Source organism: Pseudomonas sp. NPDC096925 (assembly GCF_044762545.1).
Classification (GTDB): domain Bacteria; phylum Pseudomonadota; class Gammaproteobacteria; order Pseudomonadales; family Pseudomonadaceae; genus Aquipseudomonas.
This window is the reverse complement of sequence record NZ_JBIWEM010000002.1, coordinates 69,465-942,751: the sequence shown is the minus strand read 5'-3', so window position 1 is coordinate 942,751 and position 873,287 is coordinate 69,465. Positions and strand designations below refer to the sequence as shown.

The following is an 873,287-nucleotide window of genomic DNA, read 5'->3' as shown; positions in this document are numbered from 1 at the left end:
GCAGCCGGTGCCAGGCTCCGCGTTGGATTCTTCGCGGCTAAAGCCGCTCCCACAGACCGCTTGCGAATTCAGTTCTCTACGTGACAGCACAGCCCAAAAGACTGGGCCATGTCCCACAGAACGGCACACGACTCATTGAATTAGCAGGGACCCTGTGAGAGCAGATTTAGCCGCGAACACCGGCGCAGCCGGTGCCAGGCTCCGCGTTGGATTCTTCGCGGCTAAAGCCGCTCCCACAGACCGCTTGCGAATTCAGTTCTCTACGTGACAGCACAGCCCAGATGCATGCCCGCATGATGCCTGCATGCCTTAGCCTCGTAGGGCCAATTCGGCGAGCACCTCGGCCGAGGTGGTGACCTGGCGGAAGTGATGCTGCCAAAGCTCGATCCCCAGCTTGCCCGACCTGTCCAGCGAAGACCCTACCGTCATGTCGGTGACCAAGGTGGGCATCAGCCCCGCATCGAACAGGGCAAAACCGGCGGCCAGCACGCAAGTTTCGGTCTGCAGCCCACATACCAGCACCCGCTCCACACCCAGTTGCCGGATGTACTCGATGGCCTCTGCGCTCTGCCCGTAGCCATGCTTGACGAACACCTGATCGGCTTCGACCAGGCTCTCGTCCTCCGCCGCCGGGTGCCAGCCGAGCTGGCGCTCGAACGGCGTGACCTGTTCATCGTGCAACTCGACCGAGGCAATGGTGGGGATGTTGGCCGACAACCGGCGCAGGCCATCGACCAACCACTCGGGCGGGCTGAAGGTGGACTGGACATCGACGATGAGCAAAACCTGGCGCATGGGCGGATTCCGGTGCTGGCAAAAGGCGCGGAGTATAGCGTGATGCAAGTGCCGTGGTCGCCCAGCGAGCCAGGACACGATACGCCAGGCCAGCCCCGCGCCTCACGCAGCAGCCATCTTCGCACCCACCTCCGTGCACGCCGGATGACCGGCAGTCACCAGGCTGACACGACTATTTTCATTGATATTGATTTGTGAAATTAAACATGTCATTTTTCTTCATGCCGAACCGAGCCCCACAACGGGCTCAGGCCGGTACTGCCCTATCCACCGGAGTCAATAATATGAACAAGACCGGACTTCTAGGCGCATTGGCACTCTGTGCCTGCAGCGCACTGGCCCAGGCTGACGAAGGCAGCCTGCGCATCGGGATCGAAGTGGCATATCCGCCCTTCTCCTACCGCACCCCCGCAGGCGAACTCGCCGGCTTTGACTACGACATCGGCAACGCCCTGTGCGCGCAGATGCAAGTCAAATGTCAGTGGGTGATCCAGGAGTTCGACGGGATGATCCCGTCGTTGAAGGTGCGCAAGATTGACGCCGTGCTGTCGTCAATGTCGATTACTGAAGATCGGCTCAAGTCCGTCGACTTCACCGACAAGTACTATCACACCCCGGGCAAGTTCGCGATGAAGTCCGGCAGCCAGATCAGCGACCCGATGCAGGACCTCAAAGGCAAGAAGCTCGGCGTGCAGCGTGCCTCCACCTATGACCGCTTCGCTACCGAGCAGCTGGAAAGTGCAGGTGTCGAGGTCGTGCGCTACGCCTCGCAGAACGAAGCTTTCCTCGACCTGGCCGCGGGGCGGCTGGATGCCACCCTCGCCGACATCGTCAATACCGAAGAGAGCTTCATCAAGACGCCCGCCGGCCAAGGTTTTGCGCTTGTCGGTCCGGATGTCAACGACCCCCGCTACTTCGGTCGGGGTGCGGGCATTGCCGTGCGCAAGGGGGACAGCGCCAACCTGGCGCGCCTGAACGCCGCCATTGCCGCCATTCGCGCCAACGGCACCTACCAGCAAGTGCAGAGCAAGTACTTCCCGTTCGATATCTACGGCCAATGACCCCGGCTGACGAGGACTTTCATCATGCTTCACGGCTACGGTTCGAGCATTCTCGATGGCGCGTGGTTAAGCATCAGCCTGGCCCTGATGGCGATGGCCCTGGCCATCAGCCTCGGCCTGGTCGGCGCCGCCTGCCGGCTGTCACCACTGCGCTGGTTGGCAGCCCTGGGCGAGATCTACACCACGGCAGTGCGCGGCATTCCTGACCTGGTCCTGATTCTGCTGGTGTTCTATGGCGGACAGGACCTGATCAACCGTCTTGCGCTGGCGCTGGGCTACGAGCAGTACATCGACATCAACCCGTTCATCGCCGGGGTCTGCACCATGGGTTTCATTTTCGGTGCCTATCTTTCGGAAACCTTTCGCGGGGCCTTTCTCGCCATTCCCGAGGGTCAGGCCGAAGCAGGGGCCGCTTATGGCATGGGCAGCCTGCAGGTGTTCTGGCGGATCAGCGTGCCGCAGCTGGTGCGCCTGGCGCTGCCGGGTTTCACCAACAACTGGCTGGTCTTGATCAAGTCGACCGCGCTGATTTCCGTGATCGGCCTGCAGGACATGATGTTCAAGGCCAAGAACGCAGCCGATGCCACCCATGAACCGTTCACGTTCTTCCTCACCGTGGCAGGGCTCTACCTGCTGCTGACCAGCCTGTCGCTGGTGCTGCTGCGCAGCGTGGAAAAGCGTTATTCGTTCGGTTTCAAAGCCGCCGAACTATGAAGGGAAGGTTTGCATGATGCTTGACTACCCACTTATCTGGCAGAACCTGCCGCTGTACCTGAACGGCATTGCGCTGACCCTGAAGGTGCTGCTGATTTCCCTGGCCTGCGGCCTGGCACTGGCTATCCCACTGGCACTGATGCGCGTTTCGCATTCCTGCCTGCTGCGCTACCCGGCCTGGCTCTACACCTATGTCATTCGTGGCACACCGATGCTGGTGCAGTTGTTTCTGGTGTACTACGGCCTGGCACAGTTCGAACTTGTGCGTCAGAGCCCGCTCTGGCCGTACCTGTCCAGCGCAACCTTCTGCACCTGCCTGGCGTTCGCCCTCAACACCAGCGCCTACAGCGCCGAGTTGCTGGCCGGCAGCCTGCGGGCCACGCCGCGCGGCGAAGTTGAAGCCGCACGTGCCATGGGCATGTCGCGCCTGGCCTTGTACCGGCGCATCCTGCTGCCGTCGGCCCTGCGTCGATCGCTGCCGCAGTACAGCAACGAAGTGCTGATGATGCTACAGACCACCAGCCTGGCTTCGATCGTCACCCTGGTCGATATCACAGGCGCGGCAAAAACCTTCAACGCTCGTTACTACCTTCCGTTCGAGGCATTCATTACTGCGGGGCTGATCTACCTGGCCCTGACGTTCCTGCTGGTTCGCCTCTTCAAGCTGGCCGAGTGCCGCTGGCTGAAGTACCTGGCCCCACGCAAGCACTGAGGAGCACCCATGCAGCAAATCGACCATATCCTGCCCTGGAGTGCCTGCGGTACCCAGCGCACTCTGCGCCTCTTCCGCTTCGGCAACGGCCCGCGCAAAGCTTATATCCAGGCCTCTCTGCACGCTGACGAACTGCCCGGCATGCGCGTGGCGGTGGCATTGAAGGCCCGTCTGGCCGAGCTGGAAGCCCAAGGCCGACTCACGGGCGTGATAGAACTGGTGCCACTGGCCAACCCGATCGGTATCGGCCAGATGTTCCAGGCCACCCATCAAGGCCGTTTCGAGTTCAGCAGCGGCAAGAACTTCAACCGCGATTTTCCGGCACTGACCGAAGCGCTCATCAGGCGCCTGGAGGGCCATCTAGACGAGGATGGCGAGGCCAACGTGGCCATCATTCGCCGCACCATGCTCGACATCCTCGACGACTTGCCTGCTGCGCCATCGGAGCTCGAAGGCCTTCGTCGCCTGCTTCTGCAGCATGCGTGCGACGCCGATGTGGTGCTGGACCTGCACTGTGATTTCGAATCGGTGATGCTGCTGTATGCACTGCCGCAAAACTGGCCCCGCTTGCGCTCGCTGGCGGCACGCCTGGGTGCTGAAGCTGCATTGCTGGCCGAGGATGCTGGCGGCAATGCGTTCGACGAAGCCTGTGCGCTGCCATGGGTGAAGCTGGCCGAGCATTTTACGCAGGCAAACATCCCGTTGGCCTGTATCGCCACCACCATCGAGCTGCGCGGCATGGCCGATACCGAGCGAGAACGTTGCCAAGCCGACGCAGAGCACATTCTTGCCTACCTGGCCGACCAGGGCTTGGTCAGCGGCCCATGGCCCGAGGCACCGACCCATTGCTGCCAGGCCACACCGTTTGCCGGCGCCCAGTACGCCTATGCCGAACACCCAGGCGTAGTCAGCTATCTGCAACCTCTGGGTGCGCAGGTTCGAACCGGCGACCCACTGTTCGAAGTCATCGACCCGCTCAGTGACAGCCACAGCGTAGTCAGGGCCACAACCGACGGCATTCTCTATGCCCGCGAACGCCTTCGCTTCGCCCAACCGGGCCTCTGGCTGGCGAAAGTCGCTGGCAGCCTGCCCATTCGCCACGGTCGCTTGCTCAGCGACTGATACCAACGAGTACCCATCGATGAACAAACTGGAAATTCAGGACCTGCACAAAAGCTACGGCAACCACCAGGTACTCAAGGGCGTTTCGCTGCAGGCCAAGGCAGGCGACGTGATCAGCATCATCGGCTCCAGCGGCTCGGGCAAAAGCACCTTCCTGCGCTGTATCAACCTGCTCGAGCAACCCAATGCCGGGCAGATCATGGTCAATGGCGAACGCCTGAAGTTGCGTACCTGCCCACGCGCCGGGCTGCGGGCCGCTGACCCGAAACAACTGCAGCGCCTGCGCTCACGGCTGAGCATGGTCTTTCAGCATTTCAATCTCTGGTCACACATGAGCGCCCTGGACAACGTCATGGAAGCCCCGGTGCATGTACTGGGCATGAGCCGCAAGGATGCCCGTGAGAAAGCCGAGTACTACCTGCACAAGGTCGGCGTCAGCCATCGCCGAAACGCCTACCCGGCACACATGTCCGGTGGCGAACAGCAACGCGTGGCGATCGCCCGGGCCCTGGCCATGGAGCCGGAGGTGATGCTGTTCGATGAACCGACCTCGGCGCTCGACCCGGAACTGGTCGGCGAGGTGCTGAAGGTGATGCAGGAGCTGGCCCAGGAGGGCCGGACCATGGTGGTGGTCACCCATGAAATGGGCTTCGCTCGCGAAGTCTCCAACCAGGTCATGTTCCTGCATCAGGGGCTGGCCCTGGAGCGTGGCGATCCGCGCGAGGTACTCGCTCGTCCGCAGTCCGAACGCTTGCAGCAATTCCTTGCCGGCAGCCTCAAGTAAGCCTCCACCGGCGCCCCCGGCTGCTGCCGGGGAAGCCTTGGGATACACTACGGCACTCATTCAGGGAGTGTTGAGCCGCATGCCGAGCAATTCGAAAAACACCACCGTGTACGCCTCGCCAGTCATGCGCAAGTTGTCGGAGAGCCTGACCGACCTGCCGCCTTCGCTGCGCAAGGTCGCCGATTACATCCTGCGTCACCCGCTGAAGGCAGCGACCCTGACCATCGAAGACATGGCCCAAGCCACCGGCACTTCGCCAGCGGCCGTCAATCGCCTGGCCAAGGCCCTGCAACTGGGCGGCTACAGCGGCATGAAAGCCGAGCTGGTGACGACCTTGCAGCAAATGGTCTCGCCCGTGGACAAACTGCGCAATGAGTTGGCCCAGCGGCCCGGTGGCGATTTTGGGCTGCATGAGCAGATCCAGAGCGCCAGCAGCAACCTGGCCACTGCCGCCAGCAACAACCAGGCCGATGCGTTCGAAGCCTTCGTCAGCAACCTGATTGCGGCACGCAAAGTCTACGTGCTGGGTTTCGGCAACAGTGTCTACATGGCCGGCCTCGCGGCCTCGACGCTGGTACCGTTCTGTAAGGACACCTGTGCCATCAGCATGGAGGGTGGCAACGAGAATGCCGCCTACCGTCTGGCTGCCATCACCGAGCAGGATGTGCTGCTGGCGATTACCCTGCCCCGCTACTCCCAGGACACCCTTCAGCTGTCGCGCTTTGCCCGCGAACGCAATGCCACGGTGCTGGCGATTACCGATTCGCCCGCTTCCCCCCTGACAGCCATCGCTCACCACGTGTTGTTCGCGCCCGCCGATCATCCGGTGCTTACCAGCTCCAACATTGCCGTGCTGGCACTTATAGAAGGGCTGGTAGCCGGCGCCATGGCGCGCAACAAGGAAGCGGTGAAGCTGGCGACAGAGTTGACAGAAAGCGTGATGTCCTACCTGCATGTGCCCAGCGGCAAGGCTTCAAGAAAGTAGCCACTGCCTGATTGGGGCCGGATCGTTCCTGAGCGGCCTTACTGCCACACCGCCAGGCGCCGCCACGCAGGTCGACCGGCAGTTCGCGGCCCAGTTCGATGATAGCCTTGAGAACAAGGCAGTGCATGCAGTGTTTCCAGGCGGTTGCGCGGTGCTGGCGGCGACCCAGGTGGAAGAGATCGAGCACGCGGAATGGCAGGACCTGGGCATGCCGGAGACGCTGTGGGTGAACCGCGTGCGCGAGTTCGGCCCGTTGATCATCTCCATCGACACCAAGGGCAACAACCTGTTCGAGCAGAACAGGGCCCGCTTCAACGAGCGCAAGGGGGCGGTGATCGAGAAGATCGACAGCCAGGTCCGGTTCATCCAATGACCGCGTGCGACAGGGGCCACTTTGTGGCCCATTCGCGGGCAAGCCCGCTCCCACAGGGATATCACCAAGCCTGAGGGCAGTGATATCCCTGTGGGAGCGGGCTTGCCCGCGAATGGGCCGCAAAGCGGCCCTTGGCGCGTACCCCTCAGGCCCTCAACCTACCAGGTTGAAGTCCGCTGCAGTCACAGTGGTTGCATCCGCCACCCCCACAAGGCGGATGGAGTCGGTAGCACCGATGCTGACCAGCGTATCCGCGCCGTCATCGGCGATGGTAACGTTGGCGGCAAAGGTGGCCGCGGTGATGTTGAAGGCAGTGATATCCAGCAGGTCCTGCCCACCCGTCGCATCGCTATCGAAGTTGATGATCAGGTCATTGCCGAAGCCGGCGGCGAACTGGAAGACATCATTGCCATCAGTAGCCATCATGGTGTCATCACCCGCGCCGCCGTTTACCGTGTCGTTGCCAGCCGCACCGTTGATGAAGTCATTGCCACTGCCGCCCGACAGGATGTCGTTGCCATCATCGCCGAACAGCGTGTCGCTACCCGCCCCACCGTTCAGGATATCGTCGCCGAGACCACCGTCGAGACTGTCGTTGTCGTCACCTGCGTCCAGGGTATCGTTGCCAATGCCACCCAGTAGTTGGTCGTTACCCGCACCACCGGTTAGGGTGTCATTACCTGAGCCACCGGTGATGACGTTGTTCAGGGCATTACCGGTACCGGTGAAGTTGGCGGCACCGAAGTACCTCAAGTTCTCCAGGTTGTTGCCCAGCGTCCAACTGGTCAGCGTGGTGCGCACCAGGTCAGTACCACCACCGGCCTGTTCCACAAGCACGTCCCCGGCATTGTCTACTACATAGCTGTCGTTGCCGGCGCCGCCCACCATCTGGTCGATACCCGAACCACCATTGAGGAAGTCGCTTCCGGCGCCGCCGACGATGGTGTTGGCCAAGCCATTACCTACACCTGAGAAGTTGCCAGTGCCGGTAAAGCTCAAGTTCTCCACGTTGGCGCCTAGGGTGTAGCTGGCCAGGCTGGTCTGCACCTGGTCCGTACCGCCGCCAGCCGCCTCGGTGACGGTGTCACCCACGTTGTCGACGACATAGGTGTCGTTCCCGGCACCACCTGCCATGGCATCTGAGCCTGCCCCACCGTTCAGGACATCATTGCCCGAGCCGCCGATAATGACGTTGTTCAGGCCGTTACCGGTACCGACGAAGTTGGCGGCACCAAAGTAGGCCAGATTCTCCAGGTTATTGCCCAGCGTCCAGCTGGTCAGCGTCGTACGCACCAGATCGGTACCAGCCCCTGCCTGTTCCACGAGCACGTCCCCGGCATTATCGACCACATAGCTGTCGTTCCCGGCACCGCCCACCAACAGGTCGATACCCGCGCCGCCGTTGAGGAAGTCGTTTCCGGCCGCGCCGACGATGGTATTGGCCAGGCCATTACCTACGCCTGTGAAGTTGCCAGTACCGGTAAAGCTCAGGCTCTCCAGATTAGCCGCGAGGGTGTAGCTCGTCAGGCTGGTGCGCACCAGATCGGAACCTCCGCCCAACACCTCGACGACGACGTCTGCGGCGTTGTCGACGACAAAGGTGTCATCACCAGCTCCGCCGATCATGGTGTCCGTGCCGAGCCCACCGTCGAGTGTGTCGTTACCGGCGTTGCCGGTTAGGATGTCATTACCTGAACCGCCGGTGATGACGTTGTCCAGGGCATTACCGGTACCGGTGAAGTTGGCGACGCCAAAGTACCTCAGGTTCTCCAGGTTGTTACCCAGCGTCCAGTTGGCCAGCGTCGTCCGCACCAGGTCAGTACCACCGCCTGCCTGTTCCACGGGCACATCAGCGGCATTGTCGACTACATAACTGTCGTTACCGGCACCACCCACCAGCTGGTCGATACCTGCACCACCGTTGAGGAAGTCGTTTCCGGCACCACCGACGATGGTATTGGCCAGAGGATTACCCACTCCGATGAAGTTGCCGGTGCCAGTAAAGCTCAGGTTCTCCAGGTTAGCGCCCAGGGTGTAGCTTGCCAGGTTGGTCTGCACCTGGTCCGAGCCCCCGCCAGCCGCCTCGCTGATTGTGTCACCCGCGTTGTCGATGACAAAAGTGTCGTTGCCGGTACCGCCCGTCATCGCATCTGCACCCAGCCCACCATTGAGCACGTCGTTGCCTGCACCGCCGTCGAGGGTATCGTTACCCTCTCCGCCATCGAGCGTGTCGTCGCCATCGCCACCGAATAACTGATCGAACCCGGTCAAGCCAATGAGCGTGTCGTTACCAGCCAGACCAAGCAGAACGTCGTCACCCACTGTGCCGGTCAGAGTATCTGCTGCGGTTGTACCCACCAGCGTCACGCCTGGCACCGCAGGCACCTCCGCCGTCGGTGCAGAGGTCACCGTTTCCAGGGCGCCGAAGCCATCGGTGTAACGCACCAGCACGCGCAGTTGGAAGTGCCCCTGCGACGGACCTGGGGTGAAGGTAGCCGTAGTTGCACCGGCAATGTCAGTAAACGTCGTACCGCTACCTTGCTGCCACTGGAAGCTGAACGCACCCAGCCCGTCCAGATCGGCAATACCGCCAGTGAGTGCCGTCAGTGTCTGCCCCTGATCTGGCGTGGTGTCGCTGATCAGCACGGCACCGGTGGGCGCATCGTTGACGTTGGCCACCGGATCGAGGATGTCGGAGGCGATGCTTTCATGTACGCCGACGTCATCCACGTAGCTCACCAACACCCGCATGTTCTGCCCCACCTGCTCCTGGGTGAGGACAAAGGTGCTGCTGATGGCACCGGCAATATTGACCCAGCCCAGGCCCCGGTTGGACTGCCACTGGAAGGTGAACTGCGGGTTGCTCAGCCCGTCGGCATCGACGATGGTTGCCGTGTTGGCGGTGAGGGTTTGGTTCTGCACCAGCAACCCGGTCACGGTCGGCCCGGCGGTCGGTGCGCTGTTCGGCGACGAATCGACGATTTCCAGCGTGCCCTTGGTGTCCTGGTACACCCCGCGTACGCGGATGTTCAGGCCCGCTACATCATCGGTCACCCGGTAGGTGCTGCCGATCGCCCGCGAGACCTCGCCGGCGGCGACGAAGGTGATGTCTTCGTACACCCCCGAGCCCGGCAGGCGCTCGACCTGCCAGTAGTAGGCAATCGGGCCGTTGACGGCACCGCTGGCATTGCCTGCGCCGACGTTGTCGGCATCGTGCACCGCCACGTTGCTCACCCGCAGCAGCTGGCCGCTGACCGATGTGTCGTTACGCAGACCAGTGGCAGCGTCGAGGATCGCCAGGTGGCCCGTTGGGCCGGCGTTGACGGCAGTGCCCACGCCGGAAGCCTGCGAGCTGTCGGAGAACTGCAGGCGCTCGATACCGGTCAGGTGGTCGACACCATCACGCCCGGCCACCAGGTCGGTGACGATCACCGAGTTGCCATCGACCACCACGCTGTAGTCGGTGGACACCCCCGAGAACACCGCCGTGTCGTAGCTGTCGGTGCCGTTGAGGATTTCGCGGATGATCACCAGCTGGCCCGGGTTGTAGGTGCCATTGAGCATCAGCGGCACCATCGGCTCCATGCTGTCGTAGCTGGCGATTTCCGGGCCGGTGCCGTCGCTGTTGGCGCGCACGCTGATGCGCACGTTCAGCCACTTGTCACCGTCGAGGATATCGTCACCGCCACGGCCTTCGATCAGGTCGCTGCCACTGCCGCCGAGGATGATGTTGCCACCATCGTAGAACGTCGCCCCGGCAGCCAGCAGGCCGGCCAGGCCGTCGATCAGGCTGATGTTGGTCAACACGCTGCCCGTGGCGCCATTGGTCGGCAGGCTGGCGGCGTTTTCGTTGTCACCGCGCAGGAAGTCGCCATGGGCCGAGCCCGACAGGCCTTCCATGATGTCGAAGCGCACCAGCGCAGACGCACCCGAGCCAGGTACCGGCGGCACATCGAAGAAGCGGTCACTGTAGTCGATGGTCACGCCCTGGGCCAGGTCCTTGAAGGTTGCCCAGTCGTAACCGGAGCCACCGATGTAGCGGTCACCGAAGCCCAGGCTGCCGACCATGATGTCGTCGCCGCCTTCACCGTTGAACTTGTCGTTCTCGTTGCCACCGATGAACACGTCGTGACCAATGACCGGGTCGTTGCCGAGCGGGTCGAAGTTGTCGCCAGGCGCACCGTCCGAGGTGCCCTTCTCGATCCAGTCGTCGCCTTCGTTACCCATGTCCTGCTCGTTGGCCTTGCTGCCCAGGATAAAGTCATTGCCCTGGCCGCCAATGGCCTCGGAAGCGTCCTCACCGGTGACGATGAAGTCGTTGCCGAAACCACCGATAATCAGGTTGATGCCATTACCGCCGTGCAGCACATCGTTGCCGTCGCCGCCCTGGATATTGTCGTCACCACCCATGTCGCTGATGATGTCGTCGCCGGTACCACCACGCAGTTGGTCGTTGCCGTCGCCACCCTCGATGCGGTCGTTGCCACCATCGCCCCAGACCGTGTCGTCACCCTCGCTGGACACCAGGATGTCATCACCATCAGTGCCGCCCAGCACGATGTGCTCGGCACCGGCATAGCGGATGTAGTTGGTGTCCGGGCCTGCCGTCAGCGGGCTGTCGCGGAACACCACCTGCTCGCCATTTTCGCCCAGTGGGTCGGCGCTGCCCAGGCCTTCGTTGAACTGCTTGCTCTGGTCTACTTCCAGGTAGAAGCCCGGGTCGGAGAACACCAGGCCCGGCAGGTGGGTGGCCGAGGTGTTGGCCATGATCAGCTTGGCGAACGAGTTGCTTTCCAGCTCGGCGTTCATCGACAGGCCAGCGGTGCGCTCCAGGTAGTAGAAGCGGTCGCCATCCTGCAGTTTCTCCATCTGGTTCTCGAACACGAAGTTGAAGGTAGTGCCAAGCATGCCACCGAACGGGGTTTTCGCTTCAGCCAGGCCGCCGATCCACAGGTCGATGGCATCGACCCCGGTCACGGTAACCGCCCTCAGGTCATCGGCGGTGCCGAGCACGCCATCCTTGCCAGGCAGGGTGACGTTGGCGTAGGCGCCGGTGCTGTTGAGGAAGTCCAGGCGATCGGCTGGCGCACCGTCACCGCCGAACACCAAGGCCATGGCCGCCGCGCGTTTTTCCAGCAACGTGGTGGCGCCGGTGATGGTGCTGTGAGTGCCGTAGGCGGCGATGAAGTTGATCAGCGACTCCGGATGCTTCAGGTGCTGCACCAGGTCGACCCAGCTGGTGTACGGCTTGAGCTGGGTATCGCCGGTTTGCGCGTAGATGTCGCGGCGCACAGCGTTCAGCGAAGGGATGCCGACGTCGCGGCCACGGGCGATGTTGATCGCCGGCAGGTCCAGCGGCAGGCCGAGCAGGTTGTTGCGCAGCGCCTCGGTGACGAACTCGTCGATTTCGTTACCGGCCTGGCGGGTGACCCCGCGCACGATAGCGCTGGTGGCATCCTCGGGGGTAACGCCACTGGCGGCATACGCCAGCGGGTTGAGGAACGCCGCGATCAGGCCCAGTTGCTGGTCGGGGTTGGCACTGTTCGGGTCGCCGATGACAGTGAAGTCGACGTTGAAGCGGTCGACAGTCTCGGTCAGCATCGAGTGGCCGAAGCGGTACACGGTGTGGGCGAACTCGGCCACGATCGACGCATCGAGGTCGACGTCATACACCTGGGTCGGAGCGAAGAACAGGTCGACCCGCGGTTGCACGGTGCGGGCGAACTCCTCGAACACCAAATGCTGGTACTGCATCTCGGTACCGAACTTGGCCGCCTGGAACAAACGCTCGCCATTCCACACCAGCGCGTCGATCTCGGCCTGATTGGCCGGCAGCGCGGTCAGCGGGTTGAGCAGCCACTCGTTGATGAAGGCCAGATCACCCGAGTCGAGCACGGTGTCCTTGGTCTGTGCCACCAGCCGGTTGTGCTCGGAGTGGAATATCGCATGCACGGCGGTCAGGCCGATGTTCTCGTTGACCCGGCCGTCGCCGGCGATGTAGTGAGCATCGAGCAGCTCGTTGTCGTAGGCCAGGTTGGCACCGGTCTGCGGGTTCACCGGCACGGCATTGCCCGCAACGCTATCGGCATCCGGCGCCAGTACCCCAGCGCTGAATACCGGCACGGCATTGTGGGCGATGTCGGCAAGGAACTGATGACCGGTGCGCACCGCGTTGGTCAGGTCCAGTGGCGCGGCCGGGTTGCCTTCGACCTGCTGGTCGTCGGCCGTGCCGGCAATGCCGTCGAGGCCTTTCATGATCACCATCGGATAGCCATTGGGCCCCTTGATGAAGTTGCCATAGGCGTCAGTGGCCAGCAGCGGCACGTTGTCGACGTCGGCATCGGTGAGGTTGATGCCGAGCACATCGCGGGCCTGGGCCTTGACCACCTTCCAGGTCGCCATGCCACCGATTTCAGTGTCGTCAGCGGTACCGTACTTGCCGTCGGCACCCAGGTCCCGATTGGTGATCAATCGGCCGGTGGCGACCGGCCCGTCGTCGGTCAGCACGTAGGCGCGCAGGAACACCTGATGCGAAGGATGCGAGCTGTAGGTCTGGTTCTGGTCCACGAACGGGGTGGTGGTGTTGGTATGCTCGTGAATATCGTCGGCCGTGCCAAGCACGCCGTCCGCGCCAGGCAGATTGGTGGCCCGGGTCACCACCATGAAGTTGGTGAAACCACCCTCCACGTACAGCGGGTCATCCGGCTGCAGCGGGATGTAGATGGTACCCGAACCGCCCTTGGTCACCAGGTCCAGGCCGTGGTCGAAGAACTGCCCGAAGAAGGTCATCCAGGCGTTGAACGGCGCGGACAGACCAGCATCGGCAGCGGTGTTCTCGAACAGGTAGACGTCGTGGTCGTCAGCGGTACCGAACTGGCCGTCCAGGCCCGGGCTGGCGACGATGCGCACACCGTCCTTGAGCACGTCGTCGTTGCCAACGGCGCCGAAGTTGAGCACGCCGTCGGCACCCGGATCATACGCGGTGGCATAGGCCGCCGGGTTGTTGGAGGTCTGGTCGACGACCAGGTTGCTGATGGTGCGCGGCTGCGAGTCGAACACCGGGCCGCTGGTCTGCTGGTACGACGAGCCCGGAATGGCCGGCGAGCCAGGGCCGAAGAAGCCCGCAGGCGCACCTTCGGCCGGGTTGAACACCGGATCGGTCAAGCGCGGGAAGACATTGTCGCTGGCACCGAACTCGGTGTTGTTGATGCCATTGAGGTTCATCAGGTTGTTGTTCGAGCCATCCACCGCCCGCAGGCCCAGCGGCGCACGGATGTTCGGCAGCAACGAAAGGATGTCTGCCCCGTTGGCGTCAGCCTCGGCGATCTTGATCTGGTCGAGGATGAAGTTGAGGTCGGAGCGCACCATGTGCAGACCGGCACCGCCTGCAGTGGCATCCACCACCGGCGTGGCCGGTGTCACTACCACAGGCGCGCCCGGCTGCACCACGGCGGTGGGCTGGGAGAACAGCACTTCGGTAGTGCCGTGGGCGTCCTGGTAGATCGCCTTGACCCGCAGGGCTAGCCCGGCCAGGTCTGGCGACACCTTGAATGTGGTGCCGTCGGCGCTCTGGAACGCCAGGTCGCCGGCTGGCAGCAGGATGATGTCCTCGAACACACCACTGCCCGGGGTGGCCTCGAACTGCCAGTAGTACGACACCGAACGGTCGGCGAGCGTACCCTGCGGGTTACCGGCGCTGATGTTGTCGGCATCCAACACACCGGCGACGTTTACCGTAAGGACATCGCCCACGGTAATCGCACCGCCGTTGCCGTCAGTAATGGCCGGGCTGCCGGTAGGCTGCGCATTCAGCCCCTCAACCAGCACCCGCTGGCTGTCGGCGAACTGCAAGCGCTCGATATGCAGCAGGGTATCGACGCCGTCGCGGCCAGCCACGTTGTCGGTCACCGTCCAGACATCATCGGAAGTGTCGAGCGTACCTTTGGTGTTCTGCGTCACCGTGTATTCGCTCTGAATCCCCGAGAACACAGCCGTGTCGAACGCCGCGCCCCCCGTCGAGGTGCCGGGCAGGATTTCCCGCACGGCCTTGAGCTGGCCAGGGTTGTAGGTACGGTCGAGCATGAACGGAATCATGTCGACCATGCTGTCGAAGCTGGCGATTTCAGGGCCGGTATGATTGACGTCATCGGCGGCATACACCGCGATGCGCACGTTGAGCCATTTGTCGCCGTCGATCAGGTCATCGCCGCCGCGACCTTCGATCAGGTCGCTGCCATTGCCGCCGAGCATGATGTTGCCGGTGGCAAAGCCAGTGGTCGGCAACCCGGCATCGGCCAGGAACTGTTGCAAGCCGCGGATCAACGCGACGTTGGTCAAGGCGCTGCCGGTGGCACCGCCATGGTTGACAATGGTCACGGCATCGACGTTGTCGCCCTTGAGCACGTCGGCGAAGTTCGAACCGGACACGCCCTCGACCTCGGCAAAGCGGTCGAGGATGGAAGCCGGCGAGGCGCCGACCGGGTTGAACACGCCAGCGTTCTGGTTCGGTGCGTTGCCATGGGGCTGAGCCAGCGCGGCCAGGGTCAGGTCGACGGTGACGCCAACCTGGTCATTCTTGTTGGTAACCCAGTCGAAACCGGACATGCCGTCCATCTTGTCCTGGGCGTCACTTCCGACGAAGATGTCGTCGCCGCCCTCCCCGATCATTTCGTCGAAGCCACCGCCACCGACGAAGATGTCGTTGCCGACCACTTCATCACCCAGCAGCGGCGCAAAGTTGTCGCCGGGCGCACCGTCCTGGGTGCCCTTCTCGATCCAGTCGTCACCCTCGTTGCCGGTAGGTGGCAGGTTGGTCTTGGCGCCGAGGATGAAGTCATCACCCTGGCCGCCAAAGGTGGTGGTGATGTCTTCGGTGGTGACGATGAAGTCCTGGCCGTTGCCACCCAGGATCAGGTTGCCGGCCGCCAGCATGCTGCCGGCGACGATCACGTCGTTGCCGTCGTTGCCTTCCAGACGGTTGTCACCGAACGAGTCGGTGATGATGTCGTCACCTGCGCCACCCAGTACCGCATCGTTACCGGCGCCACCTTCAAGCGTGTCGTTACCGGCGTCGCCGTAGACAGTATCGTCGCCTTCGCCGGAGATGATGATGTCGTTGCCGGAGGTGCCGCCCAGTACCACATGGTCTTCACCGGTGTAGTGCAGGTAGTTGGTGTCGCTGCCCACGGTATCGGGATTGTCGCGGATCACCAGCGGTACGATCTCCACGCCGTTGATCATGATCCCGCCGGTCGGGTCGGCCCGGCCATCGGCGCCCAGCCCGGTGAACTGGTTGGCCTGGTTCACCTCGAGCGTGAAGGTTGGGGTGAGGAACACAGTGTTGGACAGGTGAGTCACATCCGAGTTGGCCATGATCAGCTTGGCGAAGGAGTTGTTCTCCAGTTCGGTGCCGAAGTTCATGCCCGCGGTACGCGACAGGTAGTAGAACCGGTCGCCGTTCTGCAGGGCTTCCAGCTGGGTTTCGAAGACGAAGTTGAAGCTGGAACCGAGCATGCCGCCGAATGGCATTTTCTTCTCGGCCAGGCCACCGACCCAGAAGTCGATGTCATCGACGCCGGTAACGGTCACCCCACTGATATCGTCGGCGGTGCCGGCGATACCGTCCGCGCCGGCCAATGTCACGTTGGCATAGGCACCGGTACCGTTGAGGAAGTCCAGGCGGTCCGCTGGCGCGCCGGCACCGCCAAGCACCAGCGCCACGGCCGCGGCGCGTTTATCGGCCAGGGTGGTTGCCCCGGTGATGCTGGCGTGGGTGCCGTAGGCGGCGATGAAGTTGATCAGAGACGCCGGGTGCTTGAGGTGGTCGCCGAAATCGACCCAGCTGATGTACGGCTTGAGCTGGCTGTCGCCGGTTGCAGCATAGAACTCGCGGCGTGCCTCATTCAGGGTGGGGATGCCGGTGTCGCGGCCACGGGCGATGTTCAGCGCCGGCAGGTCGAGCGGCAGGCCAAGCAGGTTGTTGCGCAGGGCTTCGGTGACGAACTCGTCGATTTCGTTGCCCAGCTGGCGGGTGACGCCGCGGATGATCGCGCCGGCCGCTTCATCAGCGGTTGCGCCACTGCCGGCGAATGCCAGCGGGTTGAGGAAGGCGGCGATCAGGCCAAGCTGCTGATCGGGGTTGTTCGGGTCGGCTGACACCGGGTTGAACGCCGGGTCGAAGCGGTCGACGGTTTCGGTCAGCATCGAGTGGCCGAACCGATACACCACGTGGGCGAACTCGGCGAGGATGGCCGGGTTGATCGAGGTGTCGTAGCCATTGGGGGCCAGGAACTCGTCGATCTGCGGCTGGATGGTGCGGGCGAACTCTTCGAACACCAGGTGCTGATACTGCATTTCGGTGCCGAACTTGGCGGCCTGGAACAGCCGCTCGCCGTCCCATACCAGCGCGGCGATTTCAGCGGGCGTGGTGGGGATGGCAGCGACATCATCGATCAGCCACTGGTTGAGGAACGCCAGGTCACCGGAGGCCAGCAGGGTGTCCTTGGTCTGCTGCACCAGGCGGTTGTGCTCGGAATGGAAAACGTGGTGCACGGCGGTCAGGCCGATGTTCTCGTTGACCCGGCCGTCGCCTGCAATGTAGTGGGCGTCGAGCAGTTCGTTGTCGTAGGTAAGGTTGTTGCCACCTGGCCCCACCGGCTGCGCGTTACCGACGGCAGTATCGGCGTCGGCCTGCAGCACACCATTCACGATCACCGGCGCGGCGTTGTGGGCGATGTCGTCAAGGAAGCCATGCCCGCTGCTCACGGCATTGGCCAGGCTGATGGGCGCGTCGCGGTTGCCTTCGACCAGCGTGGTGACGTCGTCGGCGGTACCGGCGATGCCGTCGGCACCATTGCTCACGCGCATCACCACCTGCGGCATGCCGTTGGGCCCGCGCACGAAGTTGCCGTAGGGGTCGGTGGCCAGCAGTGGCACGCTGTGCACGTCGGCGTCGGTCAGGTTGATGCCGAGCAGGTCGCGGGCCTGGGCCTTGACCACTGCCCAGGTGGCCATGCCACCGCTTTCGCCACTGCCATCGTCAGCGGTGCCAAAGCGGCCATCGGGGCCCAGGTCACGGTTGGTGATCAGCCGTCCGGTGGCTACCGGGTCGCCTGCGGCGTTGAGCGTGTATTCACGCAGGAACACCTGGTGCGAGGGGTGCGAGCTGTAGGTCTGGCTCTGGTCGACGAACGGCGAAGTGGTGTTGGTCTGACCATCGTCGGCGGTGCCCACCACGCCATCGGCGCCAGCGGTACGCACGGCGCGCGGCAGCACCATGAAGTTGGTCGGGCTGTTGGGGTCGAACAGCGGGTCGTCCGGCTGCAGCGGAATGAACACAAAGTCGGTGCTGCTCTTGGTGACCAGATCCAGACCGTGGTCGAAGAACTGGCCGAAGAAGGTCATCCAGGCGTTGAAGCCGGCGGTCAGGCCGACGTCGGGCGAAACGTTGGGGATGAAGAACACTTGCGTGTCGTCAGCGGTTCCGAACACCCCATCGATGCCGGGGCTGATCACCGGAGCAGCACCGCCATTGGCCTCCACCGCAGCCGGGTTGTTCGCCGTCTGATCGACTATCAGGTTGCTGATGGTGCGTGGTTGCGAATCGGTGACCGTGCCGGTGCCCGCATAATCGCCGCTGAAGGAGGGGCTGAGCAGGCGCAGGAACGAGTTGTCGGAGGCACCGAATTCACTCTGCCCGGTCACCAGGTTGTTGTAGCTGCCGTCCACGGTGCGCAAACCGAACGGTACCTGGCTGTTGGGCAGCAGGTCGATCAGGTTCGCGCCATCGGCGTGGGCTTCGGCGATGAAAATCTGTTGCAGGATGAATTCAAGGTCCGACTTGCTGAAATTGGCCATTTCAAATTGCCCTCGATCTGTCGGGAGATGACACAGGGCAACAGGGTCCTTCCCGCGCCCAGTCAGTATTGACGTGCGCAGATACTGGTTCTGTGTTCCAGGCGCAGGGCGCACAACACGCTTGTGCCGGCCCCACTGGCCTTCTCATTCGCAAGCCGGCACCCACTGTCCGGGGGCGTTGTTAAGCATGCGATACAGCTGTAACGCACATGCATCGACCCCAGCTCGCACAGGGTCCGAATACATCAGACTAAAGTCGCAGGCGAAAAGCTTGTCAATATTTCGTCGAAAAAAACACCACGCGATGATAATGCGTTGCAAATAGCTGTTTTATTGGCACTTATGAAAACTTCAAAGACCCGATAGAGCGAAACGATATTACCGTCCATGTCGCTGCAACCTACGCTCCAGCATGTGGGAGCTACGCAGCGTTTTGGACCATTCGCCATAAGAGCGATCCGCCTGCGAGCCAGCCAGAAGCCACGACTACCGCTGTACGGGGCGCCGCAAGGGCTTCCCGATTTGCGATAAAAGGGAGGCCCCGATGCACAAGCCACCACGCACTCGTTCCGAGCTGGCCGACGTGCTGTTCCGCCTGCGCCGTAGCTTTTTTGCCTTGGCCGCCTTCAGCGGTGTCATAAACGTCATGATGTTGACGCCAGCAATTTATATGTTGCAGGTGTACGACCGCGCTCTTGTCAGCCGCAACGTCACCACCCTGAGCATGCTCACCCTGCTGGTGATCGGTTTGTTCATGCTGATGTCAGCCCTGGAGATGGTCCGCACCCGCGTGCTGATCCGGGTAGGCAACTTCCTCGACATGGACCTCAACCGACGCATCTTCAGCGCCGCCTTCGAGCGCAACCTGAGCCGCGCCGGCGGCAACCCGGCCCAGGCCCTGCAGGACCTCGCGCAGGTGCGGCAGTTTCTGACCGGCAACGGCCTGTTCGCCTTCTTCGATGCCCCCTGGACGCCGATCTACCTGCTGGTCAGCTACCTGATCCACCCACTGCTGGGGCTGGTCACGCTGATCGGCTCGCTGATTCTGGTGGGCCTGGCCTACCTCACCGAAAAGGCCACGCAAAAACCCTTGGCCGAAGCCAACCAGGCGGCCATGTCGTCGGCCAGCTACGCCAACAACAACCTGCGCAACGCCGAAGTGATCGAAGCCATGGGCATGCTGCCGGCGATCGGCAAGCGCTGGTACCAGGGCCACTTGCGCATCCTGCAGATGCAGACCCTGGCCTCCGACCGCGCCGCGCTGATCAGCAGCACCGGGCGCTTCGTGCGCATTACCTTGCAGTCGGTAATCCTTGGCGCCGGCGCACTGTTGGCAATCGAAGGCAAGATCACCCCCGGCATGATGATCGCCTGCTCGATCCTCACCGGCCGCGCCCTGGCCCCGGTAGAGCAGGTGATCGCCGCGTGGAAGCAACTGCTGGGCTGCCGTTCCGCCTGGGGCCGGCTCAACGACCTGCTGCACGACTACCCGCAGCGGCCACCGAGCATGTCGCTACAGCGGCCACTGGGCATGCTGGCCGTGGAAAACGTGATCGCCGGCGCCCCCGGCACCAGCAACAACATCGTGCGCGGCGTCAGCTTCAGCCTGGTCCCGGGTGAAAGCCTGGGCATCATCGGCCCTTCGGCCTCCGGCAAGTCCACCCTCGCCCGCCTGCTGGTAGGCGTGTGGCCGACCCAGGCCGGCAAGGTGCGCCTGGACGGTGCCGATATCTTCACCTGGAACAAAGCCGAACTGGGGCCGTGGATCGGCTACCTGCCGCAGGACGTGGAGTTGTTCGAGGGCACCATCGCCGAGAACATCGCACGCTTCGCAGAAGTGGACAGCGAGGCGGTGATCCGCGCTGCCCGCAGCAGCGGCGTGCACGACATGATCCTGCGCTTCCCGCAGGGCTACGACACTCGTCTGGCCGCCGACGGCAGCCCGCTGTCCGGTGGCCAGAAGCAACGCATTGCCCTGGCCCGTGCGCTGTATGGCGAGCCGAACCTGGTAGTGCTGGACGAGCCCAACGCCAACCTCGATGACGTTGGCGAAAAGGCCCTGGTCGATGCGCTGGCCGAACTCAAGGCACGCGGTGCCACGGTAATCCTGATTTCCCACCGGCCCAATGTGCTGTGTGCGGTCGACAAGGTGCTGATGCTGCGTGACGGCGCTGTACACATGCTCGGCAGCCGCGACGAAGTGTTCGCGGCGCTGCGCAAGGCCAGCGTGATCCCGGCGGCAACCGCTGCGCCGCTGGCTTCGGTAAAAGCACGGGAGTGATCGATCATGCAGATGACCCAACACACCGAATTGATTCCCGCCGAGGCCCGCAACGGGATCGACCTGGACATGGGCCGGCCGGCACGCTGGGGCGTATGGATGGTCATCGCCGGCTTTGGCGGCTTCCTGCTGTGGTCGTGCCTGGCGCCACTGGATGCCGGGGTGGTCGCTACCGGCACGGTCAAGGTCACCAGCAACCGCAAGGCCGTACAGCACCTGACCGGCGGCACGGTCGAGGCAATCCTGGTGCGCGAAGGCGATATGGTGAAGCAAGGCCAGGAGGTGGTACGCCTCGACGCCCTGCGCGCAGTGGCCGAACAGGGCGCAGTCAGTGCCCAGTACATCGTCAGCAAGACCGTGGAAAACCGCCTGGAAGCCGAGCGCGATGGCCGCGACACGGTCACCTTCGACCCAGCCCTGCTCAAGCACTACGGCAACGACCCGCGCCTGCTGGCAGCCATGGACCTGCAACAACGCCTGCTGGACACCCGCCGCGCGGGCCTTGCCGGTGAACTGAGCATCCTCGAGGAAAACCTCGCCGCCACTGCGGTACAGCTCAAGGGCCTGCAGCAGGTGTACGGCGCCCGTGCCTCGCAGATTGGCTTCCTCAACCAGGAACTGCAAGGCACCCGCGTGCTGGCCGCCGAAGGCTACGTGCCGCGCAACCGCCTGCTGGAGCTGGAGCGCAACAATGCCGACCTGTCCGCCGGCCAGGCGGAAAACCTCAACAACATTGCCCGCACGCGCAGCCAGGCCACCGAGATCAAGCTGCGCATGCTGCAACGCCAGCACGACTACCTCAAGGAAGTGGAGTCGCAACTGACCGATACCGCCAAGGAGAACACCACCCTGGCCGACCGCCTGCGCGCGCTGGACTACGAAGTGACCCACACGGTGATCCGCTCGCCGATCGACGGCATGGTCCAGGCCCTGAGCATTGCCACGGTCGGCGGCATCATCCAGCCTGGGGTCAAGATCATGGAGGTGGTTCCGCTCGACCAGCCGCTGCAGGTCGACGCGATGATCCCGGTACAGGCCATCGACAAGATGGTCCCGGGCCTGGACGTGGACCTCGCCTTCCCGGCCTTCAACCATGCGAAGACGCCGAACATCCCAGGGCGGGTCAAGACCATCTCCGCCGACCGCCTGATGGACGAAGAAAGCAAACAGCCGTACTACCTGGCCCAGGTTGAGGTGACGCAGGACGGCATGGGCCTGCTGGGCAGCAATCACATCCGCCCCGGCATGCCGGCCACCGTCACCATCAAGACCGGCGAGCGCAACCTGCTAAGCTACCTGCTAAAACCGATGCTCGAACGCGTGGACGCCTCGTTCAAGGAGCAGTGAATGAATCACCGGTGCCTGATGCTTTGCCTGTTGGGGTTGTCCGCACAGACCAGTGCCATGGACCTGAAACAAGCCTGGGACCTGCTGCAGTACCAGGGCCCGATCTACCGCGCCGCGGTGCACGAGAAAGAAGCCGGCAGCGAGAACCGCGCCATCGGCCAGGCCGGCCTGCTACCGCAGATCAACGCGGCTGGCTACTTCAACAAGGTCAATGGCAGCCAGCGGCAGAGTGGCCGGGACAGCGACCTGGACTATGACTCCAAGGGCGCCAACGTGCGTTTGCGCCAACCGCTGTTCAACAAGCAGAAGATGGCCGAATACCGTCAGGGCCAGCAACGTGCCGACTACAGCGTGGCAGTGTTCGACGCCAAGAGCCAGGACGCTGCGGTGCGCCTGGCCGACGCTTACTTCGACGTGCTGCTGGCCAGCGAAACCATCACCCTGGCCAAGGCCAAGCTGAATGCCTTCGAAGAGCAGCTGGCGTCGGCGAAGCGGCGCATGGAGCTGGGTGCCGGCACCATCACCGACATCGACGAGTCGGTGGCCCGCCGCGACCTGGCCGAGGCTGACCTGATCGAGGCCCAGGACAACCTGGTCAACGCCCGCCGCAAGCTGGAGGAATACATCGGTGAAACCCCGCAGTCGCTGACCACCTTGCAGCCAGGCTTCAACACACCGCCCCTGATACCGGGCAACCTGCAGGACTGGCTGGTCAAGGCCCAGGCCGACAGCCCGTTGATTCATGCGCGCCGGCACAGCTACGAGCTGGCCGAAGAAGAAGTGAAGCGCGCCCGCGCCGGGCACTGGCCGACCCTGGATTTCGTGGCGGGCTATACCGCTGGCAGCAGCCAGTCGATTTCCGAACTGAACCAGCGCAACCACTACAGCTCGATCGGGCTGGAGCTGAACATTCCGCTGTACAGCGGTGGCGGTACCAGTGCCCTCACCCGCCAGGCCAGTGCCAACAGTTCCAAGGCCCTGGATGAACTGGACGCCACGCGCCAGGAAGTGATTTCCGGCACCACTCGCGAGTACCGCGGCGTGCAGAGTGGCGCCTTGCGCATTCAGGCGCTGGAAAAGGCTGTGGCGTCCAACGAACGCTCGCTGCTTTCGGCCCGCAAGGGCTTCAAGGAAGGCGGCACCAGCACCAACTCCGATGTGCTCAATGCCGAAGAGTTGCTGTATGACGCCCGTCACGACCTGTTCGAGGCGAAGCTGAACTACCTGATGTCGCGGCTGCGCCTGGCGTCGTCGGTGGGTAGCCTGGGGGATGACGATATCCAGCAGATCAACGATTACCTTGGACCGGAACTGGTGGTGAGCAACTGACTATCGGCCCGCTCCCACAGCGGCGCCTACCGCATTTTGTTCCATTTCAGGCTATGATCGGTGACCCCGCCGCGGACGCCCTGACCTATGCCCGTCGACCTGCAAGCGTTATACCCCAGGCTGATCCACCTGATGCTGGACACGGTGTTCGTGGTCGACAGGGACAACCAGATCGTTTTCGTCAGCGATGCCTGCGAGGCGCTGCTGGGCTACCAGGCCTGCGAACTGATCGGCACCCCGATCACCGACTATATGCACCCTGACGACCTGGCGATCACGCGTGCATCGATCGTCCGGGTGATGAGCGGCCATCCCCATTACGACTTCCGCAACCGCTACATCCGCAAGGATGGCGGTATCGTGCATATCCTGTGGGCGGCCTGCTGGTCCGACGAGGCCGATGCCCGCATCGGTGTGGCGCGGGATATCACCGCCCAACGCCAGGCCGAGGACGAACTGCGCTTCCTGGCCCACCATGACCCCCTCACCCGCCTGGCCAACCGGGCCATGTTCAACGAGCGGCTTGACACCGCCCTTGCCGCGGCCCGGCGCCACAACCACCCGCTGGCGTTGCTGTTCATCGATATCAATGACTTCAAGGACATCAACGATAACCATGGGCACAGCGTGGGTGACCGGGTGCTGTGCACCTTGGCACGGCGCCTGGAAGGCTGTGTGAGTGCGACCGATACAGTAGCCCGAATGGGCGGTGACGAGTTCACCGTGCTACTGACCGACTACGCATCGCCAGAGACCATTGCCGAGCAGGTGGCACGTATCCTGGCAGCCATGGCCGAGCCACTCGGCGCCGAGTTTGCGGGCATCGACGCGCCTTCCTGCAGCATTGGCGTGGCCTGTTTCCCCGAGGACGGCAGCGACGCCGACATGCTGCTGCGCCATGCTGATGGCGATATGTACCGGGTCAAGCGACAGCGCGCTGCGGCCAGCTGATCGCTCTGGCGGCCGCTGGTGGAATCGACCACAACGGAGATGACCATGCGCAACCCTGAAGATACCTTGCTCGATAGCTGGCAGCACAACGCCCAGGCCTGGATCGATGCGGTGCGCAGTGGCGCCATCGAGAGCCGCCGCCAGGTCACCGATCAGGCCATCCTGCTGGCCATTCTTGGTCGCCAACCCGAACGCGTGCTCGACCTGGGCTGTGGTGAAGGCTGGCTGTTGCGGGCGCTGGGCGACCGTGGTGTCGAAGCAGTAGGTGTGGATGGTGACCGGGCGCTGGTGGATGCCGCGCGCGCTGCGGGTTCCGCCGAGGTGCACCTGGCCAGCTATGCACAGCTGGTCGATGCGCAGGCCTATGTTGGCCAGGACTATGACCTGGTCTGTGCCAACTTCGCCCTGTTGCAGCAGGACATCATCCCGCTGCTGGCGGCGATGAATGCGTTGCTGGTGCCAGGCGGTGCGCTGGTGATCCAGACCCTGCACCCATGGAGTGTGGCGGATGGGAATTACCAGGATGGCTGGCGGGAGGAGTCGTTTGCCGGGCTCGCCGGGGATTGGCACGTGATGCCTTGGTACTTCCGCACCCTGGCCAGCTGGCTGAACGCGCTGGACATGGCGGGGTTGCGGCTGGTCGGTTTGCAGGAGCCACAGCACCCACAGAGTGCGCTGCCGCAGTCGCTGCTGTTGGTGGCCGAGCGCCCTTGAAGCATACACGGTCGGTGTAGGAACGGCCCATCACGACACAAGGCCGCTCCTACAGGGACCGCGCCAGGGTCAGAGGACCGGCTTGCGCACCGCCCCGCTGCGGGCCTTGGCCATGGCCGCCAGGCGCACCGCGACGTTGGCCGCACCGTAACCGGCATACCCCCCCTTGCGCTGGATGATCTCGAAGAAGAAACGCTCTTCGAACGGCTCGGTGTACACGTGGAACAGCTCGCCACCCTGGGCATCGCGGTCGTACAGCACGTTGTAGTAGGCCAGTTCGCTGAGGAATTCGTCGTCGAAATCGAAACGCGCCGCCAGGTCGTCGTAGTAGTTCAGCGGGATCTCCAGCAGCGGTACGCCAGCCAGTTTGGCCCGCGCCACTTCGCGGAAGATGTCGTCGCAATCGAAGGCAATGTGGTGCACCCCCGAACCTCGGTAGCTGGACAGCGCATGGGCGATGGCGGTATTGCGGTTTTCCGAAATGTTCAACGGCAGGCGCAAGGTGCCGCACTGGCTGCGCAGGGCGCGGCTCTTGACCAACCCGTAAGGGTCCGGCAGCACCACTTCGTCATCGGCAGCGAAATCGAACAGGCTCTTGTAGAACAGCACCCAGCTGTCCAGCGACTCGGCTGGCAGGGCCAGGGCCATGTGGTCGATGCGGCGCAGGCCGCCGGTGGCCGTGGCGCTCTTGTCCAGGCTGAAGTCGGTGTCGTACAGGGTCTGGCCAGCGGTGCCCTGCTCCACCAGGTACAGCAGGCTGCCATCCGGCGCTCGTACCGCCGGCACTTCACACTCGTTAGGCCCGACCAGGCCACGGAACGGCTGGCCACGGTAGGCGGTGGCACGCTTCAGGGCAGCTTGCTGGTCCTTGACCCGCAGCGCGGTGGCGCACAGCGACGGCCCGTGGGCCTCGAAGAAGTTGTGGCCGAAGGAATAGGGTTCGGCGTTCAGCACAATGTTGATATCGCCCTGGCGCAGCAGTTGCACCGCTTTGCTGCGGTGCTTGCCGGCTTCGGCAAAGCCCAGGCGCTTCAGCCAGCTACCCAGGCGCGCGCCAACGGCCTCGTCGACCGCGAATTCGAGGAACTCCACACCGTCATAGGCACTGGCCGCCGGTGGGGTGAACAGCACACCGGGTTCGATCGGCGTGCCTTCCTGCTCCAGGCGCAGGCGAGTCTGCTCCTCGAGGTACAGCAGCGAACGCAGGCCGTCGGCGGCATTCTGCCGGGGCGGTGCAGCGCGGAAGCCGTCGTTGAATATTTCCAGCGACAGCGGCCCGCTGTAGCCGGTGGCGAGGATTGGCGCCAGGAAACCGGCCATGTCCATCTCGCCCTGCCCCGGGAAGCAACGGAAGTGACGGCTCCACTCCAGCACATCCATGGCCAGGATCGGCGCATCGGCCATTTGCACGAAGAAGATCTTGTCGCCGGGGATATCGCGGATCGCGCTCGGGTCGCCCTTGAGCGACAAGGTGTGGAAGCTGTCGAGGATCACCCCGAGGGCCGGGTGGTCAGCCTGGCGCACCAGGCTCCAGACTTGCTGGTAGGTATTGACATGGCGGCCCCAGGCCAGGGCTTCGTAGCCAATGCGCAGGCCGCGTTTGCCGGCGTGCTCGGCCAGCAGGCGCAAGTCGTCGACCAACAACTGTTCTTCGCTCAGGGCATCGGCCTGGACGTTGCTGCACACCAGCACCAGGTCGGTACCCAGTTCCTGCATCAGGTCGAATTTGCGCTCGGCGCGGTCGAGGTTTTTCTGCAGGCGGTCGCGGCGGCAGCCTTCAAAGTCGCGGAACGGCTGGAACAGGGTGATGGCAATACCCAGGTCGGCGCACATCTGCCGCACCTGGCGCGGGCTGCCAGCGTAATAGAGCAGGTCGTTTTCGAAGATCTCGACGCCGTCAAAACCGGCGGCGGCGATGGCTTCGAGCTTTTCCGGCAGGGTGCCGCTCAAGGACACGGTAGCGATCGAACGCTGCATGGCGGGAGTTCCTTGTTGTTAGAGGGAGACGGTGCCAGACAGGTAAAAAAACACTGTCACAGTTTATGGCACGATCGATTATTCGCAGGTAGAGTCGTCGCTTCAATCTCTTTGTACGGAATGGTTAGTTTTGCGTTCGATTATCGCACAATACCCGTTTTAGCGAATTGCCAGTCCGCTGGCCCGTGGTCAACATGAACCACAGACGCAGGCACACCGACCACTGCCTCCTGCCTTGGCTAACCTCCGGCGGAACCTGCGCTAACAACAATAACAACGGAGACAACGATGGCTCACTCCAGCTCTCAAGCCAAGAAAGCGACCGCCAGTGGATGGATAGGCTCGGCACTCGAGTACTACGACTTCTTCATCTACGCCCAGGCCGCTGCGCTGATTTTCCCGCAGATCTTCTTCCCTAACACCGACCCGAAAATGGCCATCATTGCCTCGCTGGCCACCTACGGCGTGGGTTACCTGGCGCGCCCGTTCGGCGCCTTCGTGCTGGGCCACTGGGGTGACACCCGCGGCCGCAAGAACGTACTGTTGCTGTGCATGTTCCTGATGGGCCTGTCGACCATGGCCGTGGGCCTGCTGCCCACCTACCACGACATCGGCCTGCTCGCCCCGGCCCTGCTGGTGGTGCTGCGCCTGATCCAGGGCTTTGCCGTGGCCGGTGAAATTTCCGGTGCCAGTTCGATGATCATGGAACATGCGCCATTCGGTCGACGGGGCTACTACGCCAGCTTCACCCTGCAAGGCGTACAGGCTGGCCAGGTGCTGGCGGCGGCCGTGTTCCTGCCACTGGCCTACTTCATGCCCAGCGAAGCCTTCAACGACTGGGGCTGGCGCATTCCATTCCTGATGAGCGCCATCGTGCTGATTGCCGGCTTCATCATCCGTAAGGAAGTGCACGAAACCCCGGCGTTCGTGAAGGAAGAGAAGCAGGACAAAGTCGCCAAGTCGCCGATCAGCGAGGCCTTCCGCCACAGCTGGAAGCACATGGTGCTGGTGATGTTCATGGCGCTGATGAACGTGATCCCGGTGGTGGCCACCATCTTCGGTGCGGCCTACGCGGTACAGCCGGCCTATGGCATCGGCTTCGACAAGAGCGTGTACCTGTGGATTCCGGTAGTCGGCAACATCGTTGCGGTGCTGGTGATTCCGTTTGTCGGCAACCTGTCCGACAAGATCGGCCGTCGCCCGACCATGATCGCCGGTTGCCTGGGCTCGGGCCTGCTGGCCTTCCTCTACCTGTATGCGATCAGCATCCAGAACGTACCGCTGGCGTTCGCCTCGTCGATCGTCATGTGGGGGATGGTGTACCAGGGCTACAACGCGGTGTTCCCCAGCTTCTACCCAGAGCTGTTCCACACCCGCTACCGCGTTTCGGCCATGGCCATCGCGCAGAACATCGGCACCATGCTGACCGCCATGCTGCCGGCGCTGTTCGCCCTGGTTGCTCCGCCCGGCTCGGACAACATCCCGCTGGTGGTTGGTGGGCTGGCGTTCTTCATCACCTGCGTGTGCGCCCTGGCAGCGTACATTGCCCCGGAAACCCATCGCCTGGCGATGGAAGACCTGGGTAACCCCGATGCCAAGCCGATGGACAAGACCACCTATGAAGCTAGCCGTAAAGGTAGCTTTCAGGCAGTGAGCCACTGATCGATTGCAGGGGGCTGCTCTGCAGCCCATTCGCGGGCAAGCCCGCTCCCACAGGGTCGCATCAAGCCTGAGGCCGATGCAGTCCCTGTAGGAGCGGGCTTGCCCGCGAATGGGCCGCAACGCGGCCCCGGCAATTTCAGCCCTTGACCACTTCCTGCAGGCGCGCCCAGAGCTGTTCGACATCCCCCCGCTCGGTCGGCAGCGCGCCAATCGACACCCGCACCATCCACCGCCCATCCAGCGTCGCCGGCGTCACATAGGCATCCCCGGACGCATTCAGCCGCTCGGCCCACCCCTTGGTATGCGCATCCAGCGCCTCCCCCTCCAGCCCCGCAGGCCGATGGCGAATGCACAACGTCTGCAACTGCACCGGCGCCAGTACCTCCCACTCCCCAGCCGCCGCAACCTGCCCGGCCAGCCATTGGGCATTGTCCAGGTCACGCCGCAGCCGTGCCTGCAACGCCTCAACGCCCTCGCTGCGCAGCATGAACCACAGCTTCAACGCCCGGAACCGGCGGCCCAGCGGGATACCCCAGTCACGCAGGTTCTTCACCTCGCCATCCACCGCCGACTGCAGGTAGCTGGGGTTGGTGCTCATGACCCGGATCAGGTGCTGCGGGTCGCGCACGTAGTAGATCGAGCAATCGAAGGCTACGCCCAGCCACTTGTGCGCGTTGACCACCAGCGAATCGGCCAGCTCGATGCCGTCCCACATCCAGCGGCATTCCGGCAGGATCATCGCCGAGCCGGCCATGGCCGAGTCCACGTGCAGCCACAGGCCATGGGCCTGGGCGATCTCGCCGATCGGGCGCAGCGGGTCGAGCGCCGTGGTGGCGGTGGTACCGGTGGTCGCGACCACGGCGCAGGGCTGGTTGCCGGCGGCCAGGTCCTGCTCGATCGCCGCCTGCAGTGCTTGCGGGCGCATGGCGTAGCGTTCGTCGGTCGGGATCAGGCGGATGTTGTCGCGGCCAAAACCGGCCAGCAGTGCTGCCTTGTCCACCGAGCTGTGGGCGTGGGCACTGACATAGACGATCAGCGGCCTGGCCTGGGCTTGCAGGCCGCCGCGCACCAGTGCGTAGTCGCTGGCGCGTTCGCGCGCACAGATCAGCGCCACCAGGGTGCTGGTGGATGCGGTGTCCTGGATCACCCCGCTCCATTGGCCAGACAGGCCGAGCAACTGACGCAGCCAGTCGAGGGTGGTTTCCTCCAGCTCGCTCAGGGCCGGGCTGGACTGCCACGACAGGCCCAATACGCCAAGGCCGGTGCTGAGGAAGTCACCGAGGACCGACGACAGGGTGCCGTTGGAGGGGAAGTAGCCGTAGAAGTCCGGGTGCTGCCAATGGGACAGGCCGGGCATGACCAACTGGTTGACGTCGTCGAGGATCGCTGCGAAAGGTTCGCCTTGCTGAGGGGCCTGTGCGGGCAAGGCAGCCTTGAGGTAGCCGGGCTCGACCTGGGCCATGACCGGGCGCTCGCCAACGGTTTGGCGGTAATCGGCGATAAGGTCGATCAGTTGGTGGCCGTACTGGCGGAATTGTTCGGGGGTCACCTGGGGTCTCCTGTGGGTTGTTCGCTGCCTGTACTGGCCTCTTCGCGGGTAAACCCGCTCCCACAGGCATGGCATCGCTTGTGGGAGCGGGTTTACCCGCGAAGAGGCCGGTACAGACAACACATTGCACCCAGTCTAGGCACCTATCCCGAAGTGAATAACCCCGCTTCGCGCATACCTGTTATGGCAAACCCGCATGCCCGCCCTGCACACCAAACTGCGACTGGCGCCACAACTCGAACACCCGGTTGCGCAACCAGCGGTGCTCGGCCGAGGCCTGCAGGCGCTGGTGCCATACCACCCAGTAGCGCTGGCTGTGGTCGATGAAACCCAGCGGCCGCCAGGCCAGGTCATGCAGGCGACACAGCTGCCGGGCGATATGCTCGGGGACGGTGGCCAGCGCCTGGCTGTTGGCGATCACCTGCACGGTGGCTGAGAAGAACGGCACTTCCAGGCTGACCCGCCGTTGCAGGCCCTGGACGCGCAGATGGCGGTCAATGAAGCTGTCCTTGTCACCACCGCCGGAAATACGCACATGCTTGTGCGCCAGATAGTCGGCCTGGCTGAGCGCACCGTGGGCGACCAGCGGATGGTCGTGGCGCATCAGGCACACCGCGCGGTCTTCGCCCAACAGACGCCCGTGCAGGTTGGGTGGCGACTCGTCGAACAAGGTGGTGGCCAGGTCGATCTCACCGCTGGCCAGCAAGGCGTACTGGCCGGCCTGCCAGGTGCGGTACTCCAGCGATACGCCCGGCGCTTCGCGCTCCAGCGCCGCCACCAGCAGCGGCAGCATGTGCTCGGCCACATAGTCGGACGCTGCCAGGCAGAAGCGCCGCTCGCAACGCGCCGGGTCGAATACTGCGGGCTGGCGCAGGGCGTGCAGTTCTTCGAGAACCTGGCGCAGGGGTTCGACCAGGGCTTCGGCGTGTTCGCTTAGCACGTAACCGCGGCCCTGGCGAACCAGCAACGGGTCGTCAAAGGCTTCGCGCAGGTGGGCCAGCTGGCGGCTAAGGGCGGACTGGCTGACGCCCAGACGCTCGGCGGCGTGGCTGAGGTTCTTCAGCTGCAGCAGGTGGTCGAGGGTGCGCAGGTGGGCGAGGCTGAGGGAGGCGAAGGTGGGGTTCATCGGGGTTCGGCTCCAGACCGCTGGCGAGGGCTTTGCCCTCGTTTCGCGACACAATGCCGCTCCCACATGGAGTATGCGTTCCACTGTGGGAGCGGCCTTGCGTCGCGAAAGGGCCGCAAAGCGGCCCCGGATACGCAGATCAGTCAGTCAGGCCGACATACACGTTCTGCACATCATCGTTCTCGTCGATCGCCTCGAGGAACGCTTCCACCTCGGCCAATGCTTCAGCACTCAGGCTGGCCGCGCTCACCGGGTTTTTCGGGGTGTAGCCGATCTTCGCCGAAGTCACGGTAAAGCCATGCTCCGGCAGGGCTTTCTGCACCGCGTCCAGGTCGGTGGTGTCGGTGATGAACAGGGTCGAACCCTCTTCGTCGCCTTCCTCGAAGTCCTGGGCACCGGCTTCGATGGCCGCCATTTCCGGGTCGGCATCGCCATTCGGGGTGGCTTCGATCAGGCCGACGTGGTTGAAGTCCCAGGCCACCGAACCGCTGGCACCCAGCTGGCCCTTGCGGAACAGCACGCGGATTTGCGCGACGGTACGGTTGACGTTGTCGGTCAGGCACTCGACGATCAGCGGTACCTGGTGCGGGGCGAAGCCTTCGTAGCTAACCGCCGAGTACTGCACGGCATCGCCGTCCAGGCCCGCGCCCTTGCGGATTGCGCGCTCCAGGGTCTCGCGGGTCATCGAGGCCTTCTTGGCCTGCTCGATGGCCAGGCGCAGGCGCGGGTTCATGTCCGGGTCGGCACCGGACTTGGCAGCGATCTGGATCTCTTTGGACAGCTTGCCCATGATCTTGCCTTTGGCGTTGGCCGCGGCTTCTTTATGTTTGGCTTTCCACTGTGCGCCCATGTCGACTCTCTTGTTTCAGCGGCCGGTTCAGGAAGCGACCGGCCAAAAGTGGGTGCAGTTTATACGCCCTCTGGCCTGTGTTCGACAAGAAATCTCATCAGCCTTTGTCCGCCTTGCCTGCCGCCGCGGCAAACCGCGCCAACCGCACATCCAGCCGGCGCGGACGCAAACCATGGTCCTCGGCCCGCTCCTTGCGGCGGATGGCATTGCGCACCATCAGCGAGCCCAGGTAGCGGATCGGCTCGGGGGGGAACAGCCCCAGCGGCCCTTTCACCAACGGCGAACGGGTCCACGGGTTGTCCAGCCCCAGCGCCAGCGACGAGAGAATCTGCCCACCCATGTGGCACGGCCCGACGCCACTGCCGGAGTAACCAAAGCCGTAGAATACGTTGCCCTGCCCGTCCAGCCGGCCAAAGAACGGCAAACCGGTCACCGAGCGATCGGACGGCCCGTTCCAGCTGGCCGCCAGCGGCACCTCGGCCAGCGCCGGGAAAAACCCGCCCAGGCTTTCGCGCAGCAGCGGCCGGTACGGCGACGGCTGGTCGAACACCGGCAGCATGCGCCCGCCATAGGCGAAGGTATTGCCGCCCTTGCCGAGCATCAGCCGACCATCGGAGGTGTTGTGGTAGTAGTGCACGAAAATCCGCGAATCGAGCACGCTGATGCCGCTGTCCAGGCCAATCTGGTGCAGCAGCTCGGGACACGGCTCGGTGATCACCATGTCGCTGGAAACGATCGCCACGCTGCGCTCGAACTGCGGGAAAGCCCGCGCCATCCAGGCATTCAGGCCCAGGACCACGCGGTCGGCGCGCACCGTGCCATGGGCCGTGCGCACCTGCACCGGGGTGCCGTGCTCCAGGCCAGTCATGGCGCTGCCCTCATGGATACGCACGCCGCGCTGCAAGGCCACCCGGCGCAAGCCGCGCACCAGCTTGCCCGGCTGCACCGTGGCCGCGGCCGGCGAAAACCAGCCTTCCAGGTGCCGCGCCGAACCCGCCAGGCGCTGCACCTGCTGCAGCGGCAGGCGGCGAAACGAATTGATCCCCCTGTGCTCCAGCGCAGCAATTACCGCGTCGGTGGCGCCGACCTGGGCGGCATTGGTGGCGGTGTACAGCGTGCCGTCAAGGCGGTAATCGCAATCGATGCCATTGGCCGCGCAGAACGCGCCGATTTCACCGATGCTGCGCTCCGACTCGCGCACCAGGCGCACCGCCTCGGTCACCCCGAACAGGCGCTCGAGGGTGAAGTACTTGGCCGACCAGGACAACGCGCAGCCACCATTGCGGCCACTGGCACCGGCGCCGCAGATATCGGCCTCGATCAGCACGATATCCAGGGCCGGCACCGCCTCCTTGAGCATCAGTGCGGTCCACAGGCCGGTGTAGCCGCCACCGACGATGCATACATCGCAACGGGCATCGCCTTGCAGCGGAGGGCACACCGCCTCCTGCGCCGAATCCAGGGCCTGTTGCAGCCAGAAGGGTCTCATTCGCTCGCTTTCCTTTCAGGTACGCAGTGGCTTGATTGCCATGCTGGTATTCGGTGCCACATCGGTGCTTTGCACAGCGCTGGCCGGTCGGCTGTTCCAGTGCGGCAGCAGCACCAGCGCCGAGAACAGGGCACAGCCGGCAAACACGATGAACACCGTGACACCATCGAAGTAACCCGGTAGCAGCCCGCCCAGTACCGCCCCCACCGAGCCGCAGCCATTGACGAAGCCCGCTGCGGTGGCACCGGCCTTGGCGGTGCCGAAGTCGATGGCCGCAGCGCCGCTGATCATCGAGTCCGGCCCGTACAGGGTCAGGCCCATGACGAACAGCAGGGCCACCACCAGGATCACGCTGCCGGTGTGCATGGCCGCCATGAATGCCGCCAGGGCCACGGTCAGCAGCAGCAGGCTGATGACACAGGCCGGCATGCGCCGGGCGCCGAACAGCTTGTCGGAGGCCAGGCCAATGATGATAGGGCCGAGCAGCCCGGCCAGTTCGAAGGCTGTCGGGATGATCGCTGCACCTACCTTGCCCACCGAAGGCATCTGCTCGAAGACGATCACCGGCCCCCACAGCAGGATGGCGTAGCGCGCCGGCTTCAACAGGAAGTACGCCAGCCCCAGGGTCAGCACCGTGCGGTTGCGCAGGATCTCCTTCAGCGGCGCCCACACGCTGCACAGGTTGCCGGCCGGGGCCATGCTCTGCGGCTCGGGCTCCACCGCCGGCAGGCCAACGTCTTCAGGTTTGTTGCGCTGCAGGAAGAAGAACAGCACGGCCACCAGCGCCACCACCGCGGCACTGGAGAAGAACGCCGCGTGCCAGGTACCGACCAGGGTATAGGCCCACCAGCCGGCGAACGGCGAGGCCACCAGGCCGCCAAAGGCATAGCAGGAACTCCACAGGCCCAGCACCCGCCCACGCTGCGACGCGGGGAAGAAGCTGCCGATGTTCTTGCACAACCCGGCCCAGCCGGTGGATTGCGCCAGGCCCTGTACCAGCATGCAGGTGGCGAAGATCGGGAAGGTCGCGTAACTGCCCATCACCACCGCCGCGGCAGCAGAAATCACCAGGCCGCCGAGCACCACCACGCGCGGGCCAAAGCGGTCGGCAAGCATGCCCCAGGTGAACTGGCCCACGGCGTAGGCGGCCAGGTAGATGGCGTCGAGGTTGGCCATGGCGGCCTTGTCGAGCATGAAGCCGGGGTCTTCAGCGATGCCCAGCTTGGCCACCGAGAAGGCCTTGCGGGTGAAGTAGAAGGCGGCGTAGGCCAGCCAGGTAATGGCGAAAATCTGGAGGCGCCAGCGTTTGAACGCGGCTAGGGATTGGTTCATGTAAGTCTGACCTCTTGCTCAAGTGTGCCGGCAGAATGTGAAGAAACGCCTGTCTTGTTCTTGTGTTACGCACAGCGATGACGAGGCTGTCATCGGGTCAGATGGCACCGTGTGGGCGCCATGGCCCTGGCGGCGCTTGTGGTGCCTGCGTCGGGCTGACATGCATGGAAACAGTTGCAGTAAGATAAATAAAATCGATTTATCGTATTTCACACATAAGCCCAGCTTGTTACTGAGGTCGTCATGTCGGTTTCCCACGCACAACTCAAGGCCTTCCATGCCGTGGCAGTTCACGGCAGCTTTACCCGCGCCGCCGAGAAGCTGTTTCTTACCCAGCCCGCGGTGTCGGACCAGGTGCGCAAACTGGAGGAGCGCTTCGGCGTGTTGCTGTTCCACCGCAACAAGCGCTCGGTGCAGCTCACCGACCTCGGCGAGCGCCTGCTGGGTATCAGCCAGCGCCTGTTCGCCTGCGAGGCCGAAGCCCATGAACTGCTGCAGGATTCGCGTGCGCTGCACACCGGCAGCCTGGTACTGGCAGTGGATGCGCCAGTGCACGTGCTGCCGCAGATCGCCCGCTTCTGCCAGCGCTACCCGGGCATCCAGGTGAAGATCGAGACCGGCAACACCGACGAGTCGCTGGCCCGGCTGTTCAGCTACCAGGCCGACCTGGCCCTGCTGGGGCGGGACGTCGACGATGAGCGGCTGCACTGCCTGCCGCTGCGTCGCGACCCGATGGTGGCGTTCGTCTCCCACCAGCACCCATGGGCCAGCCGTGGCGCGATCAGCCTGGCGGATCTGGACGATATGCCGCTGGTGCTGCGCGAGCCCGGGTCGGTGACGCGGCAGACGCTGGAAGAAGAGATGCAACGGGCCGGGCTGCGGATTCGCCCGGCGATCCAGGTGGAAGGCCGGGAAGCGGCGCGGGAAGCGGTGGTGGTGGGGATTGGTGTGGGGGTGGTGTCGGCGGCGGAGTTTGGTGCGGATGCGCGGGTGTGTGCGTTGCCGATCGTCGATTGCCAGCGGCACCTGACCGAGACATTGGTGTGCCTGAGTGAACAGCGCACGCGGCGGGTGGTGGCGACCTTCCTGCAGATGGTGGAGGAAGGGTTGTAAGCCTGTGCCGGCCTCTTCGCGGGTAAACCCGCTCCCACAGATCCCCCACAGTTCTCAGGTTCCGTGGAGTACCTGTGGGAGCGGGTTTACCCGCGAAGAGGCCAGTACAGGCAACCCATCTATGCTGGGAAGAACTCAATTCACAAAACAACTCCTCATGCTCTACCGCCTTGCCGCCGACACCCTGGTCCTGCTGCACCTGGCCTTCATCCTGCTGGTGCTGTTCGGCGGCCTGCTGGTGCTGCGCTGGCGCCCTGCCCTGCTGCTGCACCTGCCGGCCCTGACCTGGGGCCTGGCGGTAGAATGCCTGCACCTGGGCTGCCCGCTGACCACCTGGGAAAACCGCATGCGCAGCGCTGCCGGTGACGCGGGCTATCAGGGCGGCTTCGTCGAGCACTACATCTGGCCATTGATCTACCCCGCCGGGCTGACCCCGCACATCCAGCTGCTGCTGGGCACTTTCGTACTGCTGCTCAACCTCGGCATCTACAGCTACGTGGCCTGGCGCTGGCGCCGCCCTAGCGGGTAGCGATCACGAACAGCCGCGGGAACGGCAACAGCACCTTGCCATCGGTGGCCGGCGGGTAGTCGCGCTGCATCGCCTGCAGGTACATCTGCAGGAAATCCACCTGCTCCTGCGCCTCCAACCGCCCCAGATACGGACGCAAGGCAGAACCCTTGAACCATTCCACCACGGCTTCGGCGCCGCCGGCCAACGGGTGATGGTAGGTGGTACGCCACACATCCACCCGCGCACACAGCGGGCTGAGCAGGTCGTAGTAGAACGCCGCGTTGTGCCGTGGCGGCAGCTGGAAATCGGCGAACTTCGCCGCCCAGGGCCCCTGGCTGGCGATTTCGCGCAGTTGCCGATGGGCCGGCTCGTCGAGGTTGTCCGGGGTCTGCACGGCCAGGCTGGCACCTTCGCTCAGCTGGCGCACCAGGTGCGGATACAGCGAGGCATGGTCAGGTACCCATTGCAGCGAGGCATTGGCCAGGATCAGGTCCTGCGGCTCGGGGGCGGACCAGCCTGCAATGTCACCAATGACCGTGCGCACGCGGGGGATGCACAGCCGTTTGCGCTCGCGGGCCTTGTCGATCATGTCCGGGTCGCTGTCCAGGGCCGTCACCTGGGCATCCGGGTAACGTTGCAGCAGCACCTCGGTGGAATTGCCGGGGCCACAGCCCAGATCGGTGGCGTGGCGGACCGGGCGTGGCGGCACGGCGGCGAGCAGGTCGCGCACGGCGCGCGTGCGTTCGTCTTCGAACTGGGAATACTGGGTGGCGGACCAGGCCATGTGAAGCTCCTTTGGGCGGGCAATGTGTTCAGCATATGCCATCTGCCCTGTTCTGATAGGTCTGACGCGGCCCCACAAGCAAAACGCCAGAAGTCCGAAGGAAAACCCTGGCCCAACAACACAAAACGGCCGGGTCCCCCCAGGGAGCCGGCCGTTTTGAGAAGCGCGTGACGTTTAGTGCTGCTTGCCAGTGCGGATCTGGTGCACCACACCCATCGCCACCACGACTGCTGCGGCGATACCGGTGGAGATCACCAGGATCTGGTAGTCAGGCATGAAGGCCATGGTCACCAGGGCGGCCACGATGAACGCGATCACCAGGTAGGTGAGCCACGGGAACAGCCACATCTTCAGACGCACTTCCTTGCCTTCGGCGATCAGCTTGCGGCGCATGCGCAGCTGCGAGAAGGCGATCACCAGGTACACCAGCAGGGCGATCATGCCGGTGGTGTTCATCAGGGTTTCCAGCACGTCTTTCGGGCGCAGGGTCTCGCTGAAGTTGATCAGTGCACACACCACGGCCACGGCGCACGACCCCATGATCGCGTACACCGGTACACCGGTGCCGGCGCGGGTGATCTTGAAGAACGACGGCGCGTCGCCACGCTGGGCCAGGGAGAACAGCATGCGCGAAGCGGTGTAGTGGCCCGAGATCAGGCAGCTGCTCACCGAGGTCAGCACCACAAAGTTCATCAGCAGCTCGGCATAGGGCACGCCCAGCAGTTCCAGGGTGCGGCGGTAGGCGCCATAGCCGGAAACGCCCAGGTACGGGTCGTTCCACGGTACCAGGCAGACGATCAGGAAGATCGAACCCACGTAGAACAGGCACACACGCCAGACCACCGAGTTGGTCGCCTTGACGATCTGCGCGGCCGGGTCCTTGGCTTCGGAAGCGGCGATGGTGACGATTTCCGCGCCGAGGAAGGCGAACATCACCCCGAGCAAGGCACCGATCACGGTGGTGATGCCGTTGGGCATGAAGCCTTCGGCGGTGAGGTGGCTGATGCCACGCACTTCACCGAACTGCCAGATGTTCAGCACGGCAGCGGTACACACGATCAGGAAGCAGACGATCGCGATCACCTTGATCAAGGCGAACCAGAACTCGAACTCACCGTAGTGCTTGACGTTGAAGAAGTTGACGGTGATCAGCAACAGGGTCGTGGCCAGCACGAACACGTTGACGCTGACGTCGGGGAAGAAACCATGCAGGATCTTGCCCGCCACATAAGCTTCCCAGGCCATGAGGATGACCCAGTACCACCAGTACAGCCAGCCGATGGTGAAACCGGCCCAACGGCCGATGGCGCGATCGGCGTAGGTGGAGAACGAACCGGTGTCTGGCGAGGAAGTCGCCATTTCACCCAGCATGCGCATGATCAGTACCACCAGGATGCCACCTGCCAGGTAGGCCAGGACAGCGGCTGGGCCGGCGCTGTGAATCACGCTGCCGGAACCGACGAACAAGGCGCCGCCGATAACCCCGGCGATCGACATCATCGTCAGGTGGCGCGACTTCAGCGAGGCACTGAGCTTGCTCTCGTGCCCGCTTTTCGCGGTGGTGGTTGTGGATGTTGCGTCCATCAGTTGTGTACCCCGTGCTTCTTTTTATCCAAGGAAAACTGTGAAACCCCGATGGCTGGCGGTTTCACGTACATCAGTGCTAATGCGCGCAGGATGGTGTGAGCGAACACACGCAGGCCTTCCATGGCGGCCTGCTGACGCGCCCCAGGGCAGGCGCCTGGGGCGAACTGAACATGCTTTAGGTGGCGATATCTGACACCTAATGTAAAAATGTCCGACGCAGAGAGCCATGCACAGTGGCATGAAACTCGCACTGCACTGTACAGGTCGCCCATGCAATACACCTTGCAAACGCCGGGCGATACGCACCCTGAAGGCCCCGAATGTTCGAATTACATCCAGACTCCTCGACCCCGCTGGTGAACCAGATCATCGACGGGCTGCGCGAGCTGATCGACAACCAGACCCTCAAGCCAGGCGCCAAGGTCCCCTCGATCCGCGCCTTTGCCGCGAGCTATTCGGTGAGCACCTTCACCGTGGTCGAGGCCTACGACCGCCTGGTCGCCCAGGGCCTGCTGGTGAGCCGGGGAAATGCGGGGTTCTTCGTCAACCGCGCGGCGGGCGAATTGCTGGACCAGCACAATGCCGAGGCCGACACCAGTCGACCAACGTTCAACTCCGAGTGGTACCTGCAGCAGATCTTCGAAATCCGCCAGTTGCCGTTCAAGCCGGGGTGCGGCTGGCTGCCCAACGACTGGATGTACGAAGACGGACTGCGCCGCGGCCTGCGCCAGGTGGCCGGCAGCCCGCTGGAGCTGTCGGGCTACGGCGACCCCATGGGCCTGCCGGAGCTGCGCGCGCTGACCGCGCAGAACCTGCAGCAGGAACTGTCGATCGTCGCCAACCCGGCGCAACTGATGCTCACCCACGGCGCCAGCCAGGCCCTGGACCTGGCCGCGCGTACGCTGGTGCGCCCGGGCGATGTGGTGCTGGTGGACGACCCCGGCTACCCCAACCTGATGAGCATCCTGCGCACCCAGGGTGCGACCCTGGTCGGCGTGCCGCGCACACCGGCCGGCTACGACCTGAACCAGCTGGAACAGTTGCTCAGCCATCACCGCCCCACTGCGTTCTTCACCCAGCCGCACCTGCACAGCCCGACCTGCTCGCGCACGCCGCTGCCGCAGCTGCACCGCCTGCTGCAACTGGCCAGCCAGCACGGTTTCCGCCTGGTGGAGAACAACCTGTACGCCGACATGGTCGCCGAGCCGCAGCCGTGCCTGGCCAGCCTCGACCACCTGCAGCAGGTGGTGTACGTGGGCAGCTACTCCAAGAGCATTTCGCCCAATGTGCGCGTTGGCTACATGCTGGCCAACCCCGAACTGATGCAGAAGCTGCTGCACCTGAAGATGCGCTCGGGCCTGACCACCTCGCAGGTGATGGAGCGTGTGGTGTATGCCGCGATCATCGACGGGCGCTGGCGCAAGCACCTCAAGCGCCTGCGCCAGCGCTTGGCCGAAGCGCACCAGGAAGTTGGCCGGCATCTGCATCGCTTGGGCTTCGAGTTGTTCATCGAGTCGGATGAAGGGATGTATATCTGGACCCGCCACCCGGCGATTCCGGACAGCGCGGCGTTGCTGGATGATGCGCTGGAGAAAGGCATCATGCTCGGGCCCGGGCAGTTGTTCATGGTCGATGCCAAGGCGACCGGGTGGATGCGGTTCAACGTGGCGTTCAGCACCGAGCCGGCGATGTGGGAGTTGCTGGAGAAGGTATTGGTGAAGCATGTGCGGCGGGGTGGGGTGTAACGGTTTGCGGGGTGTTCGCCACAACACTTTCAGCGCCTGAGAGATCGAGCGCCGCCCGCGCGGCGCTCGATCTCTCAGGCGCTGAAACTGTCATGGCAAGCACCTGTCAGCCCCGCCCCTCCTTATCGCCAGTCCGCCTTGTCAGCAAAAAACGCCTGCGCATTCGCCTCCAGGCTCTCCAGGTGATACCCCCCTTCCTGCACGATCAGGCACGGCAAGCGCATCGCCCGAATCCGCTCGCCCAATACCGCAAACCCTTCCGTCGTCACCGCCACCTTGCTCTGCGGATCCAGCTCGTAGATATCGAACCCCAGTGACAACACCAGCACCTCGGCGCCAAAGTCCTTCACCGCAGCGAGTGCAACCTCCAACTGGCCCATGAAGTCCGCTTCGCTAGCCCCATGCGCCATCGGCAAGTTCAGGTTGTACCCCTCCCCCGCACCACTGCCACGCTCATCCTCGAACCCGGCCACACCCGGGTAGAAGTTGGTCGGGTCACCATGCACCGACACATACAGCACATCACTGCGATCGTAGAAGATCTCCTGAATCCCCTGCCCGTGGTGCATGTCGGTATCGAGAATGGCCACGCGGCTGTAGCGGCTGCGCAAGGCCTGGGCAGCAACGGCAGCGTTGTTGATGTAGCAGAAACCACCCGCAGCATCGAACCGCGCATGGTGCCCAGGAGGTCGGCACAGCGCATAGGCCGCCGGTTCCCCATCGAGAATGGCCTTTGCCCCGGCCACCGCGCTTTGCGCAGACCAATAGGCCGAGCGCCAGGTGTTTTCACCTACAGGGCAGCTACCATCCGCAAGGTAGCGCCCTGCCTGGGCGAGGATGCCGCGCAGGGCGTTGGGCTCACGCACGAAGATGTTGGACATGACCTCGTCGCCCCAGTCCTCAGGCACTTCCTTCCAGCGCGCATGGGCCTCTTCGAGGAAGGCCAGGTAGGCCTCGCCATGCACAGCCTTGAGCGACTCGAGGCCGGCATCCTCAGGCTGACGGATGTCGAAGCCTAGGTCCCTGGCCGCCTGCAGCAGACGCCGGGCGCGCTCGGGGACTTCCTGCGGGGTACGCATGGCGCCGCGCGAGTAATAGCTACGGGGGTGGTGCAGCAGTTGTTCGGGATGGAAGTAGCAACGCATCAGGCTTCTCCTTGTTCGATACGGCCCGCGCGGGCCAGCACGGCGTTGAGCAGTACATCGGCACCCTGGCGGGCATCGTCGGGCAGTACGTCTTCGGCTTCGTTGTGGCTCAGGCCGCCGACACAGGGGATGAACACCATGGCGGTCGGGCAGTAGCGGGCCAGCAGGATGGCGTCGTGGCCGGCGCCGCTGACGATCGACTGCTGGGCATAACCGAGGCCGTCCACCGCCTGCTGCACGGCGGCTACGCAGTCAGCGTCGAACGGCGTGGCCGGGCTGACCCAGTGGCGCTCGATACGCACCTGCAGGCCGCGCTGGTTGGCGATGGCTTGCAGCTTCAGGGTCAGGTCACGCTCCATGGCCTCGATGGCTTCATCGCGGTGGTGACGCAGGTCCACCGTGAAGCGCAGCACGCCGGGGATGGTGTTGCGCGAGGATTTGGCGATAGAGAGTTCGCCCACGGTGGTCAGGCCTTGCGGCGCGAAATCGGCGGCCAGTTGCTCGACGGCCTGGATCATCTGTGCAGCGCCGTACAGGGCATCCTTGCGCAATGACATCGGCGTGGTACCGGCATGCGCCGCCTGGCCCTCGACGGTAACGTCCAGCCAGCGGATGGCCTGCCCGCCGCTGACCACACCGATGGCCTTGGCGTTGTCTTCAAGGATCGGGCCTTGCTCGATATGCGCCTCGAAATAGGCAGCGACCTGACCGCCCAGCGGGCGCTGGCCGGCGTAACCGGTGCGTTGCAGTTCGTCGGCGACGCTGATGCCATCGGCGTCGCGAATGGCCAGCGCTTCGTCCAGCGCGAGGGCGCCGGTGAACACCGCCGAACCGAACATGGCCGGGGTGAAGCGGGCCCCCTCCTCGTTGGTCCATACGGCGATTTCCAGCGGTTTGCGCGTCTGGATGTTCAAGTCATTGAGCCGGCGTACCACTTCGAGCCCCGCCAACACACCGTAGACGCCATCGAAACGACCGCCCTCTGGTTGGGTGTCGAGATGGCTGCCCATCATCACCGGCGCTGCAGCCGGGTCGCTGCCAGCGCGGCGGGCGAACAGGTTGCCAATGGCATCCACAGTCAGCGTCAGGCCGGCTTCGCGGCACCAGTGGCTGAACAGTTCACGGCCAGCCTTGTCGTCGTCGCTCAGAGCCAGGCGACAGCTGCCGCCACGGGCGGTGGCGCCAATTTCGGCCATGGCCATCAGGCTCGCCCACAGGCGTTCGCCATTGCTTTTCAACATGTGCGGGTACTCCAGAATAAACGGTTCGATCAAGCCAGCTCCAGGCGCTGGCTACGGGCATACTGGCGCGCAAGGGCGAGCACGCAAACCAACGAGATAGTGGCGATCAGGGTGTAGAACAGCGCCATCGGCCACCACTGACCGCTGAAGGTGTGGGCCAACCAGGTGCCGATCAGCGGGGTCAGGCCGCCAGCGATGGCGCCGCAGATCTGGTAGGCCAGGGAAATGGCGGTGTAGCGCACGCGGGTGTCGAACATGCCGCTGACGTAGCCGGCGATTACCGCGTAGAACGACGCCATGCACGCGGCTGCCAGGGCGATGCCGAGCACGATCAGCGGGCCTTCGCCAGAGCTGACCAGCACGAACATCGGGTATGGCGAGGCCATGGCCAGCAACGCAACCAGGGCCAGGAAGCGGGTAGCGCCGATCTTTTCCGACAACCACGCGGCCAGCGGCTGCACGCAGAACTGGATGATCGCCACGAAGAACAGGCACTCCAGGATCAACGAACGCTCCAGGTGCAATTGCTGGGTGGTGTAACTGATCATGAAGGTGTTGGTGAAGTAGACCCCGGCAATGCCCAGGGTATTGGCGCCGATGCACAGCAACAGCGGGCGCCAGGCCGTGCGCAGCACTTCGAATGCCGGAGCCTGCTCCTTGCGCCGGGCCTTTTCCGCCTGCTCGCGACTGGCGATGAACTCGGGCGATTCATTCACCCCAAGGCGGATTGCCAGGCCCACCAGCAGCAACAGCGCGCTGGCCAGGAACGGCACACGCCAGCCCCAGCTCATCAGGTCTGCTTCCGGCAGGCGGGTGACCGCGCCGAAGGCCAGCAGCGACAGGATCAGGCCCGCCGGGCTGCCCAACTGGGCGAACGAAGCAAAGAAGTTGCGCCGGCCCTTGGGCGCATGCTCGCCGGCCATCAGCACCGCCCCGCCCCATTCGCCGCCCACGGCAATGCCCTGGACGATGCGCAGCAGGATCAGCAGTACCGGCGCGATGGCGCCGATTTGCGCGTAGGTCGGCAGCAGGCCGATGCCCACGGTGACGATGCCCATCATCAGCAAGGTGATGACCAGCGACTTCTTGCGGCCGATACGGTCGCCCACATGGCCAAAGACGATGCCACCCAGCGGCCGGGCGAAGAAGCCGACGGCGAAGGTGCCGAACGCGGCCATGGTGCTGAACAGGCTGTTGTCGGAGGGGAAGAACAGCGCGCCGAACACCAGGGCGGCGGCGGTGGCATAGATGTAGAAGTCGTACCACTCGATCATGGTGCCGATGAATGCGGCGGCGGCGGCACGGCGTGGTTGGGGGGAAGCGGTGGGCTTCATGGGGGCTCCTTTGCTTGTTGTTCTGGCAGGAGTTGTCGGGGGCACGGTGGCGCTCTTGTGGCGCTTGGCCTGCTGGTCTGGTGTTGGCTTCTTCGCGGGTAAACCCGCTCCCACAGGGATTGCACAAGGTCTGCAAGCGCTGCAGTACCTGTGGGAGCGGGTTTACCCGCGAAGAGGCCAGCACCGATGCAACAGGCCTCAATACCTGCGATTTATCGGCCCAGGGCTATGATTAGTCAATTTTCTATTTATTATTCGCACTATTAGCCTTGCTTATTATCGAGCCCCGCCATGCCCGACCGCCTGCTCAACGACCGCCTCGACTGGAACCTGCTGCGCACCTTCCGGGTCATCGGCCAGGAGCTGTCCATCAGCCGCGCCGCCGCCCGCCTGCACCTCACCCAGCCGGCAGTGAGCCAGGCACTCAAGCGCCTGGAAGAGCAGCTCGGCCGCCAACTCATCGCCCGTCGCGGGCCGCGCTTCGTGCTGACGGAAATGGGCGAGCAGCTGTTCCAGCTTGCCGGCGAGGTCTATGGGCAGATGTCGCAGATCGGCGGCTTGCTGGAGCAGCCGGCGGACGAACTGGTGGGCAAGGTACGCCTGTTGATGATCAGCCGTATCGTCAACGAACGCTTCGACGACTTCCTCGCCGATTTCCACCGCCAGCACCCGCGGGTGGAGCTGGAGATCGACGTGATGCGCAGCTCCGACATCGTCGCCGCCTTGCAGGAAAAAACCGCCACAGCGGGCCTCAGCCTGAACCGGCGTGCGCAGCCACGGCTGGAGCAACGGTTGTTCCTGCGCCAGCGCTATGCGTTCTTCTGTGGCAAGCACCATGCCCTGTTCGGCCAGGACGAAGGCGACCTGCAGCGGGAGAACTTCGTCAGTTTCACCAGTGACCAGATTGGCGGCATGCTGTCGCCACTGACCATTTTCCGCGACCAGCAAGGGTTTGCCGGGCGGATCGTGGCGTCGTCACCGAGCCTTGAAGAAGTGCGCCGGCTGGTGATTGCCGGGTTTGGCATAGGTTGCCTGCCCGAGCATGTGGTGGCACCGGATGTAGACGCCGGGTTGCTGTGGAAGCTGCCGCCGCAGGAAGGGATTGCCGATGTGGATATCCACCTGTTGTGGAACAGGGAGCAGCGCTTCAGCCGCGCGGAAGAGGTGTTTATCGAGGCGTTGCAGCAAAGCCTTGACTGAACACAGAGGTGAGGCGGGCCAGCACTGGACACAATGATGGCCAATTAGTAGCATCCAGGCCAACTGAACATTACGGACAATCTCAGTCATGGATCGAACTACCGGGATCATCAAGCGCCCTATTCATTACCCCATCCGCCCCTTGATCACCTGGGAAGAAGCATGGAAAGGACCCGACGAGGGCTTGATCCGCTGCTGGGAGATTGGCCGTGAGCGGGCTTTGGCCCAACCAGAACTTGCCCGGCACTGCGCCGATGGCGCACTCCCGGTGCTAGGTTGGAAAGGTGGCCATGATCGCGCATTGAAGAAACCGATGAAGTACGGTTCGTTCAAGTACCTGGCGCAATGGCAGGGCCTTCGCGGCGAGGATCTGTTCATCGATACGCGAACAGAGCTCACCCTGACCTGTAATCACACCGGCATGCTGACAACGTTCACACCGGACCAGGAAAAATACGCCAACGCTGTGATGCTGATGGAATAGCAACGAGGAACGGTAAGCGAAGCGCATTCGTAGCGCGCGGCGTTTGCAGGATGGCTACACCACTGATGATGTTTACCGCTTCTGAGCGGATCGATACACCTCGCTACGCTCGCGCTTGCCAACCGATACCACCACTACAACGATACGCTCGTCCTCGACTCGATAGACGAGGCGATATCCAGAGGCCTTGAGCTTGATTTTGTAGTGGTTCGGCAGGTCACGCAGCGCGTCGGCCTGTACCTTGGGTGACTGCAGGCGCTCGGCGAGTTTTTTCTTGATCTGTTCGCGCACGGTGTGGCCTAGCTTGCCCCACTCTTTCATTGCCGAAGGCAGGAATTCGAGTTTATAGGTCATCCAGGGAAACCGGTACGCCTTGTTCACCCAGCCTCGACTTTGCCAGTTCGCTCAATTCGAGATCTTCCAAGCGTTCCATCATGGCCTCGTACAGTTCGGCCGGCACCATGTAACCCATCACGCGGTTGTGATTGAGCACGGCGACGGGCATACCCGCAGCGCCGGTCATCACCGCGGATGGGTTCTTTTTCAGTTCCGACACGCTTACAGCCACGTCAGCGAATATGTTTTGCATGTTTGCACCCTCAATAGAGAGCCATATTTTGGTTCATATATAGGACACAAACAAGCACCTCGATTGCAGCTTCGCACTGACATCGCCGGGGCCGCGTTGCGGGCCTATCGCGGCACAAGGCCGCCCCTGCAAAAGTCCGCGCGAAGGCTTGTATCAGGCTGTTGCCAGTGCCGGGTAGTCGGTCAGGCCATGGGCATCACCGCCAAACAACGTAGCCCGTTCGTGTTCCGCCAAGGGCGCATTCAGCTTCAGCCGTGCCGGCAGATCCGGGTTGGCCACGAATGGCCGGCCAAAACCGATCAGGTCAGCCCAGCCCTCCTCCAGCGCACGCCGTGCACGTTCGCCGGTGTACTTGCCGGCATACACCATCACCCCCGGGAACACCGTCCGCAGTTGTTGCTTGAAGTCCACCGGCATGTCCGGCGCGTCATCCCAGTCGGCTTCGGCAATGTGCAGGTAGCCGATGCCGATTTCGCCCAGGCGCTGGGCCGCTGCGGTATAGGTGGTGACCGGGTCGTCATCGACACAGCCATTGAGCGTGGTCAGTGGGGCCAGGCGTACGCCTACACGCTGAGCGTTGCCCGTGCCTTCGACCAGCGCGCGGGTGACCTGGTCGAGGAAACGCAGGCGGTTTTCCAGCGAGCCGCCGTAGCGGTCGGTGCGGTCGTTGGCACCAGAATCGAGGAACTGGTTGACCAGGTAACCGTTGGCCGCGTGCAACTCGACACCGTCAAAACCGGCCGCCATGGCATTGCGCGCGGCCTGGCGGTACTGCTCGATGATCTCGGCAATTTCCGCTTCGCTCAACGCGCGCGGTTTGGAGGCCTGGACAAAGCCTGGGGTGCCGTCGGCATTGTCGATGAACACATTCACGCCGTCGGCCTGCATCTCCGAGGACGACACCGGTGCCTGGCCGCCGAGCAGGCTGCTGTGGCTGAGGCGGCCGACGTGCCATAGCTGGGCGAAGATACGCCCGCCCGCGGCATGCACCGCTTCGGTGACCAGGCGCCAGCCGTCAATTTGCGCCTGGGTGTGGATACCCGGGGTACGGGCGTAACCCTTGCCCAGCGGCGAGATCCAGGTGCCTTCACTGACGATCAGCCCGGCACTGGCGCGTTGTGCGTAGTACTCGGCCATCAGCGCGGTCGGTACATCGCCAGGCTGGGCGGCGCGGGAGCGGGTCATCGGCGGCATCAGTACGCGGTTGGGCAGGTTCAGGGCGCCGAGTTGCAGGGGTTGGAACAGCGGATCTTGAGTCATGGCGAGCATCTCCGTAAATCGAATCAGGGGTCAGGCGCGGCTGACGACAGGTTGTGGCTGGGCAGGCACGCGGCGGTCGAGACGGCCGCTGTACAGGGTCAGGGCCAGGGCACCGAGGGTGACCAGTGCGGCGATCCAGGGGGTGTGGCCGAGGCCGAGTTGCTGCACCACCTGGGCACCGCCCCAGGAACCACCGGCCACACCCAGGTTGAAGGCGGCGATGTTGAAACCGGCGGCCACGTCGACGGCATCGGGGGCGACCTTTTCCGCCTGCTGCACTACGTACACCTGCAGGCCCGGCACATTGCCGAAGGCCACTGCGCCCCAGGCCAGCACGGTCACTACCACCAGCACCGGATGCGGCGCGGTGAAGGTCAGCGCCAGCAGCACCATGGCCAGCAGCAGGAAGATGATCGACAGTGCCTTGACCGGGCCTTTGCGGTCGGCCAGGCGGCCGCCCCAGATGTTGCCCAGGGCAACCGATACGCCGTAGGCGAGCAGCACCAGGGCAACGCTGTTGGCGCCGAAGCCGGCGATGTCCTGCAGGATCGGGGCAAGGAAGGTGAAGGCGACCAGCGAGCCGCCGTAACCCACGGCGGTCATGGCATACACCAGCAGCAGGCGCGGTTGCAGCATCACCCGCAATTGGCGCAGCAGCGGTGCCGGCTGGCTGTGCTGGATGCGCTTGGGCACGAACAGCAGCGCGCCGAGCAGCGCCACCAGGCCGAACGCGGCCACCACCAGGAAGGTCACGCGCCAGCCGAAGTGCTGGCCGATGAAGGTACCCAGCGGAATGCCGGTGACGAAGGCCACGGTCATGCCACTGAACATGGTGGCGATGGCGCTGGCGGCTTTTTCTTTCGGCACCAGGCTGGTGGCGATGATCGAGCCGACCGAGAAGAACACCCCGTGGGCCAGGCCGGTGAGGATGCGCGCCATGATCAGCGATTCGTAGCTGGGCGCCTGCCAGGCCACCAGGTTACCGGCGGTGAACAGCGCCATCAGGCCGACCAACAACAGCTTGCGCGGTACGCGGCCGGTCATGGCGGTGAGCAGGGGTGCGCCGATGGCGACGCTGAGGGCGTAAAGGCTGACCAGCAGGCCGGCCGAAGGCAGGGTGACCGCCAGGTCATTGGCGATGGTCGGGATGAGGCCGACGATCACGAACTCCGTGGTGCCGATGGCGAAGGCCGCCAAGGTCAGGGCTAACAAGGCGAGAGGCATTTGAGAATCACCTGTGGAAGGTTGGGATGGGTGAATTCTCGGGGGGCGCGGGGATGGGAAAAAGACGGGGGCGGGACAATGAGTTTTGCCTCTGAAGCAAAGGTGGTGGTCGGGCTGTTGCGAAAGGATCAAGCTTTTGTGGGGCCTGGACAGATGCATTCGCGGGCACGCCCGCTCCCACAGGTACTGCGCTGCATTTGAAACAGCGCGGTACCTGTGGGAGCGGGCGTGCCCGCGAATGGAGGGCAAAGCCCTCCCCTTGCGTTGAACACCGCCAAGTCCTGGTCGGCATGCTCAACCGACGAAGCGAGCGCATCCATGGCTGGCCAGATCGAGACCGCCAAAGTCATAATCATCAACAGTTAAGTCCCCGGAGGTCTCATGCAAGATCTACGTCAGTTGCGCTACTTCGTAGCCGTCGCCGAATGCGAGAACGTCGGCCGGGCCGCCGAGCAGCTGCATATTTCCCAATCTCCCCTCAGCCGGCAGATCGCCCAGCTGGAGGACAACCTGGGCCTGGCCCTGTTCGAACGGCGCAACCAGCGCCTGTACCTGACCAGGGACGGGCGCACCTTCCTGGCCGAGGCACGTGGCCTGCTCAAGCATGCCGAGCGCCTGGAATCGCTGGGCAAGCGCCTGGGCCGCGGCGAGGAAGGCGGGCTGTGCATCGGTTACATCAACCACGCCATCCATGCCGGCGTGCTGCCTGGCGCGGTGCGGGCCATTCGTGGCGAGCGCCCGAACATTCACATTGCGCTGTACAACATGACCCCCAACGAGCAGTTCGAAGGCCTGCGTCAGCGCAGCCTGGACATTGCCCTGGTCTGCGAGCCGCCGCCAAAGAACGACCCCGACCTGCGCGGCCAGCCGGTACTGGACGACCCGTTGTTGCTGGCCATCCCGGCCGCGCACCCGCTGGCCAGCAAGGCTCGGCTGACCCCCGCCGACCTGCATGAGCAGGAATGGATCATCACCGGTGGCCAGCCCGACCAGGTCAACAAGCGCGACGATTTCATTGCCCGTTGTGGTGATGCCGGTTTCACCCCGCGCCTGTCGCTGGAGGCTACCGACCCGCTGAGCGTACTCGGCCTGGTGTCCGCCGGCCTGGGCCTGGCCATGGTGCAAAGCAGCCTGTCGGCCAGCGCCGGGCCAACCGTGGTGCTGCGCAAGCTGGACTGGTTCCAGCCCAGCGAGCAGTTGTGGGCGGTCTGGCACCAGGTCGACTTGCGGCCAATCGTGGGCATTTTCCGTGAGCAGGTGCTGGCATTGGCCGAGGAAGGGCTTGATAAGTCCATGTAGGTCTTAACTAAGTCGAATTACGTCTTTTACAGTCTGACTGCGCTTCACTAGGATGGCTCCTATCGATGCAACCCAACCACAGGAGCCATTCCATGAACATCGACCTCGGCGGACGCACCGCCATCATCAGCGGCTCGACCGGCGGTATTGGCCTGGCTATCGCCCGCGGCCTGGCCCGCGCAAACGCCGACGTAGTCATTGCCGGCCGCAGCCAGAAGTCGCTGGATGCCGCCCTGGCCGAACTGCGCGAGCAAGGTGGGAGTGGGCAGATCCACGGCGTGGTCGCCGACCTGGGCACCGCCGCCGGTGCCGACACCCTGTTCGCCGCCCACCCACGGGCCGACATTCTGGTCAACAACCTGGGCATCTACGACGACGTCGACTTCTTCGACGTGGCCGACAGCGAGTGGACGCGCTTCTACGACACCAACGTGCTGAGCGGCGTGCGTCTGGCCCGTCACTATGCCCCGGGCATGGTCGAGAAAGGTTGGGGGCGGATCCTGTTCATCTCCTCGGAATCGGGCATCGCCATCCCTGCCGACATGATCAACTACGGCGTCACCAAGGCTGCCAACCTGGCGGTATCGCATGGCCTGGCCAAGCGCCTGGCCGGCACCGGGGTAACCGTGAACGCAGTACTGCCCGGCCCAACCCTGACCGACGGCGTGGCTGCGCTGGTAGCCGATGCAGCCCAGGCGTCCGGGCGCAGCATTCGTGAAGAAGCCGACAACTTCGTGCGTACCGCACGGCCGAGCTCGATCATCCAGCGCGCCGCCGATGTCGACGAAGTCGCCCACCTGGCGGTGTACCTCGCCTCCCCTTACTCCTCCGCCACCACCGGCGCAGCGCTGCGGGTCGACGGCGGCGTGGTCGACAGCCTGGCTATCTGAATTCAACCCCGGCTACCCATCCACCGAAGCGCTGTTCAAGGCCCTCGGCGTAAGCGGCGTGTTCGACTACCACGACGCCGACTGGCAGAACCAACTGCAGGCCGCCCTGGGCGAGCGCCCGCTGCATGCCCTGTTCGACACCGTCAGCGGCGCCTATGCCGGCAGCCTTGCCTACCTGCTCGGCTACAACGGCCACCTCGTGTGCATCCAGGACCGCCAGGAAACCGCACCAACGCCCGCCTTCAGCACGGCAATCTCGCTGCATGAAGTGGCGCTCAACAGCATTCATGCCCACGGCCGGCTGGCGGATCGCCAGGCCCTGCGCGTGGCCGGTGAACGACTGCTGCAGGCCGTCGCCGATGGCCGCCTGATCGCGCCACAGCGCCGAGAGTTCGCCTTCTCGGCATTGCCACAGGCTCTGCAGCAGCTGAAAGAAGGCCAAGGCGCAGGCAAATGGGTGACACGCCTCGACTAACAGCCGTCTGCGAGAACTTGGATCCCATTCCGTGACAAGGTATGCTGACCGATAGCTAAACGCCACCACTCAGGCAGGCTTCGTGCCTGCCTTCAAGGACGAGCCCTTTGCCCAGCCACCCTACCCGTCACACCGTCGCCCGCCAGTGGCAGTTGCTCAAGTTGCTGCCTGGCCGTCACCCAGGGATGAGTTCCACCCAGTTGCAGGCGGCCCTGACAACCGTTGGCCATATCACCAGCAAACGCACCGTCGAACGCGACCTGGTCGAACTCGCGGCGCTGTTCCCGCTGCAGTGCAACAGCAAAGGCATGCCCTACGGCTGGTACTGGCAACCGGGCCTGAGCCTGGGTGAAGCGCAGCAGCTGCAGCCCGATGCGCTCACACCCCCGGAACAGGTTGAGTTGCACGCCTGGGTCGATGCTGCGCTGGCCAGGCGCCTGGAAGCGTTGCCACTGTCGGCAGATATGCAACTGACGCCGCAAGCGGACGGCGGCGCCACGCTGGTCGCCACCGTCGACGACAACCGCGCGCTGATGGGCTGGCTGCTGTCCCAGGCCGGCTCGATCCGCGTGCAGGCGCCGCAGGCACTGCGCCAGGCCATGCTCGAACAGTTGCGCCAGAGCCTGGCGCTGCACGAGAGTGGTTGTTGATCGGCAAGCAAAAGTCATTGTCCCCCGGGCCGCTTTTTCCCATAGCGGGCCCTGCGCAGAATCTGCTCCTGACAACGCCTCACCATCAGGAGTACCCGATGAAACGCTTCAAGCCCCTGCTGCTCGCCGTCGCCCTGGCGACCACTGCCCAGGCCACCCTGGCCGCCGACTGGCAGACCTCGCCCTACGGCAAACAGGATGAAGTCGGCGCTGCCAACCTGCTCACCCCCGAAGTGGTCAGGCAGGCGGTCGGCCTGGTCAAGACCGGCAAGACCTACCCGCTGGCCGTGCCGGTGAGCAAGGACCTGCCAGCCTTTCGCCACCGCAGCTTCCACCTGTACAACATCCAGCCCGGCGAGCAGGCTGGCCAGACCCTGGGCCGCAACAAGTTCACGTTCAACGATGAACTGGTCAACGGTTGGACCGGCGTCGGCACCCAGCTCAACGGCATCGGCCACATCGGTATCGACAACGTCTACTACAACGGCAACAAGGCTGCCGACTTCGTCACCGTCGAAGGCGTGACCAAGCTGGGTGTGGAGAAAGTACCGCCCATGGTCACCCGCGGCGTGGTGCTGGACATGACCGCTCACTACGGCAAAGCCATCGTGCCGGGCGGCACCTCGATCACCGTCGATGACATCAAGGCCGTGCTGAAGAAAGAAGGCATTACCCTGCGCAAGGGTGACGTGGTGCTGTTCAACACCGGTTGGCTGGAACTGATCGGCAAGGACAACCAGCAGTTCCTCGCCACCGAACCGGGCATCGACCTGCCGGCGGCCGAGTGGCTGGCGGACCAGGGCATCGTTGCCTTTGGTGGCGACACCTGGGCGTCGGAGGTGTACCCCAACCCGACCGGTGAAGAATTCCCGGTCAACCAGTTCATGCTGGCCAAGCGTGGCATCTACAACCTCGAGCTGATCGACACCCGCGCGCTGGTGAAGGACAAGGCGTTCGAGTTCCTGTTCGTGCTTGGGCAGCCGCTGTACAAGGGCTCGACCCAGGTGAACATCAACCCCGTAGCGATTCACTGATCGCCGCACCTCAATGCTGACGCGGTACCCGTGGGAGCGGGTTTACCCGCGAACACCGGCGAAGCCGGTGCCATACACCGTGTCGCCTCCTTCGCGGGTAAACCCGCTCCCACAAGGGCCTGCATTTTGTTTCGAATGACAGTTCAGTCAGGCGATTCAGAAGGTACCGGGATACGCCCCGCCATCGATCAGCAGGTTCTGCCCGGTGATGTACCCGGCATGCGCACTGCACAGGAACGCGCAGTAGGCGCCGAACTCATCGGCACTACCAAAGCGCGCCGCCGGGATAGCCTTGCGCCGGGACTGTGCGGTGGCTTCTACATCGCCACCTGCCGCCTTCAAGGTCTTCTGCAGGCGCGCTGTGTCGAACGCCCCCGGCAGCAGATTATTCAGCGTCACGTTACTGCCCGCCAGGCGCTGCTGACGGGCCAGGCCGGCGATGAAGCCGGTCAGGCCACTGCGTGCGCCATTGGACAAGCCAAGAATATCGATCGGCGCCTTCACCGCACCGGAGGTGATGTTCACCACCCGGCCGAACCCGCGCTCGGCCATGCCATCGACCACCGCCTTGATCAGCTCGATGGGGGTAAGCATGTTGGCGTCCAGTGCCTTCAGCCAGTCCTCACGCCCCCAGTCACGGAAGTCACCCGGTGGCGGGCCTCCGGCGTTGTTGACCAGGATATCCACCTGCGGGCAGGCTGCCAGCAGCGCCTGGCGCACCTCGGCGTCGGCGACATCCCCGGCCACGGTGCGCACCTCGATGCCCGGGCAGGCCGCGCGCAACTCGGCAGCGGTCTGCTCCAGGGTGGCCTGGGTGCGGGCATTGATGACCAGGTTGACGCCTTCTTTGCCCAGCGCTTCGGCGCAGCCTTTGCCCAGGCCCTGGCTGGCCGCGCAGACGATGGCCCAGCGGCCGGTAATGCCTAGATCCATTGGGTTGCTCCTTGATGCAATGCAGTTACAGGGTCACTGGATCGGCGAAAACGCGGCAGGCATCAACAACTTCGATTCCATCCGCACCAGCATCGGGAAGGCCACGGGGATGAAGCGCTCCAGCCAGTCCGCATCGCGGTACAGGGCGGCGCGGCGCTCGATGCGCTCGTCAAGGCTCTCGTAGGCCCAGATGTGCACCACCTGGTTCAGTTCGCCAATCTCGGTGTACCACCAGCCCACCAGCTTGGCGTAGCGCGAGATCACCGGCAAGCCTTCCTTTTCGAAGTGCTCCAGGTATTGCTTCATCTTGCCGATGTGCAGGGTGTAGGTACGCATTTCATAGAACATGGTCGTGGTTCCGCTAAAGGTTCAGAGGTTGCCGTGGTAGGCGTCGGTGATCAGGCGCTCGACATCGCGCGCCGTGGTCAGGCGTGGGTTGACCAGCACGTTGCCGCTGCGCATCGAGTCGCTGACCATCTGCGGCAGGAACTCCAGGTCCACGCCCAGTTCGCGGATGGTCGCCGGGATGCCGATGGCCTGGTTCAGGGCCACCACCGCCTCTACCGCGCGCGCCGCGGCCTGCTCCACGCTGAGCCCGGTCACATCGGCGCCCAGGGCAATGGCGATGTCGCGGAAGCGCTCCGGGCAGGCCGGCAGGTTGAACTTGATCACGTAAGGCAGCAGGGCGGCGTTGGCGATGCCATGGGGAATGTTGAACACCCCACCGAAGGTATGGGAAATGGCATGCACGTTGCCCAGCCTGGATTGCGAGAACGCCACCCCGGCCAGGAACGAGCCGAGCAGCATCTGCTCGCGGGCGTCCATGTCGGTGCCGACGAAGTAGGTTTTTTCCAGGCTGCCGGCAATCATGCGAATGGCTTGCAGGGCCATGGCCTGGCTGATCGGGTTGGCCTGGCGCGACACATACGACTCGATGGCGTGGGTCAGCGCATCCATGCCGGTGGCCGCGGTGATGGCCGCGGGCAGTTTCAGGGTTAGTGCCGGGTCGAGAATGGCCAGGCGCGGGAACAGCCGCGGGCTGACGATCACCGTCTTGAACAGCGTGCGCTTGTTGGTGAACACGGTCGACGCCGTGCATTCGCTGCCGGTACCGGAGGTGGTCGGGATGGCGAAGATCGGCAGCGGTGGCTGGGTCAGTTTGTCGTAACCCTCGTAGTCGAGGATGTTGCCAGGGTTGGTGGCCATCGCCGCCACGCCCTTGGCGGTGTCGATGCTGCTGCCACCGCCCACGCCGATCACGGCGGTGCAGTTGCGTGTTTTCAGCAGCGCCACGGCAGCGTCCAGCACGTCGGTGCTGGGGTTGGCTTCAACGTCTGAGAACAGCTGGTAGTCGATACCCGCCTGCTCCAGCGAGGCGAAGAAACCGGCCAGGATGCCAGCGTCGATCAGGCCCTGGTCGGTGACCACCAGCAGGGGGCCGTCCAGGTACGGTTTGAGCAGCGCACCGGCCTGGTCGGCCAGGCCCGCGCCACATTTGGCAAGGGTGGGGAAATGGAACTGGAATGGGCTCATGAGGTGTCCTCAGGCAACTGCGTTGTTCTTGTTGTGCCCGCCGTGACGCTGGCGGGCCGTGCCGGGGCAATCTAGAGCGCGGGCCAGGGCCGCCGATAATGAAAAGAGCTGATCCGCCAATAACCGCTGCTTATCCCCTGCCCGGGTAATAAGCAGGCGTTATTGGCGGATCAGCTCTTTTCATTACCCGCCCCGCCGGCAGCGCTCCAACAATCGGCCTGCGTAGCTGCTACGCCTCCCGATAATCACAACAACGAGCTCCCGCGATGAAGACCATCCCCTCCCCGGCCGACCTGGCGCTGCCTGCTGCGGCCCCGATGACCACGGTGCGCTGGCGCATCTTCCTGATCCTGTTGCTGCTGACCGCAATCAACTACATCGACCGCGCCTCGCTGTCGGTGGCGCTGCCGCTGATCGCCCCCGAATTCAACCTGACACCGGCCATGGAAGGGCTGATGCTAAGTGCGTTCTTCTGGTCGTATGCCTTGATGCAGATCCCTGGCGGCCTGCTGCTGGACCGCTTCCACACCCGCGGCATCATTGGCGCGGCAACCGTGGCCTGGGGCCTGTTCCAGGCGCTGGGCGCGGCCTCGCACAACTGGCTGGTACTGCTACTGACGCGCATCGGCCTGGGCGTGGCCGAGTCGCCGATCATGCCCGCCGGGGCCAAGCTCAATGGTGCCTGGCTGACGCCCAACGAACGTGGCCGTGGCGCAGTGCTGGTGGACGGCGGCGCGCCGCTGGGCAGTGCCCTGGGGGCGATCCTGATTTCCGGGTTGATTGCCTGGCTGGGCTCTTGGCGATTGGCCTTCGTGGTGGCGGGGGTCGGTACCGTACTGGCCGGCATCCTGGCGTGGAAGTACATCCGCAACCACCCCAGCGAGCACCCAGGGGTGAACGAGGCCGAGCTGCGCCACATCACCGAAGGCAACGCCAGCGCCCATGCCGCGGCAGCCAAGGCCAGCCTGCCGCTGCGCGAGCTGCTCAAGGACCGTTCGATCTTTGCCATGTTCGCCGGCTACAGCTGCATCCTGGCGGTGTTCTACGGGCTGCTGACCTGGATGCCAAGCTACCTGCACAAGGCCCACGGCCTGAACATCTCGGCCATGGGTGGGGCGACCTTCCTGATCTTCATGTGCGGGTTTGTCGGCGAGCTGATCGGCGGCTGGATCGGTGACCGCTGGCGGGCCAGCGGTGCCTCGCCGAACCTGGTGATGCGCACCCTGTTCAGCGGTTCGGCGCTGGTGGCGGCGGTGTGCATCCTGGCAGCAGCCTATGTGGGCGAAACCGTCGCGGTGATCAGCCTGCTGTGCGTGGCGATGTTCTTCATCCGTTGGTGCGGGATGTACTGGTGCCTGCCGGCGATCATCGGCGGGCCGTCGCGCACCGGCGTGCTGGGTGGCACCATGAACTTCTGCGGCAACATGGCCGGGGTGCTGGTACCGATCGTGATCGGGCTGATCGTGCAGTTCACCGGGGATTACTTCTTTGCGCTGATCTTCTTCGTGGTGGCGGCGGTGTTGATTGCGGTGTTTTCCAGCTTGATCGATTACCGCGAGCGGCAGTTCTGAGGTTTGGGATTGCAAGCCCCTGTAGGAGCGGGCGTGCCCGCGAAGCAGGCAACGCGGTGGATGGCACCGGCTGCGCCGGTGTTCGCGGGCTCGCCCGCTCCCACAGGGGCCGCTACTGGTTTCAACCGGCAGTCAACTCCTCTACCAGCAAGCGCGCCGCCGGTGACAGCGGCGCTGCCACCCGGTGCACGATGCCGAACGGCTCGCTCAGTGCCCGCAGCTGCACTGCCAGCGACACCAGCAAGCCGCGCTGCTCGGCAAAGGCCGCCACCGCGCTGGGGATCACCGCCACCAGCATCGGGTCATCCTCCAGCAGCATGAAGGTGGCGAAGGTGGAGAAGGTTTCCAGCGGGTAGCGTGGCACCTCCACCCCCGCTTCGCTCAACTCACGCTCCAGCGCCTGGCGCATGGGCATGTTGGCCGGGTAGACAATCCAGCGGTACTGGCTCAGGTCGCCGACTTCCAGCGCCGCCACCCCGGCCAGCGGGTGCCGTGGGTGCGCGACCACCGCCAGCGGCTCCTGGGCCAGTTCGACAAAGGCATAGTCTGCCGCGTTGCGGCCCAGCCCTGGCCGGCAGATGGCCAGGTCCAGGCGCCCTTCATCGAGCTGGGCCAGCAGGTTGGCACTGGTGTTTTCGGCGATCTCCACCGCCAGCTGCGGCTGCCTGCTGCGCAGCCGCCCGAGGGCGCCGACCAGGGTCGGCATGGCACCCATGATGCTGCCCACCGCCAGCCGCCCGCCCTGGCCCTGGACAATGCCCAGCACCTCTTCGCGCAAGTGCCCCAGGTCGCTGTGGATCAACCGCGCATAACGCACCACGCAACGACCTACGTCATTGGCCACCAGCCCGCTGGGCAGGCGCTGGAACAACGGCACACCCAGCACCTCCTCTACCTCGCGCAAGGCCTTGGTGGCCCCGGGCTGGGAAATCGCCATGGCCTCGGCCGCCTTGTGCAGGGAGCCGCAGCGGTCCAGTTCGATGAGCAGGCGTAACTGACGCAGGCGCAGGCGGGAGAAAATGGAGTCCAGGGAAGGGATCATCGGGCAGGCTCGGCATAGGTCTTGTAATGCCGAGCACTATAGAGGGTTGTCAACGGGCGATTGTTGAGTTTGCGGCAAATGACCCTTGACCTGAAGGCACGCCCGCCGGGGCTATACCACGCGGCGCCGCGACAGGCAGGCATACCCCAGGCCCAGCACGCTGACCGCCAATACGCCCAGCAGTACCATCAGCTCACGGCTGTAGCGGGCCACCCAGGCCGGGAAGCCGATGACCTCGCGGTACACCTGCACATCGGCCTTACCATTGGCGTGACTGATGCTGACCCCGCTCTGGCGGATCTGCGAGTAGTCCGCATCGAAGTACACCCATACCTTGCACGCGCCACCCGGCTCGATGGCGGGGATATCCACTTGCATGGTGGCGGTTTCCAGGATGGTGTCGTTGCCCGCAGCGTCGCGCACCTGCACCAGGCCCTTGGCTGGCAGGCGGATTTTCACCTGACGCACCTGTGCATCACCACTGTTGCGCAATTCGATGAGCAAACCGGTGCGGTGGTCGACCAGCCCGGCCTCGAAGGGCTTGGCGAACAGTTGGGCATAGGGTGCCTGGGCCATTTCGATCAGGCGCTCGACCTGATCGTGGCTCAGCCCGCCCTCGCTGATGGTGTTGATACGCCCCTGCAACTGCTCGTACTTGAGCTGCTCGCTGGCCTTGCTGATGCGTTCGCTGAACTGGCTGGGATAGGTGAGGTAGGCATAGGTCAGCGATGCCTCCAGGCGCGGGTTGCCTCTGAGCAGCCCATAGACGGCCAGCAGAACCATCAGGCCAAGCAGCACGGCTACCAGAAGTTTCCCCACCTTGTCCCAGCTCAATGCGAACTTCCTTCTGTCGTGATTCAGACGATTCAAACTGACCAAGGGTGCCAAGTTCACGGCCCCCAGGCAAGCCTGACTAAGGCTGCTCCTCACCTGCCCGTGCCTGGCGCAACTGATGCAACTGGCCGTCGATCAACGCCTTGGCCATACCTGCCAGATAGTACGTGGCCTGCATCATCACCTTGCGGTCGCCAGGCCGGTCGATGGCCTTGCGGGTGAGTTCGGTAATGCAGCCCATGATGCTTGAGGCTTCCATCAGCGCCGTCCGCATTGGCAGCTGCGGTTTCATCTGCACCAGTTCGGCACCGCCGTTGCCAAAACGGCCCGCTGCGCGCACGACATTAAGGTTGCTGCCTTCTTTCGGAGTGTCTTTGTCCATGTCCATTCCTCGGGGTTACGAGCGTGCCGAGACTAGGGCGCTACCTGCCACGCCACAATCACCTTGGGGGTGGAAAGGCTTACTTTCGGAAATGGACTACAAGAATCCTACAAAGGGGACGCTCTGCCACCGGCCAGGCTCTTGACCGGCACCCGGCAGTGACGGACGATCAAGTTCCCCCACACAAGGACGAACACCATGCTGCGGATACTGGGCAGAGCCTCTTCCATCAATGTACGAAAAGTCCTGTGGGCGTGCGCCGAGTTCGAGGTTCCGTTCGAGCGCGAAGACTGGGGGGCGGGCTTCAAGCCCACGGACAGCGCCGAGTTCCTTGCGTTGAACCCCAACGCCATGATCCCGGTGATCCAGGATGGCGACTTCACCCTGTGGGAATCCAACAGCATCATCCGCTACCTGGCCACGCGCTACGGCGCCACCGCGTTCTACCCGGGCGAAGCGCAGGCGCGGGCCAGGATCGACCAGTGGATCGACTGGCAGGCCTCGGACCTCAACCGCTCCTGGAGCTACGCGTTCATGTCACTGGTCAGGCACTCGCCCGCCCACCAGGACCCTCAGGCCCTCGCCGCCGGCTGTGCGGACTGGGCGCGCTACATGCACATTCTCGACCGCCAGCTGGCGGCCACCGGTGCCTATGTGGCCGGCAGCCAGTTCACCCTGGCCGACATTCCCATCGGCCTGTCGGTCAACCGCTGGTTCGAAACACCGTTCGAGCACCCGCACCTGCCGGCCGTGCGCGACTATTACGAGCGGTTGAGCGAGCGCCCGGCCTATCACCTGCACGGCCGCAACGGTACGCCGTGATGGCAACATTGTGGGAGCGGCCTTGCGTCGCGAAAGGGGCGCAAAGCGCCCCCAGGATCTCAGCCCCTTAAACTGCTACCCGATCCCTCAACGCCACCGCCCGCCCACGCCAGGCAAACATCAAGACCATTACCAATCCAACCGCCGCCATCGCCGCCCCCGCCAGGGAAACCGCCGAATACCCCAGCCCGGCATTGATCACCGCCCCACCCAGCGCCGCACCAATCGCGTTACCCAGGTTGAACGCCCCAATGTTCACCGCCGACGCCAGGTTGGGCGCATCCTTGGCCGCCTCCATCACCCGCATCTGCAGCGGCGGCACCAGGGCAAAGCTGGCCGCACCCCACACCAGGATCGCCAGCGCAGTCGGCAGCGGCCAGCCCATCACCAGCGGGAACATCAGCAACACCGCAATCAGCACGGCCAGTGACAGCATCAGGGTGCGGTCGATCGAGCGGTCCGCGGCCTTGCCACCCCACACGTTGCCCAAGGTCAGGCCGACACCGAACAACACCAGCATGGCCGTGACGAAGGTGGTGGACGCGGCCGCCTCGCTCTGCAAGATCGGCGCGATATAGGTGAATACCGTGAACATCGCGCTGGAGCCCACCACGGTCAGCAGCAATGCCGCCAGCACCGGCCCGCGGCCCAGCACGCGGATTTCGGCCATGGCCCCGTCACCCTTGGGCGACGGCACATGGGGCAGTGCATACCAGAGGCTTGTCATTGCCACCAGGCCGAGCCCGGCGATGCCCCAGAATGCCGTGCGCCAGCCCAGCATTTCACCGAACCAGGTCGCCAGCGGCACACCGCCGATGGTGGCCAGGGTCAACCCCATGAACATGGCGGCCACGGCCCCGGCGCGCTTCTCGGGCGGCACCACGCTGGCCGCGACGATCGAGCCGATGCCAAAGAACGCACCGTGGTTGAGCGAGGTGACCACGCGGGCGACCAGCAGGCTGGCGTAGTCGCTGGCCAGGGCCGACATCAGGTTGCCCAGGGTGAAGATGGCCATCAGGCCGATCAACAGGTAACGCCGCGGGACCTTCACCGTGGCCAGGGTCATCAGCGGTGCCCCGATCAGCACACCGATCGCATAGGCACTGACCAACAGCCCGGCAGCCGGGATTGAGACGCCAAGGTCGGTGGCGATGCTGGGCAACATGCCCATGGGGGCGAACTCGGTGACACCGATGCCAAAGGCACCGATGGCGAGTGCGACAAGCGGTGGATTGATACGCATGGCAAACTCCTTATCTGTGCTGCAAATGCTACGATCCGAAGCTGAGCCGCACTAGACTGCGTTTTTGCGAACCACCTTTGCTCAAGAGGCACAAATGGACTTCAGTGGAAGATCCGGAGAGATGGAAATATTTGCCAAGGTGGCACAAGAGGGCAGCCTGTCTGCCGCCGCCCGGGCGCTGGGGCTGACGCCTTCGGCGGTCAGCCGCATCCTCGCGCGCACCGAACAGCGGCTGGGCACCCGCCTGCTGCTACGCACCACCCGGGCGATCACTCTCACGCCCGAGGGCGAAGCGTACCTGCGCGGTGCGCGGCGAGTGCTGGCCGACATGCTCGAAGTGGAAGAGGCCATCACCGACCAGGGCGTGCCACGCGGGCGCTTGCGCGTCAGCGCAGCGCTGGGCCATGGCCGGCTGACCGTGGTGCCGTTGCTGGCAGCGTTCAGCGCGCGCTACCCGCAGGTGCTGGTCGACCTTACCCTCAGTGACGAAGTGGCCGACATTCTCGGCGGCCAGGCCGACGTGGCGCTGCGCTTCGGCCACCTGCCGGACAGCTCGTTGAGCGCCCGCGCCATTGGCGAAACCGGCCAGGTGATCGTCGCCTCGCCCGCATACCTGGCGCGCTGTGGGACGCCGCTTGTGCCGGAGGACCTGGCCCGGCACAACTGCCTGCGCTTCAACTTCCGCCGCGCCGCCCCCGACTGGCCATTCCGCCGCGACGGGCAGGCGTTCTCATTGAAGGTGACGGGCAATATCGAATGCAGCAGTGGCGAAGCCCTGGCGCAGCTGGCCAGGCTCGGCGCCGGCGTAGCGCGCATCGGTACCTTTACCGTGGCCGATGACCTGGCCAGCGGTCAGCTGGTGCCGTTGCTGGAGGCGTACAACCCCGGTGATCGGGAGCCGATTCATGCAGTGTTCGTCGGCGGCCCGGCAATGCCGGCGCGGGTGCGGGTGTTCGTGGATTTTCTGGTGGAGCAACTGTCAGGCCGGAGCTGTCGCGAAGAGAACTGAATTCGCAAGCGGTGCGCGTAACCTGTGGGAGAACCGTCTTGCCCAAAATTTAAAAACATATGCAGTCACTGTGGGAGCGGGCTTGCCCGCGAACACGGGCGAAGCCCGTGCCATCCACTGCGTCGCTTGCTTCGCGGGCAAGCCCGCTCCCACAGGGTCCCTGCCAATTCAATGAATCATGTGCAGTTCCATGAAAGCGGCATCCGCGAATCAGGCAGTACAATGACGCACTTTTACATCAGCCATGCAAAGGACCGCCCATGCTTTACGTCGTCATGCTCGGAGGCCGTCACCCCGGCGCCAAGATCGAAGTCCACGATGTGGTGTTCGCCCAGGCCGACACCTTCGAACAGGCCTACCCGCAATTGCGCCAGGCCTGGTTCGGCAGCCCGCGAGGTTTGCATGTCGATTCGTGGCTGGAAGTGCACGGTATCGACGGCCAACGCATCGAACTGCGCCAGCAGCCCCCTGCCCCTGGTGCGCTGCGCCTGTACTTCATCAACCTCGGTGGCTACGAACGCGAGGTATTCGGCGAGGCCCACCGCTACCTGCTGGTCACCGCCCACAACAAGGCCGAGGCCAAGGCCCTGGGCAAACAACGCATGCAGGCGGACTGGCTGAAGCCGCATACCGATGCCTTGCTGGATGTCGACGATTGCCTGGCGATCGACCAGGTGGCAGGCCAGTTCGTGCACCTGGTCGAAGGTGCACACGAGCCGGTGGTGGTGCGTAACGACTACATCCTGATCTGACGCCGACAGCGCCGCGAAGCGCGCGGTACACTTGCCTTCAGCTCACGCTCAGGAGTTGTTTCATGCCCTACCCCATCGAACAGAAACTGGTCATTGGCGTTGCTTCGAGTGCGCTGTTCGACCTCACCGTCTCGGACGACATCTACCAGACCCAGGGCGTTGAGGCTTACCGCCAGCATCAGCAGCAGAACCTGGACGAACCGTTCCCAAAGGGCGTGGCGTTCCCGTTCATTCGCCGCTTCCTGAGCATCAACCAGGCCTTCCCCGAGCAGTTGCCGGTGGAGGTGGTGCTGCTGTCGCGCAATTCGCCGGAAACCGGCCTGCGAGTGTTTCGCTCGATCAGCCACTACCAGCTGGACATCACCCGCGCGGCGTTCATGTCGGGCCGCTCGCCCTACGAGTACATCCCGGCGTTCAATGCCTCGCTGTTCCTCAGCGCCAACGAGGAGGATGTGCAGAAAGCCATCGACGCCGACTACCCGGCCGGGCGGGTGCTGCCGACACGCATCTACGATGACGAGATCGACACCGAACTGCGGGTGGCCTTCGACTTTGACGGGGTGATTGCCGATGACGAGGCCGAGCGCGTGTACAAGCGCGACGACAACCTGGACGAGTTTCAGGAGCACGAGCGGGCGCGCAAGGGCATCCCGCATTCGCCGGGGCCGTTGGCGGACCTGTACCGCAAGCTTTCGCTGATTCGCATGCTCGAGGACCGCAAGTTGGCCGAGGACCCGGCGTACAAACGGATTCTGCGGATTGCGATCGTGACAGCGCGCAATGCGCCTTCGCATGAGCGGGTGGTGACGACGTTGAAGGACTGGGGCGTATCGCCGGACGAGTGCTTCTTTTTGGGCGGGATGGAAAAGCCCAGGGTGTTGTCGATCCTGAAACCGCATGTGTTCTTTGATGACCAGCGCAGCCATTTGCAGTCGCCGGCGGGGGATTTGCCGATGGTGCACGTGCCGTTTGGGGTGGCGAATCGCGAGCGCTCGGCAGCGGACTCTGCGCTCGATGTGCCTGCTCCCACTTCGATCGCACCGATTTGATGTGATGTGCAGTACCTGTGGGAGCGGGCAAGTCGGGGCACCGAACCGCCGCGAAGGGTCGCAAAGCGGCCCAAATCTGTTCAGCTGGCTGGCATTAGGGCTCTGGGCTGGCGATTCGCATCGCCACCCCGGCTTTCTTCATTTCGCCAGATTGGGCCCGGGCTTTGGCTCTTCCGGGGTAATCCAGCGGACTTCGATACGGCGCTGCTGTGCATCCTCCGGCGCTATGCCCGGGATGGGCTGTGAGTCGCCATAACCTGCCACTACCACACGTCTTGCAGTAACAGGATCAAGATTACCGACGATTAGTTTGCGCGCTTCACGAGCACGGGCAGCAGAAAGCGTGAAATTGTCGTCGTAGACCGTGCAATTGGCTTCGAAGTTTGTCACCGGTCGCAGCACTGGCAAGTTGTCGGTGTGGCCTTCAATGTACACCTGCGCACCCCGAAACTGTGCCAGAAACTGCGTTACCGCCGCCTCGATGCTCTGGAAGGCTTCGCGGGACTGCTCGGTGATGCATGCACTGCCGCGACCGAACACCCCGTCACGCAGTGTCAGTTTCTGTGCGCCCAGGTCAAGGGCCACCAGGCTGGCACCGGCAGTACTATTGAGCGAGTCCTGCAGCGCGCCGAGCAACTGCTCGACTTTCTGCCGCTGGCTGGCACTGCTCTGAGCCTGTTCCTGTTGATACTTGAGGTCCGAATAGCTCTTCTGCAACACCGCCATCACCAGCAACAACATGACCACGGCCATGACCCCAGCCATCAGGTCGGCAATGGAAACCCATTCATTCGGTTTATCTTTCATCGCCGGTTACCTTCACTCGACCACCTCGTTCAGTGCCGCAACGGGTTGCGGGCGGTCGAGGGCATGAAGCTGGTCAATGATCTTCCTGAGCGACTGGGTAATTTCACTGCCGGTGCTGCGCTGCTGACTGTGTTGGGCCAGACTGCTCAGCTCATCCAGACGCTGATCGATCGCTTGCAGATTGCGGCCGATCATGTCGACACGCGCAGTCAATGCATCCATGGCCGGTTGCAACGGACTGCTGTGCTGCATCGTCATGAGCTGCGCGACCAACTCCTTGATTTCGCTGGCGGCGAATTCGGCCTGCTGCGTGATCGATTCGTAACGACTGTCAAGGGCCACCATTCGTCGGCCGCTATCGGAAACAGCCTTGAGGCCAGAGAGGATTTTCTCACGCAGGTCGCCCACCAGGTGAGTCATGCCCTCCACATTGACTTGCAAGGTTTCACTGGAGCCCTGGAAGCTGGCATGAGCATTACGCTGCAGGTTCAGCGACTCCTCGTTAGACTTCTTCATGCCCTCCATGGTCTGGCCTACGTTGTTCGACAGGCTGTTGACCGCGGCGGAGATTCCCAGTGTGGCTTCGGACAGGCTGGCAGACATCTGTGTCATGTTGTTGGTGAAGCTGCTACCCATCAGGCCAATGGTCTCGCCGAGGTCTTGCTTGAGGTGACCAAGCACGCCAGCCACACCCTCCTTGAAATCACCAATGGCTTGCTGCAGGTCACCTGCCGAAGCACCGATGATGCTGGCGGCACTGGCCATCTGTTCAGCTGCACCAGAAATCGCAGCGAGGTTGCGGCTGTTGCTGTCAATCAAGTGTTCCATCGCCTGGCGGGTGGCCCGACCGTCTTCAAGCTGCTGCTGATTCTGCTCACCATGCTGTTGCAATCGGGTATCGATGCCGCTCAACGTAGTCAGCGCCAGTTCGCTGGTGCTGTTCAAGGTACTCAACACAGGGAGGGCAGTTTTCAGCAAGTCGCTGTTTACTTGCTGTACCTGCACGGTGTTTTGCAGAACCTCGTTGCCTGCCAACTGGTCCTTTTGCAGCTTCTGCAGATTGTGGTTGGCTGCCTGTTGCTCCTGGAGTAGCCCCTGCAGTGTTTGATTGCCAGCTTGCTGCGCCTGCAGGACATCATCCCGGATCTGGTTACCTGCCTGGGTTTCCTGTACCAGGGTCTGCAGAACCTGGTGTCCAGACAACTGATCCTCTTGCAGTTTCAGCACGTTGTGGTTGGCTGCCTGCTGCTCTTGTAACAGCCCTTGCAGGGTCTTGTTACCGGTTTGCTGTTCGTGCAGCGACGCTTGCAGTGGCACAAGCAAGGCATCGATGCTGGCACGATTGTCCGTAAGCGCCTGCTGGGTCGTTGCGGCATGCAGTTTGAGCAGACGTACCTGCAACTCCAGCAACTGCCGCTGGCTCTCGTTCTGGCTGGCAAGATTGACATCAAAACGAGTCAATGTCTCAAACAGCCTCGTCTGTACATGTTGGCGCTCTTCCTGACGTTGCAGACGGCTGCTGTCGAAGGCACGCTTCATCTGCCCGACACACCAGCGAAGACGCCGCTCTTCATAGCCGTTGCTGGCCGCATAGGCTTTGAGTAGCAAGAAGGCGAGAATGCCCCAGGTGGACGTTTTGAATTTGGTGCCAAGGCCCTCCATCATGCCCATGAGGTTGGCCATGGCGTTATCCATGCCACCCCCGGCGTTGGCTTCGACCAGAATCGTCGACGCCTTGTTCAAAGCGATACCCAGGCCCAGGAAGGTACCCAGCAACCCCAGGATCAACAAGATCCCGGGCATGAACTCGGCCATTTTTTCACCAGGGCTGGCCACAGCAGCACTGATTTCATTCAGCGAGCCGTGCTCGACGTCCAGGTCATTCTGGCCGCCGCCATTCCACTTGCGCTCCCAGGTCCGCTCCCGTGCGCCAAGCTGCAAGGCGACCACTGTCACCAGCGAAAGTACGCCGATCAGCCCGGCGAACAACAGCTGTAGCGGGTCCGTCGAAGGCAGCAGGAAAGTAAGGATCTCCTGAAAACTCACGCTGCCACCTCGACCAGGCGGCCAGCACGCTCACGGCTGGCTTCTTCGAAGATGTTGGCGAAGTCGATGATCAGGCTCTGCTCATCTTCGGTCAGTTCTTCCCAGCGTTTGCCATGTTGAGCGCAGTCGATGATGATCATGCCGACCTCCTGGCTGTCACTGAGCAGGTAAGCGTCATCGGCAAAGTCTTCAGGCTGCTTTTCCAGCACCTGCAGGAAGCCCTCGGCGGCATAGACGTAGTTGCGCATTTCCTGGTTGCGCTTGCGCAGCTGATCCATCTGTGCCTTGAGGGCAGGCAGGCGAGCTTGAATTTCTGCCAAGGTCGCCTTGTCTTCGGCAGAGGGTTCACCGAGGTTCTGGCTGATCTTCAACTGGCGCTCTTGAACCTGGAGCCTGGCCACCGACTCACTGAGCGTTTTCCAGTCCTTCTCCTGCTGTTCGAGGTTGCAACCCCAAGCCATGATCAGCTCTTCGAAGACGAACGGAATCAGCTTTTTGCCGAAACGTGCATGGATCACTTCATCAAGGCGCACCGCCTGGTCATCGCTGACCAGGGGGTTGGCCTTGAGCAACTCTGCGCCAATCTCTACCAGGAACAGATCGTCACGGTTGATCGCCTCCAGGTCCTGCGCATGAATCAGGCGCTGCTCGGTATCCTTGAGCAACTTTTGCGAAGCGCGCAGGCGCAGGTAATGGTCGAAATCGCTGATGTTGTTGTTTTCCAGCACTTGCTGGATACGCGTGCTCAACTGGGCATACTGGGTAATCAGGGTTGCCAGGTCGAGGGCACGGCCAGCTTCGCCGCGCACGTCCTCACGGGCTTCGCGCAACACTTCCTCGTGAGCCGCAGCCTGCTCCATTTCCTTGTCGTTCAAGAAGATATCGCGCAGCATTTTCGCTTTGGCAATGGCCCACTCGACAGCAGCTTTTACCTGCTTGGCCAGCGCGCTCTTTTCCCAGTTCAGCAACGCTTCAAGGGCCTTGTCGAAGGCCCGTATGGCAGTCGCCACCCAAGGGAAGGTCGGCAGTGCAACGGTCGCCCATTCGGCAGCAATTTTCAGCGCTGGCCTGACCACATTAGCGATGAAGGGCTTGACCTTGCTCCATACCTCCTTGACCTTGCCAACAAAGGACTCTGCCTTGGTTGCCATCCAGTCCAGGGCGTCCCTGGCCTTTTCACGAACGTTGTCGAACGTTGTGCGCACCACCTCTACCGCCGCTGAACCAACGCTCTTGATGGCGCTCCAGCAATCCGAAAAAAAGCCCATTGTTCAATCCTCGTGATGTCGTCAGTCGATACCCAGCAGGGCCTTGGCCCGCTTGGCATCCTTGGTAGCGTGGGTATTCGGGATGGCGACCTGCCGTTGGGCGGTCTGCACTTCGTCGATGGCCTGCTGAATATGGGCCATCTGCAATTGCGCCGGACCGCCTTCCTGCTCAGCAGCCAGCAGGACCTTGGGTAACGCCAGGCGCATGCAGGTGCGGATCTCTCGTCCGGACAGCCCCTCGGATTGCATGGCCGCTTCGCTCAACAGCAAATCGCGGGGTGAACCCAAGGGGATCTGCTCGACCAGAAAGCGCGACCACAACTGCTCGCGGGCGGCCAGGTCTGGAAGGTTGAATTCGATGTGATAGCCGATTCGGCTGCGAAATGCCTCATCGTAATTGCCAGCAAAGTTGGTGGCGAAAACAACAATCCCTTCATAGCGCTCAAGCTCGATCAACAGCGTCGAGCGCATCGCATTGACCTCGTTATCGACACCCTGGGTAACCGAAGACAAACGCTTGCCGAGCAAGGTATCGGCCTCATCGAAAAACAACAGGGCGCCGGTCTCGGTCGCCTGGGCGAACGCAGCCTGGATATTGCGTGCGGTATCGCCCATGAACTTGCTTTCCAGTTCGGCAATGCCCAGCGCCATGAACGGTAACCCAAGCTGACCCGCCAACGCTTCAGCGCACAGGGTTTTTCCTGTACCCGGTGGGCCATAGAAGTTGAGGATGGCAGTCATGCCCATCGGGTCGACTGCGGCGAAGCCCCAATCCTGGTAGATGGTGCGATGAAAGCGCAGGCGCGCCAGACATTCGTCCAGCTGTAGCCGTGTCTTGGCCGACAGCACCAGGTCATCTTTCAAGCTGAAACGTGTGGGCCTCAGGGTGAAAGCAGGGGCGTTGCAAGATGGATCGGCCGCGCGTGGTGGCACCGGAATCTGGCCGGGGGCGTTATCGTGCATGGATTTAGCCTGAGAGACATGGAGCGCGGGGGAAGACCGTTTTACCGACTGGAGCCGTGCTCAGATGAAAATGCGATGGGGAACGAAACGTGAAAGGTGCCCGAGAGCAAACTGCGGGCGACGTCGCAGGCACGCATGGCTGAGGTGGCGTGCTTGAAGCTGGACCTTGCGGTGTTCGCAGCCACGCTTACCAAAGTGCCTCGCTGGCGCATCCAATGCTTGATCATCCTTGAAACCCATGGCGTTTTGACGTCAAAGTGATGGCGAGATTACTATGATAAATAGCCATTTGCCACCACCCTTTTCAATCTTCAGCAAGGCTTTCGTTCGATAACTTCGAACGCACTGTTGTGGCTTATGCGGCCGGGGACTGATAGGCCCCAACCACGTCATTACCCCGCATCTCGATCGTCAATACGACGGGCGACTGCTGCTCAACCAGCAATTGCTGCATCTGCCCGATATCGCTTTTCGTACTTGCCATGAACAATGGCAGCGCATCCTCCTCCCACTCTCTCAACGACAAGCGGTTTGCCTGGATTGTGGATTGGGAGTCCAGGTAGGAGGTAAGGCCTTTGACCCGAGCCTGGACAGCACGCTTGAAATTGGACAATTGCCCACGCTCCCCCAGGAAGTCAGCCGCAACCTTTTCCAGCGTCGCCTGACGGTGCTTGACCACAGCAGCTTCGCCAGGGAATGAACTCAACAGCCGGCAGGCAACGAGACGAGTTCCCATACACAGCTTCCATTCCTCTGCTCGCGCATCGGATTCGCTCTGCATCTTTTTCAAGGCAGCCGTCAATCCAGCCGTCGTCTCGAACAGGCCTGGTGCCTTATGTTCCACGGCCTTCTGGGCCAACTTGGTCAGCTCATCCTCCACGTGGTCATTAATCACCTCCAAATCCAGTTCGATGTCCTCCAGCTTCTGCCTGATTGCAGGGTTCAATTCACCTGCCAGGACCAGAGGGGTGACTTGTCGAAGGTACTTTAGGGCCCCTTTAACCTTGGATTTGCGCTCCTCGACCAGGAACGTGGCAATGCCTTCCACCCCTGCCTGTATCTCGCTGAGCTTGGCACTGATATCTGCCAGATGCTTTTGTGCAACGACTGCAGAGGCGATCTGGAACATCGCAGCAGAGCTGACCAATTGCTGGAGCCGTTCAGGCTCGAACAAAGTCGCATGCTCACGAATCCTTCCACCCTGAATCGAGAAGGCCCGGAAGCCCTCCCCATTCGCTGCGGCGGCGAGCGGGCCATCGATGACCACTTGCATGTAACGAGACTGGGCAACGTCCTGAGCGACGACCAGATTGGGCAGTGTTTGCAGCAATGGAGCCAATCGGTCGATGCCCAACTTGCTGGCATCCACCTTTTCGGCGCCGGCGGGAACAAGTTGTTCCGTGACAAGATTGACACTCATCAGGGGCTGCTCGGCAGATCGCCCTATCAACCAGGTCGCTGGCTCGCTAGTGGGAGCGCTTTGCATTGGGAGGTTGTTTTCCATCACGGGCTCCAGTTCAGTTTGGATCGGTCATTGCACCAAGGCTGTGCCGCATTCGCTGCAGAATTTAGTGCCCCGGACACTACCCGCATGGCAAGCGGGGCAAGTGACCTGTGCATTCTTCTGCCGAATGTAGGCAATCTGCACCACGCACGGCACCGTTACCCGGTAGGCCTGGCTCGCCAGTGTGTGAGCCCCTGCAATACCCGTCAGCGCCACCCCCACAGGGCCAAATGCCAACCCGGCTGCACGCCCCGCGATGATGTTGGCACCAGCGGCCAAAGCCCCGCCCATTGCCAACCGGGCGAATGCATTGTTTGCCAGAAGCGCGGCCTGTACGGCGGCAGGCCCGCCGCGCCGTATGGCTGCCTGAATCGCGGCGTACGATATGCCCAGCACACCTGTGTCGTTCTGGAAGCCCTTGGAGAAATCGGCCTGTTCTTGCGGCGACATCTTCTCCCAGGCCTGAGAGAGCAATTTCTCCAGCACCTTGAGTTCCAGGCTCGCCGCCGGCTCGTCCTTGCTGCTCGTTCCGCCCACATGGCTAAGCACATCGGCAACGATCTCGGCATAAGGAACCCCATTGCGGCGAAACAGGTTGACGATGCTGTTCCCGCCATAGTGCTGAAGCTCACGAATCAGTAGCAACAGCACGCCTCGGGAAAACTTGCTCTTTCTTTTCGCCGACTCAAGTGCTGCTCGGACTTCACTTGCCATCGACAACCGCCCCTTGCCGGAGTCGGTCAAGAAGTCGACCAGAACGGACACATCGGCGGGATCGGCGTCACTGAGCAACTGCAAAAGCTCGGTGTCCCCGTTGATGTCAATCTCGCTTTCCATCAAACATTCCTCTAAATCTGTTCAACCAAGCTGTCGGTATCACTGTGCAAACATTTAACGGTTTGCCGGGCTCACCGTTACGACATTCCACGACGATGAGCTATCACCCTGCGGCTGTGCCGCGCTCCTGCAAAAGCCTGCGGGCTTCGCGTGCCAGCCTGTCGAGGCGGTCGACCAACTCGACCATCACCTCCAGCGTGTCGGCCTCATCATCCCGCTCGTGATCCCTCCTGACTGCAGCAATGCATTCACGCATGGCGGGCGACCAGCGTTCCTCGGCTTCCTCAGCCAAAGCAATAAGGGTGTTGATGCCACGCCGCGCACCCGATGTAATGTCCTGTGCCTCGGCGGCGAAATCCGAAGGTGTTGCCGTTCGCACTTCCGGCTCATAGGCACTGTCTTCGACAACGGCTTCCACCTCTGCCTCATCAGCCGGGCAGGCGGCTTTGACCAACGCATCGGTCAGCTCGCGAATGTCATCACTGAGGAACTGCACGGTAGCCAGGTGCGTATTGCGCCGCGGAGCCTGCGGCAGGAAGAACTGCACCTGCTCGCCCTCTCCCAGCACCGCGTCGCTCCATTCACGCAAGGTCTGCCCGTAGCTGAAGCGCGGGTAGTTGACCCGCGGATAGAGGCGCTCGATGACTTCATCGCTGAGCGAGCTTGGGTCAACCATCACCCCGTATTTGTGCAGCAGGTCGAAAGCGACTTTGTAGCGCGGGGCCAGAAGCTTGCGGTTGATGCCCTGGTGGAACGGCGCGGACAGCGTGCGCATTGCATTGTTCAGGGTACGGTTATCCAGCACCCCGACGAGCTCACCCAATGTATCAGCGTCACTGGCCCCTTCTGGTACGACCCAATCGGCCATCAAGGCGCGTGCTTCGTCCAGCGCCTGGGTGATCGTTTTTACAGCGTGCGGCATGGGAAATCCCTTTTATCGAAGCGTCCATGCACAGGGCTTGGAGCACTGCGTGATGTCTTTTTGATATTGCGGCGCAGATTGCCAATTTATGCCAGCCTCGGCAAGCGTACGTAAGGGCTGCGATAGCAGCATTGCCAATGCTGAAGGGCTATCCTGCCGCGGTCGGCTCGGTGATAGTATTTTGCCGCACGACCAATTCTGGCCCCTTCGACAACCGAGGCAATGGAATGAAATATGGCGCCGATCATGGCCTGGACGAGTATCAGATCGCCGAACGCGACCAACTGATCGAGAGCATCAAACAAGGGCTGCGCAATTTCGAGGACGCCTACGGCCTTGACTTGCCGCTGGTTCGCTTCGAGCGGTTGCTTGAGCCTGGCATTCCAGGCAACGTGGTGTATGACGGTCGCCAGCCTGTTTACGATGAGGCCTGGGCCAGGAAAAAGCGGGACTATGTCTTCAAGGAACTGCTCGACTACCTCGCCAAGCTCATCGTGCGAAACGTTGCCGCCATGGGGCGAAATGATGATCGCCTGATCGGTAGTTCGTATGCAGTGGCGCTGAAGCTGTGCACCTCTTACCCCGTGAAGAACGAAGTCGGGTTTGCGCAAGAAGAGGATAGCTTCCGCCTGCGATGCGACACCGGCAAGCTGGGGCTGACATTCCAGGACATCGTCGGTCGTGTGTGTGATGAGTATGAGGAAAACTACAAAACCTACCGCCTATGGAATGACCACGCACTACAACTGCTGGCCCAGTACCTGTTCAGGGGCGCGTGGGATAGCACCGTCTTTGAAGAGGGCGCCTTGTGGGTAGAACTGAGCAGTGAAGGCGAGCCTGTCAGCCTTGAGACGTTTATCGAGGCCGTAGACGAGTCCCTGCTCAATTTGCCGCTGGAGCGCCTGACAGAGGCCAGCTTCCCGGACTATACCGGGGTCATATTCAGCGAGTACGTACCAGCGGAAAACCTTTCGCCGGCGCAGAAAGAAGCGCTTTACCGTCAGTATGTCGAAATACTGACTCAGTGAGCAGGAGTTGCACCGGTAAGATCATCTAGTCTGCCCAGTGGGACAAGTTCATTTAGAGTCGGGTTGGTCCGCCCCATTGGCGAAGTGTTTCGCGACCACGTTATCGACACGGCAGCGAAGCAGTCCACCTGAAACGTACGCCGCAACCAAGAGCAAGGTTCCAAACTCATGAGCAATCTATTCAAAGGCCCGTTCTTCGACTACGTTCTGGCCAATGATCCGTTGAAGTCAGCCAGCTACTTCAAGCACGGATCCAACACTATGCTTTATCAAGTTAAGAACAAACTGTATCGTTTGACCCGAGAGGGATGCGGGCATAACTTCATAGCAGAGCAATCAGCAAGACTTAGTCCACACGTTACGAACATTCTGCATGACTACGGCCCAGTCGCACCATCGGACGAGGACGACGACAGCTTCTACTGGCTGGCTGAGGTTGAGGTCCTGCAACCTATCCCTTTTGGCAGCAAACTCGCAGAAGACATCAGCTTGATTCTGGCACAACTGGTTGAAGACGAAGAGAGCCAACTGTATGGAGAGGCTTTGGTTGAGTTTGGAGAGCGCTGTTTACAGCTTGCCGATCACCATGATGATTACTCAGGCGTGTTAGAGGCCTGGGAAACGGCGGCGCGTTTTGCTGCTCAACACGAAGCAGCTATTGACGTAAGACTCGACAACATGATGGTCAGGCCATCAACGGGAGAATTGGTCTTGACTGATCCAATTTGCGATACCTATTTCCCAATCACGGAAGTCCAAAAACAGAAAATGGCCCATATTTACAGCGCGATTCCCTAGCCATTGCGAGCCAGAAGCGAGGCACGCGCAATTCAAAGCTGTTTCTGCGCTAGTCGGAGCTTTTCGGTAATATCAATCGCCTGCGGATGAGCCAGCCCAGTCGAAAATGGAATGCGTTTGAATTGCTGCAGCCGAGAGAGACTGAAGGCGGCATGGTGAGGAAGCAAAAAGCCGCCAACAACCTCAATATCCGGGTCAAATAGAATACCCAGCAGGTAGTCGAAACAACCCTCCTTCTTGTCAGAGAGCTCAATGCGAGTCTCATGCCTACCGCTCCGCGGCAAGCATCTGGATCTCACTTCAATTCTACCCAATTGCGGACACAGGATGTCAAAACCCTTCTCAACACCACTTTTGTTGCGGTGTGCACAAAGCGCCTTTGCCGCTAGTAATTCAGCGTAACCGCCAGTATCTCGGATGCCATGGGCCTCGAGGGCTTCCCTGTAGTGCAGCATAGTCTTGAGTAGCTGAGTGATTTCCATGAACTGCAGTACCCGTCCCGTCTTCTCGAATGGCATTCAAAGGTGATGCCGATGGGGTTGCCTGATTTGGGTCTTTTTACCCTTTCATCTCCTGATTGTGCCAGTGATTTCGAATGTCCAATCGGTTTCAACCAGCCGATCACATATCAGGCCAAAAGCTGCCCTTCGCCCTCCTTCCAATCGTCACTTTCTTTTCTGCAACGCCGCTCAACGGCACATCACCACGACCTCCTTGACCCACGCCCTCCCACCGCCGCATGCTCGAACGCTTCCACCCCACGCTCAAGGAACGATTGCATGAAGCTGGAAACTCTCGCCATCCACGCAGGCTTCAGCCCCGACCCGACCACCCGCGCGGTGGCCGTACCGATCTACCAGACCACCTCCTTCGCCTTCGACGACACCCAGCACGGCGCCGACCTGTTCGACCTGAAGGTGGCCGGCAACATCTACTCGCGCATCATGAACCCCACCAACGATGTGCTCGAACAGCGCATGGCCGCCCTGGAGGGCGGGGTTGGTGCGCTGGCGGTGGCTTCGGGCATGGCGGCCATCACCTACGCCATCCAGACCGTCGCCGAGGCCGGCGACAACATTGTCTCGGTGGCCAAGCTGTACGGCGGCACCTACAACCTGCTGGCCCACACCCTGCCGCGCATGGGCATCCACACCCGCTTCGCCGCCCATGACGACATCGCCGCCCTCGAAGCACTGATCGATTCGCGCACCAAGGCGGTGTTCTGCGAGTCCATTGGCAACCCTGCCGGCAATATCGTCGATATCGCCGCGCTGGCCGAGGCCGCCCACCGCCACGGCGTGCCGCTGATCGTCGACAACACCGTGGCCACCCCGGTGCTGTGCCGGCCGTTCGAGCATGGCGCCGATATCGTCGTGCACTCGCTGACCAAGTACATCGGCGGCCACGGGACCAGCATCGGCGGCATCGTCATCGACTCCGGCAAGTTCCCCTGGGCCGACAACAAGGAACGCTTCGCCCTGCTCAACACCCCCGACCCGTCCTACCACGGCGTCACCTACACCGAAGCCTTCGGCCCCGCCGCCTTCATCGGCCGCTGCCGCGTGGTGCCGTTGCGCAACACCGGCGCCGCACTGTCGCCGTTCAACGCCTTCCTGATCCTGCAAGGCCTGGAAACCTTGGCCTTGCGCATGGAGCGCCACACCGAGAACGCGCTGAAGGTTGCCCGCTACCTGCAAGCCCACGAGCAGGTGGCCTGGGTGAAGTACGCAGGGCTGCCCGACCACCCCGAGCATGAACTGGCCCGGCGCTACACCGGTGGCAAGCCGGCGTCGATCCTGTCGTTCGGCATCAAGGGCGGCCAGGCGGCCGGTGCGCGCTTCATCGATGCGCTGCAGCTGGTGGTGCGCCTGGTGAACATCGGCGACGCCAAGTCGCTGGCCTGCCACCCCGCCTCCACCACCCACCGCCAGCTCAACGACGAGGAACTGGAAAAGGCCGGCGTGCCACGGGACATGGTGCGTTTGTCGATCGGCATCGAGCACAGCGACGACATCATCGCCGACCTGGCCCAGGCACTGGAGGCCAGCCGCGGCTGATTCACCTGCGCCCTACCCAGTGCCGACGGCGGGCGCACCTGCTGATTGCAGGCAAGCCAGTTGTCATGGCGCTGCACATGACTCATTGGATTGGCAGGGACACTGTGGGAGATTGCCCAGCCCTTGGGGCTGCGCTGTCGCACAGGGAACAATGTTCGAGAGCGTGTCACTTTCCCTTGTGGGAGCGGGCGTGCCCGCGAAACAGCCAACGCGGTGTATGGCACCGGCTCCGCCGGTGTTCGCGGGCTCGCCCGCTCCCACAAAAACTGCGCAAGCCTTTAAAGCTTGCACAAGACAGTTGGTCCCACAGGTACGCGGACCGCTTGCGAATTCAGTTCTCCAGGCGACAGCGCAGTCCAAAGGGCAGTGAACGCTCGACACCAACGAATCCATCACAGACCATTAAAAGCCAAACGGATGCCCAGGAACGAATGCCATGGATCGCCTTCCGACGCTGTTCACCGATCGTCTTGTTCTCACGCCACTCCAGTTGCAGGATGCCCCCGTCATCCAGGAGTTGTTCCCCCAATGGGAGGTAGTGCGCTATCTGGATCGTCGTGTCCCATGGCCGTATCCAGAGGATGGCGCGCTGGTCTATGTGCGCGATGTCGCCCTGCCGGCCATGGCAGCGTGTCGTGAATGGCACTGGATGATCCGCCTGCGCAACGACGCCGAGTGCACCATTGGCAGCATCAGTTTGTTTAAACAGCCTGGAAACAACAGAGGCTTCTGGCTTGCGCCCCAGTGGTGGGGAAAAGGCTATATGCGTGAAGCATGTCGGGTCATCAACGCGTATTGGTTCGAGACATTGTCGCGTCCGCTCATGCAGGTCCCCAAAGCGGTTGCCAACCACGCGTCCCGCAGGGTCTCAGAGAATGAAGGCATGCGCATGGTGGGCGTGCGGGACGGTGATTTTGTCTGCGGGCAGATGCGCGTCGAAATATGGGAGATGACACGGGCTGAGTGGCTTGCAGGCATTTTTTCGACATCTGCTACAAGACCAGGCGCAACCCGATGACCACCTGGGCAAAGCCAAAGGTGCCGATAGCGACTGCAGACATTGCAGAGATGATCCGCATGAACGAGACGGACATCTTCTTGCGTAAAGCCGCCGTCAGCCCACTCAGGCACAGCCACCACGCAGCAGATCCCAAGAAGACTCCAGCCAGCATTGAGCAGGTGCCAAACCACATTGCTTCACCCGCCTGCGGCTCGCCGGACAGCGGGTCGAGTGCCGCAAAAATGGCAATGAAGGCCAATATTGTCATGGGGTTGGACAGGGTTAACCCGAACGCTGTCAGGAAGTCGCGAGTGACTGCCGTAGAGGCTGCCACCACTGCTGCATGCTTGGGTTTCAGCGCGTCGCGGGCAATACCCCAGGCCAGCCACATCAGGAACGCACCACCAACCACCTTCAGAAGCATTGCCAGCGACGGAGCAGACAGGGCCACCCCGGTAATGCCGACTGCCCCGAGCACCCCATAGAGAGCGTCGGCGGTTGCAGCCCCCAACCCTGTCGCAAGTCCTGAACGAAAGCCACGCTTCAGGCTCCGCTGGACGCAGAGCAGGCCAATCGGGCCGACGGGTGCAGCGATTGAAAAGCCAATGACAAGCGCCTTGATGAACAACATGAGCCCCTCCATACGGTACGCGTCGATCATGGAGGCATGGTAGGCATGGCTTGGGTAGGGCAGAATGGGTTTTCTAAGGAAGATTCGTCTTTTACCTAAGGAATTAAGCCACATGGATGACATTGACTGGAAAATCCTTGATCGCCTTCAGGGCAACGGTCGCATGACCTATACAGAGCTTGCACGGCACGTCCACCTCTCGGTGCCAGCCGTCACCGAGCGAGTCAAGCGCCTTGAGGAAGAGGGAGTGATCGAGGGCTATGCGGCGCGGGTCAACCCGATAAAAGCGGGCTATCTGGTCGGGGCCATATTGGCCATGACAGTACCCCAACCGGCCAAGGCAAAATTCCTCAAGCTGCTAGGGTCGATACCGGAAGTGCTGGAGTGCCATCACATAACAGGGGCAGACTCCTACATCTTCCGTGTGGTCGCCGCCAGCATGAGCGATTTGGAGCGGCTGATCGAAAAGATCAACATCTATGGAGAGACGCGAACGTCCATCGTGATGTCTACCCCGATCCCCGCACGGGCAATTGAACGCCCCACTCGATCGTGACCCGAAGTGGTTTGAAGGTATACGCCTGGCCATGCATCGGAGACGCGTCGCGGCAGTCCCTTGCCGGACGCTGACGGTTCAATGCCTCAAGCGTTGGCCGACACTTGTCGTGGCGCACGCACACCCCACAACCAGTAACCCAGGGATAGCAGCACCAACCAGCCAACCCCGACATACATGGCTGTGCGGCTGGCCGGGAACCAACCGAGCACGCCAAAAATGAATACCATGAAAGCAATCGCGCAAGCCGGCCCTACCGGCCACAGTGGCACACGATAATCCAGTGCAGCCGCCTCCTCCTTGCTCATGCCGCGCCGCATGGCCACCTGAGAAAGCAGGATCATCAACCAGACCCAGACAATGGAGAACGTGACCACCGCAGCGAGCACCAGGAACAAGTCTTCTGGCACCAGGTAGTTCAATACCACGCCCAGAAGCAGCGCAACGCCCATCACTGCAACCGTCATCCACGGCACACCGAAACGCGACAACGATGCGAAGCCGGCAGGTGCCTGGCCGTCCTGAGCCATGCCGTACATCATGCGCCCAGCGCTGAAGATATCGCTATTGATTGCCGAAACAGCCGCTGAAATGACCACGATGTTCAACACGGTTGCCGCTGAACTGATGCCAAGACCACTGAAGATCTGCACGAACGGGCTACCGTGGCTGCCAATGCTGGTCCAAGGGTAAATGGCCATGAGTACGAACAGGGTAAGAATGTAGAACAGCAGGATACGCAGAGGCACCGAGTTGATAGCCTTGGGCAGCACGCGCTTCGGGTCCCTTGCCTCGCCTGCGGTGATGCCGATCATTTCGACCCCGCCAAAGGCGAACATCACGACAGTGAAGGAAGCGATCATTCCACTGACGCCATTAGGGAAGAACCCGCCGTGGCTCCACAGGTTCGAGATTCCGGCAACCGTGCCTGCCTCGTCATTCAACTGGATACCCAGTAGCAGCACTGCCGCGCCTGCCACAATCATGGCAACGATCGCGGTCACCTTCAGCAACGACAGCCAGAACTCCATCTCCCCGAACACTTTCACGCTGCACAGGTTCAGCGCCCCGATAAAGAACACTATCCCCAGCACCCAGATCCACGCGGGCGTTTCAGGGAACCACAGCCCCATGTAAACGCCAAAGGCCGTCACGTCTGCCAGGCACACCACCAACATCGAGAACGCGTAGCTCCAACCGGTCAGAAAGCCAAAGTAGCGCCCCAGGTATTGGCTGGCATAGTGGCCGAACGAGCCTGACACCGGGTTATGAACCGCCATTTCGCCAAGGGCGCGCATCATCATGTAAATGGCTGCGCCACCGATCAGATAGGCCAGCAGAACTGAAGGCCCTGCCAATTTGATTGCCGATGCCGAGCCATAAAACAGTCCGGTACCGATAGCAGAACCTAACGCCATGAAACGAATATGCCGGGTAGAGAGACCCCGCTTCAACTGATGTGAAGATTGAGCGCTCATAGATACCTTCTTGGTTTTATTATCAGGTCCGCACAACGCTAATGCCGTGCGGTTTTATCAGGCACGCATTATTCCAATCATCAAGCCCTTGGCCACAGCACCGGAAACAGTTCGTGGTTCATTTCGGCACCGCTGGCCAGTTGCGTTTCCAGGCCAGGAAACGGTGGCGAGGTTTTCCACTGGCGCGGTGCGTGAGTGATGTCATCGCCCAGGAAGCGCACCGAGAAGGCTCGACGCCGGCGATTGCCCCCGACACCGCCAGAGGCGTGCAAGGTGAGCATGTGGAAGAACACCGCGTCGCCTGGGGAGAGCGCCCAGCCGAGGATGTTCCAGGCGCTGCGATCGGCCTCGATATCCGGCAAGTCCGCAAGGCTGCCTTCCGGGAACCATTGCGCCTGGCTGTCGAGGAAGCTGCGTGGCATCAGCCACGGCCCAAGGTGCGAGCCCCCCACGAATTCAAGGGTGGACGCTCTGGAGACCGGGTCGACGGGCATCCACATGCTGCAGTTCTGGCGCCCGTCGATGTTGTAATAGGGCTGGTCCTGATGCCAGGGCGTTCGCTGGCGCGTGTTGGGTTCCTTGACCAGCAGGTGATCGTGATAAAGCCGGGCTGTCTCGCTGTTCATGAGTTGCGCTGCAACGCTACCCACCCGGCTTTCAAAGATGAACTGGCGATAGGCCGGAATATCACTCCAATTACAGAAGTCTTCAAAGAACCAACCCGGGTCATCAGGGCGGCTCGCCACTTTAGCGCGCTCGCTTGGGGCTTTCAGGTTCTGTTCGATGCCGGTTTCGAGCAGTGCAACTTCTTCCGGCGTGAACAAATTACGTACGCAGACGGCACCATCGCGCTGGAAAGCCTCGATGGTTTCTTCACTTAATTGAAATTCGGCGGTCTGTTTCATAAGCACCCTTTGGTCTTTTTATTGGGCAACAGCACCACTGCCAAGTATCAAGCGGAACAAGCAAGGTGCACCGCGAGTATTGCTTTTCAGCTACGATAGGAAAAGAATATATTTCCTAATCCCGAGTATAGGAAAAGATGATAGGGTTCTCGTTCAGGCAGCTCGAATACTTCGTCGCCGTGGCCGAACACGGCAGCATCAGCGCTGCGGCGCGAGCCCGGCACGTTTCGCAGCCATCGGTTTCGGTTGCGATTGCCCAGCTTGAAGAGGCGCTGAACGAGCGGCTGTTCCGGCGCCAGGTCAGCCGCGGGCTGGAGCTGACGTCAGCAGGTACGCGTTTACTGGCCCAGGCACGCGATATCATCGGCATGGCCATTGCCATGAATCAAAACGCGGATGCCACGCGAGGCTCGCTGCGCGGCAACCTGTCGCTTATCTGCTTTCAGGACTTGGGCCCCTATTACGCGCCGCGGCTGCTATCGAGTTTTCGCAAGCAGTATCCCGATGTGGAGGTCACGCTGTTCGAGACTGACCTGGCAGACGTACACCGCCACCTGAGCGCCGGCAAGGCCGAGCTCGCGCTGACGTATGACATAGGCCTCGATCCCTCGCTGCCGCGCCAGGTACTGGCTGAGCTGAAACCCTACGCACTCATCGCCACTGACCACCGCCTGGCCCAGCTGGCAGCGATACCGCTGCATGAGCTGGCGCAGGAGTGTTTGATTCTTGAGGACATCGCACAAACGCGTGAGTATTTTCTTTCGCTGTTTTGGGCGCATAACCTGCAACCGCGCACTCAGCAATTTACCCAGACCTTCGAGATGCAACGGGGCCTGGTCGCGCATGGCTACGGGGTTGCCCTGTCATGCACCCGGCCCGCCGGGGACCACTGCTATGACGGTACACCGCTGTTGTGCCGGCCATTACTGGAAGAGGTATCACCGCAAAAAGTGGTGCTGGCCCAATCAGGTGCGATGCACCCATCGCCGGTGGCGGAGGCGTTCAAGGGTTGGGTTGCTCGGGAGATAGCTGGTGGGGGGCCTGAGTTCGATTGAGGTAGCCATAGGTATTCAGCAGGGTTGCTGCGAGACGGGCCAAGTACCTCGTTGCAGTTTGCAAGTTTTCTCGAGGGACAATGACGGATCAGTTCGAGTAGCCCCCCTGTGAAAGCGTGCCGCGTGGAGTGCTACCCGTTGAGATCTCTACTCGATAGAGGAGCCCCAAGAGCCCGCGATAACAATCTGCTCTGACCCTGCGACTCTTCAGGCGTGGAGACCGCCAATAGGCACAGTGCGCTAAAAGTCGCACTACTGTGCCTCGTAAGCTGACGTTACCCTCGCGCAAAAGCTAACAAAGTTATCAGTTTAGCTGGGCAATATTTAACCTATGGCTCGTAAAACAAGGCATCCAGCATAGCGGCCCTGGCATTCCAAGCCTTTAAAGCTTGACCTGAAGGTGGCGGTGCGGACCTCCACCACGGCGCATCCAGGATGCGCTCTACAACCTCATCCCAGTATCGCATGTAGTCCAGTTGGTCAGGCCGCACCAACCCGACATCTTTGGCCAGTCGTTTTCGGTTGGCACTGTCGACGCACAGAAACTGATCAGGTCGTTTCATGCACAGTAGACGTGTAGCCGTTGCTATACCATCCCGGCCGTCAGGGAAAGCGCTGCAATATTCTTCGATGAATCTGCTGTATTGCGACTTTGTGACTGTCCCTTGCACAGGGATGTGCTCCAACGCTCTTGAAAATGGCTCAGGCCTTTCAATCACCACGTTCTTGTAGACGCCTGCGCCCTGCATCGAACCAAACCAACCGGCAGAAGCGATGACTTGATTTGGCAGGCCCGCGATTGCTCTTCGCGTCTGCCCATCAAGATCTTGAAAGGTTGGAGCGCGGGCGAAAGCCGCCTGTATCTCGTCTAGAAACGCCAAGCGCTCCTTGAGGCCTTGCTTGTCCGTCCTGAGCAGCATCAAATAGCTGGCCCAGTCCAACGTCATGACGCTGGAGTCGACTGCTGCTTTGCCAGAGGGCCGCTCCCCATAAAGGTCCATCAGCTTGTCAAGCTGGGGCTTCCTCGCTTCTCGAATGGCTTGATATCGTTTTGCATCGTCTTTTGAAACAACACGTGCGTATTGGCCATATCCATTGACCAGTTTCTGAATTTCCTCGACAGCCAAGCCATCCCGATGGGTTATGAGTGTGCAGAGTTCGGTGTTTTTGCCCAGTGCGCCTGCAGTCAGGTTCGCACTGCCAATAATGGCTTCCCAGCTGCCATCGCTCTGGAAGAGAAAGACCTTAGGGTGGAAAACGCCATTTGGCTGCATGACGAACTTGACCTGTTCGGAGCCGGCAAAATCCATCAGTACTTTGGCGTCTGTCTGATAGAAATGTATACCGATGACTGCGCTGCTAATTTTCACCTTGTTTCGGAACAAGGCTTCATAGACGGCGGTGTTCGCTGATGCCCAGGCGACGCCGAAAGAAATAGTGCTGTGGGTTTCGATGAGCCGTTTGAGATGCGCTTCCAGCGCTTTTGCGGTACTGATGAGTTCCATGGCTTCCAAGGGGGGTGGGGGTTGTCGATGGGTCTATAAGACTTTGAAAACGAGCTTACCCTTACTGAATGGCATATGGCCACTACTGATAGTTTAAATCAAACGCCGCGACCGCAAGGACGTAGGGACGTAGGGACGTAGGGACGTAGGGACGTAGGGAGCAGGCGACTGGCTCCCTCGACAAAGCAACAAGAAACTTCACGTCAACAGCCAAGTCAGCACTTCATGCATGTCAAATGTGAGAAAATGTAAAAAATCATGATGGCACAATGCCTCAATAACAGGCAAAATCCATACGTTTCCAATGGGTATGAAGGACCGGTTTCGATGACATGGCCAGTCACGCTGACACTCGACAGCGCAGCCTATCCCCTCTGCGTGGTACAGCGAGCCGCTTACGCGCTGGCCGACACCGTCGCGATCCAGATTAGGATCGACGCCGACCAAATTAGCCTCATAGCCCTGCCCGCTGAAGCGAAACTGACGCTATCCCTGGAGCAAGCCCATTCGCTGATCCTCCAGCATCTGAACGACTTTGCCCTGCGCGACCACATCAACCGCGAAACCGCAGGGTTGCGCGAAATGCTGGCCCGAGCTGCGCTCGCTGGATGTGGGATTTCGCAGTGACACTGATTGCAACCGATGCCAACAGCTACCGCCTGCTGCCCTTTCGCTTCATGCGCATGAACACGGGGCATGACCGTGACATTCTGCTCACCTCTGATACAGGCGAGTACCTGCACGTGAACGACGCGCAGTTGCGGGCCCTCAGTTACTTCAGCGTTGAGCCAGGCACACCGTTCTACAAAGACTTGCTGGCTCGGCACTTCATCTACGAGCCAGGCCGTCACGATCCGTTCCCGGAAATGGCTGCGCAGTATCGCAGCCGCAAAGACTTCTTGTTCCAGGGCCCTGCGCTGCACTTGTTTGTTGTAACACTGCGCTGCAATCACACCTGCCAGTACTGCCAGGTGTCGCGCGCCCCGCTGGGCGGCTCCGGCCACGACCTGTCGGAAACGGACGCATTAGCCGCAGTTGATCGCTTGTTCGAATCGAACGCTCCCGCCCTGACGGTGGAGTTTCAGGGCGGCGAGCCGCTTCTGGCCTTCGAGCGTGTGCGCCAGATTGTCGAGTGGGTGACTGAACGAAACGTGGTCGAACAGCGGGATATCCAATTCGTCATTACCACTACCCTGCACCATCTGACGGACGAAATACTCGACTTCGCAAACCAGCATCGAATCCAGTTCTCGACATCGCTCGATGGGCCCGCCCCCTTGCACAATGCCAACCGCCCAACACCGTCACGAGACTCGTACGAGCGTACCGTGAAAGGCATACAGCGGGTGCGTGAACGCCTTGGGCACGACGCGGTCTCCGCCCTGACCACGCTGACCTCAAGAAGCCTTGAACAGCCTGAAGCGATCATCGACGAGTATGTAAACCAGGGCTTCTCCAGCATTTCTCTTCGGCCGCTGAGCCCTTACGGGTTTGCCACCAAGAGTGCGCATCGCCTTGATTACCCGATTGAGCGATACCTGGAGTTCTACAAGAAGGCACTGGCCTATCTGTTAGATATCAACCAGCAAGGCGTGTTCTTGTCGGAAAGCTATACGAGCCTGCTGTTGAAGAACATCTTGACGCCCTTCTCTTCCGGCTATGTAGACCTGCGCTCCCCCGCCGGCGCCGGCTCTGCGGCGCTGGTTTACAACTATGACGGTTATGTCTACCCGTCGGACGAAGCCCGGATGTTACTGGAGATGGGCGAAGACGGTTTGAGGCTAGGCACAGTCCATCAACCCCTGCCAGAACTCCTGGCTTCGCCCGTCATGGAAGCGTTGCTTGCCAGCGGAGTTGCCGAAGCACTGCCCGGCTGCTCGGACTGCGCGCTGGTCCCTTACTGTGGTGCAGACCCGATCGAACACTATGCCCGCCAAGGCGACCCGATCGGGCATAGGGTATTCAGCAGCTTCTGCAAGAAGAACATGGGTCTGCTGAAGCACTTGTTTGGCTTGCTTCGCGACGGTGACGACAACTTACAACGGGTACTGCTGTCCTGGTTGAACAGGCGCTCCTACAGCGATGTTCGCTTCCCGGGCTACAGGGGCTGAAGACGATGCTGCGCAAAGATACCCATTTCGAAATTCATCACTTGAATGAGCCAAAGCTGCTCAAGGTCATCACACTGGATGAGTTCATCGAGCAGGGCCTGGCTGTGTGTGCCGGAAGCGCTGTATTCAGTGATCTGCTGCTTTGGCTGCCAAACAACGAACTGCAACGAAGCCCGCACCTGCGTTCATTGCCGGTAGGCGGCATCCTGACCCCGGAACCACTGACTGAGCACATCGAGAACGAGAGACTGCACCTGCATTCTCCAAAAGATGCGGATGTCGTGCAGCCGGGTGATGTCATTGCCATCACGCCAGGCAACACCTTGGTAAGAGTGCTTTACCGTCGCGGTTCAGACAGCAACCTGCTGTTCATGACGGACCGTTGCAACAGCCTATGCCTTATGTGCTCACAGCCGCCAAAAGATATTGATGACCGCTGGCACATCGAGGAAAACCTTCGGCTCATAGATTTGATGGACGCGGGCGAGGAAAATCTTGGCATCAGCGGCGGAGAACCAACGCTCTATCGCGATGGTCTGCTGGAGATTCTGGCCAAGTGCAAAGCCGTTTTGCCGCAAAAGTCCGTACACGTGCTTAGCAATGGGCGCCTGTTCAAAGACCCAAGCTGGATCGCAGCATTGAATGCCCTTGGCCACCCTCAGCTGAGCTGGGGTATTCCACTGTATGCCGACAATGCTGAAGACCATGACCATGTGGTGCAGGCCCCTGGCGCCTTCAGCGAAACCCTGCATGGCCTTTATAACCTCGCCCGCGCCGACCAGATCATCGAGATTCGCGTCGTGCTCAATCGCCTGACCACACCGCGCCTGCCCGAGCTAGCCCACTACGTATTCAGGAACCTGCCGTTCGTACGGCATGTTGCGCTGATGGGTATCGAAAGTACGGGCCTCGCCAGGAAGCACTACGAAGAACTGTGGGTTGACCCGCTGGACTATCAGGAATCATTGAGCCAAGCCGTGTACTTCCTGTTCAACCGCGGGATGCCGGTTTCGATCTATAACCTGCCCCTGTGCTTGATCCCGGCTCATCTCTCGCGCTTCGCCCGCCAGAGCATTTCGGACTGGAAGAACCTGTTCATCGATGCCTGCCAGCAATGCGCTGCGGTTCAGCATTGCTCAGGCTTCTTCAAATCCCACACCGACCGCTGGCAGAGCCGCGGCGTACAACCACTATCGACCGAGGCCTTTAGCGCCTTTGCAAGGAGTGCGCAGTGAAATTGCTTGACCGCTGGAAAGTCCTGATCAGTGGGATCACCCTGCTGCCGATGGCAGGTACCACCTTGGCACAGGCGGTCCATATGCCGCTTGCTGATGCCAGCTGGCAGCCGAACGACAAACTACAGCCCCCAGTCTTTGCCGATACGCTCAACGCGCCAGACGCAGTGAACATCTATGCGGCACATCGCTCGCATAGTTCACATCGGTCCCACAGCTCGCATAGTTCCCACTACAGCGGCTCGGGCGGCTATAGCGCACCACGCTACTACAGCCCGCCCACAACCAGCACGCGGAACTACAGCGCGCCAAGTACATCGAGCAGTACCTCGAGTAGCAATAGCCTTTATCAGTCGTCTGGTACATCGACCGGGACGAGTTCGACGACTTCAAAAGCACGAGCAACCAACGAGCAGAAGAGCAACCTGGTCGCTCGCGTGCAGACCGCCCTGACGGTACGCCAGTATTACCAAGGCCCCATTGATGGGGTGTTGGGCAAGGCGACACGTGGTGCGTTGATGGCCTTCCAGATGGACAGTGCGCTGACCGTGAATGGCAGGATGGATACGCCAACGTTGAATGCGCTGGGGATCAAGATTCCATAAGTCGCCCCCGGCTAGAACAGAGATGACAGTTCCTCAACATCCCGTTCGATTCGCACCTTGGGTGGGCGCCCGATATACAGAGGGCGTCCACGGCTTGCGCATGCTTTTGGTGTGCGAATCGCACTATGGGCAAAAGGAACATGAGCGGCCAACCGTTACACCGGAAATCATAAAAGCTCTCGCTCTGGGGCAAGCTCATCCCTTGGCCACTGCCAAACCAGGTAAACACGCGCATTTTACCAAGATCAGGACTGCGGTCACGAAGGCCAGGCCCGATGGCGCCAGTTTGGATACGCAAGGGTTTTGGCAGTGCATCGCTTACTACAATTACCTGCAGGAGTTCGTAAGTGCCTGTCGCAAAGCCCCACCCAAAAGCGCCTGGGGGCGGAGCGAATCTGCCTTTTCTGAAGTGGTGAGCGTGCTGGCGCCGGATTTGATTGTCTGTTTCAGCAAACGCAACGGAAAAAAAGTCCGTTCGCTATCGAAGGGCACACCGGTGGCGGTGGTTAACCATCCCTCATCACGGTTTGCCTATCACAGAGCAAAGCCAGCCATCGCCAAAGGGATCGAGGAAGCTCTTGCACGAGGCTTGCACGTCTCTGAGTTTTCAAGTAGCCCCACCTATGACATCTGGTGCCGTGCCACGGCTTCTGCATTACCAACACCGCTAGCCAATCTTTCCCCGCCCCATATCGATGAGCTTCGACAGGCACGTATGAAGGCAATGAAAGCTCTCGATAACTATCATCGGCTTGTCCCTCCAAGCGGGATTGAGTAAGTAATTGAGCTGCAGCACTTGGCTGCGTGTAAAGCTGGCCCTTCCGTTGGATTGAACCTGGACGGATACAACGCCTAGGGCCAGTAAATGTCGAACCTAGCGGGAGGTTTTGTGACGAACGTACAGCGCAGCCGCTCCCCCGGAAAACTGCCGAAGAGTTCGGAGTCCACTCGTTTCACTCCGCACCGCTGGCTGCAACTTCACCCAGGAAGGCAGTTTGGTATGGGAGTTCTCGCCCGCCGATCAGAACACCGACCACCCAATCCGTGAACTGAGCAACTCAAGCGCCGCCATCCCAGCCAGGGAGTTACCCGCAGCATTCAACTCCGGCGACCACACGCACACCGTGAACTGCCCCGGCACGATCGCCACAATCCCGCCCCCCACGCCACTCTTGCCAGGCAACCCCACCCGATAGGCGAAATTCCCTGCTTCGTCATACAACCCGCTGGTGGCCATGATCGAGTTCACCTGCTGGGTCTGGCGCCGGGTCAGAATCTGCTCACCGCTGTGCTTGCAGAACCCATCGTTAGCCAGGAAGCAGAATGCCCTAGCCAGATCAAGGCAGTTCATCTGCAGCGCGCAGTAACTGAAATAGCTACGCAGCACCGTCTCCACCTCGTTATGGAAGTTACCGAACGACTGCATCAGGTAAGCCATGGCCGCGTTGCGCGCGCGGAATTGATACTCCGAATCGGCAACGCGGGCATCAATGGAAATGTGCGGATTGCCCGATAGCCGCCGAACGAAATCGCGCATCGACAACGTGGGTGCCGCAAAGCGCGACTGGTTGATATCGCAGATCACCAACGCACCCGCATTGATAAACGGGTTGCGCGGCCGACCACGCTCGAACTCCAGCTGCACCAGCGAGTTGAACGGCTGGCCAGAGGGTTCATGACCAAGCCGTTGCCAAATGGCTTCACCCGAGTGCCCAATCGCCTGTACCAGGCTGAACACCTTGGAAATACTCTGCACCGAGAACGGCACCAGCGCGTCGCCTGCGCAGTAATAACTGCCATCGTTGCCATAGACTGCGATACCCAGCTGGTTCGCAGGCACATCGGCCAACGCAGGAATGTAGTCAGCCACTTTGCCCTTGCCGATCAAGGGACGTACTTCTTCGAGAATCTCGTTCAACAGCGTTTGCATGGAAGGCCCTGTATCAGTCCCCAAGACGACGGCTAAGGGGTAGCATTCTTGACGAAGCTTGAGCGGAAGAAATCACACACTCGGCAAGAAATGCCCGGCCAATCCTGTAACCCGTGGCTTCTCGCCATCACCTATGCTGTGCTTGCTTTGACAGATAGAGTACATGCACCCGTCAGGTGCAAAAGCAACTAACCAAGGACTGGAGAACCAAGGATGCCCGCTTGCCCTTTTCCCGCTGACGAAGCGCTTCGCCAGCGCACGCTCGATGACATGAACCTGGTCGATACGCCAGCCGAGCTTTACCTCGATACCCTGGTGCGGCTCACCCAGGACCTGGCTCATGTGGACACTGTGCTTATCAGCCTCATCGACCAGGACCGACAGTGGTTCAAGGCCCGCATAGGGCTTGAGGCAAGCGAGACGACGCGCAGTATTTCCTTCTGCGGCTACGCCATTCTCGGCGAGGATACCCTGATGGTGCCCGACGCCACGTGCGACGGGCGATTCGTCGATAACCCGCTCGTGCTGAACGCGCCCTATATCCGCTTCTACGCCGGCCACCCCCTGCGCGCCGGGAACGGTAAAGCCATCGGTACGCTGTGCATGTTCGACCCGCGCCCCCGCGTGCTCAGCGAGGCTCAGCAAGCGAACTTCAGGGACCTGGCCACACTCGCCGAGGGGTATCTGCAGCTGCGCACCTTGGCACAGGTGAACCGCGATCTGCGGCTTGAAATGGATCGCGAGCAGCGCAAGGCCCTGCTCGACCCTTTGACGCAACTGTGGAACCGCGGCGCGCTGACGGCGTTTGAAGACCATGAACGGCGATTGGCAGAGGTGAACGGCTTACAACTGGGTGCGGTTTATGCCGACCTGGATCACTTCAAGGCCATCAATGACAAGTACGGCCATGGCGGCGGCGACAAGGTGCTCTGCGAGTCTGCCCGGCGCCTGCGTGCAGCACTTCGCCCTGATGACCTGCTGGTGCGCCATGGGGGTGAGGAGTTCGTCGCTATTTTGCAGGTTAAGGACAGCGAAGAGCTGACGCGGATTGCTGAGCGGATTCGCGAACAGGTGGGTGCCGGACCGATGCAATTGCCCGGTGGTCAACTGAAGGTGAGCGTGAGCGTAGGGTGCACCCTGTTTGCCAAGGGTGAAACGCTGGATGACGCACTGGAGCGCGCTGACAAGGGGCTTTATGACGCCAAGCAGAATGGACGAAACCGGGTTGTGTATGTAGCGCCGTCACTCTGAGCCGAGCACGATCAGGGCTGTACGGCATTTCTTCTTGCACATCAGCCCGAACCTAACGGGAGATTTTGTGGCGAACGTAAAGCGCAGCCGTGCCCCCGGAAACCGGCCGTGCCTGCAACTCGAATACATGTGGATGGCCCTTGATCAAATCGCTCAGCTTCTTGAAACCATGCGTGCGCGAATCGAACTCAGGTCGAAGCTTGGTCATGTTGGCGCCCAACGCCCCCAGGTTCGCCCAGCCCTCCTCGTCAGCGAGATCGTCCAGAATCTTGCTGATAAAGCTAACTGGAGCTTTGGGCTTTTTACGAGCGACTACTTCTGTGTTCGGCTTACCGGTCCCTGCAGTAGCATCAACCTCCCCTGCCACTTCCTCGCTGGCAGAAGGCAAAACCTCCTCCCGCAAAAGCTCGGTGTAGATAAACTTGTCGCAGGCAGCCACGAATGGTTTCGGTGTTTTTTCCTCCCCAAACCCATAAACAGTCAGACCTTCCTCACGCATGCGCGAAGCTAGCCGAGTGAAGTCGCTGTCGCTCGAAACCAGGCAAAAACCATCAAAGCGCCGGGTGTAGAGCAGGTCCATCGCATCGATGATCAACGAGCTGTCGGTTGCGTTCTTCCCTTTTGTGTAGGCGAATTGCTGTATGGGTTGAATGGAGTAATCGAGAAGAACCTTTTTCCAGCCACCCAGTTGGGGGCCGGTCCAGTCGCCATAGATACGTTTCACGCTCGCCACACCGTACTTGGCAATTTCCTCGAACAGCCCCTCAACGATGGCGGCCGGGGCATTGTCGGCATCAATCAGTACAGCGAGGTGCTTCTGTGAGTGGTTCACGCTGTAAGTGGCCATGATCCGTCCTTGAAAAGAATCAACCATATCGTCAACGGTTCCAGAAATCTCCCCCTTTTCAATATCCAATCGGATCGGCTTGCGGGGGCTTCTGAGCCTGTATTCCCTGGCACGGTCACCGGTAATCCATCCGGCAGCTGCACAGTGAAGAAAAATCGGCGGAAAAACAGCCACAGACCAATCGCGTTCTTGACTGTTAAAGGGTTTGGGGTTCACGCGCTTCAGCCTGCACCGCTGGCCCCGATCTCATCCATGAAATCCGCAAGAAACACTTCAAGCCGAGCATGGCGCTCAGCAGCCAGCCGAGCCCCTTCAGCAGTTTTAAAGCCTGACGCAAGCTTGAGCAGCTTGGTATGAAAGTGCTCGACCGTATACGCCTTGTCCTGATACTCCCTCCCCCATGCAGTGGGGTTCTCGAAATCGTACAGCGCCGACCCCATTCGCCCGGAAACGTAAAAACACCGGGCGATACCCACTGCACCTATGGCGTCCAGGCGATCACTGTCCTGAAGAATCCTGGCCTCAAGGGTGAGTGGTTCGAAGCCAGCCGAGTAGCTGTGGGTTTTGACTGCATGCGCCACCTGTTCGATGCGCTGCAATGGCCAGCCCATATCAGCCAGGATCGACGCCGCCCTTTGTGCGGATAGCGTTGACGCCTGCCCACGCAAGGGCGAGTTCTTTTCTACTGCGACACAGTCATGCAGCACCGTCGCTGCAAGCAGCACTTCCAGGTCGCCGCCTTCTACGCGCTGTATCCGTTGCGCGTTGACCCATACGCGATGGATGTGGGACAGGTCGTGGGAGCCATCTGGCTGGTCGGCCGGTAGGTACTTCAGCAGGTCAGCGGCAAAGCGCTGGAAAGGGGCAAAAGCTTCGATAGTCATCTTGGGTACGTTCCATTTTCATCGCGCGACATCAAATTGACACTACCCCACCAATTTGCAAACCTTCCCCACCGACAACATTCGGCCGAAAGATGCAGCCCCGGAAAAACAAGCGATGGAAAGCAAGCAGCAACAATTGATGAGCGCGTACCGCCAAGCGTTATCAGGCCTACCGCTGCATTGGCTGGACCGCAGCCGCGAGCACGAAGCGGATTTCAAGCACCTTTCAGGCTTGTTTCTGCCTGGTACGTCGCCGGAGTTTGAGCAGGCGGCAAAACGTATCATGGTTGTGGGCCGAGAAACGCGTCGTTGGGATGTTTTGACCGCCGATAAACCCTTCATTGATCTGGACGAGTACATCCAACGCGCCATGGCAATCCAGCAACGCCACTTGGCAAAGTACATCCAAGACAAAGCCGACCGAGGGGCCAGCTTCTTCAATTTTCTCCGCAAACTCCACCAGCCCGATCAATCCGTAGGTATCGCTTGGGCCAACCTCTTCAGCTTCGCATGGCAGAAAGGGTCACCCATGCGCTGGCGACATTTCGAAGACCTCGCGAAGGTATCCAAGCGCCTGCTCGAGGCGCAAATCGACGTACTTCGTCCTGACATAATCGTGTTTGCCAACGGCGCGAGCAGTGCCCACATCAGGCAACAATTCTTCCCGCACAAAGGCGAACTTAGTGTTTGCAGCGACCTCGGTGATTACCGTACGCAAGGCATTCCGGTTAAACAGCTGTGGCGCTTCCGCCTGCATGACTCAATACAGTGCTATCGCATTCAGCACCCGAGCAGCGTCAGTGCCGGCTCACGCGCAGCACGGCGCTTTCTTCTGGACCAGTTACTCCTTGGCAATCTGCCGAATGATCCAACCGTCGCGGCCTCGGCACGGTTGATGACGGAGCCACAGTAACGCTGCGCCGAGAGGCGCTCCAACAGACGATCGACTAACCCCAGGCTACCCATGGTCAACTCAGTAGTATCGATATCCGAACAAGCATTCTTCAGCATCGTCACCTCTGCGCTGGAGGCATACAAAGTCGAGCATCTGCTCGAAAACGGCGACTTCGCAGCGCGGGTTGAAACCTACGGACACCTATGGGGTTACGCTCAGAAATCCATAGGCGCGCAAACCATGTATCGCGTGGTTTGGGCAGACACTTGCACCTCTGTCACCCGAGACCAAGGGTCGATTTCCTACGGCGATGCGCCGCAGGAAATCAAACAAAGCTTCATCGATACGTTCTTCCCGGAGGTCACGTTCCTCGGCGATTATCATAGCCACCCGTACAGCTACCAGGATGATGAGATAAAGACGGAGCTGGAGCTGGAGCGAGGGGGCTACTATCGCTTCTCGGATGCCGACTTCCGCTCGGTGAAACAGCAGCAGGATGACGGGCTGGATTATCGGGTCGGGCTGGTAGCGACCGTTTTTGAACGGGACGAAAAGGTCAAGCGGGCGCTGAAGATTCTGGATGGCGAGAGTGCCCTGAGGTTTCAGGTCGGGTCCATGACGATCTGGCTCAAAGCCTACGTGTGGACAGAGGACGAAAACCTCAAATTCAGGCGCAAGGCGGATCGCATGGTGCGCCTTGTATGCCCAAGTTTGAACGTGTTCGCCGGGATGCGGGATGGCTGGGCTGGGCTTCCACCACAAAACTAGAAAGGCGCTTGGTACCTCTTCGTGTTTGGAATAACGTACTTACCTGGTGTCCCACTTGGGCTGGATGGCGGTGCAGCAGCTGATCAGCTGTTTGGGCAGGTCCCCCCGGCGAGCTGATCGACACCGCTGTATAGCCAAGCACCTGAGTACAGCTTAGAAGCGGAGTCGTCGATGACCATAGCGGGATTCAGGGATAAATGGGTGACGAGTTTTTTGAGAGCCTTGATCCATTAACCGAGCAGCTAGCGTTGCATGCTGTCATGGGTGGACGTGCAAAAAATCAGAATTAAGCCCTTCCTTGTAGGCCATTTCCCAAAGATACTCCCTGCGCCTGTTTTTCGTTGCACATGCAAATCGTGAGTCCTAGTCTCGACCCGTCGCTGCCAATTCAGCGACCGGTTTTGACAGGCCGTCGATTGTTGTCCGTGTGCATACGCTTATGGCGGCTGTACGTGCGGGCACCCTCGTGTGCGCCGAGTGCCAACAATCTCGGTCTGTCAACCCGCGTACAGCTGCCACCCTCCCGTTTGACAGCGAGGTGGATAGCAGCTCAACCATTGTTGGAGCGTAAGCATGCTGAAGATAATCCCAGATCCACCCCAAAATACTCTTTGCCTTGAAGATACCCTGATCCAAGCTACGGATTACGCGCTATGCGCGGCGACCGTTGTGCATCAGGCAATGCTGCTGCAGCCCAAGTCACCAGCGTCGATTTTGATGATGACCTCAATGCATGAACTGGAGACTCTGCGAGCTTTGCTTGAGTCCGCGCTTGTCCAGGTGCAGATGCCCACTGAGCCTAGGACTTTGCACTAAGGCTTCATTGATGTGTCGCCTTGGCTACCCCTATCGCCGGCACGGCGGGCTCCCACAAAGGTCTGAGCTGCGCCACAGATCTCGAGGCCTGTGCAGTACCTGTGGGAGCTGGCTTACCGGCGATGAGGCCAGACTAGGCACTAGATATTTCGGGGAGAATGAACAATGACCACAGAAGAAACCAAATTCACCGTCGGCAAAACCACCTTCTACCAAGGGGCAAACCAGACCCATCCTCTGTTTCGTATTGAAGCCGGCATCCCTTGCCAGAGCGCCCGCGAACAGGCCTCGGAACTGATGGGCTACGCACGGGATATGACCCTGGATGGCTTGATGGAAGACAAACCCCAACTGATCTGGGCCTCGCACTACCTCTGCGCTTTGGCCAAGGCGCTGATGGATGATGCCGAGTTGGGAATGATGAAAAACCCTTGAAAACTCCCGTCCCCACAGGAGCAGAACAAGCCGCCCCTGCACTATCGCACCTGCCATGACTTACGCAGTCTCTGCAGGAGCCCCTAGGTCGCGAAAGGGCCGCAAAGCGGCCCCAGCAATCCAAGCCCCCAGCGCAACTTGTACCGCCCTTAATAGACCAGCTAAGTATGCGCATGACCGTTACCGGCCATGTGGTGACCTACGGCCGCCACCTGCCTTATGCCAGCGCAAACCTTTCATGGGGCAGATTCAATGGACATCGCATCTTCGAAAACCGCCGCCACAGTTTCCTCAAGCTGCTCTGCATCCAGATAAGCCAGATCGATCACCTCGTTACGAATACGAAGAATCTTTATAGCTCTGCGCATGATGTCCTCCATTGTGCCTTTTTCTATTTCGATTGCCGCCCTCATCCAGCCCTCCGCCACAGCTGTCGCAAGTCGCTGGGAGCTGGCAATGGAGGGCCTTTCAAATATCTGTACCATCGCATCCTCGGGTAGTGCTTTAACCAGACCCCAGCGGTCAGGATGGTCCTCTCCACGATCAAGCCCCTTACCGCGCATCCAGAGCCGCTGAAACGTATTTCGGTTCCCACCGGCAAACCGGCTACGACTTTCACCCGGGAAGCGCCATACCACCAGATCAGGCACAATGACAGTCGCAAGAAATGCCCAAACATCATTCCTTAGCGCTTCGCCACTGGACAGTGCTGACGCCTGCGCAAGGTAGATCGTCGCCTCCTGATCGAACTCCGCCTTGGCGCTTTGGCTCACTACGCGAGGAAATCCTGCGCTTTGTGCGATCTCTTTGAGGCCTTGCCCGAGATCCAAAGCGGCCTTGCCCGATTTGTAACCACCGCTGGGAGCAAACGACAATACGTCCGAATAATCCGACAGGATATTCAGAGTAGATCGAGTATTTACGCCTGTCTCATGAAATCGTCCGAGGGCGGTATCCACACCTATTGGCTTCAGGCGAGGTAATAGTGCGACAGTCATTATTCTTCGCCCCCTAACTCGGCAGCTGCCAAAATCGATGCATGAAAACGGCCGGGAAAGCTTCGACGCAAGACGCTGATACTTTGGCGGTTCTGCCCACTAAAAGCGGTTTCGATCCAGATACGGGTCTGTTGTCCGATGGATCCCTCTTCAAAACTTACCAAAAAATCATCCTCACTCTCTTGATCAAGCGCGGTAGTAATCATTTGTGTCATGACATCAGCTACGATCGCTTGAAGCAAAAGCCGGTCTCCGTCCACAAAGCGCTGCGCGACCTCCTCTATGTCAGCGTTCACGTAGAGCCGCACATTGCCCCCGAAGTCGGCATGAAAGTTTGACGGGTCCCACTGTACATACCAAGGAGCGTTCTGCTCAGGCATACCCTGAAAGCTGTCAGTGAAACTCGTGAGCTCGATCGGAAAGCGCGATCCGCCACCATCCTCGATGAGGACGCGCAGATCCGTATGCCAAAGCTTCGCCCCTTTGAACCGGGGTGATAACTGATTCCCTGATGCAGTGGGCCCATCGAGGAGAATTCTGACTTCAAGATAAAGCTGGGATGAGAGCGTATGCCCTGCAAGTGTCGCTTCGAGACGTACACAGGTTTCGTCACTATCAAGAATTTTTATGCACGCATTGTGGGTTACGCGAGGAAGCGACCCTGCGCCGGTCCCAACCACGAGCACTGCGGCAAGCTTGAGTGAAGCAGGGTCGAGAGCCAGATCCAAAGCAGCCTGATCAATGTCAACAGTGACATCCACTCCGACCTCCAGATCTTTCTCGTAGTCCCAGTCCTCCAGGATTTCGCCAAGAGGAAACCGCGGCTGACCTGGTTCACCGATCGTCCAACCATTTAGCACAACAGAGTCATCGGAAAGTGTGAGAAATGGCAGAGCAATTCTTCTCATTGATCACCCTCCTTTACAAAAGCCAAGCGTACTCCGACGGCGGCATGAACTGTACTTAACACCCGAATAGTCACAATACCACTCTGCTTGCCCACTTCCAGAGTATCGCCACAGGCTACTTTCTGCGAACCGTCCAGATCCATCTTCAATACCCTGGATCCAAATCCAGGTGGAAGGTCCTTGCTGTCCGTCATCCCACCATCTGCGATGAGTCTTGCTTCAGCAAGCAATTTAAGATGCTCATCTCTCTCGTCGTTACGCAGTTCGGCTTCAAAAACCGCACATGGCTGATCATTTTCGTCAATTTCAAGTCGCAAAAACCTGGGCACAGACACGGATAGGTCATCACACTTGCGGGGTGTACGAGAATTAGCTGTGGTTGGTTTGCCTGGTCCTTTACCCGAAACAGCATCCAGAAAATTTCCCAGTCTGGCTGCAGTCTTCGCTAGCGAGGGACCTTTGGTTCTTTCGCTCGCAACAATCGTCGAGGTCGGGGAAGCGTAGGTTTGGGCATGATGGTCAAGACGTTTCAGTGCAATCCTGACCATTGACTTCGCGTCTGAGCCAGGGAGCATGTCAGGCACCCAATCATCATGCGCAGGGGGCTCCGCCTTTGCGAAGGCTTCTTCTACTGATTTCTCATCCGAACAGATGAAAACGCCCGCCCATTCGTAGCGCGTATCCGGGAACGGTGCACCGCTTATATATTTGACGACGAGTTCCACAGGCCGCATCACCGCGATGTGGCTCGCCTGATGGGGCACCTTGGAATCGTCATGAAGGGCTACTGCAGAGCGGGTAGCACGCATCCCCCTCTTGAGCGCGAGAGCCCCTAGGGGTTTGTACGGCTTGTCCCGTTGTATCCGAATGATATCGCCGTCAACATTGCGATGCTCGGCAATGGCAGCAGAAAATAAATCTAGCGGTGGAAACTGCTCGGGTCGAGGAATGGGGACTTCGGTTTGCTCTATGAATAACCGAATATCCAGTTTCCTCTCCACTGGAGTCGTCTGCGTGAGTCGAGGCCAGAAGTTCCAGAGTATCGTCTCGATAATCTCATCCGCGACTGTGCGTGCCCCCTCGGCCACGTAGGGGTCAAGGATCATGACTGTCGTACCAGTCAGGAGGTGCGCACGTGCCGGCATGCCCAAGCATGCTGCAAGCTCTTCAGCTATTCCGCCTGTGGCCGGGTCGATACCGCCTTCGTTATCTTTGATACCCCACCAGTGGCGCCCGGTGAAACGTTTTCTCCTGCCGTCCGATGCAATGGCGTCAAAAGCACTGCCGAGGTGACAACCCATGAACCTTCTCGTCTGGGTGCCGCTCGCGGTGGTTTGTGTATCGACAAGAATAGTGGAGCAGGCGCTCATCGCGTAAAGGGAGCTTTTGCCATACCCGTATGTACCTCCCCCATTATGGGTATCCCGCGCAACACCGACATTTCGCAGGAAATTCACGAAATCTAGCGCTTCGTCACCTTCTGCAACGGCATCACCTGACGTCGGACCGCCTAATCCAGTGGTATTGAAGTCGCAGATCTCCAAAACCTTCAGATCGGACTTCCCTAGGGTCTCCTGGATGGCCCCTGCAGTTTCGTCGCAAGCGATTTGATCGGATAGCACTTGGTTTAGGAGAAACCTCAACTGCTCCGATGTCAGCGTGCGATAGCGGACATGGATGGTGGGGCCTTTTCCCAGACGCCCCGCATCGATGCTGTTCTGAATGGATTCCCGCAGCACTGTCTGCAAAAGATCCTGTGCAGGGCAGCCAAGCAATTTTTTGAAGCCGTCGGCGGCGATATTACCGGTGCGCGCGAATGGTTCGCTGAAGAGTTCCAACAGGCTCATTTCGAGATTCTCTCGAAGGCGCACATCTGCTCACTTTCAGAGAGCTCGTATGCGGTGGCATGGGTCAGGTCTACGGTATACGTCAGATTGCTCACGCCGGCCGGGAGTGATTTTGACTCGAATGCCGAACGGGTGACTCTGGGGAAACCAGGCCCAACCTGATAGGTCTTGATCGACCAGTCGGAGTAAGCAATGCGATTCCATTCCGGAGCGTCGGGGCTTTGACAACCGATTGCAGCCAAGCGCTCATTGAGCGTTGAAGTATTCACTCCGCTGGCTTGCAACTGTTTTACCAATTCCGCGACGGACAACTCGCCGCCCCTTGCCTTCTCAATGTTGACATGCGCCAGTACAAGCGAGCCCTCGTCAGGCAGCTCCAGTTGGTCTATGCCGTTGATACCTATCTGCATCGTATCCAGGCGACCGGAAGTCTTCACTTCCAGAGCGTGAACACCCCTGCGGAAGTCGTGGCGCTGCCCCAGCGGCCCCGACCACGCATCGACAGCGCCAGGGTCTATCTTCACCAGTTCACGAAGTACCAGCAGTTCGCCAACAAGCCCCAGTATTGCACTTTCAGGAGTTTGCGGAGTCGATGTTTCCCCCAGCAATACGCGGAAATCATGAATCGCGCTTGCAACTGCCGTGTGAGGCGAATCTCCGTTTTGCAGGCGCCTGAGAATTGCCTCCGCCAGCTCCGCAAACACTGCATTCAGCGTTTTTTCAAGGCACATGACGTCAATGAACCGGACACTCTTACCCGCGACTGCAAGACTGACGATGGATATCGAGAGCTTGCTGGTAGAGGTGAGCCCTACTGGATGATACCCACTGGTTGGGACCAACAGACGGGGTTCGCCATGCAGGCCGATTGCGTAACGTACGACACCGAAGCCAGTGTCGATGCCGGAGTCCAAAGTCGGAATCTCGACGACGCCATCGCCCCTCTCACTGGAGCGAAGTTGCGACCACCGATGAAGAGGATTATGCATCGGCAGTCTGCGCCTCTTCATCTGCAACGAGCTCTTCCAATGCTTCGTCGATTTTTTCTTCCGATGGAACATCCAGCTCCACCGCGTAGTACGCACCAGCGTGATCCTTGACGCCTGGAAACACGATACCGATTCCAATGAGGTCATCGGCGGCATCTAGCATGACACGATTTTTCGTGCTCGCCATTGGCGGAGACTCTTGGTCAATCGCATACAGCAGTAACAACGGCTTAGCGGGTCTTCGGCTTTTGAAAGATGCCCACGAGTCATCATCTTCGTCGCTGGAGGGACTTAACGCGTCGATGAGAATATCGTTCTTCGACATCAAGGCCTTGATGTCGGCATAGCTTCGCTCCGAAGCGCTCAACTGCGCGCGGCGGTTGGTAGGAATTGGACCTAACTGCCCCAGCGGCTTGCGAGAGAGACTGGATCCAGGTGTGATGAACCCCACGTTCCAGGTTTGCAGTTGTTGTCCTGCCTTATCGATGTAAGCCAGCAGCATTTCTCTTTTCAGATCCATATGCTGGTCGCAGATCTCGTAGGTCTTCAAAAACTTTCTGATCAATGCCAGCGGTATGTCCTGGGCGAGTTTTCGATTTCCCAAGTCCTTGATATTGTCAGCGCCAATGTCATCCACGAGGCAGCTAGCAGCAGACCAGTTGGCGCTGACCACTCGTTCACTTTGATGGTCAAAGCGAATGGTCTGTACATGACGCCCTTCAAAGCTGATGCTGGTACGAAACGCGTGGCGCATTTTCGCCGCCGAAGTAATTGCCATCCCAGGAATGGCGCGCACCTTCACTGCGAACTCCGCAGGAGTGGTCTTGTATTCGCTGTACCGCGCGATGTCGTCGCGAATTTCCTCCTCGATGCGCGCAAGCGCCCTGAAGCTTGAAATCAGCTCAGCCGTAGTCCAGAGACGGGGAAGATCCTCGTAACCATTTCGATACCCGAACCAGCGGCCCATCTGAAGAAGGGTGTCGTATTGCATCGAAGTGCGAAGGAAAAAGGATACGCAGAGCCCTTCGATCGTCAGTCCCCGAGCTAGCACTGCTCCACCGATCACTACATAGGTTTTTGGGCCCTTCGTGTAGTCCAGCCGTTTCTCGCTGACCCCGTTTTCGATGGCAACCTCCAGGGCTGCAAGCGTCTGCTGGAGATGTGGCAAAAGCTGTTGCAATGTCGGAGGGCTTACGTCGTGCTCGAGTGGAACCGCAGAAATTTCACGGTTGAAGATCGTGCTCAATCTCGCAGAAATATCTCCGTTACCTGTAGCCAGATCAGTACCGTGCGTCTTCAGCCATCCACAAATGACCGCGTCCATACCTTCGTGCTGAGAAATAAGCGGTGATGTGTGGATGAGCATCGACATATGCTCGTGTCCTTGGCCTCGCGCTCGACGTATGGAACACGAGATGAGGAACCAGAGGAGCGCTTCCTCCAGCTCCTCTGTCATCTGCGGCTTGAAGTTTTTATCGCTTGCGCGAGCGGGACGCAAAGTATTCAGTTTCTCCACCGGTATGGTCCGTATCATGTCCCGGCCGGCTTCTTCTGTACTTTCGTTGTCGGCGTCCTTCGGATCGAAACCGAACACCTCCCTCGCCCCAAAATAATTGTCGGACCGAGGTAGCGCTGTAATGAAATCTTCAGGGTAAAGATCGTCCAGTTCGTCCTTGTTGCGCGGATACGGATCGATAAAGACGTTGGCAAACGGCGTGGCGGTGTAGCCCACGTAAGAGACCGCAGGAAGAGCCCGGATGATTTTCCGAATCTCTTCGTTGATTCGAGTCATGTCCTCGTCATTGTTCGAAGCATTTACTGATGCCTGATCGCACTCATCATCGATGATGAGTACCTTGAGTTGCGCCTGGACATTCGTCGAGGTGCTACGCCCCTTGTCGTCGACGATCGTTCGGCGGAACGCTTGCAGACGTGAAGCAACTTTTTTCATTACTACCAACTGAGCGCGACCTGGCACGGGAAGCGCGAAGTGCCGACTGGCCGGGATCTCAAAGTCACCGTCGTCTTTGCTCTCCGTCCACAGCTGCCATAGGTGACTGTGGCGCATTACGACGTCATTTTCGATTCGGCTCTGTGTCTGTGCCCTGAGCTTATTGGTGACACCTGCGAGAAGAACAATGAGGTTGTAGCCTGCATCTACTGCCTTGGCGATGACGGCAGTCATGTTGGCCGTTTTGCCTGACTGAACGTAACCCACGACAAGCCCGCGGTGACGAAATTTGGCCGCAGAGGGGTTTGCCAACAGCGAGACCACCTCCGACGAGCTTTTGTTTATCGATTTAACAGCGTCCTTGTCCCAGCCCTTGACGTTGGTCAAGTAGCCTTCGAGCGCTGGCCAGTGAACGTCGCTTGCACTCGGCCCGGTGTACCACTCCTCCCTCGACTTGATGAGCGAAGAATGACGCAGGACCTCCACACTCCCCAACGACGCGACGACACGTGCGAGGGCGATCGCAAGGTTCTTATCCATGTCGGCGGAAAACGTAATGCCAAAAACTGAAGCCTCTCGTTTGATGGCTTCTGCAGCCGTGGCGGGGCTTTCATGTGTCGGAAGCTTTTCGCGGATCTGCTTCTCGAAGATATCAATCTGTGAGGTCATCATAAGCTTCCTGCAATTCCTCAGGCCAATTCGGCAAGGTTGAGCTCCTGACATCCTTGGCGAATGGTCGGCCCATTATCGTAATTCGGTTCACCGTCAAGGACGGGGTCTGCATGCCAACTGGACAGGGCTTGTCGCGAGTCCTCAGCGCAGCTGCAAGCATCGACTGGTAGCACAGTAATATCAATACCCTTATACCATTCGCTGATACATCTCTGCCGGTGCCCCAATCTCAAGCGCCCGGCCAACCCGGCCTGTGTCTCGGCAGGGCATCACCTGCGCTGCAGCAGGTCTGAGGCAATTCTAAGCACAAAGGCTCTGTGCCGCGTCACGGCAACCAGAGTGCCATTACGAATGACTGTAATCATCCGGAGACACAAAAGAAGCTGCTCACTATACTGTCTGCATATACAGTACACATAGCCCGTGCAATGCGCGCAACCATGGCAAATGGGCGGTTTACAAAATCCTGATAAGGAATAAAATGGTGACAGCACATCACACGTTTGACCCAGAGGAATACGGACTCATGAACCTTTTCGAACCTCACGCTCTCGAGTCCGCAGAGACCGAATCGCAAAGCTCTCAGGAGCTACAGCCGCAGCAAGACCTGGCGCTGCTTCGCCAATTGCTGGAGATTTACGACCAAGGACAAATTGCTTCAAAGCTGAATGAGATTGGCTCTACACATTGTCGAGAAACCGTGAACCGGTGGATGAAGGGCAAAGCTGTCCCGAGGCTTACCCACCGGGAGTTCGTACACCTGCAATCTTTTCTGCCCAAGCGCCCTGAAGGTAAGACCTCCTTTCGTTTTATCGATCTTTTTGCGGGGATTGGTGGAATCCGAAAGGGTTTTGAGGCGATCGGCGGTGAATGTGTGTTCACATCTGAATGGAACGAGCATGCTGTCCGCACCTACAAAGCCAATCACTACTGTGATCCCGCCCGGCACCGCTTCAATCAGGACATCCGCACCGTTACCCTTTCTGATCAGGCAGAAATAAGTGAAGAAGAGGCATATCGCCACATCGATCAAGAAATCCCTGATCACGATGTACTCCTCGCAGGTTTTCCCTGCCAGCCTTTTTCGCTAGCAGGTGTATCCAAGAAGAATTCCCTGGGGCGCAAGCATGGTTTTGAGTGCGAGACCCAAGGCACACTTTTCTTTGATGTCGCTCGGATTCTAGCGGCAAAAAAGCCCGCAGCATTTCTTCTTGAGAATGTGAAGAACCTCAAGAGTCATGACAAAGGTAAGACTTTCCGCATTATTTGCGAGACATTGAATGAGCTAGGCTATGAGGTGGCAGATGTCGAAGCCCCTAAAGGCCAAGACCCTAAAGTAATTGATGCCCGGCACTTTGTCCCCCAACACCGAGAGCGAATTGTGCTCGTAGGATTCCGACGGGATCTTAACGTTCACGGCGGGTTCACCCTTAAAGAAATCGAAAAGCTATATCCATCAGCTCGACCAACTTTCGGCGACCTTCTTGACGAAAAGGTTGACGCCAAATATATCTTGACACCAAAGCTATGGGAGTATCTTTATAAGTACGCTGAAAAACATCGCCAGAAAGGTAATGGGTTCGGGTTTGGCCTGACTCGACCAAACGATGTAGCCCGTACATTGTCTGCTCGATATCACAAAGATGGCTCTGAAATTCTCGTTGATCGTGGCTTCAATGAAAAGCTGGATTTCTACGGAGAATTGAATCAAATCAATCGCCCTCGCCGACTCACGCCTCACGAATGCGCCAGATTGATGGGATTCGATAAGCCCGGCGAAAGCAAATTCGTTATCCCGGTATCTGATACTCAGGCTTATCGACAGTTTGGCAACTCGGTCGCCGTACCTGTTTTTGAAGCAGTTGCCCGACTAATGAAAGATCGAATCCTTGCAGCCAAGGCCAAAACGGATCAGAATCAAACGCAGCTGGAGTTCAGCTTGCCTGCGTAACCTCTGACCACTCAGGGTGCGCCGCACCTTGAGTGGGGTTCATTTTGGTTGATATTGTTGATCCTGTGACGCGATCTCGCATGATGTCAGGGATAAAGGGGAAAAACACCTCTCCCGAGCTCGTCATTCGCAAGGCCCTCCATGCCCGAGGCTTTCGCTTTCGCATACACACAACTCACCTGCCGGGCAAACCCGACCTAATTCTCCCCAAGTTCAGAGCAGCAATTTTTGTTCATGGTTGCTTCTGGCACGGCCATAATTGCCGATACTTCAAGACCCCCAAAACTCGTACAGAGTTCTGGATGGACAAAATAGAGAAAAACAAAGTACGAGACGCAATTCAAATAGCCAAACTTAATGAGGCTGGCTGGCGAACTCTAATCATATGGGAGTGCGCAATTCGGAAAATGAAGAGTGAAAACTCCATTACCCTGATCGACACTGTGGCAGCATGGCTATCTCAAAACTCAACCTTTCACGAGCTTGACGAACAGAACACATAGACTATCAACTTTCAAATCAGAAAAGCTCTTCAGCAAAATCAACCAGCCAACACGCAGTAGCCGGCACCCTCAGATGCGTTTAAATCAACAACACTGCCAGGCCACACCATAGAGCTCAAGAAATCATATATCTCACACGCTCCAGATACGCAGCCAAATTTAGCAGCCATTCTTTCTGCTCGCTGCCATAAGTTCCAAATAGTGCCGACGGGACGACCAATCGCAAATTATGGGCTTTCATTTCATTAGTCTGATTCAAACTTATAGCCGGTTCCAAGGTAAAGAGATGCTTTTCCTTTATTCGACATGCCTCTGCCAACACCTGCCGCCAACGATCTTTGCATGTAGACTTCGAAGCAAGCATCACTAGCCGCTCGTCTGGGTAATTTAAATCACTATATTGCTTCTGCCCCGGAAATAAAAAGTCTGCAGTTGCTCGGTTCTCGGTAATCACTTGCCGACCAAAGGGCAAGCCATGAGCTTCAAAAACGGCAGCCAAATGATGTTCCAATGCGTGCCCAACGCGTGATTTACGCCTATTCTGTACACTCAGCGAGAACCGGATAAAGTGCTCAACATCAGAAAACCCTTTATCCAACTGAGCCTGAACAATTTTCCGCTCAAGCGTTCTAAAGAGCATCTCCTCATGCTCCATCCAAGCTAGCAGTGCGGAATCAGGATCCGTTTGGACCGGTTCCGCCATCCTGCAGGTCTCACGGACGAAAGAGCTGAACTCAGCCGTTACCGGAAAACGCTCCCCAAATCGATCGACAATCTTACCAAGCCAGTCATCATTATAACTGCGAACCTCAATACCCAGTTCTTCAAGTATCATCACCTCAATAATGCTTACTTGCCTTCTATCTTCGACTTCGTGGACCTCAAACCCCTTCATAGGCAAGTGATCAATATCAAAAAGCCAGCGAATCTGTTGTTCACTGGTGGAGCCACGCGGACTAACCACTAACATTAGAGTGTTGTCTGGACGAACAGCGAGAACACAAAAGTCTCCTTCTGACATCCGATTCGTAACCGCATTTTCTCGATAGTACAAACGGTACTCCGGCCTCCGGTGAGCCTGACGTAGCCGGGTATCGTACCAGGTAAGTCCACCGGTAGCTTTTAGCGGGGTATCACTTTCATCGTCGAAGTATAGAAAAGTACCTTCGAAAGAAACCTTATGCTCTCCCGGGTTACCCAAAATCTGTACGAAGGCATTAGAGCCGATCTCATGCTGATGAGATCGAGGGGTGGCGTCAACAGCAGACAAATGCTTGGCAGCCACTCCCGTAAAGTGCTGTCGGAGGCTTCCCATCCTTTTTAAATTCCTGTGCGACCCCAAAGACAGACAGGATAGCTAGAACACGCCCCGTAGACAACTGGCACTACGCCACCTAATCTACACTACCACATGTAGCCTCAGAGGGACCTCAAATGGCAATTGTTGACTGGAGCCTGATTTTTGACAATTGGGGCATCAAGCGCGTAACCCCCACTGACAAAAGCAAAAGCGCCTACGTCGTTACAACTGAACAAGAGATAGCTATCCAAAATGCTGGAATCCTCCCTTCCGAGAAGCGCCCAGGCATCCCGTTTGAAATTAAAATACCCCTAAATACTGCCTTCACTAGCATCCAAGCATCTTTCTATCACTCAAATCGATCGCTTGAAGCGGATAGAGGGCCGGAGCCGCGGATCGGCCGAAAATTCATTAGCCAGTGGCTAACAGTAGGCGATGATGTCCTGCTTGGTAACATCGGGCAGACGCTCTGCGCCATCAAGCTCGAGTCCGTGAAAGATCTTACCACTGAAGAGGTGATAGAAGAGCTTGCCCTAAGATCTCCACCCCCAATTATCTTTGCTCTAGCAAAGAGAGCCCCCACAAAACCTAAGAAAAAGGAAATCATCAAAAACGATTTCATTCGCAACCGATTCGTGGTGATGGCAGCAATACTCAGAGCGAAAAATTCCTGTGAGATGCCAGGCTGCACTGCAAAATTATTCAAACGAAGCGATGGCAGTAACTATTTGGAAGTTCACCACATCACCCCACTCAGCGAAAATGGCGCTGACAATCTTGACAATGTAGCCGCCTTATGCCCGCACTGCCATCGCGAACAGCATCACAGTGGAGATCGCAGCAAACTGCGCAAGGTTCTGAAAAAACACATCAAGTCAATTTCACAATATTAAATCCCAATTAGCCTGGCTCAGCGCTTCTAGAGATGGTTTGAAATTGTCACGTGCCTCTGAGCGGCACCGGATCATCTGCACAAGTTGGTCTTGTTCAGGTGAGCATTGACCCCCAAGAGCTGGAGGCCTGCAAGCCGAGGCGGAATTGAGAGCTCTTTATGTCAGCGCTGGGCACCAGCGCCTTCCTGTACCAGCCGAGGCTACCGGCTTGAGACTCAGGCAAAAAAGCCGGGACGAGCGACTAGTGGTATTAAGCAACCAAACAATGTCGATCATCGATTGGCAGCGATGCATCAGCCGTGAGCGTTTTCCCCATGCAGCAGCACAAGCTATACACCAAATGAATCACTCGGCTTAGAATAATGCGAAAGGGCGAAAGAAAGGTCTAGCAGTAGCAAAGTCTACGACCGCCACTCCTGGTTTCGCCTCCATACGGATTCACGACCTTAAGATTACTTTCACCAGGAAGCTGAAAGCGACAGCCCTCAACAAAGAGGAGCGCAAGCCTTATTGAGCCGCAAGAACAGCAACGCGACCAGCCACCACTCTGATGCAGAGCTTGATCAACTGATTGAGGCGGCAAACAAAGTATCGGCCACCGATTCGCGCGGACCGTTCCTGGCTATTTTGAAGAAGAGGATTGGATGATGGAAAGGCAAAGTCACTCGAAAAGTCGCCAGCACCAGAAACAACAAAGCCACCCGAAGGTGGCTTAGTCGTTTAAATAATGGTCGGGACGGAGTGATTCGAACACTCGACCCCTTGCACCCCATGCAAGTGCGCTACCGGGCTGCGCTACGCCCCGACTGGGCTTTGAAGCATGTTCTCAATGCTACCGAGAACGTTGAAGAATGTACCCTAACCTCCTGATAAATGAAAGCTTTTTCTCAAAAAAATTCACTCATCAAAAACCCAGGTCACTTCTTCAACACCACCAACACATCCTCCAACTCGACAATCATCTGCCGAATCAGCTGCTTGTACTGGCTCGACTCATCCTTGGCCTCATCACTGGAGAGCCTCAACCGAGCCCCACCAATGGTGAACCCCTGGTCATAAAGCAGCGCACGAATCTGGCGAATCATCAGCACATCCTGCCGCTGATAATACCGCCGGTTCCCCCGCCGCTTCACGGGATTGAGCTGATCGAACTCCTGCTCCCAATACCGCAGCACGTGCGGTTTTACCGCACAAAGCTCACTCACCTCACCAATGGTGAAGTACCGTTTGCCCGGTATGGGGGGCAGTTCGTCGTTATGGCTTGGTTCCAGCATAGGCCTCAACCCGGGCCTTCAACTTCTGCCCTGGACGAAAGGTGACGACGCGCCGTGCAGTGATCGGGATTTCTTCCCCTGTCTTGGGGTTGCGGCCCGGCCGCTGGCGTTTGTCGCGAAGGTCGAAGTTGCCGAAACCGGACAGCTTGACCTGCTCGTTCTCTTCAAGTGCGTGCCGAATTTCTTCGAAAAACAGCTCGACCAGCTCCTTGGCCTCACGCTTGTTAAGCCCCAGCTCCTCGTACAGCCTTTCGGCCATCTCAGCTTTCGTCAGAGCACCCATGCCGTTATTTCCTTAACGTGGTGTTCAACCTTTGTTCGAGCGAGGTGAGGATGTTTTGCAGTGCGGCGTTCACCTCATCGTCGTTAAGAGTGCGCGATGGATGCTGCCAGGTCAAGCCGACGGCAAGGCTTTTTCTATCAGGATCAATACCTTTACCTTGGTAGACGTCAAACAGCCTGAGGTCTGTGAGCCATTCGCCTGCATTGTCACGAATTACTTCAAGTACCGCGCTAGAAGCTACATCACGTCCTGCGATCAAAGCCAGGTCGCGGCGGGTTTCCGGGAACTTGGACAGCTCGCTGAATTTCGGCAGGCGGCCTTCGACCACGTCGCCCAGCACCAGCTCGAACAGGAACACCGGGCGGTCCAGGTCCAGGGCTTTTGCCAGCTCTGGGTGGATGGCGCCGAGGTAGCCGACCAGCTTGCCGTCACGCTCGATGGCGGCGGTCTGGCCTGGGTGCAGGGCTGGGTGCTTGCCGGCGCTGAAGGTGAAGTCGCTCAGGGCGCCGGAGTAGCCCAGCAGGGCTTCCACGTCGGCCTTCACGTCGAAGAAGTCGACGCCGTCGCGGCCGTTGGCCCAGCCTTCTGGCAGGCGGCTGCCGGTGACAACGCCGGCGATCATCGGCTGCTGCTTCAGGTCGCCGAGCTGGCCGACGAAGCGCAGGCCGCTTTCGAACAGGCGCACGCGGTCTTGCTGGCGGTTCAGGTTGTGCTGCAGTGCCTTGACCAGGCCCGGCCACAGGGACGCGCGCATGGCGGCCATGTCGCTGGAGATGGGGTTGGCCAGCAGCAGCGGCTCTACGCCCGGGCTGAACAGTTCGAACAGTTTCGGGTCGATGAAGCTGTAGGTGATGGCTTCCTGGTAGCCGCGGGCAACCAGCAGGCGGCGCAGGGTCGGCAGGTCACCGCGGGTTTCCGGCTTACCCTGTGGGGCCAGGCGGGCTTGCGGGTAGCGAACCGGCAGGTTGTTGTAGCCGTACAGGCGGGCCAGCTCTTCGATCAGGTCCACTTCCAGGCTGATGTCGAAGCGGTGGCTTGGGACGTTGACGGTCCACTGCGCTACACCTTCGGAGCCGCCATCGCGAGTCGTGGTCAGCTCCAGGGCGTTGAGCAGTTGCTCGACCTGGGCTGGGTCCATTTCCATGCCGAGCATCTGGGTGATGCGTTCGGCGCGCAGGGTGACCGGGGCCACTTGCGGCAGGTGCTGTTCGCTGACGGCTTCGACGACCGGGCCGGCTTCGCCGCCGACGATGTCCAGCAGCAGCTGGGTGGCGCGCTCCATGGCTTCGCGGGCCAGCTGCGAGTCCACGCCGCGCTCGTAGCGGTGCGAGGCGTCGGTGTGCAGGCCGTAGGAACGGGCTTTACCGGCGACGGAGATCGGCTCGAAGAAGGCGCTTTCGAGGAACAGGTCGCGGGTTTTTTCGGTGTTCACACCGCTGTGCTCGCCACCCATGACGCCGGCGATGGCCAGGGCGCGGGTGTGGTCGGCGATCACCAGGGTGTCGGCGCGCAGGGCAACTTCCTGGCCGTCGAGCAGGACGAGCTTCTCGCCCTCTTCAGCCATGCGTACGCGGATGCCGCCGTTGATTTCTGCCAGGTCGAAGGCGTGCATCGGCTGGCCGAGTTCGAGCATCACGTAGTTGGTGATGTCGACGGCGGCGTCGATGCTGCGCACGTCGCTGCGGCGCAGGCGTTCGACCATCCACAGTGGGGTCGGCTTGCTCAGGTCGACGTTGCGGATGACGCGGCCCAGGTAACGTGGGCAGGCAGCCGGGGCGCTGACTTCGACCGGGCGCACTTCGTCGTGGGCAGCCGGTACGGCTGGCACTACCGGGCGGGTGACCGGGGTGTCGTACAGGGCGCTGACGTCGCGGGCCAGGCCGGCGATGGACAGGCAGTCACCGCGGTTGGGAGTGAGGCCGATTTCGATGCTGGCGTCGTCCAGGCTCAGGTACTGGCGAATGTCTTCGCCAACCGGGGCGTCGGCAGCCAGCTCGAGCAGGCCGTCGTTCTCTTCGCTGATCTGCAGCTCGGCAGCCGAGCACAGCATGCCGAAGGACTCGACGCCGCGCAGCTTGGCCTTCTTGATCTTGAAGTCGCCCGGCAGTTCGGCGCCGATCATGGCGAACGGGATCTTGATGCCTGGGCGGGCGTTAGGGGCGCCGCACACGACCTGGAAGGTTTCCTGGCCGTTGCTTACCTGGCACACGCGCAGCTTGTCGGCGTCCGGGTGTTGTTCGGTGGCGAGGATTTCGCCCACGACGATGCCGCTGAACTGGCCGGCAGCGGGGGTAACGCTGTCGACTTCGAGGCCGGCCATGGACAGGCGGGCGACCAGTTCGTCACGGGAGACTTGCGGGTTTACCCAACCGCGCAGCCACTGTTCACTGAATTTCATGCTGTTCTCCTAGAATGTGCGTCGATTGGGCCTAGCGGAATTGGGCAAGGAACCGCAGGTCGTTATCGAAGAACAGACGCAAATCGTTGACGCCGTAGCGCAGCATGGCCAGGCGCTCGGCGCCCATGCCGAAGGCGAAGCCCTGGAACTCTTCAGGGTCGATGCCGGACATGCGCAGCACGTTCGGGTGCACCATGCCGCAGCCCATCACTTCCAGCCAGCCGGTCTGCTTGCACACGCGGCAGCCTTTGCCGGAACACATCACGCACTGGATGTCGACTTCGGCGGACGGCTCGGTGAAGGGGAAGAACGATGGGCGGAAACGTACCGCCAGTTCTTTTTCGAAGAACACGCGCAGGAACTCTTCGATGGTGCCCTTGAGGTCGGCGAAGTTGATATCGCGATCGATCAGCAGGCCTTCGACCTGGTGGAACATCGGCGAGTGGGTGATATCCGAGTCGCAGCGGTATACGCGGCCCGGGCAGACAATGCGGATGGGCGGCTGGGTGGACTCCATGGTCCGCACCTGCACCGGCGAGGTGTGGGTGCGCAGCAGCATGTTGGCATTGAAGTAGAAGGTGTCGTGCATCGCCCGGGCCGGGTGGTGGCCGGGGATGTTGAGCGCTTCGAAGTTGTGGTAGTCGTCTTCCACCTCTGGGCCTTCGGCGATGCCGTAGCCGATGTGGGTGAAGAACTGCTCGATGCGCTCGAGTGTACGGGTGATCGGGTGCAGGCCACCGGTGGCCTGGCCGCGGCCTGGCAGGGTGACGTCAATGCATTCAGCAGCCAGGCGAGCGCTGAGCTCGGCTTCTTCGAAGGCGGCCTTGCGGGCATTGAGCACAACGGTGACGCGCTCTTTGGCGTCGTTGATCAGCGCGCCGACTTTCGGCCGCTCTTCGGCTGGCAGGTTGCCCAGGGTCTTCATCACCTGGGTCAGCTCGCCTTTCTTGCCGAGATAATTCACCCGGATCTGTTCCAGGGTATTGATGTCTTCAGCGCGCTCCACGGCCTCTAGGGCTTGGGAGACCAACGCATCCAGGTTTTCCATGTACAGACTCCAGATACGAAAATAGGGGAAGAGCTTTGAAGGCTCTTCCCCTATCGATGACGTTCAATGCCCGACGGCGCTAGCGCCGCCGGGTGATTGTCGCGGGTACTTAAGCCAGAACGGCTTTAGCTTTCTCGACAATCGCAGCAAACGCCGCTTTTTCGTTCACTGCCAGATCGGCCAGAACCTTACGGTCGATTTCGATCGAAGCCTTTTTCAGGCCAGCAATCAGACGGCTGTAGGACAGACCGTTGGTGCGGGCACCGGCGTTGATACGAGCGATCCACAGTGCGCGGAACTGACGCTTCTTCTGACGACGGTCACGGTAGGCATATTGACCTGCCTTGATGACAGCCTGCTTGGCAACGCGGAATACGCGCGAGCGTGCACCGTAGTAGCCTTTAGCCAGTTTCAGAATTTTCTTGTGACGCTTACGAGCGATGACGCCACGCTTAACACGAGCCATGAGTAACTTCCTCTATCTAAACCAGAATTAACGTACGCGCAGCATGCGCTCGACTTTTGCCACGTCAGACGGGTGCAGCAGGCTGGCACCGCGCAGTTGACGCTTACGCTTGGTCGACATTTTGGTCAGGATGTGGCTCTTGAAAGCGTGCTTGTGCTTGAAGCCGGAAGCGGTCTTCAGGAAGCGCTTCGCAGCACCGCTCTTGGTTTTCATTTTTGGCATGTTGGAACTCCGCATTCGATAAAATTACACAATAATCATCAGGCCTGCCGTGCCCGGGAGATTACTTCTTCTTTTTGGGGGCGATGACCATCATAAGCTGGCGTCCTTCCATCTTCGGATGCTGCTCAACGGAGCCGTATTCGGCGAGGTCGGCTTCGACCCGCTTCAACAGTTCCATGCCCAGCTCCTGGTGGGCCATCTCACGGCCGCGGAATCTCAGAGAGATCTTGGCCTTGTCCCCATCGGTAAGGAAACGTACCAGGTTGCGTAGTTTTACCTGGTAATCCCCTTCTTCCGTCCCTGGACGAAACTTGATTTCTTTGATCTGGATCTGCTTCTGGTTTTTCTTGGCTTCGTTGGCCTGCTTCTTCTTCTCGAAGAGGTGCTTGCCGTAGTCCATCACCTTGCAGACGGGCGGTTGCGCGTCGGCGGAGATCTCCACCAGATCCAGCTTCGCTTCATCAGCGATACGAAGCGCTTCATCAATCGAGACGATGCCAATCTGCTCGCCGTCAGCGCCAATTAACCGAACCTCGCGTGCCGAGATATTCTCGTTGATCGGGGCTTTCGGTGCAGTTCGTTTATCGTTTCTCATTTCACGCTTAATAGTCATTACTCCGATTCTAGGCGACCGCGCTGGGCGACAGCGCTGTTGAGCAGCTGCGTGAATTCAGCCACCGGCATGGAGCCGAGGTCTTTGCCTTCACGGGTGCGTACTGCGACGGTCTGCGTTTCGACTTCGCGATCCCCTATAACCAAAAGGTACGGGACCTTGAGCAAAGTATGCTCGCGGATTTTAAAGCCGATCTTCTCATTTCTCAAGTCCGACTTGGCACGGAAACCGCTACCGTTCAGGGTATTTTCCACCTCGAGGGCGAAATCGGCCTGCTTGTCGGTGATGTTCATGATCACGGCCTGGGTAGGTGCCAGCCAGGCCGGGAACACGCCAGCGTAATGCTCGATCAGCATGCCGATGAAGCGTTCGAACGAACCGAGGATGGCGCGGTGCAGCATGACCGGGCGAACACGGCTGTTATCTTCGGCGATATAGCTGGCATCCAGGCGCTCTGGCAGGTTCGGGTCGTACTGCAGGGTACCGCATTGCCAGTTACGGCCGAGGCAGTCGCGCAGGGTGAACTCGATCTTCGGGCCGTAGAAGGCGCCCTCGCCCGGCTGGTATTCCCACTCCAGGCCCGATTCGTTCAAGGCGTCGGCCAGTGCACCTTCGGCCCGGTCCCACAGCTCTTCGGAGCCCACGCGCTTGGCCGGGCGGGTCGACAGCTTCATGGCGATGTCGGTGAAGCCGAAGTCCTTGTACACGTCCAGGGTCAGCTTGATGAAGTCGGCGGCTTCTTTCTTCACCTGTTCTTCGGTGCAGAAGATGTGCGCGTCGTCCTGCACGAAGCCACGCACGCGCATGATGCCGTGCAGGGCGCCGGACGGCTCGTTACGGTGGCAGGCACCGAACTCGGCCAGGCGCAGCGGCAGGTCGCGGTAGCTCTTCAGGCCCTGGTTGAACACCTGCACGTGGCACGGGCAGTTCATCGGTTTTACCGCGTAGTCACGGCTTTCCGACGAAGTGGTGAACATGTTCTCGGCGTAGTTGGACCAGTGGCCGGAGCGCTCCCAGAGGATACGGTCGACAACCTGCGGGGTCTTGATTTCCTGGTAGCCGTTGACGCGCTGGACCTGGCGCATGTACTGCTCGAGTACCTGGTACACGGTCCAGCCGTTGGCGTGCCAGAACACCATGCCCGGGGCTTCTTCCTGCAGGTGGAACAGGTCGAGCTGCTTGCCGATCTTGCGGTGGTCGCGTTTTTCGGCTTCTTCGATGCGCTGGATGTACGCCGCCAGCTGCTTCTTGTCGGCCCAGGCGGTGCCGTACACGCGTTGCAGCTGCTCGTTCTTGGCATCACCGCGCCAGTAGGCGCCGGACAGCTTGGTCAGCTTGAACGCCTTGAGGAAGCGGGTGTTCGGCACGTGCGGGCCACGGCACATGTCGACGTATTCTTCGTGGTAGTACAGGCCCATGGCCTGCTCGTCCGGCATGTCTTCGACCAGGCGCAGCTTGTAGTCTTCGCCACGGGCCTTGAACACGTCGATGACTTCGGCACGCGGGGTCATCTTCTTGATGACGTCGTAGTCCTTGTCGATCAGCTCCATCATGCGCTTTTCGATGGCGGCCATGTCTTCAGGGGTGAAGGGGCGCTCGTAGGCGATGTCGTAGTAGAAGCCTTCGTCGATGACCGGGCCGATCACCATCTTGGCGGTCGGGTACAGCTGCTTCACCGCGTGGCCGACCAGGTGGGCGCACGAGTGACGGATGATCTCCAGTCCCTCTTCATCTTTAGGGGTGATGATCTGCAGGGTGGCGTCGTTGCTGATCAGGTCGCAGGCATCGACCAGTTTGCCGTCGACCTTGCCGGCCACGGTGGCCTTGGCCAGGCCGGCGCCGATGGAAGCGGCGACTTCGGCTACGGATACGGCGTGATCGAACGAACGTTGACTGCCATCGGGAAGAGTAATAACGGGCATGGCGCCTCCTCTCCTAGTGGTGACCCCTACCAAAGGTCACGTGGGTTGGGATGAGCCAGTACAAGATCCGACCTGCCTTCCTCGGTGGGAAGCCTGCCTCACAGCGGCAGAAGCCTTTCGGCTTGTCAGGGACGAACCAGAGTGACTGGAAAGAAAAAAGATTGCTGCAAGCTGCACGTTGTCAGCTGCAAGCCGGGCATGCTAGCACGCAGGTTGCGTGGCAGGCAGAAATATTTGGAAATTACAGACTTCGGCTGAACTTACACGGAAAAATTCCTATCAGACCTTGGGAAGCAACCTACTCTTGATGTGACCTTAACCCAAGGAGTAACTGGTTATGCGAGTTCCATCTCTTCTGACCCTGGCAGCCGCTGCGGCCCTGCTGCTGCCCATGGCTGCGAACGCCGGCAACTTCCCGGCCGGGAAGGAAGCCGCCTACATGACCCAGTGCACGCAAGTGGCTCAAGGCCAAGGCGTTGATGCTGCGGCCGCGAAAAAACACTGCGACTGTGGTGCGCAAACCATCAAAAAGAATTTCACCGACGCGGAGATTGCCGACCTCGACAGCAACGATGGCGTGGACGCCAAGCTGATGCAGAAGGCCCAGACGGTCGTGAAACAGGCCTGCGCACCGAAGAGCTGAAACCTTAAAGCCAGAGCAGGCCAGCCATTCTTTGCGCTGGATCAATATCCTGCGAAGGTAAAAGGCGCTAGATGCGCAGAATTAGACTATGATGTGTCCCGTGCTCCGTAGCCTCGGCCGCATTGCACCACTGAAAAAACTAAATGTTCTGGAGATTCACCCATGTCCAATCGCCAACAAGGCACCGTCAAATGGTTCAATGATGAGAAAGGCTACGGCTTCATCACCCCAGCAGGCGGCGGCGACGACCTGTTCGTTCACTTCAAGGCCATCGAATCTGACGGCTTCAAGAGCCTGAAAGAAGGCCAGACTGTTTCCTTCGTCGCCGAGCGCGGCCAGAAGGGCATGCAGGCTGCACAGGTTCGTCCGGAGTAATTCGGATAGCTGTAAAAAAACCCGCCCTTGTGGCGGGTTTTTTTATGGGTGCTGCATGGGCTGACGGGGTTGGCCATGCGGGCGCGGCTTTTTTTGTGGGAGCGGCCTTGTGTCGCGAAAGGGGCGCGTAGCGGCCCCAAGGTTTTCAGCTTCGCAGCATCAATGGCCGGGGCCGCTTTGCGGCCCTATCGCGACACAAGGCCACTCCCACAAGGACCGCGTATCAACCGCAGTTGACGCGAATCACCTTGCCCTGCTCGTCCACATTCAGGTTCAGGCGCTCGGAGCGGTACTCCAGGGTGACCACGTCGTGCGGCTTGAGAATGCGTGCCATCTGCGAGCCACTGGCCTTGCGCGCCTGCTCCAGCAGCTCGGCGCTGGCTGGCTTGCCAATGGCAAAATCGGCGCCACTGGCTTCGCAGCGGCCGTCGTTGCCTGCCGGCGCAGCGCCACCAGCAGAATTGCCACCAGTGCTGCAACCAGCCAGGACAGCAGCCACCGCCAGGGTTGCCAGGTAAGCACGGGTACGGAACATGAAGCCTCCTAAATCGGTCCGGGAACTGTCTGATCCGACAGTTCCACTCATCATTTGTTGCAAAACCGGTCAAGTCTGCCTGAACTCGCCGACAGAGGCGAAAACGCAATCGTGACCGGATTTTGCACAACCCGCTGCGTTTGCCATATGCTTAAGCCGCAACGTCACTGACGCAAAGTCATGATTTAGTGCCAGAAGTGGAGCGCACCCCGCCTCCATCGAACACCAGGGTCAGGTGTTCGCCCCTTCGTCCTGGGCCCCAAGCGAGAGCCTTTCATGAGCAGCCACAGCATCGATGCCGATATCAAGGTCAAATGGGCCGAGGGCCAGAGCGCGTACAGCCCTGGCACACCGGAAGAATTGCTGTTGATTGCCATCGACCTGCTGGTGCGCGATCGCGGCGCCGAGGCGGCACGCAGCTTCATCGACCAGGTGTTCGAGCGCTTCGCGCCGCACACGGCTATTCCAATCGCGCCAAACGGGCGCTGAGCAGGTCGAACAGGCCCTGGGCATCGCCCTGCTCCACCCACATCACGTTGGCCGGCTGCTTTAGCACGCCATACCAGTCGGCAAGGGTCTGGCCGAAGCTGGGGCCTTCGCGGCTGTCGATGCTCATATGGATGCGCCGGCCGCTGAAAAGCTCGGGCTTGAGCAGGTAGGCGATCACGCTGGCGTCGTGCACCGGGCCACCGGGCATGCCGTACAGGTCCATGTCGTGGGTGATATAGGCGTTGAGGATATCCACTACCCGTTTGCTGGCCTGGTTGTTCACCGCTGCCAGTTGCTTGAGGCGGGCGTCGCTGGTCAGCAGCTTGTGGGTGACGTCCAGCGGCAGGTAGGTCAGCTGCACGCCGCTGGCCAGCACCACTTCAGCGGCATGCGGGTCGGCATAGAGGTTGAATTCCGCCGCCGGGGTGATGTTGCCGCCGTTGAAATGGGCGCCGCCCATGACCACCACTTGCTTGATGCCTTTGGCGATGTCCGGGCGCTGGATCAGCGCCAGGGCCAGATTGGTCTGCGGGCCGAGCATGGCGATGGTGATGCTGTGGGGTTTGGCGGCGCCCAGGGTGTCGACAAGGTATTGCACTGCGTTGCCCTGGGCTAGCGGCGCTTTCGGTTCGTGGACCTGGATGCCGGTGAGGCCTTCTTCGCCGTGGACGTCGGCGGCGTAGATCGGCTTGCGCACCAGCGGGCGTGCGGCGCCGGCGTACACGGGGATGTCTTCGCGGCCGGCCCATTCGCGAGCCAGGCGGGCGTTGCGCGAGGTTTTGTCCAGGCGCACATTGCCGGCCACGGTGGTGATGGCGCGGATCTTGAGCTCGTCGGGCGAGGCCATGGCCAGGAACAGCGCGACCACGTCGTCGGCGCCGGGGTCGGTGTCGATGATCAGGTCGATGGGGGCGGCCTGGAGGGTGGTGGCTGCGGCCATGAGGGCGATTCCTTGTAGCAGGGGTTTGAGCATGGGTGGCACTCCTGTTGCCTGGATTGGTATTCCTGGTACACCGCAAATCCCTGTGGGAGCGGGTTTACCCGCGAAGGAGGCAGCGCGGTGGATGGCACCGGTTTCGCCGGTGTTCGCGGGTGAACCCGCTCCCACAGGGGGCGACGGGCTAGAAAGTCACGCCGGAAATCAGCGCGATGTTGCTGTAGGGCTGGCATTCGCCAGTGCGCACGACCGCACGGGCACTGCGCGACAGTACTTTGAAATCTTCATGGCTCAGCCATTCACGCTTGCCCAGCTTGCCCTTCAGCCGCTCGATCTCGACCAGCGCCGGCGGCACCACCTTCTGCATCTCTTCGGCCAGCACATGCCGCTCCACCTGCAACTCGCTCAGCACGGCCCGCAACACGCTGGCGAAATCCGGCAACCCAGGCGTAACGGCCAGGTCGATCAGTTCGACCCCCGGCGGCACCGGCAGCCCGGCATCGCCGATCACCAGGATGTCACCATGTCCCATGCCGGCGATGGTCCGCGACAGGGCGACGTTCAGCAGTGGGGTTTTCTTCATGGCGCAAGCTCCGCCAGGTAGGGAATGGACGGCTGGGCACCAGCGCGGGTGACCGACAGGGCTGCGGCGCGCTGGCCGAAGGTGATGGCTTCGCCCTCCCCCAGGCCGCGTACCAGGCCAGCGGCAAAGCCACCGATGAAGGTGTCGCCGGCTGCAGTGGTGTCCAGCGGCTGCACCACCGGTGCAGGGAAATGCTGGTGGCCCTTGGCCGTGACCTGCAAGGCCCCTTGCGCGCCCAGGGTAATGATCACTTTGCCCGCGCCCAGCTGCAGCAAGCGCTCGCCGGCGCGCCGGGCACTGTCCAGGTCGGTCACTGCCACGCCGGTCAGGGCCTCGGCCTCGCTTTCGTTGGGTGTCAGGTAGTCGATGTGGGCGAACCAGTCCGCTGGCAAGGTGCCGGTCGCCGGCGCCGGGTTGAGGATCACCCGCTTGCCCAGTTCATGCCCCCTGGCCAGGGTCCAGGCCACGGTGTCGGCCGGCACTTCCAGCTGGCAGATGATCACCTCGGCCGCCTGCAGCAGTGCATCGAAACGCTGCACCGACTGCGGCGTCAGCAGGCCGTTGCCACCGGGGATGATGACGATGCAGTTCTGGCTGGCGGCATCGACGGTAATCAGCGCCACACCGCTGGACACGCCCGAGCAGGTGGTAACGCCCTGGCAGTCGATGCCTTCCACATACAAGGCCCGGTGCAGTTGCCGGCCATAATCATCGTCGCCGACGTTGCCGATCATCGCCACGCTGCCACCCAGGCGCGCCACGGCCACCGCCTGGTTGGCCCCCTTGCCGCCCGGCACGGTGAAAAAGCTTTCGCCGGGGAGTGTTTCGCCGGCCCGGGGCAGGCGCTGGGCGCGGGCCACCAGGTCCATGTTGAGGCTACCGACTACCACGACCTTGGCATTCATGACATTTCCTTAGCATTAGCGGTAATCGTTGAACAGGTCCGGGCGCGGCCCGGTGGACTCGCGCAGCACGATGCGCGGGGCGACGATACGTTGCTCTGCCGCGCCCTGCCGAGGCGTGCCGATACGCGCCAGCAACAGCGACGCGGCGCTCTCGCCCAACGCGCGGATCGACTGGCCCACCGTGGTCAACGGCGGGTACACATAACGGCTGAGTTCGATGTCGTCGAAGCCGATCACCGACAGCTCGGCGGGTACGTTGATGTTGCGTTCGGCCGCGGCGCGCAGCACGCCGAAACCGATCATGTCGTTGCCGGCGAAAATCGCCGTGGGCCGCTTGCCCTCCAGCAACCGGGTTGCCGCTGCATGGCCGCCCGGGCTGGTGAAGTCGCAGTGCAGCACGCGGTTGCCCAGCACCGCTGCGCCGGCCTCGGCCATGGCGCGGCGGAAGCCGCTCAGGCGCAGCTGGGTAACCCCGGTCTCGGCGGGGCCGCCGATGTAGGCGATGTCGCGGTGGCCAAGCTCCAGCAGGTGCTGGGTGGCCAGGTAGGCGCCCTGCTCGTGGTCGATGCGCACCAGGTCGGCATCGACGCCGTCCAGTTCGCGGTCGACGATCACCATTGGCGTGCGCACGCCAGCCAGGCTTTGCAGCAGGTCGCTGTCCTGGCCCACCGAGGCCACCACCAGGCCGTCGATGCGTTTTTCCAGCAGCACGCGCAGGTAGCTGCGCTGCTTCTGCGGGTTGTCGTCGGAGTTGCACAGGATCACGCAGTAGCCGTTGCGTTCGCAGGCGTCTTCGATGCCCCGCGCCAGTTCGGCGAAGTACGGGTTGACGCTGTTGGGTACCAGCAAGCCGATGGTGGCCGTGCTGCGCGCCTTCAACGAACGGGCCACGGCGCTGGGCACATAATCGAGTTCGGCGATGGCGGCTTCGACTTTCAGCCGCACCTGCTCGCTCACCGGCCGGGTCTTGTTCAGCACATGGGACACGGTGGTGTATGAAATACCCGCCAGTGCCGCGACGTCTTTGATGGTTGCCATGTTCTCAGTTCCGCCGGCCTGCACGCCGGCTACGGTAAGTGTCGAGCACCACGGCGATGACGATCACCGCCCCGGTGATGATGCGTTTGGTCGGTTCGCTGGCACCGATCTGGGCCAGCCCGGCGGCCAGCACCGAAATGATCAGCACGCCAAAGAAGGTGCTGATGACCGAGCCACGCCCGCCCATCAGGCTGGTGCCGCCAATTACCACGGCGGCGATCACCTGCAGCTCCAGGCCGGAGCCGGCATTCGGGTCGGCCGCTTCCAGCCGCGAGATCTGGAACAGCGCGGCCAGGCCGGCGAGCAGGCCCATCAGGGCGAATACCAGCACCTTGTACGGGCGCGGGTCGATACCGGCCAGGCGCACGGCTTCTTCGTTGGTGCCGATGCCGATCAGGTAGCGGCCGAATACCGTGCGGGTCAGCACCAACTGGGCCAGCACGATCACCAGCAAGGCGATGATGAACGCCGGCGAGATGCCGAATGCGATGGGGTTGGAGAACCAGGCATAGGCATCGCCGATATAGGCGGTGCGCGAGTCGGTGAACTGGTAGGCCAGGCCGCGGGCCATTTCCAGCACGCCGAGCGAGACGATGAACGACGGAATGCGCCAGGCCACGGTGACGCCGCCGGTAATGCTGCCGGCCAGCGCGGCCACGGCCATGCCCAGCAGGGCCGAAGGCAGCACGCCCCAGCCCCAGCCGAGGATCGCCACGCTGACCGTGGAGGCTGCCAGCGCCAGCACCGAGCCCACCGACAGGTCGATGCCGCCGATGATCAGCACGAAAGTCATGCCCACCGCCAGCACCATCAGGTCGGGGATCTGGTTGGCCAGGGTACTGAAGGTGTTGTACGACCAGAAGTGGCTGCTGAGGAACGAGAACAGCACGATCATCGCCAGCAAGGCGCCGGCCAGGCCCAGGTAGGTACCCAGGCCAAAATAGGTACCACTGCGGCGCACCGGTGCGGCGCCTTGGCTGTCGAGTGGGGTGGTTTTCATGCATCCATCCTGGGAGCTGCGTCATGCAGCAGTGCGTCACGTTTCTGATAACCGGCAAAGGCCGCGGCCAGCAGCTGGTCCTGGCTCCAATGGTCACGCTCGAAGGTGTCGATCAGGCGGCCGGCCGACAGCACGGCGATGCGGTCGCAGATCAGCATCAGCTCGCGCAGGTCGCTGGACACCACCACCAGGGCCTTGCCCTGGCGCGCCAGTTCGGCCAGCAGGCCATAGATGTCGAACTTGGCGCCAACGTCGATGCCACGGGTGGGCTCGTCGAACAGCAGCACCTGGCAGTCGCGCTCCAGCCAGCGGCCGATCACTACCTTCTGCTGGTTGCCGCCAGACAGCTCGCCCACCACTTGCTGCGGGCCTGCACTGCGAATGCGCATGGCCTGGATCTGGCGCTCGGCCAAGGCCCTTTCGGCCTCGCCATCGAGCACACCGGCCCGCGATACCGCGCCGAGGTTGCCCAGGGCGATGTTGGCGCTGATCGACTGCGTCAGCAGCAGGCCTTCGCCTTTGCGGTCTTCGGTGATCAGGGCGATACCGGCCTGTACGGCAGCCCTGGGCGAATCGATGGTGACCGCCTGCGGTGGCTGGCCAAGGGCGATGCTGCCGCTGTCGGCGCGGTCGGCACCGTAGATCAGGCGCAACAGTTCGGTACGGCCGGCACCGATCAGGCCGGAGATGCCGAAGATCTCCCCTGCCCTGACCTCGAACGACACTTCACGCACCTTGTCGGCTCGGCTGAGCTTGTCGACCTTGAGCAGCGGCGCGCCGATCTGCCGGCGGCCCAGGTCGATATGCTCGCCCAGCTCGCGGCCGACCATCAGATTGACCAGTTCGGCGCTGCTGTAACGCTGGATCGGCTCGTCGCACACCAGCTTGCCGTCGCGCAGCACGACGATGCGCTGGGCCACGCGCTGCAGTTCTTCCAGGCGGTGCGAGATGTAGACAATGGCCACGCCACGTTGGCGCAGGCGTTCGATCTGGGTAAACAGCAGCTCCACCTCGCGCGCGGTGAGCATGGCGGTGGGCTCGTCGAAGATCAGCACATGGCAGTCGCCGATCAGGTTGCGGGCGATCTCGACCATCTGCTGGTGGCCGATGCCCAGCTCGCCGACCGGGGTATCCGGGTCGATGGCGTCGAGGCCGACCTGGGCCATGGCGGCCGTGGCCAGTTGGCGCAGGCGCTTCTGGCTGATCCAGCCGAAACGGCCGGGCAGGTTGTCGAGGAACAGGTTTTCCGCCACGGTCAGCGTGGGCAGCAGGTTCAGCTCCTGCATGACCATGCGCACGCCGAGGCGCTCGGCCTCGCTGCGGCTGCCGGGTGCGTAGGCCTGGCCGCGGTAGCGCATGTGCCCGGTTGTTGGGGTTTCCAGGCCACTGATGAGCTTGGACAGGGTGCTCTTGCCCGCGCCGTTCTCGCCGGTCAGGGCCAGCACTTCACCCGCCCGCAGGTTCAGGCTGACCTCGCCGAGCACGGGCTGGGCGTAGGTCTTGCCCAGCCCGCTGGCGGTGAGCACCACTTCATTGGCCGATGCAGGCATGGCCGTTTCTCCTGCCAGCGATCAGGGTTTGGTGATGAGTTGGACCGGGGTCTGGATGACGTTGTCGGCATCCACGTCGGGCTTCTCGCCCTTGACCATTTTCAGCGCCGCCTGGATGCCGTACACCGCCTGCTGGCTGGCCGCCTGGTCGAGGGTGGCGAGCACGCGGCCATCGGCGAGCATCGGCTTGATGGCGTTGATGTTGTCGTAGCCCACCACTTGCACCTGGCCGGTCTTGCCGGCGGCACGCACGGCCGACACGGCGCCCAGGGCCATGCTGTCGTTGCCGGCCAGCAGGGCTTTCAGGTCGGGGTATTCGTTGAGCATGGAGGCCGCGACGGCGTTGCCTTTGTCGATTTCCCAGTTGCCGCTCTGCACCGAGACGATCTTGATCTGCGCAGCGTCCATGGCGTCCTTGAAGCCAGCGGTACGCTGCTGGGCGTTGGTGGTGGTCGGCACGCCTTCGATGATGCCGACCTGGTCGCCGGCCTTGAGCTTCTGGTTGGCCAGGAAGTCGCCGACCAGGCGCGCGCCCTTGCGGTTGTCGGGGCCGACGAAGGGTACGCTGATGCCTTTGCTCTTGAGCAATTCAGGGTCCAGGCGGTTGTCGATGTTGATCACCACCACGCCCTGGTCCATGGCCTTCTTCACCGCCGACACCAGCGCCTTGGAGTCGGCCGGGGCAATGACCAGAGCCTTGGCGCCAGCGTTGACCATCTGCTCGACGATGCGGATCTGCTCGCCGGTGTCGGTCTCGTTCTTGATGCCGTTGGCGATCAGCTCGAATTCATCGGCGTGGGCTTTCTGGTAGTCCTTGGCGCCGTCTTCCATGGTGCGGAAGAACTCGTTGGCCAATGACTTCATGACCAGGGCGACCTTGGGCTTGTCTTCGGCGTGGGCGGCGGAAAACGGCAGGGCAAAGGACAGCGAGGAAATGACCGCGAGGGCCAGCAGACGACCGGGGAACGGCAGTTTCATGGACGATGACTCCGGATCTTGTGTTTTTTGTCGGATCGCAAACGTTTGCGTTGACTCACTATGGAAACAGGACCGGGGTTTGTCAAATCCGTTTGGCTGGCGGAGGTCAAGTCGAGCCAGGGGCAGTTTATCTGGAATTTGTCCGAAAAGCCGAACGCCTTTTCCTGTGCTTGTTCGGGATTCCGAATGAAATGCGCCCTTTTGCGCTTGAGCACAGTTTTCGCCTGACAAGATGTTGCGAAATTACTTACGGTAAAATACTGTATGCGCATACAGCAAAACAAGGAAACACTTGTGTCCAGCACCGCCTCCGCCACCCCGAGCAGCTATGAACAACTGGGTATGCGCATCCAGAAGATCATCAACAGTCCCACCGCCCAGCGCAGCCGCGCGGCGCTGATCTTCCGCCTGGAACACGAGACGCCGGAAGACTGGGAAACCCTGCTCGAGGAAATCGCCGAAAACGACAACGTCACCCTCGCCCACCGCGACGATGGTGGCGTGCAGATTTTCTGGACCGTACCGAAGGAAGACTGACCGCGGCCAGCATGGCAGTTGCCTGACCCGGGTCGCCTGCAAGGCCTGCGGCTTGACCTCAGGCCAAGGCCTGCAGGTAGGCGCTGGCTTCACGGTAACGCGCCAGCCGCGCCAGGTCGGCGGGGCCCGGGCATGGGATGCGCGAAAGGTCGCTGTTGTCGGCCAGGTCGGCCAGCTTGACTGTGCGCGCCAGCGGGTCACTGCCCAGGCGCACCACGAAGTCCTGGTAGGCCTCGCCCTCACGGCGGCTGAGCGCCAGCAAGGCGGCAAGGATTTTCAGCGCAAAGCCCTCGCGCGCCAGGTCGGACAGGGTCAGCGAAGTGTCTTCGATCACATCGTGAAGCACCGCGACAATCCGTTGTTCAGGCGTGGAAACCCGCATCATCACGCGTAACGGGTGGAGGATATAAGCAGCCCCACCCTTGTCGTACTGCCCTTCATGCGCCCTGGCGGCCACGGCAATGGCCCGCTCCAGTGTAGACATGAGGCCCTCCCCGTTCGGCTTCTTCCTGCCAAGCATAGCCAAAACTGTGCGGACAATGTCTAGCGCAGGCGTGGCTGTGCCGCGCCGACCTTGCAGAAGCGGACTTGTGGAAGCCGCTCCCACAAAAGGCCGCTCGTACAGGAACCGGGTTCAGCGTGCTGCGCCGTGCTGGATGACCACCGAATCGGTACCCAGTTTGGCCATCACCTCGGCCTTGCGTGCTTCGGCTTCCTCACGGCTCGGGAACGGCCCCATCAGCACCACCGGCTTGCCGTCGCGGTACTCCACCGAGGAGGGAATGCCCTTTTCGATCAGGCGTGCGGTCATGTCGCTGAGCGCACCCATGTTGGCGCCCTGGATCACTTCCACGTCCCAGCCTTGCGGGGCCGGCTGGCCAGCCAGGGCTTCGGCGCGGCGCTGCAGCTCGGCGCCGCCGCACATCTCACGGATGCGCAGATTGTTGCCACTGTCGTCGACGATGATTTCGTACTGGCCATCGCGCTTGATCGCCACGTAGCTGCGGTAGGCTTCGTACTGCCCGGCATCATCCTTGCCGCGGACCTGGCCGCAGATGGTGCCCTGGGTGTCGATCCGCACGTTGCCGAACTTGGCGGTCTTGGGGTTGTGCAGGTGTTCAGCCACCTGCTTGTGCACGCCTTCGACCTCGTTCTCACAGCCCGCCAGGGCGAGCACCGCCATTACCACAGCCAGTTTGCGCACGTGTGTACCTCCAGATTCGAAGGGGCGGATTCTAGCACGCCAGGCAATGCCCCGAACCGCGACCAAACGTTACACGCTGCTTCGTGCGCACAGCAAAAAGGGCGATCATTGCTGATCGCCCTTTTTCGATTTGGTAGGCACAATTGGACTCGAACCAACGACCCCCACCATGTCAAGGTGGTGCTCTAACCAACTGAGCTATGTGCCTGTCGTGTGGTGCGCATATTAGTGATCGAATGCGTACCTGTAAAGCGTTTTTTTGAGAAAAATCAAAAACTTTCGAGATTCATGCATAGAGAGGGCGCTTGGCGCATCAGGCCGCATGAAACCCCAATGAAAAAAGGGGTGACCCTTGCGGATCACCCCTTCTTCGATTTGGTAGGCACAATTGGACTCGAACCAACGACCCCCACCATGTCAAGGTGGTGCTCTAACCAACTGAGCTATGTGCCTGTCGTGTGGTGCGCATTCTACTCATTCCAAAAACCCTGTCAACACTTTTTTTCGCGCTAACCTACTGAATCTTAAACTCTTTATAGAAAGGCGCGCTGGCGGGGACCGAGTAAAGGATTTTCAACGGACGACTAGCGGGTGTTTATTATTATTGATAGCATCGGTACATTCGTTAAAAATATAAAACACGAGGTTCCTGCAGCATGGCTAACACCCCCTACCCCCAGTCCTACTACGCCGCCTCGGCCAACCCGGTGCCGCCACGTCCGGCGCTGCAGGGTGAGGTGGAAACTGATGTGTGCATCATCGGTGCCGGCTACACCGGCCTGTCCAGCGCCCTGTTCCTGCTGGAGAACGGCTTCAAGGTGAGCATCGTCGAAGCAGCCAAGGTCGGCTTCGGCGCGTCGGGCCGCAACGGCGGCCAGATCGTCAACAGCTACAGCCGCGACATCGACGTAATCGAACGCACCGTCGGCCCCAGGGAGGCCCAACTGCTGGGCCAGATGGCCTTTGAAGGCGGGCGTATCATTCGTGAGCGCGTGGCCAAGTACAACATCCAGTGCGACCTGAAGGACGGTGGCGTGTTCGCTGCCCTCACCAGCAAGCAGATGGGCCACCTGGAGTCGCAAAAGCGCCTGTGGGAACGTTTCGGTCACAACCAGCTGGAGCTGATGGACCAGAAGCGCATCCGCGAAGTGGTCGCCTGCGACAACTATGTGGGCGGCATGCTGGACATGAGCGGCGGCCACATCCACCCACTGAACCTGGCCCTGGGCGAAGCCGCCGCGGTCGAGTCGCTGGGCGGCATCATCTATGAGCAAACCCCGGCCGTACGCATCGAGCGTGGCGCCAACCCGGTGGTGCACACCCCGCAGGGCAAGGTCCGCGCCAAGTTCATCATCGTCGCCGGCAACGCCTACCTGGGCAACCTGGTGCCAGAGCTGGCCAGCAAGTCCATGCCATGCGGCACCCAGGTGATCACCACCGAGCCACTGGGCGACGAACTGGCGCGCACCCTGCTGCCGCAGGACTACTGCGTAGAGGACTGCAACTACCTGCTCGACTACTACCGCCTGACCAGCGACAAGCGCCTGATCTTCGGTGGTGGCGTGGTTTACGGCGCGCGTGACCCGGCCAACATCGAGGCGATCATCCGTCCGAAGATGCTCAAGGCCTTCCCGCAGCTGAAGAACGTGAAGATCGACTACGCCTGGACCGGCAACTTCCTGCTGACCCTGTCGCGCCTGCCGCAGGTTGGACGTATCGGTGACAACATCTACTACTCGCAGGGCTGCTCGGGTCACGGCGTGACCTACACCCACCTGGCGGGCAAGGTGCTGGCCGAGGCCATGCGTGGCCAGGCCGAGCGTTTCGACGCCTTCGCCGGCCTGCCGCACTACCCGTTCCCGGGTGGCCAGATGCTGCGCGTGCCGTTCAGCGCCATTGGGGCCTGGTACTACAGCCTGCGCGATCGCCTGGGCTTCTGATGTAGGCAGGCCTGGCCTCTTCGCGGGTAAACCCGCTCCCACAGGGATATCACTGCACCTGAGGGCAGCAGGTTTCCTGTGGGAGCGGGTTCACCCGCGAAAGGGCCGGCAGAGATAAAGCTATTTGTTCAGGCTACTCACAGCCTGCTTCGCCGCAATCTCCTGCCCCGCCCGGGCCAGTTCATCCGCAGCCTGCAGCCAGCGCTGGCGGTCCACCTGGGCCGGCAGTTGCCGTGGTGGCTGCACCAGCACCGCCCAACTCCCCAGCTTCGCCCATGCCGATGCAAAGGCATCGAAGCCCATCACCTGCCGCCGATGCATGCCAGAGCGCAACAGCACCCGCTGCTTGTAGCGGTCGTAGCCGATCAACACGGCGTAGCGTGGCTCGCTCCACCAGGCCGAACCGTCCTCGTAACGCAGCAGCACCGGGTTGCCCGCCGCCACCTGGGTCAACAGCGCGTCCAGCTGCTTGTCCAGCGGATACACCACCATGCCGTAGTCGCGCGCCACGCGGGGAATGCCGGTGTCCAGCGCCTCGGCGCCCTGGGGCAGGTTCAGCGGTTTGTCCAGCAGCCCCGGCGTGATCGGTGCCCCCTGTTGCGACAGCACCGCCGCCAATGCCATGGCCCCGCTGTGGTTGGCGTTGCCACGGTAGAACGGCACGCTGCTGATCTCGACCCGCTGCGGCAGGCCCTTGAGGTTGGCGGAAGGTGCGCTGGCACAGCCGGCCAGGCTAGCCGCTACCAGGCAGGCAGCCAGCAGCCGACGGGGGGTGGTCTTGAAGGAATGTTGCTGCATGGACACTCGCTTGCTCCAACGCCAGGCAGGCAGCGCCCGGCTCTGGCCACCGATCATAGGTCGGACAGCGGCGCGGGTATAGTCCGACACCGGTTAGGAGCAAATCGGACCAAGCAATAGACCTTTGGTCAATGGAACGTCACAGGCGAAGGGCTAGACTAAAGCAGTGTCTGGACGGCCAGCGCCGGTTGACCGAGCGCGGCCTGTAGAGATGGAGGCACAGATGAGCCTGACCATGGCAATCCTCATGCTGGTGGGCATGTGGCTGAGCGTCGCAGCCGCCATGCTGTGGGGGGTACTGCGTATCGTGCGGCGTCATTCCCACCACCACCTGCCACCGCAGGTCCCTGCCAAGCCACAGCCTGTGCGCCGGGCACGGCGGCATGCCGGGGTGCACTGATTTCAAAAATTCCTGAGCCCATTCGCGGGTGAACCCGCTCCCACAAGGTCCTCCACTGCCTTCAAAAGCGGCGGGGTACTTGTGGGAGCGGGTTCACCCGCGAACGGGGCGCAAGCGCCCCGCCCTTTCACATCAACCTTCAGCCGCCTCACGCTTCAACCGCGCCCGACGGGCCAGGATGTTGAGGACCTCGATCGCCGTCGAGAAGGCCATGGCCGCGTACACATAACCCTTCGGTACATGAGCGCCAAAACCTTCGGCGATCAGCGTCATGCCGATCATGATCAGGAAGCCCAGGGCCAGCATTACCACGGTCGGGTTGTCGTTGATGAAGTTGGCCAACGGGTCGGCGGCCACCATCATGACGATCACGGCAGTGATAACGGCAATGATCATGATCGGCAGGTGCTCGGTCATGCCTACGGCGGTGATGATGCTGTCGACCGAGAAGACGATGTCCAGCAACAGGATCTGGAAGATCGCCGCGGCAAAGCCCAGGGTAACCGTCGACGACACCTTGGCTTCTTCCTTGGCCCCGTGCGGGTCGACGTTCTCGTGGATCTCCTTGGTCGCCTTCCACAGCAGGAACAGGCCGCCGGCAATCAGGATCACGTCCTTCCAGGAGAAGGCATTACCGAACACTTCGAACACCGGGTCGGTCAACTGGACGATCCAGGCCACCGTGCTGAGCAAGGCCAGGCGCATGACCAGGGCCATGCTGATACCGATACGGCGCGCCTTGGAGCGGTACTCCACCGGCAGTTTGTTGGTCAGGATGGAGATGAAGATCAGGTTGTCGATACCCAGTACAACTTCCATGGCCACCAGCGTGGCCAGGGCAACCCAGGCGGTAGGGCTAGCGACGAGTTCCAGCAAGTATTCCATTGTTCAAATCCTGCAGCAGCGGTTGGGGTCAGATTTCCTGGGTGTCTTCTTTCTTTTCGGCGTCCTTGGGCTTGTGCCCTTCGCTGCCGATGGCCTCGCTCAACGCCTGCTGCGCGGCCTTGTTGGTGTCGTCGATGGCTTGCTTGGCCGACTGTGCGGCCTGGTCGAGCATCTGTTGGGCGGATTTCTCGGCCTGCTCGCAACCGGCCAGGGTGAACAGGGCCAAGGCCAGCACCAGCGGCGTGCCGATGGATTTGAGTTGCAGCATGGGTTCCTCGCTTGTCGATATTGCGGCGGCGCACAGGGCGCCTGATGGGGTCGCATTCTAAAGAGCGTAATACATCAGGAAAATTCGTATTTTCAGCGGTTATACTTCGGTTTTTACGAATCCGGAAAGCACCGATGCTCAACTATCGGCAGTTGCACTACTTCTGGGCCGTGGCCAAGACCGGCAGCATCGCCCGCGCCAGCGAACAGTTGAACCTGACCCCGCAAACCATCAGCGGGCAGATCAGCCTGTTCGAACAGACCTACGGCCTGGAGTTGTTCCAGCGCGTGGGGCGGCAGCTGGAGCTGACCGAAACAGGGCGCCAGACGCTGATCTATGCCGAGCAGATGTTCCAGCTGGGCGGCGAACTGGAAGCCATGCTGCGGGCCGGCCCGCAAGAGCAGATCCTGTTCCGCGTGGGCGTGGCTGACGTGGTGCCCAAGTCCATCGTCTACCGCCTGCTGGCGCCGACCATGGAGCTGGACGACGTGCTGCGCATCAACTGCCGTGAAGACAAGCTCGAACGGCTGCTGGCCGACCTGGCGATCCAGCGCCTGGACCTGGTGATTTCCGACAGCCCCATGCCCAGCCACCTGGACATCAAGGGCTATAGCCAGAAGCTGGGCGAATGCGGGTTGAGCTTCTTCGCCACCCCGGCGCTGGCACAACGCCTTGAAGGCCCCTTCCCCGCCTGCCTGCAGGATGCGCCATTGCTTATTCCCGGGCAGGAAACCGTGGTCCGCAGCCGCCTGCTGCGCTGGCTGGCTGAGCAGCAGGTGCAGCCGCGGATCGTGGGTGAGTTCGATGACAGTGCCTTGATGCAGGCATTCGGGCAGTCGGGCAGCGGCATCTTCGTCGCGCCCAGCGTGATCGCCGAGGAAGTGTGCCGCCAGTATGGCGTGGTGCTGATCGGGCAGACCGAGGCCGTGCACGAGTCGTTCTATGCCATTTCGGTGGAGCGCAAGGTCAAGCACCCGGGGATCGTGGCGATTACCGAGGGGGCGCGGCGGGAGTTGTTTCACTGGTGACCGTGGTGGCTTCTTCGCGGGCACGCCCGCTCCCACAGGGGCCGCACAGCATTTGAGGCCGGTGCAGTACCTGTGGGAGCGGGCATGCCCGCGAAGAGGCCGCCCCTGCTAGACAAAGGTCTATGGTAAAGTCGCGCCCTTTTTGAACATGCTGGGATATCGCTGCACATGACCCCTGTCCTCCGCTTCCTCAACCGCACCAGCCTGGTGACGCAGATCGTCATCGGCCTGATCGCCGGCATCGCCCTGGCCCTGCTTGCGCCCGCCATCGCCCGCGACATGGCCTTCCTCGGGAAAGTGTTCGTCAGCGCCCTCAAGGCGGTGGCCCCCGTGCTGGTGTTCATCCTGGTGATGGCCTCGATCGCCAACCACCGCCACGGCCAGGAAACCCATATTCGCCCGATCCTCTGGCTGTACCTGCTGGGCACCTTCGGCGCCGCAGTAGTCGCGGTGGTCGCCAGCATGCTGTTCCCGTCCAACCTGGTGCTGAGCACCGGCGAGGCTACGCTGAGCGCGCCGGGCGGCATTACCGAGGTGCTGCAGAACCTGCTGCTGAGTGCGGTCGACAACCCGATCAACGCCCTGCTCAACGCCAACTTCATCGGCATACTGACCTGGGCCATCGGCCTGGGCGTGGCCCTGCGCCATGCCGGCGAAACCACCCGCACCGTGGTCGAGGACCTGTCCAATGGCGTGACCCTGATCGTGCGCGTAGTCATCCGCTTCGCCCCGCTGGGCATCTTTGGCCTGGTCAGCGCCACCCTGGCCCAGTCGGGCCTGGACGCCCTGCTCGGTTACCTGCACCTGCTGGCGGTGCTGATCGGCTGCATGCTGTTCGTGGCCCTGGTGATGAACCCGCTGATCGTGTTCTGGAAAATTCGCCGCAACCCGTACCCGCTGACCCTGCTGTGCCTGCGCGAAAGCGGTATCACCGCGTTCTTCACCCGCAGCTCGGCGGCCAACATTCCGGTGAACCTGGCCTTGTCGGAGCGCCTTGGCCTGCATGAGGACACCTACTCGGTGTCGATCCCGCTGGGTGCGACCATCAACATGGCCGGTGCCGCCATCACCATCACCGTGCTGACCCTGGCGGCGGTGCATACCCTGGGTATTCCGGTGGACCTGCCGACCGCTGTGCTGCTCAGCGTGGTGGCGGCGGTGTGTGCCTGCGGCGCCTCGGGTGTGGCCGGTGGTTCGCTGCTGCTGATTCCGCTGGCATGCAGCCTGTTTGGCATCCCTAGCGAAATTGCCATGCAGGTGGTGGCAGTGGGCTTCATCATCGGCGTGCTGCAGGACTCGGCCGAGACGGCGCTGAATTCGTCGACCGATGTGCTGTTTACCGCAGCGGCGTGCCAGGCCGAAGAGCAGCGCACCGCTTGAGATTGCCGGGGCCCTGTGGGAGCGGGTTCACCCGCTCCCACAGGTGCCAATTGCCTAACACGATGGCATTACCTACCCTAGTGGCCTTTCCCCAGCAATGAGACAGGGCCATGTCAGAACACGAAACCGCCGGCGAAGGCCGCTTCAACAGCATCGAGATCCGTATTCTCGGCTCGCTGATCGAGAAGCAGGCCACCAGCCCGGAAAGCTACCCGCTGACCCTCAATGCCCTGGTTCTGGCCTGCAACCAGAAGACCAGCCGCGAGCCGGTGATGAACCTCACCCAAGGCCAGGTCGGCCAGGCCCTGCGCGCCCTCGAAGGGCAAGGCATGACCCGCCTGCAGATGGGCAGCCGCGCCGACCGCTGGGAACACCGGGTGGACAAGGCGCTGGAGCTGGTGCCGGCGCAACTGGTACTGATGGGCCTGATGTTCCTGCGCGGCCCGCAAACCCTCAACGAACTGCTGACCCGCAGCAACCGCCTGCACGACTTCGACGACACCGAGCAGATCCAGCACCAGCTGGAGCGCCTGATCTCGCGCGGCCTGGCCTTGCACCTGCCACGCCAGGCCAGCCAGCGGGAAGACCGTTACACCCATGCCTTGGGCGATCCGGCGGAAATCGAGGCGATCCTGGCTGCACGGCAGCAGGAAGGTGGCGCACGCAGCGGCGGCAATGTGTCGGAAGACCGTATCGAAGCCCTGGAAGCCCGCATCGCGGCGCTGGAGGCACGCCTGGCCGAGCTGGAAGGCTGAGCCGTCACGGCTCGGGGTCGGGGAAGTTGCGGCAGCTCTTGCGCTCGGCCAGCTCCCGGTCACTGGGGCGCTGGTCGACGAACACGGTGCGGCCGTCGGCGTAGATTTCCAGGTAACCCCAGTGCAGGTCCTGCTCTTGCTGCCCGGGCTTTGGCGGGACTAGCCACCAGGGTTCGCGGCTGATCAGGGTCATGGGTGTGATTCCTGAAGGGTCTGCAGTAATCATAGACACCTTCAGGTTCCTGCTTTGCCTGCACCGGCCCTTTCGCGGCTAAAGCCGCTCCCACAGGGACCTCCACAGCTTTCAAAAGCTGCGCAGTACCTGTGGGAGCGGCTTTGGCCGCGAAGAGGCCGGTACAGGCTCATGCCGGTGCCGACGTGCGAATCAGGTGGTCAAAGGCCGCCAGCGATGCCTTGGCCCCCTCACCCACCGCGATCACGATCTGCTTGTACGGCACGGTCGTCACGTCACCCGCCGCAAACACACCCGGGATGCTGGTCTGGCCCTTGGCGTCGACGATGATCTCGCCACGCGGCGACAGCTCGACGGTACCTTTCAGCCAGTCGGTGTTCGGCAGCAGGCCGATCTGCACGAAGATGCCTTCCAACGCCACTTCATGCTGCTGGTCGGTGGTGCGGTCCTTGTAGCGCAGGCCGGTCACTTTTTCGCCATTCCCCAGCACTTCGGTGGTCAGCGCACTGGTGATCACCTTCACGTTCGGCAAGCTGTGCAACTTGCGCTGCAGCACCGCATCGGCACGCAGTTGGCTGTCGAACTCGATCAGCGTCACCTGGGCGACGATACCGGCCAGGTCGATGGCCGCCTCCACACCCGAGTTGCCACCACCGATCACCGCCACGCGCTTGCCCTTGAACAGCGGGCCGTCACAGTGCGGGCAGTAGGCCACGCCACGGGCGCGGTATTCCTGCTCGCCCGGCACGTTCATTTCGCGCCAGCGGGCACCGGTGGCCAGGATCACGGTCTTGGCCTTGAGCGAGGCGCCACCGGCCAGGCGTACTTCGTGCAGGCCGCCAGCGGTAGCCGGGATCAGCGCTTCGCCACGCTGCAGGTTCATGATGTCCACGTCGTACTGCTTGACGTGTTCTTCCAGCGCCGTGGCCAGCTTCGGCCCTTCGGTTTCCTGTACCGAGATGAAGTTCTCGATGGCCAGGGTATCGAGCACCTGGCCGCCGAAACGCTCGGCCGCAATACCGGTGCGGATGCCTTTACGCGCGGCATAGATGGCTGCCGAGGCGCCGGCTGGGCCACCACCGACCACCAGCACATCGAAGGCATCCTTGGCATTGATCTTCTCGGCCTGGCGGCTACCTGCGTTGGTGTCGATCTTGCCAAGGATTTCTTCCAGGCCCATGCGGCCCTGGCCGAACACTTCGCCGTTCAGGTAAATGCTCGGCACCGCCATGATCTTGCGCGATTCCACTTCTGCCTGGAACAGCGCGCCGTCGATGGCCACGTGGCGCACATTGGGGTTGAGCACCGCCATCAGGTTCAGCGCCTGGACCACGTCCGGGCAGTTCTGGCACGACAGCGAGAAATAGGTTTCGAAGGTGAATTCGCCTTCCAGCGCCTGGATCTGCTCGATCACTTCGGCACTGGCCTTGGACGGGTGGCCGCCGACTTGCAGCAGTGCCAGCACCAGCGAGGTGAATTCGTGGCCCATGGGGATGCCGGCGAAGCGCAGGTTTATGTCGGCTCCCGGGCGATTCAGCGAGAACGAAGGACGACGGGCGTCGGTACCGTCCGCGCTAAAGGTAATGAGGTTCGACAGGCTGGCAATTTCCAGCAGCAGGTCGTGCAATTCGCGGGACTTCGCACCGTCGTCGAGGGAAGCAACGATCTCGATCGGCTGGGTGACCCGCTCCAGGTAGGTTTTCAGTTGCGATTTAAGCGTGGCGTCCAACATACGGGCGATTCCTTTTTCAAAACTCGGATACAAAAACGCCCAGGCGAGGTCGCCCGGGCGTTTGACGGGGCGGTAAGTACTTCAGCTTTGGCGGCTGCTCACCGCCCGCGACTGGCACATGGACTTAGATCTTGCCGACCAGGTCCAGCGATGGCGCCAGGGTGGCTTCGCCTTCTTTCCACTTGGCCGGGCAGACTTCGCCCGGGTGAGCGGCAACGTACTGGGCAGCTTTCACTTTACGCAGCAGTTCGGCAGCATCGCGGCCTACCCCACCGTCGTTCAGTTCGACGATCTTGATCTGGCCTTCCGGGTTGATCACGAAGGTACCGCGATCGGCCAGGCCGGCTTCTTCGATCAGCACGTCGAAGTTGCGCGAAATAACGTGGGTCGGGTCACCGATCAGTGGGTACTGGATCTTGCCGATGGTGTCCGAAGTGTCGTGCCAGGCTTTGTGGGTGAAGTGGGTGTCGGTGGACACGCCGTAGATTTCCACGCCCAGCTTCTGGAACTCGGCGTAGTTGTCGGCGAGGTCACCCAGCTCGGTCGGGCAGACGAAGGTGAAGTCGGCCGGGTAGAAGAACACGACAGACCACTTGCCTTTCAGGTCGGCTTCGCTGACCTGGACGAATTCGCCCTTGTGGTAGGCGGTGGCGTTGAACGGTTTGACCTGGCTGTTGATGATTGGCATGAGAGACGCTCCTTCATGGGGTTGGAATCAGTTGATGGAGAGAATCCTAACCGCTGGTCCCGATAAAGGCTCATTGGCAAAGCTCATGCTTTTGATTGGTTTTGGCTATAACCGAGGTTTATTAATAGAAGGGAATGGGCTGAGCAAAGGATTGCGGGGAGGTTTGTTGTAGAAGCAGCTTTTGTGGGAGCGGCCTTTCGCGACACAAGGCCGCTCCCACAGGATGGAACGCGCTCAGCGCGTCGCTGTGCGCATGGTCACGAACTCTTCGGCCGCGGTCGGGTGCACGCCAATGGTTTCGTCGAATTGCTGCTTCGTCGCACCGGCCTTCAGGGCAACGCCCAGGCCCTGGATGATCTCGCCCGCGTCGGGGCCGACCATGTGGCAGCCCAGCACCTTGTCGGTCTCGGCATCGACCACCAGCTTCATCAGGGTCTTTTCCTGGATGTCGGTCAGGGTCAGTTTCATCGCGCGGAAGCGGCTTTCGAACACCTGCACCTTGTGCCCGGCCTCCAGCGCCTGCTCTTCGGTCAGGCCCACGGTGCCGATGGGCGGCTGGCTGAACACTGCGGTGGGAATGTTCTGGTAGTCCACCGGGCGGTATTGCTCGGGCTTGAACAGGCGCCGGGCCACGGCCATGCCTTCGGCCAGAGCCACCGGGGTAAGCTGCACACGGCCGATCACGTCACCGATGGCCAGGATGGACGGTGCGGTGGTCTGGTACTGGTCGTCGACGCGGATGAAGCCGCGCGCGTCCAGTTCCACGCCGGTGTTTTCCAGGCCCAGGTTGTCGAGCATCGGGCGGCGGCCGGTGGCGTAAAACACACAATCGGTGACCAACTCGCGACCATCCTTGAGGGTAGCCTTGAGGCTACCGTCCTCGAGCTTGTCGATGCGCTGGATGTCGGCGTTGAACTGCAGGTCGAGCCCGCGCTTTTCCAGTTCTTCCTTCAGGTGCGTACGCACCGAACCATCGAAGCCACGCAGGAACAGGTCGCCACGGTACAGCAAGGTGGTGTCGGCCCCCAGGCCCTGGAAGATGCCGGCGAACTCGACGGCGATGTAGCCACCACCGACCACCAGCACCCGGCGTGGCAGGTCCTTGAGGTAGAAGGCTTCGTTGGAGGTAATGGCCAGTTCCTTGCCCGGGATGTCCGGCACCTGCGGCCAGCCACCGGTGGCGATGAGGATGTGCTCGGCGGTGTAGCGCTGGCCTTCCACTTCCACTTCATTGGCACCGGTCAGGCGCGCGTGGCCCTGCAACAGGGTGACCCCGCTGTTGACCAGCAGGTTGCGGTAGATGCCGTTGAGGCGTTCGATTTCCCGGTTCTTGTTGGCGATCAGGGTGCCCCAGTCGAAATGCCCTTCTTCCAGGGTCCAGCCGAAACCAGCAGCCTGCTCCAGCTCGTCGGCAACGTGCGCGCCGTACACCAGCAGTTTTTTCGGCACGCAGCCCACGTTGACGCAGGTACCGCCCAGGTAGCGGCTCTCGGCCACTGCCACCTTTGCGCCGAAGCCGGCGGCAAACCGCGCCGCGCGCACACCACCGGACCCGGCACCAATCACGAACAGATCAAAATCGTAGGCCATGTATTCACTCTCCTAGGCAGGCGCCCAGCATAACGCCGTTGGCCGCCGCAAACAAAAAAGCCACCCCGAAGGGTGGCTTTCAGGCCAGCAGGGCTTATCAGTAAGCCTTGCCAGTCTTGTAGTAGTTCTCGAAGCAGAAGTTGGTCGCGTCGATGTAGCCTTCGGCGCCACCGCAGTCGAAACGCTTGCCTTTGAACTTGTAGGCAATCACGCAGCCGTTCTGCGCCTGTTGCATCAGCGCGTCGGTGATCTGGATCTCGCCACCTTTGCCCGGCTCGGTGTTGGCGATGATGTCGAAGATGTCCGGGGTCAGGATGTAGCGACCGATGATCGCCAGGTTCGACGGGGCGTCTTCCGGCTTTGGCTTCTCGACCATGTTGGTGACGCGGAAAATATCGTCACGGATCATGTCGCCGGCGATCACACCGTACTTGTTGGTTTCCTGCGGGTCGACTTCCTGGATGGCGACGATCGAGCAACGGAACTGGTTGTACAGCTTGACCATCTGGGTCAGTACGCCGTCACCTTCCGGGTTCACGCACAGGTCGTCCGCCAGCACCACGGCGAACGGCTCGTCGCCAATCAGCGGGCGGCCAGTCAGGATGGCGTGGCCCAGGCCTTTCATTTCGGTCTGGCGGGTGTAGGAGAACGAGCACTCGTCGAGCAGGCGACGGATACCAACCAGGTATTTTTCCTTGTCGGTGCCCTTGATCTGGTTTTCCAGCTCGTAGCTGATGTCGAAGTGGTCTTCCAGCGCGCGCTTGCCGCGCCCGGTGACGATGGAAATCTCGTTCAGACCGGCATCCAGTGCCTCTTCAACGCCATACTGGATCAGTGGCTTGTTGACCACCGGCAGCATTTCCTTGGGCATGGCTTTGGTAGCAGGCAGGAAGCGAGTGCCGTAACCGGCTGCCGGGAACAAGCATTTTTTGATCATATACGTCCTTACAAAAGGCTAGGCCTGTGGAATTCGGCGCAGTCTAATCAGGCGGCAGTCACCTTACAATGCCCCCACCCGTGCCGACCGATGCCATGATAGAGATAACCCAGTGTAGATAGTTCCGGTGGATCGTAAATATTGCTGTCATCAATGACAGTCGGATGACAGGAAATGAGTTTACCTGTACTGCCTCTTCGCGGGTAAACCCGCTCCCACAAGGATCACCACAGGCTCTGAATGCTGTGCAGTACCTGTGGGAGCGGGTTTACCCGCGAAGAGGCCGGCACAGGCATTACCTCAGCTACCGGTCCCCTGCCCGATCAGCACCCCATCGACCTTCTGCCCATACAGGTTCACCCCGTCATTGGCATGGAACTTCACCCGCGTCTTCTCGATGGAGCCTTCCACCAACCGCGGATCCTGCGGCCGTTCATGGCGATTGATCCAGGCCGCCACATCCCAGGCCTGCTGGTCACTCAGGCTGCCCGGCTTGCCCAACGGCATGTTGTATTTGATGAACGACGCCGCGGTGTTGATGCGGTGCATGCCGGCGCCCCAGTTGTAGGAATCCTTGCCCCACAGCGGCGGCATCACATACTCGCCCGCCACCTTCTGCCCTTCACCGTTGTCGCCGTGGCAAATCGCACACTGCTCGCGATAAACCTGCTGGCCGCGCTTGAAGTCGTATCCGCCCTTGGGCTGCGGCACTTCCGGGTAACCACGCCCGGCAATCTCCACGCCGGTCGGCGCCTTGGTCGACAGCCAGTACGAATACACCGCCAGCGCCGTCATCTGCGGGCTATCGGCCGCAGGCGGCTTGCCGTTCATGCTGAACTGGAAGCAGCCCTGGATTCGCTCGGCGTAGGTGTTGACCTTGTCGTTTTTCTTGCGGTACGCAGGGTACATCGGGTACGCCCCCCACATCGGCGCGGAATGCGCCAGCCGCCCCTGGTCAAGATGGCAGTTGCTGCAGTTCATGCCGTTGCCCACGGCCTCGGGCATCAGCCTGCGGGTGTCGACGAACAGGGCGTGCCCTTCGCGCACCATCTTGCCAAAGGCATTGTCTGGCAACTCACTTTCCGCAGGCGGCACGAACTGCGGCGCGGCCTGCACGCCAGGCACTTTCAACTGCGACTGGTCTTCCATGGCAATCTGGGCGGCCTGGGCGCTGCCCGCGACCAACAACAACAGGGCTGGAATCATCGGTTTCATGGCTTGACCTCCTGGCTGGCGGGGCGGGCGAAGAACTCGGCAACGGCCTTGATCTCGTCATCGGTCATGGCCTTGGCCACGCCGACCATCAGCTGGTTGGGGTCATTGCTGCGGGTGCCGTCACGCCAGGCATTGAGCTGCGCCACCAGGTAACTGGCGGGCTGGCCGGCCAAAGGCGGGAAGTGTTCGCCAACCCCGCCGCCACCCGGGCCATGGCACTGCACGCAGCCAGGAATCTGCCGGCTCCAGTCGCCGTACAGGGCCATGCGGGTGGTGGGGTCATCGGCAATCTGCTGGCGACGCAGGTCGCCTGCGGGGTCTGCCGGCAGGCTGGCCAGGTAGGTGCTGACCGCCTTGATCTCATCCTCGCTCAGGGCCTTGGCAAGCGGCTCCATCACCGGCTGCTTGCGGCTACCGCTGCGCCAGTCATGCAATTGCTTGCTGAGGTAAGCCGCCGGTAGCCCGGCCAGGCGCGGGAAGCCGGCAGCGGCAATGCCCTTGCCGTCCGGGCCATGGCAACCCAGGCAAGCCATGGCAGCGGGGTTGGCCCCACCCTGGGTGAAGACTTTCTGGCCATCGGCGGCATGCGCCGTGGGCCAGGCCAGGATCAGCAGGCTGCCGATCACGGCGCGACTCAACGGTGTCATCACGAATCTCCTTTTCTATTGTTATAAGCTTAGGCTTAAAACATATAAGCAAAAGGAGCGTAATCACTTGCCCTGGATCAACTACCGGAGATGCATTTGGTGGCTGCGGTGCGCACATCGCCCAGGCGCAGCGGGAAATTGTTCAGCCGCTCGTGCAGCTTGATGCTGCTGCCGCTGCCACGCTTGTCGATGTCCACCAGCGCCGCCGGGCCCACGCCCGAGCTGATCTTTTGCGGCACGATCAGCCGCAGGCCATCGCCGCGCTGCTCTTCCACCAGCGGGTCGCGGGTATCGGCCAGATTCTGCTTGACGCAATCGGCATACGCGCGCGGAGACTTGCCAGAGATTACATCCAGCGTTTCACGCGATTGTTCCAGTTCCGAAACACTCACACAGCCACCCAGCGTCACTGCCAACGCCGCCACCATCCACTTCATTTGCAGCACCTCTGCCTTCAAGAATCCGATTCGACCACGGCCAGGCCGTTTTGCTCCCTGCTTTGGCAGATTTATCTGCGCCTGGCGCAACAGCGCGGCAGTGTAACCCGACATCGTGGTATCGTTTGGCTTTGCAGAACCAATCCTTGCGGAGCATCACATGAAATTCGTACACCAGCGCGAGCACCTGAACGAGGACGACATCGTCGTCATCGAGTGCTCCCAGCGCTGCAATATCCGCCTGATGAACGACGCCAACTTCCGCAGCTTCAAGAACGGCGGTCGTCACACCTACCACGGCGGCCATTTCGACAAGTTCCCGGCAAAGATCACCGTGCCCAGCACCGGGTTCTGGAACATCACCATCGATACCGTGACCACCCGCCCGATCTCGGTCACCCGCAAGCCAACCTTGACCCACAAGATCAAGATCGTCCGTCGTTCGTCGTCGAAACTCAGATAAGGCCACCATGACCCAGACCACCAAATACGTCATCAAGTACAAGCTCGACGGCCAGCGCCGCTGGGATTTTGCGCTGATGCCCGACGCCTCCCTCGAACAAGCCCTGGAAGCCCTGCGCAAGATCCACGGCGAAGATGCCGAGAAGATCAGCGATATCCAGGTCAGCAAAGCCTTGTAAACACCCGCCCCCGCCGCACCGCTCGCCCGCGCAAGGAGAACCGCATGAGCCACTGGCCCGACCGCCGCATCCTCGACCTGCTGGGCATCGAGCTGCCCATTCTGCAGGCCCCCATGGCCGGTGCGACGGGCTCGGGCATGGCCATCGCCGTGGGCCTGGCGGGCGGTTTGGGCGCCCTGCCCTGCGCCATGCTCACGGGCGACCAGGTGCGCGCCGAGATCGCCGCCTTCCGTACCGGCTGCCCGGGCCGCCCGTTGAACCTGAACTTCTTCTGCCACCAGCCGCCAGCGCCCGATGCCGAGCGCGATGCACGCTGGAAGCAGGCGCTCGAGCCCTATTACCGCGAAGTGGGTGCCGACTTCGCGGCCCCCACGCCGGTATCCAACCGCGCGCCTTTCGACGAGCAGAGCTGCCAGCTGGTCGAGCAACTGCGCCCGGAGGTGGTGAGCTTCCACTTCGGCCTGCCGCAGGCTGACCTGCTGCAGCGGGTAAAGGCCAGCGGCGCCAAGGTGCTGTCCAGCGCCACCACCGTCGAGGAAGCCGTGTGGCTGGAGCGCCACGGTTGTGATGCGATCATTGCCATGGGCTATGAAGCGGGTGGCCATCGCGGCATGTTCCTCAGCGACGACATCACCAGCCAGATCGGCACCTTCGCCCTGGTGCCGCAGGTGGCCGATGCGGTCAGCATCCCTGTGATTGCCGCTGGCGGCATTGCTGACCACCGCGGCCTGTTGGCGGCACTGGCCTTGGGGGCTTCGGCCGTGCAGATCGGCACGGCTTACCTGTTCTGCCCCGAGGCCAAGGTCTCGCCGGCGCATCGCCAGGCCCTGGACAGCGCGCCTGCCAGTGAAACGGCGCTGACCAACCTGTTCACCGGCCGACCGGCGCGTGGCATCAACAACCGCATCATGCGCGAGCTGGGGCCGATGAGCGACCTGGCGCCGCGCTTCCCGCTGGCCGGTGGGGCGTTGATGCCTTTACGGGCGATTACGGATCCGCAGGGCAATAGCGACTTCAGCAACCTGTGGTCGGGGCAGGCATTGCGGCTGGGCAAGCATATGCCGGCGGGTGCGTTGACCCGGGAGATTGCCGAAAAGGCGCTGGCCGTGCTCAGCCCCCAGCCGTCTGCGTAAGCAGGCCTGGCCTCTTCGCGGGTAAACCCGCTCCCACAGGTACTGCGCAACATTCACCTTTTGTGCCGACCCTGTGGGAGCGGGTTTACCCGCGAAAGGGCCCAGCCTGCTTAAGCATTACTGGGCCCCTTCACGGTCCATGGCCTATCGCTATATAGTTAAGGATATAACGATAACCCCAAGGAGCTGTATTCATGCGTATCCGCCCGCCCCACCTGGCTGCCACCGCCCTGGCCGGCCTGCTCGCCTTCAGCACTGCCTGGGCCGATGAGGTCCAGGTCGCGGTCGCAGCCAACTTCACAGCCCCCATCCAGGCCATTGCCAAGGACTTCGAAAAAGACACCGGCCACAAGCTGGTCGCCGCCTACGGCGCCACCGGCCAGTTCTACGCACAGATCAAGAACGGCGCGCCGTTCGAGGTATTCCTCGCTGCCGACGACAGCACCCCGGCCAGGCTCGAGCAGGAAAAGGCCATTGTCCCGGGCTCGCGCTTCACCTATGCCATCGGCACGCTGGCCCTGTGGTCGGCCAAGCCTGGCTATGTCGACGCCAACGGCGAAGTGCTGAAGAAGAACGCATTCAAGCACCTGTCCATCGCCAACCCGAAAACCGCACCTTACGGCCTGGCCGCCACCCAGGTGCTGGACAAGCTGAAGCTGACCGAAGCCACAAGGCCCAAGCTGGTCGAAGGGCAGAACATCAGCCAGGCATTCCAGTTCGTCTCCACCGGCAACGCCGAACTGGGCTTTGTCGCCCTGTCGCAAATCTACAAGGACGGCAAGGTCGAAAGCGGTTCGGCCTGGATCGTTCCCTCGTCCCTGCACGCGCCCATCCGCCAGGACGCGGTAGTCCTCGAAAAGGGCAAGGACAACCCTGCTGCCAAGGCCTTGGTCGACTACCTGAAAGGCCCGAAAGCCGCGGCAGTGATCAAATCCTACGGTTATGAAATCTGATGCCACTGGACGCGAGTGACCTGGGTGCCATCTGGCTGACCGTGAAACTGGCCAGCCTGACCACCCTGATCCTGCTGATCGTCGGCACGCCCATCGCCTGGTGGCTGGCGCGCACGCGCTCGTGGCTGCGCGGGCCGGTGGGCGCGGTGGTGGCGTTGCCGCTGGTGCTGCCACCCACGGTGATCGGTTTCTACCTGCTGATCGCCCTCGGCCCGCATGGCTGGCTGGGCCAGGCGACCCAGGCGCTGGGCCTGGGCAGCGCGGTGTTCAGCTTCACCGGCCTGGTGATCGGCTCGGTGATCTACTCCATGCCGTTCGTGGTCCAGCCGCTGCAGAATGCCTTCGGCGCCATTGGCCAGCGCCCGCTGGAAGTGGCCGCCACGCTGCGCGCCAGCCCCTGGGACACCTTCTTCCATGTAGTGCTGCCGCTGGCCCGCCCAGGCTTCATTACCGCCAGCATCCTCGGCTTCGCCCATACCGTGGGCGAGTTCGGCGTGGTGTTGATGATTGGCGGCAACATCCCCGACAAGACACGCGTGGTCTCGGTGCAGATCTTCGACCATGTCGAGGCCATGGCCTATTCGCAAGCACACTGGCTGGCCGGCGCCATGCTGCTGTTCTCGTTCCTGGTGCTGCTCCTGCTGTACGCTGGACGCCGCAGCAAAGCTGGCTGGAGCTGAAATGAGCGCATCGATTGTGGCGCGCCTGAAACTGGCGCGCGACGAATTCACCCTGGACGTCGACCTGCACCTGCCCGGGCGCGGCATCAGCGCGCTGTTCGGCCACTCGGGCTCTGGCAAGACCAGCTGCCTGCGGTGCCTGGCCGGGCTGGAACGGGCCACCAGCGCCTACATCGAAGTCAACGGCGAAGTCTGGGAGGACAGCGCCCGCGGCTACCTCCAGGCACCGCACCTGCGCCCGGTGGGCTACGTGTTCCAGGAGGCCAGCCTGTTCCCGCACCTGTCGGTACGTGGCAACCTGGAATTCGGCTGGCGCCGGGTGGCCGCTGCCGAGCGCAAGGTCAGCCTCGACCAGGCCTGCCAGCTGCTGGGTATCGGCCACTTGCTGGCACGCCGGCCGGCAACCTTGTCCGGTGGCGAGGCGCAGCGGGTAGGCATTGCCCGCGCCCTGCTCAGCAGCCCGCGCCTGTTGCTGATGGACGAGCCGCTGGCGGCCCTCGACGGGCCGCGCAAGCGCGAGATCCTGCCCTACCTGGAACGCCTGCACAACGAACTGGAAATCCCGCTGGTGTATGTCAGCCATGCCCAGGACGAAGTGGCGCGGCTGGCCGACCATCTGGTGTTGCTGGAACAGGGCCAGGCGGTGGCCAGCGGCCCGATCGGCGAAACCCTGGCCCGCCTCGACCTGCCACTGGCCCAAGGCGAGGATGCCGGTGTGGTGTTCGAGGGCCTGGTGGTGGGTCACGACCCGCACTACGACCTGCTCGACCTGCGCCTGCCGGGCAAGGATGGGCCGCTGCTGCGCATCGCTCACCCGGCCCAGGTGGTGGGCAGCTCCCTGCGGGTCAAGGTGCAGGCCCGCGACGTCAGCCTGGCCCTGGCAGCCGACAGCACTTCGAGCATCCTCAACCGTTTGCCGGTGCGCGTGCGCGAAAGCCGCCCGGCCGGCAACCCGGCCCATGTGCTGGTCAGCCTGGATGCCGGGGGCAATGCCTTGCTCGCGCGCATTACCCGCTTCTCGGCAGACCAGCTCGGCCTGCACCCGGGCCAGATACTGTTTGCCCAGATCAAGTCGGTGGCCTTGCTGGGCTGAGCATCGGCCGTGTGGCTGGTGTCCATTGATCAGTAACCTGATCGAGGTCTGCCAGCCATGCTCGACTGTCCCCTGCCGCGCACCCTGCACTACGTGGATGACAACCAGCCGGGCCTGACCCGGCGGCGCTGGCGTGGCCGTTTCATCTACCTGGATGCAAACGGCCAGCGGGTGCGCGACAGCGATACCCTCGCCCGGATCGCTGCACTGGTGATCCCCCCGGCCTATACCGATGTGTGGATCTGCGCTGACCCGCAGGGCCACCTGCAAGCGACGGGTCGCGATGCCCGTGGCCGCAAGCAATACCGTTACCATGCGCAGTGGCGCGAAGTCCGCGACCAGCACAAGTACGGGCGCATGCTGGCGTTTGCCCAAGCCCTGCCAAAGCTGCGCGCACAGTTGCAAGCGCACCTTGCCCGGCCAGGCCTGGACCGGGAAAAGGTGATGGCGCTGGTGGTCAGCCTGCTGGACCATACCTTGATCCGCATCGGCAACCAGCGCTATCTGCGTGACAACCAGTCCTATGGCCTGACCACCCTGCGCAACCGCCACGTCGAAGTGAAGGGAAGCAGCATCCACTTCCAGTTCCGCGGCAAGCGCGGCGTCGAGCACAACGTCAGCCTCAACGATCGGCGCCTGGCCAACCTGCTCAAGCGCTGCATGGAACTGCCCGGGCAGGCGCTGTTCCAGTACCTGGACGAAGACGGCCAGCGCCACAGCGTCGGCTCCAGCGAGGTCAACCAGTTTCTGCGGCAGCTGACCGGCGCCGACTTCACCGCCAAGGACTACCGCACCTGGGCCGGTAGCAGGCTGGCGCTGGAGCTGCTCAGGCCCTTGGCCTGGGAGCCGGAGAGCGAAGCCAAACGCCAGGTCACCGCCATCGTTCGCCAGGTGGCCACACGCCTGGGTAATACGCCAGCGGTGTGCAGGCGCTGCTACATCCACCCGGCTGTGCTTGAACACTTTGCCTTGGGGCGCCTGGCCAACTTGCCGAAAAGACGTGTACGCAAAGGCCTGGACCAAGAGGAAGTGGCCTTGCTGTTATTTCTTCAGGCACTTGAGGAACAGGATGACCATTAACTCGGTCTATTCAGCCGATGATGCGAAGAAATTTCCCATTGGGCGCCAAGCCCCCTATTCTTGCCATCGAGCACCTTGGCCGACAAACCGCTGGCGGTTTGCTTCGGCACCTGCAACTGAAGACACGCAACAGAATTTGTCTGTCGGGGAATTACTATCTGCCGAAAGCGTCTTTAATGAGAAGGAAGAGGGACAAGCTCCCGCCGCCGTGGCAACTAGCCCGACGGACTTTTACATCACCAAGGAGAAATACATGCTGATACTCACCCGCAAGGTTGGCGAAAGCATCGTCATCAACGATGACATCAAAGTCACCATTCTGGGCGTCAAAGGGATGCAAGTGAGGATCGGTATCGATGCACCGAAAGACGTCCAGGTCCATCGCGAAGAGATCTTCAAGCGTATCCAGGCCGGCAGCCCGGCACCGGAAAAGCAAGACGACTCGCACTGAGCGACCTGCCTCAAGCCGCACGGACGCGCTTGATCGCCCGCGCCTCAGGTGCCCAGCAGTTCGCGCACCTTGGCGATCATACAGTCCATGTCGAACGGTTTGTCGAACACCGCGGCGAACAGTTCCGGGCATCCCTGGTTGGCCTGCGCGCCGCTCATGAGGATGACCGGCAACTCGCTCAAGGCCGAGTCTTGACGCATCGAGCGCACCAGCTCCTCACCGTTGAGCAGCGGCATCATGTAGTCGGTGATGACCAGCTGAACGCGCTTTTCCTTCAACGCCTCCAGCGCCTTGAAGCCGTTACTCGCCTTTTCCACCAGGAAACCTTCGTCCTCCAGGGCAAAACCGAGGATGTCGGCAATCAGGTACTCGTCATCGACGATCAGGATGGTGTTCATCGGCCCGCCCCGTCACCCGCTCCCCTGCGGCACCGGCGTTCCCGAAAGCACACCGCAGGCGCCTTCGAACGCCTTGCGCAGGGTAATGCCCTGCGGCCCGATCAGCAGCTCGTGCAAGGCAGGATCATGGTGGCTGTCACGCACCTTGAGGATCGACAGCATGCGCCGTAGCTGCGAATCCAGTTCGACGAAGCGCATCAGCATCAGGTTGTCGACGATACTCGACAGGTCCGGGGCCGGGGCGCTGATTTCCGCACCGAAGATGTCGCGCATTTCCCAGGTGAGCATCACGCTGACATCACGCGCGCGCAGCTCGCCGACCAGCGCGCGGAAAAACGCATTGAGCCGCGCCGGGTCGGTGGCCAGGCGGCTGAACGCCCCCAGGCTGTCGATCAGTACGCGCTTGCTGCCTTGCGCCGCTACCCGTTCGAGCAGGCGCGCACCGACCTGGTCCAACAGGCCCTCGGTGGTCGGTTGCCAGCACAGCTGCAGGCTGCCGCCCTGCTCCATGGCGGCAAAGTCGTAACCCAGCGACACGGCCTTGATACGCAAGCGTTCCGGTGTTTCATAAAAGCCGAAATGCAGCCCCGGCGCCTGCGGGCTGCTGGCACCGAGAAAGGCCAGGCCCAAGGACGTCTTGCCAATACCCGAGGGCCCGATCAGCAAGCTGACCGAACCCGTAGCCAGGCCGCCACCGAGCATTTCATCCAGGCTTTCCACCCCGCTGCCGATACGCTCCAGGGTGGCACTGCCCGCCTGGCTGGGGTGGCTGAACAGCGACTCCAGGCGTGGGTAGACGTGCATGCCGGCTTCATCGATGAGGCACTCATGGCGCCCCGACAACGCCGCACTGCCCCGCGTCTTGCGCAGCTGGATATGGCGCACGGCGCGGCTGCCGAACAATTGCTCGCCCAGCTCGATCACGCCGTCGACCATGGTGTGCTCCGGGCTGCCCTCTTCCAGCCTGGCGCTGGTCAACAGCAGCACGGTGCAACCGGCAAAGGCCGCATGGCCCTGCAGTTCGGAGACGAATTTCTTGGTGTCCAGCGCGGTTTCCGCACGCACCCGGGCATTGAGCACGCCATCGACGATCAGCAGGCTGGCCTGCTGCCGGGCGATTTCCTGGCGCAGCAACCGTACCACCGCGTCCAGGCCTTCCTGCTCCAGGGTGTCAAAGGCACTGACGAACTGGATCGGGTCGCCGACCAGCGCCGGGTCGAAGAACTCCAAGGTCGCCAGGTACTGGAACAGCCGCTCGTGCGACTCGCTCAGCAAGGTAGCCACCAGCACCCGGCCACCGTTGCGCACATGCCCGCAGGCCAGCTGGTTGGCAAGTATGGTCTTGCCGGCCCCCGGCGGGCCCTGGATGATGTAGGACGCGCCAGCCACCAGGCCACCCTGGAGCAACGCATCGAGCCCTTCGATCCCCGTCACCAGCCGCCTGAGTGCCTGTGCCATGGTGTCTACCTGTCGAGTTGGCTGTCCGTCTGGTCCTGATAGATTGGCAAGTAAAGCTGCATGCAAGTTCCCCGGCCGGGCTCACTGTCGACGCAAATGGCGCCACCGCTCTGCCTGGCAAAACCATACACCTGGCTAAGGCCCAGGCCAGTCCCCTTGCCGAAGGGCTTGGTGGTGAAAAACGGCTCGAAGATCCGCGGCAGTACCGCTGGCGCGATACCTTCGCCGCTGTCTTCCACCTCGAAACGCACAAACCCGCCGTGCAGCCCTTCCACTTCGCCGGCCAGTTCGACCACGTCGACCGTCAGGACGATCCGGCCCTGCCCTGTGATGGCATCGCGGGCATTGAACAACAGATTGAGCAGCACCATCTGCAATTGCCCGGCATCCACCTGGATCAGGGGCAGGTCCGGTTGCAACAGTACCTTCAGGTCAATCGAACCAGGCAGCGCATGCTCCAGTAGACCACGGGTGGCGGCAACAAGGTTCGCCGGGGCGACGCAGGCCACATCAAGCTTGCGGTGGCGAGCAAAGCTGAGCAACTGCTTGGTCAGTTCGGTGCCCCGCTGCCCGGCATCGAGAATGTGCTGCAGCATGCGCTGGGCGCGTGCCGGGTCCTGGGTGGCCAGCGCCAGGCGCGCCGAACTGATGATGATGGTCAGCATGTTGTTGAAGTCATGCGCCAGGCCACCGGTCAACTGGCCGAGGGCCTCCAGCTTCTGTGCCTGGAACAGCTGGGCGCGCACCGCGTCCAGCTGCAGCGCCGATTCGCGACGGTCGGTGATGTCCCGGGTCACCTTGGCCAGGCCGACGACCTGGCCATGGTCATCGCGAATCACATCCAGCGCGGCCAAGGCCCAGAACTGCGTGCCATCCTTGCGAACGCGCCAGCCTTCGTCCTGCGCCACGCCCTGCTCCAGCGCCTGACGCAGCAAGCGCTCCGGGCGGCCCTCAGTGCAATCCTGCGGGGTGAAGAACAATGAGAAATGCTGGCCGATCACTTCATCGGCACGGTAACCCTTGATGCGTTGCGCGCCCGCATTCCACGACACCACATGGCCGGACGGGTCGAGCATGTAGATTGCGTAATCCACCACCGACTGCACCAACTGCTCATAGCGGTGGGCAGGCATGACGGGGTGGTCGAGGCAGTCAGCTGAAACCATGCGAGCTCCACCGGCACAACAGCAGGAGGGAAAATAGGCCTGGCCGAACGCGCTCGCCTGTGAGCGCTCGCGTGGTTAGCCCTGCGTGATGGACCCCGTGTGGCTGGCCAGGTTCAACGCTCAGTTTCAACCAGCACCGGGCTTATGTGTCGCGGCATCGCCACTTTCAGCAGCCACAAGCCGACCAGCAGGATAAGCCCGCCACCAGCCAGGGCCATCAACCGCTGCGGTTGAGGGTGTTCGGCATCGAACCCCAGCATCAGCAGGTAACCGCCCAGGCTGATCAGGCTGAGGTAGAGAAATGCCCCCAACACGACCACCTGCACGAACAGTAGTCGCCAGAACAGCCGTGGGCGCACGATACGCCCGGAAGTAGCGGATTGGGTCATTACCGCACACTCCTGGATCCAATAATGAGGGCAACAGTGGCGTAATGACAGCAAGGTGTCAATTGCCCATACGATCGACCCTTCACTCTGTTGATCATAGGTGCTGCGGTTGACTCAACTATAACAATGGGTTATAAAGCGCGCTTGATTGCAAAGCCCTTCTGCTTAGAAGCGAGCTGGTCGTTGCGACCCCTTCAAGCGTGCGAGTGTGGTGGAATTGGTATACACAGCAGACTTAAAATCTGTCGGCGTGAGCCTTGCGGGTTCGAGTCCCGCCACTCGCACCAAACTTCCTTGAAAAGGCGCCCTTGCGGCGCCTTTTTGCTGTCTGCCAGCAATCCTGGGCGCAGCTGCTAGAGTGGACCTTGTACCCGTCCACTGGAACGCCGCCATGCGCTACTCCCTGTTCGATGGTCAACGCGACATCATTATCCTGATTGCCCGCCTGCTGCTGATGATCCTGTTCGTCTTGTCTGGCTGGGGCAAGCTGACCGGGTTCGAAGGCACGGTCGGCTACATGACCTCACTGGGCGCCCCTGCCCCGATGCTGGCAGCGGCAGTTGCCGTGCTCATGGAGTTCGTCGTCGGCATCCTGCTGATCCTCGGTTTCTACACCCGGCCGCTGGCCTTCCTGTTTGCGCTGTTCGTGCTGGGCACGGCGCTGCTGGGCCACCCGTTCTGGAGCATGGTCGACCCTGAGCGCAGCGCCAACATGACCCAGTTCCTGAAAAACCTCAGCATCATGGGTGGCCTGCTGTTGCTGGCAGTGAGCGGCCCTGGGCGTTTTTCGGTAGACGGGCGCTGAGTCAGTCGTCTTCGCAATCGTCGAACCAGGCTGGGTGATCGCGTTCCTCGTCATCGAGGTCATCCAGCGTTTCCTCGTCTTCCTCCACCTCGTCCTCGGCGCCTTGGGCATCCGCTTCCGGCTCCACATCGTCGTAGAGGAATTCGTGGTCAAGCAGGTGATCGTGCTCGGGTTCGTGCAGGTCGTCTTCGTCGTGCATGTTGGCTCCTGGGCTAAAGGCAGGCCTGTATAGGCCGATCGGCCGTGCAGGTCAATGCGCTACCGCTTAATGCTCGGTTAACCGGCCGGGTCCAGCATGCAGGCTCTCCCTTCAAACGTTGCTTGCCCGCCTTCCATGGCGGGCTTTTTTTGTCCCTTGGTATTTCCTTTGTCCAGCCTTGGCAAATCATATTGAACTGCGTGCATATTGCCCGCTGCGAGTGGAAGAAGCCCCTGTACCAGGCCCTGAACAGCAGCGCCCGGCACCGCAATTACCGGACCATGACACGCTCATGACCTGACCTTCACGAAACACTGACATCCGTGTGGGCACACTGACCCTGCTCCGTATGTTCTTGCAGCCCGCCGCATTATTGCCGCGGGCTTTTCTTTTTGTGCCTAGTCTCTGGCAGCCGTCATACGCAGGGCACTTGTGGGAGCGCAAGGCCGGTAAATGAGTACAAGGCGGTTACCCCCCCAGAGCATGACCTGAAGCAGTTTTGCCCCTCCAGGCAAGGGCTATGCTAACCCGGCGATAACCCAAGCTCACTCGGATAGACACGGAGGCTCCTATGAAAGCTGCTGTTGTTGCACCAGGCCGTCGCGTGGCTGTGGTGGAGAAAACCCTGCGCCCCCTCGAGCACGGTGAAGCGCTGCTGAAGATGCAGTGCTGCGGTGTGTGCCACACCGACCTGCATGTGAAAAATGGCGACTTCGGTGACAAGACCGGCGTAGTGCTAGGCCACGAAGGCATCGGCGTGGTCCAGGAAGTAGGGCCAGGCGTCACCTCGCTCAAGCCGGGTGATCGCGCCAGCGTGGCCTGGTTCTACCAGGGCTGCGGGCATTGCGAGTATTGCACCAGCGGCAACGAAACCCTGTGCCGCGAAGTGAAGAACTCCGGCTACACCGTGGACGGCGGCATGGCCGAAGCCTGCATCGTCAAGGCCGACTACTCGGTCAAAGTGCCCGACGGGCTCGACTCCGCTGCTGCCAGCAGCATTACCTGCGCCGGCGTGACCACCTACAAGGCGGTGAAGATCTCCAACATCCGCCCCGGCCAGTGGATCGCCATCTACGGCCTTGGCGGCCTGGGCAACCTGGCTCTGCAATATGCCAGGAACGTCTTCAACGCCAAAGTGATCGCCATCGATGTCAACGAAGAGCAACTGCGCTTCGCCAGCGAGATGGGCGCCGACCTTGTCATCAATTCACGCACCGAGGATGCCGCCAAGGTTATCCAGGCCAAGACTGGTGGCGCCCATGCCGCCGTGGTTACCGCCGTTGCCAAGGCTGCGTTCAACTCGGCGGTCGACGCCCTGCGCGCCGGGGGGCGGCTGGTTGCTGTCGGGCTACCATCGGAAGCCATGAACCTGAATATCCCTCGCCTGGTACTGGACGGTATCGAAGTGATCGGCTCGCTGGTCGGCACCCGCCAGGATCTGCAGGAAGCTTTCCAGTTTGCGGCAGAAGGGAAAGTGGTGCCGAAGGTGGCCCTGCGGCCGATCGAGGATATCAACCAGATCTTCGAGGAGATGCTGGAGGGCAAGATCAAAGGGCGGATGGTGATTCAGTTCGCTTCAGAGTAGAAGGCTGGCTAGCACATCGAGGTGAATGTATGAGCATCCGCAGCTTGGCGAAAAACCTGCCACCCGACCCGGCCAGGGACGGCTGGGTGCTCGGATGGGGCGTGCTGAGAGACCGGCATCCCTGGCATTTCGTCGATGTCTATGCCGACCAGAAGACTGCCAGGGCCGAGGCGCAGCGCCGCGGTGCTGGCTACGTTGTGGAGTTCGGCTCGCATCGCCTGGGATCGGATGAATTCGTTTGCGGGATATGCCCGCCGGAAGGCTAGCGCTTGAATGGGCGGAGCGACGGGGACGCCTGGGCGCCCCCGCCTTCGATCATGCCGACATCCGTCGCATGATCAGCTCGCCATCGATGACTTCGCCGGTCTCGACAAAGCCTTCGGAGGCATAGAGATGTTTTGCCCCGATGTTCTCCGGGGCGACGCCAAGGGCAACACCGGGACCACCTGGCAACGGTTGCAGGTATGCCAGCAGCGCGCGCAGGGCGGCGCGCCCATAACCGCGGCCCTGGTGGCGGTAGTCGATCATCAGGCGATAGATCCAGCGGCTGTTCTCATCCGGATCGAGGGCATGCATCAGGAAACCGACCATTTCACCGGTCTGCATGGCACGCACGGCCAAGGGTTCACACCAGGGGCTATCGGCAGCCTGTTCCAGTGATTCGGCGTTACTGGCGATAAAGTCAGATTGGTCGTCGCGTACACGCAGAGTGCGGCAGTGGGCTTCCTCCTCAGGCGAGCTGAGGGCAACAAGAAGCACCGGTGGGCAAAGAGTGGACATGTTGGATTCTCCGCGGGGCAGCAAGGGCCCCTCCAGAATTTCGTTGACGGTTCATTGACGGACACATCATTGGAAACTGGGTCATGGGGCACCTCCTTGTTCGCGGATGAAGAGACAGTCGGCTGATCCGGCCGACCGGGGCAACATTCCAGGGGCTGCCTGGGAATTGCCTGGGAATTGCACAAGCGATCCTGGATCGCAGTGGAAGCTCGCAATGCGTCGATGTTGCTGGGGTATAATGTACTTAACTTTTCGCTCTTTGGACACGCATTCATCCGGCTCATCATGGTGAGAAACTCACAGCGCCGTCACGGCGTCGGCTCCGCGATCCTCCGTACACTGGAATCTCAGTGCGGAGCCGTATAGTTATTCACATAGACAAATGCCTTAAATGATCCGTTGCAAAAACCACTCGGAAAGTTCGGTTTCATTGAGAGCAGTTATGTCGAGAATCTGGATGAGGCAATCCCGGGATTATTTTTGTGAAGCTCTACTCCTGAAGTCGTTGAGAGATCTTAGCGGAGCCTCTTAATTGACCCCGATCCTTCATTAACACTTGCTCACTGAGCTTTTGAAATCAAGCTGCTCATGTATTGGTTAACATCTCGCAGATCCTGAACACTCCAAGAGTGAGGCGGAATCTTGACGTTGTTTTCTTTTAATGTATCTGGAATCAAACTTCCATTTGGGCGAAGCACTATCGAAGATACAATTACTCCGGGATAATCGGCTAATCGCTTCTTGAAACTCAACGTCGTAAGGTCTGGCGTCGGAGGATTGCTTTTCCTTGCCAGCGGCCCTGTTCCTTTGATATCCGCGCCATGACAAACCGAGCATCTCTGCATGTAGAGTTTCTTTCCATTGATATTTTCCGCCAATGAATGCTGCGCTTGGGTTGCTGCGCAGAATCCAAGCAAGGCGATGAACAATTTTCTGTTTTTCATTTTTTCTTGCGCCAATCAATTTTAACGAAACGAACCGTACGCGATCACAACCTCTCCAATCAGGCAGCTCGGCTGCCGACAGGAATACGCCTCTTTCCGAGGACGGACAGCTTAGATGCGGTTCGGTCGTCTGTCGAACGGTAAGACGCCCCTAAGAAGGCAACGGCCAGAAGCCAGCAACTTGATAAACCTTGAATAAGTCGACGGGATCACACGTGAACATCTGGCCGATGCTTTGCAACATCGGCCGACATGCTCTGGCCAGCACTACCCTTTGGTCAGATCAACCAATGGCATCTGCCGCACTTCGGTTTCGCGCCCACCCTGAATCTCGCTCACCTGCTTCAGGGCCTTGTCCACCGCCACCTTGTCCGGCAAGAAGCTGTAGCTGATGTGGAACTGCCTGCGCTCCTTCGGTCCGATTGTCGGCACCAGGTTCAGTGGCCGCTGGTAACGGCGGTTGTAGGAAAAACTCGTCCCTGGCTCCAGCCCCGTGACATAGCCCTGGCCTTGGGTATCGGTATTTTTCCACAGGGAGAATACAGGCAGCGTCCGAATATTGAAGCCGACCGAAACGCCCAGACTGCCAGCCTTGTTGTGCAACACAGCCAACGTATTGCCTTGGCCATCAGCATACGGCACCACGTTGTAAACCGTTTCATCATAGTCCTTGGTGGGCGCACGGTAGGTTTGCCAATCGGGCAGATCGCCCCTGGCCTTGTCGTTGAACGGCGAGACCTGTTTCACCGGTGCGGCGAAACGAGCGCCCTGCTCCAGGAACGGGGTGCTGAAGTTACTGTGATACAGCGCCTGGTATTCCTTCGGATAGTCGCCGTTGTTGGTCAAGGTGTCATTGAGGATGAACACCGCGCTGCCGGGTTCGGTGACCACTTCGGTCATAACGGAGAAGTCGACTTTCTTGAACGCCTGCTCTTTCAGTTCGCCGCGCAAGGTGATGGCGTACGGTGGTTTCTCATCAATGTGCAGGGTGACTTTGTTCGCAGGAATATTGGCGGCCCGACCGTGCAAGGTCAGCAGTTCGCCGTTGTCGACGCCGGGGTGCCCGACCCATTCGTAACCGCAGCGGGTGACCAGTTCGTTGAAACCCTCCAGCCAGCCCAGACCATTACGCCCATTGAGTTCGATGAAGGACGGGTTGACCACTTCCTTGACTGGCGAATCCCAGCCCATGCGCACATTACCGACCGACGCCTGCAAGATGTTCATACCGCGGGTCGGCACTACGGAGAGTTTCATCGTTCCGTTATCGATGTCGACAATGCTGACCCCCTCCTGCCGACCTCCGTGCAAGGTGCGCAGGGTAACGCTGAAGGGCTTGTCGGTTTTTACGCCAAGTTGCTGGCTGGTGATCTGCCAGTTCTGGGCGGCTTTGTCGGTATCGAGTAGAACGTAATCCCAGGCCAGGGCATGAGAGGTTGCGGACAGGGCGCCGAGAGCAATGAACAGCTTGAGGAGGGACATGGCAGTAGCCTTTCTTGGAGTTGTGCCTTTTTATAAACGCGAAGAAACGTTTCAGCAAGCCAGGAAGCCAGACATCTCGGCGCATTCGATGCCCAGCGCAGCCTCCGGCAGTGGTTACGGCAGGCAGAACACAAGTGCGCGTCACCACGACGAGGCAGCGGCTATCCTTCAGGTTGGAGGGCGTATGTGTGGAAGGTTGAGCCAATACCGTGGCATACATGACTTCGTTGAAACCCTGAGCCTGCCAGAGGCCTGGAGGAACAACGTCGGTGACCAGCCGCTTGGCCGGTACAATGTCGCGCCGACCACGCCGGTAGCAGTGCTGCGTGTGGATGATGCAGGCCCGAGGGCGGACCTGGTGCGGTGGGGCTGGCGGCCGCATTGGGCAACCGATCGTGCTGCGCCGATCAATGCCCGAGTCGAAAAAGTTGCGCACGGCCCGTTCTTCCGGGCGATCTGGCCGCACCGGGCCATCACGCCCATCGACGGCTGGTACGAATGGGTTGATGAAGGCAGGCCGAAGAAGCAGCCGTACTACATCCGCCGCCGGGATGGGCGCCCTGCCCTGTGCGCCTCGATCGGCCAGTTCACTGGAAGCGAGCACGACGGGTTCGTCATCATTACCGCCGATGCTCAAGGCGGGATGGTCGATGTTCACGACCGCCGGCCTGTGGTGCTGTCACCTGAGCTGGCATATGAATGGATCGCGGCGGAAATGCCGAGCGAGCACGCGGAGCAACTGGTGCTCAACCTGGGAGAGCCGGTCGAAGCCTTCGAGTGGTATCGGGTGAGCACAGCCGTGGGGAATGTGCGCAACCAGGGCGCCGAGCTGATAAACCCGCTTCAGTGAAGAGGTGGCACATTCTTTCCGCCCTTTTTCCGGAAGCGCAAGTGATCGAGACGCTGCGCTCAGGGTTCAACGCCACCTTTTGCCCTTATCGATGTAGCGGCGCGTAGCAAGGCGTTTCGCCATGGGCGCCGAAAGACAGTGGCGAAACTCTCTATCAACGCAACGTAATCTTGAGCCAGGACGTTGGACACTTGCTGACGAACCAACCCCCTGCCGGTTTCGCCGAGCTCGTGCGCGCTTGAGACAAGAATGAGCCTGCGGAGAATGGCAGCGTTCCGAGAAGCGAGGCGCAATACCAGGATGCCCCGAATGATATACCGACCAGGATAATCAGCCCAAATCGTCGAGCGACCAGCTTCGCCATACGTTCCGCAAGTATTCGGGCCCATGTAGTGTTGGTCGGGCCTGGACACTCTAGGAGGATGAGCTGATCGACAGGCGTGACAACCTGGAACCGTCCAAGAAAGGCGCCTGTGAGCGGAAGGGGCGCTTAGAGCGATCTGAAAGGAGGAGCCAGCAGGCTCCTCGTATTGCAACTGTCGAGATGAATCAGTACTTGTCTTCTGGGCTCTTCTCGAATTTCCACTTGGTCATTTTCTTCGCGGCAAGGAAGCTTTTGCAGTTCGCGATGAACTCATTCCTGTTCGACTCTTTCGACAAGCTGGCCAGATTTTTTTCATAAAGTTCAGGCGCACAGTTGGCTGCTGTAGGCTCGGGCACTTTTTCCTCAGAGCAACCTGCCAGAATCGCGACCAATCCCATGGCGGCACTTAGCCGGGCCAATTTGATATCCATATTTTGATCCTTCGGTCATTTCGTCAAACGTGAGAGCGGGCCCCATCGAACCCGACGGTAGCCTAATGCGTGAGCGCGTGAAATGCCATCCACCAAGACAGCCTTGGGTCGATAGCCGCCGGTCGTGGACGATTGGTACCGACCGAAAGAGGGGCCGTTTCGCGGCCCATCGCCGGCAAGCGCGACTCCCACACGTAGGGCGGGGGTCTGAAGGGGAAGGCAGCACCCAAGCCGACGCTGGCAGGTACACCGGCCACTGCGAGGACGCCGGAACCTCGCTCGGCCATAAGCACTGCTCCATAAAAAAGCCCCGGCATCTGCCAGGGCCCAGAGTGACAAGCCCGACTGCAAGCCGGGCTCGGAGAATCTAGTTGGACGGTTGCCTACTGTGATGCCAGTAGAGGTACAGCAATCCCAGTGGCGCGATGAAGATCGCCAGGAACCAGCATACGAACATCGTGAACACTTTGACAGCCAGCATCAACAACGCATTCAAGAAGAACACGTTTCGTCCCATTATGAAGCCCACCACACTCTCATACACGAATCGAGAATAGGGATAGAGGAAGGTGCTCACCACCGAGATGGCTACCGTTGCGAAATCAATCCCAAGCGGGGAGCGTGATTTCATGTAGATGAAAAATGCCGCAAAGAGCGCGCCGAAAAACAACTGCCGAGCGTAGTAGCTTGGGGTGAGCCCCCCAAACGTCATTGCCAGAAACTGCCGCATAAGATCCGTCTCAAGTTTCAAAAGGGAGCAAATTTTATCATTTATCCCTATTCGAGTTCCATCTTCAAAAGGCCTGTATCGCCCGGACGAATCATTCCTCCAGATCCGGTATAGGCCCGGCCATGATCGGTACTAACCAGATCTATATTGCCCACATCACCATGCAGTATTGGATGGGTGCCTGGCGGTGCTTATCGGTTGATTTTGCTGGGCCAAATACCCCTCCCGCCACCCACAAAGCCCAGTAATTGGTATCAAAACTGATATCACTCACCCTCCTCCGGCGTTCTGCCCATCTACTCCCCCTTCTCAGCCTCATCAAGCGCCCACAGCCTGGCCGACTCGACGATCTCCAGCATGTCGGCCAAGTCCTCATCATCAACCTCTCGACGCCGGCGCGCAGCGTGGGCCATTTCATCGAGCACTGCTGCGCGCCCATCAGGATCAGCCACCAGAGCAACCTGGTCGTTCAGCTCGGCCAGCCAGGCCTGTGGGAGCCCAGCCATCATTCCTTCCTGCACCACCACGACTGCGCATACAGCACACCGTCGATCTCTTCGATCCCGTTGATATTGATACCGAGCTGGGCCATGCCGTTGACCTTGGCATCGTGCAGTCGGGGGATGATGTCTGGCCCTGGTGACGGGTTGAATACCCAGGCCTGGGTCGACACCCGGCCCAGCGGCTCACTGTGGTGGTCACCGATGTGGATGTCAGCCCGAAGGGGCTGGATCTTCCTGAGCTGATCGGAATGGATGGCCACGCCATTTACGCGGCGGCGAACGAGGAGAAAGTACATGCTGCACCGAATACTGTGTATGCATACAGCATTTCAGCATCAGGCAAAGCTTCCGCGCCAGTACCGCTCGGCGGACTATGCTTGTTTGCTCAGGCAGGAGTGCGACGCATGTGTGGAAGGCGGAGCCAGTACCGAGGCATGCACGGGTTCGTCCCTCTAGGATCCTGTAGTAGTCACCGGGATGAAAACTCAATACTGCGTCGATAGCACCTGCCGTGCTGCTCGTGATCTTGGCTTCGATGCGGTACTCATCTCCGAAGGCCATACTTGTTCAGACACACCAGCGATGAAATCTAAGGACATCGTTGCTCACCACAATACAACTCTTGACGGGCCGTTCTGCCAGCTAGTGCGGGCTGAGGAAGGAGCTTCTAACAGAGCCAGAAAGTGCGGTAATGAAGCTCGAAGAGCATTGCCGCGAGCGCGAGTTCAATGAGGAGGCCTTCCGCGCCGCGCTGCTAACGGGCGTCTGCAGCCAGATCTGCGAAAGCACCCATGACGACGATGAACACGCAGCGCTACCCGAATGGATGAGTTATGACGGCGGTCTCGGTGCAAACGCGCATATAAAATACGCCGCCTATGTCGGCGGCGTTAGAGATTGCGATGCTTCAGGGTGTGTAGCCCTTGCTCTTGCTGCGATCAGTAGTGTAGTGGTCAACTAATCCCGGACACCGGATTAAGTTTTTCCTCGGCAATCGCCGGAGGTAACCCACCGTTGAACTGATGCGGTCACTCCCAGTTGTAGCGCTGCATCAGAAACCTGCCGATGTCTTGCTGTGCCTGCGCAGCACTCATGTAGCCCACACTTGGCACCCACTCCGTTTTCAGGCTGCGGAACAAACGCTCCATAGGCGCATTGTCCAGGCAATTACCTCTGCGGCTCATGCTCTGCCTGAAGCGGTAACGCCACAACCGCTGACGAAAAACTCGGCTGCCATACTGGCTGCCCTGGTCACTATGAAACAGCACATTCTGCGGCCGCCCACGGTGCTCGTACGCCATGTCCAGCGCTTTGATGACCAACTCACTGTCCGGTTTAGGTGAAAACGCCCATCCCACCATGCGCCGTGCAAACAGGTCGATAACTGCCGCCACATAGTGCCACTGACCTTGAGCCCACACGTACGTGATGTCGCCGCACCATACTTGATTCGGTGCCGTGACATCGAATGCGCGCTCCAGCACATTCGGGATGTCAGGGCGCTCCACTGTGGCCTTCTTGTAGGCATGTGAGCCCGGTTGCTTACTGATCAGCTTCATTTCGCGCATCAACTTGCGCACCTTGAAGCGGCCGATCTGAATGCCTTCTTCGCGCATCATGCACATGATGGTTCGACTACCTGCGGCACTACGGCTCTGTGTAAATAGCTCGTTAACCCGAACGTGCAGTGCCAGTCGCGCAACGTCCGGAGATCGCCGTTTATGGCAATGCGCGTAGTAACACGAGCGAGTGACTTCAAACACCGAGCAGAGTAATTCGACAGGCTCCTCGCGGCGGAGCTGATCAATCAACGCGAGCGCTCGTGTTCCTCGGCCATCAAGAGCGCGGTAGCCTTTTTTAAAATCGATTTCTCCCGTTCCAGCCGGTTGATCCGAGCTTCGAACTCTTGGATCTTCTGCTGCTCGGGGGGCAGCGCCTTGCTCGCTGGCGTAGCACCGCCACGTTCTGACTGGAGTTGATTCACCCAGCGGCGCAGCACCGATTCAACCAAGTCGAGCGACCGGGCGGCTTCAGTAAGGCTATAGCCCTGGTCGAGCACCAGGCCGGCTGCCTCGCGTTTGAATTCGGGGGTGAAAGTACGTCGTTGTCTGCTCATCGAACACCTCTGTGTGGCGACCATTTTCGCCTAAAAAGGTGTCCGGGGTTAGTAGACCACTACACACCAACCCGGAGCAATTAAATAGCGTCCGCTTAAAAACACCGACACCATTGCCATAATGCTGGAGCTCAGAAGGTGATTTCTCCGGACGCTTACCGCCCTCAGAACTACTGCTACATTTCTATGAACCGTACAGGGAAAGGAAACGAAGGGGAACGTGGCCACTCGATCTCCATACAGCAAATGCTTACGCACCTTCGCAATCCCACTACTGGCAGCCGCTGGTCTCATAGGCTGCGTAAGAGCGCCGTTACTTCCGTATGTCTCCAGTGAACCTCCCGTTGCCTCCCTTCCTCTGGCTGCAGCTGGAATAGCAGACGGCCGAAGCGTCTTCGCACGTAACTTCGCGGCGGAACTAGTCGCGTCGACACCATCTGATACGCCGGACGTTGCGAAGTGGACTCACTGGCCAACAACAACAACAACAACAACAACAACAACACCCTCCGCCCATTCGTCGCCATCACTAAGAGGCGTGTCGGTGCTGGTGGTCCCCGGTATCTTTGGCGACTGCGTGGGAGACCAATCACTTCCTTTTAGCGATGGAATAGCCAGGACTGCAGCTACAAATCTTAAGGAAGGTTACGCCTACTTAGCTAACTCGGGCCTCCAACGCGTCAGAGCAATTAATGTTCGAGGTCGAGTATCTTCGACGGCGAACGGCGCAGTCATTGCTGAAGCTATTCGCCAAGAGTCAAAAGTCCCCACCGTATCGCGCATCATCGTGGTTGGCTACTCAAAAGGAGTTCCAGACACCATGTACGCACTAGAGCAGCTAAAAACCAACGGACTACCCCAGCAACCCTTATCGTTCGTTTCTTTGTCCGGCGTGGTAATGGGCACTCCCGTTGCCGATACTAACGAAGAGCTCTATAAGCGGCTCGCGACTCGATTCGAAGCACTGCAATGCACACCTTCAGATGGCCATGAGGTAACAAGCCTCACAAGGCGTGAGCGTCGTCGCTGGCTGGCAAGCCACCCACAGTTTCCAGGCATAAGCCTGTACACGGTTGTGGCACACACAGATGCCAAATCCATCTCCCCAGGCCTCCGCCCTTTCTACCGAAGACTGGCAAATGCCGATCTACGCAACGATGGCCAAGTTCTCGCATCTGATGCGGTCCTCCCCAAATCTACTCTCCTGGCAGAAGTGGAGTCGGACCACTGGACCTACGTATTGCCCCTGCGAGATCACCCCAACTGGCTAGTGCGTACCGCGGCGGCCGACCGCCCATTCCCGCGCAAGGAGTTCTTCCGCGCATTGATACGCACAGTAGTTGAGCTGGATATAACGAGAGAGGGAGCAAAATGAACGCTAGGGCCTATGCATGGTTGTCCCCCGCTGTTTTTGCAGTGGGAGCAATGGTTGGCTGCGCCAGCAGTCCCGAGAACGTCGGGCCACATTCTGGTAGCGGCTGGACCTCTGAAGGAAAAACACCGCTGACTCAGCCAATTGCATTCATCGCAGACACACAAATACACGAGAGCCGAGGTGTGGCTAGCCGCTACTTTAATCGCTCTGGAGATGAGTTTGTCCCTGTGACGCTACGTACCGGCCAGCAAGTCATCGGCGAAGCGGACGTACTGCTCTATGCGATGGAGCGTGCCAAGTCGTATCCGCTGGTCATTCACGCAGGAGATGCTCTAGATGTGTCTTGCGCCACTGAATGGGATCTTTTCACAGCAACCATGGACGCCTCTGGGCACTCCGGCCCAGGACCGGAAAGCTGGCTGCTAGCACCAGGAAACCATGACGGGTTCCTGACTGGAAACATGTATCCAAAGGCCGATCGGTTCGGCCGGCTTTATGTGACGTCGTACTGGAGCAATCTCTGCAATGCTGGACGAGTTCAGGTAGATCAGAGAAACCGCTACAGCCACATGCCAAAGGAAAAAATTGTTGAGCGTTACGCGGCGATGCTTGCGAAGCATAAGCATCCGCCCATAGGCCAGCCTGATTGCAATGCCAATGGCTCGCTGTGCTGGGTTAGCCGAATTCGTAAAGACGATCTACAGTGGACCTCTTACATCGTGCAGCGTGTTCGTTTGCCCTCCGTTGAAGGCCAAGAAACACCAATTTATGCACTGCTGATAGACAGCTCAGATTTCGCTCGCAGGCCTTACCTGAACCCTTCCAGCGTCGCTGGGTTGCACGCAGGTGTATCCGCCGACCAGTTGCGCTCACTGAAAAGATTGGTTGCGGACCTGCCCTCTACAGCCCGTTATTTCTTCGTGGCTCACCACCCATTTGGTGTCTGGGGTGGCGACGAATGGGACGCGACCACTAGGGCTCTATGGGTAGAACTAAACAATGACTCACGCTCAATGAAGTTCTTGGTGAGCGCACACACGCATGAAGGGGCACTATTTCGCCACAGCGGAGATCTTGGTTCGCTAACGGAGTTGAATACCGGTAGCCTCAGTGATGCGCCCATTTATCTACGCAACTTGTGGTTCGAGGAGGACTCACAAGGCAGAATCGGCTTCCGTTCGCTTGCGTTCCCATTGCTTGCCAATCAAGCCTATCCAAACTGCCCCGGTGCCACACTTTCGTCGGCACAATCAAATCTAGACTACAGCGTTCGAGGGCAAGATACGGAGAGTGACCGTGCAAATGGATCGCCCATGCCAATCCGCTATACAAAAGCATTTCTAAGTGCGGTGGGGCACTTCTTCAGATTCTGGTCAGGCAAGCACGACGAACTACGTCCTCAATTGCTTGCTTACGCCGATGTTGCCGAACGCGCCATTCCTAATGGTCAACTGTTCACGTACTACCCGTTTGGGGAGCTTAATGGCAAGGGAGTCGCGGAAAAGCCAAGGCAATTGCAAGGTGGCACAGGTGTTGCTGAAGAGCTACGCATGAACGCCAACTGCAAAACGGGACAGGGGTATTGCTCTGTTCAAGCCAAAGGTAACCTCCTTTTAGCATTGGAAAGGTACTTCTGGTTCGATCCCTCTACCCCAAAGACCGTCAAAACTGAGGCTCATCAATTGAGACTCTGCCTAGCGCTCGCTGCCAGTGCGGAATCGCCTTATCCAGATAGTGCAGAGAAGCAAAGAGTCGACGAACTTACCCAAGCAATCAGCTCTGAATGGGCAAGCCAGCTATCTGCGCCCACGTCTCCCGTGGCCACCGTTGGAGGTAGGGATTAGTCATCATTACCCCAAAACGTCGAGTAAAGGCTGGAAAGTGCTACTCGGTGGAATGTTCCTTGCTGCGATCCTTCGAGGCGGCTCAAGCTGCCTCTTCATTCTCAATCAGCGCCCATAGCCTAGCCATGGCGGCGTCGTAGTCGATACCCAAGGCTTCAGCCCGGCGCCGTGCCTGGTTTCCGTTGCGCAGGGCGCCCTCGCAGAAGTCATACTCCGGGCGCTCTGGTGGATAAGCATCAGCCAACATCGCCTGATCGAGAGCAGCCCGCAGGTTCTCGTTGTAGTTCTCGCCGATCACGCGCTCATGCGGCTTGTCCATCCAGCGGCCAACGATTTCAATGGCGCTGGTGTAATCGCCAGTGTCCGCGAGAGCGCTGCTGGAGTTACGGATGTCCCAGCCATTGGCCTCAAGGGAATCGATGCGGTCTTTATCTTTTCGGAGCGCCGCGTTCTCAGCCTTGAGCTTGTCGATCTCCGCCTGAAGGCCCCAGACCTTCGCTTGAAGGTCACCACGGTGCGCGGTTTCGCTTACGAGACGCTCACTCGTGACGACAAGCGCTGCCGACGTTCGCCCGGCGCCGTTGCATACCGTGCAGTGGCCGAGACGCCCAAACGAATCAAGGCCGTGATAGGTGACGTGGATTTCCTATCCAGAACCGCTACATGCCGGGCAGTAATAGCCCAGAGCAGCCTTCGCGGCATCCCAGCCATTCCAGGCCGAACCGACGTCAAGGATCGCATCCCAAACGATGGCCTGCGTCGGATATGGCATCATCCAGCCACTTGTTGAATTCTGGGTCGTTCCACTGCTGGCGATCTTGCTCACGGCTTGGAGGCAGCGGACATCAAGGATCGCATCGCTTCTGTCGAAGAGGTGTTGATCGGGCCTGAGTGGGAAGAGTTTGAAGCTGAAGCCGCTCGCGAGAAGGATAAAGTCCTGATTGCCTTGCGTGCCGGCCTGGTCAAGCGCGAGAAGTACGACGCCGAGCAAGCCGAGTTAGCCAGGCTGCGCCGCGAAGCTGAAGAGCGCGCCGAGCAGGACCGGATTCGAGCGGCACAAGAGGCCGCTGTCGAGGCCGAGTGCCAGCGCATGGCCCAGCAGCAGCAAGCAGAACGCGAAGCGGCAGCCCGCCGTGAGCAGGAACTGCTTGACCACCCTGACAGACGAGCAACTGGCCGGCGCGCGCAAGTGCGCCGCGTTCATGCGCAAATATCTTCCACAGCACTTCACTGAGCACGCCGATGTGGTGATGGTCGGCGACTACGTGATGATCGAACATCACGCTTCGGATGCTCAAGCCCCACGAACTGAAGCGGGCTTAAGGCTTCCGGGCTGACTACATCATCGACCGCGGGCTCTTCCTCAATGAGGAAACAGGCTGTATTGGAAAGAAATTTCAGGCGCTAACCAGGTGAAGCTGCTAGGCAACAGCGTCTGCAAAGACGAAGCCCGAGCGCTAAAGGCCGAGGTTGAGAAGAAGCCGGACCTGGCCAATCGAATAGCCCAGTTCCAGTTCCGGGACATCCGGCCGAAGGCGGCGTCGGAGATCAACGACCTGAGCGAAGCCAGCGTCCTGTTGGGACACTGGAAAGAGGGGATCACCGAACGCGTTTACCGCCGCGTCGGCGCCATCGCCAAGCCCTCGAAAGGCTGAAGTTTCGGAACTCCATGCCTTTAGTTTCGGAACTCTTGGCTTTTTTGACCCGCAAAGAAAAACCCCGCAGACGTTAATCTGCGGGGCTTTCGAATGGTGGAGGCCGAGGTCGGAATCGAACCGGCGTAGACGGATTTGCAATCCGGAGCATAACCACTTTGCTACTCGGCCTCAAAGGTCGGATCTAGCAGCTTGCGCTTCGCTATCTCCTTGAAACGCTGAACCTTTTTCAAAGTTTGCTGCGTTTCGATGGGCGCCATTATGTCTTCATTCCTTTAACCTTGCAACCCCCTGAACGAAAAAAAATTTCAACGGGTTCAAGGTGTTAGCGCAGGCGGCCGAGTTTACTCCACAAGCCCACCACGGTGTTCTCCACCGTGCCACTGGCAGCCATGCCGATTCGCTCCTGCAGGCTCTTGCGTTCGGCGTAGTGCAGGTGGAACAGGTTGGCGTTGCGCGCGCGCTCGCTGAGGTACTCGTCACTGGTCTGCAGCTCGTCCACCAGCTTGCGGTTGAGTGCCGCGACGCCCAGCCAGACTTCGCCAGTGGCCACTTCGTCGATGTGCAGCTGTGGACGATAGCGGGCAACGAAGTCCTTGAACAGCTTGTGGGTGATGTCCAGGTCTTCCTGGAACTTCTCCCGGCCCTTCTCGGTGTTCTCGCCGAACACCGTCAGGGTGCGCTTGTATTCACCGGCGGTCAGCACTTCGAAATCGATGTCGTGCTTCTTCAACAGGCGGTTGACGTTGGGCAACTGCGCCACCACGCCGATGGAACCCAGCACGGCGAACGGCGCGCTGACGATCTTCTCGCCGATGCAGGCCATCATGTAACCGCCGCTGGCAGCCACCTTGTCGATACACACGGTCAACGGGATGCCGGCCTGGCGAATGCGCGCCAGTTGCGATGCGGCCAGGCCGTAGCTGTGCACCAGGCCGCCACCGCTTTCAAGGCGCAGCACCACTTCGTCACGCGGGGTGGCGAGGGTCAGCAGCGCGGTGATTTCGTTGCGCAGGCTTTCGGTGGCAGAGGCTTTGATGTCGCCATCGAAGTCCAGCACGAAGACCCGGTCCTTTTCCTCGGCCTTGCCCTTCTTCTGCTGTTTTTCCGCCTTGGCCTGCTGCTTGCGCAAGGCCTTGAGCTGGGCCTTGTCGAGCAGGCCGGACTCCAGGCGCTCGCGCAGGTCCTTGTAGAACTCGTTCAGGCGGGTGACCTGCAATTGCCCACCCGATTTGCGCCGCCCCTTGCCGCGCAGCCCGGCGATAGCCGACAGCACTATCAGGATGGCGATGACCAGGGTGGCGGTTTTGGCGAGAAAGCTTGCGTATTCGGCAAGAAACTCCACGTTGACTCCTTAAATACCTGCGCCACGACGGCGCGTAACTGTTGCAAGCATACCGTTGCGCCTGAGGTGCTGCCAGCCGCTGTAAACGCCGGCAACACCTTTCAAACAACCTTTTCAAACGCTTGTATGTTTTTTCGTTGACAGCCCGTGTGCCGCATCCTAACCTCGCAGCAACCTCCAACAGGCCGGAACCTTTCGTGGGCAACCTCTACCTGATCCGACATGGCCAAGCCTCCTTCGGCGCCGATGACTACGATGTCCTCTCGCCCGTGGGCGAGCGCCAGAGCCAGGCCCTGGGTGAGCACCTGGCCCAGCTCGGGGTACGGTTGGACCGCTGCGTGGCAGGCGACCTGCGCCGCCAGCAGGATACCGCGCGCCTGGCCCTGGCAGCACTGCATGCCAACGGCAGCCCGGTGCCGGCTGTCGAGACCGATGCTGCGTTCAATGAGTTCGATGCCGATGGCGTGATCCGCGCCCTGTTGCCCGGGCTGCTGCCGCAAGAGCCCGACGCCCTGCACATCCTGCGCAATGGCGCGCAGCACCGCAGCGAGTTCCAGCGCCTGTTCGCACTGATGGTGCAGCGCTGGCACGATGGCGAACATGCCGACGATGGCCTGGAGACCTGGCAGGCCTTCACCGCCCGCGTGCAAGGCGGCCTGCAACGCGTACTCGACGCCGCCGGTAGCGGTGACAATATTGCCATCTTCACCTCGGGCGGCACCATTGCCGCCCTGCTCCACCTGGTTACCCGTATTACCCCCAGCCAGGCGTTCGCGCTGAACTGGCAGATCATCAACACGTCGCTCAGCCAGCTGAAGTTCCGCGGCCGCGACGTGGCACTGGCTTCCTTCAACAGCCAGGCCCATGTGCAGCTGTTGAGGGCGCCGGAGCTTGTCACCTATCGATGAGCCCGGCTTGTTGTGTCCCTGCGGGGACGTGTAAATCACTCTATAAGGAATGCGCCATGACCTCCGTAGCTGATGCCGTTAAAAAGATGCAAGAGAAGTTCAACCCATCCGCTGCCGCCGGCCTGGACCTGGTGTTCGGCTTCAACATCACCGACGAAGGCAAGCACTACGCACTGATCGTCAAGGACGGCACCTGCGACCTGCAGGAAGGCGAAAACCCGGATGCCAACTGCACCCTGGTAATGGACAGCGAAACCCTGAAGGGTATCGTCAGCGGCGAAACCGACGGCATGCAGGCGTTCATGGGCGGCAAGCTGCGCGTTGAAGGCGACATGATGCTGTCGATGAAGCTCAGCGAGCTGTTCCCGTCCTGAGGGTCGGGGGTACCGGATGATCGAAAAACCGAAGCCTGACCGGCTTCGGTTTTTTTTTGCCCGCCTGTTCGGGCCCTATCGCCAGTCGCTTCATCAAGGCAGTTGATCGGGCAGCAACACCCTCGCCTATATGGCACCTGGCACGCTTGTCCCACACCCAGCTGACCATTAGATTAGCCAATAGTCCTTGCGATCGAGAATAAGGAAAACGCATGACGCTCACCGACCAGTCCACCCAGGTACGCCCCGGCGAAGAACTCGACGCGGCGGTCATCGACCCTTACCTCAAGGCCAACATCCCCGGCCTGGATGGCCTGCCGAGCATCAGCCAGTTCCCTGGCGGCGCCTCCAACCTTACCTACCTGGTCAGCTATCCGGGCCGCGACTTCGTACTACGCCGCCCACCGTTCGGGCAGAAGGCCAAATCGGCCCACGACATGGGCCGCGAGTTTCGCATCCTCAACCAGCTGAACAGCGGCTTCCCCTACTGCCCCAAGGCCTATGTGCACTGCACCGACACCAGCCTGATCGGCGGCGAGTTCTACGTGATGGAGCGGGTCAAGGGCATCATCCTGCGCTCGGACATCCCGGCCGAACTGGACCTCGACGCCAACCGCACCGAGGCCCTGTGCAAGAGCTTCATCGACCGCCTGGTGGAACTGCACCAGGTGGACTACAACGCCTGCGGCCTGGCCGACCTGGGCAAGCCGGAAGGCTATGTGCAGCGCCAGATCGAGGGCTGGACCAGTCGCTATGAAAAGGCCCTGACCCCGGACGCCCCGCGCTGGGAACAGGTAACCGCCTGGCTGCACGAGAAAATGCCCGCCGACCACACGCGGCCCGGCATCGTGCACAACGACTACCGTTTCGACAACGTGATCCTCGATGCCGACAACCCCATGCGCATCATCGGTGTGCTGGACTGGGAAATGGCCACCCTCGGCGACCCGCTGATGGACCTGGGCAACAGCCTGGCCTACTGGATCCAGGCCGACGACCCGGCGCCAGTGCAGTTGATGCGCCGCCAGCCGAGCAACGCCCCGGGCATGCTCAGCCGCCGCCAGTTCGTCGATTACTACGCCGAGCGCGCTGGCATCCGCCTGGACAACTTTGATTACTACTATTGTTATGGCCTGTTCCGCCTGGCCGGCATCGTCCAGCAGATCTACTACCGCTATTACCACGGCCAGACCCAGGACAAGCGCTTTGCCCAGTTCATCCACATGAACCGCCTGCTGGAGCAGATGACCTTGCAGGTCATCGCCAAGTCCAGCCTCTGAGCCCCGACTTCGACGACGGATAACAAGGAAAACAGCATGTCCAAGACCCACCTGTTCGACCTCGACGGCAAGATTGCCTTCGTTTCCGGCGCCAGCCGTGGCATCGGCGAGGCCATCGCCCACCTGTTGGCCCAGCAAGGTGCCCATGTGATCGTGTCCAGCCGCAAGCTCGACGGTTGCCAGCAGGTGGCCGACGCCATCATCGCCGCCGGCGGCAAGGCAACGGCGGTAGCCTGCCACATCGGTGAACTGGAGCAGATCCAGCAGGTGTTCGCCGGCATCCGCGAGCAATTCGGGCGGCTGGACATCCTGGTCAACAACGCCGCCACCAACCCGCAGTTCTGCAACGTGCTGGATACCGACCCGGGTGCTTTCCAGAAGACCGTGGACGTGAACATCCGTGGCTACTTCTTCATGTCGGTAGAGGCCGGCAAGCTGATGCGTGAGCAGGGTGGCGGCAGCATCATCAACGTGGCGTCGATCAACGGGGTGTCGCCGGGCCTGTTCCAGGGCATCTATTCGGTGACCAAGGCGGCGGTCATCAACATGACCAAGGTCTTCGCCAAGGAATGCGCGCCGTTCGGGATCCGCTGCAACGCCCTGCTGCCGGGCCTGACCGATACCAAGTTCGCCTCGGCACTGGTAAAGAACGACGCCATCCTCAACGCCGCGCTGCAGCATATCCCGCTCAAGCGCGTGGCCGACCCCAAGGAAATGGCCGGCGCCGTGTTGTACCTGGCCAGCGATGCCTCCAGCTACACCACCGGTACCACGCTCAATGTCGACGGCGGCTACCTGTCCTGATCAGGCTTTTACTGCCACCAGGGTGTAACTCAGGGGGAGGCGCGCGGGCTGCTCGCGCAGGCGATATTCACCGTCGTCGCCCTTGACCATCTGCCCCGGCAGCGCCTCCCAGGGGATGCTCTGGTGCTCGACCAGGGCGGTCAGCTGCAGGCCGTGGGCCAGCAAGGCACTGATCACCTCGCCCAGGCCGTGGTTCCACTCGTGGGTTTCGGTGTGAGACAGGCGCTGCTCGGTTTCGACGTAGGTTTGGTCGTTGTGCCACACCGTCGGCTCTTCGTGCTCGAAATACGGGTACTCGAGTTGCAGGCGGTCCTGGTGGTCTTCGTTGACCGCCATCAGCATCGGGTGCCCGTCGCGCAGAAACAGCCGCCCACCTGGTTTCAGCAGGGCCGCGACAGTACGCGCCCACGGCTCGATGCGGGGCAGCCAGCAGAGCGCGCCGATCCCGGTGTAGACCAGGTCGAACGTGCCAGCCGGCAGCACCTTGTCGGCGGCATAGACATCGGCCTCGACATACGCGATGGGTGCCGCACAGCGCTCGGCCAGCACCCGCGCCTCGGCCAGCGACGCCGTGGAATAGTCCAGGCCACAGACCTTGGCGCCAAGGCGCGCCAGCGAGAGGGTGTCGGTGCCGATGTGGCACTGCAGGTGAACGGCGTTGAGCCCGTCGATATTGCCAAGCAATGGCAGGTCGAAGCGTACGGTTTCGGAAAGGTGTTCGGGTTGCCGGATGAGCCGTTCGACTTCGTAGTCGTTGGAAGCAGCGTGCAGCGGAGCACGTTCATCCCAGCTGGCGCGGTTGAGTTGCAATGAGCGGTCCATGGTGTCTTCCTTGATTCGTGGGGGCTTATGCTAGCCCCCACCAATCTCCCTGCGACAGGACTGCATTGCTAAAAATTGTAAAGCTCGCGCCCCCCCTGTGGGAGCGGGTTTACCCGCGAATGCGGTGTTGAATGTACCGACGCATTCGCGGGTGAACCCGCTCCCACAGGGGAATGTGTTTTGACGTTACAGGCAGGTCGCCGCCGCCGCCCGGCGCTGCAGGGCCACGCCGTCGTTCTTCTGCGCGTAGTAATCCACCCGCGCCCCACCCGCCTGCGGGTACACATCCACGAACGCCTCGGCCTCACGGGTATACACCGTGAACCCACCCTGCTTGCGTGGTTCCAGGTAGCCACTGGCATCGTCGCCGAACACCTTCTCTTCCTGCCAGCTGAACTGGATGCACTGGGCCACCAGCGCCGGCGCCTTGTGCGAGTCGAGTTGCGCAGTCGGCTTGCCGCCGCGGGCCGTTTCCATGGTTGCAGAAGCACAACCGACCAGCATCAGCGCCGCGGCCATCGGCAGAATCGCACGCATGTTCCATCCTCAGGGTAAAAAAGAACGCGACTCTAGCACTGGCAAGCCACGCGAGTGAATTGCCGCGCACAGGGGGCAGTCGCAGACAAGGCATGCCGCTCATCGCTGGCCCGACAAATTTTTTGCCTGACAGCGAAACCAAATGGATCCTTCCCAGTCTCAGAAGGTGTGCCGTAAACCTTTGCGGATCAAGGACCTATATCGTGATGACCCGTCTTGCAAGCCTTTCGCTGATTGCCGTTGTCCTGCTGACCGCAGGGTGCCATAGCCATCGCTACCATGACGACGACGATGGCTGGCGTGACCGTGATCGTGACCATCGCCACCACCATCGGCATGACCGCGACGACGATGATGATGACTATCGTCGGTACCGTGGTGACCGCTACTACCGCTGAAGCGTCTTTTCAACCCTGAGCCGCCGCCCGTTGCGCGGCACCTTAACCTGATGATTCCTTTGAGGTTCGTATCATGCGTCTGACTCTGCCTTCCCTTGCCCTCGGCCTGCTGCTGTGCCAGGGCGCTTTCGCCGGTGACGGTACCGCCGCCATTGGCGGTGGCCTGGGTGGTGTTCTGGGTAACGTTGTCGGTCAACAGATCGGCGGCAAAACGGGGGCGGCCATCGGTGCCGGCCTCGGCGGCGCAGCCGGCAGTGCGGTAGGTGCACGCAAGGGCAACCGTACCGAAGCCGCCATCGGCGGTGGCCTGGGCTCGGCCGGCGGCTCGCTGCTGGGCGGTGCGGTGGGCGGCAAGACCGGCTCCACCGTAGGTGCCGGCCTGGGTGGCGCGGCTGGTGGTGCCATCGGCAACCACCTGGGCGACAACAACGGCAAGCACCGTCGTCACCGTCACTGATCCCGGTGACCAAGGGGCCGCAATGCGGCCCCTTTTGTTTTGCAAACCCTGCAGTACATCAACACCCCCTTCACCACGTTCCGGCACACTGGCTGCTACTGTCTATCCTGCCCCCGTGTGAAGGAACACCCCCTCCTCATGAACCAAGAGCTACTCTGGGTCCTCGGCCTGCTGGCCATCGTCATCGTCCTGTTCGTCATCAATCGCCCACGCATGGACGTGGTCGCGCTACTGGTGATCCTCGCCCTGCCGCTGTCGGGCATCCTCACCGTGGAACAGGCGCTGGCCGGCTTCAGTGACCCCAACGTGGTACTGATCGCCGCCCTGTTCGTGGTCGGTGAAGGCCTGGTGCGCACCGGCATTGCCTACCGCATCGGCGAGTGGATGAGCGAGCGGGCCGGCAACAGCGAGGCCCGCCTGCTGGTGTTGCTGATGGTGGCCGTGGCGGGGCTGGGTTCGATGATGAGCTCCACCGGTGTGGTGGCCATTTTCATTCCGGTGGTGCTGAGCATCGCCGCGCGCCTACAGATTTCGCCCAGCCGCCTGATGATGCCACTGGCTTTCGCCGGCCTGATCAGCGGCATGCTAAGCCTGGTGGCCACACCACCCAACGTGGTGGTGCACAGCGAACTGGTGCGCCATGGCGAAGCGGGCTTCAGCTTCTTCAGCTTCACCCCGTTTGGCCTGGTGGTGCTGGTGCTGGGCATCGGCTACATGCTGCTGACCCGGCACTGGTTGAACGGCGAAGTGCGCAAGGACGGCCGCGTGGAAAGCCGCCGCACCCTGCTGGACCTGGTGCTGGACTACAAGCTCAATGGCCGTGAGCGGCGCCTGCGCATCCGCCCCCACTCCCCGCTGATCGGCCACACCCTGGGCGAGCTGGAGCTACGCACCCGCCATGGCGCCAACGTGATCGGCATCGAACGCCAGCACAAGTTCACCACGCGGGTGATCGCCGCCGACTCCAGCACCGTGCTGCACCAGGGCGACGTGCTGCTGCTCGACCTGTTCGCCAACCACGACGACCTGCGCAGCCTGTGTCAAACCATGCAGCTGGAGCCTCTGCACTTCAAGGCCGCCTACTTCATCGACCAGTCCCAGGAGCTGGGCATGGCCGAGGTCTCGCTGCCACCTGGCTCGAAACTGATCGGCAAGAGCATCCTCGAACTGGCCTTCCGCACTCGCTTCGACCTCAACGTGGTCGGCTTGCGCCGCGAGCAGGCAGCGATCGAAGAACAACTGGTGGAAGAAAAGCTGCGCCTGGGCGACACCCTGCTGGTAGTCGGCCCATGGAAAGCCGTGCGCCAGTTGCAAAGCAAGCCCAAGGACTTCCTGGTTCTGAGCCTGCCCGCAGAAATCGACCTGGTCGCGCCCGCCCGCACCCGCGCACCACAGGCGTTGCTGAGCCTGGCGGTGATGGTCGGGCTGATGGTCAGCGGCGCGGTACCCAACGTCATTGCCGCACTGATCGGTTGCCTGCTGATGGGCGCCGGCCGCTGCATCGACATGAACAGCGCCTACCGGGCCATCCACTGGCAAAGCCTGGTGCTGATCGTCGGCATGCTGCCCTTTGCCCAGGCACTGCAGAAAACCGGCGGTATCGACCTGGCGGTGGGTGGCCTGGTCAGCGTGCTGGGCGGTGCCGGCCCAAGTGCCATTCTTGCCTGCCTGTTCGCGGTCACGGCAGTAATCGGCCTGTTCATCTCCAACACGGCCACCGCGGTACTGATGGCACCCGTGGCCGTCAGCACCGCCGCGCAGCTGGGCATGTCGCCCTACCCGTTCGCCATGACCGTGGCGCTGGCCGCCTCGGCGGCGTTCATGACGCCGGTGTCATCGCCGGTCAACACGCTGGTACTGGGCCCGGGGCAGTACCGCTTCGCCGACTTCGTCAAGGTCGGCGTGCCGTTTACCGTGCTGGTGATGCTGGTGACAGTGTTGATGGTGCCGTGGTTCTTCGGGCTGTGAGGTGATCGGCAGCGGATGGAGGCAATTTGGCATTATCTCGACCAATCGCGGCAGATTGACATCAAGTCCTCTGACGAAACAAACTTGTGCGCAATTGCCCCAGGTGCTTCAAGCCGTTGTCCTGGATTTCGTTTCCGCTTTGCCGGTCGAGCCCATGGTTTTTCCAGCCCAATCGCGCGTGCTGCACTACGTCGTTCTGCTCGGCCTGACCTTTGCCCTCACCCTGGGCGGCATCCTGGCCCGTCCGATCGAATCCCTGTCGCTATTCTGGCCGGTCAATGCGGTACTGGCCGGCGTGCTGCTGCGTTATCCCCGGCAGGCCACGCTGACGGGCTTTACCCTGGTCTGGCTGGCCATGGTCGGCGCCGACCTGCTGTGCGGCAGTTCCTGGGTACCCGCCCTGTGGTTCAACCTGTGCAACCTGGGCGTGGTGGCCACCCTCTGGCTGCTGCTCTCGCGCTTGCCGCGCCTGCACCGGCGCATGCGTACCCCCCACGGCGTGCTCAGCGTGTTTGGCGCCTCCGCCGCCGCGGCGATCGTGGCGGCCAGCATGGCGGCGGTAATGGCCGCGCCGTGGTTCGAACAGTCCTTGCGCGCCACCTGGCTGGCTTGGTTCAGCGAACAATTCTCCACCAGCGTGCTGGTGCTGCCAGTGCTGCTGACGGCGCCTTCGGCACGGGCGCTGGTGCGCGGTGGCGCCCAGGCCATCCGCCTGGCACCGTTGCTTGTGCTGCTGGCCTCGCTGGCGTTCAGCATTGCCTTCGGCGGCCCCGGGGCCATTGCCTTCCCGATTGCCGCACTGCTGTGGTGCGCCTGGACCTACTCCCCGTTTCTGGTCTCTCTGCTGACACTTACCGCTGGCAGCACGCTGATCGTGGCGGTGGCGCAAAACCTTATGCATTTCAGCGTGCCGCAAAGCGAGCCCGGGGTGACCACGCTGATGTCGGCGCGCCTTGGCATCGCCATGCTGGTGCTCGGGCCGCTGGTGGTAGCCTGCGTCAGCCAGGCCAACCGCAGCCTGATGGCCCGCCTGGCGCATCAGGCCACCATCGACCACCTCACCGGCGTGCTCACCCGCAGCGCCTTCACCCGCCGCGCCAACGCGCTGCTGGACAGCCGTGAGCAACACGCCCAGGCGCTGCCACTGACCCTGATGATGCTGGACATCGACCACTTCAAGTCGATCAATGATGCCCACGGCCATGCGGTTGGTGACCAGGTGCTGCGCCAGTTTGCCGGGACCCTGCAGGAGCAGCTGCATGATGGCGAACTGTTCGCCCGCCTGGGCGGCGAGGAGTTCGTCGTGGTCCTCCCGGGCCTGGCGCCAGATCGGGCCAAGTTCACGGCAGAACGCCTGCGCCGCGCCGTGCAGGACCTGCATGTGGTGCAGGCCGAGCAGCCCCTGCAGATTACCGTCAGTATCGGCCTGGCCGGTTGTGCCGCCGACATGCCGGCCCCCACCCTCGACGAACTGCTGGCGCGCGCCGACCAGGCGTTGTACCGGGCCAAGGCCCATGGGCGCAACCGCGTCGAGCAGGCCGAACCGCAACGCCAGGTGATGTGAACTAGCCGGCCAGCAAGTCCCACGTCAACTTGGCGATCAGCACGCACAGCAGCACCAGGAACAACCCGCGGACAAAGCCCGCGCCCTTGCGCACCGCCAGCCAGGCACCGGTCAGCGCGCCGAGGATGTTGCACACCGCCATGGGCAAGGCGATGGCGTACAGCACGTTGCCCGATGGCACGAAGAACACCAGCGCCGCCAGGTTGGTGGCGATGTTGACCACCTTGGCCGATGCCGAGGCGTGCAGGAAGTCCAGGGCAAAGAAGCGGATGAACAGGAAGATCAGGAAGCTGCCGGTGCCCGGACCGAACAGGCCATCGTAAAAGCCGATCGCACCACCGATCAGCACCGCCAGGCACTGCTCCTTGCGGCCGATCGTTGCGGGTTTGTGCAGCGTGCCAAAGTCCTTCTTGCAGAAGGTGTAGATGGCCATCAGCACGATCAGCACCAGCACCGCCGGGCGCATCACGCTGGGCGGCACCAGCGACACCGTGGCGGCACCGGCGAACGACATGACGAAGGCACTGAGCGCCGCCGGCACGATCAACCCCCAGTCCAGCGTCACCCTGCGAATGAACGAACGCGCCGCGAAGGCCGTGCCACACACCGACGCCAGTTTGTTGCTACCAAGCAATGCCGCCGGTTGCGCGGTGGGCAGCACGTTGAACAAGGCCGGGATCTGGATCAGCCCGCCGCCACCCACGGCAGCGTCGATCAGCCCAGCGGCGAAGGCGAACACGGAAAGCACAGCGATATCCATCATGACGCGGTTCCAGGCAGTGGAGACGCCTGCAAGGCTAATCAAAGTGCCGCGCTTGTGTTGAAATGCCACATTGCGAAAACTGCAACGAGGAGCAGGCAATGGCATTGGACATGCTGCGGGAAATCCAGGCGTTCGTCAGCGTGGCGCACAAGCGCAGCTTCGTTGCCGCCGCCCGCGCCCTGGGGCGCTCCCCCAGCGCAGTAACCCGCGCGGTACAAACCCTGGAAGACAACGCAGGGAGCAAACTGCTCAACCGCAACGCCAACGCTGTGACCCTGACCGAAGCCGGCGAGCGCCTGCTGCCCCATGCCGAACGCTTGCTGGATGTGCAACGTGATGCCGCCGACGAACTGGCCGCGCTCAGCGGCAGCGCACAAGGCTGGATCCGCTTCGCCGTACCGCAGGTGCTGGGTGAACATGTGCTGCCCCAGGTGCTTGCCGAGTTTTCCCGCTGCCACCCCCAGGTAACCCTGGACGTGCAGTACAGCGACGGGGCGTTGGACCCACTGCAAGGCAAGTTCGATTTCGTGGTGCGCGGCGCCTTCCCGCAGTCGAGCGAGCTGATCGGCTACCCGCTGTGGGATTACCGGCGCCACCTGTATGCGAGCCCTGAATACCTGGCCCTGGCCGGCACGCCACAACAACCCGAGGACCTCGAAGGCCACGCGCTGATCCTGCACACCGCCCCGCGCATCCTCAAGGCCTGGCACTTCTGCCGCGACGGCCAGATCACCAGCCTGCGCCCCAGGCCCAGGCTGCGGCTGGACTCAGGCGACGCGGTGTACCACAGCACACTGGCCGGTGCCGGCATCGCCCGCCTGGCCGCCTGGGTTGGCGAAGCGCAGGTCAAGGCCGGGCGGCTGGTGCGGGTATGCCCGCAATACCGCCTGACCTCCAGCAACGGCCAGGACCCGCAGATGCATGCCGTGTACCCCGCCGGCGAGCTGCCGGCGCGGGTGCGCGACCTGCTGGTGGCCCTACGCTGCGCCGGCCTGGCCTACTGAAACCCCCCCCTGAAACGGCTGTTCAAATTCTGCTCAATTTAACAGAGCCCGCCGTGGGCCTGGCTTGCAGCACTTTATCCACAGACCTACCCACGTTTTTTGTGGACAGATTTCCCAGTGCAAAGAATGACTTATCGTACAAATCGGTAGGGTGAATCGGCCAACAACGAAGAGCAACGGGCCCGCCCGGAGGACAGGCAGGCCGCGGGGAATTTGGATGATGAACGTCAGCTTGGCGGAATGGTGCCAAGAATACCAATCAGAATGGTCAGCAGCAGAAAACCACCCAGGAATAGCGCAAGCTTGCCCATTGGAACCTCTACAAGTGTGATGCGGGAATGGACATATTGTCGGGCGTGAGCTGATACGGTTACAGATTCAGGTTTGTGGAAAAAAAGCGGATCAGATGCAACGGCGCCGATTCTTTGTGGGAGCGGGCGTGTCGAGGCGTCGAACCGCCGCGAACACCGGCGAAGCCGGTGCCAGGCACCGCGTTGGATTCTTCGCGGGCACGCCCGCTCCCACACGGTACGCGGACCGCTTGCGCACTGAGTTCTCTGCGCGACAGCGCAGCCCAAAGGGCTGGGTAATCTCCCACAAGAGCAACGCACCAGCCCCTTACGCGTGACAGCAATTTTTGCAGTCATCCACGCTGTGCTAGGGTCAAGCGCCCGAACCTGCCAAGGAGTGCCATCCCGTCATGACCGCTTTCGCGACCAACGCTGCCCTGTTGTTGATTGACCTTCAGGTTGGCATCCACCACCCGCGCCTAGGCCGGCGTAACAACCCCGAGGCCGAACTGCGTATAGGCGAGCTGCTGGCTGCGTGGCGTCAGTCAGGGCGCCCGGTGATCCATGTGCGCCACCTGTCCCGCTCGGTGGACTCGGTGTTCTGGCCGGGCCAGTCCGGTTGCGAATTCCAGCCCGCATTCACCCCGCTGGCCAGCGAAACCGTGTTCGACAAACATGTGCCCGATGCCTTCGCCAACTCCGGCCTGGAGCGCTGGTTGCACGCGCGCAGCATCAACGAGCTGGTCATCACCGGGGTAATTACCAACAATTCCGTGGAATCCAGTGCACGCTCGGCGGGCAATCTCGGTTTCGATGTGGTGGTAGTAGAGGATGCCTGCTTCACCTTTGACCAGCACGACCTGCAAGGCCGGCTTTGGCCCGCGGAGGATGTGCATGCGCTGTCATTGAGCAACCTGGCTCTGGATTACGCGCGCATTCTGCGCACGGAGCAGGTACTGGCCGGAGGCGTGCTTCAGGACAGCCGCTGAAGCTTCTGCGCAGGCAACCAGCCAAACTCGTCATCGCCATGGCGCCGACACCAGACCCAGCCATTGAGCGGGCGCACCATCTGCACCAACTGCCCTGGGTCGGCATCCAGTTCATGCGCCGAATAGTGGTCCAGCGCCCTGCCCTTGCACACGCTGAGGCGCTCGATCAATTGGGCCGGCACCCAGCCCGGCTCCTGGCCGGCGCAGGTGCACAGGTACCAGTCCTGCCAGCCTGGCTCGCCCTCGTAGCGCGGGCCGATATCCAGCAGAGTGCCCTTGGCGAAGCGGATGGGCCGCGGGTACTCACTGCGATGAGGTGCTATCACGACGTAATGCATGGGCCTCTCCCTGCCCGGGAAACCTATCGATCGTAGCAGAAGCGGCAAAAACCGCTGCCACCCGGTATTTGTATCTTCATGTGTACAAATTGAGACCTGATACACAACAACGTTTCCTGCAGGCTGCGCGGACACATCCTCGATACAGCCGTCATCTTTACTGGCCCCCATCAACCCGCACCGATGGCCTCGCCAAGGAGATGCCCGATGTCTGCCCGCCACTCGACCACCACCCTGCCACACCGCTTCAGCCGTACACTGCTCGCCTGTGCCCTGCTGCCACTTGGCCTGCTGGCGGCGAACATCGCCACGGCTGCACCACAGCAGCCCCAGCCAGCCGCCACAGCGGCAGATGACTTCGGCCCGTTGAAACACGTCAACGCTGGCGTGCTCGATGTGGCCTACGTAGAGCAAGGCCCGGCCGACGGACCGGTGGTGATCCTGCTGCATGGCTGGCCGTATGACATTCACAGTTTTGAACAAGTTGCACCCGCCCTGGCAGCAAAAGGCTACCGGGTGCTAGTGCCCTACGTACGTGGTTACGGCCAAACCCGCTTCCTGTCTGCAGCAACCCCACGCAACGCCCAGCCCGCGGCGCTGGCCAGCGATGTGATCGCCTTCATGGACGCGCTGCATATCCAGCGTGCCGTGCTCGCCGGCTTCGACTGGGGCGCACGCACCGCCGACATCGTCTCGGCACTGTGGCCCGAGCGGGTGAAGGCACTGGTGTCGGTCAGCGGCTACCTGATCAGCAGCCAGGAAGCCGCCAAGGCCCCCCTGCCCCCCAGCGCCGAGTTGCAGTGGTGGTACCAGTACTACTTCGCCACCGCGCGCGGCCAGGCCGGCTATGACAAGAACCGCCATGCCTTCGCCAAGCTGATCTGGCAAACCGCCTCGCCCAAGTGGGCCTTCGACGACGCCACCTTCGAGCGTAGCGCCAAGGCCCTGGACAACCCCGACCAGGTGGCGATTACCGTGCACAACTACCGCTGGCGGCTGGGCCTGGCCCAGGGCGAAACACGCTACGACCCGCTCGAGGCCAAGCTGGCCAGTTTCCCCAGCATCGGTGTACCGACCATCACCCTGGAAGGCGACGCCAACGGCGCCCCGCACCCGCCGGCCGAAGCCTATGCGCAGCGCTTTACCGGCAAGTACGAGTACCGGCTGATCAGCGGCGGCGTCGGCCACAACCTGCCGCAGGAAGCGCCGCAAGCGTTCACCCAGGCAGTGGTGGATGCGGATCACCTTTAGTTTTCGGGGCAGCAATTGCTACATAAGATTTCGAAAAGCACGACACACCTTCGATTGAGCCGCGTTGAAGGCGGGCATTGCCGAAACTGCTTGTTCCCAGCTACTACGCGGTGTTGAGCCGGGTTTGAAAGACATGTCTTGAAACGGAGCTTGTAGGATCTTTTACCGCGCAATGTAGGAAGAATCGATGCAGTGGGCTTTGCCTGTATGAAACATCAGTTTCTCCAGCAAATTCCAGCTGCTACGGTCCAGTTTTCCTACAACGGCACGGAGGCCTACAGCATGAGAAAAGCATGGACCCGTTCAATGCCTCGGCCCTGAAACTGCAGAAAAATTTGCTTAACCTGCGCCTTGAGCGCGATCGCCTGAGAAGGGAGGGCAAGGACAAGGAAGCGGACGAACTCGCGGCACCGATCGAGCGGATAGAGGCGGCTATTCGGCAATTACCGGATGACATGAAGCCAGTGACCCTGCAATAGAACCTGTGGGAGCGGGCATGCCCGCGAAGAATGCAACACGGTGCATGACACCGGCTGCGCCGGTGTTCGCGGCTGAAGCCGCTCCCACAGGTACAGGGCAGACCTCAAGCTTTACGCAGCTCCTGCAGAACATTACCCACCTCCGCGCTGCGTCTATGATCGTGAACATCAACGGCCGCGGTTTTGTGGGTGACGGGATCTACCTCTTCTACTAGGATGCCCACGTCTGCATCATCCCGGAGAACACCAGGCACAAGGATCGGCTCATCCGCCTGGACGTAACCTGTATCCAGGCCCTGCAGCAGCATTCACCCATTACATCTATCGGGATCACCAGTGTCACGTATCAAAAAGCTTGGTGTTTTTATCATTCTGCTCGTTGGTTCCGGCTATGCAGCTGTCGAATGGAAGAGGCACGCAGACTTTGAAAAGACCGGGGAGGACCTGGTCCGCCAGCTGGGCTCACAAATCGTTACCAATCTTGGGCAGATGAACGCCACTTGCAGGTCCGTGGCCAGGATTGACTCGGTCGCCCTTGATACTGACGGGCTGCTTGGCATGAAGGGGTCGGCCGTTCTGTACATTACCGGGAAGAACGACAGCGCTATTTCCATCAACTACCGCATGGAAACGGTGGGAGACAAGGTTTGGGTCCGGCCTACGGATCAGATTTCCGCGCAGTTGTCAGTGATGCAATTTGGCTTGAGAGGCTGCGGCTAGCGCTCAGTAACCAGCGAGGAGCCCGCCTCGGCGGGCTTTTTCGTGCCTGTCAGAATGGGATAACGCCAAGGAGGAAGTTGGAGCCTTGGCGAAACCGACCAAGCAAGAAGTATCGGAAGCGCTTGCGAAACAATCCATTCCCACGGACGTTCCCAAGGATGGCTTTCTATGCCCCAAAAACGCAAAAAGCCCTGAATAATCAGGGCTTTGAATATGGCGGAAGCGTAGAGATTCGAACTCAAAAAAATGGCGAAAGCTGGGCTGAAGGCCTTGATTTCTGTGGGCTGGAGGGTGCGCTTGTGAGCGTTTTTGTTCCCAGAGTGTTCCCAAGGCGGGTGTGCACGTCACCCTGCCAGGTGCTTCCCCATAGGGAATCGCCGTTTAAGGTTGACCCATCAAAAAAAGGTAATTTTGGTAATTGATCCTTGGAAATGCTCTGTAGGCCACGTAAATCAAGGGTTGTAGGGATTTTGTAAAAGGTAATTTTTTGGTAATTGAAAGGTAATCGGATTACCTCCGTGACCGGTTGTGTAAGGGAGAAATCATACCCTTTCAAATCAAGTACTTACGGAAAAATTACCTTTCTCCTTACCTTTAATTACCTTTTTTGGTAATCGCTAAAACCCTTGCCCCATAAGGCTTTCAGGGGTGTTACATCCCCCTCCTAACCGAAATTACCTTTTTTTGATGGGTCCTCCTAAAAATGGAAGGATGCGAGCCCTATGCCCGCGAAAATGGGCCTTGCTGCAGGGATCCGCAGAAGCGCGCCCTCCCCTATACTTACCCGGCCGCCTAGTAAATGCGTTGAGCTGGCGGTTGCGCAGGTGCGCAGAAATTCCGACACGTTTAGCCCGCAGGCGTGGCGGGGGGACGAGGGCGCGCGCCAGGTGCAGATCGGGTTGCCGACTGTAGCTAGGCTGCGCAAACTGCTCAACGCAGAGCCCCCTGGACAAGACTTCGCAAGGAACGCGTCGATGACCATACCCGTACTGTTTGAGTTTGAAGCGCTGCCGATACGAGTGATGACCGGAGAAGGTGGGGAACATTGGTTCTGTGCCAAGGACGTCTGTGCGATCCTTGGCTACTCCAACTCAAGACAGTCAATTGCTGACCACTGCCGCGAGAAAGGTGTATCTAAACGATACACCCTCACGGAACAGGGTAAGCAGGAGCTGCAGTTCATAGATGAGGGAAATCTCTACCGCCTGATCATCAGGAGTCGGAAGGAAGAGGCCAAGCGTTTCGAATCGTGGGTCTGCGACGAAGTATTGCCAGCTTTGCGCAAGACCGGCGGTTATCAGTTGGAAAACCGCTCGACGACAGCCGCCCGTATTGCTAACCACCGACTTCGCCTAGCTTTAGGCAAAGAGCTCTATCGCACCCGAGCCCCAGCGCTACGCACGCTCATCCACCAGCAGCTAGCGGATGTGTCCAATGCATTGGGTCTACCTACCCCAGAGATCGATAGTTTAGGTCACACCGCGCCCGTGGCGCCGGACGTCCTTAAGCCTTTTTGGGACGCTTTGACTTATCTTGACGGCAAAGGGGTGGACTACAACCACACCAGCCGCTCAAACGTCCTGGCCGTCAATTTGCGAGAGCTGGCCAGCCTGCTCAAAGAGAATGGCCAATCGCTTCGATTCAACACTGCCCTACGCCAGGCCATGTGGCAAAGCCACATGCCTCGCTGTCTGCACAAAAACCATGCAGTTCACAGCAGGCTAACCGGAAAGACCATCAGGTGCTGGGTGTTTGAGCGACTGCCGGAATGAAGATGGATGCAGAAAACTCGACATTTTTCCCGCTGGCGTGGCGTGGATGAATGCATGCGCCAGGTACTTACTGGTTGCCTGTTCACTGCTAGATTGGGCAAGCTGCTCAATGCAGGAATCCGAGCATCTGCCTTCGCAGATAACTGAGGAAAACATATGACAGGCCAAGATAAGACAACAAACTATTTTATAGACACAGAGGACGATAGCAAAATCCAAAAATCTCTAAGTGAGTTATTGTCCACCCTGCAAAAACGCACTATGGCCATGTACATACCATTAGAAAATGCTCAGCGCTTAAAGCATGGCGGCGCATTCCAAAACCCTGCAGCACCACAAGTTCTTAACGGAGGGCTTGAAGCTCACTCAAGTCAAATTAACTTACCATATGAAAGCGTTGCTCAACATGATATTTCGGCGATGGAGCGATGCTTCAAAGATTTTCAAGATCAAATGGGCACTCAGTTTGCGCAGATGTTTTACAGATCCATTTCTAATGCGTGCGATCATAGCGGGAATGTTGTCGACGCTAGTAAATCAGGCTCACTCCAACAGGCATTCATCGAAATGCTCGAGACAGTGGAGTTCGGAGTTGACAAATCCGGGAACGTAGCACTTCCTGAAATCCATGTCGGCAAAGAAGGGTTTGATAAGCTAAACAAAATGATGATTGAAGCAACTCCAGAAGACAGGAAAATAATTGAAGAAATCAAGGAAAGGAAGTCTAAAGAAGCTCTCGAAAGAGAGCTCCAAAGGAAGGCAAAATTTGTACACTACGGGGAAGAAGAGTAATGCGCATACTATTGTCAATTGGCTGCAACATATATGAACACGCTCAAACCCTTAACGGTGCAGAGCGAGATGCACAGCGGATTTTCGACGCCCTTACAAAACCTGAAGTTGGTCAGTTTGACACTGAAAAATCTGCACTCCTGCTTTCCCCAACAATTGATGAAGTACGACAAGCGCTTCGAAACACTCTATTTGGTGACACACCGTTAGAAAACTTCACACTTTTCTTTGCTGGCCATGGAGGAGTAAGCTCGGGAAGCTTCCATATGTGGCTCCGCGACACCAATCCTAGAACGCAGTCGATGTCATCCTTGGCTCTAGGCGATCTATTTAGATTTCTAAACGAGACATCGCCCAAACAAAGCAATATCATTATTGACGCATGCCAAAGTGGCGGGCTCATAACGGACCTGGGCGTATTACTTAAACCCGACCTAATGGGTGACGCAGGTACCCCTGCTTTGACCTTGGTCGCGACATCGGCTCAAGATCAGACCTCAGGTGAAACTCCAGCAGGCGGGTTAGGCACAAACGCTATTCTCGACTGCATAGAAGGTCGAGAATTTGTTCAAGACCATACGAGCGTCCTCGACCTAGTTGAAATAGGTAGACACATCTCAAGAAACTTAGAGAGTTATGGACAAAATGCTGTGGTTTGGGGGTTAAACCTTTATGGCTCGCCGAGTTTTTGCCGAAACCCTAAATTCAAAATGGATCCCAGCACGCCTTTACGTAATCTCATCCATAATTGGCCGGCTGCCACCGACACTGCAATAAGGAGCAATTATAATGAAATATGGAGCATATACGGGACGCTTGAAAAAAGCCTGAAGCCCGACAGGTTCATCTCCGTAGTAACAGACATACTCTCCCCTTGCCGAGCTGACTTGAATTCATTAGTCCGCTGCGCAGAGCGCTTAGCAATTACCTTTTCCACTAAAGCAGCTGACTCTAACGATCTTTATCGCCCGCTGCTCGCTATTGCTGGAGTTGCTGTTTGTCTGCTGCCTAGTACTGGGTCACCGGTAACTGACCATGGAGCCCTTTATCTGACAACAAAACTCACAAACGAACTAATTGCCGCGAACGAAACCCTTCTGAAATCACTACAAAACAACAAATTCGACCTTATATCCAAAAACAGCAGCGGCTTCGCAGAGTTCTATCAACTACCAATTCGAATTTCCAGAATCCTTGGATGGGCCGCTTATAGCTACTTGTTTGCAAAAAGCAACTCTCAAAAAGAAGAAGCAAAGTTACAATTCACCGAACTTTTACGCTTCACATTAGACAATTACACAGGCTCAATTATCGCACTTAGTGACTCGCAGGCGCCCCACTGGGAAGTAACATTCGCAGCGGCAAAGCAACTCGGCTTGACCGAGGAATCTGAAGCACTCATAGGACTTCTATTCTACTCAATAACAGAATGCAAAGGAAAACTATCTAGGTGTGACCTGTCAGCTGAGCATTTCCTAACCTATTTAATGGCTCGAAAAAACCAAAAACTCACAGAAGTTTACGAGCTTATCGAGCGACCGATAGAAACCTTATCAGTCCTACTGCGCGCTTCGAAAATATTCGAAATCGACAACATTATCGACACTGACCTATGGCGAATAGATGGCCTAAGCTTCTCTAGCTACCACCCACCAAGCTATAAACATTACTCCTCATTAAAAATGGATGGCGGTGAAAATAAATTCTGGCAAATTGGCTTCGATGTTTTCCGGACAAACGACTTCGTACAAACATGGAATGCCAATCTAGAAATATACTCGACCGGCGATCTAGAACTCGCAACTATTTCCGCGCTATTACTAGAGGACCGAGTACCATGGTTCTGCTTAGATCCATTCCTAGCAAATAAAAACCATGATCACCCTGGGCCCAATGAAATCACAGACAAGTGAACATCTCGCAATTTTATCTTATATAGATGGGCGTGGCGTGGGGACGAGGGCGCGCGCCAGGTGCTGAAGCATTGCGGTCAGCAACCAGTATGAGCAAACTGTCGATTCGTGATCATCCAAAAACAAAGGAGACCCCTACCCTTTGGGGATAGGCGTTGTTGCCCCAAGTGAATCATTTTCAACTGAAAGATGGCAGGTTTATCCTGCCACAGGAATATCATACGGTCCGAACCGCACGACCTCTTCTCCTAACCACTCATTGATCTGCAGCAGCCTGGCCTGCTCGGGCTCCAGCTCGTTGATAGCCCAGACCTCAGTTGCATCGCGAACTGAACCAAACCCGCCTGCGTTCTGCGGTACCACCCCCATCAGTTGCGGCGGTATCCGCAGCATAGCCAGCTGGTCGTCGCGGCTGATGTTCTTGATCGCGCCGAAGTCATCCTTGGCAGCCACCTCACTAATCGGGATCAACTGAATGCCGTCCTTCTTGCCGTTCGGCGCATACATGAAGAGGTTGCGGAAGTTGCCCGGCCCCTTGCTGCTCTTCATCGCCTTTCGCAGGTCGTCGACAAAGTCTTCGTTTTGGGCGGCATCGGTCATGTATAGGATGAACCCCGCATGGCTGCCGTTCTGGTAGTACTTGCGCCGGAACAATGTGGCCGACTCGTTGAGCAATGCAGCCTGGAGCGCCGGCAGCCACTCCGGAAGGCCATAGACCTCCTGGTTGATGTCGGCCACGCGCAGGTGGCAGATGCTGCCCGGCCGAAATTCGTGCTCATCCCGCCAACCGCGCACCTGATAGTAGGTCTGCAGGTCAGCCCCGCGGCGCATGTACTTGGCCAAGCAAGGCCGAAGGCCGAAGGTATCGCGCAGCATGTTGTCACGCTTCTCCAGGTACAGGTTGCCCGACCAGCCAAGGTCCATGACGATCTGCTCGAAGGCCTGCCGGTTCAGCAGCTTGTGGGGCTTGAAGGTCCTGGCCAAGGCATTGCGCTTGAAAATCAGACCCGACTGCAAGTAGACGCTTGCCTTCGATGACCTGGCCAAACCGTCCAAGGAGACCGGCGGCTCATACCAGCGGCCGTTGTCGTAGCACTCCAGGTAATCCAGGATTTCTCGCCCGTCCAGGACTGGTACCGGGTCGCCGAAAGTGAACGCCTCGGAACGGGTGCTGGGGTTGGCGAGCAGCTCACCCGCGGACGCCGGCAAGGCGCCGGCCTGATCGATGTTGCCCATCAGAAGATCTCCATGATGCGTGTATTGGTTGCGGTCTGTCCTTCGAGCGGCTCGTTATGCAGCGCGTGGAAGAGCGCCCAGGCCAGGTCGGCGTGGCCGGTGGCCTCGTTCCGGCCTGCGGTATAGGTGAATTGGCGACCACCAGGGGTGATGGTCTTGCGAATGGCCATCAGCGACTGGGCGATGTCAGTTGCGCCGGCATCGAATTGCAGGCGGCCCTTGCTGATTACGTCCCAGGCCTTCATGACCAGGCGTGTTTTGACCTCGGGGTTGTAGCTGAAGGTGCGCAACGCTGGGAAGAACTGGCGCACCAGCTGGGCCACGGCGCTGCCCATTCCGGTGGTGTCGATCCCGATATAAGCCACGTTGTACCGCTTGGTGATCTGGCGGATAGTCTCGGCCTGAGAGTTGAAGTCCATCCCGCGGAACTGATGTTTCTCCAGAACGAAGAACTTCCCGCCCGGTACCAGTGGTGGCGCCACCACCACCAGGCCGGCCGAGTCTCCGGTTTCCGCCGGATCGTAGCCCACCCACACCGGGCGTTCGCCGTAGGGCCTGGCAGCAAACGGGCTGTAGCCCGGCCAGTCCCAGCTTTCCACCATGCAGGGTTGCAGCATGCTCAGCGGGAAAATGCTCTGCCCATCGTCCACGAACTGGCACATAAGCAGGTTCTGGAAGGCTGCAGCATCGTACTCAAGCCGCAGTTCATCCAGGTCGAATAGGTCGCAGCCCCTAGCTTCGGCGTCCATGATGGTGACGATCTGCCGCCAGATCTTGTCCTCGCACAGCCGGCCCTGCTGCAAAGCCTCATGGGTCACATCCAGCTGGATGTGCTGGGCGGTAGGCTTGCCCTTGTTGACCCGCTCGCCAGTCCACCAGGTGTAGGCCGGGTGCGCCATGCTGCTCGGGGTCGAGAAGTAGGTCTTGCGCCACTTTTTATGCAGCGCCATGCCCGAGGCCACCTTGTTGATCTCGGCGAAGCCGTGCACCCAGAAGAATTCGTCAAAGTAGAAATTGCCGGACCGGCCCTGGGCGGTGCGGAAGTTGGTACCCAGAAAGTGCAGCTCGGCGTTGTTCCAGAGCACGATGGGGTCACCGGTCAGCTTTATACCCAGCACCTCATTGAGGAACGCCTGCATGTAGGTCTTGAACTGGTGGGCCTGGGCCTTGCTGGCCGACAGGAAGATCTGATTTCGGCCGGTCGTGATGGCGTCGATCAGCGCTTCCCGTGCAAAGTAGAACGTGGCTCCAATCTGCCGGCTCTTGAGGATCATCCGGGTGCGTTGGTTACCCGCCCGGTACCAGTCGAGCTGGTAGTCGAAGCAACTGTCGCGGAAAGCATCGACCAGTTGCTCGATTTGTTCCTCGTCCAGCTCGTTGCGCTTGGGTTGCTTTTTCGGCCCTTCGTTGCGCTTGGCAATGTTCGGGTTGAGGTCGGTTTCGGTTCCGCCGCCTTGGTACCGCTGAATGCGCGACTGCCGCTCCAGCTGGCGATGGAGCAGGTCGATTTCCTTGAAGTCGCCGCTGGTCTTGCCGTCCTTGAGGATCAGCTGCACCAGTCGCGCCTCCAAGGCGCCGCCGATGCGCTCGACGTTGTCGGCCCGATCCCATTCGTCTCGAGCCTTCCAGCTGTGGACGGTCTTCTCTTTTTCGTCGAGATAATCGGCAATATCGGTGATGCGCCAACCGGTCCAATACATGAACTTGGCTTGGCGGCGTGGATCCATTGTGGGTTGGGCGGTAGTGTTCATGGCGCCGATGCTGCCGCTCGCGCGCGCGTTCACCCACTGGCACCCACTGTAGCCTCCAGGCCTACAAGTCCAGCGCGTTGCCGTGACTCCGCTGGCTGCGGACCATGCCCCTCATCGCAAGGCACAACGCCACCGCCATGAGGATTCCCTGCATGTCCGACAGCACCAAAGCCCCAGCCAAGAAGTTCCGCTCCAAATGGACCCGCATCGCCGTCGAAGGCGCGACCACCGATGGCCGCAACATTGAGCGCAGCTGGATCGAGGACATGGCCAGCACCTACAGCCCCAACACCTACGGTGCCCGCATCAACTGCGAGCACATCAAGTGGGCCTGGCCGGGTGGTGAGTTCGGCGCGTATGGCGACGTCGTAGCGCTGAAAGCAGAAGAAGTCGAAGTCGCTGGAGTGAAGAAGCTTGGCCTCTTTGCCCAGTTGGAACCGAACGAAGCGCTGCTGGCCCTCAACAAGGCGGGCCAGAAGGTTTACACCTCGATCGAGGTACAGCCGAAGTTTGCCGACAGTGGCAAAGCCTACCTGGTTGGCCTCGCTGTAACCGACACCCCTGCCAGCCTGGGCACCGAGGCGCTGTCGTTCAGTGCCCAGCACGGTTCGCTGACCAGCCGAAAAAAGGACAAGGACAACCTGTTCTCCGCGGCGGAAGAGACCTCCCTCGAATTCGAAGAGATCACCGACACCCCCGGCGTGTTCGCCTCGCTGGGCAAGAGGGTCAGTGAGCTCCTCAGCAAGAGCAAGGATAAGGAAGGCAAGGACGCCGCCAGCTTTGCCGCCCTGGGCGAGATGATCGAACAGATCGCCACCCATGGCGCCGAGCAGGCCGAAGCCTTCAGCGCGGAAAAAGCCGCGCGCGAAAAGCTCCAGGCCAATCACGACAAGCTTTCCAAGGACTTCAACGAGCTGGTCAAGCGCCTGGGCGAAACCGAAGACCACTCCCAGACGCAACGCCCACCAGTGACCGGTGGGGACGGGCAGATCCTCGCCGAGTACTGATCCCCGCAGCCCCACAGACCACCAGTTCGGAGAATCACCATGCAGAAAGCAACCCGGATCGCCTTCAACGGCTACCTGGCCAACCAGGCCAAAATCAACGATGTCGGCTCGGTTACCGAGACTTACACCGTGGCGCCCAAACCAGCACAGAAGCTGGAAACCGCAATCCAGGAATCCAGTGCGTTCCTGAAAAAGATCAACATCATCGGCGTTGACGAAGCAGAAGGCGAAGCCATCCTGCTGGGCGTCAATGGCCCAACTGCCAGCCGCACCGCCACCGGCCCGGGCAAACGTCGTGAGCCTCGTGACGTTGCCGCGCTGACGGCTGATACCTACGCCTGCAAGAAGACCAACTTCGACACCGCGACCCCTTACGCACGGCTCGACGCCTGGGCAAAGTTCCCGGACTTCCAGACCCGCTTGTCTGGCTCGATCGCTGAGCGACAAGGCCTGGACCGCATCATGATCGGTTTCAACGGTACCAGTGCTGCCGCTGACACCGATCTGACCGCCAATCCGATGCTGCAGGACGTCAACATCGGCTGGTTGCAGAAAATGCGCGAGCGTGCTCCAGAGCGCGTCATCGATGAAGGCACCAAAGTTGCCGGAAAGGTGACCATAGGCGCCACCGGTGACTACAAGACTCTCGATTCCCTGGTGTTCGACGCCATCCAGCTGCTCGACCCATGGCACCGCAAGCGCTCCGACCTGGTCGTGATCGTTGACCCCGCTCTGCTGCACGAGAAGCAGCTCAAGGCGCTGGAAAATGGTGCGAGCTCCAACCAGGAAGCCAACGCGGCGGACGAGATCCTCACCAAGACCCGCCTCGGTGGTTTGCCGATCGAGTACGACGCGCCGTACTTCATCGAAGGTGGTGTGTGGGTCGGCCCACTTTCCAACCTGTCGATCTACTACCAGAACGAAAAGCGCCGTCGCCATGTGCGTGATGAACCGGACGCCGACCGGGTCGCCGACTACCAGTCGTCGAACGAGGCCTATGTCGTGGAAGACTTCGGCGCCTGCGCCTTGGTCGAGAATATCGAGAAGGTCTAACCATGACTCTGACCCTCGCCCAACGTACCCGACTGCGCAAGCTGGCCGCCAAGGACGCAGCCATCACGACTCCAGCGGCCATGATGGAAGGCCTGACCAGCTATGAGCTGATGCTCGCCAAGCTGCAGCAGGACCAGTTGCGCCTCAAGCAGGTGCAGTCGAAGCAGGCCAAGGCCAGGCTGAAAAGCATTCTGTTGCCAGAGTACGTCCCGTATGTCGACGGCATTCTTGAAGCTGGCAATGGCGCATATGACGACGTGCTGACCACCGTGATGATCTGGCGCTTCGATGCCGGTGATTTTGCCGGCGGCCTGGACATTGCCGAGTATGCCCTGAAGCACAATCTGCCAACCCCGAACCGATTCTCTCGTACCACTGGCTGCCTGATCGCCGAAGAAGTTGCTACTGCGGCGCTCAACGCTCAGAAGGCCGGCGGCACTTTCCCGGTAGACGATCTGCTCCGCACAGCGTTGCTCACGGAAGAGCAGGACATGCCTGACGAAGCCCGAGCCAAGCTCAAACTTGCTCTGGCACGCGCAACGCTGCAAGGCCTCGACGAGACCAATCCGGGCTCGCCTGGCCAAGTGGAAGCGGGCGTCGAGCTCCTGCAACACGCCATCAAGCTCGACAACAACTGCGGCGGAAAGAAAGACCTGGAGCGCGCCGAGCGCCTCCTCAAGAAACTCGCTGGCCCTGCCAGCTAACCGAGCGTCCCACGCAACCCGGCGGCTCGGGGCGGATCAGCGGCTTTCTCCTTGGCCCAGCTGTGAAGCCCCGACCACCGCCGACCTATTCAGAGCACCGCGATCATGAGTGGATTCATTCCTGGCGGCCTTGCGACCAGTACCCCCGTACCCGGCGCGCACATCAACAGCGAGGCCTTCTGGCCCTCGATCGACCTGGACAAGCTGCGCGAGACCCTGCGCATCGACTCCAGCGTCACCCCCGCCCGGCTCGAAACTGCCGTCATTGCAGCTGTCATCAGCGTCAATCGCGACTTGGCCGTATGGCGTGAAGCCCAACAGGCAGCGGGCCACACCTCCCTTGAGGCTGTCCCAAGCGAGAAGATCCAAGACCAGTCCCAGCTGGTTTACCTCTACAAGCGTGCCGTCGAGTGCGCAGCCGGCGCCGAGGTCTGCGAGCGGTATCGCAGCTACGACACCACTTCCAGCGGCGCCAAGAAGGCCGACCAGACAGAGCCCACGATCGACGACTACCGGCGTGACCAGCGCTGGGCCGTCCGGGACATTCTGGGTACCTCCCGCGCCACCGTGGAGCTGCTGTGATGGCCGCCCAGCTCCGGACCCAGCAAAACGATACCGTCGACGCCCTGTGCTGGCGGCACTACGGCCGCACCGCGGGGGTCGTTGAGGCCGTCCTTGATGCCAACCCTGGCCTGGCCGCCCTCGGCCCGGTGCTCAAGGCCGGCGTGCTGGTCGACCTACCCGAAATCCAAACCTCTGCGCCTGAGCGTCAGATGGTGAACCTGTGGGAGTGACTGCCCATGACCAAACCAACCCGAAACCATGGAAGGACTCCCATGCCTGACCGTCCTGAAACCTGGGCCTTCCTGGCCACCTGGCTCGAAAACAACTGGCCCGGGCTGTACGCCGGCCTACTGGCGGCCCTCATTGCCGCGCTGCGGGTTGTCTATGGCGGCGGGAAGCTCCGCCAACTGGTCATCGAGGCACCGCTGTGCGGATTCGTTGCCCTATCGGCCAGCCATGGGCTGTCGTTGATCGGCATCCCGCTCACCACCGCGCCCTTCTTCGGCGGCTTGATCGGCCTGCTAGGCATTGAGTTTGTCCGGGCGGCAGCGAAGAAAACCTTCACTCGTAAGGAGGGAACCCTATGACCCTTCGCCACGGCGACCGCTCCCAGGCGGTGCGCGACCTGCAGCGCAAACTCATTGACCGCGGCGCCAAGATCGGCGCCGACGGCGTGTACGGTGACGCCACCGAGGCCGCTGTCCGCACCTACCAGCATCGGGCAGGCCTGGTCGCGGACGGTATCGCAGGCCCAAAAACCTTGGCCAGCCTGCAGGGCGCTGATTGCGCCCATCTGCTGAAAAATGTCGACATGGTCCGGGCCGCCGACCGCCTGGGCGTACCCCTGGCGGCCGTGTATGCGCTCAACGAGGTCGAGTCCAAAGGGCGTGGCTTCCTGGATAACGGCAAGCCGGTGATCCTGTACGAGCGACACATCATGTACGCCCGCCTGCAGAAGATCCGCCGGCCCGGTGACGACCAGGACGAGCTGGAGCAGCTGACCGATCAACTTCGCCAGCGTTCCGACGAGCTGGCCAAGCAGTTCCCGGCCCTGGTCAATCCGAAGTTCGGCGGCTATGTCGGCGGTACCGCAGAACACCAGCGCCTGGCCCAGGCCCGGATGATCGACGAGCAGGCCGCCCTGGAATCCTGCAGCTGGGGCGCCTTCCAGGTGATGGGCTTCCACTGGGAGCGACTGGGTTATCCCAGCGTCCAGGCCTTCGTCGATGCTATGAGCCGCAGCGAGTCGGACCAGCTGGAGGCCTTCGTCCGCTACATCGAGGCCGACCCTACCCTGCTCAAGGCCCTCAAGTCGCTTAAATGGGCCAAGGTGGCCGAGCTGTACAACGGCCCAGACTACAAGCGGAACCTGTACGACGTGAAGCTGCAACGCGCCTTTGAGCGGCACCAGGACTGCGGCTGCGGACAGGAGGCAGCCTGATGGACCTGCGCGACGGGGTGCTGGCCGGTGCTCTGTTCGCCGCGGTGTCGGCCGGGCTATGGGGTTGGGGTCAACAGTTCCTGCTCGGGACTGAGAAGGCCAAGACCAAGGGGCTGGAAGGCCAGCTCACAACCGCCCAGGCCGATGCCCGCCGCAACCTGGCCACCGCCACCGAGCTGAAATCCACCCTGGAGCGCGAGCGCGACGGCCAGGCCCGACTCCTGAAGATCCAGGGCGAACTGCGCCAGGGCTTGGCCACCCGCCAACGCACAATCGAGGCACTCAAGCATGAAAATGACCAACTCCGGGACTGGGCTCGCCAGCTTCTGCCTGATGCTGCTCGCCGGCTGCGGGAGCGTCCCGCCCTCACCGGCGCCGACGCTTACCGTCAATGGCTGTCCGGTGGTGGTCCCGTGCGTGCTGCCGGCGACAGCGCCGACGGCCAACGGGGGCCTTCTCAATGACCAGGACATTGTTGAACAGGCCTGGGCCGAATGTGCCGCCCAAGTCGACCGTGTCTATCAGCACCAGGTGAACCCATGAACAAGCCCAATAGCCTCCGCGACCATCTGCTCGCGGCCGTCCCAGGCCTCAAGCCAAACCCCGATGCGCTGCTGATGTTCATCGACGCCGGTAAGGTCCGTTGCACTGCGGCCCCAACCCTGTCGTTCGAATACAGCTACACGCTGCAAATCATCCTGACTGACTTCGCGGGTCACCCCGACAGCGTGATGCTGCCGATTCTGGGCTGGCTCCGTGTCAACCAGTCGGAACTGTTGGTCAACCTCGAAAAGGCCGCCAACAGCGTCAAGTTCGAGGTCGACCTTATCGACCGGAGCAAGGTGGACATGAGCATTACCCTGCCGCTGACCGAACGTGTCGTGGTGAAGCGCCAGGCGGACGGGACCTATGACGTCACCCACCCCGGCGAACCGCAGTACGAGCCATACCAGGACTATGGCGAGGTGACCATCTTCGCGGATGGCCAGCCGCTGGCCTCTTGGCTGCCGCCGTCGGCGCCGGAAGGCATGGCGTTGTCGGTACCGCATCCAAGGCGACCAGACCATGGCTGATCTTGAAGCCCTGGAGGACTGGGTAAGTCCGCTCCTACAGCGCATCGAGCCGGCGGAGCGCTCCAAGCTGGCCCGCTCGATAGCCCAACAACTCAGGCGCAGCCAGCAGCGGCGCATCACAGCGCAACAGAATCCGGACGGCTCGGCGTATGTGCCTCGCAAACCACGACAACTGCGCGGCAAAAAAGGGCGAATCCGCGCCAAAGTGAAGATGTTCCAGAAGCTGCGCACCGCGACCTTCATGAAAGCCCGTGGTGACGGCAACGCGGCCACCGTGGGTTTCACCGGGCGGATCGCCAGGATTGCGCGGGTGCACCAGGAAGGCCTACGCGATCGTGCCGCCCGCAATGCGCCCGCTGTCCAATACGATCAGCGGGAACTCCTCGGCCTCACGGACACCGAACTCGACCAGGTACGCGACACCTTGCTCGCTCACCTGACCCTGTAACAGCTCTCCCTACAAGGCCCTGGTGATGCGCGCACGCGTAGGCGGCGCGACCATCACCAGCATGAACAGCCTCGCCGAACTTGCCCGCCTCATAGAAAACCTTGTCCGCTTTGGCACCATTGCCGAGGTGCAGCACAAGCCGCCTCGCGTGCGGGTGCGAACTGGCGAGTTGCTGACCACCTGGTTACCGTGGCTCGCCCTCCGCACCGGCGCCGACCGAGAGTGGGACCCACCCACCGTCAACGAGCAGGTCATCCTTCTTTCACCGAGCGGCCAACTCGCCAACGGCGTGGCAATCACCGGGCTCTTCAGCGATCTCATTCCAGCGAATGGTGACCGCCCAGGCCTGCACCGCCGCACCTATGCAGACGGCGCCGTCATCGAATACGACAGCGAAGCTCACCACCTGAGCGCTGCACTTCCGTCGGGTGGAACTACCGAGCTCATAAGTGACGGCGGAATTCGCATCATCGGCGACATAGTCCATCAAGGGGACTACACCCAAAAAGGCAACCAGAACGTCACCGGTACGGTGATCGTCTCGGAAGACGTCGTGGCCCAGGAAATCAGCCTGGTCAACCACCTGCACGGCGGCGTCATGAGCGGCCCAGGCAAAACAGGGTTCCCCGTGAAATGAACCGACACACCGGAGAAGCCATCGGGGAAGAAGACCACATCATTCAATCGATTGTGGACATCCTCACCACCCGCATCGGGACCAGAGTGATGCGCCGCGACTATGGCAGCCTGATCCCCGAACTGATCGACCAACCCCAGAATTCAGCAACTCGGCTGCGCCTTTACGCCGCCTCGGCCATGGCCATAATGCAGTGGGAGCCCCGGATCACTCTCAGTAAGGTTCGCCTCGATGTCGATTCCATGACGGGCGCTGCCACCCTTGAAATCGAAGCCAGGCAGACCGACACCAATGCACCGCTGAGCATCCGCACGCCACTACAGCTGGGGGCCGCCCGATGAGCGCAACCCGCATGATCGATCTGAGCTTGCTGCCGGCGCCAGACATCATCGAGATGCTCGATTTTGAGACCATTCTCGACGCACGCAAGGCGCGTTTTGTCAGCCTTTATCCGATCGAGGAGCAGCCAGCAGTCGCGGCGCGGCTGGCGCTCGAGTCGGACCCCGTTGTCAAGATGCTGGAGGAGAACGCCTATCGTGAGCTCATCCTCCGCCAACGGGTCAACGACGCGGCCAAGGCAAGCTTGCTGGCCTATGCCAAGGGCGCCGACCTGGACAATCGTGCGGCCGATTACGGTGTGCAGCGGCTGACCATTCGGTCGGCTGATCCAGACGCGGTGCCGCCTGTGGCAGCAGTGATGGAAAGCGACGAGGCGCTGCGCTACCGCACGCGGCTATCGCTGGAAGCGCTGTCCGTCGCAGGCAGTAGCGGCGCATATGAATATCACGCGATGAGTTCGTCGGCCGAGCTGGTGCACGTCTCGGTCGATTCGCCCCGGTTTTCCGGGGTGGCGGTGCCAGCTGCGGTGAAAGCGCAGCTACCCGCCGGGGCCATTGTTGTGGTCTGCGACTACGACGCAGGCTTGACCAATCCGCTACCTGGCGACGTATCGCTAGCTGTCCTGCCTAGGCCAAACAGCACCGTGCCAGAGGTGCAACTGGTGTCGACTGTCCTAAAGGCGCTGTCGGCAGAGGATGTGCGCCCGGTAACGGACCGGCCACGCGCGCAGGTTGGTATCCCGACCGACTTCAAGGTCGAGGCAGTGCTCTGGGTGGAGGACGGGCCAGATCCTGATGTTGTCATCGCCACCGCCAGGGCCAGCTTGGATGCCGCCATTGCCGCCGCGCGCCGGCTGGAGGGGAAGTTGCCCGTATCGGCAATCTACGCAGCATTGCACGTAACAGGGATCAGCCGGGTTGACCTGGTCAAGCCGGTCGAAGGGGTGGTGTGTGACAAGCGGCATTACCCGCGCGCCACCTCCATTGACCTGACCAGCAGGGTGGTCCCATGAGCCTGCTACCCCGCAACGCCACGCTGCTGGAGCGCTCGCTGGAGCGCGTCGGCGAGTTGGGTGTGGACCCAGAAATCATTCGCGGCGTGGCCGATTCGGCGCGCTGCCCGCCTAATTTCCTGCCCTGGTTGGGCTGGGCGCTCAAGGTGGAAGGCTGGGAAGCGGCCTACACCGACGAGCAGCGCCGTGCACTGATCCGCGAGGCGATTCCGGTTCACAAGACCAAGGGCACAGTCGGAGCAGTCCGGCGAGTACTCAAGGCAGTGCGGGTCAACGCGGAGTTCAAGGAGTGGCACCAGATACCGAACGCCGCGCCGTACACGTTCCAGGTCACGGCCTGGGCCAACGAAAACCGGGCGGGTGAGGGTTCGATTATCTCCCCCGAGCTGGGCGCGCGTTTGCGTGCCCTGGTCGATGCGGCGAAGAACGAGCGCAGCCATTACGAGTTTCGGCTGGGTGCCCGCTTCGACGGCGGTCTGGTGCTCGGTAACGCCTTCCAGGCGCGGGCCGTACAGCATCGATCCATGGATGCCCAAGCGGTGCCGTTCGATCCCATGGCGCAGATGGTGCTGTTTGCCAATGCCCTCAACGCGTCCAGCGTATCCCGGCGATTTGCCGAGGCGCAGGGCGTACCCATTCAAGCAGAAGGTACCCCGCTGGTGGCCAACGCGGCGCAGGTGCGCACGGTCGTGCGGGGCTACATGGAGGCTGTTCTATGAGTACAGGCTTGCAACCTGTCATCACCAAGGCCGGCCTGGCGGCGATCCTGACGGCGACGAAAACCGGCCTCTCGGCCGAGATTAGCCATATCGCCCTGGGCAGCCAGGCCTACACCCCGAGCGCCGAGCAGAAGACCCTGCGCAACGAGGTGGCGCGCTTCCCAATCTCCAGCGGCGAGAAGCTGAGCAGCACGCTGTTGCACCTGACCGCTGTCGCCGATGGTGCGACAGCGTACTGGGTGCGTGAGGTCGGGATTTTCCTCAAGGACGGCACCCTGTTGGCGGTCTGGTCGCACCTGACCGAGGCGTTGGCCTACAAGGCCGCCAACATCGACCTGCTGCTGGCCTATGACCTGTCACTGGCAGCGCTGCCGGCGGACAGCGTGACCATCACCAGTACGGCCGCCGGCCTCAACCTGACGCTGGCCGAACCCCTGGCCGTGCAGGCCACGGCGCTCATCGCCGAGCAGCTGCGCACCCTGCAGCAGCAAGATCGCCTGGTTAGCCAGGAACGCCTGCAGCGCATTGCAGAAGAGCAAATCAGCGGTCTGCTGGAACGCATGGCTGCCGCCGAGAAAAGCGCCACCGAAACGCGCGACAGCCTGTTGAGCGCGACAGTTGCCAATGCCACCGGCCTGATGGCCCTTCAATACACCGTTGTCCAACACTTGTACGGATCATAACCATGAGCCTTGAAACTGAAATCGCTGCGCTGGTCGCGGCAAACAACAAACTGGTGGACTACTTCAACGGCAAAAAAGCCGCGATTGACGCTGCCGTGTCGGCAGCAGTCGCGGCAGCGCCGTCGATTGTTCGCGCCTACTGGGTGGACCCGCTGTTGGGCGACGACGCCAACGGCCTGGGGACCGAGGTCAACCCGTTCAAGACCCTGCAGAAGGCTGTCGATGCAACGCCGGACGGCGGGCGGGTTACAGCGTGGCTGGCCAAGGACTATGTGCTCGATAAGAGCATCACTACATCAGGTCGTCAGCTGGTCATTGCAGCTGTGGCTGGGTCGGGGCGAAAGCTGATTTGCAATGAGTTTCTGCCGGAGGGCAGTGACCAGCTGACTCGCATGGGGTCGTTCTGGTTGTCGAATGGCTCGACTCTCCAGCTGCTTAACGTGACGGTCAGTCTCCCGGCCTCGAGCGCCGGTGATCTGAGTGCCTACTATGCGCTCGCTTTTGCCAGCGGATCGTCGGCCCCGATCCTTATGCAGGTGCGCATGTACAACTGCACACTCGAGCTGCGCGGCACCTTCCGGGGCAAGCTGATCGGGCCAGGCTCAGCGCTTATTGCGCTGTCAATGACCGGTACGGCGGTGCCTTCGGCACTCAATGGCTCGCTGGTTGTGGGCGTTGCTGCTGGCAGCCTGTCCAAAGACTTGGGTCACATCATCACCAACCTGTCGAGCCTGTGAGGCGATCATGCAAAAAACCTTTCTGAACGTCGTCTACGGCGAGACCAACTACAACGGCTTCGACTTCGAGGCGCTGCCCATTGGTGCTGCGCTGCTGGTGGCCCAGCAGCAAATCGAACAGGCGGCCGATCAGGCGCTGGCGGCGGTACTGGGCGATCCGCTGCGTGCTATCGAGAATCAGCTGGCCGAGAGCGAGGCAAAGGCCTTCAAGCAGGCGGGTTACGGCGGCGAGGTGCCGCTGACTGTACAAGCCGTGGTCGATGCCCAAGGCCTCGAGCCAATGGAGGCGACCGAGTCGATCCTGCAGGAGGCGCATGCGTGGCACGCGGCCGTCTGCTCAATCCGTGCGGCCCGCCTCAAAGGTAAGGTCGATGTGCTCAAGGCAACCACGCATGGGCAGGCCGAGGACTATGCAGATACGGCAATCAATGCCATTCGCGCAGCAGTCGGTGGCGCTTAAACACCTTGTAGCTATCTGGACTACAAGCCCTCTCAATCGCATCTCATCGTCGCGCGCGTCAGCCTGTGCAGTGTCTTCCAACCACTGCACAGGCACTCAACCATGGCCGACGAATACCATCACGGCGTCCGGGTCCTCGAAATCAGCGAGGGCACCCGCCCAATCCGAACCGTTTCTACCGCCGTCGTCGGCTTAGTCTGCACTGCAGACGACGCCGACGCCTCGGTTTTCCCGCTCAATACTCCCGTCCTGCTGACCAACGTACAGGCCGCCATCGGCAAAGCCGGCACCAAGGGTACTCTGGCCGCCAGCCTGCAGGCGATCGCAGACCAAACCAAGCCTGCGACCGTCGTCGTGCGGGTGGCAACCGGTGCGACCCCTGCAGAAACCACCAGCAACCTGATCGGCACCACCACCGCCACCGGCAAGTACACCGGCATGAAGGCGCTGCTGGCCGCCAAGACCCGCCTCAAGGTCACCCCACGCATCCTGGGGGTGCCAGGCCTCGACTCTTTGCCAGTGGCCACCGCCTTGGTATCGATCGCCCAGCAGCTACGCGCGTTCGCGTACGTCGCCGCCTCGGGCTGCAAGACCAAGGAAGAGGCCGTCGCGTACCGCGAGAATTTCGGCGCCCGTGAAGTCATGGTCATCTGGCCGGACTTCGAACAGTGGAGCACGGCCAGCAATGGCACCATCCCTGCACCGGCAGTAGCCCGAGCCTTGGGCCTGCGCGCTAAGATCGACCAGGAGATTGGCTGGCACAAGACCCTCTCCAACGTTCCGGTCAATGGCGTAACCGGCATCACCGCCGATGTGTTCTGGGACCTGCAGAACCCGGCAACCGATGCGAATTACCTCAACAGCAACGAGGTGACCACCCTTATCAACGAGGACGGCTTCCGTTTCTGGGGCTCGCGCACCTGCACCGAAGACCCGCTGTTCGCGTTCGAGAACTACACCCGCACCGCGCAAGTCCTGGCCGACACCATGGCCGAGGCGCACCTGTGGGCAGTCGATAAGCCAATGCACCCATCCCTGGTCCGGGACATGCTGGAAGGCATCAACGCCAAGTTCCGCGAGCTGATCGCCGGCGGCTACCTGATCGGCGGCAGTGCCTGGTACGACGAGCAGGTCAACACCGAGGCAACCCTCAAGGCCGGCAAGCTCGCCATCGACTACGACTACACGCCTGTGCCGCCGCTTGAGGACCTCTCGCTGCGCCAGCGCATTACCGACCGCTACCTGGCTGACTTCGCCAGCCGCGTCAACAGCTGACGGAGACCATACCCATGGCCATGCCACGCAAGCTCAAGAACCTCAACCTGTTCAACGATGGCGGCAGCTATCTCGGCGTTTGTAAGACCGTCACCCTGCCCCCGCTCAGCCGCAAGATGGAGGGCTACCGCGGCGGCGGTATGAATGGCCCGGTCAAGGCTGACCTCGGCTGGAGCGATGACGGCATCCAGCTGGAGTGGAAGCTTGGCGGTTTCGATGACCAGGTCATTCGCCAGTTCGGGGCCATCAAGGCTGATGCCGTGCTGCTGCGTTACACCGGCGCCTATCAGCAAGACGATACCGGCGTGCACACCGCCGTCGAGATTGTTGTCCGCGGTCGTCACGAAACCATCGAGGCAGGCGAAGCCCAGGCCGGTGAGGACACCGAGAAGAGCATCACCACCACCTGCAGCTACTACAAGCTGACCATCGACGGCGAAGTCCTGGTCGAGGTCGACCTCCTCAACTTCATCGAGATCATCGACGGCGTCGACATGCTCGCTGAACAACGCAAAAACCTGGGCATTTGATCCCGCCCCCTGACAGAACACCGGAGCCACCATGGACACTATCGAAGCCACCACCGCCGCAGCCACTGCCGAAGCCAAACAACTGAACGACAACCAGGTCGAGCTGGACACCCCGATCCAGCGTGGCAAAACCGTAATTGCCGTCATCACGCTGCGCAAGCCCACCGCAGGCGAGCTGCGCGGTATCCACCTGTCCGAGTTGCTGCAGATGGATGTGGCGAGCCTGATCAAGCTGATCCCGCGCATCAGCGAGCTCAATGAGTACGAAGCCGGCCGCCTGGACCCTGCCGACCTGGTCGCTGTGGGCGTGAAAGTGTCCGGTTTTTTGCTGCAGAAGCGGATGAAGACGGACGCGTCCCTCGTTGCGTAGAAGATGCCATGGCCGATGTGGCCGTGGTTTTCCACTGGACGCCGAGCGACATGGACGGGCTCGGCGTGAAGGACCTGATGGACTGGCGCGAGCGGGCGCGGTTGAGGAGTAGCAACAATGGCCAATGACCTGCGCCTAGAAGTGGTGCTGAGCGCAATCAACAAAGCCACCGCACCGCTGCGCCAGATCAGCCAGGGCAGCCAAGAGACCGCGAAAGCACTCAAGGCTGCCCGCGACAGCCTCAAGGAACTGAACGCCCAGCAGAAGGATGTGAGTGCTTGGCGTTCCCAGCTCGCCGAAGCCCGCAAGACCGCCGATGCCCTGAACGCGACCAAGAGCCGCGTCCAGGAGCTGGCCGGCGCGCTGCGTGACCAGGAGCGTGCAGTCCAGCCGCTCCAGGCCAGCTATGACAAGCTCCAGGGCGAAACCTCTGCCCTGAACGATCAGCACAAATCCCTCACCGCGCAGCTGAAGCAAACCCGCGAGCAGGCACGAGCGGCCAACCAGGTATGGCAAGAAAACCGCAAGCGCATAAGGGACCTGGGCGAGCAGATCGGCAGGACCAACCAGCCCACAGAGCAACTGCGCAACGAATATGCGGCCCTTGTTACCCAGCAGCAGGCTCAATTGACGCTGGTGCGTCAGCTCAGTGGTAGCCAGAAGGAACTACAGCAGCAACATCGTGCCAGCGCGACCGAGGCCCGTGAGCATCGGGAGCGCCTGTCGGCGCTTGGCAACCAACTGCAGGAAGCCCGTGCACCGATGCAGGGGCTCAACCAGGAGTTCCGCACCGCCCTGCGCGAGGCGCGGGCCCTGAAGTCCCAGCATGCCTCACAAGAGCAGGGCCTCCAGGCTCTGCGCGCCAAGCTATCGGCCGCGGGGATCAGTACCCGCGACCTGGCAAGCCATGAGCGCAAGCTGCGCGACCAGATCAGCGCCACCAACGAAGCCATCAGCGCCCAGGCCAAGCGCATGGACCAGCTGGCGGCCAAGCAGGCGAAGTTGGCCAAGGCCCGCAGCGATCTGGAAAAAGCACAGCGCTTGGGGGCGAGTATGGCCGGTACCGGCGCGGCCGGCCTGGCCACCGGTTATGCCGCAGCACAGCCGGTGAAAGCCGCGATTCAAGCCTTTGCACCCAACGAGGATTCGGCCACACAGCTGAAGGTCTCGATGATGGGCAACAATGGCCAGGTCGCCGAAGACTTCCAGAAGATCACCGACCTGGCGACGCGTCTGGGCGATCGTCTGCCTGGCACCACTGCCGACTTCCAGAACATGATGACCATGTTGCGCCGGCAAGGCCTGAGCGCGCAGAGCATCCTGGGCGGCACCGGCGAAGCTGCCGCCTACCTGGGCGTGCAGTTGAAGATGCCAGTGGAAGAATCGGCGGAGTTCGCGGCGAAGATGCAGGACGCTACACGCACATCTGAAAAAGACATGATGGCGTTGATGGACACCATTCAACGCGGCTTCTATGCCGGCGTTGACCCAGGCAACATGCTGCAGGGCTTCAGCAAAATCGCGCCGGTGATGGACGTCATCAAGAAAACCGGCATCGAAGCGGCCAAAGAGCTTGGGCCATTGCTGATCATGATGGACCAGGCCGGCATGGAGGGCGGCGCTGCCGGTAACGCCTACCGCAAGATCTTCCAGGCAGGCCTGGACAAAGGCGGGGTCGAGGATGTCAACGACTCCACAGCGTTGAAAAGCCGAGGAATCAAGCTCAACTTTACCAACGACGATGGTAATTTCGCGGGTCTGGAGAACCTCTACAAACAGATCGAGAAGCTCAAGGTACTCAACGACGAAGATCGTACTGCAACGATCAAGTCGCTGTTCGGCGACGACGCCGAGACCATGGCCGTCCTCAACACCATGATGAACAAGGGCCTGGCCGGGTATCAGGAGGTGCAGCAAAAGCTCCAGGACCAGGCCGACTTGCGTACTCGCGTCAACGAGCAACTGGGAACGCTGAGCAACGTCATGGAAGCGGCCGAGGGCAGCTTCACCAACGCCATGGCCGACTTTGGCGCGGCAGTTGCCCCCGAACTCAAGGGGTTGATCTCTACCCTGGGTGAAATGGCAGCCAGCGTCGGCGCCTGGGCCCGGGAGAACCCTGGGCTGGCGGGCGGCTTGGTAAAGGTTGTTGCGGCCGTCGCGGTGCTCGCCGCTGGCTTCGGGGCCCTGGCAATCACCATGGCCAGTCTGCTCGGCCCCTTCGCCATGGTGCGCTATGGGATGACGCTGTTCAGCGTGAAGGGCGCCAGCGTGTTGCCGATGGTCGGGAAGCTGGCCAGTGTGCTCAGCGGTGGACTGTTGACGGCAATTCGGGCTGTCAGCATCGCCTTGTGGGGCTTGGCCATGAACCCTGTAGCGCTGGCCATTGCGGCTGTCGTCGCGGTGCTGGCCGGCGGTGCGTACCTGCTCTATCAAAATTGGGACCAGGTCAAAGCGTATTTCGCCAACTCCTGGACCGAAATTCGCGCGGGCTTCAGTGCGGGCATCGGCGGCATTCTCACCGTTCTGGCCAACTTCAGCCCCATCGGCCTGATCTATCAGGCCTTCGCGGGAGTGTTGAACTACCTGGGTATCGAACTGCCGACCCGTTTCACCGAGTTCGGCAGCATGATCGTCAACGGCCTGGTTAATGGCCTGCTGGCAGGCCTGGGACAGATCAAGAGCGCCATTGGCAATCTCGGCGATTCTGCAATTGGCTGGTTCAAGGAGAAGCTCGGCATCCACAGCCCGTCACGGGTATTTGCCGAGCTGGGTGGCTTCACCACGGAGGGGCTGGCCGTCGGCGTCAATGCCGGCGCGAAAGCTCCGCTCGATGCCGTCGCTCGCATGGGGCAAGACCTGACTAAAGCCGGTCAGTTCGACCTGCAGGCCAATGCGCCAGAAGTGGTGGCCAGTAAGGGCCTGGTTACAAACGCAAGCAGCTTAGGAGCGCAGCTGGCCCAGGCCGGGTCGCTGGACAAAAACTTTGCGACACCAGGCGTTGATCAGGCGATTCCCGCGAATATTGCCGAGCTGAACAACCAGTTGGCAAAGGTCGGCCGCCTGGACATAAAGGGTACAGTGCCACCGACCGAGCCAGGCGAACAGCGCCCTACCGAAGTGCTCAGCCTGAGCAAACAGCTAGCCAACATCGCATCACCTGACGTCCAAGCATTGGTGCCCAAGGTCGATGCCAGCCGACCAGCGGCCGAGGTCGTCAGCCTGAGCAAGCAGCTGGCCAACGTCGCATCGCCTGACGCCCAGGCATTGGTGCCAAAGGTCGACGCCAGCCGACCAGCGGCCGAGGTCGTCAGCCTGAGCAAGCAGCTAGCCAACGTCGCCTCGCCTGACGCCCAAGCATTGGTGCCAAAGGTCGATGCCAGCCGACCAGCGGCCGAGGTCGTCAGCCTGAGCAAGCAGTTGGCCAACATCGCATCGCCTGACGTCCAGGCATTGGTGCCAAAGGTCGATGCCAGCCGACCAGCGGCCGAGGTCGTCAGCCTGAGCAAGCAGCTGGCCAACGTCGCATCGCCTGACGTCCAGGCATTGGTGCCAAAGGCCGACGCCAGCCGACCAGCTGCCGAGGTCGTCAGCCTGAGCAAGCAGCTAGCCAACGTCGCCTCGCCTGACGCCCAGGCATTGGTGCCAAAGGTCGACACCAGCCGACCAGCTGCCGAGGTCGTCAGCCTGAGCAAGCAGTTGGCCAACATCGCATCGCCTGACGTCCGGGCATTGGTGCCACAGGTCGACGCCAACCGACCAACTGCCGAGGTCATTAGCCTGGGCAAGCAGTTGGCTAACTTGGGCCAACGGGATCTGCAGGCAGTTGCTCCCCAGCTTGGCACCGGCCAGTCCCTAGCGGCGAACGCAGCCCCAGGTATCACCCTGGACAGCCGGCCTCCTATTGCAGGCGCTGCGCCCAGCATCAGCGACAGCCACGACGTCATCACTATCAACATTCACCCGACACCGGGTATGGACCCACAAGCCATTGCCCGGGCTGTCAGCGCTGAACTGGACCGCCGTAACCGCGAGAAATCCGCCCGTCAGCGCAGCCGCCTCTCTGACCAGGAGTAACCCGTCATGATGCTCGCCCTGGGCATGTTCGTTTTCGGCCTGCACACCTTGGCCTATCAGGAAATGCAGCGACAAACCGATTGGCGTCACGCCGCGAACAACCGTGTCGGAGCGCAGCCAGCACTGCAGTTCCTCGGCCGTGGCGAAGACGCCATTACGCTTCCAGGACTGCTGCTGCCCGAACTGGCGGGTACAACCGTCAGCCTTGATGCCCTGCGCCAGATGGCCGATACGGGCAAGGCCTGGCCGCTGGTTGAAGGTACGGGCCGATTGCTCGGGCTGTGGGTGATCGAAAGCCTGAGCGATAACAGAACCGTTTTCTTCCAGGATGGCGCTGCCCGGCGCATCGATTTCACTATCAAGCTCAAGCGCATTGATGACGGCCGCAGCGACTTGCTCGGATCCGGAGTGAGCAGCGGCCTGAACATCCTGCGGGGGTTGCTGTGATCGATGCGGCCATCTCGAAGGTTACCGGCTACCTACGCGATGCTATCGATGGCTTGCAACGCGACGCTGCCTATCCGGTACCGGCATTTCGCATCACCGTGGACGGCAACGATATCGCCATGCGGATCGCCCCCCGTCTCATGAGCCTGCAACTGACCGACAACCGGGGGCTTGAAGCGGATCAGCTGAGCATCACGCTTAGCGATCACGACGGGCTGCTGACGATCCCGCCCCGGGGCGCCGTGGTACGGCTGTGGCTCGGCTGGAGCGACACCGGCCTTGTCGACAAGGGAAGCTACGTTGTCGATGAAACCGAGCACAGCGGCGCACCCGATATCCTGAGCATTCGCGCCCGATCGGCGGATCTACGCAAGGGGCTCAAGACCAAGCGCGAGCGAAGCTGGAGCACCACGACACTTGGGAAGGTCCTCCGCGACGTTGCCCAAGGCAACGGACTTACCGCGAAGATAGCCGGCACGTTGGACAGCCAAGCGATCCACCAGTTGGACCAGGCCAACGAGTCCGACGCCAACCTGCTAACCCGCCTTGGCGAGGACTTCGATGCCGTAGCCACTGTGAAAGCTGGTTGCCTGGTGTGCATGCCGGCGGGCGGTGGCAAGACAGTCAATGGCCTGGGCCTGCCTCACATCACCCTCACCCGCCGTGACGGTGATCAACACCGCTTCCTCCAGGCCGATCGCAACAGCTACGACGGTGTTCGCGCCTACTTCTACGACGTCAACAGCACGAAAAAGCAGGAAGCCATTGCCGGGGGCGGCGAAAACCTCAAGGACCTTCGACACACCTACAGTGACCGTCAGTCCGCGTTGCGGGCTGCCCGGGCCGAGCTGAACCGCCTGCAGCGGGGTAGCGCAACGCTCAGCTATACACTGGCCAAAGGCCGGCCAGACCTGATTCCCGAACTGACCTATACGCTGCAGGGGGTTAAGGCAGAAATCGACGAGATCATCTGGTACGGCGGCAACGTGCAACACAGCCTGACGGACAGTTCCGGTTACACAGTCAGCCTGGAGCTGGAAAGCAAGTTGCCGGAGGACAGCGTTGATGGCCTTCTCGAGGACGGGGTGAAAGGCAAAATCGAATACACCGGCATCATCGCGTTCTACCGAGACACGGCCACCGGGCAAGAGAAGTCAGTCACGGCCGGCGACCAGACCAGACCGAGACGACTGCGGCATGTGTACGTGAGCGAGAAGAATGCTCGCCGAGCCGTTGATCGTGAATGGAAGCGCCTACAGGCCGAAAAATCTTGATCAGAACACAAAAAACCCGGCGCTAAGCCGGGTTCTTTTCGCTGCCTTACTCTGCAGACTGCTGAAGCGCCTCCATAATCCTCAAGACATCGGCCCGTTGCTGGTCATTCAGCCCGCGCATCAACTCAAGGAAGATACGTTCCAACTGGGTAAGGTTTTCCATCGTAAGGTACTCCGTGTACATGTGACTGGCGCCAAGCCATCGGCACAGCGCAATGCACCCAGGAGCTGCTTTGGGGGCAGCCGCCAGGCGGCCACTCCCAAAGCTACGCATATTCTGGAAAGTGCAACCCCCACAAAAAGCCGCCTTATTGAGGCAACTGCTCTGCCTTGACCCCATCTCCTCACTGCACTTTTGCGCTTCGTTTCTGATGGCTATTCGCCACTTTAAGGCTACCGTTATTCAGTGGCTGTGAAGCTACTTCACGCTGCAACGAAGTGTTCAACCGCAGAAAACACGCCGGCTTGTGCGTGGTGATGGTCCGCAATGGATCGTGCCGGCAATGGACCGCGAGAGGAAAGGTGAACCATATGCGTAAAGAACGGATGTTTGCGGCCCTAGTCGCCGCTCTTGTGTGCTCAGGTGCCGTGCAGGCTCAGAACCAAGCAATGGAACCAGCTACATGCCAAGCGGCCTCGGAGGCGGCTGTCAATGTACAGAAAATAGCCGATTCATTTAAGGACCGAATCGAGTCTAATGCCAAGCAGTATGAGTACCGAGCAAAGCAGATCGAAAAGGATGCACCCAATCCAGATAACGCGGCTGAGGCAGCGGCAAAGATCGACTTTGACGTGACCATGAAGCGGCAAGATTTCGCGCTGGACATTCCTCAGGTCACGATGAAATCCAAGGCAATGGCAATGGACTTGCCAACCCTGGAGATGCGCCGGCAGAACTACTCGTGGGACAACCCAACATTAGTAATGCGCATGCAATGCGTGGATGGTCCGCCCGAAGTCGTTTGCGACTGGAAAATGAAGCAAATCGGATTCATCAAAACCAAGGTTTGGGAGTGCAGCACTCGGAAGGGTAATCAGATGTGCACTGAAATACCTGAGTTCGAGATGCGCAAGCAGGAGGCTTCGTGGGATGTTCCCACTGTCGTCGTGAAACGGGTTGATTGGTCAATGGCAGTGCCTGAAATCGCCATGAAGAGGCAAGACCTTGGGATTGATCTGCCAAGCATCACGGTGAAGAACATCGAGGTCCAGATGCAGGAGACCAAAGATGCGGCCAACGAGCTTGCCGAGAAGGCTAGTGCCGAATCGCAAGCCTTAGAGGCCAGCATGAAGTCTGAAATTACTGCAGCCTCATCGAATAGCCTGCTGCTGTCCTTCGAGTGTGAAGATGCCCGAATGCTGACAATACGCGACGACGCCTTGCGCGACATTGACGCCCAGATTGCTACCCTCCAAACGTCGCGCGATGCCGCTATGAAGAACAACGCGAACCAACTGGCTGGTGCGTTCGATCAAGGCCTTGAACAGCTCATCACGGCCCGTGCAAAAGTTGTCGATGAGATGGAAAAGGCTAGGCAGGAACTGTTCAACACCCGCGACCAAGCACTGAATAGGGTCAATGGTGGTGCGCTGATGACCAGCGCGATAAGCGCTCCATAAGCGAGCGGCCCCTGGCTGGCGCCTTTGCTCGGAGCGCCAGCCGGGAGTCGTATTAAACACCGACCCACCATGGGCCCGCTGACTTCTCCTTTCAGCTGATTGCCGGAGAACCTCTCCGATAACTACTTATGCTGCGGCTTAGCGAATGCCTGGGCCGTCCTGCTCAGGATCGCTCGATCGCTTTCGTCCATGGTACGCAGCAGTCGCACAAAGCCCGCCTCCTCCGCGGTGATGCTGTCTGTCGATTGAGGTGATCGAGCACCTGTGACGACATACAGCACATCAACTCCCTTCTCCGCAACTGCCGCGAGGTAGGCCGCGTCTGGGCTTCTCTCGCCCTTTTCGTAATTGAACTGTGAGGTTTTCGCCACGCCAGCAATGGCGGCGAAGTCAGCCTGGTTGTAGCCAAGGCGGACACGCTCCTCTCTCAGCCTTTCGCCGATATTCAACAAAACGGAACTCCAATCCTTGACCATTCAACGAATGTTGAATAATCTGACCTTGCAATCACACGAAATCACACGAAACGAGACTATGCCGAACACCTACCCCACCGAGCAAGCACGCCGGGAAGCGCGCGCTCGCCTCGCGCAACAAGGAATTTCAGCGAAAGAGTGGGCTGAGAAGCATGACCTCAACCCCTCCACCGTGTACGCGGTCCTGAACGGCCAGAAAAAATGCCTCCGGGGTGAAGCGCACCGTGCAGCAGTACTGCTCGGCATCAAACCCGGACCTGAAAATTAAGCCCCCTGGCTCAAGGAGGAAACCAGAACATGAAGCGCCCAGTTCTAGAAACCCTTCGCCAGGTAGTGAGCGCAGTTGTATGCGCCTACCCCGGCGGTCGCGAATGCGCTGCAGCCCGCATTGGCTACGAGTTGAAGCAATTCGACAACCGCGTCTACGAGAACGCCGGTAGCCGCCCACTGACTTACGAGCAGATCCACCTGCTGGAAACCGACGCCGGTACCACGCACCTGCCCGAGTTCATCGCCAAGATGTACGGGGGCATGTTCGTGCCGCTTATCCAGCCCGAAGACCTGGACAACGTCGAGCTCTACCAGCGCTCAGTGCGGGCTGCTGCCAAGCGTGGGGTAGTCGACCAGATCATCGCCAAGTCCCTGGAAGACGGCGTCATCGAGGAAGACGAAGCCAAATTCATCATGGATGCACACCACCAGTACCTCTCCGCACGCACGGCCGAGGTCACAGCGACCATCCAGTTGCACACGAAAGGGGATCCGAATTGAGCACCTACAAGCAGCAGGCCAATCAATCCTTACCCAAACGTGACTTGATCTCCTTCAAGGCTGTTGCGACGTCATCCACCGCGAAGCGGATGTCTTCGCCTCTTATCCATACGCCCTCGATGTTGCCGCCGCCCGTTTGTGGCCGTGTGGTTTCTCGTCCCTGCATTACAGCGATCAGCGCCTCATATCGCTCGGTCAATCGCTTTGCCAACCGCTCAACTTCTGAATTTTTCTGGTGAAACCCCATGAATCTTCTCCTTGAAAAAAACCGTGGAAAACTCACTGAGCTGCTGGCCAGCGCACAGCAGCGGCTGGATACCCTAAAGGAAACCGTTCAGGGGGCCAATGGTGATTCTGCGGGCTCGGATATCCGTATCGCGATCGACGACGCCATTACGCCGCTGAGAATCGCCTTCGAAGAAGCCGAGCAAATCTGACCATGAGCACCTACAAGCTCGTTTGCCCCCACTGCTCCAGCCGCATGCGCATCCGCACCAGCGAAGGCAAACACATCTTCCTGCGGATCGCTTACCTGCAATGCGCAAACGAGGGTTGCGGCTGGTCCGTACGGGCGCAGTTCGAAATGACCCACGAAATGAGCCCGAGCGGCATGCCAAACCCCACGGTTCGCCTGCCTGTCGCCCCGGTGGCCATGCGCCGCCAAGCAATGCAAACCGCTGCTGCTGACGATCAACCCGACCTGCTGGACCAGTTGGACATGGAGGAAGCCACCGCATGAACGCCATCGCCCTGACCACCAACCCCGAAACCGACTATCGCGCTGCCATGCAGCAGGCCGCCGTGGCCTTCCTATTCCGCCGGGAGGGCCTTCACCTTGCCGGCGACCACCAGGTGCTGGAGAACTGCAGCCGCTTCCTGGCGCAGTCGCTGGAAGTGCCTGCACACCTGGTACAGCGTATCGCTGAGCTGGCCGTCGCTGAATTCGAGAGCAAGACCACTGGGCGCTTGAAGCTCCTGGGCGTATGCCCCACCAGCGGTATTTTCAGGGCACAGCTGATCCTGCTGGATACAACGACCCAGCAGCGGCACCTGGTGCCGGCGCGCTACCTGCCCAGACGTATGCAGCAGACCTGCAACACCTCGAAGTAACCCGAACACCCCCCTTCCCGATGCCCCGTTCTGCGTGGGTAAGGGGAAACTGCATTCAACTGGTGGCCGACATGAGCAAAATCACCATCCAACTGGAGCTAGATGAGCAGCAGGCGCAACGCTACCTGCAATGGCTCAACTCTCAGTTTGACACCACCATGGCCGAAGTCTGGCACTCGGACCGCTACCGCAACGTTCCGGCCGGTAAGCGCGGCTCCAAGGTGCTGAGCGACATCCCTTACCTGGTCGGCATTGGCCGGACCTGCCGTGAGCTTCGCAAGCAGCTGGCCGGCAAAGGGGAGCGCGCGTAGTGAACCGCAAGCCCATGGAACACAGCCTGCGCGCCGAAGTACTTCGGCGCCTGCAGGATCAGTACGGCCTCAAGCCTATGGCCGGTACTCAGTACCTGCGCAAGGGGACCTGCCCCAACTGCGGCAAAAAAGAGCTGTACTCGCGCCAGGACGAGCCCTGGTTCATCAAGTGCGGTCGAGAGAGCAAATGTGGTGAGCAATGGCACATCAAAGAGTTGTTCGACGACCTGTTCGATGATTACAGCAAGCGCTACCCGGTCACCCAGGAATCTCCTCGAGCATCGGCAAACGCCTATTTGCAGAACGCCCGCGGCTTTGACCTGGACCTCGTCAAAGGCTGGTACACCCAGGACAACTACTGGGATCGCAATCTCGGGATTGGTAGCGCCACAGTTCGTTTTAGCCTGGAGCACGGCGGCTATTGGGAGCGCCTGATCGACCAACCGCACCGGTTTGGCAAGAAAAAAGCCCGTTTTGCTCCCGGCCAATCACCCAAAGGCTACTGGTGGTGCCCGCCAACGGTTGACCTGCTGGAAGTGGACGAGTTGTGGATCGTCGAGGGTATTTTCGACGCCATCGGCCTGCTGCATCACGACATGGACGCCGTATCGGCCATGAGTTCGGGCGCATTCCCATTCGAGTCGCTCAAGGCGTTGGCCGAGCTGCGGCGCGGGCATGGCAAGAAGCTACCGCGCCTGGTATGGGCCTTGGACAACGAACCAGGAGCCCATCGCTTCACACGCAAGCATGCAGCACTGGCCCGCGAGCTGGGATTCACCTGCGAGGCAGCCCAGATTCCACAGAATGGCCGCAAGGTGGATTGGAACGACCTGCACCAGCGCTGGAACTTCATCGACGCTGACAAGCGCCAGGAGCGGATTGATCGAGACCTGCGCGAGGCGCGTTATCACGGCAGCTTGCTGCTGGCCGACAGCGCAGCCGAGAAAGGCGTCCTGATGTACGACTGGCGCGAGCGCCAGGAATTTCACTTCTCCTACGAGAACCGCCTCTACTGGTTCAAGATGGATGTGGAGAAGTTCAACAAGGCGCTCCAGCAGCTGGACGAGTCTGAGCGGCAGGAAGACCTGGTCCTGACTGATCGCCAGCGCCGCGACAAGGCGTTGCGCCAGTGCGGCGCGGTGATCGAGATCGCCAACTGCTACCCGCAAGCGTTGTATTTCCAGCGCAATGAGGTGACGGACGAGTCCTGGTACTACTTCCGCGTCGATTTCCCGCACGACGAGCCGAGCGTGCTGAACACCTTCACTGGTGGGCAGGTCACCACTCCCAGCGAATTCAAGAAGCGTCTGGTGGGCATGGCAGCCGGCGCTTACTTCACCGGTAGCGCATCCCAGCTCGATCGGATCATGCAGCAGCAGCTGTTCGCCCTGAAGACCGTCAAGACCATCGACTACGTCGGCTACAGCAAAGAATACGGCTGCTATGTGTTCGGCGACCTGGCTGTGCGCGGTGGTGTGCTCGAGCAGGCCAATGCCGAGGACTACTTCGAATTCAAAGGCCTGCGCCTCAAGTCGCTGCAGAAGTCGATCAAGCTCGAAATCAATCGGGACGTCTCGGCCTACCGCCCCGAGTGGTTCAAGTGGCTGTGGACCTGTTTCAACACCCAGGGCGTGATCGCCCTCGCCTTCTGGTTCGGCTCGTTGTTCGCCGAGCAGATCCGCGCCGAGTTCCAGTCGTTCCCGTTTCTGGAGGTGACCGGCGAGGCCGGCGCCGGTAAGTCCACTCTGCTGATGTTCCTGTGGAAGCTCATGGGACGCCAAGATGAGGAAGGCGACGACCCTATCAAGATGACCAAGGCTGGCCTGCGTCGCTGGCTGAGCCAAACCTCGGGCATGCCCGTGGTAATGCTGGAGGCCGACCGTAGTGACGCCGAGACAGGCGCGGCCAAGTCCTTCGACTTTGACCAGTTCAAGCCATTGTTCAACGGTCGCGGCCTGGGCCTGACCGGGGTGAAGAACGGCGGAAACGACACCAACGCTCCGCCCTTCCGCGCAACGCTGGTATTCAGCCAGAACGCCTCAGTCGTGGCGTCTGAGGCCATCCTTACTCGTATCGTCAAGCTGCACTTCGTGCGCCCGGAGGTCACCAGCGACAGCCGTGCGGCCGCTGACAACCTGAACCACCTGCAGGCCAGCGAAGTGAGCCACTTCCTGCTGATGGCAGCCAAGGCTGAGCAGAAGGTGATGGAAATCTTCCGTACTCAGGTAAAGGTGCATGAGCAGGCACTGCGCGAAATGCGCGAGATCCGCATCGAGCGGATCATCAAGAACCACGCCCAGATGATGGCCTTGGTAGACGCGCTGCGAATGGTCGTGCCGATGACTGACAGCCAGCACGAAGGCACCCTTCGCGAACTGCGCGCCATGGCTGTTGGTCGCCAGCTGGCAGTCAACTCTGACCCGAAGGAAGTGGCCGAATTCTGGGAAGTGTTCGACTACTTGGAGTCGCTCAGCGACGAGCCAGTGGTCGACCACAGCAAGAACGCGGAACTGATCGCAGTTCACCTCAACGAGTTCTGCGAACGAGCCGCCGAGCACAAACAGAAGCTCGCGGACGCAACCACCCTGCGCAATCTACTGCGCAACAGCAAATCGCGCCCCTTTATCGACGCCAACCGAGCAGTCGATAGCGCCGTGCGTGCCGCGTTCAACAGCCGCACCACCAGCGCGAACACACGACCAACCACAGTCAAGTGCTGGACCTTCAAGGCCGGCTGAACGGCTCTGGCGCTGCAACGCCAGGCACACCCCAAGGAGAAACGATATGCAAAAAGCCCAAACCATCGACCGCAATGTCCTTTTCGATGCCCTGGTGCAGTACCAGGAAGAGCGTCCAGCCATCCGCGAGGCTGGTACCCATGCACTCGCCCGCTTGGTTCCAGTAGCTGTGCGGGATACAGGCCAAAGCCGGGTGATCGGCCGTTTCCTGCTCGGCCTGTACGACGCCACGACCTACCCCTTCATCCTCACCGACCTACGCAGCCTCGATGTCGGCTTGTTCGAAGATTGCCTCGCCGTCCTCCGACTGGACAACACCCCCGAGAAAGAGATCCACGAATACCTGCCGAAGGGCCAAATGATCTTCAACCAATTGCGCGAGTACTGGGGATGAAGTGGCAGGCGAAGCGCAACCAGGACGGCCAGGTCATCCCGCGTTGCTGGGTAAGCGACAGCGGGTACACCGTGGCCGAATGCCGGCTGCCGCACTCGCGGTACCCGGTGACCCGTCCTGGAGCCTCACTGCCATTCGCCTACGCCGATGGCCGTGAAGAGGTTACCCAGATAATCACGACAGACATGCAGGACAGCTGCAACTGGTCGGCAGACCTCAAGTAATCAGGAGGCGCCGAGGAGCTGCAACTCCCCGGCGCCGACCAACCCCAAGGAGAAACGACATGCAAGTAGAAACCCCCGAAGTCGGCGCGCAAAAGCCTAACACAGTACGTTACGACACCCTTGTAATCCGTGGAGCCTCTGGCCAGACAGTCCCGCGCGAAGTAGACGGCGGCGAGGTAGTTGCCTGGAGCTTGGGCCACGGCCTAGCGGCCATGGATGCATTGGAAGAGTTCGTGGATGATCTGGCAGACGGCAGCTATCACGGTCTGGCACAGGGAGCCGCCAATGCGCTCAATCTCATGCGCCGACGCCGGGCGACCGGCTGGGATGCCGACGTAATTGCAGAGGAACCGCCCGAGGACTGGAAAAAGGCCGTTTCCCGCGCCGAGGCTACAGCTCGGGAGGTGTTCGGCGAGAACGACGATAACGCCATGCAAGCCATCGATTACATGACTGGTTTGCTGCTGGCTTTCGAACCGCGTTGCAACTCTGGGCAAGGAGACGCTGAATGACCCTCTCTCGCCCACGCTTGGCCAGTCACTCTCTGGACCTTCCTAACCATTGTGACATCTGCAACAAAGCACGCTCGACCAGGACGCATCAGCGCTGCAGCAAGCTCCGCCAAGAGCGCAAGTCGGTGGAGTGGGAAACCTACATGGCCAACGTTGAAGCCAAGCGCACCCAGAAGGCACGCCGGCATTGTTAGCAGTTTCGTGTCCAGATAACCGATCTGATGGATAGCTGGCCCAGAAACTACTGAACAATCTTCTAGGTCCAGAAGCGGGCCATCCCTGAAGGCGGCCCATAAACTGGGCCGTCTCTTCGTTTTCGAGTAATAAAATGGCAGCTGGAGTCGAAGTTCGCGGCAACCATGTCCGCGTGTATTTCCGTTACCAGGGCGAGCTGTGCCGGGAAACAATCCCCGGCGACGCCTCACCCGCAAACCTTGCCAACGCCGAGCGTCTTGTAGGAATAATCAATTATGAAATTGAGGCCGGCACGTTCAACTATGCCCGACACTTCCCCGACTCGCCTCGAGTCAAGACCAACACCCTCGGCCATTACATCGACCTGTGGCTAGAGATAAAGGGCAACCAGATGGCAGCGAGCGGCTTCGCCATGTACCGCAGCCGCACCGAGAAGCACATTCGCCCACGCTGGGGCGACCAGCAGGCAGATCGCATCGATCACCTGGACATTCAACACTGGGTGCAAAGCGTGCTGATGCCCAAGCTGCACAACAAGACCGTACGCGAGATCGTCAGCCACCTGCGGCAGATCTTCCAGCTGTACCGCACTCGGAACCGCTTCGCGTTCGACCCGACCGATGGGATCACTATCTCTCTGCCAGACGCAGACGACCCAGACCCGTTCACCCGGGAAGAAATCACCGCGATCCTTGAGCAGCAGACTGAACGGTATCAGGAAATCAATCTAACGGAGTTCATGATCTGGAGTGGACCGCGCGTCAGCGAAGCGATTGCCCTAGCCTGGGAAGACGTCGACCTAGTGGCGGGTACCGTGGAGATTCGCCGCGCGCGGGTGGCTGGTCAGTACAAGGTGACTAAGACCAGACGATCTACCCGCAAGGTCAAACTGCTCGCACCAGCCCTGCGCGCCCTCAAGGCGCAAGCCAAGTTCACTCAGAACCTGCCAGCGGAACTGATCGAGGTTATCGATCGAGACAACCGAACTATGCGGGAGCAGCGTGTGCGGTTCGTCTTCCACAACACTGCCACGGGTGAGCCGTACCGCTCCTCTGATGTACTGCGGCATGGCTGGTGGATCTTGCACCTAGAGAAGGCTGGCGTCCGTCAACGTGGGCCGAACACCTGCAGACACACGTTCGCCAGCCAGCTGCTGAGCAGCGGCATCGCCACGCCAGAGTGGATTGCAGACCAGATGGGGCACACATCGACGGCGATGATCTTCAAGCACTACGCAAAGTGGATCAGCGAGGATGGGCCGGATGTGGTGGGGTTGTTAAACCAGGCGCTCAGGTTGACCTGAACGCACAAAAAAAGGGGCCGCAAGGGCCCCTTTCTTTTGCCTGTCATTCCCAAAGTGTTCCCAAAACGCTCCCATTTGAGGGTCTAGCGGCGGCGAACATCAATGAAATCAAGCACTTGTATGGCGGAAGCGTAGAGATTCGAACTCTAGGATAGTTGCCCATCGACGGTTTTCAAGACCGTTGCCTTAAACCACTCGGCCACGCTTCCAGCTCGTTTTGCGGCCGCCATCATACCGTAATGAAACAAGCTGTCAAACTCTCTGTGTCGCGGGTTGTGGGAGCTCTGATAGACTCCTAGCATCTGAACGTTTGAAAACCACAGGTTTACCAAGGAGTGTCGCCATGCGCGAACAGGATTACGCCGTACACCACGGCCAGCAGGTCGAGCAGCAGGAGATCAGCAAGGTCCTGCGCAACACGTACAGCCTGCTGGCACTTACCCTCGCCTTCAGCGGTGTCATGGCCTTCGTGGCCCAGCAGATGCGCGTCGGCTACCCGAACGTGTTCGTGGTGCTGATCGGCTTCTACGGGCTGTTCTTCCTTACCAACAAACTGCGTGACTCGGCCTGGGGCCTGGTCTCTACCTTCGCCCTCACCGGCTTCATGGGCTTCATCCTCGGCCCTATCCTCAACCGTTACCTGGGCATGGCCGGTGGCGCCGAGGTGGTCAGCTCGGCGTTTGCCATGACTGCACTGGTGTTCGGTGGCCTGTCGGCCTATGTGCTGATCACCCGCAAGGACATGAGCTTCCTCAGCGGCTTCATCACTGCGGGCTTCTTTGTCCTGCTGGGTGCTGTCGTGGCCAGCTTCTTCTTCCAGATCAGCGGCCTGCAACTGGCGATCAGCGCTGGCTTCGTGCTGTTCTCGTCGGTCTGCATCCTGTTCCAGACCAGCGCGATCATTCATGGTGGCGAGCGTAACTACATCATGGCGACCATCAGCCTGTATGTGTCGATCTACAACCTGTTTGTCAGCCTGCTGCAGCTGTTTGGCATCATGGGTCGTGATGACTGATTGATTGCTGCGTGAGAAAGCCCGCTTCGGCGGGCTTTTTTGTGGGAGCGGGTTCACCCGCGAACACCGGCGCAGCCGGTGCCAGGCACCGCGTTGGTTTCTTCGCGGGTGAACCCGCTCCCACCGGGTCCGCGCAGGTTTCAGGCTTATGCTCTACCTGCTGAAGCATATAGCGCTCAATAACTGACCATAAAGTCAGATAATAAGGCGCATGGTCGTCGATCATGCCGCCATCGTGCTTTGCTCTACCCCAATCCGCCATCACCCCGTAGAATGCGCTCCTTTTTTCTTTCGGGGCAGCTTTCTGCAATGAGCTCACACGAACACAGCCCAGGCGCGGCGGCGCCTGCCAATGAACTGGTGCTGGGTCTGGAGGACAAGCCAAGGCTGTTGATCGGCCTGCTGGCTGCCCTGCAGCACCTGCTGGCGATCATCGTGCCGATCGTCACCCCTGGCCTGCTGATTTGCCAGGCGCTAGGTGTTTCCGCACGGGATACCAACCTGATCGTTTCCATGTCGCTGGTCATCTCGGGGATCGCCACCTTCGTCCAGTGCAAACGCTTCGGGCCGTTCGGCGCCGGGCTGCTGATCGTCCAGGGCACCAGCTTCAACTTCGTCGGCCCGCTGATTGCCGGCGGGGCGCTGATGGTCAAGCAAGGTACGCCCGTAGAGGGCGTGATGGCGGCCATCTTTGGTGTGGTAATCGCCGGCTCGTTCGTCGAAATGGGCGTGTCGCGCATCCTGCCCTTCGTCAAACGCCTGATTACCCCGCTGGTAACCGGCATCGTGGTGCTGATGATCGGCCTGACCCTGATCAAGGTCGGCCTGATCAGCATGGGCGGTGGCTTCGGCGCCATGGCCAATGGCACCTTCGCCAATGGCGAGAACCTGCTGCTGTCGGGCGTGGTGCTGGCGATCATCGTCATCCTCAACCGCATCCCGGTGGTGTGGATGCGCAGCTGTGCCATCGTTATCGCCCTGGCAGTCGGCTATGCGCTGGCCGGCTACCTGGGCCGCCTGGACTTCACCGGCATGCACGAAGCCGCGCTGTTCCAGGTGCCGACGCCGCTGCACTTCGGCCTGGGCTTCTCCTGGGCGCTGTTCATTCCGATGCTGGTGATCTACCTGGTGACTTCGCTGGAAGCCATTGGTGACGTTACCGCCACCAGCAAGGTGTCGCGCCAGCCGGTCGAAGGGCCGGTGTGGATGCAGCGGATCAAGGGCGGTGTGCTGGTCAACGGGGCCAACTCGCTGCTGGCTGGCTTGTTCAACACCTTCCCGAGCTCGATCTTTGCCCAGAACAACGGGGTGATTCAGTTGACCGGGATCGCCAGCCGCCATATCGGCCTGTGGATAGCCGTGATGTTGGTGCTGCTGGGCCTGTTCCCGAGCGTTGCCGGGGTGATCCAGGCAGTGCCGGAGCCGGTGCTGGGTGGTGCGGCCATGGTCATGTTCGGGGCGGTTGCGGCGTCAGGGATCAATATCCTGGCCAGCACGCGGCTGGACCGTCGCGCCCTGCTGATTATCGCTGTGTCCCTGGCCTTGGGCCTGGGTGTGGCGCAGGTGCCGGAGTTCCTGGCGCACATGCCGGCGGCGATTCGCAATGTGCTGGAGTCGGGCGTGGCTACCGGGGGTATCTGTGCCCTGGTGTTGAACTGGTTCTTGCCGGAGAGCAAGGAACAGGCTTGAGCCTGGAGTCCTTCTGTCAGGGCCATGGGGCTGCTTTGCAGCCCGTCGCGACACAAGGCCGCTCCTATGAGGCCGCGTAGACCTGAAGATTGGTGCAAGACAGAAAGCCCGCCCCGCCATGCACAAGCGGGCGCGGGCTTTTTTGCTTTATCATGGCACCATTCCTTTTGCATGAGTTATCCATGAAATTCGCTATCGCGGTGTTCTCCCCGGCCCATGCGCCCTCCTCGCGGCGCGCCTTGCGCTACGCCGAGGCGGTGCTGGCTGGCGGGCATGAGATTGCCCGGCTGTTCTTCTACCAGGACGGGGTACACAGTGCCTCGGCCAACGTGGTCGCCCCCCAGGATGAGCTGGATGTGGCCGGCCAATGGCGCGCCTTCATCGAAGCCAACCAGCTGGACGCAGTGGTGTGCATCGCCGCCGCCCTGCGCCGTGGCGTGCTCGATGAGGCCGAGGCCAACCGCTACCAGCGCCCGGCCGTGAACCTGCCCAAACCCTGGGAATTGTCGGGGCTTGGCCAGTTGCATGAGGCGGCGCAGGTTGCCGATCGCCTTGTCTGCTTCGGAGGCGACTGAAATGGCCAAATCCTTGTTGATCATCAGCCGCCAGGCACCCTGGAACGGCCCATCGGCCCGCGAGGCACTGGACATCGCCCTGGCTGGCGGCGCGTTCGATTTGCCGCTGGGCATGCTGTTCCTCGATGACGGCGTATTCCAGCTCGCTGCGGACCAGCAGCCCACCGCCGTGCAACAGAAGAACCTGGCCGCCAACCTGCAAGCGCTGCCAATGTTCGGCGTCGAAGACCTGTTCGCTTGCAGCCACAGCCTCGCACGTCGCGGCCTGGCAGCCGACACCCTGGCGCTGCCGGTGCAAGTGCTGGACGACGCGGCCCTGGCCGCACTGATCGCCCGTTTCGACCAGGTGGTAACACTCTGATGACGACCCTGCATGTAATTGCCCACTCCCCGTTCGGCGACGAGCGCCTGGCCAGCTGCCTGCGCCTGCTCGGTACCGACGACGCCCTGCTGCTGTGCGGCGATGCGGTGTATGCCCTGCGCAGCGGCAGCGAGCCGCACCGCCAGTTGCAAGCCGCCGGCCTGGCCCAGCGCCTGTTCGCCCTGGAAGAAGACGTGCAGGCCCGCGCGGTCGGCAACGAACTGGCCAAGGCCGTGGACTACGGCGGGTTCGTCGAACTGTCGCTGCATTACGACAAGGTCAACAGCTGGCTATGAATACCCTCAACGTTGGCGATCAGGCGATCGCCCTGGACAAGGACGGCTTCCTGGTCGACCTGCAAGACTGGTCGCATGCCGCCGCCGAGGCCTTGGCCGCACGCGAGGGCATCCCGCTGACGGCGGACCACTGGGAAATCCTCGAGCTGCTGCGCCAGTTCTACCAGGAATACCAGCTGTCCCCGGCCACGCGCCCGCTGATCAAGTACACGGCCCTCAAACTGGGCCCGGACAAGGGCAACAGCCCGCACCTGAACCGCCTGTTCAACGGCACTCCCGCCAAACTGGCCGCCAAGCTGGCGGGCCTGCCCAAGCCGACCAACTGCATATGACAGCACCTCGCCCGCTTACCCTGGAAACCCCCGCCGAACATCCGTTCGCCGAATTCGTGCGCATTCTTGGCAAAGGCAAGCGCGGCGCGCGCGGCCTGACCCGTGACGAAGCCCGCGTGGCCATGACCCTGCTGCTGGAAGACAAGGTCGAGGACACCCAGCTCGGTGCCTTCCTCATGCTGCTGCGGCACAAGGAAGAAAGCGCCGAAGAACTGGCCGGCTTCACCGAGGCTCTGCGCGCGCACTTGCAGGCGCCGAGCATCGCGGTGGACCTGGACTGGCCCACTTACGCCGGCAAGAAGCGCCACCTGCCCTGGTACCTGCTGGCCGCCAAGTGCCTGGCCAACAATGGCGTGCGCATCCTGATGCACGGTGGCGGTGCGCACACCGCCGGGCGCCTGTACACAGAGCAGTTGCTGTCCTTGCTGGGCATCCCGCTATGCCGTGACTGGGCCGCCGTCAGCCAGGCCCTGAACCAGCAGCACCTGGCCTTCTTCCCGCTGCAGGACTGGGCGCCGCAGTTGCAGCGCATGATCGACCTGCGCAACACCCTGGGCCTGCGGTCGCCCATCCATTCGCTGGCCCGGGTGCTCAACCCACTGGCTGCGCGCTGTGGCCTGCAGAGCATCTTCCACCCCGGTTATCAGGCGGTGCACCGCGAGGCCAGCCGCCTGCTGGGCGACCATGCCGTGGTGATCAAGGGTGATGGCGGCGAGATCGAGGTCAACCCCGATGTCATCAGCCACCTGTACGGCACCACTGCCGGCGAAGCCTGGGACGAGGAATGGCTAGCACTAAGCGAGCGCCGCCACGTGAAGCCGCCCAGCCTGCAGCCCGAGCAATTGCTGGCGGTCTGGCGCGGCGAGGCCGAGGACAGCTACGGTGAAATGGCCGTGGTCGCGACCATGGCGTTGGCCCTGCGCGGCCTGGGCCAGCACCGTGAGCAGGCTTTCGCAACCGCACGTGGTTACTGGAGCGCACGGAACCAATCGAATAACTAGATACTAAGGGGGCATTCTTTGCGCTAGTTATTCGAACGATTTCCCCTAGACTGGGCTCCAACGACAAACAACTTTGTTCCGAGGAGCTCACCATGGGCCTTTTGATCGACGGCCGCTGGCATGACCAGTGGTATGAAAACGGCAAGGACGGCACGTTCAAGCGCGAAAATGCCCAACGCCGCAATCAGCTGCCCGCTCCCGAAGCCGGCCGTTACCATCTGTACGTCTCGCTGGCTTGCCCATGGGCGCACCGCACCCTGATCTTCCGTGCCCTCAAGGGCCTGGAACCCCTGATCGACGTATCTGTGGTCAGCTGGCTGATGCAGGACCATGGCTGGACTTTCGACCAGCAGCAAGGCTCCAGCGGCGACCACCTCGATGCGCTGCAGTACCTGCACCAGCGCTATACCCAGGATGACCCGCACTACACCGGCCGCGTGACTGTACCCGTGCTGTGGGACAAGAAAGAGAAACGCATCGTCAACAACGAGTCGTCGGAGATCATCCGCATCTTCAACAGCGCGTTCAATGAACTGACCGAGAATACACTGGACCTGTACCCAGAGCCGCTGCGCCCGACCATCGATGCGCTGAACGAGCGCATCTACCCGGCGGTGAACAACGGTGTGTATCGCGCAGGCTTTGCCACTACGCAGGAAGCCTACGAGGCTGCCTTTGATGAAGTGTTCAACGAACTGGACTACCTGGAAGACTTGCTCGGCCGCAATCGCTACCTGGCCGGGGAATACCTGACCGAGGCCGATGTGCGCCTGTTCACTACCTTGGTGCGCTTCGATGCGGTTTACCACGGGCACTTCAAGTGCAACCTGCGCCGCCTGAGCGATTATCACAACCTGTCGAACTGGCTGCGCGAGCTGTACCAGTGGCCGGGGGTGGCGGGTACGGTGGACATGGAGCATATCCAGAAGCACTACTACATGAGCCACAAGACCATCAACCCGAACGGGATCGTGCCCAAGGGGCCGCTGCAGGACTTCAACCTGGCGCATGATCGGGAGCGGTTGGCAGGCAAGGGAATCTGGCAGGCTTGAGATTGTCGGGGCCGCAAAGCGGCCCCAACGATTTCAGCTGTTCTGCGAGCCTTCGAACCACGCCAGCTTGTCACGCAACTGCACCACTTCCCCGACAATCACCAGGGTCGGCGCATGCACTTCATGCTGGGCCACCAGCTCCGGCAGATCCGCCAGGGTGCCGGTGAACACCCGCTGATTTCGCGTAGTGCCCTGCTGCACCAGCGCCGCCGGGGTACTGGCCGCACGGCCATGGCGAATCAGCTCGGCACAGATGGTCGGCAAACCCACCAGGCCCATGTAGAACACCAGGGTCTGCGCCGGCGCCACCAGGTCATGCCAAGGCAGGTTGCTGGTGCCATCCTTCAGGTGCCCGGTCACGAAACGCACCGACTGGGCATAGTCGCGGTGAGTCAACGGAATGCCCGCATAGGCGGAGCACCCACTGGCCGCGGTAATGCCCGGCACCACCTGGAACGGGATGCCATGCTCGGCCAGCTCTTCGATCTCTTCGCCACCCCGGCCGAAGATGAACGGGTCGCCGCCCTTCAGGCGCAGCACACGCTTGCCCTGCCGGGCCAGATCGACCAGCAGGCGGTTGATCTGGTCCTGCGGCACGGCATGGTCGGCACGGCGCTTGCCCACATAGATACGCTCGGCATCGCGCCGGCACATCTCGATGATCGCCGGTGCCACCAGACGGTCGTACAACACCACGTCGGCTTGCTGCATCAGGCGCAAGGCGCGGAAGGTCAGCAAGTCCGGATCGCCCGGGCCCGCACCCACCAGGTACACCTCACCACCCTGCTGCACCGGTGCACCGTCGACCATCGCCTGCAACAGGCGCTCGGCCTCGGCGCCCTGCCCGGCCAGCTGGCGCTCGGCAATCGGCCCCTGGAATACGGTTTCCCAGAAGCCGCGGCGCTGGTTGACGTCCGGGTACAAGGCCTTGACCTTGTCGCGGAAGCGCGCGGCCAGGCCAGCCAGTTCGCCGTAGGCGGACGGGATCCAGGCCTCCAGCTTGGCGCGAATCAAGCGCGCCAGCACCGGAGCATCGCCGCCACTGGACACCGCCACCACCAACGGCGAACGGTCGACGATCGCCGGGAAGATCACCGTGCACAGGGCCGGCGCATCCACCACATTGACCGGCAGGCTCAGCGCCTGCGCATCCGCCGACACCTGGGCATTGAGCCCAGGGTCGTCGGTGGCCGCGATCACCAGCCGGCAACCGACCAGGTCGGCCGCCTGATAGCCACGCACCAGCACCTCGCCGCCACCTTCCCGGGCAAGCGCTGCCAACTGGCCGTCGACATCCGGTGCCACCACCCGCAGCGCGGCGCCGGCATCGGCCAGCAGGCGCGCCTTGCGCAAGGCGATCTCACCACCGCCAACGACCAGCACGCGGCCACCCTGCAGCTTGTGGAACAGCGGCAGGTAATCCATTTAGCGGATGACCTCGACGCCGCCCATGTATGGCTTGAGCACTTCCGGCACACGGATCGAACCGTCGGCCTGCTGGTAGTTTTCCAGCACGGCAACCAAGGTACGGCCTACGGCCAGGCCGGAGCCGTTGAGGGTGTGCACCAGCTCTGGCTTGCCGGTTTCCGGGTTGCGCCAGCGGGCCTGCATGCGGCGCGCCTGGAAGTCGCCGCAGTTGGAGCACGAGCTGATTTCGCGGTACTTGTCCTGGCTGGGCACCCACACTTCCAGGTCGTAGGTCTTCACCGCGCCAAAGCCCATGTCGCCGGTGCACAGGGCCAGCACGCGGTACGGCAGCTCCAGCAGCTGCAGCACACGCTCGGCGTTGGCGGTCAGGCCTTCCAGGGCTTCCATCGACTTGGACGGCTCGACGACCTGCACCATCTCGACCTTGTCGAACTGGTGCTGGCGGATCATGCCGCGGGTGTCACGGCCCGAAGCACCGGCTTCACTGCGGAAGCACGGGGTGTGGGCAACCAGCTTCAGCGGCAGCTGTTTGGCGTCGAGGATTTCACCGGCCACCAGGTTGGTCAGCGACACTTCGGCAGTCGGGATCAGGTAGAAGTCGGCCTCGCCTTCGCGGCTGATCTTGAACAGGTCTTCCTCGAACTTCGGCAACTGGCCGGTACCCTGCAGGGCCGGAGCCTGCACCAGGTACGGGGTGTAGTGTTCCTCGTAGCCGTGCTCACCGGTGTGCAGGTTGATCATGAACTGCGCCAGGGCGCGGTGCAGGCGGGCGATCGGGCCACGCAGCACGGCAAAGCGCGCACCAGACAGCTTGGCGGCGGCTTCGAAGTCCAGGCCACCGCTGACTTCGCCGAGGGCGACGTGGTCCTTGATTTCGAAGTCGAAGGCCTTCGGTGTGCCCCAACGGCGCACTTCGACGTTGTCGTCTTCACTGGCACCGACCGGTACGCTGGCGTCCGGCAGGTTGGGGATGGTCAGCAGGATGCCGTCCAGTTCGGCCTGGATGCCGTCCAGTTCGGTCTTGCCGGCAGCCAGTTCATTGGCCATGCGCTCGACGTCGGCCATCAGCGGCGCAATGTCTTCGCCCTTGGCCTTGGCCTGGCCGATCGACTTGGAACGGGCGTTACGCTCGGCCTGCAGCTGCTCGGTGCGGGTCTGCACCGCCTTGCGGCGCTCTTCCAGTGATTCGATGCGCGCGACATCCAGGCTGAAGCCACGGGAGGCCAGGCGATCCGCCACTTCCTGAAGTTGGCCGCGTAACAGTTTGGAATCGAGCATATCGTTCTCTCGTTATGTGTAGGTGTTGGTTCAGAATCGGGTCAAGGACAGGCCGGCCCAGGTCGCGAGCAGCCCGCCCACCACGCTGATACCGGTATAACCCAAAGCCAGGGGCACTTGCCCGCTTTCCAGCAGGCGTACGGTATCCAGCGAAAAGGAGGAAAAAGTCGTCAGGCCGCCGAGGAAGCCGACGATCAGCCCGGCGCGCAGCTCGACCGGCACGATCGGCTTGTGCAGGAACAGGCCATAGAGCAGGCCGATCAGCAGGCAGCCAATCAGGTTGACCGCCAGCGTACCGAGATAGAAGTGCCGTGGCCAGTGGGCAGCCACCCAGTTGGTGGTAGCAAAGCGCAACAAAGTGCCGGCAATACCGCCCGCGCTGACGGCGGCAATCAGTGCAATCACGGTTTTCTCCGCTGGCGGGGGCTGTTGCGGTCAAGGTCGGCCAGGTGGCGCAGCTTCTCGCCAATCTTCAGTTCCAGGCCACGGGGCACCGGCTGGTAGTACTGGCGCGGCTCGAGTTCCTCGGGGAAGTAATCTTCGCCGGCGGCATAGGCGTCGGGCTCGTCGTGGGCATAGCGGTACTCGTCGCCATAGCCCAGTTGCTTCATCAGCTTGGTCGGGGCGTTGCGCAGGTGCAGCGGCACTTCCAGCGAGCCATGCTCGGCGGCTTCGCGCAGGGCGGTCTTGAAGCCCATATACACTGCGTTGCTCTTCGGTGCACAGGCCAGGTAGGTGATGGCCTGGGCCACCGCCAGCTCACCCTCGGGGCTGCCCAGGCGCTCTTGCACATCCCAGGCCGCCAGGCACAGGCTGAGCGCGCGCGGGTCGGCGTTGCCGATGTCTTCGCTGGCCATGCGCACCACGCGGCGGGCGATGTACAGCGGGTCGCAGCCGCCGTCGAGCATGCGCGCGAACCAGTACAGGGCGCCATCGGGGTTGGAGCCGCGCACCGACTTGTGCAGCGCGGAAATCTGGTCGTAGAACGCCTCGCCGCCCTTGTCGAAGCGGCGGCGGCTGTCACCGAGCAGGCTCTGCAGCATCTCGACGTCGATCTCGCTGCCGTCTTCAGCCAGGTCCGAGGCGTTCTCGAGGAAGTTGAGCATGCGCCGGCCATCGCCATCGGCGGCAGCCATCAGCATCTTGAAAGCGTCATCGCCAACCCGCAGGTTGCGCTTGCCCAGGCCGCGCTCTTCAGTCAGCGCGCGGTTGACCAGCTTGCGCAGCGCCGCCTCGTCCAGGCTCTTGAGCACATATACCCGCGCCCGCGACAGCAGTGCGTTGTTCAACTCGAACGACGGGTTTTCGGTGGTGGCGCCAATGAACAGCAGGGTGCCGTCTTCCACATAGGGCAGGAAGGCATCCTGCTGCGACTTGTTGAAGCGGTGCACTTCGTCGACGAACAGGATGGTACGGCGGCCGTACTGGCCAGCCTGCTGCTTGGCCACCTCGACCGCCTGGCGAATTTCCTTCACCCCGGCCAGCACCGCCGACACCGTTTCGAAGTGCGCATCGCAGAACTGCGCCAGCAACCGCGCAAGAGTGGTCTTGCCCACCCCCGGCGGCCCCCAGAAGATCATCGAGTGCAGCGCACCCTGCTCCAGCGCCTCGCGCAGCGGTTTGCCGCGCGCCAGCAGATGCTCCTGGCCAACGTACTCGTCCAGGTTGGACGGGCGCAGGCGAGCGGCCAGGGGCTGGGCGACGGGTTCGCTTCGAAACAGGTCCATGGCGAGTTCTGGTTACTCCTTGATGACGTCCGCGCCTTTGGGGATGTCGAACTTGAACTTGCTGTCCGGCACCGCCTGGTTGGCCTTCACGCCATTGAACAGGATGTTGGTGCGCTGGCCGACGCTGTCGATCAGTTGCATGTCATTGATCAGGCCTTTGCGGAACGACACGCGCAGCGAGTCGAACAGGGTGTCCTTGGTTTTCGGCTTGAGGGTGAAGTCCATCACTTCGCCCTGCTCCTTCGAGCTGATGTCGAAGCTCTGGCTGATCTTCGACACGTCACCGGACAGCAGCAGCGCCGGGGTCTGGTTCAGGCGCACATCAAGCTTCTTGATGGTGGCCTGCTCCAGGTCCGGGTCCCACAGGGTGACGTTCTTGCCATCGGAGACCACCACCTGCTCCTGCGGCGCATCGGTGTGCCAGTAGAACAGGCCCGGGCGCTTGACGGTCATCTTGCCGGAGGTTTCCTGCAGGCTGGTGCCGCCAGCGTCCAGGGTCAGCTGGGAGAAGTTCGACTCGATGGTCTGCGACTTTTCCAACAATTGGGTCAGGCGTTGTACATCTTGCTCACCGGCATAAGCCGAAACGGTGGCCGACACAGAAGCCGCGGCCAGGGCAGAAACCAACAGCATGCGAATCGCGCGCATGGGAATCCTCATCGAGCATTGAAAAGGCCGGACGCCACCGTTGGCGCCCGGCAAGGTGTTCATCAGTCGCGCGGGCCACCCGGGGCAATCACTTCCCGCGAGCCGTTGCTGTTCATGGGGGTAACCACGCCGGCCATTTCCATGGCTTCGATCATGCGGGCGGCGCGGTTGTAGCCGATCTTCAGTTTGCGCTGCACGGCCGAAATGGATGCGCGGCGGCTTTCCAGCACGAACTGCACGGCCTCATCATACAGGGCGTCGCTTTCCGAATCTTCGCCATCGCCACCGCCGCCGCCGCCGCCTTCGAAGCCGCTGCCGGCCTCTTCGACACCATTGAGGATGTCGTCGTTGTAGTCCGGGGCGCCCCGCAGCTTCCACGCTTCCACCACGCGGTGCACCTCGTCGTCGGAGACGAACGCGCCGTGCACGCGAATCGGCAGGCTGGTGCCCGGCGGCATGTACAGCATGTCACCGTGGCCCAGCAGCTGTTCGGCACCACCCTGGTCGATGATGGTCCGCGAGTCGATCTTGCTCGACACCTGGAACGCCATGCGGGTCGGGATGTTGGCCTTGATCAGGCCGGTAATCACGTCCACCGACGGGCGCTGGGTGGCGAGGATCAGGTGAATACCGGCCGCACGTGCCTTCTGGGCGATACGGGCGATCAGCTCTTCGACCTTCTTGCCGACGATCATCATCATGTCGGCGAATTCATCGACCACCACCACGATGGTCGGCAGGGTTTTCAGCGCAGGCGGCTCGTCGTCCATGCTCTCGCGGCGGTACAGCGGGTCATGGATGATTTCGCCGGCTTCCTGGGCGTCCTTGATCTTGCGGTTGAAGCCGGCCAGGTTACGCACGCCCATGGCCGCCATCAGCTTGTAGCGCCGCTCCATTTCGGCCACGCTCCAGCGCAGGGCGTTGGCGGCGTCCTTCATGTCGGTGACCACCGGGCACAGCAAGTGCGGGATGCCTTCGTAGATCGACAATTCGAGCATTTTCGGGTCGATCATGATCAAGCGCGCGTCTTCCGGGCTGGACTTGAACAGGATCGACAGGATCATCGCGTTCACACCCACCGACTTACCGGAACCGGTGGTACCGGCCACCAGCAGGTGCGGCATCTTGGCCAGGTCGGTGATTACCGGCTTGCCGCCGATGTCGTGGCCCAGGGCCAGGGTGACCGGCGATTTCTGCTCGTCGTACTGCGGCGTGGCCAGCACTTCCGAGAAGCGCACCATCTGCCGGTTTTCGTTGGGGATCTCGATACCCACGGTGGTCTTGCCAGGAATGACCTCGACCACACGCACACTGGTCACTGCCAGCGAACGCGCCAGGTCCTTGGCCAGGTTGGCGATGCGGCTGACCTTCACGCCGGCGGCCGGCTGGATTTCGTAACGGGTAATCACCGGGCCCGGGTGGATCGAGTCCACCGTCACTTCCACGCCGAATTCCTTGAGCTTGATTTCCAGCAGCTGGCCGACACCGGCCAGGGATTCCGGCGAGTACTCGATCTTCTTCTGTTCGGCCGGGTCGAGGATGGAGATCGACGGCAAGGTGCCCTCCACCGCGCTGTCAACGAACAGCGGCGCCTGCTTCTCCTTCATCACCCGCTTGCTCGGCTCCGGCGCCCTGGCGGGTGTCGGCGGCACGATCATCGGAGCCGCGGCAGGTTGTTCGCGGGAGATTATCGGCTCACGTGGTGCCAGCGACTCGCGCGGTACCACAGGCTCGCGTGACAGGGTGGGCTCACGCGGCTCGACCGGCCGGGCAGGTGCCTCCTCACGTTTGAAAATGCGCTCGCGCAGCGCCGGTTTGGCCGGCTCACGCTTGTCGGCAGCCATTGGCGCGGCCTGGACCACCACCGGTTCATCCTCGCGCAGCTGCGCCTCCAGGCGCTTGCGCTCGTTGCGTGCTTCCCACCAACGGTTGGCGGCGCCCTGTACCAGCTCGAACAGGTCGAGGGTGATCTTGCCGGTCAGGTCCATCACCTTGAACCACGACAGGTCGGTGAACACGGTCAGGCCGAACAGGAACAGGGCAATGAACATCAGCGTGCTGCCCTGCACGTTCAGCAGGTTGCGCGCCAGGTCGCCCAGGCTCTCGCCGAGTGCGCCACCGGCCGAGAACGGCATGCTCGCTGGCGGGTGGAAATGGATATGCGCCAGCGCCGCACCAGACAGCACCAGGAACACCAGGCCGATCAACCGCCAGGAGAACAGCCAGCCGCTCCAGTCCCAGGGCTGGTGGCGTTCGCGGAAGATCTGCCAGGTCTTTATCGCCAGCAGCAGCGGGAAGATGTAGGCGAAGTAACCCAGCACCATGAACAGAATGTCGGCGAAGTAGGCACCGGCACGCCCGGCGGCGTTCTGCACCTGGTCGACGTTGCTGGTGTGGCTGAAGCCCGGGTCCGACGTGTCGTAGGTCAGCAGCGCCATCCACAGGTACAGGCACAGGGCGCCGACTGCGATCAACGCACCTTCCTTGAGGCGATAATGCAGCTGCTGCCGCCACAGGGGGACGGGCAAGGGAGCTGGAGTTGCGGTGGATTTCTTCAAAACGCGTCTATTCCTGCGCGTGCTGCGCGTCCAATAGTGATCGGCCGACGGTGCGGCCAATGAACCACTACTTTTAACATTACTGCCCGCCCACTGCCATGACGGCACGCCGTAAGGAGCTTGAGTGGGGGCGACTTTCGTATACCTGCAATTTGAGCACGCATTGTCTTCTGTGACAAAGGCTTATGCTGTGTTTTTGCACAGGTGTGACAGCAAATGTAGCGGATGGTGCCTGCGGTTTCATGAATGTGTAGGAAATTGCCTATTTTCATCGCCTGTGCCGGCCTCTTCGCGGGCTTGCCCGCTCCCACAGGTATTGCAACACCCCTGAAGGCAGCAGGGCCCCTGTGGGAGCGGGTTTACCCGCGAAGAGGCCACAACCATTGACCCTGCCATGCGCGCAAGCCATGCTGAGCCCTCCCCTCCCCCACCGCACGATAGACCATGCTCACCTGGCTGACCCGCGACTCGCTTGCCTTCCCTCCTCTGGAAAAGGCCCTGCACGACCCCAACGGCCTGCTCGCCGCCGGCGGCGACCTGAGCCCCGAGCGCCTGGTGCAGGCCTATCGCCATGGCTGTTTCCCGTGGTACCAGGACGGCCAGCCGATCCTCTGGTGGTCACCCGACCCGCGCACGGTGCTGTTCCCTGACCAGCTGCACGTGTCGCGCTCGCTGGCCAAGCTGATGCGCCAGGGCCGTTACCAGGTCAGCTTCGACACTGACTTCGCCGCCGTCATCGCCGCCTGCGCCGCGCCGCGTGACTACGCCGACGGCACCTGGATCACCGACACCATGCGCGCCGCCTATTGCGAGCTGCACCGGCGCGGCATCGCCCATTCGGTAGAGGTGCGCCAGGACGGCGAGCTGGTCGGCGGCCTGTACGGCCTGGCCATGGGCCAGCTGTTCTTCGGCGAATCGATGTTCAGCCGCGCCGACAACGCTTCCAAGGTCGGCTTCGTGACCCTGGTCAACCACCTGCGCCAGGCCGGTTTCGTCCTCATCGACTGCCAGATGCCGACCCACCACCTGCACAGCCTGGGCGCCCGCGCCATCAGCCGCGCCGAGTTCGCCGGTTACCTGGCACGCCACCTCGACCAGCCCAACAGCGCCACATGGGTTCCCTAGGCGAGTTCCCATAGCTGGCTTACACTTAAAGCAAAGTCTCACCGAGGGGGTTGATCATGACAGAGTTGGCGCGGTTGAAGTTCTATGCCACTCAGCCCCACTCCTGCAGCTACCTGCCCGACGAACAGGCAACCACGCTGTTCCTCGACCCCAGCCAGCCAATGGACGTGCATGTGTACGCCGACTTGTCGGAAATGGGCTTTCGCCGCAGTGGCGACCACCTGTACCGCCCGCACTGCCAGAACTGCAATGCCTGCGTGCCGGCACGCATCCCGGCGGCGCGCTTCATCCCCAACCGCCAGCAACGGCGCATCCTCAAGCGCAACGCCGACCTGACCGTGACTGCGGCACGCCCGGTGTTCAAGGAAGAATACTTCGATCTGTACCGGCGCTATATCGAAACGCGCCACGCCGACGGTGACATGTACCCGCCCAGCCGTGACCAGTTTTCCACCTTCCTGGTGCGCGACCTGCCGTTCTGCTGGTTTTACGAGTTCCGCCTGGAAGGCCGCTTGATGGCGGTAGCGGTGTGCGACCTGCTGCCCAACGGCCTGTCGGCGGTATACACCTTCTACGAGCCGGACGAAGAACGCCGCAGCCTGGGCCGCTTCGCCATCCTCTGGCAGATCACCGAAGCCCTGCGCCAGAACCTGGAGGCGGTTTACCTGGGTTACTGGATCAAGAACTGCAAGAAAATGAACTACAAGACGCAGTATCGGCCCATCGAACTGTTGATAAATCAGCGCTGGGTCACCCTCAACTGAAAGGCATTGGCTTGACACACAGTTTTCGGGCATAATCCACGCCACTTTTTTGCCCGGTGCGGTTATGCGTCGGGCCAACACTGGATCCGAGGGCTCTACTGCATGTCGAAAGAAGACAGCTTCGAAATGGAAGGTACTGTCGTCGACACCCTGCCCAACACCATGTTCCGCGTGGAGTTGGAAAACGGGCACGTCGTAACCGCGCACATCTCCGGAAAGATGCGCAAAAACTACATCCGTATTCTCACTGGCGACAAGGTCCGCGTCGAACTGACGCCCTACGACCTGAGCAAGGGCCGCATCACCTACCGTGCGCGCTAAGCTCAAGCCATGAAAAAGCCCGGCCATGTGCCGGGCTTTTTTGTGCCTGCCAGATGCAGGGGGCTGCATTGCAGCCCCCGCTGTCACGCAACCTCAGCCGTCGTCTCGAAGTCGAACACCAGTTCGCCATCGCGCAGGTCGACGTGCACCACGCCACCATGCTCGGCCAGTTCGCCAAACAGGATCTCCTCGGCCAACGGCCGCTTGATCTTGTCCTGGATCAGCCGCGCCATCGGCCGCGCACCCATCTGCACGTCGTAGCCCGAGGCCGCCAACCAGCCGCGTGCATCCTCACTGACCTCAAGCAGTACCCGCTTGTCTTCCAGCTGTGCCTGCAGTTCGATAAGGAACTTGTCGACGATGCTCTTGATCGTCTCGTGGCTCAGGCGGCCGAACTGGATGATGGTATCCAGGCGGTTGCGGAATTCCGGCGTGAAGCTCTTGCGGATGACTTCCATGGCATCGGACGCATGGTCCTGATGGGTGAAGCCGATCGAGGCCCGCGCAGCGGTTTCTGCACCGGCGTTGGTGGTCATGATCAGGATCACGTTACGGAAGTCGGCCTTGCGCCCGTTGTTATCGGTCAGGGTGCCGTGGTCCATCACCTGCAGCAGCAGGTTGAAGACTTCCGGGTGGGCCTTCTCGATTTCATCGAGCAGCAACACGCAGTGCGGTTGCTTGGTAATCGCCTCGGTCAGCAAACCACCCTGGTCGAAGCCAACATAACCAGGAGGCGCACCGATCAGGCGCGACACGGTGTGGCGCTCCATGTACTCGGACATGTCGAAGCGCACCAGCTCTACACCCAGCGCCTTGGCCAGCTGCCGCGCCGCTTCGGTCTTGCCGACGCCGGTCGGGCCGGCGAACAGGAACGAACCAACCGGCTTGTCTGGCGACTTGAGGCCGGCACGGGACAGCTTGATCGCGGTAGCCAGCGAATCGATCGCCTGGTCCTGACCAAATACGGTCAGCTTCAGGTCACGCTCGAGGTTACGCAGCAGTTCCTTGTCGGAGCTGGTGACGTGCTTTGGCGGAATCCGCGCGATCTTGGCGACGATGTCTTCGACCTGTGGCACGTCGATGCGCTTGACGCGGCTGGCCTCCGGCTGCAGGCGCTGGTAGGCACCGGCTTCGTCGATCACGTCAATGGCCTTGTCCGGCATGTGCCGGTCGTTGATGTAGCGCGAGGCCAGCTCGGCAGCGGCGCGCAAGGCTTCGTCGCTGTACTCGATGTTGTGGTGGCTTTCGAAGCGCCCTTTCAGGCCACGCAGGATGCCCACGGTGTCTTCGACCGAGGGCTCGCTGACATCGACCTTCTGGAAGCGCCGTGCCAGGGCACGGTCCTTCTCGAAGATGCCGCGGAACTCCTGGAACGTGGTCGAGCCGATGCAGCGGATTTCACCGGACGACAGCAGTGGCTTGAGCAGGTTGGACGCATCCATTACCCCGCCCGACGCTGCACCGGCACCGATGATGGTGTGGATTTCGTCGATGAACAGGATTGCCTGCGGGCGCTTGCGCAGCTCGCCCAGCAGCGCCTTGAAGCGCTTCTCGAAGTCGCCACGGTACTTGGTACCGGCCAGCAGTGCGCCAAGGTCGAGGGAATACACCACGCTCTGCGCCAGCAGGTCGGGCACCTGGCCATCGACGATGCGCTTGGCCAGGCCTTCGGCGATGGCGGTCTTGCCAACGCCAGCCTCACCCACCAGCAGCGGGTTGTTCTTGCGCCGACGGGCAAGAATCTGCGCCACGCGCTCCACTTCCTGCTCGCGGCCTACCAGCGGGTCGATACGGCCGGCACGGGCCAGCTCGTTCAGGTTGCTGGCATAGGCATCCAGCGGGTTGCTCGAAGAAGCGGTATCGCCGCCCTCTTCGTCCTGCATTTCCTGGTCGGTTTCGGAATGCGAACCATGGCCCGGCACCTTGGAGATGCCATGGGCGATGTAGTTGACCACGTCGATGCGGGCCACGCTCTGCTGCTTGAGCAGGAACACGGCCTGGCTTTCCTGTTCGCTGAAGATCGCCACCAGCACGTTGGCGCCGGTGACTTCACGCTTGCCGGAGCTTTGCACGTGGAACACGGCACGTTGCAGTACACGCTGGAAGCCCAGGGTCGGCTGGGTTTCGCGGTCTTCGTCGTTGACCGGGATCAGGGGCGTGGTGGAATCGATGAACTCTTGCAGGTCGTGCTTGAGTTTGTCGAGATTGGCGCCACAGGCGCGCAGAACGGTCGCGGCAGCCTCATTGTCAAGGAGTGCCAGCAGCAGATGTTCGACGGTCATGAACTCATGACGCTTCGAACGGGCCTCCTTGAAGGCAAGATTGAGGGTGACTTCGAGCTCGCGGTTTAACATAGCTTCACCTCATACCCAAGTGGTCGGCGATTAACCGTCCTTCTCGATTTCACAGAGTAGCGGATGCTGGCTTTCCCTGGCGTATTGGTTGACCTGCATAGCCTTTGTTTCGGCGATGTCACGGGTAAACAATCCGCACACTGCCCGCCCTTCGGTATGGACGGTCAGCATGATCTTGGTCGCCAGCTCGCGGTTCAGATTGAAGAACGTCTCGAGCACTTCGACGACGAAATCCATCGGCGTGTAGTCATCGTTGAACAAAACCACCTTGTACATCGGTGGTGCCTGCAGGATCGGCTTGGCTTCCTGTACTGCAAGACCTGAGCCGTCGTCCTCATTCGATTGCGGGCGATCCTGATTGAATGTTAGTCGAATCTCACTAGGTGCATGCATGGAAAGAATTTCATCATGAGCGACAGGTTAAGGTTATGGGTTGACTGCGAAAGGCACGGCCAGCGCAGGCGCCGGGCGACCTTGACTATCGGCAAAACGGTGTTACAAACAATAAGAACCCACCGTGGTCGATAAAGATCCGCGCAGTCAACCAGATTTTTCGCATGGTTCGTATGCGGATGAAGTGGATGATACTCCAGTGATGGAGTCCTTTGCAGAGGGACATAGGGATGGCAAGCGGTAAAGTCAAGTGGTTCAACAATGCCAAGGGCTATGGATTCATCAATGAAGAGGGCAAGGACGAAGACTTGTTCGCTCATTACTCAGCCATCCAGATGGACGGGTACAAGACGCTCAAGGCCGGCCAGGCCGTGAGCTTCGACATCGTCCAGGGCCCCAAAGGCCTGCACGCGGTGAATATCAGCAGCGCCACTGCCGCCACTGCCACCAGCGCACAGCAAACCGGCAGCACTGCCGACGCCTGACTTGCCGCGCGGCCTGCCGGCATACGAAAAACCGGCCGCCTCCTTACTGGAAGCGGCCGGTTTTGCATTGCTTTACATATGCTTGATCATTTCATCGCCAAAGCCTGAGCTGCTCACCAGCCTGGCGCCGTCCATCAGCCGTTCGAAGTCATAGGTCACGGTCTTGGCGGCAATCGCGCCGTTGGTGCCCTTGATGATCAGGTCGGCCGCCTCGGTCCAGCCCATGTGCCGCAGCATCATCTCCGCCGACAGGATCACCGAGCCTGGGTTGACCTTGTCCTGCCCCGCATATTTGGGTGCGGTGCCGTGGGTGGCCTCGAACATGGCCACGGTGTCCGACAGGTTGGCACCCGGCGCAATGCCGATACCGCCCACTTCCGCCGCCAGGGCATCGGACAGGTAGTCACCGTTCAGGTTAAGGGTGGCGATCACGTCGTACTCGGCCGGGCGCAGCAGGATCTGCTGCAGCATGGCGTCGGCAATGGCGTCCTTGACGATGACCTCGCGGCCGCTCTTGGGGTTCTTGAACTTCATCCACGGGCCACCATCGAGCAGCTCGGCGCCGAACTCGTCGCGCGCCACTTCATAGCCCCAGTCCTTGAAGGCACCCTCGGTGAATTTCATGATGTTGCCCTTGTGCACCAGGGTCAGCGACTCGCGGTCGTTGTCCACCACATACTGCAGGGCCTTGCGCACCAGGCGCTTGGTGCCCTCGCGGGACACCGGCTTGACGCCAATGCCACAGTCCTGGTCGAAGCGGATCTTGGTAACGCCCATTTCCTCCTTGAGGAACTTGATCACCTTGTTCGCCTCGGGCGAACCGGCCTTCCACTCGATACCGGCATAGATGTCCTCGGAGTTCTCGCGGAAGATCACCATGTCCACATCGCCAGGCTTTTTCACCGGGCTCGGCACGCCCTGGAACCACAGCACCGGGCGCAGGCACACGTAAAGGTCGAGCTGCTGGCGCAAGGCCACGTTGAGCGAACGGATGCCACCACCCACCGGGGTGGTCAGCGGCCCCTTGATCGACACCACGTAATCACGCACGGCATCGAGGGTTTCCTGGGGTAGCCAGGTGTCCTGGTCGTACACCTGGGTGGCTTTTTCGCCGGCGTACACCTCCATCCAGGCGATCTTGCGCTTGCCGCCGTAGGCCTTCTGCACGGCGGCGTCGACCACCTTGATCATGACCGGCGAGACATCGACGCCAATCCCGTCGCCCTCAATATAAGGAATGATCGGGTTGTCAGGCACGTTGAGCGAATGGTCGGCATTGACGGTGATCCTGGCGCCGTCGGTCGGAACCTTGATTTTCTGGTATCCCATGCTTGCACTACTCCGCTGTCGGGTGTGGTTTGGACATCAAGTGATGCAATGAGCCTAAACCACATCTGCGGACCTGCAAGGCATGCGACAACCCGCCACATTGCCGCTTAGTCTTTGGTCTTATAAATGGGCCGATATCACTTGGCCTTGCTGATTAGCCCGAATGGTTTGGTATACTGCGCCGCGACCGAAGGGTCATCGGGGCGATCCCTAGGAAAAATGCGGACCGCCCTCGGCCATGAATGGACACAAAGCCTGGCCACGAAGCCTGGGTTGTTACCGCAGCTCAGCACTTGACGCTCGACTGATGCATCCACCATCACCGCTCGCAGCCTCTCGACTTTCCGCTCATGGCGCTGCCAGGGCGATGCGCCTACCCTGCGCAGCACGAGACTCGAGCACGCTCAGCACACAGAGAGTTAACCCGCATGCCCACCCGTTCCAAGATCATCTATACCTTCACCGACGAAGCCCCCGCCCTCGCCACTTACTCGCTGCTGCCGATCATCGAAGCCTTCACCGCTTCGGCTGACATCGCCGTCGAAACCCGCGACATCTCCCTGGCTGGCCGCATCCTCGCCGCCTTCCCGGAGCAACTGGGCGCAGAGAAGCAAGTAGGCGATCACCTGTCGGAACTGGGCCAGCTGGCTACCACCCCTGAAGCCAACATCATCAAGCTGCCGAACATCAGCGCCTCGGTACCGCAGCTGAAAGCCGCGATCAAGGAACTGCAAGGCAAGGGCTTCAACATCCCTGACTACGCCGACGAGCCGGCCACCGCGCAAGAGAAAGAATCCCGCGCCCGCTACGACCGCATCAAGGGTTCCGCCGTGAACCCGGTACTGCGCGAAGGCAACTCCGACCGCCGCGCGCCGCTGTCGGTCAAGAACTACGCCCGCAAGCACCCGCACAAGATGGGCGCCTGGGCTGCCGACTCCAAGTCGCACGTTGCCCACATGACCCAGGGCGACTTCTACGGCAGCGAAAAAGCCGCACTGATCGAAGCTGACGACAGCCTGCGCATCGAGCTGGTCGGCAAAGACGGCAGCACCACCGTGCTGAAAGAAAAGACCGCGGTAAAAGCCGCCGAAGTCATCGACTGCGCCACCATGAGCCGCAAGGCCCTGAAAGCCTTCATCGCCGAGCAGATCGCCGATGCCAAGGCCTCCGGCGTGCTGCTGTCGGTGCACCTGAAAGCCACCATGATGAAGGTCTCCGACCCGATCATGTTCGGCGTCATCGTCGAAGAGTTCTACAACGACGTGCTGGCCAAGCACGCCGCCGCCCTGGCTGAAGTAGGCTTCAACGCCAACAACGGCATCGGCGACCTGTACGCCCGCATCAAGGACCTGCCAGCCGAGAAGCAGGCCGAGATCGAAGCCGACATCCAGGCCCTGTACGCCCAGCGCCCGGCCCTGGCCATGGTCAACTCCGACAAAGGCATCACCAACCTGCACGTGCCGAGCGACGTCATCGTCGACGCCTCGATGCCGGCCATGATCCGTGACTCGGGCAAGATGTGGAACGCCGCCGGCGAACTGCAGGATGCCAAGGCGATCATCCCGGACCGCTGCTACGCCGGCATCTACCAGGCCACCATCGAAGACTGCAAGGCCAACGGCGCCTTCGACCCGACCACCATGGGCAGCGTGCCGAACGTCGGCCTGATGGCACAGAAGGCCGAAGAATACGGTTCCCACGACAAGACCTTCCAGATCAAGGCCGACGGCGTGGTGCGCGTGGTCGACAGCAAAGGCAAGGTCGTTCTCGAGCAGAACGTCGAAGCCGGTGACATCTTCCGCATGTGCCAGGTCAAGGACGCGCCGATCCAGGACTGGGTCAAGCTGGCCGTCAACCGTGCCCGCCTGAGCAACACGCCGGCAGTGTTCTGGCTGGACCCGGCCCGCGCCCACGACGGCGTGATGATCGAGAAGGTGCAGAAGTACCTGAAGGATCACGACACCAGTGGCCTGGACATCCGCATCCTGGCACCGGTCGACGCCATCAAGTTCTCCCTGGCCCGCATCCGCGAAGGCAAGGACACCATCTCGGTGACCGGCAACGTGCTGCGTGACTACCTGACCGACCTGTTCCCGATCATGGAGCTGGGCACCAGCGCCAAGATGCTGTCGATCGTACCGCTGATGAACGGCGGCGGCCTGTTCGAAACCGGCGCTGGCGGTTCGGCACCGAAGCACGTGCAGCAGCTGGTGGAAGAGAACTTCCTGCGTTGGGACTCGCTGGGTGAATTCCTGGCCCTGGCCGCTTCCCTGGAGCACCTGGGCAACACCTACGACAACCCGCGCGCCAAAGTGCTGGCCAACACCCTGGACCAGGCCACTGGCAAGTTCCTCGACACCAACAAGTCGCCGTCGCGCAAAGTCGGTGGTATCGACAACCGCGGCAGCCACTTCTACCTGACCCTGTACTGGGCCCAGGCCCTGGCTGCGCAGAACGACGACGCTGCCCTGCAGGCACGCTTCGCGCCACTGGCCAAGACCCTGACCGAGAACGAGGAGACCATCGTCGCCGAGCTCAACGCCGTCCAGGGCAAGCCGGCCGACATCGGTGGCTACTACGCCCCGGATGCCGAGCTGACCGCCAAGGTGATGCGCCCAAGCCAGACCCTCAACAGCGCCATTGCCGCCCTGTAAGGCTCGCTTGAAGTAACAGCACAAACCCCGGCCACGCACCGGGGTTTGTGCTTTCTGGATAAACGATTTCTGGCCGCCAGCGCGGACCCTGTGGGAGCGGGTTTACCCGCGAATGCGATGGCGAATCCACTGACGCATTCGCGGGCAAACCCGCTCCCACAAGGGCTGTGCAGGCCTCTAAGGAGCTGTTCATGACCTGGCAACCCCACATCACCGTCGCCACCATCGTCGAACACGAAGGCAAGTTCCTCTTCGTCGAAGAATTCAAGGCAGGCCAACACGTCTTCAACCAACCCGCCGGCCACCTCGAACCCAACGAGACCCTGCCCCAGGCCGCCCTGCGCGAAACCCTCGAAGAAACCGCCTGGGAAGTCGAGCTCACCGGCGTGGTCGGCATCTACCTGTACACCGCACCAAGCAACGGCGTGACCTACCAGCGCATCTGCTTCGCCGCCCGCCCCGTGCGCCATCACGCCGACCTGGCACTGGACCGCGACATTGTCCGCGCCGTGTGGCTGACCCGCGACGAACTGCTGGCCGACCCCGCCCGCTGGCGCAGCGAACTGGTGCCACGCTGCCTCGACGACTACCTCAAAGGCCCCTTGCACAGCCTCGACCTGCTGCGCGACTGACGCGCCGCCGCAGGTTTGATAGAATCGACGTTTTTCCCCCCCTTGATACACACCGGTAACCATGACCAGCCCAGCACTCAAAGACCCCGCCAAGACCCGCGTCATCGTCGGCATGTCCGGCGGCGTGGACTCTTCTGTCTCCGCCCTTCTGCTCATGGAGCAGGGCTACCAGGTGGAAGGGCTGTTCATGAAGAACTGGGAAGAAGACGACGGCACCGAATACTGCACCGCCCGTGAAGACCTGGCCGACGCCCAGGCCGTGTGCGACCGCATCGGCATCAAGCTGCACACCGCCAACTTCGCCGCCGAATACTGGGACAACGTGTTCGAGCACTTCCTCGAGGAGTACAAGGCCGGCCGCACGCCCAACCCGGACATCCTCTGCAACCGCGAAATCAAGTTCAAGGCGTTCCTCGACTACGCCCTGTCGCTGGGTGCCGACCTGATCGCCACCGGCCATTACGTGCGCCGCCGCGACACCGGTGAACTCACCGAACTGCTCAAGGGCCTGGATCCGAACAAGGATCAGAGCTACTTCCTGCACGCCGTCGGCGGCAAGGAAATTGCCCGCACCCTGTTCCCGGTCGGCGAGCTGGAAAAGCCCGAAGTCCGCGCCATTGCCGAAAAACACGGCCTGGCCACCGCCAAGAAGAAGGACTCCACCGGCATCTGCTTCATCGGCGAGCGCCGCTTCAGCGACTTCCTCAAGCAGTACCTGCCGGCACAGCCAGGCGACATCGAAACCACCGACGGTGAAGTGATCGGCCGCCACCACGGCCTGATGTACCACACCATCGGCCAGCGCCAGGGCCTGGGCATTGGCGGCCTGAAGGACGCCGGCGACGAGCCGTGGTACGTGCTGCACAAGGACCTGACCCGCAACGTGCTGGTGGTCGGCCAGGGTAACGAACACCCATGGTTGTTCTCCCGCGCCCTGCTGGCTTCGGAAATTTTCTGGGTCAACCCGGTCGACCTCAGCAGCCCGCGCCAGCTGACCGCCAAGGTACGCTACCGCCAGAGCGACCAACAGTGCACCCTGGCGCTGACCGAAAGCGGTTACCGCGCGGTGTTCGACGAGCCGCAGCGCGCCGTTACCCCGGGCCAGTCGGTGGTGTTCTACGACGGCGAAGTGTGCCTGGGTGGCGGCGTGATCGAAGCCGCCGAGCCCTGGAGCCCGCGCACATGAGCAACCTGCAGGAGCAGCTGATTGCATTGGGCGGTGTGTTCCAGGCCGCTGTATTGGTCGATCGCATCGCCCGCACCGGCCAGGCCAGCGAGGCCAACATCGGCTGCATGCTGGGCAGCCTGCTGGTGCGTGACCCCAAGGACACCCTGGAGGTATTCGGTGGTGACGACCTGAACCTGCGCGACGGCTACCGCGCGCTGGTCGGCGCGCTGGAGCGCGACCCCAGCAGCCTGCAGCGCGAGCCGCTGCGCTACGCCCTGTCGATGCTGGGCCTGGAGCGCCAGCTGAACAAGCGCGGCGACCTGCTCGACACCATCGGCAACCGCCTGCCGCAAATCCAGTCCCAGGCCGAGCATTTCGGCCTGGTTCATGAAAACGTCATTGCATCCAGTGGAGCCTTGTACCAGGACACCCTGAGCACCTTGCGCCAGCGCATCCAGGTACATGGCGACATGCGCTTCCTGCAGCAGGCCAGCAACGCCTCGAAGATCCGCGCCCTGCTGCTGGCCGGCATCCGCGCCGCGCGCCTGTGGCGCCAGCTGGGCGGGCACCGCTGGCAGCTGGTGTTCAGCCGGCGCAAGTTGCTCAACGAACTGTACGACATGATGCGTTCGCCTTCCTGACAGGCGACCCCCACCCCTGTGGGAGCGGGTTCACCCGCGAATGCGATGCTGGATCAGCCGACGTATTCGCGGGTAAACCCGCCCCACAAGGGCCGCGACATGCTTTTAATGGCCCGACCTTTGGTCAGCCACCCGACTCGGGCGCAAAATTCATGTATGATATGCGCCCTTCCAAAAGCCTGACTGTCCGAGAACACCCCATGCAGCTCTCTTCGCTCACTGCGGTTTCCCCTGTAGACGGCCGTTATGCCGGCAAAACCCAGGCCTTGCGCCCTATTTTCAGCGAATTCGGCCTGATCCGTTTCCGCGCCCTGGTCGAAGTGCGCTGGCTGCAGCGCCTGGCCGCCCACCCGCAGATCGGCGAAGTGCCGGCATTCTCCGCCGAAGCCAACGCCCTGCTGGACAGCCTGGCCACCGACTTCAAGCTCGAGCACGCCGAACGCGTCAAGGAAATCGAGCGCACCACCAACCACGACGTCAAGGCGATCGAATACCTCCTCAAGGAGCAGGCTGCCAAGCTGCCTGAGCTGGCCAAGGTCAGCGAGTTCATCCACTTCGCCTGCACCAGCGAGGACATCAACAACCTGTCCCACGCCCTGATGCTGCGCGCCGGCCGTGACGAAGTGCTGCTGCCGCTGATGCGCCAGATCGCCGATGCCATCCGCGCCCTGGCCCACGCCCATGCCGACGTGCCGATGCTGTCGCGCACCCACGGCCAGCCGGCTTCGCCGACCACCCTGGGTAAAGAGCTGGCCAACGTCGTGTACCGCCTGGAGCGCCAGATCGCCCAGGTTGCCGCCGTGCCACTGCTGGGCAAGATCAACGGCGCCGTGGGCAACTACAACGCCCACCTGTCGGCCTACTCGCAGATCGACTGGGAGCAGAACGCCCGCGCCTTCATCGAAGACGAGCTGGGCCTGCAGTTCAACCCGTACACCACCCAGATCGAGCCGCACGACTATATCGCCGAGCTGTTCGACGCCATCGCCCGCTTCAACACCATCCTGATCGACTTCGACCGCGATGTGTGGGGCTACATCTCGCTGGGCTACTTCAAGCAGAAGACCGTTGCCGGCGAAATCGGCTCGTCGACCATGCCGCACAAGGTCAACCCGATCGACTTCGAAAACTCCGAAGGCAACCTGGGTATCGCCAACGCGCTGTTCCAGCACCTGGCCAGCAAGCTGCCGATCTCGCGCTGGCAGCGTGACCTGACCGACTCCACCGTGCTGCGCAACCTGGGCGTAGGCTTTGCCCATAGCGTCATCGCCTACGAAGCCAGCCTGAAAGGCATCGGCAAGCTGGAAGTCAACGAAGCCCGCATCGCCGCCGACCTGGACGCCTGCTGGGAAGTGCTGGCCGAGCCGATCCAGACCGTGATGCGCCGCTTCAACATCGAAAACCCCTACGAGAAGCTCAAAGAGCTGACCCGTGGCAAGGGCATCACCCCGGAAGCGCTGCTGACCTTCATCGACGGCCTGGACATGCCAGCCGACGCCAAGGCCGAGCTCAAGCAGCTGACCCCTGCTACCTACATCGGCAACGCGGCAGCACAGGCCAAACGCATCTAAGCTGACCGTCGCGTTCAACGCCCGGCCTGCCCGGGCGTTTTTATTCCCGGACGAAAATTACATTTTTTCAATAGGTTGAACATGAATCCTGATACTCCACTGCAGCTGCTCGGCGGCATCTCGGCCCGCGAATTCATGCGCGACTACTGGCAGAAGAAGCCGCTGCTGGTGCGCCAGGCCTTCCCGGACTTCATCAGCCCGATCGACCCCGACGAGCTGGCCGGCCTGGCTCTGGAAGAGGAAGTAGAGTCGCGTATCGTGCTCGAGCACGGCGCGCACCCGTGGGAGCTGCGTCGCGGCCCGTTCACCGAAGAGACCTTCGCCGAGTTGCCGGAAAAGGACTGGACCCTGCTGGTGCAGGCCGTCGACCAGTTCGTCCCGGAAGTGGCCGAACTGCTGGAAAACTTCCGTTTCCTGCCCAGCTGGCGCATCGATGACGTGATGATCAGCTTCGCCGCCCCCGGTGGCAGCGTCGGCCCGCACTTCGACAACTACGACGTGTTCCTGCTGCAGGGCCACGGCCAGCGCAACTGGAAAATCGGCCAGATGTGCAGCAGCGACAGCTCGCTGCTGGAGCACGCCGACCTGCGCATCCTCGCCGAATTCGAGCAGAGCGATGAGTGGACCCTGGAGCCGGGCGACATGCTCTACCTGCCACCGCGCCTGGCCCACTACGGCGTGGCCGTGGACGACTGCCTGACCTACTCGGTCGGCTTCCGCGCCCCAAGCGCCGCCGAAGTGCTGACCCACTTCACCGATTTCCTCGGCCAGTTCCTGCCCGACGAAGAACGCTACAGCGACGCCGACGCCCAGCCGGTCAGCGACCCGCACCAGATCCAGCACGACGCCCTCGACCGCCTGAAGGCGCTGCTCGACAAGCACATGGGCGACAAGGACCTGCTGCTGACCTGGTTCGGCCAGTTCATGACCGAGCCGCGCTACCCCGAGCAGATCGTCGGTGAAGAGCTGTCCGAGGAAGAGCTGATCGACGCCCTGGAACAGGGCGCCATCCTGATCCGCAACCCGAGCGCACGCCTGGCCTGGTCGGAATTCGAAGAAGACCTGCTGCTGTTCGCCAGCGGCCGCAGCTGTCCGCTGCCGGGCAAACTGCGCGAGCTGCTGAAGCTGGTTTGCGCGGCCGACGCCCTGCACATCGATAACCTGGGCGAATGGCTGCAGGATGAAGATGGCCTTATGCTGGTACAGCAGCTGGTCAAACAAGGAAGCCTGGGATTCGCCAATGAATAAGATTCGTGTGCGCCTTGCCGACTGGCACAAGGACAACGCCGACATCCGCCGCATCCGCGAAGCGGTGTTCATTGCCGAACAGCACGTGCCGCCGGAGCTGGAGTGGGACTCGGACGACCCGACCGCCGCGCACTTCCTGGCCCTGGAAGGCGACTACCCGATCGGCACCGCCCGCCTGCTGCCTGACGGCACCATCGGCCGGGTCTCGGTGCTGAAGGACTGGCGCGGGCTTAAGGTGGGTGACGCGCTGATGAACGCGGTGATTGTCGAAGCCCAGAACCGCGACCTGAAGCAGCAGATGCTCAGCGCCCAGGTGCACGCCACGCCGTTCTACGAGCGGCTGGGTTTTCGCGTGGTCAGCGAGGAGTTCCTCGAAGCCGGCATCCCGCACGTGGACATGGTGCGCGACTCGCGCGCCTGATCCACGACCTTCCCACAGGCCCCCACAAATTCTGAAAATTGTGGGGCCCCTGTGGGAGCGGGTTCACCCGCGAAGAGGCCGGTACAGCCAAGACATCCCCTCTGACAAAAAACCTGTACATCCATCCAGATAAAACTTGCCTCCGCGCCCTCGCTTGCGCATCCTATCGCCCATCACCCCCGATGAAGCGTCCCCGGCCATGCGCCTGTTCCTCTGCGAAAAACCCTCCCAGGCAAAAGACATCGCCAAAGTGCTCGGCGCCAACCGCAAGGGCGATGGCTGCTGGCAAGGCACCGACGTCTGCGTGACCTGGTGCATCGGCCACCTGCTGGAAACCGCCCCGCCCGACAGCTACGACGAACGCTACAAGCGCTGGAACCTGGCCGACCTGCCGATCATCCCGGACAAGTGGAAGATGCTGGTCAAGCCCAAGACCGCCAGCCAGTTCAAGGCGGTCAAGCGCCTGCTCGGCGAAGCGCGCGAACTGGTGATCGCCACCGACGCCGACCGCGAAGGCGAAATGATCGCCCGCGAACTGGTCGAGCATTGTCGCTACCGCGGCCCGGTGCAGCGCCTGTGGCTGTCGGCACTGGACGACGCCTCCATCCGCAAGGCACTGGCACGCCTGCTGCCGGGCCACGAAACCTTCAACCTGTACCACTCGGCGCTGGGCCGCTCCCGCGCCGACTGGCTGATCGGCATGAACATGAGCCGGCTGTTCACCCTGCTGGGCCGGCAGTCCGGCTACCAGGGCGTGCTGCCGGTGGGCCGGGTGCAAACGCCCACCTTGCGCCTGGTGGTCGACCGCGACCGCAGCATCGCCGACTTCGTGCCGGTGCCGTTCTGGGCCATCGACGTGCAACTCGAACACGCAGGCTTTGGCTTCAACGCCCAGTGGCGCGCCCCCGAGGACGCCTGCGACGACCAGGGCCGCTGCCTGAACCAGGCCCTGGCGCAGCAGGCTGCCGCCGACATCGGCAAGGCGGGTATTGCCCGGGCCATCAAGGTGACCACCGAGCGCGTGCGTGAGGCGGCTCCCCTGCCCTTCGACCTGGGCACGCTGCAGGAACTGTGCTCGAAAAAATTCGGCCTCGGCGCCCAGGAAACCCTCGACATCGCCCAGGCGCTGTACGAAACCCACAAGCTGATCACCTACCCGCGCAGCGACTGCGGCTACCTGCCACAAAGCCAGCACGCCGAAGCGCCCGCCATCCTCGCCGCCCTGCAACGGGCCGATGCCAGCCTGGCGCCGCTGCAGCCCTACCTGGAGCCGCAGCGCCGTTCACGGGCGTGGAACGACGCCAAGGTCAGTGCCCACCACGGCATCATCCCCACTGCCGCCGCCAGCGACCCGTCGCGCCTGCCGGCCAAGCACAAGGCGGTGTACACCCTGATCCGCGCCCGCTACCTGGCGCAGTTCCTGCCCAACCACGAGTACGACCGCACCCAGGCCGACTTCGATTGCGCCGGCCATGCCCTGCGTGCAGTAGGCAAGCAGATCGTCGAACCCGGCTGGCGCCGTGCACTGCCCGAAGCGCTGACCCCGGCCAAGGGCCGCGAGACACCACCGGCCCAGGTGTTACCAGCGCTGCGCGAAGGCCAGGACTGCAGCGTGCAGGGCCTGCAACTGAAAGACCTGTGGACCCAGCCACCCAAGCCGTTTACCGAAGGCGACCTGATCAAGGCGATGAAGAACGTCGCCAAGCTGGTGGATGACCCTCGACTGAAGCAGAAGCTCAAGGAAACCACCGGCATCGGCACCGAAGCCACCCGCGCCAGCATCATCCAGGGCCTGCTTGACCGTGGTTACCTGGTCAAGAACGGCAAGGCCCTGTCCGCCACGCCTGCGGCGTTCAGCCTGATCGACGCCGTACCGCGCGCCATTGCCGACCCGGGTACCACGGCTATCTGGGAGCAGGCGCTGGACATGGTGCAGAGTGGCGAGATGACGCTGGAAGAGTTCGTCGCCCGGCAGTCGGCATGGATGGGCAAACTGGTGGAGCGGTGCAGCGGTATGCGCATGACCATCAGCGGGCCGGCGGCCGGGGCGGCGCCGCCGTGGAAGAAGAAGCGCAGGGGCGGCGGGAAAGGAAAAGCGGCCGCAGGCAAACCAAGGCAGCCTCGAAAAAAGGCGACAACCTGAAGATTTTGCCCTCCCAGGTCAGGCCCCTTCGCGGGTAAACCCGCTCCCACAGGAACAGCGCCGACCTCAAGACCTGTGATGACTCTGTGGGAGCGGGTTTACCCGCGAAAGGGCCAGGACAGGCAACACAACAACCCCAGGTAAACCACAAAGGCGGCCAATGCATTGGCGCCATGAAATTTACCTGCTAAATTTTCATGAAAATAATCAAAATAAATTTCATGAGACCCCTGCATGTTCAAACAATCCGCCCAGCACGTCGCCAGCTACTACGCCCAGACCTACCCCACCAGCATTCCCCTGCGCCCCACCCTGCAAGGCAACCACGACACCGATGTACTGATCATTGGCGCCGGCTTCAGCGGCCTGCACACCGCCCTGCGCCTGACCCAGGCCGGCAAACGCGTAACGCTGCTGGAAGCCAGCCGCGTGGCCTGGGCCGCGTCCGGCCGCAATGGTGGCCAGGCACTGCTCGGCTGGTCGTGCGACATGCCGCCGCTGGAAAAGGCCCTGGGTATCGAACGCACCCGACGCCTGTGGGCCAGCATGTGCTGGGCCGCCGACGAAATGCGCGAACTCCCCGTGCGCCATGGCTTCGACATTGACTACCGGCTGGGCAGCTTGTGGACTGCCGTGCTGCCGCGCCGGGTGAAACTGTTGGAAGAAGCCCTGCACGAGGCCGAACACAAATGGGGCTACGACGCCCTGCGCCTGATCGGCCGCGACGAGCTGCCCCAATGGATCGACAGCCCGCGCTACCAGGCTGCGCTCTATGACGCCAAAGGCGCCCACCTCAATCCGCTAAAGCTGGCCCAGGGCCTGGCCAGTACCATCGAAGCTAGCGGTGGGCGTATCTTCGAACAAAGCCAGGTGCTCGACTACCAACAGACCGGCAGCGGCTACATCGCCCGCACCGAGCGTGGCGAAGTGCGCAGCGACGTGCTGGTACTGGCCTGCAACGCCTACATCGACCGCCTCGACCGCAGCCTGTCACGCCGCCTGCTGCCCGTCGGGTCCTACCAAGTGGCCACCGCGCCGTTGGACGCCGACTTCGCCCAGTCGCTACTGCCCCGCAACAGCTGCGTAATCGACAACCAGTTCGTACCCGACTATTTCCGCCTTACCCCGGACCATCGTCTGCTATTTGGCGGCGGCTGCACCTACCTGGGCGGTATTCCCAGGGACGTCGCCAGCGCCACCCGCCCCTACCTGGAGCGGGTGTTTCCGCAGCTGGCCGGGGTAGCCATCGACTACGCCTGGGGCGGCCATATCGATTGCAGCATCCAGCGTACCCCGGACGTCGGCCGCGAGGGCCAGCGCTACTGGCTGCAGGGCTTCTCAGGCCATGGCGTGCTGCCGACCCTGGCCGCAGCCCGGGCCGTGAGCGATGCCATCCTCGGTGACGACGACCTGCTGGCGCTATATCAAGGCATCGACAACGGCCGCTTCCCCGGTGGCGACCTGCTGGCCGCACCGCTGGAAGCCGCCGCCAAGGCCTGGTACCGGATGCGCGACCGCGCCTGATCGCCTGGCACCGCTCCTACACGGCGCCGGGCAGGCCGGAAGCATGGTGCAAGCCCACTACAGTGCAGTCACCACAAATTCCGGCGCCAAGCAAAATTCCTCCTATTCTCAATAGCTCACTTCGCTTCCTGCACACAGGAGACCCGACCATGAGCTATGTAACCACGAAGGACGGCGTACAGATCTTCTACAAGGACTGGGGCCCGCGCGATGCGCCGGTCATCCACTTCCACCACGGCTGGCCGCTCAGTGCCGACGACTGGGACGCGCAGATGCTGTTCTTCCTCGCCCACGGTTACCGCGTGGTCGCCCACGACCGCCGCGGCCATGGCCGCTCCAGCCAGGTATGGGACGGCCACGACATGGACCACTACGCCGACGACGTAGCCGCAGTGGTGGCCCACCTGGGCATTCAGGGCGCCGTGCATGTCGGCCACTCGACCGGTGGCGGTGAGGTGGTGCGCTACATGGCCCGACACCCTGCAGACAAGGTGGCCAAGGCCGTGCTGATCGCCGCCGTACCGCCGTTGATGGTGCAGACTCCCGATAATCCCGGTGGCCTGCCCAAATCCGTTTTCGACGGCTTCCAGGCCCAGGTCGCCAGCAACCGCGCGCAGTTCTACCGGGATGTGCCGGCAGGGCCGTTCTACGGCTACAACCGCCCCGGTGTCGACGCCAGCGAAGGCATCATCGGCAACTGGTGGCGCCAGGGCATGATCGGCAGCGCCAAGGCCCATTACGATGGCATCGTGGCGTTTTCCCAGACCGACTTCACCGAAGACCTGAAGGGCATTACCCAGCCGGTGCTGGTGATGCATGGCGACGACGACCAGATCGTGCCGTATGAGAACTCCGGGCTGCTGTCGGCCAAGCTGCTGCCCAATGGCACACTGAAGACCTACCAGGGCTACCCGCATGGCATGCCGACCACCCATGCCGATGTGATCAATGCGGATTTGCTGGCGTTTATCCGTAGCTGATGTGATCGCCTGCACCGGCCTCTTCGCGGGTAACCCCGCTCCCACAGGTACTGCACAGGTCTTGAAATGTGTAGGTAACCTGTGGGAGCGGGCGTGCCCGCGAAGAGGCCGGCACTGGCAACACACCTCCCCCAGGATTACCATGTCACGCTTCTAGTGCGGCCCTTTGCCGCCCCTTGCCTCCCTGCCTGCCAAAACCCCATGCCCTTCGAACTCACCGTAGAACCCCTCACCCTGCTGATCCTGGCCCTGGTCGCCTTCGTCGCCGGTTTCATCGATGCCATCGCCGGCGGTGGCGGCCTGCTCACCACCCCGGCGCTACTCACCGCCGGCATGCCACCGCACCTGGTACTGGGTACCAACAAGCTCAGCTCCACCTTCGGCTCGGCCACCGCCGGCTTCACCTACTACAGGCGCAAGCTGTTCCACCCGGCACAATGGCGCCCCGCCTTGTTCGCCACCTTGACCGGGGCCTTGCTCGGCGCGGTCATCGCCCACTACATGCCGGCCGAATGGCTGAACAAGATGCTACCGGTGATCGTCTTCGCCTGTGGTGTCTACCTGCTGTTCGGCGGCACGCCCAAGGCACCGCTGGATGCCGATGCACCGATCAGGAAAAAGTGGCAAGTACCGCAAGGCTTCACCCTGGGCTTCTATGACGGCGTGGCCGGCCCGGGTACCGGGGCGTTCTGGACGGTCAGCACCTTGCTGCTGTACCCCATCGACCTGGTCCGTGCCAGCGGCGTGGCGCGCAGCATGAACTTCGTCAGCAACATCGCAGCGCTGACGGTGTTCATCATTTCCGGGCAGGTGGACTACATCGTCGGCCTGTGCATGGGCCTGTCGGTGATGGTCGGCGCCTTCTTCGGTGCACGCACGGCGATCAGTGGCGGCAGCAAGTTCATCCGCCCGGTGTTCATCACCGTGGTGCTGGCATTGACCGTGCGCCTAGCGTGGCAGCACTGGTTCGGGCAAGCCTGATGGGCTGTGATACCCCTGCTTACCCGCCCTATCTGCGCGAGAAATGTCCTCCGCCGTCGTTGCAGGACTTGGCAATGGAATGACCATTGCCTGCGCCCTGCGCCTAGTCGGAGAACATTTCTCACTGCAGCTAGGACGGGAAAGCAGGGATATCACAGCCCAGCCGCCGTGCAACATAAAGGTCGATCAGGTACCGGGCAATCGAACGCCCGGCCGGCAGCGGCGGCAGGTCGTGGACGCTGAACCACCTGGCGTCCTCGATCTCGTCCGGCTGCATGACGATATCGCCGCCGGCATACTCGGCATGGAAGCCCAGCATCATCGAATGCGGGAACGGCCAGCACTGGCTGCCGACGTACTGGATGTTCTGCACCTCCACCGCCACTTCTTCACGCACTTCGCGCACCAGGCAGTCCTCGGCCGACTCGCCCGGTTCGGCGAAGCCTGCCAACGTGCTGTATACCCCGGTGACGAAACGCGGCGAGCGCGCCAGCAGGATTTCGTCGCCACGGGTCACCAGCACGATCATGCTCGGTGAAATGCGCGGGTAGCTGCGCAGGTCGCAGGGCTGGCAGTACATTGCCCGCTCCCAGCGAATCTGCGTCATCGCCTGGCCGCAGCTGCCGCAGAAGCGGTGCTCACGGGCCCAGGTGCCGATCTGCGCGGCATAGCCCAGCACTGTGTAGGTATCGAAGTCACCTTCGAGCATGAACGCGCGCAATCCTCGCCAGGCGCAGCCGGGCACGTCGGTGGCGCTGCGCAGCTCCAGCAGGAACACCGGCTGGCCGTCGAAGTGGCCAATGCCGTGCTCGCACAACACATCGAGGTCCTGGCGCTTGAGCCAGTCGCGGGGGAACAGCGCGCCGTTGTCGTCCACCAGGAACCCTTCCGGGCTGCGGGCCACGGCCAGCCCCCCGATGATCTGCGGGTCGAGTACTGCGGTAGTCCAGCGTGCTGACATGTCGGGGGGTTCCTTTACTGCGCGTCCCCCGGCCTGATCAGTCGGCGAACGTCGGTTTCTGTTTGCTCATGTGCGCCGCCACTGCCACGCGCAGGTCTTCGGACTGCAGCATCGCGGCGTTCCAGGTGGCGATGTACTCCAGGCCATCGTCGATGCGATGGTCACGCATGTAGCTGAGCATTTCCTTGGTGCCGGCCACGGCGATCGGCGATTTTGCGGCAATCTCGCGGGCGATGGCAAAGACCCCGTCCATCAGCGCGGCCTGATCATCATAGACCCGGTTGACCAGGCCAATGCGCAGCGCCTCTTCGGCCTCGACATTGCGCCCGGTGAAGGCCAGCTCACGCATCATGCCGTCACCGATGATACGAGGCAAACGTTGCAGTGTGCCGACATCGGCGGCCATGCCCATGTCGATTTCCTTGATCGAGAACTGCGCGTCGCTGCTGCAGTAGCGCATGTCGCAGGCCGAGATGAGGTCGATGGCGCCGCCAATGCAGTAACCCTGCACCGCGGCCAGTACCGGCTTGCGGCATTTGTCCACGGCATTGAACGACGCCTGCAGGCGCAAGATGGTGCTGCGCAGGAAGCGCGCATTGCGGCCCACGTCCTTGCCCATCTGCCCGGCCAGCGAGGCCAGCATCATCAGGTCGATTCCGGCGGAAAAATGCTTGCCGGCACCGCTGATCACCACCACCCGCACCGCGTCGGTGTCATCGACCCACTGGAAGATGTCGGTGATCTCCTCCCAGAAGGCCGCATTCATCGCATTGACCTTTTCCGGGCGGTTGATCTGAACATGGGCAATGCTGTCGGTCAGTTCGACCTTGAATGCGCTGTACTCGGTCACGGGCGGCACTCCTGCGGGTGAAGGGTTCATGGCACGGATGGTAACCCAGCCCGATGACCGCACTTGTGCCAAAAACGGGACTTTACGCCTTGCCTAAGACGCGCTGATCCGGCACCGTGCGCCATCGCCGAATCATAAGGATACAAATTCATGTCGCGCTCCCTGACCGGCGCCCTCGCCCACAGCTTTCTGGGCCAGTCGCCGCTTTGGTACAAGGCAGTCATCTGCCTGTTCCTGGTGCTCAACCCGCTGCTGCTGACCGTCGGCCCGGTCGCGGCCGGCTGGGCACTGGTGCTCGAATTCATCTTCACCCTGGCCATGGCCCTGAAGTGCTACCCGCTGATGCCCGGCGGCCTGCTGCTGGTCGAAGCCCTGTTGTTGCAGATGACCACCCCGCAAACCCTGTACGAAGAGTTGCAGCACAACTTCCCGGTGATCCTGCTGCTGATGTTCATGGTTGCGGGCATCCACTTCATGAAGGAACTGCTGTTGTTCCTGTTCTCGCGCATTTTGCTGGGGGTGCGTTCGAAGGCGACCCTGGCGTTGCTGTTCTGCGTGCTGTCGGCATTCCTCTCAGCGTTTCTCGATGCGCTGACCGTGACCGCCGTGATCATCAGCGCCGCGGTCGGCTTCTATGCGGTCTACCACCGCGTCGCCTCCGGGGCCAACCCGCGCGAAGACGGTGCACTGGAGAGTGACCAGCAGATCGCACAGTTGCACCGTGAAGACCTCGACCAGTTCCGCGCCTTCCTGCGCAGCCTGCTGATGCATGGCGCGGTGGGTACCGCCCTGGGCGGCGTGTGTACGCTGGTGGGCGAGCCGCAGAACCTGCTGATTGGCCACGAAATGGGCTGGCACTTTGCCGATTTCTTCCTGAAGGTGGCACCGGTGTCGCTGCCGGTGCTGGGCGCCGGCCTGCTGACCTGCGTGCTGCTGGAGAAGCTGCGCCTGTTCGGCTATGGCACGCTGATGCCCGAACCGGTGCGCCAGGTGCTGGCCGCCTACGCCGCCGAGGACGATGCTGCGCGCACCACGGCCCAACGCATTGCGCTGTGGGTGCAAGGGTTCGCCGCACTGATCCTGATCGTCTGCCTGGGGCTGCACGTTGCCGAGGTCGGCCTGATCGGCCTGATGGTGATCGTGCTGATCACGGCCTTTACCGGCATCACTGACGAACACCGCCTGGGCCGTGCCTTCCAGGACGCCATGCCGTTCACCGCATTGCTGGTGGTGTTCTTTGCCGTGGTGGCGGTGATTCATCAACAGCAGCTGTTCAGCCCGTTGATTGCCTGGGTGCTGGCGCTGCCGGCCGAGCAGCAGCCGGGCATGCTGTACCTGGCCAACGGCCTGCTGTCGGCGATCAGCGACAACGTATTCGTCGCCACTATCTACATCACCGAGGTGAAGCAGGCGTTCCTCAATGGCGGCATGAGCCGTGAGCATTTCGAGACGCTGGCGGTGGCAATCAACACCGGTACCAACCTGCCCAGTGTGGCGACACCGAATGGGCAGGCGGCGTTCCTGTTCCTGCTGACGTCGGCGATTGCACCGCTGATCCGGCTGTCGTATGGGCGGATGGTGTGGATGGCCTTGCCCTATACCGTAGTGATGGGTGGCCTGGGGTGGTGGGCGGTGACCTACTGGCTGTGATGTAGCCTGTACCGGCCTCTTCGCGGGTGAACCCGCTCCCACAGGTACTGCACAGCCTGCGAAACTGTGGAGATCATGTGGGAGCGGGTTTACCCGCGAAAGGGCCAGTGCAGACCACTCAAACAGCCCTGTCGATTCTGCTGCCTGCCATTCGACTATCCCATGCCCACAGCCACCCCGGCTGCCAACAGGAGAGTCCCCATGCGCAAACTCATCGTAGCCGCCTTCATCAGCCTCGACGGTGTCATGCAGGCCCCCGGCGGCCCGCAGGAAGACACCAGCGGCGGCTTCACCTACGGCGGCTGGATCGTGCCGTATGCAGAGGAAGTCTTCGGCCAGGCCATGCAGGCCCTGTTCAGCGAGCCCTTCGAACTGCTACTGGGCCGGCGCACCTACGACATCTTCGCCGGCTACTGGCCTGACATCAAAGACAGCTCGGAAGACTTCTCCATCGCCAACCTGTTCAACAGCGTGCCCAAGCACGTGGCCACCCACAACCCCTCAACCCTCGACTGGCACAACAGCCATGCCCTGGGCGCGGACATCACCGCAGCGGTTCGCACGCTGAAACAGCAGGACGGCGCCAACCTGCTGACCCAGGGCAGCAGCGAACTGGTACAGCAACTGCTGGCGGCAGGCCTGGTCGATGAACTGCAACTGCTGATCCACCCGCTGCTGCTCGGCCACGGCAAACGCCTGTTCGGCGACGATGCGGCAGCGGCGGCCTTCACCCTGCAGCACTCGCAGGTTTCGCCCAAGGGCGTGGTCATCGCCCGCTACGTGCGCGCAGGCGAGGTGCAGACCGGTTCGTTCTGAAAGCTACAATCCCGTACAACTTTTGCCTCTCGCCCGCATCGAAACACAGGTAAGCCCCGTCCGTATCAAGGAGGTTCACCATGGCGCTACGCACCACGTTGCTGCTTTCCTGCATGACCCTGGCCCTGCTCGGCTGCGCCGGCAACGACCACCCGGCACCGCCGCGTACCCAGCAGGTAGACCTGCAACGTTACCAGGGCACCTGGTACGAACTCGCGCGGCTGCCGATGTTCTTCCAGCGCAACTGCGTGCAGTCCGAGGCGCACTATGGCCTGCGAGAGGACGGCCGCCTCGACGTGACCAACCGCTGCCAGGAAAAGGACGGCCAGTGGAACCAGGCCAAGGGCATCGCCGAAGCCCAGCAACCGGGTAGCACCGACAAGCTCTGGGTGCGCTTCGACAACTGGTTCAGCCGCCTTGCGCCCGGCCTGGCCAAGGGCGAGTACTGGGTGCTGTACCACGATCAGGACTACCGCGTGGCCTTGGTCGGCCACCCGAACCGCGAATACCTGTGGCTGCTTTCGCGCACGCCCGCGGTCACCGACCAACTGCGCGAGCAACTGCTGATGATCGCCCGTGAGCAAGGCTATGACACCAGCAAGCTCATCTGGCGACAGGCCGAGTAGGCAAACCTGGCGGGCCATCGACGACATGCGGCAATCCGGCTAAGGTGTGCGCCCCGTATCACCTCGAAGGAACGAGCCCGTTGAGTACCAAGCCGCCACCAGCACCTTGTATCCGCCTGATGCATATCGGCCCGCTGGTACAAGCGTCGCTGCCGGGCTGAAACAAGGAGCCAGACCATGGATTTGCTGTTCCTGGGCACCTCCGCCGGCGTGCCGACCAAGGCACGCAACGTCAGCGCCACCGCTGTGATCGAAGCCAGTGGCAGCCACTGGTACCTGGTCGACTGTGGCGAAGGCACCCAGCACCAACTGCTGCACACGCCGCTGTCGATCCGCGACCTGCGCGCCATCTTCATCACCCACGTGCACGGCGACCATTGCTTCGGCCTGCCGGGCCTGCTGGCTAGTGCCGGCATGAGCGGGCGCACCCAGCCGCTGGACCTTGTATTGCCCACCGCCCTGCACGACTGGGTGCGCCAGGGGCTGGTGGCCAGCGATACCTTCCTGCCGTTCGAACTGCGCCTGCTGGCCGTTGAAGACCTGGTGGAGTGGCGCAGTGAAGCCGTGCAGGTGACCAGCGTGCAGTTGTCGCACCGGGTGCCGAGCGTCGGCTTCGTGTTCACCGAACTCAACCCCGAACCGCGCCTGGACATCCCGCGCCTGGAAGCAAAAGGCATACCCCGTGGCCCGCTGTGGGGCGACCTGGCCAAAGGCCTGACGGTGCAGCATGGCGGGCAACTGCTGCACGGCAGTGATTACTTGCGCCCTTCGCGCCCGCCACGGCGGATGATCGTGTGCGGCGACAATGACAACCCCGCGCTATTGGCCGATACCGCCAGGGGGGCGGACGTGCTGGTACACGAAGCCACGTTCACCCAGGCGGTGGTCGAGCGCACGGGGGTCACCTTCGGCCATAGCACCGCGGCTGCGGTGGCACGCTTTGCCGAAGCTGCGGGCGTGCGCAACCTGGTACTGACGCACTTCAGCGCCCGCTACCAGCACGACTCACGGCGCAGCCCGAGCATCGACGATGTGCGTGCCGAGGCGTTGGCCCACTATAGCGGGCGGCTGGTTCTGGCGCAGGACCTGCAGCGTTATCACATTGGGCGCGATGGCCGTCTTGAGCCCGCGGGATGAATTGTGGAGCTCGCAGGTGCTCGCCAAAAGATCTTCATCGCCTGTGAAATCGAGCGCCGCCCGCGCGGCGCTTCGCGGCACAAGGCCGCTCCCACATTTGTTGCAACGTGGCCATGCCTGCAAGAGAGGCGTTGCGCGCCTTGGTGCATTGTTTGAGGCCGGTGAGGCGGCGGTAGCGCCAGCCGGAAAACCGCCTCAAGGCAACAAGGCTGACAACCACGGCCTGTCAGGTTCGGCACGTTGCAACAAATGTGGGAGCGGGCTTGTCCCGCGAAGCGCCGCGCGGGCGGCGCTCGATTTCACAGGCGATGAAGATGTTGTGGCGAATACATGCGAAGCCCTCCACAACCCGCCGCTCCACTATGCCGCCAACCGCCTGCTGGCAATCGCCTCCGACGCCGCCAGCATCGCGCGCAGCAACACCGCGCAGCCCGCCGCCAGGTCCTCGGGCGTGGCGTTCTCGATCTCGTTATGGCTGATACCGTTCTCGCACGGCACGAAAATCATCCCCGCCGGCCCCAGCTCGGCCAGGAAGATCGCGTCGTGCCCCGCCCCGCTGACGATGTCCATGTGCGGCAGGCCCAGCGCCTGCGCCGACTCGCGCACGGCATCGACACACCCTTGGTCGAAGTACAGCGCCGGGAAATCGGCCGTGGGTACCAGTTCGTAGCTCAGGCCATGCCTGGCACAGGTCGCCTCGATCACCGCGCGCACATCGGTAATCATCGCATCCAGTTGCTCACCCTCCAGATGACGGAAGTCCAGGGTCATGCGCACTTCGCCCGGGATCACGTTGCGCGAGCCCGGGTAGGCCTGCAGGCAACCCACCGTGCCACAGGCATGGGGCTGGTGACCGAGGGCAGTGTGGTTGACTGCCTCCACCACCGCCGCCGCACCGACCAAGGCGTCCTTGCGCAGGTGCATCGGCGTCGGGCCGGCATGGGCCTCGACACCGCGCAGGGTCAGGTCGAACCACTTCTGGCCCAATGCGCCCAGCACCACGCCGATGGTCCTGGCCTGGTCTTCGAGGATCGGACCCTGCTCGATGTGCGCTTCAAAATAGGCCCCCACCGGGTGGCCTGATACAGCGCGCGGGCCGGCGTAGCCGATGGCGTTCAACGCCTCGCCAACGCTGACACCCTGGGCGTCACGCTTGGCCAGGGTTTCCTCCAGGGTGAACTTGCCGGCGAACACCCCCGAACCCATCATGCACGGTGCAAAGCGCGAACCTTCCTCGTTGGTCCACACCACCACTTCCAGCGGCGCTTCGGTTTCCACGCCCAGGTCATTGAGGGTGCGGATCACCTCCAGCCCGGCCATCACCCCGAAGCAGCCGTCGAACTTGCCACCGGTGGGTTGGGTGTCGATATGGCTGCCGGTCATCACCGGGGGCAGCTTGGGGTTACGCCCCGGGCGACGGGCGAAGATGTTGCCGACGGCGTCGATGCTGACCGAGCAACCGGCGGCCTCGCACCATTGCACGAACAGGTCGCGGGCCTGGCGATCGAGGTCGGTCAGGGCCAGGCGGCACACGCCGCCCTTGGCCGTGGCACCGAGGCGGGCCAGGTCCATCAGGGATCGCCACAGGCGGGTGCTGTCGATGTGGTGCTGGCTGGATTGCAGTACTTGTTGAGCTGGGGTCATGGGGTTTTCCTCAGGCATTTTTGTTGTCTGTGCCGGCCTCTTCGCGGGTAAACCCGCTCCCACAGGTACAGCGCAGGTCCCGAGGTCAGCGCTTTACCTGTGGGAGCGGGTTTACCCGCGAAGGAGCCAGCGCGGTCTCACGGCAAAGGCTTGGCCACCCGCGCCGGGCTGCGCGCCAGCACGCCGGCGAAGAGGTAATACAGCGCCCCGCCCAGCAGCGAACCGGTGAACCAGCCATAGTCGTAGAACCAGCTGAAACTGCTGTTGCCAATGGCCATCACGGTCAGCGCCACCGGCAGCGCAAAGGCGGCAAACCCGGCCCGGTTCCATGCCGGGTACACGTCGTCGCGGTACAACCCGGCCAGGTCCAGCTTCTGCTGGCGGATCAGGAAGTAGTCCACCACCATGATCCCGGCGATCGGCCCCAGCAGGCTGGAATAGCCCAACAGCCAGTTGGAGTACACGCTCTCCAGGCTCAGGTCGGAGACGATCCAGCCCAGCTTCTTCAGCAACTCATGGCCCATCAGCGCCAGGCCGATGAAGCCGGTAAGCCACACCGCGCGGCTGCGCCCGATCAGGCGTGGGGCGATGTTCTGGAAGTCGTTGGTCGGCGACACGATGTTCGCCGCAGTGTTGGTCGACAGCGTGGCGATCACGATCAGCGCCATGGCCAGGGCCACCCAGAACGGGCTGTGGATCTTGCCGATCAGGCTGACCGGGTCGGACACGGTCTCGCCAACCAGCGACGCCGAGGCAGCGGTCAGCACCACGCCCAGCGCGGCGAACAGGAACATGGTCAGCGGCAAGCCGAAGATCTGCCCGAGAATCTGGTCCTTCTGGCTGCGGGCGTAGCGGCTGAAGTCGGGAATGTTCAGCGATAGCGTGGCCCAGAAACCGACCATGGCGGTAAGCCCGGCGCAGAAGTAGCCGAGCATGCTCGCCCCTTCCGGGCGCTTGGGCGGCTGGGCCAGCAGTTCGGTCATCGACATGTGCGGCAAGGCCCAGAACAGCAGGCCGACGCCCACTGCCACCAGCAGCGGCGCCGACAGCGTTTCGAGCCACTTGATCGACTCGGCGCCACGCAGCACCACCCACAGGTTCAGGCACCAGAAGATCATGAAGCCGATCACCTCGCCGGTGCCGCCCAGGGCCTTCCAGCCGTCGAACACCGAGCCGAGGAACAGGTGGATGGCCAGACCGCCGAACATGGTCTGGATGCCGAACCAGCCACAGGCGACCACCGCGCGGATCAGGCATGGCACGTTGGAGCCGATAATGCCGAACGACGATCGCAGCAGCACCGGGAACGGGATGCCGTACTTGGTACCGGGGAAGGCGTTGAGGGTGAGCGGGATCAGCACGATCAGGTTGGCCAGCAGAATCGCCAGCAAGGCCTCGCCCACGCTGAGGCCGAAGTAGGCGGTGAGCACGCCGCCGAGGGTGTAGGTGGGCACGCAGATGGACATGCCCACCCACAGGGCGGTGATGTGCCATTTGTTCCAGGTGCGCTGGTGCACCTTGGTCGGGGCGATGTCGTGATTGTAGCGCGGGCTGTCGAGGACATCGCTGCCCTCGGACAGCTCGAACAGGCCATCCTGCTCGACCACTTCCGATCTGCTCTGCTGCATGGGGCTTTCTCCAGATTTTCTTGTAGTTGTTTGCCCACCGGGCTATTGCGATGGCCGGAGTACACACGCTTTATGTGCTTGAAAATCTTGACCAGATTTTCATCTTGTCAAGTCAGTCAAAGTTTTCAAAAGCCCCATAGCCAGCACCATCAAACAATTTAACCCTTTAATTTCAATCACTTAAAAACCACAAAATTAATGGGAAAATTTTCTTGATGAATCGAGGATCAGCATCTAGCCTCCAATCTTGTCAGGCCTGACAGGATTAACCACCCTGCCCGCCCTGTACCAAGAAAATTCCAAGAACCGGCCCAGACCGGTCAGCCTGCGAGGAAAACGGCATGTCCCTGTTGATCCGTGGCGCCACCGTGGTCACCCACGAAGAGAGTTACCCCGCCGATGTCCTGTGTGCCGATGGCCTGATCCGCGCCATCGGGCAAAACCTCGAACCACCCACCGACTGCGAGATCCTCGACGGCAGCGGCCAGTACCTGATGCCCGGCGGCATCGACCCGCACACCCATATGCAACTGCCGTTCATGGGCACGGTGGCCAGCGAGGACTTCTTCAGCGGCACCGCTGCGGGCCTGGCCGGTGGCACCACCTCGATCATCGACTTCGTCATCCCCAACCCGCAGCAGTCGTTGCTGGAGGCGTTCCACACCTGGCGCGGCTGGGCGCAGAAAAGCGCCAGCGACTATGGCTTCCATGTCGCCATCACCTGGTGGAGCGAGCAGGTGGCCGAAGAGATGGGCGAACTGGTGGCCAAACACGGGGTGAACAGCTTCAAGCACTTCATGGCCTACAAGAATGCGATCATGGCCGCCGACGACACCCTGGTGGCCAGTTTCGAGCGCTGCCTGCAACTGGGTGCGGTGCCCACCGTGCATGCCGAGAACGGCGAACTGGTGTACCACCTGCAGAAAAAACTGCTGGCCCAGGGCCTGACCGGGCCGGAAGCCCACCCGCTGTCACGCCCCTCCCAGGTCGAGGGCGAGGCGGCCAGCCGCGCCATCCGCATTGCCGAAACGCTGGGTACGCCGCTGTACCTGGTGCATGTTTCCAGCCGCGAAGCGCTGGATGAAATCGCCTATGCCAGGGGCAAGGGTCAACCGGTGTACGGCGAGGTCCTGCCCGGCCATCTGCTGCTGGATGACAGCGTCTACCGTGACCCGGACTGGGCCACCGCCGCAGGCTACGTGATGAGCCCACCGTTCCGCCCGCGCGAACACCAGGAGGCGCTGTGGCGCGGGCTGCAGTCGGGCAACCTGCACACCACCGCCACCGACCATTGCTGCTTCTGCGCCGAACAGAAAGCCATGGGCCGTGACGACTTCAGCCGTATCCCCAACGGCACTGCCGGCATCGAGGACCGCATGGCGGTGCTGTGGGATGCCGGGGTGAACAGCGGGCGCCTGTCGGTGCATGAGTTCGTCGCGCTGACCTCCACCAACACCGCGAAAATCTTCAACCTGTTCCCGCGCAAGGGCGCCATTCGTGTTGGCGCCGACGCCGACCTGGTGCTGTGGGACCCGCAAGGCACCCGTACCATCTCGGCCAAGACCCACCATCAGCAGGTGGACTTCAACATCTTCGAAGGCCGTACCGTGCGCGGCATCCCCAGCCACACCATCAGCCAGGGCAAGGTGCTCTGGGCCGATGGCGACCTGCGCGCGGAAAAGGGCACGGGGCGGTATGTGGAGCGGCCGGCGTACCCGTCGGTGTATGAGGTGCTGGGGTGCAGGGCCGAAGTGCAGCGGCCGACGCCCGTGCAGCGCTGAAGCCATTGGGGCTGCTGCGCAGCCCATCGCGCAGCGGCCCCGGAAACCACCGCAATGCTTGTCGCCTGCATCCATAAAAAATAGAGAGGCTACAACCGTGATCGACGCCCTGAACCACTTGCCGCGCCCCCGGGCCGGCGCCGACCAGCTGGCCGAGCGCTTCAGCGACCTGGCCCCACCCCTCACCGCCCGCCAGGCCGCCGTCGAAAGCGCACGCTGCCTGTATTGCTACGACGCCCCCTGCGTCAACGCCTGCCCCAGCGACATCGACATCCCGTCGTTCATCCACCGCATCAGCGACGAAAACCTGCAAGGCGCCGCCGAACGCATCCTCTCGGCCAACATCCTCGGCGGCAGTTGCGCCCGCGTCTGCCCCACCGAAATCCTTTGCCAGCAAGCCTGCGTGCGCAACAACGCGCAGGAATGCGCACCGGTGCTGATCGGCCAGCTGCAGCGCTATGCCCTGGACAACGCCCATTTCACCGAGCACCCGTTCCAGCGCTCGCCGGCCACCGGCAAGCGCGTCGCCGTGGTCGGCGCCGGCCCTGCCGGGCTGTCCTGCGCCCATCGCCTGGCCATGCACGGGCATGATGTGGTGGTGTTCGAGGCCTGCGACAAGGCCGGTGGCCTCAACGAGTATGGTATCGCCCGCTACAAGCTGGTGGACGACTACGCCCAGCGTGAAGTGGAGTTCCTGCTCGGCATCGGTGGCATCGAGATCCGCCATGGCCAGCGCCTGGGCAGCAACCTCGGCCTGGGTGAGCTGCGCGACCAGTACGACGCAGTGTTCCTCGGCCTCGGCCTGAATGCCGTGCGCCAGCTGGGCCTGCCGGATGAAGAAGCCCCCGGCCTGCTCGCCGCCACCAAATACATCCGCGAGCTGCGTCAGGCCGATGACCTGACGCAGCTGCCCCTGGCCGACCGCTGCCTGGTAATCGGCGCCGGCAACACCGCCATCGACATGGCCGTGCAGATGAGCCGCCTGGGTGCCCGCGACGTCAACCTGGTGTACCGCCGTGGCCATGCCGACATGGGTGCCACCGGCCACGAGCAGGACATCGCCAAGGCCAACCAGGTGCGCCTGCACACCTGGGCCCGCCCCGATGCCGTGCTGCTGGACGACACCGGCAAGGTGCGCGGCATGCGCTTTGCCCGCACCGAGCTGGCAGGCGGCCACCTGCGCGACACCGGCGAAACCTTCGAGCTGGCCGCCGATGCCATCTTCAAGGCCATCGGCCAACGCTTCGACGACGCCAGCCTCGGCGACCCGGTGGCCGCACAACTGGCACGCGACGGCGAGCGCATCCGCGTCGACGAAACGATGCAGACCAGCCTGCCAGGCGTATATGCCGGCGGCGACTGCACCGCCCTGGGCCAGGACCTGACCGTCCAGGCCGTGCAACACGGCAAGCTGGCCGCCGAAGCCATCCATGCCCAACTCATGCTCAACGTGGAGGCTGCGTAAATGGCCGACCTGTCCATCGAATTTGCCGGCATCAAGGCACCCAACCCCTTCTGGCTGGCCTCCGCACCGCCAACCGACAAGGCCTATAACGTGGTCCGCGCCTTCGAGGCCGGCTGGGGCGGCGTGGTGTGGAAGACCCTGGGCGAAGACCCGGCGGCGGTCAACGTGTCGTCACGCTATTCGGCGCACTATGGCCCCAACCGCCAGGTGCAGGGCATCAACAACATCGAGCTCATCACCGACCGCTCCCTGGACATCAACCTGCGCGAAATCACCCAGGTGAAGAAGGACTGGCCCGACCGCGCGCTGATCGTGTCGCTGATGGTGCCGTGCGAGGAGCAGTCCTGGAAGTTCATCCTGCCGCTGGTGGAAGCCACCGGGGCCGATGGCATCGAACTGAACTTCGGCTGCCCGCACGGCATGCCGGAGCGCGGCATGGGTGCGGCAGTCGGCCAGGTGCCGGAGTACGTGGAAATGGTCACCCGCTGGTGCAAGACGTACTGCTCGCTGCCGGTGATCGTCAAGCTCACGCCGAACATCACCGACATCCGCCAGTCGGCCCGCGCCGCGCATCGTGGCGGGGCCGATGCGGTGTCGTTGATCAATACCATCAACTCGATCACCAGCGTCGACCTCGACCGCATGGTCGCCCACCCCATCGTCGGTGACCAGAGCACCCATGGCGGTTACTGCGGTTCGGCAGTAAAGCCGATTGCCCTGAACATGGTGGCGGAAATCGCCCGCGACCCACAAACGCACGGCTTGCCGATCTGCGGCATTGGCGGCATCGGCAGCTGGCGTGATGCCGCCGAGTTCATGGCCCTGGGCAGTGGTGCCGTACAGGTGTGCACGGCGGCCATGCTGCATGGCTTCCGCATTGTCGAGGACATGAAGGACGGCCTGGCGCGCTGGATGGACCAGCACGGGCACCGCAATATCGAGGCGTTCCGCGGCCAGGCGGTGGGGCATACCACCGACTGGAAGTACCTGGACATGAACTACAAGTCGGTGGCGCACATCGACCAGCAGGCATGCATTGGCTGCGGGCGCTGCCACATTGCCTGTGAGGATACCTCGCACCAGGCGATTGCCAGCACGCTGAAGGCGGATGGCACGCATGCCTACAACGTGATCGAGGAGGAATGCGTAGGCTGCAACCTGTGCCAGATCACCTGCCCGGTGGAGAGTTGCATCGAGATGGTGGCACAGGACACCGGCAAGCCGTACCTGAACTGGACGCAGGACCCGCGTAACCCCTACCGCGAGGCCAGCTGAAACCCATTGGGGCTGCTGCGCAGCCCTTCGCGGGTAAACCCGCTCCCACAGGGACCGCGCCGCTTGTGAGGGCAGCAAGACACCTGTGGGAGCGGGTTTACCCGCGAAGGGCCGCGCGGCGGCCCCGACCTCAAGGCTCCAGCCCGATCCCCCGCAAGATCACACTGGTCACCGTCTGCACGGCATTTTCAAAGGCCATGTCCGACAACGCCTCCCCGCCATTGAGCAATGCCACCTGGTAACCAAAGTCGGCATAGTGCTGGGTCGAAGCCCAGATCATGTACAACAGCGCCGACGGCTCCACCGGCAGGATGCGCCCCTCCTCCACCCAGCGGCGGATCTTGGCTTCCTTCAGCTTGGCCCAGGGCACCAGGCTTTCATCCAGGCTCACCCCCAGTACCGGCGCCCCGTGCAGCATCTCTTCGGCCCAAATCTTCGAACCCAGCGGCCGCGAGCGCGAATGGCCCATCTTCGCCCGGATGTAACTGGTCAGCACCACGCGCGGGTCGTCGAAGTTCTCGAAGCACAGCGCGTCCTGCTTCCACACATCCAGCAGATCCTGCAGCACCGCGCGGAACAGGTCGTCCTTGGTGCTGAAGTAGTAATGCAGGTTGGAACGCGGCAACTCGGCCTGCTCGGCGATATCCCCCATCGAGGTGGCGCCGTAGCCTTTCTCGGCAAACACCTTTTCCGCCGCCTGCAGGATCTTCTCGATATTGCGCCGGCGGATTTCGATCTTGTGATTGGCCATCAGGCTTGGGCCGTCCACACCGCCAGCTCATAACCATCCGGGTCGATGAAGTGGAAGCGCCGCCCGCCAGGGAAAGCAAAGGTGGCCCGGCTGATTTTCGCCCCGGCTGCTTCGATCCGCTGCTGCGTAGCCTCCAGATCGTCGGCGTACAAGATGACCAGCGGCCCGCCCGGGCGCACCGGCTCCCCCGTGGTGAAGCCACCGGTCAGCCGGCCATCACTGAACTCGGTGTAGGACGGCCCGTAGTCGGTGAACGCCCAGCCGAACACACTGCCGTAGAAGGCCTTGCTCCGTGCGATGTCGCTGACATTGAACTCGATGTTGTCGATCTGCCGGTCAGTACCGCGAATGCCCATGTGTGCTCCGTGCCGAAAGGGTTTGCCCTAGTCTACTCCGGTCGTTTCACACTTTTATATCAGGCAGCCTGAAACAACCGGGTAATCAGGGCATAGTCTTCGATGTGGGCGGACATTGAGACGTCTTTGTGTGGTTGCCTGTGCTGGCCTCTTCGCGGGTAAACCCGCTCCCACAGGTACATCACAGGCCTTGAAACCATCGATATCCCTGTGGGAGCGGGTTTACCCGCGAATAGGCCGGCACAGGCTTTACAAACAAACTCAGCCCAAGCTGTGCCACTCCCGCTTGTCCCGCGCCAGCAATTCATTGCCGGCCTCGGGCCCGTCTTCACCGGCCGGGTACTCATGCACCTCGCCGCCCTGGGCCCAGGCATCGAGGAACGGCTGCACCGCGCGCCAGCCGTTCTCGATGTTGTCAGCCCGCTGGAACAAGGTCTGGTCACCGGTCAGGCAGTCGTAGATCAGCGTCTCGTAGCCGGTCGCCGGGGTCATCTTGAAGAAGTCCTTGTAGGCAAAGCCCAGCTCGACATTCTCCATCACCAGCTCCGGCCCGGGGCGCTTGGCCTGCAGGTCGAACCACATGCCTTCGTTGGGCTGAATCTGGATTTTCAGGTAGTTGGGCTTGGGCCGTTCCAGCTCCGATTCACGGAACTGCGCATAAGGCGCAGGCTTGAAGCAAATGGCGATTTCGGTGTCACGCACGCTCATGCGCTTGCCGGTACGCAGGTAGAACGGCACCCCGGCCCAGCGCCAGTTGTCGATCATCACCTTCAGCGCCACATAGGTCTCGGTCTGGCTATCGGCCGCAACGTTGGCCTCCTGACGGTAGCCGGGCAACTGCTTGCGCCCCTGCTTGCCGGCGCTGTACTGGCCACGCACGGAGTTTTTCAGGGCCATCTTCGCCGACCATGGGCGGATGGCACCGATCACCTTGGCCTTTTCGCTGCGCACGGCATCAGCGGCGAACGCGGCCGGGGGCTCCATGGCCACCATCGCCAACAACTGGAACAAGTGGTTGGGCACCATGTCGCGCAGCGCCCCGGTGCTGTCATAGAACGCGCCTCGGGTCTCGACACCGACGGTTTCCGCAGCGGTGATCTGCACATGGTCGATGTAGTGGTTGTTCCAGAACGATTCGAACAAACCGTTGGAGAAGCGGCTGACCAGGATGTTCTGCACCGTCTCCTTGCCCAGGTAATGGTCGATGCGGTAGATCTGCCGCTCGCCCATCACCTTCAGCAGGCAGGCGTTGAGCGCTTCGGCGCTGGCCAGGTCGGTGCCGAAGGGCTTTTCGACCACGACGCGACGAAAGCCGCCGGCCGATTCGTCGAGCAGCCCGGCCTGCCCCAGGCGCTGCGCCACCTCGGGGAAGAAGCGCGGCGAGGTCGCCAGGTAGAAGATGGCGTTGCCATGGCGGGTTGTGTCGATGCGCCTGGCAAGGGCCTGGTAGGTGGCCGGGTCGAGGAAATCGCCGGTCTGGTAATCCAGGCGCTTGGCCAGGCGTGCCCAGCGCTTCTCGTCCAGGCACTTGGTCGTGTCCTCGCCACCTTTGTCACGCTCGACCATGAAGGCATGCAGGCGCCCGGCGAACTCCTCGGCAGTGGCCGGGTTGTGGTCGACCCCGACGATGCGCAGGTTGCGGTCCAGCAAGCCGTCACGGCTGAGGTTGTACAGCGCCGGCATCAGCAGGCGCTTGACCAGGTCGCCATTGGCGCCGAACAGGAACAGGGTGCAGGGTGGTGCGGCCGGAATACTCTGTTTGGTCATTCGCCTTTCTTCTCGACATGGCCACCAAAGCCCAGGCGCATGGCCGAGAGAATCTTGTCGCCATAGGTGCCCTGCTGCTGACGCGAACGGAAGCGGGCGAACAGTGCGCTGGACAGTACCGGCACCGGCACCGCCTGCTCGACGGCGGCGTCGATGGTCCAGCGGCCTTCGCCACTGTCAGACACCGAGCCACTGAACTGCGACAGCTGCGGGTCGGCCACCAGCGCATCGGCGGTGAGGTCGAGCAGCCACGAGGTGACCACGCTGCCACGCCGCCACACTTCGGCGATTTCGGCCACGTTCAGGTCGAAACGCTGGTCTTCCGGCAGTTCGTTGCCGCCCTTGCTGCGCAGCAGGTCGAAACCTTCGGCATAGGCCTGCATCAGGCCGTATTCGATGCCGTTGTGCACCATTTTCACGTAGTGCCCGGCACCGGGTGGGCCGGCGTGGATGTAGCCGTGTTCGGCACGCTGATGCTCGCCGCTGCGGCCATGGGTACGCGGGATGTCACCCACCCCCGGCGCGAGCGCCTTGAACAGCGGCTCCAGGCGCTCGAACACATCCTTTTCGCCACCGATCATCATGCAGTAGCCACGGTCCAGGCCCCACACGCCACCGGAGGTGCCGACGTCCAGGTAATGCAGCCCGCGCTTGGCCAGCTCGGCGGCGCGGCGCACGTCGTCCTTGTAAAAGGTGTTACCGCCGTCGATGATCGCATCGCCCGGTTCCAGCAGTTCGGCCAGTTGGGCGATGGTCTGCTCGGTGGGCTCGCCGGCCGGCAGCATTACCCACACCGCACGCGGTGCTTTCAGCTTCTGTACCAGCGCACCGAGGTCGTGCGCGCCCTGGGCGCCTTCGCTCTCCAGGCCGTCGATGGCCTCACGGTTGCGGTCATGCACCACAGTACGGTGGCCGGCGCGCATCAGGCGCCTTGCGATATTGCCGCCCATGCGGCCCAGCCCGATGATTCCCAGTTGCATGAGCCGATGCTCCCCTTTCGAAATAAATGACAACACAATCCAGCTTTTCAGATTAGTCCAGCGAACCGATCGAGGGTTCAGCGACGAACGGCGAGACCACGATAAACAAAAAAGTTCCCAAGGCCTGCGAAAGAATTCAGAATGCGCCCGCGTGAAGCGTCTACGCTTTGACTTGTCACTAGCCAAAACCGCGAGGTGTGCTCATGGGTACCTTGATGCCTGCAACCCCAACCCAGACCCTCTATGTCTCCGTGCGCCGTGATGAGCTGCGTAAACTGAAGGACGAACGTGACCAACTGCGCCAACAGGTCGCCCAACTGAACCTGCTGCTGGCGCAAGCGCGCACAGACGGCAAGGCCGTCAGCCTCTGAACCTGCCCCGTCCCTGTGGGAGCTGAACTGCTCCCGCATCGCTCAATCGAGCAGCCAGCTATTATCGCCATTTTCCAGGGTACCGCCATGACTGGTGGCATCGCCGATCCTGGCAAGCGGCTGCCCATCATCCATCATCAGTGCCGAGCCGCTGGTAATCACCGCCCCACACCCGAGCCTGTCGCCAACCCTGGCGGCTGCCCTGCCGTTGACGAAGAACAGGCTGGAGCCGCTGCTGATGCTGGTCGGTCCGCACGACGGGCAGTGATGAGGGTGACCCAGCAGAACGATGGCAGGCATTGTTGCCACTCCCGAATCATGTGAGGCGCCAGGCACGCATGCCGGCAGCGCCATCAGAACGTTTTCGACAGCCGCCAGTGCACGACCTGGCCATCGATCTCAGGGAAAGGTACCTGGTGCATGAACACCTGCTCACCTACCATGCGCTCGACGCAGACGTAGTAACCGGGCCATGGGCAAGGCGTGCCGGAAGGCCAGCCTGGGGCATCCTCGCGCCTGGCGGTTTCCGGATCGCGGAACTGCTTGCCCAGGCGTCGGTAATGCGCCCTTTCGACGAGCGCCTGCGGGTAAAAGTGGGGAGCGCTTTCCAGGCCATCACCCTGCACTGACCATAAAAACGCCACCAGTGCCGCCTCGAAGGCCCAATAACCCAAGTGGTCGCTCCGTGCCCAGGTGTGGCGCTCATACCAGTAGCAATCGTGCGCATTGGCGTACCACTGCCCGAGATAGTGCATGAGCGCGTCATGCTGCGCGGGCCCTTTCAGGTCGAGGCTCTCCAGCAAGGCGCCATAAGGTTCGGGGTGAAGCAATAAGGTGCCAGGGTAGGCCTTGCCCAGCCGCTGGAACAGGCGATGCAGCAGCAGGTCGGGGCTGCGCTCGTCGTTCTGGTTCAGCCAGCCCAGTATCTGGCCGACACGCTCGGGGTAACCGCACAGCACCGCCAGCGACAGCAGCCACAAGGCAAGCCGGTATTCATCCGACACCCAAGGGCGCAACTGCTCGCTGGATGCCGGGTACGCCGAAAAATGCCGGGCGAACTGGGCGAACGCATAGTCTGCATAGGCCTCCACCAGTTCCATTGGCTCGCCACCGGAATACCGCTGCACTGCCAGCTCCAGTGCCATGTGTGCCCAGTCGCGGCTAAGGCCACGGTAGTGATGCCTGTGCTCGGCTGGCCCGATCAGCAATGCCTGGGCGTCAAGGTCGGCGAATTCCTGCTCTTTTTCACGCGTCGAAGCCAGGTAATGCTGCTCGACCATCCACGGGTCGCGCTTGATGCTGTCGAACTGGCCCATTGGCCCTCCCGCACGCTATAAGCCTTTCACCAAGCGCCAAACCAGAGAGCGCCCATTTTCGCTCGGCATCTCTACGCCTTGCATGAATGTCTGGGGCCCCACCGCCCATTCATCACATACCCACACGCCGGTGCGCGGGCAAATTTCGCCCGACCTGGCAAGCGCATCCGAATACGGCGCGCTTTGCAGTTGTTCAGGGAAGCTTTTGATAACTTGACGCTTACGAGCATCGTCTACCAAATCCTTCGGGTAGAAAGGAAGATCTCTATAGGGCGTATCGTCGACGCCCCACAACACAGTGACCAATCCTGCCTCAAAGGCCCAATAGCCAAAGAAACCCGCATCGCTTCGTGCCTTGTGCCGGTCATGCCAATAACAGTTGCGCATGCCGCGATACCACTGCTTCAGGTAACTACGCACTGCCTGTTGCTGCTCATCCTTCTCAGTAGTTACGGCATTGAGCAATTCATGGTAGGGGCGCTCATGAATCAACGTACTCCCGGGGATCGTCACCCCCACACGGGAAAACAGTTGCCGCAACAGGATGTCCTCACCGTCATCTGGGGCTTCACTCAAAAAACCTGCGATTTGTCTGATGCGCCCGGGCTTGTTGAACAGCACTGCAAACGATAGAAGCCAGAGTGTGTACTGATAGGCATCCGGCTCCCACAGTTTCAAGCTGAAACTCGGATAAGCTTGCTTGTGACGTTGAAACTGGGAAAACATGTGATCCGCGTAAAATTCAAGCGCTTCAATGGGTTCCCCTCCCGAATATAGAGCAATGAGCAACTCCATAGACTGAAAGCACCACCTCCAGCTCAACATCTTGACATTTACATACTCGGGACGCTCAATTTCGAGAAAAGACTCAGCCTGGCGCTCTACATAATTCTCCTTCCAAAAAGAAACACTATCGAGATAGGCTGCCTCTTGCAAAAAAGGCTCACGCTTGACCCGATCAAATCCAGTCATTACACACCCCTATTGGATCACATCACCGATAAATTTAGCATTTTCGTCGAGCTTGACTATTTTCGTTACCACACCACCTTCATCTACGATCATTAACCAACGTTCATATCCGGCGAATGCAACTTCTTCCGCCTGTTTTTTCCCAAGCTCCAAGTCAAGTCTCGGCTCAATCCACGCATCACTCATCTGCCTGGCGCTCGGAAACCCCTTACTCCCCTTTGTAACCGGCAAACTACCCGGCGAAAACGCGCCCCCCGTTCGATACTTGGTCTCGGTAATGATGAACGGCGGCGGTGGATGGGCATTACGATAGACGCCATCCAGCCCGCGCCCGGTGGGTTTCATTTCCAGGCTGCGAGGCCCACGAGCGACCGACAGCAGGTTCTCATGGCCTTTGCCGAGCATGTACTGATCACTGACCACCTCCCCATAAATGCCCTTCTGCGCCCGGGTCGCCGTCGAATGATCGAAGACGTGCACATTGGCGCCATGCGTGGCGGCAGCCGCAGAGGTGGGTACTGGCGGGCCGAGCGCACCCTCGGGGCGCTCGAGGTAACGCGGACGCATGCCAATGCCAGAAGTCACCCGCCCACCACTCATCGCCATGGGCACCGGCTTAGGCGCATGCACCCCGGCCTGCGCAACCTGCGCGGGCAGATCGCTGGCCTGTTCCAGCACCTTGGCCAACCTGGCGTCGAGTTGCATCAGCGCCTGTGGGATTTCCCGCACTGCATGCACCTGCACCGCGTAGAACTGCGCTTCCATGGCCTGCAGCCGCACCAACAGGTGCGACGCCGCCTGGTTGAAGGGCCAGTTGCCCAGGTAGCTGCGAAGCTTTGCCGTTGCAGCGATGACCTTGGTCAAGAACTGGTTCAGATAGGCCAGCAAATCCTTTTCATAGCTCGTGAACCTGACCTGGCGCAGCCAGAACTCCACGCTGCCGCGGGTGAACTTGCCAAGAAACGCAACCACGGTCCGCAAGATGATCTGGCTTTCACGGATAAGTAGCAGGCACAAACCTCGCAGAAACGCTGCCGCTTCCTGGCCGACCAATGCACCTGCCACCGAGCCCACGGGCGTACCCACCGCCCCCACCGCGGCACCGATGATCGGCGCGATCAAAGTAAGCAGGCAGGCAACCAGCAGCACCCACTCCTGCCACTGTGGCGGCTGCGCCGTTGCCTGGCTGCCATCCGCCGTGTAGCGCTTGCCCAGGCGCAGGCACACTGCGGCCAGGTCACGGGCACTGAGCACAATCACTACCCCGGGCACCAACGACAGCAGCATGTCGGCGATGACCACGCTCAGTGGCCGTTCCTCGGCAAACTCGCCCAGCACCAGGTCACGCAGCCAGCCAAAGCCGCCTGCCACCTTTTCCACCGCTTCATCCAGCCAGTCAGCAGCGGAGTTCATGGCTGGCCACCTGCCGAGGTGCAGCCGGCAAGCAATGCCTGCAAGGCAGCATCCGGCTCGGTTGCGGTCGTCAGTTGCAGCGAGCCTTGGCCAACCTCGTAGCGCACCTGGGCGCTGCAACCGGGGGTAACGCCAGCCAGGCGGGCATAGCCGTTCTGATCGACCATACCCTGGCGCTGGGTGCCATCGGACAACGTCGCCACGTAGGCCGTGCCCGCAATCGGCGTACCGTCGGCATGCACCAGGCGAAACTCGATTTCATCCTGCAACGGTGCAGGCGGCTCACCGTAACGTGCAGGCGCCTTTACCTGGGCGATGGCATGCAACAGCAGTGGCTCGGGGCAACCGATTTCGATGCGGCCATCACCCAGCTTGATGAACGCCCCGCCGCAACTCAGGGTCAGCGACGTTCGGCTGTCGATGTGCACATGGCCGTGATGGCTGGTGATCGACACATCGTCATTGGCATCGACCCGCAGTTGCCCGCCGACCTGCACACGCTTGTCCTGCGCGACCTGCTCGCTGGCCTCGAGGCCAACCATCACGCTCAACGCCCCGCCAACGGCCAACGACTTGCCCAGGCCAATGCTTTCGACTTTGCCAAGGGCGACCGTTTCGCTCTTGCTGGCGCCGACCTTGACACTGCGGTCGCCACCTATGTGCACCACTTCGTCATGCTCGACGCGCTCGCTACGATCATTGCCGATGAACGTGGTTTCGTTGTGCTTCACGACGTTGTTCTGGTCGCGCTCGGCATGAATGAATACTTCCTGCCGCCCCAGTTCGTCCTCGAAGCGCAACTCGTTGAAGCCATCGCCTTTGTGGGTCTGGCTCTTGATGGTCATGCAGGTCTTGTGTTCGGGCAGGTCGTAAGGCGGCAGCTGGTCACCGCAGTAGGTGCGCCCGGTGATCATCGGCTGGTCAGGGTCGCCATTGACGTACTGGACAATCACATCCTGGCCAACACGCGGAATGGCCATCGCACCCCAACTGCCACCGGCCCAGCCTTGCGACACCCGCACCCAGCAGGAACTGAATTCGTTGTTGCTGCTTTCACGGTCCCAGGGGAAGCTGACCTTGACCCGCCCCCACTGGTCGCAAAATATCTCTTCGCCCGGCGGGCCGACCACGGTGGCCATGTGCGGGCCATCGATGCGCGGCTTGGCCAAGGGTGCCGGGCGCCATTCGGCCATGCCTTGCACCAGCAGCGCATCGTTCACATAGCGGGTACCTTGTTCGGCACCGGCGGCTTCTTCCTGCAGGCTGGTGAACTGCGTACCTTCGTGGCACAGGCTGATCACGCGCCAGTGCACATTGAGGTCTTCGCGCGGGTGGCCGACGAGGGTGAAGCTCAGGCCTGGCTGCAGGCGCACGTCATCGCCCTGCACTTCGGCCAGGCGGGCGTCATGGCGCAGGGCCGTCAGCCGCGTTTCAGTGAAGCGCTTGCCGACCGCATCGCGCTTGTAGCGGCCCGGGTAATCAAAAAACTCGTAGTCCAGCGACTGGTGCGTGATTCCGCTGGCCTGAGCCTTGTGCTCCTGGCGATAGGCCGGGTTGGTGAAGGTGTAGTCGCGCTGCACCTGCTGCGCGGTACGCACCTGCTCGCAGTAGCGCAAACGCCGCAGGCAGGCACGGGCTTGGTCGCCACCGCTACTGGCGTGGTACAGCACCTTGTCGGGGCCGAGATCATCTTCATCCAGCCAAAGCGCCTCATCATCTACGGGCTTTAGCGTGCCCCGGCTGAGCAACCCAAGCGATAGCAGGCGATCGGTAACGATCAGCGTGTGGTGCCTGGCGCAGTGCGCAAAGCGGTAGACGAAGCCCTCTTCAGCGGCAAGGCGATGGATGAAGTCGAGGTCGGTTTCCCCCGCCTGGACACAAAACTCACGCACCTGGTGCTCGGCGCTGCTATTGAACTCAAACCGGGCAATGCCCTGACGCTTGAACATCAGTTCAAGAATCTGCGGCACGGTTTTCTGCTGGAAGATGCGCCAGTTCGAACGCAAGCGGGCGCGGGCCAGTTGCGGCTCGACCAGGGCGTGGTAGCGCGTGCGAGAGAAGCCGGTTTCACCCTGGCTGAAGGCACTGACCAAGCCATGCACATGACGCAGTGGCCGGTCTGCGCAATAAAGGGTGAATAGCGCAGGCTTGTCGAGCACCTGGCCGAAGTCGACATCACTGTCGTAACTGACAAGTTCAAGGTTCAGTAAAAATGGCTGGCTGATGGTTTCTTCCAGCTTGAATGAAACCACTTCGAACTCCGTGCGCCCGGCGAGCGCCTGAAATCCGAAGCGAAAGTCCGACTGTTTCATGAGTTGCTCTACCCGCCTCATGTTTACCGGCGAAAAACAACCACATCCTGGCTTTCTTCAAGATGAGTACGTCGAATGAAAATTGCCCGTCGTCAACGCTCAAGCCGGCTAGATCCGTGGCATTGGCGGACTTGATCGATGACGACAGTGAGGATGAGGCAGTGACTGAAGAGCAACTTAAACCGTACCGCCCCGCCATGACAGGAACGATGGGTTTCATGCATTGACGATTTCGTAGGAAATTTCTTAACGCATCAACTTACAAAATTTTGCGCGCGCGAGGCCGATCACTGAATCACCAAAAATTCAAGCCAGGAAAATAATAAAAACAGTTACTAAAAAGTTCGCGAAACAGCCACTTTCATTTCTCCTGAAATCACTCGGATTCCGAAATGCACCATTCTCTTGGAAGGCAATGACTCTGACACCCCTCCAGCGCACCAAAAAGGTGCGCAGCTATCCGTAATGGGGCAGCCCGCCTGCCCCTTCATCAACCGCTCCATCCCCTGCATTCACATCCAGTCACAACCGCCAACGTTTGCGTCTACTCCGCGGCACGACAATGGTGACCAGCGGGTCACATTTTTATCTCTTTCTCTCCTACACTCGGGTTTCGGCCCGCCATTTGCTCAACGGAAGAGTGACGAAAAAAAGTCGAACTTTACGGAACGCGGGCAGGTCAGGAACTAAGTAGGCCAAACGCAAAGGGACTTCCCAGCCTCGGCCCACACACCCCACCAGCCCAATCGCCTTCGGCGGGAATGCCGATCGCGCTGTGCCTGCGCGCACGAACCTGGGGCATGGAACGCACTACGCAGAAACCAGAAACAGAGAGAACCAACACGAAACATCGCCACGGGTGCCAGCACCCGGCCAAGCATAGGGACGGAGAGAAGTATGATCAGTGCCGCTGTCGAGCCTCACGTAGATTCATTCAACCCGGACAACCGCGAACCGCTCACCCCGGACTTCGCCGCGACAGGCAAGGCACCCGGCGCCCAGCGCCAGCACAACCGCAACAAGCGCAAGATATTGTTCGTGACCTCGGAAATCGCCGACCTGGTGAAGACCGGCGGCCTGGGCGACGTGTCCGCCGCCCTGCCCCGCGCCCTGGCGCACCTGCACGATGTGCGGGTGCTGATCCCCGGCTACCGCCAGGTGATGGAAAGCGACAACCCCATCCATATCGTCGGTGAACTGGGCGGCCACGCCGCCCTGCCGCCGTGCAAGATCGGGCGCATGGACATGGCCGACGGCCTGGTCATCTATGTGCTGATCTGCCCCGAACTGTATCAGCGCGACGGCACCCCCTATGGCGCCAACAACGGCCGCGACTGGCCCGACAACCACATCCGCTTCGCCCGCCTGGGCCTGGCCGCCGCCGAAATCGCCGCCGGCGAAGGCAGGATCCACTGGAAGCCCGAAGTGGTGCACGCCCACGACTGGCCCGCCGGCCTGGCGCCGGCCTACATGCACTGGCGCGGGCTGAGCACGCCCACCCTGTTCACCATCCACAACCTGGCCTACCAGGGCGTGTACAGCCGCGGCTGCAGCCCGGAGCTGGCAATCCCCGAACATGCCATGCAGCAGGAAGGCATGGAGTTCTACGGCAAGCTGTCGTTCCTCAAGGCCGGCCTGGCCTATTCCAGCCACATCACCACGGTCAGCGCCACCTATGCCCGGGAAATCACCACCCCGGAATTCGGCTGCGGCCTGGACGGCTTCCTCGCCAGCAAGGCGCAGCAAGGCCTGCTCGGCGGCATTCCCAACGGCATCGACGAAAGCTGGGACTCGGCTACCGACAAGCACCTGCAGCACAACTTCAGCATCAATGACTGGGAAGGCAAGGCGCGCAATGCCCAGGCAGTGCGCGAGCTGTTCAAACTGCAGCCCTCCGAAGGCCCGCTGTTCGCCGTGGTTTCGCGCCTGGTCTACCAGAAAGGCCTGGACCTTACCCTCGGTGTCGCCGACTACATCGTCGAGCAAGGTGGGCAGATCGCGATCATCGGCCGTGGCGAGCCCGAAGAAGAACAGGCCATGCGCGAGCTGGCGCTACGCCACCCGGGCCGCATCGGCGTGCGCATCGGCTTCAACGAAACCGACGCCCGGCGCATGTTCGCCGGCAGCGACTTCCTGCTGATGCCGTCACGCTACGAGCCGTGCGGCCTCAGCCAGATGTACGCGCAGCGCTTCGGTTCGTTGCCGGTGGCGCGCAACACCGGCGGCCTGGCCGACACCATCGAGTCCGGTGTCACCGGTTTCCTGTTCAATGAGTCCACTGTCGAGAGCTATCGCCAGGCCCTCAGCCGGGCCTTCTATGTCTACGGCAAGAAGGACCTGCTGAATGCCATGCGCTGCCTGTCGATGACCCAACCGTTCAACTGGTGCCAGGCCGTGGAACCCTACGCACGCCTGTACGAAGACCTGGTCAAGCAGGCGCAGCACAGCCACTACTGAGCGGGGAGCAGAAGATGCACAGGCATGGCGCACACCTGCTGGACGCCACGTCGGCGCGCTTCGCCCTCTGGGCCCCGGATGCGCGCAGCGTGAGCGTGGAACTGGAGCAACAGCCGGCCATCGAGCTGTTGCCCGATGATGATGGCTGGTACACCGGCGTGGCCCCGTGCCGGGCCGGTGACCGATACCACTACCGTATCGACGGTGCACTGCAGGTGGCCGACCCGGCCTCGCGCTACCAGCCCGATGGCGTACAGGGGCCAAGCCAGGTGGTGGATGTGGCCGGCTATGCCTGGCAACACCCCTGGCAAGGCCGGCCCTGGCACGAGGCGGTCATCCAGGAGCTGCATGTCGGCTTGCTCGACGGCTACGCCGGGGTGGCCCGGCAACTGCCTCGCCTGGCCGAGCTGGGCATCAGCGCCATCGAACTGATGCCGCTGGGGCAGTTCCCCGGCGAGCGCAACTGGGGCTACGACGGCGTGCTGCCCTATGCGCCGCAAAACACCTATGGCAGCCCAGAGCAATTGTGTGAGCTGGTCGACCAGGCCCATGGCCTGGGGCTGATGATGCTGGTCGATGTGGTGTACAACCACTTCGGCCCCGACGGCAATTACCTGCACCGGTACGCCAGCCCGTTCTTCCGCGACGACCGGCAGACGCCTTGGGGCGCAGCCATCGACTTCCGTCGCCCGCAGGTGCGCGAGTACTTCATCCAGAATGCCCTGATGTGGCTGTGCGACTACCGCTTCGATGGCCTGCGCCTGGACGCCGTGCACGCCATCGACCAGCCCGACTTCCTGATCGAGCTGGCACAAAGGGTACGCGCGGCAGTGGAGCCGGGCCGCCAGGTGTGGCTGGTACTGGAGAACGAGCACAACCAGGCCTTCCTGCTGGAACAAGGCTTCGACGCCCAGTGGAACGACGACGGCCACAATGCCCTGCACGTGCTGCTGACCGGCGAAACCGAAGGCTACTACGCCGACTACCAGCAGCGCCCCATCGACCAGTTGGCCCGCTGCCTTGGCGAAGGCTTCGTGTTCCAGGGCCAGGCCAACCGCCATGGTACGCCCCGCGGCGAGCCCAGCGGGCACCTGCCGCCCAGCGCCTTCGTGCTATTCCTGCAGAACCACGACCAGGTCGGCAACCGCGCCCTCGGCGAGCGCCTGACCCGCCTGTGCCCGCCGCCGGCGCTGCGGGCGGCCACCGGCCTGTTGCTGCTGGCGCCGATGATCCCGCTGCTGTTCATGGGCGACGAAGACGGCAGCTGCCGGCCGTTCCTGTTCTTCACTGACTTCCATGACCAGCTGGCTGACGCCGTGCGTGAAGGCCGGCGCGGCGAGTTCGCCCATTTCGCCGCTTTCGCCGACCCCGAGCAGCGCCAACGCATCCCCGACCCCAACGCCGAACAGACCTTCGAGGCATCCCGCCCGCAGGCCTGGGAAGTGATCGCCGGCTGGCACGGCCTGTACCAGCAGTTGCTCGACTTGCGCCGCCGCCATGTGATCCCCCACCTGCCTGGCAGCCGCGCGCTAGGTGCCGAGGTGCTCGGCGACAAGGCACTGACCGCACGCTGGCGCCTGGGCGATGGCAACACCCTGCGCATTGACCTGAACCTGGACGCCAGCCCACAGGCGGTCGAGTTGCCCGCACCAGCCACCCGGCTGTTCGACAGCAGCGACGCCCGGCACCCCGATACTCATCTGGCCGCGTACAGCTGCGTGGTCAGCCTGCTTCCACCTGCCCAGGAGCGCCCATGAGCGAAACCGCCCTGCACCGTCTGGCGACCCGCGTCGGGCTGAGCCGCGACTGGATCGACGCCAACGCCCGGCCCCAGCGTGTCAGCGACGAGGTGCTGCGCAACATCCTTGCAGGCCTTGGCCACCCGGCCGCCGATGACGCCGCCATTGCCGCCAGCCTGCGCGCCGTCGACGCTGCCGAAGACAGTGAGCACCTGCCGCCGCTGCTGACCGCCGACCTCGGCCAGCCACTGCCACTGGCGCGCTACTTCAGCGCCGCCAGCGTCGCGCACTGCACCCTCGAAGACCACGCCTCACTCACCCTATGCCTCGACGACCAGGCTCGCCTGCCTGGTGAACTGCCCATCGGCTACCACCAGGTGGAAATCGACAGCCGCCGCTTCACCGTGGCCGTGGCCCCGCCACGCTGCCACAGCCTTGAAGACCGTGTGCCGCAGCCGCCACCGCGCTGCTGGGGCCTGGCGGTGCAGCTGTACAGCTTGCGCCGCCCCGGCGATGGCGGCTACGGCGACTGCCTGGCCCTGGAACAACTGGCCCGAGCGGCCGCCGAGCGCGGTGCCGATGCCCTGGCGATCAGCCCGATCCACGCCCTGTCGGCCATCGACCAGACGCACTACAGCCCCTACTCGCCCTCCAGCCGCCTGCTGCTCAATACCCTGTACGCCAGCCCGGCCGCGCTGCTGGGCGAGCGGGCTGTGCGCGTGGCCATCGAAGCTTGCGGCCTGGAGCAACAGCTGGAGGACCTGGAACAAGCCCCGCTGGTCGACTGGCCGCGTGCCGCCGGTGCCCGCCTGCGCCTGCTCGAAGCCCTGTACCTGGGCTTCAGCCAGGGCGAGCACCCGCTGCGCACGGACTTCGACAGCTTCCGCGAAGCCGGTGGCCAGGCCCTGGAGCACCACTGCCGCTTCGAGGTGCTGCAGGCGCAGGCCGTAGAGCATGGCCTGGGCGCCGACTGGCGCAACTGGCCCAAGGCCTGGCACGACCCTTACCACCCGGAAGTGGAGGCCTTCGCCAAAGCCTACCCGGCCAAGGTCGAGTTCCATGCCTTCTGCCAATGGCTGACCGAACGAGGCCTGCAACGCGCCCAGGAAGCGGCACGCGGCAACGGCATGGCGGTCGGCCTGATCGCTGACCTGGCGGTGGGCGCCGACGGTGCCGGCAGCCAGGCCTGGAGCCGCCAGGACGAGCTGCTGGCAGGCCTGAAAGTGGGCGCACCGCCTGACATCCTCAACCGTGCCGGCCAGGACTGGGGCATCTGCGCCTTCTCGCCCGAAGGCCTCAAACGTAACGGTTACCGCGCCTTCATCGAAATGCTGCGAGCCAATCTCGCCCACGCCGGCGGCCTGCGCATCGACCATGTCATGGGCCTGCGCCGGTTGTGGCTGATACCGCAGGGGAGCAAGCCCAGCGAAGGTGCCTACCTCAACTATCCGCTGGACGACCTGCTACGCCTGCTGGCGCTGGAGTCGGTGCGCCACCAGGCGATCATCCTCGGCGAAGACCTGGGCACCGTGCCTGACGGCCTGCGCGAGCAACTGGCGGCCAAGGCCGTACTGGGCATGCGCGTGCTGCCCTTCGAGCAGACCCAGCCCGGCCATTTCAAGCCGATTCTCGACTGGCCGGACAACGCCCTGGCCACCACCGGCACCCACGATCTTGCGCCGCTGGCCGGCTGGCTGGAAAACCGCGACATCGACTGGAACCACCGCCTGCAACTTATCGACGCCGCCACCGAACTGCACTGGCGCCACGAACGGCAGAAGGAGCACGACGGCCTGCGCCGTACCCTGGAGGCCAACTACGGCTCGCTGCCGGACAACGACGCGCTGATCGATGCGGCCATCCGCTACGTCGGCCACACCCGCGCACCGTTGGTACTGGTGCCGCTGGAAGACCTGCTAGGCTGCGACGAGCAACCCAACCTGCCGGGCACCACCGCCGGCCACCCCAACTGGCGCCGACGCTTTGCCCGGCCGGTACGTGAGCTGCTCGACGACGAAGACGCAGCAAGGCGCCTGGAACTGCTGGCCCAGGCCCGCGAACAGGCCTGGGAGCGTGACCGATGAAAGCGCTGACCGCGACCCTGCGCCTGCAATTTCACAGTGACTTCACCCTCGATCACGCGGTGCCGCTGGTGCCGTACTTCGCCCAGTTGGGCATCAGCCACCTGTATGCGTCGCCTATCCTCAAGGCCCGCGCCGGCTCACGCCACGGCTACGATGTGGTCGACCCGACCTGCGTCAACCCCGAACTGGGCGGCGAGGCGGCGCTGCAACGGCTGGTCGCGGCCCTGCGCCAGCACGGCATGGGGCTGATCCTCGATACGGTGTCCAACCACATGGCCGTGGGCGGTGCCGACAACCCCTGGTGGCAGAGCCTGCTGGCCTGGGGCCGACGCAGCCCGTATGCGGAATTCTTCGACATCCAGTGGCACTCCAGCGACCCGCTGCTGGCCGGCCAGCTGCTGCTGCCGTTCCTCGCCAGCGACTATGGCGTGGCGCTGAAAAATGGCGAGATACCGCTTGAGTTCGACAAGCACCATGGGCAGCTGCAAATCGCCCATTACCAACACCGCTTCCCGATCTGCCCGGTCGACTATGGCTGGATTCTCGCCCTCAGCCCGGAACCGGCGCTCAAGGCCCTGGCCGAACGCTTCACTGCGTTGAACGCATCGGCCACGCCGCTGGCCGACGCCCTGCCGCTGCAAGCCGAACTGGCGCGCCTGGCAGGCGCAGGCGTCGACCTTGCGTCGGCCCTGGTGGCGTTCGACAGCCGTAGCGAGAATGGCTTCAAGCGCCTGCACCTGCTGCTGGAACGCCAGACCTACCGTCTGGCCAGCTGGCGCACCGCCGCCGACGACATCAATTGGCGGCGCTTCTTCGACATCAACGAACTGGGCGGCCTGCGGGTTGAACGCGCGGTGGTGTTCGAAGCCACCCACGCCAAGCTGTTCGAGCTGATCGAACGTGGCCTTGTGGACGGCCTGCGCATCGACCATATCGACGGCCTGGCCGACCCGCGCGGTTACTGCCGCAAGCTGCGCCGGCGGGTCGATGGCCTGCTGGCGCGGCGGCCGTTGCATGCAGCCCTGGAGCATTTCCCCATTTACGTGGAGAAGATCCTCGGCGCCAACGAGCACCTGCACCGCGACTGGCTTACCGATGGCACTACCGGCTATGAGTTCATGAACCAGGTCTCGCTGTTGCAGCACGACCCGGCGGGTGAAGCAGCGCTGACCGAGCTGTGGGCCAATGCAAGCGAACGCCCGGACTTCCCCGAGGAGGTGCGCCAGGCTCGCCACCTGGTGCTCAATGCCAGCCTGGCCGGCGACTGCGAGTCGGTGGCCCAGGCGCTGTTGCAGGTAGCGCGCAACGACCTGATGACCCGCGACCTGACCCTGGGCGCTATCCGTCGCGCCTTGCAGGCGCTGGTGGCGCATTACCCGGTGTACCGCACCTACTTCAATGCCTGCGGGCGCCCGGCAGAAGACGAAGGGTTTTTCCAGCAGGCCCTGGCCAATGCCCGCCAGGACCTCGGCGAAGCCGACTGGCCGCTGCTTGAGCACCTTGAACAATGGCTGGGCGGGCAAGCCTGGCGCAACCTGCCAGCGGGCCGGGCCCGCAAGCAACTGCGCCACGCCTGCGTGCGCTTCCAGCAACTGACCGCGCCCAGCGCCGCCAAGGCCGTGGAAGACACCGCCTTCTACCGCAGCGCACGGCTGCTGTCGCGCAACGACGTGGGCTTCGACGCCGAGCGCTTCAGCGCCCCGCTCGAACACTTCCACAACGAGGCCCAGCGACGCCTGCGCGACTTCCCTGACAACCTGTTGGCCAGCGCCACCCATGACCACAAGCGCGGCGAAGACACCCGCGCGCGCCTGGCCGTGCTCAGTGAGCGCGGCCCGTGGCTGGCCAGCCGAATGGAACACTGGCGCGAACTGGCGACACCGTTGCGCACGCAACTGGACGACGGCCTGGCGCCCAGCCCCGGCGATGAGCTGATGCTGCTGCAGACCTTGCTGGGCAGCTGGCCACTGGACCTCGACCTGCACGACGACAACGCCCTGCGCCAGTACGCCGAACGCATTCGCCAGTGGCAGCAGAAGGCCCTGCGCGAGGCCAAGCTGCGCAGCAGCTGGAGCGCGCCGAACGAGGCCTACGAAGGCGCCTGCGCCCGCTACATCGACGGCCTGCTGCTGGACAGCGAGAACCAGCAGCTGCGCAAATCCCTGGCCGATGCCGCATACCTGCTGGCCTGCCCCGGTGCCCTCAACGGCCTGGTCCAGGCCCTGCTGCGCATGACCACGCCGGGCGTACCTGACCTGTACCAGGGCACCGAATACTGGGACTTCAGCCTGGTCGACCCGGACAACCGCCGCGCCGTGGACTACGCTTGCAGGCGTCGCACCCTGGACGATGCAACACCTGTAGCCGAACTGCTGGCGCACTGGCGCGACGGCCGCCTCAAACAGGCGCTGATCGCCCGGGTGCTGGACTGCCGCCAGGCCCACGCCGAGTTGTTCCGCCGGGGTGCCTACCTGCCGCTGAGCGTGCACGGCCGGCATGCCGACAAGGTGGTGGCCTTTGCCCGCCTGGGCGAAGGCGAGCGAGCCGTCATCATCGCGCCACGCCTGGCCAGTACCCTGCTGGCGGGTGCACCGATACCCCTGATCCCGGCACAGAACTGGGACGATACCCGAGTAAGCCTGCCGTTTGCCTTGTCGCCTGCCAACTCGACGGGACTTTTCCCCAGTGCTGCGGTCAGCTCTTCCAGGGAGCTGCTGTTGAGCGCCGTGCTGGCGGAGTTTCCGGTCAACCTGCTGATACAACAATCTTGAGCATCAGGAGCGTCATGATGAGTGTTGATGAAAAACGTATCCGCGAATTTGCCTACCAGATCTGGGAATCCGAGGGTAAGCCTGCCGGCCAGGAAGACCGCCATTGGGACATGGCCCGCAAGCTGGCCGAAGCCGAGGCACTGGCCCCCAAGGCGGCGCCGCGCAAGCGGGCGCCGGCCAAGCCCAAGGTAGCGGCTGAGCCGGTTGAGAAAGCCGTAGCGGTGAAGAAGCCCCGGGCGGTGAAAAAGCCGGCTGCCGGTTAAGCCTGTACCGGCCTCTTCGCGGGCTTGCCCGCTCCCACAGGTAGGCGCCAGGCCTGAGTGTGGCGCCGTACCTGTGGGAGCGGGCAAGCCCGCGAAGAGGCCGGTGCAGGACTGCACAGCTCCCCCTCCACCACGGCCATAGAGGACCGCCATGAGCCCCCGCACCCCGAAGAAAACCCGCTCGGTCGCCCCATCGCGCATCCGTGAAGGCCTGCCCTTCCCCCTCGGTGCCACCTGGGATGGCCTGGGGGTCAACTTTGCCCTGTTCTCGGCCAACGCCACCAAGGTCGAGCTGTGCCTGTTCGACTCCACTGGCGAACACGAAATCGAGCGCATCGAGCTGCCCGAATACACCGACGAGATCTACCACGGCTACCTGCCCGACGCGCACCCCGGGCTGATCTATGGCTACCGCGTGCACGGCCCCTACGAGCCAGAGAACGGCCACCGCTTCAACCCCAACAAACTGCTGATCGACCCGTATGCCAAGCAACTGGTCGGCAGCCTGCAATGGTCCGAAGCACTGTTCGGCTACACCATCGGCCACCCCGACGGCGACCTGTCGTTCGACGAACGCGACAGCGCGCCCTTCGTGCCTAAGTGCAAGGTGATCGACCCTGCCTTCACCTGGGGCCGCGACCAGCGCGTGCTGATCCCCTGGGAACGCACGATCATCTACGAGGCGCACACCCGTGGCATCAGCATGTGCCACCCGGCAGTACCGGAAAACCTGCGCGGCACCTTCGCCGGCCTGGCCAATGACGAGCTGCTCAGGCACATCAAGGAGCTGGGCGTTTCCAGCATCGAGCTGCTGCCGGTTCACGCCTTCGTCAACGACCAGCACTTGCTGGACAAGGGCCTGAACAACTACTGGGGCTACAACAGCATCGCCTTCTTCGCCCCCCACCCGCGCTACCTGGCCAGCGGCAAGATCGCCGAGTTCAAGGAAATGGTCGCGCACCTGCACGACGCCGGGCTGGAGGTAATCCTCGACGTGGTCTACAACCACACCGCCGAAGGCAACGAGCGCGGGCCAACGCTGTCGATGCGCGGCATCGACAACGCCTCGTACTACCGCCTGATGCCGGACGACAAGCGCTATTACATCAACGATTCCGGCACCGGCAACACCCTGGACCTGAGCCACCCCTGCGTGCTGCAGCTGGTCACCGACTCGCTGCGTTATTGGGCCGGCGAAATGCACGTGGACGGCTTCCGCTTCGACCTGGCGACCATTCTTGGCCGCTACCACGACGGCTACAGCGAACGCCACGGTTTCCTCGTCGCCTGCCGCCAGGACCCTATGCTGAGCCAGGTGAAACTGATCGCCGAGCCCTGGGACTGCGGCCCGGGCGGCTACCAGGTGGGCAACTTCGCCCCGGGCTGGGCAGAGTGGAACGACCGCTTCCGCGACACCGTGCGCGCCTTCTGGAAAGGTGACGAAGGCCAACTGGCCGACTTTGCCTCGCGCATGACCGCCTCGGGGGACATGTTCAACAACCGTGGCCGGCGCCCCTATGCCTCGGTCAATTTCGTCACCGCCCACGACGGTTTCACCTTGCGCGACCTGGTGTCCTACAACCACAAGCACAACGAAGACAACGACGAGAACAACCAGGACGGCACAGACAACAACCTGTCGTGGAACTGCGGTGTCGAGGGGCCAACCGACGACCCGGGCGTGAATGCCCTGCGCATGCGCCAGATGCGCAACTTCTTCGCTACCCTGCTGCTGGCCCAGGGCACGCCGATGATCGTCGCCGGTGACGAGTTCAGCCGCACCCAGCACGGCAACAACAATGCCTATTGCCAGGACAGCGAGATCGGCTGGGTGAACTGGGACCTGGACCAGGAGGGTGAAGAGCTGCTGGCCTTCGTCAAACGCCTGACCCGCCTGCGCCTGGCCTACCCGATACTGCGCCGCTCGCGCTTTCTGGTGGGCGACTACAATGAGGCAATCGGGGTCAAGGACGTGACCTGGCTGGCACCGGATGGCAACGAGATGAGCGTTGAGCAATGGGAAGACCCGCACGGGCGATGCCTGGGCATGTTGATCGATGGCCGCGCGCAGGTCAGTGGCATTGCCCGGCCAGGCGCCGAGGCCACCGTACTGCTGATCGTCAATGCCCACCATGACATCGTACCGTTCGAGTTGCCGACGGTACCCGATGGGGATTACTGGAGCTGCCTGGTCGACACCGACCGGCCGGAGCTGCGCAAGGGGCAGCATCTGCAGTTCGACAGCACCTTCGAGGTCAAGGGGCGGTCGTTGCTGCTGATGGTGTTGCAGCGTGATGAGGAGTGAACCTGAACCGCTGGTATGTGTCCCTTTTGCAGGAGCGGCGCAAACCCGTTGACCGAGGAGTAACCGTGAACCCCGAAGCCGGCAGTAAAGGTTTCGCCAGCGACAACCAGGCCCCGGCCGTGAAGCGGCTGCGGGTGCTGACGGTGAATACCCACAAGGGCTTCACCGCCTTCAACCGGCGCTTCATCCTGCCGGAACTGCGCGAGGCGGTGCGCAGTACCCAGGCCGACATCGTCTTCCTCCAGGAGGTGCTCGGCAGCCACGACCGCCACGCCGCGCGCTACCCCGGCTGGCCGCAGACCTCGCAGTACGAGTTCCTCGCCGACAGCATGTGGAGCGACTTCGCCTACGGCCGCAACGCGGTCTACCCCGACGGCCACCACGGCAACGCGCTGCTGTCCAGATACCCGATCATCGAACACCGCAACCTCGACGTGTCGATCACCGGCCCCGAACGTCGTGGCCTGCTGCACTGCATCCTCGACGTCCCCGGCCAGCGCCAGGTACATGCCATCTGCGTGCACCTGTCGTTACTGGAAAGCCACCGCCAGAAGCAGCTGCAACTGCTGCGCAAGCTGCTCGAGTCCTTGCCCGCCGATGCCCCGGTGATCATCGCCGGCGATTTCAACGACTGGAAATCCCACGGCAACCGCACCCTGGGCCTGCAGCATGACCTGCACGAGGCCTTCGAGCGCCACCATGGCCACCTGGCCCGCACCTACCCTGCGCGCCTGCCGCTGCTGCGCCTGGACCGCGTCTACCTGCGCAACGCCGAAAGCCATGGGCCGCGGATTCTGGGGCACAAACCTTGGTCGCACCTGTCGGACCACCTTCCGTTGGCGGTCGAGGTCAGGCTCTAGCAATCATTTTTCATAGTCACCACACGGCAAATAGCGAACCCCGCTATAGCCCTCTGTTTTACCCGGAAAATCAATTGGTTGAGCCACGCCACGGAACATGAACACTTCCTTCACGCTTTCTTGACGCAAGCGGCGCCCTCTCCTTAGCTGAACATATCAAGCAGTAATGATCTCGCGCCGGGCCTCTAGCTCGCGCCTTCGTGCGCGCTGGCGAAAGCCGGGCGTGCTGGTTTGGGTCGCCCACTGTTTTTGCCGTACAGCTCGTGACAACAGGCCAGGTCCTAGGGCTGTAACACAAAAACAAAGGAGATCCGCCATGAAAAGCACCTCGAATCCCTTGCGCTTCGACAGCATTTTCTACGCGGTTTCCACGTCGCTGCTTCTGGCAACCCCGGTGGAAACTATCGCGTATGAATTGCAGGACGACCCGGCCTCGCCCGGCTTCCTGCAACAACCGGCAGTACCACAGTTGTCGCTCGACCCGATCAGCGCCAGTGGCTTGAGTCTCGGTACCTTGACTGCGTTTTCGCAGAAGATGAGCGAGCGCCATGGGCAGGCTGCACCGGACCTTGTCGCCAGCCAGTGGGCGCAGTTCTTTCCGATCGCGCCAGGCAAGGGTGCGCAACCACCAGACCAGCTGGAGGCACCCAGCCAGCAACTGATGATCGGCCCGGACCTGTTTGTGCGTGAAACTGCAGCGGGCAATGTGCACCGCGCGGGGATTTTCGTCGGGCACAACAACCTGCAGACCAACTTCAACGGCACGCGCCGGCTGCTGGGCGACAAGCAGCGCAACGCGGTGAACCTGAGCGGGGAAAGCCTGGGGGTGTACTGGAGCATGACCCATGAGCAGGGCTGGCACCTGGATGCCGTGGCCATGGGCTCGCGCATCGACGTCAATGGCCGTGGCGAGAACGGCCAGCGGCTGGACGACAGCGGCCACGCGGTGTCCTTCTCGCTGGAGGGGGGCATCCCCATCGGCCTGGGGGGCGGCTGGGTGATCGAGCCGCAGGCGCAGTTGATCAACCAGCAGTTCTTCCCCGGCAGCCGGGCGCAGGAAGAGACCTTGCAGGCCTTCGACAGCCAGCCGAGCTGGAGCGGCCGGGTGGGTGCCAGGCTGTCCGGACGCTATGAGGTACGCGGCATGCCGATCGAGCCCTATGTGCGGACCAACGTGTGGTATGACTTCAGCAATGCCGAGGAGGTGAAGCTGGACCAGGTCGACAAGATCTCCAGCTCGCGCTACTCGACCACGGTGGAACTGGGGTTGGGGCTGGTGGCGCGGGTGACGCCCACGGTGGCGCTGTTTGTCAGTGCCGATTACAGCAGTGACGTGGACGACAATGACCTGAACGGGTTGATTGGCAGCCTTGGGGTGCGGATGCGGTGGTAGGCAGGTTCGGCCCTTTCGCGGGTGAACCCGCTCCCACAAGGACCGCACAGGGTCTGAAGCTTGTGCAATTCCTGTGGGAGCGGGTTTACCCGCGAAGAGGCCAGTACTGGCAACACATCAGGCTGGTTTCATTATCAGAACCCCAAGTGGCGGCAGGTTCAGGGCCAGCGACTGCGGCTGCCCATGGCTGGCTATCTCGTCACTCTCCACCACCCCCAGGTTGCCGACATTGGACCCGGCATACAGCTCTGCATCACTGTTCAACAGCTCCTGCCAGCGCTCGCCGAACGGCACGCCAATGCGATAGCCCTCGCGCGGCACCGGCGTAAAGTTGGCCACCACCAGCACCGGCTCGCCATTGCTGCTCCAGCGCAGCCAGGCATACACGCTGTTCTGCGCATCGTCACCAATCAACCACTGGAAACCCTGCGGCTGGCAATCCTGCTCGTGCAGCGCCGGCACTTCGCGGTACAGGCGGTTGAGGTCGCCCACCAGGCGCTGTACCCCCTGGTGCTCAGGGTACTGCAGCAGGTACCAGTCCAGCTCGCCATCGTGGTCCCACTCACGCCACTGGCCGAACTCGCAGCCCATGAACAGCAGCTTCTTGCCCGGATGCGCCCACATGAAGGTGAGGTAGGCACGCAGGTTGGCGAACTTCTGCCAGCGGTCGCCGGGCATCTTGTCGATCAGCGAGTGCTTGCCGTGCACCACTTCGTCGTGGGAGATGGGCAGGATGAAGTGCTCGGAATAGGCATAGATCAGCCCGAAGCTCATCTCGTTGTGGTGGTAGGTACGGTGCACCGGGTCGTTCTGGATGTAATGCAAGGTGTCATGCATCCAGCCCATGTTCCACTTGTAGGCAAAGCCCAGGCCGCCCTGCTGGGTCGGCTGGCTGACGCCGGGCCAGGCGGTGGACTCCTCGGCGATGATCAGCGCGCCCGGGGCCTCGTGGGCCGCCACGCCGTTGAGGTGGCGGATGAAGTCGATGGCCTCCAGGTTCTCGCGCCCGCCGTGGCGGTTGGGCACCCATTCGCCGGCTTTGCGTGAATAGTCGCGGTACAGCATCGAGGCCACCGCATCGACGCGCAGGCCGTCGATGTGGAAGTGCTTCAGCCAGTGCAGCGCCGAGGCCATCATGAAGCCGCGCACTTCGTTGCGGCCAAGGTTGTAGATCAGCGTGTTCCAGTCCTGGTGGTAGCCCTCCAGGGGGTTGTCGTATTCGTACAGGGCGGTGCCGTCGAAACGCGCCAGGCCGTGTTCGTCAGTGGGGAAATGCGCCGGCACCCAGTCGAGCAGCACGCCAATGCCGCCCTGGTGGCAGGCGTCGACGAAGGCGGCGAAGTCCTCGGCGCTGCCGTAGCGCGAGGTGGGCGCGAACAGCGACAGCGGCTGATAACCCCAGGAGCCGCCGAACGGGTGCTCCATGATCGGCAGCAGTTCGATGTGGGTGAAGCCCAGCTCCTGAACGTACGGCACCAGGCGCTCGGCCAGCTCGCGCCAGTTGTAATAGCGCCCGACTTCGCCCGCCTCATCCAGCTCGCAGCGCCAGGAACCGGGGTGCAGCTCGTAGATCGACAGCGGCGCGTTGTAGGCATGGCGCTGCGCGCGTTGCGCCATCCAGTCGTGGTCTTGCCAACCGTGGCTGAGCGCCCCGGCAACCTTGGAGGCGGTGCTCGGCGGCAGTTCGGTGGCGCGCGCCAGCGGGTCGGCTTTCAGGGGCAGTATGCCGTCCTTGCCCAGCACTTCGAACTTGTAGGTTTCGCCCACGCCCAGGCGCGGCACGAACAACTCCCACACCCCGGCGCTATGGCGAAGGCGCATGGGGTGGCGGCGGCCGTCCCAGTTGTTGAAATCGCCCACCACCGACACCCGACGCGCGTTCGGCGCCCACACCGAAAAGCACACGCCGTCGATACCATCGACCTGGATCGGCTGGGCACCAAAGCGCCCCGACAGGTCGCGGTGGTTGCCTTCGGCGAACAGGTACAGGTCCATGTCGCCCAGTTGCGGGCCGAAGCTGTAGGGGTCTTCGGTGACCTGCTCGCCGCCGGCCCAGCCGATCTGCAGCAGGTACGGGTGTGCTTCATCGAGGTGCGCGGTGAACAAACCGGGCAGGCTGCCCTGCTCCATTTCGGTGAGGATGCGCCCGTCATGCCGGGCCAGCATGCGCACATTCAGGGCATTGGGCAGGAAGACGCGGACCACCTGCCCGCCCGTACCGTCGCCGTGGGGGCCTAGTACCGCAAATGGATCGGCGTGCTCGGCGCGGGCCAGGGCGTCCAGGTCCCGTTGCCGAAGGCCGCCGTTTTCACGCGTGGTTGCATTCATCTATGACTCTCCCCAGGTACTGATCAGTCCATGCAGGCCATGCAAGGGCACGGCCAACCAACTCGGACGGTTCTCGGCTTCGTATGTGATTTCGTAGGCGGCTTTCTCCACGCAGAACAGCTCCAGTGCGGCACGCTCGCCCTCGGCCTGCTGCCAGGCGTGGGGCATGGCTGCAGTGGCCAGGCCATAGGCTTCGACAAAGGCATGCCGCGACTGGTGCAGGTACTGCCGGGCAACACGTTGCCGGGCCTGGCGGGCCGGACCGGAAAGGTCGACCGCAGACGCATTGCGCAAGATCATGGCAGCAGCATAGTCGAAGGATCGCAGCACGCCGCTGACATCCTTGTACGGGCTGTGTTTTGCCCGGCGCTCTTGCAGCGGCCGGGCCGGCTCACCTTCGAAATCGATGAGGTAGGCATCGCCCTGCACCACCAGCACCTGGCCCAGGTGCAGGTCGCCGTGCACGCGCATCAGCAGGCCGCCCTGGGCCTGGCGGGCCAGGTTGGCAATGTGCTGGGCCAGGCCGTCGCGCTGTTGCTGCAAATCGTCGACCAGCGCCTGGCTGTCGCTGTCGAGGCAGTCGCGGTGCTGCGCCAGCAGGTCGAGGGCATGGGCAAGTTCGGCACTGATCTGCGCACTCCAGCGTTCGCTGTCGTCGGCATCGCTTGGGCGCGGCTGGAAAGCCTCGTCATTGGTCGGTGCGGCCAGCAGCAGGTGCATCTCGCCCAGGCGCTGGCCGAGCAAGGCGGCAAAGCCGGTGAGTTCGGCCAGTGCGTCAGTGTGCGCCTCGGCGTCCAGGCTGGAAGGCTCCATCTGGTCGCGGATGGCCCGCTCCAGGGTGTTCTGGGTCCAGGCCCAGGCATCACCCTGGTTGCTCAGGTAGCCCTGGGCGATCATCAGCAAGTGTGGCACCCCCTGCTCGTCCAGCCGGCTGACCCAGCCCAGCAATGGCGAAATATTGGCAAAGCCTGCGGCGGTCAGATAGGCACTCATTTCCAGCTCCGGGTGCACACCCGGGTTGACCCGGCGGATCAGCTTGAGCACCACATGGTCGCCGATCACCACCGAGCTGTTGGACTGCTCGGCGCTGAGGTAGCGCACTGTGCTTTCGTCGTTCAACGCCAGGCTCGCCAACTGCTGCGTGCTTTCGAAGCGCAGCTCGCCCTCGCCGTTGCCACAAGGCAGTTGCATGCCCTCCTCACAGGCACGCAGCACTGCGCGGATGAACGGTTCGAGCACAAAGGCGTCTGTGATCAGGCCAACCTGATGGGCGCGGCGCACCCGCGACAGGGCGAGCTGCTGCGGCAGCGCGGTGTTGATCTGTTCTTCGGGCAGCAGGCCGAACGGCAGTTGGTAGCGGTTGGCCACGCCGTCGCTGAGCACTTCGATTTCACCGAGCAGTACTGGCGTGGTGGCCGTGCCGAAGCGCACGCCGTAGCACAGACGCACCGCGTCGATCGGCCCTTCCTTGCCGGCGAACCAGCGCCGCTTGGGCAGGTACTGCGGCAGGATGGCGTTTTGCAGGGTATCGCTGGCTGGGGCTTCCAGCAGTTCTTCCATGCGTTTGCGCAGCACCAGCGTGGTCAATTCGGGTAACCCCTCGGTGGCCTGGATGTGCCAGCTGGGCATGCGGTCGTGGGAGGCCAGCAGGAACCAGTAGAAGGCATAGGGTGGCAAGGTCAGCAGGAACGGCAGTTGGCCGATCGGCGGGAAGGCGCTGCCGCCGAGCATCTCCACCGGTACTTTGTCGGCGTATTGTGACAATTCCAGTTCAGCCGCCTGGGCGGCGCGGGAGACGTTGGCCACGCACAGGATGACCTCGGTGTTGCCCTCGGCGTCGGTGTACTCGCGCAGGTAGGCGAGGATGCGCCGGTTGTTCGGCGTGAGGGTGCGCAGGCTGCCGCGGCCGAAGGCCTTCTGCTGCTTGCGCACCGCCAGCATGCGCCGGGTCCAGTTGAGCAGCGAGTGCGGGTCGTTGGCCTGGGCCTCGACGTTGACGGTCTGGTAACCGTACAGCGGGTCCATGATCGGCGGCAGCACCAGCCGCTGCGGGTCGGCGCGGGAGAAACCGCCGTTGCGGTCCGGTGACCACTGCATGGGCGTGCGCACGCCGTCGCGGTCGCCCAGGTAGATGTTGTCGCCCATGCCCAGTTCGTCGCCGTAGTACAGCGTGGGGGTGCCGGGCATCGACAGCAGCAGGCTGGTGAGCAGTTCGATGCGCCGGCGGTCACGCTGCAGCAACGGCGCCAGGCGCCGACGGATGCCCAGGTTTATGCGCGCGCGGCGGTCTTCGGCGTAGTAGTTCCACAGGTAGTCGCGCTCGCGGTCGGTGACCATTTCCAGGGTCAGCTCATCGTGGTTGCGCAGGAAGATCGCCCATTGGCAGTTGGCGGGGATTTCCGGGGTCTGGCGCAGGATATCGGTGATCGGGAAGCGGTCCTCCATGGCCAGGGCCATGTACATGCGCGGCATCAACGGGAAGTGGAAAGCCATGTGGCATTCGTCACCCTCGCCTTCGCCGAAGTACGGGCGGGTGTCCTCGGGCCATTGGTTGGCCTCGGCCAGCAGCATGCGGTCGGGGTAATTGGCGTCGATTTCGGCGCGGATCGCCTTGAGCACGTCGTGGGTTTCGGCGAGGTTCTCGTTGTTGGTGCCATCGCGCTCGATCAGGTAGGGGATGGCGTCCAGGCGCAGGCCATCGACCCCCAGGTCGAGCCAGAAGCGCATCACCCCGATCACGGCCTTGAGCACTTGCGGGTTGTCGAAGTTGAGGTCGGGCTGGTGCGAGTAGAAGCGGTGCCAGAAGTACTGGCCGGCGACCGGGTCCCAGGTCCAGTTGGACTTCTCGGTGTCGAGGAAGATGATACGCGTGCCGTCGTACTTCTGGTCGTCATCCGACCACACGTAGAAGTCCCGCGCCTTGCTGCCGCGCTTGGCATGGCGGGCGCGCTGGAACCAGGGGTGCTGGTCGCTGGTGTGGTTGATGACCAGCTCGGTGATGACCCGCAGGCCGCGTTTGTGCGCCTCGGCGATGAAGCGGCGGGCATCGGCGAGGTTGCCGTAGTCGGGGTGCACGGCCTTGTATTCGGCGATGTCGTAGCCGTCGTCGCGACGTGGCGAGGGATAGAACGGCAGCAGCCACAGGGTGTTGACGCCCAGCTCGGCGATGTAGTCGAGCTTGCTGATCAGGCCGGCGAAATCGCCGATGCCATCGTTGTTCGAATCGAAGAACGACTTGATGTGCAGCTGGTAGATGACGGCGTCCTTGTACCACAGCGGGTCGTCGATGAAGGCTGCCGGGCGGGAACGCTTGGCCATATGCGACTCCTTTCAATTCCAGGTTGCTCTGGCCCCAATGCACAAGCAACTGACTTGACACGATCCCTGTGGGAGCGGGTTTACCCGCGAACACCGGCGAAGCCGGTGCCATGCTCCGCGGCGCCTGCTTCGCGGGTAAACCCGCTCCCACAGGGGATGGCGTGCACTTTGTTAACGGGCCTTTTCGATGCGCCAGATGCCGAACGGCAAATGCCAAGGCTCGATGCGCATCCATTGGGTCTTGCCGTACCACGACCAACGGTGGCCGTTCATCAGGTCTTCACCCTGGGTTTCGGCGTTGTCGTCCAGCCCCAGCTCCCAAAGCGGCAATTCGAAATGCGCCTCCTGGGCGTTGTGCGGATCGAGGCTCACCGCGATCAGGATGTAGTTGTCGCGCGCCGGCGTGCGCTTGGCGAAGTACAGGATGTTGTCGTTCCAGCAGTTGAAGAACGCCACGCCCAGGTGAGTCTGCAAGGCGCGGTTCTGTCGGCGGATGCGGTTGAGCTGGGCGATTTCGGCAATGATGTTGCCGGGCTGGCTGAAATCGCGCGGGCGAATTTCGTACTTCTCCGAATCCAGGTACTCCTCCTTGCCCGGCAGTGGCGTGCCTTCGCACAGCTCGAAGCCCGAGTACATGCCCCACAGCCCCGACCCCATGGTGGCCAGCGCCGCGCGGATGAGGAAGCCGGCACGGCCGGAGGTGTGCAGAAAGTACGGGTTTATATCCGGCGTATTGACGAAGAAGTTGGGCCGGTAGCACTGGCTCCACGGCGGCTGGTTAAGCTGCTCGAAGTACTCGCGCAGCTCCTGTTTGTGATTGCGCCAGGTGAAGTAGGTGTAGCTTTGCGCATAACCAACCTTGCCCAGGCGCGCCATCATAGCCGGCCGGGTAAACGCCTCGGCAAGGAAAATCACCTCGGGGTGCTGGCTGCGCACATTGGCGATCAGCCACTGCCAGAACGGCAGTGGCTTGGTGTGCGGGTTGTCGACGCGGAAGGTTTTCACCCCTTCCTCGACCCAGCCGACCACCACGTCACGCAGGGCCAGCCACAGCGAGGGCACGGCGTCGGGTGCGTAGAAATCGACGTTGACGATGTCCTGGTACTTCTTCGGCGGGTTCTCGGCATAGCGGATGGTGCCGTCCGGGCGCCAGCTGAACCAGCCAGGGTGCTCCTTCAGCCAGGGGTGATCCTGGGAGCACTGGATGGCGAAGTCGAGAGCGATTTCCAGGCCATGTTCGGCCGCCGCGGCCACCAGGCGACGGAAGTCGTCGCGGCTGCCCAGTTGCGGGTGGATTGCCTCGTGGCCGCCTTCCGGGCTGCCGATGGCATACGGGCTGCCCGGATCGCCGGGCTCGGCTTTCAGGGCATTGTTGCGGCCCTTGCGGTGCTGCATGCCGATGGGATGAATGGGCGGGAAGTACAGCACGTCGAAGCCCATGTCGCGGATCATCGGCAGGCGCTCGTGCACATCATTGAAGGTGCCGTGGCGCTCGGGGCTGTCGGTGATCGAGCGCGGGAACAGCTCGTACCAGCTGGCGAACTGCGCTGCCGGGCGGTCGACATCGACGGGGAATTCACGGCTGCGGGCCAGGTAGCTGCGGTGCTCGGCATCGCTCATCAGGCGCGCGGTGGCCGGGTCGAGAAACAGCGCCACCTGGTCGTCGGCATCCAGGGTGGAAAGGCGCTGCTGGATGGCCTGAAGTTCCTCGCGCAGGGCACCGTCGCACAACTCGATGCCCTTGCCCAGCATCAACCGGCCTTCCTCCAGCTCCAGCCTGACCTCGACACCGGCCTGGTACTTCTTCTCCAGGTCGTGACAATAGGTGGCGAACGGGTCGATCCAGGCCTCGATGCTGAACAGGTGCGGGCCCAGCTCGGTGGGGGTGAACTCGGCCAGCCACAGGTCGTTGCCCGGCGAATGCATGGGCACGCAATGCCAGCGCCGGCTGTGGGCCTGGCGCCAGTTGAGCATCACCGCCAGGCGGTCGTGGCCGTCGCTGTAGACCTTGCTGCTGACCGCCACTGGTTGGCCACTGATGGCCTTGGTGGCGAAGGTACCGGCTTCGAGCACGGGTTGGGTGTCTTCGATCACGATGCGTGGCGCCAGCAGCGCCTGGGACAGGCTGATGGCCTGGTCCGGGTGATCGTTGGCCATGGGCACGCTTTCGAAGGGCTCGTTTCGTGACATCGGACCTTGCTCCCTCAGGCTGGTAGCGGTAAGGGTTCAGAGCCGGGCACAGGCGTGGGGTTCAATAAAATTGAGCGAACGGCAGCTGCCAGGAGTCGAAGCCTGCAGCACCTCTTCAATTACCCATGCGAGGTCAGGCCATGAACATTCCCATTCCACCGGAGACACCCGACCCCAACATCGACGACCCCAGCCTGCCGCCGCCCGTGCCGGAAGAAGCCCCGGACGAGCTGCCGATCAAGCCGACCGTGCCGCCGACGGTGGGCGACCCGCCCAACCAGGAGCCACCGGTAGAGGCTTAAGGGTAGACCAGGATTCTGTGCTGGCAGGGCCGGCCTCTTCGCGGGTAAACCCGCTCCCACAGGTACAGCACCAACCTCGAAGGCTGTGCAATACCTGTGGGAGCGGGTTTACCCGCGAAAGGGCCGGCGGACCTGGCCGATCAACCGGCAGATACAGCCGAGATCTCCGCCACACTGATCTCCCGCATGCGGAACTTCTGCACCTTGCCAGTCACCGTCATCGGGTACTCGTCGACGAAGCGGATGTGCCGCGGCACCTTGAAATGCGCAATGCGCGCCTTGCACCAGCCCTGCAGTTCCTCGACCGTGGCACTGTGCCCCGGGTGCAGCTTGATCCAGGCGACGATCTCCTCGCCATAACGGCTGCACGGAATGCCGATCACCTGCGCATCGGCCACCGCCGGGTGGGTGTAGAAGAACTCTTCCAGCTCACGCGGGTAGATGTTCTCGCCGCCGCGAATGATCATGTCCTTGTTGCGCCCGACAATACGTACGTAGCCGTGCTCGTCCATCACCGCCAGGTCGCCCGAGTGCATCCAGCCGGCCGGGTCGATGGCATCCGCCGTGGCCTGGGGGTTGTCCCAGTAGCCGAGCATCACGCTGTAGCCGCGGGTGCACAGCTCGCCGATCTCGCCGCGCGGGACGATGCAGCCGTCGGCGTCCACCAGCTTGTTCTCCAGCTGCGGCTGGGTGCGACCCACGGTGGTCACGCGCAGTTCCAGGCCGTCGTCCGGGCCGGTCTGCAGCGACACCGGGCTGGTTTCGGTCATGCCGTAGGCGATCTGCACTTCGGCCATGTGCATCTGGTCGATGACCCGGCGCATCACCTCGATCGGGCAGGTGGCGCCGGCCATGATGCCGCTGCGCAGGGTCGACAGGTCCATTTGCGCACGCGCGGGGTGGTCGAGCATGGCGATGAACATGGTCGGCACACCATAAAGGATGCTGGCGCGCTCTTCGGCCACGGCGCGCAGGGTGAGCTCGGCGTCGAAGGCGTCGTTGGGGTAGATCATGGTGCTGCCATGGGTGATGCAGCCGAGGTTGGCCATGACCATGCCGAAGCAGTGGTACAGCGGCACCGGGATCACCATGCGGTCACGTGCGGTCAGGCCCAGGCTTTCGCCGACCATGAAGCCGTTGTTGAGGATGTTGTAGTGGCTGAGCGTGGCGCCCTTCGGCGCGCCAGTGGTGCCGGAGGTGTACTGGATGTTCACCGGCTGGTCGAACTGCAGGCTTTGCTGGCGCGCCGCGCAGGCCTCGACGGAGGTCTGCCCTGCCCGCTCGGCCAGCGCTTGCCAAGGCAGGAAGCCTGCCGGCGGGTTGGCGGCCAGGCTGACCACACCGCGCAGGTCGGGCAGGCGTTCACTGACCATTTCACCCGGGATGGCGCTGGCCAGTTCGGGTGCCAGTTCCTGGACCATGGCGTGGTAGTCGGACGTCTTGAAGGCATCGGCACACACCAGCCAGCGGCAGCCGGACTGGCGCAGCACGTATTCCAGCTCGCCCACGCGGTAGGCCGGGTTGATGTTGACCAGGATGGCACCGACCTTGGCGCTGGCCAGTTGCAGGATGCACCACTGGGCGCAGTTGGGCGACCAGATGCCGACCCGATCGCCGGTGTTCACGCCCAAGGCCATCAAGGCACGGGCATGTACCTCGACCTGCTCGGCCAGCTGCCGCCAGCTGTAGCGCAGGCCCTGGTGACGCGACACCAGTGCCTCGCCATCGGCAAAACGGGCCACGGTGGCATCGAAGGCCTGGCCGATGGTCTGGGTCAGCAAGGCTTGGTCCTGGCGACCGCGGGTATAGCTTGGTTGACTCATGGGTGTCCCTTCTTGTGGTTGTTCTGGGCACGACTGAAGCAAGCGGGAATACTCTGGCGCAGATTTACGTTTACGTAAAGGTGATGAGTCGATTGACAGTGACCGTCCACAGGTTTACGTTAACGTAAAGGTGAAAACGACATCGGGTTTGTCGGCGTATCACCGACCCTGTGGGAGCGGGTTTACCCGCGAATGCGATCATCCAGGCAATGACGGTGGCCCTGCTGACGCATTCGCGGGTAAACCCGCTCCCACAGGGCCGGTGGATAGCCCTTGAGCTACGGTGTTACCCAATTTCAAGAACAAGAAGGTGCCCCAGCATGCATTACCCCACCCTGAACTTCGCCCTGGGCGAAACCATCGACATGCTCCGCGACCAGGTGCGCACCTTCGTCGCCGCCGAACTGGCCCCGCGCGCCGCGCAAATCGACCACGACAACCTGTTCCCGGCCGACATGTGGCGCAAGTTCGGCGACATGGGCCTGCTGGGCATCACCGTGCCGGAAGAATATGGCGGTGCCGGCCTGGGCTACCTGGCCCACGTGGTGTCGATGGAAGAAATCAGCCGTGGCTCGGCCTCGGTGGCCCTGTCCTACGGCGCCCACTCCAACCTCTGCGTCAACCAGATCAACCGCAACGGCAGCCACGAGCAGAAGCTCAAGTACCTGCCCAAGCTGATCAGCGGCGAGCACATCGGCGCCTTGGCCATGAGCGAGCCCAACGCCGGCTCCGACGTGGTGTCGATGAAGCTGCGCGCGGAAAAGCGCGGCGACCACTACGTGCTCAACGGCAGCAAGACCTGGATCACCAACGGCCCCGACGCCAACACCTACGTGATCTACGCCAAGACCGACCTGGACAAGGGCGCGCATGGCATCACCGCGTTCATCGTCGAGCGTGACTGGAAAGGCTTCAGCCGCAGCAACAAGTTCGACAAGCTGGGCATGCGCGGCTCCAACACCTGCGAGCTGTTCTTCGACGGCGTCGAAGTGCCGGAAGAAAACATCCTCGGCCAGCTCAACGGCGGCGTGCGCGTGCTGATGAGCGGCCTGGACTACGAGCGCGTGGTGCTGTCCGGGGGCCCGACCGGCATCATGCAAAGCTGCATGGACCTGGTGGTGCCCTACATCCACGACCGCAAGCAGTTCGGCCAGAGCATCGGCGAGTTCCAGCTGATCCAGGGCAAGATCGCCGACATGTACACCCAGCTCAACGCCAGCCGCGCCTACCTGTATGCCGTGGCCCAGGCCTGCGACCGTGGCGAGACCACCCGCAAGGATGCCGCCGGGGTGATCCTGTACACCGCCGAACGCGCCACGCAAATGGCCCTGGAGGCGATCCAGATTCTGGGTGGCAACGGCTATATCAACGAATTCCCGGCAGGCCGCCTGCTGCGCGACGCCAAGCTGTACGAGATCGGTGCCGGCACCAGCGAAATCCGCCGGATGCTGATCGGCCGCGAACTGTTCAACGAAACCCGCTGAGCACAGGGGACGCGCGTACATGGCTACCTTGCACACCCAGATCAACCCGCGTTCGGCGGAGTTCGCCGGCAACAGCGCGGCCATGCTCGAACAGGTCCAGGCCCTGCGCGGCCTGCTCGCCCAGGTGGCCCAGGGCGGTGGGCCCAAGGCCCAGGAGCGGCACACTTCGCGCGGCAAGCTGCTGCCGCGCGAGCGCATCGACCGCCTGCTGGACCCGGGCTCGCCGTTCCTCGAAATCGGCCAACTGGCAGCCCATGAGGTATATGGCGAAGACGTGCCTGCTGCGGGCGTAATCGCCGGCATCGGCCGCGTCGAAGGCGTGGAATGCATGATCGTGGCCAACGACGCCACGGTCAAAGGCGGCTCCTACTACCCGCTGACGGTGAAGAAGCACCTGCGTGCGCAGACCATCGCCCTGCAGAACCGCCTGCCGTGCATCTACCTGGTGGACTCCGGCGGCGCCAACCTGCCACGCCAGGATGAAGTGTTCCCCGACCGCGAGCACTTCGGGCGGATCTTCTTCAACCAGGCCAACATGAGCGCATTGGGCATTCCGCAGATTGCCGTGGTGATGGGCTCGTGCACCGCCGGCGGTGCCTACGTGCCAGCGATGGCCGACGAAGCGATCATGGTGCGCCAGCAAGCGACCATCTTCCTCGCCGGCCCACCCTTGGTAAAGGCCGCCACCGGTGAAGTGGTGAGTGCCGAAGACCTTGGCGGCGCCGATGTGCACTGCCGCACCAGCGGCGTGGCCGACCACTACGCCGACAACGACGAACACGCCCTGGCACTGGCCCGACGCAGCGTGGCCAACCTCAACTGGCACAAGCTGGGCAAGCTGCAGCGCCAGGCCCCGGTGGCCCCCCTGTACGCCGCCGACGAGCTGTACGGCGTGGTGCCGGCCGATGCCAAGCAACCGTTCGACGTGCGCGAGGTGATCGCGCGCCTGGTCGACGGCTCGGTGTTCGATGAATTCAAGGCGCTGTTCGGTACCACCCTGGTGTGCGGCTTCGCCCACCTGCACGGCTACCCGGTGGCGATCCTGGCCAACAACGGCATCCTGTTCGCCGAGGCCGCGCAAAAAGGCGCGCACTTCATCGAGCTGGCCTGCCAACGCGGCATCCCGCTGCTGTTCCTGCAGAACATCACCGGTTTCATGGTCGGTAAAAAGTACGAGGAAGGCGGCATCGCCAAGCACGGCGCCAAGCTGGTCACCGCCGTGGCCTGCGCCCAGGTGCCGAAGTTCACGGTGATCATCGGTGGCAGCTTCGGTGCCGGCAACTACGGCATGTGCGGCCGGGCGTACGACCCGCGCTTCCTGTGGATGTGGCCCAACGCGCGGATTGGCGTGATGGGAGCCGAACAGGCCGCCGGCGTGCTGGCCCAGGTCAAGCGCGAACAGAGCGAGCGCAGTGGCCACCCGTTCAGCGCCGAGGACGAAGCCCGGCTCAAGCAGCCGATCCTTGACCAGTACGAGCATCAGGGCCACCCCTACTATTCCAGCGCCCGCCTGTGGGACGACGGTGTCATCGACCCGGCACAGACCCGCGACGTGCTCGGCCTGGCGTTGTCCGCCGCGCTGAACGCACCGATCGAACAGAGCCGCTTCGGCATTTTCCGGATGTGACCATGAGCGATTTCAGCACCCTCGAAGTGATCCGCGACCCGCGCGGCTTCGCCACCCTGTGGCTGAGCCGCGAGGACAAGAACAACGCCTTCAACGCGCAGATGATCCGCGAACTGATCGTCGCCCTCGACCAGCTGGCCGAGGACGCCAGCCTGCGCTTCGTGCTGTTGCGCGGCCGTGGCCGACACTTCAGCGCCGGCGCCGACCTGGCCTGGATGCAGCAGTCGGCGCAGCTGGACTTCAACACCAACCTGGATGATGCCCGCGAGCTGGGCGAACTGATGTATGCCCTGCACCGCCTCAAGGTGCCGACCCTGGCCGTGGTCCAAGGTGCCGCCTTTGGTGGCGCGCTGGGCCTGATCAGCTGCTGCGACATGGCCATCGGCGCCGAAGACGCCCAGCTGTGCCTGTCGGAAGTGCGCATCGGCCTGGCCCCGGCAGTGATCAGCCCGTTCGTGGTCAAGGCCATCGGCGAGCGCGCCGCACGCCGCTACGCCCTCACCGCCGAACGTTTCAGTGGCGTGCGGGCCCGCGAGCTGGGCCTGCTGGCCGAGGTGTACCCGGCCAGCGAACTGGACGCCCAGGTCGAAGCCTGGGTCGCCAACCTGCTGCAGAACAGCCCGCAAGCGCTGCGCGCCACCAAGGACCTGCTGCGCGAAGTGGACGCCGGCGAACTCAGCCCGGCGCTGCGCCGCTATTGCGAAAACACCATCGCCCGCATCCGCGTCAGCGCCGAAGGCCAGGAGGGCCTGCGCGCCTTCCTGGAAAAACGCCGCCCCGCCTGGCAAACCGATGACAAGAAGGAGCCGCGCCCATGAGCCGCCCCGCTTTGACCACCCTGCTGGTCGCCAACCGCGGCGAAATCGCCTGCCGGGTGATGCGCACCGCCAAGGCCATGGGCCTGACCACTGTCGCCGTGCACAGCGCCACCGACCGTGATGCCCGGCACAGCCGCGAAGCCGATATCCGCGTCGACCTCGGCGGCACCAAGGCTGCCGAAAGCTACCTGCTGGTCGACAAGCTGCTGGCCGCCGCCAAGGCCAGCGGCGCCCAGGCCATCCACCCGGGCTATGGCTTCCTGTCCGAGAACGCGGGCTTTGCCCGCGCCATCGAAGAGGCCGGGCTGATCTTCCTCGGCCCACCGGCCAGCGCCATCGACGCCATGGGCAGCAAGTCGGCGGCCAAGGCGCTGATGGAAGCCGCTGGCGTGCCGCTGGTGCCGGGCTACCACGGCGAAGCCCAGGACCTGGACACCTTCCGCGCCGCCGCCGAACGCATCGGCTACCCGGTGCTGCTCAAGGCCAGCGCCGGCGGCGGTGGCAAGGGCATGAAAGTGGTCGAGGAGGAAAGCCAGCTGGCCGACGCCCTGGCCTCGGCACAGCGTGAGGCGCAGTCATCGTTCGGCGATGCGCGCATGCTGGTGGAAAAATACGTGCTCAAGCCTCGTCACGTGGAAATCCAGGTATTCGCCGACCAGCACGGCAACTGCCTGTACCTCAACGAGCGTGATTGTTCGATCCAGCGTCGTCACCAGAAAGTGGTGGAAGAAGCCCCAGCACCAGGCCTGTCACCCGAATTGCGCCGGGCCATGGGTGAGGCGGCGGTACGCGCAGCCCAGGCCATCGGCTACGTGGGCGCCGGTACCGTGGAGTTTCTGCTCGATGCCCGCGGCGAGTTCTTCTTCATGGAGATGAACACCCGCCTGCAGGTGGAGCACCCGGTCACCGAAGCCATTACCGGCTTGGACCTGGTGGCCTGGCAGATTCGCGTGGCCTGCGGCGAGGCCCTGCCGATTACCCAGGACCAGGTGCCGCTGATCGGCCATGCCATCGAAGTGCGCCTGTACGCCGAAGACCCGGCCAACGAATTCCTGCCCGCCACCGGCAAGCTGGCGCTGTACCGCGAGTCGGCAGCCGGCGAAGGGCGACGGGTGGACAGCGGGGTCAGCGAAGGCGATGTGGTGTCGCCGTTCTACGACCCGATGCTGGGCAAGCTGATCGCCTGGGGCGAAGACCGCGAACAGGCACGCCTGCGCTTGCTGGCCATGCTCGACGAGTTTGCCATTGGCGGGTTGAAGACCAACATCGCCTTCCTGCGGCGCATTCTCGCCCACCCGGCGTTTGCGGCAGCGGAGCTGGATACCGGCTTCATTCCGCGTCATCAGGCGGTTTTGCTGCCCGCACCGCAAGCGCTGCCGGCAGGCTTCTGGGAAGCGGCGGCCGAGGCCTGGCTGCAGGGTCAGGCCGCACATCAGCGGGAGGACGACCGCAGTTCGCCATGGGCCGAGCGCAATGGCCTGCGCCTTGGCTTGCCGGCGCGCAGCAGCCTGCATCTGGTGAGTGGCGGGCAGGACCAGGCAGTAGCCCTGGAGCGCAGCGCTGCGTCTACCTGGCAGCTGGTGGGCGAGCAGTTGGTACATGACCAGGCGGGCGTGCGTCGCCAGCATCTGGCGATCCGCCGCGGTGGCACGCTGTACCTTCACTGGGAGGGTGAGATGCATGCCATCGAAGCCTTCGACCCGATTGCCGAGGCCGAGGCCAGCCATAGCCACCAGGGTGGCCTGGGTGCGCCCATGAACGGCAGCATCGTGCGGGTGCTGGTGGAGCCGGGGCAGGTGGTGGAAGCGGGTACGGCGCTGGTGGTGCTGGAAGCCATGAAGATGGAGCACAGCATTCGCGCGCCGCATGGCGGCACGGTGAAGGCGTTGTTCTGCCAGGAAGGGGATATGGTCAGCGAAGGGACGGTGCTGGTCGATTTGGCAGAGTAAGCGTCCTGGGGGCCGCTTTGCGGCCCTTTCGCGACACAAGGCCGCTCCCACAAGTACCGCGCCAACCTCAAGGCATGCACCGTACCTGTGGGAGCGGCCTTGTGTCGCGAAAGGGCTGCGCAGCAGCCCCGGCAATCTAGAAGGAGCCATGCACCCGCACGACCACGCCCAGAAACTCGCAGCCTTCTTCACACAGGACTGTCGGATAGCGCGTATTCAGCGGCTTGAGCATCTTGTCTCCGCCCTCCTCGACCAACTGCCGCAATACTGCCGGCCGCCCGGGCTGCCGCGCGATTACCAACCTCCCTGGTTCTGCCGGCAGGCCGGTATCCACCAGCACACGCATGCCCTCAGGCACGCTCTTGCCACTGGCGGCATTCATCGAGTCGTTTTCCACCACCAGCCAGAACGCATTGCCGGCGGGCATATAGTCCGTCTGTTCATGGGATTTGCTTGCGTCAGGCATAGGCCCCTGCAAATCAGCCCAGCTCAGCACGGGGAAGCGATAGCTTCTACAACCCCCTGAGGCTTCAGACGCTATGCCACGCTCAACCACCATGACTTGGGCCTCCAGAGACCCCAACCCAAGCTTCTCGAGCTTTTCGTTGATGGTCTCCAGTGTCGGCCGTCGTGTACCGCGCAACCAATGCCCTACGCCGCCCTGTGTCATCCCCAGGCGTTCGGCCAGCTTGAGCTGGCTGAGGTTGTGTTCACGCTTGTAGCGTTTGAGAAATGCGATCCAGTTTTCCATGAGCGGATACTGCAGCTCCAAGACTTGCGCCATCCCTGTAGGAGCGGCCTTGTGTCGCGAAAGGGCTGCGCAGCAGCCCCGGCAATCTAGAAGGAGCCATGCACCCGCACGACCACGCCCAGAAACTCGCAGCCATCCTCACACAGCAGCGCCGGGTAGTTGCTGTTAAGTGCCTTCAGGTACCGTTGCCCACCTTCCTCCGCCAACTCACGGAAGATCGCCGGTTTGCCCGGCTGACGAGCGATAACCAGACGCCCTGGCTCGGCATCTACCCCAGGGTCCACCAACATCCGCATACCCTGCGGCACACTGCGGCCACTGGCGGCACTCATCGCATCATTCTCGACGGTCAGCCAGAACGCCTTGCCTTGGGCCAGGTAGTCAGTCTGCTCGAACACACCTGGCTCCACCCCCTCTGCGATACCTAACTCTTCCCAACCCAGCACCGGGTAGCGGAAGCACACGATGTATTGCATGAGGTCCAGGTCGTCATCGGTGTCATCCACCTCGTAAATACCGCGTTCCTCGCCAACCTGACCAATAATGCGCAGCTGTAGGCTGACGTTGTAGTGGGGCATGCCAATCTCGACGAATGTGCGGTTCATCGACTCGATCTTCGGCTGCCGCCGCTTGTTCACCCAATGCCCGACGCTGCCCTGAGACACGCCAACGCGCTCGGCAAGCTGCTCTTGAGTGAGCCCTAGCTCCTCCATCCGGTCACGGACGAGGGCAATCCATTTATCCATATTCATCGCTGGCACGATACGGACTGCCTTCTGGCGCTCAATAAACATTCAGTATTATTTATCGGAAGGCATAAAAATACTTTAGGTATTAGTATCGACCTGGACCCTTTCCCTACTGGCTTTAGCAGGTATCAGGATGAAACCACCGAAAAACGACGAAACAGATCTCGACAGCGAAGCCGCCCGCCGCGCTCTCGACTACTACCTCAACCCCAACCCACCGCGTCCCACTCTGGACAACAAGATCTGGACCCTGCACCAGGGCGTAACCACCGACCAGGCGCAGGAGCACGCCATCGCCCTGCTGCGCTGCGCCGCCGCCACCGCACAGGAGACCGCAACCCACCAGCAGGGCAGCCAGCGCGAGCTGACCTTCGCCCTGATGCACATGATGGACATGGCCCGCGCACTGCTGGAGCACAAACGCACCGGGGAACCGGGTTTGTAGAGACGAAAAGAAGGGAGAGAACGTGATGGCCGGGTAACGGCAAAGCCCCGATTGCCGGGACAAGGAAGCGCACCGGTAAAACTTTTTTACCGGATTAGCGAAAATTCATTTGACTGGCAAATGATAACGATTATTATTGCACTCAGCTGATCGCAAGATCTGCTGGATAACCTGGAGCTTAGGTCGCTCTCAGATTATCTCCTCATCAGGCTAATCACGGTTTTTGACCCGGCTTTTTGCTGGGTCTTTTTTTTGGCTCTTCAGGCTAATGAAGATCGTGATGGCGCGCATGATAGCAAAGGTGTTTCAGGGCGTGAACGCTCATTACAAAACTTTGCGGAATCAGCACTTGAGAATCAATCTCGTTTCGCCTACGCTGATCATGCATCACGGAAGATGCCCCCACCCCTCTCCCCCTTACCAGAGCAAGGAGCTGTCCATGACCCGTCTGCTGCTGCCCCTTGAGCACCCAGGCCCTGCTGCCGAACATCATGTCGACGACGCCCTGCTGTACGCCCTGAAGCGCCTGCCACGGCGTGTGCAACAGGTGTTCCTGCTCAACCGACTCGACCAACTGGATTTCGCCAGCATCGCCGCCCGCCTCGACCTGCCATTGGCGAGCATCGAGCGGCACATGGACCAGGCACTGCAGGCCGGCCGCTCGCGCCGGGATGTGCTGGCGAGTGTTGCCGGGCAATGGTACGTGCGCTTGCAGAGCCCACAGGTGACGGCGTGCGAGCGGATTGATTTTCGCCGTTGGCTGGATGCGGACATGGCGAATCTGCAGGCGTTCCATGACACGGAACTGCACTGGCGCAGCCTGTTGGCACCGGCACGGCAACTGGGCCAGGACGGCTGGTACCGGCAAGGTCGGGCGGCACTGTCGTTGGGCGGCTGTTCGGTTGCGGTCGGACTTGGCGTGGCGGCGTTGGTGCTGTTTGGTATCTGGGCCTGATCAACACCTCAGCTACGCCGTAATCGCTTTCACCGAGGATGGCTCGCTTGCTATCAAGTTCGAGTGCTCGATAGCGTTTCCGTCAGGCATGCAAGCAGTAGCCATCCGCACAAACTGACACCCAGGAACAAAAGCCCCAGGCTCATCGGCAGTTCGCTTTCGACGCCAGCAACAAGACTGCCAGCCAGACCACCACCTACGAACAACAACGTCGTATTGAGCGACGCTGCCGCACCGGCCTGATGCGGGTAGCGCGCCAAGGCTTGGGTCGTTGCAGCAGGACGCACCAGCGTTGTCCCGGTCGTGCAGATGATCATCGACAGCAGCAGCCCCGCCACCGTCAATCCCGCTAGCTGCTCCCAGATCAACAGTGTGATGCCCCCGGCAGCTATAAGCAGGAATCCTGTCTTGATCTGAACCTGCGGGCTTACACGATTGTTCAAGTAGGTCGCAGCTGCTCCGCCAGCGATATACGCAAGCCCATAGGCGATAAATACCACCGAGAATTGATATGGCGTCAGCCCCAGGCGGTCCATCAACGCCAATGGCGCGACCACGATGAAGGAAAAATGGCAGGCAAACGCGAGGCTGGACAGCAGGGAGTGCGCAAGATAGGTCGTATCACGCAGCATGACCCAATAGCTGCGCATGCCCGAACTACGGCCTCGCGATGCAGGCGTGTCCTGCAGCAATGCATATGACAGGCATGAAACGATCACGGCTATGAAAGCAAATACCGTAAAGCTGCCTTTCCAGCCAAAGGATTGTTGGAGAAAAGCGCCTGCGACCGGTGACAACGAGATGAACAGCCCACTTGCGCTGGTCAGCAGGATACGCATGGCATTGCGCTGTCTACCACTGTACAGATCCTGCACGAGCGCCTGGCCCAGCACGAAACTCCCGCAACCCAGGGCCTGCAGCAAACGGAACGCCATGAACGTCTCATAGCGGGTTGAAAGTACACAACCCACTGCCCCTGCAATGGACACTCCCAACCCAGCGAGCAACAACCGCTTGCGCCCCATGCCATCCGACAATGGCCCGATCACGATTTGCGCCAAGGCGACACCAAACGCAAAGAAGCTCACCGAGTAGGCTATCTGCTGTGACTCGACGTGAAACTCGTCTGCGAGCGCAGGGAATGATGGCAGGATTACATCCAGCGGGAATACACCCAATAGACACAACAGAATCAACAAGGCTGAGCACAGATAGCTATTGAGTGACCCCAAGGGCCCGGAAATAGTCACTGGAATCTCCCTGGAAGCGCCGAGCCCTGATGGTAGCGATACCCTGAAGATGTACAACCCGGACCGGGCAGCGAAACCTCCGATGGAGTTGTAGGACCTTTCCCTATCACTTATTACCGATGAGGTCTGATGCCATATGGCTTTCTGTTGACTGGACAGCTAGCCCCCAGCGACGCCTCGGGATTCGGATCCTGACACTGTCGCCGGGCAAGCCCTTCCAGAAAACCGCTTAGCCTTCCAGCCCTTTCTTCAGCGCCGCCAGGCCGTCTTCATAGATGCCAGCGAACAACGCAGTTGCCTCAGCATCGCTGATACCCACCGGCACGAACGACCCGGACCATTCCACACGAGAGCCGCTACCTTCAACCACCACGCGCAGGGTCGACTGGTAGTCACGCACCGGCGCCGGGCCCGTGAGGATGGTGTAGCTGTAGCTGCGGCCGGCCTCGTTGAAGTCCAGCAGGCGCTCGATGATGGTGTCGCCAGCCACGCTCTTCAGGGTTCGAACGCGGCCGCCTTCGCTCAGGGTGCTTTCGGGGATGAACGGCAGCCAGTCGGGCAGCGCGTCGAAACCGCCAATCAGTTGCCAGACGCGGTTGGCATCGGTTGCCAGGGTGATGGAAGCTTGTGCAGTTGCCATGGTGATTCTCCTCGGGGCGTGGCCCCATTGATTCGGGGTAGACAGGGCCGCAATGCGGCCCTGCAAGATCGGTTCAAACAGCAGGTACCGGAGCCTGGGCGTTGATCAGCCCTTGCTGGCGCAGGTCGTTCCAGAAGGCCATCGGAATCACCTTGCTCAGGGCGGCGAGGTCTTCGTTGGCGTGCGCCGGGCGGGTGGAGCCCGGGATCACCGAGACCACGGCCGGGTGTGCCAGGGCGAACTGCAGGGCCGCCGCCTTCACATCCACGCCATGGGCACGGGCCACGGCACGGATGCGCTCGAGCCTGGCCAGCACCGGCTGGGTGGCTTTCTGGTACTCGAAGTGCTCGCCGCCGGCAGTAACACCCGAGCTGTACGGGCCACCCACGACAATGCCGACACCCTGCTCCACCGCTTGCGGCATGACGCGTTGCAGTGCGCGGTCGTGGTCCAGCAGCGAGTATCGGCCGGCCAGCAGGAAGCCGTCCGGACGGGCTTCTTCCAGGTCGAGGGTCAGCTCGATCGGCTCGACGCGGTTCACACCCAGGCCCCAGGCCTTGATCACACCTTCTTCACGCAGACGGGTCAGTACGCGGAAGGCACCAGTACGGGCGACTTCGAACTGGCTCAGCCATTCGTCACCGTAGAAGTCCTGGGCGATGTCGTGGATCCAGACGATGTCCAGGCGGTCGGTCTTCAGGCGGCGCAGGCTGTCTTCGATCGAGCGCAGGGTGGCGTCGGCGCTGTAGTCGTTGACGATGCGGTTGCGGTTGCCGTGCTCGAACAGGCCGCTTTTTTCGCCCAGTTCACGGGCAGCCGGGTCTTCCAGTTCATCGAGGATGATGCGGCCGACCTTGGTGCTGAGCACGTACTCGTCACGTGGGCGACCGGCCAGGGCATTGCCCAGGCGGCTTTCGGAGAGGCCGGCACCGTAAAACGGCGCGCTGTCGAAGTAGCGCACGCCGTTGTTCCAGGCGGCATCGACGGTAGCCTGTACTTCGTCTTCAGGTACGTTGCGGAACATGTTGCCCAGTGGGGCGGTACCGAAGCCCAGCGGGTTGGCGATAAGGGATTTGAGGTTCATGTGCATTTTCCTGATGAGGGAGTCGGTTGTGAACTCCAGTGGCTGCAATCCTATGCGCCACCCACCAAGACCGTCCAAGTCATATTTCGAACGACTTTAGACCTTTTATGCAACACCATTCAATCGTGCTTCACTATGCCTGTATCCCACCATGGCATCGATGCGATAGCGATCAGCCCCTTGTTGCACCCAACAGTCTGTCGTGCGGACTGCTCTCAGTAATTGAAATCATGACCGAGCTGGCCCTGCACCCATTCAAGGAATTGTCGAACCCTGCGGGTTTCAGCATGGCCTCGAGGAAAGACCAGGTGGTGGGCACTGACGGGCGTCGCCAGGTCTTCTGCAAATACCGGTACCAACTCGCCGCGGGCGATATAGTCCTGCGCCAGCAGGGAACTCTCCAAGGCCAGCCCATACCCATGGCTGGCGGCCTCCAGGCTCATGTAGGAGCGATCGAAGCTCAGTGCGTAGGGGGACTGAGGCAACGCCACACCTTGCTGGGCGAACCATTGGGGCCATTGCACCAACGCGGCTTCCGACAGGATCAGGTTCTGCCCCAGCAGATCGCTGGGCTGCTCGATAGACGTACGCTCGAGAAGCCGTGGCGAGGCCAGCACAGTTGCACGTTCATGTCGGATGGTGCGCACTTCCAGGCTGGGCCAGTTGGGGTAGCCATGACGAATATCCAGGTCGATCTGATGACGGCCGAAGTGCAGCGACTCGTAGGAGCACGACAGGTTGATCTGGATTTGCGGGTGACTGTTACGAAAATGGTCCAGGCGCGGTAGCAACCAGAGCAGGCCGAAGCTAGGTGCGGAATGAAGCCGCAGGCAATCGAAGCCCACCGAGTTGCCAGCGCGCTCGGTGGCAGTAGCCAGGCTCTGCAATATGCCTGACACCTCGCGCAGGTACTGCTCGCCTGCCGGGGTCAGCGCAACACCCCGTGCCTCGCGAATGAACAATGGGCGACCGATCAAGGCTTCCAGATTGGCAATCTGGTGGCTCACCGCAGAGGGCGTGAGGTTCAACTGCTCTGCGGCACGTGCGACGTTGGCGAAACGAGCAACTTGCTCGAAGGCCTGAATTGCTTTCAGGGAAGGGATCTGAGGAAGTTTTCGAAGGTTGTCCAGGCTCATGACCATTCCTGAAGGATTCACAGCGGTACCAAGGCTTTTACCTTCCTGTAAGCCCCAGGCACAAGTCGAGGGCTGAATTTTTTTCAGCACCGGGTGAAAGAGGCAGCGTTGCTCGGGGTGCTGTCCGGGACGAAGCTGTGCCTATCGGTTCTGCCGGAACCGTCGCTCACAACAATAATCATCTGGAGCAACCTCGATGCTGTTAACAGGAAAATTTGCCGTGATCACCGGCGCGGCCTCTGCCCGAGGTATCGGCCGGGCAACAGCCCAGGCGTTTGCCGACCAAGGCGCCAGAGTCGCCATCCTCGACCTGGACGCTACTGCCGCAGCCGAAGCTGCCGCTTCACTTGGCGAAGGCCACCTTGGCCTGGCTGCCAACGTTGCCGATGAAGCACAGGTACGTGATGCCATCGCCCAGGTACTCGCGCAATTCGGTCGGATCGACGTGCTGGTAAACAACGCCGGTATCACTCAACCGGTGAAAACCCTGGAAATCACCGGGGCTGACTATGACCGGATTCTCAACGTGAACCTGCGTGGCACATTGTTGATGTCCCAGGCGGTGATCCCAGCCATGCGTGCGCAACGCGCCGGCAGCATCATCTGCATGTCGTCGGTGTCTGCCCAACGTGGTGGCGGCATCTTCGGTGGCCCCCACTACAGCGCAGCGAAGGCTGGCGTGCTCGGTCTGGGCAAGGCGATGGCCCGTGAACTGGGACCGGACAATATTCGCGTCAACTCGATCACCCCAGGCCTGATTCACACTGACATCACCGGTGGCCTCATGCAGGATGAGCGCCGTCACGCCATCATCGAAGGCATCCCGCTGGGCCGCCTGGGTGAGGCGCGCGATGTCGCCAATGCGGCATTGTTCCTGGCCAGTGACCTGTCCAGCTACCTGACGGGCATTACCCTGGATGTCAACGGCGGGATGCTGATCCACTGAGCATCCGGTGCATCGTGACCTGCACCTGACCCGGCGCAGGTCACGCGTTCGATAACAACAAGAGATCAGAACGAATGACCACAATAGCGCTCGATGCGGCATCCGCCGCACGCAGCAGCGCCTACCGTAAAACGGCCTGGCGACTGATGCCTTTTCTCATGCTCTGCTACCTGTGCGCCTATCTGGACAGGGTCAATGTCGGCTTTGCGAAGCTGCAGATGATGGACGACCTTGCCCTTTCCGAAGCGGTCTACGGACTGGGCGCTGGCATGTTCTTCATTGGCTACTTTCTCTGCGAGGTGCCCAGCAACATCATTCTGCACAAAGTGGGCGCTCGACGCTGGATCGCTCGCATCATGATCACCTGGGGCATCATCTCGGCGATGTTCGCCCTGGTAGAGACAGCCTGGCAATTCTATACCCTGCGCTTTTTGCTGGGGATCGCCGAAGCAGGCCTGGCACCGGGGCTTCTGCTGTACCTGACCTATTGGTTCCCGTCTTACCGCCGGGCGAAGATGACCGCGCTGTGGTTCATCGCGATTCCGCTCTCGGGCATGATCGGTGGCCCCTTGTCGGGCTGGATCATGGAGCGCTTTGCCGGCGTGCACGGCTGGGCGGGCTGGCAGTGGATGTTCCTGCTCGAAGCCATCCCCACCGTGCTGGTGGGCATCCTGGTGCTGAGCTACCTGAAGGATGGCGTCGATCAGGCCCATTGGTTGAGCGACGAAGAAAAAGCCCTGGTGCGCAAGGAACTGGCTGAAGACGAGCAACACAAGGTGAACCACGGCTCGGTGGCCGAATTCATCCGCGACCGTCGGCTCTGGTTGCTGGCGGGTATCTACTTCTGCGTGGTGATGGGCCAGTACGCAATCACGTTCTGGCTACCTACGCTGGTACGCAATGCCGGCGTCAACGAACCTTTGCACATCGGCCTGCTGACCAGCCTGCCGTACCTGTGTGCCATTGTCGCGATGCTGTTGGCCGGGCGCAGTGGCGACCGTCACCGTGAACGCCGCTGGCACCTGGCGATCCCCATGCTGATCGGCGCACTTGGCCTGAGCCTCGCCGCAGCACTGGGCAGCAGCCTGACGCTGTCGATCCTCAGTCTGTGCCTGGCTGCGGCAGGGGTGCTGTCCGCCTCCTCGCTGTTCTGGATGCTGCCCACCACGTTGCTGGGAGGTGTCTCGGCGGCAGCAGGCATCGCGGCGGTGAACAGTTTTGCCAACCTCGCCGGTTTCTGCTCGCCGTACCTGATCGGCTGGGTCACTACCACCTTGGGCAGCAATGCCATCGGCATGTATCTCATCACGGCCGTACTCATGTTTGGCGCCTTCCTGGTGTCGCGAGTACCGGCCCATCTGGTCAATCGTTGATTCGATAAAGGAGTCACCTCAATGACTGCTGTGCCTACCTACACTGAGGCGCTGCCGCTGGCTGTGCGCGCCCGAAATATCCGCCACCACGCATTGCGCATGGGGCAAGTCCAGGGCCAGGGCTATGTCGGCCAGGCTCTGGGCGCCGCCGACTTGCTGGCAGTAGCGTATTTCCATGCGCTGCGCATCGACCCCGGCAACCCCGAATGGGAGCAACGCGACCGCTTCTACCTGTCCATCGGGCACTACGCGATCGCCCTCTATGCCGCACTGATCGAGGCCGGCGTAATCCCCGAGGAGGAGCTTGAAACCTACGGTAGCGACGACAGCCGCTTGCCCATGTCCGGTATGGCTGCCTACACCCCAGGCATGGAGATCACCGGTGGCTCGCTCGGCCACGGCTTGGGCATCGCCGTCGGCGCTTGTCTCGGGCTCAAACGCAAGGGGTCGGACAGCTGGGTGTACAACCTGCTGTCCGATGGCGAGCTCAACGAGGGCTCGACCTGGGAGGCTGCCATGTCGGCCAGCCATTGGCGGCTGGACAACCTGATCGCCATCATCGATGTGAACAACCAGCAGGCGGATGGTCATTCCAGTGAGGTACTGGCCTTCGAGCCAATCGTCGACCGCTGGCAAAGCTTTGGCTGGTTCGTCCAGCGAGTGGACGGCAATGACCTGGATGCGCTGGTCGGCGCCTTCGACCAGGCCCGCGCCCACACCGGGGCACAACCGCGCGTCATCATCTGCGATACCCGCATGGGCAAAGGCGTGCCTTTCCTGGAAAACCGCGACAAGACGCACTTCATTCGCGTCGATGAAAACGAATGGGACCTCGCCCTCAAAGCGCTGGACGCCGGGAGCCAAGCATGAGCACTGTGAACTCACCCAAGAAGCGCCTGACCACCTCGGCCATGATCGCCTCGATTGCCGCCGACGGTCAGCCGACCCGCCCTGCCCCGTTCGGCCATGCCTTGGCAAGCCTGGCCGAGCAACGTCAGGATATAGTTGGACTGAGTGCCGACCTGTCCAAGTACACCGACTTGCACATCTTCGCCAAAGCCCACCCCGAGCGCTTCTATCAAATGGGCATGGCCGAACAATTGCTGATGAGCGCCGCCGCCGGCATGGCACGGGAAGGCATGACCCCCTTTGCCACCACTTATGCGGTGTTCGCTTCCCGTCGGGCTTATGACTTCATCTGCATGGCAATCGCAGAAGAGAACCTCAACGTCAAGATCGTCTGTGGGCTGCCTGGCCTGACCACCGGTTATGGCCCTAGCCACCAGGCCACGGATGACCTGGCCATCTTCCGGGCGATGCCCAACCTGATGATCGTCGACCCCTGCGATGCGCTGGAGATCGAACAGGCTGTGCCAGCGATCGCTGCCCATCAGGGTCCGGTCTACATGCGGCTGCTGCGCGGCAACGTACCCTTGGTGCTCGATCGCTACGACTACCAGTTCCAGCTGGGCAAGGCACAGGTGCTGCGCGGTGGCCGAGACGTGCTGTTGATTGCCAGTGGCCTCATGACCATGCGCGCCCTGGAGGCTGCGGAGCAGTTGCAAAAGGACGGCGTGGATGTGTCGGTGCTGCACGTGCCTACCATCAAACCGCTCGATGAACAGACCATCCTCGCCGAGGCACGCAAGCCTGGCCGCCTGGTGGTCACGGCGGAAAACCATTCGATCATAGGGGGCCTGGGGGAAGCAGTGGCGGGCGTACTGCTGCGCAATGGGGTCACACCCACCTTCCGCCAGATCGCGCTACCGGATGCGTTTCTCGATGCGGGTGCACTGCCGACTTTGCATGACCGATACGGGATCTCCACTGACGCTGTGTCGAGGCAGATCAAGGCGTGGCTTTAACCGTAACGACGGATAGAACCTGAGGCGGCGGATGGCACCGGCTTTGCCGGTGTTCGCGGGTGAATCGGGCTCCCACAAGTTACGCGCAAGGTTCAAGGGCTGCGCAAATCCTGTGGGAGACTCCATGGAATCTTTAGCGCGCCAAATGCTGAGGCAACCCGCTGGCCCCGCGGGTTGCCGGCCAAGCACGCTGGCCGGCTTGCAGATACTCAGCGGTTCCAGGGTGCCTCGGCGTGTGCGTCGATGCCATAACGCAGCCGCGCTGCGGCGTGCTTGCCAGGATCGATGCCTGCCAATGCCGCCAGGGCAATGTGCTGACGATCAACCTCGAAGAAGCGACGCAGTGCCGAGCGCGTGTCACTCCGGCCAAAGCCATCGGTACCCAGGGCGGTGAACGGCGCGCTGACATGGGCAGCGATCAACTGGGCATAAGCACGCACGTAGTCGCTGGCCGCCACCACCGGCACAGGCCCGGGCAGGCAGCGCTGCAAGTGGCTCTGCCCTTCGCACTGGCTGCCGAAAAGGCGCTGGCGCTCTACCTCGCGAGCATCGCATGCCAGCTCCGAGAAACTGGTGACACTCCAGATCTGGCTACTGATACCCCAGTCCTGCAGCAACAAATCGGCGGCGGCGATCACCTCCCGCATGATGGCGCCGGAACCCAGCAGGCGTACCGCAGGCTCATCGGCTCCGCGCGTGCCGTACAGGCGCATGCCACGGATCACATCGTCGTGTTCGCTGTCCTGCAGCGGGGCCTGGGTGTAGTTCTCGTTGGTCACCGTCAGGTAGTAGAACTCATCGCATTGCTGCTCGAGCATGCGTCGGCTGCCATGGTCGATGATCACGGCCGCCTCGCTGGCGAACGCCGGGTCGTAGGCGCGGCAGTTCGGCACCGTGGAGGCGATGAGCTGGCTGGTACCGTCCTGGTGTTGCAGGCCCTCGCCTGCCAGGGTGGTGCGGCCAGCGGTGGCGCCAATCAGGAAGCCACGGGCGCGCTGGTCGGCAGCCGCCCAGATCAGGTCGCCGATGCGCTGGAAACCGAACATCGAATAGTAGATATAGAACGGCAGCATCGGCTCGCCGTTGACGCTGTAGGAGGTCGCTGCGGCGACCCACGAAGAGACAGCACCGGCTTCGGTAATGCCCTCCTCCAGCAACTGGCCGTCGGTGGACTCCTTGTAGTACAGCAATGCACCGGCGTCTTCCGGTTCGTAGAGCTGGCCAACCGGTGAATAGATGCCAACCTGGCGGAACAGATTGGCCATGCCAAAGGTACGCGCCTCGTCGGCCACGATGGGCACGATGCGTGGGCCGAGCTGCTTGTCCTTGAGCAGGTTGGTGAAGAGCCGGACCACAGCCATCGTGGTGGAAATCTCACGATCGTCAGGGGCCAGGGCGAACCGCGCATAGTCGGCAAGCGGCGGTACCGCGATGCTGGGGGCCAGGCTGGTGCGTCGAGGCAGGTAACCACCCAACGACTGCCGACGGGCATGCAAGTAGCGCAGTTCTGGGCTGTCATCGTGCGGTCGATAAAAGCGCATCTCCTCCACTGCCTGGTCATCCAGCGGCAACGCAAAACGGTCCCGAAACGCCTTGAGCGCCTCGACGTCCAGTTTCTTCTGTTGGTGCGCGGTGTTGCGCGATTCGCCGGCCTGGCCCATGCCAAAGCCCTTCTTGGTCTTCGCCAGGATGACCGTCGGGTGCCCCTTGTGGCGCTTCGCTGCGTCGAATGCAGCGTGCAACTTGCGAAAATCGTGGCCGCCGCGACGCAGGCCATCGATTTCGGCCGGGCTCATGTGAGCGACCAGCGCGTGCAGCTCCGGGTCGAGGTCGAAGAAATGCGCAAGGTTGTAGGCTGCATCGTTGGCACCCAGGGCCTGGTACTGGCCATCGACGGTGCTGGCCAGGCGGCGCAGCAGAACGTGGTGGTGATCCCGGGCGAACAGGGCATCCCAGCCCCAGCCCCAGACCACTTTGATAACGTTCCAGCCAGCACCCTTGAACAGCGATTCCAGCTCCTGGATGATTTGCCCGTTACCGCGCACAGGCCCGTCAAGCCGCTGCAGGTTGCAGTTGATCACGAAGGTGACATTGTCCAGCTTCTCCCGTGCGGCAAGCGACAGTGCTGCGACCGATTCCGGCTCGTCCATCTCGCCATCGCCGAATACCCCCCAGACATGACGCCCTTCGGTCGAGGCAATGCCACGGTGTTGCAGGTAGCGCAGGAAGCGGGCCTGATAGATTGCGCTGATCGGGCCGATGCCCATGGAGCCGGTCGGAAACTGCCAGAAGTCCGGCATGAGCCAAGGGTGGGGATAGGAGCACAGCCCGCCGCCATCCACCTCCTGCCGATAACGCTCGAGTTGCTGTTGCTCCAGCCGGCCCTCCAGGAAAGCGCGGGCATAGACACCTGGCGCGGAATGCGGCTGGAAATACACCAGGTCGCCTTTGCCTTGTGCAGTATCGGCACGGAAGAAATGGTTGAAGCCCACTTCGAAGATTTCCGCGGCAGAGGCGTAACTGGCGATATGGCCGCCCAGCTCGCCATAGGCCTTGTTCGCCTTGGCCACCATGGCCAGCGCGTTCCAGCGAATGATCGAGGTAATGCGCTCTTCCATCGCCAGATCACCGGGGTACTCCGGTTGCTGTTCCACGGCGATGGTGTTCTGGTAAAGCGAGTATGGGTTGGCAGCGATTCGAGCCCCCAGGTGGCCGGCATGCTCGGCCAGGCGTTGCAGCAGGAATTCCACCCTCCCACTGCCCTCGGTGCGTGCTACGCCCTCCAGGGCATCCAGCCACTCGTTCGTCTCGACGGTATCAACATCTTCAGTACCTTGATCGGCGATCCTGGGCACTTGAATCGGGTTACTCATTTCACACGACCTCAGGTAATTGAAACGACAGCCGCGGGTGCGCCTACTCAAGGTAGACCCCACATTCATCATGCGCAGGCATAAGCACCCGGCGCACTCGTACCTATGCGCCCTGCAGGGCCGACCGATAAGCGAAGATCCCCGGCGCCCCACCGGTCATCAGCAGCAAGATGTTGTCACCCTGTGCGTACAAGCCGCTTTCCAGGTCGGCGACCAGGCCGGCGAACGCTTTTCCGGAGTAGACCGGATCAAGCAACAGCCCCTCGGAACGGGCCATGAGTTGCAACGCCGACAACATGGCTTTCGTCGGAACACCATAGCCCGCGCCGCGATGTGCACCATCGACGGCAATCATTGGCGGCTCGATAACCTGCTCGCTGCCAAGCAGTTCCAAGGTCTGCCGGGTAAGTTCAAGCGTGCGACGGTGCGATTCAGGCGCCTCGGCAAGTACCGCAAAGGACTTGATGAAGCCCGGCGCCCGCCCCATCGCAGCAAACCCGGCGGCCATGCCCGCATGGGTGCCGGAACTGCCATTGGCCATGACCATGTGCGTGAACTTCAGGCCCATGCTGGCTTCCTGCCGGGCGATTTCCAGCGCGGCCTTGGCATAGCCCAGGCCCCCCACGGCTGTCGAGCCGCCGGTGGGAATAACCTTGACCTTGCAGCCCTGCATTTGCAGTTCCTGTGCACGGGTGTCGGCCCAACTCGCCGTGGTAAAACCTTCAGCCACGATATGCACGACGGCCCCGAACAGCTCATCCAGAAGCACATTGCCGTTGTGCTCGTACTCTTCATCGTCCCGGGGTACGGCACGGCCCAGCACAAGTTCGCAACGCATGCCCAGCTTCGCACAGGCTGCCGCAGTCAAACGTGCATGATTGGATTGCAGCCCACCCATTGTCACGACCACATCCACCTTGTCTCGAAGGGCCTCGCCAAGGTGAAACTCAAGCTTTCGCAGCTTGTTGCCACCGCCGCCCAGGGCCATGTAATCGTCACGCTTGGCGAACAGCTTGATGCCGCGCTTAAGCAGCCCGAGCGAATGCTCAAGGCCTTCAAGGCGCTGAATGGGTGTTGGCCGGTCGACGAGGCTGACTTGTGGAAAATGTTCGAGCAGCGAATGCAAGGGCGCCACGGGGCTTACCTCATTGATGACTTGACAGTCTTCACGGTAAGCAAAAACAATTTGTTAATAAATACAGGTATTGTTCAATCATATTTAACCAGGAGTTAAAATATGGACCGCCTGCGCGCCATGGAGGTATTTGTCAGCGTCGCCGAACAGGGCAGCTTCAGCCAGGCCGCCGAGCACCTGGACCTGTCAGTGGTAATGGTGAGCAGGTATATCCGCCAACTTGAAGATGCAATGCAGGTCGAACTGATCCAGCGCAGTACCCGGCGCATGCACGTCACCGAAGCAGGCCGCGTGTTCTACGAAGAGTCCAGGCAGGCACTGGACCAGGTTCGCAAGGCCTATGAGCGCGTTGAAAGCTTGCAACAGGCACCCAGCGGACTATTGCGTATCAGCGCCCCCATGACCCTGGGCTCGTCGCTGCTCGCGCCGCTGGTTGCCGGCTTTCTCACCGAACACCCGGACGTGCGCGTTGATCTGGTGCTCAGCAACAGTGTCGTCGACCTGATGGCCGAGGGGTTCGATGCTGCTTTGCGCATTGGCAACCTGGGTGATGCAGATCTGGTGGCCAAAGCACTGCGCCCCTATCGGATGGTGATCTGCGCCGCCCCCGGCTACCTGGACAGGCACGGGCGCCCAGCCGTTCCGGCAGACCTGGCCGGGCACAGGTTACTGGCGCACTCCACATGGACCAACCGTTTCACCTGGCCCTTGCTGGACGCTGGCAAGGAATACCCCTGGCCGGAACACTGGGTGCTGAAAAGCAACGATGGCCAGGCACTGCGGCTGGCCGCCCTGGCAGGCAACGGGATCCTGCTGCAACCCGAGTTCCTGGTGGCCGAGGACCTTCGCGCAGGGCGCCTGGTCACACTGCTTGACGACTTCCTGCCCGCTACCCGCCCGGTCAACCTGGTCTATCTGCGCCAGCGCAGCGCGCTACCCAAACTGGATGCCTTCATTCGCTACATCCTGAGGCATGCGGGGTAAGGGGCCGCGCCGAATCGGCACTGGCGCCTTCGCAGGGCAACACGATGGACCCTAACCCCCTGCCACGCTACCGATGAAGTTCGCCAGCTCTGCTGTCCGGGGGGCCGCGAAAACCTCGCGCGGATGGCCCGTCTCGTGGACCTTGCCCTGATGCATGAAGACCAGCTTGTCACCGACTTCCCGGGCAAAACGCATTTCGTGGGTGACCATGATCAGGGTCATGCCTTCACTGGCCAGCTGGCGCACCACACTGAGCACCTCATTGACCAGCTCGGGGTCGAGCGCCGAGGTGATCTCGTCGCACAGCAACACCTTGGGCGACATGGCAAGCGCCCGGGCAATCGCCACCCGCTGCTGCTGGCCGCCGGAAAGGCGGTCCGGGTAGGCGTCGAACTTGTCGCCCAGTCCAACCCTGGCGAGCATCTGTTCGGCCAACTGGCGGGCCTCGGCCTTGCCGGCCTTCTTCACCACCTGGGGCGCAAGCATGACGTTCTGGCCCACGGTCAGGTGAGGGAAGAGGTTGAACTGCTGGAACACCATGCCAACCTTCTGCCGCAGCGAGCGCAAGTCGGCGCGGCTGGCATCCAGGTATTCGCCATCCACCTCGATCACCCCGTCGCTGATCGACTCCAGGCCGTTGAGGGTTCGCAGGAAGGTACTCTTGCCGGAACCGCTACGGCCGATGATGGCGACCACCTCGCCCTCCTCGATCGCCAGGTCGACCCCCTTGAGCACATGGTTGTCGCCGTAGTACTTGTGCAATGCGGACACTCTAAGCAGGGGCATGCAGCTTCCTCTCCAGATAACGGGCGCTCAGCGAGAGCGGGTAGCAAAGGACGAAGTAACCCACGGCCACCAGACCGTAGATCAGGAACGGTTCAAAAGTGGCGTTGGCCAACATGCCGCCAGTCTTGGTCAGCTCGGTGAAACCGATGATCGAGGTCACCGCCGTGCCCTTGACCACCTGCACCGAGAACCCGACTGTCGGTGCGACGGCAATGCGCAGGGCCTGGGGCAGGATCACATGGCGCAACTGCTCCAGACGGCTCATGGCCAGGCTGCCGGAGGCCTCCCACTGGCCATGTGGTATGGACTCGACGCAGCCCCGCCAGATCTCGGCGAGAAAGGCACTGGTGAACAGCGTCAAGGCGATGGCCGCCGCCATCCAGGCCGACACATCGATGCCGAACAGGGCGATGCCGAAAAACACCATGAACAGCTGCATCAGCAGCGGCGTCCCCTGGAACAGCTCGATGTAGCTCCTCGCCGCGCCACGCAGCAACCGGCTATCGGAGATGCGCGCCAACAGCAGCAACAGCCCGGCAATACCACCACAGACGAATGCCACCAGCGACAGCAGCAAGGTCCATTGCAAGCCTGCGAGCAGGTTGCGCACGATGTCCCACAAGGTGAAATCCATTCAGCGTCTCCCCATCAACGCGCGTCGACCGAACCATGCCAGCAGTTGGCGCACCAGGATGGCCATGACCAGATACAAGGCCGTGGTCAGCAGGTATGTCTCGAAAGCCCGGAAGTTGCGCGACTGGATGAAGTTGGCAGCGAACGACAGTTCCTCTGTGGCGATCTGCGAGCATACCGCCGACCCGAGCATGACGATCACGATCTGGCTCGACAGGGCCGGCCAGACCTTGGCCAGTGCAGGTTGCAGCACCACATGGCGAAAAGCCTCGAAACGGCTCATGGCCAATGCCGCCGCAGCCTCCAGTTGCCCTCTGGGGATGGCCTGGATACCCGCCCGAATGATCTCGGTGGAATAGGCGCCAAGGTTGATCACCATGGCCAGTACCGCCGCCTGCCATTCCGTCAACCGAACGCCAAGCGCGGGCAGGCCGAAGAAGATGAAGAACAACTGGACGATGAAGGGCGTGTTGCGGATCAGCTCCACGTAAAGGCCGAACAGGGCATCGAACGGCCGTAGTCGCCAGGCGCGTACCAGCGCACCAAGCACACCGATGGCCACCCCGAACAGGGTGCCGATCAACGTCAGCTCAAGCGTGAACACAGCCCCTTCGAGCAGCAGGCCGCCCTGGGCCAGCACCGGGGAAAAATCAAATTGATAGGCCATGGGTCAGCGACTCCAGGGCCGTTCAAAGGTCGGCCGGCAATGGCTGCTTCAGCCATTTTTCGGCATTGCGGTTGAGGCTGCCGTCGGCCTTGGCCGCATCCAGGGTGGCGTTGACCTTCTCGAGCAAGGCCGGCTCCTGCTTGGCCAGGCCCACGTACACGGGCGAGTCCTTGAGCTTGACCTTCATCACCGGCACCTTGCCCGGGTTCTTCTCGGCAATGACAGCCATCACCACGCTGCCGCTGGCGATCAGCTCGACCTGGCCCGACAGGTAGGCGGCGATGGTCGAGTTGTTGTCCTCGAAGCGCTTGATGATCGTACCCTGTGGGGCGACCGCGGATAACGCCATGTCCTCGATCGAGCCACGCGTGACACTGATGGTCTTGCCGGCAACGGCACCGATATCGTCGACCGACGTCTCGGCCGGCCCGAACACTGCCAGGTAGAACGGTGCGTAGGGGCGGGAAAAATCGATCACCGCTTCTCGCTCGGCGTTCTTGCCAGGCTGGAAATCACCAGGTCGACCTTGCCGGTCGTGAGGAACGGAATGCGATTGGTGCTGTTGACCGGGGTCAGCACCAGCTTGACGCCGAGCCTGTCAGCCAGCAGTTGCGCGGTGTCGATGTCCAGCCCGCGGGGTTTGAGGTCCGGCCCTACCGAGCCGAAGGGAGGGAAGTCCTGGGGTACGGCGACCTTGAGCACGCCCCGGGCAGTGATGTCGGCCAGCGCATCGGCCTGGGCCTGGGAAACGCTCATGACGCCGCCGCAAAGCAGGGTGGCCAGAAACAGGGTACGGATGTTTTTCATGGAAAATGCCTCGGGTGCATGCGAAGAAGTTGCCTAGCCCGAAAAGCACAGGCCGTGCCAGTGTTGCCCGGCAGCCCCGGAATACGCTTTCGCCCCTTGGCATCACGCGGTCTTACTGGTCTGAACAGATAGCACCAATCGCTCTGCCATCGCCCCCCTTTCGTGCAGCCACCTGCCCCGTTGCGTCAGCGTGGGGCGAGACTTGCCAGACAACCGCTAAAGCCTTTAAAAAGCGCAGACCCCTTGCCAGCTGGTCTGAACAGATGCTCGACACACTCCCCCGTGCAGTTCCGGAAATCGCTTTGCAGGCTATCCGCAGGCTGATCCAGGACGGCGACTACCAGCCTGGTGATGCCCTGCCCTCCCAACGTGACCTGGCAGAGCAGTTGGGTGTAAGCCGCGCCTCCCTGCGCGAGGCGCTGTCCTCCTTGAGCGCCTTGGGGCTGGTGAGCGTACAGCCGGGCAAGGGGGTATTCGTCCAGGCGCCGCCACCCGCTACCGGTTTCTCCTGGCCCTATGCCGAACAGGTATCCGCCGTCGATACGTTCCAGTTGCGCTATGCACTCGAAGGGTTTGCCGCCGGCTTGGCGGCGCTGTACCTGACGGCAGCGGACATCGATGCGCTCGAAGCCAATGTCGAGTCGATGCGCCAGGAGCTGCGTGCTGGCCATTTCGAGGCCGCCGCGCGCCTGGACTTCGCCTTTCACCGTCGCCTGCTGGAAGCCAGTGGCAACCACGCCATGCTGCAGGTGATCACCACCAACCAGGACATTTTCCTGGAGAGCCAGAAGCTGCCGTTCATTCGCCCGGAACGCGCCATGGAGACCTGGCAGGAACACCGCAAGATCCTGCGCCAGCTTGCCCGTGGCAACCAGGCCGGGGCGCAGCGTGCGATGCAAGAGCATATCCGCAACGCGGCATCGCGCACGAACGTGGTGTTCGCGTGCTGACTAGTCCGACAAACGCCGGAACACCAGACCGGAAATTCCACACATGGCAGCGCACAGCACCATCACCGTAGCGATATCGGCCACCGAGGTTTCGCTGCGCCCGTCCAACCCGGCCAGCATCCCTAACAGCCCCCCTGCCAGGCTCACCGACATGGCCATGGTCAGCTGCACGGACATCGCCGACAACGAACTGGCCGCCGCCGATCGCTCACCGGGCACGTCCTGATAACTGGCAGCCCCCAACGTCGAGAACTGCAGTGAACGCACCAGGCCTGCGGCGAACAGCACCATAGCCATCAGCCACACAGCAGTATCACGATCGAAACTGGCGCACAGGGCAATCCCCACACCACTGAGCACGGCATTGCAACTGAGCACCCGTCGATAGCCGTAGCGCCGCACCAATGGCACTGCCAGTACCTTCATCAGCAGCGCGCCGACGCCGCCGCTGACCACCAGCCATCCCGCAGCCAACGGGCTCAAGCCCAGGCAGTTCTGCAGCAGTAGCACGATCAGGAACGGCTGGGCTGCCGAACCCAGGCGGAACAGCCCGCCACCCGCCTGGGCCACGCCAAAGCTGCGCAGGCGCAACAGCGACAGGTCCACCAATGGATTGGGATGTCGCCGCGCGTGCAGCAGATACCCCAACGCACAGGCTCCCCCACCGGCCACCAGCACCATCGCCCAGGCCTGCGGCAACTGCCCCAGCCCCAGCGATTCCAGGCCGAACACCAACATGGCCAAGGCACCGCCGCTGAGCAGCAAGCCACGCACGTCCAACGGTGGCACCGGCCGTGCCGGATAGTCCGGTACATGGCGCAGGATCAGCCAGCAACCGAGCAGGCAGATAGGCAGGTTGATCAGGAAGATCCAGTGCCAGGACAGCACCGTCACCAGCAAACCGCCGAGCAACGGACCGACCAGCGGCCCCACCAGTGCCGGCAGGGCCAACCACGACATGGCCTGCAGCAGCTGCTCACGGCTCGACCAGCGCAGGATGATCACCTGCCCCACCGGTGTCATCAGAGCCCCGGCTGCCCCCTGCAGCATGCGCCCCAGGCACAGCTGCCAGAGCGTATCGGCCAGGGCGCAGGCCAGCGAGGCGCAAGTGAACAAGCCCATCGCCGACAACATGACCTGGCGTGGGCGAAAGCGCTCGGCGGCCCAACCGCTGACCGGCACGCACAGGGCCAGGGCAAGCATGTACAGCGACACCACCAGATTCATGCGCAGCCCTGGCTCGCCGAAATCGGCGGCCATCCGCGGCAGGGCGGTCATCACCGCAGTGCTGTCGAGCAGCTCCATGAACAATGCGGCACCGATGATCACCGGCACCTTGGGGCTTTGCACATGGCCGGCCAGCAAGGCCGGCTGGGCAGTCAAAACAGCCCCGAGACAGGTGGGCGAGTGCCCTTGAGCTGCCAGGCACCGACCACCGCCGCCTTCCACTGGCGGGGGTTATGATTGGCCACGGTGCGGGCGTTGCGCCAGTGGCGGTCGAGGTTGTGCTGGCGGCCGGTGGTGGAGGCACCGCCAACGTCGAACAGCGTTTGCGCAGCCTTGAGCGCCAGCTCGGCGACCAGGTACTGGGTCTGCGCCACCTCGATCGCGGCCTGCTCCACGGCGGCTTCATCCAGTTGCGCGGCCCAGGCCTTGTCGATGGTTGCAGCGGCCTTGAGCACCATGGCCTCGGCGCCATAGGCACGGGCAGCGATATCGCCTACCGACAGCTCAACATAGGGGTCATCCACCGAGCGGCTGGCCGTGCTGTGCTTGATCGGGCGGGCATGCTCGCGGGTGAAGCGGGTGGCGTCGTCCAGCGCATTGCGGGCAATACCGCCCAGCACGGTGGCAAGGAACAGCTGCAGGAACGGCGTGACGATGGTGCGCTTGCCCTCCTCCACGGTGCGCGTGCGGATATCGCTGGCCTCGACGCGCACATTGCGCAAATGGGTGGTGCCGCTGGCGGTCAGGCGCTGGCCCATGGCATCAAAGTCGTCGACCAGCTCCAGGCCCTCGCGGTCGCGTGGCAGGATGAACGACACCGGCTGCTCGTCCTCGTCCAGGGCAACGGCGCTGACGTAATCGGCGAACAGCGCCCCCGTGCTGTAGAACTTGCTGCCATTGGCGCGAAAGTGCTCGCCCTCCCGCACCAGGCGCGCGGCGATGGCGCCGTTGGCACCGCCCAGTTCCCAGCCGGCATTGCCAATCACCGCCCCCTGGAGATAGCGTGCGAACCAGCGCTCGCGCTCCTGCTCGGCGCCTTCGGCCTGCGCGGCCAGCAGGCCTTCGACGAAGGCAAAACCTGGGCGCAGGGCCTGGGCCACGTTGGAATCGACCGAGGCGACTTGCAGCAGCAGTTCGATCACATCGCTGACAGTGCCGCCGGGGCCACCGTACTGCTCAGGGATACGCACGGTGTAAAGCCCGGCTGCCGCAAGCTGGGCAATGGCCGCATGGGGCAGCTGGCGTTCGCGCTCGCGCTGCGCGGCACCTTCGCCGATTGCGGGCAACAAGGCCACGATGCGGGCCTTCAGCTCCGCGACGCTGGTGGCCGGAGCCAGGGTTGGGAAACGTTGAAATGTGGTCATGGTTCAGTCCTTTAAGTGCATCTTTCGTTTAAGCGACCCGAGCCTGGTGGGAGCAGCTGTCTTGCCAATGTCTTGAGGCTGGCGCGATCCCTGGGGAGCCGCGCAGGGCTTGACGTCTCAGTTCAGCTTCAAATCGCGATCTTCCACAGGCGGGTTTCGTCGAACAGGTCGAACGCCTCGTGCACCAGGTCCAGCGGCGGCACCACCAGTTCGGCGCCGCTACCGGGCAGGCGCGGCACCGCGCCGAGCAATCGCCGGGTGTATGCGTGGGCCGGGTTATCGAACAACTGTTCGACCGGTGCCTGTTCCACCACCTGACCATGGCGCATCACCAGCACGTCGTCGCTGACATGGCGGATCACCCCCAGGTCATGGGAGATGAACAGGTAGGCCAGGCCCAGTTCGTCCTGCAGGTCGGTCAGCAGGTCGAGCACCTGGGCTTGCACCGACACGTCCAGGGCCGAGACCGGCTCGTCGCAGATGATCACCTTGGGCTCGCTGGCGATGGCCCGGGCGATTGCCACCCGCTGGCGCTGGCCACCCGACAGTTGCAACGGTCGGCGCTGGGCAAGCGCTGCCGGCAGGCGCACCTGGTCGAGCAGCACAGCGATGCGTGCGGGTCTGGCGGGTGCCTCGATACCGGCTACCTGCAACGCGTCATCAAGAATCTGCGCCACGCTCCAGCGCGGGTCGAACGAGCCCAGCGGGTCCTGGTAGATCACGCTGATCTCGCCACGCAACGGCCGGCGCACGGCCTCGCTCACAGCGTTGGCCGGGCGGTTCCAGGGTTGCCCGCGATAAAGCACCTCACCCTCGTCGGGCTGCAGCAGGCCGAGGGCGATGCGTGCCACGGTGGTCTTGCCCGAGCCGGACTCACCGACAATGCCCAGGGTGCGCCCGGCACGCAGGGTGAAATCGACACCCTGTACCACCTGCCGCACCAGCCCGTCGGGGCCGAGGTAGCGCTTGCCCAGACCACGGCCTTCGAACAGCACGTCACCGTGCGAGCGTGCCCGCGGTTCGATGCGCACGCCAACCCGCTCGGGTGACAGCCGGCTACCGCGCGGGTGCTCGGCCGGCACTGCCGCCAGCAAGGCCCGGGTGTAGGGGTGGCGCGGCTGGCGCAGCACCTGCTGCATCGGCCCCTGCTCCACCACTTCGCCATGGCGCAGCACCACCACCTCGTCGGCCAATTGCGCGACCACTGCCAGGTCGTGGCTGATGATCAGCAGCGAGGCACCACGGGCCTTGATCTGCTGGAACACTTCGAGAATCTGCGCCTGCACGGTGGCATCCAGTGCCGTGGTCGGCTCATCGGCGATCACCAGCGCGGGGTCCAGGGCCAGGGCACTGGCGATCAGTGCACGCTGGCGCAGGCCGCCAGACAACTGCCCCGGACGCTGGCGAGCACGCAGCTCGACATCCGGCACGCCTACTCGCCCGAGCAATTCATGCACACGTGCAGTACGGGTGTGGCGGTCACCGTATCCGTGGGTCTGCAGCACTTCGAGAATTTCCTTGCCCACAGGCCGCAACGGGTCCAGCGACACCAGCGCATCCTGCAGCACGAAGCCGATGTCCTTGCCACGCACCGCCCGCCACTGCCGCTCGCTGAGGTCGAGCAGGTCATGGCCGGCGAAACTCAGGCGACGGGCGCTCACTTTCGCTCGCGCGCCGGCCAGGCCGACCAGGCAGCGGGCACTGACGCTCTTGCCCGAGCCGGACTCACCAACCAAGGCCACGCATCGGCCCGGCGGCAAGGTGAAAGACAAATCACGGACCACGCTGCCGTAATCAAAGGCCACGTTCAGTCCTTCGACGGTCAAGGTCTTGTCGCTCATGGCAGGCGCCCCTCCAGACGTTGTTGGATGTAACGGCCGGTCACGGTGGTCGCCAGGGTGGTGAGGACGATGAACAGGCCAGGGAAGAAGGTGAGCCACCAGGCATTGGCGATGAAGTCACGCCCCATGGACAACATCGTCCCCCACTCCGGCGCCGGTGGCCGCGCGCCCAGGCCGAGGAAGCTCAGCGCCGAGGCCCAGACGATGGCCTGGCCAACGCCCATGGTCAGCGTCACCACCAATGGCCGCATGGCATTGGGCAACAATTGGCGCAGCACGATGCGCGCAGTCGGGTGCCCCAGCGCCCGCGCCGCTTCGATGTAGCCGGCGTTGCGTACCGCCAGCACCTGGCCACGGACCATGCGCGCGTACCCCGGCGCACCGCCCAGCCCGGTGGCGACTATCAGCGGGCCGACGCCGCTGCCGAACACCGCCACGAACAGCAGCGCCAGCACCAGGCTGGGGAAGGCGAACAGCACTTCCAGCAACCAGCCGACCGCACGGTCCACGCGTGCGCCGCCAAGGCCACCAAGCAGGCCGAGGGCGATGGCGATGACCATGGAAATGGCCGTCGCCGCGAGGCCGATCAGCAGGCTCTGCCGTGCGCCGTGGATGATCCGCGCAAAGATGTCGCGCCCTGACTGGTCGGTGCCCAGCCAGTGCGCCCAACCGGGCGGCTGAAACGCTTGCCGCGGTACGATGGCCAATGGGTCGATGCGAGTGAACAGCCCCGGCGCCAACGCGGCCAGAAGCAATGCGAACAGGAACAGGATCGCCAGGCTTGCGCCCAGCGGCGGCAGTTTCAGATGATGCTGCCGGCGCAACGGCGCAAGGGCTTGATCATGGGTCAGGTCTGTCATGCTGCAGCCTCCTGCTGCCGAGGGTCGATCCACTGGTACAGCAGGTCGACCAGAATGTTCGCCAGCACATAGCCAGCCGCAACGACCAGGCTTATACCGATCACCAAGGGCAGGTCCTGGGCCTGCACTGCCTGGTACAGCTGGCGCCCCACCCCCTTGCGGGAAAAGATCACCTCGCACACCACCGCACCACTGATCAGTGCGCCGATGGCCCAGCCCGACAGCGACACACCTGGCAGCAAGGCGTGGCGCAAGGCGTGCCGAAAGCGCACGGCCAGGTCACTGATGCCGCGTGTACGGGCGGTCAGGATGAAGGGTTGATCGAGGGTGAGTTCCAGCGACTCGCGGGTGACCTGGGCGATGAAGCCGGCCAGCGGAATCGCCAGGGATAACGCCGGGAGTATCAGGCTGGCGAAACTGTCACTACCGGCCGGCGGGAACCAGCGCAGGCCGAAGGCGAATACCGCCAGCAGCACCACGCCGAGCCAGAAGTGCGGCAGTGCCGCGCTGAGGGTTTCTGCCAGCGAGGCGATGCCGCCGACCAGCCTGCCGCGCCCGGCGGTGACCACTGTCAGCAGCAGCACCAGCACCCAGGCCAGCAGCAGGGCGGCGATGGTCAGTTCCAAGGTCGCCCCGCCCTGCTCGGCCAGCACCCGGGTAACCGGCAGGTGCTGCGAGTAGGACACCCCCAGATCACCTTGCAGCAGGCGCCCCAGGTAGAACACGTACTGCACGGCCAACGGCTTGTCGAGGCCATACTCCACGCGCGCGGCTTCAATCGCTTCGGGCGTGGGGTTGCCGCTGGGGCCACCGAGGATCGCCAGCACCGGGTCACCCGGCATCAGCCGGAGTGCGAAGAACGTCAGGGTCGCCACCGCCCACAGCACCAGCACGCCGCCGGCCAGGCGGAGGGTGGCGCGCCGGCCCAGGGCGGCCAGGCGTTCGCGGCGTGGGTCGATCACCGCGAGTGTCGTCGTAGTCATTTGTTCACCCAAGCGTCATAGAGGTAGGTCACCGCCAGCGAAGGCTCCAGGCGCACGCCATGGGCGGTCTTGTAGATGCCCAGGCGCGTGCTTTGCGGGTAGGTGGTGAGTTGCAGGTACTGCGCGGCAGCCTGTTGCTGCGCCTGGAAGTAGCGCTGGCGGCGCAGGTCCGCATCCTGGGTGGCCAGCGCACTGTCGAGCAGCGCGTCAAAACCGGGGTCGGCATAGCCGGAGGAGTTCTGGTGGTAACCGCCAACCCCGGCCGGCTGCACGAAGGCGGTGGTGAAGATGATGCGTAGCACATCGGGGGTGTTGGTGTTCCAGTAGCCGATGCGGATGTCATAGTCCCAGGCGGCCTGGCGCGCGGTGACCTGGGCATCGCTCATCTGGTCCAGCACCAGCTCAAGGCCTGCCTGGCGGGTAGTTGCCTGCACCTGTTCCCACAGGGTCAGCTCCGACGGCGGCGTGCGCGCACCGATCAGCACGATGGCGCGCAGCCGCTGGCCGTTCCTGGTGCGGTAGCCTTCGCTGTCGCGGCCGGTCCAGCCAGCCTCGTCGAGCAGCCTGGCAGCGCGGGCCGGGTCATAGTCCTGGCCGCGCTCGAAGTCACCGCTGTAGAACGGCGTGGCCAAGCTCAACGGGCCACCGGCGCGGGGGAACTCGCCGAAGTACACACTTTTCAGCGCCCCCTCAACATCGGCGCTGCGAACGAAGGCCTCGCGCACACGGATGTCGTCGAACGGTGCGCGGCGCAGGTTGAAGGTGCCGTTGGTGGGGTTCCCCGGGCGCTGGGCAATGATCAGTTCCACGTCCGGGTTGCGCCGTGCTGCTTCGTGCGATTCTGGTGGCAACGCTTCGATCACATCGACCTCACCGGCCTGCAGCGAGGCGAAGCGCACCGACGGCTCCTGGATGAACTTCCAGACGATGCGATCAAGGTACGCAGGGCCCTGGTGCCGAGCGGTCGGTGGCGCCCAGTTGTAGGCCGGGTTGCGCACCAGTTCCACCTGGTTCTGCCGGTCCCAGCGCACCACCTTGAACGGCCCGCTGCCGACCGGGCTTTCGCAGTTCTGGTCACGGCTGCGTTGCAGTGCGGTGGGCGACTGGATGCCGAGAAAGCCCTGGGCCAACACTTCGAGGAAGGCCGCATAGGGCGTCGCCAGGGTGACTTCGGCAGTGTAGGTGTCGAGCACCTTGGTGCCGCGGTATTGGCGGATATAGCCACCAGCGGTACTGGACTGGGTCTTGGGGTTGGCCATGTGGTCGAGGTTGGCCTTGACCGCTTCGGCATTGAACGGTGTGCCGTCGGTGAATTGCACGTCGCGGCGCAGGTGGAAGGTGTAGCGCAGGCCATCTGGCGAAACCTCCCAGCTTGTCGCCAGCCAGGGACCGATCTGGCCGTTGCTGTCCATCGACACCAGCGAATCGAGGTACTGCTGGGCAACGAACACCTGCGGCATGTCGCCAGCCACATGCGGGTCGAGGCAGGTGGGCTCGCGGTCGGTGGCGTAGACCAGGGTGCCGCCCTGCTGTGGCGTGGTGCTTTGCGCGGCGGCGTGCTGTTCGGTTTTTTCGCAGCCGAGCAAGGCCAGTGCGGTGCAGAGCGGGATCAGGGGGAGGATGGGTGTGTTCAAGGGCGCTCCTGCGGGGACTGGGCTTCGATAGGCCTGTTGCAGGAGTTGTGCCGGGTTCAAGGGATTGATTTTGCTGGGGTTTGCCGAGGGTGAGGTGCTGTTGCGGGGGCAAAGTGTCCGGGGGGTGTTGGTGGGGCGACAGTGAACTGTGTTTTGTTTGTGATCGTCGATGCCTCTCCTGAGATTTCCCGATTGGCTGTTCCTGCCACTTCGCGGGCAAGCCCGCTCCCACAGCCTTGAAGCCTGTAGTGATCCTGTGGGAGCGGCTTTAGCCGCGAAGAATCCAACACGGTGCATGGCACCGGCTGCGCCGGTGTTCGCGGCTAAAGCCGCTCCCACAGTGTCCCTGCACATTTAATGAGTCATGTGCAGTTCTACAAGAGCGGCCTTGCCCGCGTCAGGGCTGGCACGGGTTTACACCGCAATCCGCGTAAACCAGCTTGGCCGCGCCGCCGGAAGATGAGGTACGGCATCGAGCAAAGCGCGGGTATAGGCCTGACGCGGCTGGCCGAGCACCTGGGCTGCCGGGCCCTGCTCCACCACCCTTCCCCCTTGCATCACCAGCAGGTGGTCACTGACCTGCTCCACCACCCCAAGGTCGTGGGAGATGAACAGGCAAGCCAGGTTCAACTCCGCCTTGAGCTCGGCCAGCAATGCGAGGATGCGCGCCTGCACCGACACATCCAGCGCCGATACCGGTTCATCCAGCACCAGCACCCTGGGCTTCATGGCCAGCGCCCGGGCAATCGCGATACGCTGCCGCTGCCCGCCCGACAACTCCAGCGGGCGACGATCGAGCAACCCCACCGGCAACTGCACCCGCTCCAGCAACGCCGCCGCCTCGGTGCGCTGCAGCGCACGCGGTACACCTGCATGCGCCAGCGCCTCGGCCAATACCCGCAACACGGTGTAGCGTGGGTCGAACGAAGCCAGCGGGTCCTGAAACACCACCTGGATCCCCTGCCGTGCCTGGCGCCGCTGCGCGGCAGACAACGCAAGCCAGTCCTGCCCGGCCAGTTGCAGGCTGCCTTGCTCCGGCCGCTCCAGCCCCAGCAGGATGCGCCCCAGCGTGCTCTTGCCGGAGCCGGACTCGCCCACCACGCCCAGGGTTTGCCCGGCGCGCAACTGCAGGGACACGTCGTTCAGCACCTGGCGCATCCGCCCGTCCGGCCCGACAAAGGCCTTGCTCAGGCCGCGTGCCTCCAGCACCACGGGTTGTTCGTCCACGCCATCCTCCACCAGTGCCAGGGCCGGCGCCGCCGGACGTTTGAAATGCACCGCCCGAGCCGCGCTCAGCAGGCGCTGGGTGTAGGGGTCCTGCGGGTCCTGCAGGATCTGTTCGACACTGCCCTGCTCCACCACCACCCCATGGCGCATCACCGCCACCCGGTCGGCCAGGCGCGCGACCACGGCCAGGTCATGGCTGACCATCAACAGGCTGTTGTCGCGCTCGCGCAGTTGCTCCAGCAGGTCGAGAATCTGCGCCTGCACCGTGGCGTCCAGCGCCGTGGTGGGCTCGTCCGCGATCAACAGGCGCGGCTGGCAGGCGATGGCAGAGGCGATCAGGGCGCGCTGCCGCAGGCCGCCGGACAGTTGCCACGGGTATTGTCGGGCGCGGACTTCGGGTTCAGGTACGCCGACCTGGCGCAGCAGTTCGAGCACCCGCAAGCGCCGCGGTTCAGCAGACAGGTCAGTGTGCAACAGCAGCGGCTCTTCGATCTCGGCGCCGACGCGCCGCAGCGGATCGAGCGAACCCAGTGCATCCTGCATGACAAAGCCGATACGCCCACCGCGCAAGCGCTGCCAACCCGTTTCGTCGACCTGGCGCAAGTCCTGCCCGGCAAAGGCCAGGCGCTGGGCCTGCACGCGGGCACCCACCCCGGTGAGGCCAACCAGGGTACGCGCCGTCACGCTCTTGCCCGAGCCCGATTCGCCTACCAGCGCCAGGCACTGCCCGGCATGCAGTTGCAAGTCGACGCCGTGCACCACCGGCACACCGTTGAAGCTCACGCGCAAGTCGCGGATATCCACCAAGGGTGCCGGGTGCTTTTCGAAGATGCTCATGGGTTTCTGCCCTCGCTACGGCGCAGCCAGTCGCGGCCGATGACGGTGATGGAAATGACAGTCAGGGTGATCGCCAGCGCAGGCCAGGCCATCAGCCAGGGCGCGTTGGCCATGAAATTGCGCGCCACTGCCATCATCGCGCCCCACTCCGGCGCGGGAGGTGGTGCGCCGAAGCCGAGGAAGCTCAGTGCGGCGGCGGCGGTGATGGCGCCACCCAGGCCGATGCAGGCCAGGATCAGCACGGGTTGCACGGCGTTGGGCAGCACATGCCAGAACACCACTGCCAAAGGCCTGCGGCCCAGCGTGACGGCTGCCTCGACGAAGCTGGCACGCCGGATGGTCAGGGCCTGGGCACGCACCAGGCGGGCATAGCGCGGCACCGAGGCGATGCCGACGGCGAGGATCAGGTTGCTGGTGCCTTGGCCGAACAGGGTGATGATCACCAGCGCCAGTAACAGGTCCGGGAAGGCCAGCAGCACATCGACGGCGCGCATCAGCAGGTTGTCCAGCCAGGCCGGAGCGAGGCCGGCGAGCAAGCCGAGCAGCGTGCCCAGGCCGAGCCCGACCAGGGTGGCGGCCAGGCCGATGTAGAGCGATGGGCGGGCGCCATGGATCAGCCGGCTGAGGACGTCGCGGCCGTTCTCGTCGCTGCCCAGCCAGAAGGCGGGGCCTGGCGGGTGGTAAGCCAGGCGGGCGTCGGCGGCCAACGGGTCGGTTGGCGAGAGCCAGTCGGGGAAGGTTACTGCCAGCAGTATCAGGCCCAATATGATCCAGGCCAGCGCCAGGCCTGGGCGAATCTGCCACCTGCTGGTCACTGTGTCTGGTATGGATACGATTGCGTTCATGTCTGTCCTTCTTGTGTCGCCTGTACCGGCCCATTCGCGGCTGAAGCCGCTCCCACAGGATCACCGCAAAGGCTGAATCCGTGCGGTCCCTGTGGGAGCGGCTTCAGCCGCGAACAAGGGCGAAGCCCTTGCCATGTGGGCTACGGGGCCGGGTTGGGAATACGGCGGTGCACGGCCTGGATCTCGGCCAGCACTTCATCGCTCAATTGCACATCCAGTGCGCTCAGGTTCTCCTGCAACTGCAACAAGGTGGTCTGCCCGGTGATCGCACTGGCCACGAACGGCTGGCGTATGACGAACGCCAGAGCCAGTTGTGCCGGTGTCAGTCCATGCTCCCGTGCAATCTGCACATAACCGGCAATCGAGCTGTTGGCCTCTTCGCTGCCGTAGCGATTGAACGTGCGATACACCGACGACAATCGCGAACCTTCCGGCCGCGCCCCGTTCAGGTACTTGCCGGTCAACGCCCCGAACGCCAGCGGCGAATAGGCCAGCAGGCTGATCCCCTCACGATGGCTGAACTCCGACAGACCGTTCTCGTACAAGCGATTGAGCAGGCTGTACGGGTTCTGGATGCTGGCAATCCGCGCCAGGCCCTTGTCCTCGCTGTGCCGCAGGAATTGCGCCACACCCCACGGTGTTTCGTTGGACACACCGATATGGCGCACCTTGCCGGCCTTGACCTGTTCGTCCAGCACCGCAAGGGTTTCTTCGATGGCTGCCGTTTGCGGATGGTCGTCGACGTAGGGGTATTCACGGATGCCGAAGAAGTTGCTGGTGCGATCGGGCCAATGCAGTTGGTAGAGGTCCAGGTAGTCGGTCTGCAGGCGACGCAGGCTGCCCTCCAGGGCCGCGACGATGTTCTTGCGGTCGTGGTGCGACAGGCCATCGCGGATGTGCGCCTGGCCACCGGGGTCGCGGGCCGGGCCGGCGATCTTGCTGGCCAGCAGGACTTTGTCGCGGTTGCCGCGGGCGGCGAGCCAGGTGCCGATGTAGCGCTCGGTGGTGGTCCAGGTTTCAGCGCGGGTGGGCGTGGGGTACATCTCGGCGGTGTCGATGAAGTTGATGCCTGCAGCAAGGGCAGCGTCCAGTTGCTGGTGAGCATCCTGTTCGCTGTTCTGGTGCCCCCAGGTCATGGTGCCGAGGCTGAGCAGGCTGACTTGCAGGTTGGTGTGGCCGAGTGGGCGGTAGCGCATGGTATCGAGTCCTTGGATGATGCGTTGATGTCTGGGCGACAGCCCTCAGACAGCCCGTGCGGTCTCGCGCCGGGCTTGTGCAAACTGGTTCGCTGCTTTCGGCAATCCCAGGTGATCGCGCAAGGTGGTGCCGGTGTATTCGGTGCGGAACAACCCGCGTTTCTGCAGCAGCGGTACCACCTCTTCGACGAACACCCGAGCACCTGACGGGAACATGTCGGGCATGATGTTGAAACCATCCCCCGCCCCTGCCAGAAACCACTCGGCCAAGGTATCGGCAACCTGTTCCGGGGTACCGACGGCCAACCGGTGCCCGACCAGAATCCGCCGCGACAGCTGGCGAATGGTCAGGTTCTCACTGCGCGCCAGGTTCAACTGAGCCTCCAGAAAACCATGCGACCCGCGCTCGAAATCCGCCACCGCGCCAATCCGTTCCCATGGCAATGGCGCATCCGGGTCCAGCTCGCTGGCATCGATGCCGATACGCCCCGCCACCTGCTGCAACAGGCCGTGCTCGCCATGCCAGGCATTGAGTTCGTCGAAGCGTGCATGGGCCTCGGCCTCGGTGCTGCCGATCACGGTCGACAGGCCGGGCATGATCTTCAGGTGCTGCGGGTCACGGCCCCAGGCTTTGGCCCGCGCCTTCATTTCCCGATAGAACGCCTGCCCGTCGGCCAGGGTGGTCTGAGTGGTGAAGATCGCATCGGCATAGCGTGAACCGAGTGCCTTGCCACCTTCGGAAGAGCCGGCCTGCACCAGTACCGGCCTGCCCTGCGGCGAACGCGGCAGGTTCAGCGGCCCCTTGACCTGAAAGTGCTTGCCCTTGAAATCCAGGGTGTGGACCTTGGCCGGGTCGGCAAAACGGCCGGTGCTGCGGTCACCGACGATCGCGTCCTCCTCCCAGCTGTCCCAAAGTTTCAGGGTCACGTCGACGAATTCCTCGGCCCGTCCGTAACGGTCCACATGCAGCGGCGCACCCGCCAGGCCGAAGTTCTGTGCTGCCGCATCACCGGCATTGGTCACCACATTCCAGGCCGCTCGGCCGCCGCTGATATGGTCCAGCGAGGCGATTCGCCGGGCCAGGTTGAAGGGTTCGTTGTAGGTGCTGGAGCAGGTCGCGATCACGCCGATGCGCTCGGTGGCGGCCGCCACTGCGGTGAGCAGCACGGTCGGCTCCAGGCGCCCGCCCGGCTGGGCGGACACATCCGGCGGCAACGCCGGGCCATCGGCAAGGAAGATCGCATCCAGGCAGCCGCGCTCGGAAATACGCGCGATATCGCGGTAATAGTTGACGTCGATATAGGCGTCGATTGCCGCCTCACCCTGGCGCCAGGCGCCGGAATGCGAGCCGAAGCCGAGGATGTTCATGCCCAGGCTCATCTGTTTCGTGGTCATGGCGGTTCTCCTGATCAGACTGCACTGGCTTCGTCGCCGCTGCCCTGCCCTTCGCTGGCGCTGGCGTGAAGGGCGCGCCAGGCCTGGGCCGGGCTGATGCCATTGAGGTAGTAGTTGCCCAACGCCTGCTCGCGGTAGATCGCCGGGTTGTGCGAAGCCAGGGTCCGGGCATTGCGCCAATGGCGGTCGAGGCGCCGGGCATTGCTGGTGGCCGATGCGCCGCCGACTTCGAACAGCAAGGTGCTCGCTTCCAGCACTTGCGGCAGGACGATCTGCTGCGCCTGAAAGGCGTGGATCTCGGCGTCGGTGTAAAGCTGCTCGGCCACCTCACCGTGCTGCCCGGCTTCGTGCACCGCCTGCAGGCTCTGGCCCACGGCGGTGACTTGCGCATCAGCGGCGAAGGCCAGGCTCGACAGGCGACCGATAACCGCTTGCACCCGCGGGTCTGCGGCCGGCTGCGACTGCCCCGGCACACCAAAGGCACGGGTGCGGCCCTGGACGAACGCTACGGCATCGGCCAGCACTGCACGGCCGATGCCCGCCAGGGTGGCCAGGTGCACCGCCTGGTAGAACGCGGTGAGGTAGGATTCGGCGCGCAACTCGCCCTTGGCAAAACGGCGCAGCAGGTGCTGCGGCTGCACGCTGACCCGGGTGAAACGGGTGGTGCCACTGCCGGTCAGGCGCTGGCCGAAGCCGTCCCAGTCATCGACCCGCTCCACGCCCGGCGCACCGGTCGGCACCACGAGGCTGACAAAGTCGTCGCCATGGTTGGCCACTGCCGCCACCCAATCGGCGTACAACGTGCCCGTGCAGTAGTACTTTTCGCCGTCCAGGCGGTAACCGCCCTCGTCTTCGCTCAACTGCACGGAATTGCCGGTACTGTCGGTGCGTTCGGCCATGGCCGCGCCCCACAGTTCACCGGCGACCACGCGGGCGAACCAGTAGTCCTGGGAGGCGGCGTCGCCGGACGACAGCCGCCCTTCGACGAAGCCGAAGTGGGCGCGGAAAATCTGCGGCAGGTTGGAGTCGGCCTGCCCCAGACGCACCAGTTGGCGCAGCAACTGCGGCAAGGTTGCGCCTGAGCCACCGTGGCTGCGCGGCACGCGCAGGGCACCGAAACGGGCTTCGCGTAGCCAGGCCACCGGCTCATGGGCCAGGGTGCGCTGCTGCTCGCGGGCCACCGCGCCTTCGGCGATACGCGCGTAGATCGGCGCAAAACGCGCGTCCAGCTCGGCATCGGTAATCGTGGTTTGACTCATGATGGTTCCTTTCAGGTGAATTCAGGAGCGTGCGGTGCGCGGGTCGATGGCCTGGGTCGCCAGGTCCACCAGCAGGTTGACCAGCACGTAGATCGCTGCCGCCAGCAGGGTGACGCCGAGCACCAGTGGCACGTCCTTGGTGGCGGTAGCGTCGAGCATCAAACGGCCAATGCCTTGGCGGCCGAACAGCAGTTCCAGCACCACGGCACCGCCGAGCAGGCTGGCGAACACGTAGCCGGCCAGGGTCACCAGCGGCACCAGGGCATGACGCAGGGCATGGCGCAGACGCACAGCGATATCGCCCATGCCACGGGCACGGGCCTGGGTGATGAAGGGTTGTTCCAGCACCTGCTCCAGCGCCTGGCGCAACACCTGGGCAAGCACCGCCGCGATCGGCACCGCCAGGGCCAGGCTCGGGAGTACCAGCGAGCGCCAACCGCTGGACCCGGACGGCGGCAACCAATGGAAGTAGAACGCGAAGGCCAACAGCAGCAGCGTGCCGATCACGAAGTTGGGCGCCGATGACAGCAACAGCTCGATGCCCGACACCACCGCCCGTAAACGCCGCCCACGGTTGGCGGTGAGCAGCGCCGAGGCTACCGCCAGCAGCACTGCCAGCACCGCCGCGCTGCTGGCCAAAGCCAGGGTCGCGGCAGCCTGCTCGCCAATCGCCTGGCTGACCGGTATGCGCAACCGGTACGACTCGCCCAGGTCGCCCTTGGCCAGGCGCGCCAGGTAGTGGCCGTACTGCACCCACAGCGGTTGATCGAGGCCGTACTCGGCACGCACCTGGGCCAGCAGCGCTTCGCTCGGCATGGCATCCGGGCCGCCGAGGATCGCCAGGGCGGTGTCGCCACCACTGTGCTGCATTCCGAGGAAAGTCAGGCTGGCCGCCGCCCAGAGCACTATCACACCGTCACGCAGGCGGCGCAGCAAGATCGACAGCAGCTTCATGGTTGCTCCTTTGCCAGCCATACGCTGGTGAACAGGGGAACATTGTGCGAACCATCGAACAGCACGCCGCCGATTGCGTTGCGGTAGGCCAGCAGCATCTGGCTTTCCACCGAAGGCACGGCCGGCACGGTCTCGCCCAGGCGTTGCTGGGCCTGGCGATACAGTTCGCGGCGGTGCGTCGGGTCGGTGCTGCGCCGGGCGTCGCCAAGCAACCGGTCGAGGGTGGCGTCACGGAAGTGGCCAACGTTCTGGCCGATCATTCGTGCGCTGGGGATGGATTGACTGTGGTAGAGGATGAACAGGCCATCGGCCGTGTTGGTGTGCCAATAGCCGCCGCCGATGGCGTCGAAGTCGCCGCGGTAACGCAGCTCCATGACCTTGCTGAGCGGCAGCAACTCGATGCGCAGGTCGAAGCCGACCTTGCGCAGGTCCGCCTGGGCTGCCACCGAGACATTGGCCGGGAACGCCGGGTTGTCATAGGTCAGCAAGGTCGCCCCGAGGCGCTGGCCACCACGGGTGCGATAGCCTTCGGTGTCACGGCCGGTCCAGCCGGCAGCGTCGAGCAGGCGCCCGGCTTCGGCCGGGTCGAAGGCCAAGGCATCGCGGGCCACCGGGTCATAGCCGGGCGTATTCACGGCCAGGAAATCCCCCTTGGCCAGGTACTCGCCGAAGCCGGAGATCCACGCCAGGCCATCACGGTCTATGGCCTTGGCCACGGCCTGACGCACCCGCACGTCATCGAACGGCACACGCTCGACATTGAAGGTGATGCTACGCGACGGGTTGCCCTTGCGAATGCGGTTGCGCAGGGTCAGCTGCGGGTTGGCGCGGATCGCTGCGGCATTCTGCGCCGGTGCCTCCAGGGCCATGTCGTTGTCGGCGGCTTCCAGCGAGGTGTAGCGGATCATCGCTTCAGGCACGTAGCTCAACTCGATGCCGTCCAGATACGCCTCGCCCTGGTGGTTGATCGCTGGCGGCGCCCAATCGTATCCCGGGCGACGGACAAAGCTGGCACGCTGGTCGCGCACCCAGCCGGTCAGCACGAAAGGCCCGGTGCCGATGGGCTGACTGGCGATGGTCTTCGGCGCTTCGAGGATCTGCCGCGGCGAGATCATCCCCAGCCAGGCCTGCGACAGCACATCCAGAAACGGCGCATAGGGCGCACGCAGGGTCGCCTCGAAGGTGTATTCGTCCACCACCCGTCCCTGCAGGTACGGCGCGATATAGGCGGCGGCCAGTGGCGACTTGGTCGTCGGGTCACGCATGTGTTCGAGGTTGACCCGCACGGCCTCGGCGTTGAAGTGCTCGCCATCGCTGAACGTGACGTCGTCGCGCAGGTGGAAGGTGTAGGTCAGGCCGTCGGCGCTGATGTCCCAGCTTTTCGCCAGCCACGGCGTGAGGGTGCCGTCCTCGGCCTGGTACACCAGGCAATCGAACAGGATGCGGCCCATCCACTGCATGTTGCCATTGGACAGCGCGTGGATATCGAAGCTGCCGGCGTCGGTCGCTGCCGACACGCGCAGGGTGCCACCGCGCTTGCCGGGCTGCTGCTCGACGAAATCGCTGACCGGGTAGCGCATCACGCCGTTCACTTCGCTGAGCGCTTCGCCCTTGAGCAGCGCCTGGCTCTGCGCGGACGTGGCGGGTGGGCAGGCGGCAACTAACAGCGCACTGGCCACCAGGCATGTATTGAATAATCGGCAATTCAGCTGCACAAGGGGCCCTTTATATAGACGGCTACATAAAGGGCTATTGCAGTTGTCGTGCCAGCGCTAACACTGCGCATTCATTGAGGTTTGTTCAAACGGCCTGACGCATTAACCATACAAACTGTTTCATCCCTGTTGCGCTGACAACATCCAACCCTGTGGGCTGCGCTGTCGCGTAAATAACTGAAATTGCAATCAATCCGCGTCCCCTGTGGGAGCGGCTTTAGCCGCGAAGAATCCAACGCGTTGCATGGCACCGGCTGCGCCGGTGATCGCGGCTAAAGCCGCTCCCCCAGGTTGCGCCATAGCATTCGGATATTTGGATATAACCTGCACTGTTCCGCAAACAACAGGGGCGCAACAAAATTTGCTTTTTTATTCAGCACTTCACACTAAAACTTTGGCCATACCCCCAAACTTCCGGCCTTTCGCCAGCTGGCACAGAAACTGCTCTCACCCATTCCGACAGGCCTGACTATTCCCATAGAACGCCGAGGATCTACGATGACTTTCAAGGAATTCAACGATGCGTGCGATTCAACCCCACCCACTGCGCCTGGCCATCCGCCACGCCGCCCTGGCCACCGCGGCCACGGCCCTGCTGGCCCCGGTCACGGTACTGGCCGCTGACCAGACCCTCGGCACGGTAACCGTGCAGGCCGCCAAGCAATCCGAAGTGCAACAGGCCGCCAGCGCCCTGGCCGAGGTGCCCGGCGGCACCAGCGTGGTCGACAGTGAAGAGGTCGCCAAGGGCCGCACTGCCACCCTGCAGGACACCCTTGGCTACCAGCCCGGCGTATTCGTGCAGTCCACCGGCGGCAACGACGCGGCGAAGATCTCGATCCGCGGCTCCGGTGCCAACACCTCGCCCGGCTACTTCCGTGAAGGCATCAAGTTCCTGTTCGACGGCCTGCCGCTGACCGGCCCTGGCGGCACACCCTACGAATTCCTCAACGCCAGCGGCGTGAACTACACCGAGATCCTGCGCGGCGCCAATGCCTTCCAGTATGGCGCGCTGACCCTCGGTGGCGCGGTCAACTTCGTCAACCACAGCGGCTACAGCGCCCCTGGCCTGCGCGTGCGCGCCGAAGCCGGCAGCTACCACTACCAGAAACAGAGCATCAGCTACGGTGGGGTCGAGGGCGACCTGGACTACTACCTGCAAGCCGACAACTACCGCAACGAGGGTTATCGCGACTACAGCCTGTCGAAGAGTTCGGGCATCGTTGCCAATGCCGGCTACCGCTTCAGCCCCAAGCTGGAAACCCGCCTGCTGCTGCGCTACCGCGATGAAACCCACAACGACCCCAGCGCCACCACCCTCAACGCCGCACTGCACCACCCGCGCCGCGCCAGCGCCACCGCCGAGAGCAGCGGTGCCGGTGCGCGCCGCCCGGGCAGCATCTGGGTGGGCAGCAAGACCACTTATACCTTTGACGACGATGCACGGCTGACCTTCGGCCTGTCGTATCACGACTATCGCCATACCAACAGCCCACGCAGCCCGAGCAATCCCAGTTACTGGGACTGGCACGACCTCGGCCTGTTGCTGGGCTATGACCGGGTCGACTACCTGTTCGGCCACGAAAGCCGCAGCAACATCGCCGTCACCTCCACCCAGCACCTGCGTGGCGGGGTGAACTCGGCCAACGACGACAAGGTGTCGCTCAAGCAGGTCAACTACAAGGACTCGTTCGACCGGGTGATCGCCCTGGGCAACGACCTCAACCTGGTCGACAACCTCTGGCTCACCAGCGGCGTGTCGTTCATCAACGTGCGGCGCAAGATCAACATCGACCACGCGGTGAACCCCAACACCACCAACTTCCCGCAGCACGTGGACTACGACAACTGGAGCGTCGCCCCGCGCATTGGCCTGCGCTACGAGTTGAGCCCGAACCTGCAGGTATTCACCAACTTCAGCCGCAGCATCGACCCGCCTGCTTCCTGGGAGTACTCGGGCTCCGGCCCGACCCTGCCTTACATCCGCCCGTTGGTGGAGCAGAAGGCCAACACCTTCGAGGTCGGTATCAAGGGCTCGCACGGCATCTTCGATGGCAGCCTGGCCCTGTACCGCTCGTGGATCCACGACGAGCTGCTGAACGTGCAGATCATCCCCGCCACGTCATCGTCGGCAGCGGTCACCGGCGCCTTCAACGCCTCGCCAACCATCCATCAGGGTGTCGAAGCCGGCCTCAACACCCGCCTTTGGGAAAACCCTCAGGGCGACCTGGTCCGCTGGCGCCAGGTGTACACCTACAACGACTTCTACTACCGGCATGACGACACCTTCGGCGACAACCAGTTGCCGGGCGTGCCCAAGCACATCTACCAGGGTGAACTGCAGTACCAGGACCACAGCGGCTGGTACACCGGCGTCAACGTACAGTCAGCCTCGCGCACGGCAGTGGACTATGCCAATACCCTGTATGCGCCGTCGTACACCATCTGGGGGGCGAACCTGGGGTATGAGGCGCCGAAGGGCAACTGGAAGGTGTCGCTGGACCTGAAGAACCTGGCGAACAAGGCGTACGTGACGGCGGTGACGCCGGTGTACAACGCGCGCGGGCAGGATACTGCGTCGTTCTGGCCGGGGGATGGGATTGGCGCGTACGTGGGGGTGGAGGTCAGGTACTGAGCCGTTGATGGGGCCTGGTGTTTGACGACACGTCCAATCAAAGGGGCAACATCTGAAAGGCGGTGCTCTCGGTGCAAACCTGCCGACAGCATCGTCCTGATGCTGTTACCCCTGCGGGCACCGCTCACGCGTACCCGCGCGGCAACTCACAATTTGTAGCCGATCTGTCGTAACAAGCCCTTGCGCCACACAATGCCTTCATCATCTTCAATGTCAGTGGCGCGAACCCCGTCCACTACCCCCAGGACTGCGCGACCCTGTTCCGTCTCGGCGAGAATCACTTCTACCGGATTGGCTGTCGCACAAAAAATGCAGCACACCTCTGGAACCAGCTTGACGGTGTTCAGCACGTTCAGTGGATAGAACCCATCGCCGAGAAAAATGATGAAACTATGGCCAGCCGCAATGTTTTGTGCATTTTTCTGGGCAAGCTCGATCATCGCGGTATCGGTGCCAGACCAGCGCACCAGGTGTTCGCCGGACGCTTCACAGAAGGCCAGGCCAAACTGAATACCTGGCACCGCATTTACCAGCGCTTCATGGATGTCCTCGACGGACTTGATGAAGTGCGTCTGGCCAAAAATGAAGTTCGTCGTTTCTGGCTTGTCGATTTTCTGAGCGATGAGTTGCATCAAACACCTCCTTTCACGCTGTGGGCAGAAGGCTCTGGCGATAGATCAAGCTTAGCCACTCAGGGGCGACTGTGGCCTGGCTGCGGGACTCTCCCTGGATGCAGCCCATAACGAAAAATGCCCCGTATCTTTCGATACGGGGCATTCTCTTGACGGGCTCTGGCAGATTGCCAGACTTTACGCAGCGTGCGCATGCCCTTTTTTCACAACTTGCAGACAAAAAAGAAAGTCTGCAAATCTTTAATCTGGAGCGGGAAACGAGACTCGAACTCGCGACCCCGACCTTGGCAAGGTCGTGCTCTACCAACTGAGCTATTCCCGCGTCGTGATGGGTGCCATTCTAGCGATTTCCAAAACGGCGTCAACCCCTTGATTCAAAAAACTTTTATTTCTGCTCCGAGCCTTCGCGCAGGTGCGGCCAGGCGGCCAGCAGGTAGTGCACCATCGACCACAGGGTCAGCCCCGCCGCCACCAGCAGCAGCGCGTAGCCGAGGATTACCCAGAAGGTCACCGCCGGCGGGTTGGCCAGCAGGATCACCAGCGCCAGCATCTGCGCCGCGGTTTTCCACTTGCCAAGGTTGGACACCGCCACATGCGCCCGGGCGCCCAGCTCGGCCATCCACTCGCGCAGCGCCGACACCACGATCTCGCGGCCGATGATTACCGCGGCCGGCAAGGTCAGCCAGAAGTTGGCGTGGGTCTGCACCAGCAGCACCAGGGCCACCGCCACCATCAGCTTGTCGGCCACAGGGTCGAGGAAGGCACCGAACGGCGTGCTCTGCTGCAGGCGACGCGCCAGGTAGCCGTCCAGCCAGTCGGTGGCGGCGGCAACGGCGAACACACTGCTGGCGGCCATGTAGCTCCAGTGGTAGGGCATATAGAACAGCAGGATGAAGATCGGGATGAGCAGGACGCGTAGAACGGTGAGCAGGTTTGGAATATTCATCGGTACGACTGGCCGCAAGTTGAGCCCGCATTCTACTCGCTATGCAGGCTGGCATAAATCGACTCGGCAAGCTTTTTACTGATGCCGGGTGCTTTGGCGATTTCATCGATACTGGCGCGATTGAGCTCCTGCAGGCCGCCGAAATGTTTCAGCAGGTCGCGCCGGCGCTTGGGCCCTACCCCGGCCACATCCTCCAGGCTGGACACCCGGCGGGCCTTGCCACGGCGGGCGCGGTGGCCGGTGATGGCGAAACGGTGGGCCTCGTCGCGGATCTGCTGGATCAGGTGCAAGGCCGGTGAGTCGCCCTTGAGGGTGAACTCGTGGTGCACGTCGTTCAGGTACAGGGTTTCGAAACCGGCCTTGCGCGTCACGCCCTTGGCCACGCCAAGCAGGGTCAGGTCGCTGAAGCCCAGCTCCTGCATCACGTCACGGGCCATGTTCAGCTGGCCTTTGCCGCCGTCCACCAGCAGCACGTCTGGCAGCTTGCCCTCACCGTCCTTGATACGCCCGTAGCGGCGGGTCAGGGCCTGGTGCATGGCGGCGTAGTCGTCGCCGGCAGTGACGCCTTCGATGTTGAAGCGGCGGTAGTCGGACTTGAGCGGGCCTTCGGGGCCGAACACCACGCAGCTGGCCACCGTGGCCTCGCCGCTGGAATGGCTGATGTCGTAACACTCCAGGCGCTGCGGCACCTCGTCCAGCTTCAGCACCTCGGCCAGGGCCTCGAAACGTGCGGCCATGTGCTGGCGGTTGGCCAGGCGGGCATTGAGCGCCTGCTCGGCGTTGGTTACCGCCAGTTGCTGCCAGCGGGCGCGGGTACCGCGTACCCGGTGGCTGATGGTCAGCTCGCGGCCGCGCAGCGTGTGCAGCGCTTCAGTGATGGCTTCGAAGTCTTCGTGCACCACGTTGACGATCAGCTCGCCCGGCAGTTCGCGCTCGGCATTGCCCAGGTAGTACTGGGAGAGGAACGCGGCCATCACTTCGGCCACCTCCTCCTCGATGCCCACCTGGGGGAAGAAGTTCTTGCTGCCCAGCACCCGCCCGCCGCGCACGCTGATCAGGTGCACGCAGGCGCCACCGGGGTTGACGAAGGCGGCGATGACATCGACATCGCCGCTGCCGCCTTCGATGTACTGCTGGTCCTGGACCCGCCGCAGCAAGGCGATCTGGTCGCGCAACTCGGCGGCTCTTTCGAAATTGAGGGCCATGGCGGCCTTCTCCATCTCGGCATTGAGCTCGTTGCCCAGTTGCTGGCTACGCCCTTCGAGGAACATCACCGAGTGGCGCACGTCCTCGGCATATTCCTCGGCGGTCACCAGGCCCGTGCAGGGCCCTTTGCAGCGCTTGATCTGGTACTGCAGGCACGGCCGGGTGCGGTTGGCGTAGTAGCTGTCTTCGCACTGGCGCACCGAAAAGGCCTTTTGCAGCAGGCTGAGGCTTTCACGAATGGCCCCGGCACTGGGGTACGGGCCAAAGTAGCGGCCCTTGGCCTTCTTCGCCCCACGGTGAATACCCAGCCGCGGGAACTCGCCGTCGGAAAGGAACACGTAGGGGTAGGATTTGTCGTCGCGCAGCAGGATGTTGTACGGCGGCCGCCATTCCTTGATCAGGTTCTGCTCCAGCAGCAGCGCCTCGGTTTCGTTGGCGGTGATGGTGGTTTCGACCTGGGCGATGCGCGCCACCAGCGCGGCGGTCTTGGGCGCCAGGCCGGTCTTGCGGAAATAGCTGGCCAGGCGCTTCTTGAGGTTCTTGGCCTTGCCCACGTAAAGCAACCGGGCTTCGGCGTCGAACATCCGGTAGACGCCCGGGCGACCACTGCAGGTCGCCAGGAATGCGCTGGCATCGAAAACTTGGGACATGAGGTTTTACAGGCTTGCGTCGACCATACCGTGGCGAACGGCCAGCAAGGTCAGTTCGACATCGCTGGTGACCGAGAGTTTTTCAAAGATCCGATAACGGTAAGTATTGACGGTCTTGGGCGAGAGGCACAACTTGTCGGAGATGATCTGCACTTTCTGGCAGCCGACGATCATCAGGGCAATCTGGATTTCCCGCTCCGACAAGGCATCGAACGGCGAGCCCTGTGGCTGGAACGGTTTCAGCGCCAGCTGCTGGGCGATCTGCGGGCTGATGTAGCGCTGGCCGGCAAAGGCCAGGCGTATGGCCTGGACCATTTCGTCAAGGCCGGCGCCCTTGGTCAGGTAGCCAGCGGCACCGGCTTGCAGCAGGCGCGTGGGGAATGGGTCTTCCTCGCACACAGTCACGGCAACCACCTTGATGTCCGGGTGGCTGCGCAGCAGCTTGCGGGTGGCCTCCAGGCCACCGATGCCGGGCATTTTCACATCCATCAGCACCACATCCGGCTTCAGCTCACGGGCCAGCTTGAGTGCCGATTCGCCCGAATCCCCCTCACCCACCACCTGCAGGCCATCGATGTCGGCCAGCATGCGGGTAATACCGGTTCGTACCAGATCGTGATCATCGACCACTAAGACCCTAATCAAGCACACACCTCGTCAGCAGGGCGATTGGATCCCGCCACCTTAACAAAATTTTTCACGGCGGGCCTAACGCATTCCTTCCGTAAGAAACGCCTGACGTTCAACCGAGAGCGGCCTCACTGTCTGCCGGGATTTGTCGTTGTTGGTCAAACGCCGCAGCAGGTGCCAGAGTGCCGCCTGATCGTCGCACGACAACTGCCGGAAAGCCCTCAGCAAACCGGACTCATCGGCGTTAAGCCCCTCAAGCGGTAGCGGGGTGTGGATACCGCTGAGCACATATTGCGCATCCACCCCCCTGGCCGCCAATGCCGCCAGGTAATCGACCCGCGGCGAGCGTTCACCACTCTCGTATTTGCCCTGGGCATTGGGTTCGACCCCGCCGATATCTCCAAACACGCGCTGGGTCATCCCCAGACGCTCACGCTCTTCCCGCAGCCGCGGACCGATTCCATTCATGGGAGGCTCCTTGTCCCTGTTCACACTCATGTACGGCCTACCCGCCTGCAGGCAGCCGTAAACGCCTGAGTTCACTATGCCCATGCTCACCAGTCGCGACAAGCCATCATTGCGCTATTAGTCGATCGTACGCTGCATGCGCACAAAGCATTCGTCCTCACCCATTTCGACGAAGCCATGGCGCTGGTACAGCACACGCGCCGGGTTGCTGCGAAACACCATCAGCCGTAGCAGCGGCAGATGCCGCTGGCGGGCCCACAGCGCCAACTGCTCCAGCACCCAGCTGCCGACACCACGCCCACGGTGCTCGGGTAGCAGGTGCAACTCGCGGATGAACAGCGCCTGACGGTCCTGGCTGAGGCTGCAGAAGCCGAGCACGGTGTCACCTTCAGTCACCAGCCACTGCTCGCGCCAGCCCCAGGCTTCGTCGAAGGCTTGCTCGATCCACAACAGGTCATATTCACGGTAGTACGGCAGCATGGCGCGGCGCGTGAGGTCGCGGGCGAAGGTGCAGTGGGTGTCGTCGGCGGGGGTCAGGTTCAGGGGCATCACATATCGAACTCTTGGGTTTGCCGGCGACAGGGCCGGTAAAACGAATATCAATCATTGGGCGTAGCACACGGGCGAACTGCCAGGCCCACGCCGGTCCAGTTCGTCCTCCAGCCATTGCGCCAGCACCCGGGCATTGTTGTGTTCAGTGTCCTTGCCCGCATAAAGCAATGTCAAAGTGCCCTTCCCCGCCAAGTCCAACAGCGGGTACCAGTGCTCTGGGTGGGCCGCCAGCTCTTGCTGGTAGCGCTGGGTGAAACCGGCGAAATCCACTTCACCCTGGTGAAACGCCTTGCGCAATTCATCCGAGGGTGCAACTTCGCGCAACCACTGTCCGCGCAGGTCTTCCTTGCGCTTGTTACGCGGCCACAGCCGATCGACCAGCACGCGCTGGCCGTCGTCCTGCTCAACCGCATCGTAGACACGCTTGCAGCGAATCATCGGTTTCTCCTGCCATTACCGTCCGTCTTGAGCCTAGATAAATCATTGATCGAGGTCACGGCCGGGTTACGAATTGTTTCTATGCTCAAGGCCTTCGGCACCTTCGCCCCACGCCAACCGGAGCCCCCATGGCAACCCCGTCACTGGCCAGCCAGCCGCAACTGGCCCAACGCGACTCCCGCCCGCAGCTTGCCCACAAGCCGGGGCGTGCCACCCTGGTGTTGTTCTTCGGCCTGCTGCTGGCCGGCATTGCCTACTCCGCCTGGAGCCTGAAGCAGGATGTGACGGCCAGCGGCACGGCAATCACCACGGTCACGCCATTCCTGCTGCTGGGCCTGGCGTTGCTGATTGCCCTGGGCTTCGAGTTCGTCAATGGCTTCCATGACACTGCCAATGCAGTGGCCACCGTGATCTACACCCACTCCTTGCCGGCACCGGTCGCCGTGGTGTGGTCCGGGCTGTGCAACTTCCTCGGCGTGCTGCTTTCCAGCGGCGCGGTAGCGTTCGGCATCATCGCTTTGCTGCCGGTGGAGCTGATTCTGCAGGTCGGCTCCTCGGCCGGCTTCGCCATGGTCTTCGCCCTGCTGCTGGCGGCGATCATCTGGAACCTCGGCACCTGGTGGCTGGGCCTGCCGGCATCCTCCTCGCACACCCTGATCGGTTCGATCATCGGTGTGGGCGTGGCCAACGCGCTGATGCACGGACGCGACGGTACCAGTGGCGTGGACTGGGCCCAGGCCAGCAAGGTCGGTTATGCCCTGCTGTTCTCGCCACTGATCGGCTTTGCCTGCGCTGCCCTGTTGCTGCTGGCCCTGCGCGCGCTGGTCAAGCGCAAGGCGCTGTACCAGGCGCCGGAAGGCCAGACACCACCACCGTGGTGGATCCGCGGCGTGCTGATCCTGACCTGCACCGGTGTGTCCTTTGCCCACGGTTCCAACGACGGCCAGAAAGGCATGGGCCTGATCATGCTGATTCTGGTCGGCACCCTGCCGATGGCTTACGCACTGAACAAGACCATGCCCAATGAGCAGGCCCTGCAGTTTTCCGCCGTCGCCGAGGTAACCCGCCAGGCACTGGTGCGCAACGACCCGCAAGCGGCGCCGGCCGACCCGCGCCAGGTGCTGACCACGTTCATTGCCGAACCCAAGGCCAGCCCGCAACTGGTACCGGCGCTGGCGGCGCTGACCGGCATGATCGGCGAAGAGGTCAAAGGTTATGGCTCGCTCAAGCGCGTACCGGCCGAGGCCATGGCCAACGTGCGCAACGACATGTACCTGACCAGCGAAGCCATCCGCCTGATCGAGAAGAACCAGCTGGTGGTGTTCGATGCCGACACACGCAGCCATGTGCTGCTGCTCAAGACCCAGCTGGACGACGCCACCCGCTACATCCCGCTGTGGGTGAAAGTGGCCGTGGCCATCGCACTGGGGCTGGGGACCATGGTCGGCTGGCGGCGCATCGTGGTGACGGTAGGCGAGAAGATCGGCAAGACCCATCTCAGCTATGCCCAGGGTGCGTCGGCCGAGGTGGTGGCAATGTGCACCATTGGTGCGGCGGACATGTTCGGGTTGCCGGTGTCGACCACCCACGTGCTGAGTTCCGGGGTGGCCGGGACCATGGTGGCCAACGGGTCGGGGATTCAGAAGCGCACGCTGGTCAACCTGCTGATGGCCTGGGTGCTGACCTTGCCGGCAGCGATGCTGTTGGCCGGCAGCCTGTACTGGCTACTGCACCACATTTTCTGAATCTGTACTCCATCCCTGTGGGAGCGGGCATGCCCGCGAACACCGGCAAAGCCGGTGCCATGCACCGCGGTGCCTGCTTCGCGGCGGTTCGACACGCCCGCTCCCACAGGATCAGTGCCAACTGTTCAAGCCGGGATTTTCAGACCACGCTGCACCGCCGGCCGCTCAAGGAACGCCGCCAGCACCCGCTGCACTTCCTTGAACTGATCGAAGACGACCAGGTCACGGGCGTTGTAACGCTCCACCAGGTTACGCACCCACGGGAAGATCGCGATATCGGCAATGCTGTACTCGTCGACCATCCATTCCCGGCCTTTCAGATGCCGGTCCAGCACACCGAGCAGGCGCTTGGACTCGTTGACATAACGGTCCCGCGGGCGTTTGTCCTCGTATTCCTTGCCAGCAAAGAAATGGAAGAAGCCCACCTGGCCGAACATCGGCCCGATGCCGCCCATCTGGAACATCAGCCACTGCAGGGTCTGGTAACGCTGGGCCGGATCCTGGCTCAGCAACTGGCCGCTCTTCTCCGCCAGGTACTGCAGGATGGCCCCGGACTCGAACAGCGGCAGCGGCTGGCCGCCCGGACCATTGGGGTCGAGGATGGCGGGGATCTTGTTGTTGGCGCTGAGCGAGATGAATTCGGGGCTCAGCTGATCATCGTTGTCGAAGCTGACCTTGTGCGGCTCATAGGCCAGGCCGATCTCTTCGAGCATGATCGACACCTTGACGCCATTGGGCGTCGGCAGTGAATACAGCTGCAGGCGCTCGGGGTGCCTGGCGGGCCACTTGCGGGTAATAGGGAAAGCACTGAGATCGGTCATGATCAACCTTGCCTGGGGGAGTGAACCTCTCACTCTAGAGACATCCCCGGCCGCTGACCATCACCGACCACTTGTCAGCACGGGCAGTCAGGCTTGGCCGTGAGCCTTGAGCTTGAGCTTTTCGGTATCGACACGGACGAACACCGAGTCGGCGGTCACGGTCAGCACATCGTCGGCCCAGACTTCGCAGATCACCCGGCTCTTACGCCCTACTTCGCCTTCCACACGCGCCTTGAGCAACAGCTCGACGCCCATCGGCGTGGGTTTCAGGTAGGTCAGGTTGAGCGTGCCGGTAACGCAGTCGATACGCGGCAGGCTACCCGGCTCGCGGCCTTCGTTACGGTAGTGGTAGGCCATCGCCGTCCAGTTGGAGTGGCAGTCGACCAGCATCGCCAGCAGGCCGCCGTAAACCAGGCCGGGCCAGCCGGTGAAGGTGCTGTCGGGCACGTGCCGGCACAACAGGTGGATGCCGTCGGCGTCCCAGTGGCTTTGCAGGTGCAGGCCGCTGGGGTGGGAGCAACCGCAGCCGTAGCAAGTGCCGTCGGGTGCAGCGAGTGCCTGTAGAGAAAGTGAGTGGTCGTTCATACGCTTCCTGTGCTTGTTCGAATGGGGGCGCGCAACGCCCCCATTAAAGCAGAATCATCAGGCCGTCTGGGCAACCACCTTGGTGCCCCGCTGGGTCAGCGAAACCAGCAAGATGAATGCAGTCACTCCGGCAGTCATCAGCGTCTCGTAGCGGTAGGCATCGCTGAACAGCATGTAGCCCAGCACCATGACGATGGTGCCGATCACCAGCCAGGTCAGCCACGGGAACAGCCACATCTTCAGCTCCAGCGGCCGCCCTTCACGCTCGGCACGGGCACGCATGCGCAGCTGCGACACGGCAATCACCAGGTACACCAGCAAGGCGATGGCACCCGTGGTGGACAGCAGGAAGCCGAACACCTTGCCCGGGAACACATAGTTGACGAAGCACCCGGCAAAGCCGGCCAGGGTCGAGAAAATGACCGCCACGGTCGGTACGCCAGAACCGGAGATACGCTTGGTAACGCTCAGCGCCTGGCCACGGGCGCCCAGCGAATAGAGCATGCGCGACGCGGTGTACAGGCCCGAGTTCATGCAGCTGGTCACGGCCACCAGCACCACGATATCCACCAGCAGCTTGGCACCCGGCACGTTCAGCACTTCCAGCACGCGCTGGAACGAGCCCACGGCTTTAAGCCCCGGGTCGTTCCAGGCCACCAGCGACACCACCAGGAAGATCGACGCCAGGTAGAAGATGGCGATGCGGTACACCACCAGGTTGGTGGCGCGGCGGATCTTGTCTTTCGGGTTGGCGGTTTCGTCAGCGGCAATGGTGACGATTTCGGCGCCGAAGAACGAGAAGATGGTGATCAGCACGCCACCGAGCACGGTGCCGAAACCGTTGGGCATGAAGCCACCGTTGTCCCACAGCCGGCTCACCCCGGACACCTCGGCCAGCGGCCAGACGCCGAACACCGCCAGGCTGCAGACCACGATGAAGGCAATGATCGCCACCACCTTGACCAGCGCGAACCAGTACTCGAAGGCCCCGAAGTTCTTCACGCTGATCAGGTTGGTGCCCGACAGCACCAGCATGATCAGGAAGGCGAACAGCCACGACGGCACACCGGGGAAGTAGGCATGCAGGATATCGGCGCCGGCAATGGCCTCGACCGGAATGATCAGTACCCAGAACCACCAGTACAGCCAGCCGATGGTAAAGCCCGCCCAAGGGCCGATGGCTTCGGAGGCATAGGTGGAAAACGAGCCGCTGTTGGGGTTGGCGATGGCCATTTCGCCCAGCATGCGCATCACCAGCAAGACCAGCAGGCCGGTCATGGCGTAGGAGATGAGGATGGCCGGGCCGGCGGTGGCGATGGCGTTGGAGGAACCGATGAACAGGCCGGCCCCGATGATGCCGGCAATGGAGATCATGGAGACCTGACGGGACGTCAGGCCGTGCTGCAGGGAGCGCTGTTTGTTGTTGTGTAGCGAAGCCATGAAGAACCCTCGAATGGGTCGGCCGCGGCGGAGCGGCTGAAGACTGGAGCAGAATTCTTATAAATTTCTGATGTTCGTTGTTGTTGTTTTGCAGATGCCGGAAGCGGGTACTGACCTCCTCTTCGCACGACCGGTTGTAATCGTTGATCCAGGTCAGTATTAATCTATAGGGCGGGGTCAACAAACGACCTTTTCGAAACACATGATTCCGTTACGGAATGAACTCCTTCCTTTTTTGCTCGGTATTTGCCCGTCATGTCCAAACGCCTGATGCCTTCGACCACCGCCCTTCAGTGCTTCGAAGCGGCCGCCCGCCACCTCAGCTTCACCCGCGCGGCCCAGGAACTGCACCTGACCCAGAGCGCCGTCAGCAAGCAGGTGGCGCAGCTCGAGGACATGCTGTCGCACTCGCTGTTCCAGCGCATTCGCCGGCGCCTGCACCTGACCCCCGCCGGCGCGCTGTACCTCACCGAAGTGAACAAGATCCTCACCCAGATCGACATTTCCAGCCGCTACATCCTCAGCTACGGCGACGAGACCGAAGTGCTGCGCATCGCCACCCAGCCCACCTTCGGCGCGCGCTGGCTGGTGCCCCGGCTGAAGGGTTTTGGCGACCGCTACCCGCGCATTCACCTGGATATCCGCAACGAACTGGAGCCGTTCGACCTGGTGCAGGCCAAGGCCGACATTGCGTTTTTCTTCGGCCAGGGCACCTGGCCCGGGGCAACCTGCATCGAGCTGTTCAGCGAAGAAGTGGTGCCGGTGTGCAGCCCGCAGCTGCTGGCCAACCACCGTTTCGTCAGCGCCCAGGCGCTGACCGAACACCGCCTGCTGCAGTGCGTGTCGCGCCCGGAGGCCTGGCACGAATGGTTCCTGGGGCTGGGGTTGCATAGCCAGAACAGCTACCACGGGCCACGCTTCGACACGTTCTACCTGTGCATCCGCGCGGCCATTGCCGGCTGCGGCATCGCCCTGATTCCGCGCTACCTGGTGGCCGAAGAACTGAGCGAGGGCAAGCTGGTGGTGGCCTGGGACCACCCGGTGGCGAGCAATGGCCGGCACTTCATCGCCCATGCCGAGCATGCGGCCGAAGTGCCCAAGGTCAGGGCCTTCGTGCAGTGGATTCGGGAGCGGGTGGCCGAGGGGGATTGATTTGACCTGTACCGGCCTCTTCGCGGGTAAACCCGCTCCCACAGGGATCGCACAGCTTTCAAGTGTGGCGCCGTACTGTGGGAGCGGGTTCACCCGCGAAGAGGCCGGCACAGGCGATATAAATCAACTACAAGATCGCGAATCCATGGAATGACCGCAATCGAATAATTCGTTTGCGGAATAACCCGCCAACACGCTTGGATAATAAGAAACTCGAACAAAGGTCCGCGTGCCCATGAACCAGGAAAGTATCAGCCAATCCATTGCCATCGTTCACCCGATCACACTTTCCCATGGCCGTAATGCCGAAGTCTGGGACACTGACGGCAAACGTTACATCGACTTCGTCGGCGGTATCGGTGTGCTCAACCTGGGCCACTGCAACCCGGCCGTGGTCGAGGCGATCCAGGCCCAGGCCACTCGCCTGACCCACTACGCCTTCAACGCAGCCCCCCACGGGCCATACCTGGCACTGATGGAGCAACTGAGCCAATTCGTGCCGGTCAGCTACCCCTTGGCCGGCATGCTCACCAACAGCGGCGCGGAAGCTGCGGAAAACGCCCTGAAAGTAGCCCGCGGTGCCACCGGCAAACGCGCCATCATCGCCTTCGACGGCGGCTTCCACGGTCGCACTCTGGCCACGCTGAACCTCAACGGCAAGGTCGCCCCGTACAAGCAGCGGGTCGGTGAACTGCCAGGGCCGGTGTACCACCTGCCCTACCCCAGCGCCGACACCGGGGTAACCTGCGAACAGGCCCTAAAGGCCATGGACCGCCTGTTCAGCGTCGAGCTGGCCGTGGAGGACGTGGCGGCGTTCATCTTCGAGCCGGTGCAGGGCGAAGGCGGCTTCCTCGCCCTTGACCCAGGCTTCGCCCAGGCCCTGCGCCGCTTCTGCGACGAGCGCGGGATCCTGATCATCATCGACGAGATCCAGTCGGGTTTCGGTCGTACCGGCCAGCGCTTCGCCTTCCCGCGCTTAGGGCTTGAGCCCGACCTGCTGCTGTTGGCCAAGAGTATTGCCGGCGGCATGCCACTGGGTGCGGTGGTCGGGCGCAAGGAACTGATGGCAGCGCTGCCCAAAGGCGGCCTGGGTGGCACCTATTCGGGCAACCCGATCGCCTGCGCGGCGGCCCTGGCCAGCCTGGCGCAGATGACCGACGAGAACGTCGCTACCTGGGGTGAGCGCCAGGAGCAGGCAATCGTGCGCCGCTACGAGCGCTGGAAGGCTTCTGGATTGAGCCCGTTCATCGGCCGCCTGACCGGCGTCGGCGCCATGCGCGGGATCGAGTTCGTCAATGCCGACGGCAGCCCGGCACCGGCGCAGCTGGCCAAGGTGATGGAAGCGGCGCGAGCCAAGGGCCTGTTGCTGATGCCTAGCGGCAAGGCACGGCACATCATCCGCCTGCTGGCACCGCTGACCATCGAGGCCGCGGTGCTCGAAGAAGGTCTGGATATCCTCGAGCAGTGCCTGGCCGAGCTGAACTGATACTTACAAGCCCAGTTCTGCGGGAGTGAGCATGTCGGACTCGAAGGCAATCCAGCCGCCTTCGAGTTCGGCGTGGCCGTTGACGATCGGGCCGTAGTAGGTCAGGCCGTTTTCCAGGGTCACGCAGATGTGCGTGGCGTTCTTTTCAGGGGCCGCGAGCGTACCGACGAAATGCACCTTTTTCAGGGTTTCGGTCACCGCTTCCAGGCCAACGCGCATGTTGGGGTTTTCCGAGGCCTCGGTGTCGCCGCCACGGTCTTCGGCGCTGATGGTGATGGTGGCGATGTACGGGTACTTGGTGCTCAAGCGGGGTTACCTCAGTGGGTGTGTAGGCGTATGGGCGCGTAGAGTACGGCAGGTGGTCTCTATTGTCTCTACTGGCCTCTTCGCGGGTAAACCCGCTCCCACAGGGACCGCATGCGCAGTACCTGTGGGAGCGGGTTTACCCGCAAAGAGGCCGGGCCTGCAAAAGGTGATCTGAAAGGCCCGATCTGTTAGGGTGCCCGCCGATGCAAGCCACACCACACGAGGATCCCGAGTGAGCGCCGAAGAACCCCTGATCGCCGACCTGTTCGAAGTCGACAAACGCCTGTCCCTCAAGCCCGTGGTGGACTTCAACAGCTACCTGCGCAACGCCTTCGGCGAAGGCCCGTGCCGTTGCCACCGCTGCACCGAAGGTGGCGACCAAAGCACCTACAGCCACGCCCACACCTTCACCTTCGACGGCCGCCAATGGCACCGCCGCTTCGCCAGCACCTCCGGCAGCGACGTCGCCCAGGCCCTGAAAAAAGCCTGGCTGTCGTACACCAAGGCCGATCTCAACCTGGTGGGTGCACTGGACCTGGCCACCCTCAAGACCTTCACCGAAGCCGCCCTGCACACGCGCCTGCTGGCCCTGCTGCCCGCCAGCGGCCTGGCCCGCGAAGTGGACGGCCAGTGGATGCTGCAAGCCCAGGCCGACTGACGGTCAGGCGGCAGGGCAGGATTCTCCCGGTCTGCTACCGTGGGAGAATCCGCTCATCCACAGGTAGTCCGCCATGGCCCGCACAACGCCCATCGAGCTGTACCGCAATATCGGCATCGTCGCCCACGTGGATGCCGGCAAGACCACGACCACCGAGCGGATCCTGTTCTACACCGGGGTCAACCACAAGATGGGCGAAGTGCACGATGGTGCCGCGACCATGGACTGGATGGCCCAGGAGCAGGAGCGCGGCATCACCATTACCTCGGCGGCGACCACCGCCTTCTGGCAGGGCTCGACCAAGCAGTTCGCCCACAAGTATCGCTTCAACATCATCGACACCCCCGGCCACGTCGACTTCACCATCGAGGTGGAGCGCTCGCTGCGCGTGCTCGATGGCGCGGTGGTGGTATTCAGCGGCGCGGACGGGGTCGAACCACAGTCCGAGACCGTTTGGCGCCAGGCCAACAAGTACCACGTGCCACGCCTGGCCTACATCAACAAGATGGACCGCCAGGGCGCTGACTTCCTGCGCGTGGTCAGGCAGATCGACCAACGCCTGGGCCACCACCCGGTACCCATCCAGCTGGCCATCGGCAGCGAAGAAAACTTTGTCGGCCAGATCGACCTGGTGAAGATGAAGGCCATCTACTGGAACGATGCGGATCAGGGCACCAGCTATCGCGAGGAAGACATCCCCGCCGAACTGCAGGCACTGGCCGACGAATGGCGCGCGCACATGGTCGAGGCCGCAGCCGAGGCCGATGACGAACTGCTCACCAAGTTTCTCGAAGGCGAAGCGTTAAGCATCGAAGAGATCAAGGCCGGCCTGCGCAAACGCACCCTGAACAACGAGATCGTGCCGACCATCCTCGGCTCGTCGTTCAAGAACAAGGGCGTACCGCTGATGCTCGACGCGGTCATCGACTACCTGCCCGCGCCTTCGGAAATCCCCGCCATCAAGGGCACCGACCCGGATGACGAAGAGAAGCACCTGGAGCGCCACGCCGACGACAGCGAGCCGTTCTCGGCCCTGGCGTTCAAGATCGCCACCGACCCGTTCGTCGGCACCCTGACCTTCGCCCGGGTCTATTCCGGCGTGCTCAGCTCCGGCAACGCGGTGCTCAACTCGGTCAAGGGCAAGAAAGAACGCATCGGCCGCATGGTGCAGATGCATGCCAACCAGCGCGCCGAAATCAAGGACGTGTGCGCTGGCGACATCGCCGCGCTGATCGGCATGAAGGACGTGACCACCGGCGACACCCTGTGCGACATGGACAAGCCGATCATCCTCGAACGCATGGACTTCCCCGACCCGGTCATTTCCGTGGCAGTGGAGCCGAAGACCAAGGCCGACCAGGAAAAAATGGGCATTGCCCTGGGCAAGCTGGCCCAGGAAGACCCGTCATTCCGTGTGCGCACCGATGAAGAGACTGGCCAGACCATCATCTCGGGCATGGGCGAGTTGCACCTGGACATCATCGTCGACCGCATGCGCCGCGAGTTCAACGTCGAGGCCAACATCGGCAAGCCACAGGTGGCCTACCGCGAGAAAATCCGCAACACCTGCGAAATCGAGGGCCGCTTCGTCCGCCAGTCCGGCGGCCGAGGCCAGTACGGCCACTGCTGGATCCGCTTTGCCCCCGGCGACGAGGGCAAGGAAGGCCTGGAGTTCATCAACGAAATCGTCGGCGGCGTGGTACCGCGCGAGTACATCCCGGCGATCCAGAAGGGCATCGAGGAGCAGATGAAGAACGGCGTGCTCGCCGGCTACCCACTGATCAACCTGAAGGCGGCGGTGTACGACGGCTCGTACCACGATGTCGACTCCAACGAAATGGCCTACAAGATCGCCGCCTCGATGGCCACCAAGCAGCTGTCGCAGAAAGGTGGAGCGGTGTTGCTGGAGCCGGTGATGAAGGTGGAAGTGGTGACCCCGGAGGAGTACCAGGGTGACATCCTCGGTGATCTGAGCCGGCGCCGCGGGATGATCCAGGATGGTGACGAAACGCCGGCCGGCAAGGTGATCCGTGCCGAGGTGCCGCTGGGCGAGATGTTCGGCTACGCCACCTCGATGCGCTCGATGACCCAGGGCCGGGCCAGCTTCTCGATGGAGTTCACCCGCTATGCCGAGGCGCCGGCGAGTATTGCCGACGCCATCGTCAAGAAGAACCGCGGGGAATAGTTCATTCGTCTGTACCGGCCTCTTCGCGGCTAAAGCCGCTCCCACAGGGAATGCATAACCCCTGTGGGAGCGGCTTTAGCCGCGAAGAGGCCGGTACAGGCAACAACCACTCTCAGTGCTGCTCACCAGCCCGCTTCAGCAATTTCTTGCAGCGCTCCGACAGATGCACCACCCGCAATTGCTTGCCCGCCCTGGCATACCGCTCCCGCAAGGTCTTCAACGCGGCAATCGCCGAATAATCGACAAAGCTCAAATGCTGGCAATCCAGGGTCACCTTGGCCGGGTCGTTAGCCGGATCGAACTGGTTCAGGAACGGCGTGGTCGAGGCAAAGAACAGCGTGCCATGCACCTGATAACGCTTGCCCCCTTCCCCGTCCTCATGACTGTCGGCATACAGCTCGCGCGCATGCTGCCAGGCAAAGTTCACCGCCGCGATGACGACACCGAACAATACCGCCACTGCCAAGTCGGTGAGCACCGTTACCACGGTCACGGCAATGATCGCCAGCACATCGCTCAGCGGCACCTTGTGCAGCACACGCAACGATGCCCAGGCAAAGGTCTGCTGCGCCACCACGAACATCACCCCGACCAGTGCCGCCAGCGGAATACGCTCGATCAGCGGCGAAAGGAACAACACGAACAGCAGGACCATCACTCCGGCCACTACGCCCGACAGCCGGCCACGACCATTGGAACTGAGGTTGATCACCGTCTGGCCGATCATCGCGCACCCACCCATGCCACCGCACAGGCCGGAAACCATATTGGCCGCGCCCAGTGCCACGCACTCGCGGTCCGGGTAGCCACGGCTTTCGGTGATTTCATCGGTCAGGTTGAGCGTAAGCAGGGTTTCCAGCAGGCCGACCATGGCCATCAGCACCGCGTAAGGGACGATGATCTTCAGGGTTTCAAGATTCCACGGTACGTCCGGCAGCGCCAGGTGCGGCAGGCCACCGGCGATGTTCGCCATATCGCCCAGGGTGCGAGTGGGCAGGCCCAGCAGGTACACCAGCACACCAACGCTGAGGATCGCCACCAACGCCGGCGGCACCGCACGGGTCAGTTTCGGCAACACATAAACCACCAGCATGGTCAGCGCCACCAGGCCCACCATCAGGTACAGCGGCGCACCGCTGAGCCAGTGCTCACCCTGCTTGAAATGCTCCAGCTGGGCCAGGGCGATGACGATGGCCAGGCCGTTGACGAAGCCGAGCATTACCGGGTAGGGCACCAACCGCACCAGCTTGCCCAGGCGCAGCAAGCCGAACAGGATCATCACCACGCCCCCCAGCAGCACCGTCGCCAGCAGGTACTGCGCACCGTGCTGCACCACCAGCGCGACGATCACCACCGCCATCGAGCCGGCAGCGCCGGAAATCATCCCCGGCCGGCCACCGAACAGCGCCGTCAGGGTGCAGATGATGAAGGCGCCATACAGACCCATCAGCGGGTTCAGGTGAGCCACCAGGGCAAAGGCGATGCACTCGGGCACCAGGGCGAACGAGGTGGTCAGGCCGGCGAGCAGGTCGGCGCGGAGTCGGGCGGGTTTCATGAGCATCCTGTGAGGCGGTCCGGGCGGACGGTACAAAAACAAGGGGCGCGATGTTACGGAATTTGTCTGATAGCGGCCACCGCTCAAGGGGTTCTATAACGTGAAACCAGCAGAAGCCAGGCAAATTTGCCATCATGAACATTCCACCTGCGGAGATCATGGACATGCCGCTACGCCCCCTTCTCGCCTCCCTGCTGCTGGTCGCCAGCCTTACCGCCCAGGCCGCCACCGAGGTCGTACCGCTACAACACCGCAGCAGCGCCGAACTGCTGCCCGCCGCCCAGGCGTTCATCGGCAAGGACGGCACGGTCAGCGCCTTCGAGAACAAGCTGATCGTCAACGCCAGTGCCGAGCGCATCGACGACCTGCGCGCCTTGCTGCAACAGCTGGACACCGCGCCCAAGCGCCTGCTGATCAGCGTCGACAACAACGACAGCAACTTCCAGGACAACCGTGGCAATGCGCGTGTCATCCACTACGGTACCAGTAACCGTGACGGCGGCATGCAGCAGATCCAGGCCAGCGAAGGCCAGCCGGCACTGATCCAGATAGGCCAGAGCATCCCGATCACCAGCACCAGCACCGACGGCTACGGGCGCATCCAGAGCAACACCGAATACCGCAACGTGACCCAGGGTTTCTACGTCACCCCAAGCCTGAGTGGCGATACGGTTCGTCTGCAAATAAGCACCAATAATGACCGCATCAGCCATGAACGTGCAGATGTAGTGAATGTGCAAAGCACCGACACGACGGTCACCGGCAAGCTCGGCGAATGGATCACACTGGCCGGGCACAATCAGCAGAGCCAAGCCGATCGCAGCACATCAAGCCTCAGTTACAGCACCCAGCGCGGTGAAAACATGACTTTACGTGTCAAAGTCGACCTTCTCGACTGATCCCAGGCAATTCAAGGCCTCGACCAAAGGCCTTGAAACTGACTGCCAAGTCGCATTAGACCAAAGATGTAGTAAGAGAAAAAAACCACTACAAAACATTTGACAGGGTCTTTTTCCCAAGGGCATGATGGCCTCGCTCCCGCTAATCAGGGGCCCTGGCAAGGGCCTTCGAGGCGTGCTCCTCCCACCCCTGGAGGCGCCTCGTGTCTATACGGCCCACAAGGCGGTTCGACGGGATTGCGACTGCAACGAAGAAGTTGTCCCGAGGGACGGAAGCGCATCACCGCAGTACTGGCAATCGCGTAGCACCGCAGCAAGGCAACCACGAGCCAACCTGCCGGAGCACCCTTTCGCCTGACCTGCACACCCTTCCCCTTCGAGCCTTCGCGTTCGCCGCCGCACTCCTGCGAACAGGACAGCCGCCAGCTCCTGATCTGCTCCGAGCATCAGCACAATTACCCCAAGATCGATGCGACGAGGTTTATTTCCATGGCACTGACACGCGAACAGCAAATTGCAGCCCTCGAGAAAGACTGGGCCGAGAACCCGCGCTGGAAAGGCGTGACCCGTACCTACACCGCCGCTGATGTCGTTCGCCTGCGTGGCTCCCTGCAGCCGGAGCACACCCTGGCGCGCCTGGGTGCAGAAAAACTGTGGAAGCTGGTCACCGAAGGTGCCCACCCGTCCTTCCGCCCAGAAAAAGATTTCGTCAACTGCATGGGCGCCCTGACCGGCGGCCAGGCAGTGCAGCAGGTCAAGGCCGGCATCCAGGCCATCTACCTGTCCGGCTGGCAGGTTGCCGCCGACAACAACTCGGCCGAGTCCATGTACCCTGACCAGTCGCTGTACCCGGTCGACTCGGTACCGACCGTGGTCAAGCGTATCAACAACGCCTTCCGCCGCGCCGACCAGATCCAGTGGAAAGCCGGCAAGAACCCGGGCGACGACGGCTACATCGACTACTTCGCGCCAATCGTGGCCGACGCCGAAGCCGGTTTCGGTGGCGTACTGAACGCCTACGAGCTGATGAAGAACATGATCGAAGCAGGCGCCGCCGGCGTGCACTTCGAAGACCAGCTGGCCTCGGTCAAGAAATGCGGCCACATGGGTGGCAAGGTACTGGTACCGACCCAGGAAGCTGTACAGAAGCTGGTGGCCGCACGCCTGGCCGCTGACGTTTCGGGCGTTCCGACCATCATCCTGGCCCGCACCGACGCCAACGCCGCCGACCTGCTGACCAGCGACTGCGACCCGTACGACCAGCCGTTCGTGATCGGCGAGCGTACCCGTGAAGGCTTCTACAAGGTACGCGCCGGCCTCGACCAGGCCATCGCCCGCGGCCTGGCCTATGCGCCATACGCCGACCTGATCTGGTGCGAAACCGCCAAGCCGGACCTGGACGAAGCCCGCCGCTTCGCCGAAGCGATCAAGAAGGAGTACCCGGACCAGATCCTGTCGTACAACTGCTCGCCGTCCTTCAACTGGAAGAAGAACCTGGACGACGCTACCATCGCCAAGTTCCAGCGCGAGCTGTCGGCCATGGGCTACAAGCACCAGTTCATCACCCTGGCCGGCATCCACAACATGTGGCACGGCATGTTCAACCTGGCGCACGACTACGCCCGCAACGACATGACCGCCTACGTGAAGCTGCAGGAGCAGGAATTCGCTGACGCCAACAAAGGCTACACCTTCGTGGCGCACCAGCAGGAAGTGGGCACTGGCTACTTCGACGACATGACCACTGTTATTCAGGGCGGGGCTTCGTCGGTGACTGCACTGACTGGTTCGACTGAGGAAGAGCAGTTCCACTGATAGTGGGTTGCTGTTGAAGAAAGGCCCGGGGTTTGTGAAAGCCCTGGGCCTTTTTGCATGGGTTCAAATAGCAGCCTGTGACTGGAACAACCTCAATGCTTCATGCCCAGCTCTGCGTCATCCATCAGCGCCTTGGCCATGGCGCTGAGGTAATGGGCAGCCCAGATCATCATCGGTTTCTCGTCCATCAGGCCGGTGATGGTCAGTTCGCGCACATAGCCCATCAGTTCGGATGATTGCTCGCGGGCATCGCGGCAAGGGATGCCGGGCTCGATGCGGAACAGTGGGTGGGTGCCGTTTTCACCTTGGTAGAAGGTGGTTTTGCCGACGGTGAACTGGGTGTCTTCTGTTGTCATTGTTCATTCCCCTGAAAATTCTCTACTGCCTGGGCCGACCCTTTCGCGGGTAAACCCGCTCCCACAGGTGCTGTGCAAGTCTTGGCGCTTGTGATGAACCTGTGGGAGCGGGTTTACCCGCGAAGAGGCACACCCAGACAACACATCAATCAAGCCTTAGTGCAAAGTCCGAGGCCCTGTGTGCATCTGCGCCTGAACCAATGCCGAAGGCCTGATGCACCACGGTGGCCTGGATCAGGGTGTCTTCGAGGGAATGGGGGTTGTGGGGTGGATCGGGGACAACTTTTAGCATGACTCGCTCCTTTCTTTCCTGTTTGGCTGCCATCCGCCCGCTGTCAAACGGTTAGGTGGCAGCTATGCGCGGGTTGACAGACCGGTGGAAAGAAAGAAAGACCGGCGCACGCGAACGTGCCCACACGCACAGCTGCCATTGAGGCAAAGCGAGTGCACCTTCTTTCAATTCCGGCCTGTCAAAGCCGTGTCGTTGATGTGCAACGACTCGCCGAGACTAGAGCGCTGCCACAGCAGCCGCAACGGAAAAAAGGCGGCAAGAGTATGTTTGGGAAATGGCCTACATGGAAGGGGTTAAATCCGACATGTCAGGTGTTCTGCGCCCGATTGCGTCAGGGCGGCCAGGTGCCTGCCTTGGTTTTTGCGGTGCTGCTCAAATCGAGCGCCGCCCGCGCGGCGCTCGATCTCACAGGCGCCACATTCCTCTCGCCATACCCATGCCAGCCCTCACACAACCCCGACGCATCACCAACAAACCCCACAATCAGGTCTATGCTTGTGGCAGCCCAGCAGCAAGGACCGCCCATGCCCCGCCCGAGCCACCTGACCATAATCGCCCTGGCCGCCGCTGCCCTCTATATATATGCACTGGCCAGCGACAACACCCTGCTCGCCCTGCTGGCCAAACCGATACCCGTACTGGCTCTGATCGCCTGGCTGCGCAGCGCCCCAGCCTCGCCCTATCGCAAGTGGATCTCGATCGGCCTGGCGTTCTCGGTACTCGGCGACATCCTGCTGGCCATCCCCGCCGACCTGTTCGTGTTCGGCCTGGTCGCATTCCTTTGTGCCCACCTGGCCTACCTGCGCGCCTATTGCGGCCAAACATTGCACCCCGCCCTACCCGCACTCCTGTTCAGCGCCCTCACCGGCATCACCCTGTTCGGCGTACTCGCCAGCCACGGTCTCGGCCCGCTGCTGATCCCGGTCGCAGTGTACGCCCTGGCAATCAGTGCCATGCTCTGGCGCGCACTGGCCTGTGGCAGCCTGGCCGCGCTCGGTGCCGGCCTGTTCGTATTCTCCGACAGCCTGATCGGCATCGACCGCTTCGTCAGCCCCTTCGCCGCCGCGCCGTACCTGATCATCCTCACCTACTGGCTCGGCCAGTGGGCGATCACTTCATCTGCCAGTCATCGCTCAATCGATAAAGTATTGACCCAGGGCGGTGCGAGCGGTGTCGGGAGGTGCTAGAACAGGCGTTTTTCGCATTTGCAAGTAGAGGAAATCGCCAGATGAACTTTACAAGGCACAGAACAGGGGAAATATCAGGCATCAGGTTAAATGATATCAATTATCATTACGAAACTTGCAATTCGTTACCCGTCGCAAGAAACATAATTAACAAAACCGCACGCAATGCCCGAATCTCAAGGCTTTCAGCCAGTTACACGCAGGTTTTGTACTTAATCCTACGAATAAATTTGCGACAGAAATTTTACTTGCACCGGGTTTACCCATAAAATCAGCGCGATTGATTCAGCTGCGACATTTGGTCACTGCACGTGCGACACCAGGTCGCCGCTCTACACTTATTTCAGACTGCAGAGCTGGGTCTCTGTATAAGGATCTCTAGCATGTCCGATTCGGCAGGACTCATCGCCCACAACTGGGGCTTTGCCATCTTCCTCCTGGGTGTCGTCGGCCTGTGCGCCTTCATGCTCGGCCTGTCCAGCCTGCTCGGTAGCAAGGCCTGGGGCCGCGCCAAGAACGAACCCTTCGAATCCGGCATGCTGCCCGTCGGCAGCGCCCGCCTGCGCCTGTCCGCCAAATTCTATCTGGTCGCGATGCTGTTCGTGATATTCGATATCGAAGCCCTCTTCCTCTTTGCATGGTCTGTGTCCGTCCGCGAAAGCGGCTGGACCGGATTCGTCGAAGCACTCGTTTTCATAGCAATTCTGTTGGCTGGTCTTGTCTACCTATGGCGCGTCGGGGCACTTGATTGGGCTCCCGAAGGTCGCCGCAAGCGGCAAGCGAAGCTGAAACAATGAGGCTTTGGCATGCAATACAATCTCACCAGAATCGATCCGGATGCGCCCAACGAGCAGTACCCGGTCGGTGAACGGGAAACCGTCACCGATCAACTGCTAGAGGACCAGGTCCACAAGAACATCTTCATGGGCAAGCTTGAAGATGTGCTGCGTGGCGCGGTCAACTGGGGTCGCAAGAACTCCCTCTGGCCGTACAACTTCGGCCTGTCCTGCTGCTACGTGGAAATGACCACGGCCTTCACGGCACCCCACGACATCGCCCGCTTCGGCGCCGAAGTCATCCGGGCCTCGCCGCGTCAGGCCGACTTCATGGTCATCGCCGGTACCTGCTTCGTCAAAATGGCGCCGATCATTCAGCGCCTGTACGAGCAGATGCTCGAACCGAAATGGGTCATTTCCATGGGTTCGTGCGCCAACTCCGGCGGCATGTACGACATCTACTCGGTCGTTCAGGGGGTCGACAAGTTCCTCCCCGTGGACGTCTATGTGCCTGGCTGCCCGCCACGCCCTGAGGCTTTCCTGCAAGGCTTGATGCTGCTGCAGGAGTCGATCGGCCAAGAACGACGCCCGCTTTCCTGGGTCGTTGGTGATCAAGGTATTTACCGTGCCGAGATGCCAGCCCAGAAAGACCTGCGTCGTGAGCAGCGCATTGCAGTAACCAACCTGCGCAGCCCCGACGAAGTCTGATCCAGCGACCTGCCGCCCGCTCCCCTGGAGCCGGCGGCCTGGCTTCATTCTTAACGTTGACCCAAAGCGACCGAGACCATGACAGCGGACAACGCTATTTTCATTCCGCCCTACAAGGCTGACGACCAGGATGTGGTCGTCGAACTGCACAACCGTTTTGGCGCCGAAGCATTCGTCGCCCAGGAAACCCGCACCGGCATGCCCGTGCTGTGGGTCAAGCGCGAGCAACTCAAGGAAGTGCTCAGCTTCCTGCGCGGCGTGGCCAAACCGTACAGCATGCTGTACGACCTGCACGGCGTCGACGAACGCCTGCGCACCCAGCGCCGCGGCCTGCCCGCCGCCGACTTCAGCGTGTTCTACCACCTGCTGTCGATCGAGCGTAACAGCGATGTGATGATCAAGGTGTCGCTCAGCGAAGGCGACCTGAACCTGCCGACCGTGACCGGTATCTGGCCGAACGCCAACTGGTACGAGCGCGAAGTCTGGGACATGTTCGGCATCGACTTTGCCGGCCACCCGCACCTCAGCCGCATCATGATGCCGCCCACCTGGGAAGGCCACCCGCTGCGCAAGGACTACCCGGCCCGCGCCACCGAGTTCGATCCCTACAGCCTGACCCTGGCCAAGCAGCAGCTTGAAGAGGAGTCGGCACGCTTCAACCCGGAAGCCTGGGGCATGAAGCGTCAGGGCGCCAACGAGGACTACATGTTCCTCAACCTCGGCCCCAACCACCCTTCCGCGCACGGTGCCTTCCGTATCGTCCTGCAGCTGGACGGTGAAGAAATCGTCGACTGCGTACCGGACATTGGCTACCACCACCGTGGTGCCGAGAAAATGGCCGAGCGCCAGTCCTGGCACAGCTTCATCCCGTACACCGACCGTATCGACTACCTCGGCGGGGTAATGAACAACCTGCCGTACGTGCTCGCGGTCGAGAAACTGGCCGGCATCAAGGTGCCACAGAAGGTCGACACCATCCGCGTGATGCTGGCCGAGTTCTTCCGTATCACCAGCCACCTGCTGTTCCTGGGTACCTACATCCAGGACGTCGGCGCCATGACCCCGGTGTTCTTCACCTTCACCGACCGCCAGCGCGCCTACACCGTGATCGAAGCGATCACCGGTTTCCGCCTGCACCCGGCCTGGTACCGCATCGGTGGCGTCGCCCACGACCTGCCGCGCGGCTGGGACAAGCTGGTCAAGGACTTCGTCGAATGGCTGCCCAAGCGCCTCGACGAGTACGAAAAGGCTGCCCTGCAGAACAGCATCCTCAAGGGCCGTACCATCGGCGTTGCCGCGTACAACACCAAGGAAGCCCTGGCCTGGGGTACCACCGGTGCCGGCCTGCGTGCCACCGGTTGCGACTTCGACCTGCGTAAAGCCCGCCCCTACTCCGGCTACGAGAACTTCGAGTTCGAAGTACCGCTGGCCCACAACGGCGATGCCTACGATCGCTGCATGGTCCGTGTCGAGGAGATGCGCCAGAGTATCCGCATCATCGACCAGTGCCTGCGCAACATGCCGGAAGGCCCGTACAAGGCGGACCACCCGCTGACCACGCCGCCACCGAAAGAGCGCACCCTGCAGCACATCGAAACCCTGATCACGCACTTCCTGCAAGTCTCGTGGGGCCCGGTCATGCCGGCCAACGAGTCGTTCCAGATGATCGAGGCGACCAAGGGCATCAACAGTTACTACCTGACGAGCGATGGCGGCACCATGAGCTACCGCACCCGGATCCGTACCCCGAGCTACCCGCACCTGCAGCAGATCCCTTCGGTGATCAAAGGCAGCATGGTCGCCGACCTCATTGCGTACCTGGGCAGTATCGACTTCGTTATGGCTGACGTGGACCGCTAAGCATGAACAGCACGCTTATCCAGACAGACCGTTTCGCCCTGAGCGAAACCGAGCGCTCGGCCATCGAGCACGAAATGCATCACTACGAGGACCCGCGCGCGGCGTCCATCGAAGCCCTGAAGATCGTCCAGAAGGAACGTGGCTGGGTGCCGGACGGCGCCATCCACGCCATCGGTGAAGTGCTGGGCATTCCGGCCAGCGACGTCGAAGGTGTCGCCACTTTCTACAGCCAGATCTTCCGTCAGCCGGTCGGCCGCCACATCATCCGTGTGTGCGACAGCATGGTCTGCTACATCGGCGGCCATGAATCGGTGGTCAGCCAGATCCAGAGCGAGCTGGGCATCGGCCTCGGCCAGACCACCGCGGACGGGCGTTTCACCCTGCTGCCGGTGTGCTGCCTGGGCAACTGCGACAAGGCCCCGGCGCTGATGATCGACGACGACACCTTCGGTGACGTGCAGCCGGCTGGCGTTTCCAAACTGCTGGAGGGTTACGTATGACCATTACTTCCTTCGGCCCGGCCAACCGCATCGCGCGCACGGCCGAAACCCACCCGCTGACCTGGCGCCTGCGTGACGACGGCGAGCCGGTATGGCTTGCCGAGTACGAATCGAAGAACGGCTACGCTGCCGCCCGCAAGGCACTGGCGCAGATGTCGGCCGACGACATCGTGCAAAGCGTCAAGGACTCCGGCCTCAAGGGCCGCGGTGGCGCAGGCTTCCCCACTGGCGTGAAGTGGGGCCTGATGCCCAAAGACGAATCCATGAACATCCGCTACCTGCTGTGCAACGCGGACGAAATGGAGCCGAACACCTGGAAGGACCGCATGCTGATGGAGCAACAGCCCCATCTGCTGGTCGAGGGCATGCTGATCAGCGCCCGCGCCCTGAAGGCCTACCGTGGCTACATCTTCCTGCGTGGCGAATACACCACCGCAGCGAAGAACCTCAACCGCGCCATCGAGGAAGCCAAGGCCGCCGGCCTGCTGGGCAAGAACATCCTCGGCAGCGGTTTCGATTTCGAGCTGTTCGTGCACACCGGTGCCGGCCGCTACATCTGCGGTGAAGAAACCGCACTGATCAACTCGCTGGAAGGCCGCCGCGCCAACCCACGCTCCAAGCCGCCCTTCCCTGCTGCCGTTGGTGTGTGGGGCAAGCCGACGTGCGTGAACAACGTCGAAACCCTGTGCAACGTCCCGGCCATCGTCGCCAACGGCAACGACTGGTACAAGTCGCTGGCCCGCGAAGGCAGTGAAGACCACGGCACCAAGCTGATGGGCTTCTCCGGCAAGGTGAAGAACCCGGGCCTGTGGGAACTGCCATTCGGCGTCACCGCCCGTGAACTGTTCGAAGACTACGCCGGCGGCATGCGCGACGGCTTCAAGCTCAAGTGCTGGCAGCCAGGCGGCGCCGGTACCGGTTTCCTGCTGCCCGAGCACCTCGACGCGCAGATGTACGCCGGTGGCATCGCCAAGGTCGGCACCCGTATGGGTACTGGTCTGGCCATGGCGGTGGACGACAGCATCAACATGGTTTCGCTGCTGCGCAACATGGAAGAGTTCTTCGCCCGCGAGTCGTGCGGCTGGTGCACTCCATGCCGTGACGGCCTGCCGTGGAGCGTGAAGATGCTGCGCGCACTGGAAAAAGGCCAGGGCCGCGCCGAAGACATCGAGACGCTGCTGGGCCTGGTCAACTTCCTCGGTCCTGGCCGTACCTTCTGTGCTCACGCACCAGGTGCCGTCGAGCCGCTGGGCAGTGCCATCAAATACTTCCGCTCGGAGTTCGAGGCGGGTGTCGCCCCAGCAAGTGCTGGCGATGCACTGCGTCCAAATCTGGCGAAGCCGATCGTGGTCGGCGCATAACAAGATGATTAGGCGGGTGGTCCGTGCCACTCGCCAGCTTGCCGGCAGGCCCGAGAAATCGTGGCGTGTCGCAAGCTCTACGATTTCCATTAGCCACGCCCGCTCACGCGGGCCAACGAAGAACTTTGAACAATGGCCACTATCCACGTAGACGGCAAAGCGCTCGAAGTCAACGGTGCAGACAACCTGTTACAGGCCTGTCTGTCGCTCGGCCTCGACATCCCTTATTTCTGCTGGCACCCGGCGCTTGGTAGCGTTGGTGCCTGCCGGCAGTGCGCGGTCAAGCAGTACACCGACGAGAACGACACCCGCGGTCGTATCGTCATGTCCTGCATGACCCCTGCCTCCGACGGCACCTGGATCTCCATCGACGATGAAGAATCCAAGGCGTTCCGCGCCAGCGTCGTCGAATGGCTGATGACCAACCACCCGCACGACTGCCCGGTGTGCGAGGAAGGCGGTCACTGCCACCTGCAGGACATGACGGTAATGACCGGCCACAACGAGCGCCGCTACCGTTTCACCAAGCGTACCCACCAGAACCAGGACCTCGGCCCGTTCATCGCCCATGAGATGAACCGCTGCATCGCCTGCTACCGCTGCGTGCGCTACTACAAGGACTATGCCGGTGGTACCGACCTGGGCGTGTACGGCGCCCACGACAACGTGTACTTCGGCCGCGTCGAAGACGGCGTGCTGGAAAGCGAATTCTCCGGCAACCTGACCGAGGTCTGCCCGACCGGCGTGTTCACCGACAAGACCCACTCCGAGCGCTACAACCGCAAGTGGGACATGCAGTTCGCCCCGAGCATCTGCCACGGCTGCTCCAGCGGCTGCAACATCAGCCCGGGCGAGCGCTACGGCGAACTGCGCCGGGTCGAAAACCGCTTCAACGGTTCGGTCAACCAGTACTTCCTGTGCGACCGCGGCCGCTTCGGCTATGGCTACGTCAACCGCAAGGATCGCCCACGCCAGCCACACCTGGCCGACGGCACCAAGCTGGGCCTGGACGCCGCCCTGGACAAGGCCGCCGACCTGCTGCGCGGCCGCACCATCGTTGGTATCGGTTCGCCACGCGCCAGCCTGGAAAGCAACTACGGCCTGCGTGAGCTGGTCGGTGCCGAGTACTTCTACTCGGGTATGGAAGCCGGCGAACTGGCCCGCGTACGCCTGGCCCTGAACGTGCTGAACAACAGCCCGCTGCCGGTTCCGACCCTGCGCGACATCGAAGACCACGACGCCGTCTTCGTGCTCGGTGAAGACCTGACCCAGACCGCTGCCCGCGTCGCCCTGGCCGTGCGCCAGGCCACCAAGGGCAAGGCCGAGGCCATGGCCGAAGCGATGAAAGTGCAGCCGTGGCTCGACGCCGCCGTGAAGAACATCGGCCAGCACGCGCTGTACCCGCTGTTCATCGCTTCGCTGGCTGAAACCAAGCTGGACGACGTCGCCGAAGAATGCGTGCACGCCGCCCCGGCCGACCTGGCCCGCATCGGTTTCGCCGTGGCCCACGCCATCGACCCGAGCGCCCCAGCCGTCGAAGGCCTGGACGCCGAAGCGCAAGCCCTGGCCCAGCGCATTGCCGACGCCCTGGTCGCCGCCAAGCGCCCACTGGTCGTAGCCGGTACCTCGCTGGCCGACCCGGCACTGATCGAAGCCGCCGCCAACATCGCCAAGGCGCTGAAGCTGCGCGAGAAGAACGGCTCGCTGAGCCTGGTGGTGCCTGAAGCCAACAGCCTCGGCATGGCCATGCTCGGTGGCGAGTCGGTCGATGCCGCGCTGGACGCGGTCATCAGCGGCAAGGCCGATGCCATCGTCGTGCTGGAAAACGACCTGTACACCCGCGTACCGGCCGCCAAGGTCGACGCTGCCCTGGCCGCGGCCAAGGTAGTGATCGTTGCCGACCACTCGAAAACGCCGACTGTCGACCGCGCCCACCTGGTGCTGCCAGCTGCCTCGTTCGCCGAAGGCGACGGTACCCTGGTCAGCCAGGAAGGCCGTGCCCAGCGCTTCTTCCAGGTGTTCGACCCGCAGTACCTGGACAGCAGCATCCAGATCCACGAAGGCTGGCGCTGGATGCACGCCCTGCGCGCCACCCTGCTGAACAAGCCGGTCGACTGGACCCAGCTGGACCACGTCACCAGCGCCTGCGCCGAAGCCGTCCCGCAACTGGCCGGCATCGTCAACGCTGCGCCAGGCGCCGCGTTCCGCATCAAGGGCTTGAAACTGGCCCGTGAGCCGCTGCGCTATTCCGGCCGTACCGCCATGCGCGCCAACATCAGCGTGCACGAGCCGCGCACCCCGCAAGACAAGGACACCGCGTTCGCCTTCTCCATGGAAGGCTACTCGGGCTCGGCCGAACCGCGCCAGCAAGTGCCGTTCGCCTGGTCGCCGGGCTGGAACTCGCCGCAAGCCTGGAACAAGTTCCAGGACGAGGTCGGTGGCCACCTGCGTGCCGGTGACCCAGGCGTACGTCTGATCGAATCGCAAGGCGACCGCCTGCACTGGTTCAACGCCATTCCGGGCGCCTTCAACCCGGCCCGTGGCACCTGGACTGCAGTGCCGTTCTTCCACCTGTTCGGCAGCGAAGAAAGCTCCTCGCGCGCCGCCCCGGTGCAAGAGCGCATCCCGGCAGCCTATGTGGCCCTGGCCAAGTCCGAAGCCGACCGCCTGGGCGTCAACGACGGTGCCCTGCTGAGCCTGAACGTGGGCGGTGTGGCCCTGCGCCTGCCACTGCGTATCAATGAAGAGCTGGGCGCCGGCCTGGTCGCGTTGCCGAAAGGCCTGGCTGGCATTCCGCCTGCCATCTTCGGTGCATCCGTCGAAGGTCTGCAGGAGGCAGCACAATGAGCTGGTTCACCCCCGAAGTGATCGATGTGATCCTCACCGTGCTGCGGGCCATCGTGGTCCTGCTGGCGGTGGTGGTCTGCGGCGCGCTGCTCAGCTTCGTCGAGCGTCGCCTGCTGGGCTGGTGGCAGGACCGTTACGGTCCGAACCGCGTCGGCCCTTACGGCATGTTCCAGATCGCTGCCGACATGCTGAAGATGTTCTTCAAGGAAGACTGGAACCCACCCTTCGTCGACCGTGTGATCTTCACCCTGGCACCGGTAGTGGCCATGAGCGCCCTGCTGATCGCCTTCGTGGTCATCCCGATCACCCCGACCTGGGGCGTTGCCGACCTGAACATCGGCCTGCTGTTCTTCTTCGCCATGGCCGGCCTGTCGGTCTACGCGGTGCTGTTCGCCGGCTGGTCGTCGAACAACAAGTACGCCCTGCTGGGCAGCTTGCGTGCCTCGGCACAGACCGTGTCGTACGAAGTGTTCCTGGGCCTGGCGCTGATGGGCGTGGTGGTACAGGTGGGCTCGTTCAACATGCGCGACATCGTTGAATACCAGGCGCAGAACCTGTGGTTCATCATTCCGCAGTTCTTCGGCTTCTGCACCTTCTTCATCGCTGGCGTCGCCGTGACTCACCGTCACCCGTTCGACCAGCCAGAAGCGGAACAGGAACTGGCCGACGGCTACCACATCGAGTATGCCGGCATGAAATGGGGCATGTTCTTCGTCGGTGAGTACATCGGCATCATCCTCATCTCGGCGCTGCTGGTAACCCTGTTCTTCGGCGGCTGGCACGGCCCGTTCGGCATCCTGCCGCAACTGTCGTTCCTGTGGTTCGCACTGAAGACCGCGTTCTTCATCATGCTGTTCATCCTGCTGCGCGCCTCGATCCCGCGCCCACGCTATGACCAGGTGATGGACTTCAGCTGGAAGTTCTGCCTGCCGCTGACCCTGATCAATTTGCTGGTGACCGCTGCGATCGTGCTCTACAACACGCCAGCCGTCGCGGCCCAGTGAGGATTTGACCCATGTTCAAGTATATCGGCGACATCGTTAAGGGCACCGGCACCCAGCTGCGCAGCCTGGCAATGGTGTTCTCCCACGGGTTCCGCAAGCGCGACACCCTGCAGTACCCCGAAGAGCCCGTGTACCTGCCGCCGCGCTACCGCGGCCGCATCGTCCTCACCCGCGACCCCGATGGCGAGGAGCGCTGCGTAGCGTGCAACCTCTGCGCGGTGGCCTGCCCGGTCGGCTGCATCTCGCTGCAGAAGGCCGAGACCGAGGACGGCCGCTGGTACCCGGAGTTCTTCCGCATCAACTTCTCGCGCTGCATCTTCTGCGGCCTGTGTGAAGAAGCGTGCCCGACCACCGCGATCCAGCTGACTCCGGATTTCGAAATGGCCGAGTTCAAGCGTCAGGACCTGGTTTACGAGAAAGAAGATCTGCTGATCTCCGGCCCCGGCAAGAACCCTGACTACAACTTCTACCGTGTTGCCGGTATGGCGATCGCTGGCAAGCCGAAGGGCTCTGCACAGAACGAAGCCGAGCCGATCAACGTGAAGAGCTTGCTCCCATAAGGACAGAAAGATGGAATTCGCTTTCTACTTCGCATCCGGGATCGCCGTGGTCTCCACCCTTCGGGTGGTGACCGGCACCAACCCCGTGCACGCCTTGCTTTACCTGATCATTTCGCTGATTTCCGTGGCCATGATCTTCTTCGCCCTGGGTGCGCCGTTCGCCGGCGCCCTGGAAGTGATCGCCTACGCCGGCGCCATCATGGTGCTGTTCGTGTTCGTGGTGATGATGCTCAACCTCGGGCCGGCATCGGTCGCCCAGGAACGGGGCTGGCTCAAGCCCGGTATCTGGGCCGGGCCTGTGATCCTCGCCGCCCTGCTGCTGCTGGAGCTGCTGTACGTGCTGTTCGTCGCCCCGAGCGGCGCCGCCATCAGCGGTACCACCGTGGGCCCGAAAGCAGTCGGCATCAGCCTGTTCGGCCCGTACCTGCTGGTGGTCGAACTGGCGTCGATGCTGCTGCTGGCCGCGGCCGTCACCGCCTTCCACCTGGGCCGCAACGAGGCGAAGGAGTAAATCATGGGTGCTATCCCTCTCGAGCATGGTCTGGCGGTCGCCGGCATCCTGTTCTGCTTAGGTCTGGTTGGCCTGATGGTCCGCCGCAACATCCTCTTCGTGCTCATGAGCCTGGAAGTCATGATGAACGCCTCTGCCCTGGCGTTCGTCGTCGCCGGTGCCCGTTGGGTCCAGCCCGACGGCCAGGTGATGTTCATTCTGGTGATCAGCCTGGCAGCCGCCGAGGCCAGTATTGGCCTGGCCATCCTGCTGCAGCTGTATCGCCGCTTCCACACTCTCGACATCGATGCTGCCAGTGAGATGCGCGGATGAACCTTCTCTTCCTGACTTTCGTCTTCCCCCTCGTCGGCTTCCTGCTGCTGTCGTTCTCGCGCGGGCGGTTCTCGGAGAACCTGTCGGCCCTGATCGGCGTCGGCTCGGTAGGCCTTTCGGCCGCCACCGCCGCTTACGTCATCTGGCAATTCAACGTCGCCCCGCCTGAAGGCGGCGCGTACAGCCAGCTGCTGTGGCAGTGGATGTCGGTGGACGGCTTCGCGCCGAACTTCACCCTGTACCTGGACGGCCTGTCGGTCACCATGCTCGGCGTGGTCACCGGTGTCGGCTTCCTGATCCACCTGTTCGCGTCCTGGTACATGCGTGGCGAAGCGGGCTACTCGCGATTCTTCGCGTACACCAACCTGTTCATCGCCAGCATGCTGTTCCTGGTGCTGGGCGACAACCTGCTGTTCATCTACTTCGGCTGGGAAGGCGTGGGCCTGTGCTCGTACCTGTTGATCGGTTTCTACTACAGCAACCGCAACAACGGTAACGCGGCACTCAAGGCGTTCATCGTCACTCGTATCGGCGACGTGTTCATGGCCATCGGCCTGTTCATCCTGTTCGTCCAGCTGGGTACCCTGAACGTGCAGGAACTGCTGGTGCTGGCACCGCAGAAGTTCCAGGCTGGCGACACCTGGATGGTGCTGGCTACGCTGATGCTGCTGGGTGGTGCGGTCGGTAAATCGGCCCAGCTGCCACTGCAGACCTGGCTGGCCGACGCGATGGCCGGCCCGACTCCGGTCTCCGCGCTGATCCACGCGGCAACCATGGTGACCGCGGGCGTGTACCTGATCGCCCGTACCAACGGCCTGTTCCTGCTGGCACCGGACATCCTGCACCTGGTAGGCGTGGTCGGTGGCGTGACCCTGGTACTGGCCGGCTTCGCCGCGCTGGTGCAGACCGACATCAAGCGTATCCTCGCCTACTCGACCATGAGCCAGATCGGCTACATGTTCCTGGCCCTGGGCGTTGGCGCCTGGGACGCGGCGATCTTCCACCTGATGACCCACGCCTTCTTCAAGGCCCTGCTGTTCCTTGCCTCCGGTGCGGTAATCGTTGCCTGCCACCACGAGCAGGACATCTTCAAGATGGGTGGCCTGTGGAAGAAACTGCCGCTGGCCTACGCCAGCTTCGTGGTCGGTGGTGCTGCCCTGGCTGCCCTGCCGATCGTGACCGTGGGCTTCTACTCCAAGGACGAGATCCTCTGGGAAGCCTTCGCCAGCGGCAACACCGGCCTGCTGTACGCCGGCCTGGTCGGTGCGTTCATGACCTCGCTGTACACCTTCCGCCTGATCTTCATCGCCTTCCACGGCGAAGCCAAGACCGAAGCCCACGCTGGCCACGGCATCAGCCACTGGCTGCCGCTGGGCGTGCTGATCGTGCTGTCGACCTTCGTCGGCGCCTGGATCACCCCGCCGCTGGCCGGTGTACTGCCTGAAAGCGCCGGCCACGCCGGTGGCGAAGCCAAGCACGCGCTGGAGCTCACTTCGGGCGCCATCGCCATCGCCGGTATCCTGCTGTCGGCCCTGCTGTTCCTGGGCAAGCGCCGTTTCGTCAGCGCCGTCGCCAACAGCGGTATCGGTCGTGTCCTGTCGGCCTGGTGGTTCGCTGCCTGGGGCTTCGACTGGATCTACGACAAGCTGTTCGTCAAACCTTACCTGCTGATCAGCCACATCCTGCGCAAGGATCCGGTTGACCGCAGCATCGGCCTGATCCCTCGCCTGGCTCGCGGCGGCCACGTCGCCATGAGCAAGACCGAGACCGGCCAGCTGCGCTGGTACACCGCTTCGATCGCCGTTGGCGCAGTGCTGGTACTCGGCGCTGTGGTAGTGGCCGCGGTATGACCATGAACTTTGCGAACCTTGCGACCCTGCAAAAGGAAACGAACCCGTCATGATTTTGCCTTGGCTGATCCTGATCCCCTTCATCGGCGGCTTCCTGTGCTGGCTGGGTGAGCGCTTCGGCGCCACCCTGCCGCGCTGGATCGCGCTGCTGACCATGTCCCTGCTGCTCGGCATCGGCCTGTGGCTGTGGGGTAACGGCGACTACACCCTGGCCCCCGCTCCGGGCGCCGAGCCTGCCTGGGCCCTGGAATACAAAGTCCAGTGGATCCAGCGCTTCGGCATCAGCATCCACCTGGCCCTCGACGGCCTGTCGCTGCTGATGATCCTGCTCACCGGCCTGCTCGGTGTGCTGTCGGTACTGTGCTCCTGGAAAGAGATCCAGCGCCACGTCGGCTTCTTCCACCTCAACCTGATGTGGATCCTCGGCGGCGTGGTCGGTGTGTTCCTGGCCCTGGACCTGTTCCTGTTCTTCTTCTTCTGGGAAATGATGCTGGTGCCGATGTATTTCCTCATCGCGCTCTGGGGTCACAGCTCCGCGGACGGCAAGAAGACCCGGATCTACGCCGCTACCAAGTTCTTCATCTTCACCCAGGCCAGCGGCCTGATCATGCTGGTGGCGATCCTCGGCCTGGTGCTGGTCAACTACACCAACACCGGCGTGATCACCTTCAACTACAGCGATCTGCTCAAGGCCGAACTGCCAGCCGGTACCGAGTACCTGCTGATGCTGGGCTTCTTCATCGCCTTCGCGGTGAAGCTGCCGGTAGTGCCGTTCCACTCCTGGCTGCCTGACGCCCACGCCCAGGCACCGACCGCAGGTTCCGTGGACCTGGCCGGTATCTTGCTGAAGACTGCGGCCTATGGCCTGCTGCGCTTTGCCCTGCCGCTGTTCCCGAATGCCTCGGCCGAGTTTGCACCAATCGCCATGACCCTGGGCCTGATCGGTATCTTCTACGGTGCCTTCCTGGCCTTCGCGCAAACCGACATCAAGCGCCTGGTCGCCTTCTCCAGCGTCTCGCACATGGGCTTCGTGCTGATCGGTATCTACTCCGGCAGCCAGCAGGCCCTGCAAGGCGCGGTGATCCAGATGCTGGCCCACGGCCTGTCGGCTGCCGCGCTGTTCATCCTGGCCGGCCAGCTGTACGAGCGCCTGCACACTCGTGACATGCGCCAGATGGGTGGCCTGTGGCACCGCATCGCCTACCTGCCGGCCATCAGCCTGTTCTTCGCCGCCGCCTCCCTGGGCCTGCCCGGTACCGGCAACTTCGTCGGCGAGTTCCTGATCCTGATCGGCAGCTTCGCCAGCGTGCCGTGGATCACCGTGATCGCCACCACTGGCCTGGTGTTCGGTTCGGTGTACTCGCTGATCATGATCCACCGCGCCTACTTCGGCCCGGCCAAGACCGACTCCGTGCTGGCCGGCATGGACGGTCGCGAGCTGATCATGGTCCTGGGTCTGGCGGTACTGCTGATCCTGCTGGGCGTGTATCCGCAGCCGTTCCTCGACACCTCTGCCGCCACCATGAGTGGTGTGCAGCAGTGGCTCGGTTCCGCTTTCACTCAACTCGCTTCGGCCCGGTAAGAGCGCTATGGAATTCACCACTCAACACTTCATCGCATTGGCGCCGATGCTGATCACCACCATCACCACGGTGGTGGTGATGCTGGCGATCGCCTGGAAGCGCAACCACTCGCAGACCTTCCTGCTGTCCACCGTGGGCCTCAACCTGGCCCTGCTGTCGATCCTGCCGGCGCTGAAGGTTGCGCCGCTGGCGGTCACCCCGCTGATCACCATCGACAAGTTCGCCTGCCTGTACATGGCCATCATCCTGGTGGCGACGCTGGCCTGCGTCACCCTCGCCCACGCCTACCTCGGCGAAGGCTCCAAGGGCTTCCCGGGCAACCGTGAAGAACTGTACCTGCTGCTGTTGATGTCGGCCCTCGGTGGCCTGGTGCTGGTCAGCGCCAATCACCTGGCCGGCCTGTTCATCGGCCTGGAGCTGCTGTCGGTACCGGTCTACGGCCTGGTAGCGTATGCCTTCTTCAACAAGCGCTCGCTGGAAGCCGGCATCAAGTACATGGTGCTGTCGGCCGCAGGCTCGGCCTTCCTGTTGTTCGGCATGGCCCTGCTGTACGCCGACGCTGGCAGCCTGAGCTTCGACCAGATCGGCAAGGCCCTGGCCGCCACCAGCATGCCAAGCCTGGTGGCCCAGCTGGGCCTGGGCATGATGCTGGTCGGCCTGGCCTTCAAGCTGTCGCTGGTACCGTTCCACCTGTGGACCCCGGACGTGTATGAAGGCGCCCCGGCACCGGTCGCCGCCTTCCTGGCCACTGCCAGCAAGGTCGCAGTGTTCGCCGTGGTCGTGCGCCTGTTCATGCTCTCCCCTGCTGCCAGCAGCGGCGTGCTGAGCACCGTACTGGCGGTGATTGCCGTGGCCTCGATCCTGATCGGTAACCTGCTGGCACTGACCCAGAGCAACCTCAAGCGCCTGCTCGGTTACTCGTCCATCGCCCACTTCGGCTACCTGGTCATCGCCCTGGTCGCCAGCAAGGGCCTGGCCCTGGAAGCCATGGGCGTTTACCTGGTCACCTACGTGATCACCAGCCTGGGCGCCTTCGGCGTCATCACCCTGATGTCCTCGCCTTACGGCGGCCGTGACGCCGATGCGCTGTACGAGTACCGCGGCCTGTTCTGGCGCCGTCCGTACCTGACTGCGGTACTGACCGTGATGATGCTGTCGCTGGCGGGTATCCCGCTGACCGCCGGCTTCATCGGCAAGTTCTACATCATTGCCACTGGCGTGGAGTCGCACCTGTGGTGGCTGGTCGGTGCCCTGGTGATCGGTAGCGCCATCGGCGTTTACTACTACCTGCGCGTCATGGTCACCCTGTACCTGGTCGAGCCGAACCTGCGTCGCCACGACGCCCCGCTGAAGTGGGAGCAGCGCACCGGCGGTGTCATGCTGCTGGCTATCGCCATTCTCGCCTTCGTGCTGGGTGTGTACCCGCAACCGCTGCTGGAAATGGTCCAGCAAGCGGGCCTGCAACTGATCGGCTGATTGCCCCGGCAAAACAAGACACCCCGCTCATGCGGGGTGTTTTTTTATCTGCACACTTATTGTCCGTGAGCATGAAGGCTCATTCACCGGGCTTGTCCTGGCCGGCACCCGGCAACGCTGCCTTGCGCAAATCACCATTGGCCGAAGGCAGGTACACTTCCGGGTTGGGCATGCCGCTGGGCGAGAGTTCATGGGTCATTTCAAATTCGGCGCGCACTGACCAGCCACACGCTTCGGTGGTGCATTGCAAATAAGCGATCCGCAGGAAAATATGACGCCCTTCACTGGTGCGTATACGCATCCGGCTGTGGCAATGCGGGCAAACCAGCTTGTATGTACTCACGGCAAGTACCTGCAAGCATTGTTCAGGCATACCTTCTGTGGGAATGGTCGTCCAGTTTTGTCAGTATTAGCTGCATATGTAGGTGTATTCTTCAGTTTGATGCTTCTCATTGCAGAAATGCTCCTTAAAACGCAGGGCTGTATTCATAACGAGTAGTTTAAGCCCATGGAATATCATTAAACCAGTCATGGATATTTGTTATGAGTACCAATGTACTTGCTTCGGTTTTGGCCAGACTGAAGCTTCTGACCGCTACGGAATCTGATGCCGAGCTGTCCAGAGCACTGTCGATCAGCCCGCAAACGTTGAGCAGCTGGAAGGTGCGCGACAGCATTCCGTATTCGCTTTGCATAGATGTCGCCAGGCAATATGCATGCTCACTGGACTGGCTTCTGCTGGGCGAACCCGAGCGACCTCGCACATACCAGGACGAAGAAGGCTGGGAATGCGACATGCTCGCGCGCCTGCGCACCTTGTCGCTTGCCGATCGCCAAGCCGTTCTCCTGCTGGTTCAGGACAAACAACGCATCCAGCAGCTGGAACGGCAATTGAGCGCACTGACCAGTCGCTTGCCCAACGCCACCAGCGGCTAGCCCCGGCGGCGCCAGCGCTGGATGAGTTCGCGCGGGTCGAGCGTATCCAGCCAGACCATCACCTTGAGGCTGATGGGGATCACCACCACGGCAGCCACGAACGCCGCCATGCCACGGGTCAGCAACGGCGCCAGCGACGACACCAGCGGCTCGAACAGGTGGCCCACCCCCACGGTCACGAACACCAGCAACAGTTTCTTGCCCAGCGTGAGGCGCCTGGCCGTGTTGGTGATCAACCGATCGCGCGCCGCACTCACCAGCAAAGCCCCCAGAAACGCGGCGAACAATACATTGCCATCCACGCCCAGCAACACCACCAGCGCCGAGGTCAAACTGTCGAGTACAGATTCCTCAGCCATGGGCAGCCCTCCGGCGCGCAATGGGCAGGTAGGCGGTCGAGCCGAGGTTATACAGGACAGCGGCTTCGACAAAGCGGATGTAGCACACCCGCAATGCACGCCCCTGGTCATGCCCGGCCACATCCTCGAGGCGCTTGTAGCCCCGTTCTCGCAACACCGCGCGCCAGCGCGCGAATTCGCGGGCTGCATCGATGGCGGCGCAGCGTGCGGCCACTTCCAGCGCGGCCTCACTGACAGGCCGCCGCAGGTTCAGCCGCTCACGCAGCCTGCCCAGGTCCAGCCGTGGCCAGAACGGATCATGGCAATCGGCAAAGCGCGGTAACCGAGGATCGTTGTCCATGCTCCCCCCTCACTGCTCGGCTAGCATGCCGTAGCGAATGGCCTTGATCACCGCTGCCACCCGGGTGGGCACATCGAACTTGCGCAGGATGTTCGACACATGGAAATTCACCGTCGATTCCTTGCATGCCAGGATCTGGCCAATCTCCCACGAGCTCTTGCCGTAGGCACACCACAACAGCACTTGCCGTTCACGTGGCGTCAGGCGAACCGGGGCGTCCGCCAGGGGTTGCTGCGAGTGTCGTGCGTTGTCAGTCATGTTTGAACTCCACGGGTGATTGAGCGAGGCATCGCTGCCGATCTGCAGTCACCTTACGAAGCGCGGGCCGCCCTACTCCACCGCTGCGGCTTGTAAAGAACTTTCGTACAGAACCGTCTGACGAAGGTTGCACGAGATTTGCCGACTTTCTTCGTGCTCCAAGCGGCATTTCGCTCGTCTCAACGCCGTTGTCCATTCGCCTTTCGCCTGGAGTCGTACAATGCGTTGCGTTTTGCCCCTACCATCCTGCCTCGGCCTGCTGGCTGCTTTTGCGGCCACCCAGCCCGCCCTGGCGGCACCTGCGGTCGAGTTGGGCCAGGTGCTGATCACCGATGAGGAGCAGAACGACCTGAGTGCAGCCAGCGAACGCCTGCGCGAAGTGCCGGGTGCCAGCAACCTGGTGGACATGCAGCGCGTGGGGCAAGGCCGGGTGGCCAGCAACCAGGACGTACTGGCCTACCAGCCTGGGGTGTTCGCCCAGTCGGCGGGCAACGATGGCATCAAGCTGTCGATCCGCGGTTCGGGCATCAACCGCGCACCGGGGGCCCATGGTTCCGGGGTGTACACGATGTTCGACGGCCTGCCCCTGACCGGCCCGGGCGGTACGCCCTACGAACTGTTCGAGCCGCTGTGGCTGAGCCGTGCCGATGTGCTGCGCGGCGCCAATGGCTTCGACCAGGGCGCCCTCGCCCTTGGTGGTGCGATCAACTACGTCACCCACACAGGCTACGACGCCGCCCCGCTGCAGGTGCGCTACGAAGTCGGCAGCCGCGGCTACCAGCACCGGCACATCAGCTCGGGGCAGGTGCTGGGCAACCTTGACTACTACGTGGCCCTGACCGATTCGGAATATGACGGCTACCAGGCGCACAGCAGCGGCAGTGCCAAGGGCGTTGCCGCCAATGTCGGCTACCGCTTCAACCCGAACCTGGAAACCCGCTTCTACCTGCGCTACCGGGAAACCGAGAACCAGCTGGCCGGGCGCCTGACCAAGGAGCAGATCAAGCACCACCCACGCGCGGCCAACCCGGCCTACCTGGCCCGCGACGACAGCCGGCCGCAACCGGGCAGTACCTGGGCAGGCAACAAGACCACCTTCTACCTCGACGACGATGCGCGCCTGGAAGCCGGCCTGGTCTACCACGACTACCCGATGGACCTGCGCGAAGGCCCGATGCGCCTGAAGGTGGCCTACACCGATGTCAGCGGCACCTTGAACTACTTCCGTCGCGACACCTTGTTCGGCCACGAGAGCAAGACCACCATCGGCTGGCGCACCACCAAGCACCTGCCCAACAGCGGTGCATCGCAGTTCACCCGCAATGGCGACGTGTTCGGTGAGCGCACCCGTGACTTCACCTACCAGGGCTCGGACACGGTGCTGCATGTGGGCAATGACCTGGAACTGGTACCCGACCTGTGGCTGACCACAGGCCTGGCGATGATCTACACCCGCCGTGAAAGTGATGTCACTTTCCCTGCCGAGGGCGGCAAGGTGAGCATGCATGACTGGGACTACGCGCCACGCCTTGGGCTGCGCTATGACATCAGCCCGGACCTGCAGGTGTACGGCAACCTGAGTCGCTCGGTCGAGCCACCTCACCCGTGGTCGCTGATCTGGAGCTCGCCCAAAGTAGGCGGCAAGCAGATCCAGCCGATCGAGATGCAGAACCAGACCGCCACGACCCTGGAGCTGGGCGCGCGTGGCGATTCGGAGCTTGGCCGCTGGGACCTGGCCTGGTACTACTCGCAAGTGCGCCACGAGCTGCTGGCCGTGGAAGTGGTGCCGAACTTCACCTCGGAATTCAACGCCAGCCCCACCGTGCACCAGGGCGTGGAGGCAGGCCTCGACAGTACCCTGTGGGAACGCGCCGGTACTGGCAAGCTCAGCCTGCGTCAGGCCTATACCTTCAGTGACTTCCACTTCCGTGATGACGACAAGTTCGGCGACAACCGCCTGCCGGGCATCCCCATGCACTACTACCAGGCCGAGCTGCGCTATGACTGGCCGAGCGGCTTCTATGCCGGGGTGAATACGCAGATGGCGTCGAAGGTGCAGGTGGACTACGCCAACAGCTACCACGCCGATGAATATGCCTTGCTCGGCGCGCGCCTGGGCTGGGACTCACCGAAACAGGACTGGCAGACCTGGCTGGACCTGCGCAACCTCACCAACAAGCGCTATGCGGCGACGGTGTCCCCTACCTATGATGCAGACTTGGACAAAGCCCGCTTGACCCCGGGCGAAGGGTTTGCCGTGTATGCCGGGGTTTCCTACAACTTCCGCTAGACCGCTGGGGCCGCTGTGCGGCCCATCGCCGGCAAGCCAGCTCCCACACCGACCGCATCGCACTCAAACCATGTGAATGTCCTGTAGAAGCAAATTGCCAAAGCCAACGCGATCACTGTGGGAGATTACCCAGCCCTTTGGGCTGCGCTGTCGCGCAGAGAACTCAGTGCGCAAGCAGTCCGTGTACCGTGTGGGAGCGGGCGTGCCCGCGAAGAATCCAACGCGGTGCCTGGCACCGGCTGCGCCGGTGTTCGCGGGCACGCCCGCTCCCACAGGGTCACCGCCAATTCAATGAGTTATGTGTTGTTCTATGAGAGCTGGCTTGCCGGCGATGGGCTGCGCAGCAACCCCATTGAAAGCTGACACCGAATGGGCAGGTATCAAACCGCCCTGTTCAACTTCACCCAGGAAGCGAACTTGTCAATGAACGCCTGCAAGAACGGCCGGGCCTTGTCGTTGAGCTTGCCCGAATCCTCGAACAGGCTCGCCGCGCCGCCAATGTAGGCCTCTGGCATCTGCATGCACGGCATGTCCAGAAACACCAGCGACTGGCGCACGGCATGGTTGGCGCCAAAGCCACCAATGGCCCCCGGCGACACACTGACCACCGCCGCCGGCTTGCCACTCCAGGCGCTTTGCCCGTAAGGCCGCGAGCCCACATCAATGGCATTCTTCAGGCCGCCAGGCACCGAGCGATTGTACTCCGGGGTGACGAACAGCACCGCATCACTGCGGCGGATCTCTTCGCGAAAACGCTTCCACGCGTCCGGCGCTTCGGCCTCGACATCCTCGTTGTACAACGGCAAATCACCTATCTCGACGATTTTCAGGGCAAGGCTGGACGGCGCCAGCTCCGATAGTGCGCGGGCGACCTTGCGGTTGTAGGAGTCCTTGCGCAAGCTACCGACGACCACCGCTACCGAATACACCTGGCTCATGGCAATTTCCAACCTCTGCTGGCTAAAGGGACGTTGTAGTTATAGATGACCGTTCCTCGTCGCTTTGGTTTTTTTTCCGCAGGGCGAAAACTTCCGACGCTGTTCCACGGTCTATGCCTGCAGACATTTCCCACGTAATTCAGAGGTTTCCAACCAAATGGCAGCAGTAATGGTCGGCCAGTTCCATGCCCGTGACGCCGAAGGCCGCATCTACCCCGTGCACGAGTTCCAGGAGTCGACCCTGCAATCCGACGGCAGCACGCTGGGCGTTCCCATCACCACCTATCGCCTGGCCATCGGCGACAAGGTCAACCACCTGGGTGAAAACCGCTTCGAACTGGCGCGCAGCGGCGTCGAGATCATTCGCATTCCTTGATGCAGTCCACCGTGTAGCGGCCACTTTCGTTCTGCAGGCCATGCACGTCGGCGACAAACCCAGGGAAGCCCTGGTTGAACGCCCGGGCGAATGCCAGGTAATCGAGTATCGAGCGGGTCGCCTCGGTGAACCGCTCCCCCGGCATGATCAACGGAATACCCGGCGGGTACGGTACCAGCATCACCGCAGCCACCCGTCCCGACAACGCCTCGATCGGCACCGCCTCCACCTCACCGCGCACCATCTGGTCATAGGCACGTGCCGGGCTCACGGCCACCTCCGGCAAGCGCGTGAACAGCCGCTTCAGCTGCTTGGCCGTGGCATTGGCGCGGTAGCAGCCATGCAACTGGTCGCACAGGTCGCGCAGGCCCATGCCCTGGTAGCGTGAGGCATCGGCAGCCACCACGCTCGGCAGGCAGTTGCTCAGGGCGGTATTGCCGTCATAGTGGCGCTTGAACTCCAGCAACTCGGTAAGCAAGGTACTCCACTTGCCCTTGGTGATACCCATGGAGAACAGCACCAGGAAGCTGTAGAGGCCGGTTTTCTCCACCACCAGCCCCCGCTCCCAGAGGAACTTGCTGACCACCGCCGCCGGGATGCCATGCTCGCCCAGCGCACCGCCCGCGCTCAGGCCCGGCATTACCAGGGTCACCTTCAGCGGGTCGAGCAACACATAGTCGTCTGCCACCTCGCCAAAGCCATGCCACTCCGCCCCCGGCTGCAGCAGCCAGTCCTGCGCTGCCAGGCGGTGGATGCCCTCGGCGTTCGGCGGCTGCCAGATGCTGAACCACCAGTCGTCGGCGGCGATGTGCTCGCGCAGGTTGGCCAAGGCACGGCGAAAGCTCAGCGCCTCGTCGAACATTTCTTGCAGCAGCGAACGCCCGGCCGGCCCTTCCATCATGGCCGAGGCCGCGTCCAGCGAGGCGAGGATGCTGTACTGCGGTGATGTCGAGATGTGCATCATGAACGCTTCGTTGAAGCGGTCACGGTCCAGCTGGCGCCTGGCCCCGTCCTGTACATGAATCATCGAGGCCTGGCTGAACGCAGCCAGTAGCTTGTGGGTGGAGTGAGTGCTGAACACCAGCGGGCTGTCTGCCGCACAGGCCGTGCCCATGGCATAGCGCCCGGTGAAGAACTCGTGGAACGCCGCATAGGCGAACCAGGCCTCGTCGAAGTGCAACACCTCGACACTCGCGCCCAGGGTCTGCTTGATCAGCCCGGCGTGGTAACACAGGCCGTCGTAGGTGGAGTTGGTCACCACCGCCAGCTTGATACGCTGCCCGCGATCATGGGCAAGGGGGTTGGCCTGGATCTTCGCCTGGATCGCCTCGGGGCTGAACTCGCTGAGCGGGATAGGGCCGATGATGCCCAGCTCGTTGCGCTCGGGGCACAGGTAAAGCGGAATGGCACCGGTCATGATGATCGCGTGCACCACCGATTTGTGGCAGTTGCGGTCCACCAGCACCAGGTCGTCGCGGCCGACCATGGCGTGCCAGACGATCTTGTTGGCCGTGGAGGTGCCATTGATGACGAAGAAGGTGTGGTCGGCACCGAAGTTGCGCGCGGCCCTGGCCTCGGCTTCGGCCAAGGGGCCGGTGTGATCGAGCAGCGAGCCCAGTTCCGGCACGGAAACGGACAGGTCCGAGCGCAGGGTGTTTTCCCCGAAGAACTGGTGAAAGGCCTGGCCCACCGGGCTTTTGCGGTAGGCCACACCACCGCCGTGGCCCGGGGTGTGCCAGGAATAGTTGGACTGCGCGGTGTGCTGCACCAGGGCCTTGAAGAACGGTGGCAGCAGGCCGTCGAGGTAAGCGTGTGCGGCACGCGCCACCTGGCGGGCGAGAAACGGCACGGTGTCTTCGAACAGGTAGAGAATGCCGCGCAGCTGGTTGAGCTCGCTCATGGCTTCGGCGGGGGCGTTTTCCAGGGTCACCTGTTCGCCCAAGGCGAAAATCGGCAGGTTGGGGGCGCGCAGGCGAGCCAGGCGGATCAGCTCGGCCATGTTCTGCAGCAGGTGGGTATTCTCGCCGACGCCCTCGGCGGCAATCAGCATGCAGGCCAGGCCATGGTGGGTGGCGGCGACCAGGCAGGCCTCGGCATGGTCGGCGGCGGCGAGGATGGCAAAGCCGTCCTGGCGCAATTCCTCGGCGATGCCCCGCACGCGCTCGCCAGCGACGCTGTCGGCCTTGATGGCCCGATGGACGATGAGGATGGGGAACTTGAGGTCCTTGTACATCAGGTGGCTACCTCCGAAGGACATGTCGTCCATTTCAGGGTAGTTGAGCCTTGTATTGCCTGTGCTGGCCTCTTCGCGGGTGAACCCGCTCCCACAGGTACCGCATTGCATTCAAGGCCAGTCGAATTCCTGTGGGAGCGGGCGCGCCCGCGAAGAAGCCGGTACAGGCGAAAGATCAGCCAGCAGGTGTCTCGGTCAGAGACTGCCACATGGACGGCCCGCCCGCCGACTTGGCAATGGCCGCCAGACGCTCGGCATGCGCTTCCAGCTCCTCGGCACTGGCCATGATCACCCGCCCGGGCGCCCGCCCGGTAATACGGCGAATCTCGCTGCCACCAGCACCCGACCCTTCACTCTCGGCTTCGGCCCCATGCCCGGCCAGCGACAGGCTGGTCTGGCCACCGGTCATCGCCAGGTAGACGTCAGCCAGCAATTCCGAGTCGAGCAATGCGCCGTGCAGTTCACGACCCGAGTTGTCGATGTCGTAGCGTTTGCACAGCGCGTCCAGGCTGTTGCGCTGCCCCGGGTGGCGCGAGCGCGCCAGCAGCAGGGTGTCGAGGATGGTGCAGTGCTGCGAAATGTCCGCGCGGTCCTGCTGGCCCAGCAAGGCAAATTCGTTGTTGATGAAGCCAACGTCGAACGTCGCGTTGTGGATGACCAGGGTGGCGCCCTGGATGAACTCGAAGAACTCCTCGGCGACATCGCCAAAGCGTGGCTTGCCGACCAGGAAGGCATCGGTGATGCCGTGGACGTTGATGGCGCCCTCGTCACTCTCGCGGTCCGGCTGCAGGTAGACGTGGAAGTGCCGCCCGGTCAGGCGCCGGCCGATGACCTCGACACAGCCGATCTCGATGATCCGGTGGCCTTCGCTGACCGGCATACCCGTGGTTTCGGTATCGAGAATGACGAACCGCTTATCTTGCTGCTGCTCCACGCGGGGCGCTCCAACTTGCATCAGTTACAAAGGCCGGAATTGTACCCCAGCTCAACGCTGGGCGCGCACCTCATCGACCCCACGGTTGGCCAGCTGGTCGGCGCGTTCGTTGCCGGGGTGGCCGATATGGCCACGCACCCACTTCCAGGTCACCTTGTGGCGGTTGACCTGCTCGTCCAGCTGCTGCCAAAGGTCGGCGTTCTTCACCGGTTCCTTGGCCGCGGTTTTCCAACCACGCTTCTTCCAGTTTACCATCCATTCGTTGATGCCTTTCATCACGTACTGCGAGTCGGTAGTCAGCACCACCTCGCATTCGCGCTTCAGCGCCATCAGCCCCTGGATCGCAGCCATCAGTTCCATGCGGTTGTTGGTGGTTTCGCGTTCGCCGCCCCACAGTTCCTTCTCGACGCCCTTGTAGATCATAAGGACGCCCCAGCCGCCTGGGCCAGGGTTGCCCTTGCAGGCACCATCGGTAAACATCTCGACGCTTTCGCTCATGTACCACTCATGTTCAGTGCTTTTCGGTATCCGGGTTGACCGCCGTGCGGTTGACCTTGGCCAGTGGCAGCGGCAGCAACTTGCCCATCGGCTCGCGACGCTCCGGGCGCAACGGCCGCAGGCCCACCACCATCTTGCGCGCCACCAGCAGGTATACCCCGCCGCCGGAACTCTGCCAGCCGCCGGCCAACCGCTCCCAGCCCGCCAGGCGTTGCTGCCAGGCCGGGGAGGCAAGCGGCGGACGATAGCACCCGAAGCGGCGTTTCTCCAGCGCGAAGCCCAGCAGGTTGAGCCAGTCGCCCACCCGCGACGGCGAGATGCAACGGGCCTTGCGCAGGGCGTCGTGGCTGAAGAAATGGCGCATGCCCCAACTGCTCCACGGGTTGATCCCGACGATCAGCAGGTGCCCGCCAGGGCGCACGGCGCTGGCCGCCTCGCGCAGCAGGCCATGGGGCGACAGGCAGAAATCCAGGCCATGCTGCAGCACCACCACGTCGGCGGCATGCTCGCTCAGCGGCCAGGCCTGCTCCTCGCAGACAATCTCCACCCCCGGCAGCGGCGCACCGAGGCGCACGTTGCGCTGCACCTGGGGCGCGCTGGGCGGCGGCTCGGCACAGGGCCCGTAGTGCACAAGGTAACCGCCGAAGAAGCGCCCGAGCTCTTCTTCCAGCAGTTTTTCCTCCTCCTTGAGCATCAGTTGGCCGAGTGGGCCATTGAACCACTCACGGGCCAGGCTGATCAGCTCGACCCAGTCCGGGTCGGCCTGGGCAAAGGCTTGGTCGGTCATTGCGCTCTCCCTCGAAGGTTCTCGCACCGCGCCATCGCGGCTAAGATGCCCTCATGTGCCACGCTAGGCGAATCGGATCCGCACCATGATACAGATCGATGCTCTCCCCGCTTTCTCCGACAACTACATCTGGTTGTTACAGGATACTGCCAAACGCCGCTGCGCGGTGGTCGATCCGGGTGACGCCGGCCCGGTGGAACGCTGGCTGTCAGCCAACCCCGAGTGGGTACTGAGCGACATCCTGGTCACCCACCACCACAACGACCACGTTGGCGGGGTGGAACGCCTCAAGCAACTGACCGGCGCGCGGGTCTGCGGCCCGGCCCAAGAACGCATTCCCTGCCGTGACCTGGCGCTGGACGAAGGCGACCAGGTGACCGTGCTGGGCGTGACCTTCCAGGTGCTGGCCGTGCCCGGCCATACCCTGGGGCATATCGCCTTGTTCAGCGACCAGCCGGCAACGCCGCTGCTGTTCAGCGGCGATACCCTGTTCGCCGCCGGTTGCGGGCGCATGTTCGAGGGCACCCCCGAACAGATGCAGCCCGCCCTCGCCCGCCTGGCGGCCCTGCCAGAGCAGACCGAGGTGTATTGCGCCCACGAATACACCTTGAGCAACCTGCGTTTCGCCAAGGCGGTGGAGCCCGGAAACCCGCATGTTCAGCAGCGGTTCGAAGACGTTACCCGTTTGCGCGCCGACAATCGCATCACCTTACCATCAACGATTGGCCTGGAACGCCTGACCAACCCCTTCCTGCGCACCTCTGAAACATTAGTTAAACAAAAAGCAGACGAATGGAAGGGGCATTCAAACCCCACGCATGTCGCTGTTTTTGCTGCCTTGAGGTCTTGGAAGGACACCTTCTGATAACCTCAAGATATATCGCAAGCGATGGTCAAAGGTTGACCAGGCCCGGAGCGGTTTCTAGAATCGCCGAAATTTTTCGCCCGGAAACCTGTGTCAGCCGATGTCTTCCCGTAGCCGCAGAACCTCTCATTCCGTCGCCCTGACGCGCCTGGCCCAAATCAGTGCGCTGGCCCTGGCCGCCACCCTGGTGGGCTGCCAGAGCACCCGTCAGCTCGACGAATCCGATAGCGTTCGCGCGCACAACTACCAGGCGCGGATCAAGCACAAACCTTCGCCACTGCTGGCCAAGCCGGCCGAGCAGGCACCACAGGACGTGTGGGAACGCATGCGCCAGGGCTTTGCCCTGCAGGACAACATCGACGTCAACCCGCGCATCGAGCAGCAACGCCTGTGGTTCGCCAGCAACCCAAGCTACATCGAAAGTGCCGGCGAGCGTGGCAGCCTCTACCTGCACTACATCGTCGAACGCCTCGAAGAGCGCGACATGCCGCTGGAGCTGGCGCTGCTGCCAGCCATCGAAAGTGCCTACAACCCGATGGCCTACTCGCGCGCGCATGCCGCGGGCATGTGGCAGTTCATTCCGTCCACCGGCCGCCACTTCAACCTGCGCCAGACCAACTTCTACGATGGCCGTCGCGACGTGACCGCCTCGACCAACGCCGCACTGGACTACCTCAGCCGCCTGCACGACATGTTCAACGGCGACTGGCTGCTGGCCCTGGCTGCCTACAATGCCGGCGAAGGCACCGTCAGCCGCGCCATCGAGCGCAACGAACGGCTCGGCCTGCCCACCGATTACTGGAACCTGCCGCTACCGCAGGAAACCCGTGACTACGTGCCCAAGCTGCTGGCCCTGTCGCAAGTGGTACTCACGCCGGAAGCCTATGGCGTGAACCTGAACCCGATCGCCAACGAACCCTACTTCGAGGCGGTGGCCATCAACGACCGCCTCGACCTGTCGCGGGTAGCGGCCTTCGCCAACATCGACGAAGACGAGCTGATCCAGCTCAACCCGGCATTCAAGAAGCGCATGACCGTGGACGGCCCGCAACAGCTGCTGGTACCGACCGCCAAGGCGCAGCTGCTGAGCGACAGCCTGTCCAACCTCAAGCCCGAGCAACTGGTCAGCCTGCAGCCGAACAAGGCCGTGTTCGCCCGCGCCGTGGCCGAAGCCAAGGCACCGGTGGCGGCGCGCAGCTACCGGGTCAAGCGCGGCGACAACCTGGGCAGCATCGCCAAGGCCAACCGCGTTTCGGTCAAGGACATCAAGCGCTGGAACCGCCTCTCCGGCAACAGCGTGCGCGCAGGCCAGGTCCTGGCCCTGCGTGGTGGCGACGCCCCGAGCGCTGCCGGCAATCGGGTGGCCGCCTCCGGGCAGCGCTCCACGCAGTACAAGGTACGCAAAGGCGATTCGCTGTACCTGGTGGCCAAGCGCTTCAACGTGGAAATGAAGCACCTCAAGCGCTGGAACCCACGCAGCGGCCATGCCCTGAAGCCAGGCCAGACCCTCACCGTATACCTCTCGCATTGATGTAGTTACAGGGGCTGCTTTGCAGCCCATTCGCGGGCACGCCAGCTCCCACAGGTTTTTCACCGCCATCAAGGCTGGTGTTGTACCTGTGGGAGCGGGCGTGCCCGCGAATGAGCCTGAGAAATACCCACTGGAAAACCCCTGTCCCCTCTCTTTTTCCAACCCCACCAAGCTGTTACTGTACCCCGATCAAAGCCCAACGCCTCTGGATCGGATGCCGACTTGATACGTCCCCTCCTGCTGTCACTCAGCCTGGCCTTGAGCTTTCCCGCAGCCGCGATGGTGAGCGAAAGCCACGGATACGCGCAGTTCGGCACGCTCAAGTACCCAGCCACATTCACCCATTTCGACTGGGTCAACCCGCAAGCGCCCAAGGGCGGCACCTTGCGGGCCATGGCTTTCGGTACCTTCGACACCCTCAACCCTTATACCTTCAAGGGGTCGAGCCCGATCACCACGCCCAATTTCCAGCAATACGGCATCAGCGAGCTGAACGAGCCGCTGATGGTCGGCACCGGCCAGTACGACCCGTCCGGCGACGAACCGACCTCCAGCTACGGCCTGATCGCCCGCTCGGTGGAGTACAGCGAGGACCGCAGCTGGGTGGTGTTCAACCTGCGCCCGGAAGCCCACTGGCATGACGGCAAGCCGATCACCTCGGCAGACGTGGCCTTCTCCTACCGCACGCTGCTCAAGGATGGCCACCCGATCTACCGCACCAACCTGCAGGAAGTGCAGCGGGTGGACATCCTTGGCCCGCTGCGCATCCGCTTCGTGTTCAAGCGCGCCGGCAACCCGTTGCTGATCCTGCGCCTGGGCGAAATGCCGGTGCTGCCCAAGCACTACTGGCAAAAGCGCGACTTCAAGGCCACCACCTTCGAACCCCCGCTGGGCAGCGGCCCCTACCGCATCACCCAGGTCCAGCCTGGGCGCCGGCTGGTGTTCGAACGGGTGAAGAACTACTGGGGCAAGGACCTGGCAGTGAACCGTGGCAAGTACAACTTCAACCGCGTGGAATATGAGTTCTACCGCGACGCCACGGTGGCCTTCGAAGCGTTCAAGGCCGGTGAGTTCGACATCTACATAGAGCACCAGGCGAAGAACTGGGCCAACGGTTACAACTTCCCGGCCGTGCGCCGCGGCGAGGTAATCAGGGTACAGATCCCGCACCGCATCCCCACGCAAACCCAGGGCCTGTTCATGAACAGCCGCCGGGCCACCTTCAGCGACCCACGGGTACGCCAGGCGCTGGGGCTGATGCTCGACTTCGAGTGGACCAACCGCGCGCTGTTCAGCGGCGCCTACCGCCGCTCGACCAGCTACTACCCCAACAGCGAATTCGCCGCCACCGGCCTGCCCACCGGCAAGGAGTGGCTGCTGCTGGCGCCGTTCCGTGACCAGTTGCCAGCCAGACTGTTCAGCGAGCCCTACACGGTCAGCCAGACCGATGGCCGTGGCATCAGCCGTCAGACTCTGCGCCAGGCCCTCGGCCTGCTCGCCGAGGCCGGCTGGAAGCTGAACGGCCAGCGCCTGGTCGACAGCAAGGGCCAGCAGCTGCACATGGAGCTGCTGCTGGTAAACCCCAACCTTGAACGCATCCTGCAACCTTATGTCGAAAATCTGGCCAGCATCGGCATCGATGCACGCTTGCGCACCGTGGACCGCGCCCAGTACAAACAGCGCCTGGACCAGTTCGATTTCGACATGATTCTGATGACCCTGAACCAGACCCTGAGCCCGGGCCTCGAACAGTGGCTGTATTTCCATTCCAGCCAGGCCGCGACCAAGGGCAGCAAGAACTATGCTGGGGTGAAGGACCCGGTGGTCGACCATCTGCTCGACACCCTGCTCGCCGCCCGCACCCGCGATGACCAGGTCGCCGCCGCCCGCGCCCTGGACCGCGTGCTCTCATGGCAGTACTACATGATTCCCAACTGGTACCTCGACAATCATCGCCTGGCCTACCGCAACCGGTTCGCCTTCGTCACCACGCCGCCCTACACCCTCGGGCTGAACAGCTGGTGGATCAAGACTTCGGAGAAAGCCCAATGACGCCAACGCACCGACTGCGCCGGCTGGCAGGCAGCCTGTTGCTCGCCTGCCTGAGCCTTCCCGCCCTGGCCGCACCGCAACACGCGCTCACCCTGTACGACGAGCCGCCCAAGTACCCGGCCGACTTCAAGCACTTCGACTACGTCAACCCTGATGCGCCCAAGGGCGGCACCTTCCGCCAGTCCAGCTTCGGCGGCTTCGACAGCCTCAACCCGTTCATCAACAAGGGCGTGCCGGCCGAGAACATCGGCATCATCTACGACACCCTGATGCGTCAGAGCCAGGACGAGCCATTCACTGAATACGGCCTGGTTGCCGGCAAGATCGAGAAAGCACCCGACAATAGCTGGGTACGCTTCTACTTGCGCCCGGAAGCCCGCTTCCATGACGGCCACCCGATGCGTGCCGACGACGTGGTGTTCACCTTCAATGCCCTGATCAAGGACGGTGCGCCGCTGTACCGCCAGTATTATGCCGACGTCGCCGAAGTGGTCGCCGAAGACCCGCTGAAGGTGCTGTTCAAGTTCAAGCACAAGAACAACCGCGAGCTACCGCTGATTCTCGGCCAGTTGCCGGTACTGCCCAGGCACTGGTACGAAAACCGCGATTTCAACCGCGGCAACCTGGAAATCCCGCTGGGCAGCGGCCCGTACAAGGTCGCCGAAGTCAAGGCCGGGCGTTCGGTGCGCTACGAACGGGTCAAGGACTACTGGGCCAAGGACCTGCCGATCAACCGCGGCTTCTACAACTTCGACGTCATGACGTTCGACTCCTACCGTGACACCACCGTCGCCCTCGAGGCCCTCAAGGCCGGGGCCTTCGACTATGGCCTGGAAGTCAGCGCAAAAAACTGGGCCACCGCCTACAACGTGCCCGCCGTGCGCGACGGCCGGCTGATCAAGGAAGAGCTGCCCAACGGCAACCCTACCGGCATGCAGGGCTTCATCTTCAACATCCGCCGCCCGGTATTCCAGGATGTGCGCGTGCGTCAGGCACTTAGCCTGCTGCTGGACTACGAATGGACCAACAAGCAGCTGTTCAACGGCGCCTACACCCGTACCGGCAGCTACTTCGACAACTCGGAAATGGCCGCTCGCGGCCTGCCCGGCCCTGGCGAGCTGAAGATTCTCGAACCGCTGCGCGGCAAAATCCCCGACCAGGTGTTCAGCGAAGCCTTCCACAACCCGGTCAGCGACGGCAGCGGCATGATCCGCGAGCAACAGCGCCAGGCCTACAAGCTGCTGCAGGAAGCCGGCTGGAAAATCGTCGACGACAAGATGGTCGACGCCCAGGGCAAGCCGGTGAGCATCGAGTTCCTGCTGGCACAGACCGAGTTCGAACGCATCCTGCTGCCGTTCAAGCGCAACCTCGCCGACCTTGGCATCGACCTGAACATCCGCCGGGTGGACGTTTCCCAGTACATCACCCGCCTGCGCTCGCGTGACTACGACATGATCGTCGGTGGCTACCCGCAGTCCAACTCCCCGGGCAACGAGCAGCGCGAGTTCTGGTCCAGTGCCGCCGCCGACAACCCCGGCAGCCGCAACTTCATCGGTCTGCGCGACCCGGCCATCGACCAGCTGGTGGAACAGCTGATCAATGCCGATTCGCGGCAGAGCCTGATCGACCACTGCAGGGCCCTCGACCGTGTGCTGCTGTGGGGCTACTACGTGATCCCCAACTGGCACATCAAGACCTGGCGCGTGGCCTACTGGAACCACATCGGCCACCCGGACGTCTCGCCCAAGTACGACATCGGCATCGACACCTGGTGGATCAAACCCGGCGTAACCCCGGCCGTCAGCGCAGCCCCTGCAGACGAGGCCGAATGACATGCTGGCCTACATCCTGCGCCGCCTGCTGCTGATCATCCCGACCCTGTTCGGCATCCTGATCATCAACTTCATCATCGTCCAGGCCGCCCCCGGCGGCCCGGTCGAGCAGATGATCGCCAAGCTCGAAGGCTTCGAAGGCGCCACCAGCCGCATTGCCGGCGGCGGTGCCGAAGTGTCCGTTGCCGGCTCCAACTACCGTGGCGCCCAGGGCCTGGACCCGGCACTGATCGCCGAGATCGAACGCATGTACGGCTTCGACAAGTCGCCGCCCGAGCGCCTGTGGATCATGATCAAGAACTACGCCCGGCTGGACTTCGGCGACAGCTTCTTCCGCGATGCCAAGGTCATCGACCTGATCCTCGAGAAGATGCCGGTGTCGATTTCGCTGGGGCTGTGGAGCACCTTGATCATGTACCTGGTGTCGATCCCGCTGGGCATCGCCAAGGCCGTGCGCCACGGCAGCCATTTCGACGTGTGGACCAGCTCGGCGATCATCGTCGGCTACGCCATCCCGGCGTTCCTGTTCGCCATCCTGCTGATCGTGCTGTTCGCCGGCGGCAGCTACTTCGACTGGTTCCCGCTGCGTGGCCTCACCTCCAACAATTTCGACGAACTGAGCACCACCGGCAAGGTGCTGGACTACTTCTGGCACCTGGTGCTGCCGATCACCGCGCTGGTCATCGGCAACTTCGCCACCATGACCTTGCTGACCAAGAACAGCTTCCTCGACGAGATCAACAAGCAGTATGTGGTCACCGCCAAGGCCAAGGGCCTGAGCCGGCCACGGGTGCTGTACGGCCATGTGTTCCGCAACGCCATGCTGCTGGTGATTGCCGGTTTCCCTTCGGCGTTCATCGGCATCTTCTTCACCGGCTCCTTGCTGATCGAGGTGATCTTCAGCCTCGACGGCCTCGGCCTGATGAGTTTCGAGGCGGCCATCAACCGCGACTACCCGGTGGTCTTCGGCACCCTGTTCATCTTCACCCTGCTGGGGCTGGTGGTGAAACTGATCGGCGACCTGACCTACACCCTGGTCGATCCACGCATCGACTTCGCCAGCCGGGAGCACTGACATGGCCTTGTCCCCCCTCAACCGCCGGCGCTTCGAGCGCTTCAAGGCCAACCGCCGTGGCTGGTGGTCGCTGTGGCTGTTCCTGATTCTGTTCGGCCTGAGCCTGGGCGCCGAGCTGATTGCCAACGACAAGCCGATTGCCGTGCGCTACGACGGCGCATGGTACTTCCCGGCCTTCAAGCGCTACCCGGAGACCACCTTCGGCGGCGAATTCCCGCTGGAAGCCAACTACAAGAGCCCGTACATCCGCGAACTGCTTGAGAAGAAAGACAGCTTCGTGCTTTGGGCGCCGATCCCGTTCAGCTACCAGAGCATCAACTACGACCTGCGCGTACCCGCCCCGGCCCCGCCTTCGGCGGACAACTGGCTGGGCACCGACGACCAGGGCCGCGACGTGCTGGCACGGGTGATCTACGGCTTCCGCATTTCGGTGCTGTTCGCCCTGACGCTGACCCTGCTCAGTTCCATCGTCGGCGTGATCGCCGGCGCCCTGCAGGGCTTCTATGGCGGCTGGGTCGACCTGGCCGGGCAGCGCTTCCTGGAAGTCTGGTCAGGCCTGCCGGTGCTGTACCTGCTGATCATCCTGGCCAGCTTCGTGCAGCCCAACTTCTGGTGGTTGCTGGGCATCATGCTGCTGTTCTCGTGGATGAGCCTGGTGGACGTGGTGCGCGCCGAGTTCCTGCGCGGGCGCAACCTGGAATACGTGCGCGCCGCCCGCGCGTTAGGGATGCGCAACGGCGCGATCATGTACCGGCACATCCTGCCCAACGCCATGATCTCGACCATGACCTTCATGCCGTTCATTCTCACCGGCGCCATCGGCACCCTCACCGCCCTGGACTTCCTCGGCTTCGGCCTGCCACCGGGCGCACCGTCGCTGGGCGAGCTGGTGGCCCAGGGCAAGTCCAACCTGCAGGCCCCATGGCTGGGCATCAGCGCCTTCGCCGTGCTGGCGCTGATGCTGAGCCTGCTGGTGTTCATCGGCGAATCCGCCCGCGATGCCTTCGACCCGAGGAAGTGACATGAGTGAACAGAACCTGATCGAAGTGCGCGACCTGTCGGTGGAGTTCGTCACCGGTGACCAGGCCCACCGCGTGGTGGACGGCATCAGCTTCGATATCCGCAAGGGTGAGACGCTGGCACTGGTGGGCGAGAGTGGCTCGGGCAAATCGGTCACCGCGCACTCGCTCCTGCGCCTGCTGCCCTACCCCCTGGCCCGCCACCCCAGCGGCAGCATCCGCTACGAAGGCAAGGACCTGCTGCAGCAGAACGAGAAGACCATGCAGCGCATTCGCGGCAACCGCATTGCGATGATCTTCCAGGAACCGATGACCTCGCTGAACCCGTTGCACTGCATCGAGAAGCAGATCAACGAAATCCTCCTGCTGCACAAAGGTCTGACCGGCAAGGAAGCAACCGCGCGCACCCTTGAACTGCTGGAGATGGTCGGCATTCCCGAGCCACGCAAGCGCCTGAAGGCCCTGCCCCACGAACTGTCCGGCGGGCAGCGCCAGCGGGTGATGATCGCCATGGCCCTGGCCAACGAGCCGGAGCTGCTGATTGCGGATGAGCCGACCACGGCGCTGGATGTGACCGTGCAGTTGAAGATTCTCGACCTGCTCAAGGAACTGCAGGCGCGTTTGGGCATGGCCCTGCTGCTGATCAGCCATGACCTGAACCTGGTGCGGCGCATCGCCCACCGCGTGTGCGTGATGCAGCGCGGGCAGATTGTCGAGCAGGCCGAATGCGCCAGGCTGTTCAGTGCACCGCAACACCATTACACGCAGATGCTGATCAATGCCGAGCCCAGCGGGCTGCCGGCGCACAACCCGGTGGGCGCGCCCTTGCTGGAGGTGGATGACCTCAAGGTGTGGTTCCCGATCAAGAAGGGCTTGCTGCGGCGCACGGTCGACCATGTGAAGGCGGTGGACGGGGTCAACTTCAGCTTGCCACAGGGGCAGACGCTGGGGATTGTCGGCGAGTCCGGGTCGGGCAAGTCGACTTTGGGTCTGGCGATCTTGCGGCTGATCTCCAGCCAGGGCGGCATTCGCTTCCATGGGCAGAACCTGGAAGGGCTGAACCAGAAGGCCGTGCGCCCGTTGCGCCGGGAAATGCAGGTGGTGTTTCAGGACCCGTTTGGCAGCCTGAGCCCACGCATGTGCGTGGAGGACATCGTCGGTGAAGGGTTGCGCATTCACCGCATCGGCACGGCGCAGGAACAGGAAGCTGCGATTATTGCGGCCCTGGAGGAAGTGGGGCTGGACCCGCGCACGCGGCATCGCTACCCACATGAGTTTTCCGGTGGGCAGCGCCAACGCATTGCGATTGCCCGGGCGTTGGTGTTGAAGCCGGCGCTGATCCTGCTGGACGAGCCTACGTCAGCGCTGGACCGCACGGTGCAACGGCAGGTGGTGGAACTGCTGCGCAATCTGCAGCAGAAATACAACCTGACCTACCTGTTCATCAGCCATGACCTGGCGGTGGTCAAGGCGTTGAGCCACCAGTTGATGGTGATCAAGCACGGGCATGTGGTGGAACAAGGGGATGCGCAGGCGATCTTCCATGCACCGCAGCATCCGTATACCCGGCAGTTGCTGGAGGCGGCGTTTCTGGAGGTTGAGGAGGGTTCGCCTTAAGTTTTGTAGCGCCCTCAAGATCGAGCGCCGCCCGCGCGGCGCTTCGCGGGACAAGCCCGCTCCCACATTTGTTGCAACGTGCCAAACCTGTCAGGCCATGGTTGTCAGCCTTGGTGGGCTAGCTGGATTTCAGGGTTGGCACTGCTGCCGCCCCACTTGTCTCAAGGCTTGCACCAAGGCTGACAACGCCTCTCCCACAGGCATGGCCACGTTGCAACAAATGTGGGAGCGGGCTTGTCCCGCGAAGCGCCGCGCGGGCGGCGCTCGATTTTCGCGCCACCACAGAAATCAAACCGGTCACCTCCCGCCCTGACGCAATCGGGCGCAGAACACCTGCCATGTCAGATTTAACCCCTTCCCTGTAGTCCATTTCCCCCACCCCACACCCCCCATTCCCTCGAAGACACCCTGATCCAGGCCACCGACTACGCGCTATGCGCGGCCACCGTGGTGCATAAGGCCTTGCTACTGCAGCCCAAATCGCCGGCTTCGATCCTGATGATGACCTCGATGCATGAGCTGGAGGCGCTTCGGACTTTGCTTGAGTCGGCACTGGTTCAGGTGCAGATGCCCGCTGAGCCTCGGACTTTGCACTGAGGCTTTAGTGTTGCGTTGTCTGGGCTGGCCTCTTCGCGGGTAAACCCGCTCCCACAAGATCTCCACAGGCCTTGAGGTAGATGCAGTACCTGTGGGAGCGGGTTCACCCGCGAAAGGGCCCGTCCGGGCAGTCGAGAATTTTGAGGGGATTCAAAAATGACCAAAGAAGACACCCAATTCACTGTCGGTAAAACCACGTTCTACCAAGGCGAAAACGGCACCCACCCACTGTTCCGCATCGAGCCCGGCATCCCCTGCCGCGACGCCCGCGAGCAATCTTCAGAGCTGATGGGCTATGTCCGCGAACTGACCATCACCGGCCTGATGGATGAAAAACCGATGATGATCTGGGCTGCCCACTACCTGAGTGCGATGGCCAAGGCCCTCATGGATGACGCCGAGCTGGGCATGATGCGCTGATTGGCATCACAGGCCATACGCACATATGGGATCGGTCTCGTGTCGCCAGAGGGCTGCAAAGCAGCCCCGGCGATTTATGCTTTCACGCAGAAATCCGGGGGCCGCCCTGCGGCCGTTTCGCGACACAAGGCCGTCCCCACGGGAGATTGCATACCCAGGGAGACCGGCGCCAGCTGGCCTAGGCTGATGCAGCTCAGAGTCGGCCCAACAACTCCTGCCGCTCGCGCCAGATCTCCTGTACAAAGGGGTCGGTCACCCCATACAGCCCATGCCCCCGACGCATGATCAGGTTAGCGGCCAGCAGTTCGTTGGCAACCGGCTGTATCTCTTCGACACGCACTTCACGCCCCACAGACTTCGAATACTCGGCCGCCGCGGCAGGTCGGCTCGAAAGCCATCATCAAATTTCCTGACAACAATCGTCTTCCATCATCAGCCAGATCGGGCATAAATTCTCCACCGTCAACCCCAGCAGCAACGGTAGAGCCCCATGTCCAGCCCACACCACCAGCCCGCCTCCCCTGCCCTGACCACACTGATCCAGCGCTCCGGCCTGCCCAGCCCTGCGCTCGGCGAAGCCCAGGCACATGCCGTGCTGCAAACGCACTACGGCATTGCCGGCAACCTCTCGGCATTGGGCAGCCAACAGGACCTGAACTTCCGAGTAGACGCTCCACAAGGCCGTTTCGTGCTCAAGGCCTGCCACGGCAGCTACGCCCAGCTGGAACTGGAAGCCCAGCATGCCGCCCTGGCCTACCTGCGCGAACAGGGCTTGCCTGTGCCCGCCGTGCGCCCGGCCAGCGATGGCCAGATGCTGCTGGCGTTGGAAATAGACGGGCAACCGCTGCGCATGCGCCTGCTCGACTACATCGAAGGCCAGCCACTGACCCGCCTCAAGCACATGGAGCCACGCCTGATGGCCGAACTCGGCGGGCTCTGCGCGCGGCTGGACAAGGCCCTGGCCACTTTCGACCACCCGGGCCTGGCGCGCACCCTGCAATGGGACCCGCAAAATGCCCAGGCACTGATCCAGCACCTGCTGCCCGTGCTGGGCAACGCCGAGCAACGCGCCCGCATCGAGCAGGCCACCCAACTGGCCACCGAGCATCTGGCGCCACTGGTCGACCAGCTGCCAAGCCAGGCCGTGCACCTGGACATCACCGACGACAACGCCGTCTGGGCCCGCGATGCCCAGCGCCAGTGGCAACTGCAAGGGGTGATCGATTTCGGTGACCTGCTGCGCACCTGGCGCATCGCCGACCTGTCGGTGACCTGCGCTGCGCTGCTGCACCACGCCGAGGGTGACCCACTGCGCATCCTGCCTGCAGTGCAGGCCTACCAGGCGCTCAACCCACTGAGCGAAGCCGAACTGCGGGCGCTGTGGCCACTGGTGCTCAACCGCGCCGCCGTACTGGTGCTGAGCAGCGAGCAGCAGCTCGCCGTCGACCCCGGCAACCAGTACACCCGCGACAACATCGCCCATGAATGGGAAATCTTCGACACGGCCACCGCCGTACCTTTCGCGTTGATGGAAGCGGCCATCCTGCAAGCTGCGGGCCTGCACCCCGCCACGCCGGACCTGAGCGGCTGCGCCCCCCTGCTCCCTGAACTGAAAGGGCAGCCAGTGACACGGGTCGACCTGGGCGTACTCAGCGTGCATTGCGAGGCGGGCAACTGGGAACAACCGGGCTTCGACCAGCACCTGCTGACCACGCAACCGGCCCCGGCCTGCAGCCTGCATGGGCAGTATCGCCTGTCGCAAACCCATATCGACCGCCCTGAAGAGCCCGCCACCTGCGCCCTGGGCGTCGAGCTGCACGTGCCCAACGGCAGCCTGGTGCAAGCGCCAGATACCGGCACCTGGCAGCGCCATGGCGACGGCCGTGGCTGCCTGCGCAGCGCGCACTGGGCCTTGTGGCTACAGGGCCTGGAAGACGCGCCGGCAGATGGCCAGACCGTGGAAAAAGGCCAGTCGCTGGGCAGCAGTTGTGGCTTCCTCAGTGTGCAGCTGTGCCTGGATAACGGCATCCAGCCACCGTTCTTCGCCACCCCGTCCCAGGCGACCGCCTGGCTGGCCCTGTGCCCGTCGCCAGCTGCGCTGCTGGGCTTCGACTGCAACGCCGAGCCGCTCCCTGACCCGCAGGCCCTGCTGGCCCGCCGCGACGCCAGCTTCGCTCGCTCACAGAAGCACTACTACGCCCAACCACCACACATCGAACGCGGCTGGCGCAACTACCTGATCGACATGCAGGGCCGCTCGTACCTGGACATGCTCAACAACGTCGCGGTACTGGGCCACGGCCACCCGCGCATGGTCGCCGAGTCGGCGCGGCAATGGTCGCTGCTGAACACCAACTCGCGCTTCCATTACGCGGCCATCAGCGAGTTCTCCGAACGCCTGCTGGCGTTGGCGCCCGAAGGTTTCGACCGGGTGTTCATGGTCAACAGCGGTACCGAAGCCAACGACCTGGCGATTCGCCTGGCCTGGGCCTACAGCGGCGGGCGCGACCTGCTCAGCGTGCTGGAGGCCTACCACGGCTGGTCGGTGGCCACCGATGCCATTTCCACCTCCATCGCCGACAACCCGCAGGCCCTGGAAACCCGCCCGGACTGGGTGCACCCGGTCGAGGCACCGAACACCTTCCGTGGCCGCTTCCGTGGCGCCGACAGCGCCACCGACTACCTGCGCGACGTCGATGCCAAGCTGGCCGACCTCGACGCCCGTGGCCGCCAGTTGGCGGGCATCATCTGCGAACCGGTATACGGCAATGCTGGTGGTATTTCGTTGCCGGCCGGTTACCTGCGCGAAGCCTATGCCAAAGTCCGTGCGCGGGGCGGCGTGTGCATCGCCGACGAGGTACAGGTCGGTTATGGCCGCCTGGGCGAGTACTTCTGGGGCTTCGAGGAACAGGGTGTGGTGCCCGACATCATCACCATGGCCAAGGGCATGGGCAACGGCCAACCGCTGGGCGTAGTCATCACCCGCCGCGAGATCGCCGAAGCACTGGAAGCCGAGGGCTACTTCTTCTCCTCGGCCGGTGGCAGCCCGGTCAGTTGCCGTATCGGCATGGCGGTGCTGGACGTGATGCAGGAAGAAGGCCTGTGGGACAACGCCCGTGACACCGGGCGCTACTTCAAGGCACGCCTGCAGGCACTGGTCGACAAGCACCCGCTGGCCGGCGCGGCGCATGGTTCGGGCTTTTACCTGGGGCTGGAACTGGTGCGCGACCGCACAACCCTGGAGCCGGCCACCGAGGAAACCATGGCCCTGTGCAACCGCCTGCGTGACCTGGGCATCTTCATGCAGCCGACCGGCGACTACCTGAACATCCTCAAGATCAAGCCGCCGATGTGCACCACCCGGGCGAGCGTGGACTACTTTGTCGACAGCATTGATCGGGTGCTGGGTGAAGGGCTGTAGGTGCTTGGCTTTGGTTTTTCAGCGCCTGTGAGATCGAGCGCCGCCCGCGCGGCGCATCGCGAGCGAAGCTCGCTCCTACATTTGTTTCGGGCCAGTTATTCCTGAGGCAGAAGTGCGCGGCCCTTTGGCGTCCACCTCCATATCGTGAGGAACAAACGAGGCGGTCGCGCGCGCAGCGACAGGCGTTACTGGCCCGAAACAAATGTAGGAGCGAGCTTCGCTCGCGATGCGCCGCGCGGGCGGCGCCCGATCTCACAGGCGCTGACAATCCCCCGCCGAACCACTCTGCGCCCTGGTGCATTCTCAAACAAAAGCCCCATAATTTTCTTCCATAAAACTCCCCCGTCATCAGGTTTACCAACAATGGCCTTTACCAGCGACTCCCTGGCAATCTTCCTCGCGGTGCTGGAGGCTGGCTCGTTCTCTGCCGCCGCGCGCAAGCTCGGGCGTGTGCCTTCGGCCGTGAGCATGGCCATCGCCCAACTGGAAGCGGAGCTGGACCTACCGCTGTTCGACCGGGCCACGCGCAAAGCATTGCCCACCAGCGCCGCCCTGGCCCTGGAACCTCAGGCCAGGCAGGTGATCTGCCAGCTCAACCTGCTCGACGCCCAGGCCCTGCAACTGCACAAGGGCCTGGAAAAGCGCCTGACCATCGCCATGGCCCCCGAGCTGCAGACCGGCCGCTGGAGCCAGCCGCTGGAAACCCTCGCCCAGGAATTTCCCAGCCTGGAAATCGAAGTGCGCTCAGCCACCCAGGCAGAAGCCATCCGCCTGCTGCATGACGGCAGCGTGCAACTGGCACTGGTCTTCGAACGGCCTGGCATCGACGAGCGCGAGTCATTCCTGGAGGCCGGCAGCCAATTGCTGGTGGCCGTCGCCTCCCCCCGCCATCCAGCCGGGCAGAACAACGGCATGCCGTTGCCGGAAGAGGCGTTCGCCGAACAGCGGCAAATCATCGTGGCTTCGGGCAAGGCCACCGGGTCGGACCCGCGCATGGTGCTGTCGCGGCGCATCTGGCTGACCGACAGCTACCTGGCCACGCTGGACCTGGTGCAATCGGGGCTCGGTTGGGCCTACCTGCCGCAGCCGTTGGTCGAGCCTTTGATTGCTTCGGGCGCGCTGGCGGAGGTGCGCTTCGACAACATGGCCAGCCGGTTGCGCTTGTGGGTGGACATCATCTGGGTCAAGTCGCGCCCGTTGGGGCTGGGTGCACGGCGTTACCTGGAAGTCATGCGCCAGCTGTTCGAGAAGGAACCACCGAGGGCCTGATGCCCCCTCGCGGGAGTAACTGTACTGCTCAGGCTTCCTGGGTTTGCACCCTCCCTGTGGGAGCGGGTTCACCCGCGAACACCGGCGAAGCCGGTGCCATGCACCGTGTCACATTCTTCGCGGGTAAACCCGCTCCCACAAGGTGGGCGTGAACCCGGACTATGCAGCAGGTGCCACCAGCCTGTACCCCACCCCTGCCTCGGTGATGATGAACCGCGGCGCCGTCGGGTCATCGCCCAGCTTCTGTCGCAGGTGCCCGACCACGATCCGCAGGTAATGGGTGTCATCCACATGGGTAGGCCCCCAGATATCCTTGAGCAGCTGCTGCTGGGTAATCACCCGCCCCGGGTGCCCGGCCAGCTGCGCCAGCAGCGCATACTCCTTGCGCGTCAACGCCACTTCCACGCCATCCAGGGTCACCCGGCGAAAGGCAAAGTCCACGGTCAGCGGCCCAAAACTGGCCGCCACTTCCGAGCCACCCGCCTGCGGCACCTGGCGCAGCAAGGCACGCACCCGCGCCAGAAACTCCTGAATGCCAAACGGCTTGGTTACATAGTCGTTGGCACCGCCATCCAGCGCATCGACCTTCTGCAGCTCACTGGCACGCACCGACAACACCATTACCGGCACCGCGCTCCATTCGCGCAGGTCACGCAACACCTGCTGGCCGTCCATATCCGGAAGGCCAAGGTCGAGCACCACCAGGTCCGGCTTGCCCAAAGCGGCCTGGGCCAGCCCTTGCGCACCTGTGGCGGCCTCGAGCACCTTGTAGCCTTGGGAGGCCAGGCTGATGCGCAGGAACTTGCGGATCTGCGGTTCATCGTCGATGACCAGGAGGGTGGCGGACTGACTCATGGGGTTTCGCTTTCGGCTTCAGGTTGAGGGGGCAGCGGCAAGCATAAAGTGATGCTGGTGCCCTGGCCATCGATGCCTTCGCCCACCAGGATCTGCCCGCCATGGGCGCCGATCATGCCCTGGCAGATCGCCAGGCCCAGGCCGGTGCCCTGCCCACCGCGGTCGCCGCGGGCGGCGGTGTAGAACATGTCGAAGATCTTCTCGCGGTCGGCCACGGGAATGCCGGGGCCCTGGTCGCTGACGGCGAAGCGCAACTGGGCGTCCTGCACCGACACCTGCAACTCCAGCCGGCCATTGTGTGGCGAGAAACGCGCGGCATTTTCCAGCACGTTGACCAGTGCCTGCTCGATCAACGCCGCATGCACGAACAGCAACGGCAGCTCGGCCGGCACGTCGGTGTGCACGCGCAGCGGTGCCAGCACCACGCGCAGGCGGTTGAGCGCGCTGCCGACGATGTCGGCCGGGGCCACCCAGTCGCGGGCCAGCTTGAGGCCGCCGTGGCCCAGGCGGGTCATGTCGAGCAGGTTCTGGATGTAGCGGTCGAGGCGTTCGGCCTCGTTGCGGGTGCCCTCCAACAGTTCGCGACGGTCTGCAGCGGGAATCGCCTCGCCCAACGCCAACAGGCTGTCGATGCTGCCACGCATGGCGGTCAGCGGGGTACGCAAGTCGTGGGAAACGGACGCGAGCAAGGCGCTGCGCAGTTGCTCGGTTTCGCCATGCAGGCGCGCGGCCTCCAGCTGTTCAGCAAGCCGGGCGCGGGCCAGGGCCTGGGCCAGTGGCTGACCGAGGGCGGTGAGCAGGCGCCGGCGCGGGTCGCTGAGCGGCTGGCCGGAGCGTGGGCGCACACCGAGCAATGCCAGAGGCTGTTCATCCACCGCCAGCGGCCACCACCACCAGCGGCCATTGGGCAGGGTGTCGCTGCCATGCCCGGCGGCCTGGACATGCTGCCAGGCCCACTCTGCGGCCGCGCGCTCATTATCGCTAAAGGCATGCGCTTCGCCGCTGACCACCTGCAACTGGCCTTCGACATTGCGCTCCAGCAGGCACACCTGCATGTCCTGCCAGCCGTCCAGATGCTGGCCGGCGGCGTTGAACACCGCCTGGCGGTCGGTGGCCACGGTCAGCCGGCGCGAAAGGTCGAGCAGCTGGCTGGTCTGCGCCTGGGTCTCGCGCAGTGCCTGCAACTGGCGGCGCTGGCGGGCGGCCAGGTTGCCGGTGAGCGCGGCCATCAACAGGAAGAACACCAGGGTCAGCACGTCTTCTTCGCGCTGGATCCTGAACGAAAGGTTGGGTGGGATGAACAGAAAATCGTAGGTCAGGAACGACAGCACCGCGCAGGCCAGCGCAGGCCCCAGGCTGCTGCGCACCGCCACCAGCAACACCGCGGCCAGGAACACCAGCGAGATGTTGGGCAAGGCCAGCACACTCGACACCGCCCAGGCCAGGCCCGCGGCCATGACCGTGGCCAGCAGCGCCAGCAGGTAATGGCGCCAGACCCACACCCGCCGCACGGCCGAACGCGGCGCTTGCGGCTGCACGTCGCGGTCCAGCACGTTGATTTCCAGGCCGTGGCTTTCGCGCAGCAGCCGCGTGGCCACACCGGCACCGAACAGGCGCCGGCGCAGGCGGTCGCGAGACTGCCCGACCAGCACCAGACTGGCCCGCCGCTCGGCGGCGTGCTGGATCAGCGTGCGTACCACTTCGCCGGCGCGCAGCAGCACCACCTCCCCGCCCAGGCGTTCGGCCAGTTGCTGGGCAGCTTGCAGGCGCTGGCGCGCAGCTTCGTCGCGCAGGCGGCCGTTGTCCACATGCACCAGGCTCCAAGGCAGGTGGCGGCGCTGGGCCACACGGCTGGCATGACGCACCAGGCGCTCTGCCTGGTCGTCGCCATCCACGCCCACCAGCAAGCGCCCTCGCAGGGCCGGGGCTTCCTGGCCGCGTTGGCGATAGCCGTGGGCCAGGTCGGCATCCACCTGGGCTGCAGCGGTCTGCATGGCCAGCTCGCGCAGGGCGGTAAGGTTGGTTTGCGAGAAGAACGCATCGATGGCGGCCCGCGCCTGCTCGGGCACGTACACCTTGCCTTCGCGCAGGCGTTCGAGCAGTTCACGGGGTGGCAGGTCGATCAGCACCAGCTCGAAGGCTTCCTGCAGCACCCAGTCCGGCAGGGTTTCGCGCACCTGCACGCCGGTAATGTCGCGGACCTTGTCGTTGAGGCTTTCCAGGTGCTGGACGTTGACCGTGGTGTACACATCGATGCCGGCGGCGAGCAGTTCCTGTACGTCTTGCCAGCGTTTGGCGTGGCGGCTGCCAGGGGCATTGGTGTGGGCCAGTTCGTCGACCAGCACCAAGGCCGGGGCGGCCTTGAGCAGGCCGTCGAGGTCCATTTCCTCGAGGGTGACGCCGCGGTACTGGCTGCGCAGCAGGGGCTGCTGGTGAAGGCCGCCAAGCAGGGCTTCGGTTTCGGCGCGGCCATGGGTTTCCACTACCCCGGCCAGCACCTGCACACCCTGGCGTTGCTGGGCGTGGGCGGCCTGGAGCATGGCGAAGGTCTTGCCGACGCCGGGGGCGGCGCCAAGGAACACCTTCAACCGGCCCCGGCCGGATCGCGGGAGGGTAGCCAACAGCGCATCTGCGCGGGCGGAGTCACTCATCTTTCATCCTTTGCCATTTCCAGCAAGCAGCAAATCCAGGGACCATCACCGTACCTGTGGGAGCGGGTTCACCCGCGAATGCAGTAGTAGCGCCACCGACGCATTCGCGGGTAAACCCGCTCCCACAGGGTCCCTGCCAGCCCCTCAAGCCATCTATCAATGGCTGAGGTTTTCCAAGGCCTGGTTCAAGGCCAGCACATTGACCACCGGCGGGCCGATCAATGGGTGGAGGGTGGCCTCTTCCAGCAAGCCTTGCAAGCGCTCCACCGGCAATTGCCGTGCCGCCGCCACCCGCGGGATCTGGTAGGCCACGGCCTCCGGCGGCAGGTGCGGGTCGAGGCCGCTGCCCGAGGTGGTCAGCAGCGCCTGGGGCACCGGCCCCTGCTGCGCCTGGTACAACGCAGCCGCATCGCCCTTGACCCGCTCGGCCAGCGCCGGGTTGCTCGGCGACAGGTTGCTGGCGCTGCTGGCCACGGTGGCGTAGGCGCCCGCCGACGGGCGCGGGTGGAACCAGCCATCACCCTGGAAGTCCTGGGCGATCAGCGCCGAACCGCGCACCTGGCCCTGGTCGTCGCGCACCAGGCTGCCGTTGGCCTGGCTCGGGAAAGCGACCTGGGCAATGCCGGTCACTGCCAGCGGATACAGCGCGCCAGTCACCAGGGTCATCAACAAGGCCAGGCTCAGCGCCGGGCGTACATAAGCATTCATGGTGGCCTCCTCAGACCAGGTGCAGGGCATTGAGCAGCAGATCGATCAGCTTGATCCCGGCAAACGGCACGACAATGCCGCCCAGCCCGTAGATCAACAGGTTGCGCCGCAGCAGGTGCGCCGCACTGGCCGCCTGCACCCGCACACCGCGCAGCGCCAGCGGGATCAGCACGATGATGATCAGCGCGTTGAACACGATGGCCGACAAAATCGCACTCTGCGGGCTGGCCAGGTGCATCAGGTTGAGCACGCCCAACTGCGGGTAGATGGCAGCGAACAGCGCCGGCAGGATGGCGAAGTATTTGGCCACATCGTTGGCGATGGAGAAGGTGGTCAGCGCGCCGCGAGTCACCAGCAACTCCTTGCCGACCTGCACCACGTCCAGCAGCTTGGTCGGGTCGCTGTCCAGGTCGACCATGTTGGCCGCCTCGCGCGCGGCCTGGGTGCCGTCGTTCATGGCCATGCCCACGTCAGCCTGGGCCAGTGCCGGGGCGTCGTTGGCACCGTCGCCGCACATGGCCACCAGGCGGCCGTCGTTCTGCTCCTGGCGGATGCGTGCCAGCTTCTTCTCTGGCGTGGCCTCGGCCAGCACGTCATCCACGCCGGCCTCGGCGGCGATGGCGGCGGCGGTCAGCGGGTTGTCGCCGGTCACCATCACCGTGCGGATGCCCAGTTTGCGCAGCTCGGCAAAGCGCTCGCGGATGCCGGGCTTGACCACGTCCTTGAGGTGGATCACGCCGAGCAGGCGCTTGTCGAGGCACACCAGCAATGGTGTACCGCCGCTCTGGGCGATGCGCTCCACTTCACGGGCCAGTGCCTGAGGCATTTCCAGGCGTTGCATGCCGACAAACGCCAACACGGCATCCACGGCGCCCTTGCGGTAGCGGTGCTGCTGCAAGTCGATGCCCGACAGGCGCGTCTCGGCGCTGAAGGCCACGGCCTCGAACTGCCCGGTGGACGGTTCGACGAAGTCGTGCAACTGACGCAGGTACTCGACGATCGACTTGCCCTCGGCGGTGTCGTCCGCCAGCGAGGCCAGCAAGGCGCCCTCCCCCAGCTCGCGGGGGGTGATGCCCGGTGCGGCGTGCAGCGCGCTGCAACGGCGGTTGCCGAAGGTGATGGTGCCGGTCTTGTCGAGCATCAGTGTATGCACGTCACCGGCCGCTTCCACCGCGCGGCCCGAGCGGGCGATAACGTTCAACCGCACCAGCCGGTCCATGCCGGCGATACCGATGGCCGACAGCAGGCCGCCGATGGTGGTGGGGATCAGCGTCACCAGCAGCGCAGCGAGAAAGATCAGCGGCAAGCTGCCACCCACGAAGTGGGCGAACGGCTGCAAGGTCACCACCACGATCAGGAAGATCAGGGTCAGGCCGATCAGCAGGATGTCGAGGGCGATCTCGTTCGGGGTCTTCTGCCGCTTGGCGCCTTCGACCAGGGCAATCATGCGGTCGAGGGTCGATTCGCCCGGGTTGCTGGTGATGCGGATCAACAGCCAGTCGGAGACCAGCCGGGTATTGCCGGTCACCGCCGAGCGGTCGCCGCCGGATTCGCGGATCACCGGCGCGGACTCGCCGGTAATGGCGGCCTCGTTGACCGCAGCGATGCCTTCAAGCACCTCACCGTCACCAGGGATCATTTCGCCGGCCACCACGCGCACCACATCGTCCTTGCGCAGCGCGCTGGCGGCGACGGTCTCGTAGCTGCCATCGCGCTTGCGACGCTGGGCAGTCAGGCCCTGGCTGCCAGCCTTGAGGCTGTCGGCGCGGGCCTTGCCACGGCCTTCGGCCAGGGCCTCGGCGAAGTTGGCGAACAGCACGGTGAACCACAGCCACAGGGCGATCTGCACGGCAACGCCGGTGCTCACACCGCTGCCAGGGGCAAAGCACAGGACAGTGGTCAACACAGCAGTCAAGGCGACTACCAGCATCACCGGCGAGCGCTTGAGTTGCCGCGGGTCGAGCTTGACGAAGGCCTGCACCAGCGCCGGGCGCCACAACGCGGCGAAGCGGGTCTGGTCCTTGGCGCTGTGCCGGGCTTGTACTTCAGGAATGGGCATGTTCATGGTCGGTCCTCAAAAACCCAGACTCAAGTGTTCGGCGATCGGCCCAAGGGCCAGGGTTGGCAGGAAAGTCAAGCCACCGACCAGCAGGATGGTGACCAGCAGCAGGCCGGTGAACAGCGGGCCATGGGTGGGGAAGCTGTTCAGGCCCTGGGGCGCGCTTTTCTTCGCCGCCAGGCTGCCGGCCAAGGCCAGTACCGGCAGGATGTAGCCGAAGCGGCCGACCAGCATGGCCAGGCCGATCATCAGGTTGTGGAACACCGTGTTGGCACCAAAGCCGGCGAAGGCCGAGCCGTTGTTGGCCGTACCGGAGGTGTAGGCGTACAGCAGCTGGCTGAAGCCATGCGCACCCGGGTTGCTGACCGCACCCGCCGGGCCTGGCAGGCTGGCGGCGATGGCGCCGAGCACCAACACGCCGACCGGCATCACCAGCAGGGTCGCCACCAGCAACTGCACCTCGCGTGCCTGCAGTTTCTTGCCGAGGTATTCCGGGGTGCGGCCGATCATCAGCCCTGCCAGGAACACTGCGATGAGCACGAACAGCAGCATGCCGTACAGCCCGGCGCCAACGCCGCCAAAGATCACCTCACCGACCATCATGTTGACCATTGCCACCATGCCGGTCAGCGGGTTGAGGCTGTCGTGCATGGCATTGACCGAACCGTTGGAAGCGGAAGTGGTAGTCACCGTCCACAGCACCGAACCGGTGGTGCCGAAGCGGCTTTCCTTGCCCTCCATGGGGGCGCTTTGCTGTACCTGCGCGCTCTCGAGGGCCGGGTTGGGCTGGTGCTCGGACCACAACGCCGTGCTGCCGCCGATCAGGAACAGGGCAAGCATGCAGGCGAGGATGGCGCGGCTCTGGCGCAGGTCCTTCACGTAGTGGCCAAAGGTGAACACCAGCGCCACCGGAATGAGGATGATCGAAGCCACCTCGAACAGGTTGCTCCAGGCCGTGGGGTTTTCGAACGGGTGCGCCGAGTTGACGCCGAAGAAGCCACCGCCATTGGTGCCCAGTTGCTTGATGGCGATCTGGCTGGCGGCCGGGCCCAGCGGGATGGTCTGTTCGGTGCCTTGCAGAGTGACCGCGTGGGCGTAGTCGGCCAGGGTTTGCGGCACACCTTGCCACACCAGCAACAATGCCAGCAGCAGGCACAGCGGCAGCAGGCCGTAGAGGGTGGCGCGGGTCATGTCGACCCAGAAGTTGCCCAGTGTCGTCGCGCTGCGCCGGGCAATGCCACGGCACAGCGCGACCAGCACGGCCAGGCCGGTGGCAGCGCTGACGAAGTTCTGCACGGTCAGGCCGAGCATCTGGCTCAGGTAGCTGACCGACGCCTCACCGCTGTAGGCCTGCCAGTTGGTGTTGGTGACGAAGCTGACCGCGGTGTTGAACGCCAGCGACCATTCCTGGCCTGGGAGATGCTGCGGGTTGAATGGCAGGTAGCCCTGTAACAGCAGCACCGTGAACAGCAGCAGGAACCCGGCCAGGTTGAAGGCCAGCAGGGCCAGGGTGTACTGCTGCCAGTTCTGTTCCTGGCCGGCGCGCACGCCTGCCAGCCGGTAGCAGGCCTGCTCGACCGGGCCCAGCACGGGCGACAGCCAGGTGCGCTGGCCTTCCATGACCTTGAAGTAGAACCGCCCGAGCCAGGGTGCCGGTAGCAGCACGATGGCGAAAAATGCCAGGAGCAAGGCGAAGTCGTAACTGTGCATGGCCGCTCCCTAGCTGCGATCGGCGCGTAGCAGCGCCACCAGCAGATAAAACGCCAATGCCACTGCCAGCAGCAGTGACAGCCCGTCGAGCATGTTCATGTGTGGTTCTCCCCGTGGTGCGGCTTGGGCCGCTTTGGGGAAATTGTCCGAGGGAGGGGCGTAAAGGGGCGAGATCGGGGGGTGGGGATGGGAATAAAGAAGGTGTAAAGATCAGGCTTTTCGGTTGTCGGTACCGGCCTCTTCGCGGCGGTTCGACGCGAATAGGCCAGTACAGGTTACCGCTGGGGCGGCTGCTGCGCCGCGTTGCGGCTCCAGTCCAACAGCAGGCTGTAACCGACAGCCAGCAAGGTCGGCCCGATGAACAGGCCAATGAAGCCAAAGGCAATCAGACCGCCGAACACGCCCAGCAGCACGATCACCAACGGCAGGTTGCCGCCACGGCTGATCAGGTACGGTTTGAGCACGTTGTCCACGCCACTGATGATGAAGGTGCCCCAAACCCCCAGGAACACCGCCATGCCGTACTCGCCCTTCCATACCAGCCAGCCGGTGGCCGGGATCCAGGCCAGTGGCGGGCCCATGGGGATCAGGCTGAGCATGAAGGTGACCAGGCCCAGCACGATGGCCCCGGGCACACCGGCGATCAGGAAGCCGATCAACGCCAGCACGCCCTGCGCGGCGGCCGTACCGATCACCCCGTTGACCACTCGCTGCACCGTACCGGCCACCAGTTCCAGGTAGTACTCGGCGCGGTCGCCCATCAAGCGGTGCAGCAAGCGCAGGACGAATGCCGACAGGCGTGGGCCGTCGCGGTAGAAGAAGAACACGAACACCAGGCTCAGGGTCAGCTCCAGCACGCCGCTGCCGATCTGCGCGCTGCGCGCCAGCAACCAGTTGCCCACCTGCCCCAGGTGCGGTTTGACCGAGGCCAGCAAGGCTGCGCCCTGCTGGTCCAGCGATTGCCACCAGCTGACCAGGCGCTCGCCAACCAACGGGATACCACCCAGCCAGGCCGGTGCATCGGGCAGGCCGTCCACCTGCACGTCACGCACGAATGCCGTCGCATCGCGAATGTGATCGGCCAGGTTGAACCCCAACCACACCAGCGGCAACGCCACGATCAGGATCCAGGCGCTGGTCAGCAGGCTTGCCGCCAGGGTTTCGCGACCGCCCAGCACACGCGTCAGCAAGCGCATCAAGGGCCAGCTGGCAAAGGCCAGGATGGCCCCCCACAACAGCGCTGAAATGAACGGTGCCATTACCCACAGGCCGGCCCCCAGCAGCGCCAGCAGCAGAATCTGGACCAGCAAGCGGTCATTGTTAGCCATGGTGGTGCTCGTTCAACGGATCAGTTCAAGGTGCAGGCCGTCGGTAGGCGCGCTACCGACTTCCAGGCGGCCACTGCGTACCCCCGCCTTGACCAGCGCTTCGCGCCAGGCTTCGGCCTGGGCGCCACTGAGGCTGGCACGCAGGGTGCTGTCGAGGTTCAGGCTGCGGGCCAGCAGGTTCGCCCAGGTGTCTTGCGGCGCGGCCAGGTCAGGGTAGTCGAGCTTGCCGGTATCGCGCATTTCCCGCAGCACCGTGGCAGCGGTCGGCAGCAGTTCGCCCAGCGGGCTGCCGGCGACGAACTCTTCCACGTGCAGGTAGGCGCGGCGGTTGCCGCGGGTGACGCTGTACAGCGCGACCAGGGTGTCGGCCTGCTCCGCCGAGCGGCGCAGCAGGATGAACGCCTGCTGCTCGTCGCCGCCGTTGAGGCGGGCATTGCCGAACACATCATTGGCCCAAAGGCTGGCCTCGCCGCAATCGCGGCCCTGGCACCAGAACAGCGGGTAGCCGCCGTCGCGCTGCAGTGCTTCGCGAGCGCTGGTGAAGGCTTCGCGGGCGGTACGTTCCACCGGCAGTTCATAGGTGACCGAGCTGACCTGGCCGCGGCTTTCGACCTTGTCCTCGACCCGCAGGCGGCCGCTTATCTTGCGCAGCGGGCCCATGGGGTAGACACGCTCCTGCTCCACGGCCGGGCGCTGGTCGACCACCTTGGCGTCCACCGGTACCGGCAGGCTACCGGCCCACAGCACGGGGCTGGCGAACACCAGGCAGGCAGCGAAGGCATTACGGATGGCTACAGGCGCGCTCATTGGCGACCCAGGCGGCGCTCAGCGCCGAGGTGAAGCTCCAGGATGTCTGGCAGTTGCATGGTTGTCTCCCTGTTCAACCCGCCAAGCCTCGACACTTGTCCGGTGCAAGTCAAGCAAAGCCAAAGAAGCGATTGAAACAGTCTGCGACAAGGGCCGCGCCCTGCTCATCGTTCAGGTGCAGGTGATGGCCACCGGGCAGCGTCACCTGCTCAAAGGGTAGCTGCTCCAGCAACCCGGTGTGGCGCACCAGCATGCCATCGGCGGCCACCACCAGGCGCGCCGGGCAGCTTACCCGGCGCACATAGGCCATGGCCTGGGCCTCGCTCAGGCGCACTGGCGAAGGCAGGGTCAGGCGGCTGTCGCTGCGCCAACTGTAACCACCAGGCACCGGCATCAGGCCTCGCTGGGCCAGCAGCTCGGCTGCCTCGCGGCTGACCGCGACCATGCCTTTCATGCGCGCCTGCACGCCCTGCTCCAGGGTCGTGTACACCGACTTGCGCTTGCCATCCAGGCGCAACTGGGCCTGCAGGGCCATGCCCAGCCGCTCACCGGGGTCCTGCTCGGCGCCAGTCGGCGGGATGACGCCGTCGATCAGGGCCAGATGGCTGACCCGCTCCGGCAACGCACCAGCCAGTTGCACCGAAATGATTGCCCCCAGCGAATGGCCCAGCAGGGCGAAACGTTGCCAACCCAGCTGCTCGGCCACCCGCAGCACGTCATGGGCGTAGTCGGCCAGGGCATAGCCGGCGCCGAGCGGCCGGTGCTCCGAGTAACCATGCCCGGCCAGGTCCAGGGCGACGATGCGCAGGCCTTTGAGCTGCGGCGCCAGGCGGGCGAAGCTGTTGGCGTTGTCCAGCCAGCCATGCAGGGCGATCACCGGCAACCCGTCCTCAGGGCCGAACAGGTGCGCCGCCAGTTCGATATGCCCCAGGCTCAGGCGAATTTCCTCGACCTGCGCGCTCATGCCTGGCTCCAGCGGTCGAACAGGCCCTTGATCAGGCTGGCGGTGTCGGTTGGCCGCTCCAGCGGGAACATGTGTCCACCCGGCACGCTGTGGAATTCGCCCTTGGGCATGCCGCGTACGGCCAAGGTGTGGTGGTGGCGAATGACGTTGCTGCGCTCGCCGCGAACCATGGCCAGTGGCACCTGCAACTGCCGCGCAGGTGCAGGGCTGGTATGCGGGATGCTGCGGTAGATGCTGATTTCCGTGGCCGGGTCGAAGCGCAACTGCAGCCCCTGCTCCTTCGCCTGCAGGCCGTGCTCTATGTAGTCATCGAGGCAGTCGGGGTCGAAATGGCGGAACAGTGACTTGCCGGCAAAATAGTCCCGGGCGCTGTCGCGGTCATTGAAGGTTTCGCGGCGCCCCAGGGTGCGGCCAGCCGGGGTGATGCGGTCGATGAAGCCGAAGCGCTTGGCGGTGCGCAGCAGCCACTGGTCGGCGCGGGTGAGCACCGGCGAGTCGAGCATCACCACGCCACGGTAGTACTCGGGGCAGCGCAAGGCGGCGTGCAGGTGCAACACCCCGCCCAGCGAATGGCCGACACCCCATACCGGCTGGTCCTGCCGGGCCAGGTGGTGCAACAGTTCGTCGACCAGGCTCTGCCAGTTGTCGTCCACCGGAAAGCGCGGATCGTGCCCGTGCTGGGCCAGATGCTGCACCTGATAGTCCGGTGCCAGGGCAGCGAACAGCTTGCCGTAGGTGGCCGAGGGGAAACCGTTGGCATGGGCGAAGAAGATCTGCTGCGACATGGCACCGGGTCCGGATCGGGGATGATGGCCCATTGTCGGTATCCCGGGGCGGTTCGGCAACGTCCGGAAAGGTCATCGGCGAGGGCTATCAGGTCAGGCTTGTGGGAGATCGCCCAGCCCTTCGGGCTGCGCTGTCGCGTAGATAACTGAGTTCGCAAGCAATCCGCGAACCCTGTGGGAGCGGCTTTAGCCGCGAAGAATCCAACACGGTGCATGGCACCGGCTGCGCCGGTGTTCGCGGCTAAAGCCGCTCCCACAGTTCAGGGCGTGGGCGGCACCTGTCGGCGCAGCGGCCCCGTAGGTTCACGCCGGCGAGTTGATCGCCCGAAGGGTCATCAACCCAGCCAACGGCCAGTCCCCGTCCAGCTCCGCCAGGCTTGCCGTGCTCATGCCCGCCGGGTGTTGCTGGTGGCCATGCTCCAGCACCCCGACCAGGGTACCCACCAGCGGCTGATGGCTGACCAGCAGCACATGCTCCAGGCCCAGGCGCTCGATCTCGCCGATGACCTGCTGCACATCCGTGTCGGGCGTCAGCCAGGGCACGGTGCGCACCGGCTCGGCGAAGCCCAGGGTGTCATGCACCAGGGCGGCCGTTTGCTGGGCACGTACGTAAGGGCTGGCGATGATCGCCTGCAACGGTTGCCCCAGCAGGCGGGCGGCGCTGTGCAGCACCTGCTCGCGGCCGTGGGCGGTCAGCCGGCGCTCGGCATCGCTGTTGGCCCGCGGCTCCGCTTCGCCGTGGCGCAGCACCCATAGTTTCACAGCTTGGGCTCCTCATCACGCACCGGGTGCGGGGCCGGGGCCACGGCGTGCGGGGCCTCGCCTTCCGGGGCACGCGGTGCCGGCCAGTCGGCGAACGGCCACGGTTTCTGGTCGCTGTGGAAGCTGCCAAAGCGGCCGATCTGCGCCAGGTACTGGCTGAGGCTGTCGCCGAAGTTCATCAGGCTGGCGCTTGGGGCGCCGTACACCAGACGGTAGATCAGTTGTACCAGTACCAGGCCACCGAGCAGCAGCTCGGCCAACTGCCAGACCACCAGGAACACCAGCATCCACAGGACCCGCAGGATGATCGACTCGCGCTGGGCGCGCTCGGGCGTATCGTTCATGTGTTGCTCCTTGCTGTTGTCAGAGCCGCTCAAGGCTCAGTTGAAACCGCTGATGGAAATGAAATCGACATCGGTCTTCGGCTCGGCACGCATCAGGTGCTCGATCACCTGGTTCAGCGTGCGGCCTTCGAACAGGATGGCATGCAGGCCCGCCACCAGCGGCATGTACACCTGCACTTCCTGCGCCTTGGCCTTGAGCACCTTGAGGGTGTTGACGCCTTCGGCCACTTCGCCCAGGCGGTTGACCGCCTGCTCCAGGCTCAGGCCCTGGCCCAGCGCGTGGCCGACCTGGTAGTTGCGGCTCTTGGGCGAGGAGCAGGTGACGATCAGGTCACCGACACCGGCCAGGCCGAGGAAGGTCATGGGGTTGGCGCCCTGGCTTACGGCAAAGCGGGTCATCTCGGCCAGGGCGCGGGTAATCAGCATGCTCTTGGTGTTCTCGCCCATGCCCAGGGCCACTGCCATACCGGCGATGATGGCATAGACGTTCTTCAGCGCCCCGCCCAGTTCGACGCCAAAGCGGTCGGCACTGGCGTAGACGCGGAAGGTACGCCCATGCAGCACGGCCTGCACCTGCTGGCAGAGTTTTTCGTCCTCGCTGGCGACCACCGTGGCGGTCAGCGCATGTTCGGCGATTTCACGGGCCAGGTTGGGGCCGGACAGCACGCCGATGCGCGCCTCGGGGGCGATTTCCTCGAGGATCTGGCTCATCAGCTTGAAGCTTTGCGCTTCGATGCCCTTGGTCAGGCTGACCAGGCCCTTGCCACGCAGCAGCTCGGCATGCGGGGCCAGCACGCTGCGCAAGGCGCTCGATGGCAGGGCGACGAAAACCAGGTCGCTGGCCTGCAGGGTGGCCAGCAGGTCGCTGACCGGCTCGACGCCGTCGTGCAGGCGGATGCCCTTGAGGTAGCGCGGATTCTCGCGATTGACGCGCATGGCCTCGGCCTGATCCGGGTCGCGCATCCATTGGCGCACCGGCACACCGTTTTCCGCCAGCAGGTTCGCCACGGCGGTGCCGAAGCTGCCGCCTCCCAGAACTGCAACAGGTTGCTGTTCAGTCATATCCAATCCGTTAAAGCCAAAAGTTAAGTGGCGACCCAGCCATTATACGGCTCGCCTGCTACAGAACCAGTGTCAGTACTGGCCTCTTCGCGGGTAAACCCGCTCCCACAGGTACAACGAAGCCTTCAGTAGCGGTGCGGTCCTTGTGGGAGCGGGTTTACCCGCGAAAGGGCCAGCACGGGTAATGCAGATCACTGGCAAATACGCCACGGTCAGTTACCATGCCTGTTTCAATCCTGATACAAGGCCGCTTTGTGTTCCCTGGCACGCCCCCGTACCCGCGCCTGCTCATACTGACCGCCCTGCTCGGTGGCCCGGCCATGGCCGATGATCTGTTCATCGACAACACGGACCTGCCGCAGGTTCTGACCGCCACGCGCCTGAAACAGTCCCCGGCCGCAGTGCCAGGCAGCATGACCGTGCTCGACAGCGAGCTGATCCGCGCCAGCGGCGCCCGTGACATCCCCGAGCTGCTGCGCCTGGTGCCGGGCATGATGGTGGGTTACAACGCCGGCAACCAACCCACGGTCAACTACCATGGCAGCAACGTCAACGACGCCCGGCGCATGCAGGTGCTGATCGATGGCCGCTCGGTATACCGCGCCGGCCTGGCCACGGTGGACTGGAGCGACATCCCCCTGGCCATGGAGGACATCGAGCGCATCGAGGTGTTCCGCGGCCCCAACACCGTCAGCTACGGCGCCAACGCGCTGATGGCGGTGGTCAACATCCTTACCCGCAACCCCGCCGACAGCCATGGCACGCGGCTGAAGATGACTCGCGGCCAGGATGGCATCAACGACTTCTACGCCAGCCACGGCTTCGGCTGGGAGGGCGGCGACATGCGCCTGTCGCTGTCCGGCCAGCAGGACGATGGCTTCGACGAAAACCAGTTCGGCCAGGACTACCGTGACAGCCGCCGGCTGACGCGCTTCACCCTCAATGCCAGCCACAACCTGACGCACGACCAGACACTGGAATGGCAACTGGCGGCGAAGGAAGGCAGCAACCAGCGGCCGTATACTTACAAGCCTGTGTTCGGTGACTACCAAGCAGGTAGCGATGCAGACGTCAATGCCAAGGACTATGCAGGGTCGATGCGCTGGACCAAGGACTTCAGTTCCGAGCACAGCCTCTATATCCAGGGGTCGGCCCAGCATTTTGACCGCCAACAGGTGTGGCGCGCTTGTGATGCCTTGCAATCGTTCAGTCCCGACTTGACCCAACTCTGGCAAATGAACCCTGACTTCGCCGAAAAAGTGGTGTATGCCCTCCGTAGCGGCGAACAAGTGTCGACAGGCGATCCAGTTCTGAATGAACTTTTGACGAAGGTGAAACAGCAATGGGCCAAGGACGGAAGACAGCAGGTCTGCGGAGACGTCGACCAGAGCACCCGCGAAACCCGCTACGACCTGGAAATCCAGGACACCCTGAGCCTGACCGACAGCCTGCGCCTGCTCAGCGGCATGAACTACCGCTATGACCGTGCCGACTCGCAGACCTACTTCAACGGCAGCATCGACGACCAGACCTGGCGCCTGTTCGGCCAGCTGGAGTGGCGCGCCGACGAGCACTGGATCCTGCAGGGCGGCGCCATGTTCGAGGACTCGCGCCTGTCCGGCAGCTCGCTGACCCCGCGGGTGGCGGTCAACTACCTGATCACCCCGCGCCATGGCCTGCGTGCAGTGTATTCCGAGGCAGTGCGCTCGCCAGACATGTTCGAGAACAACGTCAACTGGAGCTACACGGTCAAGAACCTGACCCCAACCCCTAATGCATTCAAGCTGCAAAACGGCGAGTACTTCGTCAAGACCCGCGGCCCGGGCGACCTCGACCAGGAACGCATGCGCTCGCGCGAACTGGGCTACAACGGCTACTTCAGCGACATCGACCTGAACATGGATGTGAAGCTGTTCTACGACGAGATCACCGGAATGATCAGCGAGCCCCTGAAGAACAACCAGTACATCGCCAGCAACGCCAACAAGGCCCGCTTCAGCGGCAGCGAGGCGCAACTGGACTGGCGCCCGACCCTGCGCGACCGCCTGCGCCTGACCTACGCCTATGTCGATGCCTGGGCCAGCAACCCCGACGACCGCCGCCTCAGCGCCCGTAACAGCGGCTCGGCCGGGTGGATGCGCGAATGGGGCGACGGCTGGTCCAGCGCACTGTTCTATTACGGCGACGATGCGCTCAACCAGTACCGCTACGAGCGCCTGGACCTGCGCCTGGCCAAGCGTTTCCGGGTGCATGGCAGCAACCTGGAACTGGCGGCGCTGTGGCAACAGCGCCTGGACGATGAGCCGACCACGGCAATCCAGAACCGTTTCGACAGCCGCCACCGCCTGAGCGTCAGCGCGGAGCTGGAGTTCTGATGGCCCTGCTGCTGCGCCTGTTGCTGCTGTGCCTGTGGCCATTGGGGCCGCTGTCCGCCAGCGAAATCGTGTTGGTAGGCGCGGAAGACCAGCCCGGCATTCGCAGTTTCGTCGCTGCGCTGGAAAGCCGCCGGCCCCAGGATCATGTGCATTTCCAGACCACCGCCGACCTGCCACGCCCGGGCAAGCTCAGGACTGACCTGCGCCTGATCCTGCTGGACAACGCCGCACTGGAATGGCGCCTTGGGGAAACCGCCGGCCCGCCGGCCCTGGCCATGCGGGTCAGCCGGGTACAGGCTGAACAGCGCCTGGGAAAGTCGCGTCCCGCGTTCCTCACCCTGCTGTGGAGCGACCCACCACTGGGCCGGCAGCTGCGCCTGGCGCGCTACCTGCTGCCACAGGCCCAGCGTATTGGTGTGCTGTACGGTGAGCACAGCAGCTTTTTGCTCGAAGAGTTGCGCCATGCCGCCCACCAGCTGGGCCTGGAGATCATTGCCCAGGACTGGCCCGACCCGCGCGACAGCCGTCCTCTGCAACATTTGCTGGCCAACAGTGACGTGCTGCTGGGCCTGGACGACACCAACCTGTACAACTCCAAGACCGCAAAGAACGTGCTGTTGAGCAGCTATGGCCGACAGATGGCGCTGATCGGCCCGAACGCCGGGTTCGTCCGCGCCGGCGCCCTGGCCAGCACCTTCAGCGACCAGGACGACTGGCTGGCGGTGCTCGACCAGTTGCTCGACCAGCCACCGGCACGCTGGCCGCGCAACCTCTACCCGGCACGCTTCGGCGTCAGCGGCAACCAGCAGGTTGCGCGCGCCCTGGGCCTTGAACCGATCGATCCGAACGCCGCCGCCAAGGCCCTGGCCGAAGGAGAACCCACCCCATGAGCAAGCGCCTGAGCTGGGACATCCACACCCGCACCCAGATCATCAGCCTCGGCCCTGCCCTGCTGCTGACCCTGCTGCTTATCAGCTTCTTCACCTTCGTACGCATCCAGGACCTGCGCCAGGAACTGAACCACACCGGGCAACTGATCGCCAACCAGCTGGCGCCAGCTTCGGAGTATGGGGTGATCTCGGGCAACAACGAAGTGCTCGAGGGCCTGATGCGCGCCACGCTCAGCATCCCCCACGTGCGCTTCCTCGAGGTGCAGGACAGCCGCAACCACATCCTGGTCTACGTCGAGCAGTCCGACGAAAGCGCCAACCGCGCGCAGCGCGTCGAAGTGTTCCAGGCGCCCATCCGCCTGCAGCAAATCCGCCTGGACAGCGACTTCCTGCAACAGGGCAAGGCCACCACCCCGGCCATCGGCGACGACTATCTGGGCCGGGTAATCGTCGGCATGTCCGATGACGCCTTCAGCCAGCGCCAGCAGGAAATCGTGATCAAGGCCGGCATCCTCGCGCTGTTCGCCCTGCTGTTCACCTTCCTGCTGGCGCGGCGCCTGGCCCTGAGCCTGGCCAAGCCGATCAGCGACATGGGCCATGCGGTCAAGGCCATCCAGCAGGGCGAGTACAACACCCTGTTGCCGGTGGTCGACGACAGCGAGCTGGGCCACCTGGCGCGCCACATCAACAACCTGGCCCACGCCCTGGAGCAGGCCAGCGATGAACAGAAGCAGGCCATTGCCGAGCTGATCCAGGCCCGCGAAGAGGCCGAACAGGCCAACCGCGCCAAATCGGACTTCCTGGCGATGATGAGCCACGAGCTGCGCACGCCGATGAATGGCGTGCTGGGCATGCTGCAGTTGCTGGAAACCACGCCGCTGAGCAATGAACAGGCCGAGTACACCGCAGTGGCCAGCGAGTCCACCGGGCACCTGCTCAAGGTCATCAACGACATCCTCGACTTCTCGCGCATCGAGCGCGCCGCACTGCAACTGGAACACATCGACTTCAACCTGGGTGAGCTGATCACCAGCAGCGTCCAGTCGTTCCAGCACAGCGCCCAGCAGCGCGGCCTTGCCCTGCACCTGCAGCTGCCGGCCGGTATCGAGCAGTTGCAGGTAAACGGCGACCCCACGCGCATCCGCCAGATCCTGCTGAACCTGGTCGGCAACGCGCTGAAGTTCACCGAACGCGGCCAGGTACAGGTCGAGGCACGCTGGCAGGTGCTCGATCGGCAACTGATCTGGCTGACCTGCAGCGTGCGCGACACCGGCATCGGCATCGACAGCGACCGCCTGGAAATGATGTTCGTCGCCTTCCAGCAGGCCGACAGCTCGATTTCCCGCCGCTATGGCGGCACCGGGCTGGGGCTGTCGATCGCCCGCACCCTGGCCGAACGCATGGGCGGCAAGCTGCGTGGCGAAAGCCGTGAGGGGCTTGGTTCCACGTTTACCCTGGAGATGCCTTTGGCCCTGGCCAGCCCAGCCCCGGTCTCGCTGACGCTGCCAAGCGCTGCGCCACCGGCGATGACCGACAACGATCAGGTGCTGCTGGTAGAAGACAATCCGGTCAACCAAAGTGTCATCGGGGCCATGCTGCGCAGCCTGGGACTGGCGGTAAGCACCGCCGAGGACGGCCTGGAGGCGGTCGACCGGGTCAGCCGGCAGCGTTTTGCCGCCGTGCTGATGGACTGCCGCCTGCCGCACCTGGACGGCTATGAAGCCACCCGGCGTATCCGCCAACTGCCCAACGGTGCCGGACTACCGATCATCGCCCTGACTGCCAATGCCTTGCAGGGCGACCGTGAGCGTTGCATGGCAGCCGGCATGGACGATTACCTGAGCAAACCCTTGCGCCGCACCGAACTGCAGCGGGTACTGCAGCGCTGGCTTCCCGGTCAGACAACCGCGACTGGCGATAAATGCTAAAGTGCGGCAGTCTTAAACACTGGACAGGACCTTCATCGGACCTGAAAATAGACGTTTCAGTGCACACCTGTACTTCTTTCACCAGGTGCACTGTGACTTTCACCACAACGCAATAGTCTACCTGTAGGCTGCCGCCCCGGACGCGATGCGTTTCGGGCCGGCCGGGAAGATTCATCCCCTGCCGCAGGGGGTTATTGAGGAGCTCGCATGACCAAACAACACGCCTTTACTCGGGAAGACCTGCTGCGCTGCAGTCGCGGTGAGCTGTTCGGCCCAGGTAATGCGCAACTGCCCGCGCCGAACATGCTGATGGTCGATCGCATCACCCATATCAGTGAAGAAGGCGGTAAGTACGGCAAAGGTGAATTGGTCGCCGAGCTGGATATCAATCCGGACCTGTGGTTCTTCGCCTGTCACTTCGAAGGCGACCCGGTAATGCCGGGCTGCCTGGGCCTCGACGCCATGTGGCAGCTGGTAGGCTTCTTCCTCGGCTGGCAGGGCCTGCCAGGCCGCGGTCGCGCCCTGGGGTCGGGCGAGGTGAAGTTCTTCGGCCAGGTACTGCCCGAAGCCAAGAAAGTCACTTACAACATTCACATCAAGCGCGTCCTGAAGGGCAAGCTGAACATGGCCATCGCCGATGGCTCGGTCAGCGTCGACGGCCGCGAGATCTACACTGCCGAAGGCCTGCGGGTCGGCGTGTTCACCTCCACTGACAATTTCTAAGGGTTATTCGCATGCGCCGCGTCGTTATCACTGGTCTGGGCATCGTATCGTGCCTGGGCAATGACAAAGCTACCGTCACCGAAAACCTGCGCAACAGCCGTCCGGGTATCCGTTACAACCCGGAATACAAGGAAATGGGGCTGCGTAGCCAGGTTTCCGGGTCCATCGACCTCAACCTCGAAGAACTGATCGACCGCAAGGTCTACCGCTTCGTCGGCCACGCTGCCGCCTACGCCTACCTGGCGATGCAGGACGCGATCAAGGACGCCGGCCTGACCGAAGAGCAGGTTTCCAACCCGCGTACCGGCCTGGTGGCTGGCTCCGGCGGCGCTTCGACCCTGAACCAGATGGAAGCGCTGGATACCCTGCGCGAGAAAGGTGTCAAGCGCGTCGGCCCGTACCGCGTTACCCGCACCATGGGCAGCACCGTTTCGGCGTGCCTGGCCACCCCGTTCAAGATCAAGGGCATCAACTACTCGATCTCGTCGGCCTGCGCCACTTCGGCACACTGCATCGGCACCGCCCTGGAGCAGATCCAGTGGGGCAAGCAGGACATCGTCTTCGCCGGTGGCGGTGAAGAAGAGCACTGGAGCCAGTCGTTCCTGTTCGATGCCATGGGCGCCCTGTCGACCAAGCGCAACGAAACCCCGGAACAGGCCTCGCGCGCCTACGACGCCGACCGTGATGGCTTCGTCATCGCTGGTGGCGGCGGCATGGTGGTGGTCGAGGAGCTGGAGCACGCCCTGGCCCGTGGCGCCAAGATCTACGCGGAAATCGTCGGTTACGGCGCCACTTCCGACGGCTACGACATGGTTGCCCCAAGCGGCGAAGGTGCCATCCGCTGCATGCAGCAGGCGCTGTCGACCGTCGACACCCCGATCGACTACCTGAACACCCACGGCACCTCGACCCCGGTCGGTGACGTTGCCGAGATCAAGGGCGTTCGCGCCGTGTTCGGCGACAAGGCACCGAAGATCAGCTCGACCAAGAGCCTGTCGGGCCACTCGCTGGGCGCTGCTGGCGTACACGAGGCGATCTACTGCCTGCTGATGATGGAAAACAACTTCATCGCCGGCTCCGCCAACATCGACGAGCTGGACCCGGAGGTCGCCGACCTGCCGATCCTGCGCAAGACCGAAGAAAACGCCAAGATCGACACGGTCATGAGCAACAGCTTCGGCTTCGGCGGCACCAACGCCACCCTGGTGCTCAAGCGCTGGGAAGGCAAGTAAGACGCTGCTGCGGTAGACGAAAACGCCCCGACTGGTTCGGGGCGTTTTCATTTGTATCGCCTGTGCCGGCCCTTTCGCGGGTAAACCCGCTCCCACAGGGACCGCGCTGCTCTTGAAACTGGCGCTGTACCTGTGGGAGCGGGTTTACCCGCGAAAGGGCCGGCACAGGCGAAATACTATTGCTTAGGCAACACAGCCAGAAAATTCTCCCTGGCCACTTTGTTGGCAACTTGTTCCGGCAATGCATCCAGAAACGGCCTGAACCCGTGCATCTGCTCCCCAAGGCTGTCAAACCGCCCCACCACATCCGAACCCAGCATGAAACGCTCCGGATACTTCTCGACCAGTGCCAGCCACTCCTTGCGCGGCTCCCCCTGGTCATCCAGCAGATAAGGCTCCAGCACACTCCACGACAAATCGACATACAGGTTCGGGTAGTCCTCCAGCAACCGCGTCAGCACCGGCAGCAGAAAATCCATCTGCGTCTGGTGCCGGTGTATCTCCATGCTGCTGCCGGCATGCGCCCAGATGAACCGCGTGTGCGGGTGATTGCGCAGCGGCTCTTCGATCTCCGCCAGGTACAGCGGGTTGCGCTCACGCTTGGAGGTGATGTTGGAATGCAGCAGCACCGGCAGGTCGCGCTCGGCCGCCAGGTGGTAGATACGTGTCATCGCTTCGTTGTTGGCGCGCGGCGTGTCACCGCTGGTCAGTGCCGTCAGGTCATCGTGGCGGGTGAACACCTCGCCAATGCCCTGCCAGAGCCCCGGGTACAGTTCGAGCATGCGCTCGATATGGCTGGCAGCGTTCTTGTCCACCGGGTTGAAGCCGGCCAGGAACGGATGAAAGCGCCGGCGCTGCTCGTCGGGCAATTTCTGCAGCGCCGCGGCCACGTAGGTGTCGGTGGCGCTGTACCAGTAGGCTTCGGCGTCATCCCCGGCGTAATAGCGCGGGCGCTTGGGCTCATCCTCGTGCCATTTCTTGGCCACCGGGATGCCGGAGATCATCGACTGCTCGATGCCCGCAGCATCCATGGCCTTGATCAACGCCGGCATGCCCTCGCTTTCCTGGAAAAAGTCCACATAGTGCAGGTGGGCATCACTGTAGCGGTAGTCGCGTGCCTGGGCCTGGCACATACAACCGGACAACAGCAGGCAGGCCAGCGCTCTGGCAAACATCGGCAGCTTCCTTCTTCGAGTACGAAAAGAGTAGACCGGCAGGCCAACGAGACGGTTCAGCCACAACAGGCAAACCGTTATGCTTGAAGCACTTCCACCTCGTCTGGAGCCGCACCCATGAGCAGCCCCCTGGTCATCCGCCCACGCGCCGAATCGGTCGAGGGCCAGCCGATCCTGCGCCCGCTGCCATCGGCCCAGTGCCGCAGCGTCGGCCCGTTCGTGTTTTTCGACCATATGCTCGAAACCGACTATGCCCCGGGGCATGGCATGGACATCCGCCAGCATCCGCATATCGGCCTGTCGACCCTGACCTACCTGTTCGAAGGGGCAATCCTGCACAAGGACAGCCTTGGCTCGGACCAGCGGGTGCTACCTGGTGATGTCAGCTGGATGACGGCTGGCAGCGGCGTGGCCCACGTTGAGCGCACGCCTGAAGATGCCCTGGCCCATGGTTCACGCCTGCACGGGTTGCAGGTATGGCTGGCCTCGCCGCGCGAACATGAGCAAGGCGCGCCCAGCTACAGTCATCACCCGGCGGCGAGCCTGCCGGTCAGTGACAGCCTCGGGGTGCGCATCTGCATGATTGCCGGTAGCGGGTTCTGCCTGGAATCGCCGGTGCCAGTACTCTCCCCTACCCTTTACGCGCATGTGCGGATGCAGCCGGCAACCACCTTGCTGGTGCCGAATGAGCATGCGCAGCGGGCGCTGTACCTGCTCGATGGTGAGCTGATGATGAACGATGAGGACGTGGAGCCGTGCAGCCTGGTGGTGCTACCGGAGGGCGAAGAGGTGACGCTGTACGCGGAAAGTGAGTGCCAGTTGGTGCTGATTGGTGGCGCGCCACTGGATGGGCCGCGGCGGATGAACTGGAATTTTGTCGCCAGTGATGTGGAACTGATCGAACAGGCCCGAGCCAGGTGGGCTGCGGGGGATTGGCCGGTGGTGCCGGGGGAAACTTCGAGGATCGAGCTGCCGCGCTGATTTGGGGGCCGCTCTGCGGCCCCCTGCAATGTCAGCGCTGGAACACTTCGGTCAGCAGGTTGTGCATTGAGCGGAACGCCCGCTCCGAGGTACGCCGGTCATACTGCATCTTGCCCGGCACGTTGGCGCTCGGGTCGGTAAACGAGTGCACCGCGCCGCCATAGCTCAGCAATTGCCAGTCAACCTTGGCCGCATTCATCTCCGCCTCGAACGCCGGCAACTGCTCCTTCGGCACCAGCGGATCGGAAGCGCCATGCAGCACCAGCACCGAGCCCTTGATGCGCTTGGCATCTTCAGGGTTCGGCGTGTCCAGCGTGCCATGGAACGACACCGCCGCACGCAGATCGGCACCGGTACGGGCCAACTCCAGGGCGCAGCAGCCACCAAAGCAGAAGCCAAACGTGCCCACCTTGCCCGGCTCCAGCAGCGCCTTCGACTGCCCCAACAGTTGCGCCAGGGCTTCCTGCATGCGCTTGCGCAATTCGCCCCGGTCGTTCTTCAACGGCATCATCGCCGCGCCAGCTTCGTCGGCATTGGACGGGCGCACCGATTGCCCATACAGGTCGGCAATCAGCACCACATAACCCTTCTCGGCCACTTCCTTGGCAATGCGCTCTGCCCCTTCGCCAATACCCATCCAGTTCGGTGCCATCACCAGGCCTGGGCGGCCCAGCGCCCCTGGCTCATGGACCAGACGGCTTTCGTAGGTCTTGCCGGACAGGTGATAAACCAGCGATTCGACGATTACTTTGCTCATCAAGCACTCCTTTGGCACTCGTCATGAAAAAGGCAGTCATGAAAAAGCCCGCCGAAGCGGGCTTTCCTATGCATCAACTCAAGCAGACAGCTCGACCAGCAGCTTGTTCAGGCGACGAACGTAAGCCGCCGGGTCCTTCAGGCTGTCACCGGCCGCCAGGGCCGCCTGATCGAACAGGATGTGCGACAGTTCGGCGAAGCGGTCTTCGCTCTGCTCGTTGTCCAGCTTCTCGATCAGCGGGTGGGTCGGGTTGAACTCGAAGATCGGCTTGGACTCCGGTACCTTCTGCCCGCTGGCTTCGAGGATCTGGCGCATCTGCAGGCCGAGGTCCTGCTCACCGATGGCCAGGATCGCCGGCGAGTCGGTCAGGCGGTGCGACACGCGCACTTCGGCCACGCTGTCACCCAGCGCGCCTTTCAGGCGCTCGACCAGGCCTTCCTTGTCTTTGGCGACTTCTTCCTGGGCCTTCTTGTCTTCTTCCGAATCCAGCTTGCCCAGGTCCAGGTCGCCACGGGCGACGTCGACGAAGGCCTTGCCGTCAAACTCGTTGAGGTAGCTCATCAGCCACTCGTCGATACGGTCGGTCAGCAGCAGCACTTCGATGCCTTTCTTGCGGAAGACTTCCAGGTGCGGGCTGTTCTTGACCTGCGCGTACGACTCGCCGGTGAGGTAGTAGATCTTGTCCTGACCTTCCTTGGCGCGGGCCAGGTAGTCGGCCAGCGCGACGCTCTGCTCGCCGCTGTCGTCCTGGGTGGAGGCGAAGCGCAGCAGGCCGGCGATCTTTTCCTTGTTGGCGAAGTCTTCGGCCGGGCCTTCCTTCAGCACCTGGCCGAAGTTCTTCCAGAAGCCCTTGTACTGCTCGGGCTCGTTCTTCGCCAGTTTCTCCAGCATGTCCAGCACGCGCTTGGTCAGCGCGGTCTTCATCGAATCGATGATCGGGTCTTTCTGCAGGATTTCACGCGACACGTTCAGCGACAGGTCGTTGGAATCGACCACACCCTTGATGAAGCGCAGGTACAGCGGCAGGAACGACTCGGCCTGGTCCATGATGAACACGCGCTGCACGTACAGCTTCAGGCCGCGTGGCGCTTCGCGCTGGTACAGGTCGAACGGCGCGCGGGCCGGCACGTACAGCAGCGAGTTGTATTCGAGCTTGCCTTCGACCTTGTTGTGGCTCCAGGTCAGCGGGTTTTCGAAATCATGGCCGATGTGCTTGTAGAACTCCTGGTACTCCTCGTCCTTGATCTCGGTACGCGGACGGGTCCACAGGGCGCTGGCGCGGTTGACGGTTTCCCACTCTTCGGCCGGCTGTTCTTCGCCTTCGGCGGCTGCTTGCTCCTTTGGCAGCTGGATCGGCATGGCGATGTGGTCGGAATACTTCTTGACCACGTTGCGCAGGCGCCAGCCATCGGCAAACTCCTGTTCGTCCTTCTTCAGGTGCAGAACGATGCGGGTACCGCGCTGTGGCTTGTCGATGGTGGCGACTTCGAACTCGCCTTCGCCTTTCGACGACCAGTGCACGCCTTCAGCGGCCGGCTGGCCAGCGCGGCGGCTGTACACATCGACCTTGTCGGCCACGATGAACGCAGAGTAGAAGCCCACACCGAACTGACCGATCAGGTGCGAGTCCTTCTTCTGGTCGCCGGTGAGGTTCTTCATGAAGTCGGCAGTGCCGGACTTGGCGATGGTGCCCAGGTGGGCGATGACGTCTTCGCGGCTCATGCCGATGCCGTTGTCCTCGAGGGTCACGGTACCGGCGTCCTTGTCGAAGCTCAGGCGAATCTTCAGGTCGGCGTCGCCTTCGAACAGCTCTGGCTTGGCCAGGGCCTCGAAACGCAGCTTGTCGGCGGCGTCGGAGGCGTTGGAGATCAATTCACGCAGGAAGATCTCCTTGTTCGAATACAGGGAATGGATCATGAGGTGCAGCAGCTGCTTTACCTCGGTCTGGAAGCCCAGCGTTTCTTTTTGAGTCTCCACACTCATGGTCTTCAAAACTCCGATCTGATGGCAGTTGACGCCTGGCGGCCGGTTCGGCCTGCGTTAGCGGCGGATGTCATGCAGATGGGGGCTGCCCGGATGATTTCAAGGGCTTTTCCGGTTCGATCTTGAAATGTGCGCGAGCCGTGGCAATCGGCGACTGCCTGTCACCCTGCCAGGCGGTGATGGCCACATTGGTCACCCGCCGCCCCTGGCGCCATAGCTGGCACTGGGCGTAGGTATCGCGAAAGTGCCCGGCACGCAGGTAATCGATGGAGAAGTCGATGATCTTCGGAATGCTCGCGCTCTCGCTGAAGATCAGCAGGTACAGCGCTGCCGACAGCTCCATGAAGCCCGCGATCACCCCACCGTGGATGGCCGGCAGCAGCGGGTTGCCGATGTTGTCCTGGCTGGCTGGCAGACGGAACAGCAGGTCATCGCCTTCGCGCTCGCATTCGATGCCGATCAGGCCGGCATAGGGGATCAGCGCCAGCAAAGGCCGATAGTCGCCCACCGCGTGGGCGGCGTTGAGCTGTTGGCGAACCTCGCGTGGAATCATGCCCCGCCCTCCTTCAGGCTGTTGCCGAAGCGGATGCCACCCTTGATCTCCTGGCCCAGGCGCATGAACGTGCCCACCACCTGGCAGATCGGCTGGGCGGGGTCGTCCTGGTAGGCCGTGCCACGGGTGAAGATGACATCGCGGGTGACCCGGTAGCACTGGGCGTGGCCGTAGATGTCCTTGCCGGGCTCGGCCGGGTGCATGTAGTCGATGCGCAGGTCCAGTGTCGGGCATACCTCGAAGCGCGGCAGCACGCACAGCGTGGCCATGCCGCAGGTGGTGTCCATCAGCGTGGTCAGCGCGCCGCCATGCACGGCGCCGGTCTGCGGGTTGCCGACGATGGCCGGCGACCAGGGCAGGACCAGAGTCATGCCATCGGCATTGGTTTGCGCCACGCGCATTTGCAACAACTGACAATGTTTCAGGGCCGAGAGAAAACGCTCGGCCATGGCCATCAAGGTCGATTCGCTCATAGGCTGTTTCCACGCGCACTGCCGCAGCGCATAAAATCGTTAAAAAGTCCATATAGAACGGGGCGTTATATATGTGTAATCTTCGCGGAACTTATTCCGCGTAGTTGCACTCGAAGGAACAAGTCACTTATTCCACCAAGGAGAAACACCCCCATGCGTAAACCTTTTGCTTTTGCTCTGATGCTGGCCGCAGCCATGGGCCTGGCCGCTTGCGATAAAGCGAGCGAAGACAAAGCCCAGGACGCACAGCAACACGCCGAACAAGCCCAGGAAAAAGCGGGCGAAGCTCAGGATAAGATGAACGAGGCTGCCAAGGAAAACGCCGAAGCCGCCAAAGATCAGGCCGAAGCCGAGCAGAAGGCCGCCGAAGAAGCCGCTCCGGCTACTCCGGCTCCAGAAGCCGCGCCAGCCGCCCCGGCAACAGAAGCTGCTCCAGCTGCACCGGCCGAACCTGCCAAGCAGTAATCGGCTAAAACAAGAAAACCCGACAATTGTCGGGTTTTTTTGTGCCTGAAACTTATGGATTAAACGTTTCAGGTGCCCGCTGCGGTGGTTTCCTTGGCAGGTTCGATCGAGATACTTTCAGTCGGTGTGAACACCATCACATCCAGCACATCCGAATGGAACTCGCGGCGATACAGAATCAGCACTACCCCGACACTCATGACCATGAACAACCAAGGGCTGATGAACCAGCTCAACATGGCCATGCCGAAGTAATAGGAACGCAGGCCCAAGTTGAACTGGTTGGCGGCAAGTGACAGCACCCGAGCCGCCCGCGAGGCGAATGCCTTGCGCTCCAGTTCATTGACCAGCCGTTCGCCGATCATCGGCGCCGAGCCCACCAGTACTGCGGCGAAGTTGTATTGGCGCATGCACCAGCTGAAGGTGAAAAAGGCGTAGACGAACACCATGGCCAGGCACAGCAGCTTGATCTCCGACATGCCCTGGGAGGTCTGCTGCACCAGCGGCAGGTCGGCCAGCAGCGACAGCGCCCGGTCGGAGGCCCCGAGCACGGTGAGGATGCCTGCGAGGATGATCAGGGTGCTGGAGGCGAAGAACGAGGCGTTGCGCTCGAGGTTGCCGATCACGCTGGCATCGGCGATGCGGTTGTCGCGCAGCAGCATGCGGCGCATCCAGTCTTCGCGGTACAGGTGCAGCACGCTGGCCAGGCACGCGGTGTCGCGGCCCTTCCAGATGGCATAGCGGGTGTACCCGCCCCAGCACAGGGCGAACCAGGCGATGGCCAACAGGTTGTTGAAGTTGCTTTGGATGAAGTTCATGCAGGATTCCCGAGAGGGCCAGATACCTGAAGGATAGGGACCGGATTTCGACGCTGGCAAGCGGCAAAAGGCACACATCCATCCTGATATTTGCACTGCTCATCCCGGCCTCTTCGCGGCCACGCCCGCTCCCACAGGTACAGCGCCAATTCTGGTACAGGCAAAGAAAAAGCCCCGTATCCTCTCGGATACGGGGCTTTGAAGTTTCCACCCTTGGCGAGCACCCTTCGGCTTGTGGCCGGTGCCGCCCTCAGGCTTCGACTATCAGGCCAGCGCCTCGCGCGGCTTGCCGAGCATGCGGTCGCAGGCCACGGCGCCAACCAGGGTCACCACCGAAGGCACCAGCCAGGCCAGGCCCTGGTCGCTCAGCGGCAGGTGCGCCATGAAGTCCGGCAGCACGTGGGCAATGCTGCTGCCCTTGATCGCATCGACCATGCCGAACAGCAGCGACACCAGCATCACTGGCGCCAGGATGCGGGTTGGCGAGTTCCACAGGTCCTTCACGAAGCTCAGCCCGACCACCACGATGCACGGCGGGTAGATCGCGGTGAGCACCGGGATCGAGAACATGATCAGCTTGGTCAGACCGAGGTTGGAGATCAGCAGCGAGAAGCCCGCCAGGATCACCACCAGTGCGCGGTACGACAGCGGCAGGATCTGGCTGAAGTACTCGGCGCAGGCGCAGGTCAGGCCAACCGCGGTCACCAGGCAGGCCAGCGCAATCAGCACGGCGAGGAAGCCGCTGCCCAACGAGCCGAAGGTGTGCTGCACGTAGGCATGCAGTACCGCCGCACCGTTGGTGGCGTCAGCGGCGATTTCGTGGCTGGTGGCGCCCAGGCGGAACAGGCTGATGTACACCAGGGCCAGGCCGACACCGGCGATCAGGCCGGCAATGATGGCATAGCGGGTGATCAGCTTCGGCGACTCGACACCGCGCGAGCGGATGGCGTTGACGATGACGATACCGAACACCAGGGCACCCAGGGTGTCCATGGTCAGGTAACCATCGGAGAAGCCCTTGGAGAACGCCGCGGCAGCATAGGCCGGCTGCGCTTCACCAATGGTGCCGGCAGGCAGCGCGAAGGCAGCGATGCCCAGCACCGCCAGGGCGATGATCTTCAACGGCGCCAGGAAGCGACCCACGGTGTCGAGCAGCTTGCCCGGGTACATGGACACGGCCAGTACCACCAGGAAGTACACCAGGCTGTAGATGAACAGCGCCAGCGGGCTTTCGCCGGTCAGCGGTGCAACACCCACTTCGAACGACACGGTCGCGGTACGCGGGGTGGCGAACAGCGGGCCGACCGACAGGTAGCACACGGCCGCCAGCAGGCCACCGAAGAACTTGCCGATGGGGCTGCTCAAGGCATCCATGCCGCCGCCGACCTTGGCCAGGGCAACCACGGTGATGACCGGCAGGCCCACGGCAGTAACCAGGAAGCCCAGGGCGGCCATCCACACGTGCGGACCAGACTGCAGGCCGACGATAGGCGGGAAGATGATATTGCCCGCGCCTACGAAAAGCGCAAACGTCATAAAGCCAAGTGCCAGAATGTCCTGGCCTTTTAAAACTTTCATTTAAGGTAGTACCACACTGCTGAAATCGGGATTCGAGAAGGGATTTCCCCATGGGGTGGAGGAAATGCTGCCCGGCTTGATAAGCCAGACCCGTTTAGCGTGTCGTTCCCTTTTGGGGGACGGGCACAGAGTGAGCGCGTAGGGTAACTGTTTTGTCACCTAAACGCACTGGCACAGTGCTGCTTGTCCGATGTGCGTATCTGTTTGTCGTCTGTGCTACCGGGACAGGGAGGATTATCCTCGCATTGAAACTTTCGTCTGCGTGAAAAACCCTATCAAACCCATCGAAAAATCCTTGCTGACTGTACTGGCCTCTTCGCGGGTTAACCCGCTCCCACAGGTACTTCACAATGCTCAAGGTTAGTGATTTCCGGTGGGAGCGGGTTTACCCGCGAAGGGGCCGGCCCAGGAATACCCAAACCCCGGAAACGACAAAGGCCACCCGAAGGTGGCCTCTGTGCGCGTGGGGGGTGTAGCAGTATTACTTCTTGACTTCCCAGCCAGTCAGCTCGGCCAGGGCCTTGCCGATGTCAGCCAGGGAACGCACGGTCTTCACACCAGCGTCCTGCAGGGCGGCGAACTTCTCGTCCGCAGTGCCCTTGCCGCCGGAGATGATGGCGCCAGCGTGGCCCATGCGCTTGCCCGCAGGTGCAGTAACACCAGCGATGTAGGAAACGACAGGCTTGGTGACGTTGGCCTTGATGTAGGCCGCGGCTTCTTCTTCAGCCGAACCGCCGATCTCACCGATCATGACGATCGCTTCGGTCTTCGGGTCTTCCTGGAACAGCTTCAGGATGTCGATGAAGTTGGAGCCCGGGATCGGGTCACCGCCGATGCCGACGCAGGTCGACTGGCCGAAACCGGCGTCGGTGGTCTGCTTCACAGCTTCGTAGGTCAGGGTGCCGGAACGCGAAACGATACCGACTTTGCCTGGCAGGTGGATGTGGCCTGGCATGATGCCGATCTTGCACTCGCCCGGGGTGATGACACCTGGGCAGTTAGGGCCGATCAGGGTCACGCCCAGCTCGTCGCACTTGACCTTGGCATCCAGCATGTCCAGGGTAGGAATGCCTTCGGTGATGCACACGATCAGCTTGATGCCGCCGAAGGCAGCTTCCAGGATCGAGTCCTTGCAGAAAGGAGCCGGAACGTAGATGACCGAAGCGTCAGCGCCGGTAGCTTCTACAGCTTCTTTCACAGTGTTGAACACTGGCAGGCCCAGGTGGGTGGTGCCACCCTTGCCTGGGGTTACACCGCCGACCATCTTGGTGCCGTAGGCGATGGCCTGTTCGGAGTGGAAAGTACCCTGCGAGCCGGTGAAGCCCTGGCAGATGACTTTGGTGTCTTTATTGATCAGGACGCTCATTACTTGCCCTCCGCAGCTTTGACAACTTGTTGAGCAGCGTCGGTCAGGCTGGTTGCCGCAATGATGTTCAAACCGCTTTCTGCCAGTACTTTAGCGCCCAGTTCGGCGTTGTTGCCTTCAAGGCGAACGACGACCGGAACTTTGACGCCGACTTCTTTCACTGCACCGATGATGCCTTCGGCAATCATGTCGCAGCGAACGATGCCGCCGAAGATGTTGACCAGTACGGCCGCGACATTGCTGTCGGACAGAATGATCTTGAACGCTTCGGTAACGCGCTCTTTGGTAGCACCACCGCCAACGTCGAGGAAGTTGGCCGGCTTGCCGCCGTGCAGGTTGACGATGTCCATGGTACCCATGGCCAGGCCGGCACCGTTGACCATGCAGCCGATGTTGCCTTCGAGGGCAACGTAGTTCAGTTCGAACTTGGCAGCGTGGGCTTCACGGGCGTCGTCCTGCGACGGGTCGTGGAAGGTTTTCAGCTTCGGCTGACGGTACATGGCGTTGGCGTCGATGTTGATCTTGGCATCGAGGCAGTGCAGGTCGCCGTCGGCCTTGATCACCAGCGGGTTCACTTCCAGCAGGGCCAGATCGTGATCCTTGAACAGCTTGGCCAGACCCACGAAGATCTTGGCGAACTGTTGAACTTGCTTGCCTTCCAGGCCCAGCTGGAATGCCAGCTCGCGACCCTGGAACGGCTGAGCGCCGACCAGCGGGTCGATGGTGGCCTTGAGGATCTTCTCAGGCGTTTCGTGAGCGACTTTCTCGATGTCCACGCCACCTTCGGTGGAGGCCATGAACACGATACGGCGGCTCGAACGATCGACTACAGCGCCCAGGTACAGCTCTTTGGCGATGTCAGTGCAGGATTCGACCAGAATCTTGGAGACGGGTTGACCGTTGGCATCGGTCTGGTAGGTAACCAGATTCTTGCCCAACCACTGTGCAGCGAACGCCTTGGCGTCTTCTTTGCTGCGAACCAGCTTGACACCGCCCGCTTTACCGCGACCACCGGCGTGAACCTGGGCTTTTACCACCCACTCGTTCCCGCCGATCTTGTCGCAGGCTTCTGCAGCTTGCTCAGGGGTATCGACAGCGAAACCCTTGGAAACTGGCAGGCCGTACTCAGCGAACAGCTGCTTACCCTGATACTCGTGAAGATTCATGCTTTTTACCGTCTTCGTTAGGTACTGCGCTTCGGCGCTGCGCCATCACTGGCGCCGCACCACCTGTGACCGTTGACCCCGGGTTTTCCCGTGTGATCCGGTCCGGCGGACTTTCCGCGGTGAGTCATGCACGCAAGACTCACGACGGGCAGCCCGCCGTGGTTTCTTATAATTAACGCTTCTTACGGTTGGCCACGTGAATGGCGCCGCCATTCACTGCCAGCGCTGCTTCATGCAACGCTTCGGACAGGGTCGGATGGCTGAAGACCATCATGCCCAGATCCTCGGCACTGGTGCCGAATTCCATTGCGATTGCGCCCTGCTGCACCAGTTCGGCAGCCGATGGGCCAATCACGTGTACACCCAGGACGCGGTCGGTCTTGGCATCGGCGATGACCTTGACGAAACCACCGGTGTCGTTGGCAGCCATCGCACGGCCGCTGGCCGCGAACGGGAAGGTGCCCACGTTAACCTCAACGCCCTCGGCCTTCAAGGCCTGTTCGGTCTTGCCGACCCACGCGATTTCCGGGTGGGTGTAGATGACCGACGGGATCAGGTCGTAGTTCATCTGGGCCTTGTGGCCCTTGATGCGCTCGACCACCATGATGCCCTCTTCCGAAGCCTTGTGGGCCAGCATCATGCCGCGCACCACGTCACCGATGGCGTAGACGCCCGGCACGCTGGTAGCGCAGTAGTCGTCGACGAAGATGTAGCCACGCTCGTCGATGGTCACGCCGCTGTCGGCAGCCAGCAGGTCAGTGGTCACCGGGCGACGGCCGACCGCGACGATCAGCTTGTCGAAGGTGATCTTCTGCTCGCCGTTGGCGTCGGTGTAGGTCACTTCGACTTCGTTGCCGTTGACTTTCGAGCCGGTGACGCGCGCGCCCAGCTTGATGTCCAGGCCTTGCTTGGTCAGGGTCTTCTGGGCTTCTTTCGACACTGCGGTGTCGGCAGCCATCAGGAAGGTGTCCAGGGCTTCCAGAACGGTGACTTCAGCACCCAGGCGAGCCCATACCGAGCCCAGTTCCAGGCCGATCACGCCAGCACCGATAACACCCAGGCGCTTCGGCACGGCCTGGAATTCCAGGGCGCCGGTGGAGTCGACGATGACGTTCTGGTCGACCGGAGCCGGCGGAATGTCGATCGGACGCGAGCCGGAAGCCAGAATCACGTTCTCGGCTTCGATGACTTCGGTGGTGCCGTCAGCCTTGGTCACTTCGACTTTCTTGCCTGCCAGCAGCTTGCCGTGGCCCTGGATCGAAGTTACGCCGTTGGCCTTGAACAGGGTGGCAACGCCACCGGTCAGGTTCTTGACGATGCCAGCCTTGCGGCCAACCATCGCGGCGACGTCCATCTTCACTTCGCCAGTGGAGATACCGTGGACGTTGAAGCTCTCTTTGGCTTCCTTGTACTTCCAGGAGCTGTCCAGCAGCGCCTTGGAAGGAATGCAACCTACGTTCAGGCAGGTGCCGCCCAGGGCCAGTTTGCCCTCGGCGTCGGTGTACTTCTCGATACAGGCAGTCTTCAGACCAAGTTGTGCGGCCTTGATGGCAGCCACATAGCCGCCAGGACCTGCACCAATCACCACTACGTCGAATTTCTGGGTCATAAAAGATTCCTTATCAGCTACAAGCTACAAGCCGCGGACCGCGCGGCATGGCTTCCTGCGAAGCCAGGGCCGGCACGGTACGCAGCCAGAGGGTTAGATGTCCAGCAGCAGGCGAGACGGATCTTCCAGCAGGTTCTTGATGGTGACCAGGAAGGTTACCGCTTCCTTGCCGTCGATCAGGCGGTGATCGTACGACAGCGCCAGGTACATCATCGGGCGAATCACTACCTGGCCATTGATGGCCATCGGGCGCTGGATGATGTTGTGCATGCCGAGAATAGCGGCCTGCGGCGGGTTGACGATCGGGGTCGACATCATCGAACCGAAGGTACCACCGTTGGTGATGGTGAAGGTGCCGCCGGTCATCTCTTCAATGGCCAGCTTGCCGTCACGGGCCTTCTTGCCGAAGGTGGCGATGCCGTTCTCGATTTCAGCCAGGCTCATCGACTCGGCGTTACGCAGTACCGGTACCACCAGGCCACGGTCGCTGGACACGGCTACGCCGACGTCGGCGTAGCCGTGGTAGACGATGTCGTTGCCGTCGATCGAGGCGTTGACCGCCGGGAAGCGCTTCAGGGCTTCGGTGGCAGCCTTGACGAAGAACGACATGAAGCCCAGGCGTACGCCGTTGTGGGTCTTCTCGAACAGGTCCTTGTACTTCGAACGCAGGGCCATGACTTCGGTCATGTCGACTTCGTTGAAGGTGGTCAGCATGGCCATGCTCGACTGGGCTTCGACCAGACGCTCGGCAATCTTGGCACGCAGGCGGGTCATCGGCACACGCTTCTCGGTGCGGTCGCCAGCGGCAACCACAACCGGGGCAGCAGCGGCAGCAGCGGCAGGCTTGGCAGCCGCAGCAGGCGCCGACTTCTTGTTGGCGACGGCAGCGACGACGTCTTCCTTGGTGATGCGACCACCTTTGCCAGTGCCGGCAACGGTAGCCAGGTCGATGCCGTTCTCTTCAGCCAGCTTGCGCGCGGCCGGGGCGGCAACCGGGTCGTCTTCGCCAGCGTCGGCAGCAGCGGCAGCCGGGGCAGCAGCGGCCGGGGCGGCAGCTGGTGCAGCGGCGGCAGCACCGCCTTCAACGATCGAACCCAGCACTTCGTCGGACAGGACGGTGTCGCCCTCGCCCTTGACGATGGCGCCCAGCACGCCATCGGCGGTGGCCAGCACTTCCAGGACGACCTTGTCGGTCTCGATGTCGACGATCAGCTCGTCACGCTTGACGGCATCGCCCGGCTGTTTGTGCCAGGTGGCAACGGTGCCATCGGCAACCGATTCCGGGAAGGTTGGGGCTTTGATCTCGATAGCCATTATCTGTGTTTCCTTAAATTCGGTTTCAGGTGCGCGAAGGCATTAAACAGTGAAGGCATCTTGCAGCAGTTTTTCCTGCTGCTCGGCGTGCTTCGATGCGTAACCACAGGCTGGCGCGGCGGAAGCGTCGCGGCCGGCGTACTCCAGGACCAGTGCCTTGTTGAGGCGGCCCAGGATACGGCGCATGTGGTGCTGGCTGCTGTACCAGGCGCCCTGGTTCATCGGCTCTTCCTGACACCAGACCGCATGCTTGAGGTTGGTGTAAGGCGCCAGGATTTCGACCAGGTCGTCCTCAGGGAACGGATACAGCTGCTCGATACGCACGATGGCGATGTCTTCGCGGCCTTCGGCACGGCGTTTTTCCAGCAGGTCGTAGTAAACCTTGCCGCCGCACAGGACCAGGCGCTCGACCTTGGCCGGATCGAGGCTGTCGATTTCCGGGATGACGGTCTGGAACGAACCTTCTGCCAGGTCTTCCAGGGTCGAGATGGCCAGCTTGTGGCGCAGCAGCGACTTCGGCGTCAGGACGATCAGCGGCTTGCGCAGCGGACGGATGACCTGGCGACGCAGCAGGTGGTAGATCTGGGCCGGGGTGGTCGGTACGCAGACCTGGATGTTGTGCTCGGCGCACAGCTGCAGGTAACGCTCCAGGCGCGCGGAGGAGTGCTCCGGGCCCTGCCCTTCATAACCGTGTGGCAGCAGCATGGTCAGACCGCACAGACGGCCCCACTTGTGCTCGCCGCTGGTGATGAACTGGTCGATCACCACTTGCGCACCGTTGGCGAAGTCACCGAACTGGGCTTCCCAGATCACCAGCGCGTTCGGCGTGGTGGTCGAGTAGCCGTATTCGAAGGCCAGTACCGCTTCTTCCGACAGGAAGGAGTCGTACAGTTCGAATTGCGGCTGGCCCGGGAACAGGTTCTTCAGCGGTACGTAGGTGCTGGCGTCCTTCTGGTTGTGCAGCACCGCGTGACGGTGCGAGAAGGTGCCACGGCCGATGTCCTGGCCGGTCATGCGGATCGGGTGACCTTCGAACTGCAGGGTGGCGTAGGCCATGGTCTCTGCATAACCCCAGTTGATCGGCAAGCCACCGGCCTGCATCTTCTGGCGATCTTCGTAGATCTTGGCGACCTGGCGCTGGACGACGAAGCCTTCCGGGATCTCCAGCAGCTTGGCCGACAGTTCCTGCAGGGTCTTGAGGTCGAAGCGGGTGTCGTGACGCGCGGTCCAGGCATGGCCCAGGTACGGACGCCAGTCGACGAACAGCTCACGGTTCGGCTCCTTGACCAGGCTCTTCACCACGTGCAGGCCGTTGTCCAGCGCGCTGCGGTATTCGTCGATCTTGGCCTGGGCGCGCTCGGCATCGATGCGGCCGGCCTGGATCAGTGCCTCGGCGTACAATTCACGCGTCGTGCGCTGCTTGCTGATCTGCTGGTACATCAGAGGCTGGGTGCCGTTCGGCTCGTCGGCCTCGTTGTGGCCGCGGCGGCGGTAGCAGACCAGGTCGATGACCACGTCACGCTTGAACTGCATGCGGTAGTCGATGGCCAGCTGGGTCACGAACAGCACGGCTTCCGGGTCGTCGCCGTTCACGTGCAGGATCGGCGCCTGGATCATCTTGGCAACGTCGGTGGCGTACTCGGTGGAGCGCGCGTCCAGCGGGTTGCTGATGGTGAAACCAACCTGGTTGTTGATCACGATGTGCACGGTGCCGCCGGTCTTGAAACCGCGGGTCTGCGACATCTGGAAGGTTTCCATGACCACGCCCTGGCCGGCGAACGCTGCGTCGCCGTGGATCGAGATCGGCAGCACCTTGTCGCCAACGGTGTCGTTGCGGCGGTCCTGACGGGCGCGCACCGAACCCTCGACCACTGGCGAGACGATTTCCAGGTGGGACGGGTTGAACGCCATGGCCAGGTGCACTTCGCCGCCCGGGGTCATCACGTTCGAGGAGAAGCCCTGGTGATACTTCACGTCACCGGAGCCCAGCTCGTTCATCTTCTTGCCTTCGAACTCGTCGAACAGCTCGCGCGGGTTCTTGCCGAAGGTGTTGACCAGAACGTTCAGACGGCCACGGTGGGCCATGCCGATCACGACTTCCTTGGTGCCGTAGGAACCGGAACGCTGGATCATCTCGTCCAGCATCGGGATCAGGCTTTCGCCGCCCTCGAGGCCGAAACGCTTGGTGCCCGGGTACTTGGTGCCCAGGTATTTCTCAAGGCCTTCACCGGCGGTTACGCGCTCGAGCAAATGGGCCTGCACGTCAGCGGAAAACTCCGGACGGCCGCGCACGCTTTCCAGGCGCTGCTGGAACCAGCTGCGCTGCTCGGAATCGACGATGTGGGTGAACTCGGCGCCAATGGTGCGACAATATGTCTTCTGGAGCGCCTCGAAGATCTCGCGTAGGCTCGCCTCCTCTTTGCCGATGAACAGGTCGCCGGCACGGAAGGTCGTATCAAGATCGGCATTGGTCAAGCCGTAGTGATTGATCGACAGGTCTACGGGCGCAGGACGCTGCCACAACCCCAACGGGTCGAGCTTGGCAGCCTGATGGCCGCGCATACGATAGGCCTGGATCAGTCGCAGAACTTCAACCTGCTTCTTCTCGTGTTCACTGCTCACGCTCCCGGCGGATACCGGTTGGGCGCGGCGCTGGTTCTTTGCCAGCAGTACGAAATGGTCGCGGATTGTCGAGTGCGATACATCGGTAGCGGTGCTGCCGTCGGCGGGCAACTTCTGGAAGTAGGTGCGCCACTCTTCTGGCACAGCGTTAGGGTCGTGCAGGTAGAGCTCATAAAGCTCTTCCACATATGCAGCGTTACCACCTGAAAGGTGGGCGCTTTCCCACATGCGCTGCATCACGCTTTCTTGCATGCTTGGTCACCCTCGGTTAGGGGACTGATCGGCGAGAGCCACAGCAAACCTGGAAAAGTCCGAATACAGCGACTGAACCACGCCACTTGGATCCTGCTGATTTTCCGGGTACCAGCCCGGAAGCCCCTGCTGGTCTCATATCTTCATAGGTAATGAACGCAGGCTTTGTGGGCCCTTGTTCGGGTTTTACCGCAGTGCGGGCTCACCACCCGCACCTCGGCTTACTGCAGGTACAACACTTTGTATCAGGTACCGCTTTGCAGCAGCATGTTACGTATGTGGCCGATTGCCTTGGTCGGGTTCAGACCTTTCGGGCAAACGTTGACGCAGTTCATGATCCCGCGGCAGCGGAATACGCTGAACGGGTCATCCAGGGACGCCAGGCGCTCCTGGGTCTTGGTGTCACGGCTGTCGGCCAGGAAGCGATAGGCCTGCAGCAGTGCGGCGGGGCCCAGGAACTTGTCCGGGTTCCACCAGAACGATGGGCAGGAAGTCGAGCAGCAAGCGCACAGGATGCACTCGTACAGGCCGTCCAGCTTGTCGCGGTCTTCTGGCGACTGCAGGCGCTCGATGGCCGGCGCCGGGGTGTCGTTCTGCAGGTACGGCTTCACCTTCTCGTACTGCTTGTAGAAGATGCTCATGTCGACGACCAGGTCACGAATGACCGGCAGGCCCGGCAGCGGGCGCAGAACCAGCTTGTTGCCCTTCACCACCGCCGACAGCGGGGTGATGCAGGCCAGGCCGTTCTTGCCGTTCATGTTCATGCCGTCGGAACCGCAAACGCCTTCACGGCAGGAGCGACGGTACGAGAAACCTTCGTCCTTTTCCTTGATCAGCGCCAACACATCGAGAACCATCAGGTCCTTGCCGCCGGTATCGACGTCGAACGACTCCATTTTTGGCGCCGAGTCGGTGTCCGGGTTGTAACGATAAACTTCGACTTTCAACATAGCAGCCACCCTTAGTAAGTCCGGACTTTTGGTTCGAAGGCTGGAACAGTCTTCGGCGCAAAATTGACGCCGCGCTTGGCAACGCGCTTCTCACCCGGGTAGTACAGGGTGTGGCACAGCCAGTTTTCGTCGTCACGGTCTTCGAAGTCTTCACGGGCGTGAGCGCCGCGGGACTCTTTACGGGCTTCGGCCGCGATGGCGGTAGCTTCGGCGACTTCCAGCAGGTTCTGCAGCTCCAGCGCTTCGATACGCGCAGTGTTGAAGGCCTGGGACTTGTCGTTGATCTTGACGTTGGCAATACGGTCACGCAGGCCGGCCAGCTGCTCGATACCCTTCTGCATGTATTCGCCAGTACGGAATACACCGAAGTAGTTCTGCATGCAGCTCTGCAGTTCGCGCTTGAGGCTGGCAACGTCTTCGCCAGTGGTACGCTCGTTGAGCTTGTTCAGGCGGTTCAGGGCAACATCGATATCGGTGTCGCTGGCGTCGCGGTATTCCACGCCGTCGGACAGCGATTTTTCCAGGTGCAGGCCAGCGGCACGACCGAATACCACCAGGTCGAGCAGCGAGTTGCCACCCAGACGGTTGGCACCGTGGACCGATACGCACGCCACTTCACCCACGGCGAACAGACCCGGGATGATGTGGTCCTTGCCTTCGGCGTCCATGGTGATGGCCTGGCCATGAATGTTGGTGGCAACGCCGCCCATCATGTAGTGGCAGGTCGGTACGACCGGAACCGGCGCGACCACCGGGTCGACGTGGGCGAAGGTCTTGGACAGTTCGCAGATACCTGGCAGGCGGCTGTGCAGCACTTCCTCGCCCAGGTGGTCCAGCTTCAGCAGTACGTGGTCCTTGTTCGGGCCCACGCCGTTGCCGGCGATGATTTCCTTGACCATGGAACGGGCAACCACGTCGCGGCCGGCCAGGTCTTTCGCGTTCGGCGCGTAACGCTCCATGAAGCGCTCGCCGTGGGCGTTGATCAGGTAGCCACCTTCACCGCGGCAACCTTCGGTAACCAGTACACCGGCGCCGGCGATGCCGGTCGGGTGGAACTGCCACATCTCGATGTCCTGCACCGGCACGCCTGCACGCAGCGCCATGCCGATACCGTCACCGGTGTTGATCAGGGCGTTGGTGGTGGAGGCGTAGATACGACCGGCACCGCCAGTGGCCAGAACGGTGGCCTTGGACTTGATGTACATGGTTTCGCCGGTTTCGATGCAGATCGCGATCACACCGACGAACGCGCCGTCCTGGTTCTTCACCAGGTCAACAGCGTAGTACTCGTTGAGGAAGGTAGTGCCGGCCTTCAGGTTGCCCTGGTACAGGGTGTGCAGCAGCGCGTGACCGGTACGGTCGGAAGCAGCACAGGTACGGGCGGCCTGGCCACCTTTACCGAAGTCCTTGGACTGGCCACCGAACGGACGCTGGTAGATGCGGCCGGTTTCGGTACGCGAGAACGGCAGGCCCATGTGGTCCAGCTCGAAGACCGCAGCCGGGCCTTCCTGACACATGTATTCGATAGCGTCCTGGTCACCGATGTAGTCGGAGCCTTTGACGGTATCGTACATGTGCCAGCGCCAGTCGTCGTTCGGGTCGGCCGAAGCGATGGCGCAGGTGATGCCGCCCTGGGCGGATACAGTGTGCGAACGGGTCGGGAAGACCTTGGTGACCACGGCAGTCTTGTGACCGCCTTGAGCCAGCTGCAGCGCAGCGCGCATGCCGGCACCGCCGCCACCGATGATGATGGCGTCGAAGGAAATGGTTGGAATGCTAGCCATGGATCAGATACCCCAGAGAATCTGCACACCCCAGACGAAGTAAGCGAACATCGCAACGCCGCATACCGCCTGGAACAGGAAACGAATCGCAGTTGCCGACTTGCCGAACGACATTGGCGTCAGGTAGTCGGTTGCAATGGTCCACATGCCGACCCAGGCGTGAGCGCCCAGGGCAACGAGGGCCAGCAGACTGAAGATCCGCATCGCGTTGTTGGAGAACAGACCATGCCACTGGGTGTAGTCGATGCCTGGGTGGGCGACCACGTAGCCGATCAGGAAGAGGAAGTAAGCCGCGAGAACGACCGCAGAAACGCGCTGCGCCATCCAGTCATAGAGGCCCGAACGCGACAGGTTCGTGACATTGGTTACCATACCCAAACTCCCACCAGAACGATCAGCACCACGGAGATGACGATCACGATTTTCGAGCCCAGCTTGCCGCCTTCCAGCGTCTCACCGATACCCATGTCCATGATCAGGTGACGTACACCTGCCACGAGGTGATAAAGCAGGGCGGATAGCAGGCCCCAGGTCACGAATTTGGCCAGCGGGCTGGTCAGACACGCCTTCACCTCACCAAAGCCTTCCTCGGAACCCAGCGACTTGCCCAGTGCATAAAGCATGATGGCAAGGCCGAGGAACAGGATGACGCCGGAGATACGGTGCAGGATGGACGTGTACGCAGTGACGGGGAGCTTGATGGTCCTTAGGTCTAGGTTTACAGGTCGTTGGCTTTTCACGGCTTTTTTCACACTGAAGAGCCCCTAGCGAATCAGGGCAAAGTTGTTGGTAAGTGTACTGGTCAGGTACCCACCACCCAGGGAACGGCGACCCCCAGCAGTTCGGGCTTGCAAGCCCCTGGCGGTCGGGTTGCGAGTATAGACAGTTAGGCTGCTTATGACAACGTGAGGGGGTAGCCCAAATAGCGCATTGCCTTTAACGGACAAAAGGCGTAAATGGGCGAGAATTTCGTGAAAAATCAGGCCTCAATGCCTGTTTCAACAAGCCTTTAGGCAAATTGACATCTGAATTTATCCCTCTATAGTGGTGCGGGCCCTGCGTGGGGGGTCTGTCTGATGATTTCAAGCATTAATAGGAGGCCACATGGCTGACAAAAAAGCGCAGTTGGTCATCGAGGGCGCTGCCCCCGTCGAGCTGCCCATTTTAACCGGCACCGTTGGTCCTGATGTAATCGACGTCCGCGGGTTGGGGGCCACTGGTCACTTCACCTTCGACCCTGGTTTCATGGCGACTGCCTCGTGCGAGTCGAAGATCACCTACATTGACGGCGACAAAGGTATCCTGCTGCACCGCGGCTACCCGATCGAGCAGCTCGCTGAAAAATCCGACTACCTCGAAACCTGCTACCTGCTGCTCAACGGCGAACTGCCGAATGCCGAGCAGAAGGCCCAGTTCGTCAGCACCGTAAAGAACCACACCATGGTTCACGAGCAGCTGAAGTCCTTCTTCAACGGCTTCCGCCGCGACGCTCACCCGATGGCGGTGATGTGCGGCGTGGTCGGCGCCCTGTCGGCGTTCTATCACGACTCCCTGGACATCAATAACCCGCAACACCGCGAAATTTCCGCGGTGCGCCTGGTCGCCAAGATGCCGACCCTGGCCGCGATGGTTTACAAGTACTCCATGGGCCAGCCGATGATGTACCCGCGCAACGACCTGTCGTACGCGGAAAACTTCCTGCACATGATGTTCAACACCCCGTGCGAGATCAAACCGATCAGCCCGGTGCTGGCCAAGGCGATGGACCGGATCTTCATCCTCCACGCCGACCACGAGCAGAACGCCTCCACCTCCACCGTTCGCCTGGCCGGCTCGTCGGGTGCCAACCCGTTCGCCTGTATCGCCGCCGGTATTGCCGCACTGTGGGGCCCGGCCCACGGCGGTGCGAACGAAGCGGTCCTGACCATGCTCGATGAAATCGGCGATGTCTCGAACATCGACAAGTTCATCGCCAAGGCCAAGGACAAGAACGACCCGTTCAAGCTCATGGGCTTCGGTCACCGCGTGTACAAGAACCGCGACCCGCGCGCCACCGTGATGAAGCAGACCTGCGACGAAGTCCTGCGCGAGCTGGGCATCAAGAACGACCCGCAGCTGGAACTGGCCATGCGCCTGGAAGAGATCGCCCTGACCGATCCGTACTTCATCGAGCGCTCGCTGTACCCGAACGTCGACTTCTACTCGGGGATCATCCTCAAGGCAATCGGCATTCCGACCAGCATGTTCACCGTGATCTTCGCCCTGGCACGTACCGTGGGCTGGATCTCGCACTGGAAAGAAATGCTCTCCAGCCCGTACAAGATCGGCCGCCCGCGCCAGCTGTACACCGGCGAGCAGAAGCGCGACATCGTTGCGCTGCAGGACCGCAAGTAAGCTTTACTGGCCGAACGCAAAAAGGCTGCCCTCGGGCAGCCTTTTTTATTCCTCCTGTGCCGACCTCTTCGCGGGTAAACCCGCTCCCACAGGGCCTTCACAGACCCGGAGGATTGTGAGAACCCTGTGGGAGCGGGTTTACCCGCGAAGAGGCCAGTACAGACAGTACAAAGCCTCAGTTTTTCTCAGCCCGCTCCCGCAACCCTTTCAGGGTATTGAACGGCGCATCCACCACGAACTTGTTGGCCACCATCGCCGGCACGCTACCACCTGGCTCGGTGTGTACCTGATAGGTCACCTCCGTGCTGTCGCCCTTGGGCACCAGTTTCCAGAAGCCTTCGACCTTCGCCACCCGCACAAAGCCCTTCTCTTCCGGGATGTAGGTCGGCTCTTCCTTCAGGTTGCGTACCAGGCTGCCATCAGCCTGCTTCACCGTGGTCACATGCAATACCGAGTCCCGCGGCGTCACCGGCCATGGCGTATTGAACTGGGTGTAGGTCCAGCTCTGGTCACCTTCATGCTTGAGCAGCTTCTGCGACTTGCACTCATGAATCCATTTGCAGGCACCTACCACGTCTTCCTGCAACGCCTGCACCTTGGCCAGCGGCGCCTTGATCACGGTGACGCCTTGATAGGCCTTGTACTTGGAACCGGCCACTTCACTGAGGGAAACCTTGATCCCCTCCTCGTCCTTGGCCACCTGCCAGCTTTCGGCCCAAGCCGCAGGCGACAGCAGAACACCCATGCCACACAGCAGAGCAATACGCTTGAACGATCTCATCATGTTTATCCTTGTTGTCGAAGATCCAGCCTGTCACGCCGCCGTCATCTGCTCCCACCAACCGAGAATCCTGATGGCCTCGTCACGGTCATTGCCGCACACCTCGACATCCGCCTTGAAACCGCCACACACCGCCGGCCGCTCGGGCTTGCCGAACAGGTCGCAGAGGTTGTCTACGGTCAGGTGCAGGCAGCGCTCGCCAGCCGGCTTGCCATTGGGCATGCGCGGCATCGCAGAGGTGATGGACGGGGCAATGCAGCAGGCACCACAGCCCTCACGGCAATTCATGGCTATTCACCAAAATCAGGACTCCCTGGAACAAAACGGGACGAACGTCCCTGGATAGTAACCGCTCAAACAGGCGTTTGAAATTGCTGGCACGATGAAATCTGCCATGACCCGGCAGTCAGTTCGCTGACTACTGGCGGTACTCGAAATCGATGGCCGCCCCTTCCACGTCGCGACGGCTGTCATTGCGCAGTTGCAGCTGCATTTCGTTGCTGATCAGCCGACCATTGAGCTGGAACGGGCTGTCATCGGCCTCTGGCTTTTCAGTGAACATGGGCGGCAGCAAAGGTTTACGTCGCTGGATCGGCGCAAGGCTGCCCACATTCGGCTCCAGGCTATTGACCATATCGGCAGGCAGGCTGAGGTCGAGCTTTGCCTTGGGCAACGGCTGGGCAACCTCTTTGCTCACGGGCTTGCGTGCCGGCCTGGCCTTGCTGTTGCCGGCTTTCCTGGCCGCCTGCTTGTGCGCTGGCTTGGCTGCGGCTTTCTGCACCGGCTTGGCTTTCTGCACCGGTTTGGCCGCCTGCGCCTGGCCTGCCGGCTGCGCAGCCTGGGCAGCACCAGCCAGACTGCAAAGCGGTACAAGGCACAAGATCAGGGCAAAACGGCGCAAAGCATTCATGGCAAATGGACAGGCTGGCAGGAAAAGTGCGTATGCTCCCTGTTCCGCAGGCGCGTGGCAAGCCTACAAAAGCGCGGCCGCTGGCTCCCGGCACAATTGCTGGGCCAGCAGGCCGAGAGTGATCACCGCGCGCTCGGCTTCCTTGTTCCAAGGTATACCGCAATTAAGGCGGATGCAGTGGTTGAATTGCTCGGTGTTACTGAAGATCAGCCCGGGCGCAATACTGATGCCCTGCTCCAGCGCGCGCACATGCAGCTCCTGGGTGTTGACCCGCCCGGGCAGGCTCACCCACAGAATGAAACCGCCCGTCGGCCGGGTCATCTGGGTACCCTCGGGGAAGTGCTGCTGCACCGCCAGCTGATAGGCACTGAGGTTCTTGCGGTACTCCTGGCGGATGTAACGCAGGTGCCGGTCGTAGCCGCCATTCTCCAGGTAGGCCGCCACACCCATCTGCGTCACGCTGCAGGCCGAGTGGGTGGTAAAGGTTTGCAGGCGCTGGATTTCGTCCCGATAGCGCCCGGCAATCATCCAGCCTACGCGTACACCGGGGGACAGGGTCTTGGAAAAGCTCGAGCAATAGATCACCCGGTCCAGCCGGTCGAATGCCTTCAGCGCCTTGGTCTTGCCCTGCTCGAACATCAGCTCGCCATAGATGTCATCCTCGACGATCTGGATATCGAAGTCCGACGCCAGGCGCAGCAACTGCTTCTGTCGCTCCTCCGGGACGGTGCCGCCCAGCGGGTTGCTAAGGCGCGCAGTCAGCACCAGGGCCTTGATCGACCACTGATTGGCCGCCAGCTGCAAGGCTTCGAGGCTGATGCCGGTGGACGGGTCACTGGGGATCTCGATCACCTTCAGGCCCAGCAGGTCGGCCAGCTGCAACAGCCCGTAATAGGTGGGTGATTCGGCGGCAATCAAGTCGCCGGGACGGGTCAGCACGCGCAGTGACATCTGCAGCGCATCGACGCAGCCATGGGTCACGATCACTTCACGCGGGTCGACCAGCACGCCGGCATCACGCATGCGTATGGCGATCTGCCGGCGCAGCGGCTCGAAACCGGGGCTGAACATGTAGCTGAAGGCGCGCGGGCTGTGAAAGCGCGTCACCTTGGCAATCTGCTGGTGCAGGGCCCGGACCGGCAAGTAGTCGACGTGCGGCACCGCGGCGCCGAACGGGAACACGCCATCACGGCGAGCTTCGGTCAGTACCTGCTGGATGATACTGGCACGGGTGACCAGGCCGGGGCGCTCCACCCGGGCGATGTCCGGGGTCTGCGCAGTCAGGGCCGGGGTCTGGTGCACGTAGTAGCCGGACTGCGGCCGCGCACGGATCAGCCCCTGATCCTCGAGATTGGCATAGGCCTGCAGCACCGTGGCATGGCTGACATTGAGCTGGGCGCTCATCTTGCGCACGGAGGGTACCCGCTCGCCTGGCTGGTAGACACCGCGACGGATGTCATCGGCCAGTTGCTGGGCGATACGCTGGTACAGCAACAGGTTGGTCATGGCTTGATCTCGACGCGCGGACTGGCTCGTTATTCTTGTGTAGCTCACTGACAGTAGAGAATACCGTAACAGTTGCAAAGTGTACTGGGACAGATCGCAGGATAGTCAACAATACAGTTGCGTGACAGCTATAGAAACGATCAAGCCCGGCTAGCCCGACGAAAAGCCGGGGCTGCTTCGCAGCCCCCTTTTCACATGATTCAGCGCGCTGGCGCCAGCTTGCCCTTGTCATCGGAGAACACGATCTCCACGCGGCGGTTCTGCGCCCTGCCCCGCTCCGAGGCATTGGCCTCGATCGGGTACTGGTCGCCATACCCCTCGACCTGCAGGCGCTTTTCGTCGATCCCCAGGTCCACCAGCATGTCGGCCACGGCCTGCGCCCGATCACGGGACAGCTTCAGGTTGTCCTCCGCCGGGCCGGTGCTGTCGGTATAACCCTCGATCCGCACTACCCGGCGCGGGTTGAGCTGAAGGAACTGCACCAGCTTGAGCACGGTACGGCTGGCCGAGTTCTTCAGGTCGGCACGACCGGTGTCGAACAGCACGTCACCCAGGGTCATCACCAGGCCACGGTCGGTCTGCTCCGAGGCCAGCGCGGCAATCTGCGACTCGATCCACTTGCCCTGCTGCTGCACACTGGCCAGCTTGGCCTCGCGCAGGGCCAGCTGCAGGCGCTGGCGCTCCAGGTCGAGCTTGGCCTGGCGTTCCTGATTCAGCGCCAGCTTGGCATGCTCGCTGGCAATCTCGCTGTAACGCTGGCTCAGGTAGGCGTAATGGCGCACGTCGGCACCGGTGCCGATATAGCTGGACAGGCGCTCGGCGCGAGCCAGCGACTCGCCTGCGCGAATCACGTCACGCGGTGCGCTGCGCAGCACATCGGAATCATCCTTGACCTTCTGGAAGGCTGCGGTGGCTTCATCCAGCGCTGCGCTGCTGCGCTGGCTGGCGCAACCTTGAAGACCTGCCGACAGCGCCAGCACTGCCAGCGCAGCCAATGGCATGCGACGGATCATGGCTGCACCTCCAGCTGCTTGCGCAGGCGCTTGACCCGCGACTGCAGCAGTTGCAGCTGCTCTTCGCTCTTCTGGTTCAGCACCTGGGCCTCGGCCAGGCGCGCATCCAGCTCGGCCTGCTCGGCACGCATGCGCGCGTCGCGGTAGTCTTCGGTGAGCATATTGGTCTTGGCCCGGGCCAGCTTGTCTTCGGCCAGCTTGAGCGCTTCGACCTGTTCGGTGGCACCGACGGCCCTGGCCTGCTCCAGTGCCTGTTCGGAAATGCGCATCTGCTCGTTAGGGGCCGGATCGTTGGCGCAGCCAGCCAGGCCGAGCACGGCCAGGGCAAGGATTAGTGGTTGGGTTCTCACGCAATCTTCCTAGTGTTTGGGGGCGTCCGACGGCACCTGCAGCTGTGCTTTCCAGCGCTCGACATTACGTTGCAGCACGGCCTCGGACGCACCGGAGATCGGCAATTCTGTCAGTTTTTTTGCCAGTTGCCCACGCAACCAGCTGTCATTGCAGGCCGAGTTGTGCGACAGGGCCAGGTACAGGCCCGGCCGATCCACCGGCAGGCCGCGGGCGATCAGGTCATTGCTCATGCCCAGGCTCTGGACCATGGCCATGCCTGAATAGCGGCCAGCGAGCACATAATCCACCTGGCCGAGCACCAGTTTCTGGAACGCCTGGGTCAGGTTCTGTGCCGGCACCAGCTTCAGCTGGGCCTTGGCGAAAGCGGTAAAGGCCGGGGTCAGCCGCGCGCGCTCGGACAAGCTGCCCTGATACTGGGCCAGGTCCGCCGGGCCTTCGAAGACCAGTGTGGCGTCGTGGCGCGTCCACACCAGGTATTCGTTGAGCTGCAGGGGTGGGTGGAGGTAGTCCAACGCGGTCAGTTGCTCCACCTGCATGGGGGTGTCGAGCAGCAGGTCCATGCGCCCGCTACGCACTTCTTCCAGCGCCTGGTCACGACGGCCGGCGTTCAGCACCTCCACCTTCACGCCCAGCTCGCCAGCCACCTGGCGCAGCAGGTCGACGTTGGCGCCGATCAGGTGTTTCGGGTCGCTCGGGTCTTGCCATGAATAGGGCGGCGCATCGGGGCTACCGGTTGCCACCAGGCGTTCGCACTTGCCTGCCGCCATGACCAGCGGCGACACCAACAACGCCGTGCATGCCAGCACCCTGCCTGCTTTACGCAGCACCATTGCTCACTCCTTGTATTGCTTGGCCTGGCCCAATCGCCGGCAAGCCAGCTCCCGCAGGCACAGCGCCGCCCTTGAGAACGGTGCTGTACCTGTGGGAGCTGGCTTGCCGGCGATTGGGCCGGAACAGACCACAAAAAAAACCCGGCCCCCTGTACGAGGGCCGGGTTCTTTATAAGTGAAGCAGGCGGATCAGACCAGCTTTTCCAGCTCCGGAACCGCTTCGAACAGGTCAGCGACCAGGCCGTAGTCGGCTACCTGGAAGATCGGCGCTTCTTCGTCCTTGTTGATCGCCACGATCACCTTGGAGTCTTTCATGCCGGCCAGGTGCTGGATCGCGCCAGAGATGCCGACGGCGATGTACAGCTGCGGCGCAACGATCTTGCCGGTCTGGCCGACCTGCATGTCGTTCGGCACGAAGCCGGCGTCGACGGCGGCGCGCGAAGCACCGACGGCAGCACCGAGCTTGTCGGCCAGGCTGTACAGGTGCTTGAAGTTGTCACCGTTGCCCATGCCACGGCCGCCGGAAACGACGATCTTGGCAGCGGTCAGTTCTGGGCGGTCGGACTTGGCCAGCTCTTCGCCAACGAAGGCCGAAATGCCGGCGTTGTGGGCAGCGCCGACGGCCTCGATGGCAGCCGAACCACCTTCAGCGGCCACGGCGTCGAAGCCGGTGGTACGCACGGTGATGACCTTGATGGCCGCGCTCGATTGCACGGTGGCAATGGCGTTACCGGCATAGATCGGGCGCTTGAAGGTGTCGGCGGACTCGACCGAGATGATCTCGGAAATCTGGTCCACATCCAGCAGCGCAGCAACGCGCGGCAGGATGTTCTTGCCATTGGTGGTGGCCGGGGCCAGCACGTGGCTGTAGCCCTTGGCCAGCTCGACGATCAGCGGCGCAACGTTTTCCGGCAGGACATGGGCGTAGGCAGCATTATCGGCAACCAGCACCTTGGCCACGCCAGCGATCTTGGCAGCAGACTCGGCAACGCCGCCCACGTTCTGGCCAGCGACCAGCACGTGCACATCACCACCGATCTTGGCGGCAGCGGCAACAGTGTTCAGGGTGGCCGGGGCTACGGCACCGTTCTCGTATTCAGCGACAACCAGGATAGTCATTTAGATTACCTTCGCTTCGTTCTTCAGCTTCTCGACCAGTTCGGCCACCGATTTGACCTTGATACCCGCGCTGCGGGCAGCCGGGGCTTCAACTTTCACGGTCTTGTTGGTGGAGGCGAGGGAAACGCCCAGCGCGTCTGGAGTGACGGTCTCCAGCGGCTTCTTCTTGGCCTTCATGATGTTCGGCAGCGACGCGTAGCGCGGCTCGTTCAGGCGCAGGTCGGTGGTGACGATGGCTGGCAGGTTCAGCGCAACGGTCTGCAGGCCGCCATCGATTTCACGGGTGACGTTCAGCTTGTCGCCCGCCACTTCCACCTTGGAGGCGAAGGTGCCTTGAGCGTAGCCGGTCAGCGCAGCCAACATCTGGCCAGTCTGGTTGTTGTCGCTGTCGATGGCCTGCTTGCCGAGGATGACCAGCTGCGGCTGCTCTTTGTCGACAACGGCTTTCAGCGCCTTGGCCACGGCCAGGGAGTTCAGTTCGTCAGCGGCCTCGACCAGGATGGCGCGGTCGGCACCCAGGGCCAGGGCGGTACGCAGCTGCTCCTGAGCAGTGGCCGGGCCGACGGAAACGACGACGATCTCGGTCGCAACGCCCTTTTCCTTCAGGCGTACGGCTTCTTCCACGGCGATTTCGCAGAAGGGGTTCATGGACATCTTGACGTTAGCAAGGTCGACGCCGGAGTTGTCCGCTTTGACACGAACCTTGACGTTGTAGTCGACCACTCGTTTGACAGCTACAAGAACCTTCATGGATTCCTCGTTACTCTCCGGTGAATAGATAGTCGCCTGGGGCTGAGCCCTGCGATGCGCGTGGGTACAAGGGCACCTCTAAAAACGTACCGGGAGGCGGTAACTTCACAGTGACCGAACAGTCTTGTCCGGACTCTTGCGACAAATACTCACGGGTCATTTTCTGTCGTGGCGTGTAAACTCCACTACAAACCGGCCCAAGGCCGCAAAACCCTGCTCCACACCTGGTCTTTAGAGGTGTACCTGCGCCCGGCTGCAAGCCTACGGCGAACGTAAAACCGCTCGTATCTTGACCGTAACACCCAATCCGGTCAATACGGCAAATCGGTCACCCTCCAGCCGCGCTCCTGTGATTTTACTGGCCTGCGGCAAATTCAAACAAACGTTTGTATTGGACCCGCCAAGTGGTGTAGATATAATGCGCGGCCAAGACAAAACGGTGTAGTCCGTCATTTGCCCAGCTACAGTTCCGCCGTTGCGTAGAACCGCTGCGAATGCCCCCGCGCACCCATAAGACAAAGCAACAGCACGAGCCTTGATGAGTAGGAGAGAACCAGTGGAACGCGAATACATGGAATTCGACGTGGTCATCGTCGGCGCCGGCCCGGCGGGCCTGTCCGCCGCCTGCCGCCTGAAGCAGAAGGCCGCCGAAGCCGGTAGCGAAATCAGCGTCTGCGTGGTGGAAAAAGGCTCTGAAGTCGGCGCCCACATCCTCTCCGGCGCGGTGTTCGAACCCCGTGCCCTGAACGAGCTGTTCCCCGACTGGAAAGCGCTCGGCGCGCCGCTGAACACCGAAGTGAAGCGCGACGACATCTACGTGCTCAAGGATGCCGGCAGCTCGACCAAGGTGCCTGACCTGTTCGTGCCCAAGACCATGCACAACCAGGGCAACTACATCATTTCGCTGGGCAACCTGTGCCGCTGGCTGGCCCAGCAGGCCGAGAACCTGGGCGTGGAAATCTACCCGGGCTTCGCCGCCCAGGAAGCACTGTTCGACGACAACGGCGTGGTCCGCGGCATCGTCACCGGTGACCTCGGTGTCGACCGTGAAGGCAACCCGAAGGACGGCCTGTACACCCCGGGCATGGAACTGCGCGCCAAGTACACCCTGTTCGCCGAAGGCTGCCGTGGCCATATCGGCAAACAACTGATCAAGCGCTTCAACCTTGACAGCGAGGCCGACGTCCAGCACTACGGCATCGGCCTGAAGGAAATCTGGGAAATCGACCCGGCCAAGCACGAGCAGGGCCTGGTGGTGCACACCGCTGGCTGGCCGCTGGACGTGATGGCCAAGGACAACACCGGTGGTTCGTTCCTCTATCACCTGGAAAACAACCAGGTAGTGGTCGGCCTGATCGTCGACCTGTCCTACGCCAACCCGTACCTGTCGCCGTTCGACGAGTTCCAGCGCCTGAAGCACCACCCGGTGATGAGCCAGTACCTCGAAGGCGGCAAGCGCATCAGCTACGGTGCCCGTGCCATCTGCAAGGGCGGCTTCAACTCGCTGCCGAAGATGGTATTCAACGGTGGCGCGTTGATCGGCTGTGACCTGGGCACCCTGAACTTCGCCAAGATCAAGGGCAGCCACACTGCGATGAAGTCTGGCATGCTGGCCGCCGAAGCAGTGGCTGACGCACTGATCGCCGGCAGCGAAGGCGGTGACCAGCTGAACGGCTACGTCAGTGCCTTCAAGGCCAGCTGGCTGTACGAAGAACTGTTCGCCAGCCGCAACTTCGGCCCGGCCATGCACAAGTTCGGCCCGCTGCTGGGCGCGGCGTTCAACTATGTGGACCAGAACTGGTTCGGCGGCAAGCTGCCGTTCACCCTGCACGACACCAAGCCGGACTACGCCTGCCTGAAGCTGGCGGCCGAGTCGCAGAAGATCGACTACCCGAAACCGGACGGCAAGCTCAGTTTCGACAAGCTCAGCTCGGTATTCCTCTCCAGCACCAACCACGAAGAGGAACAACCCTGCCACCTGAAGCTGACCGACCCGAACGTGCCGATCGCCAGCAACCTGCCGCTGTACGACGAGCCGGCCCAGCGCTACTGCCCGGCGGGCGTGTACGAAGTGGTCACCCAGGAAGACGGCAGCAAGCGCTTCCAGATCAACGCGCAGAACTGCGTGCACTGCAAGACCTGCGACATCAAGGACCCGGCCCAGAACATCACCTGGGTCACCCCTGAAGGCGCTGGCGGGCCGAACTACCCGAACATGTAAGGCCGCTGCTCTTGCGCTAACGAAAAGCCCCCGGTTCTCACGAGCCGGGGGCTTTTTATTGCCTGCCAATATCAGGCAGTTCGCACTTCCTCGAAGAGCTCTGGGTGGCGGTCCAGCAGCTTGAGCAGTTTCACCAGCGCCACTGGCGGCGTGGTCTTGCCGTTTTCATAACGAGAGAACGCATTGACCCCACCACCGAAAATTTCCCCCGCTTCACGCTGGTCGAGGTCGAACTTCCGGCGCATGGCTGCAATGAAAGCAGGGTCAACAACGGCTCCATTGACTTGTCGCTCAAAGGCCGACATCAGGTCACTCATGCGCTGCGCCTCTCCCATGCCCAGTATCACCTCACCACAAGCAGGGCAGTAGTCGCCATAAACATCGGGAATAACGGTAGCTTCACCCTTGTAGCGATAAGGCATGTCCTTGGATTGCGCGACCAATTCCGCTCCTCCACACAGTGGGCATTTCATTTCATAGCTCCTTGAAAGACACGATGAGCAGGTCGTCAACCACCATCAACTTGAGGTAAACCCTTCCTACAGCGGTCTGGGGACGATAGACGTCCTGCCAGACTCGATGATTGTTGTAGGTCGTCATGCTCTTATGAAAGTCGCCTGGCGTTAGCTCGCGAACAATGTTCAGCATGGCGAAAGGCTCAATGCCAAGTGCCCGCGCACCCTGCGTGGCTACCCCGGTAGTACGCACTTTGCCTAGACTCAACAGCGCCTTCACCCGCTGCAGCGGGCAGTGAGGCATTCTCTTTTCCATGAGAAATTAACCTTCCAGGTTAAATTTGGCTAATAGGTTATTCCAATAACCCCGGCCCGGAAGTCTGCCTCAATGCCCTGCAGCCGTTACCGGCTCATTTGTCACCGCACATGATCGGCATCGGCTCCGCCACAAACGCCAATGGCTCACGACGCCCGAAATACAGGGCTGTCAGCAGCCCGACCGTGCCCATGACCAGACAAAAGCCGACACACACCCACGGGCTCCACGGCATCAGTGCAATCAACGCCAGCGGTGTGGTGCTGGCCCACAGCGCGTAAGCCACGTTGTAGGTGAAGGAAATGCCCGACACGCGGATCTCGGCCGGGAACAGCCCGACCATCACCGACGGCACCACACCTACCACGCCGCAGGACAAACCTGCCAGCGCATAGGCCAGCCAGGTCAGGCCCCACTGCCCCACCAGGCTGGCGTACAACGCACCGATGCCCACCGGCAGCAACAGGCTATAGAGCATCAGCGCGCGCCAGGCGCCTACACGGTCGACCAGCAGCCCAGCCAGCACGCAGCCAATGTTGAGGAAGACGATGCCCACGCTGCTCAGGGCAAAGGTGTGCCCGGCACTCATGCCGAAGCGCTGCTGCATCACTGTCGGGGTAATCACCACCAGCACCACCACGGCGGATGTCAGCACACAAGTCAGCAGTGCCGCCGGGATCAACGCCCGGCGGTGTTCGCCCAGCACCCGCCGTAGCGGGAAGCTCACCGGCTGCTCCTGGCGTGCGCGCAGGGCGAGGAACACCGGTGTTTCGCTGAGCCAACGGCGCAACCACACGCCGATCACGCCGAATACCCCGCCGAGCAGGAACGGGTAGCGCCAGGCGTAGTCGAGGATTTCCTGCGCTGTGAACAGCTGTGCCAGCAAGGTCGCGGTCAGCGCTCCCAGCAGGTAGCCGAAGGTCAACCCGGCCTGCAGGAAGCCCAGGGCGTAGCCGCGGCGCCCGGCTGGTGCGTGCTCGGCGACGAAGGTCCAGGCACTCGGCACCTCGCCGCCCACCGCCGCGCCCTGCAGGATGCGCAGGGCCAGCAGGATCAGCGGCGCCGCATAGCCGATGTCGGCGTAGGTCGGCATCACCCCGATCAACAGGCACGGCAGGGCCATCATCAGGATGCTCAGGCTGAAGACCCGCTTGCGTCCCAGGTGGTCGGCGAAGTGTGCCATCAGGATGCCGCCCAGCGGCCGCGCCAGGTAGCCAGTGACGAAGATCCCGAAGCTTTGCAGCAGGCGCAGCCATTCGGGCATCTCGGGCGGGAAGAACAGCTGGCTGAGGGTCAGCGCAAAGAACACGAAAATGATGAAATCGTAGATTTCCAGCGCGCCGCCCAACGCCGCCAGGCCCAGGGTCCGGTGGTCACCGCGGCTGAACCGGGGCGGGCGAGCGGTATCGATGGCAGTCATGGCAGGGTCCGCAAATCGGCAAAGGGCAAGAGGATAGCAAATAGCGCCCCCCTTGCCCCGCCCGCTGCGGCTTTAGCGGTTGAACATGGTATTGACGAAATTGGCCCGCGGCCGTGGCCGCGGCGTAGTAGCCGGCATGGCGCCCGGCAGTGGCAGCTTGCCGACCAGCAGCGGTGTATCGATGATCGCCATGAACGTCTCCAGCGCCTCGTTATCGGGCACCTGGGGCAGGCTCAGGCTGACGGCCTGGCGCTCGGTCTGCGGCACCGAGGGCACTATCAACTGGGTAGAGTGATACAGCAGGGCATGCTGGATCTGCGTACTGACGCGGCAGAAGCGCACCAGGTCGACCCCGGCATGGCTGGCCAGCTCGATATTGCCCAACAGCAGGTGGAAAGGCTGCAAGGCACACAGCACCAGGCGCTGCAGCTCCTCGAAGCTGTCCACTGGCGCTATCCGGTAGTAGCCCAGGCCATTGAGCAGCCGCTCCAGCTGCAGGCGCTGGCACGGGTGTGCGTCGGCAATGAGGATGCGCAGGGTCTTGTTGGCCATGGTCGGACCTGGGCAGTTGGGTAATGGGTACGCTCCCTGACCATACTGCGCCAGTAACGGCTGCTGCCAAGGTTATGCCTGGCAGGGGTCTTCTTTGATAGAAGTCGGGAAAACCGCGGAAATCAAGTGACTGACTGACGGAATTTGCATTTGCCTTTAACCCGGCAATCAGGATTCCCACGCGCGCATGCGCACCCGGCAGTGCTTCATGGCATTGACGATGTGCTTTTCTACCAGGCTGCGGGAAATACCCAGGCGCTCGGCAATCTGCTGGTGTGACAGGCCATCTAGCTTGCGCAGCAGGAAGCAGTCGCGGCAGACCTTGCTCAGCTCATCCAGGGCGCGCTGCATCAGCGCCAGGCGCTGGTCGAGCTGCATGCCGTGGCTCGGTGCCGGAGTGTGCCAGCGCTCGTCGCTGTCCAGCACCTCCAGCGGCTCGGCCTGGCGCACCTGGTGCCGCCGGTGGCGGTCGATCACCAGGTTGAGCGCGGTACGGTAAAGGAAGGCACGCGGGTGCTCGATGCGCTCGCCGTCGGTGCGCTCCAGCACCCGCAGGTAGGCATCGTGCGCCACGTCTTCGGCGGCCTGACGATTGCCCAGGCGCGCGGAAAGGAAGCCCACCAGTTCGCGATAGTAATGTTCCACGACGTTACCTGAGATCGTCCTGCCAGCCTATGCCAGAAAGCCCTTTCAGGCAGCAATGCGGGACCGAGTGATGTCAACGTGCGATCTTACAAATTATAATTATTCTCAGCAACAAGAGGGGAATGGCTGGAGGGCGTTAGCGCCTGGGAGACCGAGCGCCGCCCGCGCGGCGCATCGCGAGCGAAGCTCGCTCCTACATTTGTTTCGGGCCAGTTAATCCTGAGGCAGAGGCGCGCGGCCCTTTGGCGTTCACCTCGATATTGTGTGGAACAAACAAGGCGGTCGCGCGCGCTGGCGCAGGCGTTACTGGCCCGAAACAAATGTAGGAGCGAGCTTCGCTCGCGATGCGCCGCGCGGGCGGCGCTCGATCTCGCAGGCGCCACAACCCTGTCGCCATACACCTGTCAGCCCCTACCCAACATTCGCTAAATCCCCTCCTGCCGCTTTCGTCTATCTGGCACCCCCTCGGCTGGAAGTCTGCATGAGACCTTTAACCAACACCCGTCGCCGGGTCCTGCTCACTGGCCTGGGCCTGCTCGGCCTGAGCAGCCTGCTGGCCTGGAAGGCCCTGCCCTACGGCGCGCAGCCGCTCAGTACGGTCGCCGTAACCCGTGCCGACATCGAAAGCAGCGTCACCGCACTGGGCACCCTGCAACCACGGCGCTACGTGGACGTTGGTGCCCAGGCGTCCGGGCAGATCCACACCCTGCACGTCGAGGTCGGCGACACGGTGCGCAAAGGCCAGCTGCTGGTCGAGATCGACCCGTCGACCCAGCAGGCCCGGCTGGATGCCGGCCGCTATTCGATCGACAACCTCAAGGCCCAGTTGGCCGAACAACGCGCGCAGTTCCAACTGGCCCGGCAACAGCTCAAACGGCAACGCGACCTGGCCGCCGCCGGTGCCACCCGCGACGAGGACGTACAAACGGCCGCAGCGCAGCTGAAGGTCACCCAGGCGCGCATCGACATGTTCCAGGCGCAGATCCGCCAGGCCCAGGCCAGCCTGCGCAGCGACGAGGCCGAGCTGGGCTACACGCGCATCTACGCGCCGATGGACGGCACGGTAGTGGCGGTGGATGCCCGTGAAGGGCAAACCCTCAATGCCCAGCAGCAAACCCCGTTGATCCTGCGCATCGCCAAGCTCTCGCCGATGACCGTGTGGGCCCAGGTGTCGGAGGCCGACATCGGCAAGGTCACCCCGGGCATGACCGCCTACTTCACCACCCTGGCCGGCGGCAAGCGCCGCTGGACCAGCACCGTGCGGCAGGTACTGCCGATCCCGCCCAAGCCGCTGGAGCAGGCCAGCCAGGGCGGCGGCAGCCCGGCCAGCGTCAGCAATGGCAGCGCCGGCAGCCAGGTGGTGCAGTACAGCGTGCTGCTGGATGTCGACAACCCGGACGGTGCGCTGATGGCCGAGATGACCACCCAGGTGTTCTTCGTCGCAGGCAAAGCCAGCCAGGTGCTGACCGTACCACTGGCTGCGCTGGACGACGGTGATGGCCTGCGCCTGGCCCATGTACTGACCCGCGACGGCAAGGTCGAACAGCGCCAGGTTCGCACTGGCCTCAGCGACCGCCTGCGGGTGCAGGTGCTGGACGGCCTCAACGAAGGCGAACGCCTGGTGATCGGCGCCCCTGGCGTCAGTGGAGGTTGAATGAGCACACCCCTGATCGAGCTGGTCGACATCCGGAAATCCTACGGCGGCGTCGAAACGCCCAAGGTCGATATCCTCCATGGCATCAACCTGTGCATCCATCCCGGCGAGTTCGTCGCCATCGTCGGCGCCTCCGGCTCCGGCAAGTCGACCTTGATGAATATCCTCGGCTGCCTTGACCGCCCCACTTCCGGCAGCTACCGCTTCGCCGGCAAGGATGTGGCCGAGCTGGGCAGCGACGAACTGGCCTGGTTACGCCGCGAGGCGTTTGGCTTCGTGTTCCAGGGCTACCACCTGATCCCTTCGGGCTCGGCCCAGGAGAACGTCGAAATGCCGGCTATCTATGCCGGCGTCGCCGCCAGCGAACGCCACGCCCGCGCCAGCGCCCTGCTCGCCCGCCTTGGCCTGGCCAGCCGCACCGGCAACCGCCCGCACCAGTTGTCCGGCGGCCAGCAGCAACGGGTGTCGATTGCCCGGGCCTTGATGAACGGCGGCCATATCATCCTCGCCGACGAACCCACCGGCGCCCTCGACAGCCACAGCGGCACCGAAGTGATGGCGTTGCTCGACGAGCTGGCCAGCCAGGGCCACGTGATCATCCTGATCACCCACGACCGCAACGTGGCGGCGCGGGCGCAGCGGGTGATCGAAATTCGTGACGGCCTGATCATCAGCGATTCCGCCGCCGAAAAGCCCACGACCCACGACGGCCGCGGGCTGCAGGCCGACCAGCTGCGCCAGCGCCTGGACCGTGGCGCAACCTTGCACGGAGCGTGGAAAGGCGAATTGCTCGAAGCCCTGCAGGCGGCCTGGCGGGTGATGTGGGTCAACCGCTTCCGCACCGCCCTGACCCTGCTGGGCATCGTCATTGGCGTAGCCTCGGTGGTGGTGATGCTGGCCGTGGGCGAAGGCAGCAAGCGCCAGGTCATGGCGCAGATGGCCGCCTTCGGCTCGAACATCCTCTACCTCAACGGCAAGCCGGCGAGCCTGGGCGAACAGGCTGGCACCATCACCCTCGACGATGTCGCCGCCATCGGCCAACTGCCGCAGGTCAAGCACGTGATGCCGGTGATCGGCGAAAAGATGATGGTGCGCCACGGCAACAGCAGCCAGCGGTTCTATGTGGGCGGCAACAACACCGGGTTCCCCGAGATTTTCAACTGGCCGGCGGTGGAAGGCAGCTTCTACACCGATGCCGATGAAGCCAACGCTGCGGCGGTGGCGGTGATCGGCCAGAAAGTGCGGGAAAAGATGCTGGACCCCGGGCGCGATCCGCTGGGGCAGTACCTGCTGATTGGCAATGTGCCATTCCAGGTGGTCGGTATCCTGGCCGGCAAGGGCGCCAGCTCTGGCGACCAGGACAGCGACGGGCGCATCGTGGTGCCCTACTCCGCCGCCGCCATCCGCCTGTTCGGCCAGCGTGACCCGGACTACATCGCCGTTGCCGCCCTCGACTCCATGCGGGTCAATGAAGCCGAAGCGGCCATCGACAAGCTGCTGCGCCAGCGCCACAACGGCCGCCAGGACTTCGAGCTGACCAATGACGCGGCGCTGATCCAGGCCGAAGCGCGCACGCAGAACAGCCTGTCGCTGATGCTGGGGGCGATCGCCGCGATCTCGCTGCTGGTGGGCGGCATCGGCGTGATGAACATCATGCTGATGACCGTGCGCGAGCGTACCCGTGAAATCGGCATCCGCATGGCCACCGGCGCGCGCCAGCGCGACATCCTGCGGCAATTTCTCAGCGAGGCGGTGATGCTGTCGATGGTTGGCGGCCTGGCCGGCATCGTCCTGGCCCTGGCCATCGGTGGCGGCCTGATGCTGGCCGAAGTGGCGGTGGCCTTTGCCCTGCCCGCCATGCTCGGCGCCTTCGCCTGCGCCGTCGTCACCGGCATCGTGTTCGGCTTCATGCCAGCGCGCAAGGCCGCCCGCCTCGACCCGGTCAAAGCCCTTACCAGCGAATAACCTATGACTCTGCCTAGCCGCATCAGCCTGTTGACCTTATGCGTATGCCTCGCCGCCTGCAGCACGCCGCCCACACCTGCCAGCGGTATCGCCACGCCACCTGCCTGGCAAGGCGAGGCCGCATCACCCTCGGCACAACTGCCAACGGCACAGTGGTGGCAAGCCTTCGCCAGCCGCGAGCTCGACCGCCTGGTACAGCACGCCTTGCACAATGCCCATGACCTGGCTGCCGCCACGGCGCGGGTGCGCCAGGCCAGGGCCCGCGCAGTCATCGCCGGCGCGCCGCTGCTGCCGGAGCTGAAGCTGGGCCTGGACGGCAGCCGTCAACGCCTGCTGCACGGTGACGGCAATGACCAGCTGGATGTCAGCCGCAACGAACCCACCAGTACCTCGTTCGACATGCAGCTCAGCGCCAGCTACGAAATCGACTTCTGGAGTGGCCTGCGGGCGACCCGCGACAGCGCCCTGCGCAACCTGGATGCCAGCCGCTTCGACCGCCAGACCGTGGAGCTGACCCTGGTCAGCGCGGTGGCCGACAGTTACCTGCAGGGTCTGGCCCTGCAGGAACAGCTGCGCATTGCCCGCCTCAACCTGCGCAATGCCCAGGACGTACTGGGCCTGGTCGAGGCACGCCAGCGCAGCGGTTCCGCCACACGCCTGGAACTGGCCCAGCAACGCAGCCTGGTAGCCACGCAGCAACGCCAGCTGCCGTTACTGGAGCAGAAGTGGCAGGACAGCCGGGTCACCCTGGCAACCCTGCTCGGCGACCCGTTGCAGTCGCTACCCGCCAGCCAGGAAGCGATCATCACCCTGCAATGGCCCGCCATTGGCAGCGGCGTACCCAGCGAGCTGCTCACCCGTCGCCCGGACATTGCCGCGGCGGAAGCACGGCTGGCCGCCGCCAGCGCCAACCTGCAGGTCGCCCGCGCCGCCATGCTGCCCAAGCTCACCCTCGGGGCCAACCTGGGGGCTGGCGCCAACACCTTTGCCCATCTGTTCGACAGCGCCTTCTACACCCTCACCAGCGGCCTGGTCGCGCCGATCTTCAACAACGGCCGGTTGCGCGCCGCGCGTGAACTGGCCGAGGCGGAACAGGCAGAGTTGCTGGAGACCTACCGCAGCAGCATCCTGGCCGGTTTTGCCGATGTCGAGAAAGCGCTCAATGCGATCCAGGGTGTGGACCGCCAGCGGCAGTGGCAGGATGAAGAGGTGGCGCAGGCGCGGCTGGCGTTCGAACTGGCGCAGCAGCGTTATGGCGCGGGAGCGGAAACGCTGTTGAGCGTGCTTGAGACCCAGCACACCTTGTATGTGGCGCAGGACCAGCAGGTGCAATTGCGCCTGGCCCGGTTGCAGGGCAGTGTGGCGTTGTACAAGGCATTGGGGGGTGGGTGGCAGGTCGGGCAGTAAACCGCGCTGCTTTCCGGGGCTGCTGCGCAGCCCATCGCGACGCAAGGCCGCTCCCACAGGTTCAAGCATGCACCGTCATGTGGGAGCGGCCTTGTGTCGCGAAAGGGGCGCAGATCGCCCCCAATCAACGCGAGCGCTGCGCCACCTTCAGGTTGCGCGCATACCACGGCCGCTGCGGTACCTTGAGCCGCAGCTTGTCGAGCAGGTCGTCATCGCTGTAGATGATGCGCAACGCCAGCTTCATGGTCTCCGGGTCCATCTCGACACTGCGCCCGGGCCGCAAACCCGGCACCGTCGAGCAGCCGTGGGTATCCGGCCCCAGCCACGGGTCCGCCACTTGCACCCAGCGCCCTGGCGCAAACCATGGCACACCATTGACCTCCAGGCGCCGCACCTCGCCCGGATGCAGCCGCTCATGGGCATGGAACCAGTCCTCGATGCGGTCGTCGATCCAGCCGTGAAATTGCCAGAACACCGGGTTCACATGGGATGAAAACGGGTCACCAAGAAAATCGTTCTGCTCGGCGAACCAGCGTTCGGCAAAATCATCCGGCGTACGCGCCGTCGGCACCGGCATACCGTTGGACGGGTCGCGCGGCACCGATGCCCAGCGCATGTGCAGCCAGTCGTGCAGGCCCAGCTCCACTTCCGAACCGAACTGGCCCAGGGTCAAGGTGCTCAGGTACTCCGGGTCGGTATAGCGTGACTCCCAGACCTGGAAGTTGCCATGGAAGGTATCCGGCGTCTTGATGTCGCGCACCCACTGGGTGTATTCCGCATCACCGCTGGCCAGCCAGGTGGGCGGCAGGGCATTGCCGTCATGGTTGTCGAAATAGCGGGCGAACCCGGCGCGGTCGCGCTCCAGTTCCGGCTGCGGCAGCGGGAAGCGCGGCCATGACGGCAAGTCCTGCAAGGCACGGGCATTGCCAAGCATGTGCCGGTGCATGAAGAAAAAGTCCTCGCCCGAGCCGTTGCGGTCTTTGTGCCGGCCCCGTGCGTCACGCTCGCGGTCACGTGGCCCAGGCTGCCAGCCCAGGCCACGCAGGGCGCCCTGCTTGTCCTTGTCCAGTTTGTGCCATTTGTCCCGCGAGGCATGCCACAACTGGTGGAACAGGCGATGCTCCGGGGCAATCAGCCAGGCCAGCAGTTGCGGGTTCAGCGGGGTACGCTCGCGCGCCTCGGGGAAGGTGCGCTTCAAGGCCAGGAAGTGGTTGTCCTCCACGGGCAATGTCAGCGCGCGGTCCAGGCGCGCAATACGCCCGTTGAGGGTCGCCGGCCCGGCGTTGCCGAACCGGCCCCAGACCTCGTCGAGCACGATATGGCATTCATAGCGGGCATGGGCCGAACACAGACGCCAGCGCAAGGTGCCCGGTTTGTCGGCCAGAAGGTCGCCTACCACGCGGTAGCGCGGCTCTTCCTGCCCACGCAGGCGCTCGGGGGTATCCAGGTAGCCGCGCAGGGCTCGCCCGCTGGTTGCCACATCCAGGAACAGCTCCAGCTCACCTGTGGGTAGACCGTCCAGCCCCGCATCCTGGCCCTGCAGGGTCCAGCGCCAGATACCCCGCAGGGTATCGCCCAACTGCTGCAGGCGAGTATCGGCCAGTTCGACGACGGCCTCGCCAGGGGTTGCCGGGAATTCCTCGTCGGCACGCTGGCGCTGCACATACAGCGCCCCCAGCGCACCGGGCACCACCACACCCGTCAATGCCACACCGGCGATGAAACCGCGTCGGGAAATCGTCATTGCATACCTGTGCATTCATTGCGGCCATGGAGCACGGCCCGTCCAAGGCTAGAACGTTGCACGGCAGGCGAAATTTAGCGGCTTACCCACCCCAAACCTTGAGGGCTACTCGGCCACTCCTACAGGGCCCTGCGCCGGAGTCCTGATAGCGGCTAAATTTCCCGGGTGCGTGCTCGTTCACTGCAGGTAGCGGCGGCCTCTGTGCCCATCCCTCGACGGTGAACCTACTGAGACCAAGATGACGACTCTACGCTGGAAGAAAGCCCTGTTTATCAGCCTGGCCGCGGCGGTTGCCGCTGGCGCCGGGCTTGCCGCCTGGCACTACTTCGCCACACCTGCCGGCTATTCCAGGGAGGTGACCCGCCAGGCCGACGACCTGCAGGAACGCATCATCTCGTTTGACAGCCACGTCACCCTGCCGCTGACTTTCGGCACCGAGGGCAGCGAGGCCGACAAGGACGGCAATGGCCGCTTCGACCTGGCCAAGGCCGCACGCGGGCGATTGTCCGGCGCGGCCCTGACCATCTTCGCCTGGCCAGAATCCTGGACTGGTGACGGTGGCCCGCACCGCCCCACCCCAGGCTTCGTCGAAGCCGCCCGCCACACCCAGGAAGTGCGCTACAACGCCATCACCGCCATGGTCCGCGACTTCCCGCAGCAGGTGGGTATTGCCTACACCCCGCAAGACATGCGGCGCTTGCACGGCGAAGGCAAGTTCGCGGTGTTCCTCAGCATGCTCAACGCCTATGCGCTGGGCGACGACATCGACCAGCTCGACCGCTGGGCCGCGCGCGGCGTGCGCATGTTCGGCTTCAGCTACGTGGGCAACAACAGCTGGGCCGACTCCTCGCGCCCGCTGCCGTTCTTCAATGACACCGCCGACGCCCTGGACGGCCTGTCGCCGATTGGCAAGCGCGCCGTGCAGCGGCTGAACGACCTGGGCGTGATCATCGATGTGTCGCAAATGTCCAGCAAGGCGCTGGCCCAGGCCGTCGCCCTCAGCCGGGCGCCGGTGGTGGCCTCGCACTCGGCGCCACGAGCGATGGTCGACATCGACCGCAACCTCTCCGACAAGGAGCTGCAGCTGATCAAGGACAGCGGCGGCGTGGTCCAGCTGGTGGCCTTCTCCACCTACCTCAAGCCCCTGAGCAGCAAGACCCGGGACAAACTCGACGCCCTGCGCGCCGGCTACGACCTGCCGCCGCTGGCCAACCTGAACTACGCACTGATGCCCGGCGACCCGGTGATCGCCGGCTGGCCCGAGCAGAAGGTCGGCCAGTACGCCAACGCGCTATACGGCATTCTCGAGGAAGAACCGCCGGCCACGCTCAAGGACTATGGCGACGCCATCGACTACACCGTGCGCAAGATCGGCATCGACCATGTCGGCCTGAGCTCGGACTTCAACGAAGGCGGCGGCATCGACGGCTGGCAGAACGCCAGTGAAGCACGCAACGTCACCGCCGAACTGATCAGCCGCGGCTACTCCGAAGCCGATATTGCCAAGCTCTGGGGCGGTAACTTCCTGCGGGTGTGGGAGCAGGTGCAGCGCACCGCGCAACCCGTCGCCACCTCATCCCCCTGACTCTTGCGAGCAACTTGATGAACGATCGTCGCACCTTTCTCAAGCAGGCCGGCCTGCTGGCGGCCGCCCTGCCCCTCACAGGCCCGCTGCTGCCTGCCGCCCACGCGGCACCTGCACAGCCTGCCACTGCCAACGGCTGGGCCGCGTTTCGCAGCCTGTTCGAGCTGGACCCGGCCTACGCACACTTTGCCAACTTCCTGATCACCTCGCACCCAAGGCCCGTGCGCGAAGCCATCGAGGCGCTGCGCGCCCGCTTCGACCGCCACCCGGCCCGCATGGTCGACTGGGACAGCCAGTCGGAGTGGAAGCACGAAGCCGCCGTGCGTGAATGGGCAGCCCGCTACCTCGAAGTGACGCCCCGGCAAATCGCCCTGACCGGCAGCACCACCGAAGGCCTGGGGCTGATCTATGGCGGGCTGAAGATTGCCCCGGGGCAGGAAATTCTCACCACCGTGCACGAGCATTCGGCCGCCCGTCACACCATGGGCTTTCGCACCACGCGCGATGGCACGCCAGTGCACCGGTTGCGCCTGTTCGAAGACCCCGCCAAGGTCAACAGCGACCAGGTACTGGCCACCATTGCGGCTGCCATCGGGCCGAAAACCCGGGTGCTGGGCATGACCTGGGTGCATTCGGGCAGTGGCGTGAAACTGCCCGTGGGCGAGATCGGCGCGCTGGTGCGCGAGGTCAATCGCCAGCGTGACGAGCAGGACCGGATCATCTACGTGATCGACGGCGTGCACGGCTTTGGTGTCGAAGACATGCGCTTTGCCGACCTCAACTGCGATTACTTCATCGCCGGTACGCACAAGTGGATGTTCGGACCGCGCGGTACCGGGATCATCTGCGCGGCGTCCACCGAACTGAAGCAGCTGAACCCGACCATTGCCACGTTTTCCGAGAATGAAGACTTTGCCACGGTGATGACGCCCGGGGGTTACCACGCGTTCGAGCATCGCTGGGCATTGGGCAAGGCGTTCGAGTTGCACCTGCAGTTGGGCAAGGCGGCGGTCCAGGCGCGGATTCATGGGCTCAATGACTATCTCAGGCAGCGGCTTGAAGCGCTGCCGGGGATCGAGCTGGTGACACCGCGCAGTGCGCAGTATTCGGCGGGGTTCACCTTCTTCCGGGGCACGGGGCAGGATGCTGACGAGATTGCCCGGTATCTCAACAGCCAGCGCATTGTGGTCGATGCGGTGTCGCGGGATGTCGGGCCGGTGGTGCGGACAGCGCCTGGGCTGTTGAATACCGAGGCGGAGATCGAGCGATTGGTCGATGTATTGAAGAAGCACGTTCGCGGGTGAAGCCCTGGGGCCGCTTTGCGGCCCCGGCGAGCTCAAGTCAGGATTGGCCGCCGACCCGCTTCAACCACTCCCCGACATCCCGGTAAATCCCCTCCACCTGCCCCACGATCCCCGACATGCGCAAGAAGTCATGGGTCAACCCCTCCACCCGGGCAAAGGTCACCGCCGTCCCGCCCGCCATCAGCCAGTCACGATAGGCCATGCCCTCATCGTGCAACGGGTCATACTCGGCCACGAACAGGTACGCCGGCGCCAATGGCTCGCGCAGCGTCGACAGCAACGGCGACACCCGCCAGTCCAGGCGCTGTTCGCGCTGCGGTGCATAGTGCTGGTAGAACCACGCCAGGGTAGGTGTCTCCAGCAGGTAACCCTCGGCATGCTCGCGATGGGACTCACGCTGGCAGGAGATATCGGTCACCGGGTAGAACAGCAACTGCGCCAGCGGCTTGAACGCCAGCGCTTCGGGCTGCTCCACCGCCGTAATGGCCAGCACTGCCGCCAGGCTGGCGCCCACACTGTCCCCTGCCAGCACCACCCGGCGGTTGTCCAGGCCCAGCGAGGCCGCCTGCTCAGCCAGCCAGTTGGCGGCGTCCAGCGCATCGTGCAGGGCCACCGGGAACTGCTGCTCCGGTGCCAGCCGGTAGTCTGCCGCCAGCACCGCGAACTCGCCCAGGGCCGCCAGGCGACGGCACACCGAGTCGTGCGAATCGAGGCTGCCGACCACGTAGCCGCCGCCGTGCAGGTACAGGATCACCGGCTGCAAGGCAGCGCCGGCATCGCCCTGGCGGTACAAGCGAGCCGCCAGGCGAGCACCGTCGCGTGCGGTAATCTGCAGCTCGCTGGCCGTGACGTTGCCAGGCGGGCTCGGGTCGAGCACCTGCGAGCTGCCTTCGAACTCGGCACGGGCCTGGGCCACGTCCATCGCGTGCATGGGCAGGCTCCTGCCCGTCAGCCGGCCAAATTCGACCAGTTCCAGAAATGCCGCCAGATCAGGGTGCAGTGCCATGTGGGTTCCTTGGGTGAACAATGTGACTCAAGCCTCCCTACGGGACGTAGCAGCACACCGAAAAATTACCCGCCCACACAGCTAAATCGTTGGTGCAGGCACTCGTTATCCCTGCACAACGAAAGACCGCCAGAGGCATACCGTGGACCTTCAGAGCATTCTCAGCAAACTGTTCGCCAACGCTCATGCCGTGGGCATCGAAGGCGTTTTCCAGTTCGTCTTCAGCCAGGACCGGGCCTTCTGGTCGGAGGTGCGCGACAGCAGCCGCACCGGTGCCGGCCGGCACAGCGCCCCGGACGTCACCATCGAGCTGGCCGAGCGTGACTTCATGGGCATCATGGGCGGCACCGCCAACGTCGAAGAGCTGTTCGCCAGCGCCCGCCTGAAGATCAGCGGCAACATGGGCCTGGCCACCCTGCTGCCGCAGATCATCAGCAACGCCCGGCGCGGCGCGCCGGCGACCAAGGTGTCGATGAACCAGCGCTACCCGACACCGGCACGCCTCAGCGAACGGGTGTCGGCCGCGCAACCGGTGCAGCGCGAGGTGGCACGCATTGCCCGCGCCGACATGCCGCTGGCGCGCTTTCAGGGAGAGTACCTGGAGCACGGAACACCCGTGGTGATCAGTGATGCCCTGCAGGACTGGCCGCTGTTCAGCATGGGCCGCGAAGCTTCGCTGGAGCATTTCGCCGAACTGCAGGGCATCACCCGGCACGGCGACTACGTGAAGAAGACCTTCTCCACCGACCGCGACTTCCGTTCCACTTCCATGGCCGACTTCATCGCCTCGCTGGACACCCCGGCCAAACCCGGCGAAACCCCGGCCTACATGGGCAACAACATCGTGCCGGAAAAGCTGCTGGCGCTGATTCGCTACCCGCAGTACTTCGCCCGCGAGAAGTTCATTGCGCCGCGTATCTGGATCGGCCCCAAGGGCACCCTGACGCCACTGCACCGCGACGACACCGACAACCTGTTCGCGCAGGTATGGGGACAGAAGTCTTTCATCCTTGCCGCACCGCACCATCGCCCAGCCCTGGGCACCTGGTCGACCAGCCCCAAGGGCGGCCTGGACGGCTGCGACTTCAACCCCGACGCCCCGGACTACCAGCGTTTCCCGGCGGCACGCGAAGTGCCTTTCCTGCGCGTTGTGCTGCAGGCTGGTGACCTGCTGTTCCTGCCCGAAGGGTGGTTCCACCAGGTGGAGTCTGTGACCACCTCGCTGTCGGTGAACTTCTGGGTGAACTCCGGGCGCGGCTGGTAGCCGGGATTGCCAGGGGGACTGCGCCGACCGGAAGGCTTGCGCTGTCGCACAGATAACTGAATTCGCAAGCGATCCTCGTACCCTGTGGGAGCGGCTTTAGCCGCGAAGAATCCAACGCAGTGCATGGCACCGGCTGTGCCGGTGTTCGCGGCTGAAGCCGCTCCCACAGGGTCCCTGCTAATTCAATGAGTTATGTGCAGTTCTGTGGGAGCCGGCTTGCCGGCGACAGGGCCGCGCAGCGGCCCCGGCAATCGATCAGACCGCCGCGATCAACGCCTCGGAAAAGCGCTGCGCAACCTCATCGATCTGCTCGCCACTGATGATCAACGGCGGCAAGAAGCGAACCACCGCCCCATGCCGCCCACCCAGCTCCAGGATCAGCCCACGCTTGAGGCATTCGCGCTGTACCTTCGCCGCCAGCTCGCGGTTGGCCGCCGGATGCCCAAGTGCATCCCGCTGCCCTTGCGGGTCCACCAGCTCTACCCCGAGCATCAGCCCACGCCCGCGAACATCACCCAACTGCGGATAAGCCCGCTGCAGCTGCTGCAGGTGCTGGCGCAGGCGCTGCCCCATGGCCTCGGCATGCTCGGCCAGGCGATGCTCGACCAGGTAGTCGATCACCGCCGAGCCCGCCGCCATGGCCATCTGGTTACCACGGAAAGTGCCGGCGTGGGCGCCCGGTTTCCAGGTGTCCAGCCAGTCGCGGTACACCACCACCGCCAGCGGCAGGCTGCCGCCAATGGCCTTGGACAGGGTGACCACGTCCGGAACGATGCCGGCATGCTCGAAGGCGAACATGCGCCCGGTGCGGGCAAATCCACTCTGGATCTCATCGACGATCAACGCCACGCCGGCTTGCTCGGTGATACGGCGTACACCCTTGAGCCACTCGATATCGGCCGGGATCACCCCGCCCTCACCCTGCACCACTTCCAGAATGACCGCCGCCGGCAGCGGCACGCCGCTTTCCGGGTCGAGCAACAGGTTTTCCAGATAATGCAGGTTGGCCTTGACCCCGGCTTCGCCGCCCAGGCCGAACGGGCAACGGTAGTCGTAGGGGTACGGCATGAACTGCACACCGTTGCCGAGCAAGGCCCCCAGCGGCTGCTTCGGCCCATGGCTACCCATCAGGCTCAGCGCACCCTGGCTCATGCCATGGTAGGCGCCGTGGAAGGCCAGCACGGTGCTGCGGCCGGTGGCGCTGCGCACCAGCTTCAGCGCTGCTTCCACCGCATCGGTACCGGTCGGGCCGCAGAACTGCACCTTGGCCTCACGGCGCAACGCCTCGGGCAGAACGCCGAACAGGTCCTGGACGAAGCGGTCCTTGACCGGCGTGGTCAGGTCCAGGGTGTGCAGGGGCAGCTCATCGGCCAGTACCCGCTGGATCGCCTCGACCACCACCGGGTGGTTGTGGCCCAGCGCCAAGGTGCCGGCGCCGGCCAGGCAGTCGATGAACTGGCGACCTTCGACATCTTCCACATGGATGCCACGGGCGCGCTTGAGCGCCAGCGGGATGCGGCGCGGGTAGCTGCGGGCGTTGGACTCCTGTTGCTGCTGGCGTTGCAGCAAGGGTGAATCGGTGAACTCGTACAAGGCACGCGGCGCGCTGGCCGGCGGGACCTGGGCAAGGCAGGAAGCAGTGGACATGGTGATTCCTCGCAAGCAAGCGAAAGTGCGGGTGTTCGTCGCTTGGGAAACGCTTGAGTGCGGGGAGGATTTAGCGGTTGCTGCGGGATTTTTGAAAGCAGGCCCGGCCCCTTCGCGGGTAAACCCGCTCCCACAGGATTTGCACGGACCTCAGGGTTGATGCTGTACCTGTGGGAGCGGGTTTACCCGCGAAGAGGCCGGCACAGGCAATAAAAATTAATGCCCCGAGCGCGCCGGCACTTGCAAAAGCACCCGCAACCCATCACTGCGGCTGTCGAACTTCAGGCTACCGGCACAACGCTGCACGATCGCCTGTACGATCGCCAGCCCCAACCCGCAGCCACCACTCTGCCCGTTACGCCAGAAACGCTCGGTCAGGTGCTCCAGGTCCGCCTCGGCAATCCCCGGCCCATGGTCACGCACCATGAAGCCCACCTGGCCGTCAGCCATCTGCACCTCAAGCTCCACCGCCTCGTCGCCGCCATGGCGCAAGGCGTTGTCCAGCAGGTTGCGCAGCGCTGCCACCGCCAACGGTCCCGGCATGCCCAGGTAAATCTGCGTAGCGGCTTCAGGCAAACGCAGCACGATGCGCCGGTTGTCGCCGCCGCCGGCATCCTGCACCGCCTGCCGGGCCACCTGCTCGGCGCTGCACTGCACGCCATCCTCGAACGACAGGCTGCCTTCCACACGCGCCAGCATCAACAACTGCTCCAGCGTGCGGTGCATGCGGTCGGCGCCCTGCTCGGCATGCTCCAACGCCTGCTCGCGCACGGCGCCGTCGGTCATCCGCGCTACCTGCAAGTGGGTCTTGATCGCCGTCAGCGGGCTGCGCAGTTCATGCGCGGCATCGTCGGTCAGGCGCCGCTCACGCTCGATGGTCTGGGCAATGCGCAAAAACAGCTGGTTCTGGGTTTCCAGCAATGGTTGCAGTTCGCTGGGCATGCCCGCCACCTGCAGTGGCTCGACGCTGTCCGCGCGCCGGCGACGCAGGGCATCGCGCATGCGGTTGAGCGGCTCCAGGCCCTTGCCCAGGCCAATCCACAACAGCCCCAGGCTGCCAAGCAGGGCCATCAGCACCGGCGCCGAGGCCGCCAGCAGGATCGACTGGTTCAGCGCCTCGCGCTCCATGTGCCGGTCAGCGGTGGTGATACGCACATCGCCATGGTTGTAGGTGAAGGTGCGCCACAGCGCGTCATCGATGGTCTGGTCACGGAAACCGCTGCGCTCATCATCCATGGCGCCATCATGCTTGTGGTTGCTGGCAAGTATTTCACCCCGCAGCGAGCTGACCTGGCAGGCCATGCCGTCCGGCACGCTGAACTGGTCGGCGGAAAAGTGCGCCTCCCCGCCCTTGGCAGTCAACGGCTGCGGCAGCTGGTCGATCAGCCCGGCGACCATGCGCGCCGAAGCCACCAGGCGCTGGTCGAGGGAGAACATCATCTGCTGGCGCAGGTCGCGCAGCATCCACGCGGCAGCCAGCACCCAGATGATCACGAAGGCACTGCCCAGGATCAGGCTCAGGCGTACCCGCAGGCTCATGATGCGGCCTCCTCCGGCGCCTGCGCCGGGCCCAGGCGGTAGCCCAGGCCGCGCACGGTCTCGACGATGCCGTTGCCCAGCTTGCGCCGCAGATGGTGGATATGCACGTTCAGGGCATTGCTCTCGACTTCGTCGCTGAAACCGTACACGCAATCTTTGAGCTGCTCGCTGGACAGCACCCGCCCGGGGTTCTGCAGCAGCGCCTGGAGCAATGCCTGTTCACGCCGGGACAGGTCGACCGGCTGGCCGGCCAGGGTTGCTTCGCAGCTGCTCGGGTCGTAGCGCAGCGGGCCGTGTTCGATCACATTCACCGCCCGCCCGGCCACCCGCCGCAGCAGGGTGTGCAGGCGTGCGGCCAGCTCGCGCAGGTCGAAGGGTTTGAGCAGGTAGTCGTCGGCACCAGCCTGCAGGCCATCGACCCGGTCGGTGACCGCATCACGGGCGGTGAGCACCAGCACTGGCAGTGTCTCGCCTTTCTCGCGCAGGCGGCGCAACAGCTTCAGGCCGTCTTCGTCGGGCAGGCCAAGGTCGAGAATCATCACGTCGAACTGCGCGGCCTGCAGCATCGCCCGTGCATCGGCGGCGTTGCCCACACGGTCCACGGTCAGGCCCTGGGCGGTAAGGCCGGCGCAGATACCGGCGGCGATCAGGTCGTCGTCCTCGCAGAGCAGAACGTGCATGGTGGGGCTCCCGGAATGGTGTAGCTGGCATTGCACCTTGGGCGGATTAAGGGGGGATTATGGACCTTTTGTGGCGTGAAGGGGTGTTCACCTTGACGCTTGCAGTGAGCACATCAGGCCTGAATCAACCCCTGCGGCGTATCTACATCCAGCAGAACCCCGGCATCCTCCACTTCAACCACCACGCAACAATCCCGCTGCGCCCGCACCACCGCACGCGCCCCTTCATCCCCGGCCAGTTGCCCCAGCGCCGGCCAGAAATCGCGCCCGAAAATCACCGGGTGTCCGTGCTGCCCGGCATGACGTGGAAACACGATTTTCGAAGCGCTGGCGGCTTCCGCCAACTGCCGCAAAGTGGCCGGTTCGATCCAAGGCATATCACCCAGCAAAATCGCCACCGCCTGCGCCTTGCTGTCGACTAACGCCCCAGCCCCGGCAGCCAGACTATGCCCCATCCCCGACGCCGCACCAGGGCTCACGACAACCCGGCAATCAGCTGAGAGCCCGAAATCCTCGCCCCGCTCCCCTTCGCGCAGCACTACGCGTACATCATCGAATACTGCCCGCGCCCGCGCCACGCTATGTGCCAGCAGGCAGCGGCCATCGGCCAGGGCCGCCCGGCGTTTGTCGGAACCGAAACGCGTGCCGCGGCCTGCCGCCAGCACCAGCGCGACCACACTCACAGCGCCACCACCGCGGTGTCGGCGCTGGCGTTCACCAACAGCAGCGAGCCCGGCGCACGGGGTGCCGAGCCATAGGTGGCGAGTACCGTGCACAGCCACACCCGCTGGCGGTCGCACGCATACTGCAACGCCTGGCGGATCACCTGGAGATCGAGATGCTGCACGCTTTACTCCGCCTTCAGTTCGACGAACTACTGTACGCCCAGGTCGCCGGGCAATCCACTCCAGGCCTGGCGCAGGCAGTTGAACCTGTCAGTCACCTGCAAGCAGGCTCGGCGCCAGTGCGGGCTGCAGGAATTTGCATCCACAGGAAAGGGTTAACCTTGGGTTAATCGACCCAAGCCAGCATGACCCCTTTCAACGTACTGCCAAGGCGAAGACATGCGCGTCCTCCTGCTCTTCCTGACACTGCTGCTGGCCGGCCCGCTGCAGGCCAACCCGTTCGATGTCAAACCGGCATTCCTGCCGGTCAACCAGGCCTTCGTGCTGACCCACGACCGCCAGGCCGATGGCCAGATGCGCCTGTTCTTCCAGATCCAGCCAGGCTACTACCTGTATCAGAAGCGCCTGAAGTTCGACGGCCTGCCTGCCGAACAGCACCCGCAACTGCCAACCGCCCTCAACCACCACGACGAATTCTTCGGTGACAGTGCGGTGTACCGCGACCAGCTCGAACTGCTGCTCCCGGCCAATGCCCAGGGTCAGCTGCGCCTGGGCTGGCAGGGCTGTGCCGACGCCGGCCTGTGCTACCCGCCGCAAACCACGCTGATCGACCTGGGCGGCAGTGTGGCGCCAGCGGCCGAACAAGCCTCTGACCAGGCCCTGGCCAGCGACCTGCAACAAGGCCACCTGGCCTGGAGCCTGCTGGCGTTCTTCGGCCTGGGCCTGTTGCTGGCCTTTACCCCCTGCACGCTGCCGATGCTGCCGATCCTCGCCGGGCTGGTACTGGGCAATGGCGCCAGTGCCCGGCGCGGCTGGGTACTGGCTGGGGTCTATGTACTGAGCATGGCCCTGGTGTATGCCGCCCTGGGCGTGGTTGCCGCGCTGCTGGGCGCCAGCCTGCAGGCCTGGCTGCAGCAACCCTGGCTGCTGGGCAGCCTGGCGGGGCTGTTCGTGCTGCTGGCCCTGCCGATGTTCGGCGCCTTCGAACTGCAACTGCCCGCCGCTGTGCGTGACCGCCTCGACCGCGCCGGGCAAGGCACCCGTGGCGGCAACCTGTATGGCGCGGCGCTGCTGGGCGCGCTGTCCGGCCTGCTCATGGGCCCATGCATGACCGCGCCGTTGGCCGGCGCGTTGCTGTACATCGCCCAGAGCGGCGACGTGCTGCAGGGGGCGCTGGTGCTGTTCAGCCTCGGCCTGGGCATGGGCGTGCCGCTGCTGTTGCTGGTGACCCTGGGCAACCGCTACCTGCCACGCCCGGGCGCCTGGATGAACCGGGTCAAGGGCGTGTTCGGCTTCGTGTTCCTGGGCATGGCGCTGTACACCGTACGCGGCCTGCTGCCCGCGGCCTTGCTGCTGGCCCTGAGCGGCGCCTTGCTGATCGCCCTGGCCTGGGCTGCCTGGCCGGCCCTGCAGCGGTTGCCGGCGTTGCGCGCAGTGCCGCTGCTGGGTGCCCTGTGGGGTGGCCTGCTGCTGGTGGGTGCTGCGGCCGGTGGCGACGACCTCTGGCAGCCGCTGCGCCCGTTCGCCGGTGGCGCTGCTGCGCCGGCCGCCGGCCAGCACGCCGAGGACGCCTTCGTCACCGTCAGCCGCCCCGAAGACCTGCAACGCGAACTGGATGCGGCCAAGGCCCGTGGCCAGTGGGTGATGCTCGACTACTATGCCGATTGGTGCGTGTCGTGCAAGGTCATGGAAAAACAGGTGTTCGCCCGCAGCGACGTGCAGGCCGGCCTGGCCGGCGTGCACCTGCTGCGCCTGGACGTGACCGCCGACACCCCGGCCAGCCAGGCCCTGCTGCAGCGTTACCAGGTACCCGGCCCGCCCAGCATCATCTGGGTCGGCCCGGAAGGCGACGAACGCCGTGCGCGGCGCATCACCGGTGAAGTGGATGCGGCCGCCTTCCTGCAACACTGGACCCAGACCAGGAGCCAAGGCTGATGCTGACCGTAACCCTCGGGCCGCTGACCATGGCCCTCAACCACCTGCTGATGCTCACCGCCCTGGTGATCGCCAGCGTGGTCGGCTGGTGGGTCGCCCGGCGTGGCGGCGAGAGCCCGGAATCGGCACTGTTCAACCTGTTCCTGGTCGGCCTGCTGTGCGCACGTGCCGGCTTCGTGCTGGCCTACTGGCCGATGTACCAGGACGACCCGCTGCAGATCATCGATATCCGTGATGGCGGCTTCCTGTTCTGGTCGGGCCTGGCCGGCATCGTGCTCGGCGCCCTTTGGCAGGGCTGGCGCCACCCGGGCCTGCGCCGCCCGCTGGGCTGGGCGCTGTTCAGCGGGGCGCTGTTCTGGGGCCTGGCCAGCCTCGGCGGCCATTTGTACAGCAAGGGCACCGAACTGCCGGAACTGAGCCTGCGCAACGCCAGCGGCCAATCCGTAGCGTTGCACAGCTACCGCGGCAAGCCGCTGGTCATCAACATCTGGGCCACCTGGTGCCCACCGTGCCGACGCGAAATGCCGGTGCTGCAACAGGCGCAAAGCGCTTACCCGCACGTGACCTTCCTGTTCGTCAACCAGGGCGAAACCCCGGAAAACGTCAGCACCTTCCTCGCCACCACCGGCCTGAGCCTGACCCACGTGCTGTTCGACGGTACCGGCCTGCTGGCCCAGCGCGTCGGCTCCATGGCCCTGCCCACCACCCTGTTCTACGACGCCGACGGGCGGCTGGTCGGCAGCCACCTCGGCGAGCTGTCCCGGGCCAGCCTGCGCCACGCCCTGGAGCCTTTCGACCGGGCCACCGTGCCCGCCCCTGCCGCACAAGGAAACTGACATGCGACTGACTGCACTGCTGCCCCTGTCCCTGGCCCTGCTGGCTGCCCCCAGCCTGCGGGCCGAAGAGTTGCCCAAGGCGATTCAACAACTGCAAGCCAAGGGCGCCGTGATCAAAGGCAGCTTCGACGCCCCCAACGGCCTGCGCGGGTATGCCGCCGAGTACCAGAATAACGGCCTGGCCCTGTACCTCACCCCTGACGGCAAGCATGTACTGGTCGGCAGCCTGTTCGACGAACAGGGCAAGGACCTCAGTGCCGAGCCGCTGAAAAAGCTGGTGTATGCGCCGATGAGCAAGGAAATCTGGGCGAAGATGGAGAAAACCGCCTGGATCGCCGACGGCAAGGACGATGCACCGCGCAAGGTGTACCTGTTCAGCGACCCCAACTGCCCGTACTGCAACATGTTCTGGGAACAGGCGCGGCCGTGGGTGGAGTCGGGCAAGGTGCAGTTGCGCCATATCATGGTCGGCATCATCCGCGAGGACAGCCCAGGCAAGTCGGCGGCGCTGCTGGCGGCGAAAGACCCGGCCCAGGCACTGCACGAGCATGAAAAAGCAGGCAAGGCCAGCAAGTTGAAGGCACTGGAGCAGGTGCCAGAGGCGGTGCAGCAGAAGCTGGCGGCGAACATGGCGCTGATGGAAGAAATGGGCTTGCAGGCGACCCCGGCGATTTTCTATCAGGATGACCAGGGCAACCTGCAGAGCCAGCAAGGCGCACCACGGCCGGAGTTGCTTGGGAAGATTCTCGGCAAGCGGTAGCGCATGTCGGGGGTTTTGCGGTGAGGCGTAGATCGAGCGCCGCCCGCGCGGCGCATCGCGAGCAAGCTCGCTCCTACATTTGTTTCGGGCCAATAATTCCTGAGGCAGAGGCGCGCGGTCCCTTGGCGTCCATCACGCTATTGTGCCGAACAAACAAGGCGGTCGGGCGCGTTGGCACAGGCGTTACTGGCCCGAAACAAATGTAGGAGCGAGCTTGCTCGCGATGCGCCGCGCGGGCGGCGCTCGATTTCCGCCGCCCCGCAAAACTCAAGGCGAAACCCTAACCCTACAACCCCTCCAGCTCGGCCATCAGGTCACTGAGCCGGTCGACTTTGTCGTCATCCAGCGCACTGCCCTGCAGCCCCTGCACATATTCAGCCAGCTCCTCTACCGTGCTGCACTCGAACATCGCCCGTAGCGGCACGTTCAGTTGTAACTCCTTCTGCACCCGCGAGGCGATCTGCGTGGCCAGCAGCGAATGCCCGCCCAACTCGAAGAAGTTGTCGTGCACCCCTACCCGCTCGGCCTTCAGCACATCGGCCCAGATACCGGCCAACACCTCCTCCAGCTCGTTACGCGGCGCCTGGTAGGCCTGGCTGTGCTGGCCACCGATGTCGATGGCCGGCAGGGCCTTGCGGTCGAGCTTGCCGTTGGCGTTGTGCGGCAGGCTGTCGAACCAGCCCCAGTGCAGCGGCACCATGTACTCCGGCAACTCGGCACGCAGGCGCTGCTTGAGCTGCTCCAGCAACGCAGCATCGGCTGCAATGCCCTGATGCGCCACCAGGTAGCCCACCAGGTGCTTGCCATTGACGCCCTCTTGCACGCCAACGGCAGCATCGCGGATTTCCGCCTGCTCGTGCAGACGGGCTTCGATCTCGCCCAGTTCGATGCGGTAGCCGCGAATCTTTACCTGGTGGTCGATGCGCCCGACATACTCCAGCACCCCGTCCGGACGCTGCCGCGCCAGGTCGCCGGTGCGGTACAGGCGTTCGCCTGGCGCACCATGAGGATGGGGGATGAATGCCAGCGCCGTACGCATCGGGTCGCCGACATAGCCACGGCCCACGCCGGTGCCAGCCACGCACAGCTCACCCACCGCCCCCAGCGGCACCAGCGTCTGGTCCTCGCCGAACAGGTACAGGCGGTTGTTGTCGGTCGGCGTGCCGATCGGCAGGTAGCTGCCACGGGTCGAGGCGGCATCGACGCGGAAGAACGCCACGTCATCGGAGCACTCCGCCGGGCCATAGGCGTTGACCAGGCCGATCTGCGGGTAACGCTGCAGCCACTGCGCTGCCAGCTCCGGTGGCATGGCTTCGCCGGTCGGCAGCATCCAGCGCAACCCGTCGAGCGCCTGATGGTCGTTGGCCAGCATGCCCTGGATCAGCGACGGCACACTTTCCAGTACGGTGATGCCGGTAGCCTGCACATGCGTCAGCAGGCCCTGCGGGTCATGGGCGATGGCGTTCGGCACAATCTCCACTTTGGCGCCGAACAACGGCGCGGCAAGGAACTGCCACACGGAAATGTCGAAGCTCTGCGAGGCCGTCTGGGCGACCACGTCCTGCTCGCTGAGCGCCAGGTACGGCACCTTGCTCAGCTGGTTGTTGAGCATGCCGCGCTGCTCGACCATCACCCCCTTCGGCAGGCCGGTGGAGCCTGAGGTGTAGATCACATAAGCGAGGTTATCCGGCCCGCTGTGGATGCCTGGGTTGTGGCTGGCAACGGCACTGGCCTGGATGTCTTCCCAAACCAGCAGCTGCGGCCGTGTCGCCAGCTCCAGCTCATCCAGCAACAGCTGCCCTTGCTCAGCACAGGCTGCACTGCACACCAGCACCGGCGTGCCGCTGAGCTGGATGATGCTTTGCAGGCGCGCTGCCGGCAGGCCAGGGTCCAGCGGCAGGTAGCCAGCGCCAGCCTTGAAGCTGCCAACGATCATGCCCAGCAACGGCAACCCGCGTTCGGCCAGCAATGCCACCGGCTGATCCACGCGGACCCCGGAAGCCACCAGGGCATGGCCCAGGCGGTTGGCCGCCAGGTTCAGCCCGGCGTAGTCATAGGAGGCTTCCAGGCAACGGGCCACAGTACGCTGCGGATGCGCGGCCACTTGTGCTTCGAACTGCGCGATGTAGCTCTGCTCCAGCGGATAAGACCGTTCGGTACGGTTGCAGTCTTCCAGCAGGAAGCGCTGTTCTTCGGTGCCAAGCAACGGCAGTTCACCCACCTCCCCTTCAAAACCCTGCACCAGCGCCAGCAGCAGGCGCTTGAACTCGGCCAGCAGGCGCTCGACGGTCGGGTAGTCGAAGTAACGCTGGTCGAACGACAGGTGCAGGCCGAGGTCATCGCCCGGGTAGCACACTGCTGTCAGCGGGAAGTTGGTATGGGTACGGCCCGAGTCGGAACTGGCATTCAGGTGCTGGGCGTGGTCGAGCACGGTGGTTTCCACCGGCGCGTTCTCGAACACGAACAGGCTGTCGAACAGCGGCTGACCCTTGGGCAGCTCGCTGCATTCCTGGATCGCCACCAGCGGCAGGTATTCGTACTCGCGCAGCTCCATGTTGCGCTCCAGCAGGCCTTGCAACCACTGGCGCACACTGCAGCGCTCACCCGCCACCGGCAACTGCACGCGCAAGGCAATGCTGTTGATGAACAGGCCGACGGTACGCTGCATCTGCGGCATGCTCACCGGGCGCCCGGCCACGGTCACGCCAAAGATCACGTCGCGGTCGCCGCTGTAGCGCGCCAGCACCAGGGCCCAGGCCGCCTGGGCAAAGGTGTTGACGGTGAGCTGGTGGGCCTGGGCCAGTTCGCGCAGGCGCACGCCGTCGCTTACCGCCAGGCGGGTGTAGCAGTCACCGACGATCATGCCGCTACCGGCATGGTCGTGGCGCAGCGGGCGGTCGCTGGGGAGGGTGGTGGCGCGTTCGAAGCCGGCCAGGTTGGCCTGCCACCAGGCGCGCGCGTCGTCCAGGCCCTGGCGTTGCAGCCAGCCGATGTAGTCGCGGTAGCGCGGCGGCACCGGCAGCTGGGCCTGACGGCCTTCGCCAAGGGCCTGGTAGACCTCGAAGAAGTCGTTCATCAACAACGAGCGGCACCAGGCATCGATGAGGATGTGGTGGTTGCTCATCATGAACCAGTAGCGCTCGTCGGCCACACGCACCAGGCGCAGGTGGAACGGCGCCTCGCTGAGCAGGGCGAAACCCGCCTCGCGTTCCTGCTTGTGCAAGGCCTGCAGGCGCTGCTCCTGGGCGTCGTCATCGAGGCCGCGCCAGTCCTGGTAGTCCACCGGTGTGTTGCCCGGCTTGTGGATGATCTGCAGCATCGCCTCGCCGGTATTCCAGCTGAACGATGCACGTAGCGCTTCGTGGCGCGCCACTACCGCCTGCCAGGCCTGGGCGAAGCGCTCGGGGTCGAGCGCGCTGTTGATGCGGTAGCGGTCCTGCATGTAATAGAGGCCGGTGCCCGGCTCCAGCAGGGTGTGCAACAGCATGCCCTCCTGCATCGGCGTCAGCGGGTAGACGTCCTCGATCTGCGCAGCCGGTACCGGCAGCGCGTCGATCTGCGCCTGGGTCAGGTGTGCCAGCGGGAAGTCCGACGGCGTGAAGCTGCCGTTGCCATCCGCCAGGCAATGCTCGACCAGTGCCAGCAGCTCCTGGCGATAAGCCTCGGCCAGGCGGGCGATGGTCCGCTCGTCATAGCGCTCGGTGCTGAAGGTCCAACGCAGTTGCAGGGCACCGCCATACACCTGGCCATCGACACTCAGCCAGTTGGGCAGCGGTGCATCGAGGTCGTGGGCCAGGCCGGCCGGGGCGTCCATTGGCTGGAACAGAGCAGAGCTGTCGAACTGCTGGTCGAACTGGCCCAGGTAGTTGAAAGTGATACGCGCCTGCGGCAAGGCCGCCATCTGCTCACGCCCGGCCTCATCCGCCAGGTAGCGCAACACACCGTAACCCAGCCCTTTGTGCGGCACCTGGCGCAGCTGCTCCTTGATGCGCTTGATCGAACCGGCCCGCGCCGCGTCGTCCTCGCCTGGCAGCGGGCGCAGGCTCAGTGGATAAGCGTTGGTGAACCAACCGACGCTGCGGGTCAGGTCCATGTCTTCGAACAGCCCGTCGCGGCCATGGCCTTCAAGCTGTACCAACACTTCTTCGTCGCCGCTCCAGCGGCACAGGGCACGTGCCAGCGCGGTCAGCAGCAGGTCATTGACCTGGGTGTGATAGGCCGCCGGGGCCTGTTGCAGCAACTGCCGGGTCTGCACCACATCCAGGCCGATGGCCAGGGTACGGGCGTGACGGTGCAGGTTGCCGCCCTGCGGGTGATCGCATGGCAGTTCGCGGCGCACGCTGCCCAACTGGCCTTGCCACCAGCCCAGCTCGTCGCGCAGCGAATCGCTGCCGGCATAGCTGGCCAGGCGTGCGGCCCAGTCGCCCATGGCATGGGTCTTGGCCGCCAGCGGCTGGCCACGGTACAGCGCCTGCAGGTCTTCCAGCAGCACGCGCCACGACACGCCATCGACCACCAGGTGATGGATCGCCAGCAACAGGCGCTGGCTGCCCTGCCCGTCCTTTACCAGCAAGGCGCGCAACAGTGGGCCCTGCTGCAGGTCGAGGCTGCGTTGCAGGTCGGTATACAGCGGTTGGCAATCGGCGAAGTCGGCAACCGTGGCTGTCCATAGCAATTGCCCGGTGCCAGGCTGGGCATATTCGGCCTGCCAACGGCCCTGGGCCTGGCTGAAGCGCAGACGCAGGCTGTCGTGGTGCTGCACCAGGGCGGCCAAGGCGTGCTCCAGTACCCCTTCATCCAGCGGCTCGCGCGCCTCCAGCAGAACGGCCTGGTTCCAGTGCTGCGGCTGTGGCACTTCACTGTCGAAGAACCAGTGCTGGATCGGCGTGAGGCCGGTCTGGCCCTGGCGCTGGCCCTGTTCGATGCTGCTGGCGGCTTCGCTGTGCCGAACGATGGCCGCCAGGGTCTGGATGGTCTGATGCTGGAACAGGTCGCGCGGGGTGAACTGCAAACCGGCCTGACGGGCCCGGCTGACCACCTGGATCGACAGGATCGAGTCGCCGCCCAGCTCGAAGAAGTTGTCCTGCACGCCAACCCGGGCAACGTTGAGCACGTCGCACCAGATCTGCGCCAATTGCGCTTCTACCGGGCTGCCGGGCGCCTGGTACTGCTGGCGAGCCTGCTCCAGGTCCGGCAGCGGCAGCGCACGGCGGTCGAGCTTGCCGTTGCCCATCAGCGGCAGGCTGTCGAGCAGCACCAGGTGCGCTGGCACCATGTAGTCCGGCAGATGCTGGCGGGCATCGGCCTTCACCGCGTCGCGCAGCAGGCCCTGGGTCTCGCTGTCGGCAGCGGCCTGCTTGCACACCAGGTAGCCCACCAACTGCTTGCCGCCCGGCAGGTCGAGGGCCAGCACCACGGCCTCGTCGATATCGGCATGCGCCTGCAGGCGGCTTTCGATCTCGCCCAGTTCGATGCGGAAACCGCGAATCTTCACCTGCTGGTCGGCGCGGCCGACGTACTCGACCAGGCCATCGCTGCCCAGGCGCACCAGGTCACCGGTGCGGTACAGGCGCCCGCCTTCGCTGCTGAACGGGTCGGCGACGAAGCGCTCGGCGCTGAGGCCCGGGCGGTCGTGGTACCCCTGGGCCAGGCCGGCACCGCCGACATACAGCTCGCCAATACCGCCTTGTGGCAACAGGGCAAGGTCCTCGTCAAGGATGTAGGCCGTGCGGCTACCGATGACGCGGCCGATCGGTACGCTGCCAAGCTCCGCTGGCAGTGTCTGTGGTGCCAGGCAGGCCAGCGGCATGACCACGGTTTCGGTCGGCCCGTAGGCGTTGAAGAACTGCTGCGGCGCGAAGGCCTGGCGGATGCGCTGCAGGTGTTCGCCGGTCAGCGCTTCACCACCGGTAATCACCAGGCGCACGGGCAACTGCTCGCCCTGCCCGGCCAGGTACTGCGCCAACTGGCTACCGTAGCTGGGCGTGAAGCCGAGGATGCTCACCTGCTGCTCGTGCACCAGCTGACAAATGTCTTCGGCACCCCACTGCCCCTGGGCACGCAACACCACGCGGGCGCCACACAGCAGCGGCACCCACAGGCGTTCGCTGGCGGCATCGAAATTGATCGAATAGAAGTGCAGTTCGCAGTCATCGCTGCGCATACCGAACGCCGCGATCACCGCCTGGCAATGCATGGCGAACTCGCCGTGGCTGACTACCACGCCCTTGGGCTTGCCGGTGGAGCCGGAGGTGTAGATCAGGTAGGCCTGGTGCTGCGGCAGGTTGAGGTTGTCCAGCGGCGCATCGCTGTAGGCCGACAGGCTGGCGCTGTCGTCCTCCAGGCTCCAGCGCGTCACGCCTTCGGGCAGCTCGCCCAGGGTTTGCAGCAGCGCGCGCTGGCTCAGCAGCAGGCCGATGCGGCTGTCTTCAATCATGTAGCGCAGGCGGTCGAGCGGGTACTCGGGGTCGAGCGGCACGTAGGCGCCACCGGCCTTGAGGATGGCCAGCAGGCCGACGACCATTTCCAGCGAGCGCTCCAGCGCCAGGCCCACGCGCACCTGCGGGCCGACGCCGCGCTCGCGCAGGGCGCGGGCCAGGCGGTTGGCCTGCTGGTCGAGTTCGGCATAGGTCATGTGCTGGCCGGCGAAGGTCAACGCACCTGCATGCGGCGTGCGCGCAGCCTGGGCGGCGAACAGGCCGTGCAGGGTCTGGCCGAGGTCGAGGTCCTGCTCGCCCTGCAACTGGCCCGCCAGCACCTGCTGCTCGGCGCTACTCAGCATCGGCAGCTCACACAGGCGCTGCTGCGGGTTGTCGAGCAGGCCGGCCAGCAGTTGCTGCCAGTGCTCGGCCATGCGTGCAATGCGTGGTTCGTCGAACAGGTCACGGCTGTAGGTCAGGCAGCAACCCAGGCGGCCGTCGAGGTCGGTCACCTCCAGGTACAGGTCGAACTTGGTGGCGCTGGCGTCGTTGACCAGGTAATCCACCTGCATGCCAGCAAGCTGGCGGCTTTGCTGGAAGGCCCAGCGCTGCACGTTGCACATCACCTGGAACAGCGGGTTGTAGGCACTGCTGCGCGGTGGCTGCAGGGCTTCCACCAACTGGTCGAACGGCAGGTCCTGGTGCGACTGGCCTTCGATGGCAACCTGGCGCATCTGCTCCAGCAACTGTGCGGCGGTCATCTGGCCGTCCAGCTCGCAACGCAGCACCTGGGTGTTGAGGAACGCGCCGATCAGCCCTTCGCTTTCCGGGCGGATGCGGTTGGCCACCGGCGCGCCAATGCGCAGGTCACGCTGGCCGCTGTAGCGGTGCAACAAGGCGGCCAGGGTGGCTGCCATGGTCATGAACAGGGTCAGGCCACGCTGGCTGTTGAAGGCATGTACGCGGGCAACCAGCGCCGGGTCGAGCTCGAAACGGTACAGCTCGCCACGGTGGCTCTGTACGGCCGGGCGCGGGCGGTCGGCAGGCAACGCCAGCACCGGGTGTTCGTCGCCCAGGCGATCCTTCCAGTAGGCCAGCTGGCGGGCGCCCTCGCCGCTCTCCAGCCATTGCCGTTGCCAAACGCTGTAGTCCAGGTACTGCACCGGCAGCGGCGCCAGCGGCGATTCGCGGTCATCGACGAAGGCCTCGTACAGCTCGCCCAGTTCGCGGGCGAAGATGTCCATGGCCCAGCCTTCGGTGACGATGTGGTGCAGGGTCAGTACGAAGAAGTGCTCACGCTCTTCGGCTTTGACCAGGCATGCGCGCAGCAGCGGGCCGCGCTCCAGATCGAACGGCTGGTGCGCCTGGTCGTCGGCCAGTTGTTGCAGGCGTTGTTGGCGGGCATCGGCGGGCAAGGCGCTGAAGTCCTGCCAGTCGAGGTGCAGGCTGCTGTCTTCGGCCACGCACTGGTACGGCACGCCATCGATGCCGGGGAAGGTGGTGCGCAGGGTTTCGTGGCGCACCACCAGCGCCTGCAGCGCACGCTCGAAGGCATCCACATGCAGGGCGCCGCGCAGGCGTGCCATGCCGCCGACGTTGTACGCCGGGCTGTCCGGCTCCATTTGCCAGAGGAACCACATGCGCTGCTGCGAATACGACAGCGGCACCGCCTGACGGCGGTCGACACGGGCGATTGCGCCTTGCAGGTTGTGCTCACCGGCAGCGCGGACACGCGCGATCTCGGCACAGAAGGCGCCCAGCTCGCTGGCGTCGAACAGGGCCTTGAGCGGTAGCTCGACATCGCAGGCCTGACGCGTGCGCGAAACAATTTGAGTGGCCAGCAGCGAATGGCCGCCGAGGGCGAAGAAGTCATCCTGCAGGCCGATGCACGGCAGGTTCAGCACCTCTCGCCAGATGGCGGCAACCTGCTGCTGCAGCTCGGTTTGTGGCTCGACGTGCGCACGCTGCTGCCACACCGGGGCCGGCAATGCCTTGCGATCGACCTTGCCGCTGGGGCCCAGCGGCATCTGCGCCAGCGGGATGAGTTGTGCCGGCACCATGTAAGCCGGTAGTTGTTCAGCCAGCACCGTCAGCAATGCATCAGGCTGGGCGCTGCCGGTGTAGTAGCCGACCAGTTGTGCGCCGACGGCATCCTTGTGGATCAGCACCAGCGCCTGTTCGACCCCCGCTTGCGCCAGCAGGCAGGCCTGGACTTCCTCGGGCTCGACCCGGAAGCCACGCACCTTGACCTGCTGGTCGAGGCGGCCAAGGTACTCCAGCGCCTCGGTCTGCACCTGCCAGCGGGCGCGGTCGCCACTGCGGTACAGGCGTTCGCCATGGCCGTCGGCCCGGGGCACGAAGCGCTCGGCGGTGAGGCCCGGGCGGCCCAGGTAGCCACGGGCCAGGCCTGCACCGCCAAGGTACAGCTCGCCCGGTACACCAGGGGCCGTCAGTTCCAGCTCGTCGTCCAGCACGCGGCACAGCACATTGCCCAGCGGGCGGCCGATCGGCGAGTGCTCGCCATCGCTAGCCTGGCAATGCCAGTGGGTGACGTTGATGGCGGTTTCGGTCGGGCCATAGCGGTTGTGCAGTTGCACCTGTGGCAGCGCCTGTAGCACCCGGTCACGCAGCGCGACGGACAGCGCTTCACCACCGGAGAACAGCCGGCGCAGGCTGCTGCAGGCACCCGCCTGCGGCTCCTGGATGAATACCTGCAACAGCGGCGGCACGAAGTGCAGCGTGGTCACGCCATGGGTTTGCACCAACGCGGCGATGCGCTGCGGGTCACGGTGCTCGCCGGGGCCGGCAAGCACCAGCTTGCAACCGGTCACCAGCGGCCAGAAGCATTCCCACACCGAAACGTCGAAGCTGATCGGCGCCTTCTGCATCAGCACGTCACTGTCGTCCAGCGCATAGCTGGCCTGCATCCACTGCAGGCGCTCGGCCAGTGCTGCATGGGTATTGCCCACGCCTTTTGGCTGGCCAGTGGTGCCGGAGGTATAGATCACGTAGGCCAGGTTGTCGCCATGCAGGTGCAGGCCAGGCGCATGGGTAGGCCAGCTGTCCAGGTGCAACTGGTCGAGGGCAATGGCGCTGACGCCCTCGACCTGTGGCAGCCTGCCCAGCAGGCTGCTGTGGCTCAGCAGCAGGCCAGCGTTGCAGTCGCCGAGCATGTAGGCCAGGCGCTCGGCCGGGTAATCGACGTCCAGCGGCACATAGGCGCCACCGGCCTTGAGAATGCCCAGCAGGCCGACCAGCAGCTGCGGCGAACGCTCTACGGCGATGGCCACGCAGGTGTCGGGGCCGACGCCTTTGTCACGCAGGTAGTGGGCCAGGCGGTTGGCTTGCTGGTGCAGCTCGGCGTACTCCAGGCTGCCACCGTCCCACACCAGGGCGGTGCGCTGCGGGGTCAGGCGTGCCTGTTCATTGAGCTGCTCGACCAGCAGACGCTGCGGTGCCGCTACCGGTGCCTGGCCCCAGCTCAGCAGTTGCGCGCGGCCAGGCTCGTCGAGCAATTGCACCTCGCCCAGCGCCCGCTGCGGCTCGGCGCACACCTGCTCCAGCAGGGCCAGCAGGTGCTGGGCCAGACGCTGGACGGTGCTGGCGTCGAACAGTTCTGCGGCATAGTCGAAAGCCAGGCTCAGGCGGCCCTGGTGGTCTTCCTCACTGTGCAACTGCAAGTCGAACTTGGCTTCGCGACTGTGCCACGGCAGTTCTTCGGCCAGCAGGCCCGGCAGGCGGCGCAGGGCAGACAGGTCACGTTGCTGGTGGTTGAACATGACCTGGAACAGGCCTTGCTCGCGTGCCTCGGGCAAGGCGTCGACCAGTTGCTCGAACGGCAGGTCCTGGTTGGCTTGGGCGTCCAGGGTGGCCTGGCGCACCTGGGCCAGTAACTGATCGAACGGCAGGCGGCCATCGAGTTGCGCGCGCAGCACCTGGGTATTGATGAAGAAGCCGACCATACCTTGGGTTTCCAGGCGCGGGCGGTTGGCGTTGGGCACGCCGACGCGGATATCGGCCTGGCCACTGTAGCGGTGCAGTAGCGCCTGCCAGCCGGCCAGCAGGACCATGAACAGGCTGGCCTGCTGTTCGCGGGCCAGGCCCTTGAGCGCCTCGGTGAGCCTGGCCGGTACCTTGAGGCTGAAGCGGGCGGCACGGTGGTCGCGCTGGCTGGCGCGTGGATGGTCGGTGCACAGGTCGAGCACCGGTAGTTCATCTCCCAGGCGCACCTGCCAGTACTGCAACTGACGCCCGGCTTCGCCTGCGGCCAGCCACTGTCGCTGCCAGGTGCCGTAGTCGGCGTAACCCAGGGTCAGCGCTGCCAGGTTGGCCTCAAGGCCTTGGCAACGGGCGGCGTACAGTTTGGCGAATTCGTCGAGCAGGATGTTCAGCGACCAGCCATCGGCGACGATATGGTGCAGGGTCACCCATAGCTGATGGTGTTCATCGTCAAGGCGCGCCAGGGTCACCCGCAGCAATGGCCCATGGGTCAGGTCGAACGGCTGGCGGGCCTCGGTTTCCCGCTGGGCGGCGACCTGTTCGGCGGCCTGGCCTTCGAGGTCCAGGCGGCGAAGGTTGAACGCCTGTTGCGGCAGGATGCGCTGCAGGGCCTGGCCGTTCTCTTCGGCAAACAGGGTACGCAGTGATTCGTGGCGCGCCACCAGCGCCTTGAAGGCCGCTTCCAGGGCACTTTCGTCCAGCTCACCGCGCAACTGCAGGCCGGCCGGAATGTTATAGGCGGCCGACTGCGGGTCCAACTGCCATAGCAGCCACAGGCGGTTTTGCGCCAGCGACTGGGGCAGCGCCTGGGTGCGCTCCAGGGTGGCGATGGCCCCGACCCGGCCACCGCCTTCGGCGATGATCGCGGCCACGGCCTTGGCGTAATCAGCCAGTACCGGCGCCTCGAACAGGGTGCGCAGGCCCAGGTTGATGCCCAGTTCATCGGCCAGGCGTGCGGTGGCGTGGGTGGCGGCGATGGAGTTGCCGCCCAGCAGCAGGAAATGGTCGTCTGCTGCCACCGCCTCGACCTTGAGGATGTCGCGCCACACAGCGGCGATGCGTGCCTGTAGTTCATCGCCGGCTGCCCCCGTGGCAACGGGCTCGCCCACTTCAGGGAAGCGGGCATAGCAGTCCAGGCTGCCATCGTCCATGCGCAAGCGGCAGGCCGAACGCTGCAGCTTGCCGCTGGAGGTCTTGGGCAGCGCGCCCGGGTTCAGCAACAGGACCACGGCCGGGGCCTGGCGGCAGGCGTCGGCGATCACCTGGCGCAGGGTCTTGATCAGGTCCTGGGGTTTGATCGCCTTCTGCACGTTGCGGCTGACTTCCACCGCCACGCCGATGCCCTCCTCGCCTTGCTGCTCAACGGCGAACACCGCCACCCGGCCTTTGCGCAGCACATCCACTTCGCGCTCGAGGGTTTTTTCCAGGTCCTGCGGGTACAGGTTCTGCCCACGCACGATCAGCATGTCTTTCAGGCGCCCGGTGACGAACACTTCGCCTTCGCGCATGAAACCCAGGTCACCGGTACGCAGCCAGGTCTGGCCGTCCATCTCGACGAAGGTGCGGGCGCTGGCCTCTGGGTTGCGCCAGTAGCCCAGGGCGATGCTCGGGCCGCCGGCCCAGATCTCGCCCACCTGGTTGTCGCCCAGCACCTGCAGGCGTTGTGGTTCGACAATGCGCACGGCATGCCCGGGCTGCGGGTAGCCACAGCTCATCAGTACACTGCCCTTGCCAGGTTCCGCACGGTTGGCGGCGAAGGCTTCGGCGTCCAGCTCCAATGCGGCGATGCCCTGGCCACGGCGGCTGCCGCTGACGAACAGGGTCGCCTCGGCCAGGCCGTAGCTGGCGAAGAAGCTCTGTGAGTCGAAGCCGCAGGCCTGAAACTTGTCGGCGAAGGTCGCCAGGCTGTCCTGGCGGATCGGCTCGGAGCCGGAATAGGCCACCCGCCAACGGCTGAGGTCGAGCCCGGCCAGCGAGGCTTCGCTGACCCGCTCGCTGCACAGCCGGTAGGCGAAGTCGGGGCCGCCGCTGATGGTACCGCCGTATTCACTGATGGCCTGCAACCAGCGCAGCGGCCGGGCCAGGAAGTAGCCCGGCGACATCAGTACGCAGGGTACGCCGCTGAAGATCGGCTGCAACAGGCCGCCGATCAGGCCCATGTCGTGGTACAGCGGCAGCCAGCTGACGATCACGTCATCAGGATTGAGGTCGATGCCAAAGCCCTGGCGGATCAGTTGTTCGTTGGCCACCAGGTTGCCATGGCTGACCTGCACGCCTTTGGGCAATGCGGTGGAGCCTGAGGTGTACTGCAGGAAGGCGATGTCATCACCCTTGAGTGCGGGCTCGCGCCAGTTCGCAGCCAACGCCGGGTCCAGGCTATCCACTGCCAGCAGTTCGGGAGCGTTGGGCGCCGCCAGGGCCTCCAGGCCCTGCAGGCTGCCGTGCAGCGCCGCAACGGTCAGCAGCAGGCGCGGCTCGGCGTCGTCGATGATCGACAACAAGCGCTGCTGGTGGTGCTGGCGCGCGGACTCCGGCGGGTAGGCCGGCACTGCAATCACACCGGCATACAGACAGCCGAAGAACGCCGCCACGTAGTCTGGCCCGCTGGGGAACAGCAGCACTGCACGGTCGCCGAAGCCGGCCCGGGCCTGCAAGGCAGCGGCGATGGTGCGCGCACGCTGGTCGAGGTCCCGATAGCTGAGCACGGCCTGCTCGCCGGGCGCGTCGGCCAGAAAGCGCAAGGCGACTTTGTCCGGGCTCTGCGCGGCGCGTTGCGCCAGGGCCTGTACCAGCGAGAGCGGGAGTTCGAAGGCGTCCGTCATGGGGTGTTCCTGCCAGTGTCTGGTTGGGTCGGGCCGGCTGCTGCGCGAACGTGGGCGCGGCGGCGTGTGGCGGCCTGGGGTGTACACAGGGGAACGGATGGGCGGGGGGATAAATTAGCGTATGAAAGGGTTTGGGGGCTGCATTTGGGCTGCTGGGGGTATGCCTTGGGTGGTGCGGCGCTCGATCTCACAGGCGCTGAAAACGCCCTGCCATGCACCCAGCAAACCTCACGCCTTAGAACCGAAATCACATGAAACTAATTACATTTCGCATTTGACAATTATTATCATTCTGAATAGCTTGTCGCCCGTCGTAGGAAGCTTCCCAACTTTGGGTGCGTCCTTTCCCCTCTGTGACAAGGTGATTTCCATGGCGGAACAACTATCCACAAGTAAGTGCGATTCACCATTACTGCAGGCCTTCGTCGACAACCGCAGCATCCTGGTCAAGATTGCCGCCCGCATCACCGGCTGCCGCTCGCGCGCCGAAGATGTGGTGCAGGACGCCTTTTTCCGGCTCGGCGCCGCTCCGCACATCACCTCGTCGTTCAAGGCGCAGCTGAGCTACCTGTTCCAGATCGTGCGCAACCTGGCCATCGACCACTACCGCAAGCAGGCCATGGAGTTGAAGTACTCCGGCAGCGAGGAGGAAGGCCTGAACGTGGTCGTGCAAAACGCCTCCCCCGAAGCCACCCACATCAACCTCGCCGCACTGGATGACATTGCCGAGGCGCTGAACGAACTGCCTCAGCGCACCCGCTATGCCTTCGAGATGTACCGCCTGCATGGCGTGCCGCAAAAAGACATTGCCAAGGAGCTGGGCGTGTCGCCGACGCTGGTCAACTTCATGATCCGCGATGCGCTGGTACATTGCCGCAAGACGGCCAGTCGGCAGGCCTGATCAAGCAGAGTTCGCTTCTTCGCGGGCACGCCCGCTCCCACAGGATAAGCACAGACCTCAAAGACTGAGGGGGACCTGTGGGAGCGGACGTGCCCGCGAAGAAGCCACCTCGATATCAAGCCAGTTTGCAGCGGTCGAAAAACCGTTCCCGCCCCAGAATCATCAACGCCGCACGCTTGTGCGGGAAGTCGAACTCCTTGTCGCAATGGAAGCACTGGTCGTGCATGTAGCCGATCATCTTGCCGTTGTCGGCACGCGGCTCGGCCACCACCCGCTGGGTGCGTGGGTCATCCAGGAACAGGTAGTGCACCAGCGCCGATAGCCAACTGGCCACCTTGTGCGGCCCGCGGTGGCTCTCCTCCCCTACCAGCATGTGGATGCCACGGTCGTAGTCATCGGCCGGGTAGAACGGCGCAATGCGGTCTTCCTTGGCCCAGTACGCCTCGAAGTAGGCAAACGGCTGGTCATCGAAGCAGCCGATCAGCGTCAGGGTATGCGGGTCGGCCTCGAGCTTGCCCAGGTACTCGCGATGCTGCGCAAGGGTGCCACCCTCCTGCCAGAACGCCTCCACCCGTGGGTTGTTCTGCCAGCGGTTGAAGCGCTCCAGGTCATGCTCGATCTCCAAGGTCCGCAGCGACACCCAACTGCCCAGGCGCGCATCGAAGCGCCGGTAAACCTCGCCACGGGGCTTGGGCGTGCGGCGTGGGTGGCGCTTGCCGTTGCTGATCTGCATCTGCTGCGGGTATGCCACGGTGGCCGACTCGCCCAGCCACGGCTGCGGCAGCTGCCAGAACAGCGCTCGCTCGCACAGGTACTGGCCTGGCTGCTCACCGGCTAGCAGCAGGCCACTGGTCAATGCCTGGGGCAACGCCTCGGGTAGGTGCCAGGCCAGGCGCTGACAGGCCGGATCGCGGGACAGCAGCCAATAACAGGCGGCCCACAAGGCCTGATAGGGGCGCTCGGGGCACAGGCGCTCAAGGTGAAGGTGCAGGGTAGCGCCCGCCTCCAGGCGCAACTGGATCAGCGGGCGGCCTTCGAGGGACAGGCTCAGCCAGCTGTCGCCCTCCTCGGCACTGAGGCTGCGCCAGCGTGGTACTGACAGGGGCTGCGAAGCGGCATCGAACGGCATGGGCTTGACTCACGGCAATGAAGAAAAGGCTCACTGCTGAGAACGTTGCCGCGACGCGCGAATTTAGTTGCGTGGTGCGGCCACCGTGATGCGGTAGGGCTCGAAGATGCGCGCCAGCTCGCCGCTGTCGCGCAGGGCGCGCAGCAGCGCCGCGAACGACTGCTCGCCGATGGGTGCCCCCGGGCGCAGCAAGGCGTAGTGGTGGTAGACCTGGTCAATGCGCTGCGAAGGCACCAACCGCTCCCGGCTGGCCGGGTTGCGCGCCAGGAAATCGCTGAGGTAGGAACGCGTGACCAGGGCAATATCGGCGCGGCCGGCCTGCACCATCAGCAGGTTGCTGTCGTGGGAGTAGGTCAGGGTCGCGTTGAAGGCCTTGCGCAGGTAGTCCGGGTCGGGATTGAAGCCGGCGAACGCATAGTGATAGCCGTTGAACAGCGCCAGGCGCTTGCCATGCAGGTCATCGAAGTAATGCGGGTCACGGCCATTGGCCTGCCGGGCAACGAACACTTCGGCGTCTTCCAGGCCCATGTCCACGGTCTGGTGGGCTATCTGCTGCCAACCCCATTGCGGGTTCTCGAAAATGGCCATGTCGGTGCGGCCTTGCTGGAAGTCACCGAAACGCCGCTGGATGGACGTGGGCACCAGAACGAAGCGGTAGTGCTGCTGCGCACGATTGAGCGCGTCGACCAGTTGCGGCAGCAGGCCGGTGTCGGCGCCCTGCTCCGGGCGCACGGTGTAGGGCGGGAAATGCGCCGCGCCAATCTTCACTTCGACGGTACCAGCCGCCCATGACGGCACCGCCAGCCAGAACACAGCCAGCAGCATCAGGGAAGACAAGGCCTTGAGGCCGGGCGCTGGAGTCAAGACGGACACTCATCACGGTTCATGCCTGGGTCCGCCTAAGCTAGGCGTTTTCCGGGCCGGATACAACTGCCGGTTATGTGGCCCTTTGTGCCAAAGCCGCGGGCAAATTGCCAGGGGGTGCCGGATGCCCGGAGTTTGGCTACGCTCTAGCAGGATCTGCAAGGGAGCCTGGTATGGGCCATTGGTTGGTGATCGACCTGGAAGCCACCACCGACGATGGTGGGTGGCCGGTCACAGAGATGGAAGTCATTGAAATCGGCGCAAGCCTGGTTACCCGCGAAGGCCGCGAGGTAGACCACTTCCAGCGCTTCGTCAAGCCTCGGCGGCGGCCGCAGTTGACCCCGTTCTGCCGCGAGCTGACCCACATCAGCCAGGCCAGCGTGGACAGTGCCGCATCGTTCCGCGAGGTGTGGGCAAGCTTCGAGCGCTGGCTCGGGCACCACCGTGGGCAGCTTCAGGCCTGGGTCAGCTGGGGCGACTACGACCGCCAGCAGCTGCATCAGGAATGGCAGCAGCATGGGCTGGACAGCCTGCTGCGGACCCTGCCGCACATCAACCTCAAGCAACGCTTCGCCAAGGCTCGCCACCTGCAGCGCCCCACCGGCCTGAACGGTGCCCTGCAGCTGGCCGGCATGCACTTTTGCGGGCAGCAGCACCGGGCTCTGGAAGATGCGCGCAATACCGCGCGACTGCTGCCGTTGAGCCTGCCTGCGGGGGCAACCTGAAAGCAGATGACGGGGCCCGTGGGCTTGGGCATACTGGCCAGCCCTTTTCATCCCCCCTTTTCAGGAGTCGCCCATGTTCCAGGTCAACGAGTACTTCAACGGCACCGTCAAGTCGATCGCATTCGCGGGCGAAGAAGGCCCGGCCACTGTCGGTGTGATGGCCCCGGGCGAATACGAGTTCGGCACTGCCAAGCGCGAGATCATGCATGTGGTTTCGGGTGCGCTGACCGTGAAACTGCCAGGTAGCGACAACTGGGAAACCTTCAAGGCGGGCGACAAGTTCAACGTGCCGGCGGACAGCAAGTTCCAGTTGCAGGTGAAGGTGGATACCGCTTACCTGTGCGAGTACCGCGACTAAGCGTCAGCCTGGTCCGGCCTCTTCGCGGGTAAACCCGCTCCCACAGTTACTGCACAGTTTTCAGATCCTGTGGTGAACCTGTGGGAGCGGGCTCACCCGCGAAGAACCCGGCACTAACCCTTCAGGAATGCTGCAACCTTCTCAGCCGCCGCCTGCAAATGCTGCTCGTGGCTGAACCCCGAGGCCTTAAGCGGCTTCAGGTCATGGTCCCCCGCCACTAGCCAGCTCACCTCGATCGCCGGCGACAACGCATACCCTGCCACCGCCTCGCGGTTACCCAGCGCATCCCGCTCGCCCTGCACGATCAAGGTCGGCGTCTTCAATTCGGCCAGGTGCTCGACCCGTGGCTTCTCCGGTTTGCCCACCGCATAGAACGGATAGCCCAGGCACACCAGTGCATCAGCCCCCAACTCATCGGCCAGCAGGCTGGCCATGCGCCCGCCCATGGACTTGCCCCCCACCGCCAGCTTGCCCGTGACCAAAGGTCGCACCTGCCGGTACACCTCGCGCCAGCACTCCAGCAACACCTTCTGTGGGTTCGGCGGCCGCTTGCCGCCGGTAACCCGGCGCTCGGCCATGTACGGGAACTCGAAGCGCACTACCGCCACCCCAAGCGCCGCAAGCCTTTGCGCCATTTCGTCCATGAACCCGCTGTCCATCGGTGCACCTGCGCCATGGGCCAGGATCAGGCAACCCTTGTAGCCGTCCTGGCCCTGAACGTGCGGAGGATCGCAGCGCAAGCCTGGGACATTTCCGACCTTCGCCCATTGATCCCCGTCAATACCGGCACTTTGCCCATTAATCATGCTTGCCTCGCTGTAAAGCCTGCCAAATAACCGTGGATGGGAACCCATACATGAACACAACCAGCAGTACCGCCTATAACTACAAGGTGGTCCGCCAATTCGCCATCATGACGGTGGTGTGGGGAATCGTCGGGATGGGGCTCGGCGTCTTCATCGCCGCCCAGCTCGCCTGGCCTTCCCTCAACTTCGACCTCCCCTGGACCAGCTTCGGCCGCCTGCGTCCCCTGCATACCAATGCGGTGATCTTCGCCTTTGGCGGCTGTGCGCTGTTCGCCACCTCCTATTATTCGGTGCAACGCACCTGCCAGACCACCCTGTTTGCACCAGGCCTGGCCGCGTTCACCTTCTGGGGCTGGCAACTGGTGATCCTGCTGGCGGCCATCAGCCTGCCGCTGGGCTACACCAGCTCCAAGGAATACGCCGAACTGGAATGGCCGATCGACATCCTGATCACCATCGTCTGGGTGAGCTACGCCATCGTGTTCTTCGGCACGCTGATGAAACGCAACACCAAGCACATCTATGTCGGTAACTGGTTCTTCGGCGCCTTCATCCTCACCGTGGCGATGCTGCACGTCGTCAACAACCTGGAACTGCCGGTCAGCCTGACCAAGTCCTACTCGGTCTATGCCGGCGCTACCGATGCCATGGTGCAGTGGTGGTATGGCCACAACGCGGTGGGCTTCTTCCTGACCGCGGGCTTCCTGGGGATGATGTACTACTACGTGCCCAAGCAGGCCGAACGCCCGGTTTATTCCTATCGCCTGTCGATCGTGCACTTCTGGGCGCTGATCACCCTGTACATCTGGGCCGGTCCGCACCACCTGCACTACACCGCCCTGCCTGACTGGGCCCAGTCGCTGGGCATGGTGATGTCGCTGATCCTGCTGGCACCCAGCTGGGGCGGCATGATCAACGGCATGATGACCCTGTCCGGTGCCTGGCACAAACTGCGCAGCGACCCGATCCTGCGTTTCCTGGTGGTGTCGCTGGCGTTCTACGGCATGTCCACCTTCGAAGGCCCGATGATGGCCATCAAGACGGTCAACGCCCTGTCCCACTACACCGACTGGACCATCGGCCACGTGCACGCCGGCGCCCTCGGCTGGGTGGCGATGATCTCGATCGGCGCGCTGTACCACACCATCCCGAAAGTGTTCGGCAAAGAGCGCATGTACAGCATCGGCCTGATCAACGCGCACTTCTGGCTGGCCACCATCGGCACCGTGCTGTACATCGCCTCGATGTGGGTCAACGGTATCGCCCAGGGCCTGATGTGGCGCGCGGTCAACAGTGACGGCACGCTCACCTACTCGTTCGTGGAAACCCTGGTGGCCAGCCACCCAGGCTTCATCGTGCGCTTCGTCGGTGGTGCGATCTTCCTCAGCGGCATGTTCCTGATGGCCTGGAACACATGGCGCACCGTGCGTTCGCCGGCGCTCGATGTCGCCCCTGCGAACGCCCAGCTGGCTTGAGGAGACCTGCCTGATGAAACATGAAGTCATCGAGAAAAACGTCGGCCTGCTGGCCCTGCTGATGGTGTTTGCCGTCAGTATCGGCGGCCTGACCCAGATCGTCCCGCTGTTCTTCCAGGACGTCACCAACAAACCGGTGGAAGGCATGAAGCCCTACACCGCACTGCAACTGGAAGGCCGCGACATCTACATCCGCGAAGGCTGCGTAGGCTGCCACTCGCAGATGATCCGCCCGTTCCGCGCCGAAACCGAGCGCTATGGCCACTACTCGGTGGCCGGTGAAAGCGTGTGGGACCACCCGTTCCTGTGGGGTTCCAAGCGCACCGGGCCGGACCTGGCCCGGGTCGGTGGCCGTTACTCGGACGACTGGCACCGTGCGCACCTGTACAACCCGCGCAACGTGGTCCCGGAGTCGAAGATGCCGTCGTACCCGTGGCTGGTCGCCCAGCAGGTCGACAATAGCTACACCGACACCAAGATGCGCACCCTGCGCAGCCTGGGCGTGCCCTACACCGACGCCGACATCGCCGGGGCCCGCGACGCGGTCAAGGGCAAGACCGAGATGGACGCCCTGGTGGCCTACCTGCAGGTGCTCGGCACCGCGATCAAGAACAAGAGGTGAGTGCGATGGAAATGGACATCGGCATGATCCGCGGCCTGGGTACCCTGGTGGTGATGATCGCCTTCATCGGCCTCACCCTGTGGGTATTCAACCGCCGCCGCGACCATGATTTCGCCGAAGCGCGCCTGCTGCCCTTCGTCGACGACCGCCTGCCCTCTGCCGGACAGGAACCTGCTGCAAAAAGGAGTAACGGGCAATGACCACCTTCTGGAGTACGTACATCTGCGTACTGACCATCGGTAGCCTGATTGGCCTGACCTGGCTGTTGCTCGCCACCCGCAAGGGCCAGAGCAACACCACCGACCAGACCATGGGCCACAGCTTCGACGGCATCGAGGAATACGACAACCCGCTGCCCAAGTGGTGGTTCTGGCTGTTCGTCGGCACCCTGGTGTTCTCGGTCGGCTACCTGATCCTCTACCCGGGCCTGGGCAACTGGAAGGGCATCCTGCCAGGCTATGAAAACGGCTGGACCGGCGCCAACGAATGGCAGAAGGAAATGGACAAGGCCGACGCAAAATTCGGCCCGATCTTCGCCAAGTATGCTGCCATGCCCGTGGAAGAAGTGGCAAAGGACCCGCAGGCGCTGAAAATGGGCAGCCGCCTGTTTGCCTCCAACTGCTCGGTATGCCACGGCTCGGACGCCAAGGGTGCCTACGGCTTCCCCAACCTCACCGACAAGGACTGGCGCTGGGGCGGCGAGGCGGAAACCATCAAGGCTTCCATCATGAACGGCCGCCACGGCGTGATGCCGGCCTGGGCCGAAGTGATCGGCGAGCAGGGCGTGGCGGATGTGGCCGCGTTCGTGCTCACCGACCTCGCTGGCCGCACCCTGCCGGAAGGGGTCAAGGCCGACCCGGCCAAGGGCAAGGAGATCTTCGCCGGCAACTGCGTGGCCTGCCACGGGCCTGAAGGCAAGGGCACTCCGGCCATGGGTGCGCCAGACCTGACCCACCCGCAGGCGTTCATCTACGGTTCGAGCTTTGCCCAGTTGCAACAGACCATCCGCTATGGTCGCCAGGGGCAGATGCCGGCGCAGGCCGAGATCCAGGGCAACGACAAGGTGCACCTGCTGGCGGCGTATGTGTATAGCCTGTCGCAGGATCAAGCTTCGCCAGACCTGACAGCCAAGTAACACCCATTCGCGGCGGTTCGGCGTCCCGACTCGCCCGCTCCCACAGGTCAACCACAGATTTCAAGTATTGTGGTGAACCTGTGGGAGCGGGCAAGCCCGCGAAGGGCTGCAAAGCAGCCCCTCTCCCTGCTCTACCCCTCCTTGCACCCCCTCCGAACAGAACTAAGCTTGTTGCCTCAGTGGGCCTCGCTCCGAAAGGTCCGAAGCAGACGCGGCGCGTAGCCTGTTGCCGTCCCGATAAAAAGCTTGACCGATCGATCAGAAAAAGACGAAAAACGGTACACATTACAAATATTTATTTGTGTACAATCGCCAGAACCCGATTACTGCGGGACATCAGTGAACGGGCTCGGGCACGGGTCGGCGTACCAAAGTTGCGTTGCGGTAACCCCAGTGGTTATCAATACTGGCGCCGATTTTTCGACCAACAAGAACATCAAAACCGTGGAACCTTAGCAATGAGCACAGCAATCAGTCCGACTGCTTATAACTATAAGGTCGTCCGCCAGTTCGCCATCATGACGGTGGTCTGGGGGATCCTTGGCATGGGCCTCGGCGTCTTCATCGCCTCGCAGCTGGTATGGCCGCAACTGAACCTGGACCTGCCCTGGACCAGCTTCGGCCGCCTGCGCCCGCTGCACACCAACCTGGTGATCTTCGCCTTCGGGGGCTGTGCGCTGTTCGGCACCAGCTACTACGTGGTGCAGCGCACCTGTCAGACCCGGCTGATCTCCGACAGCATGGCCGCCTTCACCTTCTGGGGTTGGCAGGCGGTGATCGTCGGCGCGCTGATCACCCTGCCGATGGGCTACACCACCACCAAGGAATACGCCGAGCTCGAGTGGCCGCTGGCGATCCTGCTGGCCATCGTCTGGGTCACCTACGGGCTGGTGTTCTTCGGCACCATCGTCAAGCGCAAGACCAAGCACATCTATGTCGGCAACTGGTTCTACGGCGCCTTCATCGTGGTTACCGCGATGCTGCACATCGTCAACCACATCTCGCTGCCGGTAAGCCTGTTCAAGTCGTACTCGGCCTACTCCGGCGCTACCGACGCGATGATCCAGTGGTGGTACGGCCACAACGCCGTGGGCTTCTTCCTCACCACCGGCTTCCTGGGGATGATGTACTACTTCGTACCCAAGCAGGCCGAACGCCCGATCTACTCGTATCGCCTGTCGATCGTGCACTTCTGGGCACTGATCACCCTGTACATCTGGGCCGGCCCGCACCACCTGCACTACACCGCCCTGCCTGACTGGGCACAGTCGCTGGGCATGGTGATGTCGATCATCCTGCTGGCACCCAGCTGGGGGGGCATGATCAACGGCATGATGACCCTGTCCGGTGCCTGGCACAAACTGCGCACCGACCCGATCCTGCGCTTCCTGGTGGTGTCGCTGGCGTTCTACGGCATGTCCACCTTCGAAGGCCCGATGATGGCCATCAAGACCGTGAACTCGCTGTCGCACTACACCGACTGGACCATCGGCCACGTCCACGCCGGCGCCCTCGGCTGGGTGGCGATGATCTCGATCGGCGCCGTGTACCACATGATCCCGAAACTCTACGGTCGCGAGCAGATGCACAGCATCGGCCTGATCAACGCGCACTTCTGGCTGGCCACCATCGGCACTGTGCTGTACATCGCCTCGATGTGGGTAAACGGCATCACCCAAGGCCTGATGTGGCGCGCCATCAACGATGACGGCACCCTCACCTACTCCTTCGTCGAAGCCCTGCAGGCAAGCCACCCTGGCTATATCGTCCGCGCCCTGGGCGGTGCGTTCTTCGCCACCGGCATGCTGCTGATGGCCTACAACGTGTTCCGTACCGTACGTGCCGCCAACCCGGCACAGGCTGAGGAAGCCGCCAAGATCGTCGTCGTGGGAGCGCACTGATGAAGCATGAAGCCGTCGAGAAGAACATAGGCCTGCTGGCCTTCTTCATGGTCATCGCCGTGAGCGTCGGTGGCCTGACCCAGATCGTCCCGCTGTTTTTCCAGGACGTCACCAACAAACCCGTGGAAGGCATGAAGCCGCGCACCGCGCTGGAACTGGAAGGCCGCGATATCTACATCCGCGAAGGCTGCGTGGGCTGCCACTCGCAGATGGTCCGCCCGTTCCGCGCCGAAACCGAGCGCTATGGCCACTACTCGGTGGCCGGTGAAAGCGTGTGGGACCACCCGTTCCTGTGGGGCTCCAAGCGCACCGGGCCGGACCTGGCCCGGGTCGGTGGCCGCTACTCCGATGACTGGCACCGTGCACACCTGTACAACCCGCGCAACGTGGTACCGGAATCGAAGATGCCGTCGTACCCATGGCTGGTCGAGCACAAGCTCGACGGCAAGGACACCGCGAAGAAGATGGAAGTACTGCGCACCCTCGGCGTGCCGTACACCGACGCCGACATCGCCGGGGCCCGCGACGCGGTCAAGGGCAAGACCGAAATGGACGCCATCGTCGCGTACCTGCAGGGTCTTGGCACCATCATCAAGAGCAAACGGTGACGCTGATGGATATCGGGATGATTCGCGGCCTGGGCACCGTCGTGGTGATGGTGGCTTTCGTGGGCCTGGCGCTGTGGGTGTTCAACCCACGGCGTAAAAAGGACTTCGACGAAGCCACCCAACTGCCCTTCGCGGATGACCCCGAGGCCTGCCGCCACGTCGAGCAAGAGCACGCAAAAGCTTCTGGGAGCAAAAAACAATGACAACCTTCTGGAGTCTGTACGTTACCGTCCTGACCCTGGGCACCATCTTCTCGTTGACCTGGCTGCTGCTGTCGACCCGCAAGGGCCAGCGCGAAGAGGTCACCGACGAAACCGTCGGGCATGCCTTCGATGGCATCGAGGAGTACGACAACCCGCTGCCGAAATGGTGGTTCTGGCTGTTCGTCGGCACCATCGTCTTCGCCCTCGGCTACCTGGTGCTGTACCCGGGCCTGGGCAACTGGAAAGGCATCCTGCCGGGCTACTCGTACCTGGATAACGACAAGCAGACCGAGTTCTCCAACGGCCAGCCGGGCTGGACTGGCGTGCACGAGTGGGAAAAGGAAATGGCCAAGGCCGACGCCCGCTTCGGGCCGATCTTCGCCAAGTTCGCGGCCATGCCCATCACTGAGGTGGCCAAGGACCCGCAGGCCCTGAAGATGGGCGCGCGGCTGTTCGCTTCCAACTGCTCGGTGTGCCACGGCTCCGACGCCAAGGGTGCCTTCGGCTTCCCTAACCTCACCGACAACGACTGGCGCTGGGGCGGCGAGCCGGACACCATCAAGACCACCATCATGGGCGGCCGCCACGGCGTGATGCCGGCCTGGGCCGAGGTGATCGGTGACCAGGGCGTGGCCGACGTGGCCGCGTTCGTGGTCAGCAAGCTCGATGGCCGTACCCTGCCAGAAGGCGTGAAAGCCGATGCCGAGAACGGGCAGAAGATCTTCGCCGCCAACTGCGTGGCCTGCCACGGGCCCGAGGGCAAGGGTACGCCGGCCATGGGCGCGCCAAACCTGACCCATCCGCAGGCGTTCATCTACGGTTCGAGCTTTGCGCAACTGCAGCAGACCATCCGCTATGGCCGCCAGGGGCAGATGCCGGCCCAGGAGCAGTTGCAGGGGAATGACAAGGTGCACTTGCTGGCGGCTTATGTGTACAGCCTGTCGCATCAGGCGGAGCCGGCCAAGGCTGAGTAAACAGGCCCGGCCTCTTCGCGGGTAAACCCGCTCCCACAGGCACTGCGCTCGCGTCAGAATCTGTGCGGTACCTGTGGGAGCGGGTTCACCCGCGAAGAGGCCGGTACTGAAAACACATTTGTTGCAGGCTCCATGACCTGGATCAATTGACACCTGCCATAACACGATTCGTGCCACGAACCCAACGCGACTAAAGGTCGCAGTGCAGCCCCATACCGCCATCAGCGGCGTATCATGGGCCGCAGAGCGCTAGCAGATTGCGCGAGACTGCGGCCGGCACGCACTGGCTGCGGCGTTTCTCCACTGCCGTGGGACTTGATGATGAGCAAGCAAATTCCGGTACATGACGTCACCCCGCCTGCCAACAAAGGGAAGGATTCCGTCGACCTCTACGCCTCCCGGGAAAAGATCTACACCCGTGCCTTCACCGGCCTGTTCCGACGCCTGCGCATGGTCGGCGGGGCAGTGCTGTTCCTGCTGTACTTCGGCACCGTGTGGCTGAACTGGGGCGGCCACCAGGCCGTGTGGTGGAACCTGCCCGAGCGCAAGTTCTACATCTTCGGCGCCACCATCTGGCCGCAAGACTTCATTCTGCTTTCAGGCATCCTCATCGTTGCTGCCTTCGGCCTGTTCTTCATCACCGTGTTCGCCGGCCGGGTGTGGTGCGGCTACACCTGCCCGCAAAGCGTGTGGACATGGATTTTCATGTGGTGCGAAAAGGTCACCGAGGGCGACCGCAACCAGCGCATGAAGCTCGACAAAGCCCCCATGAGCGGCAACAAGTTCCTGCGCAAGTTCGCCAAGCACAGCCTGTGGCTGCTGATCGGTTTCGTCACCGGCATGACCTTCGTCGGCTATTTCTCGCCGATCCGTGAACTGGCCACCGAATTCTTTACCGGTCAGGCCGACGGCTGGGCCTACTTCTGGGTCGGCTTCTTCACCCTCGCCACCTACGGCAACGCCGGCTGGCTGCGCGAGCAGGTGTGCGTGTACATGTGCCCCTACGCGCGCTTCCAGAGCGTGATGTTCGACAAGGACACGCTGATCGTTTCCTACGACCCGCGCCGTGGCGAAACCCGCGGCCCGCGCAAAAAGGACCTGGACTACAAGGCTGCGGGCCTGGGCGACTGCATCGACTGCACCATGTGCGTGCAGGTCTGCCCCACCGGCATCGACATCCGTGACGGCCTGCAGATCGAGTGCATCGGCTGCGCCGCGTGCATCGACGCCTGTGACAACATCATGGACAAGATGAACTACCCCAAAGGGCTGATCAGCTACACCACCGAACACAACCTGTCCGGGCAGAAGACCCACCTGCTGCGCCCGCGGCTGATCGGTTACGCCGTGGTACTGCTGGTGATGATGGTCGGCCTGGCCACCGCCTTCGCCACCCGTTCGCTGGTCGGTTTCGACGTCAGCAAGGACCGTGTGCTGTACCGCGAGAACGCCCAGGGGCGGATCGAGAACGTGTACAGCCTGAAGGTGATGAACAAGGACCAGCGTGACCACGTCTACGTGCTGGACGCCACTGGCCTGCCGGACCTGAAGCTTGAAGGCCAGCGCGAGATCCGCGTGGACGCTGGTGATATCGTCAGCCTGCCGGTGCAACTGTCGGTCGCGCCCGAGAAACTGCCGTCGACCACCAACGAAATCACCTTCATCCTCAAGAGCGCCGATGACAGCGACGCCCAGGTTGAAGCCAAGAGCCGTTTCATCGGCCCACAGATCCGCTAAGAGAGATAACCACCAATGCCTGCCACCGCCGCCAGCCCCTGGTACAAGCACCTCTGGCCCTGGATCATCATCGGTATCCTCGCCACCTCGGTGTGCCTGAGCCTGACCATGGTCAGCATCGCCGTGCACAACCCGGACAACCTGGTGAACGACAATTACTACGAGGCCGGCAAGGGCATCAACCGCTCGCTGGACCGAGAACTGCTGGCACAGAACCTGGGCCTGAAGGCCGGCGTGCACCTGGACGAGCTGACCGGCGAAGTGGACGTGCGCCTGGCCGGCAACAGCGACCCGCAGAGCCTGGAGCTGAACCTGATTTCGCCGACCCAGCCGGAGAAAGACCGCAAGGTGCTGCTGAGCAGGGTCGAGGCAGGGCGCTATGTGGGGCAACTGGAGGACAAGGTCGACGGGCGCCGTTTCGTTGAGCTGCTGGGTAGCGAAGGTGGCCAGGTGTGGCGCTTGTTCGAGGAAGAAAAGGTGGAGCATGGTGTGACCTTGCAGCTGGGTGATGAAGCGCTCCAGGGGGCCGAGCACCGATAAACGCACCTCCGCCGCTCCTTGTGGGAGCGGGTTTACCCGCGAAGGCGTCAGACCTGAAAGCATCATCGCCGGATCTGACGCTTTCGCGGGTGAACCCGCTCCCACAGGCACCGTGCCCAACCAGCCGATTTGTGTAAGGCAAATGATGTGATGACCCAGCCCACCCCCTGCTACCACTGCGCCCTGCCCGTCCCCGCTGGCAGCCGCTTCACCGCTGTGGTCCTTGGTGAGCCCCGGCAGTTCTGCTGCCCCGGCTGCCAGGCGGTGGCCGAATCGATCGTTGCCGGTGGCCTGGAGCACTACTACCAGCACCGCAGCGACAACAGCGCCAACCCCGAGGCCCTGCCCAATCAGCTACAGGACGAACTGGCCCTCTACGACCGCAGCGACGTACAGCAAACCTTCGTGCGCCATGCCGGCGATCTGGCCGAAGCTACCCTGCTGGTCGAAGGCATCAGCTGCGCCGCCTGCGGCTGGCTGATCGAAAAGCACCTGCGCAACCTGCCCGGTGTTGCCGAAGCACGCCTGAACCTGTCCAACCACCGCCTGTTGCTGAACTGGGATGACAAGCTACTGCCACTCTCGCGCCTGCTCGCCGAGCTGCGCCAGATCGGCTACGCCGCCCACCCCTACCAGCCCGACCAGGCCACCGAGCAACTGGCCCGCGAGAACCGCAGCGCCCTGCGCCGCCTGGGCGTGGCCGGGCTGCTGTGGTTTCAGGCGATGATGGCAACCATGGCCACCTGGCCGGAATTCAACATCGACCTGTCGCCCGAACTGCACACCATCCTGCGCTGGGTGGCGCTGTTCCTCACCATCCCCATCGTGTTCTACAGCTGCGCACCGTTCTTCAAGGGCGCGGCACGCGACCTGCGCACCCGCCACCTGACCATGGACGTTTCGGTGTCGCTGGCCATTGGCCTGGCCTTCGGCGCGGGCATCTGGACCGCCATCACCGGCAGCGGCGAGCTGTATTTCGACACCGTGGGCATGTTTGCGCTGTTCCTGCTCACTGGCCGCTACCTGGAGCGCCGCGCCCGCGAACGCACCGCCGCGGCCACTGCGCAGCTGGTCAACCTGCTGCCGGCCTCGTGCCTGCGCCTGGACTCCCACGGCCGCAGCGAGCGCATTCTGCTCAGCGAACTGCAGTGCGGTGACACGGTACAGGTGCTGCCAGGCGCAGTAATCCCCGCCGACGGGCGCATCGTCGAAGGCCGCTCCAGCGTCGATGAATCGCTGCTGACCGGTGAATACCTGCCGCAACCACGCCGAGTCGGCGAGCGGGTTACCGGCGGCACCCTGAATGTCGAAAGCACCCTGAACGTGGAAGTGGAAGCCCTCGGCCACGACTCGCGGTTGTCGGCCATTGTCCGCCTGCTGGAACGCGCCCAGACCGAGAAACCACGCCTGGCCGAAATCGCCGACCGGGCCTCGCAGTGGTTCCTGCTGTTCTCGCTGCTGGCCGCCGCAGCCATCGGCCTGTGGTGGTGGCACCTGGACCCGGCGCGGGCGTTCTGGATCGTACTGGCCATGCTGGTAGCGACCTGCCCTTGCGCGCTGTCCCTGGCCACGCCAACGGCGCTTACTGCTGCCACCGGCACCTTGCACAAGCTCGGCCTGCTGGTGACCCGCGGCCATGTGCTGGAAGGCCTGAACCAGATCGACACGGTGATTTTCGACAAGACCGGCACCCTGACCGAAGGCCGCCTGACCTTGCGCAGCATCCGCCCGCTCGGCAGCCTGCCCGCCGACCGCTGCCTGGCCTTGGCCGCGGCGCTGGAAAACCGCTCCGAACACCCCATCGCCCGTGCCTTCGGCCGCACCGCCACGCCTGCTGACGATGTGCAGAGCGTACCTGGCCTGGGCCTGGAAGGGCTGGTCGAAGGCCAGCAACTGCGCATTGGCCAGGCCACCTTCGTCTGTGCCCTGAGCGGCGCGGAAATCCCCAGTGTGCCGGAGCCACGCGGACAGTGGCTGCTGCTGGGCGACCGCCAGGGCCCGCTGGCCTGGTTTGGCCTGGACGACCGCCTGCGCGACGATGCCCCTGCCCTGCTGGCAGCCTGCAAGGCCCGTGGCTGGCGCACGCTGCTGCTGTCCGGCGACAGCTCGCCGATGGTTGCCGAAGTGGCCGCACAGCTGGGCATCGACCAGGCCATCGGCGGCCTGCGCCCGGACGACAAACTGGACCGGCTGAAGGCGTTGCAGGCAGCCGGGCACAAGGTGCTGATGCTGGGCGACGGGGTCAACGACGTGCCGGTGCTGGCCGCCGCCGACATCAGCATCGCCATGGGCAGCGCCACCGACCTGGCCAAGACCAGCGCCGACGCCGTGCTGCTGTCCAACCGCCTGCAGGCGCTGGTACAGGCCTTCGAACTGGCCCGCCGCACCCGCCGCAACATCCTCGAGAACCTGCTGTGGGCGACCCTGTATAATGGCCTGATGTTGCCGTTTGCCGCGCTCGGCTGGATCACCCCGGTATGGGCAGCCATCGGCATGTCGGTCAGTTCACTGATCGTGGTGCTCAACGCCCTGCGCCTGACCCGCCTGCCCTTGGCATCGGGCTTGCCAACGAATGAAGCGCCCCTGCCTGGGAGGAAGTCACCATGCCCGCCCTCTACGTCATGATCCCCGCAGCCCTGCTGCTGGTCGGCGTGGCCGTGTACATCTTCTTCTGGGCGGTGGACAGTGGCCAGTACGACGACCTGGAAAGCCCGGCCCACAGCATCCTGTTCGACGACCAGGACCCGCGCCACCAGGCGGCGGTGAAGCCTGACGACAGCCAGGCCGACACCGACAAGGAACCCCCACCCCGTGCCTGACCTGCTGCCCCTGCTGGGCTCGGCGATGATCCTCGGCCTGCTCGGCGGCGGCCACTGCCTGGGCATGTGCGGCGGCCTGATGGGCGCGCTGACCCTTGCCATCCCACCCGAACAGCGTGGCCGGCGTTTGCGCCTGCTGCTGGCTTACAACCTTGGGCGCATTCTCAGTTATGCCTGTGCCGGCCTGCTGCTGGGCCTGGCCGGCTGGGCCGTGGCCAGCAGCCCGGCGGCGCTGGCACTGCGGGTGGTGGCGGCGCTGCTGTTGATCGCCATGGGGCTGTACCTGGCCGGCTGGTGGAGCGGGCTGACCCGCATCGAGGCGCTGGGCCGGGGGTTGTGGCGGCATATCCAGCCAGTGGCGTCGCGCTTGCTGCCAGTGTCCAGCCTGCCCCGCGCGTTGCTGCTGGGGTCGCTGTGGGGCTGGCTGCCATGCGGCCTGGTGTACAGCACCTTGCTGTGGGCAGCCAGCCAAGGCAATGCCGGGTACAGCGCGGCGCTGATGCTGGCGTTCGGCGTAGGGACCTGGCCGGTGCTGCTGGCTACCGGATTAGCCGCGGAGCGGGTAAACATTTTGTTGAAAAGACGCAGTGTGCGGGTGGCTGGCGGGGTGCTGGTGATGCTGTTTGGTATCTGGACCATGCCTGGACCGCACCAGCATTGGTTGATGGGGCATTGATCGGGGCCGCTTTGCGACCCTTCGCGGGCAAGCCCACGAAGGGCTGCAGAGCAGCCCCAATGCCCTTGATACAAATCAACACAGATTCCTACAGACGGCCATAGACTCCGGGGCACTGCTGCTCTTTCCGGGGACCGCCCTCATGCTCGACGACCTACGTTGGGATACCGACCTGATCCGCCGCTACGACCTGGCCGGACCACGCTACACCTCTTACCCGACCGCCGTGCAACTGCACAGCGAAGTGGGCTCGTTCGACCTGCTCCACGCCCTGCGCGAGAGCCGTCGGGCCGTGCGCCCGCTGTCGCTGTACGTGCACGTGCCGTTCTGCGCCAACATCTGCTACTACTGCGCCTGCAACAAGGTCATCACCAAGGACCGCGGCCGCGCCGCGCCCTACCTGCAGCGCCTGGAGCAGGAAATCCAGCTGATCGCCTGCCACCTCGCCCCTAAACAACGTGTTGAACAGCTGCATTTCGGCGGCGGCACACCGACCTTCCTCAGCCATGTGGAACTGCGTCAGCTGATGGCCACCCTGCGCCAGCACTTCCATCTGCTGGACGACGATTCCGGCGACTACGGCATCGAGATCGACCCGCGCGAGGCCGACTGGTCGACCATGGGCCTGCTCCGCGAGCTGGGCTTCAACCGCGTCAGCCTGGGCGTGCAGGACCTCGACCCGGCCGTGCAGCGCGCGGTCAACCGCCTGCAGAGCCTGGAGCAGACCCGCACCCTGATCGAAGCCGCGCGCACCCTGCAGTTCCGCTCGATCAACCTCGACCTGATCTACGGCCTGCCCAAGCAAACTCCGGAAGGCTTTGCCCGCACCGTCGAAGAAGTGATCCGCCTGCAACCCGACCGCCTGTCTGTGTTCAACTACGCCCACCTGCCCGAGCGTTTCATGCCGCAACGGCGCATCGACAGCAATGACCTGCCCAGCGCGGCCGCCAAGCTGGAGATGCTGCACGCCACCATCGACCAACTGACCGCAGCCGGCTACCGCTACATCGGCATGGACCACTTCGCCCTGCCCGACGACGAGCTGGCCATCGCCCAGGAGGAAGGCACCCTGCAGCGCAACTTCCAGGGCTACACCACCCATGGGCACTGCGACCTGATCGGCCTGGGCGTGTCGGCCATCAGCCAGATCGGTGACTTGTACTGCCAGAACAGCAGCGACCTCAACACCTATCAGGACAGCTTGTCCAACGCCCAGCTGGCCACCCAGCGCGGCCTGCTGTGCAACCACGACGACCGCATACGCCGCGCGGTGATCCAGCAGCTGATCTGCCATTTCGAGCTGGATTTCGAGCCGATCGAACAGGCCTTCACCATCGATTTTCGCGGCTACTTCAACGACCTCTGGCCGGAACTGCTGACCTTGCAGCGCGACGGCCTGATCCGCCTGGACGACAAGGGCATCCGCATCCTGCCGGCCGGCCGCCTGCTGGCGCGCTCGGTGTGCATGGTGTTCGACGCCTACCTGGCAATGCACAACCGCCAGCGCTTTTCGCGGGTGATCTGAAACCGAGTCGTTCAACCGCATGGACAAGTTTCCTTGCCAGGCACACCATGGGCACAGCGAAGGCCCCGGCGCGCACCCGCCGCGGCCAGTCCAGCTCGCACCACAGCAGCGCACGCTGGCCTACAACCTACGCCGTGAGTTACCCTTACGTCTTATGTGTGCTTTCCCACAAGGATCGAATGAAAATGTCCGAGCCAGTCAAACTGCGCCCACACAACCAGGCCCATTGCAAGGACTGCAGCCTGGCCCCCCTGTGCCTGCCTCTGTCACTGAACCTGGAAGACATGGATGCACTGGACGAAATCGTCAAGCGTGGGCGGCCGCTGAAAAAAGGCGAGTTCCTGTTCCGCCAGGGTGACAATTTCGGCTCGGTCTACGCGGTACGTTCCGGCGCCCTGAAAACCTTCAGCCTCAGCGACAGCGGCGAAGAACAGATTACCGGCTTCCACCTGCCCAGCGAGCTGGTCGGCCTGTCGGGCATGGATACCGAGGCTTACCCGGTATCGGCCCAGGCCCAGGAAACCACCTCGGTGTGCGAAATTCCGTTCGAGCGCCTCGACGAGCTGTCGGTGCAACTGCCGCAGCTTCGCCGCCAGCTGATGCGGGTAATGAGCCGGGAAATCCGCGACGACCAGCAAATGATGCTGCTGCTGTCGAAAAAGACCGCCGACGAGCGTATTGCCACTTTCCTGGTCAACCTGTCGGCGCGCTTCCGCGCCCGCGGCTATTCGGCCAACCAGTTCCGCCTGAGCATGTCGCGCAACGAAATCGGCAACTACCTGGGCCTGGCGGTGGAAACCGTGTCGCGGGTGTTCACCCGCTTCCAGCAGAACGGCCTGATCCGTGCCGAAGGCAAGGAAGTGCACATCCTCGACCCGATCCAGCTATGCGCGCTGGCCGGTGGTGCAATCGAGGCCTGAAGCCGGCGTTTAGCGGGTATACTTGGGCATTCGTTTTTCCAGGATACCCGCAACAATGCACAGCGACGCCTTCGACCTCAAAGCCCTGATCCGCCCGGTAGTGGACTTCCCCAAACCCGGCGTGATCTTCCGCGACATCACCCCGCTGTTCCAGTCGCCGCGCGGGCTGCGCTATGTGGCCGACCAGTTCATCGAGCGCTATGTCGAAGCCGAGTTCAGCCACATCGGTGCCATGGATGCGCGGGGCTTTCTGATTGGCTCGATCATCGCCCACCAGCTGAACAAGCCACTGATCCTGTTCCGCAAACAGGGCAAGCTGCCGGCCGACGTGCTGAGCGAGGGTTACCAGACCGAGTACGGCGAAGCCTTCCTGGAAGTGCATGCCGACAGCCTGTGCGAAGGGGATTCGGTGTTGATCTTCGATGATTTGATTGCTACTGGCGGTACGCTGCTGGCAGCGGCCAACCTGGTGCGTCGGACCGGGGCGCAGGTGTTCGAGGCGGCGGCGATCATCGATCTGCCAGAACTGGACGGCTCGCGCCGTTTGCAGGCGGCGGGTGTGCCGACCTTCTGCCTGACCGAGTTTTCGCTCAGCGAGTACTGAGTTTGATTTTGGGGCTGCTTTGCAGCCCCGGCAATTCTGAATCAGAGCGAAATCGGTCGCCGCCCCGCAAAGGCATGGGCCAAGGTCCCACCATCCACCAGCTCCAGCTCGCCGCCCAGCGGTACGCCATGGGCAATCCGCGACGCCACCAGGCCCTTCTCGCTCAGCAACTGGGCAATGTAATGCGCCGTCGCCTCCCCTTCCACCGTCGGGTTGGTCGCCAGGATCACCTCGGTGAAGGTGCCCTGTTCCTCGATCCGCGCCATCAGCTGCGGAATCCCGATCGCCTCCGGCCCCAGGCCATCCAGCGGTGACAAATGGCCCTTGAGCACGAAGTAGCGGCCACGGTAGCCGGTCTGCTCCACCGCATACACGTCGGTCGGCCCTTCGACCACACACAACTGGGTATCGTCACGGCGCGTGTCGGCGCATTGCGGGCACAGCTCCTGCTCGGTCAGGGTGCGGCACTGACGGCAATGCCCAACTCCTTCCATGGCCTGGGTCAAGGCCTGGGCCAGGCGCAGGCCGCCACTGCGGTCACGCTCGAGCAGTTGCAGGGCCATGCGCTGGGCGGTTTTCTGGCCGACACCCGGGAGAATACGCAGGGCATCGATCAGTTGGCGGATGAGAGGGCTGAAGCTCATGGGAAAGGCCTGACAAACAAATAAGAGGCGGTTTATACCCAGCGGGGGGCAATGGCGTCAAATCGGCCCCGCGACCTGTGCGGTCCGCCTTGTTTGTGGGAGCAGCCTTGCGTCGCGAAAGGGGCGCGCAGCGGCCCCGGGATTTCAGCTTCGCAGCGTGAATTGCCGGGGCTGCTGCGCAGCCCTTTCGCGACACAAGGCCGCTCCCACAAAAAACAGACCGCACCAGGGTTGAAATCTCACCAACAAAAAAACCGCCGCTGTTGTCAGCGGCGGTTTTCGGTAACGCAAATGCCCTTAGAACGGCATCTTGAAGCCCGGCGGCAGCTGCATGCCAGCGGTCATGCTACCCATCTTGTCCTGGCTGTTCTGCTCGACCTTGCGCACAGCGTCGTTCAGCGCGGCGGCGATCAGGTCTTCCAGCACTTCCTTGTCGTCTTCATCAGTCGACATCAGGCTCTGGTCGATACTGACACGCTTGACGTCGTGACGACCGGTCATCACCACGCTCACCAGGCCGCCACCGGACTGGCCGGTGACTTCGGCGTTGGCCAGCTCTTCCTGCATCTTCTGCATCTTTTCCTGCATCTGCTGGGCCTGCTTCATCAGGCCGGCCATGCCACCTTTCATCATGGGGGTATACCTCGATTGGGTCATGTGATGCGGCCCGGCACCGGGCCGGCCGCATGGTTATCCGTTACTGGCCCTGATTCACCAGGGCTTCTACAGGCTCAATAGTATCCTGCCGCACCTTGGCGCCGAACAACTTGATCATCTGCTGGATCAACGGATCCTGTTCGATCGAGTTGACTGCGTCCTGCTGGCGCTCGGCACGCTTGCGCGCCGCTGCCTGGGCCGGGGTTTCCTGCTCGGGCAGGATCAGTTCGATACGCAGGTTCAGCGTGCGCCCCAGGTGCTGGTTGAGCGCTTCGTTCAGGCGCCGCTGCTGGGTGGCGTTGAACAGCGCACCCTGGCCAGGGTCCAGGTGCAGTAACCAGTCGTCGCCATCAGCGGCGATCAACGTACAGTTTGCCGCGATGTTGCCTGTCATCCCGGACACAGGCAACTGTGGGAATAATTCCAGCCATTGCAGGGCCAGGCCGGTGGCTGGCTTGGCTGCTGGCAGCGGCTCGGCTGCCGGCCTGGGTGCTTCTTCCTGGACGTGCTCGGCCAGTTCGTCCAGGTAGCTGAAGCCGACCGGGTCGCTCTCACCGCCGTAATAGTCTTCGTCCAGTGGCGGCTCATCGTCGCGGTCCATGCCCACGGCGGCATAGGCGGACGGGTCGAAGGGCGGCTCGTCGTCGTGTGCCGGGGCGGCAGGCGCCGGCGCCAGCGCAGGGGGCGGTGCAGGAGCCGGCGCAGGCTCGGCCACTACCGGTGCGGGCGCTGGTGCGGGCTCTTCCCATGGCAGGTCAACCGCCTCTGCCACGGGCTCTGGTTCGGGTTCTGGCTCAGGTTCACTAACCGGGGCAGGCTCAGCCGCCACCTCAGGCTCTACAACCGGCTGTGGCGCTGGCTCGACCGGTGCGGGCGCCTGCACTTGTGGAGTGGCAGCCGGTGCAACAGGCTCCACGACAGCAGCAGCCGGCGGCGCCACGGCAACCGCCGGCGCTGCCACCGGTGTTGCAGGATCAGCTGTGGCCTGGCTGATCCCCGCTGGCTTTAGTACCGGCTTCGGCGCATCGTCGGTGTCGGCCGGGCGGAACGCCAGCATGCGCAGCAGGACCATTTCGAAACCGCCACGCGGGTCCGGCGCCAAGGGTAGGTCACGGCGGCCGATCAGGCCCATCTGGTAATAGAACTGCACATCCTCGGCCGGCAGTGCCGAGGCCAGCGCCAGCACTCGCTCACGGTCGCCCTGGCCGTTGTCCACCGCTTCCGGCAGCGCCTGGGCAATCGCCACGCGGTGCAGCACATTGAGCATCTCGGCCAGCACGCCAGCCCAGTCCGGCCCCTGCTCGGCCAGGTTGCGCACGGCCTCCAGCAAGGCCCGGGCATCGCCTTCGAGCAGCGCCTGCAGCACACCGTAGACCTGGCCATGGTCGAGGCTGCCAAGCATGGCCCGCACATCGGCGGCCAGCACCTTGCCTTCGCCAAAGGCGATGGCCTGGTCGGTCAGGCTCATCGCGTCACGCATCGAGCCATCGGCCGCGCGGCCCAGCAGCCACAGGGCGTCCGGCTCGAACGGCACATTCTCGGCGGCCAGTACATGGCTGAGGTGTTCGACCACCCGCTCCGGGCTCATGTTCTTCAGCGAGAACTGCAAGCAGCGCGACAGGATGGTGGCCGGCAGTTTCTGCGGGTCGGTGGTGGCAAGGATGAACTTGACGTAGGGTGGAGGCTCTTCCAGCGTCTTGAGCAAGGCGTTGAACGAGTGAGTCGAGAGCATGTGCACTTCGTCGATCAGGTAGACCTTGAAGCGCCCACGGCTCGGGGCGTACTGCACGTTATCGAGCAGTTCACGGGTGTCCTCGACCTTGGTGCGGCTGGCGGCGTCGATCTCGATCAGGTCGACGAAACGGCCTTCGTCGATCTCCCGGCACACCGAACAGGTGCCACAGGGCGTGGAGGTGATACCGGTTTCGCAGTTCAGGCACTTGGCGATGATACGCGCAATGGTGGTCTTGCCCACGCCCCGGGTACCGGTGAACAGGTAGGCATGGTGCAGGCGCTGATTGTCCAAGGCGTTGATCAAGGCCTTGAGCACATGGGCCTGGCCGACCATTTCGCGGAACGAGCGCGGACGCCATTTACGTGCAAGAACCTGATAACTCATCGAAAAACCATCGTAGCCTGATCGAGCGGAAGATCGCTAATGCTAGCGGAGCGGGGGCAAAATTGCACCCTGCGCAGCTCGGCTAAGCTATGAAACTGTACGCTGTCCAGGGAGGATAAGCCTTGCGAAGATTACTGGCCTTGCTGTTGCTCTGGACCTCGCAGGGCATGGCCGAACAGCCGCTGCTGCGCTTTTCCGTGGCCGAGAGCTGGAGCATGCCGTTGGTGCGCATCGAAGGTGACCAGCCGGTTGAAGGCCTGCTGTACGACCTGACGCAGGCGTTAGCCAAAGAGGTAGGCGCACGCCCTGTTTACCATGTGATGGCCCGCCTGCGCCTGCAGGAGGCCATGGTCCACGGTGATATCGACGTGCGCTGCTATGTCAGCAGCCAGTGGTTCGATGACCCTCCAAGGAATTTTGTCTGGAGCATTCCACTGATTCACCAGCGCGACCTGCTGGTCGGCCGCCCGGGCGACAGCCCCCCGCTATCTCTGCAACAACTGCCACCCCAGGCGATCGGCACGGTGCTGGGCTACACCTATTCGACCCTGCAGCCATTGCTTGACCAGGGCCGACTGCACCGTGAAGACAGCCGCAACCAGTTGCTGGTGCTACAGAAGCTGCAGGCCGGGCGGTATCGGCATGCGGTAAGCAACCAGTTATCGTTGCAGTGGTTCAACCAGGGCTTGCCGGCGGAACAGCGCCTGCAGCCGCTGGCAGTGCTGGAGGAACAGGACCTGGGGTGCATGGTGCGTAACGACCCGGCGATTCCGGCACAAGAAGTGTTGCGGGCGCTGGTGCGGATGAAGCAGTCGGGGGAAGTCGAGCGAATTGTGCAGCGCCATGGTGGGGCGGGCTATCCGACCACCATGTCTGTGGCTCGCCCCTGATTTCCTGGAATACCGGCAGGCACAACAATCTCGAAGTCGGCGCGATCACTGTGGGAGCGGGCGAGCCCGCGAACACCGGCAACGCCGGTGCCATCCACCGAGTCACCTTCTGCGCGGGCATGCCCATTCCCAGCACCGTCCAGAAATCTTGACCCGTTGGCCCTCACACCAAAGCCAGCAAATCCGCACTCAAGAACAACCCCACGCCAAACACAAAATGCGTAGCCAGGCTCTTCAGGCAGTTGCGCGCCGGCGTCGGCGTCCTCGACGCAAAGAACCCCGCCCCCATCGCCGGCTGCATGAAGCACAACGGCGCCACGACGGTCCCCACACCAACAACCAGCGCAGGCAACACTGTAGGCGCCAGTAGCCAACCCTCGCCCACGATCACAACCAGCAGCATCGCGAACAGCACGCCGATGGCGTAATGAATCCCCCACCCCAACGCCAGCTCATGCCGGACCGGCTCAGCCTTGGCAATCGCCTGGTGCCGCACACGCCCGTACAACAGATGCCCCGCCCAACGCCCAACCATGGCGAAGTTCAGCGTGGCGACACCCAGCCGCCTCAACAGCAGCCCCCACAGGTCCATCATCACCGTGGCGCCAATGCCAATCGGCAAGGCAGCGGAAAACATCGCAGCAAACGTCATTGAACAAGCCCTCGAAGATTGACGGTCATCACTCTGCCGCGCAGCATAGAAGTTGAAGTCAACTTCAAGTCAAGAGCCCGAAATGGACATTGCCGACGTTGCCAAACGCACAGGCGTACCCGCCTCGACGCTGCGCTACTACGAGAAGAAAGGCCTGCTCAAATCACTCGCCGGACCTGGCCAGCGGCGGCAGTTCGCAGCCGATGTGGCAGACCGACTGGCGCTGATCGCCCTGGGCCAGGCTGCGGGGTTTTCGCTGGATGAAGTGGGGGCGATGCTGGTGGACCTGCAGGTCGACCGGCAGATGCTGATCGCCAAGGCCGACGAACTGGATGCACGGATCAGGCGCTTGCAGGCGATGAGCAAGGGCTTGCGGCATGCGGCGCAGTGCCCTGAGGAAGATCACCTGGCATGCCCGAAATTCCAGCGGCTGATGAAGCTGTCGGCGGCGGGGCATGGAAAGAAACAGGGCGGCTCAACAGTTGTCTTGAAGCGGCCAGATTGAATCATCACCCGACCGCATCGGAGCGGTCGCGGCAGGAATGGCAGTCAGAGGGCACCTACCGGCGCCGGGCACATGCCTGAGTCTTGCTGCCTCCGAAAGATTGCTTTCTGGAAGGTGCCGAGTCCTTTGCCCGAAGATCGAATACCAGCACCTGCGCATCCGTAGCGTGGCTGAACGTGACCGCCTGAGCGCAGCTTAGAGAAGAGTTTGATCGAAGAAAAATATCAGAAACTGGTCTACATCATTGCTTAAGTAGATTGAATAGACGCTGGGTTATCCTTGGTACCTGAAGCCACACCTGCCACGCCCCTGATTCTGAAGCCTCGCGAGGCGCCCGTTACTCATCAAGATCAATGATAGGTAACATCGATTTTCGCCTATTTTCTATCAGCTGAATGAAATGGAGAATAGCGGCTGAACTCAAGTCTGGAACTGTCTGATGCGTTTTCTGCCTCTTGCTGCTGCCTCCTTCACTATCACTCTGCTGGCGGGATGCGCATCCGCGCCTAACCAGCCGACAAAGGAGCTGGTGACCGCGAAATCTCCAGAAGCTTTTTCCACCTGCGTCATGCAGAAGTTGCAGGAAAATCAGCAATCACCGAACGTCACCCATACGAGCCGAAGCTATCGCGTGGTTCTGAGCAGCCCTGTTGCGGCGGATAACGTGATCGAGACGTTCAAAGGGGACACGGGCGGGAAAGTCTACGTTTATCAGCGGGGGCTCTTTTCAGAAGACCTCGTTCGCCTAGCTTCCCAATGTGCCTGAGGTGAGGGGGGCTCTCACCAAGTTGAAATTGTCGAGTCGGGTAAACGCAGGACGCCAGAACACGCGCATCAGCCAGTTGCAGCAGTCAGGCCAATGCCAACCCTCTGCAATGAGGTTTGTAAGCGTTTGCCGAACCCACCTTCCTGATGCCTACGCGTAGGGCGATGGAGCCATATATTGAGATGCCATCTGCCGTCGGGCAAACTCCGGTTGCTTCATTGGCCGATAACAGGAGTTTACGGATGCCATTTCCACTGAAGGAACATAATGCCTTGTTGGCCCTAAAGGGCGTAGGGCCGGCCGTCATTGCTCGCCTTGAGCAGATGGGCATCGACTCGCTAATTGTGCTCAGCAGAGCGAATGCTGGTGACATCCTGGCTCAGGCGTCGGCAGCAGTGGGATCGACTTGCTGGAAGAATAGCCACCTAGCTCGGGCCGCCATTGACGCAGCCATTGAGCTTGCAAAGGACTCTCAGTTGAGCACACCAAGTGCGTAAAGCTGATCGTTTATTTCAGTTGGTAAATCTGATTCGTGTCCATCAGCCAATCTCTGCTGAACGACTGGCTAGCCGAATTGGCGTTTCCGTTCGCTCAATCTATCGATACATCGACGACCTTTCCTTCAGTGGAATCCCAATCTATGGTACCGCTGGCGTGGGGTATGCCTTGGATGCCGATTTTGAGATGCCGCCTTTAACGCTGAACAGGCTCGAACTGGATGCATTGATGCTCGGGATGGAAATGCTTTCCGCTTGCGCCGATAACGATCTAAGTGCTGCTGCAAGGATGTTGTTGAGCAAAATTTCAGCATCCATAGTCCATCACAAGGTTGACCCCAACACGGCAAAAATCAGGGCTCTTGGAACGACACCGTCCTCGACCCGGGGCCATTTGGCAACCCTTCGAAATGCCATCGAAAACACTCAGGCGCTGAAGATAACTTATACCAGCCTGGACGGTGTGGTTTCGCAACGCCTCATTTTCCCCCTTGGCCTTTTCTACTGGGGAGGAAAGTGGACGGTTGGAAGCTGGTGTAGTGCCAGGGCGGCTTACCGCGATTTTCGGGTCGATCGCATAGCCTCCATCGCTATTGCCCAACAACCATCACCCGACAATCCTGCCCTTGATCTCCAAGCGTATATGAAGCACCAGGCAAGCCAGTGGAAAGCGATCACCACTACTGACACTACGCTGTCAGTATGAGCCACTGATCATTGGGACTCCCTAATACACAGAAGGTCATCCCTATGCAGCACTCATCTCATGTACTCGAATTAGCCATTTTCAAGGTCAAACAGGAATGCGTTGCGCAAGTGCCGGTGCTCCGCGCAGGACTTCGTGAAACATTAAAGACCTTTCCTGGCTTGATTGAGTACCGCGCCTACTGCCCTATGAGCGACGACCGAATCTTCGCGGATTTAGCAATATGGGACAGTCTTGAGAACGCAGAAAAAGTGGCAAAGGCGTTCAACGATGGAGATCCGCGATTCTCTGAGTACATGTACGCTATTGAAAGCCTGACGTTCATGAGTCACCTCGTTCCAGAGATGAGTTGACCCCGGCGGACTGCCAGAGCAGGCAAGAGACACCGATGCCTTTGCTGTCAGGCATCGGTGTCGTCGCTTGCAGTGTAAGTGTTCTCAGATCACCTATTGCTACCCTGCCACCATGATTAGGTTCGTATAGCTTGAGGCCTGAGTCATCCGTTTTTCGTTGAGACGAGCTAACCTGCCGTTTACGGTGCACCACTCAGGTGTACCTAAACGCTGTCACACTTCGAGATTTTCGAGCGAGAAATCCTTGAGAATTCAAGGACCTGAAATGGAGGCGGCCCCACCAGCCACACCCCGGCACTCGATGTTCCCGCTATGGCTGCTCCCTTCCGGGCCTGACCAGGTTAACGGGTAATCAATGCGGGGGGACCGATGGGGCCACCACTACAAGGCTCGCTGAGCAGCGAGTGGCGCCATTGTACCGGTCTTGGGGGCAGATACAACCTCTGGAGGAGAAAAAGTCATCATTTCTCAATGACTTGTCCCGGCCGGGGTGGCCAAGAGCTGCCAATTCGCGGGTGAACCCGCTCCTACAGGGGTAGCGCTGACAGCAAGACCAGCGCAGGACCTGTGGGAGCGGGCGCGCCCGCGAAGCAGGCGCCGCGGCGGATGGCACGGGCTTCGCCCGTGTTCGCGGGCACGCCCGCTCCCACATGGACCGTGCAAGGACTTCTAGACAGCGATGCCCTGCTCGCCCAGGAAGGTGACAAAGGCATCTTCATCGAGCACCTTCACCCCCAACTCACTGGCCTTGGCCAGCTTGGAGCCCGCCCCCGGCCCCGCCACCACACAGTGGGTCTTGCCGGAAACCGAACCCGCTACCTTGGCCCCCAGACTTTCCAGTTTCTCCTTGGCAATATCGCGGCTCATGCGCTCCAGGGTACCGGTCAGCACCCAGGTCTGGCCGGCCAGCGGCAAGCCTTCAGCCACTTTCTTCTCGCTGCTCCAGTGCATGCCGAACGCCAGTAATTGTGCCTCGATGTCCCGGGCCAGCTTCTGGTTGGCTTCATCCTTGAAGAACTCGCGCACAGCTTCGGCCTGCTTGGCCGCCAGGGCCTGGCGCAGGTCGATACCGTCGGCGGCGATGATCTTGTCCAGGCTGTCGAGCTTGGCCACCAGCTTTTCTGCACCGGTCGGACCAACCGAGGCGATGTCGAGCTTGGCGATCATCCCGGCCAGGGTGGTGCTGGCGGCGAATTCGGCAGCCAGCTCGCCTTCGTCCTGCAGCTGCATGCCGCTGTCCAGCAGCTGCTTGATGACCTTGCGGTTGTGCTCGTCCTGGAAGAAGTTGTGGATCTCGTAGGCCACCTCCAGGCCGATGTCCGGCAGGTAGGTGAGCACCTGCGGCAGCGCCTGCTGCACTCGCGCCAGGCTGCCCAGCGAGCGGGCCAGTACCTTGGCGGTCTCCTCGCCTACGTCCGGGATGCCCAGGGCGTAGATGAAGCGCGCCAGAACCGGGCGCTTGCTGGCTTCGATGGCATCCAGCAGCTTCTTGCTGGACACTTCGGCAAAGCCTTCCAGGCCGACGATCTGGTCGAACTCCAGCTTGTACAGGTCGGCCGGCGAGCCAATCAGGCCTTCGTCCACCAACTGCTCGACGCTCTTCTCGCCCAGGCCGTCGATATCCATGGCGCGGCGCGACACGTAGTGGATGATCGCCTGCTTGAGCTGGGCGCCACAGGCCAGGCGACCGACACAGCGGTACACCGCGCCCTCGCTGGTGGTTTCCTTGCCCTTGCTACGCTTGACCAGCTGGGTACGCTCGACCTGCGAGCCGCACACCGGGCACTCGCTCGGCACCTGCACCGGGCGGGCATCCTCCGGGCGGCGCTCCAGCACCACCTGCATCACCTGCGGGATCACGTCACCGGCGCGGCGGATGATCACCGTGTCACCAATGCGCAGGCCCAGGCGGGCGATTTCGTCCATGTTGTGCAGGGTGGCGTTGGACACGGTCACACCGGCGACCTTGACTGGCTTCAGGCGTGCCACGGGCGTTACCGCGCCGGTGCGGCCGACCTGGAACTCGACATCCAGCACCTCGGTCAGCTCTTCCATGGCCGGGAACTTGTGGGCAATCGCCCAGCGCGGCTCACGGGCGCGGAAGCCCAGTTCGCGCTGGGCGGCCAGGCTGTTGACCTTGAACACCACACCGTCGATTTCGTAGGGCAGGCTGTTACGCCGCTCGCCGATGTCGCGGTAGTAGGCCAGGCATTCTTCGATGCCGGCGGCATGCTTGAGCTCGCGGCTGATCGGCAGGCCCCAGGCCTTGAGCTGTTCGAGGATGCCGATGTGGCTGTCGCCGATGCTCGCGGACACCTGGCCGACGCCATAGCAGCAGAACTCCAGCGGGCGGCTGGCGGTAATTTTCGAATCCAGCTGACGCAGGCTGCCGGCGGCGGCGTTGCGCGGGTTGGCGAAGGTCTTGCCGCCGGCTTCGGCCTGGGCGGCGTTGAGCCGGTCGAAACCGGCCTTGCTCATGTACACCTCACCGCGCACCTCCAGCACCGCCGGCCACCCCTCGCCTTGCAGCTTGAGCGGGATGTTGCGCACGGTGCGCACGTTGGCACTGATGTCTTCGCCGGTGGTGCCGTCGCCACGGGTGGCGCCCTGTACCAGCTGGCCGTCGCGGTACAGCAAGCTTACGGCCAGGCCGTCGAGCTTGGGCTCGCAGCTGTAGTCGACCGCACCGGGCTGGTCGAGGCCGTCTACCACGCGACGGCCGAACTCACGCAGGTCGGCTTCTTCGAAGGCGTTGCCCAGGCTGAGCATCGGCACTTCGTGGCGCACCTGGCTGAACGCGGCCAAGGCTGCACCGCCGACACGCTGGGTGGGCGAGTCAGGGGTTACCAGGTGCGGGTATTCGGCTTCAAGCGCCTTGAGCTCGTTGAACAGGCGGTCGTATTCGGCATCGGGCACGCTGGGCTCGTCGAGCACGTAGTAGCGGTAGTTGTGCTGGTCGAGCTGGGAACGCAGTTCGTGGATGCGGGTTTCGGCGGTCATGGGATTTGTCTTCTCTTGCAAAGCAAAAGAGCAGCCTGGGGGTGGTGCCGGGGGTTTGAGGTATTTATTGCCTGTGCCGGCCTCTTCGCGGGTAAACCCGCTCCTACAGGGACACCACAAACCTCAAGGGCTGTGGTGTCCCTGTAGGAGCGGGTTTACCCGCGAAGGGGCCGGAACAGGCGATAACAACACCCGAACCGACCAGCACGCCCTCAGGCTGCTCTTTCGTCTGGATCTGTCAGCGCTTCTGGGTCAGCGCACGGCGCTCGAACTCGACGATGCGCTGGCGGTAGTGCTCGATGGTCTGGGCGGTCAGCACGCTGCGCTGGTCGTCCTTGAGCTCACCGTTCAGTTCATGGGCCAGCTTGCGCGCCGCAGCCACCATCACGTCGAAGGCCTGCTTCGGATGACGCGGGCCCGGCAGGCCGAGGAAGAAGCTCACCGCACGGGTGCTGAAGTGGTCGATGTCGTCCAGGTCGAACACGCCAGGCTTGACGGCGTTGGCCATGGAGAACAGCACTTCGCCGTGACCGGCCATGCTCTCGTGACGGTGGAAGATGTCCATTTCGCCGAAGCGCAGGCCGCTTTCCAGAATGTTCTGCAGCAGCGCCGGGCCCTTGAAGCCACCCTCGTCGCGGGAGATCACGCTGATCACCAGCACTTCCTCGGCCGGCGGCAGCTCCTTGACGCTGCTGCTGGCAGGCGCCGCACCATTGCTGCGGGTATTTTCCGCGGCAAAGTCGTCATCGCTTTCGGCAAACAGGTCGGGTTCGCGTGGCTCGGCGCTCAGGTTCAGGTCACCCTGCTGCGCATCCGCAGCAGCGGTGGCGCGCTTGCCACGCTTGTTGGCCTTGGCCGGCTTGGGCTCGCGCTCGCGGTCACGCGCAGAAGCGCTGAGCGACGGCAGGTCGCTTTCGTCCAGCTCAGGCTCCTTGTGGGTATCCAGCACTCGCGACGGGCCAAGCACTTCGGCATTGCCCTCTTCGTCCGGCAGGTTGGAATAACTGCGATCCAGACGGAATTTCAACTTGCCTTTTCCGCCGCGCATGCGGCGCCAGCCGTCGAAAAGAATCCCGGCAATGACAATGATGCCGATGACGATCAGCCACTCGCGCAGACCGATTTCCATGTAATCCCGTGCCTCTATAAAAATATGCTTGAAAACAAAGGGTTCAAAGCCCTTTAACACGTGGCGCCAACTCTATGTTCTGACAGGCGTTTTTACCCACGCAAAAAACGAGTGACATTAAGCTAGCACGACCAAAGACAACTTTACACCGTCTGTCGCACATGGCGGGGGCATTTCACTACAGAATGTGCCCTTGTCGTCCAGCATCAGGCGTCGACCATGGCCATAGCCTCCTCCACGTCGACGGCAACCAGCCGTGAACAGCCCGGTTCATGCATGGTCACCCCCATCAATTGATCCGCCATCTCCATGGCAATCTTGTTATGGGTGATGTAGATGAACTGCACGCTTTCACTCATTTCCTTGACCAGGCGGGCATAACGCCCGACGTTGGCATCGTCCAGCGGCGCGTCGACCTCGTCGAGCATGCAGAACGGTGCGGGGTTCAACTTGAAGATGGCAAACACCAGCGCCAATGCGGTCAGTGCCTTCTCGCCGCCGGACAGCAGATGGATGGTGCTGTTCTTCTTGCCCGGTGGTCGCGCCATGATCGTCACCCCTGTATCGAGTAGATCTTCGCCCGTCAGTTCCAGATAAGCGCTGCCACCACCGAAAACTTTTGGGAAAAGTGCCTGTAATCCGGCATTTATCTGATCAAAGGTATCCTTGAAGCGGTTGCGGGTTTCCTTGTCGATCTTGCGAATGACGTTTTCCAGGGTCTCCAGCGCTTCGACCAGGTCGGCGTCCTGGGCGTCCAGGTAACGCTTGCGCTCGGACTGCTGTTCGTACTCTTCGATGGCCGCCAGGTTGATCGCCCCCAGGCGCTGGATACGCACCTCGAGCTGCTCAAGCTCCTGTTCGGTGCCTTGCTCGCTGGCCTCGGCCTCAAGGGTGGCAAGCACGCCTTGCAGGTCGTAGCCATCGGCCAGCAACTGCTCCTGCAAGGTCTTGCGCCGTACATCCAGGCCTTGGCACTCCAGGCGCAGCTGCTCCAGCTGGCCGCGCAGCAGTTGAGCCTGCTGCTCGGCCTGGGTGCGGCGCTTCTCGGCGTCACGCAGTTCGCGGTCGGCCTCATCCATGTGCAGGCGGGCCTGGCGCATTTCCTCGTCGACGCTCATGCGCCGCTCCAGCAGCTCTTCCAGCTTCAGGCGCAGTTCTTCCTGGGGGGCCTCGCCCTCCTCCAGGTTCAGGCTCAGTTGCTCCTGGCGCTCGGTCAGGCGCGCGGCCTGCTGCTCAAGGCGCTCCAGGGCCTGCCGGGTGGAGTCGTGCTGGGCACGCAGCGAGCCCAGGCGCACAGCCAGCTGGTGGGCGTGATCCTTGTGCTGGCGGGCCTCCTGGCGCACGCGATCGAGGCTTTCGCGCAGGGTGTCGCGGCGGGCCATCAACTGCTCGCGCTGCTCGGTGTCCTGGGCCATCAGCTCCAGGGCCTCCTGCAGCAGCAAGCGGGCTTCGCCCAGTTGCTCATGCTCCAAGGCACGCTGCTCTTCCAGTTCGGCCAGCTCTTCCTGCAGGCGCCGGCGGCGCAACTCGACCTGCTCGGCACGCGCACGGCTGGCCGACAGGCTGGCCTTCAGCTCGCCGTGCAGGCGGTTTTCTTCCTGGGTGCGACGGCGCAGCTGTTCACGCTGTTCTTCCAGCTCCAGCTGCTGCCCACGCAGGGCCTGCAGTTGCTGCTCCGACTGCTCCAGCGCCGCTTCCTGCTCCAGTTGCTCCTGGCCCAGGCGCTCGATCTCCTGGCCGCGTGCCAGCACGCCGCCTTCGGCTTCGCCGCCACGGCGCACCCGCAGGAAATGTCGGCCAACCCAGTAGCCATCGCGACTGACCAGGCTCTGGCCTTCGCCGAGCGACGCGCGCTGTGCCAGCGCCTGGGCAAGGCCTTCCACGGGCTTGACCAGGCCCAGCCAGGGCGCCAGGTCGACACGGCCTTCAACCTTTTCCAGCAGGCTGCCGGGCAGCGACGAGCCAGTACCGCTCGCCACCAGCAAGCGCAACTCGCCCTGCTCCAGGCCGGCAAAATCGAGGTTATTGAAGTCGTCCACCAGCACAGCCTGCAGATCGGCACCGAGCACGGTTTCTACCGCAAGCTCCCAGCCCGGCTCTACCCGCAACCCTTCAGCCAGCCGCGGCTGCTGCTCCAGGCCCTGGCCCTGCAGCCAGTCCGCAGCACCTGCACCCGGCTCCAGGGCAGCCTGCTGCAAGGCTTCGAGCGAGGCCAGGCGGCCGCCCAGGCGTTGCAAGTCGCCCTGTGCCTGCTGTTGGGCCTGGGTGGCCTGTTGCAATTGCTCACGCGCGCCTTCCAGGCGCTCGACCACCTGCTCTTCGGACAGCTGCAACTCTTCCAGCAACATTTCGCTGCTGGCCAGCTGCTCGGCCAGTTCGAGCATGGCCGCATCCTGCGGGTCGCTGCCCAGCAGCTCACGCTCTTCTGCCAGCTTGCGCTGGCGCTCGGCCTGGCGCTCCAGGCTGGCTTCCAGCTGCTGCAGGCGCGCCTGCTGCACTTCGGCCTGGCGGCGCGGCTCGGCGGAACGGCTGTTGAAGCTGTCCCACTGCTCCTGCCAGCCGTGCATGCCCAGCTCGGCCTCTTCAAGGGCGGCGGCAGCTTCTTCGGCAGCGGCCAGGGTCATTTCCTGCTCGGGTTCGAGCATGGCCAGCTCTTCGCTCAAGGTAGCCAGCAGGGTACGGTCATGGCCCAGGTGCGATTCGGTCTCCAGGCGCGTGCGCTCGGCCTCCTTGAAGTCATCCTGCAACTGGCGCAGGCGCTGCTGGCCGTGCTGGATGCTCTGCTCGACCCGGGCGATATCACCGGCCACCGAGTAGAAGCGGCCCTGCACCTGGTTGAAGCGCTCGGACAATTCGTGATGGCCATCGCGCAGGCGCTCGATGCTGGCATCGGCATTGCGCTGCTCGGCCACCAGCGCCTCATGGGACACATCCTGGTCGCCGATCACTGCCTCGCGCTGGCGCACCCGCTCGTCCAGGTCGCGCCAGCGCAAGGCCGACAGGCGTGCCTTCAGCTGGCGTTCCTGGGCCTTGTATTCGCGGTACTTCTCGGCCGCCTGGGCCTGGCGGTGCAGGCGCTCCAGCTGGCGCTCCAGCTCTTCGCGCAGGTCGGTCAGGCGCGCCAGGTTTTCCTGGGTGCGGCGGATGCGGTTCTCGGTTTCACGGCGGCGTTCCTTGTACTTGGAAATGCCGGCGGCTTCCTCGATGAAGTTGCGCAGCTCCTCGGGCTTGGCCTCGATCAGCTTGGAGATCATGCCCTGCTCGATGATCGAGTAGCTGCGCGGCCCCAGGCCGGTACCAAGGAAAATGTCGGTGATATCGCGCCGGCGGCACTTGGTACCGTTGAGGTAGTAGCTGTTCTGCCCGTCGCGGGTGACCTTGCGGCGGATCGAGATCTCGGCATAGGCGGCATATTCGCCGACCAGGGTGGTTTCGCTGTTGTCGAACACCAGCTCGATGCTGGCCTGGCTGACCGGCTTGCGGCCACTGGAGCCGTTGAAGATGACATCGGTCATCGACTCGCCGCGCAGGTTCTTTGCCGAACTCTCGCCCATCACCCAGCGCACGGCATCGATGATGTTGGACTTGCCACAGCCGTTGGGGCCGACCACGGCCGCCATGTTGCTGGGGAAGTTGACCGTGGTCGGGTCGACGAACGACTTGAACCCGGCCAGGCGAATGCACTTCAGGCGCATCGGTCAGCCTCGGGCCAACGCCGCCAGCACCAGTTCGCAGCTGCGCTGGCCGTAGGCGGTGAGCACCTCGCGAATGCGCGGCAGGTCACGGGCGACCACTGCGTCGAGCAGGCGGGCGAACAGGTCCAGGTAGTCGATCATGTTGGCCTGGCGCTGGTCCAGCGACAGGTAGTAGGCACGGCTCATGGCCGGCTGCAGGTTTTCCACGGTTTCCTGCAGGAACGGGTTGTCGGCGAACGGATAGGCCGCTCGCATGACTGCAAAGCTGTCGGCGACGAAGGCCTTGATGTCCAGCTGGTCATGGGCCCGCTGCAGGCGCTGCTGGATCTCCAGGAACGGGCGCAGGTCGGCATCGGTGCGCCATTTTTGCGCAACCGCGTTACCCAGCAGGATGTAGAACTCACCCATCAGTGCGCACAGGCTGCGCACACTGCGCTCGTCGAGCACGGTCACGTGGGCACCACGGCGCGGCAGGATTGCCACCAGGTGGCGGCGTTCGAGGATCAGCAGCGCTTCGCGCACCGAGCCGCGGCTGACGTTGAGTGCCTGGGTGACCTTCTGCTCCTGGATACGCTCGCCTGGCGCCAGCTCGCCACGGATGATGCGTTCGGCCAGGTAATCGGCAATCTGCTCGGAGAGGCTGTCCGGGGCCTTGAACGTCATGGTTTTCCTTCAAAATCATTGAACTGGGCACAAGTGGCGGATTGTAGCGTACTTGGCCGGTAATCGCGCAGAGGGGCCTGGCGGTTTATTTGACCTGCAAGGCAGTCACGTGCCCGGCGCGATCTATGCTTGGCATATGGCAATGTGAGCCGTTGGGCAGCGGCACGAGCAATTTCCTGACCTTTGAGTCAGAAAATTATTGACCAGCAGGACAGGTCTTGCTTAGAGTCCGCCCAACAACAATAAAACCATTGCGAGGCCATCCCCGTGATCCAGTTTCTCGTCAACCAGGAATTGCGTAGTGAGCATGCCCTGGACCCGAACATGACGGTGCTGCAGTACCTGCGCGAGCACCTGGGCAAACCTGGCACCAAGGAGGGCTGCGCCAGTGGCGACTGCGGCGCCTGCACCGTGGTGGTCGGCGAGCTGACCCAGGACGACCAGGGCAACGACAGCCTGCGCTACCGCAGCCTCAACTCGTGCCTGACCTTCGTTTCGTCGCTGCACGGCAAGCAACTGATCAGCGTCGAGGGCCTCAAGCACCAGGGCCAGCTGCACAGCGTGCAACAGGCCATGGCCGATTGCCATGGCTCGCAGTGCGGCTTCTGTACCCCCGGCTTCGTCATGTCGCTGTTCGCCCTGCAGAAGAACAGCAACGGCCCCGACCTGCACCAGGCCCAGGAAGCCCTGGCCGGCAACCTGTGCCGCTGCACCGGCTACCGGCCGATCCTCGATGCCGCCGAGCAGAGCTGCCGCCAGCCCTGCCGCGACCAGTTCGACGCCCAGCAGGCGCAGACCATCAGCCGCCTCAAGGCCATTGCGCCAACCCAGACCGGCGAGCTCAACAGCGGCGACAAGCGCTGCCTGGTGCCACTGACCGTGGCCGACCTGGCCGACCTGTACAGCTCGCACCCCGAAGCGCGGCTGCTGGCCGGCGGCACCGACCTGGCCCTGGAAGTCACCCAGTTCCACAAGACCTTGCCGGTGATGATCTACGTCGGCCATGTGGCCGAACTCAAGCGCATCGAGAAAACCGCCAGCCACCTGGAAATCGGCGCCGCCACCCCGCTCACCGACTGCTACGGCGCGCTGAACGAGGAATACCCCGACTTCGGTGCCCTGCTGCACCGTTTCGCCTCGCTGCAGATCCGCAACCAGGGCACCCTGGGCGGCAATATCGGCAACGCCTCGCCGATTGGCGACTCACCACCCCTACTGATTGCCCTGGACGCGCAGATCGTCCTGCGCCAGGGCGAGCGTCAGCGAGTGATGCCACTGGAAGACTACTTCATCGACTACCGCATCACTGCCCGCCAGGACAGCGAGTTCATCGAGAAGATCATCGTGCCGCGCGCCACCAGCGACTGGGCGTTCCGCGCCTATAAGGTGTCCAAGCGACTGGACGATGACATTTCCGCCGTGTGCGGTGCCTTCAACCTCAGCATCGAAGACGGCGTGGTCAGCGGCGTGCGCATTGCCTTCGGCGGCATGGCGGCAATCCCCAAACGGGCCCGTGCCTGCGAAGCGGCGCTGCGCGGCAAGCCATGGAACCAGGCGGCCATCGAGCGCGCCTGCCAGGCCCTGGCCGAAGACTTCACCCCGCTCAGCGACTTCCGCGCCAGCAAGGAATACCGCCTGCTGACCGCGCAGAACCTGCTGCGCAAGTACTTTATCGAACAGCAAACGCCGTACATCGAGACCCGGGTGACCGCTTATGTCTAACCATCACGTAGCCAAGAGCCAGGCCGAGATGGCCGAACTGTTCAGCCAGGACCTGACCACCGGGGTCGGCCGCAGCGTCAAGCACGACAGCGCCGACAAGCATGTGTCCGGCGAGGCGGTGTACATCGACGATCGCCTGGAATTCCCCAACCAGCTGCACGTCTATGCGCGCACCGCCGACCGCGCCCATGCACGCATCCTGCGCATCGACACCACGCCGTGCTATGCCTTCGAGGGCGTGCGCATCGCCATCACCCACGAAGACATTCCCGGCCTCAAGGACATCGGCCCGGTGGTGGCCGGCGACCCGCTGCTGGCCATCGACAAGGTCGAGTTCTTCGGCCAGCCGGTGCTCGCCGTGGCCGCCCGCGACCTCGACACCGCACGCCGTGCGGCCATGGCCGCCATCGTCGAGTATGAAGACCTGGAGCCGGTGCTGGATGTGGTAGAGGCGTTCCGCAAGAAGCACTTCGTGCTCGACAGCCACACCCACCAGCGTGGCGATTCCGCTGCTGCCCTGGCCAGTGCCCCACACCGCATCCAGGGTACCCTGCACATCGGTGGCCAGGAGCACTTCTACCTGGAGACGCAGATTTCCTCGGTGATGCCCACCGAAGACGGCGGCATGATCGTCTACTGCTCCACGCAGAACCCCACCGAAGTGCAGAAACTGGTCGCTGAAGTACTCGACGTGCCAATGAACAAGGTGGTGCTGGACATGCGCCGCATGGGCGGTGGTTTTGGCGGCAAGGAAACCCAGGCCGCCAGCCCGGCGTGCCTGTGCGCCGTGGTGGCGCGCCTGACCGGCCAGCCAACCAAGATGCGCCTGCCACGGGTCGAAGACATGACCATGACCGGCAAGCGCCACCCGTTCTACGTCGAGTACGACGTGGGCTTCGACGATGACGGGCGCCTGCACGGCATCAACTTCGACCTGGCCGGCAACTGCGGCTACTCGCCCGACCTGTCCGGTTCGATCGTCGACCGCGCCATGTTCCACTCCGACAACGCCTACTACCTGGGCGATGCCACCGTGCACGGCCACCGCTGCAAGACCAACACCGCCTCCAACACCGCCTACCGCGGCTTCGGCGGGCCACAGGGGATGGTCGCCATCGAGCAGGTGATGGACCACATCGCCCGCCACCTGGGCCGCGACCCACTGGCGGTGCGCAAGGCCAACTATTACGGCAAGACCGAGCGCAACGTCACCCACTACTACCAGACCGTCGAGCACAACATGCTCGAAGAGATGACCGCCGAGCTGGAGGCCAGCAGCGACTATGCCGAGCGCCGCGAGTCGATCCGCCGCTTCAACGCCAACAGCCCGATCCTGAAGAAGGGCCTGGCGCTGACGCCGGTCAAGTTCGGCATTTCGTTCACCGCCACCTTCCTCAACCAGGCCGGTGCGCTGATCCATATCTACACCGACGGCAGCATTCACCTGAACCACGGTGGCACCGAAATGGGCCAGGGCCTGAACACCAAGGTGGCGCAGGTGGTGGCGCAGATCTTCCAGGTCGATTTCAGCCGCATCCAGATCACCGCCACCAATACCGACAAGGTGCCCAACACCTCGCCGACCGCAGCCTCCAGCGGTGCCGACCTGAACGGCAAGGCGGCGCAGAACGCGGCCGAAATCCTCAAGAAGCGCCTGACCGAGTTCGCTGCGCGGCACTATCAGGTGACCGAGGAAGACGTCGAGTTCCGCAACGGTCATGTGCGCGTGCGCGACCAGATCGTCAGCTTCGAGCAGCTGGTGCAGCAGGCCTACTTCGCCCAGGTGTCACTGTCCAGCACCGGTTTCTACCGCACGCCGAAGATCTACTACGACCGCAGCCAGGCGCGCGGCCGGCCGTTCTATTACTTCGCCTTCGGCGCTGCCTGCGTGGAAGTGCTGGTCGACACCCTGACCGGCGAATACAAGATGCTGCGCGCCGACATCCTGCACGATGTGGGTGATTCGCTGAACCCGGCCATCGACATCGGCCAGGTGGAAGGCGGCTTCATCCAGGGCATGGGCTGGCTGACCACCGAAGAGCTGGTGTGGAATGCCAAGGGCAAGCTGATGACCAACGGCCCGGCCAGCTACAAGATCCCGGCAGTGGCCGACATGCCGCTGGATTTGCGGGTAAAGCTGGTGGAGAACCGCAAGAACCCCGAAGACACCGTGTTCCACTCCAAGGCCGTGGGCGAGCCGCCGTTCATGCTCGGCATCGCCGCCTGGTGCGCGATCAAGGACGCCGTGGCCAGCATCGCCGATTACCGCGTGCAGCCACAGGTGGATGCACCGGCGACGCCGGAGCGGGTGTTGTGGGGGTGCGAGCAGATGCGCAAGGCGGTGGCTGCCGCGCAACCTGCCGAGCCGGAACTGGAAACCGTGTCTCACTGACAATGCAGGGCCCTGTGGGAGCGGGTTTACCCGCGAATGCGATAGTGGCTTCACCGCCGCATTCGCGGGTGAAGCCGCTCCCACAGGGATCGCGACGCAACTATAGAGAGGTTGCATCATGCACCAATGGATCAACGCCCTCGCCGACCACCAGTCCCGTGGCGAAGCTTGCGTGCTCGTTACCATCATCGAGGAACGCGGCTCGACCCCGCGCAATGCCGGCTCGAAAATGGTCGTCAGCGCCAGCGGCCTGTTCGACACCATCGGCGGCGGCCACCTGGAGTACAAGGCCCTGCACATCGCCCGGCAGATGCTCGAAGAGCACCGCACCACCCCGCACCTGGAACGCTTCAGCCTCGGTGCCAGCCTTGGCCAGTGCTGCGGCGGCGTCACTGTGCTGCTGTTCGAACCCATGGCCGCGGTGCAGGCGCAGATCGCCGTGTTCGGCGCGGGCCATGTCGGCCGCGCTCTGGTACCCTTGCTCGCCGCGCTGCCCTGCCGGGTGCGCTGGATCGATTCGCGCGAGCAGGAGTTCCCTGCCCTGATCCCCGACGGGGTGACCAAGGTGGTCAGCGAGGAGCCGGTCGACGAAGTGGCCGAGCTACCGCCAGGCTGCTATTGCATCGTCATGACCCACAACCACCAGCTCGACCTGGAACTGACTGCCGCCATTCTCAAGCGCAACGACTTCACCTGGTTCGGCCTGATCGGCTCGAAGACCAAACGGGTCAAGTTCGAGCACCGCCTGCGCGAGCGCGGCTACGACGATGCGGTGATGGCGCGCATGCGCTGCCCGATGGGCCTGGCCGAGGTCAAGGGCAAGCTGCCCATCGAGATCGCCGTATCCATCGCCGGTGAAATCATCGCCACCTACAACGCCTGCTTCGGCCAGCACGACGCTGCCGCCAATGCCGGCCCCATTGCCCAGTTGCTGCCGCCCTCCCGGCGCAGCCAAGCCATTTGACGAGTGTGTTATGACCGTTACCCGCAAAGCCTACCGTGCCGCCATCCTGCACAGCATCGCCGACCCGGCCGAGGTGGGCCTGGAGGCTTCCCATGAATATTTCGAGGACGGCCTGCTGGTGGTCGACGATGGCCGCATCCGCGCCGTTGGCCACGCTGCCGAACTGCTGCCGACCCTGGACGCCGATATCCCGGTCGAGCACTACCAGAACGCGCTGATCACCCCGGGCTTCATCGACACTCACATCCATTTCCCGCAGACCGGCATGATCGGCTCCTACGGCGAACAGCTGCTGGACTGGCTGAACACCTACACCTTCCCTTGCGAAAAGCAGTTCGCCGACAAGGATCACGCCGACCAGGTGGCGAAGATCTTCCTCAAGGAACTGCTGCGCAATGGCACCACCACCGCCCTGGTGTTCGGCAGCGTGCACCCGGAATCGGTCAATGCCCTGTTCGAAGAGGCCGAGCGCCTGGACCTGCGCCTGATCGCCGGCAAGGTAATGATGGACCGCAACGCTCCGGACTACCTGACCGACACCGCCGAGTCCGGCTATACCGAAAGCAAGGCACTGATCGAACGCTGGCATGGCAAGGGCCGCCTGCACTATGCAGTCACCCCGCGCTTCGCCCCGACCAGTACGCCTGAACAGCTGGCACTGGCGGGCCAACTGCTCAAGGAGCACCCGGGCGTGTACATGCACACGCACCTGTCGGAAAACCTCAAGGAAATCGATTGGGTCAAGTCGCTGTTCCCTGAGCAGAAGGGGTACCTCGACGTATACGACCACTTCGAGCTGCTGGGCGAGCGCTCGGTGTTCGCCCATGGCGTGCACCTGTGCGATGACGAATGCCAGCGCCTGGCCGAAACCGGCTCGGCCGTGGCCTTCTGCCCCACCTCCAACCTGTTCCTCGGCAGCGGCCTGTTCAACCTGCCCCAGGCCGAGCGCTTCAAGGTCAACGTGGGCCTGGGCACAGACGTTGGCGCCGGCACCAGTTTCTCGCTGCTCAACACCCTGAACGAAGCGTACAAGGTGATGCAACTGCAGGGCGCGCGCCTGCACCCTTACAAGTCACTGTACCTGGCCACCCTCGGCGGCGCCCGCGCGCTGCGCCTGGACGACCGCATCGGCAGCCTGCGCCCGGGTAACGATGCCGACTTCGTGGTGCTGGACTACAAGGCCACACCACTGCTGGACTACCGCATCCAGCAGTCCAACAGCATCGAAGAAACCCTGTTCGTGCTCACCACCCTCGGTGACGACCGCACTGTGCGCGAAACCTACGCCGCAGGGCGTTGCGTGCATCAGCGCTAAGGTTCTTTTGCCAGGCCCCGGTACAGCGCGCCGCCGATTGCAGCACCGATCAGCGGCGCCACCCAGAACAGCCACAGCTGTTGCAGGGCCCAGCCACCGACGAACAAGGCCGGCCCCGTGCTACGCGCGGGGTTGACCGAGGTGTTGGTCACCGGGATCGAAATCAGGTGGATCAGGGTCAGGGCCAGGCCGATGGCGATCGGCGCAAAGCCCGCCGGTGCCCGGGCGTCGGTGGCGCCCATGATCACCACCAGGAACATCGCCGTCATCACCACTTCACTGACAAAACCTGCCCCGAGCGTGTAGCCGCCAGGCGAGTGGTCGGCGTAGCCGTTCGAGGCCAATCCCGAAGACAGCTCGAAACCTGCCTTGCCGCTGGCGATGAGGTAGATCACACCCGCCGCCAGGATGGCGCCGATCACCTGGGCGATCACGTAGGGCAGCAGCTCTTTGGCCGGGAAGCGCCCGCCCACCACCAGCCCGAACGACACGGCGGGGTTGAGGTGGCAGCCGGAGATATGGCCAATGGCGAAGGCCATGGTCAGCACGGTGAGGCCAAAGGCGAAGGCGACACCGAGTACACCGATGCCGACGGGGGAACTGGCGGCGAGTACCGCACTGCCACAGCCACCAAGTACCAGCCAGAAGGTGCCGACCAGTTCGGCCCCCATGCGTTTACCGAGGGACATGCTCATGAATCCTTTCCTCAAGAAGTTGAACGCAACGGACGCGCAAGCCCAACTGCTTGATGAAGGTTTGCTCACAAGAATTTAGCAGACGTTTGGTCAACTGCGAGAGATGGCCGTACTGCTTGTGGGAGCGGGTTTACCCGCGAACAAGGCGACACGGTGTAGGCACCGGCTGCGCCGGTGTTCGCGGGTGAACCCGCTCCCACAACGGCGCACTACTTTCACTTCAGCAAACGATCAACCCTTGGCAGAAACCTTGGGCTTTTTCAGCAGATGCGAGAACACCGCATGCAGATCGTCCGAGGCACTCTCCTCGTCCAGGTTCAGCTTGCTGTCGATGTGGTCCATGTGGTGCATCATCAGGCTCACCGCCTGCTCGGCATCGCGCGCCTCGATGGCATCGATCAACTGCATGTGCTCGTCATACGAGCAATGCGAGCGGTTGCCGCTTTCGTACTGGGCAATGATCAGCGAGGTCTGCGACACCAGGCTGCGCTGGAAGCTGACCAGCGGCGCATTACCTGCGGCCTCGGCCAGCTTGAGGTGGAATTCGCCGGAAAGGCGAATGCCCGCACCGCGGTCGCCACGGGAAAAGCTGTCGCGCTCCTCACGCACCATCTGCCGCAGCTCGTTGAGCTGCTCGACGGTAGCGTGCTGCACGGCCAGTTCGGTAATGGCCCGTTCGACCATGCGCCGCGAGAAGAACACCTGGCGAGCCTCTTCCACCGTCGGGCTGGCGACCACCGCGCCGCGGTTCGGCCGCAACAGCACCACGCTTTCGTGGGCCAGGCGCGACAAGGCACGGCGGATGATGGTGCGGCTGACGCCGAAGATCTCGCCCAGCGCTTCCTCGCTCAACTTGGTGCCCGGTGCCAGACGCTGCTCGAGGATCGCCTCGAAAATATGCGCGTAGACGATGTCGTCCTGGGTACCACTGCGGCCAGCCTTGCCGGTACGCGCAGGTTTCTTCAGAGGTTGCAGCTGTTCGTTCATGGGCTCTCGAGGCACGAAGGAAAGTATGGCGCCATTGTACACAGGCTGAGCCGTTTCTGCAGGTGGCCTTTTACCTATATAGCCGTTGTACGACGCATTGCGCACACAAAAGATAAAACAGTATTTGCATTCTTTGTACACAAAAGCATAATCCACCGAGCAACTTCTTGACCCACAAGTCAACAAACAGGTCAGACGTCTGCCTTCCCTCGCGGAGCCGCCAAGTGCATTGCGCAGGCCCCCGGCTCCAGAACAACAAGAAAGACTTGAGGAGTACCCGCTGTGGAAAGCCGCAAATCCGAAGCCCCTACGCTGGATCTCGCTCCACCGCTCGAAACGAGCTGGCTGGAGCGGATTTTCAAACTCAAGCAACACGGCAGCACCGTCAGAACCGAAATGATCGCCGGGGTGACCACCTTCATCACCATGGCCTACATCATCTTTGTCAACCCCAACATCATGGCCGACGCTGGCATCGACCACGGTGCCGCCTTTGTCGCCACCTGCATCGCCGCCGCGCTGGGCTGCCTGTTGATGGGCCTGTACGCCAACTGGCCGGTGGGCCTGGCACCGGGCATGGGGCTTAACGCCTTCTTCACCTACACCGTGGTCGGCACCATGGGCTACAACTGGGAAACGGCACTGGGGGCGGTATTCGTCTCGGGCGTGCTGTTCATGTTCCTGACCTTGTCGAAAGTGCGCGAATGGTTGCTCAACAGCATCCCGGTCAGCCTGCGCCATGCCATGGGGGCCGGCGTCGGATTGTTTCTCGGGCTGATCGGCCTGAAGACGGCAGGCATCATCGTCGACAGTCCGGCCACCCTGATCAAGCTGGGCTCGCTGCATGAGCCGGGGCCGCTGCTGGCGGCCGTGTGCTTCCTGCTGATCGCCATCCTCAGCTACAAGCGGGTATTCGGCGCCATCCTGATCAGCATCATCGGCGTCACCCTGGCCGGCTGGGGCCTGGGCCTGGTGAAATTCGGCGGTGTGATGTCGATGCCGCCGAGCCTGGCACCGACCTGGATGGCCATGGACGTAGCCGGCGTGTTCAACGTCAGCATGATCAGCGTGGTGCTGGCGTTCCTGTTCGTGCACATGTTCGACACCGCTGGCACCCTGATGGGCGTGGCCCAGCGGGCCAACCTGGTGGCGCCGGACGGGCGGATTGAAAACCTGTCGCGGGCGTTGAAGGCGGACAGTGCTTCGAGCGTGTTCGGTGCCGTGGTGGGTGTGCCGCCGGTGACCAGCTATGTGGAAAGTGCTGCGGGTGTAACGGCGGGCGGTCGTACTGGCCTGACTGCAGTGGTGGTCGGCCTGCTGTTCATCGCCGCGATGTTCTTCGCCCCGCTGGCCGGGATGATTCCAGCCTACGCGACGGCCGGCGCGCTTATTTACGTGGCAATGCTGATGATGGGCAGCATGGCGCACATCCACTGGGACGAAGCCACCGACAGCATTCCGGCGATCGTCACGGTAATCATGATGCCGCTGACCTTCTCGGTCGCCGATGGTATTGCCCTGGGCTTCATCAGCTATGTGGCGTTGAAGGCAGGTACCGGCAAGTACAAGGAAATCTCCGCCAGCCTGTGGGTGCTGTGCGCGATCTTCATTGCCAAGTTCGTGTTCCTCTGACCCTCACTGCACCAGACAAGGGCGCTTCGGCGCCCTTTTGTCCTCCCCGGCGCGGCCCCCTGTGGGAGCGGCCTTGCGCAGCCCTTTCGCGACGCAAGGCCGCTCTCACATTGACCGCGTCAGGCTGATATTTCTGTCAGGTGCAAGGTGCGCAGGGGCTTGATACAAATGCTAGCGAATACGAGTGGAGGCTGGCCCAATGCGAGATTCGACAAAGTCCGCCCGCGCCTATGCACCTTTTGGTCACGCTACGCCCGCCAACAACCTGCTGGGTTTCAATGGCGAAATTCAACACGTCATTAGCGGTCTTTACCCGCTGGGTAACGGCCATCGCATGTACAGCCCGACGCTGCAGAGGTTCCACAGCCCTGACACCCAGGCCCCCTTCAACCGAGGCGGGATAAACCACTATGCCTACTGTGGCAACGACCCGGTCAACTGGCGGGACCCAAGCGGGAAATGGCGACAGCTCGTGAAAACTGCACTGAAGATTGCAGTGGGTGGCGGCGCTGCGGCAGCAGGCAAGATGAACGCAGAGTTTGTCGGCGATGTGTACACGACAGGCAAGCATGCACTGACGCGAGGGCCAGTGCCGCAGCACGAGTTCCCCCTGGAACGAACCACCCTCATGCAAAACGCCAATCAGGCTAGACGACCGTTCAACGACTCGGTAAACGGCGTCAACTTCAATCTGGCGACCTGGGGTGATGCCTCGCTGACCGAGCGCCAGGCCCGGTACTACATAGACGGGACCTGGTCGGACCAGAGCAATACCACCCTTTACGGTTACAGCGCTGCAGGCTGGCTCATTGGCTTCGCCAAAACCCGTCAACCCGGCACCTTGACCGGGGCCCTGTTCAATGCTGCAGGCGCGGCCGGCGCAGGCGTCCTGGACCATGTGAGCTACAAGACCGGAAGCATGCTGACACAAGACTTCACGCGACAAACCGCGTCAATCCGACAATAAAAAAAGCCCGCCAGTGTGAGAGCGGGCCAAAGGACCTACGAAGATTCTTCTAGCGACCAACTAGCTTCCACGATAGGTCGAATAGCTGTACGGCGAGATCAGCAGCGGCACGTGGTAGTGCTCCTGCTGCTCGTCGATGCCAAAGCGCAGCACGACAACATCCAGAAACGCCTGGGCCGGCAGTTGCACGCCACGGGCGCGATAGTAGTCGCCAGCACTGAACTGCAGTTGATAAACACCCGTGCGGTAGTCGTCCCCCTGCAGCAGCGGCGCGTCGACGCGGCCATCGCTGTTGGTCAGGGCGGTGTTCACCAGCTCCAGCTGCTGGCCTTCGACACGGTACAGCTCGACCTTGATCGAGCTGCCCGGGCAGCCATGCGCGGCATCCAGTACGTGTGTGGTCAAACGTCCCATTGCTTGTCGCCTCTTGTTCAATCTGTGGGCAAAAAATACACGGCCATCATCACGCCAAAGGGCCTGCGATGTGCGGGAATGCCCCATTAAGACATTCCATCGCAAAATTGTACACAATTTTTTGATCCCTTCTGTCACGACCCAGGTTTCATGCCCATAAACGACCCATCGGTCGTAAATGCAGGCACCTGGCCGACCCCAATGTCATTTGCTGACCAATCAGGCAGGTTTCTTGCACTGTTTTTCCAGGTCGCTGCAAGGCGACAAAAGGGAAGAAATGCGGAAAAACAGGCTTACAAAAGATTTCAGAAGTTGTATACAATCAGCCCATCCGGTGGTGCGACATCCCGACGCGGCCCGCCCACCCCCGCACAAACGCACAAGAAGGAAGACTGCAGTGAGCGCTGACTACCCTCGCGACCTGATCGGTTACGGCAACAACCCTCCTCACCCGCAATGGCCGGGCAACGCTCGCATCGCGCTGTCTTTCGTCCTCAACTACGAGGAAGGTGGCGAACGCAACATCCTGCACGGAGACAAGGAATCCGAAGCATTCCTCTCTGAAATGGTCGCCGCCCAGCCACTGCAGGGCGTGCGCAACATGAGCATGGAATCGCTGTACGAATACGGCAGCCGCGCCGGTGTGTGGCGCCTGCTGAAGCTGTTCAAGGACAGCGGCGTGCCGCTGACCATCTTCGCCGTGGCCATGGCCGCCCAGCGCCACCCCGACGTGATCCGCGCCATGGCCCAGGCCGGCCATGAAATCTGCAGCCACGGCTACCGCTGGATCGACTACCAGTACATGGACGAGGCCCAGGAGCGCGAGCACATGCTCGAAGCCATCCGCATCCTCACCGAAATCACCGGCGAGCGCCCGCTGGGCTGGTACACCGGCCGCACCGGCCCGAACACCCGTCGCCTGGTGATGGAGGAAGGCGGCTTCCTGTACGACAGCGACACCTATGACGACGACCTGCCCTACTGGGAGCCGAACAACCCTACCGGCAAGCCGCACCTGGTGATCCCTTACACCCTGGACACCAACGACATGCGCTTCACCCAGGTACAGGGTTTCAACTGCGGCGAGCAGTTCTTCCAGTACCTGAAGGACGCCTTCGATGTGCTGTACGCCGAAGGCGCCGAGGCACCGAAGATGCTGTCCATCGGCCTGCACTGCCGCCTGGTCGGCCGCCCGGCGCGCCTGGCTGCACTGAAGCGCTTCGTCGATTACGCAAAAAGCCATGACCAGGTCTGGTTCGCCCGTCGCGTGGACATCGCCCGCCACTGGCACGCCACCCACCCGTACAAGAAAGAGAATGCCTGATGACCGCCTTCAACACCCTCAAGCCATCCACCCTGGGCCGTGACGCCTTCGTCAAGGCTTTCGCCGACATCTACGAGCACTCGCCGTGGGTCGCCGAAAGGGCCTATGACCTGGGCCAGCTGGGCGAGCTGGACGAGATCGAGGCGCTGCACCAGCGCATGAGCGACATCCTGCTCAGCGCCAACCACGCCGACCAGCTGGCGCTGATCAACGCTCACCCGGACCTGGCCGGCAAGGCGGCCATCCAGGGCGAGCTGACCGAATCGAGCACCAATGAACAGGCTGGCGCCGGGATCCACCAGTGCACCGCCGAAGAGTTCGCCCGCTTCACCGAACTGAACGATGCCTACAAGGCCAAGTTCCAGTTCCCGTTCATCATGGCGGTCAAGGGCAGCAACCGGCACCAGATCCTCGCCTCCTTCGAAAAACGCATCCACAACGATGCCGATGCCGAATTCAAGGAAGCCCTGGCGCAGATCAACCTGATCGCCCTGTTCCGCCTGTTGCAGCTGTAAGCGACCGCCGAACCTTATTCAGAACACGAACAATAGAAGAGATATCCGCATGCGCACCCTGATGATCGAGCCCCTGACCAAAGAAGCCTTCGCCCCCTTCGGAGACGTGATCGAAACCGACGGCAGCGACCACTTCATGATCAACAACGGCTCGACCATGCGCTTCCACAAGCTCGCCACGGTCGAAGCCGCCGAGCCTGAAGACAAGGCGATCATCAGCATCTTCCGCGCCGACGCGCTGGACATGCCGCTGACCGTGCGCATGCTGGAACGCCATCCGCTGGGCAGCCAGGCTTTCATCCCGCTGCTCGGCAACCCCTTTCTGATCGTGGTCGCGCCCGTTGGCGATGCACCTGTATCAGGCTTGGTCCGCGCCTTCCGCAGCAACGGCAGGCAGGGCGTTAATTACCATCGCGGCGTCTGGCACCACCCGGTGCTGACGATCGAAAAGCGGGATGACTTCCTGGTGGTTGATCGCAGTGGTTCCGGCAACAACTGCGACGAGCATTACTTCACCGAGGAACAGATGCTGATCCTCAATCCCCACCAATAAGAAAAGGTCGGTCATTCAAGGGCATTGCCCGAGCGGGTGACCGGCAAGAGGTACATACTGTGGAAGCACACCTTCACGAATGGCTGAACCTGAGCATTCGCTGGGTTCACATGATCACCGGCGTAGCCTGGATCGGTGCATCGTTCTACTTCGTCTGGCTGGAGAACCACCTGAACCGAAGCAACCCGCGCGATGGGTTGTCGGGTGATCTCTGGGCAATTCACGGCGGTGGTATCTACCACCTGGAGAAATACAAGCTCGCCCCCCCGAAAATGCCCGAGAACCTGCACTGGTTCAAATGGGAAGCCTACTTCACCTGGATGTCCGGTATCGCCCTGCTGTGCGTGGTGTTCTACTGGAACCCGGCCCTGTACCTGCTGGCCCCTGGCAGCACCCTTAGCGGTGCCGAAGGCGTGGCCATCGGTATCGGCTCGCTGATCGCCGGCTGGTTCATCTACGACTTCCTGTGCGACTCGCCCCTGGGCAAGAAGCCAGCGCTGCTCGGTGCCGTACTGTTCGTGCTGATCATCGCCGCATGCTGGGGCTTCAGCCTGGTGTTCAGCGGCCGTGGTGCATACCTGCACACCGGCGCGATCATCGGCACCATCATGGTCGGTAACGTGTTCCGCATCATCATGCCGGCCCAGCGCCAGCTGGTGGCGGCTATCGAGAACAACCAGACGCCCGACCCGGTACTGCCGGCCAAGGGCCTGCTGCGCTCGCGCCACAACAACTACTTCACCCTGCCGGTGCTGTTCATCATGATCAGCAACCACTTCCCGAGCACCTACGGTAGCCAGTACAACTGGCTGATCCTGGCCGGTATCGCTGTAGCCGCGGTCCTGATCCGCCACTACTTCAACACCCGCCACGACAGCAACAAGTACGCCTGGACCCTGCCGGTCGGCGCCCTGGCGATGATCTGCCTGGCCTACGTCACCGGTCCGAAACCGATGGCCGTGAGCCCTGAGCAAGCCGCGGCGAAGATCGAGTACCAGCCACTGCCCGCGACCGCAGTAGGTGGCAAGACCGCTGCCGAGCAACGCGCCGAGGACGCCGCCAAGGCTGCCGCAGCGCCTGCCGCGCCGGCTGCAGCCCCTGCCCAGGCCACGGCCCAGGCTGGCGGCGAGAGCTTCGACAGGATCCACAATGTCATCCAGGAACGCTGCACCGTGTGCCACTCGTCGAAGCCGACCAGCCCACTGTTCAGCGCCGCCCCTGCCGGCGTGATGTTCGACACCCCGCAACAGATCCAGGCCCAGGCCGCGCGCATCCAGGCGCAAGCGGTCGCCAGCCAGATCATGCCGCTGGGCAACATCACCCAGATGACCACCGAAGAGCGCAAGCTCGTCGGCGACTGGATCGCCAAAGGCGCCCCGGTCAACTGAAACACAATGGTCGGGATAACACCGCTCCCTGTGGGAGCGGGTTCACCCGCGAAGAGGCCGGCAATCCCGGCCTCGAACTTGAAGATTCACGCAACAAGCAAGCATCGAGCGTTCAGCGTCAGGCGGGAACCCCAGGCTCTCTTCACCGGGAGCCTGCCGCCTGGCGCTGCCGCTTGGATCCGAGAATAAAAACAAAACTCGAGGTGCTGCATGTCCGAGTCACGCAAGGCGTACATCCCAGTTGCGCCGCCGCGCGAGCCCTTGCCCCTGTTCCAACTGATCCTGGTTGGCCTGCAACACGTTCTGCTGATGTACGGCGGCGCGATCGCCGTGCCGTTGATCATCGGCCAGGCCGCCGGGTTGTCCCGTGAAGAAGTCGCTTTCCTGATCAACGCCGACCTGCTGGTCGCCGGCGTCGCTACCATCATCCAGTCATTCGGCATCGGCCCGGTGGGCATCCGCATGCCGGTGATGATGGGTGCCAGTTTCGCTGCCGTCGGCAGCATGGTGGCCATGGCCGGCATGCCCGGCGTGGGCCTGCAGGGGATCTTCGGCGCGACCATCGCCGCCGGGTTCTTCGGCATGCTGATCGCGCCGTTCATGTCCAAGGTCGTACGCTTCTTCCCGCCACTGGTCACCGGCACGGTGATCACCTCGATTGGCCTGTCGCTGTTCCCGGTGGCAGTCAACTGGGCCGGTGGCGGCCACCAGGCAGACACCTTCGGCTCGCCGATCTACCTGCTGGTGGCCGGCCTGGTGCTGGCGGTAATCCTGCTGATCAACCGTTTCATGCGCGGCTTCTGGGTCAACGTGTCGGTGCTGGTGGGCATGGGCCTGGGCTACATCCTGGCCGGTTCCATCGGCATGGTCGACCTGTCGGGCCTGAACGACGCACCGTGGCTGCAAGTGGTGACCCCATTGCACTTCGGCATGCCGACCTTCAGCCTGGCGCCGATCCTGTCCATGTGCCTGGTGGTGGTGATCATCTTCGTCGAGTCCACCGGCATGTTCCTGGCCCTGGGCAAGGTGACCGATCGCGAAGTGACCCCCGGGATGCTGCGTCGCGGCCTGCTGTGCGATGCCGGTGCGTCGTTCATCGCCGGCTTCTTCAACACCTTCACCCACTCCTCCTTCGCCCAGAACATCGGCCTGGTGCAGATGACCGGGGTGCGCTGCCGCTACGTCACCATCGTGGCCGGTGCGCTGCTGATCCTGCTCAGCCTGCTGCCCAAGGCGGCCTTCCTGATTGCCTCGATCCCGCCTGCGGTACTGGGCGGCGCGTCCATCGCCATGTTCGGCATGGTCACCGCCACCGGGATCAAGATTCTCCAGGAGGCGGACATCGGCGACCGTCGCAACCAGCTGCTGGTTGCGGTGAGCGTCGGCTTCGGGCTGATCCCCGTGGTGCGACCGGAGTTCTTCGCCCAGATGCCCCAGTGGATGGAACCCATCACCCACAGTGGCATCGCCATGGCCACGGTCAGTGCCCTGGTGTTGAACGTACTGTTCAACATCCTCGGTGGCGCCGACCGCGCGGTGCACAACGAAGTCTGTCACCAGCATTGAGCAAAGGGGGCGGCGCGCTGTCGCCCCCGCCTTGACCTCGCCGTAAATGCTTCACCGTCGGCCCGCCGGAATGGGCCGTCCGGGGCGCCTGCGCGCCAAATAAATCCAACAAAAACAATAAGTCCGGGAACCACAACATGAAACGCATCACCTCGTCCCTCTTGCTGGGCAGCAGCCTGCTGGCCACCCTCCCCGCCCATGCTGGCGAATGGCTGCAGTGGCATGGCGAAAGCCTGACCTACCTGTACGGCAAGGACTTCAAGGTCAACCCACGCATCCAGCAGACGGTAACCTTCGAGCACGCCAACAAATGGAAGTACGGCGACACCTTCATGTTCGTCGACAAGGTCTTCTACAACGGCAAGCCCGACCCGGGCAAAGGCGTGACCAGCTACTACGGCGAGTTCAGCCCACGCCTGTCGTTCGGCAAGATCTTCGACCAGAAGCTGGCATTCGGCCCGATCAAGGATGTGCTGCTGGCCATGACCTACGAGCGTGGCGAGGGCGACAACGAGGCCTACCTGATCGGCCCCGGCTTCGACCTGGATATCCCCGGCTTCAACTACTTCACTCTCAATTTCTACCTGCGTAACACCGAAGGTAGCCGCCCCGGTGACAACGTCTGGCAGATCACCCCGGCCTTCTCGTACACCATCCCGGTGGGCAAATCCGACATTCTGATCGACGGTTACATGGACTGGGTGGTCGACAACGACCAGACCCGCCGTGGCACCTACCACGCCAACCTGCAGTTCAACCCACAGGTCAAGTACGACCTGGGCAAAGCCCTGAACCTTGGCGCCAAGCAGCTGTACGTGGGCATCGAATACAGCTACTGGAAGGACAAGTACGGCATCGACAGCCAAGGCAACATCGACAGTAACCAGAGCGTCACCAGTGCCCTGATCAAGGTGCACTTCTAAAAAACTGACCAAACGCACAAGTTTGTTCCACTCTGCTCCAGGACGGAGCACTTGAGGCAAGGCGCGCAAGCCAGTAATCTGCGCGCCCCCTCGATCAGGGCAGGAGGGATTCTGCCTGCGTTTACTGACCGCTCAGTCAATGAATACGGGCGGTTGGCCAACGTGTTGCCAGCCTGAAAGACCCTTTTCATCCGTTCAGAACGAAGTCGAGCAGGAAGGTTTTGCCAGCCCAGGAAAGTTGGCTCAACCCTTGCCAAACAGCTGTGGCCTATCGAAAAAAGCTGACTCGAAAGACAAAAAAGCGCCAAAACAAACGCTGACAATAGACCAATCAAGGGAGCGACACTCGCAATGCGTACCATCAACAGCCTGATCCTCGCCGGCGGCCTGCTGGCCTGTGGCACCACCTTCGGCGGCGACCTGCTGCAATGGCAGAACAACAGCCTGACCTACCTGTGGGGCAAGAACTTCAAGGTCAACCCGTCGATCCAGCAAACCGTCACCTTCGAGCACGCCGATGGCTGGAAGTACGGCGATAACTTCATCTTTGTCGACAAGATCTTCTACCAGGGCCAGAAAGATGAGGGCAATGGCCCGAACACCTACTACGGCGAAATCAGCCCGCGCCTGTCGTTCGGCAAGATCTTCGACCAGAAGCTGGCGTTCGGCCCGGTCAAGGACGTGCTGCTGGCGATGACCTACGAGTTCGGCGAAGGTGATACCGAGTCGTACCTGATCGGCCCTGGCTTCGACCTGGACATCCCTGGCTTCGACTACTTCCAGCTGAACTTCTACAACCGCACCACCGACGGCAGCCGCGCCGGCGACAACGTGTGGCAGATCACCCCGGTGTGGTCGTACACCATTCCGGTCGGTTCGTCCGACGTGCTGATCGACGGTTTCATGGACTGGGTGGTCGACAACGACGAGAACCGCCGCGGTACCTACCAGGCCAACCTGCACTTCAACCCGCAGATCAAGTATGACCTGGGCAAGGCCTTGCACCTGGGCGAGAAGCAGCTGTATGTGGGTGTGGAGTACGACTACTGGAAGAACAAGTACGGCATCAAGGACAGCGATGCCTTCACCACCGACCAGAACACCATGAGTTTCCTGGTAAAAGTGCACTTCTGATGTGCTGAATCGTGACAGCGCGAGGTTATCCACGCGCTGTCACGCCCATCCTTGTAAGAACTCTCCTACAACTTATTAAGATTAATCTTACGTCCTCCATGACTTGTCTTGAAAGTCAAAGCAAGTACACACGGCAACAGCACGCCAAACAGCAAAAGCCCCGACTCCACCTGCCAGTTTTCAAGCACGCGCAAGATATCCAGCACCAGCATGATGCTGCCGATCGCCAATATCAGGCCGAACATTGCGCAGCACTTGTACAATGCCGGCGCCCCCGTCCCGCGCAACAGCAACCACAGGCCTACGGCACCCCAGGCCAAGGCCGTGCACAGGTACAGCGCCAGGTGGTAGACATCGTAAGTCAATACTTTTCCAAACATGATTTCACCTCCCGACCTGTAGAAAAATCAAAGCACTGACTATAAGTCCTAAATTCCGTTCAGCCCCTGCTATTTCTTGACGATTTTTTTGCACATCGCCAATTAAGATGCTTGTCTTCTGCACTCAAAAAAGAAAACAGGCCCACTTAATGCGTACCTCCCTCTCCGCCCCTTGGCGGTATCTTCTGTTAGTTTGCTCACTATGGTTTGGTATCTTCGCGCTGACCCGCCTGGTATTGCTGGTCACCCACCTGGATGAAGTACATGGCGACTACTTCTTGTTATTCGTCAGTGGTGCCGTGTACGACCTGACCTTCCTCACCTACGCCGCCCTGCCTTTGGGGCTGTACCTGGCACTTTGCCCGGCCGCGCTGTGGCGCACGGGCCTGCATCGCCGGCTGATGGGCGGCGTGCTGATCGTCAGCCTGTTCGTGATGCTGTTCGTCGCAGTGGCCGAGTGGCTGTTCTGGGACGAGTTCGGGGTACGCTTCAATTTCATCGCCGTCGACTACCTGGTGTATTCCAAGGAAGTGCTGGACAACATCCGCGAGTCCTACCCGCTGCCTACCCTGCTGGGCAGCATCGCCGTAGTTGCCGTGCTGCTCGCGCTGATCCTGCGCAAACCGCTGGCCCAGGCCCTCGCCGCGCCCGGCGCCAACCTGCGCCAGCGCCTGGGCGGTATTGCGCTACTGGCAGTGCTGGGCGGGCCGAGCATGCTGCTGGTCGACCAGCAGTTCCCCCGCGGCCAAGGCGGCAATGCCTACCAGCGCGAACTGGCGAGCAACGGCCCCTACCAGTTCTTTGCCGCGTTCCGTAACAACGAACTCGACTACACCCAGTTCTACGCCAGCCTCGACGCCAGCGAAGTCGGCGCGCACATGCACCAGGAACTGGCCGAGCCCAACGCGCAGTTCAAAGCCAGCGAGCACGAGGACATTCGCCGCCAAATCAGTGCCAGCGGCGAGCCACGCAAGCCGAACATCATCCTGGTCACCATCGAGAGCTTCAGCGCCAAGTACATGGGCAGCAACGGCGACCCGCGCAACCTTACACCCAACCTGGACGTGCTACGCCAGCACAGCCTGTACTTCAACAACTTCTACGCCACCGGGACCCGTACCGACCGTGGCCTGGAAGCCATTACCCTGTCGATTCCGCCCACCCCGGGCCGCTCGATCGTCAAGCGCATCGGCCGTGAAAGCGGCTATGGCAGCCTCGGTCAGCAGTTGAAGGCTGTTGGTTATGACACCGTATTCGTCTATGGCGGGCGCGGCTACTTCGACAACATGAACGCCTTCTTCAGCGGCAACGGTTATCGCATCGTCGACCAGAGCAGCGTCGACGAGAGCGAGATCAGCTTCAAGAACGCCTGGGGCATGGCCGACGAAGACCTGTACCGGCAGACGCTGAAACTGGCCGATGCCGACCATGCCAGGCAGCAGCCGTTCTTCCTGCAGCTGATGACCACCTCCAACCACCGTCCCTACACCTACCCGGACGGCCGCATCGACATTCCGTCGGGCGATGGCCGCGAAGGCGCGGTGAAATACACCGACCATGCCATTGCGCAGTTCCTGCAGGAAGCCAAGGGCAAGCCATGGTTCGACAACACGCTGTTCGTGTTCGTCGCCGACCACACCGCTGGCAGCGCCGGCGTGGAAGACCTGCCGGTCAGCAATTACCAGATCCCGTTGTGGATTTACGCACCCAAGCTGATCACCCCGCGCGAAGACGCACAGCTGGCCAGCCAGATCGACCTGGCACCAACCCTGCTCGGCCTGCTCAACCTGAGCTACACCTCGACCTTCTTCGGCCGTGACCTGCTGCGCGAAGAGCAGCTGCCGCCACGCGTGCTGATCGGCAACTACCAGCACCTGGGGCTGTTCGACGGCAAGGACCTGGCAATCCTCAGCCCACGCGGCGGCATGCGTGTGCACCAGGATGCCTTGGGCAACAGCCGGGAAACGACAGTGGACAGTGACAACCCGCTGGTACGCCGGGCAATTGCCTACTACCAGAGTGCTGCCAACGACTTCAGCAAGGGCCTGCTGGCGTGGAAGCCGCAGGAGCAAGGTGCGGTGGCCGAACAGTAAACCAACTCGGTGGATGGCACCGGCCTCGCCGGTGTTCGCGGCGGTTCGACGCATCGACTTGCCCGCTCCCACAGGCTTGGCGCCGACCTCAAGAAATGCGCCCCCCTGTGGGAGCGGGTTTACCCGCGAACCGGGGCAACGCCCCGGCCATGCAACTCAGGTGGCCGGCCGAACCAACCGCCACAGCTTCCCGACCACCGCCACCACCGCCAGCACCACCGCACCGGCCACAACCCCGACACCGCCGTTGAGCAGCGCCACGGTCAATGCCCCGCCACGCCCTTCGCTGAACGCCTCGATGGCATGATGCAGCGGCTCGATGCCATGTACCAGAATCCCGCCACCGACCAGAAACATGGCCGCCGTGCCGATCACCGACAGGCTCTTCATCATGTATGGCGCGGTCCGCAGGATGCCGTTACCGACCGCCTGGGCCAGGCGCGACGCCTTCCGGGTCAGCCACAACCCCAGGTCATCGAGCTTGACGATGCCACCCACCAGCCCGTATACGCCGATGGTCATGACAATGGCGATCCCGGACAGCACGATGATCTGCTGGCTCAACGGTGAGTCAGCGACAATGCCCAAGGTAATGGCGATGATTTCCGCCGACAGGATGAAGTCGGTACGCACCGCACCCTTGATCTTGGTTTTCTCGAATGCCACCAGGTCGACATTGGCATCGGCCACTGCCTCCTTGAGCGCTGCATGTTCGGCGTCATCCTCGGCCTTGCTATGCAAGAACTTGTGCGCCAGCTTCTCGAAGCCCTCGAAGCACAGGTAGGCACCGCCCAGCATCAACAGCGGCGTCACCGCCCAGGGGATGAACGCACTGATCAGCAGCGCCGCCGGCACCAGGATGGCCTTGTTCACCATCGAGCCCTTGGCTACCGCCCACACCACCGGGATCTCGCGTTCGGCACGTACCCCGGTGACCTGCTGGGCGTTCAGCGCCAGGTCATCGCCGAGCACGCCTGCGGTCTTTTTCGCCGCCACCTTGGTCATCACCGAGACGTCATCGAGCACCGTGGCAATGTCGTCGATCAGTACCAGTAGACTGCTTCCTGCCATGTTTGCCTGCATCCAGAAGAATAAGTGTCCAGGATTCTAGCCCAAAGCCGCTGCCTTGAGCGCCCGTCGAGCCCGGTGCTACCATGCCCGATCCCTCTTAGAGGTGGCCAGACACGAGGAAGATCCCTGACCATGAGCACCATTCGCGAGCGCAACAAGGAACTGATCCTGCGCGCGGCCAGCGAGGAATTCGCCGACAAGGGCTTCGCCGCCACCAAGACCAGCGATATCGCGGCCAAGGCCGGCCTGCCCAAGCCGAACGTGTATTACTACTTCAAATCCAAGGACAACCTCTACCGCGAAGTCCTGGAAAGTATCATCGCACCGATCATGCAGGCGTCGACCCCGTTCAATGCCGACGGCGACCCGAAAGAAGTGCTGAGTGCGTACATTCGCTCGAAGATCCGCATTTCCCGCGACCTGCCGCATGCGTCCAAGGTGTTCGCCAGCGAGATCATGCACGGCGCCCCGCACCTGTCGCCGAACCAGGTGGCGCAGCTGAACGAGCAGGCGCGGCATAACATCGAGTGCATCCAGCGCTGGATCGACCGCGGGCAGATCGCCCATGTGGACGCGCATCACCTGATGTTCAGCATCTGGGCAGCGACCCAGACCTATGCCGATTTCGACTGGCAGATTTCCGCGGTGACCGGCAAGGCCAAGCTGGCCGACAGCGATTATGACGCGGCAGCCGAGACCATCATCCGCATGGTGCTCAAGGGCTGTGAGCCCGAGGTAGCCTGAGCCCCGGCGCTGGCTTCCTCGCGGGTGAACCCGCTCCCACAGGGACACCACGAGCTTCAAGCCTGTGATGATCCTGTGGGAGCGGGTTCACCCGCGAATAGGCCGGAACAGGCAATAGAGACTCAGGCTGCTACACCCGCATCCGCCTTCAACCCCACCTCCTCGATCGCACTGATCGCGCACTGCTCGTCGATATCCGACGTATCGCCGCTGATCCCCACCGCACCCAGCACCTTGCCATCCTGATCACGCACCAGCACGCCACCCGGTGCCGGCACCACCGGCCGCTCGCCCAGCCCGTTCAGCGCGGCAAAAAACGCCGGCCGTTGCTGCGCGTCCAGCGCCAGCAAGCGCGAGCCCTTGCCCAGGGCAATCGCCCCCCAGGCCTTGCCGGTGGCTACCTCCGGCCGGATCAGGCTGGCGCCATCCTCGCGTTGCAGCGCCAGCAAGTGGCCACCGGCATCCAGCACCGCCACGGTCAGTGGCGCGGCGTTGATCTTGCGGCCCGCCGCCAGCGCGGCATTCACCAGGCTGACCGCGACTTTCAGGTTCAAAGCGTTCATGAAAAGGTCCTCTTCTTGTTGTGAGAAGCCCTGAGGGCAGTTGAAAACCGATAGAGCAAATAGAACACAACGAAAGATGTTTTTGTATACAATATTTTGAAACGATCGTATGCGATGACGCAAACCTCCGTTTTCATGGGCGCTCGAACGAAAGCGACATCCGCCGACGAAAACCCGTTGACCTGAGCGGCCAGCCGTGAATACACTCTGGCACAAAGCAAGTTGTATACAATTACAAAATCGATGAGGCACAAACCATGAGCAAAATGAGAGCAATCGATGCAGCCGTTCTGGTCATGCGCCGTGAAGGTGTAGATACCGCGTTCGGCATCCCGGGGGCTGCCATCAACCCGTTGTACTCGGCCCTGAAGAAAGTCGGTGGCATCGATCACGTCCTCGCTCGTCACGTCGAAGGCGCCTCGCACATGGCTGAGGGTTACACCCGTGCCAACCCGGGCAACATCGGCGTGTGCATCGGCACCTCCGGCCCAGCCGGCACCGACATGGTCACCGGCCTGTACAGTGCCTCCGCCGACTCCATCCCGATTCTCTGCATCACCGGCCAGGCTCCACGTGCCCGCCTGCACAAGGAAGACTTCCAGGCCGTCGACATCACCAACATCGTCAAGCCGGTCACCAAGTGGGCCACTACCGTTCTGGAGCCAGGCCAGGTGCCTTACGCCTTCCAGAAGGCCTTCCATGAAATGCGCACCGGCCGCCCAGGCCCGGTACTGATCGACCTGCCGTTCGACGTGCAGATGGCCGAAATCGAGTTCGACATCGACGCCTACGAACCGCTGCCAGTGCACAAGCCGTCCGCCACCCGCGTACAGGCCGAAAAAGCCCTGACCCTGCTCAATGACGCCGAGCGCCCACTGCTGGTTGCCGGTGGCGGCATCATCAACGCCGACGCCAGCGACAAGCTGGTCGAGTTCGCCGAACTGACCGGCGTACCGGTAATCCCGACCCTGATGGGTTGGGGCACCATCCCGGACGACCACGCACAGATGGTCGGCATGGTCGGCCTGCAGACTTCGCACCGCTACGGCAACGCCACCCTGCTGAAATCCGACCTGGTGTTCGGTATCGGCAACCGCTGGGCCAACCGCCACACCGGCTCGGTCGACGTCTACACCGAAGGCCGCAAGTTCGTGCACGTGGACATCGAACCGACCCAGATCGGCCGTGTGTTCACCCCGGACCTGGGTATCGTTTCCGACGCCGGCAAGGCACTGGACGTGTTCCTCGAAGTGGCCCGCGAGTGGAAAGCCGCCGGCAAGCTGAAGTGCCGCAAGGCCTGGCTGGAAGACTGCCAGCAGCGCAAGGCCAGCCTGCAGCGCAAGACCCACTTCGACAACGTGCCGGTCAAGCCGCAGCGCGTGTACGAAGAGATGAACCAGGTATTCGGCAAGGACACCTGCTACGTCAGCACCATCGGCCTGTCGCAGATCGCCGGCGCGCAGTTCCTGCACGTGTACAAGCCACGCCACTGGATCAACTGCGGCCAGGCCGGCCCGCTGGGCTGGACCATCCCTGCCGCTCTGGGCGTGGTGAAAGCCGATCCGAAGCGCAAGGTGGTCGCGCTGTCGGGTGACTACGACTTCCAGTTCATGATCGAGGAGCTGGCGGTGGGTGCGCAGTTCAACCTGCCTTACGTGCACGTACTGGTGAACAACGCCTACCTGGGCCTGATCCGCCAGGCGCAACGTGGCTTCGACATGGATTACTGTGTACAACTGGCGTTCGAGAACATCAACTCGACCGACGCCGCCACCTACGGTGTCGACCACGTTGCCGTGGTCGAAGGCCTGGGCTGCAAGGCCATCCGCGTGTTCGAGCCGGCCGAGATCGCCCCTGCCCTGCTCAAGGCCCAGAAGATGGCCGAAGAGTTCCGCGTGCCGGTGGTGGTCGAAGTGATTCTCGAACGTGTGACCAACATTTCCATGGGCACCGAGATCAACGCGGTCAACGAGTTCGAAGACCTGGCCCTGGTCGGCAACGACGCGCCAACCGCCATCTCGCTGCTGGACTGATCGCCTGACGCCCCCAGGCATGTCCTGGGGGCCTTCATCGCAAGGAGACAACTCATGCCTCGCTTCGCTGCCAACCTGTCCATGCTGTTCACCGAACAGGACTTCCTGGCCCGCTTCAAGGCTGCCGCCGATGCGGGTTTCAGCGGCGTCGAATACCTCTTCCCGTACGATTTCAGCGCAGCCGAAATCAAGCAGCAGCTGGACGCCAACGGCCTGACCCAAGTGCTGTTCAACCTGCCGGCGGGCGATTGGTCGAAGGGTGAGCGCGGTATCACCTGCCACCCTGACCGCGTCGAAGAATTCCGCGCCGGGGTCGACAAGGCCATCGAATACGCCAAGGTACTGGGCAACACCCAGGTCAACGCCCTGGCCGGCATTCGCCCACAAGGCCCGGACTGCGCCACCGTGCGCAAGACCTTCGTGGAAAACCTGCGCTACGCCGCCGACAAGCTCAAAGCCGCCGGGATCCGCCTGGTCATGGAAATGATCAACACCCGCGACATCCCCGGTTTCTACCTGAACACCACCAAACAGGCCCTGGAAATCCAGGCCGAAGTGGGCAGCGACAACCTGTTCCTGCAGTACGACATCTACCACATGCAGATCATGGAAGGTGACCTGGCTCGCACCATGGAAGCCAACCTGAAACTGATCAATCACATCCAGCTGGCCGACAACCCCGGCCGCAACGAGCCAGGCACCGGCGAAATCAACTACCGCTTCCTGTTCGAGCACCTGGACCGCATCGGCTACCAGGGCTGGGTGGGCGCGGAGTACAAGCCGCTGACCACCACCGAAGCGGGCCTGGGCTGGCTGAAGACGCACAATGCAATCTGAAGGCTAAGCACAGCCCTCTGCGAGACGCAGGACACTGTGGGAGCGGGTTCACCCGCGAACACCGGCGAAGCCGGTGCCATCCACCGCGGTGCCTGCTTCGCGGGTGAACCCGCTCCCACAGGGGGCCCGTGCAGCCTGCCCCATCGAGATTCAACAAATACAACGAGGTAATCTCTCATGGCTAAAATCGGTTTCATCGGCACCGGCATCATGGGCAAGCCCATGGCTCAGAACCTGCAGAAAGCAGGTCACAGCATCTTCGTTTCCACTCACCACGACGCTGCCCCGGCCGACCTGATCGCCGCCGGTGCCGTGGCCCTGGCCAACCCGAAAGAAGTTGCCCAGGAAGCCGAGTTCATCATCGTCATGGTCCCCGACACCCCACAGGTCGAAAGCGTCCTGTTCGGTGACAACGGCGTGGCCGAAGGCGTGGGCCCGAACAAGGTGGTGATCGACATGAGCTCGATCTCCCCTACCGCTACCAAAGCCTTCGCCGAGAAAATCAAGGCTACCGGCGCTGCCTACCTGGACGCCCCGGTGTCCGGCGGCGAAGTCGGCGCCAAGGCTGCGACCCTGAGCATCATGGTCGGTGGCTGCCCGAAAGCCTTCGAGCGCACCCTGCCGCTGTTCGAAGCCATGGGCAAGAACATCACCCGCGTCGGTGGCAATGGCGACGGCCAGACCGCCAAGGTGGCCAACCAGATCATCGTTGCCCTGAACATCCAGGCCGTTGCCGAAGCCCTGCTGTTCGCCGCCAGGAACGGCGCCGACCCGGCCAAGGTACGTGAAGCACTGATGGGCGGCTTCGCCTCGTCGAAAATCCTTGAAGTGCACGCCGAGCGCATGATCAAGGGCACCTTCGACCCAGGCTTCCGCATCAACCTGCACCAGAAGGACCTGAACCTGGCCCTGCAAGGTGCCAAGGAACTGGGCATCAACCTGCCCAACACCTCCAATGCCCAGCAAGTGTTCAACACCTGCCAGGCCCTGGGTGGCGGCAACTGGGACCACTCGGCGCTGATCAAAGGCCTGGAGCACATGGCCAACTTCTCGATCCGCGACGACAAGTAAGTAATTTTTAGCCTTCACCGGCCTCTTCGCGGGTGAACCCGCTCCCACAGGTTTTACGCCGTCTTCAGCCTCTGTGAGGCCCCTGTGGGAGCGGGTTTACCCGCGAAGAAGCCAACACCTTTGAACCTGCGACCACAGGTTCAAAGGTGGTACCGAGCAACACCCGCCCCTGGTTCGGCCTGCACGGAGGCAGTTCCAGGGGCGTTTTTGATTCTGCAGAACAACAATAATTGGGAGCCTGCCATGTCGGTCGATCCGCAAAAAATTCTCCGCGAGCTGTTCGACACAGCCATCGCCGCCGCCCACCCCCGTCAAGTCCTCGAACCCTACCTGCCCGCCGACCGCAGCGGCCGGGTCATCGTCATCGGCGCCGGCAAGGCCGCAGCCGCCATGGCCGAAGTGGTCGAGAAAAACTGGCAGGGCGAAGTCTCTGGCCTGGTCGTAACCCGTTACGGCCATGGCGCCAACTGCCAGAAGATCGAGGTGGTCGAAGCCGCCCACCCGGTCCCCGACGCCGCCGGCCTGGCCGTGGCCAAGCGCGTGCTGGAACTGGTCAGCAACCTCAGTGAAGACGACCGCGTCATCTTCCTGCTGTCCGGCGGTGGCTCGGCGCTGCTGGCCCTGCCCGCCGAAGGCCTGACCCTGGCCGACAAGCAGCAGATCAACAAGGCGCTGCTGAAATCCGGCGCCACCATCGGCGAGATGAACTGCGTGCGCAAGCACCTCTCGGCGATCAAGGGCGGCCGCCTGGCCAAGGCCTGCTGGCCGGCCACGGTGTACACCTATGCCATTTCCGATGTGCCGGGCGACCTCGCCACGGTGATCGCCTCCGGCCCTACCGTGGCCGACCCGAGCACCTCGGCCGATGCCCTGGCCATCCTCAAGCGCTACAACATCGAAGCGCCCAAGGCCGTTATCGACTGGCTCAACAACCCAGCCTCGGAAACCGTCAAGGCCGACGACCCGGCACTGGCCCGCAGCCACTTCCAGCTGATCGCCAAACCTCAGCAATCGCTTGAAGCCGCCGCAGTCAAAGCCCGCCAGGCCGGGTTCAGCCCACTGATCCTCGGCGACCTGGAAGGCGAATCGCGCGAAGTGGCCAAAGTGCACGCCGGTATCGCCCGGCAGATCGTCCAGCACGGCCAGCCGCTGAAAGCGCCCTGCGTGATCCTGTCTGGCGGCGAAACCACCGTGACCGTGCGCGGCAACGGCCGTGGCGGGCGCAACGCCGAGTTCCTGCTCAGCCTCACCGAAAGCCTCAAGGGCCTGCCGGGCGTGTACGCCCTGGCCGGTGACACCGACGGCATCGATGGCTCGGAAGAAAACGCCGGCGCCTTCATGACCCCGGCCAGCTACGCCCGCGCCGAAGCCCTGGGCCTGTCGGCCAGCGACGAGCTGGACAACAACAACGGCTACGGCTACTTCGCCGCGCTGGATGCGCTGATCGTCACCGAGCCGACCCGCACCAACGTCAACGACTTCCGCGCCATCCTGATCCTCGAGACTGCCCAATCATGACGCCTGATAAAAAAGTCAAAATCCTCGCCACCCTTGGCCCTGCGATCAAAGGCATCGACGATATCCGCCAACTGGTCGAAGCCGGGGTGAACATCTTCCGCCTCAACTTCAGCCACGGCGAGCATGCCGACCATGCCCTGCGCTACCAGTGGATCCGCGAAGTCGAGCAGCAGCTGAACTACCCGCTGGGCATCCTCATGGACCTGCAGGGGCCGAAGCTGCGCGTCGGCCGCTTTGCCGACGGCAAGGTGCAGCTGCAACGCGGCCAGGCCCTGCGCCTGGATCTGGACAACACCCCGGGCGACAGCCGCCGGGTGAACCTGCCGCACCCTGAGATCATCGCCGCCCTCGAGCCGGGCATGGACCTGCTGCTGGACGACGGCAAGCTGCGCCTGCGCGTCACCGCCAAGCACAGCGACGCGATCGACACCGAAGTACTCAACGGTGGCGAGCTGTCCGACCGCAAGGGCGTCAACGTACCGCAAGCGGTGCTCGACCTCTCCCCGCTCACCGAAAAGGACCGCCGCGACCTGGCCTTCGGCCTGGAGCTGGGCGTGGACTGGGTGGCCCTGTCGTTCGTGCAGCGCCCTGAAGACATTGTTGAAGCACGCCAGCTGATCGGTGACCGTGCCTACCTGATGGCCAAGATCGAGAAGCCATCGGCGGTGGAGCAACTGCAAGCCATCGCGGAACTTGCGGATGCGATCATGGTGGCCCGTGGCGACCTGGGCGTGGAAGTGCCGGCTGAAAGCGTGCCGCAGATCCAGAAACGCATCATCGGCACTTGCCGCCAGCTGGGCAAACCGGTGGTGGTGGCCACGCAGATGCTCGAATCCATGCGCTTCTCGCCGGCGCCGACCCGCGCCGAAGTCACCGACGTGGCCAACGCCGTGGCCGAAGGTGCCGATGCGGTGATGCTGTCGGCCGAGACCGCCTCGGGTGACTACCCGCTGGAAGCCGTGCAGATGATGAGCAAGATCATCCGCCAGGTGGAGAACGGCCCGGACTACCAGGCCCAGCTCGACGTTGGCCGGCCGAAGGCCGAGGCCACCGTGTCGGACGCCATCAGCTGCGCCATCCGCCGTATCAGCGGCATCCTGCCGGTGGCGGTGCTGGTCAACTACAGCGAGTCGGGCGCCTCGACCCTGCGCGCGGCACGCGAGCGGCCACGGGCACCGATCCTCAACCTGACGCCGAACCTGGCCACCGCGCGCCGCCTGAGCGTGGCGTGGGGCGTGCACTCGGTGGTCAACGACCGCCTGCGCCAGGTGGACGAGGTGGTTTCCACCGCGCTGGAGATTGCCCAGGCACAAGGTATGGCCAGCCGCGGCGACACCCTGCTGATCACCGCCGGTGTGCCTTTCGGCAAGCCAGGTTCGACTAACACGCTGCGGATCGAGACCTTGATCTAAATCACCGCATCTCGCCTGTGGGAGCGGGCGTACCCGCGAAGAGGCCAGCAGGGACAACGATGTTGCCTGAGCTGACGCATTCGCGGGCACGCCCGCTTCCACAGGGTAGGTGGTGTTGCACCCAACTGCGGAAAACCCGAGGCCCAAAGAGGCCCACCGCGCCCCATCAACCTCACTGACTGCCCCGATGTACACCAAAAATTTCGTCAACCCGTGCCCCGACTGGGCCACGGCGTTACTCAACGGCTTCAGCCAGGTGCTGCTGCTGCGTAATCCCCTGTGCGGCCTGTGCTGCCTGCTGGCCATCCTGCTGACCGCACCCAACCTGGTCGGCGGCGCCCTGCTCGGCGCCCTGGCCGGCCTGCTCACCGCCCAGGCACGCGGCTACGACCGTGCCGACCGCCAGGCCGGGCTGTACTGCTACAACGGCGTGCTGATCGGCATCCTGATCAGCGCCGTGCTGCCCTGGTCGGCCATCCTGCCGCCACTGATCATCGCCGCCGGCGGCCTGTCCAGCATCATCACCCACCAGTGGCGCAAGCGCGGCGGCAAACTGCTGGTCGCCTACACCGCACCCTTCGTGCTGCTGGGCTGGGCCACCCTGCTGATCGCCAGCCCCTCGCCCAGCGGCTTCGTCGAAGCCGACCCGCTGTATGCCCTGGCGCGTGGCGTGGGCCAGATCTTCCTGCTCGACCAGCCCCTGGCCGGTTTGCTGATCATCGGCGGCATGTTCATCGCCAACCCCTATGCCGCAATGTGGGCAGTGATCGGTTCGGCCATCGGCGGCGGCGTGGCACTGCTTGCCGACCAGACGCAAGCTGCCTGGCTGGGCCTGTATGGCTTCAACGCAGCACTGGCGGCGCTGGCGTTCAGCAGGCAAGGTGAAAAGCCGTGGCTGACGCTGCTGGCCATCGCCCTGGCCCTGCTGCTGCAACCGCTGTTCAAGCTGCTACCGGTGCCCGGCCTGACCGCGCCCTTCGTCGCCGCCTGCTGGCTGATGCACTTGGGCTGCCACCTCAAACCGTTTGGCGAACGACGCAATAGCAAAGGCATCCCCAACTGAACATTATGCTGGCTGCTAGCTAAGAGGTGGTGTCCCGGGGCGCCCCTTGCGGATGGCAGCTGCCAGCCCGGGCATGGTCAGGTCTTGTTTCGAGTAATCAGTCATGCCTGAGCTGTTAATGAAAATCACGTTGGAGCCAGGTTTCACTTGGCCATTTTTCCGTAGTGCTATGTGAGTGGGATTGACGTCCAGCAGAGTGAATCCCTGATTGATTAATTCTTCGGTGGGTACCAATGGTTTCGTACCAACATCGTCAGCAAGAACAAAATTCTCACTGATGAACAGGCTTCGATCCTTATCTACATAGAATTGTCCACTGAGCTCTGCATCCGGATCCGGACGATCCCAAGTAATCCCATTCACCGACTTTGCCCTAAACGGCTGGATGCGTTTGCCTTCAGGGGCTGCCGGGTTATAGGAAAAACCCTGAACTCGAAACTTCGTGTTGTTGATTTTTTTAAAAACCGGTTCGAAAGCCGTCCAGTTCTTGGCAAATCGGTTGCTACCTTTGGGATCAATGAAATTGACCGGATCGCCTCCACAATATGCATAAGCATTGACCCCTCCGGCCTTGAAAGGGCTCAATACATCCGGACTGCAGAAACGCATCAGAACCGGGCTGTATATTCGATTCCCGTTCCCTAGCAGATACCCCTGCACTACGCAATCCAGTAACTGCCCGTTGTAACCCAGTCGATGACCACGTATGCCTTTACCCAAGTAGCCATAGACTGAATAGGCTGATGACTTGATTGTCCTTTGGGCCGAGCCGGTCCTATCATTCATTCCCTTCTCCAAAAGCGGCGCCACCTATACGCTTATGCTGTATCGCAGGGCAGATAAACGAAACTGGCATTTCTACCAGGTTGGCTCCGATCTTCGTTACGTTGCTAGCCTAGGCAAAGACCTTCTAGGCTTGACTTTCACGCCACCGGAATCTTCTTCACATGCCCACCCCGCAATCCCTGCGCGAACGCCTCTACATCATGGTCTTCCAGACCGACACCGTAGCCGGCCGCCGCTTCGACAAGATCCTCCTGCTGATCATCCTGGCCAGCCTGGTCACCGTCATCCTCGACAGCATCGACGAAGTGCATCAGGGCTATGCCGGCCTGCTGGCCGGCATCGAGTGGGGCTTTACCGCTATCTTCCTGGCCGAGTACCTCACCCGCCTGTACTGCTCGCCCAAACCGCTGCGCTATGCCTTCAGCTTTTATGGCCTGGTGGATTTGCTGGCGATCCTGCCGGGGATCATCGCGCTGTACTACAGCGACGCCCAGTACCTGCTGATCATCCGCGTGATACGGATGCTGCGGATTTTCCGTGTGCTCAAGCTCAGCCCGTACCTCAAGCAGGCCCATTACCTGATGGAGGCACTGCGCGGCAGCAAGCAGAAGATCATCGTATTCCTGGTGACGGTATCGACCCTGGTGACGGTGTTCGGCACCTTGATGTATGTGATCGAGGGGCCTGAGCATGGCTTTACCAGCATCCCCAAGGGCATCTACTGGGCCATCGTTACCCTCACCACCGTGGGCTTTGGCGACATCGTGCCGAAGACACCGCTGGGGCAGGTGCTGTCATCGCTGGTGATGATTACCGGTTATTCGATCATTGCCGTGCCAACCGGGATCTTTACCGCCGAGCTGGCCAACGCCATGCGCGGGGAGCAGCTGCAGCATGATTGCCCGACCTGCAGCAAGAAGAACCATGAGCATGGCGCGGCGTTCTGTTCCCGATGTGGGAATGTGCTGTTTCCCAAGCAATGATGTTGCCCGGACCGGCCCTTTCACGGGTAAACCCGCTCCCACAGGTGGTGTGCGGTCCCTGTGGGAGCGGGTTCACCCGCGAAGAAGCCGGCACTGGCAGTGGCATAACCAAAGTGTTTTTTGTTCTTTAAACCCTACAAACCCACCCGCTATAGTCGCAGGCAAACTGCCAACACCTTCTCGATAACAAGGAAGCAACGTGAAAAAACTCTTCACCGCCTCGCTGCTCGCCGCAGGCCTTGCCCTGGGCAATTTCGCCCAGGCTGCCCCCACCCTGCTGAACGTGTCCTACGACGTGATGCGCGACTTCTACAAGGACTACAACCCGGCCTTCCAGAAACACTGGGAAGCCGAGCACAACGAGAAGGTCAACGTGCAGATGTCCTTCGGCGGTTCGAGCAAACAGGCGCGAGCGGTGATCGATGGCCTGCCGGCCGATGTCATCACCATGAACATGGCCACCGACATCAACGCCCTGGCCGACAACGGCAAGCTGGTGCCGGACAACTGGGTAAGCCGCCTGCCGAACAACAGCGCGCCGTTCACCTCGGCCACTGTGTTCATCGTGCGCAAGGGTAACCCCAAGGCGCTGAAAGACTGGCCCGATCTGCTCAAGGATGGCGTACAGGTGATCGTGCCCAACCCCAAGACCTCGGGTAACGGCCGCTACACCTACCTGTCGGCCTGGGGCTATGTGCTCAAGCAAGGCGGTGATGAAAACAAGGCCAAGGACTTCGTCGGCAAGCTGTTCAAGCAGGCGCCGGTGCTGGACACTGGTGGCCGTGCCGCCACCACTACGTTCATGACCAACCAGATCGGCGACGTGCTGGTGACCTTCGAGAACGAAGCCGAGATGATCGCCCGCGAGTTTGGCCGCGACCAGTTCGAAGTGGTCTACCCGAGCGTTTCCGCCGAAGCCGAACCGCCGGTCAGCGTGGTCGACAAGGTGGTGGCGAAGAAAGGCACCCAGGCCGCGGCCGAGGAATACCTGAAGTACCTGTGGTCGCCAGCCGCCCAGGAAATCGCCGCACAGAACTACCTGCGCCCGCGGGATGCAACGGTACTGGCCAAGTACACCGACCGCTTCCCGAAAGTGGACTTCCTGTCGGTGGAGAAGACCTTTGGTGACTGGCGCACCGTGCAGAAGACCCACTTCAATGATGGTGGGGTGTTTGACCAGATCTACACCAACAATCAGTAATTGATGTAAGCCTTACCGGCCTCTTCGCGGCTAAAGCCGCTCCCACAGGTACCCCACAGCCCTCAGGTTTTGCACGGTACCGGTGGGAGCGGGCGTGCCCGCGAAGAGGCCGGCAAGGGCAACATCAAACCTGGCGGAATACCAGGGCCTTCAAGCCCCCCGCCGGGTCCACGTCAGGAAATTCCGGCGGGTTCTCCAGCCGCTCGACGAATGCCAGCGAAGGCGCCTGCTCCGCCATTCCCTCGATCAGGAACTCCGGCCCGATGCCCGGGTCGTTCACGCACGCCAGCACCGTCCCACCCTCGCTCAACAGCTCCGGCAAGCGCCGCAGGATCTTCGCGTAATCCTGGGTCAGCACAAAACTACCGCGCTGGAAGGTCGGCGGGTCGATGATGATCAGGTCGTAAGGCCCGTACTTGCGCACCTTGCCCCACGACTTGAACAGCTCGTGCCCCAGGTACGCCACCCGCGACGCATCGTGGCCATTCAGGCGGTGGTTGTCGCGGCCCCGGGACAACGCCGACTTGGCCATGTCCAGGTTCACCACCTGCTCGGCGCCACCGGCAATCGCCGCCACCGAGAAACCGCAGGTGTAGGCGAACAGGTTCAGCACGCGCTTGCCTGCCGCCTGCTCGCGCACCCAGCGCCGGCCATAGCGCATGTCGAGGAACAGGCCATTGTTCTGCCGCACGCCCAGGTCCAGCAGGTAGGTCAGGCCGTCCTCGACCACCTCGCGCTGCTGGCACGGCTCGCCCAGCAGCCACTGGCCCGGGCTGTCGGGCAGGTAGCGATGCTGGACAAGGATGGCCTGGCCAGCCCACTGCGGGCGCTCGGCGAGCGTGCGCAGCATGGCCTCCAGTTCGGCCAGCTGGCCTTCAGGCGGCTCGCGGAACAGGGCGACCGACAGCACCCCTTGCAACCAGTCGACAGTGACCTGCTCCAGGCCCGCCCAGCAGCGACCACGGCCGTGGAACAGGCGGCGGGTTTCCTGAGGGGCAGGGTCGAGGGCGGCGAGCAGGTGTTGCTCCAGAATCTGGATCGGCGAAGTCATCATGGGTCGCAGGCAGGCAAAAGCGGCATTCTACCTTGCGAGCCCTTTCGCGGGTAAACCCGCTCCCACAGGATCACCACAGGCCCGAAGCATGTGCAGCACCTGTGGGAGCGGGTTTACCCGCGAAAAGGCCGGCAAGACCACCTCATTCCTCGGCCACAACCCGCGCTGGCCGGAACCACCACCCCTGCTGCATCCCCGCTGCCGCCAACAGGATCAACGCCACCCCCAGCCACTGCAGCGGCGCCAGCCGGTGCCCGAACGCCACCCAGTCCACCAGAATCGCCGCAATCGGGTAAATGAACGACAGCGCCCCGGTCAACGCCGTGGGCAGGCGCTGGATGGCGCTGTACAGCAGCACATACATCAAGCCGGTGTGCACCATGCCCAAGGTCACCAGGCTGGCCAGCGCCGGCACTTCACCCGGCAACCCGCCCAGCTTCACCCACGGCGCCAGCAACAGCACACCCGTGGCCACCTGGATCAGCGCGATCAGGTGCGGCGGCGTGCCACTCAGGCGCTTGATGATCAATGCCGCAATGGCATACAGGAAGGCCGCCCCCAGCGCCAGCGCAATGCCCAGCAAATAATCCTCGCCGCCACCCTGCCCCGCACCATGGGCACTCACGATCGCCAGCATGCCGAGGAACGCCACGCTCAGCCAGGTAACCTTGGGCAGGGTGATCTTCTCGCCGAGGAACACGGCCGCCAGCCCCACCAGCATGAACGGCTGCACGTTGTACACCGCCGTGCCGATGGCAATCGACGCCCGCGAGTAGGAGGCGAACAGCAGCACCCAGTTGCCGACGATGGCCACACCGCTGGCAATCGCCAGCAGGAATGCGGTGCGGCTGATCACGCCTGGCCGCAGGAAGCCGAACCCCGCGCAAATCGCCAGCAAGGTCACGGCACCGAACACGCAGCGCCAGAACACCACCTCGAGCACCGGCTGGCCGGACACCAGCACGAACCAGCCGATGGTCCCGGAAATCAGCATGGCGGCAACCATTTCCAGCGAGCCACGACGCAATGAACTGTCCATCTCACACCTCCTGTTGACGATGGACACAGTATGCAAAGGTTGCCGGCCGGCCTTCCAGCGGATAACGAAGGAAGATCTGGGTGCTTGCCTTTACTATCAAGGTAAATCACGCGAATAACCTTATCGAGGTGACCATGACCGATGCCATCGACCAACTGCTGATCAACGCGCTGATGGAAGACTCGCGCCGCTCGCTCAAGGCCCTGGCGCAAATCAGCGGGCTGTCGGCGCCCAGCGTCAGCGAACGCCTGCGCCGCCTGGAGGAGCGCGGCGTGTTGCGCGGTTACACCGTAGAGATCGACCCGCGCGCCTTTGGCTACCAGTTGCAGGCCATCGTGCGCATCCGCCCGCTACCGGGGCAGTTGCAAGAGGTGGAGCGGCAGATCATCGCCATTCCCGAATTCACCGAGTGCGACAAGGTTATTGGCGAAGACTGCTTCATTGCCCGCCTGCATGTACGCTCGATGGAGCAACTGGACACCCTGCTCGACCGCCTCTATACGGTGGCCGAGACCAATACCGCCATCATCAAGAAGACCCCGGTGAAGCGGCGGTTGCCGCCGATGGACTGAGTTTCACCTGTGCCGGCCTCTTCGCGGGCACGCCCGCTCCCACAGGATCTCCACAGTCCAGGATGCTGTGCGGTCCCTGTGGGTGCGGGCGCGCCCGCGAAGCGGCCGGCACAGGGAAAAGCTGACTAATTTTTGTACACAAGAATGTCACCATAGGTGCCATTTTTGTGTGCACTTTTCAAAATAGCGCCCCAATACGTTACACACTTCCCACAACTAATTTTGACCAATCGATCAACTAATAAGCCCGACAAGAATTTAAATCTGTTCACTTGGTCAACTTATATTCCATTTATTTCATTAACTTATACTTGAAATAGATAGATTAGAAATCATGACCAGCTGAAAGTTGCTTTTCCCTTGGCATGGAACTCGCTTTTGTGTGTTCGTGTTTTGTATACAAACCAATCAAAACATAAGTACACAAAAACCCGCGACGCCGACCCAACATCGGCCGCCGCGCCCCAAACCCTGAGATGCCAACGCTGCACCGACGAGATGGCGAGCCCGTGCGCATGCCCGCTCATCGCAGTCACGTGCATCAGGAGCCCGCCGGAATGAGTACCAGCCTCGATCTTGCCCCTGAACTATCCGTCGCCAGCACCCACCCCGCTTCCCCTCTTGCCGGCCACCAGCCGGAACTTGCCCTGAGCCCGCGCCTGCACAACCGCGACCTCGCCCCGACACGCGTCGAAGGCCGTCGCTGGGGCCGCTACAGCATCTTCGCGCTGTGGACCAACGATGTGCACAACATCGCCAACTACTCGTTCGCCATGGGCTTGTTCGCCCTCGGCCTGGGTGGCTGGCAGATCCTGCTGTCGCTGGCCATCGGCGCGGCGCTGGTGTACTTCTTCATGAACCTCTCCGGCTACATGGGCCAGAAGACCGGCGTGCCGTTCCCGGTCATCAGCCGCATCGCCTTCGGTATCCACGGCGCGCAGATCCCGGCGCTGATCCGCGCGGTCATCGCCATCGCCTGGTTCGGCATCCAGACTTACCTGGCTTCGGTGGTGCTGCGCGTGCTGCTCACCGCCGTATGGCCGCAAATGGCAGCCTACGACCATGACAGCATCCTCGGCCTGTCGAGCCTGGGCTGGGTGTGCTTCGTGTCGATCTGGCTGGTGCAACTGGTGATCCTGGCCTACGGCATGGAGATGGTGCGCCGCTACGAGGCCTTCGCCGGCCCGGTGATTTTGCTGACCGTCGCCGCCCTGGCGGTGTTCATGTACTTCAAGGCCGACGCCCGCATCGCCTGGTCGGTGGCCGAACCGCTGACCGGCTCCGAGATGTGGCGCAACATCTTTGCCGGCGGCGCACTGTGGCTGGCGATCTACGGCACCCTGGTGCTGAACTTCTGTGACTTCGCCCGCTCCTCGCCATGCCGCAAGACCATCCGCGTCGGCAACTTCTGGGGCCTGCCGGTGAACATCCTGGTGTTCGCCATGATCACCGTGGTGCTGTGCGGCGCGCAGTTCCGGATCAACGGCCAGATCATCGACAGCCCGACCCAGATCGTCGCCGCCATCCCCAGCACAGCGTTCCTGGTCCTGGGCTGCCTGGCCTTCCTGATCGTCACCGTGGCGGTGAACATCATGGCCAACTTCGTCGCCCCGGCCTTCGTGCTCAGCAACCTGGCACCACGCCACCTGAACTTCCGCCGCGCCGGGCTGATCAGCGCCACCCTGGCGGTGCTGATCCTGCCGTGGAACCTGTACAACAGCCCGCTGGTGATCGTGTACTTCCTGTCCGGCCTGGGTGCCCTGCTCGGCCCGCTGTACGGGGTGATCATGTCCGACTACTGGTTGCTGCGCAAAGGCTGCATCAACGTGCCGCAGCTGTACAGCGAAGACCCGGCCGGCGCCTACCACTACACCAAGGGCATCAACCTGCGCGCGGTGGCCGCCTTCGTGCCGGCCGCGCTGCTGGCCATCGTCCTGGCCCTGGTGCCCAACTTCCACAGCGTGGCGCCATTCTCCTGGCTGATCGGTGCCGGCATCGCCGCCGCCCTGTACCTGCTGATCGCACCACGCAAACGCCAATACCACGACGTCAGCGGCGAGTGCATCGCCGTTGACCACAGCAGCCATTAGTCAGGGAGGACCGCCCATGCGTATTCTGATCGCCAACGTCAACACCACCGAAGCCATCACCGAAGCCATTGCCGAACAGGCCCGTGCGGTGGCCGCACCCGGTACCGAGATCATCGGCCTCACCCCGTGGTTCGGTGCCGAGTCGGTGGAAGGCAACTTCGAAAGTTACCTGGCCGCCATTGCGGTGATGGACCGTGTGCTGGCCTATGAGGGCCCCTATGACGCCGTGATCCAGGCGGGTTATGGCGAACACGGCCGCGAAGGCCTGCAGGAACTGCTGAACGTGCCAGTGGTGGACATTACCGATGCTGCCGCCAGCACGGCGATGTACCTGGGCCATGCCTACTCGGTGGTAACCACCCTGGACCGCACCGTGCCGCTGATCGAAGACCGCCTGAAGCTCTCCGGCCTGTATGAGCGCTGCGCATCGGTACGGGCCAGCGGGCTGGCGGTGCTGGAGCTGGAAGCCGACCCGCAGCGCGCCGTGGAGGCGATTGTCGAGCAGGCAGAACGCGCCGTGCGTGAGGACAAGGCCGAGGTGATCTGCCTGGGTTGCGGCGGCATGGCCGGGCTGGACGAGCAGATCCGCCAGCGCACCGGCGTGCCGGTGGTGGATGGTGTGAGCGCAGCGGTGACCATTGCCGAATCGCTGGTGCGCATGGGCTTGAGTACCTCCAAGGTACGTACCTATGCCACGCCACGGGCGAAGAAAGTGGTGGGTTGGCCGATGCGGTTCGGGCGTTAGGCATCTTTCGCCTGACCTGGCCTCTTCGCGGGTAAACCCGCTCCCACAGGGACCGCATTGCTCTCGGGGCTTGTGCAGTACCTGTGGGAGCGGGTTTACCCGCGAAGAGGCCGGCATCATTATTCAGGCTTCCTGGCAGAGCAGTACCAGCGGATCAGGTCGGGCAGCTATGTGCACCATCATTCAGGCCCTGGCGCACGTTGCGGCTGAGCAGGCTGGCCTTGCCGTCGTGCCAGGTCAGGGTCAGCACGTAGAGGGTATCGAAGTCGTCGCCGCTCCAGTCCTCGGTGATCACCCGCTCTTCACCCAGGGCCTTGCCAGCCACGGCATTGATCAGGTCGGGGAGATAGCCGTGCGACCAGGCGGTGTACACGGTCGCGTTACGGTACTTGTCGCGCAGCAGCTCTTCGGCCAGTTCGTCAGTGTCGTTGGCGCCGTAGTCGATGTTTACCGGCAAGCCCAGGCGAATGGCACTGGGGCTGATGGTCATCAGCGGGCGGATATAGCTGTAGCTCTCGTCCTTGCTGCCTTCCTCCACATGCCGCGAGGGGTTGGCAGCGAACACGTAATCGGCCTTGCCAAAACGCTCGGGAAGCACGCTAGCCAGGTCCAGCGCACGGTTGAGGCCCTGGCAGTTCAACTGGCCCAACCCTTCGCCGGGTTTCTCGGCGTGGCGCAGGAATACCAGGGTCTGGGTGCCATCCACCGGCTGCGCACGGCTTTCGACAGCCTCCAGCGCCAGCGGTACGGCGAGGGCTGTCAGCACCAGGCTCAGCAACCAGTGGCGACGACGGCGGAAGAATGTTGGCAACTTCATCAAGGCAGGCTCGTGTGGCAGAAAAATCGGGTTGACCCGCCACATCACCCCGCCAACAGCACGGCGGGGCATCCTTGTAGTGAATGCCGTCCTTGGCAACGAGTGAGGGTGAGAGTGCCCTGAACCCGTTTGGTTCCTCCCTGGAGGTGGATGCCGTTCCCTGGGCCAGGCTTACGCTAGAGGATGGGTGTTGCTGAATTGTGTAGGGCGCAAGAACATCGGGTTGCAATAGGCCAGTCAATCGTCCCGCGTCAGCACTTCCAGCAATTCGATCTCGAAGGTCAAATCCGAATTCGGCGGAATCGCCCCGACGCTGCGTTCGCCATAGCCCAGATGCGCAGGTACCAGCAGCTTGCGCTTGCCGCCCACGCGCATGCCCATCAAGCCCTGGTCCCAGCCCTTGATCACCCGGCCAGTGCCGATCACGCACTGGAACGGCTTGCCACGTGACCACGACGAGTCGAACTCGCTGCCGTCGGCCAGCCAGCCGGTGTATTGGGTGGTGATCAGGGCGCCTTTGACGGCGGCTTTGCCATCCCCCTCCACAAGGTCGATGATCTGCAGTTCTTGGCTCACGGGGCATACTCCAACGCTGGAAACAAAGCCGCCGTTTTCTCAGGTACGCAACGGTTTGGCAAGTCTGGTCTTGATCAGCCGAGCTGCTCGAAGGCTTCCTGGCCGGTCAGTTCCTTGGTCTGGTTGGCAAAGCAGTACCAGGCGGGTTTCTCTTCGACGAAAATCTGCAGGTCGAAATCCCACTCCTGGTCGCCGTCGAGCAGGCCGACCGGCACGGCATGGAAGTCATTGGCCTTGAGCCGGTAGTACAGGTGCGTACCGCATTGGCCGCAGAAGCCGCGCTGAGCCCACTCGGAGGACTCGTACACGCTGGGGGCGCGCCCTTCGATCACCGGTGGCTGGCTGCAGTGCACCACCAGCAACGGGCCGCCGGTCCATTTGCGGCACATGCTGCAGTGGCAGGCGCTGATATGGGTATTGTCGACGGTGACCTTGAGCCGGGTGGCGCCGCACAGGCAGGTGCCGTGTTTTTCCAGGGCCATGGCTGGCTCCTTGAGCGGTGGATGGGCCAGCAAGTATAGATGCCTGTGCCGGCGATGAGGCCGGCACAGGCAGCACAAGACAGTTACCCGGGGATCAGATGTACACCGTACCGCGCAGGTACAACGCCGCCCGCCCGCTGATGATCACCCGGCCATTACCCGGCACTTCGCACTGCAACTGACCTTTGCGCGCCCCACCCTGCTCGCAGCGCAGCGCGTTTTTACCCAGGCGCTCGGCCCATACCGGCGCCAGCGAGGTGTGCGCCGAGCCGGTCACCGGGTCTTCGTTCACGCCAACCCGCGGGCCGAACCAGCGGGTGACGAAATCAAAGCCACCGCCTGCCGCCGTCACGGCGATACCGCGCACGTCGAAGGCCGACAGCGCAACGAAGTCCGGCTTCAGGCTGTCGAGCAACAGGGCGTCATCGATCACTACCAAATAGTCGTCACTGCGGTACAGCGCCTGTGCCTGGCCAAGGCCCAGCGCCTGCAACAGGCCCGGCGGGATGTCCACGGCGACCGGCTGCTTGGCCGGGAAGTCCATGGCCAGCAGCCCATCGGCATTGCGGCTGACACGCAGCTCGCCACTGCGGGTGTTGAAGCGCAGCACCTGCGCCTGCTCGCCCAGTTGTTCGAACAGCACATAGGCCGAGGCCAGGGTGGCATGGCCGCACAGGTCGACTTCCACGGTCGGGGTGAACCAGCGCAAGTCGAAGGTTTCGCCGTTGCGCACGAAGTAGGCGGTTTCCGACAGGTTGTTCTCTTCGGCGATGCGCTGCAGCACATCGTCCGGCAGCCAGCTTTGCAGCGGGATCACTGCCGCCGGGTTGCCCCCGAACGGTTCGGTGGAAAACGCATCGACCTGGAAGATATCGAGTTGCATGCACACACTCCTTGTTGCCCGATCACGGCCAGGCAAATGTATGAAAAAGGGTTATTGGCGTACCGGGGTCAACACGGCTTCACCGGCAAAGAACGCCTGCAGGTTGCGCAGCACCAGGGCCACCGTGTCGCGCGCCGCCTCCGGCGACTGGCCGGCCACATGGGGCGTGAGGACGGTGTTGCCGAGCGCCTTGAGGGCATCGGGCACAGCCGGCTCGTCATCGAACACATCCAGTGCCGCACCCGCCAGCCGGCCGTGCTGCAGCGCGGTCACCAGGGCCTGGGTGTCGACCACGCTGGCACGAGCGATATTCACCAGGTAGCCCTCGGCCCCCAGTGCCTCGAGCACTTGGGTATCGACCAGGTGGCGAGTGTTGGCACCGCCGGGGGTGGCCACCACCAGGATGTCAACGGCATCGGCCAGGTGCAGCGGGCTGTCGTACCAGGTGTAGGGCACATCCTGGCGCGGCGTGCGGCTGTGGTAGCTGACGGGCATGGCGAAGCCCAGATGGGCGCGCCTGGCGATCGCCAGCCCCACCGCACCAAGGCCGAGAATGCCCAGGCGCTTGCCACTCACCGAGGGGCTGATCACCCGGTTCCATTCGCCCCGGCGGGTACTGGCATCGGCGCGGGGAATGTCGCGCAACAGCGCCAGCAGCAGGGCAAGGGCGTGGTCGGCGACCGCCTCGGCATTGGCCCCGGCGCCATTGGTGACGGTGATGCCGCGCGCAGCGGCGGCGGCCAGGTCGACCTGCTCGTAGCCGGCACCGATCACGCAGATGATCTGCAGTTTGGGCAGAGCGTCGATTTCGCCGCCAGTCAGGCCCAGCGGGCCGCGGGTGAGCACGGCCTCGATTTCATGGGCATGGCGCTGGATGGCCTCGGCCCGAAGTTGCGGCGAGGGGGCACGGATCAAGCGGTAGCCGGCCTGCTCCAGCAGGGGCAGGTAGTCGTCGACGGTTTCCACCAGCACCAGGACAGTCTTGTGCATGCCACCTCCTTTTCTTGAAGTGGCATTATGCGGAGTCACTGGCCAGTACAGTCAACCGAAATAACGAGGTGAAACTGCACTGTTCTGCTTAGCTCCGCGCATGCTCTTGCTCTTGCTCTTGCTCTTGCTCTTGCTCTTGCTCTTGCTCTTGCTCTTGCTCTTGCTCTTGCTCTTGCTCTTGCTCTTGCTCTTGATCTTGATCTTGATCTTGATCTTGATCTTGATCTTGCCGTTGATCTTGATCTTGATCTTGATCTTGATCTTCGCGACTTCAGGAGGCCGAGCAGAGGTATTGCGGAGGGAGGTGACGGGCATGGATGCCCGTCAAGCGCTGAGGCCCCATGGATGGGGCCTGCAGCGCGTACTCCCGGGAGCAAGACCGGCGCGAGGGGACCCCGGAGCGCAGCGTAGGGGCCGGATGATGGGAGCGCAGCGTTTTTTGGTTACTTTTTGCCGCGTTTGGCAAAAAGTGACTCGCCGTAAGGGCGAAAAGGTGAGTAAGCGTCGCCATCGTAAATGGACTGTTCGCTATATCAAAACCGTCGCTTAAGCTTTTTGGCTTTTTGGCTTTTTGGCTTTTTGGATGTGGGCATTCACATCGAGTAGACATTCATTCAAGCGGGTGGCGCCAAGTCACCTTTCCGCCCTTACGGCGGGTCACTTTTTGTCAAACGCGACAAAAAGTAACCAAAAAACGCTGGCTCCTATCATCCGGCCCCTCCGCTACGCTACGGGGTCCCCTCGCTACGGGCTTGCTCCCGGGAGTACGCGCTGCAGGCCCCATCCATGGGGCCTCAGCGCTTGACGGGCATCCATGCCCGTCACCTCCCTCCGCAAGCCCTTCGCTCGGCCTCCTGAAGTCGCAATCGGCGGCGCCTGAACTGTCGCGCGCTTAGAAGCAAAGCAAAAGCAAAAGCAAAAGCAAAAGCAAAAGCACCGTTGCAGTTATTGGGCGAACGCACGCCCCAGGCCACCGGGTACACCGCTACTGTCAGTTTCCTGCCACGGACCATCCGGGCTCAGCGACCAGCTCCAGCCGTTGTCGAAGCGGTAGTAGGTCCGCTGGCGGTAGAAGGTATTGGGCTTCTTCTCCAGCACATACACGCCCAGCTTCGGGTCCCAATGGCTCGCCCCGCCCGGTGGCGGCGCGAAGCTGGCCGAGGTGCGTGGCATCGGCTTGGGCGTAGCCGCAGGCTTGCTCGGGGCCGGCTGCCGGTCCGGCAAGGGCTTGACCGCTGGCCCCGGCTGCGGCGGCAGGCGTTCGATCGGTGGTGCGGGCTGCTCGTACGGCTCATGCACCGTACACGCAGACAAACCCAGGGCCAGGGTGATCAGGGTCAGGCGGACGATGCTGTGCATGGTATTGCTCTCTTACGGATCGGGGCTGTCGATGGTCAGGTGCTGAATGGCCTGGGTGGCGCTGGGCAGTGGTGTGCCCTGGCCAATCCACTCGCCATGGGTTGGCTGGCCAGCGCGTGATACACGTGCAACGAGTTGGACTTCGGCAAAGTCCGACAGTTTCATCTGCGGCATCATGGCGTCAGCATCGGACAATTCCACCTCGATCGGCAACTGCGCCACGGTCACCCGTTTGGCCGCCAGCGGCATGGGCGGGCCATTGCTGGCGCGGGCGAAAATGAACACCGTGTCGTCCGGCTTGACCTTGTCCTTCAGCGCCGCCGCCAGTTCCACGCGCACCTTCAAGCGAGCCGCCACCGGCGCCGTAGCCTGCCCTGGCGATCCACCCAGGCGCTCGGCAGCACGGTCGATGCCGCCCTGCAACGCCGCACGCGACGCATCGCCTTCCGGCAACTGCGCCAGCAGGCGCTTCCAGTAATCGATGGCCTCCTGGTAACGCTCACCCTCGAAGGCGGCGATACCACGCAGGCCGAGGCTGGTCACTTCGTTGGAGTCGGCTTTCAGCGCCTCGTCAGTCAGCGCCTGCAACTGCGGGCTCCACTGCTTGTCAGCGGCGAAGTACAGCGCCTGTGCCCACTGCCCGAGCAATTCGGGCTGGCGACCGGCCAGGGCTACGGCGCGCTCGAAGGTACGCGCAGCATCGGCGGGGCGTTGCTCGGCCATATAGGCGCGGCCCAGGAAATACATGGCCTCGGCCGAATCCGGCTGGGCCTGCACTACCCGTTCAAGGCGGGCAGTCATTTCTTCCATCGACTTGGGCGCCTCGGCAAACTCCTGGGTCAGTTGCACCTTGTCGGCTGCGCCAAAATGCAGGTACAGCCCCAATGCCAGCAGCGGTACCAGCAGCGCCGCCAGCAACGGCAGGGCCTTGCCCAGGTGGCCCTGGCGCGGGGGCTCGGCACCTTCGGTATCGGCCAGCAGCTCACGGGCGGCCTCGTCACGGCCCTTGGCCATCTGCGCCTCGTCGAGCACGCCAGCGGCCTGCTGGGCAGCCAGTTCGGCGACGCGTTCCTGGTACAGGGCCACGTTCAGGGCGGTGCGGTCTTCTTCCAGCTGGCGGCTACGGCCACGCAGGATCGGGATCAGCAGGAAGCTGAGGGCAGCGAGCAGCAGCAGGCCCGCGCTAAGCCAGAATTCAATCATGGGTCTGTTCTTTTTCCAGCAGTTTGGCGAGACGCTCGCGTTCTTCGGCGGACAACTCATTGGCGCCCTGCACGGCCGCACTGCGGCGCCGGCGCACGATCAGCGCCAGCACCACGAAACCTCCGGCCAGCAAAATCCCCGGGCCGAACCACAGCAGCCAGGTGCGCCCGCTGAGCGCCGGCTTGTAGCGCACGAAGTCGCCATAGCGGTCAACCATGAAGTCGACGATCTGCTGGTTGCTCTTGCCCTCGCCGAGCATGCGGAAGATTTCCCGGCGCAGGTCGGCGGCAATTGGCGCATTGGAGTCGGCGATATCCTGGTTCTGGCACTTGGGGCAACGCAGTTCCTTGGTCAGTTGCTGGTAGCGCTCACGCTCGGCATCGTCGCGGAACTGGTAGGTGTCGATGGCCGCCTTGGCCACGCCAGCCAGGCTCAACCCGATGAAGAGCCCCAGCATGGCAGCTGCCAACCCCCGCTTCATGGCTTGGCCTCGTCGACCAGGCCCTGGTACAGCGGCGCCAGCTGCTCACGCCAGACCGTGGCATCGACCACGCCCACGTGCTTGTAGCGGATGATGCCCTTGGCATCGATCAGGAAGGTTTCCGGCGCGCCATAAACGCCCAGGTCCAGGCCCAGGCTGCCCTGCTCGTCACGAATGTCCAGCTGGTAGGGGTTGTGGAACTCTGCCAGCCACTTCAGGGCTGCCGCATTGTCGTCCTTGTAGTTGACGCCGTGGATCACCACGCCTTGCTGGGCCAGCTGGTTCAGGTACGGGTGCTCGACCTTGCACGACGGGCACCAGGTGGCCCACACGTTGACCAGTGCCGGGCGGCCCTGCAAGTCGGCCTCGGTCAGGGTACGGTCGCCCTGGGTCGAGGCCAGGGAAAACGCCGGGAAAGGCTTGCCGATCATTGCCGAGGGCAGCTCGTCGGGCTTGAGGAAAAGCCCCTTGTAGAGGAACACCGCCACCAGCAGGAATACCGCCAGGGGGACTACCATGATCCAACGCTTCATGCAGCTGCTCCAGACACGCCCAGGGCATCACGCACCCGGGTCTTGACCTTGACGCGATAGCGCCGGTCGAGGGCCGCCAGCAACCCGCCCAGGCCGGTCAGCAGACCACCCAGCCAGATCCAGCGGACGTAAGGCTTGATATGTACGCGCACCGCCCAGGCGCCGTTCTCCAGCGGTTCGCCGAGGGCGACATACAGGTCACGGGTAAAGCCGGCATCGATACCGGCTTCGGTCATCATCGACTGCTGCACGGTATACAGGCGTTTTTCCGGGTGCAGGGTGGTCACTTCACGGCCATCGCGGCTGACCACCACAGTGCCCTTGTCGGAAATGAAGTTCGGCCCTTCGAAGTGCCTCGCCCCCTGGAACAGGAAGTGGTAGCCGCCCAGCTCCACGCTCTCGCCCGGCGCCATGCGCAGGTCGCGTTCGGCACTGTTGTTGCTCGACAGCACCACGCCCAGCGCGCACACCGCCAGGCCCAGGTGCGCCAGCTGCATGCCCCAGTAGCTGCGGCCCAGGCCGGGCAGGCCCTTGAGCAGGCCTTTGTGGCGGGTCTTGTCGAGTATGTCGCGCAGCCCGCCCAGCACCACCCAGGCAGCCAGGGCGAAGGCGGTCAGGGTCGGCCAGTCGAAGTCGTCGACGATAAAGCCTGCCACCGGCGCGAGGATAGCGCTGCCGAGCAGGACCGGGGTCATCATGCTGGCCAGCCATTTGCCGGGGGTGTCTTTCCAGCGCACCACCACGCCCACGCCCAGCACCACCATCAGCAGCGCCATCAGCGGCAGGAACAAGGCATCGAAATACGGTGGGCCGACCGACAGCTTGGCCCCGGTCAGCGCATCGAGCACCAGTGGGTACAGGGTGCCGAGCAGAATCATCGAGGCCGCCACTACCAGCACCAGGTTATTGGCCAGCAGCAGTGTCTCGCGCGACCACAGGGCAAAGCCGACCTGGCTCTTGACCACCGGTGCGCGCAGGGCGAACAGGGTGAGCGAACCACCGACCACGAACAGCAGGAAGATCAGGATGAAAATGCCCCGCGACGGGTCGGCGGCAAACGCGTGCACCGAGGTCAGCACACCGGAACGCACCAGGAAGGTACCCAGCAGGCTCAGCGAGAACGCGGCAATTGCCAGCAGCACGGTCCAGCTCTTGAACACCCCGCGCTTCTCGGTCACCGCAAGCGAGTGGATCAGCGCCGTGCCCACCAGCCAAGGCATGAACGAGGCGTTTTCCACCGGGTCCCAGAACCACCAGCCACCCCAGCCCAGTTCATAGTAGGCCCACCACGAGCCCAAGGTAATGCCGACGCCGAGGAAGGCCCAGGCAACGATGGTCCAGGGCCGCGACCAGCGCGCCCAGGCGGCGTCCAGGCGGCCGCCGAGCAAGGCGGCGATGGCAAAGGCGAAGGCCACCGAGAAACCGACGTAGCCCATGTACAGCATCGGCGGGTGGACGATCAGGCCAAAGTCCTGCAGCAGCGGGTTGAGGTCACGGCCATCGGTCGGCACCTGCGGCAGCAAGCGCTGGAACGGGTTGGAGGTGATGATCAGGAAGCTCAGGAAGCCCACGCTGATCATGCCCATTACCGCCAGCACGCGGGCCAGCATCACCTGCGGCAACTGCCGCGAGAACACCGACACGGCGAAGGTCCAGCCGCCGAGGATCAGCGCCCACAGCAGCAGCGAACCTTCGTGGGCGCCCCACACGGCGCTGAACTTGTAGTACCAGGGCAAGGCGCTGTTGGAGTTGCTGGCCACATAGGCGACCGAGAAGTTGTCGGTCATGAAGGCATGGGTGAGGCAGGCGAAGGCAAAAGCCAGGAAGGCGAACTGCCCCCATGCCGCCGGCCGCGCCAGGCTCATCCACAGGCTGTCGCCACGCCAGGCACCGAGCAGCGGCACGCTGGCCTGCACGGCGGCAAAGCAGATCGCCAGGATCATCGCCAGCTGGCCCAGTTCGGGGATCACCAGCGCCGCGTTCATGGTTTGGCCTCCCCGCCGGTGGCAGCCTGGCCGCTTTCCTTCAGCGCCTTGGTGACCTCGGGCGGCATGTACTTCTCGTCGTGCTTGGCCAGTACTTCATCGGCCACCACCACACCGTCGGCGTTGAGCTTGCCAAGGGCGACGATGCCCTGCCCTTCGCGGAACAGGTCGGGAAGGATGCCACGGTAGGTAATCGGTACCGACTTGTTGAAGTCGGTGACCACGAAGCGCACGTCCAGCGAATCGGACGAACGCTGCACCGAGCCTTTCTCGACCATGCCGCCGGCGCGGATGCGGGTGTCCAGCGGCGCCTCGCCGTTGGCGATCTGGGTCGGGGTGTAGAACAGGTTGATGTTCTGCTGCAATGCGCTCAAGGCAAAGCCGACGGCAACCCCGACGCCGACCAGCAGGCCGACGATGAGCAACAGGCGTTTCTTGCGCTGCGGATTCACTGGTTGTTCTCCCGGCGCAAACGGCGCGCCTCATCTTGCAGGTAGCGACGGCGGGCCAGCACGGGCGCGGCGACGTTCAGCGCCAGCACCGCCAGGCAGATGCCATAGGCCGTCCACACGTACAGGCCATGGTGGCCCATGGCGAGAAAGTCACCGAAGGTGGCAAAACTCATTGTGCGGCCCTCCGCCCCAGGCTGTTCAATACTTCGTCCTTGACCCAACTGGCGCGCGCCTCGCGCTTGAGCACTTCAAGGCGCATGCGCAGCAACAGCACCGCGCCAAAGAAGCAGTAGAAGCCCAGCGCCGTGCACAGCAGCGGCAGCCACATTTCCGCGGGCATCGCCGGTTTTTCCGTGAGGGTGAAGGTGGCCCCCTGGTGCAGGGTGTTCCACCACTCCACCGAGTACTTGATGATCGGGATGTTCACCACACCGACAATCGCCAGTACCGCACAGGCCTTGGCTGCACTGTCACGATTACTGATTGCCTGGCCCAGCGCAATGATGCCGAAGTACAGGAACAGCAGGATGAGCATGGACGTAAGGCGAGCATCCCAGACCCACCAGCTACCCCAGGTCGGCTTGCCCCAGATGGCGCCGGTGACCAGCGCCACGGCGGTCATCCAGGCACCGATCGGTGCGGCGCATTGCAAGGCGACGTCGGCCAGTTTCATCTTCCACACCAGCCCCACCACCCCGGCCACTGCCAGCAGCACATAGCAGGACTGCGCCAGCATCGCCGCCGGCACGTGGATGTAGATGATGCGGAAGCTGTTGCCTTGCTGGTAGTCCTGGGGAGCGAAGGCCAGGCCCCAGGTGATGCCCACCAGCAGCAGGAGCACGGCTGCGCCGGCAAGCCACGGCAGCATGCGGCCGCTGATGGCATAGAACCATTTGGGAGAGCCCAGCTTGTGGAACCACGTCCAGCTTATTTTCATCAGGGTACATCCAGGGTGTTGGCCGGGCTTGAAAGCCCGGGACTCGTTATTCGCCGACGCTGATCTTCAGGCCGGCCGCTATCGCAAAGGGTGCCAGGGTCACGGCCAGGGCCGTCAGGCTGGCGAGCCAGAGCAGGTGGCCGGTTGCCGGCATATTCTGCAACGCCGCTTGCAACGCACCACTGCCCAGGATCAATACAGGGATATACAACGGCAGAATCAGCAATGCCAGCAGCAAACCGCCGCGCTTCAGACCGACTGTCAGCGCCGCGCCCACCGCGCCCAGCAGGCTCAGCACCGGCGTGCCCAGCAGCAGCGAGCCCAGCAGCACCGGCAGGCAATGGCTAGGCAGCCCCAGCATCAGCGCCAGCAGCGGCGCCAACAATACCAGCGCCAGCCCGGAAAAGATCCAGTGCGCCAGCACCTTGGCCAGCACCAGCAACGCCAACGGATGCGGCGACAGCACCCACTGTTCCAGCGAGCCGTCCTCGAAGTCGCTGCGGAACAGGCCGTCCAGCGACAGCAGCACTGCCAACAGTGCCGCCACCCAGACCAGGCCCGGCGACAAGGTTTGCAACAATTGGCTTTCCGGGCCGACCGCCAGCGGGAACAAGGCAATCACGATGGCGAAGAACACCAACGGGTTGGCCAGCTCGGCCGGGCGGCGGAACAACAGGCGCGCTTCGCGGCGCAACAACAGGATGAATACGCTCATGCCGCCCATTGCCCCAGGTTCAGTTCACGGTATCCGGAGGGCTTGCGTTCCAGCGTGTGGTGGGTGGTCAGCACCACTGTGCCACCCTGCTCGCAGTGGGCCGCCAGGTGCGCTTCGAGCTGCGCCACGCCCTGCTTGTCGAGGGCGGTGAACGGTTCGTCGAGGATCCACAGCGGCGGGCTGGCCAGGTACAGCCGGGCCAGGGCCACGCGGCGCTGCTGGCCGGCAGACAGGGTGTGGCAGGGCACATCTTCGAAACCACGCAGGCCGACGGCCGCCAGTGCCGCCCAGATTGCCTCGCGGCTGGCCGGCTGGTGCAGGGCGCACAGCCAGGTAAGGTTCTCTTCGGCGGTGAGCAGGTCCTTGATGCCGGCGGCGTGGCCGATCCACAGCAGGATGCTGGCCAGGGCGTGGCGCTGCTCGGCCAGTGGCTTGCCGCCCAGCAGGATCTGCCCGGCCGTCGGCTGCATCAAGCCGGCCAGCAGGCGCAGCAGGCTGGTCTTGCCGCTGCCGTTGGGGCCGCTGATCTGCAGCATGTCGCCCGGCCGCAGCTCGAAAGCGAGATGCTCGAACAGCAGGCGCCAGTCGCGCTCGCAGGCCAGGCCCGCGGCTTGGAGGTGAAGGGTCACGGTTTCGCCTTATCTTTGTAGGGTTCCAGAGCGGTGTCGCCTGCTTCGCGGGCACGCCCGCTCCCACAAGGTTTTACGCAGTGCTCGATAGGTGCGCAAAACCCTGTGGGAGCGGGCGTGCCCGCGAAGCAGACGACACCGCTCCAGAACCCTTGTGTCTCAAGTCGCCCCCCTCGCTGCCGTTATACTGGCAACGACGGACGGTCGGCATTATTACACGCACCGCCGCGCTGCCAAGAGGGCGGGTTCGACAGGTTGTATACAATCATGACTGAAATCAATAGTCTCGGCGCACAAACCGCGATCAGCCCCCAGGCTCTCAAGGCGGGCATGACCGGCGAACTGCTACGCCTGACGCAACCGCAGCCCGGATTGATGGCCCCCGGCGAGACCGCGCAGGCCGAGGTCATGTCGTTACGCCAGGTGGGCCAGGACTTCCAGCTGGTACTGCGACTGATTCAGGCCAACGGCACTCAGACCCAGCTGCAAGCCAGCGCCAGCCAGCCCCTGCCCCAAGGTAGCCAGGTCACGGTCAGCCAGACCGAAAGCAATCGCCTGGCGGTCATGCTGCAGCAGGCCAGCGCCAGCCAGGTCGCCACCCTCACCCGCCTGGACACCAGCAAGGTGCCGGTCGGCACCCTGCTGCAGGGCAAGGTCCTGACCAACCAGGCGCTGGCCCAAACACCCGGCCAGCCCGCCGTCTACCGGGCGCTGGTCAGCCTGCTCAACAGTGCCCAGGCGGGCGCAACCCTGAGCGTGGACAGCCCGCGACCGCTGGCCGTCGGCAGCCTGCTCAGCGCGCTGGTGCAGGGCGACCAGTCGTTGCGTTTCGTACCGCTCAGCGGCCGCCAGGACCAGCTCAGCATTGCCCAGCAGCTGCTGACCCAGCAAAACCGCCAGGCTTCGCTGCCCGGCCTGCTCAATGCCCTGCAACAGGTGGCCCGCGACCCGGGCGCCGATGGCGAATTGCGAGCCAGCGCCGAACGCCTGCTGGCGAGCCTGCCAGAAGCCCGGCAACTGGGTGATGCCAAGGCAGTGGCGCAGGCCCTGAACAACAGCGGTGCCTTTCTCGAAGCCAAACTGCTGGGCGGTTTCCCGGCCAGCGTCGCCACCGACCTCAAGGCCCACTTGCTGCGGCTGATCACCATCACGCCGGCAAGCGTACCCGGGGCGCCCAACCTGGCGCCCGCCAGCCTGGCCGTTACCATGCCGGCCCTGGCCCGCAGCGCGCTGGGCATGCTCGAACGGGTCAGCCCCAAGCCGCAGCCGGGCGCATTCCCGCTGCCGTCGCGCCTGCTCAAGGCCATGGAGGACGAAGGCGACCTGCAACAACTGCTGCGCCTGGCCGCCGCTGCCGTATCGCGCCTGCAAAGCCATGCCATGAGCAGCCTGCAACAAACCGGCACCCTGGAAAACGGCAACCTGCAGACCACCTGGCAAACCGAAGTGCCGATCCGTCACGGCCAGGAGTTCATCCCGTTGCAGGTCAAGCTGCAGCGCGAGGAAACGCCACAACAGCAGGCCGACCGCCAGCACGACGTGCAAGACCCGCTGCAAGCCTTGTGGCGTATCGAACTGGCCTTCGACCTGTCGCCCCTTGGCCCGTTGCAGGTGCAGGCACAACTGAGCCAGGGCCGCCTGAGCGGGCAACTGTGGGCAGAACGCGAACAAACCGCCCGGCTCATCGACACCCAGCTCGGTGCCCTGCGTGAACGCCTGCTGGCCCGCGGCCTGGACGTTGGCGACCTGGAATGCCACCCCGGCATACCGCCACAAGGCCCGCGCACACGGGTAGAACAACGCTGGGTGGATGAAAACGCATGACTCAGAAGCACACACGCCAGGCCATCGCCCTGAGCTACGATGGCCAGCAGGCCCCGACCCTCAGCGCCAAGGGCGACGACGCGCTGGCCGAAGCCATCCTGGCCCTGGCCCGCGAACACGAGGTGCCGATCTACGAAAACGCCGAGCTGGTGCGCCTGCTGGCGCGCCTGGAGCTGGGCGAGCAGATCCCGGAAGCACTGTACCTGACCATTGCCGAAATCATCGCCTTTGCCTGGCAGCTGCGCGGCAAGGTGCCCGCCGGCTTCAGCGACGAACCCGCTGCACCACGGGACATCACCCCCGTTACCGCCCTGCTGCCACCAGCCGACCGGTAGTTATCTACCACCTTCGCCAGCGCCAGCCGTTCAGCCTTGCCATTTTCTCCGATGAGCAAGGTAAACCGCATGTCTCCAAGCCACATCAACACCGCCGGCGTGAGCTACGTCCGCGACCACTTGAGCCACGTGCCGCGCCCGGACCGCGAAGCCAACCGGGCGATCCGGCAATGGCTGGCGCAGCAGGGCTTTGATCTCGACCCCGACCAGATCGACGTCGTGACCCTGCACTACCGCCCCGATGGCCCGGCCCGCTACCTGGCGGCGGTCAGCCAATGCGTCAGCCTGACCCAGGCATTGCTGGGCAACTGGCAGGGAGCGTCCAACAACGACCTGTTCGGCGCCTTGTTCCATGCTCCCTGGGCCGGCACCCTGCCCGACCAGCCGCTGCACCTGGTCGAGACCCTGCCAGCGCCAGCTTTCAACGCTTACGGCACCGCATTCGAGGTGTTCAATGGGCTGTTCCGTCGCACCACACCGCAGCGCTATGACGCCTCGACCCACCTGCCGATCGCCGCTGAAGCCTTCCAGCGCTTCATCGAGGCACTGGACTTCCACATGCCATTCAAAGCCCAGCTGGACCGCTACTGGGGCGAACACCTGCAAGACCACCGGCTGGCCTGCAAACTCAATTTCATCGCGGCCTGCAACAAGCAGGTCGGCGAAGGCAGCCTTGGTGAAGCGGCCAGAAGACTCGTCTGGCAAGCCGCAGGGCTGATGCCAGCTGGCGCAAAGCTGCGCAAGAGCACGCTGAACATCTATGGCTACGCCGCCACCGACATCCTCTACCTGAACGACGCCGCCAGCGACCTGACCGTGCTATACGTGCCCGGCAACAGCTCACCCCTGCTGGAGTTCGCCAGCGAAAACCACCTGAAGGACTGGGTCGGCCAGCAGTGCAAAGACCCCGCCAGGCGCCAGGCACTCAAACAGCATTTCCGCCTCGCCGACCTTCCGCAAGGCATCGACTTCAGCGGCCTGGACACCGCCCTGGAGGGCCTGGGCGCCTACCCGAGCCAACACTCGCTTCCCCCCGAACACGGTTTCTTCAACGACGACGGTACCTGGCCACCCCGCACCTACGTCAATTACCGGCCCGGCAAGTACAACCCCAGGATCGAGGGTGACCTGTTCCAGGCGCTAGCCGAACGCCAGCGCCAACGCAGCTACGAAGATGCGGACTTCCTGATTAGCCGCGACAGCCAGGTCAGCAAGGCCCGCTGGCTCGGCTACCTGACCACCACGCTCAACCTGCTGGCGCCTTTGTGCCTGGTGGTGCCAGGGCTGGCCCCCCTCCTGGCGATGGGCGGCATCGCGCAACTGGGCCTGGGGCTTGACCAGGCAATCAACGGCAAGACGCTGCAGCAAAGGCAGGCCGGCATTGGCAATATTACCTGGGGCCTGTTCAACGCCCTGCCGCTGGCAATGGCAGGTGCCAACCAGGCAAAGGCCTTGTTCGTGTTCAAAAGCGATGTATTCGTGCCGCCCATACGGTTGAACGGACAGATCGGCTACCCGTTGAGTCCGGTCTCGCCACCGCGTATACCGTCGCCGGAAGGTGCCCGTTATTTCCACATCCCGGACTCGATCATGCCATTGCCCGAAGGTGACCAGGCCATCGCCGACTCGGTCATACGGGTACCTCGCTATGACAGCGGCTTCGACATGCTGGAAGCGCAAATCGACGGCTACAGCGACCGGGTGGTCTATGACATGGAACGGGACGTCTTCATCCGCGAGGACGACCTCAACGAGGTCGATCCGGTCGGCTACATGGCCACCGCTGGCAGCAGGGACCTGATCCCGGCCCCCGTTTCCCGCACCGTCACCAACGCCATGCGCACCCGCAGCCTGCGGGCGTTGGGTATCGACCTTCCCCTCCCGGCGCATGCCCCGACGCTGGCTGCCAACCGTTACCCGATCCCGAAGAGGATCACCTGCCTGTGGGTTGGCGACAAGCGCCTCAGCGCGCAATTGCTGGCCAACCTGGGCCAGAATGCCGAGCGACTGAAAGGCAGCGAATATACCCTGCGGCTGTTCCTTTCCAGCGCCGCGCCCGAAGCCTACGCCGAAAACCTGCACCTGCTGGCCCGGCAGGCCCCCGGCCTGCAAGTGTTGCCACTGGAGGAGCAGGCGTTTTTCAGGGCTTTTCGCCAGAGCAGGTACTACGCGCAGTACGATGCCGCGCTGGACGGCAACGGCGGGATCGCCACCAACTATGCCTCGGCATCCGATGTGCTGCGCTACCCGATGTTGCACCACGAAGGGGGGGTGTACATGGACGTGGACGATACCCTGCTCGCCCCCGGGGAGTACCCGCAGGTCATCGACGGGCATCCCGCCGGCAGCCCTGGCGAAGCCATCGATCAGGTGGAGTTGCGCACAACGCCCGACGGCCTGTTGCTGGCACCGCCCATGTCCAATGAAAAGATGGGCATGAACTGCCTGTACAACACCAGCCTGATCGGTAGCCACCCCGGCAACCCGACGCTGGAAGCCATTTCCGAAGAGATGCTCGCACGCTTCCAGACCAACCCGGACTTCTACGACAGCAAACCCAGCCTCGCCGATGACCCGGCAAACTTCTACCGTTACGCCAACCGCCTCAGCCGCCTGACGGGCCCGGCCATGCTCAGCGATGTGGTCGACCGCCACTTGCCAGGGTTACGTACCCTGCGACAGGTCATAAACCTCTATGGCACACCGCGGATCAACGAGCACCCTTTCATCGACCTGCCTGGCAGCCAGCAGGCCATGCATGAACTGCTGCCACTCAACCGCTTTGCCAAGGTAGGCGGCAACCATTCCTGGAGCAGGACGTGAGCCTTGCAGCATCAGCCGCTGCGATGCAGCTTGCTCATCAGCTCTGCCTCGGCCTGGGTCAGGCCGCAGCTTTCGGTCAGCTCGGCCACGCTGGCGCCCATGCCCACCAGCTTGGCCGCCTGGGTGAAGGTGACATTGTGCGGGTCGCGCTGCTCCAGTTGCTGGATCTTGTCAGGCAGCGGGGCAACCGCCACCCGCAGATCGTGCAGCGCCTCGCCCATGCGCACGGTACCGTTCTGGTAGTCGTCCAGGCGCTTGGCCAGGTCCTTGATGCGCTGGTCACGCAGGGCATCACCCTCGGCCTGCTGCGCAGCCAGCTCGCGCTGGCGCTTGCTGTAGTTGAGGAAAAACCACAGGCTCAGCGCCCAGACCAGCGCCAGAAAGATGACAGCAACCTCTAGGATCAACTCAGATGTTCTCCAGCTCGGACCATTCTTCCTCGGTCATCATCTTGTCCAGTTCGACCAGGATCAGCAGCTCGCCGTTCTTGTTGCACACGCCCTGAATGAACTTGGCCGACTCTTCGTTACCCACGTTCGGCGCAGTCTCGATCTCGGACTGGCGCAGGTACACCACCTCGGCCACGCTGTCGACCAGGATACCGACCACTTGCTTGTCGGCCTCGATGATGACGATACGGGTGTTGTCGGTGACTTCGGTCGGCACCAGGCCAAAGCGCTGGCGGGTGTCGATCACGGTCACCACGTTGCCGCGCAGGTTGATGATGCCCAGCACGTAGCTTGGCGCACCCGGCACCGGGGCAATTTCGGTGTAGCGCAACACTTCCTGCACCTGCATCACATTGATGCCGTAGGACTCATTGTCCAGACGGAAGGTAACCCACTGCAGGATCGGATCTTCGGAACCTTGTGCAGACGACTTTTTCATTCCCCTACCCTCAAAATCCGCCATCGGCGGTGTGTTCGGTGTCATTTCTGTTTGGCGTGCATCTGCTTGACCGCGCCACTGGCGATCAGCTCGGCCAGTGCGGCGACGTCGAGCAGTGCACACATGTGTTCAATCACCGTGCCGGCCAGCCACGGGCGCTGGCCACGCTGGCTGCGCCACTTGATCTCGGACGGGTCCAGGCGCAGCGAGCGGCTGACCTGGTGCACGGCCAGCCCCCATTCGTAGCCCTGCACGGAAATCACGTATTGCAGGCCCTGGCGAAAATCATCGCGGTAGCGGTCGGGCATCACCCAACGCGCGGTGTCCAGCACCTTCAGGTTGCCGGCCTGGCAGGTCAGGATGCCCAGGAACCAGTCGGGCTGGCCGAACAGCGGCGTCAGTTCCTGGCCGGCCAAGGTGTAGATCGAGCCCAGGCACACCAGCGGCACCGCCAGGGTCAAGCCGGCCACGTCGAACAGCAGGCATTCGAACGGCTCGGCGGCCCAGGCCGGGCGGCCATCGATCATGGCCGGGGGCACTGGCAGGTTGGGTGCCGGCAGGTGCACATCCACCAGCGGCACTGCAGGTTCCACTGTTTGCTCTTCTACCAGCACCGGGATGCTGGCCTCGGCCACCACCTCGCGCTCGACCACCGTCACCACCGGTGCTTCCACCGGCATCACGCTGGGCAGCACCGCCAGCCTGGGCTCGGCGAAGGGCCGCGGTGCAGGGCTGGCGGCTGTATCGGCTGGCGCCGGCCTGGCCTGCTGCAAGGCATCACGCGCCTGCTCTTCGCGCACGGCTTCGGCGAACGTGTCCGCCGCGTCCGGCGCCTCGAACAGGTCTTCGGCTTCGGTGGCCTCCTGCAGCAGGCCGTCGAGGTACGACTGCAGGGCCATCTGTGGCCGGGTGCTGGTTTGCCGGGTCTGGGTCATCAGGCCACCTGCGCTGCAGTCTTGTAGGTCAGCAGGTGCTTGAGCAGCGCCCGATAGGCAATCAGCCCGCGACTCTTGCTGTCGAATTGCGAGGGCGTAACGCCCTTGCGGCTGGCATCGCGCAGGCGCGTATCCACCGGGATGTAGCCCTGCCACACATGCTGGCCGTAGGTGTCACGCAGCAGCTTGAGCGTGCCCAGCGAAGCCTGTGTACGGCGGTCGAACAGGGTCGGCACGATCTGGTACGGCAGCGCCTGCTTGCGCGAGCGGTTGACCATGGCCAGGGTACCGACCATGCGCTCCAGGCCCTTGACCGCGAGAAACTCGGTTTGCACCGGAATCACCAGCTGCTGGCTGGCTGCCAGCGCATTGACCATCAGCACACCGAGCAAGGGTGGGCTGTCGATCAGGGCATAGTCGAAATCCTGCCACAGCTGCGCCAGACTCTTGGCGATCACCAGGCCCAGGCCGTTCTGCCCCGGTGACTGGCGCTCCAGCACCGCCAGCGCGGTACTCGACGGCAACAGCGAGATGCGTTCGTCACTGGTGGGCAGCAGCAATTGCCCGGGCAGGCCCTCGGGCACCGCGCCCTTGTGCAGGAACAGGTCGTAGCAGCTGTGCTCCAGGGCATCGGGGTTGTGCCCGAAATAGCTGGTCATCGAGCCGTGCGGGTCGAGGTCGACGACGACCACGCGCTTGCCGGCCTCGGCCAGCAGGCCGGCCAGGGCGATGGTAGTGGTGGTCTTGCCGACGCCACCTTTTTGATTGGCTACTGCCCAGACTCTCATCAAGCAAACTCTATCTATTGATTTGGCAGGGACACTGTAGAAAACAACTCTTTAAAAGCCTGCACGATCCCTGTGGGAGCGGGCGAGCCCGCGAACACCGGCGCAGCCGGTGCCATTCACCGCGTCGTCTGCTTCGCGGGCATGCCCGCTCCCACAGGGGACAGCGCCATCTTCAACATCGTGTTCGTAGCAACGTCGGGGAATTGACGGTTCACTGCCCCGCCACCGTTGCTGGCGTTGCCGGTGCACTTTGTGTGCCAGCCCGGCGCAATGCGGCATCCGGCGTGGCATTGGCGCTGCCCGAGCCAGTCAGGCTGCGGCGCACTTCGAGGTTGCGCGAAATCACCAGCACCACGCGGCGGTTGCGCGCCCGGCCCTCGGCAGTGTCATTGCTCGCCACCGGCTGATACTCGCCGTAGCCGACCGAGGCCATGCGCGCCGGGTTGACCCCTTCCATGGCCAGCAGGCGCACGATGCTCGCCGCCCGCGCCGACGACAGCTCCCAGTTGGTCGGGTACTGCGCGGTGCGGATCGGCAGGTTGTCGGTAAAGCCTTCGACATGCACCGGGTTGGCGAACGGTTTGAGAATGCCGGCCACCTTCTCGATGATGGCAAATGCCTTGTCGCTGGGCATGGCATCGCCGCTGCCGAACAGCAACGATGAGTTGAGTTCGATCTCGATCCACAGCTCATTGCCGCGCACGGTCATCTGGTCGCTGTTGATCAGGTCGCCAAAGGCATCGCGCACGTCATCGCTGATGGTTTTCAGCGGGTCGACACTGGTCGCCCCCAGGCCCGCCTCGGTCTGCTCGCTGTCCTTCACCAACGGCTCGGCCGGGCGCACGCTCAGCGGCCGCTCTTCGCCGATGGGGATCGGCTTCATGCTGCGCTCGGGGTCGTTGAACACGCCGAGCAAGGCCTGGGAAATGACCTTGTACTTGCCCTCGTTGATCGAGGAAATCGAGTACATCACCACGAAAAAAGCGAACAGCAAGGTGATGAAGTCGGCGTACGACACCAGCCAGCGTTCGTGGTTTTCGTGTTCCTCGGTATGACGACGGCGACGCATGGGTTACTCCATGAAGCCTTGCAGCTTCAGCTCGATCGAGCGCGGGTTCTCACCCTCGGCAATCGACAGCAGGCCCTCGAGCAGCATCTCGCGGTAGCGCGACTGGCGCATGACGACGGCCTTGAGCTTGTTGGCGATCGGCAGCAGCACCAGGTTGGCGCTGGCCACCCCGTAGATGGTCGCGACAAAGGCCACGGCAATGCCGTTGCCCAGCTGCGACGGGTCGGCCAGGTTGCCCATCACGTGGATAAGGCCCATCACCGCACCGATGATGCCAATGGTGGGCGCATAGCCCCCCATGCTCTCGAACACCTTGGCGGCCTGGATATCACGGCTTTCCTGGGTCAGGAAATCGACTTCAAGAATGCTGCGGATGGCCTCTGGCTCGGCGCCATCCACCAGCAGCTGCAGGCCCTTGCGCGCATACGGGTCAGGCTCGCTGTCGGCCACCCCTTCCAGGCCCAGCAGGCCTTCCTTGCGCGCGGTCAGGCTCCAGTTGACGACGCGGTCGACCCCGCCCGCCAGGTCGACCCGTGGCGGAAACAGGATCCAGCGCAGAATCTGCAAGGCACGCTTGAACGACGACAGTGGCGACTGCAGCAAGGCCGCCGCCAGGGTGCCGCCCAGCACGATCAGCGCCGCCGGGCCATTGATCAGGGCACCGACATGGCCGCCTTCGAGGAAGTTGCCACCGACGATGGCGACAAAGGCGAGGATCAGGCCGATCAGGCTGAGCACGTCCATCAGACGCACGCCTCCACCAGGTGCTTGCCGATTTCGTCCAGGCTGTACACCGCGTCGGCCAGGTTGGCCTTGACGATGGCCATGGGCATGCCATAGATCACGCAGCTGGCTTCATCCTGGGCCCACACCGTGCTGCCGCCCTGCTTGAGCAGGCGCGCACCTTCGCGGCCATCGGCGCCCATGCCGGTAAGTACCACCGACAGCACCTTGTCGCCATACGACTTGGCCGCCGAGGCGAAGGTGATGTCCACGCACGGCTTGTAGTTCAGGCGCTCGTCACCGGGCAGGATCTTCACCGCGCCACGGCCGTCGATCATCATCTGCTTGCCGCCGGGGGCCAGCAGGGCCAGGCCAGGGCGCAGCATGTCGCCGTCCTCGGCTTCCTTGACGCTGATGCGGCACAGCTTGTCCAGGCGCTCGGCAAAGGCCTTGGTGAAGGCCGCCGGCATGTGCTGGATCAGCACGATCGGCGCCGGGAAGTTGGCCGGCAGTTGGGTCAGCACCCGCTGCAGGGCGACCGGGCCGCCTGTGGAAGTGCCGATGGCCACCAGTTTGTAAGGCTTTCGCTTGGGTGCCGGCGAGTGCGCTGGCGCCGCTGCCGGGGCCGCCGCGCGGGCAGGCACAGGCGAGCGCGCCACTGCCGGGCTGGCGAAACTGCTGGTGGGTGCGTGGCTGCTGCTTGCTGGCGCAGGCGCTGCGACCGGCGCATGGCTCGCGTAGCTGCCGAGACGGCGGTTGCTGCGGGAAATGGTATGCACCTTCTCGCACAGCAGCTGCTTGACCTTTTCGGGATTGCGTGAAATGTCCTCGAAGTTCTTCGGCAGGTAATCCACTGCTCCGGCATCCAGCGCATCGAGGGTGACACGGGCGCCTTCGTGGGTCAGCGACGAGAACATCAACACCGGCGTCGGGCAGCGCTGCATGATGTGCCGCACCGCGGTGATGCCATCCATCATGGGCATTTCGTAGTCCATGGTGATGACATCGGGCTTGAGCGCCAGCGCCTGGTCGATTGCTTCCTTGCCGTTGGTCGCGGTACCCACTACCTGGATCGTCGGATCTGCCGAGAGGATTTCCGAGACGCGGCGGCGGAAGAAACCGGAATCATCCACCACCAGGACCTTGACTGCCATAAACACTCCATTAGGCGGCGCAACCCGCCAGGGTGCGCCACCGAAATCAAATACGCCGCGCGGCGTAACGCTTGAGCATGCTCGGGACATCGAGAATCAACGCGATGCGACCGTCACCGGTGATGGTGGCCCCGGACATGCCCGGGGTGCCCTGCAGCATCTTGCCCAGCGGCTTGATTACCACTTCCTCCTGGCCAACCAGTTGATCGACGACAAAGCCGATACGCTGGGTGCCGACCGACAGGATCACCACGTGGCCCTCGTGCTGCTCTTCGTGCACCTGGCCCTGGACCAGCCAGCGCTTGAGGTAGAACAGCGGCAGCGCCTTGTCACGCACGATCACCACTTCCTGGCCGTCGACCACGTTGGTGCGCGACAGGTCGAGGTGGAAGATTTCGTTGACGTTGACCAGCGGGAAAGCGAACGCCTGGTTGCCCAGCATCACCATCAGGGTGGGCATGATCGCCAGGGTCAGCGGCACCTTGATGACGATCTTCGAGCCCTGGCCCTTGGCCGAGAAGATGTTGATCGAGCCGTTGAGCTGGGAGATCTTGGTCTTCACCACATCCATGCCCACGCCACGACCGGACACGTCGGAAATCTCGGTCTTGGTCGAGAAGCCCGGGGCGAAGATCAGGTTGTAGCAGTCCGACTCGCTCAGGCGATCGGCGGCGTCCTTGTCCATCAAGCCCTTTTCCACGGCCTTGGCGCGCAGGATGTTGGGGTCCATGCCCTTGCCGTCGTCAGAGATCGACAGCAGGATGTGGTCGCCTTCCTGTTCGGCCGACAGCACCACGCGGCCGGTGCGCGCCTTGCCGGAAGCTTCACGCTCATCGGGCATTTCCACGCCATGGTCGACGGCGTTGCGCACCAGGTGCACCAACGGGTCGGCCAGGGCCTCGACCAGGTTCTTGTCGAGGTCGGTCTCTTCGCCTACCAGCTCCAGGTTGATCTCTTTCTTCAGCTGGCGAGCCAGGTCGCGAACCAGACGCGGGAAGCGGCCGAAGACTTTCTTGATCGGCTGCATGCGGGTTTTCATGACCGCGGTCTGCAGGTCGGCGGTGACCACGTCGAGGTTGGACACGGCCTTGGACATGGCCTCGTCGCCGCTGTTCAGGCCCAGGCGCACCAGGCGGTTACGCACCAGCACCAGTTCGCCGACCATGTTCATGATCTCGTCCAGGCGCGCGGTATCGACCCGCACGGTGGTTTCTGCTTCGCTGACGCCATGCTTGTCGGCGGCCGGGGCCGGGGCGCGCGGCGCCGAGGCAGGCTTGCTGGCTGCCGCCGGTGCCGGTGCCGCAGCTGGCTTGGCTACCAGCTGGCTGTCGGCCTTGGCCGCAGCCTGCGCTTGCACCTTGCCCGCAGCCGGGGCATCGACGGCGGCAACATCGCCGCCAAACTTGCCCTTGCCGTGCAACTGGTCCAGCAGCGCCTCGAACTCGTGTTCGCTGATTTCGTCGCCGGCTGCACTGGTGTCAGCTGCGGCAGGCGCCGGTGCCTTGGCGGCGGGCAAGGCATCAGCCTGGAAGGTGCCCTTGCCATGCAGCTGGTCCAGCAGCGATTCGAATTCAGCGTCGGTAATTTCGTCGCTGGCCGCTTCCGGCGCGCTGGCAACCGGCTGTGCGGCAACCTCGGCGCTGAACTGGCCTTTGCCGTGCAACTGGTCAAGCAGCGACTCGAACTCGGCGTCGGTAATTTCGTCACCTTCGCCGCTGACGGTTTCGCCCTGCATCTGCTCCTCGGCCGCAGCTTGTGCCTTGACCGCATCGAGCGAATCGAGCAACTGCTCGAACTCGCTGTCAGTGATGTCCTGCTCCTCGGCCGGCGCCTCGACAACCGGCTCCGGCGCCGCAGCGGCAGGCGCTTCAACGGCTTCGGCGCCCCCCGGCTCGGCAAGGCGCGACAGCGCCGCCAGCAGCTCGGGGGTGGCTGCGGTCACTTCGGCACGCTCGCGCACCTGGCCAAACATGCTGTTGACCGTGTCCAGTGCCTCGAGCACCACATCCATCAGTTCCGCGTCGACCCGGCGCTCACCTTTGCGCAGGACGTCGAACACGTTCTCGGCGATATGGCAGCACTCCACCAGCTCGTTCAGCTGAAGGAAGCCGGCGCCCCCTTTTACAGTGTGGAAACCGCGAAAGATCGCATTGAGCAGGTCGGCATCGTCGGGCCGGCTTTCCAGCTCGACCAGTTGCTCGGACAGTTGCTCAAGAATTTCGCCGGCTTCTACCAGGAAATCCTGGAGGATTTCTTCATCGGCGCCGAAGCTCATCAAAGGTGCTCCTTAAAAACCCAGGCTGGACAGCAGATCATCGACATCGTCCTGACCGGACACGACGTCTTCACGCTTATCGGCATGAATCTGCGGACCTTCACCCCGAGTCGGATGTTTTTCTAGATCTTTTTCTGCGCGCAGTTGATCGTGGTCATGCTGGATACCGGCAAAACGGTCGACCTGGCTGGCCATCAGCACCAGTTTGAGCAGGTTGCTTTCCACCTCGGTGACCAGGTTGGTGACGCGCTTGATCACCTGGCCGGTCAGGTCCTGATAGTCCTGGGCCAGCAGAATGTCGTTGAGGTGGCCGGCGACCTTGCGATTACCTTCGGCGCTGTGCGTCAGGAAACTGTCGACGCGCTTGACCAGCTCCCGGAACTCCGGCGCGGCCACTTCACGGCGCATGAAGCGCTGCCAGTCGGTGCTCAGGGCCTTGGCCTCGCTGGCCAGGTCGTTGAGCACCGGGGTGCTTTCCTCGACCAGGTCCATGGTGCGGTTGGCCGCGCCCTCGGTGAGCCTGACCACGTACGACAGGCGCTCGGTCGCGTCGGTTATCTGCGACACCTCCTCGGCCTGCGGCATGGTCGGGTCGATCTGGAAACTGACGATGGCACTGTGCAGCTCGCGGGTCAGCTTGCCGACTTCCTGGTACAGGCCGCGATCGCGGGTCTGGTTCAGCTCGTGAATCAGCTGCACCGCCTCGCCGAAACGGCCCCGTTCCAGGCTTTCGACCAGCTCCTGGGCATGTTTCTTCAGGGTCGATTCGAACTCGCCCAAAGACGTTTGTGATGAATCCATGGCGCGCCCCCTGACGTGACTCAGCCGTTGACGCGTTCGAAGATCTTCTCGATCTTTTCTTTGAGCACCTGGGCGGTGAACGGCTTGACCACATAGCCGTTGACGCCGGCCTGGGCCGCTTCGATGATCTGGTCGCGCTTGGCCTCGGCTGTCACCATCAGTACCGGCATGCCTTTCAGCTTGTCGCTGGCACGCACCTTGCGCAGCAGGTCGATACCGGACATGCCGGGCATGTTCCAGTCGGTCACCAGGAAGTCGTAGTGGCCGTTTTCCAGCATCGGCAGCGCCGTGGTGCCGTCATCGGCTTCTTCGGTGTTGGTGAAGCCCAGGTCACGCAACAGGTTCTTGATGATCCGCCGCATCGTCGAAAAGTCGTCAACGATGAGGATTTTCATGTCTTTGTTCAAGTAGACCTCCAAGCAGTCTCAAACGCGCTCGGCTGCGAGCGCGCATTCAATCAAATCGGTGCAACATGGAAAACGCACGTGGAAAACGACTGCAACGACACCGGGCTCAACGCGCCCGCCATTCCCCCAGGCGGCTGCGCAGGCGCGCGGCACACTGGCTGTGCAACTGGCTGACCCGCGACTCGCTGACCCCAAGCACCTCTCCGATTTCCTTGAGGTTCAGCTCTTCGTCGTAGTACAGCGCCAGTACCAGGCGTTCACGCTCCGGCAGGTTGGCGATGGCCTCGGCCAGGGCAACCTGGAAGCGCTCGTCCTCCAGGCCACGCGCAGGCTCGACGTGGCCACTGGCGCCATCCTCATGCAGCCCTTCGTGCTCGCCGTCCTGCAACAGGTCGTCGAAGCTGAACAGGCGGCTGCCCAGGGTATCGTTCAGGATCCCGTAGTAATCATCGAGACTCAATTGGAGTTCGGCAGCAACTTCATGATCTTTAGCGTCGCGGCCGGTTCTTGCTTCCACTGCACGCATCGCGTCACTGACCATGCGCGTGTTGCGGTGCACCGAACGCGGTGCCCAGTCGCCCTTGCGCACTTCGTCCAGCATGGCTCCGCGGATGCGGATGCCGGCGTAGGTTTCAAAGCTGGCGCCCTTGCTGGCGTCGTACTTGTTGGCCACTTCCAGCAGGCCGATCATGCCGGCCTGGATCAGGTCCTCGACCTGCACGTTGGCCGGCAACCGCGCCAGCAGGTGGTAGGCGATGCGCTTGACCAGCGGGGCATAGCGTTCGATCAGCTCGTACTGGGCGTCTTTCGACGCCCGGCTGTACATCTTGAAGCCGCTGGCATTCATAGCACAGGTCCCGCGCTGGTGGGCCGCACCAGGCGCTCGACAAAGAACTCCAGATGGCCGCGCGGGTTGGCCGGCAGCGGCCAGCTGTCGACCTTCTGGGCAATCGCCTTGAAGGCCAGTGCGCACTTGGAGCGCGGGAAGGCTTCGTAGACCGCACGCTGCTTCTGCACCGCCTTGCGCACGCACTCGTCATACGGCACGGCACCCACGTACTGCAGGGCAACGTCAAGGAAGCGGTCGGTGACCTTGGTCAGCTTGGCGAACAGGTTGCGCCCTTCCTGCGGGCTCTGCGCCATGTTGGCCAGCACACGGAAACGGTTCATGCCGTAGTCGCGGTTGAGCAGCTTGATCAGGGCGTAGGCATCGGTGATCGAGGTCGGTTCGTCGCATACCACCAGCAGCACTTCCTGGGCGGCGCGAACGAAGCTGACCACCGAGTCGCCGATACCGGCTGCGGTGTCGATCACCAGCACGTCAAGGTTGTCGCCAACTTCGCTGAACGCCTGGATCAACCCGGCATGCTGGGCCGGGGCCAGGTGCACCATGCTCTGCGTGCCCGAGGCCGCCGGCACGATGCGCACACCACCCGGGCCCTGCAGCATCACGTCGCGCAGCTCGCAGCGCCCTTCGATGACATCGGCCAGGGTCCGCTTGGGTGTAAGGCCCAGCAGCACGTCGACATTGGCCAGGCCCAGGTCGGCGTCGAGCAGCATGACCCTGCGGCCAAGCTCGGCCAGCGCCAGGGACAGGTTCACTGAAACGTTAGTCTTGCCGACGCCACCTTTGCCACCGGTCACGGCGATCACCTGTACGGGATGCATGCTACCCATGTCTGTTCTTTACCTTGTCTCGCTGGGACTCAGGCCACACGTAGGGCAATTCTGCGTACCCTTTGGCATAGCTACCTTGCACACGCTTCATCATCAACCCGCTCGCCGTGGGTTGTGATAGAGATCAGCGAACATGTCGGCCATGGCCTCTTCGCTGGGCTCGTCCTGCTGCTGCACATTGACCGCGCGGGTAACCAACTGGTGCCCCCGAGGCAGGTGCAGGTCGTCAGGAATGCGCGGCCCATCGGTCAGGTAGGCCACTGGCAGTTCATGACTGATGGCAAGACTCAGCACGTCGCCAAGGCTCGCCGTTTCATCGAGTTTGGTCAGGATGCAGCCGGCCAGGCCGCAGCGCTTGTAGCTGTGGTAGGCGGCGGTCAGCACCTGCTTCTGGCTGGTGGTGGCCAGTACCAGGTAGTTCTTCGCGGCAATGCCACGCCCAGCCAGGGTTTCCAGCTGCATGCGCAGGGCCGGGTCGCTGGCCTGCAGGCCGGCGGTATCGATCAGCACCACGCGCTTGCGCAGCAGCGGCTCCAGCGCCGCGGCCAGCGACTGGCCCGGGTCGACATAGGTCACCGGCACGTTGAGGATACGACCCAGGGTCTTGAGCTGCTCCTGGGCACCAATGCGGAAGCTGTCCATGCTCACCAGCGCCAGGTTCTGCGCGCCGTACTTGAGCACGTAGCGGGCGGCCAGCTTGGCCAGGGTGGTGGTCTTGCCCATGCCGGCCGGGCCGACCATGGCGATCACCCCGCCCTCTTCGATCGGCTCGATCTCGGGGATTTCGATCATCCGCGCCAGGTGCGCCAGCAGCATGCGCCAGGCGTGGCGTGGCTCATCGATCTCGGCGGTCAGGTCCAGCAACTCGCGGGCGATCGGCCCGGACAGGCCGATGCGCTGCAGCCGGCGCCAGACGGTGGCCTGTTGCGGCTTGCTGCCCTGCAGCTGATTCCAGGCCAGCGAACCGAGCTGCACTTCCAGCAGCTCGCGCAGGCCCGACAGCTCGGAGCGCATGGCATCGAACAGGCGCGGGTCGACCGGTGCCGACGCAGGGGCTGCAGCAGCGGCCTCGGGAGCATCGACATGGGGTTCGATCAACGGCTCGGCGGCGGTCAGCGACTGCCCGGCGAACAATTGGCGGTTGTTGTCGCTGGTGTCCGGGCGGTGGTCCAGCTCGGCCTGGGCAGTGGCGATGCGCGTATGGGTCTTGCGCAGCTCTTCTTCCAGCTCGGCGTTGGGCACACGCGGGGCCAGGGCGGACAGCTTGTAGTCCAGCGCAGCAGTCAGTTCGACACCGCCGGCGATGCGGCGGTTGCCAATGATGGCGGCATCGGCGCCCAGCTCATCGCGGACCAGCTTCATGGCCTGACGCATATCGGCGGCGAAAAATCGCTTAACTTGCATTATCCCCTACCTCAGCCGTTAGGGCCCACGGTGGCAACGATGGTGACTTGCTTGTTGTCAGGTATTTCCTGATACGCCAGAACATGCAAATTCGGTACAGCCAGGCGACCGAAACGCGACAGCATGGCACGGATCGGGCCGGCGACCAGGAGGATGGCCGGCTGGCCCTGCATTTCCTGGCGCTGGGCCGCTTCGATCAACGAACGCTGCAGCTTCTCGGCCATGCTCGGCTCCAGAAGAACACCATCTTCCTGACCTTGCCCGGCCCTTTGCAGACTATTCAGCAAAATCTGTTCCAACCTTGGCTCCAGGGTAATCACTGGCAGCTCCGACTCAACGCCGACAATGCTTTGCACGATGGCGCGACACAATCCGACGCGCACCGCCGCCACCAGCGCGGCGGTATCTTGACTCTTGCCGGCGTTGTTCGCGATCGCCTCGGCGATACTGCGAATATCGCGCACTGGCACCTGTTCCGACAACAGCGCTTGCAGCACCTTGAGCAGGCCTGACAAGGAAATGACACCAGGCACCAGTTCTTCTGCAAGTTTAGGCGATGCCTTGGCCAGCACTTGCAGCAGCTGCTGGACCTCTTCGTGGCCGATCAGCTCGTGGCAGTGCTTCTGCAGGATCTGGTTGAGGTGGGTGGCCACCACGGTACTGGCGTCGACCACGGTGTAGCCCAGCGACTGCGCCTGGGAGCGTTGGCCAACGTCGATCCACACGGCCTCCAGACCAAACGCCGGGTCACGTGCGGCAATACCGTTGAGGGTACCGAACACCTGCCCCGGGTTGATTGCCAGCTCGCGGTCCGGGTAGATCTCGGCCTCGGCCAGGATCACCCCCATCAGGGTCAGGCGATAGGCACTGGGCTGCAGGTCGAGGTTGTCGCGGATGTGCACGGTGGGCATGAGGAAGCCCAGGTCTTGCGACAGCTTCTTGCGCACGCCCTTGATCCGCGCCAGCAGCTGGCCACCCTGGTTGCGATCGACCAGCGGGATCAGCCGGTAGCCAACCTCCAGGCCGATCATGTCGATGGGCGTGACGTCGTCCCAGCCCAGTTCCTTGGTCTCCAGTGCGCGCTGCGGCGAGGGCAGCAGGTCCTGCTGGCGCTGCGCCTCCTGCTGCGCCTGCAGCCTGGCTTTCTGCTGTTTCTTCCACACCAGGTAGGCACCGCCACCGGCCAGCAGGCCGAGGCTGAGGAAGGCCACGTGGGGCATGCCCGGCACCAGGCCCATGACGATCATCAGCGCGCCGGACACCGCCAGGGCCTTGGGCGAATCGAACATCTGCCGGTTGATCAGCTTGCCCATGTCCTCGGAGCCCGAGGCCCGGGTAACCATGATCGCGGCAGCGGTGGACAGCAGCAGTGATGGCAATTGCGCCACCAAACCGTCACCGATAGTCAGCAAGGCGTACACCTTGCCGGCGTCGCCGAAGCTCATGCCGTGCTGCAGCATGCCGATCAGCATGCCGCCGATCAGGTTGATGAACAGGATCAGCAGGCCGGCGATGGCGTCACCGCGGACGAACTTGCTGGCACCGTCCATCGAACCGTAGAACTCGGCTTCCTGCGCCACTTCGGCACGACGGTGCTTGGCCTGGGCCTGGTCGATCAGGCCGGCATTGAGGTCGGCGTCGATGGCCATCTGCTTGCCGGGCATGGCGTCGAGGGTGAAACGCGCGCTCACTTCCGAGATACGCCCGGCGCCCTTGGTCACCACCACGAAGTTGATGATCATGAGGATGGCGAACACCACGCCACCGACCACATAGTTACCGCCGATCACCACCTCGCCGAAGGCCTGGATCACCTTGCCGGCAGCACCGTGGCCCTCCTGGCCATGCAGCATGACCACCCGGGTGGAGGCCACGTTCAGGGCCAGGCGCAACAGCGTGGCCACCAGCAGGATGGTGGGGAACGCCGCGAAGTCGAGCGGGCGCAGGGCGTACACGCAGACCAGCAGCACCACGATCGACAGGGCGATGTTGAAGGTGAAGAACACGTCGAGCAGGAACGGCGGTATCGGCAACATCATCATTGCCAACATCACCAGCAGCAACAGCGGCACACCCAGGTTGCCCCGGCCGAGCCCGGCCAGGTTGTTACGGGCGTTGCTGATTAACTGAGTGCGATCCACCGCGAGTCCTCTTGATGCAAAACTTTGACGCACAGGGGGCGCCTGGCGCTGGCTTTGCAAGAAGCTTTCCAACTTTGCTCGACGGGGGATTTATGTTGCCTGTTCCGGCCTCTTCGCGGGTGAACCCGCTCCCACAGGGACCGAACAGCCTTCAAGGCCTGCTGAGGACCTGTAGGAGCGGGTTCACCCGCAAAAGGGCCAGAAGCCCTGATGCAAGGTCAACTGTCGCGGCGCAGGTCCGGCGGAATCGGCAGGTCATCCTTCAGCGGCTCCGGCCGCTTGCCCTTGCCAGCCCGGTATTGGCGGATCTGGAACACATAGGCCAGCACCTGCGCCACCGCCAGGTACAGCCCGGCAGGGATTTCCTGCTCAAGTTCGGTGGAGTAGTAGATCGCCCGCGCCAGGGCCGGCGATTCGAGGATCTGGATCTTGTGCTCCACACCGATTTCGCGAATCTTCAGGGCCATGAAGTCGGTACCCTTGGCCAGCAGCAACGGCGCCGCCCCACCCTTCTCCGGGTCGTACTGCAGGGCCACCGCATAGTGCGTCGGGTTGGTGATGATCACATCGGCCTGCGGCACCGCCGCCATCATGCGCCGCTGCGACACCTCGCGCTGTAGCTGGCGAATACGCTGCTTGACCTCGGGCTTGCCCTCGCTGTCCTTGTACTCGTCGCGCACTTCCTGCTTGGTCATCTTCATTTTCTTGTGCGTCTGCCACAGCTGGAACGGCACGTCCGCCGCAGCAATCAGCAGCAGCCCGGCCGACATCCACAGCGCACTCCAGCCAACCACCTGCAGGCTGTGGATGATCGCCTGCTCCAGCGGCTCGTTGGCAATCGACAGCAAGGCCTGGCGGTCGTTGACCAGGACCACCACGGCCACCACCAGGATCACGAAGAACTTGGCCAGCGCCTTGAGCAGCTCGGTCAGAGCATGCATCGAGAACATGCGCTTGATCCCCGACAACGGGTTCATGCGGCTGAACTTGGGCTGCAACAGGCTGCCGGAGAACAGGAAACCGCTCAGGGCGATAGGCGCCACGAAGGAGATCACGAACAACAGGATCAGCACCGGCTGCGTCGCCCATATCGCCATCTTGCCCGAGGCCAGCAGGAAGGCGCCCATGGCCCGGTCGTCGACGATGATGTCGCGGGTCAGGCTGAAGTTCATGCGCATCATCTCCAGCAGCGTCTCGGCCAGGTGGCCGCCGAACGCCAGCAAGCCACCGGCGCCGGCCAGGGTCACCGCCACCGTGTTCAGCTCCTTGGAGCGCGCGATCTCGCCTTTCTCGCGGGCATCGCGCTTGCGTTTCTCGGTGGGGTCTTCTGTCTTGTCCTGACCGCTCTCGCTTTCCGCCATGCTCAGCGCGCCCTCGCCAGTTCACGAAGCCATTGCAGCGCTTCGCTGGCCAACGCCTGGTAGTGGGACAGCACATCGGCCAGGCCGACCCAGAAAATGAACATGCCCATGACCAGGGTCAGCGGGAAACCGATAGAGAAGATGTTCAACTGCGGTGCGGCGCGAGTCATCACACCGAAGGCAATGTTCACCACCAGCAGCGCGGCGATCACCGGCAGAATCAGCAGCAGGCCGGCGGCGAACACCCACCCCAGGCGCCCGGCCAGCTCCCAGAAGTGGTTGACCACCAGCGCGTTGCCCACCGGCAAGGTGGTGAAGCTTTCGGTCAACACCTCGAACACCACCAGGTGGCCGTTCATCAGCAGGAACAACACGCTCACCAGCATGGTCATGAACTGGCTGATCACCGTGACGTTGACACCATTGGCTGGGTCGACCATCGAAGCGAAGGCCATGCCCATCTGCACCGCGACGATCTGCCCGGCTATCACGAAGACCTGGAACAGCAGCTGCAAGGCCAGGCCGAACAGCGCGCCGACAATGATCTGCTCGGCGCACAGCAGCAAACCACGCAGGCTCAGCGGGTCGAATTCCGGCAGGGGTGGCAGCGCTGGCACGATCACCACGGTAATCGCCACCGCCACGTACAGGCGCACCCGCGCCGGCAGCATGCGAGTGCCGAAGATCGGCATGGTCATCAGCACCGCGGTCACCCTGAACAACGGCAGGATGAAGGTGGCGACCCAGGTGCCGATCTGCGTGTCGGTCAGCTCAAGCATCGCCGCGTCAACCGATCAGCTGCGGGATGTTGGTATAGAGGCTGGTGATGTACTCCATGAACTTCTGCACCAGCCACGGCCCGGCGATGATCAGCGTGATCAGCATCACCAGCAGGCGCGGCAGGAAACTCAGGGTCTGTTCGTTGATCTGCGTGGCAGCCTGGAACATCGCCACCACCAGGCCCACCAGCAGGCTCGGCACCACCAGCACGGCGACCATCAGGGTGGTCAGCCACAAGGCATCACGGAACAGGTCGACAGCAACTTCAGGTGTCATCGGCGGCTCTCCTTGACGGCGTCAGACGCCGCCGAAACTGCTGGCCAGGGTGCCCATGATCAGCGCCCAGCCATCGACCAGCACGAACAGCATGATCTTGAACGGCAGCGAGATGATCAGCGGCGACAACATCATCATGCCCATGGCCATCAGCACACTGGCCACCACCATGTCGATGATCAGGAACGGAATGAAGATCATGAAACCGATCTGGAACGCGGTCTTCAGCTCGGACGTGACAAACGCAGGCACCAGAATCGTCAGCGGCACCTGGTCCGGGCCGGCGATATCGGTGCGCTTGGACAGGCGCATGAACAGGTCGAGGTCGCTTTGCCGGGTTTGCGCCAGCATGAAGTCCTTGAGCGGCCCCTGGGCCTTGTCGATGGCCTGCTGGGCGGTCATCTGCTCCTTCAGGTACGGCTGCAGCGCGTCCTGGTTCACCCGGTCGAATACCGGGGCCATGATGAACATGGTCAGGAACAACGCCATGCCGGTGAGCAACTGGTTCGACGGTGTCTGCTGCAAGCCTAGCGCCTGGCGCAGGATCGAGAACACGATGATGATGCGGGTGAAGCTGGTCATCAGGATGACGAACGCTGGGATGAAACTGAGCGCCGTCATGATCAGCAGGATTTGCAGGCTGACCGAATATTCCTGCTGCCCGTCCGGGGTATTGGACAGGGTAATGGCCGGGATCGACAGCGGGTCGGCGGCCAGGGCCAGCGGCGCAACCAGCAGCAGCGCCACACCCAATAAAGAGCTCAACAACGTACGCAGCGCGCCGCTCATCACAACTTGTCCTTAGGGTCCTTGCCCATCAGCTCCATCAGCCGCTGGGCAAACTCCGGCGTCGCCTGGCGGGCGCTTTCCGGCACTTCCACGGGTTCGGCCAGCACATGCAGGGCCTCGATGCTGCCGGGGGTATGGCCGATCAGGATCTGCTCCTTGCCCACCTGCACCAGCAGCAGGCGGTCACGCGGGCCGATGGCCCGGCTGCCGACGATCTCGATCACCTGCCCGCCCTTGACCGCCGTGCTCTGCAGACGCCGCAGCAACCAGGCCAGGAAAAAGATCAGGCCGACCACCAGCAGCAGGCCGAAGACCATCTGCGCCAGTTGCCCGCCGAGGCTGCCAGGCGCAGCTACCGGGGTCGCCGCCGGCGTAGCCGCGGCCAGGCAAGCCTGGCTGGCGAGCAGCGCGGCGAAGGCCGCGATGGCGCGCATCGTGCCCTTCACTCAGCGCAGCTTCTTGATACGTTCGCTGGGGCTGATCACGTCGGTCAGGCGGATGCCGAACTTTTCGTTGACCACCACCACTTCGCCATGGGCGATCAGCGTGCCGTTGACCAGCACGTCAAGCGGCTCGCCGGCCAGGCGATCGAGCTCGATCACCGAGCCCTGGTTGAGCTGCAGCAAGTTGCGAATGTTGATTTCGGTACTGCCTACTTCCATGGAAATGCTCACCGGAATGTCCAGGATCACATCCAGGTTAGGGCCTTCCAGGCTGACGTTTTCGCTCGGCTTCGGCGAGCTGGCGAACTCCTCCATCGGCAGGCGACCCGCGCCGCCGGTGCTGCTACCGGTGTCGCCACCCAGCAGTGCATCGATGTCAGCCTGGCCGGCTGCACCGGTTTCTTCCAGTGCCGCAGCCCACTCATCGGCCAGTGCCTGGTCCTCTGGGGAGGTGATCTCGTTTTCGTTAGCCATGGTTTCCTCGACAGGCATTCAATTCGTTATGAGCGACCGGCACGCCGTCAGCGGCGTTCGATCGGGTCGATGATCTGCAGCGCCAGGTTGCCCTTGTGCGAGCCCAGGCGCGCCTTGAACGACGGCACGCCGTTGGCGCGCAGCACCAGATGCTCGGGCAGCTCCACCGGGATCACGTCGCCAGGCTGCATGTGCAGGATGTCGCGCAGCTTCAACTGGCGCCGGGCGACCGTGGCAGACAGCGGCACGGCCACGTCCAGCACGTCCTCGCGCAAGGCCTTGATCCAGCGCTCGTCCTGGTCGTCGAGGTCGGACTGGAAACCGGCATCGAGCATTTCCCGCACCGGCTCGATCATCGAGTACGGCATGGTCACGTGCAGGTCGCCGCCACCGCCGTCCAGCTCGATGTGGAAGGTGGACACCACCACCGCCTCGCTGGGGCCGACAATGTTGGCCATGGCCGGGTTGACCTCGGAGTTCATGTACTCGAAGGTGACCGGCATGATGGCCTGCCAGGCTTCTTTGAGGTCGACGAAGCACTGGTCCAGCACCATGCGCACCACCCGCAACTCGGTGGGCGTGAACTCACGGCCTTCGATCTTGGCGTGGCGGCCGTCGCCACCGAAGAAATTGTCCACCAGCTTGAACACCAGCTTGGCGTCGAGGATGAACAGCGAGGTGCCGCGCAGCGGCTTGATCTTGACCAGGTTGAGGCTGGTCGGCACGTACAGCGAGTGTACGTATTCGCCAAACTTCATCACCTGCACGCCACCCACCGCCACGTCGGCGGAGCGGCGCAGCAGGTTGAACATGCTGATACGGGTGTAACGGGCGAAGCGCTCGTTGATCATTTCCAGGGTCGGCATGCGACCCCGCACGATACGGTCCTGACTGGTCAGGTCGTAGCTTTTGATGCTGCCAGGCTCGGATGCACTCTCGGTCTGCACCAGCCCGTCGTCAACGCCATGCAACAGGGCATCGATTTCATCCTGGGACAGCAGGTCCTGTACGGCCATTGCGGACTCCTACTGCAATACGAAATTGGTGAACAGCAACTGGTCGACGACCGGCCTGCCGACTTCCTTCTGCGCCACTTCCTGGACCACCGCGGTGGCCTTCTGGCGCAGCATTTCCTGCCCCACCGGGCTGCCGGCCAAGGTGTCGAAGCCTTGCCCGGAGAACATCATCACCAGGTTGTTGCGGATCACCGGCATGTGCACCTTGAGGGCATCCAGGTCGGCCTGGTTGCGCGCTTGCAGGGTGATGCTCACCTGCATGTAGCGCTGGCGACCGTTCTGGTTGAAGTTGACCACGAAGGCCGGGGCCAGCGCTTCGTAGATGGCCGCAGGCTTGACGTTGCTGGCTGCAGGTTCGGCGGCCGGGGCCGGCTCGCTCTTGTGCATGATGAACCAGGTAGCGCCCACCGAAAGGCCGATCGCCAGCAACAGGCCCACTACGGCCAGCAGGATCAGCTTGAGTTTGCCTTTAGTGGCGGGGTCTTTGACTGCTTCGCTCTTCGCCATGCCAATAATCCGTCGTCCATCGGGGGTTCAAGGGAGGATGGCTTGGCTGAGCAAGTGTTATGCCAGATTTTGCAGAGGATTGGTTCCAGCAGGTTTTGCGGTGCTGCCTTCTTCGCGGGCACGCCCGCTCCCACAGGTAATGCACAGGATTCGAAATCAATGAAACCCCTGTGGGAGCGGGCGTGCCCGCGAAGAGGCCGGCTCAGGCCAACGGTTATCAGGCGTAGTAATCGACCGCACTGTCACCCACTACCACCTGCTGCTCCACAGGCCGGGCGCTATCGACCGTCTCGGTGTCCCCCTGCTCGGCCCGGCGCGCCGCCACCCCGGACAGGTTGCTGCCTTGCGCCTGCCCCTGCTGCTGTTGCTGCCCGCGCGACTGGTCGGCCACGTTGACATCCGGCTGCGCCAGCCCTTGCTGGGCGAACAGCTCGCGCAGGCGGTGCACCTGGCTGTCGAGGGCGTCACGCACGCCGGCGTGGCCGCTGATGAAGGTGACCTGGGTCGACTGGTCCGTCGCAACATTGACGCGAATGTCCAGGCGGCCCAGTTCCGCCGGCTCCAGCTGGATATCCGCCGACTTGAGGTTCTGGCTGGACAGGTACATGACCCGGTTGACCAGGCCCTCGGCCCAGGCGTTCTGGTTCATCGGCAGCGGCTGGTGCAATGGGCTGGCATTGGCCGGCACGGCATTGGCGGTCTTGGCCGTGGCGGCCTGGGTCAGGTTGGCCAGGCGGTTGGCGAAATCGTCGACGCGCGTATCGCTGCCGGCGCTCTTGGTGTCCTTCAGGCCATCTTCGAGCAAGGCACCAAAGGCCCTGTCGCCAGGCTCACCTTTTTCACCCTCGGCATGCTCGACCAGATTCGCCAAGGTATTGACGGCCACCTGCCCCTCCTCGCCTTGAGCCTGCGCAGGGTCCAGGGCATGCGCCGAGGTCGCCCCCTTGGCCTGGGCGCTGTGCTCCAGCGCCAGACGCAAGGTCGGCAGGTTGGCCAAAGGGTCGGCGTCAGGGTCGAAGGCTTCCTCGGCGGCCGGCTCCTCGGGCAGCGCGGCCGTGACCGACGTCTGCACCTGCGCCGTGGCGGCTTGAAGCACCGGTGCCACCGCCTCGGCCTGGGCCTGGATCAGTTGTGCGCCTGGCTGGGCGTCGGTGATCTGGCCGGCCACCAGGCTGGCATCGCGCAAGCCGGTATCGGCCTGGACCTGGTCATCGGCTGGCAATTGTTTGCCGTCATCGGCAACCGCGGGCTTGTCGGCAGGGTCTTTCTTGCCGCTCTGCGCCGCCTCGGGTTTGTCCTTGGGCCTGGCCTGAGCCACCTTATCGTCCTGCCCGGCGACTTTGTCGCGACCCTGCCTGGCCATCACCTGACCGAAGCCGTCACCCTTGTCGCCCGGCGCCTGCAGCGGTTTGTCGGCCTGTGCGTTGGCCGAACGCGAGGTCTTGGCAACAGTGTTGCCTTGCAGCAATGGGTTGGGTGCGACAGGCATCGAGCGGTCTCCGCGCCAGAAACAAAAAAATCATCCAGCCACAGACAGGCAAGACTCGCGCCAAGTCGTGTATCAACCCGCCGAAATGCGTTGCTGCTCACCTCGGTAGAAGCGCTGCACCTCAAGGAACTCCTGGTCGATACGGTTGATCAAGTCCTCGATGCCATACAGCGGGGGCCGCCGCGCGCGCTCCTCCAGCTGCTGGCACAGGCTGGCCAACGCAACTGCGCCCATGTTGCTGCTGCTGCCCTTGAAACTGTGGGCCGCGGAACCAAGCTCTTCGGCACTTTTGGCCGCGTGCAGCTGGCCCAGGCGCCTTTCGGAGTCGTCGAGAAAAGTCTGCACCAACTGCAGGTAGCCCTCTTCCATGACCTCACGCAGGTCACTGAGCACCTTGTGGTCAATATGCATGTCAGTCACTTGTTCACTCCTTGATCAAGCCAGATTATGCCCGAGCCAGCCCGCGGCTCACCAGACGAACTCCACATGCGCGCAGCGCCCGCCCTCACTCCAGCGCGCACTGCTGGTCAGCCGCCGCACCAGGTTCAGGCCACGCCCGCTCAGCCCCTGCTCCAGCGCGGGCCGCGACAGCACCCGCTGCACATCGAACCCGGCACCACTGTCACGGACCTCGATCTTCAGACGCCCACCCTCAGCAAGCGGTTCAACCTTGAAATCGACGCGCACGTAACCGTCGGTCAGCAACCCCAGGCGCCGGGCGCGCTCCTGATAATAGTCGGCAAAGCCCTGCCCATCGCACTTGAGCTGCGAGTCCAGGCCTAACACACCATGCTCCAGGGCATTGGAATACAATTCGCTGAGCACACTGTGCAGGTTGCCGGTACGCGCGCGCAGGCCGTGAATCTCTTGCAACAATTGCACCAGGTACGGCACCGGGTTGAAGCGTTTGAGGCTCTCGCCCCGCACCTCGAACCCCACCGACCAGTCCAGCGGGCTGGAGCGGCCGCTATCAGAGTAGATCATCGGCGCCGGCACCCGCTCCTCGGCGCTGAACATCCGGATGTCGCACAGGCTGATGTCATCGCGCGGTCGCCCGCCAAAGCGCTCCAGGGCCTGCATCACTTCGTCGAACAGCCGTACCGGGTCACGGTTGTCGGCCAGCACCCTGCGCAGGCGCTGCACGCCGAACAGGCGTTCCTGGTCGTCGGCAGTGTCGAGCACGCCGTCCGACAGCAGCAGCAGGCGCTCGCCGGGCGCCAACGGCAACACCTCGGTGCTGTCATCGAAACGCTCGGCATCCAGAATGCCCAGCGGCAGGTGTCGTGAACTCAGCGCCGACAGCACCTGGCCATCCACCGCCAGGCGATAGCCGTCAGGCATGCCACCGTTCCACACTTCCACCGAACCGCGCTGCATGCTGAGGTTGAGCAGCAGCGCACAACAGAACATGTCCACCGGCAGGATGCGCTTGAGCTTGGCGTTCATCTCGCGCAGGACCTGCGCCATACCGTAGCCCTTGGCGGTCATGCCGTAGAACACGTCGGCCAACGGCATGGCCCCTACCGCCGCCGGCAAGCCGTGGCCGGTGAAATCGCCGAGCAGCACGCGCATGTCGCCGGACGGGGTGAACGCGGCCAGCATCAGGTCACCATTGAACAGCGCATAGGGCGATTGCAGGTAGCGGATGTTGGGCGCGGTCAGGCACCCGGAGTGGGCCACCTTGTCGAACACCGCCTTGGCCACTCGCTGCTCGTTGAGCAGGTGGTGGTGGTGCCGGGCAATCTGGTCGCGCTGCTCCAGCACGGTGGCCTGCAACCGGCGCAGGCGGTCCATGGCGCGGATCTTGGCACCAAGGATCACCGCACTGTAAGGTTTGGCCATGAAGTCATCGCCACCGGCCTCCAGGCAGCGCACCAGGCCCTCCTCCTCATTCAGCGAGGTCAGGAAAATGATCGGCACCAGCGCCTCGCCGGCCAGGGCCTTGATCTGCCGCGCCGCCTCGAAACCATCCATCACCGGCATCAGCGCATCCAGCAGCACCAGCTGCGGGCGCCGCTCGATGAACAGCGCCACCGCCTGCTCGCCGTTATCCGCGGTGAATACCTGATGGCCCTGTCGGCGGACGATCTGCGCCAGCAGCATGCGGTCGGCGGCACCGTCTTCGGCGACCAGCACGGTCAACGCCTGTTCGGCCGGCATGTCGGCGCTCAACTGATATCGAAGAGTTTTTCGAAATTGGAGATGGCGAGGATCTTGCGCACATCGGAGCTGGCATGTACCACGCGCACATCCGACTCATCGCCGCCCGCGTGGTCGCGCAGCAACAGCAGCATGCCGAGTGCGGAACTGTCGAGGTAAGTGGTGTCCTTCAGGTCGACGACCACCGAATCGGGCCGGCTGGGCTGGCGTTCGTAGGCGTCACGGAATTCCTGATGCTTGCCGAAATCGAAACGCCCCTTGATCTTGATCGTCAGTTTTTTCCCGTCCTGCGAAAAATCAGTCTCGACTGCCATGCTAGCGATTCCTTCGATGATGGCGGATGCAACTCCTTAAAGGTTTAGCAGGCGGTAATAGGGGTGGCAAGTATTCGTCATAGGCTTTGCAGCGCCTGCAAGGTCGAGCGCCGCCCGCGCGGCGCTTCGCGGGACAAGCCCGCTCCCACATTTGTTGCAACGTGCCGAACCTGTCAGGCCATGGTTGTCAGCCTTGTTGCCTTGACGCGATTTCCCGGCTGGCGCTACCGCCGTCTCGCCAGTCTCAAACACTTCATCAAGGCGGGCAACGCCTCTCTCACAGGCATGGCCACGTTGCAACAAATGTGGGAGCGGGCTTGCCCCGCGAAGCGCCGCGCGGGCGGCGCTCGATCTCACTGGCGCAGAAAGTGCCAAGGCGAATACCTGAAACCTATAGGTGATTCTGCCGCGGCAGGCGTTGTGACAGCTCGTCGAGCAAGCGCTGCTCGCGCTTGTCTTCGGCGCGCCGGGCTTCGTCCAGGTAGCGCTGCACCAGCTTGCGCAAGCCTTCGACCCGGGCGTAGGCCTGCTGCCAGGTGCCGCGTGCGTTGTCGAGGTTGTTCTGGTGCCAGACCAGGCTCTGGCGCTGCTGGGTCATGGCCGTTTCCAGCTGCCCGAGGAAGCGCTGGTAATTGACCAGCCAGCTGCCATTGACCCCCTGCCCGCCACGGTTGATCCACTGCAGCTGGTAATCCTCACGAAACCGCTCGAGCTCGGCCAGCTTGGCCTGGGCTGTGGCCACCTGCTGCTGGAAATGCCCGAGGCGCTGGGCTGCCTTGCGCTCGGCCTCCTCGGCCATGTCCACCACCGGCGCCAGGCGCGCGGCGCGTCCGGGCAGCGCCACGGCCTATCAGCCTGCCGGGGGCGTGAAGATCGCCCCCAACTGTTCGCGGCTTTGCGCCATGCCCACGTTTTCGCGCAGGCCCTGGCGCAAAAAATCCACCAGCTTCGATTGCAGGGCAATGGCCAGGTCGGTTTCCGGGTCGCCACCGGCCACATAGGCGCCCACGCTGATCAGGTCGCGGCTTTGCGACAGGCGCGACCACAACTGCTTGAACTTCTGCGCCTGGCGCAGATGGTCGGCATCGACCACCTGGGGCATGACCCGGCTGATCGAGGCTTCGATGTCGATGGCCGGGTAATGACCCTCCTCGGCCAGCCGGCGCGACAGTACGAAGTGGCCATCGAGTACGCCGCGCGCCGAGTCGGCAATCGGGTCCTGCTGGTCATCGCCCTCGGACAAGACGGTGTAGAACGCGGTGATCGAACCACCCCCCGGCTCGCCATTGCCCGCCCGCTCCACCAGCTTGGGCAGCTTGGCGAACACCGACGGCGGGTAACCCCGGGTAGCCGGCGGTTCGCCGATGGCCAGGGCAATTTCCCGCTGGGCCTGGGCGAAACGGGTCAGCGAGTCCATCAGCAGCAACACGTTCTTGCCCTTGTCGCGGAAGTACTCGGCAATACGTGTGCAGTACATGGCGGCGCGCAGGCGCATCAGCGGCGCATCGTCGGCGGGCGAAGCCACCACCACCGAGCGCTTGAGGCCTTCTTCACCCAGAATATGCTCGATGAATTCCTTGACCTCGCGGCCCCGCTCACCGATCAGGCCAACGACGATGATCTCGGCTTCGGTGAAGCGGGTCATCATGCCCAGCAACACCGACTTGCCCACACCGGTACCGGCGAACAGGCCCAGACGCTGGCCGCGACCGACGGTCAACAACCCATTGATGCTGCGAATGCCAACGTCCAGCGGCTTGCTGATGGGGTCGCGGTTCAGCGGGTTGATCACTGGGCCGTCCATCGGCACCCAGTCCTCGGCCTTCATCCCGCCCTTGCCATCCAGCGCGCGGCCAGCGCCGTCGAGCACCCGGCCGAGCATGCTCATGCCCATGGGCAGGCGACCGCCGTCATCCAGCGGCACCACACGGGCGCCGGGGGCGATACCGACGATGCTGCCGACGGGCATGAGGAATACCTTGGGCCCGGCAAAGCCCATGACTTCGGCTTCGACCTGCACCGGGTGGTAGCTGTCGTCATTGATCACCAGGCAGCGGCTGCCGACTGCGGCGCGCAAGCCTTCGGCTTCCAGGGTGAGGCCGACCATGCGCAGCAGGCGGCCTTCGACGATGGGCTGGACCGGCAGTTCGATGGCCTCGGCATAACTGCCCAGGCGCTTGCCGAAACTGGTGCGCTCAAGGTGCATCTGGGCTGTCCACGGTGCGGTCTGGCGGGGTGTCCAGGTCTATCGACATGTCCGGTGCCGCCGGGTGCAGCGAATGGTCGTGCAACTGGTCGAACAGTTGCGCCACGGTCTTCTCGATGCGAGTCTCCATGGTCGCGTCGATGCGACTGTGGGCGGTCTCGATGCGGCAACCGCCCGGTAGCAGCGCGCTGTCTTCCAGCAGCCGCCAGCTTTCCTCATGGCGTTCGCGCAGGGCCTTGGCCAGCTCGAAATCCTGCGGGTTGAGGTGGATGCGGATATTGTCCGCGCCCATGGGCAGCAGCTTGAGCGCTTCGCGCAGTACCTGGGTGATCTGGCTGGAATCGCCCCGCAGTTCGCGACCGATCACCTGGCGGGTCATGTGCGCCACCAGGTGGACCAGGGCTTTCTCGATCTGCGTGTCTTGTTCGGCGATCGGCTCCATCAGGTTGGCCATCAGCCGTTCAAGGCTTTCCAGCTTGGCTTTCAGGGCCTCTTCGGCTTCCTGGCGAACCTTGAGCTGGGTGCTGTGGAAGCCCTCGCGCTCACCGGTGGCGAAGCCTTCGTTGTAGGCTTCCTGGCGGATGGCCTCGAGTTCTTCCAGGGTCAGCGGCTGGACTTCTTCCAGCGGCACTTCCTCGACTTCTTCCTCGATGACCTCGGGTTCCGGCTCTGGTTCGGGTTCAGGCTCCGGTTCCGGGTCGAAGCTGGGCAGCGCCCACACGTCCACGCCCTCGAGGTCGCGGGCGCGGATCAGGTCGCTGGGGTGATGTTCTTTGGTGGGCATGCTGTCATGTTCTCAAACCATGTTCAGCCGACACGGTCCCTGTGGGAGCGGGTTTACCCGCGAAAGCGTCGGCAGCGACAACCTCTATCGCCAGGTCCGACGCCTTCGCGGGTAAACCCGCTCCCACAAGGGGCGGCGTCGGTCTTCAGATCGCGAATACCTTAGATCATTTCCTCGGCACCCTTGCCGCCGAGCACGATCTCGCCGGCCTCGGCCATGCGGCGGGCGATGGTGAGGATTTCCTTCTGCGCCGTTTCCACATCGCTGACCCGTACCGGCCCCTTGGCCTCCAGGTCGTCGCGCAGCAGCTCCGAGGCACGCTTGGACATGTTCTTGAAGATCTTGTCCTTGACCCGCTCGTCGGCGCCCTTGAGCGACACCACCAGCACGTCGGACGACACTTCGCGCAGCAGCGCCTGGATGCCACGGTCGTCGACATCGGCCAGGTTGTTGAAGACGAACATCAGGTCTTCGATCTGCTCCGACAGGTCGCTGTCGATCTCGCGGATCGCGTCCATCAGTGCACCTTCCACCGAGCTGTCGAGGAAGTTCATGATGTCGGCAGCACGCTTGATGCCGCCCAGGGTGGTACGCGCCGCGTTGGAGTTGCCCGAGAACTGCTTCTCGAGGATCTGGTTCAGCTCCTTCAACGCCGCCGGTTGCACGGTGTTCAGCGACGACACGCGCAGTACGATGTCCAGGCGCACCTTGTGGTCGAAGTTGCTCAGCACTTCGCCGGCCTGGTCGGGGTCGAGGTAGGCGACCACGATGGCCTGGATCTGCGGGTGCTCGTAGCGGATCACGTCGGCCACGGCGCGCGGCTCCATCCACTTGAGGCTGTCCAGGCCGCTGGTGTTGCCACCGAGCAGGATGCGGTCGACCAGGCCGTTGGCCTTGTCCTCGCCCAGGGCCTGGTTGAGCATCTTGCGGATGTAGGCATCGGAGCCCACGCCCAGGCTGGTCTGGTCGCCGACGATTTCGACGAACTCGCTCATCACTTGCTCGACCTGGTCACGGTGCACATTGCCCATCTGCGCCATGGCCACGCCCACCCGCTGCACTTCCTTGGGCCCCATGTGCCGCAGCACCTGGGCCGCATCGGTCTCGCCCAGCGAAAGCAGGAGGATCGCCGCCTTGTCGACGCGGCTCAGCTTGGCGGTAACGGCTCGGTTATCACTCATCGGCGTTGATCCACTCTTTCACGACCTGGGCAACGCGGCCCGGGTCTTCGGCCACCAGGCCTTTGATTGCGTTGAGCTGTGCCTCGTAACCCTCGCTCGGGCTAGGCAGCAGAATGCTTGTCGGGCCACCCAGGCTGACGCGGTCGTTGGCCAGTTCGCCATCCAGACCCATCATGCCGCCCAGCTCCATGTCGCTGTCCGGGGCAGCCTGCTTGCCGCCCCCTGTAATGTTGTTCAACACCGGCCGCAGCACACCGAACACCAGCACCAGGATGAACACTACGCCCAGCACCTGCTTGACGATGTCCCAGAACCACGGCTGCTGGTAGAAGGCGATGTCGGCGATCTCTTCGCCACGGTCGGCGGCGAATGGCACGTTGATCACCGTCACGCTGTCGCCACGGCTGGCATCGAAGCCGACCGCATCCTGCACCAGGCGGGTGAAGCGTGCCAGGTCCTCGGCGCCCCACGGCGCACGGGTGGTGTCGCCGGTGGCCGGGTCGATCTTGACCTGGTCGTCCACCACCACCGCCACCGACAGGCGGGTCATGCGCCCCTGCTGCTGGCGGGTGTGGCTGATGGAACGGTCCAGCTCGAAGTTCTTGGTGCTTTGCTGGCGCTTGTCCGACGGGTACGGCGCGAGCATTGGCTGACCGGTGGCCGGGTCCATGATCTGCTGGCCGTTGGCATCCACCAGCGGCTGGCCAGGCTGGATGGCCGCGGCCGGGGTAGCGGCACCACCAGTGGTCTGCGGTGCCGAGGCAGGGCCTGGCGGCTGGTTGCTCAGCGCGCCGGGCACACCTTGCGGGCCCTGGCTGCTGGCACGTTGCTCGTCGACCGACTGCTCGCTGCGCAGCGCCGGCTGGTCGGGGTTGAACTGCTCGGAGGTGGACTCGACCGCGCTGAAGTCGAGGTCGGCGGACACTTCGGCCTTGTAGCGGTCATTGCCCAGCACCGGCTGCAGGATGTTGTGCACCCGCTGGGTGAGCATGCTTTCCACCCGGCGGCTGTAGTCGAACTGCTTGCCTGCCTGGGTCAGGGCGGTGTCCTGGATCTGCTCGGACAGCAGGTTGCCCTTCTGGTCGACCACGGTGACCTGGGACTTGTCCAGTTCCGGCACGCTGGTGGCGACCAGGTTGACGATGGCCATCACCTGCCCGGCTTCCAGGGCACGGCCCGGGTACAGCTCGACCAGTACCGAGGCACTGGGCTTGCGTTCGTCACGCACGAACACCGAACTTTTCGGGATAGCCAGGTGCACGCGCGCGCCCTTGACGTTGTTCAGGCTGGACACGGTACGCGCCAGTTCGCCTTCCAGGCTGCGACGGTAACGGGTGGCTTCCATGAACTGGCTGGTGCCCAGGCCCTGCTCCTTGTCGAGCAGCTCGAAGCCGACATTGCCATCGCTCGGCGCCACACCGGCAGCCGCCAGCTTCAGGCGCGCACGGGAGAGGTCGTCGGCCTTGACCAGCAGAGCGCCGGAATTGGGCTCAACGTTGTAAGGGATGTCGGCAGCGGCCAGGGTGTCCATGACCTGCTTGGTGTCCATACCCGCCAGGCTGCCGTACAGCGGGCGGTAATCGGGTTGTTGCGACCACAGCACCACGGCAAAGCCGATCGCCACGCTGGCGGCCAGGCCGACCATGAGGCCGATCTGACGCAGCATGGGCATCTGCGCGATGTTTTCCAGAAACGCCATGCCGAACAGCGGTGGTTTGGCCGCTGGCGGGCCGCTTTTGGCGGGGGCGTTGTCGACGACTGCTTCAGCCATGGTTTACATCCATCCTCAAACCGGCATCTGCATGATGTCCTGGTACGCCTGGACCAGCTTGTTGCGTACCTGGGTCAGGGCCTGCATCGACACGCTGGCCTTTTGCGAAGCGATCATCACGTCGGTCAGGTCGACGCCACTCTTGCCGATCTCGAAGGCGTTGGCCAACTGGGTCGAAGCCTGCTGCGTCTCATGCACCTTGCCGATGGCCTGGCCGAGCATGTCGGCAAAGGTACTCTGCCCCGGCGCCAGCTCGGGGGCTGCGGCCACCTTGGGCAGCGACATGGCATCGGCCTGCATGGCCCGCATGTCCAACATCAGACGATTGAATTCAACACCTTGGCTCATGACCCTTCTCTCTCCTGCGGCCGCATTTTTTTGACAGTCATGCGGCGAATAGCCAACCTAAAGCAACAAAGGTGCCAGCCTACAGGGCTCAGGCAACATAGCCCTGTGGGAGCGGGTTCACCCGCGAAGAATGCGACACGGTGTATGGCACCGGCTTCGCCGGTGTTCGCGGGTAAACCCGCTCCCACAAGGGCCGCACGCGCAGCAGGATGCAGTGTCAATCAGCCGAACAGACTGGCCTCGACGTCGAATCCGGCATCACGCATCTGTGCCAGCTTGTAGCGCAAGGTGCGCGGGCTTATCCCCAGGCGTTCGGCCGCCTCTTTGCGGCGACCGCGCTCGGCGCGCAGGGTGTCGATGATCATCTGGTACTCATGACGACGCATGTCATCGCCCAGCCCGCCAGCCTCGACCACCACCTCAGGGGATGGCTCGATGCTAGCCGACAATGGAATGGCGCCTGCCAGACAAAAATCCGCCGCCTCGATCACCCCGCCCTGCTGCAGGATCAGCGCCCGTTGCAAAGCGTTGTCCAGTTCGCGCACGTTGCCCGGCCAGGCATACGTCTGCAGGCAGGCCCGGGCCTGGGGCGACAGGCGAACCGGGGCATGCTTCATCTTCGCCACATGACGCGCCAACAGGCGCTCGGCCAGTTGCAGGATGTCCCCTGGGCGTTCGCGCAGCGGGCGCCAGGCCAGAGGGAACACCGACAGGCGGTAGTACAGGTCTTCACGGAAACGCCCGGCAGCCACTTCGCCAGCCAGGTCACGGTTGGTGGTGGCCAGCACGCGGATATCCAGGCTGATCGGCTTGCGCCCGCCTACCCGCTCCACCTCGCGCTCCTGCAGCACGCGCAGCAGCTTGGCCTGCAAGGCCATTGGCATTTCCGAGATTTCATCTAGCAGCAGAGTGCCGCCTTCGGCCTGCTCGAACTTGCCGGCCTGGGCAGCAATGGCGCCGGTAAAGGCACCCTTCTCGTGGCCGAACAGAGTGGCCTCGAGCATGTTGTCAGGGATGGCCGCGCAGTTGATTGCCACGAAGGGCTGCGCCGCCCGCGGCGACTGCTGGTGAATGTAGCGCGCCAGCACTTCCTTGCCGGTGCCGGACTCGCCGGAAATCAGCACGGTCGAGTCACTGCGCGCCACGCGCGCGGCCAGCTCCAGCAGCTGACGACTGGCCGGCTCGCACGCCACCGGGCCTTCTTCTTCAACCACCCGCCCGGCGGCATGCCGCTCGACCAGGCTGAGCAACGCCTTGGGCTCGAACGGCTTGACCAGATAGTCGGCGGCCCCCTGGCGCATCGCCTCGACGGCACGCTCCACCGCGGCATGCGCGGTCATCAGCAACACGGGCAATTGCGGGTGCTGGCGGCGCAGCTGGGCCAGCAGTTGGTGCCCATCCATGCCAGGCATGTTCACATCACTGACCACCAGGCTGAAAGCCTCTTCCAGCACCGCCTCCAGCGCCTCCTCGGCACTGCCCACCGCCAGGTAGTCGAAACCGCCGATTTCCAGGGTATCGCCCAATGCCTGGCGCAATACGCGGTCGTCCTCGACCAGCAGTACCTTGATCGCCACTACATGCCCTCCGCCAGTTGCCCGTCGATCAACGGCAGCTCCACCCGCACACAGGTGCCACGACCGACCTTCGAACGCAGGCCGATCTTGCCCTGGTGCGCGCGCACCACCGCCTTGACCACCGCCAGGCCCAGGCCAGTGCCAGTGGCCTTGGTGGTCAGGAACGGCTCACCCAGGCGGCCGAGCAGGTCTGCGTCGATGCCACTGCCGGCGTCGCTGATGCACAACTGCAGGCTACGCTCGCGGCGGAACAGGTGCACTTTCAGTCGCGCCGGGCCGTCGCTGGCTTGCAGCGCATTTTCGATCAGGTTGAGCAGGGCACCGACCAGGGTGTCGCGGTTGCACAGCAGTTCACCCAGGTGGCTGTCGCACTGCCAGCGCACCGCGTGCCCTTGCACATGCGCTTGAGCCGCTTGCTGCAAGGCCTGGAACAGGGCTTTTGGCGTGACCCGATCACCCAGCGGCAGCTCGCCACGGGCGAACACCAGCATGTCGCGCACCTGGTGCTCCAGTTCGTGCAGGCGTTCTTTCAGGGTACCGGCAAAGCGCTGGCGGGTTTCCGCACCCAGGTCTTGTTCAGGGTCAGCCAGGTGGCTGGCGTAGAGCATGGCCGCCGACAGTGGTGTGCGGATCTGGTGCGCCAGCGAGGCGACCATGCGCCCCAGCGACGACAGGCGCTCGTGGCGGGCCAACTGATCTTGCAGACGGCGGGTCTCGGTCAGGTCGTTGAGCAGCACCAACTGGCCAGGCTCGGCATCCAGCGAGCGGGTGGCAATGGACAGACGGCGACCGTCGCGCAGCGAGACTTCGTGACCATCATCCTTGCGCGGGGCAAAGCTGCGGGCGATCACCTGGCGCCACAGCTGGCCAACCAGCGGCTCGCCGAGCATTTCGCAGGCGGCCGGGTTGGCTTCGCGTACCAAGCCCTGGCCATCTATCACGATCACCCCGCCGGGCAGCAGGTCCAGCAGGTTCTGCAGGCGGTTGGCCAGGCGTTCCTTTTCGCCAAGTTCGTCGATGCGCTGGGCGCTGACCACTGCCAGCTCACCCTTGAGCTCGCTGACCCGGGCTTCGAGCAGGCTGTAGGACTGGCTCAGCTGGCTGGATACCTGATTGAACAGGGCGAAGGCCTGCTCGACACCCTGGCGACTTTCCTGCTCGACCGGGGTTCGCCCCTGCGGAACGGGGGCTCGGGATACGTGGGCGGCCTGGGGCATCTTGCTCTCTCGCGTGGCTGACCGTCATAAAAACGGTGTGGTGCCAGCGATGTAGCAATAGCCGTGCCGGAGATGGGGGATTTAACGCATGGCTTGAGATTTGTGGCGGGGCGCAAATCGAGCGCCGCCCGCGCGGCGCTTCGCGGGTATTCGCCTTGACACTTTCTGCGCTTGTGAGACCGAGCGCCGCCCGCGCGGCGCTTCGCGGGACAAGCCCGCTCCCACATTTGTTGCAACGTGCCAAACCTGTCAGGCCATGGTTGTCAGCCTTGTTGCATTGACGCGATTTCCCGGCTGGCGCTACCGCCGCCTCGCCAGTCTCAAATTCTCCACCAAAGCGGGCTACGCCTCTTCCACAGGCATGGCCACGTTGCAACAAATGTGGGAGCGGGCTTGTCCCGCGAAGCGCCGCGCGGGCGGCGCTCGGTCTCACAAGCACAGAAAATGCAACGGCAAACACACTCGGCCTTACAGACAAAGAAAGTGCAACGGCAGCCCAGCCCCCAGATGACTCAGATCCATACGGCGTCCCAATGCGGATAATCACCGACCCTGCTTGCCAACCCCGCCCGCAAGGGGTTGCAAATCACATATCTCGCCACTCTGCGAATGTCCTCCTCTCGCCGAATGGCATGGTCCTGATAGCCCGCTTGCCACACTTTTTCGCGCTTAATTCCTCGGCGATACAACGCATGACTGCTGCGCGACTTGAAGCGTCGCATCAAGCTGCATAATGTCGAATCGCTGAGCTGAATCAACCAATGGAGATGGTCCGGCATGACAACCCAGGCCAATGACTGACACGCACCTTCACGCTCAGCTTGCCGAAGCTGCTGAATGACCGCTCGGGCTAGCCAAAAATCCGTGAAAATTCGCTTTCGATTATTCGTTACGGTTGTTAGTAGATACAGGCCACCGGGCATAGAGAAGCGGCCACGGCGCAAGAGATGAGATTGAGCACGCTCCATGTAATCTCCTCGCACAAAGGTTCAAGAACCATAGGCGTATGCGAAGGGCCGGGGCACTGAAAAGTATTGCGGAATGTGGAGTGGATGGGGCGCGGCCAGGAGGAGCCAACAGTTTCTGCGCCTGTGAGATCGAGCGCCGCCCGCGCGGCGCTTCGCGGGTATTCGCCTTGACACTTTCTGCGCTTGTGAGACCGAGCGCCGCCCGCGCGGCGCTTCGCGGGACAAGCCCGCTCCCACATTTGTTGCAACGTGCCAAACCTGTCAGGCCATGGCTGTCAGCCTTGTTGCATTGACGCGATTTCCCGGCTGGCGCTACCGCCGCCTCGCCAGTCTCAAACTCTCCACCAAAGCGGGCAACGCCTCTCCCACAGGAATGGCCACGTTGCAACAAATGTGGGAGCGGGCTTGTCCCGCGAAGCGCCGCGCGGGCGGCGCTCGATCTCACAGGCGCCATCAAGACCAAGCCGAACACCTCGGCCCGGCCGTCAATCCTCCGCCTGTTCCTCGCCACCCTGACGGCTCATGCCGTACTTGCGCATCTTCTCGACCAGGGTGGTACGACGAATGCGCAAACGTTCAGCCGCGCGCGCAACGATACCGTTGGCATCGTCCAGCGCCTGCTGGATCAGGCCCTGCTCCAGGCTACCCAGGTAGTCCTTCAGGTCCAGGCCTTCAGGCGGCAGCATGGCGTGGCCGCTGAAATTCGGCGTATGGCCGTTGATCGCCACACGCTCTTCCAGGTCGCTGCGCAGGCTGTCGACCATCTGCTCGTCTTCGTCATCGACGTAACGGAATTTCTTCGGCAGCTCGGACACGCCAATCACCCCATAGGGGTGCATGATCGCCATACGCTCGACCAGGTTGGCCAGCTCGCGCACGTTGCCCGGCCAGCCATGGCGACACAGCGACATGATCGATGCCGAGTTGAAGCGGATGGAGCCGCGCTTCTCGTGCTCCATGCGCGAGATCAGCTCGTTCATCAGCAGCGGGATGTCTTCCACCCGCTCGCGCAGCGGCGCCATCTCGATGGGGAACACGTTGAGGCGGTAGTACAGGTCTTCGCGGAACGTACCCTCCTCGATCATGGTCTCGAGGTTCTTGTGGGTCGCGGCGATGATGCGCACATCGATGCTCTGGGTCTTGTTGCTACCCACGCGCTCGAAGGTACGCTCCTGCAGCACGCGCAGCAGCTTGACCTGCATCGGCAACGGCATGTCGCCGATTTCGTCGAGGAACAGGGTGCCGCCGTTGGCCAGCTCGAAACGCCCGGCACGGCTGGTGATCGCCCCGGTGAAGGCGCCCTTCTCGTGGCCGAACAGTTCGCTTTCCAGCAGTTCGGCCGGGATCGCGCCGCAGTTGACCGGCACGAATGGCGCTTCGCGGCGCTTGGAATGGTAGTGCAGGTTGCGCGCAACCACTTCCTTGCCGGTGCCGGACTCACCCAGGATCAGCACGCTGGCATCGGTATCGGCCACCTGCTGCATCATCTGCCGCACGTGCTGGATGGCACGACTGGTGCCAACCAGGCTGCGGAACAGGTTGGGTTCGCGCTGGCGCCCACGCTCGCGCGCCTGGTCGTACATCTCGCGATAGACCTGGGCACGGTGCAGCGAATCCAGCAGTTGGCTGTAGCTTGGCGGCATTTCCAAATTGGAAAGCACCCGGCGGCGAAGGTCTTCCGGGAACTCCGCAGAAGAAATTTCACCTAAAAGCAGAACTGGAAGGAACTCATCCCACCCTGCCACTGTCTTAACGAGCCCAAGGAGATTGCCCGGAGCGTTTACAGTGCCAATGAGCACGCACAGCACTTCGCGACTCGAAGACAACGGCTCGACCACTTGCTGCCAGTCCTGGCTGGAGCAAGCGAGGTTTTCTTCGCCGAGAAAGTTCAGCACCACCGCCAGGTCGCGGCGGCGTGCGCTGTCGTCGTCGATCAGCAGAATCTTGGTTTCACGCCACATGCAATAGCAACTTCCCTAGTCATATCGGCGCCCGAAGGCGTGCTCGACATCATTCCGACTGAATGGTCAGTGTTCGGACGTCTGAAATTCGAAAACAGCCACTAGTAAAGTCAAAAAGGCCCGCACAGTCAAATTTATGGCGCCTTTCATTCAGTTGTGCGCATCTTAACTGAAGAGATGGTAAACCTTCGAAGCATTTTTCGCCTGATTGATCTGCATCATCTCTTCGGCAATAGCCTGGCGTTCACCGGTTGTCACATCGATCAGACTACGGTAGACCTGCAGCACCCCTTCCAGCTTCTCGCGCAGCAACGCCTGGTCCATCGCATGGGTTTTCAGCACCTCGTCGATGCACGCACGGCAGGCCACATCCAGCTTGGCAATGGCATCCCAGTCACGCTCACCCAAGGCGCCGATCAGGGCATCGCAGGTGTCATCGAGGCGTTGCAGTGCGTTCACGGTATTCTCCTTGCCGTCAGCTGGCGGGCTGGGCGTCGGCGATCCCGTCCCAACCGCTTTTAACGGTAATCAGCAACTGGGCAACTTCATCGATGATGCCGGCATCGTTGTCGACGTTGGCCTGCATCAGGCGATTGGTCATGTACACATACAGGGCGTCGAGCTTCTCGACATACTCCGGGTTTTCGCTTTTTTCAGGCGACAAACCATCGCGCAGGCCGATGATGATATCGATCGCCTTGCCGAGCATCAGGCCCTTCTCCGCGATGTCGCCGCGCGCCATGGCGCCTTTGGCCTGGGCCATGCGATCGAGGCCGCCTTCCATCAGCATCTGCACCAGGCGATGGGGCGTGGCTTCGGAAATCTGGGCATGGGAATTGACCTTCTGGTACTGACGAAGGGCTCTCATGGGATTCATCTTGCGACCTCGTGACGGGCAGACTTAAAGGGGTGATATTCCCTGTATCGGGCAGGCGGTGCAAAACTTTACCGGCCGATGACATGAAGCCGGGCATCATGCCCGGACTTCATGCAATGTTCACGGATTAATCGTCGCTATTGGCTTTGTTCAGCGCGTTGAGGGTACTCAGCACCGAGTTCTGCTGCTGGCGCAGCTGGGTGACCAGGGTATCCATGTTGTTGTACTTGTCCTGCAAGCTCTTTTGCAGGGCTTCCATACGCGCATCCAGGGTGTCCTGTTCGGTCTTGAGCTTGGTCAGGCTCTCGCTCAGGGTCTTGGAGCGCTCGGCAAGGGTACCGGTGCTGGCCTTGGCAAACGGCTCGGTCACCTTCTGCAAACGCGCCAACAGGCCGTCCTTGCCATTGAAGATACTGGTCAGGTCGGCCGCATTGCTGGTAGCCGCCTTGTCCCACTTCTTGTCGTCCAGGCTCAGCAGGCCGCCGTCCTGGGACGAAGTAACGCCGAACGCGGCAAGGGACTTCAACGTGCCATTGCCGGATACGGCATTGAGCTCTTCACGAATGGACGTCATCAGTGCACGCATCGACGCATCACCCGTCAGCGCTGCTGCGGTCATGGAACCATCGGCGTTCTTGGTGACTTTGGTTTCCGTGTTGAGCACCGTCAGCAAAGCATTGTAGGTATCGATGAAGCCTTTGAGGCCGGACTTCAGCGCGGTGCTGCTGGTACTCAGCGAGAGCACGGTGGGCGTCAGCTCCCCGCTCGTGGCGTTTTTCGGAGACGTGCCGACCAGCTTGATGTTCAGGCCGCTGACCGCATCAGTGATGTCATTGGTCTTGGACTTCATGGCAATGCCATCAAGCGTGTACTCGGCATCGGTGGGGGGATCGATGACGGTGTAACCGGTATCGATGCCGGAATTTCCCGAAAGCGTGATATCGGAACCCACACCCATCTTGGTCGAGGTGATGATCAAACGCGAGCCCGAGGCATCCGTCAGCACGTTGGCACTCAGGCCCGCCACGCCGAACTGGCTGTTGATGCTGTCCCGCACCTGCTGCAGTGTCGCGCCCGGCGGAACGCTGAGGTCGTAATCCTTGCCACTCTGGCTGATCTTCAAGGTGGTCGGAGTGGAGCCGGAATTGACTACCGAGCCGGCGCCGCCGGCATAAACCTTGGTCGACACTTTCGAGGCAGTCGCAAGCTTGCTGACCACCAGCGAGAACGAACCGTTAGCCGCCCCCGTGCCCATGGTCACGGTCGCAACCTTCTCATCCGAGGATTTCAAGCTCAGACCACCGAAGCTATTGCTATCGGTCATGTTGGTCAAAGCGCCGCGGAAGGCATCCAGGGCCGACTGAATCTTGCCGATCGAGGACAACGTGGTGGTTGCCTTCAGCGTTTGGGTATTGATCTGCGCCTGCTTCGGCGCCTTCTGCGCGGCCACCAGGGATTCCACGATCGCCTGGGTATCGATGCCCGAGCCAATACCGCTGACTGTTGTACCTGCCATCATTGCTCTCCTTGTTCAGTAGCTGCCGGATCCTTGGCGAATGAATCCATCAAAAAATCGACAGCAACAAAAATCATGCCAGCCTATACCTGATCATCGAACAGCAGGCTGCCGGCTTCACTCAGGCTCTGGGCGAGCTTCAGTGCCGTTTCCGACGGAAGTTGTCGGATCACTTCTCCCGACTGGGTGGCAATCACCTTGACCACGACCCGACCGGTGGAATCATCAATGGAAAAATCCAGCTGACGCTGGCTCGACTGGACGAAATCCCGGATCTCGTCAACTGCCTTTTCCAGGTCTTCGCGCGAGTGTGGCTGTTTTTTTTCGGGGGCCGCAGCCTCCTGCACCTTGGCAGGCACCAGCGGGTCCCGATCAGCGACAGGCGCCGGGGGCAACGTAGAGGGATACACCTGACCCAGCTTGACACTCATGTCCATGTTTCGAACTCCTCATGTCAAAAAGGGTGAAAGGGCACGTAAACGCACCCTTTCACCCTTTACTCAGGCGCCTGAATTACTGGAGCAGTTTCAGGACCGAGGATGGCAGCTGGTTAGCCTGCGACAGGATTGCAGTCGAAGCCTGTTGCAGAGTCTGCTGCTTGGTCAGCTCGGCAGTTTCCGAAGCGAAGTCCACGTCCTGCACGGTGGAGCGGGCAGCGGTGGAGTTCTTCTGGATGTTCTGCAGGTTGTCGACGGTGGTTTGCAGACGGTTCTGGGTAGCACCCAGGCCCGAACGGACGCTGTCGATCGAACCGATGGCCTTGTCGATAACGGCCAGGGCGTTCTGGGCATTGGTGGCATCGGTAACGTCGGTTTGAGCGATAGTGGTCTTGGCCGACGAAACAGTGGCGCTACCGAACAGGGCGGATACACCGGTACCAGCGTCGCTCAGCGAGTAGCCTTTAGCCGAGTCCAGGGAGATCTGGCCGTTGACTACGATGGCCGCAGCGCCCAGGGCAGCAGGGGTAGCGAAGTTGCCAGAGCCATCTTTGGCACCGATCAGGATATTCGCTTGGGCGTTGGCATCAGCACCGGAGAAGCTCAGGTTCTCGCCGGTGTCCGACTTGACGCTCAGGCTCTTGTTCACTTCATCATAGTTGACGCTGATACCCAGCTTGGCAGCGTTGGATTTCAACTGGTCGGCCAGGCTGGCCAGATCGGTTACACCAACGAAGTCGACAGTACCGCTGCTGCCGACAGCCAGCTTGAAGTTGGAAGGCGTCGCAGCACCAACATCGAGCTTGACTTCAGTGCTTGCACTTGCAGTCAAACCACCAATCGAACCATTCAGATCGGCTGCGATGGTCTTGGCCGAAGCACCTGCGGCGTAAGTAACAGTCTTGGTCTGGCCGTTACCAGTAACAGTCATGCTGCCAGCAGCCAGGCCGGTCGCGCTTGGGGCGATCGCAGTGCTCTTGATCTGCTGAGAACCAATGTTGCTAGCGGCAACGTTGTCCAGCGACAGGTTGATGGTTTCGTTGGCGTTGGCGCCGACCTGGATGGCCTTGGTGCCGTACGAGCCGTCCAGCAGCTTCTGGCCACCGAAGGTGGTGGTGGTGGAAATACGGTTCAGTTCGGCAGTCAGAGCCTGGTATTCGTCGTTGTTCGACTTACGGTCGTCGGCGCTCAGGGAGCCAGTAGCCGAGGACAGGGCCAGGGTACGCATTTTCTGCAGGATGTCGGTCGAAGCCTGCATTGCACCTTCAGCGGTCTGGGCAATGGAGATACCGTCGTTGGCGTTCTTCACTGCCTGGCCCAGGCCGTTGATCTGGCTGGTCAGACGGTTGGCGATCTGCAGGCCGGCGGCGTCGTCTTTAGCGCTGTTGATGCGCAGACCCGAGGACAGACGCTGCATCGAAGTGGTCTGAGCGTTGCTAGCCTTGGTCAGGTTGCCCTGAGTAGTGATCGACGCAATGTTGGTGTTTACAGTTAAAGCCATGACGAAATCCTCGTTGGATGGGTACTGCGGCTTCCGGCCTTGGCAACCGCCGGATTGGCCTAGAGAACCTTCGTAATAGTTATCGTCGGGTGCGCGGGTTGCTTGAGGGCCTTTTTGAAAAAAAAATGCTGGCATGGGGCCAGCCCTGAGAAATCAAGGGGTTAAGGGCGGTTTATTGGCGTCAAAAACCGTTCTAGAGCAGGCTAAATGCCATATCAGTTGCACCCTCCCCTGTGGGAGCGGACGCGCCCGCGAAGAAGGCAACTCGGTGGTTGGCACCGGCTTCGCCGGTGTTCGTGGGCATGCCCGCTCCCACAGAAACCGTGTGACGGCCACGATTTTCTTTCGAGCATTAAAAAAGCGCCGGGCGGTGGCCGCCGGGCGCTTTTTTTGGACTGCTGGGGATCAGTCGCGGTACAGGATGGCCGAGCCCCACGACAGGCCCACGCCAAAGCCGCTGATCGCCACGCGCTTCCAGCTGCCGTCGAGCATGTGCTTCTGCAGCAGCAGCGGCACGCTGGAGGAAACGGTATTGCCGGTTTCCAGCATGTCTTTCACGAACTTCTCCGGGTGGTCCTCTTCGAAACGCCGGGCCACGGCATCGACAATCGCCGCACTGCCCTGGTGGATGCAGAAGGCGTCGATATCCGACGACTTCAGGCCACTGGCATCCAGCAGTTCGTGCAGGTGCGCCGGCACCTTGACCAGGGCAAAGTTGAACACCTGGCGGCCGTTCATGAAGAACTTGCCATCACTGACCTTGAGGTGCTCGGCGCCGGAACCGTCGGTGCCGAAGCGCGCCTGGCCCAGGTTCCATACCGCGTTTTCACCCATCCAGGTGGCCGTGGCCGCATCACCGAACAACATGGTGGTGTTGCGGTCTTCCGGGTCGACGATCTTCGAATACGGGTCGGCGGTGATCAGCAGGCCGTTCTTCAGCCCTGCCGCTTCCATGAAGCCCTTGATGGCGTACAAGCCGTACACGTAGCCGGAGCAGCCCAGCGACACGTCGAACGCCGCCACACGGGTGGACAGGCCGAGTTTGCTCTGGACGATGGCGGCGGTGTGCGGCAGGCCTTCTTCGTCACCGTTCTGGGTGACCACGATCAGCGCATCGATCGATTGCGGGTCGAGGTCGGGGTTGCTGGCGAACAGCGCCTGGGCGGCTTCCACGCACAGGTCGGAGGTTTCCTGTTCAGCGGCCTTGCGCGGCAGGAACGACGCGCCGATCTTGCCGAACATGAACTCTTCGTCCTTGCCGAACTTCGCACCCTGGACATAGTTGTCCAGGCCAGCGGTGGGCACGTAACTCGCAATGCTTTTGATGCCAATCATTCTGGCTTCCCAATGAAAACAGCCAAAGACCACCACTCGATGAATTGAGGGCGCCAAATACCGGAACGTCACCGCTGGGGGTTGAAGGCAGTGCTCGCCTGCGCACCGGTAACAAAATGCTGCAACAGCTGCTGCATAGAATACAGGGAAGATGACCGTTTTGACTCATTGGTCACATTGAAATGCTACGAAAGCCGTGGCGAGGGTGTGCGGACTGGGCGTTTCGCAGGCAGGAAAAAGGCGGGGCCGCTTTGCGCCCCTTCGCGGGCACGCCCGCTCCCACAGGTTTGGCATGAGCTTGAGGCCCATGCAGTTCCTGTGGGAGCGGGCGCGCCCGCGAAGGGCTGCAAAGCAGCCCCATCTTTTTAAACCACCGATCAGAGCTTGTTGAACAGGCTCAGCTGAGAAATGCGCGAGAAGGCCAGTTGCGAGGCTTCGAGCATGGCCTGCTGCAAGGTCAGGGTGATGGCCGCCTGGGACATGTCGGTGTTGCCGATGGCGTTCTGGGTAGTCTTGTTGGCCAGGCCCAGGCTGGTGTTCTCCTGGCGCTGGATCTCCAGCGAGTTGCCACGGGCACCGATCGAACCGCGAGTGATGTCAATTTGCTCACGAGCGCTGGCCAGGTTAGCGATTGCCGAAGCCACCGAATCCTTCAACGCATTGGCCTGGCCAATACCGGTCACCGGCGTGTCCAGCGCCGCGCGCAGCTGACTGAGGGTTTCCAGCACGTTCTGGTTCTGGTGGGTGTTGGCCGTGACCGCAAACTGGTCACCCGCCTGCGGCGAACCGGAGACCTGGTAGGTCACACCGGCCACCGTCAACGCCGGCGCAGTGAAGGTGCCCGTGGCTACCGGCTTGCTATCGGCTGTCATCGGCTGGGCGTAGAACTCGTAGCTGCCCGGCCCGGTGAACTTGATCACCGCACCATTGCTGGGGAAGGTGCTGCGATAGGCGGCCTGGTCGGTTACGGTGCTGCTGGTGACCTGGGCGCTGGAAGTGTTGCCTGCGCTGCGGGTGGTGTTGAACGAATCCGGACGCGCCGCCAGGGAAAATTCACGCCCCGCCACGGCGGCATCGGCATCGGCGCCCTCCTCCAGGGTGACGGTGATTTCGAACTCCACGCCACGCAAGGCAATGCGGTTGGCACCTTCGGTCTTGCTGTCGAAGGTACCGTTGGTGGCGGTTTCAGCAGTGACGTCGTTGCCATTGGCGTCGGTAATCACGTACTGGGTCGCACTGGTGAAGGTCAGCTTGTACGGCTGGCCCGCAGTGAAGCTGTTGTTGTAGCTGCTGCTCGAGGTCATCAGGCCTGGCGATACCCCGACCACGCCATCGTCGGTGGCCGGCACCAGCAGGGTCGACTGGGTGCGGCTCTTGTTGCTGGCCGAGTCGAAGATGGTGAAGCCGGTGTCGTTGGTCGCCAGGTTCAGGGTGTCGGACACCTGCAGGCTCAACTGGGTCTGGTCACCGTGGTAGCTGTAGGTGCCGTCGGAGTTGCGCACATAGGGCGGCGAGGTGCTCTTGGAGCCGCCGAACATGTAGTCGCCATTGGCATCGCGCGAGTTGAGCAGGCCGAAAATGTTTGCCTCGATCTCTTTCAGCTCGGTGCTGATGGCCACGCGGTCGGAATCGGTAACCCCGGCACCACCGGCGCGGATTGCCAGCTCACTGGCACGCTGCATGGCATCGTTGATGGTGGAGAGCACGCTCTCCTCCTGCAGCAGGGCATTGCTCACCGTATTGATGTTGCTGCTGTACTGGTCCAGCAGCGACTGCTGCTGTTGCAGCAGCAACAGGCGCGCAGCGCCGACCGGGTCATCGGCCGCAGTCTGGATGCGGATACCCGACGTCACCTGATCGTTGGTCTTGTTCATGCTGGAGAAGTTCTTGGAGTAGCTGCTGGCGCTGGACTCATAGAACTGAGCGGTGGAAATACGCACGAGAGTCTACTCCTTACAAGGCATTGATCAGGGTGCTGAAGGTTTCTTGCGCCGCCTTGATGATCTGCGACGACGCTGTGTAGTAATGCTGGAACTTCACCAGGCTGGCCGCCTCGTCATCCAGGTTCACCCCGGACACCGCGCTGCGGCTTTCGCTGGCGGACTTGAGCACCGCCTGGGTCGCCGTGGTGTCGATGGTGGCCTGGTTGGCCTTGGCCCCCACGCGCTCGACCAGCGAGGCATAGGCCGAGGTGAAGCTGGTGCCGCCGCCAGAGCCGGTGTTCACCGTCGACTTGGTCTGCAGGCCCAGCAGCGCCGTGGCATTGCGGTTGTCGGCCTTGCCGTCGGCATTGAACGACAGGGTGAAGCTGTCGTTGGCCGCCGGGCTGCCACCGATGGTGGTCTCGACCGCGAAGGTGCGCGGGTTGCCACTGCCGTCGAGAATCGGGTTGCCAGCAGCATCGAGCATCGGCACAGCCACCGACAGTTTGTTGTCGGTACCTGGCACCACGCTGCCGGTGCCTATCTGGGTACCTTTGGCATCGTACAGCTTGTAGCCCTGGGAGCCGCCACTGGCGGCGTCGAACACCACACGCACCGGCATCGAGTCGCGAATCGCCTGCTGCACCAGCGCGGTATCGGCACCGCCATAGATGTCCAGCGATTCGCCCAGCGTCGGCTGGGTGATGGTGCCGGTGCCGCTATTGCCACTGCCCGCCGTGGCACTGATCGGCCCGGCGAAAGCCAGCTTGTTGGCATCGGTGAGGGTGGTGGTGATGCTGCCGGCTGCCGCACGGGTGGGGATCACCTTGAAGCTGTCCCCTGCCGCCAGGCCACCGCCATTGAGCGACAGGCTGAAGCCGTCGATCACCGGCGCCGGGTCGGCGCTGAGGTCGAAGGTGCCCATGTCGGTGCCGTCGGAACGGCGCACGCTGTACTGGTTGGCGCTGGTGAACTTCACCTCGTAGTCGTAGGTGGTCAGCTTGCCACTGTCAGCAATGGTCACATCGAGGTTGCCAGAGCCGGAGCTGTTGTTCGACGAGGCCAGGCTGCGCTGGGCAATGGCGGTGGCACTGTTGATGCTGGAGAACAGCGAGCTGCCGAACTGCCCGTTGGCATCCAGGCCCTGGCCCAACTGGCTGTTGATGCTGTCGGCCACCACCAGGGCGACACGGCCGAGCTCGTTCATCGACGGCGTCAGCACATCCTGGCGATAGCGCAACAGGCCGCCGATGGTGCCACCGGTAATCACCGAGGTCACGTCGGAGCTGAACGACTCGTAGTTGATGCGCAGGCTGGCCTGGCTCTTGTCGGCAGCACCCGGCTGCACCGACAGGGTATTGGCCTTGTTGCCGGTGACCAGCGACTGGCCACTGCCCAGGTATACGTCGTAGTTGCCGTCACGCTCCTGCACCGTCACACCCACCAGCTCGTTGAGCTGACGCACGGCTTCGCTGCGCGCATCCAGCAGGCTGTTGGGGGTATTGCCGGTGCCACTGGCCGCGGCGATCTGCTTGTTGTACTCGGCGATGCTGCCGGTGAGCTTGTTGACTTGTCCCGCCAGCGTATCGAGCTGGGAGTTGATCACATCGTTCTGCTGGCTCAGCTGGGTGGACACCGCATTGAAGCGGTTGCTCAAGGTCTGCGCCTGGGTCAGCAGCAACTGCCGCGAGGCGACGTCACCGGGCTTGGCCGCTGCGGTCTGCAGGGCCGAGAAGAATGCGGTAAGGACCGAGCTGATACCGGTGTCACGGTCGGCCAGCAGCTTGTCGACGGTGGTGATCTGGTCCTGGAAGGCGACCGAGTCGGCCTGCAGCGAGGTGGCGGTCTGCAGCTGGTTGTCCAGGTAGGCACTGTAGATGCGGCGCACGTCCGACAGCGTGGTGCCGGTACCCAGGAAGCCCGCGCCGATGTTGTGCGAAGGGCCCGCTGCCTGAATCGTCTGCTGGCGCGAATAGCCACTGGTTGCGGCGTTGGCGATGTTGTTACTGGTTACCGACAATGCCGCCTGGCTGGCACTCAGGCCACTCAGGCCGATAGAAATCAGGCTCGACATGATTTAGTCCTTTTATAGATTCGTGGTTCTGCCAGCCATGGCGTATTGCGGGGTTGCTTGCATTTGCCGGGCGATGCTGATGATTTTCTTCGCATAGCCCGGGTCGGTCGCATAACCTGCCTTTTGCAGCTCTCTTGCAAACTGCTCAGGGTTATCGGCCGAATCCAGTGCATCTTGATAGCGGGAATTGCTCTGCAACAGGCTTACCAGGTCGTGGAAGCTGTCCTGGTACGAGTCGTAGCTGCGGAACGCCGCCGTTTCCTTGACGAACTGGCCGTCACGGAACTCGCTGGTGATCGCCCGCGCCTGCTCGCCCTGCCAGTTACCGGTGGCCTTGATGCCGAACAGGTTGTGGCTGCTGCTGCCATCGGTGTTGCGCATTACCGATTTGCCCCAACCGGTTTCCAGGGCGGCCTGGGCCACCAGGTAGCGCGGGTCGATACCAATGCGTTTGGCGGCCTGTTCGGCCATCGGCAGCATGGTGGCGACGAATTCGTCACTGTCGGCGAAAGCCTTGTTCGGTGCCAGTGGCGGCTGGGCCACGGCGCGGCCGAGGATGCGCAGGCCGTTGTCCGGCACGGCGAAGGCCTGGGCTACCTGCTGGCCGTCACGGGCCGATACGGCAGCGCTGTTGGTGGTGGCCGCCGACGGCACGATGCCGGCCAGCAAGCGGTCAGTGAGTTTGCTCGGCAACGCCAGGCGCCGCGAGTTGAGCGCGGCAACGTCGTTGCGGGTAGCTGCCGAATCATTGGCATGCACCGGCTGCGCCACCTTGTTGCCCCACAACGCCGGGCCACCGCCCTCGGCGCGCGGGAACGGGCTGGTATTGATGGATGTGCTGCGGCCCTTGGTCAGCTGGCGCACCAGCACGTCCTGCAGGCCGATACCGCCACCTTCGCGGGACATGCTCACAGCCAGCTGCTGGTCGTACATGTCGCGGTACTGCTTCACCGTTTCGGTGTTCATCGGATTGTCGTCGGCCAGCACGTCGCTGGCCTTGCGCGAGGCCTTGAGCATTTCGCTGATGAACAGCGATTCGAACTCCTGGGCCACCTTGCGCACGTTGGCTTCGCTGTCGCGATCACCCACCTTCAGCGAGCTGAGGCGGTTGAGGTCGGTGTAGGCGCCGCTGTCGACGCTACCGGAAACCAGGCTTTTGCTGTTCATCCGCGCCGTCCTCAGATCACGATCAGGTCGGCCTGCAAGGCGCCGGCCTGTTTCAGGGCTTCGAGGATGGCCATCAGGTCGCTGGGCGCTGCGCCCACCTGGTTCACCGCGCGGACGATCTCATCCAGCGTGGTGCCCGGGCCGAACTTGAACATCGGTTTGGCTTCCTGCTCGGCGTTGACCCGCGAGCGCGGCACCACGGCAGTCTGGCCGTTGGAGAACGGCCCCGGCTGGCTGACGATCGGGTCTTCGGTAATGGTCACGGTCAGGCTGCCGTGGGTCACCGCGGCCGGCGACACCTTGACGTTCTGGCCGATGACGATGGTGCCGGTACGCGAGTTGATGATGACCTTGGCCACTGCCTGGCCCGGGTCGATCTCGAGGTTCTCGAGAATCGACAGGTAGTCCACGCGCTGGCTCGGGTCCATCGGCGCAGTGACCCGCACCGAACCGCCGTCCACGGCCTGGGCCACGCCTGGGCCGAGCAGGTCGTTGACCTTGTCGACGATGCGTTTGGCGGTGGTGAAGTCGGGGCGGTTGAGGTTCAGGGTCAGGCTGTTGCCCTGGTTGAAGCCGCTCGGCACTGCACGCTCGACGGTAGCACCGCCAGGAATACGACCAGCCGACGGAACGTTGACGGTGATTTTCGAACCATCGCGGCCCTCGGCATCGAAGCCGCCCACCACCAGGTTGCCCTGGGCCACGGCATAGACGTTGCCGTCGATACCTTTGAGCGGGGTCATCAGCAGGCTGCCGCCGCGCAGGCTCTTGGAGTTACCGATCGAGGACACGGTAATGTCCACCACCTGGCCTGGCTTGGCGAACGCCGGCAGGTCGGCATGCACCGACACGGCCGCGACGTTTTTCAGCTGCACGTTGCCGGAGCCGGCCGGCACCTTGATGCCGAACTGCGACAACATGTTGTTGAAGGTCTGCAGGGTGAACGGCGTCTGGGTGGTCTGGTCACCCGTACCATTGAGCCCCACCACCAGGCCGTAACCGATCAGCTGGTTGGAGCGCACGCCAGAAATGCTGGCAATGTCCTTCAGGCGCTCGGCCTGGGCGCCAAAGGCACAGGACAGAAGCAGGGTTGCGGCAATCAGCTGCCTCACGTTGAACATGGTCATCCGTACTCAGAAAGGCCAAAGCGGGCTGATGAAGAAGCGGTCCAGCCACCCGGGCTGGCTGGCATCGGCGAACGAGCCGGTACCGGAATAGGTGATGCGTGCATCGGCCACACGGGTGGACGGCACGGTGTTGTCGGTGGCGATGTCGTCGGCGCGGATCATGCCGGCAATGCGCACCAGCTCTTCGCCGGTGTTCAGGGTCAGCCACTTCTCGCCGCGCACGGCGATGATGCCGTTGGGCAGCACTTCGGCCACGGTCACGGTAATGGAACCGGTCAGGGTGTTGCCCTGGGTGGCCTTGCTGTCGCCCTTGGTGGCGCGCTCGCCGCTATAGCCGGCCTCCAGCGACAGGTCACCACTGCCGAACGGGTTGTTGGTGCTCGGCGTGCTGCCAAACAACGAGGTCAGGCCGATATTGGCGTTGCTGTTCTTCTGGATCTGCGAGCCGGCGTTCTTGCTGGCCGATGTGCGCTCGTTGAGGGTGATGGTGATGATGTCACCCACCCGGAACGCCTTGCGGTCGCTGTACAGGTTCTGCTCGAAACCGGCCTGGTAGATCGAACCGTTGTTGGCCGCTGCCGGCAACGGGGTGCGCGGCAGTACCGGCGCGTAGTACGGGTCGTTGGGCTTGGGCGTCGGCGCGACGCAACCTGCCAGCAACACCGCCCCCCCCAGGGCGAAAACGGACAACAGACGATTCATGACGCTTACCTCACGGGTGCAACAGAGTGACTGGGTTAGAGCTGTTGAGTGACGAACGACAGCATCTGGTCAGCGGTGGAAATGACCTTGGAGTTCATCTCGTAGGCACGCTGGGTAGTGATCATGTTCACCAGCTCTTCCACGGTGCTGACGTTGGAGTTTTCCAGGGTCTGCTGCAGGGTGGTGCCGAAACCGTTCAGGCCCGGGGTGCCGACTTGCGGCGCGCCACTGGCGGCGGTCTCAAGGAACAGGTTGTCGCCGATCGCCTGCAGGCCGGCCGGGTTGATGAAGTCGGCGGTCTGGATGTTGCCGATCACCTGCGCTGCCGGGTTGCCGGCGGTGGTGATCGACACGGTGCCGTCCTGGCCCACGGTGAAGGTCTGTGCATCGTTCGGCACGACGATGGCAGGCTCCAGGGCGTAACCGTTGGCGGTGACGATCTGGCCGTCGGAGTTCAGGTGGAAGGTACCGTCACGGGTGTACGAAACCGTGCCATCCGGCTGCAGGATCTGGAAGAAGCCACGACCGTTGACCGCCATGTCCAGCGGGTTTTCGGTGGTCTGCAGGCTACCGGCGACAAAGCTTTTCTGGGTGCCAACGATGCGCACACCGGTACCGACCTGCAGGCCCGAGGGCAGCTCGCTGTCCTGGGTCGACTGGGCGCCGGGCTGACGACGGATCTGATACAGCAGGTCCTGGAACTCGGCACGGTCACGTTTGAAACCGGTGGTCGAGACGTTGGCCAGGTTGTTGGAAATGACCGTCAGGTTGGTGTCCTGGGCGGACAGGCCGGTTTTAGCGACCCAAAGAGCCGGAAGCATGTTGATTCTCCTCGTGCGCCTGTTTTACGGCACCCGTTCAAAAGTGATTAGCCGATTTGCAAAACCCGAGCCATGGCTTCGTCGCCTTCCTTGGCCGTGTTCATCATCTTGACGTGCAGTTCGAACTGGCGGGACAGCGCCAGCACCGAGGTCATTTCCTCGACGGCATTGACGTTGCTGCCTTCCAGGAAGCCCGACACCACCCGGACATTGACGTCGGCGGCGGCCGGCTGGCCGTCGCGGGTATGGATCAGGCCATCCAGGCCCTTGGTCAGGCCTTTGGTGTCCGGATTGACCAGCTTGATGCGGTCGACCTCGGCCATTACCCGCGGGTCTTCACCCATGGAGCGAATGCTGATGGTGCCGTCGGCCCCCACTTCCACCTTCTGCTCCGGCGGAATGGCGATCGGGCCACCGTTGCCGATCACCGGCATGCCGTTGCCGGCACGCAGCACGCCAAGGGCGTCGATGTTCAGGCTGCCAGTACGCACGTAGGCTTCGCTGCCATCGGGCGCCTGCACGGCAATGAAGCCCTTGCCGGTCACCGCGACGTCCAGGTCGCGACCGGTCTCGACCAGCGGGCCTTCGCTGAAGTCGGTGGCCGGGCGCTCGGTCATGGCAAAGGCGCGCGACGGAAAGCTGTCGCCGAACACCGGCATCGAGCGCGCCTGCTCCAGGTCACGCTGGAAACCGTTGGTGGAAATGTTCGCCAGGTTGTTGGCGTGGGCCTTCTGCGCCAGCGCGTTCTGGCTGGCACCGGTCATGGCCACATAAAGCAACTTGTCCACAGTATCTCCTCTGCGCGTAGCTGCCGCGCTGTCACTGCGCAGGTTCAAAGCAATAATCGAACCAAGTCTGAAAGCCCTTGTTTACAGGGGTTTCAGCGTGGTGAGAGGCAATAAACGTCAGTTTGTCGGCGGATGTTTGCCGTCTGCGGCAAGGGTTTGCTCAGAAGGTGCGGCAAGCGGCGTTGTTGTAGGGGCCGGAATGGCGCACCCAGCCTTCGCCCGGGCTGCTGGCCGAGCACATGTAGCGACCGGTAGCCAGGCTTTGCCATTGGTAGAACGGGGCGGGAGCGGCCGCGAGTGGCAGGGCCATGGCCAGCAGGGCTGTGAGCATTAGCCGTTTCATGCGTTGAGACCTCGAGAATTTGGGGCCGCTTTGCGGCCCCAATAACCATCAGGTCATCTGGATGATGGTCTGCATGATGGTGCTTTCGGTGGAGATGGTCTTGGCGTTGGCCTGGTAGTTGCTCTGCGCCTTGATCAGGTTGACCAGCTCGCCGGTCAGGTCGACGTTGGAATCTTCCAGCGCACCGCCAGTGATCTGGCCCAGGGTGCCGGTGTCCGGGGCGCCGATCACCGGTACGCCCGAGGCGTAGGACTCTTTCCAGCTGGTACCGCCAACCGGGGTCAGGCCCTGCAGGTTGGCGAAGTTGGCGATGGCCACCTGGCCGATGACCTTGTCCTGGCCGTTGGTGAAGTTGGCGAACATGTTGCCGCTTTGATCGATGGTCAGACCCGACAACTCGCCGGTAGCGAAGCCATCCTGGCTCTTGGCGGTGGTGGCGCTTGCTGCGTTGTACTGAGTGGTGCCGAGCATGTCCAGGTTCACCCCGGCCAGGTTGGCAGTGGCGCCGTTCGGGCTCCATACGCCGGCAGCGTTCTTCTGTGCCGGAATCCAGTTGTCGAGGGTGAAGGTCTTGTCGGCGGCGATGGTCATGCCACCGGCTACCGGGCCTGCAGTCATGGCAGCAGTATCAAGGGTGCCGTCGGACTTGAACGGCAGCTTGTTGGCCAGTGGCGTGGTCGAGGTCGGGTCGGCGGGGTTGCGACCGTCGATGGTGGTGTACATGGTCCACGAATTGCTGGCGGCATCCTTGACGAAGTACTGGTTCAACTGGTGCGCGTTACCCTGGCTGTCGTACACATCGGTGTTGAACGTGTAGTTGTAGCTGCCGGTATTGGCAGGATCGAACGGCGTAATGGCCGGTGCGGTAGCACTGGAGTTCAGGTTGACATTCTCGGAGATTTTTCCGGTCGGGTTCGGCGTCAGGTTCGAGGTATCGATCTGCAGGTTGGTCAGCACGCCCTGGATGATCTTGCCGTTGGCATCCACGGCATAACCTTGCAGGTTGGCGCCCGACGAGCTGACCACGTAACCGTCCTTGTCGCTGTAGAACGCACCGGCACGGGTGTAGATCTTCGAGCCGTTGTCGTTCATCACGAAGAAGCCGTTGCCATCGATGGCCATGTCCAGCGCCTGGCCGGTGCCATTGATGTTGCCCGGGGTGAACATCTGCGACACGGCAGCAGTCTTCACGCCAGTACCCACCACGTTCTTGCCGGCACTGGTGCCGCGCACGGAGTTGGAGTACTGGTCGGCGAACTCGGCACGCGACGACTTGAAGCCGGTGGTGGCAACGTTGGCAATGTTGTTGCCAGTTACGTTCAGGGCCTTGTTTGCTGCATAGAGGCCGCTAAGGCCGATATTGAAAGACATGTGTAACTCCTGTCGTTTTGCTCAGGCCCTAGATGCCGATGCTTTGGATTTTGGAAAGCGCAACACTGCCCAGCCCAGCCAGGTTGAGCGTCATCTCCGAACCGTTGGTACCCATGGTCACACTGGTGACCGAGGCCGGCAGGTTGGTGGTCATGGTGGTGGCCTTGCCGTCGATCGAAGCGGTGGCCTTGAAGGTATAGGTACCTGCCGCCACGGCTTCGCCGTCGTCATTCAGGCCATCCCAGGTAAAGTCGATCTTGCCGGCTTTCTGCGTACCCAGGTCGATGGTGCGCACCAGTTTGTCGTCCTTGTCGTAGATACCAACCGAGGTGGCAGTGCTGGACGACGTCAGGTTGACAGTGCCTTTCATGTCCTTGCTGGTGTCGACCACAGCCTTGTTGGTCTCGACAATGACATTGCGCCCGACCAGCGACGAAGCCTGCAGGGCCTGGGATGACTGCAGCCCCGCCGCGATATAGGTCACCGAATCATTCAGCGACTGCATGCTTTCGAGGCTGCTGAACTGCGCCAGCTGTGCCACGAACTCGCCGTTTTCCTGCGGATCGAGCGGGTTCTGGTTCTTCATCTGGGTAACCAGCAGCTGCAGGAATGCATCCTTGCCCAGGGCGCTGCCGGCAGCGCCGGTGCTGCTGTCGGTTTTCGACGTCTGCTTCTGCAGCGAGGTCAGGTACGCGCTGCCGACCTCGGTTGTGGAATTGGTGGTGGTCATGTCGGCTTCCTATCACTGCCCCAGGGTCAGAACTTTCTGCATCATGCTCTTGGCCGTGTTCATCAGCTCGGCATTGGTCTGGAACGCGCGGCTGGCAGAGATCATGTCAGCCATTTCCTCGACCACGTTGACGTTCGGGTAGTAGACGTAGCCGTCCTTGTTCGCCGCCGGGTGGTTGGGCTCGTAACGGGCCTCCAGGGTGCTCTGGTCCTCGACGATGCCTTTTACCTGCACGCCCTGCCCTGCCTCGCCCTGGTCCTCGAACAGCGACTGGCTGCTGCCGGCCTGCGCGTCCTGGAAGGTGGTGGCGAACACCGGGTGGCGCGCGCGGTAGGTCTGGTCGATGCTCGAGGACACGGTCTCGGCGTTGGCGATGTTCGAAGCAACGGTGTTCAGGCGCGTGTTCTGCGCACTCATGCCGCTACCGGCAATGTTGAAGACACTGGAAAGGGACATGGTCATTCTCCCCGCAGGGCCGAAACCAGCCCTTTGAACTTACTGTTGAGCAAGGTGAAGCTGGCCTGGAAGCCGACGGCGTTTTCGGTGTAGTTCGATTGCTCGATCTGCGCGTCCACGGTGTTCTGGTCGATCGACGGCTGCGTTGGCGTGCGGTACTTGAGGGTATCGTCGGCCATGGCCAGGCCCTCGGCCTCGATATGACGGCTGTTGGTACGTTCGAGGCTGAAGCGGCCACCGCTCTGCTGCTTGTCGCTTTCGGCGGCGAGCACCGAGGCGAAGTCCATGTCACGCGCCTTGTAGTTGGGCGTGTCGGCGTTGGCGATGTTGTTGGCCAGCACTTCGGCGCGCTGGGCGCGGAAGCCCAGGGCCTTTTCGTGGATACCAAGCGCCTTGTCGAAGCTGATGCTCATGTCGGGGAAACCTTCGGAGGTTGACCGGAATATCGTTGGGCAAGGTATAGCAAGGGCTGTGCCAACCAACGGAAAGCCCGGAAATACGGGCCTGCAGGGCGCAGTGCTGTCATAGTGATGCCAGAAAAGCGGCAAAGGCCTTCCGCCTTGGGCGGCGAAAGCGGCAATTGCCGGGCGGCAAAAGCGGCAAAACAAAAAATTGACGTCAGCATTTTGCCTGAGCCGGCCTCTTCGCGGGCGCGCCCGCTCCCACAGGTAGAGTGCGAGCCTGAGGTTTGCATGGTTCCTGTGGGAGCGGGCATGCCCGCGAAGAGGCCGGCACAGACAAACAAAAAGGCCGGCAACTTTCGCTGCCGGCCCTCTTGGTTACTTGGCCTGGTAGATGATCCCCGGGCTGCACTGCACCATCTGGTAATGGTCCGGCAGCCCGTTCAGCGCCTCGGAAGCCCCGAGGAACAGATACCCACCTGGCTTCAAGGTACTGTGAATGCGCAACAGGATGTCCTTCTTCACCTGCGCCGAGAAGTAGATCAGCACGTTGCGGCAGAACACCACATCGAACTTGCCCAGACTGGCGTAGCTGTCGAGCAGGTTGAAGGCGCGGAACTCGACGCGACTGCGAATCGCCGGCTTGACCGCCCAGCGCCCCGGCCCCTTGGTGTCGAAGTAACGCTGCAGGCGCTCCTGGGACAAACCGCGGGCAATCGCCAGGCTGTCGTATTCGCCGGTCTTGCAGTTGGTCAGCATGGTGCCGGACAGGTCGGTGGCAACGATCTGCGCCCCCATCTTCAACTGGCCGAGGTTGCTGCGCTCGAACTCGTCGATGGCCATCGAGATGGAATACGGCTCCTGCCCCGACGAACAGGCCGCCGACCACATGCGCAGGCGCTGGCCGGGGTTGTTGCGGATGAACTCGGGGATGACCTTGTTCTTCAGCACCTCGAACGGGTAGGTATCACGAAACCACAGGGTCTCGTTGGTGGTCATGGCATCGACCACCTGCTCGCGCAAGCCGCCACGCGGCTGGACCTGGATGCGCTGCACCAGCTCGCCCAGGCTCTTGATGCCCTGTTGCTCCATCAGCTTGTTGAGACGGCTGGAAACCAGGTACTGCTTATTCTCGCCCAGCAGGATGCCACAGGCTTTCTCCAGGAATACCCGGAACTGTTCGAAATCCAAATTACCCGTAGACACTACTGCCGCCTCTTTTCAATCACTGGTGCCGGGGGCCTGCCCCCGGCCGCGTCAATGCGTTGCCTTGATCCGGTCGACCACCCGCTGGGCCAGGTCGTCCGGTTTGAACTTGGCCAGGAAGTCATCGGCACCGACCTTCTTGACCATTGCCTGGTTGAACACCCCGGAAAGCGAAGTATGCAGGCAGATGTGCAATTTTTGCATGCGCGGATCGCTGCGGATCTCTGCCGTTAGCGTATAGCCATCCATTTCCGGCATTTCAATGTCCGAGATCATCATCAGGAACTCTTCTTCCGGCTTCTTGCCCTCATCCACCAGCTGGCGCAGGTAGTTCAGGGCCTGGCGGCCGTCGTTGAGCGCCACCACCTCGACCCCCACGGTCTGCAGGCAGCGACTGACCTGCTTGCGCGCCACCGACGAATCGTCGACGGTAAGCACCCGCAGCAGCACGGCCTTGTCCTGCACCTCGGCATCGATCACCCCGTCCGACACCGACTCGGACGACGGCGCCACTTCGGCCAGCACCTTCTCCACGTCGATGATTTCGACCATGCGGTTATCCACCCGGGTGACCGCGGTCAGGTAGTGGTCGCGGCCGGTGCCCTTGGGTGGCGGATGGATCTCTTCCCAGTTCATGTTTACGATGCGCTCCACCGAGTGCACCAGGAAGCCCTGGGTCTTGGTGTTGTACTCGGTGATGATCACGAAGCTGTTGCGCGTGTCTTCCTGCAGCGACCGCAACCCGGTGGCCATCGACAAGTCGAGGATCGGGATGGTCGCCCCGCGAATATTGGCGACACCACGCACCACCGGGTGCGCCTTGGGCAGCAGGGTCAGCGCAGGGCATTGCAGCACTTCCCTGACCTTGAATACGTTGATGCCGTATAGCTGTTCACCATTGAGGCGGAACAGCAGCAATTCCAGGCGATTCTGCCCCACCAGCTGCGTGCGCTGGTTGACCGAATCCATCACTCCTGCCATGCCAGACTCCTTTATGTTTCAGCCTTTCGTTGCAACTCAGGTAGAGAGTCGGCACGGGCTTTGCTTTTTTGAGCGCCATGTACACGAAAACGACATTTTCCCGACGATTGACACGCCTGCTAACTGGCTCGCTGGCCATGCTGTGCCTGTTGCTGCCCGGCGTTCGCACAGTAGCGGACGCGTTTACCTTGCCTGAACAGCTTATCGGTGTCACCCAAGGGTTTCTTGAATTCAGCGTTGAAGATTACCTGGCCACCACCCAGACCGCCGGCCGCTACGAAATCCAGGTCAACCCGCTGGACCCGCGCTTGCGCATGCCGCTGTGCAGCCAGCAACTGGACGCCTCGCTGGAAAGCCCGGCCCAGCCGCTGGGCCGCGTCACGGTAAAGGTGCGCTGCGAAGGCTCGGCACCGTGGACCGTGTTCGTGCCGGCCACCGTGCGGCTGTTCCGCGACGTGGTGGTGGTGACCCGCCCGCTCAAGCGCGACAACGTGGTGGGCGAAGGCGACGTGGCCCTGCGCGAGCGCGATGTCGGCACCCTGGGCCAAGGTTTCCTCACCGAACTGGATCAGGCGGTGGGCATGAAGATGCTGCGCCCCACGGTGATCGACCAGGTCCTCACCCCGCAACACCTGGAACAGGCCGAGGTGGTACGCAAGGGCGACCACGTGGTGATCATCGCCCGCAGTGGCAGCCTGAGCGTGCGCATGCCAGGCGAAGCCCTGAGCAAGGGTGGCCTGAGCGAGCAGATCCGGGTGCGCAACCTCAATTCCAAACGGGTGGTCAAGGCCAGGGTGACCGGCCCCGGCCAGGTCGAGGTCAGTATGTAGCCAGCCCACGGATTTGCGCTGGCGGTAAGGAACCGCTTTTCCTAAACTGTGTCAGAAAACGGGTTCGCGAGCTTGCTGACAGGCGGCTATGCATTTGTGCCTAAAGTTTCTTTCGGGTTGGCCGAAAACAAGGCAAGCGTCCAAATACCCAGAGGTTTCTGATCATGGTCATCGACTTCAGTCGTTTGAATAACTCTCCGTCCGTCACGGGCGGCGTGCGCGGCAACACCGCGCCCGGCAGCGCCGAAAAACCGGCAGCCAGCCAGGAAGCGGCAACCGCCACCAGCGCCAGCGGAGAAGCGGTACACCTCAGCCAAGAGGCCCAGCAGTTGCAGAAGATCAGCGACAAGCTGCGCGACGAGCCGGTGGTCAACAGTGCCCGTGTGGCCCAGTTGAAACAGGCAATCGCCGACGGCAGCTACCAGGTCGATGCCGGCCGGGTCGCCAGCAAACTGCTCGATTTCGAAGCCCAGCGCTGACCGTTCGGCGCGCTGACTTCACGGACGCCAGAAAAGCCAAGAGTTAGCCATGCACGACACCACCTTGCTGCAACTGATCGAAGATGACATTGCCCCGATGCAGGAACTGCTGGACCTTCTGCAAAAGGAAGCGATAGCCCTGCATGGCCGCGACATGCCGCTGCTGGAGCAGATCCTGGCGCGCAAGCAGTCGTTGATCATCTTGCTCGAGCAGCACGGCCAGCGCCGCAGCCAGTTGCTCGGCAGCCTGGGCCTGAGTGCCGATCGGGCCGGTGTGCAGGCGGTGGCCGCGCAATCGCCCCATGGCGAAGCGATGCTGCAACGGCTCGACATGCTGTCGCAACTGATGGACAGCTGCCAGCAGGTCAATCAGACCAATGGCCGGATCATCCAGGTGCAGCAACACGTCACCAACAACCAGATCCGCATCCTCATGGGCGGCGATTCTCCGTCGCTCTACGACAGCCGCGGCAGCACCTCGCCGCTGGCCAAGCCACGGGCCCTCAGCCAAGTGTGATTTTTTCTATCAAGGCACGGAACATACTGGCAAAATGCCGTTAATTGCGTGTGTCGCTTTTGCCTGGAGAACGATAAGCCGTGTTCAATGAATCCGATGCCCCGCAGCCGCCAAAGGTGCTGAACACCCCTTTGGAGATTGCGGCCAACTTGCGGCAGCTGCAGGAAAGCCACGACCCCCTGATCATCACCTTCCATGACCGCAGCCAGCGTTTCCAGAGCTACGTGGTGCACGTGGACCGTGAAAGCAACACCCTGGCGCTGGACGAGATGATCCCGCGCGACGGTGAGAAATTCATCGAGAACGGCGAACACTTCCGCGTCGAAGGCTTCCACGATGGCGTACGCATCGCCTGGGACTGCAACCAGGAGCTGAAGATCAGTGAAGTCGACGGCCACCGCTGCTACCGCGGCGCCATGCCCCAGGAGATGACCTACCACCAGCGCCGCAACGCCTTCCGCGCCGCGCTGAAGCTGTCACAGCTGGTCGATATCATCCTCGATGGCGCCCACCTCAAGGGTAACGGCGCCCTGCGTGGCAAGCTGCTGGACATCTCCGCCACCGGCTGCAAACTGCGCTTCGAAGGCAATGTCGAGGATCGCCTGCAACTGGGCCAGGTGTACGAGCGTTTCAAGGCGGGCAACCCGCTGGGCCTGGTCGACACCATGGTCGAGCTGCGCCACCTGCACTATGAAGAGCGGATCAATACCACCTTTGCCGGCGTGCGCTTCCATAACCTCACCGGGCAGGCGCAACGCAAGGTCGAGAGCTTTGTGTACCAGCTGCAGCGTGAAGCGCGGCGGTTCGACAAAGACGACTACTGATCCTGCCGTGGATGGGCGTCATTGCAACGCCCATTCCCTTTGACCGCATTACCCTCACGCTGCAAACCTTCCCGCTGCCTTGAGCACAGCCCTGCGCCGATCGTACCTGCTCGCACTCACTACCGGGTGCCCTTTGAGCAGGAGGCTTCATGAACGCTAACAGTTTCACCGCAGAACTGGGTTCCGATCGAGGCACTATCGGGGTCGTTGACTCCACCCTGAATCCACGCCTGGACGGCTGGCTATGCCCGAGTAATCATGACCAATTCTCGCCCATGAGGTTTACGTTCACGCTGCAAGGTGAACATGACGGGGATAAGTCCTACCACATCAGCGCTGCAGAGGGTTGGGCCTATACCGGCGCATTGGTCCAGACAAGTACTACCGGGTGGGTGGGCCTTTACGGGCTGGGTGTCGTCGGCAGGCTTGTGGATTATGTGACAGCGGCCAACTCCCGTGGCCCGGATCCACGCTGGCGAATACGGACTCTGAGCGAATGGGACGGCGATTTGAAAACCTTGGGGAATGTGGAGTTTCATTTGCTGGACAGGTATGGCCAGGCGATGTCGATAGAATCATACAGGCACGACTCCGTCTCTCCGTCTGGTGAAATCGGCAAAAGAGCGACCGTCAGTTCTACATTTGCCAACTATGTGAGCGTGAACAAGGAAGCTCAGAAGAAGAAGATACGCTTCAAACTGCGCGACATCCGCGCCGCCTGACAGCTGCGGTTCGACAAAAACGAGCGATGATCGTCGGCCGAATGCAAAAACGCCACCTGCCAAGGTGGCGTTTTCATTTGTGCTTTTCCTGTGCTGGCCCTTTCGCGGGTGAACCCGCTCCCACAGGTAATGCGCTGCCCCCCAGAGTTGGTGTTACCCCCTGTGGGAGCGGGTTTACCCGCGAAGAGGCCGGCACAGGCTTACACCGATTTGCTTACCTCACCCTCCGGCTCAGGCGCCTTATCAGCCCCCTTCTCTTCCGCCTCGGTATCTTCGGCCGCCACCGGAGCCTGCATCATGTCCTGCACCGTCTGCTCATCCACCCGTGGGTCCAGCGCCGCCGACAACGGCGAACCGGCCGCCGGCATGGCCACGTGGCCCAACGGCGCATCCTGCACCTGGTGCAGCCCGGTGACCGCCTTCGGCCGAATGCGCCACACCAGCACCAGGGCAAAGAACACGAAAAAGGCATACAGCATCTGCGGGCCCAGCACCTTCATCAGCACGCCTGCGGCCAGCGGCCCGATGCACGCGCCTACGCCGTAGGTCACCAGCAGCATAGCGGTCAGCGATACCCGTCGCTCGCTTTCCACATGGTCGTTGGAAAACGCCACCGCCAGCGGGTACAGGCAGAACTGCAGCAACGAAATCACAAAGCCTATGCCGAACAGCAACTCCAGCGGCACGCTGGGCAGTATCGCCAGCGGCGCCGAGGCCAGCGCCAGGCCTACCGCCACGCTGCGGATCAGCACTGCCCGGTCGTAGCGGTCGGACAACCAGCCCAGCGGCCACTGCACCAGCAGGCCGGCAAAAATGCAGCTACCCATGAACAGGCCGACCTGCTCGGTAGTCATGCCCTGGCCGGCGGCGTACAACGGCGCCAGGCCATAGAACGAGCCGACGATCAGCCCCGAGCCCAGCACCGTGCTGAGCGACTGCGGCACGCGCTTGATGAAGAACTTCGGCTCCATTGGTGCCGGGCGCAACGGCGCCGGGTGAATGCGCCGGGTCATGGCGACCGGTACCAGGCACAGGGTGAAACACATGGCCACCAGCATCAGCAGCTCCAGGCCAAGCTGAGGGTGCACCACCAGAATCAGCTGGCCGAGCACCAAGCCCAGGTACGAGGCGATCATGTAGCCGCTGAACACCGCGCCGCGGTGCTTCACATCGGCCTGCTCGTTTAGCCAGCTCTCGATGACCATGTACTGGCACATCATCCCCAGGCCGACGATCATCCGCAGCCCGACCCAGGCCGGCAACCAGCTGGTCAGGCCATGGCCGAGCACCGCCGCACCGACGATACCGGCGCAGGTGGCATAGGCGCGTATGTGCCCGACCCGGCCAATCAACCGGTGGCCTACCTTGCCGCCGACCGCCAGGCCAAAGTAGTTGGCTGCCATCAACGCACCTACCCACAGGCTGTCGACATGGTCGGCAGCCAGGCGCAGGGCAAGGTAGGTACTGAGCAGGCCCGAGCCGATCAACATCATCAGCGCGGCGAAATACAACGACTGAAACGGCTTCCATATATTTCGCATAGGTCCCGTAAAGCTCCCTGTTCAGGTGGCGGGGTGCTAGAAGCATAAGGGGAAAAAACGCCCGGCGCAGGCCCCCGCTAGCGATTTGGTGCAGCGGGGGCGTATCCGGTGTCGGTCGTGTCGCGATCAGGCCTGTGCCGCCAGTACCCGACGCTCCCACGGCGTGATCTCGTCGAAGAAATCACTCAGCTCCAGGGTCTTGCTGGCGACATAGCCGTCGATGAACTCGCTGCCGAACAGCTCCCGCGCCAGCGCGCTACGCTTTAACCGCTCCAGTGCGGCATGCAGGGTGCACGGCAGGCTCAGGTGCTCCGGCACTTCGAACTCACCCTGGATGGCCGGCGACGGCTGCAGGCGCTGCTCGATGCCGTGCAGCCCGGCGGCTAGGCTGGCCGCGATGGCCAGGTACGGGTTGGCGTCGGCGCCGGGCAGGCGGTTCTCGACCCGCCGCGCCACCGGTGCGCTGGCCGGGATGCGCAGGCCTGCGGCACGGTTGTCCTCGGACCAGCAGGCATTGTTCGGCGAGGCATAGGGGTGGCACAGCCGCTGGTAGGAGTTGACATTGGGCGCGAACAGCGCAGTGAAGTCGGCCATGCACACCTGCAGGCCGCCAATGAAATGGTGGAAGGTCTCGGTCGGCAAACCTTGCTCATCGCTGAACACATTACGCCCGCTGCCCACCTCCACCAGGCTCTGGTGAATGTGCATGGAGCTGCCGGGCGTGCGTGCCAGCGGTTTGGCCATGCACACCACGGTCAGGCCGTGCTTGAGCGCCACTTCCTTGAGCAGGTGCTTGAACAGCAAGGTCTGGTCGGCCAGCAGCAACGGGTCGCCGTGCAGCAGATTGATCTCGAACTGGCTGGTGCCCATTTCGTGCATGAAGGTGTCGCGCGGCAAGCCGAGCGCGGCCATGCACCGGTACACCTCCTTGAAGAACGGGCGCAGGCCGTTGTTGGAGCTGACACTGAACGCCGAATGGCCCAGCTCGCGGCGGCCGTCGATGCCCACGGGCGGCTGGAACGGCTGTTGCGGGTCGGTATTCGGAGCAAAGACAAAGAACTCCAACTCGGTCGCCACCACTGGCGCCAGGCCCAGCGCCGCATAGCGGGCGATCACGGCTTTGAGCTGCCCCCGGGTGGACAATGCCGAAGGCCGGCCATCCAGTTCGTTGGCATCGCAGATCGCCAGGGCACGGCCGTCGTCGCTCCAGGGCAGGCGGTGGACCTGGCCGGAGTCAGGCACCAGCGCCAGGTCGCCGTCGTCGCTGCCGTAGAACTTAGCCGGCGGGTAGCCGCCCATGATGCATTGCAGCAGCACACCCCGGGCCATCTGCAGGCGGCGGCCTTCGCGGAAGCCTTCGGCGGTCATCACCTTGCCGCGCGGGACGCCGTTGAGGTCGGGAGTGATGCATTCGATTTCATCGATGCCCTGCAGGTGCCCGGTGTTCATGACGCTTGTCCTTGTTGTGGTCGGCTGACAACAACATAGGCTGGGGGTGTTTAAAATATCAAGCAGCACTCTCGATACCGCGTGGCTCTCTTCGCGGGCATGCCCGCTCCTACAGGGACCGCGCTGGCCTTGAGGGCAGTGGTACCGCTGTGGGAGCGGGCGAGCCCGCGAAGAGGCCGGCACAGGAGACAGCTATTCCCGCAAGGTCATGCCATTGGCCGGCAGTGGCAAGGCGGTCTTGTAGCGAACCTGTTTGAGGGCAAAACTCGAACGTATGTTGGCCACCCCCGGCAACCGCGTCAGGTAGTCGAGAAAACGCTCCAGCGCCTGGATGCTCGGCAACAACACCCGCAGCAGGTAATCCGGGTCGCCGGTCATCAAATAGCACTCCATCACCTCGGGCCGTTCGGCAATTTCTTCCTCGAAGCGGTGCAACGACTGCTCCACCTGTTTTTCCAGGCTTACATGGATGAACACGTTCACATCCAGCCCCAACGCCTCGGGCGACAGCAAAGTCACCTGCTGGCGGATCACCCCCAGTTCTTCCATGGCCCGCACCCGGTTGAAACAGGGCGTGGGTGACAGGTTCACCGAGCGGGCCAGCTCGGCGTTGGTGATGCGGGCATTTTCCTGCAGGCTGTTGAGAATGCCGATATCGGTACGATCGAGTTTGCGCATGAGACAAAATCACCGGTTTTTTGTGTTTATACGGAATGTTTATCTGCCCCGCTCGGCAAAGGCAATCAACTTGAGAGAAAAATTCTCCTGCCGGGCCACTAAGATGTAGGGGACGCTGACCTACCAGTCACAAGCCGGTACTCAGCGGCGGCCGCTTCAGAGCTCACAAAAACAAATACCCGAGCGAGCGTAAAAAGCATGAACGAGTACGCCCCCCTGCGTTTGCATGTGCCCGAGCCTACCGGCCGGCCAGGCTGCCAGACCGATTTCTCCTACCTGCGCCTGAACGATGCAGGTCAAACCCGCAAGCCCCCTGTCGACGTCGATGCTGCCGACACCGCCGACCTGGCCTACAGCCTGGTCCGCGTGCTCGACGAGCAAGGCAACGCGCAAGGCCCATGGGCCGAAGACATCGACCCGCAAGTTCTCCGCCAAGGCATGCGCGCCATGCTCAAGACGCGGATTTTCGACAGCCGCATGGTGGTCGCCCAGCGCCAGAAGAAGATGTCCTTCTACATGCAGAGCCTGGGTGAAGAAGCCATCGGCAGCGGCCAGGCCCTGGCGCTGAACCGCACCGACATGTGCTTCCCCACCTACCGCCAGCAAAGCATCCTGATGGCCCGCGACGTGTCGCTGGTCGAGATGATCTGCCAGCTGCTGTCCAACGAGCGCGACCCGCTCAAGGGCCGCCAGCTGCCGATCATGTATTCGGTGCGCGAGGCCGGTTTCTTCACCATCAGCGGCAACCTGGCGACCCAGTTCGTGCAGGCGGTCGGCTGGGCCATGGCCTCGGCGATCAAGGGCGATACCAAGATCGCCTCCGCGTGGATCGGCGACGGCGCCACCGCCGAGTCGGACTTCCACACCGCCCTCACCTTCGCCCACGTGTACCGCGCTCCGGTGATCCTCAACGTGGTCAACAACCAGTGGGCGATCTCCACCTTCCAGGCCATCGCCGGTGGCGAGTCGACCACCTTCGCCGGCCGTGGCGTGGGTTGCGGCATCGCCTCGCTGCGGGTTGACGGCAACGACTTCGTCGCTGTGTACGCGGCCTCGCGCTGGGCCGCCGAACGCGCCCGTCGCGGCCTGGGCCCATGCCTGATCGAGTGGGTCACCTACCGTGCCGGCCCGCACTCGACCTCGGACGACCCGTCCAAGTACCGCCCGGCCGATGACTGGAGCCACTTCCCGCTGGGCGACCCGATCGCCCGCCTGAAGCAGCACCTGATCAAGATCGGCCACTGGTCCGAAGAAGAACACCAGGCCGCCACTGCCGAGCTCGAAGCCGCGGTGATCGCCGCGCAGAAGGAAGCCGAGCAGTACGGCACCCTGGCCAACGGTCACATCCCGAGTGCCGCCTCGATGTTCGAGGACGTGTACAAGGAAATGCCTGACCACCTGCGCCGTCAACGCCAGGAACTGGGGGTTTGAGATGAACGACCACAACAACAGCATCAACCCGGAAACCGCCATGGCCACCACTACCATGACCATGATCCAGGCCCTGCGCTCGGCCATGGATGTCATGCTCGAGCGCGACGACAATGTGGTGATCTACGGCCAGGACGTCGGTTACTTTGGCGGCGTGTTCCGCTGCACCGAAGGCCTGCAGAACAAGTACGGCAAGTCTCGCGTGTTCGACGCGCCGATCTCCGAGAGCGGCATCGTCGGCACCGCCGTGGGCATGGGGGCCTACGGCCTGCGCCCGGTGGTGGAAATCCAGTTTGCCGACTACTTCTACCCGGCCTCCGACCAGATCGTTTCCGAGATGGCGCGCCTGCGTTACCGTTCGGCCGGCGAATTCATCGCCCCGCTGACCCTGCGCATGCCCTGCGGCGGCGGGATCTATGGCGGCCAGACTCACAGCCAGAGCCCGGAAGCGATGTTCACCCAGGTGTGCGGCCTGCGCACTGTCATGCCGTCCAACCCGTATGACGCCAAGGGCCTGCTGATCGCCTCGATCGAATGCGATGACCCGGTGATCTTCCTCGAACCCAAGCGCCTGTACAACGGCCCGTTCGACGGCCACCACGACCGCCCTGTCACCCCCTGGTCGAAGCACCCGCAAAGCGCCGTGCCCGATGGCTACTACAGCGTGCCGCTGGACAAGGCAGCCATTACCCGCCCCGGCAATGACGTCACCGTGCTGACCTACGGCACCACGGTGTACGTGGCCCAGGTGGCTGCCGAAGAAACCGGTGTCGACGCCGAAGTGATCGACCTGCGCAGCCTATGGCCGCTAGACCTGGACACCATCGTCGAGTCGGTGAAAAAGACCGGCCGCTGCGTGGTGGTACACGAAGCCACCCGTACCTGCGGCTTCGGCGCCGAACTGGTGTCACTGGTGCAGGAACACTGCTTCCACCACCTGGAGGCGCCGATCGAGCGCGTCACCGGCTGGGACACCCCCTACCCTCACGCACAGGAATGGGCTTACTTCCCAGGGCCTTCGCGGGTAGGTGCGGCATTGAAAAAGGTCATGGAGGTCTGAATGGGCACGCACGTCATCAAGATGCCGGACATTGGCGAAGGCATCGCGCAGGTCGAGTTGGTCGAGTGGTTCGTCAAGGTCGGCGACATGATCGCCGAAGACCAGGTGGTGGCCGATGTCATGACCGACAAGGCCACCGTGGAAATCCCTTCGCCGGTCAGCGGCAAGGTGCTGGCCCTGGGTGGCCAGCCGGGTGAAGTGATGGCGGTCGGCAGCGAGCTGATCCGTATCGAAGTGGAAGGCAGCGGCAACCACGTGGATGTGCCGCAAGCCAAGCAGGTGGAAGCCCCTGCCGCCCCGGCGGCCACCAAGCCAGAGCCGCAGAAGGAAGCCAGACCGGCTGCGTGCCAGGCGCCTGTCAATCACGAGGCAGCCCCGATCGTGCCGCGCCAGCCGGGCGACAAACCGCTGGCCTCGCCGGCGGTTCGCAAACGCGCCCTGGATGCCGGTATCGAACTGCGTTACGTGCATGGTAGCGGCCCGGCCGGGCGTATCCTCCACGAAGACCTCGACGCCTTCATGAGCAAGCCGCAGAGCGCTGGCGGGCAAGCATCGAGTGGCTATGCCAAGCGCACCGACAGCGAGCAGGTGCCGGTGATCGGCCTGCGCCGCAAGATCGCCCAGCGCATGCAGGACGCCAAGCGCCGGGTCGCGCACTTCAGCTATGTGGAAGAAATCGACGTCACCGCGCTGGAGGCCCTGCGCCAGCAACTCAACAGCAAGCACGGCGACAGCCGCGGCAAGCTGACCCTGCTGCCGTTCCTGGTGCGCGCCCTGGTCGTGGCGCTACGCGACTTCCCGCAGATCAACGCCACCTATGACGACGAAGCCCAGGTCATCACCCGCCATGGCGCGGTGCATGTGGGCATCGCCACCCAAGGTGACAACGGCCTGATGGTGCCGGTGCTGCGCCATGCCGAAGCAGGCAGCCTGTGGAGCAATGCTGGCGAAATCGCCCGCCTGGCCAACGCTGCCCGCAACAACAAGGCCAGCCGCGATGAGCTGTCCGGTTCGACCATCACCCTGACCAGCCTGGGTGCCCTGGGCGGTATCGTCAGCACGCCGGTGGTCAACACCCCGGAAGTGGCGATCGTCGGCGTCAACCGCATGGTCGAGCGGCCTGTGGTGATCGACGGCCAGATCGTGGTGCGCAAGATGATGAACCTGTCCAGCTCGTTCGACCACCGCGTGGTCGATGGCATGGACGCCGCGCTGTTCATCCAGGCCGTGCGCGGCCTGCTCGAACAACCCGCCTGCCTGTTCGTGGAGTGAGCATGCAACAGACTATCCAGACTACCCTGTTGATCATCGGCGGCGGCCCTGGCGGCTACGTGGCTGCCATCCGCGCCGGGCAACTGGGCATCCCCACCGTGCTGGTGGAAGGCCAGGCACTGGGCGGCACCTGCCTGAACATCGGCTGCATCCCGTCCAAGGCGCTGATCCACGTGGCCGAGCAGTTTCACCAGACCTCGCGCTTTGCCGGGCCGTCGGAGCTGGGCATCAGCGTCGCTTCGCCGCGCCTGGACATCGGCCAGAGCGTGGCCTGGAAGGACGGCATCGTCGACCGCCTGACCACTGGCGTTGCCGCCCTGCTGAAAAAGCACGGGGTCAAGGTGATCCATGGCTGGGCGAAGGTGCTCGACGGCAAGCAGGTCGAGGTCGATGGCCAGCGTATCCAGTGCGAGCACCTGTTGCTGGCCACTGGCTCCAGCAGTGTCGAACTGCCGATGCTGCCCCTGGGCGGGCCGATCATTTCCTCGACCGAAGCCCTGGCGCCGAAAGCCCTGCCGCAGCACCTGGTGGTGGTGGGCGGCGGCTATATCGGCCTGGAGCTGGGCATCGCCTACCGCAAGCTGGGTGCGCGGGTCAGCGTGGTGGAAGCGCGCGAGCGCATCCTGCCGACCTACGACAGCGAGCTGACCGCCCCGGTGGCCGAATCGCTGAAGAAGCTGGGTATCGCCCTGCACCTGGGCCATAGCGTCGAGGGTTACGAAGGCGGCTACCTGCTGGCCCGTGATGGCCAGGGCGGGCAACTGCGCCTGGAAGCCGACCAGGTACTGGTGGCCGTGGGCCGCCGGCCGCGCACACAAGGTTTCAACCTGGAGTGCCTGGACCTGAAGATGAACGGCGCTGCCGTCGCCATCGACGAGCGCTGCCAGACCAGCATGCGCAACGTCTGGGCCATCGGCGACGTGGCCGGTGAACCGATGCTGGCGCACCGGGCCATGGCCCAGGGCGAAATGGTCGCGGAGATCATCGCCGGCAAGGCACGCCGTTTCGAACCCAGCGCAATTGCCGCGGTGTGTTTCACCGACCCGGAAGTGGTAGTGGTCGGCAAGACCCCGGAGCAAGCCAGCCAGCAAGGGCTGGACTGCATCGTCGCGCAGTTCCCGTTCGCCGCCAATGGCCGGGCCATGAGCCTGGAATCGAAAAGCGGTTTCGTGCGAGTGGTGGCGCGCCGTGACAACCACCTGATCCTGGGTTGGCAGGCGGTTGGCGTAGCGGTTTCCGAGTTGTCGACGGCGTTTGCCCAGTCGCTGGAGATGGGCGCCTGCCTGGAGGATGTGGCCGGCACCATCCATGCCCACCCGACACTGGGTGAAGCGGTACAGGAAGCAGCACTGCGCGCCCTTGGGCACGCCCTGCATATCTGACACTGAAGCGGCCGAGGCCGATTTGGCCCGCTGCGCCCAAGGCGCCGCGGGTCTTTTTTCATTCAGCCCTTACGGCGGTCCAACACAAAACCTGAAACCACCGCGGTCTCTGTGGGAGCGGGCATGCCCGCGAAGCCCCCAACACGGTGTTCGCGGGCGCGCCCGCTCCCACAATGATCGCGATCTATTGGGCTATCGCGTTCTTGCCGTTCCCCTTGGCCCGGTACAGCGCCTTGTCGGCACGCGCCAGCAGCGCATGCCGGTCCTCCCCTTCCTCCCATTGCACCACGCCATAGCTCATGGTCAACCGGCAGTCGCCCACCGGCTCCACCTGCGCCATCGCCTGGCGCAAGCGCGCTGCCACCTCCAGCGCCTCACCCAGCGAGGTCTGCGGCAGTACGATGATGAACTCGTCACCACCCCAGCGCGCCAACAGGTCCAGCTCACGCAGGCAGGTATGCAGGTTGTCGACCACCCGTACCAGCGCCGCATCGCCACGGGCATGGCCATAGCGGTCGTTGATCGGTTTGAAGTCGTCCAGGTCCATGGCTATCAGCGACAACGGCTGGCGGAAGCGCTGGGCACGCTCGCACTCCAGCTGCAGCGCCTTCTCCAACCGATAGCGGTTGGCAGTGCGGGTCAACGCATCGCGCTCGGCCAGCTCGCGGTTTTCGTCCAGTTGCCGCTGCAACTGCTGGTTCACCCAGGACAGCTCGCGGGTGCGCTCGGCCACCTGGCTTTCCAGGGACTGGTTTCTCTGTTCCAGCTGCGCCACCAGGCGCTTGTTGGCGTCGATATTGCGGTGGGCACCGAGCATGCGCGCCACCGAGCCGTCCTCGTTATGGGCAATGATGTAGCCGCTGTCCTCGATCCACAGGTAGCTGCCATCGTGGCAACGACAGCGGTATTCGATCAGGTAGTGCTCATTGCGCTGATTGATGTACGCCTCGAAATGCGCCATTACCCGCGGGTAGTCCTCCGGGTGGATCACGCTTTCCCAGGTGAGCACCGAGTTGGCCATGGAGTGGCTGGGGTAGCCGAGCATGGCGTACCAGCCCGGGTTGCGATAGACGTAGCCGGTATTGGCATTCCAGTCCCAGATACCATCGCTGATCAAATCGAACAGCGTATGCAACTGCTGCTCACTGAAGCCGGCGGGTACCGGCCGGGTTTCCTGACTCATGGATGCTCTCCCTGATGCCCAGCAACTGCGCTCCGATCAAGGGGCTGCCGACAGTGGTGGTCATTGCCGCAGGCGGCAAGGTCATGCCTCTGACGGGCAAGCATATGCCCAGCGTGGTGCCATCGGAATACCCCACCGCCCTGTTTTCGCGGTGTTGACGACTGGCATGGCATTTGCCACGCCACCCTGCCAATCACCTTTCCAAGGAGGACCCCATGACGATTGCCATCACCGGCCTCGGCTGGCAGGCCACAGTGCATCAGCAACAACGCACCAGCAACGAGCAAACCCTGGCCGATGTACCGCAGTTCCGCCCGCCGGTGGCCGCCGGCAATGCCACGGCGCAACAGAACAGCCAGGGCAATACTGCGCAGCAGGATGCCGAGGACGCCCGCGAGGAAGCCTTTGCCAAGCTCAAGGTACAGCTGCAGAACCCCGAGGCAGCCGCCAGCCAGCAGGGTAACGTGGCGACCACAGAAACCAGCAGCGCCCGCCAGGCCTTTCACGACTACATGGAAAAGACGCCGGGCGAGTTGATCAAGGAGAAGCTGTTGCGTGAGTTGGGCCTGACCGAGGACGAGTACAACGCCTTGCCGCCCGAACAGAGGAAAAAGATCGACCAGCAGCTTGCCCAACGCATGCAGGAAGACGTGGAGATAAAGACTCAGGCGAAGATCAACGCCCAGGCCGCCCCGCGGGAAACCGCCGAGGATGAGCAGGACCTGGCAGCGCGCACAGTTCAAGCCTGACGCCGCGATGAATGGCACCGGCTTCGCCGGTGTTCGCGGGCACGCCCGCTCATTGAACTGCACATGACTCATTGAATGGCAGGGGCGTTGTGGGAGCGGCTTTAGCCGCTCCCACAGGGTACGCGGATTGCCTGCAATTTCAGTTATCTACGCGACAGCGCAGCCCAAAGGGCTGGGCCATCTCCCACAGATACTGCACAGGGCTTGAGGGCGCTCAAGCCAACTGCAACGACGCCTCTTCCACAGCGGCCACCTGGCAGCGTTGTGTCCAACTTTCACACGCATTAACGTGGGGGTAGCGCCGTTGCACCGTCTGTACATTCAAGGAACTCAAATGCCGTATCCAAGCGGGACCCAAGCGTTCAGGCAGGGGGCCCACAGCGCCCTGCCGTTGACCTCCGGCATCGTGCCCTTCGGCCTGATCACCGGGGTCACGGCGATCGGCATGGGCCTGTCGCCGGCCGATGCCATCGGCATGACCCTGCTGTTCTACTCCGGTTCGGCGCAGATGGTGGTGATGCAGTTGATGCAAAGCGCCGCCCTGCCGGTGACCATGGTGGTCACCGCGCTGGTGATCAACCTGCGCTTTCTGATGTACAGCGCCAGCCTTGCGCCGCACCTGGGCCAGCTGCCACGTCACCGCAAATGGCCCATGGCGTACATGCTGTCAGACCAGTCCTTTGCCCTGTGCACACTGAAGATGGGCTCGGGTGGGCTGGGGCAGTATGCCTACCCCTACTATGCCGGTACGGCAATCACCATGTTCTTCGGCTGGAACCTCTCGGTGTTGGCGGGCATGTACCTGGGCGCGAGCATTCCTGAAGACTGGTCGCTGGGCTTCGCCATCCCGTTGTCGTTCCTGGCATTGCTGATACCTGGTATTCGTAATGCTGCCACCCTCGGTGCGGCGCTTACCGGGGGCGTGCTGGCGGTACTGGCAGCCAATCTGCCCTACAACCTGGGCCTGCTGACCGGCGCGCTGGGCGGCATCATTGCCGGGCTGGCCATCGAAAGCTGGCAAAAACAGCAAACCGGGCCTGAAGCCAACACCGAGCAGGAAGCATCATGAGCGAAACGACCCAGTGGATAACCTTCATGCTGATCGGCCTGGGCACCTTCGCCATCCGCCTGTCGTTCATCGAGCTGCACACGGTGCTGCGCATCCCCCCACTGTTTCGCCGTGCCCTGGCGTATGTGCCGGCCAGCGTACTGGCGGCATTGGTACTGCCGGCCGTGGTGTTCCCTGACCGGCTGGCGGGGTTCGACTGGATGAACCCGCAGATACCCGCAGCGATACTGGCCGCGCTGGTAGCGTGGCGTACGCGCAGCACGATGCTGACGCTGATCGTGGGCATGGGAGCGCTGTGGGCTTTGAAGCACTTGGGGGGCTAGGAAAACGCGATGAGAAATGGCGTCCCAGGCAGGAATTGAACCTGCAACCTTCCCCTTAGGAGGGGGATGCTCTATCCAATTGAGCTACTGAGACGCAAGTGCCGACAGCGAGCGCTGCACAGCGGGACGGCCAGCATGTTAACCAGCATGCTGGCATTTGTCATGCCTCAACCGGGCTTTTTCGCGTAATCCTTTTCTGCCAATGCTACACCTGCGGCAACACACCTTCATCACGCAGCAGCGTGAACAATGCCGCGACCGCTGCTTCCAGGGTGGTGGAGTTGTCCAGCACATGCACCGACGGATCGGCCAGCGCCTGCAAACGGTCATTACGTGCCAGGCGCTGCTCGACTTCCTCTGCGCTTTCCCGGCCGCGGGCCAGCAAGCGCTCGCGCAGCACCTCGGCCCTGACCTCGACCAGCACTGCCAACAGGTTCGGGTAACGCTGGCGCGCCTCGGCCAGGTACGCCCGCGAACCATTCACCAGTACCGCCCTGCCCGCCGCCAACCACTGGTCCACCTGTTGCGGAATACCGTAATCCAGGCCATTGGCACGCCAATGCATGGCGAACGCCCCCTGCGCGCGCAGTGTTTCGAACTGCTCGGGCGTGACCCCATGGGCGGCTTCGCCCTTGGCTTCGGCCGAACGGGTAATAACGCGACGGGCGACTTCCACCCCGGCGGCGGCCAGTCGCTCACGTGAAGCGTCGATCAGGGAATCTTTCCCTGACCCCGACGGTCCTATAAGAAATATTAACCGGCCTGTCCCTGTTTGGCGGTCGCTTGCGTCATGTTGCATAGCCACTATGCTCTATGAAAGGGAAACCGGCGCATTCTAGGGGTTTTCCAAGCCTTTTGCTGCGTTTTACCAGTTTTTGACGGCAAAAGTCTGACAGTTTGGCAAGCCGGCGCATGTAAAACTTTTCAAACCAGTACTCATTTCTGATAATTGGTACTGGCATAAAGCCTTTATCCGGCTCACTATTTGTCACAGAATTGACGCCAAGGAAACGGCGACCATGAGGCAAGATGAGCATCCATTTTTCACCGACGGTTGAACATTTTGTCGTCGTCACGGTCGTACTACCACCCCGTGCGGCCAATTTGAGAACCGCTTCCCCTGAACCAAAATCCGGTCAATTTATATGCGCCCAATGAAACAGGCTATTTATTCGAGCCGCACCGCTGACAAGTTCGTCGTCCGCCTGCCAGACGGAATGCGTGAGCGCATTGCCGAGGTAGCGCGCAACCATCACCGCAGCATGAACTCCGAGATCATCGCGCGCCTGGAACAGAGCCTCATCCAGGAAGGTGCGTTGGGTGACGAGCTGAGCATGCGTCTGGACAGCCCCGAACTGTCCCTGCATGAACGCGAGTTGCTGCAACGCTTCCGCCAACTGTCCCACCGCCAGCAGAACGCGCTGGTTGCCCTCATCGCTCACGATGTGGAAATGGCCGCCGACGCCTCCTGAGGTTTGCAGCGAACATGAAAAAGCCAGCGTAAGCTGGCTTTTTTGTGGGCTCACCACGGCTGTGGGATCACTATCTCCGTGGGAGCGGCCTTGTGTCGCGAAAGGGCCGCAGAGCGGCCCCACGATTTCAGCAGCGCCGCTCAAATTTCCGGGGCTGCTTCGCAGCCCTTTCCGACACAAGGCCGCTCCCACAGAGACCTCATCAGCGTCTGGAAGTTAATCGGTTACAGCAGGAACAGTGTGGCCAGGCCGAGGAAGATGAAGAAGCCACCGCTGTCGGTAACGGCAGTAATCATCACACTCGACCCCATCGCCGGGTCGCGCCCCAGACGAGTCAGCGTCATCGGGATCAACACCCCCATCAAGGCTGCCAACAGCAGGTTCAAGGTCATCGCCGCGGTCATCACCAGGCCCAACGACCAGCTGCCATACAGCCAGAATGCCACCGCACCGATCACCCCACCCCAGATCAGGCCGTTGAGCAGCGATACCGCCAGCTCCTTGCGCATCAGGCGGCTGGTGTTGCCCGGCGACACCTGGTCCAGCGCCATGGCACGCACGATCATGGTGATGGTCTGGTTGCCGGAGTTGCCACCAATACCCGCCACGATCGGCATCAACGCAGCCAGGGCCACCAGCTTCTCGATCGAACCTTCGAACAGGCCGATCACTCGCGACGCAACGAAAGCGGTAATCAGGTTGATGGCCAGCCAGGCCCAGCGGTTGCGCAGCGAACGCCAGACCGAGGCGAAGATATCTTCCTCCTCGCGCAAACCGGCCATGTTCAGCACTTCGCTTTCGCTTTCTTCACGAATCAGGTCGACCATTTCGTCGATGGTCAAGCGGCCGATCAGGCGTTCGTTCTTGTCCACAACCGGCGCTGACACCAGGTCATAACGCTCGAAGGCCTGCGCCGCATCATAGGCATCTTCCTCGGGGTGGAAGGAGACCGGGTCGGTCGCCATGACCTCCGCCACCTTCTTCTCCGGGTCGTTGACCAGCAGGCGCTTGATCGGCAATACGCCCTTGAGGATGCCGTCATAGTCAACCACGAACAGTTTGTCGGTGTGGTTCGGCAGCTCTTTCAGGCGGCGCAGGTAGCGCAACACCACTTCCAGGCTGACGTCTTCGCGGATGGTGACCATCTCGAAGTCCATCAGCGCACCGACCTGCTCCTCGTCGTAGCTCAGCGCCGAACGCACGCGCTCGCGTTGCTGGGCATCGAGGGTTTCCATCAGCTCGTGAACAACGTCACGCGGCAGCTCAGGCGCCAGGTCGGCCAGCTCGTCGGCGTCCATTTCCTTGGCGGCGGCGAGCAGCTCGTGATCGTCCATGTCGGCGATCAGCGATTGCCGCACGGCGTCGGACACTTCCAGCAGGATGTCGCCGTCGCGATCCGAGCGCACCAGCTGCCAGACCGTCAGGCGGTCTTCCAGGGGCAAGGCTTCGAGGATGTAGGCGATGTCGGCGGGGTGCAGGTCATCGAGTTTGCGCTGCAGCTCGACGAGGTTCTGGCGGTGGACCAGGTTTTCCACCAGGTCGTTGTGGGCGCCCTCCTGACGGTGGGTCAGGTCTTCGACCACGCGCTGGCGTTGCAGCAGTTCGACCACCTGGGCCAGGCGGTCCTGCAGGCTTTCCTGCGCTTTTTTTACTTCTACTTCAGTCATAGGCGAACTCCACTCCCAGCAGCGGAGCACGCCGGGAGAATCAATCGGTCAGATCTTTCTGTATGAATCTTGTTAGCGAGTAACTACTGGGTAAGTCCATGGTGGTTTTCCACAAGCCCCGGCGGGGCTGACGGGCGCAATCATACACTGCTAGAGCTGTCAGATCGCTTAAAATTTTGGCCAGAACAATCGTTTGCGTGATAAAGCTGGGACAACGCTCGAAGCTATCAGTGCGACGGCGGGTCTGGCGGTCAAGTTACATTTGTTGTGTGCCTGGAAGTGTATGCGGTGCCTGATCGATCTTGGGGCTGCTTTGCAGCCCCCAAAGGCACATGCTCAATCTACAGAAGAGCTTAGATCGACATCACCAACAATTCATTGGCGCAGAAAAACAAAAAGCCCGCTCAATTGAGCGGGCTTCTTGATTGGGTGTGGCGGACTCAGGAGGATTCGAACCTCCGACCGCTCGGTTCGTAGCCGAGTACTCTATCCAGCTGAGCTATGAGTCCGTGGTGGTAGTTTTAGACCAGGTTACCACTGGTTGGTTGAAGCGCCTTTGCAAGCAGAGCCACTTCAAAAAGTGGCGGACTCAGCAGGATTCGAACCTGCGACCGCTCGGTTCGTAGCCGAGTACTCTATCCAGCTGAGCTATGAGTCCGCGATGGTAGTTTTAGACCAGGTTACCACTGGTTGTTTGAAGCAGCCTTGCAAGCAAAGCCACTTCAAAAGTGGCGGACTCAGGAGGATTCGAACCTCCGACCGCTCGGTTCGTAGCCGAGTACTCTATCCAGCTGAGCTATGAGTCCGTGTCTTGCCGCGCATTATAGGTCGCTGAAACATTTTTGCAAGAACTTTTTCGTTTAAAATCAACTACTTAGCGTTCTTACTGTTTACAGCGCCCTAAGCGAATAATGGCGGTGAAGGGGGGATTCGAACCCCCGATACCCTTATGAGGTATACTCCCTTAGCAGGGGAGCGCCTTCGGCCACTCGGCCACCTCACCGCAACACGAGGCGAATATTAAACAGGCTCTTCCTCGTTTGCAACCCTTTTTTTGAAAAAAACTTCAAAAAAATTAAAGGCTTGGCTCCTCGTCCTTCTCTTTCTTGATCCGCAGGTAGATTTCTTCGCGGTGCACAGCCACTTCTTTCGGGGCACTGACGCCAATACGCACCTGGTTGCCTTTGACGCCGAGCACCGTCACGGTGATCTCGCCGTCTCCAATGATCAGGCTCTCGGCGCACCGACGAGTCAGAATCAACATAGCTTTCTCCTTACGCAAAACATTCAGGGGTAACAGTCTTGGGTGTCGCGGCCTGGTCGTGGACGACGACCAGGGCCCGGTTGATCGCCACACAGGGCAGGACAGGCCTGCGTGGCGAGCAGAAACGCGAAGGGCGCGGCAAGCCGCGCCCTTCCAGGCAGCGTATTACTCGCTCTGTCGTGCCGGAGCGTCGAGCTCGAACGCGGTGTGCAGCGCGCGTACGGCCAGCTCCAGGTACTTCTCTTCGATCACGACCGAAACCTTGATCTCGGAGGTGGAGATCATCTGGATGTTGATGCTCTCCTTGGCCAGGGCTTCGAACATGCGGCTGGCAACACCGGCGTGCGAACGCATGCCGACGCCGACGATCGAAACCTTGGCGATCTTGGTGTCGCCGATCACTTCACGGGCACCGATTTCGCGGGCAGTGTTTTCCAGCACGCTCTGCGCCTTCTCGTACTCGTTGCGGTGTACGGTGAAGGTGAAGTCGGTGGTGTTATCGTGGGCAACGTTCTGCACGATCATGTCGACCTCGATGTTCGAGGCGCTGATCGGGCCGAGGATCTTGAAGGCCACGCCCGGGGTGTCCGGCACGCCGCGAATGGTCAGCTTGGCTTCATCACGGTTGAAGGCGATACCGGAAATGATCGGCTGTTCCATGGATTCCTCTTCATCAATGGTAATGAGGGTACCCGGACCCTCCTTGAAGCTGTGCAGCACGCGCAGCGGAACGTTGTACTTGCCGGCGAACTCCACCGAACGGATCTGCAGCACCTTGGAACCGAGGCTGGCCATTTCCAGCATCTCTTCGAAGGTGATCTTCTCCAGGCGCTGGGCCTGTGGCACAACGCGCGGGTCGGTGGTGTAGACGCCATCGACGTCGGTGTAGATCTGGCACTCGTCAGCCTTCAGCGCAGCCGCCAGGGCCACGCCCGTGGTGTCGGAGCCGCCACGGCCCAGGGTGGTGATGCTGCCGTGCTCGTCGACGCCCTGGAAGCCCGCCACCACGACCACGCGGCCTTCCTTGAGGTCGGCACGAATCTTCTGGTCGTCGATCTGCAGGATGCGCGCCTTGTTGTGCGCGCTGTCGGTGAGAATGCGCACCTGGTTGCCGGTGTAGGACACCGCTGGCACACCACGCTTGATCAAGGCCATGGTCAGCAAGGCAATGGTGACCTGCTCACCGGTCGACACGATCACGTCCAGTTCACGCGGAACCGGCTGATCGGTGATCTGCTTGGCCAGGTCGATCAGGCGATTGGTTTCACCGCTCATGGCCGACAACACAACCACCAGGTCGTCGCCCGCCTCACGGTGTTTCTTGACCTTATCGGCTACCTGCTCGATCCGCTCGATGGAACCGACAGAGGTGCCGCCAAATTTCTGTACGATCAACGCCATTTCAATGGTGCCTCAGCCCATACAGGGCCCCAAAAAACAATCCAACATGAAGAGGCCGGCAGGAGTGGCCTGTGTGGCTAATTCTTGCACCCAAATTCGAGTGCCAGGATTCGCCGTACAGGCCACTAGACCGCCGGCCCCCTCATCTCAAAGTCCCTGCTCTGCGAATGGCACGGCCAGCGCCAGGGCCTGGTCCAGTGCAGCGACGTCGACGCCACCACCCTGGGCCATGTCCGGACGGCCACCGCCCTTGCCACCCACCGCCGCAGCGGCTTGTTTCATCAGATCGCCAGCCTTGAGTTGGCTGGAGAGGTCCTTGGTCACACCGGCCACCAGCACGACCTTGCCCTCATGCTCGCTGCCCAGCAGGATCACTGCATGGCCGAGCTTGTTCTTCAGCTGATCGACCAGCGCCAGCAGGGCCTTGCCGTCCTGCCCATCCAGGCGGGCGGCGAGCACCTTGGCGCCTTTGACCTCAACGGCCGCGTTGGAGAGATCGTCCCCGGCGGCGCTGGCGGCCTTGGCCTGCAGCTGTTCCAGCTGCTTCTCCAGCTGGCGGTTGCGCTCGAGCACAGCCGACAGCTTGTCGATCAGGTTGTCGCGGTTACCCTTCACCAGCTGTGCGGCTTCCTTGACCTGCTCTTCGGCAGCGTTCAGGTAGGCCAGCGCAGCAGCGCCGGTGACCGCTTCGATACGGCGCACGCCAGAAGCCACGCCGCCTTCGCTGATGATCTTGAACAGGCTGATGTCACCGGTGCGCTTGGCGTGGATACCGCCGCACAGCTCCACCGAGAAATCGCCGCCCATGCTCAGCACACGCACGGTGTCGCCGTACTTCTCGCCGAACAGCGCCATGGCACCCTTGGCCTTGGCGGTTTCGATGTCGGTCAGTTCGGTTTCCACCGCAGTGTTCTTGCGCACTTCGCGGTTGACGATGTCTTCCAGGGCCTTGATCTGCTCTGGTTTCACCGCCTCGAAGTGGCTGAAGTCGAAACGCAGGCGCTGGCTGTCGACCAGCGAGCCTTTCTGCTGTACGTGCTCGCCCAGTACCTGGCGCAGCGCTTCGTGCAGCAGGTGGGTGGCGGAGTGGTTCAGCGAGGTGGCGTGCTGCACGTCGGCATCGACCTTGGCCACGACTGGCGAACCGATCACCAGCGCACCGCTGGCAACCACGCCGTGGTGCAGGAAGGCACCGCCGGTCTTGGTGGTGTCGCGCACGTCGAAGCGCGCAGCACCGGCCTGCAGGAAGCCGGTGTCACCCACCTGGCCACCGGATTCGGCGTAGAACGGCGTGCGGTCGAGCACGACCACGCCTTGCTCGCCTTCGCCCAGCTGGTCGACGGCCTGGCCGTCCTTGTACAGGGCGATGATCTTGCCCTGGCCTTCAGTGGCATCGTAGCCGAGGAACTCGGTGGCGCTGTCGACCTTGACCAGGCTGTTGTAGTCCATGCCGAAGGCGCTGGCAGAACGGGCACGCTCACGCTGGGCGTCCATCTCGCGTTCGAAGCCGGCCTCGTCGATGGTCAGCTCGCGCTCGCGGGCGATGTCGGCGGTCAGGTCCATCGGGAAACCGTAGGTGTCGTACAGCTTGAACACCACGTCGCCCGGCACTACCTCGCCCTTGAGCTGGGCCAGGTCCTGCTCGAGGATGCGCAGGCCCTGCTCCAGGGTCTTGGCGAACTGTTCTTCTTCAGCCTTGAGCACGCGCTCGATGTGCGCCTGCTGGCTGTTCAGTTCCGGGAAGGCCTCGCCCATTTCAGCAACCAGCGCGGCAACGATCTGGTAGAAGAAGCTGCCTTTGGCGCCCAGCTTGTTACCGTGGCGGCAGGCACGGCGAATGATGCGGCGCAGCACGTAGCCACGGCCTTCGTTGGACGGAAGCACGCCGTCGGCAATCAGGAAGCCGCACGAACGGATGTGGTCGGCGACCACTTTCAGCGAGGCCTGGCCGTCATTGCTGCAACCGATGGCCTTGGCCGCGGCCGCCAGCAGGTTCTGGAACAGGTCGATCTCGTAGTTCGAGTGCACGTGCTGCAGCACGGCGCTGACGCGCTCCAGGCCCATGCCGGTGTCCACCGACGGCGCTGGCAGCGGGTGCAGCACGCCGTCGGCGGTGCGGTTGAACTGCATGAAGACGTTGTTCCAGATCTCGATGTAGCGATCGCCGTCTTCTTCCGGCGAGCCGGGTGGGCCGCCCCAGATGTCCGGGCCGTGGTCGTAGAAGATCTCGGTGCATGGGCCGCACGGGCCGGTGTCGCCCATGGTCCAGAAGTTGTCGGAGGCGTATGGGGCGCCCTTGTTGTCGCCGATGCGCACCATGCGCTCGGCCGGCACGCCGACTTCCTTGGTCCAGATATCGTAGGCTTCGTCGTCAGTGGCGTAGACGGTGACCCAGAGCTTTTCCTTGGGCAGGTTCAGCCATTTTTCCGAAGTCAGGAAGGTCCAGGCGAAAGTAATGGCGTCGCGCTTGAAATAGTCGCCGAAGCTGAAGTTGCCCAGCATTTCGAAGAAGGTGTGGTGACGCGCGGTGTAACCGACGTTTTCCAGGTCGTTGTGCTTGCCACCGGCGCGCACGCACTTCTGGCTGCTGACGGCACGGGTGTAGGCACGCTTCTCCGCACCGAGGAAGCAGTCCTTGAACTGGTTCATGCCGGCGTTGGTGAACAGCAGGGTCGGGTCGTTGTTCGGGATCAGCGAACTGGAGGCGACTCGGGTATGTCCCTGCTCTTCGAAGAAGCGAAGGAAGGCTTCACGGATTTCTGCGCTTTTCATAGGTTCTTCCACGGAAACGGCGGCCGTTTGGGCTAATACGTCGAATCGACGAAACGACGGCAAAGGGCGCCATTATAGCTAGCCTGAACAGGAGATACAGCGTGTTTGTACACCAGAACAGCAATCGGCGGATGAAAAGGCGTTCATGGACATGACCAACACCGCAAAGCGAGCCTGACGGGTTAGGCAGGCTATACATAAACAACACCTGAGCCCCCGGGCGCGATGGGAGGATGCTCCCCCATCCCTGATTCCGGAGCACACGATGCCTGAGCCAGATCTGTCCAAACTCCACTCGGACCCACACCCGCTGCCCCACAAGGCCATCCTGGCCAATCCGAACCCGATCTACTACATCGACGCTCGCCGACCTGGTTACGCCCAGACCGCTTTCGACAATGAAAAGAACCCTCAGCAGCAGACCGAGGTCAAGTACATCCAGGCTGACACCAATGTGCGAATCACCCTGGAGCGCACCTATCCATTGGGGCGGCGCTATCACCGCAACACACAGAACAGCGAGCTGCTGGTCTTCAACGTGGCCCCGCGCGTGCTGCGCCCGGAAGAGCAAAAAAAGCGGGTACGTATCGCCCCTGGCGAATGCCTGCTGGAAGTGACCATCAACGATGCAGTATTCATGGTCGCCGCGCATACCGCTCAAGCCATTGCCATTCGCCTCACGGATGGCAATCACCACCTTGTCATCGCCCCGGAGGTGAAGAAGACGGTGCTGATCGACATGATAGGGAGCGGCAACAAAATCGAGACAGGCGCAGGTATCGTCCACATCGATGCCCACACCGGCACGCACCAGATTGTGGCGGGTAGCGGCCCGGTGCTCATCGACAAAGGCAACGCGGTTGTCAACGTTACGGGGCACCGCTTGCTTGGCCGTGAATCTTCCAGGGTAGAGCTCTACCGCAATACCGAAAACGATGCGCAACTGGCCAGACCTGTCGCGGCCGAACACCAGTCCCTGGGCAACGTCGGCATCCGAGTGACAGGTAGCGACCATTTCCGGCAAGCGGTTCAGGACGCACTGGAGCTACTGCGCAAACTCCCCTGCGGCCAGGCGCTGCTGGCGGGCCTGGATGAAAAAGCCGGGCAGTCCGGGAACCCGATCAGCGTGATCGAAGCTTCCAGGCACCAGTTCACCGCCTATACACCCAGCGATCATGAAGAGGATGAAGACGAAGGCCACTTCATCATCGATGAAAGCCAGAGCAGCTGGGGTTACAGCGGTGGCACCCTGGCCTACAACCCAGGCTGGTCGACCGCTGCGCAACTGCCACTACTCGACCTGTACCGCTGCCTGTGCCAAGGCTGGAACTCGGTGTCAGGAACCGTCTTTCCAGGCCAGACAGAGGTTCAAGGAAAAAACGGCGTTTACCCGGTGGACAACCTGCTGCTACAGAGCATCGGCTTGCCTACCGATTGCAAGTTCACATTCGACACCAGCACCGCCCTGAACACCAATCCACCCGACTTCACTGAAAACGGGCTACGGCAGGCGCTACAACTGGAGCTGCGCACACAGGCGTAAGCCCCGGCCATTGCGGCAAGCTCAGCCTAGTCGCTGACCGGAGTCGGGCACGATCAGAATCCCCGCCCTGAGGCCATTCTTGACCTTGGGGTTGGGGAAGATGATGCGTGCCCCTTCCTCCTCGACCACCCAGCGTGTTTCGGCCAGGTCTTCGGCCAGCAGGTAACCCTTGCTCAGCTCGGAGAAATTCTCGATGTCCGCCGGCAAGTGCAGGTGGAAGCTGTCGCTGTGCTTGATGATCTCGCGGGAGACACTGAACAGTTGCAGGCCATCCAGCGAGCTTTCGCCCTGCGGCTCGGTGTCTTCGATGATGTGGATCAGCCGCGCTTCCAGCTTGTCGAGGTTGACCAGCTCGTTCTGGCCGAACGGTCGAGCCTTGCCCAGCTCCAGGGTGAAGGCTTCGGCCTCGAGCTGCTCGTAGGTGAAGGCGCTGAAGGTAATGGAAGACTTGCTTTGCAACAACACCGCCTCCATGCCCGCCGCCGCCAGGCGTGCCAGCTCGCGACGGGAGTGCTTGCGCCCCTCTTTATAGGGGTACAAGGCGAACTGCTCGATCTTCGAGCCTCGGATGGCAGTATGCAGGTCGTAATGCAGGCGGCTGCGCCCCGGCTTGCTGAAGAACACCCGGGCGAACTGTTCCAGCTCGGCGGCACGCAATGCCTCGAGGCCACTGGACAGCTCGTGGCGCCCGTTGAACAGGCGGTTGATGTCCTGCTCGATGAAGCGCTCGCCCTTACGGATCGCAGCCGGGTTGCCGAACAGGAACAGCACCCGCGCCTTGGGTAGGATCTTGCCGTTGGCCACGCCATGCAGCAGCCGCTCGAGCAATTCGATCGGTGCCGTTTCGTTGCCATGGATGCCGGCGGACAACAGCAAGTCCAGCCCGCAATCCTCGTTTTCGGCCGGGCGCACTTCGAGCGCGCCCTCCCCCAGCCAGCGCAAACGCGCGCCCTTGGGTGTCACTTGGGTCTTCTCGGCCGGTTCGTGATCGGTGAGGGTCAGCTCAAGCAATTTGCCAAGGGCGAGCATAGGGACTTCCTTAGTGGTGGTGGCCGCAGTCAGGGCCATGGACGTGATCGTCGTCTTCAGCGACTTCAGCCGGCTCCATTTCCAGCTGCAGGCTGACCAGGTTGGTGGCCATCGGACGCAACAGCAGGTTGGCGTACTCGGTGTCGTCTTCCTCGACATCCACGCCGATCAGCAGCTGGCCACGGCCATCCTGCTGAATCCACACTTCCTTGCCCTGCCAGACCACGGCAAAGCGGGTGCAGGAAGTTTCCAGCTGGGTGCCGTCTTCATCTTCGAGGATCAGGCGCAGGGCGTCGGTCATTGCAAAGTCTCTCTTCAAGGTTGGCGTTGGAACGGATACACCGAGCCCAACTTCAGGATCTGGGTCAATTCGTCCAGTGCCGTACGGCATTCCACCAGTAGCTGCGGGTCGGCCAGGTCCGCTTCGCCAAGGCGATCGCGGTAGTGCTTGTCGACCCACTGCACCAGGGTGTCGTACAGCGAGGCGGTCATGATAACGCCTTGGTTGACCGCTGCCAGTTCCGTTTCCTTCAACGCCACGCGCAAACGCAGGCAAGCCGGCCCACCGCCGTTCTGCATGCTCTGCTTGAGGTCGAACACCTTGACCTCCTTCACCGCGCCGCCCTGGGCGGTCAGCTGGCCGAGGTAGGCCCAGACCCGCTCGTTGTTGCGGCACTCTTCCGGCACCACCAGCAGCATGGAGCCGTCGTCGCGGCTGAGCAGCTGGCTGTTGAACAGGTAGGAACGCACCGCGTCCTCCACCGTCACCGCTGCCCGCGGCACGCAGATGGCCTGGAAGTTGCCACCCTTGCTGGCCAGTTTAGCCCGCAGCTGGCCAAGTACCGCGTCGGTCTCGAGGAACGCGTCCTCGTGGTAGAACAGCACCTCGCCGTTGCCCACCGAAATCACATCGTTGTGGAATACGCCCTGGTCGATCACGGCCGGGTTCTGTTGAGCGTAGACCACGCCGTCATCGCTCAGGCCATGCAGCCGAGCCACGGCCTGGGAGGCTTCCAGGGTTTGCCGGGCCGGGTACTTCTGCGGTGCCGGGAAGCGGCTGTCGAAGGCACTGCGGCCGTAGACGAAGAACTCCACGCCGGCCTCGCCGTACGCACGGCAGAAGCGCGTGTGGTTGGCTGCGCCCTCGTCACCGAACTGCGCCACGGCAGGCAGCGCTGCGTGGTGGGCAAAGTGTTTGTCGTTGCTGAACATGGCACCCAGCACGCGGCTGGTGGTCGGGTGCTCGATGCTGCGGTGGTACTTGCAGTTGAGGTTGGCAGCAGTGAAGTGCACGCGGCCGTCGGCGGTGTCGGCACTGGGGCTGACCGTGGCGGCGTTGGCCACCCACATGCTCGAGGCCGAGCAGCTGGCCACCAGCAATGGCATGGCCTCCCTGGCGGCGCGCTGGATCACTTCGGCATCGCTGCCGCTGAAGCCCAGGCGGCGCAGTGCGGCCACGTCCGGGCGCTCCTGCGGCGCCAGCACGCCCTGCTTGAAGCCCATGTCGGCCAGCGCTTTCATCTTCGCCAGGCCCTGGCGCGCAGCTTCGCGCGGGTTGGAAGCCTGTTGGCTGTTGCTCTGCGAAGCCACGTTGCCGTAGGACAGGCCGCCATAGTTGTGGGTAGGCCCCACCAGGCCATCAAAATTCACTTCGTAGGATTTCATCGGCTAGGCTCCGTGACCTGTTGTTATAGGGTGACGCCCGGCGTCAGGGTTGCCGGCAAGGCAAGGCTGGCGGTCTCCAGCGAAGCCACGGGGTACGCGCAGTAGTCCGCCGCGTAATAGGCGCTGGCGCGATGGTTGCCACTGGCACCCACGCCGCCGAACGGCGCACTGCTGGCGGCACCGGTCAGTTGCTTGTTCCAGTTGACGATGCCTGCGCGACTGCGCAGCCAGAAGTACTGGTAACGGGCACGGGAATCGGACAGCAAGCCGGCGGCCAGGCCGTACTGGGTGTTGTTGGCCTCATCGATGGCAGCATCGAAGTCGGCGTAGCGGATCACCTGCAACAGCGGGCCGAAGAACTCTTCGTCCGGGCGCTCGGCCACAGCGGTGACATCGACGATGCCTGGGGTCAGCAGTGCTGCGTCGGCCTGCGGCTGGGTCATTTCCAGCAGTTTCACGCCCCCCTTGGCGACCAGTTCGGCCTGGGCCGCAATCAGCGCCCGCGCCGCCTGCAGCGAAATCACCGAGCCCATGAACGGCGCCGGCTGCTGGTCGAACGCGCCGACCGAGATGGATCTGCTCACCTCGACCAGCCGCGCGATCAGCGCATCGCCCCAGGCGCCTTGCGGTACCAGCAGACGACGGGCGCAGGTGCAGCGCTGGCCGGCGGAAATGAACGCCGACTGGATAATGGTGTACACCGCCGCATCGAGGTCCTTGACCTCATCCACCACCAGCGGGTTGTTGCCACCCATTTCCAGGGCCAGGATCTTGTCCGGGCGGCCGGCGAACTGCTGGTGCAGCAGGTTGCCGGTGCGGCTGGAGCCGGTGAAGAACAGGCCATCGATACCCGGGTTGGCGGCCAGCGCCACACCGGTTTCACGCGCGCCCTGCACCAGGTTGAGCACACCCGCCGGCAGCCCGGCGGCAATCCAGCAATTGACGGTCAGTTCGGCGACCTTGGGCGTCAGCTCACTGGGCTTGAACACCACGCAGTTGCCCGCCAGCAGCGCCGGCACGATATGGCCGTTGGGCAGGTGGCCAGGGAAGTTGTACGGGCCGAACACCGCCACCACACCGTGGGGCTTGTGCCGCAGCACGGCCGTGGCATCGGCCAGCGGGCCGCTCTTTTCGCCGGTGCGCTCGCGATAGCTCTGCACCGAGATCGCCACCTTGTTGATCATGCTGGTGACTTCGGTCGCCGACTCCCACAGGGGCTTGCCGGTTTCCTCGCCAATGCACTGGGCCATCGCTTCGGCATGCGCCTTCAGTTGCGAGGCGAACTTCTCCAGCACATCGATGCGCGCGTCCAGGCTCAGCTGCGCCCAGGCCGGGAAGGCATGGCGCGCAGCCTGCACGGCAGCCTCCACCTGGCTGGCGTCGGCGCCCTGCCCCTCCCATACGACAGCTTGCGTCACCGGGTTGAGCGACTGCAGGGTTTCGCCCTGGCCGGCCTGCCAGTTGCCTGCGATGTAATGCGTGGTCATTTATTTGGCCTCCCGGCTTGCCGACAGCGGCACCGCGCGCACGTTGTCGCCGGCACCCATGCGCAGGCGCTTGGCCGTCAAGGGGTCGACCACCAGGGTACCGGCGGCCAACCGCGCAGGTGCAGCCGTGATGCGGCAGTCGTCGCGCTTGCGGTTGTGAATGATGTAAGGAGTGGCGTCATCGCCCGGTGTGCCCACGGCCAGCACCAGGGTCTGGCTTTCGCGTACGGCGCGGATCTTGTCGGTGTCGCACTCGATGGCAGGGCCGGCATCGAAAATGTCGACGTAGCCTTGGTAGTTGAAGCCTTCCTGCTTGAGCATCGCCAGCGCCGGTTCGGTGTCTTTGTGCACACGGCCGATCACGTTGCGCGCTGCCTCGGACAGGAAGCAGGTATACAGCGGGAACTTCGGCATCAGCTCGGCAATGAACGACTTGTTGCCCACGCCGGTGAGGTAGTCGGCCTGGCTGAACTCCATCTTGAAGAAGTGCCGGCCCAGGCTTTCCCAGAACGGCGAGCGGCCCTGCTCGTCGGACATGCCGCGCATTTCGGCAATGATCTTCTTGCCGAACAGCTCGGGGAACTCGGCCATGAACAGCATGCGCGCCCGCGACAACAGGCGGCCATTGAGGCCGGAGCGGTAGTCGCTGCGCAGGAACAGCGAGCACAGTTCGGAATTGCCAGTCAGGTCGTTGGCCAGGAACAGGGTGGGGATTTCGCGGTAGATCTTCAGCTCCTGCGAGGCGCTGACGGTCAGGCCGACCCGGTAGTTGTACCAGGGCTCGCGCAGGCCGACGGCACCGGCGATGGCACTGATGCCAACCACCAGGCCTTCGTCGTTTTCCAGCACGAACAGGTAGTCGGTGTCGGCGCGCTCGGCTTCGCCACGGAAGCTTTTTTCCGCCCAGCCAACGCGATGCCCCAGGCGCTCTTCGTTGGCCGGCAGCGTGGTCAGCCCGGTGGTCCCGGTGCTGCGTGCCAATTCGATCAACGCAGGCAAATCGCTGCTGCGTACAGGACGAACGATCATGCTATCTCCTTGTGCGACGGCGGCAGCCGGCGCGAAACTCTGCTAACGCATCAATCCGCAAACGTCTGTTGCCAGACCTCAGACCGCGACCAGGCGCACGCTGGCACCCTCGCCCACCCCCAGCGCCTCGGCGGCAGCCAGGTTCAGGCTGACCGGCTTGCCAGGCACCCAGTCCAGGTCCAGCAACACTGCGCGGTAGTCCTGCAACTGGCCGTTGCACACCAGGTATGGGCGCCCGCCCTTGACCGGCGCGTCCTCGATCTTCACCGGCACCACCCGGCTCTGGGCGATCGAGCGGATACCCGAGGTACGCGCATGCAGGGTCGGGCCACCGTCGAAGATGTCGATGTAGTGCTCGGTCTCGAAGCCTTCGCGCATGAGGATGTCGAAGGTAATCTGCGCACGCGGGTGCACCTGGCCCATGGCCTCTTGCGCCAGGTCCGGCAGCAGCGGTACGTAGATCGGGTAGTGCGGCATCAGCTCGGCGAGGAAGGTGCGGCTCTTCAGGCCGCACAGGCGCTCGGCGTCGGCGTAGTTGAGGTCGAAGAAGTTGCGGCCGATGGCATCCCAGAACGGCGATTCACCCTGTTCGTCGCTGTAGCCGACGATCTCGGTCACCACCGAGTCGGCGAAACGCTCCGGGTGCGCGGCCATGAACAGCAGGCGGCCACGCGAATTGAGCTCGGCCCAGGCACTGTTCACCAGTTCCGGCAGCACATAGAAGCTGGTCAGCAGGCTGTTGCCGGTCAGGTCGTGACACAGCGACAGCACGTGGATCTTGTTGTGGATCTTCAGCTCGCGCGAGGCATGCACGAAGGTCTCGTTACGAAAGCTGTAGAACGGCTCGGAATAGCCGGCCGAAGCGACGATGGCCGAGCAGCCGGCCAGCTTGCCGGTTTCGCTGTCTTCGAGCACGAAGAAGTAGCTTTCTTCACCGTTGAAGCTGACCTCGGCGGCGAAGGAAGTCTCGGAAGCGGCGATCTTGTCGCCCAGGCGAGCAGCGTCGTCCGGCAACGAGGTGACACCAATGGGGCTGTCTGCAGCCATGCGCTGCACTTCGTTCAGATCAGCCATTTGCGCGGGGCGCATCACCAGCATGGTGTCACTCCTTTGGAATACGGGCCGCTCACGGCGGCACGGAAAAACGGCAGGTGCATTGGCACCTGCACTGGAATCGGGTATCACCGGCCCAGGCACGGGCTGAGCCTGCGCCGTGGCCGGTGAGGGGACAGCAGGCGGATCAGCCCTGGGTCAGGGTAGCCACGGCGCGCTCGAAGCGGTCCAGGCCTTCATCGATGTCGGCGTCTTCAACCACCAGGCTTGGCGCGAAGCGGACCACGTCCGGGCCGGCCTGCAGCACCATCACGCCTTCTTTCTCGGCAGCGTTGAGCACGTCCTTGGCCTTGCCTTTCCAGGCCTCGGTCAGCACGCAGCCCAGCAGCAGGCCAACGCCACGCACCTGGCTGAACAGGTTGTACTTCTGGCCGATCTGCTCCAGACGGGCCTTGAAGCGCTCATGCTTGGTCTTGATGCCGCCCAGGGTTTCCGGAGTGTTGACCACGTCCAGCACCGCGCAGGCAACGGCGCAGCCCAGCGGGTTGCCGCCGTAGGTGGTACCGTGGGTGCCGACAGCCAGGTGCTTGGCCAGCTCGGTGGTGGTCAGCATGGCGCCGATCGGGAAACCGCCGCCCAGGCTCTTGGCGCTGGTCAGGATGTCCGGGGTCACGCCGTAGTGCTGGTAGGCATACAGCGAACCGGTACGGCCCACGCCGGTCTGCACTTCGTCGAAGATCAGCAGGGCGTTGTGTTCGTCACACAGTTTGCGCGCGCCTTCCAGGTAGGCCTTGTCGGCCGGCACCACGCCGCTCTCGCCCTGGATCGGCTCGATCACCACGGCGCAGGTCTTGTCGGAAATCTGTGCCTTCAGCGCTTCCAGGTCGTTGTACGGCACATGGCTGATGCCGGTGATCTTCGGGCCGAAGCCGTCGGAGTACTTCGGCTGGCCACCGACGCTGACGGTGAACAGGGTACGGCCGTGGAAGCTGTTCAGGGTGGCGATGATTTCGTGCTTTTCCGGGCCGAAGCGGTCATGGGCAACGCGACGGGCCAGCTTGAAGGCGGCCTCGTTGGACTCGGCGCCGGAGTTGCAGAAGAACGCACGGTCGGCAAAGGTAGCGTCCACCAGCTTGTGGGCCAGGCGCAGGGCCGGCTCGTTGGTGAACACGTTGGATACGTGCCAGAGGGTGTTGGCCTGCTCGGTCAGGGCCTTGACCAGTGCCGGGTGGCAGTGGCCCAGGGCGTTGACCGCGATGCCACCGGCAAAGTCGATCAGCTCGCGACCTGACTGGTCCCAAACACGGGAACCCTCGCCTCGCACAGGAATGAAGGCCGCCGGAGAATAGTTGGGGACCATGACCTGGTCGAAATCGGCACGTTGCACCGGGGCTTGCTCAACGGACATCTGAGTCTCCTGAAGAGGAACGCTGGCCTGGAAGTGGCGAGCGATGGGGGGATTGTAAGGACTGATCCGCGCCTGTCCTTGCGGCCAAGCGACAACTTGTTACAGCGCAAAACCCAGTTTTGACAAGGCTTTCGGCAATGCGACAAACACTGTCGCAATCGCGCAGTGTACGGGAGAGAGGGGGCTGGGTGAACGGGTGTTCACATGTAGAAGCGTGGTTGCCTGTGTTGGCCCATTCGCGGGCACGCCCGCTCCCACATGGACCGCACAGGTTTCAAACACCGCACAGCCCCGAGAGAAATGGTGCTGCCTGCACTGGCCCCTTCGCGGGTGAACCCGCTCCCACACGACCTGCGCAGGATTTGAAGCTTGTGCGCCCCCCTGTGGGAGCGGCTTCAGCCGCGAAAGGGCCGGCACAGGATAAGGAAATATCAGCCTTTTTCGGCAGGCGCCGAGCTCAGTTCGAACGGGCTGCTGCTGCGCCGCTGGTTACGGTCTTCGCGCGGCGTTGCGCCAAAGAAGTTGCGGTAGGCACTGGAAAAATGCGGCCCCGACGAGAAGCCGCAGGACAGCCCGATCTGGATGATCGACTTGCTGGTCTGCATCAGCATCTGGCGCGCCTTGTTCAGCCGCAGCTCCAGGTAATACTGGCTCGGCACGCGGTTCAGGTACTGCTTGAAGATGCGCTCCAGCTGCCGGCGCGAAACGCACACGTGCTGGGCAATTTCGTCGGTGGTCAGCGGTTCTTCGATGTTGGCCTCCATCAGCAGCACCGCCTGGGTCAGCTTGGGATGGCTCGAACCCAGGCGGTTCTGCAGCGGAATGCGCTGGCGCTCGCCACCCTCGCGGATGCGCTCGACCACCAGCTCCTCCGACACCGCCCCGGCCAGCTCCGCCCCATGGTCACGGGCCAGCACCGCCAGCAGCAGGTCGGTCACGGCCATGCCGCCACAGGCAGTCAGGCGATCGCGGTCCCAGTCGAACAGGTGGCTGGTGGCGATGACCTTGGGGAAGCGCTCGGCAAAATCATCCTGCCAGCGCCAGTGCACCGCAGCGCGGTAACCGTCAAGCATGCCCAGCATCGCCAGGGGATAAACCCCGGCCGACAGGCCGCCGATCATGCAGCCACTGCGCGCCAGCTGCTTGAGCGCCGCCGACAACGCCGCCCCCACCGCCGATGGCGGCTCGTCGGCCACCAGAAACAGCTTGTGACACCCATCCAGGCGGCCATTCCACGCCTCGCCCGGCAGACGCCAGCTGCCCTCCTGCGCCGGCTCCGCCTGCAAGAAGACCAGTTCATAGGCCACCTCCGGATGCACCCGCTGCGCCACCAGCAACACTTCCTCGGCCAGCGCCAGGGTCAGGGGCCTGGTGCTGGGCCAGATGAGAAAACCGATTCGCTGGGTGGTCATAGGGTGCGGTCCGAAACCTGAGGTCGTTCGAGTCTGTGCGCCGGGTCAGGCTGCGCTCGCCGCGCAGCATGCCCTATTCTGGTGCAAAAATGCAGTTTTTACTTCAGGCTGCCGGAGAGGAACTGCTTCAGGCGCTCCGACTGCGGGTTGGCCAGCACTTCGCGCGGGCAACCGGTTTCTTCCACCAGGCCCTTGTGCAGGAACACCAGCTGGTTGGACACCTCGCGGGCAAAGCCCATTTCGTGGGTCACCACCACCATGGTGCGGCCTTCCTGGGCCAGCGCCTGCATCACCTTGAGCACATCGCCCACCAGCTCCGGGTCCAGCGCCGAGGTCGGCTCGTCGAACAGCATGACCTCCGGCTCCATGGCCAGCGCCCGGGCAATGGCCACCCGTTGCTGCTCACCGCCGGACATGTGCCCAGGGAAGGCGTCCTTGCGGTGCGCGACACCAACCTTGGCCAGGTAGTGCTCGGCCTTTTCCAGGGCCTCCTTGCGGTTCACGCCCAGCACATGGACCGGCGCTTCGATGATGTTTTCCAGCGCAGTCATGTGCGACCACAGGTTGAAGTGCTGGAAAACCATCGACAGGCGCGAGCGCATGCGCTGCAGCTGACGCGGGTCGGCAGCCTTGAGCGCGCCGTCCTTGCCCGGCACCAGCTTCAACTCTTCATTGTTGAGCAGGATCTTGCCGGCGTGCGGCTGCTCCAGCAGGTTGATGCAGCGCAGGAAGGTCGACTTGCCCGAACCGCTGGAGCCGATAATGCTGATGACATCGCCTGCCTTGGCCGACAGGGACACGCCCTTGAGCACTTCATGGCTGCCGTAGCGCTTGTGCAGGTCTTGGACTTCGAGTTTGTACATGCTGTCGATTCTCACAAAGCGGTCAGTGCTTGCGCGGCGCCAGGTAGCCGAGCCAGCGGCGTTCGGCCATCTTGAACAGGCGCACCAGGATGAAGGTCAGGCACAGGTAGAACACGCCCGCCGTGATGTAGGCCTCGAAAGGCAGGTAGTACTGGGCATTGACCGTGCGCGCAGCGCCAGTGATGTCGATCAGGGTGACGATCGACGCCAGGCTGGTGGTCTGCAGCATCATGATCACTTCGTTGCTGTACTGCGGCAGCGCCCGGCGCAGGGCCGACGGCAGCAGGATGCGCCGGTACATCTTCATGCGCGACATGCCCATGGCCTTGGCCGCCTCGATTTCGCCATGGGGCGTGGCCTTGAGGCTGCCGGCGATGATTTCGGCGGTGTAGGCGCTGGTGTTGATGCCGAATGCCAGGCAGGCGCAGAAGGTAGCGCTGGACAGCAGCGGCCAGAGGAAGCTTTCGCGCACCGCCTCGAACTGCGCCAGACCGTAGTAGATCAGGAACAGCTGCACCAGCATTGGCGTGCCGCGGATCACGTAGGTGTACAGCCACGCCACGAAATTGACCGCTGGCTGCCTGGACACCCGCATCAGGCCCAGCGGAATGGCCGCCAGCAGGCCGAAGAACAGCGAAATCGCCAGCAGCTTGAGGGTGGTCAGCAGGCCGCCGAAGTACATCGGCAATGCCTCCCAGACGACGTTGTAGTCGAAGATCATAGTTCAGCCACCTTGACGCCCACCGAGTAGCGGCGCTCGAGATACTTCAGGGCCAGCAGCGAGATGCTGGTCAGCACCAGGTACAGGGCCGCCACCGCCAGGAAGAAGGTGAAAGGCTCGCGGGTGGCGTCAGCCGCCTGCTTGGCCTTGAACATCATGTCCTGCAGGCCCACCACCGAGATCAGCGCGGTGGCCTTGGTCAGCACCAGCCAGTTGTTGGTGAAGCCCGGGATCGCCAGGCGAATCATTTGCGGCACCTGGATGCGGAAGAACACCTGGCGGTTGCTCATGCCGTACGCCACGCCCGCTTCGGCCTGGCCTTTCGGAATACCGAGGAACGCACCGCGGAAGGTTTCCGACAGGTAGGCGCCAAAAATGAAGCCCAGGGTACCGATACCCGCGATCAGCGGGTTCAGGTCGATGTAGTCTTCATAGCCGAGCAGCGGCGCCACCCGGTTGATGATGTCCTGACCGCCGTAGAAGATCAGCAGGATCAGGACCAGGTCCGGAATGCCACGAATCACCGTGGAATACAGATCGCCCAGCCAGGCCAGCCAGCGCACCGGCGACAAGCGCAGCGCCACACCGATCAGGCCGAGCACGATGGCCAGGGCCATCGACGACAGGGCGAGCTGAAGCGTCAGCCACGCCCCGTCGAGGATGACTGCCCCGTAGCCTTTCAACATGATGAGGTCCTCGACCTAGAGAATGAAAAATGGTGCAAACCTCAGAGCCTCTGCTGTTTGCACCATTGCACAGGTGAAACCCGACGTCTTAGTTCGAGTCTGGACCGTAGATATCGAAGTTGAAGTACTTTTTCTCGATTTCTTTGTACTTGCCGTTGGCACGGATGGCGTCGATGGCCGCGTTGATGCGGTCGACGTTGGCCTTGTCACCCTTGCGCACGGCAATGCCGATGCCGTCACCGAAGTACTTGGCGTCGGTGAAGGACGGGCCTACGAAGGCGAAGCCCTTGCCGGCGTCGGTCTTGAGGAAACCGTCTTCCAGCAGGGTGGCGTCAGCCACGGTGCCATCGAGGCGGCCAGCCGCAACGTCCAGGTAGATTTCGTTCTGGGTGCCGTAAGGAACCACGGTCGCACCTTTGGCGCCCAGCACTTCCTTGGCGAAGCGGTCATGGATCGAGCCGCGCTGCACACCAATCTTCTTGCCTTTGAGTTCATCCAGGCTATCGCTGACAGCGGTGCCTTCCTTCATCACCAGGCGCGCCGGGGTCAGGTAGTAGCGCTTGGTGAAGTCGACCGATTTCTTGCGGTCTTCGGTGATCGACATGGACGACAGGATGGCGTCGATCTTGCGCACTTTCAGCGCCGGGATCAGGCCGTCGAACTCCTGCTCGACCCAGGTGCACTTGGCTTTCATCTCTTCGCACAGGGCGTTGCCGATGTCGTAGTCAAAACCGGCGATGCTGCCGTCTGGCTGCTTGAAGGCGAAGGGTGGGTAAGCGGCTTCGATGCCGATTTTCAGCGGCTTTTCATCGGCCTGCGACACCAGGGAAAACACGGACAGCGCCAGGGCGCCAAGCAGTGCGAGCTTCTTCATCAGGTAACTCCATCGGTACGGGGCAATACAAGGCAGGTAACGGCTGCCCGATATGCGAATGGGTACAACGCGAGCCGCGCAGGGTTCGACCAAGGCCGCAGACCACGAGCGAGTGAGTGGCATTTTAACGACAGCCCGGTAGTCGATATTTCTTCAAAGCGACAACTACTTACAGAAGCGCTTGAAACCGCAGCGGGCAATGTTGACAGCCATTGCAAAATATGCAAAAGCGCAAGAAATAGAACCTATAGACCTAGCAATTCCCGGGCCTATTATTGGCAAAGCCTTGTAGTACGGCAAGTGCAGCGTGCTGTGTTGCAAAAAATGGCTGCGGGAACGCACCGAAACGGGCCGCAATTGTTTCCTGGCGCCCCGATAGGGTGCGGGGCCGGTGACAGAACAGTTACCGATGAATGTCGGGTAACAGTAAAGCAAAAAACCCCGCCGGTTGCCCGGACGGGGTTCTTATTGGCTGATCTCACAGGTACAGCACACGCCTTACCCTGTGGGAGCGCACAAAGCCTTCAGCGTGCGCCCTGCTTCGCTATCAGGCCGAAGCCAGGCTCATGGCCTTGTGGGTATCGATCAGGTGCTGCACCACACCCGGGTCGGCCAGCGTCGAGATGTCGCCCAGGGCACCGTACTCACCCGTGGCAATCTTGCGCAGGATGCGGCGCATGATCTTGCCCGAACGAGTCTTCGGCAGCCCCGGCGCCCACTGGATCACATCCGGCGAGGCGATCGGGCCGATTTCCTTGCGCACCCAGTTCTTCAGCTCCAGGCGCAACTGCTCGCTGGCCTCGACACCGGCATTGAGGGTGACATACACATAGATACCCTGCCCCTTGATGTCGTGCGGCACACCCACCACCGCTGCCTCGGCCACTTTCGCATGCGCCACCATGGCGCTTTCGATCTCGGCAGTACCCATGCGGTGACCGGACACGTTCAGCACGTCATCCACGCGGCCGGTGATCCAGTAGTAGCCATCCTCGTCGCGGCGCGCACCGTCGCCGGTGAAGTACATGCCACGGAAGGTCTTGAAGTAGGTGTCGACGAAACGGTCGTGGTCGCCGTACAGCGAGCGCGACTGCCCCGGCCAGGAATCGAGGATTACCAGGTTGCCCTCGGCGGCACCTTCGATCAGGTTGCCCAGGTTGTCCACCAACGCTGGCACCACGCCGAAGAACGGACGGGTTGCCGAGCCCGGCTTGAGGCCGGTAGCGCCCGGCAGCGGGCTGATCAGGATGCCGCCCGTCTCGGTCTGCCACCAGGTGTCGACGATCGGGCAACGCTCCTTGCCCACAGCCTTGTAGTACCAGTTCCAGGCTTCAGGGTTGATCGGCTCACCCACCGAGCCAAGCAGACGCAGGCTGGAGCCATCGGCACCGGCAACCGCAGCCTCGCCCTCGGCCATCATCGCGCGGATGGCGGTTGGCGCGGTGTACAGGATGTTGACCTTGTGCTTGTCGATGATCTTCGACACACGGGTGATGTCCGGGTAGTTCGGCACGCCCTCGAACAGCAGGGTGGTGGCGCCATTGGCAAGCGGGCCGTAGACGATGTAGCTGTGGCCAGTGACCCAGCCCACGTCGGCGGTGCACCAGTACACCTCGCCCGGGCGATAGTCGAACACGCGCTCATGGGTCAGCGCGGCATATACCAGATAGCCACCGGTAGTATGCAGCACGCCCTTCGGCTTGCCGGTGGAACCGGAGGTATAAAGGATGAACAGCGCTTCCTCGGCACCCATCTCTTTCGGCGCGCAGTGGCTGGAGGCCACTTTCATCAGGTCTTCGTACCAGATGTCACGGTGCTGGTGCCAGGCAATGTCGCCACCGGTGCGCTTGCACACTATGATTTTCTGCACGCTGTTGGTTTCAGGGTTGGTCAGCGCCAGGTCGACGTTGGCCTTTAGCGGGGTACGTCGGCCGCCGCGCACGCCTTCGTCGGCGGTGATCACGACCTTGGACTTGCAGTCGATGATACGGCCGGCCAGTGCCTCGGGCGAGAAGCCGCCGAACACCACCGAATGGATCGCGCCGATACGGGCACAGGCCAGCATGGCGACCACGGCCTCGGGGATCATCGGCATATAGATGGTGACCACGTCACCCCGGTGCACATCCTGGCCACGCAGGGCGTTGGCGAACTTGCAGACCTGCTCGTGCAGTTCGCGGTAGGTGATGTTGCGGTGCTCGGAAGGGTCGTCGCCTTCCCAGATGATGGCCAGCTGGTCGCCGCGCTGTTCGAGGTGGCGGTCCAGGCAGTTGGAGGACACGTTCAGAGTGCCATCGGCGAACCATTTGATATCGACGTGATGGTCATCGAAGGAGGTCTGCTTGACCTTGGTGAACGGCTTGATCCAGTCGATGCGCTGGGCCTGCTCGCGCCAGAAGCCGTCCGGGTTGATCACCGATTTCTGGTACATGGCCTTGTAGGTGGCCTCGTCGGTCAGGGTGGTGGCCGCAACCTCGGGACGAACGGGATACAGTGGAGCCGCACTCATCTGTGTTACCTCGGTGTAATAGTTGTTTTTGTATGGAACCGTTTGTAACTGTACCAGAGCGACAAAAACCATTCGACGTTGGTAGTAATTTGGTACGCCCGTTCTGACAAAGCGCTCTGGAATGCGCCTTCCAGCCCTGACGAGGAAAAATGGGGCCGTTTGCCCGAGGATTGTTACAGATTCTGTCAAAACACTTTATCAAAAGAGCCACTGTTTCAGCCTGGGCCCCAGCCATAAAATTCACCTCGCCAGCAACGGCAAGGCGATTAACAACTGGTAACAGCCCCCACGAAGGCAACGTTAATCCCCATCCAAACCCGATAGTTAAAACCAGCAATACTCGCGGCGCCATAAGCGCCGCGTGCCCCCTCACGACCTTAGACAGGTAAATAGAAAATGAAAGCTTTACTGGTATTGGTACTTGGCAGTCTTTGCGGCGCGGCGATGGCCGGCGAAGCCAAAGATGCCGAGCAGATTCCGGTTGAACAATACAGTTACTCGCAGCACCTGGACATTGCCCGTGTCATTTCCATGAGCGAAGTGCCCAATGTGTGCGAAGTCGTGCCAGCGCGCATGACCTACGAGGACTCCAAGGGCCAGAAGCACATTCTCGAATACCGCGTGATGGGGAACGGCTGCTCCAACGGCTGACACCTTGTGAATTGGGGGCCCTGCGGGCCCCATTCGCGGGTAAACCCGCTCCCACAGGAACAGCGCCTGCCTTGAGTCCAGCGCTATACCTGTGGGAGCGGGTTTACCCGCGAAGCAGCCACCGACTGATTAACAGGTTATTAATTAACGACTACTTAATCCGCTGACTTGCCCAACGAATAATCTCTCAACTTGTTGGCAATCGTGGTATGTGAAACACCCAGTCTTTTCCCTAAAGCCCGACTACTCGGGAATTCCCCCATCAAACTTTCCAGCACCGCTTTTTCAAAGCGCCCGACAATCTGCGAAAGATCCCCGTCCAGCGAAAACTCACCCAGCGGTTGACGCACACCATAATCCGGCAAACGTATATGTTCACTTTTAACCACACCGCCTTCGCATAACGAAACTGCCTGGAACAACACGTTTTCCAACTGCCTGACATTACCCGGCCAATGGTACTGGCTAAGTTTGTCCATCGCTGCCGGCGCCAGGCGCGGCATGGCGCAGCCGATCTGCCGGCTGGCCTGATCGAGAAAGTGCTGCACCAGCCCTTCCAGGCCATCCATGCATTCGCGCAATGGCGGAATGTGCAGCGACAACACATTGAGCCGGTGATACAGGTCCTGACGAAACTCGCCACGGGCACACAACTCGGACAAATCCACCTGGGTCGCGCAGATCACCCGCACATCCAGGTACACCTCTTCATCGCTGCCTACGCGGCGGAAGCAGCCATCCTGCAGAAAACGCAGCAGCTTTACCTGCAGGCGCGGGCTCATCTCCCCTACCCCGTCAAGGAACAGCGTGCCACCGGCGGTCAGCTCCAGCAGCCCCAGCTTGCCCTCGGCCCGCGCCCCTTCGAAGGCCCCGGGGCCGTAACCGAACAACTCGGTCTCGGCCATCGACTCGGGCAACCCGGCGCAATTGAGTGCCATCAGCGGCGACTGGCCGCGCGGGCTGGCCAAGTGGCAGGCACGCGCCAGCAACTCCTTGCCGGTGCCGGTCTCACCCTCGATCAGCAATGGCGCATCCAGCGGCGCCATGCGCCGCGCCTCACGCACCACCGCCGCCATCACCCGCGAACTCTGGAAGATACTGTCGAAACCGCGCAGCTCCTGCTTGCGCACGTTGTAGATGCGCTCACCGATACGGTCGGCGCGGTGCAGGGTCAACACTGCACCGGCCAGTGCCTCGCTGTCGTCGTGCTCGGACTGCAGCGGCGCGATATCGGCCAGGAACACATCACCCTTGACCTTGATGCGCAGGCCGTTGATGCGCGACTTGTTGGCCCGCACCAGCTCCGGCAGGTCGAAGTCCTCCACATAACGCGCCAGCGGCATGCCTGGCACCTCGTCCACCCGCACCCCCAGCAGCTGCGCAGCGGCACGGTTGGCGGCGACGATGCTGCCACCCATGTCGATCGACAGCACCGGGAAGTCCAGCGCCCCCAGCAGCGCATTCAGCTCCATGTGCCGACGCTCGCTGGGCATCAGCCCCACACGCTTGACGCCGAACACTCCGGCGATGGCCTCGAACTTCGGCCGCAGCGCCTGGAACTGCAAATTGATCAGGTTCGGGCAATGCAGGTAGATGGCGTTGCCATGGTCACCACCCACCTCGCCGCGCAGCACGTTGATGCCGTATTCCACCAGCAGGTTGAGGATGTCGCGCAGGATGCCAATGCGGTTCTGGCAATGCACTTTGATACGCATGAGGGCTCTCGAAGCGCCAATGTTTTTCAACATCGCGCGGAAAAGTCGTAAAGATAAGCTGACAAAAACAGCCGAAGCATCAGCCAGATGCCTCGGATTTTCCGACACCTGCGCCTTTTTGTAAAATTATCGTTACGAAATCACCCCCAGTAGCCGACCCCGCCAGTGGCCCACCCCCGTGCAAAGCGGCCAGCGAAGGGATATTCCTTAGGCATGTCCTGCACATAACAAGAAAAGCCCTCACCAGGAGAGCCACATGAAACAGACGCAATACGTGGCACGCGAGCCCGATGCGCATGGTTTTATCGATTACCCGCAGCAAGAGCATGCGGTATGGAACACCCTGATCACCCGTCAGCTGAAAGTGATCGAAGGCCGCGCTTGCCAGGAATACCTGGACGGCATCGACCAGCTCAAGCTGCCCCATGACCGCATTCCGCAACTGGGCGAGATCAACAAAGTGCTGGGCGCCACCACCGGCTGGCAGGTTGCCCGGGTACCGGCACTGATCCCCTTCCAGACCTTCTTCGAACTGCTGGCCAGCAAGCGCTTCCCGGTGGCCACCTTCATCCGCACCCCGGAAGAACTGGACTACCTGCAAGAGCCCGACATCTTCCACGAGATTTTCGGCCACTGCCCGCTGCTGACCAACCCCTGGTTCGCCGAATTCACCCACACCTATGGCAAGCTCGGCCTGGCCGCGACCAAGGAACAACGCGTATACCTAGCGCGCCTGTACTGGATGACCATCGAGTTCGGCCTGATGGAAACCGCGCAGGGCCGCAAGATCTATGGTGGCGGTATCCTTTCGTCGCCAAAAGAGACCGTCTACAGCCTGTCTGGCGAGCCTGAGCACCAGGCCTTCGACCCGATCGAGGCCATGCGCACACCGTACCGCATCGATATCCTGCAGCCGCTGTATTTCGTACTGCCGAACATGAAGCGCCTGTTCGACCTGGCCCACGAAGACATCATGGGCATGGTTCACAAAGCCATGCAGCTGGGCCTGCACGCACCGAAGTTTCCACCCAAGGTCGCTGCCTGAGCGACCTTGCCGATAACAACTCGAACCGGAAAACACCACATGAATGCCTTGAACCAAGCCCATTGCGAAGCCTGCCGCGCCGACGCACCAAAGGTCACCGACGAAGAACTGGCCGAGCTGATTCGCGAAATCCCGGACTGGAACATCGAAGTACGTGACGGCCACATGGAGCTGGAGCGCGTGTTCCTGTTCAAGAACTTCAAGCACGCCCTGGCGTTCACCAATGCCGTGGGCGAGATCGCCGAGGCCGAAGGCCATCACCCGGGCCTGCTGACCGAGTGGGGCAAGGTCACCGTGACCTGGTGGAGCCACTCGATCAAAGGCCTGCACCGCAATGATTTCATCATGTGCGCGCGCACCGACAAGGTGGCGGAGACGGCTGAAGGCCGCAAGTAACCGCTTGGGAATTGGGGCCGCTTCGCGCCCCTTCGCGGGCTTGCCCGCTCCCACAGGGACCGCGTAATCCTTGATTTTCGCGATCACTGTGGGAGCGGGCAAGCCCGCGAAGGGGCGCGAAGCGGCCCCAGTTTTTTGAAGGAAAAATGTCCGCTGTTCGCCCGCAAAACCGACAAACGATCGGTAAAAAACCCAAACTGTCATCCAGACTTGTGTATCCTGCCCCAGCTTTGCGAAGCTTCAAACGCGCCTGGCGCAGACTTTTCACTCACACTTGCGAGGAACGACGAGATGCATGAAATCCCGAATCTTCCCTTCCCAAGCCTGAACCCAGAAGAGCCAACCGTGACCGTTCACGCCGAACCGGCAACTGCCGTCGAGCAGGATGGTGACGATCAATCCAGCGCTGACCAGGAATAACCGCGCATCCCCCGACTGTGTGAAAACGGCTGACCTGCGGGCCACCCCCGTCATCACGTTTTCACACCGTCCAGAATCCACGTAGGCCCTCATGCCCCACTCACCGCGCCCCCTTGCGGTCACCCTGCAAGTCGTCTCCATCGTCCTCTTCACCTTCATCGGCTACCTGAACATCGGCATCCCGCTGGCCGTATTGCCCGGCTATGTGCACAACGATCTGGGCTTCAGTGCCGTGGTCGCGGGCCTGGTGATCAGCGTGCAATACCTCGCCACCCTGCTCAGCCGCCCCACCGCCAGCCGCATCATCGACAACCACGGCAGCAAGAAGGCGGTCATGTATGGCCTGGCCGGCTGCGGGCTCAGCGGGGTGTTCATGCTGGCCTGCGCCTTCCTCACCCACCTGCCGTGGCTGAGCCTGGCCTGCCTGCTGCTAGGCCGCCTGGTGCTCGGCAGTGCCGAAAGCCTGGTGGGCTCCGGTGCGATTGGCTGGGGCATTGGCCGGGTGGGCGCTGAAAACACGGCCAAGGTCATCTCCTGGAACGGCATCGCCAGCTATGGCGCACTGGCCATCGGCGCCCCGCTGGGCGTGCTGATGGTCAAGGGCCTGGGGCTGTGGAGCATGGGCGTGAGCATCATCCTGCTGTGTGCGCTCGGGTTGCTGCTGGCGTGGCCCAGGCAAGCCGCGCCGATCGTCAGTGGCGTGCGCCTGCCGTTCCTGCGGGTGCTGGGCAAGGTGTTCCCGCACGGCTCGGGGCTGGCCCTGGGCTCGATCGGCTTTGGCACCATCGCCACCTTCATCACCTTGTACTACGCCAGCCACGGCTGGGCCAATGCAGCGCTGACCCTGAGCCTGTTCGGCGCCAGCTTCATCAGCGCGCGACTGCTGTTCGGCAACCTGATCAACCGGATTGGCGGGTTCCGGGTGGCGATCGCCTGCCTGTCGGTGGAAACGCTTGGGCTGCTGATGTTGTGGCTGGCGCCCAACGCCGAAATGGCCTTGGCGGGGGCCGCGCTGAGCGGGTTCGGCTTCTCGCTGGTGTTCCCGGCACTGGGGGTGGAGGCGGTGAATCAGGTGTCGGCGGCCAACCGCGGGGCGGCGGTGGGGGCGTATTCGCTGTTCATCGATTTGTCGCTGGGGGTGACCGGGCCGCTGGTGGGCGCGGTGGCGGCGGGGTTCGGTTTTGCTTCGATGTTTCTGTTTGCCGCGGCGGCGGCGGCTTGCGGGTTGGTGTTGAGCCTGTATCTGTATCGGCAGGCGCGCCGGGGACGAAACAGCGCGCAGGAAACCTGAATTTGTAGTGCCTGCACCGGCCCTGTCGCCGGCAAGCCAGCTCCCACAGGGACCACATGAACCAAGGCTGACGCGACACCTGTGGGAGCTGGCTTGCCGGCGATGGGCTGCAAAGCAGCCCCGGGGGCCTGAAGGTCAGCGCCGGGCGTACTGGAGCACCACTTCCAGCGGGTGGCGCATCTGCCGTTCGGTCATGCGCTTGACCTGGCTGCGGCACGAGTAGCCCGTGGCCAGCGGCTCGCCTTCCTTGTCCAGCTTGGTCGCCCACGACTGCTCGAAGATGGTCCGCGAGGTGTCCTGGTTGCGCGCCTCGTGCCCATAGGTACCGGACATGCCGCAGCAGCCAGTCGCCTCGGTCACCAGCTTCAGGCCCAGGCGAGCGAACACCTGCTCCCACTGCCTGGTGCTGGCCGGCACGTTGGTCTTCTCGGTGCAGTGCGCCATCAGGCGGAAATTGCCCGGCGCGGTCGCTGCCTGCTCCGGCAGCACATCCATCAACCACTCCTGCGGCAACAGCACCTGCGGGCAACCGTCCAGGCCCGGTACTTTCTGGTACTCCTGGCGATACACCAGGGTCATCGCCGGGTCCAGGCCCACCAGCGGCACGCCGCAGTCGGCCAGGGCCTTGAGCTGGGTGGCGTTGCGGATCGCCGCCTTGGCGAACGCACCGAGGAAGCCCTGCACGTGCAGCGGCTTGCCGTTGGCGCTGTAAGGCGCCAGGAACACCCGGTGGCCCAGGCGGTGCGCCAGGTCGATGAAGGCCGACAACAGCGGCGTCTCGAAGTAACGGGTAAAGGCATCCTGCACCAGCACGATGCTGCGCTCGCGCTGGGCCGGGGTCAGTTCACGCAGGGCCGGCACGCTGGCCACGCCGACGCGGCAGCGGGTCAGGGTAGCCTGGAAGTTGAAGCGGCTGATCAGCGGGCTGTCGACCATGCCGACCTTGTCGGCCAGCAGCTTGCTCACCCACTTCGAGCCCATCACCGCGTTGTACAGCCCGGGCGCATGGGCCAGGTACGGGATGGTGAACTCCAGCGAGCCGATCAGGTAGTCACGCAACGGGCGCTGGTAGCGGCCGTGGTACAGCTCGAGGAAGCGCGAGCGGAAGTCCGGCACGTTGACCTTGATCGGGCACTGCCCGGCGCACGACTTGCACGCCAGGCAGCCGGCCATGGCGTCGTACACCTCATGGGAGAAGTCTTCCTGGCCCTGGCTGCGCGCGCGGTTGTTGCGCAGCCGCGCCGGCAGGCCCTTGAGCCAGGACACCTTGTTGCGCGCTGCCGCCAGCACGTCGATGTTCGCCTCGCCCTGCAGGCGCAGCCATTCGCGCATCAGCGAGGCGCGGCCCTTGGGCGAGTGCTGGCGTTCACGGGTGGCCTTCCACGACGGGCACATGGCGTCGTTGGGGTCGTAGTTGTAGCAGGCGCCGTTGCCGTTACAGTGCACGGCGCTGCCGAAGTCCTGCCACACGCGCTCGTCGATGGTACGGTCGAGGTCGCCGCGCAGGGTCACGCCATCGACCGGGGTCAGGCCCTCGGCACTGCCCAACGGGGTGCAGATCTTGCCCGGGTTGAGCTGGTTGTGCGGGTCGAAAGCGCCCTTCAGGCGCTGCAGCGCCGGGTACAGCTCGCCGAAGTACTCCGGCACGTATTCCGAGCGCAGGCCCTTGCCGTGCTCGCCCCACAGCAAGCCTCCGTAGCTTTTGGTCAGTGCCGCCACGGCGTCGGAAATCGGCTTGACCAGTGCGGCCTGGGCAGGGTCCTTCATGTCCAGCGCCGGGCGTACGTGCAGCACGCCGGCATCGACGTGGCCGAACATGCCGTAGGCCAGGCCGTAGCCATCCAGCAGCGCACGGAAGTCGGCAATGTAGTCGGCCAGTTGCTCTGGCGGTACCGCGGTGTCTTCCACGAACGGTTGCGGGCGTACCTCACCCTCGACGTTGCCCAGCAGGCCCACCGAACGCTTGCGCATGGTATAGACGCGGGTTACCGCTTCGGCACCCTCGGCCAGGGTGTGGCCCAGGCGCTCGACGCTGGTGTCGCTCTGCAGGTGCTGGATGAACGCCTGCACCTTGGCATTGACCTCGGCCGGCTCGTCGCCGCAGAACTCCACCAGGTTGATGCCCAGGGTCGGGCGCTCGGGGTCGGCCGGGAAGTACTCGGCGACGCTGTGCCAGACGATGTCCTTCATCGCCAGCATCAGCACCTTGGAGTCGACGGTCTCGATCGACAGCGGCTTGTGCGCCATCAGCGCATTGGCGTCACGCAGGGCATCCATGAAGCTGGTGTAGCGCACGTTGACCAGCACGGCATATTTGGGGATCGGCAGCACATTGAGCTTGGCCTCGACCACATAGCCCAGCGAGCCCTCGGCACCGCACAGCACGCTGTTGAGGTTGAAGCGGCCCTGCTCGTCGCGCAGGTGCGCCAGGTCATAGCCGGTCAGGCAACGGTTGAGCTTGGGGAAGGTGGTTTCGATGAGATCCGCCTGGGTTTCCTGGATCTGGCGCGCCATGCGGTACACCTCGCCGACCCGGCCGGGCGCGGCACAGGCCTGTTCCAGCGCGGCATCGTCGATCGGCAGGCTGTGCAGGCGCTCGCCACCGAGCAGCACGCTGTGCAGTTCCAGTACGTGGTCACGGGTCTTGCCATAGGTGCAGCTGCCCTGACCGCTGGCATCGGTGTTGATCATGCCGCCGACAGTGGCGCGGTTGGAAGTGGACAGCTCGGGGGCGAAGAACAGCCCGTGCGGCTTGAGCGCGGCGTTGAGCTGGTCCTTGACCGTACCGGCCTGTACCCGTACCCAGCGTTCCTCGACGTTGATTTCGAGGATCTTGTTCATGTGCCGCGACAGGTCGACGACGATACCGTCGGTCAGCGACTGGCCGTTGGTGCCGGTGCCACCGCCGCGCGGGGTCAGCTTGACCTGCTGGAAGCGCGCCTCGGCCATCAGCGTGGCGACCCGCGCCACATCGTCGGCGTCCAGCGGGAACACCGCCGCCTGCGGCAAGCGCTGGTAGATCGAGTTGTCGGTGGCCAGCACCGTGCGGGTGCCGTAGTCGGCACTGATCTGGCCACGGAAGCCGCTGTTGCGCAGGGCTTCGAGGAATTCGGGGTAATTGGCGCTCGGGGCAATGGTAGGCAGCTGGGCGATCATCGAAGGATGGCCTCTTGATATTGGCTAATCACGGGATTCCTGTCGTTCCGGCATGGATAATGACATGCAGGGATGACGTATAAGCCAATGTTCCTGTAGTTTCGCTTCAGGGGCAAACGGATAATCCTGCCGCTATCGATGACTTTCATGAATGAATTACCGCCACCTGACCCCATCCATGTCGCTGCTGCTGGCTTTCGAGGCCGCCGCCCGGCATGAAAGCTACACCCGCGCCGCCGCCGAGCTGTCGCTGACCCAGAGCGCGGTCAGCCGCCAGGTGCAGGCACTGGAGCAGCAGCTGGGCCTGACCCTGTTCCGCCGCGAAGGGCGCCAGGTGCAGCTGACCGATGTAGGTCGCCTGTACCAGCGCGAGCTCAGCGAGGCACTCGGGCGCATCCGCAGCGCCACCTTGCAGGCACTGGCCTACCAGTCGGGGGTGGGCACCTTGCGCCTGGCCACCCTGCCCACCTTCGGCTCGAAATGGCTGCTACCACGGCTGCATGCGTTCTACAGCGCCCACCCGGGCATGCTGGTGCACATTCATTCACGTATCGAAGCCATCAACTTCGACACCAGCGAAATCGACGCCGCCATCGGCGTGGCCAGCCACGACCTGCCGGGGCTGGTCTGTCATCGGCTGCATGCCGAGGAACTGGTGGTGATATTACCGCCGGAGGCTGGCGCGGACAGCCAGGGCTGGAGCCCGGCACGCATCAGTGAAGAGGTGCTGCTGAATGTGGCCAACAACCCGCATGCCTGGGGCGAGTGGTTCTCGCACCATGGCCTGGCGCACCGGGCGATGCGCCTGGGGCCGAGCTTCGAACTGACCTCGCACCTGATCCAGGCGGTACGAGCCGGGATTGGCATCGGCCTGGTGCCGCGCATACTGGTGGAGGAGGAACTGGCCAAGGGTGAGCTGTACAGCCCTGGGGGGGCATTTGCCAGCCAGCGCAGTTATTACCTGATCTACCCGCCGAGGAATGAGGCGTTGCCGTCGCTGCGGGCGTTTCGTAGCTGGTTGCTGGAGCAGATCTGATTTCTGGCTGTGCCGGCCTCTTCGCGGGTAAACCCGCTCCCACAGATGTAGCGCTGCTCTCGGGTCAGGTGATATCCCTGTGGGAGCGGGTTTACCCGCGAAGAGGCCGGTACAGGCAATAAAAAACCCGAAGCCAGTTCCTGACTTCGGGTTTTTCATACGCTACCTGTAGCGCCTTATCGGGCCACGCTACCAGCCGCCCCAACAGCCTGCGCCTTGCGACGCGGCTTGATCATGTAGGCCACGAACATGGCGAACAGCCACACCGGGATTGCATACACGGAAACCTGGATACCCGGGATCATCAGCATGATGCCCAGGATCAGCACCACGAACGCCAGGCAGATGTAGTTGCCATAGGGGTACCACAGCGCCTTGAACAGCGGCTTCTGGCCGGTGCGGTCCAGGTGCTGGCGGAACTTCAGGTGCGAGTAGCTGATCATCGCCCAGTTGATCACCAGGGTGGCCACCACCAGCGACATCAGCAGTTCCAGCGCATTCGACGGCATCAGGTAGTTGAGCAGCACGGCAATCAGGGTCACGGCTGCCGACACCAGGATCGAACGCACCGGTACACCGCGGCTGTCGACCTTGGCCAGCGCCGCCGGGGCGTCACCTTGTTCGGCCATGCCCAGCAGCATGCGGGCGTTGCAGTAGGTGCCGCTGTTGTACACCGACAGTGCCGCAGTCAGGACCACGAAGTTCAACAGGTGAGCGGCCACGTCACTGCCCAGCAGCGAGAACACCTGTACGAACGGGCTGCTGCCGTAGCTGCCACCGGACGCATCGATGCTGGCGACCAGGTTGTCCCACGGGGTCAGCGACAGCAGCACCACCAGGGCACCGACATAGAAGATCAGGATACGGTAGATGACCTGGTTGATCGCCTTGGGGATCACGGTCTTCGGCTTGTCGGCCTCGGCGGCGGTGAAACCGAGCATTTCCAGGCCACCGAAGGAGAACATGATGAAGGCCAGGGCCATCACCAGCCCGCTGACACCGTTGGGGAAGAAGCCGCCATGCGACCACAGGTTGGCCACGGTGGCTTCAGGGCCGCCGCTGCCGCTGGTCAGCAGGTAGGCACCCAGGCCGATCATGCTGACGATGGCCACCACCTTGATGATGGCAAACCAGAACTCGGCCTCTCCGAAGAACTTCACGTTCATCAGGTTGATGGCGTTGATCAGCACGAAGAACGCTGCCGCCGTGACCCAGGTGGGGATCTCCGGCCACCAGTAGTGAACATACTTGCCGACCGCCGAAAGCTCCGACATGCCCACCAGGATGTACAGCACCCAGCAGTTCCAGCCTGACAGGAAGCCGGCGAAACCACCCCAGTAGGTGTGGGCGAAATGGCTGAACGAGCCGGCCACCGGCTCTTCGACGATCATTTCGCCGAGCTGGCGCATGATCATGAAGGCGATGAAGCCGCAGATGGCGTAGCCAAGGATCATCGACGGGCCAGCGGATTTCATCACGCCTGCCGAGCCGAGGAACAGGCCGGTACCAATCGCACCACCGAGGGCGATCAACTGGATATGGCGGTTCTTCAGGCCCCGCTTGAGCTCGCCTGAATGCATGTTTTGTCCACTCATGAACGAAGTCACCTGCATTGTTTTTATCTGTGACGGAATCGGACCCACCGCGCTCGTGGCGCAGCGGAATGGGCAAGGTGATTACCTTGGGTTTCTTGACCTCAGGTGCCGCCGGGGCGGGTCAACCAGGCGTGATCAAGAGTGCGCGGTACGCAAAGGAGTCACAGGTAAAACGCGGCGCACTGTATACCCCTGCAAACGCGCAGGCGTCAACGCGTTGCATCGTTTCCTTGGGAAAAAACGCAGCGATCCTGTGGTGTGGGCCTTGAAAGGCGGAGTGATCGGCGTACATGGCGCCTCCATTTGTTGTTTTGTCAGCCTGGCTCTGTGGACAGGCTTTTGCACACGGCAATGACGGCTATAACACCGTGGGGCGGGGGTTTGGGCAAGGGTGGGCGGGGGCGGGGCGGCGGCTTTGGCGCGTTGGCGGCGGCAAGGTTTGTTTACACAGCCGGGATCAATCTGAAATCAGGGCTGAATTCGGCCACAAATGTACAAATTTCTTTACAGGGTGGTTCGAGAACTTGCCAGTCGTCCGAAAAATTCTTTTTGTTCAATATCTTGGGGCCGCTTTGCGACCCTTTCGCGACACACGGCCGCTCCCGCATGTGACGCGTTTTATTGTGGGAGCGGCCTTGTGTCGCGATGGGCTGCACAGCAGCCCCCAAATTCTCACAGGCATAAAAAAACCAGCCCGAAGGCTGGTTTCTCATTGCTGCACAGGCCAATCAGCCACGCGGCTTGCCGCGGCCACGGCCTGCCGGCTTGTCGCCTTCAGGCTTGCCCGGACGCTTGCGCATCTCGCTCGGGCGCTCGGCCACGGTGCTGCCACGGCCGCTCTTGCGTGGAGACTCTTCACGCGGCTGGCGCGCCGGGCGTTGCTCGGCTGCAGCGCCTTCGTGAGCCGGGCGCAGGTTGCGCACGCGCTCGCCACGGCCCAGCGGACGGGTGGACTTGCGCTGCAGGCGCTCCATCTTGTCCTTGGCCTTGAGCTTCATGGCTGGCAGCGCCACCGGCTGCAGGCCCACTTCAGCGGCGAGGATGTCGATTTCGCCCTGGGTCATTTCACGCCAGCGGCCCATCGGCAGGTCGGAGTTGAGGAACACCGGGCCGAAACGCACGCGCTTCAGGCGGCTGACCACCATGCCCTGGGACTCCCACAGGCGACGCACTTCACGGTTACGGCCTTCCATCACCACGCAGTGGTACCAGTGGTTGAAGCCTTCGCCACCGGGAGCTTTCTGGATGTCGGTAAACTTGGCCGGACCATCTTCCAGCATCACGCCGGCCTTCAGGCGCTCGATCATCTCGTCGTCGACCTCACCCCGCACACGTACCGCGTATTCACGGTCCATCTCGTAGGACGGGTGCATCAGGCGGTTGGCCAGTTCACCGTCGGTGGTGAACAGCAGCAGGCCGGTGGTGTTGATGTCGAGGCGGCCGATGTTGATCCAGCGGCCTTCTTTGGGCCGTGGCAGGCGGTCGAACACGGTCGGGCGGCCTTCCGGGTCGTCACGGGTGCAGATTTCGCCATCGGGCTTGTTGTACATGATCACCCGGCGGGTGGCCTCGGCGGCCTCTTCGCGCTTGATCAGCTTGCCATCCACGGCAATGGCGTCGTGCAGGTCGACGCGCTGGCCGAGGGTGGCCTCGACACCGTTGACCTTGATGCGGCCCTGGCTGATCCAGGCTTCGACGTCACGGCGCGAGCCAACGCCGATGCGCGCCAGCACTTTCTGCAGCTTTTCGCCGGATGGAGGGGTGATTTCGGTATCTTGCAGGTCTTGCTCACTCATCTGGGCACCTCCCGGTGTAGGAATGAAATAAGGGTTCTGGCGACGAACGCGCCAAAAGGCCGCGCATCATACGCGGTTCGGCGGGGGAACGCACTGGAGGGTAGAGGGTTTTGTGGGCTTTGCGAGGGATTTCTGCCTAATGGTGATGTGTTGCCGGTTCCGGCCCTTTCGCGGGCTCGCCCGCTCCCACAGGTACCGCGCAGCCCTCAGGACCTGTGATATCCCTGTGGGAGCGGGCGTGCCCGCGAAGAGGCCAGCACAGACAACAAAGGAATCAGGGCAGTGACTTGCCCTCTTCCTCCACCGAGGCCTCAGGCTCTTCCTCACGCAAATCATCAAAATCGGTCTTCAGCCCTTCTTCCATGGCATCCAGTTCCACCAGCAAGCTTCGGAAGCTGGTTTCCTCCTTCGGCTCAACAACCTCTTCCTCCTCCCCAAGGCTGGCATCGGCCAACGCCTGCAAGTGGGCCGGCACCGGCGCATCGTCCGGGTCGAGCAGCGGCTCCGGTTCCATTTCGCGCAGCTCGGCCAAGGCCGGCAGCTCATCCAGGCTCTTGAGGTTGAAGTGGTCAAGAAACGCCTTGGTGGTGGCAAACATCGCCGGCCGGCCGGGCACTTCGCGGTAGCCGACCACGCGGATCCACTCGCGCTCCATCAGGGTCTTGATGATGTTGCTGTTCACCGCCACGCCACGCACATCCTCGATTTCGCCCCGGGTGATGGGCTGGCGATAGGCGACCAGGGCCAGAGTCTCGAGCAGCGCACGTGAATAACGTTGCGGGCGCTCTTCCCACAGGCGCCCGACCCAAGGGGCATAGTCCTCGCGAATTTGCAGGCGGTAGCCGCTGGCCACTTCCTTCAACTCGAAAGCGCGGCCGTTACACGACTTGCCCAGCACCTCCAGGGCCTGCTTGAACACCTTGGGTTCGGGGCGCTCGGCCTCTTCGAACAGTTCGTACAGGCGCTCCAGGGATTGCGGCTTGCCCGAAGCCAGCAGAAAGGCTTCGATCAGCGACGCCAGGTCGCGGGGTTCATTCAGGTTCATCAGGTTCTTCAACAAGCGCCGGGCGGAGCCGCACGTGAATGGCGGCGAAAGGTTCATTCTGCACCAGTTCGATCAGCGATTCCTTCACCAGCTCAAGAATCGCCATGAAGGTCACCACCACACCCAGCTTGCCCTCCTCGGCGGCGAACAGCTCGACGAATGGCACGAAACCGCCGCCTTTCAGGCGTTCCAGCACCTGGCTCATGCGCTCGCGGGTGGACAAGGTCTCGCGGGTGATCTGGTGGCTTTCGAACAGGTCGTTGCGGCGCATCACCTCGGCCATCGACACCAGCAGCTCTTCCAGGCTGACCTGGGGCAACAGCTTGCGCACCTTGGCCTGCGGCGCCTCCAGGCGCGGCACCACCACCTCGCGGCCGACCCGTGGCAACGCATCGATGCCTTCGGCGGCGGCCTTGAAGCGCTCGTATTCCTGCAGGCGGCGGATCAGTTCGGCGCGCGGGTCACCCTCCTCCTCCTCGACGTCGGCCGAGCGCGGCAGCAACATGCGCGACTTGATCTCGGCCAGCATGGCAGCCATCACCAGGTACTCGGCGGCCAGCTCCAGGCGCACGCTCTTCATCAGCTCCACGTAGCCCATGTACTGGCGGGTGATTTCCGCCACCGGGATGTCGAGGATGTCGATATTCTGCTTGCGGATCAGGTACAGCAACAGGTCCAGCGGGCCTTCGAAGGCTTCGAGGATGACTTCCAGGGCGTCCGGCGGGATGTACAGGTCCAGCGGCAGCTCGGTCAGGGCTTCGCCATAGACCAGGGCCAGTTGCAGCTGCCGAGGCGTCTCGGCCTGTTCGGCCGGTGCCTCGGGCGTTTCCACCTGGCTCACGCGTTGACCAGGAATGGCGTGGGGTCGCCGCAGCCTTCACGGACCAGTTCCGGTTCATCGCCGGACAGGTCAATGATGGTCGATGCCTTGAGGTCACCGAAACCGCCGTCGATTACCAGGTCGACATGATGCTCCAGGCGCTCGCGGATCTCGTGAGGGTCGGTCATCGGCTCGTCATCACCCGGCAGGATCAGGCTCACGCTCATCAGCGGCTCGCCCAGCTCGGCCAGCAAGGCCAAGGTGATGGCATGGTCCGGCACGCGCAGGCCGATGGTGCGGCGTTTTTCGTGCAGCAGCAGGCGCGGGACCTCGCGGGTACCATTGAGAATGAAAGTGTAAGGCCCGGGCACATGGGCCTTGAGCAGGCGGAAAGTGCCAGTGTCGACCTTGGCATACAACCCCAACTGCGACATGTCGCAGCACATCAGGGTGAAGTTGTGGGTCTTGTCCAGGCCACGCAGGCGGCGCACCCGCTCGATCGCTGCCTTGTTACCGATCTGGCACCCCAGGGCATAGGCCGAGTCGGTCGGATACACCACCACGCCACCCTTGCGAATGATCTCGACGGCCTGTTTGATCAGGCGCACCTGCGGATTCTCCGCATGAATCTGGAAAAATTGGCTCACGTAGTCGTCCTGTTCATACCGCCAAAGGCTGTTCATGGCTGAATCGGCGCCACAGAGGTGGCAGGTCCTCGGGCAAAGGCCGGTAGGCACCGATCTCGCCCCAGGTGCCGGGGCCGTGGAAGTCACTGCCGGCACTTGCCAGCAGGCCGAACTCACGGGTGAGGATGGACATCGTGCCCACCTGCTCGGCTGGCATCATTCCGTTGACCACTTCAAGTGCCTGCCCGCCTGCCTGAATATAGTCGGCAATCAGCCTTCTGCGCTTGCTGCGGGTCAGATCGTAGTGCATGGGGTGCGCCAGGCTCACCCAGGCATTGGACTGGCGCAGGGTGGCGACGGTTTCATCGAGGGTCGGCCAGTGCTGCTTGACGTCCCCCAGCTTGCCGGCGCCCAGCCATTTGCGAAACGCCTCGCCGCGGTCCTTGACGTGCCCGGCACGCACCAGGTACTCGGCAAAATGCGGGCGCGCCGGCGCATTGCCGCTATCGCCCAGCTCGTGCTGCACGGCGCGGGCGCCTTCGAGGGTACCGGGCATGCCCTTGGCCGCCAGCCGTTTGTCGATTTCTTCGGCGCGCAACCAGCGGCCACGGTGCAGCGCTTCGATCGCCGCCAGCAGGGGCGGTGCGTCGAGCGGGAAGTCGTAGCCCAGCACATGGATGGTCGCGCCACCCCAGGTGCACGACAGCTCCACCCCGCTGACCCAGTGCATGCCCTTGTCGCAGCAGGCCTGGCGCGCCTCGGGCAGGCCTTCGATGGTGTCATGGTCGGTCAGTGCCAGCGTTTGCACCCCGTGCTCATGGGCCCGGGCGACCAGTGTCGAGGGCGACAGGGCGCCGTCGGAGGCCGTGCTGTGACAGTGCAGATCAACATTCATGGAGGAGCGCTTTCGCTGGAATCGATGTTTGTTATTATGCCGTCACATCCCGATTCTGGCTGCCATTGTGAAACAATTCATCGATTTCATCCCGCTGCTGCTGTTCTTCATCGTCTACAAGCTCGACCCGCGCCCTATGGAAGTCGCCGGCCACAGCTTCGAATTCGGTGGTATCTACAGCGCCACGGCCATGCTGATCATCAGCTCGCTGGTGGTCTACGGCGCGCTGTTCCTGCGCCAGCGCAAGCTGGAAAAGGGCCAGTGGCTGACCCTGGTGGCCTGCCTGGTGTTCGGCGGCCTGACCCTGACCTTCCACAGCGAAACCTTCCTCAAGTGGAAGGCGCCGGTGGTGAACTGGCTGTTCGCCCTGGGCTTCGCCGGCAGCCACTTCGTCGGCGACCGGGTGCTGATCAAGCGCATCATGGGCCACGCCCTGAGCCTGCCCGATGCCATCTGGGCCCGCCTGAACCTGGCATGGATCGGCTTCTTCCTGTTCTGCGGCGCGGCCAACCTGTTCGTCGCCTTCACCTTCCAGGACTTCTGGGTCGACTTCAAGGTGTTCGGCAGCCTGGGCATGACCGTGATATTCCTCGTGGCGCAGGGCGTGTACCTGTCGCGCCACCTGCACGACGACCCATCTACCTCCAAACCCAAGGATTGACATGCTCTACGCCATCATCGCCAGCGACGTCGCAAACTCCCTGGAAAAGCGCCTGGCTGCCCGCCCGGCGCACATCGAACGCCTGCAGCAGCTGAAGGCCGAGGGCCGCGTGGTACTGGCCGGCCCGCACCCGGCCATCGACAGCAACGACCCGGGCGAAGCGGGTTTCAGCGGTAGCCTGATCGTTGCCGAGTTCGAATCGCTGGCTGCGGCACAGGCCTGGGCCGATGCCGACCCTTACATTGCGGCCGGTGTGTACGACAAGGTGGTGGTCAAGCCGTTCAAGCAAGTACTGCCTTGATCTGAGACCGCGTGGGCTTCTTCGCGGGTAAACCCGCTCCCACAGGGACGGCGCAGGCTTCAAGCTTGCACTTTCCCTGCGGGAGCGGGTTTACCCGCGAAGAAGGCCACGCGTTACCAGCAGTTATACTGTTGCCATCAGTCTGCGGTATCTTTGCCACTGGCGGGCCGATTTAGCCGCCGTCAATGGTTGAATTGAGTGAGTCATGAGCGAGCTGTTACTGATTGATGATGACCAGGAGCTGTGCGAGCTGCTCGGCAGCTGGCTGACCCAGGAGGGATTTACCGTGCGCGCCTGCCACGATGGCCAGAGCGCCCGCCAGGCCCTGGCTACGCATGCCCCGGCAGCCGTGGTGCTGGACGTGATGCTGCCCGACGGCAGTGGCCTGGAACTGCTCAAGCAGTTGCGCAGCGAGCATGCCGAGCTGCCGGTGCTGATGCTCTCGGCCCGCGGCGAGCCGCTGGACCGCATCCTCGGCCTGGAACTGGGCGCCGATGACTATCTGGCCAAACCCTGCGACCCGCGTGAACTCACCGCTCGCCTGCGTGCCGTGCTGCGCCGCAGCCACCCCACCGCCACCACCAGCCAGGTGGAACTGGGCGACCTGGTCTACAGCCCGGCTCGTGGCGTGGCCAGCATCGATGGCCGCGAAATGACCCTGACCCTGTCCGAAAGCCGCATTCTCGAGGCCCTGCTGCGCCAACCCGGCGAGCCGCTGGACAAGCAGGAACTGGCGCAGATCGGCCTGGGCCGCAAGCTGACCCTGTACGACCGCAGCCTGGACATGCACGTCAGCAACCTGCGCAAGAAGATCGGCCCCCACGCCGATGGCCGGCCACGCATCGTCGCCCTGCGCAGCCGCGGCTATTACTACTGCCTCTGAACATCTTTACCGAGCCTTTACCATCCGCTGACCGCGCTTGACGGTGATCTCCCTAGACTGTGCTCATCCGGTAACCACCGGCCTATGTAAAGGAGAGACACCATGCGCAAGACCCTTATCGCCCTGATGTTCGCCGCCGCCCTGCCGACCGTGGCCATGGCCATGCCTGAAGGCGGCCCGCGCCACGACGGCCCGCATCATCGCGGTGATGCGCCTTTCCACCAACTGGACCTGAGCCGTGACCAGCGCCAGCAGATCGGCAAGCTGATGGGCGAGCAGATGAAACAGCGCCGCGACATCACCGAGCGCTACCTGTCCAAGCTGCCGGCCGCCGACCAGAAAGCGATGAAGGACGAACTGCAGGCCAACCGCGACAAGACCGACAGCGCGGTCCGTGCCCTGCTCAAGCCTGAGCAGCAGAAGAAGTTCGACGAACTGCAGAAGGAACGCGCCGCACAGAAAGCAGAATGGCAGGAGTTCCAGGCCTGGAAAGCTGAAAAAGGCAACAAGGCCCAGTAAGCTGTCCGCCCGATGCCCGGCTCGCCTCAGTGCGAGCCGGGCGTTTCTCGTTTGCAGGAGGTGCACTTGCGTTCACTGTTCTGGCGCATCCTGGCCAGTTTCTGGCTGGCCATCACCCTGGTTGCGGGCCTGTCGATCCTGCTGGGCCATATGCTCAACCAGGACGCCTGGATCCTCAGCCGCCACCCGGGCCTTAATACCCTGGCCAGCAAGTGGGCCAAGCATTACGAGCAGGAAGGCCTGGCTTCGGCACAGCACTTCCTGGAACGGCGCAAGGACCGCTACAAGATCGACGTGCAGGTGCTCGATGACAGTGGCGAAGCCGTGGTGCCCGGCACCTTCCCGCGCCGTGCGGCGGCCTTCGAGGCACGCCAGCACAATGACCAGCGGCGCCTGCCGTGGCGCCGGCTGACCGAGGAATACACCAGCCCCGACACCGGCGAGACCTACCTGCTGATCTACCGCATCCCCCACCCGGCGCTGGATGCCTGGCACCGCGAAAGCCTGTTGTGGCCGCTCAGTGCGCTGGGCATTGCTTTGGTGGTGCTGACCCTGTTCAGCCTGCTGGTTACCCTGTCCATCACCCGCCCGCTCAGCCGCCTGCGCAGCGCCGTGCATGACCTGGGCCAGACCACCTACCAGCAGAACAGCCTGGCGCAGCTGGCGGCGCGGCGTGACGAGTTCGGCGTGCTGGCCAAGGACTTCAACAAGATGGGTGCGCGCCTGCAAAGCACCATCGGCAGCCAGCGCCAGTTGCTGCGCGATGTGTCCCATGAACTGCGCTCACCACTGGCCAGGTTGCGCATCGCCCTGGCCTTGGCCGAGCGCGCCGAGCCCGAGCAACGTGAAGCCCTGTGGCCACGCCTGACTCGCGAATGTGACCGCCTGGAAGACCTGATCAGCGAAATCCTCGCCCTGGCGCGGGTCGATGCCGAACAGGCTCACGCCGAACCGGTAGACCTCAATGCCCTGCTCGGCAGCGTGCGCAAGGACGCCCAGCTCAGCGCACCGGAGCAGGACGTGCGCCTGGAGGCACAGCCTGGGTTGACCTTGCAGGGTTGGCCCACGCTGATCGAGCGTGCCGTGGACAACCTGCTACGCAACGCCCTGCGCTTCAACCCGCCGGGCCAGCCGATCGAAATCAGCGCCGTGCGCGAGCAGGAGCGTATCGTGTTGAGCGTGCGCGACCATGGGCCTGGGGCAGCGGCGGAGCACCTGGCGCAGTTGGGCGAGCCGTTCTTCCGTGCGCCGGGGCAGGACGCGCCGGGGCATGGGCTGGGGCTGGCGATTGCTCGCAAGGCGGCCGAGCGGCATGGTGGCAGCCTGGTGCTGGAGAACCATCCGCAGGGTGGATTTGTAGCTCGGCTGGAGTTGCCTGTGACTGAGGCAACCGGCAGTTGATAATGTAAAGGCCTCTGGCCTCTTCGCGGGTAAACCCGCTCCCACAGGTACTGTGCAAGGCCTGAAATTTGTGCCACACCTGTGGGAGCGGGTTTACCCGCGAAAGGGCCAGCAGCCCTGATAGAGCAATCAGCCCAAGGCTGCGTTACTCGCCCCAGGCACTGACGAAATCAGCGGTTTCCAGAATGGGCGCCGTACGCGGCTCGGTCAGCGGCGTACCAACATACAGGTAACCGATCAGTTCCTCGTTCTCGGCCAGCCCCAAGCCCTTGTGCACGTGGGCATCGAAGGCCATGTCCCCGGTACGCCACACCGCACCGATACCTTGCGCATGCGCCGCAATCAGGATGCCGTGCGCCGCACAGCCCGCCGCCAGCCGCTGCTCGGACCTGGGCACCTTGAAGTGATCCTGCAGCTTGGCAATCACCACGATCAGCAACGGCGCCCGCAGGGGCATGGCGCGGGCCTTGTCCAGGGCAGCCTGGCTGGCATCCCCCTTGTGCTGCAACGCTTCGGCGAACAGCTCACCCAGCTTCTCGCGGCCCTGGCCTTCGATGGTGAGGAACCGCCACGGCCGCAACTGGCCGTGGTCCGGGGCGCGCAGGGCGGCCTGGAACAGCGCCTCGCGCTGGGCGGCATTGGGCGCCGGGTCGGTCAGGCGTGGCACGGAAACACGGTTGAGCAATGCGTCGAGAGCCTCCATCGGCTACCCTCCTGGCAGGTAAATGTGCGGCCATTCTAGCGTTTACATCACCAGACCCATAGGTAGAATGGCGCCCTTCCGTTTCGAGTCAGAGCAGATCACATGGCGTTGCCGACCTTAAGGATCATTGGTTTCATCATCGGCATCTTCCTGATTACCCTCGCCGTCAGCATGGCAGTGCCCATGGCGACCCTGGTGATCTTCGAACGCACCCGTGACATGCCGTCGTTCCTCTGGTCGAGCCTGATCACCTTTGTCGCCGGCCTGGCCCTGGTGCTTCAGGGTCGCCCCGAGCATGTGCACCTGCGCCCGCGCGATATGTACCTGCTGACCGTCAGCAGCTGGCTGGTGGTGTGTGTATTCGCCGCCCTGCCGTTCCTGCTGACCCAGCACATCAGCTACACCGACGCCTTCTTCGAAAGCATGTCGGGTATCACCGCCACCGGTGCCACCGTGCTCAGCGGGCTCGATAACATGTCTCCAGGCATCCTGATGTGGCGTTCGATGCTGCACTGGCTCGGCGGCATCGGCTTCATCGGCATGGCGGTTGCGATCCTGCCGCTGCTGCGCATCGGTGGCATGCGCCTGTTCCAGACCGAATCGTCCGACCGCTCGGAGAAGGTCATGCCGCGCTCGCACATGGTCGCCAAGTCGATCGTGGGGGTATACGTCGGCTTCTCGATCCTGGGCGCGCTGGGCTTCTGGTGGGCCGGCATGAACCCGTTCGATGCAATCAACCACGCCATGTCGGCGATCTCCACTGGCGGGTTTTCCACCTCCGACCAGTCGCTGGCCAAGTGGGATATCCCGGCCGTGCACTGGGTCGCGGTGGTGGTGATGATCCTCGGCAGCCTGCCCTTCACCCTCTACGTGGCCACCCTGCGTGGCAACCGCAAGGCACTGATCCGCGACCAGCAGGTGCAAGGCTTGCTGGGCATGCTGGTGGCCACCTGGCTGGTGCTTGGCACCTGGTACTGGGCCACCACCAATCTGCACTGGCTCGATGCCCTGCGCCACGTGGCGCTGAACGTGACCTCGGTGGTCACCACCACCGGTTTCGCCCTGGGTGACTACAGCCTGTGGGGCAACTTCTCGCTGATGCTGTTCTTCTACCTGGGCTTCGTCGGCGGCTGCTCCGGCTCGACGGCAGGTGGCATCAAGATCTTCCGCTTCCAGGTCGCCTACATCCTGCTCAAGGCCAGCCTCAACCAGCTGATCCATCCGCGCGCGGTGATCAAGCAGAAGTACAACGGCCACCGCCTCGACGAAGAAATCGTGCGTTCGATCCTGACCTTCTCGTTCTTCTTCGCCATTACCATATGCGTCATGGCGCTGCTGCTGTCGTTGCTTGGCGTAGACTGGATGACCGCCCTGACTGGCGCTGCCGGCACGGTCTCGGGTGTAGGCCCGGGCCTGGGTGAAGTGATCGGCCCGTCGGGCAACTACGCCACGCTGCCGGACGCTGCCAAGTGGATTCTCGCCAGCGGCATGCTGCTCGGCCGCCTGGAAATCATCACGGTGCTAGTGTTGTGCATGCCGGCGTTCTGGCGCCACTGACCACCTCGGGCTCCGCGCCCAGACGCGCGCGGTACTCACCAGGCGTGGCATCGTACCAGCGGCGGAACGCCCGGTAGAAGTTGCTGGGGTCGGCAAAGCCCAGCAGGTAGGCGGTCTCCATCAGGGTCATGCCTGGCTGCGCCAGGTACTGTTCGGCCAGTTCGCGGCGGGTGTCATCGAGCAGGGTCTGGAAGCTGGTGCCTTCTTCCTGCAACCGCCGCTGCAAAGTGCGCTGCGACAGGTGCAGGGCCTGGGCCAGGGTTTCGCGCTTGGGCTCGCCCTGCGGCAGGATACGGCACAGCACCTGGCGCACGCGGTGGGTGACCCGGCTTTCCGAGAAACGCGCCAGGTATTCGCCGGCAAAGCGGTCATGCAGGATGGCCATGGCTTCATTGGCGGTGGGCAGCGGTGCCTCCATGTCGGCGCGCTCGAACACCAGCGCATCGTGCGGCGCACCAAACACCAGCGGCGAATGAAACGCCGCTTTGTACGGTTCGATATTCTTTGGTTGCGGCCCCTGTACCAGCACCCGGCGCGGTTGCACCGGCCGACCGCTGAGCCAGCTGCACAGCGCCAGCGCACAGGCCAGCGATGCTTCGGCACTGTGCCGGGTCGGCGGCAGATGGTCGCCATGTACGGTCAGGATCAGCGAATAGCCCTCGGGGCCGAGAGAGAAGCTGAGGTCGGAGCTCTCGGCGATGATGCGCTGGTAACGCACCAGGCGCTCGAAGCCTTCGGCCAGGGTGCGGCTGGACATCAACGCATAACCCACCACATGGAACGATGCCGGGCGCACCACCCGCGCCATGTTCAGGCCTATGGCCTCGTTGCCCGACAGTTCCACCGCCAGTTGCCACAGGCGGGTCATGGAGTCCTGGGGGAAGCGCGCGTCGGGGTCGTCGAGCGCAGCGAAATCCAGCCCCAGCTGCTTGAACATGGCCCGGCAGTCCAGCCCTTCCAGTTCGAGTGCCTTCACGATCCCTGATGCCCAGCTGGCCGACGTGGTTCTTTCGCTCATGACAGGCATTTTATGCTGACCGCTCCTGCGGTGAACCCCACGGATATTCAATTGGCGCCTATTGTCACTGATAGGCCTCGCCAGTCACTCTAGACTCGAATCAGGCTCCACGCCGTGCATCTTGTCCAGAAGTATTAATACCGGAGCACTGCCATGAACCGCACAGCGCAGTTTCGCAGTTTTGCCGAGTTCTACCCTTATTACCTGGGGGAGCACAGCAACCCCACCTGTCGCCGCCTGCACTTTGTCGGCACCAGCCTGGTGATTGCTTTGCTGGCCTATACCATTGGCAGTGGCAAATGGTTGCTGCTACTGGCCTTGCCGGTGTTCGGCTACGGCTTTGCCTGGGTCGGGCATTTCTTTTTCGAAAAGAACCGGCCAGCGACCTTTACCCATCCGCTGTACAGCCTGATAGGGGATTTCGTGATGTTTCGGGATATCCTGCTGGGCAAGATCAGCCTGTAGATTTTTTGGGGCTGCTTTGCAGCCCCAGGGCCCTCAAGCCCTACGCCTGTTCGCGCACCGCCGCTGCTGCCTGCGCCTCTCGCGCCTGCGCCTGCGCCAGCCGATAAAGCTCGATCGTGCCATCCCAATGCTCGATCAGCGCCGTGCACGATTCCACCCAATCCCCACAATTGAGGTACTCCACCTCCCCCACCTGGCGAATCTCGGCATGGTGGATATGCCCACACACCACCCCGTGAAAACCACGGCGGGTGCACTCATGGGCAATGGCATCCTCGAAGTCGCTGATGAAGTTCACCGCGCCTTTGACCTTGTGCTTCAGGTACGCCGACAGTGACCAATAGCCGTATCCATAGCGGGCACGCCAGTGGTTGAGCCAGCGGTTGAGCACCAGGGTGAACTCGTAGGCACGGTCACCGAGGAACGCCAGCCAGCGGTGGTAACGGGTAATCACGTCGAACTGGTCGCCATGGATCACCAGCAGGCGGCGGCCATCGGCGGTGAGGTGCTCGGCCTCGTCCACCAGTTGGATGTTGCCGAGGATCAGCCTGGAGTAACGGCGCAGGAATTCGTCATGGTTGCCGGTGACGTAGATCACCTCGGTGCCCCGCTTGCTCATGGTCAGCAACCGGCGGATCACGTTGGTGTGGGCTTGTGGCCAGTAGATACCGCCGCGCAGCTTCCAGCCATCGATGATATCGCCCACCAGGTAGATGCGGTCGGCCTGGTACCCCTTGAGGAACTGCGACAGGTGTTCGGCCTGGCAGTCGCGGGTGCCCAGATGCACATCGGAAATCCACAGGGTACGCACGCGTTGCTTGCGCGAGGGGCGGGACAGTTCGGCATGGGTCATGGGCAGGCTCCGGCGCAGTTTGCTGGAGACTGGCAGGCGCGGATGACAGCGCAGTGGCAAAACCGTTACGAGTGATGGGTTGCAGGGAATGAGGCACAATGCGCTTCTGCCCTGCGAGGACGACGCTACCCATGACCGCCGGCCCGATCCTCTCGCTGCGCCATTACCGCGACAGCCTGATCGCCCACAGCCACGAACACCCGCAACTGGTGTTCGGCCTGCGCGGCCGCCTGGAGTTCGAGGTGCAGGGGCATGGCGCCGGGATCGATCGGCAGGGGCTGATCGTGGTACCGGCGGGTGCCCATCACACCTGCGCCAGCGATGGCGGCAGCGATTGCCTGGTGCTGGATGTGCCCGGGGACCACTGGTTGCGCGAGCAACTGGGCGAACATGCCGATGCCAGCCGCCGTCTGCTCGACCGCCCCGGCGCCCTGGGCCTGGATGAGCGCCAGCAGCAGCTGGTGGACTGGCTGGCGGCCAGCCCCATGCATGACCCATTGATTGCCCGGCAAGGGGCAGCGCTGCTGCTGGCCAGCCTCAACCCCACGGCGGCCGCCAGGGTCAGCGCCAGCCAGCGCCTGCCCTATGCTGCCTTCGATGCGCATATCGAGCAGCATGCCGCCTACCCGCTGCAAGTGGCTGACCTGGCGCGCATCGCCGGGTTGTCCAGTGCCCGCCTGCATGCGCGCTTTACTGCGGAGTGCGGGATGACGCCGATGGACTACATTCGCCAGCGGCGCTTGCTCAAGGCGCGGCGCCTGGTGGTGCAGACCTTGCTACCGATGGGCGAGATTGCGGCGCAGGTGGGGTACAGCTCGCAGAGTGCGTTTTCGGCGGCGATGTTGCGGGCGTTCGGGTGTACGCCGTTGGCATTGCGGCGAGAGTCTGGCGACAACTGACGCCAGTCTTGCGACAGAACGCGTTTGCCTGAGCCTGTACACTTTGCCTGTGCCGGCCCTTTCGCGGGTAAACCCGCTCCCACAGGTACTGCACCGCTTTCAAAGCCTGTGCAGTACCTGTGGGAGCGGGTTTACCCGCGAAAGGGCCGGCACAGCCAGTAGAGATCTTGAGCAAGGACCACCCATGAACCACCGCACCGCCCTCGGGGCCCTGCATATCGGCGCGCTGTTCTTCGGCCTCACCGGCGTCTTCGGCAAACTGGCTACCAGCGCCAGCCCGGTGATAATCGTCTTCGGCCGCGCCGCCTTCGCCGTGCTCGCCCTGGCCCTGTTCGCCAGCCTGACCGGGCCGGGCTGGCAACGCCTGAGCGGCCAGGACGCCCGCCGCCTGCTGCTCGGCGGTGTGCTGCTGGCCGGCCATTGGGTCAGCTTCTTCATCGCGGTAAAGGTTGCCGGCGTGGCCATCGCCACCCTCGGCTTCGCCAGCTTCCCGGCCTTTACCGTGATCCTCGAAGGCCTGCTGTTCCGCGAGCGCATCCGCCGCAACGAGGCTGTGCTGGTATTGCTGGTCAGCATTGGCCTGGTGCTGGTCACACCGGCATTCGACCTGGCCAGTGAAGCTACCGGCGGCCTGCTCTGGTCATTGCTGTCGGGGCTGCTGTTCTCCCTGTTGTCACTCACCAACCGCGCCGGCTCCGGCCGCCTGCCCGCAGTGCAGGCGGCGCTGTGGCAGAACCTGGTGGTGGGCTTGTGCCTGCTGCCGTTCGCAGCACCGGACCTGGCCGGCGTAACCACCATGGACTGGCTGTGGATCGCCCTGCTCGGCATCTTCTGCACCGGCGTGGCACACAGCCTGTTCGTCGCCAGCCTGTCGGTGATCAAGGCGCGCACCGCCGCCGTGGTGTTCGCCATGGAACCGGTCTACGGCATAGCCGTGGCCTGGGTGGTGTTCGCCGAAACCCCGACCTTGCGCATGCTGCTGGGCGGCGCACTGATCATCTTCGCCATCGTGCTGTCCAGCCGCCTGGCCGCCGAGCAACCGCCCAGGCAGCGGCCACTGGCCGAGGGCGCCTGATTCAGCGGTCGTTGTGGCCCAGGTCGCGTTGCGGGTCGATCTGGTCACGCACCCGCTGCTTCAGCACCTTGGCCTCGGGGAAGCCCCCGTCGGCCTTGCGCTCCCAGATCTGCACACCATTGCAGGTGATGCGGAAGATACCGCCGGTGCCAGGCTCCAGCGCCACTCGGCCAAGGTCGTCAGCGAAGGTGCTGAGCAGTTCCTGGGCCAGCCAGGCGGCACGCAGCAGCCATTGGCACTGGGTGCAATATGTGATGACGATTTCCGGTTTGCTGTCGGCCATGGTGAGGCATCTCCAGGTGAGGGGCCGCTTATACTAGCGGTCTTTAGCCCACGGTTTGAGACTCACGATGCGCCGTTTGCTGTTCTGTTTCCTGCTTACCCTTACCTCCCTCACGGTATTCGCCGCGGAAGCGGCCAGGCCCAAGGTTGGCCTGGTGCTGTCGGGTGGCGCGGCCCGTGGCCTGGCCCACATCGGAGTGCTCAAGGCCCTGGAGGAACAGGGTGTGCGCATCGACGCCATCGCCGGCACCAGCATGGGCGCAGTGGTCGGCGGCCTGTACGCCTCGGGCTACAGTGTCGATGAGCTGGAAAAGCTCGCCACCACCCTCGACTGGCAACAGGCACTGTCCGATGCCCCGCCGCGCAAGGACGTGCCATTCCGGCGCAAGCAGGATGACCGCGACTTCCTGGTCAAGCAGAAGCTCAGTTTTCGCGACGACGGCAGCCTGGGCCTGCCGCTGGGCGTGATCCAGGGCCAGAACCTGGCGCTGCTACTGGAAAGCAAGCTGGCGCACACCGCCGACACCCGTGACTTCGACAAGCTGCCCATTCCCTTCCGCGCAGTGGCCACCGACATCGCCAGCGGCGAAAAGGTAGTGTTCCGCCGTGGCCACCTGCCCCAGGTGATCCGCGCCAGCATGTCGATCCCGGCGGTGTTCGCCCCGGTCGAGCTGGACGGCCGGCTGCTGGTGGACGGCGGCATGGTCGACAACATCCCGCTGGACGTTGCCCGCGAAATGGGTGTGGACCTGGCCATCGTGGTCGACATCGGCACCCCGCTGCGTGACCGCAAGCAGCTGGCCACGGTGGTCGACGTGCTCAACCAGTCGATCACCCTGATGACCCGGCGCAACTCGGAGGAACAACTGGCCAGCCTGCACCGTGACGACATCCTCATCCAGCCGCCGCTGACCGCCTTCGGCGTCACCGATTTTGGCCGCGCCCGGGAAATGATCGAGGCCGGCTACCGCGCCACCCGCCTGCTCGACCCGCGCCTGCTCGCCCTGCGCCAGCCCGAAGGCGACAGCAGCCTGGCCGTGGCCCGTTCGCCACGCCAACGCACGCCGACGATCACCGCGATCAGGATCGAGAACGACTCCAAGGTCAGCGACGACGTCATCCGCTCGTACATCCGCCAGCCCATCAATGCCCCGCTGGAGCTGGACCGCCTGCAGACCGACATGGGCACGCTGTATGGCCTGGACTACTTCGACCGGGTGCAGTACCGCGTGGTGCACAAGGGTGACGACAACACCCTGGTGATCAACGCCCGTGGCCGCCGCGGTGGCACCGACTACCTGCGCCTGGGCCTGAACCTGTCGGACGACCTGCGCGGCGACAGCGCCTTCAACCTGGGCGCCAGCTACCGGGTCAACGGCATCAACAGCCTCGGCGCCGAATGGCTGACCCGTGGCCAGATCGGCGACCAGCAGGAACTGTACAGCGAGTTCTACCAGCCGCTTGACGTGGGCTCGCGCTATTTCATCGCGCCCTACCTGGACTTCGGTTCGCAAAACATCGAAGCCACCCTGGACAACGACCCGGTCGCCGAATACCGCCTGGAGCGTTACGGCTTCGGCCTGAACGTGGGGCGGCAGATCGGCACCAACGGTGAAGTGCGCCTGGGCGTGGGCAAGGCCTGGGGCGAGGCCGAGGTGCGCATCGGTGACCAGGACCTGCCCAAGGTCAGTTTCAACGAAGGTTTCTACGAGCTGAAGTACTCGTTCGACACCCTCGACAATGTGTACTTCCCGCACCGCGGCGAGGATATCGGCCTGACCTTGCGCAAGTATGACCAGTCGCTGGATTCCGACCAGGACTACCGGCAGTGGATGTTCAACCTGGACAAGGCCCTCAGCAGCGGGCCGAACACCTTCGTGCTGGGCGGGCGCTACGGGCGCACGCTGGATGAGACCGAAGTGGTGACATCGAGCTTCGTGCTGGGCGGGGCGCGGGAGCTGTCAGGCTTCCGCCAGGACTCGGTGTCGGGGCAGAACGTGAGCCTGATGCGCATGGTCTACTACCGCCGCCTGACGCCACGAGCCTACGTGCCGCTGGACTTCCCGCTGTACATCGGCGGGTCGCTGGAGCGTGGGCGGGCGTGGAACAACGATAACGAATTCGACAGTGGCTACATCAATGCGGCGAGCATCTTCCTGGGGCTGGAGACGCCGCTGGGGCCATTGAACCTGAGTTACGGGGCCAACAGTGCGCATGAGCAGGCGGTGTACCTGAACCTGGGGCATACCTTCTAGGGCTTCATCGCTTTCAGGGCCGGTGAGATCCCTGTGGGAGCGGGTTCACCCGCGAAGCAGGCGACGCGGTGCATGGCACCGGCTGCGCCGGTGTTCGCGGCTAAAGCCGCTCCCACAGGGACAGCGCCAACTTGAAGGCCGCAAAGCGGCCCCAGGGCCCCTCAGGATTTTTCGAGGTTGGCCAGGATCCTGGCATGCACCCGCATGCACACCTGCAGTTCCGCCTCGTCCACCCCGGTGAACAGCTCCACCCGCAGTTGATTGGCAATGGTTTCGATCTGGTCGATCAGCGGCTTGGCCGGCGGGCACAGCACAATCTTCTTCGCCCGCCGGTCTTCCAGCACCGCCTGCCGGCGTACCAGCCCCTGCGCTTCCAGGCTGTCGAGCAGGCGCGCCAGGGTCGGGCCTTCGACACCCACGCTCTGGGCCAGCTCGCGCTGGGTCGGGGCATCTTCGAAACGGGCCAGGTGCAGCAACACCAGCCAGCGCGCCTGGGACAGGTTGAGCCCGGCCAGGCGGCGGTCCAGCTCGGCACGCCAACCGCGGGACATCTGGGCCAGCTGCATGCCGAAGCGGTGTTGATTGTCGGTCAGGGGCATAAGCAACTCATTGAACAGATCTAATTATTAGGCAGCTAACCATGGCCCGTCCCACGAGGCAAGGCTCGGGCACCCTGGAATGTTCGATAATCGTCAAAAAACATGACGAAGGTCAGCAGATAACCGTTCTGACCTCGATCCTGTCGCCACTCACAGTTCGAACTCGGCCGCCAGCGCCGCCCGCACGCAGTAGAGCACGCCCTCCGGCACCCGGGCCCCGAACAGCGGCGCAATCGCCGACACCGGTGGCAGCTCGCCCTCGCCATCGAGGAAGGCATCCTGCACTTCCATCAGCAGGTCTTCCGGCAAGTCCAGGGCCTGCTCCAGGCTCAGCTCCTGGCGGCCCAGCGCCTCGGCCAGCAGGCTGTAGACGTTCTTCTCGCTGCAGTTGAGCTGCCCGGCGATCTGCGCCGGGGTCATCCCGGCGCGGGCCAGGCTGACCAGTTCGTGGCGCAGGTCCAGCACCACCTTCGGCGCCTCGTCGGTGCCGCCGCTGTTGTTCAGCACCTCGAGGAAGGCCTGGCCATAACACTCCAGCTTGCGCGCCCCCACGCCGCTGACCTGGGCCATGTCGCTGAGGCTGACCGGCTGGCTGCGCAGCATCTCCAGCAACGTCGAGTCGGGGAAGATGACGTAGGGCGGCACACTGTGCTCCTCGGCCAGCTTGCGCCGCAGGGTGCGCAGTGCTTCCCACAGCTCGCGCTCTTCGGCACGCACCAGCTGGCTGGCCGGGCTGCCGCCACTGGACGACGAAGTCTTGGCGGTAGTCTGTGGCTTGAGGTCTCGGCGCAGCTGCAAGGTCACCTCGCCACGCAGCAGCGGCCGGCAGCTGTCGGACAGGCGCAGGCCGCCGTAACCCTCCAGGTCGATGTCGACCAGGCCGCGTGCCACCAGCTGGCGGAACAGCGAACGCCACTCGACCTCGGCCAGGCCTTTGCCGACGCCAAACACCGAGAGCTTCTCGTGGCCGAAATTGCGCACCTTCTCGGTGTCCTTGCCCAGCAGCACGTCGACCAGGTGACCGACGCCGTAGCGCTGACCGGTGCGGAACACCGCCGACAGCGCCTGGCGGGCCGGCTCGGTGGCGTCCCAGGTCTGCACCTGGTCGACACAGTTGTCGCAATGCCCGCACGGTTGCTCGAGGGTTTCGTCGAAATAGGCCAGCAGCGACTGGCGGCGGCAGCGGGTTTCTTCGCACAGGGCCAGCATGGCGTCGAGCTTGTGCTGCTCGATGCGCTTGTGGCGCTCGTCACCTTCGGAGTTCTGCAGCATCTGCTTGAGCATCACCATGTCCTGCAGCCCGTAGGCCATCCAGGCATCGGACGGCAGCCCGTCACGGCCGGCACGGCCGGTCTCCTGGTAGTACGCCTCGAGCGACTTGGGCAGGTCAAGGTGGGCGACAAAGCGCACGTTGGGCTTGTCGATGCCCATGCCGAAGGCGATGGTGGCGACCATGATCAGCCCTTCCTCGTTGAGGAAGCGGTGCTGGTTGGCCGCGCGCGTCTCGGCAGCCAGGCCGGCGTGATACGGCAGCGCCGGGAAGCCCTGGTCACAGAGGAAGGCGGCAGTTTCGTCGACCTTCTTGCGTGACAGGCAATAGACGATGCCGGCGTTGCCGCGGCGCTCACCAAGGAAGGCCATCAGCTGCTTGCGCGGCGCCTCCTTGGGCACGATGCGGTAGAAGATGTTGGGCCGGTCGAAACTCGACAGGAAGCGCTCGGCGCCTTGCAGGTGCAGGCGCTGGACAATCTCTTCGCGGGTGCGCATGTCGGCAGTGGCGGTCAGCGCGATGCGCGGCACATGCGGGAACAGCTCGGCCAGTTGGCCCAGTTGCAGGTATTCGGGGCGGAAATCGTGGCCCCATTGCGACACGCAGTGGGCCTCGTCGATGGCGAACAACGCGATATCCAGGTCGCGCAGGAAGTCGAGCATGCGCGGCTGCACCAGGCGCTCCGGCGCCAGGTACAGCATCTTCACTTCGCCACGGCGCAGGCGCCCGGCCAGGTCACGCTGCTGCTCCGGCGTCAGCGTGGAGTTCAGCGCGGCAGCCGGCACACCGAGTTCGTCGAGCGTGGCGACCTGGTCGTCCATCAGCGCGATCAGTGGCGAAACCACCACCGTCAGGCCTGGGCGCAACAACCCCGGCACCTGGAAACACAACGACTTGCCGCCACCGGTAGGCATCAGCACCAGGGCATCGCCGCCATTGGCCACGCAGTCGATGATCGCTGCCTGGCGCCCGCGGAAACTGTCGTAGCCGAAGACGTCCTTGAGAACGCGCTGAGCCTGTTCGAGCATGTGCAACTCCACAAATCGCCGTACCATCCTGGATACAGGCTGGACGAAAAACCCGCCCCGCACACGCCAAATGCGTAAGCGGTTTTTGCCAGGCAGCCGGCAAAACCTGCCCCTGGATGAAAAATCGCGGAGTATACCGCAGCACCGCCCCGCGCAGGGCACCACGGCGATAGACGTTCCCTTTGCCCCGCCGCCGTCGCAAGGTGCTAGAATTCGGTATCGTTTATTCCCCAAGGTAGCCCTGTAATGTCCTTCGCCGAGCAACTGACCCGCCTGCAAGCCTTCCTCGACGCCGACGAGCTGCACGAAGAAGCGCTGGACTATGTCGCCGCCCACGGCTACCTCACCGCCCTGTCGATCAATGCCGAGGAAGTGCCCGAGCGCGAATGGATCGACGCCCTGTTCGCCGAAGAGCCGCACTACGCCAGCGACGCTCAGCGCACCGAGATCGAAGCCACCCTGGTGGCGCTCAAGGCGCATATCGCCCGCCAGCTGGCCAGCGACGACGAGTTCGAGCTGCCGTGCGACCTGGACCTGACCGACGAGCCGGACGATTCCGACCTGCGCGGCTGGTGCATCGGCTTCATGGAAGGCGTATTCCTGCGTGAAGAGGCCTGGTTCGAGAACGCCGAAGAAGAAGTCAGCGAGATGCTGCTGCCGATCATGGTCGGCTCGGGCCTGTTCGACGAGCAGCCAGAGTTCGCCGATATCGCCAGCAACACCAACCTGCAGGACGACATGATCGTACAGATCCCCGAAGCGCTGACTGCGCTGTTCCTGCTGCTGCACGCCCCTGACGAAAAGCCGGCGCTGCTCAAACCACGCCACCACTAAGTCGCCTATGCGATACCTGCTGCTGGCCACCGGCTGGCTCAGCGTCGCGTTGGGGGTGTTGGGGATTTTCCTGCCGGTACTGCCCACCACCCCGTTCCTGCTATTGGCGGCGGCCTGCTTTGCCCGCAGCTCGCCGCGCTTTCACCACTGGCTGGTCCATCACCCGAAGCTCGGGCCGTGGATCCGCGACTACCTCAGTGGTGAAGGCATCCCCCTCAAGGGCAAGGTCTACGCCATCGGCCTGATGTGGGCCAGCATCGGCCTGTCGTGCTATCTGGTGCCGCTGTTCTGGGCGCGCACCTTCATGTTGACCAGCGCCGTACTGGTAAGCCTGTATATCCTCAGCCAGAAAACTCTGCAGAAGCCAAAGTGACAATATTTTGTCGCCAAATATCAATTTCGCCTAACTGATATTTCTCTTATCCGAAATAGTTCTGGAACCGCGCACGAACCCTGTATCCATTGGCTTTCACGGCTTTTAACGGTGCCGCAGCCTGTGTTTTTTTCGCGAACCAATTAGACAATATATGTCTTATATGGCAATTTGATATGAAGAAATCTTCTTATCTATCGCGTTGAATGTACTTAGCTGTGTTGTTAAAAACCTGCAACACTATACGCGGTAACTTTATCGTCATTTTTTTGGCGAGCAGCAGGATCAATTCCAGGATCAGGGAGATGTACCATGCGCGTTTTGAACCCCATCACCAGTGCATTACTGTTGGCCCTGGCGAGTGCCAACGTACAGGCGATGTCGATCACAGAGGCTGTCCAGAGCGCCGTGGACTACCATCCGCAAGTCAGCTCCAATCGCAACAGCAAGCTGTCGGCCGATGAAGATGTGAAGTTTGCGCGTGGTGGCTACTACCCTTCCGTGGATTTGGTCGCCGGCTATGGCCGCCAGCGTTCGGACAACACCACTACCCGTGCCGAGGGCAACCACAACAAGGAAACCCTCAACTACACCCAGTCCGAACTGCGCCTGCGGCAGATGATCTTCGACGGCTTCAACACCGCGAATGAAGTGGGCCGCACCGAAGCGGTCTCCACCTCCCGCGCCTACTACACCCAGGCCGTCGCCCAGGATGTCGCCCTGCGTGCAGTCGAGGTGTACCTGGAAGTGCTCAAACGCCGTGAACTGGTAGCCCTGGCCAGGAACAACCTGCAAGCCCATCTGCGCGTCAACGACCAGATTGGCCTGCGCAACGAGCGCGGTGTCGGCAGCACCGCCGACCTTGACCAGTCCCGCGCACGTCGCGCCCTGGCAGAAAACAACCTGGACACCGCCGAAGTCGACCTGGCCGACGCCGAGGCCAACTTCTTCAGCGTCGTCGGCCGTATGCCGGACGAGCTGGAAAGCCCGCAGACCATCAAGGGCGAGGTGCCTGGCACCCTCGATGAAGCCCGCGACGGCATGCGCCAGAACAACCCGTACATCAAGTCTGCCCAGGCTGACGTGAATGCTGCCGAGCAGCAATACGAAGTGGCCAAGTCGACCTTCTACCCACGCTTCGACGCCATTCTGGCCACTGGTGCCAACAACAACACCGGCGGCGAGAAAGGCCACAACAACAACGACTGGCAAGCTGGCGTTGAAATGAACTACAACCTGTTCCGCGGTGGCAGCGACAAGGCTCGCCTGCAGTCCGACGCGCACAAGATCAACCAGGCCCTGGACATTCGCAACAACGCCCTGCGTGAGCTGACCGAGAACCTGAGCCTGGCGTGGAACGCCATGAACAACGCCAGCAAGCAGTTGCCAACCGCGCGTGAATACGCCGAGACCACCAAGCGCGTGCGTGCCGCCTACCAGGACCAGTTCGGCCTGGGCCAGCGCACCCTGCTCGACCTGCTCGACAGTGAAAACGAGCTGTACAACGCCGACCGCCGCTACACCGAGGTGCGTTATACCGAGGAGTTCTCGCGCTACCGTGTACTGGCGACCATGGGTGAGCTGCTGAGCAAGCAGCGTATTTCGCTGCCGCCGGAAGCGCTGGCTACCACCGAAGTACGCACCGAGGCGCGTTTGCCTGAGATGCGTTGATCGGGTTCGAGATCGCCGGGGCCACTCCCACAGGAGGATCAACTACTGTGGGAGCGGCCTTGTGTCGCGAAAGGGCTGCAGAGCAGCCCCCTTGCGCTCACTCGGTGCCATGGTTGCGCTGGAACGTCTCCTCGCCCATGGCCCTGATCTGCCCTTCGATCAACGCCTCGAACGGCGCCAGCAACGCATCGAAGCAGGCCGGTTGCTCCAGCGCATCGAGCGCCCCCACCACCGCCTCGATAGTCGACAGCGCCCCCGCCTCCGGCGCCTTGCGCAGCCGGTAGCGTGAAGGCGCGACCGCCCCCAGCGTCACCCGCGGCAACGCCACCAGCACCGGGTTCAGGTACAGCAGCTTGCGCGCCTTGCGCCAGGTACCGTCGGGCACGATCAACAGCAAGGGTTTGTCGTCCGTCTCGCCATAGGCCTGCAGCACCTGGGCGTCGTCACCCGGGAACAGCAGGGCCGGCCGGTAACCGGGGGTAGCCAGCAGTTCGTTCAGGTCATCGAACACCTCACCTACCCGCAACTCGGCATTGTTCAGGCCAAGGGCGGCCAGGCGGGCAGTGTTCAGGGCATGGGCGGTTTCACTGGGGTGCTGCAGCAGGATGACGCGGGTGCGGCTGTCGAGCGCGGGGATCAGTGGGCAGAGGCAATGGTCGAGCGGGCGCTGGCAGCGCTCGCAGCGGGGTCTGGGCATGGGGTTCTCCTTGGCGGGAACAGTTTGCCACAGAACCGGGGCCCGCTTTGCGGGCCTTTCGCCCTGTAGGAGCGGGCTTGCCCGCGATGCAGGCAATGCGGTGGCTGGCACGGGCTTCGCCCGTGATCGCGGGTAAACCCGCTCCTACAGGGCGAAAGGGCTGCAAAGCAGCCCTAGCGATCTCAACGGTTGAACCGCTCCGCCAAGCTATGCAGGTACTCTGCCATGCGCTCCAGGTCCTGGCTGATTTCCGCGCCCTGCCTGGCCTGCCCGGCACTCTGGTCGCACAGCTGGGCAATCCTCACGATCTGCTGGTTGATGTCCTCGGCTACATGGCTCTGCTGCTCCGACGCCGTCGCCATCTGCTGGCTCATGCCAGTGATGCGGCTGACCGCCTGGGCAATCCCGCTCAATGCCGCCTGCACAGCCTCGACACTGTGCACGCTGTCCCGCGAGATCTGCTCACCACGGTTCGCCGTACTGACCGCACGCTCTGCCCCGGCGCGCAACGACGCGATGATGTGATGGATTTCCTCGGTCGAGGCACGAGTGCGCTGGGCCAACGAACGCACCTCATCCGCCACCACGGCAAACCCGCGCCCCTGTTCGCCGGCGCGTGCCGCTTCAATGGCGGCATTGAGCGCCAGCAGGTTGGTCTGCTCGGCAATCGAAGTGATCACATCGACCACGCTGCCGATCGACTGGGTCTGCTCGGCCAAGGCGTTCACCGCCTGGCCAATGTCATTGACGGCATCGCTCATGCTGCCCATGGCTTTCAGGCTCTGCAGGGCCAGCTCGCTGCCCTGCTGCGCCAGCTGGTCGGCATCACCCGCTGCATGCGCCGTGCTCTGCACGTTGTGGGTAACCTCCTGGATGGTCGCCGCCATCTGCGCAATGGCGGTGGCGGACTGGTCGGTCTCGTTGCGCTGGCGGTCGAGCATCTGGGCCTGGGCATCGGACAAGTCGGACGACTGCGCCGCCCGCGACTTCACCCCGACCCCGGCATCCACCAGGCGGGTCAAGGCCGTTTGCAGGCGTGCCTCCTCACTGATGATCGCTAGGTCGAGCTGGCCCTGCAGGCCCGGGTTATCGCTGTAGGTCAGCGCCACCAGTGGGCTGGTGAAGGCCTTGGGATGCTCGGCCAGCGTGTGGCGGATAGCCTGGTTCTGCCGGTGCTCGACCAGATACCAGGCCAGCAGCAGGCTGGCCATCAGCACCCCGAGCGCCGCATAAGTCGGCAGCCACAGGTAGCCTGCCGCCGACAGCAGGCCCGCACCGATCAAGGGCCACCCGTGGCCCAGGCCATGCCCCAGCCGGGCCGCCCACGGCACCGCCGCGCGGCCGGCCCGCAAGCGTGCGTACAACGCCTCGGCGCGGCGGATCTGCTCGCGGGTGGGCACCGAGCGCACCGACTCGTAGCCGCTGATACGGCCCTGCTCGTAGATGGCCGTGACATAGGCACTGACCCAGTAGTGATCGCCGTTTTTCGCCCGGTTCTTGACCACGCCCATCCAGGGTTTGCCCTGTTTGATGGTTTCCCACATGTGGCCGAACACCGCTGGCGGCATGTCCGGGTGGCGCACCAGGTTATGGGGTTGGCCGACCAGCTCGTCGTAGGTGAACCCGCTGATCGCCACGAAAGCGTCGTTGCAGTAGGTTATGCGGCTGTTGAGGTCCGTAGTGGAAATCAGGCGTTGATCGTTAGGAAAAGTTCTTTCGTGCTCAGTGACGGGCAAATTCATGCGCATCTTGGGCAATCCTTGCAGGATTAAAGGGAGATAGTCATCAACACACGCAAGTGTGATGTATAGCAGGACGCCATTATGTTGTCGGTCAGCGGCGCCAACTATTTAGCGCACACCGACGAAATACAGGCATGCGCCGTACCTCAGCCGACGTTGAGCTGACTCTTGAGCAGGTCGCGGAAAGTCTGGATCAACGGCTCGCGGCTGCGCCCGCGGCGAATGATCAGCGAGAACGGTGCCTGGTAACCGAAAGTGGACGGCGACAGCACGCGCAAGTCGCCCTTGTCGACCCAGGCCTGGGCATAGTGCTCGGGCAGGTAGCCGATGTAGGCCCCGGAGAGAATCAGGATCAATTGCGCTTCCATGCTCTCCACCGTCGCTGCGCTGTGCTTGAAGCCATGCCGGGCCAGCTCGGCCTGGCTCCAGTAGCCCCGTCCGACCATGCGCTGCTGGGTCACCACCGGCTCGGGAATGCGCCGTTCGGCATACAACGGGTGGCGGCTGCTGCAGTACAGCCAGTGCTGCTCACGGTAGAGCGGCTGGTAAAGCAGCCCGCTCATGCGCGAGGAAAACGCCCCGATGGCAAGGTCCAGGCGGTTGTCCTGCACGCCCAGCTGCAGCTCGTAAGGGCTGGACACCGACAGGTGCAGGTGCACCGCCGGGTGCTCCTGGCTGTAGGCGCCGATGGCTTCGGCCAGCGGCAAGGCCCGGTCACCGACGGTGGAGTCGATCACTCCCAGGTTGAGGGTGCCACGCAACTCGCCCTTCAGGGCGGCTGCATACTGCTCGAAACCGTCCAGCTCGGCCAGCAGGCGCAGGGTCTCCTGATGGAACAGCTCGCCCTTGCTGGTCAGGCTGAAACCGCCACGGCCGCGGTGGCACAGCACGATCCCCAGGGCGCCTTCCAGCTGGCTCATGTAGGTGCTGATGGCCGAGGTCGACAGGTTCAGCTCGCGCTGGGCGTTGGCGAAACCCTGGTGGCGCACCACGCTGACGAAGATGCGCAGCAGTTTCAGGTCGGGCAGGGTCGAGGCCATGGTGCAACGTTCCGCAAGGGTATTTGCGCGCAGTCTAACCGCTCTGCCGGCTTTTAGTTCAGAAATTCCTGAACTAAGTATTTGCCGGTAGCGATTTTTCCCCGGCACTACCTTCAGCAGACTTGGCCGAAATGTCCCTGCCCGCCGACAAGACCACTCCTGGAAGGCGCGCGGCGGCACAGGTTCGAACAAACAGAACAATCGACCGACTGATGAGGCCCACCGTGGACAAGATCCTCCACCAACCACTGGGCGGCAACGAAATGCCGCGTTTCGGCGGCATCGCCACCATGCTCCGCCTCCCCCACCTGCAAAGTGCCCAAGGCCTGGACGCCGCGTTCATCGGCGTGCCACTGGACATCGGCACCTCGCTGCGCTCCGGCACCCGCTTCGGCCCGCGGCAGATCCGCGCCGAATCGGTGATGATCCGCCCGTACAACATGGCCACCGGGGCTGCACCGTTCGACTCGTTGTCGGTGGCCGACATCGGTGACGTGGCAATCAACACTTTCAACCTGCTGGATGCCGTACGCATCATCGAAGAAGCGTATGACGAGATCCTCGAGCACAACATCATCCCGCTGACCCTGGGTGGCGACCACACCATCACCCTGCCGATCCTGCGCGCGCTGCACAAGAAGCACGGCAAGATCGGCCTGGTGCACATCGATGCCCATGCCGACGTCAACGACCACATGTTCGGCGAGAAGATCGCCCACGGCACCACCTTCCGCCGCGCCGTGGAAGAAGGCCTGCTCGATTGCGAGCGCGTGGTGCAGATCGGCCTGCGCGCCCAGGGTTACACCGCCGATGACTTCAACTGGAGCCGCCGCCAGGGCTTCCGCGTGGTCCAGGCCGAAGAGTGCTGGCACAAGTCGCTGGCGCCACTGATGGCCGAAGTGCGGGAAAAGGTCGGCGGTGGCCCGGTGTACCTGTCGTTCGATATCGACGGCATCGACCCGGCCTGGGCACCAGGCACCGGCACCCCGGAAATCGGCGGCTTGACCACCATCCAGGCGATGGAGATCATTCGCGGCTGCCACGGCCTGGACCTGATCGGCTGTGACCTTGTCGAAGTCTCCCCGCCTTACGACACCACCGGCAACACCTCGCTGCTCGGTGCCAACCTGCTGTTCGAAATGCTCTGCGTGCTACCAGGCGTAGTGCGTCGTTAATACCGCTACACCCCGGCAGGAGCCATGAGGGAGGGCCACAGAGGCCCGCCAACAACACGACAAGACCGCCGGGCGCCGTGAACCCGCCCGCGTGGTCGATCTCGCCATAATAAAGATAATCGGGAGACCCCCAATGGCCTTGGACATCATTGTTGTAATGATCTATACCGTCGGCATGCTCGGGCTTGGCTGGTATGGCATGCGGCGCGCGAAAACCCATGAGGACTACCTGGTGGCCGGGCGCAACCTCGGCCCGGTCCTGTACATGGGCACCATGGCCACTACCGTGCTCGGTGGTGCGTCTACCGTCGGCACCGTACGCCTGGGCTACGTCCACGGCATCTCCGGCTTCTGGCTGTGCGCAGCCCTGGGCCTGGGCATCATCGCCCTCAACCTGTTCCTGGCCAAACCCTTGCTGCGCCTGCGCATCTTCACCGTGACCCAGGTACTGGAGCAGCGCTACAACCCGACCGCACGCCAGGCCAGCGCCGTGATCATGCTGGCCTACGCACTGATGATCGGCGTCACCTCGACCCTGGCCATGGCCACCGTATTGCAGGTGCTGCTGGACCTGCCGTTCTGGGCCTCGCTGCTGCTGGGTGGTGGTGTGGTGGTGCTGTACTCGACCATTGGCGGCATGTGGTCGCTGACCCTGACCGACATCGTCCAGTTCGTGATCAAGACCGTCGGCCTGATGTTCATCCTGCTGCCAGTGTGCCTGTACAAGGCCGGTGGCTGGGACACCCTGGTGGCCAAGCTGCCGGCGGCCAGCTTCCAGCTGACCACCATTGGCTGGGACACCATCATCACCTACTTCCTGATCTACTTCTTCGGCATCCTCATCGGCCAGGACATCTGGCAGCGGGTGTTCACTGCCCGTGACGAGAAGGTCTGCCAGCGTGCCGGTACCACTGCCGGTGTGTACTGCGTACTGTACGGCCTGGCCTGCGCCACGATCGGCATGGCTGCGCACGTGCTGATGCCCGACCTGGCCAACCCGAACAATGCCTTTGCCGAGATGATCAAGACCACCCTGCCCGATGGCATCCGTGGCCTGCTGATGGCAGCGGCGCTGGCCGCCATGATGTCCACCGCCAGCGCCGGCCTGCTGGCTGCGTCGACCACCCTGACCGAAGACCTGCTGCCCAAGCTGCGTGGCGGCAAGCAGTCGAGCCTGGGCGTCAGCCGCCTGTTCACCCTGCTCACCGGGCTGGTGGTGCTGGGCATCGCCCTGATGGTGAACGATGTGATCAACGCCCTGACTTTGGCCTACAACCTGCTGGTCGGCGGCATGCTGATCCCGCTGATCGGGGCGATCTTCTGGAAACGCGCTACCACCGCCGGGGCGATCGCCAGCATGTCGCTGGGCTTCGCTACCGCGCTGCTGTTCATGTTCAAGGATGGGCTGGAGGCCAATACGCCGATCTACTACAGCCTGGCGGTTGGCCTGGTGAGTTTTGTGGTCGTTAGCCTGATGTCGCGTAAATCGGTGGCGGCGGTGAAACTGGCCTGATCTACAGCCTGAACTGGCCTCTTCGCGGGCTCGCCCGCTCCCACAGGGATACCACAAGCCTTGAAATTCATGGGGTACCTGTGGGAGCGGGCAAGCCCGCGATGAGGCCGGTACAGGCAACACAACTGGCAGACACGAAAAGGCCGCTGCACCCACCCAGGTGCAGCGGCCTTTGTATTTATCAGCGACGACGCGGTTGGCGTTTGCGCTGCTCCTCATCAGTCGGGATCGGCACCGGCTGCAAGGGTGGTGGAATCAGCCCCAAGGCGACAGCCAGGTCGTGGAGCCAGTTGGACAGTGGTTTATTCATAATGCCCCCTTGACGGGTCAGCCTCACGGCAATTCAATCCTGCGATGTTTCATACAGATCATAGCCCTATGTCCTGTATTACGCATGCCTCTACACCTACAGATACGGGCCATTTTGATACGGATCAAGCCGTAGCGGCGCATTCCGACGACTGGTTAATCGTTTCGCTTTGTTGCAGGTCGATCCAGGCCTGCAAATTCGCCCCGCGCATGCCCTGGCGCCACATCAACCAGGTGACCGCCTGATCGAACGGTGCCTGCAGTTGGTGCACCCGCACCCGGTCGCGCCCGGGCAGGCTGTCGAGCATCGACCGGGCCATCATCGCCACCCCCGCGCCGGCGATCACGCAGGCCAGCATGCTCTGGTAAGACTCGATCTCCATCACCCGGCCCATGGGCGTATGGGCATGGGCATACCAGGCCTCCAGGCGCATGCGGTACGAGCAGCCCTGACGGAAGGTGAACACCGCCTTGCCCGCCACATCCTTGGCAGTATGCACCACAGGATGCTCAGGGCTGGTGATCAGCACCAGTTCCTCCTCGCACAACGGCACGCCATCCAGCCCCGCCAGGCTCGGCGGCCCGTCCACCAGGGCCGCGTCCAGGCTGTGGTTGAGCAGGCCTTCCAGCAGTTCGCCACTGGGCGCGGCGCGCACCTGCAGGTTCACCGCCGGGTAGGCCTGATGATAACGCGCCAGCAACGCCGGCAAATGGGTCGCTGCCGTGCTGTACATGGTCCCCAGCACGAAGTCCCCGGCCGGTTGGCCACCCCGCACGGCGGCCAGCGCCTCGTCGCGCAAGGCTGACATGCGGCTGGCGTAGTCCAGCAGCACCTTGCCCGCCGGCGACAGCTGCAGGCGCTGGCGCTCGCGCAGGAACAGCTCGACACCCAGCTGCTCTTCGAGCTGGCGCAAGCGCGTCGACAGGTTCGACGGCACCCGATGCAGGCGCTCTGCGGCGCGGGTGACCGAACCCTCCTCGGCCACGGCCTGGAAGATACGCAGCTGGCTGAATTCCACGGCATTCTCCAAAACAGAACAACTTGATCATCATTATTCAATTTTATTGAAAAAGAAACCGCCCTAACCTGCCAGCCATCGCTTACATCCGCGCAGGAGACTTGCCATGTCGCCACTCATTCAACTGCTGGCCAGCGCCGTGGCGCTGATGATGGCCATGGGCATCGGCCGCTTCGCCCTTACCCCGCAACTGCCGCAACTGATTGCCGAAGGCCAGTTCGACCTGACGGTCGCCGGGCTGGTGGCAGCGGCCAACTACCTGGGTTACTTCATCGGCGCGGTCGACGCCATGTTCGCCCGCGCGCCGGGCCAGGTGCGCCTGCGCCTGCATGGCGGGCTGTGGCTGTGCGTGCTGCTGACCCTGGCCTCATGGGCCGCCGACGGGTTCTGGAGCCACCTGTTGCTGCGCTTCGGCACCGGCGTGGCCAGCGCCTGGGTGCTGGTGATGATCACCAGCCTCAGCCAGCAGGTAGCCAATGCCAACAACCGCCAGCGCCTGGGTGCCCTGGTGTTCGCCGGGCCCGGCCTGGGCATTGCGCTGACGGGTTTGCTGGCGCTGGTGGCGCATTTGTGGGGGCTGGGCTCGGCAGCACTGTGGCTGATCTATGCCGTGGCCGCGCTGGTGATGCTGCTTGCGCTCCGGCCTTGGCTGCCGCGGGCGCTGCAAGCGGCGCCGGTGCCGTCGGCTGCAGGCCAGGGCCCGACGCGCAGTGTCGGCATCGGCCGCCTGGGGCTGGTTTATGCGCTGTATGGCGTGGGTTACATCCTGCCGGCCACCTTTCTGTCGCAGATGGCCAACCAACAGTTCCGCGGGCAGTGGCTGGCCGACCTGTTCTGGCCGGCGTTCGGCCTGGCGGCGGCGCTGGGGGTGCTGCTGGTGAGCCTGCGGCGTGGTGGCCGCACCTCGACCTGGTTGACCGCCACCCTGTGGTTGCAGGGGCTGGGCGTGCTGGCCTGCCTGATGGGCGGGGGTGTCGGGCTGGCGTTGGGCGTGGTGCTGTGTGGCGGGCCGTTCCTGGCCTGCATGCAGCTGGTGATGCAGCGCTCGCGGGAGCTGGCGCCGCATGCCACGCAGCGCAATGCCGGGCTGCTGACGGCGTGCTTTGCCCTGGGGCAGTTGAGCGGGCCGTTGCTGGCCGCGCTCAGCAGCCATTACAGCGGCGGGCTGCAGCCGGCGCTGATGGTGGCGGCGGGAGGGTTGGTGGTGGCTGGGGGGTTGGTGCTGTTTGCCGGCTCTGCACCGCAGGGCAGCGCCTGTCAGGCCAAGGCTGCATCCTGAATTGCAGTTGCCTGTGCCGGCCTCTTCGCGGGTAAACCCGCTCCCACAGGTACTGCACAGGTCTTGAGGATCGTGCCCCCCTGTGGGAGCGGGTTTACCCGCGAAGAGGCCGGCACAGGCTACAGATTACCCAACAAGCTTACGCAGTTGCTGCTTCACCCAAGGCTCGGCACTCACCAGGATCACCCCCAGCAGCACCATCAACGCGCCAACCACAAAGTTCAGGCTCAGCGGCTCATCCAGCAGCAACACGCCAAAGGTCACCCCGAACAGCGGGGTGATGAACGAAAACACCGCCAGGTTCGACGCCAGGTACTTGCGCAGCAACCAGAACCAGGTCAGGTAGCTGATGAACGACACCACAATCCCCTGGAACAGCACGCTACCCATCGCCAACGGTGTAAACGACACCGCGCCGATCTGCCCACTGAGCAAGGCAATCAGCAGCAACCCGGCAAAGCCCACCGCCAACTGATAGAACAGGGTCAGGGTGGCCGGCGCTTCCGACAGCCGCGAGCAACGCACCACCACCGTGGTCGCGCCCCAGGCCAGCCCGGCAATCACGCCAAACGCATCCCCCAACAGGGTGCGCCCATCCATGTGCTCGAACGACATACCGCCGGCAAATGCCATGGCAATGCCGCCGAAGGCCAGCAGAATCCCCAGCCATTGCAGCAGCCGCAGGCGTTCGCTGGGCAACCGGAAATGCAGGCCCAACGCGGTGAACACCGGCGCGGTATAGAGGAACACCGACATGTGCGCCGCCGAGGTCAGCTTCAGCCCCTCGGCAATGAACAGGAACTCCAGGCCGAACAGCCCGCCCGCCACCACCCCGGCACGCCAGGTGCTGCCGACCTGCTCCCAGCCACCACGCCAGCACAGCATCAGGCCCACCAGCACGGCGGCGATCCCGTTGCGCAAGGCCGCCTGCATCACCGGGGCGATATCGACAGCGGCGGTCTTGATCAACACCTGCTGGCAGCCCCAGATCAGGCACAGCCCCAGCATCACCTGGAAGGCAAAGGCATCAGGGTTCTTGCGGACCGCGCTCATGGGCGGGCCTCTGAAATGGTCATTGGCATGGGCAAGGGCTCGGCAGTGTTCAGGAACTACCGATTATCGGGTTTCCATGGCCGCCCTTGCCAGCCTCAAAACGACCTCAGGCAATCTGCGCCTTCGCCGACACCTGCTCGAAGGTGGTTTCGTCCAGCGCGTCCTCCTGCTCGTCCAGCACCTGGCGCGGGTGCTCGAAGCCGGGGATGCTGCTGTCGATCAGGCTCAGCAGCCGCGAACCGCGCTCGGTCAGCACGAAGTTCTCGCCATTGCCACCGTCCTCTTCGGGCCGGGTTTCGATAAAGCCACGTTCGAACAGCAGCCTTTCGTACTCGCAGGCACGGGTTTTCAGGTGGTCCAGGTCGCCCACCGGCTCCCCCTTGGCAGCCAGTGCCGCAGCGTGCTGCTCGGCATAGGGGCGTGGCGTGAAGCTGTGACCGGCGCCGTTCTGCACCTCGTGCAGCAAACGCTCGATCAGGTCCCAGTCGTAGGCGATGCTCATGACTACGGGCTCCTGCTGTGGACGGAAGGGGTACACAGGTTGGGACCTGTCGAGGTTGCCCGGCGTTCCGAAATATCTCAGCGCTGGCGTTGTTGCGCTTGCATGTACTGGCGCAGCAACTGGTTGATCCGGGTCTGGTAGCCACTACCCTGCTCTTTGAACCAGGCGAGGACATCGGAATCGAGGCGAATGGTCACCGTCTGCTTGGCTGGAACTCGCAGCTCGGCCTCTCGGAAGAAATTTTCATCCAGCTCAGGAATATCCGAGGTATCAATAGCCTGGTCGTCCTGTCGAGCCAGGCGACTCCAGTCAGTTTTCGATGCTTTGGTCATAATGTTTGGCCTCCCATCTGGTGGCTTTGCATGCAGAAATGATGCGAATGACATCACCCTGCCTTTCCGTGTACACGACCACGCCTATCAGACACTTCAGCCAGCCCAGGCAGACCCAGCGTTCCTCATCGTGGTCCGGATTGTCATCGCGGCGAATCAGCATCGGGTGATTGAACATATCCGGAACATCGCTGAAGTCGATGCCGTGCTTGCGGATGTTTATCTGGTTCTTGGCATCGTCCCATTCAAAGAACATGGGACGCTCCGTATTTACATCTGTACATACGATACCTCCTGATCCAGGCCAAGGCTAGGGAGCGATCGCCCACTCTTCAATAGCTTCAGGAGGTTTTGGGAAAGGGATTACAACCTGGAGGGAAGTAGCCTGGCCAAATGGCTCACAAGGCTAGGTCAGATGCCCGGCTGCGGACAGGCTGACCATGAAGTGCCACCGGTCGAAGGCGCTGAACTAACGGCCAGGCACATGCCTCCACCGGGCATTACCACCGCCGGAGGTAGGAAGGATGAAACTGCTGCTGCCCATTGCCTGCGCCACTGCCCTGTTCTGCGCCCTGCCCGCCTGGGCCTGCACACCGGAAGAAGCGACGCAGAAACGCGAAGAGCTGGCCGGGTTGGTCACCCAGTTGACCGAGCAGAACCCGCAGAAGGCCAAGGAGATCAATGACGAGCTTCAAGGGATGGAGCTTGGGACGGCGAGCAAGGATTTGCCCGACAAGTGTCAGCTGATCGACAAGCGGATCAAGGAGTTGAAAGAGGCGGAGAAAAAGGCTGAATAGTGGCCGCCTGTGCTGGCCTCTTCGCGGGTAAACCCGCTCCCACAGGGATCGCACAGGCCTGGAAGCCTGTAGGGTCGCTGTGGGAGCGGGTTCACCCGCGAAGAAGCTAACACCGTTACCGAGCGTTACTCAGCCGCAGGCTTGCGCTTCTTCAGCGGCGCCAGGCCGTCAGCGCTGGCCAGCGGTGCGTTGGCCTTCGGCTTGGCGGTTGGCTTGCGCTTGGCGGCTGCCTTCTTGTCACCGGTCTTCTTCTCGACCTTTTTCTTCTTGCTGCCCGCCGCCTTGCCCGAGGCCTTGACCTTCTTCGGCCCACTGTAGGTGCCCTTCACTTCCTTGATTACCCGGCGCTCGAACTGCTGCTTGAGGTAGCGCTCGATGCTCGACATCAGGTTCCAGTCGTTGTGGGTGATCAGCGAGATCGCCAAACCTTCGCCACCGGCGCGGCCGGTACGGCCCACACGGTGCACGTACTCGTCACCGCTGCGCGGCATGTCGAAGTTGATCACCAGGTCGAGGCCGTCGATGTCCAGGCCACGGGCCGCCACGTCGGTAGCCACCAGCACCTTGGAGCTGCCCTGCTTGAAGCGGTCCAGGGCCAGCTTGCGGTCCTTCTGGTCCTTCTCGCCATGCAGCACGAAGGCCTTCACGTCCTTGGCCACCAGGTGGCCGTAGATACGGTCGGCCAGGGCGCGGGTGTTGGTGAAGATGATCGCCTTGTCGAAGGTTTCGTTGGCCAGCAGCCACTGCACGATCTGCTCTTTGTGCTGGTCGTGGTCGGCGGTGATGATCTGCTGGCGGGTGCCTTCGGCCAGCTGCGAAACGCTGTTGAGCATCAGGTGCTCAGGGTCTTTCAGCACCTTGCCGATCATGTCGCGCAGGGCCGCACCACCGGTGGTGGCGGAGAACAGCAGGGTCTGCTGGCGGTTCTCGCACTCCTTGCACAGGCGCTCCATGTCCTCGGCGAAGCCCATGTCGAGCATGCGGTCGGCTTCGTCGAGGATCAGCACCTGCACGTGGGACAGGTCGAGGTTGCCGGCGTTCAGCTGCTCCAGCAGGCGGCCCGGGGTGCCGATCAGCACGTCCGGCACCTTGCGCAGCATGGCGGCCTGTTCCTTGAAGTCTTCACCACCGGTGACCAGGCCCGACTTGATGTAGGTGAACTGCGAGAACAGCTGCACCTGCTTGAGGGTCTGCTGGGCCAGTTCACGGGTCGGCAGCAGGATCAGCGCACGGATCTCCACGCGGCGCTCGCGCAGGTCGACCAGGCGGTTGAGCAGCGGCAACACGAAGGCTGCGGTCTTGCCGCTGCCGGTCTGCGCGGTCACGCGCAGGTCACGCCCTTGCAGGGCCAGGGGGATGGCCGCGGCCTGCACCGGGGTTGGCTCGACAAAGTTAAGCTCGGCCACGGCTTTAAGCAGGCGTTCGTGCAGGGCGAATTGGGAGAACACGGAGGTAACCTCAGGCAAGTGCGGGAAATTCAGTTGCATAGGGTAACGTTTTCTGCCGCCTTAGCCGAATTTCTTTTGGCAACTTTGTCGCCATACGCGCTCTAATGGCGCTTCGTTTGGCAACAAGACTGTACGCAAGCCCATGGATATCCAACGAATCTGGCGTGACTCCCTCGACCTGTGGGGCACCCTTGACCAACATCCGATGTTGCACGCGGCCATCGGCCTGGCGGTGCTGCTGCTGGTTTCCCTGGTCATCGGCCGCCTGGCGCGCTTCCTGGTGCTGCATGGCGCCCGCCTGCTGGCCCGCCAGCCAGCGCTGAAGTGGCTGGATGACCTGCGCAACAACAAGGTGTTCCACCGCCTGGCGCAGACTACGCCGTCACTGGTGCTGCAGTTCGGCCTGAAACTGGTGCCCGAGCTGTCCGACACCGCCCAGCACTTCCTCGGCAATGTCGCCCTGGCCTTTACCCTGCTGTTCATGACCATGGCGCTGTCGTGCCTGCTGGATGCCCTGCTCGACATCTATGCCCGCACCGAACACGCCCGCACCCGCTCGATCAAGGGCTACGTGCAGCTGGCCAAGATGATGTTGTGGATCTTCGCCGCCATCGTCATCGTCGCCACCCTGATCGACCGCTCGCCACTGTTGCTGCTGTCGGGCCTGGGTGCCATGTCGGCGGTGCTGCTGTTGGTGTACAAGGACACCCTGCTGTCGTTCGTCGCCAGCGTGCAGCTGACCAGCAACGACATGCTGCACGTGGGCGACTGGATCGAAATGCCCCAGGTGGGCGCCGATGGCGACGTGGTGGACATCACCCTGCACACCGTGAAGGTGCAGAACTTCGACAAGACCATCGTCTCCATCCCTACCTGGCGCCTGATGAGCGAGTCGTTCCGCAACTACCGCGGCATGCAGCAGTCCGGTGGCCGGCGCATCAAGCGCAGCCTGTTCATCGATGCGGCCGGGGTGCGCTTTCTCACCCGCGAAGAGGAACATCGCCTGAGCCAGGTGCACCTGCTGGCCGACTACCTGGCCGCCAAGCGCCAGGAACTGCAGCGCTGGAACGAGGCCATGGGGCCGGTGGCCGAGCTGTCGGCCAACCGCCGCAAGCTCACCAATATCGGCACCTTCCGCGCGTTTGCCCTGGCCTACCTGAAGAACCACCCCAACGTGCACCCGAACATGACCTGCATGGTGCGGCAGATGCAGACCACCGCCGAGGGCGTACCGCTGGAGATCTACTGCTTTACCACCACCACGGTGTGGGCGGATTACGAGCGGATTCAGGGGGATATCTTCGATTACCTGCTGGCGGTGTTGCCGGAGTTTGGCTTGAGCCTGTATCAGCAGCCGAGTGGCAACGACATGCGGGTGGGGTTGAGCGGGCGTGTATCGCAAGAGCCTGTGCCGCGTCGGCTGGAAGAAATGAGCGAGGCTTGAGATTGCCGGGGCTGCTTCGCAGCCCATCGCCCAGCCCTTTGGGCTGCGCTGTCGCGTAGATAACTGAAATTGCAAGCAATCCGCGCACCCTGTGGGAGCGGCTTTAGCCGCGAAGAATCCAACGCGGTGCATGGCACCGGCTGCGCCGGTGTTCGCGGCTAAAGCCGCTCCCACAGGGCCCCTGCTAATTCAATGAGTTATGTGCAGTTCAATGAGAGCTGGCTTGCCGGCGATGGGCCGCAAAGCGGCCCCAAATTGCTTGATTGACAGGCATTACGCCTGAGGGGTGTTTAAGCAGCCCCTTTCCGTGCCAAGGCCGAGTCAGGGGTGCGCATTCCAGGTTGTCGAAAGCGGCTTGCTCTCGCGTCCATGGACCATGCAATACAGCGCGCCAGCCAGGATCAACCCCATCGCCCAACTGATGTCCGCCCCCAGCCACTCGGCCACGAAGCCCGTGTAGAACGACAGCTTCATGAACGGGATGGTACCGATGATCGACACGGCGTACACCGCCAGGCTTCGACGATTGAAGCAGCCATAACGCCCCTTGGCGTCATACAGCGCCCCCACATCATAGTGGCCGCGGCACACCCAGTAGTAATCCACCAGGTTGATCGCGCTCCATGGAATCAGCAGGTACAGCTGGCCGATCAGGATGTCGGCAAAGAACGTATCGAAATTGTACTGGGTGGCGATGGCGATCACCGTTGCCGCTGCGGTCAGGCCAGCCATTACCAGGGCCTTGGCAGTCGCGGTCACGCGCCGGATGGTCTTGAAGGCGCCAAAGATCGTGACCGACGACATGTAGGCACTGTACAGGCACAGGACGTTGTACTGGATCACCCCCAGCGCAATCACTGCCAGCGCCAACGGCGCCCACGGGCCAAACAACGCGGCAATGGCTGTGGCCGGGTCATGCCCCAGTGCCGAGGGCAGCTCCACGGCTACCAGCGCGCCCAATGCCATCATGGCGAAGGAGCCCAGCGCACAACCGCAATAGGTGGCCCAGAACGTGGCGCGCGGGTTGACGTTGGCCGGGAGGTAGCGCGAGTAATCGGCCACATACGGGCCATACCCCAGCGTCCACGAGGCCGACTGGGCAACGATCAGGTTGAACGCGGTGAACGAAAAGCCGGTACTCACCGCCGTTGTGGTTGCCATGTCGCCGGAGTGCAGCAGAATCAGCACCAGGGCACCAGCAAAAACCAAGGTGGACAACAGGCTCATCCACGCCCCGAGGCGGTGGATGAGTTCGTAGCCGACAAAGCCGATGACAAAGGTCAGCAAGCCGACCACCACGATCGCCTGGTCATCGCTCATGGGCACCAGAGCCTGCAGGGCATTGCGCATCAGCACGCCGCTGGCGGCGAGGAACAGGACTGCGGCGGTGACCATCACCAGCAGCGGGAGCGCCGCGCCATGGACACCGAACTGGGCCCGGCTCTGGATCATCTGTGGCACGCCCAGGTGTGGCCCCTGGGCAGAGTGCGCGGCCATGAACACGGTGCCGATCAGGTTGCCGACCAACAGGCCCAGCAAGGTCCAGCCCAGGCTCAGCCCCGAGGCCACGCCCAGGGTGCCGACCATCAGGGCGGTTATCTGGAAGTTGGAGCTGAACCAGATGGTGAACAATCGTTTAGGCGTGCCATAACGCTCAGCGTGTGGGACAAATTCGATACTTCGCGTTTCTAGCTTCACGCCGGTCTCCCGATTTTATTTTCATGATTATCGGGTAGGTACCGGCGGGATTTGGGTTCAGTAACGAACGCGTCATAGCTGACTGCGCCATGGCTTGCTTGATAACGTCAGGGTACCCAGGCGGCTCATCCACACCGACGCCAGGATCACCGCCCCGCCGATGAACAGCCTGCCCAGTGGTTCGTCCTGGTTCCAGATCAGCAGATTGAGCAGCAGCCCTACCGGCACATGCAGGTTGTTCATCACCGCCAGCGTGGCCCCAGATACCAGGCACGCGCCCTTGTTCCACCAGTACAGGCCCAGCGCCGTCGGGCACAGCCCCAGGAACAGCAGCACCAGCCACTGCACGTTGGTGGTTGGCAGGTGCTGGACGTTGCCAAACAGCAGGAAGGCCGGCAACACCACGATCAACGCGCCCAGGTAGAAGTAGCCAAAACGCTTGTAGTGCGGCAAGTCGCTGGGGTGGCGTGCTACCAGGTGGCGGTACAGCACCTGGCCGGCGGCGTAGGTGAAGTTGGCCAGTTGCAGCAGCAGGAAGCCGATGAAGAACTCGCCGCTGATGGTGTCGAAGCGGATCACCGCCGCGCCGGCCACCGCCACCAGCGCTGCCACCAGGGCCCACGGGTTGAAGCGCCGGTTCATGGCGTCTTCGATCAGCGTCACGTGCAACGGCGTGAGGATGGTGAACAGCAGCACCTCCGGCACGGTGAGCACGCGAAAGCTCAGGTACAGGCAGACGTAGGTGATGCCGTACTGCAGCGCACCGATCAGCAGCATCGCGCGCATGAAGCGCGGCTCGACCTGGCGCCAGCGAGTCAGCGGCAGGAACACCAGGCCAGCCAGCACCACGCGCGCGAGCACGGCAAAGTAGCTGTCGACGTGCCCGGCCAGGTACTCGCCGATCAGGCTGAAGGAAAACGCCTGGATCAGCGCGACGATTATCAGGTAGCCCATGGTTGCCTCTCGTGGATCAAGGCCGCGACCTTAGCGGGTTGCGATGAATGAGTTCAACCATGAGGAATGTGGGGCTGTGCCGGCCTCTTCGCGGGTCAACCCGCTCCCACAGGGACACCACTGATCTCAGGTGCCGTGATATTCCTGTGGGAGCGGGTTTACCCGCGAAGAGGCCGGCACAGGCCCCCACAAAATTCACAGGCATAAAAAAGCCCGGCCATGCGGGCCGGGCAGGTACACCCAAAGGAGCAACAACAGGTGTCAGGGTTGGGAATTCGCTAAGCTTCAGGCCACCGCCGCCAGCTTGGCCTTGGCCTGGTTGACGCCCTTCTCGTGGAACTCGCCGCTCATGTTCAGGCCTTCGGCATGGATGAAGTCGACATCGTGAATGCCGATGAAGGCCATTACCTGGCGCAGGTACGGTTCCTGGTGGTCGCTGGTGGCACCGGCGTGGATGCCGCCACGGGCCGTCAGGACGATGGCGCGCTTGCCGGTCAGCAAGCCCTGCGGGCCGGTGGGGGTGTACTTGAAGGTGATGCCGGCACGCAGCACGTGGTCCAGCCAGGCCTTGAGGGTGCTGGGGATGGTGAAGTTGTACATCGGCGCAGCCATCACCAGCACATCGGCAGCAAGCAATTCATCAGTCAGTTGGTTGGATCGGGCCAGCGCTTCCAGTTCGGCAGCGCTGCGCTGTTCTTCAGGCTTCATCCAGCCACCCAGCAGGTTGGCGTCCAGGTGCGGCACCGGGTTCACTGCCAGGTCGCGCACGCTGATCTGATCGGCCGGGTGGGCGGCCTGCCACTGCTGGATGAAATCACGGGTCAGCTGACGGGAAACGGAATCCTGCTGGCGGGCGCTGCTTTCGATGATCAGTACGCGGGACATTGGGGGTGCCTCCATCGGCAAAAAGGGTTGCGATTCGATGGAGGTGAGATTACGGCTTGACCTATCGATAAAAAAGCGTAAAAAAAGGGTTCAATCTATCGATTTATCAGCTTATTCTGCAGTGCAGTTCAAGGCGATCCGTAGTTTGATGATCTGCCGGTTGAACTTGGCGGTGACATCGACACTTTTCCCGGCCGGTACCATCACCCGGCGCACCCGTGGTGCTTCCGGGCCGTTTCGGAAGGTCACCTTGCACGCGGCCGGTACCTGCCCATAGTTGTTGAGGGTGATGGCGCCAATGTCATAGGCCGTGTCATAGGCGGTGTAGTCGAGTTTGACCCCGGTCAGTTCCTTCTCCACGTCGATGGGATAAGCCATGGCCCCGAGGGGCAGGCACATCAGTATTGCCGCACAACATTTCTTCATGGGCCGCTCTCCTTGAAAGAGCGCAGCTTAGGACAACAGGAGCGAAAGATGAAAGCGCCGCGCGTAACCCTTGACCAGTGGCGAACCCTGCAAGCAGTGGTCGATCACGGCGGGTTTGCCCAGGCCGCCGAGGCACTGCACCGCTCGCAGTCATCGGTCAGCTACACCGTGGCCCGCATGCAGGAGCAACTGGGCGTGCCGCTGCTGCGCATCGACGGCCGCAAGGCGGTGCTCACCGAAGCCGGCAATGTCCTGCTGCGCCGCTCCCGCCATCTGGTCAAGCAGGCCAGCCAGCTCGAAGACCTCGCCCACCACATGGAACAGGGTTGGGAGGCCGAGGTACGCCTGGTGGTCGATGCCGCCTACCCCAGCGCCCGCCTGGTACGCGCCCTGGCCGCGTTCATGCCGCAGAGCCGCGGCTGCCGCGTGCGCCTGCGTGAAGAAGTGCTGTCTGGCGTCGAGGAAGTGATGCACGAAGGCATCGCCGACCTGGCCATCAGCAGCTACAGCATCGGCGGCTACCTGGGCGCCGAACTGAGCGCGGTGGAGTTCGTCGCCGTTGCCCACCCCGAACACAGCCTGCACCGCCTGGGCCGCGAGCTGACCTTCCAGGACCTGGAAAGCCAGTTGCAGGTGGTAATCCGCGACTCCGGCCGCGCTCAGCCGCGCGATGTCGGCTGGCTGGGTGCCGAGCAGCGCTGGACCGTCGGCAGCCTGGGCACCGCCGCTACCTTCGTCAGCAGCGGCCTGGGCTTTGCCTGGCTGCCCCGGCACATGATCGAGCGCGAGCTGCGCGAAGGCGTGCTCAAGCCGTTGCCGCTGGATCAGGGTGGCAGCCGCCACCCACTGTTCTACCTTTATTCGAGCAAAGAGAAGACCTTGGGCCCGGCCACGCAGATTCTCATCGACCTGCTGCGCAATTTCGACACCGCCCCACTGGACGTGCCCTTCGCAGCCCCCCCACAAGCCTGAGAGGACCGCGCCCATGGCCTATTTCGAACACGAAGGATGCGCACTGCATTACGAGGAATATGGCCAGGGCGAACCCTTGGTATTGCTGCATGGCCTGGGCTCCAGCTGCCAGGACTGGGAGCTGCAGGTGCCGGTGCTCAGCCGCCACTACCGAGTAATCCTCATGGACATCCGTGGCCACGGCCGCTCCGACAAGCCACGCGACGGTTACCAGATCGCCACCTTCAGTGCCGACCTGCTGGCCCTGCTCGAACACCTGCACACCGGCCCCGTGCACTTCGTCGGCCTGTCCATGGGCGGCATGGTCGGCTTCCAGTTTGCCGTCGACCACCCGCAATGGCTGCGCAGCCTGTGCATCGTCAACAGCGCCCCCGAGGTCAAGCGCCGCACCCGCAATGACTGGCTGTGGTGGCTCAAGCGCTGGGGCCTGGCGCGCCTGCTCAGTGTCGAAACCGTCGGCAAGGGCCTGGCCGAGCGGCTGTTTCCCAAACCGCAGCAGGCCGAACTGCGGCAGAAAATGGCCCAGCGCTGGGCACGCAACGACAAGCGCGCCTACCTCAAGAGCTTCGACGCCATCGTCGACTGGGGCGTGCAGGAACGCATCGGGCAGATCCACTGTCCTACCCTGGTGGTTGCCGCCGACCACGATTACACGCCGATACAACTGAAGCAGCGCTACGTCGCCCTGATGCCTCACGCCAGGCTGGTGGTCATCGACGATTCCCGGCACGCTACACCCCTCGACCAACCCGAGGTCTTCAACCAGACCCTGCTGCAATTCCTTGCAGCCGCTTCCACCTCTCAAGGATCTTTGAGCCCATGCTGAAAAAACTCCTGCTCACCGCCTGCTCGGTCGCCTTCGCCACCAGCGTCATGGCCTCCGACAAGACCCCGCACGTATTGCTGGACACCAGCTTCGGCCAGGTCGAAATCGAGCTGAATGCCGAGAAGGCGCCGGTCAGTACCAAGAACTTCCTCGAGTACGTCGACAGCGGCTTCTACAACAACACCATCTTCCACCGTGTAATCCCGGGCTTCATGGTCCAGGGCGGTGGCTTCACCGACCAGATGGTGCAGAAGAACACCCGCGCCCCGATCACCAACGAAGCCGGCAACGGCCTGCAGAACACCCGTGGCACGCTGGCCATGGCCCGTACCCAGGACCCGAACTCGGCCACCAGCCAGTTCTTCATCAACGTGGCCGACAACGACTTCCTCAACCCTGGGCGTGACCGTGGCTATGCCGTGTTCGGCAAGGTGACCAAGGGCATGGAGGTGGTTGACCAGATCGTCAATTCGCCAACCACCATCAAGAAAGGCATGCGCGATGTACCGGCCGACCCGGTCTACATCAAGTCGGCCAAACGCATCGACTGACCGCAGGCTTCACAGGGACGTGAAACCGCCTGAGGGCCGGATGAAACAGGAGTGTCGTCACCCATGCTGTACCGCCGTTTCGAACAACTGATCGACATCTTCCGCGACGCGCCCAGCGAGTCGCCGCCCGGCCAGGTCTGGCCGTTCTACCTGTATTACCTGCGCCAGGTGTGGCCGAGCTTTCTCGCCCTGCTGGTGGTCGGCCTGTTCGCCTCACTGATCGAGGTGGCGATGTTCAGCTACCTGAGCCGCATCATCGACCTGGCCCAGGGCACACCCAATGCCAACTTCTTCAGTGAGCACAGTGGCGAGCTGATCTGGATGCTGGTGGTGATCCTGCTGCTGCGGCCGGTGTTCTTCGGCCTGCACGATCTGCTGGTGCACCAGACCATCAACCCCGGCATGACCAGCCTGATCCGCTGGCAAAACCACACCTATGTGCTCAAGCAGAGCCTGAACTTCTTCCAGAGCGATTTCGCCGGGCGCATCGCCCAGCGCATCATGCAGACCGGCAACTCGCTGCGCGACTCCGCCGTGCAGGCGGTGGATGCGCTGTGGCATGTGCTGATCTACGCCATCACCTCGCTGGTGCTGTTCGCCGAGGCCGACTGGCGCCTGATGCTGCCGCTGCTGCTGTGGATCATCGGCTACATCGCCGCGCTGTACTACTTTGTGCCACGGGTGAAGGAACGTTCGGTTATTTCCTCCGATGCCCGCTCCAAGCTGATGGGGCGAATCGTCGATGGCTACACCAACATCGCCACCCTCAAGCTGTTCGCCCATACCGACTACGAACAGCAGTACGCCCGCGAAGCGATCAGCGAACAGACCGAGAAAACCCAGCTGGCAGCGCGCGTGGTCACCAGCATGGACGTGGTCATCACCACCCTCAACGGCTTGCTGGTGGTCGCCACCACCGGTCTGGCGCTGTGGTTGTGGAGCCAGTCGCTGATCACCGTCGGCGCCATCGCCCTGGCCACCGGTCTGGTGATCCGCATCGTCAACATGTCGGGCTGGATCATGTGGGTGGTCAACGGCATCTTCGAAAACATCGGCATGGTCCAGGACGGCCTGCAGACCATCGCCCAGCCGGTCACCGTCACCGACCGGCCCAACGCGCCAGCGCTCAAGGTCAGCCGCGGCGCGGTGCGTTTCGATGATGTGGACTTCCATTACGGCAAGGCCGCCAATGTGATCGAAGGGCTAGACCTGGACATCCGACCGGGCGAGAAGATCGGCCTGATCGGCCCGTCCGGGGCGGGCAAGTCGACCCTGGTCAACCTGCTGCTACGGCTGTACGACGTGCAGGGCGGGCGCATCCTCATCGACGGCCAGGACATTGCCGAGGTAAGCCAGGCCAGCCTGCGCGCGCAGATCGGCATGATCACCCAGGACACCTCGCTGCTGCACCGCTCGATCCGCGACAACCTGCTGTATGGCCGCCCCGGTGCCAGCGAGGCCGAGCTGCTCGAAGCAGTACGCCGGGCGCGGGCTGACGAGTTCATCCCGCAGCTGTCGGATGCCCTGGGCCGCACCGGCTTCGATGCCCACGTGGGCGAGCGCGGGGTCAAGTTGTCGGGCGGGCAGCGCCAGCGTATCGCCATTGCCCGGGTGCTGTTGAAGAATGCGCCGATACTGATCATGGACGAGGCCACCTCGGCGCTGGACTCGGAGGTGGAGGCAGCGATCCAGGAAAGCCTGGAGACGCTGATGCAGGGCAAGACAGTGATCGCCATTGCCCACCGGCTGTCCACCATTGCGCGGATGGACCGGCTGGTGGTGCTGGACAAGGGGCGGATTGTAGAAAGTGGCAGCCACAGTGAACTGCTGGAGCAGCAAGGGTTGTATGCCCGGTTGTGGCATCACCAGACCGGGGGGTTTGTCGGGGTCGACTGATTCCTGTACTGGCCTCTTCGCGGGTGAACCCGCTCCCACAGGGACCGCACAAATTTCACGGTCTGTGCAGTACCTGTGGGAGCGGGTTCACCCGCGAAAGGGCCGGCACAGGCAATATGAATGGATCAGTCCCGGCGATAGGGCAACATCCCCCGGGCTTCCTCGGCATAGGCCCGCACCCCTTCCCGCTCCTGCACCAGAAAATCCTCCACCGCCCGCCGCAACCCCGGGTGCAGCAGGTAGTGCCACGACCGCGTCAGCACCGGTTCGAACCCGCGAATAAGCTTGTGCTCCCCCTGCGCCCCGGCATCGAAGCGCTGCAACCCCTCGGCAATGGCAAAGTCCATGCCCTGGTAGAAACAGGTTTCGAAATGCAGCCGGTCGAATTCATCCAGGCACCCCCAGTAGCGGCCAAACAGGCTGTCGCCCCCCACCAGGCTCAGGGCCATGGCCACATCACGCCCACCCTGCCGCGCCATCACCACACGCAACGCCTCGGGCATGCGTTCTGCCAGCAGGCTGAAAAACGCGCGTGTCAGATAGGGCGCACGGCGGCGCACCGCATAGGTGTTGGCGTAGCAGCGGTAGACGAAATCCCACTGCGCCTCATCCAGTTCTCCCCCACGGTACCAGCGGAACTCAATGCCGTGCCCGGCCACCTGTTCACGTTCCTTGCGCATCTGCTTGCGCTTGCGCGAACTCAGGCTGTCGAGAAAATCCTGGAAGTCGCGGTAGCCGTGGTTGCGCCAATGGAACTGGCAACCCAGGCGCTCCATCCAGCCCGGCTGGCTGGCCAGTTGTTCGTCCAGCGCCGGCTCGGTGAAATTGATGTGCGCGCCAGACAGCCCACCCTTGCCCAGATACTCCGGCAACGCCTGCAGCACCAGCAAGCCATCGGCTGGGTCGGCGGCGAGCAGGCGCGGGCCGCTGACCGGGCTGAACGGCACGGCACCCAGCAGCTTGGGGTAGTAGGCGATGCCGGCCCGCTCACAGGCATCGGCCCAGCCATGGTCGAACACGTACTCGCCAAACGAGTGCCATTTGCGGTACGCCGGCAGCAGTGCCCGTACCTGCCCGTCCCGCTCCAGCACCAGGTGCTCGGCGGCCCAGCCGGTGCTGCGTGCGACGCTGCCGCTGTCCTCCATGGCACTGAGAAACGCATGGCGCAGGAACGGTTGGCCGGCCGGCACCAGGGCATCCCAGGTGGCCGCCGGAAGATCACGCAAATGGGCAAGGCTATACAGGCTGGTCACGGTTTTGGCTCGCTGTCTCAAGGTACCCAGTATCCCCAAGGAAGGCCCGTCACTCAAATCACCAACGCCGGGCCAGATCCTTTCATTCTCAATTACTTAACCGCAGTGCCACTAATTCGACATTAATCTGTCATTCGCCCCCGCAATACTTGCGCCTGTTTTCCGGAACCCCAGAACCTGTCTATTCAGGCCCTTTCCGAAGACATGCCAACACGGGGCGGGCGCTTGAGCCTCCCCCATCTTATTCAACAGGGAGAACCTTATGCGTCTTGTTTCTACACTTACCGGAGTGAGCCTCACCGGCATGATGCTGGCTCTGAGTACTCCGGCCAGTGCAGCTGTCGACGCCAAGCTGCTCGAAATGCTCCGCGCCAATGGCTCGATCAACCAGGCGCAGTACAACGAACTGCAGGCGGACCTGGCTCAAGAAACCAAGGAAAAGGCCGCTCAGAAAGCTCAGTCCGAACGGATGAGCTCCTTTGAACAGAAAGTGGCATGGGCCGCCAAGACTCAGATCAAGGGTGATGTGCGCCTGCGTTACGAAGACGTCAACGTCGACGACCCGATCGCTCGCAGCGGCAACCAGGACCGTGAACGTGTACGTGCCCGTGTCGGCTTCTACAGCGAGATCAACCCGCAGGTCGACGCCGGCGTGCGTGTGGCCACCGGCAGCAGCGCCGATGCCCGCTCGACCAACCAGAGCCTGGACAACTACTTCGAGAAGAAATCGCTGTGGGTTGACCTGGCCTACCTCGACTGGCACCCGACTGCCGTCCCGAACCTGCACCTGATCGGCGGCAAGATGCTGCAGCCATGGGTGAGCATGGGCGACATCATCTGGGACAGCGACATCAACCCGGAAGGCCTGGCCGCGACCTACAAGACCAACCTCGGCCCGGCCGAAGTGTTCGGCAGCATCGGCCACTACAACCTGAAGGACAACGTCGACGGCGACGGCGTGCAGTTCAAGCACGACGCACAACTGTACGCGGCCCAGCTGGGTACCAAGTTCAACGCGGCTGACACCGTCAAGGTCACCGTCGGTGGCAGCATCTACGGCTACGACAACGACAAGGAATCTGCTGCCCTGCGTTCGCTGGGCAACACCACCAACGAGTTCCAGCTGGTGGAAGGTTTCGGCCAGGTCGACTTCACCGGCTTCGCCATCCCGCTGTCGGCCTACGGCCAGTTCGTCAAGAACACCGAAAGCACCGATGGCAAGGACAAGGCCTGGCTGGCTGGCCTGAAGAGCAAGATCGGTGCCTGGAGCCTGGACTACAACTACCGCGACGTGCAGCGTAACGGTGTAGTCAGCCTGTTCACCGACTCCGACTTCGGTAACGGCTTCACCGGTTCCCGTGGCCACAAGTTCAAGGTGGGTTACGAAATCGACAAGAACTTCGCCCTCGGCGCGGCCTACATGATGGCCAAGACCGACTTCTCCAACCTGCCGAACAGCGATGCTGACGTAGACACGCTGCAGGTAGACCTGGAAGCCAAGTTCTAAGCGACACCCTGCACTGCTTCAGCTGAAGCGGGAAATGCCGACCCCATCCGGCATTTCCCGCTTTTTTTGCCTGTGACAAATGCACCGGCCTCTTCGCGGGTAAACCCGCTCCCACAGGGATATCACAGATTCGAATGCTGTGGTGTCCCTGTGGGAGCGGGTTCACCCGCGAAGAGGCCGGTACTGGCTTGCGCTCAATCAGCGCTTGCGCAGGATCACGCTACCAATCGAGTACCCCGCACCAAACGAGCTCAACACCCCCAGCGAGCCCTTGGCCAGGTCGTCCTGGTACAGGTGGAAAGCAATCACCGACCCCGCCGAACTGGTATTGGCATAACGGTCGAGAATCACCGGTGCATCTTCCTCGGCCACTTCACGCCCCAGCAGTTTCTTGACGATCAGGTGGTTCATGCTGAGGTTGGCCTGGTGCAGCCAGAAGCGTTTCACATCGCCTGGTTGCAGCCCGTTTTCCTGCAGGTGCTCACCGATCAGCTCGGCCACCTTCGGGCACACCTCGCGGAACACCTTGCGGCCTTCCTGGATGAACAGCTTGTCCGCCGCGCCCTCGCCCTCTTCCGCCGCGCGGTTGAGGAAGCCGAAGTTGTTGCGGATGTTGTTGGAGAACTCGGTCCACAGCTTGCTGCTGACGATATCGAACTGGTGCGCCGAGGTGGCCTTGTCGGCACGTTCGAGCAACACCGCGGTGGCGGCATCACCAAAGATGAAGTGGCTGTCACGGTCACGGAAGTTCAGGTGGCCGGTGCACACCTCCGGGTTGACCATCAGCACCGCACGCGCCTGCCCCAGGGCCACACTGTTGGCGGCAGTCTGGATGCCGAAAGTGGCCGACGAACAGGCCACGTTCATGTCGAAGGCAAAGCCCTGGATACCCAGCGCCTGCTGCACTTCGATGGCGATGGCCGGGTACGGGCGCTGCAGGTTGGAGCAGGCGACGATCACCCCGTCGACATCGGCAGCGCTGCGGCCGGCGCGCTCCAAGGCCTGGCGGGCAGCGGCCACGGCCATTTCGCAGAGCACCGACGGTTCGTCGTTGGAGCGCTCGGGCAGGCGCGGTTTCATGCGCTGCGGGTCGAGGATGCCGGCCTTGTCCATGACGAAGCGGCTCTTGATGCCCGAGGCCTTTTCGATGAACGCCGCGTCGGACAGCGGCGCCGCTTCGACTTCACCGCGCTCGATGGCAGCGGCGTTGTCCTGGTTGAACTGCTGCGACCAGGTGTTGAAGGAAGCCACCAGTTCTTCGTTGGAAATGCTCTGGGCCGGGGTGTACAGGCCGGTGCCGCTGATCACGACGTTATGCACGGTCGTTCCTCTGGTCAAAGGCCATCGCCACGGGGCGCTGGCTGGAAACATGACAGGTTAATGGCACTTTAGTGCCAATTTAAAGGCGAGGGCTGCGCCCTCGTTCGCGGGCACGCCCGCTCCCACAGGTACAGCACAGGCAGCGAACCTTGCACATCACCTGTGGGAGCGGGCGTGCCCGCGAAGGGGCCGCAAAGCGGCCCCAAATTGCATCAATATTGCCACATCTGCGGAAGTTTAGCCCTCCACCTGGCTCCATTGCTTGCTCAATCGCTTGTCGGAAATCGGCACCTTGGTCCCCAACTGCTGGGCGAACAGCGACACCCGATATTCCTCCAGCCACCAGCGGTACAGGGTCAACTGTTCATCGCGCTTGCCTTCCTGGGCATGCTTGTCGGCACGGGCCTTGTACTGCGCCCACAGGTTGGCCAGCTCGCCGCTCCACACCCGGTCCTTCTGCACCTGCGAACCCAGCTTCTCCAGGCGCAGTTCCACCGCCTTGAGGTAACGCGGCAGCTCCTTGAACCAGGCCCCGGGGGTTTCGCGCACGAAGCCCGGGTACACCAGGTTGCCCAGCTGTTGCTTGATGTCGTTCAGCGCCACCGCCTGGCTCAGGTCGATCTTGCCCTTGAAGCGCTTCTGCAGCCCATGCCACAGCTTCAGCACTTCCAACGTCTGCCGTGCCAGGCGCTCGGCATGCTCGGCCCAGCTGCCGCGCTTGCGCTCGGCCAGGCCAGCCAGGGCCGCACCATCGCGTGGCAGCGGCTGTTCGCCTTCAAGGATGCAGCTGTCCAGGCTGGCCAGCAGAATATCCTCGACCAGCGCCTCGACCCGGCCCATTTCCCGGTACAGCAGGCCCAGCTCGGTCAGTCCCGGCAGCTTGCCGCGCAGGTACTTGGCCGGCTCGGCCAACTGCTGCAGCAACAGGCGCTGCAAGGCGCGGCGGTGCTGGAACTCGGCTTCGGCCTGAGTCGAGAAGCGCCCCTCGCGCACGGTGCCGCCCTCCTCCACCAGCGCCGGGTACACGGTCATCGACAGGCCGGCGATCTTCTGCTGCGCGGTCTGCTTCACCTCGCTGAAAGCCTTGGCCTGCACCGGTTGCTCGCTCTTGGCGTCACGCGGCACGGCCAGCGCTGCCTGGCTGGCGGCGGCAAAGCGCGCGGTCAGCTCGGCCAGGTCGCGGCCTTCACCCAGGAACTTGCCCTGGCCGTCGACCACTTCGATGTTCATGCGCAGGTGGCCTTCAACCAGGTTGACCGACTCGTCCCAGGCCTCGTCAGGCACACGGGCGCCGGTCATGCGCAGCAGCTCCTGGCCCAGGGCCTGCGGCAATGCGCCCTGGCCAAAGGTCATGCGCGCCAGCGAGGCCTTGACGAAGTCCGGCACCGGCACGAAGTTCTTGCGCAGGGCCTTGGGCAGGTTGCGCACCAGCGCCACGCACTTGGCTTCCAGCAGGCCCGGCACCAGCCATTCCAGGCGCTCGCCCGGCAGGCTCGGCAGCAGCGGTGCCGGCACCCGTACGGTCACGCCATCGCGGGGGTGGCCGGGCTCGAAGTGGTAGCTCAGCGGCAGGCGCAGCTCGCCCACCTGCATGCTGTCGGGGTATTGCGCGGCGGTGACTTCGCTGGCCTCACGGGCCAGCACGTCTTCCTCGCGCATGATCAGCAGGTTGGCGTCCTTCTGGCTGCCCATGCGGTACCAGCTGTCGAAGGTCGCGGTCTGGTGGATTTCCGCCGGCAGGCGCGCTTCGTAGAAGGCGTACAGCGTCTCTTCGTCGGCGAGGATGTCACGGCGGCGGGCCTTGGCCTCCAGTTCGTCGAGCTCTTCCAGCAGGCGCTTGTTGGCCGCCAGGCACTTGGCCCGCGACTGGATTTCGCCACGCACCAGGCCTTCGCGGATGAACAGCTCGCGCGAGGTGACCGGGTCGATCGGGCCGAAATGCACCGGTCGACGGCCGACCAGGATCAGGCCGTACAGGGTGATCTGCTCGTAGGCCACCACCTGCCCGCGCTTCTTCTCCCAGTGCGGCTCGAAGTGGTTCTTCTTGACCAGGTGGCCGGCCAGCGGCTCGATCCAGTCCGGCTCGATCCTGGCCACCATGCGTGCGTACAGCTTGGTGGTTTCGACCAGTTCGGCAGCCATCACCCACTGCGGGCGCTTGCGCCCCAGGCCCGACGACGGGTGCACCCAGAAGCGCCGCTGGCGGGCGCCCTGGTAGTCGCCCTCTTCGGTCTTCTGGCCGATCTGGCTGAGCAGGCCGCTGAGAATGGCCTTGTGCATTTTCGGGTAGTCGGACGGGTCCTTGTTCACCGTCAGTTGCAGGTCACGGCAGATCAGCGCCAGCTGGCGATGGGCATCGCGCCATTCGCGCAGGCGCAGGTAATTCAGGAAGTTCTTGCGGCACCAGTTGCGCAGCGGGTTGGCGGTCAGCGCCTGGCGCTGTTCCTCGAAGCCACGCCACAGGTTGACCAGCGCGGCGAAGTCGGAATCCACGTCCTTCCATTGCGCGTGGGCCTGGTCGGCGGCCTGCTGACGCTCCGGCGGGCGTTCGCGCGGGTCTTGCACCGACAGCGCACTGGTGACGATCAGCACTTCCTGCAGGCTGCCCAGGCGGGCGCCTTCGAGCAGCATGCGGCCCAACCGCGGGTCAATCGGCAGGCGCGCCAGCTGGCGGCCGATCGGCGTCAGCTGGTTCTCGCGGTTGACCGCCGACAGCTCCTGCAGCAGGTTGAAACCGTCGCTGATGGCCTTGCCATCCGGCGGCTCGATGAACGGGAAGGCGTCGATCGCGCCCAGGCGCAGGTGCAGCATCTGCAGGATCACCGCCGCCAGGTTGGTGCGCAGGATCTCCGGGTCGGTGAACGCCGGCCGGCTGTTGAAATCCTCTTCGCTGTACAGGCGCACGCAGATGCCCGGCTCGACCCGGCCACAGCGGCCCTTGCGCTGGTTGGCACTGGCCTGCGACACGGCCTCGATGGGCAGGCGCTGGACCTTGGCGCGGTAGCTGTAGCGGCTGATGCGCGCGGTACCGGTGTCGATCACATAGCGGATGCCAGGCACGGTCAGCGAGGTTTCCGCGACGTTGGTGGCCAGCACCACGCGGCGCCCGGTGTGCGGCTGGAAGATGCGCTGCTGCTCGGCCGGCGACAGGCGCGCGTACAACGGCAGGATCTCGGTATGGCGCAGTTGCGCCTTGCGCAAGATCTCGGCGGCATCGCGGATCTCCCGCTCGCCCGGCAGGAAGATCAGTACATCGCCGGGGCCCTTGCCCTCACTCCGCTCGTGGTGCGCCAGCTCATCCAGCGTGGCGAGGATGGCCTGGTCGACGGTGAGGTCGTCCTCGATCTGGTTGCCCTCCTCGTCCTGCTCGCTGGTCAGCGGGCGGTACCAGGTTTCCACCGGGAAGGTACGCCCGGACACCTCGATGATCGGTGCGCCGTCGAAGTGTTTGGAGAAGCGTTCCAGGTCGATGGTAGCCGAGGTGATGATCAGCTTCAGGTCCGGGCGACGGTGCAGCAGAGTCTTCAGGTAGCCGAGCAGGAAGTCGATGTTCAGGCTGCGTTCATGGGCTTCGTCGACGATGATCGTGTCGTAGCGTTCGAGGAAACGGTCGTGCTGGGTTTCGGCCAGCAGGATGCCGTCGGTCATCAGCTTGACCAGGGTGTTGGCGTCGCTCTGGTCCTCGAAGCGCACCTGGTAGCCGACCAGCCCGCCCAGGGGCGTGCCCAGTTCTTCGGCGACCCGCGCAGCAACGCTGCGGGCGGCGATCCGGCGTGGCTGGGTGTGGGCGATCAGGCCATGGCTGCCACGGCCCAGTTCCAGGCAGATCTTCGGCAACTGGGTGGTCTTGCCCGAACCGGTTTCGCCGGCGATCACCAGCACCTGGTGTTCGGCCAAGGCCTTCTTGATTTCGTCACGCTTGGCAGCGATGGGCAGGCTGTCGTCGTAGCGCACGGTCGGCACGCTCTGCTGGCGCGCGGTGACCTGGGCGCAGGACGCTTGGACCTTTTCCACCCACTGCGCCAGCTTTGCCTCGTCTGGGCGCTTGCGCAGTTCGTGCAATTGCCGGCGCAGGCGATGGCGGTCGGCGATCATGGCGTGGTCGAGGTTTTGCAGCAGTTTGTCGATGGCGTGGTCAGTCATGGGGCTTTTTAGTGATGCAGGTGGGCCTGCTTTTTCATGATCGGCATTCGAAGGATGCGCGATTGTCGCAGATTTGTCGGTTCTCTGCTGCCTGTGCCGGCCTCTTCGCGGGTAAACCCGCTCCCACAGGTACCCCACAGCTCTCAGCCTTGATGCGATCCTGTGGGAGCGGGTTCACCCGCGAAGAGGCCAGTTGCAACAGCACATATGTTTAGCCAAATGCGATGTAAAGGTTGCCATTCACTGCTTTAATCAACCTTACGCCGCATGTGAGTATCAAAGGCATGACTCCCGTCCAGCCCATCGCCCCACCGCTATCCCGCCCTTCGCTGCCGAAGGCCCGGCGCCGTGCCGGTGAAAATCCGCTGGTCCACATCATCCTTGCCTTCTGGGCCCTGTGGCACTGCCGTCACGCGCGCCCACCGGATTTCTCGCTCACGCCTTGGTGACCCAACCCGGCCGTCGTCTGGCCGTTTGAATCAGCCGGGCCGCCTGCATGCGCGGTGGTCCTGTGCGCCCGTGAGCGAATCCATCATGCACTTTGCACCCGTAGAGCAGGCCAGCCGTTTTCTGGCCGACAACCCCGATATCGAGCTGTTCGAACTGTTCATCCTCGACGCCAACGGCGTACCGCGCGGCAAGCTGCTGCACCGCGAGGAACTGCTGGCCGTGTACCAGACCGGCCGGCCGCTGCCCAGCACCATCCTCGGCCTGACCCTGAACGGCGACGACGTGGAAAATTCCGGCCTGGTGTGGGACGTCGGCGATATCGACTGCCGCGCCTACCCGCTTGAAGGCAGCCTGGTGCGCCTGCCCTGGCGCCGGGTGCCGACCGCCGCAGTGCAGGTGAGCATGCACCCAAGCGAGGGCCTGCCGGCCAGCATCGCCGACCCGCGCCACGTGCTGCTGCGAACCATCGAGGCGTTGAAAGCCGACGACTACCATCCGGTGATGGCCTGCGAGCTGGAGTTCTACCTGCTCGACCAGCAACCAGATGCCCAGGGCCGCCCGCAACCGGCGCTGGACAACGATGGCGGTCGCCCACGCACCACCCAGGTGTATGGCCTGCGCGAACTGGAGCAGATCGAGCCGTTCCTCGCCGACCTCTATGCCGCCTGCAAAGCCCAGGGCATCCCGGCCCGCACGGCGATTTCGGAATACGCTCCCGGCCAGGTGGAAATCACCCTCGAACACGGCGACGCCCTGCAGGCGATGGACCAGGCCGTACGCTACAAGCGCCTGGTCAAAGGCGTGGCCCATGCCCATGGCATGCAGGCCTGCTTCATGGCCAAGCCGTTCGCGCAACTGGCCGGCACCGGCATGCACATGCACCTGAGCCTGGCCGACAGCGCCGGCAACAACCTGTTCGCCAGTGAGGACAAGGCCGGTACCCCGCTGCTGCGCCAGGCCGTGGCCGGCATGCTGCGCCACCTGCGCGACTCGCTGCTGCTGTTCTGCCCCAACGCCAACTCGTTCCGCCGCTTCCAGGCCAACAGCTATGCACCGCTGGCGCCGACCTGGGGCGTGGACAACCGTACCGTGAGCCTGCGCATACCGGGCGGCCCGGCCAACAGCCGGCATGTGGAGCACCGCATCTGCGGCGCCGACGCCAACCCCTACCTGGCCGCTGCGGCGATCCTTGCCGCCAGCCACCGGGGCATCCGTGAACAACTTGACCCGGGGGCACCGGTAGAAGGCAACGGCTATGCCCAGGCCACCGAACACCTGCCCACCGACTGGCTGACCGCTCTCGATGCCCTGCAGCATTCCAGCTGGGCTCGCGAAGCACTGGGCGAGGACTTCCTTGGCGTGTACCTGAAGGTCAAGCGCGCCGAGTACCGCCAGTTCATGGCCGAAGTCAGCGAGCAGGACTGGCGCTGGTACCTGCACCAGGCCTGAGCCCCCACCTAACAAGGAACACCCATGAACGCAGCATTGAACAAGGGCCCGGCGCAGCGCGCGCCGTCCTACTACAGCGCCACCCTCAACGACCACACCGAGTACCCGCAGCTCAAGGGCACGGTACAGGTGGATGTGGCGATCATCGGTGGCGGCTTCACCGGCGTGGCCACGGCGGTGGAACTGGCCGAGCGTGGCCTGAAAGTGGCCATCGTCGAAACCAACCGCATCGGCTGGGGTGCCAGCGGGCGCAACGGCGGCCAGGTCACCGGCAGCCTGTCGGGCGACGAAGCCATGCGCACGCAGATGCGTAACCGCCTGGGTGCCGAGGTCGATGACTTCATCTGGCACTTGCGCTGGCGCGGGCACCAGGTGATCGAGCAGCGCGTGGCGCGCTACGGCATCGACTGCGACCTCAAGCGCGGCCACCTGCATGCGGCGATGAAGCCCTCGCACATGGACGAGCTGCGCGCATTCGAAGCCGAGGCCCGGCGGCGCGGCATGGGCGAGCAGGTGCAACTGCTGGACCGCAACGGCATGGCCGAGCACCTGCAAAGCCCGCTGTACCTGGGCGCGCTGAAGAACCTGCGCAACCTGCACCTGCACCCGCTCAACCTGTGCCTGGGCGAGGCCCGTGCAGCCCATGGCCTGGGGGCGCTGATTTTCGAGAACTCCGAAGTGCTGGACATCGTCCACGGCCCGCGCCCGGCGGTGGTCACTGCTCACGGGCGGGTCGAGGCGCGCCAGGTGATGCTGGCTGGTGATGTGTACCACAAGCTGGAAAAGCGCCAGCTCAAGGGCAAGATCTTCCCGGCCATGGGCGGCATTGTCACCACCGCACCGCTGGGGGAACTGGCCGAGCAGATCAACCCGCAGGACCTGGCGGTGTACGACTGCCGCTTCGTGCTCGACTACTACCGCCTGACCGCCGACAAGCGCCTGCTGTTTGGCGGTGGCGCCAACTATTCCGGCCGTGATTCACGGGATATCGAAGGCGAACTGCGCCCGTGCATCGAGCGCACCTTCCCGGCATTGAAAGGCGTGCCGATCGAGTTCCAGTGGAGCTGCGCCATGGGCATCGTGGTCAACCGCATCCCCCAGTTGGGCAAGCTGTCGGACAACGTGTGGTATTGCCAGGGCTATTCGGGGCACGGGATTGCCACCAGCCACATCATGGGCGAGATCATGGCCGAGGCGCTGACCGGGACGCTGGAGAAGTTCGACACCTTTGCCCAGTGCAAGCATGTGCGGGTGCCGATGGGGGATTTGCTGGGCAACCCGCTGCTGGCGGCGGGGATGTGGTACTACCAGATGCTGGAGAAACTGCGCTGAAGCATTCGCGGGCACGCCCGCTCCCACAGGTACAGCGCAGCCCTCTGGCTTGGCGCAATACCTGTGGGAGCGGGCGTGCCCGCGAAGAGGCCGGTGAGGTCGATCAGGCGATCTTCTTCAAGCCCTGCTTCTTCAGCTCTTCATCGCGCAGTTCGCGGCGCAGGATCTTGCCCACGTTGGTGGTCGGCAGCGCATCGCGGAACTCGATCTGGCGCGGAACCTTGTAGCCGGTGACGTTGTCGCGCATGTGCTCCATCACCTGTTCCTTGGTCACGGTCATGCCCGGCTTGACCACGATGAACACCTTGATCACTTCACCGGACTTCTCGTCCGGCACGCCGATGGCCGCGCACTGCAGCACGCCCGGCAGGGCCGCCAGCACATCTTCCAGCTCGTTGGGATACACGTTGAAGCCCGAGACCAGGATCATGTCCTTCTTGCGGTCGACAATGCGCATGTAGCCGTCCGGCTGGATCACGGCGATGTCACCGGTCTTCAGCCAGCCATTGCTGTCGAGGATCTCGGCGGTAGCCTCCTCGCGCTGCCAGTAGCCCTTCATCACCTGCGGGCCCTTGACGCACAACTCGCCCACCTCGCCCAGCGGCAGCTCGTTGCCGTTATCGTCGATGACCTTGCACAGGGTGGACGGCACCGGAATGCCGATGGTGCCGACCTGGTTGGCCTCTGAGGGGTTCACCGCGGCCACCGGGCTGGTCTCGGTCATGCCATAGCCTTCGCAGATGGCGCAGCCGGTCACGGCCTTCCAGCGCTCGGCCACGCTCAGCTGCAGGGCCATGCCACCAGACAGGGTGATCTTCAGCGCCGAGAAGTCCAGGGCGCGGAAGGCCTCGTTGTTGCACAGGGCAACGAACAGGGTGTTGAGGCCGACGAAGCCGCTGAACTTCCACTTGCCCAATTCCTTGACCATGGCCGGCAGGTCACGCGGATTGCTGATCAGCACGTTGTGGTTGCCGATCAGCATCATGGCCATGCAATGGAAGGTAAAGGCGTAGATGTGGTACAGCGGCAGTGGGGTGATGAGGATTTCACAGCCCTCGTGCAGGTTGGCGCCCATCAGTGCCCGGCACTGCAGCATGTTGGCCACCAGGTTGCGGTGGGTCAGCATCGCGCCCTTGGCCACGCCGGTGGTGCCGCCGGTGTACTGCAGCACCGCCACGTCGTTGGCCTGCGGATTGGCCTCGGTCACCGGCTGGCCCTTGCCCAGCGCCAGTGCGTCGTTGAAGCGTACGGCACGCGGCAGGTTGTAGGCCGGTACCATCTTCTTCACATACTTGATCACGCTGTTGATCAGCAGGCGCTTGAGCGGCGGCAGCAGGTCGGCCACTTCGGTGACGATGACGTGCCTGACCTGGGTCTTGGGCACCACCTTCTCGGCCAGGTGGGCCATGTTGGCCAGGCACACCAGGGCCTTGGCGCCGGAGTCGTTGAACTGGTGTTCCATTTCCCGTGCGGTGTACAGCGGGTTGGTGTTGACCACGATCAGCCCGGCACGCATGGCACCGAATACCGCCACCGGGTATTGCAGTACGTTAGGCAGCTGCACGGCAATGCGGTCACCCGGCTTGAGGTCGGTATGCTGCTGCAACCAGGCGGCAAACGCCCCCGACAGCGCATACAGCTCGCCATAAGTGATAGTCTTGCCCAGGTTGCTAAAGGCCGGTTTGTCGGCAAAGCGTTGGCAGGATTGCTTGAGTACCGCCTGGATATTGGGGAATTCGTCAGGATTGATTTCCGCCGTAATCCCGGCTGGGTACTTATCCTTCCAAAAATGTTCGATCATGGAAGCCCACTCCTTCAGCAACAGCGAAGTTCGATTCACGCGTCGATGCGCTTATTATTGATATGAGATGACGGCTCGTTGCAAACCGGATCATCTGAAAGCGGGCCGAGAGTAACAGCTTTGCCTGGGGTCGCCTAGAGGCCAAAACAGGCCTCACGGTCACAAAAATGACTCAATGAACAATACAGGTCATTTTTAGAGTAATTATCCAAAATGTTGCAGATCGGGCTGTAAAAAGCCTGCTAGAGCTGTTTGAAAGCATTCGCGGGTGAACCCGCTCCCACACAGGTACTGCACAGGCCTTGAGAACTGCAAGCCCCTGTGGGAGCGGGTTCACCCGCGAAGAATCCAACTCGGTCTCAAGCGATATCCCGCAGCTCCCGCCGCAGGATCTTGCCCACCGGTGTCATCGGCAACGACTCGCGCAGCACGATGTGCTTGGGCACCTTGTAGCCGGTAAAGTTGGCCTTGCAGTAGGCCTTCAGCTCATCCACGCTCAGCCCGCCTTCGCGCGGCACCACGAACAGCTTCACCGCCTCGCCGGAACGCTCGTCCGGCACGCCGATGGCTGCGCAGTTGGCGACCTTGGGGTGGCCCATCACCACGTCCTCGATCTCGTTGGGGTACACGTTGAAACCCGAGACGATGATCATGTCCTTCTTGCGGTCGACGATGCGGGTGAAGCCGTCCGGGTCGATCACCGCGATGTCGCCAGTCTTGAACCAGCCTTCCGCATCCAGGGCCTGGGCCGTGGCCTCGGGCTGCTGCCAGTAACCTTTCATCACCTGCGGGCCCTTGATGCACAGCTCGCCCCGCTCGCCCAGCGGCAGCTCGTTGCCGTCATCGTCGATCACCTTGAAGGCGGTGCCCGCCACCGGGATGCCCACCGTGCCCAGGCGCGCCAACTGGCCGTAAGGGTTGGTGCTGGCCACTGGCGAGGTTTCGGTCAGGCCGTAGCCTTCGACAATGCGGCAACCGGTAAGCGCCTCCCAACGCTCGGCCGTGGCCTTGACCAGCGCGGTGCCGCCGGAATTGGTGACCTTCAGCGCCGAAAAGTCGAGCTGGCGGAAGCCCGGGTGGTCCATCAGCGCGACGAACAGGGTGTTCAGGCCCAGCAAGGCGGAAAAACGCCATTTGCCCAGCTCCTTGATGAAGCCGGGGATATCACGCGGGTTGGTGATCAGCACGTTGTGATTGCCGGTGACCATCATGCACATGCAGTTCGCGGTAAAGGCATAGATGTGGTACAGCGGCAGTGGTGCGATCATCACCTCCTGGCCGTCCTTGATCAGCTTCTGCCCGTCCGGCCCGTGCTGCGAGAAGCAGGCCAGCACCTGCAGCATGTTGGCCACCAGGTTGCCGTGGGTGAGCATGGCGCCCTTGGCCAGGCCGGTAGTGCCGCCGGTGTATTGCAGCACGGCGATGTCGTCCAGGCAGAGCGGCACCGGCTTGTGCGACAGCTCGCGGCCCTGGCGCAGCACCTGCTTGAACGGCACCGCCTGGGGCAGCTGGTAGGCCGGCACCATTTTCTTCAGCTTGTCGACCACGGTGTTGACCAGCCAGCCCTTGGCGGTAGGCAGCAAGTCGCCCATCTTCGCCTCGATCAGGTACTCGATGCCGGTATCGGGCAGCACCTCCTGCACGCGCTTGCCGAACATGTTCAGGTACACCAGCGCACGTGCGCCGCTGTCCTTGAACTGGTGACGCATCTCGCGCTCGGTGTACAGCGGGTTGGTGTTGACCACGATCAGGCCTGCGCGCAGGGCACCGAACACGGCGATGGGGTATTGCAGCACGTTGGGCATCTGCACCGCGATGCGGTCACCCGGTTTGAGGTCGGTATGCTGCTGCAACCAGGCGGCGAAGGCCGCCGAATGGCGTTCCAGCTCCGCGTAGTTCAGGGTCACGCCCAGGTTGCTGAAGGCCGGGCGGTCGGCGAAGCGTTTACAGGAGCGCTCGAACACCTCGACGACCGAGGTGTAGGCATTGATGTCAATGGTCGAAGGCACGCCCGCCGGGCGCTTGTCATTCCAGAAGTCGGCTTGCATTTATTATTGTTCCTCTGCCTGGACCTGCTGTGAGTCCTGTAGTCCTTTCACCTGCCCGCCCGAAAGCGAAAAGGCGTTGATCCGACGTTAGCAGGTAAGCTCAAGGCGGCATATACGCCAAGTGCCGCCATTAACATTGTGAATCTTATTTGTGTCCTTCCTGCAATCCGGTCGGTTGTGCATACACTGTCCGGATACCTGTGCGCACAAGGACCCGCCATGCCTCACGACGCCTTCTGGCTGCCCGCCAGCGAGCACTGCAGCCTGTACGTGCACCAATGGCTACCGGCCACGCCGGTAAAAGCCGTGGTGCTGCTGGCCCACGGCATGGCCGAACATGCCGGGCGCTACCAGCACCTGGGCCATGCCCTGAGCGCGGCCGGCTTTGCCCTGTTCGCCGCCGACCAGCGCGGCCATGGGCGCACCGCCGAACTGGGCAGCCTCGGCCTGTTCGCCCGCCATCATGGCTGGAATGCCGTGGTCAACGACCTCGGGCTGCTGGCCCAGCACATCGGCCAGCAGTACCCGTGCACGCCGTTGTTCCTGTTCGGCCACAGCATGGGCAGTTACATCGCCCAGGCCTATCTGCTGCACCACAGCGCCAGCCTGCATGGGGCGATCCTCAGCGGCTCCAACTACCAGCCGGCGGCGCTGTACCGCGTGGCGCGGCTGATTGCCCGGCTGGAGGCCTGGCGCCAAGGGCCGCTGGGCAAGAGCGCGCTGATCGAATGGTTGTCGTTCGGCTCGTTCAACAAGGCCTTCAAGCCCAACCGCACCGCGTTCGACTGGCTCAGCCGCGACCCGGCGCAGGTCGATCTGTACGTCAACGACCCGCTGTGCGGCTTTCGCTGCAGCAACCAGTTGTGGCTCGACCTGCTGCAAGGCTTGGCGCAGATCAGCCAGCCGAGTAACCTCGCGCAGATCGATCCGAACCTGCCGTTGCTGGTGATCGGGGGTGAATGTGATCCGGTCAGTGCCGGCAAGCGTCTCACCCACCTGGCCGACGCCCTGCGCGCGACCGGCAATCGACATGTACAGCTGCGCGTCTATCCTGAGGCACGGCATGAAGTACTCAACGAAACCAACCGTGACGAGGTCACCGCCGATATTCTCGGCTGGCTTGAACAGGCGCTTGCCCTTGGCCGCCCTGTGCGCAGTGAATGATAGCCGCCCTCCTCTACCGCTTAAGGAAGCCCCGATGTCCCAGGTCACCAACACGCCTTACGAAGCCCTCGAAGTCGGCCAGAAGGCCGAGTACAAGAAGTCCGTTGAAGAACGCGACATCCAGCTGTTCGCCGCGATGTCCGGTGACCACAACCCGGTGCACCTGGATGCCGAGTTCGCTGCCAAGAGCATGTTCCGCGAGCGCATCGCCCACGGCATGTTCAGCGGTGCCCTGATCAGTGCTGCAGTGGCCTGCACCCTGCCTGGCCCTGGCACCATCTACCTGGGTCAGCAAATGAGCTTCCAGAAGCCGGTGAAAATTGGCGATACCCTGACCGTACGCCTGGAAATCCTGGAGAAGCTGCCCAAGTTCAAGGTGCGCATCGCCACCAATGTGTTCAACCAGAATGATGAGCTGGTGGTCCAGGGCGAGGCCGAGATCCTTGCGCCTCGCAAGCAGCAGACCGTCGAGCTGGTTTCGCCGCCGAATTTTGTGGCTAGCTGAAGATTGATGCAGGCAGTACCGGCCCTTTCGCGGGTAAACCCGCTCCCACATGGACCTCACAGCATCAAGCCGTGACGCAATCCTGTGGGAGCGGGTTTACCCGCGAAGAGGCCGGCACAGCCAACATCATTCGATAGCCTGCAACCGCCGCTCGATATGCCTGCGCTCCGGCTCCTGGCGGGTCAGCGCCAGCGCCCGCCGCCAGGCCGCACGCGCCTGCTCCACATGCCCCAGCTGGTAATACAGCTCGGCCCGCGCCGCATGGGCCAGGTGATAGTCCAGCAGTTCACCCCGCGCCAGAATCCCTTCGACCTCCCGCAGGCCAGCCTCCGGCCCATCCCGCTTCGCCAGCGCCACGGCCCGGTTCAGCTCTACCACTGCTGACGGCCAATGCCGCTGCAACACGTCATACAGCCCGACGATCTCCGCCCAGTCGGTCGCATCGGCGGTCGCCGCTTCGGCATGCACCGCTGCAATCGCTGCCTGCACGGTATAGGCACCGAACGCCCGGCTTTGCAGGGCCTGGCGCACCAGTTCGCAGCCTTCGGCAATGCGTTGCCGGTCCCACAGGCTACGGTCCTGCTGCTCCAGCAATACCAGGTTGCCCTGGCCATCGGTACGCGCCCGCTGCCGGGACGCTTGCAGCAACATCAAGGCCAGCAGGCCGACCGCCTCCGGGTCGGGCAGCAACTGCACCAGCAGCCGCGCCAGGCGAATGGCTTCATCGCTCAGTTCCTGCTGCAACAGCGCCTCGCCCGACGACGCCGAATAGCCCTCGTTGAACACCAGGTAGATCACTCGCAGCACGCTCTCCAGCCGCTCGGGCAGTTCGTTCAGCTCCGGCACCTGATAAGGGATGCCGGCATCGCGGATCTTGGCCTTGGCACGCACGATGCGCTGGGCGATGGTGGCCGGGCTTTGCAGGAAAGCCCGGGCGATCTGCTCGGTGGTCAGGTCGCACACTTCACGCAGGGTCAGCGGCACCTGGGCATCGGCGGACAAGGCCGGGTGGCAGCAGGTGAAGATCAGCCGCAGGCGGTCGTCGGCCAGCAGTTCTTCTTCGCTGGGGTCCTGCGCCTGGCCGTCGAGCAGCATGCTCAGGTCCACCTGGGAACGATCGAAACGGGCGCGCCGGCGCAGCGCATCGATCGCCTTGAAGCGACCGGTTGAGACCAGCCACGCCCGCGGGTTTTCGGGGATACCGTCACGCTGCCAGCGCTCGACGGCGATGAAGAAGGCATCGTGCATGGCCTCCTCGGCCAGGTCGAAATCACCCAGCAGGCGGATCAGCGTCGCCAGGATGCGCCGCGACTCGCGCCGATAGACCGCCTCGACCTCGGCACGTACCTGCGCCAGTGCCGTCATCAGTCGGGCATCCGCTGGGTTACCACCTCCACCAGGCGGTCCAGGCTCTCTCCCCAGCCCTGGTGGAAGCCCATTTCCTCATGGGCGCGGCAGTCGGCGGCATTCCAGTGCCAGGCGCGCGCGGTGTAGCGGGTTTTGCCCTGTTCCTCGTCAAAACTGATCACGGCGGTCATGAAGGCCTTGTCCGAAGGCACCCAGCCCGGGCCGAAGGCATCGGTGAACACCAGCCGCCGCGGCGCGGCGATTTCCAGAAACACGCCCTGGTTCGGGTACTCGCTGCCATCCGGTGCCCGCATCAGGGTGCGGAACAGGCCACCGATCCACAGTTGCATCTCGCACTCCGGCGTGGTCATGCCATGCGGCCCCCACCACTGCATCAGCCACTGGGGGTCGGTCCAGGCGCGGAACACCTTGGCCGGCGGCGCGTCGATCAGGCGGCTGATGGACAACTCGTGTTGCGCTTGCGCGGGGTGTGCAAGGCTCATGCTGGTAGGTCTCCGTTGCTGTCAGGGTTGCAGTTCGCGCACCGGCCGCACCTCGACACTGCCGACCCGCGCGGCGGGGATGCCCTTGGCGATGTTCAGTGCCTCGTTCAGGTCGCGGGCCTCCACCAGGTAGAACCCCGCCAGTTGCTCCTTGGTCTCGGCGAACGGGCCGTCGGTCAGGCTCATGTGGCCGTTGCGCATGCGCACGGTGGTGGCGGTCTGCACCGGCTTCAGCGCCTCGGCCGCCAGCATTCGCCCGGAGCCTTGAATGGATTCGGCATACGCCATGCATTCGGCGTCTTCCGGGCTGTCGGGCAGGCTGTGCAGCAGCCCCTCGTCACAATAGACCAGGCACAGGTATTTCATGGTCACCTCCAGGCATTGGCAAAGTGCGTTTGGCGATAACGGCTCAGGGCTTGAGATCGAACAGGGCTTTCTGGGTTTCCATGTCGAACGGCGCCGACCAGTGCTCGTGGATTACCAGCCACTGGCCACCTTGACGACGATAGCCCACGGTGGCGCGCATGAAGCCGCACTGGCTTTCGTTGTCCGCCGGGCCACAGCGGTTCAGCCAGTGAGCCAGGGCCAGGTCGCCAGCGGCATGCACGGTAAGCTCGGCAAAATCGAAAACCATGGGGCCGGGGCACATGCCCATGCACATTTCCCAGTGCGCCTGGTAGGTGGCCTTGCCTTTGAATTGCAGGGCCTGGATGGCATCGAAGGCGACGATGTCGTCGGCATAGGGAGCGACGATGTTGGGGATGTCGCGGTCGCGCACGGCCTGCATCCAGCGCTCGATCAACTGGCGGATCTCGGTTTCGGCTGCGGTGCTCATCGGGGGTTCCTCCGACAGGTCATGGGTGATTGGGCACGGGGTGCAACGTGCTCTCACCTATTGGTCGAACGGGAACCGGAGGAATCGACAGGCAACGGAAACTATTCTGCATGAGTAATTGCAGAATACCCGCGAGAAACAACGAAAGCAGGCTTGTTCAGGCCATTGCGGCTTGTTCGAAGACCTCGTCGGCCCACTGGTTGAGGCTTTTGCCGGCAGCACGGGCAGCAACACTCGCGGCTGCATGAACTTCGGGCCGGATACGCAGCATTACTTTGCCCGAGGCAGGCTTTTCCGGCGCAATGCCCTGCTCTGCACAGTCGGCCAGGTAATCTTCCAGCGCATCGCGAAACGCCTCATGCAGCTCGGGCACCGAGCTTGCGTGAAAACTGATGATGTCACGCATACCAAGCACACGGCCGACGAAGATATCGTCACGCGCGTCGTACTCGATACGGGCGGCGTAGCCTTTGTAGCGCATGCAACTCATATCCTGACTCCTGCCCGCAAGAGGAATTCACGGGCTTCTTCAATCTGATACCGCTTGGCTTCCTTGCCTGGATGAGGCCGATGGCATCTCCAGAATTGGCCACCCAGCACCAGCTTGACCCTGGAACCTTGCCGCTCCAGCACCTCACCACCCAGATGGAGTACCAATGCCTCGATCTCGGAGAAAGCCAACGACGCCGTGGTCGGCGTTCGGAAAATTGCGTCGAGGATTTTGCGGTATCGAGTGTTCATCGAAAAATGCTATCAAATTAAGATAGCACTTTTTCCTCGATATTCATTCAGGATTTTTCTGTTGCTCGAACTGCAAAACGGTTGATGGCCCCGTCACCAGCAGGCCGGCGAAAGGGCCATCAACACCGGGCAAGCGCCCGCTCAACCCTGCTGGCACCCCTCACCCATGGCCCGGTACTGGATGGTGTGCACCTGGCCTTGATGGTCTTCGTAGGTCATGGTCGCAGGGACCACTTCGCAGACGTTGGGGATGGTCGACAGGTTGATCACCCGCTTGATGTCCAGGTTCATGGAGTAATCGTACTGCTGGGCTACGGGCTCGCTGGAGACGGGCTTGGCCTCATCGGCGAGGGCGAACGAGGACATACCGACCAATGCAAGAATCAGTAGTGGTTTCATGTGTTTGTGCCTTTTGAGCATTCAAGCTGATCGATTGACTTCTATTGCCGTAACCGGCGCGGAGAAGTTGCCATCTGCGGTGGAGATGGCACGAAGTACCGATCCCGCTTCGTACTGCCAGGGGGGATGGGTAAAAGTCTACTCCCGGCCCGGAATAGTTGAACCCCGAACTCGGACATTCACCCTTGCCGAATATGCAACAATCTGCGACAAATTAACCGCAAAATATCGAGCCAGAGCCCCTGGCCGCCTTTCAGGGTAGGACGCGCAATTTCTGAAAACCTGTACTGTTCGAAACTTTCGGACCCGGAACGCCGGCTGCTGGACCACTTTTACCGCCAGCACGGCTCACGCATGCGTGCTGCGGGCGACGCTCAACTGTGGGTAGCGCGGGGCCCCGGCATCATCGCGGGCTTGAGCCTGAGCCCGGTGGGCGATGGCTTCTGGCTGACCGGGTTGTTCGTCGACCCGCAGCGGCGCAGCCGAGGGGTGGCCGGGCGGTTGGTCGAGGCGGCGCTGGCACAGGCTGGCGGGCCCACCTGGCTGTTCTGCCACCCGGACCTTGCGCCCTTCTACCAGCGCCTGGGCTTCGACGTGGCCCGGCAACTGCCGCAAGCCCTGGCTGGGCGCCTGCAGCGCTACCAGCGCAGCAAGCGCCTGGTGGCACTGCAGCGGGGTCAGTCGTCGCTGGCGTCGAGCCCGGGGAACAGCACCTCGGTGTAGCCGAACCGGGAAAAGTCCTGGATGCGTGACGGGTACAGCCGACCGATCAGGTGGTCGCATTCATGTTGCACCACCCGCGCATGGAAGCCGTCGGCAAAGCGGTTGATCGGGTTGCCCTGGGGATCGATGCCTTCATAGCAGATGTGCTTGAAGCGCGGCACCACGCCGCGCAGGCCGGGCACCGACAGGCAACCTTCCCAACCGTCCTCGAGCTCGCTGGACGTTGGCGTGATGACCGGGTTGAGCAGGATAGTCTGCGGCACCGGTTCGGCATCCGGGTAACGCTCGCTGCGCTCGAAGCCGAAGATCACCAGCTGCAGGTCGATGCCGATCTGTGGCGCAGCCAGGCCCACGCCCCCCACATGGCGCATGGTTTCGAACATGTCGTCGATCAGTTGCTGCAGTTCGGCACTGCCGAGCATATGGTCGGGCACTGGCGGGGCGATGCGCAGCAGGCGTTCGTCGCCCATCTTGAGAATGTCACGGATCATCGGGGGTTCGGCTCGGAAGGTTGGTGCTCGCTCGGTATCGGGTGCTCATGGCCCAGCACGGTAATGGTCTCGCGGGGCTTGTGCTCACCGAAGTCCTTTTCGCCAGGGTTCTTGCCCTCGTTCGACATGTGCTCGATCACTGCGTTCATCTCCGCGCCCAGCAGCAACACGGCGGCGGAAATATAGAAATACAGCAATAGTACGATGATTGCACCGATACTGCCGTACATGGCGTTGTAGTCGGCAAAGGTCTTCACGTAGTAGGCAAAGCCCAGCGACGCCACGATCCACACCACCACCGCCAGCACCGAGCCCGGGGTGATGAAGCGGAACTGCTGCTTCACATCGGGCATCACGTAATAGATCAGCGCCACCGCCACCATCATCAGGATGATGATCGCCGGCCAGCGCAGGATGGTCCACACCGTGACGATCACCTCTTGCATGCCGACCTGGGCGGCAATCCACTCCATCACCTGCGGCCCCAGCACCATCAGCGCCGCAGCCACCAGCAGCATGCCGGCGATGCCCACGGTGTAGATGATCGACAACGGAATGCGCTTCCACACCGGGCGGCCCTCGGGCACATCGTAGGCGGCGTTCATCGCGCTCATCATCAGGCGCACACCGGCCGATGCGGTCCACAAGGCAATCACGATACCCACCGACAACAGCCCGCCCTTGGACTGCTGCAACTGGTCGATCACCGGGTTCACCTGCTCCAGCGCCTGGGGTGGCAGCACCAGTTCCGATTGCAGACGCAGCCAGGAGAAGAAGTCCGGCAGGTGCAGGAAACCGATCAGGGCAATCAGGAACAGCAGGAACGGGAACAGCGAGAACAGCATCTGGTAGGCCAGCGCGGAAGCGTAGGTCGACATCTCGTCGTCGAGGAATTCCTTGACGGTGCGTACCAGCACGCGGTGCAGGGGCAGGCCGCGCAGGTCGGGGAAAATCATAGCGTCTCCTTTCGCCGCTTGATTCGTGAGTACCACGGGTAAGTCTAATAGACCATGCCGTTGCTGTGCTGATCCCGGCCATGCTGCGAGAATTTGCTTACGCCTGTACTGGCCTCTTCGCGGGTAAACCCGCTCCCACAGGTCTTCCACTGCCCTTGAGACCTGTGGTGTACCTGTGGGAGCGGGTTTACCCGCGAAGAGGCCGCTACAGGCAGAACAGATGGCAAACCTTGCCCCACTACCCGCCACCCCTCACAATGCAGGCCTTCATAGCGTCAACCCGCAGGAACCTGCATGAAACTCGACAAACCCGCCGCCATTGCCCGGCGCAACGAAGCACTGGCCCGCCCGGTGCTGACCAGCAGCAACACCCTGTTCGCCATCCTCGACCGCAAGCGCAACCTGTGGTGGTTCGAGGTGCCGGTGGCACTGCTGCGCAAGGGCCAGCCCGACTGGGTCAACCTGCTGCTGCACACCCCGGAAAGCGACGAGCTGCAGCATCTGAAGGTGCCGACCAACTTCCTGCGTGCTCACCAGGAACAGATGGAAGTGCGCAACCCCGGCAAGCGCCGCTCGACCATCAGCCTGGCCCTCAGCGCCGACCGCGACTCGCTGCTGCGCGACACCCGCCCGGGTGGCGAGCAGCTGGACTTCCGAACCTTCGTGCAGGCCTGATCAGGCCTTTTCGATGCGATCGTCATGGATGACGATGCGGCCCTGCTTGAACAACCCGCCAATGGCCTTCTTGAAGTTGCCCTTGCTGACGTTGAACAGCTTGCTGATCAGCGCCGGGTCGCTCTTGTCGCACACCCCCAGCACCCCGCCTTCGGCCTCCAGGCGCGCCATGATCTGCTCCTGCAGGCTGTCGGCCAGGGCCGCGCCGACCGGTTGCAGGCTCAAGGCGATCTTGCCGTCCGCGCGCACTTCCTTGATGAAGCCCTTCTCGTGCATGCCCGAGCGCAGGAACTTGAACACCTCGTTCTTGTGGATCAGGCCCCAGTGGCGGTTGTTGATGATCGCCTTGAAGCCCATCGGCGTCTCGCCGGCCACCAGCAGCTCGACCGGCTGGCCCACCTGGTAGTCTGCCGGGGTGCGGTCCAGGTAGCGGTCCAGGCGTGAAGTGGCAGTGATGCGACGGGTGCGCTTGTCGAGGTACACGTGCACCACGCAGTAGTCGCCGATCTTCAGCGGCCGCGCCTCTTCCGAATACGGCATCAGCAGGTCCTTGGACAGACCCCAGTCGAGGAAGATGCCGGCACCGTTGATGTCCTTGACCTTGAGGCTGGCGAACTCGCCAACCTGCACCTTGGGCTTCTCGGTGGTGGCGATCAGCTGGTCTTCGCTGTCCAGGTAGATGAACACGTTCAGCCAGTCATCCACTTCGGTTTCGGCGTTTTTCGGGATGTAGCGCCCGGGCAGCAGGATCTCGCCGTCGGCGCCGCCGTCCAGGTACAGGCCGAAGTCCACGTGTTTCACGATTTGCAAACTGTTGTAACGCCCAAGCAGAGCCATTTCCGATGTTCCTCAAGACAAGGTGGCTATTCTACACCTGAAGCCAGCGCGCCGCCCGACCGCTGATGCAGTGGAACCGTCAGCCTCCCCTTGCATCTACCGTCTGGCCAGTCCCTGCAAGGAACAGCCCATGCCGCTACGCCTGTCCAAAGCCCTGCTCGTCGCCATCGGCTTCGCCCTGGCTCTGGCCGCCTGCAGCCGTATCGACCTGGCCTACCGCAACCTCGACCGCCTGGTGCCTTGGTCGCTGGGCGACTACCTGGCCATGAACCGTGAGCAGAAGGCCATGCTTGACGATCGGCTGCGGGAGCACCTGGCCTGGCATTGCAAGACCCAGCTGCCCGGCTACCTCGACTGGCTGGACCGGGTACGCGGCATGGTCGCCGACGACCAGGTGACCGACCAGGCCCTGCAGCAGCGCACCCGCGAAGCCCGCGAGGCGATTGGCCGGGTGGCCGAGGAAATCACCCCTTCGGCCACCGAGTTGTTGCGCGGCATGAGCGATGCCCAGGTAGCGGAGATGCGCGAGGCATTCCGCGAGGACATCAGCGAACGGCAGAAGCTGTATGTGGATACGCCGCTGGCCAGGCAGATCGCCCGCCGTGCCGAACGCATGGAGAAACGCCTGACGCCGTGGTTTGGCGAGCTGACCGCGGTGCAGAAGCAGCGCGTGCAGGCCTGGTCCGCGTCGCTGGGCGACCAGAACCGCGAATGGATCGCCAACCGCGCACACTGGCAGCAGCAATTGCTGCTGGCGATGAACCAGCGCAACGACCCCAGCTTCGAGCCGCGCCTGGCGACGTTGTTGCAGCGCAAGGAGAGCTTGTGGACGCCGGAGTACCGGGCGGCCTATCAGCATACCGAGCAGCAGGCGCGCAGCTTGCTGGTGGATCTGGTGCACCAGAGTACCCCGCAGCAGCGGCGGTTCCTGCAGGAGCGGTTGGGCAAGGTGCGTAGCGATTTCAGTGAATTGAAGTGCTTGAAGGGGTAACCGGGAAAAGCAGGCCCGGCCTCTTCGCGGGTAAACCCGCTCCCACAGGGACCCCACTGGTTTCGAAACCTGTACCGTACCCGGGAAGAGGCCGGGCTTGCTAAAGCAGAATCACCGGCCCTTGCGCCGATACGGAAACACATCGATCACCTTCCCTTCACGAATCGCTGCCTGCAGCCCCTTCCAGTAGTCCGCGTCATACAACTCCCCATGCAAGCGGCTGAACAAGCGCCGCTGGCCGATATCGGCAAACAGAAACGGTGGAAACTCCTCGGGGAACACGTCATGCGGCCCGATCGAGTACCACGGCTCACCCGACATCTCGTCTTCCGGGTAACGCGGCGGCGGGATATGGCGGAAGTTCACCTCGGTCAGGAAGCTGATCTCGTCATAGTCATAGAACACCACCCGGCCATGGCGGGTAACGCCAAAGTTCTTCAGCAGCATGTCGCCAGGGAAGATATTCGCCGCCGCCAGCTGCTTGATGGCCAGGCCGTAATCCTCCAGCGCCTCCAGCACCTGGCCCTCGCTGGCGTGCTCCAGGTACAGGTTCAGCGGTGTCATGCGCCGCTCGGTCCAGCAGTGACGGATCAGCACCGTGTCCCCCTCCAGCGCCACGGTCGATGGCGCCACCTCCAGCAGTTCGGCCAGGCACTCCGGCTCGAACTTGCTACGCGGGAAGCGAAAATCGGCGAACTCCTGGGTATCGGCCATGCGCCCGACGCGGTCGACGCTTTTCACCAGCCGGTACTTGTCGATCACCGTGGCGCGATCGACTGTCTTGGACGGCGAAAAACGGTCCTTGATGATCTTGAACACCGTGTTGAAGCCCGGCAGGGTGAACACGCTCATGACCATGCCACGCACCCCGGGCGCCATGACGAAGCGGTCGTCGCTGCTGGCCAGGTGGTTGATCAACGCCCGGTAGAACTCCGACTTGCCATGCTTGTAGAAGCCGATAGAGGTGTACAGCTCGGCGATGTGCTTGCCCGGCAAGATGCGCTTGAGGAAGTTGACGAACTCTGCCGGCACCGGCACATCGACCATGAAGTACGAGCGGGTGAAGGAAAAGATGATCGACACCTCGGCCTCGTCGGTGATCAGCGCATCGGCCTCGATACCATGCCCTTCGCGGTGCAGCAGCGGGATGACCAGCGGCCACTGCTCATCGCTGTTGAACAGCCGGCCAACCAGATAGGCGCCCTTGTTGCGGTACAGCACCGGCGAAAACAGCTCCACCGCCAGGGTCGGGTCCTTGCATACCCAGTCCGGCAGGCAGTCGCGCAGTTGCTCTTCAAGGCGCACCAGGTCGCCTTCCAGGTCACCGTACGGCACATCGAACGGGTAATCGGTGAACACCGCCCGCAGCAGGCCCTTGAGCCCAGCGTCAGGCCGATAGGTACGGGTTTGCGCGGCGCGCTCACGGCCGCGCATGGAGGGTCGGGTGGTGTGGATGAACATGCAGCCGTCGCTGATCAGGTCGTGGCTGAACAGGCTGCAGAACAGCGAGTTGTACCAGGTCTCGGACAGTTCGTCGTCCAGCCGTGGGTCGATCAGGTGGATGTAGGCGTTCTTCACCAGTGGCCATTGTTCCACATCCAGCAGCACGTCCTCGGCAAAGCCCTGGCGCAGCCAGCCGTTGACCTCGGCGACCTTCTCTTCATAGAGGTTGATGCGGGCGGCGGAGGCACGCTGGATATCCTGCCAGCGCGCCTGCTCGAAGCGCTGGCGGGCACCTAGGGTGATGCGCTGGAAGTGGTCGCGGTAGTCGTCGAAGCCGGCAAGGATCATCCGGGCGATTTCGACAGCGGGCCAGGGCTGGGGCATGCGAAGACCTCGGTGCAAGGGTGAGATACAGAGCTTAGTCTGCCTGTCCGGAATACGGCGCCTGTACTGGCCTCTTCGCGGGTAAACCCGCTCCCACAGCTTCTCTGCAATGCTCGGCCCTGTGAGTAATCCTGTGGGAGCGGGTTTACCCGCGAAGAGGCCAGCACAGGTTTACACCGCAAGAAAGCACAAGAATCCCCTGCCCCCCTGGCGTACACTCGCGCCCCTGCCCTGCCTCCGGAGACCGTCGTGAGCCCCATCGCCCTAGCCCGCCTGCTGACCCTTGCCGCCGTCTGGGGGGCGAGTTTCCTGTTCATGCGCATCATCGCCCCCGAGCTGGGCACGGTGCCGACGGCGTTCTTCCGCGTGTCCATCGCCTGCCTGGGCCTGGTCGCCCTGCTCGCCGCCGCCCGCGTGCGCTGGGACTTTCAGGGCAAGCTCGGCGCCTGCCTGGTACTGGGCATGATCAACTCCGGTATCCCCGCCACCTTCTACTCCGTGGCCGCCCAGGTGTTGCCCGCCGGCTACTCGGCAATCTTCAACGCCACCACGCCGCTGATGGGTGTGCTGGTCGGCGCGCTGTTCTTCCGCGAACCAATGACCCTGGCCAAGCTCTGCGGCATCTTCCTGGGCCTGTTCGGCGTCGGCATTCTCAGCGGCGCCGGCCCGGTGGCTCTGGACCTGGCATTGCTGCAAGGCGCCCTCGCCTGCCTGGCGGCCACTACCTGCTACGGCTTTGCCGGCTTCCTCGCCCGCCGCTGGGTCAGCGGCCTGGACAGCCGCCTGTCGGCACTGGGCAGCATGCTCGGCGCCACCCTGATGCTGAGCCCGCTGTTTGCCTGGAGCGCGCTGAGCCAGCCACCGGCCAGCTGGGGCGGCTGGCAGGTGTGGCTGTCGCTGCTGGGCCTGGGCCTGCTGTGCACAGCGTTCGCCTACATCCTGTACTTCCGCCTGCTGGAGGAGATCGGCCCGGTCAAGGCCAGCACCGTGACCTTCCTGATCCCGGTATTCGGCGTATTGTGGGGGGCGTGGCTGCTGGACGAACCGCTGTCGATGGCGCACCTGTACGGCGGCCTGCTGATTGGCCTGGCATTGTGGCTGGTGCTGCGCCCGGCGCGCAGCTGAAGCGGAGTACAGGATGAACAGCGCGTACAAGAAAGTCCTGTTCCGCCTGGAGCAAGACGAAAACGGCTACCCGCCCGCCTCGGTCGAGGGCCTGTGGGCCAAGGCCGTGGAAGGCGGCTATGCCGTCGACAACATTCCCTTCCATGTCTACGGCATCGCCCCGGGCGACCTGATCGGCACCCGTGAGGAAGCCGGCGAAACCTGGTTCGCCGAACTGCGCCGCAGCAGCGGCAGCTCGGTGTTCCGGGTTATCGTCAAGCCCCCGGAAACCCTGGACCAGGTACGCGCGGCCTTGCACGACTTCGGCTGCAACTGCGAAACCGAGCAGGCAGTGAAGATGCTGGCGGTCGAGGTCCCGCCGCAGCGCTCGCTCGACACCTTGCTCTACTACCTGCTCACCCAGCGCGAAGCCGGCCTGCTGGACTTCGAGGAAGGCGTACTACGCCACGCCATCCCCGAAGAATTCCGCTAGGGCCTACGCCTCGGCCAGGCGCGCGGCGGGCTTGCGGAACACGAACAGCAGGCCCACCACGATCAGCCCCATGCCCAGCAGGCTGAGCGGCGCCAGGCGGTTGCCAAAGATCAGCAGGTCCATCACCGCGGTCACTGCCGGCACCAGGTAGAACAGGCTGGTGACATTGACCAGGTTACCCTTGGCGATCAGCCGGTACAGCAGCAGGGTCGCCAGCAGCGAGACCACCAGCCCCATCCACAGCAGCGCGCCGACGAAACCGCCAGTCCATTCCACATGCAGCGGCTGCAGCGGCGCGAACAGCGCGCACATGGCAAAGCCGGCCAGGTACTGCAGCGGCAGCGTGCCCATGGGGTTGTCGGTGATGCGCTTCTGCAGGATCGAGCCAAAGGTCATGCTGGCCAGCGCCAGCAAGGCGAACAGCATCCCCGCCAGCGACACCCCGCCCAGGTTGATGCCCTGGTAGACCACCATGATCAACCCGCCAAGCCCCAACCCCAGGCCGAACAGGCGGCTCCAGGAGCGCTGGCGTTCCATCAGTACCACGGTCAGGATCGGTTGTACCCCCATCACCGTGGCCATCACGCCGGGAGTGACATGGGTGGCGAGCGCCAGCAGGTAGAAGATCTGGTAGGCGCCGAGCAACACGCAGCCGGTGCCCAGGGCCCGCAGGATGGCCCCGCGACTGCGCGGCCAGCGCAGCCCCAGCAGCGGGCCGATCAGCAGCAGGCCGGCCAGGGCCAGCGCCGAGCGCAACAGCAGGAAGGCGAACGGGCTGGCATGCGCCAGGCCCAGCTTGGAGACGATCGCCCCACTGCTCCACAGCAGGACGAACAGGCTGGTCGTGGCCGCCGAGGCCACGGATGCTTTGCTAAGGACAGACATGTATTGCCACCTGATATAAGGCGAATAAGCCAGACGGACGGCGTGTGCTTCAGCGTGGGAAGTCGCCGACCGTGTTCAGTAGGTTGCGTGTGCGAAGGGATGCGGCCAGAAGCCGATCAGCCCAGCACGACCACGCAAGGAGGCGGAGCTACGCCGCCTACGACGCCACTGACAGGTGGTGGTGGATAGTGACTGATCATCGCCGGCTGCTGGCAGCCACGCACGACCATGCCCGCGACTGGCGCGATGGCAAAGCTTGTGGTGGAAGGGCTGGCTGGCATGAACAGGTCTTCGGGAAAAGAACAATGGGCTGGACTATAGCCCGGTGCCAGGCAGCTGGCAACCTCCCCAAACTCACCCTCGCGCCAGTAGGGCAACTGCCTGCTCATTGTCTTGAAGCTGCCGCGATCCCTGTGGGAGCGGGTTCACCCGCGAACACCGGCGCAGCCGGTGCCATTCACTGCGTCGGACTGTTCGCGGCGGTTCGACGCCTCGATAAACCCGCACACAGGAGGTTCAGGCAACCCTCCAGTTTCTTCAAGCCAGCCGCGACCATGGGATCGCATCTCTATTGGTTAATTTTTCACCGCCCCGATTCGTCTGAATGCGAAACGCAGCCCGCATTCACCCGTTTCGAGGACCACCGATGAACGTAACCGCCTGGCTCTACCGGCCAGCCCAGATCACCTGCCTGCTGCTGGTCAGCGCCTACGCCCACGCCGCCAAGCCCGGCGACGTGTTCAAAGACTGCAAGGACTGCCCCGAGATGGTCGTGCTGCCCGCCGGCAGCTACGTGATGGGGGCCCCCGACGACGAAGTCGGCCGCCAGCCCGACGAGGGCCCGCTGCACACCGTGACCTTCGCCAAGCCCTTTGCCATGAGCCGCTACCAGGTCACCGCCGGCGAACTGGACGCCTATATCAAGGCCACCGGCACCGTCATCAAGAGCGGCGACGACCGCCCCGGCCGCTGGTGCGAAGCCAGCAAGCCCACTTACAAGCAAGGCCCCCGCCAGCCGGCGGTGTGCGTCGACTACGACGAAGTGCAGGCCTACACCCAATGGCTGGCGAAAACCACCGGCAAGCCGTACCGCATGGTCAGCGAAGCCGAACGCGAATATGCCGCCCGTGCCGGCTCCAGCGGCCCGTTCCCCTTCCCCTTCGACGAACCGGGCAAGTACGAGATCAGCAAGCACGCCAACACCTATGGCCCCAAGGACGGTCATACCTTCACCGCCCCGGTGGGCAGCTACCCGCCCAATGCCTTCGGCATGTACGACATGCACGGCAACGTCTACGAATGGGTCGCCGACTGCTACCACGACAGCTACGAAGGCGCCCCCACCGACGGCAGTGCCTGGATCCAGGACCCCACGTGCATCCGCGCGCACATGCGTGGCAACGACTGGGGCGAACCGCCGATCTTCTCCCGCTCGGCCAACCGCAACGACCGCCTCAAGACCACCCGCGGTGACTTCCTCGGCTTTCGCGTAGCACGCGAACTGTGAAGTTGTGACGCGGTTAACGCAGCATCGGTTAAAAAAATCGTCAATAAGAATCGTTCCGGTTTTTCACAGGTGCTGCGTCCTATAGCTGACATAGAAAAAACCCTCTGCCAACGAGACCGCAATAGATGTCCAAGTCCCTCCCCGGCTCGCTCAACCCGCTTGCCAAAGCATTACTGATCCGTCATTCCCTTCGTCCCCAACGCGCGTTCACACGCATCGGTGTGGGCCTGGCGATATCCGCTGCAATGGTCGCCCAGGTGCAGGCGCAGGAGTGGACCCTGGATATTCCCGCGCAGTCGATGAACTCGGCGTTGCAGGCACTGGCCAGACAGACCGATACCCAGTTGCTGTATAGCCCGGAGGACATCAGCGGGTTACGTTCCACGGCCCTCGAGGGCCGGCATGACCTGCAGTCTTCGCTGCAGACATTACTGCAAGGCACCGGGCTGCGTTACCAGATCGATGGCAACACCGTGACAGTGACAGCCGGTTCGGCGGCACAGGACGGCCAGGTCGAGCTTTCGGCAACCAACGTCAATAGCGTGGGGCTTGGTGCCACTACCGAAGGCACGGGTTCCTACACCACCGGTGTGACCAACACCGCCACCAAGATGAACCTGTCGATCCGTGAGACGCCGCAAACCATCACGGTGGTGACCCGCCAACGCATGGATGACCAGCACCTGAGCAGCATGACCGACGTGCTGAGAGAGACCCCTGGCATTACCATGTCCCAGGATGGGGGCGAGCGCTTCAACATCTATTCTCGCGGCAGCGCAATCAACACTTACCAGTTCGATGGCGTCACCACGTTTCAGGATAACCAGACCCGTAACATGCCCAGCACCTTGCTGGATGTGGCCCTGTATGACCGGGTGGAGATCGTCCGCGGTGCAACGGGCCTGATGACCGGTGCCGGCGACCCCAGTGCCGTTGTCAACCTGATCCGCAAACGCCCGACGCGGGAGTTCAAGTCCTATATCCAGGGCGGCGCTGGTTCCTGGGATTACTACCGCGCAGAAGCGGACGTTTCCGGCCCACTGACCGAAGAAGGCAACGTACGCGGACGCTTTGTCGCCGCACAGCAGAACAACCACACCTTCATGGACTGGTACACCCAGGACCGCAGCATCCTGTACGGCGTACTGGAAGCGGACCTTACCGACACCACCCTGGTTCGTTTCGGTATCGACCGACAGACCTACAAGGTCAATGGCGCCTCAGGCGTTCCGCTGATTTTCACCAACGGCCAGCCCACCAACTTTTCCCGCTCGAAAAGTTCCGATGCTCGCTGGGGTTACGATGACTACGAAACCACCAACTACACACTGACGCTTGAGCAGCAACTGGCCAACGATTGGCAACTGAAAGTTTCCACTCTGTACATGGACGTCGATCGCGACACGTTCTCTTCCTATATTTCTACCAGAACCAACAGGTCGTACCTGGAACCTGATGGCTCGACGACCATCAACGCTGGCGTTGCATCGGCGGACCAATACCAGAAAGCTGCTGACGTTTCCCTCCAAGGGCCTTTCCAGTTGTTTGGACAATCTCATGAACTCATTTTCGGCTACAACTACCTGGAGTATGAGAACAAGCACCGCGAATACGCCGGCCCTGACCAGAAAATCAATTACTTCACTTGGGAAAACGTGACGCCCAAGCCAGGCAAAGACGAGCTTTCGCCAAGCATCAAATTCGATATCTTCAACCGCCAGAGCGGCTACTACGTCGCCGGACGGTTCAACTTCACTGACGACCTGCACCTGATTCTGGGTGCGCGTGCTTCCGACTACCGCTTCGACTACAGCCTGGGCATCATCGGTAAACCAATCACGCCTGATACCCAGAAAGAGCATGGAGTAGTGACGCCGTATGCCGGTCTCGTCTACGACCTGACAGAAGAGCAATCGGTGTACGTCAGCTATACCGATATCTTCAAACCACAGAGCAATATCGACGCCAGCGGCAAACCTCTTGACCCGGAGGTCGGCAAGAACTACGAAATGGGTTGGAAGGGTGAATTCCTGGATGGCCGTGTCAACGCCAACGTTGCCGTCTACTTGGTACAAAGGGACAACTTCGCCGAGGAGACCACCGAAAAGTCGCCGACCGGCGGCAATGCCTTCAAAGCGATTGACGGTGCAGAGACCAAAGGCGTGGACCTGGAACTCTCGGGCGAAGTACTGCCTGGCTGGAACGTCTATACCGGCTACAGTCATTCCCGTACCGAGGACGCAGATGGCGTTCGCCAGACCACCCAACTGCCGATGGACACATTCCGCTTCTGGAACACCTACCGCCTGCCAGGCGATTGGGACAAGCTGACCTTGGGCGGTGGCGTGAACTGGAACTCCAAGTCCACACTGCAGTATCCGCGCTACAACGGCCACGTCACCCAGGATGACTACTACGTCGCCAGCCTGATGGCTCGGTACCGTATCAACCAGAACCTGGCGGCCACGCTGAACGTCAACAACCTCTTCGACAAGAAGTACTACGCAGGCATGGCAGGCAGTTACGGCCACTACGGTGCGCCGCGCAACGCCACGGTGACTCTGCGCTACGACTTCTAAGCCGCACAGGCCAGACCCGGGACATACACCGGGTCTGGCCACACTTACCCCGCTTCGCCCTCCCTGCGCCCTCTGCTGTTTCCTCTCCCCTTGCTACCACACATTGCGTGCCGCCCTTGCAAGTCATTCCTGTCCGTGCAAGCGCAGCCCCGAGGGGTGCAAGGCTACGTCAACCCTGTGAGCAAACGACATCGCCCCGCATCAGCAGCTTCCAGGCTGCCAGTGCGGGGCGATGGGTGATGACATCAGGTCAGCCCGTCAGCGTCCTTCAATCGGCCATGGCGTCCTCCATCGTCCAGTGCATGGCCAAGCCTTCGATCACTTCAGGCTGCCTGAGAATGTCATAGTGCCCCGCCTCGACCGCATGGTTCCCCTCTGTTTCGAAAGTCCAGGCCGGGTCGCTATCCTGGCCAGCCCACCAGCAGGTTGCCAATGCCCGGGTCCGTGGCAGGCTGGTCAGGTTCGCCGACAAGGCTTTCAAGCGCATCGCCACCACAAATGTGTGGGCCAATTCGGCACTGTCGATATCGGCATAACGTGACTGGCCGGCCTGCGCGGCGCGTATCTGCCCAATAACGCCCTGCAGCGACTGAACATCAGTACCCACGGCCACGGCGGGCACTGCCAGCTGTTGCTTGGGTACGCCCAGCAACACGCTGAGGAAACCCTGCAAATCGTCCTTCCAGTCCCCGACCACCTCAGCATGTGACGCATTTGGCACAAAGCTGTCCACCAAGCCAAGCAATGCCACTGCCTGCCCCTGTCGCTCCAGCTCCTGGGTTACCAGCACCGCCAAGGTGCCACCCAGCGACCAGCCAACCAGCCGATACGGCCCTTCAGGCTGCTTCTGGCGGATGTACTGCGCATAGTCGATAGCCATCGCCTGCAGCGACTCGTCCTGCCACGTGCGGTCCAGCAGCATGCGGCACTGCACGCCATAGACACTGCACACACCTTCCAGGCGACGCGCCAGAGGCTCGTAGTCGAACACCGTGCCGAAGCCTGCATGCAGGCAGAACAGCGGCGTGCCACTGGCGATACGGGTATTGAGCAACAGCACCGGGTCCAGGCTGGCTTCAGTAGCCGAGTAGCCCGACAGCTCACCAATGGTCGGTCTGGCCATTACGTCACGCAACTTCAGGTCCAACTGCAAGCCGCTGTGCCCACGCACTTTGGAGAGCATTTTCAGCACCCGTAGCGAATCGCCACCCAGCTCGAAGAAATTGTCGTCCATACCGATTTCCTCAACACTCAGCACCTCTTGCCAGATTTGCGCCAAGGCCTGCTCGACCTCGTTGCGCGGCGCAAGACGCAGGCGCTGCCCTACAAAATCAGGTGCCGGCAGCGCATTGCGGTCGATCTTGCCGTTGGGTGTCAGGGGCATCGCATCAAGCAGCACCAGTTGCGCTGGCACCATGTAATCCGGCAGCTCCGCACGCAGGGCTTCGCGCAATTGTGCCGGCGTGGTGACCACACTACTGCTGACCACATATCCAACCAGTTGCTTGCCGGTGGCACCTTCACGCGCCACTACCACTGCATCGCGCACCCCAGCCAGGTTGCGCAGGCGTGCTTCGATCTCGCCTGGCTCGATGCGAAACCCGCGAATCTTCAACTGGTTGTCGAGTCGGCCGATGAAGTCGACGGTGCCATCGGCACGGCGGCGTACGCGGTCGCCGGTACGGTAAAGGCGCGCACCGTCGGCGAACGGGTCGGCGACAAAGCGCTCGGCGGTAAGCGCCGCACGCTGGTGATAGCCCCGCGCAAGCCCTTCTCCACCGATGTACAACTCACCCGCCACGCCATCAGGCAGTGGATTGAGGTCTTGATCGAGCACATGCAGGGTACGCAGGCCGACCCGATCACCGATCGGCGCATACACTGCCTGGCAGGACTGCATGGCCGATACCTTCCACAGCAACGGCGTGACCACCGTCTCGGTAGGCCCGTAGCCGTTGGTCAGGTATTGCGGCCGTAGCGAACGCTTGACCAGTTCGAACAGGGCATCGGGCACCGCATCGCCACCAAAGCAGTAAATGCGCACAGGCGGCGCAGCCTGTTGCTGGCTCTCGCCGAACTCGGCCAACTGTTGCAGATAGGCCGGCGGGAAGCAGGCGATATCGATGCGCTGCTCATGGAGGACTTGCCAGGTTTCCTCCGCAGTCCACAGGCTATTGCCACGGACCACCAGGCAGCCACCTGACGACAGCGTCGACAGCCAGCGCTCCTGGGCGCCATCGAAAGCGAACGACATGAACAGTAGCTCACGTGTGCTTTCGTCCATCTCATAAAGCTGAACAATGGCCTGGCAATGCATACGGATCTGCCCGTGGCTGACTGCCACGCCCTTGGGCTTGCCTGTCGAGCCAGAGGTGTAGATCAGATAGGCCAGGTTGTCGTCCAGCACCGGCACGTGCGGCACACTGGCAGGCAGGCCTGCCAGCTCCAGGCGGTCAAGCTCGACGCACTGTTCCACCTCGGTGAAACGCTCGCGCAAGGCACTGTTGGTCAGCAGCAAGTGCATGGCCGAGTCTTCGACGATCCACTGCAAACGCTCCTGAGGATAATCGATGTCCAGCGGTACGTAGGCAGCACCGGTCTTCATCACCGCGAGGAAGGCGACAATCACCTCTACCGAGCGTTCCAGGGCAATACCAACCGTGGTTTCCGGCCTGGCACCCAGGGCAAGCAGGTGGTGCGCCAGGCGGTTGGCACGCTGGTCAAGCTGCGCATAGCTCAACTGCTGACCAGCGCAGACCACTGCCGGGGCATCAGGCTGCAGTCGAGCGTGCTCGGCGATACGTTGGGCCAAACCCGGCACATCCGCTGTGCCTGGCACCATCAGGTTGCGCTCGTTGGCCTGCTGCACTTGCCCTGATGTCAGCATTTGCAGGCAGCCCAGGGCGGCATTCGGGTTGTCCAGCATACCTTCGAGCAGGCGCTCGAAGCTGCCACGGATAACCGCGGTAGCGGCCTCACTGAAGCTGCCACGCAGGTACATGAACTCCACCGAGAGAACATCGGTCAGGTGTACGGCAAGGTCCATTGCATAGTTGGTCACACCTCGCTCGGTCACGGCGCCAAACTGCAAGGCGTTATCGCTGCTGTCGTGCAGACGATCGTCCAGCGGGTAGTTCTCGAACACGATGATGCTATCGAACAACGGTTGCCCCGGGCGCCCGGCCCAGCGCTGAACATTCGACAACGCCGCATGTTCGTGGTCACGCAACTCAAGGTTGTAGTCCTGCAGTTGCCGCAGCCAGTCGCTGACGCGCCAATGTGCGGCAGGCGCCTGCACGACGGGGAGCGTATTGATGAACAAGCCGAGCATGTTGTCCACACCCGGCAGGTTCGCCGGCCGGCCGGCCACGGTAGCGCCGAAACAGACAGCCTGTTGCCCGCTGTAGCGCTGCAACAGCAGCAACCAGGCGGCCTGCACCAAGGTATTGGGTGTTACCCGCAGGCGCTGAGCCAGAGCACGCAGGCGCTGGGTACGCTGGGCATCCCAATGCAGGTAGAGCGCTGCATGCCCTGACAGGTTGGCATCCGGCCGTGGCAGCAACGCCTGCTCCAGCAGAGTTGGGCTTTCCAGCGCGGCAAGCTTGCGCGTCCAGAACGCCTCGAGCTCGGCCTGAGGTTGTGCCTCGAGCCAGCGGATGTAGTCGCCAAAGCGCGGTACAAGCGTGTCCAGCGCCTGTCCATGATAGGCCTGGAACACTTCACCCAGCAGGCGCGAGTTGCTCCAGCCATCCATCAGGATGTGATGACGGGTCCAGATCAGTTGCATGCGCTGGCCATCCAGACGCACCAGCGTTATCCGCATCAACGGGGCCTGCGACATGTCGAAGGCCTGCTCGGCGTCGCTGTCGACCAAGGCCTGCAAAGCCGCGGCCTCGACCTCACGGTCACGCCAGTCAAGCACCCGGATCGACAGTTCGGCATGGCGATGAACGATTTGCATCGGTTGTGTCAGTTGCGCGTCGGACCAGAACCCGGTGCGCAGGATGTCATGCCGCGCCACCACCTGTTTCCAGGCCTCTGCAAAACGCTCGATATCCAGGCCGTCAACCGCTACCGACGTCTGGTTGAGGTAGAGCGCCGCGTCCCCACCCTGGGCGCTATAGAACAGCATGCCTTGCTGCATCGGTGACAGAGGGTAGATATCGTCAATCTGCTCCACGGGTACCGGCAGCCGATCCAGCTGCGCCTGGGTCAGGCCAGCCAAGGATACCGGTTGGCTGCCTGTGACCTGATCATCGCTAACTTGCACGCCAACTTCTGCAACGCCAGCCAGCAGTTCCACCGTCTGGTGCTGGAACAGTTGCTTGGGCGTAAAGCGGATACCCGCCTGGCGCGCGCGGCTGACCAGCTGAATCGAAATGATCGAATCGCCACCTAGCTCGAAGAAGTTGTCGGTAATCCCGACTTGCGCCACTTTCAGCACGCCAGCCCAGATATCCGCCAGTTGCCGCTCAAGCGCATTACGCGGTGCCACATGCTCACTGTGCGCCTGCGCCTGGTCGATACCCGGGAGCTGCTTGCGGTCAAGCTTGCCACTCGGGGTCATGGGCATGCGCTCGAGCAGCATCAGGTAGGTCGGCACCATGTAGTCCGGCAGGCTGGCCTTCAGTGCCTGCTTCAGCGCCGCGCACAAATCCGCACTTTCAACGGTTTGGTCAACAGGCACCACATATCCGCACAGCTGCTTGACGCCTGCATGGTCGGCGGCGATAACCGCTGCCTGGCGGACCTGTGGATGCGCTTGCAAGTGTTGCTCGATCTCGCCCAGCTCGATGCGAAAGCCACGTACCTTCACCTGATGATCGGCCCGGCCACGGTAGGCGAGCTCACCCTGCTCGTCGAAGTATCCCAGGTCACCGGTACGGTACAGGCGCGCGCCCGGTGTTTCAGCCAGCGGGTCCGGAATGAAGCGCTCGGCGGTCAGCGACGGCCGCTGGTGGTAGCCACGAGCCAGGCAGCCGTCACCACCGATGTACAGTTCACCCGACACACCGATTGGCGTAGGCGACAGGCCATCATCCAGGGCACGCATGACGCGCCCGGCCAGCGCACGACCGATCGGCACGCCGTTCTGCGCGCCGGGCACCTGTGCCAGACGCGAGCAATCATAGGTGGTAGCGACCACAGTAGCCTCAGTGGGGCCGTAGGTATTGAGCAAGCGTACCTGCACCGGCCCATCCTCCAGCCATGCCTGCAGCCCGTCCAGGGCCACGGCCTCACCGCCGACGTGGATCTGTTTCAAACGGCCATAGGTGTGCGCAGCGCGGCGATCCAGCGCCAGCAAACGCCAGTAGGCCGCTGGCAGGTCAGCCACGGTGACGCCATGGCGAATGACCTGCTCGCTGAAGGTGTCGGTGTCCCACAGCTGCTGGTCGCGCATCACCACGCACGCACCACGCGACAACGGTGGGAAGAACTGCTCGATGAACCCGTCGAAACTGAATGTGGCGAACTGCAGTACCCGGTCTTGCGGGGTCAACTGCGAGTAGACACTGGCGACGTCACAAAACACCGACAGCGTTTGGTGAGCAATGGCCACGCCCTTCGGCATGCCGGTGGAACCTGAGGTGTAGATAACATAGGCCAGGCTGTCGAGCGAAACCTCGCAGGGCAGCGACTGCTCACTAAAAGCTTGCAGCCACTGCTCACCCGGCTGCAGGTCGATGCATGGCAGGCCTGCAGGCACCGGCATGCGCGCCATGGCCTCAGCGTCGCCCAGCAGCGCGCCAATGCCGCTGTCCTGGATCAGGTAGGCCAGGCGGTCCTGTGGGTAGTCCGGGTCCAGTGGCACGTAAGCCGCGCCGGCCTTGTGGATGGCAACCAACGCCACGGCCAGTGCCAGGCCGCGTTCGGCAGCAACGCCCACCAGGCTGTTGGCAGTAACACCGTGCGCAACCAGCAAGTGCGCAAGGCGATTGGTGCGCAGGTCCAGCTCGCGGTAGGTCAATTGCTCCTCACCGAACACCAGCGCCAACGCATCGGGTCGCTCACGGGCTTGCGCCTCGAACAACTGGTGAGCACACATGCCGGACGGGGTAATTGCCGCGCTAGGGTTCCAGTCATGCAGCACCCGTTGGCGCTCGGCCCCACCCAGCAACGACAGCTCACCAATAGCCGTCGTAGCATCATCGACCAGTGCCCGCAACAGATTGCCGAAATGCTCGGCCAAGCGCTGGATAGCCACATCGTCCCAGTTGGCGCGGTTGTGGCTGTACTGGATGGACAGGGTCTCACCCAAGGTGGCGGCCAGGGTCAGGGGGTAGTTGGTCTGCTCCAGGTTGGCCACCGGACCGAAGCGCAGCCCCTCTGGTGCACCCTCTTGCAGAGCCTGCGAAACCGGGTAGTTCTCGAACACCAGCAGGCTGTCGAACAGCGATTCGCCGCCCAGGCCGGCCCAGCGCTGCACCTCGTTCAACGGAGTATGCTCGAACTCGCGCATGGCCAGGTTGCAGGCCTGCACCTGGGCAACCCATTCGGCCACGGTCTGCTCGCTGCGCGGCGCACCGATGACCGGCAAGGTATTGATGAACAGGCCGATCTGCTCCTCCACCCCCGGCAGGTCCGCAGGGCGCCCCGCCACGGTGGCACCAAAGCATACGGCAGGCTGCCCGGTGTAGCGTTGCAACAACAGCAACCAGGCAGACTGCACCAGGGTATTGACGGTAACCCGGTTGGCACGCGCGAAGCCTTCGATTCGCTGGGTTATCTCGCGATCGAACAGTTGATAGTGCTCACCCTGGCCTTGCTGCGGTGGAGCGCCTCGGCGCACCGCCTGGGACAGCCGGGTCGGCTCCCCCAGCGGCGCCAACCGAGCCTTCCAGAACGCTTCGGCTGCCGCTGCGTCCTGGCGCTGCAGCCAAGCGATATAGTCGCGATATGGTGCCGTCTGTGCCGTGACCTGCCGCCCGGCATAACGCTGCAGCACCTCTCCCAGCAGGCGTGAAGTGCTCCAGCCATCCATCAGGATGTGATGGTTGGTGTAGATCAAATGGTGGCAGTCATCCGCCGTGCGCACCAGCGTCAGCCGTTGCAGTGGTGCCTGGTCTAGCGCGAAACCAGCTTGGCGGTCACCCTCGGCCAAGGTTTGCAGTGCCTGTTCCAATGCCGACTGGCCGCGCCAGTCGTGCTCGACCAGCGCCTGCACAACTTCCTTGTGCACCACCTGCACGGCCTGCTCCAACTCACCCTGCCAGATAAAACTGCTGCGCAGGATAGCGTGGTTATTCACCGCCGCCTGCCAGGCCTGGTGGAAGCGCTCCACGTCCAGCCCCTGGACATCCACGCGCATCTGGTTGATGTAGTCACCGGACTGCTGTTCGTACAGGGTATGGAACAGCATGCCCTGCTGCATCGGCGACAATGGATAGAGATCGGCGACCTGCTCGACCTGCACGGGCAGGTTGTCCAGCTGCGCCTGCGTCAGGAAGGCCAGCGGGAAGTCCGAGGGCGTGACGCCACGGTGCTGTGGCTGGCTGCAATGGGCGATAAGCAGCGCCAGCTCTTGCGCATAATCGTCGGCCAGGTGCTGGACAGTAGCCTCGTCGAACACTTCGCGGCTGAAGCTCCAGCCCAGTTTCAGTTCACCTCCATACACCTGCCCGTTCAGTGCCAACAGGCTGCCCAGCGGCGCATCTTCGTCACAGGTGGAGCCAGGGTACTCCTTGGCTGGCTCAAACAACCCCGCTTGCTCGTCGAAGCTGGCGTCAAACTGGCCGAGGTAGTTGAACACGATCTCGCCACGCGGCAAGGCCGCCAGGATCGCCTGCGCCTCGGCGTCGCCCTGGTAGCGCAGCAGACCATACCCAAGCCCTTTGTTGGGCACCGCGCGCAGCTGCTCCTTGATGGCTTTGAGCGAATCGGCCATTCCGGCCTGTGGGCTGAGCCTGACCGGATACATGCTGGTGAACCAACCCACGGTGCGGCTCAAGTCGACCCCCTCGAACAGGTCTTCACGCCCATGGCCCTCCAGGCGCACGAGCACATCGGCGTTACCCGTCCAACGGCTGATCACCCGGGCGAGTGCTGTCAGCAACAGATCGTTGACCTGTGTGCGGTAGGCTGCCGGTGCGTCCTGCAGCAGTTTCCGGGTCAGCTCGCGGTCAAGGCGGGTACTGACCGAGGTGGCATGCCGCCCCAGGTTGCTGCCTTGTGGGCGGTCGCACGGCAGGACATCGCTGGCGCCGTGCAGTTGCGCCTGCCAATAGCCGAGCTCCGCTTGCAGCGCTGCGCTAGTCGCATGGCCCCGTAACTGCTCGGCCCAGGCTTTGAATGACGTTGTCTTGGCCTGCAATTGCACCAGCTCGCCTCTGCGCAACGCCTGGTAGGCCAGCTGCAGATCTTCCAGCAGCACCCGCCAGGACACGCCGTCCACAACCAGGTGATGGATGACCAGCAACAGGCGTTGGCTGCCGTCCGGCAAGTCGGCCAGAACGGCACGCAGCAACGGGCCGTGCTCCAGGTTCAGGCTGCACTGGGCCTCGTTGGCCAACGATGTCAGCGCCCCAGCATCTGCCACCTCTCGACGCCACAACAGAGCCTGCCCGGCACCGCCGAAGCTGGCCTGCCAACGGCCATGCTCCTGGACGAACTGCAGGCGTAGTGCATCGTGGTGTTCGACCAGCGATTGCAACGCTGCTTGCAGGTGGTGTTCATCCAGCGTCTCGCTGGCGCGCAGCATCACCGACTGGTTCCAGTGATGCCGCTCGACGATGTCCGATTCGAAGAACCAGTGCTGGATCGGAGTCAGCGGCATGCTGCCTTCCACCCGCCCTTGATCGATTGCAGTACCGGTGTTTCGTCGTGCAATCGCCGCCAGCCCCTGCACAGTCTGGTACTGGAACAGTTCCTTGGGGGTGAACTGGATGTCCAGCTGACGAGCACGGCTGACCACCTGCAGCGACATGATCGAGTCGCCGCCCAACTCGAAGAAGTTATCGGCAAGGCCAACCTTCTCCAACTTCAATACATCGGCCCAGATCGCCGCGATCTGCTGCTCCAGCTCGGTTTGCGGCGCGAGGTATTCACCCTGCAGCAAGCTGGCGTCCGGCGCCGGCAGGGCCTTGCGGTCGAGCTTGCCGTTAGCGGTCAGTGGCAGCTGCTCCAGGAACAGCAGATGCGCGGGCACCATGTGTTCAGGCAGGCTGGCCTTCAGTTCGGCGCGCAGGCTGTCACGCAACACGGCCTGCTGTTCAGCCCCCTGCAGCATGCCAGCGTCGACGGGTACCACGTAGCCCACCAGTTGCTTGCCACTGGCGCCATCCACCGCCAGCACCGCTACCTGGCGCACCGCAGGTTGTTCGAGCAAGCGTGCTTCGACCTCACCCAGCTCAATACGGAAACCGCGAATCTTCACCTGATGGTCGATACGCCCGATGTATTCGATGACCCCGTCGGTACGGTAACGGGCCAGGTCGCCCGAACGGTACAGGCGGCCACCGTTGTCATCGAAGGGATTTGGCACGAAGCGCTCGGCGGTCAACCCGGGGCGACCGTGATAACCCCGCGCCAGGCCCGCCTGGCCAATCAGCATTTCACCTGTGCAGCCCGGCATGATCGGGTTCAATGCCGCATCGAGCAGGTACCACGACAGGTCGGGAATCACCTCGCCGATCGGGCTGCTGGCACCCTTTTGCAAGTCTTCGAGGGTGATCGGCCGGTAGGTCACGTGCACGGTTGTTTCGGTAATGCCGTACATGTTGATCAAGCGCGGCGTGCGGTCACCAAACACGTCGAACCAAGGCTTGAGGCTGCTCACCTCCAAGGCTTCGCCGCCAAACACCACGTATCGCAGGTTCAGGCCCTGGCCGGCCTTCGCCGCCTCGCAGGCTACCGGGACAAGCGGCTTGAAGGCTGATGGCGTCTGATTGAGTACGGTAACCTGCTCACGTACCAGCAAGGCATGGAAGTCTTCGCTGGAGCGTGCCACATCCTTGGGCACGATGACCGCTCGGCCGCCATACAGCAACGCGCCATACAGCTCCCATACCGAGAAGTCGAAGGCGTAGGAGTGGAACACCGTCCATACGTCACTGGCGTCGAAATGGAACCAGTGGCGGGTAGCTGCAAACAGCCGCACCACGTTCCGATGCGGCAGCAGCGTCCCTTTGGGCTTGCCGGTAGAGCCCGAGGTATAGATCACATAAGCCAGGTTGTCCGCGCTCACCTGGCAGGCAGGGTTGGCTTCGCTGTAGCCGGCCAACTCGGTATCGCCGTCCAGCATCAGTGTCTGCACGCCTGCCGGTACGGGTAGCGCGTCACGCAGGTGCTGCTGGGTCAGCAACAGGCGTATGCCGCTGTCCTCGAACAGGTAGCTGAGGCGGTCCTGTGGATACTCCGGGTCGAGTGGCACGTAGGCAGCGCCCGCCTTGAGAATGCCCAGCAGGCCGATGACCATCTCAAGGCTGCGCTCAACGGCCAGGCCAACCAGCACATCCGGCCCGGCACCCAGCTCCAGCAGTTTGTGCGCCAACTGGTTGGCCCGTCGGTTGAGCTCGGCGTAACTCAGGGTCTGCTCGCGGCAGACCAGCGCCACCGCATTCGGAGCGGCTTGGACCTGGGCCTCGATCAGTTGATGAAGGGGCTGCTCGCCTGGGAAATGCGTCAAGGCCGGGTTCCAGGCCTGCACGGTCTGATCCTGCTGCGCCAGGCTGACCAGCGGCAGATCGACTACGCGCTGCCCGGGCTGGCGCACGATCGCCTCCAGCAGGTTCACCCAGTGTTGTGCCATCTGTTCGATGGTCGCGGCATCGAACAGGTCGGTCGCGTAACTCAGGGCAGCGCCGAGGCTGTGCTCGTATTCAAAGGTGTCCAGGGTCAGGTCGAACTTGGCCGTGTCGTGGTCCCAGGTCAACCCCTCCACCTGCAGCCCCGGCACGCTGCGCTGCTTGCCCTTGGCCTGCATCTGGTGGTTGTACATCACCTGGAACAATGGGCTGTGGCTCAGGCTCCGTTCGGGCTGAAGGGCATCCACCAACTGCTCGAATGGCAGGTCCTGGTGGCTCTGCGCGCCCAGCGCACGCTGTTTGACCTGCGCCAGCAGGTCACTGAAGGTCATCTGCAGATCGAACTCGGCGCGCAATACCTGGGTATTGACGAAAAAGCCGATCAGCCGTTCGGTTTCCACCCGGTTGCGGTTGGCAACCGGGACCCCGACACGGATGTCCGACTGCCCGGAATAGCGGTGCAGCAGGGTCTGGAAACTGGCCAACAGCAACATGAACAGTGTTGCGCCCTGACGCTGGGCCAACTGCCTGAGCGAATGCACCAGGGCCTCGGGCAGCCGAACCTCATGCCGGGCGCCTCGGTGGCTACTGGACACAGCACGGGGGCGATCGGTCGGTAATTCGAGCACTGGCTGCTCATCGCCAAGCTGTGCCTTCCAGTACGCCAGTTGCCGTTCCTGTTCGCCCGCTTCCATCCACTGGCGTTGCCAGATCGCATAGTCGGCATACTGGACCGGCAGCGTCGGTAGCTGCACCTCCTGGCCTTGGCTGTAACCCGCATACAGCTGCATCAACTCATCGATCATCAGCGGCATCGACCAGCCATCGGACACGATGTGATGCATGGTCACGACCAGCACATGCTCGTTCTGGCCCAGGCGCAGCAACTTGCCCCGCAGCAGTGGCCCCTGCTGCAGATCGAACGGGCGGCGTGCCTCGGCTTCCACCTGCTCACGCACCTTGGTTTCGTCGGCGCATTGCAGCGTCTGGATATCCAGCGCCAGAGTGTGTTCGGGGTGAATGACCTGTACGGCGCCCTGCCCTTCTTCGCTGAAGGTGGTGCGCAGGGTTTCGTGGCGGGCAATCAGCGCATCGAAACTGCGCTGCAACGCCTCGACATCCAGATGACCTTGCAGGCGCAAGGCCGCTGGTAGGTTATAGATCGATGCGGCAGGCTCCAGTTGCCAGAGAAACCATTGCCGCTGCTGGGCATAGGAGAGGGGCGGCGACGCTTCAGGCTCACGCTTGAAGATCGGGGTGACGCCATACAGGTTCACCCCCTGTTGCTTGAGCAAGGCTGCCAGGGCCTGGCGCTCTTTGGTGGACAGTAGCTTTACAGACTCAAGCAGCTCTTGCACAGTCAAAATCTCCTAAGAAACCAGCTTTTCAATTTCCTCCGTAGTTAGACGTTTCAGGGCCTCCAGGGATTTAGCCAGTTCATTCTGAACGGGGTCTACCTGTGGCATGAGCTGCTCAAGCTGCGCGCAGTAGTCGCCCAGATCGGGGTGTTCGAACAGCGCCTTCAGACTGACCGGCAGCCCGGCCTGCTCCTGGACCCGACTGGTTACCTGGGTTGCGATCAGCGAGTGCCCACCCAGCAGGAAGAAGTTGTCACCCAGGCCAACCCGTTCGACTTTCAGCACATCTGCCCAGATGGCGGCCACCTGCTGTTGCAAGGGTGTGCGCGGCGGCACATGGGCTTCTTCCGGCAGGGCAACGTCCGGGCGTGGCAGCGCCTTGCGGTCCAGCTTGCCGTTGGGTGTCAGTGGAAGCTTGTCGAGCAGCAACAGGTAGGAAGGCACCATGTATTCCGGCAGGTGTTTCCTCAATGCAGCGCGCAGGTGGTCACGCAGGAACGATTGCGCAGCGGCATCGACCATCACGCCAGCATCGGCAGGCACCACATAGGCCACCAGGTGCTGGCCAGCGGGCCCGTCAACGGCCATGACCACGGCTTCGCGCACAGCCTCCTGCTGCAGGCGCACCTCGATCTCGCCCAGTTCGATGCGGAAGCCGCGGACTTTCACCTGATGGTCCACCCGGCCGACGTACTCCAGCACACCATCAGGCCGATAACGGGCCAGGTCACCGGTCCGGTAGATGCGCCCGCCCTGCGCATCGAAGGGGTTGGGAATGAAGCGCTCGGCGCTGAGCCCCGGGCGCCTCAGGTAACCACGGGCCAAACCGGCACCGGCCAGGTACAACTCACCGACGACGCCCACCGGCACCGGTTGCAGTGCACCGCTCAACACGTAGGCAGCACTGTTGTGCAAAGGCCGGCCGATGTTGGCCTTACCACCGGCCGCCCTCAGCGTGCAGGTGGAATAGGTCGTGTCTTCGGACGGGCCATACAGGTCGTACACATCACTCACATGCTCCAGGTGGTAGAGGTCATCGACAATCGACTGCTTCAGTGCTTCACCACAGAGGTTGATGGTTTTGACCGATGGCGGAATGTTACCGGTTTCGCACAACTGCTTGATGGCCGAGGGCACGGTATTCACCAGCCGCACCCGGTCCTTGGCAGCCAGGTTCGGTAGCTCGAGGGCATTGGCAGCCAGCACCGCATAGCCACCGGCCGACAGGGTGACGAACAGCTCCCAGACCGACAAGTCGAAGCAGATCGAGGTGGAGAACAGCACGCCACACAGGTCTGCCTGGCTGTAAACCGACAGCGACCAGCCGATCAGCGCCGCCACGCTGCGGTGCTCGACCTGCACGCCCTTGGGCTTGCCCGTCGAGCCTGATGTGTAGATGCAGTAGATAAGGTTGCGAGGGCTGGTCACACAGGTCAGCTCGGTGTCCGGGTAGCCTTCCAGCGACAGCTGGTCGAGCAGCAGCGTGCGCGACTGGAACTGCCCGGGCAATCGGGCAATCAGGCTGGTCTCCGACAGCAGCAGGATCGCCTGGCTGTCTTCGAGCATGTATTCCAGGCGGTCCTGCGGGTATTCCGGGTCCAGCGGCACGTAGGCGCCACCCGCCTTGAGAATAGCCAGCAGGCCGACGACCATTTCCAGGGTGCGCTGCATGGCGATGCCCACCAGCACATCCGGGCCAACCCCCTGTTCGCGTAGCTTGTGCGCCAACTGGTTGGCCCGGCGGTTGAGGGCGGCATAGCTCAGCGTCTGCTCGCCGAAGATCAGCGCCGGGGCATCCGGGGTTTTCGCCACTTGCTCCTCGAACAGCTGGTGGATGCAACTGGCATTCGGGTAGCTGGCCTGGGTAGCGTTCCAGTCTTCGATGATCTGCCGGTGCTCATTGGCGTCCAGCAGGGCCAGGTCTGCGATGCGCTGGGTGGGCTGCTCGACGATGGCCGTCAGCAGGTTCTGCCAGTGTCGGGCCAGGCTGCAGGCAGTCGAGGCATCGAACAGGTCGGTGGCGTAGACCAGTGCAGCGCCGATACCGGTTTCGTGTTCGAAGGTTTCCAGGGTCAGGTCGAACTTGGCCGTGTGGTTGTCCCACGCCACAGCTTCCAGTTCCAGCCCCGGCAGACTGCGGCGCTCGCCCCTGGCCTGGGTCTGATGGTTGAACATCACCTGGAACAGCGGGCTGTGGTTAAGGCTGCGCTCTGGTTGCAGGGCCTCCACCAGTTGCTCGAACGGCAGGTCTTGATGGGCCTGAGCCTCGACCACACGCTGTTTGACCTGGCCCAGGAAATCCGTGAAGGTCATCTGCACGTCGAACTCGGCCCGCAGTATCTGAGTGTTGACGAACAGGCCGATCAGGCGTTCTGTTTCCACCCGGTTACGGTTGGCTACCGGCACGCCGACGCGGATATCAGCCTGCCCCGAATAGCGGTGCAACAGGATCTGGAAGCTGGCCAACAGCAGCATGAACGGCGTTACGCCCTGTTGCTGGGCGAACTGCTTGAGCGCACGCGCCTGCTGTTCCTGCAGGTCAATAGCAAGCCGCCCTCCCTTGAGGCTGCTGACCGCTGGTCGCGGGCGGTCCATCGGCATTTCCAGTACCGTGTCCTCGCCACCCAGTCGCGCGGTCCAGTAGGCCAGTTGCCGTGCCTGCTCACCGGCCTCCATCCAGCTACGCTGCCAGATGGCGTAGTCGGTGTACTGGATGGGCAGCGCGGGCAGCTGCACATCACCGCCCTGGCTATAGGCCTCATACAGACGCATGAGCTCTTCCACCATCAACGACATGGACCAGCCATCGGCAATGATGTGATGGAGGGTCAGCACCAGCACGTGCTCGTGCGCATCGCGCGCCAGCAGTTTTACCCTCAGCAGCGGCCCATGCTCCAGGTCGAAGCCTTGACGTGCCTCGTGCTCCACTTGCTCGCGCAAGGCCTCCTCGCCTGCCCCATTCAGCTGTTCATAGGTCACCGTCAACGCAAGGTGTGGGTGAACCACCTGCTGCACCTGCCCGTCCTGTTGGTGGAAGGTGGTACGCAGCGCATCGTGCCTGGCCAGCAGGCTGTCGAAGGCTCGCTGCAGGGCTGCCCGGTCCAGGCTCCCCTTGAACCGCAAGGCCGAGGAAATGTTATACACCGCGCTCGCCGGGTCCAGCTTCCATAGGAACCACTGGCGTAGCTGGGCGTAGGAAAGCGGCAGCTGCTCGAAGTCTCCGCGCACCTGCGGAATGGGCAGTTGCGCCAGGCTGCCGCCCTTGGATGCCAGCTTTTCCAGAAACAGCTTGCGCTGCTCGAGCGGCAGCCGAATGAAGCGGTGAACCAGATCGGTGTTGCGGTTATCGGTGCTCATCTCAAACTGCCTCAAGCTCATTCATGAAATCGTGGAACTCGTCCAGGTCTGCCGTGCATTCGGTAATTGCTGCGCTGACGGCGGCGGCGTAGTCACCAAGGTTGTCGGTCTGGAAAATCAGGGCCAGGGGTGTATCCGCACCCAGTTCCATCTGCAGGCGCGCCACCGCTTGCGTGGCGAGCAGGGAATGCCCGCCAAGCTGGAAGAAGTTGTCGCTCAGCCCGACCCGCTCCAGCTTCAGCACATCCGCCCAGATCGCCGCGATCTGCTGCTCCAGATCACTCTGGGGCGCGATGTACTCGCCCTGCAACTGACTGGCATCCGGCTGCGGCAGGGCCTTGCGGTCCAGCTTGCCGTTCGGCGTAACTGGCAGTTTGCCAAGCAGCAGCAGGTGCGCCGGCACCATGTAGTCCGGCAAACCGGCCTTCAGCGCCTCGCGCAGGCTGTCGCGCAATGCACCTTCGTCTTGCGAGCTGTCGGCAGGCACCACATAACCCACCAGCTGCTTGCCGCTTGGCCCGTCCAAGGCCAACACCACGGCTTCCTGCACGCTCGGCAGCTCCAGCAGGCGCGCCTCGATCTCGCCCAGCTCGATGCGCAGGCCGCGGATCTTCACCTGGTGGTCGATGCGCCCGGCGTAGTCGATCACGCCATCGGCGCGGTAGCGCGCCAGGTCGCCGGTGCGGTACAGGCGCCCGCCGTTGTCGCTGAACGGATCCGGCACGAAGCGTTCGGCGGTCAGCGCCGGGCGTTGGTGGTAACCACGCGCCAGGCCGACACCGCCGAGGTACAGCTCGCCGGCACTGCCGCGTACCGCCGGTTGCAGGCTGCCTTCGAGGATGTGGGTCTTGAGGTTGTCGATCGGCTGGCCGATCGGCACGCTGATGCGTTCGTCCGGCTGGCAGGTCCAGTGGGTGACGTCGATCGCCGCTTCGGTCGGGCCGTACAGGTTGTACAGGCCCGCCGCCGGCAGGCGTTGCAGGGTCTGGCGGGCCAGCTCGGCCGGCAGTGCTTCACCGCTGCACACCACGCGCTTGAGGCTGACGCAGCTTTCGACCGCTTCGTGGGTCATGAACGCCTGCAGCATCGACGGCACGAAGTGCAGCGTGCTGATGCCGTGGTGGTTGATGGTTTCGACCAGCAGCTGCGGGTCGCGGTGCGCGCCCGGCTGGGCCACCACCAGGCGTGCCCCGGTCATCAGCGGCCAGAAGAACTCCCACACCGACACGTCGAAGCTGAACGGGGTTTTCTGCAGCACGCTGTCGCTGGCGTCCAGGCCGTAGGCCTTCTGCATCCACCACAGGCGGTTGACCAGCGCCTGATGGCTGTTGCCAGCGCCCTTCGGGCGGCCGGTGGAACCGGAGGTATAGATCACGTAGGCGAGGTTCAGCGGGGCCACGTCGATGTTCAGGTTGGCATCGCTGTAGCCGTCGAGGCTCTCGGTATCCAGGTCCAGGCTGCGCAGGCCGGCCGGGATCGGCAGGGCTTGGTGCAAGTGCGACTGGGTCAGCAGCAAGGCGATGCCGCTGTCCTCGAACATGTAGCTCAGGCGGTCCTGTGGATATTCCGGGTCCAGCGGCACATAGGCGCCACCGGCCTTCACGATGCCCAGCAGGCCGATGACCATCTCCAGGCTGCGCTCCATGGCGATGCCTACCAGCACATCCGGGCCCACGCCCTGCTCGCGCAGCTTGTGCGCCAGCCGGTTGCTACGGCGGTTGAGCTCGGCATAGCTCAGGGTCTGCTCGCCAAAGGCCAGCGCCGGGGCGTCCGGGGTGGCGAACACCTGGGCTTCGATCAGCTGGTGGATGCTGCGCTCGTCCGGGTACGTCGCCTGGGTTTCGTTCCAGCCTTCGACCATTTGCTGCTGTTCTGGCAGGCCCAGCATTGGCAGCTCGCCCACCACCGCGTCGGCATTCTCCACCAGCGCCTGCAGCAGGTTGGCAAAGTAGCCAGCCAGGCGGCCAATGCTCTCGTCGCTCCACAGCGCACGGTCGTGGCTGTACTGCATCGACAGCGTGGTGCCCAGTTCCACCACCAGGGTCAGCGGGTAGTTGGTCTGCTCCTGCACGGCCACGTCGCCGAAGCGCAGGCCACCGGGCGCGCCCTGTTGCAACGCCTCGGCCACCGGGTAGTTCTCGAACACCAGGATGCTGTCGAACAAGGCGTCACCGCCCTGCCCCGCCCAGCGCTGCACGTCGTACAGCGGGGTATGCTCGAACTCGCGCACGGCCAGGTTGCCGGCCTGCACCTGGCCGATCCACTCGGCCACGGTCTGCTCGGCACGCGGGGCGCCAATCACCGGCAAGGTGTTGATGAACAGGCCGATCTGCTCCTCTACGCCCGGCAGGTCTGCCGGGCGGCCGGCGACCGTGGCGCCGAAGCACACGCTGGCCTGGCCGGTGCAGCGCTGCAACAGCAGCAGCCAGGCCGATTGCACCAGAGTGTTGACCGTGACCCGGTTGGCCCGGGCGAAGGCTTCGATGCGTGCAGTCTGCTCGCGGTCGAAGGCCAGGCGGTGGTCGCCATGGCCGCTGCCGTTTGCGCCTGCGCTGCCGGCGATGGCCTGGGCCAGACGGGTCGGCTCGTCCAGGGCCGCAAGCTGGCCTTTCCAGAAGGCTTCGGCAACGGCCGCGTCCTGGCCCTGCAGCCAGGCGATGTAGTCGCGGTAGTGCGTGGCCTGGGCCTGCGGCGCCAGGCCGGCATAGCGCTGCAGCACTTCACCCAACAGGCGCGAGGTGCTCCAGCCGTCCATGAGGATGTGATGGTTGGTATAGATCAGGTGGTGGCGGGTATCGCCCGTGCGCACCAGTACCAGGCGCAGCAGCGGCGCGGCAGACAGGTCGAAGCCGCGCTGGCGCTCACCCTCGGCCAGTGCCTGCAATGCCTGCTCCAGCGCCGGCTGGCCACGCCAGTCGTGCTCGCTGCACGGCAGTTCGACGGCCTTGCGTACCACCTGCACGGCTTGCTCCAGCTCGCCTTGCAGGATGAAACCGCTGCGCAGGATGTCGTGGGCATCGAGCGTGGCCTGCCAGGCCTGCTGGAAACGCTGCACATCCAGCCCGTCCACATCCACGCGCAGCTGGTTGATGTAGTTGCCGGCCTGCTGGTCGTAAAGGGTGTGGAACAACATGCCCTGCTGCATGGGTGACAGCGGGTACAGGTCAGCGATCTGCCCGGGCTCAAGCGGCAGGCTGTCCAGTTGCGCCTGGGTCAGCGCGGCCAGCGGGAAGTCCGACGGTGTCACGCCATGGTGCCGGGTATCGCAGCAGTGCTCGACCAGCTCTGCCAAGGCCTGCCCGTAGGCCTGGGCCAGCTTCTCGATGGTGGCCGGGTGATGAACGTCGGCGCTGTAGGTCCACTCCAGGAACAACTCGCCGCCGTACACCTGGCCGGTGATGCTCAGCCAGTTGCCCAGCTGAGCGCCGGCACATTGGGTACGGCCTGCACTTTCCCCGCTCGGGGTGAACAGGGTGCCGGCCTCGGCATCGAAGCTGGTATCGAACTGGCCCAGGTAGTTGAAGGTGACACGGGCCTGGGTGGCACGCTCGAGCCGGTCACGCACTTCAGCATCGCCGAAGTAGCGCAACAGGCCGTAGCCGAGGCCTCTGTCCGGCACGCCGCGCAGTTGCTCCTTGATCGCCTTGATCGACTGGCCAAGGTCCTGGGCGGGTGTGAGGCGCACCGGGAACAGGCTGGTGAACCAGCCCACGGTGCGGCTGAGGTCGAGGTCGTCGAACAGGTCTTCGCGGCCATGGCCTTCCAGCAGTACCTGCACGTTGTCCCGTGCGCTCCACTGGCACAGGGTGCGCGCCAGCGCGGTCAGCAGCAGGTCGTTGATCTGCGTGCGGTAGGCCGCCGGGGCCTGTTTCAGCAGCTTGGCGGTGCGCTCGGCATCCAGCCGCGTGGCGGCGGTGCGGGCATGGGTGTTGGCCAGGCTGCCCTGCGGGTTGTCACGCGGCAGTTCGCCGTGGTCGCCGGCCAGGGCCTGCAGCCAGTAGTCGCGCTGTGCATGCAGCGCCGGGCTGCCGGCATGGCTGACCAGGCGCTCGGCCCAGGTTTTTACCGAGGTGGTCTTGGCGGGCAGGCTCACGGCCTGGCCGTTCAGCAGTTGCCGGTAGGCCGCTTGCAGGTCTTCCAGCAATACCCGCCACGACACGCCGTCGACCACCAGGTGATGGACTACCAGTAGCAGACGCTGTTGGCCATCGGCGAAGTCGAACAGTTCGGCGCGCAGCAGCGGCCCGTGCTCCAGGTTCAGGCTGGCCTGTACCTGGTTGCCGGCGGCGTCCAGTTCATTCAGTGCGGCCAGGTTGCGCTGGTGCAGCAGTGGTGCATTGGCCAGCGGCTGGAAGCGCGCCTGCCACTGGCTTTCGCCACGGCTGAAGCGCAGGCGCAGGGCATCGTGCTGCTCGACCACGGCGCGCAGGGCTGCCTCCAGGTGTTGCACCTGCACCGGGCTGGCCGGCTTGAGCAGCACCGACTGGTTCCAGTGCGCCGGCTGGGCGATCTCCATCTCGAAGAAACGCGCCTGGGCCGGCAGCAATGCCACCTCACCGCTGGTGGCGGTGTCCACGGCTGCGGCCGCAACCGCTTGCTTGGGCTCGATGCGCTTGGCTACCTGGGCCAGCTGGGCGATGGTCTGTTGTTCGAACAGCTGCTTGGGGGTGATCCTGATGCCCTGGCGTTTGGCCCGGGCGATGATCTGCAGGCTGAGGATCGAGTCGCCGCCCAGTTCGAAGAAGTTGTCGGTGCTGCCGACCTGCTCCAGCTTGAGCACATCGGCCCACACTGCGGCCAGCTTTTCCTCGATATCGCCTTGCGGCGCCACATAGCCACGGCTGACCGCGCCCGGTGCCGGCAAGGCGCGCTTGTCGAGCTTGCCGTTGGCAGTCAGTGGCAGGCGCTCCAGCAGCAGTATCTGCGCCGGCACCATGTAGTCCGGCAGGCGTGCCTGCAGTTGCGCCTGCAACTGCTGCACGGTCACGCCTGCGTCGGCTACCCCGTAGGCCACCAGTTGCAAGCGCTCGGCGTCGCCCTCCAGCGGCAAGGCCAGTACCACGGCCTCGCTGACACCGGGCAGGCCGGCCAGCACCCGGCCGACTTCACCCGGCTCCACACGATAACCACGGATCTTCACCTGGTCGTCGGCACGGCCAATGAACTCGACCAGGCCATCGGCAGTGAGCCGCGCGCGGTCGCCGGTGCGGTACAAGCGGGCACCACCCTCGGTCGGCACGAAGCGTTCGGCGGTCAACGCTGGCTGGCCCAGGTAGCCCTGGGCGACGCCTTGCCCGCCCAGGAAAAGCTCACCGGGCACCTGCGCCGCCAACGGGTTGAGGTAGCCATCCAGCACCTGGGCGCAGGCGTTGCCCAGCGGGCGCCCGACCGGCACCGTGCGGCAACCTGGCAGCGGCTGACCCGGCTCGAAGGTGAGCACGCCGACAGTGGTTTCGGTCGGGCCGTAGTGGTTGATGACCCGGCAGGCCGGGCGCAGCTCGCGGACCTTTTCCAACAAGCCCCAACTGCATGCCTCGCCCCCCAGGATCAGCGCTTCGGCGGGCAGCACATCGGCGGCGCGAGCCGCTTGCAGCAGCCCTTGCAGGTGGCTCGGCACCAGCTTGAGCACGCCGACCTGGTGCTGCGCCATGTAGCTGGCGAAGCCATCCGGGTCGAACGCCAGTTCCTGCGGTAGCAGGTGCAGCAGGCGGCCCGAGGCCAGGGCACCGAACAGCACGGTGTGGCCCAGGTCGGCCGCGGTGGTGGAGACCATCGCCATGCTCGCTGCGGCCGGCAGTTGCAGGCGTTCCAGCACCGCCTGAATGTAGCTGGCAAGTGCGCCGTGGCTGACCACCACGCCTTTCGGCTGGCCGGTCGAACCCGAGGTGTAGATCAGATAGGCCGGTTGTTCGGCGGCGATGGCCACTTCGACCGGGCTGTCACTGCAGGTAGCCCAGGCGGTGTGATCGCAGGCAATCAGCTGCACGCCGTCCAGGCCAGCAAAGCGCAGGTCGCCCGGTTCGTGCATCAGCACGGCGGCGCCACTGTCGGCAACCAGTTGTTGCAGGCGCTCCTGCGGTTGCTGGGTGTCCAGCGGCAGGTAGGCGGCACCGGTCTTGAGCACTGCGAGCAAGGCGCTGATCCAATCGATGGAGCGTGGCAGGCATAGGGCAACGATGCTGCCGGCACCGACGCCGTGCTGGCGCAGGTAGTCGGCCAGGCGGTTGGACGCCGCCTCCAGCCCGGCCTGGGTCATGAACCGGTCACCGGCACGCACACCGCCGTGGGCCTGGCCTTGCGCCAGTGCCTGGCGCCACAGGGCTAGGAAAGTGCCGTGCGGGTAGGCCTGCGTGGCCGCTGGCAGCAGCGTCGCCACTTGCGGGCTATCGACGATCGCCTGCTGCGGGTCGCGGATCAGCGCATCCAGCACCTGGCGCAGCGAAGCGGCCATGCGTTCGATGGTGGCCTGTTCGAACAGGTCGGTGGCGTAGGTGAAGTAGCCTTCGATGCCGTCAGCCTTGTCGGAGAAGTCGAACGCCAGGTCGAAGCGGGCATCGCCGCCATCACGGGCAAAACCTTCCACCTCCAGCGCGCCCAGGCGCCTGCGCCCTGCATCGCTGGCGGCCACGTGCTGGTTGATCTTGAACTGGAACAGCGGGTTGTGGGCCAGGTTGCGCTCGGGCAGCAAGGCATCGACCAGGTGCTCGAACGGCAGTTCCTGGTGCGACTGGGCGCCGCCGATCACGTCTTTGACCTGCTCCAGCAACGCGGCGAAGGTGGCGCGCTCGTCCACCTGAACACGCAACACCTGGGTGTTGATGAAGAAGCCGATCAGGCCTTCCAGCTCCTTGCGGTTGCGCCCGGCGTTCGGAGCACCGATGCGGATATCAGCCTGGCCGCTGTAGCGCGACAACACCACCGCCATGGCCGCCAGTACCAGCACGAATAACGTGTGGCCACCCTTGCGCGCCTGGCTGCGCAGGGCCTCGGCCTGCTCGGCGCCAATGTCCACGCGCACCACCGCGCCACGCTGGCTGGGCGTGGCCGGGCGCTCGAAGTCCAGCGGCAGGCTCAGCACCGGCTGCTCGTCGCCCAGCTGGGCCTGCCAGTAGGCCAGCTGGCGCTGCGCTTCACCGGCCTCAAGCCAGGCGCGCTGCCAGATGGCGTAGTCGGCGTACTGGATCGGCAGCGCCGGCAACTCGGCCTGCCGGCCTTCGGCCAGGGCGCTGTACAGCTGGATGAATTCCTGCACCAGCACATCGCTGGACCAGCCGTCGGAGATGATGTGGTGCATGCTCAGCGCCAGCACGTGGTGATCGGCGGCCACGCGCAGCAGGGTCACCCGCAGCAGCGGACCGGTCAGCAGGTCGAAGGGCTGCTTGAGGGCCGCGTCCACGGCCACGCTCAGCGCTGCCTCATCGGCGGCACCGTCGAACATCACCAGTTCCAGCGCCAGCGGGCAGTGCTCAAGGATTTCCTGGTGGAACTCGCCCTCCTCCGAGGCGAAGCGCGTGCGCAGCGACTCGTGGCGTTGCACCAGCGCATCCAGCGCCTGTTGCAGCACCGCCTGGTCCAGGGCGCCCTTCAGGCGTACCGCCATCGGCACGTTGTAGGCCGGGCTGTCGGGCTCCAGCTGCCAGAGAAACAGCAGACGCTGCTGGGCGTAAGACAGCGGAATACGCGCCAGGCCCTGGCGCGCAGGCACGATGGGCAGCAGGCGGAAGCTCTGCCCGCTGGCCTGCATCTTTTCCAGGATCTGCTGGCGTTGTTCCACGGGGAGGCCAACGAAACGTTGGGCGATGCGTTGTGCGGCAGTGAGTTCCATGTCAGGCCTCTGTGAATGCATTCATCATTTGTTCGATATCGCTCAGGCCGTCGTCGGAGAGCGACAGGCCCTGTTCGTCCAGCGCCTGGGCGAACGCGCGCAATTCGGGGTGGCTGAAGATCAGCCGCAGGGGGATGTCGAGCCCCAGCTCGACGTTGATCCGCGACACGGCCTGGGCCGCCAGCAAGGAGTGGCCGCCCAGCTCGAAGAAATTGTCGTTCAGGCCGACCCGGGCAACGTTGAGCAACTGTGCCCAGATGCTCGCCAGCTGCTGTTGCCGCTCGGTCTGCGGCGCCTGGTAGTCATGCTGTGGCTGGTTCGGGTCGGGTAGCGGCAGGGCCTTGCGGTCGAGTTTGCCGCTGGGGGTCAGCGGCATGCTCGGCAGGGTCACCAGGTAGGCCGGGATCATGTAGTCCGGCAGCCTGGCCTTGAGGTACTGCTTCAAGGCCAGGCGCAGATCGCCGCGGTAGCCTTCGGCCGGCACCGCGTAGGCGCACAGCTGCTTGCCACTGGGCAGGTCGATGGCCAGCACGGTGGCTTCGCGTACGTCCGGGTGCGCCCGCAGGTACTGCTCGATCTCGCCCAGCTCGATACGGAAGCCGCGCACCTTCACCTGGTGGTCGACCCGGCCGCGATAGGCCAGCTGACCGTTGTCGTCATAGCAGCCGAGGTCGCCGGTGCGGTACAGACGGCCACCGCCAACCGGGTCGAACGGGTCGGGGATGAAACGCTCGGCGGTGAGTGACGGCCGCTGGTGATAACCGCGCGCCAGACACCCTGCCCCGCCAATGAACAGCTCGCCGGGCACGCCTACCGGTGTCGGCGCCAGGCCGTCGTCCAGGGCATGCAAGGTACGCCCCGGCAAGGCACGGCCGATCGGCACGCCACCCTGGCTGACCTGCTCCACGGTCATCTGCGAGCAGTCGTAGGTGGTGGCGACCACGGTGGCTTCGGTCGGGCCGTAGGTGTTCAGCAGACGCACCGCTGGCGGGCCATCGGCCAGCCAGGCGCGCAGGGCATCTTCCGGCACCGCCTCACCCCCCACGTGAATTTGTTTCAGCCGGCCATAGGCCTCGGGGGCTCGGCGCTCCAGCGCCAGCAGGCGCCAATAGGCCGCCGGCAGGTCGGCCACGGTCACGCCGTGGCGGTTGATCTCGTCCAGCAGGATGGCGGTATCCCACAGCCGCAGGTCGCGCAGCACCACACAGGCGCCCTGGGCCAGCGGCGGGAAGAACTGCTCGATGAAGCCGTCGAAGCTGACGGTGGCGAACTGCAGCACTCGATCATCCGGGCTGAGGCGCGAATAGTCGCCGGCCACCTGGCAGAACACCGACAGGGCCTGGTGGTCGATGGCCACGCCCTTGGGCATGCCGGTGGAGCCGGAGGTGTAGATGACATAGGCGAGGTTGTGCGGTGCAGCCAGGTTGGCCAGCGGCTCGGCGGGCCAGGCATGCAGCCACTCGGTGCCCGGTTCCAGTACCACGCAGGGCAGTTGCTTGCCCGCTTGCAGGCGCTCACGCGAGGGCGCGTCGGCCAGCAGCAGGCCGATGTTGCTGTCCTCGACCATGTAGGCCAGACGCTCTTGCGGGTAGTCCGGGTCCAGCGGCACGTAAGCGCCACCTGCCTTGTGAATGGCGACCAGCGCCAGGGCCATGCCCAGGCCGCGCTCGACGGCCACGCCGACCAGGCAATCCGGCCCCACGCCCAGCGCCCGCAGGCGGTGGGCCAGCTGGTTGCTGCTGCGGTCCAGTTCGGCATAGGTCATCTGCTGGTCGTCGAAGATCAGCGCCAGTGCATCCGGCCGCTCACGCGCCTGGCGCTCCAGCAACTGGTGCGCGCACAAGCCGCTGCCAGCCTGGGGTGCCGGGTTCCAGCCGTAGGTCAGCTGCTGGCGTTCGACACTGCCGAGGAAGTCCAGCTCGGCAATGCAGCGCTGCGGTTCGGCGCAGATGGCTTGCAGCAGTACTTGCCAATGCCCGGCCATGCGCTCGATGCGTGCGGCATCGAACAGGTCGGTGGAATAGTTGAACGAAGCGGTTACGCCATCGGAGCGCTCCAGGGTGTTGAGCGAAATATCGTACTGCGCGCCCGGCTCCTGCAGGTCCACTTCCTTGACCTGCAGGCCGTGCAAGGCATCGCTGGAAACCTGCTCGCCAAGGTCGCGCAGGTGGTTGTACAGCACCTGGAAGAACGGGTTCACGCCCTGGTCGCGCTCCGGGTACAGCGCTTCGGCTACCTCCAGGAACGGTACATCCTTGTTGGCCTGGGCCTGCAAGGTGGTTTCCTTGATCGCCGCCAGCAACTGCGGGAACGGCTGGCTGCCGTCGACACTGATGCGGGCCACCACCACGTTGATGAAGAAGCCGATCAGCCCCTCCAGCTCCAGGCGATTGCGGTTGGTGACCGGCACGCCGATGTTGAGCGTGCCCTTGCGGCTGTAGCGCGACAGCACGATGGCATACGCCGCCAGGAACACATGGAACAGCGTGGTGTTGGATGCCACCGCCAGTGCCCGCAGGCGCTCGGTGAGGGCCTGCGGCAGGCGCACGTCGAAGCGGCTGCCCTGGTAGCTTTTGACCTGTGGGCGAATGCGATCGGCGGGCAGTTCCAGCACTTCGAAGTCGTCTTCCAGGCGGGCCTTCCAGTAGCCGATCTGCGCCTGCATCTGCCCCTCGGCCAGCCACTTGCGCTGCCAGGCGGCGAAATCGGCGTACTGCACCGGCAGCGGCTCGAGGGTTTGCGCCTGGCCCGTGGCGGCGGCGTTGTAGGCGGCGGCGAACTCGCGCACCAGCAGGCTCATCGACCAGCCATCGGAAACGATATGGTGCAAGGTCAGCGACAGCAGGTGCTCCTGTGCATGCACCTTGAACAGCCGGGCACGCAGCAGCGGACCGCGCTCCAGGTCGAACGGCACGAAGGCTTCGGCTTCCAGCTTGCGCATCTGCGCGGCGTGGTCCTGGCCGCAGAGGTCTTCGAAACCGATCGGGACCGTGGCCGCCGGCAAGATGCGCTGCCAGGGCAGGCCGTCGGCCTCGACGAACACCGTGCGCAACGATTCATGGCGGGCCACCAAGGCATCCAGTGCGGCCTGCACGGCGGCGCGGTCGAGGTGGCCCTGCATGCGCACGGCCATCGGCGTGTTGTAGGCCAGGCTTTCGGGGTTGAGCTTCCAGAACAGCCACTGGCGGTTTTGCGAACGGGACACCGGCAGGGGTTGCTGGCGGTCGAGGATTTCGATGTCCAGGCCCGCGCCCTGCTCGCCTTCGGCCACAGCCTGGGCAAAGGCCTGCAGGTCGACGGTGTCGAACAGGGTGCGCAGCGGGATATCCACGCCCAGTTGCTTGCGTATCCGCGATACCGCCTGGGTGGCCAGCAGCGAATGGCCGCCAAGGGCAAAGAAGTTGTCGCTCAGGCCTACCTGCGGTACTTGCAGGACTTGCGCCCAGATCTGCGCCAATTGCGTTTGCAGCGGGGTCTGCGGCGCCTGGTAGGCCACCTGGGTGGCGACGGGCTCCGGCAGCGCCTTGACATCGACCTTGCCGTTGACCGTGACCGGCAGGTGCTCCAGCACCATCAGGTGGGTCGGCACCATATGCTCGGGCAGCAGGCTTTTGAGGCTGGCGCGGATCGATTCCTGCCAGGCCAGGCTGTCGGCCGGCATCTGGCTGGGCACCAGCCAGGCAGCCAGTTGCAATTGCGGCGCCTGGCCATGCACGCGAACCAGGGCATTGGCAACGCCATCCAGGGCACGCAGCCGGTTTTCGATTTCGGCCAGTTCCACGCGATGGCCACGGATCTTCACCTGGCCATCCATGCGCCCGGCAAACTGCAGGTCGCTGCCTTGGCGTACCCAGTCACCGCTGCGGTACAGGCGTTGGCCGTGGCTGCCGCTCGGATCGGGGACGAAGCGCTCGGCGGTGAGTGCCGGGCGGTTCAGGTAGCCACGGGCCAGGCCGGCGCCGCCGATATACAGCTCACCCTTGGCCTTGGTCGGCAGGGCTTGCAGGCAGTGGTCGAGCACCGCGACGCGGATGTTGGCCAGCGGCTGGCCGAGGCTGGCCTGCTCGTTCAGCTCGGCGACCAGCACACCGACGGTGGTCTCGGTCGGGCCGTAATGGTTGAACACCTTGAGCGCCGGGGCCAGGTTGCGGACCTTGCCCAGCAGGCTCGGGCTGATGGCCTCGCCTCCGAGCACCAGGCACTGCGCCGGCAGCGCCGAGCGGCCTGCCACCAACATGGCCTCTAGGTGCGACGGTACGATCTTCAGCGCGTCTACCTGGTGCTCGGCCAGGTAGGCGGCGAAGCCTTCGGCATCCAGCACCTGCTCGCGTAGCAGCAAATGCAGGGTGTAGCCGCCGCACAGGGCGCCGAACAGCATGGTGTGGCCAAGGTCGGCAGCCGGGGTCGAGACCTGGGCCATGCTGCGGATACGCTCGACCGGCAAACGCGCGCTGACGCCTTCGACGTAGTTGGCCAGGGCGCCGTGGCTGATCGCCACGCCCTTGGGCTGGCCGGTGGTGCCGGAGGTGTAGATCACGTAGGCCAGGTTGGCCGGTGCCGGGACGATGCGGGCGGCGCGGCCATTGCCGGTTTGCGTCCAGTCCAGACGCTGCACGCCCTCGGGCAGTTCGGCCTGCCAGTCATCGGGCGCCAGCAGCAGGCGCGCGCCGCTGTCGGCAAGCATGTAGGCCAGGCGTTCGGCCGGCTGCTCGGGCTCCAGTGGCAGGTAGGCGCCACCGGCCTTGAGCACGCCGAGGATACTGGCGAGCATGCCGACACTGCGGTTGGCCAGCACGCCGACCAGTGTGTCCGGCCCTGCTCCGGCTTCCACCAGCCGACCTGCAATGGCCTCGGCGCGGGCATCGAGCTCGGCGAAGCTGGCCTGCTCGCCCGCAGCCATCACCGCCGTGCGCTCGGGGTGGCGCTTGGTGGCGGCGGCAAAGCGCTGGTGGACCAGCAGCGTTGCGTCAGCCTGCGCAGGCGCGCCAATGGCAGTAGCCAGGCCTGGTAATGGCAGCTCGCCGACTGCGCCACCCGCCTCGTCGGCCAACGCCTGCACCAGGGCCAGCCACTGCTCGCCAAGGGCTTCGACGGTGGGTGCATCGAACACGTCGGTCGCATAGGTGAACGCTGCGTGCAGTTGCCCCGCTCGCTCATGGGTGTCCAGCGCCAGGTCGAAGCGGGCGCTGTGCTTTGCCAGCACGACCGGCGCCAGGCTCAGGCCGGAGCGGGTCTCGATGGCCTGCACATCCGCCACCTGCGCCTGGTGGTTGAACAGCACGCGGAACAGCGGGCTTTCGCTGGTGCGCGGCAGGTCCAGGGCTTCGACCAGTTGTTCGAACGGCAGGTCCTGATGGCTTTGCGCGCCCACGGCGGTTTCGCGCACGCGCTGCAACAGACCGGCGATGTCCAGCAAAGGGTCGATTTCGGTGTGCAGTACCTGGGTATTGATGAAGCAGCCGATCAGCCCTTGGCTTTCGACGCGGTTACGGTTGGCGATAGGCACGCCGACGCGGATCGCCGACTGGCCACTGTAGCGCTGCAGCAACAGCTTGAAGGCGGCCAGCAGGACCATGAACAGGGTGACGTTATGCTTGCGTGCCAGGCCGCGCAGGCGTTCGGCGACATCGGCGGCGATGGGGAACTCGTAGCGCGCGCCGCGATAGCTGGGGCGGCCCTGGCGGGTGCGGTCCAGTGGCAGCGCCAGCGGTGAATGGTCGTCGCCCAGGCGCGCCTGCCAGTAGGCCAGCTGGCGCTCCTGCTCACCGGCCTGGAGCCAGCTGCGCTGCCACAGGGCGTAGTCGCGGTACTGGATCGGCAGCGGTTCCAGGCGGGCTTCGCTGCCGGCCACGGCGGCGTCGTACAGGTGCAGGAATTCGTCGATCAGCACGTTCATCGACCAGCCGTCGGCGACGATGTGGTGCAGGGTCAGCAGCAGAATGTGCTCCTGTGCCGCCAGTTGCAGCAGGCGTACACGCAGCAGCGGGCCGCTGGCCAGGTCGAAGGGGGCCAGGGCTTCGGCTTCGGCGATGGTTTCGATGGCGGCCTGACGGGCACCCTCGTCAAGGCCGGCCAAGGCATCCTGTTGCAGCTGCAACGGGGCGGCGCTGGCATCGACCTGCTGGCGCACGTCATCGCCGTCGGCGACAAAGCGGGTGCGCAGGGTTTCGTGGCGGGCCACCAGGGCATCGAAGGCATGCTGCAGGGCAGCCAGGTCCAGCGGGCCATTCAGGCGCACGGCCATGGGCAGGTTGTACGCCGCACCTTGTGGGTCGAGCTGCCAGAGGAACCACATGCGCCGCTGGGCGTACGACAGCTGGTCACGCTCGGCCACCTCCACCCCGGGCGCGATCGGCAGCACGGAAAAATCCATGCCCTCGCCCTGCAGCGCCTTGAGGAACAGGCGACGCTTGTCGGGGCTGAGTTCGATGAAGCGGCGGGCGAGCTTGAGCGTTTGGTCGGCATTCATGTCGAGCGGTGTCCTGGCAGTCGAGCGGTAACTGTCAGACGAAGGTGTGGGGGGTTGATTTAGTGGCGCCAACCTTAGGCCCAGCACCATCCCTGTGGGAGCGGGCGTGCCCGCGAAACAGGCGACGCGGTGGCTGGCACCGGCTGCGCCGGTGTTCGCGGGTAAACCCGCTCCCACACCGACTGCGCAGGTTTCAAGGTCTCTGAGCAAGGCCATAGCCGCTACAGGAATGGCGCCAGCCAGGACGGGACGCTATCCCCGTGGGGGATTGCCCAGCCCTTGGGGCTGCGCTGTCGCACAGGGAACAATGTTCGAGAGCGTGTCACCTTCCCTTGTGGGAGCGGGCGTGCCCGCGAAGCGGCCAACGCGGTGTATGGCACCGGCTCCGCCGGTGTTCGCGGGCGCGCCCGCTCCCACAGAACCCTGCTAACTCGATGATTTATGTGTTGTTCTATGAGAGCGGGCATGCCCGCGAAGAGGCCGGCATTGCCATCAATGAAATCACGTAGTCCAAATCTCTATCCCTTGTAGGACTCTTCCTAAACCCCCACCACCCCGAAAATACCCGCCAACCGCCTGCTAGGTTCCTGGCTTCCACCTTAAAAAGAGGCGAGCCATGAGCATGCGCATGAACATCTTCGGCCGATACCAAGGCCTGGACGGCGACGAAACCAGCACAGGCGCCATCTGCATTGCCAGCCAAGCCAGGGGCCGTGTGCATGGCCGCAACTGGCTACTTCAAGGCGACCCGACCACACCCTGCCCGCTATGTGGACAAGCGGGCACCATCGTCGAGGGCGAAGTCCGCTGGCGGCAGGATGGTATTCCCACGGCTCTGGACGGAGCACTGGTGCAATGCGGGTGCCCACAGGGCAGCAATCGCCTGGTTGCAAGTGGGCACGCACCTCCGGCTTCGCGCAGGGCACCCGCACCTGAGCCTGTTCGTGAGGCACCAGCACAGGCCCGGACGGGTAACCCGGCAAGAAGTACCTATCAGCCTGAGGTGGTTCAGCCCTCGCCCACTCCTCAAGGCATGGAGCCCGGCTTCTACATCGTTCCGCGCTGCATGACGTATCAGGAAATCCTGGCAGAACTGGGCGCGCCGCAGGCCAACCTGCCTCGGTCGATTCTGGAGCGGCTGAACCCGACGTACCAGCAGGGGTTCAAGGCGGGCGAGATCTTTGTCATTGGCGATGGTTTGAGGCGCCCGGTGTGCACTCGGGAAGAACTGTCTGCGATGAGTGCAGCAAAACAAGCTCGTGAAGCACTGGCGGAACTGACGCCCGAAGAGGCGGAATTCATGATGCGCCATCAAGCCGAGATTGCTGCGTTGCTCAGCGATGTGAGCCTGGCGATGGGGGTGAGCGAGGCGATGGTTGCCAAGTCGCTGGATGAACTCAGCACCATTTTGAAAAAAATCGAAGAGCTCCATAAAGTCCAATTCGTCAAGCACGGACATCTTCGGCACCCTGAGTTCTTTGCAGAACGTCAAAAGCTGTTCACGCAATTGAGTGCAAACTTGAATGCGACCCTTCTAAAAAAACACCTCAATCTCGGAAACTATGAAAGTCTGCGCCGGGACTTGGGAATTTCTTCGAGAAGCTTGGTGCACCACTGGAGCAAAGCGGGAGGACCGACACATATCCCTGGCTACTCGACACACTTAGACAAGCTGGCCAAGCTGGCTAAATATTTAAAAGCCGGAGGGCGTGTTGGCATTGCTATTGGCGGTGGCGGATCTGCCCTGAAAATTTCAGAGGTGTGCAAAGAGGGCAACACAAATGCCTGTAAAAAAGTCAGCGTTTCTGAGGCAGGTAATTTCTCCGGTGGCTTAGCTGGTGGCTGGTTGGCAGGAAAAATTGCGGGCAGAATCTCTGCGAAGGTTTGCTGGAGAGTCGGACCCTACGCCGTAGCATGCGGAATAGTGATCACTGGTGGAGGCGCCTTGGCCGGCAGCATCGGTGGTATGGAAGCGGGTGAGGAGTTCGGAGAATTAGTCTTCGAGGTCTTTGGAGATGATTGATTACCTTGACGTAAAACTAAGACTATTTCTGTTAGGCACTCCTATCTGCCTCGCCTTAATCGGGCTTGTATCTGACCTTCACATTGCGTGCTCTCGCCAATATAAAGAAATGACTTCAGCACTCCAACGGAGCGCGTGCCTTCCATTTGCGACCGGCATGTGGGGAGAGAAAAAAATAGGTTCCAGAATTCTAGTTATTTCTGTAATCGCTGGCGCCATTGGGTCCCCCGCCTCAAGCATTCGCAGCGGGCTATTGGATGAGCAAGACCATTTACAATTCCCTGAGAAGTTAAGAAGAAAAATTCTTATTGCATCATCACTAAACACCATCGGCATCGCTTGGATAGCCATCTATTACCTGATGAAACTGCTAGACTGAGAGACAAAACAGATGAACTCAAATCTTTCATATAACACCGAACCTCAAGCAAACCGGCGCATTCAAAAACACCGACTTCACGTAGTCTCTACATCGAAGCTGATCACCATGACCTGCTTAACCTGGGGCCTTTATATACCCTATTGGAGCTATTGCCACTGGAGACTTATCCGAGGACAAAGCGGGTTCGCTCTAATCCCGTTGCTCTGCGGCGTGTTTGGCTCTTTCTTGATTTACCCCCTAATGAAAAGAGCAATCACCTATAGCAAAGAATTGGATCTGACCGTCGAAGGTACAGCGCTTGGGGTGACATTGAGATATTGGGTACCTTACCTGCTCTTCGTGAGCTGGCAATTCTGGGCACCCGACCAGCCGGAGGAAAGCCAATCGCTCTATAACATGTTCATGCTGCCGCTCGCGCTTCTGGTCACGTCTGTGACTTTAACCTTGGTAGCGCTGGTGCAAATTCAGCAAGCAGCCAACGCTTATGAAGGTGACCCAACAGGTCTGCGGAACGCTCAAATTACTTGGGCAAACGGGCTATGGATAATTATCAGCTGGTCGCCCTCCGCCGCTCTACTTGCACTAATTTCTCATTATGCCAACCACTAAATGACGTAAAGGTCGGTTTGCCACTGATTGTATGGCACCGGCTGCGCCGGTGTTCGCGGGCACGCCCGCTCCCACAGGAGTTGTGCATACCCTGCGGCATTCTGCTTAACCTGAGGCATGCACAATCCCTGTAGGAGCGGCTTTAGCCGCGAAAGGGCCAGCCCAGCCAATACAAGGATCAGCGCAGCAAACCCAACTCGGCATCATCCAACAACGCCTTGGCCATGGCTGCGAAGTAGTGCGAAGCCCAGAGCATCTGCTGATCGCCGTCCATCAAACCGGTCAGTGACAAGTCGCGTGCATAGCCCATCAGTTCCGAGGCTTGCTCCCGGGCGCTGCGGCAGGGGATGCCCTCAGCGATACGGAACAGCGGATGGGTTTGGCCTTCGCCTTGGTAGAAGTAGGTGACACCGGGGGTGGTTTTGGTTTCGTCGGTCATGGAATGGTCATCATATGAGTTATGTGCCACCCGTCCGTTTCCACACATTGGGGTGACAGCTGCACACGGGGTGGAAAACCAGGCATATGATGAACCCGGTAGGCCCGAAAGCCTCCCGCGTACAGCTGTCGTGTCAACAATCATCATATGTCTTGCCAGGTTTCCACACCCGATCGCTGAACCGTCAGCGACAGGCAAAGCCTAGAGTGCGGGATTTGCAGGAACAATCAGACGCGTGTCGACAGAGGTTGTAGGGTATTTCGCAGGGGGTGGAGTTGCCAGTCCCGAGGCGTAGGAAGAGTCTGGGATTTTTGTAGGTTGCTGGGGGCATGTCTTGAGAATGCGTCAGGGCTGACAGGTGTTCGCCATGACAGGTTCAGCGCCTATGAGATCGAGCGCCGCCCGCGCGGCGCATCGCGAGCGAAGCTCGCTCCTACATCTGTTTCGGGCCAATTATTCCTGAGGCATTGGCGCGCGGCCCCTTGGCGTTCGACTGGATATCGTGTGGGACAAACAAGGCGGCCGCGCGCGCTGGCACAGGCAATACTGGCCCGAAACAGATGTAGGAGCGAGCTTCGCTCGCGATGCGCCGCGCGGGCGGCGCTCGATCTCACAGGCGCCACACCTGCCAAGGCGAACACCTGTCAGCCCAACACCTCCCTATGCCCCTGCGCCATCGCCACCACCACCTTGCGCTTGCCGGTAAACGGCGACCGCGCATGCGCCGCGAGCATGTTATCCAGCATCAGCACATCGTTCTCCAGCCAAGGGAAGCTAATGGTGCATTCATCCAGCACCCCACGCACTTCATCCAGCAGCGAATCCTCGATGGTCGTACCGTCGCCGTAATACACGTTACGCGGCAGGTCCTCTTCCTCGACGATGTCCATCAACGACTCGCGCACTTCTGGCTGCAGGTTCGACACATGGAACAGGTGCGCCTGGTTGAACCACACGTCCTCCCCGGTCACCGGGTGACGCGCCACCACCTGGCAGCGCTGACGGGTGCGCAATTCGCCGTCATCCTTCCAGATGCACTCGATGGCATGCGCCCGGCAATAGGCCTCGACCTGGCGCGGGTCCTCAGTGTTGAACACCTGCGACCATTCCACATCAAGGCCGTTGCCGTAGTTGCGCACGTACATCAGCCCCTTCTCCACCAGCCGCTCACGAATACGCACCGGCATGCGCCGGTACACCTCGCGGCTGTCGGCAATCGGCGTCTGGCCACCGGTCTCGGCGGGGATCACGCTGTAGAACCAGATCTTCATCGGCCATTCCAGGGTATAGGCCTGCTCGTTGTGCAAGGGGATGCTCTGGTGCGCCGGGTACTCGGTGGAGGTGTACACCCCCTTGGTCACGTTGCTGCGCGGGGTGGAGCCAAATTCGTAATTGAGCAACGGGTGGCCGAAAGAAGCGGCGAACTGGCGGAACGCTTCGGCGCCACCCACCTCGAACCCGCGAAACAGAATGCCGCCGGCCTGCAGCAGGTGCCGGTCCACCAGCGGCTGCAACTCGGCAAAGGCTTCCAGCAGGTCGATACCCGGCTCCGGCGCGCGTACCAGCAGCGGCAGGTTGCCGCGCGCGGCGTCCAGGGGTTCGATCGCAAAGCTCAGCAGTTCACTCATGTCCGGTCACCTCAAGCCAGGGCCGCATAGGCGGCGAAATCGGGATGTGCGCCATGTCGGCGCCTGACTAGATGAACGAGCGGGCCATGGGGAAATTCACCAGGGCCACACACACAGGTAAAGCTGGCACGCGCCGGTTCGTCTGAACGATGTGCACCCGTTTATCGCCCAGGAACCGTACATGACTCGCCAGCTTCTGCTCCTCGCCCTGCTCGCCGCGCCCCCTGCCGCGTGGTCGGCAGAGCCATGCGCCGTGGAAATCCATGGCACCGACCAGATGACCTTCGACAAGGCCGCCATCAGCGTGCCCAAGGCCTGCACCGCGTTCACCGTCACCCTCACCCACCCCGGCGCCATGCCGAAGAACGTGATGGGCCACAACTGGGTGCTGAGCACCCAGGCCGACATGCAGGGCGTGCTCGACGACGGCCTGAAAGCCGGCGAAGCGCAGGACTACGTGAAGCCCGGCGACACCCGGGTCATCGCCCACACCCGCCTGATCGGCGGCGGTGAAACAGACAGCGTCACCCTCGACACCCGGTCGCTCAAGGCCGGTACCGCCTACAGCTTCTACTGCTCGTTCCCGTTCCACAGCACCTTGATGAAGGGCACCCTGACCCTCGGCAGCTGACCCCGCCCACTTCACCAGCGAGATCACGCTTCATGAAAACCTCCTCCCCCGGGGCCATCCGCGAATTGCTGGGCCTGCTGAAACCCTACCGCCCGGCGGTAATCGTCTCGGTGCTGCTGGGCATGCTCGGCGGCCTGGCCGTCACCGCCCTGCTGGCCACCGTCAACCAGGGCCTGCATGCGGCGGGCGGCATGAGCCAGGGCGTGATCCTGGCCTTCGCCGGCCTGTGCGTGCTGGCCCTGGTCAGCAGTGTGGCGGCCGACAGCGGCACCAACTACGTAGGGCAGAAAGTCATCGCCCGATTGCGCAAGGACCTCGGCGCCAAGGTGCTGTCGGCGCCGATCGAACAGATCGAGCGTTACCGCACCCACCGCCTGATCCCTGTGCTGACCCGCGACGTCGACACCATCAGCGACTTTGCCTTCGCCTTCGCCCCGCTGGCCATCTCGCTCACCACCGTGACTGGCTGCATGGCCTACCTGGCCTGGCTGTCATGGCCGATTTTCCTCATCACCCTGGCCGCCATCGGCATCGGTAGCGGCGTGCAGTACATCGCCCGGCAAAAAGGCGTGGCCGGGTTCAACGCTGCCCGCGATGCCGAAGACAACCTGCAAAAGCACTACTCGGCCATCGCCGAGGGCGCCAAGGAGCTGCGCATCGACCGCCGCCGCCGCCATGCCATGCTGACCCGCAACATCCAGGGCACCGCCGATTTCATCGCCAACACCCATATCCGCGCCATCAACATCTTCGTCGCGGCCAAGAGCCTGGGGTCGATGCTGTTCTTCGTGGTCATCGGCCTGACCCTGGCCCTGCAATCGCTATGGCCGAGCAACGACCCGGCGGTGATGAGCGGCTTCGTGCTGGTGCTGCTGTACATGAAAGGCCCGCTGGAAACCTTGATCGGTAACCTGCCTATCCTCGGCCGCGCCCAGGTGGCGTTCCGTCGCATCGCCGACCTGTCCGAGCGCTTTTCCTCGCCCGAGCCGCACCTGCTGCTGGAGCCGCCGGTCAAGCGCGCCGCCCCGGCCAGCGCGCATCTGGAGCTGCATAACGTCGAGTACGCCTACCCGCCGGTGGACGGCAACGAGCCGTTCCGCGTGGGGCCGGTGAACCTGAGCATCGAGCCGGGCGAGATCCTGTTCATCGTCGGCGAGAACGGCTGCGGCAAGACCTCGCTGATCAAGCTGCTGCTGGGCCTGTACACCCCGCAACGCGGCGAAGTGCGCCTGAACGGCAAGGCCGTCGGCCCGGAGGGGCTGGATGACTATCGCCAGCTGTTCACCACGGTGTTCGCCGACTATTACCTGTTCGACGACCTGCCCGAGCACGAGCACAGCCTGCCCAGCGATGCCACGCGCTACCTGGAACGGCTGGAGATTGCCCACAAAGTGAGCGTGCGCGATGGCGCCTTTACCACTACCGACCTGTCGACCGGGCAGCGCAAGCGCCTGGCACTGGTCAATGCCTGGCTGGACGGGCGGCCGGTGCTGGTGTTCGACGAATGGGCGGCGGACCAGGACCCGACCTTCCGCCGGGTGTTCTACACCGAGCTGCTGCCGGACCTGAAGCGTTTGGGCAAGACCATCATCGTGATTTCGCATGATGACCGGTATTTCGATACGGCGGACAAGGTGGTGCACCTTAGCCGAGGGAAAGTGGTCGAGGCGTTGGAGCCGGTTTGAGACAGTAAAGGGGGGCTGCGCGCCCCCTCATCAACCACAATCTATAATCGCTCTATAGTCTGTCTATAATTCCCTATAAACACCGAACCAGAGTGGTTTCCTGAGAGGACGCCGGGGGCGCTTTGCACCCCTGTCGCGACACAAGGCCGCTCCCACAGGTGCTGCGCAATTCCAGGAAGTGGCGCGGTAGCTGTGGGAGCGGCCTTGTGTCGCGATGGGCTGCAAAGCAGCCCCAACCGGCAGAATCAGAACAACCAGCGATACAGCAGATACGCCACCACCGCCGCCAACACCGGCCGCAGCACGCGGTAGGCTTTGGGGTTGGCGCGCTTGAACTGCTTCACCTGGCCACTGATCCGGTTGCTGAAGCGCTTGCTCCAGGCATACGCCTGGTTGATCCCGCCAACACGCTCGTCATCGGTGTTCTGCGGCGCAGTAGCACGGCCGAGGAAGGCGCTGACCTGGCGGTTGATGCGGGTCATCAGCGGGCTGCTCAGCGGGCGTTCGATGTCGCAGAACAGGATCACCCGGGTGACGTCGGTCTCGTTCTTGACCCAATGCACGTAGGTTTCGTCGAACATCACATCCTCGCCATCACGCCAGGCATATTCCTCGCCATCGACGTAGATGCGGCAAGCATCGGAGTTGGGGGTGGACAGGCCAAGGTGGTAGCGCAGGGAACCGGCGAACGGGTCGCGGTGCGGGTTCAGGTGGCTGCCGCCGGGCAGCAGGGCGAACATCGCACCCTTGACGTTGGGGATGCTGCTGACCAGCTCGACGGTGCGCGGGCACAGGGTTTCGGCAGAAGGCAACGGTTTGTCGTACCACTTCAGGTAAAAGCGCTTCCAGCCTTTCTTGAAGAACGAACCAAAGCCGGCGTCGTTATCCTTCTCGGCGGCGCGGATGTAGCCCTCGTCGAACAGGCGCATGGCCTCTTCGCGGATTTCCTGCCAGTTGTCCTTCAGCACGTCCAGCTCGGGGAAGCGCTGGCGGTCCAGGTAGGGCTTGGACGGTACGCCGGAGAACAGGTACATCAGGCTGTTATAAGGGGCGAACAGCGCCGAATGGTTGACGAACTGGCGCAACACCGGCAGGCGAGCCTTGCCGCGCAGGTGCACGAACAGCACGCTGCCGAAAAACACCAGCAAGACACCCGCCTTGGCTGCAAAGGAAAAGGTCATGCTTTCACTCCTTGAGGAAGCAACAGGGGTACGCACCCTGCTCTCCGATAAATCATCCTGCCATCATAAACTGATGCCGCCGAGGTAAAAACAACCTGGGCGGCAACTCAATCATGAAGATTTTGCAATGAACCAAGCCGCCAAACGTTGCGCCGGATCAGCGGCAAGGCCGATTACTGCTGGTTTTCCTGCTCGCTGAACATGTCGCTGAACAGCATGCTCGACAGGTAGCGCTCGCCGGAGTCCGGCAAAATTACGACGATGGTCTTACCCTGCATTTCCGGCTTTTCGGCCAGGCGCACGGCTGCCGCCATCGCCGCACCACAGGAAATACCGCAGAGGATGCCCTCCTCCTGCATCAGGCGGATGGCCATGGCCTTGGACTCTTCATCGGTTACCGTCTCCACCTGGTCGACAATCGACAGGTCGAGGTTCTTCGGCACGAAGCCGGCGCCGATGCCCTGGATCTTGTGCGGGCTCGGCTTGAGTTCTTCGCCGGCCAGGGTCTGGCTGATCAGCGGCGATGCCGCTGGCTCCACTGCCACCGACAGGATCGCCTTGCCCTGCGTATGCTTGATGTAGCGCGACACACCGGTGATGGTGCCGCCGGTACCGACGCCCGCCACCAGCACGTCGACCGCGCCATCGGTGTCGTTCCAGATTTCCGGGCCGGTGGTTTTCTCGTGGATCGCCGGGTTGGCCGGGTTTTCGAACTGGCCCGGCAGGAAGTATTGGGCCGGGTCGGAGGCGACGATTTCATTGGCCTTCTCGATGGCGCCCTTCATGCCTTTGGCCGGATCGGTCAATACCAGTTCGGCGCCCAGCGCCTTCAGCACCTTGCGGCGCTCCAGGCTCATCGAGGCGGGCATGGTCAGCATCAGTTTGTAGCCACGGGCAGCGGCAACGAAAGCCAGGCCAATGCCGGTGTTGCCCGAGGTCGGCTCGACGATGGTCATGCCCGGCTTGAGCTTGCCGCTGCTTTCGGCGTCCCAGACCATGTTCGCGCCGATGCGGCATTTGACCGAATAACCCGGGTTACGCCCTTCGATCTTGGCCAGGATGGTCACGCCGCGCGGGGCAATGCGGTTGATCTGCACCAGCGGCGTGTTACCGATGGAGTGGGCGTTGTCTGCAAAGATACGGCTCATGGCAGGGGTCCTTGGCATGAATAAAAGCAGGGAAAGACCTCAAGGGTAAGCCCGGGCCGGTGGCCCGTAAAGCCTGTTCGAACTCAGCCAGACACGTTGCGGTCAACCGCACATCCTGCCTTGGAGACACTTCGATGAGAGCCCGTTATCGCTGGCCGTTGATCGGCCTGGCCAGCCTGATCGTGCTGTTGGTGGCGCTGCACCTGGCCCTGCCCTATCTGGTGCGCGACTACCTCAACGACAAACTGGCCGACATGGGCGACTACCGTGGCCAGGTGGCCGATGTGGACCTGGCCTGGTGGCGCGGCGCGTACCAGATCAACGGGCTGAAGATCGTCAAGACCACCGGCAAGGTGCCGGTGCCGTTTCTCGACGCTCCGCTGATCGACCTGTCGGTGAGCTGGCACGCCCTGTGGCACGACCGCGCAGTGGTTGCCGAAGTGGTGTTCGACCGGCCGGAGCTCAACTTCGTCGATGGCGGCAACAAACAGAACTCGCAGACCGGTCAGGGCACCGACTGGCGCCAGCAACTGGAAAAACTGCTGCCGATCACCCTGAACGAGGTTCGCATCGACAAAGGCGTGCTGACGTTCCGCAACTTCAACTCCAGGCCACCGGTCAACCTCAAGGCCACCCAGCTCGATGCCAGTATTCGCAACCTCACCAACATCCGTGACGAAAAGGGCCGACGCGATGCCAGCTTTGATGGCACCGCGCTGATCGTCGGCGAGGCCAAGGTGGAAAGTCGCGCCACTTTCGACCCCTTCAGCGATTTCGACGACTTCGAGTTCCGCCTGCGCGCCACGGGTATCGAGCTGCGCAAGCTCAATGACTTCGCCAGCGCCTACGGCAAGTTCGACTTCAATGCCGGGCACGGCGATGTGGTAATAGAGGCCGAGGCGACCGACGGCCGATTGAACGGGTATATCAAGCCACTGTTGCGGGATGTGGATGTGTTCGACTGGCAGCAGGATGTGCAGGAAAAGGACAAAGGCTTCTTCCGCTCAGTCTGGGAAGCGCTGGTGGGCGCGACCGAGACGGTATTGAAAAACCAGCCAAAGAACCAGTTCGCGACCCGTGTCGAGCTCAGCGGGAGCGTGCACAAGCAAGATATCAGCGCCTTCGAGGCGTTTTTGCAGATACTGCGCAACGGGTTCATTCAGGCGTTCAATGCGCGGTATGAGCGTGACGCGCCGGATTCCGACTAGGAGCGCGTGACGGGGCATTCAGGGACTGAATACCTGGTCTGCGTTTCCAGTCGACGAACCCCGCGTTATAGTCGGTGACAAATCAAAATATGTACTGCTTGTGCTGGCCTCTTCGCGGGTAAACCCGCTCCCACAGGTACCCCACCTTTCTTGAGGTTTGTGGAATACCTGTGGGAGCGGGTTTACCCGCGAAAGGGCCGGTGCAGGCTTCCAGCAGAGGACAGACCCATGAAGTTCGAAGGCACCCGCGACTACGTCGCCACAGACGACCTGAAACTGGCGGTAAACGCGGCCATCACCCTCGAACGCCCCTTGCTGGTCAAGGGCGAACCCGGCACCGGCAAGACCATGCTCGCCGAGCAGCTCGCGGCCTCGTTCGGTGCGCGCCTGATCACCTGGCACATCAAGTCCACCACCAAGGCCCACCAGGGCCTCTACGAGTACGACGCGGTCAGCCGCCTGCGTGACTCACAACTGGGCGTGGACAAGGTCCACGACGTGCGCAACTACCTGAAAAAGGGCAAGCTGTGGGAAGCCTTCGAGGCCGAGGAACGGGTCATCCTGCTGATCGACGAAATCGACAAGGCCGACATCGAGTTCCCCAACGACCTGCTGCAAGAGCTCGACAAGATGGAGTTCTACGTCTACGAAATCGACGAGACCATCAAGGCCAGACAGCGCCCGATCATCATCATCACCTCCAACAACGAAAAGGAGCTGCCGGACGCCTTCCTGCGTCGCTGCTTCTTCCACTACATCGCCTTCCCTGACCGCACCACCCTGCAGCAGATCGTCGACGTGCACTACCCGAACATCAGCCAGTCGCTGGTCAGCGAGGCGCTGGACGTATTCTTCGACGTGCGCAAGGTACCGGGCCTGAAGAAAAAGCCCTCCACCTCCGAACTGGTCGACTGGCTCAAGCTGCTGATGGCCGACAACATCGGTGAAGCGGTGCTGCGCGAACGCGACCCGACCAAGGCCATTCCGCCGCTGGCCGGCGCGCTGGTGAAGAACGAGCAGGACGTGCAGCTGCTCGAACGCCTGGCCTTCATGAGCCGGCGCGGCAACCGCTGACAGGAGCCGGGCCATGCTGCTCAACCTGTTCAATGAAATGCGCGCGGCCAAGGTGCCGGTGTCGGTACGCGAACTGCTCGACCTGCACCAGGCCCTGCAAAAGCGCGTGGTGTTCGCCGACATGGACGAGTTCTACTACCTCGCCCGCGCCATCCTGGTGAAGGACGAGCGCCACTTCGACAAGTTCGACCGGGCCTTCGCCGCCTACTTCAAGGGCCTGGAGAACCTCGACCGGCACATCGAGGCGCTGATCCCCGAAGACTGGCTACGCAAGGAATTCGAGCGTTCGCTGACCGACGAGGAGCGCGCGCAGATCCAGTCGCTGGGCGGCCTGGACAAGCTGATCGAGGAGTTCAAGAAGCGCCTCGAAGAGCAGAAGGAACGTCACGCCGGCGGCAACAAGTGGATCGGCACCGGCGGCACCAGCCCGTTCGGCTCGGGCGGTTTCAACCCCGAGGGCATCCGCGTGGGCGAGGCCGGCAAGCGCCAGGGCAAGGCGGTGAAAGTGTGGGACCAGCGCGAATACAAGAACCTGGACGACCAGGTGGAGCTGGGCACGCGCAACATCAAGCTGGCGTTGCGCCGGCTGCGCAAGTTCGCCCGTGAAGGCGCTGCCGAAGAGCTGGACATCGACGGCACCATCGACCACACCGCACGGGATGCCGGGCTGCTGAACATCCAGATGCGCCCCGAGCGGCGCAACACGGTGAAGCTGCTGTTGCTGTTCGACATCGGTGGTTCGATGGACGCCCACGTCAAGGTCTGCGAAGAACTGTTCTCGGCGTGCAAGACCGAGTTCAAGCACCTGGAGTACTACTACTTCCACAACTTCGTGTACGAGTCGGTGTGGAAGAACAACCTGCGCCGCACCTCGGAGCGCTATTCCACCTTCGACCTGCTGCACAAGTACGGCGATGACTACAAGGTTGTGTTCGTCGGCGACGCGGCCATGGCGCCCTACGAGATTACCCAGCCGGGCGGCAGCGTGGAGCACTGGAACGAAGAAGCCGGGTATGTGTGGATGCAGCGTTTCATGGAGAAGTTCAGGAAGATCATCTGGATCAACCCGTATCCCAAGCAGGCCTGGGACTACACCGCATCGACCCATCTGGTGCGGGACTTGATCGAGGACAAGATGTACCCGCTGACCCTGCAGGGGTTGGAGGAAGGGATGCGTTACCTGTCCAAGTGATGTTGCCGGTACCGGCCCTTTCGCGGGTGAACCCGCTCCCACAGGTATTGCGCAAGCCTTGAGGCCTGTGGGGTACCTGTGGGAGCGGGTTCACCCGCGAAGAGGCCGGCAGCCTTAACGCCAACGGTCCAGGTATACCTGCTGCTCCCGCCAGGCCTCGTCCTGCACCACCGCCCTGAACCGCACCGCAGCCCCCGGCATGCACTGCGCCAGTTGCGCCAGCGCCAACGGCGTCAACGCCCCCAGCCGTGGATAGCCGCCAATGGTCTGCCGGTCATTGAGCAACACGATCGGCTGCCCATCCGGCGGCACCTGCACCGCCCCCAGCGGAATCCCCTCGGAAATCATCGGCGCGCCCTGGTAGACCAGCTGCGGCCCCAGCAGGCGGATGCCCATGCGGTCGGCCCGACTGTCCAGCGTCCACTCACGGTTGAACGCCTCGAACAGGCTGGTACCGCTGAAGTCACCGATCTGTGCGCCCATCACCAGGTCAAGCACAGGCTTTTGTGCGTACTGTGGCCGCAGCGCTTCCGGTACCTCACGCAGGGTCGCCGACGTGCCTGAAAATGCCAGCGCCTGGCCTTTGCCGAGCGCAGAGCCGTGGCCATCGATACCGCCCAGTTCTTCGCGCACGACCGTGGCACAACTGCCCAGCACATCCTCGCCCAGAAAACCGCCAGGTGCTGCCAGATACGCCCGCACGCCCTGCTTCGGCTGTTTCAGGCTCAACCGCTGCCCCTTGGCCAAGGCAAAGCTGCGCCAGGGCGCCAGCGGCTGGTCATCGACCCGCGCATCAAGGTCAGCACCGGCCAGGGCCAGCACACAATCCTGTTCAGCGACCACACAGAAACCGCCCAGCGCCACCTCCACCACCGGTGCCGCCAACGGGTTGCCCAGCAGCCAGTTGGCCCAGTGCATCGCCACCCAGTCCAGCGCCCCGCCCTGGGTCACGCCCAGGTGGCGTACGCCAAAACGCCCGGCATCCTGCAACTGGCACAGCGGCGTACTGGCCTCTATCTTCAACTGCTTCATGCTTGTGCCTCCACATCACCGCCCAACGCCAGGAACTCGCTGCGCGAAACCGGCACGAAGCGCACCCGGTCACCGGGTTGCAGCAGGCTGTAGCCCTCGCGTTCACGGTCGAACAGGCGCACCGGGGTACGCCCGATCAGGTTCCAGCCCCCCGGCGATACCGCCGGATAGGCTGCCGTCTGGCGCTCGGCAATGCCGACGCTGCCGGCCGCCACGCGCTTGCGCGGGGTGCTCAGGCGCGGGCTGGCCAGGCGTTCGTCCACCAGGCCCATGAAGCCGAAACCGGGGGCGAAACCCAGGGCGAACACCGGGTACTCACGCTGGCTGTGCAAGCGGACCACCTCTGCTTCACTCAAGCCACTACGGGCCGCCAACACCGGCAGTTCCGGGCCGACACTGGCGTCGTACCACACCGGGATCTCATGGCGGCGGCCAGCGCTGCCCGTGTCGGGCTGCAAGCCTTCCAGCGCACGGATGATCAGCGCCCTCGCCTCACCCGGTGGCAGGTCGAACTGCACCATCAGCGTGGTGTAGGACGGCACCAGATCCAGCAAGTGCTCGCCGAACGCCGCGTGCAAGCGCTGGCTGGCGGCGAGCATCCACGGCATGTTGCCCTCGTCGATGCCATCGAACAGGCGCACCATCAGGCTGTCGATGGCCACGACTTCAATGCGCGGTTTCATCGCGACTCCAGGGCATCGAGGGCCTGGCGAATCTGCCGCACTGCCGCCACCGAACTGTCGTTGTCGCCGTGCACGCACAGCGTGCTGGCCACAAGCCTCAAGGCACTGCCATCATCCGCCACCAGCGTATCGCCACGGGCCAGGCGCACGGCCTGCTCCACCACCAGTGCCGGATCGTGGTGAACCGCGCCCGGCAGGCGCCGCGACACCAGATGACCGCTGGCGGTGTAGGCGCGGTCGGCGAATGCTTCGAACCACAGCGGCACGCCAATTTCATCACCCAGGGCCTGGGCGGCGCGGTTGTCGGCAGTGGCCATCAGCATCAGCGGCAGGTCGCCGCCGTAGGCCGCCACAGCTTCCAGTACGGTACGCAGCTTGAGCGGGTCGGCCATCATGTCGTTGTACAGCGCACCATGGGGTTTCACATAGGCCACGCGGCCGCCCAGCACTTTGCAGATACCCTCCAGCGCACCGATCTGGTAGTGCAGCAGGTCGCGGATTTCCTCCGGGCTGCAGGCCATGGAACGGCGGCCGAAGCCGACCAGGTCCGGGTAGGCCGGGTGCGCGCCGATGGTCACCCCGTGCTCCAGCGCCAGCGCCACGGTGCGGCGCATGATGCCGGGGTCCCCGGCGTGGTACCCGCAGGCGATGTTGGCGCAATCGATGTAGGGCATGACCTCGGCATCCAGGCCCATGCGCCAGCTGCCAAAACTCTCGCCCATGTCACAATTGAGTAGCAGGCGTTCCACCGCGCGGCCTCCATTGTCGTTGTTCATATGCCTACCTTACCGCGCCTGCAGCTGTTTGCCGCGGGTTTCCGGCAGGCTCAGCGCCGCCACGATCACCACGCCGTAGGACACGGCGGAGAACACGCCGATGCCCAGGCCCAGCGGCACTTTCTGGCCGAGCACGCCGATCAGCAGCGGGAACAGCGCCGCGATGACCTTGCCGATGTTGTAGCAGAAGCCCTGCCCCGAACCGCGGATACGCGTGGGGAACAGTTCGGTGAGGAACGCGCCCATGCCGCTGAAGATGCCCGAGGCGAAGAAGCCCAGCGGGAAGCCCAGCCACAGCATCACGCCATCGCTGACCGGCATTTGCGTGTACAACAGCACGATGACGAACGAGCCCACGGCGAACAGGATGAAGTTCTTCTTGCGCCCCAGCAGGTCGGACAGGTACGCACTGACCACATAGCCGACGTAGGAGCCGACGATCACCATGGCCAGGTACCCACCAGTGCCCAGCACGCTCAGGCCGCGCTCGTTCTTGAGGAAGGTCGGCAGCCACGAGGTGATGGCGTAGTAGCCACCCAGTGCGCCGGTGGTCAGCAGAGACGCACGCACGGTGGTCCAGAGCATGCCCGGGGCGAAGATTTCGTAGAACTGTGCAGGTGCCTCGGCGTTTTCCACCGCCTTGGCTTCGCGGTACACCTCGGGGTCCTTGACCAGGCGGCGGACAAAGATCACGAAGATCGCCGGTACCAGGCCCAGCAGGAACAGCGCGCGCCAGGCCTGCTCTGCCGGCAGCCAGGAGAACAGCAGCGCGTAGAGGATGGCGGTGAGGCCCCAGCCAAGGGCCCAGCCGGACTGCACCATGCCCACCGCCTTGCCACGGTCCTGGGCGCGGATCACCTCGCCGATCAGCACCGCGCCGGCGGTCCACTCACCGCCAAAGCCAAAGCCCATCAGGGTACGGGCAATCAGCAGCTGTTCGTAGTTCTGGGCGAAGCCGCAGAGGAAGGTGAAGAAGGCAAACCACAGCACCGTCAGTTGCAGGGTGCGTACGCGGCCAATACGGTCGGAGAGTATGCCGGCCACCCAGCCACCCACGGCCGAGGCGATCAACGTGCTGGTATGGATCAGCCCGGCTTCGGTGGTGGTGATGCCCCACAGCATGATCAGCGTGGGGATGACGAAACTGAGCATCTGCGTGTCCATGCCGTCCAGGCCATAGCCGATCTTGCAGCTCCAGAATGTCCGGCGTTGCTGTGAGTCGATGTCGCGGTACCAGGCGAAAGGCCCGGACGAAGAGGGGGTACTGACCTGCTGCTGCACGCCGGTAGGGTTCATGCTTGCCTCGGCTTGTTGGTATTGTTTTATAGGCGACAAAGGGTCGCGGCCTGAGCGCCATTGTTCAGAGGCCGCGCCACCTGCGTCCAACGAGAAAAACCGCCGGTCTGGAACAAGAAAAACTGATCATGAACCTTCGCTTCCTCGAAACCTTCGTCTGGGTCGCCCGGCTCAAGAGCTTCCGCCTGACCGCGGAGAAGCTGTTTACCACCCAGGCCTCGGTGTCCAGCCGCATTGCCGCGCTGGAAGCCGACCTGGGCGTGAAGCTGCTGCTGCGCGACTCACGCGGCGTCAGCCTGACCCCGGAAGGCGGCAAGGTGCTGGAATATGCCGAGCGCATGCTGGAAACCGCCAAGGCCATGAAACAGTCGCTGGACAGCGACCGGGCCAAGGTCGGGCGCATTCGTATCGGGGTGATGGACACGGTGATCCACACCTGGATGAGCGCGCTGGTGGCGGAGCTGACCGAGCGTTACCCGCAGGTGGAGATCGAACTGGTGGCCGACACGGCGCTGAACCTTCGCGAGCAATTGCAGAAGGGCTTTCTCGACGTGATCCTGCAGACCGACCTGCTGCGCGAGCAGTCGATCCGCAGCCTCGACCTGGCGCGCTACCCGATGGGTTGGGTGGTGGCCGCCGGCTCGCACCAGCACCGCGACTACGCTTCACTGGCCGAGCTTGGGCGGGAACGCATCATCACCTTCTCGAAGAACTCGCGGCCGCACCAGGAAGTGCTGAGCCTGCTGCAGGGCGCGGGGGCCGAAGCGCCGCGGCTGAACTGCGTGAACTCGGTGGCGGCGATTACCCGGCTGTTGCGCGACGGGTTTGGCATTGGCGCACTACCCCCGGCGCTGGTGGATGCCGAGTTGAGCCGGGGTGAGCTGGTGTTGCTGCAAGGGTTGCAACCGCCGCCAAGCCTGGAGCTGGTGGTGGCCTGGCAGACCGGGGTGGCGTTGGTGGATGAAGTGGTCGGGGTGTGCCGGCAGGTGCTGGAGGGGTATGCGCGGGATGTGGGTGGGCAACGGATTGTGTTGGTCTGACAGATTTGCAGTGCCTGTGCTGGCCTCTTCGCGGGTAAACCCGCTCCCACAGGATCACCACAGATCTTGAAGGCTGCGCTGTACCTGTGGGAGCGGGTTTACCCGCGAAGAGGCCAGCACAGGCACAGAATGCCTTAGCGCCAGCTCTCTTTCACCGCCCCACGCCGCCCGCCCAGGATCACCCAGCCAATCCCCAGCAACAGGCTCTCGACCACGAAGGCCAGCACAAACCCTGCACCAAGCCCCCAGCCAACCGCCTCGGGCACCAGCAGGATCTGGTAGCTGTAGCCATTGAGGGTTTCTTCGCGCAACTGCGGGTCGGCCTGCACCAGCACATGCCAGGTACGCTGCACCCATGGCCCTTGCAGCGCCTGCCATTCGTTTTCCAGCAGTTCGTTGCGGATCATCAGGCTTTCGATGCTGTTGGCATCACTGTTGAAGACCGGGTCGTCGCTAGTGCGGTAATGCCGCAGCAGCGCCTGCAGGTCGCCATTGAAGAAGCGTTCGGCGGTCTGCCGGAAGCCGTCGAGCGCCTCGCGCGACTCGAACAGGTGCGCCTCGACCCGCTGGCTGTAGTCCTTGACCAGCCCCGGGACCTGGATACCGGCCAGCAAGCCGAAGGTGAACAGCAGCAACCGCAGGTAACTTCTGAACATGCCGCGTCCTTAGCTCTGGCCGTGTGCCACGCACTCGCCGTGCCGCCACAGGGCCCACTGACCCGGCTCGTAGCGCTGCCAGGTCTCGTTCTCGGTCAAGGCCTCGGTGGCGATTACCGTGACCACGTCGTTGGGGGTGGTTTCGGTGTGAAAATCGACGATCAGGTCGACATCCTTCAACCGCGCCGCACCAAAAGGTGCACGGCGGGTGATGTGCACCAGCTTGGTCGAACAGAAGCAGAACAGCCAGTCGCCGTCGCTGAGCATGCAGTTGAACACGCCCTGGCCACGGTAACCGGCACAGGCTTCGACCAGCACCGGCAACAGCTGCTCCACCGGCACGGGCTCGGGGAAGGCGCTGCGGATGCGGTTGAGCAGGTCGCAGAAAGCCGCCTCGCTGTCGGTGTCGCCCACCGGCCGGTAGAAACTGGCCTGGCCCTTGAAGTCGCCCAACTGGCCGTTGTGCGCAAAGCACCAGTTGCGGCCCCACATTTCCCGCACGAAGGGGTGAGTGTTGGACAGGCACACCTTGCCGACGTTGGCCTGGCGGATATGGCCGATGACCACCTCACTCTTGATCGGGTAACGCTGCACCAGGTTGGCCACTTCCGACTCGCTGCTGGCGGCCGGGTCCTGGAACAGGCGCAGGCCTCGGCCTTCGTAGAAGCCGATACCCCAGCCGTCACGGTGCGGGCCGGTACGGCCACCGCGCTGCATCAGGCCGGTGAAGCTGAAGACGATGTCGGTGGGGACGTTGGCACTCATGCCCAGCAGTTCGCACATAGGCGTGTCTCCGCTTACAGACGGGGCTCGACCCGGCCACCGCCACGAGTGGCGGCTGGGGCGGCAGGGGGTGGCGCGTCACGGTAACGGTCGCGGCGCTCGGCGGCCAGCGGGGCATGGGCACCGAGCTGTTCATCTTCGGCCGCCTGGCGCTGGGCAGCGGCCTCGGCCTGTGCACGGCGCTCGCGGGCGCGTTTTTCCAGCGGAAAGCGCAGCAGTACGAAGAGGAAATACAGGGAAAAGGCGCCCATGCCGTACATGGCGAAGTCGGACACCGCGCGCCAGGCGTTGTTGCCGACCTTGAAGGCGACATCCAGGGCGGTGATGGCGATGGCCGGGGCGAAACTGTCCTTGACCGGGTCGACGATGGTCGGGGTCAGCAGCAGCACCGCCAGCACCACCCGCAGCGGTTCGCGCAGCCAGCGCCACATCCAGCCGGTGAGCTTGAAGCCCACCAGCAGGCAGCCCAGGGCGGCAACCGCGTAAAGGCCCCAGGCGAGGGTGTAGTCGTTCTCGGTCATGGTGTTCGTGCAAGCCAGGCAAAGAGATGCCTATGATAAACACTTTTCCGGGCGCAGACAGTGTTTGCCTGTACCGGCCTCTTCGCGGGCTTGCCCGCGAAGAGGCCGGTACAGGCACCCCCAATCAAGAGATCTTCAATGCCAACCAAGCCCCAACCCCCGATTGCCCACCAGGCCCAGACCGCCGACCCGTACGCCTGGCTGCAACAGCGCGACACCCCCGAGGTGCTTGCCTACCTGCAGGCCGAGAACGCCTACCAGGAAGCCTGCCTGGCCGATCAGGCGCCACTGCGCGAGCAACTGTTCGAAGAGATCAAGGGCCGCATCCTGGAAACCGACCTGTCGCTGCCGGCGCCCTGGGGCCCCTACCTGTACTACACCCGTACCACCGCAGGCGACGAATACCCGCGCCACTACCGCTGCCCGCGCCCTGCCGATGACTCCAACACGGTCGATGAAAGCCAGGAGCAACTGCTGCTTGACCCCAACGCCCTGGCCAACGGCGGCTTCCTGTCCCTTGGCGCGTTCAACGTCAGCCCCGACCACCGCCTGCTGGCCTACAGCCTCGACACCAGCGGCGACGAAATCTTCACCCTGTACGTCAAGGACCTGGCCAGTGGCAGCGTCACCACCCTGCCCTTCGACGACTGCGACGGCAGCATGACCTGGGCCAACGACAGCCAGACGCTGTTCTTCGCCGAACTGGACGACACCCACCGCCCGTGGCGCCTGCGTCGCCACACCCTGGGCAGCGAAGGCGCGCAGACCGTGTTCGAGGAGCCCGACGGGCGCTTCTTCCTGCATTGCTACCGCACCAGCTCCGAGCGCCAGCTGGTGCTGCTGCTGAACAGCAAGACCACCAGCGAGGCCTGGGTGCTGGACGCGCAAACCCCGCAGGCACCGTTCACCTGCCTGGCGCCACGCGTCGAAGGCCACGAGTACTTCCCCGACCACGGCCAGCTCGACGGCCAGTGGCGCTGGTTCATCCGCACCAACCAGGACGGCATCAACTTCGCCCTGTACCACGCCCCGGTCGCACCGGTGCCCAGCCGCGAGCAATGGCAGTTGCTGGTCGCGCACCGCGACACGATCATGCTCGAAGGCCTCAGCCTGAATGCCGGGGCGCTGACCCTGAGCCTGCGCGAAGGTGGCCTGCCAATCATCGAGGTACGCCCGCAGGGCCTGGCGGCTTACCGCGTCGAGCTGCCCGACGCGGCCTACAGCCTGTACGTGCAGGACAGCCTGGAGTTCGCCAGCCCACGCCTGCGCCTGCGCTATGAAGCACTCAACCGCCCCGCCCAGGTACGCCAGCTGGAGCTGGCCAGCGGTGCCCAGGCGGTGCTCAAGCAAACCCCGGTGCTGGGGCCGTTCGATGCCGACGACTATGTCAGCGAGCGCCTGTGGGCCACTGCAGCGGACGGCACCCGGGTACCGATCAGCCTGGTGCGCCGCCGCCAGGACCTGGGCCGGACCGTACCGCTGTACCTGTATGGCTACGGCGCCTATGGCGAAAGCCTCGACCCGTGGTTCTCGCATGCGCGCCTGAGCCTGCTGGAGCGCGGCGTGGCCTTTGCCATCGCCCATGTGCGTGGCGGTGGCGAACTGGGCGAAGCCTGGTACCGCGCCGGCAAGCAGGAGCACAAGCACAACACCTTCAGCGACTTCATCGCCTGCGCCGAGCACCTGATCGCCGAAGGTGTGACGGCTGCCGACCGCCTGGCCATCAGTGGCGGCAGTGCCGGTGGCCTGCTGATGGGCGCGGTACTCAACCTGCGCCCCGAGCTGTTCCGCTGTGCGATTGCCGAAGTGCCGTTCGTCGACGTGCTCAACACCATGCTCGACCCCGAGCTGCCGCTGACCGTGACCGAGTACGACGAATGGGGCAACCCTGAGGAGCCGCAGGTGTATGAGCGGATCAAGGCCTACGCGCCGTATGAGAACGTGAAGGCACAGGCCTACCCGGCGATGCTGGTGGTGGCGGGCTACAACGACAGCCGCGTGCAGTACTGGGAGGCGGCCAAGTGGGTGGCGCGGCTGCGCACGCGCAAGACCGACAGCAACCTGCTGCTGCTCAAGACCGAAATGGGGGCTGGGCATGGCGGGATGAGCGGGCGGTATCAAGGGATCAAGGATGTGGCCCTTGAGTATGCGTTCGTATTCGGCGAGCTAGGTATCGTTTGATATGGCTGGGGGCGCCTTGCGCCCCTTTCGCGACACAAGGCCGCTCCCACAGGTACCGAGCATGCCCTGAATCCTGTGCGATCCCTGTGGGAGCAGCCTTGTGTCGCGATGGGCTGCAAGGCAGCCCCAAAATCCCACAGCCAACACAGCCCTCTCAGTCATCCTGCACCGGCTGCTTCGGCGGATCCTGGCGCAACCCCGGCAATGGCTGGTCCTTCGGCGGCCCGGGCACCGGCATCGGCGGCAACAGGGGCGCCCCCGGCTGGTTGTCGTAGGCCTTGGGCGGCGTACTCGGGGTAATCTGCGGGTATGGCGTAGGCGTAGGTGTACCCGGTGCACCGGGCACCGGCGTGGTCAGCCGGGGTGGCGTGCTGGCAGCTTCGGCCATGGACAGGCCGGCCAACAACAGCACAGCGAGGATCGCGCGAAACATCAGCAACCTCCTGTCGGGAACCTTCCTACAGGCTACGCCTAAATCGAAGCTTTCGCCTGTCCCCCGGCCCCGCAAGCGCGCTAGACTCAATGGCATAACCGTCATCTGCCTGATCAGAACAAAGGAAACACCATGAGCTCCACCTCTTCTGCCGCCGCCACCGCGCGCCTGGACCGCATCTTGGCCGATGCCAAGCGCGACAAGGAAATGGGCTACCGCGACAAGGCCCTGAAAATGTACCCGCACGTCTGCGGCCGCTGCGCCCGCGAGTTCTCCGGCAAGCGCCTGAGCGAGCTGACCGTGCACCACCGCGACCACAACCACGACAACAACCCGCAGGACGGCTCCAACTGGGAGTTGCTGTGCCTGTACTGCCACGACAACGAGCACTCGCGCTACACCGACCAGCAGTACTTCAGCGAAGGCTCCACCAGCACCCCGAGCATCGCCAAGGCCACCCACAACCCGTTCGCCGGGCTGGCGGGCATGCTGAAGAAAGACTGACCATCGATTCGCCCCCCGCTGCTACCGGGCAGCCCGTATAATCGCGCTTTTTTTCGCGAAGGGCCCCGGTACGTGGCAAACAAACGATACAGCTGCATCGGCCTGTTCAACCCCAAGTCGGCAGAAAATGTCGGCTCGGTGATGCGCGCCGCGGGTTGCTACGGCGTCAACTCGGTGTTCTACACCGGCAAACGCTACGAGCGCGCGCGTGACTTCGTCACCGACACCAAGCGCGTGCACTACGACATCCCGCTGATCGGCATCGACGACCTGCAGCGCATCATCCCGCTGGGCTGCACGCCGGTGGCTGTAGAACTGGTTGAAGGTGCGCGGCCATTGCCGGAGTACACCCACCCGGACCGGGCCATCTACATCTTCGGGCCGGAAGACGGCAGCCTCAGTGCCGATGTACGGGCGTGGTGCGAAGAGACCATCTACATTCCGACCGAAGGCTGCATGAACCTGGCGGCGACAGTGAATGTGGTGCTGTATGACCGCATGGCCAAGGGGCTGAATACCCGTTCGGGGCCCAGGTTCAAATAGCCGACTGAACGATGACGGTGGCCGACAGGTCACCTGCATACACTTCAGACGGAGACCTTGCCATGCTTGATATCCATTCGGCAGCGACATCGCAGGACAACAACGTTCGTGGCCTGGAGCGCGCCAGTTCGCTGGCTGGTGGCGCGTTGATGGTAAGCAAGGGGTTGCGCCACGGCGGCCTGGTCGGGTTGTTGCAGATCGCAGTTGGCGGCCTGGCACTGGCTCGGGGCTTCAGCGGGCGTTGTGCGACCAAGGCCTGGTGGCAGCGGCATCGGCAGGAATATCACCGCTTGCGTTCGGACATCGAGCGCAGCGCGGCGGAGCTGAAGGCATTGAAGGCCAGTGCCGACGCAGCGACGCGGGGGGTGACGGTGACCGGGAAGGATCCGTTGGCCAATTGATTTTGCACTGCCTGTGCCGGCCCTTTCGCGGGTAAACCCGCTCCCACAGGATCACCAAGGCTTCGGCCTCTTCGCCGTACCTGTGGGAGCGGGTTTACCCGCGAAGAGGCCGGCACAGGTACAGAGATGGCTAGCGCAACGCCTTGCTCTGCAACACCTCGGAGCGCCGCCCCAGCACGTTCTCGCTGATCTGCACGAAGTCTTCGGTGCTCACGCTTGGCAAGCGCATCAGCCCGCGTGCCACATCGTCCAGCGAGCGTTTGGCCTGGGTGTGGATGCGGATTTCCTTGTCCAGCGCCTGCAGTAACATCACCCCACGCGCCACCTGCGCCGGGGTGGCATGCTCGCCCTTGAGCCGGGTGACTTTGGCACCCTGCTTGCTCAGGCGCGCCTGCCAGGCCTGGTAACGGTCGTCACTCACCCCGCCCGAGCGACGCAGCAACTCGCTGGCGTAGTAGTCGGTCAGGCTTTCCACCAGCCAGTCACTGCCGTCACGCCCACGGATCTGCGCAAACAGTTGCACCACTTCGCGCAGCAACGGGCTGCTGCCGTTCTCGCTGATCATCGGCCGGGTACTGTGCAGGTACAACGAGCCTTGCGCAGCCATGGCCCCGCGCCACATGCCGTCGCGGGCGCCGACCAACAACAGCTTCGGCGGATTGCGCGGGAACACCGCCTGCAATTGCGGCCAGACAAAAGTCAGCAAGGTCAGGTTGTCCATGCGCCGCATACCCTGCCCCACCGGGGCGGCCACAGTCACCTCGGTTTCGCCCAGGCGGGCGCGGCGGCTGCCCAGGTCGCCGGCGAGCATCCAGCCAGTGGGCCGGTCGAACAGCCGCGAAACGTTGTCGATGCGGAACTTGTCCTTGCCGATGCGCGGCCACGAGGTCTCGATGCTCTTCCAGCCCTCGGGCAGGTCGAACGCCAGGCGCGCCACCAGCTCGGTGCCATCCTGCTGGTCGAGCCGTGCAGGCGGTACCAGCTGGTCGCCGAGGAACAGCGCCCAATGCGGGGTAATGCGCGAAGAATAGGCGCCGCTGCCGCGCTTCTGGTCCAGTTGCACGCGGTAGCTGAGGCTGGTCTTGCCGGCCGCCGGTTGCCACACGCCGCGCTGGCCTTGCAGATGCCATTGGCCATCAGCCTGGAAGCCGCTGTAGGCTCCGGCCTTGCCCAGGTCGAAGTCCAGGCTGCGCACGGCACTGCCTTCGGCCAAGGTGAGGCGGACTTCCGCCTGGCCACTGGCCGGTAACAGGCGCACCTGATAGTCGAGGTCGACCTTTTTCGCCCAGGCCGGCGAACTGGCCATCAGGCCCAACAGCAACAACAGCTGGCAACGCATACAGAAACTCCTTGTTTCCCCGTGGCAGCGGGCCGCGCCGGTCAGCTGGCGCGGAAGATCAGGTGGTCTTCCCAGTCGTCTTCGTGCACATCATGCTCACTGAGCATGCGCCCCGACTGGGAAATGCGCTGTTCATGGACCTGCTGACGATCGCCGCAGACCAGTTGATGCCAGGCCGGCAGGTCCTTGCCCTCGCTGACCAGGCGGTAGCCACAGGTGCTCGGTAGCCACTTGAACTGGTCGGCCTTGCCCGGGGTGAGCTGGATGCAGTCAGGTACCTGGGCGAAGCGGTTGGGGTAATCGCTGCACTGGCAGGTGTCCAGATCCAGCAGTTTGCAGGCGATGCGCGTGTAATAGACGCTGTTGTCGTCCTCGTCCTCGAGCTTTTGCAGGCAGCACAGGCCGCAGCCGTCACACAGCGACTCCCACTCTTGCGGGCTGAGTTGCTCGAGGGTCTTGCGCCGCCAGAACGGCGCGTTTTCAGCGATCATGACACGGGTTTCCTGCATTCATCTTGGGGCCACGGCGCGCGGCGGCGCCAGTCTAGAGCCTGGCCTTCGGCAAAGCCAGACCGCTTGTCAGTCGCGACGCGACGCAGTAGCGTGCGCGTTTCCCGTACTTTTGCAGGAGCCGCCATGAGCGCCAACCCCCGCATTGCCGATTACGCCATCAACGAGCAGTTCATCAACCGCTGGTCGCCACGCGCCTTCACCGCCGAGCCGATCAGCGAAGAAACCCTGCTGAGCTTCCTTGAAGCCGCACGCTGGGCACCGTCGGCGAACAACTCGCAACCTTGGCGCTTCCTCTATGCCCGCCGTGACACGCCGAACTGGGAGCGTTACCTGAACCTGCTGGTGCCGGCCAACCGCAGCTGGGCGCAACAGGCTTCGGCACTGGTGGTGGTGATTTCCAAGACCACCTACGCCGCCCCGGGCACCACGGAAGAAAAACCGGCGCTGTGGCACACCTTCGATACCGGCTCCGCCTGGGGGCACCTGGCCCTGCAAGCCAGCCTCAGCGGCTGGCACACCCATGGCATGGCCGGTTTCGACCAGGCGCTGGCGCGTCAGGAGCTGAAGGTGCCTGAGGGCTACGTGCTGCATGCCATGGTGGCGATCGGCAAGCTGGGTGACAAGGCCAGCCTGAACGAAGCCCTGCAGGCGCGTGAAGTGCCGAGCCCGCGCAAGCCACTGAGCGAGCTGGCTGCCGAGGGTGATTTCAGCCTGTAAGCCTTGCACTTGCTGTACTGGCCTCTTCGCGGGTAAACCCGCTCCCACAGGTGCCCCACAGAACCTGAGGGCCATGGAGACCCTGTGGGAGCGGGTTTACCCGCGAAGAGGCCGGCACAGGCATTACAAATTCAGTAGCCCCGGGCGAAGTCCACTTCCCCACGCAATGCCTGCCCCGCCGCAAACGCCCGCACATTCTCGACAAACAACCGCACCATCGCCGCCGGCGAGGTAGGCGCCGAGCTGTGCCCGGTCAGCAGCAGGCCCCACGCCGTCCAGAACGGATGCTGCCTGGGCAGTGGCTCCTGCCGGCAGACATCGATCACCGCCCCCGCCAGGTGCCCTTCCTTCAGCGCTTCGACCAGGTCGGCGTCGACCACCGCCACCCCACGCCCGGCATTGATGAACAGCGCCGTGGGCTGGAAGCATTTGAACAACGCCGCGTCATACAGGTCGTGGGTGGCCGGGGTATCGGGCAGCAGGTTGAGCACGTAGTCGGCCTGGCCAACCATGCGCGGCAGGTCGGCCAGCGCCGCTACCTCGACGAACGGCGCCTGCTCGCGGGCGCTGCTGGCAACGCCATACAGCACCACGCCGAACGCCTGCAGGAACTCGGCCACCCGCTGACCAATGTCGCCAGTGCCGACGATCAGCACCTTGCGCCCCTCCAGGGTACGCCCCGGGCGATCATCCCATCGCCGCTCCACCTGGCTGACCAGGCGCGACAGCACCTCGCGCTCATGGCCGAGCATGTAGGTGAGCATGTACTCGGCCATCACCTGGCCAAAGATGCCCACGGCGCGGGTCAGGCGATAGTCACGCGGCAGGCCCTCGGCCAGCAGCGGAGTGATACCGGCCCAGGTGGATTGCATCCAGCCCGGCTTGTGGCCCTGGCGCAGCAGGCTTGCCAGCAGGTCCGGCTGGCCCAGCCACACCGGGCACTGCGGCGCCTGGAGGGCCAGTTCGGCGGAGTCACCGCTGGTGAGGATTTCCAGTTCAGGCGCGGCTGCGCGCAAAATCTCGGCGTATCGAGCATGATCATGCTCAGCAATCAGTACTCGCATGATCAGGCCGGGTCGTTACGTCGCAGCAACTCTTCGGGCAGGTGCTCGATGTAGTCGTCTTCCGGCGGCGGCATCTGCAGGTGGTAACCCTGGTTGTCGAGGTTTTCCAGCACCTTGGCGATGTCCTCGCGGGCCAGCTTGCGCTCGGGGGTCAGCACCAGGTCAAAGGCATGCATGGGCGTGCCGAAGAACGGCAGCAGGCCTTCGGGCACGCGCTCCAGGCCGTCGGCCTTGAGCACGTAAAGGTACATTTCGTTCTTGCGGGGGCTCTTGTAGATAGAGCAAATGCGTTTCATCGGGTCTCTCCGGCGCCTGCCAGGCTGTCCAGCAGGGCCTGGCCCATACGCTCACGGCGCCAGCCGCGCAGCGAATCGGGCAATTGATAGGGGCCATTGGGGTAGCCGCTCTTGAGCAGCGCTTCCAGGGCTTTCTTGCGCAGCATCAGCTCGGGGGCAATGCCCAGCCGCTCGCCTTCGGCCTGGCCGATGGCACGCAGCTGCTTGAGGATACCGGCGGCCTCGATTGGCAAAGGCTCGGGCAAGGCCTGGGGCCATTGCTCGGCTGGCAGGCTGGCGGCACGCTTGATCAGCTGGATGAGGAACTCACCGTCCTGACGAATGGTGCGCGGATGCATCTCGTCGATCTTGGCCAGCGCCGACAGGTTGTTCGGCTGGCTCTTGGCCATGGGCCACAGCGAGTGTTCCTTGAGGATGCGGTTGCGCGGCACGTCGCGGTTGCGCGCTTCACGCTCGCGCCAGGCGCACAGCTCACGCAGCACTGCCAGTTGCTGGGGGGCCAGCTTCCAGGCCAGCTTGACATCGCGGTACAGGCTCTCGGGCTCGACTTCGCGGCGCAATGCGGCCACCAGCTCGGCGCCGTCCTCCAGCACCCAGGCGTACTTGTCGTCACTCAGGCGCGGGCGCAACACAGTGAACAGCTCGGCCAGGTGCACGGCATCTTCGGCGGCATAGCTGACCTGGGTATCGGACAGTGGGCGCTGCAACCAGTCGGAGCGGGTTTCGCCCTTGGGCAGTTCGATGCCCAGCACTTCCTGCACCAGGCGCGAATAGCCCATGGAGAAGCCCAGGTTCAGGTAACCGGCGGCCAGCTGGGTGTCGAACAGCGGCTGTGGCAGTTTGCCGGTCAGGCGCAGCAGCACTTCGAGGTCTTCGCTGCAGGCGTGCAGCACTTTGACCACCCCGCTGTCATCCAGCAGTTCGGCCAAGGGTTGCCAGTTGCCGATCAGCAGCGGGTCGATCAGGAAGGCACGCTTGCCGTCGCCGATCTGGATCAGCCCGGCTTTGGGGTAGAAGGTGTCGACCCGCATGAATTCGGTGTCGACGGCGACAAAGGGCAGCTGGTGCCAGTCGCGACAGTGTTCGGCCAGGCTCTGGTCGTCACGGATCCAGTGTATTTCGATGGCCACGAGGCTCTCCCACTAACATTGGCGCGCAGTATATACGGCGCGGGCACTGCTGGTGAAACCCGGGCCATCCTTGATATCGATCAGTGGTGCTGTTGTGCATGTTCAGTGCGCAATATCCGCAAGCTTCGCGATCCCTGTGGGAGCGGGCATGCCCGCTCCCACAAAGACCGCGCAAGCCCAAGTATGGAACGCGCTTCGACTCAGCGCTTGGCTGCCAGCCACGGCCGGCAGCTGGCGAACATGTCCAGCGACTGCTGGTAGACCTCGGTGTGCACCTGCAACAGGCCGAGCATCGAGTGGAACAGGTTGTCCTGCGACAGCGGCGCATCGCTGAGCTTGGCCAGGCAGTCGGTGTCGACGCCGAAGTCCTCCTTGTAGCTGTCGGAGAACCAGGTCAGCAGCGGCACGTGCTTCTGCTGCTCGGGGGCGATGGCGTAAGGCGTGCCGTGCAGGAACAGGTTGTACTCACCCAGCGATTCGCCATGGTCGGACAGGTAGATCATCGCCGTGTCGACCTTGTCCTGCTTGCTGCGCAGGGTGTCGATCAGCGAGGCCAGCACCTTGTCGGTATAGGCCAGGGTGTTGTCGTAGCCGTTGATGATTTCCTGCTCGCTGCACTGGTCCAGCGCGTTGCTCTGGCACACCGGGGCAAAGCGCTGGTCGGCGCCGGGGTAGCGCTTGAAGTATTCAGGCCCGTGGCTGCCCATCTGGTGCAGCACCAGCACGGTGTCCTTGTCGAGGTTGTCGATCAGCTCACCCAGGCCCTGCAGCAGGATCTGGTCATGGCATTCACCATCAGCACACAGCTGCGGGTCCTTGAGGTTGCTGACATCGATGAACTGCACACGGTCGCAGGTGCCCTTGCAGCCCGACTGGTTGTCACGCCACTGCACCGCCAGGCCGGAACGCTGGAGGATGTCCAGCAACCCTTCGCGGTTCTTCGCCACGCGGGCATCGTAGTCCTTGCGCTTCATGCCAGAGAACATGCACGGCACCGAGACGGCGGTTTCAGTGCCGCAGGAGTGCACATCGGAGAACGCCAGCAGGCCCTGCTCTTTGGCAAGGTTCGGCGTGGTATCGCGGTTGTAGCCGAGCACGCCGAAGTGGTCTGCCCGCGCACTTTCGCCCACTACCAGCACGGTCAGCGACTTGCGTTCATGTTTTTGCCAGGCGGCATCGCGCTTGGCATCTTCGCCATAATGCTGGAAGGGCCGCGATGCGGTACCGAGGCGCTCGCTGACATAACCGATGGAGGCACCCACGATATTGCTGGGGGTGAGCATCAGGCGCAGTTCGTGATGATTGCGAAACAGCGACGACAGGCCCTGGTAGTTGATCAGTGCCACCGAGCCCAGGGCCACCACGCAGACACCGCCAACCACCAGTTTGCCGAGCAGTTCACGGTGCCAGGCGCGGTAGGCGATCGGCGCCTTCCACAACAGCACCGAAGGCACTACACCGAGGCCCAGGATATACAAGGCAAACTTCAGCGAGAGCAAGTCACGCACTTCCGCCACGTTGGTTTCCGCCATATTGCGGAACATACCCGCGTCGATAAGTACACCGTATTGGTTCATGAAGTAAGCCACACCCGCACCACTCATGAACAACACGATAAGTATCGGTTTCAATACATACCGGAAGGCGAACAAGGTAAGGATCAGGTTGAATGCGAACAACATCAGCACGGCAAACGCCAGGCTCAGCCAAAGCCCCGGCAAACCGGACGGAACGATCTGTTCAAGGTGTTGCCAGAGGAAGACATTGAAGCCGATCAGCAGGTAAAGGCTGGCCAGCAGCGTGACCCATTCAGTCCGCAGGGATTTGAAGTTGAGCATTAGTGTTCGCAATCAAGAGTGATTATCAGCCCAAGGGCCTGCGCGGCACCGGGGAAATTTGGCTGAACTCTAGAAAGCGCACCATCAATTTTTTGTGAAAAAGACGCCAACAAATTCGTGAGCAGGCGCCTTTTCTACATTAAAAGAAGTTCATTCGGCACTGTTCAGCCTGGCAGGCGCGCCTTGGCGTATGGCTCGCGGTCGATGTCCAGCACTTCCACGCACAGCTGAATGTCCAGCCCGGGTTGCTCGGGAATGGCTTCACGCAGTACCTCCAGCAGGCTGGCGGACAGTTGCGTCTTCACCTCTGGCGAGCGCCCGCTGAGGATGGCCAGGCGCACATGGGCAAAGGCGCGCTCGCCTGGCGCGGTGCCCACCCGATAGTGCTTGAAGGCTTCGGCGCGGCTTTTGATATCAGCCTCGTCGGCGAACTGGCCACTGCCGACCAGGGCGTGGTTCAGACGCAGCAGCAGGACGTCGACTTTGAGCTCGCGCAGGTTGTCGCTGTATTCCAGGTTCAGGTGGGGCATGGTGCAGGTTCCGGGTCACGGGAGAGATGCGACAGCCTAACCCAGACCCCTACCTGCGCAAAGGCGACTATCCTCAAAGGTCAGAACCATTCGCCAACCCCCGACAGAGGTGAAGAAATGCCAGTTCCGCATGATCTGCTCGCTGACCTGCACGTTACCGCTGATGCATTCCAGGCGCTCATCGACAAGGACCAGACGCTGCACTCACTGCACAAGGAATACAACGCCAAAGACAAGGAGGTAGTCGCCGCCGAAGGCAACGGTACCAACGACGAGGCCGTCAACCGCCTGCGCAAGGAGCGGTTGCTGATCAAGGACAAGATCGAACGGATCATTCATCCGCCCAAATCCTGACAGGAATTCATTGAATCCACCGACCTCTTCGCGGGTGAACCCGCTCCCATAGGTACAGCGCCAGCCCTGATGGCAGCCGAGTCCCTGTGGGAGCGGGTTTACCCGCGAAGAGGCCAGCAGCCCTTACACAGCAGCCGCAGCCTTCAACGCCCCATCCAGGTCCTCGACCAGGTCGCGGTAATCCTCGATCCCCACCGACAACCGCAGCAGGTTCTCGCTGATCCCCATCACGCCCTTCTGCTCCGGGCTCAGCGAGCAGTGCGACATGCTCCAGGAGTGGTTGATCATGCTCTCCACCCCGCCCAGCGAGTCGGCCAGCACGAAGATCTGCAGCGCCTCGACCAGCCGGTTGAGCGCGGCCCGGTCGCCCTTGACCTTCATCGCCACCACCGCCCCGCCACTGCGCATCTGGCGTTTGCACAGCTCATGCTGCGGGTGGCTTTCCAGCCCCGGGTAATACACCTGCTCGATCTGCGCGTGGCTTTCGAGGAAGCGCGCTACCTGCAGGGCATTGGCACACTGGCGCTCCATGCGCACATCCAGGGTCTTCAGGCCGCGCAGGGCCAGGTAGCAGTCGAACGGCCCCTGCACCGCGCCAATCGCCATGCTGATGCGGCGCAGGCGCGCCAACAGCGCATCATTGGCGGCTACCACCACGCCACCGGTGAGGTCGGAGTGGCCGCCGATGTATTTGCTGGCCGAGTGCATCACCAGGTCCACACCCAGGGTGATGGGGCGCTGGTTCCATGGCGAGCAGAAGGTGTTGTCGATGCAGGTAAGGATGCCCCGCGCCTTGGCCAGGTCGCACACAGCCTTGATATCGACCAGGTGCAACAAAGGGTTGGTCGGCGATTCGATCCAGATCAGCTGGGTTTCCGGCTTGATGGCGGCAGCCACCGCCTCGAGATCGTTGAGGTCGACGTAGGTGGTGGTCAGGCCCGAGGTGCGGCTGCGGTAGTCTTCGAGGATACGGAAAGTACCGCCGTACACACCGTTCATCACCACCACGTGGGCATCCTTGGGCAGCAGCTCCAGCACGGTGGCGGTGGCGTTCACACCCGAGGCGCAGGCAACCGCGCCCACCCCTTCTTCCAGGGCGGCGACACAGGTTTCGTAGGCATGCCGGGTGGGGTTGCCGACGCGGCTGTAGGAGTATTCCGGTTTGTCATCCAGGCTGCGCTTGGTGAACGAGCTGGCGGTGACGATCGCCGGAAAGATAGCGTTATCGGCGACGCTGAACTGCTCACCGGCGTGAATGGTACGGGTGGCGAAATTGCGCGGCTTGTCGGACATGGTCAGGCCCATTGGCAGAATGAAAGTTGCCACTATCGCACAACCCAAATCTTCTGGCCTTGGGGTAATCTGTGAAAAATTTTTCTCCACGGCCCACATGCAATATGGACAGCTTCGACCAGCACATTCTCACCCTACTTCAGCGCGACGCCTCGATCTCGCTCAAGGACCTGGCAGAGGCCGTCAACCTGTCCACCACGCCATGCTGGAAGCGGGTCAGGCGCCTGGAGGAGGACGGCTACATTGTCGGCCGCGTTGCCCTGCTGGACCCGCAACGGCTGGGGCTGGGGCTGACGGTGTTCGTCCAGCTCAAGACCCAGCGCCACGACAGCGCCTGGCTGGAGCAGTTTGCCGCGACCGTGACCGGGTTCGAGGAAGTGATGGAGTTCTACCGCATGTCGGGGGACTGGGATTACATGCTGCGGGTGGTGGTGGGGGATATTGCGGCGTATGACCGGTTCTACAAGAAGCTGATTACCAGTACTGATGGGCTGTCGAACATTACTTCCAGTTTTGCCATGGAGCAGATGAAGTACACCACGGCTTACCCGGTGCATCGTTCCTGATCGGTGCTGGATTCTTCGCGGGCTTGCCCGCTCCCACAGGAGTACCACAGTGCTGAAACTGTGGGGTCCCTGTGGGAGCGGGTTTACCCGCGAAGAGGCCAGCACAGGCAACCCATCATTCCGAAGCAAGCACCGCCGCGATCCGGTTCCCCGCCTTGGCCTTCTCCACCTTGATCGCCACGAACTTCGAGGTCGGCGTATAGGTCCCCTCGCCGTAGCTTTCCAGCGGCACCAGCGGGTTGGTCTCCGGGTAATAGGCCGCCGCCTGCCCTTCGGGCACGTCATACGCCACCAGGCGGAAGCCCGACACCCGCCGCTCCACGCCATCCTCCCACAGCGACACCAGGTCGACGTGCTCGCCTGGCTCGAAGCCCATCCGGCGGATGTCGACCTCGTTGACGAACACCACTTCACGCAGGCCGAACACCCCGCGATAACGGTCGTCCAGGCCATACAGGGTGGTGTTGTACTGGTCGTGCGAACGCAGGGTCTGCAGGATCAGGTCGGGCTTGTCACCGCGCGCCAGCACCTTGGCATTCACCAGTTGCTCCGGCAGCAGGTGCGGGCTGAAGCGCGCCTTGCCAGTGGCCGTGCGCCAGGTACGGTCGGCGGCGTTGTTGCCCAGGTGGAAGCCGCCCGGGTGTTGCAGGCGCTCGTTGAAATCGGTAAAGCCGGGGATCACATCGGCAATCATGCTGCGGATACGGCCGTAGTCGGCAACAGCGTACTCCCAGTCGATCGGCTGCTTGCCCAGGGTCGCCTGGGCCATGCCGGCGATGATCCAAGGCTCCGAGCGCAGGTGCGGCGAGCGCGGGCGCAGCTGGCCGTGGGAGATGTGCACCATGCTGAAGGTGTCCTCCACGGTCACGCCTTGCGGCCCGCTGGCCTGCATGTCGATTTCGGTACGGCCCAGGCACGGCAGGATCAGCGCGTCGCGGCCGGTGACCAGGTGCGAGCGGTTGAGCTTGGTGGAAATCTGCACGGTCAGCGCGCAATTGCGCATGGCCGCATGGGTGCGCGGCGTATCCGGCGTAGCCTGGGCAAAGTTGCCACCCAGGCCGATGAACACCTTGGCCCGCCCCTCTTCCATGGCCTTGATCGCCAGCACCGCGTTGTGCCCGTGGGCGCGCGGCACGCGGAACCGGAAGCGTTTTTCAATGGCATCGAGCAGTGCCGCCCCGGGCTTCTCGTCGATGCCCATGGTGCGGTCGCCCTGCACGTTGCTGTGGCCACGCACCGGTGACAGGCCGGCGCCGGGCTTGCCAACGTTACCGCGCAGCAGCTGCAGGTTGACGATTTCCTGAACGGTCGGCACCGAGTGGCGGTGCTGGGTGACGCCCATGGCCCAGCACATGATCACCCGCTCGGCCTTGCGGTACATGCGCGCGGCCAGTTCGATCTCGGCCTGGGTCAGGCCCGACTGCTCGACGATGTGCGCCCAGGGCGTGGCATCCACGGCTTCCAGGTATGCGTCGATGCCACTGGTGTGCTCGGCGATGAAGGCATGGTCGAACACCGCCGGTTCGCCCTTGGCCTGGGCTTCACGCTCCCACTGCAGCAGGTACTTGGCAATACCGCGCATCACCGCCATGTCGCCACCCAGTGCCGGGCGGAAGTAGGCAGTGTTGGTTGGCTCGGAGCCATTGCTGAGCATCTCGAACGGGTGCTGCGGGTGCTGGAAGCGCTCCAGGCCGCGCTCCTTGAGTGGGTTGAAGCAGACCACCTGGGCACCACGCTTGACCGCTTCACGCAGCGGTTCGAGCATGCGCGGGTGGTTGGTGCCGGGGTTCTGGCCGATGACGAAGATGGCGTCGGCCAGTTCCAGGTCGTGGAACACCACGGTGCCCTTGCCCACGCCCAAGGTTTCCGACATGCCCACGCCGCTGGCCTCATGGCACATGTTCGAGCAGTCGGGGAAATTGTTGGTACCGTAGGCGCGGACGAACAGCTGGTAGAGGAACGCCGCCTCGTTGCTGGCCCGGCCCGAGGTGTAGAACTCGGCCTGGTCGGGCGATTCGAGAGCGCGCAAATGTTGGGCAACCAGCGCGAAGGCTTCTTCCCAACTGGTTTCCACATAGTGGTCGGTGGCCGCGTCGTAGCGCATCGGGTGGGTCAGGCGGCCCTGGTACTCCAGCCAGTAGTCGGTCTGCTCGGCCAGCGCACTGACGCTGTACCTGGCGAAGAACGCCGGGTCCACCGAGCGGCCGGTGGCCTCCCAGTTGACCGCCTTGGCGCCGTTTTCGCAGAACTTGACCATGTCGTTTTCCGGCGACTCGCCCCAGGCGCAGCCGGGGCAGTCGAAGCCGCCGTTCTGGTTGGTCTTGAGCATGGCCCGCAGGTTCTTGAAGGCATTGTCGCTGCCCAGCCAGCTCTTGGTCACGCTCTTGAGCGCACCCCAGCCGGCGGCGGCGCCCTTGTAGTCCCTGATATGTTGGTCCTGGCTCATGCGGTGAATCCTCACGCTTCGATGCTTTTTTTCAGCCTATGGAGCGTGGGGTAGAGCCGTCCAATCGAAAGATCTTACGGGGTGATAGGCGGTTTCGATCATGGGCTGGAACCGCGTCACGGCCTTCGCGGGTGAACCCGCTCCCACAGGGCCCCCACAGGTTTCGAGTCCTGCGCTTTACCTGTGGGAGCGGGTTTACCCGCGAATTGGGCGACGCGATGAAATACGTGGCCTGCAGCCATGATAGAGGCCATCGATCAATCGGTCGGACAAAGCAATTTGACGGCCCTGCGCCCAAGTTATAGCTTGAATCGAGTCCCAAGCCATTCGAGCGCGAACGTGGAACAGAACAGCCGGGCCCTGATCGACGGCTTCAACCGGAAAATCGACTACCTGCGGATGTCGGTCACCGACCGCTGCGACTTCCGTTGCGTGTACTGCATGGCCGAAGACATGCAGTTCCTGCCGCGCCAGCAAATCCTCAGCCTCGAGGAACTGTTCCAGGTGGCCGAGCGCTTCGTCGCCCTTGGCACCCGCAAAATTCGCCTGACCGGTGGCGAGCCTCTGGTGCGCCGGGGCATCGTCGACCTGTGCGGGCGCATCGCCGCCCTGCCCGGCCTGCGCGAGTTGTGCCTGACCAGCAACGGCTCGCAACTCGGGCGCTTGGCCCAGCCGCTGTTCGACGCTGGCGTGACGCGCCTGAACATCAGCCTCGACAGCCTGGACGCCGACCGTTTCAAGCAACTGACCCGCACCGGCGACCTGCACCAGGTGATCGCCGGCATCGACGCCGCCCGCCAGGCCGGCTTCAAGCGCACCAAGCTCAACTGCGTGGTGCTCAAGGGCCGCAACGACCATGAACTGGTCGACCTGGTGCGCTTTGCCATCGACCGCGAGCTGGACATCACCTTCATCGAAGAAATGCCCTTGGGCGTGATCAGCGAACATGAACGCGGCGAGTCGTTCTGCTCCAGCGATGAAGTACGCGCGCTGCTGGCCGAGCAGTTCACCCTGGTCGAGTCGACCGAGTCGTCCCAGGGCCCGGCCCGCTACTGGCGCCTGGCCGAAGCTGCCAATATTCGGGTCGGCTTCATTTCGCCACACAGCCACAACTTCTGCGCCACCTGCAACCGCGTGCGCCTCACCGTCGAAGGCCGCCTGCTGCTGTGCCTGGGCAATGAACACTCGGTGGACCTGAAACAGGTGCTGCGCGCCCACCCCGGCGACCCCGAACGCCTGGAAAAGGCCATTCGTGACTCGTTGCACCTCAAACCCTACCGCCATCACTTCGAAGTCGGTGGCGACGTGCAGATCCTGCGTTTCATGAACATGACCGGCGGCTAGGCAGCCGTCTCTGGATTTCCATGATCGTCCATCCCACCCCCGATGTGCTGCGTGTGCTGTTCACACTCAAGGGATCGATCGTCAAGCGCATTGCCCTGCGCTGCCTGACGATCACCCTGCTGGCCGCGCTGATCGTGTTGGTCGAGCGGCATTTCCCGGCGTTTTTCTACCCGGTCAGCGCCACCCCGTTCACCTTGCTGGGCCTGTCACTGTCGATTTTCATGAGCTTTCGCAACAACGCCTGCTATGACCGCTGGTGGGAGGGGCGCAAGGCCTGGGGCAAGCTGATCATCGAAACCCGCTCGTTCGTGCGCGAAAGCCTGGTGATTACCGACGAACCCCTGCGTGCCGAACTGTTGCGCAGCCTGTGCGGCTTTGCCCATGCGCTGAATGCTCGGCTGCGCAGCGAGGACGAACTGGCCGCCGCCCGGCCCTGGCTGGCCCGCCCCGAGGTGATCAGCCCGCACAATGTATGCGACGCTATCCTTCGCGAAGTTGGCGGGCATTGCTCGCGGCTGGCTGAACGGCAGCAGATCAGTGACTGGCGCTACAGCCTGCTGGAGCAGCGGCTGGTGGGCCTGACCGAAGTGCAGGCCACCTGCGAGCGGATCAAGGGCACGCCGTTGCCATTCCCCTACACGCTGTTGCTGCACCGCACCATCTACATCTTCTGCCTGCTGCTGCCGTTTGCCCTGGCCGAGCCGCTGGGCTGGCTGGCACCGCTATTCACCACCATCGTGGGGTACACGTTCTTCGGGCTGGATGCGATTGGCAACGAACTGGAGGACCCGTTCGGGCGCGATGAGAACGACCTGCCGACCGATGCCATGGTACGGACCGTGGAGCGCGATGTGCTGGCGGGGTTGGGAGAACAACAGCTGCCGCCAGCGTTGTTGCCTGTAGACCATGTATTGAGCTGACCGAATGCAGTGGCCTGTGCCGGCCCTTTCGCGGGTAAACCCGCTCCCACAGGTTTCGAACCCTGCGCGTTACCTGTGGGAGCGGGTTTACCCGCGAAGAGGCCAGGACAGGAGAAGACTCAGCCCCGGCTTGCGCAGGCCTCGATCGGTTTCAGGTGCTTGACGAAGTTGCACGGCCGGTGCCGCGCATCCAGCTGCTCCGCCAGGATGCCCTCCCACGCCGTACGGCAGGCCCCGGTGGACCCCGGCAGGCAGCACACCAACGTGCGGTTGGACAGCCCGGCCAGCGCCCGGCTCTGCACGGTCGAGGTACCGATATCGAGAATCGACAGGGCCCGGAACAGTTCGCCAAAGCCATCGATGCGCTTGTCCAGCAGGCACTCGACCGCTTCCGGCGTGCTGTCACGGCCGGTAAAACCGGTACCGCCCGTGATCAGCACCACCTGCACCTGCTCGTCGGCAATCCAGGTGGCGACCTGGGCGCGAATCTTGTAAAGGTCGTCCTTGAGCAACGCCCGCGCCACCAGGCGGTGACCAATCTCTACCGAGCGGCTGGCCAGCAGCTCACCGGAGGTGTCGTTGTCGTAGGTACGGGTGTCGCTGACAGTCAGCACGGCGATATTGAGCGGTACGAAGACCGCGTCGGGTTGGACACGCACGGGGAGGCTCCTTGAGTGGCATTGCCGCCACGCTAGAGGCATGGCCCAGGAGCGTCCAATCGATATGGCGTACCGACTGATCAATGACATCTATCGCAGACGTGGGTTAAGGTCTGCACAACCCGCTACCAGGCACTTCCATGGACATCAAGCAGCTCAAATTCCTCATCGCCCTCGACCAGACCCGCCACTTCGGCCAGGCGGCGGCGCTGTGCCATATCACCCAGCCGACGCTGTCCATGCGCCTGCGCAACCTGGAAGACGAACTGGACCTGGTGCTGGTCAAGCGTGGCCAGCGCTTCGAGGGTTTCACCGAGGCCGGCGAGCGCATCCTGGCCTGGGCCCGCACCCTGCTCGCCGCTCACGACGGCCTGCAGGCCGAAGCCGCCAGCTGCCGTGGCCAGGTGGTCGGCAGCCTGCGCCTGGGCACGGTGCCGCTGGCCAGTTTCAACCCCATGCACCTGTTGCTGCCGCTGCGTGAAAAATACCCTGAACTGCACTTCCAGCTCAGTTCGCTCAGCTCGGAACAGATCATCGACGGACTCAGCCGCAACCAGCTCGACCTGGGCATCTGCTACCTCGACCAGGTCAACACCAGCTTCTTCGAAGTGATCGAACTGGGCACCACCACCATGGGCCTGCTGCACGATACCCGGCACTTCCAGTTCACCAGCGATACCCTGCGCTGGGACGAGCTGGGCGACATTCCGCTGGGCCTGCTGAGCAAGGGCATGCATTACCGCCAGTCGCTGGACCTGAGTTTCCGCAGCCGTGGCCTGGAGCCGAATGCGGTGCTGGAAAGCGACTCGAGCTTCCAGCTGATCCAGGCCATCAACACCGGCATGTGCTGCGCGGTCATGCCACTGGACTGCGGCCTGGAAGACCTGAGCGAGCACCTGCGCATCCTGCCGGTGGCCGACGCCGCGATCCACAGCCCGGTCGGCCTGCTGCTGCGCCGTAGCGAGCCGCGTTCGGCCATTGCCGAGCAGTGCTTCGATGAGGCGCGGGCGCTGTTTCAGGCCAGCTGAGCGCTGGTCGCCTGGCGGTACTGGCGCGGGGTGAAGCCGGTCAGCTGCTTGAACTGGCGGCTGAAGGCGCTGTGGTCGGTATAGCCGCAGCGCATCGCCACATCAGTGATCGGCATTTCCGAGTGCAGCAGGCGGTGAGCGTGTTCCAGGCGCGCCTTGTGGATCATCTGCCTTGGCGTGAGGTGGAACACTCGCTTGCAGTAACGCTCCAGCTGGGCCACGGAGATGCCGGCGATACGGGTCAGCTCGCCCATGCTGATCGGCTGGTGGAAATGCCGGCGGATATGCTCGTCCACCGCGGCCAGGCGCTGGTACGCGGGGTGGCTGTCGGCGGCTGATTGCAAATCGACCGAGATGCCGACCAGGCCGATGATCTCGCCGGCCTGGTTATACAGCGGGCGCTTGTGGGTCAGGCACCAGCCGGGTTCGCGGCTGCCGTACAGGTGCAGTTCCAGCTGGTCTGCCAATACCAACCCTTCCTTGAGTACACGACGATCCTGCTCGGTGTAGCCGGGGCCCAGCTGTGCCGGGAACACTTCGGCGCTGGTCTTGCCTAGCAGCGGTTGCAGGCGCTTGAGGCCGCAGCGCTGGACCAGGGTGTTGTTGGCCAGCACGTAGCGGGCGGCCGGGTCCTTGATGAAGATCGCGGCGTTGGGGATGGCGTCGAGGATTGGCAGCAGCAGGGAGACACCGGCGAGCAGCGCCTCGAGGCTGGCGGGGCGGTGCTGGTCGAGGGACTGGTACAGGGTTGCCAGGGGGGTGTTGGTCATCTGCTCTGTCTCGGTCTGCTGTGCCGGCCCTTTCGCGGGTAAACCCGCTCCCACAGGTACTGCGCAGCCCTCGAAGCTGCGGGGGTACCTGTGGGAGCGGGTTTACCCGCGAAAGGGCAGGCACAGCGAGTAAATGTCTACAACCCTTATGCGGTATGGCTTACAGCCTATTCACCCCCCGTTCCTCTCGCCACTGTTTTTCTGCAACTGTGCCGATTTCGTCATCAGCCCTGCAGAAAACCATCAAGATCCGCCGCCCTGATCGGTCCACTCTATGCCCCACGCAAGCCGCCCCAAGTCCTACAAGAGCGCGGCCCAAAAAGCCGCATCTCGTGACATCAGACCTGCCTATCCAATAACCAACAAAAAGGCGAACCCATGTCAGGCAAATTCAAAAAACAGTTGTCATTGCTGGACCTCACCTTCATCGGCCTAGGCGCCATCTTCGGCTCCGGCTGGCTGTTCGCCGCCAGCCACGTTTCGGCCATCGCCGGCCCGGCCGGCATCCTGTCCTGGTTCCTTGGCGGCTTCGCCGTGCTGTTGCTGGGCATCGTCTATTGCGAACTGGGCGCTGCCCTGCCGCGCGCCGGGGGCGTGGTGCGCTACCCGGTTTACTCCCACGGCCCGCTGCTGGGCTACCTGATGGGCTTCATTACCCTGATCGCCTTTTCCAGCCTGATCGCCATCGAAGTGGTCGCCTCGCGCCAATACGCCGCCGCCTGGTTCCCCGGGCTGACCAAGGCCGGCTCCAGCGACCCGACCGTGCTCGGCTGGCTGGTGCAGTTCGCCCTGCTGGGGCTGTTCTTCTTCCTCAACTACCGCAGCGTGAAAACCTTCGCCAAGGCCAACAATCTGGTCAGTGTGTTCAAGTTCATCGTGCCGCTGCTGGTAATCGGCGTGCTGTTCACCTTCTTCAAGCCGGAAAACTTCGAGGTCCAGGGCTTTGCCCCGTTCGGTCTGTCCGGTGTTGAAATGGCGGTATCGGCCGGTGGCATCATCTTCGCCTACCTGGGCCTGACACCGATCATTTCGGTGGCCAGCGAGGTGAAGAACCCGCAACGCACCATCCCGATCGCACTGATCCTCTCGGTACTGCTGTCCACCGCGATCTACGCCCTGCTGCAACTGGCCTTCCTTGGCAGCGTGCCAACTGAAATGCTGAGCAACGGCTGGGCCGCCGTGACCAAGGAACTGGCCCTGCCCTACCGTGACATCGCCCTGGCCCTGGGTGTGGGTTGGCTGGCCTACCTGGTGGTGGCCGACGCAGTGATCTCGCCCAGCGGCTGCGGCAACATCTACATGAACGCCACCCCGCGCGTGGTCTATGGCTGGGCGCAGACCGGCACCTTCTTCAAGTACTTCACCCGCATCGACGCCGAGTCCGGCATCCCGCGCCCGGCGCTGTGGCTGACCTTTGGCCTGTCGGTGTTCTGGACCCTGCCATTCCCGTCCTGGGAAGCACTGATCAACGTGGTTTCCGCCGCCCTGGTACTGAGCTACGCCGTGGCCCCGGTCACCGTCGCCGCCCTGCGCCGCAACGCCCCCGACATGCCGCGCCCGTTCCGGGTCAAGGGCATGGGCGTGCTCGGCCCGCTGTCGTTCATCATCGCCGCGCTGATCGTGTACTGGTCGGGCTGGAAGACCGTGTCATGGCTGCTGGCCCTGCAGATCGTGATGTTCGTGCTGTACCTGCTGTGCGGCCGCTTCGTGCCGACCCAGCACCTGTCGCTGGCCCAGCAAGTGCGCTCGTCGGCGTGGCTGATCGGCTTCTACGCAGTGACCATCCTGCTGTCGTGGCTGGGCAGCTTCGGCGGCCTGGGAGTGCTCGGCCACCCGTTCGACACCGTGGTCGTGGCCGCTTGTGCGCTGGGCATCTACTACTGGGGCGCGGCCACCGGCGTGCCTGCCCACCTGGTGCGCCTGGAGGGTGAGGATGAAAGCGAAGCCTCTGCCGAAAGCTACCCAGGCCAGCGCCCTGCCGCCGTCGCCTCCTGACCCACTCCGGAATGGACAAGCTCATGAAACAGATTCACGTCATCGACTCCCACACCGGCGGCGAACCCACCCGCCTGGTGATGAAAGGCTTCCCGCAACTGCATGGCCGCAGCATGGCCGAGCAACGCGACGAACTGCGCGAGCTGCACGACCAATGGCGCCGCGCCTGCCTGCTGGAACCACGTGGCAACGATGTGCTGGTCGGTGCGCTGTACTGCCCACCGGTGTCGGCCGACGCCACATGCGGGGTGATCTTCTTCAACAACGCTGGCTACCTGAACATGTGCGGCCACGGCACCATCGGCCTGATCGCCTCGCTGCAACACCTGGGCCTGATCGCACCGGGCGTGCACAAGATCGACACCCCGGTCGGCCAGGTCAGCGCCACCCTGCATGAAGACGGCGCCATCACCGTCGGCAACGTGCCGTCCTATCGCTACCGCCAGCAGGTGCTGGTGGAGGTGCCCGGCCATGGCCTGGTGCGCGGTGACATCGCCTGGGGTGGCAACTGGTTTTTCCTCGTCTCCGAACACGGCCAGCGCATAGAGCTGGACAACCGTGAGGCGCTGACCGAGTACACCTGGGCCATGCTCAAGGCCCTCGAAACCCAGGGCATCACCGGTGAAAACGGTGCCCCCATCGACCACGTAGAACTGTTCGCCGACGACGCCAACGCCGACAGCCGCAACTTCGTGATGTGCCCCGGCAAGGCCTACGACCGCTCGCCCTGCGGCACCGGCACCAGCGCCAAGCTGGCCTGCCTGGCCGCCGACGGCAAGCTCGACGAAGGCCAGACCTGGGTTCAGGCCAGCATCACCGGCAGCCAGTTCCATGGCCGCTACGAGCGCGACGGCGAACGCATTCGCCCGTTCATCACCGGCCGCGCCTACATGACCGCCGACAGCACCCTGCTGATCGACGAACAGGACCCGTTCGCCTGGGGCATCTGACCCCGGCTTTTTCCAAAAAACGAATAGTGCGAGGAGTAACAACAATGACCAACAATATCTTCACCGGCACCATGCCCGCCCTGATGACCCCCTGCACCGCCGAGCGCAAGCCGGACTTCGACGCCCTGGTGCGCAAGGGCCGCGAGCTGATCGAGGCCGGCATGAGCGCCGTGGTGTACTGCGGCTCGATGGGCGACTGGCCGCTGCTGACCGAGGCCGAGCGCCAGGAAGGCGTGGCACGCCTGGTGGCCGCCGGCATCCCGACCATCGTCGGTACCGGCGCGGTGAACACCCGTGAGGCGGTATCTCACGCCGCCCACGCGGCCAAGGTCGGTGCCGCCGGCCTGATGGTCATCCCTCGCGTGCTCAGCCGCGGTGCCTCGCTGATTGCCCAGAAGCATCACTTCTCGGCCATCCTGGCAGCCGCGCCGAAGCTGCCGGCGGTGATCTACAACAGCCCGTACTACGGCTTCGCCACCCGCGCCGACCTGTTCTTCGAACTGCGCCGCGAGTTCCCCAACCTGATCGGCTTCAAGGAGTTCGGCGGTGGCGCCGACCTGCGCTATGCCGCCGAGCACATCACCTCCAAGGATGACGACGTGACGCTGATGGTTGGCGTGGACACCCAGGTGGTGCATGGCTTCGTCAACTGCAACGCCACCGGCGCCATCACCGGCATCGGCAACGCCCTGCCGCGTGAGGTGCTGCACCTGGTGAGCCTGAGCAAGCAGGCGGCCAAGGGTGACGCCAAGGCCCGCCGCCTGGCACGGGAACTGGAAGCGGCGCTGGCGGTGCTGTCGTCGTTCGATGAGGGCTGCGACCTGGTGCTGTACTACAAGCACCTGATGGTGCTGAACGGCGACAGCGAATACAGCCTGCACTTCAACGAAACCGACCTGCTGACCGACGCCCAGCGCAATTATGCCGAGCAGCAGTACGCGCTGTTCCGCACCTGGTACGCCAGCTGGTCGGCCGAGCAGAACATCGCCTGATCGCCTGATTCAGGCCGAGCCGCAGCCCCTGTGGGAGCGGGTTCACCCGCGAACACCGGCGAAGCCGGTGCCAGGCACCGAGTCGCCTGCTTCGCGGGTAAACCCGCTCCCACAAGAGCTGCGGTCTCCCTTGATATTGATTCCAAAGGAGGCCCCATGACCCTCACAGGCAACCTGCTGATCGGCCAGACACCGGTAACCGGCAGCCGCGAAGCCATCCGTGCCATCGACCCGGCCACCGGCCAGGCGCTGGAACCGGCCTACCTCGGTGGCAGCAGCGAACACGTAACCCAGGCCTGCGCCTTGGCCTGGGCGGCGTTCGATAGCTACCGCGAAACCTCGCTCGAACAACGGGCACAATTCCTCGAAACCATCGCCGCGCAGATCGAAGCGCTGGGCGATGCCCTGATCGACCGCGCCGTGGCCGAAAGCGGCCTGCCCAAGGCGCGCATCCAGGGCGAACGTGGCCGCACCTGCACCCAACTGCGCACCTTCGCCCGCGTGGTACGGGCCGGCGAATGGCTGGATGTGCGGGTCGACAACGCGCTGCCCGAGCGCCAGCCCCTGCCGCGTGCCGACCTGCGCCAGCGCCAGGTGGCCCTGGGGCCGGTGGCCGTATTCGGCGCCAGCAATTTCCCCTTGGCCTTCTCGGTGGCCGGTGGCGACACCGCCTCGGCCCTGGCTGCCGGTTGCCCGGTGGTGGTCAAGGCCCACGGCGCCCACCCGGGCACCAGCGAGCTGGTAGGCCAGGCAGTGGCACAAGCAGTGAAGCAATGCGGCTTGCCGGCCGGCGTGTTTTCGCTGTTGTACGGCTCCGGTCGTGAAGTGGGCATTGCGCTGGTCAGCGACCCGCGCATCAAGGCCGTTGGCTTTACCGGCTCGCGCAGCGGCGGCATTGCGCTGTGCCGGGCGGCCCAGGCCCGCCCGGAGCCAATCCCGGTGTACGCCGAAATGAGCTCGATCAACCCGGTGTTCCTGTTCGACGGTGCCCTGCAAGCCCGCGCCGAGGCACTGGCTCAAGGCTTCGTCGCCTCGCTGACCCAGGGCGCCGGCCAGTTCTGCACCAACCCCGGCCTTGTGATAGCCCGCCAAGGGCCCGACTTGCAGCGTTTCATCAACGCCGCCAGCGAACACGTGCGCCAGGCTGCTGCACAGACCATGCTCACCCCAGGCATCTTCAGTGCCTACCAGGCCGGTGTCGGCGCCCTGGCCGCAAACGCCAATGCCCAGGCCGCCGCCAGTGGCCAGGCCGGGCAAGGCCCCAACCAGTGCCAGGCGCAGCTGTTCGTGACCCAGGCCGAAGCGTTCCTCGCCGATCCGGCGTTGCAGGCCGAGGTCTTCGGCGCGGCGTCGCTGGTGGTGGCCTGCGCCAACGATGAGCAGGTCCGCCAGGTGGCCGAGCATCTGGAAGGCCAACTGACCGCCACCCTGCAACTGGACGATGCCGACATCGACAACGCCCGCGCCCTGCTGCCGACCCTTGAGCGCAAGGCTGGCCGCATTCTGGTCAATGGCTGGCCGACCGGTGTAGAGGTATGCGACGCGATGGTCCACGGCGGGCCGTTCCCGGCCACCTCCGACGCCCGCACCACCTCGGTGGGCACGGCGGCAATCCTGCGCTTCCTGCGCCCGGTGTGCTACCAGGACTTCCCCGATGCCCTGCTGCCGCCGGCGCTGAAACACGGCAACCCGCTGCAACTGCGGCGCCTGCTCGACGGTAAACGGGAAGGCTGAGCATGGTCGAAACCGCTGAAACCGATATCGCCGTGGTCGGCGCCGGCATTGTCGGCGTCGCCTGTGCCCTGCAACTGGCCCGCCAGGGCCGCCGGGTAACCCTGGTCGACCGCCAGGCACCCGGCCAGGGCGCGTCCTACGGCAACGCCGGGCACCTGGCTACCGAGCAGGTATTCCCGATTGCCGACCTGTCGATCCTCAAACGCCTGCCGCGCATGCTGCTGGACCCGATGGGCCCGCTACGCCTGGACTGGAAGTACCTGCCCAAGGCCATGCCCTGGTTCACCCGCCTGCTGCTCAACCTGCGCCCGGGCCCGTTTCAGCGCAGCGTGGCCGGCATTCGCACATTGAACGAAGGCAGCCTGGGTGCCTGGCAGCGGTTGCTGGGTTCGATCGGGCGCAGCGAACTGTTCCAGGAAGATGGCTCGTTGCTGGTGTTCGAACGGCCTGAGTCGCGCCAGGCGCTGGAGGCCTTGCGCGCACGCATGCAACAGCAGGCGGTGCCGGTGGACTTCTGGTCGGCCGACACCGTGCGCGAGGCGGCGCCGCAGTTGAGCCCGTCACTGTTGGGCGGGCTGTTCTTTCCGCGTACCGGCCACTTCATCGATCCCTACCGGGTAGTGTGCGAATTGTTCGAAGCTGCCAAGGCCAGTGGTGTGCGCTTTGTCCAGGCACAGGTCGATGGCGGGCGGCTGCACAGCGGCGGAGTCAGCCTGGCCAGCGACCTGGGCACGCTCGATGCCCGCCAGGTGCTGATCAGTTGTGGCGCGCACTCTGCGCGGTTGACCGGCGCGCTGACCGGCAAGCAGGTGCCACTGGATACCGAGCGCGGCTACCACCTGATGTTGCCTGGCGAGCATCAGCGCCTGCCGTTTGCAGTCACATCGCTGGAACGCAAGTTCATCATGACGCCCATGGCCGAGGGTTTGCGCCTGGCCGGCACCGTGGAATTCGCCGGGCTGGACACGCCGCCGAGCATGCAACGAGCGTGGCAGTTGCACCGGTTGAGCAAGGGCTTGTTCCAGCGGGACTTGAGTGTGGAGGGAGCGACGCCGTGGATGGGCTTCCGGCCTTCGTTGCCGGATTCGTTGCCGGTGATCGACCGGGTGTGTGACGGGCGGGTGCTGTTGGCGTTCGGGCATCAGCACCTGGGGTTGACCCAGGCGGCGGTGACGGCGGAGTGGGTGGGGCGGTTGGCTGACAGGGACAGTGGGGCTGATATGGCGGCTTACCGGTTGGACCGGTTTTAGCCTGTACTGGCCTCTTCGCGGGTGAACCCGCTCCCACAGGGATCGCACAAGCCTTGAGGGCAGTGGAGATCCTGTGGGAGCGGGTTTACCCGCGAATGGGCTGCAAAGCAGCCCCTTCATGCCTCAGCGATAACGCTCCAGCCAGTGCGCATACGGTGCCGGCAAGGTCCAGGAGGCTTTCTCCACCCCCAGCTCCTTGGCCGCAAAATATGCCCAGTGCGGGTCAGCCAGGTGCGCACGCCCTACCGACACCAGGTCCAGCTGGTTGGCCTGCAGCGCCGCTTCCGCCAGTTGCGGCGTACCAAAACCCCACGCCGAAGTCACCGGCAGCTTCGCCTCGCGGCGCACACGCTCGGCAATCGGCCCCATGAACGCCGGGCCCCACGGGATCTTGGTGTCAGGAATGGTGAAGCCGACACTCACGCTCAGCAGGTCAAGGCCACCGGCCTTGAAGCGGCGCGCCAGTTCGATCGACTCTTCCAGGGTCTGCTCATCGCGGCCATCGTATTCCAGCACACCAAAACGCGCGGTCAGTGGCAGGTTTTCTGGCCATACCTCACGCACCGCTGCCAGGGTTTCCAGCAAGAAGCGGCTACGGTTGTCGAAGCTGCCACCGTAGGCATCGGTACGCTTGTTGGAGTGTTCGGAGAAGAAGCTCTGGCCCAGGTAGCCATGGGCAAAGTGCAGTTCGATCCACTCGAAGCCGGCATCACGCGCCCGGCGGGCGGCATCGACGAAGTCCTGCTTGACCCGGGCGATGTCGTCCAGGGTCATCTCGCGCGGCACTTGCGGCAGGTGTGCACCGAAGGCGATGGCGGACGGGGCGATGGTTTCCCAGCCGCGGGGGTCGCCGGCAGCGATGTGGTCATCACCTTCCCACGGGCGGTTGGCGCTGGCCTTGCGCCCGGCATGGGCAATCTGGATACCCGGCACGGAACCGGCGGCCTTGATTGCCTGCACCACTGGCACGAAAGCCTGGGCGTGGGCATCGCTCCAGATACCGGCGCAACCGGGGGTGATGCGCCCTTCCGGGGCTACTGCAGTGGCCTCGACCACCAGCAGGCCGGCACCGCCACGGGCCAGACCGGCCAGGTGCACGTGGTGCCAGTCGTTGATCATGCCGTCCTCGGCCATGTACTGGCACATCGGCGGGATGGCAATGCGGTTGCGCAGGGTAACGTCCTTGAGGGTGTACGGTTCGAACAAGGCGGACATGGGCAAGCTCCTGGGCTATTTGATTACGATAGTTCGATCATAATCGAACTATGGCAATTAATGATAGCCCCGTTATCATGAACACCATGCGAGCTTATCAACATCCCAATTCCGAAGACCTCACCCTGGAACGCCTGCTCTATGCCCTGAGCGACCCGGTGCGCCTGGGTATCGTGCGCCACCTGGCGGGCGTGGCCGAAGCCAGCTGCGGCGAGCTGGACGGCGGCCGGCCGAAGTCGAGCATGTCCCACCACTTTCGCGTGCTGCGTGATGCGGGGTTGGTGCATACCCGCAATGTGGGGACTACCCATATGAATTCGTTGCGTAGCGAGATGCTGGGGGAGCGGTTTCCCGGGTTGCTGGACTGCATTCTGCGGCAGCAATGATTTTCCTGTGCCGGCCTCTTCGCGGGTAAACCCGCTCCCACACGGACCGCGTTGGCCACAGGCTTGGCGCTATCCCTGTGGGAGCGGGTTTACCCGCGAAAGGGCCGGAACAGGCAACAAAAAAGCCACGAGGTCTCCCCCGTGGCTTCTGTCACAACAATGGCCGATTACAGCGCCATGTCATTCTCAGGCTTGCTCTCGACCGGCTGGCTCGGTGCAACCGCAGTGCCGACGCTTTCGTCGATCACCGGTGGCTTCTCCAGCTGCAGCACTTCAGCGGTGTAGTTCCACTCTTTCTGGGTGGCCGCCGCCGAGTCGTTCAGCTTGGTGCCGTAGCTCGGCACGATCTGCTTGATCTTGGCCTGCCACTCAGGGGTAGCGACCTTCTCCTTGAACACGGTTTCCAGCACGTTCAGCATGATCGGTGCAGCAGTCGAAGCACCTGGCGATGCACCCAGCAGGCCGGCAATGGTGCGGTCTTCGGAAGCGACCACTTCAGTGCCCAGCTTCAGCACGCCGCCCTTCTCGGCATCACGCTTGATGATCTGCACGCGCTGGCCGGCCTGCCACAGGCGCCAGTCTTCCTTCTTGGCGTTCGGGAAGTAGGTGCGCAGGGCTTCGAAGCGGTCGTCGTCAGACAGCATCAGCTGGCCAGCGAGGTACTCCACCAGCGGGTACTGGTCGATGCCGACCTTGGTCATCGGCCACACGTTGTGGGTGGTGGTGCTGCTCAACAGGTCCAGGTACGAGCCGTTCTTCAGGAACTTGGTCGAGAAGGTGGCGAATGGGCCAAACAGGATCACGCGCTTGCCGTCCAGCACGCGGGTGTCCAGGTGCGGTACCGACATGGGTGGTGCGCCGGTCGAGGCGATGCCGTAGGCCTTGGCCATGTGCTGCATGGCCACGGTCGGGTTCTCGGTCACCAGGAACGAGCCACCCACCGGGAAGCCTGCGTATTCCTTGGCTTCAGGAATGCCCGACTTCTGCAGCAGCTTCAGCGCGCCGCCGCCGGCACCGATGAACAGGAACTTGGCGTCGGTGGCCGATTCGCTACCGTCCTTCAGGTTCTTGTACTCGACGTGCCACGAACCGTCCTTGTTGCGGGTGATGTCCTGCACTTCGCTGGACAGCTTCAGGTCGAAGTTTTCCTGGGTTTTCAGGTGGCCGACGAACTGGCGGGTGATCTCGCCGAAGTTGACGTCGGTGCCGATCGGCGTCCAGGTCACGGCCAGTTTCTGGTTCGGGTCGCGGCCTTCCATCATCAGCGGGACCCACTTGGCGATCTGCGCGTGGTCCTCGGAGTACTGCATCGGGCGGAACAGCGGGCTGGCCTGCAGCGCGTCATAACGCTTCTTCAGGAACTTGATGTTGTCATCGCCCCACACGAAGCTCATGTGCGGCGTGGTGTTGATGAACGAGTGCGGGTTCTTCAGCACGCCCTGGCGGACCTGCCACGCCCAGAACTGGCGGGAGACCTGGAAGGCTTCGTTGATTTCGATGGCCTTGGCGATGTTGACGTTGCCGTCTTTGTCTTCCGGGGTGTAGTTCAGCTCGGCCAGCGCGGAGTGGCCGGTACCGGCGTTGTTCCAGCCGTTGGAGCTTTCTTCGGCCACACCATCCAGGCGCTCGACCATTTCCATCGACCAGCTTGGCTCCAGCTCATGCAGCCACACGGCCAGGGTCGAACTCATGATGCCGCCGCCGACCAGCAGCACATCTACTTTCTTGGTTTCTGCAGCGTGCGCTTGCATGACGCTTGCAGCGACAGCCAGACCCAGCAAGGTCTTGCCAGCTTTCTTGAACATTGATCGATTCCAGTCAGGAGAACAGAGGGCGGGCCTGTGGCTGGCCCAGGTAAAGCGTGTTCTGCAGCGCAGGCTTGTTGTTGATCGTTATTCAGCAGCCAGAGAACCAGAAAACGACTCGGCCTTTTGTCGAATTGACCGACAAGGCTGAATCGTTTTTCCGATTGTAGCTCAAATGCCAGCACAAACAAATTGCCGCCCGGAACGTCAAGGCGACGGGTTGCCTCAGTGGCAGAATGTCACGCCGAAAAACAAAAACCCCCGATCATGTACATGACCGGGGGCCTTGGATCACGCCGCAAGCGTCGCGATCAGGGTACCGCCAAGATTACTGCTGCTGAGGCAGTTTATCGATCGGGCCGCAGCCACCGATGATCTTGGAGATGGAAACCGAAGGGTGGAACAGGTAGTCGTAGGTGCAGTTTTTCGGCTGGTTGTAAACCTGGCCGGTGCAACCCGACAGCAGGGCAACACCCGAAACGACAGCAACGGCTACGGTAGCCTTGAACAGCTTTTTCATACTAAATCCTTTAAATGAATCATCTTCGGCCATCGTCTGATGGCGGCGGGATGATACAGAACCTGGGCATTGGATCCAAGCAGCGGATGGCACTTGTTCGTTGCAGCCGCGCAACAATACGTTGCGGTTGCAGGCAATGTCTCACTTTCCTGAAACCGGATGTTATGTCCAATTCGCAATGCATGGTTGAAAAGTGAGCGGGTGGCGACGATAGTCTTGAACGCTGCTTTCTCACTGCCCTACAGGAGTTCCCCATGCTCGGCGTCACCGACTACGGCGCGTTCGTCATCGCCTTTATCATCGTCCTGGCCATCCCCGGCCCGGGCAACTTCGCCCTGATCACCGCCACGGGCAAGGGCGGGATCAAGGCCGGCATGGCTGCGACCTGTGGGGTAATCCTGGGTGACCAAGTGCTGCTGTGGCTGGCGGTGGCTGGCGTTGCCACCCTGCTGGCCGCCTACCCTGCCGCCTTCCACGTGGTGCAGTGGGCCGGTGCCGCGTACCTGGCGTACCTGGGCCTGCGCATGCTGCTGAGCAAACCCGGTGGCGCGCCGCGGGCCAGCCGCATGGACAACGGCCAGTACCTGCGCCAGACCATGATGATCACCCTGCTCAACCCCAAGGCGATCATGTTCTACATGGCGTTCTTCCCGCTGTTCGTCGACCCGGTGAAACACCAGGGGCTGGTGACCTTCGGCTTCCTCGCGGCGACGGTGGCGGTGGTGACCTTCCTGTACGGGTTGATTGCGGTGGTGCTGACGCACCAATTGGCCGAACGCATGCGCGCCAATCCGCGGATATCCAATATGTTCGAGCGGTTGGCGGGGGCTTGCCTGGTGGGGTTTGGCATCAAGCTGGCGGCGATGCGCTGAGGGCCCTGGGGGGCGCTTTGCGCCCCTTTCGCGACGCAAGGCCGCTCCCACAAGGTGGCCTTACGCAAATCCCTTGTGGGAGCGGCCTTGTGTCGCGATGGGCCGCAAAGCGGCCCCCAGTCCTACAGCTGAAACTCAGAATAATCCCCTTCCCTGTAGGCCATTTCCCAAACATACTGCCAACCCGCTCAAACTGTTGCGACGGATTGGGTCGCGCTCTAGTCTCGGCTTGTCGTTTCGAAATCAACGACCGGCTTTGACAGGCCGACGATTTCCCGCACACGTGCACTGTTTATGGCGGCTGTACGTGGGGCACCTCGTGTGCGCCGAGTTACTCCGGGATCCTCGGTCTGTCAACCCATGTACAGCTGCCACCCTCTTGTTTGACAGCAAGCTTGCGGCAGCTCCAATGATCCTGGAGATGTGTATGCGCAAGATGGTCCCCGATCCACCCCACTCCCTCGATTCCACCCAGGTGCTGCAAGACACCCTGGTCCAGTCCTCAGAGTACGTACTCTGCGCCCTGTTCGTGGCCCGCCAATCCGTGCAACTCAAACCCACGGCCCCAAGTTCGATCGTGATGCAGGCTGTGATCCATGAAATGGAAGCAGTACAGGGCCTGGTCGAGTCGGCATTGATGCATTTGCAGATGCAGGCCCATTTACCGGTTGAGCCGCGCACCTTGCACTAAGCAGGTCTGGCCTCTTCGCGGGTAAACCCGCTCCCACAGGGGTAATCATTGCCCTCAAGTACTGCGCCGTACCTGTGGGAGCGGGTTCACCCGCGAAGAGGCCGGTACAGACACCCAAAATCCCAGGGAGATTCACCAATGCCCACCGACGACACAAAACAACCCACCACAGTCGGCAAGACCTGTTTCTATCAAGGCGAAAACAACACCCACCCGCTGTTCCGCATCGAGCCCGGCATCCCCTGCCAGGACGCCCGCGAACAGGCATCGGAACTGATGGGCTACGTCCGCGACCTGATCATCACCGGTTTGATGGATGGCGACCAGAAGCTGATCTGGGCCTCGCATTACCTAAGTGCGATGGCCAAGGCGCTGCTGGATGATGCTGAATTGGGGATGATGAAAAAATAAGAAAAAAGAAGCCCTTGGAAACGCATAACACCCAGGGGCTTCATTCATCGCATCTCGTCGCGATCACACTCAAATACGCTCCGGCCCCACGCGGTAATACGACCCCTTCCATCGCGATGTAGTCCATTTCCCAAACAAACAGCAAACCCGCTGTATTCGTTGCCAGTGCACAGCCCGCACCTTAGCCTCGTCTCTTCATCGCCATTCAAGACCAACGCAGGAAGGCGATCATCAGGCTAGGCGCAACCAACCATTGCGTAATGGCCTCCACCTCGTTTCCGCAGGGCCACTCGGTCAAATCGGCAGAGGTGCTGTCACCTCAAGGATTGCCAGAGCCGAAAATGACAGCTTCGGTGATATCGAATCGGTTGGCGATGGTGTCAGTGAGATGCGCGTGTTTGTCGGCCCCGGATATCGAATCTACTTCGTACGAACGGGCCCAACCCGCTACCTGATGCTCTATGGCAGCGATAAAACGGATCAACACAGAGCCATCAAACGAGCCAAGGAAATTCTTGATGCGGTACGAGGTAAAAAACGATGAGCGACAAATCCACCCCTGAAGACATGCCAATCCTTGATCTGGACTTGAGCAATACCAAACGATTCGAGGCATCCCGGTTTCTCGACAGCCCAGAAACCATCGCAGCATTTCTGGCAGAGGCTATGAAGGCTAACGATGCTCAAATCCTGATGCATGCCCTGGGTGAAGTGGCAAAAGCCAAGGGCGTTAACCAGTTTGCGCAAGACGCAGGCGTCAACCGCGAGTCTCTCTACAAAACTTTGAAGGGCGGCGATAAAACCCGTTTTTCTACAATTCAGAAGCTGATGCTTGCCCTGGGCGTAGAACTCACCGTCAGGCCGCTCAAGAAGCTCCCCGCGTCTTCATAGGCTCGCACGCGCAAATGGGATGCTCGCTACAAACAACTTCGCGCCACACAACGAAAAAGCCCCTGAAAACTTTCGTTCCCAGGGGCTTCATCTTGTATGGCGGAGAGATAGGGATTTGAACCCTAGGTACTGTTGCCAGTACAACGGATTTCGAATCCGTCCCGTTCGACCACTCCGGCATCTCTCCAATGCCGCGCATCATACCAGCGTTCTTTTAAAACGCAAACCTTTTTTTCAAAAAAATCGCGTGGTATCAGGCGCTTGCGTGAACGTGCCGCTTACAGCGGCACGCCCAGGCGCTTGGCAACTTCTTCGTAGGCTTCGATCACGTCGCCCAGGCCCTGGCGGAAGCGGTCCTTGTCCATCTTCTTGCGGGTCTCTTTGTCCCACAGGCGGCAGCCGTCCGGGCTGAACTCGTCGCCCAGCACGATCTGGCCGTGGAATACGCCGAATTCCAGCTTGAAGTCGACCAGCAGCAGGCCGGCGTCATCGAACAGCTTGCTCAGCACTTCGTTGACCTTCAGCGACAGCTTTTTCATTTCGGCCAGCTGCTCGGCGGTGCCCCAGCCGAACGCGACAACGTGGGATTCGTTGATGAAGGGGTCGCCCTTCTCGTCGTTCTTCAGGAACAGCTCGAAGGTGGACGGCTCCAGCTTGATGCCCTCCTCCACGCCCAGGCGCTTGACCAGGCTGCCGGCGGCGTAGTTGCGCACCACGCACTCGACCGGGATCATGTCCAGCTTCTTCACCAGGCACTCGTTGTCGCCCAGCAGCTTGTCGAACTGGGTCGGCACGCCGGCTTCTTCCAGTTTCTGCATGATGAAGGCGTTGAACTTGTTGTTCACCATGCCTTTGCGGTCGAGCTGTTCGATACGCTTGCCGTCGAACGCCGAGGTGTCGTTACGGAACAGCAGGATCAAGCGGTCGGCGTCGTCGGTCTTGTAAACCGATTTGGCCTTGCCGCGGTAAAGTTCGTCGCGTTTTTCCATGATTGGGCTCCGCTTGCTTGAGGTGTTGGGCTAGGCGATTTCGCGCCAGTCGAGCCCGTGTTCCTGATTCGCCACCTGGAGCCAGTCCGGGTCGCACCCAAGGGTGTCGACGAAGCACTGGCGAGCCAAGTGTGGCAGGTTGTTCTTGCTGCTGAGGTGGGCCAGCACCAGGTGCTGCAGGTTGTGCCAGCCCAACTCATGCACCAGGCGCGCGGCCTGGTGATTGTTCAAATGCCCTTGCATGCCACCCACCCGCTGCTTCAGGAAGGCCGGGTAGTGACCGCGTGCCAGCAGGTCGCGGCAGTGGTTGGCCTCGATCAGCAGTGCATCCAGGCCCTGGTAACGCTCCAGCAGCAGCGCGTCGTACGAACCCAGGTCGGTCAGCATGCCGAAGCGCCGCTGGCCGTCACTGACCACGTACTGCAGCGGCTCGTAGGCGTCGTGCTCGACCCGCGCCGCGGTCACTTCCAGGCTGCCGATACGCAGGCTGTCGCCACAAGCGAGAAAACCGGCCACCTCCACCGGCTTGCGCATGCCGCGCAAGGTCCCTTGGCTGAGGTAGACCGGTACATTGTAGCGCCGTGACAGCAAGCCGACCCCATGCACGTGGTCGGCATGTTCGTGGGTGACCAGTACCGCACTGAGCTGGGCCGCCGACACGCCGAGCAGCGCCAGGCGCCGCTCGGTCTCGCGCAGGGAAAACCCGCAATCGACCAGGATGAACGTGTCACCACTGGCGATCAGCGTGCCGTTTCCCTGGCTGCCGCTTCCGAGTACCGCGAAGCGCACTTAGCCCAGGTGGTCCTGAATGGCGCTCAGCACGCGGCGGGCGACATCGGCCGGAGCCACGGTGTTGATGTTCTTCTCGACCGTGACCTGCACGCTCTCACCCACCTTGCTCAGGCGAACCTGGTAGCGCTCGGCACGGGCTTCACGCTCTTCCTTGGTCGGCTCGCTGCCGAACATGCGGCCAAAGAAGCCAGGCTGGTTCTGCTTGTCGTCAGGCTTTTCCGACAGGTTGATGTAGTAGAGGCCCAGGCTGCGGTTGATGTCCTCGACACGCCACTGGCCACCCTGCTCCAGGGCACGGCCCACGCTGGACCAGGCGCGGTCCAGGTCGGCGCCCAGGTACAGCACCGGGTTGCCGCTGCCGTCTTCGCTCAGGCTCACGCGGCTCGGCGCGTCGAAATCGCGCGCGGCCAGCAGCGACACCGAACCGCCCTTCTCGGCGCTGCGGTTCATGCTGGCAAGCATTTCGTCGACCAGCAGGGCATCGGCACCGGTGTTGCTGGAGGTGGACGGGAAATCGGGCTCGGCAGTGCTGCCGGCCGGGCGCTCGACGCTGACCACATACACCTCGGAGGTGTTGCGCTGCACGCCAGGCTCCATGCGAACACGCACGCGCACTTCGCTGTCAGCGCTGCTGGCAGTGCTGGCCAGACGCTGGCCGAGCGATGCCGACAGTTCGTCGAAACGCTGCCAGGTCGTGTTGAATTCGCCGGTCTGCGGGCGCTCTTCGGCGATGCGGAAGCCGTTGTCCTCGAAGAACTGGCGGGCCACCGGCCATACTTCGGCCGGCGAATGCTGGGCCAGCACCCAACGGCTGCTGCCGCTGCGCTGCAGGCTGTAGTCGGTAATCTGGGCGGCGCCACCGGTCATCGGTTGCGGGCGCGGCACCTCGAACTCGCCGGTGGCGCTGTCGTCGGCGACGTTACGCGGGATCGGCAGCAGCGGGTCAAGGCGCTTGACGTTGCTGGCGTCCGGCGGCAGTTGCATAGGCGCGGTCGGGCGCGCCTGCAGGTAATCGCTGCCGCGGTCGCGGAAATAGCCATCCTCGCCCCACAGCCAGCCACACCCGCTGGTGCTGGAGATGATCAGGGCAAGGGCGGAAAGACCAGCCAGTCGCTTCATGCGGTGTACTTCCTCTTAAACCAGTACGCCGGACTGGCGCAAGGCAGTACGGACTTTTTCGTGGCAGCCTTCGCTCAACCAGGTCAGCGGCAGGCGAATGCCTTTGTGCATCAGGCCCATTTCGACGAGTGCCCATTTCACCGGGATCGGGTTGGACTCGCAGAACAGGTCTTTGTGCAGCGGCATGAGTTTTTCGTTGATTGCGCGGGCCTTCTCGGCATTGCCCTCAAGGGCGGCCTCGCACAGGTCGGCCATTTCGCGCGGGGCGACGTTGGCGGTGACGGAAATGTTGCCCTTGCCGCCCATCAGGATCAGCTCGACGGCGGTCGGGTCGTCGCCGGACAGGACGATGAAGTCGCTATCGACGCCATCGAGGATCGCCTTGGCGCGTACCAGGTCGCCGGTGGCTTCCTTGATACCGATGATGTTCTTGACCTTCGACAGGCGGATCACGGTATCGGCCTGCATGTCGCAGGAGGTGCGGCCGGGTACGTTGTAGAGGATCTGCGGGATGTCGACGGCTTCGGCAATGTGCTTGAAGTGCTGGTACAGGCCTTCTTGCGTCGGCTTGTTGTAGTACGGCACTACCAGCAGGCAGGCGTCGGCACCGGCGCTCTTGGCGTTCTGGGTCAGGTGCACGGCTTCGGCAGTGGAGTTGGCACCGGTACCGGCGATGACCGGGATGCGGCGGGTGCTGCGCTTGACGCGCTCGACCACGTGCTTGATGACCAGGATATGTTCTTCGACATCCAGCGTGGCGGACTCACCGGTGGTGCCGACAGCGACGATCGCATGGGTGCCGTTTTCCAGGTGGAAGTCTACAAGTTTGTCGAGGCTGTCCCAGTCAAGACGCCCTTGTGCATCCATGGGAGTGACCAATGCCACCATACTGCCCGCAATCATGTAACTGCTCCTGCCGGAAAAAGAGAGCGGTAATGGTACTGGGGGCATCGGCCTTGCACAAGCGAAGCAGGCGGGTGGAGCATTCCCCTCGGCGCCTTATTTCGCTACCCTTGCTGCTTTGATCGGTGCAGCGCGGCCCGCCGGGCCGTCGACCTTGCTCCCCGCCAGCGTCCACGACCTCGCATGCGAGCCCCGGGCCCTGCCGACTGGAGGCTTTCGCCCGTCCTGTGCCGACCGCTCATCGCTTTAGGAATGCTGCATGTCCACCCCCACCGTCCGCGAACAATTCCTTGTCATCAGCGCCTTGGGCCCCAACCCCATGGAGCTGGCCAACGTCCTCAGCCGCGCTGCCTTCGAAAACCGCTGCGCGGTGGTCACCTCGCGCCTGAGCCGCCACGGCGAGACCAGCGCCCTGGTACTGCAGGTGGGCGGCAGCTGGGACGCCCTGGCGCGCCTCGAAGCCATGCTGCCGGGCCTGGGCAAGAAGCACGGCCTGACCCTGGACGTGGTGCGCAGCGCCGACCAGGAAGTGCGCCCGCAGGCCCTGCCCTACGTGGCCTACGTCAGCGCCGCCTACCGCCCGGACATCATCAACGAGCTGTGCCAGTTCTTCCTCGACCACCGCGTCGAGCTGGAAGCCATGACCTGCGACACCTACCTGGCGCCGCAGACCGGCAGCAGCATGCTCAACGCCCAGTTCACCGTGATTCTGCCGGCCGGCACCCAGATCAGCTGGCTGCGTGACCAGTTCCTGGACTTTGCCGATGCCCTGAACCTCGATGCGCTGATCGAGCCATGGCGTCCACAGAACCCAATGTAAGGAAACCGACCATGGCTGTAGCACTCGACCAACCCGTTGCCGACTTCCAGGCCCAGGCCACCAGCGGGCAAACCGTCAGCCTGGCCGAGCTCAAGGGCCAGCAAGTGGTGGTGTACTTCTACCCGAAGGACAGCACCCCGGGCTGCACCACCGAGGGCCAGGGTTTCCGTGACCAGCATGATGCCTTTGCCGCGGCCAACACCGTGGTGTTCGGCGTGTCGCGCGATGGCATCAAGTCGCACGAGAACTTCAAGGCCAAGCAAGGCTTCCCGTTCGAGCTGATCAGCGACAAGGACGAAGCCCTGTGCCAGCTGTTCGACGTGATCAAGCTGAAGAAGCTGTATGGCAAGGAATACATGGGCGTTGACCGCAGCACCTTCCTGATCGACAAGGACGGTGTGCTGCGCCAGGAATGGCGCGGGGTGAAGGTGCCCGGGCATGTGGATGCAGTACTGGCTGCTGCCCAGGCCCTGAACAAGGCTTGAGATCGTTGGGGGCGCTTTGCGCCCCTTTCGCGACACAAGGCCGCTCCCACAAGGTCCGCGAATGGGCCGCAAAGCGGCCCCATTTGCATTCAGAGCATCGGCGAAACGCTAGGCTCCTGCCGCGGCCAGGCATCCAGCACGGCCTTGATCAGCGTCGCCAGCGGGATGGCGAAGAAGATCCCCCAGAACCCCCACAACCCGCCAAACAGCAGCACTGCGCAAATGATCGCCACCGGGTGCAGGCTCACCGCCTCGGAGAACAGCAGCGGCACCAGCACGTTGCCGTCCAGCGCCTGGATGATCGCGTACACCGTCATCAGGTAGATGAACTGGTCACCCCAGCCCCACTGGAACAGTGCGATCAGCGTCACCGGCACGGTCACCACCACCGCGCCCACGTAAGGCACCACCACCGACAGCCCCACCAGCAGCGCCAGCAACGCGGCGTAGTTGAGCCCCAGGCTGATGAAGGCGATGTAGGTGGCAATGCCGCAGATCAGGATCTCGATGCCCTTGCCGCGGATGTAGTTGGCGATCTGCCGGTTCATCTCGCTGCCCACGCGGTTCAGCAGGCTGCGCTGGCGTGGCAGGTAGCCGCTGACCCAACGGCCGATCAGTTCACGGTCCTTGAGAAAGAAAAACACCAGGATCGGCACCAGCACCAGGTAGATCATGGCATTGACCAGCAACGGCAGGCTCGACAGCGAGAAGGTCAGTGCCCACTGGCCGAACTTTCCGATTTCCCCGCGCACCGACTCGATGGCATGCAGCACCTGCTCGTCCGACACCAGGTGCGGGTAACGCTCGGGCAACAGCAACAGCAGCGACTGCCACTTGCCGAGCATGCCCGGCAGTTCGTTGAACAGGGTGATCAACTGGTGCCACAGCAGCGGCACCAGCACCAGCATGAACACTGCCAGCGCGCCCATGAACAGGGCGAACACCAGCATCACCGCCAGCCGGGTCGGTACCCGCACGCGCTCCAGGGCATTGACCAGCCCCTGCATCAGAAACGCCAGCACCATGCCCGCCAACACCGGTGCAAGCATGCCACCCAGGGTGAGTACCGCGGTAAAAGCCAGGAACAACAGGACCGCCAGCACCACCGCTTCCTCATCGGAGAAGTAGCGCTGCATCCAGTCGCGAAGCACTTTGAACATTGACGATCCTTGGAAAGACTCAGGCCTTGCGCAGCCAGTAAGTGTAGGTACCGGCCTCGGCCGTTTCCCGCAGCAGGGTATGACCTGCCAACTGGGCGAAAGTGCGGAAGTCGCGTTGTGAGCCGGCGTCGGTGGCGATGACCTTGAGCACCGCGCCGCTGGCCAGGCGGTTGAGTTCCATCTTGGCCTTCAGCAGCGGCAAAGGGCAATTCAGCCCGCTGGCGTCCAGCTCGGCGTCACAGGTCAGGGTGTCACTCATCGTGGGGCTCTCCAAAGGCATTGCCAGGCTGTATCTGGATTTGGCCGGCTAGGATAGCGCCACTGGTCGCCAACGTGTGAGCCCGCTACAGTAGGTATCTTTGACCGACGCGAGCTTCATGCATGAATCTACTGCGCCCTACCCTGCTGACGCTGGCCTGCCTGTTGGCCCTCCCCGGCCACGCTGACGACCTGCCATCACTGGGCGACGCCAGTTCCGCGATCGTCTCGCCACAACAGGAGCACCAGCTCGGCCGTGCCTGGTTGAGCCTGCTGCGTGGCCAGGTCAACCAGCTCAACGACCCGCAGCTGAAAGATTACGTCGAAACCAGCGTGTATCGCCTGGCCGAAACCAGCCAACTGCAGGACCGACGCCTGGAATTCATCCTCATCGATAGCCGCGAGCTCAACGCCTTTGCCGCCCCGGGCGGCATCGTCGGGGTCAACGGCGGGCTGTTCCTCAACGCCCAGACCGAAGGCGAGTACGCCTCGGTACTGGCCCACGAACTGGCGCACTTGTCGCAACGCCACTTCGCCCGCGGCGTCGAGGCCCAGCAGCGCATGCAGTTGCCGATGATGGCGGCGTTGCTGGCCGGTATCGTGCTGGCCGCCGGTGGTGGCGGTGATGCCGGTATCGGCGTGATCGCCGGCACCCAGGCGGCGGCGATCCAGGAACAGCGGCGCTTCTCTCGGCAAAACGAACAGGAAGCCGACCGTATCGGCATCCAGAACCTGGAAAAGGCCGGCTACGACCCGCGCAACATGCCGACCATGTTCGAGCGCCTGGCCCGGCAGTACCGCTACGACGCCAAGCCACCGGAATTCTTGCTGACCCACCCGGTAACCGAGTCGCGTATCGCCGACACCCGCAACCGTGCCGAGCAGGCCCCCAAGGGCGGCGTCGAGGACAGCATGCGCTACCAGCTGATCCGTGCCCGGGTGGCGCTGACCTACGAAGGCACCCCGGGGCTGGCAGCCAAACGCTTCCGCGC

791 protein-coding genes, 13 tRNA genes, 1 other RNA gene and 9 pseudogenes (1 of these 814 only partly in view) are annotated in these 873,287 nt (G+C 63.0%); 377 read left to right on the top strand and 437 right to left on the bottom strand.

Going from position 1 to position 873,287, the window contains the following annotated elements:
- Positions 1 to 309: 309 nt before the first annotated feature.
- Complete coding sequence (locus tag ACIQYU_RS10400; RefSeq protein WP_063913728.1) at positions 310 to 795, bottom strand: isochorismatase family cysteine hydrolase; 486 nt, start codon at positions 793 to 795, stop codon at positions 310 to 312.
- 284 nt (positions 796 to 1,079) lie between these two features.
- Here ACIQYU_RS10400 and ACIQYU_RS10395 point away from each other — a divergent pair, with 284 nt between their 5' ends.
- The 7 genes and pseudogenes from ACIQYU_RS10395 to ACIQYU_RS10365 form a co-directional block, all read left to right on the top strand.
- On the top strand, positions 1,080 to 1,856 hold the full coding sequence (locus tag ACIQYU_RS10395; protein WP_207836169.1) for an ABC transporter substrate-binding protein: 777 nt from the start codon (positions 1,080 to 1,082) through the stop codon (positions 1,854 to 1,856).
- 24 nt (positions 1,857 to 1,880) lie between these two features.
- Complete coding sequence (locus ACIQYU_RS10390) at positions 1,881 to 2,570, top strand: ABC transporter permease (protein WP_233687988.1); 690 nt, start codon at positions 1,881 to 1,883, stop codon at positions 2,568 to 2,570.
- 13 nt (positions 2,571 to 2,583) lie between these two features.
- A complete protein-coding gene (locus ACIQYU_RS10385; protein ID WP_402799445.1) occupies positions 2,584 to 3,282 on the top strand; it encodes an ABC transporter permease in 699 nt (232 codons plus the stop codon).
- A 9-nt stretch (positions 3,283 to 3,291) separates the two neighbouring features.
- Positions 3,292 to 4,404, top strand: coding sequence for a succinylglutamate desuccinylase/aspartoacylase family protein (locus tag ACIQYU_RS10380; protein WP_233687989.1), 1,113 nt, complete (start codon positions 3,292 to 3,294; stop codon positions 4,402 to 4,404).
- Between the two features lie 19 nt (positions 4,405 to 4,423).
- Positions 4,424 to 5,188, top strand: coding sequence for an ABC transporter ATP-binding protein (locus ACIQYU_RS10375; protein WP_207836191.1), 765 nt, complete (start codon positions 4,424 to 4,426; stop codon positions 5,186 to 5,188).
- 79 nt (positions 5,189 to 5,267) lie between these two features.
- Positions 5,268 to 6,173, top strand: coding sequence for a MurR/RpiR family transcriptional regulator (locus tag ACIQYU_RS10370; protein WP_046613995.1), 906 nt, complete (start codon positions 5,268 to 5,270; stop codon positions 6,171 to 6,173).
- A 106-nt stretch (positions 6,174 to 6,279) separates the two neighbouring features.
- Positions 6,280 to 6,546: pseudogene (locus ACIQYU_RS10365) on the top strand (fumarate hydratase C-terminal domain-containing protein); the annotation flags it as partial.
- Between the two features lie 153 nt (positions 6,547 to 6,699).
- On the opposite strand, the gene ACIQYU_RS10360 reads toward ACIQYU_RS10365, so the two are convergent.
- Entirely contained in the window at positions 6,700 to 18,402 is an 11,703-nt protein-coding gene (locus ACIQYU_RS10360; RefSeq protein WP_233687990.1) for a peroxidase family protein, read from the bottom strand.
- Positions 18,403 to 18,946: 544 nt separating this feature from the next.
- Here ACIQYU_RS10360 and ACIQYU_RS10355 point away from each other — a divergent pair.
- The 5 genes from ACIQYU_RS10355 to ACIQYU_RS10335 all read left to right on the top strand — a co-directional run bounded on the left by ACIQYU_RS10355 (position 18,947) and on the right by ACIQYU_RS10335 (position 25,024).
- Positions 18,947 to 20,683 (top strand): type I secretion system permease/ATPase, encoded by a 1,737-nt coding sequence (locus ACIQYU_RS10355; protein WP_207836200.1) that lies wholly within the window; start codon positions 18,947 to 18,949, stop codon positions 20,681 to 20,683.
- Positions 20,684 to 20,689: 6 nt separating this feature from the next.
- On the top strand, positions 20,690 to 22,030 hold the full coding sequence (locus tag ACIQYU_RS10350) for an HlyD family type I secretion periplasmic adaptor subunit (RefSeq protein WP_233687991.1): 1,341 nt from the start codon (positions 20,690 to 20,692) through the stop codon (positions 22,028 to 22,030).
- On the top strand, positions 22,031 to 23,359 hold the full coding sequence (locus tag ACIQYU_RS10345) for a TolC family outer membrane protein (RefSeq protein ID WP_207836204.1): 1,329 nt from the start codon (positions 22,031 to 22,033) through the stop codon (positions 23,357 to 23,359).
- Between the two features lie 87 nt (positions 23,360 to 23,446).
- Complete coding sequence (locus ACIQYU_RS10340; RefSeq protein WP_207836207.1) at positions 23,447 to 24,310, top strand: sensor domain-containing diguanylate cyclase; 864 nt, start codon at positions 23,447 to 23,449, stop codon at positions 24,308 to 24,310.
- Between the two features lie 45 nt (positions 24,311 to 24,355).
- Positions 24,356 to 25,024 carry a bifunctional 2-polyprenyl-6-hydroxyphenol methylase/3-demethylubiquinol 3-O-methyltransferase UbiG gene (locus tag ACIQYU_RS10335; protein ID WP_207836211.1) on the top strand — a complete coding sequence of 223 codons (669 nt, stop codon included), beginning with the start codon at positions 24,356 to 24,358 and terminating at the stop codon, positions 25,022 to 25,024.
- A 69-nt stretch (positions 25,025 to 25,093) separates the two neighbouring features.
- Here ACIQYU_RS10335 and quiC read toward each other — a convergent pair whose 3' ends face one another.
- On the bottom strand, positions 25,094 to 27,001 hold the full coding sequence (quiC, locus tag ACIQYU_RS10330) for a 3-dehydroshikimate dehydratase QuiC (RefSeq protein WP_402799435.1): 1,908 nt from the start codon (positions 26,999 to 27,001) through the stop codon (positions 25,094 to 25,096).
- 288 nt (positions 27,002 to 27,289) lie between these two features.
- Here quiC and ACIQYU_RS10325 point away from each other — a divergent pair, with 288 nt between their 5' ends.
- A complete protein-coding gene (locus ACIQYU_RS10325) occupies positions 27,290 to 28,663 on the top strand; it encodes an MFS transporter (protein ID WP_063913742.1) in 1,374 nt (457 codons plus the stop codon).
- Between the two features lie 136 nt (positions 28,664 to 28,799).
- Here ACIQYU_RS10325 and ACIQYU_RS10320 read toward each other — a convergent pair whose 3' ends face one another.
- The 5 genes from ACIQYU_RS10320 to ACIQYU_RS10300 all read right to left on the bottom strand — a co-directional run bounded on the left by ACIQYU_RS10320 (position 28,800) and on the right by ACIQYU_RS10300 (position 35,009).
- Positions 28,800 to 30,212, bottom strand: coding sequence for a DOPA decarboxylase (locus ACIQYU_RS10320; RefSeq protein ID WP_402799432.1), 1,413 nt, complete (start codon positions 30,210 to 30,212; stop codon positions 28,800 to 28,802).
- Positions 30,213 to 30,393: 181 nt separating this feature from the next.
- Complete coding sequence (locus ACIQYU_RS10315; RefSeq protein WP_207836233.1) at positions 30,394 to 31,338, bottom strand: LysR family transcriptional regulator; 945 nt, start codon at positions 31,336 to 31,338, stop codon at positions 30,394 to 30,396.
- Between the two features lie 139 nt (positions 31,339 to 31,477).
- Positions 31,478 to 32,188, bottom strand: coding sequence for a YebC/PmpR family DNA-binding transcriptional regulator (locus ACIQYU_RS10310; RefSeq protein ID WP_013972055.1), 711 nt, complete (start codon positions 32,186 to 32,188; stop codon positions 31,478 to 31,480).
- Positions 32,189 to 32,285: 97 nt separating this feature from the next.
- The gene (locus ACIQYU_RS10305) at positions 32,286 to 33,677 is read right to left on the bottom strand and encodes an FAD-dependent oxidoreductase (RefSeq protein WP_233687993.1); all 1,392 of its coding nucleotides are present in this window, start codon (positions 33,675 to 33,677) and stop codon (positions 32,286 to 32,288) included.
- 15 nt (positions 33,678 to 33,692) lie between these two features.
- A complete protein-coding gene (locus tag ACIQYU_RS10300) occupies positions 33,693 to 35,009 on the bottom strand; it encodes an MFS transporter (protein WP_233687994.1) in 1,317 nt (438 codons plus the stop codon).
- Positions 35,010 to 35,252: 243 nt separating this feature from the next.
- Between ACIQYU_RS10300 and ACIQYU_RS10295 the strand changes: the two genes are divergently transcribed.
- The gene (locus ACIQYU_RS10295; RefSeq protein ID WP_063913748.1) at positions 35,253 to 36,122 is read left to right on the top strand and encodes a LysR substrate-binding domain-containing protein; all 870 of its coding nucleotides are present in this window, start codon (positions 35,253 to 35,255) and stop codon (positions 36,120 to 36,122) included.
- Between the two features lie 157 nt (positions 36,123 to 36,279).
- On the top strand, positions 36,280 to 36,651 hold the full coding sequence (locus ACIQYU_RS10290) for a DUF2784 domain-containing protein (protein ID WP_207836240.1): 372 nt from the start codon (positions 36,280 to 36,282) through the stop codon (positions 36,649 to 36,651).
- On the opposite strand, the gene tam is transcribed toward ACIQYU_RS10290, so the two are convergent.
- The 3 genes from tam to ACIQYU_RS10275 all read right to left on the bottom strand — a co-directional run bounded on the left by tam (position 36,641) and on the right by ACIQYU_RS10275 (position 39,276).
- Positions 36,641 to 37,417: a trans-aconitate 2-methyltransferase gene (tam, locus tag ACIQYU_RS10285; RefSeq protein WP_063913750.1), complete on the bottom strand. Its 777-nt coding sequence runs from the start codon at positions 37,415 to 37,417 to the stop codon at positions 36,641 to 36,643. The two genes, ACIQYU_RS10290 and tam, sit on opposite strands and share 11 nt — an antisense overlap.
- Before the next feature lie 174 nt (positions 37,418 to 37,591).
- Positions 37,592 to 39,001: an amino acid permease gene (locus tag ACIQYU_RS10280; protein WP_207836243.1), complete on the bottom strand. Its 1,410-nt coding sequence runs from the start codon at positions 38,999 to 39,001 to the stop codon at positions 37,592 to 37,594.
- A complete protein-coding gene (locus tag ACIQYU_RS10275) occupies positions 39,001 to 39,276 on the bottom strand; it encodes a hypothetical protein (protein WP_085619209.1) in 276 nt (91 codons plus the stop codon). The genes ACIQYU_RS10280 and ACIQYU_RS10275 overlap by 1 nt, the downstream gene beginning before the upstream one ends.
- 48 nt (positions 39,277 to 39,324) lie before the next feature.
- Here ACIQYU_RS10275 and ACIQYU_RS10270 point away from each other — a divergent pair, with 48 nt between their 5' ends.
- A complete protein-coding gene (locus ACIQYU_RS10270; RefSeq protein ID WP_063913751.1) occupies positions 39,325 to 40,749 on the top strand; it encodes a PLP-dependent aminotransferase family protein in 1,425 nt (474 codons plus the stop codon).
- Between the two features lie 122 nt (positions 40,750 to 40,871).
- Here the strand turns inward: ACIQYU_RS10270 and ACIQYU_RS10265 are convergent, their stop codons facing one another.
- The 3 genes from ACIQYU_RS10265 to ACIQYU_RS10255 are packed head-to-tail and all read right to left on the bottom strand — an operon-like array spanning position 40,872 to position 44,469.
- Positions 40,872 to 41,894 carry a histone deacetylase family protein gene (locus ACIQYU_RS10265; RefSeq protein ID WP_207836245.1) on the bottom strand — a complete coding sequence of 341 codons (1,023 nt, stop codon included), beginning with the start codon at positions 41,892 to 41,894 and terminating at the stop codon, positions 40,872 to 40,874.
- Entirely contained in the window at positions 41,894 to 43,135 is a 1,242-nt protein-coding gene (locus ACIQYU_RS10260) for a Zn-dependent hydrolase (RefSeq protein ID WP_207836298.1), read from the bottom strand. Before ACIQYU_RS10260 ends, ACIQYU_RS10265 begins: the two co-directional genes overlap by 1 nt.
- 29 nt (positions 43,136 to 43,164) lie before the next feature.
- The gene (locus ACIQYU_RS10255; RefSeq protein WP_233687995.1) at positions 43,165 to 44,469 is read right to left on the bottom strand and encodes an MFS transporter; all 1,305 of its coding nucleotides are present in this window, start codon (positions 44,467 to 44,469) and stop codon (positions 43,165 to 43,167) included.
- A gap of 291 nt (positions 44,470 to 44,760) precedes the next feature.
- Here ACIQYU_RS10255 and ACIQYU_RS10250 point away from each other — a divergent pair, with 291 nt between their 5' ends.
- Together ACIQYU_RS10250 and ACIQYU_RS10245 are read left to right on the top strand one after the other, a co-directional pair.
- Positions 44,761 to 45,669: a LysR family transcriptional regulator gene (locus tag ACIQYU_RS10250; protein ID WP_063913754.1), complete on the top strand. Its 909-nt coding sequence runs from the start codon at positions 44,761 to 44,763 to the stop codon at positions 45,667 to 45,669.
- 88 nt (positions 45,670 to 45,757) lie between these two features.
- Positions 45,758 to 46,153, top strand: coding sequence for a hypothetical protein (locus ACIQYU_RS10245; RefSeq protein WP_402799418.1), 396 nt, complete (start codon positions 45,758 to 45,760; stop codon positions 46,151 to 46,153).
- Positions 46,154 to 46,225: 72 nt separating this feature from the next.
- Here the strand turns inward: ACIQYU_RS10245 and ACIQYU_RS10240 are convergent, their stop codons facing one another.
- The 4 genes from ACIQYU_RS10240 to ACIQYU_RS10225 form a co-directional block, all read right to left on the bottom strand.
- Positions 46,226 to 46,507, bottom strand: a complete 282-nt coding sequence (locus ACIQYU_RS10240) for a type II toxin-antitoxin system RelE/ParE family toxin (protein WP_233687996.1) — start codon at positions 46,505 to 46,507, stop codon at positions 46,226 to 46,228.
- The gene (locus ACIQYU_RS10235) at positions 46,497 to 46,742 is read right to left on the bottom strand and encodes a type II toxin-antitoxin system Phd/YefM family antitoxin (RefSeq protein ID WP_063913757.1); all 246 of its coding nucleotides are present in this window, start codon (positions 46,740 to 46,742) and stop codon (positions 46,497 to 46,499) included. Before ACIQYU_RS10235 ends, ACIQYU_RS10240 begins: the two co-directional genes overlap by 11 nt.
- A 153-nt stretch (positions 46,743 to 46,895) precedes the next feature.
- Positions 46,896 to 48,002, bottom strand: a complete 1,107-nt coding sequence (locus ACIQYU_RS10230) for an alkene reductase (RefSeq protein WP_402799415.1) — start codon at positions 48,000 to 48,002, stop codon at positions 46,896 to 46,898.
- Positions 48,003 to 48,032: 30 nt separating this feature from the next.
- Entirely contained in the window at positions 48,033 to 49,226 is a 1,194-nt protein-coding gene (locus ACIQYU_RS10225; RefSeq protein WP_207836254.1) for an MFS transporter, read from the bottom strand.
- A gap of 381 nt (positions 49,227 to 49,607) precedes the next feature.
- Here ACIQYU_RS10225 and ACIQYU_RS10220 point away from each other — a divergent pair, with 381 nt between their 5' ends.
- The 5 genes from ACIQYU_RS10220 to ACIQYU_RS10200 all read left to right on the top strand — a co-directional run bounded on the left by ACIQYU_RS10220 (position 49,608) and on the right by ACIQYU_RS10200 (position 53,574).
- Positions 49,608 to 50,525 (top strand): LysR family transcriptional regulator, encoded by a 918-nt coding sequence (locus ACIQYU_RS10220; protein WP_284384605.1) that lies wholly within the window; start codon positions 49,608 to 49,610, stop codon positions 50,523 to 50,525.
- Between the two features lie 92 nt (positions 50,526 to 50,617).
- Complete coding sequence (locus ACIQYU_RS10215; protein ID WP_207836255.1) at positions 50,618 to 51,415, top strand: SDR family NAD(P)-dependent oxidoreductase; 798 nt, start codon at positions 50,618 to 50,620, stop codon at positions 51,413 to 51,415.
- Entirely contained in the window at positions 51,303 to 51,890 is a 588-nt protein-coding gene (locus ACIQYU_RS10210) for a zinc-binding dehydrogenase (RefSeq protein ID WP_333957493.1), read from the top strand. Before ACIQYU_RS10215 ends, ACIQYU_RS10210 begins: the two co-directional genes overlap by 113 nt.
- A gap of 107 nt (positions 51,891 to 51,997) precedes the next feature.
- Positions 51,998 to 52,540 carry a WYL domain-containing protein gene (locus ACIQYU_RS10205; RefSeq protein WP_402799408.1) on the top strand — a complete coding sequence of 181 codons (543 nt, stop codon included), beginning with the start codon at positions 51,998 to 52,000 and terminating at the stop codon, positions 52,538 to 52,540.
- Positions 52,541 to 52,638: 98 nt separating this feature from the next.
- Positions 52,639 to 53,574 (top strand): cyclase family protein, encoded by a 936-nt coding sequence (locus ACIQYU_RS10200; RefSeq protein WP_333957492.1) that lies wholly within the window; start codon positions 52,639 to 52,641, stop codon positions 53,572 to 53,574.
- Between the two features lie 156 nt (positions 53,575 to 53,730).
- Here ACIQYU_RS10200 and ACIQYU_RS10195 read toward each other — a convergent pair whose 3' ends face one another.
- From ACIQYU_RS10195 to ACIQYU_RS10185, 3 genes are read right to left on the bottom strand one after another with little or no spacing between them, the layout of a single operon-like run.
- The gene (locus ACIQYU_RS10195; RefSeq protein WP_207836261.1) at positions 53,731 to 54,507 is read right to left on the bottom strand and encodes an SDR family oxidoreductase; all 777 of its coding nucleotides are present in this window, start codon (positions 54,505 to 54,507) and stop codon (positions 53,731 to 53,733) included.
- Positions 54,508 to 54,540: 33 nt separating this feature from the next.
- Positions 54,541 to 54,855 carry an NIPSNAP family protein gene (locus ACIQYU_RS10190; protein ID WP_063913764.1) on the bottom strand — a complete coding sequence of 105 codons (315 nt, stop codon included), beginning with the start codon at positions 54,853 to 54,855 and terminating at the stop codon, positions 54,541 to 54,543.
- 21 nt (positions 54,856 to 54,876) lie between these two features.
- Positions 54,877 to 56,040 (bottom strand): iron-containing alcohol dehydrogenase, encoded by a 1,164-nt coding sequence (locus tag ACIQYU_RS10185; protein ID WP_233688000.1) that lies wholly within the window; start codon positions 56,038 to 56,040, stop codon positions 54,877 to 54,879.
- Between the two features lie 266 nt (positions 56,041 to 56,306).
- Here ACIQYU_RS10185 and ACIQYU_RS10180 point away from each other — a divergent pair, with 266 nt between their 5' ends.
- Complete coding sequence (locus tag ACIQYU_RS10180) at positions 56,307 to 57,611, top strand: MFS transporter (protein WP_207836271.1); 1,305 nt, start codon at positions 56,307 to 56,309, stop codon at positions 57,609 to 57,611.
- Between the two features lie 121 nt (positions 57,612 to 57,732).
- Here the strand turns inward: ACIQYU_RS10180 and ACIQYU_RS10175 are convergent, their stop codons facing one another.
- From ACIQYU_RS10175 to ACIQYU_RS10165, 3 genes are all read right to left on the bottom strand, one after another.
- Entirely contained in the window at positions 57,733 to 58,653 is a 921-nt protein-coding gene (locus ACIQYU_RS10175) for a LysR family transcriptional regulator (RefSeq protein WP_402799402.1), read from the bottom strand.
- Between the two features lie 111 nt (positions 58,654 to 58,764).
- Complete coding sequence (locus ACIQYU_RS10170; RefSeq protein WP_207836282.1) at positions 58,765 to 59,487, bottom strand: hypothetical protein; 723 nt, start codon at positions 59,485 to 59,487, stop codon at positions 58,765 to 58,767.
- Between the two features lie 79 nt (positions 59,488 to 59,566).
- Entirely contained in the window at positions 59,567 to 59,869 is a 303-nt protein-coding gene (locus tag ACIQYU_RS10165) for a DUF3077 domain-containing protein (RefSeq protein ID WP_233693556.1), read from the bottom strand.
- 198 nt (positions 59,870 to 60,067) lie between these two features.
- On the opposite strand from ACIQYU_RS10165, the gene ACIQYU_RS10160 reads away from it, so the two are divergent.
- Positions 60,068 to 60,691: a glutathione S-transferase family protein gene (locus ACIQYU_RS10160; RefSeq protein ID WP_063913771.1), complete on the top strand. Its 624-nt coding sequence runs from the start codon at positions 60,068 to 60,070 to the stop codon at positions 60,689 to 60,691.
- Between the two features lie 67 nt (positions 60,692 to 60,758).
- Here ACIQYU_RS10160 and ACIQYU_RS10155 read toward each other — a convergent pair whose 3' ends face one another.
- Entirely contained in the window at positions 60,759 to 61,934 is a 1,176-nt protein-coding gene (locus ACIQYU_RS10155) for an MFS transporter (protein ID WP_207836286.1), read from the bottom strand.
- Between the two features lie 94 nt (positions 61,935 to 62,028).
- On the opposite strand from ACIQYU_RS10155, the gene ACIQYU_RS10150 reads away from it, so the two are divergent.
- The 3 genes from ACIQYU_RS10150 to ACIQYU_RS10140 all read left to right on the top strand — a co-directional run bounded on the left by ACIQYU_RS10150 (position 62,029) and on the right by ACIQYU_RS10140 (position 64,744).
- Positions 62,029 to 62,943 carry a LysR substrate-binding domain-containing protein gene (locus tag ACIQYU_RS10150; protein WP_063913773.1) on the top strand — a complete coding sequence of 305 codons (915 nt, stop codon included), beginning with the start codon at positions 62,029 to 62,031 and terminating at the stop codon, positions 62,941 to 62,943.
- A gap of 260 nt (positions 62,944 to 63,203) precedes the next feature.
- Positions 63,204 to 63,695: a DUF1543 domain-containing protein gene (locus ACIQYU_RS10145; RefSeq protein WP_402799395.1), complete on the top strand. Its 492-nt coding sequence runs from the start codon at positions 63,204 to 63,206 to the stop codon at positions 63,693 to 63,695.
- Positions 63,696 to 63,757: 62 nt separating this feature from the next.
- On the top strand, positions 63,758 to 64,744 hold the full coding sequence (locus ACIQYU_RS10140; RefSeq protein ID WP_207836770.1) for a 5'-nucleotidase: 987 nt from the start codon (positions 63,758 to 63,760) through the stop codon (positions 64,742 to 64,744).
- Positions 64,745 to 64,882: 138 nt separating this feature from the next.
- On the opposite strand, the gene ACIQYU_RS10135 is transcribed toward ACIQYU_RS10140, so the two are convergent.
- The 7 genes from ACIQYU_RS10135 to ACIQYU_RS10105 all read right to left on the bottom strand — a co-directional run bounded on the left by ACIQYU_RS10135 (position 64,883) and on the right by ACIQYU_RS10105 (position 73,091).
- Positions 64,883 to 65,551 carry an OmpA family protein gene (locus tag ACIQYU_RS10135; protein ID WP_207836773.1) on the bottom strand — a complete coding sequence of 223 codons (669 nt, stop codon included), beginning with the start codon at positions 65,549 to 65,551 and terminating at the stop codon, positions 64,883 to 64,885.
- 12 nt (positions 65,552 to 65,563) lie between these two features.
- A complete protein-coding gene (locus tag ACIQYU_RS10130; protein WP_207836776.1) occupies positions 65,564 to 67,597 on the bottom strand; it encodes a hypothetical protein in 2,034 nt (677 codons plus the stop codon).
- Entirely contained in the window at positions 67,594 to 68,865 is a 1,272-nt protein-coding gene (locus ACIQYU_RS10125) for a hypothetical protein (protein WP_207836778.1), read from the bottom strand. The genes ACIQYU_RS10130 and ACIQYU_RS10125 overlap by 4 nt, the downstream gene beginning before the upstream one ends.
- Positions 68,866 to 68,886: 21 nt before the next feature.
- Positions 68,887 to 69,729, bottom strand: a complete 843-nt coding sequence (locus ACIQYU_RS10120) for an ATP-binding protein (RefSeq protein ID WP_233686831.1) — start codon at positions 69,727 to 69,729, stop codon at positions 68,887 to 68,889.
- 454 nt (positions 69,730 to 70,183) lie between these two features.
- Complete coding sequence (locus ACIQYU_RS10115; RefSeq protein WP_233686832.1) at positions 70,184 to 71,248, bottom strand: hypothetical protein; 1,065 nt, start codon at positions 71,246 to 71,248, stop codon at positions 70,184 to 70,186.
- A 111-nt stretch (positions 71,249 to 71,359) separates the two neighbouring features.
- Positions 71,360 to 72,169 (bottom strand): ubiquinol-cytochrome C chaperone family protein, encoded by an 810-nt coding sequence (locus tag ACIQYU_RS10110; protein WP_207836791.1) that lies wholly within the window; start codon positions 72,167 to 72,169, stop codon positions 71,360 to 71,362.
- Positions 72,170 to 72,272: 103 nt separating this feature from the next.
- Positions 72,273 to 73,091 (bottom strand): hypothetical protein, encoded by an 819-nt coding sequence (locus tag ACIQYU_RS10105; protein ID WP_402799388.1) that lies wholly within the window; start codon positions 73,089 to 73,091, stop codon positions 72,273 to 72,275.
- A gap of 137 nt (positions 73,092 to 73,228) precedes the next feature.
- On the opposite strand from ACIQYU_RS10105, the gene ACIQYU_RS10100 reads away from it, so the two are divergent.
- Positions 73,229 to 74,119: a hypothetical protein gene (locus ACIQYU_RS10100; protein ID WP_402799386.1), complete on the top strand. Its 891-nt coding sequence runs from the start codon at positions 73,229 to 73,231 to the stop codon at positions 74,117 to 74,119.
- Between the two features lie 168 nt (positions 74,120 to 74,287).
- Entirely contained in the window at positions 74,288 to 74,917 is a 630-nt protein-coding gene (locus ACIQYU_RS10095) for a hypothetical protein (protein ID WP_233686835.1), read from the top strand.
- Between the two features lie 32 nt (positions 74,918 to 74,949).
- Here the strand turns inward: ACIQYU_RS10095 and ACIQYU_RS10090 are convergent, their stop codons facing one another.
- Positions 74,950 to 75,399: a hypothetical protein gene (locus ACIQYU_RS10090; RefSeq protein ID WP_233686836.1), complete on the bottom strand. Its 450-nt coding sequence runs from the start codon at positions 75,397 to 75,399 to the stop codon at positions 74,950 to 74,952.
- Positions 75,400 to 75,696: 297 nt separating this feature from the next.
- Here ACIQYU_RS10090 and ACIQYU_RS10085 point away from each other — a divergent pair, with 297 nt between their 5' ends.
- The gene (locus ACIQYU_RS10085; RefSeq protein WP_025338571.1) at positions 75,697 to 76,974 is read left to right on the top strand and encodes a bifunctional O-acetylhomoserine aminocarboxypropyltransferase/cysteine synthase; all 1,278 of its coding nucleotides are present in this window, start codon (positions 75,697 to 75,699) and stop codon (positions 76,972 to 76,974) included.
- A 436-nt stretch (positions 76,975 to 77,410) separates the two neighbouring features.
- Positions 77,411 to 77,992: a GNAT family N-acetyltransferase gene (locus tag ACIQYU_RS10080; protein WP_402799384.1), complete on the top strand. Its 582-nt coding sequence runs from the start codon at positions 77,411 to 77,413 to the stop codon at positions 77,990 to 77,992.
- Here ACIQYU_RS10080 and ACIQYU_RS10075 read toward each other — a convergent pair.
- Positions 77,967 to 78,605, bottom strand: a complete 639-nt coding sequence (locus ACIQYU_RS10075) for a LysE family translocator (protein ID WP_402799381.1) — start codon at positions 78,603 to 78,605, stop codon at positions 77,967 to 77,969. The two genes, ACIQYU_RS10080 and ACIQYU_RS10075, sit on opposite strands and share 26 nt — an antisense overlap.
- Before the next feature lie 112 nt (positions 78,606 to 78,717).
- On the opposite strand from ACIQYU_RS10075, the gene ACIQYU_RS10070 reads away from it, so the two are divergent.
- Positions 78,718 to 79,161 carry an Lrp/AsnC family transcriptional regulator gene (locus ACIQYU_RS10070; RefSeq protein WP_207836819.1) on the top strand — a complete coding sequence of 148 codons (444 nt, stop codon included), beginning with the start codon at positions 78,718 to 78,720 and terminating at the stop codon, positions 79,159 to 79,161.
- Between the two features lie 86 nt (positions 79,162 to 79,247).
- Here the strand turns inward: ACIQYU_RS10070 and ACIQYU_RS10065 are convergent, their stop codons facing one another.
- Entirely contained in the window at positions 79,248 to 80,639 is a 1,392-nt protein-coding gene (locus ACIQYU_RS10065) for an amino acid permease (RefSeq protein WP_233693565.1), read from the bottom strand.
- An 80-nt stretch (positions 80,640 to 80,719) separates the two neighbouring features.
- Positions 80,720 to 81,544 carry a phytanoyl-CoA dioxygenase family protein gene (locus ACIQYU_RS10060; RefSeq protein WP_063915113.1) on the bottom strand — a complete coding sequence of 275 codons (825 nt, stop codon included), beginning with the start codon at positions 81,542 to 81,544 and terminating at the stop codon, positions 80,720 to 80,722.
- 137 nt (positions 81,545 to 81,681) lie between these two features.
- Here ACIQYU_RS10060 and ACIQYU_RS10055 point away from each other — a divergent pair, with 137 nt between their 5' ends.
- Entirely contained in the window at positions 81,682 to 82,599 is a 918-nt protein-coding gene (locus ACIQYU_RS10055; protein WP_241105677.1) for a LysR family transcriptional regulator, read from the top strand.
- Between the two features lie 329 nt (positions 82,600 to 82,928).
- Here ACIQYU_RS10055 and ACIQYU_RS10050 read toward each other — a convergent pair whose 3' ends face one another.
- Positions 82,929 to 84,104 (bottom strand): phospholipase D family protein, encoded by a 1,176-nt coding sequence (locus ACIQYU_RS10050; RefSeq protein ID WP_241105678.1) that lies wholly within the window; start codon positions 84,102 to 84,104, stop codon positions 82,929 to 82,931.
- Positions 84,105 to 84,431: 327 nt separating this feature from the next.
- Between ACIQYU_RS10050 and hxsD the strand changes: the two genes are divergently transcribed.
- From hxsD to ACIQYU_RS10025, 5 genes are all read left to right on the top strand, one after another.
- Entirely contained in the window at positions 84,432 to 84,731 is a 300-nt protein-coding gene (gene hxsD / locus ACIQYU_RS10045; protein ID WP_241105679.1) for a His-Xaa-Ser system protein HxsD, read from the top strand.
- The gene (gene hxsB, locus ACIQYU_RS10040; protein ID WP_241105680.1) at positions 84,728 to 86,215 is read left to right on the top strand and encodes a His-Xaa-Ser system radical SAM maturase HxsB; all 1,488 of its coding nucleotides are present in this window, start codon (positions 84,728 to 84,730) and stop codon (positions 86,213 to 86,215) included. Before hxsD ends, hxsB begins: the two co-directional genes overlap by 4 nt.
- A 5-nt stretch (positions 86,216 to 86,220) precedes the next feature.
- The gene (hxsC, locus tag ACIQYU_RS10035; RefSeq protein WP_241105681.1) at positions 86,221 to 87,450 is read left to right on the top strand and encodes a His-Xaa-Ser system radical SAM maturase HxsC; all 1,230 of its coding nucleotides are present in this window, start codon (positions 86,221 to 86,223) and stop codon (positions 87,448 to 87,450) included.
- Complete coding sequence (gene hxsA / locus ACIQYU_RS10030; protein ID WP_241105682.1) at positions 87,447 to 88,055, top strand: His-Xaa-Ser repeat protein HxsA; 609 nt, start codon at positions 87,447 to 87,449, stop codon at positions 88,053 to 88,055. Before hxsC ends, hxsA begins: the two co-directional genes overlap by 4 nt.
- 100 nt (positions 88,056 to 88,155) lie before the next feature.
- On the top strand, positions 88,156 to 88,833 hold the full coding sequence (locus ACIQYU_RS10025; RefSeq protein WP_402799527.1) for a hypothetical protein: 678 nt from the start codon (positions 88,156 to 88,158) through the stop codon (positions 88,831 to 88,833).
- 243 nt (positions 88,834 to 89,076) lie between these two features.
- On the opposite strand, the gene glsB is transcribed toward ACIQYU_RS10025, so the two are convergent.
- Positions 89,077 to 89,985, bottom strand: coding sequence for a glutaminase B (gene glsB / locus ACIQYU_RS10020; RefSeq protein WP_013972011.1), 909 nt, complete (start codon positions 89,983 to 89,985; stop codon positions 89,077 to 89,079).
- A 213-nt stretch (positions 89,986 to 90,198) separates the two neighbouring features.
- Between glsB and ACIQYU_RS10015 the strand changes: the two genes are divergently transcribed.
- Positions 90,199 to 91,236: a sensor domain-containing diguanylate cyclase gene (locus ACIQYU_RS10015; protein ID WP_233686844.1), complete on the top strand. Its 1,038-nt coding sequence runs from the start codon at positions 90,199 to 90,201 to the stop codon at positions 91,234 to 91,236.
- A gap of 52 nt (positions 91,237 to 91,288) precedes the next feature.
- Here the strand turns inward: ACIQYU_RS10015 and ACIQYU_RS10010 are convergent, their stop codons facing one another.
- Together ACIQYU_RS10010 and ACIQYU_RS10005 are read right to left on the bottom strand one after the other, a co-directional pair.
- Positions 91,289 to 92,083, bottom strand: coding sequence for an NYN domain-containing protein (locus tag ACIQYU_RS10010; protein WP_241105684.1), 795 nt, complete (start codon positions 92,081 to 92,083; stop codon positions 91,289 to 91,291).
- A 221-nt stretch (positions 92,084 to 92,304) separates the two neighbouring features.
- Entirely contained in the window at positions 92,305 to 92,967 is a 663-nt protein-coding gene (locus ACIQYU_RS10005) for an HD domain-containing protein (RefSeq protein ID WP_087500116.1), read from the bottom strand.
- Between the two features lie 115 nt (positions 92,968 to 93,082).
- Here ACIQYU_RS10005 and ACIQYU_RS10000 point away from each other — a divergent pair, with 115 nt between their 5' ends.
- The 4 genes from ACIQYU_RS10000 to ACIQYU_RS09985 all read left to right on the top strand — a co-directional run bounded on the left by ACIQYU_RS10000 (position 93,083) and on the right by ACIQYU_RS09985 (position 95,881).
- A complete protein-coding gene (locus ACIQYU_RS10000; RefSeq protein WP_135001985.1) occupies positions 93,083 to 93,880 on the top strand; it encodes a hypothetical protein in 798 nt (265 codons plus the stop codon).
- Positions 93,881 to 93,931: 51 nt separating this feature from the next.
- Entirely contained in the window at positions 93,932 to 94,630 is a 699-nt protein-coding gene (locus ACIQYU_RS09995; RefSeq protein ID WP_135001986.1) for a hypothetical protein, read from the top strand.
- A gap of 573 nt (positions 94,631 to 95,203) precedes the next feature.
- Entirely contained in the window at positions 95,204 to 95,446 is a 243-nt protein-coding gene (locus ACIQYU_RS09990; protein ID WP_135001987.1) for a hypothetical protein, read from the top strand.
- A gap of 165 nt (positions 95,447 to 95,611) precedes the next feature.
- Positions 95,612 to 95,881 (top strand): DUF3077 domain-containing protein, encoded by a 270-nt coding sequence (locus ACIQYU_RS09985; RefSeq protein ID WP_135001988.1) that lies wholly within the window; start codon positions 95,612 to 95,614, stop codon positions 95,879 to 95,881.
- Positions 95,882 to 96,117: 236 nt separating this feature from the next.
- On the opposite strand, the gene ACIQYU_RS09980 is transcribed toward ACIQYU_RS09985, so the two are convergent.
- From ACIQYU_RS09980 to ACIQYU_RS09960, 5 genes are read right to left on the bottom strand one after another with little or no spacing between them, the layout of a single operon-like run.
- Positions 96,118 to 96,879, bottom strand: a complete 762-nt coding sequence (locus ACIQYU_RS09980) for a DUF6339 family protein (RefSeq protein WP_135001989.1) — start codon at positions 96,877 to 96,879, stop codon at positions 96,118 to 96,120.
- Positions 96,879 to 97,787, bottom strand: coding sequence for a hypothetical protein (locus ACIQYU_RS09975; protein WP_135001990.1), 909 nt, complete (start codon positions 97,785 to 97,787; stop codon positions 96,879 to 96,881). The genes ACIQYU_RS09980 and ACIQYU_RS09975 overlap by 1 nt, the downstream gene beginning before the upstream one ends.
- Positions 97,784 to 99,634 (bottom strand): hypothetical protein, encoded by a 1,851-nt coding sequence (locus ACIQYU_RS09970; RefSeq protein WP_135001991.1) that lies wholly within the window; start codon positions 99,632 to 99,634, stop codon positions 97,784 to 97,786. The genes ACIQYU_RS09975 and ACIQYU_RS09970 overlap by 4 nt, the downstream gene beginning before the upstream one ends.
- Complete coding sequence (locus ACIQYU_RS09965; RefSeq protein ID WP_241105686.1) at positions 99,631 to 100,623, bottom strand: PD-(D/E)XK motif protein; 993 nt, start codon at positions 100,621 to 100,623, stop codon at positions 99,631 to 99,633. The genes ACIQYU_RS09970 and ACIQYU_RS09965 overlap by 4 nt, the downstream gene beginning before the upstream one ends.
- The gene (locus ACIQYU_RS09960; protein WP_402799364.1) at positions 100,616 to 103,243 is read right to left on the bottom strand and encodes a Z1 domain-containing protein; all 2,628 of its coding nucleotides are present in this window, start codon (positions 103,241 to 103,243) and stop codon (positions 100,616 to 100,618) included. The genes ACIQYU_RS09965 and ACIQYU_RS09960 overlap by 8 nt, the downstream gene beginning before the upstream one ends.
- Positions 103,244 to 103,772: 529 nt before the next feature.
- Between ACIQYU_RS09960 and dcm the strand changes: the two genes are divergently transcribed.
- Both dcm and ACIQYU_RS09950 read left to right on the top strand, forming a co-directional pair.
- On the top strand, positions 103,773 to 105,197 hold the full coding sequence (gene dcm, locus ACIQYU_RS09955) for a DNA (cytosine-5-)-methyltransferase (protein ID WP_135001994.1): 1,425 nt from the start codon (positions 103,773 to 103,775) through the stop codon (positions 105,195 to 105,197).
- An 80-nt stretch (positions 105,198 to 105,277) separates the two neighbouring features.
- Complete coding sequence (locus tag ACIQYU_RS09950) at positions 105,278 to 105,700, top strand: very short patch repair endonuclease (RefSeq protein WP_402799523.1); 423 nt, start codon at positions 105,278 to 105,280, stop codon at positions 105,698 to 105,700.
- A gap of 115 nt (positions 105,701 to 105,815) precedes the next feature.
- On the opposite strand, the gene ACIQYU_RS09945 is transcribed toward ACIQYU_RS09950, so the two are convergent.
- Positions 105,816 to 106,985 (bottom strand): type II restriction endonuclease, encoded by a 1,170-nt coding sequence (locus tag ACIQYU_RS09945; protein WP_402799360.1) that lies wholly within the window; start codon positions 106,983 to 106,985, stop codon positions 105,816 to 105,818.
- Between the two features lie 149 nt (positions 106,986 to 107,134).
- Here ACIQYU_RS09945 and ACIQYU_RS09940 point away from each other — a divergent pair, with 149 nt between their 5' ends.
- Positions 107,135 to 107,893: an HNH endonuclease signature motif containing protein gene (locus ACIQYU_RS09940; protein ID WP_135001997.1), complete on the top strand. Its 759-nt coding sequence runs from the start codon at positions 107,135 to 107,137 to the stop codon at positions 107,891 to 107,893.
- A gap of 510 nt (positions 107,894 to 108,403) precedes the next feature.
- Positions 108,404 to 108,541 carry a hypothetical protein gene (locus ACIQYU_RS09935; RefSeq protein WP_241105690.1) on the top strand — a complete coding sequence of 46 codons (138 nt, stop codon included), beginning with the start codon at positions 108,404 to 108,406 and terminating at the stop codon, positions 108,539 to 108,541.
- Positions 108,542 to 108,621: 80 nt separating this feature from the next.
- Here ACIQYU_RS09935 and ACIQYU_RS09930 read toward each other — a convergent pair.
- The 9 genes from ACIQYU_RS09930 to thrS form a co-directional block, all read right to left on the bottom strand.
- Positions 108,622 to 108,698: transfer RNA gene (locus ACIQYU_RS09930), tRNA-Pro, on the bottom strand.
- Between the two features lie 112 nt (positions 108,699 to 108,810).
- Positions 108,811 to 109,167: a MerR family transcriptional regulator gene (locus ACIQYU_RS09925; RefSeq protein ID WP_003250681.1), complete on the bottom strand. Its 357-nt coding sequence runs from the start codon at positions 109,165 to 109,167 to the stop codon at positions 108,811 to 108,813.
- Complete coding sequence (gene ihfA, locus ACIQYU_RS09920) at positions 109,148 to 109,450, bottom strand: integration host factor subunit alpha (protein ID WP_003250679.1); 303 nt, start codon at positions 109,448 to 109,450, stop codon at positions 109,148 to 109,150. The genes ACIQYU_RS09925 and ihfA overlap by 20 nt, the downstream gene beginning before the upstream one ends.
- 4 nt (positions 109,451 to 109,454) lie before the next feature.
- On the bottom strand, positions 109,455 to 111,848 hold the full coding sequence (gene pheT / locus ACIQYU_RS09915) for a phenylalanine--tRNA ligase subunit beta (protein ID WP_196174551.1): 2,394 nt from the start codon (positions 111,846 to 111,848) through the stop codon (positions 109,455 to 109,457).
- Between the two features lie 31 nt (positions 111,849 to 111,879).
- Positions 111,880 to 112,896: a phenylalanine--tRNA ligase subunit alpha gene (pheS, locus tag ACIQYU_RS09910; RefSeq protein WP_013972006.1), complete on the bottom strand. Its 1,017-nt coding sequence runs from the start codon at positions 112,894 to 112,896 to the stop codon at positions 111,880 to 111,882.
- A gap of 109 nt (positions 112,897 to 113,005) precedes the next feature.
- Positions 113,006 to 113,362 carry a 50S ribosomal protein L20 gene (gene rplT, locus ACIQYU_RS09905; RefSeq protein ID WP_003250671.1) on the bottom strand — a complete coding sequence of 119 codons (357 nt, stop codon included), beginning with the start codon at positions 113,360 to 113,362 and terminating at the stop codon, positions 113,006 to 113,008.
- A gap of 27 nt (positions 113,363 to 113,389) precedes the next feature.
- On the bottom strand, positions 113,390 to 113,584 hold the full coding sequence (gene rpmI, locus ACIQYU_RS09900) for a 50S ribosomal protein L35 (RefSeq protein ID WP_003250667.1): 195 nt from the start codon (positions 113,582 to 113,584) through the stop codon (positions 113,390 to 113,392).
- 61 nt (positions 113,585 to 113,645) lie between these two features.
- Positions 113,646 to 114,197, bottom strand: a complete 552-nt coding sequence (gene infC / locus ACIQYU_RS09895) for a translation initiation factor IF-3 (RefSeq protein ID WP_013972005.1) — start codon at positions 114,195 to 114,197, stop codon at positions 113,646 to 113,648.
- Entirely contained in the window at positions 114,197 to 116,119 is a 1,923-nt protein-coding gene (gene thrS / locus ACIQYU_RS09890; RefSeq protein ID WP_233686853.1) for a threonine--tRNA ligase, read from the bottom strand. Before thrS ends, infC begins: the two co-directional genes overlap by 1 nt.
- Before the next feature lie 337 nt (positions 116,120 to 116,456).
- On the opposite strand from thrS, the gene ACIQYU_RS09885 reads away from it, so the two are divergent.
- Entirely contained in the window at positions 116,457 to 116,762 is a 306-nt protein-coding gene (locus ACIQYU_RS09885) for a hypothetical protein (protein ID WP_207836943.1), read from the top strand.
- A 162-nt stretch (positions 116,763 to 116,924) separates the two neighbouring features.
- Positions 116,925 to 117,137: a cold-shock protein gene (locus ACIQYU_RS09880; RefSeq protein ID WP_003250656.1), complete on the top strand. Its 213-nt coding sequence runs from the start codon at positions 116,925 to 116,927 to the stop codon at positions 117,135 to 117,137.
- A gap of 223 nt (positions 117,138 to 117,360) precedes the next feature.
- Here the strand turns inward: ACIQYU_RS09880 and ACIQYU_RS09875 are convergent, their stop codons facing one another.
- Positions 117,361 to 117,672 carry an I78 family peptidase inhibitor gene (locus ACIQYU_RS09875; RefSeq protein WP_063912422.1) on the bottom strand — a complete coding sequence of 104 codons (312 nt, stop codon included), beginning with the start codon at positions 117,670 to 117,672 and terminating at the stop codon, positions 117,361 to 117,363.
- 276 nt (positions 117,673 to 117,948) lie between these two features.
- Here ACIQYU_RS09875 and ACIQYU_RS09870 point away from each other — a divergent pair, with 276 nt between their 5' ends.
- Positions 117,949 to 118,161: a hypothetical protein gene (locus ACIQYU_RS09870; protein WP_063912423.1), complete on the top strand. Its 213-nt coding sequence runs from the start codon at positions 117,949 to 117,951 to the stop codon at positions 118,159 to 118,161.
- On the opposite strand, the gene ACIQYU_RS09865 is transcribed toward ACIQYU_RS09870, so the two are convergent.
- The 7 genes from ACIQYU_RS09865 to ACIQYU_RS09835 all read right to left on the bottom strand — a co-directional run bounded on the left by ACIQYU_RS09865 (position 118,133) and on the right by ACIQYU_RS09835 (position 125,152).
- Positions 118,133 to 119,134 carry a nucleoside hydrolase gene (locus ACIQYU_RS09865; RefSeq protein ID WP_333956940.1) on the bottom strand — a complete coding sequence of 334 codons (1,002 nt, stop codon included), beginning with the start codon at positions 119,132 to 119,134 and terminating at the stop codon, positions 118,133 to 118,135. The genes ACIQYU_RS09870 and ACIQYU_RS09865 overlap by 29 nt on opposite strands.
- Before the next feature lie 148 nt (positions 119,135 to 119,282).
- Entirely contained in the window at positions 119,283 to 119,681 is a 399-nt protein-coding gene (gene rbsD, locus ACIQYU_RS09860) for a D-ribose pyranase (RefSeq protein ID WP_016711344.1), read from the bottom strand.
- Positions 119,678 to 120,586, bottom strand: coding sequence for a ribokinase (rbsK, locus tag ACIQYU_RS09855; RefSeq protein ID WP_402799348.1), 909 nt, complete (start codon positions 120,584 to 120,586; stop codon positions 119,678 to 119,680). The genes rbsD and rbsK overlap by 4 nt, the downstream gene beginning before the upstream one ends.
- A 15-nt stretch (positions 120,587 to 120,601) precedes the next feature.
- On the bottom strand, positions 120,602 to 121,624 hold the full coding sequence (locus ACIQYU_RS09850; protein WP_207836962.1) for a LacI family DNA-binding transcriptional regulator: 1,023 nt from the start codon (positions 121,622 to 121,624) through the stop codon (positions 120,602 to 120,604).
- A gap of 4 nt (positions 121,625 to 121,628) precedes the next feature.
- Positions 121,629 to 122,624: an ABC transporter permease gene (locus ACIQYU_RS09845; RefSeq protein WP_051097705.1), complete on the bottom strand. Its 996-nt coding sequence runs from the start codon at positions 122,622 to 122,624 to the stop codon at positions 121,629 to 121,631.
- On the bottom strand, positions 122,621 to 124,174 hold the full coding sequence (locus ACIQYU_RS09840; RefSeq protein WP_207836974.1) for a sugar ABC transporter ATP-binding protein: 1,554 nt from the start codon (positions 124,172 to 124,174) through the stop codon (positions 122,621 to 122,623). Before ACIQYU_RS09840 ends, ACIQYU_RS09845 begins: the two co-directional genes overlap by 4 nt.
- 21 nt (positions 124,175 to 124,195) lie before the next feature.
- The gene (locus tag ACIQYU_RS09835) at positions 124,196 to 125,152 is read right to left on the bottom strand and encodes a sugar ABC transporter substrate-binding protein (RefSeq protein WP_207836976.1); all 957 of its coding nucleotides are present in this window, start codon (positions 125,150 to 125,152) and stop codon (positions 124,196 to 124,198) included.
- 294 nt (positions 125,153 to 125,446) lie between these two features.
- Here ACIQYU_RS09835 and ACIQYU_RS09830 point away from each other — a divergent pair, with 294 nt between their 5' ends.
- On the top strand, positions 125,447 to 125,689 hold the full coding sequence (locus tag ACIQYU_RS09830) for a DUF1654 domain-containing protein (protein ID WP_207836978.1): 243 nt from the start codon (positions 125,447 to 125,449) through the stop codon (positions 125,687 to 125,689).
- 58 nt (positions 125,690 to 125,747) lie between these two features.
- Here ACIQYU_RS09830 and ACIQYU_RS09825 read toward each other — a convergent pair whose 3' ends face one another.
- The 4 genes from ACIQYU_RS09825 to ACIQYU_RS09810 form a co-directional block, all read right to left on the bottom strand.
- The gene (locus ACIQYU_RS09825; protein WP_207836980.1) at positions 125,748 to 126,173 is read right to left on the bottom strand and encodes a GTP pyrophosphokinase; all 426 of its coding nucleotides are present in this window, start codon (positions 126,171 to 126,173) and stop codon (positions 125,748 to 125,750) included.
- A 150-nt stretch (positions 126,174 to 126,323) separates the two neighbouring features.
- Entirely contained in the window at positions 126,324 to 126,893 is a 570-nt protein-coding gene (locus tag ACIQYU_RS09820; RefSeq protein WP_025338525.1) for an SPOR domain-containing protein, read from the bottom strand.
- A gap of 131 nt (positions 126,894 to 127,024) precedes the next feature.
- Positions 127,025 to 127,101, bottom strand: a tRNA-Val gene (locus ACIQYU_RS09815).
- 168 nt (positions 127,102 to 127,269) lie between these two features.
- A tRNA-Val gene (locus ACIQYU_RS09810) sits at positions 127,270 to 127,346 on the bottom strand.
- Between the two features lie 203 nt (positions 127,347 to 127,549).
- Here ACIQYU_RS09810 and ACIQYU_RS09805 point away from each other — a divergent pair.
- Positions 127,550 to 128,833, top strand: a complete 1,284-nt coding sequence (locus ACIQYU_RS09805) for an FAD-binding oxidoreductase (protein ID WP_063912435.1) — start codon at positions 127,550 to 127,552, stop codon at positions 128,831 to 128,833.
- Between the two features lie 120 nt (positions 128,834 to 128,953).
- Here ACIQYU_RS09805 and ACIQYU_RS09800 read toward each other — a convergent pair whose 3' ends face one another.
- Positions 128,954 to 129,688, bottom strand: a complete 735-nt coding sequence (locus ACIQYU_RS09800; protein ID WP_233693586.1) for a peptidase C39 family protein — start codon at positions 129,686 to 129,688, stop codon at positions 128,954 to 128,956.
- Between the two features lie 166 nt (positions 129,689 to 129,854).
- Here ACIQYU_RS09800 and ACIQYU_RS09795 point away from each other — a divergent pair, with 166 nt between their 5' ends.
- Positions 129,855 to 130,031: a hypothetical protein gene (locus tag ACIQYU_RS09795; protein WP_207836984.1), complete on the top strand. Its 177-nt coding sequence runs from the start codon at positions 129,855 to 129,857 to the stop codon at positions 130,029 to 130,031.
- A 132-nt stretch (positions 130,032 to 130,163) separates the two neighbouring features.
- Here the strand turns inward: ACIQYU_RS09795 and ACIQYU_RS09790 are convergent, their stop codons facing one another.
- Positions 130,164 to 130,916 (bottom strand): TerC family protein, encoded by a 753-nt coding sequence (locus tag ACIQYU_RS09790; RefSeq protein WP_063912437.1) that lies wholly within the window; start codon positions 130,914 to 130,916, stop codon positions 130,164 to 130,166.
- Between the two features lie 28 nt (positions 130,917 to 130,944).
- Positions 130,945 to 131,184 carry a hypothetical protein gene (locus ACIQYU_RS09785; RefSeq protein ID WP_063912438.1) on the bottom strand — a complete coding sequence of 80 codons (240 nt, stop codon included), beginning with the start codon at positions 131,182 to 131,184 and terminating at the stop codon, positions 130,945 to 130,947.
- A 134-nt stretch (positions 131,185 to 131,318) separates the two neighbouring features.
- Between ACIQYU_RS09785 and nhaR the strand changes: the two genes are divergently transcribed.
- The 3 genes from nhaR (at position 131,319) to ACIQYU_RS09770 (ending at position 134,347) form a co-directional block, all read left to right on the top strand.
- Positions 131,319 to 132,212, top strand: a complete 894-nt coding sequence (gene nhaR / locus ACIQYU_RS09780) for a transcriptional activator NhaR (protein ID WP_207836994.1) — start codon at positions 131,319 to 131,321, stop codon at positions 132,210 to 132,212.
- 168 nt (positions 132,213 to 132,380) lie between these two features.
- Positions 132,381 to 133,592: a serine/threonine transporter SstT gene (gene sstT / locus ACIQYU_RS09775; RefSeq protein WP_207837004.1), complete on the top strand. Its 1,212-nt coding sequence runs from the start codon at positions 132,381 to 132,383 to the stop codon at positions 133,590 to 133,592.
- Between the two features lie 110 nt (positions 133,593 to 133,702).
- A complete protein-coding gene (locus ACIQYU_RS09770; protein ID WP_402799330.1) occupies positions 133,703 to 134,347 on the top strand; it encodes a YceH family protein in 645 nt (214 codons plus the stop codon).
- A gap of 4 nt (positions 134,348 to 134,351) precedes the next feature.
- On the opposite strand, the gene ACIQYU_RS09765 is transcribed toward ACIQYU_RS09770, so the two are convergent.
- The 8 genes from ACIQYU_RS09765 to ACIQYU_RS09730 all read right to left on the bottom strand — a co-directional run bounded on the left by ACIQYU_RS09765 (position 134,352) and on the right by ACIQYU_RS09730 (position 141,786).
- Positions 134,352 to 134,540, bottom strand: a complete 189-nt coding sequence (locus ACIQYU_RS09765; protein WP_013973178.1) for a hypothetical protein — start codon at positions 134,538 to 134,540, stop codon at positions 134,352 to 134,354.
- 169 nt (positions 134,541 to 134,709) lie between these two features.
- On the bottom strand, positions 134,710 to 136,272 hold the full coding sequence (gene ahpF, locus ACIQYU_RS09760; protein WP_402799326.1) for an alkyl hydroperoxide reductase subunit F: 1,563 nt from the start codon (positions 136,270 to 136,272) through the stop codon (positions 134,710 to 134,712).
- Between the two features lie 124 nt (positions 136,273 to 136,396).
- Positions 136,397 to 136,960: an alkyl hydroperoxide reductase subunit C gene (ahpC, locus tag ACIQYU_RS09755; RefSeq protein WP_004375926.1), complete on the bottom strand. Its 564-nt coding sequence runs from the start codon at positions 136,958 to 136,960 to the stop codon at positions 136,397 to 136,399.
- Between the two features lie 234 nt (positions 136,961 to 137,194).
- Positions 137,195 to 138,550, bottom strand: a complete 1,356-nt coding sequence (gene gorA / locus ACIQYU_RS09750) for a glutathione-disulfide reductase (protein ID WP_207831270.1) — start codon at positions 138,548 to 138,550, stop codon at positions 137,195 to 137,197.
- 97 nt (positions 138,551 to 138,647) lie between these two features.
- On the bottom strand, positions 138,648 to 139,487 hold the full coding sequence (gene galU / locus ACIQYU_RS09745) for a UTP--glucose-1-phosphate uridylyltransferase GalU (RefSeq protein ID WP_013973181.1): 840 nt from the start codon (positions 139,485 to 139,487) through the stop codon (positions 138,648 to 138,650).
- Between the two features lie 300 nt (positions 139,488 to 139,787).
- Positions 139,788 to 140,702, bottom strand: a complete 915-nt coding sequence (locus ACIQYU_RS09740; protein ID WP_333956933.1) for a c-type cytochrome — start codon at positions 140,700 to 140,702, stop codon at positions 139,788 to 139,790.
- The gene (locus tag ACIQYU_RS09735) at positions 140,699 to 141,349 is read right to left on the bottom strand and encodes a cytochrome c (RefSeq protein WP_207831266.1); all 651 of its coding nucleotides are present in this window, start codon (positions 141,347 to 141,349) and stop codon (positions 140,699 to 140,701) included. Before ACIQYU_RS09735 ends, ACIQYU_RS09740 begins: the two co-directional genes overlap by 4 nt.
- 77 nt (positions 141,350 to 141,426) lie before the next feature.
- A complete protein-coding gene (locus ACIQYU_RS09730) occupies positions 141,427 to 141,786 on the bottom strand; it encodes a hypothetical protein (protein ID WP_207831264.1) in 360 nt (119 codons plus the stop codon).
- Positions 141,787 to 141,946: 160 nt separating this feature from the next.
- Between ACIQYU_RS09730 and ACIQYU_RS09725 the strand changes: the two genes are divergently transcribed.
- The 8 genes from ACIQYU_RS09725 (at position 141,947) to csrA (ACIQYU_RS09690) (ending at position 147,817) form a co-directional block, all read left to right on the top strand.
- Positions 141,947 to 142,249 carry a DUF1883 domain-containing protein gene (locus tag ACIQYU_RS09725; RefSeq protein ID WP_004375922.1) on the top strand — a complete coding sequence of 101 codons (303 nt, stop codon included), beginning with the start codon at positions 141,947 to 141,949 and terminating at the stop codon, positions 142,247 to 142,249.
- Between the two features lie 7 nt (positions 142,250 to 142,256).
- A complete protein-coding gene (locus ACIQYU_RS09720) occupies positions 142,257 to 142,427 on the top strand; it encodes a hypothetical protein (protein WP_013973186.1) in 171 nt (56 codons plus the stop codon).
- A gap of 44 nt (positions 142,428 to 142,471) precedes the next feature.
- Positions 142,472 to 143,560 (top strand): nitronate monooxygenase family protein, encoded by a 1,089-nt coding sequence (locus tag ACIQYU_RS09715; RefSeq protein ID WP_207831262.1) that lies wholly within the window; start codon positions 142,472 to 142,474, stop codon positions 143,558 to 143,560.
- 194 nt (positions 143,561 to 143,754) lie between these two features.
- Positions 143,755 to 144,513, top strand: coding sequence for a molybdate ABC transporter substrate-binding protein (gene modA / locus ACIQYU_RS09710; RefSeq protein ID WP_402799317.1), 759 nt, complete (start codon positions 143,755 to 143,757; stop codon positions 144,511 to 144,513).
- The gene (modB, locus tag ACIQYU_RS09705; protein WP_207831257.1) at positions 144,513 to 145,193 is read left to right on the top strand and encodes a molybdate ABC transporter permease subunit; all 681 of its coding nucleotides are present in this window, start codon (positions 144,513 to 144,515) and stop codon (positions 145,191 to 145,193) included. Before modA ends, modB begins: the two co-directional genes overlap by 1 nt.
- A 1-nt stretch (position 145,194) precedes the next feature.
- On the top strand, positions 145,195 to 146,286 hold the full coding sequence (gene modC, locus ACIQYU_RS09700; protein WP_402799315.1) for a molybdenum ABC transporter ATP-binding protein: 1,092 nt from the start codon (positions 145,195 to 145,197) through the stop codon (positions 146,284 to 146,286).
- A gap of 57 nt (positions 146,287 to 146,343) precedes the next feature.
- Complete coding sequence (locus tag ACIQYU_RS09695; protein WP_207831254.1) at positions 146,344 to 147,366, top strand: DNA topoisomerase IB; 1,023 nt, start codon at positions 146,344 to 146,346, stop codon at positions 147,364 to 147,366.
- A gap of 253 nt (positions 147,367 to 147,619) precedes the next feature.
- On the top strand, positions 147,620 to 147,817 hold the full coding sequence (csrA, locus tag ACIQYU_RS09690) for a carbon storage regulator CsrA (protein WP_207831303.1): 198 nt from the start codon (positions 147,620 to 147,622) through the stop codon (positions 147,815 to 147,817).
- Positions 147,818 to 147,861: 44 nt separating this feature from the next.
- Here csrA (ACIQYU_RS09690) and ACIQYU_RS09685 read toward each other — a convergent pair whose 3' ends face one another.
- The 4 genes from ACIQYU_RS09685 to ACIQYU_RS09670 all read right to left on the bottom strand — a co-directional run bounded on the left by ACIQYU_RS09685 (position 147,862) and on the right by ACIQYU_RS09670 (position 151,228).
- A complete protein-coding gene (locus ACIQYU_RS09685) occupies positions 147,862 to 148,215 on the bottom strand; it encodes a response regulator (protein WP_207831253.1) in 354 nt (117 codons plus the stop codon).
- 12 nt (positions 148,216 to 148,227) lie between these two features.
- Positions 148,228 to 149,673 carry an ATPase domain-containing protein gene (locus ACIQYU_RS09680; RefSeq protein ID WP_241105769.1) on the bottom strand — a complete coding sequence of 482 codons (1,446 nt, stop codon included), beginning with the start codon at positions 149,671 to 149,673 and terminating at the stop codon, positions 148,228 to 148,230.
- Between the two features lie 5 nt (positions 149,674 to 149,678).
- Positions 149,679 to 150,839 carry a nitrogen regulation protein NR(II) gene (locus ACIQYU_RS09675; RefSeq protein ID WP_233686866.1) on the bottom strand — a complete coding sequence of 387 codons (1,161 nt, stop codon included), beginning with the start codon at positions 150,837 to 150,839 and terminating at the stop codon, positions 149,679 to 149,681.
- A gap of 113 nt (positions 150,840 to 150,952) precedes the next feature.
- The gene (locus ACIQYU_RS09670; protein ID WP_207831247.1) at positions 150,953 to 151,228 is read right to left on the bottom strand and encodes a hypothetical protein; all 276 of its coding nucleotides are present in this window, start codon (positions 151,226 to 151,228) and stop codon (positions 150,953 to 150,955) included.
- Positions 151,229 to 151,430: 202 nt separating this feature from the next.
- Here ACIQYU_RS09670 and ACIQYU_RS09665 point away from each other — a divergent pair.
- Together ACIQYU_RS09665 and ACIQYU_RS09660 are read left to right on the top strand one after the other, a co-directional pair.
- Positions 151,431 to 151,515: transfer RNA gene (locus ACIQYU_RS09665), tRNA-Leu, on the top strand.
- A gap of 104 nt (positions 151,516 to 151,619) precedes the next feature.
- The gene (locus tag ACIQYU_RS09660) at positions 151,620 to 152,033 is read left to right on the top strand and encodes a DoxX family protein (protein ID WP_207831245.1); all 414 of its coding nucleotides are present in this window, start codon (positions 151,620 to 151,622) and stop codon (positions 152,031 to 152,033) included.
- A gap of 1 nt (position 152,034) precedes the next feature.
- On the opposite strand, the gene ACIQYU_RS09655 is transcribed toward ACIQYU_RS09660, so the two are convergent.
- A complete protein-coding gene (locus ACIQYU_RS09655; RefSeq protein WP_207831243.1) occupies positions 152,035 to 152,232 on the bottom strand; it encodes a hypothetical protein in 198 nt (65 codons plus the stop codon).
- A 571-nt stretch (positions 152,233 to 152,803) separates the two neighbouring features.
- Between ACIQYU_RS09655 and adhP the strand changes: the two genes are divergently transcribed.
- Together adhP and ACIQYU_RS09645 are read left to right on the top strand one after the other, a co-directional pair.
- Entirely contained in the window at positions 152,804 to 153,817 is a 1,014-nt protein-coding gene (adhP, locus tag ACIQYU_RS09650) for an alcohol dehydrogenase AdhP (protein ID WP_241105770.1), read from the top strand.
- 29 nt (positions 153,818 to 153,846) lie between these two features.
- On the top strand, positions 153,847 to 154,083 hold the full coding sequence (locus tag ACIQYU_RS09645; protein WP_207831239.1) for a hypothetical protein: 237 nt from the start codon (positions 153,847 to 153,849) through the stop codon (positions 154,081 to 154,083).
- A gap of 49 nt (positions 154,084 to 154,132) precedes the next feature.
- On the opposite strand, the gene ACIQYU_RS09640 is transcribed toward ACIQYU_RS09645, so the two are convergent.
- The gene (locus ACIQYU_RS09640) at positions 154,133 to 154,597 is read right to left on the bottom strand and encodes a GNAT family N-acetyltransferase (RefSeq protein ID WP_402799307.1); all 465 of its coding nucleotides are present in this window, start codon (positions 154,595 to 154,597) and stop codon (positions 154,133 to 154,135) included.
- A 177-nt stretch (positions 154,598 to 154,774) separates the two neighbouring features.
- On the opposite strand from ACIQYU_RS09640, the gene ACIQYU_RS09635 reads away from it, so the two are divergent.
- Entirely contained in the window at positions 154,775 to 154,963 is a 189-nt protein-coding gene (locus ACIQYU_RS09635; protein WP_402799304.1) for a GNAT family N-acetyltransferase, read from the top strand.
- 194 nt (positions 154,964 to 155,157) lie between these two features.
- Here ACIQYU_RS09635 and ACIQYU_RS09630 read toward each other — a convergent pair whose 3' ends face one another.
- Together ACIQYU_RS09630 and ACIQYU_RS09625 are read right to left on the bottom strand one after the other, a co-directional pair.
- On the bottom strand, positions 155,158 to 155,541 hold the full coding sequence (locus ACIQYU_RS09630; protein ID WP_233693595.1) for a cytochrome c: 384 nt from the start codon (positions 155,539 to 155,541) through the stop codon (positions 155,158 to 155,160).
- Between the two features lie 267 nt (positions 155,542 to 155,808).
- A complete protein-coding gene (locus ACIQYU_RS09625; protein ID WP_402799299.1) occupies positions 155,809 to 157,023 on the bottom strand; it encodes an aldose 1-epimerase family protein in 1,215 nt (404 codons plus the stop codon).
- 184 nt (positions 157,024 to 157,207) lie between these two features.
- On the opposite strand from ACIQYU_RS09625, the gene ACIQYU_RS09620 reads away from it, so the two are divergent.
- Positions 157,208 to 157,873 carry an SOS response-associated peptidase gene (locus ACIQYU_RS09620; RefSeq protein ID WP_402799519.1) on the top strand — a complete coding sequence of 222 codons (666 nt, stop codon included), beginning with the start codon at positions 157,208 to 157,210 and terminating at the stop codon, positions 157,871 to 157,873.
- A 549-nt stretch (positions 157,874 to 158,422) separates the two neighbouring features.
- Here the strand turns inward: ACIQYU_RS09620 and trbK are convergent.
- The 4 genes from trbK to ACIQYU_RS09600 all read right to left on the bottom strand — a co-directional run bounded on the left by trbK (position 158,423) and on the right by ACIQYU_RS09600 (position 160,197).
- Positions 158,423 to 158,668 carry an entry exclusion lipoprotein TrbK gene (gene trbK, locus ACIQYU_RS09615; protein WP_402799296.1) on the bottom strand — a complete coding sequence of 82 codons (246 nt, stop codon included), beginning with the start codon at positions 158,666 to 158,668 and terminating at the stop codon, positions 158,423 to 158,425.
- A gap of 367 nt (positions 158,669 to 159,035) precedes the next feature.
- The gene (locus ACIQYU_RS09610; RefSeq protein WP_402799293.1) at positions 159,036 to 159,398 is read right to left on the bottom strand and encodes a hypothetical protein; all 363 of its coding nucleotides are present in this window, start codon (positions 159,396 to 159,398) and stop codon (positions 159,036 to 159,038) included.
- Positions 159,399 to 159,694: 296 nt separating this feature from the next.
- The gene (locus ACIQYU_RS09605) at positions 159,695 to 159,907 is read right to left on the bottom strand and encodes a hypothetical protein (protein ID WP_402799290.1); all 213 of its coding nucleotides are present in this window, start codon (positions 159,905 to 159,907) and stop codon (positions 159,695 to 159,697) included.
- A complete protein-coding gene (locus tag ACIQYU_RS09600) occupies positions 159,904 to 160,197 on the bottom strand; it encodes a hypothetical protein (RefSeq protein ID WP_402799287.1) in 294 nt (97 codons plus the stop codon). The genes ACIQYU_RS09605 and ACIQYU_RS09600 overlap by 4 nt, the downstream gene beginning before the upstream one ends.
- Positions 160,198 to 160,363: 166 nt before the next feature.
- Between ACIQYU_RS09600 and ACIQYU_RS09595 the strand changes: the two are divergent.
- Positions 160,364 to 160,633: pseudogene (locus tag ACIQYU_RS09595) on the top strand (isochorismatase family protein); the annotation flags it as partial.
- Positions 160,593 to 160,862: a hypothetical protein gene (locus ACIQYU_RS09590; protein ID WP_402799284.1), complete on the top strand. Its 270-nt coding sequence runs from the start codon at positions 160,593 to 160,595 to the stop codon at positions 160,860 to 160,862. The pseudogene ACIQYU_RS09595 and the gene ACIQYU_RS09590, both read left to right, overlap by 41 nt.
- On the opposite strand, the pseudogene ACIQYU_RS09585 reads toward ACIQYU_RS09590, so the two are convergent.
- Positions 160,855 to 162,017 (bottom strand): annotated as a pseudogene (locus tag ACIQYU_RS09585) (IS3 family transposase). The gene ACIQYU_RS09590 and the pseudogene ACIQYU_RS09585 overlap by 8 nt on opposite strands.
- Before the next feature lie 1,371 nt (positions 162,018 to 163,388).
- Between ACIQYU_RS09585 and ACIQYU_RS09580 the strand changes: the two are divergent.
- On the top strand, positions 163,389 to 165,236 hold the full coding sequence (locus ACIQYU_RS09580; RefSeq protein ID WP_402799281.1) for a hypothetical protein: 1,848 nt from the start codon (positions 163,389 to 163,391) through the stop codon (positions 165,234 to 165,236).
- Between the two features lie 82 nt (positions 165,237 to 165,318).
- Here the strand turns inward: ACIQYU_RS09580 and ACIQYU_RS09575 are convergent, their stop codons facing one another.
- From ACIQYU_RS09575 to ACIQYU_RS09565, 3 genes are all read right to left on the bottom strand, one after another.
- Positions 165,319 to 165,555 (bottom strand): hypothetical protein, encoded by a 237-nt coding sequence (locus ACIQYU_RS09575; protein ID WP_402799279.1) that lies wholly within the window; start codon positions 165,553 to 165,555, stop codon positions 165,319 to 165,321.
- Between the two features lie 327 nt (positions 165,556 to 165,882).
- On the bottom strand, positions 165,883 to 166,227 hold the full coding sequence (locus tag ACIQYU_RS09570) for a hypothetical protein (protein ID WP_402799276.1): 345 nt from the start codon (positions 166,225 to 166,227) through the stop codon (positions 165,883 to 165,885).
- A gap of 6 nt (positions 166,228 to 166,233) precedes the next feature.
- Positions 166,234 to 166,392 carry a hypothetical protein gene (locus ACIQYU_RS09565; protein WP_402799273.1) on the bottom strand — a complete coding sequence of 53 codons (159 nt, stop codon included), beginning with the start codon at positions 166,390 to 166,392 and terminating at the stop codon, positions 166,234 to 166,236.
- On the opposite strand from ACIQYU_RS09565, the gene ACIQYU_RS09560 reads away from it, so the two are divergent.
- Both ACIQYU_RS09560 and ACIQYU_RS09555 read left to right on the top strand, forming a co-directional pair.
- Positions 166,385 to 166,573: a hypothetical protein gene (locus tag ACIQYU_RS09560; protein ID WP_402799270.1), complete on the top strand. Its 189-nt coding sequence runs from the start codon at positions 166,385 to 166,387 to the stop codon at positions 166,571 to 166,573. The two genes, ACIQYU_RS09565 and ACIQYU_RS09560, sit on opposite strands and share 8 nt — an antisense overlap.
- A 108-nt stretch (positions 166,574 to 166,681) precedes the next feature.
- Positions 166,682 to 166,891 (top strand): annotated as a pseudogene (locus ACIQYU_RS09555) (integrase); the annotation flags it as partial.
- Positions 166,892 to 166,988: 97 nt separating this feature from the next.
- On the opposite strand, the gene ACIQYU_RS09550 reads toward ACIQYU_RS09555, so the two are convergent.
- Positions 166,989 to 167,062 (bottom strand) — tRNA-Cys (locus ACIQYU_RS09550).
- A gap of 154 nt (positions 167,063 to 167,216) precedes the next feature.
- A complete protein-coding gene (gene sohB, locus ACIQYU_RS09545) occupies positions 167,217 to 168,236 on the bottom strand; it encodes a protease SohB (protein ID WP_402799267.1) in 1,020 nt (339 codons plus the stop codon).
- Between the two features lie 197 nt (positions 168,237 to 168,433).
- Between sohB and ACIQYU_RS09540 the strand changes: the two genes are divergently transcribed.
- From ACIQYU_RS09540 to ACIQYU_RS09525, 4 genes are all read left to right on the top strand, one after another.
- Positions 168,434 to 169,144: a histidine phosphatase family protein gene (locus tag ACIQYU_RS09540; protein ID WP_063912561.1), complete on the top strand. Its 711-nt coding sequence runs from the start codon at positions 168,434 to 168,436 to the stop codon at positions 169,142 to 169,144.
- A gap of 56 nt (positions 169,145 to 169,200) precedes the next feature.
- Positions 169,201 to 169,518: an SCP2 sterol-binding domain-containing protein gene (locus ACIQYU_RS09535; RefSeq protein ID WP_046614879.1), complete on the top strand. Its 318-nt coding sequence runs from the start codon at positions 169,201 to 169,203 to the stop codon at positions 169,516 to 169,518.
- Between the two features lie 212 nt (positions 169,519 to 169,730).
- Positions 169,731 to 170,798, top strand: coding sequence for a phosphotransferase family protein (locus ACIQYU_RS09530; RefSeq protein WP_233686875.1), 1,068 nt, complete (start codon positions 169,731 to 169,733; stop codon positions 170,796 to 170,798).
- A gap of 36 nt (positions 170,799 to 170,834) precedes the next feature.
- Positions 170,835 to 171,602, top strand: coding sequence for an SDR family oxidoreductase (locus ACIQYU_RS09525; protein WP_402799260.1), 768 nt, complete (start codon positions 170,835 to 170,837; stop codon positions 171,600 to 171,602).
- Here the strand turns inward: ACIQYU_RS09525 and ACIQYU_RS09520 are convergent, their stop codons facing one another.
- Together ACIQYU_RS09520 and ACIQYU_RS09515 are read right to left on the bottom strand one after the other, a co-directional pair.
- Positions 171,603 to 172,424, bottom strand: a complete 822-nt coding sequence (locus ACIQYU_RS09520; protein ID WP_207831223.1) for a bifunctional 2-polyprenyl-6-hydroxyphenol methylase/3-demethylubiquinol 3-O-methyltransferase UbiG — start codon at positions 172,422 to 172,424, stop codon at positions 171,603 to 171,605.
- Positions 172,425 to 172,610: 186 nt separating this feature from the next.
- Positions 172,611 to 172,961 (bottom strand): hypothetical protein, encoded by a 351-nt coding sequence (locus ACIQYU_RS09515; RefSeq protein WP_207831221.1) that lies wholly within the window; start codon positions 172,959 to 172,961, stop codon positions 172,611 to 172,613.
- A 206-nt stretch (positions 172,962 to 173,167) separates the two neighbouring features.
- Between ACIQYU_RS09515 and ACIQYU_RS09510 the strand changes: the two genes are divergently transcribed.
- From ACIQYU_RS09510 to ACIQYU_RS09495, 4 genes are all read left to right on the top strand, one after another.
- Positions 173,168 to 173,359, top strand: coding sequence for a hypothetical protein (locus tag ACIQYU_RS09510; protein ID WP_003257401.1), 192 nt, complete (start codon positions 173,168 to 173,170; stop codon positions 173,357 to 173,359).
- A gap of 73 nt (positions 173,360 to 173,432) precedes the next feature.
- Complete coding sequence (locus tag ACIQYU_RS09505) at positions 173,433 to 173,816, top strand: glycine zipper domain-containing protein (protein WP_025339704.1); 384 nt, start codon at positions 173,433 to 173,435, stop codon at positions 173,814 to 173,816.
- Positions 173,817 to 173,954: 138 nt separating this feature from the next.
- Entirely contained in the window at positions 173,955 to 175,784 is a 1,830-nt protein-coding gene (locus ACIQYU_RS09500) for an SLC13 family permease (protein WP_207831219.1), read from the top strand.
- 139 nt (positions 175,785 to 175,923) lie between these two features.
- On the top strand, positions 175,924 to 177,348 hold the full coding sequence (locus tag ACIQYU_RS09495) for a diguanylate cyclase (protein ID WP_402799516.1): 1,425 nt from the start codon (positions 175,924 to 175,926) through the stop codon (positions 177,346 to 177,348).
- Between the two features lies 1 nt (position 177,349).
- On the opposite strand, the gene ACIQYU_RS09490 is transcribed toward ACIQYU_RS09495, so the two are convergent.
- On the bottom strand, positions 177,350 to 178,111 hold the full coding sequence (locus ACIQYU_RS09490) for a TSUP family transporter (protein ID WP_207831217.1): 762 nt from the start codon (positions 178,109 to 178,111) through the stop codon (positions 177,350 to 177,352).
- Between the two features lie 98 nt (positions 178,112 to 178,209).
- Between ACIQYU_RS09490 and ACIQYU_RS09485 the strand changes: the two genes are divergently transcribed.
- Positions 178,210 to 179,115, top strand: coding sequence for a LysR family transcriptional regulator (locus tag ACIQYU_RS09485; protein ID WP_233693629.1), 906 nt, complete (start codon positions 178,210 to 178,212; stop codon positions 179,113 to 179,115).
- A gap of 700 nt (positions 179,116 to 179,815) precedes the next feature.
- Entirely contained in the window at positions 179,816 to 180,394 is a 579-nt protein-coding gene (locus ACIQYU_RS09480; RefSeq protein WP_402799251.1) for a cysteine hydrolase family protein, read from the top strand.
- Here ACIQYU_RS09480 and ACIQYU_RS09475 read toward each other — a convergent pair.
- Positions 180,379 to 180,732 carry an SH3 domain-containing protein gene (locus tag ACIQYU_RS09475; protein ID WP_063912570.1) on the bottom strand — a complete coding sequence of 118 codons (354 nt, stop codon included), beginning with the start codon at positions 180,730 to 180,732 and terminating at the stop codon, positions 180,379 to 180,381. The two genes, ACIQYU_RS09480 and ACIQYU_RS09475, sit on opposite strands and share 16 nt — an antisense overlap.
- Positions 180,733 to 180,939: 207 nt before the next feature.
- Between ACIQYU_RS09475 and ACIQYU_RS09470 the strand changes: the two genes are divergently transcribed.
- The 7 genes from ACIQYU_RS09470 to ACIQYU_RS09440 all read left to right on the top strand — a co-directional run bounded on the left by ACIQYU_RS09470 (position 180,940) and on the right by ACIQYU_RS09440 (position 187,659).
- Positions 180,940 to 181,983 carry an alpha/beta hydrolase gene (locus ACIQYU_RS09470; protein WP_333956920.1) on the top strand — a complete coding sequence of 348 codons (1,044 nt, stop codon included), beginning with the start codon at positions 180,940 to 180,942 and terminating at the stop codon, positions 181,981 to 181,983.
- Between the two features lie 293 nt (positions 181,984 to 182,276).
- Positions 182,277 to 182,462 (top strand): hypothetical protein, encoded by a 186-nt coding sequence (locus tag ACIQYU_RS09465; RefSeq protein ID WP_063912572.1) that lies wholly within the window; start codon positions 182,277 to 182,279, stop codon positions 182,460 to 182,462.
- A 336-nt stretch (positions 182,463 to 182,798) separates the two neighbouring features.
- Positions 182,799 to 183,182: a hypothetical protein gene (locus ACIQYU_RS09460; protein ID WP_402799246.1), complete on the top strand. Its 384-nt coding sequence runs from the start codon at positions 182,799 to 182,801 to the stop codon at positions 183,180 to 183,182.
- A 158-nt stretch (positions 183,183 to 183,340) separates the two neighbouring features.
- Positions 183,341 to 183,604, top strand: coding sequence for a hypothetical protein (locus ACIQYU_RS09455; RefSeq protein WP_402799243.1), 264 nt, complete (start codon positions 183,341 to 183,343; stop codon positions 183,602 to 183,604).
- A gap of 552 nt (positions 183,605 to 184,156) precedes the next feature.
- Complete coding sequence (locus ACIQYU_RS09450) at positions 184,157 to 184,954, top strand: Bro-N domain-containing protein (RefSeq protein WP_402799240.1); 798 nt, start codon at positions 184,157 to 184,159, stop codon at positions 184,952 to 184,954.
- Between the two features lie 156 nt (positions 184,955 to 185,110).
- Positions 185,111 to 185,746, top strand: coding sequence for a hypothetical protein (locus tag ACIQYU_RS09445; RefSeq protein WP_402799237.1), 636 nt, complete (start codon positions 185,111 to 185,113; stop codon positions 185,744 to 185,746).
- On the top strand, positions 185,746 to 187,659 hold the full coding sequence (locus tag ACIQYU_RS09440) for a caspase domain-containing protein (protein WP_402799234.1): 1,914 nt from the start codon (positions 185,746 to 185,748) through the stop codon (positions 187,657 to 187,659). Before ACIQYU_RS09445 ends, ACIQYU_RS09440 begins: the two co-directional genes overlap by 1 nt.
- A gap of 198 nt (positions 187,660 to 187,857) precedes the next feature.
- Here ACIQYU_RS09440 and ACIQYU_RS09435 read toward each other — a convergent pair whose 3' ends face one another.
- Positions 187,858 to 188,895 (bottom strand): phage portal protein, encoded by a 1,038-nt coding sequence (locus ACIQYU_RS09435; RefSeq protein WP_402799231.1) that lies wholly within the window; start codon positions 188,893 to 188,895, stop codon positions 187,858 to 187,860.
- Positions 188,895 to 190,646, bottom strand: a complete 1,752-nt coding sequence (locus ACIQYU_RS09430) for a terminase ATPase subunit family protein (RefSeq protein WP_402799228.1) — start codon at positions 190,644 to 190,646, stop codon at positions 188,895 to 188,897. The genes ACIQYU_RS09435 and ACIQYU_RS09430 overlap by 1 nt, the downstream gene beginning before the upstream one ends.
- A gap of 152 nt (positions 190,647 to 190,798) precedes the next feature.
- Here ACIQYU_RS09430 and ACIQYU_RS09425 point away from each other — a divergent pair, with 152 nt between their 5' ends.
- The 26 genes and pseudogenes from ACIQYU_RS09425 (at position 190,799) to ACIQYU_RS09300 (ending at position 211,113) form a co-directional block, all read left to right on the top strand.
- Positions 190,799 to 191,653: a GPO family capsid scaffolding protein gene (locus ACIQYU_RS09425; RefSeq protein WP_402799226.1), complete on the top strand. Its 855-nt coding sequence runs from the start codon at positions 190,799 to 190,801 to the stop codon at positions 191,651 to 191,653.
- A 39-nt stretch (positions 191,654 to 191,692) separates the two neighbouring features.
- Entirely contained in the window at positions 191,693 to 192,706 is a 1,014-nt protein-coding gene (locus ACIQYU_RS09420; protein ID WP_402799224.1) for a phage major capsid protein, P2 family, read from the top strand.
- Between the two features lie 2 nt (positions 192,707 to 192,708).
- A complete protein-coding gene (gene gpM / locus ACIQYU_RS09415; RefSeq protein ID WP_402799221.1) occupies positions 192,709 to 193,410 on the top strand; it encodes a phage terminase small subunit in 702 nt (233 codons plus the stop codon).
- A 105-nt stretch (positions 193,411 to 193,515) separates the two neighbouring features.
- On the top strand, positions 193,516 to 193,992 hold the full coding sequence (locus ACIQYU_RS09410) for a head completion/stabilization protein (protein WP_402799218.1): 477 nt from the start codon (positions 193,516 to 193,518) through the stop codon (positions 193,990 to 193,992).
- Positions 193,992 to 194,204, top strand: a complete 213-nt coding sequence (locus ACIQYU_RS09405; protein WP_402799215.1) for a tail protein X — start codon at positions 193,992 to 193,994, stop codon at positions 194,202 to 194,204. The genes ACIQYU_RS09410 and ACIQYU_RS09405 overlap by 1 nt, the downstream gene beginning before the upstream one ends.
- A gap of 42 nt (positions 194,205 to 194,246) precedes the next feature.
- Positions 194,247 to 194,561: a phage holin, lambda family gene (locus tag ACIQYU_RS09400; RefSeq protein ID WP_015270927.1), complete on the top strand. Its 315-nt coding sequence runs from the start codon at positions 194,247 to 194,249 to the stop codon at positions 194,559 to 194,561.
- Positions 194,558 to 195,415, top strand: a complete 858-nt coding sequence (locus ACIQYU_RS09395; RefSeq protein ID WP_402799211.1) for an N-acetylmuramidase domain-containing protein — start codon at positions 194,558 to 194,560, stop codon at positions 195,413 to 195,415. Before ACIQYU_RS09400 ends, ACIQYU_RS09395 begins: the two co-directional genes overlap by 4 nt.
- A pseudogene (locus tag ACIQYU_RS09390) lies at positions 195,415 to 195,783 on the top strand (LysB family phage lysis regulatory protein); the annotation flags it as partial. The gene ACIQYU_RS09395 and the pseudogene ACIQYU_RS09390, both read left to right, overlap by 1 nt.
- A complete protein-coding gene (gene lysC / locus ACIQYU_RS09385; protein ID WP_402799208.1) occupies positions 195,704 to 195,958 on the top strand; it encodes an Rz1-like lysis system protein LysC in 255 nt (84 codons plus the stop codon). The pseudogene ACIQYU_RS09390 and the gene lysC, both read left to right, overlap by 80 nt.
- On the top strand, positions 195,955 to 196,488 hold the full coding sequence (locus ACIQYU_RS09380; protein WP_232859827.1) for a phage tail protein: 534 nt from the start codon (positions 195,955 to 195,957) through the stop codon (positions 196,486 to 196,488). The genes lysC and ACIQYU_RS09380 overlap by 4 nt, the downstream gene beginning before the upstream one ends.
- The gene (locus ACIQYU_RS09375; protein ID WP_033696785.1) at positions 196,481 to 196,936 is read left to right on the top strand and encodes a phage virion morphogenesis protein; all 456 of its coding nucleotides are present in this window, start codon (positions 196,481 to 196,483) and stop codon (positions 196,934 to 196,936) included. The genes ACIQYU_RS09380 and ACIQYU_RS09375 overlap by 8 nt, the downstream gene beginning before the upstream one ends.
- Positions 196,937 to 196,997: 61 nt before the next feature.
- A complete protein-coding gene (locus tag ACIQYU_RS09370; RefSeq protein ID WP_402799513.1) occupies positions 196,998 to 197,573 on the top strand; it encodes a phage baseplate assembly protein V in 576 nt (191 codons plus the stop codon).
- Entirely contained in the window at positions 197,570 to 197,914 is a 345-nt protein-coding gene (locus ACIQYU_RS09365) for a GPW/gp25 family protein (RefSeq protein ID WP_402799202.1), read from the top strand. The genes ACIQYU_RS09370 and ACIQYU_RS09365 overlap by 4 nt, the downstream gene beginning before the upstream one ends.
- Positions 197,911 to 198,924, top strand: a complete 1,014-nt coding sequence (locus ACIQYU_RS09360) for a baseplate J/gp47 family protein (RefSeq protein ID WP_402799200.1) — start codon at positions 197,911 to 197,913, stop codon at positions 198,922 to 198,924. The genes ACIQYU_RS09365 and ACIQYU_RS09360 overlap by 4 nt, the downstream gene beginning before the upstream one ends.
- Positions 198,921 to 199,643 (top strand): phage tail protein I, encoded by a 723-nt coding sequence (locus ACIQYU_RS09355; RefSeq protein WP_402799197.1) that lies wholly within the window; start codon positions 198,921 to 198,923, stop codon positions 199,641 to 199,643. Before ACIQYU_RS09360 ends, ACIQYU_RS09355 begins: the two co-directional genes overlap by 4 nt.
- On the top strand, positions 199,640 to 200,326 hold the full coding sequence (locus ACIQYU_RS09350; protein ID WP_402799194.1) for a phage tail protein: 687 nt from the start codon (positions 199,640 to 199,642) through the stop codon (positions 200,324 to 200,326). Before ACIQYU_RS09355 ends, ACIQYU_RS09350 begins: the two co-directional genes overlap by 4 nt.
- Before the next feature lie 2 nt (positions 200,327 to 200,328).
- Complete coding sequence (locus ACIQYU_RS09345) at positions 200,329 to 201,063, top strand: hypothetical protein (RefSeq protein ID WP_402799192.1); 735 nt, start codon at positions 200,329 to 200,331, stop codon at positions 201,061 to 201,063.
- A gap of 7 nt (positions 201,064 to 201,070) precedes the next feature.
- Positions 201,071 to 201,523: a hypothetical protein gene (locus tag ACIQYU_RS09340; protein WP_402799189.1), complete on the top strand. Its 453-nt coding sequence runs from the start codon at positions 201,071 to 201,073 to the stop codon at positions 201,521 to 201,523.
- 102 nt (positions 201,524 to 201,625) lie between these two features.
- The gene (locus ACIQYU_RS09335) at positions 201,626 to 202,798 is read left to right on the top strand and encodes a phage tail sheath protein (protein ID WP_402799187.1); all 1,173 of its coding nucleotides are present in this window, start codon (positions 201,626 to 201,628) and stop codon (positions 202,796 to 202,798) included.
- A gap of 14 nt (positions 202,799 to 202,812) precedes the next feature.
- Positions 202,813 to 203,328, top strand: coding sequence for a phage major tail tube protein (locus ACIQYU_RS09330; RefSeq protein ID WP_161751517.1), 516 nt, complete (start codon positions 202,813 to 202,815; stop codon positions 203,326 to 203,328).
- 31 nt (positions 203,329 to 203,359) lie between these two features.
- Positions 203,360 to 203,698, top strand: coding sequence for a phage tail assembly protein (locus ACIQYU_RS09325; RefSeq protein ID WP_402799182.1), 339 nt, complete (start codon positions 203,360 to 203,362; stop codon positions 203,696 to 203,698).
- 8 nt (positions 203,699 to 203,706) lie between these two features.
- On the top strand, positions 203,707 to 203,826 hold the full coding sequence (locus ACIQYU_RS09320; RefSeq protein WP_137109047.1) for a GpE family phage tail protein: 120 nt from the start codon (positions 203,707 to 203,709) through the stop codon (positions 203,824 to 203,826).
- Positions 203,816 to 207,772: a phage tail tape measure protein gene (locus ACIQYU_RS09315; protein ID WP_402799178.1), complete on the top strand. Its 3,957-nt coding sequence runs from the start codon at positions 203,816 to 203,818 to the stop codon at positions 207,770 to 207,772. Before ACIQYU_RS09320 ends, ACIQYU_RS09315 begins: the two co-directional genes overlap by 11 nt.
- 6 nt (positions 207,773 to 207,778) lie before the next feature.
- Positions 207,779 to 208,219 carry a phage tail protein gene (locus ACIQYU_RS09310; RefSeq protein WP_402799175.1) on the top strand — a complete coding sequence of 147 codons (441 nt, stop codon included), beginning with the start codon at positions 207,779 to 207,781 and terminating at the stop codon, positions 208,217 to 208,219.
- Entirely contained in the window at positions 208,216 to 209,493 is a 1,278-nt protein-coding gene (locus tag ACIQYU_RS09305; RefSeq protein ID WP_402799172.1) for a phage late control D family protein, read from the top strand. The genes ACIQYU_RS09310 and ACIQYU_RS09305 overlap by 4 nt, the downstream gene beginning before the upstream one ends.
- A gap of 531 nt (positions 209,494 to 210,024) precedes the next feature.
- Positions 210,025 to 211,113, top strand: coding sequence for a hypothetical protein (locus tag ACIQYU_RS09300; RefSeq protein ID WP_402799169.1), 1,089 nt, complete (start codon positions 210,025 to 210,027; stop codon positions 211,111 to 211,113).
- A gap of 122 nt (positions 211,114 to 211,235) precedes the next feature.
- On the opposite strand, the gene ACIQYU_RS09295 is transcribed toward ACIQYU_RS09300, so the two are convergent.
- The gene (locus ACIQYU_RS09295; RefSeq protein ID WP_402799510.1) at positions 211,236 to 211,562 is read right to left on the bottom strand and encodes a helix-turn-helix domain-containing protein; all 327 of its coding nucleotides are present in this window, start codon (positions 211,560 to 211,562) and stop codon (positions 211,236 to 211,238) included.
- 85 nt (positions 211,563 to 211,647) lie between these two features.
- On the opposite strand from ACIQYU_RS09295, the gene ACIQYU_RS09290 reads away from it, so the two are divergent.
- Entirely contained in the window at positions 211,648 to 211,857 is a 210-nt protein-coding gene (locus ACIQYU_RS09290; protein ID WP_402799507.1) for a DNA-binding protein, read from the top strand.
- 29 nt (positions 211,858 to 211,886) lie between these two features.
- Positions 211,887 to 212,360 carry a YmfL family putative regulatory protein gene (locus ACIQYU_RS09285; RefSeq protein WP_402799166.1) on the top strand — a complete coding sequence of 158 codons (474 nt, stop codon included), beginning with the start codon at positions 211,887 to 211,889 and terminating at the stop codon, positions 212,358 to 212,360.
- 22 nt (positions 212,361 to 212,382) lie between these two features.
- On the opposite strand, the gene ACIQYU_RS09280 is transcribed toward ACIQYU_RS09285, so the two are convergent.
- Positions 212,383 to 212,607: a hypothetical protein gene (locus ACIQYU_RS09280; protein WP_402799163.1), complete on the bottom strand. Its 225-nt coding sequence runs from the start codon at positions 212,605 to 212,607 to the stop codon at positions 212,383 to 212,385.
- Here ACIQYU_RS09280 and ACIQYU_RS09275 point away from each other — a divergent pair.
- From ACIQYU_RS09275 to ACIQYU_RS09235, 9 genes are all read left to right on the top strand, one after another.
- Positions 212,606 to 212,797, top strand: coding sequence for a hypothetical protein (locus ACIQYU_RS09275; protein WP_402799160.1), 192 nt, complete (start codon positions 212,606 to 212,608; stop codon positions 212,795 to 212,797). The two genes, ACIQYU_RS09280 and ACIQYU_RS09275, sit on opposite strands and share 2 nt — an antisense overlap.
- Before the next feature lie 2 nt (positions 212,798 to 212,799).
- Positions 212,800 to 213,099, top strand: a complete 300-nt coding sequence (locus tag ACIQYU_RS09270; RefSeq protein WP_015270950.1) for an ogr/Delta-like zinc finger family protein — start codon at positions 212,800 to 212,802, stop codon at positions 213,097 to 213,099.
- Positions 213,096 to 213,470, top strand: coding sequence for a hypothetical protein (locus tag ACIQYU_RS09265; protein WP_033696763.1), 375 nt, complete (start codon positions 213,096 to 213,098; stop codon positions 213,468 to 213,470). The genes ACIQYU_RS09270 and ACIQYU_RS09265 overlap by 4 nt, the downstream gene beginning before the upstream one ends.
- A 71-nt stretch (positions 213,471 to 213,541) precedes the next feature.
- On the top strand, positions 213,542 to 213,781 hold the full coding sequence (locus tag ACIQYU_RS09260; RefSeq protein WP_402799156.1) for a hypothetical protein: 240 nt from the start codon (positions 213,542 to 213,544) through the stop codon (positions 213,779 to 213,781).
- Between the two features lie 14 nt (positions 213,782 to 213,795).
- Entirely contained in the window at positions 213,796 to 216,519 is a 2,724-nt protein-coding gene (locus ACIQYU_RS09255) for a toprim domain-containing protein (protein WP_402799505.1), read from the top strand.
- Positions 216,520 to 216,565: 46 nt separating this feature from the next.
- Complete coding sequence (locus ACIQYU_RS09250) at positions 216,566 to 216,913, top strand: hypothetical protein (RefSeq protein WP_402799153.1); 348 nt, start codon at positions 216,566 to 216,568, stop codon at positions 216,911 to 216,913.
- Entirely contained in the window at positions 216,910 to 217,137 is a 228-nt protein-coding gene (locus tag ACIQYU_RS09245; RefSeq protein WP_402799150.1) for a hypothetical protein, read from the top strand. Before ACIQYU_RS09250 ends, ACIQYU_RS09245 begins: the two co-directional genes overlap by 4 nt.
- Before the next feature lie 59 nt (positions 217,138 to 217,196).
- Complete coding sequence (locus tag ACIQYU_RS09240) at positions 217,197 to 217,649, top strand: hypothetical protein (RefSeq protein ID WP_033696761.1); 453 nt, start codon at positions 217,197 to 217,199, stop codon at positions 217,647 to 217,649.
- Between the two features lie 328 nt (positions 217,650 to 217,977).
- Positions 217,978 to 219,147, top strand: a complete 1,170-nt coding sequence (locus ACIQYU_RS09235) for an Arm DNA-binding domain-containing protein (RefSeq protein ID WP_402799147.1) — start codon at positions 217,978 to 217,980, stop codon at positions 219,145 to 219,147.
- A gap of 121 nt (positions 219,148 to 219,268) precedes the next feature.
- Here ACIQYU_RS09235 and ACIQYU_RS09230 read toward each other — a convergent pair.
- Positions 219,269 to 219,356, bottom strand: a tRNA-Ser gene (locus tag ACIQYU_RS09230).
- A 134-nt stretch (positions 219,357 to 219,490) separates the two neighbouring features.
- On the opposite strand from ACIQYU_RS09230, the gene ACIQYU_RS09225 reads away from it, so the two are divergent.
- On the top strand, positions 219,491 to 220,162 hold the full coding sequence (locus ACIQYU_RS09225) for a Bax inhibitor-1/YccA family protein (protein WP_003251184.1): 672 nt from the start codon (positions 219,491 to 219,493) through the stop codon (positions 220,160 to 220,162).
- Here the strand turns inward: ACIQYU_RS09225 and ACIQYU_RS09220 are convergent.
- Positions 220,143 to 220,388, bottom strand: a complete 246-nt coding sequence (locus ACIQYU_RS09220) for a hypothetical protein (protein ID WP_207831308.1) — start codon at positions 220,386 to 220,388, stop codon at positions 220,143 to 220,145. The two genes, ACIQYU_RS09225 and ACIQYU_RS09220, sit on opposite strands and share 20 nt — an antisense overlap.
- Before the next feature lie 83 nt (positions 220,389 to 220,471).
- On the opposite strand from ACIQYU_RS09220, the gene ACIQYU_RS09215 reads away from it, so the two are divergent.
- The 7 genes from ACIQYU_RS09215 to ACIQYU_RS09185 all read left to right on the top strand — a co-directional run bounded on the left by ACIQYU_RS09215 (position 220,472) and on the right by ACIQYU_RS09185 (position 225,468).
- Positions 220,472 to 221,851: a nucleobase:cation symporter-2 family protein gene (locus tag ACIQYU_RS09215; RefSeq protein ID WP_207831207.1), complete on the top strand. Its 1,380-nt coding sequence runs from the start codon at positions 220,472 to 220,474 to the stop codon at positions 221,849 to 221,851.
- A 182-nt stretch (positions 221,852 to 222,033) separates the two neighbouring features.
- Positions 222,034 to 222,426, top strand: coding sequence for a sulfurtransferase complex subunit TusD (tusD, locus tag ACIQYU_RS09210; RefSeq protein WP_144173979.1), 393 nt, complete (start codon positions 222,034 to 222,036; stop codon positions 222,424 to 222,426).
- A 1-nt stretch (position 222,427) separates the two neighbouring features.
- On the top strand, positions 222,428 to 222,787 hold the full coding sequence (gene tusC, locus ACIQYU_RS09205; protein WP_063912576.1) for a sulfurtransferase complex subunit TusC: 360 nt from the start codon (positions 222,428 to 222,430) through the stop codon (positions 222,785 to 222,787).
- Complete coding sequence (gene tusB, locus ACIQYU_RS09200) at positions 222,787 to 223,083, top strand: sulfurtransferase complex subunit TusB (RefSeq protein ID WP_207831205.1); 297 nt, start codon at positions 222,787 to 222,789, stop codon at positions 223,081 to 223,083. The genes tusC and tusB overlap by 1 nt, the downstream gene beginning before the upstream one ends.
- Positions 223,080 to 223,415 carry a TusE/DsrC/DsvC family sulfur relay protein gene (locus ACIQYU_RS09195; protein WP_025339766.1) on the top strand — a complete coding sequence of 112 codons (336 nt, stop codon included), beginning with the start codon at positions 223,080 to 223,082 and terminating at the stop codon, positions 223,413 to 223,415. The genes tusB and ACIQYU_RS09195 overlap by 4 nt, the downstream gene beginning before the upstream one ends.
- Positions 223,412 to 224,416: a glycosyl transferase family protein gene (locus ACIQYU_RS09190; protein WP_402799141.1), complete on the top strand. Its 1,005-nt coding sequence runs from the start codon at positions 223,412 to 223,414 to the stop codon at positions 224,414 to 224,416. The genes ACIQYU_RS09195 and ACIQYU_RS09190 overlap by 4 nt, the downstream gene beginning before the upstream one ends.
- Positions 224,417 to 224,508: 92 nt before the next feature.
- Positions 224,509 to 225,468 carry a glutathione S-transferase family protein gene (locus ACIQYU_RS09185; protein WP_241105827.1) on the top strand — a complete coding sequence of 320 codons (960 nt, stop codon included), beginning with the start codon at positions 224,509 to 224,511 and terminating at the stop codon, positions 225,466 to 225,468.
- Between the two features lie 33 nt (positions 225,469 to 225,501).
- On the opposite strand, the gene cysG is transcribed toward ACIQYU_RS09185, so the two are convergent.
- The 6 genes from cysG to ACIQYU_RS09155 form a co-directional block, all read right to left on the bottom strand.
- Complete coding sequence (gene cysG / locus ACIQYU_RS09180; protein ID WP_207831199.1) at positions 225,502 to 226,893, bottom strand: siroheme synthase CysG; 1,392 nt, start codon at positions 226,891 to 226,893, stop codon at positions 225,502 to 225,504.
- A complete protein-coding gene (gene serS / locus ACIQYU_RS09175) occupies positions 226,894 to 228,174 on the bottom strand; it encodes a serine--tRNA ligase (RefSeq protein WP_025339770.1) in 1,281 nt (426 codons plus the stop codon). It lies immediately after the preceding gene.
- Between the two features lie 30 nt (positions 228,175 to 228,204).
- Positions 228,205 to 228,579, bottom strand: a complete 375-nt coding sequence (gene crcB, locus ACIQYU_RS09170) for a fluoride efflux transporter CrcB (protein WP_075045642.1) — start codon at positions 228,577 to 228,579, stop codon at positions 228,205 to 228,207.
- Positions 228,576 to 229,901 (bottom strand): replication-associated recombination protein A, encoded by a 1,326-nt coding sequence (locus ACIQYU_RS09165; RefSeq protein ID WP_013973284.1) that lies wholly within the window; start codon positions 229,899 to 229,901, stop codon positions 228,576 to 228,578. The genes crcB and ACIQYU_RS09165 overlap by 4 nt, the downstream gene beginning before the upstream one ends.
- A gap of 12 nt (positions 229,902 to 229,913) precedes the next feature.
- Entirely contained in the window at positions 229,914 to 230,549 is a 636-nt protein-coding gene (lolA, locus tag ACIQYU_RS09160; protein ID WP_402799136.1) for an outer membrane lipoprotein chaperone LolA, read from the bottom strand.
- 62 nt (positions 230,550 to 230,611) lie between these two features.
- The gene (locus ACIQYU_RS09155) at positions 230,612 to 233,167 is read right to left on the bottom strand and encodes a DNA translocase FtsK 4TM domain-containing protein (protein ID WP_402799134.1); all 2,556 of its coding nucleotides are present in this window, start codon (positions 233,165 to 233,167) and stop codon (positions 230,612 to 230,614) included.
- Positions 233,168 to 233,551: 384 nt separating this feature from the next.
- On the opposite strand from ACIQYU_RS09155, the gene aat reads away from it, so the two are divergent.
- The 3 genes from aat to infA all read left to right on the top strand — a co-directional run bounded on the left by aat (position 233,552) and on the right by infA (position 235,317).
- Positions 233,552 to 234,232, top strand: coding sequence for a leucyl/phenylalanyl-tRNA--protein transferase (gene aat, locus ACIQYU_RS09150; RefSeq protein WP_402799132.1), 681 nt, complete (start codon positions 233,552 to 233,554; stop codon positions 234,230 to 234,232).
- A gap of 56 nt (positions 234,233 to 234,288) precedes the next feature.
- Positions 234,289 to 234,996: an arginyltransferase gene (locus ACIQYU_RS09145; protein ID WP_207831191.1), complete on the top strand. Its 708-nt coding sequence runs from the start codon at positions 234,289 to 234,291 to the stop codon at positions 234,994 to 234,996.
- 102 nt (positions 234,997 to 235,098) lie between these two features.
- Positions 235,099 to 235,317: a translation initiation factor IF-1 gene (infA, locus tag ACIQYU_RS09140; RefSeq protein WP_002553999.1), complete on the top strand. Its 219-nt coding sequence runs from the start codon at positions 235,099 to 235,101 to the stop codon at positions 235,315 to 235,317.
- An 83-nt stretch (positions 235,318 to 235,400) separates the two neighbouring features.
- On the opposite strand, the gene clpA is transcribed toward infA, so the two are convergent.
- Both clpA and clpS read right to left on the bottom strand, forming a co-directional pair.
- Positions 235,401 to 237,671 carry an ATP-dependent Clp protease ATP-binding subunit ClpA gene (clpA, locus tag ACIQYU_RS09135; RefSeq protein ID WP_233693637.1) on the bottom strand — a complete coding sequence of 757 codons (2,271 nt, stop codon included), beginning with the start codon at positions 237,669 to 237,671 and terminating at the stop codon, positions 235,401 to 235,403.
- Between the two features lie 30 nt (positions 237,672 to 237,701).
- Positions 237,702 to 238,064: an ATP-dependent Clp protease adapter ClpS gene (gene clpS, locus ACIQYU_RS09130; protein WP_013973290.1), complete on the bottom strand. Its 363-nt coding sequence runs from the start codon at positions 238,062 to 238,064 to the stop codon at positions 237,702 to 237,704.
- Between the two features lie 230 nt (positions 238,065 to 238,294).
- Between clpS and cspD the strand changes: the two genes are divergently transcribed.
- Positions 238,295 to 238,549, top strand: a complete 255-nt coding sequence (cspD, locus tag ACIQYU_RS09125; RefSeq protein WP_207831187.1) for a cold shock domain-containing protein CspD — start codon at positions 238,295 to 238,297, stop codon at positions 238,547 to 238,549.
- A gap of 72 nt (positions 238,550 to 238,621) precedes the next feature.
- Here cspD and icd read toward each other — a convergent pair whose 3' ends face one another.
- On the bottom strand, positions 238,622 to 239,878 hold the full coding sequence (icd, locus tag ACIQYU_RS09120; RefSeq protein ID WP_207831185.1) for an NADP-dependent isocitrate dehydrogenase: 1,257 nt from the start codon (positions 239,876 to 239,878) through the stop codon (positions 238,622 to 238,624).
- A gap of 428 nt (positions 239,879 to 240,306) precedes the next feature.
- On the opposite strand from icd, the gene ACIQYU_RS09115 reads away from it, so the two are divergent.
- From ACIQYU_RS09115 to ACIQYU_RS09065, 11 genes are all read left to right on the top strand, one after another.
- The gene (locus ACIQYU_RS09115) at positions 240,307 to 242,532 is read left to right on the top strand and encodes an NADP-dependent isocitrate dehydrogenase (protein ID WP_402799128.1); all 2,226 of its coding nucleotides are present in this window, start codon (positions 240,307 to 240,309) and stop codon (positions 242,530 to 242,532) included.
- 191 nt (positions 242,533 to 242,723) lie between these two features.
- A complete protein-coding gene (locus tag ACIQYU_RS09110; protein WP_207831181.1) occupies positions 242,724 to 243,164 on the top strand; it encodes an NUDIX hydrolase in 441 nt (146 codons plus the stop codon).
- 61 nt (positions 243,165 to 243,225) lie between these two features.
- Positions 243,226 to 244,350, top strand: coding sequence for a tRNA 2-thiouridine(34) synthase MnmA (mnmA, locus tag ACIQYU_RS09105; RefSeq protein ID WP_233693638.1), 1,125 nt, complete (start codon positions 243,226 to 243,228; stop codon positions 244,348 to 244,350).
- Entirely contained in the window at positions 244,347 to 244,973 is a 627-nt protein-coding gene (hflD, locus tag ACIQYU_RS09100) for a high frequency lysogenization protein HflD (RefSeq protein WP_015270973.1), read from the top strand. Before mnmA ends, hflD begins: the two co-directional genes overlap by 4 nt.
- A 200-nt stretch (positions 244,974 to 245,173) precedes the next feature.
- Positions 245,174 to 246,544, top strand: a complete 1,371-nt coding sequence (gene purB, locus ACIQYU_RS09095; RefSeq protein ID WP_063912590.1) for an adenylosuccinate lyase — start codon at positions 245,174 to 245,176, stop codon at positions 246,542 to 246,544.
- An 81-nt stretch (positions 246,545 to 246,625) separates the two neighbouring features.
- A complete protein-coding gene (locus ACIQYU_RS09090; protein ID WP_063912591.1) occupies positions 246,626 to 247,792 on the top strand; it encodes a cupin domain-containing protein in 1,167 nt (388 codons plus the stop codon).
- Entirely contained in the window at positions 247,785 to 248,213 is a 429-nt protein-coding gene (locus ACIQYU_RS09085) for a GNAT family N-acetyltransferase (RefSeq protein WP_003258855.1), read from the top strand. Before ACIQYU_RS09090 ends, ACIQYU_RS09085 begins: the two co-directional genes overlap by 8 nt.
- Positions 248,214 to 248,412: 199 nt before the next feature.
- Positions 248,413 to 250,356, top strand: a complete 1,944-nt coding sequence (locus ACIQYU_RS09080) for a DNA topoisomerase III (RefSeq protein ID WP_343587913.1) — start codon at positions 248,413 to 248,415, stop codon at positions 250,354 to 250,356.
- 234 nt (positions 250,357 to 250,590) lie between these two features.
- On the top strand, positions 250,591 to 251,880 hold the full coding sequence (locus ACIQYU_RS09075) for an FAD-binding oxidoreductase (RefSeq protein ID WP_241105832.1): 1,290 nt from the start codon (positions 250,591 to 250,593) through the stop codon (positions 251,878 to 251,880).
- Between the two features lie 149 nt (positions 251,881 to 252,029).
- Positions 252,030 to 252,860: an alpha/beta fold hydrolase gene (locus ACIQYU_RS09070; RefSeq protein WP_207831173.1), complete on the top strand. Its 831-nt coding sequence runs from the start codon at positions 252,030 to 252,032 to the stop codon at positions 252,858 to 252,860.
- A gap of 201 nt (positions 252,861 to 253,061) precedes the next feature.
- On the top strand, positions 253,062 to 253,841 hold the full coding sequence (locus ACIQYU_RS09065) for a TSUP family transporter (RefSeq protein ID WP_063912595.1): 780 nt from the start codon (positions 253,062 to 253,064) through the stop codon (positions 253,839 to 253,841).
- 130 nt (positions 253,842 to 253,971) lie between these two features.
- On the opposite strand, the gene nudC is transcribed toward ACIQYU_RS09065, so the two are convergent.
- The gene (gene nudC, locus ACIQYU_RS09060; RefSeq protein WP_402799116.1) at positions 253,972 to 254,802 is read right to left on the bottom strand and encodes an NAD(+) diphosphatase; all 831 of its coding nucleotides are present in this window, start codon (positions 254,800 to 254,802) and stop codon (positions 253,972 to 253,974) included.
- A gap of 37 nt (positions 254,803 to 254,839) precedes the next feature.
- Entirely contained in the window at positions 254,840 to 255,652 is an 813-nt protein-coding gene (locus ACIQYU_RS09055) for a crotonase/enoyl-CoA hydratase family protein (protein WP_207831166.1), read from the bottom strand.
- Between the two features lie 150 nt (positions 255,653 to 255,802).
- On the opposite strand from ACIQYU_RS09055, the gene nhaB reads away from it, so the two are divergent.
- The 4 genes from nhaB (at position 255,803) to ACIQYU_RS09035 (ending at position 259,881) form a co-directional block, all read left to right on the top strand.
- Entirely contained in the window at positions 255,803 to 257,302 is a 1,500-nt protein-coding gene (gene nhaB / locus ACIQYU_RS09050) for a sodium/proton antiporter NhaB (protein ID WP_402799111.1), read from the top strand.
- 201 nt (positions 257,303 to 257,503) lie between these two features.
- Positions 257,504 to 258,118, top strand: a complete 615-nt coding sequence (locus ACIQYU_RS09045; protein WP_241105834.1) for a dihydrofolate reductase family protein — start codon at positions 257,504 to 257,506, stop codon at positions 258,116 to 258,118.
- Positions 258,119 to 258,198: 80 nt separating this feature from the next.
- Positions 258,199 to 258,744 carry a lipocalin family protein gene (locus tag ACIQYU_RS09040; protein WP_207831161.1) on the top strand — a complete coding sequence of 182 codons (546 nt, stop codon included), beginning with the start codon at positions 258,199 to 258,201 and terminating at the stop codon, positions 258,742 to 258,744.
- 177 nt (positions 258,745 to 258,921) lie between these two features.
- The gene (locus tag ACIQYU_RS09035; RefSeq protein WP_333956906.1) at positions 258,922 to 259,881 is read left to right on the top strand and encodes a ribonuclease Z; all 960 of its coding nucleotides are present in this window, start codon (positions 258,922 to 258,924) and stop codon (positions 259,879 to 259,881) included.
- 360 nt (positions 259,882 to 260,241) lie between these two features.
- Here the strand turns inward: ACIQYU_RS09035 and ACIQYU_RS09030 are convergent, their stop codons facing one another.
- On the bottom strand, positions 260,242 to 261,525 hold the full coding sequence (locus tag ACIQYU_RS09030) for a Zn-dependent hydrolase (protein WP_402799105.1): 1,284 nt from the start codon (positions 261,523 to 261,525) through the stop codon (positions 260,242 to 260,244).
- 137 nt (positions 261,526 to 261,662) lie between these two features.
- Positions 261,663 to 263,153, bottom strand: a complete 1,491-nt coding sequence (locus tag ACIQYU_RS09025) for an NCS1 family nucleobase:cation symporter-1 (protein ID WP_241105837.1) — start codon at positions 263,151 to 263,153, stop codon at positions 261,663 to 261,665.
- 341 nt (positions 263,154 to 263,494) lie between these two features.
- Here ACIQYU_RS09025 and hydA point away from each other — a divergent pair, with 341 nt between their 5' ends.
- The 3 genes from hydA to preA all read left to right on the top strand — a co-directional run bounded on the left by hydA (position 263,495) and on the right by preA (position 267,674).
- Positions 263,495 to 264,934: a dihydropyrimidinase gene (hydA, locus tag ACIQYU_RS09020; protein WP_402799102.1), complete on the top strand. Its 1,440-nt coding sequence runs from the start codon at positions 263,495 to 263,497 to the stop codon at positions 264,932 to 264,934.
- A 97-nt stretch (positions 264,935 to 265,031) separates the two neighbouring features.
- Positions 265,032 to 266,399, top strand: a complete 1,368-nt coding sequence (locus ACIQYU_RS09015) for an NAD(P)-dependent oxidoreductase (protein WP_233686896.1) — start codon at positions 265,032 to 265,034, stop codon at positions 266,397 to 266,399.
- Positions 266,400 to 267,674: an NAD-dependent dihydropyrimidine dehydrogenase subunit PreA gene (preA, locus tag ACIQYU_RS09010; protein WP_207831148.1), complete on the top strand. Its 1,275-nt coding sequence runs from the start codon at positions 266,400 to 266,402 to the stop codon at positions 267,672 to 267,674.
- Positions 267,675 to 267,804: 130 nt separating this feature from the next.
- On the opposite strand, the gene ACIQYU_RS09005 is transcribed toward preA, so the two are convergent.
- From ACIQYU_RS09005 to gnd, 4 genes are all read right to left on the bottom strand, one after another.
- Entirely contained in the window at positions 267,805 to 268,425 is a 621-nt protein-coding gene (locus ACIQYU_RS09005) for a TetR/AcrR family transcriptional regulator (RefSeq protein ID WP_063913067.1), read from the bottom strand.
- Entirely contained in the window at positions 268,425 to 268,781 is a 357-nt protein-coding gene (locus ACIQYU_RS09000; RefSeq protein ID WP_063912609.1) for a VOC family protein, read from the bottom strand. Before ACIQYU_RS09000 ends, ACIQYU_RS09005 begins: the two co-directional genes overlap by 1 nt.
- Before the next feature lie 261 nt (positions 268,782 to 269,042).
- Positions 269,043 to 270,548, bottom strand: coding sequence for a glucose-6-phosphate dehydrogenase (gene zwf, locus ACIQYU_RS08995; protein WP_207831146.1), 1,506 nt, complete (start codon positions 270,546 to 270,548; stop codon positions 269,043 to 269,045).
- A complete protein-coding gene (gnd, locus tag ACIQYU_RS08990; protein ID WP_207831284.1) occupies positions 270,545 to 271,567 on the bottom strand; it encodes a phosphogluconate dehydrogenase (NAD(+)-dependent, decarboxylating) in 1,023 nt (340 codons plus the stop codon). Before gnd ends, zwf begins: the two co-directional genes overlap by 4 nt.
- Positions 271,568 to 271,731: 164 nt before the next feature.
- On the opposite strand from gnd, the gene ACIQYU_RS08985 reads away from it, so the two are divergent.
- Positions 271,732 to 271,899 (top strand): DUF6026 family protein, encoded by a 168-nt coding sequence (locus tag ACIQYU_RS08985; RefSeq protein WP_013973320.1) that lies wholly within the window; start codon positions 271,732 to 271,734, stop codon positions 271,897 to 271,899.
- A gap of 42 nt (positions 271,900 to 271,941) precedes the next feature.
- On the opposite strand, the gene ACIQYU_RS08980 is transcribed toward ACIQYU_RS08985, so the two are convergent.
- Genes ACIQYU_RS08980 through ACIQYU_RS08960 form a run of 5 tightly spaced genes read right to left on the bottom strand, consistent with a single transcriptional unit; the run spans position 271,942 to position 277,912 of the window.
- Positions 271,942 to 272,199 carry a PAAR domain-containing protein gene (locus ACIQYU_RS08980; protein ID WP_207831144.1) on the bottom strand — a complete coding sequence of 86 codons (258 nt, stop codon included), beginning with the start codon at positions 272,197 to 272,199 and terminating at the stop codon, positions 271,942 to 271,944.
- A gap of 53 nt (positions 272,200 to 272,252) precedes the next feature.
- A complete protein-coding gene (locus tag ACIQYU_RS08975) occupies positions 272,253 to 273,215 on the bottom strand; it encodes a PoNe immunity protein domain-containing protein (RefSeq protein ID WP_402799094.1) in 963 nt (320 codons plus the stop codon).
- A gap of 15 nt (positions 273,216 to 273,230) precedes the next feature.
- A complete protein-coding gene (locus tag ACIQYU_RS08970) occupies positions 273,231 to 274,187 on the bottom strand; it encodes a PoNi-like cognate immunity protein (protein WP_333956903.1) in 957 nt (318 codons plus the stop codon).
- A gap of 9 nt (positions 274,188 to 274,196) precedes the next feature.
- The gene (locus tag ACIQYU_RS08965) at positions 274,197 to 275,600 is read right to left on the bottom strand and encodes a hypothetical protein (RefSeq protein WP_402799091.1); all 1,404 of its coding nucleotides are present in this window, start codon (positions 275,598 to 275,600) and stop codon (positions 274,197 to 274,199) included.
- On the bottom strand, positions 275,597 to 277,912 hold the full coding sequence (locus ACIQYU_RS08960) for a type VI secretion system Vgr family protein (protein ID WP_402799088.1): 2,316 nt from the start codon (positions 277,910 to 277,912) through the stop codon (positions 275,597 to 275,599). The genes ACIQYU_RS08965 and ACIQYU_RS08960 overlap by 4 nt, the downstream gene beginning before the upstream one ends.
- An 897-nt stretch (positions 277,913 to 278,809) precedes the next feature.
- Here ACIQYU_RS08960 and glgA point away from each other — a divergent pair.
- The 7 genes from glgA to ACIQYU_RS08925 all read left to right on the top strand — a co-directional run bounded on the left by glgA (position 278,810) and on the right by ACIQYU_RS08925 (position 290,391).
- A complete protein-coding gene (gene glgA, locus ACIQYU_RS08955; protein ID WP_207831134.1) occupies positions 278,810 to 280,369 on the top strand; it encodes a glycogen synthase GlgA in 1,560 nt (519 codons plus the stop codon).
- A gap of 14 nt (positions 280,370 to 280,383) precedes the next feature.
- Entirely contained in the window at positions 280,384 to 282,126 is a 1,743-nt protein-coding gene (gene treZ / locus ACIQYU_RS08950; RefSeq protein WP_402799085.1) for a malto-oligosyltrehalose trehalohydrolase, read from the top strand.
- On the top strand, positions 282,123 to 284,192 hold the full coding sequence (malQ, locus tag ACIQYU_RS08945) for a 4-alpha-glucanotransferase (RefSeq protein ID WP_333956899.1): 2,070 nt from the start codon (positions 282,123 to 282,125) through the stop codon (positions 284,190 to 284,192). The genes treZ and malQ overlap by 4 nt, the downstream gene beginning before the upstream one ends.
- Entirely contained in the window at positions 284,189 to 286,963 is a 2,775-nt protein-coding gene (locus ACIQYU_RS08940) for a malto-oligosyltrehalose synthase (protein WP_402799082.1), read from the top strand. The genes malQ and ACIQYU_RS08940 overlap by 4 nt, the downstream gene beginning before the upstream one ends.
- A gap of 14 nt (positions 286,964 to 286,977) precedes the next feature.
- Positions 286,978 to 287,226: a DUF2934 domain-containing protein gene (locus ACIQYU_RS08935; protein WP_061551133.1), complete on the top strand. Its 249-nt coding sequence runs from the start codon at positions 286,978 to 286,980 to the stop codon at positions 287,224 to 287,226.
- Positions 287,227 to 287,377: 151 nt separating this feature from the next.
- The gene (gene glgX, locus ACIQYU_RS08930; protein ID WP_207831124.1) at positions 287,378 to 289,531 is read left to right on the top strand and encodes a glycogen debranching protein GlgX; all 2,154 of its coding nucleotides are present in this window, start codon (positions 287,378 to 287,380) and stop codon (positions 289,529 to 289,531) included.
- Between the two features lie 65 nt (positions 289,532 to 289,596).
- A complete protein-coding gene (locus tag ACIQYU_RS08925) occupies positions 289,597 to 290,391 on the top strand; it encodes an endonuclease/exonuclease/phosphatase family protein (protein ID WP_207831122.1) in 795 nt (264 codons plus the stop codon).
- A gap of 3 nt (positions 290,392 to 290,394) precedes the next feature.
- Here ACIQYU_RS08925 and ACIQYU_RS08920 read toward each other — a convergent pair whose 3' ends face one another.
- Entirely contained in the window at positions 290,395 to 290,520 is a 126-nt protein-coding gene (locus ACIQYU_RS08920; protein WP_267955677.1) for a hypothetical protein, read from the bottom strand.
- 187 nt (positions 290,521 to 290,707) lie between these two features.
- Between ACIQYU_RS08920 and ACIQYU_RS08915 the strand changes: the two genes are divergently transcribed.
- Positions 290,708 to 291,784 carry an autotransporter outer membrane beta-barrel domain-containing protein gene (locus ACIQYU_RS08915; protein WP_207831120.1) on the top strand — a complete coding sequence of 359 codons (1,077 nt, stop codon included), beginning with the start codon at positions 290,708 to 290,710 and terminating at the stop codon, positions 291,782 to 291,784.
- A 117-nt stretch (positions 291,785 to 291,901) separates the two neighbouring features.
- Here ACIQYU_RS08915 and glgB read toward each other — a convergent pair whose 3' ends face one another.
- From glgB to ACIQYU_RS08900, 3 genes are all read right to left on the bottom strand, one after another.
- Entirely contained in the window at positions 291,902 to 294,112 is a 2,211-nt protein-coding gene (gene glgB / locus ACIQYU_RS08910) for a 1,4-alpha-glucan branching protein GlgB (protein ID WP_207831118.1), read from the bottom strand.
- Positions 294,113 to 297,430 (bottom strand): maltose alpha-D-glucosyltransferase, encoded by a 3,318-nt coding sequence (gene treS / locus ACIQYU_RS08905; RefSeq protein ID WP_207831116.1) that lies wholly within the window; start codon positions 297,428 to 297,430, stop codon positions 294,113 to 294,115.
- 171 nt (positions 297,431 to 297,601) lie between these two features.
- Positions 297,602 to 299,620, bottom strand: coding sequence for an alpha-1,4-glucan--maltose-1-phosphate maltosyltransferase (locus ACIQYU_RS08900; RefSeq protein WP_402799071.1), 2,019 nt, complete (start codon positions 299,618 to 299,620; stop codon positions 297,602 to 297,604).
- Positions 299,621 to 299,760: 140 nt separating this feature from the next.
- On the opposite strand from ACIQYU_RS08900, the gene ACIQYU_RS08895 reads away from it, so the two are divergent.
- Complete coding sequence (locus ACIQYU_RS08895) at positions 299,761 to 299,922, top strand: hypothetical protein (RefSeq protein ID WP_172827510.1); 162 nt, start codon at positions 299,761 to 299,763, stop codon at positions 299,920 to 299,922.
- Between the two features lie 140 nt (positions 299,923 to 300,062).
- Here the strand turns inward: ACIQYU_RS08895 and ACIQYU_RS08890 are convergent, their stop codons facing one another.
- Entirely contained in the window at positions 300,063 to 301,745 is a 1,683-nt protein-coding gene (locus tag ACIQYU_RS08890) for an AMP-binding protein (RefSeq protein WP_333956893.1), read from the bottom strand.
- A gap of 320 nt (positions 301,746 to 302,065) precedes the next feature.
- Here ACIQYU_RS08890 and ACIQYU_RS08885 point away from each other — a divergent pair, with 320 nt between their 5' ends.
- From ACIQYU_RS08885 to ACIQYU_RS08870, 4 genes are read left to right on the top strand one after another with little or no spacing between them, the layout of a single operon-like run.
- Positions 302,066 to 303,229 carry an isovaleryl-CoA dehydrogenase gene (locus ACIQYU_RS08885; protein WP_025339821.1) on the top strand — a complete coding sequence of 388 codons (1,164 nt, stop codon included), beginning with the start codon at positions 302,066 to 302,068 and terminating at the stop codon, positions 303,227 to 303,229.
- 19 nt (positions 303,230 to 303,248) lie between these two features.
- Positions 303,249 to 304,856 carry a carboxyl transferase domain-containing protein gene (locus ACIQYU_RS08880; protein ID WP_207831107.1) on the top strand — a complete coding sequence of 536 codons (1,608 nt, stop codon included), beginning with the start codon at positions 303,249 to 303,251 and terminating at the stop codon, positions 304,854 to 304,856.
- A 2-nt stretch (positions 304,857 to 304,858) separates the two neighbouring features.
- Positions 304,859 to 305,674, top strand: coding sequence for a gamma-carboxygeranoyl-CoA hydratase (locus ACIQYU_RS08875; protein WP_233686908.1), 816 nt, complete (start codon positions 304,859 to 304,861; stop codon positions 305,672 to 305,674).
- Positions 305,671 to 307,623, top strand: coding sequence for an acetyl/propionyl/methylcrotonyl-CoA carboxylase subunit alpha (locus ACIQYU_RS08870; RefSeq protein ID WP_207831102.1), 1,953 nt, complete (start codon positions 305,671 to 305,673; stop codon positions 307,621 to 307,623). Before ACIQYU_RS08875 ends, ACIQYU_RS08870 begins: the two co-directional genes overlap by 4 nt.
- Positions 307,624 to 307,759: 136 nt before the next feature.
- Here ACIQYU_RS08870 and ACIQYU_RS08865 read toward each other — a convergent pair whose 3' ends face one another.
- Both ACIQYU_RS08865 and ACIQYU_RS08860 read right to left on the bottom strand, forming a co-directional pair.
- Positions 307,760 to 308,374: a S24 family peptidase gene (locus ACIQYU_RS08865; RefSeq protein ID WP_333956890.1), complete on the bottom strand. Its 615-nt coding sequence runs from the start codon at positions 308,372 to 308,374 to the stop codon at positions 307,760 to 307,762.
- 86 nt (positions 308,375 to 308,460) lie between these two features.
- Positions 308,461 to 309,168, bottom strand: a complete 708-nt coding sequence (locus ACIQYU_RS08860) for a LexA family transcriptional regulator (RefSeq protein ID WP_284379434.1) — start codon at positions 309,166 to 309,168, stop codon at positions 308,461 to 308,463.
- Between the two features lie 88 nt (positions 309,169 to 309,256).
- Here ACIQYU_RS08860 and ACIQYU_RS08855 point away from each other — a divergent pair, with 88 nt between their 5' ends.
- Positions 309,257 to 309,568, top strand: a complete 312-nt coding sequence (locus ACIQYU_RS08855; RefSeq protein WP_284379437.1) for a DUF6124 family protein — start codon at positions 309,257 to 309,259, stop codon at positions 309,566 to 309,568.
- A gap of 439 nt (positions 309,569 to 310,007) precedes the next feature.
- Positions 310,008 to 310,523, top strand: coding sequence for a DUF4880 domain-containing protein (locus tag ACIQYU_RS08850; RefSeq protein WP_063912627.1), 516 nt, complete (start codon positions 310,008 to 310,010; stop codon positions 310,521 to 310,523).
- Positions 310,524 to 310,576: 53 nt separating this feature from the next.
- Here the strand turns inward: ACIQYU_RS08850 and ACIQYU_RS08845 are convergent, their stop codons facing one another.
- From ACIQYU_RS08845 to ACIQYU_RS08830, 4 genes are all read right to left on the bottom strand, one after another.
- A complete protein-coding gene (locus ACIQYU_RS08845) occupies positions 310,577 to 311,767 on the bottom strand; it encodes a Bcr/CflA family efflux MFS transporter (protein WP_402799502.1) in 1,191 nt (396 codons plus the stop codon).
- A 235-nt stretch (positions 311,768 to 312,002) separates the two neighbouring features.
- Positions 312,003 to 312,413, bottom strand: coding sequence for an SRPBCC family protein (locus ACIQYU_RS08840; protein ID WP_233693656.1), 411 nt, complete (start codon positions 312,411 to 312,413; stop codon positions 312,003 to 312,005).
- Positions 312,414 to 312,486: 73 nt separating this feature from the next.
- On the bottom strand, positions 312,487 to 313,497 hold the full coding sequence (locus ACIQYU_RS08835) for an aldo/keto reductase (protein ID WP_233693657.1): 1,011 nt from the start codon (positions 313,495 to 313,497) through the stop codon (positions 312,487 to 312,489).
- Between the two features lie 215 nt (positions 313,498 to 313,712).
- Positions 313,713 to 314,633, bottom strand: coding sequence for a LysR substrate-binding domain-containing protein (locus ACIQYU_RS08830; protein ID WP_063912631.1), 921 nt, complete (start codon positions 314,631 to 314,633; stop codon positions 313,713 to 313,715).
- A 196-nt stretch (positions 314,634 to 314,829) separates the two neighbouring features.
- Here ACIQYU_RS08830 and ACIQYU_RS08825 point away from each other — a divergent pair, with 196 nt between their 5' ends.
- The 4 genes from ACIQYU_RS08825 (at position 314,830) to ACIQYU_RS08810 (ending at position 318,817) form a co-directional block, all read left to right on the top strand.
- Entirely contained in the window at positions 314,830 to 315,579 is a 750-nt protein-coding gene (locus ACIQYU_RS08825) for an SDR family NAD(P)-dependent oxidoreductase (protein ID WP_063912632.1), read from the top strand.
- Between the two features lie 74 nt (positions 315,580 to 315,653).
- Complete coding sequence (locus ACIQYU_RS08820) at positions 315,654 to 316,952, top strand: MFS transporter (protein WP_108480834.1); 1,299 nt, start codon at positions 315,654 to 315,656, stop codon at positions 316,950 to 316,952.
- A 21-nt stretch (positions 316,953 to 316,973) separates the two neighbouring features.
- Positions 316,974 to 317,822: a transketolase gene (locus ACIQYU_RS08815; RefSeq protein WP_063912634.1), complete on the top strand. Its 849-nt coding sequence runs from the start codon at positions 316,974 to 316,976 to the stop codon at positions 317,820 to 317,822.
- Entirely contained in the window at positions 317,819 to 318,817 is a 999-nt protein-coding gene (locus ACIQYU_RS08810) for a transketolase family protein (protein WP_015271019.1), read from the top strand. Before ACIQYU_RS08815 ends, ACIQYU_RS08810 begins: the two co-directional genes overlap by 4 nt.
- A 209-nt stretch (positions 318,818 to 319,026) precedes the next feature.
- On the opposite strand, the gene mdeB is transcribed toward ACIQYU_RS08810, so the two are convergent.
- Both mdeB and ACIQYU_RS08800 read right to left on the bottom strand, forming a co-directional pair.
- Entirely contained in the window at positions 319,027 to 321,690 is a 2,664-nt protein-coding gene (mdeB, locus tag ACIQYU_RS08805) for an alpha-ketoglutarate dehydrogenase (protein ID WP_402799053.1), read from the bottom strand.
- A gap of 103 nt (positions 321,691 to 321,793) precedes the next feature.
- A complete protein-coding gene (locus ACIQYU_RS08800; RefSeq protein WP_402799050.1) occupies positions 321,794 to 322,816 on the bottom strand; it encodes a D-cysteine desulfhydrase family protein in 1,023 nt (340 codons plus the stop codon).
- 111 nt (positions 322,817 to 322,927) lie between these two features.
- Between ACIQYU_RS08800 and ACIQYU_RS08795 the strand changes: the two genes are divergently transcribed.
- Positions 322,928 to 323,809 carry a LysR substrate-binding domain-containing protein gene (locus ACIQYU_RS08795; RefSeq protein ID WP_063912637.1) on the top strand — a complete coding sequence of 294 codons (882 nt, stop codon included), beginning with the start codon at positions 322,928 to 322,930 and terminating at the stop codon, positions 323,807 to 323,809.
- A 51-nt stretch (positions 323,810 to 323,860) separates the two neighbouring features.
- On the opposite strand, the gene ACIQYU_RS08790 is transcribed toward ACIQYU_RS08795, so the two are convergent.
- The 4 genes and pseudogenes from ACIQYU_RS08790 to ACIQYU_RS08775 form a co-directional block, all read right to left on the bottom strand.
- Positions 323,861 to 324,595, bottom strand: coding sequence for an amino acid ABC transporter ATP-binding protein (locus ACIQYU_RS08790; protein ID WP_402799046.1), 735 nt, complete (start codon positions 324,593 to 324,595; stop codon positions 323,861 to 323,863).
- A complete protein-coding gene (locus tag ACIQYU_RS08785; RefSeq protein ID WP_233693661.1) occupies positions 324,582 to 325,229 on the bottom strand; it encodes an amino acid ABC transporter permease in 648 nt (215 codons plus the stop codon). The genes ACIQYU_RS08790 and ACIQYU_RS08785 overlap by 14 nt, the downstream gene beginning before the upstream one ends.
- The gene (locus ACIQYU_RS08780; protein ID WP_207831086.1) at positions 325,230 to 325,895 is read right to left on the bottom strand and encodes an amino acid ABC transporter permease; all 666 of its coding nucleotides are present in this window, start codon (positions 325,893 to 325,895) and stop codon (positions 325,230 to 325,232) included.
- Between the two features lie 22 nt (positions 325,896 to 325,917).
- Positions 325,918 to 326,651: pseudogene (locus tag ACIQYU_RS08775) on the bottom strand (transporter substrate-binding domain-containing protein).
- 314 nt (positions 326,652 to 326,965) lie between these two features.
- Here ACIQYU_RS08775 and ACIQYU_RS08770 point away from each other — a divergent pair.
- On the top strand, positions 326,966 to 327,652 hold the full coding sequence (locus ACIQYU_RS08770) for a FadR/GntR family transcriptional regulator (protein ID WP_063912641.1): 687 nt from the start codon (positions 326,966 to 326,968) through the stop codon (positions 327,650 to 327,652).
- Here ACIQYU_RS08770 and ACIQYU_RS08765 read toward each other — a convergent pair whose 3' ends face one another.
- The 13 genes from ACIQYU_RS08765 to ACIQYU_RS08705 form a co-directional block, all read right to left on the bottom strand.
- Positions 327,653 to 329,035, bottom strand: a complete 1,383-nt coding sequence (locus ACIQYU_RS08765) for an MFS transporter (protein WP_233693663.1) — start codon at positions 329,033 to 329,035, stop codon at positions 327,653 to 327,655.
- Positions 329,032 to 330,243 carry an acyl-CoA dehydrogenase family protein gene (locus ACIQYU_RS08760; protein ID WP_402799039.1) on the bottom strand — a complete coding sequence of 404 codons (1,212 nt, stop codon included), beginning with the start codon at positions 330,241 to 330,243 and terminating at the stop codon, positions 329,032 to 329,034. Before ACIQYU_RS08760 ends, ACIQYU_RS08765 begins: the two co-directional genes overlap by 4 nt.
- 128 nt (positions 330,244 to 330,371) lie before the next feature.
- Positions 330,372 to 332,084 (bottom strand): dipeptide ABC transporter ATP-binding protein, encoded by a 1,713-nt coding sequence (locus tag ACIQYU_RS08755; protein WP_402799036.1) that lies wholly within the window; start codon positions 332,082 to 332,084, stop codon positions 330,372 to 330,374.
- On the bottom strand, positions 332,081 to 332,944 hold the full coding sequence (locus ACIQYU_RS08750) for an ABC transporter permease (RefSeq protein ID WP_233693665.1): 864 nt from the start codon (positions 332,942 to 332,944) through the stop codon (positions 332,081 to 332,083). Before ACIQYU_RS08750 ends, ACIQYU_RS08755 begins: the two co-directional genes overlap by 4 nt.
- A complete protein-coding gene (locus ACIQYU_RS08745; protein WP_402799031.1) occupies positions 332,941 to 333,927 on the bottom strand; it encodes an ABC transporter permease in 987 nt (328 codons plus the stop codon). Before ACIQYU_RS08745 ends, ACIQYU_RS08750 begins: the two co-directional genes overlap by 4 nt.
- Positions 333,924 to 335,519 carry an ABC transporter substrate-binding protein gene (locus ACIQYU_RS08740; RefSeq protein ID WP_402799499.1) on the bottom strand — a complete coding sequence of 532 codons (1,596 nt, stop codon included), beginning with the start codon at positions 335,517 to 335,519 and terminating at the stop codon, positions 333,924 to 333,926. The genes ACIQYU_RS08745 and ACIQYU_RS08740 overlap by 4 nt, the downstream gene beginning before the upstream one ends.
- A 456-nt stretch (positions 335,520 to 335,975) precedes the next feature.
- Positions 335,976 to 337,625: a dipeptide ABC transporter ATP-binding protein gene (locus tag ACIQYU_RS08735; RefSeq protein WP_402799029.1), complete on the bottom strand. Its 1,650-nt coding sequence runs from the start codon at positions 337,623 to 337,625 to the stop codon at positions 335,976 to 335,978.
- A complete protein-coding gene (locus ACIQYU_RS08730) occupies positions 337,622 to 338,470 on the bottom strand; it encodes an ABC transporter permease (protein ID WP_402799026.1) in 849 nt (282 codons plus the stop codon). The genes ACIQYU_RS08735 and ACIQYU_RS08730 overlap by 4 nt, the downstream gene beginning before the upstream one ends.
- Before the next feature lie 140 nt (positions 338,471 to 338,610).
- Positions 338,611 to 339,666, bottom strand: a complete 1,056-nt coding sequence (locus ACIQYU_RS08725) for an NADP(H)-dependent aldo-keto reductase (RefSeq protein ID WP_402799024.1) — start codon at positions 339,664 to 339,666, stop codon at positions 338,611 to 338,613.
- 45 nt (positions 339,667 to 339,711) lie between these two features.
- Positions 339,712 to 341,061 carry an LLM class flavin-dependent oxidoreductase gene (locus tag ACIQYU_RS08720; protein WP_402799021.1) on the bottom strand — a complete coding sequence of 450 codons (1,350 nt, stop codon included), beginning with the start codon at positions 341,059 to 341,061 and terminating at the stop codon, positions 339,712 to 339,714.
- A gap of 14 nt (positions 341,062 to 341,075) precedes the next feature.
- The gene (locus ACIQYU_RS08715) at positions 341,076 to 342,320 is read right to left on the bottom strand and encodes an acyl-CoA dehydrogenase family protein (RefSeq protein ID WP_402799018.1); all 1,245 of its coding nucleotides are present in this window, start codon (positions 342,318 to 342,320) and stop codon (positions 341,076 to 341,078) included.
- Positions 342,321 to 342,341: 21 nt separating this feature from the next.
- Positions 342,342 to 343,274 carry an ABC transporter permease gene (locus tag ACIQYU_RS08710; protein WP_402799015.1) on the bottom strand — a complete coding sequence of 311 codons (933 nt, stop codon included), beginning with the start codon at positions 343,272 to 343,274 and terminating at the stop codon, positions 342,342 to 342,344.
- Positions 343,271 to 344,953, bottom strand: a complete 1,683-nt coding sequence (locus tag ACIQYU_RS08705; RefSeq protein WP_402799014.1) for an ABC transporter substrate-binding protein — start codon at positions 344,951 to 344,953, stop codon at positions 343,271 to 343,273. Before ACIQYU_RS08705 ends, ACIQYU_RS08710 begins: the two co-directional genes overlap by 4 nt.
- A gap of 556 nt (positions 344,954 to 345,509) precedes the next feature.
- On the opposite strand from ACIQYU_RS08705, the gene ACIQYU_RS08700 reads away from it, so the two are divergent.
- Positions 345,510 to 347,621, top strand: a complete 2,112-nt coding sequence (locus ACIQYU_RS08700; protein ID WP_402799012.1) for a TonB-dependent receptor family protein — start codon at positions 345,510 to 345,512, stop codon at positions 347,619 to 347,621.
- Positions 347,622 to 347,767: 146 nt separating this feature from the next.
- On the opposite strand, the gene ACIQYU_RS08695 is transcribed toward ACIQYU_RS08700, so the two are convergent.
- The 8 genes from ACIQYU_RS08695 to ACIQYU_RS08660 all read right to left on the bottom strand — a co-directional run bounded on the left by ACIQYU_RS08695 (position 347,768) and on the right by ACIQYU_RS08660 (position 353,143).
- Entirely contained in the window at positions 347,768 to 348,253 is a 486-nt protein-coding gene (locus ACIQYU_RS08695) for an adenosine-specific kinase (RefSeq protein WP_233686922.1), read from the bottom strand.
- Positions 348,254 to 348,499: 246 nt separating this feature from the next.
- Positions 348,500 to 348,575: transfer RNA gene (locus tag ACIQYU_RS08690), tRNA-Gly, on the bottom strand.
- A gap of 63 nt (positions 348,576 to 348,638) precedes the next feature.
- On the bottom strand, positions 348,639 to 349,199 hold the full coding sequence (gene pgsA, locus ACIQYU_RS08685) for a CDP-diacylglycerol--glycerol-3-phosphate 3-phosphatidyltransferase (RefSeq protein WP_015271035.1): 561 nt from the start codon (positions 349,197 to 349,199) through the stop codon (positions 348,639 to 348,641).
- Between the two features lie 32 nt (positions 349,200 to 349,231).
- Positions 349,232 to 351,055 carry an excinuclease ABC subunit UvrC gene (gene uvrC, locus ACIQYU_RS08680; RefSeq protein ID WP_207831051.1) on the bottom strand — a complete coding sequence of 608 codons (1,824 nt, stop codon included), beginning with the start codon at positions 351,053 to 351,055 and terminating at the stop codon, positions 349,232 to 349,234.
- Positions 351,056 to 351,061: 6 nt separating this feature from the next.
- Positions 351,062 to 351,700, bottom strand: a complete 639-nt coding sequence (gene uvrY / locus ACIQYU_RS08675; RefSeq protein WP_003251380.1) for a UvrY/SirA/GacA family response regulator transcription factor — start codon at positions 351,698 to 351,700, stop codon at positions 351,062 to 351,064.
- A gap of 63 nt (positions 351,701 to 351,763) precedes the next feature.
- Entirely contained in the window at positions 351,764 to 352,153 is a 390-nt protein-coding gene (locus ACIQYU_RS08670; protein ID WP_207831049.1) for a helix-turn-helix domain-containing protein, read from the bottom strand.
- Between the two features lie 117 nt (positions 352,154 to 352,270).
- Complete coding sequence (locus ACIQYU_RS08665; protein ID WP_207831047.1) at positions 352,271 to 352,702, bottom strand: GNAT family N-acetyltransferase; 432 nt, start codon at positions 352,700 to 352,702, stop codon at positions 352,271 to 352,273.
- 54 nt (positions 352,703 to 352,756) lie between these two features.
- The gene (locus ACIQYU_RS08660) at positions 352,757 to 353,143 is read right to left on the bottom strand and encodes a DUF488 domain-containing protein (protein ID WP_063912658.1); all 387 of its coding nucleotides are present in this window, start codon (positions 353,141 to 353,143) and stop codon (positions 352,757 to 352,759) included.
- Between the two features lie 128 nt (positions 353,144 to 353,271).
- Here ACIQYU_RS08660 and ACIQYU_RS08655 point away from each other — a divergent pair, with 128 nt between their 5' ends.
- Positions 353,272 to 354,888 (top strand): inorganic phosphate transporter, encoded by a 1,617-nt coding sequence (locus ACIQYU_RS08655; RefSeq protein ID WP_207831045.1) that lies wholly within the window; start codon positions 353,272 to 353,274, stop codon positions 354,886 to 354,888.
- Positions 354,889 to 355,013: 125 nt separating this feature from the next.
- Here the strand turns inward: ACIQYU_RS08655 and ACIQYU_RS08650 are convergent, their stop codons facing one another.
- The 3 genes from ACIQYU_RS08650 to ACIQYU_RS08640 all read right to left on the bottom strand — a co-directional run bounded on the left by ACIQYU_RS08650 (position 355,014) and on the right by ACIQYU_RS08640 (position 357,734).
- Complete coding sequence (locus ACIQYU_RS08650; RefSeq protein ID WP_207831042.1) at positions 355,014 to 355,709, bottom strand: glutathione S-transferase N-terminal domain-containing protein; 696 nt, start codon at positions 355,707 to 355,709, stop codon at positions 355,014 to 355,016.
- A gap of 87 nt (positions 355,710 to 355,796) precedes the next feature.
- Positions 355,797 to 356,294 carry a PaaI family thioesterase gene (locus tag ACIQYU_RS08645; protein ID WP_063912661.1) on the bottom strand — a complete coding sequence of 166 codons (498 nt, stop codon included), beginning with the start codon at positions 356,292 to 356,294 and terminating at the stop codon, positions 355,797 to 355,799.
- Between the two features lie 57 nt (positions 356,295 to 356,351).
- The gene (locus ACIQYU_RS08640; RefSeq protein ID WP_207831041.1) at positions 356,352 to 357,734 is read right to left on the bottom strand and encodes an amino acid permease; all 1,383 of its coding nucleotides are present in this window, start codon (positions 357,732 to 357,734) and stop codon (positions 356,352 to 356,354) included.
- Between the two features lie 255 nt (positions 357,735 to 357,989).
- Here ACIQYU_RS08640 and gcvA point away from each other — a divergent pair, with 255 nt between their 5' ends.
- On the top strand, positions 357,990 to 358,886 hold the full coding sequence (gene gcvA, locus ACIQYU_RS08635; protein ID WP_207831039.1) for a transcriptional regulator GcvA: 897 nt from the start codon (positions 357,990 to 357,992) through the stop codon (positions 358,884 to 358,886).
- A 235-nt stretch (positions 358,887 to 359,121) separates the two neighbouring features.
- Positions 359,122 to 360,372: an aspartate aminotransferase family protein gene (locus tag ACIQYU_RS08630; RefSeq protein ID WP_207831038.1), complete on the top strand. Its 1,251-nt coding sequence runs from the start codon at positions 359,122 to 359,124 to the stop codon at positions 360,370 to 360,372.
- A 3-nt stretch (positions 360,373 to 360,375) separates the two neighbouring features.
- Here the strand turns inward: ACIQYU_RS08630 and ACIQYU_RS08625 are convergent, their stop codons facing one another.
- Positions 360,376 to 360,678 carry a hypothetical protein gene (locus ACIQYU_RS08625; RefSeq protein ID WP_085720495.1) on the bottom strand — a complete coding sequence of 101 codons (303 nt, stop codon included), beginning with the start codon at positions 360,676 to 360,678 and terminating at the stop codon, positions 360,376 to 360,378.
- 232 nt (positions 360,679 to 360,910) lie between these two features.
- Here ACIQYU_RS08625 and ACIQYU_RS08620 point away from each other — a divergent pair, with 232 nt between their 5' ends.
- Positions 360,911 to 361,336, top strand: a complete 426-nt coding sequence (locus ACIQYU_RS08620; RefSeq protein WP_087499969.1) for a hypothetical protein — start codon at positions 360,911 to 360,913, stop codon at positions 361,334 to 361,336.
- Between the two features lie 73 nt (positions 361,337 to 361,409).
- Positions 361,410 to 363,521 carry an elongation factor G gene (gene fusA / locus ACIQYU_RS08615; protein WP_207831036.1) on the top strand — a complete coding sequence of 704 codons (2,112 nt, stop codon included), beginning with the start codon at positions 361,410 to 361,412 and terminating at the stop codon, positions 363,519 to 363,521.
- Positions 363,522 to 363,633: 112 nt separating this feature from the next.
- Here the strand turns inward: fusA and ACIQYU_RS08610 are convergent, their stop codons facing one another.
- Positions 363,634 to 365,076 carry a SulP family inorganic anion transporter gene (locus ACIQYU_RS08610; protein ID WP_207831033.1) on the bottom strand — a complete coding sequence of 481 codons (1,443 nt, stop codon included), beginning with the start codon at positions 365,074 to 365,076 and terminating at the stop codon, positions 363,634 to 363,636.
- A gap of 134 nt (positions 365,077 to 365,210) precedes the next feature.
- Here ACIQYU_RS08610 and ACIQYU_RS08605 point away from each other — a divergent pair, with 134 nt between their 5' ends.
- Entirely contained in the window at positions 365,211 to 365,975 is a 765-nt protein-coding gene (locus tag ACIQYU_RS08605; RefSeq protein WP_207831032.1) for a secretin N-terminal domain-containing protein, read from the top strand.
- Between the two features lie 489 nt (positions 365,976 to 366,464).
- Complete coding sequence (gene aceA, locus ACIQYU_RS08600; RefSeq protein WP_013973380.1) at positions 366,465 to 367,790, top strand: isocitrate lyase; 1,326 nt, start codon at positions 366,465 to 366,467, stop codon at positions 367,788 to 367,790.
- 92 nt (positions 367,791 to 367,882) lie between these two features.
- Here aceA and ACIQYU_RS08595 read toward each other — a convergent pair whose 3' ends face one another.
- Positions 367,883 to 368,146, bottom strand: a complete 264-nt coding sequence (locus ACIQYU_RS08595) for a DUF3077 domain-containing protein (protein ID WP_023660664.1) — start codon at positions 368,144 to 368,146, stop codon at positions 367,883 to 367,885.
- A gap of 145 nt (positions 368,147 to 368,291) precedes the next feature.
- Positions 368,292 to 368,438 (bottom strand): hypothetical protein, encoded by a 147-nt coding sequence (locus ACIQYU_RS08590; protein ID WP_207831305.1) that lies wholly within the window; start codon positions 368,436 to 368,438, stop codon positions 368,292 to 368,294.
- A 524-nt stretch (positions 368,439 to 368,962) separates the two neighbouring features.
- Here ACIQYU_RS08590 and ACIQYU_RS08585 point away from each other — a divergent pair.
- The 14 genes from ACIQYU_RS08585 (at position 368,963) to nuoN (ending at position 384,973) form a co-directional block, all read left to right on the top strand.
- Positions 368,963 to 369,625: a lysoplasmalogenase gene (locus ACIQYU_RS08585; RefSeq protein ID WP_207831029.1), complete on the top strand. Its 663-nt coding sequence runs from the start codon at positions 368,963 to 368,965 to the stop codon at positions 369,623 to 369,625.
- Positions 369,626 to 370,008: 383 nt separating this feature from the next.
- The gene (locus ACIQYU_RS08580; RefSeq protein ID WP_003251427.1) at positions 370,009 to 370,422 is read left to right on the top strand and encodes an NADH-quinone oxidoreductase subunit A; all 414 of its coding nucleotides are present in this window, start codon (positions 370,009 to 370,011) and stop codon (positions 370,420 to 370,422) included.
- A gap of 9 nt (positions 370,423 to 370,431) precedes the next feature.
- The gene (locus tag ACIQYU_RS08575) at positions 370,432 to 371,109 is read left to right on the top strand and encodes an NADH-quinone oxidoreductase subunit B family protein (RefSeq protein WP_003251429.1); all 678 of its coding nucleotides are present in this window, start codon (positions 370,432 to 370,434) and stop codon (positions 371,107 to 371,109) included.
- 78 nt (positions 371,110 to 371,187) lie between these two features.
- Positions 371,188 to 372,969, top strand: coding sequence for an NADH-quinone oxidoreductase subunit C/D (nuoC, locus tag ACIQYU_RS08570; protein ID WP_013973384.1), 1,782 nt, complete (start codon positions 371,188 to 371,190; stop codon positions 372,967 to 372,969).
- Positions 372,970 to 372,971: 2 nt separating this feature from the next.
- The gene (nuoE, locus tag ACIQYU_RS08565) at positions 372,972 to 373,469 is read left to right on the top strand and encodes an NADH-quinone oxidoreductase subunit NuoE (RefSeq protein ID WP_003251433.1); all 498 of its coding nucleotides are present in this window, start codon (positions 372,972 to 372,974) and stop codon (positions 373,467 to 373,469) included.
- The gene (gene nuoF / locus ACIQYU_RS08560) at positions 373,466 to 374,830 is read left to right on the top strand and encodes an NADH-quinone oxidoreductase subunit NuoF (RefSeq protein WP_207831027.1); all 1,365 of its coding nucleotides are present in this window, start codon (positions 373,466 to 373,468) and stop codon (positions 374,828 to 374,830) included. Before nuoE ends, nuoF begins: the two co-directional genes overlap by 4 nt.
- A 132-nt stretch (positions 374,831 to 374,962) precedes the next feature.
- Positions 374,963 to 377,677 carry an NADH-quinone oxidoreductase subunit NuoG gene (nuoG, locus tag ACIQYU_RS08555; protein ID WP_207831026.1) on the top strand — a complete coding sequence of 905 codons (2,715 nt, stop codon included), beginning with the start codon at positions 374,963 to 374,965 and terminating at the stop codon, positions 377,675 to 377,677.
- Positions 377,674 to 378,681, top strand: a complete 1,008-nt coding sequence (gene nuoH, locus ACIQYU_RS08550) for an NADH-quinone oxidoreductase subunit NuoH (RefSeq protein WP_063912671.1) — start codon at positions 377,674 to 377,676, stop codon at positions 378,679 to 378,681. The genes nuoG and nuoH overlap by 4 nt, the downstream gene beginning before the upstream one ends.
- A gap of 11 nt (positions 378,682 to 378,692) precedes the next feature.
- Entirely contained in the window at positions 378,693 to 379,241 is a 549-nt protein-coding gene (gene nuoI, locus ACIQYU_RS08545; protein ID WP_003251442.1) for an NADH-quinone oxidoreductase subunit NuoI, read from the top strand.
- Positions 379,242 to 379,251: 10 nt separating this feature from the next.
- Positions 379,252 to 379,752 (top strand): NADH-quinone oxidoreductase subunit J, encoded by a 501-nt coding sequence (gene nuoJ / locus ACIQYU_RS08540; RefSeq protein ID WP_063912672.1) that lies wholly within the window; start codon positions 379,252 to 379,254, stop codon positions 379,750 to 379,752.
- Positions 379,753 to 379,755: 3 nt separating this feature from the next.
- Entirely contained in the window at positions 379,756 to 380,064 is a 309-nt protein-coding gene (gene nuoK, locus ACIQYU_RS08535; RefSeq protein WP_003251446.1) for an NADH-quinone oxidoreductase subunit NuoK, read from the top strand.
- Positions 380,061 to 381,914, top strand: a complete 1,854-nt coding sequence (gene nuoL, locus ACIQYU_RS08530; RefSeq protein ID WP_025339925.1) for an NADH-quinone oxidoreductase subunit L — start codon at positions 380,061 to 380,063, stop codon at positions 381,912 to 381,914. The genes nuoK and nuoL overlap by 4 nt, the downstream gene beginning before the upstream one ends.
- 49 nt (positions 381,915 to 381,963) lie before the next feature.
- Positions 381,964 to 383,496, top strand: a complete 1,533-nt coding sequence (gene nuoM, locus ACIQYU_RS08525; RefSeq protein WP_207831024.1) for an NADH-quinone oxidoreductase subunit M — start codon at positions 381,964 to 381,966, stop codon at positions 383,494 to 383,496.
- Positions 383,497 to 383,503: 7 nt separating this feature from the next.
- Complete coding sequence (nuoN, locus tag ACIQYU_RS08520; protein WP_025339926.1) at positions 383,504 to 384,973, top strand: NADH-quinone oxidoreductase subunit NuoN; 1,470 nt, start codon at positions 383,504 to 383,506, stop codon at positions 384,971 to 384,973.
- Positions 384,974 to 385,052: 79 nt separating this feature from the next.
- On the opposite strand, the gene ACIQYU_RS08515 is transcribed toward nuoN, so the two are convergent.
- Positions 385,053 to 385,316 carry an ogr/Delta-like zinc finger family protein gene (locus ACIQYU_RS08515; RefSeq protein ID WP_207831280.1) on the bottom strand — a complete coding sequence of 88 codons (264 nt, stop codon included), beginning with the start codon at positions 385,314 to 385,316 and terminating at the stop codon, positions 385,053 to 385,055.
- A gap of 200 nt (positions 385,317 to 385,516) precedes the next feature.
- On the opposite strand from ACIQYU_RS08515, the gene ACIQYU_RS08510 reads away from it, so the two are divergent.
- Entirely contained in the window at positions 385,517 to 385,909 is a 393-nt protein-coding gene (locus ACIQYU_RS08510; protein ID WP_207831022.1) for a helix-turn-helix domain-containing protein, read from the top strand.
- Here the strand turns inward: ACIQYU_RS08510 and ACIQYU_RS08505 are convergent.
- The 3 genes from ACIQYU_RS08505 to ACIQYU_RS08495 are packed head-to-tail and all read right to left on the bottom strand — an operon-like array spanning position 385,906 to position 386,866.
- Positions 385,906 to 386,268 (bottom strand): hypothetical protein, encoded by a 363-nt coding sequence (locus tag ACIQYU_RS08505; RefSeq protein ID WP_207831020.1) that lies wholly within the window; start codon positions 386,266 to 386,268, stop codon positions 385,906 to 385,908. The two genes, ACIQYU_RS08510 and ACIQYU_RS08505, sit on opposite strands and share 4 nt — an antisense overlap.
- Positions 386,261 to 386,608 (bottom strand): head completion/stabilization protein, encoded by a 348-nt coding sequence (locus ACIQYU_RS08500; protein WP_207831019.1) that lies wholly within the window; start codon positions 386,606 to 386,608, stop codon positions 386,261 to 386,263. Before ACIQYU_RS08500 ends, ACIQYU_RS08505 begins: the two co-directional genes overlap by 8 nt.
- Before the next feature lie 9 nt (positions 386,609 to 386,617).
- Complete coding sequence (locus ACIQYU_RS08495; protein ID WP_063912679.1) at positions 386,618 to 386,866, bottom strand: response regulator transcription factor; 249 nt, start codon at positions 386,864 to 386,866, stop codon at positions 386,618 to 386,620.
- A 220-nt stretch (positions 386,867 to 387,086) separates the two neighbouring features.
- On the opposite strand from ACIQYU_RS08495, the gene ACIQYU_RS08490 reads away from it, so the two are divergent.
- Positions 387,087 to 389,156 carry a TonB-dependent receptor family protein gene (locus tag ACIQYU_RS08490; RefSeq protein ID WP_402798981.1) on the top strand — a complete coding sequence of 690 codons (2,070 nt, stop codon included), beginning with the start codon at positions 387,087 to 387,089 and terminating at the stop codon, positions 389,154 to 389,156.
- Positions 389,157 to 389,536: 380 nt separating this feature from the next.
- On the opposite strand, the gene ACIQYU_RS08485 is transcribed toward ACIQYU_RS08490, so the two are convergent.
- Positions 389,537 to 390,094, bottom strand: a complete 558-nt coding sequence (locus tag ACIQYU_RS08485) for an NADPH-dependent FMN reductase (protein WP_207831015.1) — start codon at positions 390,092 to 390,094, stop codon at positions 389,537 to 389,539.
- A gap of 157 nt (positions 390,095 to 390,251) precedes the next feature.
- Between ACIQYU_RS08485 and ACIQYU_RS08480 the strand changes: the two genes are divergently transcribed.
- Positions 390,252 to 390,470, top strand: a complete 219-nt coding sequence (locus ACIQYU_RS08480) for a hypothetical protein (RefSeq protein WP_207831012.1) — start codon at positions 390,252 to 390,254, stop codon at positions 390,468 to 390,470.
- Here the strand turns inward: ACIQYU_RS08480 and ACIQYU_RS08475 are convergent.
- From ACIQYU_RS08475 to ACIQYU_RS08460, 4 genes are all read right to left on the bottom strand, one after another.
- A complete protein-coding gene (locus ACIQYU_RS08475) occupies positions 390,454 to 392,703 on the bottom strand; it encodes an Orn/Lys/Arg decarboxylase N-terminal domain-containing protein (protein ID WP_402799496.1) in 2,250 nt (749 codons plus the stop codon). The two genes, ACIQYU_RS08480 and ACIQYU_RS08475, sit on opposite strands and share 17 nt — an antisense overlap.
- A 175-nt stretch (positions 392,704 to 392,878) precedes the next feature.
- Entirely contained in the window at positions 392,879 to 393,637 is a 759-nt protein-coding gene (dnaQ, locus tag ACIQYU_RS08470) for a DNA polymerase III subunit epsilon (protein ID WP_207831009.1), read from the bottom strand.
- Positions 393,638 to 393,688: 51 nt separating this feature from the next.
- Positions 393,689 to 394,135: a ribonuclease HI gene (gene rnhA, locus ACIQYU_RS08465; RefSeq protein WP_016711609.1), complete on the bottom strand. Its 447-nt coding sequence runs from the start codon at positions 394,133 to 394,135 to the stop codon at positions 393,689 to 393,691.
- A gap of 13 nt (positions 394,136 to 394,148) precedes the next feature.
- On the bottom strand, positions 394,149 to 394,922 hold the full coding sequence (locus ACIQYU_RS08460; protein ID WP_207831006.1) for a class I SAM-dependent methyltransferase: 774 nt from the start codon (positions 394,920 to 394,922) through the stop codon (positions 394,149 to 394,151).
- 85 nt (positions 394,923 to 395,007) lie between these two features.
- Here ACIQYU_RS08460 and gloB point away from each other — a divergent pair, with 85 nt between their 5' ends.
- The 9 genes from gloB (at position 395,008) to ACIQYU_RS08415 (ending at position 405,930) form a co-directional block, all read left to right on the top strand.
- The gene (gene gloB / locus ACIQYU_RS08455) at positions 395,008 to 395,787 is read left to right on the top strand and encodes a hydroxyacylglutathione hydrolase (protein ID WP_207831002.1); all 780 of its coding nucleotides are present in this window, start codon (positions 395,008 to 395,010) and stop codon (positions 395,785 to 395,787) included.
- 100 nt (positions 395,788 to 395,887) lie between these two features.
- Positions 395,888 to 397,318, top strand: coding sequence for a lytic transglycosylase domain-containing protein (locus ACIQYU_RS08450; RefSeq protein ID WP_207830999.1), 1,431 nt, complete (start codon positions 395,888 to 395,890; stop codon positions 397,316 to 397,318).
- Positions 397,319 to 397,540: 222 nt separating this feature from the next.
- Positions 397,541 to 399,370, top strand: coding sequence for an extracellular solute-binding protein (locus ACIQYU_RS08445; RefSeq protein ID WP_207830998.1), 1,830 nt, complete (start codon positions 397,541 to 397,543; stop codon positions 399,368 to 399,370).
- Complete coding sequence (locus ACIQYU_RS08440; protein ID WP_207830997.1) at positions 399,367 to 401,202, top strand: extracellular solute-binding protein; 1,836 nt, start codon at positions 399,367 to 399,369, stop codon at positions 401,200 to 401,202. The genes ACIQYU_RS08445 and ACIQYU_RS08440 overlap by 4 nt, the downstream gene beginning before the upstream one ends.
- A 1-nt stretch (position 401,203) precedes the next feature.
- The gene (locus ACIQYU_RS08435) at positions 401,204 to 402,277 is read left to right on the top strand and encodes a microcin C ABC transporter permease YejB (RefSeq protein ID WP_207830996.1); all 1,074 of its coding nucleotides are present in this window, start codon (positions 401,204 to 401,206) and stop codon (positions 402,275 to 402,277) included.
- Between the two features lies 1 nt (position 402,278).
- A complete protein-coding gene (locus tag ACIQYU_RS08430) occupies positions 402,279 to 403,298 on the top strand; it encodes an ABC transporter permease (protein ID WP_063912689.1) in 1,020 nt (339 codons plus the stop codon).
- A 1-nt stretch (position 403,299) separates the two neighbouring features.
- Complete coding sequence (locus ACIQYU_RS08425; protein WP_233693681.1) at positions 403,300 to 404,913, top strand: ABC transporter ATP-binding protein; 1,614 nt, start codon at positions 403,300 to 403,302, stop codon at positions 404,911 to 404,913.
- Positions 404,914 to 405,321: 408 nt separating this feature from the next.
- Complete coding sequence (locus ACIQYU_RS08420; protein ID WP_233693795.1) at positions 405,322 to 405,510, top strand: hypothetical protein; 189 nt, start codon at positions 405,322 to 405,324, stop codon at positions 405,508 to 405,510.
- 156 nt (positions 405,511 to 405,666) lie between these two features.
- Entirely contained in the window at positions 405,667 to 405,930 is a 264-nt protein-coding gene (locus ACIQYU_RS08415; RefSeq protein WP_402798968.1) for a DUF3077 domain-containing protein, read from the top strand.
- 193 nt (positions 405,931 to 406,123) lie between these two features.
- Here the strand turns inward: ACIQYU_RS08415 and ACIQYU_RS08410 are convergent.
- Positions 406,124 to 406,306: pseudogene (locus ACIQYU_RS08410) on the bottom strand (ATP-binding protein); the annotation flags it as partial.
- A 114-nt stretch (positions 406,307 to 406,420) separates the two neighbouring features.
- Here ACIQYU_RS08410 and ACIQYU_RS08405 point away from each other — a divergent pair.
- Positions 406,421 to 409,351 carry an aminotransferase gene (locus ACIQYU_RS08405; RefSeq protein WP_402798965.1) on the top strand — a complete coding sequence of 977 codons (2,931 nt, stop codon included), beginning with the start codon at positions 406,421 to 406,423 and terminating at the stop codon, positions 409,349 to 409,351.
- Between the two features lie 363 nt (positions 409,352 to 409,714).
- Complete coding sequence (locus ACIQYU_RS08400) at positions 409,715 to 410,620, top strand: LysR family transcriptional regulator (RefSeq protein ID WP_343588247.1); 906 nt, start codon at positions 409,715 to 409,717, stop codon at positions 410,618 to 410,620.
- Between the two features lie 159 nt (positions 410,621 to 410,779).
- On the opposite strand, the gene ACIQYU_RS08395 is transcribed toward ACIQYU_RS08400, so the two are convergent.
- The 13 genes from ACIQYU_RS08395 to ACIQYU_RS08335 form a co-directional block, all read right to left on the bottom strand.
- Positions 410,780 to 411,475, bottom strand: a complete 696-nt coding sequence (locus tag ACIQYU_RS08395) for a response regulator (RefSeq protein WP_207830990.1) — start codon at positions 411,473 to 411,475, stop codon at positions 410,780 to 410,782.
- Positions 411,472 to 414,126 (bottom strand): sensor histidine kinase KdpD, encoded by a 2,655-nt coding sequence (locus tag ACIQYU_RS08390; RefSeq protein ID WP_233693686.1) that lies wholly within the window; start codon positions 414,124 to 414,126, stop codon positions 411,472 to 411,474. The genes ACIQYU_RS08395 and ACIQYU_RS08390 overlap by 4 nt, the downstream gene beginning before the upstream one ends.
- 156 nt (positions 414,127 to 414,282) lie before the next feature.
- The gene (gene kdpC, locus ACIQYU_RS08385; RefSeq protein ID WP_207830985.1) at positions 414,283 to 414,834 is read right to left on the bottom strand and encodes a potassium-transporting ATPase subunit KdpC; all 552 of its coding nucleotides are present in this window, start codon (positions 414,832 to 414,834) and stop codon (positions 414,283 to 414,285) included.
- Between the two features lie 10 nt (positions 414,835 to 414,844).
- On the bottom strand, positions 414,845 to 416,899 hold the full coding sequence (kdpB, locus tag ACIQYU_RS08380) for a potassium-transporting ATPase subunit KdpB (protein WP_233686954.1): 2,055 nt from the start codon (positions 416,897 to 416,899) through the stop codon (positions 414,845 to 414,847).
- Between the two features lie 9 nt (positions 416,900 to 416,908).
- Positions 416,909 to 418,603, bottom strand: a complete 1,695-nt coding sequence (kdpA, locus tag ACIQYU_RS08375; protein ID WP_207830981.1) for a potassium-transporting ATPase subunit KdpA — start codon at positions 418,601 to 418,603, stop codon at positions 416,909 to 416,911.
- Between the two features lie 9 nt (positions 418,604 to 418,612).
- Positions 418,613 to 418,702, bottom strand: coding sequence for a K(+)-transporting ATPase subunit F (gene kdpF / locus ACIQYU_RS08370; protein ID WP_003251485.1), 90 nt, complete (start codon positions 418,700 to 418,702; stop codon positions 418,613 to 418,615).
- A gap of 176 nt (positions 418,703 to 418,878) precedes the next feature.
- Positions 418,879 to 419,931 carry an AI-2E family transporter gene (locus ACIQYU_RS08365; RefSeq protein ID WP_207830128.1) on the bottom strand — a complete coding sequence of 351 codons (1,053 nt, stop codon included), beginning with the start codon at positions 419,929 to 419,931 and terminating at the stop codon, positions 418,879 to 418,881.
- 12 nt (positions 419,932 to 419,943) lie between these two features.
- Complete coding sequence (locus ACIQYU_RS08360; protein WP_233686955.1) at positions 419,944 to 420,738, bottom strand: DUF4892 domain-containing protein; 795 nt, start codon at positions 420,736 to 420,738, stop codon at positions 419,944 to 419,946.
- 109 nt (positions 420,739 to 420,847) lie between these two features.
- Complete coding sequence (locus tag ACIQYU_RS08355; RefSeq protein WP_402798954.1) at positions 420,848 to 421,702, bottom strand: alpha/beta hydrolase; 855 nt, start codon at positions 421,700 to 421,702, stop codon at positions 420,848 to 420,850.
- The gene (locus ACIQYU_RS08350; protein ID WP_233686956.1) at positions 421,699 to 422,487 is read right to left on the bottom strand and encodes an alpha/beta fold hydrolase; all 789 of its coding nucleotides are present in this window, start codon (positions 422,485 to 422,487) and stop codon (positions 421,699 to 421,701) included. The genes ACIQYU_RS08355 and ACIQYU_RS08350 overlap by 4 nt, the downstream gene beginning before the upstream one ends.
- A 303-nt stretch (positions 422,488 to 422,790) precedes the next feature.
- Complete coding sequence (gene sixA, locus ACIQYU_RS08345) at positions 422,791 to 423,249, bottom strand: phosphohistidine phosphatase SixA (RefSeq protein ID WP_063912704.1); 459 nt, start codon at positions 423,247 to 423,249, stop codon at positions 422,791 to 422,793.
- Positions 423,246 to 423,593, bottom strand: coding sequence for a DUF4389 domain-containing protein (locus ACIQYU_RS08340; protein WP_027592856.1), 348 nt, complete (start codon positions 423,591 to 423,593; stop codon positions 423,246 to 423,248). The genes sixA and ACIQYU_RS08340 overlap by 4 nt, the downstream gene beginning before the upstream one ends.
- 36 nt (positions 423,594 to 423,629) lie before the next feature.
- On the bottom strand, positions 423,630 to 424,655 hold the full coding sequence (locus ACIQYU_RS08335; protein WP_063912705.1) for an NAD(P)H-dependent glycerol-3-phosphate dehydrogenase: 1,026 nt from the start codon (positions 424,653 to 424,655) through the stop codon (positions 423,630 to 423,632).
- 221 nt (positions 424,656 to 424,876) lie between these two features.
- On the opposite strand from ACIQYU_RS08335, the gene ACIQYU_RS08330 reads away from it, so the two are divergent.
- The 5 genes from ACIQYU_RS08330 (at position 424,877) to fabB (ending at position 431,803) form a co-directional block, all read left to right on the top strand.
- Positions 424,877 to 427,030 carry a TonB-dependent receptor plug domain-containing protein gene (locus ACIQYU_RS08330; RefSeq protein ID WP_402798948.1) on the top strand — a complete coding sequence of 718 codons (2,154 nt, stop codon included), beginning with the start codon at positions 424,877 to 424,879 and terminating at the stop codon, positions 427,028 to 427,030.
- Positions 427,030 to 427,920 carry an ABC transporter substrate-binding protein gene (locus ACIQYU_RS08325; RefSeq protein ID WP_207830116.1) on the top strand — a complete coding sequence of 297 codons (891 nt, stop codon included), beginning with the start codon at positions 427,030 to 427,032 and terminating at the stop codon, positions 427,918 to 427,920. Before ACIQYU_RS08330 ends, ACIQYU_RS08325 begins: the two co-directional genes overlap by 1 nt.
- Positions 427,917 to 429,848: an ATP-binding protein gene (locus ACIQYU_RS08320; RefSeq protein WP_207830115.1), complete on the top strand. Its 1,932-nt coding sequence runs from the start codon at positions 427,917 to 427,919 to the stop codon at positions 429,846 to 429,848. The genes ACIQYU_RS08325 and ACIQYU_RS08320 overlap by 4 nt, the downstream gene beginning before the upstream one ends.
- A gap of 207 nt (positions 429,849 to 430,055) precedes the next feature.
- Entirely contained in the window at positions 430,056 to 430,571 is a 516-nt protein-coding gene (gene fabA / locus ACIQYU_RS08315) for a 3-hydroxyacyl-[acyl-carrier-protein] dehydratase FabA (protein WP_003251509.1), read from the top strand.
- A gap of 11 nt (positions 430,572 to 430,582) precedes the next feature.
- Positions 430,583 to 431,803 carry a beta-ketoacyl-ACP synthase I gene (gene fabB / locus ACIQYU_RS08310; RefSeq protein ID WP_013973429.1) on the top strand — a complete coding sequence of 407 codons (1,221 nt, stop codon included), beginning with the start codon at positions 430,583 to 430,585 and terminating at the stop codon, positions 431,801 to 431,803.
- A gap of 176 nt (positions 431,804 to 431,979) precedes the next feature.
- On the opposite strand, the gene ACIQYU_RS08305 is transcribed toward fabB, so the two are convergent.
- Complete coding sequence (locus ACIQYU_RS08305; protein ID WP_207830113.1) at positions 431,980 to 432,978, bottom strand: amidohydrolase family protein; 999 nt, start codon at positions 432,976 to 432,978, stop codon at positions 431,980 to 431,982.
- 117 nt (positions 432,979 to 433,095) lie between these two features.
- On the opposite strand from ACIQYU_RS08305, the gene ACIQYU_RS08300 reads away from it, so the two are divergent.
- On the top strand, positions 433,096 to 433,959 hold the full coding sequence (locus ACIQYU_RS08300; protein WP_207830111.1) for a pirin family protein: 864 nt from the start codon (positions 433,096 to 433,098) through the stop codon (positions 433,957 to 433,959).
- A gap of 31 nt (positions 433,960 to 433,990) precedes the next feature.
- On the opposite strand, the gene ACIQYU_RS08295 is transcribed toward ACIQYU_RS08300, so the two are convergent.
- The 4 genes from ACIQYU_RS08295 to ACIQYU_RS08280 all read right to left on the bottom strand — a co-directional run bounded on the left by ACIQYU_RS08295 (position 433,991) and on the right by ACIQYU_RS08280 (position 437,725).
- The gene (locus ACIQYU_RS08295; RefSeq protein WP_207830109.1) at positions 433,991 to 434,716 is read right to left on the bottom strand and encodes a dienelactone hydrolase family protein; all 726 of its coding nucleotides are present in this window, start codon (positions 434,714 to 434,716) and stop codon (positions 433,991 to 433,993) included.
- 78 nt (positions 434,717 to 434,794) lie between these two features.
- Positions 434,795 to 436,699, bottom strand: a complete 1,905-nt coding sequence (gene htpG / locus ACIQYU_RS08290; protein ID WP_207830106.1) for a molecular chaperone HtpG — start codon at positions 436,697 to 436,699, stop codon at positions 434,795 to 434,797.
- A 70-nt stretch (positions 436,700 to 436,769) separates the two neighbouring features.
- The gene (locus ACIQYU_RS08285) at positions 436,770 to 437,252 is read right to left on the bottom strand and encodes a PaaI family thioesterase (protein WP_207830103.1); all 483 of its coding nucleotides are present in this window, start codon (positions 437,250 to 437,252) and stop codon (positions 436,770 to 436,772) included.
- Positions 437,249 to 437,725: a PaaI family thioesterase gene (locus tag ACIQYU_RS08280; protein ID WP_063912713.1), complete on the bottom strand. Its 477-nt coding sequence runs from the start codon at positions 437,723 to 437,725 to the stop codon at positions 437,249 to 437,251. The genes ACIQYU_RS08285 and ACIQYU_RS08280 overlap by 4 nt, the downstream gene beginning before the upstream one ends.
- Before the next feature lie 153 nt (positions 437,726 to 437,878).
- Between ACIQYU_RS08280 and ACIQYU_RS08275 the strand changes: the two genes are divergently transcribed.
- Entirely contained in the window at positions 437,879 to 438,190 is a 312-nt protein-coding gene (locus tag ACIQYU_RS08275) for a hypothetical protein (protein ID WP_063912714.1), read from the top strand.
- Between the two features lie 68 nt (positions 438,191 to 438,258).
- Here the strand turns inward: ACIQYU_RS08275 and ACIQYU_RS08270 are convergent, their stop codons facing one another.
- The 11 genes from ACIQYU_RS08270 to sdhC form a co-directional block, all read right to left on the bottom strand.
- Entirely contained in the window at positions 438,259 to 439,008 is a 750-nt protein-coding gene (locus ACIQYU_RS08270; RefSeq protein ID WP_207830100.1) for a DUF599 domain-containing protein, read from the bottom strand.
- A gap of 264 nt (positions 439,009 to 439,272) precedes the next feature.
- Positions 439,273 to 440,586: a branched-chain amino acid transport system II carrier protein gene (gene brnQ, locus ACIQYU_RS08265; protein WP_015271095.1), complete on the bottom strand. Its 1,314-nt coding sequence runs from the start codon at positions 440,584 to 440,586 to the stop codon at positions 439,273 to 439,275.
- Between the two features lie 481 nt (positions 440,587 to 441,067).
- Positions 441,068 to 441,952, bottom strand: a complete 885-nt coding sequence (sucD, locus tag ACIQYU_RS08260; protein ID WP_004376004.1) for a succinate--CoA ligase subunit alpha — start codon at positions 441,950 to 441,952, stop codon at positions 441,068 to 441,070.
- Positions 441,952 to 443,118 (bottom strand): ADP-forming succinate--CoA ligase subunit beta, encoded by a 1,167-nt coding sequence (sucC, locus tag ACIQYU_RS08255; protein WP_003254205.1) that lies wholly within the window; start codon positions 443,116 to 443,118, stop codon positions 441,952 to 441,954. Before sucC ends, sucD begins: the two co-directional genes overlap by 1 nt.
- Positions 443,119 to 443,290: 172 nt before the next feature.
- Positions 443,291 to 444,727, bottom strand: a complete 1,437-nt coding sequence (gene lpdA, locus ACIQYU_RS08250; protein WP_013973439.1) for a dihydrolipoyl dehydrogenase — start codon at positions 444,725 to 444,727, stop codon at positions 443,291 to 443,293.
- A gap of 93 nt (positions 444,728 to 444,820) precedes the next feature.
- The gene (gene odhB / locus ACIQYU_RS08245; RefSeq protein WP_063912716.1) at positions 444,821 to 446,041 is read right to left on the bottom strand and encodes a 2-oxoglutarate dehydrogenase complex dihydrolipoyllysine-residue succinyltransferase; all 1,221 of its coding nucleotides are present in this window, start codon (positions 446,039 to 446,041) and stop codon (positions 444,821 to 444,823) included.
- Positions 446,042 to 446,083: 42 nt separating this feature from the next.
- A complete protein-coding gene (locus ACIQYU_RS08240) occupies positions 446,084 to 448,915 on the bottom strand; it encodes a 2-oxoglutarate dehydrogenase E1 component (protein WP_063912717.1) in 2,832 nt (943 codons plus the stop codon).
- Between the two features lie 245 nt (positions 448,916 to 449,160).
- A complete protein-coding gene (locus ACIQYU_RS08235) occupies positions 449,161 to 449,865 on the bottom strand; it encodes a succinate dehydrogenase iron-sulfur subunit (RefSeq protein WP_402798933.1) in 705 nt (234 codons plus the stop codon).
- 11 nt (positions 449,866 to 449,876) lie between these two features.
- Positions 449,877 to 451,649 (bottom strand): succinate dehydrogenase flavoprotein subunit, encoded by a 1,773-nt coding sequence (sdhA, locus tag ACIQYU_RS08230; protein WP_063912719.1) that lies wholly within the window; start codon positions 451,647 to 451,649, stop codon positions 449,877 to 449,879.
- 3 nt (positions 451,650 to 451,652) lie between these two features.
- Complete coding sequence (sdhD, locus tag ACIQYU_RS08225) at positions 451,653 to 452,021, bottom strand: succinate dehydrogenase, hydrophobic membrane anchor protein (RefSeq protein WP_003254214.1); 369 nt, start codon at positions 452,019 to 452,021, stop codon at positions 451,653 to 451,655.
- Complete coding sequence (gene sdhC, locus ACIQYU_RS08220) at positions 452,015 to 452,401, bottom strand: succinate dehydrogenase, cytochrome b556 subunit (RefSeq protein ID WP_012315350.1); 387 nt, start codon at positions 452,399 to 452,401, stop codon at positions 452,015 to 452,017. Before sdhC ends, sdhD begins: the two co-directional genes overlap by 7 nt.
- Positions 452,402 to 452,753: 352 nt before the next feature.
- Between sdhC and gltA the strand changes: the two genes are divergently transcribed.
- On the top strand, positions 452,754 to 454,043 hold the full coding sequence (gene gltA / locus ACIQYU_RS08215; RefSeq protein WP_013973445.1) for a citrate synthase: 1,290 nt from the start codon (positions 452,754 to 452,756) through the stop codon (positions 454,041 to 454,043).
- Between the two features lie 175 nt (positions 454,044 to 454,218).
- On the opposite strand, the gene ACIQYU_RS08210 is transcribed toward gltA, so the two are convergent.
- The 9 genes from ACIQYU_RS08210 to ACIQYU_RS08170 all read right to left on the bottom strand — a co-directional run bounded on the left by ACIQYU_RS08210 (position 454,219) and on the right by ACIQYU_RS08170 (position 461,303).
- A complete protein-coding gene (locus tag ACIQYU_RS08210; protein ID WP_402798928.1) occupies positions 454,219 to 454,824 on the bottom strand; it encodes an START domain-containing protein in 606 nt (201 codons plus the stop codon).
- Positions 454,825 to 454,857: 33 nt separating this feature from the next.
- Positions 454,858 to 455,112, bottom strand: a complete 255-nt coding sequence (locus ACIQYU_RS08205) for a YkgJ family cysteine cluster protein (protein WP_046615097.1) — start codon at positions 455,110 to 455,112, stop codon at positions 454,858 to 454,860.
- Positions 455,113 to 455,242: 130 nt separating this feature from the next.
- Complete coding sequence (locus tag ACIQYU_RS08200) at positions 455,243 to 455,734, bottom strand: hypothetical protein (RefSeq protein ID WP_207830096.1); 492 nt, start codon at positions 455,732 to 455,734, stop codon at positions 455,243 to 455,245.
- Between the two features lie 63 nt (positions 455,735 to 455,797).
- Positions 455,798 to 457,240: a PLP-dependent aminotransferase family protein gene (locus ACIQYU_RS08195; RefSeq protein ID WP_063912722.1), complete on the bottom strand. Its 1,443-nt coding sequence runs from the start codon at positions 457,238 to 457,240 to the stop codon at positions 455,798 to 455,800.
- A gap of 200 nt (positions 457,241 to 457,440) precedes the next feature.
- Positions 457,441 to 458,253, bottom strand: coding sequence for an OmpA family protein (locus tag ACIQYU_RS08190; protein ID WP_207830094.1), 813 nt, complete (start codon positions 458,251 to 458,253; stop codon positions 457,441 to 457,443).
- A complete protein-coding gene (locus ACIQYU_RS08185) occupies positions 458,250 to 458,603 on the bottom strand; it encodes a DUF4398 domain-containing protein (protein WP_063912724.1) in 354 nt (117 codons plus the stop codon). The genes ACIQYU_RS08190 and ACIQYU_RS08185 overlap by 4 nt, the downstream gene beginning before the upstream one ends.
- A 9-nt stretch (positions 458,604 to 458,612) precedes the next feature.
- Positions 458,613 to 459,434 (bottom strand): ABC transporter substrate-binding protein, encoded by an 822-nt coding sequence (locus ACIQYU_RS08180; RefSeq protein WP_207830092.1) that lies wholly within the window; start codon positions 459,432 to 459,434, stop codon positions 458,613 to 458,615.
- 189 nt (positions 459,435 to 459,623) lie between these two features.
- Complete coding sequence (locus ACIQYU_RS08175) at positions 459,624 to 460,553, bottom strand: electron transfer flavoprotein subunit alpha/FixB family protein (protein WP_013973453.1); 930 nt, start codon at positions 460,551 to 460,553, stop codon at positions 459,624 to 459,626.
- Positions 460,554 to 461,303, bottom strand: a complete 750-nt coding sequence (locus ACIQYU_RS08170) for an electron transfer flavoprotein subunit beta/FixA family protein (RefSeq protein WP_207830090.1) — start codon at positions 461,301 to 461,303, stop codon at positions 460,554 to 460,556.
- 538 nt (positions 461,304 to 461,841) lie between these two features.
- Between ACIQYU_RS08170 and ACIQYU_RS08165 the strand changes: the two genes are divergently transcribed.
- On the top strand, positions 461,842 to 463,524 hold the full coding sequence (locus ACIQYU_RS08165) for an electron transfer flavoprotein-ubiquinone oxidoreductase (RefSeq protein WP_207830088.1): 1,683 nt from the start codon (positions 461,842 to 461,844) through the stop codon (positions 463,522 to 463,524).
- 71 nt (positions 463,525 to 463,595) lie between these two features.
- Here ACIQYU_RS08165 and ACIQYU_RS08160 read toward each other — a convergent pair whose 3' ends face one another.
- From ACIQYU_RS08160 to ACIQYU_RS08140, 5 genes are all read right to left on the bottom strand, one after another.
- The gene (locus ACIQYU_RS08160; RefSeq protein WP_063912728.1) at positions 463,596 to 463,997 is read right to left on the bottom strand and encodes a type II TA system antitoxin MqsA family protein; all 402 of its coding nucleotides are present in this window, start codon (positions 463,995 to 463,997) and stop codon (positions 463,596 to 463,598) included.
- 1 nt (position 463,998) lies between these two features.
- Positions 463,999 to 464,295, bottom strand: a complete 297-nt coding sequence (locus tag ACIQYU_RS08155) for a type II toxin-antitoxin system MqsR family toxin (protein ID WP_063912729.1) — start codon at positions 464,293 to 464,295, stop codon at positions 463,999 to 464,001.
- Positions 464,296 to 464,389: 94 nt separating this feature from the next.
- Positions 464,390 to 465,715: an MFS transporter gene (locus ACIQYU_RS08150; RefSeq protein WP_333956687.1), complete on the bottom strand. Its 1,326-nt coding sequence runs from the start codon at positions 465,713 to 465,715 to the stop codon at positions 464,390 to 464,392.
- A 72-nt stretch (positions 465,716 to 465,787) separates the two neighbouring features.
- Positions 465,788 to 466,267: a histidine kinase gene (locus ACIQYU_RS08145; RefSeq protein ID WP_207830080.1), complete on the bottom strand. Its 480-nt coding sequence runs from the start codon at positions 466,265 to 466,267 to the stop codon at positions 465,788 to 465,790.
- 168 nt (positions 466,268 to 466,435) lie between these two features.
- Complete coding sequence (locus ACIQYU_RS08140) at positions 466,436 to 466,912, bottom strand: sigma-70 family RNA polymerase sigma factor (protein ID WP_207830078.1); 477 nt, start codon at positions 466,910 to 466,912, stop codon at positions 466,436 to 466,438.
- A 481-nt stretch (positions 466,913 to 467,393) separates the two neighbouring features.
- Here ACIQYU_RS08140 and ACIQYU_RS08135 point away from each other — a divergent pair, with 481 nt between their 5' ends.
- The 3 genes from ACIQYU_RS08135 to ACIQYU_RS08125 are packed head-to-tail and all read left to right on the top strand — an operon-like array spanning position 467,394 to position 471,938.
- Positions 467,394 to 468,566, top strand: coding sequence for an efflux RND transporter periplasmic adaptor subunit (locus tag ACIQYU_RS08135; protein ID WP_207830076.1), 1,173 nt, complete (start codon positions 467,394 to 467,396; stop codon positions 468,564 to 468,566).
- Positions 468,567 to 470,531, top strand: a complete 1,965-nt coding sequence (locus ACIQYU_RS08130; protein WP_207830074.1) for a MacB family efflux pump subunit — start codon at positions 468,567 to 468,569, stop codon at positions 470,529 to 470,531.
- Between the two features lie 3 nt (positions 470,532 to 470,534).
- Positions 470,535 to 471,938: an efflux transporter outer membrane subunit gene (locus tag ACIQYU_RS08125; protein WP_402798912.1), complete on the top strand. Its 1,404-nt coding sequence runs from the start codon at positions 470,535 to 470,537 to the stop codon at positions 471,936 to 471,938.
- A gap of 124 nt (positions 471,939 to 472,062) precedes the next feature.
- Here ACIQYU_RS08125 and ACIQYU_RS08120 read toward each other — a convergent pair whose 3' ends face one another.
- Positions 472,063 to 473,682 carry a PvdJ/PvdD/PvdP-like protein gene (locus ACIQYU_RS08120; protein ID WP_233693693.1) on the bottom strand — a complete coding sequence of 540 codons (1,620 nt, stop codon included), beginning with the start codon at positions 473,680 to 473,682 and terminating at the stop codon, positions 472,063 to 472,065.
- Positions 473,683 to 473,920: 238 nt separating this feature from the next.
- On the opposite strand from ACIQYU_RS08120, the gene pvdM reads away from it, so the two are divergent.
- Complete coding sequence (gene pvdM / locus ACIQYU_RS08115; RefSeq protein WP_402798908.1) at positions 473,921 to 475,267, top strand: pyoverdine-tailoring dipeptidase-like protein PvdM; 1,347 nt, start codon at positions 473,921 to 473,923, stop codon at positions 475,265 to 475,267.
- Positions 475,268 to 475,284: 17 nt separating this feature from the next.
- Positions 475,285 to 476,571, top strand: coding sequence for an aminotransferase class V-fold PLP-dependent enzyme (locus ACIQYU_RS08110; protein ID WP_402798905.1), 1,287 nt, complete (start codon positions 475,285 to 475,287; stop codon positions 476,569 to 476,571).
- A 37-nt stretch (positions 476,572 to 476,608) separates the two neighbouring features.
- Here the strand turns inward: ACIQYU_RS08110 and ACIQYU_RS08105 are convergent, their stop codons facing one another.
- The gene (locus tag ACIQYU_RS08105) at positions 476,609 to 477,577 is read right to left on the bottom strand and encodes an alpha/beta hydrolase (protein ID WP_233686962.1); all 969 of its coding nucleotides are present in this window, start codon (positions 477,575 to 477,577) and stop codon (positions 476,609 to 476,611) included.
- 142 nt (positions 477,578 to 477,719) lie between these two features.
- Between ACIQYU_RS08105 and ACIQYU_RS08100 the strand changes: the two genes are divergently transcribed.
- Positions 477,720 to 478,841, top strand: coding sequence for a cupin-like domain-containing protein (locus ACIQYU_RS08100; protein WP_233693695.1), 1,122 nt, complete (start codon positions 477,720 to 477,722; stop codon positions 478,839 to 478,841).
- A 255-nt stretch (positions 478,842 to 479,096) separates the two neighbouring features.
- Here the strand turns inward: ACIQYU_RS08100 and ACIQYU_RS08095 are convergent, their stop codons facing one another.
- From ACIQYU_RS08095 to ACIQYU_RS08075, 5 genes and pseudogenes are all read right to left on the bottom strand, one after another.
- Entirely contained in the window at positions 479,097 to 480,488 is a 1,392-nt protein-coding gene (locus ACIQYU_RS08095; RefSeq protein ID WP_207830058.1) for an aspartate aminotransferase family protein, read from the bottom strand.
- Positions 480,489 to 480,704: 216 nt separating this feature from the next.
- Positions 480,705 to 482,027, bottom strand: a complete 1,323-nt coding sequence (locus tag ACIQYU_RS08090) for an ATP-binding protein (protein ID WP_207830055.1) — start codon at positions 482,025 to 482,027, stop codon at positions 480,705 to 480,707.
- On the bottom strand, positions 482,024 to 482,707 hold the full coding sequence (locus ACIQYU_RS08085; RefSeq protein WP_013973469.1) for a response regulator transcription factor: 684 nt from the start codon (positions 482,705 to 482,707) through the stop codon (positions 482,024 to 482,026). Before ACIQYU_RS08085 ends, ACIQYU_RS08090 begins: the two co-directional genes overlap by 4 nt.
- Before the next feature lie 113 nt (positions 482,708 to 482,820).
- A complete protein-coding gene (locus tag ACIQYU_RS08080; protein WP_402798898.1) occupies positions 482,821 to 483,390 on the bottom strand; it encodes an NTP transferase domain-containing protein in 570 nt (189 codons plus the stop codon).
- A gap of 23 nt (positions 483,391 to 483,413) precedes the next feature.
- Positions 483,414 to 483,554 (bottom strand): annotated as a pseudogene (locus ACIQYU_RS08075) (XdhC family protein); the annotation flags it as partial.
- Positions 483,555 to 483,771: 217 nt separating this feature from the next.
- On the opposite strand from ACIQYU_RS08075, the gene dsbD reads away from it, so the two are divergent.
- The 3 genes from dsbD to dsbG are packed head-to-tail and all read left to right on the top strand — an operon-like array spanning position 483,772 to position 487,083.
- A complete protein-coding gene (gene dsbD / locus ACIQYU_RS08070) occupies positions 483,772 to 485,487 on the top strand; it encodes a protein-disulfide reductase DsbD (RefSeq protein WP_207830048.1) in 1,716 nt (571 codons plus the stop codon).
- Positions 485,487 to 486,323 (top strand): TlpA disulfide reductase family protein, encoded by an 837-nt coding sequence (locus tag ACIQYU_RS08065; protein ID WP_207830046.1) that lies wholly within the window; start codon positions 485,487 to 485,489, stop codon positions 486,321 to 486,323. The genes dsbD and ACIQYU_RS08065 overlap by 1 nt, the downstream gene beginning before the upstream one ends.
- A 1-nt stretch (position 486,324) precedes the next feature.
- Positions 486,325 to 487,083, top strand: coding sequence for a thiol:disulfide interchange protein DsbG (gene dsbG, locus ACIQYU_RS08060; protein ID WP_207830044.1), 759 nt, complete (start codon positions 486,325 to 486,327; stop codon positions 487,081 to 487,083).
- Between the two features lie 286 nt (positions 487,084 to 487,369).
- Here the strand turns inward: dsbG and ACIQYU_RS08055 are convergent, their stop codons facing one another.
- The gene (locus ACIQYU_RS08055; protein WP_402798891.1) at positions 487,370 to 500,323 is read right to left on the bottom strand and encodes a non-ribosomal peptide synthetase; all 12,954 of its coding nucleotides are present in this window, start codon (positions 500,321 to 500,323) and stop codon (positions 487,370 to 487,372) included.
- 370 nt (positions 500,324 to 500,693) lie between these two features.
- On the opposite strand from ACIQYU_RS08055, the gene ACIQYU_RS08050 reads away from it, so the two are divergent.
- A complete protein-coding gene (locus ACIQYU_RS08050) occupies positions 500,694 to 501,224 on the top strand; it encodes an RNA polymerase factor sigma-70 (RefSeq protein WP_207830039.1) in 531 nt (176 codons plus the stop codon).
- A gap of 115 nt (positions 501,225 to 501,339) precedes the next feature.
- Here the strand turns inward: ACIQYU_RS08050 and ACIQYU_RS08045 are convergent, their stop codons facing one another.
- Positions 501,340 to 502,353 (bottom strand): GNAT family N-acetyltransferase, encoded by a 1,014-nt coding sequence (locus ACIQYU_RS08045; RefSeq protein WP_207830038.1) that lies wholly within the window; start codon positions 502,351 to 502,353, stop codon positions 501,340 to 501,342.
- Between the two features lie 63 nt (positions 502,354 to 502,416).
- The gene (locus ACIQYU_RS08040) at positions 502,417 to 503,217 is read right to left on the bottom strand and encodes an ABC transporter substrate-binding protein (protein ID WP_207830034.1); all 801 of its coding nucleotides are present in this window, start codon (positions 503,215 to 503,217) and stop codon (positions 502,417 to 502,419) included.
- A gap of 173 nt (positions 503,218 to 503,390) precedes the next feature.
- On the opposite strand from ACIQYU_RS08040, the gene ACIQYU_RS08035 reads away from it, so the two are divergent.
- Positions 503,391 to 503,942, top strand: a complete 552-nt coding sequence (locus tag ACIQYU_RS08035; protein ID WP_207830033.1) for an exonuclease domain-containing protein — start codon at positions 503,391 to 503,393, stop codon at positions 503,940 to 503,942.
- A 73-nt stretch (positions 503,943 to 504,015) separates the two neighbouring features.
- Positions 504,016 to 504,300 carry a pyrimidine/purine nucleoside phosphorylase gene (locus ACIQYU_RS08030; protein WP_003259920.1) on the top strand — a complete coding sequence of 95 codons (285 nt, stop codon included), beginning with the start codon at positions 504,016 to 504,018 and terminating at the stop codon, positions 504,298 to 504,300.
- 113 nt (positions 504,301 to 504,413) lie between these two features.
- Here the strand turns inward: ACIQYU_RS08030 and ACIQYU_RS08025 are convergent, their stop codons facing one another.
- Positions 504,414 to 505,106, bottom strand: a complete 693-nt coding sequence (locus ACIQYU_RS08025) for an alpha/beta family hydrolase (RefSeq protein WP_243434064.1) — start codon at positions 505,104 to 505,106, stop codon at positions 504,414 to 504,416.
- A 50-nt stretch (positions 505,107 to 505,156) separates the two neighbouring features.
- Here ACIQYU_RS08025 and ccoN (ACIQYU_RS08020) point away from each other — a divergent pair, with 50 nt between their 5' ends.
- The 16 genes from ccoN (ACIQYU_RS08020) to ACIQYU_RS07945 all read left to right on the top strand — a co-directional run bounded on the left by ccoN (ACIQYU_RS08020) (position 505,157) and on the right by ACIQYU_RS07945 (position 520,845).
- Entirely contained in the window at positions 505,157 to 506,581 is a 1,425-nt protein-coding gene (ccoN, locus tag ACIQYU_RS08020) for a cytochrome-c oxidase, cbb3-type subunit I (protein WP_233693699.1), read from the top strand.
- Positions 506,582 to 506,594: 13 nt separating this feature from the next.
- On the top strand, positions 506,595 to 507,203 hold the full coding sequence (ccoO, locus tag ACIQYU_RS08015; protein WP_233686969.1) for a cytochrome-c oxidase, cbb3-type subunit II: 609 nt from the start codon (positions 506,595 to 506,597) through the stop codon (positions 507,201 to 507,203).
- A gap of 5 nt (positions 507,204 to 507,208) precedes the next feature.
- The gene (locus tag ACIQYU_RS08010; RefSeq protein ID WP_063912756.1) at positions 507,209 to 507,403 is read left to right on the top strand and encodes a CcoQ/FixQ family Cbb3-type cytochrome c oxidase assembly chaperone; all 195 of its coding nucleotides are present in this window, start codon (positions 507,209 to 507,211) and stop codon (positions 507,401 to 507,403) included.
- Positions 507,400 to 508,338 (top strand): cytochrome-c oxidase, cbb3-type subunit III, encoded by a 939-nt coding sequence (gene ccoP / locus ACIQYU_RS08005; protein ID WP_207830027.1) that lies wholly within the window; start codon positions 507,400 to 507,402, stop codon positions 508,336 to 508,338. The genes ACIQYU_RS08010 and ccoP (ACIQYU_RS08005) overlap by 4 nt, the downstream gene beginning before the upstream one ends.
- Before the next feature lie 458 nt (positions 508,339 to 508,796).
- The gene (gene ccoN, locus ACIQYU_RS08000; protein ID WP_063912758.1) at positions 508,797 to 510,239 is read left to right on the top strand and encodes a cytochrome-c oxidase, cbb3-type subunit I; all 1,443 of its coding nucleotides are present in this window, start codon (positions 508,797 to 508,799) and stop codon (positions 510,237 to 510,239) included.
- Positions 510,239 to 510,847 carry a cytochrome-c oxidase, cbb3-type subunit II gene (ccoO, locus tag ACIQYU_RS07995; protein WP_207830025.1) on the top strand — a complete coding sequence of 203 codons (609 nt, stop codon included), beginning with the start codon at positions 510,239 to 510,241 and terminating at the stop codon, positions 510,845 to 510,847. The genes ccoN (ACIQYU_RS08000) and ccoO (ACIQYU_RS07995) overlap by 1 nt, the downstream gene beginning before the upstream one ends.
- A 5-nt stretch (positions 510,848 to 510,852) precedes the next feature.
- On the top strand, positions 510,853 to 511,050 hold the full coding sequence (locus ACIQYU_RS07990) for a CcoQ/FixQ family Cbb3-type cytochrome c oxidase assembly chaperone (protein ID WP_015271138.1): 198 nt from the start codon (positions 510,853 to 510,855) through the stop codon (positions 511,048 to 511,050).
- Positions 511,047 to 512,024: a cytochrome-c oxidase, cbb3-type subunit III gene (gene ccoP / locus ACIQYU_RS07985; RefSeq protein ID WP_233686970.1), complete on the top strand. Its 978-nt coding sequence runs from the start codon at positions 511,047 to 511,049 to the stop codon at positions 512,022 to 512,024. The genes ACIQYU_RS07990 and ccoP (ACIQYU_RS07985) overlap by 4 nt, the downstream gene beginning before the upstream one ends.
- Before the next feature lie 321 nt (positions 512,025 to 512,345).
- Positions 512,346 to 513,761, top strand: a complete 1,416-nt coding sequence (gene ccoG, locus ACIQYU_RS07980) for a cytochrome c oxidase accessory protein CcoG (protein WP_207830021.1) — start codon at positions 512,346 to 512,348, stop codon at positions 513,759 to 513,761.
- A gap of 15 nt (positions 513,762 to 513,776) precedes the next feature.
- Complete coding sequence (locus ACIQYU_RS07975) at positions 513,777 to 514,301, top strand: FixH family protein (protein ID WP_207830018.1); 525 nt, start codon at positions 513,777 to 513,779, stop codon at positions 514,299 to 514,301.
- Between the two features lie 150 nt (positions 514,302 to 514,451).
- The gene (locus ACIQYU_RS07970) at positions 514,452 to 516,926 is read left to right on the top strand and encodes a heavy metal translocating P-type ATPase (protein ID WP_233686971.1); all 2,475 of its coding nucleotides are present in this window, start codon (positions 514,452 to 514,454) and stop codon (positions 516,924 to 516,926) included.
- Positions 516,905 to 517,120, top strand: coding sequence for a cbb3-type cytochrome oxidase assembly protein CcoS (ccoS, locus tag ACIQYU_RS07965; protein ID WP_087499884.1), 216 nt, complete (start codon positions 516,905 to 516,907; stop codon positions 517,118 to 517,120). Before ACIQYU_RS07970 ends, ccoS begins: the two co-directional genes overlap by 22 nt.
- Positions 517,113 to 517,796: a sulfite exporter TauE/SafE family protein gene (locus ACIQYU_RS07960; RefSeq protein ID WP_207830012.1), complete on the top strand. Its 684-nt coding sequence runs from the start codon at positions 517,113 to 517,115 to the stop codon at positions 517,794 to 517,796. The genes ccoS and ACIQYU_RS07960 overlap by 8 nt, the downstream gene beginning before the upstream one ends.
- A 142-nt stretch (positions 517,797 to 517,938) precedes the next feature.
- On the top strand, positions 517,939 to 519,321 hold the full coding sequence (gene hemN / locus ACIQYU_RS07955) for an oxygen-independent coproporphyrinogen III oxidase (RefSeq protein WP_063912765.1): 1,383 nt from the start codon (positions 517,939 to 517,941) through the stop codon (positions 519,319 to 519,321).
- Positions 519,322 to 519,506: 185 nt separating this feature from the next.
- Positions 519,507 to 520,241 carry a Crp/Fnr family transcriptional regulator FnrA gene (fnrA, locus tag ACIQYU_RS07950; RefSeq protein WP_016711709.1) on the top strand — a complete coding sequence of 245 codons (735 nt, stop codon included), beginning with the start codon at positions 519,507 to 519,509 and terminating at the stop codon, positions 520,239 to 520,241.
- Between the two features lie 55 nt (positions 520,242 to 520,296).
- Entirely contained in the window at positions 520,297 to 520,845 is a 549-nt protein-coding gene (locus tag ACIQYU_RS07945) for an adenine phosphoribosyltransferase (protein WP_009683910.1), read from the top strand.
- A gap of 41 nt (positions 520,846 to 520,886) precedes the next feature.
- Here the strand turns inward: ACIQYU_RS07945 and recR are convergent, their stop codons facing one another.
- The 3 genes from recR to dnaX all read right to left on the bottom strand — a co-directional run bounded on the left by recR (position 520,887) and on the right by dnaX (position 524,265).
- Positions 520,887 to 521,489 carry a recombination mediator RecR gene (recR, locus tag ACIQYU_RS07940; RefSeq protein ID WP_003259670.1) on the bottom strand — a complete coding sequence of 201 codons (603 nt, stop codon included), beginning with the start codon at positions 521,487 to 521,489 and terminating at the stop codon, positions 520,887 to 520,889.
- A 297-nt stretch (positions 521,490 to 521,786) separates the two neighbouring features.
- Positions 521,787 to 522,122 carry a YbaB/EbfC family nucleoid-associated protein gene (locus ACIQYU_RS07935; RefSeq protein WP_003259671.1) on the bottom strand — a complete coding sequence of 112 codons (336 nt, stop codon included), beginning with the start codon at positions 522,120 to 522,122 and terminating at the stop codon, positions 521,787 to 521,789.
- Positions 522,123 to 522,186: 64 nt separating this feature from the next.
- On the bottom strand, positions 522,187 to 524,265 hold the full coding sequence (gene dnaX, locus ACIQYU_RS07930) for a DNA polymerase III subunit gamma/tau (protein WP_233686972.1): 2,079 nt from the start codon (positions 524,263 to 524,265) through the stop codon (positions 522,187 to 522,189).
- A 122-nt stretch (positions 524,266 to 524,387) separates the two neighbouring features.
- Between dnaX and ACIQYU_RS07925 the strand changes: the two genes are divergently transcribed.
- On the top strand, positions 524,388 to 525,155 hold the full coding sequence (locus ACIQYU_RS07925; protein WP_207830006.1) for an ABC transporter substrate-binding protein: 768 nt from the start codon (positions 524,388 to 524,390) through the stop codon (positions 525,153 to 525,155).
- Between the two features lie 163 nt (positions 525,156 to 525,318).
- On the opposite strand, the gene ACIQYU_RS07920 is transcribed toward ACIQYU_RS07925, so the two are convergent.
- The gene (locus tag ACIQYU_RS07920; protein ID WP_233686973.1) at positions 525,319 to 525,807 is read right to left on the bottom strand and encodes a DUF2938 domain-containing protein; all 489 of its coding nucleotides are present in this window, start codon (positions 525,805 to 525,807) and stop codon (positions 525,319 to 525,321) included.
- 82 nt (positions 525,808 to 525,889) lie between these two features.
- Here ACIQYU_RS07920 and ACIQYU_RS07915 point away from each other — a divergent pair, with 82 nt between their 5' ends.
- The 5 genes from ACIQYU_RS07915 (at position 525,890) to ACIQYU_RS07895 (ending at position 528,634) form a co-directional block, all read left to right on the top strand.
- Positions 525,890 to 526,312, top strand: coding sequence for a helix-turn-helix domain-containing protein (locus ACIQYU_RS07915; RefSeq protein ID WP_402798866.1), 423 nt, complete (start codon positions 525,890 to 525,892; stop codon positions 526,310 to 526,312).
- A gap of 439 nt (positions 526,313 to 526,751) precedes the next feature.
- A complete protein-coding gene (locus ACIQYU_RS07910; protein WP_233686975.1) occupies positions 526,752 to 527,078 on the top strand; it encodes a hypothetical protein in 327 nt (108 codons plus the stop codon).
- Positions 527,079 to 527,320: 242 nt separating this feature from the next.
- A complete protein-coding gene (locus ACIQYU_RS07905) occupies positions 527,321 to 527,575 on the top strand; it encodes a helix-hairpin-helix domain-containing protein (RefSeq protein WP_402798862.1) in 255 nt (84 codons plus the stop codon).
- Positions 527,568 to 528,281 carry a YafY family protein gene (locus ACIQYU_RS07900; protein ID WP_233686977.1) on the top strand — a complete coding sequence of 238 codons (714 nt, stop codon included), beginning with the start codon at positions 527,568 to 527,570 and terminating at the stop codon, positions 528,279 to 528,281. The genes ACIQYU_RS07905 and ACIQYU_RS07900 overlap by 8 nt, the downstream gene beginning before the upstream one ends.
- Positions 528,282 to 528,325: 44 nt before the next feature.
- A complete protein-coding gene (locus ACIQYU_RS07895) occupies positions 528,326 to 528,634 on the top strand; it encodes a hypothetical protein (RefSeq protein ID WP_233686978.1) in 309 nt (102 codons plus the stop codon).
- 275 nt (positions 528,635 to 528,909) lie between these two features.
- Here the strand turns inward: ACIQYU_RS07895 and ffs are convergent.
- From ffs to ACIQYU_RS07870, 5 genes are all read right to left on the bottom strand, one after another.
- Positions 528,910 to 529,006, bottom strand: an RNA gene (gene ffs, locus ACIQYU_RS07890) — signal recognition particle sRNA small type.
- A 297-nt stretch (positions 529,007 to 529,303) separates the two neighbouring features.
- Positions 529,304 to 531,634 (bottom strand): NAD-dependent DNA ligase LigA, encoded by a 2,331-nt coding sequence (gene ligA, locus ACIQYU_RS07885; protein ID WP_207829998.1) that lies wholly within the window; start codon positions 531,632 to 531,634, stop codon positions 529,304 to 529,306.
- A gap of 238 nt (positions 531,635 to 531,872) precedes the next feature.
- Positions 531,873 to 532,763, bottom strand: coding sequence for a cell division protein ZipA (zipA, locus tag ACIQYU_RS07880; RefSeq protein WP_063912775.1), 891 nt, complete (start codon positions 532,761 to 532,763; stop codon positions 531,873 to 531,875).
- A gap of 206 nt (positions 532,764 to 532,969) precedes the next feature.
- Complete coding sequence (smc, locus tag ACIQYU_RS07875; RefSeq protein WP_402798856.1) at positions 532,970 to 536,458, bottom strand: chromosome segregation protein SMC; 3,489 nt, start codon at positions 536,456 to 536,458, stop codon at positions 532,970 to 532,972.
- Positions 536,459 to 536,461: 3 nt separating this feature from the next.
- Entirely contained in the window at positions 536,462 to 537,121 is a 660-nt protein-coding gene (locus ACIQYU_RS07870; RefSeq protein WP_063912777.1) for a GntR family transcriptional regulator, read from the bottom strand.
- 267 nt (positions 537,122 to 537,388) lie between these two features.
- Here ACIQYU_RS07870 and xdhA point away from each other — a divergent pair, with 267 nt between their 5' ends.
- The 4 genes from xdhA (at position 537,389) to guaD (ending at position 543,514) form a co-directional block, all read left to right on the top strand.
- Positions 537,389 to 538,843, top strand: coding sequence for a xanthine dehydrogenase small subunit (gene xdhA / locus ACIQYU_RS07865; protein WP_207829995.1), 1,455 nt, complete (start codon positions 537,389 to 537,391; stop codon positions 538,841 to 538,843).
- Positions 538,836 to 541,235: a xanthine dehydrogenase molybdopterin binding subunit gene (gene xdhB, locus ACIQYU_RS07860; RefSeq protein WP_207829993.1), complete on the top strand. Its 2,400-nt coding sequence runs from the start codon at positions 538,836 to 538,838 to the stop codon at positions 541,233 to 541,235. The genes xdhA and xdhB overlap by 8 nt, the downstream gene beginning before the upstream one ends.
- Before the next feature lie 118 nt (positions 541,236 to 541,353).
- A complete protein-coding gene (xdhC, locus tag ACIQYU_RS07855) occupies positions 541,354 to 542,199 on the top strand; it encodes a xanthine dehydrogenase accessory protein XdhC (RefSeq protein WP_063912780.1) in 846 nt (281 codons plus the stop codon).
- A gap of 10 nt (positions 542,200 to 542,209) precedes the next feature.
- The gene (gene guaD, locus ACIQYU_RS07850; protein ID WP_233686982.1) at positions 542,210 to 543,514 is read left to right on the top strand and encodes a guanine deaminase; all 1,305 of its coding nucleotides are present in this window, start codon (positions 542,210 to 542,212) and stop codon (positions 543,512 to 543,514) included.
- Here guaD and aqpZ read toward each other — a convergent pair.
- Together aqpZ and ACIQYU_RS07840 are read right to left on the bottom strand one after the other, a co-directional pair.
- Complete coding sequence (gene aqpZ, locus ACIQYU_RS07845) at positions 543,511 to 544,209, bottom strand: aquaporin Z (RefSeq protein ID WP_063912782.1); 699 nt, start codon at positions 544,207 to 544,209, stop codon at positions 543,511 to 543,513. The genes guaD and aqpZ overlap by 4 nt on opposite strands.
- Before the next feature lie 231 nt (positions 544,210 to 544,440).
- On the bottom strand, positions 544,441 to 545,196 hold the full coding sequence (locus ACIQYU_RS07840; RefSeq protein ID WP_207829990.1) for a GntR family transcriptional regulator: 756 nt from the start codon (positions 545,194 to 545,196) through the stop codon (positions 544,441 to 544,443).
- Between the two features lie 282 nt (positions 545,197 to 545,478).
- Between ACIQYU_RS07840 and ACIQYU_RS07835 the strand changes: the two genes are divergently transcribed.
- Entirely contained in the window at positions 545,479 to 546,828 is a 1,350-nt protein-coding gene (locus tag ACIQYU_RS07835; RefSeq protein WP_402798848.1) for an NCS2 family permease, read from the top strand.
- Positions 546,829 to 547,027: 199 nt separating this feature from the next.
- On the top strand, positions 547,028 to 547,795 hold the full coding sequence (locus ACIQYU_RS07830) for an RHS repeat-associated core domain-containing protein (RefSeq protein WP_207829985.1): 768 nt from the start codon (positions 547,028 to 547,030) through the stop codon (positions 547,793 to 547,795).
- Positions 547,796 to 547,855: 60 nt separating this feature from the next.
- Here ACIQYU_RS07830 and uraH read toward each other — a convergent pair whose 3' ends face one another.
- Positions 547,856 to 548,209, bottom strand: coding sequence for a hydroxyisourate hydrolase (gene uraH / locus ACIQYU_RS07825; RefSeq protein ID WP_003259496.1), 354 nt, complete (start codon positions 548,207 to 548,209; stop codon positions 547,856 to 547,858).
- 397 nt (positions 548,210 to 548,606) lie between these two features.
- Here uraH and puuE point away from each other — a divergent pair, with 397 nt between their 5' ends.
- The 7 genes from puuE to ACIQYU_RS07790 all read left to right on the top strand — a co-directional run bounded on the left by puuE (position 548,607) and on the right by ACIQYU_RS07790 (position 555,612).
- On the top strand, positions 548,607 to 549,533 hold the full coding sequence (puuE, locus tag ACIQYU_RS07820) for an allantoinase PuuE (RefSeq protein WP_207829982.1): 927 nt from the start codon (positions 548,607 to 548,609) through the stop codon (positions 549,531 to 549,533).
- Positions 549,533 to 550,048, top strand: a complete 516-nt coding sequence (uraD, locus tag ACIQYU_RS07815) for a 2-oxo-4-hydroxy-4-carboxy-5-ureidoimidazoline decarboxylase (RefSeq protein WP_207829980.1) — start codon at positions 549,533 to 549,535, stop codon at positions 550,046 to 550,048. The genes puuE and uraD overlap by 1 nt, the downstream gene beginning before the upstream one ends.
- Before the next feature lie 49 nt (positions 550,049 to 550,097).
- Positions 550,098 to 550,601: an ureidoglycolate lyase gene (locus ACIQYU_RS07810; protein WP_402798842.1), complete on the top strand. Its 504-nt coding sequence runs from the start codon at positions 550,098 to 550,100 to the stop codon at positions 550,599 to 550,601.
- A gap of 59 nt (positions 550,602 to 550,660) precedes the next feature.
- Positions 550,661 to 551,989, top strand: coding sequence for a urate hydroxylase PuuD (locus tag ACIQYU_RS07805; RefSeq protein ID WP_402798839.1), 1,329 nt, complete (start codon positions 550,661 to 550,663; stop codon positions 551,987 to 551,989).
- 210 nt (positions 551,990 to 552,199) lie between these two features.
- A complete protein-coding gene (locus ACIQYU_RS07800) occupies positions 552,200 to 553,555 on the top strand; it encodes a nucleobase:cation symporter-2 family protein (protein WP_207829976.1) in 1,356 nt (451 codons plus the stop codon).
- Positions 553,556 to 553,692: 137 nt separating this feature from the next.
- Positions 553,693 to 554,478 carry an outer membrane protein OmpK gene (locus tag ACIQYU_RS07795; protein WP_075045891.1) on the top strand — a complete coding sequence of 262 codons (786 nt, stop codon included), beginning with the start codon at positions 553,693 to 553,695 and terminating at the stop codon, positions 554,476 to 554,478.
- 351 nt (positions 554,479 to 554,829) lie between these two features.
- Entirely contained in the window at positions 554,830 to 555,612 is a 783-nt protein-coding gene (locus ACIQYU_RS07790) for an outer membrane protein OmpK (RefSeq protein ID WP_046615028.1), read from the top strand.
- A gap of 65 nt (positions 555,613 to 555,677) precedes the next feature.
- Here ACIQYU_RS07790 and ACIQYU_RS07785 read toward each other — a convergent pair whose 3' ends face one another.
- A complete protein-coding gene (locus ACIQYU_RS07785) occupies positions 555,678 to 555,992 on the bottom strand; it encodes a hypothetical protein (protein ID WP_402798832.1) in 315 nt (104 codons plus the stop codon).
- Positions 555,993 to 556,141: 149 nt separating this feature from the next.
- Between ACIQYU_RS07785 and ACIQYU_RS07780 the strand changes: the two genes are divergently transcribed.
- The gene (locus tag ACIQYU_RS07780; RefSeq protein ID WP_233686984.1) at positions 556,142 to 558,085 is read left to right on the top strand and encodes an LTA synthase family protein; all 1,944 of its coding nucleotides are present in this window, start codon (positions 556,142 to 556,144) and stop codon (positions 558,083 to 558,085) included.
- 156 nt (positions 558,086 to 558,241) lie between these two features.
- Here the strand turns inward: ACIQYU_RS07780 and ACIQYU_RS07775 are convergent, their stop codons facing one another.
- Entirely contained in the window at positions 558,242 to 559,156 is a 915-nt protein-coding gene (locus ACIQYU_RS07775; protein ID WP_207829972.1) for a DUF808 domain-containing protein, read from the bottom strand.
- A gap of 132 nt (positions 559,157 to 559,288) precedes the next feature.
- On the opposite strand from ACIQYU_RS07775, the gene ACIQYU_RS07770 reads away from it, so the two are divergent.
- Positions 559,289 to 559,900, top strand: coding sequence for a TetR/AcrR family transcriptional regulator (locus tag ACIQYU_RS07770; protein ID WP_013973538.1), 612 nt, complete (start codon positions 559,289 to 559,291; stop codon positions 559,898 to 559,900).
- Positions 559,901 to 560,022: 122 nt separating this feature from the next.
- Here ACIQYU_RS07770 and ACIQYU_RS07765 read toward each other — a convergent pair whose 3' ends face one another.
- On the bottom strand, positions 560,023 to 560,463 hold the full coding sequence (locus ACIQYU_RS07765; RefSeq protein ID WP_013973539.1) for a heme-binding protein: 441 nt from the start codon (positions 560,461 to 560,463) through the stop codon (positions 560,023 to 560,025).
- 257 nt (positions 560,464 to 560,720) lie between these two features.
- Here ACIQYU_RS07765 and gcl point away from each other — a divergent pair, with 257 nt between their 5' ends.
- The 6 genes from gcl (at position 560,721) to ACIQYU_RS07735 (ending at position 568,397) form a co-directional block, all read left to right on the top strand.
- Entirely contained in the window at positions 560,721 to 562,496 is a 1,776-nt protein-coding gene (gene gcl, locus ACIQYU_RS07760; protein ID WP_207829970.1) for a glyoxylate carboligase, read from the top strand.
- A 54-nt stretch (positions 562,497 to 562,550) separates the two neighbouring features.
- Positions 562,551 to 563,333, top strand: coding sequence for a hydroxypyruvate isomerase (hyi, locus tag ACIQYU_RS07755; RefSeq protein ID WP_085625472.1), 783 nt, complete (start codon positions 562,551 to 562,553; stop codon positions 563,331 to 563,333).
- A gap of 177 nt (positions 563,334 to 563,510) precedes the next feature.
- Positions 563,511 to 564,404 carry a 2-hydroxy-3-oxopropionate reductase gene (locus tag ACIQYU_RS07750; RefSeq protein WP_207829968.1) on the top strand — a complete coding sequence of 298 codons (894 nt, stop codon included), beginning with the start codon at positions 563,511 to 563,513 and terminating at the stop codon, positions 564,402 to 564,404.
- A gap of 243 nt (positions 564,405 to 564,647) precedes the next feature.
- The gene (locus tag ACIQYU_RS07745; RefSeq protein WP_233686986.1) at positions 564,648 to 565,922 is read left to right on the top strand and encodes a glycerate kinase; all 1,275 of its coding nucleotides are present in this window, start codon (positions 564,648 to 564,650) and stop codon (positions 565,920 to 565,922) included.
- Positions 565,919 to 567,334, top strand: a complete 1,416-nt coding sequence (gene pyk, locus ACIQYU_RS07740; protein ID WP_207829964.1) for a pyruvate kinase — start codon at positions 565,919 to 565,921, stop codon at positions 567,332 to 567,334. The genes ACIQYU_RS07745 and pyk overlap by 4 nt, the downstream gene beginning before the upstream one ends.
- 187 nt (positions 567,335 to 567,521) lie before the next feature.
- Positions 567,522 to 568,397 (top strand): urea transporter, encoded by an 876-nt coding sequence (locus ACIQYU_RS07735; RefSeq protein ID WP_207829962.1) that lies wholly within the window; start codon positions 567,522 to 567,524, stop codon positions 568,395 to 568,397.
- 15 nt (positions 568,398 to 568,412) lie between these two features.
- On the opposite strand, the gene ACIQYU_RS07730 is transcribed toward ACIQYU_RS07735, so the two are convergent.
- Positions 568,413 to 569,183: an RHS repeat-associated core domain-containing protein gene (locus ACIQYU_RS07730; protein WP_207829959.1), complete on the bottom strand. Its 771-nt coding sequence runs from the start codon at positions 569,181 to 569,183 to the stop codon at positions 568,413 to 568,415.
- 161 nt (positions 569,184 to 569,344) lie between these two features.
- On the opposite strand from ACIQYU_RS07730, the gene ACIQYU_RS07725 reads away from it, so the two are divergent.
- On the top strand, positions 569,345 to 570,166 hold the full coding sequence (locus ACIQYU_RS07725) for an ion transporter (RefSeq protein ID WP_207829957.1): 822 nt from the start codon (positions 569,345 to 569,347) through the stop codon (positions 570,164 to 570,166).
- Between the two features lie 199 nt (positions 570,167 to 570,365).
- Positions 570,366 to 571,367 (top strand): sulfate ABC transporter substrate-binding protein, encoded by a 1,002-nt coding sequence (locus tag ACIQYU_RS07720; protein ID WP_046615020.1) that lies wholly within the window; start codon positions 570,366 to 570,368, stop codon positions 571,365 to 571,367.
- Between the two features lie 124 nt (positions 571,368 to 571,491).
- Here ACIQYU_RS07720 and ACIQYU_RS07715 read toward each other — a convergent pair whose 3' ends face one another.
- On the bottom strand, positions 571,492 to 572,418 hold the full coding sequence (locus ACIQYU_RS07715) for a class I SAM-dependent methyltransferase (RefSeq protein WP_233687589.1): 927 nt from the start codon (positions 572,416 to 572,418) through the stop codon (positions 571,492 to 571,494).
- Between the two features lie 145 nt (positions 572,419 to 572,563).
- The gene (locus tag ACIQYU_RS07710) at positions 572,564 to 573,460 is read right to left on the bottom strand and encodes a DMT family transporter (RefSeq protein WP_333956718.1); all 897 of its coding nucleotides are present in this window, start codon (positions 573,458 to 573,460) and stop codon (positions 572,564 to 572,566) included.
- A 134-nt stretch (positions 573,461 to 573,594) separates the two neighbouring features.
- On the opposite strand from ACIQYU_RS07710, the gene ACIQYU_RS07705 reads away from it, so the two are divergent.
- The 3 genes from ACIQYU_RS07705 to ACIQYU_RS07695 all read left to right on the top strand — a co-directional run bounded on the left by ACIQYU_RS07705 (position 573,595) and on the right by ACIQYU_RS07695 (position 576,867).
- The gene (locus ACIQYU_RS07705; protein WP_063913077.1) at positions 573,595 to 574,032 is read left to right on the top strand and encodes an Lrp/AsnC family transcriptional regulator; all 438 of its coding nucleotides are present in this window, start codon (positions 573,595 to 573,597) and stop codon (positions 574,030 to 574,032) included.
- Positions 574,033 to 574,589: 557 nt separating this feature from the next.
- Positions 574,590 to 576,122, top strand: coding sequence for an NCS1 family nucleobase:cation symporter-1 (locus ACIQYU_RS07700; protein ID WP_241105883.1), 1,533 nt, complete (start codon positions 574,590 to 574,592; stop codon positions 576,120 to 576,122).
- A gap of 16 nt (positions 576,123 to 576,138) precedes the next feature.
- A complete protein-coding gene (locus ACIQYU_RS07695) occupies positions 576,139 to 576,867 on the top strand; it encodes an aspartate/glutamate racemase family protein (protein ID WP_207829951.1) in 729 nt (242 codons plus the stop codon).
- 154 nt (positions 576,868 to 577,021) lie between these two features.
- On the opposite strand, the gene ACIQYU_RS07690 is transcribed toward ACIQYU_RS07695, so the two are convergent.
- The 16 genes from ACIQYU_RS07690 to ccmA all read right to left on the bottom strand — a co-directional run bounded on the left by ACIQYU_RS07690 (position 577,022) and on the right by ccmA (position 588,909).
- The gene (locus ACIQYU_RS07690; protein ID WP_233687588.1) at positions 577,022 to 577,684 is read right to left on the bottom strand and encodes a histidine phosphatase family protein; all 663 of its coding nucleotides are present in this window, start codon (positions 577,682 to 577,684) and stop codon (positions 577,022 to 577,024) included.
- A gap of 237 nt (positions 577,685 to 577,921) precedes the next feature.
- Complete coding sequence (locus ACIQYU_RS07685) at positions 577,922 to 578,260, bottom strand: FKBP-type peptidyl-prolyl cis-trans isomerase (protein WP_003254365.1); 339 nt, start codon at positions 578,258 to 578,260, stop codon at positions 577,922 to 577,924.
- 74 nt (positions 578,261 to 578,334) lie between these two features.
- Positions 578,335 to 578,742 (bottom strand): GFA family protein, encoded by a 408-nt coding sequence (locus ACIQYU_RS07680; RefSeq protein WP_207829946.1) that lies wholly within the window; start codon positions 578,740 to 578,742, stop codon positions 578,335 to 578,337.
- Positions 578,743 to 578,836: 94 nt separating this feature from the next.
- Positions 578,837 to 579,625, bottom strand: a complete 789-nt coding sequence (locus tag ACIQYU_RS07675; RefSeq protein WP_207829944.1) for a PhzF family phenazine biosynthesis protein — start codon at positions 579,623 to 579,625, stop codon at positions 578,837 to 578,839.
- 51 nt (positions 579,626 to 579,676) lie between these two features.
- A complete protein-coding gene (locus ACIQYU_RS07670; RefSeq protein ID WP_207829942.1) occupies positions 579,677 to 580,615 on the bottom strand; it encodes a 2-hydroxyacid dehydrogenase in 939 nt (312 codons plus the stop codon).
- A 51-nt stretch (positions 580,616 to 580,666) separates the two neighbouring features.
- Positions 580,667 to 580,930 carry a hypothetical protein gene (locus ACIQYU_RS07665; protein ID WP_402798810.1) on the bottom strand — a complete coding sequence of 88 codons (264 nt, stop codon included), beginning with the start codon at positions 580,928 to 580,930 and terminating at the stop codon, positions 580,667 to 580,669.
- Positions 580,931 to 581,560: 630 nt separating this feature from the next.
- Positions 581,561 to 581,974 carry a hypothetical protein gene (locus tag ACIQYU_RS07660; RefSeq protein ID WP_207829939.1) on the bottom strand — a complete coding sequence of 138 codons (414 nt, stop codon included), beginning with the start codon at positions 581,972 to 581,974 and terminating at the stop codon, positions 581,561 to 581,563.
- 12 nt (positions 581,975 to 581,986) lie between these two features.
- Positions 581,987 to 583,177 carry a c-type cytochrome biogenesis protein CcmI gene (gene ccmI, locus ACIQYU_RS07655; protein WP_233687584.1) on the bottom strand — a complete coding sequence of 397 codons (1,191 nt, stop codon included), beginning with the start codon at positions 583,175 to 583,177 and terminating at the stop codon, positions 581,987 to 581,989.
- Positions 583,170 to 583,658, bottom strand: a complete 489-nt coding sequence (locus tag ACIQYU_RS07650) for a cytochrome c-type biogenesis protein (protein ID WP_207829904.1) — start codon at positions 583,656 to 583,658, stop codon at positions 583,170 to 583,172. Before ACIQYU_RS07650 ends, ccmI begins: the two co-directional genes overlap by 8 nt.
- The gene (locus ACIQYU_RS07645) at positions 583,655 to 584,191 is read right to left on the bottom strand and encodes a DsbE family thiol:disulfide interchange protein (RefSeq protein ID WP_063912812.1); all 537 of its coding nucleotides are present in this window, start codon (positions 584,189 to 584,191) and stop codon (positions 583,655 to 583,657) included. The genes ACIQYU_RS07650 and ACIQYU_RS07645 overlap by 4 nt, the downstream gene beginning before the upstream one ends.
- A complete protein-coding gene (locus ACIQYU_RS07640) occupies positions 584,188 to 586,161 on the bottom strand; it encodes a heme lyase CcmF/NrfE family subunit (protein ID WP_015271186.1) in 1,974 nt (657 codons plus the stop codon). The genes ACIQYU_RS07645 and ACIQYU_RS07640 overlap by 4 nt, the downstream gene beginning before the upstream one ends.
- Positions 586,162 to 586,172: 11 nt before the next feature.
- The gene (gene ccmE / locus ACIQYU_RS07635) at positions 586,173 to 586,628 is read right to left on the bottom strand and encodes a cytochrome c maturation protein CcmE (protein ID WP_019096399.1); all 456 of its coding nucleotides are present in this window, start codon (positions 586,626 to 586,628) and stop codon (positions 586,173 to 586,175) included.
- Entirely contained in the window at positions 586,625 to 586,801 is a 177-nt protein-coding gene (ccmD, locus tag ACIQYU_RS07630; protein WP_013973562.1) for a heme exporter protein CcmD, read from the bottom strand. Before ccmD ends, ccmE begins: the two co-directional genes overlap by 4 nt.
- Positions 586,798 to 587,565 carry a heme ABC transporter permease gene (locus ACIQYU_RS07625; RefSeq protein ID WP_012273476.1) on the bottom strand — a complete coding sequence of 256 codons (768 nt, stop codon included), beginning with the start codon at positions 587,563 to 587,565 and terminating at the stop codon, positions 586,798 to 586,800. Before ACIQYU_RS07625 ends, ccmD begins: the two co-directional genes overlap by 4 nt.
- 46 nt (positions 587,566 to 587,611) lie before the next feature.
- Positions 587,612 to 588,289: a heme exporter protein CcmB gene (gene ccmB / locus ACIQYU_RS07620; protein WP_402798802.1), complete on the bottom strand. Its 678-nt coding sequence runs from the start codon at positions 588,287 to 588,289 to the stop codon at positions 587,612 to 587,614.
- Positions 588,277 to 588,909, bottom strand: a complete 633-nt coding sequence (ccmA, locus tag ACIQYU_RS07615; RefSeq protein ID WP_013973564.1) for a cytochrome c biogenesis heme-transporting ATPase CcmA — start codon at positions 588,907 to 588,909, stop codon at positions 588,277 to 588,279. Before ccmA ends, ccmB begins: the two co-directional genes overlap by 13 nt.
- 267 nt (positions 588,910 to 589,176) lie before the next feature.
- Between ccmA and ACIQYU_RS07610 the strand changes: the two genes are divergently transcribed.
- From ACIQYU_RS07610 to ACIQYU_RS07600, 3 genes are all read left to right on the top strand, one after another.
- Positions 589,177 to 590,733, top strand: a complete 1,557-nt coding sequence (locus tag ACIQYU_RS07610; protein ID WP_207829899.1) for a flagellar hook-length control protein FliK — start codon at positions 589,177 to 589,179, stop codon at positions 590,731 to 590,733.
- Positions 590,730 to 591,068 (top strand): EscU/YscU/HrcU family type III secretion system export apparatus switch protein, encoded by a 339-nt coding sequence (locus tag ACIQYU_RS07605; RefSeq protein ID WP_207829897.1) that lies wholly within the window; start codon positions 590,730 to 590,732, stop codon positions 591,066 to 591,068. Before ACIQYU_RS07610 ends, ACIQYU_RS07605 begins: the two co-directional genes overlap by 4 nt.
- 69 nt (positions 591,069 to 591,137) lie before the next feature.
- Positions 591,138 to 593,891: a dermonecrotic toxin domain-containing protein gene (locus ACIQYU_RS07600; RefSeq protein ID WP_402798800.1), complete on the top strand. Its 2,754-nt coding sequence runs from the start codon at positions 591,138 to 591,140 to the stop codon at positions 593,889 to 593,891.
- An 11-nt stretch (positions 593,892 to 593,902) separates the two neighbouring features.
- Here ACIQYU_RS07600 and ACIQYU_RS07595 read toward each other — a convergent pair whose 3' ends face one another.
- The 56 genes from ACIQYU_RS07595 to ACIQYU_RS07320 all read right to left on the bottom strand — a co-directional run bounded on the left by ACIQYU_RS07595 (position 593,903) and on the right by ACIQYU_RS07320 (position 649,530).
- The gene (locus ACIQYU_RS07595) at positions 593,903 to 594,298 is read right to left on the bottom strand and encodes a DUF2802 domain-containing protein (protein ID WP_207829878.1); all 396 of its coding nucleotides are present in this window, start codon (positions 594,296 to 594,298) and stop codon (positions 593,903 to 593,905) included.
- A 1-nt stretch (position 594,299) separates the two neighbouring features.
- Positions 594,300 to 594,779 carry a chemotaxis protein CheW gene (locus tag ACIQYU_RS07590; RefSeq protein WP_119143286.1) on the bottom strand — a complete coding sequence of 160 codons (480 nt, stop codon included), beginning with the start codon at positions 594,777 to 594,779 and terminating at the stop codon, positions 594,300 to 594,302.
- Between the two features lie 41 nt (positions 594,780 to 594,820).
- A complete protein-coding gene (locus ACIQYU_RS07585) occupies positions 594,821 to 595,714 on the bottom strand; it encodes a chemotaxis protein CheW (RefSeq protein WP_333957826.1) in 894 nt (297 codons plus the stop codon).
- Positions 595,714 to 596,502 (bottom strand): ParA family protein, encoded by a 789-nt coding sequence (locus ACIQYU_RS07580; RefSeq protein WP_063912820.1) that lies wholly within the window; start codon positions 596,500 to 596,502, stop codon positions 595,714 to 595,716. Before ACIQYU_RS07580 ends, ACIQYU_RS07585 begins: the two co-directional genes overlap by 1 nt.
- 211 nt (positions 596,503 to 596,713) lie before the next feature.
- Positions 596,714 to 597,571, bottom strand: coding sequence for a flagellar motor protein MotD (gene motD / locus ACIQYU_RS07575; protein WP_207829866.1), 858 nt, complete (start codon positions 597,569 to 597,571; stop codon positions 596,714 to 596,716).
- 3 nt (positions 597,572 to 597,574) lie between these two features.
- Positions 597,575 to 598,315 (bottom strand): flagellar motor protein, encoded by a 741-nt coding sequence (locus ACIQYU_RS07570; RefSeq protein ID WP_063912822.1) that lies wholly within the window; start codon positions 598,313 to 598,315, stop codon positions 597,575 to 597,577.
- Positions 598,315 to 599,448 carry a chemotaxis response regulator protein-glutamate methylesterase gene (locus ACIQYU_RS07565; protein ID WP_207829857.1) on the bottom strand — a complete coding sequence of 378 codons (1,134 nt, stop codon included), beginning with the start codon at positions 599,446 to 599,448 and terminating at the stop codon, positions 598,315 to 598,317. Before ACIQYU_RS07565 ends, ACIQYU_RS07570 begins: the two co-directional genes overlap by 1 nt.
- Positions 599,449 to 599,494: 46 nt before the next feature.
- Entirely contained in the window at positions 599,495 to 601,723 is a 2,229-nt protein-coding gene (locus ACIQYU_RS07560; protein WP_207829850.1) for a chemotaxis protein CheA, read from the bottom strand.
- Between the two features lie 12 nt (positions 601,724 to 601,735).
- A complete protein-coding gene (locus ACIQYU_RS07555) occupies positions 601,736 to 602,524 on the bottom strand; it encodes a protein phosphatase CheZ (RefSeq protein WP_207829847.1) in 789 nt (262 codons plus the stop codon).
- A 20-nt stretch (positions 602,525 to 602,544) separates the two neighbouring features.
- Complete coding sequence (locus ACIQYU_RS07550; protein ID WP_207829844.1) at positions 602,545 to 602,919, bottom strand: chemotaxis response regulator CheY; 375 nt, start codon at positions 602,917 to 602,919, stop codon at positions 602,545 to 602,547.
- Positions 602,920 to 603,037: 118 nt separating this feature from the next.
- Complete coding sequence (fliA, locus tag ACIQYU_RS07545; protein WP_063912826.1) at positions 603,038 to 603,778, bottom strand: RNA polymerase sigma factor FliA; 741 nt, start codon at positions 603,776 to 603,778, stop codon at positions 603,038 to 603,040.
- Positions 603,775 to 604,608, bottom strand: coding sequence for a flagellar synthesis regulator FleN (gene fleN, locus ACIQYU_RS07540; RefSeq protein WP_207829841.1), 834 nt, complete (start codon positions 604,606 to 604,608; stop codon positions 603,775 to 603,777). Before fleN ends, fliA begins: the two co-directional genes overlap by 4 nt.
- A gap of 93 nt (positions 604,609 to 604,701) precedes the next feature.
- A complete protein-coding gene (flhF, locus tag ACIQYU_RS07535) occupies positions 604,702 to 606,012 on the bottom strand; it encodes a flagellar biosynthesis protein FlhF (protein WP_233687578.1) in 1,311 nt (436 codons plus the stop codon).
- Positions 606,013 to 606,023: 11 nt separating this feature from the next.
- Positions 606,024 to 608,153, bottom strand: a complete 2,130-nt coding sequence (gene flhA / locus ACIQYU_RS07530; protein ID WP_063912829.1) for a flagellar biosynthesis protein FlhA — start codon at positions 608,151 to 608,153, stop codon at positions 606,024 to 606,026.
- A gap of 218 nt (positions 608,154 to 608,371) precedes the next feature.
- Complete coding sequence (gene flhB / locus ACIQYU_RS07525) at positions 608,372 to 609,514, bottom strand: flagellar biosynthesis protein FlhB (RefSeq protein ID WP_207829815.1); 1,143 nt, start codon at positions 609,512 to 609,514, stop codon at positions 608,372 to 608,374.
- A gap of 2 nt (positions 609,515 to 609,516) precedes the next feature.
- The gene (gene fliR / locus ACIQYU_RS07520) at positions 609,517 to 610,293 is read right to left on the bottom strand and encodes a flagellar biosynthetic protein FliR (protein WP_025340075.1); all 777 of its coding nucleotides are present in this window, start codon (positions 610,291 to 610,293) and stop codon (positions 609,517 to 609,519) included.
- A 7-nt stretch (positions 610,294 to 610,300) separates the two neighbouring features.
- Positions 610,301 to 610,570, bottom strand: a complete 270-nt coding sequence (fliQ, locus tag ACIQYU_RS07515; protein WP_063912833.1) for a flagellar biosynthesis protein FliQ — start codon at positions 610,568 to 610,570, stop codon at positions 610,301 to 610,303.
- 21 nt (positions 610,571 to 610,591) lie between these two features.
- On the bottom strand, positions 610,592 to 611,359 hold the full coding sequence (gene fliP / locus ACIQYU_RS07510; RefSeq protein WP_207829813.1) for a flagellar type III secretion system pore protein FliP: 768 nt from the start codon (positions 611,357 to 611,359) through the stop codon (positions 610,592 to 610,594).
- Positions 611,359 to 611,793: a flagellar biosynthetic protein FliO gene (gene fliO / locus ACIQYU_RS07505; protein ID WP_207829801.1), complete on the bottom strand. Its 435-nt coding sequence runs from the start codon at positions 611,791 to 611,793 to the stop codon at positions 611,359 to 611,361. Before fliO ends, fliP begins: the two co-directional genes overlap by 1 nt.
- Before the next feature lie 12 nt (positions 611,794 to 611,805).
- Positions 611,806 to 612,276, bottom strand: a complete 471-nt coding sequence (gene fliN, locus ACIQYU_RS07500; RefSeq protein WP_207829790.1) for a flagellar motor switch protein FliN — start codon at positions 612,274 to 612,276, stop codon at positions 611,806 to 611,808.
- 47 nt (positions 612,277 to 612,323) lie between these two features.
- The gene (gene fliM, locus ACIQYU_RS07495; protein ID WP_207829787.1) at positions 612,324 to 613,292 is read right to left on the bottom strand and encodes a flagellar motor switch protein FliM; all 969 of its coding nucleotides are present in this window, start codon (positions 613,290 to 613,292) and stop codon (positions 612,324 to 612,326) included.
- Positions 613,293 to 613,301: 9 nt separating this feature from the next.
- Positions 613,302 to 613,799 (bottom strand): flagellar basal body-associated protein FliL, encoded by a 498-nt coding sequence (fliL, locus tag ACIQYU_RS07490; RefSeq protein WP_207829775.1) that lies wholly within the window; start codon positions 613,797 to 613,799, stop codon positions 613,302 to 613,304.
- A gap of 217 nt (positions 613,800 to 614,016) precedes the next feature.
- Positions 614,017 to 615,288 (bottom strand): flagellar hook-length control protein FliK, encoded by a 1,272-nt coding sequence (locus ACIQYU_RS07485; RefSeq protein WP_402798779.1) that lies wholly within the window; start codon positions 615,286 to 615,288, stop codon positions 614,017 to 614,019.
- 72 nt (positions 615,289 to 615,360) lie between these two features.
- The gene (locus ACIQYU_RS07480; protein WP_207829760.1) at positions 615,361 to 615,708 is read right to left on the bottom strand and encodes an Hpt domain-containing protein; all 348 of its coding nucleotides are present in this window, start codon (positions 615,706 to 615,708) and stop codon (positions 615,361 to 615,363) included.
- A 48-nt stretch (positions 615,709 to 615,756) separates the two neighbouring features.
- Complete coding sequence (locus ACIQYU_RS07475) at positions 615,757 to 617,448, bottom strand: fused response regulator/phosphatase (RefSeq protein ID WP_207829753.1); 1,692 nt, start codon at positions 617,446 to 617,448, stop codon at positions 615,757 to 615,759.
- A gap of 8 nt (positions 617,449 to 617,456) precedes the next feature.
- Entirely contained in the window at positions 617,457 to 617,762 is a 306-nt protein-coding gene (locus ACIQYU_RS07470; protein ID WP_013973600.1) for an STAS domain-containing protein, read from the bottom strand.
- A gap of 391 nt (positions 617,763 to 618,153) precedes the next feature.
- On the bottom strand, positions 618,154 to 618,606 hold the full coding sequence (fliJ, locus tag ACIQYU_RS07465) for a flagellar export protein FliJ (RefSeq protein ID WP_025340083.1): 453 nt from the start codon (positions 618,604 to 618,606) through the stop codon (positions 618,154 to 618,156).
- Positions 618,607 to 618,612: 6 nt separating this feature from the next.
- Positions 618,613 to 619,968 carry a flagellar protein export ATPase FliI gene (gene fliI / locus ACIQYU_RS07460; RefSeq protein ID WP_207829750.1) on the bottom strand — a complete coding sequence of 452 codons (1,356 nt, stop codon included), beginning with the start codon at positions 619,966 to 619,968 and terminating at the stop codon, positions 618,613 to 618,615.
- Positions 619,958 to 620,752 (bottom strand): flagellar assembly protein FliH, encoded by a 795-nt coding sequence (gene fliH, locus ACIQYU_RS07455; RefSeq protein WP_402798773.1) that lies wholly within the window; start codon positions 620,750 to 620,752, stop codon positions 619,958 to 619,960. The genes fliI and fliH overlap by 11 nt, the downstream gene beginning before the upstream one ends.
- A 161-nt stretch (positions 620,753 to 620,913) precedes the next feature.
- On the bottom strand, positions 620,914 to 621,933 hold the full coding sequence (gene fliG, locus ACIQYU_RS07450) for a flagellar motor switch protein FliG (protein WP_013973604.1): 1,020 nt from the start codon (positions 621,931 to 621,933) through the stop codon (positions 620,914 to 620,916).
- Positions 621,926 to 623,704 (bottom strand): flagellar basal-body MS-ring/collar protein FliF, encoded by a 1,779-nt coding sequence (fliF, locus tag ACIQYU_RS07445; RefSeq protein ID WP_207829745.1) that lies wholly within the window; start codon positions 623,702 to 623,704, stop codon positions 621,926 to 621,928. The genes fliG and fliF overlap by 8 nt, the downstream gene beginning before the upstream one ends.
- A 15-nt stretch (positions 623,705 to 623,719) precedes the next feature.
- A complete protein-coding gene (gene fliE / locus ACIQYU_RS07440; RefSeq protein ID WP_013973606.1) occupies positions 623,720 to 624,052 on the bottom strand; it encodes a flagellar hook-basal body complex protein FliE in 333 nt (110 codons plus the stop codon).
- A 221-nt stretch (positions 624,053 to 624,273) separates the two neighbouring features.
- Positions 624,274 to 625,629 (bottom strand): sigma-54 dependent transcriptional regulator, encoded by a 1,356-nt coding sequence (locus ACIQYU_RS07435; RefSeq protein ID WP_063912844.1) that lies wholly within the window; start codon positions 625,627 to 625,629, stop codon positions 624,274 to 624,276.
- Positions 625,629 to 626,846 carry a sensor histidine kinase gene (locus ACIQYU_RS07430; RefSeq protein WP_402798766.1) on the bottom strand — a complete coding sequence of 406 codons (1,218 nt, stop codon included), beginning with the start codon at positions 626,844 to 626,846 and terminating at the stop codon, positions 625,629 to 625,631. The genes ACIQYU_RS07435 and ACIQYU_RS07430 overlap by 1 nt, the downstream gene beginning before the upstream one ends.
- 512 nt (positions 626,847 to 627,358) lie before the next feature.
- Positions 627,359 to 627,814: an REP-associated tyrosine transposase gene (locus tag ACIQYU_RS07425; RefSeq protein ID WP_402798763.1), complete on the bottom strand. Its 456-nt coding sequence runs from the start codon at positions 627,812 to 627,814 to the stop codon at positions 627,359 to 627,361.
- A gap of 485 nt (positions 627,815 to 628,299) precedes the next feature.
- Positions 628,300 to 629,775, bottom strand: a complete 1,476-nt coding sequence (gene fleQ, locus ACIQYU_RS07420; RefSeq protein ID WP_063912846.1) for a transcriptional regulator FleQ — start codon at positions 629,773 to 629,775, stop codon at positions 628,300 to 628,302.
- A gap of 165 nt (positions 629,776 to 629,940) precedes the next feature.
- Positions 629,941 to 630,234 carry a flagellar protein FliT gene (locus ACIQYU_RS07415; RefSeq protein WP_207829733.1) on the bottom strand — a complete coding sequence of 98 codons (294 nt, stop codon included), beginning with the start codon at positions 630,232 to 630,234 and terminating at the stop codon, positions 629,941 to 629,943.
- 16 nt (positions 630,235 to 630,250) lie between these two features.
- Positions 630,251 to 630,652, bottom strand: a complete 402-nt coding sequence (gene fliS, locus ACIQYU_RS07410; protein WP_061304368.1) for a flagellar export chaperone FliS — start codon at positions 630,650 to 630,652, stop codon at positions 630,251 to 630,253.
- Positions 630,653 to 630,779: 127 nt separating this feature from the next.
- Positions 630,780 to 632,168 carry a flagellar filament capping protein FliD gene (fliD, locus tag ACIQYU_RS07405; RefSeq protein WP_207829731.1) on the bottom strand — a complete coding sequence of 463 codons (1,389 nt, stop codon included), beginning with the start codon at positions 632,166 to 632,168 and terminating at the stop codon, positions 630,780 to 630,782.
- Between the two features lie 83 nt (positions 632,169 to 632,251).
- The gene (locus ACIQYU_RS07400) at positions 632,252 to 632,605 is read right to left on the bottom strand and encodes a flagellar protein FlaG (RefSeq protein ID WP_207829721.1); all 354 of its coding nucleotides are present in this window, start codon (positions 632,603 to 632,605) and stop codon (positions 632,252 to 632,254) included.
- A gap of 76 nt (positions 632,606 to 632,681) precedes the next feature.
- The gene (locus tag ACIQYU_RS07395) at positions 632,682 to 634,106 is read right to left on the bottom strand and encodes a flagellin (protein WP_333957484.1); all 1,425 of its coding nucleotides are present in this window, start codon (positions 634,104 to 634,106) and stop codon (positions 632,682 to 632,684) included.
- 405 nt (positions 634,107 to 634,511) lie between these two features.
- Positions 634,512 to 635,441, bottom strand: a complete 930-nt coding sequence (locus ACIQYU_RS07390; RefSeq protein ID WP_025340093.1) for a ketoacyl-ACP synthase III — start codon at positions 635,439 to 635,441, stop codon at positions 634,512 to 634,514.
- Between the two features lie 377 nt (positions 635,442 to 635,818).
- Positions 635,819 to 637,381 (bottom strand): flagellar hook-associated protein 3, encoded by a 1,563-nt coding sequence (locus tag ACIQYU_RS07385; protein ID WP_207829705.1) that lies wholly within the window; start codon positions 637,379 to 637,381, stop codon positions 635,819 to 635,821.
- Positions 637,382 to 637,394: 13 nt separating this feature from the next.
- Positions 637,395 to 639,437 carry a flagellar hook-associated protein FlgK gene (gene flgK / locus ACIQYU_RS07380; RefSeq protein WP_207829691.1) on the bottom strand — a complete coding sequence of 681 codons (2,043 nt, stop codon included), beginning with the start codon at positions 639,435 to 639,437 and terminating at the stop codon, positions 637,395 to 637,397.
- 12 nt (positions 639,438 to 639,449) lie between these two features.
- Positions 639,450 to 640,604, bottom strand: coding sequence for a flagellar assembly peptidoglycan hydrolase FlgJ (flgJ, locus tag ACIQYU_RS07375; protein WP_402798751.1), 1,155 nt, complete (start codon positions 640,602 to 640,604; stop codon positions 639,450 to 639,452).
- Positions 640,605 to 640,615: 11 nt separating this feature from the next.
- Complete coding sequence (locus ACIQYU_RS07370; protein ID WP_015271237.1) at positions 640,616 to 641,725, bottom strand: flagellar basal body P-ring protein FlgI; 1,110 nt, start codon at positions 641,723 to 641,725, stop codon at positions 640,616 to 640,618.
- Between the two features lie 12 nt (positions 641,726 to 641,737).
- Positions 641,738 to 642,433 carry a flagellar basal body L-ring protein FlgH gene (flgH, locus tag ACIQYU_RS07365; RefSeq protein WP_013973620.1) on the bottom strand — a complete coding sequence of 232 codons (696 nt, stop codon included), beginning with the start codon at positions 642,431 to 642,433 and terminating at the stop codon, positions 641,738 to 641,740.
- A gap of 35 nt (positions 642,434 to 642,468) precedes the next feature.
- A complete protein-coding gene (gene flgG / locus ACIQYU_RS07360; RefSeq protein WP_013973621.1) occupies positions 642,469 to 643,254 on the bottom strand; it encodes a flagellar basal-body rod protein FlgG in 786 nt (261 codons plus the stop codon).
- Positions 643,255 to 643,301: 47 nt separating this feature from the next.
- Entirely contained in the window at positions 643,302 to 644,042 is a 741-nt protein-coding gene (gene flgF / locus ACIQYU_RS07355; protein WP_233687571.1) for a flagellar basal-body rod protein FlgF, read from the bottom strand.
- A 160-nt stretch (positions 644,043 to 644,202) separates the two neighbouring features.
- Complete coding sequence (locus ACIQYU_RS07350) at positions 644,203 to 644,385, bottom strand: hypothetical protein (RefSeq protein WP_025340098.1); 183 nt, start codon at positions 644,383 to 644,385, stop codon at positions 644,203 to 644,205.
- A 48-nt stretch (positions 644,386 to 644,433) separates the two neighbouring features.
- On the bottom strand, positions 644,434 to 645,756 hold the full coding sequence (flgE, locus tag ACIQYU_RS07345) for a flagellar hook protein FlgE (protein ID WP_207829663.1): 1,323 nt from the start codon (positions 645,754 to 645,756) through the stop codon (positions 644,434 to 644,436).
- Positions 645,757 to 645,784: 28 nt separating this feature from the next.
- A complete protein-coding gene (gene flgD / locus ACIQYU_RS07340) occupies positions 645,785 to 646,486 on the bottom strand; it encodes a flagellar hook assembly protein FlgD (protein ID WP_207829660.1) in 702 nt (233 codons plus the stop codon).
- 12 nt (positions 646,487 to 646,498) lie between these two features.
- Positions 646,499 to 646,942 carry a flagellar basal body rod protein FlgC gene (flgC, locus tag ACIQYU_RS07335; protein ID WP_024087485.1) on the bottom strand — a complete coding sequence of 148 codons (444 nt, stop codon included), beginning with the start codon at positions 646,940 to 646,942 and terminating at the stop codon, positions 646,499 to 646,501.
- Positions 646,943 to 646,944: 2 nt separating this feature from the next.
- Positions 646,945 to 647,355, bottom strand: coding sequence for a flagellar basal body rod protein FlgB (flgB, locus tag ACIQYU_RS07330; protein WP_063912859.1), 411 nt, complete (start codon positions 647,353 to 647,355; stop codon positions 646,945 to 646,947).
- 366 nt (positions 647,356 to 647,721) lie between these two features.
- A complete protein-coding gene (gene cheR, locus ACIQYU_RS07325; protein ID WP_233687569.1) occupies positions 647,722 to 648,549 on the bottom strand; it encodes a protein-glutamate O-methyltransferase CheR in 828 nt (275 codons plus the stop codon).
- Between the two features lie 51 nt (positions 648,550 to 648,600).
- On the bottom strand, positions 648,601 to 649,530 hold the full coding sequence (locus tag ACIQYU_RS07320; RefSeq protein WP_207829652.1) for a chemotaxis protein CheV: 930 nt from the start codon (positions 649,528 to 649,530) through the stop codon (positions 648,601 to 648,603).
- Between the two features lie 77 nt (positions 649,531 to 649,607).
- Between ACIQYU_RS07320 and flgA the strand changes: the two genes are divergently transcribed.
- The 5 genes from flgA (at position 649,608) to ACIQYU_RS07295 (ending at position 652,902) form a co-directional block, all read left to right on the top strand.
- Entirely contained in the window at positions 649,608 to 650,360 is a 753-nt protein-coding gene (gene flgA / locus ACIQYU_RS07315) for a flagellar basal body P-ring formation chaperone FlgA (protein ID WP_207829642.1), read from the top strand.
- A gap of 164 nt (positions 650,361 to 650,524) precedes the next feature.
- A complete protein-coding gene (flgM, locus tag ACIQYU_RS07310) occupies positions 650,525 to 650,839 on the top strand; it encodes a flagellar biosynthesis anti-sigma factor FlgM (RefSeq protein ID WP_063912863.1) in 315 nt (104 codons plus the stop codon).
- 49 nt (positions 650,840 to 650,888) lie between these two features.
- The gene (locus tag ACIQYU_RS07305) at positions 650,889 to 651,356 is read left to right on the top strand and encodes a flagella synthesis protein FlgN (RefSeq protein WP_207829627.1); all 468 of its coding nucleotides are present in this window, start codon (positions 650,889 to 650,891) and stop codon (positions 651,354 to 651,356) included.
- An 80-nt stretch (positions 651,357 to 651,436) separates the two neighbouring features.
- Positions 651,437 to 652,180 carry a flagellar brake protein gene (locus ACIQYU_RS07300; protein WP_207829625.1) on the top strand — a complete coding sequence of 248 codons (744 nt, stop codon included), beginning with the start codon at positions 651,437 to 651,439 and terminating at the stop codon, positions 652,178 to 652,180.
- Between the two features lie 149 nt (positions 652,181 to 652,329).
- A complete protein-coding gene (locus ACIQYU_RS07295) occupies positions 652,330 to 652,902 on the top strand; it encodes a hypothetical protein (RefSeq protein ID WP_207829605.1) in 573 nt (190 codons plus the stop codon).
- A gap of 200 nt (positions 652,903 to 653,102) precedes the next feature.
- On the opposite strand, the gene ACIQYU_RS07290 is transcribed toward ACIQYU_RS07295, so the two are convergent.
- The 3 genes from ACIQYU_RS07290 to bkdR all read right to left on the bottom strand — a co-directional run bounded on the left by ACIQYU_RS07290 (position 653,103) and on the right by bkdR (position 656,570).
- Positions 653,103 to 654,443 (bottom strand): MFS transporter, encoded by a 1,341-nt coding sequence (locus tag ACIQYU_RS07290; protein WP_063912867.1) that lies wholly within the window; start codon positions 654,441 to 654,443, stop codon positions 653,103 to 653,105.
- A gap of 126 nt (positions 654,444 to 654,569) precedes the next feature.
- Positions 654,570 to 655,811, bottom strand: coding sequence for a glutamine synthetase family protein (locus ACIQYU_RS07285; RefSeq protein ID WP_233693796.1), 1,242 nt, complete (start codon positions 655,809 to 655,811; stop codon positions 654,570 to 654,572).
- 273 nt (positions 655,812 to 656,084) lie between these two features.
- Positions 656,085 to 656,570 (bottom strand): Bkd operon transcriptional regulator BkdR, encoded by a 486-nt coding sequence (gene bkdR, locus ACIQYU_RS07280; protein ID WP_012273540.1) that lies wholly within the window; start codon positions 656,568 to 656,570, stop codon positions 656,085 to 656,087.
- A 198-nt stretch (positions 656,571 to 656,768) separates the two neighbouring features.
- Between bkdR and ACIQYU_RS07275 the strand changes: the two genes are divergently transcribed.
- The 4 genes from ACIQYU_RS07275 to lpdA (ACIQYU_RS07260) are packed head-to-tail and all read left to right on the top strand — an operon-like array spanning position 656,769 to position 661,715.
- Complete coding sequence (locus ACIQYU_RS07275) at positions 656,769 to 658,001, top strand: 3-methyl-2-oxobutanoate dehydrogenase (2-methylpropanoyl-transferring) subunit alpha (RefSeq protein WP_207829602.1); 1,233 nt, start codon at positions 656,769 to 656,771, stop codon at positions 657,999 to 658,001.
- A gap of 1 nt (position 658,002) precedes the next feature.
- On the top strand, positions 658,003 to 659,061 hold the full coding sequence (locus tag ACIQYU_RS07270) for an alpha-ketoacid dehydrogenase subunit beta (RefSeq protein ID WP_013973637.1): 1,059 nt from the start codon (positions 658,003 to 658,005) through the stop codon (positions 659,059 to 659,061).
- Positions 659,062 to 660,333, top strand: a complete 1,272-nt coding sequence (locus tag ACIQYU_RS07265) for a dihydrolipoamide acetyltransferase family protein (RefSeq protein WP_063912872.1) — start codon at positions 659,062 to 659,064, stop codon at positions 660,331 to 660,333.
- 2 nt (positions 660,334 to 660,335) lie between these two features.
- Positions 660,336 to 661,715 carry a dihydrolipoyl dehydrogenase gene (lpdA, locus tag ACIQYU_RS07260; protein WP_063912873.1) on the top strand — a complete coding sequence of 460 codons (1,380 nt, stop codon included), beginning with the start codon at positions 660,336 to 660,338 and terminating at the stop codon, positions 661,713 to 661,715.
- A 184-nt stretch (positions 661,716 to 661,899) separates the two neighbouring features.
- Here lpdA (ACIQYU_RS07260) and ACIQYU_RS07255 read toward each other — a convergent pair whose 3' ends face one another.
- Positions 661,900 to 662,898, bottom strand: coding sequence for a diguanylate cyclase (locus tag ACIQYU_RS07255; RefSeq protein ID WP_233687566.1), 999 nt, complete (start codon positions 662,896 to 662,898; stop codon positions 661,900 to 661,902).
- Between the two features lie 215 nt (positions 662,899 to 663,113).
- On the opposite strand from ACIQYU_RS07255, the gene ACIQYU_RS07250 reads away from it, so the two are divergent.
- The 3 genes from ACIQYU_RS07250 (at position 663,114) to ACIQYU_RS07240 (ending at position 665,039) form a co-directional block, all read left to right on the top strand.
- Positions 663,114 to 663,647 carry a hypothetical protein gene (locus ACIQYU_RS07250; RefSeq protein ID WP_063912875.1) on the top strand — a complete coding sequence of 178 codons (534 nt, stop codon included), beginning with the start codon at positions 663,114 to 663,116 and terminating at the stop codon, positions 663,645 to 663,647.
- 334 nt (positions 663,648 to 663,981) lie between these two features.
- Positions 663,982 to 664,716, top strand: a complete 735-nt coding sequence (locus ACIQYU_RS07245) for an AzlC family ABC transporter permease (protein WP_207829589.1) — start codon at positions 663,982 to 663,984, stop codon at positions 664,714 to 664,716.
- Positions 664,713 to 665,039: an AzlD domain-containing protein gene (locus ACIQYU_RS07240; protein ID WP_233687563.1), complete on the top strand. Its 327-nt coding sequence runs from the start codon at positions 664,713 to 664,715 to the stop codon at positions 665,037 to 665,039. Before ACIQYU_RS07245 ends, ACIQYU_RS07240 begins: the two co-directional genes overlap by 4 nt.
- 17 nt (positions 665,040 to 665,056) lie before the next feature.
- Here the strand turns inward: ACIQYU_RS07240 and ACIQYU_RS07235 are convergent.
- The 3 genes from ACIQYU_RS07235 to ACIQYU_RS07225 all read right to left on the bottom strand — a co-directional run bounded on the left by ACIQYU_RS07235 (position 665,057) and on the right by ACIQYU_RS07225 (position 666,115).
- A tRNA-Arg gene (locus ACIQYU_RS07235) sits at positions 665,057 to 665,133 on the bottom strand.
- 111 nt (positions 665,134 to 665,244) lie between these two features.
- Complete coding sequence (gene phnN, locus ACIQYU_RS07230) at positions 665,245 to 665,838, bottom strand: phosphonate metabolism protein/1,5-bisphosphokinase (PRPP-forming) PhnN (RefSeq protein WP_233687562.1); 594 nt, start codon at positions 665,836 to 665,838, stop codon at positions 665,245 to 665,247.
- Positions 665,828 to 666,115, bottom strand: a complete 288-nt coding sequence (locus ACIQYU_RS07225; protein WP_402798726.1) for a hypothetical protein — start codon at positions 666,113 to 666,115, stop codon at positions 665,828 to 665,830. Before ACIQYU_RS07225 ends, phnN begins: the two co-directional genes overlap by 11 nt.
- Positions 666,116 to 666,184: 69 nt before the next feature.
- Between ACIQYU_RS07225 and ACIQYU_RS07220 the strand changes: the two genes are divergently transcribed.
- Positions 666,185 to 666,511, top strand: coding sequence for an Arc family DNA-binding protein (locus ACIQYU_RS07220; RefSeq protein ID WP_003254499.1), 327 nt, complete (start codon positions 666,185 to 666,187; stop codon positions 666,509 to 666,511).
- Between the two features lie 224 nt (positions 666,512 to 666,735).
- Here the strand turns inward: ACIQYU_RS07220 and mgtE are convergent, their stop codons facing one another.
- From mgtE to alaS, 8 genes are all read right to left on the bottom strand, one after another.
- A complete protein-coding gene (gene mgtE / locus ACIQYU_RS07215) occupies positions 666,736 to 668,178 on the bottom strand; it encodes a magnesium transporter (RefSeq protein WP_025340118.1) in 1,443 nt (480 codons plus the stop codon).
- A gap of 432 nt (positions 668,179 to 668,610) precedes the next feature.
- Positions 668,611 to 668,687: transfer RNA gene (locus ACIQYU_RS07210), tRNA-Arg, on the bottom strand.
- A gap of 72 nt (positions 668,688 to 668,759) precedes the next feature.
- A tRNA-Arg gene (locus tag ACIQYU_RS07205) sits at positions 668,760 to 668,836 on the bottom strand.
- A 71-nt stretch (positions 668,837 to 668,907) separates the two neighbouring features.
- Positions 668,908 to 668,984, bottom strand: a tRNA-Arg gene (locus ACIQYU_RS07200).
- Positions 668,985 to 669,090: 106 nt separating this feature from the next.
- Positions 669,091 to 669,181: transfer RNA gene (locus tag ACIQYU_RS07195), tRNA-Ser, on the bottom strand.
- 72 nt (positions 669,182 to 669,253) lie between these two features.
- Complete coding sequence (gene csrA, locus ACIQYU_RS07190; protein WP_003254503.1) at positions 669,254 to 669,442, bottom strand: carbon storage regulator CsrA; 189 nt, start codon at positions 669,440 to 669,442, stop codon at positions 669,254 to 669,256.
- A 165-nt stretch (positions 669,443 to 669,607) separates the two neighbouring features.
- Positions 669,608 to 670,843: an aspartate kinase gene (locus tag ACIQYU_RS07185; RefSeq protein ID WP_013973645.1), complete on the bottom strand. Its 1,236-nt coding sequence runs from the start codon at positions 670,841 to 670,843 to the stop codon at positions 669,608 to 669,610.
- A gap of 147 nt (positions 670,844 to 670,990) precedes the next feature.
- On the bottom strand, positions 670,991 to 673,615 hold the full coding sequence (alaS, locus tag ACIQYU_RS07180; protein ID WP_207829579.1) for an alanine--tRNA ligase: 2,625 nt from the start codon (positions 673,613 to 673,615) through the stop codon (positions 670,991 to 670,993).
- Positions 673,616 to 673,880: 265 nt separating this feature from the next.
- Here alaS and ACIQYU_RS07175 point away from each other — a divergent pair, with 265 nt between their 5' ends.
- On the top strand, positions 673,881 to 675,158 hold the full coding sequence (locus ACIQYU_RS07175; protein ID WP_267933513.1) for a M91 family zinc metallopeptidase: 1,278 nt from the start codon (positions 673,881 to 673,883) through the stop codon (positions 675,156 to 675,158).
- Between the two features lie 21 nt (positions 675,159 to 675,179).
- Here ACIQYU_RS07175 and astE read toward each other — a convergent pair whose 3' ends face one another.
- The 13 genes from astE to acs form a co-directional block, all read right to left on the bottom strand.
- Positions 675,180 to 676,187 (bottom strand): succinylglutamate desuccinylase, encoded by a 1,008-nt coding sequence (gene astE, locus ACIQYU_RS07170; RefSeq protein ID WP_207830131.1) that lies wholly within the window; start codon positions 676,185 to 676,187, stop codon positions 675,180 to 675,182.
- 10 nt (positions 676,188 to 676,197) lie between these two features.
- On the bottom strand, positions 676,198 to 676,488 hold the full coding sequence (locus tag ACIQYU_RS07165) for a hypothetical protein (RefSeq protein WP_063912882.1): 291 nt from the start codon (positions 676,486 to 676,488) through the stop codon (positions 676,198 to 676,200).
- A gap of 14 nt (positions 676,489 to 676,502) precedes the next feature.
- Positions 676,503 to 677,852 carry an N-succinylarginine dihydrolase gene (astB, locus tag ACIQYU_RS07160; RefSeq protein WP_063912883.1) on the bottom strand — a complete coding sequence of 450 codons (1,350 nt, stop codon included), beginning with the start codon at positions 677,850 to 677,852 and terminating at the stop codon, positions 676,503 to 676,505.
- Positions 677,853 to 677,875: 23 nt separating this feature from the next.
- Positions 677,876 to 679,339, bottom strand: coding sequence for a succinylglutamate-semialdehyde dehydrogenase (gene astD / locus ACIQYU_RS07155; RefSeq protein ID WP_333957480.1), 1,464 nt, complete (start codon positions 679,337 to 679,339; stop codon positions 677,876 to 677,878).
- Entirely contained in the window at positions 679,340 to 680,368 is a 1,029-nt protein-coding gene (gene astA, locus ACIQYU_RS07150) for an arginine N-succinyltransferase (RefSeq protein WP_063912885.1), read from the bottom strand. It lies immediately after the preceding gene.
- 78 nt (positions 680,369 to 680,446) lie between these two features.
- Positions 680,447 to 681,466, bottom strand: coding sequence for an arginine/ornithine succinyltransferase subunit alpha (gene aruF, locus ACIQYU_RS07145; RefSeq protein WP_063912886.1), 1,020 nt, complete (start codon positions 681,464 to 681,466; stop codon positions 680,447 to 680,449).
- Positions 681,467 to 681,608: 142 nt separating this feature from the next.
- Positions 681,609 to 682,829, bottom strand: a complete 1,221-nt coding sequence (locus tag ACIQYU_RS07140; protein ID WP_241105896.1) for an aspartate aminotransferase family protein — start codon at positions 682,827 to 682,829, stop codon at positions 681,609 to 681,611.
- 431 nt (positions 682,830 to 683,260) lie between these two features.
- Positions 683,261 to 684,241: a transcriptional regulator ArgR gene (gene argR, locus ACIQYU_RS07135; protein ID WP_207829567.1), complete on the bottom strand. Its 981-nt coding sequence runs from the start codon at positions 684,239 to 684,241 to the stop codon at positions 683,261 to 683,263.
- 98 nt (positions 684,242 to 684,339) lie between these two features.
- A complete protein-coding gene (locus ACIQYU_RS07130) occupies positions 684,340 to 685,104 on the bottom strand; it encodes an ABC transporter ATP-binding protein (RefSeq protein ID WP_025340127.1) in 765 nt (254 codons plus the stop codon).
- A 22-nt stretch (positions 685,105 to 685,126) separates the two neighbouring features.
- The gene (locus ACIQYU_RS07125; protein WP_063912889.1) at positions 685,127 to 685,825 is read right to left on the bottom strand and encodes an ABC transporter permease; all 699 of its coding nucleotides are present in this window, start codon (positions 685,823 to 685,825) and stop codon (positions 685,127 to 685,129) included.
- Positions 685,822 to 686,511 (bottom strand): ABC transporter permease, encoded by a 690-nt coding sequence (locus ACIQYU_RS07120; RefSeq protein ID WP_003260113.1) that lies wholly within the window; start codon positions 686,509 to 686,511, stop codon positions 685,822 to 685,824. Before ACIQYU_RS07120 ends, ACIQYU_RS07125 begins: the two co-directional genes overlap by 4 nt.
- 88 nt (positions 686,512 to 686,599) lie before the next feature.
- The gene (locus tag ACIQYU_RS07115; RefSeq protein ID WP_075045965.1) at positions 686,600 to 687,385 is read right to left on the bottom strand and encodes an ABC transporter substrate-binding protein; all 786 of its coding nucleotides are present in this window, start codon (positions 687,383 to 687,385) and stop codon (positions 686,600 to 686,602) included.
- A gap of 547 nt (positions 687,386 to 687,932) precedes the next feature.
- Entirely contained in the window at positions 687,933 to 689,894 is a 1,962-nt protein-coding gene (gene acs, locus ACIQYU_RS07110) for an acetate--CoA ligase (protein WP_207829557.1), read from the bottom strand.
- Between the two features lie 396 nt (positions 689,895 to 690,290).
- On the opposite strand from acs, the gene ACIQYU_RS07105 reads away from it, so the two are divergent.
- On the top strand, positions 690,291 to 690,545 hold the full coding sequence (locus ACIQYU_RS07105; protein ID WP_003260110.1) for a DUF2790 domain-containing protein: 255 nt from the start codon (positions 690,291 to 690,293) through the stop codon (positions 690,543 to 690,545).
- A gap of 155 nt (positions 690,546 to 690,700) precedes the next feature.
- Here the strand turns inward: ACIQYU_RS07105 and ACIQYU_RS07100 are convergent, their stop codons facing one another.
- Positions 690,701 to 692,260, bottom strand: a complete 1,560-nt coding sequence (locus ACIQYU_RS07100) for a sigma-54-dependent transcriptional regulator (protein ID WP_233687559.1) — start codon at positions 692,258 to 692,260, stop codon at positions 690,701 to 690,703.
- Positions 692,261 to 692,516: 256 nt separating this feature from the next.
- Between ACIQYU_RS07100 and phhA the strand changes: the two genes are divergently transcribed.
- The 4 genes from phhA (at position 692,517) to ACIQYU_RS07080 (ending at position 695,412) form a co-directional block, all read left to right on the top strand.
- Entirely contained in the window at positions 692,517 to 693,305 is a 789-nt protein-coding gene (phhA, locus tag ACIQYU_RS07095; RefSeq protein ID WP_003260109.1) for a phenylalanine 4-monooxygenase, read from the top strand.
- A gap of 39 nt (positions 693,306 to 693,344) precedes the next feature.
- Positions 693,345 to 693,701 carry a 4a-hydroxytetrahydrobiopterin dehydratase gene (locus ACIQYU_RS07090; protein WP_003254532.1) on the top strand — a complete coding sequence of 119 codons (357 nt, stop codon included), beginning with the start codon at positions 693,345 to 693,347 and terminating at the stop codon, positions 693,699 to 693,701.
- Between the two features lie 291 nt (positions 693,702 to 693,992).
- Entirely contained in the window at positions 693,993 to 694,121 is a 129-nt protein-coding gene (locus tag ACIQYU_RS07085; protein ID WP_256202935.1) for a hypothetical protein, read from the top strand.
- A 91-nt stretch (positions 694,122 to 694,212) separates the two neighbouring features.
- A complete protein-coding gene (locus ACIQYU_RS07080) occupies positions 694,213 to 695,412 on the top strand; it encodes an MFS transporter (RefSeq protein WP_402798706.1) in 1,200 nt (399 codons plus the stop codon).
- A 135-nt stretch (positions 695,413 to 695,547) separates the two neighbouring features.
- On the opposite strand, the gene ACIQYU_RS07075 is transcribed toward ACIQYU_RS07080, so the two are convergent.
- A complete protein-coding gene (locus ACIQYU_RS07075) occupies positions 695,548 to 698,568 on the bottom strand; it encodes an FAD-binding and (Fe-S)-binding domain-containing protein (protein ID WP_233693733.1) in 3,021 nt (1,006 codons plus the stop codon).
- Between the two features lie 151 nt (positions 698,569 to 698,719).
- Between ACIQYU_RS07075 and ACIQYU_RS07070 the strand changes: the two genes are divergently transcribed.
- Entirely contained in the window at positions 698,720 to 699,604 is an 885-nt protein-coding gene (locus ACIQYU_RS07070; RefSeq protein WP_207829551.1) for a LysR substrate-binding domain-containing protein, read from the top strand.
- Positions 699,605 to 699,831: 227 nt separating this feature from the next.
- Here the strand turns inward: ACIQYU_RS07070 and ACIQYU_RS07065 are convergent.
- The 6 genes and pseudogenes from ACIQYU_RS07065 to ACIQYU_RS07040 all read right to left on the bottom strand — a co-directional run.
- Positions 699,832 to 701,199, bottom strand: a pseudogene (locus tag ACIQYU_RS07065) (amino acid permease); the annotation flags it as partial.
- Positions 701,200 to 701,927: 728 nt separating this feature from the next.
- A complete protein-coding gene (gene rluB / locus ACIQYU_RS07060) occupies positions 701,928 to 702,995 on the bottom strand; it encodes a 23S rRNA pseudouridine(2605) synthase RluB (protein WP_207830965.1) in 1,068 nt (355 codons plus the stop codon).
- 274 nt (positions 702,996 to 703,269) lie between these two features.
- On the bottom strand, positions 703,270 to 704,040 hold the full coding sequence (scpB, locus tag ACIQYU_RS07055; protein ID WP_402798699.1) for an SMC-Scp complex subunit ScpB: 771 nt from the start codon (positions 704,038 to 704,040) through the stop codon (positions 703,270 to 703,272).
- Positions 704,027 to 704,752, bottom strand: coding sequence for a ScpA family protein (locus ACIQYU_RS07050; RefSeq protein WP_207830977.1), 726 nt, complete (start codon positions 704,750 to 704,752; stop codon positions 704,027 to 704,029). The genes scpB and ACIQYU_RS07050 overlap by 14 nt, the downstream gene beginning before the upstream one ends.
- A gap of 125 nt (positions 704,753 to 704,877) precedes the next feature.
- Positions 704,878 to 705,507, bottom strand: coding sequence for an L-threonylcarbamoyladenylate synthase (locus tag ACIQYU_RS07045; protein WP_207830960.1), 630 nt, complete (start codon positions 705,505 to 705,507; stop codon positions 704,878 to 704,880).
- Positions 705,508 to 705,520: 13 nt separating this feature from the next.
- Positions 705,521 to 706,381 (bottom strand): PHP domain-containing protein, encoded by an 861-nt coding sequence (locus tag ACIQYU_RS07040; protein ID WP_207830958.1) that lies wholly within the window; start codon positions 706,379 to 706,381, stop codon positions 705,521 to 705,523.
- A 67-nt stretch (positions 706,382 to 706,448) separates the two neighbouring features.
- Between ACIQYU_RS07040 and ACIQYU_RS07035 the strand changes: the two genes are divergently transcribed.
- From ACIQYU_RS07035 to ACIQYU_RS07015, 5 genes are all read left to right on the top strand, one after another.
- Entirely contained in the window at positions 706,449 to 707,042 is a 594-nt protein-coding gene (locus ACIQYU_RS07035; RefSeq protein WP_063912900.1) for a septation protein A, read from the top strand.
- Position 707,043: 1 nt separating this feature from the next.
- Positions 707,044 to 707,343 carry a YciI family protein gene (locus ACIQYU_RS07030; RefSeq protein ID WP_012273585.1) on the top strand — a complete coding sequence of 100 codons (300 nt, stop codon included), beginning with the start codon at positions 707,044 to 707,046 and terminating at the stop codon, positions 707,341 to 707,343.
- Between the two features lie 205 nt (positions 707,344 to 707,548).
- Positions 707,549 to 708,226 (top strand): response regulator transcription factor, encoded by a 678-nt coding sequence (locus tag ACIQYU_RS07025; protein ID WP_025340136.1) that lies wholly within the window; start codon positions 707,549 to 707,551, stop codon positions 708,224 to 708,226.
- Between the two features lie 102 nt (positions 708,227 to 708,328).
- Positions 708,329 to 708,745: a Spy/CpxP family protein refolding chaperone gene (locus tag ACIQYU_RS07020; protein WP_025340137.1), complete on the top strand. Its 417-nt coding sequence runs from the start codon at positions 708,329 to 708,331 to the stop codon at positions 708,743 to 708,745.
- Between the two features lie 60 nt (positions 708,746 to 708,805).
- Positions 708,806 to 710,146 (top strand): HAMP domain-containing sensor histidine kinase, encoded by a 1,341-nt coding sequence (locus tag ACIQYU_RS07015; protein WP_207830975.1) that lies wholly within the window; start codon positions 708,806 to 708,808, stop codon positions 710,144 to 710,146.
- A gap of 145 nt (positions 710,147 to 710,291) precedes the next feature.
- Here ACIQYU_RS07015 and ACIQYU_RS07010 read toward each other — a convergent pair whose 3' ends face one another.
- Complete coding sequence (locus ACIQYU_RS07010; protein ID WP_207830955.1) at positions 710,292 to 710,849, bottom strand: NAD(P)H nitroreductase; 558 nt, start codon at positions 710,847 to 710,849, stop codon at positions 710,292 to 710,294.
- A gap of 102 nt (positions 710,850 to 710,951) precedes the next feature.
- Between ACIQYU_RS07010 and ACIQYU_RS07005 the strand changes: the two genes are divergently transcribed.
- Positions 710,952 to 712,406: a TrkH family potassium uptake protein gene (locus tag ACIQYU_RS07005; RefSeq protein WP_207830951.1), complete on the top strand. Its 1,455-nt coding sequence runs from the start codon at positions 710,952 to 710,954 to the stop codon at positions 712,404 to 712,406.
- Here ACIQYU_RS07005 and ACIQYU_RS07000 read toward each other — a convergent pair.
- Positions 712,363 to 713,424 (bottom strand): AraC family transcriptional regulator, encoded by a 1,062-nt coding sequence (locus ACIQYU_RS07000; protein ID WP_207830949.1) that lies wholly within the window; start codon positions 713,422 to 713,424, stop codon positions 712,363 to 712,365. The two genes, ACIQYU_RS07005 and ACIQYU_RS07000, sit on opposite strands and share 44 nt — an antisense overlap.
- A 153-nt stretch (positions 713,425 to 713,577) precedes the next feature.
- Between ACIQYU_RS07000 and ACIQYU_RS06995 the strand changes: the two genes are divergently transcribed.
- On the top strand, positions 713,578 to 713,889 hold the full coding sequence (locus ACIQYU_RS06995; protein ID WP_015271286.1) for a DUF962 domain-containing protein: 312 nt from the start codon (positions 713,578 to 713,580) through the stop codon (positions 713,887 to 713,889).
- Between the two features lie 40 nt (positions 713,890 to 713,929).
- On the opposite strand, the gene ACIQYU_RS06990 is transcribed toward ACIQYU_RS06995, so the two are convergent.
- A complete protein-coding gene (locus tag ACIQYU_RS06990; RefSeq protein ID WP_207830947.1) occupies positions 713,930 to 714,742 on the bottom strand; it encodes a UDP-2,3-diacylglucosamine diphosphatase in 813 nt (270 codons plus the stop codon).
- Between the two features lie 131 nt (positions 714,743 to 714,873).
- Here ACIQYU_RS06990 and ACIQYU_RS06985 point away from each other — a divergent pair, with 131 nt between their 5' ends.
- Complete coding sequence (locus ACIQYU_RS06985) at positions 714,874 to 715,641, top strand: AraC family transcriptional regulator (RefSeq protein ID WP_207830946.1); 768 nt, start codon at positions 714,874 to 714,876, stop codon at positions 715,639 to 715,641.
- 184 nt (positions 715,642 to 715,825) lie between these two features.
- A complete protein-coding gene (locus ACIQYU_RS06980; RefSeq protein ID WP_207830944.1) occupies positions 715,826 to 716,716 on the top strand; it encodes a DMT family transporter in 891 nt (296 codons plus the stop codon).
- 1 nt (position 716,717) lies between these two features.
- Here ACIQYU_RS06980 and ACIQYU_RS06975 read toward each other — a convergent pair whose 3' ends face one another.
- Entirely contained in the window at positions 716,718 to 716,999 is a 282-nt protein-coding gene (locus ACIQYU_RS06975; protein ID WP_003259082.1) for a SelT/SelW/SelH family protein, read from the bottom strand.
- A gap of 67 nt (positions 717,000 to 717,066) precedes the next feature.
- Between ACIQYU_RS06975 and ACIQYU_RS06970 the strand changes: the two genes are divergently transcribed.
- Positions 717,067 to 719,253: a patatin-like phospholipase family protein gene (locus ACIQYU_RS06970; protein WP_207830942.1), complete on the top strand. Its 2,187-nt coding sequence runs from the start codon at positions 717,067 to 717,069 to the stop codon at positions 719,251 to 719,253.
- A gap of 161 nt (positions 719,254 to 719,414) precedes the next feature.
- Here the strand turns inward: ACIQYU_RS06970 and ACIQYU_RS06965 are convergent, their stop codons facing one another.
- The gene (locus ACIQYU_RS06965; RefSeq protein WP_207830940.1) at positions 719,415 to 719,852 is read right to left on the bottom strand and encodes a MarR family transcriptional regulator; all 438 of its coding nucleotides are present in this window, start codon (positions 719,850 to 719,852) and stop codon (positions 719,415 to 719,417) included.
- Positions 719,853 to 720,002: 150 nt separating this feature from the next.
- On the bottom strand, positions 720,003 to 722,150 hold the full coding sequence (gene recQ / locus ACIQYU_RS06960; protein WP_402798682.1) for a DNA helicase RecQ: 2,148 nt from the start codon (positions 722,148 to 722,150) through the stop codon (positions 720,003 to 720,005).
- Positions 722,151 to 722,396: 246 nt separating this feature from the next.
- On the opposite strand from recQ, the gene ACIQYU_RS06955 reads away from it, so the two are divergent.
- The 3 genes from ACIQYU_RS06955 (at position 722,397) to ACIQYU_RS06945 (ending at position 725,028) form a co-directional block, all read left to right on the top strand.
- Positions 722,397 to 722,984, top strand: coding sequence for a YecA family protein (locus ACIQYU_RS06955; protein ID WP_402798679.1), 588 nt, complete (start codon positions 722,397 to 722,399; stop codon positions 722,982 to 722,984).
- A gap of 7 nt (positions 722,985 to 722,991) precedes the next feature.
- Positions 722,992 to 723,357: a YbaN family protein gene (locus ACIQYU_RS06950; protein ID WP_207830934.1), complete on the top strand. Its 366-nt coding sequence runs from the start codon at positions 722,992 to 722,994 to the stop codon at positions 723,355 to 723,357.
- Positions 723,358 to 723,669: 312 nt separating this feature from the next.
- Positions 723,670 to 725,028: a TolC family outer membrane protein gene (locus ACIQYU_RS06945; RefSeq protein WP_207830932.1), complete on the top strand. Its 1,359-nt coding sequence runs from the start codon at positions 723,670 to 723,672 to the stop codon at positions 725,026 to 725,028.
- Between the two features lie 97 nt (positions 725,029 to 725,125).
- Here ACIQYU_RS06945 and ACIQYU_RS06940 read toward each other — a convergent pair whose 3' ends face one another.
- The 3 genes from ACIQYU_RS06940 to ACIQYU_RS06930 all read right to left on the bottom strand — a co-directional run bounded on the left by ACIQYU_RS06940 (position 725,126) and on the right by ACIQYU_RS06930 (position 728,507).
- On the bottom strand, positions 725,126 to 725,725 hold the full coding sequence (locus ACIQYU_RS06940) for a tRNA-uridine aminocarboxypropyltransferase (protein WP_207830929.1): 600 nt from the start codon (positions 725,723 to 725,725) through the stop codon (positions 725,126 to 725,128).
- Positions 725,726 to 725,907: 182 nt separating this feature from the next.
- Entirely contained in the window at positions 725,908 to 727,473 is a 1,566-nt protein-coding gene (locus tag ACIQYU_RS06935) for a PAS domain-containing methyl-accepting chemotaxis protein (RefSeq protein ID WP_207830927.1), read from the bottom strand.
- A gap of 140 nt (positions 727,474 to 727,613) precedes the next feature.
- On the bottom strand, positions 727,614 to 728,507 hold the full coding sequence (locus ACIQYU_RS06930; protein WP_063912913.1) for a LysR family transcriptional regulator: 894 nt from the start codon (positions 728,505 to 728,507) through the stop codon (positions 727,614 to 727,616).
- Between the two features lie 224 nt (positions 728,508 to 728,731).
- On the opposite strand from ACIQYU_RS06930, the gene speB reads away from it, so the two are divergent.
- Positions 728,732 to 729,682 carry an agmatinase gene (speB, locus tag ACIQYU_RS06925; protein ID WP_085623060.1) on the top strand — a complete coding sequence of 317 codons (951 nt, stop codon included), beginning with the start codon at positions 728,732 to 728,734 and terminating at the stop codon, positions 729,680 to 729,682.
- A 133-nt stretch (positions 729,683 to 729,815) separates the two neighbouring features.
- A complete protein-coding gene (locus tag ACIQYU_RS06920) occupies positions 729,816 to 731,195 on the top strand; it encodes a sodium:solute symporter (RefSeq protein ID WP_207830924.1) in 1,380 nt (459 codons plus the stop codon).
- Positions 731,196 to 731,376: 181 nt separating this feature from the next.
- On the opposite strand, the gene ACIQYU_RS06915 is transcribed toward ACIQYU_RS06920, so the two are convergent.
- Complete coding sequence (locus tag ACIQYU_RS06915; protein WP_009683677.1) at positions 731,377 to 731,505, bottom strand: PA1414 family protein; 129 nt, start codon at positions 731,503 to 731,505, stop codon at positions 731,377 to 731,379.
- A 124-nt stretch (positions 731,506 to 731,629) separates the two neighbouring features.
- Positions 731,630 to 732,523, bottom strand: a complete 894-nt coding sequence (locus ACIQYU_RS06910; RefSeq protein ID WP_207830922.1) for a putrescine utilization regulator PtrR — start codon at positions 732,521 to 732,523, stop codon at positions 731,630 to 731,632.
- Positions 732,524 to 732,629: 106 nt separating this feature from the next.
- On the opposite strand from ACIQYU_RS06910, the gene ACIQYU_RS06905 reads away from it, so the two are divergent.
- The gene (locus ACIQYU_RS06905) at positions 732,630 to 733,802 is read left to right on the top strand and encodes an MFS transporter (protein ID WP_402798670.1); all 1,173 of its coding nucleotides are present in this window, start codon (positions 732,630 to 732,632) and stop codon (positions 733,800 to 733,802) included.
- A 126-nt stretch (positions 733,803 to 733,928) separates the two neighbouring features.
- On the opposite strand, the gene ACIQYU_RS06900 is transcribed toward ACIQYU_RS06905, so the two are convergent.
- The 4 genes from ACIQYU_RS06900 to ACIQYU_RS06885 all read right to left on the bottom strand — a co-directional run bounded on the left by ACIQYU_RS06900 (position 733,929) and on the right by ACIQYU_RS06885 (position 735,945).
- A complete protein-coding gene (locus tag ACIQYU_RS06900) occupies positions 733,929 to 734,855 on the bottom strand; it encodes a DMT family transporter (protein WP_233687551.1) in 927 nt (308 codons plus the stop codon).
- Positions 734,856 to 734,961: 106 nt separating this feature from the next.
- Positions 734,962 to 735,357, bottom strand: coding sequence for a transcriptional regulator (locus tag ACIQYU_RS06895; protein WP_207830915.1), 396 nt, complete (start codon positions 735,355 to 735,357; stop codon positions 734,962 to 734,964).
- Positions 735,358 to 735,434: 77 nt separating this feature from the next.
- Entirely contained in the window at positions 735,435 to 735,689 is a 255-nt protein-coding gene (locus tag ACIQYU_RS06890) for a BrnA antitoxin family protein (RefSeq protein WP_046614667.1), read from the bottom strand.
- Positions 735,667 to 735,945, bottom strand: coding sequence for a BrnT family toxin (locus ACIQYU_RS06885; RefSeq protein ID WP_207830913.1), 279 nt, complete (start codon positions 735,943 to 735,945; stop codon positions 735,667 to 735,669). Before ACIQYU_RS06885 ends, ACIQYU_RS06890 begins: the two co-directional genes overlap by 23 nt.
- Positions 735,946 to 736,213: 268 nt before the next feature.
- Between ACIQYU_RS06885 and ACIQYU_RS06880 the strand changes: the two genes are divergently transcribed.
- Positions 736,214 to 736,486, top strand: coding sequence for a hypothetical protein (locus ACIQYU_RS06880; RefSeq protein WP_025340165.1), 273 nt, complete (start codon positions 736,214 to 736,216; stop codon positions 736,484 to 736,486).
- Positions 736,487 to 736,611: 125 nt separating this feature from the next.
- On the opposite strand, the gene ACIQYU_RS06875 is transcribed toward ACIQYU_RS06880, so the two are convergent.
- Positions 736,612 to 737,973 (bottom strand): DEAD/DEAH box helicase, encoded by a 1,362-nt coding sequence (locus ACIQYU_RS06875; protein WP_063912922.1) that lies wholly within the window; start codon positions 737,971 to 737,973, stop codon positions 736,612 to 736,614.
- Between the two features lie 103 nt (positions 737,974 to 738,076).
- Between ACIQYU_RS06875 and ACIQYU_RS06870 the strand changes: the two genes are divergently transcribed.
- Complete coding sequence (locus tag ACIQYU_RS06870; protein WP_207830909.1) at positions 738,077 to 739,378, top strand: mechanosensitive ion channel family protein; 1,302 nt, start codon at positions 738,077 to 738,079, stop codon at positions 739,376 to 739,378.
- A gap of 321 nt (positions 739,379 to 739,699) precedes the next feature.
- On the opposite strand, the gene ACIQYU_RS06865 is transcribed toward ACIQYU_RS06870, so the two are convergent.
- The 4 genes from ACIQYU_RS06865 to ACIQYU_RS06850 form a co-directional block, all read right to left on the bottom strand.
- Positions 739,700 to 741,076, bottom strand: coding sequence for a purine-cytosine permease family protein (locus tag ACIQYU_RS06865; protein ID WP_402798663.1), 1,377 nt, complete (start codon positions 741,074 to 741,076; stop codon positions 739,700 to 739,702).
- A gap of 72 nt (positions 741,077 to 741,148) precedes the next feature.
- Positions 741,149 to 742,030, bottom strand: a complete 882-nt coding sequence (locus ACIQYU_RS06860) for a carboxylate/amino acid/amine transporter (protein ID WP_207830903.1) — start codon at positions 742,028 to 742,030, stop codon at positions 741,149 to 741,151.
- Between the two features lie 285 nt (positions 742,031 to 742,315).
- Positions 742,316 to 742,915 carry an FMN-dependent NADH-azoreductase gene (locus ACIQYU_RS06855; protein WP_039612586.1) on the bottom strand — a complete coding sequence of 200 codons (600 nt, stop codon included), beginning with the start codon at positions 742,913 to 742,915 and terminating at the stop codon, positions 742,316 to 742,318.
- Positions 742,916 to 743,026: 111 nt separating this feature from the next.
- Complete coding sequence (locus tag ACIQYU_RS06850) at positions 743,027 to 743,341, bottom strand: hypothetical protein (protein WP_063912931.1); 315 nt, start codon at positions 743,339 to 743,341, stop codon at positions 743,027 to 743,029.
- 48 nt (positions 743,342 to 743,389) lie between these two features.
- On the opposite strand from ACIQYU_RS06850, the gene ACIQYU_RS06845 reads away from it, so the two are divergent.
- From ACIQYU_RS06845 to ACIQYU_RS06830, 4 genes are all read left to right on the top strand, one after another.
- Positions 743,390 to 744,313, top strand: coding sequence for a LysR family transcriptional regulator (locus tag ACIQYU_RS06845; protein ID WP_012273620.1), 924 nt, complete (start codon positions 743,390 to 743,392; stop codon positions 744,311 to 744,313).
- A 13-nt stretch (positions 744,314 to 744,326) separates the two neighbouring features.
- Entirely contained in the window at positions 744,327 to 745,139 is an 813-nt protein-coding gene (locus ACIQYU_RS06840; protein WP_063912932.1) for an alpha/beta fold hydrolase, read from the top strand.
- Positions 745,133 to 745,690 carry a peptidylprolyl isomerase gene (locus ACIQYU_RS06835; RefSeq protein WP_207830899.1) on the top strand — a complete coding sequence of 186 codons (558 nt, stop codon included), beginning with the start codon at positions 745,133 to 745,135 and terminating at the stop codon, positions 745,688 to 745,690. The genes ACIQYU_RS06840 and ACIQYU_RS06835 overlap by 7 nt, the downstream gene beginning before the upstream one ends.
- 63 nt (positions 745,691 to 745,753) lie before the next feature.
- The gene (locus tag ACIQYU_RS06830; RefSeq protein ID WP_207830897.1) at positions 745,754 to 747,586 is read left to right on the top strand and encodes an ABC transporter ATP-binding protein; all 1,833 of its coding nucleotides are present in this window, start codon (positions 745,754 to 745,756) and stop codon (positions 747,584 to 747,586) included.
- Positions 747,587 to 747,711: 125 nt separating this feature from the next.
- Here ACIQYU_RS06830 and ACIQYU_RS06825 read toward each other — a convergent pair whose 3' ends face one another.
- Positions 747,712 to 748,839, bottom strand: coding sequence for a GNAT family N-acetyltransferase (locus ACIQYU_RS06825; RefSeq protein ID WP_207830895.1), 1,128 nt, complete (start codon positions 748,837 to 748,839; stop codon positions 747,712 to 747,714).
- A 262-nt stretch (positions 748,840 to 749,101) separates the two neighbouring features.
- On the opposite strand from ACIQYU_RS06825, the gene ACIQYU_RS06820 reads away from it, so the two are divergent.
- Positions 749,102 to 750,346: a putative porin gene (locus tag ACIQYU_RS06820; protein ID WP_025340175.1), complete on the top strand. Its 1,245-nt coding sequence runs from the start codon at positions 749,102 to 749,104 to the stop codon at positions 750,344 to 750,346.
- A gap of 198 nt (positions 750,347 to 750,544) precedes the next feature.
- On the opposite strand, the gene ACIQYU_RS06815 is transcribed toward ACIQYU_RS06820, so the two are convergent.
- Both ACIQYU_RS06815 and hrpA read right to left on the bottom strand, forming a co-directional pair.
- A complete protein-coding gene (locus tag ACIQYU_RS06815) occupies positions 750,545 to 751,666 on the bottom strand; it encodes a beta-ketoacyl-ACP synthase III (protein WP_233693743.1) in 1,122 nt (373 codons plus the stop codon).
- 237 nt (positions 751,667 to 751,903) lie between these two features.
- Positions 751,904 to 755,809, bottom strand: a complete 3,906-nt coding sequence (gene hrpA, locus ACIQYU_RS06810) for an ATP-dependent RNA helicase HrpA (RefSeq protein ID WP_207830891.1) — start codon at positions 755,807 to 755,809, stop codon at positions 751,904 to 751,906.
- A gap of 534 nt (positions 755,810 to 756,343) precedes the next feature.
- Here hrpA and ACIQYU_RS06805 point away from each other — a divergent pair.
- Entirely contained in the window at positions 756,344 to 757,708 is a 1,365-nt protein-coding gene (locus ACIQYU_RS06805; RefSeq protein ID WP_402798652.1) for a glutamine synthetase family protein, read from the top strand.
- 24 nt (positions 757,709 to 757,732) lie between these two features.
- Entirely contained in the window at positions 757,733 to 759,040 is a 1,308-nt protein-coding gene (locus ACIQYU_RS06800) for an FAD-binding oxidoreductase (RefSeq protein WP_063912939.1), read from the top strand.
- 103 nt (positions 759,041 to 759,143) lie between these two features.
- On the opposite strand, the gene fadD1 is transcribed toward ACIQYU_RS06800, so the two are convergent.
- Positions 759,144 to 760,841, bottom strand: a complete 1,698-nt coding sequence (gene fadD1 / locus ACIQYU_RS06795) for a long-chain-fatty-acid--CoA ligase FadD1 (RefSeq protein ID WP_402798649.1) — start codon at positions 760,839 to 760,841, stop codon at positions 759,144 to 759,146.
- A gap of 359 nt (positions 760,842 to 761,200) precedes the next feature.
- Entirely contained in the window at positions 761,201 to 762,889 is a 1,689-nt protein-coding gene (gene fadD2, locus ACIQYU_RS06790; RefSeq protein ID WP_207830885.1) for a long-chain-fatty-acid--CoA ligase FadD2, read from the bottom strand.
- A 219-nt stretch (positions 762,890 to 763,108) separates the two neighbouring features.
- On the opposite strand from fadD2, the gene ACIQYU_RS06785 reads away from it, so the two are divergent.
- Entirely contained in the window at positions 763,109 to 764,053 is a 945-nt protein-coding gene (locus tag ACIQYU_RS06785) for an alpha/beta hydrolase (protein ID WP_207830882.1), read from the top strand.
- A gap of 34 nt (positions 764,054 to 764,087) precedes the next feature.
- Complete coding sequence (locus ACIQYU_RS06780; RefSeq protein WP_196182458.1) at positions 764,088 to 764,558, top strand: MaoC family dehydratase; 471 nt, start codon at positions 764,088 to 764,090, stop codon at positions 764,556 to 764,558.
- Between the two features lie 126 nt (positions 764,559 to 764,684).
- Here ACIQYU_RS06780 and ACIQYU_RS06775 read toward each other — a convergent pair whose 3' ends face one another.
- The 7 genes from ACIQYU_RS06775 to ACIQYU_RS06745 form a co-directional block, all read right to left on the bottom strand.
- Positions 764,685 to 765,923 carry an RNA polymerase sigma factor gene (locus ACIQYU_RS06775; RefSeq protein WP_402798642.1) on the bottom strand — a complete coding sequence of 413 codons (1,239 nt, stop codon included), beginning with the start codon at positions 765,921 to 765,923 and terminating at the stop codon, positions 764,685 to 764,687.
- Entirely contained in the window at positions 765,923 to 766,408 is a 486-nt protein-coding gene (locus ACIQYU_RS06770) for an SRPBCC family protein (protein ID WP_063912944.1), read from the bottom strand. Before ACIQYU_RS06770 ends, ACIQYU_RS06775 begins: the two co-directional genes overlap by 1 nt.
- 21 nt (positions 766,409 to 766,429) lie before the next feature.
- On the bottom strand, positions 766,430 to 766,774 hold the full coding sequence (locus ACIQYU_RS06765; RefSeq protein ID WP_013973721.1) for a YciI family protein: 345 nt from the start codon (positions 766,772 to 766,774) through the stop codon (positions 766,430 to 766,432).
- A 43-nt stretch (positions 766,775 to 766,817) separates the two neighbouring features.
- Positions 766,818 to 767,243, bottom strand: coding sequence for a nuclear transport factor 2 family protein (locus ACIQYU_RS06760; protein ID WP_207830876.1), 426 nt, complete (start codon positions 767,241 to 767,243; stop codon positions 766,818 to 766,820).
- Between the two features lie 157 nt (positions 767,244 to 767,400).
- Positions 767,401 to 767,733, bottom strand: a complete 333-nt coding sequence (locus ACIQYU_RS06755; protein WP_015271315.1) for a type II toxin-antitoxin system HicB family antitoxin — start codon at positions 767,731 to 767,733, stop codon at positions 767,401 to 767,403.
- The gene (locus ACIQYU_RS06750; protein ID WP_207830874.1) at positions 767,730 to 767,984 is read right to left on the bottom strand and encodes a type II toxin-antitoxin system HicA family toxin; all 255 of its coding nucleotides are present in this window, start codon (positions 767,982 to 767,984) and stop codon (positions 767,730 to 767,732) included. The genes ACIQYU_RS06755 and ACIQYU_RS06750 overlap by 4 nt, the downstream gene beginning before the upstream one ends.
- A 141-nt stretch (positions 767,985 to 768,125) precedes the next feature.
- Entirely contained in the window at positions 768,126 to 768,383 is a 258-nt protein-coding gene (locus tag ACIQYU_RS06745; RefSeq protein ID WP_003254632.1) for a DUF2790 domain-containing protein, read from the bottom strand.
- Between the two features lie 354 nt (positions 768,384 to 768,737).
- Here ACIQYU_RS06745 and ACIQYU_RS06740 point away from each other — a divergent pair, with 354 nt between their 5' ends.
- Positions 768,738 to 769,106 carry a GNAT family N-acetyltransferase gene (locus ACIQYU_RS06740; protein ID WP_233687546.1) on the top strand — a complete coding sequence of 123 codons (369 nt, stop codon included), beginning with the start codon at positions 768,738 to 768,740 and terminating at the stop codon, positions 769,104 to 769,106.
- On the opposite strand, the gene def is transcribed toward ACIQYU_RS06740, so the two are convergent.
- Positions 769,061 to 769,597, bottom strand: a complete 537-nt coding sequence (def, locus tag ACIQYU_RS06735) for a peptide deformylase (protein WP_063912947.1) — start codon at positions 769,595 to 769,597, stop codon at positions 769,061 to 769,063. The two genes, ACIQYU_RS06740 and def, sit on opposite strands and share 46 nt — an antisense overlap.
- Positions 769,594 to 770,553, bottom strand: a complete 960-nt coding sequence (locus ACIQYU_RS06730) for a YihY/virulence factor BrkB family protein (protein ID WP_207830868.1) — start codon at positions 770,551 to 770,553, stop codon at positions 769,594 to 769,596. The genes def and ACIQYU_RS06730 overlap by 4 nt, the downstream gene beginning before the upstream one ends.
- A 294-nt stretch (positions 770,554 to 770,847) precedes the next feature.
- Between ACIQYU_RS06730 and ACIQYU_RS06725 the strand changes: the two genes are divergently transcribed.
- Entirely contained in the window at positions 770,848 to 771,228 is a 381-nt protein-coding gene (locus ACIQYU_RS06725; RefSeq protein WP_013973727.1) for a hypothetical protein, read from the top strand.
- Here the strand turns inward: ACIQYU_RS06725 and ACIQYU_RS06720 are convergent, their stop codons facing one another.
- Entirely contained in the window at positions 771,229 to 772,065 is an 837-nt protein-coding gene (locus ACIQYU_RS06720; RefSeq protein WP_013973728.1) for a S1 RNA-binding domain-containing protein, read from the bottom strand.
- Positions 772,066 to 772,195: 130 nt separating this feature from the next.
- Here ACIQYU_RS06720 and ACIQYU_RS06715 point away from each other — a divergent pair, with 130 nt between their 5' ends.
- Complete coding sequence (locus ACIQYU_RS06715; RefSeq protein ID WP_241105903.1) at positions 772,196 to 773,056, top strand: DUF6279 family lipoprotein; 861 nt, start codon at positions 772,196 to 772,198, stop codon at positions 773,054 to 773,056.
- 111 nt (positions 773,057 to 773,167) lie between these two features.
- Here ACIQYU_RS06715 and aceK read toward each other — a convergent pair whose 3' ends face one another.
- Entirely contained in the window at positions 773,168 to 774,883 is a 1,716-nt protein-coding gene (gene aceK, locus ACIQYU_RS06710) for a bifunctional isocitrate dehydrogenase kinase/phosphatase (protein ID WP_207830862.1), read from the bottom strand.
- Positions 774,884 to 775,132: 249 nt separating this feature from the next.
- On the opposite strand from aceK, the gene ACIQYU_RS06705 reads away from it, so the two are divergent.
- The gene (locus ACIQYU_RS06705; protein WP_063912951.1) at positions 775,133 to 776,008 is read left to right on the top strand and encodes a DMT family transporter; all 876 of its coding nucleotides are present in this window, start codon (positions 775,133 to 775,135) and stop codon (positions 776,006 to 776,008) included.
- 13 nt (positions 776,009 to 776,021) lie between these two features.
- Complete coding sequence (locus tag ACIQYU_RS06700) at positions 776,022 to 776,480, top strand: DUF4265 domain-containing protein (RefSeq protein WP_207830860.1); 459 nt, start codon at positions 776,022 to 776,024, stop codon at positions 776,478 to 776,480.
- 3 nt (positions 776,481 to 776,483) lie between these two features.
- On the opposite strand, the gene ACIQYU_RS06695 is transcribed toward ACIQYU_RS06700, so the two are convergent.
- The gene (locus ACIQYU_RS06695) at positions 776,484 to 777,365 is read right to left on the bottom strand and encodes a DMT family transporter (protein ID WP_207830857.1); all 882 of its coding nucleotides are present in this window, start codon (positions 777,363 to 777,365) and stop codon (positions 776,484 to 776,486) included.
- 646 nt (positions 777,366 to 778,011) lie between these two features.
- On the opposite strand from ACIQYU_RS06695, the gene ACIQYU_RS06690 reads away from it, so the two are divergent.
- Positions 778,012 to 778,872, top strand: coding sequence for a formylglycine-generating enzyme family protein (locus ACIQYU_RS06690; RefSeq protein ID WP_233687542.1), 861 nt, complete (start codon positions 778,012 to 778,014; stop codon positions 778,870 to 778,872).
- Positions 778,873 to 778,997: 125 nt separating this feature from the next.
- Positions 778,998 to 781,451: a TonB-dependent siderophore receptor gene (locus tag ACIQYU_RS06685; RefSeq protein ID WP_402798625.1), complete on the top strand. Its 2,454-nt coding sequence runs from the start codon at positions 778,998 to 779,000 to the stop codon at positions 781,449 to 781,451.
- Positions 781,452 to 781,719: 268 nt separating this feature from the next.
- Here ACIQYU_RS06685 and ACIQYU_RS06680 read toward each other — a convergent pair whose 3' ends face one another.
- Genes ACIQYU_RS06680 through ACIQYU_RS06665 form a run of 4 tightly spaced genes read right to left on the bottom strand, consistent with a single transcriptional unit; the run spans position 781,720 to position 811,202 of the window.
- Positions 781,720 to 793,551 carry an amino acid adenylation domain-containing protein gene (locus ACIQYU_RS06680; protein WP_402798623.1) on the bottom strand — a complete coding sequence of 3,944 codons (11,832 nt, stop codon included), beginning with the start codon at positions 793,549 to 793,551 and terminating at the stop codon, positions 781,720 to 781,722.
- A gap of 12 nt (positions 793,552 to 793,563) precedes the next feature.
- On the bottom strand, positions 793,564 to 796,908 hold the full coding sequence (locus tag ACIQYU_RS06675; protein ID WP_402798621.1) for an amino acid adenylation domain-containing protein: 3,345 nt from the start codon (positions 796,906 to 796,908) through the stop codon (positions 793,564 to 793,566).
- A gap of 1 nt (position 796,909) precedes the next feature.
- Positions 796,910 to 804,733 carry an amino acid adenylation domain-containing protein gene (locus ACIQYU_RS06670; protein WP_402798619.1) on the bottom strand — a complete coding sequence of 2,608 codons (7,824 nt, stop codon included), beginning with the start codon at positions 804,731 to 804,733 and terminating at the stop codon, positions 796,910 to 796,912.
- Position 804,734: 1 nt separating this feature from the next.
- A complete protein-coding gene (locus ACIQYU_RS06665; RefSeq protein ID WP_402798617.1) occupies positions 804,735 to 811,202 on the bottom strand; it encodes an amino acid adenylation domain-containing protein in 6,468 nt (2,155 codons plus the stop codon).
- A gap of 616 nt (positions 811,203 to 811,818) precedes the next feature.
- On the opposite strand from ACIQYU_RS06665, the gene ACIQYU_RS06660 reads away from it, so the two are divergent.
- From ACIQYU_RS06660 to ACIQYU_RS06650, 3 genes are all read left to right on the top strand, one after another.
- Positions 811,819 to 813,225 carry a PAAR domain-containing protein gene (locus ACIQYU_RS06660; protein ID WP_402798615.1) on the top strand — a complete coding sequence of 469 codons (1,407 nt, stop codon included), beginning with the start codon at positions 811,819 to 811,821 and terminating at the stop codon, positions 813,223 to 813,225.
- On the top strand, positions 813,218 to 813,604 hold the full coding sequence (locus ACIQYU_RS06655) for a hypothetical protein (protein WP_054573777.1): 387 nt from the start codon (positions 813,218 to 813,220) through the stop codon (positions 813,602 to 813,604). Before ACIQYU_RS06660 ends, ACIQYU_RS06655 begins: the two co-directional genes overlap by 8 nt.
- A gap of 243 nt (positions 813,605 to 813,847) precedes the next feature.
- The gene (locus tag ACIQYU_RS06650; RefSeq protein WP_015271331.1) at positions 813,848 to 814,216 is read left to right on the top strand and encodes a hypothetical protein; all 369 of its coding nucleotides are present in this window, start codon (positions 813,848 to 813,850) and stop codon (positions 814,214 to 814,216) included.
- Between the two features lie 178 nt (positions 814,217 to 814,394).
- Here ACIQYU_RS06650 and ACIQYU_RS06645 read toward each other — a convergent pair whose 3' ends face one another.
- Together ACIQYU_RS06645 and ACIQYU_RS06640 are read right to left on the bottom strand one after the other, a co-directional pair.
- Positions 814,395 to 814,655, bottom strand: coding sequence for a DUF3077 domain-containing protein (locus tag ACIQYU_RS06645; protein ID WP_015271332.1), 261 nt, complete (start codon positions 814,653 to 814,655; stop codon positions 814,395 to 814,397).
- A gap of 644 nt (positions 814,656 to 815,299) precedes the next feature.
- Positions 815,300 to 816,283, bottom strand: coding sequence for a TauD/TfdA family dioxygenase (locus ACIQYU_RS06640; RefSeq protein ID WP_015271333.1), 984 nt, complete (start codon positions 816,281 to 816,283; stop codon positions 815,300 to 815,302).
- Between the two features lie 181 nt (positions 816,284 to 816,464).
- Between ACIQYU_RS06640 and azu the strand changes: the two genes are divergently transcribed.
- Together azu and ACIQYU_RS06630 are read left to right on the top strand one after the other, a co-directional pair.
- Positions 816,465 to 816,914 (top strand): azurin, encoded by a 450-nt coding sequence (azu, locus tag ACIQYU_RS06635; RefSeq protein WP_233687536.1) that lies wholly within the window; start codon positions 816,465 to 816,467, stop codon positions 816,912 to 816,914.
- A 32-nt stretch (positions 816,915 to 816,946) separates the two neighbouring features.
- Positions 816,947 to 818,599, top strand: a complete 1,653-nt coding sequence (locus ACIQYU_RS06630) for a cyclic peptide export ABC transporter (protein ID WP_402798612.1) — start codon at positions 816,947 to 816,949, stop codon at positions 818,597 to 818,599.
- 245 nt (positions 818,600 to 818,844) lie between these two features.
- Here ACIQYU_RS06630 and ACIQYU_RS06625 read toward each other — a convergent pair whose 3' ends face one another.
- Both ACIQYU_RS06625 and cysK read right to left on the bottom strand, forming a co-directional pair.
- Positions 818,845 to 819,780 carry an aspartyl/asparaginyl beta-hydroxylase domain-containing protein gene (locus ACIQYU_RS06625; protein WP_063912961.1) on the bottom strand — a complete coding sequence of 312 codons (936 nt, stop codon included), beginning with the start codon at positions 819,778 to 819,780 and terminating at the stop codon, positions 818,845 to 818,847.
- A 173-nt stretch (positions 819,781 to 819,953) separates the two neighbouring features.
- On the bottom strand, positions 819,954 to 820,928 hold the full coding sequence (gene cysK, locus ACIQYU_RS06620; protein WP_207830838.1) for a cysteine synthase A: 975 nt from the start codon (positions 820,926 to 820,928) through the stop codon (positions 819,954 to 819,956).
- Between the two features lie 134 nt (positions 820,929 to 821,062).
- On the opposite strand from cysK, the gene ACIQYU_RS06615 reads away from it, so the two are divergent.
- The 3 genes from ACIQYU_RS06615 (at position 821,063) to ACIQYU_RS06605 (ending at position 824,402) form a co-directional block, all read left to right on the top strand.
- A complete protein-coding gene (locus ACIQYU_RS06615) occupies positions 821,063 to 822,136 on the top strand; it encodes a DUF748 domain-containing protein (RefSeq protein ID WP_207830836.1) in 1,074 nt (357 codons plus the stop codon).
- Positions 822,137 to 822,364: 228 nt separating this feature from the next.
- Entirely contained in the window at positions 822,365 to 823,210 is an 846-nt protein-coding gene (locus ACIQYU_RS06610; protein WP_013973748.1) for a MoxR family ATPase, read from the top strand.
- A gap of 13 nt (positions 823,211 to 823,223) precedes the next feature.
- Positions 823,224 to 824,402, top strand: a complete 1,179-nt coding sequence (locus ACIQYU_RS06605; RefSeq protein WP_013973749.1) for a VWA domain-containing protein — start codon at positions 823,224 to 823,226, stop codon at positions 824,400 to 824,402.
- A gap of 114 nt (positions 824,403 to 824,516) precedes the next feature.
- Here ACIQYU_RS06605 and ACIQYU_RS06600 read toward each other — a convergent pair whose 3' ends face one another.
- Genes ACIQYU_RS06600 through ACIQYU_RS06585 form a run of 4 tightly spaced genes read right to left on the bottom strand, consistent with a single transcriptional unit; the run spans position 824,517 to position 828,189 of the window.
- A complete protein-coding gene (locus tag ACIQYU_RS06600) occupies positions 824,517 to 825,434 on the bottom strand; it encodes a biotin-dependent carboxyltransferase family protein (RefSeq protein WP_402798608.1) in 918 nt (305 codons plus the stop codon).
- Positions 825,431 to 826,117 (bottom strand): 5-oxoprolinase subunit PxpB, encoded by a 687-nt coding sequence (gene pxpB, locus ACIQYU_RS06595; protein WP_207830832.1) that lies wholly within the window; start codon positions 826,115 to 826,117, stop codon positions 825,431 to 825,433. Before pxpB ends, ACIQYU_RS06600 begins: the two co-directional genes overlap by 4 nt.
- Positions 826,114 to 826,893, bottom strand: coding sequence for a 5-oxoprolinase subunit PxpA (locus ACIQYU_RS06590; RefSeq protein ID WP_207830825.1), 780 nt, complete (start codon positions 826,891 to 826,893; stop codon positions 826,114 to 826,116). Before ACIQYU_RS06590 ends, pxpB begins: the two co-directional genes overlap by 4 nt.
- Positions 826,894 to 826,902: 9 nt before the next feature.
- Positions 826,903 to 828,189 (bottom strand): MFS transporter, encoded by a 1,287-nt coding sequence (locus tag ACIQYU_RS06585; RefSeq protein ID WP_207830823.1) that lies wholly within the window; start codon positions 828,187 to 828,189, stop codon positions 826,903 to 826,905.
- 128 nt (positions 828,190 to 828,317) lie between these two features.
- Here ACIQYU_RS06585 and ACIQYU_RS06580 point away from each other — a divergent pair, with 128 nt between their 5' ends.
- Positions 828,318 to 829,229, top strand: coding sequence for a LysR family transcriptional regulator (locus ACIQYU_RS06580; RefSeq protein WP_063912969.1), 912 nt, complete (start codon positions 828,318 to 828,320; stop codon positions 829,227 to 829,229).
- 134 nt (positions 829,230 to 829,363) lie between these two features.
- On the opposite strand, the gene ACIQYU_RS06575 is transcribed toward ACIQYU_RS06580, so the two are convergent.
- From ACIQYU_RS06575 to ACIQYU_RS06565, 3 genes are read right to left on the bottom strand one after another with little or no spacing between them, the layout of a single operon-like run.
- Entirely contained in the window at positions 829,364 to 829,885 is a 522-nt protein-coding gene (locus ACIQYU_RS06575; protein WP_207830821.1) for a DUF2937 family protein, read from the bottom strand.
- Between the two features lie 9 nt (positions 829,886 to 829,894).
- The gene (locus ACIQYU_RS06570; RefSeq protein ID WP_013973756.1) at positions 829,895 to 830,668 is read right to left on the bottom strand and encodes a class II glutamine amidotransferase; all 774 of its coding nucleotides are present in this window, start codon (positions 830,666 to 830,668) and stop codon (positions 829,895 to 829,897) included.
- 14 nt (positions 830,669 to 830,682) lie between these two features.
- Positions 830,683 to 831,189, bottom strand: coding sequence for a hypothetical protein (locus ACIQYU_RS06565; protein ID WP_063912972.1), 507 nt, complete (start codon positions 831,187 to 831,189; stop codon positions 830,683 to 830,685).
- 138 nt (positions 831,190 to 831,327) lie between these two features.
- On the opposite strand from ACIQYU_RS06565, the gene ACIQYU_RS06560 reads away from it, so the two are divergent.
- Complete coding sequence (locus tag ACIQYU_RS06560) at positions 831,328 to 833,370, top strand: S9 family peptidase (RefSeq protein ID WP_402798603.1); 2,043 nt, start codon at positions 831,328 to 831,330, stop codon at positions 833,368 to 833,370.
- Between the two features lie 154 nt (positions 833,371 to 833,524).
- On the opposite strand, the gene ACIQYU_RS06555 is transcribed toward ACIQYU_RS06560, so the two are convergent.
- On the bottom strand, positions 833,525 to 833,803 hold the full coding sequence (locus ACIQYU_RS06555) for a hypothetical protein (protein ID WP_207830815.1): 279 nt from the start codon (positions 833,801 to 833,803) through the stop codon (positions 833,525 to 833,527).
- A gap of 132 nt (positions 833,804 to 833,935) precedes the next feature.
- On the opposite strand from ACIQYU_RS06555, the gene ACIQYU_RS06550 reads away from it, so the two are divergent.
- The 3 genes from ACIQYU_RS06550 to ACIQYU_RS06540 all read left to right on the top strand — a co-directional run bounded on the left by ACIQYU_RS06550 (position 833,936) and on the right by ACIQYU_RS06540 (position 835,251).
- Positions 833,936 to 834,307, top strand: a complete 372-nt coding sequence (locus ACIQYU_RS06550) for a YajD family HNH nuclease (protein WP_003259546.1) — start codon at positions 833,936 to 833,938, stop codon at positions 834,305 to 834,307.
- Between the two features lie 72 nt (positions 834,308 to 834,379).
- Positions 834,380 to 834,850: an RNA methyltransferase gene (locus ACIQYU_RS06545; protein ID WP_015271348.1), complete on the top strand. Its 471-nt coding sequence runs from the start codon at positions 834,380 to 834,382 to the stop codon at positions 834,848 to 834,850.
- Positions 834,851 to 834,912: 62 nt separating this feature from the next.
- Entirely contained in the window at positions 834,913 to 835,251 is a 339-nt protein-coding gene (locus ACIQYU_RS06540; protein WP_207830813.1) for a DUF2892 domain-containing protein, read from the top strand.
- Between the two features lie 130 nt (positions 835,252 to 835,381).
- Here the strand turns inward: ACIQYU_RS06540 and ACIQYU_RS06535 are convergent, their stop codons facing one another.
- On the bottom strand, positions 835,382 to 836,590 hold the full coding sequence (locus ACIQYU_RS06535) for a hypothetical protein (protein ID WP_207830811.1): 1,209 nt from the start codon (positions 836,588 to 836,590) through the stop codon (positions 835,382 to 835,384).
- Between the two features lie 41 nt (positions 836,591 to 836,631).
- Positions 836,632 to 837,081, bottom strand: coding sequence for a YcgN family cysteine cluster protein (locus ACIQYU_RS06530; protein ID WP_402798599.1), 450 nt, complete (start codon positions 837,079 to 837,081; stop codon positions 836,632 to 836,634).
- Between the two features lie 144 nt (positions 837,082 to 837,225).
- Here ACIQYU_RS06530 and ACIQYU_RS06525 point away from each other — a divergent pair, with 144 nt between their 5' ends.
- On the top strand, positions 837,226 to 837,819 hold the full coding sequence (locus ACIQYU_RS06525) for a nitroreductase family protein (RefSeq protein ID WP_207830809.1): 594 nt from the start codon (positions 837,226 to 837,228) through the stop codon (positions 837,817 to 837,819).
- Between the two features lie 131 nt (positions 837,820 to 837,950).
- Here ACIQYU_RS06525 and ACIQYU_RS06520 read toward each other — a convergent pair whose 3' ends face one another.
- The 5 genes from ACIQYU_RS06520 to ACIQYU_RS06500 form a co-directional block, all read right to left on the bottom strand.
- Entirely contained in the window at positions 837,951 to 838,883 is a 933-nt protein-coding gene (locus tag ACIQYU_RS06520; RefSeq protein WP_207830807.1) for a D-2-hydroxyacid dehydrogenase, read from the bottom strand.
- Between the two features lie 2 nt (positions 838,884 to 838,885).
- Positions 838,886 to 839,179, bottom strand: coding sequence for a YcgL domain-containing protein (locus ACIQYU_RS06515; RefSeq protein WP_063912980.1), 294 nt, complete (start codon positions 839,177 to 839,179; stop codon positions 838,886 to 838,888).
- Positions 839,176 to 840,309: a ribonuclease D gene (gene rnd / locus ACIQYU_RS06510; protein ID WP_063912981.1), complete on the bottom strand. Its 1,134-nt coding sequence runs from the start codon at positions 840,307 to 840,309 to the stop codon at positions 839,176 to 839,178. The genes ACIQYU_RS06515 and rnd overlap by 4 nt, the downstream gene beginning before the upstream one ends.
- A gap of 200 nt (positions 840,310 to 840,509) precedes the next feature.
- The gene (locus ACIQYU_RS06505; RefSeq protein ID WP_284384365.1) at positions 840,510 to 842,147 is read right to left on the bottom strand and encodes a phosphoethanolamine transferase; all 1,638 of its coding nucleotides are present in this window, start codon (positions 842,145 to 842,147) and stop codon (positions 840,510 to 840,512) included.
- Positions 842,148 to 842,311: 164 nt separating this feature from the next.
- Entirely contained in the window at positions 842,312 to 842,677 is a 366-nt protein-coding gene (locus tag ACIQYU_RS06500) for a 5-carboxymethyl-2-hydroxymuconate Delta-isomerase (protein ID WP_063912983.1), read from the bottom strand.
- Between the two features lie 117 nt (positions 842,678 to 842,794).
- Between ACIQYU_RS06500 and ACIQYU_RS06495 the strand changes: the two genes are divergently transcribed.
- Positions 842,795 to 843,031 carry a YdcH family protein gene (locus ACIQYU_RS06495; protein ID WP_063912984.1) on the top strand — a complete coding sequence of 79 codons (237 nt, stop codon included), beginning with the start codon at positions 842,795 to 842,797 and terminating at the stop codon, positions 843,029 to 843,031.
- A 123-nt stretch (positions 843,032 to 843,154) separates the two neighbouring features.
- On the opposite strand, the gene ACIQYU_RS06490 is transcribed toward ACIQYU_RS06495, so the two are convergent.
- Complete coding sequence (locus ACIQYU_RS06490) at positions 843,155 to 844,336, bottom strand: PLP-dependent aspartate aminotransferase family protein (protein WP_063912985.1); 1,182 nt, start codon at positions 844,334 to 844,336, stop codon at positions 843,155 to 843,157.
- A gap of 92 nt (positions 844,337 to 844,428) precedes the next feature.
- Between ACIQYU_RS06490 and ACIQYU_RS06485 the strand changes: the two genes are divergently transcribed.
- The gene (locus ACIQYU_RS06485; protein ID WP_046616476.1) at positions 844,429 to 844,890 is read left to right on the top strand and encodes an Lrp/AsnC family transcriptional regulator; all 462 of its coding nucleotides are present in this window, start codon (positions 844,429 to 844,431) and stop codon (positions 844,888 to 844,890) included.
- Between the two features lie 115 nt (positions 844,891 to 845,005).
- On the opposite strand, the gene ACIQYU_RS06480 is transcribed toward ACIQYU_RS06485, so the two are convergent.
- Positions 845,006 to 847,336, bottom strand: coding sequence for an FdhF/YdeP family oxidoreductase (locus ACIQYU_RS06480; RefSeq protein WP_207830795.1), 2,331 nt, complete (start codon positions 847,334 to 847,336; stop codon positions 845,006 to 845,008).
- Positions 847,337 to 847,675: 339 nt separating this feature from the next.
- Between ACIQYU_RS06480 and moaA the strand changes: the two genes are divergently transcribed.
- Both moaA and ACIQYU_RS06470 read left to right on the top strand, forming a co-directional pair.
- Positions 847,676 to 848,680 carry a GTP 3',8-cyclase MoaA gene (moaA, locus tag ACIQYU_RS06475; RefSeq protein WP_233687528.1) on the top strand — a complete coding sequence of 335 codons (1,005 nt, stop codon included), beginning with the start codon at positions 847,676 to 847,678 and terminating at the stop codon, positions 848,678 to 848,680.
- Between the two features lie 20 nt (positions 848,681 to 848,700).
- Positions 848,701 to 849,600 carry a bestrophin family protein gene (locus tag ACIQYU_RS06470; RefSeq protein WP_207830788.1) on the top strand — a complete coding sequence of 300 codons (900 nt, stop codon included), beginning with the start codon at positions 848,701 to 848,703 and terminating at the stop codon, positions 849,598 to 849,600.
- Positions 849,601 to 849,719: 119 nt separating this feature from the next.
- On the opposite strand, the gene moaB is transcribed toward ACIQYU_RS06470, so the two are convergent.
- Positions 849,720 to 850,259: a molybdenum cofactor biosynthesis protein B gene (gene moaB / locus ACIQYU_RS06465; protein ID WP_003259533.1), complete on the bottom strand. Its 540-nt coding sequence runs from the start codon at positions 850,257 to 850,259 to the stop codon at positions 849,720 to 849,722.
- A gap of 140 nt (positions 850,260 to 850,399) precedes the next feature.
- Here moaB and ACIQYU_RS06460 point away from each other — a divergent pair, with 140 nt between their 5' ends.
- Positions 850,400 to 851,287, top strand: a complete 888-nt coding sequence (locus tag ACIQYU_RS06460) for a LysR family transcriptional regulator (RefSeq protein WP_207830786.1) — start codon at positions 850,400 to 850,402, stop codon at positions 851,285 to 851,287.
- Here the strand turns inward: ACIQYU_RS06460 and ACIQYU_RS06455 are convergent.
- Positions 851,275 to 852,057: an AraC family transcriptional regulator gene (locus ACIQYU_RS06455; protein ID WP_207830783.1), complete on the bottom strand. Its 783-nt coding sequence runs from the start codon at positions 852,055 to 852,057 to the stop codon at positions 851,275 to 851,277. The genes ACIQYU_RS06460 and ACIQYU_RS06455 overlap by 13 nt on opposite strands.
- Before the next feature lie 378 nt (positions 852,058 to 852,435).
- On the opposite strand from ACIQYU_RS06455, the gene ACIQYU_RS06450 reads away from it, so the two are divergent.
- The 5 genes from ACIQYU_RS06450 (at position 852,436) to ACIQYU_RS06430 (ending at position 858,978) form a co-directional block, all read left to right on the top strand.
- Positions 852,436 to 854,052, top strand: a complete 1,617-nt coding sequence (locus tag ACIQYU_RS06450; protein WP_063912991.1) for an APC family permease — start codon at positions 852,436 to 852,438, stop codon at positions 854,050 to 854,052.
- Positions 854,053 to 854,075: 23 nt separating this feature from the next.
- Positions 854,076 to 855,002 (top strand): 4-hydroxyproline epimerase, encoded by a 927-nt coding sequence (locus ACIQYU_RS06445; protein WP_207830780.1) that lies wholly within the window; start codon positions 854,076 to 854,078, stop codon positions 855,000 to 855,002.
- 44 nt (positions 855,003 to 855,046) lie between these two features.
- Positions 855,047 to 855,994 carry a dihydrodipicolinate synthase family protein gene (locus ACIQYU_RS06440; protein WP_063912993.1) on the top strand — a complete coding sequence of 316 codons (948 nt, stop codon included), beginning with the start codon at positions 855,047 to 855,049 and terminating at the stop codon, positions 855,992 to 855,994.
- Between the two features lie 156 nt (positions 855,995 to 856,150).
- Entirely contained in the window at positions 856,151 to 857,728 is a 1,578-nt protein-coding gene (locus ACIQYU_RS06435) for an aldehyde dehydrogenase (NADP(+)) (RefSeq protein ID WP_207830775.1), read from the top strand.
- 2 nt (positions 857,729 to 857,730) lie between these two features.
- Positions 857,731 to 858,978 carry an NAD(P)/FAD-dependent oxidoreductase gene (locus tag ACIQYU_RS06430; protein ID WP_402798589.1) on the top strand — a complete coding sequence of 416 codons (1,248 nt, stop codon included), beginning with the start codon at positions 857,731 to 857,733 and terminating at the stop codon, positions 858,976 to 858,978.
- A gap of 123 nt (positions 858,979 to 859,101) precedes the next feature.
- On the opposite strand, the gene xenA is transcribed toward ACIQYU_RS06430, so the two are convergent.
- The gene (gene xenA, locus ACIQYU_RS06425) at positions 859,102 to 860,193 is read right to left on the bottom strand and encodes an NADH:flavin oxidoreductase/NADH oxidase (RefSeq protein ID WP_233687523.1); all 1,092 of its coding nucleotides are present in this window, start codon (positions 860,191 to 860,193) and stop codon (positions 859,102 to 859,104) included.
- Positions 860,194 to 860,243: 50 nt separating this feature from the next.
- On the opposite strand from xenA, the gene ACIQYU_RS06420 reads away from it, so the two are divergent.
- A complete protein-coding gene (locus tag ACIQYU_RS06420; protein WP_207830768.1) occupies positions 860,244 to 860,579 on the top strand; it encodes a helix-turn-helix transcriptional regulator in 336 nt (111 codons plus the stop codon).
- A gap of 167 nt (positions 860,580 to 860,746) precedes the next feature.
- Here the strand turns inward: ACIQYU_RS06420 and mqo are convergent, their stop codons facing one another.
- Both mqo and ACIQYU_RS06410 read right to left on the bottom strand, forming a co-directional pair.
- The gene (mqo, locus tag ACIQYU_RS06415; protein WP_207830766.1) at positions 860,747 to 862,384 is read right to left on the bottom strand and encodes a malate dehydrogenase (quinone); all 1,638 of its coding nucleotides are present in this window, start codon (positions 862,382 to 862,384) and stop codon (positions 860,747 to 860,749) included.
- Positions 862,385 to 862,712: 328 nt separating this feature from the next.
- A complete protein-coding gene (locus tag ACIQYU_RS06410) occupies positions 862,713 to 862,904 on the bottom strand; it encodes a YhfL family protein (RefSeq protein WP_003254720.1) in 192 nt (63 codons plus the stop codon).
- Positions 862,905 to 863,158: 254 nt separating this feature from the next.
- On the opposite strand from ACIQYU_RS06410, the gene ACIQYU_RS06405 reads away from it, so the two are divergent.
- From ACIQYU_RS06405 to ACIQYU_RS06385, 5 genes are all read left to right on the top strand, one after another.
- Positions 863,159 to 863,776 (top strand): LysE family transporter, encoded by a 618-nt coding sequence (locus tag ACIQYU_RS06405; RefSeq protein ID WP_063913001.1) that lies wholly within the window; start codon positions 863,159 to 863,161, stop codon positions 863,774 to 863,776.
- A gap of 427 nt (positions 863,777 to 864,203) precedes the next feature.
- Positions 864,204 to 864,467 carry a hypothetical protein gene (locus tag ACIQYU_RS06400; RefSeq protein ID WP_402798585.1) on the top strand — a complete coding sequence of 88 codons (264 nt, stop codon included), beginning with the start codon at positions 864,204 to 864,206 and terminating at the stop codon, positions 864,465 to 864,467.
- A gap of 138 nt (positions 864,468 to 864,605) precedes the next feature.
- Positions 864,606 to 864,878 (top strand): DUF3077 domain-containing protein, encoded by a 273-nt coding sequence (locus ACIQYU_RS06395; protein ID WP_025340252.1) that lies wholly within the window; start codon positions 864,606 to 864,608, stop codon positions 864,876 to 864,878.
- Between the two features lie 298 nt (positions 864,879 to 865,176).
- Positions 865,177 to 865,422, top strand: coding sequence for a type II toxin-antitoxin system RelE/ParE family toxin (locus ACIQYU_RS06390; RefSeq protein WP_370464315.1), 246 nt, complete (start codon positions 865,177 to 865,179; stop codon positions 865,420 to 865,422).
- Positions 865,419 to 865,769, top strand: coding sequence for an addiction module antidote protein (locus ACIQYU_RS06385; protein WP_085590631.1), 351 nt, complete (start codon positions 865,419 to 865,421; stop codon positions 865,767 to 865,769). The genes ACIQYU_RS06390 and ACIQYU_RS06385 overlap by 4 nt, the downstream gene beginning before the upstream one ends.
- 97 nt (positions 865,770 to 865,866) lie before the next feature.
- Here ACIQYU_RS06385 and ACIQYU_RS06380 read toward each other — a convergent pair.
- The 5 genes from ACIQYU_RS06380 to dapA form a co-directional block, all read right to left on the bottom strand.
- Positions 865,867 to 865,956: transfer RNA gene (locus tag ACIQYU_RS06380), tRNA-Ser, on the bottom strand.
- Positions 865,957 to 866,047: 91 nt separating this feature from the next.
- Positions 866,048 to 866,758 carry a phosphoribosylaminoimidazolesuccinocarboxamide synthase gene (gene purC / locus ACIQYU_RS06375; RefSeq protein ID WP_004375217.1) on the bottom strand — a complete coding sequence of 237 codons (711 nt, stop codon included), beginning with the start codon at positions 866,756 to 866,758 and terminating at the stop codon, positions 866,048 to 866,050.
- 30 nt (positions 866,759 to 866,788) lie between these two features.
- Positions 866,789 to 867,547 carry an MBL fold metallo-hydrolase gene (locus tag ACIQYU_RS06370; RefSeq protein WP_207830762.1) on the bottom strand — a complete coding sequence of 253 codons (759 nt, stop codon included), beginning with the start codon at positions 867,545 to 867,547 and terminating at the stop codon, positions 866,789 to 866,791.
- On the bottom strand, positions 867,548 to 868,669 hold the full coding sequence (gene bamC, locus ACIQYU_RS06365; protein ID WP_063913005.1) for an outer membrane protein assembly factor BamC: 1,122 nt from the start codon (positions 868,667 to 868,669) through the stop codon (positions 867,548 to 867,550).
- A gap of 15 nt (positions 868,670 to 868,684) precedes the next feature.
- On the bottom strand, positions 868,685 to 869,572 hold the full coding sequence (gene dapA, locus ACIQYU_RS06360; protein WP_063913006.1) for a 4-hydroxy-tetrahydrodipicolinate synthase: 888 nt from the start codon (positions 869,570 to 869,572) through the stop codon (positions 868,685 to 868,687).
- Positions 869,573 to 869,831: 259 nt separating this feature from the next.
- Here dapA and ACIQYU_RS06355 point away from each other — a divergent pair, with 259 nt between their 5' ends.
- Together ACIQYU_RS06355 and ACIQYU_RS06350 are read left to right on the top strand one after the other, a co-directional pair.
- Positions 869,832 to 870,392, top strand: a complete 561-nt coding sequence (locus ACIQYU_RS06355; RefSeq protein WP_013973793.1) for a glycine cleavage system protein R — start codon at positions 869,832 to 869,834, stop codon at positions 870,390 to 870,392.
- 11 nt (positions 870,393 to 870,403) lie between these two features.
- Entirely contained in the window at positions 870,404 to 870,877 is a 474-nt protein-coding gene (locus ACIQYU_RS06350) for a peroxiredoxin (RefSeq protein WP_003254742.1), read from the top strand.
- An 89-nt stretch (positions 870,878 to 870,966) separates the two neighbouring features.
- Here ACIQYU_RS06350 and ACIQYU_RS06345 read toward each other — a convergent pair whose 3' ends face one another.
- Entirely contained in the window at positions 870,967 to 872,037 is a 1,071-nt protein-coding gene (locus ACIQYU_RS06345; RefSeq protein ID WP_063913008.1) for an AI-2E family transporter, read from the bottom strand.
- 19 nt (positions 872,038 to 872,056) lie between these two features.
- Positions 872,057 to 872,296, bottom strand: a complete 240-nt coding sequence (locus ACIQYU_RS06340; RefSeq protein ID WP_008097503.1) for a sulfurtransferase TusA family protein — start codon at positions 872,294 to 872,296, stop codon at positions 872,057 to 872,059.
- A 122-nt stretch (positions 872,297 to 872,418) separates the two neighbouring features.
- Between ACIQYU_RS06340 and ACIQYU_RS06335 the strand changes: the two genes are divergently transcribed.
- Positions 872,419 to 873,287, top strand: the 5' portion of a protein-coding gene (locus ACIQYU_RS06335; protein ID WP_063913009.1) for a M48 family metalloprotease. The gene runs 568 nt beyond the window's last position; 869 of the gene's 1,437 nt are visible here — the first part of the coding sequence; the start codon lies at positions 872,419 to 872,421; the stop codon falls past the right edge of the window.

Excerpts from the sequence above, each read along its gene's own strand:
- ACIQYU_RS10400 (WP_063913728.1), bottom strand. The coding sequence starts at position 795 with ATGCGCCAGGTTTTGCTCATCGTCGATGTCCAGTCCACCTTCAGCCCG.
- ACIQYU_RS10395 (WP_207836169.1), top strand. The coding sequence starts at position 1,080 with ATGAACAAGACCGGACTTCTAGGCGCATTGGCACTCTGTGCCTGCAGC.
- ACIQYU_RS10390 (WP_233687988.1), top strand. The coding sequence starts at position 1,881 with ATGCTTCACGGCTACGGTTCGAGCATTCTCGATGGCGCGTGGTTAAGC.
- ACIQYU_RS10385 (WP_402799445.1), top strand. The coding sequence starts at position 2,584 with ATGATGCTTGACTACCCACTTATCTGGCAGAACCTGCCGCTGTACCTG.
- ACIQYU_RS10380 (WP_233687989.1), top strand. The coding sequence starts at position 3,292 with ATGCAGCAAATCGACCATATCCTGCCCTGGAGTGCCTGCGGTACCCAG.
- ACIQYU_RS10375 (WP_207836191.1), top strand. The coding sequence starts at position 4,424 with ATGAACAAACTGGAAATTCAGGACCTGCACAAAAGCTACGGCAACCAC.
- ACIQYU_RS10370 (WP_046613995.1), top strand. The coding sequence starts at position 5,268 with ATGCCGAGCAATTCGAAAAACACCACCGTGTACGCCTCGCCAGTCATG.
- ACIQYU_RS10360 (WP_233687990.1), bottom strand. The coding sequence starts at position 18,402 with ATGGCCAATTTCAGCAAGTCGGACCTTGAATTCATCCTGCAACAGATT.
- ACIQYU_RS10355 (WP_207836200.1), top strand. The coding sequence starts at position 18,947 with ATGCACAAGCCACCACGCACTCGTTCCGAGCTGGCCGACGTGCTGTTC.
- ACIQYU_RS10350 (WP_233687991.1), top strand. The coding sequence starts at position 20,690 with ATGCAGATGACCCAACACACCGAATTGATTCCCGCCGAGGCCCGCAAC.
- ACIQYU_RS10345 (WP_207836204.1), top strand. The coding sequence starts at position 22,031 with ATGAATCACCGGTGCCTGATGCTTTGCCTGTTGGGGTTGTCCGCACAG.
- ACIQYU_RS10340 (WP_207836207.1), top strand. The coding sequence starts at position 23,447 with ATGCCCGTCGACCTGCAAGCGTTATACCCCAGGCTGATCCACCTGATG.
- ACIQYU_RS10335 (WP_207836211.1), top strand. The coding sequence starts at position 24,356 with ATGCGCAACCCTGAAGATACCTTGCTCGATAGCTGGCAGCACAACGCC.
- quiC (WP_402799435.1), bottom strand. The coding sequence starts at position 27,001 with ATGCAGCGTTCGATCGCTACCGTGTCCTTGAGCGGCACCCTGCCGGAA.
- ACIQYU_RS10325 (WP_063913742.1), top strand. The coding sequence starts at position 27,290 with ATGGCTCACTCCAGCTCTCAAGCCAAGAAAGCGACCGCCAGTGGATGG.
- ACIQYU_RS10315 (WP_207836233.1), bottom strand. The coding sequence starts at position 31,338 with ATGAACCCCACCTTCGCCTCCCTCAGCCTCGCCCACCTGCGCACCCTC.
- ACIQYU_RS10310 (WP_013972055.1), bottom strand. The coding sequence starts at position 32,188 with ATGGGCGCACAGTGGAAAGCCAAACATAAAGAAGCCGCGGCCAACGCC.
- ACIQYU_RS10305 (WP_233687993.1), bottom strand. The coding sequence starts at position 33,677 with ATGAGACCCTTCTGGCTGCAACAGGCCCTGGATTCGGCGCAGGAGGCG.
- ACIQYU_RS10300 (WP_233687994.1), bottom strand. The coding sequence starts at position 35,009 with ATGAACCAATCCCTAGCCGCGTTCAAACGCTGGCGCCTCCAGATTTTC.
- ACIQYU_RS10295 (WP_063913748.1), top strand. The coding sequence starts at position 35,253 with ATGTCGGTTTCCCACGCACAACTCAAGGCCTTCCATGCCGTGGCAGTT.
- ACIQYU_RS10290 (WP_207836240.1), top strand. The coding sequence starts at position 36,280 with ATGCTCTACCGCCTTGCCGCCGACACCCTGGTCCTGCTGCACCTGGCC.
- tam (WP_063913750.1), bottom strand. The coding sequence starts at position 37,417 with ATGGCCTGGTCCGCCACCCAGTATTCCCAGTTCGAAGACGAACGCACG.
- ACIQYU_RS10280 (WP_207836243.1), bottom strand. The coding sequence starts at position 39,001 with ATGGACGCAACATCCACAACCACCACCGCGAAAAGCGGGCACGAGAGC.
- ACIQYU_RS10275 (WP_085619209.1), bottom strand. The coding sequence starts at position 39,276 with ATGGGCGACCTGTACAGTGCAGTGCGAGTTTCATGCCACTGTGCATGG.
- ACIQYU_RS10270 (WP_063913751.1), top strand. The coding sequence starts at position 39,325 with ATGTTCGAATTACATCCAGACTCCTCGACCCCGCTGGTGAACCAGATC.
- ACIQYU_RS10265 (WP_207836245.1), bottom strand. The coding sequence starts at position 41,894 with ATGCGTTGCTACTTCCATCCCGAACAACTGCTGCACCACCCCCGTAGC.
- ACIQYU_RS10260 (WP_207836298.1), bottom strand. The coding sequence starts at position 43,135 with ATGTTGAAAAGCAATGGCGAACGCCTGTGGGCGAGCCTGATGGCCATG.
- ACIQYU_RS10255 (WP_233687995.1), bottom strand. The coding sequence starts at position 44,469 with ATGAAGCCCACCGCTTCCCCCCAACCACGCCGTGCCGCCGCCGCCGCA.
- ACIQYU_RS10250 (WP_063913754.1), top strand. The coding sequence starts at position 44,761 with ATGCCCGACCGCCTGCTCAACGACCGCCTCGACTGGAACCTGCTGCGC.
- ACIQYU_RS10245 (WP_402799418.1), top strand. The coding sequence starts at position 45,758 with ATGGATCGAACTACCGGGATCATCAAGCGCCCTATTCATTACCCCATC.
- ACIQYU_RS10240 (WP_233687996.1), bottom strand. The coding sequence starts at position 46,507 with ATGACCTATAAACTCGAATTCCTGCCTTCGGCAATGAAAGAGTGGGGC.
- ACIQYU_RS10235 (WP_063913757.1), bottom strand. The coding sequence starts at position 46,742 with ATGCAAAACATATTCGCTGACGTGGCTGTAAGCGTGTCGGAACTGAAA.
- ACIQYU_RS10230 (WP_402799415.1), bottom strand. The coding sequence starts at position 48,002 with ATGACTCAAGATCCGCTGTTCCAACCCCTGCAACTCGGCGCCCTGAAC.
- ACIQYU_RS10225 (WP_207836254.1), bottom strand. The coding sequence starts at position 49,226 with ATGCCTCTCGCCTTGTTAGCCCTGACCTTGGCGGCCTTCGCCATCGGC.
- ACIQYU_RS10220 (WP_284384605.1), top strand. The coding sequence starts at position 49,608 with ATGCAAGATCTACGTCAGTTGCGCTACTTCGTAGCCGTCGCCGAATGC.
- ACIQYU_RS10215 (WP_207836255.1), top strand. The coding sequence starts at position 50,618 with ATGAACATCGACCTCGGCGGACGCACCGCCATCATCAGCGGCTCGACC.
- ACIQYU_RS10210 (WP_333957493.1), top strand. The coding sequence starts at position 51,303 with ATGTCGACGAAGTCGCCCACCTGGCGGTGTACCTCGCCTCCCCTTACT.
- ACIQYU_RS10200 (WP_333957492.1), top strand. The coding sequence starts at position 52,639 with ATGAAACGCTTCAAGCCCCTGCTGCTCGCCGTCGCCCTGGCGACCACT.
- ACIQYU_RS10195 (WP_207836261.1), bottom strand. The coding sequence starts at position 54,507 with ATGGATCTAGGCATTACCGGCCGCTGGGCCATCGTCTGCGCGGCCAGC.
- ACIQYU_RS10190 (WP_063913764.1), bottom strand. The coding sequence starts at position 54,855 with ATGTTCTATGAAATGCGTACCTACACCCTGCACATCGGCAAGATGAAG.
- ACIQYU_RS10185 (WP_233688000.1), bottom strand. The coding sequence starts at position 56,040 with ATGAGCCCATTCCAGTTCCATTTCCCCACCCTTGCCAAATGTGGCGCG.
- ACIQYU_RS10180 (WP_207836271.1), top strand. The coding sequence starts at position 56,307 with ATGAAGACCATCCCCTCCCCGGCCGACCTGGCGCTGCCTGCTGCGGCC.
- ACIQYU_RS10175 (WP_402799402.1), bottom strand. The coding sequence starts at position 58,653 with ATGATCCCTTCCCTGGACTCCATTTTCTCCCGCCTGCGCCTGCGTCAG.
- ACIQYU_RS10165 (WP_233693556.1), bottom strand. The coding sequence starts at position 59,869 with ATGGACAAAGACACTCCGAAAGAAGGCAGCAACCTTAATGTCGTGCGC.
- ACIQYU_RS10160 (WP_063913771.1), top strand. The coding sequence starts at position 60,068 with ATGCTGCGGATACTGGGCAGAGCCTCTTCCATCAATGTACGAAAAGTC.
- ACIQYU_RS10155 (WP_207836286.1), bottom strand. The coding sequence starts at position 61,934 with ATGCGTATCAATCCACCGCTTGTCGCACTCGCCATCGGTGCCTTTGGC.
- ACIQYU_RS10150 (WP_063913773.1), top strand. The coding sequence starts at position 62,029 with ATGGACTTCAGTGGAAGATCCGGAGAGATGGAAATATTTGCCAAGGTG.
- ACIQYU_RS10145 (WP_402799395.1), top strand. The coding sequence starts at position 63,204 with ATGCTTTACGTCGTCATGCTCGGAGGCCGTCACCCCGGCGCCAAGATC.
- ACIQYU_RS10140 (WP_207836770.1), top strand. The coding sequence starts at position 63,758 with ATGCCCTACCCCATCGAACAGAAACTGGTCATTGGCGTTGCTTCGAGT.
- ACIQYU_RS10135 (WP_207836773.1), bottom strand. The coding sequence starts at position 65,551 with ATGAAAGATAAACCGAATGAATGGGTTTCCATTGCCGACCTGATGGCT.
- ACIQYU_RS10125 (WP_207836778.1), bottom strand. The coding sequence starts at position 68,865 with ATGGGCTTTTTTTCGGATTGCTGGAGCGCCATCAAGAGCGTTGGTTCA.
- ACIQYU_RS10115 (WP_233686832.1), bottom strand. The coding sequence starts at position 71,248 with ATGAGTGTCAATCTTGTCACGGAACAACTTGTTCCCGCCGGCGCCGAA.
- ACIQYU_RS10110 (WP_207836791.1), bottom strand. The coding sequence starts at position 72,169 with ATGGAAAGCGAGATTGACATCAACGGGGACACCGAGCTTTTGCAGTTG.
- ACIQYU_RS10105 (WP_402799388.1), bottom strand. The coding sequence starts at position 73,091 with ATGCCGCACGCTGTAAAAACGATCACCCAGGCGCTGGACGAAGCACGC.
- ACIQYU_RS10100 (WP_402799386.1), top strand. The coding sequence starts at position 73,229 with ATGCTGAAGGGCTATCCTGCCGCGGTCGGCTCGGTGATAGTATTTTGC.
- ACIQYU_RS10095 (WP_233686835.1), top strand. The coding sequence starts at position 74,288 with ATGAGCAATCTATTCAAAGGCCCGTTCTTCGACTACGTTCTGGCCAAT.
- ACIQYU_RS10090 (WP_233686836.1), bottom strand. The coding sequence starts at position 75,399 with ATGGAAATCACTCAGCTACTCAAGACTATGCTGCACTACAGGGAAGCC.
- ACIQYU_RS10085 (WP_025338571.1), top strand. The coding sequence starts at position 75,697 with ATGAAGCTGGAAACTCTCGCCATCCACGCAGGCTTCAGCCCCGACCCG.
- ACIQYU_RS10080 (WP_402799384.1), top strand. The coding sequence starts at position 77,411 with ATGGATCGCCTTCCGACGCTGTTCACCGATCGTCTTGTTCTCACGCCA.
- ACIQYU_RS10075 (WP_402799381.1), bottom strand. The coding sequence starts at position 78,605 with ATGTTGTTCATCAAGGCGCTTGTCATTGGCTTTTCAATCGCTGCACCC.
- ACIQYU_RS10070 (WP_207836819.1), top strand. The coding sequence starts at position 78,718 with ATGGATGACATTGACTGGAAAATCCTTGATCGCCTTCAGGGCAACGGT.
- ACIQYU_RS10065 (WP_233693565.1), bottom strand. The coding sequence starts at position 80,639 with ATGAGCGCTCAATCTTCACATCAGTTGAAGCGGGGTCTCTCTACCCGG.
- ACIQYU_RS10060 (WP_063915113.1), bottom strand. The coding sequence starts at position 81,544 with ATGAAACAGACCGCCGAATTTCAATTAAGTGAAGAAACCATCGAGGCT.
- ACIQYU_RS10055 (WP_241105677.1), top strand. The coding sequence starts at position 81,682 with ATGATAGGGTTCTCGTTCAGGCAGCTCGAATACTTCGTCGCCGTGGCC.
- ACIQYU_RS10050 (WP_241105678.1), bottom strand. The coding sequence starts at position 84,104 with ATGGAACTCATCAGTACCGCAAAAGCGCTGGAAGCGCATCTCAAACGG.
- hxsD (WP_241105679.1), top strand. The coding sequence starts at position 84,432 with ATGACATGGCCAGTCACGCTGACACTCGACAGCGCAGCCTATCCCCTC.
- hxsC (WP_241105681.1), top strand. The coding sequence starts at position 86,221 with ATGCTGCGCAAAGATACCCATTTCGAAATTCATCACTTGAATGAGCCA.
- ACIQYU_RS10025 (WP_402799527.1), top strand. The coding sequence starts at position 88,156 with ATGCTTTTGGTGTGCGAATCGCACTATGGGCAAAAGGAACATGAGCGG.
- glsB (WP_013972011.1), bottom strand. The coding sequence starts at position 89,985 with ATGCAAACGCTGTTGAACGAGATTCTCGAAGAAGTACGTCCCTTGATC.
- ACIQYU_RS10015 (WP_233686844.1), top strand. The coding sequence starts at position 90,199 with ATGCCCGCTTGCCCTTTTCCCGCTGACGAAGCGCTTCGCCAGCGCACG.
- ACIQYU_RS10010 (WP_241105684.1), bottom strand. The coding sequence starts at position 92,083 with ATGGCCACTTACAGCGTGAACCACTCACAGAAGCACCTCGCTGTACTG.
- ACIQYU_RS10005 (WP_087500116.1), bottom strand. The coding sequence starts at position 92,967 with ATGACTATCGAAGCTTTTGCCCCTTTCCAGCGCTTTGCCGCTGACCTG.
- ACIQYU_RS10000 (WP_135001985.1), top strand. The coding sequence starts at position 93,083 with ATGGAAAGCAAGCAGCAACAATTGATGAGCGCGTACCGCCAAGCGTTA.
- ACIQYU_RS09995 (WP_135001986.1), top strand. The coding sequence starts at position 93,932 with ATGGTCAACTCAGTAGTATCGATATCCGAACAAGCATTCTTCAGCATC.
- ACIQYU_RS09990 (WP_135001987.1), top strand. The coding sequence starts at position 95,204 with ATGCTGAAGATAATCCCAGATCCACCCCAAAATACTCTTTGCCTTGAA.
- ACIQYU_RS09985 (WP_135001988.1), top strand. The coding sequence starts at position 95,612 with ATGACCACAGAAGAAACCAAATTCACCGTCGGCAAAACCACCTTCTAC.
- ACIQYU_RS09980 (WP_135001989.1), bottom strand. The coding sequence starts at position 96,879 with ATGACTGTCGCACTATTACCTCGCCTGAAGCCAATAGGTGTGGATACC.
- ACIQYU_RS09975 (WP_135001990.1), bottom strand. The coding sequence starts at position 97,787 with ATGAGAAGAATTGCTCTGCCATTTCTCACACTTTCCGATGACTCTGTT.
- ACIQYU_RS09970 (WP_135001991.1), bottom strand. The coding sequence starts at position 99,634 with ATGAGCCTGTTGGAACTCTTCAGCGAACCATTCGCGCGCACCGGTAAT.
- ACIQYU_RS09965 (WP_241105686.1), bottom strand. The coding sequence starts at position 100,623 with ATGCATAATCCTCTTCATCGGTGGTCGCAACTTCGCTCCAGTGAGAGG.
- ACIQYU_RS09960 (WP_402799364.1), bottom strand. The coding sequence starts at position 103,243 with ATGACCTCACAGATTGATATCTTCGAGAAGCAGATCCGCGAAAAGCTT.
- dcm (WP_135001994.1), top strand. The coding sequence starts at position 103,773 with ATGAACCTTTTCGAACCTCACGCTCTCGAGTCCGCAGAGACCGAATCG.
- ACIQYU_RS09950 (WP_402799523.1), top strand. The coding sequence starts at position 105,278 with ATGATGTCAGGGATAAAGGGGAAAAACACCTCTCCCGAGCTCGTCATT.
- ACIQYU_RS09940 (WP_135001997.1), top strand. The coding sequence starts at position 107,135 with ATGGCAATTGTTGACTGGAGCCTGATTTTTGACAATTGGGGCATCAAG.
- ACIQYU_RS09925 (WP_003250681.1), bottom strand. The coding sequence starts at position 109,167 with ATGCTGGAACCAAGCCATAACGACGAACTGCCCCCCATACCGGGCAAA.
- ihfA (WP_003250679.1), bottom strand. The coding sequence starts at position 109,450 with ATGGGTGCTCTGACGAAAGCTGAGATGGCCGAAAGGCTGTACGAGGAG.
- pheT (WP_196174551.1), bottom strand. The coding sequence starts at position 111,848 with ATGAAATTCAGTGAACAGTGGCTGCGCGGTTGGGTAAACCCGCAAGTC.
- pheS (WP_013972006.1), bottom strand. The coding sequence starts at position 112,896 with ATGGAAAACCTGGATGCGTTGGTCTCCCAAGCCCTAGAGGCCGTGGAG.
- rplT (WP_003250671.1), bottom strand. The coding sequence starts at position 113,362 with ATGGCTCGTGTTAAGCGTGGCGTCATCGCTCGTAAGCGTCACAAGAAA.
- rpmI (WP_003250667.1), bottom strand. The coding sequence starts at position 113,584 with ATGCCAAAAATGAAAACCAAGAGCGGTGCTGCGAAGCGCTTCCTGAAG.
- infC (WP_013972005.1), bottom strand. The coding sequence starts at position 114,197 with ATGACTATTAAGCGTGAAATGAGAAACGATAAACGAACTGCACCGAAA.
- thrS (WP_233686853.1), bottom strand. The coding sequence starts at position 116,119 with ATGCCCGTTATTACTCTTCCCGATGGCAGTCAACGTTCGTTCGATCAC.
- ACIQYU_RS09885 (WP_207836943.1), top strand. The coding sequence starts at position 116,457 with ATGCGAGTTCCATCTCTTCTGACCCTGGCAGCCGCTGCGGCCCTGCTG.
- ACIQYU_RS09880 (WP_003250656.1), top strand. The coding sequence starts at position 116,925 with ATGTCCAATCGCCAACAAGGCACCGTCAAATGGTTCAATGATGAGAAA.
- ACIQYU_RS09875 (WP_063912422.1), bottom strand. The coding sequence starts at position 117,672 with ATGTTCCGTACCCGTGCTTACCTGGCAACCCTGGCGGTGGCTGCTGTC.
- ACIQYU_RS09870 (WP_063912423.1), top strand. The coding sequence starts at position 117,949 with ATGAGCAGCCACAGCATCGATGCCGATATCAAGGTCAAATGGGCCGAG.
- ACIQYU_RS09865 (WP_333956940.1), bottom strand. The coding sequence starts at position 119,134 with ATGCTCAAACCCCTGCTACAAGGAATCGCCCTCATGGCCGCAGCCACC.
- rbsD (WP_016711344.1), bottom strand. The coding sequence starts at position 119,681 with ATGAAGAAAACCCCACTGCTGAACGTCGCCCTGTCGCGGACCATCGCC.
- rbsK (WP_402799348.1), bottom strand. The coding sequence starts at position 120,586 with ATGAATGCCAAGGTCGTGGTAGTCGGTAGCCTCAACATGGACCTGGTG.
- ACIQYU_RS09850 (WP_207836962.1), bottom strand. The coding sequence starts at position 121,624 with ATGGCAACCATCAAAGACGTCGCGGCACTGGCGGGTATTTCATACACC.
- ACIQYU_RS09845 (WP_051097705.1), bottom strand. The coding sequence starts at position 122,624 with ATGAAAACCACCCCACTCGACAGCCAAGGCGCCGCACCGGTGCGCCGC.
- ACIQYU_RS09840 (WP_207836974.1), bottom strand. The coding sequence starts at position 124,174 with ATGCCTGCATCGGCCAATGAAGTGGTGCTCACCGCCAGCGGGCTGGGC.
- ACIQYU_RS09835 (WP_207836976.1), bottom strand. The coding sequence starts at position 125,152 with ATGAAACTGCCGTTCCCCGGTCGTCTGCTGGCCCTCGCGGTCATTTCC.
- ACIQYU_RS09825 (WP_207836980.1), bottom strand. The coding sequence starts at position 126,173 with ATGTCTACACTGGAGCGGGCCATTGCCGTGGCCGCCAGGGCGCATGAA.
- ACIQYU_RS09805 (WP_063912435.1), top strand. The coding sequence starts at position 127,550 with ATGGCTAACACCCCCTACCCCCAGTCCTACTACGCCGCCTCGGCCAAC.
- ACIQYU_RS09800 (WP_233693586.1), bottom strand. The coding sequence starts at position 129,688 with ATGATCGGTGGCCAGAGCCGGGCGCTGCCTGCCTGGCGTTGGAGCAAG.
- ACIQYU_RS09795 (WP_207836984.1), top strand. The coding sequence starts at position 129,855 with ATGAGCCTGACCATGGCAATCCTCATGCTGGTGGGCATGTGGCTGAGC.
- ACIQYU_RS09790 (WP_063912437.1), bottom strand. The coding sequence starts at position 130,916 with ATGGAATACTTGCTGGAACTCGTCGCTAGCCCTACCGCCTGGGTTGCC.
- ACIQYU_RS09785 (WP_063912438.1), bottom strand. The coding sequence starts at position 131,184 with ATGCTGCAACTCAAATCCATCGGCACGCCGCTGGTGCTGGCCTTGGCC.
- nhaR (WP_207836994.1), top strand. The coding sequence starts at position 131,319 with ATGCTCAACTATCGGCAGTTGCACTACTTCTGGGCCGTGGCCAAGACC.
- sstT (WP_207837004.1), top strand. The coding sequence starts at position 132,381 with ATGACCCCTGTCCTCCGCTTCCTCAACCGCACCAGCCTGGTGACGCAG.
- ACIQYU_RS09770 (WP_402799330.1), top strand. The coding sequence starts at position 133,703 with ATGTCAGAACACGAAACCGCCGGCGAAGGCCGCTTCAACAGCATCGAG.
- ACIQYU_RS09765 (WP_013973178.1), bottom strand. The coding sequence starts at position 134,540 with ATGACCCTGATCAGCCGCGAACCCTGGTGGCTAGTCCCGCCAAAGCCC.
- ahpF (WP_402799326.1), bottom strand. The coding sequence starts at position 136,272 with ATGTTGGACGCCACGCTTAAATCGCAACTGAAAACCTACCTGGAGCGG.
- ahpC (WP_004375926.1), bottom strand. The coding sequence starts at position 136,960 with ATGCCAATCATCAACAGCCAGGTCAAACCGTTCAACGCCACCGCCTAC.
- gorA (WP_207831270.1), bottom strand. The coding sequence starts at position 138,550 with ATGGCCTACGATTTTGATCTGTTCGTGATTGGTGCCGGGTCCGGTGGT.
- galU (WP_013973181.1), bottom strand. The coding sequence starts at position 139,487 with ATGATCAAAAAATGCTTGTTCCCGGCAGCCGGTTACGGCACTCGCTTC.
- ACIQYU_RS09740 (WP_333956933.1), bottom strand. The coding sequence starts at position 140,702 with ATGAAACCGATGATTCCAGCCCTGTTGTTGTTGGTCGCGGGCAGCGCC.
- ACIQYU_RS09735 (WP_207831266.1), bottom strand. The coding sequence starts at position 141,349 with ATGACACCGTTGAGTCGCGCCGTGATCGGCAGCCTGCTGATCCTGGCC.
- ACIQYU_RS09730 (WP_207831264.1), bottom strand. The coding sequence starts at position 141,786 with ATGAAGTGGATGGTGGCGGCGTTGGCAGTGACGCTGGGTGGCTGTGTG.
- ACIQYU_RS09725 (WP_004375922.1), top strand. The coding sequence starts at position 141,947 with ATGAAATTCGTACACCAGCGCGAGCACCTGAACGAGGACGACATCGTC.
- ACIQYU_RS09720 (WP_013973186.1), top strand. The coding sequence starts at position 142,257 with ATGACCCAGACCACCAAATACGTCATCAAGTACAAGCTCGACGGCCAG.
- ACIQYU_RS09715 (WP_207831262.1), top strand. The coding sequence starts at position 142,472 with ATGAGCCACTGGCCCGACCGCCGCATCCTCGACCTGCTGGGCATCGAG.
- modA (WP_402799317.1), top strand. The coding sequence starts at position 143,755 with ATGCGTATCCGCCCGCCCCACCTGGCTGCCACCGCCCTGGCCGGCCTG.
- modB (WP_207831257.1), top strand. The coding sequence starts at position 144,513 with ATGCCACTGGACGCGAGTGACCTGGGTGCCATCTGGCTGACCGTGAAA.
- modC (WP_402799315.1), top strand. The coding sequence starts at position 145,195 with ATGAGCGCATCGATTGTGGCGCGCCTGAAACTGGCGCGCGACGAATTC.
- ACIQYU_RS09695 (WP_207831254.1), top strand. The coding sequence starts at position 146,344 with ATGCTCGACTGTCCCCTGCCGCGCACCCTGCACTACGTGGATGACAAC.
- csrA (WP_207831303.1), top strand. The coding sequence starts at position 147,620 with ATGCTGATACTCACCCGCAAGGTTGGCGAAAGCATCGTCATCAACGAT.
- ACIQYU_RS09685 (WP_207831253.1), bottom strand. The coding sequence starts at position 148,215 with ATGAACACCATCCTGATCGTCGATGACGAGTACCTGATTGCCGACATC.
- ACIQYU_RS09680 (WP_241105769.1), bottom strand. The coding sequence starts at position 149,673 with ATGGCACAGGCACTCAGGCGGCTGGTGACGGGGATCGAAGGGCTCGAT.
- ACIQYU_RS09675 (WP_233686866.1), bottom strand. The coding sequence starts at position 150,839 with ATGGTTTCAGCTGACTGCCTCGACCACCCCGTCATGCCTGCCCACCGC.
- ACIQYU_RS09670 (WP_207831247.1), bottom strand. The coding sequence starts at position 151,228 with ATGACCCAATCCGCTACTTCCGGGCGTATCGTGCGCCCACGGCTGTTC.
- ACIQYU_RS09660 (WP_207831245.1), top strand. The coding sequence starts at position 151,620 with ATGCGCTACTCCCTGTTCGATGGTCAACGCGACATCATTATCCTGATT.
- ACIQYU_RS09655 (WP_207831243.1), bottom strand. The coding sequence starts at position 152,232 with ATGCACGACGAAGACGACCTGCACGAACCCGAGCACGATCACCTGCTT.
- adhP (WP_241105770.1), top strand. The coding sequence starts at position 152,804 with ATGAAAGCTGCTGTTGTTGCACCAGGCCGTCGCGTGGCTGTGGTGGAG.
- ACIQYU_RS09645 (WP_207831239.1), top strand. The coding sequence starts at position 153,847 with ATGAGCATCCGCAGCTTGGCGAAAAACCTGCCACCCGACCCGGCCAGG.
- ACIQYU_RS09640 (WP_402799307.1), bottom strand. The coding sequence starts at position 154,597 with ATGTCCACTCTTTGCCCACCGGTGCTTCTTGTTGCCCTCAGCTCGCCT.
- ACIQYU_RS09630 (WP_233693595.1), bottom strand. The coding sequence starts at position 155,541 with ATGAAAAACAGAAAATTGTTCATCGCCTTGCTTGGATTCTGCGCAGCA.
- ACIQYU_RS09625 (WP_402799299.1), bottom strand. The coding sequence starts at position 157,023 with ATGTCCCTCCTCAAGCTGTTCATTGCTCTCGGCGCCCTGTCCGCAACC.
- ACIQYU_RS09620 (WP_402799519.1), top strand. The coding sequence starts at position 157,208 with ATGTGTGGAAGGTTGAGCCAATACCGTGGCATACATGACTTCGTTGAA.
- trbK (WP_402799296.1), bottom strand. The coding sequence starts at position 158,668 with ATGGATATCAAATTGGCCCGGCTAAGTGCCGCCATGGGATTGGTCGCG.
- ACIQYU_RS09610 (WP_402799293.1), bottom strand. The coding sequence starts at position 159,398 with ATGCGGCAGTTTCTGGCAATGACGTTTGGGGGGCTCACCCCAAGCTAC.
- ACIQYU_RS09605 (WP_402799290.1), bottom strand. The coding sequence starts at position 159,907 with ATGATGGCTGGGCTCCCACAGGCCTGGCTGGCCGAGCTGAACGACCAG.
- ACIQYU_RS09600 (WP_402799287.1), bottom strand. The coding sequence starts at position 160,197 with ATGTACTTTCTCCTCGTTCGCCGCCGCGTAAATGGCGTGGCCATCCAT.
- ACIQYU_RS09590 (WP_402799284.1), top strand. The coding sequence starts at position 160,593 with ATGAAGCTCGAAGAGCATTGCCGCGAGCGCGAGTTCAATGAGGAGGCC.
- ACIQYU_RS09580 (WP_402799281.1), top strand. The coding sequence starts at position 163,389 with ATGAACGCTAGGGCCTATGCATGGTTGTCCCCCGCTGTTTTTGCAGTG.
- ACIQYU_RS09575 (WP_402799279.1), bottom strand. The coding sequence starts at position 165,555 with ATGGACAAGCCGCATGAGCGCGTGATCGGCGAGAACTACAACGAGAAC.
- ACIQYU_RS09535 (WP_046614879.1), top strand. The coding sequence starts at position 169,201 with ATGACCTCCGTAGCTGATGCCGTTAAAAAGATGCAAGAGAAGTTCAAC.
- ACIQYU_RS09530 (WP_233686875.1), top strand. The coding sequence starts at position 169,731 with ATGACGCTCACCGACCAGTCCACCCAGGTACGCCCCGGCGAAGAACTC.
- ACIQYU_RS09525 (WP_402799260.1), top strand. The coding sequence starts at position 170,835 with ATGTCCAAGACCCACCTGTTCGACCTCGACGGCAAGATTGCCTTCGTT.
- ACIQYU_RS09520 (WP_207831223.1), bottom strand. The coding sequence starts at position 172,424 with ATGGACCGCTCATTGCAACTCAACCGCGCCAGCTGGGATGAACGTGCT.
- ACIQYU_RS09515 (WP_207831221.1), bottom strand. The coding sequence starts at position 172,961 with ATGCGTGCGATTCTGCCGATGGCCGCGGCGCTGATGCTGGTCGGTTGT.
- ACIQYU_RS09510 (WP_003257401.1), top strand. The coding sequence starts at position 173,168 with ATGACCCGTCTTGCAAGCCTTTCGCTGATTGCCGTTGTCCTGCTGACC.
- ACIQYU_RS09505 (WP_025339704.1), top strand. The coding sequence starts at position 173,433 with ATGCGTCTGACTCTGCCTTCCCTTGCCCTCGGCCTGCTGCTGTGCCAG.
- ACIQYU_RS09500 (WP_207831219.1), top strand. The coding sequence starts at position 173,955 with ATGAACCAAGAGCTACTCTGGGTCCTCGGCCTGCTGGCCATCGTCATC.
- ACIQYU_RS09490 (WP_207831217.1), bottom strand. The coding sequence starts at position 178,111 with ATGATGGATATCGCTGTGCTTTCCGTGTTCGCCTTCGCCGCTGGGCTG.
- ACIQYU_RS09485 (WP_233693629.1), top strand. The coding sequence starts at position 178,210 with ATGGCATTGGACATGCTGCGGGAAATCCAGGCGTTCGTCAGCGTGGCG.
- ACIQYU_RS09480 (WP_402799251.1), top strand. The coding sequence starts at position 179,816 with ATGACCGCTTTCGCGACCAACGCTGCCCTGTTGTTGATTGACCTTCAG.
- ACIQYU_RS09475 (WP_063912570.1), bottom strand. The coding sequence starts at position 180,732 with ATGCATTACGTCGTGATAGCACCTCATCGCAGTGAGTACCCGCGGCCC.
- ACIQYU_RS09470 (WP_333956920.1), top strand. The coding sequence starts at position 180,940 with ATGTCTGCCCGCCACTCGACCACCACCCTGCCACACCGCTTCAGCCGT.
- ACIQYU_RS09465 (WP_063912572.1), top strand. The coding sequence starts at position 182,277 with ATGGACCCGTTCAATGCCTCGGCCCTGAAACTGCAGAAAAATTTGCTT.
- ACIQYU_RS09455 (WP_402799243.1), top strand. The coding sequence starts at position 183,341 with ATGGCTTTCTATGCCCCAAAAACGCAAAAAGCCCTGAATAATCAGGGC.
- ACIQYU_RS09450 (WP_402799240.1), top strand. The coding sequence starts at position 184,157 with ATGACCATACCCGTACTGTTTGAGTTTGAAGCGCTGCCGATACGAGTG.
- ACIQYU_RS09445 (WP_402799237.1), top strand. The coding sequence starts at position 185,111 with ATGACAGGCCAAGATAAGACAACAAACTATTTTATAGACACAGAGGAC.
- ACIQYU_RS09440 (WP_402799234.1), top strand. The coding sequence starts at position 185,746 with ATGCGCATACTATTGTCAATTGGCTGCAACATATATGAACACGCTCAA.
- ACIQYU_RS09435 (WP_402799231.1), bottom strand. The coding sequence starts at position 188,895 with ATGGGCAACATCGATCAGGCCGGCGCCTTGCCGGCGTCCGCGGGTGAG.
- ACIQYU_RS09430 (WP_402799228.1), bottom strand. The coding sequence starts at position 190,646 with ATGAACACTACCGCCCAACCCACAATGGATCCACGCCGCCAAGCCAAG.
- ACIQYU_RS09425 (WP_402799226.1), top strand. The coding sequence starts at position 190,799 with ATGTCCGACAGCACCAAAGCCCCAGCCAAGAAGTTCCGCTCCAAATGG.
- ACIQYU_RS09420 (WP_402799224.1), top strand. The coding sequence starts at position 191,693 with ATGCAGAAAGCAACCCGGATCGCCTTCAACGGCTACCTGGCCAACCAG.
- gpM (WP_402799221.1), top strand. The coding sequence starts at position 192,709 with ATGACTCTGACCCTCGCCCAACGTACCCGACTGCGCAAGCTGGCCGCC.
- ACIQYU_RS09410 (WP_402799218.1), top strand. The coding sequence starts at position 193,516 with ATGAGTGGATTCATTCCTGGCGGCCTTGCGACCAGTACCCCCGTACCC.
- ACIQYU_RS09405 (WP_402799215.1), top strand. The coding sequence starts at position 193,992 with ATGGCCGCCCAGCTCCGGACCCAGCAAAACGATACCGTCGACGCCCTG.
- ACIQYU_RS09400 (WP_015270927.1), top strand. The coding sequence starts at position 194,247 with ATGCCTGACCGTCCTGAAACCTGGGCCTTCCTGGCCACCTGGCTCGAA.
- ACIQYU_RS09395 (WP_402799211.1), top strand. The coding sequence starts at position 194,558 with ATGACCCTTCGCCACGGCGACCGCTCCCAGGCGGTGCGCGACCTGCAG.
- lysC (WP_402799208.1), top strand. The coding sequence starts at position 195,704 with ATGAAAATGACCAACTCCGGGACTGGGCTCGCCAGCTTCTGCCTGATG.
- ACIQYU_RS09380 (WP_232859827.1), top strand. The coding sequence starts at position 195,955 with ATGAACAAGCCCAATAGCCTCCGCGACCATCTGCTCGCGGCCGTCCCA.
- ACIQYU_RS09375 (WP_033696785.1), top strand. The coding sequence starts at position 196,481 with ATGGCTGATCTTGAAGCCCTGGAGGACTGGGTAAGTCCGCTCCTACAG.
- ACIQYU_RS09370 (WP_402799513.1), top strand. The coding sequence starts at position 196,998 with ATGAACAGCCTCGCCGAACTTGCCCGCCTCATAGAAAACCTTGTCCGC.
- ACIQYU_RS09365 (WP_402799202.1), top strand. The coding sequence starts at position 197,570 with ATGAACCGACACACCGGAGAAGCCATCGGGGAAGAAGACCACATCATT.
- ACIQYU_RS09360 (WP_402799200.1), top strand. The coding sequence starts at position 197,911 with ATGAGCGCAACCCGCATGATCGATCTGAGCTTGCTGCCGGCGCCAGAC.
- ACIQYU_RS09355 (WP_402799197.1), top strand. The coding sequence starts at position 198,921 with ATGAGCCTGCTACCCCGCAACGCCACGCTGCTGGAGCGCTCGCTGGAG.
- ACIQYU_RS09350 (WP_402799194.1), top strand. The coding sequence starts at position 199,640 with ATGAGTACAGGCTTGCAACCTGTCATCACCAAGGCCGGCCTGGCGGCG.
- ACIQYU_RS09345 (WP_402799192.1), top strand. The coding sequence starts at position 200,329 with ATGAGCCTTGAAACTGAAATCGCTGCGCTGGTCGCGGCAAACAACAAA.
- ACIQYU_RS09340 (WP_402799189.1), top strand. The coding sequence starts at position 201,071 with ATGCAAAAAACCTTTCTGAACGTCGTCTACGGCGAGACCAACTACAAC.
- ACIQYU_RS09335 (WP_402799187.1), top strand. The coding sequence starts at position 201,626 with ATGGCCGACGAATACCATCACGGCGTCCGGGTCCTCGAAATCAGCGAG.
- ACIQYU_RS09330 (WP_161751517.1), top strand. The coding sequence starts at position 202,813 with ATGGCCATGCCACGCAAGCTCAAGAACCTCAACCTGTTCAACGATGGC.
- ACIQYU_RS09325 (WP_402799182.1), top strand. The coding sequence starts at position 203,360 with ATGGACACTATCGAAGCCACCACCGCCGCAGCCACTGCCGAAGCCAAA.
- ACIQYU_RS09320 (WP_137109047.1), top strand. The coding sequence starts at position 203,707 with ATGGCCGATGTGGCCGTGGTTTTCCACTGGACGCCGAGCGACATGGAC.
- ACIQYU_RS09315 (WP_402799178.1), top strand. The coding sequence starts at position 203,816 with ATGGCCAATGACCTGCGCCTAGAAGTGGTGCTGAGCGCAATCAACAAA.
- ACIQYU_RS09310 (WP_402799175.1), top strand. The coding sequence starts at position 207,779 with ATGATGCTCGCCCTGGGCATGTTCGTTTTCGGCCTGCACACCTTGGCC.
- ACIQYU_RS09300 (WP_402799169.1), top strand. The coding sequence starts at position 210,025 with ATGCGTAAAGAACGGATGTTTGCGGCCCTAGTCGCCGCTCTTGTGTGC.
- ACIQYU_RS09290 (WP_402799507.1), top strand. The coding sequence starts at position 211,648 with ATGCCGAACACCTACCCCACCGAGCAAGCACGCCGGGAAGCGCGCGCT.
- ACIQYU_RS09285 (WP_402799166.1), top strand. The coding sequence starts at position 211,887 with ATGAAGCGCCCAGTTCTAGAAACCCTTCGCCAGGTAGTGAGCGCAGTT.
- ACIQYU_RS09275 (WP_402799160.1), top strand. The coding sequence starts at position 212,606 with ATGAATCTTCTCCTTGAAAAAAACCGTGGAAAACTCACTGAGCTGCTG.
- ACIQYU_RS09280 (WP_402799163.1), bottom strand. The coding sequence starts at position 212,607 with ATGGGGTTTCACCAGAAAAATTCAGAAGTTGAGCGGTTGGCAAAGCGA.
- ACIQYU_RS09270 (WP_015270950.1), top strand. The coding sequence starts at position 212,800 with ATGAGCACCTACAAGCTCGTTTGCCCCCACTGCTCCAGCCGCATGCGC.
- ACIQYU_RS09265 (WP_033696763.1), top strand. The coding sequence starts at position 213,096 with ATGAACGCCATCGCCCTGACCACCAACCCCGAAACCGACTATCGCGCT.
- ACIQYU_RS09260 (WP_402799156.1), top strand. The coding sequence starts at position 213,542 with ATGAGCAAAATCACCATCCAACTGGAGCTAGATGAGCAGCAGGCGCAA.
- ACIQYU_RS09255 (WP_402799505.1), top strand. The coding sequence starts at position 213,796 with ATGGAACACAGCCTGCGCGCCGAAGTACTTCGGCGCCTGCAGGATCAG.
- ACIQYU_RS09250 (WP_402799153.1), top strand. The coding sequence starts at position 216,566 with ATGCAAAAAGCCCAAACCATCGACCGCAATGTCCTTTTCGATGCCCTG.
- ACIQYU_RS09245 (WP_402799150.1), top strand. The coding sequence starts at position 216,910 with ATGAAGTGGCAGGCGAAGCGCAACCAGGACGGCCAGGTCATCCCGCGT.
- ACIQYU_RS09240 (WP_033696761.1), top strand. The coding sequence starts at position 217,197 with ATGCAAGTAGAAACCCCCGAAGTCGGCGCGCAAAAGCCTAACACAGTA.
- ACIQYU_RS09235 (WP_402799147.1), top strand. The coding sequence starts at position 217,978 with ATGGCAGCTGGAGTCGAAGTTCGCGGCAACCATGTCCGCGTGTATTTC.
- ACIQYU_RS09225 (WP_003251184.1), top strand. The coding sequence starts at position 219,491 with ATGCGCGAACAGGATTACGCCGTACACCACGGCCAGCAGGTCGAGCAG.
- ACIQYU_RS09220 (WP_207831308.1), bottom strand. The coding sequence starts at position 220,388 with ATGATCGACGACCATGCGCCTTATTATCTGACTTTATGGTCAGTTATT.
- ACIQYU_RS09215 (WP_207831207.1), top strand. The coding sequence starts at position 220,472 with ATGAGCTCACACGAACACAGCCCAGGCGCGGCGGCGCCTGCCAATGAA.
- tusD (WP_144173979.1), top strand. The coding sequence starts at position 222,034 with ATGAAATTCGCTATCGCGGTGTTCTCCCCGGCCCATGCGCCCTCCTCG.
- tusC (WP_063912576.1), top strand. The coding sequence starts at position 222,428 with ATGGCCAAATCCTTGTTGATCATCAGCCGCCAGGCACCCTGGAACGGC.
- tusB (WP_207831205.1), top strand. The coding sequence starts at position 222,787 with ATGACGACCCTGCATGTAATTGCCCACTCCCCGTTCGGCGACGAGCGC.
- ACIQYU_RS09195 (WP_025339766.1), top strand. The coding sequence starts at position 223,080 with ATGAATACCCTCAACGTTGGCGATCAGGCGATCGCCCTGGACAAGGAC.
- ACIQYU_RS09190 (WP_402799141.1), top strand. The coding sequence starts at position 223,412 with ATGACAGCACCTCGCCCGCTTACCCTGGAAACCCCCGCCGAACATCCG.
- ACIQYU_RS09185 (WP_241105827.1), top strand. The coding sequence starts at position 224,509 with ATGGGCCTTTTGATCGACGGCCGCTGGCATGACCAGTGGTATGAAAAC.
- cysG (WP_207831199.1), bottom strand. The coding sequence starts at position 226,893 with ATGGATTACCTGCCGCTGTTCCACAAGCTGCAGGGTGGCCGCGTGCTG.
- serS (WP_025339770.1), bottom strand. The coding sequence starts at position 228,174 with ATGCTCGATTCCAAACTGTTACGCGGCCAACTTCAGGAAGTGGCGGAT.
- ACIQYU_RS09165 (WP_013973284.1), bottom strand. The coding sequence starts at position 229,901 with ATGGACCTGTTTCGAAGCGAACCCGTCGCCCAGCCCCTGGCCGCTCGC.
- lolA (WP_402799136.1), bottom strand. The coding sequence starts at position 230,549 with ATGCGCGCGATTCGCATGCTGTTGGTTTCTGCCCTGGCCGCGGCTTCT.
- aat (WP_402799132.1), top strand. The coding sequence starts at position 233,552 with ATGCTCACCTGGCTGACCCGCGACTCGCTTGCCTTCCCTCCTCTGGAA.
- ACIQYU_RS09145 (WP_207831191.1), top strand. The coding sequence starts at position 234,289 with ATGACAGAGTTGGCGCGGTTGAAGTTCTATGCCACTCAGCCCCACTCC.
- infA (WP_002553999.1), top strand. The coding sequence starts at position 235,099 with ATGTCGAAAGAAGACAGCTTCGAAATGGAAGGTACTGTCGTCGACACC.
- clpA (WP_233693637.1), bottom strand. The coding sequence starts at position 237,671 with ATGTTAAACCGCGAGCTCGAAGTCACCCTCAATCTTGCCTTCAAGGAG.
- clpS (WP_013973290.1), bottom strand. The coding sequence starts at position 238,064 with ATGCATGCACCTAGTGAGATTCGACTAACATTCAATCAGGATCGCCCG.
- cspD (WP_207831187.1), top strand. The coding sequence starts at position 238,295 with ATGGCAAGCGGTAAAGTCAAGTGGTTCAACAATGCCAAGGGCTATGGA.
- icd (WP_207831185.1), bottom strand. The coding sequence starts at position 239,878 with ATGGGATACCAGAAAATCAAGGTTCCGACCGACGGCGCCAGGATCACC.
- ACIQYU_RS09115 (WP_402799128.1), top strand. The coding sequence starts at position 240,307 with ATGCCCACCCGTTCCAAGATCATCTATACCTTCACCGACGAAGCCCCC.
- ACIQYU_RS09110 (WP_207831181.1), top strand. The coding sequence starts at position 242,724 with ATGACCTGGCAACCCCACATCACCGTCGCCACCATCGTCGAACACGAA.
- mnmA (WP_233693638.1), top strand. The coding sequence starts at position 243,226 with ATGACCAGCCCAGCACTCAAAGACCCCGCCAAGACCCGCGTCATCGTC.
- hflD (WP_015270973.1), top strand. The coding sequence starts at position 244,347 with ATGAGCAACCTGCAGGAGCAGCTGATTGCATTGGGCGGTGTGTTCCAG.
- purB (WP_063912590.1), top strand. The coding sequence starts at position 245,174 with ATGCAGCTCTCTTCGCTCACTGCGGTTTCCCCTGTAGACGGCCGTTAT.
- ACIQYU_RS09090 (WP_063912591.1), top strand. The coding sequence starts at position 246,626 with ATGAATCCTGATACTCCACTGCAGCTGCTCGGCGGCATCTCGGCCCGC.
- ACIQYU_RS09085 (WP_003258855.1), top strand. The coding sequence starts at position 247,785 with ATGAATAAGATTCGTGTGCGCCTTGCCGACTGGCACAAGGACAACGCC.
- ACIQYU_RS09080 (WP_343587913.1), top strand. The coding sequence starts at position 248,413 with ATGCGCCTGTTCCTCTGCGAAAAACCCTCCCAGGCAAAAGACATCGCC.
- ACIQYU_RS09075 (WP_241105832.1), top strand. The coding sequence starts at position 250,591 with ATGTTCAAACAATCCGCCCAGCACGTCGCCAGCTACTACGCCCAGACC.
- ACIQYU_RS09070 (WP_207831173.1), top strand. The coding sequence starts at position 252,030 with ATGAGCTATGTAACCACGAAGGACGGCGTACAGATCTTCTACAAGGAC.
- ACIQYU_RS09065 (WP_063912595.1), top strand. The coding sequence starts at position 253,062 with ATGCCCTTCGAACTCACCGTAGAACCCCTCACCCTGCTGATCCTGGCC.
- nudC (WP_402799116.1), bottom strand. The coding sequence starts at position 254,802 with ATGTCAGCACGCTGGACTACCGCAGTACTCGACCCGCAGATCATCGGG.
- nhaB (WP_402799111.1), top strand. The coding sequence starts at position 255,803 with ATGTCGCGCTCCCTGACCGGCGCCCTCGCCCACAGCTTTCTGGGCCAG.
- ACIQYU_RS09045 (WP_241105834.1), top strand. The coding sequence starts at position 257,504 with ATGCGCAAACTCATCGTAGCCGCCTTCATCAGCCTCGACGGTGTCATG.
- ACIQYU_RS09040 (WP_207831161.1), top strand. The coding sequence starts at position 258,199 with ATGGCGCTACGCACCACGTTGCTGCTTTCCTGCATGACCCTGGCCCTG.
- ACIQYU_RS09035 (WP_333956906.1), top strand. The coding sequence starts at position 258,922 with ATGGATTTGCTGTTCCTGGGCACCTCCGCCGGCGTGCCGACCAAGGCA.
- ACIQYU_RS09030 (WP_402799105.1), bottom strand. The coding sequence starts at position 261,525 with ATGACCCCAGCTCAACAAGTACTGCAATCCAGCCAGCACCACATCGAC.
- ACIQYU_RS09025 (WP_241105837.1), bottom strand. The coding sequence starts at position 263,153 with ATGCAGCAGAGCAGATCGGAAGTGGTCGAGCAGGATGGCCTGTTCGAG.
- hydA (WP_402799102.1), top strand. The coding sequence starts at position 263,495 with ATGTCCCTGTTGATCCGTGGCGCCACCGTGGTCACCCACGAAGAGAGT.
- preA (WP_207831148.1), top strand. The coding sequence starts at position 266,400 with ATGGCCGACCTGTCCATCGAATTTGCCGGCATCAAGGCACCCAACCCC.
- ACIQYU_RS09005 (WP_063913067.1), bottom strand. The coding sequence starts at position 268,425 with ATGGCCAATCACAAGATCGAAATCCGCCGGCGCAATATCGAGAAGATC.
- ACIQYU_RS09000 (WP_063912609.1), bottom strand. The coding sequence starts at position 268,781 with ATGGGCATTCGCGGTACTGACCGGCAGATCGACAACATCGAGTTCAAT.
- zwf (WP_207831146.1), bottom strand. The coding sequence starts at position 270,548 with ATGACCAAACAGAGTATTCCGGCCGCACCACCCTGCACCCTGTTCCTG.
- ACIQYU_RS08985 (WP_013973320.1), top strand. The coding sequence starts at position 271,732 with ATGGGTACCTTGATGCCTGCAACCCCAACCCAGACCCTCTATGTCTCC.
- ACIQYU_RS08980 (WP_207831144.1), bottom strand. The coding sequence starts at position 272,199 with ATGCCTGCCATCGTTCTGCTGGGTCACCCTCATCACTGCCCGTCGTGC.
- ACIQYU_RS08975 (WP_402799094.1), bottom strand. The coding sequence starts at position 273,215 with ATGGGCCAGTTCGACAGCATCAAGCGCGACCCGTGGATGGTCGAGCAG.
- ACIQYU_RS08970 (WP_333956903.1), bottom strand. The coding sequence starts at position 274,187 with ATGACTGGATTTGATCGGGTCAAGCGTGAGCCTTTTTTGCAAGAGGCA.
- ACIQYU_RS08965 (WP_402799091.1), bottom strand. The coding sequence starts at position 275,600 with ATGAACTCCGCTGCTGACTGGCTGGATGAAGCGGTGGAAAAGGTGGCA.
- ACIQYU_RS08960 (WP_402799088.1), bottom strand. The coding sequence starts at position 277,912 with ATGAAACAGTCGGACTTTCGCTTCGGATTTCAGGCGCTCGCCGGGCGC.
- glgA (WP_207831134.1), top strand. The coding sequence starts at position 278,810 with ATGATCAGTGCCGCTGTCGAGCCTCACGTAGATTCATTCAACCCGGAC.
- treZ (WP_402799085.1), top strand. The coding sequence starts at position 280,384 with ATGCACAGGCATGGCGCACACCTGCTGGACGCCACGTCGGCGCGCTTC.
- malQ (WP_333956899.1), top strand. The coding sequence starts at position 282,123 with ATGAGCGAAACCGCCCTGCACCGTCTGGCGACCCGCGTCGGGCTGAGC.
- ACIQYU_RS08940 (WP_402799082.1), top strand. The coding sequence starts at position 284,189 with ATGAAAGCGCTGACCGCGACCCTGCGCCTGCAATTTCACAGTGACTTC.
- ACIQYU_RS08935 (WP_061551133.1), top strand. The coding sequence starts at position 286,978 with ATGATGAGTGTTGATGAAAAACGTATCCGCGAATTTGCCTACCAGATC.
- glgX (WP_207831124.1), top strand. The coding sequence starts at position 287,378 with ATGAGCCCCCGCACCCCGAAGAAAACCCGCTCGGTCGCCCCATCGCGC.
- ACIQYU_RS08915 (WP_207831120.1), top strand. The coding sequence starts at position 290,708 with ATGAAAAGCACCTCGAATCCCTTGCGCTTCGACAGCATTTTCTACGCG.
- glgB (WP_207831118.1), bottom strand. The coding sequence starts at position 294,112 with ATGAATGCAACCACGCGTGAAAACGGCGGCCTTCGGCAACGGGACCTG.
- treS (WP_207831116.1), bottom strand. The coding sequence starts at position 297,430 with ATGGCCAAGCGTTCCCGCCCGGCAGCCTTCATCGACGACCCGCTGTGG.
- ACIQYU_RS08900 (WP_402799071.1), bottom strand. The coding sequence starts at position 299,620 with ATGTCACGAAACGAGCCCTTCGAAAGCGTGCCCATGGCCAACGATCAC.
- ACIQYU_RS08895 (WP_172827510.1), top strand. The coding sequence starts at position 299,761 with ATGAACATTCCCATTCCACCGGAGACACCCGACCCCAACATCGACGAC.
- ACIQYU_RS08890 (WP_333956893.1), bottom strand. The coding sequence starts at position 301,745 with ATGAGTCAACCAAGCTATACCCGCGGTCGCCAGGACCAAGCCTTGCTG.
- ACIQYU_RS08885 (WP_025339821.1), top strand. The coding sequence starts at position 302,066 with ATGCATTACCCCACCCTGAACTTCGCCCTGGGCGAAACCATCGACATG.
- ACIQYU_RS08880 (WP_207831107.1), top strand. The coding sequence starts at position 303,249 with ATGGCTACCTTGCACACCCAGATCAACCCGCGTTCGGCGGAGTTCGCC.
- ACIQYU_RS08875 (WP_233686908.1), top strand. The coding sequence starts at position 304,859 with ATGAGCGATTTCAGCACCCTCGAAGTGATCCGCGACCCGCGCGGCTTC.
- ACIQYU_RS08870 (WP_207831102.1), top strand. The coding sequence starts at position 305,671 with ATGAGCCGCCCCGCTTTGACCACCCTGCTGGTCGCCAACCGCGGCGAA.
- ACIQYU_RS08865 (WP_333956890.1), bottom strand. The coding sequence starts at position 308,374 with ATGGAAAACTGGATCGCATTTCTCAAACGCTACAAGCGTGAACACAAC.
- ACIQYU_RS08860 (WP_284379434.1), bottom strand. The coding sequence starts at position 309,168 with ATGTTTATTGAGCGCCAGAAGGCAGTCCGTATCGTGCCAGCGATGAAT.
- ACIQYU_RS08855 (WP_284379437.1), top strand. The coding sequence starts at position 309,257 with ATGAAACCACCGAAAAACGACGAAACAGATCTCGACAGCGAAGCCGCC.
- ACIQYU_RS08850 (WP_063912627.1), top strand. The coding sequence starts at position 310,008 with ATGACCCGTCTGCTGCTGCCCCTTGAGCACCCAGGCCCTGCTGCCGAA.
- ACIQYU_RS08840 (WP_233693656.1), bottom strand. The coding sequence starts at position 312,413 with ATGGCAACTGCACAAGCTTCCATCACCCTGGCAACCGATGCCAACCGC.
- ACIQYU_RS08835 (WP_233693657.1), bottom strand. The coding sequence starts at position 313,497 with ATGAACCTCAAATCCCTTATCGCCAACCCGCTGGGCTTCGGTACCGCC.
- ACIQYU_RS08830 (WP_063912631.1), bottom strand. The coding sequence starts at position 314,633 with ATGAGCCTGGACAACCTTCGAAAACTTCCTCAGATCCCTTCCCTGAAA.
- ACIQYU_RS08825 (WP_063912632.1), top strand. The coding sequence starts at position 314,830 with ATGCTGTTAACAGGAAAATTTGCCGTGATCACCGGCGCGGCCTCTGCC.
- ACIQYU_RS08820 (WP_108480834.1), top strand. The coding sequence starts at position 315,654 with ATGACCACAATAGCGCTCGATGCGGCATCCGCCGCACGCAGCAGCGCC.
- ACIQYU_RS08815 (WP_063912634.1), top strand. The coding sequence starts at position 316,974 with ATGACTGCTGTGCCTACCTACACTGAGGCGCTGCCGCTGGCTGTGCGC.
- ACIQYU_RS08810 (WP_015271019.1), top strand. The coding sequence starts at position 317,819 with ATGAGCACTGTGAACTCACCCAAGAAGCGCCTGACCACCTCGGCCATG.
- mdeB (WP_402799053.1), bottom strand. The coding sequence starts at position 321,690 with ATGAGTAACCCGATTCAAGTGCCCAGGATCGCCGATCAAGGTACTGAA.
- ACIQYU_RS08795 (WP_063912637.1), top strand. The coding sequence starts at position 322,928 with ATGGACCGCCTGCGCGCCATGGAGGTATTTGTCAGCGTCGCCGAACAG.
- ACIQYU_RS08790 (WP_402799046.1), bottom strand. The coding sequence starts at position 324,595 with ATGCCCCTGCTTAGAGTGTCCGCATTGCACAAGTACTACGGCGACAAC.
- ACIQYU_RS08785 (WP_233693661.1), bottom strand. The coding sequence starts at position 325,229 with ATGGATTTCACCTTGTGGGACATCGTGCGCAACCTGCTCGCAGGCTTG.
- ACIQYU_RS08780 (WP_207831086.1), bottom strand. The coding sequence starts at position 325,895 with ATGGCCTATCAATTTGATTTTTCCCCGGTGCTGGCCCAGGGCGGCCTG.
- ACIQYU_RS08770 (WP_063912641.1), top strand. The coding sequence starts at position 326,966 with ATGCTCGACACACTCCCCCGTGCAGTTCCGGAAATCGCTTTGCAGGCT.
- ACIQYU_RS08760 (WP_402799039.1), bottom strand. The coding sequence starts at position 330,243 with ATGACCACATTTCAACGTTTCCCAACCCTGGCTCCGGCCACCAGCGTC.
- ACIQYU_RS08755 (WP_402799036.1), bottom strand. The coding sequence starts at position 332,084 with ATGAGCGACAAGACCTTGACCGTCGAAGGACTGAACGTGGCCTTTGAT.
- ACIQYU_RS08750 (WP_233693665.1), bottom strand. The coding sequence starts at position 332,944 with ATGACAGACCTGACCCATGATCAAGCCCTTGCGCCGTTGCGCCGGCAG.
- ACIQYU_RS08745 (WP_402799031.1), bottom strand. The coding sequence starts at position 333,927 with ATGACTACGACGACACTCGCGGTGATCGACCCACGCCGCGAACGCCTG.
- ACIQYU_RS08735 (WP_402799029.1), bottom strand. The coding sequence starts at position 337,625 with ATGAGCATCTTCGAAAAGCACCCGGCACCCTTGGTGGATATCCGCGAC.
- ACIQYU_RS08730 (WP_402799026.1), bottom strand. The coding sequence starts at position 338,470 with ATGAACGCAATCGTATCCATACCAGACACAGTGACCAGCAGGTGGCAG.
- ACIQYU_RS08725 (WP_402799024.1), bottom strand. The coding sequence starts at position 339,666 with ATGCGCTACCGCCCACTCGGCCACACCAACCTGCAAGTCAGCCTGCTC.
- ACIQYU_RS08720 (WP_402799021.1), bottom strand. The coding sequence starts at position 341,061 with ATGACCACGAAACAGATGAGCCTGGGCATGAACATCCTCGGCTTCGGC.
- ACIQYU_RS08715 (WP_402799018.1), bottom strand. The coding sequence starts at position 342,320 with ATGAGTCAAACCACGATTACCGATGCCGAGCTGGACGCGCGTTTTGCG.
- ACIQYU_RS08710 (WP_402799015.1), bottom strand. The coding sequence starts at position 343,274 with ATGAAGCTGCTGTCGATCTTGCTGCGCCGCCTGCGTGACGGTGTGATA.
- ACIQYU_RS08700 (WP_402799012.1), top strand. The coding sequence starts at position 345,510 with ATGCGTGCGATTCAACCCCACCCACTGCGCCTGGCCATCCGCCACGCC.
- ACIQYU_RS08695 (WP_233686922.1), bottom strand. The coding sequence starts at position 348,253 with ATGCAACTCATCGCTCAGAAAATCGACAAGCCAGAAACGACGAACTTC.
- pgsA (WP_015271035.1), bottom strand. The coding sequence starts at position 349,199 with ATGAATATTCCAAACCTGCTCACCGTTCTACGCGTCCTGCTCATCCCG.
- uvrC (WP_207831051.1), bottom strand. The coding sequence starts at position 351,055 with ATGTCCCAAGTTTTCGATGCCAGCGCATTCCTGGCGACCTGCAGTGGT.
- ACIQYU_RS08670 (WP_207831049.1), bottom strand. The coding sequence starts at position 352,153 with ATGAATGGAATCGGTCCGCGGCTGCGGGAAGAGCGTGAGCGTCTGGGG.
- ACIQYU_RS08665 (WP_207831047.1), bottom strand. The coding sequence starts at position 352,702 with ATGCCCCTGAACCTGACCCCCGCCGACGACACCCACTGCACCTTCGCC.
- ACIQYU_RS08660 (WP_063912658.1), bottom strand. The coding sequence starts at position 353,143 with ATGATTCGCTGCAAGCGTGTCTACGATGCGGTTGAGCAGGACGACGGC.
- ACIQYU_RS08655 (WP_207831045.1), top strand. The coding sequence starts at position 353,272 with ATGGCAACCCCGTCACTGGCCAGCCAGCCGCAACTGGCCCAACGCGAC.
- ACIQYU_RS08650 (WP_207831042.1), bottom strand. The coding sequence starts at position 355,709 with ATGACCGATCTCAGTGCTTTCCCTATTACCCGCAAGTGGCCCGCCAGG.
- ACIQYU_RS08645 (WP_063912661.1), bottom strand. The coding sequence starts at position 356,294 with ATGAACGACCACTCACTTTCTCTACAGGCACTCGCTGCACCCGACGGC.
- ACIQYU_RS08640 (WP_207831041.1), bottom strand. The coding sequence starts at position 357,734 with ATGGCTTCGCTACACAACAACAAACAGCGCTCCCTGCAGCACGGCCTG.
- gcvA (WP_207831039.1), top strand. The coding sequence starts at position 357,990 with ATGTCCAAACGCCTGATGCCTTCGACCACCGCCCTTCAGTGCTTCGAA.
- ACIQYU_RS08630 (WP_207831038.1), top strand. The coding sequence starts at position 359,122 with ATGAACCAGGAAAGTATCAGCCAATCCATTGCCATCGTTCACCCGATC.
- fusA (WP_207831036.1), top strand. The coding sequence starts at position 361,410 with ATGGCCCGCACAACGCCCATCGAGCTGTACCGCAATATCGGCATCGTC.
- ACIQYU_RS08610 (WP_207831033.1), bottom strand. The coding sequence starts at position 365,076 with ATGAAACCCGCCCGACTCCGCGCCGACCTGCTCGCCGGCCTGACCACC.
- ACIQYU_RS08605 (WP_207831032.1), top strand. The coding sequence starts at position 365,211 with ATGAACATTCCACCTGCGGAGATCATGGACATGCCGCTACGCCCCCTT.
- aceA (WP_013973380.1), top strand. The coding sequence starts at position 366,465 with ATGGCACTGACACGCGAACAGCAAATTGCAGCCCTCGAGAAAGACTGG.
- ACIQYU_RS08595 (WP_023660664.1), bottom strand. The coding sequence starts at position 368,146 with ATGACAACAGAAGACACCCAGTTCACCGTCGGCAAAACCACCTTCTAC.
- ACIQYU_RS08590 (WP_207831305.1), bottom strand. The coding sequence starts at position 368,438 with ATGCTAAAAGTTGTCCCCGATCCACCCCACAACCCCCATTCCCTCGAA.
- ACIQYU_RS08585 (WP_207831029.1), top strand. The coding sequence starts at position 368,963 with ATGCCCCGCCCGAGCCACCTGACCATAATCGCCCTGGCCGCCGCTGCC.
- ACIQYU_RS08580 (WP_003251427.1), top strand. The coding sequence starts at position 370,009 with ATGTCCGATTCGGCAGGACTCATCGCCCACAACTGGGGCTTTGCCATC.
- ACIQYU_RS08575 (WP_003251429.1), top strand. The coding sequence starts at position 370,432 with ATGCAATACAATCTCACCAGAATCGATCCGGATGCGCCCAACGAGCAG.
- nuoC (WP_013973384.1), top strand. The coding sequence starts at position 371,188 with ATGACAGCGGACAACGCTATTTTCATTCCGCCCTACAAGGCTGACGAC.
- nuoE (WP_003251433.1), top strand. The coding sequence starts at position 372,972 with ATGAACAGCACGCTTATCCAGACAGACCGTTTCGCCCTGAGCGAAACC.
- nuoF (WP_207831027.1), top strand. The coding sequence starts at position 373,466 with ATGACCATTACTTCCTTCGGCCCGGCCAACCGCATCGCGCGCACGGCC.
- nuoG (WP_207831026.1), top strand. The coding sequence starts at position 374,963 with ATGGCCACTATCCACGTAGACGGCAAAGCGCTCGAAGTCAACGGTGCA.
- nuoH (WP_063912671.1), top strand. The coding sequence starts at position 377,674 with ATGAGCTGGTTCACCCCCGAAGTGATCGATGTGATCCTCACCGTGCTG.
- nuoI (WP_003251442.1), top strand. The coding sequence starts at position 378,693 with ATGTTCAAGTATATCGGCGACATCGTTAAGGGCACCGGCACCCAGCTG.
- nuoJ (WP_063912672.1), top strand. The coding sequence starts at position 379,252 with ATGGAATTCGCTTTCTACTTCGCATCCGGGATCGCCGTGGTCTCCACC.
- nuoK (WP_003251446.1), top strand. The coding sequence starts at position 379,756 with ATGGGTGCTATCCCTCTCGAGCATGGTCTGGCGGTCGCCGGCATCCTG.
- nuoL (WP_025339925.1), top strand. The coding sequence starts at position 380,061 with ATGAACCTTCTCTTCCTGACTTTCGTCTTCCCCCTCGTCGGCTTCCTG.
- nuoM (WP_207831024.1), top strand. The coding sequence starts at position 381,964 with ATGATTTTGCCTTGGCTGATCCTGATCCCCTTCATCGGCGGCTTCCTG.
- nuoN (WP_025339926.1), top strand. The coding sequence starts at position 383,504 with ATGGAATTCACCACTCAACACTTCATCGCATTGGCGCCGATGCTGATC.
- ACIQYU_RS08510 (WP_207831022.1), top strand. The coding sequence starts at position 385,517 with ATGAGTACCAATGTACTTGCTTCGGTTTTGGCCAGACTGAAGCTTCTG.
- ACIQYU_RS08505 (WP_207831020.1), bottom strand. The coding sequence starts at position 386,268 with ATGGCTGAGGAATCTGTACTCGACAGTTTGACCTCGGCGCTGGTGGTG.
- ACIQYU_RS08500 (WP_207831019.1), bottom strand. The coding sequence starts at position 386,608 with ATGGACAACGATCCTCGGTTACCGCGCTTTGCCGATTGCCATGATCCG.
- ACIQYU_RS08495 (WP_063912679.1), bottom strand. The coding sequence starts at position 386,866 with ATGACTGACAACGCACGACACTCGCAGCAACCCCTGGCGGACGCCCCG.
- ACIQYU_RS08490 (WP_402798981.1), top strand. The coding sequence starts at position 387,087 with ATGCGTTGCGTTTTGCCCCTACCATCCTGCCTCGGCCTGCTGGCTGCT.
- ACIQYU_RS08485 (WP_207831015.1), bottom strand. The coding sequence starts at position 390,094 with ATGAGCCAGGTGTATTCGGTAGCGGTGGTCGTCGGTAGCTTGCGCAAG.
- ACIQYU_RS08480 (WP_207831012.1), top strand. The coding sequence starts at position 390,252 with ATGGCAGCAGTAATGGTCGGCCAGTTCCATGCCCGTGACGCCGAAGGC.
- ACIQYU_RS08475 (WP_402799496.1), bottom strand. The coding sequence starts at position 392,703 with ATGTACAAGGACCTCAAGTTCCCCATCCTCATCGTCCATCGGGCCATC.
- rnhA (WP_016711609.1), bottom strand. The coding sequence starts at position 394,135 with ATGAGCGAAAGCGTCGAGATGTTTACCGATGGTGCCTGCAAGGGCAAC.
- ACIQYU_RS08460 (WP_207831006.1), bottom strand. The coding sequence starts at position 394,922 with ATGACCGACCAAGCCTTTGCCCAGGCCGACCCGGACTGGGTCGAGCTG.
- gloB (WP_207831002.1), top strand. The coding sequence starts at position 395,008 with ATGATACAGATCGATGCTCTCCCCGCTTTCTCCGACAACTACATCTGG.
- ACIQYU_RS08450 (WP_207830999.1), top strand. The coding sequence starts at position 395,888 with ATGTCTTCCCGTAGCCGCAGAACCTCTCATTCCGTCGCCCTGACGCGC.
- ACIQYU_RS08440 (WP_207830997.1), top strand. The coding sequence starts at position 399,367 with ATGACGCCAACGCACCGACTGCGCCGGCTGGCAGGCAGCCTGTTGCTC.
- ACIQYU_RS08435 (WP_207830996.1), top strand. The coding sequence starts at position 401,204 with ATGCTGGCCTACATCCTGCGCCGCCTGCTGCTGATCATCCCGACCCTG.
- ACIQYU_RS08430 (WP_063912689.1), top strand. The coding sequence starts at position 402,279 with ATGGCCTTGTCCCCCCTCAACCGCCGGCGCTTCGAGCGCTTCAAGGCC.
- ACIQYU_RS08425 (WP_233693681.1), top strand. The coding sequence starts at position 403,300 with ATGAGTGAACAGAACCTGATCGAAGTGCGCGACCTGTCGGTGGAGTTC.
- ACIQYU_RS08415 (WP_402798968.1), top strand. The coding sequence starts at position 405,667 with ATGACCAAAGAAGACACCCAATTCACTGTCGGTAAAACCACGTTCTAC.
- ACIQYU_RS08405 (WP_402798965.1), top strand. The coding sequence starts at position 406,421 with ATGTCCAGCCCACACCACCAGCCCGCCTCCCCTGCCCTGACCACACTG.
- ACIQYU_RS08400 (WP_343588247.1), top strand. The coding sequence starts at position 409,715 with ATGGCCTTTACCAGCGACTCCCTGGCAATCTTCCTCGCGGTGCTGGAG.
- ACIQYU_RS08395 (WP_207830990.1), bottom strand. The coding sequence starts at position 411,475 with ATGAGTCAGTCCGCCACCCTCCTGGTCATCGACGATGAACCGCAGATC.
- ACIQYU_RS08390 (WP_233693686.1), bottom strand. The coding sequence starts at position 414,126 with ATGAGTGACTCCGCCCGCGCAGATGCGCTGTTGGCTACCCTCCCGCGA.
- kdpC (WP_207830985.1), bottom strand. The coding sequence starts at position 414,834 with ATGAATGCTTATGTACGCCCGGCGCTGAGCCTGGCCTTGTTGATGACC.
- kdpB (WP_233686954.1), bottom strand. The coding sequence starts at position 416,899 with ATGAACATGCCCATTCCTGAAGTACAAGCCCGGCACAGCGCCAAGGAC.
- kdpA (WP_207830981.1), bottom strand. The coding sequence starts at position 418,603 with ATGCACAGTTACGACTTCGCCTTGCTCCTGGCATTTTTCGCCATCGTG.
- kdpF (WP_003251485.1), bottom strand. The coding sequence starts at position 418,702 with ATGAACATGCTCGACGGGCTGTCACTGCTGCTGGCAGTGGCATTGGCG.
- ACIQYU_RS08365 (WP_207830128.1), bottom strand. The coding sequence starts at position 419,931 with ATGGCTAACAATGACCGCTTGCTGGTCCAGATTCTGCTGCTGGCGCTG.
- ACIQYU_RS08360 (WP_233686955.1), bottom strand. The coding sequence starts at position 420,738 with ATGAGCGCGCCTGTAGCCATCCGTAATGCCTTCGCTGCCTGCCTGGTG.
- ACIQYU_RS08355 (WP_402798954.1), bottom strand. The coding sequence starts at position 421,702 with ATGAGCGCGCAGGTCGAGGAAATTCGCCTGAGCCTGGGGCATATCGAA.
- ACIQYU_RS08350 (WP_233686956.1), bottom strand. The coding sequence starts at position 422,487 with ATGTCGCAGCAGATCTTCTTCGCCCATGCCAACGGTTTCCCCTCGGCC.
- ACIQYU_RS08340 (WP_027592856.1), bottom strand. The coding sequence starts at position 423,593 with ATGAACGATACGCCCGAGCGCGCCCAGCGCGAGTCGATCATCCTGCGG.
- ACIQYU_RS08335 (WP_063912705.1), bottom strand. The coding sequence starts at position 424,655 with ATGACTGAACAGCAACCTGTTGCAGTTCTGGGAGGCGGCAGCTTCGGC.
- ACIQYU_RS08330 (WP_402798948.1), top strand. The coding sequence starts at position 424,877 with ATGCCTGTTTCAATCCTGATACAAGGCCGCTTTGTGTTCCCTGGCACG.
- ACIQYU_RS08325 (WP_207830116.1), top strand. The coding sequence starts at position 427,030 with ATGGCCCTGCTGCTGCGCCTGTTGCTGCTGTGCCTGTGGCCATTGGGG.
- ACIQYU_RS08320 (WP_207830115.1), top strand. The coding sequence starts at position 427,917 with ATGAGCAAGCGCCTGAGCTGGGACATCCACACCCGCACCCAGATCATC.
- fabA (WP_003251509.1), top strand. The coding sequence starts at position 430,056 with ATGACCAAACAACACGCCTTTACTCGGGAAGACCTGCTGCGCTGCAGT.
- fabB (WP_013973429.1), top strand. The coding sequence starts at position 430,583 with ATGCGCCGCGTCGTTATCACTGGTCTGGGCATCGTATCGTGCCTGGGC.
- ACIQYU_RS08305 (WP_207830113.1), bottom strand. The coding sequence starts at position 432,978 with ATGTTTGCCAGAGCGCTGGCCTGCCTGCTGTTGTCCGGTTGTATGTGC.
- ACIQYU_RS08300 (WP_207830111.1), top strand. The coding sequence starts at position 433,096 with ATGAGCAGCCCCCTGGTCATCCGCCCACGCGCCGAATCGGTCGAGGGC.
- ACIQYU_RS08295 (WP_207830109.1), bottom strand. The coding sequence starts at position 434,716 with ATGAGCAAAGTAATCGTCGAATCGCTGGTTTATCACCTGTCCGGCAAG.
- htpG (WP_207830106.1), bottom strand. The coding sequence starts at position 436,699 with ATGAGTGTGGAGACTCAAAAAGAAACGCTGGGCTTCCAGACCGAGGTA.
- ACIQYU_RS08285 (WP_207830103.1), bottom strand. The coding sequence starts at position 437,252 with ATGATTCCACGCGAGGTTCGCCAACAGCTCAACGCCGCCCACGCGGTG.
- ACIQYU_RS08280 (WP_063912713.1), bottom strand. The coding sequence starts at position 437,725 with ATGAGCGAATCGACCTTGATGGCCATGGCCGAGCGTTTTCTCTCGGCC.
- ACIQYU_RS08275 (WP_063912714.1), top strand. The coding sequence starts at position 437,879 with ATGCGTAAACCTTTTGCTTTTGCTCTGATGCTGGCCGCAGCCATGGGC.
- ACIQYU_RS08270 (WP_207830100.1), bottom strand. The coding sequence starts at position 439,008 with ATGAACTTCATCCAAAGCAACTTCAACAACCTGTTGGCCATCGCCTGG.
- brnQ (WP_015271095.1), bottom strand. The coding sequence starts at position 440,586 with ATGAAAGTTTTAAAAGGCCAGGACATTCTGGCACTTGGCTTTATGACG.
- sucD (WP_004376004.1), bottom strand. The coding sequence starts at position 441,952 with ATGAGCGTCCTGATCAATAAAGACACCAAAGTCATCTGCCAGGGCTTC.
- sucC (WP_003254205.1), bottom strand. The coding sequence starts at position 443,118 with ATGAATCTTCACGAGTATCAGGGTAAGCAGCTGTTCGCTGAGTACGGC.
- lpdA (WP_013973439.1), bottom strand. The coding sequence starts at position 444,727 with ATGACCCAGAAATTCGACGTAGTGGTGATTGGTGCAGGTCCTGGCGGC.
- odhB (WP_063912716.1), bottom strand. The coding sequence starts at position 446,041 with ATGGCTATCGAGATCAAAGCCCCAACCTTCCCGGAATCGGTTGCCGAT.
- ACIQYU_RS08240 (WP_063912717.1), bottom strand. The coding sequence starts at position 448,915 with ATGCAAGAAAGCGTGATGCAGCGCATGTGGGAAAGCGCCCACCTTTCA.
- ACIQYU_RS08235 (WP_402798933.1), bottom strand. The coding sequence starts at position 449,865 with ATGTTGAAAGTCGAAGTTTATCGTTACAACCCGGACACCGACTCGGCG.
- sdhA (WP_063912719.1), bottom strand. The coding sequence starts at position 451,649 with ATGGCTAGCATTCCAACCATTTCCTTCGACGCCATCATCATCGGTGGC.
- sdhD (WP_003254214.1), bottom strand. The coding sequence starts at position 452,021 with ATGGTAACCAATGTCACGAACCTGTCGCGTTCGGGCCTCTATGACTGG.
- gltA (WP_013973445.1), top strand. The coding sequence starts at position 452,754 with ATGGCTGACAAAAAAGCGCAGTTGGTCATCGAGGGCGCTGCCCCCGTC.
- ACIQYU_RS08210 (WP_402798928.1), bottom strand. The coding sequence starts at position 454,824 with ATGAGATCGTTCAAGCGTATTGCTCTGCTGTGTGGCATGGGTGTTCTG.
- ACIQYU_RS08205 (WP_046615097.1), bottom strand. The coding sequence starts at position 455,112 with ATGAATTGCCGTGAGGGCTGTGGTGCCTGCTGCATTGCCCCGTCCATC.
- ACIQYU_RS08200 (WP_207830096.1), bottom strand. The coding sequence starts at position 455,734 with ATGAATGCTTTGCGCCGTTTTGCCCTGATCTTGTGCCTTGTACCGCTT.
- ACIQYU_RS08195 (WP_063912722.1), bottom strand. The coding sequence starts at position 457,240 with ATGACCAACCTGTTGCTGTACCAGCGTATCGCCCAGCAACTGGCCGAT.
- ACIQYU_RS08190 (WP_207830094.1), bottom strand. The coding sequence starts at position 458,253 with ATGATCCGTCGCATGCCATTGGCTGCGCTGGCAGTGCTGGCGCTGTCG.
- ACIQYU_RS08180 (WP_207830092.1), bottom strand. The coding sequence starts at position 459,434 with ATGGTGCTGCGTAAAGCAGGCAGGGTGCTGGCATGCACGGCGTTGTTG.
- ACIQYU_RS08175 (WP_013973453.1), bottom strand. The coding sequence starts at position 460,553 with ATGACTATCCTGGTTGTCGCTGAATACGAGAACGGTGCCGTAGCCCCG.
- ACIQYU_RS08170 (WP_207830090.1), bottom strand. The coding sequence starts at position 461,303 with ATGAAGGTTCTTGTAGCTGTCAAACGAGTGGTCGACTACAACGTCAAG.
- ACIQYU_RS08165 (WP_207830088.1), top strand. The coding sequence starts at position 461,842 with ATGAGTAGGAGAGAACCAGTGGAACGCGAATACATGGAATTCGACGTG.
- ACIQYU_RS08160 (WP_063912728.1), bottom strand. The coding sequence starts at position 463,997 with ATGAAATGCCCACTGTGTGGAGGAGCGGAATTGGTCGCGCAATCCAAG.
- ACIQYU_RS08155 (WP_063912729.1), bottom strand. The coding sequence starts at position 464,295 with ATGGAAAAGAGAATGCCTCACTGCCCGCTGCAGCGGGTGAAGGCGCTG.
- ACIQYU_RS08150 (WP_333956687.1), bottom strand. The coding sequence starts at position 465,715 with ATGACTGCCATCGATACCGCTCGCCCGCCCCGGTTCAGCCGCGGTGAC.
- ACIQYU_RS08145 (WP_207830080.1), bottom strand. The coding sequence starts at position 466,267 with ATGGCCAACAAGACCCTGCGCATCCTCATTGCCGACGCACACCCGTGC.
- ACIQYU_RS08135 (WP_207830076.1), top strand. The coding sequence starts at position 467,394 with ATGAGACCTTTAACCAACACCCGTCGCCGGGTCCTGCTCACTGGCCTG.
- ACIQYU_RS08130 (WP_207830074.1), top strand. The coding sequence starts at position 468,567 with ATGAGCACACCCCTGATCGAGCTGGTCGACATCCGGAAATCCTACGGC.
- ACIQYU_RS08125 (WP_402798912.1), top strand. The coding sequence starts at position 470,535 with ATGACTCTGCCTAGCCGCATCAGCCTGTTGACCTTATGCGTATGCCTC.
- ACIQYU_RS08120 (WP_233693693.1), bottom strand. The coding sequence starts at position 473,682 with ATGACGATTTCCCGACGCGGTTTCATCGCCGGTGTGGCATTGACGGGT.
- pvdM (WP_402798908.1), top strand. The coding sequence starts at position 473,921 with ATGACGACTCTACGCTGGAAGAAAGCCCTGTTTATCAGCCTGGCCGCG.
- ACIQYU_RS08110 (WP_402798905.1), top strand. The coding sequence starts at position 475,285 with ATGAACGATCGTCGCACCTTTCTCAAGCAGGCCGGCCTGCTGGCGGCC.
- ACIQYU_RS08105 (WP_233686962.1), bottom strand. The coding sequence starts at position 477,577 with ATGGCACTGCACCCTGATCTGGCGGCATTTCTGGAACTGGTCGAATTT.
- ACIQYU_RS08095 (WP_207830058.1), bottom strand. The coding sequence starts at position 480,488 with ATGTCCACTGCTTCCTGCCTTGCCCAGGTCCCGCCGGCCAGCGCGCCG.
- ACIQYU_RS08090 (WP_207830055.1), bottom strand. The coding sequence starts at position 482,027 with ATGAGCCTGCGGGTACGCCTGAGCCTGATCCTGGGCAGTGCCTTCGTG.
- ACIQYU_RS08085 (WP_013973469.1), bottom strand. The coding sequence starts at position 482,707 with ATGCACGTTCTGCTCTGCGAGGACGACGACCTGATCGCCGCCGGTATC.
- dsbD (WP_207830048.1), top strand. The coding sequence starts at position 483,772 with ATGCGCGTCCTCCTGCTCTTCCTGACACTGCTGCTGGCCGGCCCGCTG.
- ACIQYU_RS08065 (WP_207830046.1), top strand. The coding sequence starts at position 485,487 with ATGCTGACCGTAACCCTCGGGCCGCTGACCATGGCCCTCAACCACCTG.
- dsbG (WP_207830044.1), top strand. The coding sequence starts at position 486,325 with ATGCGACTGACTGCACTGCTGCCCCTGTCCCTGGCCCTGCTGGCTGCC.
- ACIQYU_RS08055 (WP_402798891.1), bottom strand. The coding sequence starts at position 500,323 with ATGACGGACGCCTTCGAACTCCCGCTCTCGCTGGTACAGGCCCTGGCG.
- ACIQYU_RS08050 (WP_207830039.1), top strand. The coding sequence starts at position 500,694 with ATGGCGGAACAACTATCCACAAGTAAGTGCGATTCACCATTACTGCAG.
- ACIQYU_RS08045 (WP_207830038.1), bottom strand. The coding sequence starts at position 502,353 with ATGCCGTTCGATGCCGCTTCGCAGCCCCTGTCAGTACCACGCTGGCGC.
- ACIQYU_RS08035 (WP_207830033.1), top strand. The coding sequence starts at position 503,391 with ATGGGCCATTGGTTGGTGATCGACCTGGAAGCCACCACCGACGATGGT.
- ACIQYU_RS08030 (WP_003259920.1), top strand. The coding sequence starts at position 504,016 with ATGTTCCAGGTCAACGAGTACTTCAACGGCACCGTCAAGTCGATCGCA.
- ACIQYU_RS08025 (WP_243434064.1), bottom strand. The coding sequence starts at position 505,106 with ATGATTAATGGGCAAAGTGCCGGTATTGACGGGGATCAATGGGCGAAG.
- ccoN (WP_233693699.1), top strand. The coding sequence starts at position 505,157 with ATGAACACAACCAGCAGTACCGCCTATAACTACAAGGTGGTCCGCCAA.
- ccoO (WP_233686969.1), top strand. The coding sequence starts at position 506,595 with ATGAAACATGAAGTCATCGAGAAAAACGTCGGCCTGCTGGCCCTGCTG.
- ACIQYU_RS08010 (WP_063912756.1), top strand. The coding sequence starts at position 507,209 with ATGGAAATGGACATCGGCATGATCCGCGGCCTGGGTACCCTGGTGGTG.
- ccoP (WP_207830027.1), top strand. The coding sequence starts at position 507,400 with ATGACCACCTTCTGGAGTACGTACATCTGCGTACTGACCATCGGTAGC.
- ccoN (WP_063912758.1), top strand. The coding sequence starts at position 508,797 with ATGAGCACAGCAATCAGTCCGACTGCTTATAACTATAAGGTCGTCCGC.
- ccoO (WP_207830025.1), top strand. The coding sequence starts at position 510,239 with ATGAAGCATGAAGCCGTCGAGAAGAACATAGGCCTGCTGGCCTTCTTC.
- ACIQYU_RS07990 (WP_015271138.1), top strand. The coding sequence starts at position 510,853 with ATGGATATCGGGATGATTCGCGGCCTGGGCACCGTCGTGGTGATGGTG.
- ccoP (WP_233686970.1), top strand. The coding sequence starts at position 511,047 with ATGACAACCTTCTGGAGTCTGTACGTTACCGTCCTGACCCTGGGCACC.
- ccoG (WP_207830021.1), top strand. The coding sequence starts at position 512,346 with ATGAGCAAGCAAATTCCGGTACATGACGTCACCCCGCCTGCCAACAAA.
- ACIQYU_RS07975 (WP_207830018.1), top strand. The coding sequence starts at position 513,777 with ATGCCTGCCACCGCCGCCAGCCCCTGGTACAAGCACCTCTGGCCCTGG.
- ACIQYU_RS07970 (WP_233686971.1), top strand. The coding sequence starts at position 514,452 with ATGACCCAGCCCACCCCCTGCTACCACTGCGCCCTGCCCGTCCCCGCT.
- ccoS (WP_087499884.1), top strand. The coding sequence starts at position 516,905 with ATGCCCGCCCTCTACGTCATGATCCCCGCAGCCCTGCTGCTGGTCGGC.
- hemN (WP_063912765.1), top strand. The coding sequence starts at position 517,939 with ATGCTCGACGACCTACGTTGGGATACCGACCTGATCCGCCGCTACGAC.
- fnrA (WP_016711709.1), top strand. The coding sequence starts at position 519,507 with ATGTCCGAGCCAGTCAAACTGCGCCCACACAACCAGGCCCATTGCAAG.
- ACIQYU_RS07945 (WP_009683910.1), top strand. The coding sequence starts at position 520,297 with ATGCACAGCGACGCCTTCGACCTCAAAGCCCTGATCCGCCCGGTAGTG.
- recR (WP_003259670.1), bottom strand. The coding sequence starts at position 521,489 with ATGAGCTTCAGCCCTCTCATCCGCCAACTGATCGATGCCCTGCGTATT.
- ACIQYU_RS07935 (WP_003259671.1), bottom strand. The coding sequence starts at position 522,122 with ATGATGAAAGGTGGCATGGCCGGCCTGATGAAGCAGGCCCAGCAGATG.
- dnaX (WP_233686972.1), bottom strand. The coding sequence starts at position 524,265 with ATGAGTTATCAGGTTCTTGCACGTAAATGGCGTCCGCGCTCGTTCCGC.
- ACIQYU_RS07920 (WP_233686973.1), bottom strand. The coding sequence starts at position 525,807 with ATGACGTTTGCTGCGATGTTTTCCGCTGCCTTGCCGATTGGCATTGGC.
- ACIQYU_RS07915 (WP_402798866.1), top strand. The coding sequence starts at position 525,890 with ATGGACATTGCCGACGTTGCCAAACGCACAGGCGTACCCGCCTCGACG.
- ACIQYU_RS07910 (WP_233686975.1), top strand. The coding sequence starts at position 526,752 with ATGCGTTTTCTGCCTCTTGCTGCTGCCTCCTTCACTATCACTCTGCTG.
- ACIQYU_RS07905 (WP_402798862.1), top strand. The coding sequence starts at position 527,321 with ATGCCATTTCCACTGAAGGAACATAATGCCTTGTTGGCCCTAAAGGGC.
- ACIQYU_RS07895 (WP_233686978.1), top strand. The coding sequence starts at position 528,326 with ATGCAGCACTCATCTCATGTACTCGAATTAGCCATTTTCAAGGTCAAA.
- ligA (WP_207829998.1), bottom strand. The coding sequence starts at position 531,634 with ATGACCGCCGAAACCCGCATCCACGAACTGCGTTCCCAGCTCGACCAG.
- zipA (WP_063912775.1), bottom strand. The coding sequence starts at position 532,763 with ATGGAAATCGGTCTGCGCGAGTGGCTGATCGTCATCGGCATCATTGTC.
- smc (WP_402798856.1), bottom strand. The coding sequence starts at position 536,458 with ATGCGCCTGAAGTGCATTCGCCTGGCCGGGTTCAAGTCGTTCGTCGAC.
- ACIQYU_RS07870 (WP_063912777.1), bottom strand. The coding sequence starts at position 537,121 with ATGACGTTCAAGGCCCCGGACAGCCTCTCCGAGCAGATTGCCGATTAC.
- xdhB (WP_207829993.1), top strand. The coding sequence starts at position 538,836 with ATGTCTAACCATCACGTAGCCAAGAGCCAGGCCGAGATGGCCGAACTG.
- xdhC (WP_063912780.1), top strand. The coding sequence starts at position 541,354 with ATGCACCAATGGATCAACGCCCTCGCCGACCACCAGTCCCGTGGCGAA.
- guaD (WP_233686982.1), top strand. The coding sequence starts at position 542,210 with ATGACCGTTACCCGCAAAGCCTACCGTGCCGCCATCCTGCACAGCATC.
- aqpZ (WP_063912782.1), bottom strand. The coding sequence starts at position 544,209 with ATGAGCATGTCCCTCGGTAAACGCATGGGGGCCGAACTGGTCGGCACC.
- ACIQYU_RS07840 (WP_207829990.1), bottom strand. The coding sequence starts at position 545,196 with ATGAACGAACAGCTGCAACCTCTGAAGAAACCTGCGCGTACCGGCAAG.
- ACIQYU_RS07830 (WP_207829985.1), top strand. The coding sequence starts at position 547,028 with ATGCGAGATTCGACAAAGTCCGCCCGCGCCTATGCACCTTTTGGTCAC.
- uraH (WP_003259496.1), bottom strand. The coding sequence starts at position 548,209 with ATGGGACGTTTGACCACACACGTACTGGATGCCGCGCATGGCTGCCCG.
- uraD (WP_207829980.1), top strand. The coding sequence starts at position 549,533 with ATGACCGCCTTCAACACCCTCAAGCCATCCACCCTGGGCCGTGACGCC.
- ACIQYU_RS07810 (WP_402798842.1), top strand. The coding sequence starts at position 550,098 with ATGCGCACCCTGATGATCGAGCCCCTGACCAAAGAAGCCTTCGCCCCC.
- ACIQYU_RS07800 (WP_207829976.1), top strand. The coding sequence starts at position 552,200 with ATGTCCGAGTCACGCAAGGCGTACATCCCAGTTGCGCCGCCGCGCGAG.
- ACIQYU_RS07795 (WP_075045891.1), top strand. The coding sequence starts at position 553,693 with ATGAAACGCATCACCTCGTCCCTCTTGCTGGGCAGCAGCCTGCTGGCC.
- ACIQYU_RS07790 (WP_046615028.1), top strand. The coding sequence starts at position 554,830 with ATGCGTACCATCAACAGCCTGATCCTCGCCGGCGGCCTGCTGGCCTGT.
- ACIQYU_RS07785 (WP_402798832.1), bottom strand. The coding sequence starts at position 555,992 with ATGTTTGGAAAAGTATTGACTTACGATGTCTACCACCTGGCGCTGTAC.
- ACIQYU_RS07780 (WP_233686984.1), top strand. The coding sequence starts at position 556,142 with ATGCGTACCTCCCTCTCCGCCCCTTGGCGGTATCTTCTGTTAGTTTGC.
- ACIQYU_RS07775 (WP_207829972.1), bottom strand. The coding sequence starts at position 559,156 with ATGGCAGGAAGCAGTCTACTGGTACTGATCGACGACATTGCCACGGTG.
- ACIQYU_RS07770 (WP_013973538.1), top strand. The coding sequence starts at position 559,289 with ATGAGCACCATTCGCGAGCGCAACAAGGAACTGATCCTGCGCGCGGCC.
- ACIQYU_RS07765 (WP_013973539.1), bottom strand. The coding sequence starts at position 560,463 with ATGAACGCTTTGAACCTGAAAGTCGCGGTCAGCCTGGTGAATGCCGCG.
- gcl (WP_207829970.1), top strand. The coding sequence starts at position 560,721 with ATGAGCAAAATGAGAGCAATCGATGCAGCCGTTCTGGTCATGCGCCGT.
- hyi (WP_085625472.1), top strand. The coding sequence starts at position 562,551 with ATGCCTCGCTTCGCTGCCAACCTGTCCATGCTGTTCACCGAACAGGAC.
- ACIQYU_RS07750 (WP_207829968.1), top strand. The coding sequence starts at position 563,511 with ATGGCTAAAATCGGTTTCATCGGCACCGGCATCATGGGCAAGCCCATG.
- ACIQYU_RS07745 (WP_233686986.1), top strand. The coding sequence starts at position 564,648 with ATGTCGGTCGATCCGCAAAAAATTCTCCGCGAGCTGTTCGACACAGCC.
- pyk (WP_207829964.1), top strand. The coding sequence starts at position 565,919 with ATGACGCCTGATAAAAAAGTCAAAATCCTCGCCACCCTTGGCCCTGCG.
- ACIQYU_RS07735 (WP_207829962.1), top strand. The coding sequence starts at position 567,522 with ATGTACACCAAAAATTTCGTCAACCCGTGCCCCGACTGGGCCACGGCG.
- ACIQYU_RS07730 (WP_207829959.1), bottom strand. The coding sequence starts at position 569,183 with ATGAATGATAGGACCGGCTCGGCCCAAAGGACAATCAAGTCATCAGCC.
- ACIQYU_RS07725 (WP_207829957.1), top strand. The coding sequence starts at position 569,345 with ATGCCCACCCCGCAATCCCTGCGCGAACGCCTCTACATCATGGTCTTC.
- ACIQYU_RS07715 (WP_233687589.1), bottom strand. The coding sequence starts at position 572,418 with ATGACTTCGCCGATCCAGATTCTGGAGCAACACCTGCTCGCCGCCCTC.
- ACIQYU_RS07710 (WP_333956718.1), bottom strand. The coding sequence starts at position 573,460 with ATGGACAGTTCATTGCGTCGTGGCTCGCTGGAAATGGTTGCCGCCATG.
- ACIQYU_RS07705 (WP_063913077.1), top strand. The coding sequence starts at position 573,595 with ATGACCGATGCCATCGACCAACTGCTGATCAACGCGCTGATGGAAGAC.
- ACIQYU_RS07700 (WP_241105883.1), top strand. The coding sequence starts at position 574,590 with ATGAGTACCAGCCTCGATCTTGCCCCTGAACTATCCGTCGCCAGCACC.
- ACIQYU_RS07695 (WP_207829951.1), top strand. The coding sequence starts at position 576,139 with ATGCGTATTCTGATCGCCAACGTCAACACCACCGAAGCCATCACCGAA.
- ACIQYU_RS07690 (WP_233687588.1), bottom strand. The coding sequence starts at position 577,684 with ATGAAGTTGCCAACATTCTTCCGCCGTCGTCGCCACTGGTTGCTGAGC.
- ACIQYU_RS07680 (WP_207829946.1), bottom strand. The coding sequence starts at position 578,742 with ATGGCCCTGGAAAAACACGGCACCTGCCTGTGCGGCGCCACCCGGCTC.
- ACIQYU_RS07675 (WP_207829944.1), bottom strand. The coding sequence starts at position 579,625 with ATGCAACTCGATATCTTCCAGGTCGATGCGTTTTCCACCGAACCGTTC.
- ACIQYU_RS07670 (WP_207829942.1), bottom strand. The coding sequence starts at position 580,615 with ATGCACAAGACTGTCCTGGTGCTGGTGGAAACCGTCGACGACTACCTG.
- ACIQYU_RS07665 (WP_402798810.1), bottom strand. The coding sequence starts at position 580,930 with ATGCCCGTCACCTCCCTCCGCAATACCTCTGCTCGGCCTCCTGAAGTC.
- ACIQYU_RS07660 (WP_207829939.1), bottom strand. The coding sequence starts at position 581,974 with ATGCACAGCATCGTCCGCCTGACCCTGATCACCCTGGCCCTGGGTTTG.
- ccmI (WP_233687584.1), bottom strand. The coding sequence starts at position 583,177 with ATGATTGAATTCTGGCTTAGCGCGGGCCTGCTGCTGCTCGCTGCCCTC.
- ACIQYU_RS07650 (WP_207829904.1), bottom strand. The coding sequence starts at position 583,658 with ATGAAGCGGGGGTTGGCAGCTGCCATGCTGGGGCTCTTCATCGGGTTG.
- ACIQYU_RS07645 (WP_063912812.1), bottom strand. The coding sequence starts at position 584,191 with ATGAAGCGTTGGATCATGGTAGTCCCCCTGGCGGTATTCCTGCTGGTG.
- ccmD (WP_013973562.1), bottom strand. The coding sequence starts at position 586,801 with ATGAGTTTTGCCACCTTCGGTGACTTTCTCGCCATGGGCCACCATGGC.
- ACIQYU_RS07625 (WP_012273476.1), bottom strand. The coding sequence starts at position 587,565 with ATGAAAATAAGCTGGACGTGGTTCCACAAGCTGGGCTCTCCCAAATGG.
- ccmB (WP_402798802.1), bottom strand. The coding sequence starts at position 588,289 with ATGGGCGGCATGAGCGTATTCATCCTGTTGTTGCGCCGCGAAGCGCGC.
- ACIQYU_RS07610 (WP_207829899.1), top strand. The coding sequence starts at position 589,177 with ATGACTGAAATCAATAGTCTCGGCGCACAAACCGCGATCAGCCCCCAG.
- ACIQYU_RS07605 (WP_207829897.1), top strand. The coding sequence starts at position 590,730 with ATGACTCAGAAGCACACACGCCAGGCCATCGCCCTGAGCTACGATGGC.
- ACIQYU_RS07600 (WP_402798800.1), top strand. The coding sequence starts at position 591,138 with ATGTCTCCAAGCCACATCAACACCGCCGGCGTGAGCTACGTCCGCGAC.
- ACIQYU_RS07590 (WP_119143286.1), bottom strand. The coding sequence starts at position 594,779 with ATGAAAAAGTCGTCTGCACAAGGTTCCGAAGATCCGATCCTGCAGTGG.
- ACIQYU_RS07585 (WP_333957826.1), bottom strand. The coding sequence starts at position 595,714 with ATGACCCAGACCCGGCAAACCAGCACCCGGCCACAGATGGCCCTGCAG.
- ACIQYU_RS07580 (WP_063912820.1), bottom strand. The coding sequence starts at position 596,502 with ATGAGAGTCTGGGCAGTAGCCAATCAAAAAGGTGGCGTCGGCAAGACC.
- motD (WP_207829866.1), bottom strand. The coding sequence starts at position 597,571 with ATGCGTCGCCGTCGTCATACCGAGGAACACGAAAACCACGAACGCTGG.
- ACIQYU_RS07570 (WP_063912822.1), bottom strand. The coding sequence starts at position 598,315 with ATGGACGTGCTCAGCCTGATCGGCCTGATCCTCGCCTTTGTCGCCATC.
- ACIQYU_RS07565 (WP_207829857.1), bottom strand. The coding sequence starts at position 599,448 with ATGGCAGTCAAGGTCCTGGTGGTGGATGATTCCGGTTTCTTCCGCCGC.
- ACIQYU_RS07560 (WP_207829850.1), bottom strand. The coding sequence starts at position 601,723 with ATGAGCTTCGGCGCCGATGAAGAAATCCTCCAGGATTTCCTGGTAGAA.
- ACIQYU_RS07555 (WP_207829847.1), bottom strand. The coding sequence starts at position 602,524 with ATGGATTCATCACAAACGTCTTTGGGCGAGTTCGAATCGACCCTGAAG.
- ACIQYU_RS07550 (WP_207829844.1), bottom strand. The coding sequence starts at position 602,919 with ATGAAAATCCTCATCGTTGACGACTTTTCGACGATGCGGCGGATCATC.
- fliA (WP_063912826.1), bottom strand. The coding sequence starts at position 603,778 with ATGAATGCCAGCGGCTTCAAGATGTACAGCCGGGCGTCGAAAGACGCC.
- fleN (WP_207829841.1), bottom strand. The coding sequence starts at position 604,608 with ATGGGTAGCATGCATCCCGTACAGGTGATCGCCGTGACCGGTGGCAAA.
- flhF (WP_233687578.1), bottom strand. The coding sequence starts at position 606,012 with ATGCAAGTTAAGCGATTTTTCGCCGCCGATATGCGTCAGGCCATGAAG.
- flhB (WP_207829815.1), bottom strand. The coding sequence starts at position 609,514 with ATGGCGGAAAGCGAGAGCGGTCAGGACAAGACAGAAGACCCCACCGAG.
- fliR (WP_025340075.1), bottom strand. The coding sequence starts at position 610,293 with ATGCTTGAGCTGACCGACACGCAGATCGGCACCTGGGTCGCCACCTTC.
- fliQ (WP_063912833.1), bottom strand. The coding sequence starts at position 610,570 with ATGACACCTGAAGTTGCTGTCGACCTGTTCCGTGATGCCTTGTGGCTG.
- fliP (WP_207829813.1), bottom strand. The coding sequence starts at position 611,359 with ATGAGCGGCGCGCTGCGTACGTTGTTGAGCTCTTTATTGGGTGTGGCG.
- fliO (WP_207829801.1), bottom strand. The coding sequence starts at position 611,793 with ATGCGCGCCATCGCGGCCTTCGCCGCGCTGCTCGCCAGCCAGGCTTGC.
- fliN (WP_207829790.1), bottom strand. The coding sequence starts at position 612,276 with ATGGCTAACGAAAACGAGATCACCTCCCCAGAGGACCAGGCACTGGCC.
- fliM (WP_207829787.1), bottom strand. The coding sequence starts at position 613,292 with ATGGCCGTACAGGACCTGCTGTCCCAGGATGAAATCGATGCCCTGTTG.
- fliL (WP_207829775.1), bottom strand. The coding sequence starts at position 613,799 with ATGGCGAAGAGCGAAGCAGTCAAAGACCCCGCCACTAAAGGCAAACTC.
- ACIQYU_RS07485 (WP_402798779.1), bottom strand. The coding sequence starts at position 615,288 with ATGCCTGTCGCACCCAACCCATTGCTGCAAGGCAACACTGTTGCCAAG.
- ACIQYU_RS07475 (WP_207829753.1), bottom strand. The coding sequence starts at position 617,448 with ATGCCGGCCGAACAGGCGTTGACCGTGCTGGTCGCCGAAGACGGTGCC.
- ACIQYU_RS07470 (WP_013973600.1), bottom strand. The coding sequence starts at position 617,762 with ATGGCAGTCGAGACTGATTTTTCGCAGGACGGGAAAAAACTGACGATC.
- fliI (WP_207829750.1), bottom strand. The coding sequence starts at position 619,968 with ATGCACCTTGAGCGCACCAGTTTCGGCAAGCGCCTGGGCAGTTATGCC.
- fliH (WP_402798773.1), bottom strand. The coding sequence starts at position 620,752 with ATGCCCACCAAAGAACATCACCCCAGCGACCTGATCCGCGCCCGCGAC.
- fliG (WP_013973604.1), bottom strand. The coding sequence starts at position 621,933 with ATGAGTGATAACCGAGCCGTTACCGCCAAGCTGAGCCGCGTCGACAAG.
- fliF (WP_207829745.1), bottom strand. The coding sequence starts at position 623,704 with ATGGCTGAAGCAGTCGTCGACAACGCCCCCGCCAAAAGCGGCCCGCCA.
- fliE (WP_013973606.1), bottom strand. The coding sequence starts at position 624,052 with ATGAGCCAAGGTGTTGAATTCAATCGTCTGATGTTGGACATGCGGGCC.
- ACIQYU_RS07430 (WP_402798766.1), bottom strand. The coding sequence starts at position 626,846 with ATGCCCCAGGCCGCCCACGTATCCCGAGCCCCCGTTCCGCAGGGGCGA.
- ACIQYU_RS07425 (WP_402798763.1), bottom strand. The coding sequence starts at position 627,814 with ATGGAGCGTGCTCAATCTCATCTCTTGCGCCGTGGCCGCTTCTCTATG.
- fleQ (WP_063912846.1), bottom strand. The coding sequence starts at position 629,775 with ATGTGGCGTGAAACCAAGATTCTGCTGATCGACGACGACAGCGCACGC.
- fliS (WP_061304368.1), bottom strand. The coding sequence starts at position 630,652 with ATGAATCCCATGAGAGCCCTTCGTCAGTACCAGAAGGTCAATTCCCAT.
- fliD (WP_207829731.1), bottom strand. The coding sequence starts at position 632,168 with ATGGCAGGTACAACAGTCAGCGGTATTGGCTCGGGCATCGATACCCAG.
- ACIQYU_RS07400 (WP_207829721.1), bottom strand. The coding sequence starts at position 632,605 with ATGGACATGAGTGTCAAGCTGGGTCAGGTGTATCCCTCTACGTTGCCC.
- ACIQYU_RS07395 (WP_333957484.1), bottom strand. The coding sequence starts at position 634,106 with ATGGCTTTAACTGTAAACACCAACATTGCGTCGATCACTACTCAGGGC.
- ACIQYU_RS07390 (WP_025340093.1), bottom strand. The coding sequence starts at position 635,441 with ATGATTGGCATCAAAAGCATTGCGAGTTACGTGCCCACCGCTGGCCTG.
- flgK (WP_207829691.1), bottom strand. The coding sequence starts at position 639,437 with ATGTCGAGCCTGATTTCTATCGGCCTGAGTGGCCTGAGTGCCAGCCAG.
- flgJ (WP_402798751.1), bottom strand. The coding sequence starts at position 640,604 with ATGAACAGCAAAAGCCTGGTTTCCGGTAGCGTCGACAGCGGCGCCTAC.
- ACIQYU_RS07370 (WP_015271237.1), bottom strand. The coding sequence starts at position 641,725 with ATGTTCAACGTGAGGCAGCTGATTGCCGCAACCCTGCTTCTGTCCTGT.
- flgH (WP_013973620.1), bottom strand. The coding sequence starts at position 642,433 with ATGAATCGTCTGTTGTCCGTTTTCGCCCTGGGGGGGGCGGTGTTGCTG.
- flgG (WP_013973621.1), bottom strand. The coding sequence starts at position 643,254 with ATGCTTCCGGCTCTTTGGGTCGCTAAAACCGGCCTGTCCGCCCAGGAC.
- ACIQYU_RS07350 (WP_025340098.1), bottom strand. The coding sequence starts at position 644,385 with ATGAAACGGCTAATGCTCACAGCCCTGCTGGCCATGGCCCTGCCACTC.
- flgE (WP_207829663.1), bottom strand. The coding sequence starts at position 645,756 with ATGTCTTTCAATATCGGCCTTAGCGGCCTCTATGCAGCAAACAAGGCC.
- flgD (WP_207829660.1), bottom strand. The coding sequence starts at position 646,486 with ATGACCACCACCAATTCCACAACCGAGGTCGGCAGCGCGTACCTGACC.
- flgC (WP_024087485.1), bottom strand. The coding sequence starts at position 646,942 with ATGTCCCTTTCCAGTGTCTTCAACATTGCCGGTAGCGGCATGAGTGCG.
- flgB (WP_063912859.1), bottom strand. The coding sequence starts at position 647,355 with ATGAGCATCAGCTTCGACAAGGCGCTTGGTATCCACGAAAAGGCCCTG.
- ACIQYU_RS07320 (WP_207829652.1), bottom strand. The coding sequence starts at position 649,530 with ATGGCAGGAGTGATGGATTCGGTCAACCAGCGCACGCAGCTGGTGGGG.
- flgA (WP_207829642.1), top strand. The coding sequence starts at position 649,608 with ATGTACACGAAAACGACATTTTCCCGACGATTGACACGCCTGCTAACT.
- flgM (WP_063912863.1), top strand. The coding sequence starts at position 650,525 with ATGGTCATCGACTTCAGTCGTTTGAATAACTCTCCGTCCGTCACGGGC.
- ACIQYU_RS07305 (WP_207829627.1), top strand. The coding sequence starts at position 650,889 with ATGCACGACACCACCTTGCTGCAACTGATCGAAGATGACATTGCCCCG.
- ACIQYU_RS07295 (WP_207829605.1), top strand. The coding sequence starts at position 652,330 with ATGAACGCTAACAGTTTCACCGCAGAACTGGGTTCCGATCGAGGCACT.
- ACIQYU_RS07290 (WP_063912867.1), bottom strand. The coding sequence starts at position 654,443 with ATGCGAAATATATGGAAGCCGTTTCAGTCGTTGTATTTCGCCGCGCTG.
- ACIQYU_RS07285 (WP_233693796.1), bottom strand. The coding sequence starts at position 655,811 with ATGACCGCCGAAGGCTTCCGCGAAGGCCGCCGCCTGCAGATGGCCCGG.
- bkdR (WP_012273540.1), bottom strand. The coding sequence starts at position 656,570 with ATGCGCAAACTCGATCGTACCGATATCGGCATTCTCAACAGCCTGCAG.
- ACIQYU_RS07275 (WP_207829602.1), top strand. The coding sequence starts at position 656,769 with ATGAACGAGTACGCCCCCCTGCGTTTGCATGTGCCCGAGCCTACCGGC.
- ACIQYU_RS07270 (WP_013973637.1), top strand. The coding sequence starts at position 658,003 with ATGAACGACCACAACAACAGCATCAACCCGGAAACCGCCATGGCCACC.
- ACIQYU_RS07265 (WP_063912872.1), top strand. The coding sequence starts at position 659,062 with ATGGGCACGCACGTCATCAAGATGCCGGACATTGGCGAAGGCATCGCG.
- lpdA (WP_063912873.1), top strand. The coding sequence starts at position 660,336 with ATGCAACAGACTATCCAGACTACCCTGTTGATCATCGGCGGCGGCCCT.
- ACIQYU_RS07255 (WP_233687566.1), bottom strand. The coding sequence starts at position 662,898 with ATGAGTCAGGAAACCCGGCCGGTACCCGCCGGCTTCAGTGAGCAGCAG.
- ACIQYU_RS07250 (WP_063912875.1), top strand. The coding sequence starts at position 663,114 with ATGACGATTGCCATCACCGGCCTCGGCTGGCAGGCCACAGTGCATCAG.
- ACIQYU_RS07245 (WP_207829589.1), top strand. The coding sequence starts at position 663,982 with ATGCCGTATCCAAGCGGGACCCAAGCGTTCAGGCAGGGGGCCCACAGC.
- ACIQYU_RS07240 (WP_233687563.1), top strand. The coding sequence starts at position 664,713 with ATGAGCGAAACGACCCAGTGGATAACCTTCATGCTGATCGGCCTGGGC.
- phnN (WP_233687562.1), bottom strand. The coding sequence starts at position 665,838 with ATGCAACATGACGCAAGCGACCGCCAAACAGGGACAGGCCGGTTAATA.
- ACIQYU_RS07220 (WP_003254499.1), top strand. The coding sequence starts at position 666,185 with ATGCGCCCAATGAAACAGGCTATTTATTCGAGCCGCACCGCTGACAAG.
- mgtE (WP_025340118.1), bottom strand. The coding sequence starts at position 668,178 with ATGACTGAAGTAGAAGTAAAAAAAGCGCAGGAAAGCCTGCAGGACCGC.
- csrA (WP_003254503.1), bottom strand. The coding sequence starts at position 669,442 with ATGTTGATTCTGACTCGTCGGTGCGCCGAGAGCCTGATCATTGGAGAC.
- ACIQYU_RS07185 (WP_013973645.1), bottom strand. The coding sequence starts at position 670,843 with ATGGCGTTGATCGTACAGAAATTTGGCGGCACCTCTGTCGGTTCCATC.
- alaS (WP_207829579.1), bottom strand. The coding sequence starts at position 673,615 with ATGAAAAGCGCAGAAATCCGTGAAGCCTTCCTTCGCTTCTTCGAAGAG.
- ACIQYU_RS07175 (WP_267933513.1), top strand. The coding sequence starts at position 673,881 with ATGCCTGAGCCAGATCTGTCCAAACTCCACTCGGACCCACACCCGCTG.
- astE (WP_207830131.1), bottom strand. The coding sequence starts at position 676,187 with ATGCTCGCCCTTGGCAAATTGCTTGAGCTGACCCTCACCGATCACGAA.
- ACIQYU_RS07165 (WP_063912882.1), bottom strand. The coding sequence starts at position 676,488 with ATGACCGACGCCCTGCGCCTGATCCTCGAAGATGAAGACGGCACCCAG.
- astB (WP_063912883.1), bottom strand. The coding sequence starts at position 677,852 with ATGAAATCCTACGAAGTGAATTTTGATGGCCTGGTGGGGCCTACCCAC.
- astD (WP_333957480.1), bottom strand. The coding sequence starts at position 679,339 with ATGACCACGCATTACATCGCAGGCAACTGGCAGGCCGGCCAGGGCGAA.
- astA (WP_063912885.1), bottom strand. The coding sequence starts at position 680,368 with ATGATCGTTCGTCCTGTACGCAGCAGCGATTTGCCTGCGTTGATCGAA.
- aruF (WP_063912886.1), bottom strand. The coding sequence starts at position 681,466 with ATGCTGGTGATGCGCCCCGCGCAAATGGCTGATCTGAACGAAGTGCAG.
- ACIQYU_RS07140 (WP_241105896.1), bottom strand. The coding sequence starts at position 682,829 with ATGTCCGTTGAGCAAGCCCCGGTGCAACGTGCCGATTTCGACCAGGTC.
- argR (WP_207829567.1), bottom strand. The coding sequence starts at position 684,241 with ATGACCACCCAGCGAATCGGTTTTCTCATCTGGCCCAGCACCAGGCCC.
- ACIQYU_RS07130 (WP_025340127.1), bottom strand. The coding sequence starts at position 685,104 with ATGTACAAACTCGAAGTCCAAGACCTGCACAAGCGCTACGGCAGCCAT.
- ACIQYU_RS07125 (WP_063912889.1), bottom strand. The coding sequence starts at position 685,825 with ATGATCTTCGACTACAACGTCGTCTGGGAGGCATTGCCGATGTACTTC.
- ACIQYU_RS07120 (WP_003260113.1), bottom strand. The coding sequence starts at position 686,511 with ATGTTGAAAGGCTACGGGGCAGTCATCCTCGACGGGGCGTGGCTGACG.
- ACIQYU_RS07115 (WP_075045965.1), bottom strand. The coding sequence starts at position 687,385 with ATGAAGAAGCTCGCACTGCTTGGCGCCCTGGCGCTGTCCGTGTTTTCC.
- acs (WP_207829557.1), bottom strand. The coding sequence starts at position 689,894 with ATGAGTGCGGCTCCACTGTATCCCGTTCGTCCCGAGGTTGCGGCCACC.
- ACIQYU_RS07105 (WP_003260110.1), top strand. The coding sequence starts at position 690,291 with ATGAAAGCTTTACTGGTATTGGTACTTGGCAGTCTTTGCGGCGCGGCG.
- ACIQYU_RS07100 (WP_233687559.1), bottom strand. The coding sequence starts at position 692,260 with ATGCGTATCAAAGTGCATTGCCAGAACCGCATTGGCATCCTGCGCGAC.
- phhA (WP_003260109.1), top strand. The coding sequence starts at position 692,517 with ATGAAACAGACGCAATACGTGGCACGCGAGCCCGATGCGCATGGTTTT.
- ACIQYU_RS07090 (WP_003254532.1), top strand. The coding sequence starts at position 693,345 with ATGAATGCCTTGAACCAAGCCCATTGCGAAGCCTGCCGCGCCGACGCA.
- ACIQYU_RS07085 (WP_256202935.1), top strand. The coding sequence starts at position 693,993 with ATGCATGAAATCCCGAATCTTCCCTTCCCAAGCCTGAACCCAGAAGAG.
- ACIQYU_RS07080 (WP_402798706.1), top strand. The coding sequence starts at position 694,213 with ATGCCCCACTCACCGCGCCCCCTTGCGGTCACCCTGCAAGTCGTCTCC.
- ACIQYU_RS07075 (WP_233693733.1), bottom strand. The coding sequence starts at position 698,568 with ATGATCGCCCAGCTGCCTACCATTGCCCCGAGCGCCAATTACCCCGAA.
- ACIQYU_RS07070 (WP_207829551.1), top strand. The coding sequence starts at position 698,720 with ATGAATTACCGCCACCTGACCCCATCCATGTCGCTGCTGCTGGCTTTC.
- rluB (WP_207830965.1), bottom strand. The coding sequence starts at position 702,995 with ATGAGTGAGCAAGACCTGCAAGATACCGAAATCACCCCTCCATCCGGC.
- scpB (WP_402798699.1), bottom strand. The coding sequence starts at position 704,040 with ATGAACCTGAATGAACCCCGCGACCTGGCGTCGCTGATCGAAGCCTTT.
- ACIQYU_RS07040 (WP_207830958.1), bottom strand. The coding sequence starts at position 706,381 with ATGAATGTTGATCTGCACTGTCACAGCACGGCCTCCGACGGCGCCCTG.
- ACIQYU_RS07030 (WP_012273585.1), top strand. The coding sequence starts at position 707,044 with ATGCTCTACGCCATCATCGCCAGCGACGTCGCAAACTCCCTGGAAAAG.
- ACIQYU_RS07025 (WP_025340136.1), top strand. The coding sequence starts at position 707,549 with ATGAGCGAGCTGTTACTGATTGATGATGACCAGGAGCTGTGCGAGCTG.
- ACIQYU_RS07020 (WP_025340137.1), top strand. The coding sequence starts at position 708,329 with ATGCGCAAGACCCTTATCGCCCTGATGTTCGCCGCCGCCCTGCCGACC.
- ACIQYU_RS07010 (WP_207830955.1), bottom strand. The coding sequence starts at position 710,849 with ATGGAGGCTCTCGACGCATTGCTCAACCGTGTTTCCGTGCCACGCCTG.
- ACIQYU_RS07005 (WP_207830951.1), top strand. The coding sequence starts at position 710,952 with ATGGCGTTGCCGACCTTAAGGATCATTGGTTTCATCATCGGCATCTTC.
- ACIQYU_RS07000 (WP_207830949.1), bottom strand. The coding sequence starts at position 713,424 with ATGAGCGAAAGAACCACGTCGGCCAGCTGGGCATCAGGGATCGTGAAG.
- ACIQYU_RS06995 (WP_015271286.1), top strand. The coding sequence starts at position 713,578 with ATGAACCGCACAGCGCAGTTTCGCAGTTTTGCCGAGTTCTACCCTTAT.
- ACIQYU_RS06990 (WP_207830947.1), bottom strand. The coding sequence starts at position 714,742 with ATGACCCATGCCGAACTGTCCCGCCCCTCGCGCAAGCAACGCGTGCGT.
- ACIQYU_RS06985 (WP_207830946.1), top strand. The coding sequence starts at position 714,874 with ATGACCGCCGGCCCGATCCTCTCGCTGCGCCATTACCGCGACAGCCTG.
- ACIQYU_RS06980 (WP_207830944.1), top strand. The coding sequence starts at position 715,826 with ATGAACCACCGCACCGCCCTCGGGGCCCTGCATATCGGCGCGCTGTTC.
- ACIQYU_RS06975 (WP_003259082.1), bottom strand. The coding sequence starts at position 716,999 with ATGGCCGACAGCAAACCGGAAATCGTCATCACATATTGCACCCAGTGC.
- ACIQYU_RS06970 (WP_207830942.1), top strand. The coding sequence starts at position 717,067 with ATGCGCCGTTTGCTGTTCTGTTTCCTGCTTACCCTTACCTCCCTCACG.
- ACIQYU_RS06965 (WP_207830940.1), bottom strand. The coding sequence starts at position 719,852 with ATGCCCCTGACCGACAATCAACACCGCTTCGGCATGCAGCTGGCCCAG.
- recQ (WP_402798682.1), bottom strand. The coding sequence starts at position 722,150 with ATGCTCGAACAGGCTCAGCGCGTTCTCAAGGACGTCTTCGGCTACGAC.
- ACIQYU_RS06955 (WP_402798679.1), top strand. The coding sequence starts at position 722,397 with ATGTCCTTCGCCGAGCAACTGACCCGCCTGCAAGCCTTCCTCGACGCC.
- ACIQYU_RS06950 (WP_207830934.1), top strand. The coding sequence starts at position 722,992 with ATGCGATACCTGCTGCTGGCCACCGGCTGGCTCAGCGTCGCGTTGGGG.
- ACIQYU_RS06945 (WP_207830932.1), top strand. The coding sequence starts at position 723,670 with ATGCGCGTTTTGAACCCCATCACCAGTGCATTACTGTTGGCCCTGGCG.
- ACIQYU_RS06940 (WP_207830929.1), bottom strand. The coding sequence starts at position 725,725 with ATGCCCAGACCCCGCTGCGAGCGCTGCCAGCGCCCGCTCGACCATTGC.
- ACIQYU_RS06935 (WP_207830927.1), bottom strand. The coding sequence starts at position 727,473 with ATGCGCATGAATTTGCCCGTCACTGAGCACGAAAGAACTTTTCCTAAC.
- ACIQYU_RS06930 (WP_063912913.1), bottom strand. The coding sequence starts at position 728,507 with ATGGCCTCGACCCTGCCCGACCTGAAACTGCTGCGCATCTTCGTCAGC.
- ACIQYU_RS06920 (WP_207830924.1), top strand. The coding sequence starts at position 729,816 with ATGGCCTTGGACATCATTGTTGTAATGATCTATACCGTCGGCATGCTC.
- ACIQYU_RS06915 (WP_009683677.1), bottom strand. The coding sequence starts at position 731,505 with ATGAATAAACCACTGTCCAACTGGCTCCACGACCTGGCTGTCGCCTTG.
- ACIQYU_RS06905 (WP_402798670.1), top strand. The coding sequence starts at position 732,630 with ATGTCGCCACTCATTCAACTGCTGGCCAGCGCCGTGGCGCTGATGATG.
- ACIQYU_RS06900 (WP_233687551.1), bottom strand. The coding sequence starts at position 734,855 with ATGAGCGCGGTCCGCAAGAACCCTGATGCCTTTGCCTTCCAGGTGATG.
- ACIQYU_RS06895 (WP_207830915.1), bottom strand. The coding sequence starts at position 735,357 with ATGAGCATCGCCTACGACTGGGACCTGATCGAGCGTTTGCTGCACGAG.
- ACIQYU_RS06890 (WP_046614667.1), bottom strand. The coding sequence starts at position 735,689 with ATGACCAAAGCATCGAAAACTGACTGGAGTCGCCTGGCTCGACAGGAC.
- ACIQYU_RS06885 (WP_207830913.1), bottom strand. The coding sequence starts at position 735,945 with ATGTTCTTTGAATGGGACGATGCCAAGAACCAGATAAACATCCGCAAG.
- ACIQYU_RS06880 (WP_025340165.1), top strand. The coding sequence starts at position 736,214 with ATGAAACTGCTGCTGCCCATTGCCTGCGCCACTGCCCTGTTCTGCGCC.
- ACIQYU_RS06875 (WP_063912922.1), bottom strand. The coding sequence starts at position 737,973 with ATGCAACTGAATTTCCCGCACTTGCCTGAGGTTACCTCCGTGTTCTCC.
- ACIQYU_RS06870 (WP_207830909.1), top strand. The coding sequence starts at position 738,077 with ATGGATATCCAACGAATCTGGCGTGACTCCCTCGACCTGTGGGGCACC.
- ACIQYU_RS06860 (WP_207830903.1), bottom strand. The coding sequence starts at position 742,030 with ATGGGCTACCTGATAATCGTCGCGCTGATCCAGGCGTTTTCCTTCAGC.
- ACIQYU_RS06855 (WP_039612586.1), bottom strand. The coding sequence starts at position 742,915 with ATGTCCCGCGTACTGATCATCGAAAGCAGCGCCCGCCAGCAGGATTCC.
- ACIQYU_RS06850 (WP_063912931.1), bottom strand. The coding sequence starts at position 743,341 with ATGAAGAAATGTTGTGCGGCAATACTGATGTGCCTGCCCCTCGGGGCC.
- ACIQYU_RS06845 (WP_012273620.1), top strand. The coding sequence starts at position 743,390 with ATGAAAGCGCCGCGCGTAACCCTTGACCAGTGGCGAACCCTGCAAGCA.
- ACIQYU_RS06840 (WP_063912932.1), top strand. The coding sequence starts at position 744,327 with ATGGCCTATTTCGAACACGAAGGATGCGCACTGCATTACGAGGAATAT.
- ACIQYU_RS06835 (WP_207830899.1), top strand. The coding sequence starts at position 745,133 with ATGCTGAAAAAACTCCTGCTCACCGCCTGCTCGGTCGCCTTCGCCACC.
- ACIQYU_RS06830 (WP_207830897.1), top strand. The coding sequence starts at position 745,754 with ATGCTGTACCGCCGTTTCGAACAACTGATCGACATCTTCCGCGACGCG.
- ACIQYU_RS06820 (WP_025340175.1), top strand. The coding sequence starts at position 749,102 with ATGCGTCTTGTTTCTACACTTACCGGAGTGAGCCTCACCGGCATGATG.
- hrpA (WP_207830891.1), bottom strand. The coding sequence starts at position 755,809 with ATGACTGACCACGCCATCGACAAACTGCTGCAAAACCTCGACCACGCC.
- ACIQYU_RS06805 (WP_402798652.1), top strand. The coding sequence starts at position 756,344 with ATGCACTTTGCACCCGTAGAGCAGGCCAGCCGTTTTCTGGCCGACAAC.
- ACIQYU_RS06800 (WP_063912939.1), top strand. The coding sequence starts at position 757,733 with ATGAACGCAGCATTGAACAAGGGCCCGGCGCAGCGCGCGCCGTCCTAC.
- fadD1 (WP_402798649.1), bottom strand. The coding sequence starts at position 760,841 with ATGATCGAACATTTTTGGAAGGATAAGTACCCAGCCGGGATTACGGCG.
- fadD2 (WP_207830885.1), bottom strand. The coding sequence starts at position 762,889 with ATGCAAGCCGACTTCTGGAATGACAAGCGCCCGGCGGGCGTGCCTTCG.
- ACIQYU_RS06785 (WP_207830882.1), top strand. The coding sequence starts at position 763,109 with ATGCCTCACGACGCCTTCTGGCTGCCCGCCAGCGAGCACTGCAGCCTG.
- ACIQYU_RS06780 (WP_196182458.1), top strand. The coding sequence starts at position 764,088 with ATGTCCCAGGTCACCAACACGCCTTACGAAGCCCTCGAAGTCGGCCAG.
- ACIQYU_RS06775 (WP_402798642.1), bottom strand. The coding sequence starts at position 765,923 with ATGACGGCACTGGCGCAGGTACGTGCCGAGGTCGAGGCGGTCTATCGG.
- ACIQYU_RS06770 (WP_063912944.1), bottom strand. The coding sequence starts at position 766,408 with ATGAGCCTTGCACACCCCGCGCAAGCGCAACACGAGTTGTCCATCAGC.
- ACIQYU_RS06765 (WP_013973721.1), bottom strand. The coding sequence starts at position 766,774 with ATGAAATACCTGTGCCTGGTCTATTGTGACGAGGGGCTGCTGCACAGC.
- ACIQYU_RS06760 (WP_207830876.1), bottom strand. The coding sequence starts at position 767,243 with ATGAGCACCGCAGCCGAAACCGAGATCCGCCAGTTGATCGAGCGCTGG.
- ACIQYU_RS06755 (WP_015271315.1), bottom strand. The coding sequence starts at position 767,733 with ATGAGTTGCATGCGCTACAAAGGCTACGCCGCCCGTATCGAGTACGAC.
- ACIQYU_RS06750 (WP_207830874.1), bottom strand. The coding sequence starts at position 767,984 with ATGAACACTCGATACCGCAAAATCCTCGACGCAATTTTCCGAACGCCG.
- ACIQYU_RS06745 (WP_003254632.1), bottom strand. The coding sequence starts at position 768,383 with ATGAAACCACTACTGATTCTTGCATTGGTCGGTATGTCCTCGTTCGCC.
- ACIQYU_RS06740 (WP_233687546.1), top strand. The coding sequence starts at position 768,738 with ATGCGTGCTGCGGGCGACGCTCAACTGTGGGTAGCGCGGGGCCCCGGC.
- def (WP_063912947.1), bottom strand. The coding sequence starts at position 769,597 with ATGATCCGTGACATTCTCAAGATGGGCGACGAACGCCTGCTGCGCATC.
- ACIQYU_RS06730 (WP_207830868.1), bottom strand. The coding sequence starts at position 770,553 with ATGATTTTCCCCGACCTGCGCGGCCTGCCCCTGCACCGCGTGCTGGTA.
- ACIQYU_RS06725 (WP_013973727.1), top strand. The coding sequence starts at position 770,848 with ATGAAACTCGACAAACCCGCCGCCATTGCCCGGCGCAACGAAGCACTG.
- ACIQYU_RS06720 (WP_013973728.1), bottom strand. The coding sequence starts at position 772,065 with ATGGCTCTGCTTGGGCGTTACAACAGTTTGCAAATCGTGAAACACGTG.
- ACIQYU_RS06715 (WP_241105903.1), top strand. The coding sequence starts at position 772,196 with ATGCCGCTACGCCTGTCCAAAGCCCTGCTCGTCGCCATCGGCTTCGCC.
- aceK (WP_207830862.1), bottom strand. The coding sequence starts at position 774,883 with ATGCCCCAGCCCTGGCCCGCTGTCGAAATCGCCCGGATGATCCTTGCC.
- ACIQYU_RS06700 (WP_207830860.1), top strand. The coding sequence starts at position 776,022 with ATGAACAGCGCGTACAAGAAAGTCCTGTTCCGCCTGGAGCAAGACGAA.
- ACIQYU_RS06695 (WP_207830857.1), bottom strand. The coding sequence starts at position 777,365 with ATGTCTGTCCTTAGCAAAGCATCCGTGGCCTCGGCGGCCACGACCAGC.
- ACIQYU_RS06690 (WP_233687542.1), top strand. The coding sequence starts at position 778,012 with ATGAACGTAACCGCCTGGCTCTACCGGCCAGCCCAGATCACCTGCCTG.
- ACIQYU_RS06685 (WP_402798625.1), top strand. The coding sequence starts at position 778,998 with ATGTCCAAGTCCCTCCCCGGCTCGCTCAACCCGCTTGCCAAAGCATTA.
- ACIQYU_RS06675 (WP_402798621.1), bottom strand. The coding sequence starts at position 796,908 with ATGAGCACCGATAACCGCAACACCGATCTGGTTCACCGCTTCATTCGG.
- ACIQYU_RS06670 (WP_402798619.1), bottom strand. The coding sequence starts at position 804,733 with ATGGAACTCACTGCCGCACAACGCATCGCCCAACGTTTCGTTGGCCTC.
- ACIQYU_RS06665 (WP_402798617.1), bottom strand. The coding sequence starts at position 811,202 with ATGAATGCCGACCAAACGCTCAAGCTCGCCCGCCGCTTCATCGAACTC.
- ACIQYU_RS06660 (WP_402798615.1), top strand. The coding sequence starts at position 811,819 with ATGAGCATGCGCATGAACATCTTCGGCCGATACCAAGGCCTGGACGGC.
- ACIQYU_RS06655 (WP_054573777.1), top strand. The coding sequence starts at position 813,218 with ATGATTGATTACCTTGACGTAAAACTAAGACTATTTCTGTTAGGCACT.
- ACIQYU_RS06650 (WP_015271331.1), top strand. The coding sequence starts at position 813,848 with ATGAAAAGAGCAATCACCTATAGCAAAGAATTGGATCTGACCGTCGAA.
- ACIQYU_RS06645 (WP_015271332.1), bottom strand. The coding sequence starts at position 814,655 with ATGACCGACGAAACCAAAACCACCCCCGGTGTCACCTACTTCTACCAA.
- ACIQYU_RS06640 (WP_015271333.1), bottom strand. The coding sequence starts at position 816,283 with ATGAGTGAACTGCTGAGCTTTGCGATCGAACCCCTGGACGCCGCGCGC.
- azu (WP_233687536.1), top strand. The coding sequence starts at position 816,465 with ATGACTCGCCAGCTTCTGCTCCTCGCCCTGCTCGCCGCGCCCCCTGCC.
- ACIQYU_RS06630 (WP_402798612.1), top strand. The coding sequence starts at position 816,947 with ATGAAAACCTCCTCCCCCGGGGCCATCCGCGAATTGCTGGGCCTGCTG.
- ACIQYU_RS06625 (WP_063912961.1), bottom strand. The coding sequence starts at position 819,780 with ATGACCTTTTCCTTTGCAGCCAAGGCGGGTGTCTTGCTGGTGTTTTTC.
- cysK (WP_207830838.1), bottom strand. The coding sequence starts at position 820,928 with ATGAGCCGTATCTTTGCAGACAACGCCCACTCCATCGGTAACACGCCG.
- ACIQYU_RS06615 (WP_207830836.1), top strand. The coding sequence starts at position 821,063 with ATGAGAGCCCGTTATCGCTGGCCGTTGATCGGCCTGGCCAGCCTGATC.
- ACIQYU_RS06610 (WP_013973748.1), top strand. The coding sequence starts at position 822,365 with ATGAAGTTCGAAGGCACCCGCGACTACGTCGCCACAGACGACCTGAAA.
- ACIQYU_RS06605 (WP_013973749.1), top strand. The coding sequence starts at position 823,224 with ATGCTGCTCAACCTGTTCAATGAAATGCGCGCGGCCAAGGTGCCGGTG.
- ACIQYU_RS06600 (WP_402798608.1), bottom strand. The coding sequence starts at position 825,434 with ATGAAGCAGTTGAAGATAGAGGCCAGTACGCCGCTGTGCCAGTTGCAG.
- pxpB (WP_207830832.1), bottom strand. The coding sequence starts at position 826,117 with ATGAAACCGCGCATTGAAGTCGTGGCCATCGACAGCCTGATGGTGCGC.
- ACIQYU_RS06590 (WP_207830825.1), bottom strand. The coding sequence starts at position 826,893 with ATGAACAACGACAATGGAGGCCGCGCGGTGGAACGCCTGCTACTCAAT.
- ACIQYU_RS06585 (WP_207830823.1), bottom strand. The coding sequence starts at position 828,189 with ATGAACCCTACCGGCGTGCAGCAGCAGGTCAGTACCCCCTCTTCGTCC.
- ACIQYU_RS06580 (WP_063912969.1), top strand. The coding sequence starts at position 828,318 with ATGAACCTTCGCTTCCTCGAAACCTTCGTCTGGGTCGCCCGGCTCAAG.
- ACIQYU_RS06575 (WP_207830821.1), bottom strand. The coding sequence starts at position 829,885 with ATGTTCAGAAGTTACCTGCGGTTGCTGCTGTTCACCTTCGGCTTGCTG.
- ACIQYU_RS06570 (WP_013973756.1), bottom strand. The coding sequence starts at position 830,668 with ATGTGCGAACTGCTGGGCATGAGTGCCAACGTCCCCACCGACATCGTC.
- ACIQYU_RS06565 (WP_063912972.1), bottom strand. The coding sequence starts at position 831,189 with ATGACCGAGAACGACTACACCCTCGCCTGGGGCCTTTACGCGGTTGCC.
- ACIQYU_RS06560 (WP_402798603.1), top strand. The coding sequence starts at position 831,328 with ATGCCAACCAAGCCCCAACCCCCGATTGCCCACCAGGCCCAGACCGCC.
- ACIQYU_RS06555 (WP_207830815.1), bottom strand. The coding sequence starts at position 833,803 with ATGTTTCGCGCGATCCTCGCTGTGCTGTTGTTGGCCGGCCTGTCCATG.
- ACIQYU_RS06550 (WP_003259546.1), top strand. The coding sequence starts at position 833,936 with ATGAGCTCCACCTCTTCTGCCGCCGCCACCGCGCGCCTGGACCGCATC.
- ACIQYU_RS06540 (WP_207830813.1), top strand. The coding sequence starts at position 834,913 with ATGCTTGATATCCATTCGGCAGCGACATCGCAGGACAACAACGTTCGT.
- ACIQYU_RS06535 (WP_207830811.1), bottom strand. The coding sequence starts at position 836,590 with ATGCGTTGCCAGCTGTTGTTGCTGTTGGGCCTGATGGCCAGTTCGCCG.
- ACIQYU_RS06530 (WP_402798599.1), bottom strand. The coding sequence starts at position 837,081 with ATGATCGCTGAAAACGCGCCGTTCTGGCGGCGCAAGACCCTCGAGCAA.
- ACIQYU_RS06525 (WP_207830809.1), top strand. The coding sequence starts at position 837,226 with ATGAGCGCCAACCCCCGCATTGCCGATTACGCCATCAACGAGCAGTTC.
- ACIQYU_RS06520 (WP_207830807.1), bottom strand. The coding sequence starts at position 838,883 with ATGCGAGTACTGATTGCTGAGCATGATCATGCTCGATACGCCGAGATT.
- ACIQYU_RS06515 (WP_063912980.1), bottom strand. The coding sequence starts at position 839,179 with ATGAAACGCATTTGCTCTATCTACAAGAGCCCCCGCAAGAACGAAATG.
- ACIQYU_RS06505 (WP_284384365.1), bottom strand. The coding sequence starts at position 842,147 with ATGCTCAACTTCAAATCCCTGCGGACTGAATGGGTCACGCTGCTGGCC.
- ACIQYU_RS06500 (WP_063912983.1), bottom strand. The coding sequence starts at position 842,677 with ATGCCCCACCTGAACCTGGAATACAGCGACAACCTGCGCGAGCTCAAA.
- ACIQYU_RS06495 (WP_063912984.1), top strand. The coding sequence starts at position 842,795 with ATGCCAGTTCCGCATGATCTGCTCGCTGACCTGCACGTTACCGCTGAT.
- ACIQYU_RS06490 (WP_063912985.1), bottom strand. The coding sequence starts at position 844,336 with ATGGGCCTGACCATGTCCGACAAGCCGCGCAATTTCGCCACCCGTACC.
- ACIQYU_RS06485 (WP_046616476.1), top strand. The coding sequence starts at position 844,429 with ATGGACAGCTTCGACCAGCACATTCTCACCCTACTTCAGCGCGACGCC.
- ACIQYU_RS06480 (WP_207830795.1), bottom strand. The coding sequence starts at position 847,336 with ATGAGCCAGGACCAACATATCAGGGACTACAAGGGCGCCGCCGCCGGC.
- ACIQYU_RS06470 (WP_207830788.1), top strand. The coding sequence starts at position 848,701 with ATGATCGTCCATCCCACCCCCGATGTGCTGCGTGTGCTGTTCACACTC.
- ACIQYU_RS06460 (WP_207830786.1), top strand. The coding sequence starts at position 850,400 with ATGGACATCAAGCAGCTCAAATTCCTCATCGCCCTCGACCAGACCCGC.
- ACIQYU_RS06455 (WP_207830783.1), bottom strand. The coding sequence starts at position 852,057 with ATGACCAACACCCCCCTGGCAACCCTGTACCAGTCCCTCGACCAGCAC.
- ACIQYU_RS06450 (WP_063912991.1), top strand. The coding sequence starts at position 852,436 with ATGTCAGGCAAATTCAAAAAACAGTTGTCATTGCTGGACCTCACCTTC.
- ACIQYU_RS06445 (WP_207830780.1), top strand. The coding sequence starts at position 854,076 with ATGAAACAGATTCACGTCATCGACTCCCACACCGGCGGCGAACCCACC.
- ACIQYU_RS06440 (WP_063912993.1), top strand. The coding sequence starts at position 855,047 with ATGACCAACAATATCTTCACCGGCACCATGCCCGCCCTGATGACCCCC.
- ACIQYU_RS06435 (WP_207830775.1), top strand. The coding sequence starts at position 856,151 with ATGACCCTCACAGGCAACCTGCTGATCGGCCAGACACCGGTAACCGGC.
- ACIQYU_RS06430 (WP_402798589.1), top strand. The coding sequence starts at position 857,731 with ATGGTCGAAACCGCTGAAACCGATATCGCCGTGGTCGGCGCCGGCATT.
- xenA (WP_233687523.1), bottom strand. The coding sequence starts at position 860,193 with ATGTCCGCCTTGTTCGAACCGTACACCCTCAAGGACGTTACCCTGCGC.
- ACIQYU_RS06420 (WP_207830768.1), top strand. The coding sequence starts at position 860,244 with ATGGCAATTAATGATAGCCCCGTTATCATGAACACCATGCGAGCTTAT.
- mqo (WP_207830766.1), bottom strand. The coding sequence starts at position 862,384 with ATGTTCAAGAAAGCTGGCAAGACCTTGCTGGGTCTGGCTGTCGCTGCA.
- ACIQYU_RS06410 (WP_003254720.1), bottom strand. The coding sequence starts at position 862,904 with ATGAAAAAGCTGTTCAAGGCTACCGTAGCCGTTGCTGTCGTTTCGGGT.
- ACIQYU_RS06405 (WP_063913001.1), top strand. The coding sequence starts at position 863,159 with ATGCTCGGCGTCACCGACTACGGCGCGTTCGTCATCGCCTTTATCATC.
- ACIQYU_RS06400 (WP_402798585.1), top strand. The coding sequence starts at position 864,204 with ATGCGCAAGATGGTCCCCGATCCACCCCACTCCCTCGATTCCACCCAG.
- ACIQYU_RS06395 (WP_025340252.1), top strand. The coding sequence starts at position 864,606 with ATGCCCACCGACGACACAAAACAACCCACCACAGTCGGCAAGACCTGT.
- ACIQYU_RS06385 (WP_085590631.1), top strand. The coding sequence starts at position 865,419 with ATGAGCGACAAATCCACCCCTGAAGACATGCCAATCCTTGATCTGGAC.
- purC (WP_004375217.1), bottom strand. The coding sequence starts at position 866,758 with ATGGAAAAACGCGACGAACTTTACCGCGGCAAGGCCAAATCGGTTTAC.
- bamC (WP_063913005.1), bottom strand. The coding sequence starts at position 868,669 with ATGAAGCGACTGGCTGGTCTTTCCGCCCTTGCCCTGATCATCTCCAGC.
- dapA (WP_063913006.1), bottom strand. The coding sequence starts at position 869,572 with ATGATTGCGGGCAGTATGGTGGCATTGGTCACTCCCATGGATGCACAA.
- ACIQYU_RS06355 (WP_013973793.1), top strand. The coding sequence starts at position 869,832 with ATGTCCACCCCCACCGTCCGCGAACAATTCCTTGTCATCAGCGCCTTG.
- ACIQYU_RS06350 (WP_003254742.1), top strand. The coding sequence starts at position 870,404 with ATGGCTGTAGCACTCGACCAACCCGTTGCCGACTTCCAGGCCCAGGCC.
- ACIQYU_RS06345 (WP_063913008.1), bottom strand. The coding sequence starts at position 872,037 with ATGTTCAAAGTGCTTCGCGACTGGATGCAGCGCTACTTCTCCGATGAG.
- ACIQYU_RS06340 (WP_008097503.1), bottom strand. The coding sequence starts at position 872,296 with ATGAGTGACACCCTGACCTGTGACGCCGAGCTGGACGCCAGCGGGCTG.